Consider the following 689,133-nt stretch of genomic DNA (forward strand, 5'->3'; position numbering starts at 1 on the left):
TTTACGCATCCAATCTCTACCTTCACCTGAGCAAATGGTGTTCTGAACAAAGTCTGAATGGCACCGCTACTTTCCTTCGCGCCCAGGCTCAAAGTAACGTGACGCAAATGATGCGCATGTTTAACTTTATGAAAAGTATCGGAGCAACTCCCATCGTTAAAGCTATCGATGTACCAGGAGAAAAGCTTAACTCTCTGGAAGAACTCTTCCAAAAAACGATGGAAGAATATGAGCAGCGTTCAAGCAAGCTGTCACAATTAGCCGATGAAGCTAAAGAATTGAATGATGATTCTACCGTCGATTTCCTGCGCGATCTGGAAAAAGAACAGCAGCACGATGGCCTGTTGTTGCAAACCATTCTTGATGAAGTGCGCAGCGCGAAACTTGCCGGTATGTGCCCTGTCCAGACCGACCAGCATGTTCTTAATGTCGTGTCGCATCAGATACATTAATCATGTTCGGCGCTTTAAAACATGCGCCGGATACAAATAATTTTGAGAAAACCGCTGCTTCATACTTTGAAGCAGCGGTTTTTTTAATGGGATTCACCTTGCGGAGTAAATTTCAGTTCAATCAGCGCGATAGCTTTTTGGATAGCGCGCATCGTTACCGGATCGGCTGCGGCGGGATGGTTAGTAAAATCGATATTCTTCAGCTGGCTGGACATTTTTTCACGCAACTCAACAGGTGCGATCACATCGAGTACATCGAGAATTTGTTTGATTACCAACTGGCAAGCGACAACATCAGAGACCATTTCCTGATCGGCATTCAGCGGCTGGGACATTGTAAACTCCTGATAGCATTTTGAAAGCCGCTATAGTAGCGACTTCCCCTCCACAGCGATAGTCACATCCGCCATCACCAGGGCACAAAAAAACCTGCCGAAGCAGGTTTTTTGTTATCTGAACATATTGCCTGGCGGTACGTCTTTGAACGTCTTGCAATAGTTATCGAACATGCTTTTCAGGATTTTGCGCAGTTTCATTGAGGTACTCCGACCATTTGTTATGCAGGTGTTATTATCTTTGCACTTATAATATGACATTCATCACAAAAATCAATCTTTATGTGATTAACATCACACAAACACCCCTTTAATGTTATGAAATTGATAACCCACAAAGTCGCCATAAAGCATCTGACTTCTGGGAAAAGCAAGGAATAGCGCCGATCCGTCGTCTTTTCTGTCCATAACCTGATCCTGCACGCAGGTACAATACCTGTTTCTTCTCCCTTTTCAGGCCGTGACATGAAACATCTGATAATTGTTTTTTCGCTTTTAACATTAGCGGGCTGCACCGTAACTCGTCAGGCTCAATTGAGCGAGGTTAATGTCACGAGCGGTATTGTACGCCTCGTTTATGACCAGGCGTTTTTACAACACGCCCGTACTGACAGCTATCTTAATCAAAGAATAGCGGAACGCGCATGTCAGCACGCAGGGTTTACCCGCGCCATTGCGTTTGGGCAACCTGTAAGTAACTGTAGTCTGTTTGCGGGGGCGTTATGTCTGAATACGGAATTTACGTTGTCGTATCAGTGCCAAAATTTAATGCCCTCGACTTATCAATAAAGCCTTAATCAGCGAGGGATGCTTCGCTGGTTAATTAATCCCACGAATAGCGTTAATGCGTTTTATTCCCATTCGTATTTTTAATAATTGAATTTAATATTTTACCTTTTGCAAATAATAAAATAACAAATTATAGTGGCGCCACAGCAACAAAAATAACCTTTGTGGAGCACTATCATGCTGAAACCAGAAATGATTGAAAAACTCAATGAGCAGATGAACCTGGAACTGTACTCTTCACTGCTTTATCAGCAAATGAGCGCCTGGTGCAGCTATCATACCTTTGAAGGTGCGGCTGCATTTCTGCGCCGCCACGCCCAGGAAGAGATGACGCATATGCAGCGTCTGTTTGATTATCTGACCGATACCGGAAACTTACCGCGTATTAATACCGTTGAATCCCCGTTTGCTGAATATTCTTCACTTGATGAATTATTCCAGGAAACCTATAAGCATGAACAATTAATCACGCAGAAAATTAATGAACTGGCTCACGCCGCCATGACCAACCAGGATTACCCAACGTTTAATTTCCTGCAATGGTATGTTTCTGAGCAGCATGAAGAAGAGAAATTGTTCAAATCGATCATTGATAAATTAAGTCTGGCCGGTAAAAGCGGCGAAGGTCTTTATTTCATCGATAAAGAACTTTCTACCCTCGACGCGCAAAACTAATCTATTCTGGCGGCAGATTTACTGCCGCCGTTTCATATCAGTGGCGACAAATTTTACTTGTATCGGTTGAGAACCCTTCTTCGCCGGGAATAAATTTACCTTTCGCCGCCAGAAACGCCACCAGCTCTCCCGCTGTCATCCCTTCCGCCGAGCAGGTATGAAAACGCGCCTGTTCACCAAAACGCGCTTTGATCGCCGCTTCCAGACTGGCGTGCGTATATTGCTCGCCTGATTCAATCATCATATTTAACACTTCATGACCGTGAATAGAGTCCATCGTTCCTCCTCAAAAAGGGCATAGCGTAGCGATATCCGCTCATCAAGGCTTTGCGCCAGCGCAGTTCCGAATGCATTTTATTGTACATTTTTGTTTACAGTAAATGTAACGTCGATTTGACGAGAAATGTAGAATGCCTTAATCTGCGCCGCAGATATCTCTCATAAAGATCGTCAGGACAGAAGAAAGCGTGAAAAACAGAACTCTGGGAAGTGTTTTTATCGTGGCAGGAACCACAATTGGCGCGGGTATGTTGGCAATGCCACTGGCGGCAGCAGGCGTCGGTTTTAGTGTCACATTGACATTGTTAGTTGGTCTGTGGGCATTGATGTGTTACACCGCACTGCTATTGCTGGAGGTGTACCAGCATGTCCCCGCAGATACCGGTCTGGGCACGCTGGCAAAACGCTATCTGGGGCGTTATGGGCAGTGGCTCACTGGCTTCAGTATGATGTTTTTAATGTACGCCCTGACAGCGGCGTACATTAGCGGTGCCGGTGAATTACTTGCCTCCAGCATCAGTGACTGGACCGGTATTCCAGTGTCGGCAACTGCTGGCGTGTTGTTGTTCACTTTTGTTGCCGGTGGTGTGGTTTGTGTCGGGACGTCGCTGGTCGATTTATTTAACCGCTTTCTGTTTAGCGCCAAAATTATTTTTCTGGTGGTGATGCTGGTACTGCTGCTACCGCATATTCATAAAGTGAATCTTTTAACTCTACCGCTGCAACAAGGACTCGCGTTGTCTGCGATCCCGGTAATTTTTACGTCATTTGGCTTCCACGGTAGTGTACCTAGCATCGTCAGTTATATGGATGGCAACATTCGCAAGCTGCGCTGGGTATTTATTACAGGTAGTGCGATCCCTCTGGTGGCGTATATATTCTGGCAACTGGCGACGCTGGGCAGCATTGATTCAACAACCTTTATGGGACTGCTGGCTAATCACGCCGGGCTAAACGGGCTGTTACAGGCATTACGCGAAGTGGTGGCCTCACCGCATGTCGAACTGGCGGTGCATTTATTTGCGGACTTAGCCCTCGCAACGTCCTTCCTTGGCGTAGCATTAGGCTTATTTGATTATCTTGCGGATCTGTTTCAGCGTTCAAATAGCGTTGGCGGGAGAATGCAAACCGGGGCAATTACTTTTCTGCCACCGCTGGCATTTGCTCTGTTTTACCCACGTGGCTTTGTGATGGCGCTGGGTTACGCCGGTGTGGCGCTTGCTGTACTGGCGTTGATTATCCCTTCCCTGCTGACCTGGCAAAGCAGAAAGCATAATCCACAAGCAGGTTATCGGGTTAAAGGCGGCCGTCCGGCGCTGGCACTGGTGTTTCTCTGTGGTATTGGCGTGATTGGAGTGCAATTTTTGATTGCAGCAGGATGGTTACCAGAAGTGGGGTGATTAAATAGCCTCACATATCCTTGTTGGGTGCCAGAATTAACTCTGGCACCCAATGTGACCTCTTAATGCAGGCAGCACTGCTTAAATTTCTTACCACTACCGCACGGACAAGGATCGTTACGACCCGGTTTTTCTTCTGCTTTGATCGGTTGCTGAACAGGCTTTTCCTGCTGATGAGCCATCCAGTAAGCGTGCAAATCAAGTGCCGCCAGTCGAATGGCATCCACACTCTCATCAAACGCTTCCGGTGACAGCTTCTCTACCCGCTCGAAGTTTTCTTCCGTACCGTGCAGCGCAATCGCCTCAAGCGCCGGTTTTAAGGATTCCGGCAATGCCGACCAGTCAGAGAGGGCAACGCCACGCATATAGCCAAAGCACCACTCCTCAACGATCGTCAGCTCACGACCATCAACCTCTCGCAGACCAAATAACGGCTCAAACTGTTCAGGAAATTCGTTCAGACGCTCTGCGGTATCGGCCATATGTTGAAAAGCCAGGTTCATAAAGCGCGTCATCTCTTTTTCTGACGCCCAGCGCGGTACATAGTCCGCCCCACCCCAGACGGCCACCAACCACTGTTCTGGTTCAATTTCTTGCGGAGAACTCAACACCGCCGTCAATAAACCGTCCAGCTCAGCTACATCAAGGATGGCGTGGTCTGTGTTGTATTTGGTCAGGATATCATCCAGCCATTCCAACTCACTTTCGTTCAACGGTCCCGTTTTCATACGCTTTTCCTTGTGGATCTCGACTCGCCAGCGTCTATCTTACATGTCGCTCTGGCATAGAGATACTTTTTGAGTGGATTACCTGGTGATTAAAAATAAGAGGGGTATAACGATAAGTGGCAGATACAAAAAAACCACCCGAAGGTGGTTTCACGACACTGCTTATTGCTTTGATTTTATTCTTATCTTTCCCATGGTACCCGGAGCGGGACTTGAACCCGCACAGCGCGAACGCCGAGGGATTTTAAATCCCTTGTGTCTACCGATTCCACCATCCGGGCTCGGGAAAAAATTGGAGGCGCGTTCCGGAGTCGAACCGGACTAGACGGATTTGCAATCCGCTACATAACCGCTTTGTTAACGCGCCAAATTCTTCAGGCTTTTCAGCCAGACACCCGCTTAAGCCGATGTCTTTTAACTGGAGCGGGAAACGAGACTCGAACTCGCGACCCCGACCTTGGCAAGGTCGTGCTCTACCAACTGAGCTATTCCCGCATTCATCAAGCAATCATCTAATCACTTGATTTTATTATCGTCTGGCAATCAGTGCCGCCGTTCGATGCGTTGCATTCTACTTACCTGACGCGATGAGTCAACGATATTTTTCACCACTTTTGATCGTTTGCTGAATTTTGCGCCGAAACGATCACTGATCAAGCAAATCTGCGCGAGCTGCGCTCAAATATTGCAACATAGACCACAGAGTCAGTACCGCAGCCACAAAGAAAAGTGCAATACCAGCATACTCAACCCAAATGTTCGGACGCCATAACAGCCAGGCCAGCGCCACCATTTGGGCGGTCGTTTTTACTTTACCAATCCAGGAGACAGCCACACTGCTGCGTTTACCGAGTTCAGCCATCCACTCGCGTAGAGCAGAAATGATAATTTCACGGGCGATCATCGTTGCCGCTGGCAAAGTGACCCACCAGCTATGGTAATGCTCAGTTACCAGCACCATGGCAATGGCAACCAGCACTTTATCAGCTACTGGATCAAGGAAAGCGCCAAAACGGGTACTCTGATTCCAGCGACGCGCCAGAAAACCATCGAACCAGTCAGTCACCGCCGCAACGCAGAAAATGAGTGCGGCAGCAAACGGCGACCAGGTGACAGGCAGATAAAAGACCAATACAAAGAATGGGATAAGGATGACACGGAACAGTGTGAGCAACGTAGGGATATTAAATTGCATAATGACGGGTAACTATCTGTTGTCAGTAAGATTACCCCTATGTTGCTACAGAGACATCAATGTTTCAACGACCAGAAGATCTTTTCTGCCAGACCTTGCGAAATACCCGGCACTTTTGCAATTTCCTCAACGCTGGCGTTACGTAAACCTTGCAAACCGCCCATATATTTCAACAACATTTGCCGACGTTTTGGTCCAACGCCTTCGATGGTTTCCAGCGTGCTGGTATTTTTGACTTTTGCGCGTTTTTTGCGATGCCCACCAATCGCGTGATCGTGTGATTCATCTCGGATATGCTGAATGACATGCAGCGCCGGTGAATCTGGCGGCAAACTGAAGCCCTCACCTTCAGGTTCGAAGAACAACGTTTCCAGCCCAGCCTTACGATCGGCTCCTTTCGCCACACCAAGCAACAGCGGATGGTTTTTATCCCATGAGACATCCAGCTCGGCAAAAACATTTTTCGCCTGCGCAAGCTGGCCTTTGCCGCCATCAATCAGGATCACGTCCGGAATCTTACTGTCGTCGATGGCTTTACCGTAACGCCGACGCAGCACCTGATTCATTGCCGCATAATCATCACCAGGCGTAATGCCGGTAATGTTATAGCGCCGATACTCTGCACGCAGCGGGCCGTTAGCATCGAACACCACACACGAAGCGACCGTTTGTTCACCCATGGTATGGCTGATGTCAAAACACTCCATCCGCTTCACTTCCGGCAATTTCAACACGCTGGCAAGCGCGGTCAGACGCTGGTGAACGGTAGATTGTTGCGAAAGTTTGGTGGTTAACGCTGTCGCCGCATTGGTGCGCGCCAGCTTCAGGTAACGTGCCCGATCGCCACGCGGTTTAGTCTGAACGTTAATCTTGCGCCCTGCCAGTTCTGAAAGGGAATCGGCGAGCAGCGTTTTATCGCTAAGATTAAAATCGAGCAGGATCTCACCCGGCAAGGTGCGCATCTGGCTGCCCTGTAAATAGAACTGACCGACAAAGGTTTCCACCACTTCGCCCAGCTCCGTACCGCCAGGTACTTTCGGGAAATAACTACGGCTACCGAGCACCTTGCCCTGACGAATAAACAAGACGTGGACACAAGCCATGCCTGCATCGAAAGCGACGCCAATAACGTCAAGGTCATCACCTGTATTGGAGACAAACTGTTTTTCGGTTACACGTCGCACCGCCTGGATTTGGTCGCGAATACGTGCCGCTTCTTCAAACTCCAGATTCTGGCTGGCTGTTTCCATGCGACTAATCAGTTGAGTAAGTACCTGATCGTCCTTGCCGGATAAAAACAGGCGCACATACTCTACCTGCTGGGCGTACTCTTCTTCACTCACCAGTCCTTCAACGCACGGACCCAGACAGCGCCCTATCTGATATTGCAGACATGGACGCGAGCGGTTGCGATAAACGCTATTTTCACATTGGCGAATCGGGAAAATCTTTTGTAGCAGCGCCAGGGTTTCACGCACCGCATAGCCATTTGGGAACGGGCCGAAATATTCACCTTTGGCGTGCTTTGCACCACGATGCATAGCCAGACGCGGATGGGTATCGCCGCTAAGAAAAATAAAAGGATAAGATTTATCATCGCGTAACAGAACGTTGTAACGCGGCTGATAAAGTTTGATGTAGTTGTGTTCCAGCAACAGAGCTTCGGTTTCGGTATGGGTAACCGTCACATCAATTTGCTGGATCTGGGCAACCAACGCTTCGGTTTTGCGCGAAGCGAGGTTGCTACGGAAATAGCTGGAAAGCCGTTTTTTCAGGTCTTTCGCTTTGCCGACATAGATAACCGTACCACCAGCATCATACATGCGATAAACGCCCGGTTGGCTGGTTACGGTTTTTAAAAACGCTTTTGCGTCAAACTGAACACTCACTGACTTGTTAATGTCTCCGCATTACACAGACCATGGCGAATTGCCAGGTGAGTCAGCTCCACATCGCCATGAATGTTTAATTTACTGAACATACGGTAGCGATAGCTGTTCACCGTTTTCGGGCTGAGATTAAGCTGTTCTGAGATCTCATTGACCTTTTGGCCTTTGGTAATCATCAGCATAATCTGCAATTCACGTTCAGACAAACTGGCAAATGGGCTTTCTGTTTTTTCTGGTTCGATCTGGCTTAATGCCATTTGTTGAGCAATGTCAGAAGCAATATAACGCTGCCCTGAATAGACAGAGCGAATCGCACTCACAACTTCCTGCGGAGCCGCACCTTTGCTGAGATAGCCCGCAGCACCGGCCTGCATTACTTTCGCTGGTAAAGGGTTTTCAGTATGAACCGTAAGCATGATGATTTTGACATCTGCTGTCGAGCGAGCGATTTTACGCGTCGCCTCAAGACCGCCAATGCCAGGCATACTCATGTCCATTAGCACGACGTCAACGGTGTTTGCCCGGCACCACTTAACGGCGTCTTCACCGCAGGATGCCTCACCGACGACTTTAATACCCTTTATATCTTCCAGAATGCGTCGTATCCCTGCGCGCACCAGTTCGTGGTCATCAACAAGTAGAACGTTGATCAAAGGAATATCTCCAGAAATAGGGATAACGCTACTGATAGTTAGTCATTCGTATATTAGCGGGTTTTATTGCAACTTTGAAACGTTAAAAATGGTGGGTATTCGATTTTTCTCTCGTTTTTGTAAATTCGATTGTCCAGAGTTATCGTCACGTCCGTCATCAAAGGTTTGCCAGCTCGTTTCGCAGTAAGGCTAACGCCGAAATGTGACAAAAATTGACTTTATTCAGCATAAATGAAAAATCAGCGGCATGAATATGTAACATGAATTAACCCGAACAATACGTGCGAAAAACATTCATGATAAAAATATTTATTACGCGTTATATTCCCTGTTTTATTACTATTGCTGATATCGTGAGCAAAAAACAACCACTGCTATTTTTAGCAAAGCTTATGGTATACTCCGCCGCCTTAACATTTTTCACCGCAAATTTTCATTGCAACATGACGAGGAAAATAAATGAGTACGCCTGATTTTTCTACTGCCGAGAATAATCAAGAACTGGCAAATGAAGTCTCCTGCCTGAAAGCGATGCTGACGCTGATGCTGCAGGCGATGGGACAAGCTGACGCGGGCCGCGTGATGTTAAAGATGGAAAAACAGCTTGCGCTGATCGAAGACGAAACCCAGGCTGCGGTATTTTCCAAAACGGTTAAGCAAATTAAACAAGCCTACCGTCAGTAATATAAAACCGGCTGAAAGCTCACCTTTCAGCCGGTTTGGCATCTTGCACGCCCAATGTAATAGATATCATATTAAGCCAGTTGCGGCTGCGTAGCAGGCAACCTGCGTCTTATTCGGTGCATTGATTTTTTTCTGCATATTTTTCTGATGGAAATTGACAGTATTCTCAGAGATTGACAGGATCATCGCTATCTCTGCTGACGTTTTACCTTCTGCGGTCCATTTCAGTATTTCTTTTTCCCGCTTGCTGAAATTCATCTCTGGCGTCATCACTATTTCATCATTTAAACGTATCAACGCCATCAGACTTTCACGCACCAATAGCTGCATTTTTAATTGCAATTCATCACTAAGAATGGGTATTTCACGCGTACTGCTACGGGAAAAAGACAAAAAACCCAGCGCACGATTCGGCAGCATTAAATACTGAGTGACGCCACGGCGTAAACCATGCGCACGTGCGGCTTCCCATAGCGGCTGTGCTTCGTTGAATAAATCATCATTCCACAATAAATGCCCCTGACTGAAGTTTTCAGGGTTAAGTACCGGATCAATCGCGAGAAAGTTGTTGGTTTGATAATAACTGACCCATGACTCCGGATAATTGGTGTAGAAAGCCACTTTCGGTCGCGTGAATGGCACCGGGTGACGCACACATAATGAATAAAAATCGTACTCCAGTTGGTAAGTCTGATGCTCTATTTCATGGTAGACCTCTTCTGCGGCCTCCATCCTCTGAAAACGCAACAACATTGTGCGACGCCAGCTGAAAAAATCCGTATCCTGCATAGTTAACCGCTACGCCCCTGAGAGTGAGTATCATTTATACTGATAACTCAAACTATCACATAAATAAGATTTATATATAATTTATATTATTCAGACAATGAATTACTTTTGCAAGACATAGCATTCTCTTATGTTATTAATAAGTTATGCTGATTTATTAAGCGATTTATGCAGTCAGGAATACATTTTCGCCCCGACTAAAAAGCTGCCGGGGCTGATTTTTTCTTATTTTATTGCAACAGAAACTTCTCAAGGAACTGGCGTGTGCGGGGATGCTGAGGATCGGCAAATAAGGTTTTTGCAGGGCCCTGCTCCACTATCCGCCCTTGATCCATAAAGATCGCGCGGTCAGCAACGTCACGAGCAAAGCTCATTTCGTGCGTCACAATCACCATGGTACGCTTTTCCTGTGCCAACTGGCGTATGGTATTCAGGACTTCACCCACCAGCTCCGGGTCCAGCGCCGAAGTAGGTTCGTCAAACAGAATGACTTCAGGTCGCATCGCCAGCGCACGCGCAATCGCCACACGTTGCTGTTGACCGCCGGACAAACGACGCGGATAGCTGGTCTCTTTCCCTTCCAGTCCAACTTTTGCCAGCAGCTCGCGAGCGCGCGCCGTGGCCTCTTCCTTCGGCTCGCCTTTAACGATCACCGGCCCTTCAATAATGTTTTCCAGCACTGTGCGATGCGGAAACAGATTAAAATTCTGAAAGACAAATCCGACATGCTGGCGCAACTGGCGAATCAGCGATTTTTGCTGGCTTAACGAACGCGCAGTATCAATAGTGATATCGCCAACGGTGATGCTCCCCGCCTCCGGTTGTTCCAGCAAATTTATGCTGCGTAGCAACGTGGTTTTGCCGGAGCCACTCGGGCCGATAATCGCTACCACTTCGCCGGTTTTGACCTCCAGATCGATACCGTGCAGTACCGTCTGACCGTGGAATTTTTTCACCAGGTTTTTAACTTCTATGGCACTCATTTTGGCTCCCTCTCCTGGCGGTTAAGTTGATTCTCAAAATGGTTCTGTAGCGTCGATAACACTGTCGCCATAATCCAGTAGATGAGCGAAGCCGCCAGATACATAGTGAAAACTTCCAGCGTGCGCGAGGTAATCAACTGCGCCTGACGAAACAACTCCGGCACCTGAATCGTCGCTGCCAGCGAGGTATCTTTTACCAGGCTGATAAAGCTGTTCGACAGCGGCGGCAGCGCCACCCGCGCCGCCTGCGGCAAAATAGCGCGACGCATGGTCTGCCATGGCGTCATGCCAATACTGGCGGCTGCTTCCCACTGACCTTTATCAATAGATGAAATGGCGGCGCGCAGCGTTTCGGCAGCATAGGCAGCGGTGTTCAGTGACAGGCCAATCATCGCCGACGGAATCGGATCTAATTCAATGCCAAATTGCGGTAGGCCGTAGTAGATCATAAACAGTTGCGCGATGAGCGGCGTACCGCGAAAAATGGAAATGTAAAAACGCGCCAGCCAGCGCACGGGCCAGAGCGGCGACAGGCGCATCAGCGCGAGAATAAATCCCAGCAGTAAGCCAAAAAACATGCCGCCGATACTGAGTTGCAGCGTATACCCAGCCCCTTTAAGCAGGAACGGCAAAGAATCAATAACCAGTTGTATACTTTCTTGCATGAGCGTTTCCGGGGCTAGACGTGAGGATGATAGGCGAACAGCGCAGGCGCGCCGCCAGTATGAATAAACAGAATCGGCCCTTCGTCTTTGAAGCGTTTCTGACTGATGCCATCAATCAGCCCCGCCATCGCTTTTCCGGTATACACAGGATCAAGCAGAATGCCTTCCAGCCGCGCCAACAGTTTCACCGCTTCCATGCCTTCGTCGTTCGGCACGCCGTAGCCAGGCGCAAAATAGTCATCCCAGAGTAAAATTTCCGCTGATGCGCTCAGTTCCAGTTCTTTCGCGATTGCCTGTTGTAGGTTAACCACTTTTGGCAACTGGTCAGCAACGGAACGTGACACGGTCACGCCAATCAGTTCGCTTTCTGGCATTAGATGTTCCAGTCCTACTGCCAGTCCAGCGTGAGTTCCGGCGCTGCCCGACGCCACCACCACCGAAGAAATATTAACCGCCCCTTCACACTGTTGCGCGATTTCCAGCGCGCTCTCCACATAGCCCAGCGCGCCTAAAGCATTAGAACCTCCAACCGGAATGACGTACGGACGGAACCCTTGCGCTTCGACTCGCGTTGCCAGCTCTTCCAGTTGGGCATTGGGATCGGTCAGCGCATCGCACATTTCAATCTGGGTATTGAAGAGATCCAACAACAAGCGATTGCCGTTGGTTAAATAGTTTTCTGCGGCTGTTCCGATAGGATTCTCCAGCAGCGCCACACAATGCAGCCCAAGTTTTGCGGCGACGGCGGCCGTCTGGCGCACGTGGTTAGACTGAATCGCTCCGGCGGTAATCAGAGTGTCGGCACCTTCACGCAGGGCATCTGCCGCGAGAAACTCCAGTTTGCGTAATTTATTGCCACCCATCGCCATCGGTGTGACGTCATCCCTTTTAATGAAAATTTCCCGCCCAAGATAATCAGAAAGACGCGGCAGATATTCGAGCGGCGTTGGTGCGCCGATAAACTCCAGCCGTGGGAAACGAGTTAAATTATGCAGTGGCATAAAAGCCTCCGGTGTGTGTTGTTGTGATATTGTTATTATGCACGCAAAAAACGCTTAAATAAAAAAGGCGCTAATTAAAGCACCTTTTTTGTCATTATGCCCCGTCCAGAACAGCGTTGACACGTTTCTGGCTGTGATTTCACCCGATGGATGCAACACACTGGTTGAACCGCTCTGCGGGTGATTCATACTCTGGCGTTTTATCGGTCTTTCGTTGAGCGTCTGGCAACTGTAGTAGTCACGGATTCCGGGTGATGGCATGTAGTGCATTAATAGAATCAGGTTTGTGGTCCCGTGATACTGTTGAATGTCCGATGGATCATCAGGAACGTAACGGTGTAAAGGCTGCTTATATCCATAAAGCAGAACATCTGATGTCCCCTGGTTACGGGGATAACTTCTCCTGGCATCTTAGGTTGATCAAGCATGGTTATCCATACCCGTTCATTAATATGGTAATCATTATCTCTGCATTAATTATTATTTATACCTAAGTCTATTTTTAGGAAAAGAATATTATATTCTCCGAGAATATTTTTAGACACTTTTCCTATAAAAGAAGCAGAGAAACACTCACTATCTAAAATTACACTAATCAATAAACAAACTAACATCCAGAAAACATTACAATTTCAAATTACTCATCAAAAAAAATCAACCTGATTGCTTGAGATAGATTTTTTCTGTTTATTTGCAATAATGCTCGCATCGAGCATTTGTATGATGATTAGATAATACATATTATTCCCCAATGACATTTACACAGTCAAAAAATTTAACCCACCATTCTTAAAGAAAAAATTGGAGCTTTTGTGAAAATCAAAATTAATAAAAAAGAAAGGTTTAATGTATATATATACAACAGAAAAACATTCGGCATAACGCAAGAGGGAATGAAGACAACGTTACTATGCAGCCTTATATCTGCCACTCTGGCCATTCAGCCTGCTTTGGCAGCTAAAAAGGAAGTTACTCTTTCTGAAGGAAACCCTGCTGAAATATCTGAAAATATCATTGGTGCTGATGGCTCGCAGGACAGGCCGGATAATGATGATGGGGAGGCCGGTGAAGATGCTCTCATTGTTAATGTTGTACCCGGTTCGTTACAGAATGAAAATATCCTGACAATTAACAGCGGTACTAGCATTAGTGGCGGTGAAGGCGGATGGGCTGGTGATGATGATCATACTAAGATGGGCTCTGCAGGGGGCCAGGGCGGTACAGCCATTACTGGAAATAATTTTACTCTTGTTAATTCTGGTTATATTTCCGGTGGTAAGGGTGGTTGGGGAGGTTATGGTAATGGCGGAGGCGATGGAGGTGAAGCGGGTACCGCTATTTCCGGAGATGATCTTACCATTACAAACAACGGAAGCATTACGGGTGGCAATGGCGGAATGCCTGGAGCCAGTGGTTATGGCGATGAAAGCGGTGGTTTAACTGGGACTCCTGCTGTTGGTGGGACTGCCATATCTGGCAATAATCTTCAAATAAGCAATAACGGAAATATCACTGCCGGGCAAGGTAGTAGTGGTGCCTGGTGGGCGGTATGGGGATCTTCTGCCGGCAACGGAGGGAATGGAGGCAAGGCCATATCCGGAAATAATATGGAGATAACAAATAATAATCACATTACAGGTGGCCAGGGGGGGGATGGTGCTCGCGGTGGCGAAGGTAGTGTCGAATTTACTACCGATCAGAATATTAATGGAAGTAGCGGTGGTAATGGTGGTATTGGGGGGACTGCTATATATGGTAATAATATTAAGATAAATAATACGGGAAATATAACTGGCGGACAGGGGGGCACTGGTGGTGAAGGTGGTAGAGGTGGTACAGATGAATATGAACACGCTGGTTCAACTACCCTTGGTACTGGTGGTACTGGTGGAATTGGAGGTACCGGTGGGATTGCCATATCTGGAAATAATATTGAAATAAATAATTATGGAAATATTATTGGCGGAAATGGCGGTACTGGTGGTGATGGAGGTAATCCCGGTGAAAGTTACGATACTGGAAATACTGGTGACGGAGGTGATGGTGGCAACGGAGGTAATGGTGGCACTGCTATATCCGGGAGTAATATTACGATAAATAATCATGGCGGAATTTTTCCTGGTAATGGAGGACAGGAAGGTAACGCTAACTTCTCCGGGGCTGGAGGGATATCTGGTAACAGAGGGCAAGATTGTGACACCGCAATATCTTTGAATGGTGGAACTAACTCGTTGAATCTCTACGCCGCTTCTACCATTCAAGGTGATATTATTTTGAATAGTGCTGTAAATAATGCTGATGGTAATTCTCTGTCCATTACAAATAAAGACTCCGCCAGCTCTGAGATAAAAGGCAATCTGAGTGCGGGTACAGGTACACATGTTTCCGTTTCGGGAGCTGATGTCACTTTTAGCGGAAGTTCGGTATTTGACACAGATTCATCGCTGAATATGAGCACAGGTTCCAGTCATTTAACTGCCAACAGTATTCAGTTCAATAACGGTGCAGTGCTTAATGTTGATACTGCCATGACAATATGGAAGCAAAATGAGTACGGCGTGTTGACGACCTCCGACGGCATAACAGGGCTCTCTGAAAATAATATTTATCAGCATAATAATCTACTGAGTGATGGTGCTGAAGACTATGTTTTAACATCACTTAGTGGTAATGGGCAGACAGTAAAAGAGGTCAGTTCTTCCCTGAAGTGGAATGACCCCTCAGGAAATGGATATGGCACGTTTGATCTGAGAAATGGCGCGGTGTTAGAGCTGAAGGTACGACTTGCAGATAACAATGCTGTTCAGTTATCTCATGGCTGGGATGGAAAAACGCTGACCAAAGCCGGCGAAGGAACACTGATTCTGTCCTCCCAAAACACTTACACGGGTGTAACAGACATCCGTGGCGGCAATGTCCGCATGAACAGCAACAGTGCTCTGGGACAGACCAGCGAGATTCGCCTGGCAGCTGACACCATGCTGGATATGAACGGTCACAGCCAGACCGCAGGTAAACTGAACAGCGCAGCAGGTTCCATACTGAACATTAATGGCGGTAATCTGACCCTCGCAGGTGGAGGCCTGTCTGCAGGTACCCTCATCGGCTCTGGCTCCCTGAACATCAGTGGTGGCGTGTTCGATATTACTGGTGCCACCCGCGCCCTGAATGCCACCACCACTATCGCAGAAAAGGCAATGGTGAAGGTGCTTAATACTGACGGACTGGGAGCAGGCTCGGTTAACACTGCCGGCACACTGATTCTGGGCAAGGCTGATGCACCTGTCATGCTTGCCAACAGCCAGGTCACCATCTCTCAGCAGGGGACACTCTCCGGCTCTGGTGGTGTCGCCGGGAACGTAACCAACAGCGGTACTCTTGACCTGAGAGCCGATGCTCCGGGTAATGTACTGACGATCGGGGGTAACTATACCGGTAATAATGGCATACTGCTCATGAACACCGCTCTGGGAAATGACAGCTCTGCAACAGACAAACTTGTAATCAGAGGCGATGCCTCCAGTCAGACACGTGTGATTGTTATAAATGCAGGTGGTACCGGAGCACAGACACTAAACGGTATTGAGTTGATTCATGTCGACGGAAATGCTGACAGTGCTGAATTTATTCAGGCCGGGCGTATCGCTGCCGGGGCTTATGACTACACGCTGGGACGTGGTCAGGGAAGCAACCGTGATAACTGGTATCTGACCAGTGGTAAAAACACTCCGTTCCTGCTGCGCGCTCTGAAAGCAATGCAACCCCCTGCCCCTGAACCTGCTCCGGGTGGTCATGACAACGACCTGCGTCCGGAAGCTGGCTCCTACACAGCGAACATTGCTGCAGCAAACACCATGTTCGTATCCCGTCTTTATGAACGCCAGGGGCCGATGCATTACACTGATGTGATTACCGGTGAGCAGAAAGAAACCAGCATGTGGATGCACCATGAAGGGGGACACAACCGCTGGCGTGACGGTACAGGCCAACTGAAAACACAGGGTAACCGTTACGTCCTGCAGATGGGCGGTGACCTGGCTCAGTGGAGCCGGAACAGCTCTGACCGCTGGCATCTGGGGGTTATGGCTGGTTACGGTAATGACCATAACAATACAGATTCTGTACGTACCGGATACAGTTCAAAAGGCAGTGTGAAAGGATACAATACAGGTCTGTATGCCACCTGGTATGCTAATGATGAGACACATAGCGGGGCTTATCTGGATAGCTGGGCACAGTACAGTTGGTTCGATAACGATATGAAAGGTGACGGCCTGCCGGGGGAATCCTGGAAATCAAAAGGTCTGACAGCCTCACTGGAAACCGGTTATGCCTGGAAAGCCGGTGAGTTTACCGGTAGCCATGGCAGTCTGAACGAATGGTATGTCCAGCCTCAGGCTCAGGTTATCTGGATGGGCGTAAAAGCTGATGAGCACCGCGAACGCAATGGTACCCATGTTGAAAGCACCGGTGATGGCAACGTCCGTACCCGTCTGGGTGTGAAAACCTGGATTAAGGGGCACAACAGAATGAACGGCGGCAAATCCCATGAGTTCCGTCCGTTCGTTGAGGTGAACTGGCTGCACAACACCCGTGATTTTGGCATCCGCATGAACGGTGTGACGGTACATCAGGACGGCGCCAGCAATATCGGAGAAGTAAAAACCGGTGTTGAGGGACAGATAAATGACCATCTGAACCTGTGGGGCAATGTGGGTGTACAGATCGGTGACGAGGGATACAGCGACGCCTCTGCCATGCTGGGTGTGAAGTATACATTCTGAACCGGGTAGTTTAGTGGCCAGTTCTTTATCAGTCAGTGCATGAGAGAAACGGGATAACCTGTTCAATGACCGTTGGTTATGACTGCGACCAGAATGCACTGGCTGAACGAATAAATGAGATCCTGAAAAATGAGTTTTACTCTCGAGTCCTACAAACCTGACGTAGCCCCAGGAAATGGTAAAAAAATCCGTGGCAATTTATAACCATGAGCGACCACACCTGGCACTGAAATACAAAACGCCCGATGGAGTTCATCAGGCGTTTTACAGACAGAAAACTGTCAACTTAAAGCAGGTGATTATTTGGTCACATCAGCACCAAACCATTTTTCGGAAAGGGCTTGTAGGGTGCCGTCTTTTTGCATTTCTGCAATGGCATCGTTAACCGCTTTCAGCAGGTCTTCGTTACCTTTGCGCAGCGCCACACCTGACTCCTGGCGGGAGAAGGCTTCGCCGGTTACTGCCAGCGTATCATTGGTTTTTTTCACCAGATCCAGCGCAGCCAGACGATCAACCAGGATGGCATCAATACGACCTACACGCAGATCCTGATATTTGGTCGGATCATCATCATAGGTACGCACATCAACACCCTGAACATTCTGCCGCAGCCACTCTTCGTAGTTAGTCCCCAGACCAACGCCAACTTTTTTACCTTTCAAATCGTCGGCGGTTTTAATGGTGCCTTCATTGCCTTTTTTCACCAGCGCCTGAATACCGGAAATGGTGTACGGGGTAGAGAAATCGTATTTTTTCTTACGTTCATCAGAGATGGTGACCTGATTAATCACCACATCAATGCGCTTAGAATCCAGTGACGCCAGCATACCGTCCCACTTTGTCGGTTTTAATGCGGCTTCCACGCCCAGATGTTTTGCCAGTTGTTGCGCAAATTCCACTTCAAAACCGGTCAATTTACCGTCATCGCCCTGAAAGCTAAACGGCGGGTAAGTCCCTTCCAGTCCCACCAGCAAAGTGCCCCGCTCTTTCACTTTATTGAGCAGACCTTCATCGGCAAAACTTTTCACGCTCATACCCGCAACCAGCGCCACAGCCATAACCCCCATCAGCGCCTGACGTCCCAGATGTACTAATTTCATATTCACCCCGAATGTTGTTATGTTGGTTTGCAGTGTAGAGCCATTGTTCGAAGACACAAAAACAACTCTGCTACATCTTATTCTTATTTAATATATATCAGAAGCTGACAGGCTGGGGGATTTCTGCGTAAGGTCACCACGGGTTTGCATCTGGTAGCACTGGTACTTACGTAATGCGATGCGATAATTATTGGTGCTGGTGGTGGGCAGCCAGGGAGCCAGGTTTTCATCAAGAAAACCATCCTGAAGCAGGTCGGAGGAAATATCGTGTTCGCTTAAATAATTTCCCAAACGACGTAGGCGTACCACATATTCGCGCACGGTGCCGGGGCTCATTTCAGTATGATCAAAGAGAAACTGTTTAAAGCCGATAATATCAAAAAAATCACTCTGGGTTTTGCAATGTAAATCGCCGCAGAAACGGCATAATGCCGCCCATGATTTTTGTTCTTCATACCAGCCATTTTCATCAAGCAGTGTATCAAGGCGAGATATCGCGATTTTATTCACTATCTTGCCATCGCGAACGAGAGTAATGCGATCGAGTAATTTACGGCAATATGCGCAATGAGTCTGGCTATGTTTAAAGTCTTTAAGATAGCGACTCAATGGCCGCCTTTTCTGGTGCTGCACCATTATTAAGAACTCCTGGTATTCAAAATTAATGTGCGGCATTTACCTAAGTTATAACTTACCCAGTTTGGTGCGTAACCGTTTAATAGCCTGGCTATGTAACTGACTGACCCGAGATTCACCGACTTCCAGCACTGCGCCAATCTCTTTGAGATTAAGCTCTTCCTGGTAATAGAGCGTTAATACCAACTGTTCGCGCTCCGGTAACATTTCGATGGCTTCCATCACCCGCTGACGCAAATTACCGTCCAGTAATTGCTGTAATGGGTTATCCCGCTGATGATCGTCAGTAACCAGTTCAATGCTATCACCGTGCTCTTCGCGCCACTCATCATAAGAGAAAAGTTGGCTGTTATTCGTATCAAGCAACATTTGTCGATAGTCGGCGATTTCAATCCCTAAACGTTCTGCCACTTCAGTTTCTGTGGCATTGCGGCCAAGTTCCTGCTCCAGTTGCCCTATTGCCTGTGCCACTTCACGTGCATTGCGTCGCACGCTGCGCGGCACCCAGTCACGGCTGCGAAGTTCATCCAGCATAGCACCACGGATACGCTGCACTGCGTAAGTTGTAAATGCCGTTCCTTGCAGGGCATCATAACGTTCAACAGCATTAAGTAATCCAATGCCGCCTGCCTGTAGCAGATCGTCAAGTTCTACACTCGCGGGCAGTCGAACCTGCAGGCGCAATGCTTCGTGACGCACCAGCGGGATATAACGCTGCCACAGCGAATGTTTATCCATTACACCTTCAGCGGTATAGAGTGATTTCACGATAAACAGCCCTGCGTTATATAAATAATCGGCATAATTATCCGTTTCTGCAGGTTTTTTAATCGGACGATTAATGGGTGAAATAAGGGGTTATTTGGGGTAATCGGTAAATAACGAGCAGAATAACCCCGCCGGAGCGGGGTTAAGATAGCTGACAAGGTCCGCCTCATCTTGCCGGATGCGGCGTGAACGCCTTATTCGGCCTACGCGAATATGCAAATTTATTAATTGCGATTCACCTTGTAGGCAGATAAGCGCAGCGCATCAGGCAATTTGGCGTTTGCTGTCATTATATTACGACGATTAGCCCTGCAGCAGAGACAGAACTTGTTGCGGCACCTGGTTAGCTTTAGACAACACGGAGTTACCCGCCTGTTGGATGATCTGCGCTTTCGACATGTTAGACACTTCGGTCGCATAGTCGGCGTCCTGAATACGGGACTGCGCTTCAGACAGGTTGGTTGTGGTGTTGTTCAGGTTAGTGACCGCAGAATCCAGACGGTTTTGAACGGCACCGAGGGAGGAGCGGAATTTGTCGACAGAAGCAATCGCTTTGTCCAGCAGCGCCAGCGGATCAGCAGAAGAAGCCCCTGAGAACTGTGCGGTCGGAGTTGCTGTAGATAATTCAACAACAACCTTGTTCCCTGTGGCTGTTGCTGCAGTGTCGTCATCAAGCGCCGTTGCAACCGTTGTAGCGTAGTTTTTACCCTGGAATGTTACATATCCCGCAGCCGCGCCTTCAGAGTCAGCGGCAACTTTAATCAGTTGATCTTTCTGAGTAGCAGCAGTCGTTAGTCCATTATCGGTGTCTTTGTATTCGACATCGGCTTTATTCAACGTGACTTTACCGTTTGCATGGTTAATCGACGCGGAGTAGAAATCACTGCCGGATTGAACGACGAACTGTGCAGTGGCAGCCCCTTTCGCATCCAGTGTATTGTGTAACGTCAGGCTAGAAACATCGACTGTTTTACCTGTCGCAGTAGTCAGATCTTTCGCAACAGCAGTGAAATCAACACCAACGGGTTCCGTTCCTGCATCACCCGTAATTTGAGTAATAGAACTGCTAACATTCAGCGACTGACCCGAAACGGAGAAACCATTCAACCCTAATGTTGAAGAATCAATTTTCTGCAAATCGATAGAGATGGTCTGCCCATCATTCGCGCCAACCTGAATCTTCATCGAACCGTCTTTCGCCAGCACGTTCACGCCGTTGAACTGGGTCTGACCGGAAACGCGGTCAATCTCATCCAGACGGGATTTGATTTCGTCCTGAATAGAAGACAGGTCAGAATCAGAGTTAGTGCCGGTCGTCGCCTGAACGGTCAACTCACGCACACGTTGCAGGTTGTTGTTGATTTCAGACAGTGCGCCTTCTGCGGTCTGCGCCAGAGAAATACCATCGTTGGCGTTACGCGCGGCCTGAGTCAGACCTTTAATGTTAGAGGTGAAGCGGTTAGCAATCGCCTGACCTGCGGCGTCATCTTTCGCGCTGTTAATACGCAGACCAGAAGAGAGGCGCTCGATAGAAGTCGACAACGCAGACTGATTTTTGTTGATGTTGTTCTGAGTGATCAGCGAGAGGCTGTTGGTGTTAATGACTTGTGCCATAATTTTTATTCCTGTTTTTTAGCTCTACGGTTTAAGTATCGGGCTTCCACCCTTCGGCTTCGTCGCCGTCAACCCTGTTATCGTCTGGTCTCTCACAACCTTTAGAATTTTTTTCTAGCGGTCGAAATACTCCCCTTCCTCGTTGCTGTTCGTGTCATTAAGCCAAAAAATAAATCGTAAACTTTGCCCCGCTTACGCCGATAACCCCGGTATTCGTTCTACATGTCGCATGATTAAGGAATCAATATGGCTAGTATTTCAACGCTTGGGGTTGGGTCGGGGCTGGACTTAAGCAACATCCTCGACAGTCTGGAGGCGGCAGAAAAATCTACCCTGACGCCGATATCAAAACAGCAAAGCTCTTACACCGCGAAACTGAGCGCCTACGGGACGCTGAAAAGCGCACTGGAGAGTTTCCAGACCGCCAACACAGCACTGAATAAAGCCGATTTATTTACCGCCACCTCAACCACCAGCAGTTCATCGGCTTTCAGCGCCACTACCACGGGTAGCGCGATTGCCGGGAAATACACCATTAGCGTCAGCCAACTGGCGCAGGCTCAGACGCTGACCACCAAAAATAGTCAAAAAGACAGTAAAGCCGCCATCGCCACCAGCGATAGCGTACTGACCATCCAGCAAGGCGGCGGTAAAGATCCGGTCACGATTGATATCAGCGCGGTCAACTCGTCACTTTCCGGTATTCGTGATGCCATTAACAACGCCAAAGCTGGCGTCAGCGCCAGTATCATCAATGTGGGTAACGGCGAGTATCGTCTGTCCATCACCGCTAACGATACGGGCAGCGATAACGCGATGAAACTTAGCGTCAGCGGCGACAGCGTCCTGGAAAGTTTTATGGGTTACAACGGAACTTCAGGTGATAGCAGCAATGGCATGATTGAAAGCGTCACCGCGCAAAACGCCAAACTGACGGTCAATAACGTTGAGATTGAAAACAGCAGTAACACTATCAGTGACGCGCTGGAAGATATCACCCTCAACCTGAATGACGTCACCACCGGTAATCAGACACTGACCATCAGTAAAGACACATCCAAAGCTGAAAATGCGATTAAAGCGTGGGTGGATGCCTATAACACATTGCAGGATACGTTCAGCAGCTTAACCAAATACACCGCAGTCGATGCCGGAGCAGAAAGTCAGGACTCCAGCAATGGCGCATTACTTGGCGACTCCACACTGCGTACCATCCAGACTCAGCTTAAAACCTTGCTCGCCAATACCCACAGCAGTTCAAACTATAAAACGCTGGCACAGATTGGCATTACCAGCGATGCCAGTACCGGCAAGCTGGAAATCGCGACCGACAAGCTGCAAACGGCGCTGAAGAAAGATGCCGCTGGCGTCGGTGAAATGTTTATTGGTGACGGTAAAAGTACTGGAGTAACCACCGGCATTAGCAGCAACCTGACCAGTTGGCTCTCCTCCACAGGGATAATCCAGGCCGCAAAAGATGGCGTCAGCAAAACGCTGAACAATTTGACTGATCAGTACAACGCAGCCAGTGAACGTATCGATACCTTAATGGCGCGCTATAAAGCCCAGTTCACCCAATTAGATGTGTTAATGAACTCGCTGAACTCCACCAGTAGCTATCTGACACAGCAGTTCGACACCTCAAATAGCAGCTCGAAATAATCTTCAGGAGAGACTATGTACAGCGCAAAAGGCACCCAGGCCTATGCCCAAATTGGCGTCGAAAGCGCCGTAATGAGCGCCAGCCAACAACAACTGGTCACCATGCTGTTTGACGGCGTGTTGAGCGCACTGGTAAGAGCACGCCTGTTTATGCAGGACAACAATCAGGAAGGAAAAGGCGTCTCTTTGTCGAAAGCGATCAGCATTATTGATAACGGGCTGAGGATCGGTCTTGACGAAGAAAGCCAGGACGAATTAACCCAGAATTTGATAGCCCTGTATAGCTATATGATCAGGCGTTTGCTGCAAGCCAATTTACGCAACGATGTCTCCGCAGTTGAAGAAGTGGAAACGTTGATGCGTAACCTTGCCGATGCCTGGAAAGAGTCTTTACTCTCCCCTTCTTTGATTCAGGATCCTGTCTGATGAACCACGCACCGCACTTGTATTTTGCCTGGCAACAACTCGTCGAAAAAAGCCAACTCATGTTACGCCTGGCGACAGAAGGACGATGGGATGAACTCATCGCCAGCGAAATGGAATATGTCAATGCGGTGCAAAAGATCGCACACCTAACGGAAGAAACGGAACCCTCTGCCATGATACAGGAGCAACTCAGACCGCTGCTGCGCCTCGTTCTGGAAAACGAAAACAAAGTAAAACAGTTATTGCAGATTCGGATGGATGAACTGGCGAAACTGGTCGGTCAGTCATCAATGCAAAAATCTGTGTTAAGCGCCTACGGTGATCAGGGGGGCTATGTGCTGGCACCGCAGGAAAACCTCTTTTGAGTTCAGGCAACGCTTAAAGAGATGGTGGCTCGCGAATAATCCGATTACGGCTACGCTTCTAATGTTCCCCTTGAGTGGAGTCGAAGAATGCGTAATCCCACGCTGTTGCAATGTTTTCACTGGTATTACCCGGAAGGCGGCAAGCTCTGGCCTGAACTGGTCGAGCGCGCCGACGGTTTTAATGATATTGGTATCAATATGATCTGGCTGCCACCAGCCTATAAAGGCGCATCGGGCGGGTATTCGGTCGGCTACGACTCTTACGATTTATTTGATTTAGGCGAGTTTGATCAAAAAGGCAGCATCCCCACCAAATATGGCGATAAAGCACAACTGCTGGCCGCCATTGACGCACTCAAACGCAATGACATTGCGGTACTGCTGGACGTGGTTGTCAACCACAAAATGGGCGCAGATGAAAAAGAAGCCATTCGCGTACAGCGCGTCAATGCTGACGATCGCACGCAAATTGATGATGAAATCATTGAGTGCGAAGGCTGGACGCGTTACACCTTTCCTGCTCGCGCCGGGCAATACTCGCAGTTTATCTGGGATTTCAAATGTTTTAGCGGTATCGACCATATCGAAAACCCAAACGAAGACGGTATATTTAAAATCGTCAACGACTACACCGGCGAAGGCTGGAACGACCAGGTTGATGATGAGCTTGGTAATTTTGACTATCTGATGGGCGAAAATATCGACTTTCGCAACCATGCCGTTACGGAAGAGCTCAAGTACTGGGCGCGCTGGGTGATGGAGCAAACGCAATGCGACGGTTTTCGTCTCGACGCAGTAAAACATATTCCGGCCTGGTTTTATAAAGAGTGGATCGAACACGTGCAGGAAGTCGCGCCAAAGCCGCTATTTATTGTGGCGGAATACTGGTCGCGCGAAGTTGATAAGCTGCAAACGTATATTGATCAAGTCGAAGGCAAAACCATGCTGTTTGATGCGCCGCTACAGATGAAATTCCACGAAGCATCACGCATGGGGCGCGACTACGACATGACGCAGATATTCACCGGTACGCTGGTGGAAGCCGATCCTTTCCATGCTGTTACGCTGGTCGCCAATCACGACACCCAACCGTTACAAGCCCTCGAAGCGCCGGTTGAACCGTGGTTTAAACCGCTGGCTTATGCCCTTATTTTGCTGCGGGAAAATGGCGTCCCTTCCGTGTTCTACCCTGATTTGTACGGTGCCCATTACGAAGATGTCGGCGGTGACGGGCAAACTTATCCCATAGATATGCCGATAATAGAACAGCTTGATGAGTTGATTCTCGCCCGTCAGCGTTTCGCCCACGGTGTACAGACGTTATTTTTCGACCATCCGAACTGTATTGCGTTTAGTCGCAGCGGTACTGACGAATATCCTGGCTGCGTGGTGGTCATGTCAAACGGCGACGATGGCGAAAAAACCATTAATCTGGGAGAGAATTACGGCAATAAAACCTGGCGCGACTTTCTGGGTAATCGACAAGAGAGCGTAGTAACCGATGAAAATGGCGAAGCGACCTTCTTTTGCAACGGCGGTAGCGTCAGTGTGTGGGTTATAGAAGAGGTGATTTAAATTCATCCCCGGTGGCAAGCCGGGGAGATTTCATTACGGCAGTGGCGTCGGCAACGGCGCTTTTTCCAGTACGGCAGCACATTCAGCCGTCGGACGATTCACGCGTTCCATCGTCATGCCGTCATATTCGATAGTGTTACCATCACGTTCAATTTCATATAGCTCACGTTTGACAGTAACGTTAGTGAGATCATCCGATATCAGCGTCAACTTACCCGGTAAAGCAATCACCCGCTGCCACTGACGACAATCCAGCGTATCCCCCTCTTTAGTAACAATCAGGCTACCTATCGCTTCAGGGCTGACCAGAGCACGCTGCGGCTCTTTGGTCTGCCAGTAACCCGCCAGCCAGTCTGGCGCGGGCGCTTTCACAACATTGTTATAATTTTCAACTTCGGCACAGCCAGCCAGCAGCATAAGTGCGCCTGCAATTGCGAGTTTTTTCATCATTCATCCTGCATGAGAAGAAAAGAGGATTGTGGCATTAATGCCTTGATGCTGCCAGCCTTTCCAGGCCTAAGGTGAAATTTGATCTAACCATTATTTTTGTGAATTATTGCCACGCAAATAAATTCTCCTGGTGTATGATTCGCGACTCTTGTTTAAACCTTCTGAGTTCAGAGGCTACATACATGTCATGGCAGCAATTCAAGCAAGCCTGGTTGATTAAATTCTGGGCCCCCATCCCCGCAGTCATCGCGGCGGGTATTCTCTCCACTTATTATTTTGGCATCACCGGCACCTTTTGGGCAGTGACGGGTGAATTTACCCGCTGGGGCGGTCAGCTCCTGCAACTGTTTGGCGTCCATGCTGAAGAGTGGGGTTATTTTAAAATAATCCATCTGGAAGGATCGCCATTAACCCGCATCGACGGGATGATGATTTTGGGTATGTTTGGCGGCTGTTTTGCCGCTGCTCTGTGGGCCAACAACGTTAAATTACGTATGCCGCGCAGCCGTATCCGCATTATGCAGGCCATTATTGGCGGCATTATCGCCGGTTTCGGCGCGCGTCTGGCGATGGGCTGTAACCTGGCCGCGTTCTTCACCGGTATTCCGCAATTCTCGCTGCACGCCTGGTTCTTTGCCATCGCCACCGCCATCGGTTCATGGTTTGGTGCGCGCTTTACCCTACTGCCGATGTTCCGCATCCCGGTAAAAATGCAGAAAGTCTCTGCCGCATCACCGCTAACACAAAAACCGGATCAGGCACGGCGTCGCTTCCGCCTCGGTATGCTGGTATTTTTCGGTATGCTGGGCTGGGCGCTGCTGACAGCAATGAACCAACCGAAGCTGGGGCTGGCGATGCTGTTTGGCGTCGGCTTTGGCTTACTGATTGAACGCGCGCAAATCTGTTTTACCTCGGCGTTCCGCGATATGTGGATCACCGGACGAACCCATATGGCGAAAGCGATCATTATCGGTATGGCGGTGAGTGCCATCGGTATTTTCAGTTATGTACAGTTAGGCGTAGAACCGAAAATCATGTGGGCGGGTCCGAACGCTGTCATTGGTGGGTTACTGTTTGGTTTTGGTATTGTTCTGGCAGGCGGCTGTGAAACTGGCTGGATGTACCGCGCGGTGGAAGGCCAGGTGCACTACTGGTGGGTTGGACTGGGCAACGTTATCGGCTCGACGATTCTGGCTTATTACTGGGATGATTTCGCCCCGGCGCTGGCAACCGACTGGGACAAAATCAACCTGCTGAAAACCTTTGGCCCAATGGGCGGCCTGCTGGTGACATATTTACTGCTGTTCGCTGCGTTAATGTTGGTTATCGGCTGGGAGAAACGCTTCTTCCGCCGTGCGGAGCCGCAAACTGCTAAGGAGATCGCATGAAAAATATCGTTCCTGATTATCGTCTTGATATGGTGGGCGAACCCTGCCCTTATCCAGCGGTCGCTACTCTTGAGGCGATGCCGCAGTTAAAGAAAGGTGAGATCCTCGAAGTGGTCAGCGATTGCCCGCAGTCAATTAACAATATTCCGCTGGATGCACGTAATCACGGCTATACCGTACTGGATATCCAGCAAGATGGACCGACCATTCGTTATTTGATTCAAAAGTAATCTTTTCTCCCGCTGTTTCAGGCAGCGGGAGTGTCTATAGTACGCGATATATCAGATAAATATTCTCAAGGATTTATGGCAATCCTGAAATGAATTAGTGATGAAGCATCTCATCCACAATTTCTTTCGTCTGTAACTGATAAGGATAATAAGTTGGCCAGTTGTCCATCTCTTCAAGTAATTGCTGTTGTGACGTATTCCCCATAAATATATGGAAATGAGAGGATTTTCGGGGGGCAATTATATGATCGCTAAACTGCACAAACTTAGGTGCTTTACTGGCTGGTTCCTGGCACTCAAACAGATAACGAACCCCTTTCTTTCCTGATTTATATGTCAATATCTTAAATCCACTATAATTATATTTACAGGAAGTCACCTCCTCTCCTCTGTGGAACTCCATAACACCATTTTCGATACCGATTGTGTCAATATCCGTCGCATATCCTTGCTGATAGTAGGACTTAATATCCGCAAATGATTTACCCGGATCTTTTTCTGCTTTCATTTTAAAAACAGGATCAAGGTCACCACTTTGAAGCAAGGGATATATCGATTGCCAAACACCCTCCCAGTCAGTAAGTTTTCTATCTTTCACGTTATTATCATCAAAAATACCCTCTGCTGCTTTTTGTTCTATTTCTGTCAGTGGTGCCCCATGTGAATGATGCCCATGAGCAAGTGCATAGTTGCCAGTCAATAGTAACCCCAGCGCAAAAGCCAATTTATTAACAACCATCATCCAGCTTATCCTCCCGCTTCAACATTCGCCAAATGTTATAACATAACATTTGGCGAATGCAATACTGAAGAACGAATAGCAAAACCTAACCAGACACACGCATCATAACCCTATATTTAGTACGTCTTTATCACCAGCATTAAGTCATCGGATCTGATTGAAGGAATAACACCAATCATGCAAACTACAAACTCTCACAACTAACAAGAGATTATTCCCCCTGATGGATCAGGTTGCTATTTTCCAAAAGATGTTTGAGCAAGTGAGAACGGAGCTAAACTTTTCCTGGTTTTACACAGAGTTAAAACGTCATCATATTGCGCATTACATTTACTATCTTGCTACAGATAACATTAGGATCGTCACACACGATGACAAGGTGTTGTTAATAAGAGGAAGCAGAAACCTATTAAAAGTCAGTGCCACTAAGAACCCTGAGCAAGTAATAAAAGCAGCCCGGACTCACATTTCCAGAAAGTCTACTTTTCGGGAATATTGTATAACGCTCGCGAATGCGGGTGTCTTCCGGTGGGTTACTGACGTTAATGATAATAAACGTCGTTACTATTCTATCGATAATACACTCTTATATATTGAAGATGTTGAGAACAATAAACCCTTAATTTAGATGTATTAGCTCATCGCAGATCTGACAGTTATCCGTTATTTGTACAGGTATCTGTCAGATTATCTCTTCCCTGACACCACTCACGCTCCATAGCAACGTTCAGGCGGGAGGCTCATGGAAAACACCTGGCAAAAATTGTTATATTATAACAACAATAGTTTTACCATGACTGAGGAGAACACACATGAAAATCAATGGTGTAAGTAAAGCCATTTTTCTTTTTGCACTGCTAACCTCAACGGCCTCTGCCGCTGGCAAGGACGTTAATGTTGAGTTCAGGAAGGGTCATAGTAGTGCGCAGTACTCAGGAGAGATAAAGGGATACGATTACGACACATATAACTTCTATGCCAAAAAAGGCCAGAAGGTGCACGTCAGTATCTCCAATGAGGGTGCTGATATTGTCCTCTTTGGGCCCGGAATCAGCGATTCGGTTGATCTCTCCAGATACTCTCCCGAACTTGATGACAATGGTCAGTACATCCTTCCCGCTTCCGGTAAATATGAGCTAAGAGTGCTTCAAACCCGCAATGACGCTCGTAAAAACAAGGCTAAAAAATACAGCGTCAACATACAGATTAAGTAAACAGAGACCGACGGGGCTATCCCCGTCATTACTTTCCTGTACCTGAAAATGACTGTCAGTAACAGACAGGAGCTGGCTGTGACACGGTTTCCCCACATCACACCTACTGGCGCGAGCGACAAACCCACGCCCTGTTTACGCGTTAAATACTTGCTGCTTTAACCGTCTGAATGGCGTGGGGATATATCGGTAAGTGTTACCTAAAAATACGATTAATTTTATGGTTTAAACCTTTTTTAGTTATTAGTAAGATACATGCGCTTCCAAAAAAGCTGGGAAATTCAACAACTCTTGGAAAATTTTTGGCCTTGTCCCGCGGCTCCAATCCGACAGCCGCGTTTCTTTTCACTGTTTAATCCATCGCTAACTTACAAACTTTACCTTCAGGCTTTCAAACGCGGAATACAAAAGATCGGCTGCACGGGAGAAAAGAGTCTGGATTGTATCCAGTGCAAAGCGTTGTGGATGGCAGAAAACAATCAGGAGCAGGTATCTATTTTAAATAAGAAATTGAGTGAGTTTGCCCCATCCATGCCCCACGCTGTGGGATCGGATGTCATTAAACATGCATAGTCAACAGGTTATAAAACCTACACCTGCATGGACATCACTTCCTGGTACGCTGCCACCAGCTTATTACGCACCTGAATCCCCATTTGCATCGAAACCGACGCTTTTTGCATATCGGCCATCACATCGTTTAGCGCCACGCCGGGCTCGCCGAGGGTGAATTTTTCTGCCTGCGTGCGGGCGGCGGTTTGCGTATCGCTTATGCGATCGAGAGCGGCATGAAGTTGTCCGGCAAAACTGATAGTGGGTTGCGACAGCGGCTCCTGGGCACGCGCACTCATTGCCGTGGCCTGTAACTGGCTGATAACCCCTTCGATCCCTTGTATAGCTGACATACTCATCTCCCAAATAGTTTCTGGTAGCAGAGCCTATCAGCAAGTCAATAAGATAAAGGCGTTAAATAACGATAAAAAAACGGGTTAATTGGCGCATAGAAAAAAATAAAACCACAAATAATGAGGCCGTTAATTTTTCGAGTGTGCTGACCCGGGAGTGCGTCTTGTTCCACTTTGCCAATACCGCCGTCTATCATCTGCCGCGAGGTGCGCGATGAATACGACCGCAGCCCAGACAAAATCTCTTGAGTGGCTCAATCGCCTACGCGCGAATCCGAGAATCCCCCTGATTGTTGCTGGTTCCGCTGCGGTGGCAGTGATAGTCGCGTTTATTCTGTGGGCAAAAGCCCCTGATTACCGCACGTTATTCAGCAATCTTTCCGATCAGGATGGCGGCGCAATCGTCAGCCAACTGACGCAAATGAATATTCCTTACCGCTTCAGCGAAGCCAGCGGCGCGATTGAAGTTCCGGCCGATAAAGTTCACGAGTTGCGTCTGCGTCTGGCGCAGCAAGGCTTGCCTAAAGGCGGTGCTGTTGGGTTTGAGCTGCTCGATCAGGAAAAATTTGGTATCAGCCAGTTCAGCGAACAGGTGAATTATCAGCGGGCGCTGGAAGGCGAGCTTTCTCGTACCATCGAAACTATCGGCCCGGTAAAAGGGGCGCGCGTGCATCTGGCGATGCCAAAGCCCTCTTTATTTGTTCGTGAACAAAAATCTCCTTCGGCATCAGTGACGGTAAATTTGTTGCCAGGCCGCGCGCTGGATGAAGGACAAATTAGCGCCATTGTACATCTGGTTTCCAGCGCGGTTGCTGGTCTGCCTCCGGGAAATGTCACGTTGGTGGATCAGAGTGGACATCTGTTAACCCAGTCCAACACCAGCGGACGCGATCTTAATGACGTCCAGTTGAAATATGCCAGCGATGTCGAAGGACGTATTCAGCGACGTATTGAAGCGATCCTGTCGCCTGTTGTCGGCAACGGTAATATTCACGCCCAGGTGACGGCACAGCTGGACTTCGCCAGTAAAGAGCAAACAGAAGAACAGTATCGCCCTAACGGCAACCAATCACAGGCGGCGCTCCGCTCACGCCAGCTTAATGAGAGCGAGCAAAGCGGTTCCGGTTATCCGGGCGGCGTACCGGGCGCGTTGTCGAATCAACCAGCGCCTGCGAATAACGCACCAATCAGTACGCCTCCGGCAAATCAAAATAATCGCCAGCAGCAGGCGAGCACCACCAGCAATAGTGGGCCGCGCAGCACGCAGCGTAATGAAACCAGTAACTACGAAGTCGATCGCACCATTCGTCATACCAAGATGAACGTGGGCGATGTGCAACGCTTATCCGTTGCGGTAGTGGTGAATTACAAAACGTTGCCAGATGGCAAACCGTTGCCTCTCAGCACCGAACAGATGAAGCAGATTGAAGATCTGACCCGCGAAGCGATGGGCTTTTCAGAAAAACGTGGCGACTCGCTCAATGTCGTCAACTCGCCATTCAATAGCACTGACGAAAGCGGTGGAGAACTGCCGTTCTGGCAACAGCAAGCGTTTATCGATCAGTTGCTGGCTGCCGGGCGCTGGTTGCTGGTGCTGCTGGTGGCGTGGCTGCTGTGGCGTAAAGCGGTACGCCCGCAGCTAACACGTCGCGCCGAGGCGGTGAAAGCTGTACAGCAACAGGCACAGACCCGCGAGGAAGTGGAAGATGCGGTGGAAGTTCGCCTGAGCAAAGATGAACAACTGCAGCAACGCCGGGCTAACCAACGTCTGGGGGCAGAGGTAATGAGCCAGCGTATCCGTGACATGTCTGATAACGATCCGCGCGTGGTGGCGCTGGTCATTCGCCAGTGGATAAATAACGACCATGAGTAACCTGACAGGCACCGAAAAGAGCGTCATCCTGCTAATGACCATTGGCGAAGACCGGGCGGCTGAGGTATTCAAACACCTATCCCAGCGCGAAGTGCAAACCCTGAGTGCGGCGATGGCGAACATCACGCAGATCTCCAACAAGCAGTTAACTGAAGTGCTGGCAGAGTTTGAGCAAGAAGCTGAACAGTTTGCGGCACTGAATATCAACGCCAACGATTATCTGCGTTCGGTGCTGGTCAAAGCCCTTGGTGAAGAGCGTGCCGCCAGCCTGCTGGAAGATATTCTCGAAACCCGCGATACCGCCAGCGGCATCGAAACGCTCAACTTTATGGAACCGCAGAGCGCCGCCGATCTGATTCGTGATGAGCATCCGCAGATTATCGCCACCATTCTGGTGCATCTGAAGCGCGCGCAGGCCGCCGATATTCTGGCGTTGTTCGATGAACGCCTGCGCCACGACGTGATGTTGCGTATCGCCACCTTTGGCGGCGTACAGCCTGCCGCGCTGGCGGAACTGACCGAAGTACTCAATGGCCTTCTCGACGGTCAGAATCTCAAACGCAGCAAAATGGGCGGCGTGAGAACGGCGGCCGAAATTATCAACCTGATGAAAACCCAGCAGGAAGAAGCCGTTATTACCGCCGTGCGTGAATTTGACGGCGAGCTGGCGCAGAAAATCATCGACGAGATGTTCCTGTTCGAAAATCTGGTGGATGTCGACGATCGCAGCATCCAGCGCCTGTTGCAGGAAGTGGATTCCGAATCGCTGCTGATCGCCCTGAAAGGTGCCGAGCAGCCACTGCGCGAGAAATTCCTGCGCAATATGTCGCAGCGTGCCGCCGATATTCTGCGCGACGATCTCGCCAACCGTGGTCCGGTGCGTCTGTCGCAGGTCGAGAACGAGCAGAAGGCGATTCTGCTGATTGTGCGCCGTCTTGCCGAAACCGGCGAGATGGTGATTGGCAGCGGCGAGGATACCTATGTCTGATAATCTGCCGTGGAAAACCTGGACACCGGACGATCTCGCGCCGCCGCAAGCGGAGTTTGTGCCCATGGTCGAGCCAGAAGAGATCACCCCTGAAGAGGCCGAACCCAGCCTTGAGCAACAACTGGCGCAACTGCAAATGCAAGCCCATGAGCAAGGTTATCAGGCGGGAATTACCGAAGGTCGCCAGCAAGGCCACGAACAAGGCTATCAGGAAGGAATCGCTCAGGGGCTGGAACAAGGACTGGCGCAAGCAAAATCCCAGCAAGCGCCGATTCATGCCCGGATGCAACAGCTGGTCAGCGAATTTCAAACCACACTTGATGCGCTTGATAGTGTGATTGCTTCGCGCCTGATGCAGATGGCGCTGGAAGCGGCGCGTCAGGTGATCGGCCAGACGCCAACGGTGGACAATACGGCGTTGATTAAGCAGATCCAGCAATTGTTACAGCAAGAACCGTTATTCAGCGGCAAACCGCAACTGCGCGTACACCCGGACGATCTGCAACGTATTGATGAAATGCTCGGCGCAACCTTAAGTTTGCATGGCTGGCGGTTGCGGGGCGATCCGACACTCCATCCCGGCGGCTGTAAAGTCTCCGCCGATGAAGGCGATCTCGACGCCAGTGTCGCCACTCGCTGGCAAGAACTCTGCCGTCTGGCAGCGCCGGGAGTAGTGTAATGACCACGCGCCTGACACGCTGGCTAACCACACTGGACAACTTTGAAGCCAAAATGGCGCAGTTGCCTGCGGTGCGTCGCTACGGGCGATTAACCCGCGCCACCGGGCTGGTACTGGAAGCTACCGGATTGCAATTGCCGCTCGGCGCAACCTGTGTGATTGAACGCCAGAACGGCACTGAAACTCACGAAGTAGAAAGCGAAGTGGTTGGCTTTAACGGTCAACGGCTGTTTTTAATGCCTCTGGAGGAAGTGGAAGGCGTACTACCTGGCGCGCGCGTTTATGCCAAAAATATCTCCGGCGACGGCCTGCAAAGCGGCAAGCAGTTACCGCTAGGTCCGGCGTTGTTAGGTCGGGTTCTGGACGGCAGCGGTAAACCGCTCGATGGCCTGCCCTCCCCCGATACGACCGAAACCGGTGCGCTGATTACCCCGCCATTTAACCCATTGCAACGCACGCCAATTGAACATGTGCTGGACACGGGCGTGCGTCCAATCAATGCCTTGCTTACCGTCGGGCGCGGGCAGCGCATGGGACTTTTTGCCGGTTCCGGCGTCGGTAAAAGTGTGCTGCTGGGAATGATGGCGCGTTACACCCGCGCCGATGTGATTGTCGTGGGTTTGATTGGCGAGCGTGGGCGCGAAGTAAAAGATTTTATTGAGAACATCCTCGGTGCTGACGGACGTGCTCGTTCGGTGGTGATCGCCGCACCGGCAGATGTTTCTCCGCTCCTGCGAATGCAGGGTGCCGCCTATGCCACGCGTATTGCCGAGGATTTTCGCGATCGTGGTCAGCATGTGTTGCTGATTATGGATTCCCTCACCCGCTACGCGATGGCCCAGCGTGAGATTGCGCTGGCGATTGGCGAACCGCCAGCCACCAAAGGTTATCCACCGTCGGTGTTTGCCAAATTGCCGGCACTGGTCGAGCGTGCCGGAAACGGCATTAGCGGCGGCGGTTCGATTACCGCGTTTTATACCGTGCTCACCGAAGGCGATGACCAGCAGGACCCGATTGCTGACTCCGCGCGGGCAATCCTCGACGGTCACATTGTGCTGTCTCGCCGACTGGCGGAAGCCGGGCACTATCCAGCTATCGATATTGAAGCGTCGATCAGCCGTGCAATGACGGCGTTGATCAGCGAGCAACATTATGCGCGAGTGCGCACATTCAAACAGTTGTTGTCGAGCTTTCAGCGTAATCGCGATCTGGTCAGTGTCGGCGCTTACGCCAAAGGCAGCGATCCAATGCTCGATAAAGCCATCGCCCTGTGGCCGCAGCTGGAGGGCTATTTGCAACAAGGTATTTTTGAACGCGCGGACTGGGAAGACTCTCTCCAGGGGCTGGAACGTATTTTTCCGACAGTGTGACTAAGCAGGAGATAACAGCAGATGGCAGAACATGGCGCACTGGCGACCCTGAAAGATCTGGCAGAAAAAGAGGTGGATAACGCCGCACGTCTGTTGGGTGAAATGCGTCGCGGATGTCAGCAGGCAGAAGAACAACTCAAAATGCTGATCGATTATCAGAATGAATATCGAAATAACCTGAATAGCGATATGAGTGCCGGGATGACCAGCAACCGCTGGATCAACTATCAGCAGTTTATTCAGACGCTGGAAAAAGCCATTACCCAGCATCATCAGCAACTTACGCAGTGGACACAAAAAGTTGATGTTGCCCTGAATAACTGGCGGGAGAAAAAACAACGTTTGCAGGCCTGGCAGACACTGCAGGAACGACAATCCACGGCGGCGCTGCTGGCAGAAAACCGCCTCGATCAGAAAAAGATGGATGAGTTCGCCCAGCGCGCCGCCATGAGGAAACCAGAATGATTCGCTTAGCGCCCTTGATTACCGCTGACGTTGACACCTCCGCACTGCCCGGCGGCAAAGCCAGTGATGCCGCACAAGATTTTCTCGCGTTGTTGAGCGGGGCGTTAGCAGACGCTACAACAACCGACAAAGCTGCGATCCGGTTGCAGGTGGCGACAGATAAGCCCGCGACAAAAGGCGAGTCGCTGGTCAGCGATATTCTGACCGACGCGCAACAACCGGATTTACTGATCCCTGCGAATGAAACACTGCCAGTCATCAACGACGAACAATCCACATCAACACCGTTAACCACCGCTCAGGCCATTACGCTGGCAGCGGGGTCAGACAAAAACGCAGTAAAAGACGAAAAAGCGGATGATCTGAATGAAGATGTTACCGCCAGCCTGAGTGCCCTTTTTGCGATGTTGCCAGGTTTTGACAATACGCCCAAAGTGACTGATACGCCGTCAACAGTGTTATCGACAGAGAAGCCAACGCCCTTCACAAAACTGACTCCTGCGCAACTCACCACAGCGCAGCCTGACGACGCCCCTGGCGCCCCAGCTCAGCCATTAACACCGCTGATTGCTGAAGCCCAGAGTAAAGCGGAAGTCATCAGCACGCCTTCGCCGGTGACCGCTGCCGTCAGTCCGCTAATCACTTCGCACCAGACGCAGCCACAGCCCACCGTCGCAGCGCCTGTTTTGAGTGCACCGCTGGGTTCTCACGAATGGCAACAATCCTTAAGTCAGCATATTTCGCTGTTTACCCGCCAGGGGCAACAAAGTGCCGAGCTGCGTTTGCATCCGCAGGATTTAGGCGAAGTGCAAATCTCCCTTAAGGTGGATGACAACCACGCGCAAATCCAGATGGTTTCACCGCATCAGCACGTTCGCGCCGCACTGGAAGCTGCTCTGCCAGTACTGCGAACACAACTGGCTGAAAGCGGTATTCAGTTGGGGCAGAGCAATATCAGCGGCGAGAGTTTTAACGGTCAGCAGCAGGCCGCCTCCCAGCAACAGCAAAACCCGCGCACAGCAAACCATGAACACCTGGCTGTCGAAGATGACGATGCCCTGCCGGTTCCCGCCTCTTTACAAGGGCGTGCAACAGGCAATAGCGGCGTTGATATTTTCGCCTAACGTCAGAGGTGGCACCGTAATCCACGTCTTTTCCCCGCTTTGCCGCGCTTAAGACACAGGATAATTAGCCGATAAGCAGTAGCGACACAGGAAGACCGCAACACATGACTGATTACGCGATAAGCAAGAAAAGCAAGCGATCGCTTTGGCTCCCGATCCTGGTATTCATTACTCTCGCGGCCTGTGCCAGCGCGGGTTACAGCTACTGGCATTCACGTCAGGCTGCTACTGACGACAAAGCACAGCAACGCGTCGTGCTCTCACCTGTCTTCTATGCGCTGGACACTTTTACGGTCAATCTTGGCGATGCGGATCGCGTGCTTTATATCGGCATAACGCTGCGGCTGAAAGATGAAGCCACCCGTTCGCGCCTGAGCGAGTATTTGCCGGAAGTCCGCAGTCGCTTGCTGTTACTGTTTTCGCGCCAGGATGCCGCCGTGCTGGCAACTGAAGAAGGCAAGCAAAAGTTGATTGCCGCAATTAAAGCCACACTCTCCACCCCGCTTGTTGCCGGGCAACCGAAACAGGATGTCACCGACGTGCTGTATACCGCTTTTATTCTGCGATAACGACATGGGCGATAGTATTCTTTCTCAAGCTGAAATTGATGCGCTGTTGAATGGTGACAGCGAGGTCAAAGACGAACCGACAACCAGTGCTGGCGGCGAAAGTGACATTCGTCCGTACGACCCCAATACCCAACGTCGGGTTGTGCGCGAACGTTTGCAGGCGCTGGAAATCATTAATGAACGTTTTGCCCGCCATTTCCGCATGGGGCTGTTCAACCTGCTGCGCCGTAGCCCGGACATTACCGTCGGGGCGATCCGCATACAGCCGTATCATGAATTTGCCCGCAATCTGCCGGTGCCAACCAACCTGAACCTTATCCACCTGAAACCGCTGCGCGGCACCGGGCTGGTGGTGTTCTCGCCAAGTCTGGTGTTTATCGCCGTGGATAACCTGTTTGGCGGTGATGGTCGCTTCCCGACCAAAGTAGAAGGTCGTGAGTTTACGCATACCGAACAGCGCGTCATCAATCGCATGTTGAAGCTGGCGCTTGAAGGCTATAGCGACGCCTGGAAGGCGATTAATCCGCTGGAAGTGGAGTACGTGCGTTCGGAAATGCAGGTGAAATTTACCAATATCACCACCTCGCCAAACGACATTGTGGTTAACACGCCTTTTCATGTCGAGATTGGCAACCTGACCGGCGAATTTAATATCTGCCTGCCATTCAGCATGATCGAGCCGCTACGGGAATTGTTGGTTAACCCGCCGCTGGAAAACTCGCGTAATGAAGATCAGAACTGGCGCGATAACCTGGTGCGTCAGGTGCAGCACTCACAGCTGGAACTGGTCGCCAACTTTGCCGATATATCGCTGCGCCTGTCGCAGATTTTGAAACTGAAACCCGGCGATGTCCTGCCGATAGAAAAACCCGATCGCATCATTGCCCATGTTGACGGCGTTCCGGTACTGACCAGCCAGTACGGCACCATCAACAGTCAGTATGCGTTACGGATAGAACATTTGATTAACCCGATTTTGAATTCTCTGAACGAGGAACAGCCCAAATGAGTGACTTGAATAATCCGGCCGATGACAACAACGGCGCAATGGACGATCTGTGGGCTGAAGCGTTGAGCGAACAAAAATCAACAAGCGGCAAAAGCGCGGCTGAAGCCGTGTTCCAGCAGCTTGGCGGCGGCGACGTCAGTGGAACATTGCAGGATATCGACCTGATTATGGATATTCCGGTTAAGCTGACCGTCGAGCTGGGTCGCACACGTATGACCATCAAAGAGCTGTTGCGTCTGACGCAAGGGTCAGTCGTGGCGCTGGACGGTCTGGCGGGCGAACCGTTGGATATTCTGATCAACGGCTATTTAATCGCCCAGGGCGAAGTGGTGGTGGTTGCCGATAAATATGGCGTGCGGATCACAGATATCATTACCCCGTCTGAGCGAATGCGCCGCCTGAGCCGTTAGTGATGAATAACCACGCCACTGTGCAATCTTCCGCGCCGGTTTCCACCGCACCGCTACTTCAGGTGAGCGGCGCACTAATCGCCATTATTGTCCTGATCCTCGCCGCTGCCTGGCTGGTAAAACGGCTGGGATTTGCCCCTAAACGCACAGGCGTTAACGGTCTGAAAATTAGCGCCAGCGCCTCGCTGGGCGCGCGTGAACGGGTCGTGGTGGTCGATGTGGACGATGCACGGCTGGTACTCGGCGTTACCGCAGGGCAAATCAATTTGCTGCATAAACTTCCCCCTTCAGCACCCACAGAAGAGATACCACAGGCCGATTTTCAGTCGGTCATGAAAAATTTGCTCAAGCGTAGCGGGAGATCCTGATGCGTCGTTTGTTGTCTGTCGCGCCGGTTCTTCTCTGGCTGGTTACGCCCCTCGCGTTCGCCCAACTGCCAGGCATCACCAGCCAACCGCTACCTGGCGGTGGACAAAGCTGGTCGCTCCCGGTGCAGACGCTGGTGTTCATCACCTCGTTGACGTTTATTCCGGCGATTTTACTGATGATGACCAGCTTCACCCGCATCATCATTGTTTTTGGTTTATTGCGTAACGCGCTGGGAACGCCCTCCGCACCGCCCAACCAGGTATTGCTGGGGCTGGCGCTGTTTTTGACCTTTTTTATTATGTCTCCGGTGATCGACAAAATTTATGTCGATGCATACCAGCCATTCAGCGAAGAGAAAATATCAATGCAGGAGGCGCTGGAAAAAGGGGCGCAGCCGCTGCGTGAGTTTATGCTGCGTCAGACCCGCGAAGCAGATTTAGGGTTGTTTGCCAGACTGGCGAATACTGGCCCGTTGCAGGGACCGGAGGCTGTGCCGATGCGCATTTTGCTCCCGGCCTACGTGACCAGCGAGTTGAAAACCGCATTCCAGATAGGCTTCACGATTTTCATTCCTTTTTTGATTATCGACCTGGTGATTGCCAGCGTGTTGATGGCGTTGGGGATGATGATGGTCCCTCCAGCCACCATTGCGCTGCCCTTTAAACTTATGCTGTTTGTGCTGGTGGATGGCTGGCAATTGCTTGTCGGTTCGCTGGCGCAAAGCTTTTACAGCTAGAGAGGCAAAATGACACCCGAATCGGTCATGATGATGGGGACAGAAGCGATGAAAGTCGCGCTGGCGCTGGCTGCCCCGCTGCTGCTGGTGGCGCTGGTCACTGGCCTTATCATTAGCATTTTGCAGGCTGCCACGCAGATTAACGAAATGACGTTGTCGTTTATTCCGAAAATCATCGCCGTATTTATCGCCATTATTATTGCCGGACCGTGGATGCTCAATCTGTTGCTGGATTACGTCCGCACCTTGTTCACTAACCTGCCGTATATCATCGGGTAGCCGTGCTATGTTGCAGGTGACGAGCGATCAATGGCTTTCCTGGTTAAGTCTGTATTTCTGGCCGTTACTGCGCGTGCTGGCGCTCATTTCTACCGCGCCCATTTTGAGTGAACGCAGCGTGCCGAAACGGGTGAAACTGGGTCTCGCAATGATGATCACGTTCGCCATAGCTCCGGCATTACCTGCCAACGATGTTCCCATTTTTTCGTTTTATGCCCTCTGGCTGGCAATGCAGCAGATCCTGATTGGCATTGCGCTTGGCTTTACCATGCAATTTGCTTTCGCCGCTGTACGAACCGCAGGCGAAATTATCGGTCTGCAAATGGGGCTGTCATTTGCGACGTTTGTGGATCCTGGTAGCCATCTCAATATGCCCGTCTTAGCACGCATCATGGATATGCTGGCGCTACTGCTGTTCCTGACATTTAACGGTCATTTATGGTTGATTTCGCTGCTGGTCGATACCTTTCACACCCTGCCGATTGGCGGTGAGCCGCTTAACAGCAATGCGTTTCTGGCACTCACCAAAGCGGGAAGTTTGATTTTCCTCAACGGATTTATGCTGGCATTACCGCTTATTACCCTGCTGCTGACGCTGAATCTGGCGCTGGGATTACTTAATCGTATGGCTCCGCAATTATCAATATTCGTTATCGGTTTTCCATTAACTCTGACAGTCGGCATTTCATTAATGGCAGCATTAATGCCGCTAATTGCTCCATTTTGCGAACATTTATTTAGTGAAATTTTTAATTTACTGGCAGATATTATTAGTGAATTTCCAGCAATATGATTCCGTAATGTTTATCGTGTTATCCTAAGGATTATCTGAAAAATAAAATCAGACAACATCTTCCAGGATACTCCTGTGGCGAAATATTTGTTTTAAGCTCACTCACATATCGCAACATTTACTTTACTTTAAGACAATTCCAGGCAAATTATACAACACTTTACGGGATAGTAAGTCCGCCTGAAAAATCGCGAGAGTGGCGCATTAGGTGACCCATGTTGTTCCGTTTAGTCATGATGAAATATTCAGGTAAGGGGAATTATCGTTACGCATTGAGTGAGGGTATGCCATGTCAACGATTATTATGGATTTATGTAGTTACACCCGACTAGGTTTAACCGGGTATCTGTTGAGCAGAGGGGTTAAAAAAAGAGAAATCAACGACATCGAAACCGTTGATGACCTTGCCATCGCTTGTGATTCACAGCGCCCTTCAGTGGTGTTTATTAATGAGGACTGTTTTATCCACGATACTTCTAACAGTCAGCGCATCAAGCACATCATTAATCAACATCCCAATACGTTATTTATCGTTTTTATGGCGATTGCCAACGTTCATTTTGATGAATATCTGTTGGTCAGAAAAAATTTATTGATCAGTTCCAAATCGATTAAACCGGAATCTCTCGATGATATCCTTGGCGATATTCTGAAAAAAGAGACAACGATGGCCACTGTTTTAAATATGCCGACGTTATCATTGAGCCGAACCGAATCGAGTATGTTGCGAATGTGGATGGCAGGTCAGGGAACCATTCAAATCTCCGACCAAATGAATATCAAAGCCAAGACTGTTTCATCGCATAAAGGCAATATTAAACGTAAGATCAAAACGCATAATAAACAGGTTATCTATCATGTCGTCCGACTGACGGATAATGTGACTAATGGTATTTTTGTCAACATGCGCTAACACATTCTGACTGGTGGTTTCCCACCAGTCAGGCTGAATGAAATTACTCTGCTTTCTCCACAAAGATACCGTCCTGATGCCCTGCCTCATTAAAGAACCAGATGCCGAGCGGGTAGTCTTCCAGCGAAACCAGGTACATTGTGCCTTCACTAAACTCCTCAACTGCCAGTACCACGCCAGGACGACGCGGACCGCCATCCGTTTTGACTGTTACCCGATCATTCACCTTCATCATTTTCCTCCTGTGGCTTTGTGCCAGTGTAGAACAATTTCGTTTTTCTGGCAGCGTCGGGCGCGCGCGAGTGCTGATTTTCTCGACGGTCTATACTTAAGAGATGCCTGGCTGACATAACGGTCGGCAGCAACAAATGAGTAACGGTTGCGAGGAAAGATGATGAAGACCGCAAAAGAGTACAGCGATACCGCAAAACGAGAGGTCAGCGTCGATGTCGATGCCCTGCTGGCGGCGATCAATGAAATTAGCGAAAGCGAAGTTCATCGCAGCCAGAGCGATTCAGAACACGTCAGCGTTGATGGGCGTGAATATCATACATGGCGTGAATTAGCGGATGCCTTTGAGCTGGATATCCATGACTTTAGCGTCTCGGAAGTGAACCGCTAAATGTAACATAAAAAAATCCCGACCCTTGTGGGGGTCGGGATGAAACTTGCTTAAGCAAGAAGCACTTAAAAAATTCGTTACACCAGGAAATCTGATGTGTTCATCACCTTATCTGCAATTTTTTTCGCTGACAAGGAAATATTCTTCGTGTGAATGATTAATGTCATTAATGAATGGATCTGTGACCTTCGTCACCCCTTACGAGCTCTGCTACGAGCGGGATCGCTCCCGAAAAATGATTAAAGACAAATCGTGCTATTTTGAGAAACATCCTGGTAAAGGGAGTATGCGCTACCATGCTTTCAATTCAACAACCACTGCTAATTTTCACCGATCTCGATGGCACCCTGTTAGATAGTCACAGTTATGACTGGCAGCCTGCTGCTCCCTGGCTAAACCGTTTACGGGAAGCAGGCGTGCCTGTGATTCTCTGTAGCAGTAAAACGTCGGCGGAAATGCTGTACCTGCAAAAAAACGTAGGGCTACAAGGTTTGCCGCTGATTGCCGAAAACGGCGCGGTGATCCAACTGGATCATCAATGGCAAGATATCGACGGTTTTCCCCGGATCATCTCGGGCATTGCCCATAGTGAAATCAGTCTGGTGTTGAATACGCTGCGCGAGAAAGAACATTTCAAATTCACCACCTTTGATGATGTCGATGATACAACCATTGCGGAATGGACGGGATTAAGCCGCAGCCAGGCGGCGCTGACGCAGTTGCATGAAGCCTCAGTCACGCTCATCTGGCGCGACAGTGACGAGCGGATGGCGCAATTTACCGCTCGTCTGAACGAGCTAGGATTACAGTTTGTACAAGGTGCGCGCTTCTGGCATGTGCTGGATGCCTCTGCCGGAAAAGATCAGGCGGCTAACTGGATCATCGCGATATATCAACAATCAGGTGGAAAATGTCCGACGACGCTCGGCTTAGGCGATGGTCCAAATGATGCCCCCTTACTGGAGGTGATGGATTACGCAGTCATTGTGAAAGGGCTAAACCGGGAAGGTGTTCATCTGCAAAATGAGAACCCTGCCCGGGTCTGGCGAACGCAGCGAGAAGGACCGGAAGGCTGGCGCGAAGGACTGGATCACTTTTTCACCGCTCGTTAAGCGTTATCGCTCGCAAAGACCCGATTACGCCCTGCCTGTTTAGCGAGATAAAGCCGACGATCGGCCAACGACTGCAATTGTTCAAAATCATAATCGCCGGTTTCCTCGCTGCTGCTCACCCCCAACGAAGCACTAATGCGAATGGTTTTGCTCTTGGCAATCAACATCTCTTTTTCATTCAGCTTCAGACGAATGCGTTCGGCAACTTCTTTTGCCTGCTCCAGGTTAGCGCCCGGCAGAATCACACAAAACTCCTCGCCGCCAACTCGTCCGGCAACATCCTGGGCTCGCAATGAACGGCTAATTAATCCGGCGGCATGTGACAACACACGATCGCCCGCCTGGTGACCAAAGCGGTCATTAATCGCTTTAAAATGGTCAAGGTCGACCTGAATAACAGAAAAAGGATGCTTATGTGTCTGGCACAATTTAGCAAGCGGGCGCGCTTTTTCGAACAGTGCTCCACGGTTATACATGCGGGTTAAGGTATCGTGCCACGCCTGCCATTGCAGCGAACTTTGCAGGACAAACATATTACTTACCATCTGGCGAATCACATACCAGGAGATAAGTAGCATGGTGGTGAAAAGCGCCCACAACAGGGTTAATGCAATGCTGATGCTGCCGAAATCTCCACGTACGCCTTCACTAAGCGTATGGATACGCACTAATACGCCATCGAAATGATCCAGCCGTTCCCAGCTAACATAGCGGCTGTTCATCCGAATACCACCGCGCGTATCGTGTTCAATGTCCTGCGCAAGTGATGCCAGTTCACGAGGGTCAAAGAGATCTTCGCCAGGATGGTCCGGGTTGGACGAGGTCAATAATTTCAGTTTGCTGTCATAGAGTTGATATTCGCCATCGAGATTTTTATCGATAGCATTCTGTAAAAATTGCTGCATTGAACGCACGGGAATACTCATCCCCAATACGCCATACCAGTAATTATTGTTGTCGACCGGCACGCTTACAGTGACCTGTGACTCTGTAGCATTGTTATGCTCATGCTGAGAGGTAAACCAACGCACCGCGCGTTGACGGTTTTCTCGTTGTGAATGACCGATAAACCAGGGTTGGGTGACAAATTCGTAGTAACGCCCAGGCACATTGCGAATAAATAGCGTCGGCTGCGTTGAAACGTAAAATCCGGCGCGCGAGACATACATCGCCTGTTCAACCATTGATGAGGAGTTGTGCGCCAGGCGTAGTAAGTAACCGACTTCCAGCGCGGCGGTAATTTCATTATCCAGGGATTCATTTTCGCGGGAAAGCAGACTCCCCTCGCTGACTAATGCATCCGAAACGCCGTTTACTGGCAAGGTGCGCCGTCTGTTGAGTTCTATCTGCCAGGCATGTTCATCACGACGTTGTTCAAACTCGGTAACGGCATTGCGCAGAGAAGTGAAATCGAGCGGCGCAACGAGGGCTTCACGCATCCCGTTACGTAAAAACAATAATTTATCAACGTTATATTGCAGTTGTTTATCAAGCGCGTTGGCAACATTTTCCAGATGGTTACGCTGGCTTGAAATATAGGCATCTTCCAGAACCACCACTTCACGCCAGGTGAGTAACGTTGAGAAGATCAACACCACAATAAAGCAGAGATTAACGACATGACCAGGCCCCAGGCGGCGCGCGAGTTTTTTCAGCCAGCTCTGGTTTTCCATTTCTGTCTCGTGCTGCACCCTGACGACTCCCAACCTGCTTTCTTATGATTCTGGCATAACCTGGCGATAACGTACCGCCAAACAGCAATAATTTTATAATGTTGCCATGATAAGACGCATCAGGCATTCAATGCAGACGCTGGCACAACAGCCGGATGCGGCATGAATGCCTTATCCGGACTGGTGTTAATTATACGCTTTCAGGCTTCTTCCGGCGAACGACGCATCTCCCCCGGAACAAGCTCAGTTTCATGAAAGGCTTCCCGTTTGACACCGTAACCGTCATACCAGCGACACTCAACCATGCCGCTGGAATACCCAGTAACAATCATCTTCGGGCCGCCCTCTTTGACCGTCACTTCCTCACTAACCACAAAGCTCATACTCGCCTCCTTTTTTCGAGTGAAACTTGTTCACCTTAGTCGAGAATGGCGAATTTTGCATAATAGCCAATGAGAATATTAATGTGCCTGACCGCGCAATTTTGCTATCGTTTTCACTCCCAACACGACGATACCACCGATGATAAAACCAAGAATCAGATTTAAAACAGTCGGTAATATCATTGCGACCAGTGCACTCTGCTGCCCGGCGAAATGTTCAATCGCATGATGCAGCGGCGCGATGCCATGTATCACAATGCCGCCGCCAACCAGGAACATCGCCAACGTACCGACTATCGATAACGCTTTCATCAGCCAGGGGGCGATAATCAATAGCCCCTTACCCAATGCTTGCATAACCGTACTGGATTTTTCCGCCAGCCAGTAGCCCAGATCATCAATCTTAACGATGATACCCACCAGACCATAAACCCCCACGGTAACCACCAGTGCGATCCCTGAAAGTACCAGCACCTGATTAAGCAGCGGCGCTTCCGCCACAATCCCCAGCGTGATGGCGACGATTTCCGCAGACAAAATAAAATCGGTACGAATCGCCCCTTTTATTTTGTCCTTTTCAAACTTCAGCGGATCTTGCGCCGCCAGCGCCTCCAGACGCTGCTGACTCTGCGCCGGATCATCTTTGTGCTTACGCGCCTCCAGCATATGCAGCACCTTCTCTACCCCTTCAAAGCAGAGAAATGCGCCGCCAATCATCAACAGTGGCGTAATCGCCCACGGGATAAAAGCACTGATGATCAGCGCCAGCGGCACCAGAATCACTTTGTTGATAAGCGATCCCTTCGCCACGCCCCAGACCACGGGCAACTCCCGATTGGCACGCACACCTGAAACTTGCTGCGCATTGAGCGACAAGTCATCCCCTAATACACCGGCGGTTTTCTTCGCCGCCAGCTTGCCCATCACGGAGATATCGTCCAGCAAAGTGGCGATATCATCGAGCAATGTCAGTAAACTACTCCCGGCCAAAAGCATTCCCTCTCATTTTTATCGTTGACGCGCTAAGTATGAAGCAAAATCAGCCCGGCTGATACTTGCTTCACAGGTCAACATTTTTTTAACAATCAAACGCAATTATATCTCTCGCCAGCGAAATGATTTTCACGTTTACTATGAACCGGCTTTTTATTTCCATCGTGAGGGATTATGCGTTTCCGCCAGTTGTTACCGCTTTTTGGCGCGCTGTTTGCGTTGTATATCATTTGGGGCTCAACCTATTTTGTCATTCGGATTGGGGTTGAAAGCTGGCCACCGTTAATGATGGCGGGCGTGCGGTTTCTGGCTGCCGGTATTTTATTAATGGCCTTTTTACTGCTGCGTGGGCACAAACTGCCGCCACTGCGTCCTCTGCTTAATGCCGCGTTGATTGGTTTATTACTGCTTGCTGTCGGTAACGGTATGGTAACGGTGGCTGAGCATCAAAATGTTCCCTCCGGCATTGCCGCCGTAGTGGTGGCAACAGTACCTCTCTTTACTCTCTGTTTCAGCCGCCTGTTTGGCATTAAAACGCGCAAGCTGGAATGGGTGGGTATCGCTATTGGGCTTGCCGGAATCATCATGCTCAATAGCGGCGGTAATTTAAGCGGCAATCCGTGGGGCGCGATTCTGATTTTGATCGGTTCTGTGAGTTGGGCGTTTGGTTCGGTTTATGGCTCGCGCATTACCCTACCAGTAGGCATGATGGCGGGCGCCATTGAGATGCTGGCGGCAGGCGTGGTGTTAATGATCGCGTCGATGATTGCAGGTGAAAAACTGACGGCGCTCCCTTCTCTTTCGGGCTTCCTTGCGGTCGGATATCTGGCGCTGTTCGGCTCGATCATCGCCATCAATGCTTATATGTATTTAATCCGCAATGTCAGCCCGGCTCTGGCTACCAGCTACGCATACGTTAATCCGGTTGTAGCGGTATTGCTGGGTACAGGGCTGGGTGGCGAAACGCTATCGCGGATTGAATGGCTGGCGCTGGGCGTAATTGTCTTCGCTGTGGTGCTGGTCACGTTGGGAAAATATCTCTTCCCTGCAAAACCCGTTGTCGCGCCAGTCATTCAGGACGCATCACGCGAGTAGATGAATCCCCAGAGTGTCGATCTGCGCGCTGGCGCCCTCGCCGCAGATCCACTCTTCCAGACGCTCGGCAAGCGCCGCATCCGTCAACTTCTCCCGTCCGCGTAACGCACACTCCCAGATAATCAATACACGCCAACCCGATTCCTGTAAGCGGCTAATGTCCCGCTTGTCACGCGTTACATTCTTGCCAATCTTCTCCAGCCAGAACTCAGTGCGTGTAGCAGGCACTTTAAACAGATAGCAGTGATGATGATGCCAGAAACAGCCATGCGTAAATATCACACAGCGATACTCATCGAGGACAAAATCCGGGCGTCCGGGCAGACTGGCATCCTGAACACGAAACGCCAGCCCCTGCTCGGTTAATAAGCTGGCGAGACGTTTCTCGATTGCCGTATCGCGCGTGGCAATCGCGCGCATATTTTTGCTACGCGTGGCCTTATCGTGAACGTCGGTCATGTTGTGCCTCTTGCTGACGCAACGCCACCGCCTGTTTGATTTTTGGCTCAAGCAATTTTGCCACTGCAGCAAATACCGGAACTACCACCGAGTTGCCGAACTGGCGATAGGCCTGAGTGTCAGAAACCGGAATGCGAAATTTTGCTTCATGGGGTGCTTCAAAGCCCATCAAACGTGCGCATTCTCGAGGCGTTAACCGACGTGGACGATGTTGCTGATTCTGCGGATCGTCAAAGTCTTTCTCACCTGTCGCCATATCCCAGCCGCGATCGATTAAAATTTCCGCACCATCTTTGTAATAACGGGCAGAAAGCGTACGCGTAACACTCTGTGGGTTGTTCGGATAAACCATTCCGTAACCGAAGCCGTTTCCGCGCGCCTGATGCTTTTTCGCATAACGATAGAGGTACTTCCACAGTACCGGCGTCAGGATATATTTCGCTTCAACAACCGGGTCCAGTAACTGCGCCAGCGTAATACGTTGTGCCGGATAGCAGCCACTGATATCCCGCAAGGTGAAATCTGCTTTCAAATTCAGATCGCGACGAAAGCCCACCAGCACGATGCGTTCACGGTGCTGCGGCAGAAAATGTTTGCCGTCGATGATTTTCGGATCGTCCGGGCCATTATCTTCGGCATCGGCTACGTCATAGCCCAGTTCATCCAGCGTCTGCATGATGATACGGAATGTTTTGCCCTGGTCGTGGCTTTTCAGGTTTTTGACGTTTTCAAGCACAAATATCGCCGGACGACGGGCATTGATGATACGCACTACATCAAAGAACAGCGTACCCTGGGTATCGCAAGCAAAACCGTGCGTACGACCAAGTGAGTTCTTTTTCGATACGCCAGCCAGTGAAAACGGCTGGCAAGGAAAACCGGCCAATAAAACATCATGTTCAGGAATGTGCTGACGAATATGTTCTGCCGCCGCTTTATCGCTCACGCCCTCTTTATGGCTCAGAGTGATGTCGCGGATATCTTCATTAAAGTGATGCGTCGCCGGGTCGCAATAATGGTTAGCTTTGTAGGTGCGCACCGCATGTTTATTCCACTCGCTGGTAAACACGCACTGACCGCCTATCGATTCAAAACCGCGACGGATGCCACCAATACCGGCAAAGAGATCGATAAAGCGAAACGCATAATGCGGATGATGTGCTGGCGGTTTGGGTAACAACGTTTGCAAATGGGCGAACTCTTTTTCACTCAAACGATGCCACACCGAGTCGTTAGCCAGCGCACGTTTTAAAATCGCCGGACTCCAGTGGTTTTCTCCCACGCCATTAAGTTGCGCTACCAGCGTTTTTACATCATAAATTTGCAGCAGTTTCTCCAGCATTGCCTGTGCGGCATTCCCGGTGCTGTATGAATCGGTTACTGATATATTTTCCTGCATAGATTTAACCGGCCATCTGAGATGGTCGACAGGTTAACATAATTACTTCTGTTTAGGGCTACGCGGTCAGTCAGCCGGCGAAAATGCATCAATCACCGCATGATCCACACCTTCATTCTCGCCCGCCAGTTCGGCACTGAGCTTAGCCATAAACTCCACCAGAAAACGGGCATTATGTTGTGCCAGCAGTTTACCTTTTGCCGTTTGCATAGTTTGTGGTAGTTTCAGCAACTTCGTCTGGAAATGATCCAGCGCGTAGCGTTTATCATCGAGCGGGCGACGTTGCGCGAACGGATCTTCACCGTCAAACAGCGCCACCCCCAATGAGCCTGAAACTGCAAACACGCGCGCCAGACCTATCGCACCTAATGCTTCCAGCCGGTCTGCATCCTGCACGATTTTGGCTTCCACCGTTAAAGGCGTAATTTGCGCGCTGAAACTGTGTGCCGCGATGGCATGGCAAATGGCGTCTATTTTCTCTGGCGGAAAATCAGCAAATTCCGCACTTAAAATGCGACGCGTCTCTTCTGCTGCCAATAATGAGGAACGCTGCCGTTGCGGATGATTTTTCGCCAGAGTCACGACATCATGAAAATAACAGGCGGTTAAAATGACCAGCATATCGACGTCTTCATCTGCCGCCAGTTTCTGCGCTGTCGCCCAGACGCGACGAAAATGACACAGGTCATGAGCCGCGTCCTGGTGTGTGTGATGGTTTTTCAACCAACGTTCAAATTGTGCCTGCCAGTGTTGTAAGTTCATACGCGCTCCGCTACCAAAGGGTCGCAACCTTAGCAGTTTTTACTCATAGCGTCTGCTTCGCGCAGGCCGTGGTCGGGTGTACCAGGCAATACCACCTAACAATGCCCCTACCATGGCCATAAATAAAAATCCCACTAACGCACCTAACCACTTTCCCGCAGTTGAACCTAAATCACTTTCAAATCCTGACACGGGGGCATCGGGGATCCGACTCATTACCCAGATGTAACGCGCCATCGCCCAGACAAAATAGCCACACCATGTATAGAAAGCCCATAAAGCCAGTTTGCCGCCAGGGCTGCGAGAGAGTCTTTCTTCCATTGTTGTCGAACCATGCTCCATATTAAGTTAAACCGGAAAATTCAGACTTCATGTTGTTATGTGATAAAGGTCACATTTTTCCACATTAGATGAGCCAGTCAAGACTCACTCATTTTTTGAACAAATAGATGATTTTTGTTCAATGGCAATAATTACTGGAAAAACAGTCATAAAAAATTTTATTTAACTTTGATCGTGGTTTTATTAATTCACTAATTCAATATATTAGCGAGGAATACAATTATACCTTTTTTGTTTTCTGTGTCATGATAACTCCGTTATTAGCCTTTTATCGTCTTGTTTATATTTTTGAGCCGGCATGAAGCCGGCTTTTTTTTATGCCATTTTATAATGTGCGCAAGATCACACTCGAGTTTTAGCGAAACAATCATTGACTCAATCCATTCTTATAAAAAACCAATAACTATTTGATATAAACCCATAAACCCTATGAATGTTTGTATTTACAATTCATAATCTTGAATTATATTAAATAGATTAGAAACATTTTGAAATCTTTTAAATACATTTGTTACATGTAATCTTTAAAATAAAATGAACTTCATAGAATAGTATCCAAATGTGCTTTTTTTTGGATAACGGCACTTATTGTTATATTCATGAAGATTATAATCACAAGGGAATACATAATGAAAAGAAAAGTTCTGGCAATGCTGGTCCCGGCGTTATTAGTTGCTGGCGCAGCAAATGCGGCTGAAATTTATAATAAAAATGGCAATAAAGTTGATTTCTACGGCAAGATGGTCGGCGAGCGCATCTGGTCGAACACTGATGATAATAACAGCGAAAACGAAGATACTTCCTATGCTCGTTTCGGTGTTAAAGGTGAAACTCAAATCACCAGCGAACTGACTGGTTTTGGTCAGTTTGAATACAACCTCGACGCCAGCAAACCTGAAGGTTCTAACCAGGAAAAAACCCGTTTAACCTTCGCTGGTTTGAAATATAACGAACTCGGATCTTTCGACTATGGTCGTAACTACGGTGTCGCCTACGACGCTGCAGCTTATACCGATATGTTAGTTGAATGGGGTGGTGATTCCTGGGCTTCCGCTGATAACTTTATGAACGGTCGTACCAACGGTGTTGCAACCTATCGTAACTCCGATTTCTTTGGTCTGGTCGATGGTCTGAATTTTGCAGTTCAGTATCAAGGGAAGAACAGCAACCGTAGCGTTACAAAACAAAACGGTGATGGCTATGCGTTGTCTGTAGACTACAACATCGAAGGTTTTGGTTTTGTAGGTGCATATAGCAAATCTGACCGTACTAATGAGCAAGTTGCTGATGGAAACGGTTCTAATGCAGAATTATGGTCTCTGGCAGCAAAATATGATGCTAACAATGTCTACGCTGCTGTGATGTATGGTGAAACTCGTAATATGACACCGACATCAGTTAATACAGGTGGCTTCGACAACGACGGCAACTCGATAATGCATGATCAACTGATCAACGAAACTCAGAACTTTGAAGCCGTTGTTCAGTATCAGTTCGACTTTGGTCTGCGTCCTTCCTTGGGTTATGTTTACTCCAAAGGTAAGGATATCAAAGGCGTCCCAGGCCATAGATATGTTGACGCCGACCGCGTGAACTACATCGAAGTAGGCACCTGGTACTTCTTTAATAAGAATATGAACGTTTATACAGCGTACAAATTCAATATGCTGGATAAAGATGACGCGGCAATTACTGGCGCAGCAACTGATGACCAGTTTGCAGTTGGTATCGTTTACCAGTTCTAATCAGCCAACGCGCCTCGGCGTGTTACTGTAAAACCTAATACCCGCCTGAGTTCGTCACTCATCGAACTCAGGCTTTTTTATCGTCATCAAATCAGCAACAGCGGCACGCTAAACTGCCGTAGCATATCGACAAAACCCAATTCCTGAGTAGCTCCCAGCACAATAACATCTTCCAGTTGCTGTTCAGCCAGCTCTTTCACTCCTTCCGGAAGAGTACCAAAATAAACATAGGTATGGATAAACCCTTCAGGCAAAACCAACTGTTCTGCCAGTGTAGCTAAACGGCGCAAAGCCTGGTCACGTAGCACATATTCCAGACGATGCATGTCAGAAACATATCCCCGCTCCAGTATCCTTACATACTCCGGTATAAAGCCAAGCAAATGAACATGCCCTGATGAAACATTGGCGAAAAATTGCGCATGATAAAATGCTTGCTCTCTATCATCCCGGGAAAAGACATTCACCGGAATAACAATATTTCGGTACATAGAAAATCCCTGAAAACATCTGAATATAAAAAGAATTTACATTATTATTAATTTATATGTTAAATTTTATACTTACGCCATAAATACAGCATCATTGGGCACATTAAATCAGCTGCGCCTTAGCCGCTCCTGGCAGAGCAGCTCCAGGCAGCTCCTGTAATTAGCACATCTGATGACATGTAATTAATCATATCTGTCATCAGTTAAACCTTAATCTGGATCATCATTTTTTCGCGACTAACGGCCTTACAGGGTAGTTTCATCATTATTTTTTTGCTAAAAATCTCATCGACGAATCTTGCAATTCACCACTATGATGAGGGTATGCAATCTCATCTTTTCTGAAAAATGAACTAAAATACATTGCTACACTTTGAGTTTTTTATTGCAAATAAGGTGGAATCGGTGAGATCACTATTCGATAATAGCTGTGTGTTTCCCCAACCGTATTTAACATCCTCCCCTACCGCTTTCGGTATATTGACTCATTTTACGCTCCTGGTTAAATATAGCACCCAGCTCAGTCGCGAATATAGTGACTAACCTACCTAAGTAACAATAAGGAATACACTATGACTGTTCAAACAAGTAAGAATCCGCAGATCGATATTGCTGAAGATAATGCGTTCTTCCCTTCAGAATTTTCGCTTAGCCAATATACCAGTCCGGTATCTGACCTTGATGGTGTGGACTATCCAAAACCGTATAGCGGCAAGCACAAAATTCTGGTGATCGCCGCTGACGAACGCTATTTGCCGACCGATAACGGTAAACTGTTCTCAACGGGCAACCATCCGATTGAAACGTTGCTGCCGCTGTATCACCTGTATGCAGCAGGTTTCGAGTTTGAAGTTGCGACCATTTCCGGCCTGATGACGAAGTTTGAATACTGGGCTATGCCGCACAAAGATGAAAAAGTGATGCCATTCTTTGAGCAACATAAATCTTTGTTCCGCAATCCGAAGAAATTAGCAGATGTTGTCGCCAGCTTGAACGCAGACAGCGAGTACGCAGCAATTTTTGTTCCCGGCGGTCATGGCGCTCTCATTGGCTTACCGGAAAGCAAAGAAGTTGCAACCGCTTTAAAATGGGCAGTTGAAAATGACCGTTTTGTTATCTCCCTCTGCCATGGTCCGGCTGCGTTTCTGGCGCTTCGCCATGGCGATAACCCACTAAACGGTTATTCCATTTGTGCGTTCCCTGACGCCGCAGATAAACAAACGCCAGATATTGGCTATATGCCTGGTCATCTGACCTGGTACTTTGGTGAAGAACTGAAAAAAATGGGAATGAATATCATCAATGATGATATTACTGGCCGGGTACATAAGGATCGTAAACTTCTCACCGGAGACAGTCCTTTTGCGGCAAATGCACTGGGTAAACTCGCAGCACAGGAAATGTTGGCTGCGTACCAGGGTTAATCGGACATCACTTACGGTATAGTAAAAAAGTGGGGGTATTTCCCCCACTTAGATAATCACTCTGATTGCTGACGTTTTATCTCTTCTCTTACCTTCACTTAGCATCGACTTCAGATTGAAATGTACATTGAAGCTATGCAATACAAGTATTTTTGCGATACAAACATAATTTAATTGAATAATTAAAAATTAATAATAGAAATAAATTATGTATTATCTCGCTATTTAGCGATTTTAGAAAACGACTATCTCTGATAAACTCCATCACGTTTTAACCAGTAGGGAAGCGAGGTTGGAAATGTCGTTAGTGTCAATTTTTAGACGCATTGCATTCAGTTATTATGATTATTCATGTAAAAATATCAATATTGCAAATACTGAATTTGTGGTCATTCACATCCCCGACCAAATTGGTGATGCAATGGCTATTTACCCCATAATTAGATCGCTGGAATCACATAAAATAAAACATTTATTAATTGTCACATCTACAATTAATAAAGCCGTTTTTGATTCGCTTTGTCTTAAGGAGACTAAATTAACATTAGTCAGTATGACAATGCAGGATCATGCCAGCTTTAGCGAAATAAAAATTCTGGCGCAAAGTATAAGAGAGCAATACGGTACACCGGATCTCTGCATTGAAGCTATGCGCAAGAAAAACCTGAAGACAATGTTGTTCATAAGTCATTTAAAAGCCAAAACCAATTTACAAGTTGTGGGTTTAACAATGAAATGTTATTCCTCCTTATGTAAATCGGCGTCGAAAATGGACCAGTCTCTTCGGGCGCCAGTACCAATGACATGGGCATTCATGATGCGAGAAGCTGGTTTTCCGCCTGTCCGCCCCTTATTTGAACTGCCTATCAGTGAAGAGGTAAGAAACGAAGTGCGTTATGAACTTACCTCATTGGGTGCATATATTGCTCTTAATCTTGATGGTAGTGTTCAGGAGCGAACTTTTTCAGGCTCAATGGCTAAAAAGCTAATAACCATGATTAAAAATGAAATAAATATGCCAATTGTCATTGTTCATGGCCCGAATGGTACTGAAAAAGCAGTAGAACTAACGCAGTGTTTTGACAATGTCTATAATTTATCATTACCGCCTTCAATACCACGTTCTGCCGCCATCATAAAAGATGCTTTTCTCGCAATAACACCTGATACTTCTATTTTACATATGACAAGTGCTTATAATATTCCTGTCATCGCAGTATATGCCGATTATAAAACACGCTGGCCTGCTATGGCAGATATTTCAGAGACGATTGTGGTAGGGAAAAATATTGATCACATCAATCTGGATGAATTCAGAAATACGATAAAAAGAATTATCGCAAAAATTCAGCCCTGATGTAGTTATCAGATTTAAGGGAGGTTAGATACGAACCCGGTTATGGCTAACGTTGAAAAGCAAAAAGCCTGCTCGAAAGCAGGCTTTTCAAAATTTGGCTCCTCTGACTGGACTCGAACCAGTGACATACGGATTAACAGTCCGCCGTTCTACCGACTGAACTACAGAGGAATCGTGAGAACGAGGCGAATATTACTGAGTGGCACTGCGAGTGTCAACACTAAAATTCACACGTTATTTCAATCGGTTAATTAAGCAACAAAATTGATATTTAATGAGCATCTGGTGCTGAATATGTGCCTCGTTCATTCGCATTTCGCAGTCTTTGCAGCGGTTCCTGCTGATAAAATTGGCAGAAACGTTGCCACAGCGAGGGGAAGCGAGGAGCAAAAAGCTCCGGGGCGCTAAAAAAGTATTCGGAAAGCACGGCAAAACATTCTGCAGGGTCACTGGCGGCATAAGCATCAATGCTGGAGGCATTTTCGCCCACTAATTCAATTTCGTCCTGAATGTTATTCATCGCCGCGTGAAGATCGTGTTCCCAGCCCGCGACTTCACGTAAAGGAATAAAGGGGACACCACTGGCGCGATCGCCGTTCCGGGTGTCCAGTTTATGTGCAACTTCGTGGATAATCAGATTAAACCCAGAGGCATCGAAAGAATCCTGTATATCGAGCCAATTCAGTACGATGGGGCCTTGCTGCCAGCTTTGACCTGACTGAACGATGCGTTGATTATGTACCAGTCCTATATCGTCTTCCCATTCATCATCTACCACAAATGGCGCTGGGTAAATTAACACTTCATGGAAACCATCCAGCCATTCCAGCCCCAGCTCCATAACAGGTAAACAAAACAGCAAGGCGATACGACCGCTTTTCAAAGCGTCAAGTTCAACCCCTTGTAAAGGAACCAACCGTTTTTGTTGCAAAAAACGTCCAGCAAGAGTGACTAATTTGTTTTGCTCCTGCTCAGTCAAACTTGTCAAAAGAGGTATCGACAAAGCTTCCTTCCACGGAATTGCATCATCATGAACGGTTTCTTGTACTTTCCAGGGCCACTTAATCATCGTTTTGCTCGCAAACTCGTCACTTGAACAAAATTGCACGGACAGGGACTGTTAAAATGCCAAATTTCCTGGCATCATTGCAACAATCTGAACGGAGAGATGCCGGAGCGGCTGAACGGACCGGTCTCGAAAACCGGAGTGGGGGCAACTCCACCGGGGGTTCAAATCCCCCTCTCTCCGCCAATCATTCAAGCAATTAGCCCATCCCGTGTCAGTGACACAAATCTCATTGAGAAAATTCGAAAAATTCATCTGCGAAAATAACGCCAGCAAGTAACCAGTGCTACCTTAGCGATCACATTTTTCTGTCTTTTGATTTCTAATACGCACCTGAATCCACAATTTTCTTCGTTTCCAGCACATTACAGTAGCCCCTATCCGTCCTCCATGCTCATTTTCGGGTATAAAAATATTTGCAGATGCTCTCTGTCGCGGTAGTCTCATAAGGTTCGTTTATAGATCGACGGCAATGTGAGTTACCTTTTTCCATACTAATTATAAAAAGACAGTACAGACAGGAACACTATGGACTCCACGCTCATCTCCACGCGTCCCGATGAAGGAACGCTTTCGTTAAGTCGCGCCCGACGAGCTGCGCTAGGCAGTTTTGCCGGTGCCGTCGTCGACTGGTACGATTTTTTACTCTATGGCATTACTGCCGCACTGGTATTTAATCGAGAGTTTTTCCCGCAAGTGAGTCCGGCAATGGGAACTCTCGCAGCGTTTGCCACTTTTGGTGTCGGATTCCTTTTCCGTCCGCTTGGAGGTGTCATTTTCGGTCATTTTGGCGACCGCCTGGGGCGTAAACGCATGTTGATGCTGACTGTCTGGATGATGGGGATCGCAACAGCATTGATTGGTATTCTTCCTTCATTCTCGACTATTGGCTGGTGGGCACCGATTTTACTGGTGACGCTGCGTGCTATTCAGGGATTTGCCGTCGGCGGCGAATGGGGAGGCGCAGCATTGCTGTCCGTTGAAAGCGCGCCGAAAAATAAAAAAGCCTTTTACAGTAGCGGTGTACAAGTTGGCTACGGTGTAGGGTTACTGCTTTCAACTGGACTGGTTTCTCTGATTAGTATGATGACGACTGACGAGCAGTTTTTGAGCTGGGGCTGGCGCATTCCTTTCCTGTTTAGCACCGTACTGGTGCTGGGGGCATTGTGGGTGCGTAATGGCATGGAGGAATCCGCTGAATTTGAGCAACAGCAACACAATCAAGCGGCAGTGAAAAAGCGCATCCCTGTTATCCAGGCACTGTTACGACATCCAGGGGCTTTTCTGAAGATTATTGCGCTGCGACTGTGCGAGTTGCTGACGATGTATATCGTTACCGCCTTTGCGCTTAACTACTCAACCCAGAATATGGGGCTGCCACGCGAATTATTCCTGAATATTGGTTTGCTTGTGGGAGGGTTAAGCTGCCTGACAATTCCCTGTTTTGCCTGGCTTGCCGATCGTTTTGGTCGCCGCAGGGTTTATATCACTGGCGCAGTTATCGGAACCTTAAGCGCGTTTCCTTTCTTCATGGCGCTCGAGGCTCAATCCATTTTCTGGATAGTCTTCTTCTCCATTATGTTGGCGAATATTGCGCATGACATGGTGGTTTGTGTGCAGCAACCGATGTTCACAGAGATGTTTGGTGCCAGTTATCGCTACAGCGGCGCCGGGGTCGGATATCAAGTTGCCAGTGTGGTTGGTGGTGGGTTTACCCCTTTTATTGCCGCCGCCCTCATTACTTATTTTTCCGGGGACTGGCATAGCGTCGCAATTTATTTGCTGGCTGGATGCCTGATTTCCGCAATAACCGCTTTGTTGATGAAAGACAATCAACGCATCTGATGGTCTGGCGAAGATCATTCGATCTTCGCCTTACACTTTTGTTTCACATTCCTGTGACATACTATCGGATGTGCGGTAATTGTATGGAACAGGAGACACACATGAATAATAAGGGCTCCGGTCTGACCCCAGCTCAGGCACTGGATAAACTTGACGCGCTGTATGAGCAATCTGTAGTCGCTTTACGCAATGCCATTGGAAAATATATTAAAAGTGGCGAATTGCCTGATGAAAACGCCCGCAAACAAGGTCTTTTTGTCTATCCATCATTGACCGTGACCTGGGACGGCTGCGCCACAAACCCTCCCAAAACACGCGCATTTGGACGTTTTACTCACGCTGGCAGCTATACCACCACTATTACCCGCCCTGCTCTCTTTCGTTCGTATCTCAATGAACAACTAACGTTGCTGTATCAAGATTATGGTGCGCACATCTCCGTGCAACCCTCGCAGCATGAAATCCCCTATCCCTATGTCATTGATGGCTCTGAACTGACACTTGATCGATCGATGAGCGCCGGGTTAACACGTTACTTCCCGACAACAGAACTGGCGCAAATTGGCGATGAAACTGCAGACGGCATTTATCATCCAACGGAATTTTCTCCGCTATCGCATTTTGATGCGCGCCGGGTAGATTTTTCCCTCGCGCGGTTACGCCATTATACCGGCACGCCCGTCGAACATTTTCAGCCATTCGTTTTGTTTACCAACTACACACGTTATGTGGATGAATTCGTTCGTTGGGGGTGCAGCCAGATCCTCGATCCTGATAGTCCCTACATTGCCCTTTCCTGTGCTGGAGGGATATGGATCACCGCCGAAACAGAAGCCCCTGAAGAGGCGATTTCTGACCTCGCATGGAAAAAACACCAGATGCCAGCATGGCATTTAATCACTGCCGATGGTCAGGGTATTACTCTGGTGAATATTGGCGTGGGTCCGTCAAATGCTAAAACCATCTGCGATCATCTGGCGGTGCTACGCCCGGATGTCTGGCTGATGATTGGTCACTGCGGTGGATTACGTGAAAGCCAGTCCATTGGTGATTATGTACTTGCACATGCTTATTTACGTGATGACCACGTTCTTGATGCAGTTTTGCCGCCCGATATCCCTATTCCCAGCATTGCTGAAGTGCAACGCGCGCTTTATGACGCCACCAAATTGGTCAGTGGCAGGCCGGGGGAGGAAGTTAAACAGCGGCTACGTACTGGCACTGTGGTAACTACTGATGACAGGAACTGGGAATTGCGTTACTCGGCTTCTGCGCTTCGTTTTAACTTAAGTCGGGCCGTAGCGATTGACATGGAAAGTGCAACCATTGCAGCACAAGGATACCGTTTCCGCGTGCCATACGGGACGCTACTGTGTGTTTCAGATAAACCATTGCATGGTGAGATTAAACTTCCCGGCCAGGCTAACCGTTTTTATGAAGGTGCAATTTCCGAACACTTGCAGATTGGCATCCGGGCAATTGATTTACTGCGCGCTGAAGGCGATCGACTGCATTCCCGTAAACTACGAACCTTTAATGAGCCGCCGTTCCGATAATGGGCTCAGATCCTTTGCGTCAGGAAAAGATGTGAAGGATTTTAAAAGCAAAAAGCCCGCTATCAAAGCGGGCTTTTCAAAATTTGGCTCCTCTGACTGGACTCGAACCAGTGACATACGGATTAACAGTCCGCCGTTCTACCGACTGAACTACAGAGGAATCGTGAGAACGGGGCGAATATTAACGATGCCCATCCGCATTGTCAAAGCCTGTTTTTTAATTTTGAAATCGTTTGCTGAAATATTCTGCGTTTTGTCGTTTATTCCGACACGGCTGGCTTTTTTTCACACTTTTCATGTTCAGTGCGAGGATATTTCCATAGCCAGCGCCCGGTCACCATCCGCCAGTAAAACAACACAGCACGCACGGCCCAATCGGCAAACATCCCCATCCAAACGCCAACCACGCCCCAGCCAAGCATAATTCCCAGCGCATAACCTACTACCACTCGGCATCCCCACATGCTCAACATAGAAACCCACATGGCATAGCGGGCATCACGAGCACCTTTAAAACCCGCAGGTAATACCCATGAGGCGGACCAAATAGGCATAAACAACGCGTTTAGCCAAATAAGAATCACAACCACGTGTTTAACCTGGGGATCCTGGGTATAAAACGACGCCATAACCCCCGCAAAAGGAGCCGTTAACCAGGCTATCGCTGTTAACCCAAGGGTGGACAACCAGAAAACATGCCTCAACTGTATTTCTGCTTGCGCTATCTGCCCTACTCCCAGCCTTCGACCAGTAATTATCGTAGAAGCAGAACCGAGCGCACTCCCAGGTAAATTGATAAGAGCCGCAATCGAAAAAGCGATAAAATTCCCGGCAATAACGCTGGTTCCCATACCGGCAACAAACATTTGTGTTAATAACCGGCCACTGGTAAATAATACTGATTCAACACTCGCTGGAATACCAATTCCCATAACTTCCCAGATAATGCTGAAATTCAATGGCTTAAAATAGCTCTTTAACGAGATTCGTAGCGCAGGATTAAAGCCAATCGCCAGTACCCACAAAATTGCAATTGCGCCAATATAACGGGAAATAGTTAATCCCAGCCCAGCCCCAACAAACCCCAACCCCTGCCAGGAGAAAAGCCCGTAAATCAATACACCGCTAATAATAATATTAAAAATATTCATGCTACCATTTATAAGTAACGGTATTTTCGTATTCCCGGCACCACGAAGTGCCCCACTGCCAATCAAGGTGATGGCAGCGGCTGGATAACTGAGCACCGTCAGTTCCAGATAAGTCAACGCCAGTGCTTTAACCTCTGTCGTGGCATCACCTGCAACAAAATCGATAATTTGCTCACCAAAATGATGAATGAGAATTGCCAACAGCACGGCAAATAACGTCATGATCACCAGTGATTGCCGTGTTGCTACTCTGGCTCGCCGTCGATCACGTTTACCGAGACTAAATGCCACAACGACAGTAGTACCAAGATCGATAGCAGCGAAAAAGGCCATAATGACCATATTGAAGCTGTCCGCCAACCCAACGCCCGCCATCGCATCTTTTCCCAGCCAACTGACCAGAAAAGTGCTCAGCACGCCCATCAACAGGACACAGGCATTCTCCATAAAGATAGGAACAGCAAGCGGAGTTATTTCGCGCCAGAACAACACTTTGTAACTCTTACGTTTTGAGTGCCAGCGAGTGTGGCGAACAACCTGGCGTAAAGCTGAGGGGATATTCAAAGCCGACCTTAATTGCAGAAAGTGAAACCACATTTCAAATAATGAGGGAGAATCAGAAAAGCTGCAAAGATTTTCGCCGACAAATTGTCTGCAAATGCAACAAACTGTTGATAGAAACGGCAAACGGTTGAGGAATTTAAAAAACAGGTTTGACAAAAGATTTTTCGCCGTTAAGATGTGCCTCAACAGCGATTCCTCTGTAGTTCAGTCGGTAGAACGGCGGACTGTTAATCCGTATGTCACTGGTTCGAGTCCAGTCAGAGGAGCCAGATTCTGAAAAGCCCGCTTTGATAGCGGGCTTTTTGCTATATCTGATAATCAATTTCCTCTTCACTATTTTCCATCACCTGCCGCTTAATATCCTCAACCGACAATCCAGCATTGCACAGTTCCAGAAAACGCCAGACGTAGTTACGCTGCAGTTGTCCTCGCTTCAGACCCAACCAGACGGTACTGGCATCGAAAAGATGGCGAGTATCCAGACGAATTAAATTCTCTTCCTCTTGCTCACCGCTGGATTGTTCGGCAACTAATCCGATCCCCAAACCGAGGGCGACATAGGTTTTGATGACATCAGAATCCTGAGCACTCAATACAATATCTGCCAGTAAACCTTTGCGGACAAATGCATCATCAATACGCGAGCGGCCTGTAATTCCCTGCCGGTAAGTGATCAACGGCCACTTCGCTATTGATTCCAGCGTCAATGGCGTAATTTGTGTTAAAGGATGATCGACAGGAACGAGCAAACTATGATGCCAACGAAACCAGGGGAAAGCGACGAGTTGGGGATCATTGCTCAAACGCTCACTGGCTATGCCAATATCAGCTCCGCCGTTTTGTAGCAGAGTCGCAATTTCCTGCGGCGTCCCCTGGATAAGCTCGAGTCGCACTTCGGGGAAAAGTTCACGGAAGGCTTTAATGACCCCAGGCAAGCTGTAACGAGCCTGAGTGTGCGTCGTTGCAATAGTGAGTACGCCAGATGTGTCGTTGGTAAACAGGTCTGCAAGCCGACGAACATTACTGGCTTCATTCAGAATACGTTCTGCAATGACCAGTAATGCTTTACCCGGTTCAGTCATACCAAGCAGCCGCTTGCCACGACGAACGAATATTTCGATACCAAGTTCATCCTCCAGCTCTCGAATATGACGGCTGACGCCTGACTGTGAGGTAAAGAGCATATTCGCGACCTCTGTCAGATTGTAATCCTGACGGGCAGCTTCGCGGACGATCTTTAGTTGTTGGAAATTCACGGTAAACTCCGGGCATATCAGACATCCATTATTGTTAGAGTCTAATGCCCGGCATAACAAATAATAAAAACCCGCATCTTATTCCATCCAGGTATAACGTTTAGCTCACCAATTGCCATTGTCTTTTTTCCATGGCTGGAGAACTAATCACTGACAATAACAGCTCTTTCACTGCCTGCGCCTGTGGCGATAAACCTGATCTGGCGGGTAAGTTTAATGACAACGAGAGACTCATTGAAGGTGTGGTAATACGTGACATCCAACCGTTAACAGCGGCACATAACGAACGTGCGGCCGATTCAGGTAATACTGCAACGCCCATACCGCTGGCAATCGCAGCGGTAAGCGTGGCGATAGACTCAATTTCACCGATGACTTTCGCTGTAAGCCGGCGTAGGGAAAAAGCTTCATCAACACGAAGTCTTACTACACTGTAATCGCTGGGAAGGAAGAGGTTCATTTGCGCTATCGCATTAACATCAACGCTTTGCCCTGGGCAATCCTGAGTTCCGACAAGAAACAGATCTTCTTTTAACAAAGCCTGACTGGATACGCCAGACACAGGGGAATGCTCATAAATCACCGCCATATCAAGCTGGTTGTTTATAAGTTTTTCGTTAAGCACAGCACCGCTATTTTCATGGAGATAGATAACGACCTCTGGAAATTCAGCGCGTACCGCCTGTAATAAAGGCATGGTGATAGATGACGCGGCGGTTCCAGGTGCAAAGCCAATCGAGACTTGACCTGACAATGTCTGACCTACATTATGCACCGCCAGTTGGGCCTGTTCACACTGACGTAAAATTGCCCGCGCATGGGTATAGAGAATTTTGCCGGCGTCTGTCGGCGTAACGCCACGTTTTGTGCGAATCAAAAGTTGCTGATTTAGCTCACCTTCCAGCGTGGCAACCTGCTGACTGAGCGCAGGCTGTGCTATATGCAATACTTCAGCAGCCTGAGTCAGGCTACCAATATCTACAATTTTGACGAAGTATTTCAGGCGTCTAAAGTTCATGGTGCCTCCGGTTTTTTTAAGCGTCAGCCCGAGTGCCGACATTACTAACAACCAGATTGCAAGATACTTGCCAGTTTCGTTTTGGCGTTGATACGAAAGCTAATCGCCCGTCAAATAAGAGATTATGATTGTTTCGTCATTGGCTCTTTAAGCCAGGAGAAGCATTTCCTGCCCCATGAAAGGATGTCATGCACCACGATGGAACATGATTAAAAAGATTGAAAGTTCATCGTTTTGTTGAAATTGGCAGCAAACGAACAAAAAAATGCATTTCCCCCTTTGACATCGCCATATACTGCCATTAATATGCGCCCCGTTCTCACGATTCCTCTGTAGTTCAGTCGGTAGAACGGCGGACTGTTAATCCGTATGTCACTGGTTCGAGTCCAGTCAGAGGAGCCAAATTCAAAAAAGCCTGCTTTCGAGCAGGCTTTTTGCTTTTTATACAACAGCTATTTTAAAACATCTGCTTTGAAGCAGAGCTAATTTGCACTGGCATTCCCGATCGACGTTGCAACGCAGCATTCGCGCGATTCACATCGACCTCTTGTCCGTTGATAAACGCCCGCAAGGAAGGCGTCACCGGCAATGGCACTTTTCGGTCGGACTCATATTCTGCACGATTGCGCGACAGCGGCTCATGAACTTCCAGCCACTTTGAACCATCCGGCTCCGTTGTGTATTTCACTGGCTGATCAATAATTTGCACGCGCGTCCCTACCGGAACATTATCAAACAGATATTTGATATCGTCATTGCGCAGACGAATACAGCCCTGGCTTACCCGTAGGCCAATCCCAAAATTGGCATTAGTACCGTGAATGGCATATAACCTGCCGATATAAATAGCGTACAGCCCCATAGGATTATCGGGTCCGGCTGGGACAAATGCAGGCAGGCTCTCCCCACGCTTTGCATATTCACGACGAGTGTTAGGGGTTGGCGTCCAGGTTGGTGCTTCTTGTTTACGCTCAACGGCTGTCACCCAATTACGCGGGGTTTCTCGTCCAGCCTGACCAATACCAATAGGAAACACTTCCACAGTATTACTGTCTGGTGGGTAGTAATACAGACGCATCTCGGCGACGTTAACCACAATCCCTTTTCGCACAGTGGCGGGCAAAATCAGTTGCTGCGGAATGGTGAGCTGCGAACCAGACTTCGGCAAGAAAACATCAGCCCCCGGATTCGCTTCCAGCATATTGCTCAGCCCTTGTCCGTACTGCGCGGCAAAAGTTTCCAGCGGCTGGGTATTGTGATCGGGAACCGTTACTGTAAGTGGCTGCCCCACTAAACGACTCCCCTCTGGGGGTAATGGATAAGTTACCGCCAGGCTATTATGGCTGGCAAAAAGCAGAGCAAATGAACAAAGAATATTTACACGACGCATCATATCCCTTTCCTAAGTCGCGAAAGCCATCCGATAAGTATAGCTTTTATCAGACTTTTCGTTTTTAACTGTTCAATTCTGAAGTTGTATTCCCCGGTAGAATAATATTACTGGCAGCAAGTTCGCCCATGTTGTTGTATATCGCGCAAGCAGCTTCGATGATGGGCATCGCCAGAGCTGCGCCACTCCCCTCACCTAAACGCATTTCCATATTGAGATAAGGCTCCAGCTCCAAATGCGACAACGCAATACGCGCCCCTTTTTCTGCCGACAGATGGGAAGGAATAAGATACGGTTTGATTGCAGGCGACATCTGACACGCAGCAAGCGCGGCGGCATAAGAAAGAAAGCCATCCAGCAACACGGGTAAACCGCAGGAAGCGGCTCCTGAGATCACGCCAGCCATTCCGACCAGATCAAATCCACCGACTTTTGCCAGTACATCAACACCATCCAGCGGATTCGGTTGATTCAACATAATTGCCCGACGAACAACATCAACTTTGTTTGCCAGTTTATCTGTCGGCAGGTTTGCGCCAATACCAACCACCTCTTCGGGATCGCGTCCCGCAATTGTGCTGACTATCGCCGCAGCCGGCGTCGTGTTTGCCATTCCCAGCTCACCCACGCCAAACAGCGTGACGCCATTTTTCGCCAGTTCACGCGTATAACGAATGACTTCCAGAAGCAACTCTTCAGCCTGACAGCGGCTCATTGCAGAACCTGAAGCAATATTGCCGCTACCTCGAGCGACACGCATATTGATAAGTCCGGGTATTGGCTCCGCAGTATCTATCCCTACATCAATTACATGAACTTTAGCCCCCGCCTGTGCTGCCAGAACACACACGCCGGTTGTTCCGCGTAGCATATTTTCGGCCTGAATGGCTGTCACCGCTTTCGGGGAAATAGTGACACCTTCATCCCAGACGCCGTGATCGGCGCACATAACAACTACCGCTTTTTTACCCACATGAGGAACACCATTCAACCCCGGCATTCCTGCCAGTTGTACGGCAAGCGCCTCCAGCCTTCCCAGACTACCGACGGGTTTGAGTAACCCGTCAATATGCCGTTGTGCGCGTGACATAGCAGCATGATCGATGGCCGGGATCGTATTCAGTAAATCGGCAAGTGTTTGCATGTTGCTTCTCTTTATAGCAGCGCCAGCAGAAATACCAGCTCACCAAGCTCTATGGCAGCTCCCAGCGTATCGCCGGTTTGCCCGCCCAGAGTACGTTTGAGAAGCTGACCGAGGACGAAAATTGCCACCATCGTCACCACCATAGCAGCCACACCATGCATACCTGGCAGTAATACAGCAGCAAAAATCACGGCTAAGCCGAGGGTTACACAGGTTTGTCGCCCATCAATTTTGCCAATGAACACATTGCCAAGCCCTTCTTCCCGGGCATAACGATGACGATACATCAATAATGCGGCAGTCCCTCGGCTGACAGCACATGCTGCTGCCAGCGATGCCAGAATCGGCTCACCACGTAGAGCCAGCTCGCTCAAAATCAAAATCTTTCCCAGCACAACAAAAATCAATGCCAGACCGCCGTGGGTGCCTAAACGGCTATCACGCATGATTTCCAACATACGATCTCGGCTACGTGCAGAAAATACGCCATCACAGGTATCGGCAAGGCCGTCCAGGTGGAATCCTCCGGTCATCAGCGCCAGAACCAGCACGCTAAACAGTGCCGCCAGCGGTACGCCACACCATGCCTGCAACACCATGAAAACCAGCCCGCTAATCGCGCCAAGCAATAAACCAATTAAAGGAAAAGTAATGATACCGCGAGAATAATGTTCAAAATCCAGCCCCTGGGACCAACGACGCGGTACAGGCAGACGCGTAATGAAAGAGAGCATCGCCCAAAATAATTTACTCATTTGATTTTTACTCCAATACCCGAAACCACCAGCCATACTTCATCTGCCGCAGCGGCCAGTTGCTGATTCACTCGCCCGGCAATATCACGAAAATGTCGCGCCAGACGATTCTCCGGCACAATACCCATTCCCACTTCATTGGTCACTAATACGACCTTTGCAGGGCAACGTTGACAGGCAGCAATCAGCGACTGAATCTCGCCATTTATCGCTTGCTCCATCGCCACATAATCCCATTCTTCAGGGGCTTTATCGCCGCCATAATCAAACAACAGATTAGTCACCATTGTCGTAATGCATTCCAGCAACACAGCGTTCTGCGGATTAATGTCGGCATTAATTAACTCATCAAGCTGTTGCCAGCGTTCCACCGTGCGCCAGTGCGCCGGACGCCCCTGCCGATGATGCTCAATCCGTGCTGCCATCTCATCATCAAGGATTTGCGAAGTGGCGATATACAGAACCTGTGGTGTATCCCCGATAAGCCTCTCGGCGTGCCGACTCTTCCCACTCCGTGCACCACCCGTCACCAAAATCATCATACGGACTCCTGGCTCAATTGTATGATGGTATTCATTGACCAGAACCATGGTTGCGCCATCGTTGCTGATCGTAATAACATTTCCGCAATTAATACTGCGCGTAATGAAAATAAAAATCCAGCGTTCTCAATCCATTACGAATGAAGGCGGTGTTGTGAAATAGTCCGCTTTCCCTGTGTAAACGTCTGACAGAATGCCTCATTGGCAACATTTTCTCTGTGTTGACACATTTCATTCAGATAATGGATTAATGCTACTGCCCCACCAGCCGGACCAGCCAGCAAACGGGCATTATGCTGTGTGATTAAAATTACCGTCGCGCCATCAGGATGAGAGAAGCTTTCTGGTATGGATGCCCCGTTTTCAGCAATCAATAACAGCACTGAATAATCTGTATACGCGTCTGATAACGATTGAACTGCTCCACCTTTAAAAGGTAAGAACCCTTGCTGCCAGTCCTCACCCACAAAACAGGTCATTGGCACCATTTCGGCCAGATATTTCGCCAGATTAATATCGCCAGAGTAGAGGCAAAAAAGGGCTATCGATTCGGGTTTTATCGTTTTCATATCCCCCGTCCTCCGCTTCGTTTCCTGTAATGACGGTCAGGCTGATATACCATGAAAAACGATTGCTGCGCATTGAGAGCAGCCCAGGTGCCTGTCGGCACTACAATGAATGAACTAAATGATGCCGCCATACCCTGATCCTCTCAGGGTGGTAGGGGTATAAAGACGCGCCAGTACTCAACCGGGCGCTTCCGGACAACCCACTTCCCACCGAAGTTGTTGGTATTGACTGACAGGCTGGTCTTCTGGCTTCGCATCATCCTTCCCCGGCCTTCCCAATCTCGCGATCCGTGGTATTTTCGGGGTTGTCAGCATTACAGCAGCGGGGGCTGCGAGGGATTTTCACCCTCTTCCCAGGCACAAATGTGCCGAACCTGTCAGCGTATGTTATGAGCTGATCTCACTTATCCCATAACACGCAAATAACGTTAATTAATATTGCCAGAGTCTATTTAATCATCCCTCATTTTCCACATTAAATTTATGCTGTTTCCGCTGCTACATTTTCACTAATTTGCTGACGATATACCTGCGGAGTCACCTGATACGTCTGGCGAAAAACTTTGCAGAAATAGCTGGTTTGTGAGAAGCCTAAATTACGCGCGATACTGGCGATACTCCAGTCACTATGGCACAGCAGCTCACGGGCGCTGGCCATTCGTTGTTGGTTTACCCACGCATTAAAACCAATCCCATGATATTTCTTAAACAACTTACTGAAATAATAAGGGCTTAGATAAACATGCGAGGCAACATCTTCCAGACGCAAATCGTCTGATAAATGCGCATCGATATAGCGCAATGCTTTTTTCATTTTATTATCATGGGGATTAGGCGCACGGGTCTGACGAACTGACCCCGAATGAGGTTTATTCTCTTTAATAACGACAAAATTGAGTTGCTTTTTGAGGCAATTTTCCACAATCAACTTCAACAAATCAGCAGAGGCCATAACCCGCGAGTAATCCATTTCAGGAACTTTGCGAAACTCATTAAGTAATTCTGGGTCGGCTTGCCAACAATCATCGACATTCAGAATATCGATCAAGTCAACATCATCATTACGCAGGCGAACTTGTCCACACAACACAAAGCCGACTAAATGCCCGGCAATCACCAGAGGAATAGAGAAATCGGTTAACCCTGCATGACAGCGGTAAATACAAGGCTGATCGGATTTAGAGGCTTCCAGACCACCACAACGATCGCTCATGCGACAGCGAGTGCTAAGCTGAGGGTGTTGGCGCATCATCTGACAAAATGGGGTGAAGTTAAACAGCTCGGAGATTTCATCACCGTGGATATTGACCACGACAACCGCAAGACTAGTCGCCTGCGCAAAATCCTGTGCGATTTTATTAATGAGTTCTGAATTAAGTGTCGCCGCAGAAATCATGATAAAACCTCCCAGTTAATTTATTGTTATAGCAAAACAATTGTTTTACATTTAATCTTCACATCATCCTTAATGATTTACTGACGAGAAGCACAACGGACAATAACAAAAGCCTCCATGAAGCGGGAGACTTTTTAATAAGTTCGGAAAGCAGATCACAAACACTAAAAAAATAAACGTTTATAACCGCCAGGTTATTTCACTATTCGCTGATATCTTTAGGCGTAACACTATTGACAGGTAAATTTTGTGCAATAAGAAAGCGATAAATCGCCGCCCCCACACAGGCTCCAATGACCGGAGCAATAATGGGTACAATAAAATAAGGAATATTGCGTCCGCCAGTCATTGCAATTTCCCCCCAACCAGCAAGCCAGGTGAAAATTTTTGGCCCAAAATCACGCGCTGGATTCATGGCAAAACCGGTTAATGGTCCGGTTGAAGCACCAATAACAGCAACCAGAATACCAATAAGTAAAGGCGCAAGCGGTCCTTTTGGTACGCCATTACCGTCATCGGTCAGCGCCATAATCAACCCCATTAACATGGACGTTATGACCACTTCAACCAATGCAGCCTGCCATACATTTATCGCCGCTGCCGGGTAAGTACTGAAGATACTGGCGAGTTGTAAACTTTCGGCACTACCACGAACCATATTGTGAGCAGATTCAAAATCGGCAAACAAATTGCTGTATAAAAAATATGCCAGAACCGCACCACCAAAGGCTCCCGCTAATTGTGCCACACAAAATGGCAGCACTTTACGACCAGGAAAAGCGGCAAACAACCACAGAGCAATAGTAACCGCCGGGTTAAGATGAGCACCGGAAATGCCTGCCGTAAGGTAAACAGCAAGTGAAATACCTAACCCCCAAATAATACAAATTTCCCACAGTCCCAGACTTGCACCGGCAAGTTTTAGGGCGCACAAACAACCAATGCCAAAAAAGAGGAACAGTCCGGTGCCCAAAAACTCGGCAACGCATTGCGCCTTGAGTGAATCATTCATAGTGACACCTTTTTCACAGAGTTTTTTCTTTATCAGCCAACAATGCGCTGATTGTTGTGTATATCGAACGCAACTATAAAAATTGCGCTGAAAAAAATATTGCCAACATGCATACCAGATTCATGGAAAAATCGTGTTGCTATAGCAAATTATTGTCATCGCCATAGCATTCACCACAGCAATCATCACTATTGTAGTTATGAATATCGCCAAACTGACACAATAAAAAATTGCCATACCTGCATAATAAAATTTAAACAAATATCACAGTTAATTTTAGCAAACCAAACTCGACGAAATATTATTTCAAATTAAAAGCGCCGTCTCAATGCAATTAATTCACATCAAACCACGCCAAAAACAACCAATAAATGAATAACATATATTCTCTGAAAGCAATTTTATAACATTTGCCCTCTATTAATTTTTCTCATTAGCGATTAAGTCAGCCATTCTTTTTCCTCGCTTTTTTTTATAGTCATATCGTCAAAAAATCCAGGCGAGGTCTTTATGCAACAAGAAGCGTTAGGAATGGTAGAAACCAAAGGATTAACTGCCGCCATAGAGGCCGCAGACGCCATGGTGAAGTCGGCAAATGTATTGCTGGTCGGCTACGAAAAAATTGGTTCCGGGCTGGTGACCGTCATCGTTCGTGGTGATGTCGGGGCGGTTAAAGCGGCAACAGATGCAGGTGCCGCCGCTGCGCGTAATGTCGGCGAAGTGAAAGCCGTACACGTTATCCCCCGCCCACATACCGATGTCGAGAAAATCTTACCAAAGGGAATTAACCCATGAGCAGCAATGAACTGGTCGAACAGATCATGGCGCAGGTCATCGCACGCGTAGCGACACCGGAGCATGAGGTTCTCCCGGAAACCAATCATCAAACACGAGAGACGGCTATGGCAGAAAAAAGCTGCACATTAACGGAATTTGTTGGCACCGCTATTGGCGACACGGTAGGCCTGGTCATTGCGAACGTTGATAGCGCCCTATTGGACGCGATGAAACTTGAAAAACGCTATCGCTCCATTGGCATTCTGGGCGCACGTATTGGTGCAGGGCCACACATTATGGCCGCTGATGAAGCAGTAAAAGCCACCAACACCGAAGTTATTAGCATTGAACTTCCTCGCGATACCAAAGGCGGTGCCGGACACGGCTCATTAATCCTCTTAGGTGGCAATGATGTTTCCGACGTGAAACGCGGTATTGAAGTTGCGCTGAAAGAGCTTGACCGGACTTTTGGCGACGTCTACGCCAACGAAGCCGGGCATCTTGAACTGCAATACACCGCCCGCGCCAGCTATGCACTGGAAAAAGCCTTTGGCGCTCCATTGGGACGGGCTTGTGGCGTTATTGTCGGCGCTCCGGCTGCTGTGGGTGTTCTGATGGCCGACACCGCGCTGAAGTCCGCCAATGTGGATGTCGTGGCATACAGCTCCCCTGCTCATGGCACCAGCTACAGCAATGAAGTCATTCTGATTATCTCGGGTGACTCCGGCGCAGTCCGCCAGGCGGTCATCTCCGCACGCGAAATCGGTAAAACCGTACTTTCGACTCTCGGCGATACACCGAAAAACGATCGCCCTTCCTACATCTGAATTCCCTGAGGCAGATTCATGAGATCGAAAAGATTTGAAGCACTGGCAAAACGCCCGGTCAACCAGGACGGTTTCGTTAAAGAGTGGATTGAAGAAGGCTTCATTGCGATGGAAAGCCCGAACGATCCTAAACCGTCAATCAAAATTGTTAACGGCGTCGTTACCGAACTGGATGGAAAACCCGCCAGCCAGTTTGACCTGATCGACCACTTTATCGCTCGCTACGGTATCAATCTCGCGCGCGCTGAAGAAGTCATCGCGATGGATTCGGTCAAACTTGCCAATATGTTGTGCGATCCAAATGTCAAACGTAGCGATATTGTTCCCCTGACCACCGCGATGACGCCCGCCAAAATCGTCGAAGTGGTTTCACAGATGAACGTGGTAGAGATGATGATGGCGATGCAGAAAATGCGCGCTCGTCGAACACCATCGCAACAGGCTCACGTCACCAACATCAAAGATAATCCGGTACAAATTGCTGCCGATGCGGCTGAAGGCGCATGGCGCGGATTTGACGAACAGGAAACCACCGTTGCCGTTGCTCGCTATGCACCGTTCAACGCCATCGCTCTGCTGGTCGGTTCACAGGTGGGACGCCCGGGCGTGTTGACCCAGTGTTCACTGGAGGAAGCCACCGAACTGAAACTCGGTATGTTAGGCCATACCTGCTACGCCGAAACGATTTCTGTCTACGGCACGGAACCCGTTTTCACCGACGGCGACGATACACCGTGGTCAAAAGGATTTCTCGCGTCATCTTATGCTTCTCGCGGCTTAAAAATGCGCTTTACTTCCGGCTCCGGCTCTGAAGTGCAGATGGGCTACGCTGAAGGCAAATCAATGCTTTATCTCGAGGCTCGTTGCATTTACATCACCAAAGCTGCTGGCGTTCAGGGTCTACAGAATGGTTCCGTAAGCTGCATCGGCGTTCCATCGGCAGTGCCGTCAGGCATCCGCGCAGTACTGGCGGAAAACTTAATTTGTTCATCGCTGGATCTGGAATGCGCCTCCAGTAATGACCAGACCTTTACCCACTCAGATATGCGCCGTACCGCACGTTTTCTGATGCAGTTTCTGCCGGGCACCGACTTTATCTCTTCCGGTTTTTCCGCTGTGCCGAACTACGACAACATGTTTGCCGGTTCAAACGAAGATGCCGAAGACTTCGATGATTACAACGTCATTCAACGTGACCTGAAGGTTGATGGTGGCCTGCGACCGGTGCGCGAAGAAGATGTTATCGCTATCCGCAATAAAGCCGCACGTGCTTTACAGGCTGTCTTTGCCGGTATGGGATTACCGCCTATCACCGATGAAGAGGTCGAAGCGGCAACCTATGCCCACGGTTCGATAGATATGCCAGAGCGCAACATCGTGGAAGACATCAAGTTCGCCCAGGAAATTATCAATAAAAACCGTAACAGCCTGGAAGTGGTGAAAGCCCTGGCACAAGGCGGTTTCACCGATGTCGCCCAGGACATGCTCAACATGCAAAAAGCGAAACTGACCGGCGACTATCTCCATACCTCAGCCATTATCGTCGATGACGGACAAGTGCTCTCTGCGGTCAATGACGTCAATGATTACGCCGGACCGGCTACGGGTTATCGCCTGCAAGGGGAACGCTGGGAAGAGATCAAAAATATTCCCGGTGCACTTGATCCCAACGAAATTGACTAAGGGTGAGAAATGGAAATTAACGAAAAATTACTACGTCAGATAATCGAAGACGTGCTGGCAGAAATGCAAACCAGCGATAAGTCCGTTTCATTTCGCGCACCGGTCTCTTCCGCGCCGGATAACGAAAGTTTTCTGACCGAAATTGGCGAAGCCCAACAAGGCACTCAGCAAGATGAAGTCATTATCGCTGTAGGTCCGGCGTTTGGTCTGGCGCAGACCGTCAATATTATCGGCATTCCGCATAAAAACATATTGCGCGAGGTGATTGCCGGTATCGAAGAAGAAGGTATTAAAGCCCGTGTGATTCGCTGCTTTAAATCGTCTGATGTCGCCTTCGTGGCGGTTGAAGGCGATCGTCTTAGCGGTTCCGGCATTGCTATTGGTATTCAGTCGAAAGGCACCACGGTTATCCACCAGCAAGGTCTTCCTCCTTTGTCTAACCTGGAACTTTTCCCACAAGCACCTTTGTTGACGCTGGAAACGTATCGCCAGATTGGCAAAAACGCCGCGCGTTATGCGAAGCGCGAGTCTCCACAACCTGTTCCGACCCTCAATGATCAAATGGCACGACCGAAATACCAGGCCAAATCTGCCATTTTGCATATTAAAGAGACTAAGTACGTGGTCACTGGCAAAAAACCGCAAGAACTGCGCGTGACGTTTTAACAAAGGAAACCTTCATGAATACCGATGCAATTGAGTCGATGGTCAGGGACGTGTTGAACCGAATGAACAGTCTCCAGGATACAGCCCCTGTCTCTGCGCCATCCCACTCATCAACACTGAACGCCAAAGTGAGTGATTACCCGCTGGCAAATAAACATCCAGAATGGGTCAAAACGGCGACTAATAAAACGCTCGACGATTTCACTCTGGAAAATGTACTCAGCGATAAAGTCACCGCCCAGGACATGCGCATAACCCCGGAAACGTTACGTATTCAGGCCGCGATTGCCAGAGATGCTGGACGCGATCGCCTGGCAATGAATTTTGAACGCGCCGCCGAGCTTACCTCTGTGCCGGATGATCGCATCCTCGAAATCTACAATGCGTTACGCCCTTATCGTTCGACTAAGCAAGAGCTTATTGCCATTGCCGACGATCTTGAACGTCGTTATCAGGCCAAAATCTGTGCCGCATTTGTCCGTGAAGCTGCGGAACTCTATGTCGAGCGTAAAAAACTGAAAGGCAACGATTAAGGACGAACTATGCGATATATAGCAGGCATTGATATCGGCAACTCATCCACAGAGGTTGCGCTGGCAACGCTCAATGCGTCTGGCGAAATGTCGTTCGTGAGCAGCGCCCTGGCAGAAACCACCGGAATCAAAGGTACGTTGCGTAACGTACATGGCATTCAGGAGGCGCTCGCCCAGGCAACGAGAAAAGTCGGCATCAATGTCAGCGATATTTCGCTTATTCGTATCAACGAAGCAACCCCGGTCATTGGCGATGTGGCGATGGAAACCATTACGGAAACCATTATCACTGAATCAACCATGATCGGTCATAACCCGAAAACTCCAGGCGGAGTGGGGCTGGGTGTGGGACTCACTATCACTCCGCAAGAGTTGTTAACACGCCCGGCGGACACACCGTACATTCTGGTCGTGTCATCGGCTTTTGATTTTGCCGATATCGCAACCATGATAAATGCCTCCGTGCGGGCCGGATATCAGCTGACAGGCGTTATTCTGCAACGCGACGATGGCGTACTGGTCAGTAACCGACTGGAAATCCCTTTACCCATTGTTGATGAAGTCCTCTACATCGATCGTATTCCGCTCGGCATGTTAGCTGCTATTGAAGTCGCCGTTCCCGGAAAAGTTATCGAAACCCTGTCTAACCCATATGGGATCGCCACCGTTTTCGCCCTCAATGCTGAAGAGACTAAAAATATCGTTCCTGTCGCACGGGCGCTAATCGGCAACCGTTCAGCAGTGGTCGTGAAAACACCTTCTGGCGACGTTAAAGCCCGTTCGATACCCGCCGGAAATATCGAATTGCTTTCTGCCGGGCGCACAATTCGGGTTGATGTTGCTGCCGGGGCCGATGCCATTATGAAAGCGGTCGGTGAATGCCCAAAACTGGAAAATGTGACGGGCGAACCGGGCACCAACATCGGCGGAATGCTGGAACATGTTCGCCAGACCATGGCGGAGCTGACCAATAAACCCAGCAACGAAATTTTTATTCAGGATTTATTAGCGATAGATACATCAGTTCCCGTCAGCGTAACCGGTGGTCTGGCAGGCGAATTTTCACTGGAACAGGCAGTGGGTATCGCCTCTATGGTGAAATCCGACCGTCTGCAAATGGCGATGATCGCCAGTGAAATTAAGCAAAAACTGCACGTTGATGTTCAGGTCGGAGGCGCAGAAGCAGAGGCAGCCATTCAGGGAGCCTTAACTACCCCAGGAACCATGCGTCCCTTAGCCATTCTGGACTTAGGCGCAGGTTCTACCGATGCCTCCATCATCAATCAAAAAGGGGAAATGATTGCCACTCACCTTGCGGGAGCGGGCGACATGGTGACGATGATTATCGCCAGGGAACTGGGCTTAAATGATCGCTATCTGGCAGAAGAGATCAAAAAATACCCACTGGCAAAAGTTGAAAGCCTGTTCCACTTACGCCATGAAGACGGCAACGTTCAGTTCTTCCCTACCCCACTATCCCCCCAGGTATTTGCCCGTGTTTGTGTGGTGAAACCAGACGAACTGGTGCCCATTCCCGGTGATATAACGCTGGAAAAAGTGCGAACCATTCGTCGCAGTGCAAAAGAGCGGGTCTTCGTAACAAATGCCCTGCGCGCACTACGTCAGGTAAGTCCTGGTGGAAATATTCGCGACATTCCGTTCGTCGTACTGGTGGGCGGCTCTTCACTGGATTTCGAAGTCCCGCAGCTAGTCACCGATGCGTTGGCGCATTATCGACTGGTCGCCGGGCGGGGGAATATCCGTGGTAGCGAGGGTCCGCGCAATGCGGTAGCTACCGGGCTACTCATCTCCTGGCACAAGGAGTCGGTTCATGGAAAGTAAAGAACGTGCACCAGCCATTGTCGTCATAGTAATCGGTGACTGTATCAGTACATGGAATGAGGTGCTTCTTGGCATTGAAGAGGAAGGTATTCCCTTTCGCATTCAACACATTCCATCAGGTGAAATCATCGATAGCGCCTGGCAGGCTGCTCGCCAGTCTCCCCTGTTGGTTGGCATAGCCTGTGACCGGGAAAAACTGATTGTGCATTACAAAAACTTACCGGCATCAGCGCCACTGTTTACGCTGATGCATCAACAAGATAACCATACCCGGCGCAGCACCGGCAATAACGCAGCCCGGCTGGTCAAAGGGATTCCCTTCAAGGAATACCACTCATAATCCACAGGAGAAACACCGTATGAATAACGCACTGGGACTGGTTGAAACAAAAGGGTTAGTCGGCGCGATTGAAGCCGCAGACGCCATGGTTAAATCCGCCAACGTACAACTGGTCGGCTATGAAAAGATTGGTTCAGGTCTGATCACAGTGATGGTGCGCGGCGATGTTGGCGCAGTAAAAGCCGCCGTTGACGCGGGGAGCGCCGCCGCAAGCGCCGTTGGCGAAGTGAAGTCCTGCCATGTCATCCCTCGGCCGCACAGCGATGTTGAGGCCATTTTACCAAAATCTGCATAACCCCATTCGCTAAGGAGCACAGCGTGAAGCAATCACTGGGATTACTTGAAGTCAGTGGTCTGGCACTCGCCATCAGTTGCGCGGATGTTATGGCAAAAGCCGCGTCCATCACGCTGGTTGGCCTTGAGAAGACCAATGGCTCAGGCTGGACGGTTATCAAAATCACCGGTGACGTCGCCTCGGTTAATGCAGCGATCGAGACGGGTGCCAGTTTCGCCGGGCAGAGAAATGGTCTTGTCGCGCACAAAGTGATTGCCCGTCCAGGCGAGGGAATACTGTCCCGCACAACAGAAGCACTGAATGTAAGGGTTGAAGCAAGCGAAACACCAGCAGCAACAGTCACCTCAGAAAGTATCAGTTGTAATTTGTGTCTTGATCCGGCGTGTCAACGGCAAAAAGGTGAGCCACGTTCACTTTGCCTCCACTCCGATAAGCGAGAGGAGTAACAATGGACAAACAAACCTTGCAAGAAACAGTGAGCCAGGTTCTGGATGAGATGCGCGAACGCCCTATCCCTCTGGGCGTCTCCAGTCGTCATATTCACCTTTCAACTGCGGATTATGTACGCCTTTTTCCTGAACAACCGATTAGCGAGAAAAAGCCGTTATTGCAACCAGGTCAGTTCGCTGCTGAACAAGTTGTTACGCTGGTGGGACCAAAAGGCAAATTGCACAACGTTCGTTTGTTGGGACCACTACGCAATGCAAGCCAGGTGGAAATTTCCCGGACTGATGCCAGAACGTTGGGGATCACCGCTCCGCTACGCATGTCAGGCGATCTCAACGGCACACCGGGGATTCGTCTGATAAGTCCGTTTGCAGAGCTGGAAATCGCTTCTGGCGTTATTGTCGCGCAACGGCATATTCATATGTCTCCGCTTGATGCCCTGATTTATGGCGTTACGCAAGGCGATAAAGTGGCGGTCGCCATTGAAGGTGATGAGCGACAACTGATATTTGATAACGTCGCTGTTCGCGTCTCACCGGATATGCGTCTTGAAATGCATATTGATACCGACGAAGCCAACGCTGCAGGCGCTGATAATCCTGACGTTTTTGCCATGCAGGTGTCGCTGCCATGAATCATGTGCTGATGCAACGCATTGTTGACGAAGTGATTTTTCGCCTGAAACAACGTGCGGAAAAGACACTCACGCTCACCGTTTCGCAACTGCGAGAAGCCAGCGTTCACAAGATAGTTCATCAGTATGCATCGTTACAAATTCGATATGTCGATCTGCCGTTGTTGCGACAGCTTGCGGAGAACAATACGTCAGACGAGGCAGTAATCCACCTTCATGAGGCGTTAGCATGGGGAATGCACATTCAATTATCGTTGCAGCATCATTTCCTGAACGCCATCAAGTTGAAAACTCTCGCCCGTCTACCGCTAACCTGGTGCGACGAACAAGGAAAACCAATCCACCTTCATCGTGGTCGACTTTTAAGTTATGCCGACGTAGCACCGTTATGCGCGGGGATACTGGTACTACAGCGGAAATGTTGTGTGACCGCACTTGCGCGTGACGCGGCAATTACCCGAAACATTCAGTTAATCAGGCAGGAGTAACTCATGCATCTGGCTCGAGTCACCGGCACGGTGGTATCCACGCAAAAATCACCTTCTCTTATCGGGAAAAAACTGCTGTTGGTTCGCCGGGTCAGTGCTGACGGCGAATTGCCTCTCACACCGTTAACCGGCGACGAAGTTGCCGTTGATTCAGTCGGCGCAGGCGTTGGTGAACTGGTACTCCTCAGCAGCGGCTCCAGCGCCAGACATGTTTTTTCCGGCCCCAACGAAGCCATTGATCTGGCAGTGGTCGGCATTGTCGATACGCTTTCACGCTAAGGACTTTAACGATGGCGATTTATACCCGAACAGGTGATTCAGGAAGTACATCTCTATTTACCGGACAGCGTGTCAGTAAAACTCATCGACGTGTCGAAGCCTATGGCACGCTGGATGAACTGAACGCGACGCTCAGTCTGTGTTATTGCGCCACCTCCATCGAAAGCCATCGCATCTTACTGGAAGCCATTCAGCAACAAATATTTTGGTTTAGCGCCGAACTCGCCAGTGAAAGCGAACAGCCGTCAGCGCAGCAGCGTTACATCGGTACAGAAGAAATTGCCACGCTGGAAAAAGCGATCGATAGCGCAATGAACGCTGTCCCTCCAGTTCACAGCTTCATTTTGCCTGGTCGTTGTGAAGCCGCGAGCCGTATGCATGTCGCCCGCACGGTGACCCGTCGGGCTGAAAGACGTCTGGTTGAACTGACAACGGAAGCCACCGTCCGCCATGTTTTGTTGCACTATATCAACCGACTTTCCGATTGCCTGTATGCCCTCGCCCGCGTGGAAGACAACGTTGCTCATCAAAACCTGATGATTCAGGAAATCACAAAACGTTATCACGAAGCCAACCACACTCCAGCATTAAAGGAACGCACGATGTCGCTCACTTTTCAGGATCTTCACCAGCTCATTCGTAGTGCGGCAATACGCGCGGATGAACTACATATTCCCGTTGTCATCAGCATTGTTGATGCCAACGGGACAGAAAGTGTTACCTGGCGGATGCCCGATGCCCTGCTGGTCAGCAGTGAACTGGCACCGAAAAAAGCCTGGACCGCCGTGGCGATGAAAACGGCAACACACAAACTTGCTGACGCCGTACAACCCGGAGCGCCGCTTTACGGACTCGAAAGCCATATGCAAGGCAAAGTCGTCACTTTTGGTGGCGGTTTTCCCCTCTGGCGTGACGGAATATTGCTCGGGGGGCTTGGCATCAGCGGTGGTAGCGTTGAACAAGACATGGACATTGCCCAAACCGCAATGGCAGCAATTAACGCAGGAGCAAACCTATGAATCCCACTGAATTAGAAGCGATTATCCGCAATATCCTGCGCGAACAACTGATGCCCAGTGCGTCGCAAATGCAAAGAAATGGGATTTTCCAGACTGTCGATGAGGCCGTCTGCGCGGCACACCTGGCCTTTTTGCGCTTTCAACAGTGTCCGCTTAAAACCCGCAGCGCCATTATCAGCGCCATTCGCGAAGAATTAACGCCCCGCCTTACCGAACTGGCAGAAGAAAGCGCCAGCGAAACGGGAATGGGAAATAAAGAAGATAAGTATCTGAAAAACAAAGCGGCACTTGGTAACACGCCAGGAATTGAAGATTTAACCACCACTGCACTAACCGGTGATGGAGGCATGGTTTTATTTGAATACTCTCCATTTGGTGTTATTGGCTCGGTCACGCCGAGTACCAATCCCACGGAAACCGTCATTAATAACAGCATCAGCATGTTGGCAGCAGGCAATAGCGTCTACTTCAGTCCTCATCCGGGTGCCAAAAACGTATCGCTGAAACTCATTGCCATAATCGAAGACATCGCGTTTCGCTGTAGTGGCATTCATAACCTGATCGTTACCGTATCTGAACCGACCTTTACAGCCACCGAACAGATGATGGCGCACCCTAAAATCAGCGTTCTGGCGATTACCGGCGGTCCGGGGATCGTCGCCATGGGAATGAAAAGTGGCAAGAAAGTGATTGGTGCCGGTGCGGGTAACCCGCCGTGTATTGTCGATGAAACGGCGGATATTGTGAAAGCCGCCGAAGACATCATCAACGGCGCGTCTTTTGATTACAACCTGCCATGTATCGCTGAAAAAAGCCTGATTGTCGTGGCGTCAGTGGCTGAGTATTTAATTCAACAGATGCAAAGTTTTGGCGCCCTTCTTCTTAACCATGAGCAAACTGAAAAATTGCGCGCCGTTTGTCTGCCAGATGGTGTCGCCAATAAAAAACTAGTCGGCAAAAGTCCATGCCATCTTCTGGAAGCGGCTGGAATTCCTCTACCGCAGAAAACGCCACGATTACTGATTGCCGTTGTTGACGCCGATGATAACTGGGTTACCTGTGAACAACTGATGCCTATGCTACCCATTGTGAAAGTCAGCGATTTTGACAGCGCCCTCACCCTGGCGCTGAAAGTCGAAGACGGTTTGCACCACACGGCAATTATGCACTCGCAGAACGTCTCACGACTCAACCTTGCTGCACGCGTTATGCAAACCTCAATCTTTGTCAAAAACGGTCCCTCCTGGGCTGGTATTGGCGTTGGCGGCGAAAGCTTTACGACCTTCACCATTGCTACACCGACCGGAGAAGGGACAACGTCAGCACGGACTTTTGCCCGCTCACGACGCTGCGTGTTAACCAGTGGCTTTTCCATTCGCTAGAGAAACGGAAATGAATACTTTTTCATTGCAGACGCGTTTATACAGCGGATCGGGAAGTCTTAAAGTCCTTAGCCGTTTCACCAATAAGCACATCTGGATTATTTGCGATGCCTTCCTGGCAAGTTCGCCATTGATTGACACGCTGCGCCAGTCGCTGCCTGATAGCAACCACATCAGTATTTTTAGCGAAATAACGCCCGACCCAACTATCCAGACCGTGGTAAAAGGCATTGCACAAATGCAGACTTTACGCCCGGATGTAGTTATCGGTTTTGGCGGCGGCTCTGCTCTGGACGCCGCAAAAGCGATTGTCTGGTTTAGTCGCCAGTGTGCTATTGAGATTGAAACCTGCGTTGCTATTCCCACCACCAGCGGCACCGGTTCGGAAGTGACCAACGCCTGTGTCATCAGCGATCCCGATAAAGGGATTAAATATCCTCTTTTCGATAATGCGCTTTATCCGGATATAGCGGTCCTCGATCCCTCGCTGGTCGTCAGTGTGCCAGCCGCGATAACTGCCAATACCGGAATGGATGTTTTAACCCATGCCCTTGAAGCTTATGTTTCTCCCCGTGCCAGTGACTTCACGGATGCACTGGCCGAAAAAGCAGTGCAAATTGTTTTTCAATACCTGCCCACGGCAGTGAATAAAGGCGATTGTCTTGCCACTCGCGGCAAAATGCACAATGCCTCGACGCTTGCAGGAATGGCCTTTAGCCAGGCCGGACTGGGGTTAAATCATGCAATTGCCCATCAACTCGGCGGGCAGTTTCATCTGCCACACGGCCTGGCGAATGCACTCCTGCTCACGACGGTTATTCGTTTTAATGCTGGCGATCCGCGTGCTGCCAAACGCTATGCCCGGCTGGCGAAAACGTGTCATTTATGCCCGGACAATGCCAATGACACTGCCAGCCTGAATGCACTTATTCAACATATTGAACAGCTAAAAAAAGCCTGTTCAATGCCGACTCTCGCCAAGGCACTGAAAGAAAAAAAAGCAGAATGGTCATCACGTATTCCAGATATGGTTCGGGCTACGCTGGCGGATGCCACACTGCGTACCAATCCACGAGCGGCTGATGCCATCGTTATAGCAGAACTGCTTGAGGAGTTGTTATGAACGGCGAGTTAATGTCCTTTGACGAACAGACGATCCGCGAGCGAGTACAGGCAGCAGGCGTCGTGGGTGCTGGTGGCGCAGGCTTTCCAACACATATTAAGCTGCAGGCGCAGGTTGACACTGTCCTGGTGAATGCGGCGGAATGTGAACCAATGTTGAAAGTAGATCAACAGTTAATGGCACAGCAAGCCAGCCGCCTGCTTCGCGGTGTTCACTATGCGATGAAAGCCACCGGAGCCAGTAGCGGAATTATCGCGCTGAAAGAGAAGTATCAACCAGCAATAAACGCACTCACATCATTGCTTCCGACGGATATCCGCCTGCATATTTTGCCCGACGTTTACCCCGCAGGAGACGAAGTGCTGACCATCTGGATGGCAACAGGTCGCCGCGTTCCTCCCGCTGCGTTACCCGTTAGCGTCGGTGTGGTGGTCAATAATGTGCAAACCGTACTGAATATTGCCAGAGCCGTTGAACAACAGTATCCGGTGACGCGACGCACGCTTACTGTTAATGGTGCAGTGGCTAAACCAATAACAGTGACCGTTCCCATAGGGATGTCTTTACGCGAAGTACTGGCGCTGGCAGGCGGCGCAACAGTGGATAATCCTGGTTTTATCAATGGCGGTCCGATGATGGGTAGTTTGATCACATCGCTCGACACGCCAGTCAGCAAAACCACTGGCGGCTTGCTGGTTTTACCCAATTCTCATTCACTCATCCAACGTCGAATGCAGGATGACCGTAGCGTACTTGCCGTCGCGAAAACCGTTTGTGAGCAATGCCGCTTATGTACCGATCTCTGCCCACGTCATTTAATTGGTCACGAACTGTCGCCACATTTGTTAGTACGTGCGGTTAACTATCAACAGCTCGCTACGCCGCAACTGTTACTGACAGCTCTCACCTGTTCGGAGTGCAACGTCTGTGCCAGCGTCGCCTGTCCGGTAGGTATTTCGCCGATGCGCATAAACCGCCTGCTTAAGCAGGAATTACGCGCCAAAAATCTCCGCTACGAAGGCGCCTTAAATCCTGAGGATGTCATGGCAAATTATCGGCTGATCCCAGTAAAACGGCTGGTAACCAGACTGGGATTAACCCCGTGGTATCAGGATGCGCCATTGTCTGAACAGGTGCCTCAGCCTGAAAAAGTGACACTATTGTTACGCCAGCATATCGGTGCCAGCGCAATTGCGTGTGTACAAAAAGGCGATCGCGTCGTTCGTGGGCAATGTGTAGGCCAAATTCCACACGGCACATTAGGTGCCCCCATTCATGCCAGTATTGATGGCACGATCAGTGATGTCACAGAAAACGCTATTACGGTTGTGAGAGGTTAACCATGTCGAAAGCGGTAGGTATTTTAGAACTTAGCAGTATCGCGAAAGGGATGGAAACCGGCGATGCCATGCTGAAAAGCGCCAATGTTGAGTTACTGGTCAGCAAAACGCTATGCCCCGGAAAATTTCTGCTGATGCTTGGTGGCGATGTCGGTGCGGTGCAGCAGGCCATCAACAGCGGCGCTTCCCTTGCAGGTGAAATGCTGGTCGACAGTCTTGTCCTGCCGAATATTCATCCCAGCCTCCTTACTGCAATCAGCGGACTGAACCATGTTGAACAGCACCGGGCTGTCGGCGTAGTCGAAACCTGGAGTGTCGCCGCCTGCATTGACGCTGCCGATTGTGCTGTCAAAGCTGCGAATGTCATTCTCGTTCGCGTACATATGGCTTTTGGCATTGGCGGTAAATGCTACATGGTGGTTGCTGGCGATATTTCAGATGTTAATAACGCGGTCTCTGTCGCCAGCGAGCGTGCGGGGGAAAAAGGTTTGTTGGTCTATCGGTCAGTGATTGCCCGTCCACATGAAGCCATGTGGCGTCAAATGGTGGAGGGATAATGACAACTCAGCACACAACTGAACGGATGATTCAGGAATATGTCCCTGGTAAGCAGGTCACGCTGGCACATGTCATCGCCAATCCAGGGAAGGATCTGTTTAAGAAATTGGGTTTACCAGACACCATTTCCGCTATTGGTATTCTGACAATTACCCCCAGCGAAGCATCTATCATCGCATGTGATATCGCCACAAAATCAGGCGCTGTAGAGATCGGTTTTCTTGATCGTTTTACCGGTGCCGTAGTGCTGACTGGTGATGTTTCTGCGATTGAATATGCACTTAGCCAGGTTACCCGTACGCTGGGTGAAATGATGCGCTTTACCGCCTGCCCCATTACGCGGACCTGACATTATGCAACGTATGATGCTCATCGGCCCCAGCCAGTGCGGAAAAACGTCACTCACGCAATGTCTGCGTGGCGAAAATATGCATTATCAGAAAACGCAGGCAATCGTCTGGTCCCCGACCACCATTGATACACCAGGCGAATACCTCGAAAACCGTAGTCTCTACAGTGCATTGTTGGTCAGCGCCTGCGAAGCAGACATTATCGCGCTGGTACTTAATGCGGACGCACCGTGGTCACCTTTTTCGCCAGGCTTTACCTCGTCAACGAATCGCCCGGTCATTGGAGTAGTAACCAAAGCAGATTTAGCCAACATGGAACAAATATTTTTGGTGAAATGTTGGTTACGGGAAGCTGGAGCGCACAACGTGTTAGTGACCAGTGCGGTTAATAACATCGGTGTTGCAGAACTTTTTGCCTTGCTGCATACAGAAGAAGGCTGTCGCTAATTTCGATATGTTATCAGATGGGAATGATGACTTTTGATACACAGAAAAGAGTCAATGAATAATGAGGGTTGCCGGGCAACCCTCATCAAATAAAGCAGAAATTACTTTGCTTCGCCGTTTTTCATTTCACCCATAGCTTTCAGCTTTTTAGAGATATCGCGGCGTTCTTTGGAAAGCTCTGCATTTTTGATGATGTAATCGTCAACGCGATCTTCATAGTCACCTTTCATGCTGGCGATGATGCCCTGGATTGCTTCTACGCTCATACCAGGCTTAATGTAATCGCTCAGGTTGTCCAGCAGCAGGACACGCTTCTGGTTGTCACGGATCTTTTTCTCAACGTCCTGGATTTCACGTTGCAGTTTGTTCTTACGGCGGAACAGACGAACAAATTCCAGTACGTCCTGGAATGAAGGCTTGGTAGTTTCCATTTTTATACCCCTGATAATGTGAGAGTCGGATTCGTTTAAGCAACCGCTATTCGTTAGGGCCAACATTACTCATAGCTGCCGCAGATGACAATGCTTTTATCCCTTTTCACTATCATACCCTTTATCCTTGCTGAATCGAAGCAGCTGCAAGATGATTCTGAAGTTCAGGAATTATTTGCGCAAGGCCCGGCAAATCAGATTCGATAGCAACTCAAGTTGATGTGCCGTTTCCATGTTCAGCCACACATAGCCATAAATCGGTGTTTCCACGACCTTCAGCTCATGGTGGTTATCGAGCAACTGGCGCAACTCTTCCACAGCATCGTTCAATTTTTCCGTATTGGCAAAAACCGGCTGAGGATTACCTTCGTACAGCGCATGAACAAGGCTCAGCACTATTTGCTGCATCATGTGCTGTGTATCACGCAGTTTTTGCGCGTTCAATAACACGAAATGGCTGGGGCGCGTGGCCCAGTAAGCATTGATTTGCAGCTCCAGCATACAAACCAGATTACGGTTAATAGTCTGGATACCTTCATATATCGATTTTGGAATACGGGTTTCTTTGCTGGCAGGCGCAATCAGCCCACGCATTTTCACGGCATCGGTCAGGAGTTTTTGCAGATGGCTTTCCAGACGTGGGCGTTCAAGTAAGTTCGGTGAGAATGCAGATTGATAGACCCGATTATACTCGGTCAGACTTTTCGCCAGTTGAATGCGCCAGTGGATGAACGCCCGTTGCGGCCAGATACCGGTAAACAGCATTGCCAGTAAAGAGCCGAGGATCACATCGCCACTTCGCCATAATGCCGTATCAATTTCACCTGTTGGGGAACCAACAACAATTGCCAGCGTCACACCAATCAATAAGCCTTGATACGGTTTCTTGCCGAGTGCCAGCCAGCCACAAAGAAACATGGCAGCCGCGCACCAGACTAACATCAGCGGTAAAGAGATTAACTCCAGTCGCAGAGCAATAAGACCTAAAATCGAGCCAAACACCGTACCGCCAATACGTTCAAACGCACGAGGGACGACGTTACCCCAGAACGAAATTGGTCCCATGATCACTACCATAGTGACCAACGGCCAGGTGCTTTCCGGGATAGTAAACAGGCGAATGATGAGAAAGGTGAGCAAGAACGCCAGCGCAACCCGAGTACCATGAACAATGCGGTAATGACGGTAGACTTGAATTTCGAACGGGCTTAAGGACTTATCGGCACGCACGCGGGCACTCCGTGAAAGAGGGAAAAAACGATCATAATGCAATCTGACAAACCAGGTGCAATAACGCTATGTAACAACTCTGTACGGCAAACCGGGAATAGCGGACGTTCCCGGTTTGGTTGTCAGAAAACTGAAGACGGATCTTACTCTTTTACATAACGAAAAACAGCGTGGCAATCAGGTTAACCTCTGACCCGACGTCATTTATCAGCGCCGTTTTGGCTGCACCGCGACATACATTTCGATATCCCAATAACCATCTTGCGCGCCATTGTTCAGATAAACCTCAAAGCAGGGCTTTGGTAACATTTCGTAAGCACTGTCCTGCAAGAGGCTGTTAAAGAACTGATACCAGGGTTTCGCAAAATCATCACCCACTACGCGAGCTACCGCCACCGCATACTGACCACCCGAAACCTCTGTCAGGATGACGCCCTCACTGTTTTCGGGAAGTGTGAAATTATCTGCCACCGAAACTACGGTGTCACAACGTAACTTTTCGGCAGGTGTTTCATCTGGATTATCGTAATAGACCGCCACCCACTCCTTCGGAACAATATTTTTGTTATCAACCCACATCATCAACTGCTCAAAACCTTGCTTTACCGTTTGTTCCCACGGGCCAACGAGATGGAAACCTGCAACGGTACGTTTATCTTCCTGCTTAATCTCGTAGTTCATGACGCCTCCACTTATACTGGTTTTATATACAGTATGCTTTGTAATATAAAAACCACAAGGAATGAGTGTTGATTATGCGAGCAGACTCGCACTCCTGCCAGTCTGCGGCGTAAGAAAGGTCAGGCTTTATGCTCGAAATAATCACTCAGCCGGGAAAACACACCGCCTTTCCCGACAGATTCCAGGGTGACCAACGGCCAGTGCGCCACCTGTTTATCGCGGTCATAAAGTTCAATTTCCCCTACCCGCTTATGGGCGCTAATTGGCGCGGTCAGTTCTTTACCATCAAGGGTATATTTTGCTTTGATATTAGGAATCTCCGCTTTTGGCAGCACCATCCAGAACTCTTGTTCCGTTCCCAGAGCGATGTTTTCTTTATCGCCATACCAGATTCGTTCTGTGCCAACCTTTTTCCCCCGGTGCAAAATTTGCACCGTAGTAAAGTTCTGTTGCCCCCAACGCAGCAGCTTCCTTGCTTCTTCTTCGCGACCTTTTGCACTGTCAGCCCCCATCACCACCGCAATGAGACGACGCTGACCATCCACCGCCGAAGCAATGAGATTAAACCCGGCACCGGAAGTATGTCCGGTTTTCAGGCCGTCAACATTCATGGTTTTATCCCACAATAATCCGTTACGGTTTTGCTGGGTGATACCGTTCCAGGTGAGGCTTTTTTCGCTGTACATATGATAAAACTCAGGCTCGCCGTGGATGATAGCGCGAGAAAGCACGGCTAAATCATAGGCCGAACTGTGCTGACCGGGTGCATCCAGACCATGCACTGTTTCAAAATGCGTATCCTGAAGATGCAACTTCTCAGCATAATTGTTCATCATATCGACAAACTGCCGTTGCCCACCGGCAATATAATCAGCCAGTGCAACACAAGCGTCATTTCCGGAGTCCACAATTAAACCACGGCTTAAATCACGTACCGATACGCGATCGCCCTCTTTCAAAAACATCAGTGAAGACCCGACAAATACCGGATTATCTTTCGCCCACGCATCGCGTCCTACAGTGACAATATCGTCTGGCGTAATGCGATGGCTATCGATTGCACGATCAACAACATAGCCAGTCATCAGCTTAGTCAGGCTGGCAGGATTGCGTTGTTGATGCTCATTACCCGCCGTGAGGATCTGACCGGTTGTGTAATCCATCAAGACCCATGACCCTGCATGAATCTCTGGAGGCTGGGGTGAAAAGGGAATATTTTCCGCCGCAAAACCAGACGATAAATTAAAAACGAACAAAGAAGCAGCAATAATAAGACGGCGTTTCAACAGCAAATCCTCAGGAGTTTCAAATAGCAGTTCTTTTTACGGAAATCCTGATGAACTGGCTGGAATAAAGTGCAAGAAAATGTGACAGTTATCTCATTTTTAATCTGACATTATCAGTTGCCACTCTCTGCCAAATTGTCGCTCTAAAGCTGATTAGCACGGTGATATTTGATACTCTGACACACAGCAGAAATAACGGATTTAACCTAATGATGAATGATGGTAAGCAACAATCTACCTTTTTGTTTCACGATTATGAAACCTTTGGCACGCACCCTGCGTTAGATCGCCCTGCGCAGTTCGCTGCCATTCGCACCGATAGCGAATTCAATATCATCGGCGAACCAGAGGTTTTTTATTGCAAGCCTGCGGATGATTATTTACCCCAGCCAGGAGCAGTATTAATCACTGGTATTACCCCGCAGGAAGCGCGGGCGAAAGGAGAAAACGAAGCCGCGTTTGCCGCTCGCATTCATTCGCTTTTTACCGTCCCGAAGACCTGTATTCTGGGCTACAACAATGTACGTTTCGATGACGAAGTCACACGCAACGTTTTTTATCGTAATTTCTACGATCCCTACGCCTGGAGTTGGCAGCATGATAACTCTCGCTGGGATCTGCTGGACGTCATGCGTGCCTGTTATGCCCTGCGTCCTGAGGGGATTAACTGGCCTGAAAATGATGACGGTCTACCGAGTTTTCGCCTTGAACATTTAACCAAAGCGAATGGTATTGAACATAGCAACGCCCACGATGCGATGGCCGATGTGTACGCCACTATTGCGATGGCGAAACTGGTGAAAACGCGTCAGCCACGCCTGTTTGATTATCTCTACAGCCATCGCAACAAGCACAAATTGATGGCGTTGATTGATGTGCCACAGATGAAACCACTGGTACACGTTTCCGGTATGTTTGGTGCATGGCGCGGCAATACCAGTTGGGTTGCGCCGCTGGCATGGCATCCTGAAAATCGTAATGCCGTGATTATGGTGGATTTAGCAGGAGATATTTCGCCATTACTGGAACTGGATAGCGACACGCTGCGCGAGCGCCTGTATACCGCGAAAGCCGATCTGGGCGATAACGCCGCCGTTCCGGTTAAGCTGGTGCATATTAATAAATGTCCGGTATTAGCACAGGCGAATACGCTTCGCCCGGAAGATGCCGATCGGCTGGGCATTAATCGCCAGCATTGTCTCGATAACCTGAAAATTCTGCGTGAAAATCCGCAAGTGCGTGAAAAAGTGGTGGCGATCTTTGCTGAAGCCGAACCATTTACGCCTTCAGATAACGTGGATGCCCAGCTTTATAACGGCTTTTTCAGCGACGCCGATCGTGCAGCAATGAAAATTGTACTGGAAACCGAGCCGCGTAATTTACCGGCACTGGATATCACCTTTGTTGATAAACGCATTGAGAAACTGTTGTTCAATTATCGTGCGCGTAACTTCCCAGGAACGCTGGACTACGCCGAACAGCAACGCTGGCTGGAGCACCGTCGCCAGGTCTTCACGCCAGAGTTTTTGCAAGATTATGCTGATGAATTGCAAATGCTGGCACAACAATATGCCGATGATAAAGAGAAAGTGTCGCTGTTAAAGGCGCTTTGGCAGTACGCGGAAGAGATCGTCTGAAAAGAAAAAACCGGAGCGATAAACTCCGGTTTTTAGTGAATTACCGGATGGTTATGCCATCCGGCTTGATAGGATTATGCAACGTCTTCGTACTGCGGAACCGGATTGCGGAAGCTCTTCGTCACGCAAGCCAGGTAAATCAGACCGATTGCCGCCCAGATCAGACCCAGAACCATTGAGCTTTCTTCCAGGTTAACCCACAGCGCACCTACAGTCAGAGCACCACACATCGGCAGGAACAGATACTGGAAGTGATCTTTCAGCGTTTTGTTACGCTTCTCACGGATCCAGAACTGCGAAATGACCGACAGGTTAACGAAGGTAAATGCTACCAGCGCACCAAAGTTAATCAGCGCCGTTGCCATTACCAGGTCAAAGTTGATTGCCAGCAGAGCAATCGCGCCAACCAGGATAATGTTCATCGCCGGGGTACGCCATTTCGGGTGTACATAACCGAAGAAGCTTTTCGGGAACACGCCGTCACGACCCATTACGTACATCAGACGCGCTACGCCTGCGTGCGCCGCCATACCGGACGCCAGTACGGTAATGGTGGAGAAGATCAGCGCGCCAACCTGGAACGCTTTACCCGCAACGTACAGCATGATTTCAGGCTGTGACGCATCCGGATCTTTAAAGCGAGAGATATCCGGGAAGTACAGCTGCAGGAAGTAAGTTGCAAAGATGAAGATCATGCCGCCGATCAGCGCGGTCAGGAAAATCGCACGCGGGATCACGCGCTCTGCATCTTTGGTTTCTTCCGACAGGTTGCTGATGCCGTCAAAACCTGTAAAGGAGAAGCACAGGATCGTCGCACCGGTAATCATTGGGATAACATGCGCATCGCCAGACCAGAACGGACGGGTGCTCGCCAGCGTACCAGCGCCTTCACCTTCAAATACGCCGTAAACTACCATGCCCAGAATCACCGCGATCAGCACAACCTGCAACACTACGATTACCGTGTTGAAGTTCGCTACGGATTTCAGACTACGCAGGTTAAAGGCGGTCATAAAGGCCACCAGCGCCACCACAAACATCCACGATGGGATGGAAGGCACCAGGGCTTCAAAATAGATTTTCGCCAACAGAATGTTGATCATCGGCGCGAACAAATAGTCGAGCAGAGAAGACCAACCCACCATAAAGCCAACGGTCGGGCTAATGGATTTCTGGGCGTAAGTGTATGCAGAGCCAGCAGAAGGATAGCGGCGAACCAGCTTCCCGTAGCTCAGAGCCGTAAACAGGATCGCAATTAATGCGAACGCATAGGCTGTCGGCACATGACCATCCGTGAGGCCTGAAACGATACCAAAAGTATCAAACAGCGTCATCGGCTGCATATAGGCAAGACCCATCATTACAACCGGAACTAACGTAAGCGTTTTACGCAATTCCACGCGAGAGGTGTTTGGAGTAACGTTATGCGACATGGTCATTCTCCTTTACGGTGAAAACCGTCGCGTAAGCAAAAAATTGCCCCATTTTTTTGGATTCCTCAGCGACAACAACTGTCGATTTTTAGTAAATATCTATCCGGTACGAAGCCCGGCCTCTTGGTATGAATGATTGGTTTGAAGCAAAAAATAACCGACGCGGATAAAACGTCGGTTTTTAGTCATTTTTTGACAGCGGCGCATTGTGCCTAAATGGGGGGTAAATGACAAGAGAATGAGAGGCTTGTCATAAAATTTTTTATTTAAATGGCTGATTTTCCGTCATCAGATTTTGCATAAACTCCAGCAATCGCACTATTTGCTAAAATCTCATCCCGCCACCACGCGCTGGCAAGCCCTGCGGTCTGTTCGTTCCAGCCAATCCAGACCGGTTCAAAAAGAGTCTGGGCGACCACTTTCTTCTCAATTAACGCGCCACTATCGAGAAAACGTTGCGCCAGATAGCGGGGTAAATAGCCACAACCAAGACCGCTGATTTGTAGCTCCAGCTTGGTTTTAAAATCGAATACGGTTATGGCTTCTTGTTCGTCGAGTATTTGCGAGGCTGTGGACGCGGCTGCCTGTGCCGTGTCGCCTACCACTATTGCCCGGTATCGTTTAATAATTCGTCGGTTTAACGGTTCTTCTTCCAGTGCTAAAGGATGATGGGGTGCCACAGCGAAAACTTGCTCCAGATCACCCAGACGAGAAAAGCCAAACTCGCTGGAGGACGGCGGCTCATGCATCGCGCCGACAATAATATCCGCCCTCCCCTGAGTCAGCGCCTCCCAGGAACCACCGAGCACGCCATTGATAAATTTCAACCGCGTTACGCTGTGATGTTGATAAAAGACTTCAATGAGCGGCGCAAGCAGAGAAAAAGGGAAAGTGTCGTCTACTCCAATCACCAGCTCGTTTTCCCAGCCTTCATGAAGTTTGATCGCCTGTTTTTCCAGTTCATGAACAGTGTGGAGTATTTCTCGCCCTTTCTCTAATAGCATTTTTCCGGTACGGGTGAATTTAGCGCGGTGTCCGCTACGATCGAGTAATTGAATATTAAGGTCGCTTTCCAGCTTGTGAACGGTATAACTCAGAGCGGACGGCGTCTTATAGAGTTTGGCCGACGCCGCCGCAAAACTGCCTTCCTTTTCTAAGGCATCAAGGATCATCAACACATCCAGCAGTGGTTTCATACACGCCCCCTTGCAGTGTATGCGGCGTCCTGCTGGCGTGATCGTTTACTCCAGCGGCATTACCAGCGGATCGGGATACTGGTATTCAAATCCCAGTTCATTGCAAATCCGACTGCCATCAATAATTTTACCCTTACCGCTGTCCAGACTATTTCTGAACTGCGGGGGTTCCAGCCCCAGTAAACGAGCCATCTGTGGATAGAAAACATTGCGCGCAGGGTGAGCTGGCGCACATATATTATAGATGTGTCCGCCTTTAGGTGCCTGTAACAACAGGGTGATAGCGCCAATAACATCTTCCTGGTGGACTAAATTAACACCGTGCTCACCGTCAGGCGCGGTTTTTCCGGCAAAGAAGCGTCCGGGATGGCGCCCTGGTCCGACCAGACCCGCAAGACGCAGAATATCGACCGAAGTACCGGGTAAATTGTGCAGCCAGTCTTCGAGTTCTTCTAATACTCGTCCACTATTGGTCACCGGATTACGCGGGGTAGTTTCTTTCACAGTGCCTTGTGCATCGCCATAGACAGACGTTGAGCTGGTAAAAATAATGCGGGGAATACGATGAGCCAGCGCGCTATCCACCAGCTCTTGCACAGCTTGTAAATAGAACTCATCGCCGGGGCCACTGCGACGTGCAGGAAGCGTAATGACCAGCGCATCGGCATCCATCAGGGCATCCAGATCGTCAGAATCACAAACTAACTCAGGCTCCATGCGAAGCAGATAGCTATCAATCCCGCTCATTCGGGCCGCTTCGACGCCATCTTGTGTGGTTTTACTCCCGGTGACCTGCCAGCCTCGCGCTGAAAGTGACATCGCCAGCGGCATACCTAACCACCCTAACCCGACAATTGCGACCTTTTTCATCCGTTTTCTCCTGATACACCTTAGATCTATAAGGCTACGCCAGCGTATCAAAACTGACAATTCATTCTATGAATGAAATCGAAACTGTTAGCAAATATACAATTGCCTGATGCGCTCCGCTTATCAGTCCTACAAAAACATCAATATATTGAATTTAGGCAACATTTGTAGACCAGATAAGGCATTCACGCCGCATCCGGCAGGAACAAAGCCCACTTTAGTTACAGAACACAATGTTCTTGAGGGTTTTAAAGACATATTTTCACGATTACTTTTTTAACGTAGCCACTCCTGGCCCCCTCCTTTCCCCGCTCATTCATTAAACAAATCTATCGCCACAAAATATATAAAAAAGCCCTTGCTTTCTAAGGTGAAAGTGGTTTAGGTTAAAAGGCATCAGTTGAATAAACATTCACAGAGAATTTTATGACACGCGTTCAATTTAAACACCACCATCATCACCATCATCCTGACTAGTCTTTCAGGCGATGTGTGCTGGAAGACATTCAGATCTTCCAGTGGTGCATGAACGCATGAGAAAGCCCCCGGAAGATCATCTTCCGGGGGCTTTTTTATTGCGCGGTTGATAACGATTCAGACAGGTTAAAAGAGGAAGAAGAAAATGACAGACAACACTCGTTTACGCATAGCTATGCAGAAATCAGGGCGTTTAAGTGATGATTCACGCGAATTGCTGGCGCGCTGTGGCATTAAAATTAATCTTCACACCCAGCGCCTGATCGCGATGGCAGAAAACATGCCGATTGATATTCTGCGGGTGCGTGACGACGACATTCCCGGTCTGGTAATGGACGGCGTAGTTGACCTCGGGATTATTGGCGAAAACGTGCTGGAAGAAGAACTGCTTAACCGCCGCGCCCAGGGAGAAGATCCGCGCTACTTTACCCTGCGTCGTCTCGATTTCGGCGGCTGCCGCCTTTCGCTGGCAACGCCGGTTGATGAAGCCTGGGACGGCCCGCTCTCCTTAAACGGTAAACGTATCGCCACCTCTTATCCTCACCTGCTCAAACGTTATCTCGACCAGAAAGGTATCTCTTTTAAATCCTGCTTACTGAACGGTTCTGTCGAAGTGGCTCCGCGCGCCGGACTGGCGGATGCGATTTGCGATCTGGTTTCCACCGGTGCCACGCTGGAAGCCAACGGCCTGCGCGAAGTCGAAGTTATCTACCGCTCGAAAGCCTGCCTGATCCAGCGCGATGGCGAAATGGAAGAATCCAAACAGCAACTGATCGACAAACTGCTGACCCGTATACAGGGAGTGATCCAGGCGCGCGAATCAAAATACATCATGATGCACGCACCGACCGAACGTCTGGATGATGTCATCGCCCTGCTGCCAGGTGCTGAACGCCCAACTATTTTACCGCTGGCGGGTGACCAACAGCGCGTAGCGATGCACATGGTCAGCAGCGAAACCCTGTTCTGGGAAACCATGGAAAAACTGAAGGAACTGGGCGCCAGCTCGATTCTGGTTCTGCCAATTGAGAAGATGATGGAGTAATAGCCATGAGCTTTAACACAATCATTGACTGGAATAGCTGTACTGCGGAACAACAACGCCAGCTGTTAATGCGCCCGGCGATCTCCGCCTCTGAAAGCATCACCCGTACCGTCCGTGAAATTTTAGATAACGTGAAAGCACGCGGCGATGATGCCCTGCGGGAATACAGCGCGAAGTTTGATAAAACCACGGTTACCGCACTGAAAGTAACTGCTAAGGAAATTGCCGACGCCTGCGAACGCCTGAGCGACGAGCTGAAACAGGCAATGGCGGTGGCAGTAAAGAATATTGAAACCTTCCACACTGCGCAAAAACTGCCTCCGGTAGATGTCGAAACTCAACCAGGCGTGCGTTGCCAGCAGGTCACGCGCCCGGTGGCTTCGGTTGGTTTGTATATTCCTGGCGGCTCCGCCCCGCTCTTCTCAACCGTATTAATGCTGGCGACTCCGGCGCGTATTGCAGGCTGTAATAAAGTTGTGCTGTGCTCACCGCCGCCGATTGCCGATGAGATCCTTTACGCGGCGCAACTGTGTGGCGTGCAGGACGTGTTTAACGTCGGCGGCGCTCAGGCCATTGCCGCGCTGGCGTTCGGTACAGAATCCGTGCCAAAAGTGGACAAAATTTTCGGGCCTGGTAACTCCTTTGTGACAGAAGCAAAACGCCAGGTGAGCCAGCGTCTGGACGGTGCGGCGATCGATATGCCCGCAGGCCCGTCGGAAGTGCTGGTGATTGCTGACAGCGGCGCAACACCGGATTTTGTCGCCTCTGATTTGCTCTCCCAGGCAGAACACGGCCCGGACTCGCAGGTGATTTTACTGACGCCCGATGTTGATATGGCGCGTCGCGTTGCCGAAGCCGTCGAACGCCAGTTGGCAGAACTGCCGCGTGCCGAAACCGCCCGCCAGGCACTTAGCGCCAGCCGCCTGATTGTGACCAACGATTTAGCGCAGTGCGTAGAGATCTCCAACCAGTACGGCCCGGAGCACCTGATCATTCAGACCCGCAACGCCCGTGAACTGGTCGATAGCATCACCAGTGCCGGCTCGGTATTTCTTGGTGACTGGTCACCGGAATCGGCGGGCGACTACGCCTCCGGCACCAATCACGTGCTGCCGACTTACGGTTACACCGCCACCTGTTCCAGCCTCGGCCTGGCGGATTTCCAGAAGCGTATGACCGTGCAAGAACTGTCAAAAGAAGGGTTTTCCGCGCTGGCTTCGACCATTGAAACACTGGCCGCCGCCGAACGCCTGAGTGCCCACAAAAATGCCGTTACTTTGCGTGTTAACGCCCTTAAGGAGCAAGCATGAGCACTGTGACTATTACCGATTTAGCGCGTGAAAACGTCCGCAACCTGACGCCGTATCAGTCGGCGCGTCGTCTGGGCGGTAACGGCGATGTCTGGCTGAACGCCAACGAATATCCTACAGCTGTGGAGTTTCAGCTTACTCAGCAAACGCTCAACCGCTACCCGGAATGTCAGCCGAAAGCGGTCATTGAAAATTATGCACAGTATGCAGGCGTGAAACCGGAGCAGGTGCTGGTTAGCCGTGGCGCGGACGAAGGTATTGAACTGCTGATTCGCGCTTTTTGCGAACCGGGCAAAGACGCCATTCTCTATTGCCCGCCAACGTACGGCATGTACAGCGTCAGCGCCGAAACCATTGGCGTCGAGTGCCGCACGGTGCCGACGCTGGAAAACTGGCAACTGGATTTGCAGGGGATTTCCGACAAGCTGGACGGCGTGAAAGTGGTCTACGTTTGCAGCCCCAACAACCCAACCGGGCAACTGATCAACCCGCAGGATTTTCGCACGTTGCTGGAGTTAACTCGCGGTAAGGCAATTGTGGTTGCTGATGAAGCCTATATTGAATTTTGTCCGCAGGCATCGCTGGCGGGCTGGCTGGCGGAATATCCACATCTGGCTATTTTGCGTACCCTTTCGAAAGCCTTCGCTCTGGCGGGTCTTCGTTGCGGGTTTACGCTGGCAAATGAAGAAGTCATCAACCTGTTAATGAAAGTGATCGCCCCCTACCCGCTCTCGACGCCGGTTGCCGACATTGCGGCCCAGGCGTTAAGCCCGCAGGGAATTATCGCCATGCGTGAGCGGGTGGCGCAAATTATTGCAGAACGCGAATACCTGATTGCCGCACTGAAAGAGATCCCCTGCGTGGAGCAGGTTTTCGACTCTGAAACCAACTACATTCTGGCGCGCTTTAAAGCCTCCAGTGCAGTGTTTAAATCTTTGTGGGATCAGGGCATTATCTTACGTGATCAGAATAAACAACCCTCTTTAAGCGGCTGTCTGCGAATTACCGTCGGAACCCGTGAAGAAAGCCAGCGCGTCATTGACGCCTTACGTGCGGAGCAAGTTTGATGAGTCAGAAGTATCTTTTTATCGATCGCGATGGAACCCTGATTAGCGAACCGCCGAGTGATTTTCAGGTGGACTGTTTTGACAAACTCGCCTTTGAACCAGGCGTGATCCCGGAGCTGCTGAAGCTGCAAAAAGCGGGCTACAAGCTGGTGATGATCACCAATCAGGATGGTCTGGGGACGCAAAGTTTCCCGCAGGCAGATTTCGATGGCCCGCACAATCTGATGATGCAGATCTTCACCTCGCAAGGCGTACAGTTTGATGAAGTGCTGATTTGCCCGCACCTGCCCGCCGATGAATGCGACTGCCGCAAGCCGAAAGTAAAACTGGTGGAGCGTTACCTGGCTGAACAAGCAATGGATCGTGCCAACAGTTATGTGATTGGCGATCGCGCGACCGATATTCAACTCGCAGAAAACATGGGTATTAATGGCTTACGCTACGATCGCGAAACCCTGAACTGGCCGATGATTGGCGAACAACTCACCAGACGTGATCGTTACGCTCACGTGGTACGCAACACCAAAGAGACGCAGATTGACGTTCAGGTATGGCTGGATCGCGAAGGCGGCAGCAAGATTAACACCGGCGTTGGCTTCTTTGATCACATGCTGGATCAGATTGCCACCCACGGCGGCTTCCGTATGGAAATCAACGTCAAAGGCGACCTCTATATCGACGATCACCACACCGTCGAAGATACCGGCCTGGCGCTGGGCGAAGCATTAAAAATTGCCCTTGGTGACAAACGCGGTATTTGCCGCTTTGGTTTTGTCCTGCCGATGGATGAATGCCTTGCCCGCTGCGCGCTGGATATCTCAGGTCGCCCGCACCTGGAATATAAAGCCGAGTTTACCTACCAGCGCGTGGGCGATCTCAGCACTGAAATGATCGAACACTTCTTCCGTTCGCTCTCATACACCATGGGCGTGACGCTGCACCTGAAAACCAAAGGTAAAAACGATCACCACCGTGTAGAGAGTCTCTTTAAAGCCTTTGGTCGTACCCTGCGCCAGGCCATCCGCGTGGAAGGCGACACCCTGCCCTCGTCGAAAGGAGTGCTGTGATGAACGTGGTGATCCTTGATACCGGCTGCGCCAATCTGAACTCAGTGAGGTCAGCCATTGCGCGTCACGGCTATGAACCGAAAGTCAGCCGTGACCCGGACGTAGTGTTGCTGGCCGATAAACTTTTTTTACCCGGCGTCGGCACTGCACAAGCGGCGATGGATCAGGTGCGTGAGCGCGAACTGTTTGATCTCATCAAGGCCTGTACCCAACCGGTGCTGGGCATCTGCTTAGGAATGCAACTACTGGGACGACGCAGCGAAGAGAGCAACGGCGTCGATTTGCTGGGCATCATCGACGAAGATGTACCGAAAATGACCGACTTTGGTCTGCCGCTGCCGCATATGGGCTGGAATCGCGTTTACCCGCAGGCGGGCAACCGTCTTTTTCAGGGAATTGAAGACGGCGCGTACTTTTACTTTGTTCACAGCTACGCAATGCCGGTCAATCCGTGGACCATCGCCCAGTGTAACTACGGCGAACCGTTCACCGCTGCGGTACAAAAAGATAACTTCTACGGCGTGCAGTTCCACCCGGAGCGTTCTGGTGCCGCTGGCGCTAAGTTGCTGAAAAACTTCCTGGAGATGTAATGATTATTCCAGCATTAGATTTAATCGACGGCACCGTGGTGCGTCTCCATCAGGGCGATTACGACAAACAGCGTGATTACGGTAACGACCCGCTGCTGCGCTTAAAGGATTACGCCGCGCAGGGTGCCGAAGTGCTGCACCTGGTGGATCTGACCGGGGCAAAAGATCCGGCTAAACGCCAAATCCCCCTGATTAAAACGCTGGTCGCAGGCGTTAACGTTCCTGTGCAGGTTGGCGGCGGCGTACGTAGCGAAGAAGACGTGGCAGCATTACTGGAAGCAGGCGTTGCGCGCGTCGTAGTCGGCTCCACCGCAGTGAAATCACCCGACATGGTGAAAGGCTGGTTTGAACGCTTCGGTGCCGATGCGCTGGTGCTGGCGCTGGATGTACGCATTGACGAGCAAGGCAACAAACAGGTGGCAGTGAGCGGCTGGCAAGAAAACTCGGGCGTTTCACTGGAACAACTGGTGGAAACCTATCTGCCCGTCGGCCTAAAACATGTGCTGTGTACCGATATCTCGCGCGACGGCACGCTGGCAGGTTCTAACGTCTCTTTATATGAAGAAGTGTGCGCCAGATATCCGCAGGTGGCGTTTCAGTCCTCCGGCGGCATTGGCGACATTGATGATGTCGCTGCCCTGCGTGGTACTGGTGTGCGCGGCGTAATAGTTGGTCGGGCATTACTGGAAGGTAAATTCACCGTGAAGGAGGCCATCGCATGTTGGCAAAACGCATAATTCCATGTCTCGACGTTCGTGATGGTCAGGTGGTGAAAGGCGTACAGTTTCGCAACCATGAAATCATTGGCGATATTGTGCCGCTGGCAAAACGCTACGCCGAAGAAGGCGCTGACGAGCTGGTGTTCTACGATATCACCGCTTCCAGCGATGGACGTGTGGTAGATAAAAGCTGGGTATCTCGCGTGGCGGAAGTGATCGATATTCCCTTCTGCGTAGCTGGCGGGATTAAGTCCCTGGATGACGCTGCCAAAATTCTTTCTTTTGGTGCGGATAAAATATCCATCAACTCCCCTGCGCTGGCAGATCCGACATTGATCACCCGTCTGGCAGATCGTTTTGGCGTGCAGTGTATTGTGGTAGGCATTGATACCTGGTACGACGCAGAAACCGGCAAGTATCACGTTAATCAATATACCGGCGATGAAAACCGCACCCGCGTCACTCAATGGGAAACGCTCGACTGGGTACAGGAAGTACAAAAACGCGGTGCCGGAGAAATCGTTCTTAATATGATGAATCAGGACGGTGTGCGTAACGGTTACGATCTCGGGCAACTGAAAAAAGTACGTGAAGTCTGTCACGTACCGCTGATTGCCTCCGGTGGCGCAGGCACCATGGAACACTTCCTCGAAGCCTTCCGCGATGCCGACGTTGACGGCGCGCTGGCGGCTTCCGTGTTCCACAAACAAATAATCAATATTGGTGAATTAAAAGCGTACCTGGCAACACAGGGCGTGGAGATCAGGATATGTTAACAGAACAACAACGTCGCGAACTGGACTGGGAAAAAACCGACGGGATGATGCCGGTGATTGTGCAACACGCAGTATCCGGCGAAGTGCTAATGCTGGGCTACATGAACCCGGAAGCTCTGGATAAAACCATCGAAAGCGGCAAGGTCACTTTCTTCTCGCGCACTAAACAGCGACTGTGGACCAAAGGCGAAACGTCGGGCAATTTCCTCAACGTAGTGAGCATTGCGCCGGACTGCGACAACGACACACTACTGGTGCTGGCGAATCCCATCGGCCCAACCTGCCATAAAGGCACAAGTAGTTGCTTCGGCAACACCGCTCACCAGTGGCTGTTCCTGTATCAACTGGAACAACTGCTCGCCGAGCGCAAATCTGCCGATCCGGAAACCTCCTACACCGCCAAACTGTATGCCAGCGGCACCAAGCGTATCGCACAAAAAGTTGGTGAAGAAGGCGTGGAAACCGCACTGGCCGCGACGGTACATGACCGCTTTGAACTGACCAACGAAGCATCTGATTTGATGTATCACCTGCTGGTATTGTTGCAGGATCAGGATCTGGATTTAACGACGGTGATTGAGAACTTACGCAAGCGGCATCAGTGAATTGGGGCTGACTGGATGTGATGTTTTTGTCGCATCCAGCAACAAAAAACGGGCACGGTGTCACCACCCTGCCCGTTTTCATTAAAGCTAAAAAGATTATTTCGCGTTGTAATTGCGCAGCGCATTACGCCCCAGCACAATCCCCGCGCCAACCATACCGCCCAGCAGCACAGCCAGAATCAGTGTGATGGCCTTTTTCGGGCTATCGCGACGAATTGGCAGTGTGGGTTTCATAACGTAACGGTAGGCATTTATATCAAGATCATCAACCTTCAGGCTTTCGATATCCAAAAGGTTTTGACGAGTCTGGTAGTAACCAGGAGAGAAAACCAGCGGACGGGTCGCTTCATGCTTGATCATCGACTCCAGTGCATCACTCCCCAGAAGGAACAACGTATCCTGCGTTACGTCTTCGGTCTGTTGAATCTGTGGCTTTGCCAACTGCGCCTGATTCGCATATTGCAATGCTTCCTGAATCTGGCGGATACGCAGATCTTTTTGCTCCTGTGCCACCACTTCTTGCGTTTTCAAAGAGTCTTTCAGGGTTTTCATACCCAAAGCAATATTATCTTTCAGGTCCTTTTCCAGCTCTTTATTCACCTGGTCATCAACCTGTTGAATATATTCAGCCAGCTTCTTCTGTGCGTCAGCCGCAGTTTGCCCGACATAAGAAACAGCTAATGGCAACGGCTGATTTTTAACAGAAGGTTCAATGGTCAGTTTTTCTGGTTCTTCCTGATTATCCAGCGTTTCGGCTAATGCAGAGAAGGCAGAACTGAAGCGACCAATTAACGCCTCCTGTAAATCCGACACTTTCGGTGCTGCCGGACCATAGATAACATTCATGGCATTGTTATAGCCAGCAATTTGCCCCACATCTGGCTGAGTAACAATGGCTGTCGACGTCCATTTCTCTTTCGCGACCGCCAGATATCCGATAGCCAGAGCGATTGCCACAATAACAGTGATGAAGATTGTCACCTTCCCACGCCACAACTGCATCAGTAAATCAATTAAATCAATCTGTTCCGGGTCATGGTTATGCCCAGGAATATTATTATTTTCAACTCTCATCATTACCCTAACAGACGGAAAATTTCAGGTCGCCATAGTTTAGCGATAATCTGTATGAATGCCATAGGAGTAACAATAAAAATACTGAATTACTCCACGAGCATTAAATGACGTGTGTACAGAAAACCATCATGGTAACAATAGGTTAGTCACTACCGAAAAGATCACGGGTATAGACCTTATTTGCTACATCCTTAAGCTCTTCAGACATACGATTAGAAATGATGACATCAGCCTGTTGCTTAAACGTTGTGAGGTCACGTTCCAGTCGCGAGTTGAAGAACGATTCTTCCTTCATCACTGGTTCATAAATGATAACTTCAACACCCTTAGCTTTGATCCGTTTCATAATCCCCTGAATGGACGAAGCGCGGAAGTTATCCGAACCACTCTTCATTATCAGACGATATATTCCAACTACTTTAGGTTTGCGCGACAAGATAGCATCGGCGATGAAGTCTTTCCGGGTACGATTAGCCTCAACGATGGCAGAGATAATATTATTGGGAACAGACTGATAGTTTGCCAACAGCTGCTTAGTATCTTTCGGTAGACAGTAGCCACCGTAACCAAATGATGGATTGTTGTAGTGGTTGCCGATGCGTGGATCAAGACAAACGCCTTCAATAATTTGACGTGTGTTCAATCCTAAACTTTCTGCATAGCTATCCAGTTCATTAAAGTACGCCACACGCATCGCGAGATAGGTATTAGCAAAAAGTTTAATTGCTTCAGCTTCTGTTGAATCAGTAAACAGGGTTGGAATATTTTGTTTGATTGCCCCTTCCTGTAATAACGCGGCAAAACGCTCTGCACGTTCAGAACGTTCGCCGATCACGATACGAGAAGGATGAAGATTATCGTAAAGGGCTTTACCTTCGCGAAGGAATTCGGGGGAGAAAATAATATTTTCGGTGTGGTATTTCTTATGCATAGCGGCGGTAAAACCTACCGGAACCGTGGATTTGATAACCATTACCGCCTGGGGATTTATCTCTGTTACATCTTTAATTACTGATTCTACGCTGGATGTATTGAAATAATTAGTTTTAGGATCATAGTCAGTCGGAGTTGCGATAATCACATAATCTGTATTCCGGTAAGCTTCATTTTTATCTAAAGTGGCATTAAAGCATATTTTATCTGATTGCAAATACTGCTGAATCTCTTTGTCAACAATAGGAGATATCCTATCATTCAGCATTGCGACTCGTGACGGTAAAATATCTAATGCGACAACTTCATGATTTTGTGCGATTAAAAGCCCATTTGAAAGGCCTACATAGCCGGTACCGGAAATGGTGATTTTCATTTCATGCTCTCAGAATTAACTTAACTATGAATCATGATGTTTTTAGCATCCTGATAAGAGTTAAAAGTTTTAACGCTACGGTGATGAGTGGTCAACGCAACGAAAAACAATTCAGATTTTCTTTATAAGAATAGCTAATATTTATTAAGTTAATATTAAGCAATGAAATTTAGTCTATAAGATTTATGGCAAAAAAAAGCCCAGCGATAAATGCCGGGCCTTAGTTTATTACTGATTAAATCAGATTAATCCAACCATTCGGTGTGGAATACACCTTCTTTATCAATGCGTTTATAAGTATGCGCACCGAAATAGTCACGCTGTGCCTGGATCAGATTCGCAGGCAGTACCGCAGCACGATAGCTATCATAATAAGCAACCGCAGCGGCAAAGGTTGGAACCGGAATACCGTTTTGCACCGCATAAGCTACAACATCACGCAGAGCTTGCTGGTAATCGTCGGCGATTTGCTTGAAGTACGGCGCTAACAACAAGTTAGCGATCTTCGGATTTTCAGCGTAAGCATCAGTGATTTTCTGCAGGAACTGAGCGCGGATGATACAGCCAGCACGGAAGATCTTCGCGATTTCACCATAGTTCAGATCCCAGTTGTACTCTTCAGATGCGGCACGTAGCTGTGAGAAGCCCTGAGCGTAAGAAACAATCTTACCCAGATAAAGCGCACGACGAACTTTCTCAATGAATTCAGCTTTGTCGCCTGCAGGTTGTGCTTGCGGACCGGACAGTACTTTAGACGCCGCAACACGCTGCTCTTTGAGAGAAGAGATGTAACGTGCAAACACTGATTCAGTGATCAGTGACAGAGGCTCACCGAGATCCAGCGCACTCTGGCTGGTCCACTTACCAGTACCTTTGTTAGCTGCCTCATCCAGAATCACATCGACCAGGTAGTTACCGTCTTCATCTTTTTTGGTGAAGATATCTTTAGTGATGTCGATCAGATAGCTGCTCAGCTCACCGTTATTCCACTCGGTGAAAGTCTGAGCCAGCTCTTCATTGGAGAGGTTCAGGCCACCTTTAAGCAGAGAATAGGCTTCCGCAATCAGCTGCATATCGCCGTATTCAATACCGTTGTGAACCATTTTTACGTAGTGACCTGCACCGTCGGCACCAATATAGGTAACACACGGTTCACCATCTTCAGCTACGGCAGCAATTTTGGTGAGGATTGGCGCAACCAGTTCATAGGCTTCTTTCTGACCACCAGGCATGATGGAAGGCCCTTTCAGCGCGCCCTCTTCACCACCGGAAACACCAGTACCGATGAAATTAAAACCTTCTGCGGAAAGCTCACGGTTGCGACGAATGGTGTCCTGGAAGAAAGTATTACCACCATCAATGATGATGTCGCCTTTATCGAGGTATGGTTTCAAGGAATCAATAGCAGCATCCGTGCCTGCACCTGCTTTCACCATTAACAGGATGCGACGAGGCGTTTCAAGAGATTCAACAAACTCTTTCACCGTATAGTAAGGAACCAGTTTTTTGCCTGGATTTTCAGCAATAACTTCTTCCGTCTTTTCACGGGAACGGTTGAAAATAGAGACGGTATAACCACGGCTTTCGATGTTGAGCGCAAGGTTGCGCCCCATCACAGCCATACCGACGACGCCAATCTGTTGCTTTGACATTGTTTACTCCTGTCAGGGGTGGTCACCGCGGGGTTGCGCGGCTTGAAATATGAAACAGATGTTAACTCAAGTTACATATATGTGTGTAGTGCTGTATATCATAGTTATCCCAACAAACTGTTTATATCTGTTGGTTGTTAAGTGTTGAGCATACCCTCGTTTGCATACATTGTTACATAAGATTATGTCAGTTACGTAAAAGAACAATATTACTTAATACTGTATTGACATATGTTTTCGCCTGACTCTCATCATTAGCTTCAGTATAGCAACGAAGCTCAGGCGCATTACCTGATGGGCGAAGATGAATAACAGCACCGTTTGAAAGTGTAAATCTTGCACCATCTGTTTCATCAATATCAATGCAAGTCAGTGTTGAAAATCCCAACTTATTTAAAAAAGCATCGGGCGCTGAAATCGCATCATTAATTATTTTTTTGCTTTCAACGCTTGGGAAAGCTTTTACACGATCGGACCAAGTAAAACGCTGAGGAAGACTTTCAACTAATGTTGATATTTTACTTTTACTGGCTGTCGTTAATAACATTAATACAGGTAATATCGCGTCGCGGGTTGGTAACGCCTTTAACGTTTTTCCATTAATCAACAGGTCTGATGCCAGAAGAAAACCACCATTGGCCTCAAAACCAGCAATAGCGTCGTATCGATTCTTAAGTTCTTCAAACGCAGCAATAACATACGGGGAACCGATTTTTGTACGTTGAATACATGTGAATTTGTTTGATAGCTCAACTGCGGTATTACAACTGACTGGAATCGCTAATGCCTGAATTTTTAAAGCATCAGCAGTTAGAAGCCCCAGGATATCACCTCTTAACCACTCACCTTTTTCATCTGCTACAAGCGGTCGGTCACCATCTCCATCGGTGGAAAAGATAGCGTCCAGCTTAAATTTCTCCGACCATTCACGCGCTCTTACTCGATCTTCCTCACTAACTGCCTCTGTATCAATGGGAACAAATTCATCACTTCTGCCCAAAGATACGACTTCAGCACCTAATTGACTAAATAATGGGGCATATAAATCCCTACCGGCACTAGAGTGTTCGTAAATACCGATTTTTTTGCCTTTTAGAATATTTTTATCAAATAATGATACATATCGTGTTATGTATGAATTAGCACCTTGAGAGCTAGTTTCCAAATGAGGTAATGTAGTTACAGGAGAAAACGTATATTGACTATTTGCTATCGCAACTTCATCTTCTTTTGTAATTTCTCCATCTGGTCGATAGAATTTCAATCCATTGCGATCAAATGGGATATGACTTCCGGTAACCATAATGCATGGTATGCCTTTCTGCATCGAATAATATGCCAACGCTGGTGTAGGAATGACACCATGATATTCAACGTTGAACCCATGTTGTTTTATTGCATATGCGCATGCCTGTGCAATTTTATAACTACTGGGACGGTTATCGATTGCTAAGGCAACCGTATTAAAGTTAGATTTATTTTGTACAACTGAAAGGAAAGCATGGGTGAACGCAGCACATACATCATGGGTAAAATCAACGACTAAACCGCGCGCACCACTAGTGCCGAAAGCAATGTTGCTTTAATCAATAACTTTATTAGCATTTAACATGATGATTACTTTTTAATAAATTGAGGGAGTTTTGAAAGATTTTTATACGCTAAGGCTAATGGCCAGATAATACCATTATTCCTCATAACACGAATATCTTCCATTGACTTATTAACCATTGAAGATATTGAGCGATTACTAATTCCGCCAACACGCATCTTCACTAATACTTTAGGTAAATAAGCTACCGAAACTCGTTGTTTTAGAATATAACGCAATAATGAGTCATAATCAGCAGAAATTCGATAATCTAATGAAAAATCACCAAATTTATTATAACAATCACGTTTCATATAAAATGATGGATGAGGTGGCATCCAACCTAATTTCATTCTCACACGGCTAAACGTGCCACTTTTCCATAATCTAATACGTTTAGCCGTATCATTCTGAGAAACGTATTCCAGATCACCATAAACAGCATCACACCCCGAATTTTCAAATGTTTTTGCTATATCTGCAATAACATCATCATAAGCAAGTAAGTCATCAGAATGTAAAAATCCAATAACATCACCAGTAGCTACCTGAATACCTTTATTCAGTGCATCGTAAATACCTTTATCTGGTTCGCAAATGATTTTTGAAACTCTTGTACAATTACTTTTAATTAGCTCAATTGTATTATCGTTAGAGGCCCCATCTATAATTATATACTCTATATCTGGATGCGTTTGTTTTTCCAGAGAGAGCAATGTATCAAGCAGAGTTTTTTCACTATTATAGGTTGCTGTAATAATAGAAATCCTCATTAGTATCCAACCCCTGATGAAGAAACTCTTATAACATCATCCTCTTCCAGGTAGACTCCGGATCTAACTTCAATTATTTCAAGTGGGATCTTGCCAGGATTTTCAATTGAATGTGGAACGCCAACAGGAATATATGTTGATTCATTTTCTGAAACAAGATAGGTCTTATCCTCAAGATGAACTTTAGCTGTCCCCGATACAACCACCCAATGTTCAGTACGATGATAATGGATCTGTTTAGCCGTAATGTGTCCAGGTAATACAATCACATGCTTTACCTGGAATCGTTCCCCTTCAGCAATAGTATCATGACTACCCCAAGGACGAAAAATTTCCCGATGCTGTAAATATTCTGTTCGATTATTCTTTTTAAGTTGTGCAACTATATTCTTAACTTGCTGAACTTTGTCTTTATGTGCAACCAATACAGCATCTTTCGTTTCAACGACAACCAAATCCTTTATGCCCACTGCACCAATAAGTCTATGCTGCGAATAAAGATAACTATCTGTCGCATCTTCGACCAGTACGTCACCACGAATGGCATTACCGCTTTGATCTTTTGAGCTTATTTCCCATAACGCAGACCATGACCCAACATCACTCCATTGCGCATTTAACGGAACGACGACAGCTTCAGATGTTTTTTCCATAACGGCATAGTCAATTGACTCTTCAGGGCAGCAAGAAAAAGAAGAGTTATCCAAGCGGATAAAATCTAAATCTTGTGTCGAGGAAGCTAAGGATTGTTGGCAACTCTCTAAAATATCTGGGCGGAATTTTTTCAGTTCATCAATAAAGACAGATGCTCTGAACATAAACATTCCACTATTCCAAAGATAGCCACCATCTGACAAATACCGCTGAGCTAATTCTAGCCCTGGCTTTTCAACAAAAGCTGCGACTTTATAACCTTGCCCACCAAGTGAATCACCTGACTTAATATAACCATACCCGGTCTCTGGAGCAGTTGGAACTATGCCAAAGGTAACCAACTTACCTTGCGTCGCGAAATCCTTAGCAGCCAAAACTGCTGCAATAAAACTTTCTTCATCCTGAATTTCATGGTCAGCAGCAAGAACCAAGAGTATAGGATCCTCTCCAGTTACCATTGCCTGAAGTGCCGCAAGCGCAACGGCAGGTGCAGTGTTGCGTCCAACAGGCTCAAGCAAAATTCCACTATGCTTTAAACCTACTTTACGCAATTGTTCAGCAACGATAAAACGATGTGATTCATTACAAATAATCAAAGCAGGAGTGTGTTCAACCTTTTCAAGCCGTCGCAAAGTCTCTTGCAACATAGTTAACCGGCTATTTAAGGACAGGAACTGTTTCGGATAAAGTGTACGTGAGAGAGGCCATAATCTGGTCCCAGAACCACCGGCCATGACAACGGGAAGTAGCATATTTATTACCTTGGAATAAAATAATTTTTGGTATACTGATGAACAATAGTGCTATGAAGTAAGGCTTCTACATCAAACCACTTGTAGGAATTATGCTGGGCCGTTGGTAGTCGAATTTGCTGAGGATTAAGTTGGGTTTCGTATCCATGCACTATGTAGTGAGTAGAAAAATCGGTCCCAGAAACATTATCATTATAGAAATGTTCATACACCCCAAGAAAATTCGCCTGATCAAGACTGATTTGGTAGCCTAATTCTTCAAATGTTATCCTTTTAAAAGCTATCTCGAATGACTCATCCTTAAAAATTCGCCCACCAGGTACAAACCAATAATTTTTCGCAGGGCGATTCAGGCGCTGCCCAAGCAGCACCTCACCTTTCTCATTTCTAATTATGAGATCAATCGAGATTAGAGGAGTATGCTCAACTATTGTTTTAAATAACTCAAATTCTAATCTCTTAGTCACAATTAGCCTCGGAAAGTATTTTTATTTTCGAGAAACCATTGATATGTCAATGATAAACCTTCATGTAAATTATAGCGATATTCCCAACCTAAATTTTTTAAGCGAGTAACGTCCATTAATTTACGTGGTGTACCATCTGGTTTTGTAGCATCAAAAACAATTTTCCCTTGATAGCCAACTACAGAGGCCATTGTTTCAGCCATTTCACGTATAGAACAATCAACACCTGTGCCTACATTAATATGGGATAGCATTGGCTGTGTATGTTCTTGATAAATTTTGTCTTCAAGTTCCATAACATAAACCGAAGCTGCAGCCATATCATCAACATATAAAAATTCACGCATTGGAGTTCCCGTTCCCCAGACAATAACTTCTGGTGCACCGCTTTCTTTTGCCTCATGGAATCGACGCATGAGGGCAGGAATAACATGCGAATTTTCAGGATGAAAATTATCATTAATACCATACAAATTAGTTGGCATTATGCTCCGATAATCACGCCCATATTGCCGATTGTAAGATTCACATAATTTTATTCCCGCAATTTTTGCGATGGCGTACGGCTCATTTGTTGGTTCAAGTATGCCAGTTAAAAGCGCAGATTCTTTCATTGGTTGATCTGCGAACTTAGGATATATACAACTAGAACCTAAGAATAGTAATTTTTGAATTCCAACTTTATGAGCTGAATGAATAATATTACTCTCTATCATGAGATTCTGATAGATGAATTCTGCCGGAAAAGTATTGTTAGCATAGATCCCACCAACTTTTGCTGCGGCAAGATAAACTTGATCAATACATTCCTCTTCAAAAAAATGTTTAACATCTTCCTGAATCGTCAAATCGAGTTCTTTATGTGTTTTAACAATTAATTCAATATCATTACGTACTGATAATTGCCTACAGATTGCAGAACCCACCATACCTTGATGCCCTGCGACATAAACTCTTTTCTTTATCATGTATTAACGCTCCAGAGAAACCGAAACATCATAGCCATGGCTTTTAAGAAGTGCATGTTGTTTTGCTTTTAACAAATCGCTAGCAACCATTTCCGCGCACATCTCTTCAACTGTAATCTCTGGCTCCCATCCTAATATATTTTTTGCTTTTGCAGGATCACCTAAGAGGGTTTCAACTTCAGCAGGACGGAAATAACGAGGATCAACCCGAACTATAACATCCCCAACATTTACACCAATAGCACAATCGGAAATTTTATTTACTACTGTAGCTATCTCATCCACACCTTCACCAGAGAATTCAAGTTCGAGACCGACTTCTTTAGCTGCCATACGGACAAATTCACGCACAGAAATCTGTTTACCTGTGGCAATGACAAAATCCTCTGGATGATCTTGCTGAAGCATCATCCATTGCATGCGAACATAATCTTTAGCATGTCCCCAGTCACGCAACGAATCTAGATTACCCAAATATAGGCATTGTTCGATCCCCTGTGAAATATTAGCTATTGCACGAGTAATCTTACGAGTGACAAATGTTTCTCCACGGCGTGGCGATTCATGGTTAAAAAGAATTCCATTACACGCATATATGCCATAAGACTCACGGTAGTTAACTGTTATCCAATAAGCATACATTTTCGCTACAGCGTATGGCGAACGCGGATAGAATGGAGTAGTTTCACGTTGAGGAATCTCTTGAACTAAACCAAAAAGTTCTGAAGTAGATGCTTGATAGAAACGTGTTTTTTTCTCCAACCCACAGATTCGTATTGCTTCCAATAATCGCAACGTCCCTATTGCATCTACATCTGCTGTATATTCTGGTGACTCAAATGACACAGCTACATGAGATTGTGCACCAAGGTTATAAATTTCATCTGGTTGAATCTCCTGAATTAAACGGATCAGATTTGATGTATCGGTTAAATCTCCATAATGTAATATAAAATTAGGCTCATCTACGAATCGGGATTGATAAATATGATCAATTCTATCAGTGTTAAATGACGATGCTCGCCGTTTTATACCATGTACTTCATAACCTTTTTCAATGAGAAATTCGGCAAGATATGAACCATCTTGCCCAGTTACGCCAGTGATAAATGCAACTTTTTTCTTCATTTTAATCATCTTATATTCCTAAATATTTAATTCGTTATAAACATTAATTGTTTCGTTAACACATTTTGACCATGAAAATTTTCGCGCCTGAAGTAAACCTCTTTCGACCATATCATTTCTTTTTAAATTAACTAATTCTAAAGCTTCTTTTAAAGTGAACTCATTAATATCATCAATATAAATAGGCGCATCTCCCCCTACTTCTGGCAATGAAGATGTATTCGCACAAATAACTGGACATCCGGCCTGCATAGCTTCTATGACAGGTATTCCAAAGCCCTCATAACTGGAGGGATAAACAAGAGCATATGCAGTGTTATACTGTATATTTAAATCTTCATTACTCAAAAAAGAAAAATGTTCATATCTATTTTTTAAATATTTCTCAAGGAGTTCTTTTTCATATTTTTTAAGTACTCCTCCACCTACTATCGTAAGCTTTAAGTCATGTAACTTCCCCACAGCTTTTACTGCAAGAACGAAATTTTTATAACCCTCTCTAGCACCGACAAATAAGACTGAGTTATTGACTCTTATATCCAATAGATTGGATAGATGTTTATATGATGAAGATACACCATTATAAATCACTCTAATTTTGTCTTCACTAATTGGACAGTACTTGAGTAAATCCCTGGCTGTGTTGTTTGAAATACAAATTACGATATCACTATTTTTGATAGCATGATATTTTTGAAGTGTATGAATGAATTTTGACATTCCTCCTCTATATTTTTCATATGTAAAATCATGAACAGTTGTGACATTTTTTACATTTAAATAAGGATTTTTATGTACTCGATAATAACTTGAGTGAAAAACGCCACCTTTAACATCAGAAACATTTTTATATCTTTCTAAAACTCTTGGCGTACGATATTGTAACTTTAAGTTATTTGTATCGAACTCAAACTCTTTATTTTTATACAACAAAATTTCAGCCTGGTAGTTTGACTTCGCCATTCCCTGGATCAACTCATTAAAATATACACTTATTCCACCAAATGATTGGAGGTTATAAATAATTCCATCAATAGTTACCATTATCGCCCCCGTAAGGTAATACGTTCGATTAGAACGAACAATATCATAAAGAAGATTAGTAACAACACATATGCAGGCCCAGTAAAATACGTGCCAAATGAAGGTGAAATAAGAATTAAAGAAAGTAGCAAATACGAAGCAGAGTTTGTCATTACGTTTTTATTGAAAACTTTGAGTTTAGCAAAAATATAGCCATAAAATATATTCATAGGTGTCAGGAATGTTAAAATTACCAATCCTACATATCCATAATCAACAAAATTATCCATCCCCTTTGAAAAGGCTGGAGTATGACCAGATTCCGCAGCACCTGGATAATATATTTCATTTACATGAAGGAAGCCATACACAAATGGTTTCTCTGGAAACAAACTTCTCGGTATATAAGACCAAAATTGACTGAAATAAACTGTACCATTAAATAATCTAACTACGCCTTTATCAAGATCCTGAAGCAAATAAATACTATTTTGATATTGATCAAAATAAGACAACACGACATCAACATTCATATTACCAATAGCTAAAAACAAATTATAAAGAATGGCACATGCTGCCAGAGGCGTAACTAAAATGAGTCCAAATTTTAAAAACTTAGATTGATTGAGGCTTAACACTGCAAGATAAAAAATCGCGAATGAAAGAATAAAAGTTTTTGAGCCTAGAAAAAATACCAAGACACAATATGATATAGCACATATAAATAATTTCATTTCTGAACGTAAAGCTAACGCTCTAGTAAAATAAGATACTGAAAGCGTACTTAAAGAAAAAGCATATAAAAATCCATTACCTTCTCGATAGTTTTGATAGCCGTCCCTTGGATTCATTAACCATCCGGAAATGCCTATTTCTGACGTTGAAGAAAGAAGAACAAATAAAGCGACAAATAGAATTAATGTAATGTTGGATATTCTTTTTAATTTACCTTTTGAAATCACATGGTTGAAGGAAATTTCACTTTTTTTAAATACTGTATTGAACACCAAATAAAAGAAAATTATAGATAAAATACCAGTAAAAGAATAGATGTTATATATAAATAAAGCTTCATTATAATATTCATTTAAAGCAAAATCCGCACCATAAAAAAGAGGAGCTAAGATATTTTCTAATAAAAAAACCGGAAATAAAATAATCGCATAAATTGTAAATGGATTGGCAATTTTAAGCCTTAGTGTTTTCGTAGCTAATAAAGAAAAAGAGAAATATAATACTATAGCTATTGTAATGTTTAAACAATAAATTATGACCACACCCCCCCCTATCTTAGACCGAATAATTTGCGCTTAATTGATTTTGTTTTCTGATATAATATTTGTGGAACAATTTTTTTAAATAAATCCTGCAAGATATTATAAAAAATAAATTTCACCTTGTATGATAGAGGCATGGAGATTTTATTTTTAGCAAGAATATATGCAATTTCCTTCTTAACCAACTCTTTATTAGACTCATTTGAACTTATACCTGAAGCATCCATAATTGATACAGGAAAATTAACATAATGTATTTTATCCGGATCAATCGTTCGTATCAAAAAATCACTATCAGCCGCTATTTTTAATTTTGTATCAAAGCAATTAACATTATCTTTAAAAAGACTTGAGTGCTGAAAAGTCCCCTGATGAGGAGGGAGCGCGGGTCGACCACATTCCCATTTTTTCTTTATTTCCCCATAAATCCCAACTATGTTATCTTTTTCACCAAAATACACATCACCATATATAGTTGTTGCATTCTCTTTTTCACGCATAACATTGATTATTTTTACAAGCGTATTATTTTCATAAAAGGTATCGCCGGCACCCATGAAAATAACCCAATCGCCCGTTATGTGAGGTAGAGCTTTATTCCAAGCGTCGTATATACCTTGATCAGACTCGCATAAAAAATAATCGATGATGTCGGTATATTTTTGTATATGTTCTAGTGTTGACTTATTAGAGTTACCATCAATTACAATCCATTGGATATTATTATAAGTTTGATTTTTAATAGATTCCGCTGTCTTGCAAAAATCATATCCACAATTGTACGTTGATGTTATTATAGTGATCCTTAAGCTATTCATCTCCACTCACTTATTTTTCATAGCAATATATTTTAACCTTAATTCTTTAATCAAGCTCTTAACTTTACTATCAGTACAATACTCGATATTAAATGTGCCAGAAAAACCTCTTATTTTTGGTATTATTGTTCCAATAACTCCTGTTAATTTATTTTTTTCAATCTGTTCAAAAAAAACATGTTCTAAATAAACCCCATCAAGGTCTCGAACATTTTTATAAGAATCAACAAAGAAGTCATGATATAATTTTTTATTTACCACATAAAACCTTGTGTCAATCATATTCTCCTTCAAAAAAGGCACTGGAATAAAAAAAGCCTTTCCATTGAACGCTTTTATACATTGCTTATAATTATCAACATATAGTTTGGAAGTGATTTTTGCGAAATGTTCTGCCCCAGATAAATAGTGGCTATTCATTAATGCATATTCAACTATCTCACCTTCTCCGTAACCTTTGCCATAAGATTTAACACTCTCCACATCGTTTTTAAAATGTAATATTTCGATTGAATCCTTATTAATTATTTGTTTATCATTATAGATATCTTTAGTTAGATCATAATCACTACCATCACATATTACGAGTGAATCTGCATTTTTTGACAACTCCCTTATCGCCTTCAATGTAAGTGATAATCTTGCATTTTCATCAGAAAGATTTGTAAGAGGAGCATTAGGTGAGATACAAGAAGTCACTAATACCGGGATTTTCATTTTTTCTTTTCCAGTCTCAACGAAACAAGCATTAAAACAAAATAATCGACGGTAACTCTTGCGCTCCAAGCATAAGCAACACCGGCAACAGAAAAATACATAATCGAGAAATATAAAACTAACAGGTATGGAATACATTCAATAAGATGAATGACCCCCGTAATTTTTGCATATCCTTTCGATTGGATTTGAGCAAACGGAACTTGAGCAAAAGAATTGAACACAAAACCTATCAATAATATTTGAAATATATAAGGACTCTCTATGCTATATTGTTTCCCAAGCCATAAAGTTATGATATCACCAGCTTTAAAAGAAAATATAATAGCTATAATTATGCTACTTACACCAATTAATAGTGTAGCCTCTTTTATTATTTTTTTTCTCTCACCTTTTGTATTATTCTTGCATAGTGCAGGGAAAATTGTCCTTGCTATTGTTGTTGGCAATATAAGTAACTTTGATATCGCATCTGCAGGGGCAATATATAACGATGCTTTAGCAGGACCAACTGCATTTGACAATATAAACCGGTCAATATTTGTAAGCAATGGGTTAATTATACTACTAATACTTGCCCATCCGCCAAAACTTAATAGTGCTTTTGTCTTATTTAAACTAAGATCCATTGTGACTTTGTTATTTCTAAAAACAAATAACACACTTAAAAGAGCTCCAGTTATTCTCGCAATGACCAGCCCCCAAGTAGCATTAAGCAAACTAACATTTTCATGAATAAGAATAATAGGTAGTATTGCAGTTAAAATACCTGTGATTGTTTTTTGCACATTTAATAATTTGAATTTTTCATATCCCTCTAATATCCCCCAACAAACCAAATTCAGAAGGTAGAACGGTAGACAATAAGATAAAACACCTATAGCGTATGCTACATTCTCAGTTTGTTCAGGTCCACTAATTAAGGATGCTATTTTATGATCACTATAATAGAAAATAACGGAAACAACAATCCCAATAAATATAGTTAAAAATACTGATGTTGTGATTACTTGACTAGTTACTTTTATATCATTTTTATTTAATGATATCTCGCGCACAACTGCTCGCGAAAGCCCAAGGTCAAATATGCTAGCGTATCCTACTATTGTAAAAAACATTAAAAAAAAGCCAAAGTCTGTTATTCCCAGAGCCCTTGCCAAATAACCCATCGCAGGTATTGACAATAAAGTTGGGATTGCATATCCAGCCAAATTTATTAAACTATTTATTTTAATGCTCATTATTAATGTCTTTTATTAATAATCAATTTTTATAAATGGAGTGCCCAAACAATCCTTTGGTGACAAAAGAGGTTCGTTGTCTAATTGCCAATCTATGTTTAATACAACATCATTCCACATAATACATCTCTCATGAGTTTTTGAGTAAAAATTATTTGTTTTATACAATATTTCTGTTCCTTCTTCTTTTGAATAAAACCCATGAGCAAACCCCTCAGGTATCCACAACTGACGCTTATTCTCAGCAGATAAATTCACACCAACCCACTTGCCAAACGTAGGTGATGATTTCCGAATATCAACCGCAACATCAAAAACTTCACCGACAACACAGCGTACCAGTTTTCCTTGTGCATAGGGTTCTAACTGGTAATGAAGTCCACGTAATACGCCTTTGCTGGATTTAGAATGGTTATCCTGAACAAATTCAACCTTCCGTCCTACAGCTTCTTCAAATACTTTTTGGTTAAAGCTCTCAAAAAAGAAACCGCGTTCATCACCAAATACTTTTGGTTCAAAAATTAGCACATCAGGAATTTCAGTTTCAATTACGTTCATTTTATTAATAACCTTTAATCATTTTTAGCAGATACTTACCATAAGCATTTTTCTTCAGCGGCTCGGCTAATACCTTTACTTGCTCAGCATCAATAAACCCTTTACGGTAAGCAATCTCTTCCGGGCAAGATACCTTTAATCCCTGACGCTCTTCAATTGTTGCAATGAAGTTACTTGCTTCAATAAGGCTTTGATGAGTTCCTGTATCCAGCCATGCATAACCACGCCCCATCATAGCGACAGACAAACGTCCTTGTTCCATATAAATACGGTTAATATCGGTAATTTCCAGTTCGCCACGGGCAGAAGGCTTAAGGTTTTTCGCCATTTCCACAACATCATTGTCATAGAAATAAAGCCCAGTAACCGCATAGTTACTTTTTGGTTCCAGAGGTTTTTCTTCCAGACTAATTGCCGTACCGTTATTATCAAACTCCACAACACCATAACGTTCAGGATCATTAACGTGATAAGCAAATACCGTTGCACCGCGTTCTTTGTTAACAGCAGCTTCCATTAATTTCGGCAAGTCGTGTCCATAGAAGATATTATCGCCAAGCACGAGTGCACAATCATCACCGCCAATAAAGTCTTCACCAATGATAAACGCTTGCGCCAGGCCATCTGGACTCGGTTGTACTCTATACTGTAGATTAAGTCCCCACTGGCTCCCGTCCCCCAACAATTGTTGGAAACGCGGAGTATCCTGTGGCGTACTAATAATAAGAATATCGCGAATACCCGCTAACATAAGCGTTGAAAGTGGATAATAAATCATCGGTTTATCATAAATCGGCAGCAGTTGTTTACTTACTGCCATCGTCACAGGATAAAGACGAGTGCCGGAACCACCAGCCAGAATAATACCTTTACGCGTTTTCATTTCACCATTCCTTTTAATTCATCCCGCTCTGGCATCATGAGCGAGATGCAAAAATTTGTTAAATTGCCGTAGTCGTAAATAATTCGTTGAGCATACGTTTCACGCCCACCTGCCAGTCAGGTAAGACAAGCGCAAAGTTCTGCTGAAACTTTTCTGTATTGAGACGAGAGTTATGGGGACGACGGGCTGGTGTGGGATAGGCCGTTGTTGGCACGGCGTTGAGTTTGTTAAGAGCAAGGTTGATCCCCGCTTTGCGCGCTTCTTCAAATACCAGAGCGGCATAATCGTGCCAGGTTGTTGTACCACCAGCAACCAGATGGTACAAACCAGCAACTTCGGGTTTGTTTACTGCCACGCGAATGGCATGAGCGGTGCAATCAGCCAGCAATTCAGCACCTGTTGGTGCGCCAAATTGATCGTTTATTACAGCCAACTCTTCGCGTTCTTTTGCCAGACGCAACATCGTTTTGGCAAAGTTATTTCCTTTACCAGCGTATACCCAGCTGGTACGGAAAATAAGATGCTTTGCGCAATGTTCTTGTAACGCTTTTTCTCCAGCTAGCTTGGTTTCACCGTAGACATTTAGCGGTGCTGTTGCATCCGTTTCCAGCCATGGCGTATCACCGCTGCCTGGGAAAACATAATCAGTGGAGTAGTGTATAACCCAGGCTCCGACTTCATTAGCTGCTTTTGCAATCGCTTCGACGCTTGTCGCGTTAAGTAATTGTGCGAAATCCGGTTCTGATTCCGCTTTGTCTACTGCAGTGTGAGCAGCCGCATTAACAATAACATCAGGGCGAATTTTTTTGACAGTTTCAGCCACACCTTCGGGGTTGCTGAAATCGCCACAATAATCAGTGGAGTGAACATCAAGAGCAATCAGATTACCTAGCGGTGCCAGAGCACGTTGCAGTTCCCAACCCACCTGCCCTGTTTTGCCGAAAAGCAGGATATTCATTACTGACGGCCCTCATAGTTTTGTTCAATCCACGACTGATAAGCACCGCTTTTCACATTCTCAACCCAATTTGTATTAGCCAGATACCATTCCACCGTTTTACGAATACCGCTCTCAAACGTTTCTTGCGGTTTCCAGCCCAATTCGCGGCTAATTTTATCGGCATCAATTGCATAACGGCGATCATGTCCTGGGCGATCGGCAACATAAGTAATTTGCTCACGATAAGATTTCTCTTTCGGTACAATCTCATCCAACAAATCACAAATAGTGAACACTACGTCGATGTTTTTCTTTTCGTTGTGTCCGCCAATGTTATAAGTTTCGCCCGCTTTACCTTCGGTTACAACGGTATATAACGCACGAGCATGATCCTCTACATACAACCAGTCGCGAATTTGATCCCCTTTACCATAAATAGGTAATGGCTTACCTTCCAGAGCATTCAGAATAACCAATGGGATTAGTTTTTCCGGGAAGTGATAAGGACCATAATTGTTAGAGCAATTAGTCACAATGGTCGGTAAACCATAAGTCCGCTTCCACGCACGTACCAAATGATCGCTGGACGCTTTAGAAGCAGAATATGGGCTACTTGGCGCGTAAGCTGTCGTTTCCGTAAATAGCGGTAACGCTTCGTTATTATTTACTTCATCCGGATGGGGTAAATCACCATACACTTCATCAGTAGAAATATGATGAAAGCGGAAACTTTTTTTCTTTTCATCATTCAGAGCAGACCAGTAATTGCGCGCCGCTTCTAAAAGAACATAAGTACCCACAATATTGGTTTCAATAAATGCCGCAGGGCCAGTTATTGAACGATCAACATGACTCTCTGCCGCCAGGTGCATCACCGCGTCTGGCTGGTGCTGTGCGAAAATACGCGCCATAGCTACGGCATCGCAGATATCTGCATGCTCAAATGAATAACGTTCAGAATCAGAAACTTCAGCGAGTGATTCCAAGTTTCCGGCGTAAGTCAATTTATCGACATTAACAACACTGTCCTGCGTATTATTTATAATGTGACGAACTACAGCAGAGCCAATAAACCCTGCGCCACCAGTTACAAGTATCTTCACTTTTTTATTCCATATAGCTATAGAGCATGCTGTGAAATAGACTGCTCCAGAATTGATTAATAGAGGCATTAGTGCACGCTACCGCCCCTGGCTTAACAGCTACCAGAGCACTGCGTGCATGACTACGATGTGACGACCTGACTCGCTCGTGCCAAATCCAAAAAATTCAAACGCTAATTGTCTTACCAAACAGCCATAGAAACAAGGAAAATCCTGGAAAAGTTTGACGCGAAGCCGCTTGCTAACTCATTGTTATTATTGAAATTCATAAAAAAACAACGGCAGGAAAATTCAATGCGCAAAACTTATGCTATGAATCTTCACTGCCGTTTTTAATTTCTTACTGACCGACACTTCCTGTCAGATTTTCGTTATTCGCTTAACAACTTCTCAATGCCTTTGCGGAACTTCGCCCCTTCTTTCAGGTTGCGCAGCCCATATTTTACAAACGCCTGCATATAGCCCATTTTCTTACCACAGTCGTAACTGTCACCAGTCATCAGCATTGCGTCAACGGACTGTTTTTTCGCCAGTTCAGCAATGGCATCTGTGAGCTGAATTCGCCCCCATGCACCAGGCTGAGTGCGCTCCAGTTCAGGCCAAATATCGGCAGAAAGCACATAACGGCCTACGGCCATAATGTCTGAATCCAGCGTCTGCGGCTGATCGGGTTTTTCGATAAATTCAACAATGCGGCTGACTTTACCTTCGCGATCCAGCGGATCTTTAGTCTGGATGACGGAGTATTCAGAGAGGTCTCCCGGCATACGTTTTGCCAATACCTGACTGCGACCAGTTTCATTGAAGCGCGCAATCATTGCTGCAAGGTTGTAACGCAACGGATCGGCGCTGGCATCATCAATAACCACATCGGGCAGCACGACGACAAATGGATTATCACCAATAGCCGGTCGGGCACACAAAATAGAGTGGCCTAAACCTAATGGTTCACCCTGACGCACGTTCATAATGGTCACGCCCGGCGGGCAGATGGACTGTACTTCTGCCAGCAGCTGTCGCTTCACGCGCAGCTCAAGGAGGGATTCTAATTCATAAGAGGTGTCGAAGTGGTTTTCGACCGCGTTTTTGGACGCATGAGTTACCAGGAGGATTTCTTTGATTCCTGCAGCCACAATCTCGTCAACAATGTACTGAATCATTGGCTTATCGACGATGGGTAGCATCTCTTTAGGAATCGCCTTAGTTGCAGGCAACATATGCATCCCAAGACCCGCTACAGGAATAACTGCTTTTAAATTCGTCATTATTTCATCCACCGGCTTTGTTGAATAAATAAGATTTCGTGCGAACGACCCTGTAGCTGGCTGGATTTTCAGGCAATACGCACGCTTTCTGGCATCCCAGCCTTTGTCATCCTGTTCAACGCACGCACCATGGCCATAGCTTCCGCTACCTGACCATCGTAGTCACGCAGCGTCAGTGAATCTCCCAACAACTGCTTCATTCTGTACATTGCCGTTTCCGCTATCGAGCGACGGTTATATTCCGTTGTCCATTTCCACCGTGCATTGCTTCCGCTCAGCCGCTGATTAGCAACGGCACGGTTGCGGTCTGCGTACTCACCGGGCCAGTAACCTGCTCCTTTTCGGGGAGGAATAAGCGCGCTGATTTTTTTGCGGCGCAGTTCATCGTGACAGAGCCGGGTATCGTAAGCCCCGTCTGCCGCGGCTGCCCTGATTTTTCTGTGAGTCTGCCGGATAAGGCCCGGGAAGGCTTCTGAGTCCGTGACGTTATTCAGCGACAGGTCTGCACAGACAACTTCATGTGTGTTGCTGTCAACAGCAAGATGCAACTTTCGCCAGATACGACGGCGCTCTTTGCCGTGCTTTCTGACTTTCCATTCGCCTTCACCAAAGACCTTCAGCCCGGTGGAATCAATCACCAGGTGTGCGATTTCACCCCGGGTGGACGTTTTGAAACTGACATTAACCGACTTTGCCCGCTTACTGACACTGGTGTAATCCGGGCAGCGCAACGGAACGTTCATCAGGGCAAAAATGGAATCAATAAAACCCTGCGCAGCCCGCAGGGTCAGCCGGAATACGCGTTTAATCACCAGAACGGTGGTGATGGCGAGATCAGAATAGCGCTGGGGCCTTCCTCGTGATGAAGGCGTTGCCGACTCATACCAGGCCTGAATCGCTTCATCATCCAGCCAGAAAGTGAGGGAGCCACGGTTGATGAGAGCTTTGTTGTAGGTGGACCAGTTGGTGATTCTGAACTTTTGCTTTGCCACGGAATGGTCTGTGTTGTCGGGAGGATGCGTGATCTGATCCTTCAACTCAGCAAAAGTTCGATTTATTCAACAAAGCCTCATCCACCTGTAAAATGGTTGCTGAATTATAGCTTGTTCGATTTTTTTCGCCAGCATCAATTACCCTGAATTGATTACTGATTTCCTTCCGATGTTACGCCGCTTTGTCCAGGATTGCAGTAGCGTTATTCTTAAGTATGGTGCCATTTTTCCAGGAATGGTCGCAAATCTATCGTTCCAGTTTCGGTAGCCTGAAGTTTATCTTTTCCACATTAACGACATGGTGATTAATCCTGTCGATATCGACAGAGCTTTGTCCTTTTTCATTCACCGCATGAACATTTACCAGTGACAGTAGCGTCTCGTTCTTTGCCATAAATGTCCCACGGACATCCTTACGCAAGTCGAAGTTCATGGTCAATGCCGGGCCAACCGAAGATTCTTGCATTACATTGATATTACGCATAAAAAGGTGCTGCGGCTTGTTGTGTAGCTCCAGAGAAGCACGTTTCATCGCAATATTGGTCAGCGCAACAAAGGAGATAGCATTCCCTGCGGAGATTTGGATTCCACGCAATTTCCAGGCAAGGTCAGTATTATCAAGATGAATATTATTCAGTCTGAAGTTTTGCGGTATGGAGAGATAACTGCCTTTAATGACGCCGTAGCCGATTAACATCCCGGCACTATTAACCATTTCTATATTGTCAATAACAAAGTTATCACATCCATATATCGCTACAGTGGCGTTATCAATACCGGCTTTCTTGCTGAAATCAGGCGTAATATTACGCGCTTTGATATTACGGATAATGAAATGTTTACCATTTTCAACATGAATCAGCTGTCGACAATCCGATCCTGTAATATTCGCCACAACAAAGTTTTTCACCGCCTGGTCTTCCGGGTAGTTATTATCGTAGGTACTTCCCGCAAGGCCTATGCCGATACCCCAGTTGATTTTGCCATTAGTACAGTTGATGCGTTCTATTACGTGGTCGGAAATTAAAATATCGCGGTCGTTGATTGCCACGTTCCATTCGATGGCGTCGCCCTGTAAGTCGCTGAACTTACAATTGGTGATGTTGGCACCGATAATCTGGTTGTGAAATCCCTGGCGTAATATGGCGTAATTAGCGTGGCTCACGGTCAGGTTATCGATGGTCAGGTTGCGCATAACCCGTTTGTTTTTGCCGCCGATATAAATCTGCGTTACCGGGCCAAAGCCGCTCATCGCCAGCCCTTTGATGGTGCAGTCAGAACCGCGCACATCCAGGGTGATGTTATGCATACTGCCGCCCTCCTCCCCTGTCACCTGGCTGCCGTCCTGTAAGACAAATCGCCCTCTGCCGTTGCCGCGCAGGCTTCCAAGGATGTGTAACGTTTTACCGGGAGGGATAAAGATGCCGGTGTTGATATTGTCACAAACGAATCCAGCAGGCACGACGACCGTTTGCCCTTCGCTGAAGGCTTGTTTAAATGAGGCGATCCAGTCGTGCGGATTGTAGTCGTTGATGTTAACGCTTTGTCGGGCGGGAAGTGCACGGGCGAAAGGGGTATGGAGGAAAGCAAGCGCGGAGCTTGCCGTCAGGAAGGTGCGTCGGGAGATTGTTTTAAATGACATGCGTTCTCCTCTATAAAGCTTGCAGCAAGCTGGCGAGTTCTCGGTTAATCACCTGCTGGTTAAAATCGTGTTCGACTTTTTCGCGCGCGCGTTTGACGACCGGAGCCAGTTCGTCTGTATCCAGTTGGCTAAACGCCGCCAGCCGTTGCGCCAGTGCATAGGCGTCGTTTTCCGGGACCAGCCAGCCAGATTTATCTGCCTCCACCAGTTCTGGTATTCCGCTATGCAAAGTGGAAACGACCGGAATGCCGACCGCCATCGCTTCCATTAGCGCCACCGGAATACCTTCCATATCGCCATCCGCACCCGTTACCGATGGCAACAGGAAGACATCCGCTTCGTCGAGCATCGCTTTTACTTCGTGGCTCGGTTTAAAGCCCGGCATCTCCACCACATCTTCCAGTTGATACTGTTCGATGAGCGTACGCAGGCGCCGCTCCCACGGGCCGATGCCGAGGATGCGATAGCGAAATGCCACACCCTGCTCTTTGAGCTGACGGCAAGATTCGATCGCCACATGCAGGCCCTTTTTCTCAGTTAAACGTGCAACGGAAATAATCTCCAGCGGTGTTCCAGGCGCTTTAACCGGACGAGGGCTAAAGCGCGTCATGTCCACGCCCATGCGCGATACAGCGATTTTTTCCATCGGACAGCCCATCTTTTGCAATCTCCCTGCCCACAGATCGCTTATTGGCAACATCAGGTCGCCACGGCGAAACAGTTGTTGATATTCCGGGGTGTAATGGTTGAGCACTTCCCGACTGGAAATATCAATACCGTGGAAGATAGTGGCAATTTTGCCGCGAATGACACCTAGTTCACGCAATTTTGCTGCGGTTACCCCCGCAGGGCCAAAGTGAGCGATAAAGACATCGGCATGAAGCGGTGTTACGACCTGGCCGCAAATGGCAGACAAAATCAGGTTCCGCGACTCGGCACCATAGCGTTTGAGGTTGAGCGCCTGCCAGGTATTTTTACGATGAATGCCGCGTAAGGTCTGGCTGGCGCGGTGGCGCAGTTTCGCCACTTTGCCCGTAGGTTCGTCCTGTAACCAGCGGGTTCTGGCAGCAAGGTTGTATTTCGTCCATGCCGCGTGGGTATTTTGTGTGTCGCCTTTTTGCAGCGCGACAATCTCCACCTCAAATCCCATATCAATAAACGCGGTAATTTGATTGAGGACGAAGGTTTCCGACGACAACGGAAATTTCAGTAAAAAGAAGCCGACCTTCATTTTGCCTCCCCGATGCGTTCAAGCACAGATTTCACCATCTGCATTCCCGTCTGACGTTCGCGACTGACGGCTTCGTTAAGTCGCGTGTTCAGCGCCGGAAGTAGGCCTAAGGTATCCGCAACCATCGCTTGCAGGCTGCCGTCTAATAAATGACGGATATCAATTGCCATCTCTGGCAGTCCCAGCTGTTGCATGATCCCAGCGGATTTATGTTCATAGTTGATGGCAATCGCCGGAGTGGCAAAGTTCATCGAGATAATGGCAGAGTGCAGGCGCGTACCGACGGTGAGTTCACAGGCCCCCAGAATTTTGCCCATTTCCAGATCGTTGAGTTCATCCATCACTACGTGATAACGGGCAGGATCGCTGATGTGCTGACGCAAGTTGAGCGCCACCATGCGGTCGTCTTTGTTATAGCTGTCGATGCCCGTACAGGTGGAGAGCGCAATCACCTGATAGCCTTCGTCGAGAATGCGATTGACCACCCCGGCAAAGGCTTTTTCATACGCTTGTTGAGTGGTGCCGAGACGTTTGTCGAACGGTGCCAGTTCGCGCAGAGTAATTGCCACGGTTTTGCGTTGTGCGGCAACATTCAGCCAGTGTTGAACGGCATAGCTGGCGGTGAAATTTTCGGTGTGATGATCGACCAGCCAGGCGGTATCGACGCCATGTTCGACTTTTGCGGTGGTGATATTGCTGCGTTTCATCAGATCAAGGCTGACCGATTCGCGCAGGATCAGCGCGTCGCAGTGACCAAAGACATAGTTCGCCAGTTGGTTAAATTGCTCATCCTGGAAGGGACCGACGCTGTGACCAATCATAAACAGCGGCTTTTTCGCCATAAACGTGCAAAGCGCGTGTTCAAACTGCGGCACACCGTAGAGATCGACAAAAAACGATCCGCCGACCTGGATAATGGCATCGTAACCTGACAGCAGGCGCACGAAGTCGGTGAATCCCTGGGCGATGGCGATATTGCGCAGCTTGCCAGTGTCGGTGACGCGTGAGAGCAATACCTGGTGTTGATAGCGGCGACGGAGGACTTTTTTAACGCGCCCGACAACGCCCGCTGCGCTGTTGTGTTGTTTCATTTGCAGGAATAGCGGATCGCCCATCACCGGGCGATTAAGCAGCCAGGAAGAACTGACCGGATAGCGACTCATGACGTCCACTTCGGCTTGTGGATTGAGGATGTTGATGGCATCAAGTAAGCCGCGCAGGATGGCGCTGTCGCCGCGATTGCCGCAAGTATGGTTGCCAAGAATAAGTAATTTCATTTTTTCCTCATAAATTTGATGCCAGGTGAGGTTATGTTGTTGTTTTTATTGCCGGAGCCTAAAACAACCATTCACCCCGCCCGTAGAAGCATTTTCATTTTTTCGCTGCGACAAAACTGGCGTTTCACTTCCACCACCAGCGGATGGCGCGACAACACAATCATCACCACAAACGCCAGTACGCCTGCGGTAATTTGCACCGCCAGCAACGTCGCCAGCGCCAGTTGCCCTTTCAGCAGCACGCCCATCGCATAACTAACCACCAGCGTCGGCAGCGAGAGATAAAACGGTAGCCACAAGCTCAGGATGTACTGGCGATAACTGGAACCGAGCACCGGTTTAATCATCACGAAGTAACTGAGAATAGTGTTGATAATCTGCACCAGCAGGAAACCAAGCGTGACGCCGATTGCGCCCGCCATCTGCCCACCGATAACAATCGCCGGAATAAACAGAAAGGTTTTGAATACGTTGAATTTAAAGCTGATATCGACTCGCGCTTTCGCCATCAGCAGCGAGCCAATAGGGTTACCCACCGAACGCAGCAGCCCCACCACACACAGCAATTGCAGCACCGGAATAATGCTGTTCCACTTCTCGCCAAAGACCAGTGGTACAAAGTTATTCGACACCACCATCAGCCCGAGCAGCGCCGGGAAGTTGATAATCCCCACCACCGACAGCAGCTTGTAGAAGTTAACGCGCAGCTTTTCGGTGTCGTCCTGAATTTTGGCAAACGCCGGAAACAGCACGCGGGTGATGATCGGGTTCAGCTTCATCGGCGGCACAACGGCCACGTTATAGGCCAGGTTGTAGCCCCCAGCCACGCCCGCGCCGAGAATACGCGCCAGCACCAGCGTTGAAAGGTTGGTATTGAGATAGTTGATGATGCTGTCCGCCGTCAGCCAGGCACCAAAGCGTAAGTTCGGTGCCACCGACGCCAGCGAGAAATGCAGACCGGGGCGATAAATTTTGCGGCCAAAGTAGCCAAACAGCAGCGTTCTCACCGCACTATTGACCAGATAACCGAGGATCGCAGTCATCGCCAGCGGCCAGAAATGGGCGCTAACCACCGTAAAAGTAAAGCCCGCCAGCACCGCGCTGGTTTCGATCATGCCGATTTTGTTGAACTCCAGCTCCTTCTGCATCAACGCGCGGAACTGCTGCCCGTGGGGGATCACCACAAACGCCAGCGACAATGTTTTAATCAACGGTGCCAGATCCGGGTTATTCAGCACGTCACCGATGAGATCACTCAACAAAAACACCGCCACGCACACCACAATCCCCAGCCCGACGTTCAGCCAGTACAGCGTAGTGAGTTCAAGGTGGCTGATTTCTTTTCGCTGAATAATCGAGTTAGCGATACCGAAGTCAGAAAGCGTATCTGCCAGCGCGATGATCACCAGCGACACGGTAAGCAGGCCGAACTGGTGGTTGTCGATAATCCGCGCCAGCACGGTCATCTGCACCAGCCCGAGGCCGATGATGATCACCGTGGCAATCGCCGACCACTTCGCGCCGCTGATGGTTTTTTCACGTAAGCTCATATCAATATGCCGCTTTGTTAACGAAGCCTTTGAATACCGTCAGGAAAACGATTTTGATATCGAACCAGACGCTCCATTCGCGGATGTACTCAAGGTCGAACTCGACGCGTTTTTCCATTTTCTCCAGCGTGTCGGTTTCGCCGCGCCAGCCATTAATCTGCGCCCAACCGGTAATGCCCGGTTTCACTTTATGGCGCAGCATGTAGCCTTCAATAAGCTGGCGATACTGCTCGTTATGCGCCACTGCGTGCGGACGCGGACCAACAATCGACATCCCGCCGGTCAGCACATTGATAAACTGCGGCAATTCATCCAGTGAGGTGCGGCGCAGAAAGTTCCCCACTTTGGTGACGCGCGGATCGTTCTGCGTCGCCTGGGTCACCACGTTGTCGTTCTCCATCACTTTCATGGAGCGAAACTTCCACACTTTGATCGGCTTGCCGTCCATGCCGTAGCGAGTCTGGCGGAAAATAACCGGCCCCGGTGAACTGAGTTTCACCGCCAGCGCAATGCAGCACAGCACCGGGGAGATCAGCAGCAGGATCAGCGTTGCCAGCACAATATCTTCCGCACGTTTAATCAGGCGGTTAATCCCGGAAAGCGGCGTGTCATACAGCGGCACCACCGGCACACCGTTCATATCTTCAATGCGCGAATGGAGAATGTTGAAGGTAAAGACGTCGGGGATCAGCAGCACCGAACAGGTGGTGTCCGCCAGTTGATGAACCAGTTTTTTCACTCGCGCGCCGTCGCACATCTGCATCGCGATATAGACGTTATGAATCTTGCCCGCTTTCGCATCTTCGACCAACTGTTGCAGGTTACCCGCCCAGTCGTTAGAAACGCCGCCCGGTTTCGGGTCATGGTATACGCCCACCACTTCAAACCCTAACCACGGTTGATTACGGAAGCTCTCCATCAGCATTTGCCCGGCAGCTAAATCCCCCGCCACCGCGACCATGCGCTTGTTATAGCCATGATTACGCAGCCAGCCCGCCCCAATGCGAATACACGAACGGCAAACCACCAGTCCGATGCTGGTCAGCCCATACCACGCCAGCCAGATTTTCAGTTGCGTGTCGAAATCATTGTTGAACGCCACCAGTCCGGCGCTGAAAATCACGCTTAAGGTCCAGTTTTGTAGCAACAGGGCAAATTCTGTCGCTGCCCGAACACCGCGCCATGAGCGATAAAAATCGGTGATGCCGCCCAGCATCTGGAACACCACCAGCGTAATCAGCGCCACCAACAGGTGCATGTAGAAGAATGACAGTCCGCTCACTTCGCAAACCAGCCATAGTCCGGCAAACATGATGGTGATATCTGAAAAGCGTTGCACCATAGAGATTAACGATGCATTGGTTTTCGCTCGCTCGCGCTTTTTTAGATTTGTCATCGTTGTTCCTGTTCTATTGTCGCCTCACCCCGGCCCTCTCCCCAAAGGGGCGAGGGGGAGAAGAAAGTTCCGTGCTCTCTTCTCTCCGCAGGCAGTAGAGCGTCAGGGTGAGGGGGAAAGTAATGACATTACTCGTTCAGCAACGTCAGCAAAGTTCGCGTTCGCGCTTCCATCAGCGGCACATCACCGCGCGATTCCACATTCAACCGCACCACCGGTTCGGTGTTGGAGGAGCGCAGGTTAAAGCGCCAGTCGGCAAAGGTCATGCTGATGCCGTCAGTGCGATCCACCGCCAGCGCCTCGCGGCTAAAGTGCTGTTCGACGCGGTTAATCGCCTCAACGGGCTGCGCCAGCTTGCTGTTGATCTCACCGCTTGCCGGGAACGCCACCATCCGGTCGCGCACCAGTTCGCCCAGCGATTTTCCTTTCAGGCATACCAGTTCGGCTACCAGCAGCCACGGGATCATGCCGCTGTCGCAGTAGGCGAAATCACGGAAGTAATGATGCGCGCTCATTTCGCCGCCGTAGATGGCGTCTTCCTTGCGCATACGTTCTTTAATAAAGGCGTGTCCGGTTTTCGACATCACCGGCGTACCGCCTGCGGCAGTCACCACATCGATGGTGTTCCAGGAAAGACGCGGATCGTGAATGATCTTCGCGCCGGGATTTTTTTCGAGGAACGCTTCTGCCAGCAGGCCGACGATGTAGTAGCCCTCGATAAACTGCCCTTTTTCGTCAAACAGAAAACAGCGGTCAAAATCGCCATCAAAAGCAATGCCCATATCCGCGCCGTGTTTGATGACTGCATTACGGGTGTCGTCGCGGCATTCCGGCAGTAGTGGGTTAGGAATACCGTTGGGGAAATTGCCGTCCGGCGTGTTGTGCACTTTGATTAATTCCACAGGCGCACCGAGAGCTTTAAAGCGGGCTTCAATAGCGTCCACCACCGGCCCCGCCGCGCCGTTCCCGGAGTTGATCACCAGTTTGAGCGGCGTGAGGTTTTTGACATTGATATAACCGAACAGGTGATCAACGTAAGCGTCACGCAGATTGATTTGCTGATAGCGACCGCGTTTGGTTTCATCAACGGGAGGAAAGTCGTTGGCTTCAGCCAGACGCTGGACGTCGCGCAGTCCGGTATCACCGCTGATCGGGCGAGCCCCTTCGCGCACCAGCTTCATGCCGTTGTAATCCATCGGGTTATGGCTGGCGGTAACTTCAATGCCGCCATCCACGCCGAGATGGAACGTGGCGAAATAGATCTCTTCGGTGCCGGACATGCCGATATCCAGCACATCGACGCCCGCATCCTGTAAACCTTTTGCCAGCGCCAGTTTTAAGGTTTCGCTGGTGAGACGGACATCACCGCCTAAAACAATGGTTTTCGGTTTAAGGAATTCGCCATAGGCGCGGCCAATGCGCCAGGCAATATCTTCATTCAGTTCTTCGCCTAATTTTCCGCGAATATCATAGGCTTTAAAGCAGGTTAATTTTTTCATGTCGTTACCCTTTTTCAGGCAATAGTTGACCCTGACCGAAGCGGCCAATTTTGTTTTTGTCGTTATTTACCGGAGAATTAATCCGGTTGATCATTCAACTGCTACACCCGTCCGTAGCGATCCGCGAAGCGCACCACATCATCCTCTTCGAGATAAGAGCCGGAGCGCACTTCAATTAAATCGAGCGGAATTTTCCCCGGGTTTTCCAGGCAATGCGTCGCCCCCAGCGGAATATAAATGGACTCGTTTTCACCAAGCAGTTTGATATCACCGTCAATAGTGACTTTTGCCGTTCCCGCCACCACTACCCAGTGTTCCGCGCGGTGATGGTGCATCTGTACCGACAAGCCCTCACCTGGTTTCACGGTAATGCGTTTCACCTGGTAGCGGTCGCCTGCGTCGATAGAGTCATATTTGCCCCACGGGCGATACACTTCGCGATGTACCCGATGCTCATGGCGACCATCGGCTTTGATCTGCTCGACCACTTTTTTCACATCCTGCACCGCGTTACGGTCGGCAATCAGCACCGCATCTTTGGTCTGCACTACCACCAGATCTTTCACCCCGACGGTGGTGACCAGGCCAGATTCGGCATACACGTAGCTGTTTTCAGTTTTGTGATTAATCACATCGCCGTGGCAAACGTTGCCCTCGGCGGTGTGGGCGCTGATCTCCCATAATGATGACCAGGAACCGACATCGCTCCAGCCCGCATCCATCGGCACCACAACGGCATCTGCCGTGCGTTCCATGACCGCATAATCCACCGACTCTTCCGGGCAGGCGAGAAACGCTTCTTCATCCACACGAATAAAATCGAGATCCGGATCGATGGCGCTCATCGCTTTTTCACAGGCGTCGAGAATATCCGGGCGATATTTTTTCAGTTCTTCGAGATAGCGTCCGGCGCGGAACAGGAACATACCGCTGTTCCAGTAATATTCGCCGCTTGCCACGTAGGCCTGGGCGGTTTCCAGATTCGGTTTTTCGACAAATTGCGCCACTTCAAAAGCCACCGTATCCTGCTCGCCCGCAGACACTTCACCACGACGAATATAGCCATATCCGGTTTCAGGTAGATCCGGCACAATGCCGAAGGTCACCAGCTTGCCTGCTTCGGCATACGGCATGGCGTTACGTACGGCGGCGCGGAACGCGTCTTCATCGGCAATCACATGATCCGCCGCCAGCACCAGCATTAGCGGATCGCTCTCAGGGCTATGACGTGTTGCTGCCAGCGCCGCCAGCGCAATGGCAGGGGCAGTGTTACGCCCTGCCGGTTCGAGAATAATGTTCTCGGTAAGTTTGTTCAGTTGACGCAGCTGTTCCGCAACAATAAAACGGTGCTGCTCATTGCAAATCACCACCGGGCTTTCGCACTCCACGCCGTTCAGGCGGCAGATGGTGGTTTGCAGCATGGTGAGATCGCCTTTCAGGCATAAAAACTGCTTGGGGTAAAGTACGCGGGAAAGCGGCCATAAGCGGCTACCGGAGCCACCTGCCATCACAACTGGATAGAGTTTCGACTGCGCCATAATTATCCCCGAATATCATTTATAAATTGACGTAACACGTTCTCTTTATCGAGCGAGCGTTCGGCATATTCACGTGCCACCGTGTTGTGTCTGGGCAGCAGGAGCGCCTGGCAAATCCCCGCCACCAGCGCCTCAACCGATTCCGGTTCTACGCAAACCGCAATTCCTGGGAAGGTTTCGCAGAGTTGCCCCAGCTCAGTGTGGGCTTCTGCGGTAATCACCGCGTTACCGCCTACCGCCAGAATATTGGTCAGCTTCGACGGCAATACCGCATCTGCTGCGCCACGTTTTTGCACTACCAGATGGCAATCGCCCATCTTCAGCAGCGCGGGTAAAGCGTCATATGATTGCAGCGGGAAAAATTGCATGTTGCGCAGTCCACGCTGCTGCGCCATTTTTTCCAGCCGCGCTTTGCCGCCGCCCTGCCCGACAATGGCAAAAATCAGCGGTTCATCGCGCAGGCGATCGGCGGCTTCAATAACGTTTTCCAGCCCCTGCTTTTCACCAATATTGCCGGAGTAAAGAATGATTTTTTTGTTATCCGGCAGGCCAAGCTGGTTACGAAGAGCGTCAACATCAGCCTCTGCAACATGCTGAAAACGGGCAATTTCCGACCAGTTGGGGAAGAAGATGACGTTTTCCGCCGCCACGCCTTTTTCAACGGCTTTATTCATCATTGAGCGCGAAATGGTGGAGACGTTATCGACGTTATGCAGTCCGCTACGTTCGAACGCCGTCGCCAGCTGTGCCACTTTGCCTTTTCCGGCAAGACCCAGCCCCAGCATGGCGTCCACTTCGTAATCCTGAATATGCAGCACCGTGCGCGCGCCAGAGAGTTTCGCCAGCAGGCGCATTCCCGGCGTGCAAAACAGCGTTGGCACCACGCCGATAATGCGATCCGGCTTCCAGCGACGTTGCGCCATCAGCGGGAAAAAACTGCTGACGGCAAAACTGCCGAGATGCAACAGGCGTTTCAGGGTGCTCGGCTGTTTTGGCACGTACAGCGGGCAGCGCCACACCGTGGCGGCCCCCTCTTCCCGTTTGTACCGCCAGGCGGAATAGTTCTCGCCCACCTGCCACTGCGGGTAGTAAGGCGGTGCGGTAATGACCCGCACCTCATGACCTTGTGCCGCAAGCCATTCCACCATCTCTCCGGTATATTTGCCGATACCGGTTAACTCCGGCGAGTAGTTAATGCCGTAGACCAGTATTTTCATAATCCGGGTACTCCGGCACGCTTCTCAGCGAGAAAATAGGCGCGGCTGTTAGCGTGAACATTGTCACTGGCGAGCAGCGCGTCCGGCGTCAGCCAGCGGTAATCGTCATGCTGCTCATCCGGCAGTAACAGCTCTTCTTCCGCGACTCTGAAGCGAAAACCGAGCACCACATAGTGAGTGGTGAAATCCGTGCCGGAGAAGTTATCGTCATAAAAGTGCTGCCAGACGCCGTAAAACTGGCCTGCTGTTATCGGCAGACGCAGCCCCAGTTCCGCCAGCGTCAGCCGCTCAAATGCGGCTTCCAGCGTTTCGTCCTTCTGCACGCGCCCTCCCGGCACAAACCAGTAACCCTGCGCCGGGCGGTTGGTTCTTTTGCCAAGCAGAAACTCGCCGCGACTGTTCTCGACGATGAAGTCGAGAGAGACAAGCGGAGTGGAGCGCACTACCGTGGCAAAGTCTTCCTGACGTAAAAACATCATTACCCCCGAAAGCGGTCTTGATTCTCAAGGAACCACTGGTAAGTGCTGGCAAGCCCCGCTTCTAGTGAGATTTCGTGATACCAGCCAAGCTGATGCAGGCGCGTCACATCCAGCAGTTTGCGCGGCGTACCATCCGGTTTGCTGGCATCAAAAACCACCCGACCTTTAAAGCCCACCACTTTGGCGATGGTTTGCGCCAGCTCGCGAATGGTGCAGTCAACGCCAGTGCCGACGTTAATGTGCGACAGCATCGGCTGGGTATTTTCCAGCCAGACTTCGTGCGCCAGCTCCATGACATGAATGCTCGCCGCCGCCATATCATCGACGTGCAGGAATTCACGCATCGGTGTACCGCTGCCCCACACCACCACGTCCGGCGCATTCTGTGCCGTCGCCTCGTGGAAGCGACGCAGCAATGCAGGGATCACATGCGAATTACTCGGGTGGAAATTGTCGTGTGGCCCGTACAGGTTGGTCGGCATGACTGAGCGGTAATCGCGTCCGTACTGGCGGTTGTAAGATTCGCACAGTTTGATCCCGGCGATTTTGGCAATGGCATAAGGCTCGTTGGTCGGCTCCAGCGTGCCCTGCAACAACTCGCTTTCTGCCATCGGCTGTTTTGCCAGTTTCGGGTAGATACAGGACGATCCGAGAAACAGCAGTTTGTTCACGTCGTTCTGATGTGCGGCGTGAACGATGTTGCTCTCAATCATCATGTTCTGATAGATGAAATCCGCCGGATAGGTGTTGTTGGCGACAATGCCGCCCACTTTTGCCGCCGCCAGATAGACCTGATCAATGCGCTCGCGGGCAAAGAAATCATGCACCGCGCGGCTGTCCAGCAGGTTCAGCTCGTCGCGGGTGCGTAATACCAGTTCCACATCACCGCGCTGTTCAAGCTGTCGCCTGATGGCGGAACCGACCATCCCGCGATGGCCAGCGATAAAAATGCGTTGTTTACTCATGCTTATGACTCCAGCGCGATCGCCACGTCGTAGCCGTGAGATTTCAGCAGAGAGTGTTTTTTCGCCGCTTCGAGGTCATTAGCCACCATTTCAGACACCATCTCTCTGAGGGTGATTTCCGGTTTCCAGCCCAGTTTTTCGTGCGCTTTGGTCGGGTCGCCGAGCAGCGTTTCAACTTCAGCCGGACGGAAGTAACGCGGGTCAACGGCGATAATCACATCACCCGGTTTAACGCCCGGCGCGTCATGTCCGGTGACGGAAACCACAATGCCCTTCTCTTCAACGCCCTTGCCTTCAAAGCGCAGTTTGATGCCCAGCTGTGCCGCCGCCATTTCCACGAACTGACGTACGGAATACTGAACGCCGGTAGCAATAACGAAATCTTCCGGTTGTTCCTGTTGCAGCATCATCCACTGCATTTTTACGTAGTCTTTGGCATGGCCCCAGTCACGCAGGGAATCCATATTGCCGAGGTACAGGCACGACTCCAGCCCCTGGGCGATGTTGGCGATTGCGCGGGTGATTTTGCGGGTAACGAAGGTTTCGCCACGGCGCGGGGATTCATGGTTGAAGAGAATACCGTTACAAGCGTACATGCCGTAGGATTCGCGGTAGTTAACGGTGATCCAGTAGGCGTACAGTTTGGCGACCGCATACGGAGATCGCGGGTAGAACGGCGTGGTTTCTTTCTGCGGAATTTCCTGCACCAGACCATACAGTTCAGAGGTGGAAGCCTGATAAAAACGGGTTTTCTTTTCCAGACCGAGGAAGCGGATCGCCTCCAGCAGGCGCAGCGTACCCATCGCATCAACGTCTGCGGTATATTCTGGTGACTCAAAAGAGACCGCAACGTGGCTCATTGCGCCCAGGTTGTACACTTCGTCCGGCTGCACTTCACGCAAAATGCGCGTCAGGTTGGAGGTATCACTCAGGTCGCCATAATGCAGATGGAATTTCGGGTTGCAGGTGTGCGGATCCTGATAAATGTGATCCACGCGCTCGGTGTTGAATGACGATGCACGACGCTTAATACCATGCACCTCGTAACCTTTCTCCAGCAACAGTTCTGCCAGGTAAGAACCATCCTGTCCGGTTACACCGGTGATGAGAGCGACTTTTGACATGTCTTATTCCTCTGTATTTTTTAAATATATTCAGTTTCAACGCGTTCGCGTATCATCACTGCGGGATTACCCCGGCAAATGGCATTTGCCGGAAGCGATTTAAAAACACTGCTCCGCGCACCCACGACGGTGCCGTCGCCAATCGTGACGCCGGGGGCAACAAAGACATCGGTTGCCAGCCAGCATTTCTCGCCAATCACAATGGGCGTGGCGTTAATGATGAAATGTCGACTTGCATGATCGTGGCTGCCGGTGCATAAATAACTTTTTTGCGATATCACCGAATGCGCGCCAATGGTTATTTCACCGAGGGTATATAAATTGACCTCATCGCCGACCCATGCGTAATCACCTAAGGTTAATTTCCACGGATAGGTAATTTTTACTGACGGACGAATAACTACGTTTTTTCCTATTTTTGCGCCGAATAAACGTAATAAAAATGCCCGCCAGCGATACAATATTTGTGGCGACCAGGCAAATATTGTTGCCTGTACCGCCCACCATAATTGCACTTTAATAGCATTGCTGCCCCGGAACCCTTTCGGCACCGAGAAACCACTTAAATCTTGCATTGATATTCCTTATATTCAAAGTTTGTTATATAAGGCTTTAGTCTTACCCGTCGTACGCTGGCGTAAATGCCAGGATAATTCTGCCCAGAAGCCAGGCACATGTAATATCTGCCGTTGGACTTTTTTCGCGTCGGCACACAATTCCATATTATTGGTGGTAGATACTCCACCCATGGAAAATTCAGACACCAGGCCATTGAGTTTTTTAAATGCATAACCAGCTTTATACATTTTGGCCGCCAGCGCATAATCTGAAGAAACTTTATATTCCAGGTCATAACGCCATTTTTTCAATCCGGATACCGGGAAAAATATCGCCTGATGACTGGCGGGCAGGCTGTGATAAATATACCAGCCCGGTTTGGCGCTACGTTTAATTTTATGCCCGTCGCCAAAATCCAGCAGCGCATCGCCGGTGATCATCACGTTATCTTTTTGCAGTTTTAACTTACGAACAAAATTTGCGGCATCCTGATGAAAAATATCACCCGAGTTGAGAAACAGCGCAAACTTGCCTTGTGCCATTTCAATACCTTTGTTCATGGCGTCGTAGATACCGTTATCTGGCTCGCTGACGAAGCGTAGGTTATAGACACCATTGAGATTTTCCAGATACTCACGGGTGCCGTCATTGGAGCCGCCATCGACTACAATCCATTCGAAGCAGATATCGCCCGCCTGCGCCAGATGCGCCAGCGAGGCGTGTGTTTTGACTATCCCTTCCAGGTTACGAAACGCGACAGTGATTATGCTAAGCAACATGTTTTACCTCGTAATACCCGTCATACTTCAAGCTGCATGTGCGTTGGTTTTCCTCGCTCACCCCAGTCACGTACTCGTGTACGCTACTGGGGACTCGCTGCGACACCAACTTCCTGCAACTCGAATTATTTAGGGTATATATTTAACGCTTTTCGCAAAATAAACGGACAGACGATTAAAAATGCATATTCCGGGCTAAATATCGAACCGGTAAAAAACAGTGATACCGGCGTAAAAAGATAGAGCTGCACGCGAAAATTGCGATTATCGCCAAAAGCGTTGAGCATCATTTTTATCACTTTCCCCATGTACCACAGTGATAAAAACACCGCGAACCAGGAAAAATAAATAATCAGCAGATACAAACCATTGTCTATGGTTTTTCCGACATCCGCACCGTTAAATATTCCGAATGATGCGACATATTCATAAAGTGAGCCAAATCTGACTACACCGTCAATATGGGTCAAAGAATAGCCGACCATCACCAGCGGACCGACAATACGATAATACGATGACGATCCTTCCGTACCTAAATCTCCCAGACGGGTGGAAATATAAGGAAAAGCAATTACCACACCAACCAGGAATACAGCCAGAGAAATCAATGCTAGCGGTAACTTTTTCTTAATCGCCTCTTTATTCAGATACTGAAATGCCCACTCCAGCAAATAAAACAGGATAAAGGTCATAACCCCTGAAAACGATCCGGATAATATTATTCCTGCGAGAATCATAGCATCTGTTTTAGGCGTTTTGATACCAAACTGTTTGATGCTGAGCCAAATTGAGATTAATGCCAGAGCGAAAAATGCCGGTTCGAAATAAAGTGCTGTCGTACGCTTGCCGCCGAATTTGATGAAATTCAGTACATAGCTGTTGCTGTAAATCAGATATTTCGAAATCGACTCCATAATACTGCTGCCGCCGGTGAGGATAATTTGCGCCATCTCCACCGCCGCCACCACCACCACCAGCCCGACCACCAGATAAAAGAAACGTAATATCTTGCGATGGTTGTGGGGCGAAATCGTTTTAAAGCGAATACTCCACACCATACCAATAATGATCACAATATAGACAAACAGCATGGTTGAAGTGACATATTTACTGGCATCCAGCGACTGACCAAACAGGTAGTTGAACGCCGTGAGCCCCGCGCCAATCCCTAAGGCAATCATCAATTTTTTAACGCTGATGCGTTCTAAAAACAGCAATAACAAGACGGGTAAAAAAGTGACGATGGTGATGGGGAAACTTTCGCCAAGCTGGGCGATTTTGACGTTAACCAGCAGGTAAATCAGCGGCAGCAGCAGGTAGCTACAGATTCTGATAGACGTTGACATACTCCTCCAGCATCTGTTGTCCACTGTAGGCGGCGCGGCTGCGCTGGCTGAACCCGGTCAGCGTGGTGCCAAATATCGCCTGCGCGATTTCCGGTTTGCTTAACTGCACCAGTTGCAGCACGTCTTCTTCGCTGACGGTTTTACCGCCGGATTTTTGCAGCACTTCCCGCGCTGCATCGCTATGGGTGGCGATCACCGGCACGCCAATCGATAACGCCTCACACAAAATCAGCGGGTAGTTATCGACGCGAGAACTGAAGACCAGCGCGTCCATTTGATTGAGCGCGCTCATTAGCTTACGTTTGTCGGTTTCAAAGCCGTGATTAACCACATTACCAGCGTTGAACGGCGAGAACTTACCGAAAGTATGCAGTTCGATTTTGTCGCCCAGCGCCATCATCTCGCGCACCAGTTGCTGGTTAGTTTTGCCGTCGTAACGCAGGTCATGCGCCACCACCGCGATTTTCGGCTTGCCCTGGGTTTCGCGCACCGGTGGCAGTTCCGCCAGAATGGCTTCGGTTGCCATATCAATGCCGTTATTGATAATCCGGCAGCGCCCTGGACCGTACAGGCTATTGAAAGCGTCAGCCACATGCTGGCTGGGGGAAATAAACTGACAGCCCAGCGCCAGCATCTCGCGGAACAACTGGCGTTTGCCCGCCACCAGCTGGTGTGCGCGATCAATCTTCACCGGCGGATAGTTATTTAGCGTCGGGCATTTCTGGCAGCCGGTTTTCCAGCCTTCGCAACCGTCGGTAAAGGCGCAGCGTCCGGTAACGCTCCAGTGGTCGTGCAGCGTCCAGACCAGGGTGACATCCGATTTGTGGTTTTTCACTTTTTCGCAAAAGCGCACCACACTGTTAAGATTCAACCAGTAGCTGTGCAGCACATGAAAATGCAGAACTACCGGCCCCGACGTGCGGGTAATAGAACGGTACAACTCATTGAAATTGCCGAACAGATCGCGATTAAACAGACGAAACAGGGCAATGTTCGCCATCGCCGTCATCCGAGGCGTATGTTTGATGACCTGCGGATAGTTTTGATGGCTGACGCTCTCTTTGCCGCCTTTGCCGTAGCCGTAGACAAAATGTGACGCCAGCCCCTGTTGCAGCGCGCGCTGGTGGAGATCTAACGCCACACCTGCCGCTCCGCCTTCCGCCAGTCGCACATTAAATTGCAGAATATTCATTTAATTACCTTCACTCGCGCTTTTTCTCCCACCACCAGCGCGTTGTCCGGGACAGAGTCGAGCACCACGCTGCCCGCGCCCACGGTGACGTTGTTACCAAGCGTGATATCACCAAGAATAATGACGTTGGCACCGAGTTCGACACCGTTGCCAATTTGTGGACATGCCATGTTATCTGCACCCCGATTGCCGATGGTGACGCCGTGGCGAATGGTGAAATCATCCCCCGCGACCACGTTTTTATTGATCACCACGGCGTAACCGTGATGGATAGTAAAGCGTCGGCCAATGGTCGCGGCGGCCTGGATTTCATAACCGAAAAAGCATTCGGTGATAATGCGATACAGCACCAGCAGCGGGGCCGCCCACAGATTGTTTAGGACGTTCTTTTTGCGCCAAACCGAACAAAAATGAGCAACACGATAGGCAAGAACCATGCAGCACGGGCGTAAACTCCAGCTATTGGCACGCAGATCTTCCAGCATCTTTAGCGCCCCCGTATGCCATCAGCCAGACGTTTGCCGTTACGCACCGACAGCAGCGTCAACAAAGTCCGCCAGGTCATGCGTTTATTGCGGATCTGGTAGAGGGTAAACAGCTGATATTTTTTGCTGGCGCGGTCAAATTTGTCTTTGTGCTTGCGGTAAAAATGGAAGTATCCGGAGAATTTTTTCGGTGACGAGGTGATCTGCATTTCGCCGTGATTGATATGCAGGATCTGCGTCGCCTCTTCCACTTTCCACGGTTCGCCGTACTCCACTACCATTCGCAGGAAGATGTCGTAATCCTGTGCTGCTTTCAGTTCGGTATCGAACAAACTCTCTTTGAAACGCCACGCCCAGGTAAAAACCTGGTTGCCGATGATATTGCGTTTGTAGAACAGGCGGCGTGAATAGGGTGATTTGGGATACAGCGGCAAACTTGCCGGTTGGGAATAAACTTCGCCCTGGCAAACATAGTCGTTAGCGTACAAAAAGGCGTGAGTGACCAGTTGCTGTTTATGGGCGAGGAAGACGCTCAGGCGGTTGGGCGTCCATTCATCATCGTCATCGATCCCGGTAATGTATTCCCCTTGCGCCAGCATAATCGCCTGGTTACGTACCGCGCACGCCCCGCTGTTAATGTCGTTGTGAATGTAAGTGATACGCGGATCGTTGAGGGCGGTGACGTATTGTTGCAGCTGTTCCCAGGAGGTGGAGCAATCATCCACGATGATCATCTCCCAGTTGCTGTAGTCCTGGCGCAGGACCGATTTTATCGCCCGAATCGCCAGTTGTTGGCGGTTCCAGGTTGGCATATAGATTGAGATCAGCGGATTTTCTTTCATAGGTTATTCTCCCGGAGTGTCGAGATGTTCTGCCGGTTTATAAGCTTGTTTACGGGTTCTGTTGCCGGATGCGGCGTGAACGTAGGTCGGATAAGATGCGTCAGCATCGCATCCGACAGCGGATCTCGTTATTTCGCATCCGACTTATATTCGTATTCGTAATAGCCATAATCCTGATACGCGCTGGCGCGGCGGAAGATGGAGTTCAGAATCACCCCTTTCACAGGAATACCGTTTTGCTCAAAGCGGCTCAGACTGGTTTCCACTTCTTTTAAGGTGTTGACCGCATAACGCGCTACCATCAACGTGGTTCCGGCGTGACGGCCAACAATCGCCGCATCGGTTACTGCCAGAATCGGCGGCGTATCAATCAACACCAGGTCGTAGTTTTTACTCGCCCAGCTCACCAGTTCGGCGAAGCGTTCGCTCATCAACAGTTCAGAAGGATTCGGTGGCACCTGACCGCGCGGGATCAGGTCAAATTTGGCAATAGAGGTCGGTTTAGCAGCGGTAGTAATATCGCCCTGACCAATCAGAATTTCCGACAGGCCATTAACGTTATTAGTGCCCAACAGCTCGTGGGTGTAGCCTTTACGCATATCGCAGTCGATCAACAACACCCGTTTATTGGTCTGACTGATCACCGCCGCCAGGTTAGCGCAGACAAAGGTTTTACCAATTGACGGGCTAACCCCGGTCATCATCAACACATTGTTCTGCGCCTGCATCATCGCGAAGTGCAGACTGGTACGCAGACTGCGGATGGCTTCAATCGCCAGATCGGTTGGATTCCCCACCGCCAGTAGCTGGCTCTGTTTATAGCGTTTAATCCCTTTGATGGTTTTGACGCTATCGCGCGCTTTCTGCCATTCCGACAGCGGAATGCTGGCATAGACGCTGATACCGTGTTCTTCCAGCACCTGCGGGCTTTCGATGCCGCGATTAAACAGCGAGCGCAGTAGCACACCAACAATGGAGAGCATCAGGCCAAGAATAATCGCGCCAAGAATAATCAGCCCTTTCTTCGGTTTCAGCACGCCAGGCTGGGTGATTGCCGGGTCAACAATGCGCACATCGCCGACGGTGCTGGCCTCGGTGATTTTCAGCTCCTGCTCTTTATTCAGCAGTTGCATATAGACCTGCTGACCAGACTCGACATCGCGAGTCAGACGCACAATTTCCTGCTGGGTTTTCGGCATTGCCGTTACGCGACCGTTAAGTTTGGCTTTTTCGTCTTCCAGTGCCTGACGTTTCTCCAGCAAAGTACGGTACGCCGGGTGAACTTTGGTGAACAGCTTAGAAATTTCCGCCTCTTTAAAGGTCAGTTCGTTCAGCTGCGCGTCGATGTTCACCATCGAATCGAGCACCGCTTTTGCTTCCAGCGGCAGATCGACAGAATCTTTATCCTGACGGAAGGCATTCAGTTTGTTTTCGGCGACATCAAGGCGGCTGCGCACTTCTGGTAACTGTTGCGCGAGGAAAGCGAGGCTTTTCGACGCTTCCGCCGATTTGCGCTCAATATTTTGTTCCTGATAGTTACGGGCGATGCTATTAAGAATGTCGCGGATCTGTTCACGATCTTCACCGGTGTAAGTGAGGCTCAGTACGCCAGCGTCTTTGCCGTTCTCTGTTACCGTCAGGCTGTTTTGCAGTTGATTGATCATCCCCAACGTGGAGTATTTGGTGACGGTAAACTCACTGCCCGGGCTGGCGTGAATGGCTTCAACCATCAGCGTGACGCCTTCTTTTTTCAGCATCTGGCCCGCTTGCCCACGGGCGCTAAAGCCGCCATCACTGCTCAAAGTGTAGGTTTTGTTGTCCAGCACATTAAGCGTAAACACCTGATCCGCCATCTCTTTCGGGCGGTTAAAGGTAGTCACTTTCACCGTCTCATTCTGACGCCCCATCAGGCGATCCCAACCTGCACCGAAGACAGGGAAGGTGTTTTTACTCACCGCAATATCGAGGTCAAGATCGTCCACCGTTTTACCGAGCACCAGGCGCGAACGAATCAACTGGATCTCGGCGTCCGAGGCTGGCGGTTTGTTAGCTAACGCCGAACCAATGTCCTGCACCAGCGAATTGCCGCCGCTTTGTTCGATTTGTACCAGCGCGTCTGCGCTATAAATCGGCGTGGCGAAGAAGGTGTAAATCACAGCACAGAGGGCGAACACGGCGGTGATGCCAATCACCCACCAGCGCGCTTCAATGACGGTGCCGACCAGGCGACCAATATCGATTTCATCACTGCCCGTTACCGGAGCGGCATGTTGTTTTACTTTTTCTGTCATTCTTATACCTGCTCTGCGTTCAATGCCTGCGCCCACTGGCGGGCAGACCGTTCAAGTAATGTGTACACCGCTGCAAACGTTTCCCGGCTTTTGCGATACGGATCGGGAATTTCACATTCGTTATCCCAGTGACCAAACAGCATCACTTTGCCGCGCATCTCGGGTGCCATCTCGCATAAGCGTTCGATATGGCGCTTTTCCATGGTCAAAATCAGGTCATAGTTGCGACACAGGCGGCGGCTGATTTGACGGGCACAGTGGCCTTCCAGAGAGAGTTGATGCTCGGCGGCGACGCTGATAGCGGTAGGATCAGCGCCCTTACCGACCAGCGCGCCGAGTCCAGCGGACTCCACTTTTAGCTCCGGGTGATAACGTTGCAGTAAGCGTTCCGCCGTCGGGGAACGGCAAATATTGCCGACACAGACAACTAAGATGTTGTTAAACATGACGATTACCAGTTATGAATGTCGCTGGCTGTATCCGTCATGTAGCGGACACCGCTAATAGTTGGCAGCAACTGATTGATCAGACGGTTCCAGCGGGAAACCGGGGCGGTGGTGACATACACCACGTCATAAGGTTGCAGGCGGAATTCTGTCGCCATCACCAGCGACGTGGCATCGGACATATCCAGCTGGTAGATATTGGCAATCTTGCCGTTACGCCCACCCTCGCCTTTCAGCGGACGAATGACAAAGATGCCGCTGGCGTTGGAGGTGGTCATGTCGATACCTTCGGCATTGCCCAGAGCTTCAGTCAGGGTCATGCCGCTAAAGTCCATTTTCAGGGTGCTCTGTTTCTTCACTTCACCCATCACAAATACTTTCAGATCATCATTACGCGGCACGTAGAGAATATCGCCTGGGTAAAGCAGTCGGTTCTGATTGAGGTCGCCGTTTTGCATCAGCGCCTGCAAAGAAATGCGTTCTTCACGACCATTGTGTGTCAGCACCACGTTGCGCCAGTCAGCGGTGTCTGTCAGGCCACCGGCGGCGTTAATGGCGTCGAGAATAGTCAGCGGTACGTTGGTGATGGCCTGCTGACCGGATTTATTCACCTGACCTGAGATATAGGCTTTTTGTGAGCGGAAGGCGGCGATATTAACGTCCACCTGCGGGTCAGCGATGTACGTCGCTAAGCGGCTGGTAATATCACTGCGGATTTCAGCGAGCGTTTTCCCCACCACGTGAACCTTGCCGATATACGGGTAGAACATGGTGCCGTCAGGCTGTACCCAGTTGCCAGTGTCGCTGGAGCTGCGGTACTGACCTGCGGGCGTGGTAAGTTCCGGGTGATCCCAGACGGTGACATTAAGAACGTCGCCCGGCCCGACGCGATACTGGTAATTCGCAATCTCGCTTTCCAGCGTCATATTGGGGCGCGCCACGTTCGGGCGTGGGCGTAATTGATCAATCAGGCGCGGGGTCAGCGGATAAACATTCACCATTTTGTCGAGGTCGAAATCAGCGTCCTGCTGTTTGATGACGTCTTTACCCAGCGTAGACATATTACTGCCCGGAAGTACTGTGCAACCGCTTATCAAGGTTACTGACACCAATAATGGCATCAATTTCATTTTGGATTTCATCATTGTTTATTTATCACTTTGGCAGAGTAATTATCCTGTGCATTATTTATCGACATGCACATTTACCTTGCAGCTAATTGAATAAGAATTTAACTGGCATCAGTCCTAAAAAAATTGATTTCATCCGCAGGCTATTGACAGAATAATTCAGACTGGTCTTTCAGGCATCCAGACACGCTACCGCCCCTGGCTTTCTAGCTACCAATACACTGATTTAGTTTGGTTTTTAAAACCCTCTCAGCATACAGTCGTTGATGAGAAAGGGTTATTCAGGAAATTCATTTTCCGAATATAAGGTAGCATTATGGTAATTGAATATTGGCTCCCCAATAATGCAGGAGGAAGTGTTACAGCTAACGGAATAGCAGGCAAGGTAACAATTCGACAATTGGCTATTTTTAAGAATTATATTAAGTGTCATCCAATATGTTTTTTAGGAGTTTCTTTAGGTTGACAACAATTAATATTGCGTCTCCACATGCGATATTTCTTAAATAATGTTTTATTATTACCACTTTTAATTCAGGGATAATGCAATGTTATAGTTCTCAAATAAAGTTAGATAAATAGTGCTGCAACATTGCATTTTTGCCCTGATTTATCCATGATCGAATTGTGACATTTGTCATACAACGAATAGGTATTGCACTTACTATGGAATGGATTGCCGATCCGTCTATCTGGGCCGGGTTAATCACGCTGATTGTGATCGAACTGGTCCTCGGCATTGATAACCTGGTCTTTATTGCCATCCTCGCCGAAAAACTACCGCCGAAGCAGCGTGACCGCGCACGAGTTACCGGGCTGCTGCTGGCAATGTTAATGCGCCTGTTACTGCTGGCGTCAATCTCCTGGCTGGTCACCCTGACTCAACCGCTGTTCAGCTTCCGCTCGTTTACCTTTAGCGCACGCGACTTGATCATGCTGTTCGGTGGTTTCTTCCTGCTGTTCAAAGCCACGATGGAGCTGAACGAACGGCTGGAGGGGAAAGACAGCAATAACCCCACGCAGCGCAAAGGTGCGAAGTTCTGGGGGGTGGTGACACAAATTGTGGTGCTGGACGCCATCTTCTCACTCGACTCGGTGATCACCGCCGTCGGGATGGTCGACCATTTGCTGGTCATGATGGCTGCCGTTGTTATCGCTATCAGCCTGATGCTGATGGCAAGTAAACCGTTAACGCAATTTGTTAACAGTCACCCGACGATCGTTATTCTCTGCTTAAGTTTCCTGTTGATGATTGGCTTTAGCCTGGTGGCGGAAGGTTTCGGATTCGTCATTCCGAAGGGCTATCTGTACGCCGCGATTGGTTTCTCGGTGATGATCGAGGCGCTCAATCAGTTAGCCATCTTTAACCGGCGACGTTTTCTTTCTGCTAACCAGACGCTGCGCCAGCGGACTACCGAAGCGGTAATGCGCCTGTTAAGCGGGCAAAAAGAAGATGCGGAACTGGATGCCGAAACCGCGTCCATGCTGGTGGATCATGGCAACCAACAAATCTTTAATCCGCAGGAGCGGCGGATGATCGAGCGGGTGCTTAATCTTAACCAGCGTACCGTCAGCAGCATCATGACCTCGCGCCACGATATTGAGCATATCGATCTCAACGCGCCGGAAGACGAGATCCGCCAGTTGTTGGAGCGCAATCAGCACACGCGTCTGGTCGTTACCGACGGCGATGACGCAGAAGATTTGCTCGGTGTTGTTCACGTTATCGACCTGCTACAACAGTCGCTGCGCGGCGAACCGCTCAACCTGCGTGTGTTGATTCGCCAGCCGCTGGTATTCCCGGAAACCTTGCCGTTGCTACCTGCCCTGGAGCAGTTCCGTAATGCCCGCACGCACTTTGCTTTTGTGGTGGATGAGTTTGGCTCGGTAGAAGGGATTGTGACATTAAGTGACGTCACCGAAACCATTGCCGGTAACTTACCGAACGAAGTGGAAGAGATCGACGCCCGTCATGATATTCAGAAAAACGCCGACGGTTCCTGGACGGCGAATGGTCATATGCCGCTGGAAGATCTGGTGCAATATGTGCCGCTGCCGCTGGATGAAAAACGTGAATATCACACCATTGCCGGGCTGCTGATGGAATATTTACAGCGTATTCCAAAACCTGGTGAAGAAGTTCAGGTGGGGGATTATTTGCTTAAAACGTTGCAGGTGGAAAGCCATCGCGTGCAGAAGGTGCAAATTATTCCGCTGCATAAGGATGGCGAGATGGAGTACGAGGTGTGATGGTATGTAGGCCTGATAAAACGCGTAAAGCGTTGCATCAGGCCTACAAATTATGTCATCTGGAAACTTACATCTTCTCCAGCAACTTCTTCACATCTTTGCCATTGCGGGAATCTTTATTGCGCTCAGCCCAATCGTGCAGGCGACGTTTGGCTTCATCCTGTAAGTGTTTGCGCAGTAACTGATCCACTTGCAGGCTGTAATTGAGTTGCTGCCAGTTGCCGTAAACCCGCAGCGGAACCGGTGTTTCTTTGAGGAAATCAATCAGTTTGCTTTCCCCGTTCCAGCCACCAACGACTCGAATGTCAAACTGGGTATCGCAGGTCTGCTCTGCCAGATTCAACGAGCCTTCCCCTGTCAGAGCCAGCACTGGCGATTGACCTTGCATGTCGTTTAACGTTACGAGGCCATTATTTAGCGTGAGATCGGTCGTAAAGCGGTCGAGACGAGTCACATTATCGAAGTTTTCAGCGGCCTTCACATCACCGCCGTTACGTTCTACCGCTTGCTGAATCATCTGCTGGAAGTTCATCCCTTCCATGCGCGTGTCGGTCATTTCAACATGCGCTTGCCCTTGCCAGTTGTGGCGGAATGCTTCGGCATCGATGTCAGCGCCGGAGAAATCACCAGCTAGCGACATTTTTCCGGTTAACGAAATCGGATAGTTAAATGCCTTCAGAATGGTACTAATCTCGACATTCTCCAGCCGAGGTTGAAAGGTTATCTGCGGATGTTTTGCCGTCGCGTCCAGCGTCCCCGGCAGCGATATCTGTCCACCGTTGAGTTTGCCTTGCAGTTGGGTGATTTCCAGCAAACCCGATTTATTGGTCATTTGCGTAGCAACATCAGTAAAATTCATCCCGCGCCAACGCACGTTACTGGCCTGCAACAAAATATCAGCCGCAAAACCTTTCAACCCCTGATAGGCCGGTTCATCAATACGCGAGGAAATAACCGGACGCGGCAGCATTGGCTGGTTTTGCCCCTGTTGCGTGGTTCCGTTTTCACTGTTAACGGCTTCATTAAGCGGTATGAGATTATCAAGATTCAGTTGCGAAAACTGCAATCTTAACAACCATTCTGGCTTTTCAGTCAGCGTGACCTGCGCCTGCCCACTAAGTGTGCTGTCATTCGCGGTCAAATTGATTTGATTAAATGAAAGGCGTTTATGTGACTCTTGCCACTGGGCCTGGAAGCTCCCCTGCCCCTGAATACCTTGCTGTGGTAGATCTGCGCCTTGCAGCTGCCAGCTAATTTGCTCAATGGCTGCGGTTAAATCATGTGGATAATCAGAAGCATCCACCGTGCCTTTGAGGGATAACGTGAGATCGCGCTGATCGCGATTAACCCGCCCGGAGAACTCAAACGAGCCACGATGCTGTGGATCTTGTTCCATTTGCAGACGGATGTTGCGAATTGTCACCTGCTCGTCATCTTCATGCTGGAACACCAGCAGACTGTCCGCCACTTTCAGACTGGAGATATCAAACGACCAGCCGCGATCTTCTGACAGATCCGGCAACGTATTGTCGCGCGGCGCAACGGGTGCATCGTCACGACGAACCGCTTCCGACTGTGGCGTAAGTTGAATTACCGCGCCTTTCAGCATCACCTGCTTAACGCTCAGTTGATGACTCAACAACGGCAATAACGCCACATCAAGGCGCATATTATCGGCGCGCACCAGTGGCTGGCTCGCCCCCTGGGCAGTGAGGGACATTCGCCCGGAGAGGATACTAAGCTGCGGCCAGACGTGCCAACGCAGTGGCCCATCCAACTGCAATTGATAACCGCTACGTGCAGCAACCTGCTTGACCATATAGTCGCGGAAATCATTCGGATTCACCAGCAACACTAACGCAGATAATCCGGCCACCAGCACGACCAGGATTATCATCAGCGTCGTCAGAAATCGTCTCATGGTATCCTCAATGAGCCTGAATTAGTCTTTATCGATTCGGCTGGCAACCGCGCCCTGCTGGTTGCGATATTTCGCATCTTCACGGCGGTTGTATGGCCGCGCCGCCGGGCCGGAAAGTGGTTCAAAACTTAACGCGCCAATTAACATGCCCGGACGCAGCGCCAGCGGCAATTTACCGGAGTTGTAAAACTCCAGCACAATGCAGCCAGACCAGCCTGGATCGATACGGTGCGCGGTAACGTGAACCATCAGCCCCAGACGCGCCAGTGAGGAACGCCCATCCAGCCATCCCACAAGATCGGCTGGCAGCGTAACCGACTCCAGCGTCACCGCCAGCGCCAGTTCCCCTGGATGGAGATAAAACGCCTCGCCCTCGTCGAGCACGATTTCATCGCTCATCACCCGATCGAGCGCGGCGCTCACTTCATCTTTGGGACCGCTCAGATCGATAAACGCTGCCGTGTGACCACGGAAGGTACGAAACTTATTGCCCAGGCGCACATCTACCGTCGCGCCATTAATACGCTCTACCGGCGGACGTGGGTTGATCGACAAACGGCCTTCATCAAGCCAGGCTTCAATATCTCGGTCACACAGACGCATGGCATTTTCTCCTTTCGTGCATCACTCCCTTAACGCTAGTTACGTCAAGGGCATACCAGGTTATCACTGAACGGTACACAATTTATCAAGCTTATTCAAAGAACTGACTTATTTTCGCTTTCAATATATCGATCGCGATGCGGTTTTTACCACCGCGTGGCACGATAATGTCCGCATATTGTTTTGAAGGTTCAATGAATTGCAGGAACATCGGACGCACCGTTTTTTGATATTGCGCCATCACGGAATCCATCGAACGCCCACGCTCGTTAACGTCGCGCTTGATGCGGCGCATCAGGCAGATATCCAGCGGGGTATCAACGAAAATTGAGAAGTTAAGTTCGTCACGCAGACGCGCATCCGTCAGCAGCAAGATGCCTTCGAGGATAATGACTTTCTTCGGCTCAACCTTCACCGTTTCTTTCATACGCGTATGTTCAACGTAGCTGTAAACCGGCAGGTCGATAGCCGAGCCGCGTTTCAACGCTTGTAAATGCTCAAGCAGCAGACTGTGATCCATCGCGCTCGGATGGTCATAGTTGGTCTTAACGCGTTCTTCCATCGACAGATGGCTTTGATCTTTGTAGTAACAATCTTCCGGAATAACGCCGATGTGTTCATCACCCACTTGTTCACGTAATTCACGATAAAGGGTACTGGCAATGAGACTCTTGCCGGAAGCCGATGCGCCAGCGATACCGATAATGACGCACTGATGAGACTGATCAGTCATAAATTTAGCGACCTGATTAACCTGGATGTTAGGAAGGGGGCGCCGAAGCGCCAAACGCGGCAATTATAGGGATTTCATCCGCCTGATACCAGTCGAATAGCGTTGCCGCACACTTAGAGTTAAGTGTTGACGATCAATCCCCTGACGCAAATTTAATTGTTCGGTTTTAAAGCAAGGTAAAAAATGTTGTGCAAAGTTGCACAAATTATCCGCCATTACGTCACTTTATGAACAATCCGCATATAAAATGTAAAACTTTTGTACTAGCATAAATACAAATACTAATACTGACGACCTGGTCATACGGATAGAGCGGTAATGAGTAAACCATCACAACGTGTTTTAATTACCCTGCCTCATCCCCTGCTTCACCTCATCAGTTTAGGTTTAGTCTCATTCATCTTTACCCTTTTCTCGCTTGAGCTTTCACAGTTTGGTACGCAACTTGCGCCACTCTGGTTCCCCACGTCCATTATGATGGTGGCATTTTACCGCCATGCCGGGCGGATGTGGCCGGGAATCGCATTGGCCTGCTCGCTGGGGAATATCGCCGCATCCGTGCTACTGTTTTCTACCAGTTCGCTGAATATGGCGTGGACGGCAATCAACATTGTTGAGGCCGTAGTGGGGGCAATGCTGCTGCGGAAATTGCTGCCGTGGTATAACCCACTGCAAAATCTGGCTGACTGGCTACGTCTCGCATTTGGCAGCGCCATCGTGCCGCCAGTATTGGGGGGCGTGCTGGTTCTCCTGCTGGTATCAGACGACGATCCGCTTAGAGCGTTTCTAATCTGGGTACTTTCCGAATCAATCGGCGCACTGGCGCTAGTACCGCTAGGCTTGTTATTTAAGCCACATTACCTGCTCCGTCACCGTGATCCACGGCTGTTGTTTGAAACACTATTAACATTAGCCATCACGCTGACGTTAAGCTGGCTCTCGATGCTATATCTACCGTGGCCTTTTACTTTCATTATTGTGCTGCTGATGTGGAGCGCCGTGCGCCTGCCACGGATGGAAGCCTTTTTGATCTTCCTCACCACTGTGATGATGGTGTCGCTGATGATGGCGGCCGATCCGACTTTACTCGCCACGCCGCGAACCTACTTGATGAGTCACGTACCGTGGCTGCCATTTTTACTGATCCTGCTGCCCGCCAACATCATGACCATGGTGATGTACGCCTTTCGCGCTGAACGCAAGCATATTTCAGAAAGCGAAACCCGCTTTCGTAACGCTATGGAATATTCCGCCATCGGCATGGCATTAGTGGGCACCGAGGGGCAATGGCTGCAATCCAACAAAGCTCTATGCCAGTTTCTCGGTTACAGCCAGGAAGAGTTGCGCGCCCTCACCTTCCAGCAACTTACCTGGCCGGAAGATCTCAATAAAGATCTACAACACGTTGAGAAGCTAATTAGCGGTGAAATAAATACCTACTCGATGGAGAAACGTTATTACAACCGTAATGGCGACGTTGTCTGGGCGCTGCTTGCCGTCTCGCTGGTGCGCCACACCGATGGCACGCCGCTCTACTTTATTGCGCAGATTGAAGACATAAACGATCTTAAACGCACCGAACAGATTAACAAACGCCTGATGGAACGGATAACGCTGGCTAATGAAGCGGGTGGGATTGGCATCTGGGAGTGGGAACTGAAGCCGGATATTTTTAGTTGGGATAAGCGGATGTTCGAGCTATATGAAATTTCACCACATATCAAACCGAACTGACAGGTATGGTATGACTGCGTGCTGCCGGAAGATCGCCAACACGCCGAAAAAGTGATTCGTGATTCATTACAGGCTCGCTTGCCCTTTAAGCTGGAATTTCGCATCATCGTGAAAGACGGTATTCGTCATATCCGCGCCCTCGCCAATCGGGTGCTGAATAAAGAAGGCGAAGTCGAACGATTGCTCGGTATTAATATTGATATGACCGAAGTGAAACAGCTGAACGAGGCGCTGTTTCAGGAAAAAGAGCGCCTGCACATTACGCTGGATTCCATCGGCGAAGCCGTGGTCTGTATTGATATGGCGATGAAAATCACCTTTATGAATCCGGTTGCCGAGAAGATGAGCGGCTGGACACAAGAAGAGGCGTTGGGCGTTCCACTATTAACGGTGTTGCAAATTACATTTGGCGACAATGGGCCGTTAATGGAGAACATTTACAGTGCCGACACCTCGCGTTCCGCTATTGAACAAGATGTCGTTCTCCACTGCCGCAGCGGCGGCAGCTACGACGTCCATTACAGCATTACGCCGTTAAGTACTCTGGACGGCAGCAATATTGGTTCGGTACTGGTCATTCAGGATGAGACTGAGTCACGCAAAATGCTGCGCCAGCTTAGTTATAGCGCCTCCCATGATGCCCTGACGCATCTCACTAACCGTGCCAGTTTTGAAAAACAACTGCGAATACTGCTGCAAACGGTAAGCAGCACGCATCATCGACATGCACTGGTGTTTATCGATCTTGATCATTTTAAAGCGGTGAATGACAGCGCCGGGCACGCGGCGGGCGATGCTTTACTGCGTGAACTGGCGTCGTTGATGCTGAGTATGCTGCGCTCCAGCGACGTGCTGGCGCGACTCGGCGGTGATGAATTTGGTCTGTTGCTACCGGACTGTAATGTTGAAAGTGCCCGCTTTATCGCCACACGCATTATCAGTGCGATTAATGACTACCACTTTATGTGGGAGGGCCGTGTGCATCGGGTAGGTGCCAGCGCAGGGATTACCCTGATCGATGACAGCAATCATCAGGCGGCAGACGTGATGTCGCAGGCCGATATCGCCTGTTATGCTTCGAAAAATGGTGGGCGCGGTTGGGTGACGGTTTACGAACCACAGCAAACTGCTAAACATAGCGAACGGGCGGTGATGTCACTCGATGAACAGTGGCGGATGATCAAAGAGAATCAACTGATGATGATCGCCCACGGCGTCGCTTCACCGCGAATCCCGGATACGCGTAATTTGTGGCTGATTTCGCTTAAGCTCTGGAGTAGTGAAGGTGAGATTATTGATGAACTGGCATTTCGTCGTAGCTTCAGCGATCCGGCGCTCAATCACGCCCTTGATCGTCGGATATTACATGAGTTTTTCCAGCAGACAGCAAAAGCGGTTGCCAGTAAAGGCTTAAGCATCGCCCTCCCCCTTTCCGTTACCGGGTTAAGCAGCGCCCCGCTGGTGGATAAACTGCTTGCGCAACTGGAAAGTAGCCCCCTACCATCGCGGTTATTACATCTGATTATTCCGGCTGAAGCAATTTTCGACCACGCAGAAAATATGCATAAATTGCGGCTGGCAGGCTGCCGGATCGTGCTCAGTCAGGTAGGGCGCGATCTGCAGCTCTTCAACACACTGAAAGCAAATATGGCGGATTATCTACTGCTCGACGGTGAGTTATGCGCCAGCGTACAGGGTAATTTGATGGATGAGATGCTGATATCGATCATTCAGGGTCATGCCCAGCGACTGGGGGTGAAGACCATCGCGGGGCCAGTAGCGTTGCCGCTGGTGATGGATACGCTTTCCGGCATGGGTGTTGATCTGATTTATGGCGATGTCATTGCCGACGCTCAACCTCTGGATTTGCTGGTTAATAGCAGTTATTTCGCGATTAACTGAGTATTGCCTGATGCGACGCTGACGCGTCTTATCAGGCTTACAATTCGCTCATTCCCCAGGCTGGATAAGACGACCAGCATCATACTTCTTCTGGTTGCCAGCCTTCCGTATACCAGATATGCAACAGCGCATAAGAACGCCAGGGTTTCCAGCGTTCGGCATAACGGCGGATTTGTGCCGGCGTCATTCCAGGAAATCGCTGTTTAATCAAATAATCATCCGGCAGGAAAACATCTTTCGCTTGCCAGCCACGCAAGGCAAAATAATTTGCCGTCCAGCGCCCAATTCCAGGAAATGTTTGCAGCGTTTTCATCGCTAGCTCAACGTCGCCCGGCATTTTCATCGGTAAGGAGCCGTCCAGTGCCGCATTGGCTAAATGAATCAGCGCCTCTGCCCGTTTCAACGGCATCCCCAACCCTTTTAGTGCCATCGGGTCGGCTGCTGCCAGTCGTTGAGGTGTGGGAAAGCAGACATATTCAGGGAAATCATCCAGCCGTTCGCCATAAAGCTGCGCCACTTTGGCGGTCAGTTTTGCCGCCATCGTTACACTCACCAGTTGGCCTAAAATTGCGCGTACGCCCTGCTCAAAAGCATCAACACAGCCCGGTAAACGCAATCCGGGCCGCGCCGCGCCTAATTCGCCCAATGCACCGTTAACAATCTGCGGATTACATTGCAGATCAAACAGGCGGCTCATTTTCGCCAGGCACTCGGTCGCCACCGGTTCTAATCCCGAACTTACGTTCACTTGCAACGTATTATTTTTGCTATCAGGAACCACCGTTATCACGCCGCGATGTTCGCCCACCGCCAGACTACGGGCATAATAATTGTCCGCAACTGTTTCCACTCCACTCACCGCACGAGCGGCAAGAAATCCCAACATCCACGACCAGTCATACGGCGGCTGCCAGTTCAGGGTATACATCGCATCTCCTTTTTTATCCGCTTTCAGCATAAACGTTATTCAGACGCTGTGCTTTGCTTTCATATTCCGGTTGTCGCGACGGCAACATTTCGCTAAAGTCACGCCCCTTCTTCACCGGCATGGGGATTATTTCGTGTTTATTGGTTTTGATTACGGTACAGCAAACTGTTCAGTGGCGGTGATGCGCGACGGTAAACCGCAGATGTTGAAAATGGAAAATGACAGCACGCTGCTGCCCTCGATGCTTTGTGCACCAACGCGTGAAGCAGTAAGCGAGTGGCTGTACCGCCATCATGATGTTCCGGCAAACGATGATGAAACGCAGGCGCTGTTACGTCGGGCGATTCGTTATAACCGCGAAGAAGATATCGACGTCACGGCGAAAAGCGTGCAGTTCGGTCTTTCCTCACTGGCGCAGTACATTGATGATCCGGAGGAAGTGTGGTTTGTGAAATCACCGAAATCGTTCCTCGGTGCCAGCGGGTTAAAACCGCAGCAGGTGGCGCTATTTGAGGATCTGGTCTGCGCAATGATGTTGCACATTCGCCAACAAGCGCAGGCGCAACTGCCAGAAACAATTACCCAGGCGGTCATTGGTCGCCCAATCAACTTCCAGGGATTGGGCGGAGATGAAGCAAACGCCCAGGCGCAAGGGATTCTGGAACGTGCGGCGAAGCGTGCCGGGTTTAAGGATGTGGTATTTCAGTACGAGCCGGTAGCGGCAGGGCTGGATTACGAAGCCACCTTACAGGAAGAAAAACGGGTGCTGGTGGTGGATATCGGCGGTGGTACTACTGACTGTTCCTTACTGCTAATGGGGCCGCAGTGGCGTTCGCGTCTCGATCGTGAAGCCAACCTGTTGGGTCACAGTGGTTGCCGTATTGGCGGTAACGATCTGGATATCGCGCTGGCATTTAAACACCTGATGCCGCTGCTGGGCATGGGGGGCGAAACCGAAAAAGGTATCGCCCTACCGATCCTGCCGTGGTGGAATGCGGTTGCCATCAACGACGTACCTGCGCAGAGTGATTTCTACAGTAGCGCCAACGGTCGCCTGCTTAACGATCTGGTACGCGATGCCCGCGAGCCGGAGAAAGTCGCCCTGTTGCAGAAAGTCTGGCGGCAACGTTTAAGTTACCGGCTGGTGCGCAGCGCGGAAGAGTGCAAAATTGCCCTTTCAAGCGCAGCGGAAACCTGCGCGTCGCTGCCGTTTATCCGTGACGAACTGGCAACGCTGATTAGCCAGCATGGACTGGAAAGTGCCCTCAACCAGCCGCTGGCGCGGATTCTGGAACAAGTGCAACTGGCGCTGGATAACGCCCAGGAAAAACCAGACGTCATCTATCTGACCGGTGGTAGCGCCCGATCGCCGCTGATTAAAAAGGCACTGGCGGAACAGTTGCCGGGCATCCCGATTGCAGGTGGCGACGACTTTGGTTCCGTTACTGCCGGGCTGGCGCGCTGGGCAGAAGTGGTATTTCGTTAAATAAGAAATGGCTCAGCAGCGGCTTAAATCTGCCTGAGCCTGAGCCAGTTTCTCTGCCGCCTGACGTAACGGTTCCATCAACGGCATGGTTCGTGCGGGAGCATGAAGGCGGAATCGCTGTAACTCTGCCGCACCCTCTGTCAACGCAGATTCCAGCCGATGACGTTTAGCAGTCATTTTCGCCATTACCGCTTGTCTGTCTGCTGGTGTTACCGCTTCGTTCGGCCTGAATACAAAACGGCGTTCGCAGCTCGCTTTCCAGTCGATAACCGCCTGAGTCAGATGGTCGCCAAATCCTTTCACTTGTTTAACGCCGCGCCGGGTCACATCTGCCGCTGTTTCGATACTAAAGGACCGTAAAGCCGCTTTACGCGCGGGACCAACGCCGGGAATAGAAGCAACATCAATAAAAAACCCCTCCAGAAACTTCTGCTTCTGCCGCTCCCTTGCGGTGTCCTGAAGTGCTGCCAGATCGCGCTTTTCTTCTTCCGGCAATCCCAAAAGCTCATTCTTCATTTTTTCAAGCATCGTTCGTTTGGTGATAAAACCTTCCAGCCCACCCACCTGCTGGATCTGGTTAACTAAATGGTCATAGTCCATTTTTGCACTATTAAAAGCTTCACGTCGTCGCTGGACTTCTGCTTTGTACGCTTTGCTTGCAAGGCTGCCAATAATCCAGATAGCCGCCAACACAGGAACCAAAATGATATAACTCGGTTCCGCCTGAAGACCGCAAAGCAGCAGTGATAACGCTGACAGCGCGATCTCAATCAGAATGATGTATTCACGCCGTAACAGGCCTAAAGGAAGCGGCCTGCCAGCAGCCTGGAAATGAGCGGGTAATGGTAACTGTAGTGCTGGCGGTGGCACTGACGCCATCACCATCGCCCAGACTTTTGCCAGCACAAAATCCCCGCCTGTGGTAATGACCTCTTCGCTGAGATCAATAAAATAGATAACGCCTTGATTATCCAATGCACACCACGGACAGTCAGTTAAATGACCGGGGTAAACATGCATTGCTGAAACGGGACATTTTTTTAACTGTTGGCGTAGAGAATCCAGTGCCGCTACCCACGCTTTAGCCGTCGGACGCCCGGTTGCCACGCCACTTTCAGTGAACGCCTGCTGAAACATGACTTCAACATCACTCGGTAACATCGATAGCGGAATAGATCGTGGCGGCGGTTTTAAGCCACGTCGCTGATTGTCTGATGCATAGGCATAACGGAAATGGGCAATATCCGTCTCCAGCGCATTACCCGCTTCAGAGATAAGCGGCACACCGGAATAAGGGTGACGCCCACCAAACAAGACGTGAAAAATCAGCAACGCAAGGCCAAAATTATCGTGATTTACGGTGCGCTCAAAGCCGACAAATGACGGTAAGGCTTGCAACTCTGGCGGCGTAAAATGCGACACGCCGACTTCGCATAAATGCAGCGTGCCATTGGCGTTAATCTGAAAGGAGTCACTATCGATAAGCACCACTTGGCTGTCGCGGCCCACCATAAAGCTGTTCTGGTTGACGTCACCCACGACATGCCCGTGCTCATGCACCGTAGCAAAAGATGCCGCTATATTGCGCGCAACATAGAGTAGAAAATCCCACGCACAATGAGGATAACGTTGACGACGATGTGCCGGGCTATAGATCATATGAATCGGTTCTTTACCAGACACTTTTGGCATCATAAAACCGATAACTTTTCCGCCTCGCCCAGCGTGAAGCGTTGACTGTGGCCAGGCAACATAATTGAGCAATTGCGTGCCGGCTGTCGCGGCCATAAAGGCGAGTTTGTCCTGTTTTAAGGCGGGTGGCGGCGTGTGATAAATCTTGACGACGCTATCGACAAACTCATTGATATCATAAACCGCGCCTTCGCCACCTTTGCCTAATTCATGACCTGGCGTCACGCAATCGCCAGCTGCGGTATATATAGTTGATTTCACGGCAACCACATGGCCAGCGCCAGCGTTTTATCATCATCGGTGCGTTCATTCACTGCGGGGCAGGACAAAAATTGCTTTAGCAAATCTGGCAATATATCGCGTTGTTCTGACGTCGCTGATTCCAGCCCATTGAAAAATGGCGCAAAAAAAGGTACATGGGGAGAATTTTCCAGCATATTTAATGCCAGCCGCTGAATACCATCCGTAAATGCAGCCACTTTTATCACCTGCGCATCGCAACTGTAAGTCTCAAGGCGCGTGACAGCATCTTCATCAGTAATGAAGTAGGTCATATTGGCATATTCGCCATTCATCGGCGTTAGTGGTAGCTGTAGCCCTTCACCAAAATCCACCACCACGCCACCATCGCCAATCTGCATAATCAATGTGCCGGTCGCTGATGATATAACGCCCAAAAAAGTACAGGAAAAATCACGAACCGCCAGTTCTTCAGCTTGTGCACGGGCAGTAATACAGTGGCGAATTGCCAGCACAATATCTGTCGCAAGCACATCATTCAGACCACATTCACCACCCTGTACTTTTTGCATCATAAACGCCATCGCTTCATTGACGGCGAGCGTCGCGCCTTCGCCACCCTGCGAAACGCTACCTGCGCCATCGGCAAGAAACATCACCAGTAACGGTTGCTGGTCGTTTATCCAGACAACCTGCATCTGGCAGGCATCCTGGCAAGGTAAGTCAGAGCTGATATGCGACGTTCCGACGGCTGATGAATAGACCAGACGCCAGCTCACACTGACGTCCAGCCTTTTGGCGCTTCCAGTACAACTTCCGTTCCCGGCGTGGAGCGGGAAACCGAACGTAGCGAACTGGATAACCAGCTAAACAGTTCACGGAATTGTAATCCCTGCAACGGCAAAGGCTGACGGACGCTGATTTGTGCCAGAGTATTCATATCTGCCCCCTGAACACCGATGGTAAAGAAGGCAAACTTCTTATCTTCTTCTCCCTGAAACACTTTACTGGCAGCAGCCTGCCACTCATCGGTTGGCGCGCCATCGGTGATCAAGAAAATCCACGGGCGATAATACGAAATACCATTTGCACGGTACTCACGTTTCCGCTCCTCAACCATATTCAGGGCTTTGGTAATTGCAGCGCCCATTGGCGTATCGCCCTGAGCAAACAAGATAGGCGGGAAAAAGTTAGCGGCGCTGGTAAATGGTTGTTCCACATGCACCGGGCCGAAAGTCACAATGCCGAGTTCCACTCTTTTTAAGGCCAGCGGATCGGCAAGCAGTTCATCGCGAAAGGTCACCAATCCTGCGTTAAGTTCGTTAATGGGTCTACCGCTCATCGAGCCAGAAACATCCAGCAGCAAAATACAGGGGCAACGTGGTTCCGGGTTACTGGCAAAATCGCTGGTGGCAAACGTGATTTGTTCGCTCATAAGAAATCCTTTCTTAGAGAATTATTGAGATTCGGTATCATACCGAGAGCAATAATAAATTAAGAGCAAGCGAAGATACTTTCAGAATTAAGCCCGGCGGCGCAGATAAGTTTGCTATTCGCCTCGCAAGAACGTGGGCTTCAGATTGACAATAAGGGTGGAGTAACATAAGTTCAGGAGTGAGGGTAGAGCGGGGTTTCCCCCGCCCTGGTAGTCTTAGTATGCTGGGTAGCTAATCACTAAGAGCACCACGATGATGAGTATCTTCATCATGACCCTGTCCTTATTTAAGGCCCCTTCCTCGGGAGGGGCTTTCCCGTTTCAGCGTCCCGCTGAAATCGTCGGCTTACCTCCTTTCGCCATGTACGCAGTCTATCGCTAACTTGCAGAGAAAATAGTTTCCTGCGTCATTACTGGATGCGCGCTCGCAAAGTGCACCACTATTCAGACTATTCGCGAAACTGTTTCATAATTCCTCCATTTTTCTCCCTTATTGGCTGGCTACACTAGTAACATTGCGCGAAACGTTTCAGGAAGAGAAACTCTTAACGATGAAAGACAGTTATAAATCCCGTTGGGTAATCGTAATCGTGGTGGTTATCGCCGCCATCGCCGCATTCTGGTTCTGGCAAGGCCGCAATGAATCCCAGAGCGCAGCGCCAGGTGCGACGAAACAAGCACAGCAGCCGCCAGCGGGTGGTCGCCGTGGTATGCGTTCCGGCCCTTTAGCACCAGTACAGGCGGCAACCGCCATTGAACAGGCCGTTCCGCGTTATCTCACCGGGCTTGGCACTATTACCGCCGCTAATACTGTTACGGTGCGCAGTCGCGTTGACGGCCAGTTGATGGCGCTGCATTTCCAGGAAGGCCAGCAGGTAAAAGCGGGCGATTTGCTGGCAGAGATTGACCCCAGCCAGTTCAAAGTCGCACTGGCCCAGGCACAGGGGCAACTGGCAAAAGATAAAGCCACGCTTGCCAACGCGCGCCGTGATTTGGCGCGTTATCAACAACTGGCAAAAACCAATCTCGTATCTCGTCAGGAACTGGATGCCCAACAGGCGCTGGTCAGTGAAACCGAAGGCACCATTAAGGCTGATGAAGCGAGTGTCGCCAGCGCGCAACTGCAACTCGACTGGAGCCGGATTACTGCGCCAGTCGATGGTCGCGTTGGCCTCAAGCAGGTTGATGTCGGTAACCAGATCTCCAGCGGCGATACCACTGGCATTGTGGTGATCACCCAGACGCATCCTATCGATTTGCTCTTTTCCCTGCCGGAAAGCGATATCGCAACCGTCGTGCAGGCGCAAAAAGCCGGAAAACCGCTGGTGGTAGAAGCCTGGGATCGCACCAACTCGAAGAAGTTAAGTGAAGGTACGCTGTTAAGTCTCGATAACCAAATCGATACCACTACTGGTACCATTAAAGTAAAAGCACGCTTTAATAATCAGGATGATGCGCTGTTTCCCAACCAGTTTGTTAACGCGCGCATGTTAGTCGACACCGAACAAAACGCCGTGGTGATCCCAACCGCTGCCCTGCAAATGGGTAACGAAGGCCACTTTGTCTGGGTGCTGAATAGCGAAAACAAGGTCAGCAAACATCTGGTGACGCCGGGCATTCAGGACAGTCAGAAAGTGGTGATCCGCGCGGGTATTTCCGCAGGCGATCGCGTAGTGACAGACGGTATTGATCGCCTGACCGAAGGAGCGAAAGTGGAAGTGGTAGAAGCTCAGAGCGCCACCGCACCGGAAGAGAAAGCCACCAGCCGCGAATACGCGAAAAAAGGAGCGCGTTCCTGATGCAGGTGTTACCTCCGAGCAGCACAGGCGGCCCGTCGCGCCTGTTTATTATGCGTCCTGTCGCCACCACGCTGCTGATGGTGGCGATCTTACTCGCCGGGATTATCGGCTATCGTGCCCTGCCCGTTTCGGCGCTGCCGGAAGTGGACTACCCGACTATTCAGGTGGTCACGCTCTACCCTGGCGCCAGCCCGGATGTCATGACCTCTGCCGTTACCGCGCCGCTCGAACGCCAGTTTGGGCAGATGTCTGGCCTGAAACAGATGTCGTCGCAGAGTTCCGGCGGTGCGTCAGTTATCACCTTGCAGTTCCAGCTAACATTGCCGCTGGATGTCGCCGAGCAGGAAGTGCAGGCCGCGATTAACGCCGCCACTAACCTGCTACCGGGCGATCTGCCTAATCCGCCGGTTTACAGCAAAGTGAACCCGGCAGATCCGCCGATCATGACGCTTGCCGTCACCTCAACCGCCATGCCGATGACGCAGGTGGAAGATATGGTGGAAACCCGCGTCGCGCAGAAAATCTCGCAGATTTCCGGTGTTGGACTGGTGACGCTTTCCGGCGGCCAGCGTCCGGCTGTTCGCGTCAAACTTAACGCCCAGGCGATTGCCGCCCTCGGCCTGACTAGCGAAACCGTGCGCACCGCCATTACCGGCGCTAACGTTAACTCAGCCAAAGGTAGCCTCGACGGCCCTTCCCGTGCGGTCACGCTTTCCGCTAACGACCAGATGCAATCCGCCGAAGAGTATCGCCAGCTAATCATCGCCTACCAGAACGGCGCGCCGATTCGTCTGGGCGATGTCGCAACCGTAGAGCAAGGTGCGGAAAACAGCTGGCTCGGCGCGTGGGCGAACAAAGAACAGGCAATTGTGATGAATGTTCAGCGCCAGCCCGGTGCTAACATTATCTCCACCGCCGACAGCATCCGGCAGATGCTGCCGCAGCTTACCGAGAGTTTGCCGAAATCGGTAAAAGTGACGGTGCTTTCTGACCGCACCACCAACATCCGCGCATCGGTCAACGATACCCAGTTTGAACTAATGATGGCTATCGCGCTGGTAGTCATGATTATCTACCTGTTTTTGCGCAATATTCCGGCAACCATTATTCCTGGCGTTGCGGTGCCGCTGTCATTAATCGGCACCTTCGCAGTCATGGTATTTCTCGATTTTTCGATCAATAACCTGACGCTGATGGCGTTAACTATCGCCACCGGATTCGTGGTCGATGACGCCATCGTGGTGATCGAGAACATTTCGCGCTATATCGAAAAAGGCGAAAAACCGTTGGCGGCGGCGCTCAAAGGCGCAGGTGAAATCGGTTTTACCATTATCTCACTGACCTTCTCGCTGATTGCAGTGCTGATCCCGCTACTGTTTATGGGCGATATCGTCGGGCGACTGTTCCGCGAGTTTGCCATTACCCTGGCGGTAGCGATTTTGATCTCAGCCGTGGTGTCGCTGACCCTGACGCCGATGATGTGCGCGCGGATGCTCAGCCAGGAGTCGCTGCGTAAACAAAACCGCTTCTCCCGCGCCTCGGAGAAAATGTTCGACGGGATAATCGCCGCCTATGGTCGCGGGCTTGCGAAAGTGCTGAATCATCCGTGGCTGACCTTAAGCGTGGCGCTCAGCACCCTGCTGCTTAGCGTACTGCTGTGGGTGTTCATTCCGAAAGGCTTCTTCCCGGTGCAGGACAACGGCATTATTCAGGGCACTTTGCAGGCACCGCAATCCAGCTCCTTTGCCAATATGGCCCAGCGGCAACGCCAGGTTGCGGACGTGATTTTGCAGGATCCGGCGGTGCAAAGTTTGACCTCATTTGTTGGCGTTGATGGCACTAACCCGTCGCTGAATAGTGCGCGTTTGCAGATCAACCTCAAACCGTTGGATGAACGTGATGACCGGGTGCAAAAAGTCATCGCCCGTCTGCAAACGGCGGTGGATAAAGTGCCGGGCGTCGATCTCTTCCTGCAACCGACGCAGGATCTGACCATCGATACCCAGGTCAGCCGCACGCAGTACCAGTTCACCTTGCAGGCAACTTCGCTGGATGCGCTCAGCACCTGGGTGCCGCAGTTGATGGAAAAGCTCCAGCAGCTTCCACAGCTTTCTGATGTCTCCAGCGACTGGCAGGACAAAGGGCTGGTGGCGTATGTCAATGTTGATCGCGACAGCGCCAGCCGTCTGGGTATCAGCATGGCGGATGTCGATAACGCCCTGTACAACGCGTTTGGTCAGCGGTTGATTTCCACTATTTATACTCAGGCCAACCAGTATCGCGTGGTGCTGGAGCACAACACTGAAAATACCCCTGGGCTGGCGGCGCTGGATACCATTCGCCTGACCAGCAGCGATGGCGGCGTGGTGCCACTTAGCTCGATAGCCAAAATTGAGCAGCGTTTTGCGCCGCTCTCCATCAACCATCTGGATCAGTTCCCGGTCACCACCATCTCCTTTAACGTGCCGGATAACTATTCGCTGGGCGATGCGGTGCAGGCGATTATGGACACCGAGAAGACGCTGAATCTGCCGGTGGATATCACCACGCAGTTCCAGGGTAGCACCCTCGCCTTCCAGTCGGCGCTGGGCAGCACTGTCTGGCTGATTGTCGCGGCGGTGGTGGCGATGTATATCGTGCTCGGCATTCTGTATGAAAGTTTTATTCACCCGATCACCATTCTCTCGACGCTACCCACCGCAGGTGTCGGTGCATTGCTGGCGTTACTGATTGCCGGTAGTGAACTGGATGTGATTGCGATTATCGGCATTATTTTGCTGATCGGTATTGTGAAGAAAAACGCCATCATGATGATCGACTTCGCGCTGGCTGCCGAGCGCGAGCAAGGCATGTCGCCGCGCGATGCCATTTACCAGGCTTGTCTGCTGCGTTTTCGTCCGATCCTGATGACAACCCTGGCAGCTCTGCTTGGCGCGTTGCCGCTGATGTTGAGTACCGGAGTCGGCGCGGAACTGCGCCGTCCGTTAGGCATTGGCATGGTCGGCGGTCTGGTTGTCAGCCAGGTGCTGACGCTGTTTACCACGCCGGTGATTTATCTGCTGTTCGACCGTCTGGCATTGTGGGCAAAAAGCCGCTTTGCCCGTCATGAAGAGGAGGCGTAAGTGAAGTTTTTCGCTCTCTTCATTTACCGCCCGGTGGCGACGATTTTACTGTCGGTTGCCATTACCCTGTGCGGCATACTGGGCTTCCGTATGCTGCCGGTCGCCCCGCTGCCGCAGGTCGATTTTCCGGTGATTATGGTCAGCGCCTCGCTGCCTGGGGCGTCGCCAGAGACAATGGCGTCTTCCGTTGCCACGCCGCTGGAACGCTCACTTGGGCGCATTGCCGGGGTCAGTGAGATGACCTCCAGCAGCTCGCTCGGCAGCACGCGCATTATTTTGCAGTTTGATTTTGACCGGGATATCAACGGCGCGGCGCGCGATGTGCAGGCGGCAATCAACGCCGCACAAAGCCTGTTGCCCAGCGGGATGCCCAGCCGTCCGACCTATCGCAAAGCGAACCCGTCAGATGCGCCAATTATGATCCTGACGCTGACATCCGATACTTATTCCCAGGGTGAATTGTACGATTTCGCCTCGACGCAGCTGGCGCCGACGATTGCGCAAATCGATGGCGTCGGTGATGTCGATGTCGGCGGCAGCTCGCTGCCTGCGGTACGCGTCGGGCTGAATCCGCAGGCGCTGTTTAATCAGGGCGTGTCGCTGGACGATGTGCGCACCGCCATCAGCAATGCCAACGTGCGTAAACCGCAAGGGGCGCTGGAAGATGATACCCACCGCTGGCAGATCCAGACTAACGATGAACTGAAAACAGCCGCTGAATATCAGCCGCTGATTATTCATTACAACAACGGCGGCGCGGTTCGTCTGGGCGATGTGGCGACGGTGACCGACTCGGTGCAGGATGTGCGCAACGCCGGGATGACCAACGCCAAACCGGCTATTTTGCTGATGATCCGCAAACTGCCGGAAGCCAATATTATCCAGACGGTAGACAGCATCCGGGCAAAATTACCGGAGTTGCAGGAGACCATTCCGGCGGCGATTGATCTGCAAATTGCCCAGGATCGCTCCCCCACCATTCGCGCCTCGCTGGAGGAAGTCGAGCAAACGCTGATTATCTCGGTGGCGCTGGTTATTCTGGTGGTCTTTTTATTTCTGCGCTCAGGTCGCGCCACCATTATTCCTGCCGTTGCGGTGCCCGTTTCGCTGATTGGTACGTTTGCAGCGATGTATCTGTGCGGATTCAGTCTCAATAATCTGTCGCTAATGGCGCTCACCATCGCCACAGGCTTTGTCGTGGATGACGCCATCGTGGTTCTGGAAAACATTGCCCGTCATCTGGAGGCGGGGATGAAACCGCTACAGGCCGCGCTGCAAGGTACTCGCGAAGTCGGCTTTACGGTACTGTCGATGAGTCTGTCACTGGTGGCGGTGTTCCTGCCGCTGCTGTTGATGGGCGGATTGCCGGGGCGCCTGTTACGCGAATTTGCCGTGACACTTTCTGTCGCCATTGGTATTTCGTTGCTGGTATCCCTGACGTTAACGCCGATGATGTGCGGCTGGATGCTGAAAGCCAGCAAGCCGCGTGAACAAACACGGCTACGCGGTTTTGGCCGGATGCTGGTTGCGCTGCAACAAGGCTATGGTAAGTCGCTGAAATGGGTACTCAATCACACCCGTCTGGTAGGCGTGGTGCTGCTTGGCACCATTGCGCTGAATATCTGGTTGTATATCTCGATCCCGAAAACCTTCTTCCCGGAGCAGGACACCGGTGTGCTGATGGGCGGGATACAGGCGGATCAGAGTATTTCGTTTCAGGCGATGCGCGGTAAGTTGCAGGATTTCATGAAAATTATCCGTGACGATCCGGCAGTGGATAATGTCACCGGATTTACCGGTGGTTCGCGGGTTAACAGCGGAATGATGTTTATCACGCTGAAACCACGCGACGAACGCAGCGAAACAGCGCAGCAAATTATCGACCGTCTGCGCGTGAAGCTGGCAAAAGAGCCGGGGGCGAATCTGTTCCTGATGGCGGTACAGGATATTCGCGTTGGCGGACGTCAGTCGAACGCCAGCTACCAGTACACGTTGTTATCCGACGACCTGGCGGCACTGCGCGAATGGGAGCCGAAAATCCGCAAAAAACTGGCGACATTGCCGGAACTGGCGGACGTGAACTCCGATCAACAGGATAACGGCGCGGAGATGAACCTGGTTTACGATCGCGACACCATGGCGCGGCTGGGAATCGACGTGCAGGCCGCTAACAGTCTGCTGAATAACGCCTTTGGTCAGAGGCAAATCTCGACAATTTACCAGCCGATGAACCAGTATAAAGTGGTGATGGAAGTGGATCCGCGCTATACCCAGGACATCAGCGCGCTGGAAAAAATGTTCGTCATTAATAACGAAGGAAAAGCGATCCCGCTCTCGTATTTTGCCAAATGGCAACCGGCGAATGCCCCGTTGTCGGTGAATCATCAGGGATTATCGGCGGCCTCGACCATCTCGTTCAACCTGCCGACCGGGAAATCGCTCTCGGACGCCAGTGCGGCAATCGATCGCGCAATGACCCAGCTTGGCGTGCCTTCGACGGTGCGCGGCAGTTTTGCCGGAACGGCGCAGGTGTTCCAGGAGACGATGAACTCGCAGGTGATCCTGATTATCGCGGCGATCGCCACGGTCTATATCGTGCTGGGAATGTTGTACGAGAGCTACGTGCACCCGCTGACCATTCTCTCCACCCTGCCCTCGGCGGGCGTTGGGGCGCTGCTGGCGCTGGAGCTGTTCAATGCCCCGTTCAGCCTAATAGCCCTGATAGGGATCATGTTATTAATCGGCATTGTGAAGAAAAACGCCATCATGATGGTCGATTTTGCGCTCGAAGCTCAAAGAAATGGAAATCTGGCGCCACAGGAAGCCATTTTCCAGGCCTGTCTGCTGCGTTTTCGCCCGATTATGATGACTACCCTCGCTGCACTGTTTGGTGCGCTGCCGCTAGTGTTGTCGGGCGGCGACGGCTCGGAACTGCGTCAACCATTGGGGATCACCATTGTCGGCGGTCTGGTAATGAGTCAGCTCCTGACGCTGTATACCACGCCGGTGGTGTATCTCTTTTTCGACCGTCTGCGGCTGCGTTTTTCGCGAAAATCTAAAGAAACGGTAACCGAGTAAATGACAGATCTTCCTGACAGCACCCGCTGGCAACTGTGGATTGTGGCTTTCGGCTTCTTTATGCAGTCGCTGGACACCACCATCGTCAACACCGCCCTTCCCTCAATGGCGCAAAGCCTGGGGGAAAGCCCGCTGCATATGCACATGGTCATTGTCTCTTATGTACTGACCGTGGCGGTGATGCTGCCTGCCAGCGGCTGGCTGGCGGATAAAGTCGGCGTACGCAATATTTTCTTTACCGCCATTGTGCTGTTTACCCTCGGTTCGCTGTTTTGCGCGCTTTCCGGCACGCTGAATGAACTGTTGCTGGCACGTGCGCTACAGGGCGTAGGCGGCGCGATGATGGTGCCGGTTGGCAGGCTAACGGTGATGAAAATTGTTCCGCGCGAGCAATATATGGCGGCGATGACCTTTGTCACGCTGCCCGGTCAGGTCGGCCCACTGCTCGGTCCGGCGCTCGGCGGTCTGCTGGTGGAGTACGCCTCGTGGCACTGGATCTTTTTGATCAACATTCCGGTAGGGATTATCGGTGCGATCGCCACGCTAATGTTAATGCCAAACTATACCATGCAGACGCGGCGCTTCGATCTCTCCGGCTTTCTGTTGCTGGCGGTTGGCATGGCAGTGTTAACGCTGGCGCTGGATGGCAGTAAAGGCACAGGACTTTCGCCGCTGACGATTGCCGGCCTGGTGGCGGTTGGCGTAGTGGCACTGGTGCTTTATCTGCTGCACGCCAGAAATAACAACCGCGCCCTTTTCAGCCTGAACCTGTTCCGCACCCGCACCTTTTCGCTGGGTCTGGCGGGAAGTTTTGCCGGACGTATTGGCAGCGGTATGTTGCCCTTTATGACGCCGGTTTTCCTGCAAATCGGTCTCGGTTTCTCGCCGTTCCATGCCGGACTGATGATGATCCCGATGGTGCTCGGCAGCATGGGAATGAAGCGGATTGTGGTGCAGGTGGTTAACCGCTTTGGTTATCGCCGGGTACTGGTGGCAACCACGCTGGGTCTGTCGTTGGTCACGCTGCTGTTTATGACCACCGCGCTGCTTGGCTGGTACTACGTTTTACCGTTCGTCCTGTTTTTACAAGGTATGGTCAACTCAACGCGTTTCTCCTCCATGAACACCCTGACACTGAAAGATCTACCAGACAATCTGGCCAGCAGCGGCAACAGCCTGCTGTCGATGATTATGCAATTGTCGATGAGCATCGGTGTGACCATCGCCGGGCTGCTGCTGGGGCTTTTTGGCTCCCAACATGTCAGCGTTGACAGCGGCACCACACAAACCGTCTTTATGTACACCTGGCTTAGCATGGCGTTTCTCATCGCCCTTCCGGCGTTCATCTTTGCCAGGGTTCCGAACGATACGCATCAAAACGTGGCTATTTCGCGGAGAAAAAGGAGCGCGCAATGAAGTTCTGGCGACCCGGCATTACCGGCAAACTGTTTCTGGCGATCTTCGCCACCTGCATTGTGTTATTGATCACGATGCACTGGGCGGTACGTATCAGTTTTGAGCGCGGCTTTATCGATTACATTAAGCATGGTAATGAACAGCGGCTGCAAATGCTCGGAGATGCACTTGGCGAGCAGTACGCCCAGCACGGTAACTGGCGCTTTCTGCGTAATAACGATCGTTTTGTATTTCAGATACTGCGCTCATTTGAACATGATAATAATGAAGACAAACCGGGTCCCGGTATGCCGCCACACGGCTGGCGTACTCAGTTCTGGGTGGTTGATCAAAACAACAAAGTGCTGGTTGGCCCACGCTCTCCCATTCCACTGGACGGTACACGGCGGCCGATTCTGGTCAATGGTGTTGAAGTTGGCGCGGTGATCGCCTCACCCGTTGAACGGTTAACCCGCAATACCGATATCAATTTCGATAAACAACAGCGGCAAACCAGTTGGCTGATTGTCGCTTTATCTACCTTACTGGCGGCGCTGGCGACATTCCCACTGGCGCGCGGTTTGCTGGCTCCAGTGAAACGACTGGTGGATGGCACGCACAAACTTGCGGCGGGCGATTTTACCACTCGCGTGACGCCCACCAGCGAAGATGAATTAGGAAAACTGGCTCAGGACTTTAACCAGCTCGCCAGCACGCTGGAGAAAAACCAACAGATGCGCCGCGATTTTATGGCTGATATCTCTCACGAACTGCGCACGCCTTTAGCAGTACTGCGTGGGGAACTGGAAGCCATTCAGGATGGCGTGCGTAAATTTACGCCCGAGACAGTGGCGTCTTTACAGGCGGAGGTCGGTACACTGACCAAACTGGTTGACGATCTCCATCAGTTATCGATGTCTGATGAAGGTGCCCTCGCCTATCAAAAAGCACCGGTAGATCTGATCCCACTGCTGGAAGTGGCGGGCGGCGCATTTCGCGAACGATTCGCCAGCCGTGGCCTGAAGCTGCAATTTTCCCTGCCGGATAGCATCACCGTATTTGGCGATCGCGACCGTTTAATGCAGTTATTCAATAACTTACTGGAAAACAGTCTACGTTACACAGACAGCGGCGGCAGCCTGCAAATCTCCGCCGAGCAGCGCGACAAAACGGTACGTCTGACTTTTGCCGACAGTGCGCCGGGCGTCAGCGACGAACAACTGCAAAAATTGTTTGAGCGTTTTTACCGCACCGAAGGTTCCCGCAACCGTGCCAGCGGCGGTTCCGGCCTGGGACTGGCGATTTGCCTTAACATTGTTGAAGCGCACAATGGTCGCATTGTTGCCACTCATTCGCCTTTTGGCGGGGTAAGCATTACAGTAGAGTTACCGCTGGAACGGGATTTACAGAGAGAAGTATGACCGAGTTACCAATCGACGAAAACACACCGCGTATTTTGATCGTGGAAGATGAACCGAAGCTGGGGCAGTTGCTCATTGATTATCTGCGTGCTGCGAGCTATGCGCCGACCCTTATCAGCCACGGTGATCAGGTACTGCCGTATATGCGCCAGACACCACCGGATCTGATCCTGTTGGATCTGATGCTACCAGGCACTGATGGTCTGACACTTTGCCGGGAAATTCGTCGTTTTTCCGATGTCCCCATCGTGATGGTTACGGCAAAAATCGAAGAAATCGACCGTTTGCTGGGGCTGGAGATTGGCGCCGATGACTATATCTGCAAACCGTACAGCCCACGGGAAGTGGTGGCGCGTGTTAAGACCATTTTGCGCCGCTGCAAACCGCAGCGCGAGTTGCAGCAACAGGATGCCGAAAGCCCGTTGATTATCGACGAAGGTCGTTTTCAGGCTTCATGGCGTGGCAAAATGCTTGATCTGACACCTGCAGAATTTCGCCTTTTGAAAACGCTCTCCCATGAACCGGGAAAAGTATTCTCTCGCGAGCAATTACTCAATCATCTTTATGACGATTACCGCGTGGTAACCGACCGCACCATCGACAGCCACATTAAAAACCTGCGCCGTAAACTGGAGGCGCTGGACGAAGAGCAGTCCTTTATCCGTGCCGTTTACGGTGTTGGTTACCGCTGGGAAGCTGACGCCTGTCGTATCGTTTAATATATCTTTGCCCTGGTGAGAGCTGAATTTCCTGTTTATTAACCCGTCATGCCCCTCTCTGAAAGGAGAGGGATAAAACCGTATCCGCATTCAGATTCCTGCATATTTATCAGTAATCTCCCCCACCCTTTAGAGGGTATTCCCCTGATTGGCAGTCAACTGAATATCACCCATACTTAAATCGTTACATACTGTTTTCGATACGCAATTTCAATCAAGGAGTCATTATGGCTGGTTGGTTTGAACTCAATAAGAGCAGTGAAAATCAGTTCCGGTTTGTGCTAAAAGCGGGCAATGGTGAGATCATTCTCACCAGCGAACTGTATACCTCAAAAGCCGCTGCGGAAAAGGGCATTGCCTCGGTGCAAAGCAACAGCCCGCAGGACGAACGCTATGAGAAAAAAACAGCGAGCAACGGCAAATTTTATTTCAATCTGAAAGCTGGCAATCATCAGATAATCGGTTCCAGCCAGATGTATGCCACCGCTCAATCACGCGAAGTCGGAATTGCTTCTGTAAAAACCAATGGCGCAAGTCAGAAGGTGAAAGACAATACTTAATAGTTAAGCCGGGCGTAACTCAGTTGCGTCCGGCTTTATTTCCAATAAACACTTATTTATTGATGATTAAGATTAATCTGCGCCATTAAAATAGTAGGCACAAGCAAGCACTCATTCTGCTCTCTTTGTTTAAAACTCCCCATCCTTATCCTCCTGAACATGTTCATATAGCAAAATATCTTCTAATACTTTTCGTGACGCTATCCGGTTTATGACATACACTGACGTAAGATTTTTACTTACAAGAGAGCATAAACATGGCCAGAACGATGACGGTTGATCTCGGCGATGAGTTGCGCGAATTTATCGAGTCCTTGATTGAATCCGGCGACTATCGCACCCAAAGCGAAGTGATCCGTGAGTCACTGCGCTTACTTCGAGAAAAACAAGCAGAGTCTCGCCTGCAAGCGTTACGTGACATGCTTGCAGAAGGGTTGAATAGTGGTGAAGCTCAGCCGTGGGAAAAGGATGCGTTTTTACGGAAGGTGAAAGCAGGGATAAGGAAATAATGTGCGTATTATTAAGCTCATGCCAAAAGCCAACGAGGATTTAGAAGGCATCTGGTATTACAGTTATCACCATTTCGGCGAACCACAAGCCGACAAATATGTTGAACATCTTTCAGACGTTCTCCAGATTCTGAGTAACAATAATATTGGTACTCCCAGACCTGAATTAGGCTAAGGCATTTTTGTTCTTCCTTTTGAACGCCACCTCATTTATTTCCTGCAATCACCAGGGGAAATTATCGTCATTCGCATCCTTAACCAAAACCAGGACGCTACCAGACATTTGCACTGGAGCTAAACCCGCCGATTGCGCTACAATGCCCGCCCTTAAAGTGGGGGCACTCCCCTAACCGCTTCATCAGGTGGAGCGGATCTGACCTGTCATCAGAACGAGAGAATTATGTTTAAACCGGAACTCCTTTCCCCGGCGGGAACGCTGAAAAATATGCGTTACGCTTTCGCTTATGGCGCAGATGCTGTTTATGCGGGTCAGCCGCGTTACTCCCTGCGTGTGCGCAACAACGAATTCAACCACGAAAATCTTCAGCTCGGCATCAATGAAGCCCATGCGCTGGGGAAAAAGTTTTATGTCGTGGTCAACATTGCGCCGCATAACGCTAAGCTGAAAACCTTTATCCGTGACCTGAAACCGGTAGTGGAAATGGGGCCGGATGCGCTGATTATGTCCGATCCGGGGCTGATTATGCTGGTGCGTGAGCACTTCCCTGAAATGCCGATCCACCTTTCGGTGCAGGCCAACGCCGTAAACTGGGCGACGGTAAAATTCTGGCAGCAAATGGGCCTGACTCGCGTGATCCTCTCCCGCGAACTGTCGCTGGAAGAGATTGAAGAGATCCGCAATCAGGTGCCGGATATGGAACTCGAAATTTTCGTTCACGGCGCATTATGCATGGCCTACTCCGGTCGCTGCCTGCTCTCTGGCTATATCAACAAACGCGACCCGAACCAGGGCACCTGCACCAACGCCTGCCGCTGGGAGTACAACGTCCAGGAAGGTAAAGAAGATGACGTCGGCAACATCGTACACAAATACGAGCCAATTCCGGTGCAAAACGTCGAACCGACGCTGGGTATCGGCGCGCCAACTGACAAAGTGTTTATGATTGAGGAAGCCCAGCGTCCGGGCGAATATATGACCGCGTTTGAAGATGAACACGGCACTTACATCATGAACTCGAAAGATCTGCGTGCCATCGCCCATGTTGAACGCCTGACTAAAATGGGTGTGCATTCGCTGAAAATCGAAGGCCGTACCAAATCTTTCTATTATTGCGCACGCACCGCGCAGGTTTATCGTAAAGCTATCGATGACGCCGCTGCAGGCAAACCGTTCGATACCAGCCTGCTGGAAACCCTGGAAGGTCTGGCGCATCGTGGTTACACCGAAGGCTTCCTGCGTCGCCATACTCACGACGATTATCAGAACTACGAATACGGTTATTCCGTTTCTGACCGCCAGCAGTTTGTTGGGGAGTTTACCGGTGAGCGCAAAGGTGAGCTCGCTGCGGTGGCAGTGAAAAATAAATTCTCCGTTGGCGACAGCCTTGAACTGATGACGCCACAGGGCAACATCAACTTTACCCTTGAGCATATGGAAAATGCCAAAGGTGAAGCGATGCCGGTTGCGCCTGGCGATGGTTATACCGTGTGGCTCCCGGTTCCGCAGGATCTCGAGCTCAATTACGCACTGCTGATGCGTAATTTCTCCGGTGAAACCACGCGTAACCCGCACGGTAAGTGATTAATTTCGATTATTTTTCCCGGATGGAAAATTCTTAGAAACCGATCACATACAGCTGCATTTATTAAGGTTATCATCCGTTTCGCTGAAAAACATAACCCATAAAATGCTAGCTGTACCAGGAACCACCTCCTTAGCCTGTGTAATCTCCCTTACACGGGCTTATTTTTTTGTACCACGACTTTCATCCTGTTCTGACACCGCCTTTTCTTTTCTGCTCTACACTATCTACAGACCAATCATAAAGGCATACGACCATGGCAGATTTCCCCGCCAGCTTACTGATTCTTAACGGCAAAAGTACTGACAATGAAACATTACGCGAAGCAATTATGCTGCTGCGTGAGGAAGAAATGACTATCCATGTGCGGGTTACCTGGGAGAAAGGTGATGCTGCGCGTTTTGTTGAGGAAGCCCGCCAGCTTGGCGTGGCAACGGTGATTGCCGGCGGTGGCGATGGCACTATTAATGAAGTCTCCACGGCGTTGATTCAGTGTGAGGGCAATGAAATTCCTGCTTTGGGAATATTGCCGCTAGGTACAGCGAACGATTTTGCCACCAGTGTGGGTATTCCTGAGGCGCTGGATAAGGCACTTAAACTGGCAATTGCTGGTAACGCTATTGCAATTGATATGGCACAGGTCAACAAACAAACCTGTTTTATCAACATGGCAACGGGCGGATTTGGAACACGCATCACCACCGAAACGCCAGAGAAATTAAAAGCCGCGCTGGGTGGCGTCTCTTACATCATTCACGGCTTAATGCGCATGGATACGCTGCAACCGGATCGCTGTGAAATCCGTGGTGAAAATTTTCACTGGCAAGGCGATGCGCTGGTTATTGGTATTGGCAACGGGCGTCAGGCCGGTGGTGGTCAGCAACTGTGCCCAAATGCGCTGATCAATGATGGTTTGTTACAACTGCGTATTTTCACCGGCGATGAAATTCTTCCAGCTCTCTTTTCAACCTTAAAACCTGACGAAGAAAATCCGAATATTATTGAAGGCGCTTCGGCATGGTTCGAAATACAAGCGCCTCATGAAATCACCTTTAATCTTGATGGCGAACCGTTAAGCGGGCAACGTTTTCATATCGAAATACTTCCGGCAGCATTGCGTTGCCGGCTACCACCAGATTGCCCGTTATTGCGTTAAACAAATTATTCTCTCTTGCATTAAGGAGAATCAGTTATGCCGGATGCGGTGTAAACACCTTATCCGGCCTACAAACTGAACAGATGAATACTACACTGTAATTAATTTCACCCGTGTATTCTGCAATGCCAGTTTATCCACCTCTGACACGGCATCATCAGTAATAATAATGTCAATTTTTTCGATTGGCAGTACCTGATTAAATCCACGGCGGTTAAATTTCGTTGAGTCCAGTACCGCAACCACTTTATTTGCTGCGGTGACCATAGCACTGCTAATCGAATAACCTTCATTAAAGGTGGTAATGCCATTAACCGCATCGATACCGTCCGCACCAACAAACATTAAATCGGCATTGATATCCTGCAATGAACGCTCGGCAATGGAACCATGCATCGAGCGCGTTTTATGGCGTACCGTGCCACCACAAACCACCAGCGTAATATCTTTATTTTCGGAAAGGGCAAATGCCGCAGGGAGACTGTTGGTAATCACCGTGATATTTTTGGCGGTCATTAATCCTTCGGCGATAAGCATTGTCGTACTTCCGCTGTCGAGAATAACGGTCATCCCTTCGTGGATCATTTTTACTGCTGCCTGTGCAATTCTGTTTTTAGGCGCACTGGCGAGCTGAAAGCGATCTTTAAATCCTACTTCCTGTGTCTCGGTTTCGCTATTGCCGGACATTATTTTCGCCGCACCACCATGAAAGCGCGTAACCACGCCTTTTTGTTCGAGAAAGCGCAAATCGGCACGGATTGTCGCTTCCGAGGCAGCAAATATTCCCGCCAGATCCTGAACAAGCACGGTCCCCTGTTCATTCACTAATTGGATGATCTTATTCCTTCGCTCGAATGAATTCATCGTCATTTACCCATATTCAATTGCGCATAGTGTAAACGAAGGGGGACCATTGGTGAATGATCTGTTTTGCACAACGCCGGGCCAGCATCACGCTGGCCCACGGTTTCAGGGAATAAGCAACACCTTACCCGGCATGGTATTGCGAGCGATATCACGCACCGCCTGGGCGAAGCTTTCAAAGCTCCCACGGTGAGCGATTAATGGCTCCAGACATAACTTACGCTCTGCCAGCAAGCAGCTCGCTGTTTCCCACTCCTGCTCTGGCCACGGGCTGGAGTAGTTCATCCAACTGCCGATAACCATCAGCTCTTTACGCAATATTTTGCCAAATGTCGCCGACGTTAAATGCAGATCCTGATGCAACGTGCCCACCAGCGCCAGTTGTGCATGAGGTCCGGCAATCTCTACCGCCAGTTCGACGGTCTGCGGTACGCCAGCCGTCTCAAGGATAAGCTGATTAAAGCGCAGTTCGCGTAAAACAGCCTGCATTTGTGGCGCACTCATTTCGCTGCTGTTAAATGTTTGCGTGGCACCGAAGGATTTTGCCAGTGCCAGTTTTTCTGGGCTAATGTCGATAGCCGTCACACTCTTCGCCCCCAGCGCACTGGCGCACTGGATCGCCAGCAGGCCGATGGTTCCGGCACCAATAATAATGACGTTTTTATTTTCACAGCCTTGCGCTAAATGGAAAGCGTGCAGGCCGACGGTAATTGGCTCTATAAAGGCACCATCCTGAATCGGCATTTCCTCTGGTAGTGCAAAGACATTTTTTCGATTCACCACAATATATTCTGCCAATCCCCCGTTGCGTCGTGATCCAATAAAATCATATTTCGCACACTGGGAATAAAACCCTTTCAGACATTCCGGACATTTAAAACAGGGTAATAACGGAACACAAGCGACCGCATCGCCAGTGTGTAAATCATTTACCCCACTCCCCACGGCATCAACAAAACCACTGAATTCATGCCCCAATGTTATGGGGTAATAATGTGCGCCATTTTTAAATATCCGAGGCAAATCGGAACCACATAATCCTGAACTGGCAATTTTAATCCGCACATCATCCTGATGATAAATTTCGGGTAACTTATGTTCTTCCACGCGGACAATACCATCAGTATCATTAACAACTGATTTCATAAAAACTCCTGAGTGATAAAGGGGGATATTCTCCCCCTTGGGTATAATTTATTGTGCGACAGCAGCTTTCTCTTTGTTAATAACACCGCGCGCCCGACGCCAGGTCATAAAAATACCGGTGAGATAAATAGCGCCGATAATAATGAAACCGGGGATATTCTGCGGGGAGAAAACCTGAATCAGTAACCAGGTAATCGGTGAACCGCCCTGATCCATCGAAGCCACCATGCCTCCGGCTTTTAACGCGCCCGCATTGGCAGCCAGTTGGGTATGCAGGCCAATAGTTTGCGTCGCAATCCACAGGGTGATGCTCATAATGATGACGCCAGAGATCAGGGTGCGGAACAGGTTTCCACGATGCACCGCGACCGCCATCGCCACAAAGAAGCCGATGGTGGCAAGGTCGCCAAACGGCAGCACCTGATTACCCGGCACACAAACGGCAATCAAAATAGTGAGCGGGATAAAAATCAGGCTTGCCGACACCACAGCCGTATGCCCCAGCAGCAACGCCGGATCAAGCCCAATCAAAAACTCCTGACCGCCGAACTTCGCCTGTAAACGGCTACGCGCCTGCTTCGCGATGGGCGTTAAACCATCCATGATAGGTTTGATCACCCGTGGCATCAGCAGCATCACCGCCGCCGTTTTTACCGCCAGTTGCAATACGCCTTTGACATCGTAACCGGCAAGAATGCCGATAATCAGTCCCATCACAAAACCCACGGTGACCGGTTCGCCAAAAGGGCCAAATTTACGCTGAATATCGTCGGCGCTAAATTTAATCCGGTTAATACCAGGGATTTTTTCGATAATGGCATCGACCAGCACCGCAATCGGCCCCATATACGCCGATGTGCCGTGCGGAATGGCTATGCCTTCCAGCTCAAAGAAATCACGGGTATCGCGGGCAAACCAGTCGCCCAACTTATAAACAAACGCTGCGTGAATCACCACTCCCGCGATGCCAATCAGCCATGAACCTGTCGCCAGGTGCAGCAACGCGCCGGTGAAGGTCATATGCCAGATATTCCAGATATCGACATTCACTACCCGCGTCATACGCGTGAGCAGCATTGCCACGTTAACCAGAATTGCAATTGGAATAGCCACCAGCGCAATTTGCGACGCCCAGGTCATTGGAGATGATCCCGGCCAGCCGACATCGACCACATGCAGATTTAAGTCGAAATTTTCCGCCATCGCTTTCGCCGCCGGGCCAATGGAATCCAGCATTAAGCCAATCACCAGACCGATGCCAACAAAGCCAATCCCGATATGCAGACCCGCTTTAAAGCAATCGCCTGCTTTCATGCCTAATATTTTTGAAAAAATAATAATGACAATCGGCAACATGACCGTAGGGCCAAGGTCGAGAATATAACGCATGACTTCTGAAAACATAGGTCACCCCTGTAAGATAGTCAGAATTTTATTTTGTAATGCTTCGATCCCTACACCAGAAACAAAAGGCATACCGTGAACTAACGGAATATCACCAAAACTGCGGTCAACTTTGGCAGTCGTACAAATCAGATGTACACCATCCATATAAGTTTCTATTTCATTAACCCGACACTGGATTAATTCAACAGGGATATTATGGCTCTGACATAACTCTTTAATCTCTTCCGCCGCCATCGTAGAAGTCGCAACCGCGCCTCCGCAAGCGACAATAATCTTGCGTTTCATAAACAGTCCTTTTTATTAGTACAGAGGGATTTTATTCATTTGAATCTAAAACAGATGTTTTGAAATATTCCATTAATTGCACTTCTGGAATGTTGATAAGCGTTTCGACCACATCGGGTTGTTGCAGCTTGCCAAATAAACAACGTAAAAGTTTCAGTTGCTGCTGTGGATTTTCTACAATCAGGGCGATGATTAATGAAACCGCCACTTCATTATCATCATCTGCTTGCTGAAAATTGATTTTATCCGCGAGTCTTAACAGATAAATGGCTGACGTTTTTGCATGAATCGCCTCGCAGTGCGGTATTGCAATGGCGTGCTGTTCCAGCATAATCCCGGTGGGGAATTCCGCTTCTCTGGCAATTAATGCCTGTGGCCAGGAGTCATGAACAACACCTTGCGCGACCATTTCATTGCCAATATGGGTGAGTGCTTCGCGGCGATCGGCAAACGAAATACCGCTACGAACAAATAGCTTTGTCATATTACATCCTTATTATTTTGCACAACCGTAACGATAGGCGCGCAGAACATCAAAAATTTTATCCATAATAAGCTGATGTGGTATCGCCTTGAGTTCCTCACTCTGGATGCGTTCAAATTGTTTTGGCAAATACTGACTAATTATACCCAGTGGAATTTCGACACCGTCAAGGTTCGCCATCATCATCTCGACGCTATTTTTAATTCGACTATGCGGCCAGTAATAACGAATACGATCAGAAAGGCTATAACGAATATCCAGCAAAGAATCGTTAAATCCAGCACGGTAATATTTTTTCCAGTATTGCGGTTCGTCGAGCATGACTTCTTCAATCACGTCAAGACAACTGCTGCGATTTTCCGGCGCGATAAGTTCCTGCTCAATTTGTGCCAGCGCAAATATCGCCTCGCGTAAAGCAAAGGTTAATGCTGGCCCTACTTTCAAAATTGCAAAGTGATCGCGTACTAATTCCCGATACGTCGTCCGGGTCTGGTAATCGGTGGAATGTGCTTCATAGACCATTTTGCTGTTTTCTATCCATTGCGCCAGCGCCTGCGCTTCTTGCGGCTGATAATGGATAATATTGCTGTGATCAAATTCAACGCCAGGCTGTACCACTATCGCAATCACGCGCGTTAACGCCTCTGTCAGGCCACGGGCAATAAACGCTTTTTGATGTGTACGTAAAGTATTGGCGGCATCTTCTACCCTTGTGATGTGCACCGACTGAATGGCGCTGGCCTCACCGCCCGGAACCGGAACTTCGGTGCCAATCACATAAGTCAGTTGTTCACGCTGGCAATCCGTCGCCACGCTTTCCGCTGCGTGGCAAAGTACAGCGGCACGTTCAGCAACCGTTTCTGGCGCTAAAGGTACAGGGTCGCCCGCACAGGACATTGACGCATCAAGATGAATTTTACTGAAACCGGCACGAACATATGCCTTTACCAGCTCGACGGATTTTTCCATCGCTGCATCCGCACGTTCTTGCTGCCAGCAGTTTGGCCCCAGATGGTCGCCGCCGAGAATAATGCGCTCGCGCGCAAACCCAACTCTATCAGCAATCGCAAAAACAAATTCGCGAAAGTCCGCCGGTGTCATTCCGGTATAACCGCCAAATTGATTGACCTGGTTTGACGTTGCTTCAATCAGCACTTTGCGTGTGCTGCTGAGATCGAAAGCCAGCGCCGCTTCAATAACCAACGGATGCGCCGAACAGACAGAACATATGCCGATATGTTCACCGGCTTTATGCCGGGCAATTAACGTTTTCATGGTTTTTCCTTGTTAAATGGCAGATGCGTTATGCCCTGCCCTCGCAGCCACAATCGGCAATCACTTTGCTCACCACATCGCGCATTGCCAATTTGGCCGACTGCAAATAATTTCGGGGATCGGTCGCCTCTGGATGTTCCGTCAGATAACGTTTTAACGCCTGCGAGAAGGCATTTTTCAGCTCCGTCGCGACATTGATTTTGCAAATACCCAGGTTGATTGTTTGGCGAATGTCCGCAGAAGACAGTCCCGACGCACCATGCAGTACCAGCGGTAGCGCAACCTGCTGACGTATGGCCTCAAGGCGGGAGAAATCCAGCGCCGGGGCACTGGCATACATACCGTGAGCGGTGCCGATGGCGACCGCCAGGGAATCAATTCCCGTCGCTTGCGTAAATTCGCGGGCTTGTGATGGACTGGTATATAAAGCATCGGCGTCATTGACTTGCACATCGTCTTCCTGACCGCCAAGTTGCCCCAGTTCAGCTTCGACGCTGACATCAAAGCGATGGCAAAAATCCACCACTTCTTTGACTCGTGCAATGTTCTGCGTATAAGGCAAATGCGAGGCGTCAATCATCACCGAGCGCACACCGAAGCGCACTTTCTGCGCGATATCTTCAAACTTTGTGTGATGGTCAAGGTGAATCGCCAGCGGATGGTGATACTGCTTCGCCATCGCGCTAACCAGCGCCAGCAAGTTTTCTGTTCCGGCATGGTTAAACGTGCCGGGTGTTCCGGCGATGATGACCGGCGCATTCAGGCTAGCTGCGGTTTCCACCACTACCTGCATCGTTTCGAGATTGTGAATGTTGAATGCCGGAACCGCGTAGCCGCCGCGCTGCGCGTTGTTCAGCATCTGCTTTGTCGATACCACGTACATTTTCAAATCCTGTCGTTTGTTTTCGATTTCAAAATATAATGAAATTATTTGTTTTTAAATGTCGAGATAATGATCACAAAAACGACAAAATGAAAATAAATCCAGCAATGACAGACAAAAAAACGGCCTCCCAAGAGGGAAGCCGTAGCAAAGTGCGCGTGGTTTTATGCCGGATGCGGCGCGAACGCCTTATCCGCCCTACGGGGTAGTGCTGTTCGTATGAAGCGTATCAGGCGATAGTAATTTTGCTATCGAGATAAACGTCCTGCACGGCGTTAATCAGTTTCACGCCGTCGGTCATCGATTTCTTAAACGCTTTACGACCAAGGATCAGCCCCATTCCGCCTGCACGTTTGTTGATAACCGCAGTACGCACCGCATCGCTAAGGTCAGTTTCACCGCCCGCAGCGCCGCCGGAGTTAATCAACCCTGCGCGCCCCATATAACAGTTAGCTAACTGATAACGCACCAGATCAATCGGGTTTTCGCTGGTCAACTTGCTGTAAACACGGTCGTCGGTGTAACCGTAATTAATCGCTTTATAGCCGCCGTTATTTTCCGCCATTTTCTGTTTGACGATGTCCGCGCCAATGGTCGCCGCCAGATGGTTCGCCTGGCCGGTCAGGTCGGCGGAAACATGGTAATCAACGCCCTCTTTCTTAAAGGCAGAATTACGCAGATACGCCCACAGCACTGTCACCATGCCCAGTTCATGCGCACGTTCAAAGGCCGCAGAAATTTCTTCAATCTGGCGACGTGACTCCTCCGAGCCAAAATAGATGGTCGCACCAACCGCCACCGCCCCCATGTTGAACGCCTGCTCTACGCTGGCATACAGCGTTTGATCGTAGGTATTCGGGTAACTTAGCGTCTCGTTATGGTTGAGTTTGACGAGGAACGGAATGCGGTGCGCGTAACGCCGCGATACCGATGCCAGCACGCCGTAAGTTGACGCCACACAGTTACAGCCCGCCTCGATCGCCAGTTCGACAATGTTTTTCGGATCAAAGTAGAGTGGGTTAGCGGCAAATGAAGCTCCGGCAGAGTGCTCGACGCCCTGATCAACCGGCAAAATGGAAAGGTATCCCGTTCCCGCCAGACGCCCGGTGTTGTACAACGTCTGCATATTACGTAACACCGCCGGCGGGCGATTATTGTCAATCATCACGCGGTCTACGTAGTCATGTCCGGGAAGATAAAGCTGGTCAGAAGGAATAGTCATACAACGATGCTGTAAAAGGTTGTCGGCATCTTTGCCAAGCAACTGCGCAATATCTGTCATTACTATGCTCCCGTAAATTCCGATTGGATATCGGCTATGGATTGTCCTGGCCCGCCTTTGCGGGCAATCATAATCCTGGTCGTTACAGGCTATTTTTTCCATTCTCAGGATGTTTTTTCAGCGTTTTCTGTTGGCTCGATTCATCAGAAAAAGTGTTACAGCGGTCAAGTTTTCACCGCAAAGGTATTTTAAAGGTATTATTTGATGGTATTGTCAGCGCGTACCTTACATTACCTGTCATGAAGGAATTAAAAGATGAAAACAACAGCAAAGCTGTCGTTCATGATGTTTGTTGAATGGTTTATCTGGGGCGCGTGGTTTGTGCCATTGTGGTTGTGGTTAAGTAAAAGTGGTTTTAGTGCCGGAGAAATTGGCTGGTCGTATGCCTGTACCGCTATTGCGGCGATCCTGTCGCCGATTCTGGTTGGCTCCATCACAGACCGCTTTTTCTCAGCGCAAAAAGTGCTGGCTGTATTGATGTTCGCTGGCGCAGTGCTGATGTACTTCGCTGCACAGCAAACCACTTTTGCCGGGTTCTTCCCGTTACTGCTGGCCTACTCGCTAACCTATATGCCGACCATTGCGCTGACTAACAGTATCGCCTTTGCCAACGTGCCGGATGTGGAGCGTGATTTCCCGCGCATTCGGGTGATGGGCACTATCGGCTGGATTGCCTCCGGTCTGGCATGTGGATTCTTGCCGCAAATGCTGGGTTATGCCGATATTTCACCGACCAATATTCCACTGCTGATTACCGCCGCAAGTTCTGCTCTGCTCGGTGTGTTTGCGTTTTTCCTGCCCGACACGCCGCCAAAAAGCACTGGCAAAATGGACATTAAAGTCATGCTCGGCCTGGATGCGCTGATCCTGCTACGCGATAAAAACTTCCTCGTCTTTTTCTTCTGTTCGTTCCTGTTTGCGATGCCGCTGGCATTCTATTACATCTTTGCCAACGGTTATCTGACCGAAGTCGGCATGAAAAACGCCACCGGCTGGATGACGCTCGGCCAGTTCTCTGAAATCTTCTTTATGCTGGCATTGCCGTTTTTCACCAAACGCTTTGGTATCAAAAAGGTATTATTGCTTGGTCTGGTCACTGCCGCAATTCGCTATGGCTTCTTTATTTACGGCAGTGCGGATGAATATTTCACCTACGCGTTACTGTTCCTCGGCATTTTGTTGCACGGCGTAAGTTACGATTTTTACTACGTTACTGCCTACATCTATGTCGATAAAAAAGCTCCCGTGCATATGCGTACCGCCGCGCAGGGGCTGATCACGCTCTGCTGCCAGGGCTTCGGCAGTTTGCTCGGTTATCGTCTTGGCGGCGTGATGATGGAAAAGATGTTCGCTTATCAGGAGCCGGTAAACGGCCTGACTTTCAACTGGGCTGGAATGTGGACTTTCGGCGCGGTGATGATTGCCATTATCGCCGTGCTGTTCATGATTTTTTTCCGCGAATCCGACAACGAAATTACTGCTATCAAAGTCGATGATCGCGATATTGCGTTGACACAAGAGGAAGCAAAATGAAAACAGAACGTATTCTCGGTGCTCTTTACGGGCAGGCGTTAGGGGATGCGATGGGGATGCCCTCCGAGCTTTGGCCTCGTTCCCGCGTCAAAGCGCACTTTGGCTGGATTGACCGATTTCTGCCTGGACCAAAGGAGAATAACGCGGCCTGTTATTTTAACCGCGCCGAATTTACTGACGACACCTCGATGGCGCTGTGTCTGGCGGATGCGCTGTTGGAACGTGAAGGCGAGATCGACCCGGATCTGATTGGGCGTAATATTCTCGACTGGGCGCTGCGTTTCGACGCCTTCAACAAAAACGTGCTTGGCCCGACCTCAAAAATTGCGCTTAACGCCATTCGCGACGGTAAACCCGTTGCCGAACTGGAAAACAATGGCGTGACCAACGGTGCCGCGATGCGCGTCTCACCATTGGGTTGTTTGCTTCCGGCGCGCGATGTTGATTCCTTTATTGATGATGTGGCGCTGGCGTCCAGCCCGACCCATAAATCCGATCTGGCGGTTGCAGGTGCGGTAGTCATCGCATGGGCGATTTCTCGTGCCATTGACGGAGAAAGCTGGTCAGCGATTGTTGATTCACTGCCTTCGATTGCGCGACATGCTCAACAAAAACGCATCACTACGTTCAGCGCCTCACTGGCGGCACGTCTGGAGATTGCGCTGAAGATTGTTCGTCACGCCGACGGCACCGAATCCGCCAGCGAACAGCTTTACCAGGTGGTTGGCGCGGGCACCAGCACTATCGAGTCCGTTCCGTGCGCCATTGCGCTGGTTGAACTGGCACAAACCGATCCTAACCGCTGCGCCGTCCTGTGCGCCAATCTTGGCGGCGACACTGACACCATCGGCGCGATGGCAACGGCGATTTGTGGCGCGTTGCATGGCGTTAATGCTATCGATCCGGCATTAAAGGCAGAGCTGGATGCGGTAAATCAGCTTGATTTCAACCGTTACGCCACGGCGCTGGCGAAGTATCGCCAACAACGGGAGGCGGTATGAGCGGCGCTCGGTTACACACGCTGCTGCCACAATTAACGACGCGTCAGCCGGTTATGGTAATTGGCGCGGCGGTCATTGATGTGATCGCCGACGCTTACGCCCTGCCCTGGCGCGGGTGCGATATCGAACTGAAACAGCAGAGCGTAAATGTTGGCGGCTGTGCGTTGAACATTGCCGTGGCGTTAAAGCGTCTCGGTATCGAAGCGGGTAACGCCTTGCCGCTCGGTCAGGGGGTGTGGGCGGAGATTATTCGCAACCGAATGGCAAAAGAGGGATTAATCAGCCTGATCGATAATGCCAAAGGCGATAACGGCTGGTGTCTGGCGCTGGTTGAGCCGGATGGCGAACGCACTTTTATGTCGTTCAGCGGCGTGGAAAATCAGTGGAATCACCAGTGGCTGGCGCGACTAACCGTTACACCTGGTAGCCTGCTCTATTTTTCTGGTTATCAACTGGCCTCGCCTTGCGGCGAATTGTTGGTGGATTGGCTGGAAGAGCTGCAAGAGGTGACGCCGTTTATCGATTTTGGCCCACGTATTGGCGATATCCCGGATGCATTACTGGCGCGGATCATGGCCTGTCGACCTTTAGTGTCACTCAATCGTCAAGAGGCTGAGATTGCCGCCGAACGTTTTGCTTTATCCGCAGAGATAACAACACTAGGCAAGCAATGGCAGGAGAAATTTGCCGCGCCATTGATCGTTCGTCTGGATAAAGAAGGTGCCTGGTATTTCAGCGACAACGCATCAGGCTGTGTTCCGGCATTTCCAACGCAAGTCGTTGATACGATTGGTGCAGGTGATAGCCATGCAGGTGGCGTACTTGCCGGGCTGGCATCCGGTCTGTCAATGGCAGATGCAGTGTTGCTGGGTAATGCGGTGGCGTCGTGGGTTGTCGGGCATCGGGGCGGTGATTGCGCGCCAACGCGCGAGGAACTACTCCTCGCACACAAAAACATATAGATCGCTGCGACAGTGACTGATGCTGTATTCAATTGGCCGTTGCTGTTGGTCAAGCGCCACTTGCTTGATCACCAGCACCGGTATTTTGCTATCTAACTGAATATGTGACTGAAACTCGGCATCCGGCATTCGGGCGCTAACGCGGGAACGGGTACGCTTTGGAAAAATATGCTGACTGCGAAAGTAGTCATAAAGAGAAATACCGATGGCATCAACATCATGAATTAAATGCGCAGGAACCCACGACTCCTCAATCGATACCGCTTCTTCATCCACGTAGCGAATGCGCTTAAGCAAGAAGACATCACTTCCTGCTTCAACCGCCAGCTGCTGCGCGACGTCTTCGGGGCACTCTACCACTCGCTTGTTAACCCACAGCGTGTCGGGCTTTTTACCGCGCAACACCACCTGCTGCGAAAAGCCTCGCGCTTCTTTTAACGAGTATTCGAAAATGTTGTTGATCTGCGTGCCGTAACCACGCGAACGCGTCACCACACCCTCTTCTTCCAGCGCCTGCATCGCCTTGCGCACCGTAATGCGCGAAACGCCGGTTAACTGACTTAAATCGCGTTCGCCGGGCAAAATATTGCCATGCTCCAGCACCCCGCTGCGCACGGCATTTTTTACCGTTTCGGCAAACTTAATATAAAGCGGCGTGTTGTCAGCCGCTAAAATACGTTCGTTCAGTTGGGCGATAAGCTGGGTATGCGCTTGTTCCATTTGTCTTTTTCCTGCCGGGGAGTCTGGTGGGAGTATATCACTGCTTCTTATTTAAGGCGTTTCTTTAATCCCATGAACGAATGCCTGCAACTCCTCCACCGTGCCATTAAACACATTAAAATCTACCGGACCATTAATGCCATCCACCTGTCCACGGTCGGAATGCTGCCAGAAACGCCAGGCTATTCCGTCATTGTCCGGACGACGTTGATAGTAGTGAGCCACCCACCACGGATATTCATTGAAATATCCCGCCAGATTGGTGTGATAAAAAACGGCTCCGGAGTAAATAATCGGCTTTTTCCCCGTACTTTTTTCGACCATTTTTAGCCACTGACTGACCCGCTTGCGTAATTCTTTTGCCGATAATTTTCCCCGCTCTTCTACGTCCAGCACCGCAGGAAAATCATCTTGTGTAAAATCCACCGTTTGCAGAAATAATCGCGCCTGAACAGGCGCTGCTATCGACGGAGAAAAATAATGATATGCCCCACGCAGCAGGCCATTTTCGCGGCTTTGACGCCAGTTACGCGAAAAATAGGGATCCACCAGCTTTTCGCCTTCCGTCGCCTTAATAAAGGCAAATTGTAAGCGGATACCGTTATCGCGCATTTTTGCCACCCGCTGCCAGTCGATCCGCTCCTGCCAGCGTGAAACATCTATTCCGTGAATGGTATAACTGGCAGGAATGCGAATAGCAAAAGATTTGACCGGGCGATAACCGTAAAAGTGAATGTAGTCTTTGATCTGAATTGCTGTGGAATAGAAAAAATTCACCGTCTGGCGGGGATAAATCGCAACGATGGAAATTAGCGCCAGAGCGCATAACAAAGCGGTGAATTTTTTGCGACTGACGATTTTTAGCTGCATTAGTTTCATCCCTGAATTTCAGCGCAAAAAAGCTGACAATAACCAAAGCAGCTATAGTACGGTGCTCACCACCAGGCGTGGAAGTGGTGAACCGGACCAATTCCGTGGCCGACTTCCAGTGAGTCTGCCTGGGCTAACGCTGCCGACAGCCAGCTTTTTGCTTCCTGAACGGTATCAGCCCAGTTTGTATGACGCGGGCGTAATGCCGCCAGTGCCGCAGAGAGCGTACAACCGGTGCCGTGGGTGTTTTTGGTCATAATACGCGGCGCAGCAAAGCGTTGTTCGCCGTCACAGGTAAACAGCCAGTCCGGGCTTTGTTCATCATCCAGATGACCGCCTTTCATCAGCACAGCGCCACAGCCCATCGCCAATAATTCACGTCCCTGCTCCAGCATTTCCTGTTCATTACGCGCGTGTGGCGCATCGAGCAAAGCGGCTGCTTCCGGCAAGTTCGGAGTAATTAATGAAACCTGTGGCAATAATCGACTACGCAGCGTGGCTACCGCCGAAGGTGAAAGCAGAGGGTCGCCGCTTTTCGCCAGCATGACGGTATCCAGCACCACGTTTTGGATCTGATAACGTTGCAGCCGTTCTGCTACCGCTTCAACGATATCGGTTTCTGCCAACATGCCGATTTTGGTGGTGTCGATTCGCACATCGCTGAACACCGAATCAAGCTGTGCGGCGACAAAATCAGGCTCAATGCGATACACCGACTGTACGCCACGGGTATTTTGCGCCACCAGCGCGGTGATTACCGAACAGCCGTAAGCGCCAAGTGCCGAAAAAGTTTTAAGATCGGCCTGAATCCCCGCGCCGCCGCTCGGGTCAGTACCGGCTATCGTCAGAGCGTTAATCCGTTTCATGCCTGCACCTCCTGCGTCAGCTGCCAGAGCGCATCAAGGAAATGTGGGACGAAACTGCCCGGCCCTTTGCTTCTGATGACTGCGCGTTCTCCCGCTTGTTTCATCCAGTGACAGGCAGATGCGACATTTTTCAACTGATCGCCTGGTAATGCACAACAGGCAGCGACAACTGCCGATAATGCGCAGCCAGTTCCTACTACTCTGGTCATTAACAGGTCACCGCCATGAATGCCAACGGTGCGACAACCATCGGTAACATAATCCACGTCGCCAGTGACCACGACGATTGCGCCGGTTTCATTTGCCAGAGTTTGTGCGGCGGGCAACGCGTTGGCGGCGGCGTCAGTAGTATCTACACCACGACCACCATTGGCAATGCCTGCTAATGCCATGATTTCCGAAGCATTACCGCGTATGGCGCTTGGTTTATGAGACAAGAGTTCCAGACAAAAACGGCGGCGATAATCGAGTGCACCAACCGCTACTGGATCAAGCGTCCAGGGCGTTTGGGAGCGTTTTGCCTGTTCTATGGCGGCACGCATCGCCTGTGCGCGTGGCTGCGTCAATGTACCAACGTTAATCAGCAAGGCACTGGCAATTGCCGCAAATTGACTGGCCTCTTCGGTTTCGATAACCATCGCTGGCGATGCGCCGAGCGCCAGTAAAGTATTGGCAGTAAAGGTTTGCACCACATCATTGGTCATGCAATGCACAAGGGGGGAATATTGGTGAAAAAGGTGTAACACGGGCGCAGATTGCGCCGGACTCAGCAGGTCGACTTGCATAATTTGCTCCTGCCATAACGTGAAGAAGCAATGACCTGGCGGTCTGTGACTTCCCTACGCTGGCATTATCCAGATCAGGTGATACGGGTATTTCTCAGCCTTCACGCAGAAGGGCACCCCGAGTCGTTTGGTTGCGATAATGAATCGCAAAGGAGGATGTTAATGTCCGGCGCGCGCGTTGTAAACGAGGAAAAATGGCAGTATTACAATAACGTTAAGGAACTATTTTATATAAGAATCCAGCACCTTAAGGACAACATCCAGGTCTTCTTCACGCTTTAGTTCATCACCCTGGTGAACAATGTGTTCCGTCAGATGCCCTTTAATCACTTCCCGCATCAGGCCGTTTACCGCACCACGAATGGCGGCAATCTGTTGTAGAACGGCAGCGCATTCATGCGGTTCATCGAGCATTTTCTTGAGCGCAACGACCTGGCCCTGAATCTTACTGGCACGCGCTTTTAGTTTTTGTTTATCGCGGATGGTATGAGACATGGCAACACCTGGTTAACAAGATAATGAAAAATCATATCACTATTAATCTACTGGGGGGTAGTATCATGTACTGGGGGGAGTAGAATCTCTGCATCCATTTAATACTAAGAATTATTATCATGACCGAATTTACCACTCTTCTTCAGCAAGGAAACGCCTGGTTTTTTATTCCCAGCGCCATCTTACTTGGTGCGCTTCATGGCCTGGAGCCAGGGCACTCAAAAACGATGATGGCGGCGTTTATCATCGCCATTAAAGGTACGATTAAACAGGCGGTAATGCTTGGACTGGCAGCAACCATTTCGCATACTGCGGTAGTCTGGTTGATTGCCTTTGGCGGGATGGTGATCAGCAAACGCTTTACTGCGCAGTCGGCGGAACCGTGGCTACAGTTAATTTCTGCGGTCATCATTCTCGGCACCGCATTATGGATGTTCTGGCGCACATGGCGCGGTGAACGAAACTGGCTTGAGAATATGCACGGGCATGATCACGAGCACCACCATCATGACCATGATCACGAACATCATCACCATCACGAACATGGCGAGAATGTCGAATATCAGGACGCCCATGAGCTGGCTCACGCAAATGACATTAAACGACGCTTTGATGGCAGGGAAGTCACGAACTGGCAGATTTTACTGTTTGGCTTGACTGGCGGACTGATTCCCTGCCCTGCAGCGATAACTGTGCTGCTGATTTGTATTCAACTGAAAGCCCTCACTCTGGGAGCAACTCTGGTCGTCAGTTTCAGTATTGGCCTCGCGTTAACGCTGGTCACCGTGGGCGTTGGCGCAGCAATCAGTGTCCAGCAAGTGGCAAAACGCTGGAGCGGCTTTAACACACTCGCCAAAAAAGCCCCCTATTTTTCCAGCCTGTTAATTGGCTTAGTCGGAGTGTATATGGGCGTGCATGGCGTTATGGGCATAATCCGATAACTCAATCCTTTGGGCTTGCATGTTATCTTCAACCCAGGATGATTCTTAAATCAGCTATTTCCGCTGACTCTTCGCCCGATGAGGATGCTTTTACAGCATCCTTTCATTTACACTTTTTACGAAATCATGGGATCACTAACAAAATATCGCTTGTCGGTTATATTGTATGACAGGAAAGATATGCGACTGATTTTACTGATCCCCAACGTGGAGAGTATATGACCATAAGAAATAAGTTATTGTTGGGTGCGCTGTTGCTGGCAACCAGCGTAGCGTGGGCCGCACCGGCCACTGCGGGTTCGACCAATGCCTCTGGAATTTCAAAGTATGAGTTGAGCAGTTTCATCGCTGACTTCAAGCATTTCAAACCAGGCGATACCGTTCCAGAGATGTACCGCACCGATGAGTACAATATTAAGCAGTGGCAGTTGCGTAACCTGCCTGCGCCTGACGCCGGAACCCACTGGACCTATATGGGTGGCGCATATGTGTTGATCAACGACACTGACGGTAAAATAATTAAAGCCTACGACGGCGAAATATTTTACCATCGCTAAAAAAAGCCCCCTCATCATGAGGGGGCAAATGCAGACACCTTGTTATTTTTTATTATTAGCCACTTGCTCGTCTTACTTGTTATTAGTCATATTTCACGTTGATTAATGCGGTAGCCTCCAGTGCGCCAGATTTAACTTTGTTTTTATCATAAACATAGTAACTGGCTGTTATTGGAATTGAGACCGTTGTATCTGTAATTTTTGACTTAGCCGCAATTTCCTTTAAATTTGTATATCCTGTACTACTGTCAGTGATATTTAAAAGTGTGACTGGCGAACCATTACTTTCAAGAATAAATCCTACGCCATTATCTTCCGCACCTTTCAGTATCGTGTTACTGCTGGTTAACAAGTCAGAACTTGATAAATACACCTGCATTTTCCGTGATGTTTGATTTTGTTGACCTAATAAATTTTTACAACGCAGAATAATATCCCCTTTCTTGCTATTTATTGTTGTTTTGTTACCTGTGGCTGGTAACTGTGAAACGGGAATACTCTCTAAAGTAATTAATAAATCATCAGGTTTGCAGGTCGTTGTTATCGGGTTGTATGACAATGCCAGATTAAAGGAATAGACACCTGCATTCTGTGCCAATGCATTTCTGTAGCTATTCACACATGCATCCCACGACTTTCCTCCTAACAAACACAGTAAAAATTGTACTGCGGCACTCCCACGCGTTGTTGATGAAGCACTGGATAATGTCGCGACACCATTAATCATCCCTGCTCCGCCGCCCCCCGCAGAAACATTCACTTTCGCGTTACTGGCTGCCGATGTCACCGTTACTGAATAACCACTGGTGAAACTGGTCTGGTTATTTGATAATGTGATGCTGTTTTTGTTAGTCCATTCAAAATGTAAATTTAATTTGATGGTATCGTTATAAAGCCCAACAATAATATCCGAAGGACTCATGGGGGTAATGGTATTCGTACTCACGCATGACGAATCATTAAAATTATGTTCATATGTCGCTGTTTGTGTTTGAGTTAGCGCAAAATCCCCCTGAACAACCAAATTATGCTGCGCTGACAACTCTCCATAACATGCCGCATAGCTCGCAGGTATAACCATCATCATGAATATAAATAACACTATGTTAATTCTCATAAAGTTACCCGATGCTTATTGGCAAGTATAAGTTCTAGTTTCATCAATCACTTTACCGAAGGTGATTGTGCATGAAAGCCCTTGTTGTTTATCAATAGCCACATTAACTGATGGCGGAATTTCATTGGTGCGTATAAAAAGCTGACTTCCCTGACCGACAACGCCAATATTATGACCATGGATATCATTGACTTCATAACCAAACGTTAATGGTTGTCCATCCGCTCTTAACGCTTTTATAAACCAGGGCTTGCGCTGATCGGTATCAAAATTAACCAGCACGACCGCACCGCGATAAGGGGCGGCAATTTTCCGGTTACCGCGTAATTCTGTTTCGCTATCGCTTTGCGACACATCCAGCATCAGGTGATTTTCCCGATAAGAGGTCATTCCGTCGTATACCACCACCCCATTATGATTTGTCGTGCGATATTTTTGTCCATTCACGTAGGCATCTTTAATTCCTGGTGCATACATCACAGCAAACGTTTCAGAAAGACGGTTTGCCAGATTCACACCGCCAGACCAGGCGATAACGCCCCCTGAAATACTGGCTCCAGCCTGCCTATACGTGCTGGACTGACTATAACTACCATTCACTGTCGCCATCGGCGCGTTCCAGGTTAAATTTGCACCAGCTGTCGTTTCATTTCCCTGATGCTGATGACTCAGGTTGACACCATAGTTAAACTGATCGCGGCTCCCAACCGTTCCCGATATTCCTGTATTGTTTGAGGCAAGCCCCTGATCATCAAACGTCGTTGAGTTAGACATATATATTTGCCGCCGTGGTGTCGTGACGTCATCACCCCAGTCAAAGGGAATCGAGATAAAAATATTAAAGCGTTTCTCTTCATGATGATTCTCGTCATACGCCTGACTTGCTGCGAGGGTATAGCTTATCCGTTGCAAGTTATTGGAGTAACTCAACTGATAATCTTTACTGCTGCCGCTACGCCCCCAGTAATCTCGCCATAACATACTTAATGACACAGAACCCCAGCCTTCGGGCAATGACTGGCTCATATTGGCAGAGAAGCTATTTTTACGGCCAAAATCATTCTGGTAATAATCGGCAATATCATAGACATCATTTTTATCGCGACGATAATTATCTTTATTATTTGCCCAGACATAATCGTTAAACGTCCGGTAATCGCGCGAAGAATAACGCCAGGCTGCCAGGCCAAAACGCGTCGATGTTTGAGTCACAAATTTGTTGTAGGCTATCTGATAACTTTGTCCGTCAAAAACATCGCCATTATCTTGCTTACTATGGGATTTTGTTGCATCGACAGAAATTGCGCCAATGCGTGTATTCCAGCCAGTCCCAAGAGTAAACGCGTAGTAATTATTGGCAATCATCGTGCCGCCATACAGCGTTAATAAATTATTAAAGCCATACTGGTAACCGACCTGAACAAAATCGCTTTGCTTATTTGCTCCTTCAATATGGCTACGACCCGCCGCAAAATCATATTTCGACACGCCCGGTTGCAACATATTTGGCACCGCCGAATAAGGCACCAGATACGTGGTAACCGAACCGTCAGCCTCTTTCACGCTAACATCAAGATCCGCTCCACCACCCGCTAACTGCAGATCAGTAATCGAAAACGGGCCTGGCGGAACCTCCTTCTGGTAAACGACAAAACCGTTTTGTTCAATAGTTACCAGCGCGTTGCTCTGCGCAATCCCCTGCACCCGTGGGGTAAAATTTTGCTTCGAGTCAGGCAACATCTGCATATCGCGAAACAGTCGCACGCCGCTAAAGCGAACAGAGTCAAAAATATCGCTTGAGGTGTACATATCACCAACACGCAGCGTGCCGAGAATTTGTGCAAATCCGCGTTCCAGATACAGGGTATTGCTTTTCCAAACTCCTGGATTGTTATCCGTTTTGCTGAAACTGGCATCAGAATGCAGTTGCCACCCCAGCAGATTTAATCCACTGTTAAAACGAATATAACTACTCTTACTATTACCCGACGCTTTATAGTCGCTGTAATACTGGCTCATATAATAAGAAGTATAAAAAGCATTGATACCCCGTTCCCAGTTTTCCGGCGGAACATAACCACTTTCCAGTTCATCAACCCAGGCTTGCGGAACGCTGAAATCTAAACGAAAAACACCGATATCCCAGGCATAGCTCCCGCCCTGAACAAGTTGCTCTAATGTTAAACATTGACTGCCACTGGCGAAGCTATCGGTATTAATACCTAACCGCTTTATAATTTCTCTCGCCAGGCATGTTTCTTCGGGATTATCCTTAACGATAACCTCGTATTTTCCACGCCATTGCTTATTGACATAAATATCGACGTCATACTGGCCCGGTAAAGGTTGATTATCATCCAGGCGAATATGAGCAACCTGTTGGTCTTTCATTCCGCCCATCATAAAATGGGTATCAAAGGTTTCTTCTGCTGCATGAACTTCAATGCCGAGCAATAACACAACGATTGCTGATGCGAGTGGGGTTATTCTCAACATAGGCAGCTCCTGCAATTAAATTTTGTCGCTAATATAGTTGCCATCATCATCAATAATGGTCAAATGCCAGTTATTCGTATTATTAGTTTTGACGTTAACACTCTGGCTTTCTAATGGCGCAATCATGATGGTTTCATAATTGACTTTGACATTATTCGCTTTTACATCGGAAATAGTCACCCAGTTCGGTGAATCATTTTTTATCACCAGTCCATTGCCGCTACGATTTACCAGCAATTTCTTAAACGTTGCTTTATTTACCGGAGCAATACCCGACGGTCGGTAAAACAATTTGATTCTGTTTTGCATCGCAAACTTCAGTGCATTCTTGCCTTCTTGCTCTGGACTATTTGGTGGAATATCCAGAACATTCAGATAAAAAATACTCTCTTTATTAGTAGGCAGCTTATTCGGCATAATTTTAATTTTTACTTGCTGCCCGGAATTTGCTCCTATTTTTGCCACTGGCGGCGTTAACATGAAAGGAACCTGAATTTTTTCTGGTGGCAGCGACGTGTCGCCATCATCAATCCACGCCTGCAGCAGCGAAGAGCGATTTCCCTGATTCATCAACTGTACCATCACTTCTTTTTTTTCTGCCGGGTAAATAATACGTGTCCCGTAGATGACAATTCCGGCATGGGCAGGAATGACCATAGAAAAAATGAGTAAAGGTAATAATCCTTTCATCTTAATGCCCCTTGAATTAAAAGGCCGCCATGGGGATAGCGGCCATGTTTATTACCTGGAGAAACTTGCAAATTTATTTAATTATTAATCCTGAGCCACACGCATAACTAAAGAAGATACCACATCACCTGATTGCACTGAGCTTTCTGTCAGTTTCAGGTATTTCGCTTTAAACGGAATCGCATATTGACCATCCGCTGTTTTATAGCTTTCAATATTAAAAGGCGCTGAAACATCCAGTACATCACTGTTATCACCTAAATAGAGATAATAACCCACGGTATCGTTACTACTGGCTATAGCCTTATCATTTCCGGTTATTTTATCATTGGTGATCAACGAGAGTTTTACACCAGCTACTTCTTTCGGACAGCTAATTTTTAACATGCTACTGGTTACACCGACGGCATCATCATAGGTAGAATATTTCGCTTTACCTTCAAAGACAGTGGTTGGTACGGTTGGCATATTAATACTTACTGAATCACCACCCGCTTCAAATTTACACGGAGACTCTGCAATATTCCCCTTAATGGTTAAAGTTCCGGTATCAACGTCTGCAGCAAATACGCCAGCACTCATGAAAAAAGAAGAAAAGACAGCGGCAGCAATAATTGAATGTTTCATAATAGGTTCCTTAATAGAATTTATTTTGGTTGTTAAGAGTCTGTATCTCGTGGAAACAAATTTCTCACACACAGAAAGTTGCCGCAATGTAAACACATTGTTTTATTGATTTAAAACAAATTAACTATTGCAATATAATTACAACAAATACTTAAGAAAGTTAAATATTTACCCCATCTATTAATTGATATAATTTATTGTTAACCACATTCTTCAAATATATAAAAAAGCTCAAATCATTCATAAGAGTGATTTGAGCTTTCAAAATATGATTAAAACAGTGTTGCCTGATTAATCGTAGCGATTTAATACGATTCGACGTTTGCTATCGTTGCCCGCTACCAGCTCTGTAGTAACGCCTTTTACCGGCGAAGAAATCCGATGCCGGGTATCAACGCTTTGCGATACCTGACCGCAATGCTGTTGGAGTTGGCTATTAACAATATCCATACTGCATGTCGGGGGGCTGATCCTGCCATTGATAGTTAATGTGGCAGTATCTGATGAGAACGCGGGTGACGCCAATCCATAAGCGAGAAAAATAATTCCTGACAGCCAATACTTATTCATTGAACGTTATCCCTGTAGTAAAGGTTATGCCTGGATAGATTGAGTGCATAACAAACTATAGCTGTACATCCACTACACAGCCACGAAGGATGATAAAGAGGCTTTACCTGTACGATCAATCTACTTTGTACAGTTTAGGACTAAGATCCGCTGAATATTTGCAGCATTAAAAAAGTGTTCATTTAAAGCCACAAAAATAAATACACCGCATCAATATATTATTGCTGCGGTGTATAAGGAATGACCAGAAAGGTTAATACGCGTTAGACCGCGCGGAAGGAAATCTCGCCAGGAATGACTTCACCCTGCCAGTAGAGCTGGGCAGCCACGCGGTCAGCCAGCTGGCGGTAGATAGTGGTAAATTCACTTTCCGGACGACTGATAACCGTTGGCGTGCCTTTATCGAGATCTTCACGTAAGGAGATGTGTAATGGCATCTGCCCCAGCAACTGCGTGTGATATTTCTCGGCCAGTTTCTCTGCACCGCCAGTGCCGAAAATCGGCTCATGATGACCACAGTTACTGCAAATATGGACGCTCATGTTCTCGACAATACCGAGCACCGGAACTTCGACTTTCTCGAACATCACAATGCCTTTTTTCGCGTCGATCAACGCGATGTCCTGCGGCGTGGTGACCACGACTGCGCCGGTTACTGGAATGTTTTGCGCTAGTGTCAATTGAATGTCACCGGTGCCTGGCGGCATGTCGAGCACCAGATAGTCGAGATCCGGCCACAAAGTTTCCTGCAACATCTGCATTAACGCCTTGCTCGCCATCGGGCCACGCCACACCATCGCGTTGTCGTCAGTGACCAGATAACCAATTGAATTGGTTGCCAGGCCATGAGACATAATCGGTGCCATGTGAGTCCCGTCCGGCGAGGTCGGACGCTGATTTTCTGCCCCCAGCATGGTTGGGATAGACGGACCATAAATGTCGGCATCCAGAATACCGACTTTCGCGCCTTCCGCCGCCAGCGCCAGCGCCAGGTTTACCGCCGTGGAGGATTTACCCACGCCGCCTTTGCCGGAACTGACCGCGATAATGTTCTTCACGCCGTTAATTCCCGGCTGATTTTTAACGCGTTTCAGGGTGGCAATATTATGCGACAGTTTCCAGTCGATAGCTTTTGCCCCGGTGATACGCAACAATTCGGCGCTACATTGCTCTTTTAACTCTTCGAACGCGCTATGCCAGACGAACGGCATAACCAGCTCCACATGCAGGGTGTCGTCCATCCAGGCGACATGATGCAACGCTTTCAGCGTGGTAAGGTTATGCTTCAGGGTTGGGTGCTGAAAATTAGCCAGTGTCCCGGCGACCATTGCGCGCAAGGCTTCTGGTGATTTGGCCTGGGATTGTTCGTTCATCCCGACTCCTTATTTATATAGATAAACCATCAGCTAAATAGTTTACCTGAAGAAAATAGATAAGTACTTACTTAACATTTTCCCATTTGGTACTATCTAACCCCTTTTCACTACTAAGAAGTAATGCCTACTATGACTCAAGTCGCGAAGAAAATTCTGGTGACGTGCGCGCTGCCGTACGCTAACGGCTCAATCCACCTCGGCCATATGCTGGAGCACATCCAGGCTGATGTCTGGGTCCGTTACCAGCGAATGCGCGGCCACGAGGTCAACTTCATCTGCGCCGACGATGCCCACGGTACACCGATCATGCTGAAAGCCCAGCAGCTTGGTATCACCCCGGAGCAGATGATTGGCGAAATGAGTCAGGAGCATCAGACTGATTTCGCAGGCTTTAACATCAGCTATGACAACTATCACTCAACGCACAGCGAAGAGAACCGTCAGTTGTCTGAGCTTATCTATACTCGCCTGAAAGAGAACGGTTTTATTAAAAACCGCACCATCTCTCAGCTGTACGATCCGGAAAAAGGCATGTTCCTGCCGGACCGTTTTGTGAAAGGCACCTGCCCGAAATGTAAATCCCCGGATCAATACGGCGATAACTGCGAAGTCTGCGGCGCAACATATAGCCCGACGGAACTGATCGAGCCGAAATCAGTGGTTTCTGGCGCTACGCCGGTAATGCGTGATTCCGAACACTTCTTCTTTGATCTGCCCTCTTTCAGCGAAATGTTGCAGGCATGGACCCGCAGCGGCGCGTTGCAGGAGCAGGTGGCAAACAAAATGCAGGAATGGTTTGAATCCGGCCTGCAACAGTGGGACATCTCCCGCGACGCGCCGTACTTCGGTTTTGAAATTCCGAACGCGCCGGGCAAATACTTCTACGTCTGGCTGGACGCACCGATTGGCTACATGGGTTCTTTCAAGAATCTGTGCGACAAGCGCGGCGATACCGTAAGTTTTGATGAATACTGGAAGAAAGATTCCACCGCCGAACTGTATCACTTCATCGGTAAAGATATCGTTTACTTCCACAGCCTGTTCTGGCCAGCCATGCTGGAAGGCAGCAACTTCCGCAAACCGACCAACCTGTTTGTTCACGGCTATGTAACGGTGAACGGCGCGAAGATGTCCAAGTCTCGCGGCACGTTCATTAAAGCCAGCACCTGGCTGAATCATTTTGACGCTGACAGCCTGCGCTACTACTACACTGCGAAACTCTCTTCGCGCATTGATGATATCGATCTCAACCTGGAGGATTTCGTTCAGCGTGTGAATGCCGATATCGTCAACAAAGTGGTGAATCTGGCGTCCCGTAACGCGGGCTTTATCAACAAGCGTTTTGACGGCGTGCTGGCAAGCGAGCTGGCTGACCCTGAACTGTACAAAACCTTTACCGATGCCGCTGAAGTTATTGGTGAAGCGTGGGAAAGCCGTGAGTTTGGTAAAGCTGTGCGCGAAATCATGGCGCTGGCTGACCTGGCTAACCGCTATGTTGACGAGCAGGCTCCGTGGGTGGTGGCGAAACAGGAAGGTCGCGATGCCGACCTGCAGGCGATTTGCTCAATGGGCATTAACCTGTTCCGCGTACTGATGACGTACCTGAAACCGGTACTGCCGAAACTGACCGAGCGTGCGGAGGCGTTCCTGAATACGGAACTGACCTGGGATGGCATCCAGCAACCGCTGCTGGCGCACAAAGTTAATCCGTTCAAAGCACTGTATAACCGCATCGACATGAAGCAGGTTGAAGCACTGGTGGAAGCCTCTAAAGAAGAAGTGAAAGCCACTGCCGCGCCAGTTACTGGCCCGCTGGCTGATGATCCGATTCAGGAAACCATCACCTTTGACGACTTCGCCAAAGTTGACCTGCGCGTGGCGCTGATTGAAAACGCAGAGTTTGTTGAAGGTTCTGACAAACTGCTGCGCCTGACGCTGGATCTTGGTGGTGAAAAACGTAATGTCTTCTCAGGCATCCGTTCTGCTTATCCAGACCCGCAGGCGCTGATTGGTCGTCACACCATTATGGTGGCTAACCTGGCACCGCGTAAAATGCGCTTCGGTATCTCCGAAGGCATGGTGATGGCCGCCGGTCCTGGCGGGAAAGATATCTTCCTGTTAAGCCCGGATGCCGGTGCTAAACCGGGTCATCAAGTGAAATAATCCCCTTCAAGGCGCTGCATCGACAGCGCCTTTTCTTTATAAATTCCTAAAGTTGTTTTCTCGCCTTTTTGTCGCTCTGTAACCTGCGCAAATGCTGTTAGCATCTGTATTAAACTGGATAAAATCACAGGGATGCAGAATGAGACACTTTATCTATCAGGACGAGAAATCACATAAATTCTGGGCGGTGGCGCAGCAGGAAAACGAACTGCATATTAGCTGGGGAAAAGTCGACACCAACGGACAAAGCCAGGTAAAAAGCTTTGCGGATGCTGCTGCTGCGGAAAAAGCAGAGCTGAAGCTAATCGCGGAGAAAATGAAGAAGGGTTATGTGGAAGGTGACTCGGTAAATATGGTTCTCCCGCCAGTCACAAAAGAAAGCCCCCCTTCTGAAGTTAAAACTGCAGTTGTAAGTAAAAACAAACGCCCATGGCTTGCTGATGATGCAGTCATTACGTTAACTGACGATATTAATCGATTTGCTTTCCCTCATCGCACCAGGCCAAGAGAAATTAATTATCTGCGCAATAAAGGTGAAGTATGGAAGCGTATTGCAGATAGCACTTATGCATATGATTTAAAAAAATACTACAGTTCTTATCCGGAAAACTGGCAGCAGGCGTTTGCCGAATTACAGTTGCGAATCCAGGATAATCTACAGACAGGTAGTGCGCAGTCTGATGCGGCATTACTCTGGCACTCCTGGAACTCTTACTCAACAGATGAACTGGTCGATGACTTAGTCGTTCGTTGTGGCCTGGAAACTACCGTTGAAATCACCCTTCTCGCTCTTCAACTTAGATATAAAACAGTAAAAGCCGCCGTCACGACCATAATTCCTCCCGATCTCGAAGCAGAATCGCTACCGAACTGGCATCAACGTCTATGTCATCATCTTTCACTCGCTTCAGAAGATGAGTGGCAACGCTGTGTAGATAAAGTACTTGCTGCTATTCCCTCGCTCTCCCCGGCACGGCAACCTTTTGCGGCGCTACTGATCCCTGAACGACCGGATATCGCCAATGCCATGGCGCTACGTTATGCAGATCAAAACGTTCCGGCGATGACCTGGTTAAGACTGGTGGTAACCGATGATACTGCTCTAACTACAGCAGAAAAATACGACTTCCCACCGTTGTATCGTGATTTTCGCGCTTATCTGGCAATGTTGTTGGCAAATAATGGGGTGCGCGGTGTAAGCCGGATACTTCTTGAGTTAACGGAAGACCATTCTGACGACCCGGATTATGTTTTCAATCACATCAGTGAAACCGAAAACCTTGTCAAATGGCTATGGAAAACGAATCACCCGGATGCGATTCAAATTCTGATCCTCGGTGTAATTGGCAAGAAAAAGCACCTGGAATACTTAAGCAAAGCCTGTCAAAAACATCCTGCTGCGGCTATTGCCGCTTATGCTACTTTGTTGGCAATACATGAAGATACACAGTGGCGTAACGCACTTGTCAAACTGATTACCGCCACGCCAGAGTTGGTATGTGACGTTATTCCCTGGGTTAATGCTAAAGCGGCAGGTATCTTATCTGAATGTCGTCCGCAACCTGCGACTGAAGAATGTGAATATGCCACTGCGGATATGTTGCCAGAGCTGTTTACTTCGCCACCGTGGGTAATAAATAAGAAAAAGAATGCAGTACCCGTATTTGATTTACCGATACTTCCCGTTCCTGCCGTCACTGATATCACACCAGGAATTACAGAATTAATCAGTTATACTGACATATCCAGATTCAGTGACATCGCAAAATATCAGGCATCACAGCAAACATTTTTTACCGATCTGCCACTAATTGAAAAAGAAAGCTGGGAGACATCTTTCATTCCTTTTACACCAGAACAACAAATTCTCTGGCGACTGGGGTTTAAGGAATGGCGCAGAACCGGAGAAGAACAATACGAAAAAAAAATAATGCCACAAAGCGCAGTTGATGCCCTGTTACGTTTCGATTTCCCGTCGCTGAAAGCAGAGTTTGCGCAATACCATAACAAAGGCAGTAAATCCTGGCAGTTGTACGCTCTCTGTTTCCTACCCACTCAACATGCTATTTCTTTCCTCAATCAAATAATCAATGAAGAAGAATTCTCCGGCGAGAAAGAGATTCTGGCGATTTTTGGTGATGCGGCCATTCCTGCGTTTATGAAATGTCTGCAACGTAAGCCACAACAGTTGTGGATATTCACTCTCTTCCTGGGCGTCAGCGAATTAGCATTACAGATGGCGCAGCGATTACAGAAAACAATGTCTGCTGAAGATGCCCGAAAATGGCTGGCTAAATTCCCACGCCATGCCGCCGCCGGGCTACTTCCTGTGGCACTGGGCAAACAAGGAAAAGATCGTGATTGTGCCCGCCAGGCGCTCCGTCTGCTGGTGAAATTAAACCAGCGAGAAACGATTGAGGAAATCGCCCAAGGGTATAACCAACCTGATGTTTTAGCTGCGCTGGCAACATTGTTCGATAGCGATCCGCTGGAAGAATATCCCGCAAAAATCGCCCCTCTGCCCGGCTTTTATCAGTTCAGCTTATGGCGCAGACCACGGCTTAAAAGTAACAACCTGCCTCTGCCAGATGACGCTATGCGCCACCTCGGCACTATGTTGAGCTTTCCTCGCGACATTACCGCCTACGCTGGGCTGGATATCATTAGAGAAACCTTCACCCGCGAATCACTGGCTGAATTTGGCTGGGATCTGTATACCGCCTGGACAGAAGCTGGCGCCCCCGCAAAAGAAAACTGGGCATTTACCTCGCTGGGAATTTTAGGCAATGACGACACCGCCCGTAAATTAACCCCGCTTATCCGTGCCTGGCCGGGGGAATCCCAGCATAAACGAGCAGTTTCCGGGCTGGATGTGTTAGCCAGTATCGGTAGCGATATGGCGCTGATGTTGCTTAATGGCATTGCGCAAAAGATTAAATTCAAAGCATTGCAGGAACATGCCCGCGACAAAATCAATATGGTCGCCGAAAATCGCGGGCTGACAATGGCCGAACTGGAAGACCGACTGGCTCCCGATTTAGGACTTGATGCCCACGGCTCTCTGACACTTGATTTCGGTTCACGTCAATTCACCGTTGGTTTTGACGAAACCCTAAAACCCGTGGTTCGCGACGCAAACGGCAAAGTTCTGAAAGATTTACCTAAACCCAACCAGAGCGATGATAAAACACTGGCAACTGACGCCGTTAACCTCTTCAAACAGTTGAAAAAAGATGTACGCGCCATAGCCAGCCAGCAGATTGCTCGCCTGGAACAGGCTATGTGCCAGCGCAGACGCTGGACGGCAGAGCAGTTCCGCCTGTTCCTGGCAGAACATCCGCTGATGTGTCACTTAACCCGACGGCTGTTATGGGGAGTATATAACGATGAAAACGCCCTTATGACCTGTTTCCGCGTGGCAGAAGACAGCACTTACAGCGATGCGCAGGATGAGCTATTCACGCTGCCAGCAGGGAACATCGGTATTCCGCATGTGCTGGAAATCTCCCCTGAATCCGCCGCTGCATTCAGGCAAATTTACGCTGATTACGAACTGCTTCCCCCCTTCCAACAGCTCGACCGTTGTAGTTACCACCTTGCTGACAATGAACGCAGCGCCCATGAATTGACACGCTGGAGCGGACGGCTTTGCCAGGCCGGGCGCATTGTCGGACTGGAACGCAGAGGCTGGCAACGCCTGGAAGAAAGCGGCAGCGTCTATGCAATGCGCAAATCTACCCTTTATGGCGATCTCGAACTTGAAACAGAACATTTCTCATTGATTTATGGTGAAACGGGTTATGGCGATTTACTACCTGTTGAAAGCGTAAAAATCACTTCACCAGGGGAACGCTACAGTACACAGCCCTCGCTCACGTTCTCCGCGCTTGATGCCATCACCGCCAGCGAGTTGATTAACGATATTGAATCACTGTTTGATTAAAAGGATTTAACTATGAAAACCTATATTTATCAGGACGTAAAATCACATAAATTCTGGGCGGTGGAGCAGCAGGGAAACGAGTTGCATATCAGTTGGGGTAAGGTCGGCACCACCGGGCAAAGCCAGGTAAAAAACTTTGCGGACGCTGCGGCGGCGGAAAAGGCGGAGCTGAAGCTGATTGCGGAGAAGGTGAAGAAGGGGTACGAGGCGGAGAACATTGTGATAACACCGTCATCTGCCCTCGCCAAAGTTACTGAAAGCCCTGAAATCCCCCCTTTGCCACAAGCCAAACCAACATCTGCTGGAGCTACTCTTCCCTGGCTGGCAGACGATGCCCAAATCATTCTGCCTACAGAAGTAGCCCCAACAACTCTAAGTCATCGACGCTGGCCAGGCAATCCTGTGCCACAAGAGGGTGAATTAACTCTACTTCGCACCGTCGCCGCAAATACTCATCGGCGTTTTAAAAAGATGGTCACCTTTGATTACAGCGCCTGTTCACCGGACTGGCAGCAAGCAATAGCCCGGGCTGTCGACCTTATCGACTCCCCCATTCATACCACGCTGCCGCCACAAGTTCTGGCGGTATTGGTTGCTCTGGAACAAGGTTTCAATCGTAATGATCACGAAGAGTTACTGGATCAAATTGTCCAGGAAGGTGGTCTGGAATATGCCACTGAAGTGATCATTGCGTGGCAATCCATCTGTTTTAGCTGGAATTATGACGCCAGTCTTATTACGGTCACTCCGGCTAAGACGCAGCCTGATTATCTGTCACGGTTCGCCGCAATTGAAATGCGCCTGCGTAAGCATCTGTCACTAGCAAATGACGAGGTATGGCAACGCTGCGCCGGCAAACTGATTGCTGCACTCGGAAACATGCCTGCCTGGAACCAGCCACTAGTTGCGTTATTGTTGCCAGAAAAACCAGAAGTAGCTCATGAAATTGCCAGACGTCTTTGCGGGCAAAAAGGGTTATATGCGCTGGAATGGCTAAAACTAGTGGCCACAGATGAGCAGGTATTGACGGAACTGGAAAAATACCATCCAGGGCACCCAGGGCAGGTATTTGATGATTATTACTGCGGTAAAATCTGGTGTGCGACAATACTTCAGGAACAACGTGTCGCTGCGCTAGCCCGTTTCACCCCTTATGCTTCCGGCGACACATGCGGTGAAGTGTTGATGCATATCAACCACCCGCAGGCACTTACGTCGCTTATCCATGCTAGCGAGCAAGGAAAGCGTTGCCACGAACGGATGACAAAGGCTTTCGCTCGCTTTCCACATGCTGCTATGGCGGCATTAGCTGAATTGCTGGCGCAAAAAGAGGAAAAAAGCTGGCGTATGATGCTGATGACAATGCTTATCTCTCAACCAGCATTAGCAGAACGGGTAATTCCCTGGCTAACGTCACCAGCAGCTACAGTGCTGAAATCATGCCAGCAACAGCTGACACAACCCTCAAACCATGCCTGCGACGATATGCTGCCAGCCGTATTAGTCTCGCCCCCGTGGCGGGTGAAAAAGAAAAAATCTGTAATGCCGGTATTGGACTTAGCGCCATTAGCGTTGGAGTCACGCTGCACATTGACCGAGACGGCAGAAAAAGAGATTCATGCAAGGCATCGCTGGTACGCACATCAAATAGATATCGGACAAAAAGAGGATACTCAGAATTACCTGACGCGCCTGGGTTTCAATCGCTGGAATAATGATCACTATATGAAAGCGCCTGATGTTGCTGTAGAGGTCTGGCTGCGGGGAGATTATTCCGCGCTGATCAGCGAATTTAAAACCTTCTGGCACTCCTATCAACGGGAATGGCAGCTCTACATGTTAGCTGCACTGCCTATCGAAAAAACAGCGCAGGCGTGGAATGTCCTTAGTAAAGAGCCACACGTCGGCGTCGAATATGTCATGACGCACCTGCAACTCAGCGGGTTGCAGGGTTTTATTCACTCCTTTTCACGCTATCCACAGGAAGCGTTGCCTGTAGCACAATATTTTTCGGCTATCGAATTAGCGCCGCTGATTGCCCGAGCCTTCAACAAACTCAAAACCCTACGACAAGACGCCCGTACCTGGCTTCTTAAATACCCGGAACATGCCATTACCGGCCTGCTGCCAGCGGCTCTCGGCAAAGCCGGTGAAGCCCAGGATAATGCCCGCGCCGCCTTGCGTATGTTGACTGAAAATGGTCATCAGCCATTACTGGAACAAGTCGCCCTGCGTTATAACCAACCGGAAGTAACAGCCGCCATCAACGTCCTGCTGGCTCTCGATCCGCTGGATAATCACCCGACAAAAATCCCTACTCTTCCGGTCTTTTATCAGCCATCGCTCTGGACGCGCCCGCTATTAAAAGCAAACGCCCAATCACTACCAGATAACGCCCTCCTCCACCTCGGTGAAATGCTTCGCTTCCCTCAGGAAGAGGCACTTTATCCGGGATTATTACAGGTGAAAGATGCCTGTACCGCCGACTCACTGGCTGAATTTGCCTGGGATCTGTTTATCGCCTGGCAGACGGCTGGCGCGCCGTCGAAAGAGAGCTGGGCGTTCAGTGCGTTAGGTGTTCTCGGCAACGATGACACCGCCCGCAGACTGACGCCGCTTATCCGCGCATGGCCTGGCGAATCCCAGCATAAACGGGCCACCGTCGGACTGGATATTCTCGCCGCTATCGGCAGCGATATTGCTCTGATGCAACTTAACGGTATCGCCCAGAAGCTAAAATTCAAAGCATTGCAGGAGCGGGCAAAAGAAAAGATTGCCAACATTGCCGAAAGCCGCGAACTCACGGTCGCGGAGCTTGAAGACCGGTTAGCACCGGATCTCGGTCTGGATGATAACGGTTCGCTGCTGCTGGATTTCGGCCCACGTCAGTTCACCGTCAGCTTTGATGAAACCTTAAAACCGTTTGTGCGTGATGTTTCCGGCAGCCGCCTGAAAGACTTACCTAAACCCAATAAAAGCGATGATGAATCGCGGGCGAACGACGCGGTTAACCGCTACAAACTGCTGAAAAAAGATGCCCGTACCGTTGCCGCCCAGCAGGTAGCAAGGCTGGAATCCGCCATGTGCCTGCGCCGCCGCTGGTCAGAGGAAAACTTTCGACTCTTTCTGGTTGAACACCCACTGGTACGCCACTTAACCCGCCGCCTGATTTGGGGCGTTTATAGCGCCAACAACCAGCTACTGGCTTGCTTTCGTGTAGCGGAAGACAACAGCTACAGCACCGCTAACGATGATCTCTTCACCCTGTCGGAAGGCGATATCTCTATTGGTATTCCTCACGTTCTGGAAATATCACCGACGGATGCTGCCGCCTTTGGTCAGCTTTTTGCTGACTACGAACTGCTACCACCGTTCCGCCAGCTTGACCGTAACAGTTACTCCCTGACAGAAGCTGAGCGCAATGCCAGCGAACTGACTCGCTGGACAGGCAGAAAATGCCCGAGCGGTCGGGTCATGGGGCTGGCAAATAAAGGCTGGTTGCGTGGCGAACCGCAGGATGCAGGCTGGATCGGCTGGATGATCAAACCTCTTGGTCGCTGGTCGTTAATCATGGAAATCGATGAAGGTTTTGCGGTAGGCATGTCACCAGCCGAACTCAGCGCCGAGCAACTCTTAAGCAAACTGTGGCTATGGGATGGCAAAGCAGAAAGCTATGGCTGGAGGAATAACGCAACACAGGAAGCCCAGTTCTCCGTGCTCGATGACATCACCACCAGCGAGTTAATTAATGACATTGAAGCTCTATTTGAATAAGGGAAGAACATGAGCAAGGAATTACCGTGGCTGGCGGACGATGCGCAACTGGAACTGAAATTTAAAAAAGGCAAAACGCCGCTCAGTCATCGTCGCTGGCCGGGCGAACCAGTGCCCGTTATCACTGAAAGTCTCATCCAGACATTGGGAGATGAATTACTACAACAAGCAGGCAAGAAGAAAAATATCACCTGGCATTATGATAAATGTTCACTGGAGTGGCAGTCCGCCATCCAGCAGGCAATTAATTTGATTGGCGAGCATAAACCGTCAATCCCAGCCTTTACAATGGCGGCTCTGATCTGTATCGAGAAAAATGATAGCCAGCAGTTACTTGATGAAATCGTGCAAAAATATGGGCTGGAATATGCAACGGATGTGGTGATAGCGCGTCAGTTCATTGCACTGAATTATCATGCTGATCCATCAACTGTGTGTTTAATGACACCTAACGAAGATACAGGCTATGGCTATCGCTCAGAGACTTATAGCAATTTCGATTTTCGTCTGCGTAAACATCTTTCACTGGCGGAGGAAAACTGCTGGCAGCGTTGCGCCGACAAACTCATTGCTGCACTGCCAGAGATCCCCACAGTTCGCCGCCCTTTTATTGCGCTGATGCTTCCGGAAAAACCAGATATAGCGAATGAGCTTGCCAGCCTTGAAAGCCCATCAACAAGTTTTCACTCAAAGGAGTGGTTAAAGGTCGTTGCTACTGATAATACGGCGGTAAAAAAACTCGAACGATACTGGAGCCTGGACGTATTTAGCGATCGCGAAGCCAGCTACATGTCGCATGAAAACCACTTCGGTTACGCTGCCTGTGCCGCCCTTTTACGCGAACAAGGGTTAGCTGCCGTGCCACGTCTGGCAATGTATGCTCATAAAGACGACTGCGGCAGTCTGCTGGTACAAATAAACCACCCGCTGGTCATCCGCATCTTGTTACTGGTGGCTGATAAAAACAAACCCAGCCTGCAACGTGTTGCTAAATACAGTAAAAATTTCCCCCATTCGACACTCACCGCACTGGCTGAACTGCTGGCGTTAAAAGAACCACCTGCTCGTCCTGGTTATCCAGTCATTGAAGACAAAAAACTGCCTGCACAGCAAAAAGCACGTGATGAATACTGGCGCACGCTGTTACAAGCGTTGATGGCATCGCAGCCACAACTGGCAGAAGACGTAAGTCCATGGTTAAGTGCTCAAGCCCAGGCCGTGCTGAATAGTTATTTATCGGCACCGCCGAAACCTACTTTCGAGAGTACTTATAGCAACGACCTGCCAGAAATACTTGTTTCTCCACCGTGGCGAGGTAAGAAAAAAACGGCATTGCTGCGCCTTGATTTAGCGCCTCTCAAATTAGCTCCCAAAGCCCGCTGGCAACCAGGCGAACGAGAGAGGCTTGCCGCCACAGAGTCTGCTCGTTATTTCAGCACGGGATCTTTTGCGGAACGCATGGAAAGAAAAAGTGGTCGCGTTGTACTACAGGAGCTAGGTTTTGGGGATGATGTATGGCTGTTCCGAAATTATATACTGCCCGGCAAACTGGATGCGGCGCGCAAATCATTAGTGGTTCAGTGGCATTACTACCAGGGCAGAGTCGAGGAAATCAACAATGGCTGGCATTCTCCGGAAGCAAAATCAGCAGAACAGGCGCTTCGTAACGGCGACGTTGAAGCGTTAATTAACGCCTGGGAAAATGACAGCTACTCGCGTTATCGTCCTGAAAAGAGTGTCTGGAATCTGTATTTATTGGCACAGCTTCCGCGTGAGATGGCAGTGGCTTTCTGGCTGCGTATCAATGAGAAAAAACATCTGTTCGCGGGTGAAGACTATTTTCTCAGCATCCTCGGTTTGGATGCATTACCCGGTTTGTTGCTGGCTTTTTCACATCGTCCGAAAGAAACATTTCCGTTAACTTTAAATTTTGGCACAACCGAACTGGCGCTGCCCGTCGCCCGCATCTGGCACCGTTTTGCCACTCAGCGTGATCTGGCACGCCTGTGGATTTTACAATGGCCAGAACATACAGCTACCGCACTTATTCCTCTCGTCTTTACTAAGCCCAGCGACAACCGCGAAGCCGCATTACTTGCCCTGCGTTTACTGTATGAACAGGGACATGGCGAATTATTGCAAACCGTGGCGAACCGCTGGCAGCGTGCTGATGTGTGGCCTGCCCTGGAGCAATTGCTTATACAGAACCCACTAGAAATTTACCCGCCGCGCATTCCGAAAGCCCCTGATTTCTGGCATCCGACAATGTGGCACAAGCCACGGCTTATCAATAATAATCAGCCTGTTACCGATGATGCTCTGGAAATTATTGGCGAAATGCTGCGCTTTACCCAGGGTGGGCGTTTTTATAGCGGACTGGAACAATTGAAAACGTTCTGCCAGGCGCAAACGCTGGCCGCTTTTGCCTGGGATCTGTTTACCGCCTGGCAACAAGCTGGCGCCCCCGCAAAAGATAACTGGGCATTTCTGGCGTTAAGTCTCTTTGGCGATGAAAGCACGGCACGGGATCTGACAACGCAGATCCTCGCCTGGCCGCAGGAAGGCAAATCTGCCCGGGCTGTCAGTGGCCTGAATATACTTACCCTGATGAATAATGATATGGCGCTAATACAACTGCACCATATCTCGCAACGAGCGAAATCGCGCCCCTTACGTGATAACGCGGCGGAATTTCTTCAGGTGGTCGCAGAAAATCGCGGACTAAGCCAGGAAGAGTTAGCGGACAGATTAGTCCCAACACTGGGCCTTGATGATCCACAGGCGCTTATCTTCGATTTTGGTTCACGACAGTTTAGCGTTCGTTTCGATGAAAACCTCACCCCGGTTATCTACGATCAGCAAAACGTGCGCCAGAAAAGTGTTCCCCGGCTGCGAGCCGATGACGATCAACGTAAAGCGCCTGAAGCACTGGCTCGCCTGAAAGGATTGAGAAAAGACGCTACTCAGATCAGCAAAGATCTACTGCCGCGTCTGGAATCGGCACTGCGCACCGCCCGACGCTGGTCGCTGGCAGATTTTTACTCTCTGTTTGTTAAACATCCTTTTACCCGACTGGTTGCCCAGCGACTGATATGGGGCATTTATCCGGCAAATGAACCACGTCGTTTACTTAATGCATTTCGCGTAGCGGCAGAAGGGGAATTCTGTAATGCCCAGGACGATGTTATTGATCTACCTCCAGATTGCCTGATTGGCATTGCGCACCCGTTAGAAATGCCAACAGAAATACGTGGTGAATTTGAACAACTTTTTGCCGATTACGAGATTATTCCGCCATTTCGTCAACTGGCACGACGCACGGTACTTCTCACGCCAGATGAAGCAGCAAACAATAGCCTGAACCGCTGGCAGGGGAAGTCAGCCACCGTTGGGCAACTGATGGGGATGCGTTACAAGGGCTGGGCATCAGGGTATGAAGACGAATTTGTCTATGGCTTAGGTGAGTATCGTCTGGTGCTTAAGTTTTCACCCGGTTTTCACCACTACAATGTTGATAGCAAGGCGTTGATGAGTTTCAGTTCTCTTAAAGTGTATCGTGACAATCAATCTGTCACTTTTGCCGAACTCGATGTATTTGATTTGAGTGAAGCCTTAAGTACGCCGGACATCATTTTTCACTAACGCACTGCGGGTAGTAACAAAACTGCCCGCTGTCTGACAACTGAGAAAATCCATGATCGTGCAAAGTGAACTGGTCTCTATTTACGACTATCAGGTCATTGATCCTGAAGAACCCTTTTCCTTCCGACTTGAAATACATAAATATGCCCAATTATTTACTGGAACGGTCTATCGACTGGAACGCTTCCGGTTGCATCCAACATTTAATCAATTTGATCGAGATGATAGCGACCCGCTAATAAATGATGCTTTGATTTATATAAGAGATGAATTTATTGATGAGAAAATATTACGAGGTGAATCACTAGAAACTGTAATAGCAATTTTTAATCGTGAACTACATAATATATTCAGTCAACAAATAGAATTATAATTTATTAAAGGGGGAAGAGGTATTCCCCCTTAGATGCGTTTCAATTTGCTAATTACTTCAACAAATCAATCAACCGTAACAGAGCCACTAACAGCTCCAGTACAGCAATGAGCACGGTTAACTTTCGTGTCAGCGTGTCCATTCGCTCTCCTTATTAAGGAGCGCAACACCAGCACCTTACCCTTACGCTGCCTGTCGATGCCGGTTTACGTATGTTGGTACGAAACGTTGCTCTCCGGATCAGGGCACCGCCTGCGGCACCACCCGTCCGGCAGCCAGGACTTGAAATTGGCCCGATCCAGAACAACCTCCCAACGGACAGGATTATAAATCTCACTTGCTGAATTGCAATGGAGCGTAGGTATGGTTATAATTCATTCGTTGGTACGAAATGTTGCACAATCAGTAAGTTAACATCAAAGTTGTAAATAAAAAAACCTGCCTCACCAGCAGGTTTTTTTATTTCCTGTGATCTACTTTCCAGATATTTTCCACTCAAACAGTTAATGCGCCAAACATTTATTGCGCGTAGAATATCGTTTATTTTATTAATACATTTCAGGGATGAATATATGTCACCGCAGAATAATCATCTGCAGCGTCCGCCTGCCGCTGTGTTATATGCCTATGAACTGGCAAAATTAAAACAAAATGATCGCGCGCCCTGCCCTCCCGGCTGGCAGTTAAGTTTGCCTGCAGCCCGTGCTTTTATTCTTGGCGATGAGGCGCAAAACATCAGCCGTAAAGTCGTAATCAGCCCTTCTGCTATCGAACGCATGTTAGTGACTCTTGCCACCGGGCGCGGTTTAATACTGGTTGGGGAGCCGGGTACGGCAAAATCTCTCCTTTCTGAATTGCTCGCAACAGCCATTAGCGGCGATGCTGGTTTAACCATTCAGGGCGGCGCATCAACCACCGAAGACCAAATCAAGTACGGCTGGAACTACGCTCTGCTAATCAACCATGGTCCGTCAACAGAAGCTCTTGTCCCGGCTCCGCTCTACCAGGGGATGCGTGATGGCAAAATCGTCCGTTTTGAAGAGATAACGCGTACACCGCTGGAAGTACAAGACTGTCTGTTAGGTATGCTTTCTGACAGGGTTATGACGGTTCCGGAACTTACCGGTGAAGCAAGTCAACTCTACGCCCGTGCAGGCTTTAACATTATTGCCACCGCCAATACCCGCGATCGCGGCGTCAATGAAATGAGCGCGGCGCTAAAGCGTCGCTTCGATTTTGAAACCGTCTTTCCGATTATGGATTTCGCCCAGGAACTGGAACTGGTCGCCAGTGCTTCGGCGCGTTTGCTGGCTCATAGTGGCATTCCGCACAAAGTACCTGACGCGGTACTGGAATTACTGGTGCGTACCTTCCGCGATCTGCGTGCCAACGGCGAAAAGAAAACGTCAATGGATACCCTGACGGCCATTATGTCTACCGCTGAAGCCGTTAACGTGGCACACGCCGTGGGGGTCCGCGCCTGGTTTTTAGCGAATCGCCCGGGAGAGCCTGCCGATCTGGTGGACTGTATTGCTGGCACCATCGTCAAAGATAACGAAGAAGATCGCGCTCGGCTGCGCCGTTACTTTGAACAGCGTGTTGCCACGTATAAAGAAGCTCACTGGCAGGCTTATTATCAAGCTCGCCACCGTCTGCCGTGAGGGAAGTTGTATGAGCGAGCCGTTAATTGTCGGCATCCGGCATCATAGCCCGGCCTGTGCCCGGCTGGTGAAATCGCTAATCGAAAGTAAGCAACCACGATACGTGTTGATTGAAGGTCCAGCCGATTTTAATGACCGGGTAGATGAATTGTTTTTAGCCCACCAGCTTCCTGTTGCCATATACAGTTATTCTCAATATCAGGACAGTAAGGCCACGGGGCGCGGTGCCTGGACCCCGTTTGCCGAATTTTCCCCGGAGTGGCAGGCATTGCACGCTGCGCGTCGCATTCAGGCGCAAACGTACTTTATCGATTTGCCTTGCTGGGCGCAAAGTGAAGAAGATGACGATGAATCGGCTGCGGCTGATGGCGGTCTGGCCTTACTGTTACGCGCTACCCGCATGGATAACAGCGACACGCTGTGGGATCACCTGTTCGAAGATGAAAGCCAGCAAGCTGTGCTGCCATCATCACTGGCTCACTATTTTGAACAACTACGGGGAGAAACCCCTGCTGATGCTCTCAACTGCCAGCGTGAAACCTTTATGGCTCGCTGGATTGCATGGGCTATGCGGCAAAACAATGGCAATGTGTTAGTCGTCTGCGGCGGCTGGCACGCCCCGGCGCTGGCAAAAAGATGGCGCGAATGCTTGCAGGAAAGTCAAAAACCAGAATTACCATCGCTGCCAAAAGCTGTTACTGGTTGTTATCTCACACCATACAGTGAAAAACGCCTTGATGTGCTGGCGGGATACCTTTCAGGAATGCCAGCTCCGGTCTGGCAAAACTGGTGCTGGAAATTTGGTTTGCAACGCGCCGGAGAGCTGTTACTTAAAACGATTCTAACCCGTTTACGTCAGCACCACTTACCTGCCTCCACCGCCGATATGGCTGCCGCCCATCTGCATTCGATAGCTCTGGCACAACTACGCGGTCATACTCTGCCGCTACGTACTGACTGGCTGGATGCATTAGCGGGCTCGCTTATCAAAGAAGCATTAAACGCGCCGCTACCGTGGAGCTATCGCGGAGTCATTCACCCGGATACCGATCCCATTTTGCTGACGCTGATTGATGTCCTGGCAGGGGATGGATTTGGCAAACTTGCCCCTTCCACGCCTCTGCCTCCTCTACCAAAAGATGTAACGTCCGAACTGGAACGTACCGAAATCACCCTACCATCCGACCTGGCGTTGAATCGCTTTACCCCCGGCGGCCTGGCACAAAGTCAAGTGCTGCATCGGCTGGCAATCCTCGAACTCCCCGGCATCACACGTCAACACGGAAGTACACTGACGCTTGCGGGTAACGGCGAAGAACAGTGGAAATTAACTCAACCACTTAGCCAACATGCCGCATTGATTGAAGCAGCCTGCTTTGGCGCCACACTTCAGGAAGCTGCACGTAACAAATTAGAAGCAGACATGCTGGATGCAGGAGGAATTAGCAGCATCACTGCATGTCTGAGTCAGGCAGCATTAGCCGGTCTGGCGAACTTTAGTGAGCTGTTACTGGAACAACTCGCGTTGCTCATCGCCCAGGAAAATCAGTTTGCTGAGATGGGCCAGGCGCTGGAGGTGCTTTACGCCTTGTGGCGGCTGGATGAAATCAGCGGTATGCAAGGCTCACAGATATTACAAACAACGTTATGTGCGGCCATCGATCGCACGCTATGGCTATGTGAGTCCAACGGCAGACCGGACGAAAAAGAATTTCACACCCATTTGCATAGCTGGCGAGCGTTGTGTCATATCCTGCGCGACCTTCATAGCGGCATTCAACTGCCGGGCGTCTCGCTTTCCGCCGCTCTGGCATTACTGGAACGCCGCAGCCAGAGCACTCATGCAACGGCGCTGGATCGCGGCGCGGCTCTTGGCGCACTGATGCGTCTGGAACATTCCAACGCCAGTGCCGAAGCGGCGCTGACGATGCTAACGCAATTGTCTCCGGCACAGTCAGGCGAAGCTCTGCACGGTTTGCTGGCGCTGGCCCGTCATCAACTGGCCTGTCAGCCTGCATTTATCGCCGGTTTCAGCCGTCATTTAAATCAACTGAGTGACGCCGATTTTATTAACGCCCTGCCCGATTTGCGCGCGGCGATGGCCTGGCTACCACCACGAGAACGCGGGACGCTGGCGCATCAGGTGCTTGAACATTATCAACTGGCGCAACTTCCTGTTTCGGCGCTGCAAATGCCGTTGCATTGCCCACCGCAAGCTATTGCACATCATCAACAACTCGAACAGCAGGCACTGGCATCGCTGCAACACTGGGGAGTATTCCATGTCTGAACTGAACGATCTTCTGACTACCCGTGAGCTACAACGCTGGCGATTGATTCTTGGCGAAGCGGCAGAAACTACCCTTGGTGCTCTGGATGGCAATGCCCGGCAGATAGACCATGCGCTGGAGTGGCTGTATGGGCGCGATCCCGAACGTATCCAGCGTGGTGAACGATCCGGTGGATTAGGTAGCTCAAATCTCACCACACCAGAATGGATCAATAGTATTCATACGCTCTTTCCGCAACAGGTCATTGAGCGGCTGGAAAGTGACGCGGTGCTGCGCTACGGCATTGAAGATGTGGTGACAAATCTTGAGGTGCTGGAACGTATGCAGCCCTCTGAAAGCCTGTTACGCGCCGTTTTGCACACTAAACATTTGATGAATCCGGACGTGCTGGTCGCCACTCGCCGGATAGTGCGCCAGGTGGTGGAAGAAATTATGGCGCGACTGGCGAAGGAAGTTCGTCAGGCTTTTTCTGGTGTACGTGACCGCCGCCGCCGCTCGCACATTCCCCTGGCGCGTAATTTCGATTTCAAAAGTACTCTGCGCGCCAACCTGCAACACTGGCATCCGCAACATGGCAAGTTGTATATCGAATCGCCCCGCTTTAACAGCCGAATTAAGCGCCATAGCGAACAATGGCAACTGGTTTTACTGGTTGATCAAAGTGGATCAATGGTGGATTCGGTGATCCACTCGGCAGTGATGGCGGCCTGTCTATGGCAACTACCCGGTATCCGCACACATCTGGTCGCTTTTGACACCAGCGTGGTCGATCTCACGGCAGACGTTGCCGATCCGGTGGAGTTATTAATGAAAGTACAGTTAGGCGGCGGAACGCACATCGCCAGTGCGATGGAATATGCCCGTCAACTTATTGAACAGCCGGGTAAAAGTGTAATTATTCTGGTGAGCGATTTTTATGAGGGAGGAGCATCATCATCACTCATCCACCAGGTGAAACAATGTGTTCAAAGCGGCATCAAAGTGCTGGGACTGGCGGCGCTCGATAGCACAGCAACGCCCTGTTATGACCGTGATATGGCCCAGGCGCTGGTTAATGTCGGTGCACAAATTGCTGCAATGACGCCGGGCGAACTGGCGTCATGGCTGGCGGAGAAACTTCAGTCATGAATGCACTACACCCGGAATTATTAGAACTGACGCCACAAGCCCTGACGGCGTTAAGCAATGCTGGTTTTGTTAAGCGCAGCCTTAAGGAGCTGGAAAATGGCAATATCCCGCAAATCAGCCATGAAAACGGCACGCTGATCGCCACATTTAGTGACGGTACACGCAGCCAACTGGCAGGCGGTCAGGCGCTGAAGGAGGCTCAGTGTAGCTGCGGAGCTATCGGTATGTGCCGCCATCGCGTGATGCTGGTGTTAAGTTATCAGCGACTTTGTGCTACCTCTCAGCCCACGGAAAAAGAAGAGGAATGGAATCCGGCAATCTGGCTGGAAGAACTGACTACCCTGCCCACTGCCACGCACAAACGCGCTCAATCCCTGGTCGCCAAAGGTATCACCATTGAACTGTTCTGCGCGCCAGGCGAAATTCCCTCTGCCCGCTTACCGATGAGCGATGTGCGTTTTTATTCCCGCAGCAGCATTCTTTTCGCCCGTTGTGATTGCATTGAAGGAACGCTGTGCGAACACGTAGTACTGGCAGTGCAGGCATTTGCCCAGGCCAAAACGCAGCAGGCAGAATTTACCCATTTAATCTGGCAGATGCGCAGCGAACACGTCGCCTCGAACGACGATCCATTTGCCAGCGACGAAGGCAAAGCATGTCGTCAATATGTCCAACAATTAAGCCAGGCATTATGGCTGGGCGGCATCAGCCAGCCGTTACTCCACTACGAGGCAGCATTCAGCCGCGCACAGCAAGCGGCGGAACGCTGCAACTGGCGATGGGTGAGTGAATCGCTACGGCAACTGCGCGCCAGTATTGATGCCTCCCACGCCCGCGCCAGTCACTATCATGCCGGAGAATGCTTACATCAGCTTGCAGCATTAAACAGTCGATTGAACTGTGCACAAGAGATGGCGCGACGCGACGGTGTTAGTGAAGTCCCGCCCATGCCCTGGCGCACGGTCGTTGGTGCAGGCATTGCCGGAGAAGCAAAGCTTGATCATCTGCGGCTGGTATCGTTAGGTATGCGTTGCTGGCAGGACTTCCAACAGTATGGTTTACGGATCTGGTTTAGCGACCCCGACACTGGCAGTATTTTGCATCTGTCACGCAGTTGGTCGAGAAGTGAACAAGAAAAGGCGCCAGCAGCTACGCGTCGGCTGTTTACCTTTCAGGCTGCCGCGCTGGCGGGTGGGCAAATTGTTTCACAAGCTGCACGTCGGAGCGCCGAAGGCGAACTGTTATTAGGTACGCGCAACCGCTTAAGTAGCGTTGTGCCACTGTCACCTGATGCCTGGCAAATGCTGGGAGCACCGTTACGCCAGCCAGGCATTGTGGCTCTGCGGGAATACCTATGCCAGCGTCCACCAGCCTGCATACGACCTCTTAACCAGGTGGATAATTTATTTATTCTGCCGGTGGCGGAATGTCTTTCTCTTGGCTGGGATAGCAGCCGCCAGAGGCTGGATGCGCAGGTAATCAGTGGCGAAGGCGAAGATAATGTGCTGACGTTATCACTGCCAGCTTCAACCAGTGCGCCTTTTGCAGTTGAACGTATGGCGTCCCTTTTACAACAGCAGGATGATCCTGTGTGTCTGGTTTCTGGTTTTGTCAGTTTTGTTGAGGGGCAATTGACGCTGGAGCCACAGGTGATGATGACGCAAACTCGCGCCTGGGCGCTGGATGCAGAAACTGCGCCTGTGGCACCGCTACCTTCCGCCAGCGTTCTTCCTGTACCGTCCACCGCTCATCAGGTGCTGATGCGCTGCCAGGCGTTGCTTATTCAGCTACTCCATAACGGCTGGCGCTATCAGCAACAGAGCGCCATTAGTCAGGCTGATTTGCTGGCGAACGAACTTACCGTAATCGGTTTTTATCGGCTGGCGCATGTGTTGAAGCAATTGCGCAATTCGGAAGGCGAGACACTGGCAGAAGTATTGAATAACTGTGTTTTACTCTGCGAACAGTTGTTGCTGATGCTTGAGCAACAAGGAGGAAAAAATGCTTTTTATTAAGAGATCTACTCCATTTCCGGACTGCTCAAGACGAGGTATAAAGAATATTCTATAGCGCCCTGGTGAGAGTCACCAGTTTTCTGATCTTGATAAAATGGAGTTTTACATGAAGGCTTTCAACAAACTGTTTTCCCTCGTTGTTGCATCTGTTCTGGTTTTCTCTCTCGCTGGCTGTGGTGATAAAGAAGAATCAAAGAAATTTAGTGCCAATCTGAACGGTACTGAAATTGCCATTACCTATGTCTACAAAGGCGACAAGGTGCTTAAGCAATCTTCAGAAACCAAAATTCAGTTTGCAACCATCGGTGCGGCTAACAAAGAAGAGGCAGCTAAAAAGCTTGAGCCGTTAAGTGCAAAATATAAAAACATTACTGGCGTTGAAGAAAAATTAACCTTTACTGATAATTACGCGCAGGAAAACGTGACTATCGATATGGAAAAAGTTGATTTTAAAGCCCTGCAGGGTATTTCCGGCATTAACATTTCTGCTGACGATGCCAAAAAAGGCATCACTATGGCGCAAATGGAACTGGTGATGAAAGCCGCTGGCTTTAAAGAAGTGAAATAATCTGCCGGAGGCCATGCTCTCTGCATGGCCTCCAGACCTGTCTTAGTTTTTCTTCACATGCTGGCGCGCAGCCAGTCCACGCAGAAAATAACGCAAGAATTGATCGCCGCATTCGCGGAAGTTTTTATGCTCCGGTGCACGCATCATCGCAGTAATTTCCGGCATAGAAACGCGAAACTGCTGTTCGGTGAGGATCGCCAGAATGTCATCGGTTTTCAGTGAAAACGCGATGCGCAATTTTTTCAGCACAATATTGTTATTAATACGACGTTCCGGTTCCAGTGCCGGTGCAGACTCATCCCTGCCGCGTTTTTCGTAAATCAGGCCATTCAGGAATGAGGACAAAATAATGTCCGGACAACGTTGAAAACCTTCTTCGTCTTCTTTACGTAACCAGATGGCAATCTGTTCGGCAGTGGCTTCGACATTGCCCAGCGCCAGAATGCGCGCCAGGTCGTTATTATTGGCTTTTAAAATGTAGCGCACGCTGCGCAGAATATCATTACTTAGCATGAGGCCTTCAGGTGTTGATGAGGCAAAAAGCCATTTTAGCAGTCTTTTAAAGGCCAATCGCCTCTTTTAAGCTTTTCAGATAACGGCGGCTGACCGGCACGGTTAAGCCATTACGCAAAATCAACTCGGCCTGGCCATTATCTTCCAGGCGAATCTCCTGCAAATGCGCGAGATTAACCAGATACTGACGATGACAACGCAGTAGCGGTGTACGACTCTCCAGGGTGCGCAAAGTCAGTTCGGTAAAACCTTCTTTCCCTTCATGACTGGTGACATAAACACCGCTCATCCGACTGCTGACAAACGCCACATCTTTCATTTGCAGCAAATAAATCCGACTATGCCCCGTACAAGGGATAAATTTCAGCGCCTGCTGATTTTCCGGTAACAGCGAAACATCCTGCTTGCTCCGCTCCTGACGCAAACGCGCCAGCGTTTTCGCCAGTCGCGCTTCATCAATTGGCTTCAGGAGATAATCAAAGGCATGTTCTTCAAAGGCTTTAATGGCGTATTCGTCAAACGCGGTGAGAAAAACGATATACGGACGATGTTCCGGGTCGAGCATCCCCACCATTTCCAGACCGCTGATGCGCGGCATCTGGATGTCGAGAAACAGCACGTCCGGGCGCAGTTTATGCACCGCGCCGATCCCTTCCACGGCGTTTGAGCACTCGCCGACAATTTCAATATCGCTCTGTTCTTGCAAAAATACGCGCAGGTTCTCCCGTGCTAACGGTTCATCATCGACAATTAAGACTTTAATCATGCCTCGTCCCTCCATGGCAGTCGTAACGTTATTCGGGTGTAACTATCAGGCTCACAGGCGACGCTTATCCCATAGTCATCGCCAAAACGCTCACGTAAACGCTTATCCACCAGATTCATCCCCAGCCCGCTGGCATTAGTTGCCGGTTGATACAAACCGGCATTGTCTTCGATCTCCAGCATTAAATGTTGCCCTTCACGCCTTGCGCTAATTGCCACTCGCCCTGTATCCAGGAGTTGTGATGTTCCATGTTTAATAGCGTTTTCCACTATTGGTTGCAGGGTAAACGCGGGCAACTGCTGCCGGGATAATTCATCTGGAATAGAAATGTTGACCTGCAATCGCGACTGGAAGCGCGCCTTTTCAATTTGCAGATAAGCATTCACATGTTCAATCTCGTCGGCGAGAGTAACAAACTCCGAAGGCCGCTTTAAGTTTTTGCGGAAAAAAGTGGAAAGATACTGCACCAACTGGCTGGCCTGTTCGCTGTCGCGGCGGATAACAGCTTTAATGGTGTTAAGCGCATTGAACAGGAAATGGGGATTCACCTGGGCGTGAAGCAGTTTAATTTCTGACTGGGTGAGCATGGCTTTTTGCCGCTCATATTGCCCGGCGAGGATCTGCGCCGAAAGCAGTTGCGCAATCCCCTCGCCCAGCGTGCGGTTGATTGAACTGAATAAACGGTTTTTGGCTTCATACAATTTGATGGTGCCCATCACCCGCTGATTTTCCCCACGCAATGGAATCACCAGCGTCGAACCCAGTTTGCATTGCGGATGCAAAGAGCAACGGTAAGGCACTTCGTTGCCATCGGCGTAGACCACTTCGCCGGTTTCAATCGCTTTTAAGGTGTAGGTCGAGGAAATCGGTTTGCCTGGCAAATGATGGTCGTCACCGATCCCGGTAAAGGCCAGCAATTTCTCGCGATCGGTAATGGCTACAGCACCAATATCCAGTTCCTGATATAGCACCTGTGCCACTTTCATGCTGTTCACTTCGTTAAAGCCCTGGCGCAAAATGCCTTCCGTCGAGGCTGCGACTTTCAACGCGGTAGCGGAAAAAGCCGAAGTGTATTTTTCAAACATCGCGCGTTTATCAAGCAATATACGCATAAACAGCGCCGCGCCGACGGTATTGGTGACCATCATTGGCGCAGCAATATTACTCACCAGACGCACCGCATCTTCATAAGGTCGGGCGATCGCCAGGATGATCAACATTTGCACCATTTCAGCAACGAACGTGACGGCACCTGCGGTAATGGGGTTAAAGACTTTATCAGTGCGCCCGCGTCGGATCAGGATGCTGTGTACCAGGCCGCCGAGCAATCCTTCGACGATAGTCGAGATCATGCAACTTAGCGCGGTCATCCCCCCCATGGAATATCGATGTAACCCGCCGGTCAGGCCAACCAGACCGCCCACCACCGGGCCGCCGAGTAAGCCTCCCATCACCGCGCCAATCGCCCGCGTATTAGCAATCGAATCGTCGATATGCAACCCGAACCAGGTGCCCATGATGCAGAAGATGGAAAAAACGATGTAGCAGAGAAATTTATGCGGCAGACGAACCGTGACCTGCATTAACGGTATGAATAATGGTGTTTTACTCATTAACCATGCAATGACTAAAAAAACGCACATCTGCTGAAGCAGCAGCAACACCAGATTAAAATCGTACATACCCGCAAACCACACTTCCCTTTAAAACGCGTAACATACATTGCCTGCGTTTAACTTTCTTTGAACTCTTGCAGAAAAATGAGAATTCGTGAGTACGATCACTCAAAATCGCCTGGCAAAAATAAAATCACCCTAACGATGAACTAAAAACGGACAAAACTACCTGGTTCGCAAATCTGCGTCTAAAGTTAAACCGGGACCTCGCGAGCATGGGTGGTAGGATGGCGCTTTACACAATTGGTGAAGTGGCGTTGCTTTGTGATATCAATCCTGTCACGTTACGCGCGTGGCAGAGGCGTTACGGATTATTGAAACCGCAGCGCACAGACGGCGGACATCGCCTGTTCAACGATGCCGATATTGACCGGATCCGCGAGATCAAACGCTGGATCGATAACGGCGTGCAGGTCAGCAAAGTTAAAATGCTACTCAGTAATGAGAATGTTGATGTGCAAAACGGCTGGCGCGATCAGCAAGAAACTCTGCTTAATTACCTGCAAAGTGGCAATCTACAAAGTCTGCGAATGTGGATCAAAGAGCGTGGTCAGGATTACCCCGCCCAGACGCTCACCACACATCTGTTCATTCCTCTGCGCCGACGTCTTCAGTGTCAGCAACCAACTCTCCAGGCGTTACTGGCGATCCTCGACGGTGTACTGATCAATTACATCGCCATTTGTCTGGCCTCAGCACGTAAAAAACAGGGCAAAGATGCGCTGGTGGTTGGCTGGAATATTCAGGATACCACGCGTCTGTGGCTGGAAGGCTGGATTGCCAGCCAGCAGGGATGGCGCATTGATGTCCTCGCCCACTCGCTCAATCAACTACGCCCGGAACTGTTTGAAGGCCGCACACTATTAGTGTGGTGCGGTGAAAACCAGTCTCCCGCCCAGCAGCAGCAACTCACCAGTTGGCAGGAACAAGGCCATGATATTTTCCCACTCGGCATTTAATGATTCGTTAACAAATGCGCTTTACTGTACAATCCTTTCGTTAACATAAGGAGTGCATTATGCGCATAGCGAAAATTGGGGTTATCACCCTGTTCCTGTTGATGGCGTTAGGCGGTATCGGTGGCGTCATGCTCGCAGGTTATACCTTTATTCTGCGTGCTGGCTGAGTCGCTGCACCAGTCGTTCAAACAGGCGGTCTACGATGATCGCCGCCAGTGCCACCAGCAACGCCCCCTGAATCACATAAGCAGTGTTAAATCCGCTAAGCCCGATGATGATGGGCGTCCCCAGCGTGCTGGCTCCTACTGTTGAGGCAATGGTCGCCGTACCAATGTTGATAATTACTGAAGTCCGCACGCCGGCCAGAATCACTGGCGCTGCCAACGGTAACTCCACTTTACGTAATCGCTGACCCCGGCTCATTCCCATCCCTTTGGCAACGTCTGTCACGCTGGCATCAATCGCTCCCAGTCCGGCAAGTGTTGCCTGTAAGATCGGTAGCACGCCGTAAAGGATCAAGGCAATAATCGCCGGTTGCTGACCAAACCCCATCACCGGAACAGCAATCGCCAGCACAGCTACGGGCGGAAAAGTCTGCCCAACGGCGGCAATGGTTTCTACCATCGGGCGAAACTCCGCGCCCCACGGGCGAGTGACAGCAATTCCCGCACCAGTACCAATGATCACGGCAAACAAACTTGAGATCCCCACCAGCCAGAAATGAGCCAACGCCAGGGCAACAAAGCTTTCCTGCTGATAAACAGGCCGAGGTAATTGCGGAAATAAAGCACCAAACAGTGGCTGGCTATAGGGTAGCCAGAAAATCAGCCCCACAAACAGAGCAATGAGCCAGAACAGCGGATCGCGCATTATTTTCATACGCTTACGCCTCCACCAGCAGATCCTGAAAATGCAATGTGCCGCAAGGTTTACCCTGAGCGTCAACCACCGGCAACACTTCACAACCACAAGCGACAAACAATGAGAGCGCATCGCGTAGCGTCATCTCTTCTGCCAGTGCCTCACCTTCAGCGCGTTCGGTGCGGCGCACATAATCGGTCACACTACGTAACGATAACAGGCGCACGCCCAGCTCGCTGCGACCAAAAAACTGGCGCACAAAATCATTCGCCGGGCGAGTAAGCATCGCCAGCGGATTGCCCTGCTGCACCACTTCACCATGATCCATTAACACCAGATGTTCTGCCAGCCGTAGCGCCTCATCAATATCGTGAGTGACCAGCACAATGGTGCGCCCCAGCAAACGGTGAATGCGCGTCATCTCTTGTTGCAACGCGCCGCGCGTCACAGGATCCAGCGCGCCAAACGGTTCATCCATCAGCAAAACTTGCGGATCGGCAGCCAGCGCACGAGCAACGCCGACTCGCTGCTGCTGACCACCAGAAAGTTGATGGGGATAACGCTCGCGTAAATTCGCCTCCAGCCCCAGCAGCGCCATTAATTCATCGATGCGATCGTCAATCCGCGCCCGCGACCATTTTTGTAATTGCGGCACGGTGGCGATGTTTTGCGCCACGCTCCAGTGGGGAAATAAACCTATCGACTGGATGGCGTATCCCATCCGGCGGCGCAGCTCCAGCACTGGCAGCGAGCGAATTTCTTCTCCGGCAAAGCGGATCACTCCGCTATCATGCTCCACCAGGCGGTTAATCATCTTCAGGGTGGTGGATTTGCCGGAGCCAGATGTGCCAATCAGCACCGAGAAACTCCCCTCCTGAAAATTGAGATTGAGGTCGTTAACGGCTTTTTGTGTGCCGAACAGTTTGCTGACATGGCTAAATTCAATCATGGTTTGTTACCTTCAGCAGTGCGATAAGCAAATCGAACAGCGCGTCGGTAAGCACCGCCAGTACAATCACCGGGATCACTCCCAGCAACACTAAATCAATGGCACTGCTTAGCAGCCCCTGGAAAACCAGCGCACCAAAACCGCCTGCGCCGATTAACGCCGCAATCACCGCCATACCTACAGTTTGCACCATCACCACCCGCAGGCTGCGCAGAAATACCGGTAACGCCAGTGGTAACTGAACATGCAGGAAACGCTGCGCCCCGCTCATGCCCATCGCTGTGGCGCTCTCCAGCACATCGCGCGGGATCTGGTTCAAGCCGACTACCACGCCGCGCACCAGCGGCAGCAAGGCATAGAGCACCAGCGCAATCAGTGCGGGTGTCATTCCGGTTCCTGCTATGCCGAACGCCCCCAGCCACGGAAAGGCCGTAACCAGCGCGGCAAGCGGCGCAATCAGCAGGCCAAAGAGCGCCACCGAAGGCACGGTCTGAATGACATTGAGCAGAGAAAAAATCGCCCCCTGCCGCGCAGTGGAAAAGTAGCACCAGATGCCCAACGGCACACCAATCACTAACGCAGGCAGCACCGCACCAAACAGCAACGTCAGATGTTGCGCCAGCGCGTCGTCAAACACATCCTGACGGTTGACGTATTCTTTCATTAGCGAGAGATCGTTAAGCGCGCCGGAGTACAGCAACCACAGCGGAATGATGGCAATCTGCATATGCAACAACCAGCGCCACAGCGGATGTGTGGAGATTCGGCGGATGGCATCACTACAGGCCAGCAATGCCAGCGCCGTAGCCAACCAGAAACCACTGCCGAGGCTGGTACGCGCCAGCGCACTGCCATTTTGCGCCAGTTGTGTCGCCGCCTTTCCAGCTCCCCACACCAGCAATACGAAGACGAATTGCGCCAGAATGAGTGCAAAAATGCTGCCTTTTTTAGCGGGAATAAAACAGGCTGTCAGCCAGGCGCAACCAACGCCCACCAGCATCCAGATCGTTTGCGGCCACAGTTGCCAGAGATGACGCCCTTCACCCGAGACTAAACGATTAGGCGCGTAACTGATAAACGGCAGCGCCGCTGCGATTGCCGTCAGCAACAGCAGCAGCGCCAGAACAGGATTAATACGTAGATAAGTCACGAGAAATTACTTCGTCCACCCTTTTTTTTTCAGGTAGTCGGCAGCCACTTTTTTAGCATCCAGCCCTTCTACGGCAATACTGGCATTCAGTTGCTGCAACGTCTTTTCATCGAGGCTGGCGAAGACGGGCTGTAGCCACTGTGCCATTTGCGGATACTCTTTCAACACCGACTCACGCACCACTGGCGCAGGCGCGTAGATAGGTTGCACGCCTTGTGGATCGCTTAAGGTTTGCAGCCCCAGCGCCGCTACCGGGCCGTCAGTGCCGTAAGCCATTGCGGCATTAACGCCGGATGTTTGTTGGGCAGCGGCTTTAATCGTTACCGCCGTGTCGCCACCGGCCAGTGACAGCAACTGATCCTGACCGAGTTTAAAGTCATAGGCTTTTTCAAAAGCGGGTAGCGCATCGGCGCGTTCAATAAACTCTGCCGAGGCCGCCAGTTTGAAGGTGCCGCCCTCTTTCAGATAACGGCTGAGATCGGCAAGCGAAGTGAGTTTGTTTTTCTCTGCCAGATCCTGACGCACGGCGATGGTCCAGGTGTTATTTGCAGGCGCAGGCGTCAGCCAGATTAACTTGTTTTGCTCTGCATCGAGCTTTTTGACTTTCTCGTAGCCTTGCCCGGCATTTTTCCACGCCGCATCATTTTCATCTTTAAAGAAGAAAGCGCCATTGCCGGTATATTCCGGATAGATATCCAGCTCGCCAGAAGTGATCGCCCCGCGCACCACCGGCGTGGTTCCCAACTGGACTTTATTCACTGTCGGTACGCCGTGGCTTTCCAGTACTTGCAAAATAATGTTGCCGAGTAGCGCGCCTTCGGTATCGATTTTTGAACCGACTTTAACGGGGGAAGCCGCGTGCAACGGCAGGCTCACGGCTGCCAACAAAACCAGTGAACCTGCCCAGACCTTTGAGAGTGGCATGATGCTTTCCTCATTCTTTTACTGTTGTTTTCAGCGAATTAAGAGAAAAGCATAGTTGATAATGGCGGAGTTAGCCTGAGCGGACGGATTCAGTTGCAGAATCAGATAAATACTTAAAGGGCGCAAACGTCGCGCCCTTACTAAAGCATTACAGCAACTCAAACTCGCCTTTCTTAACGCGTGCGGAATCAGTGCCGATAAAGACATTGAACTTGCCAGGCTCGGCGTCATATTTCATCTGTTGATTCCAGAACTTCAGCGCCTCGATATCGATCGGGAAGCTGACGGTCTGAGTTTCGCCCGGCTTCAGGGTGATTTTCTCAAAGCCTTTCAGCTGCTTCACTGGACGGCTCATGGAAGCCGTCACATCCTGCAAGTACATCTGCACTACCGTGGCCCCTTCGCGTTTACCGGTGTTCGTCACCTGCACGCTGGCCGTCACTTTGCCGTCACGCTTCATGGTCGGCGCAGAAAGTTTCACATCAGAGACGGTGAAAGTGGTATAGCTCAGACCATAGCCGAACGGATAAAGTGCCCCGTTAGCTTCATCAAAATAACGCGAAGTGTATTTGTTCGGCTTGTCGGCATTATACGGACGCCCGGTATTCAGATGGCTGTAGTACACCGGGATCTGCCCGACAGAACGCGGGAAGGACATTGGCAGCTTGCCGGACGGGTTGTAATCACCAAACAACACATCGGCAATTGCATTACCGCCTTCAGTCCCCGCAAACCAGGTTTCCAGAATCGCATCAGCCTGCTGATCTTCTTTCACCAGCGCCAGCGGACGACCGTTCATCAGCACCAGCACCAGCGGTTTACCGGTGGCTTTCAACGCCGCAATCAAATCACGTTGGCTTTGCGGAATAGTAATATCGGTACGGCTGGAGGCTTCGTGCGCCATCCCCTGAGCTTCACCGACCACAGCCACCACCACATCAGATTGTTTCGCGGTCTGCACCGCTTCATCAATCATCTCTTGCGCAGAACGAGGATCGACTTTGACCGCTTCTTCATACTGATTCAGGAAGTCGATAATACCTTTGTCACTGGTGACGTTTGCCCCTTTGGCGTACAGCACTTTACCGTTTTCACCAACGGCATTTTTAATCCCGGTCAGCACGGTCACGGATTGATCGGCAACTCCGGCTGCTGACCAGCTTCCCATGACATCACGTTTGCTGTCTGCCAGTGGGCCAACCACCGCGATGGTGGCAGATTTTTTCAGCGGCAGCGTTTCGAGACGGTTTTTCAGCAGCACCAGGCTTTCTCGCGCCACTTCACGCGCTTCTTTGCGATGCAGGCGGCTTTCAGCATTGGTATCCACCGGGTCAGACTCTTTCGGCCCAAGGTGGCTGTACGGATCGTTAAACAGTCCCATGTCATATTTAACGTTCAGTACGTGACGAGTGGCATCGTCCAGCTCTTCCATCGTCACTTTGCCGGACTTGATCAAACCAGGCAGATACTTCGAGTAGTACTCGTCGCTCATGCTCATGTTGATCCCGGATTTCAGCGCCACGCGTACTGCATCTTCCGGGTCTGCCGCCGTGCCGTGTTTAATCAGTTCTTTGATTGCGCCATGATCGGAAACGGTGATGCCTTTAAAGCCCCACTGATCGCGCAGAACATCTTTCAGCAGCCAGGAATCGGAGGTGGCTGGCGTGCCGTTCAGCGAGTTCAACGCCACCATCACCGCGCCGCTGCCTGCATCCAGCCCCGCTTTGTACGGCGGCATATAGTCATTAAACAGACGCTGCGGGCTCATATCGACGGTGTTGTACTCTTTGCCGCCTTCTACCGCACCGTAAGCCGCAAAGTGTTTGACGCTGGTCATCACCGAGTAGCGATCTGCCGGGCTTTTACCCTGCATCGCTTCCACCATGGTTTTACCCATTATTGAGGTGAGATACGTATCTTCGCCAAAACCTTCAGAAGCACGTCCCCAGCGCGGATCGCGCGAGACATCGACCATTGGCGCCCAGGTCATATTCAGGCCATCATCTGCCGCTTCATAAGCAGAGACGCGCCCAACAGTTTTCACCGCATCGAGGTTAAAAGAAGAAGCCAGACCAAGGCTTATCGGGAAGACAGTGCGCTGACCGTGTAGCACGTCGTAAGCAAAGAAAAGAGGAATTTTCAGGCGGCTTAATTCCATCACCTGATCCTGCATGGCGCGGATATCCTGACGGGTTACGGTGTTGAAAATCGCCCCAACCTGCCCGTCTTTGATCATCTCGCGGATCGCCTCTTTCGGGTTATCCGGGCCGACGCTGATTAAGCGCAGTTGACCAATCTTCTCATCAACTGTCATTTTTTTGAGCAGCTCGGTGACGAACGCATCACGCGCTTCGGGCGTTAATGGATGGTTACCAAACAAATCATCCGCCAGTGCTGGCTGTAAGGCCAGACTTACCGCGATACCTACTGAACATAGCCATTTCATGTGGATTTTTCTTCCTTTGTTGCCCGATGTGGCAGCGAAAATGGTGCAAAAACCGTAGTTTGCCATAAGCATGATAGAGAGAGAAAAAGAATGCTCAGTTTATTGTCTGAATTTTAAAAATATTCACTCGCTGAATTGTCATACAAGGCGCTATTCTAGTTTGTGATATTTTTTCGCCACCACAAGGAGTGGAAAATGTCTTCCATGACAACAACTGATAATAAAGCCTTTTTGAATGAACTTGCCCGTCTGGTCGGTCATTCACACCTGCTCACCGATCCCGCAAAAACGGCCCGCTATCGCAAGGGCTTCCGTTCTGGTCAGGGCGACGCGCTGGCTGTCGTTTTCCCTGGTTCGTTACTGGAATTGTGGCGGGTGCTGAAAGCCTGCGTCACCGCCGACAAAATTATTCTGATGCAGGCTGCCAATACGGGTCTGACCGAAGGCTCGACGCCAAACGGTAACGACTATGATCGCGATATCGTGATCATCAGCACCCTGCGTCTCGACAAGCTGCACGTTCTTGGCAAGGGCGAACAGGTGCTGGCCTATCCGGGCACCACGCTCTATTCGCTGGAAAAAGCTCTCAAACCGCTGGGGCGCGAACCGCACTCGGTGATTGGTTCGTCGTGTATAGGTGCATCGGTCATCGGCGGTATCTGTAATAACTCCGGCGGCTCGCTGGTGCAGCGTGGCCCGGCGTATACCGAAATGTCGTTATTCGCGCGCATAAATGAAGACGGCAAACTGACGCTGGTGAACCATCTGGGGATTGATCTGGGCGAAACACCGGAGCAGATCCTCAGCAAGCTGGATGACGATCGTATCAAAGAAGATGATGTTCGCCACGATGGTCGTCACGCCCACGATTATGATTATGTTCACCGCGTTCGGGATATTGAAGCCGACACACCCGCACGTTATAACGCCGACCCGGATCGCCTGTTTGAATCCTCCGGTTGCGCCGGAAAACTGGCAGTATTCGCGGTACGTCTTGATACCTTCGAAGCGGAAAAAAATCAGCAGGTGTTTTATATAGGCACCAACCAGCCGGAAGTGCTGACTGAAATCCGCCGCCATATTCTGGCTAATTTCGAAAATCTGCCGGTTGCAGGGGAATATATGCATCGGGATATCTACGATATCGCGGAAAAATATGGCAAAGACACCTTCCTGATGATCGATAAACTTGGCACCGACAAGATGCCTCTCTTCTTTAATATCAAAGGGCGTACCGATGCGATGCTGGAGAAAGTGAAATTCTTCCGTCCGCATTTTACCGACCGTGCGATGCAAAAATTCGGTCATCTGTTCCCCAGCCATTTGCCCCCGCGCATGAACAGCTGGCGCGATAAATATGAACATCATCTGCTGTTAAAAATGGCGGGCGATGGCATTGGCGAAGCGAAATCGTGGCTGGTGGATTATTTCAAACAGGCTGAAGGCGATTTCTTTGTCTGTACGCCGGAGGAAGGAAGCAAAGCATTTTTACACCGTTTTGCGGCTGCGGGGGCGGCAATTCGTTATCAGGCTGTGCATTCCGATGAAGTCGAAGACATTCTGGCTCTGGATATTGCTCTGCGTCGTAATGACACGGAGTGGTATGAGCATTTGCCGCCGGAGATCGACAGCCAGTTGGTACACAAGCTCTATTACGGCCATTTTATGTGCTATGTCTTCCACCAGGATTACATCGTCAAAAAAGGTGCAGATGTACATGCGTTGAAGGAACAGATGCTGGAGCTGTTACGCCAGCGCGGCGCGCAATACCCTGCCGAGCATAACGTCGGTCATTTGTATAAAGCGCCGGAGACGCTGCAGAAGTTTTATCGCGAGAACGATCCGACCAACAGTATGAACCCTGGGATCGGTAAGACCAGTAAGCGGAAAAACTGGCAGGAAGCAGAGTAAATACAGCTGGATGCCTGATGCAGATGTAGGCCTGATAAGATGCGTAAGCATCGCATCAGGCACTGGCACCTAATGCCGGATGCGGCGTAAACGCCTGATCCGGCCTACAGGCAAGCAAACTTAATCGTTCTGTGCCGTCTGCCCCGCCGCCGCCATCTGGGCGGCTTTTTGTTTTTTATAGCTCAACGCCGCAGCCGGAACAGGCATCACTTTACCGGTCTCAATCCAGGTACGCAGGCGGCTGGCATCGGCAAAATGGGTATATTTGCCAAATGCATCCATCACCACCAGCGCCACCGGTTTATTATTGATAACCGTGCGCATCACCAGACAATGCCCTGCGGCATTGGTAAAACCGGTTTTGGTTAACTGAATATTCCAGTTATCGCGATACACCAGATGGTTAGTATTGCGGAACGGCAGGGTGTACGTCGGATTAGAGAAGGTCGCCATATCTTCACGGGTGGTACTCAACTGACCGATCAACGGATATTGTTTGCTGGCAATCAGCAATTTGGTCAGGTCACGGGCTGTCGAAACGTTATGCACCGACAATCCGGTCGGTTCAACAAAGCGCGTGTTGTTCATTCCGAGCGATTTCGCTTTCGCATTCATCGCTTTAATAAAAGCGTTATAACCACCAGGATAATGGTGCGCCAGGCTTGCCGCCGCGCGGTTTTCTGAAGACATCAGCGCCAACAGTAGCATCTCTTTACGGCTGATTTCGCTGTTCAGTCGCACGCGCGAATAGACCCCTTTCATCTCTGGCGTCTGGCTGATATCCACTTTCAGTTTTTCATCCAGCGGCAGTCGTGCGTCAAGCACCACCATTGCGGTCATTAATTTGGTGATTGACGCAATCGGACGCACCAGATCCGGGTGGTTCGAATAGATCACTTTGTTGGTATTCAGATCAACAATCATCGCACTACCGGAAGCGATTTCCGGCTGCGAAGCTGTGGTAGCGGCAGTCGTTTTCGCAACGGCCTGCGGTGCAAAAGGCACAGCCAGCATTAGAGCCAGGCTAAATAAAGAAACTCGAAATTTCGGCATGATGAGCATTCAGATAGTGGTTCACGCGCACGGGTTGCGCACCGCCGGAGTAAGGATTTACTGAGGCTAGCGACGCCATCATAACGAGCAAAAAGTGAGATCGTCAAAGGAGAATCGTGAGGAAATGCTGCATTGCTGACATTTACGCCAGCAATGCAACGCAAAAGAACTTTCTAGAACAGCCGATAACCGTACCCCCCACAGAATAACGGTAATAGCGAGCAGCACTTCCAGCACCAGTACGCCAATCGCCAGCGTCGAACTGGAGAAGCTAAGACCTTCCTCTTTGTTGATATTCAGGAAGCTCGGAATACCGAGATAAAGCAGATAGCCGGTGTAAAACAGCGCCACCGTACCCACCAGCGCGCACAGCCAGACCAGCGGATAAAGCGCCACCAGGCCGCTTAAAAATAGTGGCGTCGCGACATATCCGGCAAAGACCATACAGTGCGCAAGCGACGGACGTTGCGGATATTTGCGCGCCATCCACCAGATGACTCGCCCCATCACCGCGACCCCAGCCAGCATAACGCCATAAAACAGGACAGCCAGCGCCAGTCCGGTAAACCAGGATAACTTCAGGATAGTGCCATCGCCAAAATTCCAGCCAATCTGTGTAGTGCCAATGAAGGCGCAAATCACCGGAATCGCCGCCATCAGCAAAACGTGGTGGGTGTAATGGTGAGAAATCGTTTCGTTTTCGCGATTAATCACCTGCATTTCACGATCGGGATGGGAAAACAGTCCCCAGACATGGCTCATACCGCCCCCTTGTTGTGAGTTCATGAACCTGACAGTTCAAGTATAAGTCAGCTTGTGATTATTTTTTGTTCGCTCATGTAATTTGCACCGTCTGATGTACGTCCTTTTTCAGCGTGAATGATTCACAGGGTGTATGCTTACAGGCAAGCAAAGGGAGACAGACTGGCCTATGGATCTCAATACACTCATCTCACAATATGGTTATGCCGCGCTGGTTATCGGTAGTCTGGCGGAAGGTGAAACCGTGACTTTGCTGGGAGGCGTTGCGGCACATCAGGGGCTATTAAAGTTCCCGCTGGTGGTACTTTCTGTGGCGCTTGGCGGCATGATTGGCGACCAGGTGCTTTATCTGTGCGGGCGGCGGTTTGGCGGCAAGCTGTTACGCCGTTTCTCTAAGCATCAGGATAAAATTGAGCGGGCGCAGAAACTTATCCAACGCCATCCGTATCTGTTTGTCATCGGTACGCGTTTTATGTATGGCTTTCGGGTGATTGGCCCGACGCTGATTGGTGCCAGCCAGCTGCCGCCGAAAATCTTTCTGCCACTGAATATCCTCGGCGCATTTGCCTGGGCGTTGATTTTTACCACTATCGGTTACGCTGGTGGTCAGGTGATTGCGCCGTGGTTGCACACTCTCGACCAGCATTTGAAGCACTGGGTCTGGTTGATTCTGGTCGTGGTTCTGGTGGTTGGCGTGCGCTGGTGGCTGAAACGGCGCGGGAAGAAAAAGCCGGATAATCAGGCGTAAAGCAGTTGCCACAGATAAGTCGTTCGCGCCGCATCCGACATCAGGTGTTCCATGCCTGATGCGACGCTGGCGCGTCTTATCATGCCTACAACATACCCATTGAAATATCCACATATCCCATTGCACTACTCCGGCTTAAACTGCGGATTCGCCAGCATAAAACCACCATCGACAATTAACGACTGCCCGGTGGTGTAATTTGCGCCTTCGGAACATAGCCAGGCCACCAGGCTGGCAATCTCATGCGTTGCGCCGAAACGCCGCAGGGGAATTGATGGTTCTGCGTCGGGCTTCACGTCGCCGTCATCCATGCCGTTCATTGGCGTGGCAATTGCACCTGGCGCGACCGCATTCACCAGAATCTTATGCCTGACCAGTTCCAGCGCCATCGCTTTGGTTAACCCGCCGAGTGCATGTTTAGCGGCGGTGTAGGCGCTGGCATCCGGCAGCGGCGTATGTTCATGTACCGATGTAATGTTGATGATGCGACCACCCTGTCCCTGTTTCACCATCTGGCGGGCAGCAATTTGCGAGCATAAAAATGCACCATCGACATCAACGGTAAAAATCTTGCGCCACTCATCAAAAGCCATATCAAGAAACGGCGCTTTGGTCATCGCCCCCGCGTTATTCACCAGCACATCAATACGCCCCAGTCGTTGAATGAGTCTCTCCAGCGCCTGCGCACCTTCTGGTAGATTGCCGAGATCCAGTTGCACCATCTCCGCACGGACGCCGTGGCTAACTACCTCACGCGCGGTATCTTTTGCCCCTTCTTCATCTGAGTGCCAGGTAATGCCAATATCAAACCCTTGCTGCGCCAGTAATAACGCGCACTCTTTTCCGATCCCCGAATCGGAGGCAGTAATAATCGCGACCTGTGCCATGGAGTTCTCCACTTAACGCTGAATAAACGTTAAGTATAGAAGCCGCATATCATCAGCGTTTATAGCCCCCGCCCAGCGCGCCGGTGAGTTGAATGGAGGCATCCAGCCACTGCCCTTGCAATAACAGGCCATTGGCTCGCTCACGCAGCGCCGGGATTCTGGCTTCGCTGACGCGGGAACCAGCAATGATGCCCGCATTAAAACGTGCCTGCGCCAGACCTACCACACGCAGGGCATCGCGCTCAATTTGCGCCTGATGCTGGTTTTTCTCCGCCAACGTCTGAACCTGACTGGCTGCCCGCGCCACGTCATTCACCGCCTCAACCACCGCTTTGTTGTAGCTGGCGATAGACAAGTTGCTTTCGGCTTTCGCAATATCGAGGTTGGCGTTAAGACGACCGCTATCGAAAATGGGTAGCGTCAGGCCTGCCGTAACGCCCATTTGCTGCGCGGAATGTCGGAACAGATCGCTTAAGTGCAACGCATCTTGTTGCAGGAAGGCCATCAGGTTTATGTCGGGGTAAAAGGCCGCTTTTGCCGCGTCGATGCTGCTTAAGGATGATTCAACGTACCAGTGCGCCGCCTGCAAATCGGCACGGCGCGCCAGCAAGGAATAACCCAGTTCATCAGGAAGATGGCTTGTCACTTCAGGCAGCACAACCGGATGCAGCTTTAAACCGCTCGTCTGGCTGTTAGTCAGCGCATTTAACCGCGCCTCAATAATTTTCATTTTTCCCGCCACATCATTGCGCTGTTGCCGGGTTTTACTGGCATTAATATCGGTTTCCACACCTTCAACCGAAGAGGTAATTCCGTTCTGATATAGCTGGCGGTCGGTCGCGATAATGGTGTTCTGCTCTTTTTCGATTTGCTGCAAGACCGTGTTTAACGCCGCCTGGGTTTGCCACTCCCAGTACAGACGAGCCACACTGCCAGCCAGCAATTGGCGGGTTTGCTCGCGTTCCGCCGCCCGTGCTTTAACCGTACCGAGGCGCGCTGTGACTTCAGCCCGATTCTTTCCCCAGATATCGAGATGCCAGCCCGCCGTTAGACCAAAAGTACCGTTGGTATACCACGGCCCGGTAGTACCTGCCGCCGGATCGGTCAGGGCAAACGGCCCCATTAACCCTTCCGCCGACATTTTTTGTCGCTCCATATCCGCAGAAAAATCGATCTGCGGACCATCCTGAGTGGCTACAGCTTTCGCCTGCGCTTCAGCCAGTTGAATGCGCTGTTCAGCCACCTGCATATCCGGTGCGTTCTGTAGTGCGTTATTAATTAAGGAAGTGAGTTGATTATCGTGATATTCCAGCCACCACTGACTGTCTGGCCAACCATTTTTCAGCGCCGTGGGTAATGCGCTGTCAACTTGTGCAGCGGGCGTTTGCTGGCTTAACGCCTGGCGGGTTTCGTGCACAGGCGCACACCCAGCCAGAATGAGGAACAGCGGAAAACAGGCGATAGCTGGATAAAAGGAATCACGATTCATGGGGGAATAATCAGGTAAGAAAAGGTGCGCGGAGATTACCGTGTGTTGCAATGTATTTTTTAGTTTCGCGTGGCAATACATCAGCAGCAATAAAACGACATATTCAGAAAAATATACAGCAAGTGAATGATATCATCTGATTTATCTTAATCGTTTATGGATAACGGCAAAGGGTTTCATTTTTACCTATACTTATTCAGCACTCACAAATAAAGGAACGCCAATGAAAATTATACTCTGGGCAGTATTGATTATTTTCCTGATTGGGCTACTGGTGGTGACTGGCGTATTTAAGATGATATTTTAAAATATCAGATAAACCAGATATGACGGTTAGTTATTAGATGTTTTGTGTACTTGATTTACAAACCGCTCCGGTGTTGGTGGCGTCAAAATCGCCGAGGCGTTCCCTGGAGGCCGGGGCAGCCCACATGGATGTGGGCTGAGGGCGCGTCTTACAGGGATAATGAGATGGACGCTCCAGATTTTACGGTATCAAAGTACCAGACTGGATCGTTGCAATACGTCCTGAAAAATTAGGAGCGTCCACATGAAAGTATCAACTCTTGGTATCGACCTGGCAAAGAACGTTTTTCAGCTTCATGGTGTCGATCATGAAGGCCATACTATTTTGCGTAAAAAGCTCACCCGGGCTAAGTTTGTTCAGTTTGTGATTCAACTGGAACCTTGTCTGATTGGCATGGAAGCCTGCTCATCCAGTCATTATTTTGCGCGATTATTCACCCGCTATGGTCATGAGGTAAAACTCATACCTCCGCAGTATGTGAAGCCTTATGTGAAAACGAACAAGACGGATGCAGCAGATGCTGAAGCAATCTGCGAAGCGGTAACCCGTCCGAATATGCGTTTTGTTCAGATAAAAACCGAAGAGCAGCAGGCCGTTTTAGCGTTACACACTGAACGGGGAATACTTATCCGTGAGCGGATTGCCTGTGCCAATAGTTTAAGAGCCACACTTGCTGAGTTTGGTATTACGATTGCGGCCGGACAAAGCCATTTAACCCGTGAGCTGCCAGCCATTCTGGAGGATAGCGAAAATGGTTTATCTCCCTTTGTCAGAACCAGCATCTACAGACAGTCTAAACATATCCGGGAACTTGAAGAACAAGTTAAACAGGTAGAAGAAGCTCTGGCCTCCTGGTATAGAACGCAGGAAGCCTGCCAGAGAATGGCCAAAATCCCGGGGGTTGGCATGCTAACGGCCACTTATGTGGTAGCAGCAGTGGGTAATGCCCGACAATTCAGTACCGCAAAGCAGTTCGCTTCATGGCTGGGGCTGACACCAAAGGAACATTCCAGCGGCGGGAAACAGCAACTGGGAGGGATCAGCAAACGTGGAGATGGATATTTCCGATACCTGCTGGTTCACGGCGCACGCGCACTTACCGCCTGGGTCAACCGAAACGGCGCGGTTGAGGAGAATTCCTGGCTTCAGGGACTCCTTGAGCGGAAGCACTACAATGTAGCTGTTGTCGCCATGGCGGCAAAAACAGCGAGGATCATGTGGTCAATGTTGTCACACCATACTGAATATCAACCTCGGCAGCTCGCCTGACACAAGGTCAGTCAATCTGACGAGGTGCTGAAAAAAAGTTAACGTCCTGGTAGGTGCAGGTGACTTCAGAAGATGGCAAAACAGGTAAGACCGCAGGCAGGATACACCGAGAGGTAACAAGGGCAAGTTAGCCCGTAGAGGATGATTGGTACCTGCCTGGCGGATTTCATCATGGTTCGGGATAAAAATCCCATCAGAAACCGGATATATGGCTGCACCTACCCGTTTTATTACATAACTGAAGAAAGCATTGCATTCCGGGAGCGTCCATATATGTTACCTCGCGCCCGACCCGGTAGCCGTAAGGGATAAGCCGAGGGCACCGCGCAGCGGCGATTTTGTTCGCCAGAGCCCGGGGGTGCAGGGGGCGGCGGCGATTGGCCGCCCCCTGCGCGCTCCTTGCGCCAGTTGCGATATATGGCTTAGCACATGAAAGGAGCGCAACAAAATGATGAAGCTGAATAAGCGATTTATTGTCTCTAATATGCTGCGATTCCACTATTATCGCAGCTTATCTATATCAATTGCCTGAATAGCCCTTGCAATATCTGTGGAATTATTCAACACCCGAACATGCTGAAATAATTCCGTTGCTTCATCGTATTCTTTACGCAAATAACTCAACCACTGTTTAATCCGCGCGACGTGATATAGCCCGGTATCGCCCTGCTTTTCCAGACGGGTATATTTTTGCAGCAAAGCAACAACCTCCGGCCACGGCATTCGCGGTTCGTTATATTTAACCACCCGGCTCAGGTTGGGAATATTCAGCGCCCCGCGCCCAATCATCACCGCGTCGCAGCCGCTGATCGCTATACATTGTTGCGCACTCTGCCAGTCCCAGATTTCACCGTTGGCAATCACCGGAATATTCAACCGCTGGCGAATCTCGCCAATCGCCTGCCAGTCAATATGCTCCGCACGGTAGCCCTGCTCTTTTGTCCGCCCATGCACCACCAGTTCCGTGGCTCCGGCCTGTTGAACAGCATCGGCAATTTCAAACTTCTTCTCGCCGCTGTCCCAGCCAAGCCGCACTTTCACACTGACGGGTAAATGCGCCGGTACAGCTTCGCGCATCGCTTTTGCACCCTGGTAGATGAGTTCAGGATCTTTGAGTAACGTCGCCCCACCGCCGCTGCCGTTAACCGTTTTCGATGGGCAGCCGCAATTGAGATCCACGCCCCAGGAACCTAATTCCACCGCACGCGCGGCATTTTCCGCCAGCCACTGTGGGAACTGCCCCAGCAGTTGTACCCGCACCAGCGTACCGGATGGCGTTCGACTGGCATTTTGTAGTTCAGGGCAAATGCGATGAAAGACTTTTACCGGCAGCAGTTGATCGACCACGCGGACAAATTCGGTGATGCACAGATCGTAGTCGTTAACTTCGGTCAACAATTCACGCACCAGAGAGTCAAGCACACCCTCCATCGGCGCCAGTAGTACACGCATATCATCACCCGCAAAAAAATGAGGCGCTATGGTAGCGCCTCCGGTCAGCGGATTAAAGTGCTCAGCGTGGTTGCAGACAGTTATCTTCTTTCCAGCCGTACAGCCACTCCATACCACGATAAAACTCTGCCTGCGATTTCCCTTTCCACAGCAGATTACGCACCTGGCGTTCTACCCCCGCAGCGTGGTATACCCGCCCCATTTCACGTGTCGACCAGACGATGCGCGCGGTGCGTGGAATACGTACCGACTCATACAGCGCAAAGGCTTGTGCCGCATCGCCGTCACATTCAGCCAGCGCCTTACCGAGCGTCACCGCGTCTTCCAGTGCCATACAGGCCCCCTGCGCCATATATTGCGCCACCGGATGCGCCGCATCGCCCACCAGCGTTATGCGCTTCGTTCCCCACTTCGCCACCGGTTCGCGATCGGCAGTTGACCAGCGTCGCCATGAGGTCGGTTTATCCAGCATCTGGCGCGGGCGTGGATGAATGCCTTCAAAATAGGAGAGCACTTCCTCTTTACTGCCATCCTTCACGCCCCACTCTTCCTGCTGGCGACTGTGGAATGTTACCACCAGGTTATACTGCTTGCCGCCGCGCAAAGGGTAATGCACCAGGTGACAGTGCGGCCCCGCCCACAGTACCGGCGCGTTAATACGCAAATCTTCCGGCATATCGGCACAATCGATAACCGCACGGTAGACCACATGCCCGGTAACGCGCGGCACATCGCCTAATAAGCTCTGACGCACCACTGACTTCACGCCATCACAGCCAATCAGAATATCGCCGCTCCAGCTATTGCCGCGATCGTCGAAAACGGTAACATCGTCCGGCGTCTCGCGAATATCCACGACGGTCGTAGAGGTGTGATATTCGACGTCCGGGTGGGTCAGTACCGCTTCCCACACCGAGGCATGAATATCAACGCGGTGGATCACCGCATAAGGGCCGCCGAAATGGTCACGAAAGGCCTGACCGGTTTCAATGCGCACCACTTCTTCGGCGTTTACCGCGTCCATCATAGTGATGTGATCGGTAAACACCGCGCGCTGACGGGCAATTTCGCCGACGCCAAGGCTGTCCAGCGCCGAAAACGCGTTCGGCCCCAGCTGGATGCCCGCGCCAATCTCACCAATCTCATGCGCCTTTTCCAGCAGCACCACTTTGATCCCCTGGCGGGCCAGTGACAGCGCAGTTGCCGCACCGCCGATCCCGCCTCCCACAATTACTGCGCGTGTCACTTTCGTCATTATGGTTCTCCTGGTCAGGCTGAAATTTTATCTTGTTGATTTTCTGGTGCGGCAGCGATGAACGCTGGCAGCTGCATGCAGGCGTCGTACACTGCTTTACAGCGCGGATATGCACTCAGGTCGCAGTTCATGCGTAACGCATTTGCCCATTGTGGGACAAGGCAGCAGTCTGCCAGCGTCGGCGTCTCGCCCACGCAAAATTGTCCCGACTGGCTCTGGCGCAGCAGTTGTTCCACCGCGCTTAACCCTTGCTGGATCCAGTGCGCATACCAGCGTTTTTTCTCTTCTTCACTGACGTTCAGTTCTTCGGTCAGGTAGCGCAGCACGCGCAGGTTATTCAGAGGATGAATGTCGCAAGCGATGGCATAGACAATTTCCAGCACCTTGTTGCGAGCCGGTTCTTCCTGCGGCAACAGCGGAACTTGCGGATAATGACGATCCAGCCAGTCAATTATTGCCAGCGATTGACCGAGTGACTCGCCATCATCGGTCAGCAGCGTCGGCACCAGCCCGACCGGATTCATCCGCCGGTAGGCCAGTTCGTTTTGCTGACCAATGCGGATATTCACCCCTTCGGTCTGGTAATCAATGCCCTTCAGCGCCAGCGCAATGCGTACCCGGTACGACGCTGAACTATTAAAAAAACTGTACAGCTTCATCATGCACCTCAGACAATCTTCACCGCGATAGGGGTTAAACCCTCAACGTTGCCCGTGATCACATCGCCTTTCACCACCGGGCCAACACCTTCCGGCGTGCCGGTGAAGATCAGATCGCCCGGTTGCAGTTCAAAGAAGCCGGACAGGTAGCTGATGGTTTCATTCACTGACCAGATGAGATGACGAATATCGCTGCGCTGATGATCTTCGCCGTTAACCTGTAACCAGATTGGCGCGTTATCAATACCGCCGGTTTCGCTGGCTTTGTGCAGCGGCGCGATGGGCGCAGAGAGATCAAACGCTTTACCAATTTCCCACGGACGCCCCATCTGGCGCATCTCCATTTGACGATCGCGACGAGTCATATCAAGCCCCGTGGCATAACCCCAGACATATTCATGGGCGTTTTCCAGCGGGATATCGCTGCCCTTTTTACCAATTGCCACTACCAGCTCAATTTCATAATGGTAGTTATCGGTCTGCGCCGGATACGGCAGCGCCAGCGTTTCGCCAGCGGCAACCGGAACAACGGCATCCGCTGGTTTGCAGAAGAAGAATGGCGGTTCACGATCCGGATCGAAGCCCATTTCGCGGGCGTGGGCAGCATAGTTACGCCCGACGCAGTAAACGCGGCGCACGGGGAATTGTTCATCACTGCCAACAACCGGTACGGTAACGGGCGCTTGCGGTTCGAATACGTATTGAGTCATTTTTTCTCTCCCAAATTAATAACGCGCTTCGCGGAACAGCCCCAGGGCTTCTTGTACCGGTCTGTCCGAAAAACTAAATAAAACGGTATCTTGCGTGGTCTGGAACGACACGCCGTGCCAGGTCGGCACCACGAAGATATCTTTTGCACTAAAGGTGAAGGTTTCATTGCCGATAGTGACCTGCCCGCCGCCTTCCACCACGTGGTAGATGGTGCTGTCAGTAGTACGCGCCACGCGGGAGGCGAACCCTTTCGGCAACAGTTGCAGGAAAGCGCCCATCGACGGCATCGGATAGCCGCCGGTGACCGGGTTGACGTAGCGCATTTTGTAGCCATCCCACTCATCGGCATCGCCCAGGCGGGTTAAATCGTGCAGCACTTCGCGGCTTCGGTCATAACGATAGTTAAAGATCGGCGAAGAGTTCCCCGTCTGATGGCGCAGCGGCAACATATTGGCGGCATAACGCGGCAGGTAATCCCCCTCTTTGCGCGTTACCGGTTGTTGCTCTTCTGGGTAATCTTCGGCAAAACCGCAGCCCAGAGTGTTCACTAATGGCAGATCCAGTCCATCGAGCCAGATAACCGGTTCGTCACCAGGGTTACCGTGATCGTGCCAGCGCCACTGCGGGGTCAGGATAAAATCGCCCTCATTCATTGGCGTGCGTTCGCCATCAACGGCGGTAAATGCGCCTTTACCTTCAACAATAAAACGCAGCGCCGACTGGTTATGACGATGGCTTGGTGCCACTTCGCCTGGCATGATCAGTTGCAAACCGGCATACAAGGTGGCGGTAATGGAGGACTGACCGCGCAGCGCCGGGTTTTCCAGCACCAGTACGCGACGCACCGCCTCTTTCGCGCCAATCAGGCTGCCGCTCTCCAGCAACAACGGGCGGATCTCCTGATAATTCCAGTACGCTGGCGCACAATTAGCGTTGGGCGTTTTCGGCACCAGATGGTGCAACGACTCCCACAGCGGGGTCAGGTTTTGCCCGGAAATGTGTTGATAAAATTGCTCGCGGCTATTTTGATTGTTATCAGTCATTGAGATGCTCCTTATTCGTTCACAACGCCTGCGCGAGGCAGTGAGTCAGGGACAGAGGTCGACTGGCGAACGACGGTAATCAGCAGCGTTAACATCACCGCACTGATCGCCGCAGGCACAGCGATAATGAAAAACAGAGTGTCGAAAGAGAAATTCATCGCCATCATCACGCCGCCAGAAAGCGACCCGACAATCGCGCCGCAGCGGCCGACGGCGTTTGACCAGCTCACGCCCGTGGCGCGGCTTTGCGTTGGGTAGAGCGTGGCGGTCAACGCGTTCAGCCCCACTTGCGATCCGCTGATGCCAATGCCAGTGCCAAAGACAGCCAGTGCCATCAGCCATAATCCGTCCTGGCTTAGGCCAATCATCACGATGCATACAACGCCTATGGCATAGCTCACAGCCAACACGCGGAAAGGATTGAATTTATCCATCAGTACGCCCAGCGCCAGCGCGCCCAACGTGCCGCCAATCTGGAATGCGGCAGTGACCCAAGACGCATGTTGCAGGTCGATACCACGATGGTTAAGCAGCGTCGGCATCCAGCTTGAGAGCAGGTAAATGATCAGCAGGCTCATGAAGAAAACGACCCACAGCATCAACGTGATGGTTAACTGACGCCCGGCAAACAACTGGCGAATGCTGCCTTTGGCAATAGCTGCTGGTTCATTGAGATAAAAGTGGGTATCGACATAACGCTCGTGAGTCATGGCACTCACGGTTTTTGCAATTACCGCCTGCGGTAACTGGCGGCGCACCTGCCAGCGAGGCGATTCCGGCAAAACCACCAGCAGCGCGATAAATAAAATCAGCGGTAATACGCCTCCCAGCACCAGAATGCCGTGCCAGCCAATCACCGGCACCAGTTGTGCGCTGACAATCCCGCCAAAGGCTGACCCCAGCGTGAAACCGCAAAACATCAGCGTTACCAGCGCGCCGCGACGACGAGCTGGCAGATATTCCGACGTCATGGTGATGGTATTCGGCATTGCGCCGCCAAGCCCTAACCCGGTGAGAAAGCGCAGGATTACCAGTGTTTGCAGATCTGGTGAAAAAGCAGAGGCAAGACTTAGCGCACCAAATAAAAAGACGCACAACTCAATGACCCGTTTGCGCCCAAAGCGATCGGACAACGGGCCGCAAAGCAGTGCGCCTGCGGTTAATCCCAACAGACCCGCACCAAACAGCGGCGCGAGATCGCCTGCGGAGAGTTGCCAGTGAGTACGAATATCGGGAGCGATAAAGCCGATAGCCGCCGTGTCAAAACCATCGAGCATTACCACCAGAAAACAGCAGATGATAACGCGCCACTGCATCTTGCCGACCGGAGCGGCATCGATCAGTGCTTGTAAATCACGTCGTTGAGTCATAGTGAATGCCTCAGTGCAGGTAAGGTAGATGTTTCTATTGTTTTGTATATGTTGCGATATTGTGATTAAAGAGATGAAATGTACAATGGCATTTTCGGCAGAGAGATAACCTGGAGGTTATGGCAAATGGCAAACTGGGCGCAGAAATTAAAACTTCATCACCTGCAAATGCTGGTGGCGCTGGGCGAACAAGGCAATCTGACCCATGTAGCGCGGATGATGAATATCACCCAGCCTGCGCTGTCGAAATGGCTGTCACAACTCGAAGATGAGATCGGCCTCACACTCTTTGAGCGGCACAGCAAAGGGCTACGTCCAACCGAAGGCGGCAAATTGTTACTGCAACATGCTCAACGGTTAATCAACGACATGGAGCGATCGCAGCATGAACTGGCGCGCTTTAAACAAGGCGGACTGGTCGGCAGTCTGAAAATAGGTTGTTCTCCTGTCGCCACTGACTGCGTATCCCAGGCGATTTTGCATTTGCTACAAGAGATGCCGACGCTGCACCTGAATATCGAAGAGAAGGTGATGACGCCATTACTGCAAGACCTGCTGGCAGGTTCTGTGGATGTAGTGGTTGGTCGTATTGGTGGTCGTGCGCTGCAACTGCCGCTGAATTATCAGGTGCTCTACACCGAGCCTGTGTGCTTTGTCGCTCGCCCGAACCATCCACTGGCGAAATATGCCACTCTTGGCTGGAATGATCTGGCTAACTGGCGCTGGATAGTCTGGCCGACCGGGACACCTATTCGTCTCAGTATTGATAATGCGCTGGTAGAACATGGCGTGATGCTGCCAGAAAACACCATTGAATCGGCATCAATGAACGTCAGCACCAACCTGCTACAAAGCAGCGACATGATTTCTATACTCTCTTTACGTCTGGCGCAACGCTATGCCAGTCAGGGGCAACTGGTGATCCTGAATCTGCCGAAGATAGAACAGAAAGGCAGCGTCGGCGTGTTCTGGCGTAATAACGAAACGCCCTCCCGTGCGCTAAGTCGGTTTCTGCACTTTTTGAACCAGAATTAGACCTCTGAATTGGGCGCTTGCCCGATCTCCATCTCCTGTAATTCAACTATGCTCAGATTTCATGATGTGATCGGTAGCACGTTTTACAGATTAATTGTATGATGAATCCATCTCATCTGGGGTGTTGATCATGAGTAAGACACTGAACATTATCTGGCAATATTTACGCGCTTTTGTCCTTATTTATGCCTGCCTGTATGCAGGCATTTTCATTGCTTCCCTGCTACCGGTAACCATTCCGGGCAGCATCATCGGGATGCTGATCCTCTTTGTCCTGCTGGCCTTGCAAATTCTTCCGGCGAAGTGGGTCAATCCGGGGTGCTACGTACTGATTCGCTATATGGCGCTATTGTTTGTGCCGATTGGCGTAGGCGTTATGCAATATTTTGATTTGCTACGCGCACAGTTTGGCCCGGTAGTGGTTTCCTGTGCCATTAGTACGCTGGTGGTTTTTCTGGTGGTGAGCTGGAGTTCGCACCTGGTACACGGTGAACGTAAAGTCATAGGTCAGAAAGGATCAGAGAAATGATGGCGAATATCTGGTGGTCGTTACCGCTGACATTGATTGTCTTTTTTGCCGCCCGCAAACTGGCAGCGCGGTATAAATTTCCATTGCTCAACCCGTTGCTGGTGGCAATGGTGGTGATCATTCCTTTTTTAATGCTGACCGGTATCTCTTACGACAGCTATTTTAAAGGGAGTGAGGTTTTAAACGATCTGCTGCAACCGGCGGTGGTGGCGCTGGCCTATCCTTTATATGAACAGCTGCATCAGATCCGCGCGCGCTGGAAGTCGATCATCACCATTTGCTTTATCGGCAGCGTGGTCGCGATGGTGACAGGCACGTCCGTGGCATTGCTGATGGGCGCTTCACCGGAAATCGCCGCGTCAATCCTGCCGAAATCGGTGACTACGCCAATTGCGATGGCGGTTGGCGGCAGTATTGGCGGTATCCCTGCAATTAGCGCAGTTTGCGTCATTTTCGTCGGTATTCTGGGCGCGGTGTTTGGTCATACATTGCTTAATGCGATGCGTATTCGCACCAAAGCGGCGCGCGGTCTGGCGATGGGGACGGCCTCACACGCCCTCGGTACGGCACGCTGTGCCGAGCTGGATTATCAGGAAGGCGCATTTAGTTCGCTGGCACTGGTGCTGTGCGGGATTATTACCTCGCTGATCGCACCGTTCCTTTTCCCGATAATTCTGGCTGTAATGGGCTAAAATTTTGCGATGCGTCGCGCATTTTTGATGTAAGTTTCACGCGTTGCATAATTAATGAGATTCAGATCACATATAAAGGCATAACGGGTTCGTAAACTGTTATCCCATTACATGATTATGAGGCAACGCCATGCATCCACGTTTTCAAACTGCTTTTGCCCAACTTGCGGATAACTTGCAATCTGCACTGGAACCCATTCTGGCAGACAAGTATTTTCCCGCGTTGTTGACCAAAGAGCAGGTCTCTTCGCTGAAGAGCGCAACGGGGCTGGACGAAGACGCGCTGGCTTTCGCACTGCTGCCGCTGGCGGCGGCCTGTGCCCGCACGCCATTGTCGAATTTTAATGTTGGCGCTATTGCGCGCGGCGTGAGTGGAACCTGGTATTTTGGTGCCAATATGGAATTTATTGGCGCGACAATGCAGCAAACCGTTCATGCCGAACAAAGTGCTATCAGCCACGCCTGGTTGAGCGGTGAGAAAGCACTCGCCGCTATCACCGTTAACTACACGCCTTGCGGTCACTGCCGTCAGTTTATGAATGAACTGAATAGCGGTCTGGATCTGCGTATTCATCTACCGGGTCGCGAAGCGCACGCGCTGCGTGACTATCTGCCGGATGCTTTTGGACCGAAAGATCTGGAGATTAAAACACTGCTGATGGACGAGCAGGATCACGGCTTTGCACTGACCGGCGATGCGCTTTCTCAGGCGGCAATTGCAGCGGCAAACCGTTCACACATGCCTTACAGCAACTCCCCAAGCGGCGTGGCGCTGGAATGTAAAGATGGTCGTATTTTCAGCGGTAGCTACGCTGAAAACGCGGCGTTTAACCCGACTCTGCCGCCATTACAAGGAGCGTTAATTCTGTTGAATCTCAAGGGTTATGACTACCCGGATATTCAGCGCGCGATTCTGGCAGAAAAAGCCGATGCGCCGTTGATTCAGTGGGATGCAACCTCCGCAACGCTTAAAGCTCTCGGCTGCAACAATATCGACCGCGTTCTTCTCGCTTAAGCCTGGTGCCGGATGCGGCGTGAACGCCTTGTCCGGCCTACAGGTCTGGCACACTGATAAGCGTCGCATCAGGCTTGCCAACTTATCCTGGTGTCGAAAATCCCGGCAAACAGTTTGCCGTTTCTTGCGCAAAGCCCGCAGGTAAAGTAGCCTGATTGAAATTCCCCAAGATCGAGTTTTCTGCATGTTAAAGCGCGTGTTTTACAGCCTGTTAGTCCTGATCGGCTTGCTGCTGTTGACTGTGCTCGGCCTCGATCGCTGGATGAGCTGGAAAACTGCGCCTTATATCTACGACGAGTTACAGGATCTCCCCTACCGCCAGGTCGGCGTGGTACTTGGCACCGCGAAGTATTATCGCACCGGGGTAATTAATCAGTATTACCGCTACCGTATTCAGGGCGCAATAAATGCCTATAACAGCGGTAAGGTGAATTATCTATTACTTAGCGGCGATAACGCGTTGCAGAGTTATAACGAACCGATGACCATGCGCAAAGATTTAATTGCCGCTGGTGTCGATCCGGCTGATATTGTTCTCGACTACGCAGGTTTTCGAACCCTCGACTCTATCGTACGCACGCGCAAAGTGTTCGATACTAACGACTTCATTATTATCACTCAGCGTTTCCACTGTGAACGGGCATTATTTATCGCTCTGCATATGGGTATTCAGGCGCAGTGTTATGCCGTACCATCACCCAAAGATATGTGGTCGGTACGTATTCGTGAATTTGCCGCTCGTTTCGGCGCTCTGGCTGATCTTTATATCTTTAAACGTGAGCCACGCTTTTTAGGTCCGCTGGTTCCAATTCCGGCAATGCACCAGGTGCCGGAAGATGCGCAGGGGTATCCGGCCGTTACCCCCGAACAATTACTTGAATTAGAAAAGAAACAAGGAAAGTAGTTATGGATGTTCAGCAGTTTTTTGTCATTGCCGTTTTTTTCCTGATCCCTGTATTTTGTTTTCGCGAAGCCTGGAAAGGCTGGCGTGCTGGCGCAATTGATAAACGGGTTAAAAATTCCCTGGAACCGGTGTATGTCTGGCGTGACAAAAATCCCGGACTCTTCTTCGCTTATATAGTGGCATATAGCGGCTTCGGACTTTTATCCATCGGTATGATTATTTATCTTATTTTTTACCGGTAATATTATTTCTTCCTCTTGTTAATTATTGAGAATAATTATTAGTTCACCCGCAGGCTGCGGATATAACATTCTGAACCGCAGCTATTTGTGAATCTTTTCACAGTTTAAATTCCCCCGCACGCTTAGCCTTAATATTAGTACGTTATATTTACCCAAAATAATTTGAGTTGCAGAAAGGTGCGATGTCGCAGCACATGCCACTTGAAGTATTGCGGGTAAAACAGGCGTTCGCCTTAATTACCCATAGCATTAAGGAAGATCACATGCCGCAACAAAATTATCTGGATGAACTCACTCCGGCTTTTACGCCTTTACTGGCGATTAAAGAAGCCTCCCGCTGTTTATTATGTCACGACGCGCCCTGCAGCCAGGCTTGCCCGGCGCAAACCGATCCGGGGAAATTTATTCGCTCAATCTATTTTCGTAATTTTAAAGGTGCTGCCGAGACAATTCGCGAAAATAATGCGCTCGGTGCCGTTTGCGCCAGAGTGTGCCCTACGGAAAAATTATGCCAGAGCGGTTGTACCCGTGCGGGTGTCGATGACCCCATTGATATTGGTCGCTTACAACGTTTTGTTACTGATTTTGAACAACAAACTGGAATGGAAATTTATCAACCAGGCAGCAAGACGCGCGGTAAAGTCGCGATTATTGGTGCTGGTCCTGCCGGATTACAAGCCAGCGTGACGCTGACCAATCTGGGCTACGACGTCACAATTTATGAAAAAGAAGCGCAGCCCGGTGGCTGGTTGTGTAACGGTATTCCGCAATTTCGTTTGCCGCAGTCGGTGCTGGATGCGGAAATCGCTCGCATCGAAAAAATGGGTGTAGCCATTAAGTGCAACTGTGAAATTGGCAAAACGCTTTCGCTGGAACAACTGAAAGCAGAAAACCGCGCAGTGCTGGTCACCGTGGGGTTATCGAGCGGTTCTCGGCTGCCGCTGTTTGAGCATAGCGACGTTGAGATCGCCGTCGATTTCCTGCAACGCGCGCGTCAGGCACAAGGCGATATCCGCATCCCGCAAAGCGCATTAATTATTGGCGGCGGCGATGTCGCGATGGACGTTGCCAGCACGCTGAAAGTTCTCGGCTGCCAGGCGGTGACCTGTGTAGCGCGCGAAGAGTTAGATGAATTTCCGGCAAGCAAGAAAGAGTTCACCAGCGCCCAGAAATTGGGGGTATCGATTATTGATGGCTTTACGCCAGTGGCGGTAGAGGGCAATAAAGTTACCTTTAAACATGTTCGTTTGCCGGGCGAACTGACAATGGCAGCGGACAAAATTATTCTCGCCGTCGGTCAACATGCCGAACTTACCGCTTTTGCGGCGCTGGAGCCGAAGCGCAACATCATCGAAACGAAAAATTACCAGACTCGCGACCCACAACTGTTTGCCGCTGGCGATATTGTTGAGGGCGACAAAACCGTGGTTTATGCCGTGAAGACCGGAAAAGAAGCCGCCGAGGCGATTCATCACTATTTAGAGGGAGCTTGCTCATGTTAACGAAAGATCTTTCTATTACCTTTTGCGGCGTGAAGTTTCCCAACCCATTCTGCCTCTCTTCTTCGCCGGTCGGCAACTGCTACGAGATGTGCGCCAAAGCCTACGACACCGGCTGGGGCGGCGTGGTGTTCAAAACGATCGGCTTTTTTATCGCTAACGAAGTTTCGCCTCGTTTTGATCATCTGGTGAAAGAAGATACCGGTTTTATTGGCTTCAAAAACATGGAGCAGATTGCCGAACATCCCCTGGAGGAGAATCTGGCCGCTCTGCGTCGGTTGAAAGAAGATTACCCTGACAAGGTGCTGATCGCCTCGATCATGGGGGAAAATGAGCAACAATGGGAGGATCTGGCGCGTCTGGTGCAAAAAGCAGGCGCCGATATGATCGAATGTAATTTCTCCTGCCCGCAGATGACTTCTCATGCGATGGGGAGCGATGTCGGGCAAAGTCCGGAACTGGTAGAAAAATATTGTCGTGCGGTGAAACGCGGTTCCACTTTGCCGATGCTGGCGAAGATGACGCCGAATATCGGTGATATGTGCGAAGTGGCGCTGGCGGCGAAACGCGGCGGCGCAGATGGCATTGCGGCGATTAACACCGTCAAATCCATCACCAATATCGATCTTAATCAGAAAATTGGTATGCCGATCGTCAACGGTAAATCGAGTATTTCCGGTTATTCCGGTAAAGCGGTGAAACCAATCGCCCTGCGCTTTATTCAGCAAATGCGTACCCATCCGGAACTGCGTGATTTCCCGATTAGCGGTATCGGTGGTATTGAGACCTGGGAAGATGCAGCGGAGTTTTTATTACTCGGTGCGGCAACGTTACAGGTGACCACAGGCATCATGCAGTACGGTTATCGCATTGTGGAAGATATGGCGAGCGGGTTGTCGCATTATCTTGCCGATCAGGGGTTTGATTCATTGCAGGAGATGGTTGGCCTGGCGAATCATAATATTGTCCCGGCGGAAGATTTAGACCGTAGTTATATCGTCTATCCCCATATTAATCTTGATAAATGTGTCGGCTGTGGGCGCTGTTATATTTCCTGCTACGACGGTGGGCATCAGGCGATGGAATGGGATGATAAATCGCGCACGCCGCACTGTAATACCGAGAAGTGCGTCGGTTGTCTGCTTTGCGGTCATGTCTGTCCGGTGGGGTGTATTGATCTCGGGGAAGTGAAGTTTAAGAAAGGAGAAAAAGAACACCCGGTAACGTTGTAGAACCAGCGTCGCATCCGGCATTTGGCTCCTGTCGCCGGATGCGGCGTAAACGCCTTATCCGGCCTACAAAACCACACAGATCATGATGTTATGTGCATTTATGACCGAATGCGAGCCACATTCATATCACTTCTTACGCGCGTATTTCAGTGAATCCAGCGCCACGGCGAAGATAATAATCGCCCCTTTGATGATGTACTGCCAGTATGGGTTTACGCCGATGTACGTCAGGCCATAGTTGATGACCGTAAAGATAATAACCCCGGTCACCACGCCAATCACCGTCCCCACACCGCCGCTGAACGATACGCCGCCCACCACGCACGCCGCGATAGCATCCAGCTCATACATAAAGCCGAGGTTGTTAGTCGCAGAGCCGATACGTCCGGCTTCTAACATTCCGCCGAAGGCATAGAACACACCAGACAGCGCATAAATCATCAGCAGATTCAGGCCGACGTTGACACCAGAAACCTTCGCCGCTTCCGGGTTACCGCCGATAGCAAAAATGTTCTTACCGAAGCGGGTTTTGTTCCACAGTACCCAAACGAACGCCACGGCAATCAGCGCGTAGAAGGTGATGTAAGAGAGCCGGAAACTCCCCAATGCAATAAAGCCCTGGGCAAAGGTGGAGAAACCGCTATCAAAACCGGAAATCGGTGACGCACCCACAAAATCGTAATAGAGCGAGTTAATGCCGTAGACGATAATCATCGTGCCGAGCGTGGTAATGAACGGCGTCACGTTGAGATAAGCGATAATCAGACCGTTGATTAAACCGATAACCGCACCAATGGCACAGACAATCAGAATAACCAGCGCAATCGGCATCGTCGCCATTTCCGGGAACACTTTGTTGGCGTTTTCCATCGACTGCAATAACGTCGCTGCCACCACCGCTGCCAGCCCTACCTGGCGCCCGGCAGAAAGGTCGGTTCCCTGGGTGACAATTAACCCTGCCACGCCGAGCGCGATAATAATACGTACCGATGACTGGGTAAGAATATTACTTAAGTTCAACAGACTTAAAAAAGTAGGATCCTGGAAAATTATAATCGCCAGCAAAACTAAAAGAACGACGTAAATACCGCCCTCTTTCAGGTAAGTAAGAAAACTTTTCTTATTTAACGCACTCATGGGAAGCCCCTAATCTTAAAGGTGCAAAGACGCAAGACGCAGAATTTCGTTTTGCGTTGTTGTTTTTGTATCGACAATTCCAGAAACGAGACCATTGCTCATCACCAGAATACGGTCTGTTATCCCTAACAACTCTGGCATTTCTGAGGAGATAATAATAATCCCCTTGCCTTTCTTCGCCAGTTCAGCAATTAACTGATAAATTTCAAACTTCGCCCCAACATCAATACCGCGCGTCGGTTCATCGAGCATTAATATTTCCGGTTGCGTTAGCAGCCAGCGACCAATAATCACCTTTTGCTGATTACCGCCGGAGAGCGAACCAATTTGTGTTCGATGCCCCGGCGTTTTTACCCGCATTGAATCAATAACCCACTGGGTATCGCTTTTCATCCGCGAGTTATCCAGTAACCCAACTTTATTTTTGTAGTTGCGAATATTGGAAATTAACGAGTTAAAACCAATATCCAGATAGGCATAAATTCCCGTCGAGCGGCGCTCTTCGGTCACCAGTGCAAATCCGTGGTTAATAGCTTCGTTGGCGTTATGGTTATTGATCTTTTTGCCGTGCAACGTAATGGTGCCAGCCGATTTCTCGCGAATACCAAATAACGTCTCAACGATATCAGTACGTTTCGCTCCCACCAGACCGGCAATACCGAGGATCTCCCCTTTGTGCAGATCAAACGAAACATCGCGGATGGAAGGCTGGCGCAGCGACGTCAGGTTACGCACTTCCAGAATCACTTCGCCTGGCGTGTTTTGTTTGTCCGGGAAACGCTGGTTAAGAGAACGCCCAACCATCATGGCGATGATCTTGTCCATCGTCAGCCCTGCCAGCGGTTCGGTGGCGATCCACTGACCGTCACGCAATACGGTGACTTCATCACATAACTGGAAAATTTCTTCCATTTTATGCGAGATATAAACAATACCGCAGCCGCGCTCTTTTAATTTACGAATAATAGTGAACAGATGATTGACCTCTTTTTCGGTTAACGAAGAAGTCGGCTCATCCATAATCACGATTTTCGCGTTATAGGAAAACGCTTTGGCGATTTCGATCATTTGCATTTGCGAAACAGATAATGTCCCAACCCGCGCACGCGGATCGATATCAATATCCAGTTCATCAAAAATCGCTTTGGTTTCACGGTACATTTTGTCCTGATCGACAAACATGCCTTTGGTGGGATATCGCCCCAGCCACATGTTGTCCATCACCGACCGTTGTAATACCAGATTTAACTCCTGGTGTACCATCGAAATACCATTTTCCAGTGCTTCTTTGGCAGAATGAAAATCGATCTCTTTACCCTGGAATAAAATGGTGCCGGAGTCTTTTTGATAAATACCAAACAGGCATTTTAATAATGTCGATTTTCCTGCGCCGTTTTCTCCCATTAATGCATGGATAGAATGTGGCCGGACTTTTAAATTAACGTTATCAAGTGCCTTAACACCGGGAAAGGACTTGTTGATACCGCTCATTTCCAACAAGTATTCCCCGGAAGACGAAGCCGTTGAGCTGACCATATAATTTTACCTTGTTGGCCATACAATAAGGGCGCAGTAAACGACTGCGCCCAATCAGTCTTATTTCTTGCTGAATTCAGCTAGGTTGTCTTTATCTACGCCAACATAAGGAACGCGGACAACTTTATTGTCGATTTTCCAGTTGGTGCCATCAGCCGCACCTTTGCCATCGGCCAGGTTTTTCGCCAGATCAAAGGTCGCTTTCGCCTGGTTGTTAGCATCGTTCAGCACCGTGCCCGCCAGTGCACCGGATTTCACCAGTGCCAGAGCTTCTGGCAGCGCATCGACGCCAAACACCGGAATGCTGGACTTATTGTGCGCTTTCAGTGCTTCTACCGCGCCCATTGCCATCGCATCGTTGTTAGCAATAACCACTTCGATTTTGTTGGCGTTCGGGCCAGACAGCCAGGCGTCCATCTTATCTTTCGCCTGAGCGGTGTCCCACATAGCAGTATCTAACTGTAACTGTTCCGTTTTGATGCCTTTGTCGTTCAGTTCTTTAATCACGTAAGTGGTACGTGCTTCTGCATCCGGATGGCCCGGTTCACCTTTCAGCAGTACGAACTGAATCTGACCATCTTTGTTGAGATCCCAACCCTGATTCGCCGCCCAGTGTTTAGCAATCAAATCGCCCTGAATAATGCCAGACTCTTTCGAGTCGGTGCCAACGTAGTAGGCTTTGTCGTAGCTATCCAGCGCCTTACGGGAAGGCTCTTTGTTGAAGAAAACGATTGGTACGTTTTGTCCGCGCGCTTTCTCAATCACTGTACCCGCAGCAGCCGGGTCAACCAGGTTGATTGCCAGCGCCTTCACCCCTTTCGCCAACAGCACGTCAATCTGATCGTTCTGCTTGGACTGGTCATTCTGCGAATCATTCATCAGCAACTGGACGTCTGGCGCGGCTTTCGCATCTTGTTCGATAGCCTTACGCACCACGGACATAAAGTTATCGTCATATTTATAAATCGTCACACCAATACGGGTATCAGCAGCGTGTGCAGCGGCACCGAATAACATGCTGGCCATCACAGCAGACAGGGTTAACACCTTCTTATTCATGGTATCTCCGGTTTTTCTTATGCAGGGTAGTGCTTGAGATAAATGCTCGGCGGGGCAGTATAGTTAATGAAGTGTTACTGAACGCCGAAGCTCACGTTTTAAAATTCGTTCTTCCATGCCCGGTAACGCTCCAGAAAACGGCTTTAATTGTTGTTATGACGCTATAGCCTCGATAAAAGTGATTATTCACTGTTACATATAGGTTACAACGTTAAAACGGTGCAATCATAGCTATCGCATTGTTAAGATACTGTGAAATCACTCACAGATTGAAAGCGGTTACATCGCCTGATTTGTTGAGTTAGTGATCGCCGCCGCATTCTGGCGTGTTGCGACAGAATGCCGACGCACTAACGTCGGCATAAAACAGTGGCTGGCTCGCGGATCAATGTTGCCTGCTGCGCCCTGCAAGGCCAGTTCAGTAGCTAATTTTGCCATCGAAGCAATGGGATAACGCACGGTCGTTAATTGCGGGTCGGTGTAACGGGCAATGGGGATATCATCGAAACCGATGATGGAGAGATGTAACGGAATTGCAATGCCATTATCTTTTAATGCCGTCAGTGCGCCAGCGGCCATATTGTCGTTATAAGCAAACACAGCAGTAAGTTGCAGATTGCGTCCCAGTAGCTCGACCATTGCCGCCTCACCGCCGGGCATGTCCGGCGTGCCGGTGCCAATCCAGCTTTCCGGCGGAACAATATCCTGCTCTTTCAGCGCACTCATCCAGCCTGCTTTGCGCATTGCGTCATCTTCAATGCCGTGGCTGGAAGAAAGATAACCGATGCGTTGATGCCCGTTATTCAGCAACATGCGCGTCGCCATTCGGGCACCGCTGAGATTATCCAGGCAAACGCAACGATGGGCGTAACCCGGTACAACGCGGTTGATCAGCACCATACCGGGAATGTTGTCCATAAACTGCGCCAGTTCGTCATCACTTAACGCTTTTGAATGAACAATCAACGCATTACAACGCTGGCGAATTAACACCTCGATGGCGTGACGCTCTTTTTCCGCTTCATGATAGCTATTGCCAATCAATACATATTTCTGATGCTGTTGGGCGACGAGATCGACGGCTTTCACCAGTGCGCCGAAAAACGCATCAGAAACGTCCATCACCACCACGCCAACGGTATCGCTCACCTGGGTTGCCAGCGCCTGGGCATTGGCGTTTGGTCGGTAATCCAGTTCACTCACCGCTTTCATTACCGCTTCACGCGTGTCCGCACTCACCTGAGTACTGTTATTGAGCACCCGGGAAACCGTTGCCACAGAGACGCCAGCCTGACGCGCTACATCACGAATGGTGATCATATTCACTACCTGTTGTGAGATTGCAGTAGGTTACTGCTTGCTGGCGGCTATTTTGTCAGCACTGAATACAGGACTTCGTGAATCGAGTCACAGCAATGGAAACGGTTACAGCCGTTTTGTTAATGAATGTGATCGAGATCGTTATCTTGATGTTTTAGACAATGCAGATCCGGCAGCACGGAGGGTTAGCTGACGCCAGAGCCATTCTACCGGCCCCTGGCGGAAGTAACGTAGCCAGATAACAGAGAAGAGGATATTCGCCAGCCATACCGGAATAACAAACGCCAGCAATTCCAGACGGTCAAACTGCATAAACAAACCGAGATGATAAAACAGCGTGGTACAAATCAGCGTTTGTAACAGGTAGTTGGTCAGCGCCATCCGTCCGACGCAGGCGATCGCCAGCACCAGCTTAAAACGGCTTAATTGTGGCCAGTAGCCGAACAGCAACGACGCATAACCCATCGCCTGAAATGGCGCACTCAGTTCACGCGGCATCTGAAGTAAGAAGGCGCACCAGCGATACGCCCAGTCCAGCCGCCATTGTAGTGCGATAGCAGGAAGGTTAATCATCAGCCCAATCGCCACCAGCACAAAACCGGTACGGCGATAGTGGCGCAAGCTGTACTGCCCTTTCAGCCAACCGCTACGCATCAATGCCGCGCCAATTAGCATCATCCCCGCCAGTTGCCAGCCATACTGCGCACCCAGTGCCAGTAAACTGTTCCCTACTCCATCGGCACGGTTACTGATGGCTTCCACGCCGCCGTGAAGTTTCCAGTATTTTTCATACAAAATGGCGGACGCATCCGGCGTCCAGGCGCGACTGGTCTGGCTGTCAGAAATCAACCCCAGCAGCAGCAAAACGCCAAGCCCTACCAGATACAACATGACGCCGGTATTAAACAGGCTTTTTACCGATGGCGCATCGCGCACCAGCCGCCAGCTGATCAAGCCCACCAGCCCGTAAGCCAGCAGAATATCGCCGTCCCAGAATAACAATCCGTGAATAAAGCCCAACAAGACTAACAGGGTGAGCCGCGACTGGATCCAGCGTCTGCCACGGGGCAGCAACATTTGCAGTCCCGCACCAAACAGCAACGCAAAAAGCGTGAGGAATTTCACCTGGCCGATGAGATCGAGAAATGCCCATGTCCAGGCATCTTGCGACGTAATAGCGCCGTACCAGGCGGGATTGAGATAAGCCGCCTTTGGGAGTCCAAAGGCGCTGATGTTTAATAGCAGGATCCCCAGAATGGCGACGCCGCGAACAAAATCGAGCGTGACGTTGCGCTCCATGGTTCCTGCCTTTTAATCAGTTGTGATGACGCACGGCGCGCAGAAACTCGTGGCGCGTATTCTGACTGGATTTGAACAAACCACCGAGGGAGGTCGTTGTCGTGGCGCTGGTTGCATCGCGGATGCCACGCGCTTTCACGCAGTAATGCACCGCATCGATGGAGACCGCCACATTATTGGTGCCCAGCAGCGTTTGTAGCGCAATGAGAATTTGCTGGGTCAGACGTTCCTGCACCTGCGGACGCTGGGCAAAAAACTGCACAATGCGGTTAATTTTTGACAGACCGATCACCGAATCTTTCGGGATATAGGCCACCGTCGCTTTGCCATCAATAGTGACAAAATGGTGTTCACAGGTGCTGGTCAGGGTGATATCGCGCACGGTGACCATTTCATCGACCTTCATTTTATTTTCAATGAGGGTGATTTTCGGGAAGTTGGCGTAATCCAGACCGGAGAAAATTTCATCGACATACATTTTGGCGATGCGATGCGGTGTTTCCATCAAACTGTCATCAGCCAGGTCGAGATTCAGCAGCTGCATGATTTCGGTCATATGACCGGCAATAAGGCTTTTGCGCGTTTCGTTATCCATTTCATGCACGGGCGGGCGTAGCGGTGTTTCCAGTCCTCGCGCAACTAACGCTTCATGAACCAGGGCCGCTTCTTTACTGAGTGATGGCATTTATATTTTCTCCTGCAGGTGTGACGCCTCCGCCCTGCGTGGGGGCAAAGTTATTAAGCTGATTAGCAGCCTGATTATTGTGCGTGAGGTGACGCACATAATCCAGTATTCACAGCGATAATTATTGTAATTGCCGCTGCCTTTCAGCCGTAGATGTTAAAACATCGTTATGCATATGCGGAAGTGAAAGTTACTCACAACACACTGAATAAACGGTATGATGAAAAAATTGCAAACAACATAACAAGGAGCCACGCATGGAAATGCTCGAAGAGCACCGCTGTTTTGAAGGCTGGCAGCAACGCTGGCGGCACGACTCCAGTACCTTAAACTGTCCGATGACGTTCAGCATCTTTCTCCCGCCTCCCCGCGATAACGCCCCGCCGCCAGTGCTGTACTGGCTTTCGGGATTAACCTGTAATGACGAAAATTTCACCACTAAAGCGGGTGCCCAGCGAGTGGCGGCGGAACTGGGGATTGTACTGGTAATGCCAGACACCAGCCCGCGCGGCGAACAGGTTGCCAATGATGACGGCTACGATTTAGGCCAGGGCGCAGGGTTTTATCTTAACGCCACGCAACCGCCATGGGCGGCGCATTACCGGATGTATGATTATCTGCGCGATGAATTACCGGCGCTGATTCAGTCGCAATTTAACGTCAGCGATCGCTGCGCCATTAGCGGTCATTCGATGGGAGGTCACGGCGCATTGATTATGGCGCTGAAAAACCCGGGCAAATACACCAGCGTTTCCGCCTTTGCACCAATTGTGAATCCGTGCAGCGTCCCGTGGGGAATCAAAGCATTTAGCGCCTATCTGGGCGAGGATAAAAATGACTGGGAGGAATGGGACAGTTGCGCGTTGATGTACGCCAGTAATGCGCAGGATGCGATCCCGACGCTTATTGATCAGGGCGATAGCGATCAGTTTCTTGCCGACCAACTCCAGCCTGCGGTGCTGGCAGAGGCCGCTCGTCAGAAAGCGTGGCCAATGACGTTACGTATTCAGCCGGGTTATGACCACAGTTACTACTTCATCGCCTCTTTTATAGAGGATCATCTGCGCTTCCATGCGCAGCATTTACTGAAGTAAAACTTAGCCCGGTTCGCCGGGCACCTTCTCATCAGAAGCGATAATCCACCGCCATAAAGTAACGACGTCCGTCTTCGTTATAGCTGTAGTCGTCACGACTGAGATCTTTATCAGTCAGGTTCAGCACGCCCGCACGCAGTTTGACGTCTTTGGTCACCTGCCAGGCCGCGCCGGTATTCCAGATCGTATAGCCACCAGGCGTTTTGGCCGTATCACTGTCGGCACGTTTCTGTCCGGTATAGTGACCAGAAACATAGAATGACCAGTCTTCCAGCATCAGCGGTTTCCAGTCCAGCGTACCGTTAGCGGTATGGAACGGCAGGTCGGAAAGCGGTTTGTTTTCGCCATTGCTGACATCACGACCATCGTTGTAGGTGTAGTTGAGTGACAGCTTCCATTCGTCATTGAACGGAATTTTCAACTCAGTCTCCACGCCCTGAATTCGCGCTTTGTTAACGTTGTAGTAGCTGAATACCGGTATCCGTCGTCCGTTAGCGCCCGTTTCAAAACCGACAAAGTTCTGGTAACCCGGTGCAGCGTTAACGTCAGACGTGCGGCTGATGCTAATACGATCTTTCACATCGTTGCGGAAAACAGTCACGCTGGATTCAACCCCTTCCAGCCAGCCATCTTCACCCATGTAGTAAAGCCCCAGTTCCCAACTTTCGCTGGTCTCTGGTTTCAGATCCGGGCTGCCGACAATTTTACATGCACCACGGCAGGAATTTGTCGTCCAGTCAGGGCTAAGCTGCAACAAAGAAGGCGCTTTAAAAGCCGTTGCCCAGCCACCTTTCACGGTAACGGTGTCGGTAGCGTTATAGACCAGATAGGCACGCGGGCTCCAGTGATCGCCGTAGGTTTCATGATCATCCATACGCACGCCGGTCGTCAGCGCCAGCGGCTCAAAGATCCGCCATTCATCTTCCACAAACAGCGCGTACTGGCTGGCAGACGTTTTGGTGCTGGTGCCACCGGTCAGGTTTACTGCATCACTAAGTTTATCGTGACGCCATTCACCGCCAACCGTGACAAACTGATTAATCGCCGTCAGCGGCAGCGTGTATTTGCCATCAACGGTATTGCTTTCAGAGGTAATTGGGCTGCTGTTGCCAGGGTTTTTGTTTTCGACTTTCTCGCCGTAATATTTCAGTTCGCTGGTGCCGTAATCCCAGCGACCATTATGGCTGACAGAGTAGTTCTGGCGTTCCAGGCGGTTTTTGTCCAGCGAGTCGGAATCACGATCCTGACGGTCGAAACCGTAACCGGCGGTAAAATCGTGATTTTGATTCGGCGTCCAGGCAAATTCGACATTGCCGTCGCGGCTGGAGAATCCTTCAATACGCGGTGTTTCTCCGGTATCGGTGGTGGTTGAGTTTTGCGGGTCATCCTTTTCACGTTTCGCCAGGCTGCCGTAGGCTTTCATTCCCAGCACACCGTCAATTAATGGCCCGCTGGTGAAGAACTGACCGTTGTACGTGTCACCACGATCGCGATGTTCCTGAATGGTGGTATCGACCGTAACAGTGCCCGTCCATTTTTGACCGATTTTTTTGGTGATGATATTGACCACGCCGCCAAGCGCATCAGAACCGTACAACGAGGACATCGGGCCACGTACCACTTCAATACGTTCGATGGAATCAACCGGGATCCAGTTCAGATCAAAGTCATTGTGGCGAAAGACAGCATTGCGGGAGTTAACGCGTTTACCATCGACAAGAATCAGCGTGTAACTGCTGTCCAGCCCACGAATACTGACGCCCTTGCGGTTATCCCCTTCGTTAGTCAGTTGTACGCCCGGCACTTCTTTGAGGACATCTTTCAGGTTCTGTACTGGTTTACGCTGCAGGTCTTCCTGGGTAATGACGCTGATACTGGCAGGTGCGTCTTTAAGGTTTTGTTCAACGGAAGATGCGGTGACAACCATCGTCTCGCCATCATCATCAACCGCCAACACAGGCCATGCACAAGAAATTGCGGACAAACACAGCCCGACCCGTACGAAAGGGTTCAACCTAAACATTCCATATCTCCATGAGGTAACTACGAAAATAAAATGGGTTATCGCTCACATCTTCTTCACGTCCCCTTGCGTACGGCAGCATCGCGGTGGACTTTTTATAGGCAGGAGATCACTCCAGAAAGCCTGAACAGCCTCTGATTTGTCAGCCTTTTTTGATTTCCGCGTAACAATAATGCAAACGATAACAATTATCAATTCAATTGTTAAATTTTATATCAGCATGAATATCAAGGAAAAGAAAAAGCCCTCTCGGTTGAGAGGGCTTAACAAGGAAGGGAGGAAACTTATTTCTTATCGTTCTGCGGGAACTTCATTTCGCTGTAACGCACGAAGTGGGTTCCTTTAATCAACTTGTAACCAAACCAGATGGCCAGGAACAGCGGGATACCTATATAGGTTGCCGCTACGCCGCCCCAGTCGATGGTATCTTTCAGGAACGCCTCGTAGTTCTGGCCCAGGGTAATAATCAGACACAGAATGAAAGCGAAGATCGGTCCCAACGGGAAGAAGCCCGAACGGTACGGCAGGTCGTTAATGTCATGTCCCTGCAATACATAGCCGCGACGGAAACGATAGTGGCTGATAGCAATCCCCAGCCAGGCGATAAAGCCTGTCATCCCGGAGGTGTTCAGCAGCCACAAATACACCGTCTGGTTACCAAACATGGAGGTCAGGAAACACAGACCGGCAATCACCGTCGTGGCATACAGCGCGTTACGCGGTACACCGCCACGTGACAGTTTGGCAAAAATACGCGGCGCTTTTCCGTCACACGCCAGGGTGTACAGCATACGGGTAGACGCGTACATACCGGAGTTACCCGCCGACAGTACTGCTGTCAGAATGACCGCGTTCATCACCGCCGCCGCAGAAAGCAGCCCCGCGTGCTGGAACACCAGCGTGAACGGGCTGACGCTGATGTCTTTTACATCGTTACGCAGCAGGCTTGGATCGGTGTACGGAATGATCAGGCTGATGATCAGAATCGCAAACACATAGAACAGCAGGATTCGCCAGAATACCTGACGCACCGCACGCGGAATATTTTTCCCAGGATCTTCAGATTCGCCCGCAGCAATACCAATCAGTTCGGTTCCCTGGAAGGAGAAGCCGACAATCATTGCCACACCGATCATCGCCGCAAAACCACCGGCAAACGGTGCTTCACCTATCGTCCAGTTGCTCCAGCCCACAGGCTGCGCGCCTTTGAAGATACCGATAATCATCATCACGCCGACGACGATAAAGATAATCACTGTTGTGACTTTGATCAGTGAGAACCAGTACTCCGCTTCACCAAAGCCTCTGACCGAAATGTAGTTCAGCAGGAAAATGACGCCAAGGAACAGCGCACTCCAGATCCAACCGGGAACATCCGGGAACCACCAGCTCATGACTAACTGCGCAGCCACCAGGTCAACGGCGATAGTCACCGCCCAGTTGTACCAGTAGTTCCAGCCCAGCGCGAAGCCAAAGCCCTCTTCCACATAGTTCTGACCGTAAGTCGCAAACGAACCAGACACTGGCATATACGCCGCCAGTTCGCCAAGACTGGTCATCAGGAAGTAGACCATCAGGCCAATCAAAATATACGAGAGCAGCGCCCCGCCCGGACCTGCCTGAGAAATCGTTGCGCCAGAGGCAACAAAAAGACCCGTACCGATGGAGCCACCAATGGCAATCATCGTCAGGTGACGCGCCTTTAATTCACGGCGTAAGCCCGGCGCTTCTGTTGTTTTAGTTTCGGAAACCATACAAAAATGCTATCCATCTTAAAAATGAGGCGCGATTGTAGCAGACGATTTGCAATCCTTCCGGTAGAAATGCGCTTTTATAAGAGACCTTCATGATCGCCCAGGAATTATAAGTAAAGCAGCCAATCTCTTTTCTGGCGAATGCATGACGCTGACGCTGCGTCACGAAATCGACACAGCACCAGCATGTTCCTGTATCGCGACTTAACGCGGCACATTAGCGGGATCGCAATAGTCCAGAAAGCGCCGTAGCGCGTTGGAAAGGTGTTTTTGCCGATGATGAATACGCCACAACGTACGCATCAGGCGCGGTAGAGGGACAGCAACTTCACTTAATGTGCCAGCCTGTAATTGATCTTCTATTACCCGTCGCGACAGGCAGCTAATTCCCAACCCATGACGCACCGCGTGTTTGATAGCTTCGGAGTTACCTAATTCCATCGCCATCTCAAATTTCGGTAAATGCGACAGTAACAGATAATCGACAATCTCCCGCGTGCCGGAACCACGTTCGCGCAGGATCCACGGCGCAGCGGCCAGTTGTTCTAAGGTGACCGGACCACGAGCCAACGGCGAAGTCGGCGCGGCGAAAACCACCAGCTCGTCTTCCAGCCACGGTTCAGAAATGATTTCAGTGCTGTGGCATGGTCCTTCAATAAAGCCAATATCAACACGGAAATCCAGCACCGCCTGCATCACGTCCTGGCTGTTACCAACGCTAAGTTCAATCGGCAACTGCGGGTAATCATGGCGATAACGGGCGATAACTGCGGGCAGGATGTAATTACCAATGGTGCTACTGGCGTAGACACGAATCGCGCCGTTGTCTTCGCGAAACAGTTGTTCGATTTCGACGGCCTGTTCCAGCAATGCGAGCGCACGCGGGTAAAGCAGCCGTCCGTGCTCATTGACCACCAGTCTTTTACCCACGCGATCAAACAGTTGCACGCCTAGCTGCCCTTCCAGATCGGTCAACGCCGCGCTCACTGCTGATTGCGACAACGCCAGCATCACCGACGCCTGGGTGGTGGATCCACTTTTCAATACTTCTGCAAAAACTTCCAACTGTCGAAGGGTGATGTGCATAGTCGCTTACCACTTATAAAGATTAATTATAAATATATAATCAATTTTATTTTTAAACCAGTTAGTCGTAACCTTATGCCCGGATAAAGGAGAGGGTTATGACGAATATCACCTTACAGAAACAACATCGTACACTGTGGCATTTCATTCCGGGGTTAGCCCTGAGTGCAGTTATCACCGGGGTCGCCCTGTGGGGTGGTTCCATTCCCGCTGTTGCGGGTGCCGGGTTTAGTGCCCTCACTCTCGCAATCCTGTTGGGGATGGTTTTAGGTAACACAGTATATCCGCATATCTGGAAAAGCTGTGACGGCGGTGTGCTGTTTGCCAAGCAACATTTACTACGTCTGGGTATTATTCTTTACGGTTTCCGTTTGACGTTTTCACAAATTGCCGATGTCGGTATCAGTGGGATCATCATTGACGTGTTGACACTGTCCAGCACCTTCCTGCTGGCCTGCTTCCTGGGGCAGAAAGTGTTTGGCCTGGATAAGCACACCAGTTGGTTGATCGGTGCCGGTAGCAGTATTTGTGGTGCTGCGGCGGTTCTGGCGACTGAGCCGGTAGTGAAAGCGGAAGCCAGTAAAGTGACCGTGGCTGTTGCAACCGTCGTTATCTTCGGGACCGTCGCGATTTTCCTCTACCCGGCGATATATCCGCTGATGTCTCAATGGTTTAGTCCGGAAACTTTCGGTATCTACATTGGTTCTACTGTGCACGAAGTGGCGCAGGTGGTGGCGGCAGGTCATGCCATCAGCCCGGATGCAGAAAACGCAGCAGTTATTTCCAAAATGCTGCGCGTGATGATGCTGGCTCCGTTCCTCATCCTGCTGGCGGCACGTGTTAAACAGCTGTCTGGGGCTAATGGCGGCGAGAAAAGCAAAATCACCATTCCGTGGTTTGCCATCTTGTTCATCGTAGTTGCCATCTTTAACTCGTTCCACCTGTTACCGCAGAGCGTGGTGAACATGCTGGTAACGCTGGATACCTTCCTGCTGGCAATGGCGATGGCGGCGCTGGGTCTGACCACTCACGTCAGCGCGCTGAAAAAAGCCGGGGCGAAACCTCTGCTGATGGCACTGGTACTGTTTGCCTGGCTGATTGTTGGTGGTGGTGCGATTAACTATGTGATTCAAAGCGTCATCGCATAAACCACTACATCTTGCTCCTGTTAACCCGCTATCATTACCGTTTTCCTCCAGCGGGTTTAACAGGAGTCCTCGCATGAAATACATTGGAGCGCACGTTAGTGCTGCTGGCGGTCTGGCAAATGCCGCAATTCGCGCCGCCGAAATTGACGCAACCGCGTTTGCCTTGTTCACCAAAAATCAACGTCAGTGGCGTGCCGCCCCCCTCACGACACAGACCATCGATGAATTCAAAGCCGCCTGTGAAAAATATCACTACACGTCGGCGCAAATTCTTCCCCATGACAGTTATCTGATTAACCTCGGACATCCGGTCGCTGAAGCCCTGGAAAAATCACGCGATGCGTTTATAGACGAAATGCAGCGTTGCGAACAACTGGGGCTTTCTTTGCTCAACTTCCATCCTGGCAGCCATCTGATGCAAATTTCAGAAGAGGATTGCCTGGCGCGCATTGCGGAATCCATCAACATTGCACTGGATAAAACACAAGGCGTGACAGCGGTGATTGAAAATACCGCCGGTCAGGGCAGCAACTTAGGGTTTAAATTCGAACATCTCGCGGCGATTATCGACGGTGTGGAAGATAAATCCCGCGTTGGCGTCTGCATTGATACCTGCCATGCTTTCGCAGCCGGGTATGATTTGCGTACTCCTGCCGAATGCGAAAAAACGTTCGCAGATTTTGCCCGTATTGTCGGCTTTAAATATCTGCGTGGGATGCACCTCAACGATGCGAAAAGCACCTTTGGCAGCCGCGTTGACCGCCATCATAGCCTCGGTGAAGGCAATATCGGTCATGATGCGTTCCGCTGGATCATGCAGGACGACCGTTTCGACGGCATTCCGCTGATTCTTGAAACCATCAACCCGGATATCTGGGCAGAAGAGATCGCCTGGCTAAAAGCGCAACAAACTGAAAAAGCGGTAGCCTGAAGATGAATAACCGGGAGAAGGAGATCCTTGCAATTTTACGACGTAACCCGCTGATTCAGCAGAATGAAATTGCTGACATGCTGCAAATTAGCCGTTCGCGCGTTGCGGCGCATATTATGGATTTAATGCGCAAAGGGCGGATTAAAGGCAAAGGTTACATTCTCACTGAGCAGGAATACTGCGTCGTGGTGGGGACAATCAATATGGATATTCGCGGGATGGCGGATATCCGTTACCCGCAAGCAGCTTCTCATCCCGGTACGATTCATTGTTCGGCAGGCGGCGTTGGGCGCAATATCGCCCACAATCTGGCATTGTTAGGCCGCGACGTCCATTTACTCTCGGTGATTGGCGATGATTTTTATGGCGAGATGCTCTTAGAAGAGACGCGCCGTGCTGGAGTGAATGTCTCTGGCTGCGTTCGTTTACATGGTCAAAGCACATCGACGTATCTGGCAATTGCCAATCAAGACGAACAAACCGTATTGGCGATTAATGATACCCATCTGCTGGAACAGTTAACGCCGCAATTATTGAACGGATCACGTGATTTACTTCGTCACGCGGGCGTGGTACTGGCAGATTGCAACCTGACTGCCGAGGCGCTGGAGTGGGTCTTTACCCTCGCCGATGAAATCCCGGTATTTGTCGATACCGTTTCAGAATTCAAAGCGGGCAAAATCAAACACTGGCTGGCGCATATTCACACCCTGAAACCCACTTTGCAGGAACTGGAAATTTTATGGGGAAAGGCGATCACCAGCGATGCTGACCGTAATGCCGCAGTGAATGCGTTGCATCAGCAAGGTGTTCAGCAACTGTTTGTTTATTTGCCCGATGAATCCGTTTATTGCAGCGAAAAGGATGGCGAGCAATTTTTGCTGACTGCGCCAACGCATACGACGGTGGACAGTTTTGGTGCCGACGATGGTTTTATGGCAGGCCTGGTGTATAGCTTTCTGGAAGGAAACAGTTTCCGTGACAGCGCCCGTTTTGCGATGGCCTGCGCGGCAATTTCGCGCGCCAGCGGCAGCATAAATAACCCTACCCTGTCTGCCGATAACGCGCTTTCATTAGTACCGATGGTGTAACAATGCTGCCGGATGCGACGCTTGACGCGTATCATCCGGCCTTGTTATCAACACTTAGTGGGTTTTGATGTAGCCGCGCACGCACTCTTCGACTAATCCCCAGAACCAGTCGGTATCGATGGTGATGCCGACTTTGGTATTAGCGGGCTTGCCGAGAACGCCCAGCTCGTCGCAGACGGTACGCCCGTAGCAAGGGCCGCTGTTGACGTCCACTTCGACGTACATTTCCTGGGTTTTAATACCATCAGGGTTGATTAGATAACCGATGCAGGTGGCGTCATGCACCGGACCGCCAGCCAGGCCATAGTTTTCGAACTGCGTTTTGAGAGTGAAGTTCATGATGTCGCTGAACAGCTCGCCGGCAGGGCCGCCTGCCCTTTCCATCCGCGCAATCACATCCGGGGTACACACGGTCTGGTTAGTGAGATCGAGGCCCATCATCACCAACGGAACGCCGGAGGTGAACACCACGCGTGCGGCTTCCGGGTCGGCAAAGATGTTGAACTCGGCAGACGGGGTGAAGTTGCCAGTACCGTAAGCGCCGCCCATCAGCACAATTTCACGGATTTTTGGCAGGATCGCCGGTTGCATACGCATCGCCACGGCGATGTTTGAAAGCGGCCCCACCGGCACCAGAGTGATATCGCCTTCACTTGCCATCAGGGTATCGATGATATATTTCACCGCATGAGTGCTTTCTGCCTGGCGGGTCAGCGGCTCGAATACCGGGCCATCCAGTCCGGTTTCACCGTGAATATTATCGGCAACGATTTGTTTGCGCATAATTGGCTGCGGCATTCCCGCATAAACCGGAACATTAATCTCCAGTTTCTGACAAACATTCAGGCCATTAATTAATGTTTTATCAAGCGTCTGATTACCCGCCACAATGGTGATACCTAATAAATCAATCGCCGGATGTTTCGCGGCCATCATTATGGCAATAGCATCATCATGACCCGGATCACAATCCAGAATAATTTTTCTCTTTTCCATTGTTTATTTCCCCTGTTTCAAGTTGCGTTATTTTTTCTACAGCAAAGAAAATTCGACCGGCCGATGATTGAATCTTAACAACAGCGTACGTATGCTAAATATGAGAAATCTCATAGCGGATAAACATCGTGAAAGAAATCCACAATAATGAACTTAAACAGCAACTGATTGGTGAGTCCGCATTTAATGAGTGCTTTTCAACGGATGTTTCAGCCGATACGCGGCTGTTTCATTTTTTAGCGCGTGACTACATTGTGCAGGAAGGGCAACAGCCGTCCTGGCTGTTTTATCTGACGCGAGGCCGCGCCAGGCTTTACGCCACGCTTGCCAATGGACGCGTGTCGCTGATTGATTTCTTTGCTGCGCCCTGTTTTATTGGCGAGATTGAGTTAATAGATAAAGACCATGAACCGCGTGCGGTGCAGGCTATTGAAGAGTGTTGGTGTATTGCGCTCCCCATGAAACACTACCGTCCGCTATTATTAAACGACACGCTATTTTTACGAAAACTCTGCGTCGCCTTAAGTCATAAAAATTATCGCAATATTATTTCTTTAACTCAGAATCAATCATTTCCGTTAGTGAATCGCCTGGCAGCATTTATATTACTCTCGCAGGAAGGTGAACTTTATCACGAAAAGCATACGCAAGCGGCAGAGTATTTAGGCGTTTCTTACCGACACCTTTTATATGTTCTCGCACAATTCATTCACGACGGTTTATTAATTAAAAATAAGAAAGGGTATCTGATTAAAAACAGAAAGCAGTTGTTAGGACTGGCGCTGGAGATGGACCCGGAGAATAAATTCTCCGGGATGATGCAGTAAAAATTATTTGCAATAGCGCGATAGCCGGATGCGGCGCTTGACGCGTCTTATCCGGCTTACAAATCGAGCATTACGCCAGCCCAATAAAGAACCCGGCAATGGTCGCACTCATCAGGTTGGAGAGCGTAGCCGCTGCCAGCGCACGTAATCCAAGCTGGGCGATTTCCGGCGCGCGTTTTGGCGAAATAGCCGAGAACGCCCCAACGACAACACCAATAGAACCAAAGTTAGCGAAACCACAAAGCGCAAAGGAGATAATGGCAACTGTTTTCACGTCCAGCGTGCTGCCCGTTTGCAGATATGGCGAGAAACTCAGGTAAGCGACAAATTCGTTAATCGCCAGTTTCTGTCCAATCAGGCTACCCGCAAGATTGGCATCACTCCAGTCCACGCCCATGATCCACGCCAACGGTGCCAGAACATAGCCAAAAATACTTTCCAGAGAGGCATTGGCAAAACCAAACCAGCCGCCAATTCCGCCGATAATGCCGTTGATCAGCGCAATAATCGCCACAAACGCCATCACCACCGTCGCCACACCTGCGGCAATTTTCAGTCCGGTCATCGCACCGCTTGCCGCTGCTTCGATAAAACTTTTTGGCGGCGTTTCGCTGAACGACAGGTTTTCAAATGTCACCTGCGAAGGCTCGGTCGCCGGGCTAAGAATACGCGCAAACAAAATACCGCCGGGGATCGCCATCAGCGATGCCGCTAACAGATAGTCAATCGGCACACCCATTCCGGCATAACCAATCATCATCGAACCGGCAATAGATGCCATGCCGCTACAAATTGCGGTAAACAACTCGTTGCGATTCATGCGATCAATAAACGGTTTAACGATCGCCGGGATCTCGTTTTGCCCAAGGAAAATGGTGGTGACCGCGACAAAAGATTCTATTTTGCTGATGTTGAGAGCTTTCTGGAAAATACTGCCAAGAATGCGGATCAGCAGTCCCATCACGCCAATGTAGTACAGCAGACTGATGAGCGCAGTAACGAAAATAATCGCCGGAAGTACGCGAAAGGCGAAGATAAAGCCCGCGCCGTCAAACAGGACATCCATTTTCGGCCCCACCAGCGAACCAAAAATAAAGGCGCTACCCGCATCGCTGTAGGACATGACTTTATGGACGCCCAATGCTGCCTGTTCTACCGCCCATTTTCCCGGTGGGAAGTAGAGCATAATGCCGCCAATGGCGATTTGCAGCAGCAGCGCGGCTCCAACCGTGCGCAAACTGATGCTCTTTTTATTCACTGACAACACAAACGCTATTGCCAGTAACACCACCATCCCCACAACACTTCTCATTATATCCATAATGATTTCCCTTCATGCCCGTAAACCCGGCGCCAGCGCCAGGTTTCGGTATGTATGATGAGTACGGGCGACGGCTTTCTGCCCGTCAGAAATTAACCCGCGAGACGCTGGTATTCTTTGGCAATTTCGCTCGCCAGAATGGCGTTGTTAAACACCAACTGGATGTTGGATTTCAGGCTATCGCCACCGGTCAGTTCCGCAACGCGTGCCAGCAGGAACGGCGTACTTTCTTTACCGATTACACCTTGCTCTTCAGCTTCGGCAACTGCCTGATCAATTGCAGCGTTAATACTTTCTTCCGGCATCGCAAACTGTTCCGGAATTGGGTTTGCCACTACCAGGCCACCGTTCAGACCGCTTTGCCATTTCACCGCCATCGCACGGGCAATTTCGCTGGCGCTGTCGAGGCGGATACTGACCTCAAACGGGCTGGTGCGGCAGAAAAACGCTGGCAATGCTTTGGTCTGATAACCAATCAATGGCACACCGAAAGTTTCTAAATATTCGGTGGTTAAGCCTAAATCGAGAATAGATTTTGCTCCGGCACAAACTACGGTGACATTAGTGTGTGCCAGTTCCTGTAAATCGGCGGAAATATCGAAAGTATTTTCCGCCCCGCGATGAACACCGCCAATACCGCCGGTGGCAAATACTTTAATTCCGGCAAGCGCCGCAATAATCATGGTAGAAGCAACGGTGGTTGCACCATTTTTTCCGGCAGCAACAACAAAAGGTAAATCGCGACGGCTAACTTTCGTTACGTTATGTCCTTCACGACCCAGCAATTCAATTTCTTCTTTGCTTAAGCCCACTTTCATCACGCCGCCAATAATAGCGATAGTGGCTGGTACAGCGCCCTGTTGACGAATAGTTTCTTCTACTTCAATTGCGGTCTGGGCGTTTTGCGGGAACGGCATCCCGTGAGAGATAATGGTCGATTCCAGCGCCACAACCGGTTTTTTGTTTTTTAAAGCGTCCTGCACTTCCGGGGAAATTTGTAATAATTCAGGGGAAATTTTTAATTCAGACATTCTGCGTTCTCCACTAACGATATAACGTTGGCAATCGATAAATCGGGGTTATTGGTGTATTCACAGGAGAGCGCCATTGACGAACATCCCTGTGCAAAACGAACAGATTCGGCAAACGGCATCCCGTCTACCCAACACGAAGCAAGTCCCGCCATCATGGCATCGCCCGCTCCGGTAACATTAATGACATTGGTTTTAATCGGTGCAGACCAGCCGTTTTCGCCGCTGATATCACTGTAATAAACACCATCGCCACCCATGCTCAGAACCAATCGGTTCAGGCCATGTTGATGGAACCAGGCGGCAACCTTTGCCACATCTTCACTTCCGGAAAGCGCAATCCCGCTCAGGGTTTCTGCTTCCAGACGGTTTGGCTTCAGGGTGTGAATTTGACTTAATCGCTCACGTACTTTGACGCATTTCCAGGCCGAAACCGGATCGACAAATACCGGTACGTCGGCGGCATTATCCAGAATCCAGACCAATGCCTCTTCACTGATATTACAGTCTGCGACAATGACCTTAGCCCCCTGAATAAATTCACGGTGCTGTGCGAGATATTCCGCTGAAATACAGTTGCTAATATTCATGTCATTTATAGCAACCAGCATTTCACCGGTATTATCGAGTAATGATAAATAGCTCGACGTATTTTCCCCTGGCACAATCAGACATTTATCGACATAAACGCCGGATTGATTGGTTTGCGTTAGCAGCGATTGACCATAAAAATCACTGCCTACGGCGCTCAGTAGCCAGGCTTTATTCCCCAGCAATGCGAGGTTTTGTGCGATATTGCGCCCTACTCCACCGGGAGTAAATTTTATTTTCCCTGGATTTGAATCCGCATAGTTTAATGATTCATGTGAATATCCGGCGACATCAATATTCGCCGAACCTATAATTACGACATAATCCTTTTCGCGCATAGCACATCCCCTGGTAAAAAATTACCAACTCTGTCAATCCACAAAAATATAGGTACTGCAAAGACGGTTTAAACATGTGTTCATATTTAAACATGTGCTCATAGTATGCATGTTTTACTTAAAGTAAATTACCGCCAGAGGGGCAAAATGAGCAGATTTGAACAGGCTCACAAAACGCTATTATTGGCGGTTTTAGAAAAAGCGAAGAAATTGTGAAGTGATGCACAGAACGAAAACAATAAAAAAGGGCAGAAATTAATCTGCCCTTGAGGAAATGACGTTACTGTTTGATGAGAGTGTCAGCTTTCTGTTGGAAAACAAAACCATTCAAAATCATAGAATTGCCGTCAACAATTTATCACTCACCTTGCACTCATCAAATGATACAGGGCAGAAAATTTCTGCCCTGTAGTTCACGTTTTATTATGCTGCTTTCGCCACAACGTCCGCTTCCGGACGTTTCAGGAAGGCATAGGCCAGACCCGCCACCAGCGTACCAGCAATAATTGCCACCAGGTAACCCAGTACCGGCGTAATGGCGCCAGGGATCAGCAGAACAAACAGACCACCGTGCGGTGCCATCAGTTTCGCACCAATCGCCATTGAGATTGCGCCAGTCAGCGCCCCACCAACGATACAGCACGGCAGCACTCGCATCGGATCACGGGCAGCAAACGGAATTGCACCTTCCGAAATAAAGCACAGGCCAAGTACCAGAGCCGCTTTGCCGCCTTCCTGCTGCGCTTTGTCGAATTTGCGACGCGCCACCATTGTTGCCAGACCCATTGCCAGCGGTGGCACCATACCTGCCGCCATAATCGCCGCCATCGGGCCATAGGTTTGGGTACTCAGCAGACCAACACCAAACGCGTACGCCGCTTTGTTTACCGGACCGCCCATGTCAGTACACATCATGCCACCGAGGATCGCGCCCAGCAGAACCGCATTCGCAGTACCCATGGTTTGCAGCCAGTGAGTCAGACTTTCGAGGATGCCAGCAACCGGTTTACCGATCAGGTAGATCATCGCCAGACCGACCACCAGACTGGAAATCAGCGGAATGATCAGAATCGGTTTCAACGCCTCCATACTCTGTGGCAGTTTCAGTTGCGTACTGATTAACTTCGCGATGTAACCCGCCAGGAAGCCCGCAATAATCCCGCCAATGAAGCCAGAACCTGTGCTGACCGCCAGCATACCTCCAATCAGACCCGGCGTGAGACCCGGACGATCGGCAATGGAGAAGGCAATGTAACCCGCCAGTACCGGCACCATCAGCGCAAAGGCTGAACCACCGCCAATCTGCATCAGCGCCGCCGCCAGCGTCCCTTGCTCTTTAAACGCTTCGATACCAAAAGCAAAGGAAAGCGCGATACACAGACCACCCGCAACCACCATTGGCAGCATGTAGGAAACGCCCGTCAGCAGGTGACGGTACGCGCCTGCACTCTCTTTCTTACCTTCAGTAGTTGCCGTTTGAGCTTTGCCCGCCGGTTCGTAAGGCGTCGCTTCAGCAACCGCTTTATCCAGCTCCTGCGCCGTTTTCTTCAGCGCCAGACCGGTAGAAGTGCGATACATCGGTTTACCGGCAAATTTTGCCAGATCCACTTCGATATCTGCTGCCACAATCACCAGATCCGCTGCTGCCACTTCTTCAGGCGTGATCGCGTTACCCGCACCAACGGAGCCACGAGTTTCAACTTTCACCCACCAGCCACGTTTTTTCGCTTCGGTTTCAATGGCTTCAGCAGCCATAAAGGTATGTGCTACGCCAGTTGGGCAAGCAGTCACCGCAACCACGCGTTTCGGGCCGCTGGCGGCAATCAGTGCTGTCGCAGCGGCTGGCGCAGTGTAAGGCTTCGCATGGCCTTTGGCTTCACTCAGGAACAGCTCAGGGTGCGCGACTGCGCGGGAAATATCGCCCAGCCAGACATTTTTACCGTTCAGCGCGCTGTCGTTCGGGATGGAATCACCCAGAACAATCGCCATTTCAGCGTCGTTCGGATTGTCGATGATTTCCAGTTTTGCTTTTCGCGCCGCCGCGCCCAGCAGGGTCTTCGCCATATAGGCGCGTGCCTGACCGAGATTAGCGTCAATAATCAGCAGCGTTTTCATTATGCCTCTCCTGCTGTCAGTTAAAAGGTTGTAAGTCGACGCGCGCCATCATTGCGGCCAACTGCGGACGATCGGTAATACCCACATTGCTTTGACTGACCGCCAGGGCTGCAACAGCCGTTGCCAGACGCAGTGTGTGTTCACTGGATTCACGCATCAGCAAGCCATAAATGAGGCCGCCAACCATGGAATCCCCTGCGCCAACAGTGCTTACGACATCGACTGACGGTGGTTTGGCGATCCATTCGCCGGAGGCATTAACCCAAAGCGCGCCTTCGGCACCCAGTGAAATTACGACATGCGCGATACCTTGTTCACGTAGCGCATGTGCAGCTTCAATGACATCTTTCATTTCAGGCAGTTTACGGCCTGCCCAGATTTCCAGCTCGCGACGGTTAGGTTTCACCAGCCACGGTGCCGCTTTCAAACCTGCCACTAATGCTTCGCGGCTACTATCAAAGATAATGCAAGGACACTGACTACGCAGGCGAGTCATCCAGTCGGTGAATGCTTCCGGGCTGACGCCTGACGGTAAGCTGCCGCTGACACAGACCATATCGAACTGACCGAGCCAGCTCAGAGAATCAGTCACAAAGCGTTCCCAGTCGGCAGGAGTGACTTCGAAACCAGAGAAATTGAGGTCAGTAACTTCGCCGTCTTTTTCCGTCAACTTAACGTTAATGCGGGTACGCCCCTGTACAACCTGGAAACGGTTGGCAATGCCCAGCTCGCTGAACAGTTGCTGAAATCCGTCCTGATTGTCTTTACCCAGGAAGCCGCCAACGGTGACATCAATACCCAGATCTTTCAGAACTTTGGCAACATTGATACCTTTACCCGCCGCATGAAGACCGGTAGTTTTCACCAGGTTCACTTCGCCGCGCTCAATTTCCGGGCAGAAACCAACAAGGTCATACGCCGGATTGAGGGTGATCGTAGCAACACGTCTGCTCATTACGCGCCCTCCCCAAGACCTGCGGCGATGGCGTCGCCAATTGCCTTCAGTGCCTGTTCAGCATCCGCCCCCTGGGCGGTAAAGCGCAGGCGATGACCTTTCTTAACGCCAAGTGCCACAACTTTCATCAGACTACGTCCGTTTGCCGGTTTGCCGGTGCCATCAAGGTTTGTCACGGTAATATCACTGTTAAATTGTTTAATGGTATTGACCAGCATGGTGCCTGGACGAGCATGCAGGCCGTGTTCGTTGCGCACCACAAACTCCGCGCTTAACACGTCGTCAGTCGGCGCATCATCGCTGGTCAGCAGTGCCAGCAATGTTGCCGCATCCGCTTTCAGCAAACGGTCAGCTTTATTGTCGAGTAACAGATCGGCGAGACGCTTAAGAACCGCGACGGGCTGATCGTCATTCATTGCCACACTCACCAGCATGGCTGCCGTTTCGCCGTCCACATCAAAAGCATTTGCCGCACGGCTTACCGCAATCGCGCTACGCAGGTTGCCTTCGGCGCTATCGCTCAGCCAGATGCCCTGTCCGAGATTCAGCGGCTGTTCATTGATGGCTTTGGTGACGAAGGTGGCGTCAACGGCCCCCGCTTCTTTCAGACGCGCAGCGTTCAGCGCCTGAAGAGTCAGCAGATCGCTGGCAACGATATCCAGCGTCAGCATTTCGTTGTCGAGTTTCAGCTGCTCACTCTGCTTTTCGCCCATCAGCAATGCGCGAAGTTCTTCTGCTGTGGTGGCTGACTTCAATTGTTCAGCAACGGAATCATCGCTCAGTACGTGGGTCAACTGGCGCAGCAGGCCCAGATGTTCGTCCGAGCTGGCGGCAATACCGATCGCCACGTACGCCACCTGACCGTCACCCCAGGTGACGCCTTCCGGGAACTGAAACACCTGAACGCCGGTTTTAAGCACCTGATCGCGGGTGTCGGTGGTGCCGTGGGGAATGGCAATACCATTGCCGAGGAACGTTGAGGTTTGCTGCTCGCGCGCCAGCATGCCATTGACGTAGCCTTCAGCTACATTACCGGCCTGCACCAGCGCCGCAGCGACCTGGCGAATCGCCTCTTCTTTGTCTCCGGCCTTTTCGCCCGGATGGATGTCCTGTACGGATAACTGGAACATAGTTCTCCTCTCTTGCTGAATTGAAACGATTCAGCCTCTATGAGAAAAAAAGCGCCAACCTGGCTTAGGGTTAAAGACAAGATCGCGCTGAAACGTTTCAAGAAAGCATAATACTTCTGTTTCAGCACGCAAGGGAAGCTGTAAACTTATGACCAAAAGTTTGATGTGCTGCACAATTTTTTGTCATTTTTCCTAATTGCTGACGGGAGAAATCCGTTGTCAGCAATTTCATTTCAGCAGCGTCAGCAGACAATCAACAAGAGTGAAATGGCATTTTGATTATTCGTGGCGAGTTTGATTTCACTGACTGTTTATTTTCTGACAAGCAGCGTAAACTCCGCGTCTCCATCTTTCAGTGATCGACCAGCATGCATAACTCCCCCGCAGTCTCCAGCGCGAAATCGTTTGACCTGACATCGACGGCGTTTTTAATCGTTGCCTTTCTCACCGGTATTGCGGGCGCTCTGCAAACCCCAACGCTCAGTATATTCCTTACCGATGAAGTGCACGCCCGTCCGGCGATGGTGGGATTCTTCTTTACCGGCAGTGCTGTCATCGGGATTCTGGTGAGTCAGTTTCTCGCCGGACGCTCTGATAAGCGCGGCGATCGTAAATCACTGATTGTCTTTTGCTGCCTGTTAGGCGTGCTGGCCTGCACCCTTTTTGCCTGGAACCGCAACTACTTTGTTTTGCTGTTCGTTGGTGTCTTTCTTAGTAGCTTTGGCTCTACCGCCAACCCGCAAATGTTTGCTCTTGCCCGTGAGCACGCTGACAAAACCGGGCGTGAAGCGGTGATGTTCAGCTCTTTTTTACGTGCTCAGGTTTCGTTGGCATGGGTCATTGGTCCGCCGCTGGCTTATGCTCTGGCGATGGGGTTCAGCTTTACGGTGATGTATCTCAGCGCAGCAGTGGCGTTTATTATCTGCGGCGTGATGGTGTGGCTATTTTTACCATCGATGCAAAAAGAGGTTCCGCTGGCGACCGGCACGGTTGAAGCGCCGCGCCGTAATCGTCGCGATACGCTACTGCTGTTTGTCATTTGTACGTTGATGTGGGGGTCAAATAGCCTGTACATCATCAACATGCCACTGTTTATTATCAACGAATTACATCTTCCTGAGAAACTGGCGGGCGTGATGATGGGAACCGCCGCAGGCCTGGAAATCCCGACCATGTTGATTGCGGGTTATTTTGCCAAACGTCTGGGTAAGCGTTTCTTAATGCGCGTTGCCGCCGTGGGTGGCGTCTGTTTTTACGCAGGTATGTTGATGGCGCATTCACCTGTCATTCTGTTGGGTTTGCAGCTACTGAATGCTATTTTTATTGGCATTCTGGGTGGCATCGGGATGCTCTATTTTCAGGATCTGATGCCTGGTCAGGCGGGTTCAGCAACCACGCTCTATACCAATACGTCTCGTGTGGGCTGGATCATCGCGGGGTCAGTGGCGGGCATAGTCGCCGAAATCTGGAATTATCACGCCGTGTTCTGGTTTGCGATGGTGATGATTATCGCCACTCTGTTCTGCTTACTGCGGATTAAAGATGTTTAAGGCGTGGTCAGTATTTCCAGATCGATAAGCCAGGTCATCGCCTGCTGACGCGTATTGCCGCACATTTCAGCACTGGCTTGTAAACCTGCGCAAACTTTCGGACGTAGCGGTGATGTAAAAATTTTACAACGTTGTTGTTCATCAAGCTGAATGCAGGGCGTATTGGCGGGCTTGCCATCTGGCATACCGGGTATAGGACTGGAAATTGAAGGGGCTGTGCAACACGCCCCGCAATCCGGACGGCATTCCATACGTTGTTCTCTTAAGGTTAACCACCGGATTGATGAGCGCGCACAGTACCACCTTTTTTGCACCAGCAAAAGTGCGAATACCACTTGCCTGAAAGGCTCGTCGCGAGTAGTTTGACGCGATATTTTTGACATTTTCGATAACAGGAATTTTTCGATGCCAAGAGCGAACGAAATTAAAAAGGGTATGGTACTGAATTACAACGGCAAATTGCTGCTGGTTAAGGATATTGATATTCAGTCGCCAACCGCCCGTGGTGCCGCTACGCTGTACAAAATGCGTTTTTCTGATGTCCGTACCGGGCTGAAAGTGGAAGAACGCTTCAAAGGCGATGATATCGTTGACACCGTAACGCTGACCCGTCGTTACGTTGACTTCTCCTACGTCGATGGCAACGAATATGTCTTTATGGATAAAGAAGACTATACCCCGTATACCTTCACAAAAGATCAGATCGAAGAAGAACTGATGTTTATGCCAGAAGGCGGTATGCCGGATATGCAGGTTCTGACCTGGGACGGTCAACTGCTGGCACTTGAACTGCCGCAAACCGTTGATCTGGAAATCGTTGAAACCGCACCGGGCATCAAAGGCGCGTCTGCCAGCGCCCGTAACAAACCGGCGACATTGAGCACCGGTCTGGTCATTCAAGTACCAGAATATTTAAGCCCGGGCGAAAAAATTCGTATCCATATCGAAGAACGCCGTTATATGGGACGTGCTGACTAATTTCAGCCACATTCAGAAAAGGGATAGCTCAGGCTATCCCTTTTTTAATTTATTATACCAATCTTTTATTTTGCGCTTCCTGAACATCGTTCTCCCGCAATATTCACCAGTACATTGATCGCCCTCACACTTCACCGCATTAACAATCCAGACCAATTTCAATTGCTGTCATATAACTTTACACTGTCGTTGTTAATTAATCGTTACTAAGACGTGACTCCTATGAATACAATCGCCTCCGTTACACTCCCGCAGCACGTACACTCGCCCTGCTACGATCGGCAACAATTGAAATCCCGTATCGTTCATTTTGGGTTTGGAGCCTTCCACCGTGCGCATCAGGCACTATTAACCGACCGTGTACTGAGTGCGTTGGGTGGTGACTGGGGAATTTGTGAAATCAGCCTGTTCAGTGGTGATCAGCTGATGAGCCAGCTTCGCGCGCAGGATCATTTATACACCGTGTTAGAGAAAGGCGCAGACGGTAACCAGGCGATTATTATTGGAGCCGTTCACGAGTGCCTGAATGCAAAACTGGATTCATTAGCGGCAATTATTGAGAAGTTTTGCGAGCCGCAGGTGGCAATTGTTTCCCTGACGATTACCGAAAAAGGCTATTGCATTGACCCGGCGACCGGTGCACTCGACACCAGCAATGCGCGGATTATTCACGATCTACAAAACCCTGAAGAGCCTCACTCCGCGCCAGGCATTCTCGTCGAAGCACTGAAACGCCGCCGTGAACGCGGCCTTGCACCGTTTACCGTGCTCTCCTGCGACAACATTCCCGATAATGGCCATGTGGTGAAAAACGCGGTGCTGGGGATGGCGGAAAAACGTTCGCCAGAACTTGCGGAATGGATAAAAGATCACGTCAGCTTTCCGGGAACCATGGTAGACCGCATTGTCCCGGCAGCAACCGACGAATCACTGGCGGAAATTAGCCAGCATCTGGGCGTGAATGATCCCTGTGCGATTAGCTGCGAGCCGTTTATCCAATGGGTGGTTGAAGATAACTTTGTCGCGGGGCGCCCTGCCTGGGAAGTCGCTGGCGTGCAGATGGTCAATGATGTCCTGCCGTGGGAGGAGATGAAACTGCGTATGCTTAATGGTAGTCACTCTTTTCTCGCTTATCTGGGTTATCTCGCAGGATTCGCCCACATCAGTGATTGTATGCAGGATCGCGCATTTCGCCGTGCCGCCAGAACGTTAATGCTGGATGAGCAGGCGCCGACGCTGCGGATCAAAGATGTCGATTTAACACAATATGCGGATAAGTTAATTGCACGTTTTGCTAACCCGTCGCTGAAACATAAGACCTGGCAAATCGCGATGGATGGCAGCCAGAAATTACCGCAGCGTATGCTGGCAGGCATTCGCATCCATCTGGCGCGCGGAACAGACTGGTCATTGTTGGCATTAGGCGTTGCAGGCTGGATGCGGTATGTGTGCGGTGTTGATGATGCCGGAAATGCTATTGATGTTCGCGATCCGCTTAGCGATAAAATTCGCGACCTGGTTGCGAGCAGCAGCAGTGAACAACGCGTAATCGCCCTGCTTTCTCTGCGTGAAGTTTTCGGTGATGACCTGCCAAATAACCCGCATTTTGTTCAGGCTATCGAACAAGCCTGGCAACAAATCGCGCAGTTTGGGGCGCATCAGGCGCTATTAAATACCCTCAAAATTTAACGATTTCTGCGGTTAAAGCGGATGAAGCCAGCCTTCGTCCGCTCTCCCCTTCTCTTTTCTGCCTTTTTTAGCCAGGATTAACGCACAGTTAACTTATCAGAGTATTGCGGAGCCGCTGTGACCAGGACCAACCTCATCACCGGTTTTCTCGGCAGCGGGAAAACCACGTCGATTCTTCATCTGCTAGCCCATAAAGATCCAAACGAAAAATGGGCGGTACTGGTTAATGAATTTGGGGAAGTCGGAATTGATGGCGCTTTGCTCGCCGATAGCGGCGCATTGCTGAAAGAGATCCCCGGCGGCTGCATGTGCTGCGTTAATGGTTTACCCATGCAGGTAGGGTTGAATACTTTGCTGCGCCAGGGAAAACCAGACCGCTTGTTGATAGAGCCAACCGGGCTGGGCCATCCGAAACAGATCCTCGATCTATTAACCGCACCAGTCTATGAACCCTGGATCGACTTGCGCGCCACGTTGTGTATTCTCGACCCACGCCTGCTGCTGGACGAAAAAAGCGTCAAAAATGAAAACTTCCGTGACCAGTTGGCTGCCGCAGACATCATTGTTGCCAATAAATCCGACCGCACGACGCCCGAAAGCGAGCAAGCGTTGCAACGCTGGTGGCAACAAAATGGTGGCGATCGGCAATTAATTCACTGCGAACATGGGCAAATTGAAGGTCATCTTCTGGATTTACCCCGTCGCAATTTAACCGAGTTGCCTGCCAGCGCCGCCCATTCACATCAGCATACCGTGAAAAAAGGGTTAGCGGCTTTAAGTCTGCCAGAACATCAACGCTGGCGTCGCAGTCTGAACAGCGGACAAGGACATCAGGCCTGCGGCTGGATTTTTGACGCCGACACGGTGTTCGACACCATTGGCATTCTGGAATGGGCACGACTTGCACCGGTGGAACGCGTAAAAGGCGTAATGCGCATTCCAGAAGGGCTGGTGCGAATCAACCGTCAGGGCGATGACCTGCACATTGAAACGCAAAACGTTGCACCGCCGGATAGCCGTATTGAGCTGATCTCCAGCGGCGAAACTGACTGGAACGCCTTACAAAGCGCGCTGTTGAAGCTTCGTTTAGCGACCAGCGCGTAAGGTTGCCTGCGTTTTTCAGTAAGATAATTAGAGAAAATATGATTAAAAATTTGCCGCAAATAGTGTTGTTGAACGTTGTCGGCCTCGTGCTGTTTCTTTCCTGGTACATACCCGTTAATCATGGATTCTGGTTACCGATTGATGCGGATATTTTTTATTTTTTTAATCAGAAACTGGTCGAAAGTAAGGCCTTTTTATGGCTGGTTGCATTGACCAATAATCGTGCATTCGACGGTTGTTCACTGCTGGCAATGGGAATGCTGATGCTGAGTTTCTGGCTGAGAGAAAACGCCTCCGGAAGACGGCGTATCGTAATTATTGGGCTGGTAATGCTGTTAACCGCAGTGGTATTAAACCAGTTGGGTCAGGCATTAATTCCGGTCAAACGAGCCAGTCCGACATTAACCTTTACAGATATTAACCGCGTCAGCGAACTGCTACCTGTACCCACGAAAGATGCATCACGAGATAGCTTTCCCGGCGCTCACGGCATGATGCTACTTATTTTTTCCGCCTTTATGTGGCGTTATTTCGGAAAAGTCGCAGGTCTTATCGGCATTATTATTTTTGTGGTTTTTGCATTTCCCAGAGTAATGATTGGCGCACACTGGTTTACCGATATCATTGTCGGCTCCATGACCGTGATATTGATCGGTTTACCCTGGGTGCTGTTGACACCATTAAGTGATCGATTAATCATCTTTTTTGACAAATCACTACCGGGAAAAAGTAAACATTTCCAAAACAAATAACTCACAGTAATTAACATCATCAGGTTTATTTTTATAGTGAGGATAATCCTGATGATACGCACCATTGCTTTCATTCATCGAACACAATGCTCATTCTTTAAGTAAATGAATGAATTGCATGTTTTTCGCACAATTGTTCTTTAATTAACCAATCCCACTTATTAACTTTCTGTATCACTTTTTCTTATAAAAAATCATGTAAAACCGCTCGCCAAGACCGCGCCAATCGGGTAATCTCGAACTCGTTTTGCCTCGGCGTTAAATTATCCTCACAGCATATAATTTTGTGCGTTAGTCCACAGATTTGGCCTTAAGGAATTGTTTCAACATGCCCAGGTAATTAGTCTCGTGTCGCTTGGCATTTTTTTATAACGATATTTATCGTTAAGGACTTCAAGGGAAAACAAACAACATGGTCAAATCTCAACCGATTTTGAGATATATCTTGCGCGGCATTCCCGCGATTGCAGTAGCGGTTCTGCTTTCTGCATGTAGTGCAAACAACACCGCAAAGAATATGCATCCTGAGACACGTGCAGTGGGTAGTGAAACATCATCACTGCAAGCTTCTCAGGATGAATTTGAAAACCTGGTTCGTAATGTCGACGTGAAATCTCGAATTATGGATCAGTATGCTGACTGGAAAGGCGTTCGTTATCGTCTGGGCGGCAGCACCAAAAAAGGTATCGATTGTTCTGGTTTTGTACAACGTACCTTCCGTGAGCAATTTGGCTTAGAACTTCCGCGTTCAACGTATGAACAGCAGGAAATGGGGAAATCAGTTTCCCGTAGTAATTTGCGTACAGGCGACTTAGTCCTGTTCCGCGCGGGTTCAACCGGACGCCATGTCGGTATTTATATCGGTAATAATCAGTTTGTTCACGCATCCACCAGCAGTGGTGTAATTATTTCCAGCATGAATGAGCCGTACTGGAAGAAGCGTTACAACGAAGCACGTCGGGTTCTCAGCCGTAGCTAATAAATCGTTTGGATGCAATCCCTTGGCTATCCTGACGAGTTAACGGAAAGCACTGCTTAGGCAGTGCTTTTTGGTTTTTCTCATCCGAGAAAATGATGTTTCCACATCTTGAACCAGGCTATAGTCCCGTCATTCTTTCCTTTTAGTGTTGTCGTATTTTCAGGATATTATCGGAACCATGTTCATACGAGCTCCCTCTTCTGGACGTAAGATCCTGCTCACCTGTATTATTGCGGGCGTGATGATTGCGATACTGGTCAGCTGCCTTCAGTTTTTAGTGGCCTGGCATAAACACGAAGTCAAATACGACACCTTGATTAGCGACGTGCAAAAATATCTCAATACCTATTTTGCCGACCTGAAATCCACCACTGACAGGCTCCAGCCGCTTACCTTAGATACCTGCCAGCAAGCAAACCCGGAGCTGACTGCACGCGCAGCATTTAGCATGAATGTGCGAACGTTTGTGCTGGTAAAGGATAAAAAAAGCTTCTGCTCATCTGCGACTGGTGAGATGGATATCCCACTCAGTGAACTGATTCCGGCACTAAATATCGGCAAAGATATTGATATGGCAATATTGCCAGGCACACCGATGGTGCCCAATAAACCAACGATCGTCATCTGGTATCGTAACCCTTTATTAAAAAATAGCGGCGTTTTTGCGGCATTGAATCTGAACCTGACGCCTTATATTTTCTATAGCTATCACCAGCAAGATTTCAACGGTATCGCACTCATTATTGGTGATACTGCGCTATCGACCTTTACGTCGCATTTGATGAACGTCCGTGAGTTAACCGGCACGCCTGTACGCGAAACCAAAATTGCAGGCCTTCCGCTGACCGTTCGGCTTTATGCTGATGACTGGACATGGAACGATGTGTGGTACGCGTTTTTACTCGGAGGCATGAGTGGAACTGTCGTTGGCCTGCTCTGCTATTACCTGATGAGCGTGCGTATGCGCCCTGGCAGAGAAATTATGATGGCCATCAAACGTGAGCAATTTTACGTGGTGTATCAACCGGTGGTTGATGCACAAACGCTGCGGGTAACCGGCCTGGAAGTACTGCTACGCTGGCGTCACCCGGTAGTGGGTGAAATTCCCCCGGATGCCTTCATTCACTATGCCGAATCGCAAAAGATGATTGTGCCTCTCACCCAGCATCTGTTTGAGTTGATTGCGCGTGATGCCGCAAAATTAGAAAACGTACTGCCGGTGGGCGTGAAATTTGGCATTAACATCGCGCCGGATCATCTGCACAGCGAGAGCTTTAAAGCCGATATACACCGGCTGATTGCCTCCCTGCCTGCGCACCATTTCCAGATTGTACTGGAAATTACCGAACGCGATATGCTGAAAGAGCATGAAGCATCACAGCTTTTCGCATGGCTGCATTCTGTCGGCGTAGAAATTGCCATTGATGACTTCGGCACCGGACACAGTGCGCTTATCTATCTGGAACGCTTCACACTCGATTATCTGAAAATTGACCGTGGCTTTATCAACGCCATAGGTACGGAAACGGTCACCTCACCGGTACTTGACGCGGTGCTGACACTGGCGAAACGCCTCAATATGCTGACAGTTGCTGAAGGGGTCGAAACACCGGAACAGGCGCGCTGGCTGCGCGAACGTGGCGTTAATTTCCTGCAAGGTTACTGGATTAGCCGCCCCCTGCCGCTGGATGATTTTATCCGCTGGCTGGAGAAACCTCATACGCCACAGTGGTAAGGTGTGCGTGCGTCCCTTATTATTCATAGTGAAAGTATGCCGGATTGCGGCTAATGATGAGTAAAAGGAAATCCGTTGCAGATGATTGTGCGCATACTGCTGCTGTTTATCGCTCTGTTCACCTTTGGTGTGCAGGCGCAGGCTATCAAGGAAAGCTATGCCTTTGCGGTGCTGGGAGAACCCCGGTACGCGTTTAATTTCAACCATTTTGATTATGTGAACCCCGCCGCGCCAAAAGGTGGGCAAATAACGTTATCCTCCATTGGAACCTTCGATAATTTCAACCGCTATGCACTGCGCGGTAACCCTGGCGCACGTACCGAGCAGCTGTACGACACGCTATTTACCACCTCCGATGACGAGCCAGGCAGTTATTACCCGCTGATTGCCGAAAGCGCGCGCTATGCTGACGATTATTCCTGGGTGGAGATCGCAATTAATCCGCGCGCCCGTTTTCATGATGGTTCGCCTATTACTGCCCGCGATGTTGAGTTCACTTTTCAAAAATTCATGACCGAAGGCGTACCGCAATTTCGTCTGGTTTATAAAGGCACTACCGTTAAAGCCATTGCGCCTTTAACCGTGCGCATTGAATTAGCCAAACCCGGTAAAGAAGATATGCTTAGTCTGTTTTCGCTGCCGGTGTTTCCAGAAAAGTACTGGAAAGATCACAAACTTAGCGACCCGCTCGCCACGCCTCCACTTGCCAGTGGTCCGTACCGAATTACGTCCTGGAAAATGGGGCAGAATATTGTTTATTCCCGCGTGAAAGATTACTGGGCGGCAAACTTACCGGTAAACCGTGGGCGCTGGAATTTCGACACCATTCGCTACGATTATTACCTCGACGATAATGTCGCCTTTGAAGCATTTAAAGCCGGCGCTTTTGATTTGCGTATGGAAAACGACGCCAAAAACTGGGCCACGCGCTATACCGGTAAAAATTTCGACAAAAAATACATTATCAAAGACGAGCAAAAGAACGAATCAGCACAGGATACGCGCTGGCTGGCGTTTAACATCCAGCGTCCGGTATTCAGCGATCGCCGGGTCCGGGAAGCCATCACTCTCGCCTTTGACTTTGAATGGATGAACAAGGCGTTGTTTTACAATGCCTGGAGTCGCACTAACAGTTATTTTCAGAATACCGAATACGCGGCCAGAAATTACCCCGACGCTGCGGAACTGGTGCTTCTGGCGCCGATGAAAAAAGAGTTACCGCCAGAAGTCTTCACGCAAATCTATCAGCCGCCGGTATCCAAAGGCGATGGCTACGATCGTGACAACCTGTTAAAAGCCGACAAACTTCTCAACGAAGCAGGCTGGGTGCTGAAGGGTCAGCAACGCGTAAATACCACAACGGGTCAGCCGCTCAGCTTTGAGTTATTGTTGCCTTCGAGCAGCAATAGTCAGTGGGTATTACCGTTCCAGCACAGCCTGCAACGGCTGGGCATCAATATGGACATTCGCAAGGTGGATAACTCGCAAATCACCAACCGAATGCGCAGTCGCGACTATGACATGATGCCGCGCGTGTGGCGAGCAATGCCGTGGCCCAGTTCCGATTTACAGATTTCCTGGTCATCGGAATATATCAACTCCACTTATAATGCCCCCGGTGTGCAAAGTCCGGTTATCGACTCGCTGATCAACCAGATTATTGCCGCGCAGGGAAATAAAGAAAAATTACTGCCGTTGGGGCGCGCACTGGATCGCGTATTAACGTGGAATTATTACATGCTGCCGATGTGGTACATGGCGGAAGACCGTCTTGCCTGGTGGGATAAATTCTCTCACCCAGCAGTGCGCCCCATTTACAGCCTCGGTATCGATACCTGGTGGTATGACGTCAATAAAGCGGGCAAACTGCCGTCAGCCAGACAACAGGGAGAGTAGATGGGCGCTTATCTGATTCGCCGTCTGTTGCTGGTGATCCCAACGTTATGGGCGATTATCACCATCAACTTTTTCATCGTGCAAATTGCGCCTGGCGGTCCGGTCGATCAGGCTATCGCCGCCATTGAGTTTGGTAATGCCGGAGTATTACCCGGCGCAGGCGGCGAAGGTGTTCGTGCCAGCCATGCGCAAACGGGCGTCGGCAACATCAGCGACAGTAATTACCGTGGCGGACGCGGATTAGATCCAGAAGTGATCGCCGAGATCACTCATCGCTACGGTTTCGATAAGCCGATCCACGAACGTTACTTCAAAATGCTCTGGGACTACATCCGCTTTGATTTCGGCGACAGCCTGTTTCGCAGCGCCTCGGTGCTGACGCTGATTAAAGACAGTCTGCCGGTTTCCATCACCCTCGGATTGTGGAGCACGCTGATTATCTATCTGGTGTCGATTCCGTTAGGCATTTGCAAAGCCGTTTATAACGGTAGCCGCTTTGACGTCTGGAGTAGCGCATTTATCATCATCGGTTACGCCATTCCGGCCTTTTTATTTGCCATCTTGCTGATTGTCTTCTTCGCAGGGGGCAGCTATTTCGACCTGTTCCCTCTGCGCGGCCTGGTATCCGCTAATTTTGATTCGCTGCCGTGGTATCAGAAAATCACCGATTATCTGTGGCATATCACGCTACCCGTGCTGGCGACAGTGATTGGCGGCTTTGCGGCACTCACGATGCTGACCAAAAACTCATTCCTTGATGAAGTGCGCAAACAATACGTGGTGACCGCGCGTGCGAAAGGGGTCAGTGAGAAAAATATTCTCTGGAAACATGTGTTTCGTAACGCCATGCTGCTGGTGATTGCCGGTTTTCCGGCGACGTTTATCAGCATGTTTTTCACCGGTTCACTGCTGATTGAGGTGATGTTTTCGCTCAATGGCCTTGGCTTACTGGGCTACGAAGCGACCGTCTCACGCGATTATCCGGTGATGTTTGGCACGCTGTATATTTTCACCCTGATTGGCCTGCTGCTGAATATCGTCAGTGATATCAGCTATACGCTGGTCGATCCGCGTATTGATTTTGAGGGACGCTAATGTCGCGACTCAGCCCCGTCAATCAGGCCCGTTGGGCACGTTTTCGTCATAACCGTCGCGGCTACTGGTCGTTATGGATTTTTCTCGTCTTGTTTGGTTTGAGTTTGTGTTCTGAACTGATCGCCAACGATAAACCGTTGCTGGTGCGTTATGACGGCAGCTGGTATTTCCCGTTGCTGAAAAACTACAGTGAAAGCGATTTTGGCGGCCCGCTGGCAAGCCAGGCTGATTATCAGGACCCGTGGCTGAAACAACGGCTGGAGGATAATGGCTGGGTACTGTGGACGCCGATTCGCTTTGGTGCTACCAGTATCAACTTTTCCACCGATAAGCCTTTCCCTTCCCCGCCATCCAGACAAAACTGGCTGGGAACCGATGCCAACGGCGGTGATGTGCTGGCGCGCATTCTGTATGGTACGCGGATCTCGGTTCTGTTTGGTTTGATGTTGACACTCTGTTCCAGCGTGATGGGCGTGCTGGCGGGGGCGCTACAAGGCTATTACGGCGGTAAAGTCGATCTCTGGGGACAACGCTTTATTGAAGTATGGTCGGGAATGCCAACGCTGTTTTTAATTATTCTGCTCTCCAGTGTCGTGCAGCCTAACTTCTGGTGGCTGCTGGCAATTACCGTTTTGTTTGGCTGGATGAGTCTGGTCGGCGTGGTGCGCGCAGAGTTTTTACGTACCCGCAATTTCGACTACATCCGTGCAGCTCAGGCGCTTGGCGTCAGCGATCGCAGTATAATTCTGCGTCATATGTTGCCAAATGCCATGGTCGCTACCCTTACCTTTTTACCGTTTATTTTATGCAGTTCAATAACTACCCTGACCTCGCTCGATTTCCTCGGCTTCGGTCTGCCGCTCGGTTCACCGTCGCTCGGCGAACTGCTGTTACAAGGAAAAAATAACCTCCAGGCACCGTGGCTTGGGATCACCGCCTTCTTGTCGGTGGCGATATTGTTGTCTTTGCTGATCTTTATTGGTGAAGCAGTCCGCGACGCATTTGATCCTAATAAGGCGGTGTAGCATGACGCAAACTCTGTTAGCGATTGAAAACTTGTCGGTAGGTTTTCGCCATCAGCAAACTGTTCGTACCGTAGTGAATGATGTTTCACTACAGATTGAGGCTGGCGAAACGCTGGCACTGGTAGGCGAGTCAGGTTCCGGCAAGAGCGTTACCGCACTGTCTATTTTACGTCTGCTCCCTTCACCGCCGGTTGAATATCTCTCCGGCGATATTCGTTTTCATGGCGAATCGCTGCTTCATGCCAGCGAGCAAACGTTGCGCGGCGTACGCGGTAATAAGATAGCCATGATCTTCCAGGAGCCAATGGTGTCGTTAAATCCATTGCATACCCTGGAAAAACAGCTTTATGAAGTGCTTTCACTCCATCGCGGGATGCGACGAGAAGCGGCACGTGGCGAGATATTAAATTGCCTTGATCGCGTAGGTATCCGTCAGGCAGCAAAACGACTGACAGATTACCCGCATCAGCTCTCTGGCGGCGAACGCCAGCGGGTGATGATTGCGATGGCGCTATTAACACGACCGGAATTATTAATTGCCGATGAACCGACCACCGCGCTGGACGTCTCTGTCCAGGCGCAGATTTTGCAGCTGTTGCGCGAACTGCAACATGAACTGAATATGGGGATGCTGTTTATTACTCATAACCTCAGCATCGTCAGAAAACTGGCTCACCGCGTGGCAGTGATGCAAAACGGTCACTGTGTGGAGCAAAATAACGCCACTGCGCTATTTGCCTCCCCTGCTCATTCTTACACGCAAAAGCTACTCAACAGCGAGCCGTCAGGCGACCCGGTGCCGTTGCCAGAGCCTGCCTCAACGTTGCTTGATGTTGAACAGCTTCAGGTTGCCTTCCCCATTCGCAAGGGGATTTTAAAACGCGTTGTCGATCATAACGTGGTGGTGAAAAGTGTCAGTTTTACGCTACGGGCAGGTGAAACGCTGGGTTTAGTGGGCGAGTCCGGTTCCGGTAAAAGCACTACAGGACTGGCGCTACTGCGGCTGATTAACTCTCAGGGCAGCATCGTCTTTGACGGTCAGCCATTGCAAAATTTAAATCGCCGCCAGCTATTGCCGATTCGCCATCGCATTCAGGTGGTATTTCAGGATCCAAACTCCTCGCTCAATCCACGACTCAACGTATTGCAGATTATTGAGGAGGGATTACGGGTTCACCAGCCGACGCTTTCTGCCGCACAACGCGAAGAACAAGTGAAAGCGGTGATGCATGAAGTGGGATTAGATCCTGAAACGCGCCACCGTTATCCGGCAGAGTTTTCCGGGGGGCAACGACAACGCATAGCGATTGCCAGGGCGTTGATTCTTAAGCCTTCACTGATCATTCTTGATGAACCAACATCGTCGCTCGACAAAACGGTACAGGCGCAAATATTGACGCTATTGAAATCATTGCAACAAAAGCATCAACTGGCCTATTTGTTTATCAGCCACGATTTACACGTCGTCCGCGCGTTATGTCATCAGGTTATCGTACTGCGACAAGGGGAAGTGGTGGAACAAGGGCCGTGCGCGCGCGTATTTGCCGCACCGCAGCAGGAGTATACGCGTCAGCTACTGGCGTTAAGCTGACGCTTAAAAAGGATTGTAATTTGAGAAGGGCTCGGCAATTGCCACACCAAAATTTTTCAGTCGGCATGTCGCAGCAAACTCATCATGGCGATTTACAAACAGGCACGGTTCACCTTCACACTCCAGTACCGAGCATGGAACTTCGATGTCGCTTAACGCCTGACTTAGTTTATACATCACCGACCATGCATTATCACCATCCGGGCTAAGCAATTTAAGCGCCACCAGGCTGTTGTCACCGCACGGTCCATTTTGCGGAATCGGTTCAACCTTCGAACCTGCGAAACCAGCAGACCAGCGATAGTTCTGCGGCAGTCGATGGACGATTGAGAGTTGTAATGAAGTCACTTATTTTCCCCGGAAGCACATTTACTTCACAATTTGTTTACATCAATTTTAACACATCATCAACAACCCGTCTTTAAACAGATCGTAAAGATTGATGCCTCGCCTGCGTGGCCTCTATGGCTCTGATTTAAATAATATCTGCGGGCGTGGTCACGTTTGCGGGGCTATATGTACCCGTTTCTGCGATCTAACTCAACCTTTTTAACTACAATGATGTGACTTTTTACATAAATTGATTTTACATAAAATAAACAAATGACGGGAGACTGATAGATTTGCGGTTGATATGCATCAACAAAGGAAGCCTTTTAGCTTCCCCGTTGTGCAATAGATCACCGTTTTTTCGGCCGACTGGCGTACAGACAGAAGAGAATGGAGCAGGTCGCACAGAACGCAATCGACCAGATCATCGGCCATGCGGAGTTAAAGGTCGCAAGGGAGAGCAATGCACCGACAATGGCGCCAATACCAAAGCGGAAGGTTCCTGCCAGCGATGATGCCGTTCCCGCCATATGCGGAAACTCATCCAGAATCACTGCCATCGCATTGGATGACACCATCGACACGCAACCCACAAACGCCGCCACACCAACCACCAGCGACCAGAACCCTAGTCCCAGCAGCGCACTGATGACCATCCATGCCGCCATAATAAATTGTATCCACAGCCCCGATCGGAACATATTCAGCGCGCCAATGCGGCGAACAAAGCGACTGTTAAAGATGGTCATCACGAACAAGAAAACAATATTCAGCGCAAAGTAATAACCAAAGTTTTCCGGCGCGACGTGGTTAATTTCAATGTAGACAAACGGTCCGGCGCTTAAGAACGAGAACATCCCGGCAAAGCTAAAACCGCTGGCCAGCATATAACTCAGGACACGCTTATGACGGAACAGCGCAGCGAAGTTACCAATAGTGGTACGGATGTGAAACGGCTGACGACGCTCCGGCGGTAACGTTTCTTTGATCAGGAAGAAGATCATCGCCGAAGCCAGAATCGCCGCCACGGCGAGGATCCAGAAAATGTAATGCCAGCTCAGCCACACCAGCACCCAACCGCCAACAATCGGTGCCATCAGCGGTGCGATGGTCGTTACCAGCATGACAAACGACATCATCCGCGAGAACTCTTCTTTCGGGTAGATATCGCGCATCAGGGCGTTGATGACCACGCTGGCCGCTGCTGCCGCCAGCCCGTGGAAGAAACGCATCACAATCAGCTGATCGATAGTTTGCGCCAGTGCACACGCCACCGCCGCCGCAGCAAATACCAGAGTGCCGCCGAGAACCACCGGCTTACGCCCGAAGCTATCCGCCATCGGCCCGTAGATTAACTGCCCCAACGCAAAGCCCAGAATATAAGTACTCAGGGTCATCTGCGTACTGCCCGCCGGCACACCAAACTGCGCAGAAATCACTGGCAGCGCGGGCAGATACATATCAATCGACAGCGGCATCAACATGGCCAGCAGGCCAAGGATAAAGACAATAGCAAACGATGAATGCTGTCGCGTGGTCACAACGGGCTCCTGAATATAATGAAAGTGTTAACTAACGCTGGCGATTTCTTCTGCAGTTAATGGACGATATTCACCGGGTGCTAAATCAGCATCCAGCGTAATGCCGCCAATACGTTCACGATGCAGCTCAACCACGTGGTTACCCACGGCGGCGAACATGCGTTTCACCTGATGATAACGTCCTTCGCTGATGGTCAGACGTACCTGCGTCGGAGTAATCACTTCCAGCACCGCCGGCTTAGTGAGATCTTTTTCGTTATGTAACTGCACGCCTTTAGCAAACTGCTCTGCCGTATCGGCTGCCACCGGGGACTCCAGCGTCACCAGGTAGGTTTTCTCACAATGATGACGCGGAGAAGTAATGCGGTGCGACCACTGACCGTCATCGGTCATCAGCACCAGACCGGTGGTGTCGATATCCAGCCGCCCTGCTGCGTGTAGTTTCCACGCCACAGGTTCATCCAGAAAATAGAGCACCGTTGGGTGATCCGGATCGTCAGTAGAACAAACATAGCCCTGAGGCTTATTGAGCATGAAGTAACGTGGTCCGTGTTGCTGTGCCAGCGGGTTTCCATCGTAAGCGACATCATGTTCAGGAAGCAGTTTGAACGCTGCATTACGGACGATTTCGCCATCGACGGTGACACGAGTGGCACGGATTTCACGCCCGGCAATAGCACGGCTAACGCCGAGTTGCTGTGCGATAAATTTATCAAGTCGCATGTGTGTGATTTTGCCTGTAAAAAACGGAGGTCGGGTAATGACCCGAAAATCTGAACTGTTGTTCGCCCAGTATAGCGGTCTAATAACTTCCCTCAAGAGAAAAAGATCCGTGGCATACTATTAGCAGAATAATCTACCTACGCGAGACCATGATTTTTACACTCCGTCCATATCAGCAAGAAGCCGTGGATGCCACGCTCAACCATTTTCGTCGTCATAAAACTCCTGCCGTTATCGTGCTGCCTACTGGTGCAGGTAAAAGCCTGGTGATAGCGGAACTGGCACGGCTGGCGCGTGGTCGCGTGCTGGTGCTGGCGCACGTCAAAGAGCTGGTGGCGCAAAACCATGCAAAATATCAGGCGCTGGGACTGGAAGCCGATATTTTTGCCGCCGGGCTGAAGCGTAAAGAGAGCCACGGTAAAGTGGTGTTTGGCAGCGTGCAGTCGGTCGCACGCAATCTCGATGCCTTTCAGGGTGAATTTTCGCTGTTGATTGTCGATGAATGTCACCGTATTGGCGACGACGAAGAGAGTCAGTATCAGCAAATTCTTACTCACCTGACCAAAGTGAATCCCCACTTACGCCTGCTGGGGCTGACTGCCACGCCTTTTCGACTGGGCAAAGGCTGGATCTACCAATTCCATTATCACGGCATGGTACGCGGCGATGAGAAAGCCCTTTTCCGTGACTGCATTTATGAGCTGCCGCTGCGTTATATGATTAAACACGGTTATCTGACGCCACCAGAACGGCTGGATATGCCGGTAGTGCAATACGATTTCAGCCGCTTACAGGCACAGAGCAATGGGCTGTTCAGCGAAGCAGATCTCAATCGCGAGCTGAAAAAACAACAACGTATTACGCCGCACATCATCAGCCAGATCATGGAGTTCGCCGCAACGCGCAAAGGGGTGATGATTTTCGCCGCGACGGTTGAACACGCAAAAGAGATTGTGGGATTGCTGCCCGCCGAAGATGCAGCACTCATTACCGGTGACACACCCGGCGCTGAACGTGATGTATTAATTGAAGATTTTAAAACCCAGCGTTTTCGCTATCTGGTCAACGTTGCGGTACTGACCACCGGATTTGACGCCCCGCACGTCGATCTTATCGCCATTCTGCGTCCTACTGAATCAGTGAGTCTTTACCAACAAATTGTCGGGCGCGGTCTGCGTCTGGCTCCCGGCAAGACTGATTGCTTAATTCTTGATTATGCAGGTAATCCTCACGATCTCTACGCGCCGGAGGTCGGTACACCAAAAGGCAAAAGTGACAACGTCCCGGTACAGGTTTTCTGCCCTGCCTGCGGTTTTGCCAACACCTTTTGGGGGAAAACGACCGCTGACGGGACATTGATTGAACACTTTGGTCGTCGCTGTCAGGGATGGTTTGAAGATGACGACGGTCATCGCGAACAATGTGACTTCCGTTTCCGTTTTAAAAATTGCCCACAATGTAACGCGGAAAACGATATTGCCGCCCGACGCTGCCGCGAATGTGACACGGTACTGGTTGATCCAGACGACATGTTAAAAGCGGCGCTACGACTGAAAGATGCTCTGGTATTACGCTGTAGCGGCATGTCTTTGCAGCATGGACACGACGAGAAAGGCGAATGGTTGAAAATCACCTATTACGATGAAGACGGCGCGGATGTGAGTGAGCGTTTCCGTCTGCAAACGCCCGCCCAGCGTACCGCCTTCGAGCAGCTTTTTATCCGCCCGCATACGCGCACACCGGGCATCCCTCTGCGCTGGATCACCGCTGCCGATATCCTCGCTCAGCAAGCGTTACTGCGCCATCCGGATTTTGTTGTTGCGCGAATGAAAGGCCAGTATTGGCAAGTGCGTGAAAAAGTGTTCGATTACGAAGGTCGTTTTCGTCGGGCGCATGAATTACGCGGTTAATAGTAGTTTTGATTGATGTATAAGGCGATTGAGTATAGAATCTCGCCCGCTTTTGCATACGCAAAGCAGATCACTTACCTGTTGCTGGGTCGCCTGTAGCAGGATTAATTTAAGAGAGAAAGAAATGTTTACTATCAACGCAGAAGTACGTAAAGAGCAGGGTAAGGGTGCGAGCCGCCGCCTGCGCGCCGCTAACAAGTTCCCGGCAATCATCTACGGTGGCAAAGAAGCGCCGCTGGCTATCGAGCTGGATCACGACAAAGTCATGAACATGCAAGCTAAAGCTGAATTCTACAGCGAAGTTCTGACTATCGTTGTTGACGGTAAAGAAATCAAAGTTAAAGCTCAGGACGTACAGCGTCACCCGTACAAACCGAAGCTGCAGCACATCGACTTCGTTCGCGCTTAATCGCTGAATAAGTTGTAAAAAACCCCGCTCCGGCGGGGTTTTTTGTATCTGCAAGTCATGCCTGATGCGACGCAGTGCGTCTTATCAGGCATACAGGTATTACCGTTATTTGCAGGCCAGAGAAGGCGTTCACGCCGCATCTGGCATTCATAACACAAACCCGATTAATTACCGCCAGACGTCCGGCGCTGAAGCTGATCGCGCAAGTTCGGCGGCGTGCCCTTAATGGTCAGGGTATCGGTCGCCGGATCCCAGAAAATCCGTTCGCCTAACAGCATTGCATCAAAGTTGATGGTTAAGCCACCACCGCTACCGGCAAACTTAGTCAACTGACGCAGCGTGCTACGATCTGCCGGGAAGCTCTCTTCCAGTTCATAGCCTTTTTCAGCCGCAAATTCCGTGAAGCTCACCTCACTGACACCCGCCAGTTCTTTCGACAGCGACTCCAGCTCGATCTCTTCGCCCGCCTGCAATTGCTCATTACAGTAGCTATAAACCTGCTGGCGAACGTTCTGCCGTTCTGCTTTATCCAGTTGCGCTTCGGCGGTAAAGTCATCGACCGCCTGTAACAGACCACGGTTTTGCGCTTTCGCATTCAACCCTTCGCTGGCACCGAGGAAGTCCATAAAGAAATCAGCCACTTTGCGCCCTACCCGCCCTTTCAGGAAAGTAAGATAACGGGTCGATTCTGGATTGGTTTCCCATTCGGTTAAATCGATACGCGCAACAATATCCGCATGATTAATATCGAGATAATGGGTCGGGTTGATGTCGAGGTTTTCGTTAACGCGCATACTGCTTAAATTGTTCAGTACGCAAATCAGCAAATACTCAACCGCCAGATAGCGATAGTGACAAAACAGCACGAAGCCGCCGTCAGCAAAAGGATATTTCGCCAGTTCGTCACGCAGGCGACCAGTTGCTGCCCGGCTAAATGCCAGAAAGTCTTCTTCGCCCTGACGCTGTAAGCGCAGCGTCTGCGCCAGCTCACTCTCCTCGCTAAACAAACCGTAGGCTTTGTTCTTGGCGCTATAGACACGATGCAGCTCTGCCACCATCTCAACGACGGTTTCCGTCGGTTCCAGCAATGAATCGCGCAGCACCAGCTCAAGGTTCTGCTCATCACGCTTGATAAGCTGGTGCAGAGCAATCTGGTTGATATCCAGACTCATGATAAACTCTCCTTTAAGACCGGGCGGTATTCAACCACCGCCGGTTAAGCGACGCAATAAAAGATGGCGGTCATTTTACAGAAGGTGGCGTAACGCGAATGATTTAAAGTATAAAAAAGCAGAAAAAAAACCGTTGCTACGGTAATATGTTGCCCTTTCATCAACTAACTGATTTCGATTTATGCCACAAATTTCCCGCTACAGTGATGAACAGGTTGAACAATTGCTCGCAGAGCTGCTCAACGTACTGGAAAAACATAAGGCTCCGACCGACCTTTCCCTGATGGTGTTAGGCAATATGGTCACCAACCTTATCAACACCAGCATTGCCCCGGCTCAGCGCCAGGCGATTGCCAACTCTTTTGCCCGCGCCTTACAGTCCTCTATCAACGAAGACAAAGCGCACTAAGGGAAACAGATAACAGGTTATGGTAACTCATCGTCAGCGCTACCGTGAAAAAGTCTCCCAGATGGTCAGTTGGGGGCACTGGTTTGCACTGTTCAATATTCTGCTTTCGCTCGTCATTGGCAGCCGTTACCTGTTTATCGCCGACTGGCCGACAACGCTTGCGGGTCGTATTTATTCCTACGTAAGCATTATCGGTCATTTCAGCTTCCTGGTGTTCGCCACCTATTTGCTGATCCTCTTCCCGCTGACCTTTATTGTCGGCTCCCAGAGGCTGATGAGGTTTTTGTCCGTCATTCTGGCAACGGCGGGAATGACGCTATTACTGATCGATAGCGAAGTCTTTACCCGTTTCCATCTCCATCTTAATCCCATCGTCTGGCAGCTGGTTATCAACCCGGACGAAAATGAGATGGCGCGCGACTGGCAGCTGATGTTCATCAGCGTGCCGGTTATTTTATTGCTTGAACTGGTGTTTGCGACGTGGAGCTGGCAAAAGCTGCGCAGCCTGACACGTCGTCGGCGCTTCGCCCGTCCGCTGGCCGCATTCTTATTCATCGCCTTTATCGCCTCGCATGTGGTGTATATCTGGGCCGATGCTAACTTCTATCGCCCAATCACCATGCAGCGCGCCAACCTGCCGCTTTCGTATCCAATGACGGCGCGACGTTTTCTTGAGAAGCATGGTCTGCTTGATGCGCAAGAGTATCAACGTCGTCTTATTGAGCAAGGCAATCCAGATGCCGTTTCCGTACAGTATCCGTTAAGCGAGCTGCGCTACCGCGATATGGGCACCGGGCAAAACGTCTTGCTGATTACTGTCGATGGCCTGAACTACTCACGCTTTGAGAAGCAGATGCCTGCGCTGGCCGGTTTTGCTGAGCAAAATATTTCGTTCACGCGCCATATGAGTTCCGGCAACACGACAGACAACGGCATCTTTGGCCTGTTCTATGGCATATCGCCAAGTTATATGGACGGCATTCTGTCGACCCGTACGCCTGCGGCATTAATTACCGCGCTTAACCAGCAAGGCTATCAACTGGGATTATTCTCATCCGATGGCTTTACCAGCCCGTTGTATCGTCAGGCATTGTTGTCAGACTTCTCAATGCCGAGCGTTCGCACGCAATCCGATGAGCAGACAGCCACACAGTGGATCAACTGGCTGAGCCGCTACGCGCAAGAAGATAATCGCTGGTTCTCATGGGTATCTTTCAATGGCACCAACATTGACGACAGCAACCAGCAAGCATTTACACGGAAATATAGCCGCGCGGCAGGTAATGTCGATGACCAGATTAACCGCGTGCTTGATGCGCTGAAAGCGTCCGGCAAGCTGGACAATACGGTGGTGATTATTACTGCCGGTCGGGGTATTCCGCTGAGCGAAGAGGAAGAAACCTTTGACTGGTCCCACGGTCATCTTCAGGTGCCGTTAGTGATTCACTGGCCAGGCACACCGGCACAGCGAATTAATACCCTGACCGACCATACCGATCTGATGACCACGCTGATGCAACGTCTGCTACACGTCAGCACACCGGCGAGCGAATATTCGCAAGGTCAGGATTTGTTCAACCCTGAGCGCCGTCATTACTGGGTTACAGCTGCGGATAACGATACGCTGGCAATTACCACCCCGAAAATGACGCTGGTATTGAACAATAACGGTAAATACCGCACTTACAACTTACGTGGCGAAAGAGTGAAAGACGAAAAACCACAGTTAAGTTTGTTATTGCAAGTGCTGACAGACGAGAAGCGTTTCATCGCTAACTGATTAATTATAAATCAGTTAGCAAAATATCTTACTTGCAATCGTTGTGGAAAACGGTAGTATAAGCAGCCACGAGTCGGCACGTAGCGCAGCCTGGTAGCGCACCGTCATGGGGTGTCGGGGGTCGGAGGTTCAAATCCTCTCGTGCCGACCAAATCATTATTCTGGATGTATCGGATACATACGGAAACCCCTTAAGAACCCGCATTCTCTCTGAGTTTGCGGGTTTTTTAATGCCTGTAGATATCGGTATTAACCGTTTACAGCCGGAATTTTTGGGACTAAATTTGGGACTAGATAGCGGCTAGTCCTAAAAATCCTAGTCCCAAAACATTACCAAGTCCCAAGCGAGCTAGCCCTATGGCCATCAAAACCGCCCCACTCACCGCCACTCAAATAAAAAATGCCAAAGCTCACGATAAAGAAACCACCCTTACCGATGGTGGCGGATTAATTCTGATCGTAAAACCTTCGGGGGTGAAGACATGGCAGCTTCGTTACTACAAGCCTGATACTGGCAAGCGTACTACATGGACTCTTGGTAATTATCCTGATCTTTCTTTAGCGGATGCCAGAGAACGTAGAGAGAAAGCTAAATCACTTTTAGCCCGAGATATTGATCCACAACACCACCAGCAACAAAAACGTGAAGCAGAGGAACTGCGCCGGGGGAACACATTCAAAAAGGTCGCCGCTGACTGGTACGAGATGAAAAAAAGCCAGAACCTTGCTGCCAATACCATCAAAGACATATGGCGTTCGCTGGAAAAGTACGTATTCCCTGACATTGGAAATACTCCCATTAACGAACTGACGGCCCGTAAGTTCGTCACCGTTCTGGAGCCGATTAAAGCGCGGGGCAATCTTGAAACACTAAAACGCGTTCTACAGCGCATCAATGAAGTGATGGATTTTGCCGCCAATAGTGGACTGATAGAGATCAATACCGCCTCAAATGTCAGAAAGGCCTTCCCTACCCCAGTTAAAAAACATATGCCAACCATCAGGCCGGAGCAGTTACCCGACCTCATGCAGACACTATCCATTGCCAGCATAGAGCGGCAAACGCGATTACTCATTGAATGGCAGCTTTTAACCGTCACGCGACCTGTAGAGGCAGCAGAAACACGATGGGAAGAAATCAACCTGACGGATAAAACCTGGACGATTCCAGCAGGTCGCATGAAGATGCGCCGGGATCACATCATTCCCTTATGTGAGCAGGCATTAGCCGTGCTGGAAGCAATGAAGCCTATTAGCGCCCATCGTGAATATGTGTTCCCCAGCTTTAAAAAACCGACATTACCTATGAGCAGCCAAAGCGCCAATGCTGCGTTAAGGCGTATGGGGTATCAAGGCGTCCTTGTTTCCCACGGGTTACGGGCCATATTCAGCACCGCAGCCAACGAAGAAGGCTTCGATCCTGATGTGATAGAAGCGGCGCTGGCACATGTAGACACCAATGAAGTTCGCAGGGCATATAACCGGAGTAACTATCTTGAAAAGCGTATTGTGTTGATGCGCTGGTGGGGGGAATTTGTGGAAACCGCATCCACGGGAGTGACACTAGCAACAGGAATGAGAGGAATTAGAGCTGTATAAAAACACAAGCTGATTATTCACACAGTCTTGCAATGCAAGCGTTCAGAAAACGATCTATCATGGGCAAAACCGAAGAAAGCCGACGGTAACAGAATAAGCCGCGTCTAGGGTAGCTCCCGAATTCCCGTACACCTCTGCGGGTTGGCGCGGCCTCCATGATAGAGGGCGTGAGGTGGCGTGATGATTGATTTACCTTTCCATATTAAACGACTCAGAATTGTGACATTAGAACAAGCAGCTTTAGTTATGGCAGGCTTATCCGGTGAGTACGATACTCTTGATCCAAATATTGTCAGTGGCTACATTAGCGATGAGAAAGCTTCAACATTCAAAGAAATTATATGTCAAGCTATTAAATTGAAAGAAGTTATCCCACTGAAAGCCTACACATATACTGACCCTTCATGGAATCTCCCAGTTGATGCCTTAAGCTTAGTTAAAAATGACGATATTAATATCGACACACATATAGTTGATGCTAACTTTCTGGCAAAGGACATCTGGCCTTGGGTTGAAAATGAGTTCATAGAATATAATGCCATTATAATTACCCCCCCCCTACGAAGTGGGATTACAGCCGCCATCACGTACAAATCAAGAATCACAAGTGATATCCGAACTTAAGAATAAAATTACCGCACTAGAAAGAGATATTGAGGTTTTAAAAAAATCGTATCCTCTTCACTTGGGTAAGTTTATCGGAGGCGTAGAAAGAGACCCTCTGTATCAGGCTATCAGGATAAGGAATTGTGAATGGGCAGAGTATGACCCTAACAATAATGGCACCAGAGTTAACCAGCAGGCCATAATTACAGAGCTTAAAACCAGTTACGGATTTGTTGAATCCACAGCCAAAGCTATCGAAAAAATCGCTTGCCCAATCGATCGCACCCCATCAAAAGTGGCTTAACATCTACCGAGAGGGTAACCACCCCGGACCCTCACGGTAACCTACCCTCACCCTAAATAGTGTTGCCCTCACCCTATCTCATCATGCCAGTATTCCTACACCGCCGGAATTAATCGGTATTGAATGAGATTAACCAAATGACATCAGAAGAAAGAAAGATCCTTCTCAAAAAAGAAGTAAAAATGATTTTACGCATTAAATCAGATAGCGCATTTCAGGAGATGATTAACGCTGGCGAATTTCCGCGAGGATTTCGCATTGGCCTACGCCGTGTTGGTTGGTTTGAAGACGAAGTTAATAAATGGATAAATGATCGTGTATTTGAATCACGCGGCGAGGTGGCGCAATGAAAAAAGAAAACCGCCCCGAACAGCAGGCGGCTAACACAGATATTCGCCCGTCTGATGTTATCCCCACCACCAGCCGCACACAAGCGAGACGCACACCGAAGAAGCACCGCGCCCGCGTTTATATGCTTTGCACTGGTGCTGGTGGCTGGACTGAAAACGATATTCTGCGCCACTGCCATCTTTCATCAGGCCGCAATTACGCCAGTGAACTGGAGCGCCGCCTTGATATCTGCCTGGCGCGTTCAGAAGAAGCCAATGCCGATGGCATAGGGGCGCATCTTCGCTACCGCTTTGCCTGCCGTGCGGATGTGCTTAAGGTCATTAAACTGGTCAATCAGTGCGCCAGTACTGGTGGCTACGGGAGCCTTTCCCCGGAGACCATCGAAAGCATCCTCATGATGTACCCGGATAACCAGAACGCTGCCTGACAGGAACTGAAATAATGAAATCAATTAATGACCTTCACGGTCAGGGCATCGCTCACCCTGCCACCAGCCAGAAGCGTATTTTAACCGCAGACAAGCGCGATATTTTCGTTATCCTGGCTGGCAACAACCTGTCAAAACCTGACACCGGAAAAAATAAAAACCGCTTGCCTGCCTCCCTGAACAGGATTTACAGTATTCCCGTTGTGGCAAAATCCACAGCCGGGCGTGAGAACCCGTTTAACACAAAGGCGACACAGACGCCGAAAGCGTCTTTTTTTGTGTCGTGCCAGCGCATACCCGCAAAACAGACCGTATCAATGGTGGCGCTGGTGGGGCAGCCTTCGGGCTGGCCGGTTCCCTTTGTGTCCGGTTTTCTCACCCCCGCCAGCGTCACCGCCCCTTATGAGCGTGAGAACTCAGGCGGTGACTCCTTAAACACAAAGGAGGCTGCCTTATGGCTACTACCCTCACCCCGTTCTGCCCGCAATTCGTCTGGCTTATCGCTGCCGTTCGCCGCGACTGCCCGACCATTACCGCAACAATCCATCACATTACCGCCACCAGCGAACGTGAAGCCCGTCGCCAGCTTGCACGGGAAAATGTCTGCTTCTTTGCGGGTCGCCTGCCCGCTACGGGGGCGCATCATGAATAAGCCGATCCCCGCAGGAGTTGAGCTGTTTCATCTGGCGGGTGAGTGCGCCGCGCTGGTGTGCGGGCTGATGGAATACCGCAGCAGCACGGAACACCGGGCGATGTGCAAATACCTTGTCACATCACTGGAGGCACTGACAGCGGCCTACCATGCGGATCCGGTGCTTACCCTGCCGGACAATACCGCATCCGATCTGTCAGAGTACTGGCCTGATGAAAGCCTGACGCTGGAATACTGCCTCACGCTGGCAAAGGCGCTGGTGGCTGATACATTGCCCCGTGACATGATCCAGCCGCTTACCGGGCTGTTACATGACCTGGTGAATATGCTGGCTGACCAGGTGAAATCCACCACGCCACACCGCTGTCAGGGCGTCGTCCTTCTGCCTTTCGTCCGTCGTTATCCTGCCGAAATTGAAGCCACACTCGATCCCTTCGTGCTGGCCCTGTACCGCGAACACCGTGAAATGCTTTGCCGTTTTAAACAGGCGCTTGATGTGGCGGGTGTCGCGTATGTGGAGGCAGACCATGCGTAATCACTCCCTGACCTTCACGGTTACCATTCCGGCGCGACCGGACTTCACCGGGCTTGTCCTGGTTAGCGTGGAAAAAGGCACTGCCACAGGCGGCTATACGCTACAGAAGAATGAGTTTGTCAGTAACCTGGACGGTTTTCTGGAAGCGGCAAAAATAGCCGGATTTACCGTTACACCACCAGCAGCATAAGGCGAAAAAATAATGGCCAAGAAAATAACTGGCATTCCTGCCAGCGGGCAGGCTTTACCCGAAATTCGCCCTGGCGATAAATGGCGCGACAAATCCGGGTGTGCGGTAGTGATTACCGGGAATCAGTTCAACCGCGTGACATATATCCGTGATGGCTACTCTCACCCCTGCGTATATCCGGTGGATCGCTTTCACCGGGAGTTTACCCGCGATGCCGTGGCACTGGCTGCCACCCGCAGGGAGGCGGTGGAATGAAGAACGCACCGAACCTTAAGCATCAACCGAAAGATAAACATGTTGAGGTGGTTATCTTTGCCGGGGCTGATGCCTTCGCTCACGCTAAGACATGGGAAGAGGACTGGGGATTAAAAATTGCCGCAGATAAAACGCCGCCTGTCTGGCTGGGGCCAAAGCAACTGGCAGACCTGGCGAACCTGCGCATTATCGATAACGGGTGTAAGTACGCCCGCCTCTATCATGCCGGAGATATTAAGCCCATTCAGATTAATGCCATTGCTGAAAAGCTGGCGCTGGCGGGCGTACAGGAAGCGAAGTTATACAGGGGGATACCTGACCAGCACCCGGAAGACTGGCGCGACTACCTGAACCGGATACGCGAACAGCACGAACGCGGGGAAGAAAGCCTGGTGGAAGAGGTACTACGGGCAGAGGGCAAACCTGCGCCGGTGGATGAGCTGGCCCCCTGTGTGGAGGCCCGCCCTGACGGTCTGTACTGGGTAACGCCAAAGATTGATAAGCAGACCGGGGAAGTTACCCGCCCCGGTCAGTGGTTGTGTGATCCGCTTGAGGTGGTGGGCATTGGCGCGGATGAGTCCGAGCGGTTTCTTGTTCTGCGCTGGAAGCCCGCAGGCGCGCGTACAGCACACACCGAAGCGATACCCATGCGTGATACTGGCGAGCGTGAAGGCTGGTCGCGGTTACGTGCTGGTGGGCTTTCTGTCACGGCTAAAAATAACTTTCGCGCCATCCTTGCCGATCACCTGTTGCGCAGTGGTACAGGGGAACTCTGGCACATCACCAGCCTGACCGGATGGCAGCACGGCGCATACATCATGCCGGACGGGGAAATCATCGGCGAGGCGGGCCGGAAGGTCCTGTTTTACGGTCACAGCGCGACGGCTTCCGGTTACACCTGTGCAGGAACGGCGCAGAGCTGGCGGGAGAACGTCGCCGCGCTGGTGGCGGGTAATCCTTCCATGATGCTGGGCGTGGCGGCAGCACTTGCCGCGCCACTGGTCGGGCTGGTGGGTGCGGATGGCTTCGGCGTCCATTTCTTCCAGCAGTCCAGCGCCGGGAAAACCACCACGGCAAACATCGCCAGCAGTCTGTACGGTAACCCGGATTTACTGCGCCTCACCTGGTACGGTACTGCGCTGGGTATTGCTAACGAAGCACAGGCGCACAATGACGGCCTGATGCCACTGGATGAGGTTGGTCAGGGCAGTGATGCCCGCGCCGTGGCAACGTCTGCCTATACGCTGTTTAACGGTGTGGGGAAACTACAGGGCGCAAAGGAAGGCGGTAACCGGGAGCTTAAACGCTGGCGAACTGTCGCCATCAGTACCGGAGAAATGGACATAGAAACCTTTCTTGCAGCCGCAGGCATGAAGCCCAAAGCGGGGCAACTGGTGCGCCTGCTTAATGTGCCACTGGAGAAGGCCACGGAATTTCACGGGATGCCGTCCGGTAAAGCTCATGCTGATGCGCTCAGAGCGGCCTGTATGGCGCATCATGGCACCGCAGGGCGTGAGTGGGTGCTCTGGCTGGCAGACCACCAGCAGGCAGCGAGGGAGGCCACAGAAGCCGCAAGGGAACGCTGGCGCGGACTTATCCCGGACAACTACGGCGAGCAGGTCCACCGCGTCGGGGAGCGATTCGCCATCATGGAAGCGGCGCTGGTGCTGTCAGGCCATATCACCGGATGGGATGCGCAGGGGTGCCGGGATGCGATACAGCGCAGCTTTAATGCCTGGGTGAAAGAGTTTGGCACCGGGAACAAAGAACACCAGCAGATTGCAGAACAGGCAGTGGCATTTCTTAACGCCTGGGGCATGAGCAAATTTGCACCCGTGGATTATGATCCGCGAGATTTTCCCATTAGTGAGCTGATGGGCTACCGGGACAAGGGCGAACGGTATGATGACCCGATGTTGTTTTACGTGCTTCCGGCACCGTTTAAAGAACACGTTGCCAGAGGCTTTAACAAGGACGCGGTGGCGCAGGTACTGCATGATGCCGGGATGCTTAAGAAACCCACCAGTGGCAGAGGCTGGCAGGGCAGAACACCGCGTCTGAAACATCAGAATAACGCCCGGCAACGTGCATATATCCTGCTTTTCGCACCTGAACAGGAGGAAGAAGAAGCCGGATAATTCATACGTGCGCGTAAAAGATGTTGTCCCGGTTGTCCCAGAGAAGAGATTTTCTGAGTAACATACTGTTATTTAGAGATATCATCAGGTAATTATGGGACAACACAGCGTGTTTCTGGGACAACATGCGGCAATTTTGGGACAACGTCAGGGAGTTTTGGGACAACATTCACCAGCCAGTATTGTGGGACAACACAGAAACAGGGCATGTTGTCCCACAATGCTGGCATGTTGTCCCACAATTAAAAATCAATTTCAATAAAATCAGTTCGTTACATCTTTTGGGCCAACCGGGACAACAGGGACAACACCCTTTTGTATATATAGAGATAATTTTTCCTGAATTTCAGGTTTGAAAGCCGGAAAGCTCGCCTGGCGGGTATCTGGTAAAATCAGGCATCCGGCAAACAACCAGAACAACAGGAAGGTAAACAATGCGTTTTTTCGATTACATGGAAATCACTAAAATCAGCGAAAAGAAGGGATGTTCAATGGCGCGTGCGGAAAAGCTATTTCGTGCAAAGCAGCGTTCGCGCCCGCTGCCAGACCGTCGGGCGGCATCAAAAAGCGCCGCTTCTTCCCGGGCTGAACCCTGGACTGTATGACGCTCCCGCACTGAAAACGGCATAAGGGGGTATTTGCGAGAACTACCCCATGCAATCAGATGGCAAGTTTTTTTAAAACTACCCCATGCAAACAACGGGCATACAGTTTTTATACAGTAGTCAGGGCTGGTTTATCCGGCCTTGGTTGTTTCTGGAGATAGTCAAAACCAGTCATCCACCAGCAGCCGGACTGCGCAAAAAGGTACGCACCGGATGTTAAGTTTTGTTAAGGTTTTTGCGCACGTTGATATATAGAAATATTAAGGTTTCAGAGGGCTGAATATCAGGTATCAGCGGCTTTGCGCATGGTACGCAGGTACGCAAAACGAAACGAACATAATGCATACTGCGTACCGCCTCAAAGCCTTATCTGATGCGTACTGGCATACCGGATTGGTGGTTTTTTGCGCAGTATGATGCTTAGAAATGCCAGGGTTTTTGCGCACCTGCCAGAAGATTTCTTTAGCCCATCACGTAGCTATATCAGTGCCTTAGCCCCGTTTCATCCGTCCAAAAAATTCGTCCAAAATTCCGTCCAAAAAAATGGACGGACGAAGCCCGGAACACGCATAAAACCTTGCCATTGCTGAAGGTGAGCCGGGGAAATCCTGATGTGTTTGCGCACTTCGATGTATAGAAATGTCAAGGTTACAAACAGGCAAACTAAGGCCATGACGGGGCTTTAGCATGGTGCGCAGGTACGCAAAAACTAAACGGAAAGTATGAGTACTGCGTAGCATATGAAACCAGTCACCATGCGCCTTTGAGGGGCTGGAAAAAAGTTTCCAGCGAGGCTTCCACTTACCAAAAAGTTTCCACTGGAAACCATCGCAAGCCCGACAGTGGCAAGCCCAAGAGGCATTCTAAATATCCCCGTATCGGTATTTCTATCTTGCTCTAAAAACGCTGTGACTTTTCATTTTGGGACTAGGTTTGGGACTAAAAACAAGGCTAGTGAAACTAATATTAATTATAATTCAATAGATTACATCATTAATTCATATCTTCTCGTGCCAAAAATCCCAAGAAAACCAACCTTTACGGTTGGTTTTTTTATATCCATAGCATTGTCTTGCTACCCTCACTTGCAGTTTTACTACATGCCCATACATAAAATGGGGTAACATTCACGCGCCTGGTAGCGTTACCAACGCTACGCTCAAACATAATGATTCTAATAAAACCTCAGGAGACTACTATGCCTGAAGCAACGCCTTTTCAGGTGATGATTGTGGATGATCATCCACTTATGCGACGCGGTGTTCGTCAGTTACTGGAGCTTGATCCTGGTTTTGAAGTGGTCGCCGAAGCAGGCGACGGCGCTAGTGCTATCGATCTGGCTAATCGACTGGATATCGACGTTATCTTGCTGGATCTCAATATGAAAGGTATGAGTGGCCTGGATACCCTCAATGCCTTGCGCAGGGATGGCGTTACCGCGCAAATTATTATCCTGACCGTATCAGATGCCTCCAGCGATATCTTTGCACTGATAGACGCAGGCGCAGACGGCTATCTGCTAAAAGACAGCGACCCGGAAGTATTACTGGAAGCAATTCGCGCCGGAGCAAAAGGCAGCAAAGTCTTTAGCGAACGCGTCAATCAGTACTTACGCGAGCGTGAAATGTTCGGTGCGGAAGAAGATCCCTTCAGCGTGCTGACGGAGCGTGAGCTGGATGTTCTGCACGAACTGGCGCAAGGGCTGTCGAATAAGCAAATTGCCTCGGTGTTGAATATTTCTGAGCAGACGGTAAAAGTGCACATTCGCAATCTGCTGCGTAAACTCAATGTCCGCTCACGCGTGGCGGCCACCATTCTGTTCCTGCAACAACGCGGGACACAATAAAAAAATAGCCCGATGGATTTATCATCGGGCTGAGATTGATGACAAACGCAAAACTGCCTGATGCGCTATGCTTATCAGGCCTACGCAGATCGAGCAATGTATTGAATTTGCACGATTTTGTAGGCCGGATGAGGCGCTCACGCCGCATCCGGCATAAACATAGCGCACGTTGTCATCCGCCTGGCTCCGATGGCGTCACCATCGGGCTTCTTCTTATTTACTCTCCTGCGGCGACAAATGCTGCATCGCCTGCGCGATACTGCGCTCAATCACCGCACGGCGAGTATCGTTGGCAGGCAAGAGTTTCAACATCATTTCCCACGCAGCAACGGCTTCGCCAAATCGCTGCTGCTCAAAGGCATTAAACGCATACATGCTCAGCACGCGAATATTGCTATGGTCGCTTCTCACCAGTTGACGCAACAACTCGCCGCCCAGGCGGTTATCGTTGGGGTCAGAAGAACGTGTTAACGCCTCCGCGTAACCCAGCGCAGCATCGCTGTTTTTCGGATCGAGGCGATACGCTGTGGCATATGCATCAGTCGCGATACTGGCGTTACCCAGCGCCATGCCAACGCGGCCCAACATAATCCAGCCTTCTATATCTCCCGGATTTTTTTGCAGTTGAGTACGCATCCCCAGCGCAAGACGTGACATCTCTTCTTCATTGAGCGGATCGGCTTTCGGATCCAGCGCCCTGTCCAGCAATGCCGGAGCCTGCGCTGTGGCCTGCTGCCAGACTTTTACCTGCTGATAATTGCCAGTCTGGTAGTAGCTGATACCTGCCACAATTAACGCCACCATAATACCCGGCAGATAAACAACATATCCGGCACGCTTACCTTCTGGCACGCTTTGTTCAGGAAACTCCTCCTGCACCACGCGTACCCGACGCCGCGAGCGGGCGTAAATGACCCAGCCGCCAATACCAATAGCGACAACTGGCAGCACCCACAGTAGCACGGTCAGCGGTGTTAATGGCGGATCGTAAGTGACGAAGTTGCCGTAACGCGCCACCATATAATCAACTATCTCTTTCTTGCTTTTACCTTCCTGCATCAGTTCATACACTTTCTGGCGCAGGTCGGTGGCAATCATCGAGTTGGAATCGGCAATGCTGTTGTTCTGGCATTTCGGACAGCGCAGTTCTTCCGTGAGCTGGCGGAACTGCTGTTCCTGTGCTTCATCCTTAAACTGCAACACGTCGATGGTTGCCAGCGCCGAGCCGGAGATCATCAGCATCAGCACGCCCAATAAAAACCTCATTGTGCGGCCTCCTTACTGTATTTCTCCCACAGCGGCTTGATCTCTTCTTCCCAGACGCGAGGATTGAGATCGCCCGCATGGCGATAGCGAATGATGCCGTTACCATCGATGAGGAACGTTTCTGGCGCGCCATACACGCCGAGATCCAGCCCTAACATGCCGTCGCCATCAAACAGGCTTAGCGCGTAAGGATTCCCCAGCTCTTTCAGCCAGCTGATTGCCTTCTGGCGATCGTCTTTATAGTTCATACCCACCACGCGGATGCCCTGCGCAGAAAGCTGATTCAGATATTGATGTTCCGCACGGCAGGTCGGGCACCAGGTCGCCCAGACGTTGAGCAGCACCGGTTTGCCCTGGGTCAGCACGTCCGCCTGATAAAACTGACCGGGATTATCCAGTGATTCGAGGCGAAACGTCGGCACCGGCTTGCCAATGAGCGCCGATTCCAGATTGGTCGGATCATCCCCTTCGGCATTACGCGCCAACTGCCACAGCAACGCTGCGGCAATCGCCAGGAAGATAATCAAAGGAATTAACAATACTTTGCGCTTCATACAGCCTCCGGCGCAGTTTTTTGCGGGTTCACGCGCTTGCGATAGCGAGGATCAAACAGGCATAACAGCCCGCCCAACGCCATCATCAGCCCGCCCGCCCAGATCCAGCGAACAAACGGTTTGTAGTAAAGACGAACTGCCCACGCGCCGTTTTCCAGCTCTTCGCCGAGCGCCGCGTACAGGTCACGGGTAATACCGCCGTCAATTGCCGCTTCGGTCATCATCGAACCAGCAGTGTTGTAATAACGTTTTTCCGCATACAGCACCGTTTCCGGTTTGCCGTCACGCGTCACGCCGATAGTCGCCACACCGCCGCGCCAGTTTGGGCCAGCAACCTCTTTTACATCACGGAAGGTGAAGCGATATTCATGGATATCGACGCTATCGCCGGACTTCATACGTACATCACGCTCAACGCTGTAGTTCTGGCTGAAGGCAATGCCAACAATTGTCACCGCCAGTCCCAGATGAGCCGCCACCATCCCCCAATAACTGAAGGTGGTTTTCGTGCCGCGTGAAATACGCAGCGCCGCTTCCGCAATCGCCAGCACCGCAATCCAGCAGGCCATTGCCAGACCGAGTACCATCATCGCCACAACTTTGCTTTCGAACAGCCACGGCAACAGCAGCGACAGCACCAGCGTAGAGATGAAGGCGATAATCAATAAGTTGCGGATTTTACGTGGGCGATCGCGCCCCCAGCGCACCAGAGGGCCGACACCTAGCAGTAGCGCAAACGGCACCATCAGCCAGGTAAACATGGTGTTGAAAAACGGTTCGCCAATCGAAATGCTGCCCAGCCCGAGTTGTTTATGCACCAGCGGCAGCAGCGTCCCCAGCAACACCACCAGCATCGCGGCGACCAGCAAAACGTTGTTCGCTAACAACAGAGATTCCCGCGACCACAGCGCATTGTTTACGCGTGAGCGAACTTTGTGTCCACGCGCAGCAAACAGCAGCAGTGAACCACCAATCACCAGCACCATAAAGGCGAGGATAAACATACCGCGCGCAGGATCAGACGCAAACGCATGTACCGATACCAGCACACCGGAACGCACGAGGAAAGTGCCCAGCAGACACAGCGAGAAGGCACTAATTGCCAGCAGTAGTGTCCACGCTTTGAAGCTGGCGCGTTGTTCAGTGACCGCCAGCGAGTGCATCAGCGCAGTGCCCACCAGCCACGGCATAAACGAGGCGTTTTCAACCGGATCCCAGAACCACCAGCCGCCCCAGCCGAGTTCGTAATAGGCCCATGCGGAACCGAGCACAATGCCGAGCGTCAGGAAGATCCACGCCGCCAGCGTCCACGGGCGGGTAAAACGTGCGTAGGTGCTATCCAGACGCCCACTAAGCAAAGAAGCAATGGCAAAAGCAAACGCCACCGAGAAACCGACGTAGCCCATATAGAGCAAAGGCGGATGGAAGATCAGCCCCGGATCCTGCAACAACGGGTTAAGATCGCGCCCTTCAATCGGGAAGTTCGGCAACGTGCGTGAAAACGGGTTAGAGGTAAAGAGAATGAACAGCAAAAAGCCGACGCTAACCATCCCCATTATCGCCAGTACGCGCGCCACAATATCCAGTGGAATACGCTGGCTAAAAATCGCCACCGCAAACGTCCAGCCGCTCATCAGCAGCACCCACAGCAGTAGCGAGCCTTCATGCGCACCCCAGGTCGCCGCCACGCGATACCACACCGGAAGCTGGGTATTGGAGTTGCTGGCAACATAGGTGATGGTAAAGTCGTTGACCACGAAAGCATTGACCAGCACCAGAAATGCGCCAGCCACAGACATAAACAGCAGCCAGGCAAACAAGCGGGAAGACGCCATCATGCGCGCGTCCCCGCGCGCCACGCCCCATAGCGGATACACGGACAGCAGCAGCGCAATCCCCAGCGCCAGGCACAGCAGTCCGTTACCAATTTCCGGCATCATGATGCTGGGTCCTCATAAACACTCGCCGGGCGACGGTGGTTAGCTTCCATCGCTTTCTCAACTTCTGGCGGCGTATAGTTTTCATCGTGTTTCGCCAGCACTTCTTTCGCGAGGATATGATTGCCTTTTTCCAGTTCGCCCTGCACCACAACGCCCTGCCCTTCACGGAACAGATCCGGCAAAATGCCTTCGTAAGAGACATCGACCGAACCTTCAGCGTCGTAAATGGTGAACGTTACTTTCAGCGAATTGGGATCGCGCTGCACGCTACCCGGCATCACCATTCCACCGACGCGCAGACGCTGACCGACTTCCGGCATCTGCTGAGTTTCACGTTTGCCGTAGAGAATCTCCCCCGGCGTATAAAAAAGATCGATATTCGAGCGCAGCGCATACAGCACCAGACCAATCGTCAGCGCCAGCCCCGCCAGCACAGCACAGGCAATCCACAACCGATTTTTACGGCGAATATTCATGCAGCCTCCTGCTGTTGCGCAGCACGTAAACGCGCCTCACGCGCCCGCTGTTGCGCCACGCCACGCAGAATTGCGCGATGCTGCATCACCGAGTGCACGACCAAAACCACCAGCGGAATAACTGTCATCACCACCGCCAGCCAGACAAAAAAGGCGTAACCGCCCATTGCGAAAAATTCATTCCAGGAAGCAAATGCAGGGGTCATTTACGGCCTCTTTTCAGTATCAGTTCACTCACCCACGGACGGCGTTTTTCCATCAGCAAAATCAAATTACACATCCGCATCAGCGTCAGCGTGGCGGACAGCAGCAGGAAGCCAAAAATCGACCAGCGTAGCGGCGAACGCATCGCCGGATCGATACTTTGCTGCATCCGCGTTGATCCCTGATGTAGGGTGTTCCACCACTCCACGGAGTAATGAATAATCGGCAGATTCACCACGCCAATCAGCACCAGAATACCTGCCGCACGGCCTGCCAGACGGCGGTCGTCGAAGGCGTGCCACAGGGCAATCACACCCACATACAGAAACAGCAGCACCAGTTCAGAAGTCAGGCGTGCGTCCCATACCCACCAGGTGCCCCACATCGGTTTCCCCCATGCGGAGCCGGTGACCAGGGCAATAAAGGTAAACACGGCACCAATGGGCGCCATCGCCGCCACCGCCAGGTTGGCCATTTTCATCTGCCAGACAAGGCCGATAAACGCCGCCACCGCCATTGAGGCATAAATGCCCATCGACCAGATCGCCGCAGGTACATGCAGATAGATAATGCGGTAGCTATTTCCCTGCTGATAATCAGCGGGGGCAAAGCCGAATCCCCAGATCCAGCCGACGGTAAGCACAACCACACTGGCGATTGCCAGCCACGGTATAAACCAGCCACAGATTTGGTACAGCCGTGGTGGGATCGCCAGTTGATGCAGTGTTTTCCACATAGTTTCGATACCAGACTTGAACAAAAATCAGTAATCCAGCGTTATTGAATGCTGATTCGTAACGCTGCCGCCGTCGCAAAAGGGCTTAATGTCGCGGTGCCTGCCAGCAACGCACCTAAAATTGCCAGATACCCGTCAACGGGCAAATGCATCGAAGCCGCGTCCATCGCGGCGGTGGCAAAGATGAGTAATGGGATAGTCAGCGGTAACACCAGAATGCTCAATAGCACGCCGCCGCGCTTAAGCCCCACCGTCAGCGCCACGCCCGGTGCGCCGAGAAAGCCAAGCGTAGGGGTTCCCAGCAGCAGCGTCAGCGCCATCACTTGCCAGCCATAAACGTCCATTCCCAGTAGCAATGCCACCAGAGGCGAGAGGATGAGTAACGGCAGACCGGTTACCATCCAGTGCGCCATCACCTTCGCCAGCACAACGGCGGGCAAGGGTAACGGCAACAACATCAATTGTTCAAGACTGCCGTCCTGCAAATCGTCACGGAACAGCCGCTCCAGCGCCAGCAGTGAAGAAAGCAGCGCCGCAACCCAGATAATTCCCGGTGCAATGCGCGCCAGCAGCTGCGGCTCCGGACCAATACTGAGCGGAAAAAGGGTAATAACAATCAGGAAGAACCACAGCGGATTAGCGATTTCGGCGCTATGGCGAAACGCCACGCGCAGCTCAAGACGGAAAATGCGCCAGAACATCATGCGCCCCTCGTTTGCGTCAGCGAAATGCGGCGGATTTTACTTTCAGCAACGTTGAGCGGCTGGTGGGTAGTCAGAATCACGATCCCCCCCTGCTCCGTATGCTGCGCCATACGCTGTGTCAGACGATCGACGCCGTTAACGTCAATCGCGGTAAAAGGTTCGTCGAGGATCCACAACGTGGCACGGGTCAGCCACAGACGCGCCAGCGCCACGCGGCGTTGTTGCCCGGCAGAGAGTTGATTAACGGGAATATCTTCGAATCCGGCAAGCCCGGCCTGCGCCAGGGCTTTCAGACATTGTGCGGTATCGCCATCGCGATGATAAAAGTGCAGATTTTCTAACGCCGTCAGCCGGGTTTTGATCCCCGGCTGATGGCCTATCCATAACAGATTTTGATGGTAGCTGTCGCGTACCTGATGCAAGGGCTGTCCTTGCCAGAGAACCTCACCTGCGTCAGGGCGAGACAACCCCGACAGCAAACGGAGAAGCGTTGTCTTCCCCGCGCCGTTGCTACCGGTGATTTGTACCCACTCTCCTGCGTCCAGCGTAAATGATAAACCACTAAATAAGGTTCGTTCATCCCGCTCGCAAAGTAATTCTCTGGCTTCAAGCATACCCACGCAATAACCCTGTTAAAAACCTGTCTCGACTTCGCGCATATCGGGCAGCTTGTGCGCTATCCCTTTATGACAATCAATACAGGTTTGCCCATCTTTCACCGCCTGGTCGTGCATCTTAGCGGCAACAGATTTCTGGGCGGTTGTATCCATATACTCGAAGTTGTGACAGTTACGGCACTCCTGCGAGTTATTGTCCTTCATGCGCCGCCACTCATTCTGTGCCATCGTCAGGCGATGAGCTTCAAATTTCTGCGGCGTGTCAATAACGCCAAAAATTTTACCATACAGCTCTTTACTTGCTTTGAGCTTGCGTATCATCTTTGGCACAAACTCGTGCGGAACGTGACAATCCGGGCAGGTCGCACGCACGCCGCTACGGTTGTTGTAATGCACGGAATCCATGTATTCCTGATACACCGTGTTACGCATTTCGTGGCAGCTAATGCAGAACTCTTCGGTATTGGCTTTTTCCATCCCGGTGTTAAAGCCGCCCCAGAAGACGATGCCGCCGACAAAACCGATCAACAGCAGCGTCCCCAGCGCCAGACGGCTGGGGGTACGCCACCATTTCCACAGGCGCTTAATCAGACCAGATTTACGGTCAGAATTTCCCATAATAACCTCTTATTTCCCGTAACCTTTTGATGGGGTAAAGGTATTCCCCACGATTGGCGCGGTATCGGCCTGCGGTACGTGACATTGCAGACAGAAATAACGACGCGGAGCCACTTCCGCGCCCACTTTGCCGTCGCTGTCCATAAAGTGAGTAGGACTGATGCGCGGCGCGCCAGTGGTGCGATAGCTTTCGACACCGTGGCACTGCAAGCAGCGGTTGGTATTGGTCGTTACCTGATAACCTTCAACGCTATGCGGGATCATTGGCGGCTGATTCACATAGTTCAGCGGCATCCGATCCTGCTCTTTTGGCATCCGAATGGCCCCTTCCTGCGTCCCGGATACTTCCGGCGACTGGCTAAAATCGACGCCATTAGCCGCCCAAACCGCGCCGCTCACCACCAGGGCCAGCATCGCCGTCCATTGACACAGCGCTTTCTTCAGGTCATGGCTTTTCATGATTTCGCTCCCGAACTCCATCGTGTAGTTATTGTAAATACATCCTCAGAACAGACATCCACGCAGCGACCGCACGTCATGCAATCGCGGCTGGTGACCTGCACCGGGCTTTGTTCATCCAGCACCGGGGCACGTAGCACATGCGGTTCCGGGCAAACATGAAAACAATCCATACAGCGGTTACATTTCTGCCGATCGGTGGCCGCAACGGTAATGACACCTTTGCTACCCAGCACGCCATACAGCGCGCCAACCGGACAAATGTGCCCGCACCAGCCGTGTTCAACGACCAGTAGATCAAATAAAAACAGCGCGAGAATAAGCAGCGCGCCGCTGCCGAATCCCATTACCAGACTGCGCCCCATCAGGGAAACGGGGTTGATCCATTCCCAGATGAGTGTGCCGGTTAAGGCCGATCCCAGCAGAATGACCACCAACAGCACGTAGCGAATGTGGCGAGGGATCGTCGCAGACTGATTGAGGTCAAAGCGCCTGCGTAACCAGTTCGCTAAGTCGGTAATCGGGTTCAGCGGGCAGACCCAGCTGCAAAATAATCGCTTTGCTGCCAGGGCGTAGAGCACGGTGATAATTACCGCACCGGTCAACGCCACCGTGGCAGGCAGATGACCGCTGGCAAGACTTTGCAGCGTCATCAGCGGATCGGTCAGCGGAACGGTGTCGAATAACAGGCTACTGCTGTAGTTGCCGTGCAAGATCCACACACCAAACCACGGACCGCTCAAAAACATCCCCAGCACGAAGAACTGACAAAGGCGACGTAACACCAGCCAACGGTGGCTGCGCCACCAGCCTTTTTTCTCCAGCGCCTCGCGCCCGGCGTCACGTTTACGATTTGCCATTGTTCCCCTCCAGCCAGCCGAAGCGGTAATGGTGACCTAACTCCCCTTTCGCCAGTGACAGCGGTAACACCTTGATTGCCGGTTGTTCCAGCACGCACACTTTTTCGCACTTACCGCAGCCGGTACAGGCGTCGCTGTGAACCGTCGGCAGAAAGCGGGCGTGCTTACCGGTACGCGTGTTGCGCTCCAGCTCCAGGGTGATTGCCTCATCAATTTTCGGGCATTCGCGATAACAAACATCGCAGCGCAGCCCCTGAAAGTTGAGACAGTTTTCCTGGTCCACCAGTACCGCCAGCCCCATCCGCGCGTCGTCGATCGATTCGATCTCACGATCCAGCGCACCGCTCGGGCACACTTTGGCGCACGGAATGTCCTCACACATTTCGCAAGGAATATCCCGTGCGACAAAATATGGCGTGCCCGCCGACAGGCCAGAAGCCAGCGTCGCCAGTTTTAAGGTGTCATAAGGGCAAGCCTGAACACACTGACCGCAACGCACACAGGCACTGGCAAAGGCGTTCTCGTTTATGGCTCCGGGCGGGCGCAACCGCACGCCAGATGCGCGTGCGGTTTGCTGTTGTAACCCCAGCGCCACACCCACGGCAGCCAGCCCGCCAGCTGTGCGAACGACATCGCGCAGAAAGCGGCGGCGACCATTTTGAGGTTTCGCTGACCGGGACATAATGGCTTACACCTTCTCCAGTTTGACCGCGCACTTCTTGAAGTCCGTCTCTTTCGAGAGCGGATCGGTCGCGTCCAGCGTCAGTTTGTTAACCAGCTGTGCGGCGTCGAAGAACGGCATGTACACCAGGCCCTGCGGCGGACGGTTACGACCGCGCGTTTCGACAATCGAGATCACTTCGCCACGGCGAGAAACCACTTTCACTTTGTCGCCACGGCGCAGATCGCGCGCTTTCGCATCCAGCGGGTGAATAAACAGGACCGCTTCCGGGAAGGCGCGATGCAGTTCCGGCACACGGCGAGTCATACTGCCGGTGTGCCAGTGCTCCAGGACGCGTCCGGTAGAGAGCCACAGGTCGTACTCTTCATCCGGTGCTTCCGCCGCCGGTTCGAACGGCAGTGCGAAGATCACCGCTTTGCCATCCGGTTTACCGTAGAACTTATAGCCTTCGCCCGCTTTCACGTACGGGTCGTTACCTTCGCTGTAACGCCACTGTGTTTCTTTACCGTTCACCACCGGCCAGCGCAGACCGCGCGCTTTGTGGTAGTCATCGAACGGTGCCAGATCGTGACCGTGACCGCGACCAAACCATGCGTACTCTTCGAACAGCCCTTTTTGCAGATAGAAGCCCAGCTCGCGGGATTCATCGTTCAGCTGATCTTCCGCCAGTTCGGATACAGGGTATTTGCTCACTTCCGGGGTGGCATACAGAACTTCGTACAGCGTTTTGCCACGCAGTTCCGGTTTCTTCGCCAGCAGCTCTTCCGGCCATACTTCTTCAGTTTTGAAGCGGCGGGAGAACTGGACTAACTGCCAGAGATCCGATTTCGCTTCGCCCGGTGCCTGTACCTGCTGACGCCAGAACTGAGTACGGCGTTCGGCGTTACCGTAAGCGCCCTCTTTTTCTACCCACATTGCGGTCGGCAGGATCAAGTCCGCTGCCAGCGCACTGACTGTCGGATACGGATCGGAGACGATGATGAAATTGCGCGGATCGCGCCAGCCCGGCATACGCTCTTCATTGATGTTCGGCCCGGCCTGCATGTTGTTGGTACACATGGTCCAGTAAACATTCAGCTTGCCGTCTTTCAGTGCACGGTCTTGTGCTACCGCATGCAGACCGATTTTTGCCGGAATGGTGCCGCTCGGGATATTCCACTTCTTCTCGCAGATATCACGATGTTTCTCGTTAGTCACCACCATGTCCGCAGGCAGACGGTGAGCAAAGGTGCCCACTTCACGCGCAGTACCACACGCGGAAGGCTGCCCGGTCAGGGAGAACGGACCGCAACCCGGCTGGGAAATTTTGCCGGTCAGCAGGTGCAGGTTGTAGACCAGGTTGTTGGCCCACACGCCACGAGTATGCTGGTTGAAGCCCATCGTCCAGTAGGAGATGACTTTCTTGTTCGGATCGGCATACAGCTGCGCCAGTTGTTCCAGCTGATCTTTTGGTACGCCAGTCATTTCGGCGGTTTTTTCCAGCGTATACTCGGCAACGAAGGCTTTGTAATCTTCAAAGCTCATCGGTTCGGAGGCGTCAGAACCTGGATTCTTCGCTGCTTTTTCCAGCGGATGGGTCGGACGTAAACCGTAGCCGATGTCCGTCGCCCCTTTGCGCAGGTTAACGTGTTTGCTGAAGAAGTCCTGATTTATCGCATTGTTTTGAATGATATAGTTGGCGATATAGTTCAGGATCACCAGGTCAGATTGCGGCGTAAAGATGATGCCGTTATCTGCCAGCTCGAAGCTACGATGCTGGTAGGTAGAAAGCACCGCCACGGTAACGTTCTGGTTAGAGAGACGACGGTTAGTGATGCGCGACCAGAGGATCGGGTGCATCTCCGCCATGTTTGCGCCCCACAGCACAAACGCGTCAGCCTGCTCGATGTCGTCATAGCAGCCCATCGGCTCATCCATACCAAAGGTACGCATAAAGCCAACTACCGCCGACGCCATACAGTGACGCGCGTTCGGGTCGATGTTGTTCGAACGGAAGCCCGCTTTGAACAGCTTGGACGCGGCATAACCTTCCCAAATAGTCCACTGACCAGAACCGAACATACCGATCGATTCCGGCCCTTTTTCTTTCAGGGCGGTTTTGAATTTCTCTTCCATCACATCGAAGGCCTGATCCCAGGTGATTGGGGTAAATTCGCCTTCTTTGTCATATTTACCGTTTTTCATACGCAGCAGCGGCTGCGTCAAACGGTCTTTACCGTACATGATCTTGGGCAGGAAATAGCCCTTAATGCAGTTCAGACCACGGTTAACCGGTGCGTCCGGGTCGCCCTGACAGGCCACCACACGCCCCTGCTGCGTTCCGACCAGAACGCCGCAACCAGTACCGCAGAAACGGCACGGCGCTTTATCCCATTTAATGGCTTCCTGCTGACCAACAACGGCGCGGGCAACGCCCGGCACGCTGAGACCGGCAGCCGCCGCAGCGGCCGCAACGGCGTTAGCTTTCATAAAGCTACGACGACTGAGTTTCATGGTGTTTCCTCACCTTGCTCTTCCTGCTGGTGATAAACCAGCGACACAGCCAGCACGCCCTCTACGTTGCGTACTGACTCAATGGTTTGGATCAGCGTTTCGCTGTCTTCTGCTTCCACCACCACAATCAACTGACCGCTCGGCGCGTCGCTGACAGCAACTTCACAGCCGGGAAAGGCGTTCAGTTGGGTGCTGATGTCTGAAATTCGTTCGCTTTTGGCCTGCACGACCAGGCTGCAAACTTGCCAGTTAGTGTGCATGGAGATACTCCGCAGTTATGGCTGATACCGGACAGCTGGCTGCACATGCTCCACATCCGTTGCAAAGTTGGCTATTAAGTTGCGGCTGGTAGATCCCGGAGAGCGTCGGGCGAAAGATAATTGCCATTGGCTCACAGCTATCCTGACAGCGGCGGCATTCAACTGACTGATACGCCAGGCACGCGTCCCCAATGGTGAACTGCAAATCCCAGGCCCTGGTGTGGCGCGGAGAAAATAGCGATTCGGGGCAAGCCTGCGCGCAGGCGTAACAGAAGCTGCACTCGTTATTTTTGAAGTTAACGCTCGGATAGCCGCCCGCGCCGCGTTGCAGAATGTTGTTTTCACAAGCATTAATACAGGCGTCGCAGCGGGTGCAATGGGTCAGAAAATGAGATTCATCACCGGACCAGGGCGGACGGATACCGTTACTGGCTTTGCGCCAGCGACCAGTGAGTATGCCCCGACGGGATGCATCAATCTTCACATTGACCTTCCATCATTAACGCGCTCTGAAAATTGAGAGCGACCAAATAAACCGCATAATTAATAAGCCATTTTTATAGTCGCTAAGATATTAAAGGATGTGTCAAAGATGCATACCCCGATCGGGGTAAAACCTGTAGCAGGATCAAAAGAGTGGCGGGAAGCGTGGCAAAAACGGGCTTTTGCTCACATTTCAAATGGTTATAAACATATTTATATAGCGATTAATTCACCAGAAATATTTCTGTTGGTTTGCTCTCTCATCAGAATTTAACACTAAAAGAGCAGGTAAAATCATCTGAATGTTCTTTAAGTTATTCATAAAGCAAATTAATAAATCTGATGAATATGTTAACCTTCAGCGACATCATCGGTGAAAACCTATAAATGAAGAAGGAAAGCAAAAATGAAGACCATTCTACCTGCAGTATTGTTTGCCGCTTTCGCCACCACCTCCGCCTGGGCGGCAGATAGCGTCCAGCCACTGGAAAAAATCGCGCCTTATCCGCAAGCTGAAAAAGGCATGAAGCGTCAGGTGATTCAGTTAACCCCGCAAGAAGATGAATCTACCCTGAAAGTAGAACTGTTAATCGGTCAGACGCTGGAAGTCGATTGCAATTTGCATCGTCTCGGCGGGAAGCTGGAAAGCAAAACGCTGGAAGGCTGGGGCTATGATTATTATGTCTTTGATAAAGTCAGTTCCCCGGTTTCGACGATGATGGCCTGCCCGGATGGCAAAAAAGAGAAGAAATTTGTCACCGCGTATCTGGGCGATGCTGGAATGCTGCGTTACAACAGCAAGCTGCCGATCGTGGTGTATACGCCAGACAATGTGGATGTGAAGTACCGCGTCTGGAAGGCGGAAGAGAAAATTGACAACGCGGTAGTTCGCTAAACTGCTGTGAAGTGCGGCACCCCGTAGGTCGGATAAGGCGGTCACGCCGCATCCGACATCTAACGCCCGAGCCGGTTGACTGATGCGACGCTGACGCGTCTTATCTGCATACGCCACATCCGGCATACCATGCCGGATGTGGCACATCATCACAACGCAATATCCGCCACTTCTTTTTGAACGGGTTGCGGTTTCAACTGCGGTTTCGGCGTACTATCTGCTGCCTGCGGCTTGTCGTATTTCAGCCCCAGCACTTCGCTGGTGTACTGCAACTCGCGCTCCGTTGCCGCTACATCACCGTTCAGCTTGCGTCCATAAGACGGAACGATCGCTTTCAACGTAGCCTGCCATTGCGGGCTGGAAACGCGATCACCAAATACTTTTTCCAGCAGATCCAACATAATCGGCGCGGCGGTTGACGCCCCTGGCGATGCCCCCAGCAGCGCGGCAATAGTCCCTTGCTGGTCACTGACGACTTCGGTACCCAGACGCAGTACGCCACCTTTCTCTGCATCACGCTTGATAATCTGCACGCGCTGCCCCGCTTGCCACAAACGCCAGTCCTCTTTTTTCGCCTGCGGATAGTACTCTTTCAACGCTTCAAAACGATCCTCTTCACTCAACATCACCTGACTCACCAGATATTTAACCAGATCGAAATTATCCAGCCCGACGTGCATCATCGGCATCACGTTAGAGGTGGTGGTGGAACTCATCAGATCCCACAATGAACCGTTTTTGAGGAATTTGGTTGAGAAGGTGGCAAATGGCCCAAACAGCACGACGCGTTTACCGTCCAGAACACGGGTATCGATATGCGGAACCGACATCGGTGGTGCGCCAACGGATGCTTTACCGTAAACCTTCGCCAGATGGTGATTAACCACGTCCGGGTTTTCCGAAACAAGGAACTGACCGCCCACCGGGAAACCGGCGTAGTCTTTCGCTTCCGGAATCCCCGATTCCTGTAACAACTTCAGCGCCGCACCGCCCGCGCCGATAAAGACAAATTTGGCGCGGATGTTCTGTGCAGTGCCGTTTTTCAGATCGGCAACAGTGACGGTCCAGGTGTTATCGTCATTACGCTTTAGGGCGCGGACTTCGCTGCTGAGTTGCAGCGAAAAATTAGATTTCTTCTGCAAGGAAGCAATTAACTGGCGGGTGATCTCGCCATAGTTCACATCAGTACCGATTTCCGTACGCGTGGCTGCCACTTTCTGTTGCGGATCGCGCCCTTCCATCACTAACGGTGCCCACTCTTTGATCTGCGCGTGATCTTCAGAGTAACGCATACCACGAAACAGCGAGCTTTGTTGTAACGCGGCGTAACGGGCGCGCAGGAAATTGACGTTATCCTCGCCCCAGACAAAGCTCATATGCGGAACGGTATTGATAAATGAACGCGGAGTACGCAGCACGCCGCGCTCGACCTGGTGTGCCCAAAACTGGCGGGAAATCTGAAATGCTTCGTTAATGGCGACTGCTTTTTCAATACTGATGCTGCCATCGGCGTTTTGCGGAGTGTAATTGAGTTCCATCAGTGCAGAATGCCCGGTTCCGGCGTTGTTCCAGCCGTTCGAACTCTCCTGCGCGACACCCTCCAGGCGCTCCACCATGGTCATCGACCATTCAGGCTCCAGCTCGCGTAAATAGGTCCCCAACGTGGCGCTCATAATGCCGCCGCCAATCAACAGTACATCAGTTTCCTGCTCCTCGGACGCTTTCGCTTTTGCCGCCATCGAAACGGCATTAAGCCCCACGGCCATTGAGAAGAGCATGGCAGTCACTTTTTTCATCTTGTTAATGCCTTACTTTTAGTCGCTTTATTGCAGGTGAGATTTGCGCGGCATCAACGGTAACACTTAAGTAACAATATTTAAATAATGTTTATAAATTATATTCTAATTTTAGAAACATTATAATTTCGTTGATTAATTATAGGGTTATTAGAAATGAAGGGATTTTTAGCATATTGACCTAGCGACAGCAGTCCGCCAGGTCAGCGTCGTAATATTATGCCGTCCGGGCAACGGCATCACGCGAAGCAGCATCGCGCTCTTCGCCTATCAGCTCGCTAAGTTGCCCGTTGCGCATTTCCAGCAGGCGGTCGGCGTGGATAAAGTAATGATCATCATGACTGATGGCGAAAATAGTTTTACCCATCTCCTGCATCAGCGGCAGCAACACCTGATAAAACTCACGACGGAAGTGTGGGTCCTGATCCGCCGCCCATTCATCCAGCAGGATAATATCGCGTTCTTCTGCCAGCGCCAGCAACAGCGCGACGCGTTTTTTCTGCCCTTTCGATAACTTCAGGTTAACAATACGCCCGTTGCTTAACTCAAGCTTATGAGCCATTTTCAGTTGCGCCAGCCACTTCTCAATCAGTTGCGGGTTAGCGGGTTGACCCTCCGGCCCCAGCAGTTGATCGAACAGCCAGACATCGGTAAACACTGCCGAAAACAGTTTGCGATAATCTTCCGGTTGTTCGCCGCTGACAGGTTTGCCATCCAGCAAGATTTCGCCGCTTTGTGGCTGATACAAGCCCGTCAGCAACATCGCCAGCGTCGATTTTCCGCTACCGTTGCCGCCAATCAGAAACAGCAGCTCGCCACGTTTGATGGTGAGATTAATCGGACCAACGGAAAACGCGTTATCCTGATAAGCAAACGTCACGTTACGCAGCTCCAGCGTTTGCCAGTTGGGAAACGCCTGCGGGCGCGGAAACTCTGCTTTGAAAGGCGCGAGCGCGAATTTGTTCAGCTTGTTAAACGCCACCTGCGCCGTCAGCAGCGTCGGTAATGCGCCAACCGCCGAAAGCAGCGGCGTACGCAGGAATAACAGCGTCAACGAATAGGTCGCGGCAACGTTGGTATCAGCCCAACCGAGACTGTTCGCCATCCAGAACACCAGGCCGATTGCGCCCAGCATCATGATGTTTGACCAGTTCACGGCACTAAGATGGAAGGTGTCTGCGCGGATAATATGATGGCGATACTCTTGCGCATCAGGAGTGTAGAGGTTGTTAAACACATACTCGGCGCGTTCACGGTTCAGAGTCAGCTCTTTGCGCCCTTCGAGTACGGTTTGAAAATCCGTGTACAGCTTATCTTCGGTTTCACGCAGGGTCGCCATATGTTTGTACACCCGCGCCACCAGCACAAAACCGCCCCAGATGGTGATCGCCATCCAGATAGCCGTTACCAGCAACATTTTGCCCGACAGCATCCACAGATACGCCGCTGAACCGATAGTGAGAATGATCCCCTGCACCAGTTCCGGCAGACGCACAAAAGCAATGGTGATATTGCGCACATCGCTGGTTAACCCCGCCAACAACGAGGCGCTACCAAGTTGTTCAATGCGCTCAACATGGGTATCCAGAATCCGCTTGATAAATTCACTACGCAGTCGGTAAACGAAGTGATGCCCCAAAGTGGTGAGCGCCAGTTGCGATCCGAGAGTGACTGCCATCAACAGCAGCAATAATCCCAGAAACTCCGGCAACACCAGCAGACTGGTATCCGCCGTTTCGATAAGGCGCTGATTGATAAAAGCAATTAAGCCAATGCCTAATGCCGCACTGGCGAGGCTTAGCGCCATCACACTGATAAATGGCCAGCGATACTGCCGCCAGACAAGTACAAGAAGTTCCATGCAGAAAACCCGGACAATGAATTGCAGCCCGCAGTTTAAACATCTTCGCGCACACAGCAATAATAATTCTTATTTTTATTCTTTTTTACCTGCCTGACGGAATGTCAGGTTGTAGCGGCAGTCGGTGGTGAGTGGATGAAACCCCGCTTTCAACGGTTGAATGCCATGATAAAACAGCCGCGATTCACCGCCCCATACCACCACATCGCCATGTTCCAACAACAAACGTTTTAGCGGATCATTTCGTTTCAGGCCGCCAAATTGAAAAATCGCGGGTAAGCCCAGAGAAACAGAAACAATCGGCGCGCGCAGATCCGGTTCGTCTTTATCCTGATGCAGCGACAGTTTCGCGCCAGGAGCGTAGCGGTTGATAAGACAAGCATCTGGCTGGAAATCTGGATAGCCCGCCGCCGTAGCCGCACGTTGACATAAATTATGAAAACTCTGCGGCATGGCGGGCCACGGTTTATTTGTTTGCGGATCAATGGGCGAATAGAGATAACCTTGCCGATGGGTCGTCCAGCCCAGATGCCCACAGTTGGTCATCGCCACCGACATGGTATATCCGCCTGGAGTGACCATCTGGCGAAACGGCGACTGGCTGGCAACATCATTAATATCGCGGATCAGTTGCTCCGCAGCGTTAAAAGCAAAACGCCGTAAAATTACCGCACCAGCCGCCAGTGGCTCTTGCCACGGTTCAGCATCGGCAAACAGATCCAACATTACCTCTCCTCATTCTCAGCTTCGCGGCGCAGCAGTTGCGCTTTACGCGACACGCCCCAGCGGTAACCGGAAAGTGTGCCATCACCACGGACCACCCGATGACAGGGTATTATGATAGCCAGCTTGTTGGCGGCACAGGCGCTGGCAACGGCACGTACCGCTTTCGGTTTGCCGATGGCGTTCGCCAGTTGCTGATAACTGACGGTTTCACCACAAGGTATCGTGCGCAGTGCCTGCCAGACTTGTTGCTGAAAAGCAGTGCCGCGAATATCCAGCGGTAACGTCAGCGGCGTATCGCGTTGATTGAGGCTGGCGATCACTTCACGCACATGTTGCTGAAACATCAAATCGGCAGGCGCGTTGTCGGCAGCGGGAAACATCTGCTGCAACTCGCTGATTAGTGTCGCGTCATCATCGCCCAGCAATATCGCGCAAATCCCCCGCTCGCTTTCTGCCACCAGGCAACGGCCCAGCTCACAATCAGCCAGCGCGTAACGCACCGCCAGATTTTCGCCACCGTGACGGAATTGTTTAGCCGTCATGCCCAGCGTTTCGTCGGCTTTGCGGTAGTAACTGCTGCTGTCGGGGAATCCGGCGTTAAGAATAGATGTAGTCACGCTCTCCCCTTTCGCTAACGACTCGCGCAAACGGCGAGCGCGCCAGGCCTGTTGCCAGGCTTTCGGTGTCATCCCGGTGGTGGCTTTAAACAATCGATGCAGATGGAACGGACTCATCGCCACCTGATCGGCTAAGGCTTCCAGCGTTACAGGCGTTTCCTGTTCCAGAAGTCGGCAGGCGTGGGTAATTTTATCCAACCGATGTTGCTGGGCATTGGCTTTGTCTGGCTGACAACGTTTGCAGGGGCGAAATCCGGCGGCGAGTGCCTCGCTGGCATTTGCGTAGAAGGAGACATTTTCCCGCAAGGCATGTCTGGCGCGGCAAGACGGACGGCAAAAGATACCCGTGGTGCGCACGGCGAAAACGAATTCGCCGTCGGCATTCGGGTCGCGGGCTAAGACAGATTGCCAGCGTTGATCGTCAGTTAAGCATGTGGCGTTTTTCATAATCAGCTCCCTGGTTAAGGATAGCCTTTAGTCTGCCCGGTCACCATCACGCAAAAACCAACAATCTTGCGCTTTAATTTTTTTCGCTGACAAGGAAGCTTTTAAACTGTGGTGACATCCAGGTTTTAAAGCTATCGTCTTCTTTGGTGATCATATAAACCGCCAGCCCTTCCCGGCGAACAACCTCTTTGGCTTTCTCCGGCCCGAGTACCATCAAGCCAGTATCCCAGGCATCGGCTTCCAGCGCCGTCGGAGCAATCACCGTCACGGATACCAGATTGTGTTCGATGGGACGCCCGGTTTGCGGATCGATAACATGGGAAAGACGTTTGCCGTCCAGTTCGTAATAGTTACGGTAGCTGCCAGAGGTGCTAATGCCATGACCGTTGATATCCACCACGGCCTGAACCGCATTTTCTTTATCAGTTGGTTTTTGAATCGCTACCCGCCACGGCTGGCCTTCACCGTTCATACCACGGCTGTTCAGCGCGCCGCCCACCGATACCAGATAGCGGGAAATCCCTTCCTGCTCCATCAAGCGTGCCAGGTGATCCGCCGCATAACCTTCACCGACAGTGGAGAGATCGACATATAAATCCGGCAGGTCTTTTTGCAGATATTGCTGATGCGACTGATTAATGACCGACAGGTGCTGTAAGCCGGTTTTGGCTTTCATCGCATCGATCTGTTCCTGGCTCGGAATTTGAACCGGCTGTTGTTCCGGGCCAAAGCCCCACAGATTCACCAGCGGCCCGACGGTTATATCCATCGCACCATCGGTCCTTGCGCCAATGCGCAGCGAGGTGGTGACGATATCGGCCATCGCTTCACTTACCGGCCACGGCGATAAACTTTGCGAGTCGTTAAATCGCATCAGCGCGGAATCTTTTTTATAGGTCGAAAGCAGCTGATCGTCGGCGTCCAGCTGGGTCTGAATCTTTTCTTTAAGTTCGGCACTGCGTTTGGCGTCAATGCCCGGAATGCTGGCACGCCAGAAGGTACCCATGGTTTTGCCTTCAAGAACGGTAACTTCAGTAGCGTGGGTTTTGGCGGGTTGTGTTTTTTGATCGCAACCAACAAAGAAGAGCGCGGCAGCCAGCAGTGCCACGCGGGTAAAGCTTATTTCCATACGTGATTATCCTCATGCGAACGGTCGCAAGAGTACACCAAAAAACTGTGTTTGTACGCTGAAAACAATGAAAAAAGGGCCCGCAGGCCCTTTGTTCGATATCAATCGAGATTAGAACTGGTAAACCAGACCCAGAGCTACGATGTCATCAGTGTTGATGCCAGCGTCACGGGTGAAGCGGTTGTCGTCCAGCAGGTTGATTTTGTAGTCAACGTAGGTGGACATGTTTTTGTTGAAGTAGTAGGTCGCACCAACATCAACATATTTCAGGATATCTTCGTCGTCGTAGCCACGACCCAGGTTTTTACCTTTAGACTGCAGGTAAGCCAGGGACGGACGCAGACCGAAGTCGAACTGGTACTGAGCAACAGCTTCGAAGTTCTGTGCTTTGTTCGCCCAACCCAGGGAACCTACGCGAGTTGCGTTGTAGGTCTGGGTGTACTGAGCAGCCAGGTAGATGTTGTTAGCGTCGTATTTCAGACCACCAGTGTAGGTTTCAGCACGGTCGCCAGTACCGATCAGGCCAGTGTTGTTCTGATCCCAGGTACGTTTGGAGCTGGAAACTGCAGCACCGATACCAAAGCCTTCATAATTGTAAGTAATAGAACCACCAACACCGTCACCGTTCTGCTCAAATACATCATCACGGCCATTAGTGGTCATACCTTCGCCATGAGCACTACCGTTTTTACCCTGATACTGAACAGCAAAATCAAGACCGTCAACCAGACCGAAGAAGTCGGTGTTACGGTAGGTCGCGAAACCGTTACCACGCTGCTGCATGAAGTTATCAGAATCGTAGGTATCACCACCGAATTCTGGCAGTACGTCGGTCCAGGAAGTAACATCGTAAACAACGCCGTAGTTACGACCATAGTCAAAAGAACCAACGTCCTGGAATTTCAGACCAGCGAATGCCACACGGGTCCAGGAACTATTGTCACTTTCAGGTTCGTTACCTTGAATCTGATATTCCCACTGACCATAACCGGTCAGTTGATCAGTAACCTGAGTTTCACCTTTGAAGCCAAGACGCATGTAGGTCTTGTCGCCATCTTTAGAGTCGTTATCGGAGAAATAGTGCAGGCCGTCAACTTTACCGTACAGATCTAATTTGTTGCCGTCTTTGTTGTAAATTTCAGCAGCGTTTGCTGCGCCTGCTACCAGCAGAGCTGGGACCAGGAGGGACAGTACTTTAACTTTCATGTTATTAACCCTCTGTTATATGCCTTTATTTGCTTTTTTATGCCACTGCATACTGATTAACCCTCATTAATCAGTCGGCAGGTCCATTCTCCCCAAAAATGCAGAATAATCCAACACGAATATGATACTAAAACTTTTAAGATGTTTCATTTATCGCTATAGATGTTTCAAAATGTAAATTCAAGGGAACTTTTTAAGATTATTGCGGAATGGCGAAATAAGCACCTAACATCAAGCAATAATAATTCAAGGTTAAAATCAATAACTTATTCTTAAGTATTTGACAGCACTGAATGTCAAAACAAAACCTTCACTCGCAACTAGAATAACTCCCGCTATCATCATTAACTTTATTTATTACCGTCATTCATTTCTGAATGTCTGTTTACCCCTATTTCAACCGGATGCCTCGCATCCGGTTTTTTTTACCCTTCTTTACACACTTTTCATTATTCTGTGCTACCACAGAAAAACTATAACGCTTGTTAACTATTTCACAAATAATTAACATCAGCATAATTTCCAGCAATCTTCGTTTATTTGCAATTAATTTCGTTGGGCTTTTTGTAGGTTATTTGTACAGCAAAATGGCGCTTGTACATCTATTTTCCCCAATGCAGGATGATAAATATCACGGGAGAATAGAGAATCATCAATCAGGTAAGAGTCTGGAATTTCACACTGTACCCTTTATACTGCCCTATCACTTCGCGAAGTTTTAACAGGTCATAAACACGAATGCGTCAGAAAGAGACAACGGCCACGACCCGCTTTTCACTCCTACCGGGGAGCATTACCCGCTTCTTTTTACTGTTGATCATTGTGTTACTGGTGACGATGGGTGTAATGGTACAAAGCGCCGTTAACGCCTGGCTGAAAGATAAAAGTTACCAGATTGTCGACATTACCCACGCTATCCAAAAGCGCGTCGATACCTGGCGTTACGTGACCTGGCAGATCTACGACAACATCGCTGCAACGACTTCACCTTCCACCAGTGAAAGTTTGCAAGAGACGCGTCTGAAACAGGATGTCTACTATCTGGAAAAACCGCGTCGCAAAACAGAAGCCCTGATCTTTGGTTCTCACGACAACTCAACGCTTGAGATGACCCAACGAATGTCTACTTATCTGGACACATTATGGGGCGCAGAAAATGTACCGTGGTCGATGTATTATCTGAACGGGCAGGATAACAGCCTGATTCTTATCTCGACCCTGCCGTTAAAAGATCTCACCTCCGGATTTAAAGAATCGACTGTCAGTGACATTGTTGATTCTCGTCGCGCGGAGATGCTGCAACAGGCTAACGCCCTGGATGAACGTGAAAGTTTTTCTAACCTGCGCCGTCTTGCCTGGCAGAACGGTCATTATTTTACCTTGCGTACAACCTTTAACCAGCCGGGACATCTGGCAACGGTGGTTGCATTTGATCTGCCTATTAATGATCTAATCCCGCCAGGGATGCCGCTGGATAGCTTCCGTCTTGAACCAGAAGCAGGTACTGCGGGTAACAATAATAATGAGAAAGAAGCAACGGATAGCGTCAGCATTAACTTTAATAGTTCGAAGATTGAAATCTCTTCGGCGCTCAACTCCACCGATATGCGGCTGGTCTGGCAGGTTCCTTACGGCACTTTACTGCTGGATACATTGCAAAATATTCTGCTGCCACTGCTGCTGAACATTGGTTTGCTGGCGCTGGCGCTTTTTGGTTACACCACCTTTCGCCATTTTTCCGGGCGCAGCACAGAAAGCGTTCCCAGCACCGCAGTGAATAACGAACTGCGTATCTTGCGGGCAATAAATGAAGAGATTGTGTCACTGCTGCCACTCGGTCTGCTGGTTCACGATCAGGAATCGAATCGCACAGTTATCAGCAATAAGATTGCCGACCATCTGCTGCCGCATTTGAATCTGCAAAACATCACCACCATGGCAGAACAGCATCAGGGGATTATTCAGGCGACCGTCAATAACGAGCTGTATGAAATTCGCATGTTCCGCAGCCAGATAGCGCCGCGTACGCAAATCTTCATCATTCGCGATCAGGATCGCGAGGTGCTGGTGAACAAGAAACTCAAGCAGGCGCAGCGTCTGTACGAGAAAAACCAGCAGGGCCGGATGGCCTTTATGCAAAACATTGGTGATGCGCTGAAAGAACCCGCACGGTCACTGGCGGAAAGTGCGGCTAAACTCAACTCCCCGGAAAGCAAACAACTGGCAAATCAGGCTGATGTGCTGGTGCGCCTGGTCGATGAAATTCAGCTAGCGAACATGCTTGCGGACGATAGCTGGAAGAGCGAGACCGAGCTTTTCTCCGTACAGGATTTAATCGATGAAGTGGTTCCTGCTGTGCTACCGGCAATGAAGCGCAAAGGCCTGCAACTACTGATTAACAATCATCTGAAAGCACACGATATGCGCCGTGGCGATCGCGATGCTTTACGCCGTATTTTGCTGCTGTTGATGCAATATGCCGTCACCTCAACGCAACTGGGGAAAATTACCCTTGAGGTTGATCAGGATGAATCCTCTGACGAACGTCTGACTTTCCGCATTCTGGACACCGGAGACGGTGTAAGCATTCATGAAATGGATAATTTACACTTCCCGTTCATCAACCAGACCCAAAGCGATCGCTATGGCAAGGCGGACCCGTTGGCATTCTGGTTGAGTGATCAACTGGCGCGAAAACTGGGCGGTCATTTAAATATTAAAACGCGGGACGGGCTTGGTACACGCTACTCCGTGCATATCAAAATGCTGCCTGCAGACCCGGACGTTGAAGAGGAAGAGGAACGTTTACTGGATGATGTCACCGTGATGGTGGATGTAACTTCCACAGAAATTCGGAATATTGTCACTCGCCAGTTAGAAAATTGGGGTGCAACCTGTATCACACCCGATGAAAGATTAATTAGTCAGGATTATGATATCTTTTTAACGGATAATCCGTCTAATCTTACTGCCTCTGGCTTGCTTTTAAGCGATGATGAGTCTGGCGTACGGGAAATTGGGCCTGGTCAATTGTGCGTCAACTTCAATATGAGCAATGCTATGCAGGAAGCGGTCTTACAATTAATTGAAGTGCAACTGGCGCAGGAAGAGGTGACAGAATCGCCTATGGGTGGAGATGAAAATGCACAACTCCATGCCAGCGGCTATTATGCGCTCTTTGTAGACACAGTACCGGATGATGTTAAGAGGCTATATACTGAAGCAGCAACCAGTGACTTTGCTGCATTAGCCCAAACGGCTCATCGTCTTAAAGGCGTGTTTGCCATGCTAAATCTGGTACCCGGCAAGCAGTTATGTGAAACGCTGGAACATCTTATTCGCGAGAAGGATGTCCCAGGAACAGAAAAATACATCAGCGACATTGACAGCTATGTCAAGAGCTTGCTGTAGCAAGGTAGCCTATTACATGAACAATATGAACGTAATTATTGCCGATGACCATCCGATAGTACTGTTCGGTATTCGCAAATCACTTGAACAAATCGAGTGGGTGAATGTTGTCGGCGAATTTGAAGATTCCACAGCACTGATCAACAACCTGCCGAAACTGGATGCGCACGTGTTGATTACCGATCTCTCCATGCCTGGAGATAAATACGGTGACGGGATCACCTTGATCAAATACATCAAGCGTCATTTCCCAAGCCTGTCGATCATTGTTCTGACCATGAACAACAACCCGGCAATTCTTAGCGCGGTACTGGATCTGGATATCGAAGGGATCGTCCTGAAGCAAGGCGCGCCTACGGATCTGCCAAAAGCCCTCGCCGCGCTGCAAAAAGGCAAGAAATTTACCCCAGAAAGCGTATCTCGTCTGCTGGAGAAAATCAGCGCCAGTGGTTACGGCGACAAGCGTCTCTCACCTAAAGAGAGTGAAGTACTGCGCCTGTTTGCAGAAGGTTTCCTGGTTACCGAGATTGCTAAAAAGCTCAACCGTAGCATCAAAACCATCAGCAGCCAGAAGAAATCCGCGATGATGAAGCTGGGTGTCGAGAACGATATCGCCCTGCTGAATTATCTCTCTTCTGTGACCTTAAGTCCGGCAGATAAAGAGTAATCTCCCGACAGGCCAGATAAGCACCGACCGCCGGATGCGGCGTAAACGCCTTATCCGGCCTACAAATCCCAATATTTCGATACATTACACAAACGCAGGCCTGATAAGACGCGCCAGCGTCGCATCAGGCGTTTGCACCGACCGCTCCTACGATTTCCGCGCTTTCCTGACCCTCTCGGCATACATCGTCAGCGTCTGTTTTATGACATCCAGCGTCACCGGCTTCGACAGACAGCTATCCATCCCGGACTCCAGGCACCGCTGCTTCTCTTCAGCCAACGCATTGGCAGTCACCCCGATTACCGGCAACGTTAACCCCAGCTGGCGGATACGTTGCGTTAACCGGTAACCGTCCATATTTGGCATGTTGACGTCGCTAAGCACGATATCGATATGATTCTTGCTTAGTACATTAAGCGCATCGACGCCATCATTTGCCGTTTTACACTGATAGCCCAACGATCCGAGCTGATCGGCTAGTAAGCGACGGTTAATCGGATGATCGTCAACCACCAGAATCATCATGTCGTCATTGCTGGTGGAGTCTTTGTCCGTCAACGGCAGAACGTTGGCAGGATCATCACTTTCAATTTCTATCCGATAGATACGCGCCAGTAGCACAGGCAGTTCATGCGACGAGGCGACGCTATGCACCCACTCACCGGGCGCTCTCTCCAGCGGAATGCCAATATGTCGACGGCAGAAAGTCACAACCGCTCTGCCCTGCCATTTTTCCCTCAGCGCCTCATCAGTAATCAACACATCCTCCGGTGAGGGTCCCTGACCTTCGTATGTTGTAACGATTACACCACTGCGCTGCAAACTGGTTTCGATAAACTGGCATAGTGACGCATTGCGTACCGCCAACCAGCAGCGTTTACCCGTTAATCCTTCGACACCTTTTTTATGTGGATATTGCGCACCATACAGCGGAATACGTACCGTAAACTGGCTTCCCATACCTGGTTCAGACTCTACTGAGATATCACCGTCCATCATGCTGATCAGTTTTTCACAAATCGCCAGTCCCAGACCGGTTCCCTGGAAGTTACGCTGTACACCCGTCCCTACCTGGAAGAAGGGATCGAACAGCCGCACCACTTCTTTCGCCGGAATCCCTACGCCGGTATCGCGAACGCGGATAGAGAGATAATCGCCATCAGCGCGAACATGCAGAACTATACAGCCGGTATCGGTGAATTTTATGGCGTTACTCAACAGGTTGGAGATGACCTGCTGTAAACGCATTGGGTCGCCATTTAAGGCCACTGGCACATCCGGTTCAATAAAGCAGTACAAGCCTAGCTGCTTGCGTACCACCAGCGGTAAATAGTTGGCGGTGATGTGGTTCATCACTTCACGCGGTGAAAACTCACGCGGTTCGATCTTCAACTGTTCCGATTCAATCTTCGAGAAGTCGAGAATATCGCTGATAATTTTCAACAACAGACTGGAAGAGTTGTTCATTGCCGTCACCAGACGATCGACGCCTTTCGGTAACTCTTTGGTTTGCAACAGATCCAGGTTACCGATAATGCCATACAGCGGCGTTCGCAGCTCATGACTGACGGTGGCAAGGAACATCGATTTTGACTGGCTCGCCTGTTCCGCTGCTTGTGCCATCTCCTGCAACGACTCTTCCATCTTCACGCGCGAAGAAACATCCACCAGCACACAAATGGCCACGTTTTCATTACGATAGCGCGAATGGACGAAGCTGATTTGCAGATTGGTATTGTTGCTGGTCAGGACATCAACAAAATTGACCTGCTGCCCACAGATAATTTGCGTCAGCCGCTGGCGATCCTCATGCGTAAGCATATTGAGATAGGTATGTGCCAGTTCGTTACTCAAAATATTGACACCATCAGCGGTGCGCAAAATACAGATCCCCACCGGGGCGGAGGCGACAATCTTGCGATTAAACTGCTCGTGTTCTTCCAGCCGCTGGGCGTCACTTTCTGCCGGAATGAAAATACGCCGCTCGTACATCCGCGCGAGGGTAAACAGCGCCGCACCGGCAATAACATTCAGCAAAATTGCGTTAAGTATCAGCATACGAATGCGTTCCAGCACCTGATCTACAGGCACCGAGTAAACAATACTTAACGATGATGGCGGCAGATTTTTCTTCAGCACCAGCTCATGGAAGCCAGGTGTATAACCGAACCAGGAACGTTCCTGCATCCAACGCGGTTCAGCCTCGATTTTGCTTTCTGGTCCGGTCAACGAAATCAGGGTATGACCATTCTCATCAAGGATAGTAACCCCCATCGGTAATGTACCTGGTAAGAAGAAGTTCTCCATCCGAATGGTTTGCTCAACGCCCAACAAAGCCTGCAAACGGTTCGCCAGATACACCGGCGTCAGCGCGTAGAAATATCCAACGCCAGGACGCGGGCCTTCGCTGATCCAATAAAGGTTGCTGCCGCTGTCATCCTGCGGAGCATTACGATACTTATTGATGCGCTCATGCAGAGCTTTCAGGGCGGTGTCGCGTTCAACCGGCATATCACGCAGGCCAAAGTTTGCCATGCAGAGGTTATCGCTGCCGATCAAAAATACGCGGTTGAGATCGTAAGCTGCAGAGAAATTATCGCGCCAGTAGCGCATAAACCACGCCAGCGACTCCAGAGAGCCGCGCCAGGTGTTACTCATCGCGGAACAGTCGGAATCGGCAAACAACGGTTCGAACACCGGCACATCCGCTTGCGTTTCTCGCCCACGCGGGGAAAGCACGCCGTTTTCTACAGATAAGCGATTTTCAGCAATGTACTTCAGCTCTTTCATCACGTCAGAAGTGCGCTGAATAAACCGCTGAGCCTGATCGGAACTCAGGTTAAATTCCTGACGAATCTCTGATTCTCGCTGATGCAGGGCATTGACGATGTAAAACACTGATGAAAAAGCAATCAACAGCCAGAGCAATAACGCCAATGCTCTGAACATATAGCGCGAGACTTTCAGGGTTGTGCGAAAAGAAGCAAGGTATTTCAAAGGGGCGAAGCTCCGCCTCAGGTGACCGATGGAGTGTGGTTAAGGTAGCGGTAAAAGCGTGCCACCGCAATGTTCTCTCTTCTCGGTAATATGATACACCGCCGAGAAATCATCACCTTAACCCCCAATAATAGTGCTATGCCGGAACAATACTGATGGAGAAAAGGACGCGTAATATGAAATGGATATATCCTCGCCGCTTACGCAATCAAATGATCCTGATGGCAATCCTGATGGTCATTGTCCCAACGCTTACTATTGGTTATATCGTAGAAACGGAAGGACGTTCAGCAGTCTTATCTGAAAAAGAGAAAAAACTTTCTGCCGTGGTCAACCTACTTAATCAGGCGCTAGGCGATCGCTACGATCTCTATATCGACTTACCGCGTGAGGAGCGTATCCGCGCATTGAATGCAGAGCTTGCCCCCATTACCGAAAATATTACTCGCGCCTTTCCTGGCATAGGCGCTGGTTATTATAACAAGACGCTGGATGCGATAATCACCTACGCGCCTTCATCGCTATATCAGAATAATGTGGGCGTGACGATTGCTGCGGATCACCCTGGTCGCGAAGTTATGCGTACAAATACCCCTTTGGTTTATTCCGGCAGGCAGGTGCGCGGCGATATTTTGAATTCAATGATCCCCATTGAGCGTAATGGTGAAGTCCTCGGTTATATCTGGGCCAATGAATTAACCGAAGATATTCGCCGCCAGGCCTGGAAAATGGATGTGAGGATTATCATTGTACTCACCGCCGGTTTGCTGATAAGCCTGCTGTTGATTGTGCTTTTCTCCCGTCGCCTGAGCGCCAATATAGATATCATCACCGACGGCCTCTCGAATCTGGCGCAAAATATTCCCACTCGATTACCACAATTGCCCGGTGAAATGGGGCAAATCAGTCAGAGTGTTAACAACCTCGCCCAGGCACTGCGTGAAACGCGAACACTTAACGATCTGATTATTGAAAACGCTGCCGATGGCGTCATTGCCATTGACCGCCAGGGTGATGTAACCACCATGAACCCAGCAGCAGAAGTCATCACTGGCTATCAACGTCATGAACTGGTAGGGCAGCCTTACTCCATGTTGTTCGACAATACTCAGTTCTACAGTCCAGTACTGGATACGCTGGAACATGGCACCGAACACGTGGCGCTGGAGATCAGTTTTCCAGGCCGTGACCGCACCATTGAACTCAGTGTCACTACCAGCCGTATTCATAATACGCATGGTGAAATGATAGGTGCTTTGGTGATTTTCTCTGATTTAACTGCCCGCAAAGAAACCCAACGCCGCATGGCGCAAGCTGAACGCCTCGCCACGCTGGGTGAGCTGATGGCTGGCGTGGCGCACGAAGTCCGTAATCCGCTGACGGCTATTCGTGGTTATGTACAGATCTTGCGCCAACAAACCACTGACCCAATACATCAGGAATATCTGTCCGTAGTACTCAAAGAAATCGACTCAATTAACAAAGTCATTCAGCAATTGCTCGATTTTTCACGCCCACGCCACAGTCAATGGCAACAAGTCAGCCTCAATGCATTGATTGAAGAAACTCTGGTACTGGTGCAAACCGCCGGCGTACAAGCGCGGGTCGACTTCATAAGCGAACTTGATAATGAATTAAGTCCGATTAGCGCCGATCGTGAACTGCTCAAACAGGTACTACTGAATATCCTGATCAATGCCGTCCAGGCTATCAGTGCACGAGGGAAAATTCGTATTCGAACCTGGCAGTACAGCGACTCACAACAGGCCATTTCGATAGAAGACAACGGCTGTGGCATTGATCTCTCGCTGCAAAAAAAGATCTTCGATCCCTTTTTCACCACCAAAGCCTCAGGAACCGGGCTTGGTCTGGCGTTAAGTCAACGCATCATTAACGCCCATCAGGGTGATATTCGCGTCACCAGTTTGCCGGGCTACGGCGCAACCTTCACCCTTATTTTACCGATCAACCCACAGGGAAATCAGACCGTATGACCGCTATTAATCGCATCCTTATTGTTGATGATGAAGATAATGTTCGCCGTATGCTGAGCACCGCTTTTGCACTACAAGGATACGAAACACATTGTGCGAACAACGGACGCACAGCATTAAACCTGTTTGCCGATATTCACCCTGACGTGGTGTTGATGGATATCCGTATGCCAGAGATGGACGGCATCAAGGCACTAAAGGAGATGCGCAGCCATGAGACCCGAACACCCGTTATTCTGATGACGGCTTATGCTGAAGTGGAAACCGCCGTCGAAGCACTACGCTGCGGGGCCTTTGACTATGTTATTAAACCGTTTGATCTCGATGAGTTGAATTTAATCGTTCAGCGCGCTTTACAACTCCAGTCAATGAAAAAAGAGATCCGCCATCTGCACCAGGCACTGAGCACCAGTTGGCAATGGGGGCATATTCTCACCAACAGCCCGGCGATGATGGACATCTGCAAAGACACCGCCAAAATTGCCCTTTCTCAGGCCAGCGTCTTGATTAGCGGTGAAAGCGGCACCGGGAAAGAGTTGATTGCCAGAGCGATTCACTACAATTCGCGGCGGGCAAAGGGGCCGTTTATTAAAGTCAACTGCGCGGCGCTGCCGGAATCGTTGCTCGAAAGTGAACTGTTTGGTCATGAAAAAGGCGCATTTACTGGTGCACAAACCTTGCGTCAGGGATTATTTGAGCGCGCCAACGAGGGGACTCTGCTCCTCGATGAAATTGGCGAAATGCCGCTGGTACTGCAAGCCAAATTACTAAGCATTCTGCAGGAACGGGAATTTGAACGGATTGGCGGTCATCAGACCATAAAAGTTGATATCCGCATCATTGCCGCCACCAACCGTGACTTGCAGGCGATGGTAAAAGAAGGCACCTTCCGTGAAGATCTCTTTTATCGCCTTAACGTTATTCATTTAGTACTGCCGCCTCTGCGCGATCGTCGGGAAGATATTTCCCTGTTAGCTAATCACTTTTTGCAAAAATTCAGTAGTGAGAATCAGCGCGATATTATCGACATCGATCCGATGGCAATGTCACTGCTTACCGCCTGGTCATGGCCGGGAAATATTCGAGAGCTTTCCAACGTCATTGAACGCGCCGTCGTGATGAACTCAGGCCCGATCATTTTTTCTGAGGATCTTCCGCCACAGATTCGTCAGCCAGTCTGTAATGCTGGAGAGGCAAAAACAGCCCCTGTCGGTGAGCGTAATTTAAAAGAGGAAATTAAACGCGTCGAAAAACGCATCATTATGGAAGTGCTGGAACAACAAGATGGAAACCGAACCCGCACAGCTTTAATGCTGGGCATCAGTCGCCGTGCATTAATGTATAAACTCCAGGAATACGGTATCGATCCGGCGGATGTATAACACCAAAACTTGCTATGCAGAAATTTGCACAGTGCGCAAATTTTTGCATAGCCGCTCAATCTCCTTCTTAACCCCCATCTGATTTATTCTTTTATATTCAATCAGTTAAGAAACAACATCCAATATTCTCATTCTGGCACTCCCCTTGCTATTCCCTGACTGTACCCACAACGGTGTATGCAAGAGGGATAAATAATGAAAACAAAATTGATGACATTACAAGACGCCTCCGGCTTCTTTCGTGACGGCATGACCATCATGGTGGGCGGATTTATGGGGATTGGCACTCCATCCCGCCTGGTTGAAGCATTACTGGAATCTGGCGTTCGCGACCTGACATTGATAGCCAATGATACCGCGTTTGTTGATACCGGCATCGGTCCGCTCATCGTCAATGGTCGAGTCCGCAAAGTAATTGCTTCACATATCGGCACCAACCCGGAAACAGGCCGACGCATGATATCTGGTGAAATGGACGTCGTCCTGGTGCCACAAGGTACGCTAATCGAGCAAATTCGCTGTGGTGGTGCTGGACTTGGTGGTTTTCTCACTCCAACCGGTGTCGGCACCGTCGTAGAGGAAGGCAAACAGACACTGACACTCGACGGCAAAACCTGGCTGCTTGAACGCCCGTTGCGCGCTGACCTGGCGCTAATTCGCGCTCATCGTTGCGACACACTTGGCAACCTGACCTATCAACTTAGCGCCCGCAACTTTAACCCCCTGATAGCCCTTGCGGCTGATATCACGCTGGTAGAGCCAGATGAACTGGTCGAAGTCGGTGAGCTGCAACCTGACCATATTGTCACCCCTGGTGCCGTTATCGACCACATCATCGTTTCACAGGAGAGTAAATAATGGATGCGAAACAACGTATTGCACGCCGTGTGGCACAAGAGCTTCGTGATGGTGACATCGTGAATCTGGGCATTGGTCTGCCGACGATGGTCGCCAACTATTTACCAGAAGGCATTCATATCACTCTGCAATCGGAAAACGGCTTCCTCGGTTTAGGCCCGGTCACAACAGCGCATCCCGATCTGGTGAACGCTGGCGGGCAACCGTGCGGTGTTTTGCCTGGTGCAGCCATGTTTGACAGCGCCATGTCATTTGCGCTGATCCGTGGCGGTCATATTGATGCCTGTGTGCTCGGTGGTTTGCAGGTAGACGAAGAAGCCAACCTCGCGAACTGGGTAGTGCCTGGGAAAATGGTGCCCGGTATGGGTGGCGCAATGGATCTGGTGACCGGGGCGCGCAAAGTGATCATTGCCATGGAACATTGCGCCAAAGATGGTTCATCGAAAATTTTGCGCCGCTGCACCATGCCGCTCACTGCGCAACACGCGGTGCATATGCTGGTCACTGAACTGGCTGTCTTTCGTTTCATTGACGGCAAAATGTGGCTCACCGAAATTGCCGACGGGTGTGATTTAGCCACCGTGCGTGCAAAAACCGAAGCTCAGTTTGAAGTAGCCACCGATCTGAATACGCAACGGGGTGATTTATGATTGGTCGCATCTCGCGTTTTATGACGCGCTTTGTCAGCCGGTGGCTTCCCGATCCTCTGATCTTTGCCATGTTGCTGACGTTGCTAACGTTCGTGATCGCGCTTTGGTTAACACCACAAACGCCGATCAGCATGGTGAAAATGTGGGGTGACGGTTTCTGGAACTTGCTGGCGTTTGGTATGCAGATGGCGCTGATCATCGTTACCGGTCATGCCCTTGCCAGCTCCGCTCCGGTGAAAAGCTTGCTGCGCACTGCCGCCTCCGCCGCAAAGACGCCCGTACAGGGCGTCATGCTGGTCACGTTCTTCGGTTCCGTCGCTTGTGTCATCAACTGGGGATTTGGTCTGGTTGTCGGCGCAATGTTCGCCCGTGAAGTCGCCCGGCGAGTACCCGGTTCTGATTATCCGTTGCTCATTGCCTGCGCCTACATTGGTTTTCTCACCTGGGGTGGCGGCTTCTCTGGCTCAATGCCTCTGTTGGCTGCAACACCGGGCAACCCGGTTGAGCATATCGCCGGGATTATCCCGGTGGGCGATACTCTGTTCAGTGGTTTTAACATTTTCATCACTGTGGCGTTGATTGTAGTGATGCCATTTATCACCCGCATGATGATGCCAAAACCATCCGACGTGGTGAGTATCGATCCGAAACTACTCATGGAAGAGGCTGATTTTCAGAAGCAGCTACCGAAAGATGCCCCACCATCCGAGCGACTGGAGGAAAGTCGCATCCTGACGTTGATCATCGGCGCACTGGGTATCGCTTACCTGGCGATGTACTTCATCGAACATGGCTTCAACATCACCATCAATACCGTCAACTTGATGTTTATGATTGCAGGTCTGCTGCTACATAAAACGCCAATGGCTTATATGCGTGCTATCAGCGCGGCAGCACGCAGTACCGCCGGTATTCTGGTGCAATTCCCCTTCTACGCCGGGATCCAACTGATGATGGAGCACTCCGGTCTGGGCGGACTCATTACCGAATTTTTTATCAATGTCGCTAACAAAGACACCTTCCCGGTAATGACCTTCTTTAGTTCTGCACTGATTAACTTCGCCGTTCCGTCTGGCGGCGGTCACTGGGTTATTCAGGGACCTTTCGTGATACCCGCAGCTCAGGCGCTGGGCGCTGATCTCGGTAAATCGGTAATGGCGATCGCCTACGGCGAGCAATGGATGAACATGGCACAACCGTTCTGGGCGCTGCCAGCACTGGCAATCGCCGGGCTCGGTGTCCGCGACATCATGGGCTATTGCATCACTGCCCTGCTCTTCTCCGGCGTCATTTTCGTCATTGGTTTAACGCTGTTCTGACGGCAACTCTACAGACAGAAGGAAGATAAAATGAAAAATTGTGTCATCGTCAGTGCGGTACGTACTGCCATCGGTAGTTTTAATGGTTCACTCGCCTCCACCAGCGCCATCGACCTGGGGGCAACAGTAATTCAGGCCGCCATTGAACGCGCAAAACTCGATTCACAACACGTCGATGAAGTGATTATGGGTAACGTATTGCAGGCCGGGCTGGGGCAAAATCCGGCTCGTCAGGCACTGCTAAAAAGCGGACTGGCAGAAACGGTGTGCGGATTTACGGTCAACAAAGTATGTGGTTCTGGTCTGAAAAGCGTGGCGCTTGCCGCCCAGGCAATTCAGGCTGGTCAGGCACAGAGCATCGTAGCGGGTGGAATGGAGAACATGAGTTTAGCGCCCTATTTACTCGATGCAAAAGCACGCTCTGGTTATCGTCTTGGAGACGGGCAGGTTTATGACGTAATCCTGCGCGATGGCCTGATGTGCGCTACCCACGGTTATCATATGGGTATTACCGCCGAGAACGTGGCCAAAGAGTACAGAATTACCCGTGAAATGCAGGATGAACTGGCGCTACATTCACAGCGTAAAGCGGCAGCAGCCATTGAGTCCGGTGCTTTTACCGCCGAAATCGTCCCGGTAAATGTTGTCACACGGAAGAAAAACATCGTCTTCGATCGCGATGAGTTCCCGAAGGTAGATTCTACTGCAGAAGCTCTGGCTGCATTGCGTCCGGCCTTCGACAAAGCCGGAACGGTCACCGCTGGGAACGCGTCTGGCATTAACGACGGGGCTGCCGCACTGGTGATTATGGAAGAATCGGCGGCGCTGGCGGCAGGCCTTAAACCACTGGCGCGCATTAAAAGCTATGCCAGCGGCGGCGTGCCCCCCGCATTGATGGGTATGGGGCCAGTACCTGCCACACAAAAAGCATTACAACTGGCGGGGCTGCAACTGGCAGACATTGATCTCATCGAAGCCAATGAAGCATTTGCTGCGCAGTTCCTTGCCGTTGGGAAAACTCTGGGCTTTGATCCTGAGAAAGTGAATGTCAACGGCGGAGCCATCGCGCTGGGGCATCCTATCGGCGCCAGCGGTGCACGTATTCTGGTCACGCTATTACATGCAATGCAGGCACGAGATAAAACGCTGGGTCTGGCAACGCTGTGCATTGGTGGCGGTCAGGGAATTGCGATGGTGATTGAACGGTTGAATTAACGAACAAAAACGCCCGATAGCGAAAGTCATCGGGCGTTTTCTTAAACATCGACAGTGAAAGTAACCTCATTAATTACCAGTCAAAACTTTTCACCAGCGTCAGTTCGCCAGCATTACGCATCGGGACAACAAAGGTTTCCTGTTTCTCATTGACCGATCCTTCATCGGTGATCAGCGTCAGTTGAGCAGTCGTCAACTCCGTTTCGCTGCGTCCGCCATAATAGTTGATATACACCTGATAGCGCCCGTGAATCGGCGCTGGCATGGCGAAAATCTCTGGACCGTACCCCGTCGTGACATCCATATCCAGTGCACCACTGTTTTTCAGCACCGTGTTACCGTACCAGGCGTGTTCGCCATCAGGCGTAACGACATGGAGATCGAGATCGGTATTATCCGTATCCCACGAGAGAACCAGCCGTAAACGCGCACGAATCGCCCCAGCACCCGGCGTTGAGTAAAACTGCATTTTTTGTCGACTTTGCCCATCCGGGCTGATGACCTGCACGCTGTTGCTGCCTTCGGTGAAAATATAAGGGCGCGCAAATGAACCATCGGATTCAATTCTCTGCGGCATACTGGCGCCGTTAACTACTAGTCGACCCTGCTGGGGTTTACCCGCAGAAGCGTAATTTTTTATTTTGCCTCGGATCTGCGCTGAGATATTTTGATCATCGGCCATATTGACGGACGACGCGGGGTAATTAATCGATTGTGAAAAATTGGCATCTTCACCCTCCGCCGGATGCCAGCCAGAGAGCGGCGCATCAATCTCGACTTCCTGCACACCTTCGCCGTGAGCAACAGGCGAAAGCGCCACCAGTAACAACGGAAGAAAAATCTTTCGCATAGCATTAGTCCATTAATAATTGTCGGGTCAGCGTTTCGATATACGTCTCATCCAGCCCGGTGGGATAGCCATCAAAGGCCAGATGCAGATACTCGTGGGTTAAATCAAGCCGATCCTGAAGCGTAAAGAAATTACGAATAAACAGCCGCTTCTGCTGCCGATCGGTATAGGGGAAACCTGAGACTAAACGGCAGACCGCAAACACGTCTGGTTCGTTGTACCCCGTCTCGCCTTGTAATATACGCCGCCACTGCGGCATTTTTTTCGCCAGCCAGGCTTTCGCTTTGGGTAATAACTGGCAGGAAGAGCGTGGCGCTCCCCAGCGGCTAAGGCTGTTGTCGGGATAAGCAAACGCGAGTATCTGGTCGTAACGCTCTCCCTGCCCCGCCTGGGCCGTGGCTTGCCGCCAGGAGAGTGAGCCTTCGGTAGCCCGACTGCCGTGATAATGAACCGGATCGCCCGCATAGATGAGATCCTGCGTCCAGGCGGTCATTGTCCGCGCCCCCGTGGTGGCTGGCGAAGCAGAAACACGCTGCGTGGCGCTGCTGTCGGGGATGGTCAGGCAATCACCTTCCCGATTGGCGTTTTGCTGTAAAAAAGTGCGAATCGCCACGGTCATGGCTTTCGCAGCCTCTGGAGGCGTGCTTTTCGCCTCGCGATCCAGAACTCTGGCAACGTACTCTTCACGATCGATATGCGACTGTAATTTCAGTTTGCCCTTTTCGCTCAGTAATGACGTCTCTCCGTGGCTAGCAAACGTAATGTGGTTACCATTGGCAAACGTCACACGATAGCGCCCATTGAGCACGCCAGGTTTTACTGCTGTCGCACTCTTTTCCGCAGTGATTTTCTTCAGCGGATAGCGAGCAAACAGATCAACCTGCACACACTGCCCGCTGGTAACTTGCGTCGGTACAGGCAAAACCTGATTAAGCACCGTCGCATAACGGGTCAGTACCGTTTTACTGGTGCCGCTACCGGCTACCCACAGCGGTGTGCCATCGGTCAACCAACCAGCAAAGCCCCCCTGACGGATTTCCTGCTTATCATCGGCAAACCAGCTCCAGGTTTTCACCCGAACCCGACTACCGAGCATAGATGTGACACCGATTTTCGCATCGTCCAGCACCACATCCAGTAAGATTTCCTGAGCTTTGTTTTGCGCGGGTAACGTCGCTAATGAATCAAGTAGCGATTTAACCGTTACCGAGGTTTCTGGCTTCAGCGTAGTAAGAGACGCTAACCACGCAGGTGCCTGACGCTGTTGCCAGTATTGCCCCCACACATTTGCGCCAATATGCAACCGCTGCGGCGCAAAATAGAGCCCACAGGAACGTACCAGCGCGGTATCACGCGTTATGCTCTCCCCAGCCTGACAACAATAAACCTCTTCCGGGGAGTTTCCGCGACACTGGTAGGGCTGCTCCGGTTGATGGGTATCCTCCAGCCACGCGTAAACATACAGTTTCCACAAACTCCCTAACGGCGTGGTGAGCGTGTCAGGTAATGCTGAGACTTTGGTCACGCCTGATGACGACAGCTGATACAGTTGATCGTGCTGCGCACCGCGCAGCGCCAGTTGTAACGGCGTCTCCTCCGCAAGCGTTGGCAGAGTAACCAACGCCAATAGCCAGACGATTCTGCGCCAGTTCACTTATTTCACCTGCATCCCGGTCCATTCGCTCCCTGCCGCAACGCTTTGCTGTGCAGGTGCATAGGAACGCACATAACGAGCAGGCGGCAGAACGAATTGCCCTTTTTGCGAGAAGCGCAGCAAATGGCGGAAAGTGACCGTTCCCGTCAGTTCTTTCACCGGCACCATATAGGCCAGCTCGCCCATTTCATTACGCGCTTTTTCCAGCAACTGCCCCTGCTGTTTCGCGGCGTTGGGTTTATTGACCGATATTCCCCACGTTGTCCGTTCAACATCGGCCCCCGGCGGCAGTGGTACTTCTACCTGACCGTAGCGCAGAGATGCATCCTGCTCGTTGGTAAGCGTTACCTCATCAAGGTACAGGGCGTCGCTGTCGATCTCATTACCGGTCACCGGCTGCAGAGTAAAACTCATCTCTTCTTCACCAGGGATAAGCCGATACAACTGGCGTTCAACGGTCACCGGAATGTTACTTTGTTGAGCCGTTTTTGCCGGTTCACGCCAGCGGACCTGTACGTTTTGCGGCGATAATTCGTCACCAAAAGAGAGAATGTCCGGCACGCCCTGACCAACCCAACGCCAGTATTCGCCCCCTCCGGTTAACTTATGTTTGGCCCATGCGCCCGCAGGCGCAGGTAACACAACCGGAGGCATCGTCGCCATATATTTCGCCAGCCAGTTCATGGCCAGTGCGCGTTCAATAGTGGATTGCTCAGCAGTCAAACCACTTAAAATGGCGGCCGCCTGGGTGGTGTCGCCACCGCTATTGAGCAGCACAACCGTGTGCGCCAGCGGCTGGTTGCTGTTCGCTGCCTTATCCCACGCATATTGCTGAACCTGTGGCATCACAGTGGACTTCAACTGCGCTTTTTTCAGCAACGTCATGGTTAAGACGTTTGCCACCGCATCTGCCAGTGGAGATTCCGGTGTATCGAGGATCAGGCTGTCATTGATATCGCGGGTGTCTTCCTCAGAGAAATCTTCTGTTTTAGTTCCGCGCCGGGCGATAGCTTCATCCAACCCTTTCAACAACGTTTTGCACGGCAGATTCATCTCCTGCGCCCACGCCAGCACCAGCGCCCGATGCAATAACGGCATGTTATCTGCCTGCTCGGCATAACTGTCGAGCATATGCTGCCAGTATTCCGGTTGTTGCGTTACGCCAAGCGCCTGACTGGCCTGCCAGTCGGCATACCATGCCCATGCCGTCAGGAACGCATCGCCATTGCCATCTTCACCCCACCAGGTAAAACGCGCACCTGGCCCCGCCAGTTGCATCAGCCGCAGACGGTTATCCTGAATCATCTGACGAATGTCATTAGCGGCAACACTCTGATGATCGGCAAGCGAACGCCAGGCGAGACTTAGCGGGATCAGACGGCTACCGGTGTTGATCACGCCCCCCCACGGTTCATCAACTAACGCGTCGAGGTTATTGCGGAAAATCTCCTGCGGCGTTTCACTACTTTGTATCCGGATATTGCTCGCCTGCTCGGGCAACATCAGAGCGTTATCACCACCGCCGAGCATGACGTTTTTCTGCTGTTCAACGGGCCAGGTGTTATCCACAAAAGACAGCCTGGTGCTAATGCTGTCCTGCACTTGCCCATTTTGTTGCAGCTCTGCGCTTAACAAGCCAGATTGCTGAATGTTCTGCCCCAGCGAAATATAGTTCGCCCCTTTGTGCAGCGTCAGCGTCTGACGCATCTCAGCGCCCGCAAATTTACTCACCAGTTCCACAGGTTCGTTATCCTGCTGACTGAAGATAAACAGCCCTGCCGCCGGTTTATCGCCCAGGCGATATACCGTTGGCATACTCCACTTCATGTAGAGATTTTTTTCCGAACGCAGATAAGCACGCCCTTGCCCAACCAGCCCGTCGCCGTTCATCCCTCGCGCGGTAATACGCCAGCGGGTTAACGAATCAGGCATCAGGAACGTGAAGTACGCTTTGCCTTGTTTATCTGTGGTTAGCGACGGCAACCATGCAGCGGTATCAACTTCTTCGCGTCGTGGACGTTCCAGCATTTTTACTCGCCGCTCGCTGCGGTTAGTCGCGCCTGGCGCAACCGGCTCGCTGGAGAGCGCCTGGTCGTAGCTGATAAATGACAAGCTGGAACTGGTGCGCACATTGTTACGCCCCAGCGGATAGAAAAATTTGCCGATATTCGGCGCGATTTCCGGTTGCAGTGCGTAGATCATTTCATCGACCACGCCAACCGTTAGCTGCGCGGAAACCGGTTTACCCTTCAGCAAAGAGGTTAATTCAACATTGACCAGTTCACCTGGCTGGTAATGGGTTTTGTCCGTTTTCACCCGAATATCCAGCTGGGGAACGGCAACTTTGATCCCGGCGTTCTGAAAACTGAACTGACCGTTACGGGTATACAGCACCGAAAAAGTGATGTTAGGCGCAAAGGAATTGCTCACCGGTACGCGGGCTTCATACTGGGTATCGTTTAAACGTTGTAGCGTTAGCCAGTTTGCCGGATGCGATAGCAGCGACTGCTGTTCCACGCGATCGCGTTCCAGCGTCAATAACGCTTCATCGATTGGCTCCGGGAAGGTAATCAGCATCTTCGCGGTTTCGCCTGGCTGGTACAGCGTTTTATCCGCCACGATATCTACCGTACCAGTATGCGCCGTGCTGCCCTTACCGCTGACGGCATGGCTTAACCCGGCGAGAATTAAGCCGTCTTTATCGCGTAACGTCAGGTTGTAGTTGCCAGGTTTATCGAAATTGACGGTAAAGGATTTGCCGCCAGACGGTAGATCTCCGCTATGGCTCGTGCGGTCTTCGAGACGCAACCATTCATACGTAACAGGAACCTGTTTTGAAGCTTCCAGCGCGGCATAACGGAAAACAACCGGCTCGCCGCTATTACTGTATTGCGCGGCGGTGCTTAGAGAGTAATGCGCAAGACCGCGTTCAATGAGGATCTCTTTGGTGGTGGTGACACGATATGCCGCACCATCGCTGGCGGAAACGGTTAACAAATAGCGGCTCGGTTTATCGGCAGCGGGAAGGTTTAATGCTACATTGCCTTTATCGTCCGAAACAGCATCGCTACCTTCCAGCGACACCGGGAAACGTCCGGCATAACGCAAATCGTTACCAACCATCGAAAGTTGCTGAGCGCGCAAACTTAACTGCACGCGGGCATCTTTTACCGGTTCGCCATCCGGATAGAGCAGTTGCAGTTTGCCGCTGACCGCTTCGCCAGTTTTGAAATCTTTTTTATCGAGAGCTAAACCAATCTCGAAATGTGGCTTGATATAGTTGGCAACGCGAAAACTACTGCTGTAGACCTGATTGCGGTAAGCCAGGCGTAACTCATAACCTCCGGCAACGGCATTTTCTGGCAGGCGGAAACTCCCCTGCCCGCCATTGCGCGCATCCAGCGTGACATTGACGGTTTGCAACAGGCTGCCGTTGGCGTCCAGCACCGAGAGTTTTGCCGGGGCGCTGACGATGGGCGATGAATGCATCGGGTCGTGGAACTCGCGCCCCATCACTTTAACATCGACACGATCGCCTGCCCGATACAGCGGGCGGTCGGTAAAGATATACAAGCGGGTGTTGTAGATTTCGCTTTCGTAGAAGAAGTTCTCGGAGACAAAAACGCCGCCTTCAGCATCTTTACCCAGAATGTATGAACGTTCCGGCGATATATGTTGTAACTGCAAGGTGCCACTATCATCAGTCACACCTCGTGTCATCACGCCAAGACCGTCAGTCCACAGAACTTCCGAACCAGGTTTAGCTTCACCCCGTTTTTTGCCAGCGGTCCACACCAGAAGCTCGTTGCCCGATACTTTACTCAGCGCCACGGTATCGGAAACAAACACCACCGTTGTCGCCCGATACCCACCTACCATCGCCTCGACAAGGTACAGTCCCGGCTCTTGTTTGCCGAGAGGAATATAGATGTTGCCCGGCTGCGGCGAGATGAAATTGCTGGATGCGCCTTCCAGTTTTACCCCTTGCTGCGGCACGACCGGTTTTGCCTGCCATAGCGGATAACGGAATTGCTCCACCAGCGGGTATTTTTTCAGCGGTGAAAACTGAGTGTTTTGCACGTAACGGGAAGGTTTAATGATGGCATTGCCGAGCTGTAATTCGGGTAACGCCTGAGTCACATTCTGCCGTGACTGATAAGAAAAAGTACGCTGCATCACGCGACGAGATTTGCCGTACCAGTTATCCCACAGCCAGGTCAGCGTATTGTTCAGCCCGTCGCCCAGATATTGCGGTTGCACCACAATGCGATGCAGGTTTTTCTGCTGGCGCAAAAATGCCATCGGGTCAGGAATACGATACAGGCGAATGTCCACGCCGCCGTACTCTTCCATCTCATAACGCCGATAATCACGCCCCGGCGCTTCCAGCCGCACTTTCGCCTCTTCATTGCTGCTAAAACTGCTGTCAGCGAGCAAAAAGAACGTTCCCCCGGCGGGCGGCGCATAGTTACTGGAAGGAAGCGAATCATCAGCATTAGCAATTCCCGTCCCCACAAGAGACAGGCACAGACAGGCCGCTATCGCGCCAGAAAATTTAAACGATAAATGCCAATGAAATTGGGATTGGAATCGTTGGGTATCCATCGGGTGTCCTTCCATGTCATAAGTTGTTGCAGACTGACTGCGCGCATTCCGTTGTCAGTTTTCGTGGCGCTTCCGGTGTGGTAAATGATGTAACGCCCCATCCAGACCATTAAGTGCTGAGCATCGCCCTGATCGAAAAAAACCATATCGCCAGGCAGCGCCTGGTTTATGTCCTGGCCAATAAAACGGCTGTTGTACTGAATCAAATTAATTGCGGTCACATAGGGGCCTGTTTTCCCGTTCCCCTGGTTCCAGTTTTGCGCCAGTTGACGCTGTTCAGGTGTTAGCGTCATTTCAGGCGGCAAATACTGATTCGATAAACCGTTACTTTTTAGCCATTTGCTGTCGTGAACTTTCAGCGCCTCGTTCGCCGCAAAGCGCACCAGGCCCGCACAATCCTGCTGATACCAGCGTGGACTTGGCCCCTGACGGAGTTGTTCCTGAGCAACACGCACAAACCAGGCACGAAACAGCCCCGACTGTTCGACATTCAGCATTTCACCCTGAGCGCAAAAACAACACAGCCAGCAGATCAGCGCCAGAAGTCCGCGCCTCATAACGGCTGCCAGTTGACAGGTAGCCACTGCCAGGCGACGCCCGGTTTCATCTGATCCAGTTTCATCACATAACGCGGTTGTTGAGATAGAGCGTCCAGTTTCGGCATTAATAAAGTTTGCGCGGCGTTATAAAAAACCGGTTCGAGATTCTTCGGCAGACTGGTCAGCGTTTCATTACGCAGCAGTTTCGCCACACCTTGTGGATTGATATAGACCGGAACGATGCCGTCATTGGGTATCACATCCACCATTGCCGGGCGGGTTTTATTCAGTGTTTGCAGCGCGTTATTAACCAGCGTGTCATCGAGGGAGAAAAGCAGCGTTTTGTTTTGCATCGCCAGCGACACGCGGAAAAAATAATCCGACATTAATTGATCTGGTTGCACCGCCTGCGCTTTCGGATACTGACCATATCGGGAACTCACTTCGCGACGCCAGATTTGCGCTTCGCCCTGCTGTGTCTGGGTTACCGGCAATATACCTTCTGGCGCTTTGCTTTCGTGCGCACCAATATTTTGCGTAAACAGTTTCCCTGGCAGTTGCGCCTGTTCGGCTGAGCCATCAAACTGACCAACAAATAGCGGGGTTTGCAATTTTGAGTCTTCGTACCAGCACAGCCCGGCGGCACCGTCTAACGCTCCGTTCAGTTTGTCTTTTTCCTGACCGATATGCGAAAGCATCTCTTCGGCAATACCGTGCGAATACGGCACCGCCACACAGAAGCTGGCTCCGGCAGGCATACTGTTCCACACGGGAGTGAAATCGAAACTGGCATCTACGCTTGCGGATTCATCATTTAACGCCAGAAAGCTATGCCAGCCGTCGTTGTTCATTTCGAAGCGCACGCCAGCAAAAGAAGGCATTAATCGCTGGTAGCCAAAACCCAGCAAATTTGCGCTAACCACGATGCGCTGGCGTACTGGCGTTTTTTCGGCAGTACGCTCATCCAGGCCAAAGCTGGCTTGCCAGCGTTTTTTACCGCTCAACAAATCACTTGCGATCGCCGTAGCTTCGGTATCCTGCTGGTCATCTTTAAACAGCATATCCGTGCTGGAAAACACCAACATCTTGTCCTGATAAGTCGCAAACATCAGGGCGTTATTGCCGTTATAGCGCAACTGATAAACAGGAATGGTTCCGTTATTTAGCTTGATGCTACTGATTTCCGTCTTGCTTAACTGGCTATCGCTGGTGGCAGCAAACAGTAATGGCTCCAGCAATTTGCTTAAGCCGCTGCGCTGGATCAGCACCATATAATGTGAAAGATGGCCTTGTTTATCGTGCCATAACGCCGCCTGCGCAGGCTGGTCTAATAACGAGGAAAATAACTTATCTTTCAGCGTGAGATCGTGCTCATAGACAATGCGGCGAATGCTGCCTTCAATGCCCAGACGGTCGGCATGGTTCTGATAATAAAAAACGAAATCTTCGCTCAGGACATCATGAAGAAAAGGAATGGTAAGGAGATCTTTGGGAAGCTGGCTTAGAGAGTCGCTGTCGAGAAAGAGGTCCGGCTCATTGAGATCGATTTGCAGATTGTTGTGCACCACCAGCGGCGACAACGTTTTTTCTGGCCCATTGCCAGCATATTGCAATGCCCAGACGCCAGCGGAAAGCAGTGCTATTGCACCAAAACCTACAAGGCCATAAAACCGCCAGTCTTTCGCCTTTTTTTCACCACTCATTGCCACATTCCTTGTGTAAAGCCAGCCATTTTTTATGGGCGATGCACAACTTTATCGCGCCCTAATACGACAAAAGCCCAGACTTTACAGCCTGGACTTTTCAATTCAAAAAAGGGAGATGGCTCCCTTTTGGCATGAAGAAATGAAATTATTCTTCTTCTGGCTCATCGTCAACGTCCACTTCCGGAGCGATTTCATCGTCCCCTTCCGCAGCACTGCCGTCGATGGTATCCAGATCTTCCTCGTCAACCGGTTCAGCAACACGTTGCAGACCCACTACGTTTTCATCTTCCGCAGTACGGATGAGGATCACGCCTTGGGTATTACGACCCACGATGCTGATTTCCGAAACGCGGGTACGTACCAGCGTACCGGCATCGGTGATCATCATGATCTGGTCGCAGTCATCAACCTGTACCGCACCAACCACTAAACCGTTACGTTCAGTCACTTTGATGGAGATAACCCCTTTCGTCGCACGCGACTTGGTTGGGTATTCCGCCACTGCTGTACGTTTACCGTAACCGTTTTGTGTTGCAGTAAGGATTGCGCCATCGCCACGCGGTACGATCAGAGACACGACTTTATCGCCTTCACCTAAACGAATACCGCGAACACCTGTAGTGTTGCAGCCCATCGCACGGACAGAAGACTCTTTAAAGCGCACCACTTTACCTTCGGCGGAGAACAACATCACTTCGTCTTCACCACTGGTCAGGTCAACGCCGATCAGCTCATCGCCTTCAACCAGTTTGATCGCCACTTTACCGGCGGTACGCAAACGGTTGAATTCGGTGAGGACGGTTTTCTTCACAGTACCGTTAGCGGTGGCCATGAAGACTTTCACGCCTTCTTCAAACTCGGTCACTGGCAGGATCGCGGTGATACGCTCGTCCTGCTCCAGCGGCAGCAGGTTGACGATCGGACGACCACGTGCACCACGAGAGGCTTCCGGCAACTGATAGACTTTCATCGAATAGACGCGACCACGGCTGGAGAAGCACAGGATATGATCGTGGGTGTTCGCCACCAGCAACCTGTCGATAAAATCTTCTTCTTTAATACGTGCGGCAGATTTACCTTTCCCGCCACGACGCTGCGCTTCGTATTCCGAAAGCGGCTGATACTTAACGTAGCCCTGGTGAGAGAGCGTCACGACCACATCTTCCTGGGTGATCAGATCTTCCAGGTTGATGTCTGCGCTGTTGGCGGTGATTTCAGTACGACGTTTGTCACCGAACTGTTCACGAACCAGCTCCAGCTCTTCGCGGATCACTTCCATCAGACGATCGGCGCTACCAAGAATACGCAACAGTTCCGCGATCTGATCCAGCAGCTCTTTGTATTCGTCGAGCAGTTTTTCGTGCTCAAGGCCGGTCAGTTTCTGCAAACGCAGATCCAGAATCGCCTGAGCTTGCTGTTCGGTCAGGTAGTACAGACCGTCACGCACGCCGAATTCTGGCTCCAGCCATTCCGGACGCGCAGCATCGTCGCCAGCACGTTCCAGCATCGCGGCAACGTTGCCCAGCTGCCACGGATTAGCAACCAGCGCGGTTTTCGCTTCTGCAGGCGTCGGCGCATGACGGATCAGTTCAATGATCGGGTCGATGTTCGCCAGTGCTACGGCTAATGCTTCAAGGATATGAGCACGGTCGCGGGCTTTACGCAGTTCGAAAATGGTACGACGGGTCACCACTTCACGGCGATGACGGACAAACGCAGCGATAATGTCTTTCAGGTTCATGATCTTCGGCTGACCATGGTGCAATGCAACCATGTTGATACCGAAAGAAACCTGCAGCTGGGTCTGGGAGTAGAGGTTGTTGAGCACCACTTCACCGACCGCATCGCGTTTCACTTCAATCACGATGCGCATACCGTCTTTGTCAGACTCGTCACGCAGCGCGCTGATGCCTTCCACGCGTTTTTCTTTTACCAGTTCCGCAATCTTCTCGATCAGGCGCGCTTTGTTCACCTGATACGGAATTTCGTGGACGATAATAGTTTCACGCCCGGTTTTGGCGTCAACTTCCACTTCTGCACGGGCGCGGATATACACCTTGCCACGACCGGTACGGTAAGCTTCTTCGATACCACGACGACCGTTGATGATTGCCGCCGTCGGGAAGTCCGGCCCCGGGATGTGTTCCATCAGCCCTTCAATGCTGATGTCTTCATCATCAATATACGCCAGACAACCATTAATGACTTCCGTCAGGTTGTGTGGCGGGATGTTGGTTGCCATACCTACGGCGATACCGGAAGAACCGTTCACCAGCAGGTTAGGAATTTTGGTCGGCATGACGTCCGGAATTTTTTCCGTGCCGTCATAGTTATCAACAAAATCGACCGTCTCTTTTTCGAGATCGGCCATCAGTTCATGGGCAATTTTCGCCAGACGGATTTCCGTATAACGCATTGCCGCCGCAGAGTCGCCGTCGATAGAACCGAAGTTACCCTGACCGTCTACCAGCATGTAACGCAGCGAAAATGGCTGCGCCATACGGACGATCGTGTCATAGACCGCCGAGTCACCATGGGGATGGTATTTACCGATTACGTCACCAACGACACGGGCAGATTTTTTATAGGCTTTGTTCCAGTCATTGCCTAGTACGTTCATGGCGTAAAGTACGCGACGGTGTACCGGCTTCAGGCCATCTCGGACATCTGGCAGCGCACGGCCAACAATGACCGACATCGCATAATCCAGATAGGAGCTTTTCAGCTCTTCCTCAATGTTGACCGGTGTAATTTCTCTCGCAAGGTCGCTCATCTAACCGCTATCCCTCTACTGTATCCCGGATTCAAAGGTCGCAAATTATAACACAGCCGCGCAGATTGAGGTAAACCTATACGCTTTATTCACCTGCAATGCCTGATATACTCGATTGTCTTGCCAATTACGGAGTAGAAGTGCCAATGAATGCCGAAAAATCGCCGGTAAACCATAACGTAGACCACGAAGAGATCGCTAAATTTGAAGCCGTCGCCTCCCGCTGGTGGGATCTTGAAGGTGAGTTCAAACCGCTGCACCGCATTAACCCGCTGCGTCTGGGCTATATTGCCGAGCGTGCTGGCGGTTTATTTGGCAAAAAGGTGCTCGATGTCGGTTGCGGCGGCGGCATTCTGGCTGAGAGTATGGCACGCGAAGGCGCGACGGTGACCGGCCTGGATATGGGCTTTGAACCACTACAGGTTGCAAAGCTACACGCGCTGGAAAGCGGTATTCAGGTGGAGTACGTGCAGGAGACCGTTGAAGAACACGCGGCAAAACATGCCGGGCAGTACGATGTTGTGACCTGCATGGAGATGCTGGAGCACGTCCCCGATCCACAGTCAGTAGTCAGAGCCTGTGCGCAACTGGTAAAACCGGGCGGCGATGTCTTTTTCTCTACGCTTAACCGTAACGGTAAGTCATGGCTGATGGCGGTGGTTGGCGCGGAATATATTTTGCGCATGGTGCCTAAAGGCACGCATGATGTGAAGAAGTTTATTAAACCGGCAGAGCTGCTGGGCTGGGTGGATCAGACCAGTTTAAAAGAGCGTCATATGACCGGGCTGCATTACAACCCGATCACTAATTCCTTTAAACTCGGCCCCGGCGTGGATGTGAACTATATGCTGCACACGCAGAATAAGTGAGATTGTTGACCGGATTCATCCGGCAACCGTACCAATGCCTGATGCGACGCTTGCCGCGTCTTATCAGGCTTACAAATGACTCCCCCGTAGGTCGGATAAGGCGTTTACGCCGCATCCGGCAACTATGCCGGGCGGACAACAATTACCATTTCACCGTCATCGACAAAAATCCTGCCGTCTGGGCAAAATCATCACTTCCCTTCTGCCATGCGACACTGCCGCGCAGGGAAACTCGCTGACTAATATTGCCAGTTATTCCCACTTTTATTTCACCACGCTGCTTCGCCGTATCGTCGCTGATATTGCTGTCATCTTCTTCAATTTCCGCCGAATTGGGATCGTGATAATAATTCAAATCCAGAGTTGGCGTGATATAGAAAGTATTACGCCATTCGCTATGTATCCCGACACGCGTCAGAATATCATCGCCCTGCGATTGCGACACCCGCGCACGGTTAGCGGCGGTAAAATCATCCTGCTGCACGCCCTGATAAACCACCTGCGCCTGCGGTTCGATTACCACACTATGCCCCGGTAACCACTGATACCCTGCTTCCAGCGAGGCGATAATCCCCGACGAGTGGTAATAATCCGTGCCGTCACCTTGTTCGGAAACATCATTGCTAAACCATGCATATTGCAGCCAGCTATCCAGCCACGCCCCCTGCTGCTGGCTACCATGCTGAAACCAGCTCGAAGTCAGCCCAATAGCATAGCCGTGGTTCTGGTTATCGGCGCGGGTTCCGGTCATATTCGAGCGGCTTTCCCCCTGGTTATCGCTGTAACCACCAATGGCTCCCAGCGTCCATTCGCCATCATCGCCCCATCGCCCGCTAAACAGGTCGCCGCTAAGCTGCACCGTAGAGGTGTCTTCATGCTGAGCCAGCTGCCCCGCCGCCGTGTAATGATAACGTCCACCGATAATACGCAAATGCAGCGTCTGACCGTCGCCACCTGCGTGATCGCGTCGCTCCATCACAAACGCCTGATTTGCCGCCCGCAGGTTATTAAGATATCCACCAATTTTTGCATTCAGCACCGGCTGATAAGCGGGCGTTGGGTCAGGAGCCGGCGTGGGATCGGGAGTCGGATCAGGTGGCGATGGCGGCGTGACTTTTTGTGATCGCAAATACCAGTCGTTGTTATCTTCCACCAACGTATAGTCGTAAGCGCCCATATTGACGTAGCCGCTGCCCGCCAGACTGAACTGCGCATTATTTTGAAATTGCGTGGGATCGCCAGCGAAATCAACCACTTTTATACCTGTAGATGTCGGCTCGCCAATGCCAGTAATGGGGTTAACCACCACAGTCGTGCTGCCAGCGGTATTGCCGTTCAACACCAACTGGTCGCTTACCGAGTCATCGCCGTTTAATTCGCTGTCGAGAAACAGCGTACCGCCACCGTTGTAATCATCGTTTACGGTCAGGGTATCGCCAGCGACGCCATTTTGCAGGCTGATCGCGCCGAAAGTATTGCTCAGATCACCATTGACCGTCACACCTGAAAGATAAGTCAGGCTGTCAGTTTCAAGGTTGGTATTAAGCTCACCTGTCAACGTCACGCCATCGGTGGCATTCACCAGCGTCCCATCGCCGTTAAACAGTGAGGCATTAAGGGCGACAGAAGTATCCTGCCCGGTCAGGCGCAAAACCGTACCATCGCTGATGTCGATAGTGCCGCTGGAAGTAGCATCAATTGACTGAATATCCTGATCCGCGCCAGTAACGAACGTTGCCCCATCACCGACCCACAGTGACGAAGCATAAGGAAGGATATCCGCAACATCACCTTTCAGGGTGCCTTCTTCGACACGTACCGCCGACTGCGTTGTACCGCTGGCGGTCAGTTCCAGCGTTCCTGCACCGGTTTTCGTCAGTGTGGTTCCCGCGTCCTGCTGCTGTCCACTGCTGTCGGCGATCAATGCGCCCCACTGCGTCACAGCACCATCGTCAACCACAATTTCGCCATCAGCGCGCATTTCGATATCACGCCCATGACCAGCCATCGCAGAGCGAGTATCGACATCAGCCGTAATCTCCATCGCACTATCTTGTTGATTATCAGTGAAGATAACCTGGCGGTTATAGTGAGTATCACCAAGTTGAGAATTGTTGCTCACCACCAGCGTGCCGGAAGCGATTTGTGTTGTGCCGAGGTATTGATTGTCATTCGCCAGGCTTACCTGTCCATCGCCTGCATCTACCACTACATAGACGCCTTTTTTCCCGTCATCGCCAATATGCAAATCCTCACCACTATAAAGATCGACAACGTCCTGCTGACCAATTACCGTACCGCCACTGCCACTGATTTCCAGCCCATCGTTCTCTGACGTACCGCTCTGCCAGGTGGTGAAATCGGAGAGATCTAATATGCCACCGTTTAACACAATTGACTGCGGATCGTCCTGCATCGCCGCCAGATCCGCCGCGTTTCCCGCCAGCGAGAGGATTGCGCCATCTTCCACCACAATATCGCCGGTCAGCGCCATCGACGACGCCCCCGCCAGCGCATAGCTACCATTTTCAGCAATGGTCAGTTGCCCTTCACCTTCAATAGTTCCGCTAAACCCGCCGGCATTTACAGTCACGTTACCGCCAGCATCAATATTTAAAGTGCCATTCTGAAAACCCGTCAGTGAGTGAACAAAAGTCTGCTGTGTTGCGCCAACGTTAAGTTCTGCCTGATCATCCCGATGACTGATACTGCCGACCATCAGGCCATAGCAATTTTGTGGATTACTCTGGCAACGATCATCGCCAACATTCATCAGCGAATTGCTACGCCCCAGCGTCACTTCACCATTTTCAACCCGCATCTCGCCGGTAAAATTATTATTATCCGCATTAAGCACCAGTTCGCCTGCGCCGGTTTTGCTGATACTTCCGGTTCCGGCAATGGAATCGAGCGCACCATCGTTGCTCAGGTCACCAATAATCAACGTTTTATTACCAGCGATATCAAACCTGACCTGACTTGAATCGATGTACATAAAGCCGCCCGCCGACGCAGATGGCACATCGCCATATCCTGTGGCACTGTTGTTCTCATCCACCAAAACGCCACCGTTATAGCTGTAGCTGGCATCAACCGAAATATCAATAAGATAGGGAGAGTTCGTACTACTGCTATAAATTGCACCACCGTAACCTTCAGCAATATTATCTGTAAACGTGGTGTTATTAATTATTGTGAACTCTGATGGGTGAATGGTTTCCGTATTATTATCGGTGATATCGATAGCGCCACCATCGCCATCACTGTAACTTGTTGATGTATATGCCCGATTATTATTAAAAATCGTGTTATTTAAGTAAATATTATTATTAATCGAATAAATTGCGCCACCTTTGCCATCGTTAGCAATATTACCTGTAAATACAGCATTGGTAACGCTAAGATCAATATCACCAGCGTCATTTGTACCCGCAGAATAGATAGCCCCGCCATATCCTCCTGCCACATTACTGTCGAAGATAACCTGAGTAAGATTCAGCGTTGAGTTTTCTTTCGCAAAAATAGCACCTCCATTATTATATTCACCACTCACGGTATTATTTTCGAACAGAGTCATACCTGTTCCACCTTGTGCTGACAATATGAAATCAGCTCCTTGTTGTAAAAATACCGCCCCGCCACTGGCATCATTTGCCATAGAGGAAAAAATAAGCCATTGCCCGTCAGCAACACTCCAGGTCTGCATACTACCTGAGAGGCTCTGGCGACTGGCCAGGCAACTGGTAGAAACATTAACCCCCTGACATGAAGCCAGAATCTGCGACGCCGCGTTTGCACGCGTAAACACGCAAGCAACGACAGCCGGGAAAATTAACAGATACCCTTTCCTGATAAAAATAATCCATTTTTTATTCATGATCTGACAGCCTGTGAGAAATAACACGCTATCATTAAAAGGCATATTACGATTGTAGATAATAACCAATTGTAAACAAGAAATTTTTAAAATAATCGAACCAGCAATAATATTTACAGAAAGGTATTAATTATTTCTTTCAAAGTTTACTTGATTATTAAACAATGATAATTAAAACATATTAAACTGATTAATTCATTTCTTGTTTACCTGGAATAATCAATATCGCAAACTTTAATTTTACATCTACTGATTAAAAAATATCTGTTTCGTGAACGCCCCCCCTTTACATTTGCTCACATCATAAACATAACAATAAGTGTCGACATGATATGAGTTTGTGATGGTATCAATTTTCGCCACATCTGACATAAGCGCAATAAATAACCTGGATCAATAATTATCTTAAATTGAACGTTCAAGAAATCGCCGAACGGTTATTTTTAACAATTTTTTCTCTTCCCATTGACTTTCCCGAACACCTTGTCTGACCTAAGGTGCGTGGAAGTCACCTTTTCCGTTGCGAGTTATCCACAAAGTTATGCACTTGCAAGAGGGCCATTTTCACACTATCTTGCAGTGAATCCCAAACATACCCCCTATATATAGTGTTCATTGCGACTTTCCTCACTACAGGTAGTCAAAGCGACACTATTGCGGAAAGTATTCCCAAAACAGGTACTACATACATGAATCAGAATCTGCTGGTGACAAAGCGCAACGGTAGCACAGAGCGCATCAATCTCGACAAAATCCATCGCGTTCTGGATTGGGCGGCAGAAGGACTGCATAACGTTTCGATTTCCCAGGTCGAACTGCGCTCCCACATTCAGTTTTATGACGGTATCAAGACTTCTGACATCCACGAAACCATTATCAAGGCTGCCGCAGACCTGATCTCCCGTGAAGCACCGGATTATCAGTACCTCGCCGCGCGCCTGGCAATTTTCCACCTGCGTAAAAAAGCCTACGGTCAGTTTGAACCGCCTGCGCTGTATGACCATGTGAAGAAAATGGTCGATATGGGCAAATACGATAATCATCTGCTGGAAGACTACACGGAAGAAGAGTTCAAGCAGATGGACACGTTTATCGATCACGACCGTGATATGACCTTCTCTTACGCTGCCGTTAAGCAACTGGAAGGGAAATATCTGGTACAAAACCGCGTCACCGGCGAAATCTACGAAAGCGCCCAGTTCCTGTATATTCTGGTTGCTGCCTGCCTGTTCTCAAACTATCCGCGTGAAACCCGTCTGCAATACGTGAAGCGTTTTTACGACGCGGTTTCCACATTTAAAATTTCACTGCCGACGCCAATCATGTCCGGCGTGCGTACCCCGACTCGTCAGTTCAGCTCCTGCGTACTGATTGAGTGCGGCGACAGCCTGGATTCCATCAATGCGACATCCAGCGCGATTGTAAAATACGTCTCCCAGCGTGCCGGTATCGGTATCAACGCCGGGCGTATTCGTGCGCTGGGTAGCCCGATTCGCGGTGGCGAAGCGTTCCACACCGGTTGTATTCCGTTCTACAAGCATTTCCAGACCGCTGTGAAATCCTGCTCCCAGGGCGGTGTGCGCGGTGGTGCAGCAACGCTGTTCTACCCAATTTGGCATCTGGAAGTAGAAAGCCTGCTGGTGCTGAAAAACAACCGTGGGGTTGAAGGCAACCGCGTGCGTCATATGGACTACGGGGTACAAATCAACAAACTGATGTATACCCGCCTGCTGAAAGGTGAAGATATCACCCTGTTCAGCCCGTCCGATGTGCCAGGGTTATACGACGCGTTCTTCGCCGATCAGGAAGAATTTGAGCGCCTGTACACCAAATATGAAAAAGACGACAGCATCCGCAAACAGCGTGTGAAAGCCGTTGAGCTGTTCTCGCTGATGATGCAGGAACGTGCGTCTACCGGTCGTATCTATATTCAGAACGTTGACCACTGCAACACCCACAGCCCGTTTGATCCGGCTATTGCGCCAGTGCGCCAGTCTAACCTGTGCCTGGAAATCGCCCTGCCGACCAAACCGCTGAATGACGTCAACGACGAAAACGGTGAAATCGCGTTGTGTACGCTGTCTGCTTTCAACCTGGGCGCAATTAATAGCCTGGATGAACTGGAAGAGCTGGCGATTCTGGCGGTGCGCGCACTCGACGCGCTGCTGGATTATCAGGATTACCCGATCCCGGCAGCCAAACGCGGAGCGATGGGTCGTCGCACGCTGGGTATTGGTGTGATCAACTTCGCTTACTATCTGGCGAAGCACGGTAAACGCTACTCCGACGGCAGTGCCAACAACCTGACGCATAAAACCTTCGAAGCAATTCAATATTACCTGCTGAAAGCGTCTAACGAGCTGGCGAAAGAGCAAGGCGCGTGCCCGTGGTTTAACGAAACCACTTACGCGAAAGGTATCCTGCCGATCGATACCTACAAGAAAGATCTGGATGCTATCACCAATGAACCGCTGCATTACGACTGGGAAGCGTTGCGTGAGTCAATCAAAACGCACGGCCTGCGTAACTCCACGCTTTCTGCTCTGATGCCGTCCGAGACCTCTTCGCAGATCTCTAACGCCACTAACGGTATTGAACCGCCGCGCGGTTACGTCAGCATCAAAGCGTCGAAAGACGGTATTCTGCGCCAGGTGGTGCCGGACTACGAGCACCTGCACGACGCCTATGAGCTGCTGTGGGAAATGCCGGGTAACGATGGCTACCTGCAACTGGTGGGTATCATGCAGAAATTTATCGATCAGTCGATCTCTGCTAACACCAACTACGATCCGTCACGCTTCCCGTCAGGAAAAGTGCCGATGCAGCAGTTGCTGAAAGACCTGCTCACCGCCTACAAATTCGGGGTCAAAACGCTGTATTATCAGAACACCCGTGATGGCGCTGAAGACGCGCAGGACGATCTGGTGCCGTCAATCCAGGACGATGGCTGCGAAAGCGGCGCATGTAAGATCTGATAATCCCCCAGCCTTTGCACCAAACCGTCCCCTCTCCCCTTGCGGGAGAGGGTTAGGGTGAGGGGTAATAAAACCACAGGACACATTCATGGCATATACCACCTTTTCACAGACGAAGAATGATCAGCTCAAAGAACCCATGTTCTTTGGTCAGCCGGTCAACGTGGCTCGCTACGATCAGCAAAAATATGAAATCTTCGAAAAATTGATCGAAAAGCAGCTCTCTTTCTTCTGGCGTCCGGAAGAAGTTGACGTCTCCCGCGACCGTATCGATTACCAGGCGCTGCCGGAGCACGAAAAACACATTTTTATCAGCAACCTGAAATATCAGACGCTACTGGACTCCATTCAGGGTCGTAGCCCGAACGTGGCGCTGCTGCCGCTGATTTCCATTCCCGAACTGGAAACCTGGGTAGAAACCTGGGCGTTTTCGGAAACTATTCACTCCCGCTCCTACACGCACATCATTCGTAATATCGTTAACGATCCGTCTGTTGTGTTTGATGATATCGTCACCAACGAGCAGATCCAGAAACGCGCAGAAGGGATTTCAGCTTACTACGACGAACTGATCGAAATGACCAGTTACTGGCATCTGCTGGGCGAAGGCACCCATACCGTCAACGGCAAAACCGTGACCGTTAGCCTGCGCGAGCTGAAGAAAAAACTTTATCTCTGCCTGATGAGCGTTAACGCGCTGGAAGCGATCCGCTTCTACGTCAGCTTCGCCTGCTCTTTCGCATTCGCGGAACGTGAGCTGATGGAGGGCAACGCCAAAATTATTCGCCTGATTGCCCGTGACGAAGCCCTGCACCTGACTGGTACTCAGCATATGCTGAATCTGTTGCGCAGCGGCGCGGACGATCCTGAGATGGCGGAAATTGCCGAAGAGTGTAAGCAGGAGTGCTATGACCTGTTTGTCCAGGCGGCACAGCAGGAGAAAGACTGGGCGGATTATCTGTTCCGTGACGGTTCGATGATTGGTCTGAATAAAGACATTCTCTGCCAGTACGTCGAGTACATCACCAATATCCGTATGCAAGCGGTTGGTTTAGATCTGCCGTTCCAGACGCGCTCCAACCCAATCCCGTGGATCAACACCTGGCTGGTGTCTGATAACGTACAAGTTGCTCCGCAGGAAGTGGAAGTCAGTTCTTATCTGGTCGGACAGATTGACTCGGAAGTAGACACCGACGATTTGAGTAACTTCCAACTCTGATGGCTCGCGTTACCCTGCGCATCACTGGCACACAACTGCTGTGCCAGGATGAACACCCTTCTCTTCTGGCGGCGCTGGAATCCCACAATGTGGCGGTTGAGTATCAGTGCCGCGAAGGCTACTGCGGCTCCTGTCGCACGCGCCTTGTCGCAGGCCAGGTGGACTGGATTGCCGAACCGTTAGCCTTTATTCAACCTGGGGAAATTTTGCCCTGTTGTTGCCGGGCAAAAGGTGATATTGAAATCGAGATGTGATCGGGTACTAGCGCCAGATGCGACGCTTACGCGTCTTATCTGGCCTACAACAATTACATGGCAGAATAATATGCTTTCACCTGCTCCCAGTCCGCTTTGGGGATCGGCTCCAGATATTTCTCCAACTGGCGGAAGTCATGATGAATAGCCTTATGGCGACGCAGACGACGGCGACTTTTCTCCAGATCAAGAAAACCTGCTTCTGCCTTACCTTCTGTTTTCACATAGATATGGCGAACATAACAGCAACCATGCTGACGATTAACGCTATGCATCTTTTTAAATGCCAGCGCCACCGCTTTCAACATTGCTTGCCGTACATCGTCGGAATAAGGCGTTACTGCGTGTTGTGAATACCAGTCAGCAATGCTGACAAACCCCGCCATATCTTCAGTCACCAGCAACGCGCGCCATTCACCCTCAATTTTCACCGCTTCACCAAAAACGATGTTCGGCACAATTACACCGGCGCGCTTCAGATCTTTTATTACAGCTATCTCCCGAACAATCGTCGGACGCCCAAACGGATAGCGGATAGAATAAAACAAGTGGTGAGTCATGCGCTTCACATACAACTTTTTGCCGTTGTGCTCGACGCATTGCACCCCGCTCATACCGTTGCGGCGGTAATTCGGCTCCTCAACCCAGTCACCTTCTGTAGCCCACCAATGATTGAACTCATCGTGTTTTGCTGAAACTGCCATACCCTGTCGCCTGTCTTTATTATTAACGACAATGACTATAGGTGTTTACCTTAAGAAAAACTTAATAAAAAGTGTTTCTTAATGGATTTCTTTTGCCGGGAACAAGTCATCCCGCTCTAAAGAACAGCAAGTAAGGATAACCAACAGACTTTATGAAGAATTAAATATGTCCGCTATTTTACTATGACGTAGATGAGGCTTTGAATGAAGAGATATACCGGATGGCACTTACGTGCCATCCGACACTGAACTTACTCTTTATTGAGGAATTTTACTGCCTTATCCGGGAAGTCCGTAAACAGCCCATTAACACCTGCTTTGTTATACAGGGCGTCATACAGTTGATTCACATCGGTCGTATATGCCGGCAGTTTATCCGACCGCACGGTATAAGGATGCACTACCAGCTTATTCTGCTGTGCATCTTTCACCATTCCAGTAAGTTTAATATTGCCCGGCTGCGATGTCTCATCAATGACCATATGGTAATCGGGGCCAATGCCGTCAGCATATTCCGCCACCTGCTTCATGGCGCCCGGCTTAAACATCCAGTCATAGCTGTAATTTACCCAGGTTCCGTCCGGCTGTTTCTGCTGAGTTTCATTCCAGTCAGTATAAGCAATCAACTGAACCAGATTGAGATCCATGCCCATTTTCGGTTCCAGCTCATTTTTAATGCGTTTCAGCTCATCAGCATCAAAGCATTGCAAATAAACTTTGTCCCCTTTGCTGGTGTAACCATATTTTTTCAGCACTTCCAGAGTTTTAGCCGCTATATCTTTCCCTTCCTGGTGATGGAACCACGGCGCTTTAATCTCCGGGTAGATGCCGATGTTTTTCCCGGTCGAATGGTTTAACCCCTGAACAAATTCAATCTCTTCTTCGAAAGTATGCACCCGGAAGTCAGATTTACCCATCGGGAAGCGTCCAGGGAAAGTCTGCACTTTCTTACCGTTTTCAATATCGAAGCCTTCGGTAAATTTCAGTGATTTAATTTCATCCAGCGTGAAATCTATCGCGTAGTAACGACCGTCTTTGCGTGCCCTGTCCGGGAAACGATCGGCAACATCAGTAACGCGATCAAGATAGTGATCATGCAGGACGACCAGATGGTCGTCTTTGGTCATTACCAAATCCTGCTCCAGATAGTCAGCCCCCTGTGCATACGCCATCGCTTTTGCTGGCAGCGTATGCTCCGGCAAATAACCACTGGCGCCGCGATGGGCTATTACAATTTTCTCGCTGTTGTCTGCCGCCATTGCACTGCTTCCCATGATCATTCCACTCATCATGATCGCCATGCTAAGGTTTTTCAGCGTCAATTTCATGCCATTAGCCTCCGTTGCGTTTTTGCTGTAATTCCTGATGGCGACGTTTTTCGCCAATCATCACGACAATTAACAAGATAACTGCCAGAATGCTGCCGCCAATCATTACCATAAAGCCGCCATCCCAGCCGAAGAAATCCACGGTGTAGCCAACAATCGCACTCGCCGCTACAGAACCGCCCAGATAACCAAACAGTCCGGTAAAGCCTGCCGCCGTACCTGCCGCTTTTTTCGGTGCCAGTTCCAGCGCGTGCAGACCGATCAGCATGACAGGGCCATAAATCAGGAAGCCGATGACAATCATACAAATCATATCTACGGTCGGGTTGCCCGCCGGGTTCATCCAGTAAACGATAGTGGCAATGGTCACCAGAGTCATAAAGAAGACGCCGGTTGCGCCACGGTTACCACGGAAGACTTTATCCGACATCCAGCCGCACAAAAGGGTGCCCGGAATGCCCGCGTACTCATAAAGGAAGTAGGCCCAGGAAGATTTATCCAGCGCGAAGTGTTTCACCTCTTTCAGGTAGGTTGGCGACCAGTCGAGGATGCCGTAGCGCAGCAGGTAAACGAACACGTTAGCGATAGCGATATACCACAGCAGTTTGTTCGGCAGCACGTACTGCATGAAGATTTGCTTCGCAGTCAGCTCCTGTTCCGCTTTTTCGTTATAATCGTCCGGATAGTCATTTTTGTACTCTTCGATCGGCGGCAGACCACAGGATTGCGGGGTATCGCGCATCATGGCAAAAGCGAAAAGCGCCACCAGAATGGCACAGAAAGCCGGCATATAAAGCGCCGCGTGCCAGTCATTGAACCAGGCCATCCCCAGCAAGAACAACAGCGGCGGAATACCACCGCCGACGTTATGCGCACAGTTCCACACCGACACAATGCCGCCACGTTCTTTCTGTGACCACCAGTGCACCATGGTACGACCACACGGCGGCCATCCCATCCCCTGGAACCAGCCGCAGAGGAACAACAGCACGAACATCACCGCAATACTGGAAGTCGCCCACGGCACAAATCCCATAAACAGCATCACTGCCGCAGCAAGAATCAAACCAGCTGGCAGGAAAACGCGCGGATTCGAGCGATCCGATACCGAGCCCATGATGAATTTCGAAAATCCATAGGCGATTGAGATCCCTGAAAGCGCAAAACCTAAATCACCACGCGAGAATCCCTGCTCCACCAGATAGGGCATAGCAAGAGCAAAGTTCTTACGAACCAGATAGTAAGCAGCATAACCAAAGAATATCCCCAGGAAAATTTGCCAGCGTAATCGACGATAGGTCGGGTCGATCTCCGCAGCAGGTAAGCGCGCTTTGTGTGGCGCCGGTTTAAAAATACTCAACATTTATAGCCTCCGTGGCCCATGGTCTTATTTATGATTAACAGCCTGATTCAGTAGAAGAACCTGCCGTTTTTTGAGTTGCCGCGATGTTAAGAAAACATTCATAAATTAAATGTGAATTACCGCACACATTATTAAACACAATGATTGAAATGTTCCGAAAGACGCATGAAATCACGTTTCACTTTCGAATTGTGAGCGAATATGCGCGAAATCAAACAATTCATGTTTTTACTATGGCTAAATGGTAAAAAACGAACTTCAGAGGGATAACAATGAAAACTCGCGACTCGCAATCAAGTGACGTGATTATCATTGGCGGCGGCGCAACGGGAGCCGGGATTGCCCGCGACTGTGCCCTACGCGGGCTGCGCGTGATTTTGGTTGAGCGCCATGACATCGCCACAGGCGCGACCGGGCGTAACCACGGTCTGCTGCACAGCGGCGCGCGCTATGCGGTAACCGATGCGGAATCGGCCCGCGAATGTATTAGTGAAAACAAGATATTAAAACGCATTGCGCGTCATTGTGTTGAGCCGACCAACGGCCTGTTTATCACCCTGCCAGAAGATGACCTCTCCTTTCAAACCACTTTTATTCGCGCTTGCGAAGAAGCAGGAATAAGCGCAGAAGCCATCGATCCGCAGCAAGCGCGCATTATCGAACCTTCCGTTAACCCGGCATTGATAGGTGCAGTGAAAGTCCCGGATGGCACCGTTGATCCATTTCGTTTGACCGCAGCAAATATGCTCGATGCGAAAGAACACGGTGCAGTTATCCTCACCGCCCACGAAGTCACTGGCCTGATTCGTGAAGGCGCGACGGTATGTGGCGTTCGTGTGCGTAACCATCTCACCGGCGAAACCCAGGCACTTCATGCACCTGTGGTGGTTAATGCCGCCGGGATCTGGGGGCAACATATCGCAGAATATGCCGATCTGCGCATTCGTATGTTCCCGGCGAAAGGAGCGCTGCTGATCATGGATCACCGCATTAATCAGCATGTGATCAACCGCTGCCGTAAACCTTCTGATGCCGATATTCTGGTGCCCGGCGACACTATTTCTCTCATTGGCACCACCTCTTTACGTATTGATTACGATGAGATCGACGACAACCGGGTGACGGCGGAAGAAGTGGATATTCTGCTGCGTGAAGGGGAAAAACTGGCTCCGGTGATGGCGAAAACGCGTATTCTGCGAGCCTACTCTGGCGTGCGCCCACTGGTTGCCAGCGATGACGACCCGAGCGGACGTAACGTCAGTCGCGGCATCGTGCTGCTCGATCACGCCGAACGCGACGGGCTGGACGGATTTATCACCATCACCGGCGGCAAACTGATGACCTACCGCCTGATGGCGGAATGGGCTACTGACTCGGTGTGCCGCAAACTGGGCAACACGCGCCCCTGCATCACTGCCGATACGCCGCTACCAGGTTCACAGGAACCGGCTGAAGCCACGCTGCAAAAAATCATATCTCTGCCAGCGCCGCTGCGCGGTTCTGCGGTTTACCGTCATGGCGATCGCACACCCGCCTGGTTAAGTGAAGGCCGTTTGCACCGCAGCCTGGTCTGTGAATGCGAAGCCGTCACTGCAGGAGAAGTGCAGTACGCAGTAGAGAATTTAAACGTTAATAGCCTGTTAGATTTGCGCCGTCGTACCCGTGTGGGAATGGGCACCTGCCAGGGCGAACTCTGCGCCTGCCGCGCCGCCGGGCTGCTGCAACGCTTTAATGTCACCACCTCTGCGCAATCTATCGAGCAACTTTCCACCTTCCTGAACGAACGCTGGAAAGGCGTGCAACCTGTTGCCTGGGGCGATGCGCTGCGCGAAAGCGAATTTACCCGGTGGGTTTATCAGGGACTGTGTGGTCTGGAGAAGGAGCAGAAAGATGCGATTTGATACTGTCATTATGGGCGGCGGTCTTGCCGGATTACTCTGCGGCCTGCAACTACAAAAACACGGCCTGCGCTGTGCGATTGTCACTCGTGGTCAAAGCGCGCTGCATTTTTCGTCCGGATCGCTGGATTTACTGAGCCATCTGCCGGACGGTCAGCCAGTGACAGACATTCACGACGGCCTGGAATCTTTGTGCCATCAGGCTCCTGCCCATCCTTACAGTGTTCTCGGCTCACAGCGCGTGCTCGATCTCGCTTGCAGGGCGCAGGCATTGATCGCTGAAAGCGGTGCGCAATTGCAGGGTAGCGTTGAACTGGCTCACCAGCGAGTTACACCGCTCGGCACTCTGCGCTCAACCTGGCTAAGCTCGCCAGAAGTCCCCGTCTGGCCGTTGCCAGCGAAGAAAATATGTGTGGTGGGTATCAGCGGGCTGATGGATTTTCAGGCGCATCTTGCGGCAGCTTCGTTACGTGAATTGGATCTTTCGGTTGAAACCGCAGAAATTGAACTGCCGGAACTGGATGTGCTACGTAATAACGCCACCGAGTTCCGCGCGGTAAATATTGCCCGTTTCCTTGATAACGAAGAAAACTGGCCACTGTTGCTTGATGCGCTTATCCCTGTCGCCAACACCTGTGAAATGATCCTGATGCCAGCCTGCTTCGGCCTGGCTGATGACAGACTCTGGCGCTGGCTGAACGAACAATTACCCTGTTCATTAATGTTACTGCCGACACTGCCACCTTCCGTGCTGGGCATTCGTCTGCAAAATCAGCTTCAACGTCAGTTCGTGCGCCAGGGCGGTGTATGGATGCCGGGCGATGAAGTGAAAAAAGTGACCTGTAAAAATGGCGTGGTGAATGAAATCTGGACTCGTAATCACGCCGACATCCCGCTGCGTCCACGTTTCGCGGTTCTCGCCAGCGGCAGCTTCTTTAGCGGCGGACTGGTTGCGGAACGCAACGGCATTCGCGAGCCGATTCTCGGCCTTGATGTGCTGCAAACCGCCACGCGGGGTGAGTGGTATCGAAGTGATTTTTTTGCGGCGCAACCATGGCAGCAGTTCGGTGTAACCACTGATGAGGCACTACGCCCATCGCAGGCAGGCCAGACGGTAGAAAACTTGTTTGCCATCGGATCGGTGCTGGGCGGATATGATCCTATCTCTCAGGGATGCGGCGGCGGCGTTTGTGCTGTCAGTGCATTACATGCTGCTCAACAGATTGCCCAACGCGCAGGAGGCCAACAATGAACGACACCAGCTTCGAAAACTGCATTAAGTGTACCGTCTGTACCACCGCCTGCCCGGTAAGCCGGGTGAATCCGGGCTATCCGGGGCCAAAACAGGCCGGGCCGGATGGCGAGCGTCTGCGTCTGAAAGATGGCGCCCTGTATGACGAGGCGCTGAAATATTGCATTAACTGCAAACGTTGCGAAGTCGCCTGCCCGTCCGATGTGAAGATTGGCGATATCATCCAGCGCGCGCGGGCGAAATATGACACCACGCGCCCGTCGCTGCGCAATTTCGTTTTGAGTCATACCGACCTGATGGGTAGCGTTTCCACGCCGTTCGCGCCTATCGTCAACACCGCTACCTCGCTGAAACCAGTGCGACAACTGCTTGATGCGGCGTTAAAAATTGACCATCGCCGCACGCTGCCGAAATACTCCTTCGGCACTTTTCGTCGCTGGTATCGCAGTGTGGCTGCGCAGCAGGCGCAATATAAAGACCAGGTGGCCTTTTTCCACGGCTGCTTCGTTAACTACAACCATCCGCAGTTAGGCAAGGATTTAATTAAAGTGCTCAACGCGATGGGCACCGGCGTACAACTGCTCAGCAAAGAGAAATGCTGCGGTGTGCCACTCATCGCCAACGGTTTTACCGATAAAGCGCGTAAACAGGCAATCACTAACGTGGAATCGATCCGCGAAGCTGTGGGGGTAAAAGGCATTCCGGTCATTGCTACCTCCTCTACCTGTACGTTTGCCTTGCGCGACGAGTACCCGGAAGTGCTGAATGTCGACAACAAAGGCTTGCGCGATCATATCGAACTGGCAACCCGCTGGCTGTGGCGCAAGCTGGACGAAGGCAAAACCTTGCCGCTGAAACCGCTGCCGCTAAAAGTGGTTTATCACACACCGTGCCATATGGAAAAAATGGGCTGGACGCTCTACACCCTGGAGCTGTTGCGTAAAATCCCGGGGCTTGAGTTAACGGTGCTGGATTCCCTGTGCTGCGGTATTGCGGGTACTTACGGTTTCAAAAAAGAGAACTACCCCACCTCACAAGCCATCGGTGCACCGCTGTTCCGCCAGATAGAAGAGAGCGGCGCGGATCTGGTGGTTACCGACTGCGAAACCTGCAAATGGCAGATTGAGATGTCCACAAGTCTTCGCTGCGAACATCCGATTACGCTGCTGGCTCAGGCGCTGGTTTAAACTCCCTTCTGATGCCCGGTAAGCGCATTGCTTATCGGGCATTTTTGCGTGCGCGATTCCGTACCCAATGTATGCGTTTCATCACAATGAAAATTCCCCGGAAAACGTCTCGCAAAGGCTGAAACTGGCAGATGTCAAAGGCCTGGGATAACCGTAATGTCGCGTCATCATAAATATCAGGTGACGGACAACCATGACTGAATCAACAACCTCCTCCCCGCATGATGCGGTATTTAAAACCTTTATGTTCTCACCCGATACCGCACGGGATTTTCTGGAAATACATCTACCGGAACCGTTACGTAAGCTGTGTAATCTGCATACGTTAAGGCTGGAACCCACAAGTTTTATTGAAAAAAGCTTACGCGCTTACTATTCGGATGTTTTGTGGTCGGTAGAAACCAGCGAAGGTGACGGCTATATCTACTGCGTAATTGAACATCAAAGTTCTGCGGAAAAGAATATGGCCTTTCGGCTGATGCGCTATGCCACCGCCGCCATGCAGCGTCACCTGGATAAAGGTTATGACAAAGTCCCGCTGGTAGTGCCATTGCTGTTTTATCATGGCGAAACCTCGCCCTACCCGTATTCTCTCAACTGGCTGGATGAATTTAACGATCCGCAACTTGCCCGGCAGTTGTACACCGAAGCTTTTCCGTTGGTGGATATCACCATCGTACCTGACGATGAGATCATGCAACATCGGCGTATAGCTCTGCTGGAACTTATTCAAAAACATATTCGCGACCGCGATTTAATCGGCATGGTCGACAGGATCACCACGCTTTTGGTTAGAGGCTTCACTAATGACAGCCAATTGCAAACACTGTTTAATTATCTCCTCAATGTGGCGATACCTCCCGTTTCACCCGCTTTATTCAGGAGATTGCCGAACGTTCACCACTACAAAAGGAGAGATTGATGACTATTGCTGAACGGCTACGGCAGGAAGGACATCAAATTGGCTGGCAGGAGGGTAAGATTGAAGGCTGGCAAGAAGGTAAATTAGAAGGCTTGCAAGAAGGTAAATTAGAAGGTTTGCAGGAAGGTAAATTAGAAGGTTTGCAGGAAGGCATGCATGAACAAGCCATTAAAATCGCCTTACGAATGCTGGAACAAGGCTTTGAACGTGAGATTGTGCTGGCGACAACCCAACTCACTGATGCTGATATTCCACCGAACTGTCATTAAAAGGAGAGATTAATGACCATTGCTGAACGGCTACGGCAGGAAGGACACCAAATTGGCTGGCAGGAAGATAAATTGGAAGGTTTGCACGAACAAGCCATTAAAATCGCCTTACGAATGCTGGAACAAGGTTTTGAACGTGAGATTGTGCTGGCAACAACCCAGCTAACCGATGCCGATCTCACCCCATTAAGTCTGCAATGAACGCGACAACGTGCCGGGTAAAAGCCTTCTCCCCGGCACGCCCTCTTTCACGCCCCCTGTGGCGACAGCGTCAACGACTCCACAACCTCAATCCAGCCATGCTCGCTGGCAATATCCAGGCCGTTTAGCCAGCGGCGCAGCATATTAAGCGCCATCATTGCGCACACCTCCTGACGGATAGCCTGGCTGTAGCGCGTGGTGCTGAAATGTACTCGCAGGGCGAAAGTGCCGTCTGGCGTAGCCAGCGCAAAGTTGAGATGCTCATCTTCCAGACCAGAAACCGCCAGCGCCAGCCCGGCGAAATGGTTAGCTCGGCGTTCCGTTATCCAGTGCGCAGTTTGCGCCAGGGTTTCTTCCTGTGAAGGAACCACTTCACATGCCAGTAATGGTGCCCCCGCGCGAGAAAGTTGCAAAGCCAGCAAGCCACCGGTGAATTGCTCGCTCAACGTCAGACTGAACTGGCGGCTTTGCAGTTCGCGGCTGATTTGCGCTGGCAACCCTTCGGTGCCTTCAAAAATCATGCTCTGCCCGGCAACACGTTTAACATCCAGCCACAGTTTTTCCATCGCCTGTTGCTCGCTTGCCGGTCCGGTGAGTTTCAGTTCAATAATCGGCATGGAGGAGCGATAGCCCATCGTCACACCTGGCGGTAGTTGCAACGCATCCAGGCTTTGCGCCAGATCGCTTTCCGAACGACCAAAAGTGGTCAGCCGCAGACAAACCGGCGGTTGCGGCAAAGAAAAACGCTCACGCAGGCGCGGCAGGATTTCGTGCTCGACCATCACTTTAAATTCCGACGGCACGCCTGGGGTAAAGAACATCAGGCAACGGTTAAGTTGCACAGCAAAACCACAGGCCGTACCAACCGGATTATTGATAAATTCTGCACTGGCAGGCAGCTCCGCCTGTTTGCGGTTGCTCGGCGCCATTACGCGACCGCGTTCGCGGAAATAGCGTTCCATCTCTTCGAGCCAGGCTTCATGAAGAACCAGGCTTTCACCTTTGGCGGTCGCTGCGGCGAGTGCGCTTAAATCATCACTGGTCGGCCCCAGTCCGCCATTGACGATCAGCACATCGGCGTGCTGACTACGTTCGCGCAGAATGGTCACTAAATCATCAAGGTTATCGCCCACTGTATTGCGGCGAGATAATGGCAATCCCTGATGAAAGAAAAAATCCGCCAGCCAGGCAGCGTTAGTGTCAACGATTTGCCCGTGTAACACTTCATCCCCGGTGGATAACATTTCCACTTTTAACATGGTTATCTCCTGCTTTTGTTATCGAATCACTATAACGCAAAGGGAGATAAGGCGTAGTAAGAAACTGAATGGCGCGGCAGAACGCCGCGCCGGAAGGCATCAGAAACTGGCGTTAACACCGACATACGGGCCGTCAGCCACGGCGTTGTCGCGGTTACCGTCTTTAGCCGACAGGTTCAGGTAGCGGTAGCCCGCCTCAATGCTGATCGGACGCATGATGGTGTAACGCGCGCCAGCATTCGCTTCTTCATAACTTTTAATACCGCTGGAGAGCGAATCCGGAGAGTAGTAATACTCGCCAAACAGACGGAAGCTATCGCCAATTTGCCACTGCAAGCCACCGCCTACTGCTGCGGCATAACCTTCATCGCCGTCGTTCGGGTTGGTGTAAACGCCTTTACCGCCCACAGTTGCCATTAACGGTCCTAGCGGCAGATTCAATCCCAGACCAACGCCCGCGACGTCACCGTCGTCATCGTTATGTGTCCAGTTACCGCTTAATGCCAGACCGGTCGATTCAGTACCGAAACCGACGCCAATATTGGTATATTCTTTTCCCGCCTGACCGCTAATGCTTATCGCATTTGCCGATGCAGAAACCAATAGCATTCCAGCCAGAACTGGCAGTGCAAATTTTTTCATTTTTACCTTTTCCCGCAAGAAGATAATTAAAAGTCCCCAAAGCTGCGGGATTGTACTGCCTGACACAGAGGATTCAATGCGTGAAAAAAGCGATCTGCTAACTTATTGTAACTAAATACTTCTTTAATAATTAAGTGCAGAAAAAGTAGCCACCAAAAATTGATTGCCAGAAAAATAATCATCGCGGTTATCGTCGCAAAAAAGGCCAATGCCGCTTTCACGAGTTGATCCATTGCCGTATTCTTTTGTTTTATTTTCAGTGATAAGGAATATTCCCATGCGGCAACGGACTATAGTTTGTCCCTTAATTCAAAATGATGGTGCTTATCTGCTGTGTAAAATGGCCGACGATCGCGGCGTTTTCCCCGGACAATGGGCGCTGTCTGGCGGCGGCGTAGAACCCGGTGAGCGCATTGAAGAAGCATTACGTCGTGAAATCAGAGAAGAGCTGGGCGAGCAACTGATTCTTACTGACATCACGCCATGGACGTTCAGTGATGACATCCGCATCAAGACGTATGCAGATGGTCGCAAGGAAGAGATTTATATGATTTACCTGATCTTTGACTGCGTCTCTGCCAACCGTGAAGTGAAAATTAACGAAGAGTTTCAGGAATACGCATGGGTAAAACCTGAAGATCTTGCTCACTATGATTTGAATGTCGCCACTCAGAAAACGTTACGTTTGAAAGGTCTGATGTAACAGTAATGACAGCCATTATTGGCTGTCATATTAACAAATCACCGATTAACAAACCCACCATCCAGTAAAACGTTGCCATTTTCAACATGCATTACCAGCCCATCCAGATAATCTGGTTTAAATGTCACGTTTCGTTTATCTTTAGCGATATAGGTCAGACAATGGTTATGGGTGAAAATAACGATATTTTTATCTGGCGCTTTACTTTGCAACTCCTTAATTGTGTTATAAATCTCATTTCTACATTGTAGAAAACGTTTATCTACCGTCAGTTTTTTTCCAGCAGAAAACCAGGTCGCTGATTGAATAGTCCGAACGGTATTACTGGAATAAAGATCGAAATCAGGGATGTCCGCGCTAAAAGCTTTGCCCAGTTCACGGGCATTCTGAGCACCTTTCACCGTAATGCCCGTTTTGTCTGACAAGCATTGATTAGAGGAGCGATCGCAGCGTTCCGCATGGCGAAACAGAACCACAACCGGGTGCTGCTGCGCTAATCTGGCCAGCGTTTTATTGTCGATACGCGGCAAACCATTACTGCTCCAGGCAGCATGTGTACCCAGCCCCGCAATCGCCCCAAGCACCAGTAAAATGTAGATATATTTTTTAGACTTCAACGAAGTCCGACAAAAAGCTAACACTTAAGCTCCACCTATAGACAAGCGTAGCCAGCTAAATGACCGCGAAAACAAACGACATTTTCACTGGTAAATAGTGGCTGGGATAGTATTAAAACATTACGATGCACGCAAAATGCCTTAAATCTTGTCAAATTAAAAGCCTGAATAAGATACAAAAACAAAAAAAATAATATTTAAGCCTTATATTCATTCCTTAAGGTTAAATTAATGTTCTAACCTTAGAATTTCATTCCAAATGGCAAAATACAAATAACATTCCCTATGAAAAATATTAGCAAATAGCGGGGAAAGGTATTCAATGGCCGAAGGAAAAACGATGTCAGACTTTTTACCTTTTTCGCGTCCGGCAATAAGCGCGGAAGAACTCGCTGCAGTTCAAGAGGTTTTCGAATCCGGTTGGATAACCACTGGTCCGAAGAATCAGGCACTGGAAGCGGCCTTTTGCCAGTTGACAGGAAATCAACATGCCATCGCAGTCAGCTCGGCCACTGCAGGAATGCATATCACACTGATGGCGCTGGGGATTGGCGCTGATGATGAAGTCATCACGCCCTCCATGACCTGGGTTTCAACCCTCAATATGATCTCCCTGTTGGGCGCAAAGCCGGTGATGGTGGACGTTGATCGCGATACGCTGATGATCACGCCTGAAGCGATCGAAGCGGCCATTACGCCCTACACCAAAGCGATTATCCCGGTGCATTATGCCGGAGCGCCAGCAGATATTGACGCCATTCGCGCCATTGCTGAACGCCACGGTATCGCGGTCATTGAAGATGCCGCCCACGCCGTCGGTACGTATTACAAAGGTCAGCATACTGGTGCAAAGGGCACCGCTATTTTTTCGTTCCACGCCATCAAAAATATTACCTGCGCGGAAGGCGGCCTGATTGTTACCGATAATGAAAACCTCGCCCGCCAGTTACGCATGTTGAAATTTCATGGTCTGGGTGTCGATGCATATGACAGGCAAACCTGGGGACGCGCGCCGCAGGCTGAAGTATTAACGCCGGGCTATAAGTACAATCTGACCGATATTAACGCTGCGATAGCTCTGACGCAGTTGAATAAATTAGAGCAACTAAATACTCGCCGTCGCGACATTGCCCTGCAATATCAGCAAGCACTGGCAGCTCTCCCCTTTCAGCCATTAAGCCTTCCCGCCTGGCCGCACGTTCACGCCTGGCATCTGTTTATCATACGTGTTGATGAACAACGTTGTGGTATCAGCCGCGATGCTCTGATGGAAGCGTTAAAAGAAAGAGGCATTGGAACCGGGTTACATTTCCGCGCCGCCCACACGCAAAAATATTATCGCAAGCGTTTTCCCACGCTGTCGTTGCCGAATACGGAATGGAATAGCGAACGCATCTGTTCGTTGCCGCTTTTCCCGGATATGACCACCGCCGATGCCGACCGCGTCATCACTGCCCTTCAGCAACTCGCAGGACAATAAGCCATGTTTGAAATCCACCCTGTTAAGAAAGTCTCGGTGGTTATTCCCGTTTATAACGAGCAGGAAAGCTTACCGGAATTAATCAGGCGCACCACCACAGCCTGTGAATCGCTGGGCAAAGAGTATGAGATCCTGCTGATTGATGACGGCAGCAACGACAACTCCGCACAAATGCTGGTCGATGCCTCACAAGCGGAGGGCAGCCATATTGTGTCTATTTTGCTTAATCGCAATTACGGACAACATTCGGCAATTATGGCGGGATTCAGTCACGTTACCGGCGACTTAATCATTACTCTTGATGCCGATCTCCAGAATCCACCAGAAGAAATCCCCCATCTGGTGGAAAAAGCCGATGAAGGTTACGACGTGGTAGGGACTGTGCGCCAGAACCGCCAGGATAGCTGGTTTCGTAAATCCGCCTCGAAGATGATTAACCGGTTGATCCAGCGCACCACCGGCAAAGCGATGGGCGACTACGGCTGTATGTTACGCGCCTATCGCCGCCATATTATCGATGCCATGCTGCACTGCCATGAACGCAGCACCTTTATCCCGATTCTGGCGAATATCTTTGCCCGCCGCGCCATTGAAATTCCAGTGCATCATGCCGAGCGTGAATTTGGTGAATCCAAATACAGCTTTATGCGCCTGATTAATTTGATGTACGACCTGGTGACCTGCCTTACCACTACGCCGCTACGTATGCTGAGTCTGCTCGGCAGCATTATTGCGATTGGAGGTTTTAGCATCGCGGTACTGCTGGTGATTTTACGCCTGACCTTCGGACCACAATGGGCGGCAGAAGGCGTCTTTATGCTATTTGCCGTGCTGTTTACTTTTATTGGCGCTCAGTTTATCGGCATGGGATTACTCGGTGAATATATCGGCAGGATCTACACCGATGTCCGCGCCCGCCCCCGCTATTTTGTTCAGCAAGTTATCCGTCCATCCAGCAAGGAAAATGAATAATGAAAGCCGTCGTTTTTGCCTACCACGATATGGGATGCCTGGGCATTGAAGCCTTGCTGGCTGCCGGTTACGAAATTAGCGCCATTTTTACTCATACCGATAATCCTGGCGAAAAAGCATTTTATGGTTCGGTGGCTCGTCTGGCGGCGGAAAGAGGCATTCCGGTTTATGCGCCGGATAACGTTAATCATCCGCTGTGGGTAGAACGCATAGCCCAACTGTCACCTGATGTGATTTTCTCTTTTTATTATCGCCATCTGATCAGTGACGATATTTTGCAGCTTGCTACCGCAGGCGCATTTAATCTGCATGGTTCGCTGTTACCGAAATATCGTGGTCGCGCGCCGCTGAACTGGGTGCTGGTGAACGGTGAAACGGAAACTGGCGTTACATTGCACCGAATGGTGAAACGCGCCGATGCCGGAGCCATTGTGGCCCAACTGCGCGTTGCCATTGCGCCAGACGATATTGCCATTACGCTACATCATAAATTGTGCCACGCCGCGCGTCAGTTGCTGGAGCAGACATTACCCGCGATTAAACACGGTAATATTCTGGAAATCGCCCAACGTGAGAACGAAGCCACCTGTTTTGGTCGCAGAACACCGGAGGACAGCCGCCTGGAATGGCATAAACCGGCTTGTGTACTCCACAACATGGTGCGTGCCGTTGCCGATCCCTGGCCTGGCGCCTTTAGTTATGTTGGCAATCAGAAATTTACAGTCTGGTCGTCCCGCGTACATTCTCTTACTACTGCCGCACAACCGGGCAGCGTGATTTCTGTTGCACCGCTGTTGATTGCCTGTGGTTATGGCACGCTGGAAATCGTCACCGGACAGGCGGGCGACGGCATTACCATGCAAGGCTCGCAATTAGCGCAGACGCTGGGCCTGGTGCAAGGTTCACGCTTGAATAGCCAGCCTGTCTGCACCGCCCGACGCCGTACCCGGGTACTCATCCTCGGGGTGAATGGCTTTATTGGCAACCATCTGACAGAACGCCTGCTGCGCGAAGATCATTATGAAGTTTACGGTCTGGATATTGGCAGCGATGCGATAAGCCGTTTTCTGAATCATCCGCATTTTCACTTTGTCGAAGGCGATATCAGTATTCATTCCGAATGGATTGAGTATCACGTCAAAAAATGTGATGTCGTCTTGCCGCTGGTGGCGATAGCCACGCCGATTGAATATACCCGCAACCCGCTGCGCGTATTTGAACTCGATTTTGAAGAGAATCTGCGCATTATCCGCTACTGCGTGAAGTACCGTAAGCGAATCATCTTCCCATCAACTTCAGAAGTTTATGGGATGTGTAGCGATAAATACTTCGATGAGGACCATTCTAATTTAATCGTCGGCCCGGTGAATAAACCACGCTGGATTTATTCGGTGTCAAAACAATTACTTGATCGGGTTATCTGGGCCTATGGCGAAAAAGAAGGTTTACAGTTCACCCTCTTCCGCCCGTTTAACTGGATGGGGCCACGGCTGGATAACCTTAATGCGGCACGAATCGGCAGCTCGCGCGCAATTACGCAACTCATTCTCAATCTGGTAGAAGGTTCACCAATTAAGCTGATTGATGGCGGAAAACAAAAACGCTGCTTTACTGATATTCGCGATGGTATCGAGGCGTTATACCGCATTATCGAAAATGCGGGAAATCGCTGCGACGGCGAAATTATCAACATTGGCAATCCTGATAACGAAGCGAGCATTGAGGAACTGGGCGAGATGCTGCTGGCGAGCTTCGAAAAACATCCACTGCGCCATCACTTCCCACCGTTTGCAGGCTTTCGCGTGGTAGAAAGTAGCAGTTACTACGGCAAAGGATATCAGGACGTGGCACATCGCAAACCGAGCATCCGCAATGCTCGCCGCTGCCTGGGCTGGGAACCGAAAATTGATATGCAGGAAACCATCGACGAAACACTAGATTTCTTCCTGCGCACTGTCGATCTTGCGGAAAAATCATCATGACCAAAGTGGGCTTACGCATTGATGTCGACACCTTTCGTGGCACCCGTGAAGGCGTGCCGCGTCTGCTGGAAATCTTGAGTAAGCATAATATTCAGGCCAGCATTTTTTTCAGCGTTGGCCCGGACAATATGGGCCGCCATCTCTGGCGGCTGGTGAGGCCACAGTTTTTGTGGAAGATGCTGCGCTCAAACGCGGCATCGCTTTATGGCTGGGATATTTTACTGGCAGGTACGGCATGGCCAGGTAAAGAGATTGGTCATGCTAACGCCGATATCATTCGTGAAGCGGCTAAACACCACGAAGTCGGCCTGCACGCCTGGGATCACTATGCCTGGCAAGCCCATAGCGGTCACTGGGATCGGCAAACAATGGTCGACGATATCGCACACGGCCTTCGCACTCTGGAAGAGATTATCGGCCAACCGGTAACCTGCTCCGCTGCCGCTGGCTGGCGTGCCGACCAGCAGGTGATCGAAGCAAAAGAAGCGTTCCATTTGCGCTACAACAGCGATTGTCGTGGGGCGATGCCGTTTCGTCCATTGCTCGAATCAGGAAAGCCCGGCATTGCGCAAATCCCGGTGACCTTACCCACCTGGGATGAAGTGATTGGTCGGAATGTGAAAGCAGAAGATTTCAACGGCTGGCTGCTCAACCGCATCCTGCGAGATAAAGGCACGCCGGTTTATACCATTCATGCAGAAGTTGAAGGCTGTGCTTATCAGCATAATTTTGTGGATCTCCTGAAACGCGCAGCTCGTGCAGGTATTATGTTTTGTCCTTTAAGCGACTTGTTATCAGAGAATTTACCGCTCGGTCACGTCGTTCGCGGAAGTATTGCCGGACGTGAAGGCTGGCTGGGTTGCCAACAAGCTGCGGGTAGTCGGTGATGAAATCGGTACGTTACCTTATCGGCCTCTTCGCGTTTATTGTCTGTTATTACGTGTTACCGATCAGCACACGTCTGCTCTGGCAACCTGATGAAACGCGTTATGCGGAAATTAGTCGGGAAATGCTGGCTTCCGGCGACTGGATTGTGCCTCATCTGTTAGGGCTACGTTATTTCGAAAAACCCATTGCCGGATACTGGATTAACAGTATTGGGCAATGGTTATTTGGCGCGAATAACATTGGTGTACGGGCTGGTGTTATCTTTGCAACCCTGTTAACCGCCGCGCTGGTGGCCTGGTTTACTCTGCGCTTATGGCGCGATAAGCGTCTGGCACTACTCGCCGCTGTGGTTTATCTCTCGCTGTTTATTGTCTATGCCATCGGCACTTATGCCGTGCTCGATCCATTTATTGCATTCTGGCTGGTAGCAGGGATGTGCAGCTTCTGGCTGGCAATGCAGGCACAAACGAGGAGAGGCAAAAGCGCGGGATTTTTGCTGCTGGGGTTAACCTGTGGCATGGGGGTGATGACCAAAGGTTTCCTCGCCCTCGCCGTGCCGGTATTAAGCGTGCTGCCGTGGGTAGCGACACAAAAACGCTGGAAAGATTTCTTTATTTACGGCTGGCTGGCGGTTATCAGTTGCGTACTAACGGTTCTCCCCTGGGGGCTGGCGATAGCGCAGCGGGAGCCTGATTTCTGGCACTATTTTTTCTGGGTTGAGCATATACAACGCTTTGCGATGGATGATGCCCAGCATAAAGCCCCGATCTGGTACTACTTACCTGTCATCATTGCCGGTAGCCTGCCGTGGCTGGGATTACTCCCCGGCGCACTTTACGCAGGCTGGAAAAATCGCAATCATTCCGCAACCGTCTATTTGTTAAGCTGGATGGTGATGCCGCTGCTGTTTTTCTCCGTCGCCAAAGGCAAATTGCCCACTTATATTCTCTCCTGCTTTGCGCCTTTAGCGATGTTGATGGCGCATTACGCTTTGCAGTCGGCAAAAAATAATCCTCTGGCGCTGCGAATTAATGGCTGGGTTAACATTGCATTTGGCGTCACGGGTATTATTGCCACGTTTGTTGTCTCCCCCTGGGGGCCAATGAATACACCTGTCTGGCAGACTTTCGAGATCTATAAAGTCTTTTGCTCATGGTCTATTTTTTCGCTGTGGGCATTTTTCGGCTGGTACACCTTAACAAACGTGGATAAAACCTGGCCTTTTGCCGCACTTTGCCCGCTGGGGATGGCGTTGCTGGTAGGATTTTCAATTCCTGACAGAGTTATGGAAGGAAAACATCCGCAATTTTTTGTCGAGATGACGCAAGAATCACTTCAGCCGAGCCGCTATATTCTTACTGATAGCGTCGGTGTTGCCGCAGGTCTGGCATGGAGCCTGCAACGCGATGACATCATCATGTATCGCCAGACAGGTGAGTTGAAATACGGCCTTAATTATCCGGATGCGAAAGGCAGATTTGTCAGCGGTGATAATTTTTCCAGATGGTTAAATCAGCATCGCCAGGAGGGGATTATTACACTCGTGCTTTCGGTTGACCGCGATGAAGACATCAACAGCCTCGCCATTCCGCCCGCTGATGCTATCGATCATCAGGGACGTCTGGTGCTCATTCAGTATCGCCCCAAATGATCTGGCTGATTTTAGTCTTTGCCAGCCTGCTTAGTGTAGCCGGGCAGTTGTGTCAGAAACAGGCAACCGGCTTTGTGGCAATAAACAAACGGCGCAAACATATCGTACTGTGGCTGGGACTGGCGCTGGCTTGTCTTGGCCTTGCGATGGTGCTTTGGCTACTGGTCTTACAGAATGTACCGGTGGGCATTGCCTACCCGATGTTGAGTCTGAATTTTGTCTGGGTGACGCTGGCTGCGGTAAAACTGTGGCACGAGCCGGTATCGATGCGTCACTGGTGCGGGGTGGCATTCATTATTGGCGGCATTGTGATCCTGGGGAGTACCGTATAATGGGTCTGATGTGGGGATTATTCAGCGTCATTATTGCTTCTGCAGCACAATTAAGTCTGGGTTATGCGGCAAGTCATCTGCCGCCGATGACGCAGTGGCGGGATTTTATCGCAGCGTTTTTGGCTTTTGATACCGGTGCTCAGATGCTGCTGGTCGGATTGTCTGGTTATCTGATCTCCGTTTTTTGCTGGTATAAAGCGTTACATCAACTGGCTCTCAGCAAAGCCTATGCCTTACTGAGTATGAGTTATGTACTGGTATGGATTGCTTCAATGGTACTTCCTGGCTGGGAAGGGACGTTTTCACTGAAGGCACTGCTGGGCGTAACCTGTATTGTGAGCGGATTAATGCTGATTTTCCTGCCCACGACAAAACAACGTTACTGAGTTTTCCCAGCCGATTTGCACTGTCGTTCCCACTCATCGGGGCTATAACTGCTTGCCGAGAGGACTTTCACCGTATGCAACTTTTCACGATTAATACAGTAAAGCGCATTCTGCAAAGGCGAGAGTAAATCCCCCACTTTCACGGCGAAGTCACTCTTCACTTCAGCGATCATTTTTATCGCACCGCCAGCACCGCAGAGCATAAGAACATGTCTGTTATCTTGTTTATCGCAACATGATTTTTTGACCAGCCATTCCATTGCATTATCCTGTTTGCTAAGAGTTTTCACATTAAGTTACAGATTAACAGATAAACTCTTTATCAACGGCAATGGAATGGCAAAAATGAGATGTGAAACGGATGATCCATTACTGCTGGCGTTGAACCCACGCTTTCAACGCCTGGCGTGAGATCTTAATGCCGCCGTTTTTCAATTCAGGCGGAAGCGTCAGCCAACGCACCGGCTGCTGAAAACGTGCCAGTTTATCTTTCACCCATTCGCTGAGATCAACGACTTCGCTGTCATACTCCACGACAGCCACCGGGCGATGACCAAACTCCTTGTCTGCAACGGGGACGATAAACACCTGCAAAACCGCAGGATGCGCAGCAATAACCCGCTCCACTTCTTCCGGCTGAATACCTTCGCCACCGCTAAAGAACAGATTATCTAAGCGCCCGACAATGGTCAGTTTACCGTTATGCATCTCGCCGCGATCGCGCGTAGCGTACCAGCCTTCGTCGTTCACCAGCGGCACCAGTTGCCCGTTACGCCAGTAACCTTCGGCCATACTGGCAGCGCGCAACCACACTTCATCGTTAACGATTTTTACTTCCCGACCGGGCAGCGGCGAACCGACGTCCGCCAGACCGTCCGCTTCCTTTGCGCATACCGTGGAGGCGAACTCCGTCAGACCATAACCGCAAAAGCAACGGATGCCCTGCTCGCGCGCCTGTTCCGTCAACTCGACCGGGATCGCCGCGCCGCCAAGCAATACCGCTTTCAGAGAAACTGAACTACGGTTAACCAGCAAACGCCAGAGCTGCGTCGGCACCAGCGAAGCGTGAGTACAGCCTGCCAGCATTTGCTCCAGCGGCTGTTTATCGCGTACCGTCATCCGCGCGCCAGCGTATAACCAGCGCCACATAATTCCCTGACCGGAAACGTGAAATAGCGGCAAAGAGAGCAGCCAGTCATCGTGCTCGCCAAACGGAATCAGCGATAACACACCTTCGGCGCTGGCAAGATGAGCCTGATAAGTATGAACAGCGGCTTTTGGCAACCCGGTAGAACCAGAGGTCAACGTCATTGAGCACAGACGTGTCGGCTGCCACATAGCTGCATATGCGCCCTCTCCAGCCTGAATTTGCAGCGACGTTAACGCCGGAAAGGTGTTCTCCCCTTCCGGCACCAGCGCAAATTGCAGAGTAAGATTGGGCAGCAACTCCTCAAGCAACGGCTGCGGAAGCTGTGGGTTGACGGGAAGCACCCGCGCACCGCATTGCAGCAACGCCAGCCAGGCGAGCAGCGTTTGCGGTGTATTCCACGCCCGCAGCATCACGCCGCTGCCCTCAACCACGCCCTGCGCCGCAAAGCCCGACGCTAATTCATCGACGCGAGCACAAAGCTCCCGCCAGTTGAGTTGCTCATCATTGAGCCGTAAGGCGATGGCATCTCCCCGCACCTGCCGCCAGTGACGCCACGGCCAGTCAGAGAAGATCATAGCAGCCGCTCCAGTGCATCTGATTCCACTAACGGTAGCGGGCTACCCGGCCAGCGACGAACCTGCTGCGCCTGCATCAGATCCAGCGTGTCCAGCCCCGGAATGGTGTCTGGCGTTAACCAGGCAGCAATCCGCGCCAGTTGCGTTAAGCCTAAGCTAGACTCGATGGAAGAACTGATCACCGCCGTCAGCCCCAGCGCGTGCGCCGACTGCACCTGCTCGCGTACTTTTTCCAGGCTGCCAGTGAGTGTGGGTTTGATAACCACCGCGCGCACACCCTCTTCCGCCACAAAGGCAAAATCCGGCTCGCGCAGGCTTTCATCCCAGGCAATGGCAATGCCGGTTTCACGGGCAAAGGCTCGCGAATCATCGCGGTTTTTGCACGGCTCTTCGAGAAAAGCGATGCGGTCGCGATAATCCGGGTTAACGTATTTGGCAAACTGCTGGCTCTTCAGCGGCGTCCAGGCGCGATTCGCGTCAAGACGCAAATGCAGATCCGGAACCGCTTCCAGCAACAGATTCACCACCATGCCGTCGCGCACGGCTTCGTATAATCCCACTTTGACCTTCGCCACTTTCTCACCTGGCATATCGGCAAGTTTGAGGATCAGATCGTCAGGATCGCCATTACACAGCGGCGCTGCACGGTAATTGGCTGCCTGCGGTAACGTATCGGTAAGCTCTGTCAGCGCGCAGCTCACGCCAAAGGCAACGGAAGGCATTTGCGGTAATTCGCAATCACCTGCCAGCCAGTCATTTACCCAGGCAAGCAGCACACTTTGCGCCTCCTCCCAGGTTTCCTGACTGAAGCCCGGCAGTGGGGAGATCTCTCCCCACCCTTCGCGCTCGCCGTCGCGCAGGCAAACGTACAGCCCATCGCGGGTTTTTAACCGCCTGTCGCGCAGAACCACCCCCGCGTCCATGGGGATCTGCCAGCGGTATACCTGCGCGCTACGCATTACGGATTCCGTTTGAATTTGCTGAAATCAGGCTGACGTTTCTGGTTGAAAGCATTACGACCTTCCTGACCTTCTTCCGTCATGTAGAACAGCATAGTGGCGTTACCCGCCAGCTCTTGCAGCCCCGCCTGACCGTCGCAGTCGGCGTTCAGCGCAGCTTTCAGGCAGCGCAGCGCCATCGGGCTGTTTTGCAGCATTTCGCGGCACCAGCGGACGGTTTCTTTTTCCAGATCCGCCAGTGGCACAACGGTGTTCACAAGGCCCATGTCCAGCGCCTGTTTTGCGTCGTACTGACGGCACAGGAACCAGATTTCACGCGCTTTTTTCTGTCCGACAATACGCGCCATATATGAAGCACCCCAGCCGCCGTCGAAGGAGCCGACTTTCGGGCCAGTCTGACCGAAGATGGCGTTTTCTGCCGCAATGGTCAGGTCGCACATCATGTGCAGAACGTGACCGCCGCCGATAGAGTAGCCAGCCACCATCGCGACAACCGGTTTCGGGCAGGTGCGGATCTGACGCTGGAAGTCCAGCACGTTCAGGTGATGTACGCCGGAGTCATCTTTATAGCCGCCGTAATCACCACGCACTTTCTGGTCACCGCCGGAGCAGAACGCTTTATCGCCTGCACCAGTCAGAATGATCACGCCGATGTTGTCGTCATAACGCGCATCCGCCAGTGCCTGGATCATCTCTTTTACCGTCAGAGGACGGAAGGCATTGCGCACCTGCGGACGATTAATGGTGATTTTTGCGATACCGTCGGCAGATTTTTCATAACGAATGTCCTCGAAACCTTCGGAACAGTCGTGCCATTCAACCGGTGCGTAAAGCATTGCTTCATCAGGATAAATCATATTGTGTCCTTTAGTCAGAAACGCAAGATCTGCGCCAGACTTGCGATTACGCCAGCGGGATTTTCCCGATGCGCGTTATGTCCGGCGCGAGGAATGACATGGCAGTCAGCAGCCAGTTCCGCCGCCAGAGCGCGGAATTTGCTGTCACGTTCACCACATAAATAATAAAACGCAAATGTGCGGGCGCTAAGGTTAGCACGTAAATCAGGCTGGACGGACAATGAGGTTGCTTCCAGCATGGCGGCAAGCGTTGCGCCGTTATTGTGGCTACGCAGCGTCACCAGTTCCTGGCGCTGCTCGTCGTTGAGCGAGGCAAAAACCGGTTGTTGATACCAGTCGGCAAAGACCGCCGTTAATGGTTCTGTGCGAAAACGCTGCGCCCAACAGTGATCCGAACGCTGGCGTTCCGCGCGTTGTTCAGCACTTTGCAGCCCAGGATGACCACCTTCGACAATAACGCCACAAAGCCCCTGCATCCCCTGACAGGCCGCCATCATCGCCACGCGTCCACCGAGCGAGTACCCCACCAGCCAGTGATTAAGTATGTTGTAACTAACAAGGGTTTTACGCAGTAAGTCGATGACATCATCAAATCCATCGACGCTAATTTCCGCCGAACCGCCGTGACCAGGGAGATCAACATACAACCGCGAGTAGTCGGCAAACGCTTCGCCGACTTGCCGCCACTCCTGGCAATCGCCGGAAAAACCGTGCAGAAAAACCAGCCAGGGTAAACCTGGCTTGCCGTGTTTTGCCTGCGCGTGCAGGATCATAAATGGCTTACCTGCGCCAGCAACTGCTGGAGGGTCTGCGCACCATCGGTGTCGTTAACCACCATCTCAATCACGGTGGTGGTCGGGGAGCGCCAGGCGTCGGCAAGCGCCGTTTCAAGTTCATGCCAGTTTTGCGGGCGATGATATTTCAACTCAAACATCGCAGCGGCGTGCTCAAAATGGACATTTTGCGGCATCAGATAGAAACGCTCACGCTCGCTTGTCGGCGTTGGTAGCAGCGAGAAAATTTGCCCGCCGTTGTTGTTCACCACTATTAATACCAGCGGCGCGGAAACCTGGCGCAGTAACGCCAGTGCGTTCAGGTCGTAAAGTGCGGAGAGATCGCCAACAATCGCCAGCGTGGGTTTACCACTCGCCCGCTGAACGCCTGCGGCGGTAGAGAGCAGTCCGTCAATACCGCTGGCTCCACGGTTGCTGTAAACCGGATAACCTGCCGGAAGTTGCGAGAGCGCATCGATCAGACGCACCACCAGGCTGTTACCGACAAACAATTGCCCCTGTTCCGGCAGATACTCGCTGATGCGGTGCGCCAGTTGCGCTTCACCAAATGCATCACGGCGCGCAACAACCGCCTGCATTGCCTGTTCAGCCAGGCGCGGGATGTCAACGCACCAGGGCTGGCGTTTTTCTGCCGGATGCAGCTCCAGCCAGTCGGCGATATTGGCAATCAGCCGACGTCCACGATGGTGCGCCGGGTCGAGTCGCCCTTCAATATTATCAACAATCCAGTACTCTTCCGGCTCACAACTCGCCTGCCATTGCAGTAACCGTTTGCCGGTCAGACTGCTCCCCAGTTGCACAACAATCTGCGCCTGCTGTAACTCGCTGGTCGCTTTGGCATTGCCTAACCACAGGTCAGCGCACGGCAGCGGCTGTCCGGTTTGCGACAGTACGTCGCCAATCAGCGGCCAGCCAAGAGTTTGCGCCCACTGGGCCACTTTTTTGCCCTCTTCCGCACTCATGCGACCCGCAACGACTACGCCGCGTTTTTGCCGCCAGAAGAACCAGTCGCGCTGTTTTTCACTTTCCAGACGAGGCGCTTCACGCAGCCACGGTTTATTGTCCTGCCACCAGTCGCCCAGACGTTGTTGCCACGCAAGTCCTGTGTCGTCCATCTCGCCATACAACGGTTCAGCAAACGGGCAGTTGATATGGACTCCGCCAGCATGAAGCGTACCGAGAGCATGGTCGATGGTAGAAACCAGCCAGCGAGCGGGAATATCCTGCGTCGGACGCGGTAGTGAAATGCTATGCATGGGGTGAGAGGCGAACATTCCCGGCTGGCGAATCGCCTGATTCGCGCCGCAGTCGATCAGTTCCGGCGGACGATCGGCGGTTAAGAGGATCAGTTTCTCTCCAGTTAACCCCGCTTCAATCAGTGCCGGATAGAGATTTGCCACCGCCGTGCCGGAAGTCACTATCACCGCCACCGGCTGTTTGCTGACTTTCGCCAGCCCCAGCGCCAGATGCCCCAGCCCACGCTCATCAAAATGGGTGTGGTGGATGAATGCAGAATTTTCCGCCGCCGCTAACGTTAACGGCGTAGAACGGGAGCCAGGGGCAATGCAGACGTGTCTGACGCCATGACGCGTTAATGCTTCCAGAATGACCGCCGCCCAGCGTCGGTTAAATGCGCTTACTGACATGAGTTTGTCCGGTATCAATATTGCGGCTAAGTATAAGGAGCTACAAAAATAGATTATTGATATGAATCGGTAATGATGCGACTCATTACTATTCCATTTGTAATAATGTTCGCAACCCTGCCGCTTTGTTGTCGATTTCCTGCCACTCCTGCTCGGGGTCTGAGCCTCGGACAATGCCTGCTCCGGCATATAATCGCACCACATTGTCACTGATTTTCGCCGAGCGCAGGGAAACGCAGAATTCGCTTTGTTGTAATGAGAGATACCCCGCAGAACCGGCATACCATTCACGGGTGAACGGTTCGTGCCGGGCGATGAACTGCCGCGCCAGATCGCGCGGTAAACCAGCAACTGCTGCCGTTGGCTGCAACTGATGTAAACAGATCACATCATCCGCTTTGTTGAGTGAAGTCCAGATACAGCGGCGCAGATGCTGCACTTTACGCAGACGCAGTATCTGCGGCGGTAACACATCCAGCGTCTGGGTATCGGCCTGCAATCGTTGGCAGATATCTTCCACCACCAGCATGTTCTCGCGCTGGTTTTTATCATCCGCCATCAGCCACTCACCCAACTGCTGCGCCTGCTTATCATCAGAATGATTTGCTACCGTTCCCGCCAGAGCTTCGGTACGCAGAGCTTTGTCTCGCCGCCGCCATAGCCGCTCAGGCGTTGAGCCAAGAAAAGCATTTTCGCCATCAAAGGCCATGTAAAAATGATAGCAGTTCAGATTGAGCCGCCGGCTGGCAGCCATCATCGCCGCCGCATTGACCGGACTTGCGAAATGCAGGTCAGTCGCCCGAGCAAGAACCACTTTGTCGAGCTCACCTTCGGCGATGGTTTTCGTTGCCAGTTCGATTAATCGCGTCCAGCCAGTTTTGTCCGGCCAGTGTTGTTCTTTCGTGGTGGTTAAACGTAACGCGGGCAAAGGTTTAATATTCGCCAGTGTGGCGATAAATTCTTTTGCCTTAACAGCATCGTGCTGAAGGGAATTTTCACTGAATAGCGTCAGCCGTAGCGTGGCTTTACCGCCACAGCGTCGCCATTCCAGGCGTGGTAAAAGTAGATTGCCCTGCGACGGGTCAAACGCATTCAGTCCCCAGATACGTAAGTCGGTGTGTTCCGGATACTGACGAAGAAAACGTTGCGCCTGATCTAACGACGTAAAGCGGGTGATTGCGCCCAGCACGGCAGCTTCTTCATCGCCATTACGTTGTTGCCAGTAAAATTGCGGATACGTTTGCTGACTGGCCAGCCAGCTTAAGGCATCAAAAGCGTCATTGAGAGGGAAAGGAATGTCGAAAACCCGAATGCCGGGTGTCGCCAGAATCTCTTGCGACAAATGGCGCAGTAGATTTTCCAGCGCCGTAGTAAGTGATTGCACGCGGACCTCTCCCTGTTAAAAGCCTCACATTATACGGGGTACTACAGAAAAAATGCAGTACCCCAGTGTAGGGAGGTTTTAACGGCGAGCCAGCAACAGTCCTAATACCAGTCCAACAGCCGCGCCAACGCCAATTCCCTGCCAGGGTTTTTCGTGGACGTAGTCATCGGCGCGATAAACCGCCTGCTTCGCCCGATAGTAATAACTGTCAGAAGCCTGGCTTACCCTTTTTTTCACATCATCCAGCGCCTTTTCTGCACGCGCCTTTAACTCAACATATTTTTGATCGGCGGGATCGCCAGAGGAACGTAGTACCTCTTCAAGTGTTTCACTCAGCAACGTCAGGTCGTCATCGATACGTGTATCACCAAACTGATTAGACATTATCGTTCTCCATTTGCGTAAAACCTGCCACTAACTATAGACAACAGTTATCGATTACGCCTGAATAACCTCGCGCGCCATCCCGATATGCGGAATACCATCTTCCTCATAAATATCGGTCACAGGGATGAAACCAAATTGCCCATAAAAGTTTTGTAAATGCGCCTGCGCCCCCAGATAGATCGGCTTCTCCGGCCAGTGACGAGTACACGATTCCAGCGCCTTACTCATCAATTGTTGACCGATTTTTTCGCCGCGTAAGTCTTCGCTGACAATCACCCGACCAATCACGACGGGTTGCAGTTCGTCGCCACTTTTCAGAATCCTCGCATACGCCACCAGTGTCCCGTTATGCCAACCGAGAATGTGGCGATTTTCTCCCTCCAGATCGTCACCATCGATATCCTGGTAAGGACAGTTTTGTTCCACTACAAATACCGCACAACGCAGCTGTAATAAGGCATAAAGCTGAGAAACGGATAAATCAGAATGATGCAGATCTTGCCAGTCGATCATGGAAGGCTCCTTTGTACTGTTTGCTTTATACTAGCCGGAATATTTTCAGCAGCGTGATGAACTCATGGAATTAATTTTTTTAGGCACTTCAGCAGGTGTTCCGACCCGGACACGTAATGTCACAGCCATATTGCTTAATCTGCAACATCCGACGCAAGCCGGGCTTTGGTTATTTGACTGTGGTGAAGGTACACAACACCAGATGTTGCACACGGCATTTAACCCAGGAAAACTGGACAAGATTTTTATAAGCCATCTTCATGGCGATCACCTTTTTGGCTTGCCCGGGTTGCTATGCAGTCGTTCCATGTCAGGCATTGTGCAACCATTAACGATTTATGGTCCGAAAGGTATCCGCGAATTTGTTGAGACAGCGTTACGCATTAGCGGCTCATGGACCGATTATCCGCTGGAAATTGTTGAAATTACGGCAGGAGAAATAGTTGATGATGGCCTGCGCAAGGTAACGGCATATCCAATGGAACATCCACTGGAGTGTTACGGCTATCGTATTGAAGAACATGATAAACCAGGCGCGCTGAATGCCCAGGCGTTAAAAGATGCCGGCGTACAACCCGGTCCGCTGTTCCAGGATTTGAAAAAAGGCAAAACAGTCACGCTGGAAGACGGTCGGCAGATTAACGGCGCTGATTACTTAGCCGCGCCTACGCCGGGTAAATCAATCGCCATTTTCGGTGATACCGGCCCTTGCGATGCCGCAATCGATCTTGCTAAAGGTGTCGACATAATGGTTCACGAAACGACGCTGGATATGGAGATGGAAGCCAAAGCTAACAGCCGTGGGCACAGTTCAAGCCGTCAGGCGGCGACTCTGGCTCGTGAGGCGGGTGTCGGCAAATTGATCATTACCCACGTCAGCTCACGCTATGATGATAAAGGCTGTCAGCATTTATTACACGAGTGCCGGGCAATTTTCCCGGCAACAGAACTGGCGAGCGATTTCGCGGTGTTTAGCATTTAAATCGAAATGCGGTAGTTAGTTGGCGGATTAATTTCATGATGCCAACGTACTTATTCGACATATCTTTCATCTGTTTGCCGAATATGCTTGATGTCGATATCAGGCAAACAGATTTATCATTTTTAGTTTTGTGAATTGTCCAGACCTTCCGCCAGTTCAGTCAGACGAATAAACTCAGCTCTGTAACCTTGAGAATCTTGCCCTTTTGCCTGCCGCGCCCACTGTTTGATCTGCTGCCAGGATGTATTGTTCAGGTATTCAGAACCGCGTAACTTTTGCCCATATGCAGCTACTGCTGCGCGAAAATACATATCTTCAGAAGGAGCATTAGTTGTCGGTAGCAGTGGAAATTCAACTAACTGACTTTCTTTTCCATGAGGGTATTTCCAGCGTATCTTTAACCATGCCAGCTCTTTCGCTTTGTCCGATTTCGCTGATTTCTGATCCGGTGCATAGCGTAATTTATCAATTGACGCTTTTTGTCCGTTCAGCGTTAATTCAAATAACAAAGTTATATGTTTACCTGCGCCAATATCGCCAGCTTCAACATTGTCGTTATTAAAATCTTCTGCCTGCAGTTGGCGCTTTTCATAACCAATCTGACGATATTCCGTCACCCACGCCGGGTTAAACTCAATCTGCGCTTTAACATCTTTCGCCACGGTAACCAACGTCTGATGCATTTCGCTGTTTAACACTTTCTGCGCTTCAGAGAGGGTATCAATGTAGCTGTAATTACCGTTGCCGACATCGGCAATTCTCACCATCATTGCCTCATTGTAATTATCCCCTCCTACGCCCAGCGTCGATAGCGTAACACCAGACTCCCGCTGTTTTTTCACCATTAATTCAATCGATTTTGGATCGTCAATGCCAACGTTAAAATCACCGTCAGTTGCTAATAAAATGCGATTGACGCCACCTTTAATAAACCCCTTCGCTGCCTGCTGATAAGCCATCTCCAGCCCGGCACCGCCATTAGTGCTACCTCTGGCATTCAGCGAATCAATAGCAGCATTGATTTCATCTTTATGATTCCCGGAGGTAGAAGGCAACGCAATACGGGAGTCACCGGCATAGGTCACGATAGAAATGTTGTCCTGATCACGGAGTTTTTTGACTAGCAATTTCAAAGAAGACTGAATTAGAGGTAAGCGTTCATCAGAATACATTGACCCGGACGTGTCGATAAGAAAGACCAGATTAGAAGCAGGCAACGCTTCACTTTTGAGATCTTTCGCCAGAATATCCACTTTCAGTAAGGTTCGCTGCTCATTCCATGGCGCCGGTGCCAGTTCGTGGCGCATAACAAAAGGTACAGGCTTACTGGCGGGAACAAGCTCTTTATTATTGCTTTTATCATTAATAACCCAGTCTGACGGAAAGTAATTCACCATCTCCTCCACCCGCACTGCATCTGGCGGAGGCAACTGCCCATGATTGAGAAAACGGCGTACATTTGCATAGCTGCCGGTGTCAACATCAAGGCTAAACGTCGCCAACGGGTTTTGCGCTACCTGCTTAACCGGATTGTCATCGAACTGCTGGTAGCGAGCGGTTCCAGGATTTGAGATATGTGTAGCTTTTGCTTTAGCCGCTCTTTCATATGTTGGCGCTTCCTGCAATCGCCCCTGTAAAGCTTGTTTGTCTGAGTATTGTTGCGCTTCTTGCTGGACTAAGGCTTTTGCTTTCGCGTCTGCAGCGGCTTTAGCAGCGGCGGCTCTTTGCTCAGCCACTTTTGTTGCCGCTTGTTGCGCGGCTCGCGCTTGCTGGTCTGTCGATGTAGTAGATTGGTGCTGCGGGTTTTCCTTATCATCAGGCTCCTGTCCGCATCCTGTCAAAATCAAACCACCAATAAGCAACATAATTATATTTTTATTTCTCGTACAAATTCCTTTTAAAAAACTCATGAACCTGGCGTAAAATATATCTTTTGTATATTCCTGTCAGTATTAATTAAATACATTACTGGCACTCATCATGAATAATGATAAAACAACACATTTCATCAACAATAAATATATGAAAAGAATAATTCCTCTCTATATCATATTGCTAATATTTTCTCTCCCTTTACTTGTTTTATATCAACCTTACGTCAGCGCCTTACCCCCCACACCGCAACATGCCAGCCCTGAGCAGCTAGAAAAAACGGTACGTTATCTTTCACAAACACAGTATCCACGCAGTGCTGATCATATTGATAAATTGAATATATCTGCCAGCTATATTAAAAATATTTTCACACAAAGCGGGGCAAAAGTTACCGAACAGAGGGTTCCTATTATTGATGGGCCTTACAAAAACATTATTGCTGACTATGGTCCACAGGATGGACCGCTGATTATTATTGGTGCGCACTATGATTCCGCAACCAGTTATGAAAACGACCAATTAATCTATACGCCTGGTGCGGATGATAACGCCAGCGGCGTCGCAGGATTACTGGAACTGGCGCGTCTGCTACAACAGAAAGCACCAGCTATTGGCGTACAACTGGTTGCCTATGCTTCGGAAGAGCCGCCCTTCTTTCGCAGTGACGAAATGGGAAGCGCGGTACATGCCGTTACCCTGATGCGCCCGGTTAAACTGATGATATCCCTTGAAATGATTGGGTTTTATGATTCCGCGCCTGGGAGTCAAGACTACCCTTACTCTGCGATGTCCTGGCTTTATCCCGATCGAGGTGACTTTATTGCTGTGGTCGGCAGAATGCAGGATATCAGCGCCGTGCGTCAGGTAAAAGCCGCGTTGTTATCGTCAAAAGAATTATTTGTTTATTCTATTAATGCCCCTGATTTTATTCCAGGTATTGATTTCTCCGACCACCTTAATTACTGGCAGCAGGATATTCCCGCCGTCATGATTACAGACACAGCTTTTTATCGTAATAAACAATATCACCAGCCCGGCGATACAGCAGACAGACTGAACTATCAGAAAATGGCGCAGGTGGTGGATGGTGTTATAACCTTGTTGTACAACAGTAAATAATAAAATTTTCTCGAGGCGGCTCCAGAAAAAGCAGCTTGTATATTTTATTTTTCTCCGTCTGTTTTAAGATGCGCAAAAGGAAATCTGACGGGAGAAATAAGATGGGAATGATTGCGTATTTTGCGGAAATAAACTCAGAAAAGGCCAACAAGCTGATTGAGTCTAATGAAAAATCTTTAATGGACGATATTCATGAAACGCTTTCAGGCTCAAGGCGACTGGATATTGATAAACGCTGGGATTTTTTACATTTTGGCCTGACGGGCACCTCTGCCTTTGATCCAGCGAAGAATGATCCGCTGAGTCGTGCTGTGCTCGGTGAACATAGTCTCGAAGAGGGTATCGATGGTTTCCTGGGATTGACATGGAATCAGGAATTAGCCGCTACTATCGACCGCCTGGAGGCACTCGACCGAAATGAGCTGCGTAAACAGTTTTCCATTCAGCGGCTCAATGAAATGGAGATATATCCGGGAGTGACCTTTTCAGAAGAGTTAGAGGGGCAACTCTTTGCTTCGATCATGCTTGATATGGAAAAGCTGATTAGTGCGTACAGACGTATGCTACGGCAAGGGAATCATGCGCTGACGGTTATTGTTGGGTGATGGTGTCAGGGCACCATAAAAAAACCGCCGAACATGTCGGCGGCTTTCTCAGCTTACAGACTGACGACTTACATCATCGGCATTGCCAAACGCACAATGCTAATCAGCGGTTGCGGCCATACACCCAGCACCAGAACCAGCAGTGCAGAGATTAGCACCACGATACCACCTGCTGTGTACTGCCAGTCTGACGGCGCATCACGGTTTGGCTGTTCTGAACCATGAAGGTACAGACTCACCGCCACACGCAGGTAGTAGTAGAGGCCGATTGCCGAACCGACAACCACAGCGCCCACCAGCCACCATAAGTGCGCCTGAACACCGACTGCCAGCACGTAGAACTTACCGATAAAGCCCAGCGTCATCGGGATACCGGCCAGAGACAGCATCATCACCGTCATCACTGCCGCGAGGATCGGGCGATGCCAGAACAGACCACGGTAAGAGAACAGGGAATCAGCATCCGGGCCACGGTACGGGCTGGACATCAGGCTGACCACACCGAACGCACCGAGGCTGCTGAACAGATAACCGGCCAGGTAAACCCCTACCGCTTCCATCGACATCTCGCCAGTTTGCAGCGCAATCAGCGCCACCAGCAGATAGCCGAGGTGAGAGATAGATGAGTAACCGAGCAGACGTTTGATGTTGGTCTGGCTCAGCGCCATCAGGTTACCGAAGATGATGGAGGCAAAGGCGATAATCGCCAGCACCACGCGAATCGCTTCGCTGTCACCCACCGGTGCGTAAAGGAACAAACGCATCACCACACCGAAGATAGCGATTTTGCTCGCCGTCGCCAGGAAGGTGGAAACCGGAGCTGGCGCGCCCTGGTATACGTCTGGCGTCCACAGGTGGAACGGCACTAGAGAGAGTTTGAAGCCGAGGCCAACAATCATCAGGCCGAAACCTGCCAGCAACAGCGGCTCGTTGAGCATACCATCGCCGAGGTTTTTACCCAGTGCAACAAACGACAGGTCACCAGACTGCGCGTACACCAGCGCCATACCGAACAGCAGAAAAGAAGACGCGGCGGCAGAGAGAATGGTGTATTTGATACTGGCTTCCAGCGAACGTTTCTGGCGGAAAGCGTAACCGACCAGGCCAAACAGCGGCAGAGAGATCAGTTCGATACCGAGGAACAGAGACGCCAGATGGTTGGCATTCGCCAGCAGGATCCCGCCCAGCGCGGCAATTAACACCAACAGGTAGAACTCGTCCTTGTTGTCGTTATAGCCTTCAAGCCACGGGTAAGCGAAAGTACAGGTGGCGAGGCTCGCCAACAGTACCAGCCCGGTGTAAAGCATGGCGAAACCATCAACGCGCATCAGCGGCGTAACGTCCATAGCGCCCGCCTGGCCGACAAACCAGAGCGAAACCAGCGCCGCGTTAAGCCCAATAACCGAGAGCGTAGCGTTGAGGAAATGATTGCGTCGCCACGCAATGGAGAGCATCACAACCACCACCGTCAAGCCGACGATCAGCAACGGTAGCAGTGCGATCAGGTTTTGTGGAGTTATTGTCATGGCGATTTACGGCCTTGTAGTAGTAACGGAATTAACAAACCACTGCTGGATATTGCCAATCGCGGAGTGCGAGGTATCCAGAATCGGCTGCGGATAGAAGCCCAGCAGTACCAGCAGCACCACCAGCAACAGGATCATAAACAGCTCACGCAGCGACATCCCTGGCAGTTCCTGGCTGGCAATCTGGCTTTTCGCTTTACCGAAGTAAGCGCGATGCAACATCGCCAGCGAATAAACAGATGCAAAGACCAGCCCAAAGGTAGAGATAACGGTAATCACCGGGACAACCTGGAAGCTGCCGAACAGAATCATAAATTCGCCGACGAAGTTACCGGTGCCGGGCATCCCAAGCGTCGCCACCGCAAAGAACAGGGACAGTGCTGGCAGCCATTTCATCTTGCTCCACAGACCGCCCATCATGCGCATGTCGCGGGTGTGGATACGTTCATAAAGCTGACCGCAGAGAATAAACAGACCCGCCGCCGACAAGCCGTGCGCAATCATCTGAATAACCGCACCCTGGTAGGCCAACTGGCTGCCGGTGTAGATAGCAATCAGCACGAAGCCCATGTGGGAAACCGAGGTGTAGGCGATCAGACGTTTGATATCAGTCTGGGCAAAGGCCATCCACGCACCGTAGAAGATGCCGATAACACCCAGCCACATAGCGATTGGCGCGAACTCTGCCGACGCGTTCGGGAACAGCGGCAGGGAGAAACGCAGCAGACCGTAAGCGGCGGTTTTCAGCAAGATCCCCGCGAGGTCAACGGAACCGGCAGTCGGTGCCTGGGAGTGCGCATCCGGCAGCCAGCCGTGCAGTGGAACCACCGGCATTTTCACCGCAAAGGCGATGAAGAAGCCCAGCATCAGCAGATATTCCACACCGCTGGACATTGGCGTATTCAGCAACTCTTCATAGTTGAAGGTCCAGACGCCGGTCGCATTGTAGTGAACGAAAACCAGCGCCAGGATGGCGATCAACATCACCAGACCACTCGCCTGGGTATAAATGAAGAACTTGGTTGCCGCCGTGATACGCGTTTTACCGTCAGAGGCTTTATGCCCCCACAGTGCGATCAGGAAGTACATCGGCACCAGCATCATTTCCCAGAAGAAGAAGAACAGGAACATGTCGATGGCAAGGAACACGCCGATAACGCCGCCCAGGATCCACATCAGGTTGAGGTGGAAGAAGCCCTGATATTTTTCGATCTCATTCCACGAGCAAAGTACCGCCAGCACGCCGAGCAGACCGGTCAGGACGACCATCAGCAGCGACAGACCATCAATGGCGAGATGGATAGAGATTCCAAAACGCGGGATCCACGGCATGTCGAATTCAGACTGCCACTGCGGAATTCCGGCGGATTGCGTCAGTGAATAACCGCCCTGCAACCACAGTTGCAGCGACAGCGCCAGCGTCAATCCCATGGTGATCAGCGCGATCCAGCGCGGCACCTTGACGCCAAAGCGTTCGGTCTGCCAGCACAGGAAGCCGCCGATAAAGGGAATTAATATTAGCCAGGGTAGTAACATGGCGATCTTTATTCCTTGTAAAAGTCCCGTCAGGACCGGATTTTCAACGAATTCTCACGACAGAAAATTCTCTTCGGATTGCGGTTGTAGTGTCGGATGCGCCGCGAAGGCGGCTTATCCGACCTACGTACTTATATGCCCAGGGGCAATTCCACAATCCTTAACTCAACGCAGTACCATCAACAGTGCCAGCACCACGACCGCACCGATGCTCATGGATGCCACATACCAGCGCAGGTAGCCGTTCTCACTGAACAGCAGACCTTTACCCGCAAGGCGCGAGAGAATCGCCGGAATGTTCATCATTGAGTTCAGCGGATCGCGTTTCAGCAACCAGGCGATACCCAGGAACGGCTTGACGAACACTTTGTCGTACAACCAGTCAAAGCCCCAGGCGTTGTACCACCAGGTTCCCAGCAGGCGACCCGGCGCACTGTTGGCAATGGAGGTCACCAGAGTACGTTTACCCAGCCACAGCCAGGCTGCCAGCAGAATGCCGACGACCGCAACCACGCCAGAGGTAATTTCCAGGGTCAACATGCTGCCGTGTGCCAGTTCCGTAGTTTGCGGAAGCACGCCCTGCAGCGGCGGTACAATCAGTGCGCCAACGAAGGTGGAAAGGATCAGCAGCACAATCAGCGGCAGGCTGTGGGTGATCCCTTTCACGGCGTGAGCGTGAATTTGTTCTTTTCCGTGGAAGACGATGAAAATCATACGGAAGGTGTAGAGCGAGGTCATAAACGCACCGACCAGACCTGCCACCATCAGATTGATATGACCATTCGCCATCGCACCCGCGAGGATCTCATCCTTACTGAAGAAGCCCGCAGTGACCAGCGGCAGTGCCGACAGTGCCGCGCCGCCCACCAGGAAGCAGAGATAAACCAGCGGAATAGATTTACGCAGACCGCCCATCTTGAAGATGTTCTGTTCGTGATGACAAGCCAGAATGACGGAACCGGATGCCAGGAACAGCAACGCTTTAAAGAACGCGTGGGTCATCAAGTGGAAAATCGCCGCATCCCATGCCTGTACGCCAAGCGCCAGGAACATGTAGCCAATCTGGCTCATGGTGGAGTAAGCGAGAACACGTTTGATGTCGGTTTGTACCAGCGCGGCAAAGCCTGCCAGCACCAGCGTCACCGCACCCACAATACCGACCAGATGCAGAATTTCCGGAGTCATCAGGAACAGACCGTGGGTACGGGCGATCAGGTAGACACCAGCGGTTACCATCGTTGCGGCGTGGATCAACGCAGAGACAGGCGTCGGGCCAGCCATCGCGTCGGCAAGCCATGTCTGCAACGGCAGCTGCGCAGATTTACCGACCGCACCGCCCAGCAGCATCAGCGTCGCCCACATCAGCATGTTATTGCCTTCAGCAAAGTGCGCTGGTGCCAGTTCCACCATTTCGCGGAAGTTCAGGGTGCCCAGTTCGTTGTAGAGAATGAACAGCGCGAAAGCGAGGAACACGTCACCCACACGGGTCACGACGAACGCTTTCATTGCCGCTGCACCATTCTTCGGATCGGTGTAATAGAACCCGATCAGCAGATAGGAGCACAGACCCACGCCTTCCCAGCCGAGGTACATCAGCAGCAGGTTATCGGCGAGAACCAGAACCACCATGCTGGCGATGAACAGGTTGGTGTAGGCGAAGAAGCGAGAGTACCCCTCTTCACCGCGCATATACCAGGAGGCGTACATGTGAATAAGGAAACCCACACCAGTGACCACCGAGAGCATGGTCAGCGACAGGCCGTCCAGCACCAGGTTGAAACCGATATTAAAGTCGCCTACCGACATCCACGTCCACAGCGGCTGGCTGTAAGCCTGCTCGCCGTTAGCGAAGAAATCGACGCCAATAAAGGCAGTCACCAGCGCCGCCAGGCCCACAGAGCCAACGCCCACGATCGCCGAGACGTTTTCAGACCAACGCCCACGAGAGAACGCCAGCAGGACGAAGCCAATCAATGGCAAAATAATGGTTAAGGCAAGCATGTTCATCCGCGCATCTCACTTACTGAATCGATGTTCAGGTTCTGGTGACGACGGTGAAGTTGCAGCAGCAGCGCAAGGCCGATACTCGCTTCCGCCGCCGCGAGGCTGATGGCGAGAATGTACATCACCTGACCGTCGGTCTGGCCCCAGTAGCTACCGGCGACCACAAAGGCCAGCGCGGAGGCGTTAATCATGATTTCCAGACCAATCAGCATAAACAGCAGATTGCGACGGATAACCAGACCGGTTAAGCCAAGAACGAATAAGATTGCCGCGAGGATCAGTCCATGTTGTAAGGGGATCATGCGCGCTCCTCCGTTTTTCTTTTCGCGCTGTCGTCTTTACGATTGCTCAGCACTTCACCCGCACGCTCTTCACGACCGACGTGGAAGGCCACAACCAGACCAGCCAGCAGCAGCATAGAAGCCAGTTCAACCGCCAGTACGTAAGGCCCGAACAGCGTAATACCCACTGCTTTAGCACTGATTGGCGTACCGTCGATACCCTGATCGTTAACACCGAGAATGGCGTAAACAATCACCACCAGCATGATGGCCGACAAAATTGCCGGACCAATCCACACCTGCGGTTTCAGCCACTGGCGTTCCTGTTCAATTTCCGAACCGCCCAGGTTGAGCATCATCACCACGAACACGAACAGCACCATAATGGCACCGGCGTAGACAATAATTTCCAGCGCACCGGCGAAGTAAGCGCCCAGTGAGAAGAACACCCCGGAAATCGCCAGCAGCGAAATAATCAGGTACAGCAGTGCGTGCACCGGATTGGTATGGGTGATCACTCGCAAGGTCGCAAGTATGGCTATCAGGCCACAGATATAAAAAGCGAACTCCATTGCCCCTCTCCTTACGGTAACAGGCTCTTGACGTCGATAGGCTTGGCTTCGTTCTCTGCTTCGCCCTTATCTTTGCCGTCGATTGCCATACCTGCCATCCGGTAGAAGTTATATTCCGGGTATTTGCCCGGACCGGAGATCAGCAGATCCTCTTTCTCGTAAACCAGATCCTGGCGCTTGTATTCCCCCATTTCGAAATCCGGGGTTAACTGGATCGCCGTGGTCGGACAGGCTTCTTCGCACAGACCACAGAAAATGCAGCGTGAGAAGTTGATGCGGAAAAATTCCGGATACCAGCGACCGTCTTTGGTTTCTGCTTTTTGCAGCGAGATACAGCCGACCGGGCAGGCTACCGCACAGAGGTTACAGGCCACGCAACGCTCTTCGCCGTCCGGGTCGCGGGTCAGAACGATACGACCACGATAACGGGGCGGCAGATAGACCGGCTCTTCCGGGTACATTCGCGTTTCGCGTTTGGCGAACGCGTGCAGGCCGATCATCCAGATACTACGAACCTGGGTGCCGAAACCTACTAACAATTCTTTTAAGGTCATGGTCTTAGTGCCCCTTATTGCGCCTGCCAGAGAATGACAGCCGCCGTTACCAGCAAGTTGATCAGCGTCAGCGGCAGGCAGATTTTCCAGCCGAAGGACATTACCTGGTCATAACGCGGACGCGGTAACGACGCACGAATCAAAATGAACATCATCATAAAGAACGCGGTTTTCAGCGCGAACCAGATGAATGGCGGTAACAACGGGCCTTGCCAGCCACCGAAGAACAGCGTCACCATCAGTGCAGAGATGGTCACAATCCCGATGTACTCACCCACGAAGAACAGACCGAACTTCATGCCGGAGTATTCAATGTGGTAACCATCCGCCAGTTCCTGCTCGGCTTCCGGCTGGTCAAACGGATGACGGTGACACACCGCCACGCCCGCGATGGCAAAGGTAATAAAACCAAAGAATTGCGGGATGACGTTCCACACATGCGCCTGGCTGTTGACGATGTCGGTCATGTTGAATGAACCGGCCTGCGCCACCACGCCCATCAGGGAAAGCCCGAGGAACACTTCGTAGCTCAGGGTCTGCGCAGAAGCACGCATCGCACCCAACAGCGAGTATTTGTTGTTACTTGACCAGCCCGCAAACAGCACCGCGTAGACCGCCAGACCTGCCATCATCAGGAAGAACAAAATCCCGATGTTCAGGTCGGCAACCACCCAACCCGGACTGACTGGCACAATCGCAAAGGCCAGCAGCAGCGAGGTAAAGGCAATCATCGGCGCCAGGGTAAAGATGACGCGATCCGAGAATTTCGGGATCCAGTCTTCTTTAAAGAACATTTTGATCATGTCCGCGACCAACTGGAGCGAACCGCCCCAGCCAACACGGTTAGGTCCATAACGGTTCTGGAACAGACCCAGCAGGCGACGTTCGCCAAAGCTCATGAATGCCCCACAGGTGACAACCACCAGCAGGATCACCACCGCTTTGAGGATGGTCAGCAGGATCTCAATCAGTTCCGGTGATATCCAACTCATTGTTGTGCCTCCTTGAGATCCTCAAGATGCGCGCCAGCCAGCACCGGAGCAATGCCGGACATACCCATCGGCAAGCCCACCTGCCCTGCCGTCAGCCCTTCGGCGATTTCAACCGGCAGCGTGACCGTGTTGCCATCGTAACTAAAGGAGACGCGTGTCCCCGCATTCACACCCAACTTCGCGGCATCTGCCGGGTTAAGTTTGATGTACGGCTGCGGCATACGGCTCTGGAAGACCGGAGCACGCTGTGACAATTCATCGCTGCCAAACAGGTGGTAGTACGGCGCAATACGCCATTTCCCGTCCTGCGGCTGGAAGCGTGCCGGTACGCTGGTGAAGTAATCCAGACCATTCTCGCTGGTTTCAAACAGACGCACGCCCGGATCGCCAAAGCGCAGTTTGCCGCCCACTTCGTCCTGGAATTTGTTCCACGCCTGCGGGGAGTTCCAGCCCGGTGCCCAGGCAAACGGCACTTGCGAACGGTGCGCGGTCGGCTGGTTGTTACCTTCCATCGAGAAGGTGAACATGGTGTCAATATCCTGCGGTTGACGCGGCTCATGAACGCTGATGTTGGCGCGCATGGCGGTACGACCACTGTAACGGTGCGGCTCACGAGCCAGTTTCTGACCACGAATACGGAATGTCGCATCCGGCGCAGCATCTTTGATACCTGCCAGTTCCGGGATTTTCGCCACAACAGCGTCAATCACATGGTCGAGCTGCGTCCAGTCCACTTCACGGCTCAGCAGGGTGCTGTGCAGCGAGTGCAGCCAGCGCCAGCTTTCCAGCATGACCGTTTTGCTGTCGTAATAGGACGGGTCGTAAACCTGGAAGAAACGTTGAGCGCGACCTTCGTTGTTGATAACCGTACCGTCGCTTTCAGCAAAGCTGGCGGCGGAAAGCACCAGATGGGCGTTTTCCATGATCGCTGTGCGTTGATGGTCAACCACCATCACCAGCGGCGCTTTAGCCAGCGCAGCATTCACGCGGGTTGCGGAAGCGTGACGATGCAGATCGTTTTCCAGCACCACCACCGCGTCGGCGCGTCCGGTTTCCAGTTCGGTTAACGCTTCTTCAAGCGAACCGCCGCCCATAATGCCCAGCCCCATGCTGTTGACGGAACGGGCAATCATGGTGATACCTACGTCAGCGCCGCGACCTTTCAGGGCTTTCGCCACGTTAGCCGCCGCCTGAATCACTTCTGTGCTACCGGCGTTCGTCCCGGAGATAATCAACGGTTTCTTCGCACCAGCCAGAGCCTGCACGATGACGTCGATTTTGCTTTGCAGCTCAGGCTCGATACCGTCAACCGCTGGCGCGGAGTTATCCAGCGCATGGGCGATGGCAAATCCTAAACGCGCCTGATCTTCAACCGGTGCGCGGTAAGTCCACGCTGCGATATCATCCAGACGGGTGTCATCAACGTTAGTGACAAACAGCGGATGCTTCGCACGTTGACCGATGTTGAGGATTGCCGCAATCTGCCAGTCAGCCACTTTCTGTGCTGCCGCCATTTCGCGTGCTTTACCTTTCACCGCCTGACGCACCGCTAGCGCGACGCGTGCGCCGGTCTGGGTAACATCTTCGCCCAGTACCAGTACCGCATCGTAAGATTCGATTTCGCGCAGAGCCGGAGTATAAATGCCGCCTTCACGCAACACTTTCAGCGCCAGTTGCAGACGTTCCTGCTCACCGTGAGCGATACCGGTATAGAAGTTTTCTTCGCCCACCAGCTCACGCAGCGCAAAGTTGCTTTCCACGCTGGCACGCGGAGAGCCGATGCCGATGACTTTCTTCGACTGACGCAGAATATCTGCTGCGCCCTGCATTGCCTGTTCGGCGTTGAGGGTAATGAAATCATCGCCACGACGCTGTACCGGCTGACGCGGACGATCTTTCAGGTTGACGTAGCCGTAACCGAAACGACCACGGTCGCAGAGGAAGTAGTGGTTTACCGTACCGTTGTAACGGTTTTCGATACGACGCAGTTCGCCGTAACGTTCGCCGGGGCTGATGTTACAGCCGATGGAACATTGCTGGCAGATGCTCGGCGCAAACTGCATATCCCATTTACGGTTGTAACGCTCGGAGTGCGTTTTGTCGGTAAATACGCCGGTCGGGCAAATTTCGACCAGATTACCGGAAAATTCGCTTTCCAGGGTGCCATCTTCCGGGCGACCGAAGTAGACGTTGTCGTGCGCGCCATAAACGCCCAGATCCGTACCGTCAGCGTAATCTTTGTAGTAACGCACACAGCGGTAACAGGCGATGCAGCGGTTCATTTCATGAGAGATGAACGGCCCCAGATCCTGATTGCGGTGGGTACGTTTGGTGAAACGGTAGCGACGGAAGGTATGCCCGGTCATCACGGTCATATCCTGAAGGTGGCAGTTACCGCCTTCTTCACATACCGGACAGTCGTGCGGGTGGTTAGTCATTAACCACTCGACCACACTTTCACGGAACTGTTTCGCTTCTTCGTCGTCAATGGAAATAAAGGTGCCATCGGAAGCCGGTGTCATACAGGACATCACCAGGCGACCACGCGTGTCTTCCGCGTTTTGGTATTGCTTCACCGCACACTGGCGGCAAGCACCGACGCTTCCCAGCGCCGGATGCCAGCAAAAGTAAGGAATATCGAGACCCAGAGACAGACAAGCTTCCAGCAGGTTGTCCGCTCCGTTGACCTCGTATTCTTTGCCGTCTACATGAATTGTAGCCATTAGCATGCTTCCAGTTTTCTCAGTCAGAGACTGAGCGTTAATCGAAATTCGGTTACCAGCGTTCTTTCAGCAGGTTCGGCTGAATCCCATTAATCAAATGGGTATTGCTGAACGGCTGTTTGATTCCCGCTTCAAATTCTTCGCGGAAATATTTGATGGCGCTCTGTAACGGCTCCACCGCACCAGGTGCGTGGGCACAGAAGGTTTTACCCGGGCCTAAGAATCGACACAGTTGCTCAAGTGTTTCGATATCGCCCGGCTGACCTTCGCCACGCTCCAGCGCACGCAGAATTTTCACGCTCCACGGTAGACCGTCACGGCACGGTGTACACCAGCCGCAGGATTCACGGGCGAAAAACTCTTCCAGGTTACGCACCAGCGATACCATGTTGATCTCATGGTCAACCGCCATCGCCAGCGCCGTACCCAGACGGCTGCCCGCTTTACCGATACTTTCGAATTCCATCGGCAGGTCAAGGTGCGCTTCGGTCAGGAAGTCGGTGCCCGCGCCGCCTGGCTGCCAGGCTTTGAATTTCAGGCCGTCACGCATACCACCGGCGTAATCTTCGAGGATCTCGCGTGCGGTAGTGCCGAACGGCAGTTCCCACAGACCCGGATTTTTCACCCGACCGGAGAAGCCCATCAGCTTGGTGCCAGCATCTTTGCTTTTCGAGATGTTCTGATACCACTCCACGCCGTTAGCAAGGATTGCCGGAACGTTACACAGGGTTTCGACGTTGTTGACGCAGGTCGGTTTACCCCATGCGCCGGAGGTTGCCGGGAATGGCGGTTTTGAACGCGGGTTAGCGCGACGCCCTTCCAGGGAGTTGATTAACGCTGTTTCTTCACCGCAGATGTAGCGCCCTGCCCCGGTATGGACAAACAGTTCAAAATCAAAACCTGTTCCCATAATGTTTTTGCCAAGCAGACCCGCTTCGGTCGCTTCAGCAATGGCACGGCGCAGATTCACTGCTGCTTCAATATATTCGCCACGCAGGAAGATGTAGCCACGGTAAGCTTTCAGCGCAAACGCGGAGATGAGCATACCTTCCACCAGCAGGTGCGGCAGTTGTTCCATCAGCAGGCGGTCTTTATAGGTGCCCGGCTCCATTTCATCGGCGTTACACAGCAGGTAACGGATGTTCATGGATTCGTCTTTCGGCATCAGGCTCCACTTCAGGCCAGTAGAAAAGCCTGCACCGCCGCGCCCTTTCAGGCCGGAGTCTTTTACCTGATTAACGATTTCGTCCGGAGAAAGTCCGGTCAGCGCCTTACGCGCCCCTTCGTAACCGTTTTTGCTGCGGTATTCATCCAGCCACACTGGCTGTTTATCATCACGCAGACGCCAGGTCAGCGGATGCGTTTCGGGAGTACGGATAATGTTTTTCATTTATACCGCTCCAGCAGTTCAGGGATCGCTTCCGGGGTCAGATGCGCGTGAGTATCCTCATCGATCATCATGTTCGGCCCTTTATCACAGTTCCCCAGGCAGCAGGTTGGCAGCAGCGTAAAGCGACCGTCAAACGTCGTTTGCCCTGGTTTGATGTTCAGTTTTTTCTCCAGCGCCGCCTGAATGCCCTGGTAACCGTTGATGTGACAGACCACGCTGTCGCAATAACGGATCACATGGCGACCAACTGGCTGGCGGAAGATCTGGCTGTAGAATGTTGCCACGCCTTCGACATCGCTCGCCGGAATACCCAGAACGTCAGCGATCGCGTGGATCGCACCGTCCGGCACCCAGCCACGCTGCTTCTGAACGATCTTCAGGGCTTCAATGGACGCCGCACGCGGGTCTTCGTAGTGGTGCATCTCGTGCTCAATCGCTTCACGCTCTGCCGCACTCAGCTCAAAAGCCTCGGTTTGTGGTTGTTGATTCTCGTGCATAATTAGCGGTCCACATCTGACATAACAAAATCGATACTGCCCAGATAAACAATCAGGTCAGACACCAGGCTGCCACGGATCGCCGCCGGAATTTGCTGCAAGTGCGCATAACTCGGCGTGCGGATACGGGTGCGATAACTCATGGTGCTGCCGTCGCTGGTCAGGTAGTAACTGTTGATCCCTTTGGTCGCCTCAATCATCTGGAAGGATTCATTGGCAGGCATCACCGGCCCCCACGACACTTGCAGGAAGTGGGTGATCAGGGTTTCGATATGTTGCAGCGTGCGCTCTTTCGGCGGCGGCGTAGTCAGCGGGTGATCCGCTTTGAACGGGCCTTCCGGCATGTTGTTGAGGCACTGCTCAAGAATGCGCAGGCTCTGGCGCAGCTCTTCCACTTTCAGCATTACGCGGGTGTAGCAGTCAGAAACGCCACCACCAACCGGGATTTCAAAGTCGAAGTTTTCATAGCCAGAATAAGGACGCGCCTTACGCACGTCGAAGTCGATCCCGGTGGCTCGCAGGCCAGCACCGGTGGTGCCCCACTCCAGTGCCTCTTTCGCACCGTAGGCGGCAACGCCCTGGGAACGGCCTTTCAGAATGGTGTTTTGCAGCGCCGCTTTCTCGTAAGACGCCAGACGTTTCGGCATCCAGTCGAGGAACTCACGCAGCAGACGATCCCAGCCACGTGGCAGGTCGTGCGCTACGCCGCCAATACGGAACCACGCCGGGTGCATACGGAAACCAGTGATTGCTTCCACCAGATCGTAAATTTTCTGACGATCGGTAAAGGCGAAGAATACTGGCGTCATTGCGCCGACGTCCTGAATAAAGGTCGAGATGTACAGCAGGTGGCTATTGATACGGAACAGTTCGGAAAGCATTACGCGAATCACGTTAACGCGATCCGGCACGGTAATTCCGGCCAGTTTCTCTACCGCCAGCACATAAGGCATTTCGTTAACGCAGCCGCCGAGGTATTCGATACGGTCGGTATACGGAATGTAGCTGTGCCATGACTGGCGTTCGCCCATTTTCTCCGCGCCACGGTGGTGGTAGCCGATGTCTGGTACGCAGTCGACAATCTCTTCGCCGTCGAGTTGCAAAACGATACGGAAAGCCCCGTGTGCCGACGGGTGGTTCGGACCGAGGTTGAGGAACATGAAGTCCTCGTTTTCGGTGCCGCGCTTCATCCCCCACTCTTCCGGTTTGAAGGTCAGGGCTTCCATCTCCAGATCCTGTTTGGCTTTGGTCAGCTCAAACGGCGAGAATTCGGTTGCGCGCGCCGGGTAATCTTTACGCAGCGGGTGACCTTTCCAGGTTTGCGGCATCATGATGCGGCGCAGGTTCGGGTGACCGTCGAAAGTAATGCCAAACAGATCCCAGGTTTCACGCTCATACCAGTTAGCGTTCGGGAACAATTTGGTAAAGGTCGGTACGTGCAAGTCGTTTTCAGCCAGCGCCACCTTCAGCATGATGTCGCGATTACGATCGATGGAAATCAGATGGTAGAAAACAGAAAAATCCGCAGCAGGTAGCCCTTCGCGGTGGGTGCGCAGACGTTCGTCCATGCCGTGTAAATCAAACAGCATGACGTAAGGTTTCGGCAGTTTCTTTAAGAAATCGCCAACTTCCAGTAATTGTTCACGCTTGATCCACACAACGGGAACCCCGGTGCGAGTCGCCTGAACAGTAAAGGCATCCGGCCCAAAACGGTTGCGCAGTTCGCCTATCACCGGATCATCAAGATGATCGCGGGTCTGCCAGGCGGGTTCTTGCGCGGTTAAGTCGGTCATATTGTTCACCATTGCATATGGTCCGTGGTGACTGTCGGCGTGGCTTCGCGCAATAGATTTAGGAATAAGCGAAGAAAAATACCTTTGCCGACAGGCGCAAATTAAATCTCGTCAGGGGTGCGCAGGTTGGTAACGGCAATGCGTTCACCGCGCTTGCGTTCGCGCTCTGATTGCATATTGGCGCGATAAACGCCCTGATCGCCAACGACCCAGGAGAGCGGGCGACGTTCTTTACCAATAGATTCCTGCAACAGCATCAGTGCCTGCATATACGCTTCTGGACGCGGCGGACACCCCGGGATATACACATCAACCGGAATGAATTTATCAACGCCCTGTACAACGGAATAAATGTCGTACATACCGCCAGAGTTGGCACAGGCTCCCATGGAGATAACCCATTTCGGCTCCAGCATCTGGTCATACAGACGCTGAATAACCGGCGCCATTTTGGTAAAGCAGGTTCCTGCCACCACCATCAGGTCAGCCTGACGCGGCGAAGCACGTAATACTTCTGCGCCAAAACGCGCCACGTCATGCACCGCAGTAAATGAGGTCACCATCTCAACGTAACAGCAGGAAAGACCGAAGTTATACGGCCAAATTGAGTTTTTACGACCCCAGTTAACCATGTCATTGAGCTTGCCCATAAACACGTTTTTGTTAACTTCTTGCTCCAGAGGGTCGGTTACAATCTCCTGCTTTTGCAGGGGGTAACGGTCGTTCTCACCGTTGGGATCTATGCGGGTGAGCGTATAATCCATCTTAATGCCTCGCGGTTAGCGTTGACGATTAGCGATACTGTTCGTTTCCGGGTTCATACGCTCGCGGCGAGAACGCGCGGGCGTCCAGTCCAGCGCGCCAATACGCACCAGATAAACCAGACCAGCCAGTAACACAAAAATAAAAATTGCCGCTTCTACAAAGCCAATCCAGCCGCTTTCGCGAATGGAAGTTGACCATGCGAACAGATACAGCGCCTCAACGTCGAAGATAACGAAGAACATGGCCACCAGATAAAACTTGGCAGACAGGCGTAAGCGGGCGGAGCCGACCGAGTCGATACCTGATTCAAACGGCACGTTTTTCGACCTCGCGCGTGCGCGACCGCCTAAAAACCAACCGCCTACCAGCATCAGGCAACACAGGCCAATGGCAACGATAAGAAAGATAGCGAATGCCCAGTGATGAGCGATGACTTCAGTGGATGTTGACATACTCATTGCTTACTCATCAAAAGTAGCGCCAGATTCACTGCTCTTCACGGCAGATGGACGCCACATCGATTCATGGGGAGGAATAAAAAAAACCTTACAATCACTGTAGAAACTATTTTATACAGCTAATTGATGTGGTCTTTTACTCCTTTCTATAACCTTTTGTCAACTTTAACAAAGGTTTCTTCACATTAATTTACATGATATCAACAACTTTTGCATTTAATGCCCTATAGCCCCAGATTGTTGACAACTCCAGGAAAATTAGATGTTGTTGAATCGTGTCCGTTGTGAAGCAATGGAAAAAATACGGGTCTATTTTGACAGGAATTTGTGTCGATTCCTCCCCCCAAAAGAGAGTATTTTCTTGATCTGTGACACGCTTTTGTTAATCCATAACAAAAACACAGCAATAATTTTACGTATTTTTTAACATCATTGTAGCAGGAGATTTTTTTCAGGCGATTTTTTGTTCGTAAGCGTGGAGAATGGCTGATGATTGAAAAATGAACACTTTTGTTCGCCGTGAGGAAAATTCTTAAGGATTTATTGTAAAAAAAGCCACTGGCGTTTTATTAATCACCAGTGGCTTATTTTTACAAACTTATCATCAGAAATTGTTATTGCCAGACGATTATTCGTAATCCCCTTCTATCAACAGGGAATCGTCCCCCTCCTGGGGAGTCAGCGGGCTGTATTGCCATGGGTTGTGATAACTCTCCATTGCCTGGTATATCACCTGCGCCAACTCATTATTGCTGGACGGATCATAGCACAGCAAATATTCGGTATCTGGGAGTGGAGGTAAACCGTCTACCGCGCTCAAAACGCGCAGTTCCGGACTCATCATCTCAACCGGTCTTGCTGTCACGCCAAGACCCGCTTTTACTGCAGCACGAACAGCCGGTAATGTGGAGGCAACATACGCCAGGCGCCATGGAATCTCCGCTTTATTGAGCGTTGCCAGAACCATGTCACGGAACGGACTAGGGTCATCCAGTAACACAAGTGGGATCGGCTCGCCTTTTTGCAACACATATTCCGCAGCGCAATACCAGTGCGTTGGCGAAGTACGCAGGTTCAACGCCTTAAAGGTATCAGGACGATGAGTGGTAACCATTAAATCCACTTCCTGGGACTTCAGCATTTCTGCCATATAGGCATTGCGTTTAACGCGGACATCCAGCGCAAGTTTCGGATAAACCGAACTTACGCGATTAAGCAGGAAAGGTAAGATCGTATCAGCAGATTCATCTGAAGCACCGATAGTTAACACGCCCTGAAGATTACTGAACATCAATGATGAGCAAGCCTCATCATTAAAACGCAGGATTTTCCTGGCGTAACCAAGAAGCTGAATGCCATGTTCAGTTAACAGTTTGTTGCGACCATGCCGAGCGAACAGTTCTTTCCCAACGAGTTGTTCCAGACGTTGCATTTGCTGGCTAACAGCGGACTGAGTACGACACACAGCGGCAGCTGCAGCAGCAAAAGTGTTCAGATCGGCAACAGCAACAAATGTTCTCAGCAGATCGAGGTCGAGGTTAATTATCGGACGATTTGCACTTATCATATATTATCACTTACTGGCGGCTCATACTGAGCTGGTTAATGCTGTGCACACACAAACAAGCAATTCCATTTGTAATGTGCCTCCCTGGCAGTTTCATCCGGAACCCGGATGAAAGTAAAAATGCATATGAGTTGCACTAAAAATGTGGCTCACATTGTTCCGTTATAATGCCTGAAGTAGATCACAGAATATATCTTCAGGGATCGCATATCTATTAAGTTACTCACTCTTTTCTATTTATGACATGCGAGAGTTTATGTAAATGTAAATGTTGCTCCCTGCTCCACTCCCTCGCAGCAGCGCGGCTAATACGTGTACGCGTACAAACAGCGAGGATGAGGCTGCATCAAAAGCAGGTGCTCCGTCATTAAAGTAGGCATTTTACCCTAAAACCCTTTTATTTATAAGGGTCATTGCGAATTATCTGATGCAAAGTTATGTTATGTTAGGCAAAGTAATCTTCTATTATTAATATGCACAACAAAGCCTTTTTGAATATTAAATAATAATTAATTAGCATCACCCGCATTCATTAATTCCTCTTAACAATAATTTCCCCCGTCATCACCTATACGACACATCGGCAATCACTACTCGTTAATTTTTCACTTATAACGAAAATATCATGAATGCTTTATGTTCGTGATTTCTTAAGCCGAAGAAATTTTACACATTTATCTATCAGACAAAAAAACCATACTCTTAATTGATATTTAGAATAAATCACTACCAAACATCACTTATTAAGTATATGCATCTTATTATTTTGCGATAATTAAGTTATTAACAGCATAATTCCTCTTTCTCTGCCAGCAAAATCTTGTTCTGCAGAACTTCAAAACGCCGCCTCGGGGGAGTACATTGTTCTAAGCTGACTTCCACGGCAGGGAGTGGCGATAACAGCAAAAAGGTCAAGATTCATGTCCCCCATTGAAAAATCCAGCAAATTAGAGAATGTCTGTTACGACATCCGTGGTCCGGTGCTGAAAGAAGCAAAACGCCTGGAAGAAGAAGGTAACAAGGTACTGAAACTGAACATCGGCAACCCAGCGCCGTTCGGTTTTGACGCACCCGATGAAATCCTGGTTGACGTGATACGCAACCTCCCGACAGCTCAGGGCTATTGCGATTCCAAAGGTCTTTACTCCGCGCGTAAAGCCATCATGCAGCACTACCAGGCTCGCGGTATGCGTGATGTTACCGTGGAAGATATTTACATTGGCAATGGTGTATCAGAGCTTATCGTTCAGGCAATGCAGGCATTGCTGAACAGTGGGGACGAAATGTTGGTTCCTGCGCCTGATTACCCTCTATGGACAGCGGCAGTTTCGCTCTCCGGCGGTAAAGCAGTGCACTATCTTTGCGATGAATCCTCTGACTGGTTCCCGGATCTCGATGACATTCGCGCCAAAATTACGCCACGCACGCGCGGCATTGTTATTATCAACCCGAACAACCCAACCGGCGCAGTATATTCCAAAGAACTTTTGATGGAGATTGTGGAGATTGCGCGTCAACATAATCTCATTATCTTCGCCGATGAAATTTACGACAAAATCCTCTATGACGACGCTGAGCATCACTCGATTGCGCCGTTAGCTCCTGACTTGCTGACTATTACCTTTAATGGACTGTCGAAAACGTATCGTGTTGCTGGCTTCCGTCAGGGCTGGATGGTGCTGAACGGGCCGAAAAAACACGCCAAAGGCTACATCGAAGGTCTGGAAATGCTGGCCTCAATGCGACTGTGCGCTAACGTTCCCGCACAACACGCAATACAGACCGCACTCGGCGGCTATCAGAGCATCAGCGAGTTTATCATGCCGGGCGGACGTCTTTACGAACAGCGTAATCGCGCCTGGGAATTGATTAACGACATTCCAGGTGTTTCCTGCGTGAAGCCGCGCGGCGCACTGTACATGTTCCCGAAAATCGACGCCAAACGCTTTAATATTCACGACGATCAGAAGATGGTACTGGATTTCCTGTTACAGGAAAAAGTTCTGCTGGTACAAGGAACTGCATTTAACTGGCCATGGCCGGATCACTTCCGCATTGTCACGCTGCCGCGTGTTGATGATATCGAACTGTCCTTGAGCAAGTTCGCTCGTTTCCTTTCCGGTTATCATCAGTTGTAATCTTAAATTCACTGCCGGAGATTGCATCCGGCAGTGTTATCCCTCCACAATGACCTCAGGATGTCATCACTCGTAAGGTCACTATGAAACAGAGCCATTTTTTTGCCCACCTCTCCCGCCTGAAACTCATTAACCGCTGGCCGCTAATGCGCAACGTGCGGACGGAAAATGTGTCCGAACACAGTTTGCAGGTAGCGATGGTCGCCCATGCGCTGGCAGCCATCAAGAATCGCAAATTTGGCGGACAGGTGAATGCAGAACGCATCGCACTGCTGGCGATGTACCACGATGCCTCTGAAGTGCTCACTGGCGATCTCCCTACTCCGGTGAAATACTTCAACTCGCAAATCGCCCAGGAATATAAAGCCATTGAGAAAATCGCTCAGCAAAAACTTGTCGATATGGTTCCGGAGGAGCTGCGGGATATTTTTGCGCCATTAATCGATGAAAATGCGTATAGCGATGAAGAAAAGTCACTGGTTAAACAGGCGGATGCGCTGTGTGCGTACTTGAAATGCCTGGAAGAACTCGCAGCCGGAAATAATGAATTTTTGCTGGCAAAAACGCGACTGGAAGCGACGCTTGAAGCGCGCCGCAGCCAGGAGATGGACTACTTCATGGAGGTATTTGTTCCCAGCTTTCATCTTTCGCTCGATGAGATTAGCCAGGATTCACCGCTGTAAGCAGCCAGATACCAGCCGACACTGCCTGATAAGACGCGCCAGCGTCGCATCAGGCAATAAGCGACGGATGTGACATCAGGCTCTCGTCAAAATGGAAACAACATCGGGATCATGACCACACAAACCACCATCACGATAATGGTGAACGGTACTCCCAGCTTCACAAAGTCACTGAAACTGTAATTCCCCGGGCCTAAAACCAGTGTGTTAACGGGGGAAGAAACTGGCGTCATAAAAGCGGCGGATGCAGCCATCGCCACGACCATTGCGAACGGATAAGGTGATACGCCCATTGTTTTTGCGGCAGCCAGCGCAATCGGAGCCATCAACACCGCCGTCGCGGTATTAGAGATAAATAACCCAATAACTGCCGACAAGACAAACAAACAGACCAGCATCATATGCGGCCCGTAACCGCCGCCGATGTCCATCAGCCCTTTCACCGCCAGCGCGACACCACCGGTTTTCTGTAATGCCACAGCAAACGGCATCATCCCAACGATCAAAATAATGCTCGGCCAGTGAATGGATTTATAGGCACTTTCGGCATCGATACAGCGGAATTTCCCCATCAGCAGGCAGGCAATGATAGCGGCAACAGGGTTAGGAATTTCATCGGTCAGCATTAACGCCACCATCAGCACCAGACAGAAAATGGCATGTGGCGCCTGGCTGTGTGCGGGTGATGCTTCACTCACTTCTTCCGGTAAATTCAGCGCCACAAAATCGCGGCCCTGTTTTGCCAGCATACCGATCAGTTTCCAGTTACCAACCACCAGAATAATATCGCCCAGCAGCAGAGGTTCATCCGCCAACGAACCTTCCAGCGCCACGCCATTGCGTTTCAGCCCCACGACATTCAGCCCGTAGCGGGTACGAAAGCCGATTTCGCGAACCGATTTACCAATAAGCTCTGACTCAGGAATTAATGAAATCTCTGCCATACCGACATCAAGAGCCTGATCGGAAAAATACTCGCCGCGCAAAACCATCGGCTCCAGTAATTGTTCACTGCAAAATTGCCGGAGATCGACGTCAGCCGCTGACATATCAATAAGCAAAACGTCACGCGCGCGAAATTCAGAAACCCCGTTCACATTCACAATAACACGACGAAAACGACGCCAGCGTTCAACACCAATGACGTTTGCGCCATAGCGTTCACGCAATTTAAGGTCGTCCAGCCGTTGACCGATCATCGGCGAACCGGGGCGAATAGCCAGACGGCGCGCACGCCCGGTAAGACGGTATTCACGAATAAGATCGCGGAAGGTGCGACGCGTCCAGCCTTCGCGCTGCGGAGTCTGGGAATCCCCTTTCAGCATAAAACGCATCACCAGCATGTATAAGATGCCGAGTACCAATACGACCAGGCCGATAGGCGTTACGCTAAAGAAACTAAACCCGTGATAACCCTCGCGTAGCAGTTCGCTGTTCACCACCAGGTTAGGCGGCGTCGCCACCAGCGTCATCATGCCGCTAATCAGCCCGGCAAAACTTAGCGGCATCATCAGGCGCGATGGCGACGTTTGCATACGCATGGCAACGCTTAACACCACGGGAATAAAGATAGCGACGACGCCAGTTGAACTCATAAATGCGCCAAGACCCGCAACAGTTAACATCAGTAAAACCAGCATTTTGATTTCACTGCTGCCGGCCACTTTGACCAGCCATGTCCCCATAACGGTGGCAACGCCAGTACGGACTAAACCATCGCCAATAATAAACAGGGCGGCGATCAGCACAACGTTAGGATCGGAAAAGCCGGAAAAAACTTCGGGGACCGTCAGCGTTCCGCTTAATGCAAACGCGACAATAACAAACAAAGCGACCGCATCCATACGCACTCTGCCTGTTGCAAACAGGACTATGGCAACGGCCAGTAATGAGAGAACCCAGATCAATTCACCGTTCACAACTTATCCTTGTTAATTGAGGGGGATGGCTTGATTCTGCCACAAAAAAGCCCCGACGAGACGGGGCTAAATCATGATTAGGTGTTTCACGAAATAATAACATCGCCATTTGGCTGTTTGGTCACAGTAATTTGCTCCAGACTATGGAGAACCAAATCTACCTCATTCAGACGTGGAGTGTCTGCCGGTGCATTAACCGCAATAACATGGCATCCCGCAGCCAGGCCAGAAAGCACACCTGCGGGAGCGTCTTCCACTACAACGCATTCGTGTGGTGCAAGACCCAGCAGTTGCGCGCCTAACAGATACGCGTCGGGCTCTGGTTTCCCACGTTTCACCCGCTCCGCAGTAACAAATACTTCCGGTGCAGGAAGTCCGGCTACTTTGTGGCGCGCTCGTGCAACTGGCATTGAACCTGAAGTCACAATCGCCCATGGAATACCCGCTTTATTCAAATGATTGAGTAAGGCGATTGCCCCAGGAAGTGCAGAAATTCCTTCGGTTTCCGTAGCCTCAATTTGCTCCAGACGCGTAAACTCTGCAGCAATTTCCGCCTCCGATTTCCCCACCATAAAATGGCGCAGAGACGTTATTGCCTGTTTACCGTGAATAAAAGCCAGCACTTCTTCCGGCGTTAATCCATGGCGTCTCGCCCAGTTGCTCCACGCCCGCTCTACCGCAGGCAGGGAGTCTACCAGCGTACCATCAAGATCAAACAGAAAACCTTTGCACCGCACGCAAGCCTCCTCAGGCGTTAATGATTTGATTAATTTCGTTTGTGCTCAGATGATACTGACGCGGGCAAGAATGCCAGACGTTCAACATGCGTTGGTATTTCTCCCACATTGGCGTCTGGGCATTAAAGCCGTGAGTCCCGGCATCAAAATGGGTGTAACGCCCTTCGACATTAACCATAAAGCGTACATAACCGAGATAACGTGCTTCGGTGGCAGCGTCGAAGCCGAGGAAAGTGACACGGCGTTCATCGATAGCTTGTTGATCCTGCAAATTAGACCAGGAGACATGCAGTGCGTGATACATCTCCATAATGTCGATGATAGTTCGGCAGGTTTCTTCTTTCAGCTCGCCAAACTCACGATCCAGTTCGCGCATCTGCAATCCATAACCGCGTTCAATGATTGTTTGCAGACGACGATAACGTTCAGCATTTGCCGGATCGAGCATAGTCATCATTTTGTACTGGTTAGACAAAATAAGACGTTGCGCGTTGGTCATTTCCATTGTTGACTCCTGTATCACTTTACTACGGTGAAAAAAAAGAAGGCCGATGTCTGCCTTCTTTTATATGCGTAATCAGGGGTCAATTACAAATCATCGAGGAAAGTTTTATCCAGTTGTTTGAAGGCGCGCTTAAGCGTGTCAGCTAATGCCTGATAATCAGGCTTGCCTTCTACGGGTGCTAATGCTTGCCCGGCCTCCTGCAATTTACCGCGAACCTCATAAAACCAACTCAGGATCGCTGGTGGTAATGGCGTAACAGAACGTTTGCCCAGCCACCATAGCCCCTGCATCGGCAAACTCAGGGCGAACAACGCAGTAGCAACAGCCGGCCCAAGCTGACCGCCTAGTGCAATTTGCCAGCAGAGAGTGAACACAGCAATCGGCGGCATAAAACGAATCGCATAGCGCGTCATCTTGATAACGCGATTTTCAACAAAGACCGGGGCAAGGCGTTTTTCCAGCGGCCACGTCTTTGAGTAATGCTGTCCCCGGCGAAACAAGCTAAAAAAATTAACAGAACGATTATCCGGCGTTGACATGCTTCACCTCAACTTCACATATAAAGATTCAAAAATTTGTGCAAATTCACAACTCAGCGGGACAACGTTCAAAACATTTTGTCTTCCATACCCACTATCAGGTATCCTTTAGCAGCCTGAAGGCCTAAGTAGTACATATTCATTGAGTCGTCAAATTCATATACATTATGCCATTGGCTGAAAATTACGCAAAATGGCATAGACTCAAGATATTTCTTCCATCATGCAAAAAAAATTTGCAGTGCATGATGTTAATCATAAATGTCGGTGTCATCATGCGCTACGCTCTATGGCTCCCTGACGTTTTTTTAGCCACGTATCAATTATAGGTACTTCCATGTCGAGTAAGTTAGTACTGGTTCTGAACTGCGGTAGTTCTTCACTGAAATTTGCCATCATCGATGCAGTAAATGGTGAAGAGTACCTTTCTGGTTTAGCCGAATGTTTCCACCTGCCCGAAGCACGTATCAAATGGAAAATGGACGGCAATAAACAGGAAGCGGCTTTAGGTGCAGGCGCCGCTCACAGCGAAGCGCTCAACTTTATCGTTAATACTATTCTGGCACAAAAACCAGAACTGTCTGCGCAGCTGACTGCTATCGGTCACCGTATCGTACACGGCGGCGAAAAGTATACCAGCTCCGTAGTTATCGATGAGTCTGTTATTCAGGGTATCAAAGATGCAGCTTCTTTTGCACCGCTGCACAACCCGGCTCACCTGATCGGTATCGAAGAAGCTCTGAAATCTTTCCCACAGCTGAAAGACAAAAACGTTGCTGTATTTGACACCGCGTTCCACCAGACTATGCCGGAAGAGTCTTACCTCTACGCCCTGCCGTACAACCTGTACAAAGAGCACGGCATCCGTCGTTACGGCGCGCACGGCACCAGCCACTTCTATGTAACCCAGGAAGCGGCAAAAATGCTGAACAAACCGGTAGAAGAACTGAACATCATCACCTGCCACCTGGGCAACGGTGGTTCCGTTTCTGCTATCCGCAACGGTAAATGCGTTGACACCTCTATGGGCCTGACCCCGCTGGAAGGTCTGGTCATGGGTACCCGTTCTGGTGATATCGATCCGGCGATCATCTTCCACCTGCACGACACCCTGGGCATGAGCGTTGACGCAATCAACAAACTGCTGACCAAAGAGTCTGGCCTGCTGGGTCTGACCGAAGTGACCAGCGACTGCCGCTATGTTGAAGACAACTACGCGACGAAAGAAGACGCGAAGCGCGCAATGGACGTTTACTGCCACCGCCTGGCGAAATACATCGGTGCCTACACTGCGCTGATGGATGGTCGTCTGGACGCTGTTGTATTCACCGGTGGTATCGGTGAAAATGCCGCGATGGTTCGTGAACTGTCTCTGGGCAAACTGGGCGTGCTGGGCTTTGAAGTTGATCATGAACGCAACCTGGCTGCACGTTTCGGCAAATCTGGTTTCATCAACAAAGAAGGTACCCGTCCTGCGGTGGTTATCCCAACCAACGAAGAACTGGTTATCGCGCAAGACGCGAGCCGCCTGACTGCCTGATTTCACACCGCCAGCTCAGCTGGCGGTGCTGTTTTGTAACCCGCCAAATCGGCGGTAACGAAAGAGGATAAACCGTGTCCCGTATTATTATGCTGATCCCTACCGGAACCAGCGTCGGTCTGACCAGTGTCAGCCTTGGCGTGATCCGTGCAATGGAACGCAAAGGCGTTCGTCTGAGCGTTTTCAAACCTATCGCTCAGCCGCGTACCGGTGGCGATGCGCCCGATCAGACTACGACTATCGTGCGTGCGAACTCTTCTACCACGACGGCCGCTGAACCGCTGAAAATGAGCTACGTTGAAGGTCTGCTTTCCAGCAATCAGAAAGATGTGCTGATGGAAGAGATCGTCGCAAACTACCACGCTAACACCAAAGACGCTGAAGTCGTTCTGGTTGAAGGTCTGGTCCCGACACGTAAGCACCAGTTTGCCCAGTCTCTGAACTACGAAATCGCTAAAACGCTGAATGCGGAAATCGTCTTCGTTATGTCTCAGGGCACTGACACCCCGGAACAGCTGAAAGAGCGTATCGAACTGACCCGCAACAGCTTCGGCGGTGCCAAAAACACCAACATCACCGGCGTTATCGTTAACAAACTGAACGCACCGGTTGATGAACAGGGTCGTACTCGCCCGGATCTGTCCGAGATTTTCGACGACTCTTCCAAAGCTAAAGTAAACAATGTTGATCCGGCGAAGCTGCAAGAATCCAGCCCGCTGCCGGTTCTCGGCGCTGTGCCGTGGAGCTTTGACCTGATCGCGACTCGTGCGATCGATATGGCTCGCCACCTGAATGCGACCATCATCAACGAAGGCGACATCAATACTCGCCGCGTTAAATCCGTCACTTTCTGCGCACGCAGCATTCCGCACATGCTGGAGCACTTCCGTGCCGGTTCTCTGCTGGTGACTTCCGCAGACCGTCCTGACGTGCTGGTTGCCGCTTGCCTGGCTGCCATGAACGGCGTAGAAATCGGTGCCCTGCTGCTGACTGGCGGCTACGAAATGGACGCGCGCATTTCTAAACTGTGCGAACGTGCTTTCGCTACCGGCCTGCCGGTATTTATGGTGAACACCAACACCTGGCAGACTTCTCTGAGCCTGCAGAGCTTCAACCTGGAAGTTCCGGTTGACGATCACGAGCGTATCGAGAAAGTTCAGGAATACGTTGCTAACTACATCAACGCTGACTGGATCGATTCTCTGACTGCCACTTCTGAGCGCAGCCGTCGTCTGTCTCCGCCAGCGTTCCGTTATCAGCTGACTGAACTTGCGCGCAAAGCGGGCAAACGTATTGTTCTGCCGGAAGGTGACGAACCGCGTACCGTTAAAGCAGCCGCTATCTGTGCTGAACGTGGTATCGCAACTTGCGTACTGCTGGGTAATCCGGCAGAGATCAACCGTGTTGCAGCGTCTCAGGGCGTAGAACTGGGCGCAGGCATCGAAATCGTTGATCCAGAAGTGGTTCGCGAAAGCTATGTTGCTCGTCTGGTCGAACTGCGTAAGAACAAAGGCATGACCGAAACCGTTGCCCGCGAACAGCTGGAAGACAACGTGGTTCTCGGTACGCTGATGCTGGAACAGGATGAAGTTGACGGTCTGGTTTCCGGTGCTGTTCACACCACCGCAAACACCATCCGTCCGCCGCTGCAGCTGATCAAAACTGCACCGGGCAGCTCCCTGGTATCTTCCGTGTTCTTCATGCTGCTGCCAGAACAGGTTTACGTTTACGGTGACTGTGCGATCAACCCAGATCCGACCGCAGAACAGCTGGCAGAAATTGCGATTCAGTCCGCAGATTCCGCCGCAGCCTTCGGTATCGAACCGCGTGTTGCTATGCTCTCCTACTCCACCGGTACTTCTGGTGCAGGTAGCGACGTAGAAAAAGTTCGCGAAGCAACTCGTCTGGCGCAGGAAAAACGTCCTGACCTGATGATCGACGGTCCGCTGCAGTACGATGCTGCGGTAATGGCTGACGTTGCGAAATCTAAAGCACCGAACTCTCCGGTTGCAGGTCGCGCTACCGTGTTCATCTTCCCGGATCTGAACACCGGTAACACCACCTACAAAGCGGTACAGCGTTCTGCCGACCTGATCTCCATCGGGCCGATGCTGCAGGGTATGCGCAAGCCGGTTAACGACCTGTCCCGTGGCGCTCTGGTTGATGACATCGTCTACACCATCGCGCTGACTGCGATTCAGTCTGCACAACAGCAGCAGTAATCTCGTCATAATCCGCAGCCTTGCGCTGCGGATATCTGAACCGGAAATAGTCACTATTTCCGGTTTTTTATTCTCTTAATTTGCATTACTCCTTTCTGATTATCTTGCTTAACTGCGCTGCATCAATGAATTGCGCCATATCACTTTGCATACTTACCACTTTGTCTTGTGCAAGGGAAAATTTGCGCTATGTCCGCAATAACTGAATCCAAACCAACCAGAAGATGGGCAATGCCCGATACGCTGGTGATTATCTTTTTTGTCGCTATTTTAACCAGTCTCGCCACATGGGTTGTTCCGGTGGGGATGTTTGACAGTCAGGAAGTGCAGTACCAGGTTGATGGTCAGACGAAAACACGCAAAGTCGTAGACCCTCACTCATTTCGCATTCTGACCAACGAGGCCGGCGAACCTGAGTATCACCGCGTACAACTGTTCTCGACGGGCGATGAACGCCCTGGCCTGATGAACTTCCCGTTTGAAGGGTTAACCTCCGGATCGAAATACGGGACAGCCGTTGGCATCATCATGTTTATGCTGGTGATTGGCGGTGCATTTGGCATCGTGATGCGTACAGGAACCATTGATAACGGCATCCTGGCGCTTATCCGCCATACACGAGGGAATGAAATTCTCTTTATTCCTGCGCTGTTTATTCTCTTTTCGCTCGGTGGTGCGGTGTTCGGCATGGGGGAAGAGGCCGTCGCCTTTGCCATCATCATTGCCCCGCTAATGGTACGACTGGGTTATGACAGTATTACTACCGTCCTGGTGACCTATATCGCCACTCAAATCGGTTTTGCCAGCTCGTGGATGAACCCGTTCTGCGTAGTTGTCGCCCAGGGGATTGCTGGCGTTCCGGTGCTTTCCGGCTCCGGCCTGCGCATTGTGGTGTGGGTTATCGCCACTCTGATTGGCCTGATCTTTACCATGGTTTACGCCTCACGAGTGAAAAAGAATCCTCTGTTGTCACGCGTGCATGATTCCGATCGCTTCTTCCGTGAAAAGCAGGCTGACGTTGAACAACGTCCGTTTACCTTTGGTGACTGGCTGGTATTGATTGTCCTGACCGCCGTTATGATCTGGGTGATTTGGGGGGTGATCGTTAATGCCTGGTTTATTCCAGAAATCGCCAGCCAGTTCTTCACTATGGGGCTGGTGATTGGCATCATCGGCGTTGTCTTCCGTCTTAACGGCATGACGGTAAATACCATGGCTTCATCCTTTACCGAAGGCGCGCGCATGATGATCGCCCCTGCCCTGCTGGTGGGTTTCGCCAAAGGGATTTTGCTTCTGGTGGGTAACGGTGAAGCTGGTGAGGCCAGCGTGCTGAATACTATCCTCAACAGCATTGCCAATGCCATTAGCGGTCTGGATAACGCTGTCGCGGCCTGGTTTATGTTGCTCTTCCAGGCGGTATTCAATTTCTTCGTGACATCCGGTTCTGGTCAGGCTGCGCTAACCATGCCGTTACTGGCACCGCTTGGCGATCTGGTCGGTGTTAACCGTCAGGTTACCGTGCTGGCGTTCCAGTTTGGCGATGGCTTCAGTCACATCATTTACCCGACCTCGGCTTCGCTAATGGCGACGCTCGGCGTTTGCCGGGTGGACTTCCGTAACTGGCTGAAAGTGGGTGCGACACTGCTTGGACTGCTGTTTATTATGTCCAGCGTCGTGGTGATCGGCGCTCAGTTAATGGGCTACCATTAAAAATGTTAAGAGCCGCAATTGCGGCTCTTTTTTCATTCTGCCGTTTCAGTCTCTACGGCTTCATTTTTGGCATTGCGCTTCATCCACAACGCCAGAGCTTTCAGCGAGTCTGGAGTAAACTCATCGCAACGTGCGGTGATTTCTTCCGGCGTTAGCCAGCAAACTTCACTGACTTCATCTTCCTGGAGGGCGAATGGACCGTGAGAGACACAACTGAACAGCGCGCCCCAGACACGGCAATTTTTATCTTCGAAATAGAACTGCCCGTGCTCGGCAAAGGGGACACCAGCAATGCCCAACTCTTCTTCCGCTTCGCGACGTGCGGATTCCAGCAGTTGCTCATCGGCCTGGACCACACCACCAGCGGTCGCATCTAACATGCCGGGTAAAAAGTCTTTTGTCTCGGTACGACGCTGCACAAGAATTTTGCCCATGCCATCATGCACGACGATATAAGTTGCACGATGACGCAGACACTGTGCCCGCATTTGTTCCCGGCTGGCTTGTGCAATGACTTCGTTCTCTTCATTGACAATATCCACCCATTCAGTACTTGCCAAACGACGCTGTTCCATTATCAGGAAACCTTCTTTTTCTGGCGCTCTTACGGCGCATTTTGAGTTGTGGAGTAAATTACGGATTAATCGCGATCTGCGCAATGATACTTTGATCATTGAGTGCGATTACGCTTAGTACGTCATCATCCAACATGCCATAGCTCGCCGGATAGCCGCCTTTCGGAATGCTTACCGAACCGGGGTTAAAGTGGAAAATTTCACCCCGCTGTTCCGCCACTGGTAGATGGGTATGACCGTACACCAGCACGTCGTTCTGGTTTAAAGCCGGCAGATTATCCGGGCCAAACAGATGACCATGCGTCAGAAACAGACGTTGCTTTTCCAGTAATACCTGTTGCCACGGTGCGGTTATAGGGAAGTGCAGCAGCATCTGATCCACTTCGCTATCGCAGTTGCCGCGCACGGCGATAACTTTATGCGCCACCTCATTCAGCCGTTCGGCTACTTTGGCTGGCGCATACCCTTCAGGCAGGGCGTTTCTCGGGCCATGATTCAGCACGTCGCCAAGAATCACCAGCCACTGAGCTCCGCTCTGGGCAAACAAATCCAGAACACGTTCCGTCGCCGGTAACGACCCATGAATGTCCGATGCAAACATCAGTTTCATCACTCACTCCTCGTCGAAAAAACGTAAGCTATGATACTGGATTCTATCGCCTCTATCAGCCAGATTGCTTCGCCGAAAGTGCAATAAAAAGCTGAACTGAAGCCCGCTGCCACTGGAATGCTGCATAATCCACCAGACGTTCCGGCACCTCATCACCCTGTAATACCAGGCGGTTAATCATTAACGCCAAATCAGTATCTGCAATACACCACTCACCAAACAGATTCGGCTGGTCATGCGCCAGTAAATGTTCTGCCATCGCGAACAGTTTCTCTGCACTGGCCTTTCCCTCCACCGTTAATGGCGCTTTTTTCGCACCAGCAAAGACAACATCCGTCGGACGCTCTTCGCGGATGGGCATCAGATCGCTGCGTAGCCAGGCCTGAATCTGCCGTGCTCGCGCCCGATTTTGCAAATCAAGCGGATAAATGCGCTCCCAGGTCGGCGGCGCAAAACGATCCTCCAGATATTCTGCAATGGCAGAGGATTCACTTAACTCAAAATCATCAATTTGTAACAACGGCACGCGCCGTGTCTGTCCGTAACCTTGCCACGTCGGCCGCAAATGTTCACCGCTGTCGAGGTTGATGGTTTTTATATGAAAAGGCAGGCCTTTCTCCTGCAACGCCACCCAGGCGGATAACACATAAGGGGAGAAAAAATGGGCATCTGACCACAGCGTGATTGCAGGTTTACTCATTATGTCCTCAGCGATAAATGGGCTTGCTATCAAACTATAGAGCCTTTTTGTCACGGTTACTTGATGAAAACTTACACAAGTCGCTGCGCTTTCTATACTTGATGTGTTCAGATTATTAGATAACCGGAGCTGCAATGATCGATCTCTATTTCGCCCCAACGCCGAATGGTCACAAAATTACGTTGTTTCTCGAAGAGGCGGGACTGGATTATCGCTTAATCAAAGTTGACCTCGGTAAAGGTGGTCAGTTTCGCCCGGAGTTTTTGCGCATTTCACCCAACAATAAAATTCCGGCGATTGTTGATCATGCCCCGACTGACGGCGGTGAACCATTAAGCCTCTTTGAGTCAGGTGCAATTTTGTTGTATCTGGCGGAAAAAACAGGGCTATTTTTAGGTCATGAACCGCGTGAGCGCGCCGCCACATTACAGTGGTTATTCTGGCAGGTTGGAGGCCTGGGGCCGATGCTCGGGCAAAATCACCATTTTAATCATGCAGCGCCACAGACTATTCCCTATGCAATTGAGCGTTATCAGGTTGAAACTCAGCGTCTGTATCATGTGCTGAATAAGCGCCTGGAAAACTCGCCTTGGCTGGGCGGTGAAAACTACAGCATTGCAGATATTGCCTGCTGGCCGTGGGTTAATGCCTGGACTCGCCAGCGAATTGATCTCGCGATGTATCCGGCAGTAAAAAACTGGTATGAACGAATCCGCTCACGTCCTGCTACCGGGCAGGCGCTACTAAAAGCACAAGTAAATGATGAGATTTCGAATAGTTAACAGAACCTGGTTCTCGTGTATTATTTAATCCTAAATAAAACAACGGAGAACCTGCAATGGCACAACCTGCCGCGATTATTCGTATAAAGAACCTTCGCTTACGTACATTTATCGGAATTAAAGACGAAGAGATTAACAACCGTCAGGATATCGTTATCAACGTGACGATCCATTACCCCGCCGATAAAGCGCGTACCAGCGAAGATATTAATGACGCGCTGAATTATCGCACCGTTACCAAAAACATCATTCAACACGTAGAGAATAACCGTTTCTCTTTGCTGGAAAAATTAACTCAGGATGTGCTCGATATCGCACGTGAACATCACTGGGTGACGTATGCTGAAGTGGAGATCGATAAACTTCACGCGCTGCGCTATGCCGATTCAGTATCCATGACCTTGAGCTGGCAGCGTTAACCGCTATATCGGGAGGCTGCATGAATATAGTGATCACCGGAGGGACAGGATTAATTGGTCGCCATTTAATCCCACGCTTGTTGGAACTGGGTCATCAGGTAACGGTGGTAACGCGTAACCCGCAGACAGCCAGTTCCGTTCTCGGCTCCCGAGTGACACTATGGCAAGGGCTTGCCGATCAAAGCAACCTCAACAGCGTTGATGCAGTAATCAACCTGGCCGGAGAACCGATTGCTGATAAACGCTGGACTCGCGAGCAAAAAGATCGCCTCTGCCAAAGCCGCTGGAATATCACGCAAAAACTGGTGGATTTGATTAACGCCAGCGACACGCCGCCGTCAGTGCTCATTTCAGGCTCGGCGGCGGGATATTATGGTGACTTAGGTGAAGTCGTGGTCACTGAAGAAGAACCGCCACATAACGAATTTACCCATAAACTCTGCGCCCGTTGGGAGGAAATTGCCTGTCGGGCGCAAAGCGACAAAACACGAGTGTGCCTGCTGCGTACCGGCGTAGTACTGGCTTCGGATGGCGGTATCCTCGGCAAAATGCTGCCTCCGTTTCGCCTTGGCCTGGGCGGTCCGATTGGCTCCGGTCGGCAGTATCTGGCCTGGATTCATATTGATGATATGGTCAACGGTATTCTCTGGCTGCTGGATAACGATCTGCGCGGGCCATTTAATATGGTCTCGCCATATCCGGTACACAATGAACAATTTGCCCATGCGCTTGGTCATGCGCTGCATCGCCCGGCGATTTTGCGCGTCCCTGCCACAGCTATTCGCTTGCTGATGGGGGAATCATCGGTTCTGGTATTGGGCGGACAACGCGCCTTGCCAAAACGGCTTGAAGAAGCGGGGTTCGCTTTTCGCTGGTACGATTTAGAAGAGGCGCTGGCGGATGTCGTTCGCTGATGTGGTTTACTGCAAACATCCGCCAGTTAATCCCAGTGTTACAGGATTAGTGGCTTTGCGCGATAAGATCGTCTGGCGAAAGTCTGGTCACCATCAGAACTAACTCTCTGTCTAACCCTCTCTCCAACATCTCCTGAGCAATACGCAGGGCTTCTTCGTGTTTGCCCTGCATTGCGCCTTCTTCACGTAATCTGTCAGCAATGGTCATCAGTTTTCTCCTTTTCTTGTGGTGCACGTTCCGTTATCTCACCAATAAATGCTCGGAAACGCTGGGCATCCCCCGTTTGTAATACGTAATTAAACAGGGCTTTTAGCTGTCTGTCATTAGTGTTCCCTGTAACTAGCAGCGAAACAATTTGGTCGACTAATCCCAACAGATCGCGCTGACGAATATGTTTCTGAATTAACTCCAACAGCGCCATTTTGCGATGTTGCATAATCTCGTCATCCGGCACCACGGTAATATCCACCAACGGAAACGCTGATGAATATATTTTGCGGGCAATCGCAGGCTCGGCAAATTCATCAAGCCAGCAGAGTGAATATGGATAAGGGCTTCTGCAGCCATGATAAAACAGCATCGGGATCACCAATGGAAGCTCTTTATAGCCCGCATCAAGATGGTTTTGCATTGCCGCAATGGAATAACGCATCATGCGAAAAGCCATTAATTCTTCCGGCTTACTTTGGTGCTCTATCACTACATAAATATAACCCACTCCCTCCTGCGTTTTCACAGACCACAAGAGGTCGGAATAATATTGCCGCAGGTCTTCATCAATAAAACTGTTTGGTTCCAGTTTAAGCGTCGTTAAATCACACAGTTTGCGCAGCGGCGCGGGAAGGTGAATATCAATAAAATCCCGCGCGGTGTCTGGATGGCGTAAAAAAGATTTAAATACCGCATCATGCGGCGTGGAAGTTGCCGATATTGTCATGGCGTTCCGTCACCCCTCAAATTTAAGATGACGCGACAATAACCACGATTAACACCCAATGCAGCAGGCAGTTTTTATCTTTGGACAGCGAATTCAGAAGTATTTTTAGCGGACTGCAACTTTTACATTTCAGCGGAAGCTGACTCGCAAATTCCCCCTAAAAATACACCGGCAGCATTAGCCACCGGAGAGATAATTATTTTAGCGATCCCTTAAGGAACTGTTGCAGACGCGGACTTTGCGGGTTGCCGAATAACTTTTCTGGCGTACCCTCTTCTTCAATTTTCCCTTGATGAAGAAAAATTACATGCGTGGAGACGTGGCGGGCAAAGCCCATTTCGTGGGTCACTACAACCATCGTTTTCCCCTCTTCTGCGAGCTGCTGCATAATACGCAACACCTCGCCTACCAGTTCAGGATCGAGCGCCGAGGTAGGTTCATCAAACAGCAGAACTTCCGGTTCCATTGCCAGCGCCCTTGCGATGGAAACACGCTGTTGCTGACCACCGGACAGGTGCACCGGGTATTTACCCTGCGCACGTTCGTCTATGCCGACTTTCGCCAGATACTTCACCGCCCGCTCGCGAGCTTCCTGCTTGCTCAGGCCCAACACCTGAATCGGCGCTTCCATGACGTTTTCCAGTACCGTCATATGGCTCCAGAGATTGAAGTGCTGGAACACCATGGTCAGGCGTGTGCGCAGTAAGCGCAGCTGATTTTTATCGGCGACTTTGAGTTGACCGTCTTTGTCACGCACCAGATTGATCGTCTGACCATTAACCACGATCGATCCTTCGCTCGGCTTTTCGAGGAAGTTAATGCATCGCAAAAAGGTACTTTTCCCCGATCCCGACGACCCGATGATGCTTATCACATCTCCGGCGTTCGCCTGCAGGGAAACCCCTTTCAGCACTTCATGTTCGCCGTAGCGTTTGTGCAAATCGATAACGTTTAATTTATTCTCGGACATCGTATTCTCAGTGCGTTGAAGAAGGTTTCACATGCTGCAACCAGCGTTTTTCCGCTTTACGGAACAGGCTTATCAGGACATAAGAGATAATAAAATAGAGCACAGCGGCAATGCCGAAGGCGGTAAATGGTTGATAAGTGGCGGCGTTGATATCGCGAGCAATTTTCAGCAGATCCGGCACCGTGGCGGTGAAAGCCAGCGCAGTAGAGTGCAGCATCAGGATCACTTCGTTGCTGTATGCCGGTAACGCAATACGCAGCGCAGAAGGCAAAATAATGCAGCGATACATTTTAAAGGTCGAGAAGCCATAGGCTCTGGCGGCTTCAATTTCCCCATGCGGCACTGAACGAATTGCCCCGGCAAAAATCTCGGTAGTGTAAGCGCAGGTGTTAAGCGTCAGCGCCAGCACGGTACAGTTCAGGCCACTGCGGAAAAAGGCGTTAAGGAACTCGGTGCCCTTAACAATCTCCAGCGTGTACATGCCGGAATAGAACACCAGCAACTGAACATACAGCGGCGTACCGCGAAAAATATAGGTAAATAACCAGATTGGAAACTGGATGTATTTATTACTTGAGACACGACCAATCGCCAGAAACAGCGCCAGGACTCCGCCTATCACTACCGACAAAATAAGCAGCCACAGAGTGATCGCCACACCAGTAAAGCGATAACCGTCGGTCCACAGCAGCGGTTTCCAGTATTCATGTAAGATTTCGATCACAGGTCAGCCCTCTTCACACCCACGGAGTAGCGGCGCTCAAGGAACAGCAGCACACCATTGGAAACGGTGGTGAAAACCAGGTAAATCACGCCACAGACGATGGCGAAATAGAACGGTTCCCAGGTACTTTTACCCGCAAGTTGCGTGGCTTTGACCACATCTTCCAGGCCGAGTAACGAAACCAGAGCGGTAGATTTAAGGATCACCTGCCAGTTGTTGCCAATCCCCGGCAGGGCGTAACGCATCATCGCCGGAAACATGATCCGCCGAAACACTTGCCCACGAGTAAAACCAAACGCCGTCGCCGCCTCTATATGCCCTTTCGGCACTGCCATAAAAGCACCACGGAACGTTTCGGTAAAATAAGCACCGTAGATAAAACCGAGAGTGATAATACCAGCGACCATCGGATCGATATCAATCTGCCCGACGCCCATCGCCTCCGTCACCGTGTTTAGCGCAATCTGCAAACCGTAGAAAATCAGCAGCATCAACACCAAGTCCGGCACGCCACGAATCAGCGTGGTGTACCCTTCGAAAATCAGCCCCGAAAGCCGATTTTGCGAGAGCTTACCGCCAGCGCCAATTAAACCGATGATTACAGCGAGCACTACAGAGCTGATCGCCAGCTCCAGCGTGACGAGCGCACCCTGTAAAATAACACCTGAAAACCCATACAACATGCTGCCTGTCCTGTCGTGTGTGGTGAATTACCGCCTCTTGTCTCCCTCCGGTTACCCGAAGGGAGCGGGCTTTCTTTCACCGATGGCGATTAACCACCATAAACATCAAAATCGAAGTACTTTTTCGCTAATTTCTCGTAAGTACCGTCAGCGCGCATTTCGGCAAAGGCTTTGTTCAGTGCCTCGCGCAATTCGTTATCTTCTTTACGCAGGCCCATGCCGGTCCCTACGCCAAACAGTTTTTCATCTTTAACAGACGGACCACCGAATTTGTAATCTTTACCGACGGGTTGTTTGAGGAAACCTTCGCTGGCAGCGACCTCATCCTGGAACGCGGCATCAATACGTCCGGCAGTCAGGTCAGAATAAATGTTGTCCTGCCCCTGATACGAGACGATTTCAATGCCTTTTGGTGCCCAGTGTTCATTACCGAACGTCTCCTGGGTGGTGCCCTGCAATACGCCTACCCGTTTGCCTTTCAGCGACTCGACTGTCGGCTGAATGTCGGAATTTTTCGCCACCACCAGACGAGAATCGGCAGCGTACAGTTTGTCGGTGAAGGCAATTTCTTGCTGACGTTTTTCCGTAATGGAAAGCGATGACATGATGGCGTCAATCTTCTTCGCTTTTAAGGACGGGATTAACGCATCCAGCGGGTTTTCGACAAACGTACATTGCGTATTGATGCGCTTGCACAACTCCTTCGCCAGATCGATATCGAAGCCAACCAGTTCGCCTTGTGAATTTTTTGATTCAAATGGCGCATAGGTCGGATCGGTGCCGATGCGGATGTTTTGCGGGATCGCAGCAAACGCTGCAGTTGCGCTGGAGAAGGCCAGAACCAGAGAGAGCGATAGCACCAGTTTTTTCATAATGTCCTCAACTGACAGTCTTTTTATAGGGAATATTTACAGGTTTGTTACACTTATCGTGCCATAAAATTGACCATCAAGGCAAAATATCCCGCCCCGTTAGACGTATTATTTTTCATTAAAAATGCTTAAGTATGCATTTCAATGCACCACGATAGTGCAACAAACCTGGCGTGCACCATGATGATTCCCCATCAGGCGCTACTTCCCTGCGACGTATCAGTCACCATAGACATTAAAGTCGAAATACTTTTTCGCCATCTTGTCGTAGGTGCCGTCCTGACGCAGTTCGCCAAGCGCCTTATCAAAGGCGGCTTTCAGTTCGGCATCATCTTTACGTAGCCCTACGCCTGTACCATCACCGAAGTATTTTTTGTCTTTCACTGATGAGCCAGCAAAGGCGAACTCTTTACCGGCGGGTTGCTTGAGGAAACCTTCGCTGGCAGCCACTTCATCCTGCAGAGCGGCATCCAGACGACCTGCATCCAGATCGGAATAGACCAAATCCTGGTTAGCATAGGCCACCACATCGACGCCTTTACTGCGCCAGTTGTCATTAGCATACGCTTCCTGGGTGGAGCCTTGCAGCACGCCAACATGTTTACCTTTCAGTGAATCCAGCGTCGGCTGGATCGGCGAACCTTTGGCGGCAATCAAACGAGAATCTGCGGCGTACAGCTTGTCGGAGAAGGCAATCTCCTGCTGACGTTTATCGGTAATGGAGAGCGACGAAATAATGGCGTCGATTTTTTTCGCTTTCAGTGAGGGGATCAGCGCATCAAAGTCACTGGCAACCCAGGTACATTTCACCTGCATCCGTTTGCACATCTCGTTACCGAGATCGATATCAAAGCCAACAAAGTCACCTTTGGCATCTTTCGATGAGAACGGTGCATAGGTGGTATCCGTTCCGATACGTACCGTCTCCGGCAGCGCCGCATAGCTGGAAGCCGCTGCGGAGAGACCGACTAACAAAGACAGAGCGAGAATCGACTTCTTCATACATAACCCTCAAGTGAAATGGCTTTTTTATGTTGTGTATTGTGTTGTGTGTTGCAGGCTCTTTCATGCAGGTCTTATGCCATCTTGCCGACAGCAGAAACATTCGATGTTAAATATGTTAATAAGACGTTGCGTTATTGTCCTGAAGTTGAAGATAGCAGGTATGACGGTTCAATCGCAGCGTTTCGATTCAATGACAGGAACAAAATGTCGAGGATTTGATCGCGGTTGCAAAATTGCCCTGAAACAGGGCAACAGCAAAGTTATACGCCCTGCCAGCGGGCAAAGAGATCTTCGGGAAGGGTTATCGCAAACTGGTCAAGTACACGGTTAACCGTCTGATTTATGACATCATCAAGCGATTGTGGGCGATGATAAAACGCCGGAACGGGAGGCATAATCACCGCACCAATTTCCGCCGCCTGAGTCATTAACCGCAGGTGGCCTAAGTGCAATGGTGTTTCACGCACGCAGAGCACCAACGGGCGACGCTCTTTCAGCACCACGTCTGCCGCACGGGTCAGTAAACCATCGGTATAGCTATGGACAATGCCGGAAAGGGTTTTGATTGAACAGGGTAAAATCACCATCCCCAACGTCTGGAAAGAACCGGAAGAAATGCTGGCAGCAATATCGCGCGCATCGTGCGTCACATCGGCTAACGCTTGCACCTCGCGCAGGGAAAAATCCGTTTCGAGGGATAAGGTCTGGCGCGCCGCCTGGCTCATCACCAGATGCGTTTCAACATCTGCGACATCGCGCAGAATCTGTAATAAACGCACGCCATAAATCGCGCCGCTGGCACCGCTGATGCCTACAATGAGTCGTTTCATAAATAGTTGCCCTGTCAGACTTGCAGGCAGACTTTGCAGGATTTCGGCGGGAGTTGCAAGTCAGGGTGCCAGACCGGCACCCTGCGTGAAGGCGTCATCCTTCGTTATGCATTTCCAGATTTTCTACTTCGTTCTGGCGCTGCACCGCTTTGGCGTCGTCATTACGTAAAGTATCGAGGAAATCGAGGTAGCCCTGATCAACATCTTTGGTGACGTAGACGCCGTTGAACACCGAGCATTCAAACTGCTGGATATCCGGGTTTTCAGCGCGAACGGCTTCGATCAGATCGTTGAGATCCTGGAAGATAAGCCCGTCAGCACCAATGATCTGGCGAATTTCATCCACTTCACGACCGTGGGCGATAAGCTCCGTGGCGCTCGGCATATCAATACCATAAACGTTCGGGAAGCGAATTTCCGGTGCCGCAGAGGCGAGGTAAACTTTCTTCGCTCCGGCTTCGCGTGCCATCTCGATAATCTGCTCAGAAGTGGTGCCACGGACGATGGAGTCATCAACCAGCAGGACGTTTTTATCACGGAACTCGGCGCGGTTGGCGTTCAGTTTACGGCGCACAGACTTACGGCGCAGCTGCTGACCCGGCATGATAAAGGTGCGGCCAACATAGCGGTTTTTGACGAAGCCCTGGCGGTACGGTTTACCCAGAATTCGAGCGATTTCCAGCGCGATATCGCAGGAAGTTTCCGGGATTGGAATAACCACGTCGATATCCAGATCTTCCCATTCACGGGCAATTTTTTCGCCAAGTTTCGTTCCCATATTGACGCGGGCGCTGTAAACGGAAATTTTGTCGATGAACGAGTCCGGGCGGGCGAAGTAAACATACTCAAACAGGCACGGATTGCTGACCGGATTGTCGGCACACTGGCGGGTAAACAACTGTCCGTCTTCAGTGATGTAAATCGCTTCACCAGGTGCGACATCACGCAGGAACTCAAAGCCCAGGGTGTCGAGCGCAACGCTTTCAGAAGCGACCATATATTCTGTGCGATTCTCATCAATATCGCGCTTCCCTAACACCAGCGGACGAATGCCGTTAGGATCGCGAAACGCGACCATACCGTGGCCGATAATCATCGCCACACAGGCATACGCGCCTCGGATTAAGCGGTTTGTGGCGGCAATGGCGGCAAAAATGTTGTCGGCTTCCAGCGGGTAATGACGAAAGTTATCCAGTTCGCTGGCGAAGATATTGAGCAGAATTTCCGAGTCGGAAGTGGTGTTGATGTGGCGGCGTTTTTCTTCAAACAGCTTTTTACGCAACTCGTGAGCGTTAGTCAGATTGCCATTATGGGCAAGCGTGATGCCATACGGGGAGTTAACGTAAAACGGCTGTGCTTCAGAGGCGCTGGAGCTGCCAGCCGTAGGGTAACGCACATGACCAATGCCCATATTGCCCTGCAAACGCTGCATATGGCGAGCTTCAAATATATCGCTCACCAGACCGTTCGCTTTACGCAAACGGAAGCAGTTATTGGCATCAATGGTGATGATGCCAGCGGCATCCTGACCGCGATGCTGAAGCACCGTTAAGGCATCATAAATCGATTGGTTAACCGGCATAACACCGGCGATACCGACAATACCGCACATACGTCTTTTTCCTCGTTAAGCCACATCTCAGAACCGTTAGATCCTGGGCAAGAAACTTGACGAGCTTTGCAGATAATCAAAAAACCATCTGATGATAAAACTGAACTGCGGGATCAGCTGTGATTTGCTCCAGTCTTCGCTTTTCGACACTCCGGTAAAGGAGTCGAGAAAGAAAAGAATGGCAGCAACAATCAGCACACCACGCAACGCACCGAAACAGACGCCCAGCACCCGATCGGTGCCTGACAACCCTGTTTTCTCCACTAGCTGGCCTATCACGAAGTTCACGATAGCGCCAACGATAAGCGTGGCAATAAACAGTACCGCGATGGCAATCCCATTTCGAACCAGTTCGTCTTCAAAGCCCGTAAACCAGGGTGACAGGTAAGTGTAGTAATGACTGGCGACAAAGAAAGCACAACCCCATGTCACCAGCGATAACGCTTCACGAACAAAGCCACGGATCAGGCTAACCAGAGAGGAAAAAGCAATCACCGCGATTATGGCGTAATCAATCCAGACCATATGTGTCCCACGATTTTACGCCCTGTCATCCTGTTCGGGGCGCATTCTAACAGAAAAAGAAAACGTTTGCGTAGGGATTTCCTTCCCGCGCATCAATAAAAATGGCGCTGAAAAAATATTCAACGCCATCGGTTTTTTTGCCTTTGCGGCATCGGGCAATACGTGTCGGATGCGGCGTGAACGCCTTATCCGACCTACAGGGCTGCTCCTGTTCGGGCCTGATAAGATCGCATCAGGCAAAACCGTATTAATTCGGCGTATAGCCCATTACCACGCCGCTTAAGCCAGAAAGTTGCTTCAGCTCACCCAGCGAGCCTTTCAGCTTCTCTTTCGAAGCATCCGGCCCAACCAGAATACGGGTAATTTTACCCTGTACTGGCGTTGACGGCGACGTATAAACCCGGTATCCCGCACCGCGCAATTTACCAACAATCTCATTCACTTTGTCGGCATTTTTCAGCGCGCCCAGTTGCACAACATACGCTTTACCCGTCGGTTCAGCTTTTTCCTCCACGACCGGTTTCGGTTCTGGCTTCGGCGCAGGCGGTGCTTCTACTTTCGGCTTAGGCGGCTCCACCGGTTTTGGTTTCGGTGGAGCGACCGGTGCAGGTTCCGGTTCAAACTCGGTATTATTGGCCGCAATAATTGCCGGATCGAGCGAAGGTGCCGCAGCATCGCCCGCACGCACCTCCTCTGCAGCCCCTTCAGGCGGCTGTGTCGGCAATGCCTGGGTAGCGGCTGGCATCATATCAGGCTCATCGCGATCGCCCGCTTTAGGCACCAGCGGGATTGCCGCGAACTCATCCTGATAATGTTTTTTCTGCCCGTCCAGCAGCCCTGGCAGCACAATCACTCCCAGCGCCACCAGCACTATTGTGCCAACTAACCGATTCTGAAACTTACTCGCCACCGCTTCTCCTCGCGTCAATCACTTCCATGACATGTGCGACCGTGTGGAATGAACCACACACCAGCACGGTATCTTCCGGTTTAGCGTCCGCCATTGCAGCATCCCATGCCTGCGCAACGCTATCAAATGATTTGCCGTTACCCAAATGCTCAAGCAGTTGTTCTGCCGTGGCACCGCGCGGCCCTTCCAGTGGCGCACAATACCAGTCATCCACCACGCTTTTCAACCAGGCCAATGTCCCAGCAATATCTTTATCATGTAGCATACCGATTACTGCCAGTACGCGCCCGTTTTTCGGTAACGCTTTCATACGCCCGGTAAGATATTCTGCCGCATGGGGATTATGGGCGACATCAAAAATGACGCGTGGCGACTCGCTCACAATCTGGAAACGTCCCGGCAAAATTGCGCTGGCAATACCATCGCGAATTGCCTGCTCACTGACCTCCAGGCCGCTGGCACGCAGCGCCGCCAGCGCCGTTGCGGCATTCGGTTGTGGGACAAGCGGTAACGGCAGGTTTTCCAGCGTACCGTGTGCGTCGGTAAACGACCAGTCATGGTCGCTGACGGAATAATTCCACTCTACGCCTCGACGTCGCAACAGTGCGCCCTTCTCATGCGCCACATCGGCGATGGTGTACGGCATTTCAGGTTCACCAACGATCGCCGGTCTTTCACTGCGGAAGATCCCTGCTTTCTCGCGACCAATGCTTTCGCGATCTGGCCCCAGCCAGTCGGTATGATCCAGCGCAATGCTGGTCACCACGGCTACATCAGCATCGACAATATTGGTGGCATCCAGACGACCACCCAGCCCCACTTCCAGAATTACCACATCAAGTTGCGCCTGTTTAAACAGCCACAGCGCCGACAACGTGCCGAATTCAAAATAGGTCAGGGAAATATCACCGCGTGCCGATTCAATCTCAGCAAAAGAGGCGGTGTGGGCCGATTCTGGTAGTTCCTGACCCTGTACACGAACGCGCTCGGTATAACGCACCAGATGCGGCGAACTGTAAACACCCACTTTGTACCCTGCCGCCATGAGTATCGATTCCAGCGTGCGGCAGGTTGTGCCTTTGCCATTAGTACCCGCAACGGTAAACACAAACGGTGCTGGTTTCAGAACGCCGAGACGCGCTGCCACCTGGCTTACGCGCTCAAGGCCGAGATCGATAGTCTTACTGTGCAGGTTTTCCAGATAAGAAAGCCACGAAGCCAAAGGCGACGCGGCTTGAGGTGTGCGTTTGATAATCATGGTATCCGCTGATTCATTACGGGGATAATAGCAAAAGGGCAGAGCCAGTGGCCCTGCCCTTATCAGTTATCAGGCCTCAGGTTCCTGATCCGGTGCTGGTGGCACCACTTCACCTTCACGTGGCGCTTCAGGATTTGGCGCTGGCAGATTCATCAGCTTCGCCAGAATGCTCGCCAGTTTCAGGCGCATTTCCGGACGGCGGACGATCATGTCGATCGCGCCTTTTTCGATCAGGAACTCACTGCGCTGGAATCCCGGCGGCAGTTTTTCGCGAACGGTCTGTTCAATAACACGCGGGCCGGCAAAGCCGATCAACGCTTTCGGTTCAGCAATATTGAGATCGCCAAGCATCGCGAAACTTGCAGAAACGCCGCCCATGGTCGGATCGGTCAGTACGGAAATGTACGGCAGACCGCGCTCTTGCATTTTCGCCAGCGCCGCAGAGGTTTTCGCCATCTGCATCAGCGACATCAGCGCCTCTTGCATACGTGCGCCACCAGAGGCGGAAAAGCAGATAAGTGGGCAGTTGTCTTCCAGCGCCTGCTCAACGGCACGCACAAAACGAGCACCCACTACGGATCCCATTGAACCGCCCATAAAGGCAAATTCGAAGGCAGCAGCAACGACCGGCATTCCATACAGGGTGCCTTTCATTACTACCAGCGCGTCTTTTTCGCCGGTTTCTTTCTGTGCTGATGCCAGACGATCTTTATACTTTTTGGAGTCACGGAACTTCAGCACATCTTTCGGCTCAAGCTCGCTACCCAGCTCCACAAGGCTTCCTTCATCTAACAGGCTATGCAGGCGATTACGCGCCGTCATACGCATGTGATGGTCACACTTCGGACAGACCTCAAGATTACGTTCCAGCTCTGCACGGTATAAAACCTGACCGCAGCTATCACACTTAGTCCACACACCTTCAGGAATGCTTGCCTTGCGGGTGGGAGTAATGTTGCTTTTAATTCGTTCAATCCAGCTCATTAGGGACCTTTCTGTCTGAACCTGGTTCGATGCCAGTTTTATCTTTGGGGACGCATAATGCCATTTTTGCCCCCAACAGACCATCAATGTTGCACATTAAAACATAACAGCCCGAAACTTTGGATAAAAAAGTGGTCGAACCGCCGAGTTACTTTATTTTGCGGCGCGTGCCGCAGCGCGTTTGTGACGGATAATTTCGATGACGCCCGGCAATATGGAAACCACAATAATCCCGACGATCAGCAGCTTAAGGTTATCCTGAACCATTGGGATTGTACCGAAGAAATAGCCTGCGTAGGTAAAAAGCAGTACCCATAACAGCGCGCCGATCACATTGTAAGCGGCGAAATGACGGTACGACATGTGGCCCATCCCCGCAACAAACGGGGCGAACGTTCTGACGATCGGCACAAAACGGGCGAGAATAATGGTTTTGCCGCCGTGTTTCTCATAAAACTGATGCGTTTTGTCGAGATAGCTACGACGGAAAATTTTCGAGTTCGGATTACTGAATAATTTCTCCCCGAACAACCGTCCGATGGTGTAGTTAACTGCATCACCAACAATCGCGGCAATTAACATCAGTACGACCATCATATGAACATTGAGATCGTTGGTTTCAAGCGAAGCCAGTGCTCCAGCGACAAACAGCAGCGAATCTCCCGGCAGAAACGGTGTCACCACCAGACCGGTTTCACAGAACAAAATCAAAAACAGGATGGCATAAACCCAGACGCCATACTCTGCGACCAGCTCCGCCAGATGCACATCAATGTGCAGGATAAAATCGATGAGGAAATAAATCAGGTCCATAATTGCCTATGCCTTTTGCTCTTACTCTTTCAGGCCGTAACTGCGTTGGCTACGGCCTGAAATGTTCAGAGCATTATTCTCATTAGTCCGCCAGAAATAGCGGGCCCATTGGCGGCTTTGGAAGATCAAATCGGTCAGGGTAATCCACCGCAACCAGATACAGACCTTCCGCTTTCGCCGTTGCTGCCGCCAGCGTTCTGTCCTTTGCCGCCAACAGCTCTGTTATCCAGCTCTCTGGCTGGTTGTGGGCACCGACTTCCATCAGGCTGCCAACAATATTCCTCACCATATGGTGTACAAAGGCATTCGCTTTGATATCCACCACCACATAAGGACCGTGACGCGTGACGTTGATATGCATAACATTGCGCCACGGCGTTCGGGACTGGCACTGCACCGCGCGAAACGAGGTGAAATCATTCTCGCCCAGCAGACATTGCGCAGCCCGATGCATCCGTTCGGCGTCCAGCGGTTCGTAAAAGTGGGTTACCCCTTTACTCAGTACTGCCGGGCGCAGCCGATGATTGTAGATGATGTAGCGATAACGGCGAGCCGTGGCGCTAAATCGGGCATGAAAATCATCGGGTACAGCTTTAACCCAACGAACGGCGATGTCACCAGGTAAATTCGCATTTACGCCCAACGTCCACGCAGCGTCTTTACGCTGCGCGGTGGTTTCGAAATGCACAACCTGCCCGGTGCCGTGTACGCCTGCGTCGGTACGCCCGGCGCAGAAGACGGTGATCGGTTCGTTCGCCACCTGCGAGAGCGCCTTTTCCAGCTTCTCCTGCACGCTGCGAACTTCGTTCTGCCGTTGCCAGCCGTAATATCTGCTGCCGTCGTACTCAATGCCCAGCGCAATTTTATAAACTGGCGGTTGTTGCTGGTCGGACATTAGTACAGGTACTCCTGCACCAGTTTTTCAGCGATCTTCACTGCCATCAATGCGCCGCCAAAGCGAACGTTATCAGCCACCGACCAGAACTGAATTTGTTCCGGCATACCATAGTCATTACGCACGCAACCAACAGAAAGATGCGGCGACCCGGAAGCATCGCCCACCTGCGTTGGAAATTCATTCTCTTCAGAAAGCTCAATATCTTCGCTTTGAGCAAACGCATCACGCGCTTCTTCCGCCGCCAGCGGACGCAGTGCTTCAAAGTTGACCATCTGAGCATGACCATAAAATACCGGTGCCTGGACGACGCTTGCCGAAATCATCAGTCCTTCGTCCTGCATGATTTTGCGCACTTCATCGACGATACGGCGTTCTTCGCGCACGCTACCTTCGCGATCCGGCAACAGGGGTAGCATGTTGAACGCCAGCTGACGACCAAAGAAATCTTCTTCATCAATCGGAATACCGTTGAGCAATTTCGCGCTCTGCCCTGCTAACGCATCGACCGCTTTTTTACCCTGGGCGGAGGCAGAAATCAGGCTGGTGACGCTGATACGAGACAAACCGCCTTGATCGATTAACGGTTTCAGTGCTGCCAGTAACTGACTGGTCAGGCTATCAGGAACAGCAATAACGTTGCGATTACGGTAGTCCGTCAGTACAAAAGGATTCACTTCCGGCACCACCAGCGGTACGTCGGGTTCGAGAGCAAACAATCCGCTGCTGTCGATCACCAGACAACCCGCGTTGGTCGCTTCTTCAACCCAGGCAGCGGTCGCTTCTTTGCCTGCGACAAAAAATGCAAGTTGCGCCTGCGTCCAGTCAAATTCAGCGGCATCCTGCACGGTGATTGTCTTACCACCAAAGCGCAGATGTTCACCTGCGCTTTCGTTACGTGCCAGTGCATAAATTTCCCCAACCGGGAACTGACGTTCAGCCAGCGTTTCAAGCAGGGCTTCGCCCACAGCGCCAGTTGCGCCCAGGACGGCAATGTTCCAGCCTTCAGACATGGTGGTTTACTCCAGAAATAGCAAAGCTCCCTGCCAATATTACAGCAGAGAGCATGAAGAAGAGATTAACGTGCCGGATGATGAACGGCGTTAAAACCCAGTTTACACAGTAATGCCGCCGCGCTGGCGTCATCACAGATCACATACAGAGACGACCATTCACGGCGCTCAAGGTAGTTTTTGCGCAGTTTATCAAACTCACCCGGTATCCCGGCGACTTTACGCAGCGGTGCGTCATCGCGGCGCACATCATACACCAAATGCACCAGCCTTTTCAGCGTTGGCTGATCGAGCGAGCCATGCAGCGTAATGCGACCAAACTCTGGCGTTGGCAATAAGGTATCCAGCGCAACGTGCTGCTCATGACCAATAAATTTGCTGTATGCTTCAAATACTTGTGTGGTTCCGCGCGCTTTTCCTTCCAGGGTATAACCGGCGATATGCGGCGTGCCGATATCCACTTTCTTCAACAGTTCTACGTTGAGTTCCGGCTCCCCTTCCCAGACATCCAGCACCACGCTTAACTTCTGGCCTTTGTTCAGGCAAGTCAATAACGCGGTATTATCAACGACCGCGCCACGGCAAGCGTTAATCAAAATAGTCCCTGGCTTCAGGCGGCGGATCAATTTTTCATCCGCCAGATGTAGCGTTTTGTACGGCCCATCTTTAAAGAGCGGTGTATGGAAAGTCAGAATATCCGCGTGCTGAACCAGCTCATCAAGAGAACGGAAATCTCCCTCATCCCCACGATCGGCGCGTGGCGGATCGCAAAGCAAGGTTTTAATCCCCAACGCCTCCAGCCGCGCCTGTAATCGACGACCGACATTACCGACGCCCACGATCCCCACGGTACGGTCATGCAGTGAAAATCCATCGCGTTCGGCAAGCATCAGTAATGACGAGAAAACGTATTCCACTACCGCAATCGCATTACAGCCAGGTGCCGCAGAAAAACCAATTCCCGTCTGCTTCAACCATGCCTCATCAACATGGTCTGTCCCTGCCGTGGCAGTGCCAACAAATTTTACCAGTTTCCCCGTCAGCAGCGACGCGTTCACTTTTGTGACTGAACGCACCATCAGCGCATCTGCATCATCCAGTTCAGCGACTGGAATTGGACGCCCCGGAACCGCTTTCACCTCACCCAGACGGCTAAATAATTCGCGGGCATAAGGCATATTTTCATCAACAAGGATTTTCACGTTTGTGCTACCTGTATGAGAACGAGAGTTAACCGGACAAGTGTGCCATAATCTCGCGGCCAGGCATACTTGCGATGATTTCAGGTATAAGGATACGTAATGATACAACCTCTTTCAGGCCTTCCACCTGCGCAACCACCAGGTCAGGGGGATAACCTGTCGTCTGGCGCAGGCAATCAGCCTTTATCCAGCTTGCAACGTACCGCGTTGGAAAGTTTGATGACCAAAATAACTTCGCTGACGCAACAGCAGAGAGCGGAATTGTGGGCCAATATAAAGCACGACATCGGTCTGCCGGGTGATTCACCTTTGCTTTCACGCCACTTCCCGGCCGCAGAACAAAACCTTGCGCAACGTCTGCTGTCTGCGCAAAAAAGTTATTCTGTCCGCCAACTTCTGGCTCAATTGGGGGAGTATTTACGTCTGGGGAATAATCGTCAGGCCGTCACGGATTATATCCGGCATAATTTTGGTCAGACGCCGCTGAATCAACTCTCACCAGAGCAGTTAAAAACCGTCCTGACTCTGCTACAGGAAGGGAAGATGGTTATCCCGCAGCCGCAACAGCGCCAGGCGACCGATCGACCTTTATTACCAGCGGAGCACAATACGCTCAAACAACTGGTCACAAAACTCGCGGCAGCCACGGGGGAACCCAGTAAACAGATCTGGCAATCGATGCTGGAACTTTCAGGGGTGAAAGATGGCGAGTTGATTCCGGCGAAACAGTTTAACCATCTGGTCACCTGGTTACAGGCGCGTCAGGCGTTAAGTCAGCAACACACACCGACGCTGGAGTCGCTCCAGATGGCGCTAAAACAGCCACTGGATGCCAGCGAGCTGACGGTATTATCGACCTATGTTGAGCAAAAGTATGGCCTTTCTACGCATTCAGCCCTGACTTCTGCACAGGCCGAGGATATCCTTAACCAGCTCTATCAGCGGCGGGTAAAAGGCATTGAACCGCGTGATATTCAACCGCTGTTCAATCCCTTTACCCCATTAATTGACACGATACAAAAAATGTCAATGCGCCCCAGCTTGTGGATATTATTCGTCGTCATCATTGTGATGTTGTTTTGGCTGGTGAGTTAACCCCGGCGAAACGCCAGTATCGTCACGATAATCCCCAGCACCGCCGATATCGCCCCGGCAAGAAATACCGAAGAGTAGCCAAACGAGGTCGCCAGCACTCCCGCCAGCGGCCCGGAAACGCCGAGGGCGATATCCTGAAACGCGGCATAGCCGCCGAGCGCAGTACCGCGAACCTGGGAAGGAACACGTTTAACCACTTCCACGCCCAGCGCAGGGAAAATAAGCGAACACCCAGCTCCGGTTAACGCCGCGCCAGCTAACGCGACCCACGCGCCCGGTGCCTGCCAGAGCAGCAACAGGCCTACCGTTTCCACCAGCAGAGAGACAATCGCCACTTTTACGCCGCCAAAACGGTCTGGCATCCAGCCAAACATCACGCGCATAACGACAAATGCGCCGCCAAAGGCAGTGAGCGTAAAGCCCGCCATCGCCCATCCTTTGCTGGCAAAGTAAAGCGAAACAAAAGTCCCGATAACCGCAAAGCCAACACCCTGAAGCGCCAGTCCTAGCCCTGGTTTCCAGATAAGCCCAACAACGCTCCACAGCGATGGGCGTTCTCCCGCCATTGCCGGTACTTTGCGTACTGTGCCATTGCAGCCCCACGCCAGTAACGGCAATGCCATTGTAGTAAGCGCCAGTGCGGCAAAACCATAATGGCTATGAATCAGTAAGCCAAGCGGTGCGCCGACTGCCAGTGCGCCGTAAATGGCCATTCCGTTCCAGGACATCACTTTACCAGAGTGTTTCGGCCCGACAATGCCTAATCCCCATGTCAAAGCCCCTGTCAGCAACTGACTTTCACCAAAGCCAAGAATCAAACGTCCGACAACCAGCAGAGTAAATTTAATCGGTGCAGAAACGGGCAAAAGTGCCGCCAGCAGCAACGCGCCGCCAGCCAGACCACAAGCTAACATCCCCTGAAGCGCCGAACGTTTTGCGCCATATTGATCGGCCAGCCGCCCGGCGTAACCACGCGTCAGCACCGTAGCCAGAAACTGAATGCCGACGGCAATCCCGACCATGGTGTTGCCATAGCCCAGTTCATGATGAACAAACAGCGGGATAACCGGCAACGGTAACCCTACGGTCATGTAAGTTAGAAAAACCGCAAAGGCGATACGAAAGAGTGAAAAATTGGCAGAAGATCGTGTTTCTGTTTGGCTTACAGCAGTCATGCATTACTCCAGAATGCAGCGCAAGGCGAGGAGTGTCCCCGTCTCATCTCTCTGGTTTTCAGGGTTACGGTGCGTCGCGTACGTGTTTTCAGAAGGCAATTGACAAAGCGGGAAGTTTGCCTGGAAGCGGCAGCGATTGTCAACGATGTGAAAAAGGGAACCATCAGGTTCCCTTTTGCGTTGCTGTCGGATGCGACGCTGGCGCGTTTTATCCGACCGACTCTACCTATTAATCTTTCAGCTTACGCATTACCAGCGTGGCGTTAGTGCCGCCGAAGCCGAAGCTGTTAGACATAACGGTGGTCAGTTCGCGATCGGTTGTTTCGGTCACGATGTTCAGACCCGCCGCCTGCTCGTCCAGCTCTTCAATGTTGATGCTCGGGGCGATAAAGCCGTGTTCCAGCATCAGCAGAGAGTAGATAGCTTCCTGCACACCCGCCGCGCCCAGTGAGTGACCGGTCATTGCTTTGGTTGCAGAAATTGCCGGGCTCTTGTCGCCGAACACTTCACGGATAGCCGCCAGCTCTTTCACATCGCCAACCGGAGTCGAAGTACCGTGAGAGTTCAGGTAGTCGATTGGGGTATCAACGCCGTGCATCGCCATCTTCATGCAGCGAACTGCGCCTTCACCAGACGGAGCAACCATATCTGCGCCATCAGACGTTGCGCCGTAGCCAACGATTTCAGCGTAAATGTGAGCGCCACGTGCCAGAGCGTGTTCCAGCTCTTCCACCACGACCATACCGCCGCCGCCAGCGATAACGAAACCGTCACGATGAGCGTCATAAGTACGGGAGGCTTTTTCCGGGGTGTCGTTGTATTTGGTAGACAGCGCGCCCATTGCGTCGAATTCGCACGCCATTTCCCAGCACAGCTCTTCGCCGCCGCCAGCAAACACGATATCTTGTTTGCCCAGTTGGATCTGCTCGACTGCGTTACCGATACAGTGTGCGGAAGTCGCACACGCGGAGCTGATGGAGTAGTTAACACCGTGAATTTTAAACGGTGTGGCGAGGCAGGCAGAAACGCCAGATGCCATCGCTTTGGTGACCACATACGGGCCAACCGCTTTCAGGCCGCGCGGGCCGCGCATTGCGTCAGCGCCGAACACCTGGAAACGCGGGGAACCGCCGCCGGAACCTGCAATCAGGCCAACGCGCGGGTTATTCTGGTAAGCTTCCGGAGAGAGGCCAGCATCTGCAATTGCCTGCTCCATAGAAAGGAATGCATAGATGGATGCGTCGCTCATAAAGCGCACAACTTTGCGGTCAATGAGGCCAGTGGTATCCAGTTTTACGTTGCCCCAGACGTGGCTACGCATGCCGGAATCCTTCAGCTCCTGAGAGAAAGTGATCCCTGAGCGTCCTTCACGCAGAGATGCCAGGACTTCCTGCTGGTTATTACCGATGCTGGAAACAATGCCCAGGCCAGTAATCACTGCACGTTTCATTCAATACCTCTGTAAGTCGCACATAGAGTAAGTTTCGAATGCACAATAGCGTACACTTGTACGCCGAACAAGTCCGATCAGACAATTTATAGAGAAATTTGCGCGGCCTGACACACATCGCTAAGATCGAGCCACCGCCTGTAAGACGAGTAACTTACGTGAAACACTACTCAATACAACCTGCCAACCTCGAATTTAATGCTGAGGGTACACCTGTTTCCCGAGATTTTGACGATGTCTATTTTTCCAACGATAACGGGCTGGAAGAGACGCGTTATGTTTTTCTTGGGGGTAACCAATTAGAGGCACGTTTTCCTGCTCATCCAGATCCTCTGTTTGTGGTAGCGGAGAGCGGCTTCGGCACCGGATTAAACTTCCTGACGCTTTGGCAGGCATTTGATCAGTTTCGCCAGGCGCATCCGCAGGCACAATTGCAGCGATTGCATTTCATTAGTTTTGAGAAGTTTCCCCTCACCCGTGCTGATTTAGCGTTAGCGCATCAACACTGGCCGGAACTGGCGCCGTGGGCGGAACAACTCCAGGCGCAGTGGCCTTTACCCTTGCCCGGTTGCCATCGTTTATTGCTCGATGAAGGACGCGTAACGCTGGATTTATGGTTTGGCGACATTAACGAACTGACCAGCCAACTGGACGATTCGCTGAATCAAAAAGTGGATGCCTGGTTTCTGGACGGCTTTGCACCAGCGAAGAACCCGGATATGTGGACGCAAAACCTGTTTAACGCCATGGCGCGTCTGGCGCGTCCTGGCGGCACACTGGCGACCTTCACATCTGCCGGATTTGTCCGTCGCGGTTTGCAGGAAGCTGGATTCACGATGCAAAAGCGTAAGGGCTTTGGGCGGAAACGGGAAATGCTTTGCGGCGTGATGGAACAGACATTACCACTCCCCTCCTCCACGCCGTGGTTTAACCGTACAGGTAGCAGCACACGGGAAGCCGCAGTTATCGGCGGCGGTATCGCCAGCGCGTTATTGTCTCTGGCGCTGTTGCGGCGCGGCTGGCAGGTAACGCTTTATTGCGCGGATGATACCCCTGCGCTGGGTGCTTCTGGCAATCGCCAGGGGGCGCTGTATCCGTTGTTGAGCAAACATGATGAGGCGCTGAACCGCTTTTTCTCTAATGCGTTTACTTTTGCTCGTCGGCTTTACGATTTATTGCCCGTTAAATTTGATCATGACTGGTGCGGCGTCACGCAGTTAGGCTGGGATGAGAAAAGCGAGCATAAAATCGCGCAGATGTTGTCGATGGATTTACCCGCAGATCTGGCGATGGCGGTCGATGCAAATGAGATTAAAGGCGTTACAGGTGTTGCGACAAATTGTGGTGGTATCACTTATCCGCAAGGCGGCTGGCTGTGTCCGGCAGAACTTACCCGTAATGTGTTGGAACTGGCGGAACAGCAAGGTTTGCAGATTCGTTATCAGCATCAGTTAAAGGATTTATCCCGTAAAGATGATAAGTGGCAACTGACATTTGCGGATAGTCAGCAAACGATGCATAGCGTGGTGGTACTGGCGAACGGGCATCAAATTAGCCGTTTCAGCCAAACATCGCCTCTGCCGGTGTATTCAGTTGCCGGGCAGGTTAGCCATATTCCGACAACGCCGGAACTGGCGAAGCTTAAGCAGGTGCTGTGTTATGACGGTTATCTCACGCCACAAAATCCGGCGAATCAGCATCATTGTATCGGCGCCAGTTACCATCGCGGAAGTGAGGAGACGGCGTACAGTGAAGATGATCAGCTGCAGAATCGCCAGCGGTTGATTGATTGTTTCCCGCAGGCGCAATGGGCGACAGAAGTCGATGTCAGTGAAAAAGAGGCTCGTTGCGGTGTGCGTTGTGCTACCCGCGATCATCTGCCAATGGTGGGAAATGTGCCTGATTATGACGCAACGCTCGCGGAATATGCCTCGCTGGCGGAACAGAAAGATGAAGCGGTAAGCGCGCCGATTTATGACGATCTGTTTATGCTTGCAGCTTTGGGTTCGCGTGGTTTGTGTTCTGCCCCGCTGTGTGCCGAAATTCTGGCGGCGCAGATGAGCGACGAGCCGATTCCGATGGATGCCAGTACGCTGGCGGCGTTAAATCCGAATCGGTTATGGGTGCGGAAATTGTTGAAAGGGAAAGCGGTTAAGGCGGGGTAATCTGCTCTGGCATTGCTTGCCGGATATGGCGTGAACGCCTTATCCGGCACATTACTTACTGCTGTGAAGCCTGCTGAAACAGGTTTTCCCACATATCGGTCACCAACGCCTGGTCACGCGGCGACAATTCACCGGCGCCAATGGCTTTTTCCAGACTCTGGCTAACGGTTGTATGCACCGCCTGGGCGGAGTGGTCATCACCACTTTCCAGTTCTGCAATGGCTAACGTCAGGTGGCCACGCAAATATCCACTGGCAAACAACTCATCATCACTGGCATGGTCAACCATACCGTCGATTAATGCCAGAATGCGTGATTCAAACTCCGCGATCATCTTCTTTCCTCATTGTAAAACGTGGCGCTGACTTCAGTTGAGCTCTTCCGGCCACGGGAACTGTTCCGCCGTAAGTTCCGGCGTGTGATAATAATTTTGTAATGCGTTTATGAAGCGTGCCGGACGTTCGGGAATACCGTTTGCCAGATAATCCATGACCTGAGCATGTACCCGCCGTTGAAACACCACGCGATCCGGTTCGAAGTCGCCTTCCAGATTGTCGCAGCTAACATTAAACGGATATCCCGCCGCCACGCAGAACAACCAGTCGAGCGCCTGCGGCTTAACTTCAACATCTTCAAACTGGCTTTGCGTCTGGGCATCGCGTCCGTCCGGGCAATACCAGTAACCGAAATCAACCAGTTCACGGCGGGCTTTCCCGGCAATACACCAGTGCGAAATCTCGTGGATGGCGCTGGCATAAAAACCATGAGCAAAGACGATTCGGTTATACGGTACTTCCGCATCAGCAGGAAGATAGATCGGTTCGTCGTCGCCTTTAATCAGACGGGTATTAAATTCATCGGCAAAGCAGCCATTAAAAATTTCAATCAACTGCTCGTAGTGGTGTGTACTGTTCATTAGTTCATCCCCAACCAGTGGAGGATCTCCTGTCCGTGGCTATCGTAAAGTAATTTGGCACTCATCACCGCCGAGACGATAACAATCATCGGGCGGATCAGCTTTTGTCCTTTGCTCAACACCAGTCGTGAACCCATGCGCGCGCCGAGGAACTGCCCCACCAGCATCACAAAACCCGTCGCCCAGATCACTTTGCCGCCGAGAATAAACAGCAACAGGCCGCCGATGTTTGAGGTTGCGTTGAGTAATTTGGCGTGGGCGGTGGCTTTGGCAAGATTAAATCCGCACAGCGTAACGAAGGCCAGCGCATAAAACGATCCGGCTGCCGGACCAAAGAATCCATCGTAAAAACCGACACAACCACCGGCAATTAACGCAAAAGGTAGGCCGTACATCCGGCGCTGGCGATCTTCTTCTCCCAGCTTTGGCATCAGCAAGAAATAGAGGCCGATACAAATTACCAGAATGGGCAAAATCTGCCGTAAGACATCAGCCTGAACGTATTGCACCAGCAGTGCGCCGCTCATTGAGCCGACAAAGGTCATGGCGATATTGAGTTTCTGATCGCTTAAGCTGACGACTTTGCGGCGAATAAAATAGATAGTGGCGGAAATAGAGCCACCGCAGGCTTGCAGTTTATTAGTTGCCAGCGCGTTAGCCGGAGACATCCCCGCCGCCATCAATGCCGGAATGGTGAGTAACCCACCGCCACCGGCAATCGAGTCAATAAATCCCGCCAGCATGGCGACAAAAAAGAGAACGCCCAGCAATAGCGGGGAGACCATAAACAGGCTATTAAACGTTTCCATTAGATCACGTGCTCATCCAGTAGCGCCTGGCAGGAAGGCGGCAACGGAGGCGGTGTCTTCTTCTCAGGCTTGGTTGTTCCTGGTTTCGGTGGTTCAAACCAGCTTTGCAGTTCTGCCCCGCAGCCATCGCCCGGCGGCGGTAAAGGTTGATCTTCACACTCCAGACTATCGGCAGGACAACGTAATCGTACATGCATATGCGCACGATGCTGGAACCAGGGTCGCACTTTACGCAACCAGTCGCGATCGGTGCCCGCATCAAGGCAAAGTTGTTGTTTAATCGCCGGATTAACAAAAATGCGGGTGACGTCTTTGTCCTGCGCAGCGAGTTTGATCAGGCTGAAAATTTCCGGCTTCCACAGCGTCGGGACGACGTGTTTACCGTCGCGGGAAACTAAGTCCAGTGCCTGCGGGCGCAAGAGCTGCGCGGAGGTCCAGCGTTTTTTCGGCAGTTGCAGGAAGATATCGACATCCAGTCCGGTCTGGTGGCTGGCGTGACCGCCGTTAAAACGCCCACCAGCGGGCATCCCCATATCGCCAATCAGCACCGTGCCCAAACCCAGATTGTTCACCTGGCTACTCAGTCGCTGGATAAACATCACCAGATCCGGGTGACCGAAATAGCGACGCTGATCGGTACGCATGACCTGATAATGTTCGGACTGTATCGGCAGCGTGTCAGCGCCGACGATACAGCCATTAGAAAAACTGCCTATCGATTGTGCGCTACCCGGCACAGGTTGGGTTATTTTTTGCCACGGCGTCGCTGCCAGGCTGGCGCTACTGGCAAGCAGGGCCAGCAGCGCAATCGCGGTTTTGTTCATGTTTTACCAGCGTGGAATATCAGTCTTCACATCGGCATTTTGCGCCCGTTGCCGTAACAGGTGATCCATCAAAACGATCGCCAGCATCGCTTCAGCGATCGGCACCGCGCGGATCCCGACACAAGGGTCGTGACGGCCTTTGGTGATCATCTCAACTTCTTCGCCAAAGCGGTTGATCGTGCGCCCAGGCACGGTAATGCTGGAGGTCGGTTTCAGCGCCATATGGGCAATGATTTGTTGCCCGCTGCTGATACCACCAAGAATGCCGCCTGCGTGGTTGCTCTGGAAACCTTCTTTGGTGATTTCGTCGCGATTCTGGCTGCCGCGCAGCGCCACCACGTCAAAACCATCGCCAATTTCCACGCCTTTCACCGCGTTGATGCTCATCAGCGCGTGGGCGATGTCGGCATCCAGGCGATCAAAGACCGGCTCGCCAAGTCCGGCGGGGACGCCACTGGCAATAACGGTCACTTTCGCGCCGATAGAATCGCCCTCTTTTTTCAGCGCGCGCATCAGTTCATCTAAGGCGTCGATTTTGTCCGGGTCCGGGCAGAAGAACGGATTTTGCTCGACCTGCGACCAGTCTTTGATTTCCAGCGGAATGTCGCCCATTTGGGTCAGGCAACCGCGAATCTCAATACCAAATTTCTCAGCGAGATATTTTTTGGCAATCGCCCCTGCCGCAACGCGCATGGCGGTTTCACGGGCGGAAGAACGTCCGCCGCCGCGATAATCGCGCAGGCCGTATTTTTGTTCGTAGGTGTAATCGGCATGACCCGGACGGAAAACGTCTTTAATTGCGCTGTAATCCTGGGAACGCTGGTCGGTGTTTTCGATCAGCAAGCCAATGCTGGTGCCGGTGGTGACGCCTTCAAAAACGCCGGAGAGAATTTTGACCTGATCCGGTTCACGACGCTGGGTGGTATAGCGCGATGTCCCAGGGCGACGACGGTCGAGGTCATGTTGCAGATCCGCTTCCGTGAGCGGAATTCCTGGCGGAACACCATCGACGATACAGCCGAGCGCCAGCCCGTGCGATTCGCCGAAGGTGGTTACGCGAAAGAGTTGTCCAATTGTGTTTCCAGCCATCACGGCTCCGTTATTGTTGTGTTTGCGTGTTTACTTAATCTTTATAAATTCCAAAATGTTCCCGTGCCGCAATAAGCTGCGCTTTGGTGAGCATAAACACACCATCGCCGCCGTTATCAAACTCCAGCCAGGTGAACGGAACATCCGGATATTGTTCCATAAGATGTACCATGCTGTTGCCCACTTCACAAATCAGCACGCCATCATCAGCAAGGTAATCTGCCGCGTTACCGAGAATGCGGCGCGTCAGTTTCAGGCCGTCGGTGCCAGATGCCAGACCCAGTTCCGGCTCGTGGCGGTATTCATTTGGCAGGTCGGACATATCTTCCGCATCGACGTACGGCGGGTTAGTGACGATCAGGTCGTACTGCACTTTCGGCAAGTCACGGAACAGATCGGATCGAATCGGAATGACGTTATGGATCAAACCGTGTTCTTCGATGTTCTGTTCGGCAACCGCCAGCGCGTCGGGAGAGATATCCACCGCGTCGACTTCCGCTTCCGGGAAAGCATAAGCGCAGGCAATGGCAATGCAGCCGCTGCCAGTGCACATATCCAGAATATGCTGCGGTTGTTTGCTGATGAGTCCGGCAAATTTATTGTTGATCAGTTCACCAATCGGCGAACGCGGCACCAGTACGCGTTCATCGACGTAAAATTCATGACCGCAGAACCAGGCTTTGTTAGTCAAATAGGCCACCGGAATGCGTTCGTTGACGCGGCGGATCACGCGCTCAACAATACGGTGTTTTTCGCTGGAGGTCAGGCGGGCGTTACGCATATCTTCCGGAATATCCAGCGGCAGGTAGAGCGACGGCAACACCAGTTGCACTGCTTCGTCCCACGGGTTGTCTGTGCCGTGACCGTACCAGATATTTGCCGCGCTGAAGCGGCTAACCGACCAGCGCAACATGTCCTGAATGGTTTGCAGCTCATTTACTGCTTCATCGACGAAAATTTTATCCACGTATTCCTCCAGGGCATGGTCGCATTAATTTCGGCGGCTAGTTTGCCATGAAGATGACGATAAATCAGCATTCACGCGGCGATGACACAGGAAAATTATGTTTTGACCGATCGATTGCGCTGCGAGTCGGGTAAACTGTAGGAAAATTAAAATAGAGATGCATAAATGAAAAAGAAAACAACACTCAGCGAGGAGGATCAGGCACTGTTTCGCCAGCTGATGGCGGGCACTCGCAAGATTAAGCAGGATACGATTGTCCATCGACCGCAGCGTAAAAAAATCAGCGAAGTGCCGGTCAAGCGGTTGATTCAGGAACAGGCGGATGCCAGCCATTATTTCTCCGATGAGTTTCAACCGTTATTAAATACCGAAGGCCCGGTGAAATATGTCCGCCCGGATGTCAGTCATTTTGAGGCGAAGAAACTGCGCCGTGGTGATTATTCGCCAGAGCTGTTTCTGGATTTGCATGGTCTGACGCAGCTTCAGGCCAAACAAGAGTTAGGCGCGTTGATTGCTGCCTGCCGCCGTGAGCATGTGTTTTGTGCCTGTGTGATGCACGGGCACGGTAAGCATATTTTAAAACAGCAAACGCCGCTGTGGCTGGCGCAGCATCCGCATGTGATGGCATTTCACCAGGCTCCGAAAGAGTACGGCGGCGATGCGGCGTTGTTAGTGTTGATTGAAGTGGAAGAGTGGCTGCCGCCAGAATTGCCCTGAATGACAACAACCGGATATGGAATTTGTAGGTCGGATAAAATGCGTCAGCATCGCATCCGACAAGAAATGCCGGATGCGGCGTAACGCCATATCTGGCCTGGGCGCTACAGCATATTTAATATGTACTGGAATCGACACGTGGAGTCTATGGGCTGCCTGCTACTGGTATCCACACGCACTAACATATCGTGCAGTTGCCGATCGGTAATCGGGTGCCTGGTTGGCGCCACCGTCACTTTAGCGTTATCGCATCCTTCAGCAGTAAAGGTAATCAACTGATTTACATAGCGACAATACGCGGCGCGTTCATCCGTTCCGCTGCCATCGCAGAGCTGACCATCTTTCATCAGGTAGGTCGATAAGTTTTGTTCAATCACGGCCCCGGTTGATTTCAGATTCAATAGCTGGCTGTGGACAACGCGACTAGCACTCCAGGAGATATCATAATTTGTTAATGGCTCACCTGGGCAAGTTGTTGTATAGGTGGTAGGCCCCCTATAATTCTCTACCCTCGGTTGATAATTATAATATACAGTTACAGAACTGTTTGCCGTCATCCCCACCATCCACGGGCACGTCTCTGCCGAACCGGAGACTTCTATAGTCATTACGAGATCGGAACATCTCCAGTTAAAATTTGGATCAATCTCTTTAACACCCGGACAATGTGAGTCTTGTGTAAAATCCCCCGACTTTATCGTTATTTTGGGTGCAGGAATGTTTCCCGGCCCAGTCCATGACTTATTAGGAAGATCCCCAATAGCGACGCCATACGATCGATTCTGATAATACTCCCCATGATAAACTCCATTGGTGGTGAGTAAATCCAGGTAGAAACGAAGCGTTGCATTGGCACCAACCGTACCATAATAGATCGTCACGTTATTATAGACTGCCCCCAGTTTCGCCTGAGCTCCCTGGCTAAAACACAGCACCAGCATGGCGCAAAGCAGTAATCGTATTTTTTTCATCTTATATATACTCAAAGGTTGCCGTCAGGTTGGCGGTAAAATCACCGAGCGTGACATCGCGACCGCTTTTCGCCTGCAGCCAGGCCCTGAAATTAATGTCATTGCTGCCATCGCTGAGTGTAAATTTCGCCCCGGTCGGGTTGTTAATCGACACCCGCACACCGTCGGTCGTCTCCATCCCAATCCCGACGCCCTGAGCGGCTGAGGTGGTATCCAGCGCAAGGAAACCCGGTTGCTCGCTGTCTTCCGTACCGGTAAGGGTCACCTGCACCTGGTAACTCGCTGGCCCCTTACAATCTTTCAACTTAAACACCACCGGAACGCGCGGGGATTCCCCGGCGACCATAAGATCCTGACGGCTGATGGCAGGAAAATGCACTTCTGCCAGATTTCCGCCATCAACCACCAGCGTGCAGGAACGGCTTAACAAGTTGCCGGAAAAATGCAGGTTGTTGTCCACGGCCAGAGTACGAGTACTACCGGTCAGCAGCAGACCCGCTAACAGTGCGTAACCGAGCGAATAAATGCGTCCTGTCTTCATTGATAATCCACCCGTAATGTTGCCCAGGCCGAAAACGTGGTATCACTCAACACAGCATCAGCCGATTTTACCGGCACAGCTTCCAGCTTCGGCTTTTGCGTAAAATCGATGGCGTTAATGGCAAGCGGCGTATTCAGCTTAAAACGCTGACCATCGTGCTGAAGCTCAATACCAAAGCCGGGAACGTCTGTTTCGATAGCTGCGTCATTGTACGAGGTCTGCGTCCCCGTCCAGGTGAGCGTCATATTCCAGTCGGGATCGCGAACTGCGGAGTCACAGCTCAGGTCATAGTTCACTTCCTTGCGACCATAGTCCCCGTTGATGCTGTCGATGATGAGATCGCGAAATTCCACTTCGATGGTCTTTCCACCGCTGATAGTACAGACAGGCGGTGCCACCAGCGTACCGTGGAAGGTGATGTCATCGTCAGCGGCCAGAGCCATGCCGCCATACGCGCAGAGTAAAAAGAACGTGAGTTTTTTCATTGGTAATCCACCACCATCGTCATACTGGCGTTAAATTCCGCTGGTGTAAGCTGCACTCCACTTTGTTTTACCGGCACGGCTTTGAGATTGGGTAATTGGTTAGTATTGAAATCAGACCAGTTACCTTCACCCACTTTAAACAGGGAGTTATCGGCGCCGTTTTCAATGCGAATGCCCAGGCCTGAAATTTCGGTCGCAATGACCGTTTCCCCGTTAATCACGGTGGTGGAGCCTTTAAGCTGCATCCGCAGATCATCAACACCTGCTATTTTGTTACCGCAGTTCAGGGTATAAAGCGCATCCGTCGTGCGGTAATTTGTGCCATTTATTTTGCTAATGTACACATTGCCAAATTCAACATTGCTCCCCTTCACGGAACAGGGCGGTGGCGCATCGACCAGAATGCGCAACGATAATGACACCTTTTTACTTTCCCCTGCGACGGCAATGTTGCCCGTCAGCCAGCCGCTCAGGAGCAAAATGCCCGTTCCCACCAGAAACGTGTATTTCATAAGACTCTCCCGGCATTAACCTTTACGGCTCTGCTCTGCATCCACCTGGCAACTATTGCCGTTGCATTTAAAGATCAGCGAAAGTCGCGCGCCGTAGTCGTTGACGTAAGTCAGCACCGGCACACTGTCCATCTTCACATTCAACGGCGCAGATGTTTTAGGCGGCATCACCAGCGGCGTAAACCCGGCTGCCGGATTACCATTTTTCTGCGTACTGGCGTTGCTGAGGATCACGTAATACGGCGTTGGGTTATTAACGGTGAAGGTCTGACCATTGCGGGTTAAGGTCACCTTGTGCTGCCACGGATCTCTCATGTTGATTTCTGCCAGCGCCTTGGGTCGCCAGAACAATTTGATACGCGTTTGCAGCGCAATTTGCAGGGTGTTAGGTTTGTTCGATTTTGGCGGAATTTCACGCACGTTAAAGTAGAACATGCTCTCACGATCGGCGGGTAACTTGCTGATATCCGGCATTCCCTGGACTTTTACCTGACCATTCATCATCGCATCAATGCGCTGTACTGGCGGCAGTACCGTCAATGGAGAGCTGATTTTGTTGCCCTTTTCGTCTTCTATCCAGCTTTGCGCCAGGTATGGCAGCTTAGGATCGTTATTGCGTAACGTGACGCTGATGGATTTGTCACTTTCTTTGAAGATCAAGCGGGTGCGGTCGGGCGTTACCGATGCGTGGGTTGTAAAACTGGCGGCGGTCACCAGCAGCGCCAGCGCCGGGGCAACCATTTTTGCAGTATTAGTCTGTGTATACATGGATCATTCCTTAATCACGTTATTGGTTAGCGGAGATAGCGACTGGCGGTGTACCCGGCGTGACCTGTTGCGTCTGTTCCTGAATCACCGGTTTGATTTCCACCGGCGTGGCAGGCACCACCGCGCCTTTTTGCTTACACGGCAGTAACAGGCCATTGAACAAGTCAGCAGGCAATGGATCTGGCAGGGAGATCTCACAGTGGGAAGCCCCATTCCATGAGACACTCATACGTTCGCCAGCTTTTACCCCAGCCAGATAGACGTTGCCGTCGTCATCGACCAGGCCGACCTGTTGGTCGTGTTCGTTTTTCACTTCTGCACCAAATGGTGGATAACTGCCATCACTCATGCGCAGGACAGCCATCGCCTTTTGTCCACTAATGACCGCAAATTTACGGTAGCCAATGGCTCCTTCGGTCAGCGTCGCCTGCACCACTGACTGCGTGGCTTCGGCGTTCTCTGGCAGTTTAGTCAGGTCAATCGTGGCCTGGTTACGGTAGTAGTTATTGACGTCCGCAACGACGGCTTTACCGAACATGTTGGTGTAAACTGCTGAACCGTTACCTTCGACCGGTACGTCAGCCACGCCGTCAGCGTCGATAAGCAGGCGCGTACCGCCCATGTTTTGAGTACGATGCAACGCGCCACCGTGCGCCGTTAACGTGGCTCCACCTTGCAGCGACAGCCCGGCAGAAGTGTATTGCCCTTCATGGTAGTTAGCACTCAGATCCACGTGTTCCATAGAGCCGTCATGGCTGTAATAACCATCGACGCTGGAGTGATTTTCACTGCTGCCAACGTTTATCTGATAGTGGCTGGCGTCATCAATACGGTTGAAGTATCCCACCTGACTGCTGTCTGAACCGCTGCCGTAGTTGCCGTTGTAACTCACGGTGCTGTTATCACCCCACGGCATACTTAAGGAGATATAGACGCCTTTGTCGGCGCTGTTGTCATACTCGTAGCGATAACCTGTCAGGGAGATACTCATGTTGCGAATGCCGCCCATATTGAAATAATGGGAAAGCATGACGTTGTAGTTGGTCTGCTCCTCGCGATCCCAGTAGGTATGGCGCGTATAGTTCAGATAAACAGAAACGCCGGCATCCCTGAAGTTCTGGTTATAGGTGGCGGTGTACATCTCTTTATCGTTGCCGGCGCGAACCATTTCGCTGTCATTCGCGTCCAGATACTCGCTCATGGTCATATAGTTCTCTTCAGAGAAGCGGTATCCGGCGAAGGTGACGCGGCTGTTTAGTTCATCAAAGTCTTTGGAGTAGCTGACGCGGAAAGAGTTACCGTCGAGCGTACCCTTGCCGTAAGCGGTTGAATCGTCGAGTCGGGTATGCGAGTGGGTAATATCAAACGCCATCGCGCCGAAAATGGAGAGATCGCGCCCGATGCCAAGCGCGGCAGACTGGTAGTTTTCATCGCCCAGCGCCCCGCCGTACAGCGACCAGCCGTTGGCTATCCCCCAGGACGCTTCGCCACCGGAGAAGAATCCGCCCTGTACATGGTGGCCCCACTCCTGCGGGCGCCCCATCATCACTTTGTAGCGCACCTGACCCGGGCGCGTCAGGAACGGCATGGAAGCGGTGCTAATGTCATACTCCTGCACCTGGCCGTTCAGCTCTTCAATGCGCACATGCAGCGTACCAGAGTTAAATTCACCGAGATCCTGAATACGGAATGGCCCGGCAGGCACCTGGGTTTCATAAATTATGCGCCCGGCCTGACTGACGGTGACTTTCGCCGCCGTATGGGCCACGCCGGAAATATCTGGAGCATAGCCGCGCAGGTTCGGCGGCAACATTTGATCGTCGGTACTGAGGCTACCGCCGATGTAGTTAAAACCGTCAAAAATATCGGAGTCGAGGTAGTCTTCGCCAAGTGCCAGTTTGGCTTTCAGGCTCGGTAACGCACGCCAGGCGTAGTAACGGCTCCAGTCCCAATTTCTCTCGGTGCTGTTATCCGTCTCTTCATCGTTGCTGCGGGTGTGCTGATAATCGCTCTGCCAGTCGGCGCGCAGACGCCACGGCCCAAGGTTAACGCCAACCGTACCATTGCCACTGATGTCGTTGCTGTCATCACCGCCATTTTCTTCGTGTCGGGTTTGGGCGTTGATGCTGTAATCGGCAATGAAACCGGGGATGCCATCATCCCAGCGCGAAGGTGGATCCCAGTCTACATCGCTGTATTCAAGATAAGCCTGCGGTAAGGTGATGAGCAGCGCGGACTGGCTTAAATCAGCACGTATTTCCAGACCGTCAAGTTGGCCTGGCTTGAGACATTTACCGTCGTTATCCCATTGCAATTTTTGTGCAATGTCTTCTTTAAAACCAAGCTGCGCCACCAGCTCCGGCGACAGGCAGGCATAAGTTTTATTTTTATCGTTTTCTGACGCATACCAGTAAATATCATATTCATCGGGTAACGGCTGTTTATTTACCTGAACCTGTAAATTATATTTACCTGGTTCAACATAACCCTGACTGGAAAAACGCTTCAGATCAATTTTCGTGTCGCCTTTTAATTCCAGAAAACGGGAATCAAACTGAATATCTTCGTCGGCCCAGGCATTGATATGGCATCCAGATATTGCCATAGCAACACACCAGGGAAGCGCCCGTAAGCGGAAAAGGGAATGGTCAGGCATACACGTATCCATCCGTGGTTATTTAAACTATCGAAACGCTAAAAACCCCTCATAGCATTGCTGCTATGAGGGGACATACCTTAGAGATAAGTAATCTGGAAGGTGGTATTAGCTTCAAAACCACCCAGGTCCGGCGCGTCAGTCGCACCTACCAGCCAGGCTTTAAAGTTTAAAGTTTGTTTCGGTTTGCCTTTGGAGGTTGCAGTATCTTTTACGATCTGCTGATTAATGCCAGCGCCACTTTTGTAAGAGGTTCCTTGTTGATCACCAATCGCCAGGCTCACGTTGTTAAACGCCGCACCGGTATCAGTATTAAAAATGGTGTAATAGTTGCCGCTATTCGCCGTAGACACAGTACCGGTGAAGGTAGTGGTCATGGTAGTTTGGGTATCAAACACACAGTCCTGCAAACGAATCTGGAAATCTTTCGGCGTGGTAGTGCCGTTGTTTTTCAGTTTATCTGCACCGATATTACCCATATCCACTTCCAGTTTGTGATCGTCTGGTACGATTGAGCAAACTGAATCTTCAATGGTGCCGTAAAAACGGGCAGTACCGTTGTTACCTTCTGCGAAAGAAGATGTTGAAGTGAACGCACCCATTACCATTGCTGCTGCAATAGCTGTTTTTACAAACTTACTCATTATTTGTCCTTAAACCATAAATAATTAGAATATAAGCTAACTGAAATATTGACGATAAAATCCCTCAATCTTTCTTCAGCAGCTTTTAACCAACCATTGAATAGGATTTCTGATCCATAAAATACGGGTTGCACGAGATGATATTCTTTGGCGTGGCGGCAATGTTGATATTTTAATGAGACTGATTCAATTTAAATTTACTAACAACACAGTGTAGAAATTTTTAAATAATCAATAGCACAAATAATAGCTTGAGGGTTATCTCAAAAAGCAGCAGAACATTTCATCAAAACGGTACAAACACTTTATACCATGAATGATTCTGGATCATAAAACAGCTAAAAATAAATATGGCAATTGTGACTTTAGCTTCTCGAAGATATAATATTAATCTTTCTGAATTAATATTATATCAAGACCCAAAAATATCTACTCAGCAATGTTATCTTTTATTTTTTAACACCTCTTTTCGAAAAATAATAACCCATGCAAAAAAGCAACAATTACTTCCATATGTAACTTTGTGAAAATAAATAAGCACCATTACTATAAATGGAAACATTTATTTTTTCACACCAGGACGATTAAACGCATTTAAATAGCAATGATTTCAATACAGTAAGCAAAACTAAGGCCCGACAGCTTACGCCAGCGGGCCTTACACGTTCATATCAAATTGCTTTTGCCATCTTCAGATTACACGGGCTCATCTGCCAGTTGAATTGACCTTTTCCGCTTTCATCAAGCGTTACGCTGGCAATGGCCGAGGTGGTAAACATAGGCGGCGTTTCGCCCGGACATAACTCGGCGACCAGATACCCGACTAATGGTAAATGGGAGATCACCAGTACCGAAGCAACACCTTCATTGGTCAACGCCTGCAGATAGGCACTGACCAAGCCAACATCGCCGCAGGGCGTTAACTCCGGCAGAACTTCTGCACTGGAAGGCAGGTTCAGACAATCCCCTACTTCGTCCAGTGTTTGCTCGGCTCGCAGGAACGGGCTCACCAGAACGCGTTCGATTTCCACTTTTTGACCTTTCAGCCAGTTCGCCATCAGGCGAGATTCGTCACAACCGTTAGTAGTCAGAGGACGAACCGAATCACTGGCGGCATCGAGGGCTGCGTCGCCGTGACGCATGATAAAAACTTGCATATTGCACCGCTTTTGTTAACCAGATTCGCCCGTCTTCTTTCATCTGAAACCAGATAAAGAGGACGGTGGCCGGCATTGTGCCTTATCCATTCACCGAATGAAACGCTGTTTTTTACCTCAATGGCGTAAGTATAGTCAATATGCGTTTACATTTTGAACAACACTCCGCCATTCAGCGCGGATTCATATAGCTTTGACCTTCTTATTGCAGGTCAGTTGCAGTTGTTTTCCAAAAACTTTCCCCACGCGCGCCCATCTCGACCAAACGCTCGCAAGGGGTAAAACGGGAACCATACTGCGTGGCCAGTCGTTGCATTATTGCAACCACTTCGCCCGCGCCGAGAGAATCGATATAGCGGAACGGTCCACCAAGAAACGGTGGAAAACCAATGCCAAATACCGCGCCAATGTCCCCGTCACGCACGCTACGGATAACCTGCTCATCCAGACAACGTACTGCTTCATTCAGCATCAACATCACACACCGTTCAGCAACCTGCGGTGCGGAAAGCCGCCCCTGCCCTTGCGCGCCAATCAGCGGGTAAATAGCGGGATCGACCTGTTTTTTGCTTTTACGCCCTTTCTGACCATAAAGATAGAAACCCCTGCCATTTTTTCTGCCTTTGCGATCGTCGTTCAAAATTGAAGAAACAACATTTGCAGGCGCGCTAAAACGTTCTCCATAAGCTGCTTCCAGTACAGGAATAATTTTAGTCCCGGTGTCGATTCCTACCTCATCCAAAAGTTGGATTGGACCTACCGGAAAACCAAATTTCACCAGCGCGGCATCAATGTGCTCTACCCGCTCACCTTCGGTCAACATGCGGATAGCTTCATTAATGTAAGGCGCTAAGATGCGATTGACGTAAAACCCGGCTTTATCACGCACGACAATTGGCGTTTTACCCTGTTTTTTCGCCAGTTTTACCGTAGTGGCGATGGTTTGCGCCGATGTCCCCGCATGAGGAATGATCTCCACCAGCGGCATTTTTTCCACCGGACTGAAGAAATGCAGGCCGATAACTTGCTCTGGTCGCGTGGCGTGAGCGGCGATATCGCCAATTGGTAAAGATGAGGTATTCGAAGCAAAAATGGTATGAGCGGCGCAGTTTTGCTCAACTTCTGCCACCATCTGTTGTTTTAATTCGAGATTTTCAAATACTGCTTCAATAATCAGATCGCGATGGGCAAAGCCGCGATAATCCGTCGCCCCCGAAATCAGCGCCAGCTGTTTGTCGCGTTCACTGGCTTTGAGATGACGGCGGCGCACTTTGCTCTCCAGCTGATCCCAACTGTATTTCAGCGCATGATTAATCCCCTGAGCGTTGATATCTTTAATTCGTACCGGCAGACCCGCTTTACAGGCAGTGACGTAAGCAATACCGCCGCCCATCAAGCCGCCGCCTAAAATCCCCACGCTGTTTAAGGGAGCGGGTGCAACATTGCTGCCAGGATCTTTCTTCACATCAGTACTGGCAAAAAAGATATTGCGCAATGCCTTTGATTGCGACGTCATCGCCAGTTCACCAAAGGCTCTTGCTTCAGCGTCATAGCCGCTGCTGGTGCCCTGCGCTAACCCTGTCTCGACAACCTCAAGAATACGTTCCGTCGCCGGATAGTTACCCTGGGTTTTCTGTTCTGTTTTTTTGCTTACCATTTTGAATAACAGCGCACGACCTAATGGCCCCGCCATCACACGTTCGCGAACCGGGAGTGTCCGCGAAACCGGACGATCCTGCTTCGCCAGCTCCACAGCGGCTTCCAGTAAAATGGAATGCGGAACGACATCATCCACCAGCCCCAGCTTTAACGCCTGTTTTGCCCGAAGCTGCTTGCCGGTGAGGATCATCTCTAATGCTGTGCTGACGCCTATCAGGCGCGGTAAACGCTGGGTTCCACCTGAACCGGGTAACAACCCAAGCTGAACTTCAGGCAAACCGAGTACAGTTTTAGGATCGTCAGTACAAACACGACCGTGGCACGCTAATGCCAGCTCCAGCCCGCCGCCCAGGCAAGCGCCGTGAATAGCGGCAATAACCGGAACTGGCAAGGCGTGAATTTCCGCCATCAACTGTTGCCCCTGCCGCGCCAGTGCTTCCGCTTCTTGCGCCGTTTTGCAGTTGCCGATCATGTTGATATCCGCGCCGGCAATAAAGTTGTCCGGTTTCGCGGAGATAAACACCACGCCGCGCAGATCTTTATTTTCGCGGAGTTGCTTAATAATGACGCGCACCTGTGAGGCAAACTCCGCCTTCAGGGTATTCATTTTCTCACCGGGAACGTCGATGGTGATGATGGCAATGTTGTCCAGACGCATATTGAGGGTAAATGCTGATGCCATTTCCATTATTCCGCCTCCAGAACCATTGCTGCGCCAAGCCCACCGGCAGCACAGGCGGTCACTAAACCAAATCCACCGCCGCGTCGGCGAAGTTCATGCAATGTCTGAGTTATCATCCGCGCGCCAGTCGCCGCAAAGGGATGCCCGTAAGCTATCGAGCCGCCAAGCACGTTAAATTTGCTGTCGTCCACTTCACCAGTGGCATGTGCGCGCCCCAGCACATCGCGGGCAAAACGTTCGCTACCCAGTAACTGAATATTCGCCAGCGTCTGGGCTGCAAAGGCTTCGTGCATATCAATCAATGTCAGATCGCTCATCGTCAAACCGGCACGTTCCAGCGCCAGCGGTGTTGACCAGGCCGGGCCGAGCAGCATGTCCTGCCAGACATCTATCGCGGTAAATGCATAACTGCGCAGATATCCCAGCGGCACCAGCCCTAATTCTTTCGCCCGCGATTCGGTCATCAGGATCACCGCCGCAGCACCATCGGTCAGCGGCGTACTGTTTGCCGCCGTTACCGTTCCGTGTTTGCGATCAAACGCCGGACGCAGCTTTGCGTAATCGGCAAGCGTGGAATTACCGCGAATATTATTATCTTCCGCGAACGGTTGTTTATAAGGAGGGATAAAGGCGGTCATCACTTCTTCTTTGAGTTTACCTTCCGACCACGCCTGAGCGGCTCGCTGATGCGAACGATGCGCCAGCGCATCTTGCTGTTCGCGAGTAATACCGTAGGTTTTCGCCATTTGTTCGGCGGTGTCACCCATCCGCAAGCCTGTGGAATATTCTGCTACCGCAGGCGGTACAGGCATTAAGTCACGCAAACGCAGGCGGGAGAAGAGTTTCAGCCGTTGGCTCATTGTGCGTGCTTTGTTGACATCCACCAGCACGCGCGCCAGCTTTTTACTAACGCCAATCGGCAATACCGATGAGGAATCTGCCCCACCGGCAATCCCCGCGCGAATAGTTCCCGCCATCAGGCTTTCGGCAACGTTTGCCACAGCCTGGAAACTGGTGGCACAGGCACGACTGACGCTGTAAGCATCGGTATGGACGTTCATTCCGGTGCCAAGAACAATTTCACGCGCAATGTTGGGGGCTTCCGGCATTTGCACAACCTGACCAAATACCAGTTGTTCAATCACTTCGGCGGGGATCTCGCTACGAGCAAGCAGTTCTCCGACGACCATCTTCCCCAAATCAACAGCGGGAATGCCATGAAAAGCCGTCGCCTGGCGAGCAAAAGGCGTGCGTAATCCGCTAACGATGGCGATACGATCGCCCTGACGGGTAACCAGCGGTAAAACCTGACCCATAACACTCCCCTGTAAAAAAATATATAAAGTGGTCTGACCTGATCGTAGTCTTAACCATTTTTTTACATTTAGCCAAGTGGAGAAAAGGGAAAGTGGGAGCTATGACACAGAGAGAAAAGAAGAAGAGAAAACAAAACGCCCCTGCCAGCAACTGGCAGGGGCGTGCGTACCTGAGAGGAATTAACGCAGACCCAGCTGGAAGATCAGCATTTCAGCTTCGCAGGCAAAAGTGAAATCGATATCCAGGCGAACACCGTCAGACTCTTCTGTGAAAGTCGGGGTGATTTTGCAAGGTTCGGATTCCACGCCACGGGCTTTTTCAGTCAGCGCCGCCAGCATTTGTTCTGCTTCTGCGCGGTTTGCAAACACGCGGCTATAAGACGCGGTGCAATCGGAGTTGTCCATAATGGTGCCAACATCCATACAGCAGCAAACCGGGGTTTCATCAGCACTACATTTACTCATCGTTGATTTCCTCTGTATGTGCACCCAAGGTGCCAGATAAACGTTGCGGATATTTTACGCTTCCGGAAAGTGCTGCTCCAGTTGTTAATTCTGCAAAATCGGATAAGTGACCGAAATCACACTTAAAAATGATCTAAAACAAAATTCACCCGGATGGATGAGTGCGCCACCTCCAAATTTTGCCAGCTGGATCGCGTTTCTTAGATCATATTTGAAAAAAGATAGAAACATACTTGCAACATTCCATCTGGTCAGACCTATACTCTCGCCACTGGTCTGATTTCTAAGATGTACATCAGCACCTACACTTCGCGCTCCTGTTACAGCACGTAACATAGTTTGTATAAAAATAAATTATTGAGGTTATGGTCATGAGCCAGAAAACCCTGTTTACAAAGTCTGCTCTCGCAGTCGCAGTGGCACTTATCTCCACCCAGGCCTGGTCGGCAGGCTTTCAGTTAAACGAATTTTCTTCCTCTGGCCTGGGCCGGGCTTATTCAGGGGAAGGCGCAATTGCCGATGATGTCGGTAACGTCAGCCGTAACCCCGCGTTGATTACCATGTTTGACCGCCCGACTTTTTCTGCGGGTGCGGTTTATATTGATCCGGATGTAGATATTACCGGACATTCTAATTTAACCGGTCAGAGTGCAAATGCTAAAAATATCGCACCGACAGCGTGGGTACCTAACCTGCACTTTGTCGCGCCTATTAACGATCAGTTTGGTTGGGGGGCGTCAATAACGTCCAACTACGGCCTGGCTACGGAATTTACCGACAACTACGCTGCTGGTATCTATGGCGGTAAAACCGATCTGCAGACAATCAACCTTAACCTTAGCGGGGCTTATCGCCTTAACAATAGCTGGAGTTTTGGTCTTGGTTTTGATGCTGTTTACGCCAAGGCAAAAATTGAGCGTTACGCCGGTTCGCTGGGGCCTTTGTTGTCTCAACAGTTGATTGCCCAGGGTGTACCCGCTTCATTGACCAATGGTATTAATACTCCGGACTCTCAAATTGCTCATCTGAAAGGTGACGAGTGGGGCTTTGGCTGGAACGCGGGTATTCTTTATGAACTGGATAAAGATAACCGTTGGGGCCTGACATATCGTTCAGAAGTTAAAATCGACTTCGAAGGGGATTACAAAAGCTCCATTAACCCAAATCTGAACAACATTTTGGGTAACATGGGCTTGCCGTATGGCACGATGGGTGCAACACAAAATGGATCCTTGACGCTCAACCTGCCTGAGATGTGGGAGATTTCTGGTTATAACCGTGTTGCGCCGCAGTGGGCAATTCACTACAGCATGGCCTATACCAGCTGGAGCCAGTTTCAGGAGCTGAAAGCGAAAGGCGATAGTGGTCAGACGCTGTTCTATAAAGATGAAGGATTCCGTGACGCATATCGTATCGCGTTGGGTGCAACCTACTATTACGATAAAAACTGGACCTTCCGTACCGGTATCGCCTATGACGACAGCCCGGTTCCGGCAGATAAACGTTCTATTTCCATTCCTGACCAGGATCGCTTGTGGTTAAGTGCTGGGTTAACCTACGCATTTAATGAAGATGCATCCATTGACGTTGGCGCATCTTATATGCATGGTCAGAAAGTGAAATTCACCGAAGGTGAAGGCGCGGCAGCTTATTCCTTCGAGTCTGAAGGTAAAGCCTGGCTGTTCGGGACTAACTTTAATTACGCGTTCTAATAACACGTTAGCTTAGTAAGAAAAAAGGTGAGTTTTACGACTCACCTTTTTTATTTGCGGCTTATTCAGAATCGATATCTTTTAAATCATCCTGAATCGCTTGCGCATTCGGGTTTTCTTGTGGTTTGAGTTCACCGCCATTGGCGATGAAATCATGACGCTGGAAGTAAGCCTCGCGCACCATGATATAAGGATCGGAGGACTGGCGAAGCAAGCCGTCAGAATCCAGCAACTGCGCACGAGTTTCGATCCCTTCAAGCGTCCATTTACCCACCGACATCGGCCAGGTCAGCCAGGAAAGTACCGGGTAAAGACTATCTGCCATATCACCGCCGTCATCACGCAGCGTAAAGCTACCGTAGAACGGTAACTGAACGTACGGCCCATAGCCCACGCCATAGTGACCGAGCGTGCTACCAAAACGGTGAGGTTCAGTGCGTTGCAGTTTCGGATTCGCCATCCCCGCAACATCAATAAAGCCGCCCATACCCAAAATGGTGTTCAGGAAAAAGCGGGTAAAGTGGACCATCCCCTGATAAGGGTCGCCCTGCAAGAAGTAGTTAACCATCACCGCAGGTTCTTCAAGGTTGCCGGTAAAGTTGCTCAAACCGTTACGCGCCGGTTGCGGAACATAATCACGCCAGACGACAGCTACCGGTCGAACCACATACGGGTCTAACACATTGAAGTTAAAATTGTACATGGTGCGGTTGAACCCTTCTAACGGGTCAGAACGCCCTTGCTGATCTGTACCGGAACTCGCACACCCCACCAGAAGCGTAGTTCCCAGAGCAAGCGCCGACAGGCGAAGCTTCATAAATGTCTCCCTGTTTTTTATGGCTTTTTTATGGCTTTTTTATGGCTTATGCAGTTTGCCATCCATGACGGAACGATACCGTATCCGCCTGTTTAGGTGTGGGCGATTGTAACAGCACGTCAACTGATGTCCAGACGCCCTGGAATGCTGACTTGATCATAGCCTGGTAATCGCCGCCCTGTAGGCTACTTGATTCTGTAGAAACAGAAAAAGGCAAACGCAGCCTTTTATACATTTTCAGAGTAACTCCCGCCAGTTGCGAGCAAAAAAGCCGCTACGCTTTAGCTATACGTGCTAATTCAAGAGACGGCATCATGGACAATGACAAAATAGATAAACACAGCGACGAACTTGAAGTAGAGAGCGAAGAAAAAGAACGCGGGAAAAAAATAGAAATAGATGAAGACCGGCTCCCCTCCAGAGCGATGGCTATTCACGAACATATCCGCCAGGACGGCGAAAAAGAGCTGGAGCGCGACGCGATGGCGCTACTGTGGTCAGCCATTGCTGCGGGTCTGTCGATGGGCGCATCTCTACTGGCAAAAGGGATATTTCATGTCGAACTGGAAGGCGTACCGGGGAGCTTTTTGCTGGAGAATCTGGGTTATACCTTTGGTTTTATTATCGTCATTATGGCTCGCCAGCAATTATTTACTGAGAATACCGTAACTGCGGTACTGCCGGTGATGCAAAAACCGACTATCGGCAACATCGGCTTACTGATGCGGTTATGGGGCGTCGTGCTGCTGGGTAATATTCTCGGAACAGGTATTGCGGCGTGGGCGTTTGAGTATATGCCTATCTTTAATGAAGAAACCCGCGATGCGTTTGTCAAAATCGGCATGGGTGTGATGAAGAACACCCCCAGCGAGATGTTTGCCAACGCGATCATCTCCGGCTGGCTTATAGCCACAATGGTATGGATGTTCCCTGCTGCGGGAGCGGCAAAGATTGTCGTAATTATATTGATGACGTGGCTTATCGCACTGGGCGACACTACCCACATCGTCGTCGGTTCTGTAGAGATCCTCTATCTGGTCTTTAACGGCACGCTGCACTGGAGCGATTTCATCTGGCCATTCGCGCTACCTACTCTGGCGGGAAACATCTGCGGCGGCACCTTCATCTTCGCATTAATGAGCCATGCGCAAATCCGTAACGATATGAGTAACAAGCGTAAAGAAGAGGCACGCCAGAAAGCAGAACATGCGGAAATCATTAAGAAAAATGATAAAAATCCGCTATAAGTGGCGAGGGTTTAAGCAATCGAGCGGCAGTGTACTTACTCCGCTGTTTAATAGCGGTTATACTCATGCCGCATTGTCCTCTTAGTTAAATGGATATAACGAGCCCCTCCTAAGGGCTAATTGCAGGTTCGATTCCTGCAGGGGACACCATTTATTACCGCCTTCCATACCCCACCATAAAGCGGATCATCAAGCCACAAGCTGGGGCAATAAACATAAATATCCCCGTTACCAGCTCATTACCGCCAGTTAACCACATAGTGAAGTAATAAATGAGGGCGGCGAGGATCACCATGCCGAAAAATGAAGAGACAGCAGATACTACATTTAGTACCTGACCAATATATCCGCTGACACAAACAATACACAGAGCGAGAAACATCCATAAATAAATCATAGCTCAACCTCCTGCCGCGCTAAAAAACCTGTTACTTCAGGTAGTTTAATAGTAAGACAATTCTTAATAGCTGGCAATTTTTGCCAGGTTCTAATAAAAACAAGATGTTAAAAATAGAGCTATCCAGTTCTGAAAAATATTTGCTTGAGTGATTAATAATCAGTAGCTGAAAACAATCGGCTGATGATAAAATGGAAGTACCGCATTCATGCTCCTCGTGGTTTTGTCCTGGCTAGTCTTTACACTCTTTACAGGAACCATTGTCGTACATGATGGCCTAATATATTGAGTGTACCGCTGTCGACATGGAATCTTCTGCGATACAACAATTCGTATCTACAGAAGGTAACTATGTTTCCACAACGCAAATTTTCCCGCGAGTTTCTCCATCCTCGCTACTGGCTCACGTGGTTTGGTCTGGGCGTACTCTGGCTTTGGGTACAGCTTCCTTATCCTGTCCTGTGTTTTCTTGGCACACGTATCGGCACGATGGCCAGACCATTTCTGAAACGTCGCGAATCCATCGCCCGCAAAAACCTTGAACTTTGCTTCCCACAGCATTCATCTGAAGAACGCGAGAAGATGATTGCCGAAAACTTTCGTTCACTCGGCATGGCGCTGGTAGAAACCGGCATGGCGTGGTTCTGGCCCGATCGTCGCGTGCGTAAATGGTTTGATGTTGAAGGTCTGGATAACCTGCAACGCGCACAAATGCAAAATCGCGGCGTGATGGTAGTCGGCGTACATTTTATGTCACTGGAACTGGGCGGCCGCGTAATGGGGATTTGCCAGCCAATGATGGCAACTTATCGTCCGCATAATAATCAATTGATGGAATGGGTGCAGACCCGTGGTCGGATGCGTTCGAATAAAGCGATGATCGGCAGAAATAATCTGCGCGGTATTGTTGGTGCTTTGAAAAAAGGTGAAGCCGTATGGTTCGCTCCCGACCAGGATTATGGTCGTAAAGGAAGCTCCTTCGCTCCGTTCTTTGCGGTAGAAAATGTTGCGACAACCAATGGCACTTACGTATTGTCACGCCTCTCAGGTTCCGCCATGTTGACTGTGACGATGGTACGAAAAGCCGATTACAGCGGATACCGTTTGTATATCACCCCAGAAATGGAAGGCTACCCGACTGATGAAGGTCAGGCTGCGGCTTATATGAACAAGATTATTGAGAAAGAGATTATGCGCGCACCGGAGCAGTATCTCTGGATCCACCGCCGCTTCAAAACGCGTCCGGTGGGTGAAGCGTCGTTATACGTTTAACAAACGACCAGCTCTTCTTCCCTCCTCAAATTAGCCATAATAACTCAATGGTTTTTATGGCTTTTTTCTTAAGGCTTTCCCCTTCGCTGAATCATGAATTATTACTGACAGAAATTAAACTGTCGCCGATATGAGACACTCGTAAGTTACTAAAAGTAAATAAGAAAATGCCACTTGTTTCAATTTAGTTTTAGGCGTACATTAGCGCCGTCTCGAGCAAATCAGCTCAGAATTCTGGGGTGATGCCCACGGCAAAACAGAGGCCTGTTAAGGTCGTTTTCCCGGTGTCAGCTCACTGTATCAGATGTAATGAAGTCATTCAGGCGTAACTGTAATTACGCGGAGAGATGTAAAGTGAAATATTTCTTTATGGGCATTTCTTTTATGGTCATCGTTTGGGCCGGTACTTTTGCCCTGATGATCTAAAAGCAAACTGTGCAACGAAAAACAGGAGCCATCTGGCTCCTGTTTGCTTTTCTGAGAATGCATTTATTCGGCGTTTTCGTGAATATGTTTACTGCTGGCGGGCAGTAAACCGTCTGCGCGGAACATCACTTTAATCCCGCGTATCGCCTGACGAATACGGTCACGGTTTTCAATCAGCGCAAAGCGTACATGCGTGTCGCCGTAGTCGCCAAAGCCAATCCCCGGAGAGACACAGACCTTCGCTTCGTTAAGCAGCTTTTTGGCAAACTCCAGCGAGCCTATTGCCGCATACGGTTCAGGGATTTTTGCCCAGACATACATCGAAGCCTTCGGCATTTCAACCATCCAGCCCGCTTCATGCAGCCCTTTTACCAGCACATCGCGGCGGCGCTTATACTGTTCGGCAATATCGCGCACGCACTGTTGATCGCCTTCCAGCGCGGCAATTGCAGCCACCTGCAATGGCGTAAAAGTACCGTAATCGTGGTAGCTTTTGATACGCGCCAGCGCACTGACCAGCGTTTTGTTACCGACCATAAAGCCAATACGCCAGCCTGCCATGTTGTAACTTTTCGACAAGGTAAAGAACTCGACCGCCACGTCACGTGCGCCCGGAACCTGCATGATTGACGGCGCTTTCCAGCCATCGTAGACGATATCGGCATAGGCCAGGTCGTGAACCACCAGTACATCGTAGCGTTTCGCCAGCGCAACAACCTTTTCGAAGAATTCCAGTTCCACACATTGCGCGGTTGGGTTCGACGGGAAGCCGAGGATCATCATCTTCGGTTTCGGATAACTTTCGCGAATTGCTCGTTCCAGTTCATTGAAGAAATCAACACCCTCCACCAGTGGCACTGAACGTACCTGCGCACCGGCAATCACCGCGCCGTAGATATGAATCGGATAACTTGGATTCGGCACCAGCACAGTGTCGCCGTGATCCAGCGTCGCCAGCATCAGGTGCGCCAGCCCCTCTTTCGAGCCAATGGTGACGATGGCTTCTGATTCCGGATCTATCTCAACGTCGTAGCGATCCTGATACCAGTGGGAAATGGCGCGACGCAACCGGGGAATGCCACGTGAAGTGGAATAGCCATGTGTGTCCGGGCGCTGCGCCACGGTACAGAGTTTTTCGACGATATGCGGCGGGGTTGCGCCGTCCGGATTGCCCATACTGAAATCGATAATATCTTCGCCACGCCGGCGCGCAGCCATTTTCAGTTCAGCGGTAATGTTAAAAACGTAGGGCGGGAGACGATCAATACGCGTAAAGCGACGTTCAGGGCGAGTGTCAGCCATAATTTCCTCAGATTAACGTTAGCGCCCGGACCGTCCGAGCGACGCTGCCACGATGGTGGCTGTTTTGAAAATAGCCTGATTAATTTCTGTCTGTCGAGCGTTTTAGCAAATATTTTTTTCTACCAAAAAAAGAGGAAAACCTGTAATAAAACGGGAAATCCTTACTTTCTTTCAGGAAAATTAAATTCATATTAATTAACATTATAATTTCAATAAATTTACTTATTGAGTGTGCATTATCAAGAGATGTATTGCCAATACACCATTTGCCTGACAATCCCCTTTTAAAATTGTGGTTTTTCCTCAAAAACGGCCTGCTGGTCATCAGCCTTCAGGTTACCTATCATAGAGGTTTAACCCTTATCCAGAGTTACCCGTGCACGAAATATTCAACATGCTGCTGGCGGTCTTCGATCGGGCAGCGTTAATGCTTATCTGCCTGTTCTTTCTCATCCGTATCCGCCTGTTTCGCGAACTGTTGCACAAGTCGGCACACTCACCGAAAGAGCTGCTCGCCGTTACCGCCATTTTCTCGCTGTTTGCCCTGTTCAGCACCTGGTCCGGTGTGCCGGTGGAAGGCTCACTGGTTAATGTACGTATTATTGCGGTGATGTCCGGCGGGATTTTATTTGGCCCGTGGGTGGGGATCATTACCGGCGTGATAGCCGGGATTCACCGCTATCTTATTGATATTGGTGGCGTGACGGCGATCCCCTGCTTTATCACCAGTATTCTGGCGGGATGTATATCGGGCTGGATCAACCTGAAAATCCCCAAAGCGCAGCGTTGGCGAGTCGGTATTCTCGGCGGCATGTTGTGCGAAACGCTGACCATGATTCTGGTGATTGTCTGGGCGCCGACCACTGAACTGGGGCTGGACATTGTGTCAAAAATCGGGATTCCAATGATCCTCGGCAGCGTCTGTATCGGTTTTATTGTGCTGCTGGTGCAAAGCGTTGAGGGCGAAAAGGAGGCCAGCGCCGCGCGGCAAGCCAAGCTGGCGCTGGATATCGCCAACAAAACGCTGCCGCTGTTTCGCCATGTCAATAGCGAGTCATTACGCAAGGTCTGCGAAATTATCCGCGATGACATTCACGCCGATGCGGTAGCAATCACCAATACCGATCATGTGCTGGCCTACGTTGGCGTGGGTGAACATAACTATCAGAATGGTGATGACTTTATTAGCCCAACCACACGTCAGGCGATGAATTACGGAAAAATCATCATTAAAAATAATGATGAAGCTCACCGCACACCGGAAATCCACTCAATGCTGGTGATCCCGCTTTGGGAGAAAGGAGTCGTTACCGGGACGCTGAAAATTTACTACTGCCACGCACATCAGATCACCTCGTCATTGCAGGAAATGGCGGTCGGTTTGTCGCAAATCATCTCCACGCAACTGGAAGTTTCTCGCGCCGAGCAGCTGCGTGAAATGGCAAATAAGGCAGAGCTTCGCGCCCTGCAAAGCAAAATTAATCCCCATTTTCTGTTTAACGCTCTGAATGCAATCTCCTCATCAATTCGCCTGAATCCGGATACCGCTCGCCAGCTGATCTTTAATCTGTCACGTTATCTGCGCTATAACATTGAATTAAAAGACGATGAGCAAATCGATATCAAAAAAGAGCTGTATCAAATAAAAGACTATATCGCCATTGAGCAGGCTCGCTTTGGCGACAAGCTGACGGTTATCTATGATATTGATGAAGAGGTGAATTGCTGTATACCCAGCCTACTGATCCAGCCGTTGGTGGAGAACGCTATTGTCCACGGTATTCAGCCTTGCAAAGGTAAAGGCGTTGTCACCATCAGCGTTGCAGAGTGCGGTAATCGGGTACGCATTGCGGTGAGAGATACCGGGCACGGCATCGATCCGAAAGTGATTGAGCGGGTCGAAGCGAACGAAATGCCGGGCAATAAAATTGGCCTGCTGAATGTCCATCATCGCGTGAAGTTATTGTATGGCGAGGGGCTGCATATCCGCCGCCTGGAGCCGGGGACGGAAATTGCGTTTTACATTCCTAACCAACGCACCCCAGTCGCCTCACAGGCTACGTTATTGCTTTGAGCCGGAGTGATATTGTGAAAGTCATCATTGTTGAAGACGAATTCCTGGCACAACAGGAACTGAGCTGGCTAATTAAAGAGCACAGCCAGATGGAGATTGTCGGCACCTTTGACGACGGTCTGGACGTGTTGAAGTTTTTGCAGCATAACCGCGTCGACGCCATTTTTCTGGATATCAATATTCCGTCGCTGGATGGCGTGTTGCTGGCGCAAAACATCAGCCAGTTCGCCCATAAACCATTTATTGTGTTCATCACTGCGTGGAAAGAACATGCGGTAGAAGCGTTTGAACTGGAGGCGTTTGACTACATTCTCAAACCGTATCAGGAGTCACGCATTACCGGGATGCTGCAAAAACTGGAAGCGGCCTGGCAACAACAGCAGACCAGCAGTACGCCTGCCGCGACGGTAACGCGTGAGAATGACACCATTAATCTGGTGAAAGATGAGCGAATAATCGTCACGCCAATTAACGATATCTATTACGCCGAAGCGCACGAAAAAATGACCTTTGTCTATACGCGGCGTGAATCCTACGTAATGCCGATGAACATTACCGAGTTTTGCAGCAAGCTACCACCGTCGCATTTTTTCCGCTGCCATCGCTCGTTTTGTGTCAATCTGAACAAAATCCGCGAAATCGAACCGTGGTTTAATAACACCTACATTCTGCGACTGAAAGATCTGGATTTTGAAGTGCCGGTCAGCCGTAGCAAAGTAAAAGAATTCAGGCAGTTAATGCATCTGTAATCGGGAACTTTCATGAAAGCAACAGACTTGCCCGCCGATCAACAATTTTTCGCCGATCTGTTCAGCGGCCTGGTGCTTAACCCGCAACTACTGGGGCGCGTCTGGTTTGCCAGTCAGCCCGCCACGTTGCCGGTGGGCAGTTTGTGTATTGATTTTCCCCGTCTGGATATTGTGCTGCGCGGCGAATACGGCAACCTGCTGGAAGCAAAGCAGCAGCACATGGTGGAAGGAGAAATGCTGTTTATTCCGGCGCGCGCGGCTAATTTACCAGTGAACAAAAAACCGGTGATGCTGTTAAGCCTGGTGTTCGCGCCGACCTGGCTGGGGTTATCGTTTTACGATAGCCGTACCACGTCGTTACTGCATCCGGTTCGCCAGCTCCAGCTTCCCAGCCTGCAACGTGGCGAAGGTGAAGCGATGCTTACTGCCCTCACCCATCTCAGCCGTTCGCCGCTGGAGCAGAATATCATTCAGCCGCTGGTGTTAAGTTTGCTGCATCTTTGCCGAAATGTGGTGAACATGCCGCCGGGCAATTCACAGCCGCGCGGCGATTTTCTCTATCACAGCATTTGTAACTGGGTTCAGGATAACTACGCCCAGCCGCTCACCCGCGAGAGCGTGGCGCAGTTTTTTAATATCACGCCCAATCATCTGTCAAAACTGTTTGCGCAGCATGGGACGATGCGTTTTATCGAATATGTGCGTTGGGTGCGAATGGCAAAGGCGAGGATGATTTTGCAGAAATATCATCTGTCGATTCATGAAGTGGCACAGCGTTGCGGCTTTCCAGACAGCGACTATTTTTGTCGCGTCTTCCGGCGTCAGTTTGGCCTGACGCCGGGAGAGTACAGCGCCCGTTTTCAGGGCTAACTTTAGAAGGTTAATTCTGTTTCCAGCAGCGTCAGGATGCTTTGTGCATCTTGCGCGGCGAACAGCGACTGGCGGAAGTTTTTATTCACCAGTTTGCGCGCCAGCTGCGAGAAGACTTTCACATGATTCATCCCTTCGCTAGCGCCCAGCGTCAGCATAATCACCAGCTCGACTTCGCCCATTTCTGACTGCCAGTCAATCGGTTTCACCAGCCGGGCAATGCTGATACTGGAATGGCGGATCCACTGAGATTTAGTGTGCGGGATCGCCACGCCAAAACCAACGCCAGTGGTGACAATCTCTTCCCGCTGCCAGACATCTTCTTCCAGCTCGAACGGATGTTCAGTGCGCCCGTTAACGCCGAGGTTACCGCACAGGAACTGGATCGCCTGCTCTTTATTGCTAAAGGCCTGATCAACGAAGATATTCTCCAGCGCCAACAATGGGCGAACGTCTTCTTCCGGCGTAAAGGCGGTGAGTAACGCTTCAATTTCCTGCGCGCTGCGACATTCACACGCCTGACGTGCCAGTTCCCGACACGCCTCGCTATCCAGTTGACGAAGCTGGCTTTTCACCGCCGGAATGCGCGGGCTACTCATGCTTAACTCGTCCAGGCCCAGCCCAAGCAGTAGCGGCAGATAACGGCTTTCACCGCCCAGTTCACCGCAAATGCCTACCCATTTACCCCGCTGATGAGCTGTGGTAACAATCTGCTGCAACATGCGCAGGAACGATGGCGTAATCGGGTTATACAGCGGCGATACGCGCGGGTTATTACGATCGACCGCATACAGATACTGGGTCATATCGTTGGAGCCGATACTGAAGAAATCGACCTCATCGCAGAAGTGATCGATGATGTAGCACACCGACGGCACTTCCACCATGATACCCAGCGTAATCGTCTCTGCATGACGCAGGCCATCGAGCTTAAGCTCAACGATCGCTTTTTGGATCTCGCCCTTCACCCATAAGATCTGATCGAGGCTGTGGACCATCGGGATCATCAACTGGGCGTTGCCGAAACTGGCGGCGCGCAAAATGGCCCGCAGTTGAGTGCGGAACAGGCCAGCAAATTCCGGGTAAATACGTACCGCGCGATAGCCGAGGAACGGGTTCTCTTCCTGGGGAATATTCAGATAAGGAATGCTTTTATCGCCGCCGATGTCCATTGTGCGGAAGATAATCGGCTTGTCGCCCGCTGCCAGTAGCACCTGCTGGTAGGCTTCAAATTGCTCCTGCTCGTCCGGCGCGCTGTCGCGATCCATATAGAGCATTTCGGTACGAAACAGCCCAACGCCTTCCGCGCCGTTGGCAAACGCGCCTGGCGCTTCCAGAGCGGTGCCAATATTCGCCGCAATATCAATACGCTTGTTATCACGGGAATATGCCAGCTGCGCGGCAGCCTGCGCCTGTTGTTTTTGGCGTTTATCCGCCAGCGTCTGCGCGACCTGATAATAACCGCTCACCGCGTCATTCGGGTTAATCGCCAGCACGCCGCACTGGGCGTCAAGCACTGCAGGTTGCCCGGCATAACGGGCAATCGCATCCAGCGGCAGGCCGCTCAGTACCGGGATCGCCGAGGCGCGGGCCAGAATCAGGGTATGCGAGGTGCGCCCGGTTTTCTCCAGAATCATGCCCGCAAGATTTTTCAGATCAAGGCTCAAAAACTGGCTTGGGGTTAAATCTTCTGCGACCAGAATGGTCGGTTTTTCAAGCAGCAGATTATTGCGCGGTTTCAACTCCGGCCAAGTGATATGCAGCAACTGTTCGCTAATATCGCGAATATCACTAACTCGCTCACGCAGATAATCGCTGGCAGAAGCAGAAAGTTTGTCGCAAACCTGCTCCATATTGCTGACGATCGCCGCCCCCAGCCCCTGATGTTGTTCAGCCATCAGACGACGGATATTCCCCGCAAACTCTTCATCCTGAATCAGCGACAAATGGGCGCTAAGAATGGTTTTACTTTCGCCGTCACGCTCACGTAGTTGCTGGTTCAGTTGCTCGGCAAGCGTTGCCAGGCTGTGTTCCAGGCGAGTGGAGTCTTGCGCACTGGCAGGGATCGCCCGATAACTGTCGAGGCTGTCGCTCTGCAACAACGTTAACGAACCAACGCCGACGCCGCTCGCCAGCACGTTACCGTACAGCAAATCCGGGTTAAGGCGACTTAATGAACGTGGCAGCGGATGCGCCGTCAGTTCTGCTTGTGTCGGTTGGATGCTGTCGCTGTCGATAAAGCGCACCTGGATATACTCTTCGAGTACGCGTCGCGCCTGCTCTTCATCACTGCCGCTAATGTTCAGGCTGCAACTGTCATTAAATAAGGTGCCGGTGCCAATCAGCGCCAGTGAACTTTTGGCATCGGCCTTGGCGTTCTGCCGATGGTTGATGAAGATCACTTCACTTTGCCACTGACCGCACTGTTCTTTAAGTTCCCACGCCGGACGGGCATGAAGGCCGTTAGGCAAAGGACAGAGAAATTGAATCGATAACATAACCGCTCCGGGTTAATCGGGAGATCATCTGAAATCCGTCAGTTGAACAACCGTCTCACGGGTAAGACGTTGAATAAGGGCAGATAAAAGTTGCTGCATCTGCAAAATGTCGCGGCAATCGGCAATCGATGCGGCGCAATGTCCGTGGCGGGTGGCTGGCCCCATCACCACCGTAGGTACGCCAGTACCGGTTAAATGCACCGCTCCGCCGTCCGTACCTCCGTTGCTGAACATATCGGCCTGCAACGGCACACCAATTTCTGCCGCGACGGTTTCAATCCACGCGGTAAGTTTTGGCGGCGCAATCAGCGATTTATCGCTTAACACCAGCATCGGGCCGTTACCAATCTGGCGATGGTTCGCCGCGCCATAATCAAAGTTTTTCGCCCAGCAGGCGGTATCAAGCACAATGGCGACGTCCGGCGACACCGCGCGGGTGGCAGTTTGCCCGCCGCGTAAGCCGACCTCTTCGCTGGAGCTGGCCACCAGCCACACTTCCGCAGGCAGTTCGGCGTCGTGCAGTTCGCGCAGTAAGGTCACTAACAGGTAGCAACCGAGACGATCGTCAAAAGCTTTACCCATCACCCGCTGGTGAGGGAGAACCTGAAAAGTGGTATCAAACGTGACGCGATCGCCTGGACGAATTCCCGCCTGTATCACTTCGTCATACGAACGCGCACCAATGTCTACGCGCATGGCGCTAACGTCATTCCCCTGCCTCTCGCCATCAAGCAGGCCAGGTATTTTGCACTCTTCACGGGTGGTGATGCGCACCGGCTGCAACTGGCGAGCAGCCATGCGTACATTGCCAACCGGCAACACATCGATCGCGCCTTCGCGGGAGATGCTACGCACCATAAACCCCACTTCATCCATATGGGCGCAGATCATCACCTTCGGCCCCGTCGATTCATTGAGGCGGATCAGCACCGATCCCAGACCGTCAAATCGCACTTCTTTTTGCAGGCGATCCGCTTCATCCAGCAGGATCTGCCGGACTTCCTGTTCAGAGGAGGCGATCGAATCGGCCTCGCTCAACGCTTTTAATAGCGATAAATCCATTATGCATCTCCCGTGAGCAACACTGTTTTCGGCATGGCGTAGAGCACTTCTGCGCCTTGCGGGGTAACCAGCACGACATCTTCGATACGTACCCCACCTTGTCCTGGCAAATAAATCCCCGGCTCTACGGTCAGTAACATGCCTGGCTGGAGCATCGTGGTATCACGTGGTGAAAAACGCGGATCTTCATGAACGTCAATGCCGATAGCATGGCCGGTGTTATGACCGAAATACTCGCTAAAACCTGCCTCTGTAATCACCCGGCGCGCGGCGTCGTCAACCTGCTGGCAACGCACGCCGGGGCGAATCGCGGAGATTGCCGCCTGCTGCGCTTGCAGGACAATCTGATACACACCAAACAGCGGGTGAGATTCGGCGCTCACCCCTTCGCCATTAACCAGGAAGGTGCGCGTCATATCAGAGCAGTAGCCCTGATACAGCGCACCAAAATCGAGGGTGACAAACTCGCCCGCTGCAACCACTTTGTCGCTGGCTTTACCGTGCGGTAGCGCCCCACGCCAGCCACTGGCGACAATGGTGTCAAAGGAGGCTTTTTCTGCGCCCTGCTGGCGCATAAACCACTCCAGTTCAGCAGCTATCTCGCATTCGCTCATCCCCGCCTGAATAAAGCGGCGAATATGCTCTGCACCACGATCGGCAATCCCACAGGCGAGACGGATTTTCTCCACCTCCTCTGGTGTTTTGATTTGCCGCAGCACATCCGGCGTGGCGCTGACCAGCTTTGCATTAAGTTCAGCCTGCCAGCGGTGCGCGGTTTCCCAACTCACCTGCTGGCCTTCAAAACCGAGCGTTTGCAGCTGTTCATCGGCAATGATTTGATTGACGATGGTTGCCAGCGTGTGCGTCGCATCAAGTAAATGAAGCTGGTAGCCTTGCGTACGAGCTTCCACCTCCGCGTAATAGCGCGAATCCACCAGAATGTGCGCACTTTCACGGCTAATCACTACATAACCTGATCCGGTGGAGATCCCCAGATGCGGCTGTTTGTTCTGTCGTGAGGAGAGAAGCACCGCATCCAGTTGTTGCGCCTTAAGCCAGTCACGCAGCGAAGCGAGTAATGTCATCTGGATTTTCCTTCTTACAGGCTATCGATTAACAATTTGCCTTTGCGGAACATCATCAAACGCAGGAACACCACCATCAGCGCGGTAATGATTGCCCCCAGCGCGATCCCCGCCATGTAGACGCCCAGATTAGTCACCAGCGGCCACGCCCAGATTGCTGATTCAGGGAACCATTGCACTGCGCCCAGCCAGACAGCGGCGGTGGAGCCGACAATCGCACCGACCATATAGGACGGAATTGCGGTGATGGGGCTTTCCAGCGCAAACGGAATCGCACCTTCACTGATCCCCATAAACGCCAGGAACATGGCGGTTTTACCCTGCGGATAAAGCTGGGCGTTAAACAGGCGTTTGCCGGTTAAACGACGGTCGATAATAGTCGCCAGACCCAGACCAATCGGCGGAATAACGATAGCGATAGAACGCGCGGTAACCGGTAATACGTGGTCAGTGGTAAAGCTGAAAGCAACGAAACCTGCTGCTTTGTTGATTGGGCCACCGAGGTCGATTGCGGTCGCTGCTGCGATACCCATCGCATACATCAGCGCCCCCTTCTCACCTGCAGCGGTCAATACGGCACGGATCCCACCGTTGATCCAACCACCAAATGGGGTGATGACGTAATACATCGCCAGCATGACAAAAATGGCGGAAAGAATCGGTAGCAAAAATGTGGTTTTGAACGCTAACAGGAAATCCGGTAACTGGATTTTCTGGTTCATCCACTTCACGAGATAACCCGCAACGATGGAAATAATCAGCGCACCAATGAAGGTAGACGGCACTGGTGAAGAGGTCGCCCACTGCATGGTACTGGGATCAAAATTCAGCAGTTGCGTTGGCTGGGTAGACATTAACCCGCCGATAAACCCAGCCGGGAACGCCAGTTTGCCGCCAATGGAGTTCGCCACAAAAGCGGCAAACATCGGAATGGCAAAACCAAACAACACGCCGCCGAAGGACTGCGACAGCCAGGCAAATTTCAGTAAGGAGAGGTCGAAACCGGAAAATTTCCCGCTATTAAGTGCATCCATAATGCCAATGTCAGCGGGAATTTTTAGCCAGCTATAAGCAATCAGCTGGCTGAAAGCGAGGATCACGCCGCCCATAATTAAGGTCGGCACCATGCGTGAAATCCCTGACATCACATGCTGCGGAAGTTCACCCCAGAAGCTGCTTTTAGAGGCCTGCGGATTCTTAATTGCCGCTGCCGCACCGGATGCGCCAGGCACAACGGTTGCACTGCGTTTTTTAATGGCCATAACAATTATCCCTGTCGAAAATTACGGTTGTTCAGCGGCAATCATCTCTTCGATTTCTTTGATGATGCCCGCAGCGTTTTTAATTGCGTCCTGCAAAGTGATTTCATAAACGTCGCGGGATTCGAAACGTTCGTTATCTTCCGGGGTAACAGCTACGGAGTGGATGATGATGGTTGCTTCGGCGATATCCTGCGCCGTCAGGCGATTCTGGATGCCGTCTGCGCCCTGGGTTTCAATCTTCACTTCATAGCCAGCTTCCACTGCGGCCTCTTCCAGCGCCTGAGCCGCCATAAAAGTGTGCGCAAGGCCCATCGGGCAGGCACATAAGGCAATCAGTTTCTTACTCATCGTTATTTCCTCGTTCGTTTATAGTTAACGAGTGAAATTATGAACGTGCAAAACAAATTGCCGTTACCAGACAAATAATGCATTTACTGGAGAATTAATCCCGTAGTGCGGAAGTGTGACGCAGGTCGGCCTTGTGATGAAACACAAAGAAAAATTGAACTAACCGCATGATTTAAAAGGTTATCGGGAGAGTTGCCTCCCGATATGGCAGGAAGGATTTACAGGACGTACCCTAAGGTCTGGCGTAAATGTGCGCCTGAGCCGAGAAGACCCGGATTGTCATGGACGATGAGATAAGCCGGAATATCATGGACATATTCTTTAAAGCGGCCTTTGTCTTCAAAAGCGGCACGGAAACCAGAGGCTTTGAAGAACTCAAGGAAACGCGGCACGATACCGCCTGCAATATACACGCCGCCAAATGTGCCGAGATTGAGCGCCAGATTGCCGCCAAAACGGCCCATAATCACGCAAAACAGCGACAACGCGCGGCGGCAATCGGTGCAACTGTCGGCCAGCGCGCGTTCGGTAATATCTTTTGGCTTGAGATTTTCTGGCAGGCGGTTGTCGGCTTTCACAATCGCGCGGTACAAATTCACTAGGCCTGGTCCAGAGAGCACGCGTTCAGCAGAGACATGGCCTATTTCAGCACGCAGTATTTCGAGAATAATGGCCTCTTCTTCGCTGTTTGGCGCAAAATCAACGTGACCGCCTTCGCCTGGCAGGCTTACCCAGCGTTTATCAACATGAACCAGATGCGCCACGCCTAGCCCCGTTCCGGCACCGTAAACCGCGATAGGTTTACCTTCAACCGGTTCCTTACCGCCAAACTGGATCAGATGCTCTTTTTTCAGCATCGGGATCGCCATCGATACAGCGGTAAAATCGTTAATAATTTCCAGATGGCTAAAACCGAGATTCTTTTTCATTTCGGCAATTGAGAACGCCCAGGTATGGTTGGTCATTGCCACCCAGTCACCGGTAATTGGGCAAGCGATGGCAATACAACCGTCTTTCACCTCGACCTTATGTTCTTCGAGATAAACGCGGATAACCGCTTCCAGGCTGGGATAATCAAGCCCAGAATAGGTTTTAGCCTGCGAGATTTCACCACTGGCAATATCACACAGAGCAAGACGTGCGTTGGTGCCGCCCACATCACCGACTAATGCATACTTTGTCATTCTTCTACTGCTCCGCTAAAGTCAAAATAATTCTTTCTCACACTGTAAATACCTGGGAGCCTAACAACAACGCCGGAAAGGCGGGCTCCCTGTAAATATCGATCTGGGTCACACTATTACTTTATCGTTTCAGCACCAATTGCAGCGATGCCTTTATGCAAGCTGGGCAAACTAAGTATCTGACCCCGCATAAGGAATAGAACATGCTCCATTCGCGAGCCAGAACCATGTTGTTATTATCGCTTCCTGCCCTGGCAATTGGGATTGCGTCCAGTCTTATTCTGATTGTGGTGATGAAAATCGCCTCGGTATTACAGAATTTACTCTGGCAACGACTGCCGGGAAGTCTGGGGATAGCCCAGGATTCACCGCTGTGGATCATCGGAATATTAACGCTGACGGGGATCGCAGTGGGACTGGTTATCCGTTTCAGCCAGGGTCATGCCGGACCAGATCCCGCCAGTGAACCGCTGATCGGCGCGCCAGTCTCCCCTTCTGCGCTACCAGGGCTTATCGTAGCATTAATTCTCGGTCTTGCCGGTGGTGTCAGCCTGGGGCCGGAACATCCGATTATGACCGTTAATATCGCCCTCGCGGTGGCGATAGGCGCTCGTCTGTTGCCTCGAGTTAACCGGATGGAATGGACTATTTTAGCCTCAGCCGGAACTATCGGTGCGCTATTTGGCACACCTGTCGCGGCGGCGTTGATATTTTCGCAAACCTTAAATGGCAGTAATGAAGTGCCGCTATGGGATCGACTCTTTGCGCCGTTAATGGCAGCGGCGGCTGGTGCGCTGACGACAAGTCTATTTTTCCATCCTCATTTTTCGCTGCCCATTGCGCATTACGGACAGATGCAGATGGCAGACATCATCAGCGGTGCGATTGTAGCGGCGATTGCCATCGCTGCGGGGATGGTCGCCGTATGGTGTCTGCCACGGTTGCACGCAATGATGCATCAGATTAAAAACCCTGTGCTCATGCTCGGGGTTGGCGGGTTTATTCTCGGTATTTTGGGCGTTATTGGTGGGCCGGTTTCACTGTTTAAAGGGCTGGATGAGATGCAGCAAATGGTGATGAATCAGGCTTTCAGCACCAGTGATTACTTTTTACTGGCGGTGATTAAGCTCGCCGCTCTGGTCATTGCCGCCGCCAGTGGGTTTCGTGGCGGGCGAATCTTCCCGGCAGTGTTTGTTGGCGTGGCATTAGGTTTGATGCTACATGAACACGTTCCCGCAGTCCCGGCGGCAATTACTGTCTCCTGCGCTATTCTCGGTATGGTACTGGTGGTAACGCGCGATGGTTGGTTAAGCCTGTTTATGGCGGCGGTCGTTGTACCTGATACCAATCTGCTACCGCTACTTTGTATCGTTATGCTTCCGGCATGGCTATTACTGGCTGGTAAACCAATGATGATTGTGAATCGCCCGAAGCAGCAACCACCCCACGATAACCTTTAGCAAAAAATGCTCTCCATCATGATTTAAGAGTTATGGCGATGAAACGGGGCTTTACCTCCCCGTAATATTGCGTTAACAGGCCGCTGATGGCTTCGATCGTGAAGGAGAATAACAATGTTCAGGTCACTGTTTCTGGCGGCCGCCCTGATGGCTTTTACCCCGCTTGCGGCAAACGCAGGTGAAATTACCCTACTGCCATCAATCAAATTACAAATTGGCGATCGCGATCATTACGGTAATTACTGGGACGGTGGTCACTGGCGCGACCGTGATTACTGGCACCGTAATTACGAATGGCGTAAAAACCGCTGGTGGCGTCACGATAATGGCTACCACCGTGGCTGGGATAAGCGTAAAGCGTATGAGCGTGGCTATCGTGAAGGCTGGCGCGACCGTGATGATCATCGCGGGAAAGGCCGTGGACACGGACATCGTCATTAAACACATCCACTAATGGAGCACGATGCCTGATGCGACGCTGGTGCGTCTTATCAGGCCTACAGCCCCACTCCATTGAACGCGTAGGGCGGATAAGGCGTTTTACGCCGCATCCGCCCGTGGTGTCTGATGCGACGCCCGTTCAACTACAACCCCAGCGCCGTTCCCACCAACAGCCAGATATTCAGCGCCACTACCAACACCACAATCACCCAGCCAGTCTGTTTTACGCGTTTGCTGTTCACCAGATCGCCCATCAACTTACTGTCACTGGTGAAAATCAACAGTGGAACCAGCGCCAGGGCGATACCAAAACTTAGCAGCACCTGGCTCATGACCAGAATTCGTGTCGGATCTAATCCCATCAGGATGACAATAAATGACGGCAACATGGTAACTGTCCGGCGCACCCACAGCGGGATATGGAAACGAATAAAACCCTGCATCACCACCTGCCCCGCCAGCGTACCCACCACCGTTGAAGAAAGCCCTGCTGCCACCAGGCTTAAACCAAAGACTGTCGCTGCAGCATTGCTTAACAGCGGTTGCAGCGTCAGGTAGGCTTCGTCAAGATCGGCGACACCAGTATGGCCAGAAAAGTGGAACGCAGCAGCAGCCGTTGCCATCATCGCCAGATTGACAAAACCAGCAATAGTCATGGCAATCGCGACATCCCATTTGGTGGCTGAATAACGTTGCTGGCGTGACCCACCATGCAGATGCTGGGTCAGCGAAGAGTGCAAATAAATCACATGCGGCATAATCGTCGCCCCCAGCACACCCGCAGCCAGGAAGACCGCCTCTGAGGTAGGTAAACTCGGGATCACCATTCCTTTACCTAACTGCGCCAGGTTAGGCTGGGAGAAGATCAGCTCAACAATGTAAGCCGCTGCGACAAACAGCAGTAGCCCGCCAATCACTTTCTCCAGCGGTTTTTGCCCGCGACGTTGCAGCATTAAAATCAGGAAGGTTGCGATACCCGTTAATACGGCACCCTGCAACAGCGAAACCCCAAGAATCAGTTTGAAACCGATAGCCGCGCCAATAAATTCCGCCAGGTCGGTAGCCATCGCAATAATTTCTGCCTGAACCCAATAGAACCAGACGACCGGACGCGGGTAGTGATCGCGAATTTGTTCCGCCAGATTTTTACCGGTGGCAATCCCCAGCTTGGCCGAGAGGATCTGAATCAGCATCGCCATCAGATTAGCCCAGACAACAACCCACAATAGCTTATAGCCGAAGCTGGCACCCGCCTGAATATTGGTCGCAAAGTTGCCGGGATCGATATAACCAATCGCCGCAATGAACGCAGGTCCCATTAATGCGAGCCTCATCTTGCGCGCCGCCCGTCCGCTGCTACTCTCAACGCGATAGTTCGTCATCTTGTTGTGCCTCTAAAACATAGCCTTTGCTATGTTTCATGCTATGTCAAACGAGAATGATTATCAAATTCATTTAAATGGGTTGTGATGATTTCTCTGATAGACCAGGATTATGACTAAGAAAAGATTGATGGCTTGAATGTTATTTTTATGTTTAATGTTAGCACATTTACATAACTTTCCGCTTCCATACACAACATAGCAGAAATGTAGGACAGCTCACTATTTTTGAAGCTTGTCACAGGACGTCATTATAGTGTGTGTCAGATCTCGTTTTCCTGAATCATGTTGCATAGAATGTGCACGGAAATTTAACCTGCCTCATATTTGGAGCAAATATGGACCGCGTCCTTCATTTTGTACTGGCACTAGCCGTTGTTGCGATTCTCGCATTGCTGGCAAGCAGCGACCGCAAAAAAATTCGTATCCGTTATATTATTCAACTGCTTGTTATCGAAGTATTACTGGCGTGGTTCTTCCTGAACTCTGACGTTGGTCTGGGCTTCGTGAAAGGCTTCTCCGAAATGTTCGAAAAACTGCTCGGATTTGCCAACGAAGGTACTAACTTCGTCTTTGGTAGCATGAATGATCAAGGCCTGGCGTTCTTCTTCCTGAAAGTGCTGTGCCCTATCGTCTTTATTTCTGCGTTGATCGGTATTCTCCAGCACATTCGCGTGTTGCCGGTGATTATTCGCGCGATTGGTTTCCTGCTTTCCAAAGTCAATGGCATGGGCAAACTGGAATCCTTTAACGCCGTCAGTTCCCTGATTTTGGGACAATCCGAGAACTTTATCGCCTATAAAGATATCCTCGGCAAAATCTCCCGTAATCGTATGTACACCATGGCAGCAACAGCGATGTCCACCGTGTCGATGTCCATCGTTGGCGCATACATGACGATGCTGGAGCCGAAATACGTCGTTGCTGCACTGGTACTGAACATGTTCAGCACCTTTATCGTACTGTCGCTGATCAACCCTTACCGTGTTGACGCCAGCGAAGAAAACATTCAGATGTCCAACCTGCACGAAGGTCAGAGCTTCTTCGAAATGCTGGGTGAATACATTCTGGCAGGTTTCAAAGTTGCCATTATCGTTGCAGCGATGCTGATCGGCTTTATCGCTCTGATCGCCGCACTGAACGCACTGTTTGCCACCGTGACTGGCTGGTTTGGCTACAGCATCTCCTTCCAGGGCATCCTGGGCTACATCTTCTATCCGGTTGCATGGGTAATGGGTGTTCCATCCAACGAAGCACTGCAAGTGGGCAGTATCATGGCGACCAAACTGGTTTCCAACGAGTTCGTTGCGATGATGGATCTGCAGAAAATTGCTTCCACGCTTTCTCCGCGTGCAGAAGGCATCATCTCTGTATTCCTGGTATCCTTTGCTAACTTCTCTTCTATCGGGATTATCGCGGGCGCGGTTAAAGGTCTGAACGAAGAGCAAGGTAACGTGGTTTCTCGCTTCGGTCTGAAACTGGTTTACGGCTCTACGCTGGTGAGCGTACTTTCTGCGTCAATCGCAGCACTGGTGCTTTAAGTCCAATACATTCATTAAAAAAGCCGGGGAATGTTCCCCGGCTTCAGTTTGTTGACAACGTGTGCTCTGTTTATGCCGGATGCGGCGTAAACGCTTTATCCGGCATACAAAACATCGCAAATTCAATAGATTGTGATTCCCATCCAGGCCTGATAAGCATAGCGCATCAGACAGTTTACTGGTTGTCATCAGCCTCAAATGCCGGGGATAATCCCCCGGCTTTTTTACGCCTGTTAATCAGCTAATGGCTGCGGGCGACCAATCAAATACCCTTGCAGATATTGCACCCCAAGTTTATGCAATAACGCCTGCTGCTGTTGCGTTTCGACAAACTCCGCTACCACGCTTAACGACTTCGCTTTCGCCAGGTCGGTAATTGACCGCACAATCATCGCATCCAGCGTATTAGTCACTATATCTTTCACAAAGACGCCATCAATCTTGATGATATCGGCCTGCAAACGTTTTAATCGCTCGTAGTTGGCATAACCAGTGCCAAAGTCATCAATCGCAATACGGAAGCCAAATTTATGCAGTTGCTCGATGTTGTACATGCTGCTCTCTGCATTTGAAAACGCCTGCTCCTCGGTGATCTCAAGAATGACTGTCTCCGGGGAGATGTGATAACGCTTAAACAGACGAATAATCCGCCCGGCGATATTTTTTTGCAACAGAGTGAGCGGCATTAAATTGACTGAAAAGCGCGGACCTTTATTGTTGGAAGGGTGAGTTGCTAACCACTTCAACAGAGATTCCAGCACCTGCAAATCGAAACGCGCGCTAAGGTTAAACTGGGCGATAAGCGGCAGAAATTTATCCGGCGTCATAATGCCGTCGTCATATTTCAGACGCGCCAGGATCTCATCATAGCCCTGCCCCTCTTTGTTACGAATGGGCTGGGCGTAGAGAAGCAAATCACCATTATCTAACGCCTTACGAATGGTGTTCAGCAACAGTACCTGTTTGGTGGTCTGCCCGGACGCCATCTCCTCTCGATTATCCAACGCCAACACGTGGTGATGAACGCAGGATTGTTCCGCCAGCCAGCTTAACTGCCCCAACATAGGCTGCAGGGTTTCCTGATTGCCATCAAAACGCCCCCAGGCGGCACCATAGCCCATATCCAGACCGGTGTTGTTCCAGTGAATCTGCCGACTATTGAGGATGTTAACCATATGCTGTAGTCGGCCTTCCGTTTCCGGCCCGGTCAGTACCAACAGCAATTCACTGCCCGGCAGTTGATACAACTTTTCGTTTTCCTGCATCAACGGCAGCAAGGTACGGTAAATTGAGCGGATACAATGAACACGCATCACCAGACCGTAATGACGACTCATAAACTCAAGATTATCAATACGCAGGCAGCAAAAACTCTTTCCCGCCTCCTGCTCCTGCGATTGCTCCAGTGCACGAAAGTTGGGTAATAGCGTTAATGGATCGGTCAGCGCCTGCAAATGCCAGCGGCGATTAAGCCATTCACTTCGATGGTAAATACGCACCATGTAAAGCAGGCAAACGCTAAAGGAAATCAGCACCGCGAGAATAAATGCCAGCGAATATTCAGTTTCGACCCCTTGTAAAAAATTCTGGTTGTAATTCAAGAGGAAAAGAGTCGAAACAGCCCAGGTGAGATTTAAAAACGGATAACGAAGTTTACCAACACCAAGGGTAAAGATGATGAAGAAAACGGGCACCAGGTAACCGGCAATAAAGTCGTTTTCATAAGGCGTACACATCAGAAGTAGCAGTACGCTAAGAGCCGCCAGCCAGCTTAAAGTAAATGCACGTTTCTCTTTGTTCAGCGACGGGGCGATATCCCTGCGCCACAATATCTGCGCAAAGTGGGGGCTTACAATCATGCGAGTGAGATAGTAATAGAGCATGTTGTAAATCAACACTGCCGTGAAAAGGCTAAGTAAATCAACGACCGTGAAAATAGCATCTGCATCGCCGAAAAATGTCGATATCTTTAGCGGGAAATCAAAAAAGCTACCCACCAGATACATGCTGCCTTTGATGCCAATCGGCGTCACTAAACCAAGCCAGAAGAGACGTCGCCAGACGTATCGGGTGGTCAACCCATAACGCCAACGCGTTCCTAACTGCCAGCGTAATATTGCACAGGCACACAGCACTACAAATGTCTGGCTACCGAGCATGACGGCAGTTTGCAAAAATGAGAGATGGAAATTCCACAGATTAGTGCAAAACATCCCGCATAAAACAGGAACAACACCACGCCAGCCAAAGATGAACAATATTGACAGCATTACGCACAGTGGCATCCACGCCAGAAAGATATAGCTGGAGTGGATAACGGCAAGTGGCGAAATAAAACGGGATAGCTGAATAAGTACCACGGTGAGCGTAAACGCCAGTGTGAATATCTTGATATTTTTTATCAGATTATGCTCCACAAACATGAGTAGACTACTCTCACTGATCGGGGTTTTCAGGCACCCAAATAATAAGTTTATTCGCATCGCGAAGCAAACAGGAGTCGGCCTGTTGCCGCTTTTTCATCCAATGATGCTTTCACCAGGCGGCACTAACCCGGGCGTAGACTGTATTACAAAAGCGGCAAAAATCAGAGACAAAAAACCCCCGCTTCGCAGCGAGGGTTTGAAATTTGGTGGAGCTAAGCGGGATCGAACCGCTGACCTCTTGCATGCCATGCAAGCGCTCTCCCAGCTGAGCTATAGCCCCATCACGTAAAGCTTGTCGAGTTGACGGGCGGCATCATATGAATTCCGTCCGAATGTGTCAACGGCAAATTGCAGCGTCTTGTTTCAATCGCTGAAAAATCAGGCAAATGAACATTTTTGGATTACGCCTCGCATTCAGTAGTTATTCATGTCACGGTTTCATGTAAATTGATGCTATAAAATGAACACTTAATAGACCCACAACTATTCCGGGAATTGTTATGTTCAAGGAGAGGATGACGCCAGATGAACTTGCCAGACTGACCGGTTATAGCCGCCAGACCATTAATAAATGGGTACGCAAGGAAGGCTGGACGACATCACCAAAACCGGGCGTCCAGGGGGGCAAGGCTCGACTGATACACGTAAATGAACAGGTTCGTGAATATATTCGCAATGCAGAACGCCCGGAGGGTCAGGGAGAAATACCCGCCCTGTCTGGCGATGCACCGCTTGAAGTGCTGTTAGCTACGCTGGCGAAAGAGATGACGCCGGCTGAACAAAAGCAGTTTACATCATTGCTTCTGCGGGAAGGGATTATCGGGTTATTACAACGCTTAGGGATTCGCAACAGCAAATAATATGAAAAGATTACGCAATAAAATGACCACCGAAGAACTGGCGGAATGCCTCGGTGTGGCGAAACAAACAGTTAACCGCTGGATTAGAGAAAAAGGCTGGAAAACAGAAAAATTTCCCGGAGTGAAAGGTGGTCGAGCCAGACTTATTCTACTGGACACTCATGTTTGCGAATTTATTCAAAACACGCCTGCCTTCCATAATACGCCAATGCTTCTCGAGGCCGAAGAATCCCTTGCTGAATACGCGCCGGGTATGCGCACTCCGGCTTATCGGCAAATAATCAGCGCAATAGACAATATGACTCACAGTGAGCAGGAAAAAGTTGCGCAATTTTTATCGCGTGAAGGGATTCGTAATTTCCTTGCCCGTCTCGACATTGACGAATCAGCATAAATAAAAAACGGCAGGATACTATCTCCTGCCGTTTGTCTTTTATGCGCTAATTACTGCTGGCTTTCGCGTTCAGCAATAAAAGCCAGAGCTTTGTTGATGCGCTCGATGCTACGAGCTTTGCCGATCGCGTGAACGGTAACATCCAGTGCCGGCGACTGCCCCGCACCAGTGACAGCGACACGCAGCGGCATACCGACTTTGCCCATCCCCACTCCCAGCTCGTCCGCCGTCGTCTGAATAGCGTGGTGAACGTTTTCAGCTGTCCAATCAGTAATAGCTGCCAGTTTGTCGCGAACCACTTCCAGCGGCTGACGCGCTACCGGGCGCAGATGTTTTTTCGCTGCATCGGCATCGAACTCAGCAAAATCTTCGTAGAAGTAACGGCAGCTCTGTGCCATTTCTTTCAGAGTTTTGCAGCGTTCTCCCAGCAGTTTAACCAGATCCGCCAGCTGCGGGCCGTTGCGGGTATCGATATTTTCCTGCTCGATGTGCCACTGTAAATGGGTAGCAACATACTCCGGCGGCAGCGTGTTAATGTAGTGGTGGTTTAACCACAGCAGCTTGTCGGTATTGAACGCGCTGGCAGATTTGCTGACGGCATTCAGGGTGAAGTATTTGATCATCTCTTCACGGGTGAAGATTTCCTGATCGCCATGGGACCAGCCCAGACGCACCAGATAGTTCAGCAATGCTTCCGGCAGATAGCCGTCGTCGCGATACTGCATTACGCTGACCGCACCGTGACGTTTGGACAGTTTTTTACCGTCATCGCCGTTGATCATAGAAACGTGCGCGTAAACCGGCACTGGTGCTTTCAGGGCTTTCAGAATGTTGATCTGGCGCGGCGTGTTGTTGATATGGTCTTCACCACGGATAACATGGGTGATTTCCATATCCCAGTCATCGACAACTACACAGAAGTTATAGGTCGGAGAACCATCGGTACGACGGATAATCAGATCATCCAGCTCCTGGTTGCTGAACTCGATCGGACCACGGATCTGATCGTCAAAAACCACAGAACCTTCTTGCGGATTAGCAAAACGTACGACACACGGTTCATCATCAGCATGATGCTCATGGCTGTGGCGGCAGCGACCGTCATAACGCGGCTTCTCACCTTTCGCCATTTGCTCTTCACGCAGTGCTTCCAGACGCTCTTTAGAGCAATAGCATTTATAGGCCGTGCCCTCTTCCAGCATCTGATCGATAACTGCGTTATAGCGATCAAAACGTTTGGTCTGATAGTACGGACCTTCATCCCACTCCAGACTCAGCCAGTTCATACCATCCATAATGGCTTCGATAGCTTCCGGCGTAGAACGCTCAAGATCGGTGTCTTCAATACGCAGCACGAACTCACCGCCGTGGTTACGTGCAAAAAGCCAGGAATAAAGAGCAGTACGCGCGCCGCCAACGTGCAGATAGCCTGTTGGGCTTGGCGCGAAGCGAGTTTTGATTTTCATGAAATGGCCTTACGTTTAGAAAGATGCCGACAACCGGCAAATCCTGGAAAAATTGAGTGGGCGATATTCTATCACTCCAGCCTGATTCCTCAATGTAGTTCGGGTTGCTACATGATGCATTATTGTTTTCGTTGAGAAATTGCGCAACACGGTCTGTTTTGCGATCACCCTGCTTAATTTTACGACGAACAAACAAATTCTTTAGAAAATGCGTTGACTCATTTCGAATTCTCCCTATAATGCGACTCCACACAGCGGGGGTGATTAGCTCAGCTGGGAGAGCACCTCCCTTACAAGGAGGGGGTCGGCGGTTCGATCCCGTCATCACCCACCAACTACTTTATGTAGTCTCCGCCGTGTAGCAAGAAATTGAGAAGTGGGTGATTAGCTCAGCTGGGAGAGCACCTCCCTTACAAGGAGGGGGTCGGCGGTTCGATCCCGTCATCACCCACCACTTCGGGTCGTTAGCTCAGTTGGTAGAGCAGTTGACTTTTAATCAATTGGTCGCAGGTTCGAATCCTGCACGACCCACCAATGTAAAAAAGCGCCCTAAAGGCGCTTTTTTGCTATCTGCGATTTGCGAAATTGCCTGATGCGCTTCGCTTATCAGACCTACGATTTCCGGCAACTCCTCGCCTACTGTGTCAATGCTGCCAACAGCTTAACCATCGCGGGTGTCACCTGCTGCGTTTCATAAACAATATACAAATCTGCCGGGATGCGCTCTTTGAGCGGACGGAAAATGACACCTGGCCAGTTCATCTGTGCGTAGCTGTCTGCTATCAAGGTGATACCAATACCCATACTGATCATGGCCAGCACCGTTTGCGGTTCATTAACTTCGCGAATAACAACCGGTGAAAACCCCGCCTGCTGACAAACACGCTGCAAAAAATCCCAGTCTGTGTACACGGGCGGCATTGTGACAAAATACTCGTCACGTAGTGCTTCCAGCGGAACGGCGGAATATGATGAGAGGTGATGCTCTTCAGGCATCGCTACCAGAAACGCCGATTCATGCAAGCGTAAGCTGGTAAAATCTTCCGGTGGTTCTGTCGCCATTCGCCAGATCCCGGCATCAAGTTCGCGACGCTCCAACAGCGCCATTTGCATCGCAGGCATCTTTTCGCGAAACAGTACTTCAACGTTGGGGTTTTCCCTAAGAAATCGCCGCATAACCGGTCGCATCCGTCCCCACATTGCCGTTCCGACCACACCGAGTTCAATCCGCCCTGCTTCTCCCCGCCCTATTTGTTCAATCCGAGCCAACACCTGATTTGCATTCATCAGCAATCGGCGCGATTCTTCCATCAAAATTTTGCCCGCGTGTGTCAGGACGACGCTGCGCGAGTGACGAATAAAAAGCTGTGTGCCAAGTTGATTTTCCAGCTCTTTAATATGAATACTGAGCGGAGGCTGAGACATATTTAAACGCGCCGCTGCGCGGCCAAAATGTAACTCTTCCGCTACAGCAAGAAAATAACGGAGCAACTTAAGGTCTGTTCTGTAAATGCGTTCCATAATTAAGTGCTCCGTTTAATAAATATATCTTGTTAAATTATCACGGCATAAAGTATTTCACCACCAGATAACCTACATACATAAACACAATAGATAATATACCCGGCAATACATTTGGCACAGGAATAGGTAATCGCACGATTGTAAATAAAGCACCAATGCCAAAACCGACACCAGAAGAAAATAAAATATCTTTCACTAATTAACCTTTATCATAAAAGCAGCCCCGAAAAACAGAGCTGCAAATCCTTTTAATGTGTCACTGTTCGATGTGTTATCTTTTCAGGGTCATGGTTATATTTAAACCCAAAGAAAAATATCACTGCGAGGAAAAGAGAATATCCTGCAAACATCAGCCAGATAGTTTGCCAGTCTTTTACGCCATCTACCGAGAAGTAATCTACTGCCATACCGCTCAGAATCGAGCCGACCCACGCACCGACACCATTTACCATGGTCATAAAGAGCCCCTGTGCGCTGGCACGAATGCTGGAATCAACTTCCTGTTCGACAAAGACCGAACCGGAAATATTGAAGAAATCAAACGCGCAGCCGTAAACAATCATCGACAGCAGCAGCAAAATAAACCCGGTTGGTGACGGATCGCCATAAGCGAAGAAGCCAAAGCGTAGCGTCCAGGCCACCATACTCATAAGCATGACCGTTTTGATACCGAAACGCTTTAAAAAGAACGGAATCGTCAGAATAAAACCGACTTCAGCCATCTGTGAAACTGACAGTAAAATGGACGGATACTTCACCACGAAGCTATCAGCAAACTCCGGGTTACGAGCAAAATCATGCAGGAACGGGTTGCCAAAAACGTTGGTAATTTGCAGTACCGCGCCCAGCATCATGGCGAAGAGGAAAAAGATGGCCATGCGTGGATTTTTGAACAGGACGAAGGCATCCAGACCGAGCTTACTGGCAAGCGAAGTAGCCACTTTTTTCTGCGCAACAGGAATCTTAGGCAAAGTCAGCGCATAAGCCGACAGCAGCAGAGACGCCCCGGAAGCGATATACAGTTGCAGACTGCTCAATTCCAGATGCAGTAAGCTTACCGCCCACATCGCGATGATGAACCCCACCGTACCAAAAACGCGAATAGGCGGGAAAGCCGTCACCGGGTCAAGCCCCGCCTGGGCGAGGCAGGAATAAGAGACGCTGTTCGATAATGCGATAGTCGGCATAAATGCCATCGCATTGACTAACATCACCCAAAACATCGTATCCGGATCACTCACCGACGCCGCATAAAAAAGCACACCAGCACACACCAAGTGGCACAGCATATATGCACGTTCCGCACGCAGCCATTTATCCGCGATAATCCCCATAATGCCAGGCATAATTATCGCAGCAATCCCTTTGGAGCTGTAGACCATACCGACGTTAGCGCCGGTAAAATGAAGGGTATTAATCATGTAAGAACCGAGGGTAACCAGCCAGCTCCCCCAGATAAAATATTGCAAAAAGGACATTCCCTTTAAGCGTAAAGCGATGCTCATAATCGTTTCCTTATCGCATCATGTGGCCTCACCCGTGAGGCCGTTTATTGTTGTTTTACTTAGGCAATATTGCGCAGAAAGCCGCAAATAAGGTTGATAAAGTTCTGCTTAGAGAGCTCCGCTGCTGCCAGCGTTTGGGTATGCGAGAGCTTCACGTCACTCAGACCTTCCGCCATATTGGTAATCGCAGAAACGGCCACTACCTTCAGGTCACAATGGCGTGCTGAAATAACTTCAGGCACAACGGACATTCCAACGACATCCCCGCCAATAATTTGCATCATGCGAATTTCAGCCGCCGTTTCGAAATTCGGTCCCGGATACGAAACAAACACACCTTCCGTCAGGGGGAATCCCTCTTCTTTCGCCACTTTTTGCAACAGAGCCCGGTAATCCGCATCATAGGCATTTGCCAGCGAGAAGAAGCGTTCTCCAAAACGTTCATCGTTAAGACCCACCATCGGTGTACCCGGCATGGTGTTGATGTGGTCTTTCAGCGCAACCAGACTGCCCGCCCCCACCTCCGGACGCAGTGATCCCGCCGCATTGGCGCAGAACAGCAGTTCACAACCCAGCAATTTGAAAGTACGAATCGCATCGGTCATGATGGTCATTCCACGACCTTCATAGAAATGTCCCCGACCTTTCATACATGCCACCGGAACGCCCTGGAGATGCCCCAACACCAGCTCGCCTGCATGTCCATGCACCGTACTCACCGGGAAGCCCGGCAGCTTTTCATAGGAAATGGCGACAGCGTTCTCAATCTGATCGGCCAGCGCGCCCAGCCCGGAACCTAAAATAAAAGCCACTCGTGGTGTGAAATCTGGTTTATAAGCCCGGATAATATCGACGCAATACAGCGGGTTATGAGAAAAATTTGCCTGAGACATATATATCCTTTTTCTGTAGGGTTGAATCTAACGCCTTTTTATAGCGAGGTTGTCCCGGCTCTTACCAATACACTTTTTTCACGCATTCAATAGTGATTCGATATCGATGAATTTATATCTTTTCACTATTAATTCTCAGCAAAAACTGTATTGGTGATACTCACTCCCTTGCATTAACAATATGCCGTTTTTAAGCAACCATTTTATTAAGCAATCTACTAATAACGATCGGCATAGGGATTTATGCTATGAAAAAACATCTTCTGACTCTTTCCTCTTTATTAGCCATACCTGTTATATCTCATGCAGAATTTAAAGGTGGATTTGCAGATATCGGCGTGCATTACCTGGACTGGACCAGCAGAACCACTGAGAAATCGTCGACCAAATCACACAAAGATGATTTTGGTTATCTTGAACTGGAAGGCGGCGCTAACTTTAGTTGGGGAGAAATGTACGGGTTCTTCGACTGGGAAAACTTTTATAACGACCGCCACGATAAACCAGGTAGCGAGCAGCGTTATACCTTTAAAAATACCAACCGCATTTACCTGGGCGATACCGGATTTAATCTCTACCTACACGCGTATGGCACCTACGGTTCGGCAAATCGGGTGAGTTTCCACGATGATATGTTCCTGTACGGTATCGGCTACAACTTTACTGGCAAGGGGTGGTGGTTCAAACCGTTCTTCGCTAAACGCTATACGGATCAAACCTATTACACTGGCGATAACGGTTACGTGGCAGGTTGGGTTGCGGGTTACAGCTTTATGCTGGGCAGAGAGAAATTCACCCTCACCAACTGGAACGAGTACGAGTTTGATCGTGATGCCACCTACGCAGCAGGTAATGGCGGTAAAGAAGGGCTGAACGGTGCGGTCGCCCTCTGGTGGAACGCTACCGCGAAAATCACCGCAGGCATTCAGTATCGCTACGCGGACGACAAGCTGGGAGAAGCCTGGTATCAGGACGCCATCATTTACTCGGTCAAATTTAACTTCTGAACCATTTCTGCCGGGATTCCCGGCAGAAATACATAACACGATATATGATACAACGAATCCCCTTCTCGCCCTGCCATCACTATTCTCCTTGTTCTTGCTCCACGTCCTCTAATGCTTCAGCAGTTGTTGAAAGTGACCGGTTCTTCCTGCGCTACTGTGACGAAAACATTTAATTGTTTTAATGAGTCATTCATCTATTTTCTTCATGAATGAATGCAATAAATCAATTTTATTTCTCAAACTGAAAGAAGCACAATAGCACCATCGATCATCTGGAGTCTTTATGAAACTTTTTCGTATCCTCGATCCTTTCACCTTAACCCTGGTCACGGTGGTGTTACTGGCTTCTTTCTTTCCGGCCAGAGGCGGTTTTGTCCCCTTCTTTGAAAATCTGACCACGGCAGCCATTGCCCTGTTGTTCTTTATGCACGGCGCGAAGTTGTCGCGAGAGGCCATTATTGCAGGCGGTAGTCACTGGCGACTGCATTTGTGGGTGATGTGCAGTACCTTCGTGCTGTTTCCGGTTCTGGGCGTGTTGTTTGCCTGGTGGAAACCAGTAAACGTCGATCCCATGCTCTATTCCGGCTTTCTCTATCTTTGCATTCTCCCTGCCACCGTGCAGTCTGCAATCGCTTTTACTTCGATGGCGGGCGGTAACGTCGCGGCGGCCGTTTGTTCTGCATCAGCATCCAGCCTGCTGGGTATTTTCCTTTCGCCATTGCTGGTTGGTCTGGTGATGAATGTTCACGGTGCAGAGGGCAGCCTTGAGCAGGTCGGTAAGATTATGCTGCAGCTGTTACTACCTTTTGTGTTGGGGCATCTTTCTCGCCCGTGGATTGGCAACTGGGTGGCGCGCAATAAAAAGTGGATTGCGAAAACTGACCAGACCTCCATTCTGTTGGTGGTCTATACGGCGTTCAGCGAAGCCGTCGTTAACGGCATCTGGCACAAAGTCGGCTGGGGATCGTTGCTGTTTATCGTGGTGGTCAGCTGCGTGCTGTTGGCTATCGTGATTGTGATTAACGTCTTTATGGCACGCCGACTAGGTTTCAATAAAGCGGATGAGATAACGATTGTCTTCTGTGGTTCGAAAAAGAGCCTGGCGAATGGTATTCCGATGGCGAACATTCTGTTCCCAACGTCAGTTATCGGTATGATGGTGCTACCACTGATGATTTTCCATCAGATCCAGCTGATGGTTTGCGCGGTGCTGGCGCGTCGTTATAAGCGCCAGACCGAGCAACTACAGGCGCAGCAGGAAAGCCACGCTGGGAAGATTTAAAGCGGTCGTTTCAGGGGCTGAACCAGTTGCGTCAGCCCCTCGGTTTTAATCAGCAGCGTGATTTGCATTAGCTCACCGAGTTTTCCCGCCGGGAACTCATCCTTGCGGGCAAACCACAAAAGATACTCTTCCGGCAGGTCGATTAAGCGACGCCCTTTATACTTGCCAAACGGCATTATCGTATTGGCTATTTCAATCAGCTGCTCTTTTTCCATCTCAGTTACCCAGCAAACGTAGCATTTCAGCTTCGTCGATCACTTCAATGCCCAATTCCTGCGCTTTCGCCAGTTTAGAACCTGCGGCTTCTCCGGCGATCACCAGATCGGTTTTCTTCGACACGCTGCCCGCAACTTTCGCGCCCAGTTCGACCAGGCGAGCTTTAGCGTCATCACGCGACATCTGACTTAAGCTACCGGTGAGCACCACGGTTTTACCGGCAAACGGACTGTCGATCTCTTCAGCGTTGATGACGACCGGCGCAGGCCAGCGAACGCCTTCCGCTAACAGCTCGCTGATGACATTGCGGTTACTGTCTTCGGCAAAGAAGTTATGAACATGGGATGCAACGACAATTCCGACATCGGGAACTTTTTGCAGCTCTTCAATCGAGGCTGCTTCCAGTGCTTCCAGCGTGCCGAAATATGCCGCCAGACCTGCTGCGGTGGCCTCGCCGACTTCGCGGATGCCAAGCGCATAAAGGAAGCGGGAAAAGGTGGTTTCTTTCGCGTTTTCCAGCGCGTTAACCACGTTTTGCGCTGATTTCGGCCCCATTCTCTCCAGTCCGGTCAGTTTGCCTGCGGTGAGTTTGAACAGATCAGCAGGTGTGTGGACGTACTCTTTTTCGACAAGCTGGTCGATGATTTTGTCACCCATACCGTCAACGTCCATCGCGCGGCGGGAAACAAAGTGTTTCAGCGACTCTTTACGCTGAGCGCCGCAAATCAGGCCACCAGTACAGCGGGCGACTGCTTCTCCTTCCACACGTTCAACATCAGAACCACATACCGGACAATGCGTCGGAAATACAACCTCACGGGTATCTTCCGGGCGTTCAGAAAGCACTACGTTAACCACCTGCGGGATCACATCGCCAGCGCGGCGAATCACCACCTTATCGCCAATACGTAAACCAAGACGTTCGATTTCATCGGCATTGTGTAAGGTAGCATTGCTCACCAGCACGCCTGCAACATGTACAGGTTCCAGACGCGCAACGGGCGTAATAGCGCCGGTACGTCCAACCTGAAACTCAACGTCGCGCACGAAAGTCATCTGTTCCTGCGCCGGGAATTTAAACGCCACTGCCCAGCGCGGGGCTCGTGAAACAAACCCAAGCTGTTCCTGCTGCGCCAGTGAGTTGACTTTAATCACCACGCCGTCGATATCAAAGCCCAACGTCGGGCGGTCTTCTTCAACTTTGTGATAAAACGCCAGCACCTCTTCTGCCGATTCACATAACGTGACACGATCGCTGACCGGTAATCCCCACTTTTTAAATTGCATTAAACGGCCAAGATGGGTGTCAGGCAGCTCGCCGCCTTCCAGTACACCAACGCCGTAGCAGAAGAAAGTGAGCGGTCGCTTCGCCGTGATACGTGGATCAAGCTGACGCAGCGAACCTGCCGCCGCATTACGTGGGTTAGCAAATACTTTCCCGCCCGTGCGTCGCGCCTCTTCGTTGATCTTTTCGAATCCCGCTTGCGGCAGGAATACTTCACCACGTACTTCCAGACGCGCCGGGATATTCTCACCATGCAATTTCAACGGAATAGCGCGGATAGTACGGACGTTAGACGTAATGTCTTCTCCGGTGGTGCCATCGCCACGGGTCGCCGCACTGACCAGAACGCCATTCTCATACAGAATGCTGACGGCAAGACCATCCAGCTTCAGCTCACAGCACCAGGTGACTTTTTCGTTACTTTTCAGACGATCCAGTACGCGTTTGTTGAAGGCGAGAAAACTCTCTTCATCAAAAACGTTGTCCAACGACAGCATCGGAACTTCATGACGAATCTGGCTGAAGGCTGCCAGCGGTGCTGCGCCTACGCGCTGGGTTGGTGAATCCGGGGTAATGAGTTCCGGATGTTTTGCTTCCAGCTCGCGCAGCTCACGCATCAGCCTGTCGTATTCAGCGTCGGGAATTTCCGGCGCATCCATCACATGATAAAGATATTCATGATGGCGAAGCGTCGTTCGCAGTTCTGTGAGTTGTCTTTCGATTGATTCCATATCGCACCATCAATGCTAAAAACCCCCGACAAGCGGGGGTTCGAAGAAGAGTTAATTTGCCTTAAGTGTATCAGGCGTTAGCGTCTTTCACTTCGCGGATGATGTCCTGATACTCGCGCAGTTTCTGCGGAGTCATCATACGGCGCTGATCGTCAAGAACCACGCCACCGACTTCATCAGCGATATGCTGCGCAGATTGCAGCATCAGCTTGAAGTTTTGCAGTTCATCACCATAAGACGGAACCTGCATAAAGATAGTGACGCCAGGAGTGGTGAAATCCTTCATTTCAGGATCGAATGTTCCCGGTTTCACCATATTCGCCAGGCTGAATAACGCAGGGCCACTGCCGTCCGGGCTAAGATGACGATGGTAAATATTCATATCGCCAAAGATGAAGCCCGCCTGCTGAATGCTGTTAAGAAGCAGTTCACCATTAAGCTCGCTACCGTGATGCGCCGCAACGTTCATAATGATCACCGCTTCTTTGCGTTTCGGCTTATCCATGACAGGCGCCGGTTCATTTACAGGTTCAGGCTGCGGTGCCGCTACGGGTTCTGCAACCTGGAAAGCCTGCTGCGCTGGTTGGGGCACTGGCTGCGTCGGTTGTGGAGCTGGCGGTACTTGCGAAACAACTGGCTGTTCAGGCTGCGGCTGGTAGGCCGGCTGCTGAACTGGCTGCGGTTGCTGAACCGGCTGCGCTGAATGCGGAGCATGTTGCGGCGATACCTGCGCTTCAGGCGGCTGCTGAACCGGTTGACGCGGCTGCGCAGACGCATAAGGCGGTTGGTACTGGTGTTGCGGCGACGGACGAGCAGCCTCATGCTCCTGGGCGTTAGCCGGGGCATGATTTACGCGGTGAACACGAACCTCACCAACGCCCTCATCATCTTCGACATCCTCGTCATAAGAATCGTCGTCACGTTTTGACTTCATTCGTTTTAATGGCCGATCGCGGAACATAGAAGATCGTTCTTTACGGCTGGTCCAGAAACCATGTACCAGTAAAGCGATTATGGCGATCGCGCCAACAATGATTAATATCAGACGCAAATCCTGCATCATTATATTCTCTGTTGTTCTAACACCTTGCCACCACGGCAAACATTTACTCACTAAGAGTATTTGCCGATTACCTCGAGTGCAAGTGCACTCTTAACTTTCACAGCACAAAGATAGATGAAATCGTGCTTTTTGCTGTTTTTTCGAACATATCCTAACTGTCCATTGCGCAATTAGTCGGTAAAATACGCAGAATTTTCCTGGGATTGGTCAAAAGGAGCATCTCCTGATTATGGTTTCAACATACACATCTTCCCCACGCAGCGGTTTTTACTATTTTGCGCAAGGCTGGAAGCTCGTCTCGCAACCCGGGATTCGGCGTTTTGTCATTTTACCTCTGTTAGTCAATATTTTGTTGATGGGAAGTGCATTCTGGTGGCTCTTTACCCAACTGGATGTCTGGATCCCATCATTAATGAGCCACGTGCCTGACTGGCTGCAATGGTTAAGCTATTTGCTGTGGCCTGTCGCGGTTCTCTCCGTGCTACTGATTTTTGGCTATTTTTTCTCAACTATTGCGAACTGGATTGCCGCGCCATTTAACGGTTTATTGGCTGAACAGCTGGAAGCAAGGCTGACAGGCGCTACGCCGCCGGATACCGGAATTTTTGGCATCATGAAAGATGTGCCGCGAATTATGAAACGCGAATGGCAAAAATTTGCGTGGTATTTGCCACGCGCCATCGTATTGCTGATCCTCTACTTCATCCCGGGCATCGGGCAAACCGTCGCGCCAGTGTTGTGGTTCCTGTTCAGCGCCTGGATGTTAGCCATTCAGTATTGCGACTATCCGTTCGACAACCACAAAGTGCCGTTCAAAGAGATGCGCACTGCCCTGCGCACGCGCAAAATCACCAATATGCAGTTTGGCGCATTAACGAGTCTGTTCACGATGATCCCGGTGCTCAACCTGTTCATCATGCCGGTGGCCGTCTGTGGCGCGACAGCGATGTGGGTCGATTGCTATCGCGCTAAACATGCATTATGGCGGTAACAATCTTCCGGTTGTTTTGTAAACTTTTTGTATGAAACAGGGGTGGCTTATGCCACCCTTATTCCATCTTGCAAGCCATTATTTCCCTTCTGTATATAGATATGCTAAATCCTTACTTCCGCATATTCTCTGAGCGGGTATGCTACCTGTTGTATCCCAATTTCATACAGTTAAGGACAGGCCATGAGTAAGATTTTTGAAGATAACTCGCTGACTATCGGTCACACACCGCTGGTTCGCCTGAATCGCATCGGTAACGGACGTATTCTGGCGAAGGTGGAATCTCGTAACCCCAGCTTCAGCGTTAAGTGCCGTATCGGTGCCAATATGATTTGGGATGCCGAAAAACGCGGCGTGCTGAAACCCGGCGTTGAACTGGTTGAACCCACCAGCGGCAACACTGGTATTGCTCTGGCTTATGTGGCAGCCGCTCGCGGTTATAAACTCACTCTGACCATGCCAGAGACAATGAGTATTGAACGTCGCAAACTGCTGAAAGCCCTGGGCGCAAACCTGGTACTGACTGAAGGCGCGAAAGGCATGAAAGGCGCGATTCAAAAAGCAGAAGAAATTGTCGCCAGTAACCCAGAGAAATACCTGCTGCTGCAACAATTCAGCAACCCGGCGAATCCGGAAATTCATGAAAAAACCACCGGTCCGGAGATCTGGGAAGATACCGACGGTCAGGTTGATGTATTTATTGCGGGTGTCGGTACTGGCGGTACGCTGACCGGCGTTAGCCGCTACATTAAAGGCACCAAAGGCAAGACTGATCTCATCTCTGTCGCCGTTGAGCCAACCGATTCTCCCGTCATCGCCCAGGCGCTGGCAGGTGAAGAAATCAAACCCGGCCCGCATAAAATCCAGGGCATCGGCGCTGGCTTTATCCCGGCGAACCTTGATCTCAAACTGGTCGATAAAGTTATTGGCATCACCAATGAAGAAGCTATCTCTACTGCACGTCGTTTAATGGAAGAAGAAGGCATTCTTGCCGGAATCTCTTCCGGCGCGGCGGTTGCTGCGGCGTTGAAACTACAAGAAGATGAAAGCTTTACCAATAAGAATATTGTGGTTATTCTGCCATCATCGGGTGAGCGTTATTTAAGCACCGCATTATTTGCCGATCTCTTTACCGAAAAAGAATTGCAACAGTAATGCCAGGTTGTTAAAAATGCGTAAAAAAGCACCTTTTCAGGTGCTTTTTTGTGGCCTACTTCAAATTTTAGCCTCTCCTGGCATTGATTCAGCCTGTCGGAACTGGTATTTAACCTGACTAATTATTTTGATGCGCGAAATTAATCGTTACAGGAAAAGCCTTAGCTGAATCGATTTTATGATTTGGTTCAATTCTTCCTTTAGCGGCATAATGTTTAATGATGAACGAAACGTCAGCGGTCAATATCCGCCAGCAATGGACTGTACAGAACACTTCGTGCGTCGCGTCTGTTAAAAACTGGCGCTAACAATACAGGCTAAAGTCAAACCGCCAGGCTAGACTTTAGTTCCACAACACTAAACCTATAAGTTGGGGAAATACAATGTTCCAGCAAGAAGTTACCATTACCGCTCCGAACGGTCTGCACACCCGCCCTGCTGCCCAGTTTGTAAAAGAAGCTAAGGGCTTCACTTCTGAAATTACTGTGACTTCCAACGGCAAAAGCGCCAGCGCAAAAAGCCTGTTTAAACTGCAGACTCTGGGCCTGACTCAAGGGACCGTTGTGACTATCTCCGCTGAAGGCGAAGACGAGCAGAAAGCGGTTGAACATCTGGTTAAACTGATGGCGGAACTCGAGTAATTTTCCGGGTTCTTTTAAAAATCAGTCACAAGTAAGGTAGGGTTATGATTTCAGGCATTTTAGCATCCCCGGGTATCGCTTTCGGTAAAGCTCTGCTTCTGAAAGAAGACGAAATCGTCATTGACCGGAAAAAAATTTCTGCCGACCAGGTTGATCAGGAAGTTGAACGTTTTCTGAGCGGTCGTGCCAAGGCATCAGCCCAGCTGGAAACGATCAAAACGAAAGCTGGTGAAACGTTCGGTGAAGAAAAAGAAGCCATCTTTGAAGGGCATATTATGCTGCTCGAAGATGAGGAGCTGGAGCAGGAAATCATAGCCCTGATTAAAGATAAGCACATGACGGCTGACGCAGCTGCTCATGAAGTTATTGAAGGTCAGGCTTCTGCCCTGGAAGAACTGGATGATGAATACCTGAAAGAGCGTGCGGCTGACGTGCGTGATATCGGTAAGCGCCTGCTGCGCAATATCCTGGGTCTGAAGATTATCGATCTGAGCGCCATTCAGGATGAAGTCATTCTGGTTGCCGCTGACCTGACACCGTCCGAAACCGCACAGTTGAACCTGAAGAAGGTACTGGGTTTCATCACCGACGCAGGTGGCCGTACTTCCCACACTTCTATTATGGCGCGCTCTCTGGAGTTGCCGGCCATCGTGGGTACTGGTAGCGTCACTTCGCAGGTGAAAAATGACGACTATCTGATTCTGGATGCCGTAAATAATCAGGTTTACGTCAATCCAACCAACGAAGTTATCGATAAATTGCGCGCTGTTCAGGAGCAAGTTGCTTCTGAAAAAGCAGAGCTTGCTAAACTGAAAGATCTCCCGGCTATTACGCTGGACGGTCACCAGGTAGAAGTGTGCGCTAACATCGGTACTGTTCGTGATGTTGAAGGTGCAGAACGTAACGGCGCTGAAGGCGTTGGTCTGTATCGTACCGAATTCTTGTTCATGGACCGCGACGCGCTGCCAACAGAAGAAGAACAGTTTGCTGCCTATAAAGCAGTGGCTGAAGCGTGTGGTTCGCAGGCTGTTATCGTTCGTACCATGGACATTGGCGGCGACAAAGAGCTGCCGTACATGAACTTCCCGAAAGAAGAGAACCCGTTCCTCGGCTGGCGTGCTATCCGTATCGCGATGGATCGCAAAGAGATCCTGCGCGATCAGCTCCGCGCTATCCTGCGTGCCTCTGCTTTCGGTAAATTGCGCATCATGTTCCCGATGATCATCTCTGTCGAAGAAGTACGCGCTCTGCGCAAAGAGATCGAAATCTACAAACAGGAACTGCGCGACGAAGGTAAAGCGTTTGACGAATCAATTGAAATTGGCGTGATGGTGGAAACACCGGCTGCCGCAACAATTGCGCGTCATTTAGCCAAAGAAGTTGATTTCTTTAGTATCGGCACCAATGATTTAACGCAGTACACTCTGGCAGTTGACCGTGGTAATGATATGATTTCACACCTTTACCAGCCAATGTCACCGTCCGTGCTGAACTTGATCAAGCAAGTTATTGATGCTTCTCATGCTGAAGGCAAATGGACTGGCATGTGTGGTGAGCTTGCTGGCGATGAACGTGCTACACTTCTGTTGCTGGGGATGGGTCTGGACGAATTCTCTATGAGCGCCATTTCTATCCCGCGCATTAAGAAGATTATCCGTAACACGAACTTCGAAGATGCGAAGGTGTTAGCAGAGCAGGCTCTTGCTCAACCGACAACGGACGAGTTAATGACGCTGGTTAACAAGTTCATTGAAGAAAAAACAATCTGCTAATCCACGAGATGCGGCCCAATTTACTGCTTAGGAGAAGATCATGGGTTTGTTCGATAAACTGAAATCTCTGGTTTCCGATGACAAAAAGGATACCGGAACTATTGAGATCATTGCTCCGCTCTCTGGCGAGATCGTCAATATCGAAGACGTGCCGGATGTCGTTTTTGCGGAAAAAATCGTTGGTGATGGCATTGCTATCAAACCGACTGGTAACAAAATGGTCGCTCCGGTTGACGGCACCATTGGTAAAATCTTTGAAACCAACCACGCGTTCTCTATCGAATCCGATAGCGGCGTTGAGCTGTTCGTCCACTTCGGTATCGACACCGTTGAACTGAAAGGCGAAGGCTTCAAGCGTATTGCTGAAGAAGGTCAGCGCGTGAAAGTTGGCGATACGGTTATTGAATTCGATCTGCCGCTGCTGGAAGAGAAAGCCAAGTCTACCCTGACTCCGGTTGTTATCTCCAACATGGACGAAATCAAAGAACTGATCAAACTGTCCGGTAGCGTAACTGTGGGTGAAACCCCGGTTATCCGCATCAAGAAGTAATTCTTGCCGCAATGAAAAATGGCGCCCATCGGCGCCATTTTTTTATGCTTCTAACAGCGGCGGCAAAATCAATTCATCGCTCTCATGCTGCTGGGTATAACGCATTACCTCCAGCACACGTAAGCCCGCGCTGTGTACCGCGTCGGTTAACGCCTTCCCTTTCAGTAATCCACTGATAAGCTGGGCACAAAACAGATCGCCAGTACCTTTCAGGTCGGTTTTTACCCGTGAATGGGAAATGACATTCACGCTATCGGCACTGACCACCACCACCTGCATCTCCTGATGTTCTTCATTACCGGAGGCGCTGGTAACAACCACCCATTTTAATGTCTCTGAAAGCAGACTTTTTGCGGCAGCAATGGCGCTGTCGAGGTCACGACAATTTTTACCGGTCAGGATTTCCAGCTCAAAGATATTTGGCGTAATCCCCTGCGCCAGCGGCAGTAAATATTGCCGATACGCATCGGGAAGATCAGCTTTGACGTAAATACCGCTATCAATATCGCCAATCACCGGATCAACCATAATCAGCAAGTCAGGATGCTCTTCGCGTAAGGCTGTCAGCCATTCGGCAAGGATTTTGATTTGCGATGCTGTCCCCATATAGCCCGTGGTAACAGCGCGAAGTTGGCGCAGCGCATCACGCTCCTGAAGCGCACGCAAATAGCCGCTAAACCACTCGTCCGGAATCGCACCACCGTAGAACGTATCATAATGCGGCGTATTGCTCAGCAAAACTGTCGGCACGGCAAAGACATTCAGGCCGTTCTGTTTAATCGCAGGCACGGCGATGCTGTTGCCTACGCTGCCATACACCACCTGCGACTGCACGGCGACGATATCCGCCTGCAGCGCCCTGCTCTTATCGTTAAACAACAACAAACTACTCATTTAGTTTTTTCTCCTTGCCGATGATCCCCATCGTATTCCAACCGAAACTTTACCTGATTCTGGCAGTCAAATCGGCTAACACAAAACAAGGATAAGGTAATTCAATGAAGAAAATCATTTGTCTGGTCATTACGCTGTTAATGGCACTCCCCGCTTACGCAAAGTTAACAGCCCATGAAGAAGCCCGCATCAACGCCATGCTCGAGGGATTAGCACAGAAAAAGGATTTGATATTTGTGCGCAACGGCGATGAACACACCTGCGATGAAGCGGTTTCCCATCTGCGTCTGAAGCTGGGCAATACCCGTAATCGTATTGATACTGCCGAGCAATTTATTGATAAGGTTGCCTCGTCATCATCGATTACCGGAAAGCCTTACATTGTGAAGATCCCTGGTAAGAGCGATGAAAACGCGCAACCTTTTTTACATACGTTAATTGCCCAGACGGATAAAACAGTACCTGCGCAATAAACTCAAATCCCCGCCCCCTGGCTAAAGTGCTCTTCGCCAAATACGCCAGTGGAAAGGTAGCGATCGCCGCGATCGCAGATGATCGCTACCACCACCGCGCCAGGGTTGGCTTTTGCCACGCGTAGCGCGCCTGCAACGGCACCGCCGGAGCTAACACCGCAGAAAATACCTTCCCGCACCGCCAGTTCGCGCATGGTGTTTTCCGCATCGCGCTGATGAATATCCAGCACCTCATCCACCAGCGAGGCGTTGAAAATCCCCGGCAGATATTCCGCTGGCCAGCGGCGAATCCCCGGAATGCTGCTGCCCTCTTCTGGCTGCAGGCCAACAATAGTCACCGGTTTGGATTGTTCGCGCATAAAGCGTGACACACCGGTAATGGTGCCGGTTGTCCCCATGCTGGAAACAAAATGGGTAATGTGCCCACCGGTCTGCTGCCAGATTTCCGGCCCGGTGGTGGTGTAATGGGCGTAGGGGTTATCGGGGTTGTTGAACTGATCAAGCAACTTGCCTTCGCCCCGGTTCGCCATTTCCAGCGCCAGATCGCGCGCACCTTCCATGCCCTGTTCTTTGGTGACAAGAATCAGCTCCGCACCGTAGGCACGCATCGCCGCTCGGCGTTCCTGGCTCATATTGTCAGGCATCAGCAATTTCATGCGATAGCCTTTTAGCGCGGCGATCATTGCCAGCGCAATGCCGGTGTTACCGCTGGTGGCTTCAATTAACACATCGCCCGGTTTAATTTCTCCGCGTTTTTCCGCCTCGACAATCATCGATAGTGCCGCGCGATCTTTCACCGAACCTGCCGGATTATTACCTTCCAGCTTTAACCAGACTTCACTGCCGTTATTCGGCCCCATTCGCTGTAATTTCACCAGAGGCGTATTGCCAATTGTTTGTTCTAATGTACTCACGATCTCTGTCCATACGTGGTGTTGCCTGATGCGACGCTTGCGTGTCTTATCAGGCCTACAGGTTACAAACCTTGCCATTAAAAAGCCCGGATCGCGGGAAGCGCCTCCGGGCGTTTAACATTCACTCAACCTATCAGGCGCTTTGTGCGAGGGCAAGTTCCTCATCGCGGGTTTCAATACGCTCGTCGCCGTTATACAGCCGCGCATGTTGCAGCCCGACGAACAAACGATCGCCGCGCTGCGGAGCATCGTCACCACGCATAACCACAGTTAGCGGGTCGTCATACCATCCCAGCGGCTGCACCACTAATTGGGTGTAGTGGCCTTTCGGGCTGGCTTCCAGTACCTGAACCGGCAGCGGCGAATCGAGGCTGGTACGGCGGCTGATATCCACTTCCCACGGGCGCAGGAAGAGATCCACCGGCCCCTGATACGCAGGCGTATATCCCAGCGGCCAGCGATGTGCGCCAACGTGGAACTGCCCGCCGCGAATGGTTCCCTGCAGGCGGTTCACTTCGCCCATAAATTCGAGCACAAAACGGGTCGCCGGTTCGCGCCATACCTGATCCGGCTCATCGGCCTGTTCGATATTGCCCTGGCTCATCACCACCACGCGGTTGGCGACTTCCATCGCCTCTTCCTGGTCGTGGGTGACGAATACGCTGGTGAATTTCAATTCTTCATGCAGTTGACGCAGCCAGCGACGTAGCTCTTTACGTACCTGCGCATCCAACGCGCCAAACGGTTCATCGAGCAGCAGAATTTGCGGTTCAACGGCAAGTGCGCGCGCCAGTGCCACACGCTGCTTCTGACCGCCGGAAAGCTGCGCCGGATAACGATCCGCCAGATGCGCAAGCTGAACCATCTCCAGCAACTGCGTGACTTTTGCTTTGATGGCTGCTGCATTCGGGCGCTCACGACGCGGCAGCACCGTCAGGCCGAAAGCGATGTTGTCGAACACGGTCATATGGCGGAACAGCGCGTAATGCTGGAACACAAAACCGACTTTACGATCGCGCGCGTGCAAGCGGCTGACGTCGGTGCCGTGGAAGCGAATATGCCCGCTGGTTTGATGTTCCAGCCCGGCAATAATACGCAGCAGCGTGGTTTTCCCGGAACCGGACGGCCCCAGCAGCGCGACCATCTGACCTGAAGGAATATCCAGTGAGATATCGTTCAGCACCTGGGTGCGACCAAAAGACTTCTTAATCCTGGCAATCTCAATGCTCATGGTGTTCCTCCTGTTGCGCGCGTTTTTCCTGATTCTCCAGGCGCCATTGCAACATACTCTTCAAAAACAGGGTGATAATCGCCATCAGCGTCAATAACGCCGCAGCGGTAAAGGAGCCAACTGCGTTATAGTCCTGCTCCAGCAATTCAATCTGTAACGGCAGCGACAGGGTTTCGCCGCGAATCGAGCCAGAAACGACCGACACCGCGCCAAACTCACCAATTGCGCGGGCGTTGGTCAGCACCACGCCGTAGAGCAGCGCCCAGCGAATATTCGGCAGCGTGACGCGCCGGAACATCTGCCAGCCGGATGCACCAAGCAAAATCGCCGCTTCGTCCTCCTGACTGCCCTGGCTTAACATCACCGGCACCAATTCGCGTACCACAAACGGGCAGGTGACGAAAATCGTCACCAGTACCATTCCCGGCCAGGAGAACATAATTTGCAGGTTATGCTCGTCGAGCCAACCGCCCAGCGGGCCGTTGGAACCGTAGAACAGCAGATAAACCAGACCAGCAACCACCGGCGACACGGCAAACGGGATATCCAGCAGCGTCAGCAGCAACTGACGCCCAGGAAAATCAAAACGTGTCACCAACCAGGCCAGCAGAATGCCGAACACCAGATTTACCGGTACGGCAATCAGCGCAATCATCACCGTCAGCCAGATGGCGTGCAGCATGTCCGGGTCGGCCAGATTCTGTAAAACCGGCATCAACCCTTTGCTGAATGCCTGCACGAAGATGTAAATCATCGGCACCAGCAGGATGAACGCCGAAACCAGCATCCCGATGCCAATCAGAAACCATTTGCCCCAGTTAATCGGGCGCGCGTCATAACGCTTCAACTGTGTCACTTCCGCCATTAATGACCTACCACACGCCGACCAAAGCGACTTTGCAGAGTGTTAATTGAGAACAGCAGCAGCAGTGATGCCGCGAGGATCACCGAAGCGATCGCGCTCGCCGCCGGGTAATCAAACTCCTGTAAGCGAACAAAAATCATCAGCGACGTCACTTCCGTCTTCCAGGCGATGTTCCCGGCGATAAAAATTACCGCGCCAAACTCACCAAGGCTGCGGGTAAACGACAGCGCCACGCCCGCCACCAGCGCCGGAGAAAGCTCCGGCAGCACCACTTTGCAGAAACTCTGCCAGCGCGTTGCACCGAGCGTTTCCGCCGCTTCTTCATATTCCGGGCCTAACTCTTCCAGCACCGGCTGCACGGTACGCACCACGAACGGAATGCTGGTAAAGGCCATCGCCACCGCAATCCCAAGCCAGGTGTAGGTGACTTTGATATCAAATTTTGCCAGCCACTCGCCGTAAAAGCCGTTCACGGAAAAGAGCGAGGCCAGCGTTAAACCCGCGACCGCCGTCGGTAGCGCAAAGGGTAAATCCATCAGTGCATCAAGCAGAGTGCGCCCCGGAAAGCGGTAGCGGGTTAAGATCCACGCCATCAGCAGACCGAAAACACCGTTAAAAATCGACGCCACAAACGCCGACAGCAGCGTTACTTTGTAGGCCGCGACCACCTGCGGGTTGGTGACCACCTCCCAGTACTGCGCCCAGCTCATCTCAGAAAGCTGCATCACCAGCGCGGAGAGCGGCAGCAGCAAAATCAGGCAGACAAACAGCAGACTGGTGCCGAGGCTTAAGGTAAAGCCCGGCAGCACGCGTCTGGAGGAGACGGCAAACATCAGTTACGCCCCGCCGCTAACAGCTTGTCTAACTCGCCGCCGCTGGTGAAGTGAGTTTTCATCACTTCCGGCCAGGAGCCAAACTTGTCTTCCACGCGGAACAGTTCAGTCTGCGGGAATTTATCTTTCAGTTTGTCCATGACTTCCGGGTTATTTACGCGATAGTAGTAGTCGGTGATGATGGTTTGCGCCTGCGGGCTGTAGAGCCAGTTCAGATAGGCTTTTGCTGCTTTTTCCGTGCCGTTGGACTGCACGTTTTTATCCACCCACGCCACCGGGAATTCCGCCAGAATGTTGGTTTTCGGAATCACCACTTCAAAGCCCTGCGCTTCATACTGCTTACGGATGTTGTTCACTTCCGATTCGAAGCTGATCAGCACATCGCCCAGACCGCGCTCGGCAAAGGTGGTGGTCGCGCCACGACCGCCGGTATCGAACACTTCAACGTTTTTCAGGAACTGAGTCATAAACTGTTCGGTTTTGGCTTTATCGCCACCGTCGGCTTTATCCGCCGCGCCCCATGCTGCAAGGTAGGTGTAACGCGCGTTACCGGAGGTTTTCGGATTCGGGAAAATTAGCTTCACGTCGGAGCGAACCAAATCGTTCCAGTCGTGGATATTCTTCGGGTTGCCCTTACGCACCAGGAATCCCATCGTGGAGTAGAACGGCGAACTGTTATTCGGCAAACGCGACTGCCAGTCGGCCGGAATCAGCTTGCCTTTATCGTGCAGGATCTGCACGTCAGTCACCTGGTTATAAGTGACAACGTCTGCTTTCAAGCCCTGCAAAATTGCCAGCGCCTGTTTTGATGACCCGGCATGAGATTGTTTAATCGTCAGTTTGTCGCCAGCGTTATCTTTTGCCCACTGCTGTTCAAACGGGGTATTCAGGGCGGCAAACAGCTCGCGGGAGACGTCATAAGAACTGTTCAGCAGTTCCGTTGCCTGCACGTGACCAGCCAGCAGCAGAGAAGCGACCAGCGCGAGAGAGTTCTTTTTCAGTAAGTTAACGGCCATTGCGCACCCTTATATATTTAATGACTTTCTAATAGCCATCATATTTATAACGGGCATGAAAGGAGTAACGGTTTTATATACCGTTTGGTGATTTGGAAGTTGAAAAGGGAATAAGACGAAATCCTCCCCACACATGCAGGGAGGAAACAGAGGTGAATCAGATGCCGACGCTGACCGTCTCCGGCAGTGTGCTGCCACCATCGATCACATTCTGTGTACCGGTTAAATAGCTGGATTCATCCGACGCGAGGAAGGCCGCCAGCTCACCGACTTCCAGCGGATCGGCGAGGCGACGCAGCGGGATTGCTTTCGCCATTTCAGTCAGTACCGATTCCGGATCTTGCGGATTTGACTGGCGGGCAATACTTTCCGCCATTGGCGTGCGAACGTATCCAGGGCAGATTGCGTTAACGCGAATCCCCGACTGCGCGTACTCCACTGCCAGCGATTTGGTCAGCCCCACAATCGCCGCTTTCGTTAAGGCATACGCCGTTTCGCCCGGATCGGCCACCATATCGCCGGTGACCGAAGACATCATCACAATGCGACCATCTTTGCGGGCAATCATTTCCGGCAGCACCGCTTTCGTGACGTTCCACACGCCTTTAATATTGATATCAATATGGAAATCGCGATCGTCATCGCTCATTTCAAGAAAACTACCCAGACGGCAAACACCTGCGTTATTCACCAGAATATCAATGCGCCCTTCTTTTTCCTTCGCGCGCTTGATCGCTGCCGTAACTGACGCCGGGTCGCGTACATCAGCAATTACCGCCGTACAGCGATGACCACGACCACACAGCTCATCCGCCAGCTTTTCAATCTCAGGGGAGATATCCAGCAAGATTAGGTTTGCGCCATGACGCGCAAAGGTTCTGGCAATTCCTTCACCAATGCCTTGCGATGCGCCCGTAATCAGTGCTGTCTTGCCCGTGAGTTTACCCATTTCAAGTTTCTCCTTTTGAATACAGAGCATTACGCTCTATTGTCCCTACCATACCTGAATAACAGATCAATGCTGAGGAGTGGATCTAAATTCAGGAAAATCTTAAGTAAAATCTCCCATAACCACAACTCTGTCATTGTATGCATTCCCTGCTGTACATAATCAGGCAGGGAGATATGATTCACTCCATATGAAATTATTCGAAGGCAAATATTTAAGGTGATTGTATATGCAACTTGAAAACATGATTACTGAAGGTTCGAACAGTGCCTCGGCTGAAATCGACCGCGTATCGACGCTGGAAATGTGCCGAATTATCAATGATGAAGATAAAACCGTTCCATTGGCCGTTGAGCGAGTACTGCCGGATATCGCAGCGGCGATTGATGTCATCCACGCCCAGGTGAGCGGTGGTGGTCGTCTGATTTATCTCGGTGCCGGGACTTCCGGTCGGCTGGGGATTCTGGATGCCAGCGAGTGCCCCCCAACCTACGGCGTGAAACCGGGTCTGGTGGTTGGTTTGATTGCTGGCGGCGAATATGCCATTCAGCACGCGGTGGAAGGCGCGGAAGACAGCCGGGAAGGCGGCGTCAACGATCTGAAAAATATTGCTTTAACGGCGCAGGATGTGGTTGTCGGTATTGCTGCCAGTGGTCGCACGCCGTATGTGATTGCCGGGCTGGAATACGCTCGCCAGTTAGGCTGCCGCACGGTCGGTATTTCCTGTAATCCCGGTAGTGCTGTTTCAACAACCGCAGAGTTTGCTATTACGCCAGTCGTCGGGGCTGAAGTGGTTACCGGTTCTTCGCGGATGAAAGCAGGTACGGCGCAGAAACTGGTGCTCAACATGCTCTCCACCGGGCTGATGATTAAGTCAGGAAAAGTGTTCGGCAACCTGATGGTCGATGTGGTCGCCACCAACGAAAAACTACACGTGCGCCAGGTCAATATTGTCAAAAACGCGACCGGATGTAGCGCGGAACAGGCGGAAGCGGCGCTAATTGCCTGCGATCGCCACTGCAAAACAGCGATTGTAATGGTCTTGAAAAATCTCGATGCCGCAGAAGCGAAAAAACGCCTGGCGCAGCATGGGGGTTTTATTCGTAAGGCTCTGGAAAAGGAATAACCTATGGCTAAAGAGATCAGCAGTGAGCTTCTGAACACCATTCTTACCCGCGTCGGCGGCGCGGGAAATATCGCCAGTTGTGGTCACTGTATGACGCGTCTGCGTCTCGGTGTGCATGACAGTTCACTGGTTGATCCTGATATCAAAACGCTGGAAGGGGTGAAGGGTGTCATTTTGACCAGCGATCAAGTACAGGTGGTATTTGGGTCGGGCAAAGCGCATCGTGCCGCAAAAGCAATGAGCGAGTTGTTGGGTGAAACACCTGTGCAGGATGCCGCAGAAATCGCCGCCCAGAACAAACGTCAGTTAAAAGCCAGACAAACCTCTGGCGTGCAGCAATTTCTCGCCAAATTCGCCACTATCTTTACGCCGCTAATTCCTGGATTTATTGCCGCCGGTCTATTGCTGGGGATTGCGACGTTAATTGCTACGGTGATGCACGTTCCGGCAGATGCCCAGGGAACGCTGCCCGACGCACTGAATTTTATGAAGGTATTCAGCAAAGGCTTATTCACCTTCCTGGTGATTCTGGTGGGCTATAACGCCGCTCAGGCCTTCGGCGGCACGGGTGTAAATGGCGCAATTATCGCCGCACTCTTTCTGCTCGGTTATAACCCAGCAGCCACCACCGGTTACTACGCTGGTTTTCACGATTTCTTCGGCCTGCCTATCGATCCGCGCGGCAATATTATCGGCGTACTGATTGCCGCCTGGGTCTGCGCCCGCATTGAAGGTATGGTGCGTCAATTTATGCCGGACGATCTCGACATGCTGCTAACCTCGTTAATCACTCTGCTGATCACCGCCACGCTGGCATATCTGGTGATTATGCCGCTGGGAGGCTGGTTATTCGAAGGCATGTCCTGGCTGTTTATGCATCTGAACAGTAATCCACTTGGTTGTGCTGTACTTGCCGGGCTGTTCCTGATTGCCGTGGTGTTTGGCGTGCATCAGGGCTTTATTCCCGTTTATCTTGCCTTAATGGACAGCCAGGGTTTCAACAGTCTATTCCCGATCCTTTCAATGGCAGGCGCGGGTCAGGTGGGTGCGGCACTGGCGCTTTACTGGCGCGCGCAGCCGCACAGTGCCTTACGCAGCCAGGTGCGCGGGGCGATTATTCCTGGTTTGCTGGGCGTGGGTGAACCGTTGATTTACGGTGTAACCCTGCCCCGCATGAAACCGTTTGTTACCGCTTGTTTAGGCGGCGCGGCGGGTGGATTGTTTATCGGGTTGGTCGCATGGTGGGGTCTGCCGATGGGTTTAAACAGCGCCTTTGGGCCGTCTGGCCTGGTGGCGTTGCCGCTGATGACTTCGGCACAAGGTATCCTTCCGGCAATGGCGGTTTACGCTGGCGGGATCCTGGTGGCATGGATTAGCGGGTTCATTTTCACCACGCTCTTTGGCTGCCGTAACGTCAATCTGGACTAAGCCGTAACTTAGAAACAAAACAGCCCGATACGCTACGCTTATCGGGCCTGCAGGTTAACTGCAATTTATTGAATTTGAACGATCATACAAGCCGGATAAAGCATTTACGCCGCTCCGGCAAGACGCTACAGGTGCGTGAGTAAAACTTACAGCGCCATCAGTTTGTCCAGCGACGGCGCGAAGTAATAGCCGCCAGTGACCGGTTTGGTGAAACGTAACATTGCGTCACGTTTGCCATCGGTATCGCCAAACATGCTCAGCAGCTGCTGCTCAATGTTGTGCAGACGTGCGCAGTAAGCGCAGAAGTACAGACCGTGCGTACCGCTGGCGGTGCCGTATGGCAAGCTCTGGCGAACAATCTTCAGCCCTTTGCCGTCTTCTTTCAGATCAACGCGGGTCAGGTGCGAGGTTTCCGGGCGTTCGTCGCCGTCAATCTCTTCGTTGGCTTCTTTAGTACGACCGATCATCATCTCCTGATCATGAACGCTCATACGGTTAAGCTGCTTCAGGTTATGTTCCCAACGCTGTACAAACACGTAACTACCGCCTGCATCCACGCCGTCTTTGATAACCGCCACTTCGCGACGCGTCTCTTCACCCGCCGGGTTTTCTGTACCGTCAACAAAGCCGCTCAGGTCACGTTCCTCAACCCAACGGAAGCCGTGGATCTCCTCTTTCACTTCAATGCAGTCACCAAAGGCTTCCATCGCCGCCTGGGCGACAGAGAAGTTTACGTCATGACGCAGAGAAAGAATGTGGATCAACACATCAAACTGGGTCGTTGGCGCAAGACCTTTACCGTAACCCGGAAAATCTTTCAGCTCTTCGGCACCCACGCCGCCGCTCAGAGCACGCCAGGTGTTGTTGCCAAAGGCAACCACCGCGCCGAGATGCGCATCCGGGAATTTTGCTTCAAAGGTTGCCAGTTTATCGGCAAAGGTTTTACTGGCCGCACGCAGGGCATCAACTTCCCCTTTAACGTTGGCTTCAATCCAAATCGCTGCGCGGCAATGTTCTGGCAAAATGCCACTCTGAACCTGAGACATTGTTCCTCCTGAAAATAAGAATGCCACGCAATCCGTGGCATTGTTGGGCGCTATCTTACGTGTTTTTTTGCGGCGGCGGTTTGTTCAGACGCAAATTAACGCCGCCAGATAATTTTACTGACTTTCCAGTTTTTCAGGGTATCGTCTGAAGGCATTAACCCTTCAGGACCACTCCACTCACCGCTGAACTGGTAGCTAATATGTTGGCTGCCTTCGGCTTTACATTCCACAGCACGATTATCATCACCGTCGGCTTTTTGGCAATTGCCAAATGCTTTGCTGTAAAGGTCGCTAAACGGTGTTCCGATTTTAACACCCGTGTCAGCAGGAATATCGCTATCAAGCACATCAATGCGGCTGATTGTGCCCTGATCGCCATTAATCACCATCGCCACGTTGTCGCCTTTCATTACTTCGAAAAAGCGCACAACATTACCGTTCGCAGTTTTCATTCCGCTGCGCAGGCGATAATCACCATCAAGCGCATCGGCAATGGCTTGTTCTTGTAGCGGCGTAGACGCCGTTAATTCACCCACCCCCTGCTCGCTCACTTTGGTGGACGACCCAAACCAGTTCCACGGGTTAGCGGCAGACCAGTTAACTGACGACATGGTGGAACAGCCGGTCAGCATCAACGGCATAGCGCATAACAATAAACGCAGCGATTTCATGTCACTTCCTTTGGTTATTCAATAACGTTGCTTGGAGTGCAAATTTGCAAAAAAGTGCCGTTAGAAGCTGATGACAAACACAGAATTGCCTGATGCGCTACGCTTATCAGGCCTGTTTTTTCCTGCAATGTATCGAATTTGCGAAAATTTGTAGGCTGAATAAGCCGTTCACGCCGCATCCGGCATAAACAAAGCGCGCCTCTGCGCTATTCTTTTTCTTCATTAAAACAGGCACGTAAGCGTCGATTGGTCAAAAGCCAGATTAACGCCACAATATCCGCCACTACCAGCGCCAGACCGATACCGCTAACGGATTCACCGTTCAGCCACAGCCACGGTTGCCAGCAAAGTAAAACCACCTGCGCCAACAGCAACAGAAAATAGAGTACACGCCAGGTGCGAGGAAACGTAGCCCGCCGACCGCTCAGCAAAAACGCCAGCACCGCCGGAATGCCGGGAATCAACCCCAGCCAGAAATTATCGTGATCGGGATAAAACAGATTCAGCAGCGCAGTCCCCTGCTCGCGCGATGCACCGGCAATGACAAACAGCACCCAGGTTCGCGCCTGTAGCAAAAGCACAATCCAGAAGAGAAAAGGTAAACGCAGGCGTCCGTGCGCATCATAATGGACAGGATGAAACTCAGTACTCTTCATCTTCAATCAAACGCTTACCCAGACTCAGCACATCGGCGTGTTCATATCCCAGACGTTCATACATCCCAAGCACCATGTCGTTATCTTCCGGCACGTTGATCTGAATTTTCGGGCAACCACGAGCAATCAGCTTTTTCTCCAGCCGATTAAGCAGCGCATTGGCAATCCCACGCCCGCGAAACTCAGGATGCACGCCAAGATAATAAGCAGATCCGCGATGCCCGTCATAACCCCCCATCACCGTTCCGACCACTTCACCGTTCACCTCAGCGACCAGAAACAAACTGACGTCATGGTTCATCTTGCGCTCGATGTCCATTTCCGGATCATTCCACGGACGCAGCAAGTCGCAACGCTCCCAAAGGGTGATGACCTCTTCGAAATCTTCCTGGCGAAATACGCGTATCTCCATGGTATTCGTTACCTTTTTGCGGGTTAAAAGGGTGATTATGGCGTGAACGGTTGAATTAGCCAATATCTGACGAAAATCGGTTGAAAAAGTGGCATAATGGGGAGTTGTCAACTATTGAAATGAAAAGTAAAACAATTCTCAACAGCAAACGGTCGTAACGGATTACGCGATACGATATAACATCTGGAACTTTATTATTACAACTCAGGCCGTATGAGCACTTTTAAACCACTAAAAACACTCACTTCGCGCCGCCAGGTGCTGAAAGCCGGATTGGCTGCCCTGACGTTGTCAGGAATGTCGCAAGCCATCGCCAAAGAAGAACCTTTAAAAACCAGTAACGGACATAGCAAGCCAAAAGCCAAAAAAGCTGGCGGCAAACGTGTCGTTGTTCTCGATCCAGGCCACGGCGGGATTGATACCGGAGCGATCGGTCGCAACGGTTCGAAAGAAAAACACGTGGTGCTGGCGATTGCTAAAAACGTCCGTTCCATTTTGCGCAATCATGGCATTGATGCGCGTTTAACGCGTTCTGGCGATACGTTTATCCCACTGTACGATCGCGTTGAAATCGCCCATAAACATGGCGCGGATCTGTTTATGTCAATTCACGCCGACGGCTTTACCAACCCGAAAGCTGCCGGTGCTTCGGTATTTGCCCTCTCTAACCGTGGGGCAAGTAGCGCAATGGCGAAATACCTGTCTGAACGCGAAAACCGCGCCGATGAAGTTGCCGGGAAAAAAGCGACTGACAGGGATCATCTATTGCAACAAGTGCTGTTTGATCTGGTGCAAACAGATACCATTAAAAACAGCCTGACGCTCGGCTCGCATATTCTGAAAAAGATTAAGCCGGTGCATAAACTGCACAGCCGCAACACCGAACAAGCCGCGTTTGTGGTGTTGAAATCACCGTCGGTTCCTTCAGTGCTGGTGGAAACTTCGTTTATCACCAACCCGGAAGAAGAGCGACTGTTAGGCACGCCGGCGTTTCGTCAGAAAATTGCCTCTGCCATTGCCGAAGGCGTGATCAGTTATTTCCACTGGTTTGACAACCAGAAAGCACACTCGAAAAAGCGGTAAGTTATGAAGCCCGACGCACACCAGGTTAAACAGTTCCTGCTCAACCTTCAGGATACGATTTGTCAGCAGCTGACCGCCGTCGATGGCGCAGAGTTTGTCGAAGATAGCTGGCAGCGCGAAGCTGGTGGCGGCGGGCGTAGTCGGGTGTTGCGTAATGGTGGAGTTTTCGAACAGGCGGGCGTTAACTTTTCTCACGTCCACGGTGATGCGATGCCGGCTTCCGCCACCGCTCATCGCCCGGAACTTGCCGGGCGCAGTTTTGAGGCGATGGGCGTTTCGCTGGTCGTGCATCCGCATAACCCGTATGTCCCCACCAGCCACGCGAATGTGCGCTTTTTTATTGCCGAAAAACCAGGCGCCGATCCTGTCTGGTGGTTTGGCGGTGGCTTCGACTTAACCCCCTTCTATGGCTTTGAAGAAGACGCCATTCTCTGGCACCGCACCGCCCGCGACCTGTGCCTGCCATTTGGTGAAGACGTTTATCCACGTTATAAAAAGTGGTGCGACGATTACTTCTACCTCAAACATCGTAACGAACAGCGCGGCATTGGCGGGCTGTTCTTTGATGATCTGAACACGCCAGACTTCAACCACTGTTTTGCCTTTATGCAGGCGGTAGGCAAAGGCTACACCGACGCATACTTGCCTATTGTTGAGCGACGTAAAGCGATGGAATACGGCGAGCGCGAGCGTAATTTCCAGCTCTACCGTCGCGGGCGTTATGTCGAATTCAACCTGGTCTGGGATCGCGGTACGCTGTTTGGCTTGCAAACCGGCGGGCGCACCGAATCAATCCTGATGTCAATGCCGCCGCTGGTACGCTGGGAGTACGATTATCAACCGGAAGAAGGCAGCCCGGAAGCGGCGTTGAGCGAGTTTATTAAGGTCAGGGATTGGGTATGATTTCCTCACCCCAACTCCTGCATCCGCTGATGCAGCGTCAGTGATGGCTTCTCGGCAAACAGTTGCTGATAATCCGTGGCAAATTGCCCCAGATGCCAGAATCCCCACTGCATGGCGGCGTCTTTTACCGTTGTGCTTTGCGACCACGGGCTTATCAGTTCGCGGCGCACAGCGTTCAGGCGAATGCGTTTCAGCCACGCGTTCGGGCCAATGCCTAAAATAGCGTGAAACGCGTTTTGTAACGTACGGCGACTGACATGCAGTTGATTGCACAAGTCCAGCACCGTTACCGGTTCGGACATGTTTTCCAGCACATATTCGCGGGCGCGGGAAAGCAAACGGCGGTAACTCTGATGACTAATGCTTTCCGCCGTCACCATTGGCTGCGCTTCTTCCAGCATCGCCCCCATCGCCAGCAGCAAATTGTCACCCAGCACTTTACGTACCGCAGGCTGATGCAAATTCTCGGGATTCTCGCAAAATGTTGCCAGCGCCTGCTGGACAAAGCCCCACAGCGCGGCTTTATGCTGCTCTTTCACTTCAAGCGCCGACTGGCTACGCAGCATATGTAATACCCGATCAGGATTATGCAAAAAGTTAGCCTGCCGGGTAATGACATCTTCAGAAAGCACCACGCCAAGAATGGTGTAATCGTCCGGCGTACTTAATTCAAACTCGGTGCCACCAGGGCGTGTGGCAATTTCTGCGCTTCCCAGACATTGCGAACCGATAAATCCCTGTTCGCCACGCGTCGCCGGAATGCCAAACCAGAAAGAGTTCGGCCAGACCAGGCACGACTGACGCAGCGCCAGACCGGTGTATTCACGGAAAACCTGAATATCATCAAGCAGGATTTCCGTAAATTCACCATGAAACTTGCCCGGATGGAGCTGATCGTAAATCTGCTGCCAGGCGGTAATCGTTAAAGCATGTTCATAGACATCCGTTGTCTGTCGTTGATGAACATTATCCACTTCGACCTTCGGCGTGAGCTTCAGGTTTTCGGGTAAGGGTTCATGATAAAGATGGTGCAAATTGGCTGTACGGGTCTTTTTCATGATGTTAATGCCGGATGTTGTATGACATCCGGCACCTCCGACAGGTTAATGGGGCTTGAGACGATAACGACTACTGCGTTTACGCAACGTCCCGGCAGAAAAGAGCTGTTCGAGCGCATTTCTGGCTTTTTCCAGCGGCCAGCCAAAGTGGGCAGCCACTTCTCCTGCCGTCATTCCCTGACGTACTGATGTTAACAGCGCCAACAACTCGTCAGCAGATCCCTCGGCAATAGCGGACGCGTCAGGTTGCTTCGGCTGGCGGTTAAAGCCAGTAACCAGCCACTGGGTGTCATCATCAGGCCGACCGATTTCCTTACGGCTGATGACGCGCCCGGTACGCATCGCGGCGGCACAACCTGCGTCCAGCGCCGCACGACACGCCGCCAGATCACCTTCCACCACCAGCGTTAAGCGACCAGGGTCAAGCACTTCGTGACTGAGCAGACGCACGTTAGCCGCTTTCAGCATGGCATCTGCCGCATCTATCGCGGCGACCATGCCGTCCACTTCCAGCAATCCCAGTGCATTGATCATCGGCAACCTCCGTTACGCACGCTGGATTGGATTACGCGCGATTTCCAGCACGGCATCGGTAAAGGCGTTGCAGGCTGCTTTACACGCGGCCTGGCTACCGGTTAAAAATGCCGCTGAATAGTTGGTTTCTGACGGTGGCGGGACATAGGTCACCAGTTGCACGTCGGCAGATTTCAGCGCCGCATCAATGCCGTAGGTCGCTTCCAACGGCGGTGCCACCAGATACGCCAGCGGATCACCGAGCGTAATTCCGGCGGTTGATGAGAGATAAGAGCCGGTACGCGAAACCACATGAGCGAGGAATGCCGTATCTTGCTTATCGTTCGCCCACTGGAACGCCGCGCCATTTTCAATATGCGCAACCATCGCATCCAGACCGGCACGCACTTCCGCTGGGTTTGGCCCGCCGAGCATAATTAGCACTTCACCGGCAGTCGGTGACGGCCCGTGCGCCGCCCCGGCATACAGCGAGCGGCCATAAACCACTTCGACCATCGCCTGCTTGGTCGCTTCGTCAGCCGCAATGTAAGTTACGTCATCAGAATCAGCAGAAATCAGCCCGAGGCTACGAATATGCGGCGGCAATTTCAGTTCACGCGCAAAATCAGCGTTAACGGAGGCAATCACCCGCATGGCGGTGACCGACGGTCGAATCAAATCTAAAGCTGGCATGATGCCTCCTTATCGGGTCATGTTGATGCCGGATGCTTTCTGCTCCAGCATACGTTTCGCCAAATCCACAATGACGGCTGCGGCTTCAACCGGCGGCGTACCGCCCTGGTGAATGTTAGAGATACAGGTGCGATCGGCCTCAACGGTGGTCGCCATACGCGGTGAGTAAACGGCGTAGCAGGAAAGACTTTCCGACTGTCCTAACCCCGGGCGTTCGCCCACCAGCAGAATCACCACTTTCGCGCCGAGAAGTTCGCCAATCTGGTCTTCAATCTTCACGCGACCATAACGAACAAAGAACGGCGTACCGACTTTCAGTCCCGCATGTTGCAGACCCGCCATCAGCGGCGGCAGGATCTCTTCATAGTTCACGGTGATCGCGTCAGTAGACAGGCCATCGGAGACAACGACCTGTACGTCCGGATTAGCAACGCACTGTGCTTTCAGGGCTTCAACGGCTTCCGCACACAGACGACGCCCCATGTCCGGGCGAGTCAGGTAGAGATTTTTGTCGCTGATTTCAGAGCGTACTTCCAGCAGCCCCTGCGCTTTCACCCACTCTTCCGGCACTTCTTTCAGGACGGTGTCTTTCGAACGCGAGTGGTCGGCCAGGAAACGCAGCAGCGCCTGAGTACGCGGACGCGGACCGGCACGACCGGTACAGACGCGAGCCACGGTGCTGCGGCGCAGTTCCGTCAGGACGTCTGCGCGATGCGGATTTTCCACGCCAATCCATGCCTTCGCTTCAGCGGAACCTAAATCCAGCGCGCAGCTTTCAGAGGTCACCGGCGCAGCGCACGTTGTGGTGGCGCATTTTGTTTCCGCTGGCGCGGCATCCGCCTGTCCCATTGACGCCATCACGCTGCGTACAATTTCTTCAATCTGTTTTTGATCCATGATGTGTTATCTCCGCGTCATCAGAAGAACAGTGACGGATCGCCCGCCCGTTTGGTCAGGCGACCGTTTGCCATAATGCCCATGCTTTCCAGCCAGCGTTCAAACTCCGGTGACGGACGCAGGTTGAGTAACTGACGCACTGTGGCGGTGTCATGGAAGGCGGTGGTCTGATAGTTGAGCATGATGTCATCGCCCAGCGGCATCCCCATGATGTAGTTGCAGCCTGCGGTAGCGAGCAGGATCATCAGGTTTTCGTTGAGGTTCTGGTCAGCGTCAGCGTGGTTGGTGTAGCAGCAGTCACAGCCCATAGAGATGCCGCTCAGCTTGCCCATAAAGTGATCTTCTAAGCCCGCGCGGATAATCTGCCGGTCGTTGTAGAGATATTCCGGCCCGATAAAGCCGACCACGGTGTTGACGATAAAGGGGTCGTAATGACGCGCCAGCCCGTAGTTACGCGCTTCCATCGTCACCTGATCTGCGCCGAAGTTCGCGCCAGCGGAGAGCGCAGAACCTTGTCCGGTTTCGAAGTAGAGGCAGTTTTCCCCGGCAATACGGTTGAACTCCGCGCCCACTGCGCGGGCTTCGTCAAGCATCGCCAGTTCCACGCCAAACTCTTTCAGCCCTTTTTCGCTGCCGCAGATACTCTGGAAAATCAGCCCGCCCGGCGCGCCGCGACGAATCGCTTCTATCTGGGTGGTGACATGCGCCAGCACGCAGCCCTGGGTTGGAATATTGAATTTGTCGATCACACCGTAAATGGTATCCAGCACACGGCTTAAGTTTTCCACGTCGTCCGTCACCGGGTTGACGCCAATCACCGCATCGCCTACCCCAAAGGAAAGCCCTTCGTAGATTTGCGCGGCGATACTTTGCACATCGTCACGGGTGTCGTTTGGCTGCAAACGGGCGCTAAAAGTCCCCGGAATACCGATGGTGGTATTGGCCTTTTTGATTACCGGCATTTTCTTCGCGCCGTAGATCAGATCCGCGTTGGAACAAATCTTCGCCACCGCTGCGACCACTTCCGAGGTCAGCCCTTTGCGGGTAAAAGCAATGTCGTCCACGCTGGTCTCGTCGCTCAGCACATACTCGCGCAGCTCGCTGATACTCCAGTTTTTAATCTGGTTGTAGGCCGTTTCGTTAACGTCATCCTGAATCAGCCGCGTGACGCAGTCCTCTTCATAAGAAATCACCGGATTATTGCGGATATCCGCTACCGTCATTTCCGACAACACCTGCTTTGCCGCCACGCGCTCCTGCGAGCTTGCCGCAGCAACGCCCGCCAGCACATCCCCCGAACGCAGTTCGTTGGCTTTAGCCAGCACCTCTTTTACATCCTTAAACTGATATACATTGCCGAACAATGTGGTCTTTAGTTTCATAAGTCGTTCCCTCAGGAAGGAAATGCGAGTGATTTCACCGTCACCGGCACAACCGATCCGCCAAAAAGAGGCGTACCAATGTCGATATAGTCCCCCGCGCGGACAATCACTTCGTCAATGACTGCCAACGGGAGTTGTTGTAGCTGTGGGCGCAACAACATGCCCAGAGCTTTACCAAAGTCCTGCCCGGCTACCACCAGCAGGGGATGCGGATTCGGAAAACGCGCGACGAAATCGACCAGCGCGTTGATAACCGTCAGTACCGAGGCGTAACGCACCGGAAGTCCGGCGGGAAGCGCCAGCACGTACGCGTCAGTTTTGGGGCAAAGATCAAGCTGAATCAGCGCCTGTTGCCAGGCATTCACCAGATCCGTTTCATCAATCGGGATCGCCACCGGCAAATTGCGCAGCGGCAGTTGTACGCCCTCCAGCCAGATAGTGCTGCCCGAGAGCGAAAGGGTATGCGCGCCCGCGCCAATCACCGTGGCGCGCACGGTTTGCGCCGGAAACTGCACGTTCATCTCACGCAGACGCGGATGCTCATGCAGCGCCGTTGCCAGCAACGGGCCAATATCGGCAAAACAGAACGGGTCAGCGGGCTGGTGGCGATAACATTCGCCCACGCCGCCGGAGAGCGTAATGATTTCGGGCGTAACACCTGCCGGCAGCAAACCGGTTTGCATCAATGCCTGCGCGAGCGGCGAGAGCGTTCCGTCAATCACTTCAACAATCAGTTCTGCCATCCGGCGGGTAACCTGCACCAGCTGCGCGCCAGTCAGCGAACGGGCGTCGGTGCCTGCGCCGAAGCACTCATCCACAATCATCTGCCCCGGTTTATGGGCGTAAACCACGCGTCCCTGGCTGTCGGTTTCCAACAGGCGACCGCCAACGTTCAGGCAGGCAGTCCCGCTGATTTTTCCAGCTTCGAACAAGGCGTAGTTCGCGGTGCCGCCGCCGATGTCGATATTCAGTACCCGACACAGCCGTTGTTCAGAGAGGGTTTGCGCCCCGGCACCGTGGCCTGCAATCACCGATTCGAGATGCGGTCCGGCGCTGGCAACCACAAAATCGCCCAGCGACCGGGAGAGCGTCATCACCGCCGGACGGGCGTTGCGGGTTTTCGCGCTTTCGCCGGTGATGATGATGGCGCCGGAATCGACGCTTTCCGGCGCGATGCCCGCAGCCTGATATTGCTCGAGGATTAAGGTTTTCAGTTCCGCTTCTTTTAAACCGCCCTGTTTATCGACAGGGGTAAAGAACACCGGGCTTTGCCAGCTAATTTCGCGTTTGATAAATTCGTAGCGCGGCACCTGCGACACCGCCGCACGGTTAACCAGTTCCAGATGGGAGAAGATCACCTGAGTGGTAGTGGTGCCGATATCGATACCGACGCTCAGTAGCTGGCGAGTGCTCACGATTGCGCCTCCGCTGCGTTTTTAGCCGTTGCTGCATCGTCTTTTGGCACCAGCATCATCGCCACGCCAATCGCCGTGACGCCGCCAATCAACTTGCCGACAATCATCGGGAAGATCATGGCGTTCATGTTGGCAGCCGCGAAGCCTAAATGGTCGCCCAGGGCGAAGGCTGCGGAAACGGCGAAGGCGCAGTTGATGACTTTGCCGCGAGTATCCATCTGCTTCATCATGCCGAACATCGGGATATTGTTGGCAAGCGTCGCCACCATGCCTGCTGCCGCGATATTGTTCATATTCAGCACTTTACCGACGCTCATCAGCGGTTTTTCAAACCAGCGGGTCAGCAGCAGTACCATCGGATACGCGCCAAGCAGGACGCAGGAGATCGAGCCGATAACTTCAATGGCGCGCATCACTTCACCAGGTTTGTCACCAGGCGCCATAAAGATCGGATCAAGACCGGGGATCAGTTCCCAGCCAAGCAGGAATTTCACCACCGCAGCGGCAAGACCGAGGGTGATTAATGCAACGAGAAATTTGGCGAAGATCTGGAAGCCGTTGATCATTTTTTCCGGGATGAACTTCAGCCCCAGCGCCACCAGCACCGCAACGATTAGTACCGGGATCATGTTCATCAGGATCAGCGCAAAGGTGAACTCCACAGGCTGACCGTTGATCTGTACACCGGAGTACATAGCTACCAGACCTCCAGCGATACAACCAATCGGAATGGTCACAATGCCCGCCAGCACACCGAGCGCCAGGTAACGACGATCTGAGGGTTCGATAATGCCGAGCGCCACCGGAATGGAAAACACAATCGTTGGCCCCATCATCGATCCGAGAATTAACCCAGAGTATAGCCACGCTGCTACGTCACCGCCCGCCAGCTCTTTGGCGAGGAAGAAGCCGCCCATATCACACGCCAGCAGTGTTCCGGCAAACATGGAAGGGTTTGCGCCGAGCATTTCATAAACGGGGATGATTACCGGCCCAAGTACATGCGCCAGTACCGGTGCCAGCGCGGTCATACCGACCATTGCCAGGCCAAGCGCGCCCATTGCCATAAATCCTTCTTCAAACTGACCGCCGGATCCTTCGATACTTTTACCGAACTTACCGAGGAAACGAGCAGAACCACCGAACTGCGACAGGATCCTGTCTACGGCAGCTATCAGCATAAAGAACATCATGATGTACATGATGATTTCGTTAATTCCCATCGCCTTTACTCCCTGTTAGTTGTTATTTATTGGTGGATGCGGCGTAAACGCCTTATCCGCCCTACATGTGCAATCCCGTAGGCTGGATAAGACGCGGCAAGCGTCGCATCCGGCATTTATTGCGCCGCTGCGTACAGGCCGACAATCTGTTCCAGGCTGGCGGTACGCGGATTACTGCGCAGACAAATATCTTCCAGTGCGGCCTGCGCCCATGCGCCGTAATGCGCAGATGTCGCACCAACATCGCCCAGTCGTTTACCAATCCCAACTTCCGCAATCAGCTCACTAACCGCGTTAATAGCATCACGCTCGTCGGATTTTTTAGTTCGCAGCGCCCTGCCTACCTGGCTAAAACGTTCGCGGCATACCATCCGGTTAAACTCCATCACCGTTGGCAGCAGCATGGCATTCGCCAGACCGTGCGGAATATGCAGCGCCGCCCCCGGCTGATGCGCCATCGCGTGGCATAACCCAAGCCCCGCACTGGAAAACGCCATTCCCGCCATACATGAAGCCAGCAACATGCTCTCGCGCGCGGCAAGGTCATGACCGTAACCCACCGCTTTCGGCAACGATTTACCAATCATCGCAATAGCGCCAATCGCCAGACTGTCGGTAAACGGTGTGGCGTTCAGTGCGCTATACGCTTCAATGGCATGGGTTAACGCGTCGATGCCGGTCATCGCTGTCACATGCGACGGCACGCCTTCGGTTAGCGCGGCGTCGAGGATCGCCACATCCGGCATCAGCGAGGCATGTGCTAACACCTGCTTGCGCCCGCTCACCGCGTCGATAATCACCGTTACGTTGGTCGTTTCAGAGCCGGTTCCGGCGGTAGTAGGAATGGCTATCAGCGGCAGGCGCGGTTGCAGAACGCTGGTTTCTGACATCTCTGCCAGCGTGCTATCGGGATTCGTCACCAGCAACGCCACGGCTTTCGCCGCATCGAGCACCGATCCACCGCCAAACGCAATCACCCCATCGCAACCTGATTCACGCAGTTGCGCTACAGCCGCACACACGTCGGTAATGCACGGTTCGCCCACCGGACACGGCCAGAGCGTCATGGCGATACCTTTTACCGCCAGGCTACGCGTCAGCCCAGCGGTCATCCCCGCCTGATGCAAAAAGCTGTCTGCCATCACGAACAGATGTTTCAACCCGCGCGTTTGCGCTTGCTGTCCGCAACTGCTCACCACACCAGAGCCACAAAGCGTCACCGGCGGGACGCTAAATGTTTTTACCCGTTGCAGATTCAGGGTATCGAACGCCTGAAAGAGCGCCGTTTGCAATTCATGCATAGATCCCCTCCGCCTTCTCTCGCCCGCTACTGGCAATCGCCAGCGGGGTCATAAACAAACTGTGCTGCGGTAAATGCACCTGTAACGCCGGGAATTGTTTGCGAAACAGTTCCGCCACGCCCGGTTGCATACAGGAGCCGCCTGCCAGCCATAAATCAGTAATGCCCTGCCCCGCGATATGCCGCGCGACAATGTCCGCCATTTTTTCGTACACCGGTTTCACCGCAGGCCAAATCTCTTCGCCGTGACCCCGCTTGTACTGCTCCGCCTCTTCCAGCGGAATACGACGATTTCCGGCGAGAGTCAGAGAGATGTGATGCCCGCCGGTGGCTTCATCCGCCGAGTAGGTCACTTTGCCCTGTTTCACGATGGCAATACCGGTGGTGCCGCCACCGATATCCACTACGCCGGCGTTATCCAGTTGCAGCAAATCCGCCACCGCCGTTGGCTCATCCAGCACATGGCTCACTTCCAGTCCGGCAGATTCCAGCACGTTGATGGAAATACGCGGGTCAGTACCCGGAGGAAATGACGTCGCCGCATGGCTAAAACGGCGACCGAATTGCTGCTCGAGGGCGTCGAGATGACGACGAACAATGGTGACCGCACCGAAGAAATCCCAGACGATGCCGTCGCGAACCACATCAGCCCAGTCGAGGCATACCGCCACCGGCTGACCTTCGCGGTCAACGACCATCGACACCACATCGCAGGTGCCCAGATCCACCCCCAGCCACAGCGGAGATTTCGTCGCAGCAGGCGTCTGGTTACACAGCGTTGCCGCAGTTTGCAGTCGAGGGGTGAGCCATTGTTCGTCGTGCGCCATCTGTTACTCCTTAAACAATGCGAAACGCATCGACTAATACACAACGACGCAGACGGACAAACGTCCGTGCGCTGGTTACCCCTTCACCGGTTGGCGTGGTGATGGTCATGGTGGTCCAGCCTTCCCCACCCAACCCCAGCCCGGCAATGCACGGTCCGTTCTTGACGAAAATGCTGGTATCAATGGCGTTCGCCATCTGGTTCATATTGTCGATGTTGCGCGAGTGCATTGCCGCCGTGTGGTGGCAACCGCCTTCCAGTTTCACCGCCAGCGCAATGGCATCCGCCACGTTGGCGACACGCACCACCGGCAGCACCGGCATCATCAGTTCGGTCACGGCAAACGGATGTTCTGCGGTGGTTTCCACAAACAGCAATCGTGTTTCTTGCGGCACGTTCAGGCCGATTGCCGCCGCGATTTTCGCCGCATCGCGACCTACCCAGTCACGGCTGACGGTGCCTTTTCCACGCTCGTCGATATTTTTCAGCAACACCGGTTGTAGCTGTTGCGCCTGCTCTGCGGTCAGTTTCACCGCGTTCTGGCCTTGCATCAGACGCATCAGTTCATCGGCTACGCTATCGACGACAATCAGTACCTTTTCATCGGCACAAATAATGTTGTTATCGAAAGAAGCGCCTTTGACGATGGACTGAGCGGCACGGGCGAGGTCAGCGGTTTCATCCACCACCACCGGCGGGTTGCCAGCACCTGCGGCAATCAGACGTTTATTGGTGTGTTTACGCGCCGCTTCCACCACCGCCTCGCCGCCGGTCACCACCAAAAGGCCAATGCCCGGAAACTTAAACAAGCGTTGCGCGATTTCGATATCTGGATTTGCCACAGTCACCAGTAAGTTTTCTGGCCCGCCTGCGGCGACAATCGCCTGGTTGAGCAGCGTAATCGCCCGCTGAGAGACTTTTTTCGCCGCCGGATGCGGGGCAAAAATGACGCTGTTGCCCGCAGCAATCAGGCTGATGGCGTTATTAATCACGGTTGCCGCCGGATTAGTGGAAGGCGTCACCGAAGCCACCACGCCCCAGGGCGCGTTTTCAATTAACGTCAGGCCGTTGTCGCCCGTCAGCACCTGCGGAGAGAGGCACTCTACGCCCGGCGTACCGCGCGCCTGAGCAACGTTTTTGGCAAATTTATCTTCAACGCGACCCATGCCTGTTTCACTGACGGCAAGTTCCGCTAACTCTCTGGCGTGTTTTTCGCCTGCTTCACGAATGGCAGCAATGGCTAACTGGCGCATCGCCACGCTTTTTAAGCCTTGCTGGGCAACTTTAGCTGCCGCAACGGCGTCATCCAGGGAAGCAAAAACGCCCATTTCATGAATGGCGGCGGACGGCGCGTCACTGCTTTGCATTTTCAGCAGTACCGCTTTCACCACCTGTTCAATATCCTGTTGATTCATGATGTTCTGCCTTATTTGTGGAAAATTACCTGACCGCCAGACACCACTTCATCGACGATGCCAATCACGCACAGATCGACCGGTGACGTTTCGCTTTTATGCGCCTGGCGGGCGGAACTGCCGCTCACCAGCAACACCCACTCCCCGGTTCCCGCGCCAATATTGTCGATGGCGACGGCACACTGCCCGTCAGGATTTCCCTGTGAATCAATCATTTCCACCATCAGCAATTTGTCATGCGCCAGCCCGTGATGGCGTACGGTACAAACAATTTGTCCAGTGACGACTGCCAGTTTCATACCCGCCTCCGTGGCGTATTTCAGGTAAAAGCTCCCCCTACCCTCCGTGGAAGGTAAAATGAAAAAGGAGAGAGCGTGACGCCCGAGTCGACGTCACACAGGGTGATTACAGGTTGCTGCTGTCGCCTTTCAGGCCGATCGGGAAGACTTCTTCCAGGTCACCATGAGGACGCGGGATAACGTGGACAGATACCAGCTCGCCAATACGCTGTGCCGCTGCGGCACCGGCATCGGTCGCCGCTTTACAGGCTGCAACATCACCGCGAACCATTGCAGTACACAGGCCGCCGCCAATCTGCTTCACGCCGACCAGTTTGACGCGCGCAGCTTTCACCATCGCGTCAGAAGCCTCAATCAGTGCAACCAGGCCCCGGGTTTCGATCATTCCTAATGCTTCCATTGTGTTTTCCTCTTTATAAGGGTCCTGAACGGGACCGTTCATTCAACCAGTGTTTGTAAACTGCTTTCGCGGTTCACTTCTGTCTGGCGCGGTACGGCTGCCACCAGCGCCAGCTCGATAATTTCCTGCACGCTACAACCACGAGAGAGATCGTGCAGCGGCGCGGCAAGTCCTTGTATCAACGGTCCGACGGCACGATATCCGCCGAGTCGTTGTGCGATTTTGTAGCCAATATTTCCTGCCTCCAGCGACGGAAAAACCATTACATTCGCTTTGCCCTGTAGCGGGCTGGCAGGTGCTTTTTGCGCCGCGACATCCGGCACGAAGGCGGCGTCAAACTGCAACTCGCCATCCACCACCAGCTGTGGCGCGCGTTCCCGGACGATTTCGGTCGCCTGCTGAACGTTAGCAACGCAAGGGTGACGGGCGCTGCCGTTGCTGGAAAACGACAGCATCGCTACGCGCGGCTCTTCTCCGGTGATAGCCCGCCAGGTGTCGGCGCTGGCAAGGGCGATATCCGCCAGTTGCGCTGCCGTCGGCTGTGGCACCACGCTACAATCGGCAAAGCCCAACGCGGGGCCGCTGTACTGCGGCAGCATCAGGAAAATGGAGGAGAGCGTTTTACAGCCCGGCTGCAAACCAATAATGCGTAATCCGGCACGCAGCACATTCGCCGTGGAAGAGAGGTTGCCCGCGATACAGACATCCGCTTTACCGGTGCTGACCATTGCGGCGGCGAACATCAGCGGGTCGGTGAGTTTATCCAGCGCGTCCGGCGGCGTTTTATCGCCTGCACGGGCGAGCCAGCGATGGGCAAATTCTTCTCGCATTGCGAGGTTGCCATGTGGATCAATCACCTGCAGCCCGTCCATCGCCACGCCGTGACTGAGCGCAAACTGACGAAGTTCAAACGGATTGGCGACCAGAACAGGCGACGCCAGACCTTGTTGATGTAAATATTGCGCGGCTTTCAGTACACGCTGGTCTAACGCGTCCGGAAATACCACTCTGGCGGGCGCTCGCAACGCCAGTTCACGACAACGTTCAATAATCATTGCGTTTCTCCCAGTCGTTGTTGGATCTGCTTCACCGTTAGCGGCTGCTTCGTCACGCTCAGGATCATCATCACGTAAACCGTGCTGGAAAGGCGGTTCAGCGCCTGCAAGATGTCCGGGCGTAATACTTCAAAACTGCGGGTAATAAACACCTGCGCCGCTACCGTCTCGGTTTCACGCACTTTGGTGCGTAGAAGATTCAGCAACGCCGCATCGCGTCCGTGGCTGGCTTCCGGCACCAGATGATCGTGGTCGAGATAACGCAGCGGCTGATGGGAAAGCCGATGCAGGTCTTCGTCAGAAAGCCCGACAATCGCCTGGCAGCCCAGCGGTTCTCCCAGCGCATCGGCGCGCATAATGTTGCCAAGACGCGAACGGATATCCGCCAGCCACGGCTGCCACGGTTCCGCCAGTTCAATTTGCAGCCACACGGCCAGCGCAATGGTGCTGTCGAGAACAGCGCGAAAACCGAGGCGCGGATCGCTTTTAGCGACCATTTTTTCCGCCGACAGGTGGGTCAGCGTATCCGGCTTTTTTGCCACCGGCTGGTGGCACAGTTCGCAGCACGCCTGCGGATGTTCATCGCTACTGGTCAACCCGTGAACGCGTTGCGGCTGCTGTTGTTCATCGTCAACAAACAGGCTGCCCTGCTCGTCAATGAACTTGATGCGCAGATGGCGGCTTTCCAGTAACTCCCGGGCAGAGGGCGTCAGGCGACTGTGCGCAGGGAGATGGATCTCTGCGCCTTCGCTGAGCGTATGGTTCGCTCTTAGCCATGCTTCGGTGATGAAATCTTTCATAGGGATTGCCAGTTCGCCGGCCAGGCGACATACAGGAATTTCACGCTGGATGTCGTACCAAATTCGATGCTGGAACCCTTCGGGATAAACATCACGTCACCCGCTTTGGCGATCATGGTTTCGCCTTCGTGGCGAACGTGCAGTTCACCTTCCAGTACCATGTCGATTTCGTCGTAGTTCAGCTTCCACGGGAAGAAGGCGTTATCCCACTGCATAAAACCCGCAGCCATGCTGCTGCCGTCATCTCCGGTAACCAGATCGGTCAACCCGACGCATTGAGGTTCCGCGCCATCAAAGCGACCAAACTTGACACTGCCGCCATCAATAACTTTGATGCCGCCTTTGCCCGTCACCGATTTAAAACTCGGCTGCATTGCGCTCTGCTCCAGCGACTGCTTTTCCTTCATCACTTTTTCCATCAGCTGCGCAACCAGGCTTTCGGTAAACTGGCCTTCCGGCAGTTGGGCGATGATAGTTTCGCGAATGCGCTGGCTTTCGGTTTTATCGGCAGGCGCGCTGGCAGGAACGGACGCCGTTACCGGTGTCAATTCATCGCATTCGTTGATGGTAAACCCCATTAGATCCGCTACTTCGCGCGCTTCCGGGGTAATAATGCTGGCGCGCAGAACCACGGACAGTGCCTGTTCGCCGCGCGCATGTGCTTCACGAATATCATTCGCTGTGATGAGTTTTTTCACCTGCTTCCTCCTGTTCGGTGAGAGATGCCAGATAATCCACCAGTTGCTGCACGCTTTGCGGGTCGTGGCTGTTTAACTCGAAAATCGGCTCTTCAAAGCCAGTCTCGCGCAATAACTGTCGCGTTGCGGCGACGTCAGCATCCGGCATGTCCGTTTTACTGATGACGGCGATTCGCCGTTTAGTGACGCCAATATCCAGCAACCCGGCAGGTAATCGACTTTCCGGGTCATTCGCGCCATGGACATATATCAGCATGTCCACATCCTGTAGCGTGGTAATTAAGGCGTGATACCAGCGGGGATGGCTAAAATATTCACCTGGCGTATCAATATCACCCTTATTATTAAATTCCACAGCCTGCGTTTTTCGCGCGAGGGTATAATCTCCCTGCAACGCATTAAATAACGTTGTCTTTCCTGCCCCGACAGCACCCACAAACGCAATTCGTTTCATGAATGCCTCGCATTAACTTTTGGTCATTTCACAAAGCGTATAATTTAATAAGCGCCCTAAACCACTGACGGTTTGTGATAACGCTTCTTCTACCGCGCCCACCGAGCCATAAATCACCAGTGCGCCGCTAAAACGGTCAAGAAAACCGATATGCACATCGGCGGCTTTCAGTGCTAAATCGCCGGCAATCATCGATGTTTCACCGGGAGTTAGCGTCATAATGCCGATAGCGCCAGCATCGGGAACACCGATTTTCTTCGCCAGCTCCTCGCCGGGATGCGCAATTAAATGCGCCAGCGTGACCTGTTTACCGGGAACAAATTCCTGAATGATGCGTTCTTTATCCATGAGTCGCCGCCTGTGAAAAATCTGGCGCTATCGTGACAATTTTTCGTCAGAGTAAATAACAAAATTCGGCAAGGGAGTTTAAAAGGTGAGGTAGATCACTAAGAATTGAGAGATATTTTATCTAATGCATAAATTTTCATGTACAGCACATGAATATAATTAAATTGATATTGATTTATTTTTATAGGGCGCACTTTATTATTCGAAAAACAAGTAATAATCCCTTCTGATATATTGCGATAAACTGCTTACCCTGAATATTCAGGGTAAGCGTAAGAGTTAAGAAAGAATTACAGCGGCTGGGTTTGCGCTTCAACCACGGCCAGCGCCACCATGTTGACGATACGACGTACCGATGCGATTGGCGTTAATACATGAACCGGTTTCGCCACGCCCATCAGCACTGGACCAACCGTCACACCTTCCGAGCTGGAAACGCGCAATAAGTTGTAACTAATGCGGGCAGCTTCCATATTCGGCATCACCAGAATATTAGCGGAACCTTTCAGGGTGCTGTCCGGCATCCGGTCGTTGCGAATCGCTTCCACCAGCGCCGCATCACCGTGCATTTCGCCATCAATCATCAGTTCTGGCGCACGCTCCCTGACCAGTTCCAGAGCTTTACGCATTTTGCTGGACGACGGGCAGTTTGAAGAACCGAAGTTGGAGTGCGACAGTAAGGCAACGCGAGGCTCAATACCGAAACGACGAACAGTCTCTGCCGCCATCAGCGTGATCTCCGCCAGCTCTTCTGCGTCTGGATCATCGTTGACGTAGGTGTCAGCAATAAAGGTGTTACCACTCGGCAGCAGCAGCGCGTTCATTGCGCCAGCGGTGTGAACGCCATCGCGATAACCAAACACATTTTTCACCACGCCGAAGTGTTCGTGATAATCCCCCACCGTACCGCAGATCATCGCATCGGCTTCACCACGCTGAACCATAATCGCGCCGATCACTGTCGGGTTACCGATCAGCGCACGCTGCGCCTGTTCCTGAGTGACCCCACGACGTTTCATGATCTGGAAGTATTCGCTCCAGTACTCTTTAAAGCGCGGATCGGATTCGTTATTGACGATCTCAAAATCAACGCCTGCTTTGATCTGCAAGCCCAGCTTCTGAATGCGCATTTCGATTACGTTCGGACGACCAATAAGAATCGGTTTCGCCAGTCCCAGCGTTACCAGTTCCTGAGTCGCGTGCAAAACGCGCGCCTCTTCCCCTTCCGGCAGCACCACGCGCTTCGGCGCTTTGCGAGCCTGGGAGAAGATCGGCTTCATAAACAGGTTGGTTTTATAAACGAACTCGGTCAGTTTGTCGATGTAGACGTCAAAATCGGCAATCGGACGCGTCGCCACACCAGACTCCATTGCCGCTTTTGCCACCGCTGGCGCAATCTTGACGATCAGACGCGGATCGAACGGTTTAGGAATGATGTATTCCGGGCCAAAGCTCAGATCCTGATCGCCATAGGCAGAAGCAACCACTTCGCTCTGTTCCGCATGAGCCAGTTCAGCAATCGCACGTACCGCCGCCAGTTTCATCTCTTCATTAATAGCGGTTGCGCCAACGTCCAGTGCGCCACGGAAAATGAACGGGAAGCAAAGGACGTTGTTAACCTGGTTCGGGTAGTCGGAACGACCAGTACAGATGATGGCATCCGGGCGCACTTCTTTCGCCAGCGGCGGCAGAATTTCCGGTTCCGGATTCGCCAGCGCCAGGATCATCGGCGCGCGAGCCATTTTCTTCACCATCTCCTGTGTCAGCACTTTCGGACCGGAACAGCCAAGGAAAATATCCGCGCCTTCAATTACATCGTCGAGAGTACGTTTGCCGTCATCCACCACCGCGTAAGCGGCTTTGGTTTCCGCCATGTTCGGCTCTCGCCCCTGATAGATAACGCCTTTCGAGTCACAAACTACAATATTGTGTTTTTGCAGCCCCAGCGCCACCAGCAGGTTCATACAGGCGATTGCGGCCGCCCCCGCGCCGGAAACCACCATCCGCACGTCGGAGATGTTTTTCTCTACCACGCGCAGGCCGTTGAGGATAGCGGCGGTGCTGATGATTGCCGTTCCGTGCTGGTCGTCGTGGAATACCGGAATGTTCATTCGCTGGCGCAGTTTTTGCTCAATATAGAAGCATTCTGGCGCTTTAATGTCTTCGAGGTTGATGCCGCCAAAGGTCGGTTCCAGCGCAGCGACCACTTCGATAAATTTGTCCGGGTCCAACTCATCGACTTCAATGTCAAACACATCAATCCCGGCGAATTTCTTAAACAGAACGCCCTTGCCTTCCATCACCGGTTTGCCTGCCAGCGCGCCAATGTTGCCTAACCCCAGCACCGCCGTACCGTTGGAGATCACCGCCACCAGGTTACCGCGCGCAGTATATTTGTAGGCTTTTAACGGATCTTTCTCGATTTCAAGACAAGGCGCGGCGACGCCAGGTGAGTAGGCCAGCGCCAGATCGCGCTGCGTTGCCAGAGGTTTAGTAGGAGAAACCTGGATTTTTCCTGGAACTGGAAATTCATGGAAATCAAGTGCACTTTGTTTTAACTGGTCATCCATTTGGTTGTTCCTTTCACGTAACGTTCACAAAAATGAGCGGGCAACTGCCTCAGCCCACAACATGGCGCACATTATTACCTTGCCGGAGCTTTCAGACTTTGAGCAAGTCCAAACTCTCCTCATCAAAATAATATTTTGGCAATAATCCTATAACACTGATGTTACCTGCTTAATCCAGCAATACCATGCCTGTCTGCTATGCTTTTTTGATGCGATTAGCGAAATTTCTCAGAAGTGTGAATTAACGCACTCACCTAACACTTTACTTTTCAAGGAGTATTTCCTATGAACGAGTTAGACGGCATCAAACAGTTCACCACTGTCGTGGCAGACAGCGGCGATATTGAGTCCATTCGCCATTATCATCCTCAGGACGCCACCACCAATCCTTCGTTATTACTCAAGGCTGCCGGATTATCACAATATGAGCATTTAATAGACGATGCTATCGCCTGGGGTAAAAAAAATGGTCAAACGCAGGAACAACAAGTGGTAGCTGCCTGCGATAAGCTGGCGGTCAATTTCGGTACAGAAATTCTCAAAATCGTACCCGGTCGTGTATCGACAGAAGTTGACGCACGCCTCTCTTTTGATAAAGAAAAGAGTATTGAGAAAGCGCGTCATCTGGTGGATTTGTACCAACAGCAGGGCGTTGAGAAATCACGCATTCTGATCAAACTGGCTTCAACCTGGGAAGGAATTCGCGCGGCAGAAGAGCTGGAAAAAGAAGGTATTAATTGCAATTTGACGCTGCTGTTTTCCTTTGCACAGGCGCGCGCCTGTGCAGAAGCTGGCGTTTTTCTGATTTCGCCGTTTGTCGGGCGTATTTATGACTGGTATCAGGCGCGCAAGCCGCTGGACCCGTATGTGGTGGAAGAAGATCCGGGCGTCAAATCGGTGCGTAATATCTACGACTATTTCAAGCAGCACCGCTATGAAACCATTGTGATGGGCGCAAGTTTCCGCCGTACCGAGCAAATCCTCGCTTTAACCGGTTGCGATCGTCTGACTATCGCGCCGAACTTGCTGAAAGAGTTGCAGGAAAAAGTCTCGCCAGTCGTCCGCAAATTGATCCCGCCTTCTCAGACGTTCCCACGCCCTGCCCCCATGAGCGAAGCGGAGTTCCGTTGGGAGCACAATCAGGATGCGATGGCAGTAGAAAAACTGTCTGAAGGCATCCGCCTGTTCGCCGTCGATCAACGCAAACTGGAAGATCTTCTTGCCGCCAAACTATAAACCAGCCACGGAGTGTTATATGTCCCGAAAAGACCTTGCCAATGCGATTCGCGCGCTCAGTATGGATGCGGTGCAAAAAGCCAATTCTGGTCATCCCGGCGCGCCGATGGGCATGGCCGATATTGCCGAAGTGCTGTGGAACGACTTTCTTAAACATAACCCCACCGACCCGACCTGGTATGATCGCGACCGCTTTATTCTCTCCAACGGTCACGCGTCGATGCTGCTCTACAGTTTGCTGCATCTGACCGGTTACGACCTGCCGCTGGAAGAGCTGAAGAACTTCCGTCAGTTGCATTCGAAAACCCCAGGACATCCGGAGCTTGGCTATACGCCAGGCGTTGAAACCACCACGGGACCGCTGGGGCAAGGGCTGGCGAACGCGGTTGGACTGGCGATAGCAGAACGTACGCTGGCGGCGCAGTTTAACCAGCCGAACCATGAGATTGTCGATCACTTCACTTATGTGTTTATGGGTGACGGTTGCCTGATGGAAGGTATTTCCCACGAAGTCTGTTCGCTGGCGGGAACGCTGGGGCTGGGCAAGTTGATTGGCTTTTACGACCACAACGGTATTTCCATTGATGGTGAAACCGAAGGCTGGTTTACCGACGATACGGCAAAACGCTTTGAAGCCTATCACTGGCATGTTGTCCATGAAATCGACGGTCACGATCCGCAGGCGGTGAAGCAAGCGATTCTCGAAGCGCAAAGCGTGAAAGATAAACCGTCGTTGATTATCTGCCGCACGGTAATTGGCTTTGGTTCGCCTAATAAAGCGGGTAAAGAAGAGGCGCACGGCGCACCGTTGGGTGAAGAAGAAGTGGCGCTGGCACGGCAAAAACTGGGCTGGCACCATCCGCCATTTGAGATCCCCAAAGAGATTTATCACGCCTGGGATGCCCGCGAAAAAGGCGAAAAAGCGCAGCAGAGCTGGAATGAGAAGTTTGCCGCGTATAAAAAGGCTCATCCGCAACTGGCAGAAGAGTTTACCCGCCGAATGAGTGGTGGTTTGCCGAAAGAGTGGGAGAAAACGACTCAGAAATATATCAATGAGTTGCAGGCAAATCCGGCGAAAATCGCTACCCGTAAGGCGTCGCAAAATACGCTTAACGCTTACGGCCCCATGCTGCCGGAACTGCTCGGCGGTTCGGCGGATCTGGCGCCCAGTAACCTCACCATCTGGAAAGGTTCTGTGTCGCTGAAGGAAGATCTGGCAGGGAATTATATTCACTACGGAGTGCGTGAATTTGGTATGACCGCCATCGCCAACGGTATCGCGCACCACGGTGGATTTGTACCGTATACCGCGACGTTCCTGATGTTTGTTGAATACGCCCGCAACGCCGCGCGGATGGCGGCGCTGATGAAAGCGCGGCAGATTATGGTTTATACCCATGACTCGATTGGTCTGGGCGAAGATGGCCCGACGCACCAGGCGGTTGAGCAACTGGCCAGTTTGCGCTTAACACCGAATTTCAGTACCTGGCGACCGTGCGATCAGGTGGAAGCAGCGGTGGGCTGGAAGCTGGCGGTTGAGCGCCACAACGGGCCGACGGCGCTGATCCTCTCAAGGCAGAATCTGGCGCAGGTGGAACGTACGCCGGATCAGGTAAAAGAGATTGCCCGTGGCGGTTATGTGCTGAAAGACAGCGGCGGCAAGCCGGATATTATTTTGATTGCTACCGGTTCAGAGATGGAAATCACCCTGCAAGCGGCGGAGAAATTAGCGGGAGAAGGTCGCAATGTTCGCGTGGTTTCCCTGCCCTCGACCGATATTTTCGACGCCCAGGATGAGGAATATCGGGAGTCGGTGTTGCCTTCTAACGTTGCGGCTCGCGTGGCAGTGGAAGCAGGCATCGCCGACTACTGGTACAAATACGTCGGCCTGAAAGGTGCGATTGTCGGGATGACGGGTTATGGCGAATCTGCTCCGGCGGATAAATTGTTCCCGTTCTTTGGCTTTACCGCCGAGAATATCGTGGCAAAAGCGCATAAGGTGCTGGGAGTGAAAGGTGCCTGATGCCGGTTTGCCTGATGCGACGCTAACGCGTCTTATTAGGCCTACAAACCGCGCCGGACCGTAGGGCGGATAAGGCGTTTACGCCGCATCCGCCAGATGGCACTCAACGCGTGATCCAAAGCGTAGGCCAGGCGTCTGGCCCATGCCAGTTATCGCAGGTGGGTTCGGCAGCGTAACGCACCAGACGAAAACGCTGGCCGTCAAAACGCCAACGCGTCTGAATACCACAATCACTTAATCCACGGCCTTTCGCTAACGTCACCAGTTCACGCGATTTTTCATCAAATGTCGCGTTCATCAGCTCCAGTTCATTCGTTTCCTGACCGTTGTTGAACGGCAAACGTAACCGTACCGGACGCGAGGCCAGCGGCTTTTTACGCGACACTATCCACGCCAGATCAATGGTGTTATAGGCGCCCGCCTCACAGCTAATCATCATCAATGCTTTATCATCGGTCAGCGCAGTGACATTCACCTCACGACGCAACGGATCAAGCGAACAACGCAGACCATTCATCCGCCAGTTTCCATAATCCAGCAAATCGTTACGTTCTTCGAGTGAGAGTGGTGTCGGCGTTGGGTTAACTACCGCAACCTCTTTCAGCGCAGGCGCAGGCGGTACGCTAAGTGGCGGCTCGTCTCCTTTCTTGATCCACGCAGTTTCACTACCCACGCGCTTTTGCTGGGCATCAATAAACAACAACGCCGCTTTTAATCCATTAAGAGAAATGGTCTGAGCGCCGTCGCGTAAGGTAATAGCCTTCCCTTCCTGAATCATCTGCAAAAACGCGGTGATGGTCTCTGTATCATCGGTCACTAATAACCACGGCGAAATCCGCCACTTGTCCCCGCTTAACGCCAGCGGCTCGCCATCTAACAGCAGTCGTGGCGCTATCGCCTCTTCCGACGCATCCGGCGACTTCAACCCGCCGCGCTCAATACGTAAAACGGCATCGGTATGCGCCCCGGCACTGCGACTGAGAGTCATCACCAGTCCATGATGATTGCCTGTGTTGCGCGCTACGCAGAAATTTTGGTTGTTACAGGTGACCTGCCAGTCAGAAAACGTCCGTTGCGCTGGTGCTGCCCACGCTAAAGACGTCGGCAACAAAGCGAAAAAAAAGAGAAGGAAAATGCGATAGCGCATGGACGGTACGACCCCAGAAGTTCAAACAAACAGCACAAGTCGTATCTTCGTTGCGCAGGTAGCGCGGCTCAATCGGATTTATCGGATTGAGCCAATAATAAACAACGAAATATTATTGTTATTTTTCAGTCCATTAAATGTGACGATTGCAAATAGTTAAGCAATAACACCGTCTTACCATCACGTATCTCGCCGGTTTTGATCATCTCCAACGCCTGGCTGAACGGCAGCTCGAGCACTTCAATATCTTCATCTTCGACGCCGCCCCCCGCGTTAGCACGCTGACTGTCACTGTATTCGGCGATAAAAAAGTGGATTAGCTCGGTCACACCACCAGGCGACATGTACAGTTCAAATAATTTGCGTACTTCGCCAACCTCATAGCCCGTCTCTTCAATCGCTTCTTTGCGAATGCACACTTCGGGTTCGTCGTTGTCCAGCAACCCGGCACAAGTTTCAATCAATTGCCCGCTTTCATTGCCATTAACCCAGGTAGCGACGCGGAACTGACGAATCAGAACTACAGTCTTTTTCTTCGCGTTGTACAGGAGGATCGTCGCGCCATTGCCGCGATCGTAAACTTCACGTTTATGGCGGATAACTTCGCCATCTTTGCGGGTGAGATCGTAGGTAATGTTGTGCAGGGTGAAATAGTTATCGGAGAGAATTTTGTCTTTGATGAGGGTGATTTGTTGCGTCATACCGACTCCACAGCGCGAAATGAACAAGTATCTTACGCTGTGAAGTCGGGTTTGTCTGCGGATGGAATTAGTGAGATTTGACTGATTTTATCCCCAGCCAGTCAATAATTCCCTGCGCCGCATGGCGCCCTTCCGCCATTGCAGTCACCACCAGATCCGCACCGCGCACGGCATCGCCACCAGCGAAGATTTTCGGGTTCGTCGTCTGGTAACGGTACTGACTTTCAACATCAGCCACGATGCGCCCCCATTTATCCACCGTTACACCGTGTGACTGAAGCCACGGCATATCATGCGGATTAAAACCAAACGCCATAATCACCGCGTCGGCTGGCATGACAAATTCACTGCCTTCCACCGGCACCGGACGCCGACGCCCTTGTGCATCCGGCTCGCCAAGACGCGTACGCAGGAAACGAATCCCGCAGACGTGACCTTGCTCATTCAGCTCAAGCGCCACTGGCTGGACGTTAAATTCGAAGTTAGCCCCCTCTTCGCGGGCGTTCTTCACCTCTTTTTTCGAACCGGGCATGTTAGCTTCGTCACGACGATAGGCACAGGTGACGTTACTTGCGCCGTGGCGCAGTGCGGTGCGCACACAGTCCATCGCGGTGTCGCCGCCGCCCAGTACCACGACATTTAGCCCGGCGGTATTGATAAACGGCTCTTCCGGTAGCTCTTCAAGCCCCATCACCTGTTTGGTGTTGGCAATAAGGAACGGCAGCGCGTCATAAACGCCCGGCGCATCTTCATTGGGTAAGCCCGCTTTCATGGAACGGTAAGTGCCGACGCCAACGAAGACTGCGTCGTACTGTTCGAGCAGCGAATCCAAAGAGACATCTTTACCCACTTCACAATTGAGTTTGAAGTGGATCCCCATTGCGCTGAAGATTTCCCGACGGCGCGCCATCAGCGATTTATCCAGTTTGAAAGAAGGAATGCCAAAGGTGAGCAAGCCACCGATTTCTGGATGGCGATCGTATACCGTCACCTCCACGCCGTTGCGTGTCAGGACGTCCGCACAGGCCAGCCCTGCAGGACCCGCACCGATAATCGCCACTCGCTTGTCCACTTTGGTGACATGGCTTAAGTCAGGACGCCAGCCTTTCGCCAGCGCCTGATCTGAAATGTAGCGTTCAATATTGCCGATAGTCACCGCACCGTGTTCGTCGCGAATAGTGCAGGCACCTTCACACAAACGGTCTTGCGGACAGACGCGTCCGGTAATTTCCGGCAGGGTGTTGGTCTGGTGAGAAAGCTCGACGGCTGCGTCGATATTTCCGGCTTTCACCAGTTCTATCCACTGCGGAATATGGTTATGCAGCGGACAGGTCCATTCACAAACGCTGTGCTCGCCGCACTTCAGGCAGCGCGAGGCTTCCCGCTGTGCCTGGTCGGCGCGAAACGGCAGATAAATTTCATCAAAGCCGGTTTTGCGCGCTTCAATTGCCAGTTTATCCGGCTCGCCGCGCGCGGGCGTTGCCTGCATTTGCTCGACTTTACTCATTACCGGCATTTCTTGTGCCGCTGTACTGGTATGCCACGGTTGATGTTCCTGACGTGCAGTGCGCAAGCGGCGAGATTTCGCTATGCCGGAGAGTGCGGCGTCGGTAACCAGTTGCAGCGCATCCGCCGGGCAGTTTTCGACACAGGCGGGGCCGTTTTCTCGCCCTGCGCACAGGTCGCATTTATGTGCCGTGGCTTTCACTTTACCCGCTGTGACGGGTGTCAGGACAATCTGCATGGTGCCAAACGGACAGGCCACCACACAGGATTTACAGCCAATACACTTTTGCTGATTGACCTGAATGCTGTCATCAACATGGCTGATAGCGCCATTGGGGCAGCTACGGGCACAGGGCGCATCTTCGCAATGGTGACAGGTCACTGCACTACGTTGCTGCTGATGTTTGATAACCGTAATTCGGGGATGAAAATGGTGTTGGCTCAGGACATGTTGCTCATCATTGTGAGCCATGACACAGGCAATTTCACAAGCATGACAACCCAGACATTGCTGACTGTTGGCCATAATAAAACGATTCATAACGACCTTCTTTTTTGGTTGTAAAAACCTTATTCTTTATATGAGTGTTGTTATTACCCGACTTGCAGGGGAATCGGCAATGTCCATGTGCCCAGAACAAGTAACTATTTCGCTATAAACTGTGGCAGATCAAATAATCCCATCACTGACTAAATTGCGTTTCAACAATCTGGAACATTAATGATTTTATGTGGAGAAGACGCGTGTGATTGTTAAACGACCCGTCTCGGCCAGTCTGGCCAGGGCCTTTTTTTACATTGTGCTGCTGTCGATTCTTTCCACGGGTATCGCTCTGCTAACTCTGGCGAGCAGTTTGCGCGACGCTGAGGCGATCAATATTGCCGGATCGCTGCGTATGCAGAGTTACCGCCTGGGCTACGACTTGCAAAGTGGCAGTCCACAACTCAATGCGCATCGTCAGCTGTTCCAGCAGGCACTGCATTCACCGGTATTAACCAATCTCAACGTCTGGTATGTGCCAGAGGCAGTAAAAACCCGCTATGCGCATCTGAATGCCAACTGGCTGGAGATGAATAATCGGCTCAGCAAGGGTGATTTGCCGTGGTATCAGGCCAATATCGATAATTATGTCAATCAGATAGACCTGTTCGTGCTGGCTTTACAGCACTACGCTGAGCGCAAAATGTTGCTGGTGGTGGCGATTTCGCTGGCTGGCGGCATCGGTATTTTCACACTGGTCTTTTTTACTCTGCGCCGCATACGCCATCAGGTCGTTGCCCCACTGAATCAGCTGGTTACCGCCAGTCAGCGTATTGAACACGGGCAGTTCGGCTCACCGCCGCTGGATACCAGCCTGCCCAATGAGCTGGGACTGCTGGCCAAAACCTTTAACCAGATGTCGAGCGAACTGCATAAATTGTACCGTTCGCTGGAAGCGTCAGTAGAAGAAAAAACCCGCGATCTCCACGAGGCCAAGCGCCGTCTGGAGGTGTTGTATCAGTGTTCGCAGGCGCTGAACACCAGCCAGATTGATGTGCATTGTTTCCGCCATATTTTGCAGATCGTTCGCGACAATGAAGCGGCTGAATATCTGGAGTTGAATGTCGGTGAAAACTGGCGGATTAGTGAAGGAAAGCCAAACACTGAGCTGCCGATGCAGATTTTACCGGTGACGATGCAAGAGACAGTTTACGGCGAGCTGCACTGGCAAAATAGCAACGTGTCGGCCTCCGAACCGCTGCTTAACAGCGTTTCGTCGATGCTGGGGCGCGGTTTGTACTTTAATCAGGCGCAGAAGCATTTTCAGCAGTTGCTGCTGATGGAAGAACGCGCGACCATCGCCCGCGAATTGCACGACTCACTGGCTCAGGTGCTTTCTTATTTGCGTATCCAGTTAACATTACTAAAGCGTTCGATACCGGAAGATAACGCCACCGCACAAAGTATCATGGCCGATTTTTCTCAGGCATTGAATGATGCGTATCGACAGTTACGCGAGCTGTTGACCACTTTCCGCCTGACGCTGCAGCAGGCGGATCTTCCCTCCGCGCTGCGGGAAATGCTGGATACGTTACAAAATCAAACCAGCGCCAAACTGACCCTCGACTGCCGCTTGCCAACCCTGGCACTGGATGCGCAAATGCAGGTGCATTTGTTGCAAATTATTCGCGAAGCGGTGCTGAATGCGATGAAGCACGCCAATGCCAGCGAAATCGCCGTTAGCTGCGTCACCGCGCCGGACGGCAATCACACGGTCTATATTCGTGATAACGGGATCGGCATCGGTGAACCGAAAGAACCTGAAGGCCATTATGGCCTGAATATTATGCGCGAGCGCGCGGAACGACTGGGCGGAACGCTGACTTTTTCACAACCTTCCGGTGGCGGCACGTTAGTGAGTATTAGCTTTCGCTCTGCGGCGGGTGAGGAAAGTCAACTGATGTAATACCTCTTGTTGACCAAAGAATACGGGCACTTAAGGTTCAGTATAAAAGGGAATGATAATTTACATTATCTCCTTTTTTTCTCCACGATTGGCTCGTACCTTGCCGCTACAGTGAAGCAAGTCAAGCCTACAACGATACGCAGAAACACGAGGTCCTCTTTTAATGGCGAATTTCTTTATTGATCGCCCCATTTTTGCCTGGGTACTGGCAATCCTGTTATGTCTGACAGGAACCCTGGCGATTTTTTCATTGCCCGTTGAACAATACCCGGATCTCGCGCCGCCGAACGTGCGAGTGACCGCTAACTATCCCGGCGCATCGGCCCAGACGCTGGAAAACACCGTGACCCAGGTTATCGAGCAGAATATGACTGGCCTCGATAACCTGATGTATATGTCGTCACAAAGCAGCGGCACCGGTCAGGCATCAGTCACCTTAAGTTTTAAAGCTGGCACCGACCCAGACGAGGCGGTGCAGCAGGTACAAAACCAGCTGCAATCGGCCATGCGTAAACTCCCACAGGCAGTACAAAACCAGGGCGTGACAGTACGTAAAACCGGCGATACTAACATCCTGACCATTGCCTTCGTCTCTACCGATGGTTCGATGGATAAGCAGGATATTGCCGACTACGTTGCCAGTAATATTCAGGATCCGCTAAGCCGCGTTAACGGCGTTGGTGATATCGACGCCTACGGTTCACAGTATTCGATGCGTATCTGGCTTGATCCGGCAAAACTGAACAGCTTCCAGATGACGGCTAAAGATGTAACCGACGCCATTGAGTCACAGAACGCGCAGATTGCGGTCGGACAGCTTGGCGGTACACCTTCTGTCGATAAACAAGCATTGAACGCTACCATTAACGCCCAGTCGCTGTTGCAAACGCCTGAACAGTTCCGCGATATCACCTTGCGGGTAAATCAGGATGGTTCGGAAGTGAAACTGGGCGATGTTGCCACCGTCGAAATGGGGGCGGAGAAATACGATTATCTTAGCCGCTTTAATGGTAAGCCTGCCTCCGGTCTGGGGGTAAAACTGGCTTCCGGCGCGAACGAAATGGCCACAGCGAAGCTGGTACTGAACCGGCTCGACGAACTGGCGCAATACTTCCCTCCCGGGCTGGAATATAAGGTGGCGTATGAAACCACCTCGTTTGTTAAAGCCTCCATTGAAGACGTGGTGAAAACCCTGTTAGAAGCTATCGCGCTGGTTTTCCTCGTCATGTATCTGTTCCTGCAAAACTTCCGCGCTACGCTGATTCCAACTATCGCCGTGCCGGTGGTGTTGATGGGCACTTTCTCCGTGCTTTACGCCTTCGGTTACAGCGTCAACACCTTAACCATGTTCGCGATGGTGCTGGCGATTGGTCTACTGGTGGATGACGCCATTGTGGTGGTGGAAAACGTCGAACGTATTATGAGTGAGGAAGGACTCACTCCTCGCGAAGCCACACGTAAATCGATGGGGCAGATCCAGGGGGCACTAGTCGGGATTGCGATGGTTCTTTCGGCGGTATTTGTACCAATGGCCTTCTTCGGCGGCACCACCGGAGCTATCTATCGCCAGTTCTCTATTACCATTGTTGCGGCGATGGTGCTGTCGGTACTGGTGGCGATGATCCTCACTCCGGCGCTGTGTGCCACGCTACTTAAGCCACTGAAAAAAGGTGAGCATCACGGGCAGAAAGGCTTTTTTGCCTGGTTTAACCAGATGTTCAACCGTAACGCCGAACGCTACGAGAAAGGGGTGGCGAAAATTCTCCACCGCAGCCTGCGCTGGATTGTGATTTATGTCCTGCTGCTTGGCGGTATGGTGTTTCTGTTCCTGCGTTTGCCGACGTCCTTCCTGCCACTGGAAGACCGTGGCATGTTCACCACCTCGGTGCAGCTACCCAGCGGTTCGACCCAGCAACAGACGCTGAAAGTGGTGGAACAGATCGAGAAGTATTACTTCACTCATGAGAAAGACAACATCACGTCGGTATTTGCCACGGTCGGTTCAGGCCCTGGCGGCAACGGGCAAAACGTGGCGCGTATGTTTATCCGCCTGAAAGACTGGAGTGAGCGCGACAGTAAAACCGGCACTTCGTTTGCCATTATCGAACGTGCAACGAAAGAATTTAATAAGATTAAAGAAGCCCGCGTTATCGCCAGCAGCCCGCCGGCAATCAGCGGTCTTGGCAGTTCTGCGGGTTTTGATATGGAGTTGCAGGATCACGCCGGAGCGGGTCACGATGCGCTGATGGCTGCACGTAACCAGTTGCTGGCGCTGGCGGCGGAAAATCCGGAATTAACCCGCGTGCGCCATAACGGTCTTGATGACAGTCCGCAGTTACAGATTGATATCGACCAGCGTAAAGCTCAGGCGCTGGGCGTTGCTATTGACGATATTAACGACACGCTGCAAACCGCGTGGGGTTCGAGCTATGTAAATGACTTTATGGATCGCGGTCGCGTGAAGAAAGTTTATGTGCAGGCCGCCGCGCCGTATCGGATGCTGCCGGATGATATCAACCTGTGGTATGTGCGTAACAAAGACGGTGGGATGGTGCCCTTCTCTGCCTTCGCGACCTCCCGCTGGGAGACAGGTTCGCCCCGTCTGGAACGTTATAACGGCTATTCCGCAGTTGAAATTGTCGGGGAGGCCGCACCAGGCGTCAGTACCGGTACGGCGATGGATATTATGGAATCGTTAGTGAAGCAGTTGCCAAACGGCTTTGGCCTGGAGTGGACGGCGATGTCGTATCAGGAACGGCTTTCTGGCGCGCAGGCTCCGGCGCTGTACGCCATTTCATTACTGGTGGTATTCCTGTGTCTGGCGGCGCTGTATGAAAGCTGGTCGGTGCCGTTCTCCGTAATGCTGGTCGTGCCGCTGGGGGTCATCGGCGCGCTGCTGGCAACCTGGATGCGCGGGCTGGAAAACGACGTTTACTTCCAGGTGGGTCTATTAACGGTCATTGGTTTATCGGCGAAAAACGCCATCCTCATTGTCGAGTTCGCTAACGAGATGAACCAAAAAGGTCACGACCTGTTTGAAGCGACGCTTTATGCCTGCCGCCAGCGTTTACGCCCGATACTGATGACCTCGCTGGCGTTTATCTTCGGCGTACTGCCGATGGCAATCAGCAGCGGTGCCGGTTCCGGTGGTCAACATGCAGTGGGTACTGGCGTAATGGGGGGAATGATCTCCGCCACCATTCTGGCGATTTACTTCGTGCCGCTGTTCTTTGTGCTGGTACGCCGTCGTTTCCCTCTGAAGCCACGCCCGGAATAAGCAATAAAAAAGGCGACATGCCAACGTGTCGCCTTTTTCAACTTTCTGATAAAGAACCTGTTCATCAGGTTCTTTCATTTTACCTTCTGTCCTGGCAATTACTTGCGAAGCATAACTTCGATAAAGTCTTTCCAGTTCCCCAGTTCACGTTCAATCATAACAACCTCTCTTATAATTATGGGTATTCTACGGAAACAATATACCGTGGTGAAGCTAATTTATTCGATTGCAGTGATTACTACCTCCGGGGCAAAACCTATGTAAATACTATGGCCCTGAGACAGGGATTTTTATGTGATGCAAAGCAACATTTCAACAGATTCATACGGATTCTAATACTTGCTTAATTCTGTTTGAAATACATACAGATACCTAGGGGAATATTCTTAATAATTGCATTCAAAATGCTCACAGTTATTTAATAATTGTTAAGTGAAACACCTTAATAATGTTATATTCCCTGATATTCATTTGCCGGGAAAATGTATTGACCGTTAAATGAGTATTTATTCTTATAAATCGAAAAAGGATTCATTATGGTTACACTTTACGGCATTAAAAATTGTGACACCATTAAAAAGGCTCGCCGTTGGCTGGAAACCAATAACATCGACTATCGTTTCCATGATTATCGCGTTGATGGGCTGGACAGCGAATTATTGAACGGTTTTATCAACGAATTAGGCTGGGAAGCGTTACTCAACACCCGTGGTACTACCTGGCGTAAACTGGACGATACCACGCGCAATAAAATCACCGATGCGGCTTCTGCGGCGGCATTAATGACAGAAATGCCTGCAATTATCAAACGCCCATTGCTCTGCGCGCCAGGGAAGCCTATGCTGCTGGGTTTCAGTGAATCCAGTTATCAGCAATTTTTCCTATGAGGTGTAGTCTATGTCGTGTCCGGTTATTGAGCTGACACAGCAGCTTATTCGCCGCCCATCCTTAAGTCCTGATGACGCAGGATGTCAGGCAATCATTACCGAACGTTTACAGGCGATCGGTTTTACCATCGAACGCATGGACTTTGCGGATACGCAGAATTTTTGGGCGTGGCGTGGACAGGGAGAAACGTTAGCCTTTGCCGGACATACCGACGTTGTACCGCCTGGCGATGCCGACCGTTGGATCAATCCACCATTTGAACCGACCATTCGCGACGGTATGTTATTCGGGCGCGGCGCGGCAGATATGAAAGGGTCGCTGGCGGCGATGGTGGTAGCAGCAGAACGCTTTGTCGCGCAACATCCCAACCATAAAGGTCGACTGGCGTTTCTGATCACCTCAGACGAAGAAGCCAGCGCCCACAACGGCACGGTTAAAGTGGTGGAAACCTTAATGGCACGCCGTGAACGGCTGGATTACTGCCTGGTTGGCGAACCGTCGAGTATCGAAGTGGTCGGTGATGTAGTGAAAAATGGCCGTCGCGGATCGTTGACCTGTAACCTTACTATTCATGGCGTGCAGGGGCATGTGGCCTACCCACACCTTGCAGATAACCCTGTACATCGTGCAGCCCCTTTCCTCAATGAGTTAGTGGCTATCGAGTGGGATCAGGGCAATGAATTTTTCCCGGCAACCAGTATGCAAATAGCCAATATTCAGGCAGGTACTGGCAGTAATAATGTCATTCCGGGTGAGCTGTTTGTACAGTTTAACTTCCGCTTTAGCACCGAACTTACTGATGAGATGATCAAAGCACAGGTGCTTGCCCTGCTGGAAAAACATCAACTGCGTTATACGGTCGATTGGTGGCTTTCCGGGCAGCCATTTTTGACTGCACGCGGTAAACTGGTGGATGCGGTCGTCAACGCGGTTGAGCACTATAATGAAATTAAACCGCAGCTACTGACCACTGGCGGAACGTCCGATGGGCGCTTTATTGCCCGCATGGGGGCGCAGGTGGTGGAACTTGGGCCGGTCAATGCCACTATTCATAAAATTAATGAATGTGTGAACGCTGCCGACCTGCAGCTACTTGCCCGTATGTATCAACGAATCATGGAACAGCTCGTCGCCTGATGAGTGGTTCTGCAAGAGGAAATAAGCATGGACTGGCTGGCTAAATATTGGTGGATTCTGGTGATTGTCTTTTTGGTAGGCGTCCTGCTGAATGTGATCAAAGATCTCAAGCGCGTCGACCATAAGAAATTTCTCGCCAACAAGCCGGAGCTTCCCCCACATCGTGATTTCAACGATAAATGGGACGATGACGACGACTGGCCGAAGAAGGATCAACCGAAGAAGTAAGCTGGAGGGGCCGGATAATGTCTGGCGCTCAACCGTAGGCCTGATAAGACGCGTCAGCGTCGCATCAGGCATCATAGCCGGATGCGGCGTGAACGCCTTATCCGGCCTACGCATCCGGCACCTGTCTTTTACATCATTTCAATCACATCATCATCGTCGGGCTTACCGCCGCTTAACGCTTCGTCGAAGTAATGTTTCGGAATGGTATAACGCAAGTGATCCAGGGCAAATTGCATACTGCGATTATCGATCGCATGACCTAAATCCTCCACGATATCCAGCGTCACATCTCCACCGGCGTTAATTAACGCTTCCTGTGCCGCGACCGCATGAGCCAGATCGATAACCGGATCTTCACCACCGTGGATCAGGTGAATTGTTGTAGCAGTAGAAGCTGTTTCCGGCAGGCTGGCATAGCGTCCGTTAAAGGCGATGACGCGTGAGGCAAGACCCGGTTCGGCTTTAATGCTCTCCAGCGCCATAATCGCGCCTTGTGAGAAACCGATCAGCGCCGTAGCGTTAGCCCCTACTCCGCTCTGTTTCTGCCAGTAGCGTACCGCCTCAATAAACGTCGGCATGATGGCATCCACCCGCGCCTGGCGATTCTCTTCCGTTACGCCCTGCACCGAAAACCATTGACGCCCCGCCGGATTACCGCTCGGCTCAGCACCACCGACACTTACCACCAGCGCATCTGGAAACAACGGTGCAAACCAGCTACCGATTTCCCCCATTGCCACCGGATTATCCCCGACACCGTGGAAAAGCAGTAACAACTGTTGGGCAGGTTTATCCGGGCTTTGAACAACAAAATGGTCATGTTTCATGGCGAACTCCTTAACTGATGTCATTAATTTTACGCCGCTGCCCCACAATGACCATGGGATAAAATTGAAGGAGTCAGTGAAAAAATTGCCATTGTGTTATGCGATTGCGCAGGCGTTCAGTGCGGACATCATCAAGTGCGAATAGTGCCTGCGCGGCTTCTTCGCGTTGGCGAACCAGCAATGCCTTACGGCCTGAAAGTTTAAGTGTGGTACATAACTGCGCGTCGCTGATGTTTTTCTGCAACCGTCCTCGCAGCGCCGGTAATGCCAGTTCACTGGTTTGCAGCAGGCGTGTTAAACAACCTAACGACGTTAAAAGGGGACGATGAGCGAAAGCAAAACCGGTCAGTTCAAGCCAGTCATCATCAGAAAGCATGATGTCGTTTAACGGATCAACCGGGATGCTTTCACCATTCCACTGCATGAGAATTTGCACGTCGCGGCGTAAACGATAATGCTCACGTTGTGCCAGTTGTTTACCCGCTTCGCTCATTGGTAACAGCGCCATCGCCGTATAACAGCCGCTGCTGGCTTCGCGATGATTGCCCATCCGTACCAGCACAAAACCGCAGCGTTGCCAGAAACGCCATAATTCCTCGGTGTAGCCAAAACTCACTGAAAGATAGTCGAAGCTATGCATGTATTGCACTGCGTCAGCAATAAGTTGCTGCCCTGTGCCTTCCCGCTGACGCGCCGGATGGACTGCAATGCGGCTGACACGCCGCCCGCGTAACGTCGCCGCCAGTGGATTGCTGCCGTGTGCCGCCAGCGACTGAGCTACCAGGTTGCCACGCGGGCGACGAAAACCTGCCCAGACCGCCTGACTCAGTTCTTCAGATAATCCCCCTTCATCCACCAGCCACAGCGCCCCGGCGATCTCGTTTTCACCTGCCGCCTGTAAAAAATGTTGCCCCGGCGCGTCCATCATCCGTCGTAAATCCAGCGGCGAAGTCCGGTAGTGCGCACCAGACAATAACTGGTAAACCTTTAACGGCGTTTCTGGCTCGCTTCGCCATAAAGTCTGTTCAAATGCAGAAATGACGATGTTGCCTTGGGGTACGCGCGTGAAGGTTTCATCGTCAAAAACCAGTGCCTCGCTAACCACTTTTTCCAGAGGGCACCCCTGTGCCCAACGGATCGGCTGTTGCAATTCAAAACGCTGCAAATGCGGGAAGCGGGCGCAAAATTTCAGCAAAAAGCCACGTCCGGTGCCTTCATAGCCCTGCACCGTAGTGGTTAACAAAGTACGCGGAAAGCGTGATACCAGTTGATGTAATAGTGGGGCGGGTATTGCAGCAGCTTCATCGATGACCAGCCAGTCGGCTTTTTCTTCACTGAACAGCAATGCATCCGGCGCAACAAAACGAAACTTATCTCCGGCAAACTGGGCCAGCACATCCGTTGCGGCTCTCGCAGGCGCAGTGACTATCGCTCTGCCCGCAATACGGGAAATGAGTTGCCCTGCCAGCGCCGACTTACCGCGTCCGCGCGCAGCAGTTACCGCTGTCACGCCCGGTGGCATAGTCAGAAGCTGCTGTAGTATCTGTTGTTGTTCCGGTTGCGGTGTGCCGGTAGCGGATTGCCAGTCAGAGCGGGGAACAAAATCCGCCAGCATTAGTGGCTGGTCTTGTCGCCAGAGAATAGCGTCGTCATCTGCCACAAGTACGCGTTTGAGATGCTGGACAAAATGCGGTGTAGCGATGGGACTGGCGCAATCACTCCAGCGCAGCGAATCAGCATCGGGATGGTTTTCCCATTCTTCCCATACAGGGAGTAACAAAACCAGCCAACTGCCCGCTTTCAGCGTTCCACCAAGCGCCGCAAAGGCTGCGGCATCAAAGCCCTGGCGGGCATCGAATACCGAATGTTGGAACTCGCGCCCAAGTAAAGTTTGTAGCGCCGCTGGCGTACAGTGGTTTTCAGAAGTTGGCTGCGGCGATACCCACAGCCAGTCGCCGGGTAATGCGTCACGCAATTTAAGCGCATGTTCACAACACCAGCACGCTTCCCCGCTCAACACCAACAGGCGGCGAATCCCTTCGCGTTTCATTTGCGCTGTTAATGTGTGTAGCGCGGTCAGTTCAGCCATCCCTGCCCCGAAAGTTAAATGCTTTTACCGAAAGTATTGCATTGTGCCGGATCGCCGCTGTCGAAACCACGTTTAAACCAGCTATAGCGTTGTTGGGATGTACCATGAGTAAAGCTGTCCGGCACTACCCGCCCCTGACTTTGCTGCTGTAAGCGGTCATCGCCGATGGCTTGCGCCGCATTCAGCGCCTCTTCCAGATCGCCAGTTTCCAGAACGCCTTGTTGCTGCATACTGTGCCCCCAGACACCGGCAAAGCAATCAGCCTGGAGTTCCATACGCACAGACAAGCGGTTCACTTCCGCTTGCGTCGCGTTTTGTTGCAATTGACGAACTTTCGGTTCAATGCCTAACAGTTTCTGCACATGATGACCGACTTCATGGGCGATAACGTATCCCTGAGCGAAATCACCATCCGCACCCAGTTTGTCTTTCATGTCATCATAGAAAGAGAGATCGATATAGACCGTACCATCCGCCGGGCAATAGAACGGCCCCATAATGGACTGTCCGGCGCCGCAACCGGTGCGCGTCATTCCGCGATACATCACCAGCTTCGGTTGCTGATAAGTCTTACCCATTTTCTCGAATTGCTGCCCCCAGGTGTCTTCCGTGGTTGCCAGAATTACCGAGGTGAATTTTGCCGCTTCGTCTTCATTTGGGCTAATTGAGCGCGTTGATTGCTGTTGGGAAATCGGCTGTCCGGTCATCAACCCAGTTAAATCAACACCATAGTAGCCAGCGACCAGCACCACTACCAGTAAAATCAGCCCACCTTTACCGCTTGGCAGACGAAAACCGGGACCGCCCATTGACGGACCACCAGAGCTGTTTCGCCTGTCTTCAACATTGTCACTTTCACGACGCCCTTGCCAGCGCATAGATACCTCAACAATATATTCATTATAGTGATGATCGTAGGTGCTTCAGAGGAAGATTACCACAGAAAAACGGGAGGAAATGATGGAGGAATTAAGGCTTCATTCCTCGTTATATAATTTACGAATGTTAGAAGTAAAAGAGAATGTTAGCTCCAGTCTTCTAGTCTGATTCCCGCTACTCGCTCAAACTCTCGGGTATTGTTGGTAACCACAATCAAACCGCGACTGCGAGCATGTCCCGCTATCATCTGGTCAAAAGGTCCAACGGGCCTTCCCTGCCGGGCAAGCTCGGCTCTGATTTGCCCAGTATGCGTCGCAGCAGCACTATCATAATCAAGCACTTCCAAACGAGATACGAAACCTTCAATCACCGCTAAATTGCGTTCTGGCATCTGACTTTTTTCTGCCCCATAGATAAGCTCCATCAATGTTACAGAACTTATACACATCCGGCCAGAATTCAGGTTAAAGCGATCCCTGACATGTAATGGTTTATTCTTAATAGTGAAAATACAGATATTGGTATCCAGCATGAATTTCAGCATCAGAATGATTCCCTTTCCTGCATTGCGGGTTGATCACGGATATCCATAAAATCCGCACTTACATTTTCGCCATCAAACCAACTGTCCCAGGACTCACCAACGGGAGTAATGATTCTTGTACGACCAATCGCAATAATTTCTACTTTCTTAACGTCTTCTGGCAGAGCGACCGCTTTAGGTAATCTGACAGCCTGACTGCGATTACTTAAAAATACAGTAGTTTCCATAGCCCCCCCTTCTTTGGGATATACGTTATGTATATACATATTGGCTTGGTATTACTTTTCTGTCAAAGGGAGATAATGCGAAGTATTGTAGCGGGAGTAACGAAGACATTTAGCCGGAGCATCCTCCGGCTGAAAAATAAGCAATCAGAAAAATCAGTCCAGCTGTACACCCAGGCGGCGGGCGACGGCTTCATAGGCTTCAATCAGGCCACCGAGACTCTGGCGGAAACGGTCTTTGTCCATTTTCTCCAGCGTTTCTTTGTCCCACAGGCGGCTACCGTCCGGGGAGAACTCATCGCCCAGCACGACTTCGCCTTTGTACAGACCAAACTCCAGCTTGAAGTCGACCAGAATCAGACCGGCATCATCGAACAGTTTTTTAAGCACGTCGTTCGCTTTGTAAGTCAGCTCTTTCATACGCGCCAGATTCTCTTTGCTTACCCAGCCAAAAGTTTCGCAATAAGATTCGTTAACCATCGGGTCATGCATGGCGTCGTTTTTCAGGAACAGATCGAACAGCGGCGGGTTCAGCTCAATACCTTCTTCAATTCCAAAACGTTTCACCAGAGAGCCAGCAGCACGGTTACGTACGACACACTCAACCGGCACCATATCCAGCTTTTTCACCAGACATTCGGTATCGGAGAGCAGACGCTCCATTTGAGTCGGGATACCCGCTTCAGCCAGTTTGCTCATAATGAAGTAGTTGAACTTGTTGTTCACCATACCTTTGCGATCAAACTGCTCAATGCGCGCGCCATCACCTGCTGACGTATCATTGCGGAATTCGAGCACCAACAGATCCGGGTTTTCCGTGCTGTATACGGTTTTCGCTTTACCACGATACAACTCAGCTTGCTTTTGCATCTTTATCACTCCTGGGTGTGAATTAACGTTTTAAAATCTTTTGCTGTCTGGTGTGCCGGATGTTTTGCCGAATGCGGCGCGAACGCCTTACCCGACCTGTGTCCGACAAACAAATTTCGTGCGAATTAACGCTAAAATCGCGTTTTTCTGCCGACGCACACGTTTGCGTATCATATCAGAAAAAAGGGCCGGATTACTCCAGCCCTGTATTTTTACTTGCTAAACGCTGCCTGGAAGACAGATACCAGTGCGTCGTTTTGGCTTTGAGTCAGCGTATGACCTTTCGGATCGATGAACTGCAAGCTGCTGCGGTTATCTAAATCACCGACCTGCAGTTTATAGTCACCGGATGCAAGACCTGGATCGCTCGCGCCCAGTTCCTGCCAGTCGTTGTCAGACAACGGCTTATAGGTCACGGCCATACTGCCCTGCGAACGGGTGCTGTCGGTCACTTTCATGCCCACTTTTTCCAGCGCCGCTGGCAGACGTTGCCAAACCACGTTGAACGGCCCGCGAACGACCAGCATTGGTAAGCCTGTATCATCAGCAGCACTTTGTACGTCCATGGTGGTGGAAGCACGGTTTTGCGCCGCATTAGCCGCGTCGGTCACGGATTTATCCAGACCGGCGGAAATGACGTTCATCATCTCCGTGCTGTAACGCTGCATGGAAGCCGCGTCTGCAACCGGTTTGCCCGCCTGCTCCAGGTTCAGCAGTTTCACCGTTACCGCCTGCTGATAACCCTGCGGTTTAACAGAGATTTGATAACGACCGCGATACTGCTCGTCTTCGTCCAGACGGTTCCATTGCACCCAATCGGTAGTCAGCGTCTGACCAGCATCATCGCGTTGGGTAATGGTGTAGTTTTTCGCCTGCAGCACGCTAACAACCTGCGGCCACAAAGTATTACCACGACCATTTTCTACCAGCAGCGAGGCGGTGTCGCCCGTAAACTGGGTACGTGCGCCGGAAATCAGCGCCAACGGCTGGGCAGGTGGACGAATGTCCAGCGCCTTACCGACAGCACCGCTACCGTTGGTCACCGGTATTGCATAATCACCGGAGGTCACCGGCAAAATCATTCCTGCCGGGGCATGAAGCTCCGCAAGCGGTGCCGCTTCCAGATAGGCTTCATCACCACTCACCTGACGCTTATAGCGTGAGTCAGAACTACAGGCTGCGAGTAACAGAACAAGCGATACACCCGCAACCTTTGCCAGGCGCGACTTTTGAACAGAGTAAGCCATCAAATCTCCCTAAACTTTACAGCAAACCGGCATACTTAAGCGCCGCTCTGACCGTCTCACGACCACTGTCGGTGATTGGAGTCATTGGCAGGCGCAGCGTATCGGTCGCCACAAGACCCAGTTCCTTACATGCCCATTTCACCGGGATTGGATTGGGTTCGACAAATAGTTTGTTGTGTAATGGCATCAGACGCTGGTTAATAACGCGTGCCTCGGCAAAATGCCCTTCTGCCGCCAGTTTGCACATCTGAGCCATATCACGCGCTGCGACGTTAGCCGTAACGGAAATAACGCCATGACCACCTAACTGCATGAAGTCCAGCGTGCTCGCATCATCGCCGCTCAGCAGAACAAAATCGTCTGAAACCAGCTCTTTGATCTGGTTAACACGCGTTAAGTTCCCTGTTGCCTCTTTGATTCCGATAATATTTTTTACTTTCGCCAGACGGCCCACCGTTTCTGGTAGCAGATCGCAGCCAGTACGGGACGGCACATTATACAGGATTTGCGGCAGGTCAGTATGTTCAGCGATGGCTTTGAAATGCTGATACAGACCTTCCTGCGACGGGCGGTTGTAATAAGGGGTCACCGTCAGGCAGCCAACAATGCCACTGTCATTGAAACGCTGTGTCAGGCTAATGGCTTCCGCAGTAGCGTTAGCGCCAGTTCCGGCAATTACCGGAATACGCCCATCAGCCAGCTCCAGGGTCATCATCACCACATCAACATGTTCGTCATGATTCAGGGTAGCGGACTCACCAGTGGTGCCAACAGAAACAATCGCCGAAGTACCGCTGGCGACATGATAATCAATCAGTTTTTTTAAGCTAGCCCGACAGACATTACCTTTTTCATCCATCGGAGTAACAATCGCGACAATACTTCCCGTGAACATGGGCCATCCTCTGTGCAAACAAGTGTCTCAATGGTACGTTTGGTATGGCATTAAAAGCAAGCAGACAGAACCGTTCTGATTGTTGTATGCATGTTTTTTTTATGCTTTCCTTAAGAGCTACTCTCCCCCTTGAAGGAATAACCGGTTTGACACTGTCATCGCAACATTATCTGGTGATCACTGCGCTGGGTGCCGATCGCCCAGGAATTGTGAACACTATCACCCGTCATGTCAGTAGTTGCGGCTGTAATATTGAAGACAGTCGCCTGGCGATGCTGGGAGAAGAGTTCACCTTTATCATGCTGCTTTCCGGTTCATGGAACGCAATCACCTTGATCGAATCAACGTTACCGTTGAAAGGTGCCGAACTGGATCTTTTAATCGTGATGAAGCGCACGACGGCTCGTCCGCGTCCGCCGATGCCCGCATCTGTCTGGGTTCAGATCGATGTGGCAGATTCACCGCATTTAATTGAACGCTTTACCGCACTTTTTGACGCGCACCATATGAACATTGCGGAGCTAGTATCTCGCACGCAACCTGCTGAAAATGAACGAGCTGCGCAACTACATATTCAGATAACCGCCCACAGCCCGGCGTCTGCGGACTCAGCAAATATTGAACAAGCCTTCAAAGCACTATGTACAGAACTCAATGCGCAAGGCAGTATTAGCGTCGTCAATTATTCCCAACATGATGAACAGGATGGAGTTAAGTAATGAATCCACTGAAAGCCGGTGACATCGCACCGAAATTTAGCTTGCCGGATCAAGACGGAGAACAAGTTAATTTGACCGACTTCCAGGGACAGCGTGTTCTGGTTTATTTCTACCCGAAAGCCATGACCCCCGGCTGTACCGTACAAGCTTGTGGCTTACGCGATAACATGGATGAGTTGAAAAAAGCCGGTGTTGATGTACTGGGTATTAGCACCGATAAACCCGAAAAACTCTTCCGTTTTGCGGAAAAAGAGCTGCTCAACTTTACACTTCTGTCTGATGAGGACCACCAGGTGTGCGAACAATTCGGCGTCTGGGGAGAGAAGTCCTTCATGGGCAAAACTTACGATGGTATTCACCGCATCAGCTTCTTGATCGATGCTGACGGCAAAATCGAACATGTATTTGACGATTTCAAAACCAGCAATCACCACGACGTAGTGATTAACTGGCTGAAAGAACACGCCTGATTACTTTGCTCCATTCCGTGCTGGCTGCGCTTGCGGCCAGCACACCTCACATCCGGCGATGTAGCGGAATGAAGGTTAATCTTGCGCGATTTGGCCATCGGGCCAGGCATGGATTACCGCTTTAATTAGCGTAGCCAGAGGAATGGCAAAGAACACGCCCCAGAATCCCCACAACCCACCGAAGATCACCACCGATAAAATAATCACCAGCGGATGCAGGTTAACCGCTTCGGAGAACAACACCGGTACTAACAGGTTGCCATCCAGCGCCTGGATAATCAGATATACCGCGAAACAGCTCCAGAATTCAGTGCCAGCACCAAACTGGAATAGTGCCACGCCGACCACCGGAATAGTCACCACAAATGCGCCAATGTACGGAATAAGCACTGAGAAGCCGACCAGCACCGCCAGCAGCAGCGAATAGTTCAGTCCGAAAAGCAAGAACCCCAGCCAGGTGGCGATCCCCACCACAATCATCTCCAGCACCTTGCCACGGATGTAGTTGGTGATTTGCTGATTCATCTCCTTCCAGACCTGGCCTGCCAGCCCACGGTTACGCGGAAGCACCCGACGGACAGCATTCAACATTTGCTCTTTATCTTTCAGAAGGAAAAAGACCATCAGCGGCACCAGCACCAGATAGACGGCAATGGTCAGCAGGCCCACCAGCGAGGCGAGAGAGATTTTCACCACCGAATCGCCCATGGTGAGCATCCGACTGCGCATATTGTCGGCCATCGCATCAATAATGCCCGCATCCATTAACGCCGGATAACGGCGCGGCAACGTGGCGGCAAAATCAGACAGTTTATTGAGCATCCCCGGCATATCGCGGATTAAATAGATGCCCTGCTGCCAGGCGATAGGCAGTACCACGAACGCCATCAGCAGCAAAATACCCACGAAAACCACCAATACAATCGACGTCGCCCAACGGCGGGAACAGCCAATAGATTGCAGGCGCACGGTTGGCCATTCCAGCAAATAGGCCAGCACAATAGCCACCAGCAACGGTGCGAGCAGGCCACTAAAGAAAAAGATAATGCCAAATCCGGCAACTAAAATAACCAGCAAGGCAATCGCTTCCGGGTCGCTAAAACGGCGGCGATACCATTGCATCAACATTTCGAGCATAAAGACCTTCCCTGAACCTCAAGAGCGGGATTGCGATCCGCAATTGTATCGAAATGTCACAAAAAAGACTTCGCTTTTTATGACGGATTCAGGAAACTGAAAAGCCATTTGAGTGGGCTAATCTTCGCCGTTACACTCAAAGGCGGCGCGGTGGGAACGATATTTCACAGTATCGGTCAAATGACTATCTCCAGAAATACAGGACAGAGGTTATGTTCAGGCAGTTGAAAAAAAACCTGGTTGCAACCCTCATTGCTGCTATGACCATCGGTCAGGTAGCCCCGGCGTTTGCCGATAGCGCAGACACTTTGCCGGATATGGGAACCTCCGCAGGAAGCACGCTTTCCATTGGTCAGGAAATGCAGATGGGCGACTATTATGTTCGCCAGCTACGCGGCAGCGCGCCGTTAATTAATGACCCGCTATTAACGCAATATATTAATTCGCTGGGGATGCGCCTGGTTTCACATGCAAACTCCGTTAAGACGCCGTTCCATTTCTTTCTGATCAATAACGACGAAATCAACGCCTTTGCTTTCTTTGGCGGCAACGTGGTGCTGCACTCTGCCTTGTTCCGTTATTCCGATAACGAAAGTCAACTGGCTTCGGTCATGGCGCACGAAATCTCCCACGTCACCCAACGTCACCTGGCGCGAGCGATGGAAGATCAGCAACGCAGCGCGCCGCTTACCTGGGTCGGGGCGTTAGGTTCTATTTTACTGGCAATGGCCAGCCCGCAGGCGGGGATGGCGGCGCTGACCGGTACGCTGGCGGGAACGCGCCAGGGGATGATCAGCTTCACCCAGCAAAATGAACAGGAAGCAGACCGTATTGGTATTCAGGTGCTGCAACGCTCGGGGTTCGATCCGCAGGCGATGCCGACCTTCCTCGAAAAACTGCTCGATCAGGCGCGCTACTCTTCGCGTCCGCCGGAAATTTTGCTGACTCACCCGTTACCGGAGAGCCGCCTGGCAGATGCCCGCAACCGTGCTAATCAGATGCGCCCGATGGTGGTGCAGTCGTCGGAAGATTTCTATCTGGCAAAAGCGCGCACACTGGGGATGTACAATTCCGGACGTAACCAGCTCACCAGTGATTTGCTGGATGAATGGGCGAAAGGTAACGTTCGTCAGCAACGGGCGGCGCAATATGGTCGTGCTTTACAGGCGATGGAAGCCAATAAATACGACGAGGCACGGAAAACGCTGCAACCGTTACTGGCGGCAGAACCCGGCAACGCGTGGTATCTCGATCTGGCTACCGATATCGACCTTGGGCAAAACAAAGCCAATGATGCGATCAATCGCCTGAAAAATGCCCGTGATTTACGCACCAATCCGGTGTTGCAGCTCAACCTGGCAAACGCTTATCTGCAAGGTGGGCAGCCACAGGAAGCGGCTAATATTCTGAATCGCTACACTTTTAATAATAAAGATGACAGCAATGGCTGGGATTTGCTGGCACAGGCAGAAGCCGCGCTAAATAACCGCGATCAGGAATTGGCAGCGCGAGCAGAAGGTTATGCACTCGCAGGGCGACTCGATCAGGCCATTTCCTTGTTGAGTAGCGCCAGTTCGCAGGTGAAATTAGGCAGCCTGCAACAAGCGCGTTACGATGCGCGCATCGACCAGTTGCGCCAGTTGCAGGAACGCTTTAAGCCTTATACCAAGATGTAATTTGCATTAAAGGAAGAACAATGACCAAACAGGTAAAAATCTACCATAACCCACGCTGTTCAAAGAGCCGTGAAACGCTGAACCTGCTGAAAGAAAACGGCGTGGAGCCAGAAGTGGTGCTCTACCTTGAGACACCCGCCGATGCGGCAACGCTGCGCGATTTGCTGAAAATGCTGGGGATGAATAGCGCCCGTGAATTGATGCGCCAGAAAGAGGAGCTTTATAAAGAGCTGAACCTGGCTGACAGTTCGCTTAGCGAAGAGGCTCTGATTCAGGCGATGGTGGATAATCCGAAGCTGATGGAGCGCCCGATTGTGGTCGCCAATGGCAAAGCGCGCATTGGACGTCCACCGGAACAAGTGCTGGAAATCGTGGGTTAAGATGTGCCCCGTCGCTAGTTAAGGCACATTGCCGGATGCGACGCTTGCCGCGTCTTGTCCGGCCTGTGATTGCATTGGATGCGCTTCGCATAGTTCGGATAAGGCGTTCGCGCCGCATCCGACAATAAACACCCTGCCTACAGCTTCAGAATCTCTTTCACAAACGGAATGGTCAGCTTACGCTGTGCGGTAATCGACGCATGATCCAGCTGATCCAGTGTCATAAATAGCGTGCGCATCTCTCTGTCGAGCCGCTTCAGCAAGAAGCGTCCCACATCTTCCGGCAGTTCAAAACCACGCAAACGCGCGCGTAACTGTAGCGCCTGCAACTTATCTTCATCAGAAAGTGGCTGCAATTTGTAGATCTGCCCCCAGTCAAGACGCGACGCGAGATCCGGTAATCCCAGATTCAACTGACGCGGTGGACGATCGCCAGTGATCAACAACCGTGTTTTACCCGACTCCAGAATCCGATTGTAGAGATCGAAAATCGCCATCTCCCACAACTCATCGCCGGCAATACACTCAATGTTGTCGATGCAAACCAGCGACAAATGCTCCATACCGTCGAGCACTTCCGGGACAAACCAGGTGCGTTTATCCAGCGGGACATAGCCCACCGCATCGCCACGCTGCGACAATTCCGCGCAAGCCGCATGCAGCAGATGGCTGCGCCCCGCGCCTTCGCGTGCCCAGAGATAGATGTAACCGCTATGTTCCTGACGCAGCACGTTTTGCAGCGCGGCCAGTAGAGAGGAGTTATCCCCCGGCCAGAAACTTGCAAAGGTTTCGTCGTCAGGAAGATAAAGTGGCAAAGAGAGCTGTGCCGGTGTGTTCAGAGATACCTCAACCAGGATTTCACAAAATCGCGAGAAGTTTACCACAGAATCCCATGATGTTTGAACCGGGCAGCAGCACTGCCCGGTCAGTACATTATTTATCTGTTATATCCGCGTCTTCTGCGTCCAGCACCACTTCTTCAGGGCGCAGCACGCTAATCAGTTTGAAGATCAGGCTTAAGCCAATACCGACGATAGTCGCCAGCGCCATGCCTTTCAGCTCCGCCGCGCCGATGTTTACCTTCGCGCCACTGACGCCGATGATCAAAATCACGGAAGTCAGGATCAGGTTCTGTGCTTTGTTGTAATCCACTTTCGATTCAATCAATACACGAATACCGGAAGCACCGATGACACCGTAAAGCAGCAGCGAAACACCGCCCATTACTGGCAGTGGGATCATCTGGATAGCGGCAGCCAGTTTACCAACACAGGAAAGCAGGATAGCGAAAATCGCCGCGCCGCCGATAACCCAGGTACTGTAAACGCGAGTGATCGCCATAACGCCAATGTTTTCCCCGTAGGTGGTGTTTGGCGTGGAACCAAAGAAGCCGGAGAGCACGGTCGACAGGCCGTTAGCAAACATCGAACGGTGCAGACCCGGATCGCGCAGCAGATCTTTTTTGACAATGTTAGCCGTTACTACCAGGTGCCCTACATGTTCGGCAATAACCACTAACGCCGCTGGCAGAATAGTCAGAATGGCGAACCACTCGAAGCGCGGCGTATAGAGAGTTGGCAGAGCAAACCAGTGAGCATTAATAATCGGCGTGGTATCGACAATTCCCATTGCGAAAGAGAGCGCATACCCCACCAGCACGCCAATTAAAATCGGGATAATGGCCAGGAAACCACGGAACAGCACGGAACCTAAAACCGTGACCGCCAGCGTGGTAATAGAAATGATGATGGTTTTGGAATCTGGCGTTTGCCCTTCAGCCGGGAGTAAACCGGCCATACCAGCAGCTACGCCCGCCAGCTCCAGACCGATGACGGCAACGATTGCGCCCATTGCCGCAGGTGGAAACAGCACGTCCAGCCAGCCGGTTCCCGCTTTCTTCACGATGAAAGAAACCAGACAGAACAGCACGCCACACATAATAAAGCCGCCCAATGCGACTTCATAACCCAACGGCAACAGTAACAATACCGGTGAAATAAAGGCAAAGCTGGAGCCGAGATAAGCCGGGATTTTACCTTTACAGATGAAGAGATACAGCAGCGTCCCGATACCGTTAAATAACAGTACGGTCGCCGGGTTAATATGAAATAAGACGGGCACCAGGACGGTTGCACCAAACATGGCGAACAAATGTTGCAAACTAAGCGGGATTGTCTGTAAAAGTGGCGGTCTTTCACTCACCCCGATAGCACGGCGCGTCATAGTATATTCCTCTGTATTATGTGTTATAGGCGCTTTACTCAAAAAAAAGCCGACTCTTAAAGTCGGCTTTAATTATTTTTATTCTTTATTTTGTACCAAAGATTTTGTCACCGGCATCGCCAAGCCCCGGAATAATGTATCCGTGCTCGTTCAATCCCTGGTCAATTGATGCGGTATACAGCTCGACGTCCGGGTGCGCTTTTTCCAGCGCAGCGATACCTTCTGGCGCAGCCACCAGCACCAGCACTTTAATGCTGCTGCAGCCCGCTTTTTTCAGCAGGTCGATGGTCGCGATAACGGAACCACCAGTTGCCAGCATTGGGTCAACGATCAGCGCCATACGCTCATCAATGTTAGAAACCAGTTTCTGGAAGTACGGTACTGGTTCCAGCGTTTCTTCATTACGGTACATACCGACTACGCTGATGCGCGCGCTCGGAACGTTTTCCAGCACGCCGTCCATCATCCCCAGACCGGCGCGCAGAATTGGCACCACGGTAATTTTCTTACCTTTAATCTGGTCGATTTCCACCGGGCCATTCCAGCCCTCGATGGTTACTTTTTCAGTTTCGAGGTCAGCGGTCGCTTCGTAAGTCAGCAGGCTACCCACTTCGGAAGCGAGTTCGCGAAAGCGCTTGGTGCTGATATCTTGCTCACGCATCAGTCCCAGCTTGTGTTTGACGAGTGGGTGTTTGACTTCCACGATCTTCATACTCTTTCTCCTTTGAGGGGCAGCCACAAAAAAAATCGACGGATTATACCTCCTTTCTTTAAGGCGGCAATATTATTTTCGTTGATTTTAGTCAAAACCATAAAAATTTTAGATAAAGTTATTTCATAATCAAACAGTTAATAACGGTAATTATCCTGGCAAAAAATCATTCATCCCCTCTATGTACACCTTTTTTTGTCACTCTCTCGGTAAAAAGAGGTTAAAAAAGGTTGTGTAAAGCAGTCTCGCAAACGTTTGCTTTCCCTGTTAGAATTGCGCCGAATTTTTATTTTTCTACCGCAAGTAACGCGTGGGGACCCAAGCAGTGACCGATAAAACCTCTCTTAGCTACAAAGATGCCGGTGTTGATATTGACGCGGGTAATGCTCTGGTTGGAAGAATCAAAGGCGTAGTGAAGAAAACGCGTCGCCCGGAAGTGATGGGCGGTCTGGGCGGCTTCGGTGCGCTGTGTGCGTTGCCGCAAAAATATCGCGAACCCGTGCTGGTTTCCGGCACTGACGGCGTGGGCACTAAACTGCGTCTGGCGATGGACTTAAAACGTCACGACACCATTGGTATCGATCTGGTCGCCATGTGCGTTAATGATCTGGTGGTGCAAGGCGCTGAACCGCTGTTTTTCCTCGACTATTACGCAACCGGAAAGCTGGATGTTGATACTGCTGCATCAGTGATCAGCGGCATCGCCGAAGGTTGTCTGCAATCGGGCTGTTCGCTGGTGGGGGGCGAAACGGCAGAAATGCCGGGGATGTATCACGGTGAAGATTATGACGTTGCTGGTTTCTGCGTTGGCGTGGTAGAAAAATCAGAAATCATCGATGGTTCTAAAGTTAGCGACGGTGATGTGCTGATTGCGCTCGGCTCCAGCGGCCCGCACTCGAACGGCTATTCGCTGGTGCGCAAAATTCTCGAAGTCAGCGGTTGTGATCCACAAACCACCGAACTCGACGGCAAACCATTAGCCGATCATCTGTTGGCACCGACCCGTATTTACGTGAAGTCAGTACTGGAGTTGATCGAAAAGGTCGACGTGCACGCTATTGCGCACCTGACCGGCGGCGGCTTCTGGGAAAACATTCCGCGCGTATTGCCGGAAAACACCCAGGCAGTGATTGATGAATCCTCCTGGCAGTGGCCGGAAGTGTTCAACTGGCTGCAAAGGGCAGGTAATGTCGAGCGCCATGAAATGTATCGCACCTTCAACTGCGGCGTCGGGATGATTATCGCCCTGCCTGCTCCGGAAGTGGACAAAGCTCTCACTCTGCTTAATGCCAACGGTGAAAACGCGTGGAAAATCGGTATCATCAAAGCCTCTGATTCCGAACAACGCGTGGTTATCGAATAATGAATATTGTGGTGCTTATTTCCGGTAACGGAAGTAATTTGCAGGCAATTATAGACGCCTGCAAAACCAACAAAATCAAAGGCACCCTACGGGCAGTTTTCAGTAATAAGGCCGACGCGTTCGGCCTTGAACGCGCCCGCAAAGCCGGTATTGCAACGCATACGCTCATCGCCAGCGCGTTTGACAGTCGTGAAGCCTATGACCGGGAGTTGATTCATGAGATTGATATGTACGCTCCCGACGTGGTTGTACTGGCCGGTTTTATGCGCATTCTCAGCCCGGCGTTTGTCTCCCATTATGCCGGGCGTTTGCTGAACATTCACCCTTCCCTGCTGCCAAAATATCCCGGTTTGCACACCCATCGACAGGCGCTGGAAAATGGCGATGAGGAACACGGTACATCGGTGCATTTCGTCACCGATGAACTGGACGGTGGTCCGGTTATTTTACAGGCGAAAGTCCCGGTATTTGCCGGTGATACGGAAGATGACATCACCGCCCGCGTACAAACCCAGGAGCACGCCATTTATCCGCTAGTGATTAGCTGGTTTGCCGATGGTCGTCTGAAGATGCACGAAAACGCCGCGTGGCTGGATGGTCAGCGTCTGCCGCCGCAGGGCTACGCTGCCGACGAGTAATTCCCTCGTAGTTAAAGCGCCAGCCCTGCCGTTGGCGTTTTTCGATTCACCTGTAAATCGCAGGCTCCAGCAGTTTTTTTCTCCCTTTTCTGGCATAGTTGGACATCTGCCAATATTGCTCGCCATAATATCCAGGCAGTGTCCCGTGAATAAAACGGAGTAAAAGTGGTAATGGGTCAGGAAAAGCTATACATCGAAAAAGAGCTCAGTTGGTTATCGTTCAATGAACGCGTGCTTCAGGAAGCGGCGGACAAATCTAACCCGCTGATTGAAAGGATGCGTTTCCTGGGGATCTATTCCAATAACCTTGATGAGTTCTATAAAGTCCGCTTCGCTGAACTGAAGCGACGCATCATTATTAGCGAAGAACAAGGTTCCAATTCTCATTCCCGTCATTTGCTGGGTAAAATTCAGTCCCGCGTGCTGAAAGCCGATCAGGAATTCGACGGCCTCTACAACGAACTGTTGCTGGAGATGGCGCGCAACCAGATTTTCCTGATTAATGAACGCCAGCTCTCCGTCAATCAACAAAACTGGCTGCGTCATTATTTTAAGCAGTATCTGCGTCAGCACATTACGCCGATTTTAATCAACCCTGACACTGACTTAGTGCAATTTCTGAAAGATGATTACACTTATCTGGCGGTGGAAATAATCCGTGGCGATACCATCCGTTATGCGCTGCTGGAGATCCCCTCAGATAAAGTGCCGCGCTTTGTTAATTTGCCGCCGGAAGCACCGCGCCGACGCAAACCCATGATTCTTCTGGATAACATTCTGCGTTACTGCCTTGATGATATTTTCAAAGGCTTCTTTGATTATGACGCGCTGAATGCCTATTCAATGAAGATGACCCGCGATGCCGAATACGATTTAGTGCACGAGATGGAAGCCAGCCTGATGGAGCTGATGTCTTCCAGTCTGAAGCAGCGTTTAACCGCAGAGCCAGTGCGTTTTGTTTATCAGCGCGATATGCCCAGTGCGCTGGTTGAGGTGTTGCGCGAAAAACTGACTATTTCCCGCTACGACTCCATCGTACCCGGTGGCCGTTATCATAATTTTAAAGACTTTATTAATTTCCCCAATGTCGGCAAAGCCAATCTGGTGAATAAACCACTACCGCGTTTACGCCACATTTGGTTTGATAAAGCCCAGTTCCGTAACGGTTTTGATGCCATTCGCGAACACGATGTGCTGCTCTATTATCCTTATCACACTTTTGAACATGTGCTGGAACTGCTACGCCAGGCCTCGTTCGACCCAAGCGTACTGGCGATTAAAATTAATATTTACCGCGTAGCGAAAGATTCGCGCATCATCGACTCGATGATCCACGCCGCTCACAACGGTAAGAAAGTCACCGTGGTGGTTGAGTTACAGGCGCGTTTCGACGAAGAAGCCAACATTCACTGGGCAAAACGGCTGACTGAAGCGGGCGTACACGTGATTTTCTCTGCGCCGGGGCTGAAAATTCACGCCAAATTGTTCCTGATTTCACGTAAAGAAAACGGTGAGGTTGTGCGTTACGCGCATATCGGAACCGGGAACTTTAATGAAAAAACCGCGCGTCTTTATACCGACTACTCGCTGCTGACCGCCGATGCGCGCATCACCAACGAAGTACGCCGGGTGTTCAACTTTATTGAAAATCCATACCGTCCGGTAACTTTCGATTATTTAATGGTGTCGCCGCAAAACTCCCGTCGTTTGCTGTATGAAATGGTTGACCGTGAGATAGCCAACGCTCAACAAGGGCTGCCTTGCGGTATTACCCTGAAACTGAATAACCTGGTCGATAAAGGTCTGGTCGATCGTCTGTATGCGGCCTCCAGTTCCGGCGTGCCGGTGAATCTCCTGGTACGCGGGATGTGTTCGCTGATCCCCAATCTGGAAGGTATTAGCGACAATATTCGTGCTATTAGTATTGTCGATCGTTACCTTGAACATGATCGGGTTTATATTTTTGAAAACGGCGGCGATAAAAAAGTTTACCTTTCTTCCGCCGACTGGATGACACGCAATATTGATTATCGTATTGAAGTGGCTACACCGCTGCTCGATCCCCGACTGAAGCAACGGGTGCTGGACATCATCGAAATTCTGTTCAGCGATACAGTCAAAGCGCGTTATATCGATAAAGAACTCAGTAATCGCTACGTCCCCCGTGGTAACCGCCGCAAAGTACGGGCGCAATTGGCGATCTACGACTACATCAAATCACTCGAACAATCTGAATAACCCTATGCCAATACACGACAAATCCCCTCGTCCGCAGGAGTTCGCTGCGGTCGATCTTGGTTCAAACAGTTTCCACATGGTCATTGCCCGTGTGGTGGATGGCGCAATGCAGATTATTGGCCGCCTGAAACAACGGGTGCATCTGGCAGATGGTCTGGGGCCAGATAATATGTTGAGTGAAGAAGCGATGACGCGTGGCTTAAACTGCCTGTCGCTGTTTGCCGAACGCCTGCAGGGGTTTTCTCCTTCCAGCGTCTGTATTGTCGGAACCCATACGCTACGTCAGGCGCTGAATGCCACTGACTTTCTGAAGCGAGCAGAAAAGGTTATTCCCTACCCGATTGAAATTATTTCCGGCAACGAAGAAGCGCGTCTGATTTTTATGGGCGTGGAGCATACCCAGCCGGAAAAGGGCCGCAAACTGGTTATTGATATTGGTGGCGGCTCAACAGAACTGGTGATTGGTGAAAATTTCGAACCGATTCTCGTGGAAAGTCGCAGGATGGGTTGCGTCAGCTTTGCCCAGCTTTATTTCCAGGGCGGCATCATCAATAAAGAGAATTTTCAGCGCGCACGCATGGCGGCAGCGCAAAAACTGGAAACCTTAACCTGGCAATTCCGTATCCAGGGCTGGAATGTGGCAATGGGCGCTTCCGGCACCATTAAAGCTGCTCATGAAGTGTTGATGGAAATGGGCGAGAAAGACGGGATAATTACCCCGGAACGTCTGGAAAAACTGGTAAAAGAAGTTTTACGGCACCGTAATTTCGCATCGCTGAGTTTACCGGGTCTTTCCGAAGAGAGGAAAACTGTCTTCGTTCCTGGACTGGCGATTTTATGCGGTGTGTTTGATGCCTTAGCCATCCGTGAACTGCGACTTTCTGACGGGGCGTTACGCGAAGGCGTGCTGTATGAAATGGAAGGACGTTTCCGCCATCAGGATGTGCGTAGCCGCACCGCCAGTAGTCTGGCTAACCAGTATCACATCGACAGTGAACAGGCCCGACGGGTGCTGGATACCACCATGCAGATGTACGAACAGTGGCGGGAACAGCAACCGAAACTGGCGCATCCACAGCTCGAAGCATTGCTGCGATGGGCCGCTATGCTGCATGAAGTCGGGTTGAATATCAACCATAGTGGTCTGCATCGACATTCTGCATATATTTTACAAAACAGCGACTTACCGGGATTTAATCAGGAGCAGCAGCTGATGATGGCGACACTGGTACGCTATCACCGTAAAGCGATTAAGCTCGACGATCTGCCGCGCTTTACCTTGTTTAAGAAGAAACAGTTCCTGCCACTGATTCAGCTATTGCGCCTTGGCGTATTGCTCAACAATCAACGTCAGGCGACTACCACGCCGCCAACATTAACGCTGATTACCGATGACAGCCACTGGACCTTGCGTTTTCCGCATGACTGGTTTAGCCAGAACGCGCTGGTATTGCTTGATCTGGAAAAGGAACAAGAATACTGGGAAGGCGTGGCTGGCTGGCGGTTAAAAATTGAAGAAGAAAACACGCCTGAAATTGCGGCTTAATATGAAATGAAAACGGGCCAACATGTTATGTTGGCCCAAATAAATTACGCGCTTTCCCGGACCGGTTCTCTTTCACCCAACATCGCCACTAACGGCTGCGGTTCACCAATCAAAAAGCCTTGCAGGTAATCAATACCCAAAGAGTGAACCGCCTGGCGAATCTCTTCATTTTCAACATATTCCGCAACCACTTGCATTTTCTTCATTCGCGCCAGATGACAAATTGATGCCACTATCTGGTAATCCAGACTATTCGAGACAATATTGCGTATGAAGCTGCCATCAATTTTTAATAAATTGGCATTCACATTTTTTAGCCGCGCATAACTGACGTAGCCGGTGCCGAAATCATCAATTGCAATTTGGCATCCTAACTCCTGAAGATGCTGCAGCGTATTCTGTGCCTGCTTAACATTGGTCAGGGTATTACTCTCGGTTACCTCAAAGATAAGCTGCCACGCTTCTATTTGATATTTATTCAAAAATTTACTGACATCTAAAGGGAAACTCGCCTGACAAACGGAAGTGGGCGACAGGTTAATAGCAAATCGGCGAGCAGGCATTTTTTCTCTATTTTCTGCCATAAATTGCAGTGTATGCTCGATAACCCACATGTCGATGCTGGACGATAAGCCAAATTCATGCGCGACCGGTAAGAAATTGTCAGGATTGATGAGTTCGCCATTCTCTCCTTTCATGCGCAGCAGAATTTCATGATAAACATCACCGCGCACTCCTGTAATCGGCTGGGCCATCAGGCAAAAATCGTTATGCTCGAGCGCCTGTTGTAGCCGATTCATCATCGCCACCTTGTCTTTCAATTCACGTTGTAAATACATTGCCCCGCGACGCTGCATATTTTCCGGGGTATTGGTCACGATAGAAAGTTCGGCAACCGTATTTAGCTCCCCCAGCAGCAGATATATATGATTAACCGGTGAGCGGACATAGCAATAACTGACACCAATCTGAGGCTGTAACGGCATTCCATCCCAAAAGAAACGAAACTGCTTCAGATGATTATCCAGCGTGGTAATGCGCTCCTGGTATGATTCTGTATTCAGTCGCAACGCAAGGTCGTTACCGGAAAGCTGATAAACAGCTTCGCCCGGTTCCAGCAACGGTGTCAGCCAGTGTGAAAGTTTTTGTTTATATTGAATGCGTAGCATGATGCCATAGTTCTTTACCAGCATTTCCATGCCAGGGATGCGTAAATAACATAGCGCGGACCATGGTGCATCACGCAATGCACGGTTCAGGGCGCGAATATTTGGCAGATGAACAACCGGATCCACATATGCAAGCCGCTGAATGCGTCTGACCACCGCTCGCTGACGGGTTGCCAGAACAGCCATATAATTGACAATAAAAGAAAATACCAGATAACTGGAGGAAGTTATGGTCAGTTGCGTGGTATATCCAGGATAAAGGGGAATGTAGTTCTGATAGCTGTGAATGCTGATCATCAGCACTACCGCCCAGAGCAGCGATATAAACTTATAGCCATAGCGCATTGCTCCCCACATCATCAGCGGTAGCAATAACGATAACGTATAGTTGGTGCTAAAAATTGTGCTTTTTTCATTTAACGGCATACATAGCAACAACAACAACGCACCCAATGCAAGCAACCAGATCGCAAATTCTTTTTTGGTAACCTTTTTGTCAACCTGCTGTTTTAATTGCGAATAATAGCTACGTAAATAAAACGGATTCCGCACCACCCGAATGATGAAGTAGCACAGTGGGACGCCGATAAGATTACCTACCAGCAAAGCCTGGTAATTGATTAATGTCCCGAGGTTAAAGGGCATAACCCCTACCAGATTGTCTCTGCTTGCCAGTAACCCAACAAACGCAGCAAACTGGAAAAGTACCAGGAACAACGTTGCCGGAAAAACAATCTGCCAGAAAATTCGCTGGGAAATTAAGCGGGTATCCCCATGTGCAACGTTGTTACGCCGGGGAGAAAAAACCCTGTACCCCCCCCAACAAATAATGACAATGATAATAAAATTAGTCGTTAACGAAAGCGTTTCATACAGGCCAAGCTCCGCATACTTACGAACAAAAATGCCTAATGCTATACCCGGTAATGCTGCCCAGTTAAAAAACATCATCATGCTGATCATCAGAGCCAGGGGCAGATAAAAGAGAAAAACTTCACCGGAGGAAATATGCGCAAAAGTATTTATTTGTGCGAAAACGGGCAAGATTAAAGAAGGCAGGATCAGCGGAATCCCCCACCATTTATCACGTATTTTTATATAAGTTGCATTCAGTTTCATAGATGCTCAACAGAATTCCCCACATCCTGAAAGGGGTGTATTCAGACAGGCATCCCACCTGAATTCGACGGATGATTATTCATCACTATAGAGAGTATCGATTCTAAGTGTCATATGAAAGTTCCAATTGATATATATCAAACAAAACAACCCTGATTAATGAATTATTACGTTTATCATGTTAAGCCATCATTATTACATCATTATTGTAAATAATTAAATTAACTTCCATAACATTGGAATATGTATCCACTGACGCTTTTTTACATAATGAAGAATTGACCATTTTGCCCAGGTGTGCCTTAATGTAAGTACCGTCCACAGAGTGGGACATACTTCAAGGAACCTTTTGTGAGTCAGGCAACCAGTATGCGAAAACGACACCGATTTAACAGTCGCATGACCCGTATCGTACTACTCATCAGCTTTATCTTCTTCTTTGGTCGCTTTATCTACTCGTCTGTTGGTGCCTGGCAGCATCATCAGAGCAAAAAAGAAGCGCAGCAATCCACACTCTCTATCGAATCCCCGGTACAACGTTAGCGGTTACCTTCTCCATTTTAACTTAGCAAGACGGCGCATTGCTGCCCGATGTTTTTGCTCTTTGTAGTTAACAAAGCGGCAGGCATTCTTTCACCTTAAATTTCACCCATTGTCCTGACTGACGTAGATCCTGCCTAAGAAGTAATATGCTCTAAATTAATACATATATTTAAATTATATTTCTTTAATAATTTATTTTCCGCGTGAATTTTAATAAATTTAATCTATTAGTTTATACACAATACATTTACTTTCCTCTTTTGATGATCTTAAATATCTTATTTTTCGTAATGTGTATAACAAGGAATAGTGATGAAATTTAAAAAATGTCTTCTACCTGTGGCAATTTTAGCGTCATTCACCCTGGCAGGATGCCAGTCAAATGCTGACGATCATGCCGCCGATGTTTATCAAACCGATCAACTGAATACAAAACAAGAAACCAAAACCGTTAATATTATTTCCATTCTTCCCGCCAAAGTTGCCGTAGACAACTCACAAAATAAACGGAACGCACAAGCCTTCGGCGCACTTATTGGGGCCGTCGCTGGCGGCGTTATCGGCCATAACGTCGGCTCCGGCAGTAACTCTGGAACGACGGCAGGTGCAGTTGGCGGCGGAGCCGTAGGTGCGGCGGCTGGTTCTATGGTGAATGATAAAACATTAGTGGAAGGTGTTTCTTTAACATACAAAGAAGGCACCAAAGTGTACACCTCCACCCAGGTGGGTAAAGAATGCCAGTTCACGACGGGTTTAGCCGTTGTTATTACCACTACGTATAACGAAACGCGTATTCAGCCAAATACAAAATGTCCTGAAAAAAGCTAATAATCAGGAGGATTCATGAAGAAGGTTTTACTTTGCGCCATCTTAGCCGCCTTAAGTAGTTCAACTTTCGCCTCTTCATTACAGGATCAACTCTCTGCTGTCGCAGAAGCGGAACAACAAGGTAAAAATGAAGAGCAAAGGCAGCATGACGAATGGGTAGCGGAGCGCAACAGGGAAATCCAGCAAGAGAAGCAACGGCGTGCAAATGCGCAGGCTGCAGCAAATAAAAGAGCGGCAGCAGCAGCAGCGGATAAAAAAGCTCGCCAGGATAAACGGGACGCCGAGGCCACTGCGGATAAAAAGCGCGATCAAAGTTATGAAGATGAGCTACGCAGCTTAGAGATTCAGAAGCAAAAACTGGCGCTGGCAAAAGAAGAAGCCCGCGTTAAGCGTGAGAACGAATTTATCGATCAGGAACTGAAGCACAAAGCCGCGCAAACCGATGTTGTGCAATCTGAAGCTGACGCTAACAGGAATATGACTGAAGGCGGCCGCGATTTGATGAAGAGTGTGGGTAAAGCAGAAGAGAATAAATCGGACAGTTGGTTTAATTAATTGATGTCAGTAACTTCAAGCCTATGATTTGTGAGGATTATGGGCTTTTTTATATTGCTTGACTTTAGTCAGCGATGTAAAAAAACCCTCTGTAGCAACAGAGGGTTTTGTTCATTCATAGTGCGGGTATCAAATCATTCCCACTCAATAGTCGCTGGCGGCTTGCCGCTGATGTCATACACCACGCGGGAAATGCCGTTCACTTCATTGATAATTCGATTGGAAACGCGGCCGAGGAAATCGTACGGCAGGTGCGCCCAGTGTGCGGTCATAAAGTCGATGGTTTCGACAGCACGCAGAGAAACAACCCAGTCATACTTACGACCATCGCCCATTACGCCAACGGAACGTACTGGCAGGAAGACGGTGAACGCCTGGCTGACTTTGTCGTACAGGTCCGCTTTACGCAGTTCTTCAATGAAGATGGCGTCAGCACGGCGCAGCAGGTCACAGTACTCTTTCTTCACTTCACCCAGAACACGAACGCCAAGGCCTGGTCCCGGGAACGGGTGACGGTACAACATGTCGTACGGCAGACCCAGCTCCAGACCAATCTTACGCACTTCGTCTTTGAACAGCTCTTTCAGCGGTTCAACCAGGCCCATTTTCATCTCTTTCGGCAGGCCACCCACGTTGTGGTGAGATTTGATAACGTGCGCTTTACCAGTCGCAGACGCGGCAGATTCAATAACGTCAGGATAGATAGTTCCCTGCGCCAGCCACTTCACATCTTCCAGTTTCAGTGCTTCTTCATCGAATACTTCAACGAAGACGCGACCGATGATTTTACGTTTTGCTTCCGGATCGTTTTCGCCAGCCAGTGCTGACAGGAAGCGGTCTTCTGCCGGAACGTGAACAATGTTCAGGCCGAAGCGATCGCCAAACATATCCAGAACCTGCTCTGCTTCGTTGAGACGCAGCAGGCCGTTGTCGACAAATACGCAGGTCAGGTTTTTACCAATTGCACGGTGCAGAAGCATTGCGGTTACGGAAGAGTCCACGCCGCCAGAGAGGCCAAGGATCACTTTATCGTCGCCCACCTGTTCGCGGATGCGGGCTACCGCGTCGTCGATAATTTTCGCCGGAGTCCACAGGGCTTCACACTGGCAGATATCACGCACAAAACGCTCCAGCATACGCATACCCTGACGGGTGTGAGTCACTTCCGGGTGGAACTGCACACCGTAGAAGCGTTTTTCTTCGTTAGCCATAATGGCAAACGGGCAGCTTTCGGTGCTGGCTACGGTAACGAAATCTTGAGGAATTGCAGTTACCTTATCACCGTGGCTCATCCACACGTCAAGCAGCGGTTTGCCATCTGCGCTTAATGCATCTTCGATACCATGAATCAGCGCGCTATCAGTTTGTACTTCAACCTGCGCATAACCAAATTCACGTTCGTTAGAGGCTTCAACGTGACCACCCAACTGCATCGCCATGGTCTGCATACCATAGCAAACGCCGAATACCGGTACGCCTGCTTCAAAGACATACTGCGGCGCACGCGGGCTGTTTTCTTCGGTGGTACTTTCCGGGCCGCCGGAAAGAATAATGCCGCTTGGATTGAAGTCACGAATTTGTGCTTCTGTCACATCCCACGCCCACAGTTCGCAGTAAACACCCAGTTCACGCACGCGGCGCGCAACCAGTTGAGTGTACTGAGAACCGAAGTCCAGAATGAGGATGCGATGCTTATGAATGTTTTCCGTCATTGACGCTTATTCCGAGGCAAGTGAAACAGATAATATAAATCGCCCGACATGAAGTCGGGCGAAGAGAATCAGGAGCCCAGACGGTAGTTCGGGGACTCTTTAGTAATGGTCACGTCGTGAACGTGGCTTTCCTGAATGCCCGCACCGCTGATACGTACAAACTCCGCTTTAGTACGCAGTTCGTCGATAGTACCACAGCCGGTCAGGCCCATACAGGAGCGCAGGCCGCCCATCTGCTGGTGGATGATCTCTTTCAGGCGGCCTTTGTACGCTACGCGACCTTCGATACCTTCCGGCACCAGTTTGTCAGCGGCGTTGTCGCTCTGGAAGTAACGGTCAGAAGAACCTTTGGACATTGCGCCCAGAGAGCCCATCCCACGGTAAGATTTGTAAGAACGCCCCTGGTAGAGTTCGATTTCACCCGGAGATTCTTCAGTACCTGCCAGCATGGAACCTACCATCACCGCGCTTGCACCAGCAGCGATAGCTTTCGCAATATCGCCGGAGAAGCGAATACCACCGTCAGCGATAACCGGAATACCGGTGCCTTCCAGGGCTTCTACTGCGTCAGCAACGGCGGTGATCTGCGGAACCCCCACACCAGTAACGATACGAGTCGTACAAATAGAGCCAGGGCCGATACCGACTTTAACCGCGCTGCAACCTGCTTCTGCCAGCGCGCGGGCACCAGCAGCTGTTGCTACGTTACCGCCGATGATTTGCAGATCCGGATATTTAGCGCGAGTTTCACGGATACGCTGCAGAACGCCTTCAGAGTGACCGTGAGAGGAGTCGATCAGCAGAACGTCAACGCCTGCGGCAACCAGTGCATCAATACGCTCTTCGTTTCCAGCACCCGCGCCAACCGCTGCACCAACACGCAGACGACCTTGTTCGTCTTTACACGCGTTCGGTTTACGTTCCGCTTTCTGGAAGTCTTTCACGGTGATCATGCCGATCAGGTGGAATTCGTCATCAACCACCAGCGCCTTCTCAACGCGTTTTTCGTGCATTTTTGCCAGCACAACTTCGCGGGCTTCGCCTTCACGCACAGTCACCAGACGCTCTTTCGGCGTCATGTAAACGCTAACTGGCTGGTTCAGGTCGGTCACAAAACGCACGTCACGACCGGTGATGATGCCGACCAGTTCGTTTTCTTCGGTAACGACCGGGTAGCCCGCAAAGCCATTACGTTCAGTCAGTTCTTTCACTTCGCGCAGCGTCGTGGTTGGCAGAACTGTCTGTGGGTCAGTCACCACGCCAGATTCGTGTTTTTTCACACGGCGAACTTCTTCAGCCTGGCGTTCAATAGACATGTTTTTGTGGATAAAGCCGATACCGCCTTCCTGAGCCAGAGCAATAGCCAGGCGCGCTTCCGTTACGGTATCCATTGCTGCGGAGAGCATAGGGATATTCAGACGAATAGTTTTCGTCAGCTGGGTGCTGAGGTCAGCAGTATTCGGCAGAACGGTAGAGTGAGCAGGAACGAGGAGAACGTCGTCAAATGTGAGAGCTTCTTTAGCGATACGTAGCATGGGCAATATCTCGACCAGAGTGGTTAATAAATATTGCCGTGGCATTATACAGAGCGTAACCGATTGCATCTACCCCTTTTTGCAAAAAATGCTTGCTATCCCCAGAAGGCGGGTTACTATCGATTGAATAACCTGCTGATTTAGAATTTGATCTCGCTCACATGTTACCGTCTCAATCCCCTGCAATTTTTACCGTTAGCCGCCTGAATCAAACGGTTCGTCTGCTGCTTGAGCAGGAGATGGGACAAGTGTGGATCAGCGGTGAAATCTCGAACTTCACACAACCGGCCTCCGGTCACTGGTACTTTACGCTCAAAGACGATACCGCCCAGGTTCGCTGCGCGATGTTCCGCAACAGCAACCGCCGGGTTACCTTTCGCCCACAGCACGGGCAACAGGTTCTGGTTCGCGCCAACATTACGCTGTATGAGCCGCGCGGTGATTATCAGATTATCGTCGAGAGTATGCAGCCAGCCGGTGAAGGCTTGTTGCAACAGAAATACGAACAACTAAAAGCGAAGTTGCAGGCAGAAGGTTTGTTCGATCAGCAACTAAAAAAACCGCTCCCCTCCCCCGCGCACTGTGTCGGTGTGATTACATCCAAAACCGGCGCGGCGCTGCACGATATTTTGCATGTGTTAAAACGTCGAGATCCTTCACTGCCGGTGATTATTTACCCTACCGCCGTACAGGGCGATGATGCGCCAGGGCAAATCGTTCGCGCGATTGAACTGGCGAACCTGCGTAACGAGTGCGACGTATTGATCGTCGGTCGCGGCGGCGGTTCGCTGGAAGATTTGTGGAGTTTTAACGATGAGCGTGTGGCGAGGGCGATTTTTGCCAGCCGAATTCCGATTGTCAGCGCCGTCGGTCATGAAACCGATGTGACGATTGCCGACTTTGTTGCCGATCTGCGCGCACCAACGCCCTCTGCCGCCGCCGAAGTCGTGAGCCGCAATCAACAGGAGTTACTGCGCCAGGTGCAATCTGCCCGCCAGCGGCTGGAGATGGCGATGGATTATTATCTCGCCAACCGTACCCGGCGCTTTACGCAGATTCATCACCGTTTACAGCAGCAACATCCGCAGTTACGTCTGGCGCGGCAGCAAACCATGCTGGAGCGACTGCAAAAGCGGATGAGCTTTGCGCTGGAAAACCGGTTGAAGCGGGCAGGTCAGCAACAGCAACGACTTGAACAACGTCTGAATCAGCAAAATCCTCAACCACGCATTCATCGCGCGCAGACTCGCATTCAACAACTGGAATATCGCCTGGCGGAAACTCTGCGAGCACAGCTTAGTGCCACGCGTGAACGCTTTGGTAATGCAGTGACACATCTGGAAGCCATGAGTCCACTGTCCACGCTGGCGCGTGGCTATAGCGTCACCAGCGCCGCCGATGGGACAGTGCTGAAGCAAGTTAAGCAGGTAAAACCCGGTGATACATTGACCACGCGTTTGAATGATGGCGTGGTGGTCAGCGTGGTGAGCGACGTGACGAAAACACGCAAATCACGCAAAAAAGCGGTGAACTCGTAGGCCGGATAAGCTGCGCCTGCATCGCATCCAGCAATATCACCATGCCAGCACCAGATGCAACCAGGCCATTATTGGAAACAGGTGGCAAAACCTGGTGTTTTACCCGCCTCAATACCACAATCCTGAGTACTATTTTGTTCAAACATGCCGCAATATAATACCCCGGCTCGATCGGTTGAAAAGTAAGGGAAGTTTTTAGGGGATGAGGGCCACCCTAACGAATTAAAGCTGTTAGATAACACCTCTAACTCGTTATATGTCGGCGCACTATCCATGCTACCGCACTGTTTCTTGATATCCCATTTTGACGAATCAACGACATGAGCAAGACCCCACGTTTCGTTATTGATATCAGGTGTCCCGGCTGCTTGTGCCCCAGAGGGTAATTCCGTCGACAGCAATGGTCGATGTAATGTTTTTCCATTCACCCCCACCGTATCCGCCATATGTCCCCAGAAATGAGCCGAGGAGACGTTCGGGCTGGTGATAACAGTGAAAATAGTGTCCATCGTCGCGTTGATGCTGGTGTTATCGGTCAGCGTCACCGTCAGCGGCGTTTTATATCCAGGCGTATTATCCTGTTTAATCATAAATGTCGCTGTACCGTCGGAACCGGTGGTTCCCTGGAGTGAATTACCACTATCAGTCATTATGACCGTCGCGCCAGTTGGCGGCTGAACGGTCAGATCATCCATTGCCGCCACATCGCCATATAAAGTCGCACCTGGGTTGCGCGGCGCTGCATCACCGCGTTTCAGGCTAAAGGCCACGTTTGACACTGGGTTCCCGGCGCTGTCTCTCACGGTGACAGTCACAGGCATAGATTCCCCTTTCTTCACTTTCGCAGCCTGAGTAGAAGAATCAAACGCTGGTGAGGTAAGTGTTACCACAGACACCGAAGCGTTAGGGTTCAGCAAGCAGGCCTGCAATGCGCGGCTTCTGTTCGCCGCCTCAGCCTGGCCATTATACAAATCGACAGTCGCGCATCTGTTGACTCCACTGGTATCACACGTTGAGTCCACTGCCCACCAGGCATACCCCGATGACTCCACCGGCCAGCCGGTATCAGCCATCAATGTTCCATTGGGATGACGGTTATACAGCGATATAAGTTGCTCGTTGGTCGGCCAGCGCGCGGCCTCACACGCCGCCGTGCCGCTACGTTCCCTTTCCTGAACAGTAGGCACAAGCCAACTTTCACTATTTAAATCCTTAACGTGAACGCCTGAGGTGTTCGTTAACTCAGCCTTTATTTTAGGCCGCACAAAAACGGTGCCATCTGCCGCCGTCACCGTTTCCCCCATATGCCCCCACATGTTGGCTACGCTAACGTCCGGGCTGGTGATAACCGTGAAAATCGCGTCCAGCGTGGCTGTTGGCATAGGGCTGAAGCCCAGTGCTTTTACGGTTATCGGCGTTCTAAGACCGGTCGTACTATCCTGGTGAAGATTCAGCGTCGCTTTACCCTGAGCATCAGTCTGAATAACCAGATAACTGGTATTACTACGACCATTCATGCTGGCGCTTTGTATGGTTTGTGCTGGGTTGAACGTATCAGCCACCAAATCATCCGTCGTTACCGTTTCGCTGAGCGATGTGCCCGCGCGATTGTAGCTGGCGGCACGCAAAATCCCTACCGACTCAAATGGTGCAGGCGAGCCATCCGCACGGGTCACAGTAATCGTCAACGGAAGCGGTGAGCCTTTATGTGCTTTCCCGGCCGGTAACGAACTATCCCAGTTTTCCTCCGCAGTGGTCAGGGTAATATTGCCCACCGACTCCACACTTTCCAGACAGGTCTGGAAGTTGAGCTCTGCAGAATCCGACGCGACATGTCCAGTATTCCCCACCTTGAGGTTAATATACTGATAATTAGGATTAACAGCGCCTGAACTGGAGACAACGCTTCGTGACCAGAAGTACGGCTTTGGCGCTGTTGACTTGTCAAGCGGCCAGCCCTGTGCCGTTTCAATCGTTCCTGAAGGGTATGCCTCATATAACGATTGCAGATCGCCAATAGACGGCAGTTTATCTTTACAACCTCCCTGCATACCACTCAGCGCATTATTGATAGTCAGTCGCTGCCAATATTCATTGTTAACAATAAGCCCATTGGAAGAACCGACTTCATCTTTTAACTGTGGGCGATGGAAGACTTTGCCGTTTTTAGCCGTTAAGGTCTCCGGCATATGACCCCAGAAGTTAGCTTTTGGCGTATCCGGGCTGGTAACGATCGTGAAAATCGCGCTCAGCGTATTCGAGATAATGCCGTTACCGTCATCAATTTCTGCGGTGAGCGGGATACGCGTACCGTCTCCCTTATATATCTGGCGTAGAATAAAAGTGACCGTACCGTCACCACTGGTCATGCTGTAATATTTATTTCCGTCATCAAAATAACCGTTGGAATTATTGTAACTGTCTTGCACATAAATCAGCCGTGACTGATTGGTAATCTTGCCGTTGTTGGTCGCATTTGAGGTTCGAGCCACGGTGAAACCATGATTCAACGTAATCGGCACATAACCTTTCGGATTTCCCTGGGCGTCGCGAGTGGTCACCGTCATGGTGATTTGATCCCCGGTATTGCTGTAGTCTGTTCTGACTTTTACTGCATCAAGGTTGTCATACTTTGCCGTTTTATCAGACGTTAATTCGATGGTGCTCACCTTCGGATTTGCCGTTGTCTGGCAGGTCAGATACCCTAACTCCGTGGATGCCAGACTGTAGCTGGTCCCGTCGCTCAATTGTACGCTTTTATATTTGCGATCCTCGATACTGTCTTTTTCCGGTGTGCTGGAGTCGTAACCTTTTTTTAGCAAGACAGGCCAGCCATCTACCGCATGTCCACGCCATTCACTGGAGAGTGTGAGTAACGCGTCCTGAGTCGGAATATAATCCGCGCCACAGCCGCCATTACTGGCCTTCGTCGCCTGATCTTCGGTAAACAGAGCCCAGCTTTCGTTATCCTCTACATCAGACTTACGTTTGGCGGCAGGGCTATCGGTTAGTTCCGTAAACAGAATCGGCCGTTTAAATGTCAGTCCACCTGCGCTCAACGTTTCCGGCATGTGGCCCCACATATTCGCTTTATCGGTATCCGGACTGGTAACCACGGTGAAAATGGTATCCATTGCAGCCTTTTTTGTCGGATCGGAATAGAGCGCGGCGGTGAGCGCCGTTTTCGTGCCGTGGGTATCCGGACGCGTAATATTGAGAATTTTACTTCCGTCGCTACCGGTTAGTGCCACATATGCTGTCGCTGTATCGTTGAGCACCATCTCATCAGGCAGACCCGCATCAACCACCACCGATGAAACAATCCCATCACCGCTACCTGCCGTATGACGTTCACCAGAACGGGTATATCCATCGCCACGTTTCAGGGTAAATGGCATATCTGCCATCGGGTTACCGGCAACGTCTTTGACCGTCACCTTCACCTGTAACGTCTCGCCCTTTTTCAGCTTTGCCGCATTAAGCGAACTATTCCACTGCGCCTGATCCACCACTTCCAGTGTAATGATGCTTGCGGGAGGGTTAGCATCTTTCAGACAACTCATATAAATCGAGTCATCGGCAGCATTCTGTACGTTCCCGTTATTCAACCAGACGGAGGCAAGGTGCGGAACTTTATCCATCGGCGTACCGCTCCAGTATTGTTCACGCAAGGTGGGCCAACCATGAACGGTTTGAATCGTATTGTTACTGTTGGCGTTGTACAGAGCGGTAAGCTGTAACTGGCGTGGCACTTTATTTTTCTCGCAACCGCCAGCCGCGATATTTTCGATATCAGACTGCGCCACACGCACCCAGGTTTCGTTATTTTCCACTAGTGAACGGTTTCCTGCGCTCACTTCAGAGAATAATTTCGGTCGCTTAAAAGTTATAGAATCCACAGTGATGGATTCGTCCATGTGACCCCACATTTGCGCACTGGCTACATCCGGGCTGGTGGGGGTAGTAAAAATCACGTTGTAGTTAACGGTATTGGGAACATAAGAGTTAGTCGGCGTGATATCCAGAGGAGTCCCCAGCCCAACGCCTTGCGGCTGCTCAATGTCCACCGTTGCTATACCTCGAGCGTCGGTTGTACCGGAATAGACAGTTGTGGGCTGAGAAGTACCGTAGAAAGTACCGTTCATCTCTATCGCGCCGCTGGTTGGATCATCAAACCCAGTAACCTGCCCTGGACGGTTATACCCCATGCCTTTGGTGATGGTGAAATTTGTAAACGGCACAGCCGCGTCATTTAATGCGTTATAGGTTCGCACTGTCATGACAATTTTTTCACCGACTTTAGCCTGCGCCCGGCTTCCAATAGCGACATCATGATCGGTCGTGACCGCCACCTGCGCGACCATTTCATTACCTGAACAGGAAAGGTAGTTTTGTTTAAAGCCAGAATAACTATCGACCAGCCCCGTTTTGAAACTGACCGATGAATGCGTCGCCTGCTCCACCGCGCTTAAGTAATCTTGTTTTGCCGTTGGCCAACCGTATTTTGTGCCTATAACATTAGCAGGATAAGCGTTGTACAGACTTTCCAGCGAACTCTGGCGCGGAATATGTCCCGTTCTACATTCCGCCTGCATAGAGCCATTTTGGTCAAACAGTGCCCAGTCTTCGTTATTTTCCCGCATAGAACCCAGTTCATGAGCAGTTTCATCCGCCAGCAGCGGGCGTTTAAAAACGCTACCAGATTCGATAATCCCGAGCATATGCCCCCACATTCTGGCCTTATCGCTGTCCGGACTGGTTACTACTGTGAAAATGACATCTTTCGCATCAGACGCAGTGAAGTCACTACGCATTCTCGCCGTAATATGGGTTTTAACGCCAGCGCCATCGGGCTGACTCAACCTCAATGAGGCCTGACCGTTAACATCTGTTATCCCTTCATAAGTATGCGCATCAACCTGGTGAAAATTGGCTCCTCCCGTTATTTGCACCGGATGCGCTTCCCATGCGTCGTCGGATTGATTCTTTCGGTTGATGCCATCATCCAGATGCAGCGAGAAATAGTAGTAAGCCAGCGGCTGACCATTATTTTTGTTATCGGTGATTGTCAGTCGCATAGAGGCATCTTCACCCACCTTAACCTTCATCGCCTGTACCGTTGAGTCATAGCTTGCAGGTGTGAGAATCAGTTTTGGTTCAACGTCCGGTGCCTCTTTATCCACACAGCTAACAATAAGTTTTGTATCGTCCGGTTTTTGCGCTTCGCTACGGTTAGACACATCTGCCGCATGATGCTGCCCGGTCATGCCCGCGAGGGATGACCAGTAATAATCTCCCTGCATCGGCCAGCCAGCGACTTCCTGAATTGATGTAGGAACCACCGTCGCCATCGCGCCAAACTGGCGCATACCAGGCAAAATATCGCAGTGATTATCTGCGCCACTCCAGGTGAAGGTTGACCAGGTTTCATTATGATCGTCGACGCTGCTTGCTTCATTATCGACTTCAGCCGCCAGTTTCGGACGGCTGAAGGTATAATCCCGAGCCTTGAGCGTATCCGCCATATGACCCCACATGTTTGCCTGTGGTACGTCCGGGCTGGTGAGAACGCTAAAAATGACCGCCGTTTCGCTGGTTTGGCTAATGCCAGACAGGCTTACGACCAGCGGCGTTTTTACGCCTTGCCCGTTCGGTTGAGCCACCGTTACCGTCGCCGTACCATTTTGATCCGTCGTGCCGTGATATTCCGTTGCCGTGGTGGTAAGCTCCGTACTCCCCAGTTTTACCGGACCGATGTTATTCACCACGCCCTGACGGTTTTCTGCATCCCGACGTTTGATAATAAAAGGAATATTTCCTGCCAGATTGCCCTGACAGTCTTTCGTCGTCACCGTTAGCGTAATTGAACCATCTACGGTCGTTTTTGCCGCTTTCAGCGTATCGTCATATCCGTTAGCGGTAATGGTAACCAGATCACCCTGTGCAGCCGCGATGTTCAGCGTCACTTTATTATCAACCAACGGCACTGACCCCTGATTAGGTACGCCCGTTAAGGTAAAGAGATAAAGTAAAGGTATCGTTTGTTGTTGGTCAATTCGCGGCCAGGCAACCAGAGAATGTCCAGCCAGATCCTGGGCACAAAATGACCTGTCTGGGCGCGGCTGTGGATCTAACGGCGTATCCGGCGTGGCGGCCTCAGCCCACACCAGAGAAACAGAAGGTGGATTTTGATTTTCCCAACGCAGCAGCGGTGGCGTGGCGAAAACGTCCCCTTCAGTATCCAGAGGGCTCAGTAAGATCATCTGCGTAGCCGTATCATCTACGCTAAATTCACTGGGTTTTGCAAAGGCCTGAACATCGTGAGGTTCTGTCGGTTCAAGCAGGGTGCTGCCCTGATAAACGGGTATACTGGCGCTCTCTGCCCCAGGCACAGTGCCATTGATTGCGTCGGTCGAGATACCCGTTTGTTGCCACTGGCCACCTTTTAACACTGCCGCTACCTGAAAAGAAAGGGAGAGCAGTAAAACCGCCGTTATCGCTTTTATCAGTTTCAAAGCCCCGCCCATAATTGAAACCTGCCCGTTTAAAGTTACTTTTTCACCTCAACCCACTTTGCTTAACGCAGGTTAAGCAAAGTGCGCGGAAAAGCACCATTCCCCTGGGGAATGGTGCCGGTGACGATTATTTTCTCTGGTAGTCGATGGACAAACCGTAGCCCTGAACACCATCTGCGCCAATTGTGAGGCCGCCTTCGCTGTAGTCGAACGCAGTCTTCGCTTCGGCATTGGTAACCGGGATAACCAGGTCGCTGTTGTTGTAGCTCGGGTTGACAATCCCCCCCGCCGTCCGCAACTGCAGACTGGTGCCGGTAAAGCGCCAGCGGTAGTTGTACTGGCTGGTAACCTCTTCACCCGTATCGTAGGAACCGTTGCTGTTTTTATCTTTCCACAGCATGACCTGATAGGTGGTATTCGTTTTAAGTTTGGTATCTTTGCCCAGCAGGTTGGTATTGACATCCTTCTCGTGAATGACAACTTTAACTGCGTCATCAAATACTGGCCCTTCAGGAATATCATCGCTGTCAGAACCACCGCCTGCATTAGTAGAGAGATCCAACAGCACCAATTGTTCTGCGACATTAGGGTCGCCGGTTGTCGTGGTTGGGGTAATTTTCAAACCGATATAGCGGTCAGCATCTGCTGCGGCAATAGTGTAAGTGTCACTGCCAGCAGTACCGATCTCCTTCGGATCGCCCCCCGCCTGGTCACTAAAGCTCATCCATTGCAGCGTCGCTTTTGTCGCGGTGTTGTTGTCATCAAGATCGCCCTGGGTATCGCCAATGGCCCAGTTTGCCGTTAACTTATCGCCAACATGAAATTGCTTTTCGCCATCCGTAGATGCAGTTCGACCACCGCGATCAACGGTTATGGACACATGAGATTTATCGGCGTCGGTGATTTCTGTCGCGCTACGGGTTATCCACGGCACTGTACCCTGAATCGTTCCGGTTGATTGCGTCTCTGATTGCCACTGGCCAGCTCTTAGATTGCCCTGCCCTTCTGCCATGGCGGCAGGTACTGCGCAGTACCCTGCCAGAGCCAGTGCCAGCGCGACTTTGGTCATCGGTCGCTTTAAATAATGTTTCATTCAACTCTCTCCTTGATTAATTTCCAGCGGCTGGCCGATCGGCCATTACGCCGATCTAGTGCTTGCTGTAAACCACACGTAATCCATATCCCTGCACGCCATCTTCTTTTTGAGCACCGAACTTCTGCACGGCCTCCTCGTTGGTGGCAGGGATAACGATATCTTCATTACTGGTATTTGTTTGGGCGCCGGTGTAGCCGTTAACGCTTTGCCCGGTAAATTCCCACTGGTAGTCGTATTGCGCCATATCTTCCTCGGTCAGTTTCTCCGACTGCTGGAAGACACCATCTTTATTGGCATCGCGCCACAAAACAAAGCGGTAGGCGTTATCTACAGGCAAATGCTCTTTCTCATTGTCGATAAGATTGACGGGGTTAGTCGCAGATATACGGTAGATAAACGCATTAACATCATTCCCCCCCGCACCAAGGAATGTCACATCCACATAGTTGCTGTCGTCATACGGAGCAGCTTTTGCTTTCCAACGGAAAGTGCCGGGTAACGTACTGGAGAGTGTAACGGTTCCTTTCTCTTTATCTTGCTTCGCGATAAAGACACAGGGGTTATCGGTTGAGCAGGGCTTATTGGCGAGCGTGACTTTTTTGTCTTGTGCATCATAAAGTTGTGGACTCAGACCATTGTCTGGAAGCGGATCACCGTTACGATCCGTGTCATCACCAAAGCTGTCGGTTATATCGAGATCCATCACCACGCCATCGACACCATCAGCCTGGGCGCTGGCTTCATGGCTGTGATTGTTCTCTTCTGGTACGTCAGAAATATTATTAACGATCAGCTCAATTTTACGGTCCTGCTGTACGGTAATTTCCACCACACCGGAGTTTTGCCGATGACCCTTTTCATCTTCCAGCGCCAGACGCACTCGCCAGGTGTTGAGCTTTTCTTGTTCGGCTTGATCAGAGCTGTATTGCCAGGCAGGCAACACCAGATTCCAGTGATTATTGTTACCCTCGGTGATGGTGTTGGCTTTCACCACAGGCATCACTAGCGTACGGGCGGCATTGTTTTTCGCCTGCCAGGAGGCGGCGACAATTTTATAGTGATGGTTGATCAGCGCATTAATGGTCCACTTACATTTTTCCAGCCCCACCGCAGCTTCTGGGGTGTCCTTGATAACACATTCCGGATGTTCGTTAGTGGAATCAGCCTTTAGCCAGAGCGTAACGTCGAGAGGGTCTTTTTCTTTATATTCCAGAACAATAAAATTATTACGCTCAACAAAGTCATGTCGGCTACCCATCAGCGAGTGGGCTGCTTTGACATTATCGCTATTCAGTTGATCTTTAAGTGGTACACCGAACTGATAGTTAACAGTAGCGTTAATACTAAGATCACTGTTATCTCCAGTGCCTGCTTTATATTCCGTCCCGACTGACAATAACGGAACTGGTTGATAGTTAACTCCAAGCGTCACCGCATACGGATCTTTCTCTAAATTATCAGTGCCGAACAGCGCAACTTCGTCACCATAATATTGCTCGAAAACAACTTTGCCCCCCAACTGTGGATAAGAAGGTAGCCAGGCTTCCGCACGAACATCCCAACCACGCGCAGGTCGTTCTAAATAGAAGTCGAAATCTTTTGAGTCTTTCCAGTCAGAAAGTGGATGGTAATAGTTACCAGAAAGCTTTAAATAATCCGTCCAGGCTTCAGTCCCTAACCCTAAACGGCGATGTCCGCGAGTGAAATCATAATCGTAAAATATATTTCCACCCAGAAGCCATTTATCAAAATTATGCCTCCCCCCAAAACCTATATTACCTATCGTGCGTTCCTCTTTACGTTGAGCGGATAACTGGCTGAAATAAACGCTTTTTTGATTGTCATATAAAGGAACAAAATAGTCGATTGAACTACCGTCCAGCGAGCCATCCTGACCGATAGAAAGATTTGAGCGGACTTTACCGTATGGAGAAAGCGCACCTTCAATATAAGACTGTGCAGATGAGGTGATTTGCCCTTGCAGATAGCTTCTGGCCTGGGATTCCAGAGCTTCTGGGGTCAGGTTCTCAAACCCCTGCTGGGCGGATTCGGCGACGTAGTTGGCACCACGCTCTTTGAAGGATTTACCTTTATTATTTTGTTCTTCTTGTAAGGCTGCTTCGCTTCCCAAATCCGGTAATGAAGAGTCACTTTGCTTAACCTTTATCTCTGGTGTCGCATAAGCAGCACCAGAGATAAAAATTAGCATAAAATAGCGTATCCATCGCAACATGCCTTTTCCCTGTAACGATTTTATAATCTGAAATTAGCTTCGGCATTGTATTCCAGATAGTTCAGAGATTGCACACCAGAAATGCTAAATATATTCTTAAAGTTATAATAATGGGAGTTTGTTCACTCTAATTACGTGTTAAAGTAATAGAAAATAGCTCATAAAATTTATACCGGGAATATATAAAAGAAAAATATATATTCCCGTGATATTAAGCAGTGGTAAATTCAACGCGTTTTTTAGAAATTAAACCGTGTCCATTCTGGCAGAAATAATCCACCGCGCCACAGGCTTTTAATACCTGTAACGGCTGATGACAGTCAGGGCAAAGCGCCTGAACAGTGAAATCTTTATCGCAAGTTGTGCAGTGAGCCGTCTCGCCATTGCGTTCGAGAGGGCTTTGGCAGACTGGGCAGTTGAGTTCCATATTTCTTCCTCGCGATTGGTTGGGTTTCCCTTCCTGGATGGCAAGAGAAACCCAATAAGTAATTACTTACTTTTCTTAATGTGCTTCATCAGACGCTTACGTTTACGCATCTGGGTCGGCGTTAGAGTGTTACGCTTGTTCGCATACGGGTTTTCCCCTTCCTTGAACTGAATACGAATCGGCGTACCCATCACGTCCAGAGATTTACGGAAGTAATTCATCAGGTAACGTTTGTACGAGTCAGGCAGGTCTTTCACCTGGTTGCCGTGAATCACCACAATCGGCGGGTTATAACCACCAGCGTGGGCATATTTCAGCTTCACACGACGCCCGCGAACCAGTGGCGGCTGGTGATCTTCAACAGCCATGGTCATGATACGCGTCAGCATAGATGTCCCCACACGACGGGTAGAGCTGTCATATGCTTCACGTACTGATTCAAACAGGTTACCAACACCGCTACCGTGCAATGCAGAGATAAAATGCACACGAGCGAAGTCGATAAAGCCCAGACGGAAGTCCAGCGTCTCTTTCACCTGCTCTTTCACTTCCTGGCTCAGGCCGTCCCACTTGTTCACCACAATCACAAGTGAGCGTCCACTATTGAGAATAAAGCCAAGCAGGGAGAGATCCTGATCGGAAATACCTTCGCGTGCGTCAATCACCAACATCACCACGTTGGCATCTTCAATCGCCTGCAACGTTTTGATTACGGAGAATTTCTCTACAGCATCGGTGATTTTGCCGCGTTTACGTACGCCAGCGGTGTCAATGAGCACATACTCACGTCCATCGCGTTCCATCGGAATGTAGATACTGTCACGCGTCGTGCCTGGCATGTCGTAAACCACGACGCGCTCTTCACCCAGGATACGGTTAGTGAGTGTAGACTTACCGACGTTTGGACGACCAACAATCGCCAGTTTGATCGGCAGACTTTGCGGATCAAAGTCGTCTTCCTCTTCTTCTTCGCCGTTCTCTTGCGCTTCAAATTGCGCCCAGTATTCAGCGTCTTCGTCGACTTCTTCTTGCGGCGCGATATCTTCCATCCACGGCAGCAGCACGTGCTCCAGCAGACTTAATACGCCACGACCATGCGAAGCGGCAATTGGGTAAATTTCACCTAAACCAAGTGAATAAAAATCAACGATTGCTTGATCCGGGTCCAGTCCATCGGTTTTGTTCGCCACCAGGAAGGTTGGCTTTTCGCGGGAACGCAGATGTTTGGCAATGGCTTCATCCGCAGGCATCAGACCCGCGCGCGCATCCACCATAAACAGCACCACATCCGCCTCTTCAATCGCCAGCAGCGACTGTTCCGCCATGCGAGTTTCTACACCGTCTTCTGTACCGTCAATCCCGCCGGTATCAATACAGATAAACTCGCGGCCTTCAATTTCCGCACGACCGTACTTACGGTCACGAGTCAGACCCGGGAAATCCGCAACCAGCGCATCTCGGGTGCGAGTTAGACGGTTAAATAACGTGGATTTTCCTACGTTAGGGCGCCCGACAAGCGCGACCACAGGTACCATGTTTAAAGCCTCATTTTTATAAATCATCAGACAACGCACGCTATTTTCGCGTCGTTGTTAAAAACAGGAAAACGGCTCCTGTCCAGGAGCCGTTTTCAAAGTGAACGACAGAGACGATTAACGTGTAATGGAGTACACGGTTCCGTCTTTTGCCTGGATCAGCAGTTTGCCATCAGCGGCAACCGGGTCAGTCTGGAAACCGGAGCTATCAACTTTTTGTTGGGCAACGAAACGTCCATCTTCCACATTAATCCAGTGCAGATAACCTTCGCTATCACCCACCACCAGGTTGCCATTATACAGCACCGGAGAAGTCAGCAGGCGGTGCAGCAGATCGCTTTGTGTCCACAGCGTCACGCCACCATCGATGGTCAACGCCATTACCCGGTCATTTTGATCAACCAGATAGATACGGTTACCGTCGACAATGAAATCATTCACCGAACCCAGTTCGCGTTTCCACATAATCTGACCACTGCGCAAATCAAGCGCCGTCAGGTTACCATTATAGGCCAGCGCGAAAACAACACCGTTCACAACCACTGGCGTAGTATCAACATCGCTCAGACGGTCAATTTCGGTTGAACCGGTCGCCTGGGAGATACGCTGCTGCCAAATCATCTGTCCCTGCTGCATCAACACAGCACTGACGCGACCATTATCGCCACCGACGACTGCCGCACCAAATGCAGTTGCTGGCGCAGACTCACCACGCAGAGAAAGCGAAGGCATATCAAGGTTAACAGTCCATTTAACAGCGCCGTCAGCTTCGTTCAGCGCCTGCAGCTGACCGTTGCTGGTGTGAATTAACACCAGACCGTCGCTAACCACCGGGCGAGAAAGTGCTTCACCCGCGACTTTGGTTTGCCACGCCACAGTGCCATCGCTGGTGTTCAGCGCGTAAACCTGCGCTTTTTCGCTGCCAATATAGACATGACCACCTGCGACGGTCACACCGCCAGAAAGTAATGCCGGCTCTTTAGATAACCAGCCATCTTTCTCAGCCAGGCTGACAGACCAGATTTCTTTACCATCATCCGCATTCATCGCCTTTACCAAACCAGCGCGATCGGCTGCATAGACAACGTTATCCGCCAGTGCCGGATGAAGATTAGAGTAGAAGTTACCAATGCCGCTACCAACGGAAGTGCTCCACGCCGTGGTCGGCGTAAACTGGTTTTCAACGGTCGGCAATGGGGACATCTTGACCACATCTTCTTCACTGTTAAACAGCGAACAGCCGCTTAAAAGGGTAACGGAAAGCACTCCTGGCAGCAGTAATTTACGCAATTGCATCGGGTCCCTCTCAGATGGACAAATTATTAATTTTCATCTGCATCATTTCACTCAGTGCCGGGGTCACATCGCTTTTCACGCCTGCTTCCCATGCACTACGCGCACCTTGCTTATCACCTTTGCTCAGTAATGCTTCACCACGCAAGTCGGCAACAATGGCAGCCCACCCTTCACCTTTTATGGTATCAAGGGTTTTCAGCGCAGCATCAGTCTGCTTGAGCTGCACCTGAACTCGGGCAAGACGCAGATTTATCACGGCTTTGAGATTTTCATCGCTCGTGTCCGCCAACCCTTGTTGCAATTGAGCGGCGGCTTTCTCTAGTTCATTTTTGTCAACAAATTGCTGCGCAAGTTCCAAAGAAGCCAGCGCGCCGTAAGTATTTTTATTTTCAGCAGCAAATTTTTCCGCCGCTGGGATGCTGTCCGGTTTGCCTTCGCTAACTGCGGTAACCGCATTTTGATAAGCAAGAGAAGCGGAGCGTGCGGACTCAACCTGATGGCTATTCCAGTAGCGCCAGCCAATCAGTGCGCCAACGCCTAAAATCACCCCAACAGCCAGTGCTTTGCCATTTTCAGCAAAAAAGCGTTTAACCGCTTCAACCTGGTCGTTTTCGTTCTCGTAAATTTCCACGCTGTCCTTCTCCTTCCTTAACCCAGTAACGTGTGCAAATGCGCGGCTACGCTATCCTGCGCAACTGTCGTTTGCTCACCAGAGCGCAAATCCTTCACTACTGCCGTGCCATTAGCCACTTCAGACTCACCCAGCACCACAGCAACGCGGGCCCCCCATTTATCAGCGCGGGCAAACTGTTTCTTAAAGTTGCCGCCACCGTGGTTGGTCATCAGTTTCACGCCTGGTAATTCATCACGCAGACGCTCAGCTAATGCCATAGCCGCAGATTGTGTATCAGTACCCGAAGCCACCAGGTATATATCGACAACGGGATCGGCTTTAAATTCCGGGTTAACTGCCTGAACTAACAACACCAGACGTTCGAGGCCCATCGCAAAACCGACTGCCGGTGTGGCGCGACCGCCCAGTTGTTCCACCAGACCGTCATAACGACCGCCCGCGCACACCGTGCCCTGGGAACCGAGGCTGTTAGTGACCCACTCAAAAACGGTACGATTGTAGTAATCCAGACCACGCACCAGACGCTGGTTTACGGTGTAGGCAATGCCTGCGCTCTCAAGCAGTTTGCACAGACCGGCAAAATGCTCGCGAGACTCTTCATCCAGATAATCGCCCAACGCCGGAGCGTCGTTGAGTAACGCCTGCACTTCCGGATTTTTGGAATCCAGCACGCGCAACGGGTTGGTGTACATACGACGTTTACAGTCTTCGTCCAGCTTTTCTTTATGCTGTTCAAGGAACGCAACCAGCGCATCGCGGTAATTGGCGCGAGCTTCCAGCGAACCAATAGAGTTCAGTTCGAGAGTAACGTGCTCAGAGATACCCAGCGCACGCCACCAGCGGGCGGTGAGCATAATCAGTTCGGCATCGATATCCGGGCCTTGCAGACCGAAAACTTCGCAGCCCAACTGATGGAACTGACGATAACGCCCTTTCTGCGGACGCTCGTGACGGAACATTGGCCCGATATACCACAGACGCTGTTCCTGATTGTACAGAAGACCATGCTCGATGCCGGCGCGTACACAGCCCGCCGTCCCTTCAGGACGCAGAGTCAGGCTGTCGCCATTGCGATCCTCAAAGGTGTACATCTCTTTTTCAACCACGTCGGTGACTTCACCAATCGCACGTTTGAATAGCGGGGTCTGCTCTACAATCGGCAAGCGGATTTCACTGTAACCGTAGCTGCCGAGCACGTTTTTCAGTGTGCCTTCAATGCGCTGCCAGATGGCCGTTTCGCCAGGCAGGTAATCGTTCATGCCGCGAATGGCTTGAATGTTTTTTGCCACGTTTATTCTCTTTCTGAATATAAAAATGAACCCTCAACGCTTCCCTCAATATTTCGGGAGCCATGCGGGTTCAATCATACACGGGAAGCGAGGCGCTTCCCATCACGTTATTATTTTTCAACCTGCTGAACGTCAATTCGACGCGCTTCGTCCAGTTGGCTGGCTTTCGCACGAATGCGTGCTTCCAGCTGGTCGATCATGTCGTTATTGTCCAGACGGTCTTTGCGCACGCCATCTTCATAGAGGCCGCTTTTCTTGTTGCCGCCCGTAACGCCAAGCGTAGAAACCAGCGCCTCGCCTGGGCCATTCACCACGCAGCCAATAATCGAAACGTCCATCGGGGTGATGATATCTTCCAGACGTTGCTCCAGCGCGTTAACCGTACCGATAACGTCAAACTCCTGACGTGAGCAGGTCGGGCAGGCGATGAAGTTGATGCCACGCGAACGAATACGCAGCGATTTCAAAATATCAAAACCGACTTTGATCTCTTCGACCGGATCAGCCGCCAGCGAGACGCGCAGCGTGTCGCCAATACCTTCCGACAACAGCAGACCTAAACCAATGGCCGATTTCACCGCCCCGCTGCGTGCGCCACCGGCTTCGGTGATCCCCAGGTGCAACGGCTGATCGATCTGTTTTGCCAGCAGACGATAAGACTCAACCGCGAGGAAAACGTCAGATGCTTTCACACTGACCTTGAACTGATCAAAGTTCAGACGATCGAGATGATCAACATGGCGCATGGCAGATTCCAGCAACGCCTGCGGCGTCGGTTCGCCATACTTTTCTTGCAGATCTTTTTCCAGCGATCCGGCGTTAACACCAATACGAATCGGAATGTTTTTATCGCGCGCACAGTCAACCACCATGCGAATGCGTTCTTCATTACCAATATTGCCTGGGTTAATGCGCAGACAGTCAACGCCGTATTCCGCTACTTTCAGTGCAATGCGATAGTCGAAGTGGATGTCGGCCACCAGCGGTACGTTAACCTGCTGCTTGATGAGCTTGAACGCTTCTGCCGCGTCCATCGTCGGTACAGAGACGCGAACGATATCAGCGCCGACACGTTCCAGCGCCTTAATTTGATTGACCGTTGCTTCGACGTCTGTCGTACGCGTATTGGTCATGGACTGTACGGCGATGGGAGCACCATCGCCAATCGGCACATTCCCAACGTAAATACGTGTTGATTTTCTACGTTGAATTGGAGCCTGGTTATGCATGAAAAATCTCCCGCGTTACCCGTCTGTTACTGCGCCAGTGATTGTTCGGCATTGAGGGTCAGACGCGCAACCTGGTTAGTTCTGATAAAACGACTCAGATCGACAGGTTTCCCTTGATACTGGATCTGTACTGCGGCTGGTGCACCAATTTTCAGTTTATACGGTGCCTGACCGCTTAAATTCAAATTACCGCCTTTACGCTGCATCCCGCTAAACAGTTTTTTGCCGGTAGAATCGGTGACTTCCAGCCAGCAATCAGCAGTAAAGTTCATCACCAGCGCATTAGGATCAGCCGCTGGAGTGGTCACGCCAGCCTGATCAATTGGCAACGGCGCAGCGCCATCTGGCGTTGTTGTTGCAACTGGTGCCGCTGGTGTAGTAGTAGCCGCGATATCAACATTCGCCTGTGAAGGAGGAACAACCGCGTCTTGCTGTGGCGCTACAGCAGGGGCTGGCGTCGTCACGGCTGGCGTTTGCGTGTTCGTGGCAGTGGTATCTACAGCCGCAGGCGATGTAGTCGTCTGGGTTTCGGTAGCAGACGTATCTAACGGTACACTCTGGCTCTGGTTATTATTCAGCTCCGCAGTGGATTGATCAGCCATGGTGCTAATTTCTTCCTGCTGGGCTTTGTGATCCTGCCACCACCAGGCTCCGCTCAGGCCAATCACCACAAACAGCACCAGCCAGGTGAAAGTCATCAACCAGCCATCGCGTTTTTTGCGGCGTTTGCCGAGGGAAAAACTCTGCATTGGCGCAACTTTTGCGGCTCGCAGTGGAGCCTGCTTTTCCAGTCCCGGCAGCAGTTCTTCTTCCGGAATATGGACCAGACGCGCATAAGAGCGGATATACCCGCGCAAGAATGTTGAAGCAAGATCGGCGGGTGCCTTATCTTCTTCAATGTCGCGTACCGTGGAAACCTTCAAACAAAGTCGTTCGGCTACGGCTTGCTGGCTAAGTCCAAGTTGTTCACGGGCATTACGCAAGCGAGCGCCGGTGGTAAGTGCTTCATTTTGGTCGTGCGTGGCTTCAGTATTCATTCGCTGCAGGTACGTTTAAAAGAGAATTGGGATGCCGGTGAACCATCACGCCCACCCACACCGCGAAACATCCGTAAAGTTAACCTTTATCATACAGTATAAGACTGTCTGTGTGCTCGTGACAAAGCCCACATGAATCAAAGCTAACTTACTGTTGCATCGTTACATACTGCCTTAAAGTCAGCAAAAACGCACCGTTAATATTGATCAGACAATTGCAACTTAATGCTACATTCATAAAACATTACGCCACGGTACATAAAGTAACCATGGCGTAATAACTATCAGACCGTTTTAATATCGATGGCTTCACCCTGCATCCGTTTACGCAGAGTACGTTTAGTACGGTCGATGACATCTCCCGCTAACTGACCACAGGCGGCATCGATATCATCACCACGAGTTTTACGCACAATGGTGGTGAAACCGTAGCTCATCAGCACTTTTGAGAAGCGGTCGATACGGCTGTTCGAACTACGACCATACGGCGCGCCCGGGAACGGGTTCCATGGGATCAGGTTAATCTTACACGGCGTATCTTTCAGCAGCTCCGCCAGTTGGTGCGCGTGTTCAGTGCCATCGTTAACGTGGTCAAGCATCACGTACTCGATAGTGACGCGCCCCTGATTAGCATTGGATTTCTCCAGATAACGGCGCACTGCAGCAAGGAACGTTTCGATATTGTACTTTTTGTTGATTGGTACAATTTCATCACGAATTTCGTCGTTCGGCGCGTGCAGGGAAATTGCCAGCGCAACGTCAATCATATCGCCCAGTTTATCCAGCGCCGGAACCACACCGGAAGTGGAAAGCGTCACGCGACGTTTAGACAGACCAAAACCGAAATCATCGAGCATGATTTCCATCGCCGGAACGACATTGTTCAGGTTGAGCAGCGGTTCGCCCATGCCCATCATCACTACGTTAGTGATCGGACGCTGACCAGTGATTTTTGCTGCGCCGACGATTTTCGCCGCACGCCACACCTGACCGATAATTTCCGACACCCGCAGGTTACGGTTAAAACCCTGCTGGGCAGTGGAACAGAATTTACACTCCAGCGCACAACCAACCTGCGAGGAGACACAAAGCGTGGCGCGGTCGTCTTCCGGGATATACACCGTTTCGACACGCTGATCGCCCACAGCAATCGCCCATTTGATGGTGCCGTCGGATGAACGCTGTTCTTCAACCACTTCCGGTGCGCGGATTTCCGCCACCTCTTTCAGTTTGCCACGCAACACTTTGTTGATGTCGGTCATCTCATCAAAGTTGTCGCAGCAATAGTGATACATCCACTTCATCACCTGATCGGCGCGGAAGGGTTTTTCACCTAAATCTTTAAAAAACTCCCGCATCTGCTGACGGTTGAGATCCAGCAGGTTAATTTTTCCATCTTTCGTGGTGACGTTTTCAGGTGTGACTAATTGTTCAGACATATGCTATTCCGGCCTCGTTATTACACGTTATGGCCCCTGGAGGGTTGAAAAAAGAAACGCCCCGGTGAGCGGCTGCTCGTCCGGGGGCGCTGCATTGTACAAATTCTGGCGCACGGATGCCACGTTTGCACGCGGCATTTACGAAATTATTAACGGGTGCGCGGGCACACTTCGCCTTCCCCGAAGAAGTAGGCGATTTCGCGAGCGGCAGATTCTACAGAATCGGAGCCATGAGTGCCGTTTTCAGTCAGGCTGTCAGCGTAGTCTGCGCGCAGAGTTCCCGCCAGAGCGTTCGCCGGGTTGGTCGCGCCCAGCAGATCGCGGTGACGCTGAACGGCATTTTCACCTTCCAGCACGGAAACTACGATCGGACCAGAGGTCATGAACTCAACCAGACCATCAAAGAACGGTTTCCCATCGTGTTCAGCATAAAAGCCACGAGCCTGCTCAACGGTCAGGTGCAGCATTTTGGTGCCGACAATTTTGAACCCTGCAGCTTCAAAGCGCGCAAAGATATTACCAATGACGTTTTTTGCTACCGCGTTCGGTTTAATGATGGAAAAAGTACGTTCAATAGCCATTTTTACCTCTGTAAATTATTCTGTTGTTGTCTGTACCAGCGTACGAGATGGCGCGGATTATAATGAGCAACAGAGCCGTTGACTATTGATGAAGGTAACATTTTTTTAAAATAAACCCAGTTTAAGCAACAAACATGGTGAAAACAGGCTATTGCATAACAAATTTCACTGTCGCTACCTGCCCCACTTCATCCATTACCAGCAATTGATAATCACCTTTTTCCGTTAAATGCAGAGTCACACTGCGCCCGCGTTCAGCTAACGGTTCGCCATTCAGAAACCACCAGCGTTCTCCGGCACCACCGTTGGATTGCACCGGCAAAGTCGCTTCCGCCGCACCAGGTAAACGCTTGATAATGGTGCCATCACGAACGCCAGTCAATTGCAGCGGGAGCTGAGCGTCGTGACCGTACGGTGGGCAAATTGTCGAGGCTGGTGGCAAGCGCACAGCGCGGCGTTCTGATGCAGGCAACCAGGGTTCCAGCGGTAGTGGCCAGACATTCATCATTGCTTGTCGCGCCTGTGGGCAATCGGCGGCGACGCGTTTGCCATTTTCATCCAGCCAGATGGGAAAACGGATGCCATTAATCCCTTCTTGCTCTGGCAGTAACAGGGTTGGCGGCTGGCTTCCATCCAATAACCAGGTTGCCAGACGACGGCGACAGTTACTGTCACCTTCTGGTAAAGACTGCCCGCCAGGCCAGCAGATAACGCCACGAGTGACTGAGTTCGGGCGCGGATCTTCCGGCAGATTTGCACTGCGCGACAACAAAATATTATTAACCTGATTCAACAACGGTACGGCGCTGGCAAAGCCAAACTGACCGACAACGGGCGTGCCGTCCGGTCTGCCAGTCCAGATGCCAATCACATAGCGAGCGTTTACACCTATCGCCCAGGCATCACGATAGCCGTAGCTGGTGCCCGTTTTCCACGCCAGGGGTACGACGCGCGGCAAGGCACCGTCCGGCAAGGGCTGCGCTTCATCAGCCATGATTCGGCGGATGATCCATGCGGCGCCCGGCGACATTAAGGGGCGTTCAAGCAGCGGATCGTCAGGCTGTAAGCGCAATTTTCCTGCCTTACCGTGGCGGGCAAAAGCGGTGTACGCTGCCGCCATATCCTCCAGTTTTGCGCCAGCACCGCCGAGAATGAGCGAAAGATTCGGCACAGCACCATTGGGCAGATACAACGGCAACCCAACATTGCGTAATTTTGCCGCAAACCGTTTCGGGCCATAGGCTTCCAGCACCTGCACAGCAGGTAAGTTCAGCGAGCGTACCAGCGCCTCACTCATGCTGATCGGGCCATGAAAACCGCTGTCAAAGTTTCCAGGCCGGTAATCACCAGTGCGTCGTGGGACGTCTTGCAACAGCGATGCCGGATGGATCAATCCCTCATCCAGCGCCAGACCATAAACAAAGGGTTTGAGCACCGATCCTGGCGATCGGATCGCATTGACCATATCAACATGACCAAAGCGTGAATCATCGTTGAGATCGACCGATCCCACCCAGCCGCGAACACGCATATCGGTATGATCAATCACGATCATCGCGAGTGAACTGCGCGGTGGCAATCGTCCTTTCCAGTTTTGCGCCAGTTCTTCCAGACGCCGCTGAAGACCGGCATCCAGCGTAGTAACAATTTTGTCGCTTTTACTTTTACCGAGCATCATCCGTGAAAACAGCGGTGCCAGTTGCGGCATTTGTCGGGGCGCCAGCCAGACGGGTTCTTCGCTTGACTCTTTTACCTGCTCGCGGGACCACACACCTTGCACCGCCATCCGTTCGAGCACTTTATTACGCGCGGCCTCAGCACGCTCCGGCCAGCGATCCGGGCGCAGTCGGCTGGGCGCTTGCGGTAACACAGCCAGCATTGCTGCCTCGGAATAGCTTAAATTCGCGGGCGATTTTCCAAGATAAGCCCAGCTTGCCGCACCAATCCCCTGCAACGTGCCACCAAACGGGGCGCGGTTAAGATACAGGGTCAGAATGTCACGTTTAGACAGATGCCACTCCAGTTGTAACGCGCGCCAGAGCTGGCGAATTTTACCGCCAAACGTTTTGGGGTGAGGATCAAGCAGACGAGCAACCTGCATAGTGAGCGTGCTGCCGCCGGAGATAACCCGTCCCGAAGTCAGATCCTGCCAGGCAGCGCGCGCCACCGAGAACGGGTTTACGCCAGGATGCTTCCAGAACCAGCGATCTTCGTAATTGATCAGTGCTTCAAGGTAACGCGGAGAAACATCTTCGATAGTCACTGGATAACGCCAGATACCGTCAGCATCGGCGAAGCGCCAGAGCGGCGTTCCATCCTGCGCCACGACCACACGTGCGGGATTGACTTCATGCAGCGGCAGAGGCCAGAGTTTATCTGCTCCCCACGCCGCCAGAATGATAATAAAGGGCGCGGCTGCCAGCGTTATCCAGCAACCGCGTTTACTTAACAGACGAAGCATTTACGGTCTGACAATCAGCAGATCTTCAGCCGCGCCGGTCGCCCGCCATTGAGGAACATACATCGATTCCACCATCGGCTGCGGCACCTGATACGTTCCCGGCGTCACCGCCCGCGCCAGATATACCAGCGTAACCGGCTGGTATTCATCAACGGCAACCGCCGCCACAAAGCGATCGTCACGAAACTCAATGTGCTTAATGCTCGCCTGCTGCATTTGATTAAGCAGGTTTTGCACTTCGCTACCACTTTGCTCCAGACTGGCGCTGCCGTTCGCCAGGTTCTGGTTTTCCAGTTCCAGACCCGCTGGCAGCAAATCAACCACCAGCGCATCTGGCACGCTGTTACTGGCTTTTACCTGCAACCAGACCAGTACCAGATCGCCGCTACGTAAAGAGTCCAGCGATTTGCTCTTACCGTCAGTACCAAGAATATGACGCTCGATTTGCAGCACATTACTCGCAGGTAAAGGTGCGGATTGCGGATAACCGCTGGCATCCACACGCAGCCATAACGGCTGGGTGCCACTGTTAGTTACCTGCAAAGTTGCAAGTTGATCGCTATTCAGATTGCTGTTTTGCGCTTTCTCGCCAGTCAGCGGCTCGGCAGAGAAAGAGGTTTGCGCTTGCCATTTACCCGGTAAATCCTGAATCGAACGGGCAGCCAGGAACAACGCATTACTTTCCTGAGTTGATAGCCAGCGTTCACCAAACACCTGCTGCGAAAGTGTATTCAGCAAGGTGTTCTGCTCATCTGGCAACAGTTTGTTCTCTTCCAGTAAGGAGAGCATCAACGCGTTGTCGCGCAGTGGGCTACCGTAATCGCCAAGCCATATCCGCTCATCATTATTACGCGGCGTTTTCAGCGCCAGCGCAATTGCGTCTACACTCCGCGTCGCATCACCCATGGTTTTCAGCGCAATGCCAAGTTGCAGTAGCGGTAAACCAGAAGCGGCATCTGCACGACGCTCCCAGATTTCACGCAGCGCACCCAGCGGTGCCTTTTGCTGACGAGCCAGCACCAGCGCCGCGTAAGACTGTACTGCGAATTTACTGGCTTTGAGATTATCGGCATACGGGATCGACATCATGCCCGGATCTTGTAAATAGCGCAGCAGACGCTCATTCCCCCGGTTAATGGCTTCTGTCGGCACGCTGTAACCCTGCTCACCTGCGCGAACCAGGAAATCCATCACATAAGCCGTCAGCCAGTACTCTTCGTCGCTGTATTTATCCCATAGCGCAAAACCGCCATTATCGCGTTGCATTTGCAGCAAACGGGAAATGCCAATATCAACTGCCGCACGGCGTTTATCATCACTGTCGCCTTTGATGCCCAACGCCTGTAGCTGGGCTGCATTGGTATAGAGCGACGGGAACAGACCGCTGGTGGTTTGCTCCAGACAGCCGTACGGATATGCTTTTAACTCTTTGATATAACGTGCGATGTTCAGCGGTGGCTTGCCGCTCAACAACAATTGCCCTTCCAGCGTAACAGGCGAGAAGTTTTGCAGTCCGCCCGCCGGTATCGCCCATGTTTCACCAGGCTGCAACACCGTACCATAATTGACGGTTTGCGCCGGGAATGCCGGACGGACGCCAATTTTCCACTGCTTATGCTGATCGGCAACGGTTTCTCCTGGCAAATTCAGGCCACTGATAGTCGCCTGAATTTCACCATCGCCATAACCCGGCAATGCTCGCACCGGGATAAACAGCGTAGTGCGCACGCCTGGCGCTAATTCAACAGGTGCGGGTGAATCGCTTACTAGTTCAACCAAACCGCTGGCGGTCAGGGCAACGTTCAGTTTTTGCGGTTTATCAGTAAGATTAGTGATATCCAGCGTCAGACGCGAAGTGTCGCCACGCGCCATAAAGCGCGGCATGTTCAGTTCGGCTATCACTGGTGCAGCAACAATCACTTTGCTTTCGTTGCTGCCGAAGTCATCTGCCGTCCAGGCTTGCGCCATGACGCGCAATTCACCGTTAAAATCGCCAATCGGCAGTGTAACCGTACCTTCGCCCTGTTCGTTGAGCGTTACCGGCTGTGCCTGTTGCGCGACAATATTGACGTGATTGACCGGTGGCTTACCACCACGTTTCAGTTCATCACCATCGCCACCAAAACGCAGTGCTGCCAGGCGTCCCTGTCCTTCAATGACCTGACCGTAAATATCGTATATGTCTGCGCCATAGCGTTTCTGACCGAAGAACGCCTGCCACGGATCTGGCGTAACGTAATCAGTAATATTCAGCACACCGCTATCAACGGCAGACACCAGTACATTCACCTGTTTTGGCATCTCACCATTTTTATTGCTGGCTTTGATTTTCACAGTTAATGGCTGATTGGGGCGCATTTTTGCCGGTGTTTCCAGCGCCAGACTGAGACGACGGTTTTCATCGCCAAGCGGCAAATGCAACACGCCAACCGCGCGTTTTGGCGTCGCAGAGCGAGATTTATCGCCAGGACGCACCACCAGCGTACTTAAATAGAGGTCGTGCCGATTCCAGGTTTTATCGACCGGAATCGTTAAATCCAGCCCTTGTGCCGGAACATCAATCTCTTGCCACCACAGCGGCCCTTCACTGGACTCGACCATCGCGTAGCCTTTACCCGCCGTTGGCGCGGCAATGTGCAACTTAATGGTATCGCCAGGACGATAACTGGCTTTATCCAGTTTCATCGTGACGCGATCCGGACGTACCGCACCGCTACCGTCGCTGTTGTCCTGCCAGCTATAGCCAGCCCAGAAACGCACGCTACTAACCGCTTCATTCGGCGCTTTGACTTCCAGACGATAAGCGCCCCACTCTACCGGAAAACTTACCTTACCAGTTTCATCCGCTTGAAGATCCAGCGTTTGTTCATTTTCGATCAGATCTTTTTGATCAAACTGTGACTGCCAGCCTTCATCTTCTGACCAGTTCCAGTAGTAATCTCGACGTTCGCGAATCAGACGCACCTGCAAGCCCGAAACGGCTTTTTTCACGCCCTGCGCATCGCTATAAACGATGTCAAAAGCGGCGTTGCTGCCTTCATTAACAATGGGTTGTTTTACAGTCGTGTCAGTACGGTAATCGTAAACCGATTTCAAGGCGAACTGCGGGCGGATCCCCGGGAGCGCATCGGCAGGCCATATAGCCTGTTCAGCACGGCGCGTCACCGGGCGACCGCCAGATTCCAGCAAACTGCCTTGGAGAATAACCTGCAATGGGGAATGCGTTTCCTTCCACTGGCTTTCTGTAGAAACCTCGCCGCGCCCTTTATCATCCAGCGTCAACTGAACTTCATCCAGCGTGCGGGAAAGGTTTTCGGCAGCTATATCGCCAAATTCGAAACCAGGTAATGCAGAAACCGCTTCACGCAGAGGGCGCAGGAAAAGCTGCCCCTGCAAAGTATTACCGTTAGCAGGCGCACCGTACAGGTAGTAACCCACCACGGAGAATTTCACCTCATCTTTCGGCGTTAACGGGATTTTCTCGCCGGTCAGGTTCAACGCCATGCGTTCTGGCATAAAATCTTCGACGTGGAAATCCCACATCCGATACTGGTTATCGCCAGTGTTAGCGCGAATATGCCACATGCCGGTTGCCGCACTGCTATCCAGTTGCCAGGTAAAGTGATAGAGGCCATTCTCCGGCTGACTAACGACACTACGCAGTACCTGCCCGTCAGGTTTAATCACGTCTAACTTGATGGGTTGATCGGGCAATGCTTTACCGTCTGCATCACGCAGTAAGCCGTTGAGGATTACGGTTTCACCCGGGCGATAAAGATCGCGCGGGCCAAACATAAAGAACTGTTTGCTATAACCCGGTGCACCAGCAATGTTAAATTCCGCTAAGTCCAGCGCGGGAAGTTTTAAATCGAGCAGCGTTGTCTGACCATCTTTACGTGCCAGCAGTAATGCCGCGTTTTTGTCGTTTTCCAGCTGTACATGACCCTGTGCATCACTGGTCGCCTGAGTCAGAGTCTGCCCTTTCTCATTTAATAACGAGACTTCAATTCCTTGCTGAGCCGCACCGTTTTCCAGGCTTTGGGTAAAGATATCCAGACGATTGTGATAACGGTGAGCCGATACGCCGATATCACTTAATGTAAACAGAGTCGCGGGATTACTGTAATCGTAACGTCCGGCCTGATTCATCACAGCCAGATACACGCCCGCCTGCTGAAGCGGTTTGATATCACCCAGCGGCAGCAATAATTTTTCACGGGTATTACGCGCAGGATTGAGATCAAAACGTCCGGTGTAGACTAGATCCGCCATCTGCAGCAATTTGTCAGATTGCCAGTTCGCCAGCGAATTGCGGTATTCCCATTGGCTAATGAATGCTGGCAGAGATTCGGGTTTAACACGGAAGAAGTTAACATCGACATTGTTAACGTTGAGCGCCATTACCGGCAGTCCTTCAACGACTTTTCCAGGCAGCAGCGAACCACGGCTGGCAAAACCGACGCTGGGTTGAATATCGCGGGTGGTGATCGTCTTTTCGTAATCTTTACTGAAGGTTGCGTTATTGAGCGCCTTCATTTCCTGCCCAATAGTCACGATCAAATCACGTTTAGGTTCGAGGTGGCGTAAACGCAGCTCTTTAAGATTATCTGACAGCTCCCAGGCACCATCCACTTTGCCGCTTTTTTTATCGACGACATGAATAACACGTGAGAAATCCTGATCCGGGTCGAGGGGGATGGAGAAAGTCAGCACCAGCGTGGCTGCACCATCGAGTTGAACCTCAGAGAGATCAAGCAATGTCAGTGTCTTACCGGCACTCTGTTGTGCCAGCTTTTGCCTCTCCGGCGCAGAGAGTTTTGCTGAACTCGCGTTTTCTGAAGATGTACCTTTAGCAGCTTCAGAAGGGGTATCTTTTTTCACCGCTGTTGGCGCGTTATCGTTGTTGTCGCACCCTGCCAGCGCCAGCATTAACATGCAGGCGGCTATGCGTAACTTTTTCATTTATCATCCCTGCCACAATGGCCCGTTAGCAACGTCGAATAATTATTATGCGTGAGAATTAACGTTATGTAATTCAGTATCACGTCCACAGAATCTGAATTTTGGTGATAAATGTAGCTCAGGCAGCCAAATCAGCCTCTTTTGCTTGTCGCTTTTCACTAAACGTCCGACAATTTAGCCTACCCCGGCAAAAATGGAGATGCCTATGTCCACGACATGGTTTGTAGGAGCCGACTGGCTCGCCGAACATATTGATGATCCTGAAATTCAGATTATTGATGCCCGCATGGCACCGCCCGGACAGGAAGATCGTAACGTTGCCCAGGAGTATCTCAATGGGCATATCCCCGGCGCAGTATTTTTCGATATCGAAGCTCTTTCCGATCACACCTCCCCGCTTCCGCACATGCTGCCGCGCCCGGAAACGTTCGCCGTAGCGATGCGTGAACTGGGCGTTAATCAGGACAAACATCTGATTGTCTATGACGAAGGTAATCTTTTCTCAGCCCCGCGAGCATGGTGGATGCTGCGCACCTTTGGCGTGGAGAAAGTGTCGATTCTTGGCGGTGGACTGGCGGGCTGGCAGCGTGATGACCTACTGTTAGAAGAAGGCGAAGTGGAGCTGCCAGAAGGAGAGTTTAACACCGCCTTTAACCCGGAAGCCGTGGTGAAAGTAACCGATGTATTGCTGGCAAGCCATGAAAAAACGGCACAAATTATTGATGCCCGTCCGGCTGCGCGTTTTAACGCTGAAATTGATGAACCTCGCCCTGGTTTACGTCGCGGGCATATTCCTGGTGCGCTGAATGTTCCGTGGACAGAACTGGTGCGTGAAGGTGAACTGAAAACGACAGATGAACTCGATGCGATATTTTTTGGTTACGGTATCAGCTATGACAAACCGATTATTGTCAGCTGTGGCTCTGGTGTAACGGCCGCCGTTGTGTTGCTGGCACTTGCTACGCTGGATGTGCCAAACGTGAAACTGTACGACGGCGCATGGAGTGAATGGGGCGCGCGAGCAGATTTACCGGTCGAACCAGTGAAATAAGCTTTTTACAGGCAACAAAAAACCGCCGAATTTGGCGGTTTTTTGTTGCTGGTCTGGTTCGCGGCCTTTCCAGCTGGTTGACTTGTGTTGCCGGAGCAACGCAGGCACCCCACAGTGTTGAAATACTCTCTTTTATGCCTGGCTATGTCAAGATAATAAACAGAGTAGTTATTCAAACATGAGGGTATTATTCTTGACGGCCCTTTTCGCCGTCTCGCAAACGGGCGCTGGCTTTAGGAAAGGATGTTCCATGACCGTAAATGCAGGTACCCCACAGTGCTTGCTATCGCGGCAATATCGCCAGTGGTGCTGTCGTGATGCGGTCTTCGCATGGACCGCACAATGAAGATACGGTGCTTTTGTATCGTACTTATTGTTTCTGGTGCGCTGTTTTCCGAAGTAAATAATAACCGGAGTCTCTCTGATAATTATTTACTGGTGGCTAACATCCTTCAGAGCAGCAAGTAAGCCCGAATGCCGCCCTTTTGGGCGGCATATTTTAGATTATCCGATTCTGTTTAAAATCACGCAGAAACCCACCCCAGCGACGTTCATAGAATGGCGCAATATGTTCGGTAATAAAGTGGCTAATTCCTTTTTCCCCTTTTTTCACCTGGCAAATATCAATAGGTTCATCGCCAGGTAATGTATCGGTCGCTACACTTCCCGCCGCCTGAATAATTTCTTCGATATTACCATCGGCTTCAATGCCAATAAGCAAATTAGGCTGTGCCTCTTCGTTCTCTTTAATTGAACAAATAAAAGCACGCTTCACCGGCTTAATAGTTTTAAATAAGGTAGTGAGTGAATCAATCATTTGTGCTGGCGGCTCTGCGACTTCCGATAATATCAGCGATTCGCCGCCTTCCAGTACTTCCTGACTGCTCAGCGGATTACCCTCTTCACCGATCAGCAAACTGATTTCACGCGGCATAAATTCTTTACCGGTAGGCAGTTTGGCATTAAGGAAGAGCGTTTCGCCAAGGGTCATCTCAAACAGCGTGCGAACGGGCATTACGACAAATGCCTGTTCGCCGTCAACCGCCTGTTGAAGTGCTTCTAACGAGGTGAAAAAAGGAATGACGCTGGTGCCGTCTTCTTTTTCCCAATGTTGTAAATCAAGCGCGCTATCTTCAACCACAGCCTCGCCCTGCGCCGCTGTACCTGGCACCCAGACGGTGGATTCCAGTAGAGTACGGAAAAAAGCCGGACGATGCGCCGGTTCGGTTGCTGCTTTTTCCAGCAGGTCTTCAAGTTCGTTTTTTGTTTCGGACATAAGAACCACAATTCATTCAACGTTCGGGGCGGAAGTGCCTGATGCGCTACGCTTATCAGGCCTACAAAGGAATCGCAATTTGTTGAATTTGCAATACTTTGTAGGCTGGATAAGGCGTTTACGCCGCATCCGGCATAAACGATTACGCCGTTAACAGATTAGCAATCGTGCGCACACCCAGTCCCGTTGCGCCCGCAGACCACTGTTCAACCGGCGCTTTACGGTAAGTCGCCGAACAATCTATATGCAACCAGCCTCGCTGATAGTTCTCAACAAAGTGCGACAGGAAGCCCGCCGCCGTGCTTGCACCTGCCGGATACGCCGCGCTACCGGTATTATTGAGTTCAGCAAAGTTTGACGGCAACTGGCTGCGGTGGAACTCTGCCAGCGGCAGACGCCAGAATGGTTCGTTCTCCTGCGCGGCACTCGCCAGCAAACGCCCTGCCAGCGCATCGTCAAAACTAAACAGCGCGTGATAATCATTACCCAGCGCGGTTTTCGCCGCTCCGGTCAGGGTCGCGGCATCAATAATCAGTTCTGGTTTCTGCGCACTGGCGTCAATCAGGCCATCTGCCAGCACCAGGCGCCCTTCCGCATCGGTGTTCATCACTTCGACTTTTTTACCGTTGCGATAGGTGATGATATCGCCCAGCTTGAACGCGTTGCCGCTGATCAGGTTATCCGCACAGCAGAGGAACAGCTTCACGCGCTTGTTCAGACCGCGAGTGATGGCAAATGCCAGCGCCCCAGTAACCGTTGCCGCACCGCCCATATCGGACTTCATCGAATCCATAAACGCGGTCTGTTTGATGCTGTAGCCGCCGGAATCAAAGGTGATGCCTTTGCCTACCAGGCACGCGTACACCGGCGCTTCTTTATCGCCAGTTGGGTTGTAATCCAACGACAGCAATACTGGAGAACGTTCTGAACCGCGCCCGACGGTGTGCAGCCCCATATAGCCTTGCTCACGCAGGTCTTCGCCTTTGGTGATCCGGTAAGTCACACGATCGCCCGCGACGTTACTGATCAGATCAACAGCACGCTGTGCCAGTTGCGATGGCCCCAGTTCTTCCGCCGGCGCGTTGATGGTGTCACGCACCCAGTCGATGATCATCAGGCGGTTATCCAGCTCCTGGCGTTGAGCATCGTCCAGATCCGGCCACTCCACTTTACGCGTGCCTTTCGGGGCTTTGTAACCTTGCCAGAATGCCCAGCAACGATCCGCATCCCAGCCTTCACCGCTTAGCTGAACATGTTTGATGCCCAGACCGTCAATCTTGCGCGCCGCACGCTGGATCAGCCCCAGATCGTCCGCCCCGTTCAAATGCAGGGTAATGCCATCATTATTAATGCTGTAAGTCGCTTTTTCTCCCCAGCGCGCGTCGGCAGGCTGGGTCGAGAGGGTAATTTTCATCGCTTCTGTCATTTTAGTTATCCTTATTTGTTTAACAGCAAAACGGGCCACCCCCAGGCAGCCCGTTTATTCACTCAGCTTCGTCCAGCCAGACTAACAAAATCGCTTCGAGGATTTTCTCGTTAGATGCCTGCGGGTCGTCGTCGAAATCTTCCAGATCGCAAATCCACTGATGCATATCGGTGAATCGAACCGTTTTCGGGTCGAGATCGGGATACGCATCGTACAGTGCTTCGCCAATTTCGCGGCTATCGGTCCACTTAAGTCCCATACTAACCTCTGTTAATGCTCACGCGCATGGTTGATAGTGTAACGCGGAATTTCGACCACTAAATCTTCGTCAGTGACGCGCGCCTGGCAGCTTAAACGGCTTTCCGGCTCCAGCCCCCAGGCTTTGTCCAGCATGTCGTCTTCCTGCTCTGAGCTTTCCGGCAGCGAGTCAAAACCTTCACGCACGATGCAGTGGCAGGTGGTGCAGGCACATGATTTTTCACAGGCGTGTTCAATCTCGATACCGTTACGCAGAGCTGCGTCGAGAATGGTTTCACCGCTATTAGCTTCCAGAACAGCGCCATCAGGGCAGAGATCCTGATGAGGCAAAATAACAATCTTTGGCATATTAAACCTCGTCCACGGAATGGCCTTTCAGCGCACGACGAACCGACTGGTCCATGCGGCGAGCGGCGAAATCCTGGGTTTGTTTGTCTACGTTTTTAATCGCTTGTTCGATGGCATCAACGTCATCGCCCTGCGCCACTTCACTCAGATGAGCGGCAGCATCGTCAATGACCTGACGCTCTGCGGCGCTTAACAGCGCGGCATCAGCAGCCAGCGCACCGTGCAGACTTTCCAGTACGCGTGCCGCTTCGACTTTTTGTTCTGCCAGCATACGGGCTTTTACGTCCTGCTCGGCATAGCTCATTGAGTCTTTGATCATTGAGGCGATTTCGCTGTCAGTCAGACCATAAGACGGTTTGACCTGAATAGACGCCTCAACGCCGGTCGATTTTTCCATCGCCGTCACGCTCAAAAGACCGTCGGCATCGACCTGGAACGTTACGCGAATATGCGCGCCGCCAGCCGGTAACGCCGGGATACCACGCAGCGCAAAACGCGCCAGCGAACGGCAGTCCTGCACCAGTTCACGCTCACCCTGCATAACATGGATAGACATCGCTGTCTGGCCATCTTTGAAAGTGGTGAAATCCTGGGCACGAGCCACCGGAATCGTGGTATTACGCGGGATCACTTTCTCCACCAGGCCGCCCATGGTTTCGAGGCCCAGCGACAGCGGGATCACATCAAGCAGCAGCATTTCGCTGTCCGGCTTGTTACCCACCAGAATATCCGCCTGAATCGCCGCGCCAATGGCCACAACTTTATCTGGGTCGATGGAAGTCAGCGGTGGACGACCGAAAAACTCGCCCACTCGTTCACGCACCAGCGGCACGCGAGTAGAACCGCCAACCATCACCACTTCCAGTACTTCATCAGCCTCTACGCCCGCGTCTTTCAACGCACGACGACAGGCCAATAAGGTACGTTTTACCAGCGGTGCGATCAGTTCGTTGAATTGTTCACGGCTGATTTCGCCCTGCCAGCCCGCGACGTTAACGGTCACAGAGTCCGCATCGCTCAGCGCGATTTTGGCTGCAATGGCGGCATCCAGCAGTTCACGCTGAACACGGTTATCGCTACGGTCAGGAATGCCCGCCTGCTCGCGAATGTAATCCGCCAGCAGATGGTCAAAGTCATCGCCGCCGAGCGCGGAATCACCGCCGGTCGCCAGCACTTCAAACACGCCGCGACTTAAGCGCAGAATGGATATATCAAAAGTCCCACCGCCAAGGTCATAAACGGCGATCACACCTTCCTGACCGGAATCCAACCCGTAGGCGATAGCCGCAGCGGTCGGTTCGTTAAGCAGGCGCAGGACGTGCAGGCCAGCCAGGCGCGCGGCATCTTTGGTGCCCTGACGCTGGGCATCGTCAAAGTACGCCGGAACGGTGATAACCACACCATCCAGCTCGCCGGCCAGGGCTTCAGTTGCCCGGGCCGCCAGTGCTTTGAGGATGTCCGCAGAAACGCGCACCGGGTTCAGCAACCCCGCCGCCGTTTCAATCATTGGCAAGCCGTTTTCGCTGGCCTGAAATTGATAAGGCAGATGCGGATAGCGTTGCTGGATATCAGCCAGCGAGCGCCCCATCAGGCGTTTAACAGAACTAATGGTGTTGGCGGTATCAAGCGCAGCGTTAGTACGCGCGTCATAACCCACCGAATGCCCTTGCTGTTGATAGTGAACAACAGACGGCAGCAGGTGACGGCCTTCATGGTCGGCTAACGTTTCGGCCTGACCGCTGCGTACTGTCGCCACCAGCGAGTTGGTTGTGCCCAGGTCGATACCGGCCGCCAGACGACGCTGATGCGGCGCAGCACTCAAACCAGGTTCACTAATTTGTAATAAGGCCATGTTTAGCTTCCAGAAATTAAAAATCGAGCAGTTTTTCTTCGCGTTGTTCGGCACTGCTTCGCAGTTTATCGAGAAAACGCAGCTTACGCACGGTATCCGCCGCCGCGTCCCACGTCTCGTTGTCTAACTGTTCAACCATCAACTGGTGACGGGTATCAAACATCTTTTTAACGCGTTTGATAAAGCTTTCCAGCCGCGCTTCGTCTTTCGCCTGTTCGATCTCGTCCAGTTCTTCGCGCAGTTCCAGCTGTTCCATCAGGAACGCGGTGTCGCGCACAGTATGCTGCTCGCTGGCGAGATCAAAACCATGCAACGAAAGCAGGTATTCTGCCCGCATCAATGGATGACGCAGCGTTTGCCATGCCTGGTTAATGGTTGCGGATTGCTGTACGGCGGCGAGTTGTTCCGCCTGGCTTCCGCTGGCGAATTTATCAGGATGATACTGACGTTGTAGATCCTGAAAACGCAGGCTCAGTGCCTGGGTATCGAGTTGATAACGGGCAGGCAAGCCAAAGAGGGTGAAGTAATCCATAACATTCTCAGGGCTGCGATCCGCCGCGATGGCGGCGAATCAGGTAAAACAAACCCCACGCGCAGGCGACCACGGTGGGGTTATCGGTATGCGCATCAGACGTGGAAGCTTTCGCCGCAACCACATTCATCTTTGACGTTCGGGTTGGTGAATTTAAACCCTTCGTTCAGGCCTTCTTTTACGAAGTCCAGTTGCGTACCGTCCAGAAATTGCAGGCTTTTTCCATCGACCACGACTTTCACGCCTTTGTCTTCAAACACGATGTCTTCCGGCGTCGGTTCGTCAACAAATTCCAGTACATAAGCCATACCTGAACACCCGGAGGTTCTCACGCCCAGACGCAGGCCAAACCCTTTACCACGGTTAGCCAGAAAGGTATTTACTCGCGCTGCTGCACTGTCGCTCAGTGTAATCGACATAACCAAACCTCAACTCTTATTTTGCTTCACGTTTGCTTTTATAGTCCGCAATGGCGGCTTTGATCGCGTCTTCTGCCAGAATAGAACAGTGAATTTTCACCGGCGGCAGTTCAAGTTCTTCAGCAATATCGGTGTTTTTAATCGCCTGTGCTTCGTCCAGAGATTTCCCTTTCACCCATTCGGTCACCAGGGAGCTGGAAGCGATAGCGGAACCGCAGCCGTAAGTTTTAAAACGCGCGTCTTCAATGATACCTTCATCGTTGACTTTAATCTGCAACTTCATCACGTCGCCACAGGCCGGTGCACCCACCATGCCGCTGCCCACGTTCTCGTCGTTGTTGTCGAAGGAACCCACGTTACGCGGATTCTCGTAATGGTCGATAACTTTTTCGCTGTAAGCCATTATAAATTCTCCTGATTCCGATACCGATTAATGATGAGCCCATTCGATGCTGTTCAGATCCACGCCCTGCTTGTACATTTCCCACAGCGGAGAAAGGTCACGCAGACGACCGATGGATTTACGAACTAACTCGATGGTGTAGTCGATCTCTTCTTCAGTAGTAAAACGACCTAAAGAGAAACGGATAGAGCTATGTGCCAGCTCGTCGTTCAGCCCCAGCGCGCGCAGCACATAGGACGGTTCGAGGCTTGCCGACGTACAGGCGGAACCTGAAGAAACCGCGAGGTCTTTCAGCGCCATAATCAGCGACTCACCTTCAACGTAGTTAAAGCTGACGTTGAGAATGTTCGGCGCACCATGTTCCAGGTCACCGTTCAGGTAAACTTCTTCGATATCTTTGATGCCGTTCCACAGACGGTTACGCAGACCGCGCAGACGTTCCATCTCGGTCGCCATCTCTTCTTTTGCGATGCGATAGGCTTCGCCCATACCGACGATCTGGTGAACAGGCAGAGTACCGGAACGCATACCGCGCTCGTGACCGCCGCCGTGCATTTGAGCTTCAATGCGTACGCGCGGTTTACGACGCACATACAGCGCACCGATACCTTTCGGGCCATAGATTTTGTGACCGGAGAAAGACATCAGGTCAACTTTCAACTGGCTCAGGTCGATAGGCAGTTTGCCCACGCTCTGGGTTGCATCAACGTGATAGATAATGCCGCGAGCACGGCACATTTCGCCGATAGCCGCGATATCCTGTACCACGCCGATTTCGTTATTTACGTGCATGATAGAAACGAGGATGGTGTCGTCACGCATCGCTGCTTCAAGTTCTTTCAGGTCGATAATGCCGTTACGCTGCGGTGCCAGGTAAGTGACTTCAAAACCTTCGCGCTCCAGCTGACGGCAGGTGTCCAGTACAGCTTTGTGTTCGGTTTTGCTGGTGATGATGTGCTTGCCTTTTTTCTGATAAAAGTTGGCTGCACCTTTGATTGCCAGGTTGTCAGATTCGGTTGCACCAGAGGTAAAAACGATTTCACGCGGGTCAGCACCGACCAGATCGGCAATCTGATTACGGGCGATATCTACGGCTTCTTCAGCCTGCCAGCCGAAACGGTGAGAACGGGAGGCCGGGTTACCAAAGGTTCCGTCCATCGTCATAAACTGCATCATTTTCTCGGCAACACGCGGGTCCACCGGCGTGGTTGCGGAGTAGTCGAGATAAATCGGTAATTTCATTGCTCTATAAACTCCGTACATCACTCAATGCAAGGAATCAGGCTACCGGCTGGATGTACGACCGTGTTTACGGAGCGCGATACGCCCCGGCCTGATTCTGAATACTTTTTATCTTTTATGCGCGCAACTTAACGTCGATCGCGTCTTGTGTGCGGCTGCGTGGCGCGTCGTGAGTATGCTGACGACCAGACACATCCAGCACTTCCTGGTTATTAACCAGTTCGCCTAAAGTAATGTTGTTGAGAAAACCGGTGAGACGGTCGCTCAAATCACGCCACAGCGCGTGGGTCAGGCATTTATCGCCGCCCTGGCAGCCGCCTTTACCCTGACAACGGGTGGCATCTACAGATTCGTCAACGGCGCTAATCACTTCGCCAACAGCGATGCTGCTGGCATCTTTGCCCAACAGATAACCACCGCCAGGTCCACGTACGCTGGAAACCAGACCATTTTTACGCAGACGGGAAAACAGTTGTTCCAGATAGGAAAGGGAAATTCCCTGACGTTCGGAAATATCAGCCAACGGTACCGGGCCTGCTTCGGAGTTGAGCGCAACGTCCAGCATTGCGGTCACGGCATAGCGCCCTTTAGATGTCAGTCTCATGTCTTACTTCACCTCAAACTCGCCCCTGCCCGGGGTTTTTTATTGTAAAAGTGGGGGTATTGCATAGCAGGGTCAAGTCTGACATTCCCGAGTAATTTGGTCAACTATTTACTTGACTGATTTAGTCGGGTATTTAACCTTCAGTGCCATTTTTTATCGTGGCGTTTGTACCTGTTATCGGATGCGGCGTGAACGCCTTATCCGACCTGGGGTTCTGTACACTTCCAGACCTGATAAGACGCGATAAGCGTCGCATCAGGCAACGACTGTTATTCAGCCTTGTTACCTTTATTCTGCTGCTCAATGGAAGCCAGAATCCCGCGCAGGATATTCAACTCCTGGCTTTCCGGGCGCGCACGGGTAAACAGACGGCGCAATTTATTCATCACCTGCCCCGGATGGTTTTCACGAATAAAGCCGGTTGCCAGCAGCGTTTGCTCCAGATGACCGTAAAAACGCTCAAGATCATCGACCAGCGGATACGGCGTCTCTTCATACTCAACCTGCTCGCCGTTTTCCTGAGTCGCCAGCCAGGCCATGCGCACTTCATACGCAATAACCTGAACCGCCATCGCCAGGTTCAGCGAGCTGTATTCCGGGTTAGCGGCAATCGCGACATGATAATGGCATTTCTGCAACTCTTCATTGGTCAAGCCGACGCGCTCGCGACCAAAAACCAGCGCCACCGGGGTATTTGCCGCTTCAGCGACGCTTTTCAGACCGCATTCGCGCGGGTCGAGCATCGGCCACGGCAGCGTGCGGGAGCGTGCGCTGGTGCCAACCACCAGGCTACAACCGGCTAACGCTTCGTCGAGCGTATCGACGATGTGAGCATTACCAATCACATCGCTGGCTCCCGCCGCCAGCGCGATGGCCTGAGAGTCAGGTTTCACCAGTGGATTAACCAACCACAGATTGGTTAATCCCATTGTTTTCATGGCGCGGGCAACAGAACCCATATTGCCGGTGTGTGACGTCTCCACCAGCACAATTCGAATATTTTGCAGCATTGTCTTTCTTCGTCTAAAGATTATTCGCGCATCTTATCATAAAACGAAGACAGATGCCGATCTCGCTGCTATACTCTGCGCCGTTTTCCCGTTCTTTAACATCCAGTGAGAGAGACCGATGCATCCGATGCTGAACATCGCCGTGCGCGCAGCGCGTAAGGCGGGTAATTTAATTGCCAAAAACTATGAAACCCCGGACGCTGTAGAAGCGAGCCAGAAAGGCAGCAACGATTTCGTGACCAACGTAGATAAAGCTGCCGAAGCGGTGATTATCGACACGATTCGTAAATCTTACCCGCAGCACACCATCATCACCGAAGAAAGCGGTGAACTTGAAGGTACTGATCAGGATGTTCAATGGGTTATCGATCCACTGGATGGCACCACCAACTTTATCAAACGTCTGCCGCACTTCGCGGTATCTATCGCTGTTCGTATCAAAGGCCGCACCGAAGTTGCTGTGGTTTACGATCCTATGCGTAACGAACTGTTCACCGCGACTCGCGGTCAGGGCGCACAGTTAAACGGCTATCGTCTGCGCGGCAGCACCGCTCGCGATCTCGACGGTACTATTCTGGCGACCGGTTTTCCTTTCAAAGCGAAACAGTACGCAACCACCTACATCAATATCGTTGGCAAACTGTTTAGCGAATGCGCTGACTTCCGTCGTACCGGTTCTGCGGCGCTGGATCTGGCTTACGTAGCCGCTGGTCGCGTTGACGGTTTCTTCGAAATTGGTCTGCGCCCGTGGGACTTCGCCGCAGGCGAACTGCTGGTTCGTGAAGCAGGCGGTATCGTCAGCGATTTCACCGGTGGTCATAACTACATGCTGACCGGTAACATCGTTGCCGGTAACCCACGCGTAGTGAAAGCCATGCTGTCAAATATGCGTGACGAGTTAAGCGACGCTCTGAAGCGTTAATGACTCTGGCGGGTGATATCACTCACCCGCCCTCGCCTTTCAGGCGCTATTCCGAAATACTTCCTCACCGCTTTACTTTCTTTCGCCGCTCTCCCACCATCTTTCCCCGATTAATGGATTATAAAGAAGTCGCAAGGAAAGGTTATGGCACTGCCAGTGAACAAACGCGTTCTCAAAATTCTGTTTATCCTCTTTGTTGTTGCCTTCTGTATTTATTTAGTACCGCGCGTTGCCATCAACTTCTTCTATTACCCTGACGACAAAATTTACGGTCCCGAACCCTGGTCTGCAGAATCCGTCGAATTTATGGCTAAGGACGGTACTCGTCTGCAAGGCTGGTTTATCCCCTCTTCGACGGGTGCCGCTGACAACGCCATCGCAACCATCATTCATGCTCACGGCAATGCCGGAAACATGTCCGCCCACTGGCCGCTGGTCAGTTGGTTACCCGAGCGCAATTTCAATGTTTTTATGTTTGACTATCGCGGGTTTGGTAAATCAAAAGGCACGCCGTCCCAGGCTGGATTACTGGACGATACGCTAAGCGCCATCAGCGTGGTGCGCCATCGCAGTGATGTAAACCCACAACGGCTGGTGCTGTTCGGGCAGAGTATTGGAGGAGCGAATATTCTTGATGTTATTGGTCAGGGAGGTAGTGAGGGCATACGTGCGGTGATCCTCGACTCCACATTTGCCTCTTATGCGACCATCGCCAACCAGATGATCCCTGGCAGTGGCTACTTACTTGATGAGAGTTATAGCGGCGAAAATTACATCGCCAGCGTCAGCCCGATCCCGCTTTTACTGATTCACGGTAAAGCCGATCACGTTATCCCGTGGCAGCACAGTGAAAAGTTATATGCTCTGGCGAAAGAGCCAAAACGCCTGATTCTGATCCCTGACGGCGAACACATTGATGCCTTTTCCGATCGTCATGGTGATGTTTATCGTGAGCAGATGGTGGATTTTATCCTCAGTGCGTTGAATCCCGGGAATTCCCCCTAAGAATAAAACAGCAATAAATCACATTAAGACATGGTATTAAACTGGTCATATCCGTTTATATCGATAAAAATTCTGTGATGTCTGCCAGCATTTCTGATAATTAGCATTCCATTCCCCATTTCCCTAAGCAAACTTTAGCTATTCTTATCAATTATGCTTATGGGAGATCTACAGATGATGTCTACACTTGCTCCACCATCTGTCCTTTCTGCTCCCCAGCGCCGCTGCCAGATCTTGCTGACACTATTTCAGCCGGGGTTGACCGCCACCACGGCCACTCTCAGCGAGCTTAATGGTGTGGATGATAATATTGCGGTTCGCGATATCAGCGAAACAGGACGGGAAATCCTCCGCTATCACCAGCTCACGCTCACCACTGGTTATGACGGTAGCTACCGGGTTGAAGGTACAGTACTTAACCAACGTTTATGTTTATTTCACTGGCTACGACGCGGTTTCCGTTTATGTCCATCATTCATCACCAGCCGTTTCACCCCAGCCTTAAAGGAAGAACTGAAGCGCCGGGGGATTGCTCGCAACTTTTACGACGATACCAACCTGCAAGCTTTAATTAATCTCTGTGCACGACGGTTGCAAAAATGCTTTGAAGCACGTGATGTTCATTTTCTGTGCCTGTATCTGCAATATTGCCTGCTACAACATCATGCCGGGATCTCGCCACAATTTAACCCGCTGCAACGTCGATGGGCTGAGTCCTGTCTTGAGTTTCAGGTAGCACAGGAAATTGGTCGCCACTGGCAACGGCGGGCACGCCAGCCTGTACCACCAGATGAGCCTTTGTTTATGGCGTTGCTCTTTTCCATGTTGCAAGTTCCCAATCCGCTGCAAGATGCTCATCAGCGCGATCGGCAATTACGTCTGGCCATTGTTCGTTTGGTACAACGTTTTCGTGAGCAGGGAAATGTTCGTTTCTATGATGAACAGGGGTTATGCGATCAGCTTTATACTCATCTCGCTCAGGCATTACGCCGCAGTTTGTTTACCATCGGTATTGATAACACCTTGCCAGAAGAGTTCAGCCGACTTTACCCACGCCTGGTTCGTACAACTCGCGCGGCGCTGGCCGGGTTTGAAAGTGAATACAATGTCCGTTTTTCCGATGAGGAAAGTGGCCTGGTGGCGGTGATTTTCGGCGCATGGCTGATGCAAGCAAATGAAATTAACGAAAAAAAGATTATTTTGCTGACGGGCAATGACAGTGAAAGAGAAGCGAATATTGAGCAGCAATTGCGCGAACTTACACTATTGCCACTCAATATTAAGCATATATCGGTGAAGACATTTTTACGAAATGGCGCCCCGAGAAACACGGTGCTGATTATTACACCTTATACCATCCCTTTACCGCTCTTTTCGCCGCCGCTGATTCATACGAATCAGATCCTGACCGTACACCAACAGGAGCAGATCCGTAAAATGCTGGAATAGTCAGCATGAGGGAACCACTTTCGGGCGCAAAAACATTGCCGGAAGCGCCACCAGCGCCATCACCCAAAACACGCCATGTCCGAGATATTGATACAGGAAACCGGCGAAGACGGTCATGATAGCGATACTGCCGCCCATCGCGACGGCAGAATAAACCGCCTGTAAACGGATAACCTCGCTTCCCTGACGAGCAGCAATGTAGCGCATGGCGGCCAGGTGGCACACAGTAAAGGTGCCGCAATGCAGAATTTGCACCACTATCAACCACGCTAGCTCAGTGGTTGCCCCCATAATGCCCCAACGTACTACCCCGCAAATCGCCGAGATCAACAACATATCGCGGGCGCTACAGCGACGAAAAAGTTTGTTACTCAGCGCAAAGATAATGACTTCCGCCACTACACCAAGCGACCATAAATAGCCCACCGCCGAAGCCGAGTAACCCGCAGCCTGCCAGTATATGGCGCTAAACCCGTAATATGCCGCGTGCGCCCCCTGCAATAGACAAACGCAGGCCAGAAAGCGCCAGTTCTGGCGAACCAGCGCCAGCCAGGCCGGCCACCCCGTGCTCTCCTGCTGGCGGCTCTCCCCTTGCGGTTGAATGGTCGGGCGAATCAGAAAACCAAGTAGCATGGATGCCACGCCCAACGTCAACAGCGCGAGGATCACCCGATAATCAAACACGCTGACCAGTTTGCCCGTCAGCGCCGAACCAATGACAAACGCCACTGAGCCCCAAAGTCGCACTTTGCCGTAATCAAGCGGGAACTGCTTTTGCCAGGTATTCGCCAGCGCGTCAGTTAACGGCACCAGCGGTGAGAAAAAGAGGTTAAAACCAACCATCACAAGCATCAGCCATGCCACATGCGCGCCAGCCCAGAAGGCGATGGCGAACAGCAGTGTCAACAACGCCAGTACACGAAGTGCAGAAATCAGGCGAGAAGGATCGCTGACGCGGGGCGCAATTATCAAACTGCCGAGAAAACGGGCAACCAGCCCTGCCCCCAACAACAGGCCGATAGTTTCTGCCGTTAAGCCAATCCCCTTAAGCCAGACGCTCCAGAAAGGTAGAAAAATACCGTAGCTAAAAAAGTATGTGAAATAACCGAGCGCCAGCCAGCGCGTGGATTGCAAAACCATGAGTCCCTCCCGTCAGGAGGCGTTAGTCTGAAGTTAATCGAATGTTGTTGCAAGTTGAAAAATAAGAAAATCAGGGCCACTTCCAGTACACCATTCTGGAAAAAATTATCGTTAATACCACTAACAAAATATCACCTACAGAAAATGTGCTGGATGTTGACCTGGATAATTACCAAATTTCTCATCTGCTGAGGCGTGGCGAGGTGCGAGTGTGTGTATTACGTTTAAATCACATTATCTTGCAAAGGGATTGGTTATGAACACACTACGTTATTTTGATTTTGGCGCAGCCCGCCCCGTGTTGTTATTAATTGCTCGTATTGCCGTCATCTTAATTTTCATTATTTTTGGTTTTCCCAAAATGATGGGCTTTGACGGTACGGTACAATATATGGCCTCGCTGGGTGCGCCGATGCCGATGCTGGCAGCCATTATTGCGGTAGTTATGGAAGTCCCCGCTGCGATATTAATCGTGCTTGGCTTTTTCACCCGTCCGCTGGCGGTGCTGTTTATTTTCTACACTCTGGGTACTGCGGTGATTGGTCACCATTACTGGGATATGTCCGGGGATGCAGTCGGGCCAAATATGATTAATTTCTGGAAGAATGTCAGTATTGCTGGCGCATTCCTGCTGCTGGCAATTACCGGGCCGGGGGCGATTTCTCTCGATCGACGTTAGGAAAGACGCCGGATGCGGCCTACAGATCCAACACCGATTGTAGGCCTGATAAGACGCGATAAGCGTCGCATCAGGCATGGTGCTCCGATTGCTACAAAATTGAAATTACTCGCATCCGGCATTCTATAAATTACAGCAACTCAACCCGCAACGACATCTCTGAGGTTGTTGACTCCCCCGGCGCAAGTGCAATGAGGTCACCACCTTCCGGGCGATGATGGTCATCCGGCGCATGGCTCATCGGTTCCAGACAGAAGAAATCAAACGCATATCCTTTATCAAACGCGGGGTCGGAGACAAAGATGAAATAGCACGGCGCAGGCGGCGTCGCTTCCATAGTGATGGCATAACCCTCCTGCGGCTGCTCAATGCGTGCCTGACCATTCCAGCCGGCAAAACCATTATTCACCCACTGGCGCGGCAGCGGCGCGAGCTGGTTGAAATCCAGTTCTGGCGGTAACTGCTCGCAAAACTCACCCGCCAGCCACTGCTCCCGCTCCAGCCAATAACCGCTCGCCAGTGCCTGAATCCGCGTTTGCGGCGACAACGGAAAATAAGGATGCCAGCCCGTACCAAACGGCAAAGATTCTGCCCCTTGATTGGTGACAGAGAGCGTGACCGTCAGCGTATCCGCCGTCAAATGAAACGCCTGACTTGCCCGATAGTGATAAACACCACTGCGATGTTCATACACCAGGCACAAGCTATCATCACTGCGCGTTACACATTGCCACTCGCCCAGCCAGCCATCGCCGTGCAGATAATGCGCATCCCACTCAACATTCGGTTGCAGTTGATACTCTCGCTCCTGCCAGACAAAACGGTTACCGCTCACCCGGTTTGCAAACGGCACCAGCGGAAAACAGGAGGCATCGGTTGCCACACCGCTTTTTTTACCAGGACGTAAGAGCGGCGTCGTATCACGCCAGAAACCTTCTATGACACCGCCCTGGTCAGAAACGTCCAGCTTTAGCGCCCCGTGAGATAAGGTATAGATGGTCATTCGCTAACTCCTTAATCCGGGAAGTTAATCACGACTTTGCCGCATTTGCCGCTCGCCATCAGCGCATAGGCATCACCTGCCTGTTCCAGCGAGAAGCGGTGGGTAATGGCGTTACGCGGCCACAGTTTCCAGTCGGTCAAATCGTGGGCGCATTTTTCCATATGGAATAAACTGGTCACCCAGGAGCCAATAATCCGCCGTTGATGATGCATCAGATCGGCGCTGACCTCGAACTCCACTTTTCCGGTTTCTCCGATGTAAACCACGCGCCCCCAGTCGGCGGTGGATTGCAATGCCAGCAAGCGCCCTGCGGCATTACCGGAACAATCGAGCGCAACATCTGCGCCGCCGTGGGTGAGTTCGGCGAGAATCTGCGGCAGACCTTCGGTGGTTGCTAAATAACCGTGATCCATCACGCCTAACTGTTTCGCCATCGCCAGACGTTCCGGCAGCATATCAACGCCGATGATCCGTTTCGCACCGCGACCTTTCGCCAGCATCATCGCCATCATGCCGACCGGCCCCAGACCAACCACCAGCACGTTATCGCTGCCTGAGACTTCGCCGCGCAAAATCCCTTCATACGCCGTGCCAACGCCGCAACTGATAAACGCACCATCTTCGTAGCTCAGCGCATCCGGCAGGAGGATCAAATCTTTTTCTTCCGCCAGCAAGTATTCGGCATGACCGCCGTCACGCTGCCAGCCGTAAGCCGCTTTTCCTTCGCCAGTACAAGAGATAGGAAAACCGCGACGGCAGTTCGGGCAAAAACCACAGCCAGAAATGTGATACACCAGCACGCGGTCGCCCTCTTTAAAATGGCGGCAACCCTGCCCCATCGCTACAATCTGCCCGCACGGTTCATGACCGTTGATAAATCCCTGGTATAACGGTTTATCGGGCGCCGCCGCCGTGGCGCGGTGCTGGTGGTAGATATAGTGGACATCGCTTCCGCAAATCCCGGAGGATTTCATTTTGATTAATACCTGGTTAATCCCCGGCGTCGGCACCGCAACTTCCCGCAGATCAACGGTGGAATTTCCTGGTAAATAAGCTGCCAGCATCGTTTTCATAAGTCCCTCATTAACAATACGATTAATTTTCATCCCTGCCGCACCCGCGCCAGGGGCGTTAAGGTTTAGCGTTTCGCTTTAGTGCTTCGCTGGGTCAGCAAGATATTCGCCAGGACCGCCACCACGATGATGACGCCGCGCACCACCTGCTGGAAAAAGGAGTTAATCCCGAGCAACACCAGACCGTTACCGATTAGCGTAATCACCAGTACGCCAAGCAACGTACCGAACAGCGAGCCACGACCGCCGGAAAGCGCCGTACCGCCGACCACGACCGCAGCAATGACATCAAACTCCAGCCCGTTTGCGGCACCTGCGTTACCGGAACCGAGACGAGCAGCCAGCAAAATCCCGGTGACTGCTGCTAATACTCCCGAAAGAGTAAAGATAAGAATGCGCACCCGACGAACGTTAATACCGCACAACTGCGCCGCCGTGGCATTACCGCCAACAGCAAACACCGAGCGCCCAAAAGCGGTTTTACGGCTAATGAACACAAACAGCGCAAACAACACCATCATGATCAGCGCGGATACCGGCACGCCGAGAAATTGCCCGCCCAGCCAGTCCAGCACCTCGTTTTCGTCAATAGGCACTGGCAGGGCGTTCGTCATAAACAAGCCCATCCCGCGCAGGGCGCTCCACAACCCCAGAGTGGCAACGAAACTTGGCACGTTAAACACACCGCGCAGCACCCCGGCCAGCGTTCCCATCAGCGCGCCTAACAGCAACACCAGTAGACACGCCACCGCCAGCGGAACTTCAAATTGCAGCAAAAATGCCAGGCACACCGAGACAAAAGCCACCATCGGTCCAACGCTGACATCAATTTCACCGGAGATAATAATCAGCGTCATCGCCCAGGCGGCGATCCCGATGGTGGCGGCATCGCGCAGCACGTTCATCTGGTTATTCAATGAGATAAAGCCAGGTGCGTTCAGGGAGAAGACCAGATAAAGAATGGCAATCACCACCAGCAAACCGATCTCATTAATATGGCGGCTGACAAATTGTTTGAGCGAGACGCTCTTGCCCTGCGGCAATGGTAATGACGAAGCAGACATCTTCAGGTTCCTCGGTAAAATTCATCAGTGCACAGACAGAATGGCGGACATCAGCTCGTCCACATTGACCGGCGAGTGAAACTCCTGCGAGAACGTACCGTGCTGTAATAACAGGATGCGGTCGCACACCAGCGGCAACTCCTCCACTTCACTGGAGATAAACACCACGCTTTTTCCTTCGGCGGCCAGGTCGCGGACAATACGGTAAATCTGCTGCTTGGCTTCGATATCGACGCCACGTGTTGGCTCGTCGAGCAACAAAATCTGGCTGGCGGCATAGACCCAACGACCGATCACTACTTTTTGCTGATTACCGCCAGAAAGCGTGCCGATGGGCGTTTCGCTACTGGCGGCCTTGACCGTCATCCGCTGCATCACCTCTTCGGTCAGGCGGCGGATGGTGGACCATTGCAGCACGCCGTTGGCGCTGATTTTTTGCCGATTGGTCAGCACTGTATTTTCGTCAACGCCCAGCCAGGGAATAATCCCCGCTTCTTTGCGATTTTCTGGGGTATAGCCAATCCCGCGTTTCAGCATGTCGCCGTAATCGGGGCGGGCGATTTTCTCGCCGTTGATAACAATCTCACCCTGCTCATACGCTTCCAGCCCAACAATCGCTTTCAGCAATTCACTACGCCCTGCACCCAGCAGGCCAGCAATGCCAAGCACTTCGCCACGACGCAGGGAAAAACTGATCTCCGTAAGTTTGGGTCTGTGGCGTAACGCGCGGACTTCCAGCACGGCCTGCTCTGCAATGTCCTGAGCGACAACCGGCGCAATATCAACGTGATCGCGCCCGAGCATCAGCGACACAATATGACGCGTGGAGGTATTTTCGAGCATCACATCACCCGCCACCTGACCATCGCGCATGACGGTGGCACAGGAAGCGATACGGCGGATTTCTTCCATCCGGTGGCTGACATAAATCACCGCTACGCCAAGTGCCGACATCTTTTTCACGGCGCTTATCACCAGTTCAACTTCCGCACTGGCAAGCGAACTGGTGGGTTCATCAAGAATGACCACGCGCGGCTCGCCCTTCATCACCCGCGCAATTTCCACCAGTTGCTTTTGCGCCGGGCTTAGCGTTGAAACAAGTTGTTCAGGGCTAACATCAACACCCAGCGCCTGTAAGCAACGTTGGGCATCCTGCACCATTTGCGGGTAATCAATCATGCCGTTGCGACGGGGCCATTGACCGAGGCAGAGGTTTTCCGCCACCGTCAGCCCTTCCACCAGACTTAATTCCTGATAAACCGCACGTACCCCCAGTTCAGCGGCACGGCGAGTCAGCGTAGCTTCGTCACCTTCCAGTCGCGTCTCGCCAATCCAGATATCACCGCTGTCCGGACGTTCGCTGCCGGTAAGCATTCGAATGAGGGTCGATTTGCCCGCGCCGTTTTTGCCTAACAGCGCGCGAACTTCGCCTTTATTGAGCGTGAAGTTAACGTTATCCAACGCAACGACGCCGGGGTAACGCTTATTTCCTGCCACCACTTTTGCTACCGGGACTGCCTCTGTTGCCGTGAACATAGGAACCTCTGCGAATCAGCTATTAGGGCAGACCATCAACGTGCGTTGCCAGCCACTGTTTACCGTCTTCCGTTTTGGTATAGAGATCGATAGGCACCTGAATCACTTTGTCACCGTCGGCTTGTTTATTGATAACCTTCAATGTTTGCGCAAAAACAGCATTGCCCATTTTCTTACCGGAAATATCCACCACCGCTTTCAGCACCTGGTTGTTTTCCAGTTCCTGAGCAATTTCAGTCGTCATATCCGAACCGAAAACAGCAATTTTTCCGGCCTGATTTTGATTGCGTACCGCTTTTACCGCGCCGAGTGTCGCACCGCCAGATTCCCCCATAATGGCGTTGAGATCCGGCGTGGAGATAATCAGTTTTTCACCAACGGAAATCGCTTTATCTAAAACAGTCCCTTCCTGATTAGCGACAATTTGCGCACCGGGAACGCGAGCTTTTAATATTTCTTCAAATCCTTTTCGACGCTGCACACAAACTTCAAAGGCTTCGCAATTGATAACGGCAATTTTCGGTTGAGCAATTTTGTTGGCAATAAAATAATCGGCAGCAGCGTTACCCAGTTTTTTACCAAATTCTAGCGGATCGCCGACCAGATACGCCGAGACATATTTATCGACGCCCTTCTGATTAATACAGGTGTTGTAGCAAATCACCGGAATACCCGCTTCACTGGCGCGACGAACGGTGCGGCTGCTGCCATTTTCAGAAACAGCAGATAAAATAATAGCATCGACATTACGCGCCACGAGCGTATCAACAAAAGTACTTTCTTTCGAAATATCGCCCTGCGCGTTAGTTTCTATTAACTGAACCTGTACTGAGGAATCTTTTGCCGCATCCTGAACACCCTGACGCACACCGGCATAATATCCCTGAGTATCAAGATATATTGCGCCAATGGTCATTTCTTTTTCCGCAGCCCTGGCAAATAGTGCGCTACCTAATAGCGTAGCCATTAATAATAGATTACGGGTTATTCTGCTTTTTTTAGGCATAGTGCCTCCTGTAGGGTTTTTATTAACAACGGCTTATTCTAATTATTTAGTGATGAGCGGCAGTGCGTGCCGCTCAAAGATTACAGTTAATAGGGTTTAGTGAACGTAGTTAAAAATAAAAGGCATCACGGTGGTGAATAATGCTGCTTTCGGCCAGGCCGGATTAATCGCCGTCAATTCAGCGCGAGCAGATTCATATTGCGCAATCTCCCCTAATCCCGCTGCCGCCAGCATCGCCACCATCAGGCATTTTTCTTTATGCTGCTGTTGTAAATCGCCATACAGCGACAACAAGTCGGGTTGCGAGACGGCAAAGAAATCCGCTTCGATACTGGTTTTCGCCATCTCTTGTGCCCACTGTTTCATTTCAGTGAACAGTTGTTGTGCGGTTTGTTGTTCGCCCAGCAATCGCAGCGCCATCCCTTGCCAGAAGAGATAATCAACTGGCTGATCGTTGTAATAACTGTGGATGTTGATGGTGCGATCGCCGGTCGCCGCCAGGCGTAAACAACGCGTCGCCTCAGCTTCATCACCCTGCGCTTTGGCGCATACTGCCTGCCAGAACCAGATGTCATTATCAGTCTGCCCCGGTAAACGGCCTTCGCTCAAATTCTCCGGGTAATGCAGCGCGGCATGAAGCAGTTCGCTGGCCTGCTGCGGCTGTCTGGCATCAAGATGGTGCCAGGCACGTAACAACTGATTGAGGATAAACTGGCTGGTGACCTTCCCTTCTCCGCCTTCCCACGGGTGGAATTTGCGCGTGGCGAGAATATCTGCCGCTTTGTTTGCCTGACCGGTGAGATGCCACAAATTGAGCAGTTCTGCGGTCATGTCGTCGCGTTTCAGGGCAATTGCCAGATTATTTTCCAGACGCGCCAGTCGTTTCTCCGGTGCAGCCCCGGTTAACTTATCCAGCAAATCCCGTTCGAAAAGCAGACGAGCATCCTGCGGCGCAAGTTGATAAGCATTATCAAGATAACGGGCAGCCAGTTCATAATCATGCTGTTTATTCCACGCATGGATCGCCAACCCGCGCCAGCCGTCGGCAAACTCCGGCGTCATCTCTACGCAACGTTGCCATAACGCTATCGCTTTGCCATAACTGCGCTTGTTGTAATGGAAACAGGCCAGTAAATGACGGGCGAACCAGCACTCTTCAATACTCTCCAGTGCCGCGACTTCTTCCAGCGTATTCGGGAAACGAACAAACTGCGGGAACACGTCAATGGCTTTCGCAATCAATTCGCCGCGCTCAGCTTTCGGCAACAAACTGGCTTGCAGATAAAGCGGCAGCGTTCGCTGGCAGTCCAGTGCGTTCAGCATCTCTGCCGCCAGGGCGGGCATTCCCCAGTTAATCAGTTGCCCGGCGGTCATCAGGGCGTTAACGTCACGCCCCTGACACAGACCACGCCACTGCGTGAGGGCTGACTCGGTACGACCATCGAACCAGTTCAGCCACCACAGGGTGGCGTTCAGCGGATAATCGCGCAGCAGTTTCTCGCGCTGCAAACGCGCGTTGTCCTGACGACCGCTTAACACCAGCAGCAGATTATGCAGGCACAGCACTTGCTGATTGGTTGGGCAGGCGCGCAGACTTTGTTGGCAAAAATCCAGACCAGCGTCGAAGTTACCATTACGCGCCGCCAGCCGTGCCAGACCGTAATAGCCCCCCGCTTTACTGTTACCGCTCCAGACCGCTCGCCAGAAATCCTCTTCAGCTTGTTGATATTGCCCCTGACGTTCATACGCACTGGCGCGAATCAAACTCGCCTGTCCGCACTGCGGGTTTTTGTTCAGCGCATGTGCGCGTTTCAGCGCCTGACTGGCATACGCCACCGCTTGCGGGAAATCGGCACGGTTATATTCCAGCATCGCCAGCGCCAGGTTACAGCGATAATCCAGCGGATCCAACGCCACGCCGCGCAGGTAGTAATCGAACGGTGAACGGCTGGCATGATGGTATTGCTCCAGATGCTGACCGATAAACCAGGCTTCATCTGTACTGGTAATGTCTTGCGCTGCCAGTGGCGCTTTGGCGACGTCCGGCAGCGGCAACTCTTGCGGCTGATGTTCCTGATAACTCAGAACAATATTGCCGTCAGCATCGGAAAGTTCGATGGTCAATCTGTCCGGCTCAATACCGTGCAACACGCCCTGGATGGCGGTCGCTGGCGTCAGGGCCACGGCATCGTTAAGTAACGCTTCGCGCTTGCCGATTTCGCGGATCGCCAGACGGTATCTGTTCAACGGGGAGATGGCATACAGCCCCCACTCAATCCCCCGCTCGCTACGCTGTAATTTAATCACCGTATCGCGGGAGGCGTTTTGCACCATGCCCAGAGAATGGTAAGGCAGGAAATACTGCTCGAAACGCTTCTCTTCGTAAGCATCAAGCCAGGTAAAATCGGGTTGGTTATCAGCAAAAATGCCGGTCATCAGCTCGATATACGGACCGTTATTGTCGGTCAGGCTCTTATCCCACGCCTGGCCAAATTCACTGTGTCCCCAGCTCCACTGTTTTTTACCCGGCGCAATGTGGTGGTTGGCAACGTGTAATAAACCGCCATCTTCATCGTGACACCACGCGCCAACAAAATCGTACTGCGATTTTTCGGCCATATATGAGGTAGGAACAGGCACGTTTTTATAACGCGAAATGTCCACGCCGGCGGAGTAGTCCACTTTGTAATAGGTGCCGGTGGCGATGGGGAAAGCGGAAACTGCGCGTTTGCCGTGATCAAACACCGCAGTCACATCGGGCGGAAAAACGCTCTGATGCCCTTCCCCACCTTTCACTGCCGGGTTGGCCCACCATAAAAAATGACGCGGCGTGGCGTTGCCGTTATAGACGCGGCTGGCAATCTCCAGTGCGGCACGGTCAGGGCGCAACGTAAAACCGGTCATCACCTGTAGACCGTGCATCGGCTCCGTCTCACCAACCCACACGGTCTGTGCACCGTCTTCATGGGCTTCAATGGTGAAATCGACGGGCATAAAGGTGGTCGGGCGATGGTGTTGCGGCCAGTTAAACTCAATCCCGCCGGAGATCCACGGCCCCAGCAGCCCGACCAGCGCCGGTTTAATGACTTCATTGTGATAGACAAAATCGCGCTGTTTCACTTTATCCCACGCGCGATGCACCCGACCGCCCAGTTCCGGCAGGATCATCACTTTGATGTAGTCGTTTTCCAGCCACACCGCCTCCCAGGATTTCAGGGTTTTCTGCTCGCTCAGCGTATCCGTCACGCCGTAGGGATAAACTGCGCCGGACGATCCCTGATAAACGCGATTTTCCAGGAACATGGGATGTATATCCTGCGGTCCGGTTTCATAGGTCGGGATCTCAACGCGCTCTTGCCACACTTTTACTGGAGTCATGGTGCCCTCAATATTAACAAGACATACTGAATTAAAAGATTTGTGGCAGTGTATTGAACAATCTGGCAATGTTTTCGCGGAATAATCACGCAATTAACTAAACAAGGTTTAGTGAAGATGAGAGCCTGCATTAACAATCAACAGATTCGCCACCATAACAAATGCGTGATTCTGGAACTGCTGTACCGGCAAAAGCGCGCCAATAAATCAACGCTGGCCCGGCTGGCGCAAATTTCGATTCCGGCAGTCAGTAATATTTTGCAGGAGCTGGAAAGCGAAAAACGGGTGGTGAATATCGACGATGAAAGCCAGACGCGCGGGCATAGTAGCGGCACATGGCTGATTGCACCGGATGGCGACTGGACGCTGTGCCTGAACGTTACGCCCACCAGCATTGAGTGCCAGGTCGCTAATGCCTGTTTAAGTCCGAAAGGTGTATTTGAATATTTACAGATTGATGCACCGACGCCGCAGGCGCTGCTGTCCGAAATCGAAAAATGCTGGCATCGCCACCGTAAATTGTGGCCGAACCGTACCATCAACCTGGCGCTGGCAATCCACGATCAGGTTGATCCGGTGACCGGCGTGTCGCAAACCATGCCGCAAGCGCCGTGGACAACGCCAGTTGAGGTGAAGTATCTGCTGGAAGAGAAGCTGGGCATTCGGGTGATGGTCGATAATGACTGCGTAATGCTGGCACTGGCGGAGAAATGGCAAAATAATTCACAGGGACGGGATTTCTGCGTGATCAACGTTGATTACGGCATTGGCTCGTCGTTCGTGATTAACGAGCAAATTTATCGCGGCAGTTTGTATGGTAGCGGACAGATTGGTCACACCATCGTTAACCCGGATGGCGTCGCCTGCGACTGCGGGCGTTACGGCTGTCTGGAAACCGTCGCCTCGTTAAGCGCATTTAAAAAGCAGGCGCGGGTATGGCTAAAATCACAACCGGTTAATACTCAGCTTGATCCCGAAAAACTGACTACCGCGCAATTAATCGCTGCCTGGCAGAGTGGAGAACCGTGGATCACCAGTTGGGTTGACCGCAGTGCCAACGCCATTGGTTTGAGTCTGTATAACTTCCTCAACATCCTTAATATTAATCAGATTTGGTTGTATGGTCGCAGTTGCGCCTTTGGCGAGAACTGGCTTAATACCATAATTCGCCAGACGGGATTTAACCCGTTCGACCGCGACGAAGGACCGAGCGTAAAAGCGACGCAAATTGGCTTTGGGCAATTAAGCCGCTCACAACAGGTGCTGGGGATAGGCTATTTGTATGTTGAAGCACAGTTACGCCAGATTTGATGGTGTGATAAGGTAAAAAGGCTTCCCGGAGGAAGCCTTTTTTCAACAGATTAACCGTTTCGCTTATGCGTAAACCGGGTAACGTGCGCAGATGTCGAGAACTTTACCTTTGATGCGCTCGATAACCGCTTCATCATTGATGCTGTCCAGCACGTCACACATCCAGCCAGCCAGTTCTTTCGCTTCAGCTTCTTTGAAGCCGCGACGCGTAATCGCCGGAGTACCCACGCGAATACCGGAAGTCACAAACGGGCTCTTCGGATCGTTCGGTACGCTGTTTTTGTTCACAGTGATATTGGCACGACCCAGAGCGGCGTCAGCTTCTTTACCGGTCAGGTTTTTATCAACCAGATCAACCAGGAACAGGTGGTTATCAGTACCGCCGGAAACCACTTTGTAACCACGCTCCAGGAACACTTCTACCATCGCTTTGGCGTTTTTCGCGACCTGCTGCTGGTAAATTTTAAACTCTGGCTCCATCGCTTCTTTCAGCGCAACCGCTTTACCGGCGATTACGTGCATCAACGGACCGCCCTGACCACCTGGGAAAACGGCAGAGTTCAGTTTTTTGTACAGTTCTTCGCTACCGCCTTTCGCCAGGATCAGGCCGCCGCGCGGACCCGCCAGGGTTTTGTGAGTGGTGGTAGTGACAACGTGAGCATGAGGAACCGGGTTCGGGTAGACGCCAGCGGCAACCAGACCCGCAACGTGCGCCATATCAACGAACAGGTAAGCACCGATGCTGTCAGCGATTTCACGCATTTTCGCCCAGTCAACCACACCGGAATAAGCAGAGAAGCCACCGATAATCATTTTCGGCTTGTGTTCTTTGGCTTGTTTTTCCAGATCTGCGTAGTCGATATGACCGGTAGCATCGATACCGTAAGGAACGATGTTGTACAGTTTACCGGAGAAGTTAACCGGAGAACCGTGAGTCAGGTGACCGCCATGAGCCAGGTTCATACCCAGAACGGTATCACCTGGTTCCAGCAGCGCGGTGTAGACCGCAAAGTTAGCCTGAGAGCCGGAGTGCGGCTGGACGTTAGCGTAGTCAGCGCCGAACAGTTCTTTCGCGCGATCGATCGCCAGTTGTTCGACGATATCAACATACTCGCAACCGCCGTAGTAGCGTTTGCCCGGATAACCTTCAGCATATTTATTGGTCAGCTGAGAACCCTGCGCCTGCATTACGCGCGGGCTGGTGTAGTTTTCGGAGGCGATCAGTTCGATGTGCTCTTCCTGACGTACTTTTTCCTGCTCCATAGCCTGCCACAGTTCGGCATCATAATCGGCAATGTTCATTTCACGCTTTAACATCCGCATCTCCTGACTCAGCTAACAATAAAATTTTTGGCCTTTATAGGCGGTCCTGATGGACAACGGCGAACAGTATAACCGAATCATTCTGCGATAACAGGTCTTGACAAAGGAATTTACGCAAACGATTACCTTCAGGCTGTGCAAGGCTTTGGAGAATAAAGAGCTTGCAACCGGAAACGGATTTCTTTTCAGGTTTGTGATGCAAATTTTTCACTTCATCACATTCTTGATGAAAAACACCAAAGAACCATTTACATTGCAGGGCTATTTTTTATAAGATGCATTTGAGATACATCAATTAAGATGCAAAAAAAGGAAGACCATATGCTTGACGCTCAAACCATCGCTACAGTAAAAGCCACCATCCCTTTACTGGTGGAAACGGGGCCAAAATTAACCGCCCATTTCTACGACCGTATGTTTACTCATAACCCAGAACTCAAAGAAATTTTTAACATGAGTAACCAGCGTAATGGCGATCAACGTGAAGCCCTGTTTAACGCTATTGCCGCCTACGCCAGTAATATTGAAAACCTGCCTGCGCTGCTGCCAGCGGTAGAAAAAATCGCGCAGAAACACACCAGTTTCCAGATCAAACCGGAGCAGTACAACATCGTTGGCGAACACCTGTTGGCGACGCTGGACGAAATGTTCAGCCCGGGTCAGGAAGTGCTGGACGCGTGGGGGAAAGCCTATGGCGTGCTGGCAAATGTATTTATCAATCGCGAGGCAGAAATCTATAACGAAAACGCCAGAAAAACTGGTGGCTGGGAAGGTACTCGCGATTTCCGCATTGTGGCTAAAACACCGCACAGCGCGCTTATCACCAGCTTCGAACTGGAACCAGTCGACGGTGGCGCAGTGGCAGAATACCGTCCGGGGCAATATCTCGGTGTCTGGCTGAAACCGGAAGGTTTCCCGCATCAGGAAATTCGCCAGTACTCTTTGACTCGTAAACCGGATGGCAAAGGCTATCGTATTGCGGTGAAACGCGAAGATGGCGGACAGGTTTCTAACTGGCTGCACAATCACGCCAATGTTGGCGATGTCGTGAAGCTGGTGGCTCCGGCGGGTGATTTCTTTATGGATGTGACAAATGACACACCGGTAACCTTAATCTCTGCCGGTGTCGGTCAGACGCCAATGCTGGCTATGCTCGATACGCTGGCAAAAGCAGGCCATAGCGCCCAGGTGAACTGGTTCCATGCAGCAGAAAATGGCGATGTTCACGCCTTTGCTGATGAAGTTAAGGAACTGGGACAATCACTGCCGCGCTTTACCGCACACACCTGGTATCGTCAGCCGAGCGAGGCCGATCGCGCGAAAGACCAGTTTGATAGCGAAGGTCTGATGGATTTAAGCAAACTGGAAGGTGCGTTCAGCGATCCGGCCATGCAGTTCTATCTCTGCGGTCCGGTGGGCTTCATGCAGTTTGCCGCGAAACAGTTAGTGGATCTGGGCGTGAAGCAGGAAAACATTCATTACGAATGCTTTGGCCCGCATAAGGTGCTGTGATTTGATATTGCCGGATGGAAACATCCGGCAACCCTGACGCGGTTTAAATTGCCGCGTCGTCCTCTTCACCGGTACGGATACGAATGACCCGTGCCACGTCAAAGACGAAGATTTTACCGTCACCGATTTTGCCGGTTTGCGCCGTGCGAATAATGGTATCGACACAGGTATCGACAATGTCGTCCGGTACGACAATCTCAATTTTCACCTTCGGCAGAAAATCCACCATATACTCCGCGCCACGATACAGCTCGGTATGGCCTTTCTGGCGGCCAAAACCTTTCACCTCGGTGACTGTCATGCCGGTAATGCCGACTTCAGCCAGTGCTTCGCGGACATCGTCCAGCTTGAAGGGTTTAATAATCGCATCAATCTTTTTCATGCTATTCCTTGAAAAGGTCGCCTGTCTTCTGATCTGCTAAACGTAACACATTACGCCAATTCATTCCTTGAAATCGTTTGCATCCAGCTCGTGTCGGGAAAGCAGTTTATAAAATTCTGTCCGGTTGCGCCCCGCCATTCTCGCCGCATGGGTGACGTTACCTTTAGTGATTTGCAGAAGCTTGCGCAAGTAATTGAGTTCAAACTGATTACGCGCCTCAACAAAGGTTGGCAACGCGGTGTTTTCGCCCTCCAGCGCCTGCTCCACCAGCGCATCACTAATTACCGGGGATGAGGTCAGCGCCACGCACTGTTCAATCACGTTGACCAACTGGCGAACATTACCTGGCCAGGTGGCGGTCATCAGGCGTTTCATTGCATCGGTGGAGAACGCGCGAACAAAGGGTTTATGTCGCTCTGCTGCCTGGCGCAACAAGTGATTTGCCAGTAGCGGAATGTCTTCCGTGCGCTCCGCCAGTGCCGGAATTTTCAGGCTGACAACGTTGAGGCGGTAATAAAGATCTTCGCGAAACTCCCCGCGCGCCATCGCTTTTGGCAGGTCGCGGTGAGTGGCAGAGATAATCCGCACGTCGATATCAATATCGCGGTTGCTGCCCAGCGGGCGCACTTTACGCTCCTGCAACACGCGCAGCAGTTTGACCTGCAACGGTGCGGGCATATCGCCAATCTCATCGAGAAATAGCGTACCGCCTTCCGCCGCCTGGAATAAACCTTCGCGATTGCTGACAGCGCCAGTAAACGCACCTCGCGCATGACCAAACAGTTCTGACTCCAGCAACTGCTCGGGCAATGCGCCACAGTTAATAGCAATAAATGGTTTGCTGTTGCGCGGGCTTGCGTTGTGGATAGCCTGGGCGAAAATCTCTTTCCCGGTGCCGCTCTGGCCGTTAATCAGCACGCTAACATCTGATTGCGCCACCAGTCGCGCCTGTTCCAGCAAACGCAACATCAGTGGACTGCGGGTAACAATCGCCTCACTCCAGCGTTCGTCTGTGGCTGGCGCGGATTGCTCCAGCGCATCGTCAATTGCCTGATACAACGCGTCTTTATCAACAGGTTTGGTGAGGAAACTGAACACGCCCTGCTGTGTCGCTGCAACGGCATCAGGAATGGAACCATGCGCGGTAAGAATGATTACTGGCATACCCGGCTGCACTTTCTGGATTTCAGCAAACAGCTGCATACCGTCCATTTCATCCATTCGCAGGTCGCTGATGACTAAATCTACTTTTTCGCGATTCAGTACCCGTAATCCTTCTGCACCACTTTCTGCCGTGACCACACTGTAGCCTTCGCTGGTCAAACGCAGGCCAAGTAATTTCAGCAATCCAGGATCATCATCCACCAATAATAAATGCGCAGGTTTATGGCTCATCAGGGGTGACCTCACTGGTAGATGATGCGGGCGTTTCGCTCTCGTGTGGCGCATCCGGGACAAAATTTCCAGCCGGTTTGCGGGTCGAGAGCTGACGTTCAATATCGGTCAGATTTTCCAGCTTGCGGGTGGTGAGTTCCAGTTGCTGCTCTAGAACGTGATGCTGCTGGCGCAAGGTATCCAGTTCGCTGTCGCTGGACTGCTGGAGTTTACTGTAGCGTTGGCGCTCTTGTGCCAGTTGCAATTGTAACGCCTGATCGTCGCGCCAGAGTTGATACAGCGGTCGAACCTGCGCCGGGATCTCAGTACTTAACGCGTCTATGCGCGCGACCATCTGGCGACGCTCATACGGCGTAATTTTAGCGTCGGCGAGCAAAATCCCCTGTTTAAAGGTATTTTGCCAGCTGCCATCGCCATACTTACGGGCTTGCTGGCGCGACTGCGCTGGCATTAAACGGTTGGCACAATCCATCGCCCGTAGCCAGTAAAGCGGATTAGTTTCGGTTGATTTACCTTGCAGCGCCCAGATGTCGCTACATTCGGTAGAAAGATAGTCAGCCAGTTGATAAACCGGAATTTTTTCTTGTGCAGACGTATCTATGGCAGGCTTATCGTGACTCTGCACACAACCCAGCAACGCCAGACAAGGCAACCCTGCCAGCCACAGCCGTCGGGGCAATAATCGTTGAAAAATGTGTCGCATATTCACCAGACTTAGAGCCTATCCCAATGGGCGTAATTGTTGCAGGCAGTTTGGACACGGACAGCGCGGAGAAACCGGAGCGTACACATAGTACGTGATGATTTCGAGCACTGCCCGGAGCCAAACTGGCAAATAAAATAGCCTGATGGGATAGGCTCTTAACATTATTTTGTGTTTTTCGACGACGGTAATTCAATGCGGAAACAAACGTCTTGCCCGCTTTCGTCGACCAGATACAGTTCCCCCTGCATACGGCGAATACAATCCCTGGCAATGCTTAATCCCAGACCACTGCCCTTCACCGCCCCTTTTCGCTGGTGGCTTCCCTGAAAAAAGGGTTCGAAGATCATGGCGCGTTCTTCTTGCGGAATGGGCGTGCCTGTATTGATGACATCAATATAAACCCGCGCACCATGTAAACTGCTGCGAAGGCAAATGTTACCGGATTCAGCCCCGTAGTGCACCGCATTGGAGTAAAGATTATCCAGCACGCTCATCAGCAGCATTGGCTCCGCCAGGCAAGCTGTTGCTTTGAGATCGACGTCGGTATGCATCATTTTAGCCCGTGCTGGCAAGCTGTGAGCGGAAACCACCATCTCCACCAGCGGTGCCAGCTCTACGTTCTCCAGTTCCACCGCGCCGTCCGCCTGTTTACGGTTGTAATCAAGCAGTTGTTCGATCAGTTTTTGCAAATTGCGGCTACTGCTATCAAGAATGCTCACCACCTCTTTTTGCTCTGGCGTAAGCGGCCCGACAACCTGGTCAGCCAGTAATTCCGTGCCTTCGCGCATACTCGCCAGCGGCGTTTTTAATTCATGAGATAAATGACGTAAGAACTGGTGCCGCTGGGATTCCAGCCATGACAGGCGCTCACTTAACCAAAGAATACGTTGCCCAACCGAGCGTAACTCGCTCGGTCCACTGAACGAGACGCTATTGCCCAGGGAACGCCCCTCCCCCAGCCGATTGATCATGCGCTCGATATTTTTCACCGGCCCGATAATCATCCGCGTGAAAAGCAGTACCATCACCAGACTCACCAGAAATAGCACCAGCGATTGCCAACCAAAATATTGCCCACGTTCGGCGATTTCGCGTTGTAACTGCTGCCCGCGAGAGAACACCACAGTGCGAGTGGCTTGAACCATTTCGGTATTGGCATTGGCGAAGGCTTCCAGACGTGCGGCGGCAGCGGTATCGGGACCGCTGTTGTTACACTGAAGTTGAGCCAGATTGTTCAAATCCTGACGCAATGCCTGATAGAGTTTATCGTCCGGCAACACGCCTGCGTGGGCATCAAGCATTTCACTGTAACGCTTGCGCTGGCTTTGATACACCTTCGCCAAAGTGGGATCATCCAGCACACAATACTGACGATAACTACGCTCCATTTCCAGCGCCGCGTTGGTCATCGCTTCACTGCGCCGGGCATCGATAAGCGTCGTGCGATTGACCAGCGCCGCCTGATCGCTAAGTGCATTCAGGCTTTGCCAGGCTTGCCATGCCAGCACCAGCAGAGGGAGCAAAATAAGCAAGAATGCCAGCATTACCAGTTGTCGTAATGAGCGGGGAAAAACGGGCCAGCGTTTCAAGGCGTTACTCTCGTCAGACGCGAATAGACTGATGCTAACCGAGGGGACGTTCAGATACAACAAAGCCGGGAATTACCCGGCTTTGTTGTGGAATAAGGCGGTGCCTAACTCGACGTTTCGCCCGATGGTTGATATAGCTAAGCTGATATCAGAAGTTGGACGGCAGGCACCTTGTTGTGCGTCATTCTAATTTTATGTAGCACGTCCCGAAGGGGCTGACATAAGTCGGTGAATGAGCCACTGGTTATTATTATGCAGTAACTGTGCCAATAAATAAAATAGTTTGATAACGTACTGATAAACGTAGCTTTGATGAATTAATGGCTACTCCACTGCTTGGCTATAAATCAGCCACTGTGTCGTTTAAAAGAGACATCCAAAGATGAAATTGTTTGTTTTAAATTAAATCAACAAGTTAAGTGTCACCTATAAGCGACACGGTAAATCACACATTGTCGTGATTTACAGACACAAAAAAGCTCCCGGTGTTGGGAGCTTATAATTGTTGGCTAAGTGGTTGTGTGTAACGCCACATCCGGCCTACAAAATATTGCAAATTCAATACATTGCAGGAAACATCCGAGCCAACCAGACAAGCATAGCGCATCAGGCGATGCGCATATTGCCCGATATCTTAACCCAGCTGCTTACGCGCATTGCGGAAAATACGCATCCATGGCCCATCCTCGCCCCAGTTTTCCGGATGCCATGAATTGCTGACAGTACGGAAAACACGCTCCGGGTGCGGCATCATAATGGTGACACGACCGCTTTCAGTCGTGACCGCCGTAATACCGTTCGGGGAACCGTTCGGGTTAGCCGGGTAAGTTTCGGTGACTTTGCCGAAGTTATCGACATAGCGCAGCGCCACCAGCCCTTTGCTTTCCAGTGCTGCCAGATGAGCCGCATCGCGCACTTCCACACGCCCTTCACCGTGAGAAACGGCAATCGGCATCTGTGAACCCACCATTCCCTGCAACAGCAGCGACGGGCTTTGGGTCACTTCAACCAGGCTGAAACGCGCTTCAAAGCGATCCGAGGTATTACGCACAAAACGTGGCCACAACTCGCTACCCGGGATCAGTTCACGCAGATTAGACATCATTTGGCAACCGTTACATACCCCCAGCGCCAGCGTTTGCGGACGGTGGAAGAAGGTTGCAAACTCATCGCGTACACGATTATTGAACAGGATTGATTTCGCCCAGCCTTCACCTGCGCCCAATACGTCGCCGTAGGAGAAACCACCGCACGCTACCAGGGCGTGGAAATCCTCCAGGCCCGTGCGTCCAGCCAGCAGGTCGCTCATATGTACGTCGATTGCATCGAAGCCTGCACGGTGAAAAGCTGCCGCCATTTCCACATGCGAGTTCACGCCCTGCTCACGCAGCACGGCAACTTTCGGGCGCGCGCCAGTGGCAATAAATGGTGCCGCCACATCTTCGTTGATATCGAACGACAATTTCACATTCAGACCCGGATCGGCATCGTTAGATTTCGCCTGGTGTTCCTGGTCGGCACATTCCGGGTTGTCACGCAGGCGCTGCATCTGCCAGGTAGTTTCTGCCCACCAGACACGCAACGTGGTGCGGCTTTCGCTGAATACCGCCTGTCCGTTGGCAGTAATCACAAAACGGTCACCGGAAACCGCCTGACCGACATAATGGATGCAATCAGCAAGGCCGTGCTGTGCCAGTAGGGTTTCTACTGCTTCACGTTCTGCTGCGCGTACCTGAATCACCGCACCCAGCTCTTCGTTAAACAACGCAGCCAGGCGATCCTCTCCGAGAGAGGCGATATCCGCTTCAATGCCGCAATGACCGGCAAACGCCATTTCCGCCAGCGTTACCAGCAGGCCACCATCAGAGCGGTCGTGGTACGCGAGCAGCTTACGCTGTGCTACCAGCGCCTGAATCGCGTCATAGAAGCCTTTCAGTTGCGCGACGTCACGTACATCTGCCGGTTTGTCGCCAAGCTGACGATAAACCTGCGCCAGCGCCGTTGCGCCCAGCGCGTTATTGCCTTTGCCCAAATCAATCAGCAGCAGTGCGTTATCTTCGGTAGAAAGCTGCGGCGTGATGGTGTGACGTACATCTTCCACGCGGGCAAATGCAGAAATGACCAGCGACAGCGGCGACGTCATTTCGCGTTCTTCGTTACCTTCCTGCCAGCGGGTTTTCATCGACATGGAGTCTTTACCCACCGGGATCGTCAGGCCCAGCGCCGGGCAAAGCTCTTCGCCCACAGCTTTAACAGCTTCATACAGGCCCGCATCTTCACCAGGATGACCTGCTGCCGCCATCCAGTTGGCGGAAAGTTTAATGCGTTTGATATCGCCAATCTGTGTTGCGGCGATGTTAGTTAACGCTTCACCGACCGCCAGACGGGCAGAGGCGGCGAAATCCAGCAGCGCAACCGGCGCACGTTCGCCAATCGCCATCGCTTCACCGTAGTAGCTGTCGAGGCTGGCGGTAGTGACCGCGCAGTTAGCGACCGGCACCTGCCATGGCCCCACCATCTGATCGCGCGCTACCATGCCAGTTACGCTGCGGTCACCGATGGTCACCAGGAAGGTTTTCTCTGCCACAGTCGGCAGATGCAGCACGCGTTTCACCGCGTCAGCAATGGTGATCCCTTCACGAGCCAGCGCATCGCCCTTCGCTTTCAGTGTTTGTACATCGCGGGTCATCTTCGGCGTTTTACCAAGCAGCACGTCCAGCGGCAGATCGATTGGCTGATTATCAAAATGACGATCGTGCAGAGAAAGATGCAGTTCTTCGGTCGCTTCACCAATCACCGCGTATGGCGCACGTTCACGCTTACACAATTCGTCAAACAGCGGTAACTGATCGGCAGCAACCGCCAGTACATAACGTTCCTGGGATTCGTTACACCAGATTTCCAGCGGGCTCATGCCCGGTTCATCGCTCAGGATATCGCGCAGTTCAAATTTACCGCCGCGTCCGCCGTCGCTCACCAGCTCCGGCATGGCGTTAGAAAGGCCGCCCGCGCCGACGTCGTGGATAAACAGGATTGGGTTGGCATCCCCCAACTGCCAGCAGCGGTCGATCACTTCCTGGCAACGCCGTTCCATCTCTGGGTTGTCGCGCTGTACAGAGGCGAAATCGAGGTCGGCATCAGACTGACCGGAAGCCATAGAAGACGCCGCGCCGCCGCCAAGGCCGATGTTCATTGCCGGGCCGCCGAGAACGACCAGCTTCGCGCCGACATTGATCTCGCCTTTTTGTACGTGATCGGCCCGGATGTTGCCGATCCCGCCCGCCAGCATGATCGGTTTGTGATAACCGCGCAGCTCTTCGCCGTTGTGGCTGTTCACTTTTTCTTCATAAGTACGGAAATAGCCGTTCAGTGCCGGACGACCAAATTCATTGTTAAACGCCGCGCCGCCAAGCGGGCCTTCGGTCATGATGTCCAGCGCGGTAACAATGCGCTCAGGCTTACCGAAATCTTCTTCCCACGGCTGTTCGAAGCCTGGAATACGCAGGTTGGATACGGAGAAACCGACCAGACCGGCTTTCGGCTTCGCGCCGCGTCCGGTTGCGCCTTCATCACGGATTTCGCCGCCGGAACCGGTCGCCGCGCCCGGCCATGGAGAAATCGCCGTCGGGTGGTTGTGGGTTTCTACTTTCATCAGGATATGCGCAGGTTCCTGATGATAGTCGTAGCGACCTGTTTCGTGGTCAGCAAAGTAGCGGCCCACTTCAGAACCTTCCATCACGGCGGCGTTATCTTTATAAGCAGAAAGAACGTGATCCGGCGTGGTTTCGAAGGTGTTTTTGATCATCTTGAACAGCGATTTCGGTTGCTGTTCACCGTCGATAATCCAGTCGGCGTTAAAAATCTTATGACGGCAGTGCTCAGAGTTCGCCTGGGCGAACATATAAAGCTCTATGTCGTTCGGGTTACGACCAAGCTTCGTGAAAGCATCCTGCAGATAGTCAATTTCATCTTCCGCCAGTGCCAGACCGAGGCGCAGGTTAGCGTCAATCAGCGCCTGACGCCCCTGCCCCAACAAATCAACGCTGGTAACCGGAGTCGGTTGATGATGAGCAAACAGCTGCTCTGCATCATCTAAAGCGAAAAAGACCGTTTCCATCATGCGGTCGTGCAGTTCAGCGGTAACCTGCTGCCATTGTTCATTAGTCAGCGTACCGGCTTCTACATAGTAAGCAACGCCGCGCTCAAGGCGGTTTACCTGTTGCAGCCCGCAGTTATGGGCGATATCGGTCGCTTTCGAAGACCAGGGAGAGATGGTGCCAGGACGCGGGGTCACCAGCAGTAGTTTGCCTTGCGGGGCGTGGCTGGCGAGTGCCGGGCCATATTTCAGCAGGCGTTCAAGCTGTGCGTGCTCATCATCGTTTAACGGCGCATTGAGGTCAGCAAAATGGACATACTCGGCGTAAATGTTGTGAACCGGGAGCCTGGCAGCCTGAAAACGTGCCAGCAGTTTGTTGATTCGGAATGCCGACAATGCAGGCGAACCACGCAGAATTTCCATCATAAGTCTCTCGTCTTCTAAGCTTTCGGTGTACCCAAGGGGGGGAAACGGGCGTCATTATAAAGAATCTGATGCGCTGACGAAACCGTTTGCGTGGAAATAAAATCACCATCATGAATTAGCAACGCGTGCCGCCAATCTCTGTAATAAGTTGCCAACTGGCGCAAGTTTACGCAAAATGCCGCTCATTTATGATTAAACCTTTCTTTAGCATTACAATCTTTCAGGCTGGGACGCGCACGACACAGAGAATTAACTAATTGAAAAAATTAAAGATTAATTATCTGTTCATCGGCATTCTGGCACTGCTTCTCGCGGTCGCTCTTTGGCCATCCATTCCCTGGTTTGGTAAAGCCGACAATCGTATCGCCGCCATACAAGCGCGGGGAGAGTTGCGTGTGAGCACTATTCATACTCCCCTGACATATAACGAAATCAACGGTAAACCTTTTGGCCTGGATTACGAACTGGCAAAACAGTTTGCCGATTACCTCGGCGTAAAACTGAAAGTCACCGTACGGCAGAACATCAGCCAGTTGTTTGACGATCTCGATAACGGAGATGCCGATCTGCTGGCAGCGGGACTGGTCTATAACAGCGAAAGGGTTAAAAATTATCAGCCTGGCCCAACCTATTATTCCGTTTCACAACAACTGGTCTATAAAGTGGGTCAGTATCGACCACGGACGCTGGGCAATCTGACGGCAGAACAGTTGTCCGTCGCTCCAGGGCATGTTGTCATTAACGATCTGCAAAAACTGAAAGAGACTAAGTTCCCGGAATTAAGCTGGAAAGTGGACGACAGAAAAGGATCTGTGGAGTTAATGGAAGATGTTATCGAAGGTAAGCTCGATTACACCATTGCCGATTCTGTCGCTATCAGCCTGTTTCAGCGCGTTCACCCGGAACTTGCTGTGGCACTGGATATCACCGATGAACAACCGGTGACCTGGTTTAGTCAATTAGATAACGATAATACGCTTTCTGCGGCTCTGCTCGATTTCTTCAATGAAATGAATGAAGACGGCACACTGGCGCGTATTGAAGAGAAATATCTCGGACATGGCGATGATTTTGATTACGTTGATACACGCACATTTTTACGCGCCGTTGATGCGGTACTGCCGCAGTTAAAGCCTCTGTTTGAGAAATACGCCGAAGAAATTGACTGGCGTTTGCTGGCCGCTATTGCTTATCAGGAATCGCACTGGGATGCGCAGGCCACTTCGCCGACCGGTGTACGCGGCATGATGATGTTAACCAAAAATACCGCGCAAAGCCTGGGCATTACCGACCGCACTGATGCCGAACAAAGCATCAGCGGTGGCGCGCGTTACTTGCAGAATATGATGAGTAAAGTGCCAGAGAGCGTGCCAGAAAATGAGCGGATCTGGTTTGCGCTCGCCGCCTATAATATGGGCTATGCACATATGCTGGACGCCCGCGCCCTGACAGCAAAAACCAAAGGCAATCCTGACAGTTGGGCCGATGTCAAACAGCGTCTGCCTTTACTTAGCCAGAAACCCTATTACAGCAAGCTGACTTACGGCTATGCGCGTGGGCATGAAGCCTATGCTTATGTCGAAAATATTCGTAAGTATCAGATTAGCCTGGTGGGTTATCTGCAAGAGAAAGAGAAGCAGGCTACAGAAGCGGCGATGCAGCTGGCCCAGGATTATCCGGCGGTATCACCCGCTGAATTGGGTAAGGGAAAATTTCCCTTTCTCTCGTTTCTTTCGCAGTCGTCATCTAATTATCTGACGCACTCCCCTTCTCTACTGTTTTCCAGGAAAGGGAGTGAAGAGAAGCAAAATTAATCTGTAGATTGCGGACAAAGTGCGCTTTGTTCATGCCGGATGCAGCGTGAATGCCTTATCTGGTCTACAAAAACACTTAAATTCAATATATTACACAGCCCTGATAAGCATAGTGCATAAGGCAATTTTGCATTTGTCATCAGCCTCAACCCGTCAAGGGTTGCGCTTTTTTCTGCGCTTTGATTTCCTGGCGGCGCATTCGGAAAAAATCGCTGAGTAGCGCCGCGCACTCATCCGCCAGTATTCCTTCCGTAATTTCCACTCGATGATTCATACCAGGATGGTGCAATACATCCATTAATGATCCGGCAGCGCCAGTTTTCGCATCACGCGCGCCAAAGACTACGCGACCAATACGGCTGTGGATCATCGCTCCGGCACACATCACGCATGGCTCCAGCGTGACATACAACGTGGCGTCGATCAGGCGATAATTCTGCATCACCAGCCCTCCTTGCCGCAGCGCCATGATTTCTGCATGTGCAGTTGGATCATGGCGTCCTATCGGACGATTCCATCCTTCGCCGATTACGCGATTGTTATGCACTAATACCGCGCCGACCGGCACTTCTCGCTCGTCCCAGGCACGTTTCGCCAGCGTCAGCGCATGACGCATCCAGTATTCGTGGCTAAATTCGACTTCAGACAAAAAGAAAACTCCGGTTATAAAAGCGCGGCGCATTATACACGGACGCTATGCTTTACTCTATTCCAGTTGCTGGAGTTCACCGCGAGGCGTTACCCGCCAGCGATGCTGACAAAAATAGAGTAGCGGATTGTCCTGATTACTGTCGCTATAGCCACTGTACAGCCGCAGCGGTGTGCCGATTTTGCGTTCCAGTTGCGCGACCTTTTCATGGCCAAGACAGCGCATAGTCAGCACCCAGCCGCCATAGCCGCGCTGGATCTGACTGGCGATAAGATTAACGCGTGGCAGCCACGGCGTATCGAAATAAACCGCTTCGACCAAAGCCTGAGGGGAACCGGTAATCAACCAAATGTCAGCATCGGAGCTTAGCAAATAGCTGGTCAGACGTTCCTGCACTAGCGGGAACGCCGTAACATTGTCGCGAAACCAATGCACGAAATCGGCTTGTAACGCCTGTAAACGTGCTTCGCTATGACCAAAGGTACAGCCCCATAGCAGCAGACTCATCGGCCAACGTGCCGCTCGCCCCTTGATTAATAATGCAATGACAATGACCGGCAACAGCGGCAGAACAAGTAACGCATTCAGCGGCTGTCGGCGCAGTAAGTAGCGCAGAAAACTGCCGAACATATCCTGTTGATGCAATGTTCCATCTAAGTCAAAAAACACCACACGGCGCTCGTGAGTTGCCAAACCATACCCCTCTGGACTGATACATCCTGATTAATTTTCACTACCAGATAGCCTAACAGATAGATCATCACTTTTCCGGCAACAATCTATCGCATAATGGTTGACTGGAATTTTTAATTCATGGCAATTAACTTTGATGGAATATAATATTCTCTCGCTTGTGTCTCATATTGCCTGTTGTCGCCATTAATTCATCGCGAGGAAAGATATGAACGGCTTACTTCGTATCCGTCAGCGTTACCAGGGGCTTGCCCAGAGTGATAAAAAGCTGGCGGACTATCTCCTGCTACAACCGGACACTGCCCGCCACCTTAGTTCCCAACAACTGGCCAACGAAGCCGGAGTCAGTCAGTCCAGCGTAGTGAAGTTCGCGCAAAAACTTGGCTATAAAGGTTTTCCGGCACTTAAATTGGCGTTAAGCGAAGCTCTGGCAAGCCAACCGGAATCGCCCTCCGTACCCATTCATAACCAAATTCGCGGTGATGATCCGTTACGGCTGGTTGGCGAAAAGCTGATTAAAGAAAATACGGCTGCCATGTACGCAACACTGAACGTCAATAGTGAGGAGAAGCTACATGAATGCGTGTCGATGCTTCGTTCTGCGCGACGGGTTATTCTGACTGGTATTGGCGCTTCCGGTCTGGTGGCGCAGAATTTTGCCTGGAAGCTGATGAAGATTGGTTTTAATGCTGCCGCTGAGCGTGATATGCACGCGTTGCTTGCAACAGTGCAAGCTTCGTCACCGGACGATTTGTTATTAGCCATCTCATACACAGGTGTACGGCGCGAGTTAAACCTGGCAGCAGATGAAATGCTGCGAGTGGGTGGAAAAGTGCTGGCAATCACCGGTTTCACCCCCAATGCCCTGCAACAGCGCGCTTCTCATTGCCTGTATACCATTGCCGAAGAACAAGCGACAAACAGTGCTTCGATCTCCGCATGTCATGCTCAGGGAATGTTAACGGATTTGCTGTTCATTGCGCTGATCCAGCAGGATCTGGAACTGGCACCAGAACGTATTCGTCATAGTGAGGCGCTGGTGAAAAAACTGGTTTGAGTAAAGAATGCGCGTATAATGCCCGCCCGGTTTGTGTTGTTTTGAGAGTTTCCTTATGGCGCTGTTAATCACTAAAAAATGCATCAATTGTGATATGTGTGAACCCGAATGCCCGAATGAGGCGATTTCGATGGGTGAACATATCTACGAGATTAACAGCGACAAGTGTACCGAATGCGTAGGTCATTACGAGACGCCAACCTGCCAGAAAGTGTGCCCGATCCCCAATACTATTGTGAAAGATCCGGCGCATGTTGAAACAGAAGAACAGTTGTGGGACAAGTTTGTGCTGATGCATCATGCGGATAAGATTTAGTATTTTTCCTCTGGAGCAGGATATTGCTTATTCACTCGTGTAAAAACGAAATTATTATATTTATTTTTATGATGTCATTAATAAAAACATTCATTAAATGAATTTCGATAATATCTGCGCAGACACTTAATTATTATTAAAGGCGCGTCTGGCTGGTTAAGCCGACGCGCCTTAAGTACGTTTCCTGATGTTACAAGAACAGAAGGATCAGCTGTAAAACAGCAATGACGACTTTAATAACCCGTTTAATAAGGTATCGACAATCAGTCATTCGTTTTTCCTTAAACAAGGAATGCAGCCGTTCAGATTAGCCCTTACATCTCCCCAAAACTGAACGTGCGAGTTATTGAGGGTACATGCTGCACTCCGCACCAGAGCTTTGACGACACCACTCGTTTCAATGGGGGAATTCAGTGATATGGTGTAAAGCACAGCAAAATCTCCAATAACGAAGCCAATTTTAAAGTGCTTATGAATTGGCAGTCACGTTAATCTTTCCATCGATATCGAATTCTTCGTCAAGGCTCGAGTTTTTATGCTAAAGATTGCAAGTTGCTTGTAAAAGATAACCCCCCTGATCCATAATCACTCCCGTTGAGGGTGCGTGCTGCACAATATTATTTAAGTTATAAAGTAAAACCCCCGTTCCTTACCAGTTCGGGGGTTTTACTTTTTAAAAGAACGGTATTATTTAGGTGTTCGAGAAAGAGTTTTAACTTTCAATTATTACCGTGGCGCAAGCATAGTGGCGTTCATCTGCCAGCGTCACATGCATATGTGCGACACCCAGCTTTTCTGCCAATTTTAACGCCTCGCCCCACAACCGCAGCCGTGGCTTGCCGAGTTCATCGTTGAACACTTCAAACTGATTAAATGCCAGGCCATTGCGGATCCCAGTACCAAACGCTTTTGCCGCCGCTTCTTTCACGGCAAAACGCTTCGCCAGAAAACGCACCGGCTGATGGTGCGTTTTCCAGATCTCCCATTCATGATCGCTTAATACGCGTCGTGCCAGGCGATCACCGGATCGAGCGATCACCGCTTCAATGCGAGCGATCTCTACGATATCCGTGCCTAAACCTAATATTGCCATTAGCCACGCGCTTCCAGCATCAGACGCTTCATTTCTGCCACGGCATCTTTCAGTCCGGTCATTACCGCACGGCCAATAATGGCATGTCCGATATTCAGTTCGTGCATCTCAGGGATGGCGGCGATGGCTTTCACATTGTGATAGGTCAGACCGTGACCGGCATTAACTTTCAGACCGAGGCTTGCGGCAAAGGTCGCAGCTTTAGTAATACGCGCCAGCTCTTGCGCCTGTTCAGCATCAGTTTTGGCATCGGCGTAACAACCGGTGTGGATCTCGATAAACGGTGCGCCAACCTCAGCGGCAGCTTTAATTTGTTCTTCATCGGCGTCGATAAACAGAGAAACCTGAATCCCGGCATCTGCCAGACGTTTGCAAGCATCGCGCATTTTGTCACGCTGACCCGCAACGTCCAGGCCGCCTTCGGTTGTCACTTCCTGACGCTTTTCCGGCACCAGGCAGCAAAAATGCGGCTTCGTCTCAACGGCAATCGCCAACATCTCTTCAGTCACCGCCATTTCCAGATTCATGCGGGTATCCAGCGTCTGACGCAGGATTCGCACATCGCGGTCGGTAATGTGGCGACGATCTTCGCGCAAATGCACGGTAATGCCATCAGCACCCGCCTGCTCGGCAATAAACGCCGCCTGTACCGGGTCTGGATAAGCAGTACCACGCGCATTACGCAGCGTTGCGATATGGTCAATGTTGACGCCTAACAGTAATTCAGCCATGACAATCCTCATCAGTCATTATGTGTTTTCACCGTTCGCTTAGGCATAAACTGCCGGAACAGTTCCCTGCTTTTTAAAGGTTTACCGCCAAGATAAGGCTTAAGCGCCATGCGGGTAAAGCGTTTCGCTGCTCGCAATGTGTCGGCGTCAGGAAATTCCCGCGCATGTAACGCTTTCAACTGCCTCCCGGTGAACGTTTTATTATCGATAACCACACTGGCAATAAAACCTTTCTCTTCGCGATAACGATACGTCATGGTGTCATCTACCGGCTCACCGCTACCTGCGCAATGGGTAAAGTTGACCCCATAACCCAGATGCCCGAGCAGCGCCAGCTCAAAGCGGCGCAGCGCCGGTTCTGGCGTACCAGTGGCACCTGCCAGAGACTGAATACAGTGCAAGTAATCGAAAAAGAGTTCCGAGAAGCGCGTCTCGTATTCCAGAACGCGGGAGAGAAGTTCGTTGATGTACAGACCGCTGTAAAGCGTAATACCGCTTAATGGCAGCGCCAGCGAGACAGCTTCGGCACTGCGCAGCGTTTTGACTTCACCGCGCCCGCCGAAGCGTAGCAAGAGAGGTGTGAAAGGCTGCAATGCGCCTTTCACGGTAGAACGTTTTGAACGTGCGCCTTTGGCAACCAGACGCACGCGTCCCGATTCCTCCGTAAAGACGTCCAGCATCAGGCTGGTTTCGCTCCACGGGCGACTATGCAGGACAAATGCGCGCTGCCAGCCTTCCATCATACTCGTCGCCTTTCAAGTTGCAGGTGCCCTGGCTGCAACTGTTCCCCCTGGTCACTTACTTTAGTAAGTGACCAGGGATTCACGGTCTTGCCGCCTTCCTGCACCTCGAAAGTCATAGAGTGTGCTAATTAGAGATCGTCAACGTAACCGAGACTACGCAGCGCACGTTCGTCGTCGGCCCAGCCAGATTTCACTTTCACCCACAGCTCAAGGTGGACAGGCGCTTCGAACATTTCCTGCATGTCTTTACGCGCTTCAATCCCGATGGTTTTGATCTTGGCTCCTTTGTTGCCAATCACCATCTTCTTCTGCCCTTCGCGCTCAACGAGAATCAAGCCGTTGATGTCATAGCCGCCGCGTTCATTGGTGACAAAACGTTCGATTTCCACGGTCACGGAGTACGGCAGTTCTGCACCGAGGAAACGCATCAGCTTTTCACGGATGATTTCAGAGGCCATAAATCGCTGCGAGCGATCGGTAATGTAATCTTCCGGGAAGTGATGCGTCGCTTCCGGCAGATGTTTACGCACGATTGCCGCAATAGTGTCCACATTCAGCCCGGTTTCGGCAGAAATCGGCACAATATCGAGGAAATTCATCTGGCTTGCCAGGAACTGCAGATGCGGCAGAAGATCGGCTTTTTCCTGCACGTTGTCCACTTTGTTCACCGCGAGGATCACCGGCGCTTTGCCATCACGCAGCTTGTTGAGCACCATTTCATCGTCCGGCGTCCAACGGGTGCCTTCAACGACAAAAATCACCAGCTCAACGTCGCCAATGGAGCTGCTCGCCGCTTTGTTCATCAGGCGGTTAATGGCGCGTTTTTCTTCCATATGCAGACCTGGGGTATCGACGTAGATCGCCTGATACGCGCCTTCAGTATGGATACCCACAATGCGGTGACGGGTTGTCTGCGCTTTGCGGGAAGTGATGGAGATTTTCTGCCCCAACAGTTTGTTCAGCAGTGTGGATTTGCCAACGTTCGGGCGTCCGACGATGGCAATAAATCCGCAGTAACTTTTATCGATGCTCATTCCAGCTCCAGTTTTTTCAACGCCTGTTCGGCGGCAGCCTGTTCAGCCTTACGACGGCTTGAACCTGTGCCAACCACCGGTTCGCTCAGGCCGCTAACCTGGCAGTGGATAGTAAATTCCTGATCGTGCGCTTCGCCACGTACCTGAACTACCAGATAAGTTGGCAGAGGCAGATGGCGCCCCTGCAAATATTCTTGCAAGCGCGTTTTCGGATCTTTTTGTTTATCGCCTGGGCTAATTTCGTCCAGACGGGTTTGATACCAGTTAAGGATTAATTTCTCGACGGTCTGAATATCGCTGTCGAGGAATACGCCGCCAATTAATGCTTCGACGGTGTCAGCAAGAATCGACTCGCGACGAAATCCACCGCTTTTAAGTTCACCCGGCCCTAAACGTAAGCACTCACCTAACTCAAATTCACGCGCCAGTTCTGCCAGCGTATTGCCACGGACTAGCGTGGCGCGCATCCGGCTCATATCCCCTTCATCCACACGAGGGAAACGGTGATACAGCGCATTGGCGATAACGTAGCTCAAAATAGAGTCGCCTAAAAATTCTAAACGCTCGTTATGTTTGCTGCTGGCACTACGATGGGTTAATGCCTGCTGCAACAGCTCCTGATGATTAAAAGTGTAGCCCAGCTTCCGTTGAAGCCGATTAATTACGATGGGGTTCATGCGATACCAATAAATAAATGCGTCAACAATTCAGCACACGAAACAGACCTGATATGCAGGGTTCTGCTAACAGCTTTGCAGCAGTTTCAGTTGACCTGTATATGGGGACCAACGCTGTTTCGTGTGCCGTGGCGACCTGGAGGTGCCAACCTTAAACTTCGGGGGAATATTCTATACACAACGACGGGGGATGTCGTTAGCCACGGGAGATTTATCTCATAAATAATTCACGTTGTCGCCATAACGGCGACAACGTGAACGGATAACAGCAATTAGTGAATGCCACCAATGCGACTTAAGCGCACGCCTGTCGGCCATTCACCTTCTTGCTTATCGAAACTCATCCAGATAGCCGTTGCCCGACCGACCAGATTCGCTTCCGGCACAAAGCCCCAGTAACGGCTGTCCGCGCTGTTATCGCGATTATCACCCATCATGAAGTATTGCCCTGGCGGAACAATCCAGGTTGCCAGTTGTTGTCCTGGTTGCTGGTAATACATCCCCACCTGATCCTGCGCAATCGGCACGGTCAGGATACGATGCGTTACATCGCCCAGTGTCTCTTTACGTTCAGAAAGACGAATACCGTTTTCTTTAGTTTCGTTTTTCGGCACCTCAAAGAATCCGCTGGTTGCTTCCCCGCCGTTACGACGTGAGAAGGTCTGTACGAAATCGCTCGGCTCCACGTTGGAATAGGTGACCGGCAACGCGTTTTCACACGCCTGACCGGAACTGCATCCCGGTTGAATAGTCACCTCTTTCGCTACCGGATCGTAAGTGACTTTATCGCCCGGTAATCCCACCGCACGCTTGATGTAATCAAGCTTTGGATCTTCCGGGTATTTAAAGACCACAATATCGCCACGTTTCGGATGACCGGTTTCGATCAACGTTTTCTGGTAGATAGGGTCTTTAATGCCGTAAGCAAACTTCTCTACCAGAATAAAGTCACCGATTAACAGAGTCGGCATCATCGAACCTGACGGGATCTGGAACGGTTCATAAATAAACGAACGCACAATCAATACGATAGCCAGCACCGGAAATACAGAAGCGCCGGTTTCCAGCCAACCAGGCTTCGGCGCAACTTTTTTCAGCGTTGCTTTATCCAGTGAGTCCCCGGCAGCCGCTTGCGCCGCTGCCTGACGTTCCCGCCGTTTAGGTGCGAAAAAGAATTTATCCACGCACCACAAAATGCCCGTCACCAGTGTGGCAATCACCAGAATCAGGGCAAACATATTCGCCATGCCAACTCCTAATGGTTATTTGTTGTCTTTGCCGACGTGCAGAATGGCGAGGAACGCTTCCTGCGGCAGTTCGACGTTACCGATCTGCTTCATGCGTTTCTTACCTTCTTTCTGCTTCTGCAGCAGCTTTTTCTTACGGCTGATATCGCCGCCATAACATTTAGCCAGTACGTTTTTACGCAGCTGTTTCACGGTGGAACGCGCAATGATGTGCGTTCCAATCGCAGCCTGAATGGCGATATCAAACTGCTGGCGGGGGATCAGATCTTTCATCTTCTCCACCAGCTCGCGACCACGGTTTTGCGAATTATCACGGTGGGTGATCAACGCCAGCGCATCAACACGTTCACCGTTGATTAAAACGTCAACACGCACCATGTCGGACGCCTGGAAGCGTTTGAAGTTGTAATCCAAAGACGCATAACCACGCGAGGTAGATTTCAGGCGATCGAAGAAGTCGAGTACCACTTCAGCCATCGGGATCTCATACGTCAGTGCCACCTGGTTCCCGTGATAAACCATGTTGGTCTGTACGCCGCGTTTTTCTACGCACAACGTAATGACGTTACCAAGATACGCCTGCGGCAGCAGCATGTGACACTCTGCTATCGGCTCGCGCAGTTCATAGATGTTATTTACCGCAGGCAGCTTAGACGGGCTGTCGACGTAGATAACTTCTTTCCCCGTAGTTTCTACTTCATACACGACTGTCGGAGCGGTAGTAATCAGGTCAAGATCGTACTCGCGTTCCAGACGTTCCTGAATAATCTCCATGTGCAGCAGGCCGAGGAAGCCGCAGCGGAAACCAAAGCCCAGCGCCGTGGAGCTTTCCGGCTCGTAGAACAAAGAGGCATCGTTGAGACTCAATTTACCCAGCGCATCGCGGAAGGCTTCATAGTCGTCGGAACTTACCGGGAACAGACCGGCGTAAACCTGCGGTTTAACTTTCTTAAATCCTGGCAGCGCCTTTTCTGCCGGATTACGCGCCAGCGTTAAGGTGTCACCGACTGGTGCGCCGTGAATATCTTTAATCGCACATACCAACCAGCCTACTTCGCCACATTTCAGCTCTGTACGGTCAACTTGCTTCGGCGTGAAAATACCCAGACGATCGGCGTTATAAGTCTGCCCGGTACTCATGACTTTCACTTTGTCGCCCTTACGCAGGGTGCCGTTTTTAATACGGATAAGTGAAACAACGCCCAGGTAGTTGTCGAACCAGGAGTCGATAATCAGAGCCTGCAACGGGCCTTCCGGATCGCCTTCCGGCGGTGGGATGTCGCGCACCAGACGTTCGAGAACGTCCTGCACACCAACGCCGGTTTTCGCCGAGCAACGCACTGCGTCGGTGGCGTCGATTCCAACGATATCTTCAATTTCTTCCGCAACTCGTTCAGGATCGGCTGCCGGCAGGTCAATCTTGTTCAGTACCGGCACTACCTCGAGATCCATTTCCATTGCGGTGTAGCAGTTTGCCAGGGTTTGCGCTTCTACGCCCTGCCCGGCGTCAACCACCAGCAATGCGCCTTCACAAGCGGCCAGCGAACGCGATACTTCATAAGAGAAGTCCACATGACCTGGGGTGTCGATAAAGTTAAGTTGATAGGTTTCGCCATCGGACGCTTTATAGTCCAGCGTCACGCTCTGCGCTTTGATAGTTATGCCACGCTCACGCTCAAGATCCATGGAATCGAGAACCTGTGCCTCCATTTCACGGTCAGACAGGCCACCGCAGATCTGGATAATACGGTCAGACAGCGTCGATTTACCGTGGTCAATGTGAGCTATGATCGAAAAGTTACGTATATTCTTCATAAAGTATGATTATTGTGCCTTAATGCCCGGTTAACCAGGCTTTTAGAAGTCGCTGTTCTGAGCTTAACGTCTGTATTAATAGAAACGCCGCATTCTACACTACAACATTGAGGCGAGGAAATGTTCATACCGTATGGATTGTGGTATCTGGAAACGTCCTCGCATTTGTTATGCAAAATACAACAAAGCCAGTGAAATCACTGGCTCGCGTCTTCCGAAGATGTTTCAAATCGCACAAGGCCAGGCGGCAATGCCACGCTTAAGATGACAGGTTGCCATTCTGCCCGGGCAGCAAACTTACGTGAGTATCCACGCGCAATGAGGAATCCGCCAACGCCGCCGAGAATCGCACCGCACAATGCTGCAATATCTGAAGCAAAGAGTAGCTGAAATAACGAAGCGATGAGGAATAATCCCACTAGCGGCGACATATAAACCAGTAATGCGGAGCTGAGCAGGCTGCCTTCGGCGATTCCTAATTCCACTTTTTGCCCCGGCACTAACGGTTCATCACAGGGTACGACGATGGTATGCGTGGTTTGCGGGCCAAGTTTATTCAACACGCGGCTACCGCAACCAGCACGGGAAGCGCAGCTGCTGCATGAGGCTTTGACATCACAACTGACCAGCGCCTGCCCGTTTTTCCAGGAGACGACAGTGGCCCACTCTTTAATCATTGCCCTGCCCCAAACTTAATATTCTCGGCAATGCGCTTCGCCGTTTGCGGTGGCAGTTCACCAACAATGGTGATTTCGGCGTTATCACGTACGCTGGTACTAACGGTTCTGCGTCCGGTGCGCAACATCTGGTCGGTGCTCGATGGCGTAGCACGGTTAACGTTTACCGAAAAGCTGAATAATCCGTCGGAATAGAGACGTGATTCGATAGGCATGTTGTCCATCGTCGGTAGCGGACGCCGACTGCTGGAAACTTCGCTAAACCCCTGTGGCAACCAGGTTGGAGCCCAGTTAAATTTGGCTTTTTCCCCCACTGGTACAGAAAGCAGCGGTGGCAAGTTCGCCTTCGCCAGCGTCTGCATACTGCTGCTGATATCCTGATTGACGTTGAAAGCAATCACACGGAATTGTTCCAGCGTTTCACCATCGCGATCAAGGAGATCTACCCGCATCGGTAATTTCGATTCGGTGTCCATCCATACGATGTAGCTGTAGCGTGTGCCATCACGGGCGACTACGCGGATTACCTCACATAAGCGGTCGGCAATACGCGTGCGCCCCACGGAGATAAAGTCGTAGTAAGGAGAAAGGCGTTTGAAATCGGTATAGATGAGCGATGGCAGAGAATCAACAATGTAATCGCCATTAAGTGTGAACGGTTCAAGACCCGGTTCAAAATAGCTGATTTCATTGCCGCGCTGTACCACTTCCCGGCGCGGGCCATCCATTTGCAACAACTGTGCAAGAGGACGGTTATCGAGGCGTGCATGTCGATAACGCAGAGACTCAACACCTTGTTTATTGATGCTGATGAATGACAGCTCGTAATTCAGTGACTGACTAGCCAGGTTCATCTGCTGTAATAACGCCCCGGACGCAGGGGTGGCCGAGGCGTTAGCAGAGAATAACAGGCTACCTGTCACTAATGACATGGCAAACCAAAGTTGCTTCATTACTGCGATTGCGTTCCTAAAGTTTGAATTCCTGGCACCTGTACAGCGGCTTGCTGTGTTTGTGCCTGCTCAAACTGAAGCTGTTCGGAGTGGAGTCGACGTTGCAGTTCGTAATCCTGCAACATGGCATTAATGCGACGACGCTGCTCCTGTACCTGCTGCTGTTGACCATTATTCGCGGTCGCTTCAGAAGGCACTCCCAGACTTACCGGACTGGCTTTACCCATCATCGGCAGAGTATTAAATACCGGGGTTTCGGGCTGCTGGGACGTTTCAGATTGTCCATTATAGTGCTGGACGCCAACGATAACTGCAAGCGATACACACGCCGCTACGCCCATTTGGGTAAGCTGTGCCGCCCATGGACGTACTTTCTGCCAAAATGGCATTTTCTGCCATTGATGCGGTGCAGGCTGAGCCTCTGGGATCAATGTCGTCGGTTGACGTACTGGCTCTTCTTCAATGGCAGCCATCACGCGGGAAGAGATATCGAAATGAAGCACCTCGGGAGTATCACCCCGCATAGAGTCACGGATTAAGTGATAGTTTTCCCAGGTTTTCTGCATTTCCGGGTTGTGAGCCAGTTCGTTAAGCAGCTCACTATCCAGCGTTTCGCCATCCATTAAAGCGGAAAGTTGTTCTTTCTGCATGCCTAATACCCTTATCCAGTATCCCGCTATCGTCAACGCCTGATAAGCGGTTGAACTTTATTATCAATAGCTTCCCTCGCTCGGAAGATACGTGAACGCACCGTACCCACCGGACAATCCATGATAGCGGCTATCTCTTCATAGCTCAGGCCATCCAGCTCCCGCAAGGTTATTGCCATGCGTAAATCTTCCGGGAGGGACTCAATAGTTCGGAAAACTATCTGTCTCAGTTCTTCTGACAACATTAAGTTCTCAGGGTTCGAAATTTCTTTTAGCGCGCCGCCACTTTCGAAGTTTTCAGCTTCAATGGCATCCACATCACTGGAAGGTGGACGACGCCCCTGAGCAACCAGGTAATTTTTTGCCGTATTAACAGCAATCCGATACAGCCATGTATAAAAAGCACTATCTCCCCGGAACGAATCCAGCGCACGATAGGCTTTAATAAAAGCTTCTTGTACCACATCGGGAACATCACCCGACGGCACATAGCGGGAAACCAGACTCGCCACCTTATGCTGATAGCGCACTACCAGTAAGTTAAAGGCTTTCTGATCTCCCTTCTGGACCCGCTCAACCAGGACCTGGTCCGTTAACTGCTCGCTCATCCGAGGTAAAATCTCCCCAAACCAAATTTCCACGCGCTATCGAAACGCCACTCCATTAGCTGCAATTTGAGCAAGCAAAGGGTTAGAGTGTCTCGTTTTTGTAAAGTTCCGTAACGCATCTGTTTTTGTTTGTCATGCTGTAGACGGATCATTATCTATCATTATAAGTCTACAGAATCTGAATAACGCATTATCTGTGTAGAAATGCCCATTTAACTGCCTGAAGAGTAACCCAACGGCCTTTTTATTTCACCACCTAATCCTCCGCCGACGATCAACTTCTCTTTTTCCCGCCTCCCTGAATCAACATGTTTAGCCCATGCAACAAACATCAAAATAACAGGTGTTTAATTATACAACATGATGCTATGCTGGCCGAACAGTGTTTAGTAAATTAAACAATCAAAATGAATATTTTCCCTGAACATTCTTGTGATGTGTTGATTATTGGTAGCGGTGCCGCCGGGCTTTCACTGGCGCTACGTCTGGCGGATAAGCATCAAGTCATCGTTCTAAGTAAAGGTCCAGTTACAGAAGGCTCGACGTTTTACGCCCAGGGCGGAATTGCCGCCGTGTTTGATGAAACTGACAGCATCGATTCACATGTGGAAGATACCTTAATTGCTGGTGCCGGAATTTGCGATCGCCATGCTGTTGAATTTGTTGCCAGCAATGCGCGTTCCTGCGTGCAATGGTTGATCGACCAGGGGGTATTGTTTGATACCCACGTTCAGCCAAATGGCGAAGAGAGCTACCATCTGACCCGTGAAGGTGGACATAGTCACCGTCGTATTCTTCATGCCGCCGACGCCACTGGTAAAGAAGTAGAAACCACACTAGTGAGCAAGGCGCAAAATCATCCGAATATTCGCGTGCTGGAACGCAGCAACGCCGTCGATCTGATTATTTCTGACAAAATTGGTCTGCTGGGTACGCGACGGGTTGTTGGCGCATGGGTGTGGAATCGCAATAAAGAAGCGGTAGAAACCTGCCACGCAAAAGCGGTAGTGCTGGCAACCGGAGGCGCATCGAAAGTTTATCAGTATACCACCAATCCGGATATTTCCTCTGGTGATGGTATTGCCATGGCCTGGCGCGCGGGTTGCCGGGTTGCTAATCTTGAATTTAATCAGTTCCACCCTACCGCACTGTATCATCCACAGGCTCGAAATTTCCTGTTAACGGAAGCCTTACGTGGCGAAGGCGCTTATTTGAAACGCCCGGACGGTACACGATTTATGCCCGAGTTTGATGAGCGCGGCGAACTGGCCCCGCGCGATATTGTCGCCCGCGCCATTGACCATGAAATGAAACGCCTCGGCGCGGATTGTATGTTCCTCGACATCAGCCATAAGCCCGCCGATTTTATTCGTCAGCATTTCCCAATGATTTATGAAAAGTTATTGGGGCTGGGCATTGATCTCACGAAAGAGCCTGTGCCAATAGTGCCCGCTGCGCACTACACCTGCGGTGGCGTGATGGTAGATGATTATGGGCGTACCGACGTTGATGGCCTGTATGCCATTGGTGAAGTCAGCTATACAGGATTACATGGCGCTAACCGAATGGCCTCTAACTCATTGCTGGAGTGTCTGGTCTACGGCTGGTCGGCAGCGGAAGATATTGCAAAGCGTATGCCTTATGTGCGCGGCGTCAGTACGTTACCGCCGTGGGATGAAAGCCGCGTTGAGAATCCTGATGAACTGGTGGTGATTCAACATAACTGGCATGAGTTACGCCTGTTTATGTGGGATTACGTGGGCATTGTACGCACAACAAAGCGCCTGGAGCGCGCCCTGCGGCGGATCAATATGCTGCAGCAGGAGATAGATGAATATTATGCTCACTTCCGTGTGTCGAATAATTTGCTGGAGCTGCGTAATCTGGTGCAGGTTGCCGAGTTGATTGTTCGCTGCGCGATAATGCGCAAAGAGAGTCGGGGCTTGCATTACACGCTGGATTACCCGGAGCTACTCACGCATTCCGGTCCATCGATTCTCACCCCCGGCAATCATTACATAAACAGATAAAAAGCCTGGGTCAGCGCCGTATACGCTTCGGAATAGTTCTGGTCTGGCCCACGAATCACTAAGCGATCGCTAAAACACTCCCCCGCCTGTGGGGAGAATGCCAGCAGCACCCGATGCGGCAGTCGCGCTTCGTTTTCCGCCACATCCGTCCGTAAACGTAAATGCCAGCCCATATTTAACGCCAGTTCAGTAAAACCATTACCGATCTGTTCTGGCAGCACCACGCAGAAAAATCCCTCTTCGGTAATGCATTCTGCCGCGCAAGTGAGCAACGTCTGGTGATCAAGCGTAGTGGTATAGCGCGCCTGCTCCCGCTGTGGTGTTGCGCACTCTACTCCCTGCTGATAATACGGCGGGTTACTGATGATTAAATCAAAGCGCGTTGTCTGCTGGGTAAGCCACTGCTGAATATCCCCCGTATGGACGTTAATCCGCTCTGCCCACGGGGACTGCGCGATATTTTTCTGCGCCTGGGCAGCCGCTTCGTTTTCAATTTCAACCGCATCGATTATCACGCCATCATCGGTGCGCTGCGCCAGCATCAAAGCCAATAACCCGCTACCGCTACCGATATCAAGGCAGCGTTTTACCCCAGCCACAGGAGCCCATGCGCCCAGCAAAATTCCATCCGTTCCCACTTTCATTGCACAGCGATCGTGTGCGACAAAAAACTGTTTAAAAGTAAATCCATTACGACGAAGCACGGATGTAGACTGTGACATGAAAATAAAACCTTGCTGGAAAAACGGCGATAGCACCGGGTAAGAACAATACCTGAGAAGCGATATCCATACAAACAGATGAAGATTGCAGCCGTAACGTCTATAATCAGCGCCCCACACAGAGGTAGAACATGACTGTAACGACTTTTTCCGAACTTGAACTCGACGAAAGCCTGCTGGAAGCACTCCAGGATAAAGGTTTCACTCGCCCGACCGCCATTCAGGCTGCCGCCATTCCGCCTGCGCTCGATGGCCGTGATGTACTCGGTTCTGCGCCGACAGGCACCGGTAAAACGGCGGCGTATCTGCTGCCAGCGTTGCAGCACCTGCTCGATTTCCCGCGTAAGAAATCCGGTCCGCCGCGTATTTTGATCCTCACCCCAACTCGCGAACTGGCGATGCAGGTGGCCGATCATGCCCGCGAACTGGCGAAACATACGCATCTGGATATTGCCACCATCACTGGTGGCGTGGCTTATATGAACCACGCAGAAGTGTTCAGCGAAAACCAGGACATCGTGGTCGCCACAACCGGTCGTCTGCTGCAGTATATAAAAGAAGAGAACTTTGATTGCCGCGCGGTTGAAACACTGATCCTCGACGAAGCAGACCGTATGCTGGATATGGGCTTCGCCCAGGATATCGAACATATTGCTGGCGAAACTCGCTGGCGTAAACAAACCCTGCTCTTCTCAGCAACGCTGGAAGGCGATGCCATTCAGGATTTTGCCGAGCGTCTGCTGGAAGATCCAGTGGAGGTTTCTGCGAATCCGTCCACTCGTGAGCGCAAAAAAATTCATCAGTGGTATTACCGTGCCGATGACCTTGAGCATAAAACTGCGTTGCTGGTGCATTTGTTAAAACAACCAGAAGCGACCCGCTCAATTGTGTTTGTGCGTAAGCGTGAGCGTGTGCATGAGCTGGCAAACTGGCTGCGCGAAGCGGGCATCAACAACTGCTATCTCGAAGGTGAGATGGTACAAGGCAAGCGTAACGAAGCGATCAAACGCCTGACCGAAGGTCGTGTTAACGTGCTGGTCGCTACCGACGTTGCCGCACGCGGTATCGACATTCCAGATGTCAGCCACGTCTTTAACTTCGATATGCCGCGCAGTGGCGATACTTATTTGCACCGTATCGGGCGTACCGCTCGCGCTGGTCGTAAAGGTATCGCTATCTCGCTGGTTGAAGCTCATGACCATCTGCTGCTGGGTAAAGTTGGCCGTTATATTGAAGAGCCAATTAAAGCACGTGTAATTGATGAGTTACGACCGAAGACCCGTGCGCCAAGCGAGAAACAGACCGGCAAGCCATCGAAAAAAGTGTTGGCAAAACGCGCCGAGAAGAAAAAGGCTAAAGAGAAAGAGAAGCCACGGGTGAAAAAACGCCATCGCGATACCAAAAATATTGGTAAGCGCCGCAAACCAAGCGGAACGGGCGTGCCGCCGCAAACGACAGAAGAGTAATCATAATGCCGGGTTAAGCCCGGTATTAAAAGTGCAGGCAAACGCAAAATTGCCTGATGTGCTACGCTTATCAGGCCTACGAGACTCATGCAATGTATTGAATTTGCACAATTTTGTAGGCCGGATAAGGCGTTCACGCCGCATCCGGCATGAACAAAGCGCATTTGTCGACAAGTTGAATGCCGGGTTTAAGCCCGGCTTTTTTTATCCCGGCAAAAAACACTCTTCAACACACTGAATAAAAGTGTGCATCGCCGGGCTAACCGCTTTTCCGGCATGGTGAGCGCACATTGCCGTAATGGTCAGCGACAGTTCGCCGAAGGGCAATTCAATTAATTCTCCGCACTCCAGCTCTTTTGCTACCGCAAATCGCGGTAAGTAGCTGACTCCAATGTTTGCCGCGACACATCGCTTGATACTTTCAATGCTTATAAGCTCAATGGTGTGTTCCACCGTAATCCGCCGCTGACGCAGCGTGCTTTCAAATATCTGGCGGAAGACGCATTGCGGTTCGTTAATAATAAAGCTACAGGCGTTATGTCTTCCCGGCTCAGTAAAATCGACATCTTCAATATGCGGCGAAGCCACCAGCACCAGCGATTGTTCACCTAACTCTCGTCGGTTCAGAGCATCATCATTCCCTACGCGATAAAAAACCCCGACATCGGCCTCATCATTCAGTAGCGCATCACGGATCACGTAACAGTTCAGCGACTGCAACGATAAACGCACTTTTGGTGCGCGTTGCCGAAAACGCTGCAACACCTGCGGCATTCGGTAAGAGAGCAACGTTTCGCCCGAAACAACGCGCAGCTCTCCGTCCGGATCCGACTCTTTTTTGGCAGCCTCGCGTAGCGTATCCATCACTCTGGTGAGTTCATAAATGTGCGGCAGCAGCTTTTTTCCTTCGCGAGTGAGGCACATCCGTCGGCCAATTTTTTCAAACAACTGGACCGAGAACTCCTGTTCAAGCTGCTGAATATGAAAAGTCACCGTCGATTGTGTGCAGCACAATTTTTGCGAAGCTCGCAAAAAGGAACCCTCTTCCACCACGGTTTTAAGCGTAATAAAACGGCGCAGATCCATAATCCCAAACCTATCGAAAATATCGAATTTAGAATGTAAAAACATTCATTTTTTTAAATGTTTCATGTCGGGTACTGTCTATCAAAACAAAGGAGATAACAAGTGACACCGACCCTATTAAGTGCTTTCTGGACCTACACCCTGATTACTGCCCTCACGCCTGGACCGAACAATATTCTTGCTCTGAGTTCAGCCACGTCGCATGGGTTTCGTCAGAGTACCCGCGTACTGGCGGGGATGAGTCTGGGATTTTTGATTGTCATGCTGCTGTGTGCGGGAATTTCATTTTCATTGGCTGTTATCGACCCGGCAGCAGTGCATTTGTTGAGTTGGGCGGGGGCGGCATATATTGTCTGGCTGGCGTGGAAAATCGCTACCAGTCCAACAAAAGAAGACGGACTTCAGGCAAAACCGATCAGCTTTTGGGCGAGCTTTGCGCTACAGTTTGTGAACGCCAAAATTATTTTGTACGGCATTACGGCACTGTCAACGTTTGTTCTGCCGCAAACACAGGCGTTAAGCTGGGTAGTTGGCGTCAGCGTTTTACTGGCGATGATTGGGACGTTTGGCAATGTCTGTTGGGCGTTGGCGGGGCATCTGTTTCAGCGATTGTTTCGCCACTATGGTCGCCAGTTGAATATCGTGCTGGCGCTGTTGCTGGTCTATTGTGCGGTACGTATTTTCTATTGAAAGACAAAAGAAAAGCGGAAGAGATTACCCTCTTCCGCTTAATAACTTGCTACTTAAGCCTTACAGGCTTTCAGTAAAGGTACGAGCGATAACGTCGCGCTGCTGTTCTGGAGTCAGAGAGTTGAAGCGAACTGCATAACCAGATACACGGATAGTCAGCTGCGGATATTTTTCCGGATGCTTAACTGCATCTTCCAGAGTTTCACGACGCAGAACGTTTACGTTCAGGTGCTGGCCACCTTCAACGCGAACTTCTGGTTTAACTTCTACTGGAACTTCACGGTATTCAATGTCACCCAGTTTGCTTACTGCAACCACTTCGTCTTCTGCAAAACCTGCTTTCGCAACGATGCAACGCGCTTCGCCTTTTTCGCTGTCCAGCAGCCAGAAAGAGTTCAGCAGATCGTCATTAGCGGCTTTAGTAATCTGGATACCTGTAATCATGTGATGCCTCCCCGGCAAATTATTTGATTTGATTAGCCTGTCGCGGCCAATTGGTAAAACCATTGTTGCTTGAGTGTATATATACTCCTCAAACACCCTTGATTCTTTGATTTAAATCAATAAAAACCACACATCAAATGTGGTCAGAAATGGATTTTATTGTTTTACATCAACTTATGCGAGCGTGAGATTTTACCAATTTACACTTTTTTGCACTCGTTTATGGCTAAAAAATGAGCTTGATTTTGTTCTGTAGAAAGAAGCAGTTAAGCTAGGCGGATTGAAGATCCGCAGGAGAGCGAGATGACTAACCAATTAACCTGGCATGACGTGCTGGCTGAAGAAAAGCAGCAACCCTATTTTCTTAACACCCTCCAGACCGTTGCCAGCGAGCGGCAGTCCGGGATAACCATCTACCCACCACAAAAAGATGTTTTTAACGCCTTTCGCTTTACTGAACTGGGCGATGTCAAAGTGGTGATCCTCGGTCAGGATCCTTACCACGGCCCCGGACAAGCGCACGGTCTGGCATTTTCCGTTCGCCCAGGCATTGCTATACCGCCTTCTCTACTGAATATGTATAAAGAACTGGAAAATACCCTTCCAGGCTTTACTCGCCCGACACATGGCTATCTTGAAAGCTGGGCACGTCAGGGGGTTCTCCTGCTCAACACCGTATTGACGGTACGCGCAGGCCAGGCACATTCCCACGCCAGCCTCGGCTGGGAAACGTTTACTGATAAAGTCATCAGCCTGATTAATCAGCATCGTGAAGGCGTGGTGTTTTTGTTATGGGGATCACATGCGCAAAAGAAAGGGGCGATTATAGATAAGCAACGCCATCACGTGCTGAAAGCGCCGCATCCGTCGCCGCTTTCGGCGCATCGTGGATTCTTTGGCTGCAACCATTTTGTGCTGGCAAATCAGTGGCTGGAACAACGTGGCGAAAAACCGATTGACTGGATGCCAGTGTTACCGGCAGAGAGTGAGTAAATTTGCGGGAAAATGCCGGATGACATCGTTGCCATCCGGCTGATTTATCAGGCTTTGTTCTGACGCCACCATTCGCCAAGCAGCACGCCAGTTGCGACAGAGATATTCAGACCAGCAACGTTGCCAGTACCATCAATCTTCACGCGCAAATCGTTCGGATCGCGTGCGGCATCCGGTAGCCCTTCATATTCCTGGCCCAGCACCAGCACCATTTTCTCTGGCAGACTGGTTTTGAACAGCGGTTTACCCTGCTCGCTGGAAGTGGTCACTACGGTGTAACCCGCCTGACGGAAATCATCCAGCACATTAACAATGTTGTCGCCGGTAATCGGCTGAATGTGCTCTGCGCCGCCTTCTGCGGTACGGATTGCCGCACCCGATTCCAGCAACGCCGCATCCTGCACCACAACGCCTTTCACGCCAAAGTGCGCGCAGCTACGCATCATGCCACCCAGGTTATGCGGGTTAGATTCGTTTTCCAGCGCCAGTACACAATCCTGCGCGCCGGCCTGGCTTACCCACTGCTGTACGGTTGTGCCGTTACGCTTTTTAATCAGGAAGCAAACGCCGCCGTGATGTTCCGTGCCTGACGCTTTTGTCAGTTCCGCTTCATCCACTACATGGTACGCTTTGCGGTTTGCTGCCATCCAGCGCAAGGCTTCTTTAAAACGCGGCGTTACGCTCTGGATAAACCAGGCGCGAACAATCGCTTCCGGACGGCTCTGGAACAGTGCCTGACATGCATTTTCGCCGTAAACGCGGGTTTCTTCCGCACGCTGACGACGCAACACTTCTGGATCAATAAAACTTTTACCACTGATGCCACCGTGATCGGCCTTTTCCGGCGTCTCATCACCCGGCGCGCGGGAAACCGTGCGCCACGGCGAATCTTCCCACTTGCGGTCACGGGGCTGACTCTGTTTGTCATCGCGGGCGGGGCGACGGCCACCGTCGGCACGAGATTTTCCTGGACGCCCGCCCCCTTTCCCGGTTCGCGGGTTATGGGTACGTTTATCAGAATCATCATCACTGCGGACATACATCACTTTGACCTTGCCGCTTTTACCTTTCATTTCATCGTTCATGCTTTTCTCCACCAGCGCTGCGCGAAGCGCGCAGATTACCCGAAGTGCGCGCGGTTCGCCATGATTTCGTACCAAAGCCTGCGACTATCATACCTATTGAATAAAACAGATTGTTGTCTGGAACATTGCCTTTGATAATATGTAACATATTAGAAACATACCGGCGTCATTGCCGATAAGTCTCCTTACTCATCCCGAGGTTAGTTATGAATACCGTTTGTACCCATTGTCAGGCCATCAATCGCATTCCCGACGATCGGATCGAAGATGCGGCAAAATGCGGACGCTGCGGTCACGACCTGTTTGACGGAGAGGTGATTAATGCGACCGGTGAAACACTCGACAAATTGCTGAAAGACGATCTGCCTGTAGTGATCGACTTCTGGGCACCGTGGTGCGGCCCCTGCCGTAACTTCGCGCCGATTTTTGAAGATGTTGCGCAAGAGCGTAGCGGTAAAGTGCGTTTTGTAAAAGTGAATACCGAAGCTGAACGTGAATTAAGCAGCCGCTTTGGTATTCGTAGCATTCCGACGATTATGATTTTCAAAAATGGTCAGGTTGTTGACATGCTCAACGGCGCAGTGCCGAAAGCACCGTTCGATAGCTGGTTGAACGAATCTCTTTAATCTTACCGGGGCGCATCTTGTGCCCCGTTTTCTCCTCTGCGACAATGGCGGTTTTTCGACGCCCTCTCTCATGACCGAAAACGCTGTTCTCCAGTTACGCGCCGAACGTATTGCACGCGCAACGCGTCCTTTTCTTGCCCGTGGTAATCGCGTTCGTCGTTGCCAACGCTGCCTTTTGCCAGAGAAACTTTGCCTCTGTTCGACAATCACCCCAACTGAAGCAAAAAGCCGTTTTTGTTTGCTGATGTTCGATACCGAGCCAATGAAGCCCAGCAATACCGGACGTTTAATTGCTGATATCTTGCCGGATACAGTCGCGTTTCAATGGTCGCGCACTGAACCATCGCAAGATTTGCTGGAGCTGGTACAAAACCCGGATTATCAGCCAATGGTGGTTTTTCCTGCCTCGTATGCCGGCGAGCAACGGGAAGTCATCTTCTCGCCGCCTTCCGGTAAGCCGCCGCTGTTTATCATGCTCGATGGCACCTGGCCGGAAGCTCGGAAAATGTTTCGTAAAAGTCCGTATCTGGATAATCTTCCCGTCATTTCCGTCGATCTTTCCCGGCTTTCTGCCTATCGCCTGCGTGAAGCCCAGGCTGAAGGCCAATATTGCACCGCCGAAGTAGCCATCGCACTTTTAGATATGGCGGGCGATACCGAAGCAGCAACGGGCTTAGGCGAGCATTTCACTCGTTTTAAAACGCGCTATCTGGCAGGAAAAACGCAACATCTGGGTAGCATCACAGCAGAACAGTTAGAAAGCGTTTAAAATCATTCGGTCACTTCTGCGGGAGACCGGTATGAGTCAGCGAGGACTGGAAGCACTACTGCGACCAAAATCGATAGCGGTAATTGGCGCATCGATGAAACCCAATCGCGCAGGTTACCTGATGATGCGTAACCTGCTGGCGGGAGGCTTTAACGGGCCGGTACTCCCGGTGACGCCAGCCTGGAAAGCGGTGTTGGGTGTGCTGGCCTGGCCGGATATTGCCAGCTTGCCCTTTACACCCGACCTTGCGGTTTTGTGTACCAATGCCAGCCGCAATCTTGCTCTTCTGGAAGAGCTCGGCGAGAAGGGCTGTAAAACCTGCATTATTCTTTCTGCACCAGCATCTCAACACGAAGATCTCCGCGCCTGCGCCCTGCGCCATAACATGCGTCTGCTCGGGCCAAACAGTCTGGGATTACTGGCTCCCTGGCAAGGTCTGAATGCCAGCTTTTCGCCCGTGCCGATTAAACGCGGCAAGCTGGCGTTTATTTCGCAGTCTGCTGCCGTCTCCAACACCATCCTCGACTGGGCGCAACAGCGTGAGATGGGCTTTTCGTATTTTATTGCTCTCGGCGACAGCCTGGATATCGACGTTGACGAATTGCTCGATTATCTGGCGCGCGACAGTAAAACCAGTGCCATCCTGCTCTACCTCGAACAGTTAAGCGACGCGCGACGCTTTGTTTCGGCTGCCCGTAGCGCCTCTCGCAATAAACCGATTCTGGTGATTAAAAGCGGACGTAGCCCAGCGGCTCAACGTCTGTTGAACACCACGGCAGGAATGGATCCGGCGTGGGATGCGGCTATTCAGCGTGCAGGTTTATTACGAGTGCAGGACACTCACGAACTGTTTTCGGCAGTGGAAACCCTTAGCCATATGCGCCCGCTACGTGGCGACCGGCTGATGATAATTAGCAACGGTGCCGCGCCTGCCGCGCTGGCGCTGGATGCCTTATGGTCGCGCAATGGCAAACTGGCAACGCTCAGTGAAGAGATTTGCCAGAAACTGCGCGATGCGCTGCCAGAACATGTTGCTATCTCTAACCCGCTCGATCTGCGCGATGACGCCAGCAGTGAACATTATGTTAAAACGCTGGATATTCTGCTCCACAGCCAGGATTTTGATGCACTGATGGTTATTCATTCGCCCAGCGCCGCAGCTCCCGCAACAGAAAGTGCGCAAGCATTAATTGAAGCGGTAAAACATCATCCCCGCAGCAAGTATGTATCTCTACTGACGAACTGGTGTGGCGAGCACTCTTCGCAAGAGGCACGACGTTTATTCAGCGAAGCCGGACTACCAACCTATCGAACGCCGGAAGGAACCATCACCGCTTTTATGCATATGGTGGAGTACCGGCGAAACCAGAAGCAACTACGCGAAACGCCGGCGCTGCCCAGCAATCTGACCTCTAATACCGCAGAAGCGCATATTCTGCTACAGCAAGCCATTGCTGAAGGAGCGACATCACTCGATACCCATGAAGTTCAGCCAATCCTGCAAGCGTACGGCATGAACACGCTCCCCACCTGGATTGCCAGCGATAGCACCGAAGCGGTGCATATTGCTGAACAGATTGGTTATCCGGTGGCGCTGAAGTTGCGCTCGCCGGATATTCCGCATAAATCAGAAGTTCAGGGCGTGATGCTCTATTTGCGTACGGCTAACGAAGTCCAGCAAGCGGCAAACGCTATTTTCGATCGCGTAAAAATGGCCTGGCCGCAGGCGCGGATCCACGGACTGCTGGTGCAAAGTATGGCTAACCGTGCAGGTGCTCAGGAGTTGCGCGTAGTCGTCGAGCACGATCCGGTTTTCGGGCCGCTTATCATGCTTGGTGAAGGCGGTGTGGAATGGCGTCCTGAAGATCAAGCTGTCGTGGCGCTGCCGCCACTGAACATGAACCTGGCTCGCTATCTGGTCATTCAGGGAATCAAAAGTAAAAAAATTCGTGCTCGTAGTGCACTGCGTCCACTCGACGTCGCGGGCTTAAGCCAGTTACTGGTGCAGGTTTCCAACCTGATTGTCGATTGCCCGGAAATTCAGCGTCTGGATATTCATCCTTTGCTGGCTTCCGGCAGTGAATTTACCGCGCTGGATGTCACGCTGGATATTGCGCCTTTTGAAGGCGATAACGAGAGTCGGCTGGCAGTGCGCCCTTATCCGCATCAGCTGGAAGAGTGGGTAGAATTGAAAAACGGTGAACGCTGCTTGTTCCGCCCGATTTTGCCGGAAGATGAGCCACAGCTTCAGCAATTCATTTCGCGAGTCACCAAAGAAGATCTTTATTACCGCTACTTTAGCGAGATCAACGAATTTACCCATGAAGATTTAGCCAACATGACGCAGATCGACTACGATCGAGAAATGGCTTTTGTGGCGGTACGACGTATTGATCAAACAGAAGAGATCCTCGGTGTCACACGAGCGATCTCTGACCCAGATAACATCGATGCCGAATTTGCCGTACTGGTTCGATCGGACCTCAAAGGATTAGGCTTAGGCCGCCGCTTAATGGAAAAGTTGATTACCTATACGCGAGATCACGGACTGCAACGTCTGAATGGTATTACGATGCCAAACAATCGTGGCATGGTGGCGCTGGCCCGCAAGCTCGGGTTTAACGTTGATATCCAGCTCGAAGAGGGGATCGTTGGGCTTACGCTAAATCTTGCCCAGCGTGAGGAATCATGAGTAAGGTACTGGAAATGTTGACCACTTAATCGGGACTGGTGTTATTATTGCCCGCTTATGTCGTCTGCATTGCACAGAGGACCCTTCAATGAACAGAGAAGAAATGCACTGTGATGTTGTCAAAATTTAAGCGTAATAAACATCAACAACACCTTGCCCAACTACCCAAGATTTCTCAATCAGTTGATGATGTCGATTTCTTTTACGCTCCCGCCGACTTCCGGGAGACGCTGCTGGAAAAAATAGCCAGCGCGAAGCAGCGCATTTGCATCGTTGCCCTGTATCTCGAACAGGATGACGGTGGCAAAGGCATTCTGAACGCGTTGTATGAGGCTAAACGGCAGCGTCCGGAACTGGATGTGCGGGTGCTGGTCGACTGGCATCGTGCACAACGTGGACGCATTGGCGCTGCGGCATCTAACACTAATGCTGACTGGTACTGCCGCATGGCGCAGGAAAATCCGGGCGTAGATGTTCCGGTTTATGGCGTTCCAATCAATACCCGTGAAGCCCTTGGCGTTCTGCACTTTAAAGGCTTTATCATCGACGATAGCGTACTTTATAGCGGTGCCAGCCTGAACGATGTTTATCTGCATCAGCACGATAAATACCGCTACGACCGTTATCATCTGATCCGTAACCGTAAGATGTCAGACATTATGTTTGAATGGGTTACACAGAATATTATGAATGGTCGCGGAGTTAACCGTCTGGATGATGTTAATCGCCCAAAAAGTCCGGAAATCAAGAACGACATTCGCCTGTTCCGCCAGGAGCTACGTGATGCCGCTTATCATTTCCAGGGCGATGCCGATAATGATCAGCTTTCCGTAACGCCGTTGGTTGGTCTGGGGAAATCGAGTCTGTTGAACAAGACCATTTTCCATCTTATGCCTTGTGCCGAGCAGAAACTAACCATCTGCACGCCATACTTCAACCTGCCAGCAATCCTTGTGCGCAATATCATCCAGTTGCTGCGCGAAGGGAAGAAGGTCGAAATCATTGTCGGTGATAAAACCGCGAATGACTTCTACATTCCAGAAGATGAACCTTTCAAGATAATTGGCGCACTGCCTTATCTTTATGAGATCAATCTGCGTCGCTTCCTGAGCCGTTTGCAGTATTACGTCAATACTGACCAGTTAGTGGTTCGGTTATGGAAAGATGACGACAACACCTATCATCTGAAAGGAATGTGGGTTGATGATAAGTGGATGCTGGTAACCGGTAATAACCTCAACCCACGCGCCTGGCGTCTGGATCTGGAAAATGCCATTTTGATCCACGATCCGCAACTGGAACTTGCGCCACAGCGTGAGAAAGAACTGGAGCTGATCCGCGAGCATACCACCATCGTTAAGCACTACCGCGATCTGCAAAGTATTGCCGATTATCCGGTGAAGGTTCGCAAACTTATCCGCCGTTTGCGCCGTATCCGCATCGACCGATTAATTAGTCGCATCCTATAATCACAACCCCGTCCTGTACGGGGTTTGTTTTTTGGAGGCCCACGTTTTGCGTATTCTTTTTGTCTGTTCGCTATTGTTACTTTCTGGATGCAGCCATATGGCTAACGATAGCTGGAGCGGGCAGGATAAAGCTCAACACTTTATCGCCTCGGCGATGCTTTCCGCAGCCGGAAATGAATATGCACAGCATCAGGGGATGAGTCACGATGGCAGTGCGACTTTCGGGCTGATGTTCTCTGTTGGGCTGGGCGCGTCAAAAGAACTTTGGGATAGCCGCCCCGAGGGGAGCGGCTGGAGCTGGAAAGATTTTGCCTGGGATGTCGCCGGTGCAACTACCGGCTATACCATCTGGCAACTGGCGCATCACTAAAGACGCATTCCCTTCCCTTTGCGATGCAGCATCAAAGAAACCAGAAACGCCACCACGGCCATCAATGTTACATACCAGAAGAAGGCTGTTTCCATTCCTATTGATTTCAGCGACAGCGCCACATACTCCGCTGAGCCGCCAAATATAGCATTGGCGACCGCATATGACAGACCAACGCCTAATGCGCGAACCTGTGCCGGGAACATCTCTGCCTTCAGTATCCCGCTGATTGAAGTATAAAAACTCACTATCAGCAGGGCACACATCACCAGACCAAAAGCGGCATAAGGAGAGGAAACGTTCTGCAATGCTGAGAGAATGGGAACGGTAAAAATGGCTGCCAGAGAACCGAAACATAGCATTGAAGTTCGACGGCCAATCTTATCCGACAGCGCACCAATGAGCGGCTGGATGAGCATGAATACAAACAGTGCGGCTGTCATAATGCCGCTTGCTACGTTGGCGTGCATTCCCGCAGTATTCACCAGATACTTCTGCATGTAAGTGGTGAAGGTATAGAAACAAAGGGAGCCCGCAGCGGTAAAACCGAGAACCATGATGAATGCACGGCGATTGCGCCATAATCCTTTCAGAGATCCAGCTTCTTTTAAAGCTCGTGTTTCTTGTTGTGAAGTTTCATCCAATTGACGGCGTAACCACAACGCCACAACGGCTAACACCGCTCCTAACGCAAAGGGAATGCGCCATCCCCACTCTCTGAGTGCAGCGTCTTCCATGGTGTGTTGTAAAACCACTACAACAAGTAGTGCCAACAGTTGTCCGCCGATCAACGTGACATACTGAAATGAGGCATAAAAACCTTTACGACCTTCTACTGCGACTTCACTCATATAGGTGGCGCTGGTGCCATATTCTCCACCTACAGATAATCCCTGGAATAAACGCGCGAGAAGCAATAATGCCGGAGCCCACGTACCGATTGTTTCATAACCAGGCAAACAGGCGATAACCAGAGAGCCGAAACACATCATACATACTGATAACAGCATCGATTTCTTGCGGCCATGCTTATCGGCAATTCGACCAAATAACCAGCCGCCTATTGGGCGCATCAAGAATCCTGCTGCAAAAACACCGGCTGTTTGCAGTAGTTGAGTGGTCGTGTTACCAGAAGGGAAGAAGATGTGGGCGAAGTAGAGGGAACAAAACGAGTAGACGTAGAAATCAAACCATTCGACCAGGTTGCCTGAAGAGGCCCCTACAATTGCCCAGATGCGGCGACGAGTATCACTACTTGTCAGTTTGCCATCTGCTGTTACAGTGCTTTCTGCCATGCCACTATTTCTCCTGCCATAATCCGATGCTTTGTCGGTTGCTGTCGTTTATTTTTTAGTAATGCAAATGTTATACATTTGTTGCATATGATTATGCAACCTTAACAGTTAATTTAGTTAGCAGGGGAACGGTTATTGAGGAGCTTCAGAAAAGATTTCTGGTAAGGAGAACGTATGGAAGTGGGTAAATTGATGCAACTGTATTCGTTGCTGAATCTGGCATACACGGCTCTTCCCTACGCCACGTGATCTTTCGTAGGAAGGATAAGACGCGCCAGCGTCGCATCCGGCATTCTTTCTGCAGCAACGCAAAAAGGCCATCCTTCCGGATGGCCTTCTGCTTTATCTGATGCCTGGCAGTTCCCTACTCTCGCATGGGGAGACCCCACACTACCATCGGCGCTACGGCGTTTCACTTCTGAGTTCGGCATGGGGTCAGGTGGGACCACCGCGCTACGGCCGCCAGGCAAATTCTGTTTTATCAACACGTCTTTCTTCGACCTGTCGATTTAATCTGTATCAGGCTGAAAATCTTCTCTCAATCCGCCAAAACACCTTCGGCGTTGTAAGGTTAAGCCTCACGGTTCATTAGTACCGGTTAGCTCAACGCATCGCTGCGCTTACACACCCGGCCTATCAACGTCGTCGTCTTCAACGTTCCTTCAGGACTCTCAAGGAGTCAGGGAGAACTCATCTCGGGGCAAGTTTCGTGCTTAGATGCTTTCAGCACTTATCTCTTCCGCATTTAGCTACCGGGCAGTGCCATTGGCATGACAACCCGAACACCAGTGATGCGTCCACTCCGGTCCTCTCGTACTAGGAGCAGCCCCCCTCAGTTCTCCAGCGCCCACGGCAGATAGGGACCGAACTGTCTCACGACGTTCTAAACCCAGCTCGCGTACCACTTTAAATGGCGAACAGCCATACCCTTGGGACCTACTTCAGCCCCAGGATGTGATGAGCCGACATCGAGGTGCCAAACACCGCCGTCGATATGAACTCTTGGGCGGTATCAGCCTGTTATCCCCGGAGTACCTTTTATCCGTTGAGCGATGGCCCTTCCATTCAGAACCACCGGATCACTATGACCTGCTTTCGCACCTGCTCGCGCCGTCACGCTCGCAGTCAAGCTGGCTTATGCCATTGCACTAACCTCCTGATGTCCGACCAGGATTAGCCAACCTTCGTGCTCCTCCGTTACTCTTTAGGAGGAGACCGCCCCAGTCAAACTACCCACCAGACACTGTCCGCAACCCGGATCACGGGTCCACGTTAGAACATCAAACATTAAAGGGTGGTATTTCAAGGTCGGCTCCACGCAGACTGGCGTCCACGCTTCAAAGCCTCCCACCTATCCTACACATCAAGGCTCAATGTTCAGTGTCAAGCTATAGTAAAGGTTCACGGGGTCTTTCCGTCTTGCCGCGGGTACACTGCATCTTCACAGCGAGTTCAATTTCACTGAGTCTCGGGTGGAGACAGCCTTGCCATCATTACGCCATTCGTGCAGGTCGGAACTTACCCGACAAGGAATTTCGCTACCTTAGGACCGTTATAGTTACGGCCGCCGTTTACCGGGGCTTCGATCAAGAGCTTCGCCTTGCGGCTGACCCCATCAATTAACCTTCCGGCACCGGGCAGGCGTCACACCGTATACGTCCACTTTCGTGTTTGCACAGTGCTGTGTTTTTAATAAACAGTTGCAGCCAGCTGGTATCTTCGACTGATTTCAGCTCCACGGGTAAACCGCTTCACCTACGCATCAGCGTGCCTTCTCCCGAAGTTACGGCACCATTTTGCCTAGTTCCTTCACCCGAGTTCTCTCAAGCGCCTTGGTATTCTCTACCTGACCACCTGTGTCGGTTTGGGGTACGATTTGATGTTACCTGATGCTTAGAGGCTTTTCCTGGAAGCAGGGCATTTGTTGCTTCAGCACCGTAGTGCCTCGTCATCACGCCTCAGCCTTGATTTTCCGGATTTGCCTGGAAAACCAGCCTACACGCTTAAACCGGGACAACCGTCGCCCGGCCAACATAGCCTTCTCCGTCCCCCCTTCGCAGTAACACCAAGTACAGGAATATTAACCTGTTTCCCATCGACTACGCCTTTCGGCCTCGCCTTAGGGGTCGACTCACCCTGCCCCGATTAACGTTGGACAGGAACCCTTGGTCTTCCGGCGAGCGGGCTTTTCACCCGCTTTATCGTTACTTATGTCAGCATTCGCACTTCTGATACCTCCAGCAACCCTCACAGGCCACCTTCACAGGCTTACAGAACGCTCCCCTACCCAACAACACATAGTGTCGCTGCCGCAGCTTCGGTGCATGGTTTAGCCCCGTTACATCTTCCGCGCAGGCCGACTCGACCAGTGAGCTATTACGCTTTCTTTAAATGATGGCTGCTTCTAAGCCAACATCCTGGCTGTCTGGGCCTTCCCACATCGTTTCCCACTTAACCATGACTTTGGGACCTTAGCTGGCGGTCTGGGTTGTTTCCCTCTTCACGACGGACGTTAGCACCCGCCGTGTGTCTCCCGTGATAACATTCTCCGGTATTCGCAGTTTGCATCGGGTTGGTAAGTCGGGATGACCCCCTTGCCGAAACAGTGCTCTACCCCCGGAGATGAATTCACGAGGCGCTACCTAAATAGCTTTCGGGGAGAACCAGCTATCTCCCGGTTTGATTGGCCTTTCCCCCCCAGCCACAAGTCATCCGCTAATTTTTCAACATTAGTCGGTTCGGTCCTCCAGTTAGTGTTACCCAACCTTCAACCTGCCCATGGCTAGATCACCGGGTTTCGGGTCTATACCCTGCAACTTAACGCCCAGTTAAGACTCGGTTTCCCTTCGGCTCCCCTATTCGGTTAACCTTGCTACAGAATATAAGTCGCTGACCCATTATACAAAAGGTACGCAGTCACCCCATAAA

Annotated in this window: 618 protein-coding genes, 14 tRNA genes, 2 rRNA genes, 9 pseudogenes, 2 riboswitches and 1 other annotated feature (1 of these 646 only partly in view); of the genes and pseudogenes, 254 read left to right on the plus strand and 389 right to left on the minus strand. The window is 50.9% G+C overall.

All coding sequences use genetic code 11. The features are described from left to right. Nucleotides 1–452, plus strand: partial view of a non-heme ferritin-like protein gene (locus WC5_RS03375; protein WP_000246122.1) — the 3' portion only. 52 nt of this gene lie to the left of the window's left edge; 452 of the gene's 504 nt are visible here — the last part of the coding sequence; the start codon falls outside the window, past its left edge; the stop codon is at nucleotides 450–452. Nucleotides 453–535: 83 nt separating this feature from the next. Here the strand turns inward: WC5_RS03375 and yecJ are convergent, their stop codons facing one another. Together yecJ and azuC are read right to left on the minus strand one after the other, a co-directional pair. After that, entirely contained in the window at nucleotides 536–787 is a 252-nt protein-coding gene (gene yecJ / locus WC5_RS03370) for a DUF2766 family protein YecJ (RefSeq protein WP_000082134.1), read from the minus strand. A 114-nt stretch (nucleotides 788–901) separates the two neighbouring features. Further along, nucleotides 902–988: a stress response protein AzuC gene (azuC, locus tag WC5_RS25005; protein WP_077629254.1), complete on the minus strand. Its 87-nt coding sequence runs from the start codon at nucleotides 986–988 to the stop codon at nucleotides 902–904. 264 nt (nucleotides 989–1,252) lie between these two features. Here azuC and yecR point away from each other — a divergent pair, with 264 nt between their 5' ends. Next, a complete protein-coding gene (gene yecR, locus WC5_RS03365) occupies nucleotides 1,253–1,576 on the plus strand; it encodes a YecR family lipoprotein (protein ID WP_000681530.1) in 324 nt (107 codons plus the stop codon). A 177-nt stretch (nucleotides 1,577–1,753) separates the two neighbouring features. Continuing rightward, nucleotides 1,754–2,251 (plus strand): non-heme ferritin, encoded by a 498-nt coding sequence (gene ftnA, locus WC5_RS03360; RefSeq protein ID WP_000917207.1) that lies wholly within the window; start codon nucleotides 1,754–1,756, stop codon nucleotides 2,249–2,251. Between the two features lie 37 nt (nucleotides 2,252–2,288). On the opposite strand, the gene WC5_RS03355 is transcribed toward ftnA, so the two are convergent. Beyond that, nucleotides 2,289–2,528 carry a YecH family metal-binding protein gene (locus WC5_RS03355; protein WP_000377222.1) on the minus strand — a complete coding sequence of 80 codons (240 nt, stop codon included), beginning with the start codon at nucleotides 2,526–2,528 and terminating at the stop codon, nucleotides 2,289–2,291. 190 nt (nucleotides 2,529–2,718) lie between these two features. On the opposite strand from WC5_RS03355, the gene tyrP reads away from it, so the two are divergent. Continuing rightward, nucleotides 2,719–3,930, plus strand: a complete 1,212-nt coding sequence (gene tyrP / locus WC5_RS03350; protein WP_000797588.1) for a tyrosine transporter TyrP — start codon at nucleotides 2,719–2,721, stop codon at nucleotides 3,928–3,930. Nucleotides 3,931–3,992: 62 nt separating this feature from the next. On the opposite strand, the gene yecA is transcribed toward tyrP, so the two are convergent. The 7 genes from yecA to uvrY all read right to left on the minus strand — a co-directional run bounded on the left by yecA (nucleotide 3,993) and on the right by uvrY (nucleotide 8,395). Then, a complete protein-coding gene (yecA, locus tag WC5_RS03345; RefSeq protein ID WP_000847897.1) occupies nucleotides 3,993–4,658 on the minus strand; it encodes a UPF0149 family protein YecA in 666 nt (221 codons plus the stop codon). A gap of 194 nt (nucleotides 4,659–4,852) precedes the next feature. Further along, nucleotides 4,853–4,939: transfer RNA gene (locus WC5_RS03340), tRNA-Leu, on the minus strand. A 12-nt stretch (nucleotides 4,940–4,951) separates the two neighbouring features. Continuing rightward, a tRNA-Cys gene (locus tag WC5_RS03335) sits at nucleotides 4,952–5,025 on the minus strand. A 52-nt stretch (nucleotides 5,026–5,077) separates the two neighbouring features. Then, nucleotides 5,078–5,153, minus strand: a tRNA-Gly gene (locus WC5_RS03330). A 151-nt stretch (nucleotides 5,154–5,304) separates the two neighbouring features. After that, nucleotides 5,305–5,853, minus strand: coding sequence for a CDP-diacylglycerol--glycerol-3-phosphate 3-phosphatidyltransferase (pgsA, locus tag WC5_RS03325; RefSeq protein WP_001160187.1), 549 nt, complete (start codon nucleotides 5,851–5,853; stop codon nucleotides 5,305–5,307). Between the two features lie 56 nt (nucleotides 5,854–5,909). Beyond that, a complete protein-coding gene (gene uvrC, locus WC5_RS03320) occupies nucleotides 5,910–7,742 on the minus strand; it encodes an excinuclease ABC subunit UvrC (protein ID WP_000116021.1) in 1,833 nt (610 codons plus the stop codon). Continuing rightward, nucleotides 7,739–8,395, minus strand: a complete 657-nt coding sequence (uvrY, locus tag WC5_RS03315) for a UvrY/SirA/GacA family response regulator transcription factor (RefSeq protein WP_000611331.1) — start codon at nucleotides 8,393–8,395, stop codon at nucleotides 7,739–7,741. The genes uvrC and uvrY overlap by 4 nt, the downstream gene beginning before the upstream one ends. A gap of 296 nt (nucleotides 8,396–8,691) precedes the next feature. On the opposite strand from uvrY, the gene WC5_RS25455 reads away from it, so the two are divergent. Together WC5_RS25455 and yecF are read left to right on the plus strand one after the other, a co-directional pair. Next, on the plus strand, nucleotides 8,692–8,868 hold the full coding sequence (locus WC5_RS25455; protein WP_032147866.1) for a hypothetical protein: 177 nt from the start codon (nucleotides 8,692–8,694) through the stop codon (nucleotides 8,866–8,868). Then, nucleotides 8,855–9,079, plus strand: a complete 225-nt coding sequence (yecF, locus tag WC5_RS03310; RefSeq protein WP_000106474.1) for a DUF2594 family protein YecF — start codon at nucleotides 8,855–8,857, stop codon at nucleotides 9,077–9,079. The genes WC5_RS25455 and yecF overlap by 14 nt, the downstream gene beginning before the upstream one ends. A gap of 66 nt (nucleotides 9,080–9,145) precedes the next feature. Here yecF and sdiA read toward each other — a convergent pair whose 3' ends face one another. From sdiA to dcyD, 4 genes are all read right to left on the minus strand, one after another. Further along, on the minus strand, nucleotides 9,146–9,868 hold the full coding sequence (sdiA, locus tag WC5_RS03305) for a quorum-sensing transcriptional regulator SdiA (RefSeq protein WP_001154263.1): 723 nt from the start codon (nucleotides 9,866–9,868) through the stop codon (nucleotides 9,146–9,148). Between the two features lie 230 nt (nucleotides 9,869–10,098). Continuing rightward, nucleotides 10,099–10,851: an L-cystine ABC transporter ATP-binding protein TcyN gene (gene tcyN / locus WC5_RS03300; protein ID WP_001273017.1), complete on the minus strand. Its 753-nt coding sequence runs from the start codon at nucleotides 10,849–10,851 to the stop codon at nucleotides 10,099–10,101. Beyond that, on the minus strand, nucleotides 10,848–11,516 hold the full coding sequence (tcyL, locus tag WC5_RS03295) for a cystine ABC transporter permease (protein WP_001158229.1): 669 nt from the start codon (nucleotides 11,514–11,516) through the stop codon (nucleotides 10,848–10,850). Before tcyL ends, tcyN begins: the two co-directional genes overlap by 4 nt. A 14-nt stretch (nucleotides 11,517–11,530) precedes the next feature. After that, nucleotides 11,531–12,517 carry a D-cysteine desulfhydrase gene (dcyD, locus tag WC5_RS03290; protein ID WP_001128249.1) on the minus strand — a complete coding sequence of 329 codons (987 nt, stop codon included), beginning with the start codon at nucleotides 12,515–12,517 and terminating at the stop codon, nucleotides 11,531–11,533. 239 nt (nucleotides 12,518–12,756) lie between these two features. Between dcyD and WC5_RS0122730 the strand changes: the two are divergent. The 3 genes and pseudogenes from WC5_RS0122730 to WC5_RS25460 all read left to right on the plus strand — a co-directional run. After that, nucleotides 12,757–13,011: pseudogene (locus WC5_RS0122730) on the plus strand (hypothetical protein); the annotation flags it as partial. Between the two features lie 318 nt (nucleotides 13,012–13,329). Continuing rightward, nucleotides 13,330–17,301 (plus strand): autotransporter outer membrane beta-barrel domain-containing protein, encoded by a 3,972-nt coding sequence (locus WC5_RS03285; RefSeq protein ID WP_016231787.1) that lies wholly within the window; start codon nucleotides 13,330–13,332, stop codon nucleotides 17,299–17,301. Between the two features lie 23 nt (nucleotides 17,302–17,324). Beyond that, nucleotides 17,325–17,566: pseudogene (locus tag WC5_RS25460) on the plus strand (integrase core domain-containing protein); the annotation flags it as partial. Nucleotides 17,567–17,600: 34 nt separating this feature from the next. Here the strand turns inward: WC5_RS25460 and tcyJ are convergent. The 4 genes from tcyJ to WC5_RS03265 all read right to left on the minus strand — a co-directional run bounded on the left by tcyJ (nucleotide 17,601) and on the right by WC5_RS03265 (nucleotide 21,419). Next, nucleotides 17,601–18,401: a cystine ABC transporter substrate-binding protein gene (gene tcyJ, locus WC5_RS03280; protein ID WP_000779810.1), complete on the minus strand. Its 801-nt coding sequence runs from the start codon at nucleotides 18,399–18,401 to the stop codon at nucleotides 17,601–17,603. Nucleotides 18,402–18,488: 87 nt separating this feature from the next. Beyond that, nucleotides 18,489–19,040 (minus strand): flagella biosynthesis regulatory protein FliZ, encoded by a 552-nt coding sequence (fliZ, locus tag WC5_RS03275; protein ID WP_024192242.1) that lies wholly within the window; start codon nucleotides 19,038–19,040, stop codon nucleotides 18,489–18,491. A gap of 45 nt (nucleotides 19,041–19,085) precedes the next feature. Beyond that, entirely contained in the window at nucleotides 19,086–19,805 is a 720-nt protein-coding gene (fliA, locus tag WC5_RS03270) for an RNA polymerase sigma factor FliA (RefSeq protein WP_000839543.1), read from the minus strand. Between the two features lie 303 nt (nucleotides 19,806–20,108). Next, nucleotides 20,109–21,419: a FliC/FljB family flagellin gene (locus WC5_RS03265; RefSeq protein WP_000079762.1), complete on the minus strand. Its 1,311-nt coding sequence runs from the start codon at nucleotides 21,417–21,419 to the stop codon at nucleotides 20,109–20,111. 246 nt (nucleotides 21,420–21,665) lie between these two features. Here WC5_RS03265 and fliD point away from each other — a divergent pair, with 246 nt between their 5' ends. From fliD to amyA, 4 genes are all read left to right on the plus strand, one after another. Beyond that, complete coding sequence (fliD, locus tag WC5_RS03260; protein ID WP_000146818.1) at nucleotides 21,666–23,081, plus strand: flagellar filament capping protein FliD; 1,416 nt, start codon at nucleotides 21,666–21,668, stop codon at nucleotides 23,079–23,081. A 15-nt stretch (nucleotides 23,082–23,096) separates the two neighbouring features. Then, nucleotides 23,097–23,507 (plus strand): flagellar export chaperone FliS, encoded by a 411-nt coding sequence (gene fliS / locus WC5_RS03255; RefSeq protein ID WP_000286600.1) that lies wholly within the window; start codon nucleotides 23,097–23,099, stop codon nucleotides 23,505–23,507. After that, nucleotides 23,507–23,872 carry a flagella biosynthesis regulatory protein FliT gene (fliT, locus tag WC5_RS03250; RefSeq protein WP_001015043.1) on the plus strand — a complete coding sequence of 122 codons (366 nt, stop codon included), beginning with the start codon at nucleotides 23,507–23,509 and terminating at the stop codon, nucleotides 23,870–23,872. Before fliS ends, fliT begins: the two co-directional genes overlap by 1 nt. Nucleotides 23,873–23,959: 87 nt before the next feature. Beyond that, nucleotides 23,960–25,447, plus strand: a complete 1,488-nt coding sequence (gene amyA / locus WC5_RS03245) for an alpha-amylase (RefSeq protein WP_001245730.1) — start codon at nucleotides 23,960–23,962, stop codon at nucleotides 25,445–25,447. Nucleotides 25,448–25,480: 33 nt separating this feature from the next. On the opposite strand, the gene yedD is transcribed toward amyA, so the two are convergent. After that, nucleotides 25,481–25,894: a lipoprotein YedD gene (gene yedD / locus WC5_RS03240; protein WP_010351038.1), complete on the minus strand. Its 414-nt coding sequence runs from the start codon at nucleotides 25,892–25,894 to the stop codon at nucleotides 25,481–25,483. Nucleotides 25,895–26,079: 185 nt separating this feature from the next. Between yedD and yedE the strand changes: the two genes are divergently transcribed. Together yedE and yedF are read left to right on the plus strand one after the other, a co-directional pair. Beyond that, nucleotides 26,080–27,285: a selenium metabolism membrane protein YedE/FdhT gene (gene yedE / locus WC5_RS03235; RefSeq protein ID WP_000118926.1), complete on the plus strand. Its 1,206-nt coding sequence runs from the start codon at nucleotides 26,080–26,082 to the stop codon at nucleotides 27,283–27,285. Further along, nucleotides 27,282–27,515: a sulfurtransferase-like selenium metabolism protein YedF gene (yedF, locus tag WC5_RS03230; protein WP_000790504.1), complete on the plus strand. Its 234-nt coding sequence runs from the start codon at nucleotides 27,282–27,284 to the stop codon at nucleotides 27,513–27,515. The genes yedE and yedF overlap by 4 nt, the downstream gene beginning before the upstream one ends. 94 nt (nucleotides 27,516–27,609) lie before the next feature. On the opposite strand, the gene zinT is transcribed toward yedF, so the two are convergent. Continuing rightward, nucleotides 27,610–28,257: a metal-binding protein ZinT gene (gene zinT / locus WC5_RS03225; protein ID WP_000989852.1), complete on the minus strand. Its 648-nt coding sequence runs from the start codon at nucleotides 28,255–28,257 to the stop codon at nucleotides 27,610–27,612. Between the two features lie 223 nt (nucleotides 28,258–28,480). Here zinT and WC5_RS03220 point away from each other — a divergent pair, with 223 nt between their 5' ends. Both WC5_RS03220 and pliG read left to right on the plus strand, forming a co-directional pair. After that, nucleotides 28,481–28,885 (plus strand): DUF1398 family protein, encoded by a 405-nt coding sequence (locus WC5_RS03220; protein WP_000373062.1) that lies wholly within the window; start codon nucleotides 28,481–28,483, stop codon nucleotides 28,883–28,885. A gap of 184 nt (nucleotides 28,886–29,069) precedes the next feature. Beyond that, nucleotides 29,070–29,471, plus strand: coding sequence for a g-type lysoyme inhibitor PliG (pliG, locus tag WC5_RS03215; protein ID WP_000700155.1), 402 nt, complete (start codon nucleotides 29,070–29,072; stop codon nucleotides 29,469–29,471). Between the two features lie 590 nt (nucleotides 29,472–30,061). Here pliG and fliE read toward each other — a convergent pair. Next, the gene (gene fliE, locus WC5_RS03210) at nucleotides 30,062–30,376 is read right to left on the minus strand and encodes a flagellar hook-basal body complex protein FliE (RefSeq protein ID WP_016231789.1); all 315 of its coding nucleotides are present in this window, start codon (nucleotides 30,374–30,376) and stop codon (nucleotides 30,062–30,064) included. 214 nt (nucleotides 30,377–30,590) lie between these two features. Between fliE and fliF the strand changes: the two genes are divergently transcribed. The 14 genes from fliF (at nucleotide 30,591) to rcsA (ending at nucleotide 41,953) form a co-directional block, all read left to right on the plus strand. Beyond that, entirely contained in the window at nucleotides 30,591–32,249 is a 1,659-nt protein-coding gene (fliF, locus tag WC5_RS03205; protein WP_001098222.1) for a flagellar basal-body MS-ring/collar protein FliF, read from the plus strand. Next, a complete protein-coding gene (gene fliG / locus WC5_RS03200) occupies nucleotides 32,242–33,237 on the plus strand; it encodes a flagellar motor switch protein FliG (RefSeq protein ID WP_000067965.1) in 996 nt (331 codons plus the stop codon). Before fliF ends, fliG begins: the two co-directional genes overlap by 8 nt. Further along, entirely contained in the window at nucleotides 33,230–33,916 is a 687-nt protein-coding gene (gene fliH / locus WC5_RS03195) for a flagellar assembly protein FliH (protein ID WP_016231790.1), read from the plus strand. Before fliG ends, fliH begins: the two co-directional genes overlap by 8 nt. Next, nucleotides 33,916–35,286: a flagellar protein export ATPase FliI gene (gene fliI, locus WC5_RS03190; RefSeq protein ID WP_000213312.1), complete on the plus strand. Its 1,371-nt coding sequence runs from the start codon at nucleotides 33,916–33,918 to the stop codon at nucleotides 35,284–35,286. Before fliH ends, fliI begins: the two co-directional genes overlap by 1 nt. A gap of 21 nt (nucleotides 35,287–35,307) precedes the next feature. After that, nucleotides 35,308–35,751: a flagellar export protein FliJ gene (gene fliJ / locus WC5_RS03185; RefSeq protein WP_000807573.1), complete on the plus strand. Its 444-nt coding sequence runs from the start codon at nucleotides 35,308–35,310 to the stop codon at nucleotides 35,749–35,751. Next, nucleotides 35,748–36,875: a flagellar hook-length control protein FliK gene (locus tag WC5_RS03180; RefSeq protein ID WP_000620049.1), complete on the plus strand. Its 1,128-nt coding sequence runs from the start codon at nucleotides 35,748–35,750 to the stop codon at nucleotides 36,873–36,875. The genes fliJ and WC5_RS03180 overlap by 4 nt, the downstream gene beginning before the upstream one ends. A gap of 104 nt (nucleotides 36,876–36,979) precedes the next feature. Further along, nucleotides 36,980–37,444: a flagellar basal body-associated protein FliL gene (fliL, locus tag WC5_RS03175; protein ID WP_000133128.1), complete on the plus strand. Its 465-nt coding sequence runs from the start codon at nucleotides 36,980–36,982 to the stop codon at nucleotides 37,442–37,444. Between the two features lie 4 nt (nucleotides 37,445–37,448). Continuing rightward, a complete protein-coding gene (fliM, locus tag WC5_RS03170) occupies nucleotides 37,449–38,453 on the plus strand; it encodes a flagellar motor switch protein FliM (protein ID WP_010351026.1) in 1,005 nt (334 codons plus the stop codon). After that, nucleotides 38,450–38,863 carry a flagellar motor switch protein FliN gene (gene fliN / locus WC5_RS03165; RefSeq protein WP_001281689.1) on the plus strand — a complete coding sequence of 138 codons (414 nt, stop codon included), beginning with the start codon at nucleotides 38,450–38,452 and terminating at the stop codon, nucleotides 38,861–38,863. The genes fliM and fliN overlap by 4 nt, the downstream gene beginning before the upstream one ends. Before the next feature lie 2 nt (nucleotides 38,864–38,865). Next, nucleotides 38,866–39,231 carry a flagellar biosynthetic protein FliO gene (fliO, locus tag WC5_RS03160; protein ID WP_010351023.1) on the plus strand — a complete coding sequence of 122 codons (366 nt, stop codon included), beginning with the start codon at nucleotides 38,866–38,868 and terminating at the stop codon, nucleotides 39,229–39,231. Beyond that, a complete protein-coding gene (fliP, locus tag WC5_RS03155; protein ID WP_001253450.1) occupies nucleotides 39,231–39,968 on the plus strand; it encodes a flagellar type III secretion system pore protein FliP in 738 nt (245 codons plus the stop codon). The genes fliO and fliP overlap by 1 nt, the downstream gene beginning before the upstream one ends. A 9-nt stretch (nucleotides 39,969–39,977) precedes the next feature. After that, complete coding sequence (fliQ, locus tag WC5_RS03150; protein WP_000187358.1) at nucleotides 39,978–40,247, plus strand: flagellar biosynthesis protein FliQ; 270 nt, start codon at nucleotides 39,978–39,980, stop codon at nucleotides 40,245–40,247. Between the two features lie 7 nt (nucleotides 40,248–40,254). Continuing rightward, on the plus strand, nucleotides 40,255–41,040 hold the full coding sequence (fliR, locus tag WC5_RS03145) for a flagellar biosynthetic protein FliR (RefSeq protein WP_000942310.1): 786 nt from the start codon (nucleotides 40,255–40,257) through the stop codon (nucleotides 41,038–41,040). 289 nt (nucleotides 41,041–41,329) lie between these two features. Next, complete coding sequence (gene rcsA, locus WC5_RS03140) at nucleotides 41,330–41,953, plus strand: transcriptional regulator RcsA (RefSeq protein ID WP_000104005.1); 624 nt, start codon at nucleotides 41,330–41,332, stop codon at nucleotides 41,951–41,953. A 43-nt stretch (nucleotides 41,954–41,996) separates the two neighbouring features. Here rcsA and dsrB read toward each other — a convergent pair whose 3' ends face one another. Continuing rightward, the gene (gene dsrB / locus WC5_RS03135) at nucleotides 41,997–42,185 is read right to left on the minus strand and encodes a protein DsrB (RefSeq protein WP_000867217.1); all 189 of its coding nucleotides are present in this window, start codon (nucleotides 42,183–42,185) and stop codon (nucleotides 41,997–41,999) included. Nucleotides 42,186–42,347: 162 nt separating this feature from the next. Here dsrB and yodD point away from each other — a divergent pair, with 162 nt between their 5' ends. Both yodD and WC5_RS03125 read left to right on the plus strand, forming a co-directional pair. Continuing rightward, nucleotides 42,348–42,575 (plus strand): peroxide/acid resistance protein YodD, encoded by a 228-nt coding sequence (yodD, locus tag WC5_RS03130; RefSeq protein WP_010346997.1) that lies wholly within the window; start codon nucleotides 42,348–42,350, stop codon nucleotides 42,573–42,575. Nucleotides 42,576–42,871: 296 nt separating this feature from the next. Continuing rightward, nucleotides 42,872–43,687 (plus strand): mannosyl-3-phosphoglycerate phosphatase-related protein, encoded by an 816-nt coding sequence (locus WC5_RS03125; RefSeq protein ID WP_000949099.1) that lies wholly within the window; start codon nucleotides 42,872–42,874, stop codon nucleotides 43,685–43,687. Here WC5_RS03125 and dgcQ read toward each other — a convergent pair. The 3 genes from dgcQ to WC5_RS03110 form a co-directional block, all read right to left on the minus strand. Beyond that, nucleotides 43,684–45,378, minus strand: coding sequence for a cellulose biosynthesis regulator diguanylate cyclase DgcQ (dgcQ, locus tag WC5_RS03120; protein WP_010351018.1), 1,695 nt, complete (start codon nucleotides 45,376–45,378; stop codon nucleotides 43,684–43,686). The two genes, WC5_RS03125 and dgcQ, sit on opposite strands and share 4 nt — an antisense overlap. A 182-nt stretch (nucleotides 45,379–45,560) precedes the next feature. Next, nucleotides 45,561–45,743 (minus strand): YodC family protein, encoded by a 183-nt coding sequence (locus WC5_RS03115; protein ID WP_000011631.1) that lies wholly within the window; start codon nucleotides 45,741–45,743, stop codon nucleotides 45,561–45,563. A gap of 78 nt (nucleotides 45,744–45,821) precedes the next feature. Then, a complete protein-coding gene (locus WC5_RS03110; protein WP_000922669.1) occupies nucleotides 45,822–46,739 on the minus strand; it encodes a DUF808 domain-containing protein in 918 nt (305 codons plus the stop codon). Between the two features lie 171 nt (nucleotides 46,740–46,910). Between WC5_RS03110 and yedA the strand changes: the two genes are divergently transcribed. Further along, the gene (gene yedA / locus WC5_RS03105; RefSeq protein WP_001212254.1) at nucleotides 46,911–47,831 is read left to right on the plus strand and encodes a drug/metabolite exporter YedA; all 921 of its coding nucleotides are present in this window, start codon (nucleotides 46,911–46,913) and stop codon (nucleotides 47,829–47,831) included. On the opposite strand, the gene WC5_RS03100 is transcribed toward yedA, so the two are convergent. From WC5_RS03100 to drpB, 4 genes are all read right to left on the minus strand, one after another. Then, nucleotides 47,820–48,290 carry a very short patch repair endonuclease gene (locus WC5_RS03100; protein WP_000132886.1) on the minus strand — a complete coding sequence of 157 codons (471 nt, stop codon included), beginning with the start codon at nucleotides 48,288–48,290 and terminating at the stop codon, nucleotides 47,820–47,822. The two genes, yedA and WC5_RS03100, sit on opposite strands and share 12 nt — an antisense overlap. Further along, nucleotides 48,271–49,689 (minus strand): DNA-cytosine methyltransferase, encoded by a 1,419-nt coding sequence (gene dcm, locus WC5_RS03095; RefSeq protein WP_001157279.1) that lies wholly within the window; start codon nucleotides 49,687–49,689, stop codon nucleotides 48,271–48,273. The genes WC5_RS03100 and dcm overlap by 20 nt, the downstream gene beginning before the upstream one ends. Nucleotides 49,690–49,755: 66 nt before the next feature. Next, the gene (locus tag WC5_RS03090; RefSeq protein WP_001053190.1) at nucleotides 49,756–50,451 is read right to left on the minus strand and encodes a phosphohydrolase; all 696 of its coding nucleotides are present in this window, start codon (nucleotides 50,449–50,451) and stop codon (nucleotides 49,756–49,758) included. A gap of 39 nt (nucleotides 50,452–50,490) precedes the next feature. Next, nucleotides 50,491–50,772, minus strand: coding sequence for a cell division protein DrpB (gene drpB, locus WC5_RS03085; RefSeq protein ID WP_016231791.1), 282 nt, complete (start codon nucleotides 50,770–50,772; stop codon nucleotides 50,491–50,493). Between the two features lie 650 nt (nucleotides 50,773–51,422). Between drpB and WC5_RS03080 the strand changes: the two genes are divergently transcribed. Further along, nucleotides 51,423–52,538: a porin gene (locus WC5_RS03080; protein ID WP_016158468.1), complete on the plus strand. Its 1,116-nt coding sequence runs from the start codon at nucleotides 51,423–51,425 to the stop codon at nucleotides 52,536–52,538. 86 nt (nucleotides 52,539–52,624) lie between these two features. Here the strand turns inward: WC5_RS03080 and WC5_RS03075 are convergent, their stop codons facing one another. Next, complete coding sequence (locus WC5_RS03075) at nucleotides 52,625–53,029, minus strand: universal stress protein (RefSeq protein WP_016158469.1); 405 nt, start codon at nucleotides 53,027–53,029, stop codon at nucleotides 52,625–52,627. 572 nt (nucleotides 53,030–53,601) lie between these two features. Between WC5_RS03075 and hchA the strand changes: the two genes are divergently transcribed. Further along, complete coding sequence (gene hchA, locus WC5_RS03070) at nucleotides 53,602–54,453, plus strand: glyoxalase III HchA (RefSeq protein ID WP_000218187.1); 852 nt, start codon at nucleotides 53,602–53,604, stop codon at nucleotides 54,451–54,453. A gap of 298 nt (nucleotides 54,454–54,751) precedes the next feature. Further along, nucleotides 54,752–55,810 (plus strand): glycosyltransferase family 9 protein, encoded by a 1,059-nt coding sequence (locus tag WC5_RS03065; RefSeq protein ID WP_000060697.1) that lies wholly within the window; start codon nucleotides 54,752–54,754, stop codon nucleotides 55,808–55,810. A gap of 95 nt (nucleotides 55,811–55,905) precedes the next feature. On the opposite strand, the gene WC5_RS03060 is transcribed toward WC5_RS03065, so the two are convergent. Both WC5_RS03060 and mtfA read right to left on the minus strand, forming a co-directional pair. Continuing rightward, nucleotides 55,906–55,981, minus strand: a tRNA-Asn gene (locus WC5_RS03060). 100 nt (nucleotides 55,982–56,081) lie between these two features. Further along, on the minus strand, nucleotides 56,082–56,879 hold the full coding sequence (mtfA, locus tag WC5_RS03055) for a DgsA anti-repressor MtfA (protein ID WP_016231792.1): 798 nt from the start codon (nucleotides 56,877–56,879) through the stop codon (nucleotides 56,082–56,084). 93 nt (nucleotides 56,880–56,972) lie between these two features. On the opposite strand from mtfA, the gene WC5_RS03050 reads away from it, so the two are divergent. From WC5_RS03050 to amn, 3 genes are all read left to right on the plus strand, one after another. Continuing rightward, nucleotides 56,973–57,062, plus strand: a tRNA-Ser gene (locus WC5_RS03050). A 342-nt stretch (nucleotides 57,063–57,404) separates the two neighbouring features. Further along, complete coding sequence (gene shiA, locus WC5_RS03045; protein ID WP_000378581.1) at nucleotides 57,405–58,721, plus strand: shikimate transporter; 1,317 nt, start codon at nucleotides 57,405–57,407, stop codon at nucleotides 58,719–58,721. Nucleotides 58,722–58,822: 101 nt separating this feature from the next. Continuing rightward, nucleotides 58,823–60,277, plus strand: a complete 1,455-nt coding sequence (gene amn, locus WC5_RS03040) for an AMP nucleosidase (protein WP_001060211.1) — start codon at nucleotides 58,823–58,825, stop codon at nucleotides 60,275–60,277. Nucleotides 60,278–60,361: 84 nt separating this feature from the next. Here the strand turns inward: amn and WC5_RS03035 are convergent. Together WC5_RS03035 and yeeO are read right to left on the minus strand one after the other, a co-directional pair. Beyond that, nucleotides 60,362–60,437, minus strand: a tRNA-Asn gene (locus WC5_RS03035). A gap of 100 nt (nucleotides 60,438–60,537) precedes the next feature. Next, nucleotides 60,538–62,025 carry a toxic metabolite efflux MATE transporter YeeO gene (gene yeeO, locus WC5_RS03030; RefSeq protein WP_077629305.1) on the minus strand — a complete coding sequence of 496 codons (1,488 nt, stop codon included), beginning with the start codon at nucleotides 62,023–62,025 and terminating at the stop codon, nucleotides 60,538–60,540. Between the two features lie 160 nt (nucleotides 62,026–62,185). On the opposite strand from yeeO, the gene WC5_RS03025 reads away from it, so the two are divergent. Continuing rightward, a tRNA-Asn gene (locus WC5_RS03025) sits at nucleotides 62,186–62,261 on the plus strand. Nucleotides 62,262–62,297: 36 nt separating this feature from the next. Here the strand turns inward: WC5_RS03025 and cbl are convergent. Together cbl and nac are read right to left on the minus strand one after the other, a co-directional pair. After that, nucleotides 62,298–63,248: an HTH-type transcriptional regulator Cbl gene (gene cbl, locus WC5_RS03020; protein WP_001011049.1), complete on the minus strand. Its 951-nt coding sequence runs from the start codon at nucleotides 63,246–63,248 to the stop codon at nucleotides 62,298–62,300. Between the two features lie 100 nt (nucleotides 63,249–63,348). Further along, the gene (gene nac / locus WC5_RS03015; RefSeq protein WP_016231794.1) at nucleotides 63,349–64,266 is read right to left on the minus strand and encodes a nitrogen assimilation transcriptional regulator NAC; all 918 of its coding nucleotides are present in this window, start codon (nucleotides 64,264–64,266) and stop codon (nucleotides 63,349–63,351) included. A 326-nt stretch (nucleotides 64,267–64,592) separates the two neighbouring features. Between nac and WC5_RS03010 the strand changes: the two genes are divergently transcribed. Then, nucleotides 64,593–64,668 (plus strand) — tRNA-Asn (locus tag WC5_RS03010). Between the two features lie 55 nt (nucleotides 64,669–64,723). Here WC5_RS03010 and ldtA read toward each other — a convergent pair. From ldtA to pduF, 7 genes are all read right to left on the minus strand, one after another. Further along, the gene (gene ldtA, locus WC5_RS03005; protein WP_000986312.1) at nucleotides 64,724–65,659 is read right to left on the minus strand and encodes a L,D-transpeptidase; all 936 of its coding nucleotides are present in this window, start codon (nucleotides 65,657–65,659) and stop codon (nucleotides 64,724–64,726) included. A gap of 61 nt (nucleotides 65,660–65,720) precedes the next feature. After that, a complete protein-coding gene (cobT, locus tag WC5_RS03000; protein ID WP_001193771.1) occupies nucleotides 65,721–66,800 on the minus strand; it encodes a nicotinate-nucleotide--dimethylbenzimidazole phosphoribosyltransferase in 1,080 nt (359 codons plus the stop codon). An 11-nt stretch (nucleotides 66,801–66,811) separates the two neighbouring features. Beyond that, nucleotides 66,812–67,555 carry an adenosylcobinamide-GDP ribazoletransferase gene (gene cobS, locus WC5_RS02995; protein WP_010348811.1) on the minus strand — a complete coding sequence of 248 codons (744 nt, stop codon included), beginning with the start codon at nucleotides 67,553–67,555 and terminating at the stop codon, nucleotides 66,812–66,814. Continuing rightward, entirely contained in the window at nucleotides 67,552–68,097 is a 546-nt protein-coding gene (gene cobU, locus WC5_RS02990; RefSeq protein WP_000973186.1) for a bifunctional adenosylcobinamide kinase/adenosylcobinamide-phosphate guanylyltransferase, read from the minus strand. Before cobU ends, cobS begins: the two co-directional genes overlap by 4 nt. 134 nt (nucleotides 68,098–68,231) lie before the next feature. Continuing rightward, the gene (locus tag WC5_RS02985) at nucleotides 68,232–68,666 is read right to left on the minus strand and encodes a hypothetical protein (protein ID WP_000849061.1); all 435 of its coding nucleotides are present in this window, start codon (nucleotides 68,664–68,666) and stop codon (nucleotides 68,232–68,234) included. 218 nt (nucleotides 68,667–68,884) lie between these two features. Continuing rightward, nucleotides 68,885–69,059, minus strand: a riboswitch (cobalamin riboswitch). 88 nt (nucleotides 69,060–69,147) lie between these two features. Further along, entirely contained in the window at nucleotides 69,148–70,062 is a 915-nt protein-coding gene (gene pocR, locus WC5_RS02980) for a transcriptional regulator PocR (RefSeq protein WP_000622041.1), read from the minus strand. A gap of 202 nt (nucleotides 70,063–70,264) precedes the next feature. Next, nucleotides 70,265–71,074 (minus strand): propanediol diffusion facilitator PduF, encoded by an 810-nt coding sequence (gene pduF, locus WC5_RS02975; protein ID WP_001000031.1) that lies wholly within the window; start codon nucleotides 71,072–71,074, stop codon nucleotides 70,265–70,267. Between the two features lie 510 nt (nucleotides 71,075–71,584). Here pduF and pduA point away from each other — a divergent pair. The 19 genes from pduA to WC5_RS02880 are packed head-to-tail and all read left to right on the plus strand — an operon-like array spanning nucleotide 71,585 to nucleotide 86,104. Beyond that, the gene (pduA, locus tag WC5_RS02970; protein WP_001183614.1) at nucleotides 71,585–71,869 is read left to right on the plus strand and encodes a propanediol utilization microcompartment protein PduA; all 285 of its coding nucleotides are present in this window, start codon (nucleotides 71,585–71,587) and stop codon (nucleotides 71,867–71,869) included. Continuing rightward, nucleotides 71,866–72,678: a propanediol utilization microcompartment protein PduB gene (gene pduB, locus WC5_RS02965; RefSeq protein ID WP_000097476.1), complete on the plus strand. Its 813-nt coding sequence runs from the start codon at nucleotides 71,866–71,868 to the stop codon at nucleotides 72,676–72,678. The genes pduA and pduB overlap by 4 nt, the downstream gene beginning before the upstream one ends. An 18-nt stretch (nucleotides 72,679–72,696) precedes the next feature. Continuing rightward, nucleotides 72,697–74,361: a propanediol dehydratase large subunit PduC gene (gene pduC / locus WC5_RS02960; RefSeq protein ID WP_001256908.1), complete on the plus strand. Its 1,665-nt coding sequence runs from the start codon at nucleotides 72,697–72,699 to the stop codon at nucleotides 74,359–74,361. A 9-nt stretch (nucleotides 74,362–74,370) separates the two neighbouring features. Continuing rightward, nucleotides 74,371–75,027 (plus strand): propanediol/glycerol family dehydratase medium subunit, encoded by a 657-nt coding sequence (locus WC5_RS02955; protein WP_000405042.1) that lies wholly within the window; start codon nucleotides 74,371–74,373, stop codon nucleotides 75,025–75,027. Between the two features lie 14 nt (nucleotides 75,028–75,041). After that, nucleotides 75,042–75,560 carry a propanediol dehydratase small subunit PduE gene (gene pduE / locus WC5_RS02950; protein ID WP_001090589.1) on the plus strand — a complete coding sequence of 173 codons (519 nt, stop codon included), beginning with the start codon at nucleotides 75,042–75,044 and terminating at the stop codon, nucleotides 75,558–75,560. Between the two features lie 9 nt (nucleotides 75,561–75,569). Next, nucleotides 75,570–77,402: a diol dehydratase reactivase subunit alpha gene (locus tag WC5_RS02945; RefSeq protein ID WP_001268895.1), complete on the plus strand. Its 1,833-nt coding sequence runs from the start codon at nucleotides 75,570–75,572 to the stop codon at nucleotides 77,400–77,402. Continuing rightward, a complete protein-coding gene (locus tag WC5_RS02940) occupies nucleotides 77,392–77,742 on the plus strand; it encodes a glycerol dehydratase reactivase beta/small subunit family protein (protein ID WP_000444011.1) in 351 nt (116 codons plus the stop codon). Before WC5_RS02945 ends, WC5_RS02940 begins: the two co-directional genes overlap by 11 nt. Before the next feature lie 19 nt (nucleotides 77,743–77,761). After that, nucleotides 77,762–78,037 carry a propanediol utilization microcompartment protein PduJ gene (gene pduJ, locus WC5_RS02935; RefSeq protein ID WP_001057752.1) on the plus strand — a complete coding sequence of 92 codons (276 nt, stop codon included), beginning with the start codon at nucleotides 77,762–77,764 and terminating at the stop codon, nucleotides 78,035–78,037. Next, entirely contained in the window at nucleotides 78,034–78,483 is a 450-nt protein-coding gene (locus WC5_RS02930) for a BMC domain-containing protein (RefSeq protein WP_123058223.1), read from the plus strand. The genes pduJ and WC5_RS02930 overlap by 4 nt, the downstream gene beginning before the upstream one ends. Before the next feature lie 2 nt (nucleotides 78,484–78,485). Continuing rightward, nucleotides 78,486–79,118, plus strand: coding sequence for a phosphate propanoyltransferase (locus WC5_RS02925; protein WP_000361047.1), 633 nt, complete (start codon nucleotides 78,486–78,488; stop codon nucleotides 79,116–79,118). Next, on the plus strand, nucleotides 79,115–79,606 hold the full coding sequence (gene pduM, locus WC5_RS02920) for a microcompartment protein PduM (protein ID WP_001017045.1): 492 nt from the start codon (nucleotides 79,115–79,117) through the stop codon (nucleotides 79,604–79,606). The genes WC5_RS02925 and pduM overlap by 4 nt, the downstream gene beginning before the upstream one ends. Before the next feature lie 3 nt (nucleotides 79,607–79,609). Further along, nucleotides 79,610–79,885 carry a EutN/CcmL family microcompartment protein gene (locus tag WC5_RS02915; RefSeq protein WP_000549832.1) on the plus strand — a complete coding sequence of 92 codons (276 nt, stop codon included), beginning with the start codon at nucleotides 79,610–79,612 and terminating at the stop codon, nucleotides 79,883–79,885. Nucleotides 79,886–79,896: 11 nt separating this feature from the next. Further along, on the plus strand, nucleotides 79,897–80,904 hold the full coding sequence (gene pduO / locus WC5_RS02910) for a two-domain cob(I)yrinic acid a,c-diamide adenosyltransferase PduO (protein WP_001029521.1): 1,008 nt from the start codon (nucleotides 79,897–79,899) through the stop codon (nucleotides 80,902–80,904). Next, nucleotides 80,901–82,286 carry a CoA-acylating propionaldehyde dehydrogenase PduP gene (gene pduP / locus WC5_RS02905; RefSeq protein WP_016231795.1) on the plus strand — a complete coding sequence of 462 codons (1,386 nt, stop codon included), beginning with the start codon at nucleotides 80,901–80,903 and terminating at the stop codon, nucleotides 82,284–82,286. The genes pduO and pduP overlap by 4 nt, the downstream gene beginning before the upstream one ends. A 10-nt stretch (nucleotides 82,287–82,296) precedes the next feature. After that, the gene (locus WC5_RS02900) at nucleotides 82,297–83,409 is read left to right on the plus strand and encodes a 1-propanol dehydrogenase PduQ (RefSeq protein ID WP_016231796.1); all 1,113 of its coding nucleotides are present in this window, start codon (nucleotides 82,297–82,299) and stop codon (nucleotides 83,407–83,409) included. Beyond that, complete coding sequence (locus WC5_RS02895) at nucleotides 83,406–84,749, plus strand: 4Fe-4S dicluster domain-containing protein (RefSeq protein WP_001012919.1); 1,344 nt, start codon at nucleotides 83,406–83,408, stop codon at nucleotides 84,747–84,749. The genes WC5_RS02900 and WC5_RS02895 overlap by 4 nt, the downstream gene beginning before the upstream one ends. A 2-nt stretch (nucleotides 84,750–84,751) precedes the next feature. Continuing rightward, entirely contained in the window at nucleotides 84,752–85,306 is a 555-nt protein-coding gene (gene pduT / locus WC5_RS02890; RefSeq protein ID WP_000030728.1) for a propanediol utilization microcompartment protein PduT, read from the plus strand. After that, nucleotides 85,306–85,656, plus strand: coding sequence for a propanediol utilization microcompartment protein PduU (pduU, locus tag WC5_RS02885; RefSeq protein WP_000211393.1), 351 nt, complete (start codon nucleotides 85,306–85,308; stop codon nucleotides 85,654–85,656). Before pduT ends, pduU begins: the two co-directional genes overlap by 1 nt. 4 nt (nucleotides 85,657–85,660) lie before the next feature. Beyond that, nucleotides 85,661–86,104 carry a EutP/PduV family microcompartment system protein gene (locus WC5_RS02880; protein ID WP_001189444.1) on the plus strand — a complete coding sequence of 148 codons (444 nt, stop codon included), beginning with the start codon at nucleotides 85,661–85,663 and terminating at the stop codon, nucleotides 86,102–86,104. A 101-nt stretch (nucleotides 86,105–86,205) separates the two neighbouring features. Here the strand turns inward: WC5_RS02880 and WC5_RS02875 are convergent, their stop codons facing one another. The 4 genes from WC5_RS02875 to dacD all read right to left on the minus strand — a co-directional run bounded on the left by WC5_RS02875 (nucleotide 86,206) and on the right by dacD (nucleotide 89,732). After that, entirely contained in the window at nucleotides 86,206–86,535 is a 330-nt protein-coding gene (locus tag WC5_RS02875) for a DUF496 family protein (RefSeq protein WP_000450409.1), read from the minus strand. A 171-nt stretch (nucleotides 86,536–86,706) separates the two neighbouring features. Next, a complete protein-coding gene (locus WC5_RS02870) occupies nucleotides 86,707–87,765 on the minus strand; it encodes an FUSC family protein (RefSeq protein WP_001200846.1) in 1,059 nt (352 codons plus the stop codon). A gap of 207 nt (nucleotides 87,766–87,972) precedes the next feature. Then, the gene (sbmC, locus tag WC5_RS02865; RefSeq protein ID WP_001105401.1) at nucleotides 87,973–88,446 is read right to left on the minus strand and encodes a DNA gyrase inhibitor SbmC; all 474 of its coding nucleotides are present in this window, start codon (nucleotides 88,444–88,446) and stop codon (nucleotides 87,973–87,975) included. 119 nt (nucleotides 88,447–88,565) lie between these two features. Beyond that, nucleotides 88,566–89,732 (minus strand): serine-type D-Ala-D-Ala carboxypeptidase DacD, encoded by a 1,167-nt coding sequence (dacD, locus tag WC5_RS02860; protein ID WP_010348818.1) that lies wholly within the window; start codon nucleotides 89,730–89,732, stop codon nucleotides 88,566–88,568. 209 nt (nucleotides 89,733–89,941) lie between these two features. Here dacD and sbcB point away from each other — a divergent pair, with 209 nt between their 5' ends. After that, nucleotides 89,942–91,369 (plus strand): exodeoxyribonuclease I, encoded by a 1,428-nt coding sequence (sbcB, locus tag WC5_RS02855; RefSeq protein WP_000980576.1) that lies wholly within the window; start codon nucleotides 89,942–89,944, stop codon nucleotides 91,367–91,369. Nucleotides 91,370–91,443: 74 nt separating this feature from the next. Here sbcB and plaP read toward each other — a convergent pair whose 3' ends face one another. The 4 genes from plaP to WC5_RS02840 all read right to left on the minus strand — a co-directional run bounded on the left by plaP (nucleotide 91,444) and on the right by WC5_RS02840 (nucleotide 94,868). Next, nucleotides 91,444–92,802, minus strand: a complete 1,359-nt coding sequence (gene plaP / locus WC5_RS02850; protein ID WP_000019197.1) for a putrescine/proton symporter PlaP — start codon at nucleotides 92,800–92,802, stop codon at nucleotides 91,444–91,446. Next, nucleotides 92,792–92,854: a membrane protein YoeI gene (yoeI, locus tag WC5_RS25465; RefSeq protein ID WP_105279388.1), complete on the minus strand. Its 63-nt coding sequence runs from the start codon at nucleotides 92,852–92,854 to the stop codon at nucleotides 92,792–92,794. The genes plaP and yoeI overlap by 11 nt, the downstream gene beginning before the upstream one ends. A gap of 214 nt (nucleotides 92,855–93,068) precedes the next feature. Beyond that, nucleotides 93,069–93,998 (minus strand): LysR substrate-binding domain-containing protein, encoded by a 930-nt coding sequence (locus WC5_RS02845; RefSeq protein ID WP_000803330.1) that lies wholly within the window; start codon nucleotides 93,996–93,998, stop codon nucleotides 93,069–93,071. Between the two features lie 45 nt (nucleotides 93,999–94,043). Then, nucleotides 94,044–94,868: an SDR family oxidoreductase gene (locus WC5_RS02840; protein ID WP_000754742.1), complete on the minus strand. Its 825-nt coding sequence runs from the start codon at nucleotides 94,866–94,868 to the stop codon at nucleotides 94,044–94,046. Nucleotides 94,869–95,294: 426 nt separating this feature from the next. Here WC5_RS02840 and hisL point away from each other — a divergent pair, with 426 nt between their 5' ends. The 9 genes from hisL to hisIE all read left to right on the plus strand — a co-directional run bounded on the left by hisL (nucleotide 95,295) and on the right by hisIE (nucleotide 102,524). Continuing rightward, complete coding sequence (gene hisL, locus WC5_RS24400; protein ID WP_001364200.1) at nucleotides 95,295–95,345, plus strand: his operon leader peptide; 51 nt, start codon at nucleotides 95,295–95,297, stop codon at nucleotides 95,343–95,345. Next, nucleotides 95,321–95,444: a sequence feature (His leader region), on the plus strand. Its footprint overlaps the gene before it by 25 nt. Nucleotides 95,445–95,490: 46 nt before the next feature. Next, entirely contained in the window at nucleotides 95,491–96,390 is a 900-nt protein-coding gene (gene hisG / locus WC5_RS02835; RefSeq protein ID WP_000131781.1) for an ATP phosphoribosyltransferase, read from the plus strand. A gap of 5 nt (nucleotides 96,391–96,395) precedes the next feature. Continuing rightward, a complete protein-coding gene (hisD, locus tag WC5_RS02830; RefSeq protein ID WP_000009603.1) occupies nucleotides 96,396–97,700 on the plus strand; it encodes a histidinol dehydrogenase in 1,305 nt (434 codons plus the stop codon). Next, nucleotides 97,697–98,767: a histidinol-phosphate transaminase gene (gene hisC / locus WC5_RS02825; protein ID WP_000108963.1), complete on the plus strand. Its 1,071-nt coding sequence runs from the start codon at nucleotides 97,697–97,699 to the stop codon at nucleotides 98,765–98,767. Before hisD ends, hisC begins: the two co-directional genes overlap by 4 nt. Beyond that, nucleotides 98,767–99,834 (plus strand): bifunctional histidinol-phosphatase/imidazoleglycerol-phosphate dehydratase HisB, encoded by a 1,068-nt coding sequence (gene hisB / locus WC5_RS02820; protein WP_000080038.1) that lies wholly within the window; start codon nucleotides 98,767–98,769, stop codon nucleotides 99,832–99,834. The genes hisC and hisB overlap by 1 nt, the downstream gene beginning before the upstream one ends. Further along, on the plus strand, nucleotides 99,834–100,424 hold the full coding sequence (gene hisH, locus WC5_RS02815) for an imidazole glycerol phosphate synthase subunit HisH (protein ID WP_001103587.1): 591 nt from the start codon (nucleotides 99,834–99,836) through the stop codon (nucleotides 100,422–100,424). Before hisB ends, hisH begins: the two co-directional genes overlap by 1 nt. Next, a complete protein-coding gene (gene hisA / locus WC5_RS02810; protein WP_000586413.1) occupies nucleotides 100,424–101,161 on the plus strand; it encodes a 1-(5-phosphoribosyl)-5-[(5-phosphoribosylamino)methylideneamino]imidazole-4-carboxamide isomerase in 738 nt (245 codons plus the stop codon). The genes hisH and hisA overlap by 1 nt, the downstream gene beginning before the upstream one ends. After that, nucleotides 101,143–101,919 (plus strand): imidazole glycerol phosphate synthase subunit HisF, encoded by a 777-nt coding sequence (hisF, locus tag WC5_RS02805; RefSeq protein ID WP_000880153.1) that lies wholly within the window; start codon nucleotides 101,143–101,145, stop codon nucleotides 101,917–101,919. The genes hisA and hisF overlap by 19 nt, the downstream gene beginning before the upstream one ends. Then, nucleotides 101,913–102,524: a bifunctional phosphoribosyl-AMP cyclohydrolase/phosphoribosyl-ATP diphosphatase HisIE gene (hisIE, locus tag WC5_RS02800; protein ID WP_000954929.1), complete on the plus strand. Its 612-nt coding sequence runs from the start codon at nucleotides 101,913–101,915 to the stop codon at nucleotides 102,522–102,524. Before hisF ends, hisIE begins: the two co-directional genes overlap by 7 nt. Before the next feature lie 96 nt (nucleotides 102,525–102,620). On the opposite strand, the gene wzzB is transcribed toward hisIE, so the two are convergent. From wzzB to wza, 40 genes are all read right to left on the minus strand, one after another. Continuing rightward, entirely contained in the window at nucleotides 102,621–103,598 is a 978-nt protein-coding gene (wzzB, locus tag WC5_RS02795) for an LPS O-antigen chain length determinant protein WzzB (RefSeq protein ID WP_001261964.1), read from the minus strand. A 145-nt stretch (nucleotides 103,599–103,743) separates the two neighbouring features. Next, nucleotides 103,744–104,910 (minus strand): UDP-glucose 6-dehydrogenase, encoded by a 1,167-nt coding sequence (ugd, locus tag WC5_RS02790; protein ID WP_000704899.1) that lies wholly within the window; start codon nucleotides 104,908–104,910, stop codon nucleotides 103,744–103,746. Between the two features lie 245 nt (nucleotides 104,911–105,155). After that, entirely contained in the window at nucleotides 105,156–106,562 is a 1,407-nt protein-coding gene (gene gnd / locus WC5_RS02785; RefSeq protein WP_000043468.1) for an NADP-dependent phosphogluconate dehydrogenase, read from the minus strand. A gap of 187 nt (nucleotides 106,563–106,749) precedes the next feature. After that, the gene (locus tag WC5_RS0122750) at nucleotides 106,750–108,138 is read right to left on the minus strand and encodes a phosphomannomutase (protein ID WP_286132453.1); all 1,389 of its coding nucleotides are present in this window, start codon (nucleotides 108,136–108,138) and stop codon (nucleotides 106,750–106,752) included. A gap of 41 nt (nucleotides 108,139–108,179) precedes the next feature. Then, nucleotides 108,180–108,926 (minus strand): glycosyltransferase family 2 protein, encoded by a 747-nt coding sequence (locus WC5_RS02780; RefSeq protein ID WP_001222849.1) that lies wholly within the window; start codon nucleotides 108,924–108,926, stop codon nucleotides 108,180–108,182. Beyond that, nucleotides 108,926–110,332: a mannose-1-phosphate guanylyltransferase/mannose-6-phosphate isomerase gene (locus WC5_RS02775; protein ID WP_000926414.1), complete on the minus strand. Its 1,407-nt coding sequence runs from the start codon at nucleotides 110,330–110,332 to the stop codon at nucleotides 108,926–108,928. Before WC5_RS02775 ends, WC5_RS02780 begins: the two co-directional genes overlap by 1 nt. Nucleotides 110,333–110,337: 5 nt before the next feature. Then, complete coding sequence (locus WC5_RS02770; protein ID WP_000166826.1) at nucleotides 110,338–110,799, minus strand: GDP-mannose mannosyl hydrolase; 462 nt, start codon at nucleotides 110,797–110,799, stop codon at nucleotides 110,338–110,340. 2 nt (nucleotides 110,800–110,801) lie between these two features. Continuing rightward, a complete protein-coding gene (gene fcl, locus WC5_RS02765; protein ID WP_010353186.1) occupies nucleotides 110,802–111,767 on the minus strand; it encodes a GDP-L-fucose synthase in 966 nt (321 codons plus the stop codon). 3 nt (nucleotides 111,768–111,770) lie between these two features. Beyond that, complete coding sequence (gene gmd / locus WC5_RS02760) at nucleotides 111,771–112,895, minus strand: GDP-mannose 4,6-dehydratase (RefSeq protein WP_024165189.1); 1,125 nt, start codon at nucleotides 112,893–112,895, stop codon at nucleotides 111,771–111,773. An 18-nt stretch (nucleotides 112,896–112,913) separates the two neighbouring features. Beyond that, nucleotides 112,914–113,939, minus strand: coding sequence for a glycosyltransferase family 4 protein (locus tag WC5_RS02755; RefSeq protein WP_000256237.1), 1,026 nt, complete (start codon nucleotides 113,937–113,939; stop codon nucleotides 112,914–112,916). Then, nucleotides 113,939–115,195: an O-antigen polymerase gene (locus tag WC5_RS02750; RefSeq protein ID WP_016231798.1), complete on the minus strand. Its 1,257-nt coding sequence runs from the start codon at nucleotides 115,193–115,195 to the stop codon at nucleotides 113,939–113,941. The genes WC5_RS02755 and WC5_RS02750 overlap by 1 nt, the downstream gene beginning before the upstream one ends. A gap of 8 nt (nucleotides 115,196–115,203) precedes the next feature. Then, complete coding sequence (locus WC5_RS02745) at nucleotides 115,204–116,013, minus strand: glycosyltransferase family 2 protein (protein ID WP_016231799.1); 810 nt, start codon at nucleotides 116,011–116,013, stop codon at nucleotides 115,204–115,206. A gap of 6 nt (nucleotides 116,014–116,019) precedes the next feature. Next, complete coding sequence (locus WC5_RS02740; RefSeq protein WP_016231800.1) at nucleotides 116,020–116,730, minus strand: hypothetical protein; 711 nt, start codon at nucleotides 116,728–116,730, stop codon at nucleotides 116,020–116,022. After that, complete coding sequence (locus WC5_RS02735; RefSeq protein ID WP_016231801.1) at nucleotides 116,727–117,971, minus strand: flippase; 1,245 nt, start codon at nucleotides 117,969–117,971, stop codon at nucleotides 116,727–116,729. The genes WC5_RS02740 and WC5_RS02735 overlap by 4 nt, the downstream gene beginning before the upstream one ends. A gap of 15 nt (nucleotides 117,972–117,986) precedes the next feature. Continuing rightward, nucleotides 117,987–118,529 carry a dTDP-4-dehydrorhamnose 3,5-epimerase gene (gene rfbC / locus WC5_RS02730; protein WP_001100715.1) on the minus strand — a complete coding sequence of 181 codons (543 nt, stop codon included), beginning with the start codon at nucleotides 118,527–118,529 and terminating at the stop codon, nucleotides 117,987–117,989. Nucleotides 118,530–118,533: 4 nt separating this feature from the next. Continuing rightward, nucleotides 118,534–119,412: a glucose-1-phosphate thymidylyltransferase RfbA gene (gene rfbA / locus WC5_RS02725; protein WP_000857545.1), complete on the minus strand. Its 879-nt coding sequence runs from the start codon at nucleotides 119,410–119,412 to the stop codon at nucleotides 118,534–118,536. A gap of 58 nt (nucleotides 119,413–119,470) precedes the next feature. After that, nucleotides 119,471–120,370, minus strand: coding sequence for a dTDP-4-dehydrorhamnose reductase (rfbD, locus tag WC5_RS02720; RefSeq protein ID WP_001023613.1), 900 nt, complete (start codon nucleotides 120,368–120,370; stop codon nucleotides 119,471–119,473). Further along, nucleotides 120,370–121,455, minus strand: a complete 1,086-nt coding sequence (rfbB, locus tag WC5_RS02715) for a dTDP-glucose 4,6-dehydratase (RefSeq protein ID WP_000699456.1) — start codon at nucleotides 121,453–121,455, stop codon at nucleotides 120,370–120,372. Before rfbB ends, rfbD begins: the two co-directional genes overlap by 1 nt. A 371-nt stretch (nucleotides 121,456–121,826) precedes the next feature. Then, nucleotides 121,827–122,720, minus strand: a complete 894-nt coding sequence (gene galF, locus WC5_RS02710; RefSeq protein WP_000183030.1) for a UTP--glucose-1-phosphate uridylyltransferase GalF — start codon at nucleotides 122,718–122,720, stop codon at nucleotides 121,827–121,829. Nucleotides 122,721–122,788: 68 nt separating this feature from the next. Further along, nucleotides 122,789–123,757: an IS5 family transposase gene (locus WC5_RS02705; RefSeq protein ID WP_000654811.1), complete on the minus strand. Its 969-nt coding sequence runs from the start codon at nucleotides 123,755–123,757 to the stop codon at nucleotides 122,789–122,791. Nucleotides 123,758–123,959: 202 nt separating this feature from the next. Next, a complete protein-coding gene (wcaM, locus tag WC5_RS02700) occupies nucleotides 123,960–125,354 on the minus strand; it encodes a colanic acid biosynthesis protein WcaM (protein ID WP_000008754.1) in 1,395 nt (464 codons plus the stop codon). Nucleotides 125,355–125,364: 10 nt separating this feature from the next. After that, nucleotides 125,365–126,585: a colanic acid biosynthesis glycosyltransferase WcaL gene (wcaL, locus tag WC5_RS02695; protein WP_000862690.1), complete on the minus strand. Its 1,221-nt coding sequence runs from the start codon at nucleotides 126,583–126,585 to the stop codon at nucleotides 125,365–125,367. Further along, the gene (gene wcaK / locus WC5_RS02690; protein WP_000770870.1) at nucleotides 126,582–127,862 is read right to left on the minus strand and encodes a colanic acid biosynthesis pyruvyl transferase WcaK; all 1,281 of its coding nucleotides are present in this window, start codon (nucleotides 127,860–127,862) and stop codon (nucleotides 126,582–126,584) included. The genes wcaL and wcaK overlap by 4 nt, the downstream gene beginning before the upstream one ends. A gap of 71 nt (nucleotides 127,863–127,933) precedes the next feature. Continuing rightward, entirely contained in the window at nucleotides 127,934–129,412 is a 1,479-nt protein-coding gene (gene wzxC, locus WC5_RS02685) for a colanic acid undecaprenyl disphosphate flippase WzxC (protein WP_000058438.1), read from the minus strand. A gap of 1 nt (nucleotide 129,413) precedes the next feature. Next, the gene (wcaJ, locus tag WC5_RS02680) at nucleotides 129,414–130,808 is read right to left on the minus strand and encodes an undecaprenyl-phosphate glucose phosphotransferase (protein ID WP_000183097.1); all 1,395 of its coding nucleotides are present in this window, start codon (nucleotides 130,806–130,808) and stop codon (nucleotides 129,414–129,416) included. Between the two features lie 128 nt (nucleotides 130,809–130,936). After that, nucleotides 130,937–132,307 (minus strand): colanic acid biosynthesis phosphomannomutase CpsG, encoded by a 1,371-nt coding sequence (cpsG, locus tag WC5_RS02675; RefSeq protein WP_010351872.1) that lies wholly within the window; start codon nucleotides 132,305–132,307, stop codon nucleotides 130,937–130,939. Between the two features lie 101 nt (nucleotides 132,308–132,408). Next, nucleotides 132,409–133,845 carry a mannose-1-phosphate guanyltransferase gene (cpsB, locus tag WC5_RS02670; RefSeq protein WP_000079307.1) on the minus strand — a complete coding sequence of 479 codons (1,437 nt, stop codon included), beginning with the start codon at nucleotides 133,843–133,845 and terminating at the stop codon, nucleotides 132,409–132,411. A gap of 2 nt (nucleotides 133,846–133,847) precedes the next feature. Further along, nucleotides 133,848–135,062, minus strand: a complete 1,215-nt coding sequence (wcaI, locus tag WC5_RS02665; protein WP_016231802.1) for a colanic acid biosynthesis fucosyltransferase WcaI — start codon at nucleotides 135,060–135,062, stop codon at nucleotides 133,848–133,850. Beyond that, nucleotides 135,059–135,538 carry a GDP-mannose mannosyl hydrolase gene (gene gmm, locus WC5_RS02660; protein WP_024192246.1) on the minus strand — a complete coding sequence of 160 codons (480 nt, stop codon included), beginning with the start codon at nucleotides 135,536–135,538 and terminating at the stop codon, nucleotides 135,059–135,061. The genes wcaI and gmm overlap by 4 nt, the downstream gene beginning before the upstream one ends. A gap of 2 nt (nucleotides 135,539–135,540) precedes the next feature. Next, nucleotides 135,541–136,506 carry a GDP-L-fucose synthase gene (fcl, locus tag WC5_RS02655; RefSeq protein WP_000043602.1) on the minus strand — a complete coding sequence of 322 codons (966 nt, stop codon included), beginning with the start codon at nucleotides 136,504–136,506 and terminating at the stop codon, nucleotides 135,541–135,543. Nucleotides 136,507–136,508: 2 nt separating this feature from the next. Next, the gene (gene gmd / locus WC5_RS02650) at nucleotides 136,509–137,630 is read right to left on the minus strand and encodes a GDP-mannose 4,6-dehydratase (protein ID WP_000048205.1); all 1,122 of its coding nucleotides are present in this window, start codon (nucleotides 137,628–137,630) and stop codon (nucleotides 136,509–136,511) included. A gap of 20 nt (nucleotides 137,631–137,650) precedes the next feature. Next, complete coding sequence (wcaF, locus tag WC5_RS02645; protein WP_001153592.1) at nucleotides 137,651–138,205, minus strand: colanic acid biosynthesis acetyltransferase WcaF; 555 nt, start codon at nucleotides 138,203–138,205, stop codon at nucleotides 137,651–137,653. Between the two features lie 15 nt (nucleotides 138,206–138,220). After that, nucleotides 138,221–138,967 (minus strand): colanic acid biosynthesis glycosyltransferase WcaE, encoded by a 747-nt coding sequence (wcaE, locus tag WC5_RS02640; RefSeq protein ID WP_000927078.1) that lies wholly within the window; start codon nucleotides 138,965–138,967, stop codon nucleotides 138,221–138,223. Nucleotides 138,968–139,092: 125 nt separating this feature from the next. Then, nucleotides 139,093–140,313, minus strand: coding sequence for a colanic acid polymerase WcaD (gene wcaD, locus WC5_RS02635; RefSeq protein ID WP_000107837.1), 1,221 nt, complete (start codon nucleotides 140,311–140,313; stop codon nucleotides 139,093–139,095). Then, nucleotides 140,288–141,505 carry a colanic acid biosynthesis glycosyltransferase WcaC gene (gene wcaC, locus WC5_RS02630; protein ID WP_001023869.1) on the minus strand — a complete coding sequence of 406 codons (1,218 nt, stop codon included), beginning with the start codon at nucleotides 141,503–141,505 and terminating at the stop codon, nucleotides 140,288–140,290. Before wcaC ends, wcaD begins: the two co-directional genes overlap by 26 nt. Further along, nucleotides 141,502–141,990, minus strand: a complete 489-nt coding sequence (wcaB, locus tag WC5_RS02625; protein WP_000888743.1) for a colanic acid biosynthesis acetyltransferase WcaB — start codon at nucleotides 141,988–141,990, stop codon at nucleotides 141,502–141,504. Before wcaB ends, wcaC begins: the two co-directional genes overlap by 4 nt. 2 nt (nucleotides 141,991–141,992) lie before the next feature. Then, nucleotides 141,993–142,832 (minus strand): colanic acid biosynthesis glycosyltransferase WcaA, encoded by an 840-nt coding sequence (gene wcaA, locus WC5_RS02620; RefSeq protein WP_000662439.1) that lies wholly within the window; start codon nucleotides 142,830–142,832, stop codon nucleotides 141,993–141,995. A 128-nt stretch (nucleotides 142,833–142,960) separates the two neighbouring features. After that, nucleotides 142,961–145,123 (minus strand): tyrosine-protein kinase Wzc, encoded by a 2,163-nt coding sequence (gene wzc / locus WC5_RS02615; RefSeq protein ID WP_000137095.1) that lies wholly within the window; start codon nucleotides 145,121–145,123, stop codon nucleotides 142,961–142,963. Between the two features lie 2 nt (nucleotides 145,124–145,125). Next, a complete protein-coding gene (wzb, locus tag WC5_RS02610; protein WP_000482901.1) occupies nucleotides 145,126–145,569 on the minus strand; it encodes a low molecular weight protein-tyrosine-phosphatase Wzb in 444 nt (147 codons plus the stop codon). Nucleotides 145,570–145,574: 5 nt separating this feature from the next. Next, entirely contained in the window at nucleotides 145,575–146,714 is a 1,140-nt protein-coding gene (gene wza / locus WC5_RS02605) for a polysaccharide export protein Wza (RefSeq protein ID WP_000978081.1), read from the minus strand. A gap of 651 nt (nucleotides 146,715–147,365) precedes the next feature. Between wza and WC5_RS02600 the strand changes: the two genes are divergently transcribed. Beyond that, a complete protein-coding gene (locus WC5_RS02600) occupies nucleotides 147,366–148,949 on the plus strand; it encodes a TerC family protein (protein WP_000454700.1) in 1,584 nt (527 codons plus the stop codon). A gap of 67 nt (nucleotides 148,950–149,016) precedes the next feature. On the opposite strand, the gene asmA is transcribed toward WC5_RS02600, so the two are convergent. The 3 genes from asmA to udk form a co-directional block, all read right to left on the minus strand. Then, nucleotides 149,017–150,870: an outer membrane assembly protein AsmA gene (gene asmA, locus WC5_RS02595; protein ID WP_001252249.1), complete on the minus strand. Its 1,854-nt coding sequence runs from the start codon at nucleotides 150,868–150,870 to the stop codon at nucleotides 149,017–149,019. A 21-nt stretch (nucleotides 150,871–150,891) separates the two neighbouring features. Beyond that, the gene (dcd, locus tag WC5_RS02590; RefSeq protein ID WP_001234767.1) at nucleotides 150,892–151,473 is read right to left on the minus strand and encodes a dCTP deaminase; all 582 of its coding nucleotides are present in this window, start codon (nucleotides 151,471–151,473) and stop codon (nucleotides 150,892–150,894) included. Between the two features lie 91 nt (nucleotides 151,474–151,564). After that, the gene (gene udk / locus WC5_RS02585; protein WP_000132077.1) at nucleotides 151,565–152,206 is read right to left on the minus strand and encodes a uridine kinase; all 642 of its coding nucleotides are present in this window, start codon (nucleotides 152,204–152,206) and stop codon (nucleotides 151,565–151,567) included. Nucleotides 152,207–152,524: 318 nt separating this feature from the next. On the opposite strand from udk, the pseudogene WC5_RS0122755 reads away from it, so the two are divergent. Beyond that, a pseudogene (locus tag WC5_RS0122755) lies at nucleotides 152,525–155,842 on the plus strand (diguanylate cyclase). A 79-nt stretch (nucleotides 155,843–155,921) separates the two neighbouring features. On the opposite strand, the gene alkA reads toward WC5_RS0122755, so the two are convergent. Next, nucleotides 155,922–156,770, minus strand: a complete 849-nt coding sequence (alkA, locus tag WC5_RS02580; protein ID WP_016231806.1) for a DNA-3-methyladenine glycosylase 2 — start codon at nucleotides 156,768–156,770, stop codon at nucleotides 155,922–155,924. A gap of 133 nt (nucleotides 156,771–156,903) precedes the next feature. On the opposite strand from alkA, the gene yegD reads away from it, so the two are divergent. Continuing rightward, nucleotides 156,904–158,256: a molecular chaperone gene (yegD, locus tag WC5_RS02575; RefSeq protein WP_000469764.1), complete on the plus strand. Its 1,353-nt coding sequence runs from the start codon at nucleotides 156,904–156,906 to the stop codon at nucleotides 158,254–158,256. 12 nt (nucleotides 158,257–158,268) lie between these two features. Here the strand turns inward: yegD and WC5_RS02570 are convergent, their stop codons facing one another. The 4 genes from WC5_RS02570 to WC5_RS25475 form a co-directional block, all read right to left on the minus strand. Then, nucleotides 158,269–160,209, minus strand: coding sequence for a helix-hairpin-helix domain-containing protein (locus tag WC5_RS02570; protein WP_016231807.1), 1,941 nt, complete (start codon nucleotides 160,207–160,209; stop codon nucleotides 158,269–158,271). Next, the gene (locus tag WC5_RS02565) at nucleotides 160,206–160,967 is read right to left on the minus strand and encodes a PP2C family serine/threonine-protein phosphatase (protein WP_000119110.1); all 762 of its coding nucleotides are present in this window, start codon (nucleotides 160,965–160,967) and stop codon (nucleotides 160,206–160,208) included. Before WC5_RS02565 ends, WC5_RS02570 begins: the two co-directional genes overlap by 4 nt. Beyond that, complete coding sequence (locus WC5_RS02560) at nucleotides 160,964–161,623, minus strand: vWA domain-containing protein (RefSeq protein ID WP_000003181.1); 660 nt, start codon at nucleotides 161,621–161,623, stop codon at nucleotides 160,964–160,966. The genes WC5_RS02565 and WC5_RS02560 overlap by 4 nt, the downstream gene beginning before the upstream one ends. Nucleotides 161,624–161,839: 216 nt before the next feature. Further along, a complete protein-coding gene (locus WC5_RS25475) occupies nucleotides 161,840–161,896 on the minus strand; it encodes a type I toxin-antitoxin system Ibs family toxin (RefSeq protein WP_012767742.1) in 57 nt (18 codons plus the stop codon). A 278-nt stretch (nucleotides 161,897–162,174) separates the two neighbouring features. Between WC5_RS25475 and mdtA the strand changes: the two genes are divergently transcribed. The 11 genes and pseudogenes from mdtA (at nucleotide 162,175) to yegS (ending at nucleotide 177,145) form a co-directional block, all read left to right on the plus strand. Then, a complete protein-coding gene (mdtA, locus tag WC5_RS02555) occupies nucleotides 162,175–163,422 on the plus strand; it encodes a multidrug efflux RND transporter subunit MdtA (protein ID WP_000655414.1) in 1,248 nt (415 codons plus the stop codon). Next, nucleotides 163,422–166,544, plus strand: a complete 3,123-nt coding sequence (gene mdtB / locus WC5_RS02550) for a multidrug efflux RND transporter permease subunit MdtB (RefSeq protein ID WP_001197827.1) — start codon at nucleotides 163,422–163,424, stop codon at nucleotides 166,542–166,544. Before mdtA ends, mdtB begins: the two co-directional genes overlap by 1 nt. Then, nucleotides 166,545–169,622: a multidrug efflux RND transporter permease subunit MdtC gene (gene mdtC, locus WC5_RS02545; RefSeq protein WP_016231809.1), complete on the plus strand. Its 3,078-nt coding sequence runs from the start codon at nucleotides 166,545–166,547 to the stop codon at nucleotides 169,620–169,622. Then, nucleotides 169,623–171,038, plus strand: coding sequence for an MFS transporter (locus WC5_RS02540; protein ID WP_016158534.1), 1,416 nt, complete (start codon nucleotides 169,623–169,625; stop codon nucleotides 171,036–171,038). After that, entirely contained in the window at nucleotides 171,035–172,438 is a 1,404-nt protein-coding gene (gene baeS / locus WC5_RS02535; protein WP_000675166.1) for an envelope stress sensor histidine kinase BaeS, read from the plus strand. Before WC5_RS02540 ends, baeS begins: the two co-directional genes overlap by 4 nt. Then, nucleotides 172,435–173,157 (plus strand): envelope stress response regulator BaeR, encoded by a 723-nt coding sequence (gene baeR, locus WC5_RS02530; RefSeq protein ID WP_000137866.1) that lies wholly within the window; start codon nucleotides 172,435–172,437, stop codon nucleotides 173,155–173,157. Before baeS ends, baeR begins: the two co-directional genes overlap by 4 nt. A 227-nt stretch (nucleotides 173,158–173,384) precedes the next feature. Further along, nucleotides 173,385–173,717, plus strand: a complete 333-nt coding sequence (locus WC5_RS02525; RefSeq protein WP_000929406.1) for a YegP family protein — start codon at nucleotides 173,385–173,387, stop codon at nucleotides 173,715–173,717. Nucleotides 173,718–173,928: 211 nt separating this feature from the next. After that, a pseudogene (locus tag WC5_RS02520) lies at nucleotides 173,929–174,226 on the plus strand (type II toxin-antitoxin system ParD family antitoxin). Nucleotide 174,227: 1 nt separating this feature from the next. Further along, a pseudogene (locus WC5_RS25480) lies at nucleotides 174,228–174,524 on the plus strand (type II toxin-antitoxin system RelE/ParE family toxin). A gap of 102 nt (nucleotides 174,525–174,626) precedes the next feature. Further along, nucleotides 174,627–175,988 (plus strand): prephenate-dependent tRNA uridine(34) hydroxylase TrhP, encoded by a 1,362-nt coding sequence (gene trhP, locus WC5_RS02515; protein ID WP_000476031.1) that lies wholly within the window; start codon nucleotides 174,627–174,629, stop codon nucleotides 175,986–175,988. A gap of 257 nt (nucleotides 175,989–176,245) precedes the next feature. After that, nucleotides 176,246–177,145, plus strand: a complete 900-nt coding sequence (gene yegS, locus WC5_RS02510; RefSeq protein ID WP_000753103.1) for a lipid kinase YegS — start codon at nucleotides 176,246–176,248, stop codon at nucleotides 177,143–177,145. A gap of 90 nt (nucleotides 177,146–177,235) precedes the next feature. Here the strand turns inward: yegS and WC5_RS02505 are convergent, their stop codons facing one another. From WC5_RS02505 to fbaB, 8 genes are all read right to left on the minus strand, one after another. After that, nucleotides 177,236–178,009: a DeoR/GlpR family DNA-binding transcription regulator gene (locus WC5_RS02505; RefSeq protein WP_010351518.1), complete on the minus strand. Its 774-nt coding sequence runs from the start codon at nucleotides 178,007–178,009 to the stop codon at nucleotides 177,236–177,238. Between the two features lie 105 nt (nucleotides 178,010–178,114). Next, complete coding sequence (gene gatD / locus WC5_RS02500) at nucleotides 178,115–179,155, minus strand: galactitol-1-phosphate 5-dehydrogenase (protein WP_016231811.1); 1,041 nt, start codon at nucleotides 179,153–179,155, stop codon at nucleotides 178,115–178,117. A 48-nt stretch (nucleotides 179,156–179,203) separates the two neighbouring features. Then, nucleotides 179,204–180,559, minus strand: a complete 1,356-nt coding sequence (locus WC5_RS02495; protein ID WP_000490655.1) for a PTS galactitol transporter subunit IIC — start codon at nucleotides 180,557–180,559, stop codon at nucleotides 179,204–179,206. Between the two features lie 3 nt (nucleotides 180,560–180,562). Continuing rightward, complete coding sequence (gene gatB, locus WC5_RS02490; protein WP_000823282.1) at nucleotides 180,563–180,847, minus strand: PTS galactitol transporter subunit IIB; 285 nt, start codon at nucleotides 180,845–180,847, stop codon at nucleotides 180,563–180,565. 31 nt (nucleotides 180,848–180,878) lie between these two features. After that, nucleotides 180,879–181,331: a PTS galactitol transporter subunit IIA gene (gatA, locus tag WC5_RS02485; protein WP_000163639.1), complete on the minus strand. Its 453-nt coding sequence runs from the start codon at nucleotides 181,329–181,331 to the stop codon at nucleotides 180,879–180,881. Between the two features lie 12 nt (nucleotides 181,332–181,343). Continuing rightward, nucleotides 181,344–182,606: a tagatose-bisphosphate aldolase subunit GatZ gene (gene gatZ, locus WC5_RS02480; RefSeq protein WP_000853824.1), complete on the minus strand. Its 1,263-nt coding sequence runs from the start codon at nucleotides 182,604–182,606 to the stop codon at nucleotides 181,344–181,346. A gap of 28 nt (nucleotides 182,607–182,634) precedes the next feature. Further along, nucleotides 182,635–183,489, minus strand: a complete 855-nt coding sequence (locus tag WC5_RS02475) for a tagatose bisphosphate family class II aldolase (protein ID WP_000289797.1) — start codon at nucleotides 183,487–183,489, stop codon at nucleotides 182,635–182,637. Nucleotides 183,490–183,718: 229 nt separating this feature from the next. After that, entirely contained in the window at nucleotides 183,719–184,771 is a 1,053-nt protein-coding gene (gene fbaB / locus WC5_RS02470; protein ID WP_000129561.1) for a class I fructose-bisphosphate aldolase, read from the minus strand. A 255-nt stretch (nucleotides 184,772–185,026) separates the two neighbouring features. Here fbaB and WC5_RS02465 point away from each other — a divergent pair, with 255 nt between their 5' ends. From WC5_RS02465 to WC5_RS02455, 3 genes are read left to right on the plus strand one after another with little or no spacing between them, the layout of a single operon-like run. After that, nucleotides 185,027–186,304, plus strand: a complete 1,278-nt coding sequence (locus WC5_RS02465; protein ID WP_000858513.1) for a nucleoside permease — start codon at nucleotides 185,027–185,029, stop codon at nucleotides 186,302–186,304. Next, nucleotides 186,301–187,305 (plus strand): ADP-ribosylglycohydrolase family protein, encoded by a 1,005-nt coding sequence (locus WC5_RS02460; RefSeq protein ID WP_000846198.1) that lies wholly within the window; start codon nucleotides 186,301–186,303, stop codon nucleotides 187,303–187,305. The genes WC5_RS02465 and WC5_RS02460 overlap by 4 nt, the downstream gene beginning before the upstream one ends. Continuing rightward, a complete protein-coding gene (locus tag WC5_RS02455; protein ID WP_016231812.1) occupies nucleotides 187,302–188,267 on the plus strand; it encodes a carbohydrate kinase family protein in 966 nt (321 codons plus the stop codon). Before WC5_RS02460 ends, WC5_RS02455 begins: the two co-directional genes overlap by 4 nt. Here the strand turns inward: WC5_RS02455 and WC5_RS02450 are convergent. From WC5_RS02450 to rcnR, 5 genes are all read right to left on the minus strand, one after another. After that, nucleotides 188,241–188,987 (minus strand): GntR family transcriptional regulator, encoded by a 747-nt coding sequence (locus WC5_RS02450; protein ID WP_000434024.1) that lies wholly within the window; start codon nucleotides 188,985–188,987, stop codon nucleotides 188,241–188,243. The two genes, WC5_RS02455 and WC5_RS02450, sit on opposite strands and share 27 nt — an antisense overlap. A gap of 51 nt (nucleotides 188,988–189,038) precedes the next feature. Then, a complete protein-coding gene (locus tag WC5_RS02445) occupies nucleotides 189,039–189,857 on the minus strand; it encodes a glycoside hydrolase family 25 protein (RefSeq protein WP_010351133.1) in 819 nt (272 codons plus the stop codon). A 65-nt stretch (nucleotides 189,858–189,922) separates the two neighbouring features. Continuing rightward, entirely contained in the window at nucleotides 189,923–190,723 is an 801-nt protein-coding gene (thiD, locus tag WC5_RS02440; RefSeq protein WP_000822264.1) for a bifunctional hydroxymethylpyrimidine kinase/phosphomethylpyrimidine kinase, read from the minus strand. Next, nucleotides 190,720–191,508: a hydroxyethylthiazole kinase gene (gene thiM, locus WC5_RS02435; RefSeq protein WP_001195572.1), complete on the minus strand. Its 789-nt coding sequence runs from the start codon at nucleotides 191,506–191,508 to the stop codon at nucleotides 190,720–190,722. The genes thiD and thiM overlap by 4 nt, the downstream gene beginning before the upstream one ends. 34 nt (nucleotides 191,509–191,542) lie before the next feature. After that, nucleotides 191,543–191,639, minus strand: a riboswitch (TPP riboswitch). 91 nt (nucleotides 191,640–191,730) lie between these two features. Further along, on the minus strand, nucleotides 191,731–192,003 hold the full coding sequence (rcnR, locus tag WC5_RS02430) for a Ni(II)/Co(II)-binding transcriptional repressor RcnR (protein WP_000019944.1): 273 nt from the start codon (nucleotides 192,001–192,003) through the stop codon (nucleotides 191,731–191,733). 119 nt (nucleotides 192,004–192,122) lie between these two features. On the opposite strand from rcnR, the gene WC5_RS02425 reads away from it, so the two are divergent. Both WC5_RS02425 and rcnB read left to right on the plus strand, forming a co-directional pair. Next, nucleotides 192,123–192,944, plus strand: coding sequence for a nickel/cobalt efflux protein RcnA (locus WC5_RS02425; protein ID WP_000134641.1), 822 nt, complete (start codon nucleotides 192,123–192,125; stop codon nucleotides 192,942–192,944). A gap of 218 nt (nucleotides 192,945–193,162) precedes the next feature. Continuing rightward, complete coding sequence (gene rcnB, locus WC5_RS02420; RefSeq protein ID WP_000155512.1) at nucleotides 193,163–193,501, plus strand: Ni(II)/Co(II) efflux transporter accessory subunit RcnB; 339 nt, start codon at nucleotides 193,163–193,165, stop codon at nucleotides 193,499–193,501. Nucleotides 193,502–193,583: 82 nt separating this feature from the next. Here rcnB and WC5_RS02415 read toward each other — a convergent pair whose 3' ends face one another. The 6 genes from WC5_RS02415 to apbC form a co-directional block, all read right to left on the minus strand. Continuing rightward, a complete protein-coding gene (locus WC5_RS02415; protein ID WP_001222155.1) occupies nucleotides 193,584–194,618 on the minus strand; it encodes a putative fimbrial-like adhesin protein in 1,035 nt (344 codons plus the stop codon). Between the two features lie 15 nt (nucleotides 194,619–194,633). Next, nucleotides 194,634–197,114, minus strand: coding sequence for a fimbrial biogenesis outer membrane usher protein (locus tag WC5_RS02410; protein ID WP_000944519.1), 2,481 nt, complete (start codon nucleotides 197,112–197,114; stop codon nucleotides 194,634–194,636). Nucleotides 197,115–197,129: 15 nt separating this feature from the next. Beyond that, complete coding sequence (locus tag WC5_RS02405) at nucleotides 197,130–197,804, minus strand: fimbria/pilus periplasmic chaperone (RefSeq protein ID WP_000677378.1); 675 nt, start codon at nucleotides 197,802–197,804, stop codon at nucleotides 197,130–197,132. A gap of 84 nt (nucleotides 197,805–197,888) precedes the next feature. Further along, nucleotides 197,889–198,431, minus strand: a complete 543-nt coding sequence (locus tag WC5_RS02400) for a fimbrial protein (protein WP_000682825.1) — start codon at nucleotides 198,429–198,431, stop codon at nucleotides 197,889–197,891. Between the two features lie 291 nt (nucleotides 198,432–198,722). Continuing rightward, nucleotides 198,723–199,001, minus strand: a complete 279-nt coding sequence (locus WC5_RS0122765; protein ID WP_032155902.1) for a DUF2574 family protein — start codon at nucleotides 198,999–199,001, stop codon at nucleotides 198,723–198,725. 263 nt (nucleotides 199,002–199,264) lie between these two features. Then, on the minus strand, nucleotides 199,265–200,374 hold the full coding sequence (gene apbC, locus WC5_RS02395) for an iron-sulfur cluster carrier protein ApbC (protein WP_001005449.1): 1,110 nt from the start codon (nucleotides 200,372–200,374) through the stop codon (nucleotides 199,265–199,267). Nucleotides 200,375–200,506: 132 nt separating this feature from the next. Here apbC and metG point away from each other — a divergent pair, with 132 nt between their 5' ends. From metG to WC5_RS02340, 10 genes are all read left to right on the plus strand, one after another. After that, on the plus strand, nucleotides 200,507–202,540 hold the full coding sequence (gene metG / locus WC5_RS02390; RefSeq protein WP_010348962.1) for a methionine--tRNA ligase: 2,034 nt from the start codon (nucleotides 200,507–200,509) through the stop codon (nucleotides 202,538–202,540). Between the two features lie 139 nt (nucleotides 202,541–202,679). Next, a complete protein-coding gene (locus WC5_RS02385) occupies nucleotides 202,680–206,483 on the plus strand; it encodes a DUF4132 domain-containing protein (RefSeq protein ID WP_001215572.1) in 3,804 nt (1,267 codons plus the stop codon). A 12-nt stretch (nucleotides 206,484–206,495) separates the two neighbouring features. Continuing rightward, nucleotides 206,496–210,257 carry a DUF4132 domain-containing protein gene (locus WC5_RS02380; protein WP_000860782.1) on the plus strand — a complete coding sequence of 1,254 codons (3,762 nt, stop codon included), beginning with the start codon at nucleotides 206,496–206,498 and terminating at the stop codon, nucleotides 210,255–210,257. Nucleotides 210,258–210,266: 9 nt separating this feature from the next. Next, a complete protein-coding gene (gene yehI / locus WC5_RS02375; RefSeq protein WP_000032132.1) occupies nucleotides 210,267–213,899 on the plus strand; it encodes a DUF4132 domain-containing protein YehI in 3,633 nt (1,210 codons plus the stop codon). 52 nt (nucleotides 213,900–213,951) lie between these two features. Further along, nucleotides 213,952–214,272, plus strand: a complete 321-nt coding sequence (locus tag WC5_RS02370; RefSeq protein ID WP_000636979.1) for a hypothetical protein — start codon at nucleotides 213,952–213,954, stop codon at nucleotides 214,270–214,272. Between the two features lie 572 nt (nucleotides 214,273–214,844). Beyond that, a complete protein-coding gene (locus WC5_RS02360) occupies nucleotides 214,845–215,933 on the plus strand; it encodes an ATP-binding protein (RefSeq protein ID WP_010348966.1) in 1,089 nt (362 codons plus the stop codon). A gap of 10 nt (nucleotides 215,934–215,943) precedes the next feature. After that, on the plus strand, nucleotides 215,944–218,223 hold the full coding sequence (locus WC5_RS02355; protein WP_001294348.1) for a DUF5682 family protein: 2,280 nt from the start codon (nucleotides 215,944–215,946) through the stop codon (nucleotides 218,221–218,223). Beyond that, a complete protein-coding gene (locus WC5_RS02350) occupies nucleotides 218,216–219,352 on the plus strand; it encodes a vWA domain-containing protein (protein ID WP_001292792.1) in 1,137 nt (378 codons plus the stop codon). Before WC5_RS02355 ends, WC5_RS02350 begins: the two co-directional genes overlap by 8 nt. Further along, a complete protein-coding gene (yehQ, locus tag WC5_RS02345; protein WP_000992624.1) occupies nucleotides 219,349–221,367 on the plus strand; it encodes a zinc finger protein YehQ in 2,019 nt (672 codons plus the stop codon). Before WC5_RS02350 ends, yehQ begins: the two co-directional genes overlap by 4 nt. A gap of 106 nt (nucleotides 221,368–221,473) precedes the next feature. After that, nucleotides 221,474–221,935 carry a YehR family lipoprotein gene (locus WC5_RS02340; protein ID WP_010348969.1) on the plus strand — a complete coding sequence of 154 codons (462 nt, stop codon included), beginning with the start codon at nucleotides 221,474–221,476 and terminating at the stop codon, nucleotides 221,933–221,935. Nucleotides 221,936–221,977: 42 nt separating this feature from the next. On the opposite strand, the gene WC5_RS02335 is transcribed toward WC5_RS02340, so the two are convergent. Genes WC5_RS02335 through btsS form a run of 3 tightly spaced genes read right to left on the minus strand, consistent with a single transcriptional unit; the run spans nucleotide 221,978 to nucleotide 224,896 of the window. Further along, nucleotides 221,978–222,448, minus strand: a complete 471-nt coding sequence (locus WC5_RS02335) for a YehS family protein (RefSeq protein WP_010348972.1) — start codon at nucleotides 222,446–222,448, stop codon at nucleotides 221,978–221,980. A gap of 46 nt (nucleotides 222,449–222,494) precedes the next feature. Then, entirely contained in the window at nucleotides 222,495–223,214 is a 720-nt protein-coding gene (gene btsR, locus WC5_RS02330; RefSeq protein WP_010348973.1) for a two-component system response regulator BtsR, read from the minus strand. Further along, nucleotides 223,211–224,896 carry a two-component regulatory system sensor histidine kinase BtsS gene (gene btsS / locus WC5_RS02325; RefSeq protein WP_010348976.1) on the minus strand — a complete coding sequence of 562 codons (1,686 nt, stop codon included), beginning with the start codon at nucleotides 224,894–224,896 and terminating at the stop codon, nucleotides 223,211–223,213. Before btsS ends, btsR begins: the two co-directional genes overlap by 4 nt. A 221-nt stretch (nucleotides 224,897–225,117) precedes the next feature. On the opposite strand from btsS, the gene mlrA reads away from it, so the two are divergent. Beyond that, nucleotides 225,118–225,849 carry an HTH-type transcriptional regulator MlrA gene (gene mlrA, locus WC5_RS02320; protein ID WP_001240390.1) on the plus strand — a complete coding sequence of 244 codons (732 nt, stop codon included), beginning with the start codon at nucleotides 225,118–225,120 and terminating at the stop codon, nucleotides 225,847–225,849. A gap of 59 nt (nucleotides 225,850–225,908) precedes the next feature. After that, complete coding sequence (locus tag WC5_RS02315) at nucleotides 225,909–226,016, plus strand: protein YohO (protein ID WP_001216965.1); 108 nt, start codon at nucleotides 225,909–225,911, stop codon at nucleotides 226,014–226,016. Here WC5_RS02315 and yehW read toward each other — a convergent pair. The 5 genes from yehW to bglX form a co-directional block, all read right to left on the minus strand. Further along, entirely contained in the window at nucleotides 225,997–226,728 is a 732-nt protein-coding gene (yehW, locus tag WC5_RS02310) for a glycine betaine ABC transporter permease YehW (RefSeq protein WP_000700019.1), read from the minus strand. The two genes, WC5_RS02315 and yehW, sit on opposite strands and share 20 nt — an antisense overlap. A gap of 4 nt (nucleotides 226,729–226,732) precedes the next feature. After that, complete coding sequence (gene yehX, locus WC5_RS02305; protein WP_000569378.1) at nucleotides 226,733–227,659, minus strand: glycine betaine ABC transporter ATP binding protein YehX; 927 nt, start codon at nucleotides 227,657–227,659, stop codon at nucleotides 226,733–226,735. Next, nucleotides 227,652–228,809 (minus strand): glycine betaine ABC transporter permease YehY, encoded by a 1,158-nt coding sequence (gene yehY / locus WC5_RS02300; protein ID WP_000221795.1) that lies wholly within the window; start codon nucleotides 228,807–228,809, stop codon nucleotides 227,652–227,654. Before yehY ends, yehX begins: the two co-directional genes overlap by 8 nt. A 6-nt stretch (nucleotides 228,810–228,815) precedes the next feature. Then, nucleotides 228,816–229,733, minus strand: coding sequence for a glycine betaine ABC transporter substrate-binding protein OsmF (osmF, locus tag WC5_RS02295; protein ID WP_001131247.1), 918 nt, complete (start codon nucleotides 229,731–229,733; stop codon nucleotides 228,816–228,818). Nucleotides 229,734–229,881: 148 nt separating this feature from the next. Then, nucleotides 229,882–232,179 carry a beta-glucosidase BglX gene (gene bglX / locus WC5_RS02290; RefSeq protein ID WP_000871494.1) on the minus strand — a complete coding sequence of 766 codons (2,298 nt, stop codon included), beginning with the start codon at nucleotides 232,177–232,179 and terminating at the stop codon, nucleotides 229,882–229,884. 195 nt (nucleotides 232,180–232,374) lie between these two features. Between bglX and dld the strand changes: the two genes are divergently transcribed. After that, the gene (gene dld, locus WC5_RS02285) at nucleotides 232,375–234,090 is read left to right on the plus strand and encodes a D-lactate dehydrogenase (RefSeq protein ID WP_016231815.1); all 1,716 of its coding nucleotides are present in this window, start codon (nucleotides 232,375–232,377) and stop codon (nucleotides 234,088–234,090) included. A 120-nt stretch (nucleotides 234,091–234,210) separates the two neighbouring features. Here the strand turns inward: dld and pbpG are convergent, their stop codons facing one another. Beyond that, nucleotides 234,211–235,143, minus strand: a complete 933-nt coding sequence (gene pbpG, locus WC5_RS02280; protein WP_010352881.1) for a D-alanyl-D-alanine endopeptidase — start codon at nucleotides 235,141–235,143, stop codon at nucleotides 234,211–234,213. 173 nt (nucleotides 235,144–235,316) lie between these two features. Continuing rightward, nucleotides 235,317–235,905 (minus strand): annotated as a pseudogene (locus tag WC5_RS02275) (Yip1 family protein). Nucleotides 235,906–236,074: 169 nt separating this feature from the next. Here WC5_RS02275 and WC5_RS02270 point away from each other — a divergent pair. After that, nucleotides 236,075–236,653: a DedA family protein gene (locus WC5_RS02270; protein WP_001307896.1), complete on the plus strand. Its 579-nt coding sequence runs from the start codon at nucleotides 236,075–236,077 to the stop codon at nucleotides 236,651–236,653. Between the two features lie 125 nt (nucleotides 236,654–236,778). On the opposite strand, the gene WC5_RS02265 is transcribed toward WC5_RS02270, so the two are convergent. Next, nucleotides 236,779–237,540 (minus strand): SDR family oxidoreductase, encoded by a 762-nt coding sequence (locus tag WC5_RS02265; protein WP_000079555.1) that lies wholly within the window; start codon nucleotides 237,538–237,540, stop codon nucleotides 236,779–236,781. Nucleotides 237,541–237,592: 52 nt separating this feature from the next. Continuing rightward, the gene (gene mdtQ / locus WC5_RS02260) at nucleotides 237,593–239,029 is read right to left on the minus strand and encodes a multidrug resistance outer membrane protein MdtQ (RefSeq protein ID WP_001078095.1); all 1,437 of its coding nucleotides are present in this window, start codon (nucleotides 239,027–239,029) and stop codon (nucleotides 237,593–237,595) included. A gap of 223 nt (nucleotides 239,030–239,252) precedes the next feature. Between mdtQ and yohP the strand changes: the two genes are divergently transcribed. Both yohP and WC5_RS02255 read left to right on the plus strand, forming a co-directional pair. After that, entirely contained in the window at nucleotides 239,253–239,336 is an 84-nt protein-coding gene (gene yohP / locus WC5_RS25945) for a small membrane protein YohP (protein ID WP_000691708.1), read from the plus strand. A gap of 243 nt (nucleotides 239,337–239,579) precedes the next feature. After that, nucleotides 239,580–240,605 carry an IS110 family RNA-guided transposase gene (locus WC5_RS02255; protein WP_016231645.1) on the plus strand — a complete coding sequence of 342 codons (1,026 nt, stop codon included), beginning with the start codon at nucleotides 239,580–239,582 and terminating at the stop codon, nucleotides 240,603–240,605. A 501-nt stretch (nucleotides 240,606–241,106) separates the two neighbouring features. Here WC5_RS02255 and dusC read toward each other — a convergent pair. The 6 genes from dusC to mhbT form a co-directional block, all read right to left on the minus strand. Further along, nucleotides 241,107–242,057, minus strand: coding sequence for a tRNA dihydrouridine(16) synthase DusC (gene dusC, locus WC5_RS02250; RefSeq protein ID WP_010352779.1), 951 nt, complete (start codon nucleotides 242,055–242,057; stop codon nucleotides 241,107–241,109). A gap of 61 nt (nucleotides 242,058–242,118) precedes the next feature. After that, complete coding sequence (locus WC5_RS02245; RefSeq protein WP_000170160.1) at nucleotides 242,119–243,312, minus strand: 3-hydroxybenzoate 6-monooxygenase; 1,194 nt, start codon at nucleotides 243,310–243,312, stop codon at nucleotides 242,119–242,121. 14 nt (nucleotides 243,313–243,326) lie between these two features. Next, nucleotides 243,327–243,971 (minus strand): maleylacetoacetate isomerase, encoded by a 645-nt coding sequence (maiA, locus tag WC5_RS02240; protein ID WP_000781172.1) that lies wholly within the window; start codon nucleotides 243,969–243,971, stop codon nucleotides 243,327–243,329. 8 nt (nucleotides 243,972–243,979) lie between these two features. Continuing rightward, nucleotides 243,980–244,681: a fumarylacetoacetate hydrolase family protein gene (locus tag WC5_RS02235; RefSeq protein ID WP_000196041.1), complete on the minus strand. Its 702-nt coding sequence runs from the start codon at nucleotides 244,679–244,681 to the stop codon at nucleotides 243,980–243,982. 15 nt (nucleotides 244,682–244,696) lie between these two features. Beyond that, entirely contained in the window at nucleotides 244,697–245,725 is a 1,029-nt protein-coding gene (gene gtdA, locus WC5_RS02230) for a gentisate 1,2-dioxygenase (protein WP_000131692.1), read from the minus strand. Nucleotides 245,726–245,736: 11 nt separating this feature from the next. After that, nucleotides 245,737–247,095 carry a 3-hydroxybenzoate transporter MhbT gene (gene mhbT / locus WC5_RS02225; protein ID WP_000194205.1) on the minus strand — a complete coding sequence of 453 codons (1,359 nt, stop codon included), beginning with the start codon at nucleotides 247,093–247,095 and terminating at the stop codon, nucleotides 245,737–245,739. A 126-nt stretch (nucleotides 247,096–247,221) separates the two neighbouring features. Here mhbT and WC5_RS02220 point away from each other — a divergent pair, with 126 nt between their 5' ends. The 8 genes from WC5_RS02220 (at nucleotide 247,222) to preA (ending at nucleotide 254,243) form a co-directional block, all read left to right on the plus strand. After that, nucleotides 247,222–248,130, plus strand: a complete 909-nt coding sequence (locus tag WC5_RS02220; protein WP_016231819.1) for a LysR substrate-binding domain-containing protein — start codon at nucleotides 247,222–247,224, stop codon at nucleotides 248,128–248,130. A 130-nt stretch (nucleotides 248,131–248,260) separates the two neighbouring features. Next, nucleotides 248,261–248,659 (plus strand): CidA/LrgA family protein, encoded by a 399-nt coding sequence (locus WC5_RS02215; protein ID WP_001516704.1) that lies wholly within the window; start codon nucleotides 248,261–248,263, stop codon nucleotides 248,657–248,659. After that, the gene (locus WC5_RS02210; RefSeq protein WP_000968208.1) at nucleotides 248,656–249,351 is read left to right on the plus strand and encodes a CidB/LrgB family autolysis modulator; all 696 of its coding nucleotides are present in this window, start codon (nucleotides 248,656–248,658) and stop codon (nucleotides 249,349–249,351) included. The genes WC5_RS02215 and WC5_RS02210 overlap by 4 nt, the downstream gene beginning before the upstream one ends. A gap of 130 nt (nucleotides 249,352–249,481) precedes the next feature. Then, entirely contained in the window at nucleotides 249,482–250,366 is an 885-nt protein-coding gene (gene cdd / locus WC5_RS02205; RefSeq protein WP_000553574.1) for a cytidine deaminase, read from the plus strand. Nucleotides 250,367–250,550: 184 nt separating this feature from the next. Continuing rightward, nucleotides 250,551–251,270: an outer membrane permeability protein SanA gene (gene sanA / locus WC5_RS02200; RefSeq protein ID WP_000920075.1), complete on the plus strand. Its 720-nt coding sequence runs from the start codon at nucleotides 250,551–250,553 to the stop codon at nucleotides 251,268–251,270. A gap of 2 nt (nucleotides 251,271–251,272) precedes the next feature. Continuing rightward, complete coding sequence (locus WC5_RS02195; protein ID WP_000383083.1) at nucleotides 251,273–251,512, plus strand: DUF2542 family protein; 240 nt, start codon at nucleotides 251,273–251,275, stop codon at nucleotides 251,510–251,512. Between the two features lie 263 nt (nucleotides 251,513–251,775). Then, a complete protein-coding gene (locus tag WC5_RS02190; RefSeq protein ID WP_016231820.1) occupies nucleotides 251,776–253,014 on the plus strand; it encodes an NAD(P)-dependent oxidoreductase in 1,239 nt (412 codons plus the stop codon). Next, on the plus strand, nucleotides 253,008–254,243 hold the full coding sequence (gene preA, locus WC5_RS02185; protein ID WP_000956050.1) for an NAD-dependent dihydropyrimidine dehydrogenase subunit PreA: 1,236 nt from the start codon (nucleotides 253,008–253,010) through the stop codon (nucleotides 254,241–254,243). Before WC5_RS02190 ends, preA begins: the two co-directional genes overlap by 7 nt. Before the next feature lie 126 nt (nucleotides 254,244–254,369). Here the strand turns inward: preA and mglC are convergent, their stop codons facing one another. The 6 genes from mglC to folE form a co-directional block, all read right to left on the minus strand. After that, a complete protein-coding gene (mglC, locus tag WC5_RS02180) occupies nucleotides 254,370–255,380 on the minus strand; it encodes a galactose/methyl galactoside ABC transporter permease MglC (protein WP_001275121.1) in 1,011 nt (336 codons plus the stop codon). A gap of 15 nt (nucleotides 255,381–255,395) precedes the next feature. Further along, nucleotides 255,396–256,916 carry a galactose/methyl galactoside ABC transporter ATP-binding protein MglA gene (mglA, locus tag WC5_RS02175; protein ID WP_000255012.1) on the minus strand — a complete coding sequence of 507 codons (1,521 nt, stop codon included), beginning with the start codon at nucleotides 256,914–256,916 and terminating at the stop codon, nucleotides 255,396–255,398. A gap of 60 nt (nucleotides 256,917–256,976) precedes the next feature. Beyond that, a complete protein-coding gene (mglB, locus tag WC5_RS02170; RefSeq protein ID WP_001036961.1) occupies nucleotides 256,977–257,975 on the minus strand; it encodes a galactose/glucose ABC transporter substrate-binding protein MglB in 999 nt (332 codons plus the stop codon). Between the two features lie 279 nt (nucleotides 257,976–258,254). After that, nucleotides 258,255–259,295, minus strand: a complete 1,041-nt coding sequence (gene galS, locus WC5_RS02165; RefSeq protein ID WP_000628681.1) for an HTH-type transcriptional regulator GalS — start codon at nucleotides 259,293–259,295, stop codon at nucleotides 258,255–258,257. A gap of 141 nt (nucleotides 259,296–259,436) precedes the next feature. Continuing rightward, nucleotides 259,437–260,594, minus strand: a complete 1,158-nt coding sequence (yeiB, locus tag WC5_RS02160) for a DUF418 domain-containing protein YeiB (protein ID WP_000440935.1) — start codon at nucleotides 260,592–260,594, stop codon at nucleotides 259,437–259,439. A gap of 16 nt (nucleotides 260,595–260,610) precedes the next feature. Further along, nucleotides 260,611–261,279 carry a GTP cyclohydrolase I FolE gene (gene folE, locus WC5_RS02155; RefSeq protein ID WP_001139613.1) on the minus strand — a complete coding sequence of 223 codons (669 nt, stop codon included), beginning with the start codon at nucleotides 261,277–261,279 and terminating at the stop codon, nucleotides 260,611–260,613. Nucleotides 261,280–261,536: 257 nt separating this feature from the next. On the opposite strand from folE, the gene yeiG reads away from it, so the two are divergent. Next, complete coding sequence (gene yeiG, locus WC5_RS02150) at nucleotides 261,537–262,373, plus strand: S-formylglutathione hydrolase (protein ID WP_000425473.1); 837 nt, start codon at nucleotides 261,537–261,539, stop codon at nucleotides 262,371–262,373. Between the two features lie 31 nt (nucleotides 262,374–262,404). Here the strand turns inward: yeiG and cirA are convergent, their stop codons facing one another. The 3 genes from cirA to yieE all read right to left on the minus strand — a co-directional run bounded on the left by cirA (nucleotide 262,405) and on the right by yieE (nucleotide 267,236). Next, a complete protein-coding gene (gene cirA, locus WC5_RS02145) occupies nucleotides 262,405–264,396 on the minus strand; it encodes a catecholate siderophore receptor CirA (RefSeq protein ID WP_000489285.1) in 1,992 nt (663 codons plus the stop codon). Between the two features lie 284 nt (nucleotides 264,397–264,680). Continuing rightward, the gene (lysP, locus tag WC5_RS02140; RefSeq protein WP_000253268.1) at nucleotides 264,681–266,150 is read right to left on the minus strand and encodes a lysine-specific permease; all 1,470 of its coding nucleotides are present in this window, start codon (nucleotides 266,148–266,150) and stop codon (nucleotides 264,681–264,683) included. Nucleotides 266,151–266,354: 204 nt separating this feature from the next. Next, on the minus strand, nucleotides 266,355–267,236 hold the full coding sequence (gene yieE, locus WC5_RS02135) for a DNA-binding transcriptional regulator YeiE (protein ID WP_000548303.1): 882 nt from the start codon (nucleotides 267,234–267,236) through the stop codon (nucleotides 266,355–266,357). A gap of 98 nt (nucleotides 267,237–267,334) precedes the next feature. On the opposite strand from yieE, the gene WC5_RS02130 reads away from it, so the two are divergent. From WC5_RS02130 to WC5_RS02120, 3 genes are all read left to right on the plus strand, one after another. Continuing rightward, the gene (locus tag WC5_RS02130; protein WP_016231822.1) at nucleotides 267,335–268,384 is read left to right on the plus strand and encodes a YeiH family protein; all 1,050 of its coding nucleotides are present in this window, start codon (nucleotides 267,335–267,337) and stop codon (nucleotides 268,382–268,384) included. 73 nt (nucleotides 268,385–268,457) lie between these two features. Continuing rightward, nucleotides 268,458–269,315, plus strand: a complete 858-nt coding sequence (nfo, locus tag WC5_RS02125; RefSeq protein ID WP_000873880.1) for a deoxyribonuclease IV — start codon at nucleotides 268,458–268,460, stop codon at nucleotides 269,313–269,315. 2 nt (nucleotides 269,316–269,317) lie between these two features. Then, nucleotides 269,318–270,406, plus strand: a complete 1,089-nt coding sequence (locus WC5_RS02120; protein WP_001064981.1) for a sugar kinase — start codon at nucleotides 269,318–269,320, stop codon at nucleotides 270,404–270,406. A 54-nt stretch (nucleotides 270,407–270,460) separates the two neighbouring features. Here WC5_RS02120 and rihB read toward each other — a convergent pair whose 3' ends face one another. Further along, complete coding sequence (rihB, locus tag WC5_RS02115; protein ID WP_000415411.1) at nucleotides 270,461–271,402, minus strand: ribosylpyrimidine nucleosidase; 942 nt, start codon at nucleotides 271,400–271,402, stop codon at nucleotides 270,461–270,463. Between the two features lie 128 nt (nucleotides 271,403–271,530). On the opposite strand from rihB, the gene WC5_RS02110 reads away from it, so the two are divergent. Next, complete coding sequence (locus tag WC5_RS02110; RefSeq protein ID WP_000658616.1) at nucleotides 271,531–272,229, plus strand: transcriptional regulator YeiL; 699 nt, start codon at nucleotides 271,531–271,533, stop codon at nucleotides 272,227–272,229. 70 nt (nucleotides 272,230–272,299) lie between these two features. Here WC5_RS02110 and WC5_RS02105 read toward each other — a convergent pair whose 3' ends face one another. From WC5_RS02105 to fruB, 6 genes are all read right to left on the minus strand, one after another. Continuing rightward, nucleotides 272,300–273,550 (minus strand): NupC/NupG family nucleoside CNT transporter, encoded by a 1,251-nt coding sequence (locus tag WC5_RS02105; protein WP_000353894.1) that lies wholly within the window; start codon nucleotides 273,548–273,550, stop codon nucleotides 272,300–272,302. Nucleotides 273,551–273,642: 92 nt separating this feature from the next. Beyond that, a complete protein-coding gene (gene psuG, locus WC5_RS02100; protein ID WP_001292481.1) occupies nucleotides 273,643–274,581 on the minus strand; it encodes a pseudouridine-5'-phosphate glycosidase in 939 nt (312 codons plus the stop codon). Continuing rightward, nucleotides 274,569–275,510 carry a pseudouridine kinase gene (locus tag WC5_RS02095; RefSeq protein ID WP_001208149.1) on the minus strand — a complete coding sequence of 314 codons (942 nt, stop codon included), beginning with the start codon at nucleotides 275,508–275,510 and terminating at the stop codon, nucleotides 274,569–274,571. The genes psuG and WC5_RS02095 overlap by 13 nt, the downstream gene beginning before the upstream one ends. Before the next feature lie 423 nt (nucleotides 275,511–275,933). Beyond that, nucleotides 275,934–277,625, minus strand: a complete 1,692-nt coding sequence (gene fruA / locus WC5_RS02090) for a PTS fructose transporter subunit IIBC (protein WP_000854430.1) — start codon at nucleotides 277,623–277,625, stop codon at nucleotides 275,934–275,936. 16 nt (nucleotides 277,626–277,641) lie between these two features. Next, complete coding sequence (fruK, locus tag WC5_RS02085) at nucleotides 277,642–278,580, minus strand: 1-phosphofructokinase (RefSeq protein WP_000091270.1); 939 nt, start codon at nucleotides 278,578–278,580, stop codon at nucleotides 277,642–277,644. After that, the gene (gene fruB, locus WC5_RS02080) at nucleotides 278,580–279,710 is read right to left on the minus strand and encodes a fused PTS fructose transporter subunit IIA/HPr protein (protein WP_000487253.1); all 1,131 of its coding nucleotides are present in this window, start codon (nucleotides 279,708–279,710) and stop codon (nucleotides 278,580–278,582) included. The genes fruK and fruB overlap by 1 nt, the downstream gene beginning before the upstream one ends. Before the next feature lie 368 nt (nucleotides 279,711–280,078). Here fruB and setB point away from each other — a divergent pair, with 368 nt between their 5' ends. After that, nucleotides 280,079–281,260: a sugar efflux transporter SetB gene (gene setB, locus WC5_RS02075; RefSeq protein WP_000551965.1), complete on the plus strand. Its 1,182-nt coding sequence runs from the start codon at nucleotides 280,079–280,081 to the stop codon at nucleotides 281,258–281,260. On the opposite strand, the gene WC5_RS02070 is transcribed toward setB, so the two are convergent. Further along, complete coding sequence (locus WC5_RS02070) at nucleotides 281,257–281,511, minus strand: YkgJ family cysteine cluster protein (RefSeq protein WP_016231823.1); 255 nt, start codon at nucleotides 281,509–281,511, stop codon at nucleotides 281,257–281,259. The genes setB and WC5_RS02070 overlap by 4 nt on opposite strands. Before the next feature lie 154 nt (nucleotides 281,512–281,665). Here WC5_RS02070 and yeiP point away from each other — a divergent pair, with 154 nt between their 5' ends. The 10 genes from yeiP (at nucleotide 281,666) to yejF (ending at nucleotide 294,104) form a co-directional block, all read left to right on the plus strand. Then, on the plus strand, nucleotides 281,666–282,238 hold the full coding sequence (gene yeiP / locus WC5_RS02065; RefSeq protein ID WP_001136831.1) for an elongation factor P-like protein YeiP: 573 nt from the start codon (nucleotides 281,666–281,668) through the stop codon (nucleotides 282,236–282,238). Between the two features lie 222 nt (nucleotides 282,239–282,460). Continuing rightward, nucleotides 282,461–283,927 carry a mannitol dehydrogenase family protein gene (locus tag WC5_RS02060; protein ID WP_010348786.1) on the plus strand — a complete coding sequence of 489 codons (1,467 nt, stop codon included), beginning with the start codon at nucleotides 282,461–282,463 and terminating at the stop codon, nucleotides 283,925–283,927. A 117-nt stretch (nucleotides 283,928–284,044) separates the two neighbouring features. Further along, nucleotides 284,045–285,031 (plus strand): zinc-binding GTPase YeiR, encoded by a 987-nt coding sequence (gene yeiR / locus WC5_RS02055; protein WP_000198831.1) that lies wholly within the window; start codon nucleotides 284,045–284,047, stop codon nucleotides 285,029–285,031. A 38-nt stretch (nucleotides 285,032–285,069) separates the two neighbouring features. Beyond that, the gene (gene lpxT, locus WC5_RS02050; RefSeq protein ID WP_016231824.1) at nucleotides 285,070–285,783 is read left to right on the plus strand and encodes a Kdo(2)-lipid A phosphotransferase; all 714 of its coding nucleotides are present in this window, start codon (nucleotides 285,070–285,072) and stop codon (nucleotides 285,781–285,783) included. Nucleotides 285,784–286,195: 412 nt separating this feature from the next. After that, nucleotides 286,196–286,762 (plus strand): bifunctional murein DD-endopeptidase/murein LD-carboxypeptidase, encoded by a 567-nt coding sequence (gene mepS / locus WC5_RS02045; protein ID WP_000241011.1) that lies wholly within the window; start codon nucleotides 286,196–286,198, stop codon nucleotides 286,760–286,762. A 178-nt stretch (nucleotides 286,763–286,940) separates the two neighbouring features. Next, nucleotides 286,941–288,497 carry a cyclic di-GMP phosphodiesterase gene (locus WC5_RS02040; RefSeq protein WP_000470614.1) on the plus strand — a complete coding sequence of 519 codons (1,557 nt, stop codon included), beginning with the start codon at nucleotides 286,941–286,943 and terminating at the stop codon, nucleotides 288,495–288,497. An 81-nt stretch (nucleotides 288,498–288,578) separates the two neighbouring features. Next, entirely contained in the window at nucleotides 288,579–290,393 is a 1,815-nt protein-coding gene (locus WC5_RS02035) for an extracellular solute-binding protein (protein ID WP_010348784.1), read from the plus strand. After that, nucleotides 290,394–291,488, plus strand: coding sequence for a microcin C ABC transporter permease YejB (locus WC5_RS02030; RefSeq protein ID WP_000501593.1), 1,095 nt, complete (start codon nucleotides 290,394–290,396; stop codon nucleotides 291,486–291,488). It abuts the gene before it with no gap. After that, the gene (locus tag WC5_RS02025; RefSeq protein ID WP_000088903.1) at nucleotides 291,488–292,513 is read left to right on the plus strand and encodes an ABC transporter permease; all 1,026 of its coding nucleotides are present in this window, start codon (nucleotides 291,488–291,490) and stop codon (nucleotides 292,511–292,513) included. Before WC5_RS02030 ends, WC5_RS02025 begins: the two co-directional genes overlap by 1 nt. 1 nt (nucleotide 292,514) lies before the next feature. After that, on the plus strand, nucleotides 292,515–294,104 hold the full coding sequence (yejF, locus tag WC5_RS02020) for a microcin C ABC transporter ATP-binding protein YejF (RefSeq protein WP_000194935.1): 1,590 nt from the start codon (nucleotides 292,515–292,517) through the stop codon (nucleotides 294,102–294,104). Between the two features lie 3 nt (nucleotides 294,105–294,107). On the opposite strand, the gene WC5_RS02015 is transcribed toward yejF, so the two are convergent. The 3 genes from WC5_RS02015 to rsuA form a co-directional block, all read right to left on the minus strand. After that, the gene (locus WC5_RS02015; RefSeq protein ID WP_000202796.1) at nucleotides 294,108–294,452 is read right to left on the minus strand and encodes a YejG family protein; all 345 of its coding nucleotides are present in this window, start codon (nucleotides 294,450–294,452) and stop codon (nucleotides 294,108–294,110) included. Between the two features lie 332 nt (nucleotides 294,453–294,784). Then, on the minus strand, nucleotides 294,785–295,975 hold the full coding sequence (gene bcr, locus WC5_RS02010) for a multidrug efflux MFS transporter Bcr (RefSeq protein WP_000213383.1): 1,191 nt from the start codon (nucleotides 295,973–295,975) through the stop codon (nucleotides 294,785–294,787). 27 nt (nucleotides 295,976–296,002) lie between these two features. After that, nucleotides 296,003–296,698: a 16S rRNA pseudouridine(516) synthase RsuA gene (gene rsuA / locus WC5_RS02005; protein WP_001234831.1), complete on the minus strand. Its 696-nt coding sequence runs from the start codon at nucleotides 296,696–296,698 to the stop codon at nucleotides 296,003–296,005. Between the two features lie 149 nt (nucleotides 296,699–296,847). Here rsuA and radD point away from each other — a divergent pair, with 149 nt between their 5' ends. Next, nucleotides 296,848–298,608 (plus strand): DNA repair helicase RadD, encoded by a 1,761-nt coding sequence (gene radD / locus WC5_RS02000; RefSeq protein ID WP_000578060.1) that lies wholly within the window; start codon nucleotides 296,848–296,850, stop codon nucleotides 298,606–298,608. 124 nt (nucleotides 298,609–298,732) lie between these two features. Then, complete coding sequence (gene rplY / locus WC5_RS01995; RefSeq protein ID WP_000494183.1) at nucleotides 298,733–299,017, plus strand: 50S ribosomal protein L25; 285 nt, start codon at nucleotides 298,733–298,735, stop codon at nucleotides 299,015–299,017. A gap of 164 nt (nucleotides 299,018–299,181) precedes the next feature. Here rplY and yejK read toward each other — a convergent pair whose 3' ends face one another. Next, a complete protein-coding gene (yejK, locus tag WC5_RS01990; RefSeq protein WP_000050780.1) occupies nucleotides 299,182–300,189 on the minus strand; it encodes a nucleoid-associated protein YejK in 1,008 nt (335 codons plus the stop codon). 181 nt (nucleotides 300,190–300,370) lie between these two features. Here yejK and WC5_RS01985 point away from each other — a divergent pair, with 181 nt between their 5' ends. The 14 genes from WC5_RS01985 (at nucleotide 300,371) to narP (ending at nucleotide 311,886) form a co-directional block, all read left to right on the plus strand. Continuing rightward, a complete protein-coding gene (locus WC5_RS01985) occupies nucleotides 300,371–300,598 on the plus strand; it encodes a YejL family protein (protein WP_001135667.1) in 228 nt (75 codons plus the stop codon). A 19-nt stretch (nucleotides 300,599–300,617) separates the two neighbouring features. Beyond that, the gene (gene yejM / locus WC5_RS01980) at nucleotides 300,618–302,378 is read left to right on the plus strand and encodes an LPS biosynthesis-modulating metalloenzyme YejM (protein ID WP_000256208.1); all 1,761 of its coding nucleotides are present in this window, start codon (nucleotides 300,618–300,620) and stop codon (nucleotides 302,376–302,378) included. 74 nt (nucleotides 302,379–302,452) lie between these two features. Beyond that, nucleotides 302,453–302,529: transfer RNA gene (locus WC5_RS01975), tRNA-Pro, on the plus strand. Nucleotides 302,530–302,735: 206 nt separating this feature from the next. Continuing rightward, the gene (locus tag WC5_RS01970) at nucleotides 302,736–303,977 is read left to right on the plus strand and encodes an integrase domain-containing protein (protein ID WP_000985758.1); all 1,242 of its coding nucleotides are present in this window, start codon (nucleotides 302,736–302,738) and stop codon (nucleotides 303,975–303,977) included. A 180-nt stretch (nucleotides 303,978–304,157) separates the two neighbouring features. Beyond that, nucleotides 304,158–304,601, plus strand: a complete 444-nt coding sequence (locus tag WC5_RS01965; RefSeq protein WP_016231825.1) for a hypothetical protein — start codon at nucleotides 304,158–304,160, stop codon at nucleotides 304,599–304,601. Next, complete coding sequence (locus WC5_RS0122785) at nucleotides 304,585–304,887, plus strand: hypothetical protein (protein WP_050569777.1); 303 nt, start codon at nucleotides 304,585–304,587, stop codon at nucleotides 304,885–304,887. The genes WC5_RS01965 and WC5_RS0122785 overlap by 17 nt, the downstream gene beginning before the upstream one ends. Before the next feature lie 137 nt (nucleotides 304,888–305,024). Beyond that, a complete protein-coding gene (locus WC5_RS01960) occupies nucleotides 305,025–305,237 on the plus strand; it encodes a helix-turn-helix transcriptional regulator (protein ID WP_016231826.1) in 213 nt (70 codons plus the stop codon). Further along, on the plus strand, nucleotides 305,234–305,665 hold the full coding sequence (locus WC5_RS01955; RefSeq protein ID WP_000712028.1) for a PM1773 family protein: 432 nt from the start codon (nucleotides 305,234–305,236) through the stop codon (nucleotides 305,663–305,665). The genes WC5_RS01960 and WC5_RS01955 overlap by 4 nt, the downstream gene beginning before the upstream one ends. A gap of 14 nt (nucleotides 305,666–305,679) precedes the next feature. Next, nucleotides 305,680–306,852: an ash family protein gene (locus WC5_RS26225; protein WP_016231827.1), complete on the plus strand. Its 1,173-nt coding sequence runs from the start codon at nucleotides 305,680–305,682 to the stop codon at nucleotides 306,850–306,852. Then, complete coding sequence (locus WC5_RS01950; RefSeq protein ID WP_001244069.1) at nucleotides 306,845–307,042, plus strand: hypothetical protein; 198 nt, start codon at nucleotides 306,845–306,847, stop codon at nucleotides 307,040–307,042. Before WC5_RS26225 ends, WC5_RS01950 begins: the two co-directional genes overlap by 8 nt. 12 nt (nucleotides 307,043–307,054) lie before the next feature. Further along, entirely contained in the window at nucleotides 307,055–307,297 is a 243-nt protein-coding gene (locus WC5_RS01945; RefSeq protein ID WP_001074708.1) for a DUF4222 domain-containing protein, read from the plus strand. After that, nucleotides 307,294–309,435, plus strand: a complete 2,142-nt coding sequence (locus WC5_RS01940; protein WP_000786261.1) for a DUF927 domain-containing protein — start codon at nucleotides 307,294–307,296, stop codon at nucleotides 309,433–309,435. Before WC5_RS01945 ends, WC5_RS01940 begins: the two co-directional genes overlap by 4 nt. A 434-nt stretch (nucleotides 309,436–309,869) precedes the next feature. Then, complete coding sequence (locus tag WC5_RS25595; RefSeq protein ID WP_016231828.1) at nucleotides 309,870–310,040, plus strand: hypothetical protein; 171 nt, start codon at nucleotides 309,870–309,872, stop codon at nucleotides 310,038–310,040. Between the two features lie 1,198 nt (nucleotides 310,041–311,238). Continuing rightward, nucleotides 311,239–311,886 carry a nitrate/nitrite response regulator protein NarP gene (narP, locus tag WC5_RS01935; protein WP_010350424.1) on the plus strand — a complete coding sequence of 216 codons (648 nt, stop codon included), beginning with the start codon at nucleotides 311,239–311,241 and terminating at the stop codon, nucleotides 311,884–311,886. Between the two features lie 213 nt (nucleotides 311,887–312,099). On the opposite strand, the gene ccmH is transcribed toward narP, so the two are convergent. The 15 genes from ccmH to napF are packed head-to-tail and all read right to left on the minus strand — an operon-like array spanning nucleotide 312,100 to nucleotide 324,239. Beyond that, entirely contained in the window at nucleotides 312,100–313,152 is a 1,053-nt protein-coding gene (gene ccmH / locus WC5_RS01930) for a cytochrome c-type biogenesis thiol:disulfide oxidoreductase CcmH (RefSeq protein WP_001211594.1), read from the minus strand. Beyond that, nucleotides 313,149–313,706, minus strand: a complete 558-nt coding sequence (gene dsbE / locus WC5_RS01925; RefSeq protein WP_000824453.1) for a thiol:disulfide interchange protein DsbE — start codon at nucleotides 313,704–313,706, stop codon at nucleotides 313,149–313,151. The genes ccmH and dsbE overlap by 4 nt, the downstream gene beginning before the upstream one ends. After that, on the minus strand, nucleotides 313,703–315,646 hold the full coding sequence (gene ccmF / locus WC5_RS01920) for a cytochrome c-type biogenesis heme lyase CcmF (protein WP_000982416.1): 1,944 nt from the start codon (nucleotides 315,644–315,646) through the stop codon (nucleotides 313,703–313,705). Before ccmF ends, dsbE begins: the two co-directional genes overlap by 4 nt. Next, nucleotides 315,643–316,122, minus strand: a complete 480-nt coding sequence (ccmE, locus tag WC5_RS01915; protein ID WP_001026417.1) for a cytochrome c maturation protein CcmE — start codon at nucleotides 316,120–316,122, stop codon at nucleotides 315,643–315,645. The genes ccmF and ccmE overlap by 4 nt, the downstream gene beginning before the upstream one ends. After that, nucleotides 316,119–316,328, minus strand: coding sequence for a heme exporter protein CcmD (gene ccmD / locus WC5_RS01910; RefSeq protein WP_000186540.1), 210 nt, complete (start codon nucleotides 316,326–316,328; stop codon nucleotides 316,119–316,121). Before ccmD ends, ccmE begins: the two co-directional genes overlap by 4 nt. Continuing rightward, on the minus strand, nucleotides 316,325–317,062 hold the full coding sequence (gene ccmC / locus WC5_RS01905) for a heme exporter protein CcmC (RefSeq protein ID WP_010349395.1): 738 nt from the start codon (nucleotides 317,060–317,062) through the stop codon (nucleotides 316,325–316,327). The genes ccmD and ccmC overlap by 4 nt, the downstream gene beginning before the upstream one ends. Before the next feature lie 41 nt (nucleotides 317,063–317,103). Next, a complete protein-coding gene (ccmB, locus tag WC5_RS01900; RefSeq protein ID WP_000971724.1) occupies nucleotides 317,104–317,766 on the minus strand; it encodes a heme exporter protein CcmB in 663 nt (220 codons plus the stop codon). Beyond that, nucleotides 317,763–318,386 (minus strand): cytochrome c biogenesis heme-transporting ATPase CcmA, encoded by a 624-nt coding sequence (gene ccmA, locus WC5_RS01895; RefSeq protein ID WP_000525563.1) that lies wholly within the window; start codon nucleotides 318,384–318,386, stop codon nucleotides 317,763–317,765. The genes ccmB and ccmA overlap by 4 nt, the downstream gene beginning before the upstream one ends. A gap of 12 nt (nucleotides 318,387–318,398) precedes the next feature. After that, nucleotides 318,399–319,001: a cytochrome c-type protein NapC gene (gene napC / locus WC5_RS01890; RefSeq protein WP_000528384.1), complete on the minus strand. Its 603-nt coding sequence runs from the start codon at nucleotides 318,999–319,001 to the stop codon at nucleotides 318,399–318,401. Nucleotides 319,002–319,010: 9 nt separating this feature from the next. Next, nucleotides 319,011–319,460 (minus strand): nitrate reductase cytochrome c-type subunit, encoded by a 450-nt coding sequence (napB, locus tag WC5_RS01885; RefSeq protein WP_000835174.1) that lies wholly within the window; start codon nucleotides 319,458–319,460, stop codon nucleotides 319,011–319,013. Further along, nucleotides 319,457–320,320, minus strand: coding sequence for a quinol dehydrogenase ferredoxin subunit NapH (gene napH, locus WC5_RS01880; protein ID WP_000013495.1), 864 nt, complete (start codon nucleotides 320,318–320,320; stop codon nucleotides 319,457–319,459). Before napH ends, napB begins: the two co-directional genes overlap by 4 nt. Beyond that, nucleotides 320,307–321,002 carry a ferredoxin-type protein NapG gene (napG, locus tag WC5_RS01875; RefSeq protein ID WP_000091291.1) on the minus strand — a complete coding sequence of 232 codons (696 nt, stop codon included), beginning with the start codon at nucleotides 321,000–321,002 and terminating at the stop codon, nucleotides 320,307–320,309. Before napG ends, napH begins: the two co-directional genes overlap by 14 nt. 6 nt (nucleotides 321,003–321,008) lie before the next feature. Continuing rightward, the gene (napA, locus tag WC5_RS01870) at nucleotides 321,009–323,495 is read right to left on the minus strand and encodes a nitrate reductase catalytic subunit NapA (RefSeq protein WP_000778069.1); all 2,487 of its coding nucleotides are present in this window, start codon (nucleotides 323,493–323,495) and stop codon (nucleotides 321,009–321,011) included. Further along, nucleotides 323,492–323,755, minus strand: a complete 264-nt coding sequence (gene napD, locus WC5_RS01865; RefSeq protein ID WP_000557378.1) for a chaperone NapD — start codon at nucleotides 323,753–323,755, stop codon at nucleotides 323,492–323,494. The genes napA and napD overlap by 4 nt, the downstream gene beginning before the upstream one ends. Beyond that, entirely contained in the window at nucleotides 323,745–324,239 is a 495-nt protein-coding gene (gene napF / locus WC5_RS01860) for a ferredoxin-type protein NapF (protein WP_000686723.1), read from the minus strand. Before napF ends, napD begins: the two co-directional genes overlap by 11 nt. Before the next feature lie 108 nt (nucleotides 324,240–324,347). Between napF and yojO the strand changes: the two genes are divergently transcribed. Both yojO and eco read left to right on the plus strand, forming a co-directional pair. Beyond that, nucleotides 324,348–324,512, plus strand: coding sequence for a protein YojO (yojO, locus tag WC5_RS25950; protein WP_001296837.1), 165 nt, complete (start codon nucleotides 324,348–324,350; stop codon nucleotides 324,510–324,512). Nucleotides 324,513–324,644: 132 nt separating this feature from the next. Continuing rightward, complete coding sequence (gene eco / locus WC5_RS01850; protein ID WP_000849207.1) at nucleotides 324,645–325,133, plus strand: serine protease inhibitor ecotin; 489 nt, start codon at nucleotides 324,645–324,647, stop codon at nucleotides 325,131–325,133. 149 nt (nucleotides 325,134–325,282) lie between these two features. On the opposite strand, the gene mqo is transcribed toward eco, so the two are convergent. The 6 genes from mqo to WC5_RS01820 all read right to left on the minus strand — a co-directional run bounded on the left by mqo (nucleotide 325,283) and on the right by WC5_RS01820 (nucleotide 332,915). Then, a complete protein-coding gene (mqo, locus tag WC5_RS01845) occupies nucleotides 325,283–326,929 on the minus strand; it encodes a malate dehydrogenase (quinone) (protein WP_000758074.1) in 1,647 nt (548 codons plus the stop codon). 217 nt (nucleotides 326,930–327,146) lie between these two features. Further along, entirely contained in the window at nucleotides 327,147–328,790 is a 1,644-nt protein-coding gene (gene yojI / locus WC5_RS01840; protein ID WP_000422190.1) for a microcin J25 efflux ABC transporter YojI, read from the minus strand. A 75-nt stretch (nucleotides 328,791–328,865) separates the two neighbouring features. After that, nucleotides 328,866–329,516, minus strand: a complete 651-nt coding sequence (gene alkB / locus WC5_RS01835; protein WP_000884972.1) for a DNA oxidative demethylase AlkB — start codon at nucleotides 329,514–329,516, stop codon at nucleotides 328,866–328,868. Then, nucleotides 329,516–330,580, minus strand: a complete 1,065-nt coding sequence (gene ada / locus WC5_RS01830; protein ID WP_000786358.1) for a bifunctional DNA-binding transcriptional regulator/O6-methylguanine-DNA methyltransferase Ada — start codon at nucleotides 330,578–330,580, stop codon at nucleotides 329,516–329,518. Before ada ends, alkB begins: the two co-directional genes overlap by 1 nt. 73 nt (nucleotides 330,581–330,653) lie before the next feature. Beyond that, nucleotides 330,654–331,709: an FAD:protein FMN transferase ApbE gene (gene apbE, locus WC5_RS01825; RefSeq protein ID WP_000406118.1), complete on the minus strand. Its 1,056-nt coding sequence runs from the start codon at nucleotides 331,707–331,709 to the stop codon at nucleotides 330,654–330,656. 111 nt (nucleotides 331,710–331,820) lie between these two features. Further along, nucleotides 331,821–332,915, minus strand: a complete 1,095-nt coding sequence (locus WC5_RS01820) for a porin OmpC (protein WP_000865539.1) — start codon at nucleotides 332,913–332,915, stop codon at nucleotides 331,821–331,823. Between the two features lie 738 nt (nucleotides 332,916–333,653). Here WC5_RS01820 and rcsD point away from each other — a divergent pair. Together rcsD and rcsB are read left to right on the plus strand one after the other, a co-directional pair. After that, on the plus strand, nucleotides 333,654–336,326 hold the full coding sequence (gene rcsD, locus WC5_RS01815; RefSeq protein ID WP_001249152.1) for a phosphotransferase RcsD: 2,673 nt from the start codon (nucleotides 333,654–333,656) through the stop codon (nucleotides 336,324–336,326). A 16-nt stretch (nucleotides 336,327–336,342) separates the two neighbouring features. Further along, nucleotides 336,343–336,993 carry a response regulator transcription factor RcsB gene (gene rcsB / locus WC5_RS01810; RefSeq protein WP_001516743.1) on the plus strand — a complete coding sequence of 217 codons (651 nt, stop codon included), beginning with the start codon at nucleotides 336,343–336,345 and terminating at the stop codon, nucleotides 336,991–336,993. A gap of 147 nt (nucleotides 336,994–337,140) precedes the next feature. Here rcsB and rcsC read toward each other — a convergent pair whose 3' ends face one another. Next, a complete protein-coding gene (gene rcsC, locus WC5_RS01805) occupies nucleotides 337,141–339,990 on the minus strand; it encodes a two-component system sensor histidine kinase RcsC (RefSeq protein ID WP_000876094.1) in 2,850 nt (949 codons plus the stop codon). Nucleotides 339,991–340,166: 176 nt separating this feature from the next. Between rcsC and atoS the strand changes: the two genes are divergently transcribed. From atoS to atoB, 6 genes are all read left to right on the plus strand, one after another. Next, entirely contained in the window at nucleotides 340,167–341,984 is a 1,818-nt protein-coding gene (atoS, locus tag WC5_RS01800) for a two-component system sensor histidine kinase AtoS (RefSeq protein WP_000871356.1), read from the plus strand. Next, a complete protein-coding gene (gene atoC / locus WC5_RS01795) occupies nucleotides 341,981–343,366 on the plus strand; it encodes an acetoacetate metabolism transcriptional regulator AtoC (protein ID WP_000125305.1) in 1,386 nt (461 codons plus the stop codon). The genes atoS and atoC overlap by 4 nt, the downstream gene beginning before the upstream one ends. Before the next feature lie 195 nt (nucleotides 343,367–343,561). Next, the gene (gene atoD / locus WC5_RS01790; RefSeq protein ID WP_000850524.1) at nucleotides 343,562–344,224 is read left to right on the plus strand and encodes an acetate CoA-transferase subunit alpha; all 663 of its coding nucleotides are present in this window, start codon (nucleotides 343,562–343,564) and stop codon (nucleotides 344,222–344,224) included. Continuing rightward, nucleotides 344,224–344,874: an acetate CoA-transferase subunit beta gene (gene atoA, locus WC5_RS01785; protein WP_016231830.1), complete on the plus strand. Its 651-nt coding sequence runs from the start codon at nucleotides 344,224–344,226 to the stop codon at nucleotides 344,872–344,874. Before atoD ends, atoA begins: the two co-directional genes overlap by 1 nt. Continuing rightward, nucleotides 344,871–346,193 (plus strand): TIGR00366 family protein, encoded by a 1,323-nt coding sequence (locus WC5_RS01780; RefSeq protein WP_000580270.1) that lies wholly within the window; start codon nucleotides 344,871–344,873, stop codon nucleotides 346,191–346,193. Before atoA ends, WC5_RS01780 begins: the two co-directional genes overlap by 4 nt. Nucleotides 346,194–346,223: 30 nt before the next feature. Further along, nucleotides 346,224–347,408 carry an acetyl-CoA acetyltransferase gene (gene atoB, locus WC5_RS01775; protein WP_000786560.1) on the plus strand — a complete coding sequence of 395 codons (1,185 nt, stop codon included), beginning with the start codon at nucleotides 346,224–346,226 and terminating at the stop codon, nucleotides 347,406–347,408. A 73-nt stretch (nucleotides 347,409–347,481) separates the two neighbouring features. Here the strand turns inward: atoB and WC5_RS01770 are convergent, their stop codons facing one another. The 6 genes from WC5_RS01770 to gyrA form a co-directional block, all read right to left on the minus strand. Beyond that, a complete protein-coding gene (locus WC5_RS01770) occupies nucleotides 347,482–348,258 on the minus strand; it encodes a YfaP family protein (protein ID WP_001225824.1) in 777 nt (258 codons plus the stop codon). A 4-nt stretch (nucleotides 348,259–348,262) separates the two neighbouring features. Beyond that, on the minus strand, nucleotides 348,263–349,912 hold the full coding sequence (locus WC5_RS01765; RefSeq protein ID WP_001104512.1) for a YfaQ family protein: 1,650 nt from the start codon (nucleotides 349,910–349,912) through the stop codon (nucleotides 348,263–348,265). Next, nucleotides 349,913–354,427 (minus strand): alpha-2-macroglobulin family protein, encoded by a 4,515-nt coding sequence (locus WC5_RS01760; protein WP_024192249.1) that lies wholly within the window; start codon nucleotides 354,425–354,427, stop codon nucleotides 349,913–349,915. Between the two features lie 23 nt (nucleotides 354,428–354,450). Further along, complete coding sequence (locus WC5_RS01755) at nucleotides 354,451–355,074, minus strand: DUF1175 domain-containing protein (RefSeq protein ID WP_010353017.1); 624 nt, start codon at nucleotides 355,072–355,074, stop codon at nucleotides 354,451–354,453. Next, on the minus strand, nucleotides 355,071–356,759 hold the full coding sequence (locus WC5_RS01750; RefSeq protein WP_000012267.1) for a DUF2138 domain-containing protein: 1,689 nt from the start codon (nucleotides 356,757–356,759) through the stop codon (nucleotides 355,071–355,073). Before WC5_RS01750 ends, WC5_RS01755 begins: the two co-directional genes overlap by 4 nt. A 148-nt stretch (nucleotides 356,760–356,907) precedes the next feature. After that, the gene (gyrA, locus tag WC5_RS01745; RefSeq protein WP_001281237.1) at nucleotides 356,908–359,535 is read right to left on the minus strand and encodes a DNA topoisomerase (ATP-hydrolyzing) subunit A; all 2,628 of its coding nucleotides are present in this window, start codon (nucleotides 359,533–359,535) and stop codon (nucleotides 356,908–356,910) included. Between the two features lie 146 nt (nucleotides 359,536–359,681). Here gyrA and ubiG point away from each other — a divergent pair, with 146 nt between their 5' ends. Next, entirely contained in the window at nucleotides 359,682–360,404 is a 723-nt protein-coding gene (gene ubiG, locus WC5_RS01740; RefSeq protein ID WP_000990774.1) for a bifunctional 2-polyprenyl-6-hydroxyphenol methylase/3-demethylubiquinol 3-O-methyltransferase UbiG, read from the plus strand. 142 nt (nucleotides 360,405–360,546) lie between these two features. On the opposite strand, the gene yfaL is transcribed toward ubiG, so the two are convergent. Continuing rightward, nucleotides 360,547–364,281 (minus strand): AIDA-I family autotransporter adhesin YfaL/EhaC, encoded by a 3,735-nt coding sequence (yfaL, locus tag WC5_RS01735; protein ID WP_001036997.1) that lies wholly within the window; start codon nucleotides 364,279–364,281, stop codon nucleotides 360,547–360,549. A gap of 689 nt (nucleotides 364,282–364,970) precedes the next feature. On the opposite strand from yfaL, the gene nrdA reads away from it, so the two are divergent. From nrdA to yfaE, 3 genes are all read left to right on the plus strand, one after another. Beyond that, nucleotides 364,971–367,256 carry a class 1a ribonucleoside-diphosphate reductase subunit alpha gene (gene nrdA / locus WC5_RS01730; RefSeq protein WP_001075190.1) on the plus strand — a complete coding sequence of 762 codons (2,286 nt, stop codon included), beginning with the start codon at nucleotides 364,971–364,973 and terminating at the stop codon, nucleotides 367,254–367,256. A gap of 88 nt (nucleotides 367,257–367,344) precedes the next feature. Then, nucleotides 367,345–368,475: a class Ia ribonucleoside-diphosphate reductase subunit beta gene (gene nrdB / locus WC5_RS01725; RefSeq protein ID WP_000332038.1), complete on the plus strand. Its 1,131-nt coding sequence runs from the start codon at nucleotides 367,345–367,347 to the stop codon at nucleotides 368,473–368,475. Further along, entirely contained in the window at nucleotides 368,475–368,729 is a 255-nt protein-coding gene (gene yfaE / locus WC5_RS01720; RefSeq protein WP_000135040.1) for a ferredoxin-like diferric-tyrosyl radical cofactor maintenance protein YfaE, read from the plus strand. The genes nrdB and yfaE overlap by 1 nt, the downstream gene beginning before the upstream one ends. A 53-nt stretch (nucleotides 368,730–368,782) precedes the next feature. Here yfaE and inaA read toward each other — a convergent pair whose 3' ends face one another. The 3 genes from inaA to glpT form a co-directional block, all read right to left on the minus strand. After that, on the minus strand, nucleotides 368,783–369,433 hold the full coding sequence (gene inaA / locus WC5_RS01715; protein WP_000301023.1) for a lipopolysaccharide kinase InaA: 651 nt from the start codon (nucleotides 369,431–369,433) through the stop codon (nucleotides 368,783–368,785). Nucleotides 369,434–369,684: 251 nt separating this feature from the next. Further along, a complete protein-coding gene (gene glpQ, locus WC5_RS01710) occupies nucleotides 369,685–370,761 on the minus strand; it encodes a glycerophosphodiester phosphodiesterase (RefSeq protein WP_000779064.1) in 1,077 nt (358 codons plus the stop codon). Nucleotides 370,762–370,765: 4 nt separating this feature from the next. Next, nucleotides 370,766–372,124, minus strand: a complete 1,359-nt coding sequence (gene glpT / locus WC5_RS01705; RefSeq protein WP_000948734.1) for a glycerol-3-phosphate transporter — start codon at nucleotides 372,122–372,124, stop codon at nucleotides 370,766–370,768. Between the two features lie 272 nt (nucleotides 372,125–372,396). On the opposite strand from glpT, the gene glpA reads away from it, so the two are divergent. From glpA to WC5_RS01685, 5 genes and pseudogenes are all read left to right on the plus strand, one after another. After that, nucleotides 372,397–374,025, plus strand: a complete 1,629-nt coding sequence (glpA, locus tag WC5_RS01700) for an anaerobic glycerol-3-phosphate dehydrogenase subunit A (protein ID WP_000857222.1) — start codon at nucleotides 372,397–372,399, stop codon at nucleotides 374,023–374,025. Further along, complete coding sequence (gene glpB, locus WC5_RS01695; protein ID WP_001209912.1) at nucleotides 374,015–375,274, plus strand: glycerol-3-phosphate dehydrogenase subunit GlpB; 1,260 nt, start codon at nucleotides 374,015–374,017, stop codon at nucleotides 375,272–375,274. The genes glpA and glpB overlap by 11 nt, the downstream gene beginning before the upstream one ends. Next, nucleotides 375,271–376,461: an anaerobic glycerol-3-phosphate dehydrogenase subunit GlpC gene (gene glpC / locus WC5_RS01690; RefSeq protein WP_001000375.1), complete on the plus strand. Its 1,191-nt coding sequence runs from the start codon at nucleotides 375,271–375,273 to the stop codon at nucleotides 376,459–376,461. The genes glpB and glpC overlap by 4 nt, the downstream gene beginning before the upstream one ends. A gap of 193 nt (nucleotides 376,462–376,654) precedes the next feature. After that, nucleotides 376,655–377,652: pseudogene (locus WC5_RS0122825) on the plus strand (ISNCY family transposase). Further along, nucleotides 377,653–377,853, plus strand: a pseudogene (locus WC5_RS01685) (Rpn/YhgA-type helix-turn-helix domain-containing protein); the annotation flags it as partial. A gap of 47 nt (nucleotides 377,854–377,900) precedes the next feature. On the opposite strand, the gene WC5_RS01680 reads toward WC5_RS01685, so the two are convergent. The 3 genes from WC5_RS01680 to WC5_RS0122830 form a co-directional block, all read right to left on the minus strand. After that, nucleotides 377,901–379,112 carry a nicotinamide mononucleotide deamidase-related protein YfaY gene (locus tag WC5_RS01680; protein ID WP_000921645.1) on the minus strand — a complete coding sequence of 404 codons (1,212 nt, stop codon included), beginning with the start codon at nucleotides 379,110–379,112 and terminating at the stop codon, nucleotides 377,901–377,903. A 99-nt stretch (nucleotides 379,113–379,211) separates the two neighbouring features. Beyond that, the gene (locus WC5_RS01675; RefSeq protein WP_000712686.1) at nucleotides 379,212–379,754 is read right to left on the minus strand and encodes a YfaZ family outer membrane protein; all 543 of its coding nucleotides are present in this window, start codon (nucleotides 379,752–379,754) and stop codon (nucleotides 379,212–379,214) included. A 26-nt stretch (nucleotides 379,755–379,780) separates the two neighbouring features. After that, nucleotides 379,781–379,987, minus strand: coding sequence for a hypothetical protein (locus WC5_RS0122830; RefSeq protein WP_000372571.1), 207 nt, complete (start codon nucleotides 379,985–379,987; stop codon nucleotides 379,781–379,783). 44 nt (nucleotides 379,988–380,031) lie between these two features. Between WC5_RS0122830 and nudI the strand changes: the two genes are divergently transcribed. After that, nucleotides 380,032–380,457, plus strand: coding sequence for a nucleoside triphosphatase NudI (gene nudI / locus WC5_RS01670; RefSeq protein ID WP_001249882.1), 426 nt, complete (start codon nucleotides 380,032–380,034; stop codon nucleotides 380,455–380,457). A 38-nt stretch (nucleotides 380,458–380,495) separates the two neighbouring features. Here the strand turns inward: nudI and ais are convergent, their stop codons facing one another. After that, a complete protein-coding gene (gene ais / locus WC5_RS01665; RefSeq protein ID WP_000879119.1) occupies nucleotides 380,496–381,098 on the minus strand; it encodes a lipopolysaccharide core heptose(II)-phosphate phosphatase Ais in 603 nt (200 codons plus the stop codon). A gap of 316 nt (nucleotides 381,099–381,414) precedes the next feature. On the opposite strand from ais, the gene arnB reads away from it, so the two are divergent. Genes arnB through arnF form a run of 7 tightly spaced genes read left to right on the plus strand, consistent with a single transcriptional unit; the run spans nucleotide 381,415 to nucleotide 388,765 of the window. Next, entirely contained in the window at nucleotides 381,415–382,554 is a 1,140-nt protein-coding gene (arnB, locus tag WC5_RS01660) for a UDP-4-amino-4-deoxy-L-arabinose aminotransferase (protein WP_010350641.1), read from the plus strand. A gap of 3 nt (nucleotides 382,555–382,557) precedes the next feature. Beyond that, the gene (gene arnC / locus WC5_RS01655) at nucleotides 382,558–383,526 is read left to right on the plus strand and encodes an undecaprenyl-phosphate 4-deoxy-4-formamido-L-arabinose transferase (RefSeq protein ID WP_000461645.1); all 969 of its coding nucleotides are present in this window, start codon (nucleotides 382,558–382,560) and stop codon (nucleotides 383,524–383,526) included. Beyond that, entirely contained in the window at nucleotides 383,526–385,508 is a 1,983-nt protein-coding gene (gene arnA, locus WC5_RS01650; protein ID WP_000649095.1) for a bifunctional UDP-4-amino-4-deoxy-L-arabinose formyltransferase/UDP-glucuronic acid oxidase ArnA, read from the plus strand. The genes arnC and arnA overlap by 1 nt, the downstream gene beginning before the upstream one ends. Continuing rightward, nucleotides 385,505–386,395 (plus strand): 4-deoxy-4-formamido-L-arabinose-phosphoundecaprenol deformylase, encoded by an 891-nt coding sequence (gene arnD / locus WC5_RS01645; protein WP_000169751.1) that lies wholly within the window; start codon nucleotides 385,505–385,507, stop codon nucleotides 386,393–386,395. The genes arnA and arnD overlap by 4 nt, the downstream gene beginning before the upstream one ends. Beyond that, complete coding sequence (gene arnT, locus WC5_RS01640; RefSeq protein ID WP_000844084.1) at nucleotides 386,395–388,047, plus strand: lipid IV(A) 4-amino-4-deoxy-L-arabinosyltransferase; 1,653 nt, start codon at nucleotides 386,395–386,397, stop codon at nucleotides 388,045–388,047. Before arnD ends, arnT begins: the two co-directional genes overlap by 1 nt. Beyond that, nucleotides 388,044–388,379, plus strand: coding sequence for a 4-amino-4-deoxy-L-arabinose-phosphoundecaprenol flippase subunit ArnE (gene arnE, locus WC5_RS01635; RefSeq protein WP_000638003.1), 336 nt, complete (start codon nucleotides 388,044–388,046; stop codon nucleotides 388,377–388,379). Before arnT ends, arnE begins: the two co-directional genes overlap by 4 nt. Beyond that, nucleotides 388,379–388,765, plus strand: coding sequence for a 4-amino-4-deoxy-L-arabinose-phosphoundecaprenol flippase subunit ArnF (gene arnF, locus WC5_RS01630; protein ID WP_000523875.1), 387 nt, complete (start codon nucleotides 388,379–388,381; stop codon nucleotides 388,763–388,765). Before arnE ends, arnF begins: the two co-directional genes overlap by 1 nt. Here arnF and pmrD read toward each other — a convergent pair. The 9 genes from pmrD to WC5_RS01585 all read right to left on the minus strand — a co-directional run bounded on the left by pmrD (nucleotide 388,759) and on the right by WC5_RS01585 (nucleotide 397,030). Next, complete coding sequence (gene pmrD, locus WC5_RS01625; RefSeq protein WP_010350632.1) at nucleotides 388,759–389,025, minus strand: signal transduction protein PmrD; 267 nt, start codon at nucleotides 389,023–389,025, stop codon at nucleotides 388,759–388,761. The two genes, arnF and pmrD, sit on opposite strands and share 7 nt — an antisense overlap. 109 nt (nucleotides 389,026–389,134) lie before the next feature. Then, nucleotides 389,135–390,490 (minus strand): o-succinylbenzoate--CoA ligase, encoded by a 1,356-nt coding sequence (gene menE / locus WC5_RS01620; RefSeq protein WP_000577539.1) that lies wholly within the window; start codon nucleotides 390,488–390,490, stop codon nucleotides 389,135–389,137. Continuing rightward, on the minus strand, nucleotides 390,487–391,449 hold the full coding sequence (gene menC / locus WC5_RS01615) for an o-succinylbenzoate synthase (RefSeq protein ID WP_001255551.1): 963 nt from the start codon (nucleotides 391,447–391,449) through the stop codon (nucleotides 390,487–390,489). The genes menE and menC overlap by 4 nt, the downstream gene beginning before the upstream one ends. Then, the gene (gene menB, locus WC5_RS01610; protein ID WP_000639990.1) at nucleotides 391,449–392,306 is read right to left on the minus strand and encodes a 1,4-dihydroxy-2-naphthoyl-CoA synthase; all 858 of its coding nucleotides are present in this window, start codon (nucleotides 392,304–392,306) and stop codon (nucleotides 391,449–391,451) included. Before menB ends, menC begins: the two co-directional genes overlap by 1 nt. Nucleotides 392,307–392,320: 14 nt before the next feature. After that, nucleotides 392,321–393,079 carry a 2-succinyl-6-hydroxy-2,4-cyclohexadiene-1-carboxylate synthase gene (menH, locus tag WC5_RS01605; RefSeq protein WP_000600545.1) on the minus strand — a complete coding sequence of 253 codons (759 nt, stop codon included), beginning with the start codon at nucleotides 393,077–393,079 and terminating at the stop codon, nucleotides 392,321–392,323. Then, entirely contained in the window at nucleotides 393,076–394,746 is a 1,671-nt protein-coding gene (menD, locus tag WC5_RS01600) for a 2-succinyl-5-enolpyruvyl-6-hydroxy-3-cyclohexene-1-carboxylic-acid synthase (protein ID WP_010350628.1), read from the minus strand. The genes menH and menD overlap by 4 nt, the downstream gene beginning before the upstream one ends. An 88-nt stretch (nucleotides 394,747–394,834) precedes the next feature. Beyond that, entirely contained in the window at nucleotides 394,835–396,130 is a 1,296-nt protein-coding gene (menF, locus tag WC5_RS01595; protein WP_001191373.1) for an isochorismate synthase MenF, read from the minus strand. Between the two features lie 78 nt (nucleotides 396,131–396,208). Continuing rightward, complete coding sequence (gene elaB / locus WC5_RS01590; protein WP_000070621.1) at nucleotides 396,209–396,514, minus strand: stress response protein ElaB; 306 nt, start codon at nucleotides 396,512–396,514, stop codon at nucleotides 396,209–396,211. Between the two features lie 54 nt (nucleotides 396,515–396,568). Continuing rightward, the gene (locus tag WC5_RS01585; RefSeq protein ID WP_000568145.1) at nucleotides 396,569–397,030 is read right to left on the minus strand and encodes a GNAT family N-acetyltransferase; all 462 of its coding nucleotides are present in this window, start codon (nucleotides 397,028–397,030) and stop codon (nucleotides 396,569–396,571) included. A gap of 64 nt (nucleotides 397,031–397,094) precedes the next feature. On the opposite strand from WC5_RS01585, the gene rbn reads away from it, so the two are divergent. Continuing rightward, on the plus strand, nucleotides 397,095–398,012 hold the full coding sequence (gene rbn, locus WC5_RS01580; protein ID WP_000419106.1) for a ribonuclease BN: 918 nt from the start codon (nucleotides 397,095–397,097) through the stop codon (nucleotides 398,010–398,012). 122 nt (nucleotides 398,013–398,134) lie between these two features. Here rbn and WC5_RS01575 read toward each other — a convergent pair whose 3' ends face one another. After that, nucleotides 398,135–399,922 carry a vWA domain-containing protein gene (locus tag WC5_RS01575; RefSeq protein WP_000008924.1) on the minus strand — a complete coding sequence of 596 codons (1,788 nt, stop codon included), beginning with the start codon at nucleotides 399,920–399,922 and terminating at the stop codon, nucleotides 398,135–398,137. Between the two features lie 112 nt (nucleotides 399,923–400,034). Here WC5_RS01575 and WC5_RS01570 point away from each other — a divergent pair, with 112 nt between their 5' ends. Further along, a complete protein-coding gene (locus tag WC5_RS01570) occupies nucleotides 400,035–401,006 on the plus strand; it encodes a M28 family metallopeptidase (protein WP_024192251.1) in 972 nt (323 codons plus the stop codon). A 101-nt stretch (nucleotides 401,007–401,107) separates the two neighbouring features. After that, entirely contained in the window at nucleotides 401,108–401,611 is a 504-nt protein-coding gene (locus tag WC5_RS01565) for a YfbM family protein (RefSeq protein WP_000525339.1), read from the plus strand. 68 nt (nucleotides 401,612–401,679) lie between these two features. Here WC5_RS01565 and nuoN read toward each other — a convergent pair whose 3' ends face one another. The 14 genes from nuoN to lrhA all read right to left on the minus strand — a co-directional run bounded on the left by nuoN (nucleotide 401,680) and on the right by lrhA (nucleotide 418,269). Further along, nucleotides 401,680–403,137 carry an NADH-quinone oxidoreductase subunit NuoN gene (nuoN, locus tag WC5_RS01560; protein ID WP_000156703.1) on the minus strand — a complete coding sequence of 486 codons (1,458 nt, stop codon included), beginning with the start codon at nucleotides 403,135–403,137 and terminating at the stop codon, nucleotides 401,680–401,682. 6 nt (nucleotides 403,138–403,143) lie between these two features. Next, on the minus strand, nucleotides 403,144–404,673 hold the full coding sequence (gene nuoM / locus WC5_RS01555) for an NADH-quinone oxidoreductase subunit M (RefSeq protein ID WP_000926452.1): 1,530 nt from the start codon (nucleotides 404,671–404,673) through the stop codon (nucleotides 403,144–403,146). 165 nt (nucleotides 404,674–404,838) lie between these two features. Beyond that, nucleotides 404,839–406,680, minus strand: coding sequence for an NADH-quinone oxidoreductase subunit L (gene nuoL / locus WC5_RS01550; RefSeq protein WP_016231834.1), 1,842 nt, complete (start codon nucleotides 406,678–406,680; stop codon nucleotides 404,839–404,841). Then, nucleotides 406,677–406,979 (minus strand): NADH-quinone oxidoreductase subunit NuoK, encoded by a 303-nt coding sequence (gene nuoK / locus WC5_RS01545; RefSeq protein WP_000612642.1) that lies wholly within the window; start codon nucleotides 406,977–406,979, stop codon nucleotides 406,677–406,679. The genes nuoL and nuoK overlap by 4 nt, the downstream gene beginning before the upstream one ends. Further along, nucleotides 406,976–407,530, minus strand: a complete 555-nt coding sequence (nuoJ, locus tag WC5_RS01540; RefSeq protein ID WP_000393513.1) for an NADH-quinone oxidoreductase subunit J — start codon at nucleotides 407,528–407,530, stop codon at nucleotides 406,976–406,978. The genes nuoK and nuoJ overlap by 4 nt, the downstream gene beginning before the upstream one ends. Nucleotides 407,531–407,541: 11 nt before the next feature. Beyond that, a complete protein-coding gene (gene nuoI / locus WC5_RS01535) occupies nucleotides 407,542–408,084 on the minus strand; it encodes an NADH-quinone oxidoreductase subunit NuoI (protein ID WP_000172749.1) in 543 nt (180 codons plus the stop codon). Nucleotides 408,085–408,098: 14 nt separating this feature from the next. Next, a complete protein-coding gene (gene nuoH, locus WC5_RS01530) occupies nucleotides 408,099–409,076 on the minus strand; it encodes an NADH-quinone oxidoreductase subunit NuoH (protein ID WP_000118507.1) in 978 nt (325 codons plus the stop codon). Then, nucleotides 409,073–411,799 carry an NADH-quinone oxidoreductase subunit NuoG gene (gene nuoG, locus WC5_RS01525; RefSeq protein WP_010350616.1) on the minus strand — a complete coding sequence of 909 codons (2,727 nt, stop codon included), beginning with the start codon at nucleotides 411,797–411,799 and terminating at the stop codon, nucleotides 409,073–409,075. The genes nuoH and nuoG overlap by 4 nt, the downstream gene beginning before the upstream one ends. Nucleotides 411,800–411,851: 52 nt before the next feature. Next, nucleotides 411,852–413,189, minus strand: a complete 1,338-nt coding sequence (nuoF, locus tag WC5_RS01520; RefSeq protein ID WP_000789507.1) for an NADH-quinone oxidoreductase subunit NuoF — start codon at nucleotides 413,187–413,189, stop codon at nucleotides 411,852–411,854. Next, a complete protein-coding gene (nuoE, locus tag WC5_RS01515; protein ID WP_000545042.1) occupies nucleotides 413,186–413,686 on the minus strand; it encodes an NADH-quinone oxidoreductase subunit NuoE in 501 nt (166 codons plus the stop codon). Before nuoE ends, nuoF begins: the two co-directional genes overlap by 4 nt. 2 nt (nucleotides 413,687–413,688) lie before the next feature. Beyond that, on the minus strand, nucleotides 413,689–415,491 hold the full coding sequence (gene nuoC, locus WC5_RS01510) for an NADH-quinone oxidoreductase subunit C/D (RefSeq protein ID WP_000247878.1): 1,803 nt from the start codon (nucleotides 415,489–415,491) through the stop codon (nucleotides 413,689–413,691). Between the two features lie 89 nt (nucleotides 415,492–415,580). Next, nucleotides 415,581–416,243 (minus strand): NADH-quinone oxidoreductase subunit NuoB, encoded by a 663-nt coding sequence (gene nuoB, locus WC5_RS01505; RefSeq protein ID WP_000386733.1) that lies wholly within the window; start codon nucleotides 416,241–416,243, stop codon nucleotides 415,581–415,583. Between the two features lie 15 nt (nucleotides 416,244–416,258). Beyond that, on the minus strand, nucleotides 416,259–416,702 hold the full coding sequence (gene nuoA / locus WC5_RS01500; RefSeq protein WP_000062994.1) for an NADH-quinone oxidoreductase subunit NuoA: 444 nt from the start codon (nucleotides 416,700–416,702) through the stop codon (nucleotides 416,259–416,261). Between the two features lie 628 nt (nucleotides 416,703–417,330). Further along, nucleotides 417,331–418,269 carry a transcriptional regulator LrhA gene (lrhA, locus tag WC5_RS01495; protein ID WP_000622298.1) on the minus strand — a complete coding sequence of 313 codons (939 nt, stop codon included), beginning with the start codon at nucleotides 418,267–418,269 and terminating at the stop codon, nucleotides 417,331–417,333. Nucleotides 418,270–419,189: 920 nt separating this feature from the next. Here lrhA and alaA point away from each other — a divergent pair. Together alaA and yfbR are read left to right on the plus strand one after the other, a co-directional pair. Continuing rightward, nucleotides 419,190–420,407: an alanine transaminase AlaA gene (gene alaA, locus WC5_RS01490; protein ID WP_000074519.1), complete on the plus strand. Its 1,218-nt coding sequence runs from the start codon at nucleotides 419,190–419,192 to the stop codon at nucleotides 420,405–420,407. 83 nt (nucleotides 420,408–420,490) lie between these two features. Then, nucleotides 420,491–421,090, plus strand: coding sequence for a 5'-deoxynucleotidase (gene yfbR / locus WC5_RS01485; RefSeq protein ID WP_000813872.1), 600 nt, complete (start codon nucleotides 420,491–420,493; stop codon nucleotides 421,088–421,090). An 86-nt stretch (nucleotides 421,091–421,176) separates the two neighbouring features. On the opposite strand, the gene WC5_RS01480 is transcribed toward yfbR, so the two are convergent. The 4 genes from WC5_RS01480 to yfbV all read right to left on the minus strand — a co-directional run bounded on the left by WC5_RS01480 (nucleotide 421,177) and on the right by yfbV (nucleotide 424,790). Beyond that, nucleotides 421,177–423,009 carry an SLC13 family permease gene (locus WC5_RS01480; RefSeq protein WP_001012913.1) on the minus strand — a complete coding sequence of 611 codons (1,833 nt, stop codon included), beginning with the start codon at nucleotides 423,007–423,009 and terminating at the stop codon, nucleotides 421,177–421,179. Nucleotides 423,010–423,095: 86 nt separating this feature from the next. Further along, complete coding sequence (gene hxpA, locus WC5_RS01475) at nucleotides 423,096–423,746, minus strand: hexitol phosphatase HxpA (protein ID WP_001203422.1); 651 nt, start codon at nucleotides 423,744–423,746, stop codon at nucleotides 423,096–423,098. Between the two features lie 10 nt (nucleotides 423,747–423,756). Then, entirely contained in the window at nucleotides 423,757–424,251 is a 495-nt protein-coding gene (locus tag WC5_RS01470; RefSeq protein WP_000426118.1) for a YfbU family protein, read from the minus strand. An 83-nt stretch (nucleotides 424,252–424,334) separates the two neighbouring features. After that, nucleotides 424,335–424,790, minus strand: coding sequence for a terminus macrodomain insulation protein YfbV (gene yfbV / locus WC5_RS01465; RefSeq protein WP_000106629.1), 456 nt, complete (start codon nucleotides 424,788–424,790; stop codon nucleotides 424,335–424,337). Nucleotides 424,791–425,127: 337 nt separating this feature from the next. On the opposite strand from yfbV, the gene ackA reads away from it, so the two are divergent. The 3 genes from ackA to yfcC all read left to right on the plus strand — a co-directional run bounded on the left by ackA (nucleotide 425,128) and on the right by yfcC (nucleotide 430,262). Continuing rightward, on the plus strand, nucleotides 425,128–426,330 hold the full coding sequence (ackA, locus tag WC5_RS01460; RefSeq protein ID WP_000095707.1) for an acetate kinase: 1,203 nt from the start codon (nucleotides 425,128–425,130) through the stop codon (nucleotides 426,328–426,330). 74 nt (nucleotides 426,331–426,404) lie between these two features. Beyond that, a complete protein-coding gene (gene pta, locus WC5_RS01455) occupies nucleotides 426,405–428,552 on the plus strand; it encodes a phosphate acetyltransferase (RefSeq protein WP_000086714.1) in 2,148 nt (715 codons plus the stop codon). 189 nt (nucleotides 428,553–428,741) lie between these two features. Further along, nucleotides 428,742–430,262: a putative basic amino acid antiporter YfcC gene (gene yfcC, locus WC5_RS01450; protein WP_001274483.1), complete on the plus strand. Its 1,521-nt coding sequence runs from the start codon at nucleotides 428,742–428,744 to the stop codon at nucleotides 430,260–430,262. A gap of 32 nt (nucleotides 430,263–430,294) precedes the next feature. On the opposite strand, the gene yfcD is transcribed toward yfcC, so the two are convergent. The 3 genes from yfcD to yfcF are packed head-to-tail and all read right to left on the minus strand — an operon-like array spanning nucleotide 430,295 to nucleotide 432,147. Beyond that, on the minus strand, nucleotides 430,295–430,837 hold the full coding sequence (gene yfcD / locus WC5_RS01445) for an NUDIX hydrolase YfcD (protein WP_000437935.1): 543 nt from the start codon (nucleotides 430,835–430,837) through the stop codon (nucleotides 430,295–430,297). 58 nt (nucleotides 430,838–430,895) lie between these two features. Continuing rightward, nucleotides 430,896–431,447: a phosphodiesterase gene (gene yfcE, locus WC5_RS01440; protein ID WP_010351461.1), complete on the minus strand. Its 552-nt coding sequence runs from the start codon at nucleotides 431,445–431,447 to the stop codon at nucleotides 430,896–430,898. Between the two features lie 55 nt (nucleotides 431,448–431,502). After that, a complete protein-coding gene (gene yfcF, locus WC5_RS01435) occupies nucleotides 431,503–432,147 on the minus strand; it encodes a glutathione transferase (protein WP_000042422.1) in 645 nt (214 codons plus the stop codon). Nucleotides 432,148–432,281: 134 nt separating this feature from the next. Between yfcF and yfcG the strand changes: the two genes are divergently transcribed. Genes yfcG through WC5_RS01420 form a run of 3 tightly spaced genes read left to right on the plus strand, consistent with a single transcriptional unit; the run spans nucleotide 432,282 to nucleotide 434,262 of the window. Further along, nucleotides 432,282–432,929: a GSH-dependent disulfide bond oxidoreductase gene (gene yfcG, locus WC5_RS01430; protein ID WP_000566492.1), complete on the plus strand. Its 648-nt coding sequence runs from the start codon at nucleotides 432,282–432,284 to the stop codon at nucleotides 432,927–432,929. Between the two features lie 56 nt (nucleotides 432,930–432,985). Further along, nucleotides 432,986–433,348, plus strand: a complete 363-nt coding sequence (gene folX, locus WC5_RS01425; RefSeq protein WP_000068454.1) for a dihydroneopterin triphosphate 2'-epimerase — start codon at nucleotides 432,986–432,988, stop codon at nucleotides 433,346–433,348. A 20-nt stretch (nucleotides 433,349–433,368) separates the two neighbouring features. Further along, nucleotides 433,369–434,262: a TIGR01777 family oxidoreductase gene (locus tag WC5_RS01420; protein WP_001028351.1), complete on the plus strand. Its 894-nt coding sequence runs from the start codon at nucleotides 433,369–433,371 to the stop codon at nucleotides 434,260–434,262. A 46-nt stretch (nucleotides 434,263–434,308) separates the two neighbouring features. On the opposite strand, the pseudogene rpnB reads toward WC5_RS01420, so the two are convergent. From rpnB to pdxB, 16 genes and pseudogenes are all read right to left on the minus strand, one after another. Beyond that, nucleotides 434,309–435,200 (minus strand): annotated as a pseudogene (rpnB, locus tag WC5_RS01415) (recombination-promoting nuclease RpnB). Nucleotides 435,201–435,396: 196 nt separating this feature from the next. Next, nucleotides 435,397–436,170: a histidine ABC transporter ATP-binding protein HisP gene (hisP, locus tag WC5_RS01410; RefSeq protein ID WP_001293616.1), complete on the minus strand. Its 774-nt coding sequence runs from the start codon at nucleotides 436,168–436,170 to the stop codon at nucleotides 435,397–435,399. 7 nt (nucleotides 436,171–436,177) lie between these two features. Continuing rightward, nucleotides 436,178–436,894 (minus strand): ABC transporter permease, encoded by a 717-nt coding sequence (locus WC5_RS01405; RefSeq protein WP_000569955.1) that lies wholly within the window; start codon nucleotides 436,892–436,894, stop codon nucleotides 436,178–436,180. Next, on the minus strand, nucleotides 436,891–437,577 hold the full coding sequence (hisQ, locus tag WC5_RS01400) for a histidine ABC transporter permease HisQ (protein WP_000965518.1): 687 nt from the start codon (nucleotides 437,575–437,577) through the stop codon (nucleotides 436,891–436,893). Before hisQ ends, WC5_RS01405 begins: the two co-directional genes overlap by 4 nt. 89 nt (nucleotides 437,578–437,666) lie before the next feature. Continuing rightward, on the minus strand, nucleotides 437,667–438,449 hold the full coding sequence (gene hisJ / locus WC5_RS01395) for a histidine ABC transporter substrate-binding protein HisJ (protein WP_000737621.1): 783 nt from the start codon (nucleotides 438,447–438,449) through the stop codon (nucleotides 437,667–437,669). 219 nt (nucleotides 438,450–438,668) lie between these two features. Then, complete coding sequence (gene argT / locus WC5_RS01390; protein ID WP_000748253.1) at nucleotides 438,669–439,451, minus strand: lysine/arginine/ornithine ABC transporter substrate-binding protein ArgT; 783 nt, start codon at nucleotides 439,449–439,451, stop codon at nucleotides 438,669–438,671. Nucleotides 439,452–439,714: 263 nt separating this feature from the next. After that, nucleotides 439,715–440,284, minus strand: coding sequence for a flavin prenyltransferase UbiX (gene ubiX, locus WC5_RS01385; protein WP_000825675.1), 570 nt, complete (start codon nucleotides 440,282–440,284; stop codon nucleotides 439,715–439,717). Between the two features lie 94 nt (nucleotides 440,285–440,378). Further along, on the minus strand, nucleotides 440,379–441,896 hold the full coding sequence (gene purF / locus WC5_RS01380) for an amidophosphoribosyltransferase (RefSeq protein ID WP_000334206.1): 1,518 nt from the start codon (nucleotides 441,894–441,896) through the stop codon (nucleotides 440,379–440,381). Nucleotides 441,897–441,932: 36 nt separating this feature from the next. Continuing rightward, nucleotides 441,933–442,421 carry a colicin V production protein gene (gene cvpA, locus WC5_RS01375; RefSeq protein ID WP_000262106.1) on the minus strand — a complete coding sequence of 163 codons (489 nt, stop codon included), beginning with the start codon at nucleotides 442,419–442,421 and terminating at the stop codon, nucleotides 441,933–441,935. Between the two features lie 247 nt (nucleotides 442,422–442,668). Then, on the minus strand, nucleotides 442,669–443,331 hold the full coding sequence (gene dedD, locus WC5_RS01370; RefSeq protein ID WP_000146985.1) for a cell division protein DedD: 663 nt from the start codon (nucleotides 443,329–443,331) through the stop codon (nucleotides 442,669–442,671). Next, nucleotides 443,321–444,589 carry a bifunctional tetrahydrofolate synthase/dihydrofolate synthase gene (folC, locus tag WC5_RS01365; protein ID WP_000584560.1) on the minus strand — a complete coding sequence of 423 codons (1,269 nt, stop codon included), beginning with the start codon at nucleotides 444,587–444,589 and terminating at the stop codon, nucleotides 443,321–443,323. The genes dedD and folC overlap by 11 nt, the downstream gene beginning before the upstream one ends. Before the next feature lie 69 nt (nucleotides 444,590–444,658). Beyond that, the gene (accD, locus tag WC5_RS01360) at nucleotides 444,659–445,573 is read right to left on the minus strand and encodes an acetyl-CoA carboxylase, carboxyltransferase subunit beta (protein ID WP_000118402.1); all 915 of its coding nucleotides are present in this window, start codon (nucleotides 445,571–445,573) and stop codon (nucleotides 444,659–444,661) included. Between the two features lie 153 nt (nucleotides 445,574–445,726). Beyond that, nucleotides 445,727–446,386 carry a DedA family protein gene (locus WC5_RS01355; RefSeq protein WP_000364335.1) on the minus strand — a complete coding sequence of 220 codons (660 nt, stop codon included), beginning with the start codon at nucleotides 446,384–446,386 and terminating at the stop codon, nucleotides 445,727–445,729. Between the two features lie 82 nt (nucleotides 446,387–446,468). Next, nucleotides 446,469–447,281: a tRNA pseudouridine(38-40) synthase TruA gene (gene truA / locus WC5_RS01350; protein WP_001283599.1), complete on the minus strand. Its 813-nt coding sequence runs from the start codon at nucleotides 447,279–447,281 to the stop codon at nucleotides 446,469–446,471. Then, on the minus strand, nucleotides 447,281–448,294 hold the full coding sequence (locus tag WC5_RS01345; protein ID WP_001289152.1) for an aspartate-semialdehyde dehydrogenase: 1,014 nt from the start codon (nucleotides 448,292–448,294) through the stop codon (nucleotides 447,281–447,283). Before WC5_RS01345 ends, truA begins: the two co-directional genes overlap by 1 nt. A gap of 65 nt (nucleotides 448,295–448,359) precedes the next feature. Then, the gene (pdxB, locus tag WC5_RS01340; RefSeq protein WP_000699162.1) at nucleotides 448,360–449,496 is read right to left on the minus strand and encodes a 4-phosphoerythronate dehydrogenase PdxB; all 1,137 of its coding nucleotides are present in this window, start codon (nucleotides 449,494–449,496) and stop codon (nucleotides 448,360–448,362) included. 99 nt (nucleotides 449,497–449,595) lie between these two features. Between pdxB and flk the strand changes: the two genes are divergently transcribed. Then, nucleotides 449,596–450,591: a flagella biosynthesis regulator Flk gene (gene flk, locus WC5_RS01335; RefSeq protein ID WP_000615848.1), complete on the plus strand. Its 996-nt coding sequence runs from the start codon at nucleotides 449,596–449,598 to the stop codon at nucleotides 450,589–450,591. Here the strand turns inward: flk and WC5_RS01330 are convergent. Continuing rightward, entirely contained in the window at nucleotides 450,588–451,766 is a 1,179-nt protein-coding gene (locus WC5_RS01330) for an MFS transporter (protein ID WP_000127794.1), read from the minus strand. The genes flk and WC5_RS01330 overlap by 4 nt on opposite strands. A gap of 229 nt (nucleotides 451,767–451,995) precedes the next feature. Next, a complete protein-coding gene (gene fabB / locus WC5_RS01325) occupies nucleotides 451,996–453,216 on the minus strand; it encodes a beta-ketoacyl-ACP synthase I (protein ID WP_000817178.1) in 1,221 nt (406 codons plus the stop codon). 158 nt (nucleotides 453,217–453,374) lie between these two features. Between fabB and mnmC the strand changes: the two genes are divergently transcribed. Further along, the gene (gene mnmC, locus WC5_RS01320; protein WP_000683764.1) at nucleotides 453,375–455,381 is read left to right on the plus strand and encodes a bifunctional tRNA (5-methylaminomethyl-2-thiouridine)(34)-methyltransferase MnmC2/FAD-dependent 5-carboxymethylaminomethyl-2-thiouridine(34) oxidoreductase MnmC1; all 2,007 of its coding nucleotides are present in this window, start codon (nucleotides 453,375–453,377) and stop codon (nucleotides 455,379–455,381) included. 55 nt (nucleotides 455,382–455,436) lie between these two features. Here mnmC and WC5_RS01315 read toward each other — a convergent pair whose 3' ends face one another. The 6 genes from WC5_RS01315 to prmB are packed head-to-tail and all read right to left on the minus strand — an operon-like array spanning nucleotide 455,437 to nucleotide 459,986. Beyond that, entirely contained in the window at nucleotides 455,437–455,715 is a 279-nt protein-coding gene (locus tag WC5_RS01315; protein ID WP_000559764.1) for a YfcL family protein, read from the minus strand. A 33-nt stretch (nucleotides 455,716–455,748) separates the two neighbouring features. Then, nucleotides 455,749–456,297, minus strand: a complete 549-nt coding sequence (epmC, locus tag WC5_RS01310; protein ID WP_001089209.1) for an elongation factor P hydroxylase — start codon at nucleotides 456,295–456,297, stop codon at nucleotides 455,749–455,751. Then, nucleotides 456,297–457,106, minus strand: coding sequence for a sulfite exporter TauE/SafE family protein (locus WC5_RS01305; protein WP_000447361.1), 810 nt, complete (start codon nucleotides 457,104–457,106; stop codon nucleotides 456,297–456,299). Before WC5_RS01305 ends, epmC begins: the two co-directional genes overlap by 1 nt. Beyond that, complete coding sequence (gene mepA, locus WC5_RS01300) at nucleotides 457,106–457,930, minus strand: penicillin-insensitive murein endopeptidase (protein ID WP_001043807.1); 825 nt, start codon at nucleotides 457,928–457,930, stop codon at nucleotides 457,106–457,108. Before mepA ends, WC5_RS01305 begins: the two co-directional genes overlap by 1 nt. 3 nt (nucleotides 457,931–457,933) lie before the next feature. Further along, nucleotides 457,934–459,019 (minus strand): chorismate synthase, encoded by a 1,086-nt coding sequence (gene aroC, locus WC5_RS01295; protein ID WP_010351484.1) that lies wholly within the window; start codon nucleotides 459,017–459,019, stop codon nucleotides 457,934–457,936. A 34-nt stretch (nucleotides 459,020–459,053) separates the two neighbouring features. Next, complete coding sequence (gene prmB / locus WC5_RS01290) at nucleotides 459,054–459,986, minus strand: 50S ribosomal protein L3 N(5)-glutamine methyltransferase (RefSeq protein WP_010351486.1); 933 nt, start codon at nucleotides 459,984–459,986, stop codon at nucleotides 459,054–459,056. 165 nt (nucleotides 459,987–460,151) lie between these two features. Here prmB and smrB point away from each other — a divergent pair, with 165 nt between their 5' ends. Beyond that, a complete protein-coding gene (gene smrB / locus WC5_RS01285) occupies nucleotides 460,152–460,703 on the plus strand; it encodes an endonuclease SmrB (RefSeq protein ID WP_000730806.1) in 552 nt (183 codons plus the stop codon). A 104-nt stretch (nucleotides 460,704–460,807) separates the two neighbouring features. Here smrB and WC5_RS01280 read toward each other — a convergent pair whose 3' ends face one another. The 11 genes from WC5_RS01280 to WC5_RS01230 all read right to left on the minus strand — a co-directional run bounded on the left by WC5_RS01280 (nucleotide 460,808) and on the right by WC5_RS01230 (nucleotide 472,559). Continuing rightward, nucleotides 460,808–461,674 (minus strand): StfH/YfcO family fimbrial adhesin, encoded by an 867-nt coding sequence (locus tag WC5_RS01280; RefSeq protein WP_016231836.1) that lies wholly within the window; start codon nucleotides 461,672–461,674, stop codon nucleotides 460,808–460,810. 1 nt (nucleotide 461,675) lies between these two features. Beyond that, on the minus strand, nucleotides 461,676–462,215 hold the full coding sequence (locus WC5_RS01275) for a fimbrial protein (RefSeq protein ID WP_000847941.1): 540 nt from the start codon (nucleotides 462,213–462,215) through the stop codon (nucleotides 461,676–461,678). Beyond that, entirely contained in the window at nucleotides 462,212–462,700 is a 489-nt protein-coding gene (locus WC5_RS01270; protein WP_016231837.1) for a fimbrial protein, read from the minus strand. The genes WC5_RS01275 and WC5_RS01270 overlap by 4 nt, the downstream gene beginning before the upstream one ends. After that, nucleotides 462,697–463,212, minus strand: coding sequence for a fimbrial protein (locus tag WC5_RS01265; RefSeq protein ID WP_000877922.1), 516 nt, complete (start codon nucleotides 463,210–463,212; stop codon nucleotides 462,697–462,699). Before WC5_RS01265 ends, WC5_RS01270 begins: the two co-directional genes overlap by 4 nt. A gap of 15 nt (nucleotides 463,213–463,227) precedes the next feature. Next, nucleotides 463,228–463,980: a fimbria/pilus periplasmic chaperone gene (locus tag WC5_RS01260; protein WP_000288638.1), complete on the minus strand. Its 753-nt coding sequence runs from the start codon at nucleotides 463,978–463,980 to the stop codon at nucleotides 463,228–463,230. Nucleotides 463,981–463,999: 19 nt separating this feature from the next. After that, nucleotides 464,000–466,636, minus strand: coding sequence for a fimbrial biogenesis outer membrane usher protein (locus tag WC5_RS01255; protein WP_016231838.1), 2,637 nt, complete (start codon nucleotides 466,634–466,636; stop codon nucleotides 464,000–464,002). Between the two features lie 80 nt (nucleotides 466,637–466,716). Then, nucleotides 466,717–467,280 carry a fimbrial protein gene (locus tag WC5_RS01250; protein ID WP_000033321.1) on the minus strand — a complete coding sequence of 188 codons (564 nt, stop codon included), beginning with the start codon at nucleotides 467,278–467,280 and terminating at the stop codon, nucleotides 466,717–466,719. A 671-nt stretch (nucleotides 467,281–467,951) separates the two neighbouring features. Continuing rightward, nucleotides 467,952–468,437, minus strand: a complete 486-nt coding sequence (gene sixA, locus WC5_RS01245) for a phosphohistidine phosphatase SixA (protein WP_001195811.1) — start codon at nucleotides 468,435–468,437, stop codon at nucleotides 467,952–467,954. A gap of 202 nt (nucleotides 468,438–468,639) precedes the next feature. After that, nucleotides 468,640–470,784 (minus strand): fatty acid oxidation complex subunit alpha FadJ, encoded by a 2,145-nt coding sequence (fadJ, locus tag WC5_RS01240; RefSeq protein ID WP_000424978.1) that lies wholly within the window; start codon nucleotides 470,782–470,784, stop codon nucleotides 468,640–468,642. Further along, the gene (fadI, locus tag WC5_RS01235; protein ID WP_016231839.1) at nucleotides 470,784–472,094 is read right to left on the minus strand and encodes an acetyl-CoA C-acyltransferase FadI; all 1,311 of its coding nucleotides are present in this window, start codon (nucleotides 472,092–472,094) and stop codon (nucleotides 470,784–470,786) included. Before fadI ends, fadJ begins: the two co-directional genes overlap by 1 nt. A gap of 180 nt (nucleotides 472,095–472,274) precedes the next feature. Beyond that, the gene (locus WC5_RS01230; RefSeq protein WP_010353400.1) at nucleotides 472,275–472,559 is read right to left on the minus strand and encodes a YfcZ/YiiS family protein; all 285 of its coding nucleotides are present in this window, start codon (nucleotides 472,557–472,559) and stop codon (nucleotides 472,275–472,277) included. Nucleotides 472,560–472,930: 371 nt separating this feature from the next. On the opposite strand from WC5_RS01230, the gene fadL reads away from it, so the two are divergent. Further along, a complete protein-coding gene (fadL, locus tag WC5_RS01225) occupies nucleotides 472,931–474,271 on the plus strand; it encodes a long-chain fatty acid transporter FadL (RefSeq protein WP_010353402.1) in 1,341 nt (446 codons plus the stop codon). Nucleotides 474,272–474,332: 61 nt separating this feature from the next. On the opposite strand, the gene mlaA is transcribed toward fadL, so the two are convergent. Next, nucleotides 474,333–475,088, minus strand: coding sequence for a phospholipid-binding lipoprotein MlaA (gene mlaA, locus WC5_RS01220; protein WP_000776783.1), 756 nt, complete (start codon nucleotides 475,086–475,088; stop codon nucleotides 474,333–474,335). 314 nt (nucleotides 475,089–475,402) lie between these two features. Between mlaA and WC5_RS01215 the strand changes: the two genes are divergently transcribed. Both WC5_RS01215 and WC5_RS01210 read left to right on the plus strand, forming a co-directional pair. Next, nucleotides 475,403–476,335, plus strand: a complete 933-nt coding sequence (locus WC5_RS01215; RefSeq protein ID WP_000368111.1) for a formate/nitrite transporter family protein — start codon at nucleotides 475,403–475,405, stop codon at nucleotides 476,333–476,335. 75 nt (nucleotides 476,336–476,410) lie between these two features. Further along, nucleotides 476,411–476,485: transfer RNA gene (locus tag WC5_RS01210), tRNA-Arg, on the plus strand. A 4-nt stretch (nucleotides 476,486–476,489) separates the two neighbouring features. Here the strand turns inward: WC5_RS01210 and WC5_RS01205 are convergent. Next, a complete protein-coding gene (locus WC5_RS01205; RefSeq protein WP_000639882.1) occupies nucleotides 476,490–476,732 on the minus strand; it encodes a YfdY family protein in 243 nt (80 codons plus the stop codon). A 351-nt stretch (nucleotides 476,733–477,083) separates the two neighbouring features. On the opposite strand from WC5_RS01205, the gene lpxP reads away from it, so the two are divergent. Beyond that, entirely contained in the window at nucleotides 477,084–478,004 is a 921-nt protein-coding gene (lpxP, locus tag WC5_RS01200; protein WP_000484420.1) for a kdo(2)-lipid IV(A) palmitoleoyltransferase, read from the plus strand. A gap of 354 nt (nucleotides 478,005–478,358) precedes the next feature. Continuing rightward, on the plus strand, nucleotides 478,359–478,430 hold the full coding sequence (ypdK, locus tag WC5_RS25045) for a membrane protein YpdK (RefSeq protein ID WP_010723117.1): 72 nt from the start codon (nucleotides 478,359–478,361) through the stop codon (nucleotides 478,428–478,430). A 63-nt stretch (nucleotides 478,431–478,493) separates the two neighbouring features. On the opposite strand, the gene alaC is transcribed toward ypdK, so the two are convergent. After that, the gene (gene alaC / locus WC5_RS01195) at nucleotides 478,494–479,732 is read right to left on the minus strand and encodes an alanine transaminase (RefSeq protein WP_000785908.1); all 1,239 of its coding nucleotides are present in this window, start codon (nucleotides 479,730–479,732) and stop codon (nucleotides 478,494–478,496) included. 376 nt (nucleotides 479,733–480,108) lie between these two features. Here alaC and ypdA point away from each other — a divergent pair, with 376 nt between their 5' ends. From ypdA to WC5_RS01180, 3 genes are read left to right on the plus strand one after another with little or no spacing between them, the layout of a single operon-like run. After that, a complete protein-coding gene (gene ypdA / locus WC5_RS01190) occupies nucleotides 480,109–481,806 on the plus strand; it encodes a two-component system sensor histidine kinase YpdA (protein WP_000544385.1) in 1,698 nt (565 codons plus the stop codon). A gap of 14 nt (nucleotides 481,807–481,820) precedes the next feature. Then, the gene (gene ypdB, locus WC5_RS01185; protein ID WP_001295458.1) at nucleotides 481,821–482,555 is read left to right on the plus strand and encodes a two-component system response regulator YpdB; all 735 of its coding nucleotides are present in this window, start codon (nucleotides 481,821–481,823) and stop codon (nucleotides 482,553–482,555) included. A 12-nt stretch (nucleotides 482,556–482,567) separates the two neighbouring features. Beyond that, entirely contained in the window at nucleotides 482,568–483,425 is an 858-nt protein-coding gene (locus tag WC5_RS01180; RefSeq protein ID WP_000648207.1) for an AraC family transcriptional regulator, read from the plus strand. Nucleotides 483,426–483,427: 2 nt separating this feature from the next. Here WC5_RS01180 and ptsP read toward each other — a convergent pair whose 3' ends face one another. The 6 genes from ptsP to glk form a co-directional block, all read right to left on the minus strand. Beyond that, on the minus strand, nucleotides 483,428–485,923 hold the full coding sequence (gene ptsP, locus WC5_RS01175; RefSeq protein WP_000949093.1) for a phosphoenolpyruvate--protein phosphotransferase: 2,496 nt from the start codon (nucleotides 485,921–485,923) through the stop codon (nucleotides 483,428–483,430). A 24-nt stretch (nucleotides 485,924–485,947) separates the two neighbouring features. Then, the gene (ypdE, locus tag WC5_RS01170; RefSeq protein ID WP_000366075.1) at nucleotides 485,948–486,985 is read right to left on the minus strand and encodes an aminopeptidase; all 1,038 of its coding nucleotides are present in this window, start codon (nucleotides 486,983–486,985) and stop codon (nucleotides 485,948–485,950) included. Continuing rightward, entirely contained in the window at nucleotides 486,985–488,070 is a 1,086-nt protein-coding gene (ypdF, locus tag WC5_RS01165; protein ID WP_000173273.1) for an aminopeptidase, read from the minus strand. The genes ypdE and ypdF overlap by 1 nt, the downstream gene beginning before the upstream one ends. A 14-nt stretch (nucleotides 488,071–488,084) precedes the next feature. Then, nucleotides 488,085–489,332, minus strand: coding sequence for a PTS fructose transporter subunit IIC (locus tag WC5_RS01160; protein ID WP_000985310.1), 1,248 nt, complete (start codon nucleotides 489,330–489,332; stop codon nucleotides 488,085–488,087). Between the two features lie 21 nt (nucleotides 489,333–489,353). Continuing rightward, the gene (locus WC5_RS01155; RefSeq protein ID WP_000038454.1) at nucleotides 489,354–489,680 is read right to left on the minus strand and encodes a PTS fructose transporter subunit IIB; all 327 of its coding nucleotides are present in this window, start codon (nucleotides 489,678–489,680) and stop codon (nucleotides 489,354–489,356) included. 218 nt (nucleotides 489,681–489,898) lie between these two features. Beyond that, a complete protein-coding gene (gene glk, locus WC5_RS01150) occupies nucleotides 489,899–490,864 on the minus strand; it encodes a glucokinase (protein WP_000170360.1) in 966 nt (321 codons plus the stop codon). A gap of 203 nt (nucleotides 490,865–491,067) precedes the next feature. Between glk and WC5_RS01145 the strand changes: the two genes are divergently transcribed. Together WC5_RS01145 and ypeC are read left to right on the plus strand one after the other, a co-directional pair. After that, on the plus strand, nucleotides 491,068–492,324 hold the full coding sequence (locus WC5_RS01145; protein WP_000903273.1) for an ion channel protein: 1,257 nt from the start codon (nucleotides 491,068–491,070) through the stop codon (nucleotides 492,322–492,324). Nucleotides 492,325–492,438: 114 nt separating this feature from the next. Next, complete coding sequence (gene ypeC / locus WC5_RS01140) at nucleotides 492,439–492,765, plus strand: DUF2502 domain-containing protein YpeC (RefSeq protein ID WP_000490072.1); 327 nt, start codon at nucleotides 492,439–492,441, stop codon at nucleotides 492,763–492,765. 143 nt (nucleotides 492,766–492,908) lie between these two features. On the opposite strand, the gene WC5_RS01135 is transcribed toward ypeC, so the two are convergent. Together WC5_RS01135 and WC5_RS26230 are read right to left on the minus strand one after the other, a co-directional pair. Continuing rightward, entirely contained in the window at nucleotides 492,909–494,147 is a 1,239-nt protein-coding gene (locus tag WC5_RS01135; RefSeq protein ID WP_000186355.1) for an Nramp family divalent metal transporter, read from the minus strand. Continuing rightward, nucleotides 494,128–494,187, minus strand: a complete 60-nt coding sequence (locus WC5_RS26230; protein ID WP_423779531.1) for a hypothetical protein — start codon at nucleotides 494,185–494,187, stop codon at nucleotides 494,128–494,130. Before WC5_RS26230 ends, WC5_RS01135 begins: the two co-directional genes overlap by 20 nt. 298 nt (nucleotides 494,188–494,485) lie before the next feature. On the opposite strand from WC5_RS26230, the gene nupC reads away from it, so the two are divergent. After that, nucleotides 494,486–495,688, plus strand: coding sequence for a nucleoside permease NupC (nupC, locus tag WC5_RS01130; RefSeq protein ID WP_010351048.1), 1,203 nt, complete (start codon nucleotides 494,486–494,488; stop codon nucleotides 495,686–495,688). Between the two features lie 233 nt (nucleotides 495,689–495,921). Here the strand turns inward: nupC and WC5_RS01125 are convergent, their stop codons facing one another. Continuing rightward, the gene (locus WC5_RS01125) at nucleotides 495,922–498,111 is read right to left on the minus strand and encodes a bifunctional diguanylate cyclase/phosphodiesterase (protein WP_010351047.1); all 2,190 of its coding nucleotides are present in this window, start codon (nucleotides 498,109–498,111) and stop codon (nucleotides 495,922–495,924) included. Nucleotides 498,112–498,318: 207 nt separating this feature from the next. Continuing rightward, nucleotides 498,319–498,394: transfer RNA gene (locus WC5_RS01120), tRNA-Ala, on the minus strand. 220 nt (nucleotides 498,395–498,614) lie between these two features. Between WC5_RS01120 and WC5_RS01115 the strand changes: the two genes are divergently transcribed. Continuing rightward, entirely contained in the window at nucleotides 498,615–498,974 is a 360-nt protein-coding gene (locus WC5_RS01115; RefSeq protein ID WP_000472018.1) for a YfeC-like transcriptional regulator, read from the plus strand. A gap of 1 nt (nucleotide 498,975) precedes the next feature. Next, entirely contained in the window at nucleotides 498,976–499,368 is a 393-nt protein-coding gene (locus tag WC5_RS01110; RefSeq protein WP_000826491.1) for a MerR family transcriptional regulator, read from the plus strand. A 50-nt stretch (nucleotides 499,369–499,418) separates the two neighbouring features. Here WC5_RS01110 and gltX read toward each other — a convergent pair whose 3' ends face one another. After that, entirely contained in the window at nucleotides 499,419–500,834 is a 1,416-nt protein-coding gene (gene gltX / locus WC5_RS01105; protein ID WP_000695672.1) for a glutamate--tRNA ligase, read from the minus strand. A 258-nt stretch (nucleotides 500,835–501,092) separates the two neighbouring features. On the opposite strand from gltX, the gene WC5_RS01100 reads away from it, so the two are divergent. The 3 genes from WC5_RS01100 to WC5_RS01090 all read left to right on the plus strand — a co-directional run bounded on the left by WC5_RS01100 (nucleotide 501,093) and on the right by WC5_RS01090 (nucleotide 501,368). Continuing rightward, nucleotides 501,093–501,168: transfer RNA gene (locus WC5_RS01100), tRNA-Val, on the plus strand. Nucleotides 501,169–501,212: 44 nt separating this feature from the next. Further along, nucleotides 501,213–501,288: transfer RNA gene (locus WC5_RS01095), tRNA-Val, on the plus strand. Nucleotides 501,289–501,292: 4 nt separating this feature from the next. Then, nucleotides 501,293–501,368 (plus strand) — tRNA-Lys (locus WC5_RS01090). A 102-nt stretch (nucleotides 501,369–501,470) separates the two neighbouring features. Here the strand turns inward: WC5_RS01090 and xapR are convergent. The 4 genes from xapR to xapA are packed head-to-tail and all read right to left on the minus strand — an operon-like array spanning nucleotide 501,471 to nucleotide 504,756. Continuing rightward, entirely contained in the window at nucleotides 501,471–502,355 is an 885-nt protein-coding gene (gene xapR, locus WC5_RS01085; protein WP_000439927.1) for a DNA-binding transcriptional regulator XapR, read from the minus strand. A gap of 40 nt (nucleotides 502,356–502,395) precedes the next feature. Further along, nucleotides 502,396–502,554 (minus strand): DUF1427 family protein, encoded by a 159-nt coding sequence (locus tag WC5_RS01080; RefSeq protein ID WP_000651752.1) that lies wholly within the window; start codon nucleotides 502,552–502,554, stop codon nucleotides 502,396–502,398. Nucleotides 502,555–502,606: 52 nt separating this feature from the next. Further along, nucleotides 502,607–503,863, minus strand: a complete 1,257-nt coding sequence (gene xapB, locus WC5_RS01075; protein ID WP_000020384.1) for a xanthosine/proton symporter XapB — start codon at nucleotides 503,861–503,863, stop codon at nucleotides 502,607–502,609. Between the two features lie 59 nt (nucleotides 503,864–503,922). Then, nucleotides 503,923–504,756: a xanthosine phosphorylase gene (gene xapA / locus WC5_RS01070; RefSeq protein ID WP_000075898.1), complete on the minus strand. Its 834-nt coding sequence runs from the start codon at nucleotides 504,754–504,756 to the stop codon at nucleotides 503,923–503,925. Between the two features lie 248 nt (nucleotides 504,757–505,004). Here xapA and WC5_RS01065 point away from each other — a divergent pair, with 248 nt between their 5' ends. Both WC5_RS01065 and WC5_RS01060 read left to right on the plus strand, forming a co-directional pair. Further along, nucleotides 505,005–505,763, plus strand: a complete 759-nt coding sequence (locus tag WC5_RS01065) for a nucleoside-specific channel-forming Tsx family protein (RefSeq protein ID WP_000716413.1) — start codon at nucleotides 505,005–505,007, stop codon at nucleotides 505,761–505,763. Nucleotides 505,764–506,046: 283 nt separating this feature from the next. Beyond that, a complete protein-coding gene (locus WC5_RS01060; protein WP_000765628.1) occupies nucleotides 506,047–507,045 on the plus strand; it encodes a bile acid:sodium symporter family protein in 999 nt (332 codons plus the stop codon). On the opposite strand, the gene WC5_RS01055 is transcribed toward WC5_RS01060, so the two are convergent. From WC5_RS01055 to zipA, 3 genes are all read right to left on the minus strand, one after another. Beyond that, a complete protein-coding gene (locus WC5_RS01055) occupies nucleotides 507,042–507,260 on the minus strand; it encodes a DUF3820 family protein (RefSeq protein WP_000410201.1) in 219 nt (72 codons plus the stop codon). The two genes, WC5_RS01060 and WC5_RS01055, sit on opposite strands and share 4 nt — an antisense overlap. 1 nt (nucleotide 507,261) lies before the next feature. Further along, complete coding sequence (gene ligA, locus WC5_RS01050; protein WP_000443722.1) at nucleotides 507,262–509,277, minus strand: NAD-dependent DNA ligase LigA; 2,016 nt, start codon at nucleotides 509,275–509,277, stop codon at nucleotides 507,262–507,264. 70 nt (nucleotides 509,278–509,347) lie between these two features. Then, a complete protein-coding gene (zipA, locus tag WC5_RS01045; RefSeq protein WP_010350345.1) occupies nucleotides 509,348–510,340 on the minus strand; it encodes a cell division protein ZipA in 993 nt (330 codons plus the stop codon). Nucleotides 510,341–510,569: 229 nt separating this feature from the next. Here zipA and cysZ point away from each other — a divergent pair, with 229 nt between their 5' ends. From cysZ to crr, 5 genes are all read left to right on the plus strand, one after another. After that, entirely contained in the window at nucleotides 510,570–511,331 is a 762-nt protein-coding gene (gene cysZ, locus WC5_RS01040; RefSeq protein ID WP_000255355.1) for a sulfate transporter CysZ, read from the plus strand. A 183-nt stretch (nucleotides 511,332–511,514) separates the two neighbouring features. Beyond that, complete coding sequence (gene cysK, locus WC5_RS01035) at nucleotides 511,515–512,486, plus strand: cysteine synthase A (RefSeq protein ID WP_000034402.1); 972 nt, start codon at nucleotides 511,515–511,517, stop codon at nucleotides 512,484–512,486. 383 nt (nucleotides 512,487–512,869) lie between these two features. Beyond that, nucleotides 512,870–513,127, plus strand: a complete 258-nt coding sequence (gene ptsH / locus WC5_RS01030; RefSeq protein WP_000487600.1) for a phosphocarrier protein Hpr — start codon at nucleotides 512,870–512,872, stop codon at nucleotides 513,125–513,127. Nucleotides 513,128–513,171: 44 nt separating this feature from the next. Then, nucleotides 513,172–514,899 (plus strand): phosphoenolpyruvate-protein phosphotransferase PtsI, encoded by a 1,728-nt coding sequence (ptsI, locus tag WC5_RS01025; protein ID WP_000623129.1) that lies wholly within the window; start codon nucleotides 513,172–513,174, stop codon nucleotides 514,897–514,899. Between the two features lie 40 nt (nucleotides 514,900–514,939). Then, nucleotides 514,940–515,449 (plus strand): PTS glucose transporter subunit IIA, encoded by a 510-nt coding sequence (gene crr, locus WC5_RS01020; protein ID WP_000522247.1) that lies wholly within the window; start codon nucleotides 514,940–514,942, stop codon nucleotides 515,447–515,449. Between the two features lie 42 nt (nucleotides 515,450–515,491). Here the strand turns inward: crr and pdxK are convergent, their stop codons facing one another. After that, nucleotides 515,492–516,343: a pyridoxine/pyridoxal/pyridoxamine kinase gene (gene pdxK, locus WC5_RS01015; protein WP_000096632.1), complete on the minus strand. Its 852-nt coding sequence runs from the start codon at nucleotides 516,341–516,343 to the stop codon at nucleotides 515,492–515,494. Between the two features lie 104 nt (nucleotides 516,344–516,447). Here pdxK and WC5_RS01010 point away from each other — a divergent pair, with 104 nt between their 5' ends. Beyond that, on the plus strand, nucleotides 516,448–516,816 hold the full coding sequence (locus WC5_RS01010) for a YfeK family protein (protein WP_000719936.1): 369 nt from the start codon (nucleotides 516,448–516,450) through the stop codon (nucleotides 516,814–516,816). A 2-nt stretch (nucleotides 516,817–516,818) separates the two neighbouring features. Here the strand turns inward: WC5_RS01010 and cysM are convergent, their stop codons facing one another. The 6 genes from cysM to ucpA all read right to left on the minus strand — a co-directional run bounded on the left by cysM (nucleotide 516,819) and on the right by ucpA (nucleotide 522,624). Continuing rightward, nucleotides 516,819–517,730 carry a cysteine synthase B gene (cysM, locus tag WC5_RS01005; protein WP_010350340.1) on the minus strand — a complete coding sequence of 304 codons (912 nt, stop codon included), beginning with the start codon at nucleotides 517,728–517,730 and terminating at the stop codon, nucleotides 516,819–516,821. 133 nt (nucleotides 517,731–517,863) lie between these two features. After that, nucleotides 517,864–518,961 (minus strand): sulfate/thiosulfate ABC transporter ATP-binding protein CysA, encoded by a 1,098-nt coding sequence (cysA, locus tag WC5_RS01000; protein WP_000021086.1) that lies wholly within the window; start codon nucleotides 518,959–518,961, stop codon nucleotides 517,864–517,866. Beyond that, nucleotides 518,951–519,826 (minus strand): sulfate/thiosulfate ABC transporter permease CysW, encoded by an 876-nt coding sequence (gene cysW / locus WC5_RS00995; RefSeq protein ID WP_000852675.1) that lies wholly within the window; start codon nucleotides 519,824–519,826, stop codon nucleotides 518,951–518,953. The genes cysA and cysW overlap by 11 nt, the downstream gene beginning before the upstream one ends. Further along, nucleotides 519,826–520,659, minus strand: a complete 834-nt coding sequence (gene cysT, locus WC5_RS00990; protein WP_000458422.1) for a sulfate/thiosulfate ABC transporter permease CysT — start codon at nucleotides 520,657–520,659, stop codon at nucleotides 519,826–519,828. The genes cysW and cysT overlap by 1 nt, the downstream gene beginning before the upstream one ends. After that, on the minus strand, nucleotides 520,659–521,675 hold the full coding sequence (cysP, locus tag WC5_RS00985) for a thiosulfate/sulfate ABC transporter substrate-binding protein CysP (RefSeq protein ID WP_000290251.1): 1,017 nt from the start codon (nucleotides 521,673–521,675) through the stop codon (nucleotides 520,659–520,661). Before cysP ends, cysT begins: the two co-directional genes overlap by 1 nt. A 157-nt stretch (nucleotides 521,676–521,832) precedes the next feature. Then, on the minus strand, nucleotides 521,833–522,624 hold the full coding sequence (gene ucpA, locus WC5_RS00980) for an SDR family oxidoreductase UcpA (RefSeq protein ID WP_000517454.1): 792 nt from the start codon (nucleotides 522,622–522,624) through the stop codon (nucleotides 521,833–521,835). A gap of 229 nt (nucleotides 522,625–522,853) precedes the next feature. Between ucpA and murQ the strand changes: the two genes are divergently transcribed. Together murQ and murP are read left to right on the plus strand one after the other, a co-directional pair. Continuing rightward, on the plus strand, nucleotides 522,854–523,750 hold the full coding sequence (gene murQ / locus WC5_RS00975) for an N-acetylmuramic acid 6-phosphate etherase (RefSeq protein ID WP_001175656.1): 897 nt from the start codon (nucleotides 522,854–522,856) through the stop codon (nucleotides 523,748–523,750). A gap of 3 nt (nucleotides 523,751–523,753) precedes the next feature. Continuing rightward, on the plus strand, nucleotides 523,754–525,178 hold the full coding sequence (murP, locus tag WC5_RS00970; RefSeq protein ID WP_001040440.1) for a PTS N-acetylmuramic acid transporter subunit IIBC: 1,425 nt from the start codon (nucleotides 523,754–523,756) through the stop codon (nucleotides 525,176–525,178). Between the two features lie 146 nt (nucleotides 525,179–525,324). Here murP and yfeX read toward each other — a convergent pair whose 3' ends face one another. From yfeX to WC5_RS00950, 4 genes are all read right to left on the minus strand, one after another. Then, nucleotides 525,325–526,224 carry a porphyrinogen peroxidase gene (yfeX, locus tag WC5_RS00965; protein ID WP_000084590.1) on the minus strand — a complete coding sequence of 300 codons (900 nt, stop codon included), beginning with the start codon at nucleotides 526,222–526,224 and terminating at the stop codon, nucleotides 525,325–525,327. Between the two features lie 95 nt (nucleotides 526,225–526,319). Beyond that, complete coding sequence (locus WC5_RS00960; protein WP_000838931.1) at nucleotides 526,320–526,895, minus strand: RpoE-regulated lipoprotein; 576 nt, start codon at nucleotides 526,893–526,895, stop codon at nucleotides 526,320–526,322. A gap of 206 nt (nucleotides 526,896–527,101) precedes the next feature. Beyond that, on the minus strand, nucleotides 527,102–527,551 hold the full coding sequence (locus tag WC5_RS00955; RefSeq protein WP_010350334.1) for a DUF2919 domain-containing protein: 450 nt from the start codon (nucleotides 527,549–527,551) through the stop codon (nucleotides 527,102–527,104). Next, entirely contained in the window at nucleotides 527,538–527,963 is a 426-nt protein-coding gene (locus WC5_RS00950; protein ID WP_000406000.1) for a GNAT family acetyltransferase, read from the minus strand. The genes WC5_RS00955 and WC5_RS00950 overlap by 14 nt, the downstream gene beginning before the upstream one ends. A gap of 213 nt (nucleotides 527,964–528,176) precedes the next feature. Here WC5_RS00950 and amiA point away from each other — a divergent pair, with 213 nt between their 5' ends. Further along, nucleotides 528,177–529,046 (plus strand): N-acetylmuramoyl-L-alanine amidase AmiA, encoded by an 870-nt coding sequence (amiA, locus tag WC5_RS00945; RefSeq protein ID WP_000102903.1) that lies wholly within the window; start codon nucleotides 528,177–528,179, stop codon nucleotides 529,044–529,046. Between the two features lie 3 nt (nucleotides 529,047–529,049). Then, on the plus strand, nucleotides 529,050–529,949 hold the full coding sequence (gene hemF / locus WC5_RS00940) for an oxygen-dependent coproporphyrinogen oxidase (protein WP_000801361.1): 900 nt from the start codon (nucleotides 529,050–529,052) through the stop codon (nucleotides 529,947–529,949). 5 nt (nucleotides 529,950–529,954) lie between these two features. Here the strand turns inward: hemF and eutR are convergent, their stop codons facing one another. The 18 genes from eutR to maeB all read right to left on the minus strand — a co-directional run bounded on the left by eutR (nucleotide 529,955) and on the right by maeB (nucleotide 547,295). After that, nucleotides 529,955–531,007, minus strand: coding sequence for an HTH-type transcriptional regulator EutR (gene eutR / locus WC5_RS00935; RefSeq protein WP_000753695.1), 1,053 nt, complete (start codon nucleotides 531,005–531,007; stop codon nucleotides 529,955–529,957). Between the two features lie 45 nt (nucleotides 531,008–531,052). After that, a complete protein-coding gene (gene eutK, locus WC5_RS00930; RefSeq protein ID WP_010350327.1) occupies nucleotides 531,053–531,541 on the minus strand; it encodes an ethanolamine utilization microcompartment protein EutK in 489 nt (162 codons plus the stop codon). A 12-nt stretch (nucleotides 531,542–531,553) separates the two neighbouring features. After that, nucleotides 531,554–532,213, minus strand: coding sequence for an ethanolamine utilization microcompartment protein EutL (gene eutL / locus WC5_RS00925; protein ID WP_001111028.1), 660 nt, complete (start codon nucleotides 532,211–532,213; stop codon nucleotides 531,554–531,556). A gap of 9 nt (nucleotides 532,214–532,222) precedes the next feature. Then, nucleotides 532,223–533,110 (minus strand): ethanolamine ammonia-lyase subunit beta, encoded by an 888-nt coding sequence (gene eutC / locus WC5_RS00920; RefSeq protein ID WP_000372334.1) that lies wholly within the window; start codon nucleotides 533,108–533,110, stop codon nucleotides 532,223–532,225. A gap of 20 nt (nucleotides 533,111–533,130) precedes the next feature. Continuing rightward, on the minus strand, nucleotides 533,131–534,492 hold the full coding sequence (gene eutB, locus WC5_RS00915) for an ethanolamine ammonia-lyase subunit alpha (RefSeq protein WP_000769998.1): 1,362 nt from the start codon (nucleotides 534,490–534,492) through the stop codon (nucleotides 533,131–533,133). Nucleotides 534,493–534,503: 11 nt separating this feature from the next. Next, entirely contained in the window at nucleotides 534,504–535,907 is a 1,404-nt protein-coding gene (gene eutA / locus WC5_RS00910; protein WP_000107570.1) for an ethanolamine ammonia-lyase reactivating factor EutA, read from the minus strand. Then, nucleotides 535,904–537,130: an ethanolamine utilization protein EutH gene (eutH, locus tag WC5_RS00905; RefSeq protein ID WP_000512383.1), complete on the minus strand. Its 1,227-nt coding sequence runs from the start codon at nucleotides 537,128–537,130 to the stop codon at nucleotides 535,904–535,906. Before eutH ends, eutA begins: the two co-directional genes overlap by 4 nt. A 116-nt stretch (nucleotides 537,131–537,246) precedes the next feature. Further along, nucleotides 537,247–538,431 carry an ethanolamine utilization ethanol dehydrogenase EutG gene (eutG, locus tag WC5_RS00900; protein ID WP_000544940.1) on the minus strand — a complete coding sequence of 395 codons (1,185 nt, stop codon included), beginning with the start codon at nucleotides 538,429–538,431 and terminating at the stop codon, nucleotides 537,247–537,249. Then, nucleotides 538,424–539,257 (minus strand): ethanolamine utilization protein EutJ, encoded by an 834-nt coding sequence (gene eutJ / locus WC5_RS00895; protein WP_000929743.1) that lies wholly within the window; start codon nucleotides 539,255–539,257, stop codon nucleotides 538,424–538,426. Before eutJ ends, eutG begins: the two co-directional genes overlap by 8 nt. Nucleotides 539,258–539,267: 10 nt before the next feature. Then, on the minus strand, nucleotides 539,268–540,671 hold the full coding sequence (locus tag WC5_RS00890) for an aldehyde dehydrogenase family protein (protein ID WP_001075653.1): 1,404 nt from the start codon (nucleotides 540,669–540,671) through the stop codon (nucleotides 539,268–539,270). Nucleotides 540,672–540,682: 11 nt separating this feature from the next. Continuing rightward, nucleotides 540,683–540,970, minus strand: coding sequence for an ethanolamine utilization microcompartment protein EutN (gene eutN, locus WC5_RS00885; protein WP_000762200.1), 288 nt, complete (start codon nucleotides 540,968–540,970; stop codon nucleotides 540,683–540,685). A 106-nt stretch (nucleotides 540,971–541,076) separates the two neighbouring features. Beyond that, complete coding sequence (gene eutM, locus WC5_RS00880) at nucleotides 541,077–541,370, minus strand: ethanolamine utilization microcompartment protein EutM (protein WP_000387713.1); 294 nt, start codon at nucleotides 541,368–541,370, stop codon at nucleotides 541,077–541,079. A gap of 38 nt (nucleotides 541,371–541,408) precedes the next feature. Then, the gene (gene pta / locus WC5_RS00875) at nucleotides 541,409–542,425 is read right to left on the minus strand and encodes a phosphate acetyltransferase (protein ID WP_000582954.1); all 1,017 of its coding nucleotides are present in this window, start codon (nucleotides 542,423–542,425) and stop codon (nucleotides 541,409–541,411) included. Further along, nucleotides 542,422–543,225: an ethanolamine utilization cob(I)yrinic acid a,c-diamide adenosyltransferase EutT gene (eutT, locus tag WC5_RS00870; RefSeq protein ID WP_000651316.1), complete on the minus strand. Its 804-nt coding sequence runs from the start codon at nucleotides 543,223–543,225 to the stop codon at nucleotides 542,422–542,424. Before eutT ends, pta (WC5_RS00875) begins: the two co-directional genes overlap by 4 nt. After that, the gene (eutQ, locus tag WC5_RS00865) at nucleotides 543,222–543,923 is read right to left on the minus strand and encodes an ethanolamine utilization acetate kinase EutQ (RefSeq protein WP_000733884.1); all 702 of its coding nucleotides are present in this window, start codon (nucleotides 543,921–543,923) and stop codon (nucleotides 543,222–543,224) included. The genes eutT and eutQ overlap by 4 nt, the downstream gene beginning before the upstream one ends. Then, complete coding sequence (eutP, locus tag WC5_RS00860) at nucleotides 543,898–544,377, minus strand: ethanolamine utilization acetate kinase EutP (protein ID WP_000820742.1); 480 nt, start codon at nucleotides 544,375–544,377, stop codon at nucleotides 543,898–543,900. Before eutP ends, eutQ begins: the two co-directional genes overlap by 26 nt. Before the next feature lie 12 nt (nucleotides 544,378–544,389). Continuing rightward, complete coding sequence (gene eutS, locus WC5_RS00855; protein ID WP_000356957.1) at nucleotides 544,390–544,725, minus strand: ethanolamine utilization microcompartment protein EutS; 336 nt, start codon at nucleotides 544,723–544,725, stop codon at nucleotides 544,390–544,392. A gap of 290 nt (nucleotides 544,726–545,015) precedes the next feature. Beyond that, nucleotides 545,016–547,295 carry an NADP-dependent oxaloacetate-decarboxylating malate dehydrogenase gene (maeB, locus tag WC5_RS00850; RefSeq protein WP_000342665.1) on the minus strand — a complete coding sequence of 760 codons (2,280 nt, stop codon included), beginning with the start codon at nucleotides 547,293–547,295 and terminating at the stop codon, nucleotides 545,016–545,018. A 285-nt stretch (nucleotides 547,296–547,580) separates the two neighbouring features. On the opposite strand from maeB, the gene tal reads away from it, so the two are divergent. Next, the gene (gene tal / locus WC5_RS00845) at nucleotides 547,581–548,531 is read left to right on the plus strand and encodes a transaldolase (RefSeq protein WP_001003728.1); all 951 of its coding nucleotides are present in this window, start codon (nucleotides 547,581–547,583) and stop codon (nucleotides 548,529–548,531) included. A 19-nt stretch (nucleotides 548,532–548,550) separates the two neighbouring features. Then, nucleotides 548,551–550,554, plus strand: coding sequence for a transketolase (gene tkt / locus WC5_RS00840; protein WP_000087341.1), 2,004 nt, complete (start codon nucleotides 548,551–548,553; stop codon nucleotides 550,552–550,554). A gap of 103 nt (nucleotides 550,555–550,657) precedes the next feature. Here the strand turns inward: tkt and WC5_RS00835 are convergent, their stop codons facing one another. The 3 genes from WC5_RS00835 to aegA form a co-directional block, all read right to left on the minus strand. Continuing rightward, complete coding sequence (locus WC5_RS00835) at nucleotides 550,658–551,701, minus strand: DUF1176 domain-containing protein (protein WP_024192253.1); 1,044 nt, start codon at nucleotides 551,699–551,701, stop codon at nucleotides 550,658–550,660. 125 nt (nucleotides 551,702–551,826) lie between these two features. Then, nucleotides 551,827–552,402 carry a GDP-mannose pyrophosphatase NudK gene (gene nudK / locus WC5_RS00830; protein ID WP_010350316.1) on the minus strand — a complete coding sequence of 192 codons (576 nt, stop codon included), beginning with the start codon at nucleotides 552,400–552,402 and terminating at the stop codon, nucleotides 551,827–551,829. A gap of 67 nt (nucleotides 552,403–552,469) precedes the next feature. Next, nucleotides 552,470–554,449, minus strand: a complete 1,980-nt coding sequence (aegA, locus tag WC5_RS00825) for a formate-dependent uric acid utilization protein AegA (protein WP_001078904.1) — start codon at nucleotides 554,447–554,449, stop codon at nucleotides 552,470–552,472. 205 nt (nucleotides 554,450–554,654) lie between these two features. On the opposite strand from aegA, the gene narQ reads away from it, so the two are divergent. Beyond that, nucleotides 554,655–556,355 carry a nitrate/nitrite two-component system sensor histidine kinase NarQ gene (gene narQ / locus WC5_RS00820; protein WP_010350314.1) on the plus strand — a complete coding sequence of 567 codons (1,701 nt, stop codon included), beginning with the start codon at nucleotides 554,655–554,657 and terminating at the stop codon, nucleotides 556,353–556,355. Between the two features lie 163 nt (nucleotides 556,356–556,518). Further along, complete coding sequence (gene acrD / locus WC5_RS00815) at nucleotides 556,519–559,632, plus strand: multidrug efflux RND transporter permease AcrD (protein ID WP_001263109.1); 3,114 nt, start codon at nucleotides 556,519–556,521, stop codon at nucleotides 559,630–559,632. Between the two features lie 98 nt (nucleotides 559,633–559,730). On the opposite strand, the gene ypfM is transcribed toward acrD, so the two are convergent. Beyond that, nucleotides 559,731–559,790 (minus strand): protein YpfM, encoded by a 60-nt coding sequence (gene ypfM / locus WC5_RS25055; protein WP_001386977.1) that lies wholly within the window; start codon nucleotides 559,788–559,790, stop codon nucleotides 559,731–559,733. Between the two features lie 378 nt (nucleotides 559,791–560,168). Here ypfM and WC5_RS00810 point away from each other — a divergent pair, with 378 nt between their 5' ends. The 3 genes from WC5_RS00810 to WC5_RS00800 are packed head-to-tail and all read left to right on the plus strand — an operon-like array spanning nucleotide 560,169 to nucleotide 561,885. Continuing rightward, complete coding sequence (locus tag WC5_RS00810) at nucleotides 560,169–560,519, plus strand: ArsC family reductase (protein WP_000258261.1); 351 nt, start codon at nucleotides 560,169–560,171, stop codon at nucleotides 560,517–560,519. A 10-nt stretch (nucleotides 560,520–560,529) separates the two neighbouring features. Next, nucleotides 560,530–561,657, plus strand: a complete 1,128-nt coding sequence (gene dapE / locus WC5_RS00805) for a succinyl-diaminopimelate desuccinylase (protein ID WP_001277781.1) — start codon at nucleotides 560,530–560,532, stop codon at nucleotides 561,655–561,657. Between the two features lie 27 nt (nucleotides 561,658–561,684). Beyond that, nucleotides 561,685–561,885, plus strand: coding sequence for a YpfN family protein (locus WC5_RS00800; protein WP_000383836.1), 201 nt, complete (start codon nucleotides 561,685–561,687; stop codon nucleotides 561,883–561,885). 128 nt (nucleotides 561,886–562,013) lie between these two features. Here WC5_RS00800 and ypfH read toward each other — a convergent pair whose 3' ends face one another. From ypfH to dapA, 8 genes are all read right to left on the minus strand, one after another. Beyond that, nucleotides 562,014–562,712, minus strand: coding sequence for an esterase (gene ypfH, locus WC5_RS00795; protein WP_000679837.1), 699 nt, complete (start codon nucleotides 562,710–562,712; stop codon nucleotides 562,014–562,016). Nucleotides 562,713–562,785: 73 nt separating this feature from the next. Further along, a complete protein-coding gene (tmcA, locus tag WC5_RS00790; protein WP_000829307.1) occupies nucleotides 562,786–564,801 on the minus strand; it encodes a tRNA cytosine(34) acetyltransferase TmcA in 2,016 nt (671 codons plus the stop codon). A gap of 14 nt (nucleotides 564,802–564,815) precedes the next feature. Next, the gene (ypfJ, locus tag WC5_RS00785; protein ID WP_001267512.1) at nucleotides 564,816–565,679 is read right to left on the minus strand and encodes a KPN_02809 family neutral zinc metallopeptidase; all 864 of its coding nucleotides are present in this window, start codon (nucleotides 565,677–565,679) and stop codon (nucleotides 564,816–564,818) included. A gap of 146 nt (nucleotides 565,680–565,825) precedes the next feature. Further along, a complete protein-coding gene (gene vapC / locus WC5_RS00780; RefSeq protein ID WP_000911326.1) occupies nucleotides 565,826–566,224 on the minus strand; it encodes a type II toxin-antitoxin system tRNA(fMet)-specific endonuclease VapC in 399 nt (132 codons plus the stop codon). Beyond that, entirely contained in the window at nucleotides 566,224–566,451 is a 228-nt protein-coding gene (gene vapB / locus WC5_RS00775) for a toxin-antitoxin system antitoxin VapB (protein WP_000450525.1), read from the minus strand. The genes vapC and vapB overlap by 1 nt, the downstream gene beginning before the upstream one ends. Nucleotides 566,452–566,604: 153 nt before the next feature. Then, a complete protein-coding gene (gene purC / locus WC5_RS00770; RefSeq protein ID WP_016231842.1) occupies nucleotides 566,605–567,318 on the minus strand; it encodes a phosphoribosylaminoimidazolesuccinocarboxamide synthase in 714 nt (237 codons plus the stop codon). A gap of 212 nt (nucleotides 567,319–567,530) precedes the next feature. Continuing rightward, nucleotides 567,531–568,565 (minus strand): outer membrane protein assembly factor BamC, encoded by a 1,035-nt coding sequence (gene bamC, locus WC5_RS00765; protein ID WP_010349872.1) that lies wholly within the window; start codon nucleotides 568,563–568,565, stop codon nucleotides 567,531–567,533. A 16-nt stretch (nucleotides 568,566–568,581) separates the two neighbouring features. Next, nucleotides 568,582–569,460, minus strand: a complete 879-nt coding sequence (gene dapA / locus WC5_RS00760; RefSeq protein ID WP_010349870.1) for a 4-hydroxy-tetrahydrodipicolinate synthase — start codon at nucleotides 569,458–569,460, stop codon at nucleotides 568,582–568,584. 146 nt (nucleotides 569,461–569,606) lie between these two features. Here dapA and WC5_RS00755 point away from each other — a divergent pair, with 146 nt between their 5' ends. Both WC5_RS00755 and bcp read left to right on the plus strand, forming a co-directional pair. Beyond that, the gene (locus WC5_RS00755; protein WP_000176182.1) at nucleotides 569,607–570,179 is read left to right on the plus strand and encodes a glycine cleavage system transcriptional repressor; all 573 of its coding nucleotides are present in this window, start codon (nucleotides 569,607–569,609) and stop codon (nucleotides 570,177–570,179) included. Then, complete coding sequence (gene bcp, locus WC5_RS00750) at nucleotides 570,179–570,649, plus strand: thioredoxin-dependent thiol peroxidase (RefSeq protein ID WP_001068678.1); 471 nt, start codon at nucleotides 570,179–570,181, stop codon at nucleotides 570,647–570,649. The genes WC5_RS00755 and bcp overlap by 1 nt, the downstream gene beginning before the upstream one ends. 75 nt (nucleotides 570,650–570,724) lie before the next feature. Here bcp and WC5_RS00745 read toward each other — a convergent pair whose 3' ends face one another. Next, the gene (locus WC5_RS00745; RefSeq protein ID WP_000892038.1) at nucleotides 570,725–571,786 is read right to left on the minus strand and encodes an AI-2E family transporter; all 1,062 of its coding nucleotides are present in this window, start codon (nucleotides 571,784–571,786) and stop codon (nucleotides 570,725–570,727) included. 212 nt (nucleotides 571,787–571,998) lie between these two features. Here WC5_RS00745 and bepA point away from each other — a divergent pair, with 212 nt between their 5' ends. Both bepA and arsC read left to right on the plus strand, forming a co-directional pair. Next, complete coding sequence (gene bepA / locus WC5_RS00740; RefSeq protein WP_000489665.1) at nucleotides 571,999–573,462, plus strand: beta-barrel assembly-enhancing protease; 1,464 nt, start codon at nucleotides 571,999–572,001, stop codon at nucleotides 573,460–573,462. Nucleotides 573,463–573,482: 20 nt separating this feature from the next. After that, the gene (arsC, locus tag WC5_RS00735) at nucleotides 573,483–573,842 is read left to right on the plus strand and encodes an arsenate reductase (glutaredoxin) (RefSeq protein ID WP_000166460.1); all 360 of its coding nucleotides are present in this window, start codon (nucleotides 573,483–573,485) and stop codon (nucleotides 573,840–573,842) included. A gap of 137 nt (nucleotides 573,843–573,979) precedes the next feature. Here arsC and WC5_RS00730 read toward each other — a convergent pair whose 3' ends face one another. The 3 genes from WC5_RS00730 to upp all read right to left on the minus strand — a co-directional run bounded on the left by WC5_RS00730 (nucleotide 573,980) and on the right by upp (nucleotide 576,777). Then, nucleotides 573,980–574,681, minus strand: a complete 702-nt coding sequence (locus WC5_RS00730; RefSeq protein ID WP_071599018.1) for a DnaA inactivator Hda — start codon at nucleotides 574,679–574,681, stop codon at nucleotides 573,980–573,982. Nucleotides 574,682–574,775: 94 nt separating this feature from the next. Continuing rightward, nucleotides 574,776–576,065: a uracil permease gene (uraA, locus tag WC5_RS00725; protein ID WP_010349867.1), complete on the minus strand. Its 1,290-nt coding sequence runs from the start codon at nucleotides 576,063–576,065 to the stop codon at nucleotides 574,776–574,778. Nucleotides 576,066–576,150: 85 nt separating this feature from the next. After that, nucleotides 576,151–576,777 (minus strand): uracil phosphoribosyltransferase, encoded by a 627-nt coding sequence (upp, locus tag WC5_RS00720; protein WP_001295473.1) that lies wholly within the window; start codon nucleotides 576,775–576,777, stop codon nucleotides 576,151–576,153. 325 nt (nucleotides 576,778–577,102) lie between these two features. Here upp and purM point away from each other — a divergent pair, with 325 nt between their 5' ends. From purM to ppx, 4 genes are all read left to right on the plus strand, one after another. Further along, the gene (purM, locus tag WC5_RS00715) at nucleotides 577,103–578,140 is read left to right on the plus strand and encodes a phosphoribosylformylglycinamidine cyclo-ligase (RefSeq protein ID WP_010349865.1); all 1,038 of its coding nucleotides are present in this window, start codon (nucleotides 577,103–577,105) and stop codon (nucleotides 578,138–578,140) included. Continuing rightward, nucleotides 578,140–578,778: a phosphoribosylglycinamide formyltransferase gene (purN, locus tag WC5_RS00710; RefSeq protein WP_001028604.1), complete on the plus strand. Its 639-nt coding sequence runs from the start codon at nucleotides 578,140–578,142 to the stop codon at nucleotides 578,776–578,778. Before purM ends, purN begins: the two co-directional genes overlap by 1 nt. A gap of 171 nt (nucleotides 578,779–578,949) precedes the next feature. Next, nucleotides 578,950–581,016, plus strand: coding sequence for a polyphosphate kinase 1 (gene ppk1, locus WC5_RS00705; RefSeq protein ID WP_010344570.1), 2,067 nt, complete (start codon nucleotides 578,950–578,952; stop codon nucleotides 581,014–581,016). 4 nt (nucleotides 581,017–581,020) lie between these two features. Next, entirely contained in the window at nucleotides 581,021–582,562 is a 1,542-nt protein-coding gene (gene ppx / locus WC5_RS00700) for an exopolyphosphatase (protein WP_001121372.1), read from the plus strand. Between the two features lie 44 nt (nucleotides 582,563–582,606). Here the strand turns inward: ppx and WC5_RS00695 are convergent, their stop codons facing one another. Then, entirely contained in the window at nucleotides 582,607–584,850 is a 2,244-nt protein-coding gene (locus WC5_RS00695) for a bifunctional diguanylate cyclase/phosphodiesterase (RefSeq protein ID WP_000772692.1), read from the minus strand. Between the two features lie 181 nt (nucleotides 584,851–585,031). Then, the gene (locus tag WC5_RS25600) at nucleotides 585,032–585,184 is read right to left on the minus strand and encodes a hypothetical protein (RefSeq protein WP_000019882.1); all 153 of its coding nucleotides are present in this window, start codon (nucleotides 585,182–585,184) and stop codon (nucleotides 585,032–585,034) included. 17 nt (nucleotides 585,185–585,201) lie between these two features. Between WC5_RS25600 and WC5_RS00685 the strand changes: the two genes are divergently transcribed. The 3 genes from WC5_RS00685 (at nucleotide 585,202) to WC5_RS00675 (ending at nucleotide 586,776) form a co-directional block, all read left to right on the plus strand. Beyond that, nucleotides 585,202–585,393, plus strand: coding sequence for a YfgG family protein (locus WC5_RS00685; protein WP_000075999.1), 192 nt, complete (start codon nucleotides 585,202–585,204; stop codon nucleotides 585,391–585,393). Between the two features lie 309 nt (nucleotides 585,394–585,702). Then, on the plus strand, nucleotides 585,703–586,221 hold the full coding sequence (locus WC5_RS00680; protein WP_010344568.1) for an outer membrane lipoprotein: 519 nt from the start codon (nucleotides 585,703–585,705) through the stop codon (nucleotides 586,219–586,221). A gap of 15 nt (nucleotides 586,222–586,236) precedes the next feature. Further along, nucleotides 586,237–586,776, plus strand: coding sequence for a DUF5384 family protein (locus WC5_RS00675; RefSeq protein WP_000756784.1), 540 nt, complete (start codon nucleotides 586,237–586,239; stop codon nucleotides 586,774–586,776). A 134-nt stretch (nucleotides 586,777–586,910) separates the two neighbouring features. On the opposite strand, the gene guaA is transcribed toward WC5_RS00675, so the two are convergent. Continuing rightward, complete coding sequence (gene guaA / locus WC5_RS00670; RefSeq protein WP_000138265.1) at nucleotides 586,911–588,488, minus strand: glutamine-hydrolyzing GMP synthase; 1,578 nt, start codon at nucleotides 588,486–588,488, stop codon at nucleotides 586,911–586,913. A 68-nt stretch (nucleotides 588,489–588,556) separates the two neighbouring features. Beyond that, nucleotides 588,557–590,023 (minus strand): IMP dehydrogenase, encoded by a 1,467-nt coding sequence (gene guaB / locus WC5_RS00665; protein ID WP_010349860.1) that lies wholly within the window; start codon nucleotides 590,021–590,023, stop codon nucleotides 588,557–588,559. 161 nt (nucleotides 590,024–590,184) lie between these two features. On the opposite strand from guaB, the gene xseA reads away from it, so the two are divergent. Then, a complete protein-coding gene (xseA, locus tag WC5_RS00660; RefSeq protein ID WP_000937958.1) occupies nucleotides 590,185–591,561 on the plus strand; it encodes an exodeoxyribonuclease VII large subunit in 1,377 nt (458 codons plus the stop codon). A gap of 68 nt (nucleotides 591,562–591,629) precedes the next feature. Here the strand turns inward: xseA and WC5_RS00655 are convergent, their stop codons facing one another. From WC5_RS00655 to yfhM, 14 genes are all read right to left on the minus strand, one after another. Beyond that, the gene (locus WC5_RS00655) at nucleotides 591,630–598,088 is read right to left on the minus strand and encodes an adhesion domain-containing protein (protein WP_016231843.1); all 6,459 of its coding nucleotides are present in this window, start codon (nucleotides 598,086–598,088) and stop codon (nucleotides 591,630–591,632) included. A 115-nt stretch (nucleotides 598,089–598,203) separates the two neighbouring features. Further along, entirely contained in the window at nucleotides 598,204–599,169 is a 966-nt protein-coding gene (locus tag WC5_RS00650; protein WP_000683615.1) for a SinI family autotransporter-associated protein, read from the minus strand. Between the two features lie 55 nt (nucleotides 599,170–599,224). Beyond that, nucleotides 599,225–601,405 (minus strand): intimin-like inverse autotransporter SinH, encoded by a 2,181-nt coding sequence (sinH, locus tag WC5_RS00645; RefSeq protein ID WP_000946973.1) that lies wholly within the window; start codon nucleotides 601,403–601,405, stop codon nucleotides 599,225–599,227. Nucleotides 601,406–601,616: 211 nt separating this feature from the next. Then, a complete protein-coding gene (locus WC5_RS00640) occupies nucleotides 601,617–601,832 on the minus strand; it encodes a zinc ribbon domain-containing protein (RefSeq protein ID WP_000422360.1) in 216 nt (71 codons plus the stop codon). A gap of 62 nt (nucleotides 601,833–601,894) precedes the next feature. Then, nucleotides 601,895–603,367, minus strand: a complete 1,473-nt coding sequence (gene der / locus WC5_RS00635; protein ID WP_016158778.1) for a ribosome biogenesis GTPase Der — start codon at nucleotides 603,365–603,367, stop codon at nucleotides 601,895–601,897. Between the two features lie 117 nt (nucleotides 603,368–603,484). Further along, a complete protein-coding gene (gene bamB / locus WC5_RS00630; RefSeq protein ID WP_001177079.1) occupies nucleotides 603,485–604,663 on the minus strand; it encodes an outer membrane protein assembly factor BamB in 1,179 nt (392 codons plus the stop codon). A gap of 10 nt (nucleotides 604,664–604,673) precedes the next feature. Beyond that, nucleotides 604,674–605,294, minus strand: a complete 621-nt coding sequence (gene yfgM / locus WC5_RS00625; RefSeq protein WP_000409213.1) for an ancillary SecYEG translocon subunit YfgM — start codon at nucleotides 605,292–605,294, stop codon at nucleotides 604,674–604,676. Between the two features lie 17 nt (nucleotides 605,295–605,311). Further along, nucleotides 605,312–606,586, minus strand: a complete 1,275-nt coding sequence (hisS, locus tag WC5_RS00620; RefSeq protein WP_001107173.1) for a histidine--tRNA ligase — start codon at nucleotides 606,584–606,586, stop codon at nucleotides 605,312–605,314. A gap of 110 nt (nucleotides 606,587–606,696) precedes the next feature. Beyond that, nucleotides 606,697–607,815 carry a flavodoxin-dependent (E)-4-hydroxy-3-methylbut-2-enyl-diphosphate synthase gene (ispG, locus tag WC5_RS00615; RefSeq protein WP_000551807.1) on the minus strand — a complete coding sequence of 373 codons (1,119 nt, stop codon included), beginning with the start codon at nucleotides 607,813–607,815 and terminating at the stop codon, nucleotides 606,697–606,699. A gap of 26 nt (nucleotides 607,816–607,841) precedes the next feature. Further along, nucleotides 607,842–608,852, minus strand: coding sequence for a cytoskeleton protein RodZ (rodZ, locus tag WC5_RS00610; RefSeq protein ID WP_001090829.1), 1,011 nt, complete (start codon nucleotides 608,850–608,852; stop codon nucleotides 607,842–607,844). 284 nt (nucleotides 608,853–609,136) lie between these two features. Then, nucleotides 609,137–610,291, minus strand: coding sequence for a dual-specificity RNA methyltransferase RlmN (gene rlmN / locus WC5_RS00605; protein WP_000003311.1), 1,155 nt, complete (start codon nucleotides 610,289–610,291; stop codon nucleotides 609,137–609,139). Between the two features lie 149 nt (nucleotides 610,292–610,440). After that, nucleotides 610,441–610,872: a nucleoside-diphosphate kinase gene (ndk, locus tag WC5_RS00600; protein WP_000963837.1), complete on the minus strand. Its 432-nt coding sequence runs from the start codon at nucleotides 610,870–610,872 to the stop codon at nucleotides 610,441–610,443. 148 nt (nucleotides 610,873–611,020) lie between these two features. Beyond that, nucleotides 611,021–613,333: a peptidoglycan glycosyltransferase PbpC gene (gene pbpC, locus WC5_RS00595; RefSeq protein ID WP_000945166.1), complete on the minus strand. Its 2,313-nt coding sequence runs from the start codon at nucleotides 613,331–613,333 to the stop codon at nucleotides 611,021–611,023. Beyond that, nucleotides 613,334–618,295, minus strand: a complete 4,962-nt coding sequence (gene yfhM, locus WC5_RS00590) for an alpha2-macroglobulin (RefSeq protein WP_000736108.1) — start codon at nucleotides 618,293–618,295, stop codon at nucleotides 613,334–613,336. Nucleotides 618,296–618,500: 205 nt separating this feature from the next. On the opposite strand from yfhM, the gene sseA reads away from it, so the two are divergent. Beyond that, nucleotides 618,501–619,346: a 3-mercaptopyruvate sulfurtransferase gene (gene sseA / locus WC5_RS00585; RefSeq protein WP_000108603.1), complete on the plus strand. Its 846-nt coding sequence runs from the start codon at nucleotides 618,501–618,503 to the stop codon at nucleotides 619,344–619,346. A gap of 342 nt (nucleotides 619,347–619,688) precedes the next feature. Then, a complete protein-coding gene (timP, locus tag WC5_RS25955) occupies nucleotides 619,689–619,814 on the plus strand; it encodes a small toxic inner membrane protein TimP (protein WP_258286489.1) in 126 nt (41 codons plus the stop codon). Between the two features lie 31 nt (nucleotides 619,815–619,845). On the opposite strand, the gene sseB is transcribed toward timP, so the two are convergent. The 11 genes from sseB to trmJ all read right to left on the minus strand — a co-directional run bounded on the left by sseB (nucleotide 619,846) and on the right by trmJ (nucleotide 628,716). Next, nucleotides 619,846–620,622, minus strand: coding sequence for an enhanced serine sensitivity protein SseB (sseB, locus tag WC5_RS00580; RefSeq protein ID WP_010350263.1), 777 nt, complete (start codon nucleotides 620,620–620,622; stop codon nucleotides 619,846–619,848). Nucleotides 620,623–620,764: 142 nt separating this feature from the next. Then, complete coding sequence (gene pepB / locus WC5_RS00575; protein ID WP_000133584.1) at nucleotides 620,765–622,048, minus strand: aminopeptidase PepB; 1,284 nt, start codon at nucleotides 622,046–622,048, stop codon at nucleotides 620,765–620,767. Between the two features lie 58 nt (nucleotides 622,049–622,106). Continuing rightward, the gene (gene iscX / locus WC5_RS00570) at nucleotides 622,107–622,307 is read right to left on the minus strand and encodes a Fe-S cluster assembly protein IscX (protein WP_000523616.1); all 201 of its coding nucleotides are present in this window, start codon (nucleotides 622,305–622,307) and stop codon (nucleotides 622,107–622,109) included. A gap of 11 nt (nucleotides 622,308–622,318) precedes the next feature. Beyond that, entirely contained in the window at nucleotides 622,319–622,654 is a 336-nt protein-coding gene (gene fdx, locus WC5_RS00565; RefSeq protein WP_001124469.1) for an ISC system 2Fe-2S type ferredoxin, read from the minus strand. A 1-nt stretch (nucleotide 622,655) separates the two neighbouring features. Beyond that, a complete protein-coding gene (hscA, locus tag WC5_RS00560; protein WP_001196613.1) occupies nucleotides 622,656–624,506 on the minus strand; it encodes a Fe-S protein assembly chaperone HscA in 1,851 nt (616 codons plus the stop codon). A 16-nt stretch (nucleotides 624,507–624,522) separates the two neighbouring features. After that, entirely contained in the window at nucleotides 624,523–625,038 is a 516-nt protein-coding gene (hscB, locus tag WC5_RS00555) for a co-chaperone HscB (protein ID WP_000384415.1), read from the minus strand. Between the two features lie 95 nt (nucleotides 625,039–625,133). Next, nucleotides 625,134–625,457, minus strand: a complete 324-nt coding sequence (gene iscA / locus WC5_RS00550) for an iron-sulfur cluster assembly protein IscA (protein WP_000028953.1) — start codon at nucleotides 625,455–625,457, stop codon at nucleotides 625,134–625,136. Between the two features lie 16 nt (nucleotides 625,458–625,473). Beyond that, nucleotides 625,474–625,860, minus strand: coding sequence for a Fe-S cluster assembly scaffold IscU (gene iscU / locus WC5_RS00545; RefSeq protein ID WP_000331707.1), 387 nt, complete (start codon nucleotides 625,858–625,860; stop codon nucleotides 625,474–625,476). Nucleotides 625,861–625,887: 27 nt separating this feature from the next. Continuing rightward, the gene (gene iscS / locus WC5_RS00540; RefSeq protein ID WP_001295373.1) at nucleotides 625,888–627,102 is read right to left on the minus strand and encodes a cysteine desulfurase; all 1,215 of its coding nucleotides are present in this window, start codon (nucleotides 627,100–627,102) and stop codon (nucleotides 625,888–625,890) included. Between the two features lie 115 nt (nucleotides 627,103–627,217). Next, complete coding sequence (gene iscR / locus WC5_RS00535) at nucleotides 627,218–627,706, minus strand: Fe-S cluster assembly transcriptional regulator IscR (protein ID WP_001241355.1); 489 nt, start codon at nucleotides 627,704–627,706, stop codon at nucleotides 627,218–627,220. A gap of 269 nt (nucleotides 627,707–627,975) precedes the next feature. Next, entirely contained in the window at nucleotides 627,976–628,716 is a 741-nt protein-coding gene (gene trmJ / locus WC5_RS00530) for a tRNA (cytosine(32)/uridine(32)-2'-O)-methyltransferase TrmJ (protein ID WP_000940022.1), read from the minus strand. A gap of 118 nt (nucleotides 628,717–628,834) precedes the next feature. Between trmJ and suhB the strand changes: the two genes are divergently transcribed. The 3 genes from suhB (at nucleotide 628,835) to csiE (ending at nucleotide 632,092) form a co-directional block, all read left to right on the plus strand. Beyond that, nucleotides 628,835–629,638, plus strand: a complete 804-nt coding sequence (gene suhB / locus WC5_RS00525; protein WP_000553455.1) for an inositol-1-monophosphatase — start codon at nucleotides 628,835–628,837, stop codon at nucleotides 629,636–629,638. 144 nt (nucleotides 629,639–629,782) lie between these two features. Continuing rightward, nucleotides 629,783–630,643, plus strand: coding sequence for an alpha/beta hydrolase (locus WC5_RS00520; protein ID WP_001207719.1), 861 nt, complete (start codon nucleotides 629,783–629,785; stop codon nucleotides 630,641–630,643). 174 nt (nucleotides 630,644–630,817) lie between these two features. Continuing rightward, a complete protein-coding gene (csiE, locus tag WC5_RS00515; protein ID WP_000987935.1) occupies nucleotides 630,818–632,092 on the plus strand; it encodes a stationary phase inducible protein CsiE in 1,275 nt (424 codons plus the stop codon). Here the strand turns inward: csiE and WC5_RS00510 are convergent, their stop codons facing one another. Then, nucleotides 632,093–633,232 carry a 3-phenylpropionate MFS transporter gene (locus WC5_RS00510; RefSeq protein ID WP_000244168.1) on the minus strand — a complete coding sequence of 380 codons (1,140 nt, stop codon included), beginning with the start codon at nucleotides 633,230–633,232 and terminating at the stop codon, nucleotides 632,093–632,095. It lies immediately after the preceding gene. A gap of 256 nt (nucleotides 633,233–633,488) precedes the next feature. Here WC5_RS00510 and WC5_RS00505 point away from each other — a divergent pair, with 256 nt between their 5' ends. After that, nucleotides 633,489–633,911 (plus strand): DoxX family protein, encoded by a 423-nt coding sequence (locus WC5_RS00505; RefSeq protein WP_001094719.1) that lies wholly within the window; start codon nucleotides 633,489–633,491, stop codon nucleotides 633,909–633,911. Between the two features lie 130 nt (nucleotides 633,912–634,041). On the opposite strand, the gene WC5_RS00500 is transcribed toward WC5_RS00505, so the two are convergent. The 6 genes from WC5_RS00500 to WC5_RS00475 form a co-directional block, all read right to left on the minus strand. Beyond that, the gene (locus tag WC5_RS00500) at nucleotides 634,042–634,914 is read right to left on the minus strand and encodes an aldose 1-epimerase (protein ID WP_000158493.1); all 873 of its coding nucleotides are present in this window, start codon (nucleotides 634,912–634,914) and stop codon (nucleotides 634,042–634,044) included. Nucleotides 634,915–634,925: 11 nt separating this feature from the next. Beyond that, entirely contained in the window at nucleotides 634,926–636,020 is a 1,095-nt protein-coding gene (locus WC5_RS00495; protein WP_000700839.1) for a zinc-dependent alcohol dehydrogenase family protein, read from the minus strand. Between the two features lie 32 nt (nucleotides 636,021–636,052). After that, nucleotides 636,053–637,051: an ABC transporter permease gene (locus WC5_RS00490; RefSeq protein WP_001276673.1), complete on the minus strand. Its 999-nt coding sequence runs from the start codon at nucleotides 637,049–637,051 to the stop codon at nucleotides 636,053–636,055. Between the two features lie 24 nt (nucleotides 637,052–637,075). Next, entirely contained in the window at nucleotides 637,076–638,587 is a 1,512-nt protein-coding gene (locus WC5_RS00485; protein WP_000493497.1) for a sugar ABC transporter ATP-binding protein, read from the minus strand. Between the two features lie 22 nt (nucleotides 638,588–638,609). Continuing rightward, nucleotides 638,610–639,593: a substrate-binding domain-containing protein gene (locus WC5_RS00480; protein ID WP_001124983.1), complete on the minus strand. Its 984-nt coding sequence runs from the start codon at nucleotides 639,591–639,593 to the stop codon at nucleotides 638,610–638,612. 96 nt (nucleotides 639,594–639,689) lie between these two features. Next, nucleotides 639,690–642,971 carry a DUF5107 domain-containing protein gene (locus tag WC5_RS00475; RefSeq protein WP_010349120.1) on the minus strand — a complete coding sequence of 1,094 codons (3,282 nt, stop codon included), beginning with the start codon at nucleotides 642,969–642,971 and terminating at the stop codon, nucleotides 639,690–639,692. A 117-nt stretch (nucleotides 642,972–643,088) separates the two neighbouring features. Here WC5_RS00475 and WC5_RS00470 point away from each other — a divergent pair, with 117 nt between their 5' ends. Beyond that, nucleotides 643,089–644,282 carry an ROK family protein gene (locus WC5_RS00470; protein WP_010349121.1) on the plus strand — a complete coding sequence of 398 codons (1,194 nt, stop codon included), beginning with the start codon at nucleotides 643,089–643,091 and terminating at the stop codon, nucleotides 644,280–644,282. 63 nt (nucleotides 644,283–644,345) lie between these two features. Here the strand turns inward: WC5_RS00470 and glyA are convergent, their stop codons facing one another. Further along, on the minus strand, nucleotides 644,346–645,599 hold the full coding sequence (gene glyA / locus WC5_RS00465) for a serine hydroxymethyltransferase (protein ID WP_000919151.1): 1,254 nt from the start codon (nucleotides 645,597–645,599) through the stop codon (nucleotides 644,346–644,348). A gap of 327 nt (nucleotides 645,600–645,926) precedes the next feature. On the opposite strand from glyA, the gene hmpA reads away from it, so the two are divergent. Continuing rightward, a complete protein-coding gene (hmpA, locus tag WC5_RS00460) occupies nucleotides 645,927–647,117 on the plus strand; it encodes an NO-inducible flavohemoprotein (protein ID WP_000883097.1) in 1,191 nt (396 codons plus the stop codon). A 43-nt stretch (nucleotides 647,118–647,160) separates the two neighbouring features. On the opposite strand, the gene glnB is transcribed toward hmpA, so the two are convergent. From glnB to purL, 5 genes are all read right to left on the minus strand, one after another. Further along, complete coding sequence (gene glnB, locus WC5_RS00455; protein WP_000717694.1) at nucleotides 647,161–647,499, minus strand: nitrogen regulatory protein P-II; 339 nt, start codon at nucleotides 647,497–647,499, stop codon at nucleotides 647,161–647,163. 60 nt (nucleotides 647,500–647,559) lie between these two features. Next, the gene (glrR, locus tag WC5_RS00450) at nucleotides 647,560–648,894 is read right to left on the minus strand and encodes a two-component system response regulator GlrR (RefSeq protein WP_000018523.1); all 1,335 of its coding nucleotides are present in this window, start codon (nucleotides 648,892–648,894) and stop codon (nucleotides 647,560–647,562) included. After that, complete coding sequence (gene qseG / locus WC5_RS00445; protein WP_010349127.1) at nucleotides 648,884–649,597, minus strand: two-component system QseEF-associated lipoprotein QseG; 714 nt, start codon at nucleotides 649,595–649,597, stop codon at nucleotides 648,884–648,886. Before qseG ends, glrR begins: the two co-directional genes overlap by 11 nt. A gap of 164 nt (nucleotides 649,598–649,761) precedes the next feature. Continuing rightward, nucleotides 649,762–651,189 carry a two component system sensor histidine kinase QseE/GlrK gene (gene qseE, locus WC5_RS00440; RefSeq protein WP_024192254.1) on the minus strand — a complete coding sequence of 476 codons (1,428 nt, stop codon included), beginning with the start codon at nucleotides 651,187–651,189 and terminating at the stop codon, nucleotides 649,762–649,764. 634 nt (nucleotides 651,190–651,823) lie between these two features. Continuing rightward, on the minus strand, nucleotides 651,824–655,711 hold the full coding sequence (gene purL, locus WC5_RS00435) for a phosphoribosylformylglycinamidine synthase (protein ID WP_000970150.1): 3,888 nt from the start codon (nucleotides 655,709–655,711) through the stop codon (nucleotides 651,824–651,826). 257 nt (nucleotides 655,712–655,968) lie between these two features. Between purL and mltF the strand changes: the two genes are divergently transcribed. Next, nucleotides 655,969–657,525: a membrane-bound lytic murein transglycosylase MltF gene (mltF, locus tag WC5_RS00430; protein WP_000734182.1), complete on the plus strand. Its 1,557-nt coding sequence runs from the start codon at nucleotides 655,969–655,971 to the stop codon at nucleotides 657,523–657,525. Nucleotides 657,526–657,670: 145 nt separating this feature from the next. On the opposite strand, the gene tadA is transcribed toward mltF, so the two are convergent. Continuing rightward, nucleotides 657,671–658,174 (minus strand): tRNA adenosine(34) deaminase TadA, encoded by a 504-nt coding sequence (gene tadA, locus WC5_RS00425; RefSeq protein ID WP_016231845.1) that lies wholly within the window; start codon nucleotides 658,172–658,174, stop codon nucleotides 657,671–657,673. Between the two features lie 57 nt (nucleotides 658,175–658,231). Then, nucleotides 658,232–658,867 (minus strand): phosphatidylglycerophosphatase C, encoded by a 636-nt coding sequence (gene yfhb, locus WC5_RS00420; protein ID WP_000190662.1) that lies wholly within the window; start codon nucleotides 658,865–658,867, stop codon nucleotides 658,232–658,234. 208 nt (nucleotides 658,868–659,075) lie between these two features. Between yfhb and WC5_RS00415 the strand changes: the two genes are divergently transcribed. Both WC5_RS00415 and yfhL read left to right on the plus strand, forming a co-directional pair. Continuing rightward, nucleotides 659,076–659,924 carry a MurR/RpiR family transcriptional regulator gene (locus WC5_RS00415; RefSeq protein ID WP_001013777.1) on the plus strand — a complete coding sequence of 283 codons (849 nt, stop codon included), beginning with the start codon at nucleotides 659,076–659,078 and terminating at the stop codon, nucleotides 659,922–659,924. A gap of 55 nt (nucleotides 659,925–659,979) precedes the next feature. Then, complete coding sequence (gene yfhL / locus WC5_RS00410; RefSeq protein ID WP_001196294.1) at nucleotides 659,980–660,240, plus strand: 4Fe-4S dicluster ferredoxin YfhL; 261 nt, start codon at nucleotides 659,980–659,982, stop codon at nucleotides 660,238–660,240. A 190-nt stretch (nucleotides 660,241–660,430) separates the two neighbouring features. Here the strand turns inward: yfhL and shoB are convergent, their stop codons facing one another. The 13 genes from shoB to rseD form a co-directional block, all read right to left on the minus strand. After that, entirely contained in the window at nucleotides 660,431–660,511 is an 81-nt protein-coding gene (shoB, locus tag WC5_RS0122860) for a type I toxin-antitoxin system toxin ShoB (protein ID WP_000128779.1), read from the minus strand. 441 nt (nucleotides 660,512–660,952) lie between these two features. Then, entirely contained in the window at nucleotides 660,953–661,333 is a 381-nt protein-coding gene (acpS, locus tag WC5_RS00405) for a holo-ACP synthase (protein ID WP_000986022.1), read from the minus strand. Next, complete coding sequence (pdxJ, locus tag WC5_RS00400; RefSeq protein ID WP_010349139.1) at nucleotides 661,333–662,064, minus strand: pyridoxine 5'-phosphate synthase; 732 nt, start codon at nucleotides 662,062–662,064, stop codon at nucleotides 661,333–661,335. Before pdxJ ends, acpS begins: the two co-directional genes overlap by 1 nt. Before the next feature lie 11 nt (nucleotides 662,065–662,075). Next, on the minus strand, nucleotides 662,076–662,804 hold the full coding sequence (gene recO, locus WC5_RS00395; protein WP_024192255.1) for a DNA repair protein RecO: 729 nt from the start codon (nucleotides 662,802–662,804) through the stop codon (nucleotides 662,076–662,078). A 131-nt stretch (nucleotides 662,805–662,935) separates the two neighbouring features. Continuing rightward, a complete protein-coding gene (gene era, locus WC5_RS00390) occupies nucleotides 662,936–663,841 on the minus strand; it encodes a GTPase Era (RefSeq protein WP_000020738.1) in 906 nt (301 codons plus the stop codon). Continuing rightward, nucleotides 663,838–664,518: a ribonuclease III gene (rnc, locus tag WC5_RS00385; protein WP_001068343.1), complete on the minus strand. Its 681-nt coding sequence runs from the start codon at nucleotides 664,516–664,518 to the stop codon at nucleotides 663,838–663,840. Before rnc ends, era begins: the two co-directional genes overlap by 4 nt. 272 nt (nucleotides 664,519–664,790) lie before the next feature. Beyond that, nucleotides 664,791–665,765, minus strand: coding sequence for a signal peptidase I (lepB, locus tag WC5_RS00380; protein ID WP_000002532.1), 975 nt, complete (start codon nucleotides 665,763–665,765; stop codon nucleotides 664,791–664,793). Nucleotides 665,766–665,780: 15 nt separating this feature from the next. Continuing rightward, nucleotides 665,781–667,580: a translation elongation factor 4 gene (gene lepA, locus WC5_RS00375; RefSeq protein WP_000790174.1), complete on the minus strand. Its 1,800-nt coding sequence runs from the start codon at nucleotides 667,578–667,580 to the stop codon at nucleotides 665,781–665,783. 197 nt (nucleotides 667,581–667,777) lie between these two features. Next, nucleotides 667,778–668,257, minus strand: a complete 480-nt coding sequence (gene rseC / locus WC5_RS00370) for a SoxR-reducing system protein RseC (protein WP_000589062.1) — start codon at nucleotides 668,255–668,257, stop codon at nucleotides 667,778–667,780. Next, nucleotides 668,254–669,210 (minus strand): sigma-E factor regulatory protein RseB, encoded by a 957-nt coding sequence (gene rseB, locus WC5_RS00365; RefSeq protein WP_000812043.1) that lies wholly within the window; start codon nucleotides 669,208–669,210, stop codon nucleotides 668,254–668,256. Before rseB ends, rseC begins: the two co-directional genes overlap by 4 nt. Further along, entirely contained in the window at nucleotides 669,210–669,860 is a 651-nt protein-coding gene (rseA, locus tag WC5_RS00360; protein WP_001168448.1) for an anti-sigma-E factor RseA, read from the minus strand. Before rseA ends, rseB begins: the two co-directional genes overlap by 1 nt. Nucleotides 669,861–669,892: 32 nt before the next feature. Next, nucleotides 669,893–670,468 (minus strand): RNA polymerase sigma factor RpoE, encoded by a 576-nt coding sequence (gene rpoE, locus WC5_RS00355; protein WP_001295364.1) that lies wholly within the window; start codon nucleotides 670,466–670,468, stop codon nucleotides 669,893–669,895. Continuing rightward, nucleotides 670,465–670,620: a rpoE leader peptide RseD gene (gene rseD, locus WC5_RS25485; protein WP_032147913.1), complete on the minus strand. Its 156-nt coding sequence runs from the start codon at nucleotides 670,618–670,620 to the stop codon at nucleotides 670,465–670,467. The genes rpoE and rseD overlap by 4 nt, the downstream gene beginning before the upstream one ends. Before the next feature lie 255 nt (nucleotides 670,621–670,875). On the opposite strand from rseD, the gene nadB reads away from it, so the two are divergent. After that, nucleotides 670,876–672,498, plus strand: a complete 1,623-nt coding sequence (gene nadB, locus WC5_RS00350) for an L-aspartate oxidase (protein WP_001020195.1) — start codon at nucleotides 670,876–670,878, stop codon at nucleotides 672,496–672,498. Here nadB and trmN read toward each other — a convergent pair. Beyond that, the gene (gene trmN, locus WC5_RS00345; protein WP_010349146.1) at nucleotides 672,483–673,220 is read right to left on the minus strand and encodes a tRNA(1)(Val) (adenine(37)-N(6))-methyltransferase TrmN; all 738 of its coding nucleotides are present in this window, start codon (nucleotides 673,218–673,220) and stop codon (nucleotides 672,483–672,485) included. The two genes, nadB and trmN, sit on opposite strands and share 16 nt — an antisense overlap. A 131-nt stretch (nucleotides 673,221–673,351) precedes the next feature. Between trmN and srmB the strand changes: the two genes are divergently transcribed. Next, entirely contained in the window at nucleotides 673,352–674,686 is a 1,335-nt protein-coding gene (srmB, locus tag WC5_RS00340; protein ID WP_000219187.1) for an ATP-dependent RNA helicase SrmB, read from the plus strand. Between the two features lie 204 nt (nucleotides 674,687–674,890). On the opposite strand, the gene WC5_RS00335 is transcribed toward srmB, so the two are convergent. Next, nucleotides 674,891–675,772: a LysR family transcriptional regulator gene (locus WC5_RS00335; protein ID WP_016231846.1), complete on the minus strand. Its 882-nt coding sequence runs from the start codon at nucleotides 675,770–675,772 to the stop codon at nucleotides 674,891–674,893. A gap of 102 nt (nucleotides 675,773–675,874) precedes the next feature. Here WC5_RS00335 and eamB point away from each other — a divergent pair, with 102 nt between their 5' ends. Further along, complete coding sequence (gene eamB / locus WC5_RS00330; RefSeq protein WP_000189193.1) at nucleotides 675,875–676,462, plus strand: cysteine/O-acetylserine transporter; 588 nt, start codon at nucleotides 675,875–675,877, stop codon at nucleotides 676,460–676,462. 60 nt (nucleotides 676,463–676,522) lie between these two features. Here the strand turns inward: eamB and grcA are convergent, their stop codons facing one another. Continuing rightward, nucleotides 676,523–676,906 carry an autonomous glycyl radical cofactor GrcA gene (grcA, locus tag WC5_RS00325; protein ID WP_000627804.1) on the minus strand — a complete coding sequence of 128 codons (384 nt, stop codon included), beginning with the start codon at nucleotides 676,904–676,906 and terminating at the stop codon, nucleotides 676,523–676,525. 303 nt (nucleotides 676,907–677,209) lie between these two features. Between grcA and ung the strand changes: the two genes are divergently transcribed. Then, complete coding sequence (gene ung, locus WC5_RS00320; RefSeq protein ID WP_000184514.1) at nucleotides 677,210–677,899, plus strand: uracil-DNA glycosylase; 690 nt, start codon at nucleotides 677,210–677,212, stop codon at nucleotides 677,897–677,899. Between the two features lie 47 nt (nucleotides 677,900–677,946). Here ung and WC5_RS00315 read toward each other — a convergent pair whose 3' ends face one another. Then, entirely contained in the window at nucleotides 677,947–678,984 is a 1,038-nt protein-coding gene (locus tag WC5_RS00315; RefSeq protein ID WP_000997401.1) for a tRNA/rRNA methyltransferase, read from the minus strand. A 206-nt stretch (nucleotides 678,985–679,190) separates the two neighbouring features. Between WC5_RS00315 and trxC the strand changes: the two genes are divergently transcribed. The 5 genes from trxC to WC5_RS00290 all read left to right on the plus strand — a co-directional run bounded on the left by trxC (nucleotide 679,191) and on the right by WC5_RS00290 (nucleotide 684,910). Further along, on the plus strand, nucleotides 679,191–679,610 hold the full coding sequence (trxC, locus tag WC5_RS00310; protein ID WP_001098726.1) for a thioredoxin TrxC: 420 nt from the start codon (nucleotides 679,191–679,193) through the stop codon (nucleotides 679,608–679,610). A 70-nt stretch (nucleotides 679,611–679,680) separates the two neighbouring features. Continuing rightward, on the plus strand, nucleotides 679,681–680,379 hold the full coding sequence (tapT, locus tag WC5_RS00305; protein ID WP_000138187.1) for a tRNA-uridine aminocarboxypropyltransferase: 699 nt from the start codon (nucleotides 679,681–679,683) through the stop codon (nucleotides 680,377–680,379). Between the two features lie 31 nt (nucleotides 680,380–680,410). Continuing rightward, nucleotides 680,411–683,071, plus strand: a complete 2,661-nt coding sequence (gene patZ / locus WC5_RS00300) for a peptidyl-lysine N-acetyltransferase PatZ (protein ID WP_000082953.1) — start codon at nucleotides 680,411–680,413, stop codon at nucleotides 683,069–683,071. A gap of 113 nt (nucleotides 683,072–683,184) precedes the next feature. After that, nucleotides 683,185–684,540 (plus strand): CDP-diacylglycerol--serine O-phosphatidyltransferase, encoded by a 1,356-nt coding sequence (gene pssA, locus WC5_RS00295; RefSeq protein WP_000949267.1) that lies wholly within the window; start codon nucleotides 683,185–683,187, stop codon nucleotides 684,538–684,540. 46 nt (nucleotides 684,541–684,586) lie between these two features. Continuing rightward, complete coding sequence (locus tag WC5_RS00290; RefSeq protein WP_071599022.1) at nucleotides 684,587–684,910, plus strand: YfiM family lipoprotein; 324 nt, start codon at nucleotides 684,587–684,589, stop codon at nucleotides 684,908–684,910. On the opposite strand, the gene kgtP is transcribed toward WC5_RS00290, so the two are convergent. The 3 genes from kgtP to WC5_RS00275 form a co-directional block, all read right to left on the minus strand. After that, nucleotides 684,907–686,205, minus strand: coding sequence for an alpha-ketoglutarate permease (gene kgtP, locus WC5_RS00285; protein WP_000841089.1), 1,299 nt, complete (start codon nucleotides 686,203–686,205; stop codon nucleotides 684,907–684,909). The genes WC5_RS00290 and kgtP overlap by 4 nt on opposite strands. Before the next feature lie 351 nt (nucleotides 686,206–686,556). Further along, nucleotides 686,557–686,672 (minus strand): 5S ribosomal RNA (gene rrf, locus WC5_RS00280). A 100-nt stretch (nucleotides 686,673–686,772) separates the two neighbouring features. Next, nucleotides 686,773–689,133: ribosomal RNA gene (locus WC5_RS00275) — 23S ribosomal RNA — on the minus strand; the annotation flags it as partial.

The sequence above is a fragment of the Escherichia sp. KTE114 genome (assembly GCF_000407765.1).
In the GTDB taxonomy this organism is placed as follows: domain Bacteria; phylum Pseudomonadota; class Gammaproteobacteria; order Enterobacterales; family Enterobacteriaceae; genus Escherichia; species Escherichia ruysiae.

Coding starts and splice junctions, on each gene's coding strand:
- yfaL (WP_001036997.1), bottom strand. CDS start 364,281: ATGAATAAAAAATGGATTATTTTTATCAGGAAAGGGTATCTGTTAATT.
- wcaK (WP_000770870.1), bottom strand. CDS start 127,862: ATGAAATTACTTATTCTTGGCAACCATACTTGCGGCAATCGCGGCGAC.
- wcaM (WP_000008754.1), bottom strand. CDS start 125,354: ATGTCATTTAAAACAATCTCCCGACGCACCTTCCTGACGGCAAGCTCC.
- gmd (WP_000048205.1), bottom strand. CDS start 137,630: ATGTCAAAAGTCGCTCTCATCACCGGTGTAACCGGACAGGATGGTTCT.
- fabB (WP_000817178.1), bottom strand. CDS start 453,216: ATGAAACGTGCAGTGATTACTGGCCTGGGCATTGTTTCCAGCATCGGT.
- pduU (WP_000211393.1), top strand. CDS start 85,306: ATGACAACTCAGCACACAACTGAACGGATGATTCAGGAATATGTCCCT.
- yfcC (WP_001274483.1), top strand. CDS start 428,742: ATGTCCGCAATAACTGAATCCAAACCAACCAGAAGATGGGCAATGCCC.
- nuoA (WP_000062994.1), bottom strand. CDS start 416,702: ATGAGTATGTCAACATCCACTGAAGTCATCGCTCATCACTGGGCATTC.
- folX (WP_000068454.1), top strand. CDS start 432,986: ATGGCACAACCTGCCGCGATTATTCGTATAAAGAACCTTCGCTTACGT.
- WC5_RS02380 (WP_000860782.1), top strand. CDS start 206,496: ATGAAAACCTATATTTATCAGGACGTAAAATCACATAAATTCTGGGCG.
- qseG (WP_010349127.1), bottom strand. CDS start 649,597: ATGCGACACATTTTTCAACGATTATTGCCCCGACGGCTGTGGCTGGCA.
- upp (WP_001295473.1), bottom strand. CDS start 576,777: ATGAAGATCGTGGAAGTCAAACACCCACTCGTCAAACACAAGCTGGGA.
- WC5_RS02410 (WP_000944519.1), bottom strand. CDS start 197,114: ATGTTGAGAATAACCCCACTCGCATCAGCAATCGTTGTGTTATTGCTC.
- hemF (WP_000801361.1), top strand. CDS start 529,050: ATGAAGCCCGACGCACACCAGGTTAAACAGTTCCTGCTCAACCTTCAG.
- yfhL (WP_001196294.1), top strand. CDS start 659,980: ATGGCGCTGTTAATCACTAAAAAATGCATCAATTGTGATATGTGTGAA.
- hscA (WP_001196613.1), bottom strand. CDS start 624,506: ATGGCCTTATTACAAATTAGTGAACCTGGTTTGAGTGCTGCGCCGCAT.
- nuoI (WP_000172749.1), bottom strand. CDS start 408,084: ATGACCTTAAAAGAATTGTTAGTAGGTTTCGGCACCCAGGTTCGTAGT.
- ccmB (WP_000971724.1), bottom strand. CDS start 317,766: ATGATGTTCTGGCGCATTTTCCGTCTTGAGCTGCGCGTGGCGTTTCGC.
- rfbA (WP_000857545.1), bottom strand. CDS start 119,412: ATGAAAACGCGTAAAGGTATTATTCTGGCTGGTGGTTCCGGCACTCGT.
- truA (WP_001283599.1), bottom strand. CDS start 447,281: ATGTCCGACCAGCAACAACCGCCAGTTTATAAAATTGCGCTGGGCATT.
- glk (WP_000170360.1), bottom strand. CDS start 490,864: ATGACAAAGTATGCATTAGTCGGTGATGTGGGCGGCACCAACGCACGT.
- folC (WP_000584560.1), bottom strand. CDS start 444,589: ATGATTATCAAACGCACACCTCAAGCCGCGTCGCCTTTGGCTTCGTGG.
- yedE (WP_000118926.1), top strand. CDS start 26,080: ATGTCATGGCAGCAATTCAAGCAAGCCTGGTTGATTAAATTCTGGGCC.
- rsuA (WP_001234831.1), bottom strand. CDS start 296,698: ATGCGACTTGATAAATTTATCGCACAGCAACTCGGCGTTAGCCGTGCT.
- WC5_RS01960 (WP_016231826.1), top strand. CDS start 305,025: ATGACATCAGAAGAAAGAAAGATCCTTCTCAAAAAAGAAGTAAAAATG.
- ccmD (WP_000186540.1), bottom strand. CDS start 316,328: ATGACCCCTGCATTTGCTTCCTGGAATGAATTTTTCGCAATGGGCGGT.
- sseB (WP_010350263.1), bottom strand. CDS start 620,622: ATGTCCGAAACAAAAAACGAACTTGAAGACCTGCTGGAAAAAGCAGCA.
- WC5_RS02525 (WP_000929406.1), top strand. CDS start 173,385: ATGGCTGGTTGGTTTGAACTCAATAAGAGCAGTGAAAATCAGTTCCGG.
- WC5_RS00485 (WP_000493497.1), bottom strand. CDS start 638,587: ATGTTCACGGCAACAGAGGCAGTCCCGGTAGCAAAAGTGGTGGCAGGA.
- yehX (WP_000569378.1), bottom strand. CDS start 227,659: ATGATTGAATTTAGCCATGTCAGCAAACTGTTCGGCACACAAAAAGCC.
- WC5_RS00415 (WP_001013777.1), top strand. CDS start 659,076: ATGAACGGCTTACTTCGTATCCGTCAGCGTTACCAGGGGCTTGCCCAG.
- nuoH (WP_000118507.1), bottom strand. CDS start 409,076: ATGAGTTGGATATCACCGGAACTGATTGAGATCCTGCTGACCATCCTC.
- sanA (WP_000920075.1), top strand. CDS start 250,551: ATGTTAAAGCGCGTGTTTTACAGCCTGTTAGTCCTGATCGGCTTGCTG.
- fadL (WP_010353402.1), top strand. CDS start 472,931: ATGAGCCAGAAAACCCTGTTTACAAAGTCTGCTCTCGCAGTCGCAGTG.
- acrD (WP_001263109.1), top strand. CDS start 556,519: ATGGCGAATTTCTTTATTGATCGCCCCATTTTTGCCTGGGTACTGGCA.
- glpQ (WP_000779064.1), bottom strand. CDS start 370,761: ATGAAATTGACGCTGAAAAACCTTAGCATGGCGATCATGATGAGTGGA.
- ldtA (WP_000986312.1), bottom strand. CDS start 65,659: ATGATGCGTCGTGTAAATATTCTTTGTTCATTTGCTCTGCTTTTTGCC.
- WC5_RS03080 (WP_016158468.1), top strand. CDS start 51,423: ATGAAAAGAAAAGTTCTGGCAATGCTGGTCCCGGCGTTATTAGTTGCT.
- dusC (WP_010352779.1), bottom strand. CDS start 242,057: ATGCGTGTACTACTGGCGCCGATGGAGGGTGTGCTTGACTCTCTGGTG.
- rnc (WP_001068343.1), bottom strand. CDS start 664,518: ATGAACCCCATCGTAATTAATCGGCTTCAACGGAAGCTGGGCTACACT.
- fliI (WP_000213312.1), top strand. CDS start 33,916: ATGACCACGCGCCTGACACGCTGGCTAACCACACTGGACAACTTTGAA.
- wcaL (WP_000862690.1), bottom strand. CDS start 126,585: ATGAAGGTCGGCTTCTTTTTACTGAAATTTCCGTTGTCGTCGGAAACC.
- wcaF (WP_001153592.1), bottom strand. CDS start 138,205: ATGCAAGATTTAAGTGGTTTCTCGGTGCCGAAAGGGTTCCGGGGCAGC.
- hisF (WP_000880153.1), top strand. CDS start 101,143: ATGTTGGCAAAACGCATAATTCCATGTCTCGACGTTCGTGATGGTCAG.
- eutM (WP_000387713.1), bottom strand. CDS start 541,370: ATGGAAGCATTAGGAATGATCGAAACCCGGGGCCTGGTTGCACTGATT.
- tcyL (WP_001158229.1), bottom strand. CDS start 11,516: ATGCAAGAAAGTATACAACTGGTTATTGATTCTTTGCCGTTCCTGCTT.
- WC5_RS03115 (WP_000011631.1), bottom strand. CDS start 45,743: ATGAGCTTTGTGGTTAGTGAGGAAGTGACGGTCAAAGAGGGCGGCCCG.
- rcsA (WP_000104005.1), top strand. CDS start 41,330: ATGTCAACGATTATTATGGATTTATGTAGTTACACCCGACTAGGTTTA.
- WC5_RS01585 (WP_000568145.1), bottom strand. CDS start 397,030: ATGATCGACTGGCAAGATCTGCATCATTCTGATTTATCCGTTTCTCAG.
- yfcD (WP_000437935.1), bottom strand. CDS start 430,837: ATGGAACAGCGTCGTTTGGCAAGTACTGAATGGGTGGATATTGTCAAT.
- dapE (WP_001277781.1), top strand. CDS start 560,530: ATGTCGTGTCCGGTTATTGAGCTGACACAGCAGCTTATTCGCCGCCCA.
- WC5_RS02210 (WP_000968208.1), top strand. CDS start 248,656: ATGATGGCGAATATCTGGTGGTCGTTACCGCTGACATTGATTGTCTTT.
- gatD (WP_016231811.1), bottom strand. CDS start 179,155: ATGAAATCAGTTGTTAATGATACTGATGGTATTGTCCGCGTGGAAGAA.
- pta (WP_000582954.1), bottom strand. CDS start 542,425: ATGATTATTGAACGTTGTCGTGAACTGGCGTTGCGAGCGCCCGCCAGA.
- eutR (WP_000753695.1), bottom strand. CDS start 531,007: ATGAAAAAGACCCGTACAGCCAATTTGCACCATCTTTATCATGAACCC.
- eutN (WP_000762200.1), bottom strand. CDS start 540,970: ATGAAACTGGCAGTCGTCACTGGACAAATTGTTTGTACCGTACGCCAT.
- iscS (WP_001295373.1), bottom strand. CDS start 627,102: ATGAAATTACCGATTTATCTCGACTACTCCGCAACCACGCCGGTGGAC.
- purF (WP_000334206.1), bottom strand. CDS start 441,896: ATGTGCGGTATTGTCGGTATCGCCGGTGTTATGCCGGTTAACCAATCG.
- cobU (WP_000973186.1), bottom strand. CDS start 68,097: ATGATGATTTTGGTGACGGGTGGTGCACGGAGTGGGAAGAGTCGGCAC.
- WC5_RS25600 (WP_000019882.1), bottom strand. CDS start 585,184: ATGTCCCACTCTGTGGACGGTACTTACATTAAGGCACACCTGGGCAAA.
- WC5_RS02895 (WP_001012919.1), top strand. CDS start 83,406: ATGAACGGCGAGTTAATGTCCTTTGACGAACAGACGATCCGCGAGCGA.
- maeB (WP_000342665.1), bottom strand. CDS start 547,295: ATGGATGACCAGTTAAAACAAAGTGCACTTGATTTCCATGAATTTCCA.
- uraA (WP_010349867.1), bottom strand. CDS start 576,065: ATGACGCGCCGTGCTATCGGGGTGAGTGAAAGACCGCCACTTTTACAG.
- alaA (WP_000074519.1), top strand. CDS start 419,190: ATGTCCCCCATTGAAAAATCCAGCAAATTAGAGAATGTCTGTTACGAC.
- WC5_RS01305 (WP_000447361.1), bottom strand. CDS start 457,106: ATGGAAACGTTTAATAGCCTGTTTATGGTCTCCCCGCTATTGCTGGGC.
- rseA (WP_001168448.1), bottom strand. CDS start 669,860: ATGCAGAAAGAACAACTTTCCGCTTTAATGGATGGCGAAACGCTGGAT.
- WC5_RS01940 (WP_000786261.1), top strand. CDS start 307,294: ATGAAGAACGCACCGAACCTTAAGCATCAACCGAAAGATAAACATGTT.
- nuoK (WP_000612642.1), bottom strand. CDS start 406,979: ATGATCCCCTTACAACATGGACTGATCCTCGCGGCAATCTTATTCGTT.
- ypfH (WP_000679837.1), bottom strand. CDS start 562,712: ATGAAACATGACCATTTTGTTGTTCAAAGCCCGGATAAACCTGCCCAA.
- gatZ (WP_000853824.1), bottom strand. CDS start 182,606: ATGAAAACGTTAATTGCCCGGCATAAAGCCGGTGAACATATCGGCATA.
- btsS (WP_010348976.1), bottom strand. CDS start 224,896: ATGTACGATTTTAATCTGGTGTTGCTGCTGCTTCAGCAGATGTGCGTT.
- pmrD (WP_010350632.1), bottom strand. CDS start 389,025: ATGGAATGGCTGGTCAAAAAATCATGTTGCGATAAACAAGATAACAGA.
- napC (WP_000528384.1), bottom strand. CDS start 319,001: ATGGGAAATTCTGACCGTAAATCTGGTCTGATTAAGCGCCTGTGGAAA.
- osmF (WP_001131247.1), bottom strand. CDS start 229,733: ATGCCACTCTCAAAGGTCTGGGCAGGTTCACTGGTTTTGTTGGCAGCC.
- acpS (WP_000986022.1), bottom strand. CDS start 661,333: ATGGCAATATTAGGTTTAGGCACGGATATCGTAGAGATCGCTCGCATT.
- WC5_RS02840 (WP_000754742.1), bottom strand. CDS start 94,868: ATGAAAAAGGTCGCAATTGTCGGGTTAGGGTGGTTAGGTATGCCGCTG.
- WC5_RS01010 (WP_000719936.1), top strand. CDS start 516,448: ATGAAGAAAATCATTTGTCTGGTCATTACGCTGTTAATGGCACTCCCC.
- fliM (WP_010351026.1), top strand. CDS start 37,449: ATGGGCGATAGTATTCTTTCTCAAGCTGAAATTGATGCGCTGTTGAAT.
- WC5_RS02095 (WP_001208149.1), bottom strand. CDS start 275,510: ATGCGCGAAAAGGATTATGTCGTAATTATAGGTTCGGCGAATATTGAT.
- crr (WP_000522247.1), top strand. CDS start 514,940: ATGGGTTTGTTCGATAAACTGAAATCTCTGGTTTCCGATGACAAAAAG.
- WC5_RS02190 (WP_016231820.1), top strand. CDS start 251,776: ATGCCGCAACAAAATTATCTGGATGAACTCACTCCGGCTTTTACGCCT.
- hscB (WP_000384415.1), bottom strand. CDS start 625,038: ATGGATTACTTCACCCTCTTTGGCTTGCCTGCCCGTTATCAACTCGAT.
- fliG (WP_000067965.1), top strand. CDS start 32,242: ATGAGTAACCTGACAGGCACCGAAAAGAGCGTCATCCTGCTAATGACC.
- WC5_RS00640 (WP_000422360.1), bottom strand. CDS start 601,832: ATGGAACTCAACTGCCCAGTCTGCCAAAGCCCTCTCGAACGCAATGGC.
- WC5_RS02425 (WP_000134641.1), top strand. CDS start 192,123: ATGACCGAATTTACCACTCTTCTTCAGCAAGGAAACGCCTGGTTTTTT.
- grcA (WP_000627804.1), bottom strand. CDS start 676,906: ATGATTACAGGTATCCAGATTACTAAAGCCGCTAATGACGATCTGCTG.
- fliT (WP_001015043.1), top strand. CDS start 23,507: ATGAACCACGCACCGCACTTGTATTTTGCCTGGCAACAACTCGTCGAA.
- ccmC (WP_010349395.1), bottom strand. CDS start 317,062: ATGTGGAAAACACTGCATCAACTGGCGATCCCACCACGGCTGTACCAA.
- WC5_RS02255 (WP_016231645.1), top strand. CDS start 239,580: ATGAAAGTATCAACTCTTGGTATCGACCTGGCAAAGAACGTTTTTCAG.
- pliG (WP_000700155.1), top strand. CDS start 29,070: ATGAAAATCAATGGTGTAAGTAAAGCCATTTTTCTTTTTGCACTGCTA.
- iscX (WP_000523616.1), bottom strand. CDS start 622,307: ATGGGACTTAAGTGGACCGATAGCCGCGAAATTGGCGAAGCACTGTAC.
- yfaE (WP_000135040.1), top strand. CDS start 368,475: ATGGCTCGCGTTACCCTGCGCATCACTGGCACACAACTGCTGTGCCAG.
- WC5_RS02985 (WP_000849061.1), bottom strand. CDS start 68,666: ATGAAAACGATAAAACCCGAATCGATAGCCCTTTTTTGCCTCTACTCT.
- galF (WP_000183030.1), bottom strand. CDS start 122,720: ATGACGAATTTAAAAGCAGTTATTCCTGTAGCGGGTCTTGGGATGCAT.
- WC5_RS01270 (WP_016231837.1), bottom strand. CDS start 462,700: ATGAAAAAACTCACGTTCTTTTTACTCTGCGCGTATGGCGGCATGGCT.
- fliL (WP_000133128.1), top strand. CDS start 36,980: ATGACTGATTACGCGATAAGCAAGAAAAGCAAGCGATCGCTTTGGCTC.
- ugd (WP_000704899.1), bottom strand. CDS start 104,910: ATGAAAATCACCATTTCCGGTACCGGCTATGTAGGCCTTTCAAATGGG.
- wcaB (WP_000888743.1), bottom strand. CDS start 141,990: ATGCTGGAAGATCTGCGTGCCAATAGCTGGAGTTTACGCCCGTGCTGC.
- tmcA (WP_000829307.1), bottom strand. CDS start 564,801: ATGGCTGAACTGACCGCGCTACACACATTAACAGCGCAAATGAAACGC.
- ppx (WP_001121372.1), top strand. CDS start 581,021: ATGCCAATACACGACAAATCCCCTCGTCCGCAGGAGTTCGCTGCGGTC.
- rpoE (WP_001295364.1), bottom strand. CDS start 670,468: ATGAGCGAGCAGTTAACGGACCAGGTCCTGGTTGAGCGGGTCCAGAAG.
- WC5_RS02925 (WP_000361047.1), top strand. CDS start 78,486: ATGGACAAACAAACCTTGCAAGAAACAGTGAGCCAGGTTCTGGATGAG.
- WC5_RS00695 (WP_000772692.1), bottom strand. CDS start 584,850: ATGAAACTGAATGCAACTTATATAAAAATACGTGATAAATGGTGGGGG.
- WC5_RS01115 (WP_000472018.1), top strand. CDS start 498,615: ATGTTCAAGGAGAGGATGACGCCAGATGAACTTGCCAGACTGACCGGT.
- zinT (WP_000989852.1), bottom strand. CDS start 28,257: ATGATGGTTGTTAATAAATTGGCTTTTGCGCTGGGGTTACTATTGACT.
- WC5_RS01755 (WP_010353017.1), bottom strand. CDS start 355,074: ATGAGGCGCGGACTTCTGGCGCTGATCTGCTGGCTGTGTTGTTTTTGC.
- WC5_RS00490 (WP_001276673.1), bottom strand. CDS start 637,051: ATGTCTGCTTCGTCATTACCATTGCCGCAGGGCAAGAGCGTCTCGCTC.
- nuoG (WP_010350616.1), bottom strand. CDS start 411,799: ATGGCTACAATTCATGTAGACGGCAAAGAATACGAGGTCAACGGAGCG.
- csiE (WP_000987935.1), top strand. CDS start 630,818: ATGATGTCTACACTTGCTCCACCATCTGTCCTTTCTGCTCCCCAGCGC.
- xapR (WP_000439927.1), bottom strand. CDS start 502,355: ATGGAACGCATTTACAGAACAGACCTTAAGTTGCTCCGTTATTTTCTT.
- WC5_RS02030 (WP_000501593.1), top strand. CDS start 290,394: ATGGGCGCTTATCTGATTCGCCGTCTGTTGCTGGTGATCCCAACGTTA.
- hisH (WP_001103587.1), top strand. CDS start 99,834: ATGAACGTGGTGATCCTTGATACCGGCTGCGCCAATCTGAACTCAGTG.
- WC5_RS25595 (WP_016231828.1), top strand. CDS start 309,870: ATGCGTTTTTTCGATTACATGGAAATCACTAAAATCAGCGAAAAGAAG.
- gltX (WP_000695672.1), bottom strand. CDS start 500,834: ATGAAAATCAAAACTCGCTTCGCGCCAAGCCCAACAGGCTATCTGCAC.
- napB (WP_000835174.1), bottom strand. CDS start 319,460: ATGAAAAGCCATGACCTGAAGAAAGCGCTGTGTCAATGGACGGCGATG.
- cvpA (WP_000262106.1), bottom strand. CDS start 442,421: ATGGTCTGGATTGATTACGCCATAATCGCGGTGATTGCTTTTTCCTCT.
- WC5_RS03090 (WP_001053190.1), bottom strand. CDS start 50,451: ATGAACTTACAACACTGGCAGGCACAATTTGAACGTTGGTTGAAAAAC.
- atoB (WP_000786560.1), top strand. CDS start 346,224: ATGAAAAATTGTGTCATCGTCAGTGCGGTACGTACTGCCATCGGTAGT.
- kgtP (WP_000841089.1), bottom strand. CDS start 686,205: ATGGCAGAAAGCACTGTAACAGCAGATGGCAAACTGACAAGTAGTGAT.
- WC5_RS01145 (WP_000903273.1), top strand. CDS start 491,068: ATGCTCCATTCGCGAGCCAGAACCATGTTGTTATTATCGCTTCCTGCC.
- WC5_RS01680 (WP_000921645.1), bottom strand. CDS start 379,112: ATGTTAAAAGTGGAAATGTTATCCACCGGGGATGAAGTGTTACACGGG.
- cysW (WP_000852675.1), bottom strand. CDS start 519,826: ATGGCGGAAGTGACACAGTTGAAGCGTTATGACGCGCGCCCGATTAAC.
- WC5_RS00470 (WP_010349121.1), top strand. CDS start 643,089: ATGAGAGCCTGCATTAACAATCAACAGATTCGCCACCATAACAAATGC.
- mepS (WP_000241011.1), top strand. CDS start 286,196: ATGGTCAAATCTCAACCGATTTTGAGATATATCTTGCGCGGCATTCCC.
- eutH (WP_000512383.1), bottom strand. CDS start 537,130: ATGGGAATTAACGAAATCATCATGTACATCATGATGTTCTTTATGCTG.
- guaB (WP_010349860.1), bottom strand. CDS start 590,023: ATGCTACGTATCGCTAAAGAAGCTCTCACATTTGACGACGTTCTCCTC.
- yegS (WP_000753103.1), top strand. CDS start 176,246: ATGGCAGATTTCCCCGCCAGCTTACTGATTCTTAACGGCAAAAGTACT.
- glpT (WP_000948734.1), bottom strand. CDS start 372,124: ATGTTGAGTATTTTTAAACCGGCGCCACACAAAGCGCGCTTACCTGCT.
- psuG (WP_001292481.1), bottom strand. CDS start 274,581: ATGTCTGAATTAAAAATTTCCCCTGAATTATTACAAATTTCCCCGGAA.
- flk (WP_000615848.1), top strand. CDS start 449,596: ATGATACAACCTCTTTCAGGCCTTCCACCTGCGCAACCACCAGGTCAG.
- arnC (WP_000461645.1), top strand. CDS start 382,558: ATGTTTGAAATCCACCCTGTTAAGAAAGTCTCGGTGGTTATTCCCGTT.
- elaB (WP_000070621.1), bottom strand. CDS start 396,514: ATGTCTAATCAGTTTGGTGATACACGTATCGATGACGACCTGACGTTG.
- WC5_RS02845 (WP_000803330.1), bottom strand. CDS start 93,998: ATGAAACCACTGCTGGATGTGTTGATGATCCTTGATGCCTTAGAAAAG.
- nrdA (WP_001075190.1), top strand. CDS start 364,971: ATGAATCAGAATCTGCTGGTGACAAAGCGCAACGGTAGCACAGAGCGC.
- cirA (WP_000489285.1), bottom strand. CDS start 264,396: ATGTTTAGGTTGAACCCTTTCGTACGGGTCGGGCTGTGTTTGTCCGCA.
- hisIE (WP_000954929.1), top strand. CDS start 101,913: ATGTTAACAGAACAACAACGTCGCGAACTGGACTGGGAAAAAACCGAC.
- WC5_RS01330 (WP_000127794.1), bottom strand. CDS start 451,766: ATGACTGCTGTAAGCCAAACAGAAACACGATCTTCTGCCAATTTTTCA.
- WC5_RS01965 (WP_016231825.1), top strand. CDS start 304,158: ATGATTGATTTACCTTTCCATATTAAACGACTCAGAATTGTGACATTA.
- WC5_RS02475 (WP_000289797.1), bottom strand. CDS start 183,489: ATGTACGTGGTATCGACAAAGCAGATGCTGAACAACGCGCAGCGCGGC.
- lrhA (WP_000622298.1), bottom strand. CDS start 418,269: ATGATAAGTGCAAATCGTCCGATAATTAACCTCGACCTCGATCTGCTG.
- lepA (WP_000790174.1), bottom strand. CDS start 667,580: ATGAAGAATATACGTAACTTTTCGATCATAGCTCACATTGACCACGGT.
- rfbD (WP_001023613.1), bottom strand. CDS start 120,370: ATGAATATCCTGCTTTTCGGCAAAACAGGGCAGGTGGGTTGGGAACTG.
- bepA (WP_000489665.1), top strand. CDS start 571,999: ATGTTCAGGCAGTTGAAAAAAAACCTGGTTGCAACCCTCATTGCTGCT.
- yedD (WP_010351038.1), bottom strand. CDS start 25,894: ATGAAAAAACTCGCAATTGCAGGCGCACTTATGCTGCTGGCTGGCTGT.
- dsbE (WP_000824453.1), bottom strand. CDS start 313,706: ATGAAGCGCAAAGTATTGTTAATTCCTTTGATTATCTTCCTGGCGATT.
- WC5_RS02120 (WP_001064981.1), top strand. CDS start 269,318: ATGAATAACCGGGAGAAGGAGATCCTTGCAATTTTACGACGTAACCCG.
- atoS (WP_000871356.1), top strand. CDS start 340,167: ATGAAATGGATATATCCTCGCCGCTTACGCAATCAAATGATCCTGATG.
- gatA (WP_000163639.1), bottom strand. CDS start 181,331: ATGACAAAGCTATTTGTTCGTAGCGGTATTTCGTTTGCCGATCGCCGC.
- ypdE (WP_000366075.1), bottom strand. CDS start 486,985: ATGGATTTATCGCTATTAAAAGCGTTGAGCGAGGCCGATTCGATCGCC.
- dld (WP_016231815.1), top strand. CDS start 232,375: ATGTCTTCCATGACAACAACTGATAATAAAGCCTTTTTGAATGAACTT.
- hisG (WP_000131781.1), top strand. CDS start 95,491: ATGACAGACAACACTCGTTTACGCATAGCTATGCAGAAATCAGGGCGT.
- purL (WP_000970150.1), bottom strand. CDS start 655,711: ATGATGGAAATTCTGCGTGGTTCGCCTGCATTGTCGGCATTCCGAATC.
- WC5_RS00510 (WP_000244168.1), bottom strand. CDS start 633,232: ATGGTTTTGCAATCCACGCGCTGGCTGGCGCTCGGTTATTTCACATAC.
- cysP (WP_000290251.1), bottom strand. CDS start 521,675: ATGGCCGTTAACTTACTGAAAAAGAACTCTCTCGCGCTGGTCGCTTCT.
- preA (WP_000956050.1), top strand. CDS start 253,008: ATGTTAACGAAAGATCTTTCTATTACCTTTTGCGGCGTGAAGTTTCCC.
- suhB (WP_000553455.1), top strand. CDS start 628,835: ATGCATCCGATGCTGAACATCGCCGTGCGCGCAGCGCGTAAGGCGGGT.
- WC5_RS0122830 (WP_000372571.1), bottom strand. CDS start 379,987: ATGGATCAACTCGTGAAAGCGGCATTGGCCTTTTTTGCGACGATAACC.
- ptsP (WP_000949093.1), bottom strand. CDS start 485,923: ATGTTATCGATTCAATTTCTCTGTCCTTTGCCTAACGGCCTTCATGCC.
- WC5_RS01770 (WP_001225824.1), bottom strand. CDS start 348,258: ATGCGAAAGATTTTTCTTCCGTTGTTACTGGTGGCGCTTTCGCCTGTT.
- hisD (WP_000009603.1), top strand. CDS start 96,396: ATGAGCTTTAACACAATCATTGACTGGAATAGCTGTACTGCGGAACAA.
- WC5_RS00955 (WP_010350334.1), bottom strand. CDS start 527,551: ATGAAGAGTACTGAGTTTCATCCTGTCCATTATGATGCGCACGGACGC.
- WC5_RS02350 (WP_001292792.1), top strand. CDS start 218,216: ATGTCTGAACTGAACGATCTTCTGACTACCCGTGAGCTACAACGCTGG.
- yecR (WP_000681530.1), top strand. CDS start 1,253: ATGAAACATCTGATAATTGTTTTTTCGCTTTTAACATTAGCGGGCTGC.
- yohP (WP_000691708.1), top strand. CDS start 239,253: ATGAAAATTATACTCTGGGCAGTATTGATTATTTTCCTGATTGGGCTA.
- WC5_RS02940 (WP_000444011.1), top strand. CDS start 77,392: ATGGAAAGTAAAGAACGTGCACCAGCCATTGTCGTCATAGTAATCGGT.
- cysA (WP_000021086.1), bottom strand. CDS start 518,961: ATGAGCATTGAGATTGCCAGGATTAAGAAGTCTTTTGGTCGCACCCAG.
- mlrA (WP_001240390.1), top strand. CDS start 225,118: ATGGCGCTTTACACAATTGGTGAAGTGGCGTTGCTTTGTGATATCAAT.
- WC5_RS00675 (WP_000756784.1), top strand. CDS start 586,237: ATGAAGAAGGTTTTACTTTGCGCCATCTTAGCCGCCTTAAGTAGTTCA.
- yehI (WP_000032132.1), top strand. CDS start 210,267: ATGAGCAAGGAATTACCGTGGCTGGCGGACGATGCGCAACTGGAACTG.
- WC5_RS02270 (WP_001307896.1), top strand. CDS start 236,075: ATGGATCTCAATACACTCATCTCACAATATGGTTATGCCGCGCTGGTT.
- pduP (WP_016231795.1), top strand. CDS start 80,901: ATGAATCCCACTGAATTAGAAGCGATTATCCGCAATATCCTGCGCGAA.
- fliD (WP_000146818.1), top strand. CDS start 21,666: ATGGCTAGTATTTCAACGCTTGGGGTTGGGTCGGGGCTGGACTTAAGC.
- WC5_RS01280 (WP_016231836.1), bottom strand. CDS start 461,674: ATGAAAAAAATACGATTACTGCTTTGCGCCATGCTGGTGCTGTGTTTT.
- WC5_RS00335 (WP_016231846.1), bottom strand. CDS start 675,772: ATGGATCTGCGCCGTTTTATTACGCTTAAAACCGTGGTGGAAGAGGGT.
- WC5_RS01180 (WP_000648207.1), top strand. CDS start 482,568: ATGAAAGCAACAGACTTGCCCGCCGATCAACAATTTTTCGCCGATCTG.
- ada (WP_000786358.1), bottom strand. CDS start 330,580: ATGAAAAACGCCACATGCTTAACTGACGATCAACGCTGGCAATCTGTC.
- mqo (WP_000758074.1), bottom strand. CDS start 326,929: ATGAAAAAAGTGACTGCCATGCTCTTCTCAATGGCCGTGGGGCTTAAT.
- tcyN (WP_001273017.1), bottom strand. CDS start 10,851: ATGAGTGCCATAGAAGTTAAAAACCTGGTGAAAAAATTCCACGGTCAG.
- cpsB (WP_000079307.1), bottom strand. CDS start 133,845: ATGGCGCAGTCGAAACTCTATCCAGTTGTGATGGCAGGTGGCTCCGGT.
- rbn (WP_000419106.1), top strand. CDS start 397,095: ATGGAATTAATTTTTTTAGGCACTTCAGCAGGTGTTCCGACCCGGACA.
- fliF (WP_001098222.1), top strand. CDS start 30,591: ATGAATACGACCGCAGCCCAGACAAAATCTCTTGAGTGGCTCAATCGC.
- gtdA (WP_000131692.1), bottom strand. CDS start 245,725: ATGACTGATAACAATCAAAATAGCCGCGAGCAATTTTATCAACACATT.
- wzc (WP_000137095.1), bottom strand. CDS start 145,123: ATGACAGAAAAAGTAAAACAACATGCCGCTCCGGTAACGGGCAGTGAT.
- arnA (WP_000649095.1), top strand. CDS start 383,526: ATGAAAGCCGTCGTTTTTGCCTACCACGATATGGGATGCCTGGGCATT.
- wza (WP_000978081.1), bottom strand. CDS start 146,714: ATGATGAAATCCAAAATGAAATTGATGCCATTATTGGTGTCAGTAACC.
- WC5_RS00745 (WP_000892038.1), bottom strand. CDS start 571,786: ATGCTCGAAATGTTGATGCAATGGTATCGCCGCCGTTTTAGCGACCCG.
- yejF (WP_000194935.1), top strand. CDS start 292,515: ATGACGCAAACTCTGTTAGCGATTGAAAACTTGTCGGTAGGTTTTCGC.
- xseA (WP_000937958.1), top strand. CDS start 590,185: ATGTTACCGTCTCAATCCCCTGCAATTTTTACCGTTAGCCGCCTGAAT.
- asmA (WP_001252249.1), bottom strand. CDS start 150,870: ATGAGACGATTTCTGACGACGCTGATGATAATCCTGGTCGTGCTGGTG.
- menB (WP_000639990.1), bottom strand. CDS start 392,306: ATGATTTATCCTGATGAAGCAATGCTTTACGCACCGGTTGAATGGCAC.
- WC5_RS01125 (WP_010351047.1), bottom strand. CDS start 498,111: ATGTTTGTGGAGCATAATCTGATAAAAAATATCAAGATATTCACACTG.
- nuoJ (WP_000393513.1), bottom strand. CDS start 407,530: ATGGAGTTCGCTTTTTATATCTGTGGCCTGATAGCCATACTTGCGACC.
- sinH (WP_000946973.1), bottom strand. CDS start 601,405: ATGTTGCGATGGATACGCTATTTTATGCTAATTTTTATCTCTGGTGCT.
- eutT (WP_000651316.1), bottom strand. CDS start 543,225: ATGAAAGATTTCATCACCGAAGCATGGCTAAGAGCGAACCATACGCTC.
- yecJ (WP_000082134.1), bottom strand. CDS start 787: ATGTCCCAGCCGCTGAATGCCGATCAGGAAATGGTCTCTGATGTTGTC.
- xapA (WP_000075898.1), bottom strand. CDS start 504,756: ATGTCTCAGGCAAATTTTTCTCATAACCCGCTGTATTGCGTCGATATT.
- WC5_RS02105 (WP_000353894.1), bottom strand. CDS start 273,550: ATGGATATAATGAGAAGTGTTGTGGGGATGGTGGTGTTACTGGCAATA.
- fbaB (WP_000129561.1), bottom strand. CDS start 184,771: ATGACAGATATTGCGCAGTTGCTTGGCAAAGATGCCGACAACCTTTTA.
- purN (WP_001028604.1), top strand. CDS start 578,140: ATGAATATTGTGGTGCTTATTTCCGGTAACGGAAGTAATTTGCAGGCA.
- fcl (WP_000043602.1), bottom strand. CDS start 136,506: ATGAGTAAACAACGCATTTTTATCGCTGGCCATCGCGGGATGGTCGGT.
- iscU (WP_000331707.1), bottom strand. CDS start 625,860: ATGGCTTACAGCGAAAAAGTTATCGACCATTACGAGAATCCGCGTAAC.
- yejM (WP_000256208.1), top strand. CDS start 300,618: ATGGTAACTCATCGTCAGCGCTACCGTGAAAAAGTCTCCCAGATGGTC.
- WC5_RS01950 (WP_001244069.1), top strand. CDS start 306,845: ATGCGTAATCACTCCCTGACCTTCACGGTTACCATTCCGGCGCGACCG.
- folE (WP_001139613.1), bottom strand. CDS start 261,279: ATGCCATCACTCAGTAAAGAAGCGGCCCTGGTTCATGAAGCGTTAGTT.
- nuoM (WP_000926452.1), bottom strand. CDS start 404,673: ATGTTACTACCCTGGCTAATATTAATTCCCTTTATCGGCGGCTTCCTG.
- ypfJ (WP_001267512.1), bottom strand. CDS start 565,679: ATGCGCTGGCAAGGGCGTCGTGAAAGTGACAATGTTGAAGACAGGCGA.
- trmN (WP_010349146.1), bottom strand. CDS start 673,220: ATGTCACAGTCTACATCCGTGCTTCGTCGTAATGGATTTACTTTTAAA.
- fliJ (WP_000807573.1), top strand. CDS start 35,308: ATGGCAGAACATGGCGCACTGGCGACCCTGAAAGATCTGGCAGAAAAA.
- WC5_RS01055 (WP_000410201.1), bottom strand. CDS start 507,260: ATGGAAAAAGAGCAGCTGATTGAAATAGCCAATACGATAATGCCGTTT.
- WC5_RS02070 (WP_016231823.1), bottom strand. CDS start 281,511: ATGGAATGCCGTCCGGATTGCGGGGCGTGTTGCACAGCCCCTTCAATT.
- arsC (WP_000166460.1), top strand. CDS start 573,483: ATGACCAAACAGGTAAAAATCTACCATAACCCACGCTGTTCAAAGAGC.
- nuoN (WP_000156703.1), bottom strand. CDS start 403,137: ATGACAATAACTCCACAAAACCTGATCGCACTGCTACCGTTGCTGATC.
- napA (WP_000778069.1), bottom strand. CDS start 323,495: ATGAAACTCAGTCGTCGTAGCTTTATGAAAGCTAACGCCGTTGCGGCC.
- eutC (WP_000372334.1), bottom strand. CDS start 533,110: ATGGATCAAAAACAGATTGAAGAAATTGTACGCAGCGTGATGGCGTCA.
- WC5_RS00315 (WP_000997401.1), bottom strand. CDS start 678,984: ATGAACGATGAAATGAAAGGTAAAAGCGGCAAGGTCAAAGTGATGTAT.
- epmC (WP_001089209.1), bottom strand. CDS start 456,297: ATGAACAGTACACACCACTACGAGCAGTTGATTGAAATTTTTAATGGC.
- WC5_RS01205 (WP_000639882.1), bottom strand. CDS start 476,732: ATGATTTATTTATGGATGTTTCTCGCTCTGTGTATTGTTTGTGTCAGC.
- wzxC (WP_000058438.1), bottom strand. CDS start 129,412: ATGAGCTTACGTGAAAAAACCATCAGCGGCGCGAAGTGGTCGGCGATT.
- glnB (WP_000717694.1), bottom strand. CDS start 647,499: ATGAAAAAGATTGATGCGATTATTAAACCCTTCAAGCTGGACGATGTC.
- tapT (WP_000138187.1), top strand. CDS start 679,681: ATGACCGAAAACGCTGTTCTCCAGTTACGCGCCGAACGTATTGCACGC.
- mtfA (WP_016231792.1), bottom strand. CDS start 56,879: ATGATTAAGTGGCCCTGGAAAGTACAAGAAACCGTTCATGATGATGCA.
- cysK (WP_000034402.1), top strand. CDS start 511,515: ATGAGTAAGATTTTTGAAGATAACTCGCTGACTATCGGTCACACACCG.
- WC5_RS01820 (WP_000865539.1), bottom strand. CDS start 332,915: ATGAAAGTTAAAGTACTGTCCCTCCTGGTCCCAGCTCTGCTGGTAGCA.
- lpxT (WP_016231824.1), top strand. CDS start 285,070: ATGATTAAAAATTTGCCGCAAATAGTGTTGTTGAACGTTGTCGGCCTC.
- ypeC (WP_000490072.1), top strand. CDS start 492,439: ATGTTCAGGTCACTGTTTCTGGCGGCCGCCCTGATGGCTTTTACCCCG.
- WC5_RS03065 (WP_000060697.1), top strand. CDS start 54,752: ATGTCGTTAGTGTCAATTTTTAGACGCATTGCATTCAGTTATTATGAT.
- nuoL (WP_016231834.1), bottom strand. CDS start 406,680: ATGAACATGCTTGCCTTAACCATTATTTTGCCATTGATTGGCTTCGTC.
- fruB (WP_000487253.1), bottom strand. CDS start 279,710: ATGTTCCAGTTATCCGTACAGGACATCCATCCGGGCGAAAAGGCCGGA.
- pdxJ (WP_010349139.1), bottom strand. CDS start 662,064: ATGGCTGAATTACTGTTAGGCGTCAACATTGACCATATCGCAACGCTG.
- WC5_RS02385 (WP_001215572.1), top strand. CDS start 202,680: ATGAGACACTTTATCTATCAGGACGAGAAATCACATAAATTCTGGGCG.
- WC5_RS02900 (WP_016231796.1), top strand. CDS start 82,297: ATGAATACTTTTTCATTGCAGACGCGTTTATACAGCGGATCGGGAAGT.
- dcm (WP_001157279.1), bottom strand. CDS start 49,689: ATGCAGGAAAATATATCAGTAACCGATTCATACAGCACCGGGAATGCC.
- WC5_RS02495 (WP_000490655.1), bottom strand. CDS start 180,559: ATGTTTTCAGAAGTCATGCGTTATATTCTCGACCTTGGCCCTACGGTC.
- fliP (WP_001253450.1), top strand. CDS start 39,231: ATGCGTCGTTTGTTGTCTGTCGCGCCGGTTCTTCTCTGGCTGGTTACG.
- WC5_RS02215 (WP_001516704.1), top strand. CDS start 248,261: ATGAGTAAGACACTGAACATTATCTGGCAATATTTACGCGCTTTTGTC.
- WC5_RS01110 (WP_000826491.1), top strand. CDS start 498,976: ATGAAAAGATTACGCAATAAAATGACCACCGAAGAACTGGCGGAATGC.
- pduO (WP_001029521.1), top strand. CDS start 79,897: ATGGCGATTTATACCCGAACAGGTGATTCAGGAAGTACATCTCTATTT.
- WC5_RS02745 (WP_016231799.1), bottom strand. CDS start 116,013: ATGAATAGCTTAAGGATCACTATAATAACATCAACGTACAATTGTGGA.
- inaA (WP_000301023.1), bottom strand. CDS start 369,433: ATGGCAGTTTCAGCAAAACACGATGAGTTCAATCATTGGTGGGCTACA.
- menC (WP_001255551.1), bottom strand. CDS start 391,449: ATGCGTAGCGCGCAGGTATACCGCTGGCAGATCCCCATGGACGCGGGG.
- WC5_RS00950 (WP_000406000.1), bottom strand. CDS start 527,963: ATGGAGATACGCGTATTTCGCCAGGAAGATTTCGAAGAGGTCATCACC.
- arnE (WP_000638003.1), top strand. CDS start 388,044: ATGATCTGGCTGATTTTAGTCTTTGCCAGCCTGCTTAGTGTAGCCGGG.
- atoC (WP_000125305.1), top strand. CDS start 341,981: ATGACCGCTATTAATCGCATCCTTATTGTTGATGATGAAGATAATGTT.
- sdiA (WP_001154263.1), bottom strand. CDS start 9,868: ATGCAGGATACGGATTTTTTCAGCTGGCGTCGCACAATGTTGTTGCGT.
- ackA (WP_000095707.1), top strand. CDS start 425,128: ATGTCGAGTAAGTTAGTACTGGTTCTGAACTGCGGTAGTTCTTCACTG.
- WC5_RS02600 (WP_000454700.1), top strand. CDS start 147,366: ATGGAATGGATTGCCGATCCGTCTATCTGGGCCGGGTTAATCACGCTG.
- nuoC (WP_000247878.1), bottom strand. CDS start 415,491: ATGGTGAACAATATGACCGACTTAACCGCGCAAGAACCCGCCTGGCAG.
- wcaA (WP_000662439.1), bottom strand. CDS start 142,832: ATGAAAGAAAATCCGCTGATCTCAATCTATATGCCAACCTGGAACCGC.
- ccmE (WP_001026417.1), bottom strand. CDS start 316,122: ATGAATATTCGCCGTAAAAATCGGTTGTGGATTGCCTGTGCTGTGCTG.
- lepB (WP_000002532.1), bottom strand. CDS start 665,765: ATGGCGAATATGTTTGCCCTGATTCTGGTGATTGCCACACTGGTGACG.
- WC5_RS02755 (WP_000256237.1), bottom strand. CDS start 113,939: ATGGTAACTATTGATGGAATTATTTATAACCTCCAATCATTTGGTGGA.
- sbmC (WP_001105401.1), bottom strand. CDS start 88,446: ATGAACTACGAGATTAAGCAGGAAGATAAACGTACCGTTGCAGGTTTC.
- WC5_RS03125 (WP_000949099.1), top strand. CDS start 42,872: ATGCTTTCAATTCAACAACCACTGCTAATTTTCACCGATCTCGATGGC.
- WC5_RS00835 (WP_024192253.1), bottom strand. CDS start 551,701: ATGCGCTATCGCATTTTCCTTCTCTTTTTTTTCGCTTTGTTGCCGACG.
- WC5_RS02130 (WP_016231822.1), top strand. CDS start 267,335: ATGACGAATATCACCTTACAGAAACAACATCGTACACTGTGGCATTTC.
- pduE (WP_001090589.1), top strand. CDS start 75,042: ATGAATACCGATGCAATTGAGTCGATGGTCAGGGACGTGTTGAACCGA.
- ptsI (WP_000623129.1), top strand. CDS start 513,172: ATGATTTCAGGCATTTTAGCATCCCCGGGTATCGCTTTCGGTAAAGCT.
- dcyD (WP_001128249.1), bottom strand. CDS start 12,517: ATGCCACTGCATAATTTAACTCGTTTCCCACGGCTGGAGTTTATCGGC.
- narP (WP_010350424.1), top strand. CDS start 311,239: ATGCCTGAAGCAACGCCTTTTCAGGTGATGATTGTGGATGATCATCCA.
- pocR (WP_000622041.1), bottom strand. CDS start 70,062: ATGATTTCTGCGGCGACACTTAATTCAGAACTCATTAATAAAATCGCA.
- WC5_RS03355 (WP_000377222.1), bottom strand. CDS start 2,528: ATGGACTCTATTCACGGTCATGAAGTGTTAAATATGATGATTGAATCA.
- nac (WP_016231794.1), bottom strand. CDS start 64,266: ATGAACTTTAGACGCCTGAAATACTTCGTCAAAATTGTAGATATTGGT.
- WC5_RS02265 (WP_000079555.1), bottom strand. CDS start 237,540: ATGGCACAGGTCGCGATTATTACTGCCTCCGATTCGGGGATCGGAAAA.
- napD (WP_000557378.1), bottom strand. CDS start 323,755: ATGCACACTAACTGGCAAGTTTGCAGCCTGGTCGTGCAGGCCAAAAGC.
- yfeX (WP_000084590.1), bottom strand. CDS start 526,224: ATGTCTCAGGTTCAGAGTGGCATTTTGCCAGAACATTGCCGCGCAGCG.
- iscR (WP_001241355.1), bottom strand. CDS start 627,706: ATGAGACTGACATCTAAAGGGCGCTATGCCGTGACCGCAATGCTGGAC.
- amiA (WP_000102903.1), top strand. CDS start 528,177: ATGAGCACTTTTAAACCACTAAAAACACTCACTTCGCGCCGCCAGGTG.
- baeS (WP_000675166.1), top strand. CDS start 171,035: ATGAAGTTCTGGCGACCCGGCATTACCGGCAAACTGTTTCTGGCGATC.
- sixA (WP_001195811.1), bottom strand. CDS start 468,437: ATGCAAGTTTTTATCATGCGTCACGGCGACGCAGCCCTCGATGCCGCC.
- der (WP_016158778.1), bottom strand. CDS start 603,367: ATGGTACCTGTGGTCGCGCTTGTCGGGCGCCCTAACGTAGGAAAATCC.
- WC5_RS02355 (WP_001294348.1), top strand. CDS start 215,944: ATGAGCGAGCCGTTAATTGTCGGCATCCGGCATCATAGCCCGGCCTGT.
- fliR (WP_000942310.1), top strand. CDS start 40,255: ATGTTGCAGGTGACGAGCGATCAATGGCTTTCCTGGTTAAGTCTGTAT.
- yojO (WP_001296837.1), top strand. CDS start 324,348: ATGCATACCCCGATCGGGGTAAAACCTGTAGCAGGATCAAAAGAGTGG.
- pduC (WP_001256908.1), top strand. CDS start 72,697: ATGAGATCGAAAAGATTTGAAGCACTGGCAAAACGCCCGGTCAACCAG.
- gmd (WP_024165189.1), bottom strand. CDS start 112,895: ATGAAGAAAAAAGTTGCATTTATCACTGGCGTAACTGGGCAAGATGGT.
- WC5_RS02245 (WP_000170160.1), bottom strand. CDS start 243,312: ATGACGAAAGTGACACGCGCAGTAATTGTGGGAGGCGGGATCGGCGGT.
- bamB (WP_001177079.1), bottom strand. CDS start 604,663: ATGCAATTGCGTAAATTACTGCTGCCAGGAGTGCTTTCCGTTACCCTT.
- rseB (WP_000812043.1), bottom strand. CDS start 669,210: ATGAAGCAACTTTGGTTTGCCATGTCATTAGTGACAGGTAGCCTGTTA.
- mhbT (WP_000194205.1), bottom strand. CDS start 247,095: ATGACTCAACGACGTGATTTACAAGCACTGATCGATGCCGCTCCGGTC.
- WC5_RS01065 (WP_000716413.1), top strand. CDS start 505,005: ATGAAAAAACATCTTCTGACTCTTTCCTCTTTATTAGCCATACCTGTT.
- yfcE (WP_010351461.1), bottom strand. CDS start 431,447: ATGAAACTGATGTTTGCATCGGACATTCATGGGTCGTTACCGGCGACG.
- WC5_RS01060 (WP_000765628.1), top strand. CDS start 506,047: ATGAAACTTTTTCGTATCCTCGATCCTTTCACCTTAACCCTGGTCACG.
- WC5_RS01570 (WP_024192251.1), top strand. CDS start 400,035: ATGAAAAGAATAATTCCTCTCTATATCATATTGCTAATATTTTCTCTC.
- ubiX (WP_000825675.1), bottom strand. CDS start 440,284: ATGAAACGACTCATTGTAGGCATCAGCGGTGCCAGCGGCGCGATTTAT.
- pgsA (WP_001160187.1), bottom strand. CDS start 5,853: ATGCAATTTAATATCCCTACGTTGCTCACACTGTTCCGTGTCATCCTT.
- fadI (WP_016231839.1), bottom strand. CDS start 472,094: ATGGGTCAGGTTTTACCGCTGGTTACCCGTCAGGGCGATCGTATCGCC.
- mdtB (WP_001197827.1), top strand. CDS start 163,422: ATGCAGGTGTTACCTCCGAGCAGCACAGGCGGCCCGTCGCGCCTGTTT.
- pdxK (WP_000096632.1), bottom strand. CDS start 516,343: ATGAGTAGTTTGTTGTTGTTTAACGATAAGAGCAGGGCGCTGCAGGCG.
- ccmH (WP_001211594.1), bottom strand. CDS start 313,152: ATGAGGTTTTTATTGGGCGTGCTGATGCTGATGATCTCCGGCTCGGCG.
- fdx (WP_001124469.1), bottom strand. CDS start 622,654: ATGCCAAAGATTGTTATTTTGCCTCATCAGGATCTCTGCCCTGATGGC.
- mlaA (WP_000776783.1), bottom strand. CDS start 475,088: ATGAAGCTTCGCCTGTCGGCGCTTGCTCTGGGAACTACGCTTCTGGTG.
- bcp (WP_001068678.1), top strand. CDS start 570,179: ATGAATCCACTGAAAGCCGGTGACATCGCACCGAAATTTAGCTTGCCG.
- shoB (WP_000128779.1), bottom strand. CDS start 660,511: ATGACTGATTGTCGATACCTTATTAAACGGGTTATTAAAGTCGTCATT.
- pduA (WP_001183614.1), top strand. CDS start 71,585: ATGCAACAAGAAGCGTTAGGAATGGTAGAAACCAAAGGATTAACTGCC.
- WC5_RS01275 (WP_000847941.1), bottom strand. CDS start 462,215: ATGAAGACAGGACGCATTTATTCGCTCGGTTACGCACTGTTAGCGGGT.
- rcnR (WP_000019944.1), bottom strand. CDS start 192,003: ATGTCTCATACCATCCGCGATAAACAAAAACTAAAAGCGCGTGCCAGT.
- cysZ (WP_000255355.1), top strand. CDS start 510,570: ATGGTTTCAACATACACATCTTCCCCACGCAGCGGTTTTTACTATTTT.
- eutJ (WP_000929743.1), bottom strand. CDS start 539,257: ATGGCGCACGACGAACAATGGCTCACCCCTCGACTGCAAACTGCGGCA.
- yeiP (WP_001136831.1), top strand. CDS start 281,666: ATGCCAAGAGCGAACGAAATTAAAAAGGGTATGGTACTGAATTACAAC.
- yojI (WP_000422190.1), bottom strand. CDS start 328,790: ATGGAACTTCTTGTACTTGTCTGGCGGCAGTATCGCTGGCCATTTATC.
- yfbR (WP_000813872.1), top strand. CDS start 420,491: ATGAAACAGAGCCATTTTTTTGCCCACCTCTCCCGCCTGAAACTCATT.
- WC5_RS01985 (WP_001135667.1), top strand. CDS start 300,371: ATGCCACAAATTTCCCGCTACAGTGATGAACAGGTTGAACAATTGCTC.
- dapA (WP_010349870.1), bottom strand. CDS start 569,460: ATGTTCACGGGAAGTATTGTCGCGATTGTTACTCCGATGGATGAAAAA.
- yfcG (WP_000566492.1), top strand. CDS start 432,282: ATGATCGATCTCTATTTCGCCCCAACGCCGAATGGTCACAAAATTACG.
- WC5_RS01260 (WP_000288638.1), bottom strand. CDS start 463,980: ATGTATACACAGACTAATACTGCAAAAATGGTTGCCCCGGCGCTGGCG.
- vapB (WP_000450525.1), bottom strand. CDS start 566,451: ATGGAAACTACTGTATTTTTAAGTAATCGCAGTCAGGCTGTCAGATTA.
- recO (WP_024192255.1), bottom strand. CDS start 662,804: ATGGAAGGCTGGCAGCGCGCATTTGTCCTGCATAGTCGCCCGTGGAGC.
- WC5_RS02505 (WP_010351518.1), bottom strand. CDS start 178,009: ATGAATTCATTCGAGCGAAGGAATAAGATCATCCAATTAGTGAATGAA.
- WC5_RS01215 (WP_000368111.1), top strand. CDS start 475,403: ATGGACAATGACAAAATAGATAAACACAGCGACGAACTTGAAGTAGAG.
- wcaE (WP_000927078.1), bottom strand. CDS start 138,967: ATGTTGCTTAGCATAATCACTGTCGCGTTTCGTAACCTGGAAGGGATA.
- rseD (WP_032147913.1), bottom strand. CDS start 670,620: ATGATCCGTCTACAGCATGACAAACAAAAACAGATGCGTTACGGAACT.
- fcl (WP_010353186.1), bottom strand. CDS start 111,767: ATGATAAAGAAAAGAGTTTATGTCGCAGGGCATCAAGGTATGGTGGGT.
- WC5_RS01955 (WP_000712028.1), top strand. CDS start 305,234: ATGAAAAAAGAAAACCGCCCCGAACAGCAGGCGGCTAACACAGATATT.
- WC5_RS26225 (WP_016231827.1), top strand. CDS start 305,680: ATGAAATCAATTAATGACCTTCACGGTCAGGGCATCGCTCACCCTGCC.
- sbcB (WP_000980576.1), top strand. CDS start 89,942: ATGATGAATGATGGTAAGCAACAATCTACCTTTTTGTTTCACGATTAT.
- shiA (WP_000378581.1), top strand. CDS start 57,405: ATGGACTCCACGCTCATCTCCACGCGTCCCGATGAAGGAACGCTTTCG.
- WC5_RS01750 (WP_000012267.1), bottom strand. CDS start 356,759: ATGAGTGGTGAAAAAAAGGCGAAAGACTGGCGGTTTTATGGCCTTGTA.
- fliN (WP_001281689.1), top strand. CDS start 38,450: ATGAGTGACTTGAATAATCCGGCCGATGACAACAACGGCGCAATGGAC.
- WC5_RS01265 (WP_000877922.1), bottom strand. CDS start 463,212: ATGAAATACACGTTTCTGGTGGGAACGGGCATTTTGCTCCTGAGCGGC.
- rlmN (WP_000003311.1), bottom strand. CDS start 610,291: ATGTCTGAACAATTAGTCACACCTGAAAACGTCACCACGAAAGATGGA.
- wcaI (WP_016231802.1), bottom strand. CDS start 135,062: ATGAAAATACTGGTCTACGGCATTAACTACTCGCCGGAGTTAACCGGT.
- yfcF (WP_000042422.1), bottom strand. CDS start 432,147: ATGAGTAAACCTGCAATCACGCTGTGGTCAGATGCCCATTTTTTCTCC.
- nuoB (WP_000386733.1), bottom strand. CDS start 416,243: ATGGATTATACGCTCACCCGCATAGATCCCAACGGTGAGAACGACCGT.
- tal (WP_001003728.1), top strand. CDS start 547,581: ATGAACGAGTTAGACGGCATCAAACAGTTCACCACTGTCGTGGCAGAC.
- glyA (WP_000919151.1), bottom strand. CDS start 645,599: ATGTTAAAGCGTGAAATGAACATTGCCGATTATGATGCCGAACTGTGG.
- yedF (WP_000790504.1), top strand. CDS start 27,282: ATGAAAAATATCGTTCCTGATTATCGTCTTGATATGGTGGGCGAACCC.
- nudI (WP_001249882.1), top strand. CDS start 380,032: ATGCGGCAACGGACTATAGTTTGTCCCTTAATTCAAAATGATGGTGCT.
- yeiG (WP_000425473.1), top strand. CDS start 261,537: ATGGAAATGCTCGAAGAGCACCGCTGTTTTGAAGGCTGGCAGCAACGC.
- glpA (WP_000857222.1), top strand. CDS start 372,397: ATGAAAACTCGCGACTCGCAATCAAGTGACGTGATTATCATTGGCGGC.
- rcsB (WP_001516743.1), top strand. CDS start 336,343: ATGAACAATATGAACGTAATTATTGCCGATGACCATCCGATAGTACTG.
- WC5_RS02335 (WP_010348972.1), bottom strand. CDS start 222,448: ATGCTAAGTAATGATATTCTGCGCAGCGTGCGCTACATTTTAAAAGCC.
- eutK (WP_010350327.1), bottom strand. CDS start 531,541: ATGATCAATGCACTGGGATTGCTGGAAGTGGACGGCATGGTCGCCGCG.
- WC5_RS02780 (WP_001222849.1), bottom strand. CDS start 108,926: ATGAGGATTTCTATTATTACAGCAACCTATAATAGTGAAAAAACTCTG.
- pduJ (WP_001057752.1), top strand. CDS start 77,762: ATGAATAACGCACTGGGACTGGTTGAAACAAAAGGGTTAGTCGGCGCG.
- fliO (WP_010351023.1), top strand. CDS start 38,866: ATGAATAACCACGCCACTGTGCAATCTTCCGCGCCGGTTTCCACCGCA.
- WC5_RS03075 (WP_016158469.1), bottom strand. CDS start 53,029: ATGTACCGAAATATTGTTATTCCGGTGAATGTCTTTTCCCGGGATGAT.
- yecA (WP_000847897.1), bottom strand. CDS start 4,658: ATGAAAACGGGACCGTTGAACGAAAGTGAGTTGGAATGGCTGGATGAT.
- WC5_RS02370 (WP_000636979.1), top strand. CDS start 213,952: ATGATCGTGCAAAGTGAACTGGTCTCTATTTACGACTATCAGGTCATT.
- aegA (WP_001078904.1), bottom strand. CDS start 554,449: ATGAATCGTTTTATTATGGCCAACAGTCAGCAATGTCTGGGTTGTCAT.
- WC5_RS02315 (WP_001216965.1), top strand. CDS start 225,909: ATGCGCATAGCGAAAATTGGGGTTATCACCCTGTTCCTGTTGATGGCG.
- dsrB (WP_000867217.1), bottom strand. CDS start 42,185: ATGAAGGTGAATGATCGGGTAACAGTCAAAACGGATGGCGGTCCGCGT.
- WC5_RS02880 (WP_001189444.1), top strand. CDS start 85,661: ATGCAACGTATGATGCTCATCGGCCCCAGCCAGTGCGGAAAAACGTCA.
- maiA (WP_000781172.1), bottom strand. CDS start 243,971: ATGAAGCTGTACAGTTTTTTTAATAGTTCAGCGTCGTACCGGGTACGC.
- WC5_RS00500 (WP_000158493.1), bottom strand. CDS start 634,914: ATGACCATCTATACCTTATCTCACGGGGCGCTAAAGCTGGACGTTTCT.
- eutS (WP_000356957.1), bottom strand. CDS start 544,725: ATGGATAAAGAACGCATCATTCAGGAATTTGTTCCCGGTAAACAGGTC.
- smrB (WP_000730806.1), top strand. CDS start 460,152: ATGAAAAAGAAAACAACACTCAGCGAGGAGGATCAGGCACTGTTTCGC.
- WC5_RS03110 (WP_000922669.1), bottom strand. CDS start 46,739: ATGCTTTTGGCCGGGAGTAGTTTACTGACATTGCTCGATGATATCGCC.
- hisB (WP_000080038.1), top strand. CDS start 98,767: ATGAGTCAGAAGTATCTTTTTATCGATCGCGATGGAACCCTGATTAGC.
- WC5_RS01355 (WP_000364335.1), bottom strand. CDS start 446,386: ATGGACCTGATTTATTTCCTCATCGATTTTATCCTGCACATTGATGTG.
- accD (WP_000118402.1), bottom strand. CDS start 445,573: ATGAGCTGGATTGAACGAATTAAAAGCAACATTACTCCCACCCGCAAG.
- thiD (WP_000822264.1), bottom strand. CDS start 190,723: ATGAAACGGATTAACGCTCTGACGATAGCCGGTACTGACCCGAGCGGC.
- WC5_RS02360 (WP_010348966.1), top strand. CDS start 214,845: ATGTCACCGCAGAATAATCATCTGCAGCGTCCGCCTGCCGCTGTGTTA.
- hisA (WP_000586413.1), top strand. CDS start 100,424: ATGATTATTCCAGCATTAGATTTAATCGACGGCACCGTGGTGCGTCTC.
- ucpA (WP_000517454.1), bottom strand. CDS start 522,624: ATGGGTAAACTCACGGGCAAGACAGCACTGATTACGGGCGCATCGCAA.
- mepA (WP_001043807.1), bottom strand. CDS start 457,930: ATGAACAAAACCGCGATTGCGCTGCTGGCCCTGCTTGCCAGTAGCGCC.
- amn (WP_001060211.1), top strand. CDS start 58,823: ATGAATAATAAGGGCTCCGGTCTGACCCCAGCTCAGGCACTGGATAAA.
- fliE (WP_016231789.1), bottom strand. CDS start 30,376: ATGTCAGCTATACAAGGGATCGAAGGGGTTATCAGCCAGTTACAGGCC.
- azuC (WP_077629254.1), bottom strand. CDS start 988: ATGAAACTGCGCAAAATCCTGAAAAGCATGTTCGATAACTATTGCAAG.
- fliH (WP_016231790.1), top strand. CDS start 33,230: ATGTCTGATAATCTGCCGTGGAAAACCTGGACACCGGACGATCTCGCG.
- WC5_RS02400 (WP_000682825.1), bottom strand. CDS start 198,431: ATGAAACATTCAATTATTGCTGCCGCTGTCTTTTCTTCTTTTTTCATG.
- WC5_RS02195 (WP_000383083.1), top strand. CDS start 251,273: ATGGATGTTCAGCAGTTTTTTGTCATTGCCGTTTTTTTCCTGATCCCT.
- WC5_RS02450 (WP_000434024.1), bottom strand. CDS start 188,987: ATGGAACAAGCGCATACCCAGCTTATCGCCCAACTGAACGAACGTATT.
- plaP (WP_000019197.1), bottom strand. CDS start 92,802: ATGTCGCATAACGTTACTCCAAACACCTCTCGCGTGGAATTGCGTAAA.
- WC5_RS0122765 (WP_032155902.1), bottom strand. CDS start 199,001: ATGAATAAGTATTGGCTGTCAGGAATTATTTTTCTCGCTTATGGATTG.
- argT (WP_000748253.1), bottom strand. CDS start 439,451: ATGAAGAAGTCGATTCTCGCTCTGTCTTTGTTAGTCGGTCTCTCCGCA.
- pduM (WP_001017045.1), top strand. CDS start 79,115: ATGAATCATGTGCTGATGCAACGCATTGTTGACGAAGTGATTTTTCGC.
- WC5_RS02025 (WP_000088903.1), top strand. CDS start 291,488: ATGTCGCGACTCAGCCCCGTCAATCAGGCCCGTTGGGCACGTTTTCGT.
- pbpC (WP_000945166.1), bottom strand. CDS start 613,333: ATGCTTCGTCTGTTAAGTAAACGCGGTTGCTGGATAACGCTGGCAGCC.
- eutP (WP_000820742.1), bottom strand. CDS start 544,377: ATGAAACGAATTGCGTTTGTGGGTGCTGTCGGGGCAGGAAAGACAACG.
- ndk (WP_000963837.1), bottom strand. CDS start 610,872: ATGGCTATTGAACGTACTTTTTCCATCATTAAACCGAACGCGGTAGCA.
- arnF (WP_000523875.1), top strand. CDS start 388,379: ATGGGTCTGATGTGGGGATTATTCAGCGTCATTATTGCTTCTGCAGCA.
- WC5_RS02735 (WP_016231801.1), bottom strand. CDS start 117,971: ATGAGCATTAAAATAAATAGTTTAATAAATTTGGCTGGATATGCAATC.
- yeeO (WP_077629305.1), bottom strand. CDS start 62,025: ATGTGGTTTCACTTTCTGCAATTAAGGTCGGCTTTGAATATCCCCTCA.
- arnB (WP_010350641.1), top strand. CDS start 381,415: ATGTCAGACTTTTTACCTTTTTCGCGTCCGGCAATAAGCGCGGAAGAA.
- ung (WP_000184514.1), top strand. CDS start 677,210: ATGACTAACCAATTAACCTGGCATGACGTGCTGGCTGAAGAAAAGCAG.
- nrdB (WP_000332038.1), top strand. CDS start 367,345: ATGGCATATACCACCTTTTCACAGACGAAGAATGATCAGCTCAAAGAA.
- WC5_RS02465 (WP_000858513.1), top strand. CDS start 185,027: ATGAAAACAACAGCAAAGCTGTCGTTCATGATGTTTGTTGAATGGTTT.
- WC5_RS02915 (WP_000549832.1), top strand. CDS start 79,610: ATGCATCTGGCTCGAGTCACCGGCACGGTGGTATCCACGCAAAAATCA.
- WC5_RS01420 (WP_001028351.1), top strand. CDS start 433,369: ATGAATATAGTGATCACCGGAGGGACAGGATTAATTGGTCGCCATTTA.
- fliQ (WP_000187358.1), top strand. CDS start 39,978: ATGACACCCGAATCGGTCATGATGATGGGGACAGAAGCGATGAAAGTC.
- WC5_RS00650 (WP_000683615.1), bottom strand. CDS start 599,169: ATGAAACATTATTTAAAGCGACCGATGACCAAAGTCGCGCTGGCACTG.
- trmJ (WP_000940022.1), bottom strand. CDS start 628,716: ATGCTGCAAAATATTCGAATTGTGCTGGTGGAGACGTCACACACCGGC.
- WC5_RS02060 (WP_010348786.1), top strand. CDS start 282,461: ATGAATACAATCGCCTCCGTTACACTCCCGCAGCACGTACACTCGCCC.
- ypdF (WP_000173273.1), bottom strand. CDS start 488,070: ATGACATTACTCGCTTCGCTGCGTGACTGGCTTAAGGCGCAACAACTG.
- WC5_RS01565 (WP_000525339.1), top strand. CDS start 401,108: ATGGGAATGATTGCGTATTTTGCGGAAATAAACTCAGAAAAGGCCAAC.
- mglA (WP_000255012.1), bottom strand. CDS start 256,916: ATGGTCAGCTCAACGGCTTCGTCTTCCGGGGAATACTTGTTGGAAATG.
- metG (WP_010348962.1), top strand. CDS start 200,507: ATGACTCAAGTCGCGAAGAAAATTCTGGTGACGTGCGCGCTGCCGTAC.
- gatB (WP_000823282.1), bottom strand. CDS start 180,847: ATGAAACGCAAGATTATTGTCGCTTGCGGAGGCGCGGTTGCGACTTCT.
- xapB (WP_000020384.1), bottom strand. CDS start 503,863: ATGAGCATCGCTTTACGCTTAAAGGGAATGTCCTTTTTGCAATATTTT.
- thiM (WP_001195572.1), bottom strand. CDS start 191,508: ATGCAAGTCGACCTGCTGAGTCCGGCGCAATCTGCGCCCGTGTTACAC.
- gmm (WP_024192246.1), bottom strand. CDS start 135,538: ATGTTTTTACGTCAGGAAGACTTTGCCACGGTAGTGCGCTCCACTCCG.
- cdd (WP_000553574.1), top strand. CDS start 249,482: ATGCATCCACGTTTTCAAACTGCTTTTGCCCAACTTGCGGATAACTTG.
- wzzB (WP_001261964.1), bottom strand. CDS start 103,598: ATGAGAGTTGAAAATAATAATATTCCTGGGCATAACCATGACCCGGAA.
- sseA (WP_000108603.1), top strand. CDS start 618,501: ATGTCCACGACATGGTTTGTAGGAGCCGACTGGCTCGCCGAACATATT.
- ccmF (WP_000982416.1), bottom strand. CDS start 315,646: ATGATGCCGGAAATTGGTAACGGACTGCTGTGCCTGGCGCTGGGGATT.
- alaC (WP_000785908.1), bottom strand. CDS start 479,732: ATGGCTGACACTCGCCCTGAACGTCGCTTTACGCGTATTGATCGTCTC.
- yedA (WP_001212254.1), top strand. CDS start 46,911: ATGCGTTTCCGCCAGTTGTTACCGCTTTTTGGCGCGCTGTTTGCGTTG.
- nadB (WP_001020195.1), top strand. CDS start 670,876: ATGAATATTTTCCCTGAACATTCTTGTGATGTGTTGATTATTGGTAGC.
- mdtA (WP_000655414.1), top strand. CDS start 162,175: ATGAAAGACAGTTATAAATCCCGTTGGGTAATCGTAATCGTGGTGGTT.
- yeiB (WP_000440935.1), bottom strand. CDS start 260,594: ATGGAGCGCAACGTCACGCTCGATTTTGTTCGCGGCGTCGCCATTCTG.
- WC5_RS02455 (WP_016231812.1), top strand. CDS start 187,302: ATGAGCGGCGCTCGGTTACACACGCTGCTGCCACAATTAACGACGCGT.
- WC5_RS02560 (WP_000003181.1), bottom strand. CDS start 161,623: ATGAGCGAACAAATCACGTTTGCCACCAGCGATTTTGCCAGTAACCCG.
- srmB (WP_000219187.1), top strand. CDS start 673,352: ATGACTGTAACGACTTTTTCCGAACTTGAACTCGACGAAAGCCTGCTG.
- WC5_RS02945 (WP_001268895.1), top strand. CDS start 75,570: ATGCGATATATAGCAGGCATTGATATCGGCAACTCATCCACAGAGGTT.
- dcd (WP_001234767.1), bottom strand. CDS start 151,473: ATGCGTCTGTGTGACCGAGATATTGAAGCCTGGCTTGATGAAGGCCGT.
- WC5_RS02445 (WP_010351133.1), bottom strand. CDS start 189,857: ATGCAGCTAAAAATCGTCAGTCGCAAAAAATTCACCGCTTTGTTATGC.
- apbC (WP_001005449.1), bottom strand. CDS start 200,374: ATGAACGAACAATCCCAGGCCAAATCACCAGAAGCCTTGCGCGCAATG.
- wcaD (WP_000107837.1), bottom strand. CDS start 140,313: ATGTCAACGTCTATCAGAATCTGTAGCTACCTGCTGCTGCCGCTGATT.
- ftnA (WP_000917207.1), top strand. CDS start 1,754: ATGCTGAAACCAGAAATGATTGAAAAACTCAATGAGCAGATGAACCTG.
- aroC (WP_010351484.1), bottom strand. CDS start 459,019: ATGGCTGGAAACACAATTGGACAACTCTTTCGCGTAACCACCTTCGGC.
- gnd (WP_000043468.1), bottom strand. CDS start 106,562: ATGTCAAAGCAACAGATTGGCGTCGTCGGTATGGCTGTGATGGGGCGC.
- nfo (WP_000873880.1), top strand. CDS start 268,458: ATGAAATACATTGGAGCGCACGTTAGTGCTGCTGGCGGTCTGGCAAAT.
- WC5_RS01345 (WP_001289152.1), bottom strand. CDS start 448,294: ATGTCTGAAGGCTGGAACATTGCCGTCCTGGGCGCAACTGGCGCTGTG.
- pduB (WP_000097476.1), top strand. CDS start 71,866: ATGAGCAGCAATGAACTGGTCGAACAGATCATGGCGCAGGTCATCGCA.
- yodD (WP_010346997.1), top strand. CDS start 42,348: ATGAAGACCGCAAAAGAGTACAGCGATACCGCAAAACGAGAGGTCAGC.
- WC5_RS03180 (WP_000620049.1), top strand. CDS start 35,748: ATGATTCGCTTAGCGCCCTTGATTACCGCTGACGTTGACACCTCCGCA.
- WC5_RS00890 (WP_001075653.1), bottom strand. CDS start 540,671: ATGAATCAACAGGATATTGAACAGGTGGTGAAAGCGGTACTGCTGAAA.
- WC5_RS01575 (WP_000008924.1), bottom strand. CDS start 399,922: ATGAGTTTTTTAAAAGGAATTTGTACGAGAAATAAAAATATAATTATG.
- patZ (WP_000082953.1), top strand. CDS start 680,411: ATGAGTCAGCGAGGACTGGAAGCACTACTGCGACCAAAATCGATAGCG.
- WC5_RS02540 (WP_016158534.1), top strand. CDS start 169,623: ATGACAGATCTTCCTGACAGCACCCGCTGGCAACTGTGGATTGTGGCT.
- WC5_RS00810 (WP_000258261.1), top strand. CDS start 560,169: ATGGTTACACTTTACGGCATTAAAAATTGTGACACCATTAAAAAGGCT.
- WC5_RS00800 (WP_000383836.1), top strand. CDS start 561,685: ATGGACTGGCTGGCTAAATATTGGTGGATTCTGGTGATTGTCTTTTTG.
- fliS (WP_000286600.1), top strand. CDS start 23,097: ATGTACAGCGCAAAAGGCACCCAGGCCTATGCCCAAATTGGCGTCGAA.
- menH (WP_000600545.1), bottom strand. CDS start 393,079: ATGATCCTGCACGCGCAGGCAAAACACGGCAAGCCAGGTTTACCCTGG.
- WC5_RS01470 (WP_000426118.1), bottom strand. CDS start 424,251: ATGGAAATGACCAACGCGCAACGTCTTATTTTGTCTAACCAGTACAAA.
- trxC (WP_001098726.1), top strand. CDS start 679,191: ATGAATACCGTTTGTACCCATTGTCAGGCCATCAATCGCATTCCCGAC.
- bglX (WP_000871494.1), bottom strand. CDS start 232,179: ATGAAATGGCTATGTTCAGTAGGTATCGCGGTAAGTCTGGCCTTACAG.
- WC5_RS00495 (WP_000700839.1), bottom strand. CDS start 636,020: ATGAAAATTAATCGTATTGTTAATGAGGGACTTATGAAAACGATGCTG.
- glrR (WP_000018523.1), bottom strand. CDS start 648,894: ATGAGCCATAAACCTGCGCATTTATTATTGGTGGATGATGATCCTGGA.
- radD (WP_000578060.1), top strand. CDS start 296,848: ATGATTTTTACACTCCGTCCATATCAGCAAGAAGCCGTGGATGCCACG.
- ppk1 (WP_010344570.1), top strand. CDS start 578,950: ATGGGTCAGGAAAAGCTATACATCGAAAAAGAGCTCAGTTGGTTATCG.
- WC5_RS03100 (WP_000132886.1), bottom strand. CDS start 48,290: ATGACCGACGTTCACGATAAGGCCACGCGTAGCAAAAATATGCGCGCG.
- WC5_RS01160 (WP_000985310.1), bottom strand. CDS start 489,332: ATGGCCATTAAAAAACGCAGTGCAACCGTTGTGCCTGGCGCATCCGGT.
- hisJ (WP_000737621.1), bottom strand. CDS start 438,449: ATGAAAAAACTGGTGCTATCGCTCTCTCTGGTTCTGGCCTTCTCCAGC.
- lpxP (WP_000484420.1), top strand. CDS start 477,084: ATGTTTCCACAACGCAAATTTTCCCGCGAGTTTCTCCATCCTCGCTAC.
- arnD (WP_000169751.1), top strand. CDS start 385,505: ATGACCAAAGTGGGCTTACGCATTGATGTCGACACCTTTCGTGGCACC.
- baeR (WP_000137866.1), top strand. CDS start 172,435: ATGACCGAGTTACCAATCGACGAAAACACACCGCGTATTTTGATCGTG.
- cpsG (WP_010351872.1), bottom strand. CDS start 132,307: ATGAAAAAATTAACCTGCTTTAAAGCCTATGATATTCGCGGAAAATTA.
- rcsD (WP_001249152.1), top strand. CDS start 333,654: ATGCGTCAGAAAGAGACAACGGCCACGACCCGCTTTTCACTCCTACCG.
- eutL (WP_001111028.1), bottom strand. CDS start 532,213: ATGCCAGCTTTAGATTTGATTCGACCGTCGGTCACCGCCATGCGGGTG.
- nupC (WP_010351048.1), top strand. CDS start 494,486: ATGGACCGCGTCCTTCATTTTGTACTGGCACTAGCCGTTGTTGCGATT.
- eutG (WP_000544940.1), bottom strand. CDS start 538,431: ATGCATGAATTGCAAACGGCGCTCTTTCAGGCGTTCGATACCCTGAAT.
- glpB (WP_001209912.1), top strand. CDS start 374,015: ATGCGATTTGATACTGTCATTATGGGCGGCGGTCTTGCCGGATTACTC.
- WC5_RS02955 (WP_000405042.1), top strand. CDS start 74,371: ATGGAAATTAACGAAAAATTACTACGTCAGATAATCGAAGACGTGCTG.
- iscA (WP_000028953.1), bottom strand. CDS start 625,457: ATGTCGATTACACTGAGCGACAGTGCAGCAGCGCGAGTAAATACCTTT.
- pduT (WP_000030728.1), top strand. CDS start 84,752: ATGTCGAAAGCGGTAGGTATTTTAGAACTTAGCAGTATCGCGAAAGGG.
- glpC (WP_001000375.1), top strand. CDS start 375,271: ATGAACGACACCAGCTTCGAAAACTGCATTAAGTGTACCGTCTGTACC.
- ispG (WP_000551807.1), bottom strand. CDS start 607,815: ATGCATAACCAGGCTCCAATTCAACGTAGAAAATCAACACGTATTTAC.
- yehQ (WP_000992624.1), top strand. CDS start 219,349: ATGAATGCACTACACCCGGAATTATTAGAACTGACGCCACAAGCCCTG.
- WC5_RS02340 (WP_010348969.1), top strand. CDS start 221,474: ATGAAGGCTTTCAACAAACTGTTTTCCCTCGTTGTTGCATCTGTTCTG.
- atoA (WP_016231830.1), top strand. CDS start 344,224: ATGGATGCGAAACAACGTATTGCACGCCGTGTGGCACAAGAGCTTCGT.
- udk (WP_000132077.1), bottom strand. CDS start 152,206: ATGACTGATCAGTCTCATCAGTGCGTCATTATCGGTATCGCTGGCGCA.
- bamC (WP_010349872.1), bottom strand. CDS start 568,565: ATGGCTTACTCTGTTCAAAAGTCGCGCCTGGCAAAGGTTGCGGGTGTA.
- eco (WP_000849207.1), top strand. CDS start 324,645: ATGAAGACCATTCTACCTGCAGTATTGTTTGCCGCTTTCGCCACCACC.
- cobS (WP_010348811.1), bottom strand. CDS start 67,555: ATGAGTAAATTATTTTGGGCGATGCTCTCTTTCATTACGCGTCTGCCT.
- WC5_RS03220 (WP_000373062.1), top strand. CDS start 28,481: ATGGATCAGGTTGCTATTTTCCAAAAGATGTTTGAGCAAGTGAGAACG.
- eutB (WP_000769998.1), bottom strand. CDS start 534,492: ATGAAACTAAAGACCACATTGTTCGGCAATGTATATCAGTTTAAGGAT.
- mdtQ (WP_001078095.1), bottom strand. CDS start 239,029: ATGAATCGTGATTCCTTTTATCCAGCTATCGCCTGTTTTCCGCTGTTC.
- WC5_RS02460 (WP_000846198.1), top strand. CDS start 186,301: ATGAAAACAGAACGTATTCTCGGTGCTCTTTACGGGCAGGCGTTAGGG.
- nuoF (WP_000789507.1), bottom strand. CDS start 413,189: ATGAAAAACATTATCCGTACTCCCGAAACGCATCCGCTGACCTGGCGT.
- pduF (WP_001000031.1), bottom strand. CDS start 71,074: ATGAATGATTCACTCAAGGCGCAATGCGTTGCCGAGTTTTTGGGCACC.
- wcaJ (WP_000183097.1), bottom strand. CDS start 130,808: ATGACAAATCTAAAAAAGCGCGAGCGAGCGAAAACCAATGCATCGTTA.
- hisP (WP_001293616.1), bottom strand. CDS start 436,170: ATGTCCGAGAATAAATTAAACGTTATCGATTTGCACAAACGCTACGGC.
- menE (WP_000577539.1), bottom strand. CDS start 390,490: ATGATCTTCTCTGACTGGCCGTGGCGTCACTGGCGGCAGGTGCGGGGA.
- yehW (WP_000700019.1), bottom strand. CDS start 226,728: ATGAAAATAATGCGCGATCCGCTGTTCTGGCTCATTGCTCTGTTTGTG.
- ptsH (WP_000487600.1), top strand. CDS start 512,870: ATGTTCCAGCAAGAAGTTACCATTACCGCTCCGAACGGTCTGCACACC.
- galS (WP_000628681.1), bottom strand. CDS start 259,295: ATGATCACCATTCGTGATGTAGCGCGTCAGGCTGGCGTCTCTGTGGCA.
- napH (WP_000013495.1), bottom strand. CDS start 320,320: ATGGCAAATCGTAAACGTGACGCCGGGCGCGAGGCGCTGGAGAAAAAA.
- WC5_RS01675 (WP_000712686.1), bottom strand. CDS start 379,754: ATGAAAAAATTTGCACTGCCAGTTCTGGCTGGAATGCTATTGGTTTCT.
- WC5_RS01155 (WP_000038454.1), bottom strand. CDS start 489,680: ATGAGTAAGAAACTGATTGCCTTATGTGCCTGCCCGATGGGCCTTGCG.
- WC5_RS02220 (WP_016231819.1), top strand. CDS start 247,222: ATGGCAAACTGGGCGCAGAAATTAAAACTTCATCACCTGCAAATGCTG.
- apbE (WP_000406118.1), bottom strand. CDS start 331,709: ATGGAAATAAGCTTTACCCGCGTGGCACTGCTGGCTGCCGCGCTCTTC.
- trhP (WP_000476031.1), top strand. CDS start 174,627: ATGTTTAAACCGGAACTCCTTTCCCCGGCGGGAACGCTGAAAAATATG.
- btsR (WP_010348973.1), bottom strand. CDS start 223,214: ATGATTAAAGTCTTAATTGTCGATGATGAACCGTTAGCACGGGAGAAC.
- WC5_RS00520 (WP_001207719.1), top strand. CDS start 629,783: ATGGCACTGCCAGTGAACAAACGCGTTCTCAAAATTCTGTTTATCCTC.
- yejK (WP_000050780.1), bottom strand. CDS start 300,189: ATGAGTCTGGATATCAACCAGATTGCTCTGCACCAGCTTATCAAGCGT.
- rfbC (WP_001100715.1), bottom strand. CDS start 118,529: ATGAACGTAATTGAAACTGAAATTCCTGATGTGCTAATTTTTGAACCA.
- WC5_RS03265 (WP_000079762.1), bottom strand. CDS start 21,419: ATGGCACAAGTCATTAACACCAACAGCCTCTCGCTGATCACTCAGAAC.
- WC5_RS01135 (WP_000186355.1), bottom strand. CDS start 494,147: ATGACGAACTATCGCGTTGAGAGTAGCAGCGGACGGGCGGCGCGCAAG.
- ubiG (WP_000990774.1), top strand. CDS start 359,682: ATGAATGCCGAAAAATCGCCGGTAAACCATAACGTAGACCACGAAGAG.
- murP (WP_001040440.1), top strand. CDS start 523,754: ATGGCTAAAGAGATCAGCAGTGAGCTTCTGAACACCATTCTTACCCGC.
- guaA (WP_000138265.1), bottom strand. CDS start 588,488: ATGACGGAAAACATTCATAAGCATCGCATCCTCATTCTGGACTTCGGT.
- napG (WP_000091291.1), bottom strand. CDS start 321,002: ATGTCCCGGTCAGCGAAACCTCAAAATGGTCGCCGCCGCTTTCTGCGC.
- mglB (WP_001036961.1), bottom strand. CDS start 257,975: ATGAATAAGAAGGTGTTAACCCTGTCTGCTGTGATGGCCAGCATGTTA.
- WC5_RS01255 (WP_016231838.1), bottom strand. CDS start 466,636: ATGCCTGACCATTCCCTTTTCCGCTTACGGGCGCTTCCCTGGTGTGTT.
- pssA (WP_000949267.1), top strand. CDS start 683,185: ATGTTGTCAAAATTTAAGCGTAATAAACATCAACAACACCTTGCCCAA.
- WC5_RS01970 (WP_000985758.1), top strand. CDS start 302,736: ATGGCCATCAAAACCGCCCCACTCACCGCCACTCAAATAAAAAATGCC.
- WC5_RS02740 (WP_016231800.1), bottom strand. CDS start 116,730: ATGAAAATCCCGGTATTAGTGACTTCTTGTATCTCACCTAATGCTCCT.
- alkA (WP_016231806.1), bottom strand. CDS start 156,770: ATGTATACCCTGAACTGGCAGCCGCCGTATGACTGGTCGTGGATGTTG.
- WC5_RS00480 (WP_001124983.1), bottom strand. CDS start 639,593: ATGCCTAAAAAAAGCAGAATAACCCGTAATCTATTATTAATGGCTACG.
- hchA (WP_000218187.1), top strand. CDS start 53,602: ATGACTGTTCAAACAAGTAAGAATCCGCAGATCGATATTGCTGAAGAT.
- gyrA (WP_001281237.1), bottom strand. CDS start 359,535: ATGAGCGACCTTGCGAGAGAAATTACACCGGTCAACATTGAGGAAGAG.
- setB (WP_000551965.1), top strand. CDS start 280,079: ATGCATAACTCCCCCGCAGTCTCCAGCGCGAAATCGTTTGACCTGACA.
- fruA (WP_000854430.1), bottom strand. CDS start 277,625: ATGAAAACGCTGCTGATTATTGACGCTAATCTCGGTCAGGCACGCGCC.
- arnT (WP_000844084.1), top strand. CDS start 386,395: ATGAAATCGGTACGTTACCTTATCGGCCTCTTCGCGTTTATTGTCTGT.
- WC5_RS00475 (WP_010349120.1), bottom strand. CDS start 642,971: ATGACTCCAGTAAAAGTGTGGCAAGAGCGCGTTGAGATCCCGACCTAT.
- ligA (WP_000443722.1), bottom strand. CDS start 509,277: ATGGAATCAATCGAAAGACAACTCACAGAACTGCGAACGACGCTTCGC.
- vapC (WP_000911326.1), bottom strand. CDS start 566,224: ATGCTGAAATTCATGCTGGATACCAATATCTGTATTTTCACTATTAAG.
- zipA (WP_010350345.1), bottom strand. CDS start 510,340: ATGATGCAGGATTTGCGTCTGATATTAATCATTGTTGGCGCGATCGCC.
- cobT (WP_001193771.1), bottom strand. CDS start 66,800: ATGCAAACACTTGCCGATTTACTGAATACGATCCCGGCCATCGATCAT.
- wzb (WP_000482901.1), bottom strand. CDS start 145,569: ATGTTTAACAACATCTTAGTTGTCTGTGTCGGCAATATTTGCCGTTCC.
- WC5_RS02775 (WP_000926414.1), bottom strand. CDS start 110,332: ATGCTACTTCCCGTTGTCATGGCCGGTGGTTCTGGGACCAGATTATGG.
- rcnB (WP_000155512.1), top strand. CDS start 193,163: ATGACCATAAGAAATAAGTTATTGTTGGGTGCGCTGTTGCTGGCAACC.
- WC5_RS02040 (WP_000470614.1), top strand. CDS start 286,941: ATGTTCATACGAGCTCCCTCTTCTGGACGTAAGATCCTGCTCACCTGT.
- fruK (WP_000091270.1), bottom strand. CDS start 278,580: ATGAGCAGACGTGTTGCTACGATCACCCTCAATCCGGCGTATGACCTT.
- fadJ (WP_000424978.1), bottom strand. CDS start 470,784: ATGGAAATGGCATCAGCATTTACCCTCAATATGCGTCTGGACAACATT.
- WC5_RS02415 (WP_001222155.1), bottom strand. CDS start 194,618: ATGAGAATTAACATAGTGTTATTTATATTCATGATGATGGTTATACCT.
- WC5_RS02875 (WP_000450409.1), bottom strand. CDS start 86,535: ATGGAAACTACCAAGCCTTCATTCCAGGACGTACTGGAATTTGTTCGT.
- WC5_RS01780 (WP_000580270.1), top strand. CDS start 344,871: ATGATTGGTCGCATCTCGCGTTTTATGACGCGCTTTGTCAGCCGGTGG.
- WC5_RS00505 (WP_001094719.1), top strand. CDS start 633,489: ATGAACACACTACGTTATTTTGATTTTGGCGCAGCCCGCCCCGTGTTG.
- era (WP_000020738.1), bottom strand. CDS start 663,841: ATGAGCATCGATAAAAGTTACTGCGGATTTATTGCCATCGTCGGACGC.
- wcaC (WP_001023869.1), bottom strand. CDS start 141,505: ATGAATATTCTGCAATTTAATGTGCGACTGGCGGAAGGCGGAGCGGCA.
- hisC (WP_000108963.1), top strand. CDS start 97,697: ATGAGCACTGTGACTATTACCGATTTAGCGCGTGAAAACGTCCGCAAC.
- WC5_RS25455 (WP_032147866.1), top strand. CDS start 8,692: ATGATAAAAATATTTATTACGCGTTATATTCCCTGTTTTATTACTATT.
- alkB (WP_000884972.1), bottom strand. CDS start 329,516: ATGTTGGATCTGTTTGCCGATGCTGAACCGTGGCAAGAGCCACTGGCG.
- rodZ (WP_001090829.1), bottom strand. CDS start 608,852: ATGAATACTGAAGCCACGCACGACCAAAATGAAGCACTTACCACCGGC.
- murQ (WP_001175656.1), top strand. CDS start 522,854: ATGCAACTTGAAAACATGATTACTGAAGGTTCGAACAGTGCCTCGGCT.
- hmpA (WP_000883097.1), top strand. CDS start 645,927: ATGCTTGACGCTCAAACCATCGCTACAGTAAAAGCCACCATCCCTTTA.
- amyA (WP_001245730.1), top strand. CDS start 23,960: ATGCGTAATCCCACGCTGTTGCAATGTTTTCACTGGTATTACCCGGAA.
- mglC (WP_001275121.1), bottom strand. CDS start 255,380: ATGAGTGCGTTAAATAAGAAAAGTTTTCTTACTTACCTGAAAGAGGGC.
- WC5_RS01315 (WP_000559764.1), bottom strand. CDS start 455,715: ATGATCGCGGAGTTTGAATCACGCATTCTGGCATTAATCGACGGTATG.
- yecF (WP_000106474.1), top strand. CDS start 8,855: ATGAGTACGCCTGATTTTTCTACTGCCGAGAATAATCAAGAACTGGCA.
- pepB (WP_000133584.1), bottom strand. CDS start 622,048: ATGACAGAAGCGATGAAAATTACCCTCTCGACCCAGCCTGCCGACGCG.
- WC5_RS02235 (WP_000196041.1), bottom strand. CDS start 244,681: ATGACTCAATACGTATTCGAACCGCAAGCGCCCGTTACCGTACCGGTT.
- atoD (WP_000850524.1), top strand. CDS start 343,562: ATGAAAACAAAATTGATGACATTACAAGACGCCTCCGGCTTCTTTCGT.
- WC5_RS00655 (WP_016231843.1), bottom strand. CDS start 598,088: ATGGGCGGGGCTTTGAAACTGATAAAAGCGATAACGGCGGTTTTACTG.
- WC5_RS01250 (WP_000033321.1), bottom strand. CDS start 467,280: ATGAGTAAGTTTGTAAAAACAGCTATTGCAGCAGCAATGGTAATGGGT.
- rseC (WP_000589062.1), bottom strand. CDS start 668,257: ATGATTAAAGAGTGGGCCACTGTCGTCTCCTGGAAAAACGGGCAGGCG.
- tkt (WP_000087341.1), top strand. CDS start 548,551: ATGTCCCGAAAAGACCTTGCCAATGCGATTCGCGCGCTCAGTATGGAT.
- purC (WP_016231842.1), bottom strand. CDS start 567,318: ATGCAAAAGCAAGCTGAGTTGTATCGTGGTAAAGCGAAAACCGTATAC.
- tcyJ (WP_000779810.1), bottom strand. CDS start 18,401: ATGAAATTAGTACATCTGGGACGTCAGGCGCTGATGGGGGTTATGGCT.
- cysT (WP_000458422.1), bottom strand. CDS start 520,659: ATGTTTGCCGTCTCCTCCAGACGCGTGCTGCCGGGCTTTACCTTAAGC.
- pbpG (WP_010352881.1), bottom strand. CDS start 235,143: ATGCCGAAATTTCGAGTTTCTTTATTTAGCCTGGCTCTAATGCTGGCT.
- hisQ (WP_000965518.1), bottom strand. CDS start 437,577: ATGTTGTATGGGTTTTCAGGTGTTATTTTACAGGGTGCGCTCGTCACG.
- drpB (WP_016231791.1), bottom strand. CDS start 50,772: ATGGAAGAAAGACTCTCTCGCAGCCCTGGCGGCAAACTGGCTTTATGG.
- WC5_RS00960 (WP_000838931.1), bottom strand. CDS start 526,895: ATGAAATCGCTGCGTTTATTGTTATGCGCTATGCCGTTGATGCTGACC.
- nuoE (WP_000545042.1), bottom strand. CDS start 413,686: ATGCACGAGAATCAACAACCACAAACCGAGGCTTTTGAGCTGAGTGCG.
- WC5_RS02035 (WP_010348784.1), top strand. CDS start 288,579: ATGATTGTGCGCATACTGCTGCTGTTTATCGCTCTGTTCACCTTTGGT.
- rihB (WP_000415411.1), bottom strand. CDS start 271,402: ATGGAAAAGAGAAAAATTATTCTGGATTGTGATCCGGGTCATGATGAT.
- nudK (WP_010350316.1), bottom strand. CDS start 552,402: ATGACGCAACAAATCACCCTCATCAAAGACAAAATTCTCTCCGATAAC.
- WC5_RS01230 (WP_010353400.1), bottom strand. CDS start 472,559: ATGAGTAAATGTAGTGCTGATGAAACCCCGGTTTGCTGCTGTATGGAT.
- yfbV (WP_000106629.1), bottom strand. CDS start 424,790: ATGTCAACGCCGGATAATCGTTCTGTTAATTTTTTTAGCTTGTTTCGC.
- WC5_RS02405 (WP_000677378.1), bottom strand. CDS start 197,804: ATGAAAGGATTATTACCTTTACTCATTTTTTCTATGGTCATTCCTGCC.
- timP (WP_258286489.1), top strand. CDS start 619,689: ATGAAGATACGGTGCTTTTGTATCGTACTTATTGTTTCTGGTGCGCTG.
- yieE (WP_000548303.1), bottom strand. CDS start 267,236: ATGCACATCACCCTTCGACAGTTGGAAGTTTTTGCAGAAGTATTGAAA.
- yfhM (WP_000736108.1), bottom strand. CDS start 618,295: ATGAAAAAGTTACGCATAGCCGCCTGCATGTTAATGCTGGCGCTGGCA.
- lysP (WP_000253268.1), bottom strand. CDS start 266,150: ATGGTTTCCGAAACTAAAACAACAGAAGCGCCGGGCTTACGCCGTGAA.
- WC5_RS01945 (WP_001074708.1), top strand. CDS start 307,055: ATGGCCAAGAAAATAACTGGCATTCCTGCCAGCGGGCAGGCTTTACCC.
- rplY (WP_000494183.1), top strand. CDS start 298,733: ATGTTTACTATCAACGCAGAAGTACGTAAAGAGCAGGGTAAGGGTGCG.
- menD (WP_010350628.1), bottom strand. CDS start 394,746: ATGTCAGTAAGCGCATTTAACCGACGCTGGGCGGCGGTCATTCTGGAA.